845 protein-coding genes, 7 tRNA genes, 1 other RNA gene, 10 pseudogenes, 2 riboswitches and 3 other annotated features (1 of these 868 cut by a window edge) are annotated in these 922,746 nt (G+C 46.5%); of the genes and pseudogenes, 705 read left to right on the plus strand and 158 right to left on the minus strand.

Annotated elements, in window-relative coordinates; genetic code table 11:
* Positions 1-318, minus strand: partial view of a hypothetical protein gene (locus EI981_RS07790; RefSeq protein WP_126996968.1) — the 5' portion only. It extends 159 nt beyond the left edge of the window; only the first 318 of its 477 coding nucleotides appear in the window; the start codon lies at positions 316-318; its stop codon lies beyond the left edge, outside the window.
* 427 nt (positions 319-745) lie between these two features.
* Between EI981_RS07790 and EI981_RS29490 the strand changes: the two genes are divergently transcribed.
* The gene (locus tag EI981_RS29490; RefSeq protein ID WP_227011761.1) at positions 746-907 is read left to right on the plus strand and encodes a hypothetical protein; all 162 of its coding nucleotides are present in this window, start codon (positions 746-748) and stop codon (positions 905-907) included.
* Positions 904-1,533 (plus strand): bacterial surface protein, encoded by a 630-nt coding sequence (locus tag EI981_RS07795; protein WP_227011762.1) that lies wholly within the window; start codon positions 904-906, stop codon positions 1,531-1,533. The genes EI981_RS29490 and EI981_RS07795 overlap by 4 nt, the downstream gene beginning before the upstream one ends.
* A 114-nt stretch (positions 1,534-1,647) precedes the next feature.
* On the opposite strand, the gene EI981_RS30320 is transcribed toward EI981_RS07795, so the two are convergent.
* Positions 1,648-1,944 (minus strand): YhjD family protein, encoded by a 297-nt coding sequence (locus tag EI981_RS30320; protein ID WP_472795099.1) that lies wholly within the window; start codon positions 1,942-1,944, stop codon positions 1,648-1,650.
* Between the two features lie 126 nt (positions 1,945-2,070).
* On the opposite strand from EI981_RS30320, the gene EI981_RS07800 reads away from it, so the two are divergent.
* The 3 genes from EI981_RS07800 (at position 2,071) to EI981_RS07810 (ending at position 5,343) form a co-directional block, all read left to right on the plus strand.
* A complete protein-coding gene (locus tag EI981_RS07800) occupies positions 2,071-2,217 on the plus strand; it encodes a YolD-like family protein (protein ID WP_162616130.1) in 147 nt (48 codons plus the stop codon).
* 243 nt (positions 2,218-2,460) lie between these two features.
* Positions 2,461-4,167, plus strand: coding sequence for a ribonuclease J (locus EI981_RS07805; protein WP_126996972.1), 1,707 nt, complete (start codon positions 2,461-2,463; stop codon positions 4,165-4,167).
* Positions 4,168-4,380: 213 nt separating this feature from the next.
* Positions 4,381-5,343 (plus strand): sugar kinase, encoded by a 963-nt coding sequence (locus EI981_RS07810; protein WP_126996974.1) that lies wholly within the window; start codon positions 4,381-4,383, stop codon positions 5,341-5,343.
* Between the two features lie 607 nt (positions 5,344-5,950).
* On the opposite strand, the gene EI981_RS07815 is transcribed toward EI981_RS07810, so the two are convergent.
* The 6 genes from EI981_RS07815 to EI981_RS07840 all read right to left on the minus strand — a co-directional run bounded on the left by EI981_RS07815 (position 5,951) and on the right by EI981_RS07840 (position 12,552).
* Positions 5,951-7,672 (minus strand): adenine deaminase C-terminal domain-containing protein, encoded by a 1,722-nt coding sequence (locus tag EI981_RS07815; RefSeq protein WP_126996976.1) that lies wholly within the window; start codon positions 7,670-7,672, stop codon positions 5,951-5,953.
* A gap of 17 nt (positions 7,673-7,689) precedes the next feature.
* The gene (locus tag EI981_RS07820) at positions 7,690-8,745 is read right to left on the minus strand and encodes an ABC transporter ATP-binding protein (protein ID WP_126996978.1); all 1,056 of its coding nucleotides are present in this window, start codon (positions 8,743-8,745) and stop codon (positions 7,690-7,692) included.
* Between the two features lie 16 nt (positions 8,746-8,761).
* On the minus strand, positions 8,762-9,550 hold the full coding sequence (locus tag EI981_RS07825) for an ABC transporter permease (RefSeq protein ID WP_126996980.1): 789 nt from the start codon (positions 9,548-9,550) through the stop codon (positions 8,762-8,764).
* Between the two features lie 4 nt (positions 9,551-9,554).
* Positions 9,555-10,376, minus strand: a complete 822-nt coding sequence (locus tag EI981_RS07830; RefSeq protein WP_126996982.1) for an ABC transporter permease — start codon at positions 10,374-10,376, stop codon at positions 9,555-9,557.
* Between the two features lie 531 nt (positions 10,377-10,907).
* On the minus strand, positions 10,908-11,984 hold the full coding sequence (locus EI981_RS07835; protein WP_126996984.1) for an ABC transporter substrate-binding protein: 1,077 nt from the start codon (positions 11,982-11,984) through the stop codon (positions 10,908-10,910).
* A 220-nt stretch (positions 11,985-12,204) separates the two neighbouring features.
* On the minus strand, positions 12,205-12,552 hold the full coding sequence (locus EI981_RS07840; RefSeq protein WP_126996986.1) for a DUF2294 domain-containing protein: 348 nt from the start codon (positions 12,550-12,552) through the stop codon (positions 12,205-12,207).
* A 302-nt stretch (positions 12,553-12,854) separates the two neighbouring features.
* Here EI981_RS07840 and EI981_RS07845 point away from each other — a divergent pair, with 302 nt between their 5' ends.
* From EI981_RS07845 to EI981_RS07900, 12 genes are all read left to right on the plus strand, one after another.
* Positions 12,855-13,787 carry an ABC transporter permease gene (locus EI981_RS07845; RefSeq protein ID WP_126996988.1) on the plus strand — a complete coding sequence of 311 codons (933 nt, stop codon included), beginning with the start codon at positions 12,855-12,857 and terminating at the stop codon, positions 13,785-13,787.
* An 11-nt stretch (positions 13,788-13,798) separates the two neighbouring features.
* Positions 13,799-14,707, plus strand: coding sequence for a carbohydrate ABC transporter permease (locus tag EI981_RS07850; RefSeq protein ID WP_126996990.1), 909 nt, complete (start codon positions 13,799-13,801; stop codon positions 14,705-14,707).
* 176 nt (positions 14,708-14,883) lie between these two features.
* Positions 14,884-16,518 (plus strand): extracellular solute-binding protein, encoded by a 1,635-nt coding sequence (locus tag EI981_RS07855; RefSeq protein ID WP_126996992.1) that lies wholly within the window; start codon positions 14,884-14,886, stop codon positions 16,516-16,518.
* A 107-nt stretch (positions 16,519-16,625) separates the two neighbouring features.
* Positions 16,626-17,045, plus strand: a complete 420-nt coding sequence (locus EI981_RS29495) for a hypothetical protein (RefSeq protein ID WP_227011763.1) — start codon at positions 16,626-16,628, stop codon at positions 17,043-17,045.
* 13 nt (positions 17,046-17,058) lie between these two features.
* Positions 17,059-18,867 carry a helix-turn-helix transcriptional regulator gene (locus tag EI981_RS07860; protein WP_227011764.1) on the plus strand — a complete coding sequence of 603 codons (1,809 nt, stop codon included), beginning with the start codon at positions 17,059-17,061 and terminating at the stop codon, positions 18,865-18,867.
* Positions 18,868-19,119: 252 nt separating this feature from the next.
* Positions 19,120-19,932: an NUDIX hydrolase gene (locus EI981_RS07865; RefSeq protein WP_127004465.1), complete on the plus strand. Its 813-nt coding sequence runs from the start codon at positions 19,120-19,122 to the stop codon at positions 19,930-19,932.
* Between the two features lie 215 nt (positions 19,933-20,147).
* Positions 20,148-20,708, plus strand: coding sequence for a cysteine hydrolase family protein (locus EI981_RS07870; protein WP_126996994.1), 561 nt, complete (start codon positions 20,148-20,150; stop codon positions 20,706-20,708).
* Between the two features lie 16 nt (positions 20,709-20,724).
* On the plus strand, positions 20,725-22,224 hold the full coding sequence (locus tag EI981_RS07875; RefSeq protein ID WP_126996996.1) for a nicotinate phosphoribosyltransferase: 1,500 nt from the start codon (positions 20,725-20,727) through the stop codon (positions 22,222-22,224).
* Between the two features lie 72 nt (positions 22,225-22,296).
* Entirely contained in the window at positions 22,297-22,911 is a 615-nt protein-coding gene (gene nadD / locus EI981_RS07880; protein WP_126996998.1) for a nicotinate (nicotinamide) nucleotide adenylyltransferase, read from the plus strand.
* A gap of 18 nt (positions 22,912-22,929) precedes the next feature.
* Entirely contained in the window at positions 22,930-23,748 is an 819-nt protein-coding gene (nadE, locus tag EI981_RS07885; protein ID WP_126997000.1) for an ammonia-dependent NAD(+) synthetase, read from the plus strand.
* Positions 23,749-24,290: 542 nt separating this feature from the next.
* Positions 24,291-27,473, plus strand: coding sequence for a glycosyl hydrolase family 18 protein (locus tag EI981_RS28975; protein WP_162616131.1), 3,183 nt, complete (start codon positions 24,291-24,293; stop codon positions 27,471-27,473).
* A 162-nt stretch (positions 27,474-27,635) separates the two neighbouring features.
* On the plus strand, positions 27,636-28,460 hold the full coding sequence (locus EI981_RS07900) for an alpha/beta hydrolase (RefSeq protein WP_126997002.1): 825 nt from the start codon (positions 27,636-27,638) through the stop codon (positions 28,458-28,460).
* Between the two features lie 68 nt (positions 28,461-28,528).
* On the opposite strand, the gene kduD is transcribed toward EI981_RS07900, so the two are convergent.
* The 3 genes from kduD to kduI are packed head-to-tail and all read right to left on the minus strand — an operon-like array spanning position 28,529 to position 30,963.
* A complete protein-coding gene (gene kduD, locus EI981_RS07905) occupies positions 28,529-29,281 on the minus strand; it encodes a 2-dehydro-3-deoxy-D-gluconate 5-dehydrogenase KduD (RefSeq protein ID WP_126997003.1) in 753 nt (250 codons plus the stop codon).
* A gap of 15 nt (positions 29,282-29,296) precedes the next feature.
* Entirely contained in the window at positions 29,297-30,079 is a 783-nt protein-coding gene (locus EI981_RS07910) for a DeoR/GlpR family DNA-binding transcription regulator (protein ID WP_126997005.1), read from the minus strand.
* 50 nt (positions 30,080-30,129) lie between these two features.
* Positions 30,130-30,963 carry a 5-dehydro-4-deoxy-D-glucuronate isomerase gene (gene kduI, locus EI981_RS07915; RefSeq protein ID WP_126997007.1) on the minus strand — a complete coding sequence of 278 codons (834 nt, stop codon included), beginning with the start codon at positions 30,961-30,963 and terminating at the stop codon, positions 30,130-30,132.
* A gap of 242 nt (positions 30,964-31,205) precedes the next feature.
* Here kduI and EI981_RS07920 point away from each other — a divergent pair, with 242 nt between their 5' ends.
* Both EI981_RS07920 and EI981_RS07925 read left to right on the plus strand, forming a co-directional pair.
* On the plus strand, positions 31,206-32,717 hold the full coding sequence (locus tag EI981_RS07920; RefSeq protein WP_126997009.1) for an alpha-N-arabinofuranosidase: 1,512 nt from the start codon (positions 31,206-31,208) through the stop codon (positions 32,715-32,717).
* Between the two features lie 49 nt (positions 32,718-32,766).
* The gene (locus EI981_RS07925) at positions 32,767-32,982 is read left to right on the plus strand and encodes a DUF6171 family protein (RefSeq protein ID WP_335926343.1); all 216 of its coding nucleotides are present in this window, start codon (positions 32,767-32,769) and stop codon (positions 32,980-32,982) included.
* Between the two features lie 52 nt (positions 32,983-33,034).
* Here the strand turns inward: EI981_RS07925 and EI981_RS07930 are convergent, their stop codons facing one another.
* Positions 33,035-33,937, minus strand: a complete 903-nt coding sequence (locus EI981_RS07930; protein ID WP_126997013.1) for an ArsR/SmtB family transcription factor — start codon at positions 33,935-33,937, stop codon at positions 33,035-33,037.
* 405 nt (positions 33,938-34,342) lie between these two features.
* Between EI981_RS07930 and EI981_RS07935 the strand changes: the two genes are divergently transcribed.
* Positions 34,343-35,008: a bifunctional 2-keto-4-hydroxyglutarate aldolase/2-keto-3-deoxy-6-phosphogluconate aldolase gene (locus EI981_RS07935; RefSeq protein WP_126997015.1), complete on the plus strand. Its 666-nt coding sequence runs from the start codon at positions 34,343-34,345 to the stop codon at positions 35,006-35,008.
* A gap of 90 nt (positions 35,009-35,098) precedes the next feature.
* Here the strand turns inward: EI981_RS07935 and EI981_RS07940 are convergent, their stop codons facing one another.
* From EI981_RS07940 to EI981_RS07950, 3 genes are all read right to left on the minus strand, one after another.
* On the minus strand, positions 35,099-36,202 hold the full coding sequence (locus EI981_RS07940; protein ID WP_126997017.1) for a Gfo/Idh/MocA family protein: 1,104 nt from the start codon (positions 36,200-36,202) through the stop codon (positions 35,099-35,101).
* A gap of 14 nt (positions 36,203-36,216) precedes the next feature.
* Positions 36,217-36,954: a ThuA domain-containing protein gene (locus EI981_RS07945; RefSeq protein WP_126997019.1), complete on the minus strand. Its 738-nt coding sequence runs from the start codon at positions 36,952-36,954 to the stop codon at positions 36,217-36,219.
* A 269-nt stretch (positions 36,955-37,223) separates the two neighbouring features.
* Positions 37,224-38,390 (minus strand): Gfo/Idh/MocA family protein, encoded by a 1,167-nt coding sequence (locus EI981_RS07950; RefSeq protein ID WP_126997021.1) that lies wholly within the window; start codon positions 38,388-38,390, stop codon positions 37,224-37,226.
* 662 nt (positions 38,391-39,052) lie between these two features.
* On the opposite strand from EI981_RS07950, the gene EI981_RS07955 reads away from it, so the two are divergent.
* From EI981_RS07955 to pgmB, 7 genes are all read left to right on the plus strand, one after another.
* A complete protein-coding gene (locus EI981_RS07955) occupies positions 39,053-40,810 on the plus strand; it encodes a sensor histidine kinase (RefSeq protein ID WP_227011765.1) in 1,758 nt (585 codons plus the stop codon).
* A complete protein-coding gene (locus EI981_RS07960) occupies positions 40,807-42,357 on the plus strand; it encodes a response regulator (RefSeq protein WP_126997025.1) in 1,551 nt (516 codons plus the stop codon). Before EI981_RS07955 ends, EI981_RS07960 begins: the two co-directional genes overlap by 4 nt.
* A gap of 94 nt (positions 42,358-42,451) precedes the next feature.
* A complete protein-coding gene (locus EI981_RS07965; RefSeq protein WP_126997028.1) occupies positions 42,452-43,729 on the plus strand; it encodes an ABC transporter substrate-binding protein in 1,278 nt (425 codons plus the stop codon).
* Positions 43,730-43,744: 15 nt separating this feature from the next.
* Positions 43,745-44,620: a carbohydrate ABC transporter permease gene (locus EI981_RS07970; protein WP_126997030.1), complete on the plus strand. Its 876-nt coding sequence runs from the start codon at positions 43,745-43,747 to the stop codon at positions 44,618-44,620.
* Positions 44,620-45,450 (plus strand): carbohydrate ABC transporter permease, encoded by an 831-nt coding sequence (locus tag EI981_RS07975; RefSeq protein WP_126997032.1) that lies wholly within the window; start codon positions 44,620-44,622, stop codon positions 45,448-45,450. Before EI981_RS07970 ends, EI981_RS07975 begins: the two co-directional genes overlap by 1 nt.
* 94 nt (positions 45,451-45,544) lie before the next feature.
* Complete coding sequence (locus EI981_RS07980) at positions 45,545-47,941, plus strand: glycoside hydrolase family 65 protein (RefSeq protein WP_227011766.1); 2,397 nt, start codon at positions 45,545-45,547, stop codon at positions 47,939-47,941.
* A 1-nt stretch (position 47,942) separates the two neighbouring features.
* Complete coding sequence (gene pgmB / locus EI981_RS07985) at positions 47,943-48,620, plus strand: beta-phosphoglucomutase (RefSeq protein WP_126997034.1); 678 nt, start codon at positions 47,943-47,945, stop codon at positions 48,618-48,620.
* Positions 48,621-48,777: 157 nt separating this feature from the next.
* On the opposite strand, the gene EI981_RS07990 is transcribed toward pgmB, so the two are convergent.
* Positions 48,778-49,605, minus strand: a complete 828-nt coding sequence (locus EI981_RS07990; RefSeq protein ID WP_126997036.1) for an AraC family transcriptional regulator — start codon at positions 49,603-49,605, stop codon at positions 48,778-48,780.
* A 432-nt stretch (positions 49,606-50,037) separates the two neighbouring features.
* Between EI981_RS07990 and EI981_RS07995 the strand changes: the two genes are divergently transcribed.
* Genes EI981_RS07995 through EI981_RS08005 form a run of 3 tightly spaced genes read left to right on the plus strand, consistent with a single transcriptional unit; the run spans position 50,038 to position 58,952 of the window.
* On the plus strand, positions 50,038-53,262 hold the full coding sequence (locus tag EI981_RS07995; protein WP_126997038.1) for an RHS repeat domain-containing protein: 3,225 nt from the start codon (positions 50,038-50,040) through the stop codon (positions 53,260-53,262).
* A 45-nt stretch (positions 53,263-53,307) separates the two neighbouring features.
* Entirely contained in the window at positions 53,308-58,590 is a 5,283-nt protein-coding gene (locus tag EI981_RS08000; RefSeq protein ID WP_126997040.1) for a polymorphic toxin-type HINT domain-containing protein, read from the plus strand.
* 17 nt (positions 58,591-58,607) lie between these two features.
* On the plus strand, positions 58,608-58,952 hold the full coding sequence (locus EI981_RS08005) for a DUF3969 family protein (RefSeq protein WP_126997042.1): 345 nt from the start codon (positions 58,608-58,610) through the stop codon (positions 58,950-58,952).
* Between the two features lie 72 nt (positions 58,953-59,024).
* Here EI981_RS08005 and EI981_RS08010 read toward each other — a convergent pair.
* A pseudogene (locus tag EI981_RS08010) lies at positions 59,025-59,228 on the minus strand (IS3 family transposase); the annotation flags it as partial.
* Positions 59,229-59,549: 321 nt separating this feature from the next.
* Between EI981_RS08010 and EI981_RS08015 the strand changes: the two are divergent.
* The 9 genes and pseudogenes from EI981_RS08015 (at position 59,550) to EI981_RS08060 (ending at position 66,016) form a co-directional block, all read left to right on the plus strand.
* Positions 59,550-59,839: pseudogene (locus EI981_RS08015) on the plus strand (YxiJ family protein).
* 157 nt (positions 59,840-59,996) lie between these two features.
* The gene (locus EI981_RS08020; protein WP_126997046.1) at positions 59,997-60,176 is read left to right on the plus strand and encodes a ribbon-helix-helix protein, CopG family; all 180 of its coding nucleotides are present in this window, start codon (positions 59,997-59,999) and stop codon (positions 60,174-60,176) included.
* Positions 60,177-60,316: 140 nt separating this feature from the next.
* Complete coding sequence (locus tag EI981_RS08025; protein WP_126997048.1) at positions 60,317-60,625, plus strand: DUF6809 family protein; 309 nt, start codon at positions 60,317-60,319, stop codon at positions 60,623-60,625.
* Positions 60,600-60,875, plus strand: a complete 276-nt coding sequence (locus EI981_RS08030) for a hypothetical protein (protein ID WP_126997050.1) — start codon at positions 60,600-60,602, stop codon at positions 60,873-60,875. The genes EI981_RS08025 and EI981_RS08030 overlap by 26 nt, the downstream gene beginning before the upstream one ends.
* 643 nt (positions 60,876-61,518) lie before the next feature.
* Positions 61,519-62,682 carry an outer membrane protein assembly factor BamB family protein gene (locus EI981_RS08035; protein ID WP_126997052.1) on the plus strand — a complete coding sequence of 388 codons (1,164 nt, stop codon included), beginning with the start codon at positions 61,519-61,521 and terminating at the stop codon, positions 62,680-62,682.
* Positions 62,683-63,318: 636 nt separating this feature from the next.
* Entirely contained in the window at positions 63,319-63,927 is a 609-nt protein-coding gene (locus tag EI981_RS30080) for a polymorphic toxin-type HINT domain-containing protein (RefSeq protein WP_418789061.1), read from the plus strand.
* Positions 63,928-63,950: 23 nt separating this feature from the next.
* The gene (locus EI981_RS08045) at positions 63,951-64,451 is read left to right on the plus strand and encodes a hypothetical protein (protein ID WP_126997054.1); all 501 of its coding nucleotides are present in this window, start codon (positions 63,951-63,953) and stop codon (positions 64,449-64,451) included.
* Positions 64,452-64,992: 541 nt separating this feature from the next.
* Positions 64,993-65,664 (plus strand): annotated as a pseudogene (locus tag EI981_RS29500) (polymorphic toxin-type HINT domain-containing protein).
* A gap of 22 nt (positions 65,665-65,686) precedes the next feature.
* Positions 65,687-66,016, plus strand: a complete 330-nt coding sequence (locus tag EI981_RS08060; protein WP_126997058.1) for a hypothetical protein — start codon at positions 65,687-65,689, stop codon at positions 66,014-66,016.
* 51 nt (positions 66,017-66,067) lie between these two features.
* Here EI981_RS08060 and EI981_RS08065 read toward each other — a convergent pair whose 3' ends face one another.
* Positions 66,068-67,321 (minus strand): MFS transporter, encoded by a 1,254-nt coding sequence (locus EI981_RS08065; RefSeq protein WP_126997060.1) that lies wholly within the window; start codon positions 67,319-67,321, stop codon positions 66,068-66,070.
* A 162-nt stretch (positions 67,322-67,483) separates the two neighbouring features.
* Here EI981_RS08065 and EI981_RS08070 point away from each other — a divergent pair.
* A pseudogene (locus tag EI981_RS08070) lies at positions 67,484-68,069 on the plus strand (TetR/AcrR family transcriptional regulator).
* 52 nt (positions 68,070-68,121) lie between these two features.
* Here the strand turns inward: EI981_RS08070 and EI981_RS08075 are convergent.
* Together EI981_RS08075 and EI981_RS08080 are read right to left on the minus strand one after the other, a co-directional pair.
* Positions 68,122-69,465, minus strand: coding sequence for a helix-turn-helix domain-containing protein (locus EI981_RS08075; RefSeq protein WP_126997062.1), 1,344 nt, complete (start codon positions 69,463-69,465; stop codon positions 68,122-68,124).
* A 201-nt stretch (positions 69,466-69,666) separates the two neighbouring features.
* Positions 69,667-69,740: transfer RNA gene (locus tag EI981_RS08080), tRNA-Pro, on the minus strand.
* A gap of 394 nt (positions 69,741-70,134) precedes the next feature.
* Positions 70,135-70,370: a binding site (T-box leader), on the plus strand.
* 67 nt (positions 70,371-70,437) lie between these two features.
* Here EI981_RS08080 and leuS point away from each other — a divergent pair.
* A complete protein-coding gene (gene leuS / locus EI981_RS08085) occupies positions 70,438-72,876 on the plus strand; it encodes a leucine--tRNA ligase (RefSeq protein WP_126997064.1) in 2,439 nt (812 codons plus the stop codon).
* 101 nt (positions 72,877-72,977) lie between these two features.
* Here leuS and comER read toward each other — a convergent pair whose 3' ends face one another.
* The gene (comER, locus tag EI981_RS08090; protein WP_126997066.1) at positions 72,978-73,814 is read right to left on the minus strand and encodes a late competence protein ComER; all 837 of its coding nucleotides are present in this window, start codon (positions 73,812-73,814) and stop codon (positions 72,978-72,980) included.
* A 111-nt stretch (positions 73,815-73,925) separates the two neighbouring features.
* Here comER and EI981_RS08095 point away from each other — a divergent pair, with 111 nt between their 5' ends.
* From EI981_RS08095 to holA, 6 genes are all read left to right on the plus strand, one after another.
* Positions 73,926-74,498 (plus strand): ComEA family DNA-binding protein, encoded by a 573-nt coding sequence (locus EI981_RS08095; protein ID WP_227011767.1) that lies wholly within the window; start codon positions 73,926-73,928, stop codon positions 74,496-74,498.
* A gap of 13 nt (positions 74,499-74,511) precedes the next feature.
* Positions 74,512-75,030, plus strand: coding sequence for a deoxycytidylate deaminase (locus EI981_RS08100; RefSeq protein WP_126997070.1), 519 nt, complete (start codon positions 74,512-74,514; stop codon positions 75,028-75,030).
* Between the two features lie 172 nt (positions 75,031-75,202).
* On the plus strand, positions 75,203-77,836 hold the full coding sequence (locus tag EI981_RS08105) for a ComEC/Rec2 family competence protein (protein WP_126997072.1): 2,634 nt from the start codon (positions 75,203-75,205) through the stop codon (positions 77,834-77,836).
* A gap of 275 nt (positions 77,837-78,111) precedes the next feature.
* Complete coding sequence (locus EI981_RS08110) at positions 78,112-78,660, plus strand: RNA polymerase sigma factor (RefSeq protein WP_126997074.1); 549 nt, start codon at positions 78,112-78,114, stop codon at positions 78,658-78,660.
* The gene (locus EI981_RS08115) at positions 78,657-79,919 is read left to right on the plus strand and encodes an anti-sigma factor family protein (RefSeq protein ID WP_126997076.1); all 1,263 of its coding nucleotides are present in this window, start codon (positions 78,657-78,659) and stop codon (positions 79,917-79,919) included. Before EI981_RS08110 ends, EI981_RS08115 begins: the two co-directional genes overlap by 4 nt.
* Before the next feature lie 310 nt (positions 79,920-80,229).
* Positions 80,230-81,249 carry a DNA polymerase III subunit delta gene (holA, locus tag EI981_RS08120; RefSeq protein WP_127004473.1) on the plus strand — a complete coding sequence of 340 codons (1,020 nt, stop codon included), beginning with the start codon at positions 80,230-80,232 and terminating at the stop codon, positions 81,247-81,249.
* Between the two features lie 103 nt (positions 81,250-81,352).
* Here holA and rpsT read toward each other — a convergent pair whose 3' ends face one another.
* Entirely contained in the window at positions 81,353-81,625 is a 273-nt protein-coding gene (rpsT, locus tag EI981_RS08125; RefSeq protein ID WP_126997078.1) for a 30S ribosomal protein S20, read from the minus strand.
* Positions 81,626-81,827: 202 nt separating this feature from the next.
* Between rpsT and gpr the strand changes: the two genes are divergently transcribed.
* The 4 genes from gpr (at position 81,828) to EI981_RS08145 (ending at position 86,132) form a co-directional block, all read left to right on the plus strand.
* On the plus strand, positions 81,828-82,844 hold the full coding sequence (gene gpr / locus EI981_RS08130) for a GPR endopeptidase (protein ID WP_126997081.1): 1,017 nt from the start codon (positions 81,828-81,830) through the stop codon (positions 82,842-82,844).
* A gap of 241 nt (positions 82,845-83,085) precedes the next feature.
* Positions 83,086-84,417: a stage II sporulation protein P gene (locus EI981_RS08135; RefSeq protein WP_126997083.1), complete on the plus strand. Its 1,332-nt coding sequence runs from the start codon at positions 83,086-83,088 to the stop codon at positions 84,415-84,417.
* Positions 84,418-84,489: 72 nt separating this feature from the next.
* The gene (locus EI981_RS08140) at positions 84,490-84,960 is read left to right on the plus strand and encodes a hypothetical protein (protein WP_126997085.1); all 471 of its coding nucleotides are present in this window, start codon (positions 84,490-84,492) and stop codon (positions 84,958-84,960) included.
* 110 nt (positions 84,961-85,070) lie between these two features.
* Positions 85,071-86,132: a LacI family DNA-binding transcriptional regulator gene (locus EI981_RS08145; RefSeq protein ID WP_227011768.1), complete on the plus strand. Its 1,062-nt coding sequence runs from the start codon at positions 85,071-85,073 to the stop codon at positions 86,130-86,132.
* Here EI981_RS08145 and EI981_RS08150 read toward each other — a convergent pair.
* The 3 genes from EI981_RS08150 to EI981_RS08160 form a co-directional block, all read right to left on the minus strand.
* On the minus strand, positions 86,129-87,328 hold the full coding sequence (locus EI981_RS08150) for an MFS transporter (protein WP_126997087.1): 1,200 nt from the start codon (positions 87,326-87,328) through the stop codon (positions 86,129-86,131). The two genes, EI981_RS08145 and EI981_RS08150, sit on opposite strands and share 4 nt — an antisense overlap.
* A 419-nt stretch (positions 87,329-87,747) precedes the next feature.
* Positions 87,748-88,932 (minus strand): glycoside hydrolase family 130 protein, encoded by a 1,185-nt coding sequence (locus EI981_RS08155; RefSeq protein WP_126997089.1) that lies wholly within the window; start codon positions 88,930-88,932, stop codon positions 87,748-87,750.
* 65 nt (positions 88,933-88,997) lie between these two features.
* Positions 88,998-90,203 carry an AGE family epimerase/isomerase gene (locus tag EI981_RS08160; RefSeq protein WP_126997091.1) on the minus strand — a complete coding sequence of 402 codons (1,206 nt, stop codon included), beginning with the start codon at positions 90,201-90,203 and terminating at the stop codon, positions 88,998-89,000.
* 779 nt (positions 90,204-90,982) lie between these two features.
* Between EI981_RS08160 and lepA the strand changes: the two genes are divergently transcribed.
* From lepA to dnaJ, 7 genes are all read left to right on the plus strand, one after another.
* Positions 90,983-92,800 (plus strand): translation elongation factor 4, encoded by a 1,818-nt coding sequence (gene lepA, locus EI981_RS08165; protein ID WP_126997093.1) that lies wholly within the window; start codon positions 90,983-90,985, stop codon positions 92,798-92,800.
* Positions 92,801-93,029: 229 nt separating this feature from the next.
* Positions 93,030-94,220 carry a radical SAM family heme chaperone HemW gene (gene hemW, locus EI981_RS08170; protein ID WP_127004477.1) on the plus strand — a complete coding sequence of 397 codons (1,191 nt, stop codon included), beginning with the start codon at positions 93,030-93,032 and terminating at the stop codon, positions 94,218-94,220.
* A 187-nt stretch (positions 94,221-94,407) separates the two neighbouring features.
* Positions 94,408-94,875, plus strand: coding sequence for an N-acetyltransferase (locus EI981_RS08175; protein ID WP_126997095.1), 468 nt, complete (start codon positions 94,408-94,410; stop codon positions 94,873-94,875).
* Between the two features lie 106 nt (positions 94,876-94,981).
* Positions 94,982-96,019: a heat-inducible transcriptional repressor HrcA gene (hrcA, locus tag EI981_RS08180; RefSeq protein WP_126997097.1), complete on the plus strand. Its 1,038-nt coding sequence runs from the start codon at positions 94,982-94,984 to the stop codon at positions 96,017-96,019.
* Positions 96,020-96,052: 33 nt separating this feature from the next.
* Positions 96,053-96,655, plus strand: a complete 603-nt coding sequence (grpE, locus tag EI981_RS08185; protein ID WP_126997099.1) for a nucleotide exchange factor GrpE — start codon at positions 96,053-96,055, stop codon at positions 96,653-96,655.
* Positions 96,656-96,747: 92 nt separating this feature from the next.
* The gene (gene dnaK / locus EI981_RS08190) at positions 96,748-98,583 is read left to right on the plus strand and encodes a molecular chaperone DnaK (protein ID WP_126997101.1); all 1,836 of its coding nucleotides are present in this window, start codon (positions 96,748-96,750) and stop codon (positions 98,581-98,583) included.
* Positions 98,584-98,742: 159 nt separating this feature from the next.
* Positions 98,743-99,861, plus strand: coding sequence for a molecular chaperone DnaJ (gene dnaJ, locus EI981_RS08195; protein WP_126997103.1), 1,119 nt, complete (start codon positions 98,743-98,745; stop codon positions 99,859-99,861).
* Between the two features lie 141 nt (positions 99,862-100,002).
* Here the strand turns inward: dnaJ and EI981_RS08200 are convergent, their stop codons facing one another.
* The gene (locus EI981_RS08200; protein ID WP_127004479.1) at positions 100,003-100,290 is read right to left on the minus strand and encodes a YxcD family protein; all 288 of its coding nucleotides are present in this window, start codon (positions 100,288-100,290) and stop codon (positions 100,003-100,005) included.
* A 4-nt stretch (positions 100,291-100,294) separates the two neighbouring features.
* The gene (locus EI981_RS08205) at positions 100,295-100,750 is read right to left on the minus strand and encodes a hypothetical protein (RefSeq protein WP_126997105.1); all 456 of its coding nucleotides are present in this window, start codon (positions 100,748-100,750) and stop codon (positions 100,295-100,297) included.
* A gap of 189 nt (positions 100,751-100,939) precedes the next feature.
* Between EI981_RS08205 and EI981_RS08210 the strand changes: the two genes are divergently transcribed.
* From EI981_RS08210 to EI981_RS08240, 7 genes are all read left to right on the plus strand, one after another.
* Positions 100,940-101,302, plus strand: coding sequence for a hypothetical protein (locus EI981_RS08210; RefSeq protein WP_127004481.1), 363 nt, complete (start codon positions 100,940-100,942; stop codon positions 101,300-101,302).
* 72 nt (positions 101,303-101,374) lie between these two features.
* Positions 101,375-101,554, plus strand: a complete 180-nt coding sequence (locus EI981_RS08215) for a YfhD family protein (protein WP_162616134.1) — start codon at positions 101,375-101,377, stop codon at positions 101,552-101,554.
* Between the two features lie 109 nt (positions 101,555-101,663).
* Positions 101,664-102,632: a 50S ribosomal protein L11 methyltransferase gene (prmA, locus tag EI981_RS08220; RefSeq protein WP_126997109.1), complete on the plus strand. Its 969-nt coding sequence runs from the start codon at positions 101,664-101,666 to the stop codon at positions 102,630-102,632.
* A 4-nt stretch (positions 102,633-102,636) separates the two neighbouring features.
* Positions 102,637-103,329 (plus strand): site-2 protease family protein, encoded by a 693-nt coding sequence (locus tag EI981_RS08225; protein WP_126997111.1) that lies wholly within the window; start codon positions 102,637-102,639, stop codon positions 103,327-103,329.
* A gap of 186 nt (positions 103,330-103,515) precedes the next feature.
* A complete protein-coding gene (locus tag EI981_RS08230) occupies positions 103,516-104,280 on the plus strand; it encodes a 16S rRNA (uracil(1498)-N(3))-methyltransferase (protein ID WP_126997113.1) in 765 nt (254 codons plus the stop codon).
* 2 nt (positions 104,281-104,282) lie between these two features.
* A complete protein-coding gene (gene mtaB / locus EI981_RS08235; RefSeq protein WP_126997115.1) occupies positions 104,283-105,623 on the plus strand; it encodes a tRNA (N(6)-L-threonylcarbamoyladenosine(37)-C(2))-methylthiotransferase MtaB in 1,341 nt (446 codons plus the stop codon).
* Between the two features lie 137 nt (positions 105,624-105,760).
* Positions 105,761-106,195, plus strand: coding sequence for an NUDIX hydrolase (locus EI981_RS08240; protein ID WP_126997117.1), 435 nt, complete (start codon positions 105,761-105,763; stop codon positions 106,193-106,195).
* A gap of 10 nt (positions 106,196-106,205) precedes the next feature.
* On the opposite strand, the gene EI981_RS08245 is transcribed toward EI981_RS08240, so the two are convergent.
* Positions 106,206-107,183 carry a Na/Pi cotransporter family protein gene (locus tag EI981_RS08245; RefSeq protein WP_126997119.1) on the minus strand — a complete coding sequence of 326 codons (978 nt, stop codon included), beginning with the start codon at positions 107,181-107,183 and terminating at the stop codon, positions 106,206-106,208.
* Positions 107,184-107,591: 408 nt separating this feature from the next.
* Here EI981_RS08245 and EI981_RS08250 point away from each other — a divergent pair, with 408 nt between their 5' ends.
* Positions 107,592-108,962, plus strand: a complete 1,371-nt coding sequence (locus EI981_RS08250) for a class I SAM-dependent rRNA methyltransferase (RefSeq protein ID WP_126997121.1) — start codon at positions 107,592-107,594, stop codon at positions 108,960-108,962.
* Positions 108,963-109,065: 103 nt separating this feature from the next.
* Here EI981_RS08250 and EI981_RS08255 read toward each other — a convergent pair whose 3' ends face one another.
* The gene (locus EI981_RS08255) at positions 109,066-109,968 is read right to left on the minus strand and encodes a DMT family transporter (protein ID WP_126997123.1); all 903 of its coding nucleotides are present in this window, start codon (positions 109,966-109,968) and stop codon (positions 109,066-109,068) included.
* A gap of 140 nt (positions 109,969-110,108) precedes the next feature.
* Here EI981_RS08255 and EI981_RS08260 point away from each other — a divergent pair, with 140 nt between their 5' ends.
* Positions 110,109-111,530, plus strand: coding sequence for an aminotransferase-like domain-containing protein (locus EI981_RS08260; RefSeq protein ID WP_126997125.1), 1,422 nt, complete (start codon positions 110,109-110,111; stop codon positions 111,528-111,530).
* 466 nt (positions 111,531-111,996) lie between these two features.
* Here EI981_RS08260 and EI981_RS08265 read toward each other — a convergent pair whose 3' ends face one another.
* Positions 111,997-113,025, minus strand: a complete 1,029-nt coding sequence (locus EI981_RS08265; protein WP_126997127.1) for a LacI family DNA-binding transcriptional regulator — start codon at positions 113,023-113,025, stop codon at positions 111,997-111,999.
* A 246-nt stretch (positions 113,026-113,271) separates the two neighbouring features.
* Here EI981_RS08265 and EI981_RS08270 point away from each other — a divergent pair, with 246 nt between their 5' ends.
* The 31 genes from EI981_RS08270 (at position 113,272) to rnpB (ending at position 153,067) form a co-directional block, all read left to right on the plus strand.
* Entirely contained in the window at positions 113,272-114,321 is a 1,050-nt protein-coding gene (locus EI981_RS08270; RefSeq protein WP_126997129.1) for a 2,3-butanediol dehydrogenase, read from the plus strand.
* A 216-nt stretch (positions 114,322-114,537) separates the two neighbouring features.
* Positions 114,538-118,068: a helicase-exonuclease AddAB subunit AddB gene (gene addB, locus EI981_RS08275; RefSeq protein ID WP_126997131.1), complete on the plus strand. Its 3,531-nt coding sequence runs from the start codon at positions 114,538-114,540 to the stop codon at positions 118,066-118,068.
* Positions 118,065-122,243, plus strand: coding sequence for a helicase-exonuclease AddAB subunit AddA (gene addA, locus EI981_RS08280; RefSeq protein ID WP_126997133.1), 4,179 nt, complete (start codon positions 118,065-118,067; stop codon positions 122,241-122,243). Before addB ends, addA begins: the two co-directional genes overlap by 4 nt.
* 253 nt (positions 122,244-122,496) lie before the next feature.
* Positions 122,497-123,681: an exonuclease SbcCD subunit D gene (locus EI981_RS08285; RefSeq protein ID WP_126997135.1), complete on the plus strand. Its 1,185-nt coding sequence runs from the start codon at positions 122,497-122,499 to the stop codon at positions 123,679-123,681.
* Positions 123,678-127,148 (plus strand): AAA family ATPase, encoded by a 3,471-nt coding sequence (locus tag EI981_RS08290; RefSeq protein ID WP_126997137.1) that lies wholly within the window; start codon positions 123,678-123,680, stop codon positions 127,146-127,148. The genes EI981_RS08285 and EI981_RS08290 overlap by 4 nt, the downstream gene beginning before the upstream one ends.
* Positions 127,149-127,203: 55 nt before the next feature.
* Positions 127,204-127,848: a response regulator transcription factor gene (locus tag EI981_RS08295; RefSeq protein ID WP_126997139.1), complete on the plus strand. Its 645-nt coding sequence runs from the start codon at positions 127,204-127,206 to the stop codon at positions 127,846-127,848.
* A gap of 19 nt (positions 127,849-127,867) precedes the next feature.
* Entirely contained in the window at positions 127,868-128,965 is a 1,098-nt protein-coding gene (locus EI981_RS08300) for a sensor histidine kinase (RefSeq protein WP_162616135.1), read from the plus strand.
* Between the two features lie 691 nt (positions 128,966-129,656).
* Positions 129,657-130,592 (plus strand): ABC transporter ATP-binding protein, encoded by a 936-nt coding sequence (locus EI981_RS08305; RefSeq protein WP_126997143.1) that lies wholly within the window; start codon positions 129,657-129,659, stop codon positions 130,590-130,592.
* Positions 130,593-130,635: 43 nt separating this feature from the next.
* Positions 130,636-131,772 carry an ABC transporter permease gene (locus EI981_RS08310; RefSeq protein WP_126997145.1) on the plus strand — a complete coding sequence of 379 codons (1,137 nt, stop codon included), beginning with the start codon at positions 130,636-130,638 and terminating at the stop codon, positions 131,770-131,772.
* 1 nt (position 131,773) lies between these two features.
* A complete protein-coding gene (locus EI981_RS08315; RefSeq protein WP_126997147.1) occupies positions 131,774-132,922 on the plus strand; it encodes an ABC transporter permease in 1,149 nt (382 codons plus the stop codon).
* Positions 132,923-133,451: 529 nt separating this feature from the next.
* On the plus strand, positions 133,452-133,817 hold the full coding sequence (locus EI981_RS08320; protein WP_126997148.1) for a histidine triad nucleotide-binding protein: 366 nt from the start codon (positions 133,452-133,454) through the stop codon (positions 133,815-133,817).
* A gap of 221 nt (positions 133,818-134,038) precedes the next feature.
* Positions 134,039-134,212, plus strand: a complete 174-nt coding sequence (gene rpsU / locus EI981_RS08325) for a 30S ribosomal protein S21 (protein ID WP_005547957.1) — start codon at positions 134,039-134,041, stop codon at positions 134,210-134,212.
* Between the two features lie 15 nt (positions 134,213-134,227).
* Positions 134,228-134,671 (plus strand): GatB/YqeY domain-containing protein, encoded by a 444-nt coding sequence (locus tag EI981_RS08330; protein ID WP_126997150.1) that lies wholly within the window; start codon positions 134,228-134,230, stop codon positions 134,669-134,671.
* 110 nt (positions 134,672-134,781) lie between these two features.
* Positions 134,782-135,069 carry a sporulation protein YqfC gene (gene yqfC / locus EI981_RS08335; RefSeq protein WP_126997152.1) on the plus strand — a complete coding sequence of 96 codons (288 nt, stop codon included), beginning with the start codon at positions 134,782-134,784 and terminating at the stop codon, positions 135,067-135,069.
* A gap of 3 nt (positions 135,070-135,072) precedes the next feature.
* Positions 135,073-136,242 (plus strand): sporulation protein YqfD, encoded by a 1,170-nt coding sequence (yqfD, locus tag EI981_RS08340; RefSeq protein ID WP_126997154.1) that lies wholly within the window; start codon positions 135,073-135,075, stop codon positions 136,240-136,242.
* Positions 136,243-136,261: 19 nt separating this feature from the next.
* Positions 136,262-137,233 carry a PhoH family protein gene (locus tag EI981_RS08345; RefSeq protein WP_126997156.1) on the plus strand — a complete coding sequence of 324 codons (972 nt, stop codon included), beginning with the start codon at positions 136,262-136,264 and terminating at the stop codon, positions 137,231-137,233.
* A gap of 18 nt (positions 137,234-137,251) precedes the next feature.
* Positions 137,252-139,528: an HD family phosphohydrolase gene (locus tag EI981_RS08350; RefSeq protein ID WP_126997158.1), complete on the plus strand. Its 2,277-nt coding sequence runs from the start codon at positions 137,252-137,254 to the stop codon at positions 139,526-139,528.
* Positions 139,518-140,021, plus strand: coding sequence for an rRNA maturation RNase YbeY (gene ybeY / locus EI981_RS08355; protein WP_126997160.1), 504 nt, complete (start codon positions 139,518-139,520; stop codon positions 140,019-140,021). Before EI981_RS08350 ends, ybeY begins: the two co-directional genes overlap by 11 nt.
* On the plus strand, positions 140,021-140,395 hold the full coding sequence (locus tag EI981_RS08360; protein WP_126997162.1) for a diacylglycerol kinase family protein: 375 nt from the start codon (positions 140,021-140,023) through the stop codon (positions 140,393-140,395). The genes ybeY and EI981_RS08360 overlap by 1 nt, the downstream gene beginning before the upstream one ends.
* Before the next feature lie 129 nt (positions 140,396-140,524).
* Positions 140,525-141,427, plus strand: coding sequence for a GTPase Era (gene era / locus EI981_RS08365; RefSeq protein ID WP_126997164.1), 903 nt, complete (start codon positions 140,525-140,527; stop codon positions 141,425-141,427).
* A gap of 696 nt (positions 141,428-142,123) precedes the next feature.
* Positions 142,124-142,270 (plus strand): YqzL family protein, encoded by a 147-nt coding sequence (locus EI981_RS08370; protein ID WP_082790171.1) that lies wholly within the window; start codon positions 142,124-142,126, stop codon positions 142,268-142,270.
* 36 nt (positions 142,271-142,306) lie between these two features.
* Positions 142,307-143,056 carry a DNA repair protein RecO gene (gene recO / locus EI981_RS08375; protein WP_126997166.1) on the plus strand — a complete coding sequence of 250 codons (750 nt, stop codon included), beginning with the start codon at positions 142,307-142,309 and terminating at the stop codon, positions 143,054-143,056.
* A 220-nt stretch (positions 143,057-143,276) separates the two neighbouring features.
* Complete coding sequence (locus EI981_RS28980) at positions 143,277-143,438, plus strand: hypothetical protein (protein ID WP_227011769.1); 162 nt, start codon at positions 143,277-143,279, stop codon at positions 143,436-143,438.
* Between the two features lie 402 nt (positions 143,439-143,840).
* A complete protein-coding gene (gene glyQ, locus EI981_RS08380; RefSeq protein WP_126997169.1) occupies positions 143,841-144,728 on the plus strand; it encodes a glycine--tRNA ligase subunit alpha in 888 nt (295 codons plus the stop codon).
* Positions 144,721-146,799, plus strand: a complete 2,079-nt coding sequence (gene glyS / locus EI981_RS08385) for a glycine--tRNA ligase subunit beta (protein WP_126997171.1) — start codon at positions 144,721-144,723, stop codon at positions 146,797-146,799. The genes glyQ and glyS overlap by 8 nt, the downstream gene beginning before the upstream one ends.
* 23 nt (positions 146,800-146,822) lie before the next feature.
* Complete coding sequence (locus EI981_RS08390; protein WP_193556438.1) at positions 146,823-147,275, plus strand: YaiI/YqxD family protein; 453 nt, start codon at positions 146,823-146,825, stop codon at positions 147,273-147,275.
* Positions 147,276-147,410: 135 nt separating this feature from the next.
* Positions 147,411-149,231, plus strand: coding sequence for a DNA primase (gene dnaG, locus EI981_RS08395; protein WP_126997175.1), 1,821 nt, complete (start codon positions 147,411-147,413; stop codon positions 149,229-149,231).
* 43 nt (positions 149,232-149,274) lie between these two features.
* Entirely contained in the window at positions 149,275-150,402 is a 1,128-nt protein-coding gene (gene rpoD, locus EI981_RS08400) for an RNA polymerase sigma factor RpoD (RefSeq protein ID WP_126997177.1), read from the plus strand.
* Between the two features lie 281 nt (positions 150,403-150,683).
* The gene (locus tag EI981_RS08405; RefSeq protein ID WP_126997179.1) at positions 150,684-151,442 is read left to right on the plus strand and encodes a tRNA (adenine(22)-N(1))-methyltransferase; all 759 of its coding nucleotides are present in this window, start codon (positions 150,684-150,686) and stop codon (positions 151,440-151,442) included.
* On the plus strand, positions 151,418-152,533 hold the full coding sequence (locus EI981_RS08410; RefSeq protein WP_126997181.1) for a Nif3-like dinuclear metal center hexameric protein: 1,116 nt from the start codon (positions 151,418-151,420) through the stop codon (positions 152,531-152,533). Before EI981_RS08405 ends, EI981_RS08410 begins: the two co-directional genes overlap by 25 nt.
* Positions 152,534-152,664: 131 nt before the next feature.
* An RNA gene (gene rnpB, locus EI981_RS08415) (RNase P RNA component class A) lies at positions 152,665-153,067 on the plus strand.
* A 111-nt stretch (positions 153,068-153,178) separates the two neighbouring features.
* Here rnpB and EI981_RS08420 read toward each other — a convergent pair.
* Complete coding sequence (locus tag EI981_RS08420; protein WP_126997183.1) at positions 153,179-155,053, minus strand: S8 family peptidase; 1,875 nt, start codon at positions 155,051-155,053, stop codon at positions 153,179-153,181.
* A gap of 225 nt (positions 155,054-155,278) precedes the next feature.
* Here EI981_RS08420 and EI981_RS08425 point away from each other — a divergent pair, with 225 nt between their 5' ends.
* The 5 genes from EI981_RS08425 (at position 155,279) to thiI (ending at position 159,483) form a co-directional block, all read left to right on the plus strand.
* On the plus strand, positions 155,279-155,506 hold the full coding sequence (locus EI981_RS08425; protein ID WP_126997185.1) for a DUF1540 domain-containing protein: 228 nt from the start codon (positions 155,279-155,281) through the stop codon (positions 155,504-155,506).
* Positions 155,507-155,542: 36 nt separating this feature from the next.
* A complete protein-coding gene (locus EI981_RS08430) occupies positions 155,543-155,992 on the plus strand; it encodes a hypothetical protein (RefSeq protein ID WP_126997187.1) in 450 nt (149 codons plus the stop codon).
* 189 nt (positions 155,993-156,181) lie between these two features.
* Positions 156,182-156,907, plus strand: coding sequence for a lytic transglycosylase domain-containing protein (locus EI981_RS08435; RefSeq protein ID WP_335926348.1), 726 nt, complete (start codon positions 156,182-156,184; stop codon positions 156,905-156,907).
* A 186-nt stretch (positions 156,908-157,093) separates the two neighbouring features.
* Complete coding sequence (locus EI981_RS08440) at positions 157,094-158,242, plus strand: cysteine desulfurase family protein (RefSeq protein ID WP_126997191.1); 1,149 nt, start codon at positions 157,094-157,096, stop codon at positions 158,240-158,242.
* Positions 158,243-158,247: 5 nt separating this feature from the next.
* Positions 158,248-159,483 (plus strand): tRNA uracil 4-sulfurtransferase ThiI, encoded by a 1,236-nt coding sequence (gene thiI / locus EI981_RS08445; RefSeq protein ID WP_127004483.1) that lies wholly within the window; start codon positions 158,248-158,250, stop codon positions 159,481-159,483.
* Between the two features lie 117 nt (positions 159,484-159,600).
* Here the strand turns inward: thiI and EI981_RS08450 are convergent, their stop codons facing one another.
* Entirely contained in the window at positions 159,601-160,299 is a 699-nt protein-coding gene (locus EI981_RS08450; RefSeq protein ID WP_126997193.1) for a TerC family protein, read from the minus strand.
* A 128-nt stretch (positions 160,300-160,427) separates the two neighbouring features.
* Here EI981_RS08450 and EI981_RS08455 point away from each other — a divergent pair, with 128 nt between their 5' ends.
* The 6 genes from EI981_RS08455 (at position 160,428) to EI981_RS08480 (ending at position 165,888) form a co-directional block, all read left to right on the plus strand.
* Positions 160,428-161,087 (plus strand): TerC family protein, encoded by a 660-nt coding sequence (locus EI981_RS08455; protein ID WP_126997195.1) that lies wholly within the window; start codon positions 160,428-160,430, stop codon positions 161,085-161,087.
* A 136-nt stretch (positions 161,088-161,223) separates the two neighbouring features.
* Positions 161,224-161,718 (plus strand): hypothetical protein, encoded by a 495-nt coding sequence (locus EI981_RS08460; RefSeq protein ID WP_126997197.1) that lies wholly within the window; start codon positions 161,224-161,226, stop codon positions 161,716-161,718.
* A 207-nt stretch (positions 161,719-161,925) separates the two neighbouring features.
* Positions 161,926-163,767, plus strand: a complete 1,842-nt coding sequence (gene typA / locus EI981_RS08465; protein WP_126997199.1) for a translational GTPase TypA — start codon at positions 161,926-161,928, stop codon at positions 163,765-163,767.
* A 44-nt stretch (positions 163,768-163,811) separates the two neighbouring features.
* On the plus strand, positions 163,812-164,120 hold the full coding sequence (locus tag EI981_RS08470) for a YlaH-like family protein (RefSeq protein ID WP_126997201.1): 309 nt from the start codon (positions 163,812-163,814) through the stop codon (positions 164,118-164,120).
* A 98-nt stretch (positions 164,121-164,218) separates the two neighbouring features.
* Entirely contained in the window at positions 164,219-165,292 is a 1,074-nt protein-coding gene (locus tag EI981_RS08475) for an LCP family protein (RefSeq protein ID WP_126997202.1), read from the plus strand.
* Positions 165,293-165,435: 143 nt separating this feature from the next.
* On the plus strand, positions 165,436-165,888 hold the full coding sequence (locus EI981_RS08480; RefSeq protein WP_126997203.1) for a pyridoxamine 5'-phosphate oxidase family protein: 453 nt from the start codon (positions 165,436-165,438) through the stop codon (positions 165,886-165,888).
* 38 nt (positions 165,889-165,926) lie between these two features.
* On the opposite strand, the gene EI981_RS08485 is transcribed toward EI981_RS08480, so the two are convergent.
* Positions 165,927-166,598: a YhcN/YlaJ family sporulation lipoprotein gene (locus tag EI981_RS08485; RefSeq protein WP_126997204.1), complete on the minus strand. Its 672-nt coding sequence runs from the start codon at positions 166,596-166,598 to the stop codon at positions 165,927-165,929.
* A 325-nt stretch (positions 166,599-166,923) separates the two neighbouring features.
* Between EI981_RS08485 and EI981_RS08490 the strand changes: the two genes are divergently transcribed.
* The gene (locus EI981_RS08490) at positions 166,924-168,255 is read left to right on the plus strand and encodes a PhoH family protein (RefSeq protein ID WP_126997205.1); all 1,332 of its coding nucleotides are present in this window, start codon (positions 166,924-166,926) and stop codon (positions 168,253-168,255) included.
* A gap of 189 nt (positions 168,256-168,444) precedes the next feature.
* On the plus strand, positions 168,445-169,710 hold the full coding sequence (locus tag EI981_RS08495) for an extracellular solute-binding protein (protein ID WP_126997207.1): 1,266 nt from the start codon (positions 168,445-168,447) through the stop codon (positions 169,708-169,710).
* Positions 169,711-169,718: 8 nt separating this feature from the next.
* Here the strand turns inward: EI981_RS08495 and EI981_RS08500 are convergent, their stop codons facing one another.
* Together EI981_RS08500 and EI981_RS08505 are read right to left on the minus strand one after the other, a co-directional pair.
* Positions 169,719-170,825, minus strand: a complete 1,107-nt coding sequence (locus EI981_RS08500) for a coiled-coil domain-containing protein (RefSeq protein ID WP_227011770.1) — start codon at positions 170,823-170,825, stop codon at positions 169,719-169,721.
* 226 nt (positions 170,826-171,051) lie between these two features.
* Complete coding sequence (locus EI981_RS08505; protein WP_068782066.1) at positions 171,052-171,288, minus strand: DUF2626 family protein; 237 nt, start codon at positions 171,286-171,288, stop codon at positions 171,052-171,054.
* A gap of 344 nt (positions 171,289-171,632) precedes the next feature.
* On the opposite strand from EI981_RS08505, the gene EI981_RS08510 reads away from it, so the two are divergent.
* The 38 genes from EI981_RS08510 (at position 171,633) to EI981_RS08695 (ending at position 215,802) form a co-directional block, all read left to right on the plus strand.
* A complete protein-coding gene (locus EI981_RS08510) occupies positions 171,633-172,286 on the plus strand; it encodes an RsfA family transcriptional regulator (RefSeq protein ID WP_126997209.1) in 654 nt (217 codons plus the stop codon).
* A gap of 194 nt (positions 172,287-172,480) precedes the next feature.
* Complete coding sequence (locus EI981_RS08515) at positions 172,481-173,479, plus strand: ketopantoate reductase family protein (RefSeq protein ID WP_227011771.1); 999 nt, start codon at positions 172,481-172,483, stop codon at positions 173,477-173,479.
* A 55-nt stretch (positions 173,480-173,534) separates the two neighbouring features.
* The gene (locus EI981_RS08520; protein WP_126997213.1) at positions 173,535-173,918 is read left to right on the plus strand and encodes a DUF3397 domain-containing protein; all 384 of its coding nucleotides are present in this window, start codon (positions 173,535-173,537) and stop codon (positions 173,916-173,918) included.
* A 233-nt stretch (positions 173,919-174,151) separates the two neighbouring features.
* Positions 174,152-175,846, plus strand: coding sequence for a peptide ABC transporter substrate-binding protein (locus tag EI981_RS08525; protein ID WP_126997215.1), 1,695 nt, complete (start codon positions 174,152-174,154; stop codon positions 175,844-175,846).
* Positions 175,847-176,060: 214 nt separating this feature from the next.
* Positions 176,061-176,993 carry an ABC transporter permease gene (locus EI981_RS08530; protein WP_126997217.1) on the plus strand — a complete coding sequence of 311 codons (933 nt, stop codon included), beginning with the start codon at positions 176,061-176,063 and terminating at the stop codon, positions 176,991-176,993.
* Between the two features lie 30 nt (positions 176,994-177,023).
* Entirely contained in the window at positions 177,024-177,950 is a 927-nt protein-coding gene (locus tag EI981_RS08535; RefSeq protein ID WP_418789062.1) for an ABC transporter permease, read from the plus strand.
* An 11-nt stretch (positions 177,951-177,961) separates the two neighbouring features.
* Positions 177,962-178,960, plus strand: a complete 999-nt coding sequence (locus EI981_RS08540) for an ABC transporter ATP-binding protein (protein ID WP_126997221.1) — start codon at positions 177,962-177,964, stop codon at positions 178,958-178,960.
* Positions 178,953-179,900 (plus strand): ABC transporter ATP-binding protein, encoded by a 948-nt coding sequence (locus tag EI981_RS08545; RefSeq protein WP_126997223.1) that lies wholly within the window; start codon positions 178,953-178,955, stop codon positions 179,898-179,900. The genes EI981_RS08540 and EI981_RS08545 overlap by 8 nt, the downstream gene beginning before the upstream one ends.
* A gap of 142 nt (positions 179,901-180,042) precedes the next feature.
* On the plus strand, positions 180,043-181,680 hold the full coding sequence (gene bshC, locus EI981_RS08550) for a bacillithiol biosynthesis cysteine-adding enzyme BshC (protein WP_126997225.1): 1,638 nt from the start codon (positions 180,043-180,045) through the stop codon (positions 181,678-181,680).
* A 51-nt stretch (positions 181,681-181,731) separates the two neighbouring features.
* Positions 181,732-182,997, plus strand: coding sequence for an adenosylhomocysteinase (locus EI981_RS08555; protein WP_126997227.1), 1,266 nt, complete (start codon positions 181,732-181,734; stop codon positions 182,995-182,997).
* A gap of 289 nt (positions 182,998-183,286) precedes the next feature.
* The gene (gene mraZ, locus EI981_RS08560; RefSeq protein ID WP_126997229.1) at positions 183,287-183,724 is read left to right on the plus strand and encodes a division/cell wall cluster transcriptional repressor MraZ; all 438 of its coding nucleotides are present in this window, start codon (positions 183,287-183,289) and stop codon (positions 183,722-183,724) included.
* Positions 183,725-183,982: 258 nt separating this feature from the next.
* Positions 183,983-184,966, plus strand: coding sequence for a 16S rRNA (cytosine(1402)-N(4))-methyltransferase RsmH (gene rsmH / locus EI981_RS08565; protein WP_126997231.1), 984 nt, complete (start codon positions 183,983-183,985; stop codon positions 184,964-184,966).
* A gap of 1 nt (position 184,967) precedes the next feature.
* On the plus strand, positions 184,968-185,384 hold the full coding sequence (locus tag EI981_RS08570) for a hypothetical protein (protein WP_126997233.1): 417 nt from the start codon (positions 184,968-184,970) through the stop codon (positions 185,382-185,384).
* Between the two features lie 24 nt (positions 185,385-185,408).
* On the plus strand, positions 185,409-187,631 hold the full coding sequence (locus EI981_RS08575; RefSeq protein WP_126997235.1) for a penicillin-binding transpeptidase domain-containing protein: 2,223 nt from the start codon (positions 185,409-185,411) through the stop codon (positions 187,629-187,631).
* Positions 187,632-187,712: 81 nt separating this feature from the next.
* Complete coding sequence (locus EI981_RS08580; protein ID WP_126997237.1) at positions 187,713-189,668, plus strand: stage V sporulation protein D; 1,956 nt, start codon at positions 187,713-187,715, stop codon at positions 189,666-189,668.
* 135 nt (positions 189,669-189,803) lie between these two features.
* The gene (locus EI981_RS08585) at positions 189,804-191,294 is read left to right on the plus strand and encodes a UDP-N-acetylmuramoyl-L-alanyl-D-glutamate--2,6-diaminopimelate ligase (protein ID WP_126997239.1); all 1,491 of its coding nucleotides are present in this window, start codon (positions 189,804-189,806) and stop codon (positions 191,292-191,294) included.
* Positions 191,291-192,688, plus strand: a complete 1,398-nt coding sequence (locus tag EI981_RS08590; protein WP_418789045.1) for a UDP-N-acetylmuramoyl-tripeptide--D-alanyl-D-alanine ligase — start codon at positions 191,291-191,293, stop codon at positions 192,686-192,688. The genes EI981_RS08585 and EI981_RS08590 overlap by 4 nt, the downstream gene beginning before the upstream one ends.
* A 25-nt stretch (positions 192,689-192,713) precedes the next feature.
* Positions 192,714-193,679: a phospho-N-acetylmuramoyl-pentapeptide-transferase gene (mraY, locus tag EI981_RS08595; RefSeq protein ID WP_126997241.1), complete on the plus strand. Its 966-nt coding sequence runs from the start codon at positions 192,714-192,716 to the stop codon at positions 193,677-193,679.
* Positions 193,680-193,681: 2 nt separating this feature from the next.
* On the plus strand, positions 193,682-195,106 hold the full coding sequence (gene murD / locus EI981_RS08600) for a UDP-N-acetylmuramoyl-L-alanine--D-glutamate ligase (RefSeq protein ID WP_126997243.1): 1,425 nt from the start codon (positions 193,682-193,684) through the stop codon (positions 195,104-195,106).
* Between the two features lie 49 nt (positions 195,107-195,155).
* On the plus strand, positions 195,156-196,253 hold the full coding sequence (gene spoVE, locus EI981_RS08605; protein ID WP_126997245.1) for a stage V sporulation protein E: 1,098 nt from the start codon (positions 195,156-195,158) through the stop codon (positions 196,251-196,253).
* Positions 196,254-196,257: 4 nt separating this feature from the next.
* On the plus strand, positions 196,258-197,376 hold the full coding sequence (gene murG / locus EI981_RS08610) for an undecaprenyldiphospho-muramoylpentapeptide beta-N-acetylglucosaminyltransferase (RefSeq protein WP_126997247.1): 1,119 nt from the start codon (positions 196,258-196,260) through the stop codon (positions 197,374-197,376).
* Between the two features lie 342 nt (positions 197,377-197,718).
* Positions 197,719-198,624 (plus strand): UDP-N-acetylmuramate dehydrogenase, encoded by a 906-nt coding sequence (gene murB, locus EI981_RS08615; RefSeq protein WP_127004489.1) that lies wholly within the window; start codon positions 197,719-197,721, stop codon positions 198,622-198,624.
* Between the two features lie 16 nt (positions 198,625-198,640).
* Positions 198,641-199,921, plus strand: a complete 1,281-nt coding sequence (murA, locus tag EI981_RS08620; RefSeq protein WP_126997249.1) for a UDP-N-acetylglucosamine 1-carboxyvinyltransferase — start codon at positions 198,641-198,643, stop codon at positions 199,919-199,921.
* Between the two features lie 170 nt (positions 199,922-200,091).
* Positions 200,092-200,847, plus strand: coding sequence for a cell division protein FtsQ/DivIB (locus tag EI981_RS08625; RefSeq protein ID WP_418789063.1), 756 nt, complete (start codon positions 200,092-200,094; stop codon positions 200,845-200,847).
* Between the two features lie 258 nt (positions 200,848-201,105).
* On the plus strand, positions 201,106-202,356 hold the full coding sequence (gene ftsA, locus EI981_RS08630; RefSeq protein ID WP_126997253.1) for a cell division protein FtsA: 1,251 nt from the start codon (positions 201,106-201,108) through the stop codon (positions 202,354-202,356).
* Between the two features lie 56 nt (positions 202,357-202,412).
* A complete protein-coding gene (gene ftsZ / locus EI981_RS08635; RefSeq protein ID WP_126997255.1) occupies positions 202,413-203,522 on the plus strand; it encodes a cell division protein FtsZ in 1,110 nt (369 codons plus the stop codon).
* Positions 203,523-203,922: 400 nt separating this feature from the next.
* The gene (gene spoIIGA / locus EI981_RS08640; RefSeq protein WP_126997257.1) at positions 203,923-204,909 is read left to right on the plus strand and encodes a sigma-E processing peptidase SpoIIGA; all 987 of its coding nucleotides are present in this window, start codon (positions 203,923-203,925) and stop codon (positions 204,907-204,909) included.
* A 31-nt stretch (positions 204,910-204,940) separates the two neighbouring features.
* Positions 204,941-205,663, plus strand: coding sequence for an RNA polymerase sporulation sigma factor SigE (sigE, locus tag EI981_RS08645; RefSeq protein WP_068782039.1), 723 nt, complete (start codon positions 204,941-204,943; stop codon positions 205,661-205,663).
* Between the two features lie 107 nt (positions 205,664-205,770).
* Positions 205,771-206,553 carry an RNA polymerase sporulation sigma factor SigG gene (sigG, locus tag EI981_RS08650; RefSeq protein ID WP_068782038.1) on the plus strand — a complete coding sequence of 261 codons (783 nt, stop codon included), beginning with the start codon at positions 205,771-205,773 and terminating at the stop codon, positions 206,551-206,553.
* A gap of 142 nt (positions 206,554-206,695) precedes the next feature.
* Complete coding sequence (locus tag EI981_RS08655; RefSeq protein WP_068782037.1) at positions 206,696-207,031, plus strand: YlmC/YmxH family sporulation protein; 336 nt, start codon at positions 206,696-206,698, stop codon at positions 207,029-207,031.
* A gap of 616 nt (positions 207,032-207,647) precedes the next feature.
* A complete protein-coding gene (gene pgeF / locus EI981_RS08660; RefSeq protein ID WP_127004491.1) occupies positions 207,648-208,499 on the plus strand; it encodes a peptidoglycan editing factor PgeF in 852 nt (283 codons plus the stop codon).
* Positions 208,500-208,506: 7 nt separating this feature from the next.
* On the plus strand, positions 208,507-209,199 hold the full coding sequence (locus tag EI981_RS08665; RefSeq protein WP_126997259.1) for a YggS family pyridoxal phosphate-dependent enzyme: 693 nt from the start codon (positions 208,507-208,509) through the stop codon (positions 209,197-209,199).
* Positions 209,199-209,651, plus strand: a complete 453-nt coding sequence (locus tag EI981_RS08670) for a cell division protein SepF (RefSeq protein WP_126997261.1) — start codon at positions 209,199-209,201, stop codon at positions 209,649-209,651. The genes EI981_RS08665 and EI981_RS08670 overlap by 1 nt, the downstream gene beginning before the upstream one ends.
* Positions 209,652-209,714: 63 nt before the next feature.
* Positions 209,715-209,936 carry a YggT family protein gene (locus EI981_RS08675; RefSeq protein WP_068782521.1) on the plus strand — a complete coding sequence of 74 codons (222 nt, stop codon included), beginning with the start codon at positions 209,715-209,717 and terminating at the stop codon, positions 209,934-209,936.
* 8 nt (positions 209,937-209,944) lie between these two features.
* Positions 209,945-210,727 (plus strand): YlmH family RNA-binding protein, encoded by a 783-nt coding sequence (locus tag EI981_RS08680; RefSeq protein ID WP_126997263.1) that lies wholly within the window; start codon positions 209,945-209,947, stop codon positions 210,725-210,727.
* A gap of 131 nt (positions 210,728-210,858) precedes the next feature.
* Positions 210,859-211,395: a DivIVA domain-containing protein gene (locus EI981_RS08685; RefSeq protein WP_126997265.1), complete on the plus strand. Its 537-nt coding sequence runs from the start codon at positions 210,859-210,861 to the stop codon at positions 211,393-211,395.
* A gap of 109 nt (positions 211,396-211,504) precedes the next feature.
* Positions 211,505-211,785, plus strand: a binding site (T-box leader).
* 49 nt (positions 211,786-211,834) lie between these two features.
* Positions 211,835-214,927 (plus strand): isoleucine--tRNA ligase, encoded by a 3,093-nt coding sequence (gene ileS / locus EI981_RS08690; protein ID WP_126997267.1) that lies wholly within the window; start codon positions 211,835-211,837, stop codon positions 214,925-214,927.
* A 491-nt stretch (positions 214,928-215,418) separates the two neighbouring features.
* Positions 215,419-215,802, plus strand: coding sequence for a DUF5665 domain-containing protein (locus EI981_RS08695; RefSeq protein WP_126997270.1), 384 nt, complete (start codon positions 215,419-215,421; stop codon positions 215,800-215,802).
* Here the strand turns inward: EI981_RS08695 and EI981_RS08700 are convergent.
* Complete coding sequence (locus tag EI981_RS08700) at positions 215,789-216,520, minus strand: TraR/DksA C4-type zinc finger protein (RefSeq protein WP_126997272.1); 732 nt, start codon at positions 216,518-216,520, stop codon at positions 215,789-215,791. The two genes, EI981_RS08695 and EI981_RS08700, sit on opposite strands and share 14 nt — an antisense overlap.
* A gap of 246 nt (positions 216,521-216,766) precedes the next feature.
* Here EI981_RS08700 and lspA point away from each other — a divergent pair, with 246 nt between their 5' ends.
* On the plus strand, positions 216,767-217,264 hold the full coding sequence (gene lspA / locus EI981_RS08705; RefSeq protein ID WP_126997274.1) for a signal peptidase II: 498 nt from the start codon (positions 216,767-216,769) through the stop codon (positions 217,262-217,264).
* The gene (locus tag EI981_RS08710) at positions 217,261-218,202 is read left to right on the plus strand and encodes an RluA family pseudouridine synthase (RefSeq protein ID WP_126997276.1); all 942 of its coding nucleotides are present in this window, start codon (positions 217,261-217,263) and stop codon (positions 218,200-218,202) included. Before lspA ends, EI981_RS08710 begins: the two co-directional genes overlap by 4 nt.
* A gap of 140 nt (positions 218,203-218,342) precedes the next feature.
* Here the strand turns inward: EI981_RS08710 and EI981_RS08715 are convergent, their stop codons facing one another.
* Positions 218,343-219,167 (minus strand): TraX family protein, encoded by an 825-nt coding sequence (locus EI981_RS08715; RefSeq protein ID WP_126997278.1) that lies wholly within the window; start codon positions 219,165-219,167, stop codon positions 218,343-218,345.
* A 279-nt stretch (positions 219,168-219,446) separates the two neighbouring features.
* Between EI981_RS08715 and EI981_RS08720 the strand changes: the two genes are divergently transcribed.
* The 8 genes from EI981_RS08720 (at position 219,447) to pyrE (ending at position 229,893) form a co-directional block, all read left to right on the plus strand.
* Positions 219,447-220,700: an LL-diaminopimelate aminotransferase gene (locus EI981_RS08720; RefSeq protein WP_126997280.1), complete on the plus strand. Its 1,254-nt coding sequence runs from the start codon at positions 219,447-219,449 to the stop codon at positions 220,698-220,700.
* A gap of 462 nt (positions 220,701-221,162) precedes the next feature.
* Entirely contained in the window at positions 221,163-221,708 is a 546-nt protein-coding gene (gene pyrR, locus EI981_RS08725) for a bifunctional pyr operon transcriptional regulator/uracil phosphoribosyltransferase PyrR (RefSeq protein ID WP_126997282.1), read from the plus strand.
* Between the two features lies 1 nt (position 221,709).
* Positions 221,710-222,621 carry an aspartate carbamoyltransferase catalytic subunit gene (locus EI981_RS08730; RefSeq protein ID WP_126997284.1) on the plus strand — a complete coding sequence of 304 codons (912 nt, stop codon included), beginning with the start codon at positions 221,710-221,712 and terminating at the stop codon, positions 222,619-222,621.
* An 87-nt stretch (positions 222,622-222,708) separates the two neighbouring features.
* Positions 222,709-224,001 carry a dihydroorotase gene (locus tag EI981_RS08735; protein WP_126997286.1) on the plus strand — a complete coding sequence of 431 codons (1,293 nt, stop codon included), beginning with the start codon at positions 222,709-222,711 and terminating at the stop codon, positions 223,999-224,001.
* Between the two features lie 77 nt (positions 224,002-224,078).
* Entirely contained in the window at positions 224,079-225,212 is a 1,134-nt protein-coding gene (gene carA, locus EI981_RS08740) for a glutamine-hydrolyzing carbamoyl-phosphate synthase small subunit (protein WP_126997288.1), read from the plus strand.
* Between the two features lie 5 nt (positions 225,213-225,217).
* The gene (gene carB, locus EI981_RS08745; RefSeq protein ID WP_126997289.1) at positions 225,218-228,430 is read left to right on the plus strand and encodes a carbamoyl-phosphate synthase large subunit; all 3,213 of its coding nucleotides are present in this window, start codon (positions 225,218-225,220) and stop codon (positions 228,428-228,430) included.
* Positions 228,431-228,520: 90 nt separating this feature from the next.
* Complete coding sequence (gene pyrF / locus EI981_RS08750; protein ID WP_126997291.1) at positions 228,521-229,258, plus strand: orotidine-5'-phosphate decarboxylase; 738 nt, start codon at positions 228,521-228,523, stop codon at positions 229,256-229,258.
* Positions 229,252-229,893: an orotate phosphoribosyltransferase gene (gene pyrE, locus EI981_RS08755; protein WP_126997293.1), complete on the plus strand. Its 642-nt coding sequence runs from the start codon at positions 229,252-229,254 to the stop codon at positions 229,891-229,893. Before pyrF ends, pyrE begins: the two co-directional genes overlap by 7 nt.
* Before the next feature lie 97 nt (positions 229,894-229,990).
* Here pyrE and EI981_RS08760 read toward each other — a convergent pair whose 3' ends face one another.
* The gene (locus EI981_RS08760) at positions 229,991-230,635 is read right to left on the minus strand and encodes a flavin reductase family protein (RefSeq protein ID WP_193556439.1); all 645 of its coding nucleotides are present in this window, start codon (positions 230,633-230,635) and stop codon (positions 229,991-229,993) included.
* Positions 230,636-230,829: 194 nt separating this feature from the next.
* On the opposite strand from EI981_RS08760, the gene EI981_RS08765 reads away from it, so the two are divergent.
* The gene (locus EI981_RS08765; protein WP_127004495.1) at positions 230,830-231,141 is read left to right on the plus strand and encodes a winged helix-turn-helix transcriptional regulator; all 312 of its coding nucleotides are present in this window, start codon (positions 230,830-230,832) and stop codon (positions 231,139-231,141) included.
* A 107-nt stretch (positions 231,142-231,248) separates the two neighbouring features.
* On the opposite strand, the gene EI981_RS08770 is transcribed toward EI981_RS08765, so the two are convergent.
* Entirely contained in the window at positions 231,249-232,835 is a 1,587-nt protein-coding gene (locus EI981_RS08770; protein WP_126997295.1) for an S-layer homology domain-containing protein, read from the minus strand.
* A gap of 339 nt (positions 232,836-233,174) precedes the next feature.
* On the opposite strand from EI981_RS08770, the gene EI981_RS08775 reads away from it, so the two are divergent.
* The 9 genes from EI981_RS08775 to EI981_RS08815 all read left to right on the plus strand — a co-directional run bounded on the left by EI981_RS08775 (position 233,175) and on the right by EI981_RS08815 (position 242,316).
* Positions 233,175-234,089, plus strand: a complete 915-nt coding sequence (locus EI981_RS08775) for an ABC transporter ATP-binding protein (RefSeq protein WP_227011772.1) — start codon at positions 233,175-233,177, stop codon at positions 234,087-234,089.
* Positions 234,052-235,164: a permuted SH3 domain-containing protein gene (locus EI981_RS08780; RefSeq protein WP_126997297.1), complete on the plus strand. Its 1,113-nt coding sequence runs from the start codon at positions 234,052-234,054 to the stop codon at positions 235,162-235,164. Before EI981_RS08775 ends, EI981_RS08780 begins: the two co-directional genes overlap by 38 nt.
* Positions 235,164-238,076 (plus strand): ABC transporter permease, encoded by a 2,913-nt coding sequence (locus EI981_RS08785; RefSeq protein ID WP_126997299.1) that lies wholly within the window; start codon positions 235,164-235,166, stop codon positions 238,074-238,076. The genes EI981_RS08780 and EI981_RS08785 overlap by 1 nt, the downstream gene beginning before the upstream one ends.
* 10 nt (positions 238,077-238,086) lie before the next feature.
* Positions 238,087-238,983 (plus strand): ABC transporter ATP-binding protein, encoded by an 897-nt coding sequence (locus tag EI981_RS08790; protein ID WP_127004499.1) that lies wholly within the window; start codon positions 238,087-238,089, stop codon positions 238,981-238,983.
* A complete protein-coding gene (locus tag EI981_RS08795; protein ID WP_126997301.1) occupies positions 238,980-240,500 on the plus strand; it encodes an ABC transporter substrate-binding protein in 1,521 nt (506 codons plus the stop codon). Before EI981_RS08790 ends, EI981_RS08795 begins: the two co-directional genes overlap by 4 nt.
* Before the next feature lie 104 nt (positions 240,501-240,604).
* Positions 240,605-240,769, plus strand: coding sequence for a hypothetical protein (locus tag EI981_RS29200; RefSeq protein WP_179015995.1), 165 nt, complete (start codon positions 240,605-240,607; stop codon positions 240,767-240,769).
* A gap of 125 nt (positions 240,770-240,894) precedes the next feature.
* Positions 240,895-240,968, plus strand: a tRNA-Met gene (locus tag EI981_RS08800).
* 25 nt (positions 240,969-240,993) lie between these two features.
* Positions 240,994-241,067 (plus strand) — tRNA-Ile (locus EI981_RS08805).
* A gap of 775 nt (positions 241,068-241,842) precedes the next feature.
* Positions 241,843-242,316, plus strand: a complete 474-nt coding sequence (locus tag EI981_RS08815) for an ASCH domain-containing protein (protein WP_126997306.1) — start codon at positions 241,843-241,845, stop codon at positions 242,314-242,316.
* A 31-nt stretch (positions 242,317-242,347) separates the two neighbouring features.
* On the opposite strand, the gene EI981_RS28985 is transcribed toward EI981_RS08815, so the two are convergent.
* Entirely contained in the window at positions 242,348-242,497 is a 150-nt protein-coding gene (locus tag EI981_RS28985) for a hypothetical protein (RefSeq protein ID WP_162616137.1), read from the minus strand.
* A gap of 206 nt (positions 242,498-242,703) precedes the next feature.
* Between EI981_RS28985 and EI981_RS08820 the strand changes: the two genes are divergently transcribed.
* The 7 genes from EI981_RS08820 to EI981_RS08850 all read left to right on the plus strand — a co-directional run bounded on the left by EI981_RS08820 (position 242,704) and on the right by EI981_RS08850 (position 247,540).
* Positions 242,704-242,789 (plus strand) — tRNA-Leu (locus EI981_RS08820).
* A gap of 165 nt (positions 242,790-242,954) precedes the next feature.
* Positions 242,955-243,027: transfer RNA gene (locus tag EI981_RS08825), tRNA-Lys, on the plus strand.
* Between the two features lie 149 nt (positions 243,028-243,176).
* Positions 243,177-243,249 (plus strand) — tRNA-Lys (locus EI981_RS08830).
* Positions 243,250-243,457: 208 nt separating this feature from the next.
* Positions 243,458-245,677, plus strand: a complete 2,220-nt coding sequence (locus tag EI981_RS08835) for an Ig-like domain-containing protein (protein ID WP_126997308.1) — start codon at positions 243,458-243,460, stop codon at positions 245,675-245,677.
* Between the two features lie 158 nt (positions 245,678-245,835).
* Positions 245,836-246,777 carry a ComEC/Rec2 family competence protein gene (locus EI981_RS08840; protein ID WP_126997310.1) on the plus strand — a complete coding sequence of 314 codons (942 nt, stop codon included), beginning with the start codon at positions 245,836-245,838 and terminating at the stop codon, positions 246,775-246,777.
* A gap of 7 nt (positions 246,778-246,784) precedes the next feature.
* Positions 246,785-246,997, plus strand: coding sequence for a DUF3006 domain-containing protein (locus EI981_RS08845; RefSeq protein WP_126997312.1), 213 nt, complete (start codon positions 246,785-246,787; stop codon positions 246,995-246,997).
* 27 nt (positions 246,998-247,024) lie between these two features.
* Entirely contained in the window at positions 247,025-247,540 is a 516-nt protein-coding gene (locus EI981_RS08850; protein WP_126997314.1) for a DinB family protein, read from the plus strand.
* 112 nt (positions 247,541-247,652) lie between these two features.
* Here the strand turns inward: EI981_RS08850 and manA are convergent, their stop codons facing one another.
* Both manA and EI981_RS08860 read right to left on the minus strand, forming a co-directional pair.
* Positions 247,653-248,597, minus strand: a complete 945-nt coding sequence (gene manA, locus EI981_RS08855) for a mannose-6-phosphate isomerase, class I (RefSeq protein WP_126997316.1) — start codon at positions 248,595-248,597, stop codon at positions 247,653-247,655.
* A 51-nt stretch (positions 248,598-248,648) separates the two neighbouring features.
* Complete coding sequence (locus EI981_RS08860; protein WP_126997318.1) at positions 248,649-249,566, minus strand: ROK family protein; 918 nt, start codon at positions 249,564-249,566, stop codon at positions 248,649-248,651.
* 108 nt (positions 249,567-249,674) lie between these two features.
* Here EI981_RS08860 and EI981_RS08865 point away from each other — a divergent pair, with 108 nt between their 5' ends.
* Positions 249,675-250,712 carry a LacI family DNA-binding transcriptional regulator gene (locus tag EI981_RS08865; RefSeq protein ID WP_126997320.1) on the plus strand — a complete coding sequence of 346 codons (1,038 nt, stop codon included), beginning with the start codon at positions 249,675-249,677 and terminating at the stop codon, positions 250,710-250,712.
* Between the two features lie 309 nt (positions 250,713-251,021).
* On the opposite strand, the pseudogene EI981_RS08870 reads toward EI981_RS08865, so the two are convergent.
* A pseudogene (locus EI981_RS08870) lies at positions 251,022-251,492 on the minus strand (oligopeptide:H+ symporter); the annotation flags it as partial.
* 128 nt (positions 251,493-251,620) lie between these two features.
* Positions 251,621-252,235: a superoxide dismutase gene (locus tag EI981_RS08875; protein WP_126997322.1), complete on the minus strand. Its 615-nt coding sequence runs from the start codon at positions 252,233-252,235 to the stop codon at positions 251,621-251,623.
* A gap of 246 nt (positions 252,236-252,481) precedes the next feature.
* On the opposite strand from EI981_RS08875, the gene EI981_RS08880 reads away from it, so the two are divergent.
* A complete protein-coding gene (locus tag EI981_RS08880) occupies positions 252,482-252,730 on the plus strand; it encodes a YuzB family protein (protein WP_127004501.1) in 249 nt (82 codons plus the stop codon).
* Positions 252,731-252,830: 100 nt separating this feature from the next.
* On the opposite strand, the gene EI981_RS08885 is transcribed toward EI981_RS08880, so the two are convergent.
* Together EI981_RS08885 and trhO are read right to left on the minus strand one after the other, a co-directional pair.
* Positions 252,831-253,460, minus strand: a complete 630-nt coding sequence (locus tag EI981_RS08885) for a helix-turn-helix transcriptional regulator (protein WP_126997324.1) — start codon at positions 253,458-253,460, stop codon at positions 252,831-252,833.
* 33 nt (positions 253,461-253,493) lie between these two features.
* The gene (gene trhO / locus EI981_RS08890) at positions 253,494-254,381 is read right to left on the minus strand and encodes an oxygen-dependent tRNA uridine(34) hydroxylase TrhO (protein ID WP_126997326.1); all 888 of its coding nucleotides are present in this window, start codon (positions 254,379-254,381) and stop codon (positions 253,494-253,496) included.
* Between the two features lie 133 nt (positions 254,382-254,514).
* Between trhO and EI981_RS08895 the strand changes: the two genes are divergently transcribed.
* Complete coding sequence (locus EI981_RS08895; protein ID WP_126997328.1) at positions 254,515-255,216, plus strand: PIG-L deacetylase family protein; 702 nt, start codon at positions 254,515-254,517, stop codon at positions 255,214-255,216.
* Between the two features lie 66 nt (positions 255,217-255,282).
* Here EI981_RS08895 and EI981_RS08900 read toward each other — a convergent pair whose 3' ends face one another.
* Both EI981_RS08900 and EI981_RS08905 read right to left on the minus strand, forming a co-directional pair.
* On the minus strand, positions 255,283-255,825 hold the full coding sequence (locus EI981_RS08900) for a DoxX family protein (RefSeq protein WP_126997330.1): 543 nt from the start codon (positions 255,823-255,825) through the stop codon (positions 255,283-255,285).
* 251 nt (positions 255,826-256,076) lie between these two features.
* Entirely contained in the window at positions 256,077-256,835 is a 759-nt protein-coding gene (locus EI981_RS08905; protein ID WP_126997332.1) for a polysaccharide deacetylase family protein, read from the minus strand.
* Between the two features lie 135 nt (positions 256,836-256,970).
* Here EI981_RS08905 and EI981_RS08910 point away from each other — a divergent pair, with 135 nt between their 5' ends.
* A complete protein-coding gene (locus EI981_RS08910) occupies positions 256,971-257,621 on the plus strand; it encodes a cysteine hydrolase family protein (RefSeq protein ID WP_227011773.1) in 651 nt (216 codons plus the stop codon).
* Positions 257,622-257,692: 71 nt separating this feature from the next.
* Here EI981_RS08910 and EI981_RS08915 read toward each other — a convergent pair whose 3' ends face one another.
* Both EI981_RS08915 and abc-f read right to left on the minus strand, forming a co-directional pair.
* Positions 257,693-258,367: a DNA-3-methyladenine glycosylase family protein gene (locus EI981_RS08915; RefSeq protein WP_126997336.1), complete on the minus strand. Its 675-nt coding sequence runs from the start codon at positions 258,365-258,367 to the stop codon at positions 257,693-257,695.
* Between the two features lie 34 nt (positions 258,368-258,401).
* Positions 258,402-260,366, minus strand: a complete 1,965-nt coding sequence (gene abc-f / locus EI981_RS08920) for a ribosomal protection-like ABC-F family protein (protein WP_126997338.1) — start codon at positions 260,364-260,366, stop codon at positions 258,402-258,404.
* A gap of 492 nt (positions 260,367-260,858) precedes the next feature.
* Between abc-f and EI981_RS29970 the strand changes: the two genes are divergently transcribed.
* The gene (locus tag EI981_RS29970) at positions 260,859-260,981 is read left to right on the plus strand and encodes a hypothetical protein (RefSeq protein ID WP_257792035.1); all 123 of its coding nucleotides are present in this window, start codon (positions 260,859-260,861) and stop codon (positions 260,979-260,981) included.
* Positions 260,982-261,242: 261 nt separating this feature from the next.
* Here EI981_RS29970 and EI981_RS08925 read toward each other — a convergent pair whose 3' ends face one another.
* Positions 261,243-261,821, minus strand: a complete 579-nt coding sequence (locus EI981_RS08925; protein ID WP_126997340.1) for a TetR/AcrR family transcriptional regulator — start codon at positions 261,819-261,821, stop codon at positions 261,243-261,245.
* Between the two features lie 255 nt (positions 261,822-262,076).
* On the opposite strand from EI981_RS08925, the gene EI981_RS08930 reads away from it, so the two are divergent.
* Together EI981_RS08930 and EI981_RS08935 are read left to right on the plus strand one after the other, a co-directional pair.
* A complete protein-coding gene (locus tag EI981_RS08930; RefSeq protein WP_126997342.1) occupies positions 262,077-262,781 on the plus strand; it encodes an SDR family NAD(P)-dependent oxidoreductase in 705 nt (234 codons plus the stop codon).
* Positions 262,782-262,921: 140 nt separating this feature from the next.
* The gene (locus tag EI981_RS08935; protein WP_126997344.1) at positions 262,922-263,602 is read left to right on the plus strand and encodes an SDR family NAD(P)-dependent oxidoreductase; all 681 of its coding nucleotides are present in this window, start codon (positions 262,922-262,924) and stop codon (positions 263,600-263,602) included.
* A gap of 286 nt (positions 263,603-263,888) precedes the next feature.
* Here the strand turns inward: EI981_RS08935 and EI981_RS08940 are convergent, their stop codons facing one another.
* From EI981_RS08940 to EI981_RS08950, 3 genes are all read right to left on the minus strand, one after another.
* Positions 263,889-265,196, minus strand: coding sequence for a tyrosine-type recombinase/integrase (locus EI981_RS08940; RefSeq protein WP_126997346.1), 1,308 nt, complete (start codon positions 265,194-265,196; stop codon positions 263,889-263,891).
* A 54-nt stretch (positions 265,197-265,250) separates the two neighbouring features.
* On the minus strand, positions 265,251-265,589 hold the full coding sequence (locus tag EI981_RS08945; protein WP_126997348.1) for an excisionase family DNA-binding protein: 339 nt from the start codon (positions 265,587-265,589) through the stop codon (positions 265,251-265,253).
* 147 nt (positions 265,590-265,736) lie between these two features.
* A complete protein-coding gene (locus EI981_RS08950; protein ID WP_126997350.1) occupies positions 265,737-266,357 on the minus strand; it encodes a helix-turn-helix domain-containing protein in 621 nt (206 codons plus the stop codon).
* A gap of 174 nt (positions 266,358-266,531) precedes the next feature.
* Between EI981_RS08950 and EI981_RS08955 the strand changes: the two genes are divergently transcribed.
* From EI981_RS08955 to EI981_RS09020, 14 genes are all read left to right on the plus strand, one after another.
* Positions 266,532-266,936 carry a hypothetical protein gene (locus EI981_RS08955; RefSeq protein WP_126997352.1) on the plus strand — a complete coding sequence of 135 codons (405 nt, stop codon included), beginning with the start codon at positions 266,532-266,534 and terminating at the stop codon, positions 266,934-266,936.
* A 42-nt stretch (positions 266,937-266,978) separates the two neighbouring features.
* The gene (locus EI981_RS08960) at positions 266,979-267,203 is read left to right on the plus strand and encodes a helix-turn-helix domain-containing protein (RefSeq protein ID WP_227011774.1); all 225 of its coding nucleotides are present in this window, start codon (positions 266,979-266,981) and stop codon (positions 267,201-267,203) included.
* Positions 267,204-267,389, plus strand: coding sequence for a helix-turn-helix domain-containing protein (locus EI981_RS08965; protein ID WP_126997356.1), 186 nt, complete (start codon positions 267,204-267,206; stop codon positions 267,387-267,389). It abuts the gene before it with no gap.
* Between the two features lie 11 nt (positions 267,390-267,400).
* Positions 267,401-269,632 carry a phage NrS-1 polymerase family protein gene (locus EI981_RS08970; protein WP_126997358.1) on the plus strand — a complete coding sequence of 744 codons (2,232 nt, stop codon included), beginning with the start codon at positions 267,401-267,403 and terminating at the stop codon, positions 269,630-269,632.
* A gap of 146 nt (positions 269,633-269,778) precedes the next feature.
* Positions 269,779-270,075, plus strand: a complete 297-nt coding sequence (locus EI981_RS08975; protein WP_126997360.1) for a hypothetical protein — start codon at positions 269,779-269,781, stop codon at positions 270,073-270,075.
* Between the two features lie 209 nt (positions 270,076-270,284).
* Entirely contained in the window at positions 270,285-270,566 is a 282-nt protein-coding gene (locus tag EI981_RS08980) for a hypothetical protein (protein WP_126997362.1), read from the plus strand.
* A complete protein-coding gene (locus EI981_RS08985; protein ID WP_126997364.1) occupies positions 270,563-271,210 on the plus strand; it encodes an HK97 family phage prohead protease in 648 nt (215 codons plus the stop codon). Before EI981_RS08980 ends, EI981_RS08985 begins: the two co-directional genes overlap by 4 nt.
* On the plus strand, positions 271,207-271,767 hold the full coding sequence (locus tag EI981_RS08990; protein ID WP_126997366.1) for a hypothetical protein: 561 nt from the start codon (positions 271,207-271,209) through the stop codon (positions 271,765-271,767). The genes EI981_RS08985 and EI981_RS08990 overlap by 4 nt, the downstream gene beginning before the upstream one ends.
* A gap of 14 nt (positions 271,768-271,781) precedes the next feature.
* A complete protein-coding gene (locus tag EI981_RS08995; RefSeq protein WP_126997368.1) occupies positions 271,782-272,045 on the plus strand; it encodes a hypothetical protein in 264 nt (87 codons plus the stop codon).
* A gap of 253 nt (positions 272,046-272,298) precedes the next feature.
* Positions 272,299-273,015: a hypothetical protein gene (locus EI981_RS09000; protein WP_126997370.1), complete on the plus strand. Its 717-nt coding sequence runs from the start codon at positions 272,299-272,301 to the stop codon at positions 273,013-273,015.
* The gene (locus EI981_RS09005) at positions 273,015-273,620 is read left to right on the plus strand and encodes an Ntn hydrolase family protein (RefSeq protein ID WP_126997372.1); all 606 of its coding nucleotides are present in this window, start codon (positions 273,015-273,017) and stop codon (positions 273,618-273,620) included. The genes EI981_RS09000 and EI981_RS09005 overlap by 1 nt, the downstream gene beginning before the upstream one ends.
* Before the next feature lie 26 nt (positions 273,621-273,646).
* Positions 273,647-274,744, plus strand: a complete 1,098-nt coding sequence (locus EI981_RS09010; protein WP_126997374.1) for a hypothetical protein — start codon at positions 273,647-273,649, stop codon at positions 274,742-274,744.
* Positions 274,745-274,813: 69 nt separating this feature from the next.
* A complete protein-coding gene (locus EI981_RS09015) occupies positions 274,814-275,362 on the plus strand; it encodes a hypothetical protein (protein ID WP_126997376.1) in 549 nt (182 codons plus the stop codon).
* 148 nt (positions 275,363-275,510) lie between these two features.
* Positions 275,511-275,882 carry a helix-turn-helix domain-containing protein gene (locus tag EI981_RS09020; protein WP_126997378.1) on the plus strand — a complete coding sequence of 124 codons (372 nt, stop codon included), beginning with the start codon at positions 275,511-275,513 and terminating at the stop codon, positions 275,880-275,882.
* A gap of 252 nt (positions 275,883-276,134) precedes the next feature.
* On the opposite strand, the gene EI981_RS09025 is transcribed toward EI981_RS09020, so the two are convergent.
* Positions 276,135-276,207 (minus strand) — tRNA-Val (locus EI981_RS09025).
* 181 nt (positions 276,208-276,388) lie between these two features.
* Here EI981_RS09025 and EI981_RS09030 point away from each other — a divergent pair.
* The 3 genes from EI981_RS09030 (at position 276,389) to EI981_RS09040 (ending at position 277,640) form a co-directional block, all read left to right on the plus strand.
* Positions 276,389-276,610 carry a hypothetical protein gene (locus tag EI981_RS09030; protein WP_126997380.1) on the plus strand — a complete coding sequence of 74 codons (222 nt, stop codon included), beginning with the start codon at positions 276,389-276,391 and terminating at the stop codon, positions 276,608-276,610.
* A 246-nt stretch (positions 276,611-276,856) separates the two neighbouring features.
* Positions 276,857-277,306 carry a GNAT family N-acetyltransferase gene (locus EI981_RS09035; RefSeq protein ID WP_126997382.1) on the plus strand — a complete coding sequence of 150 codons (450 nt, stop codon included), beginning with the start codon at positions 276,857-276,859 and terminating at the stop codon, positions 277,304-277,306.
* Positions 277,307-277,400: 94 nt separating this feature from the next.
* Positions 277,401-277,640, plus strand: a complete 240-nt coding sequence (locus EI981_RS09040) for a DUF3892 domain-containing protein (protein ID WP_068781977.1) — start codon at positions 277,401-277,403, stop codon at positions 277,638-277,640.
* A 59-nt stretch (positions 277,641-277,699) separates the two neighbouring features.
* On the opposite strand, the gene EI981_RS09045 is transcribed toward EI981_RS09040, so the two are convergent.
* Positions 277,700-278,434 (minus strand): MBL fold metallo-hydrolase, encoded by a 735-nt coding sequence (locus tag EI981_RS09045; protein ID WP_126997384.1) that lies wholly within the window; start codon positions 278,432-278,434, stop codon positions 277,700-277,702.
* Between the two features lie 172 nt (positions 278,435-278,606).
* Between EI981_RS09045 and EI981_RS09050 the strand changes: the two genes are divergently transcribed.
* Complete coding sequence (locus EI981_RS09050; RefSeq protein WP_126997386.1) at positions 278,607-279,167, plus strand: stalk domain-containing protein; 561 nt, start codon at positions 278,607-278,609, stop codon at positions 279,165-279,167.
* A 91-nt stretch (positions 279,168-279,258) separates the two neighbouring features.
* Positions 279,259-279,582, plus strand: coding sequence for a DUF1292 domain-containing protein (locus tag EI981_RS09055; protein ID WP_068781974.1), 324 nt, complete (start codon positions 279,259-279,261; stop codon positions 279,580-279,582).
* Between the two features lie 121 nt (positions 279,583-279,703).
* On the opposite strand, the gene EI981_RS09060 is transcribed toward EI981_RS09055, so the two are convergent.
* Positions 279,704-281,179, minus strand: a complete 1,476-nt coding sequence (locus tag EI981_RS09060) for an aminotransferase class I/II-fold pyridoxal phosphate-dependent enzyme (RefSeq protein WP_126997388.1) — start codon at positions 281,177-281,179, stop codon at positions 279,704-279,706.
* Positions 281,180-281,364: 185 nt separating this feature from the next.
* Here EI981_RS09060 and EI981_RS09065 point away from each other — a divergent pair, with 185 nt between their 5' ends.
* Positions 281,365-282,615 carry an MFS transporter gene (locus tag EI981_RS09065; protein WP_126997390.1) on the plus strand — a complete coding sequence of 417 codons (1,251 nt, stop codon included), beginning with the start codon at positions 281,365-281,367 and terminating at the stop codon, positions 282,613-282,615.
* 71 nt (positions 282,616-282,686) lie between these two features.
* Here EI981_RS09065 and EI981_RS09070 read toward each other — a convergent pair whose 3' ends face one another.
* Entirely contained in the window at positions 282,687-283,316 is a 630-nt protein-coding gene (locus EI981_RS09070; protein WP_126997392.1) for a YktB family protein, read from the minus strand.
* 499 nt (positions 283,317-283,815) lie between these two features.
* Between EI981_RS09070 and EI981_RS09075 the strand changes: the two genes are divergently transcribed.
* The 8 genes from EI981_RS09075 to EI981_RS09105 all read left to right on the plus strand — a co-directional run bounded on the left by EI981_RS09075 (position 283,816) and on the right by EI981_RS09105 (position 292,266).
* Positions 283,816-284,412, plus strand: coding sequence for a hypothetical protein (locus EI981_RS09075; protein ID WP_126997394.1), 597 nt, complete (start codon positions 283,816-283,818; stop codon positions 284,410-284,412).
* A gap of 216 nt (positions 284,413-284,628) precedes the next feature.
* Positions 284,629-286,038, plus strand: coding sequence for an NADP-dependent phosphogluconate dehydrogenase (gene gndA / locus EI981_RS09080; RefSeq protein WP_126997396.1), 1,410 nt, complete (start codon positions 284,629-284,631; stop codon positions 286,036-286,038).
* 221 nt (positions 286,039-286,259) lie between these two features.
* Positions 286,260-286,775 carry a shikimate kinase gene (locus EI981_RS09085; RefSeq protein WP_126997398.1) on the plus strand — a complete coding sequence of 172 codons (516 nt, stop codon included), beginning with the start codon at positions 286,260-286,262 and terminating at the stop codon, positions 286,773-286,775.
* Between the two features lie 29 nt (positions 286,776-286,804).
* Positions 286,805-288,109 (plus strand): 3-phosphoshikimate 1-carboxyvinyltransferase, encoded by a 1,305-nt coding sequence (gene aroA / locus EI981_RS09090; protein WP_126997400.1) that lies wholly within the window; start codon positions 286,805-286,807, stop codon positions 288,107-288,109.
* Positions 288,110-288,136: 27 nt separating this feature from the next.
* Entirely contained in the window at positions 288,137-288,568 is a 432-nt protein-coding gene (locus tag EI981_RS09095) for a CoA-binding protein (protein WP_126997402.1), read from the plus strand.
* A 226-nt stretch (positions 288,569-288,794) separates the two neighbouring features.
* The gene (ptsP, locus tag EI981_RS09100) at positions 288,795-290,522 is read left to right on the plus strand and encodes a phosphoenolpyruvate--protein phosphotransferase (RefSeq protein ID WP_126997404.1); all 1,728 of its coding nucleotides are present in this window, start codon (positions 288,795-288,797) and stop codon (positions 290,520-290,522) included.
* Between the two features lie 59 nt (positions 290,523-290,581).
* Positions 290,582-290,764 (plus strand): hypothetical protein, encoded by a 183-nt coding sequence (locus tag EI981_RS30325; protein ID WP_472795100.1) that lies wholly within the window; start codon positions 290,582-290,584, stop codon positions 290,762-290,764.
* Positions 290,765-290,949: 185 nt separating this feature from the next.
* Entirely contained in the window at positions 290,950-292,266 is a 1,317-nt protein-coding gene (locus tag EI981_RS09105; RefSeq protein WP_126997406.1) for a PQQ-binding-like beta-propeller repeat protein, read from the plus strand.
* Between the two features lie 614 nt (positions 292,267-292,880).
* Here the strand turns inward: EI981_RS09105 and EI981_RS09110 are convergent.
* Positions 292,881-293,408 (minus strand): type 1 glutamine amidotransferase domain-containing protein, encoded by a 528-nt coding sequence (locus EI981_RS09110; RefSeq protein WP_127004503.1) that lies wholly within the window; start codon positions 293,406-293,408, stop codon positions 292,881-292,883.
* Positions 293,409-293,568: 160 nt separating this feature from the next.
* Between EI981_RS09110 and EI981_RS09115 the strand changes: the two genes are divergently transcribed.
* From EI981_RS09115 to EI981_RS09130, 4 genes are all read left to right on the plus strand, one after another.
* A complete protein-coding gene (locus tag EI981_RS09115) occupies positions 293,569-293,967 on the plus strand; it encodes a hypothetical protein (protein WP_227011775.1) in 399 nt (132 codons plus the stop codon).
* 185 nt (positions 293,968-294,152) lie between these two features.
* On the plus strand, positions 294,153-294,494 hold the full coding sequence (ytxJ, locus tag EI981_RS09120; protein WP_126997408.1) for a bacillithiol system redox-active protein YtxJ: 342 nt from the start codon (positions 294,153-294,155) through the stop codon (positions 294,492-294,494).
* 112 nt (positions 294,495-294,606) lie between these two features.
* A complete protein-coding gene (ccpA, locus tag EI981_RS09125; protein ID WP_068781962.1) occupies positions 294,607-295,611 on the plus strand; it encodes a catabolite control protein A in 1,005 nt (334 codons plus the stop codon).
* A 164-nt stretch (positions 295,612-295,775) separates the two neighbouring features.
* Complete coding sequence (locus tag EI981_RS09130) at positions 295,776-296,477, plus strand: 5'-methylthioadenosine/adenosylhomocysteine nucleosidase (RefSeq protein WP_126997410.1); 702 nt, start codon at positions 295,776-295,778, stop codon at positions 296,475-296,477.
* A gap of 2 nt (positions 296,478-296,479) precedes the next feature.
* Here EI981_RS09130 and EI981_RS09135 read toward each other — a convergent pair whose 3' ends face one another.
* Positions 296,480-297,664: an acetoin utilization protein AcuC gene (locus EI981_RS09135; protein ID WP_126997412.1), complete on the minus strand. Its 1,185-nt coding sequence runs from the start codon at positions 297,662-297,664 to the stop codon at positions 296,480-296,482.
* 423 nt (positions 297,665-298,087) lie between these two features.
* Positions 298,088-298,720, minus strand: coding sequence for a GNAT family N-acetyltransferase (locus tag EI981_RS09140; protein ID WP_126997414.1), 633 nt, complete (start codon positions 298,718-298,720; stop codon positions 298,088-298,090).
* Between the two features lie 306 nt (positions 298,721-299,026).
* Between EI981_RS09140 and acsA the strand changes: the two genes are divergently transcribed.
* The gene (gene acsA, locus EI981_RS09145) at positions 299,027-300,751 is read left to right on the plus strand and encodes an acetate--CoA ligase (RefSeq protein WP_126997416.1); all 1,725 of its coding nucleotides are present in this window, start codon (positions 299,027-299,029) and stop codon (positions 300,749-300,751) included.
* 249 nt (positions 300,752-301,000) lie between these two features.
* Here acsA and EI981_RS09150 read toward each other — a convergent pair whose 3' ends face one another.
* Both EI981_RS09150 and rpsD read right to left on the minus strand, forming a co-directional pair.
* Positions 301,001-304,111, minus strand: a complete 3,111-nt coding sequence (locus tag EI981_RS09150) for a transglycosylase domain-containing protein (RefSeq protein ID WP_126997418.1) — start codon at positions 304,109-304,111, stop codon at positions 301,001-301,003.
* A gap of 291 nt (positions 304,112-304,402) precedes the next feature.
* On the minus strand, positions 304,403-305,002 hold the full coding sequence (gene rpsD / locus EI981_RS09155) for a 30S ribosomal protein S4 (RefSeq protein WP_068781957.1): 600 nt from the start codon (positions 305,000-305,002) through the stop codon (positions 304,403-304,405).
* 497 nt (positions 305,003-305,499) lie between these two features.
* Here rpsD and EI981_RS09160 point away from each other — a divergent pair, with 497 nt between their 5' ends.
* The 5 genes from EI981_RS09160 to EI981_RS09180 all read left to right on the plus strand — a co-directional run bounded on the left by EI981_RS09160 (position 305,500) and on the right by EI981_RS09180 (position 310,568).
* Entirely contained in the window at positions 305,500-307,491 is a 1,992-nt protein-coding gene (locus EI981_RS09160; RefSeq protein WP_227011776.1) for a sensor domain-containing diguanylate cyclase, read from the plus strand.
* Between the two features lie 145 nt (positions 307,492-307,636).
* Entirely contained in the window at positions 307,637-308,473 is an 837-nt protein-coding gene (locus EI981_RS09165) for a hypothetical protein (protein WP_126997420.1), read from the plus strand.
* Between the two features lie 143 nt (positions 308,474-308,616).
* On the plus strand, positions 308,617-309,732 hold the full coding sequence (locus EI981_RS09170) for an aminopeptidase (RefSeq protein WP_126997422.1): 1,116 nt from the start codon (positions 308,617-308,619) through the stop codon (positions 309,730-309,732).
* A gap of 118 nt (positions 309,733-309,850) precedes the next feature.
* On the plus strand, positions 309,851-310,096 hold the full coding sequence (locus EI981_RS09175) for an HPr family phosphocarrier protein (RefSeq protein WP_126997424.1): 246 nt from the start codon (positions 309,851-309,853) through the stop codon (positions 310,094-310,096).
* Positions 310,097-310,277: 181 nt separating this feature from the next.
* The gene (locus EI981_RS09180) at positions 310,278-310,568 is read left to right on the plus strand and encodes an Fpa/YlaN family protein (RefSeq protein ID WP_126997426.1); all 291 of its coding nucleotides are present in this window, start codon (positions 310,278-310,280) and stop codon (positions 310,566-310,568) included.
* 143 nt (positions 310,569-310,711) lie between these two features.
* Here EI981_RS09180 and cax read toward each other — a convergent pair whose 3' ends face one another.
* Positions 310,712-311,788 (minus strand): calcium/proton exchanger, encoded by a 1,077-nt coding sequence (gene cax / locus EI981_RS09185; RefSeq protein WP_126997428.1) that lies wholly within the window; start codon positions 311,786-311,788, stop codon positions 310,712-310,714.
* A 167-nt stretch (positions 311,789-311,955) separates the two neighbouring features.
* On the opposite strand from cax, the gene EI981_RS09190 reads away from it, so the two are divergent.
* Positions 311,956-312,318, plus strand: a complete 363-nt coding sequence (locus EI981_RS09190) for an Asp23/Gls24 family envelope stress response protein (RefSeq protein WP_068781950.1) — start codon at positions 311,956-311,958, stop codon at positions 312,316-312,318.
* A 113-nt stretch (positions 312,319-312,431) separates the two neighbouring features.
* Here the strand turns inward: EI981_RS09190 and ftsW are convergent, their stop codons facing one another.
* A complete protein-coding gene (ftsW, locus tag EI981_RS09195) occupies positions 312,432-313,682 on the minus strand; it encodes a putative lipid II flippase FtsW (protein ID WP_126997430.1) in 1,251 nt (416 codons plus the stop codon).
* 11 nt (positions 313,683-313,693) lie between these two features.
* Positions 313,694-314,035 (minus strand): YugN family protein, encoded by a 342-nt coding sequence (locus tag EI981_RS09200; RefSeq protein ID WP_126997432.1) that lies wholly within the window; start codon positions 314,033-314,035, stop codon positions 313,694-313,696.
* 213 nt (positions 314,036-314,248) lie between these two features.
* Here EI981_RS09200 and EI981_RS09205 point away from each other — a divergent pair, with 213 nt between their 5' ends.
* Positions 314,249-315,415, plus strand: coding sequence for an amidohydrolase (locus EI981_RS09205; protein WP_418789046.1), 1,167 nt, complete (start codon positions 314,249-314,251; stop codon positions 315,413-315,415).
* A gap of 39 nt (positions 315,416-315,454) precedes the next feature.
* Here the strand turns inward: EI981_RS09205 and EI981_RS09210 are convergent, their stop codons facing one another.
* The 4 genes from EI981_RS09210 to EI981_RS09225 form a co-directional block, all read right to left on the minus strand.
* Positions 315,455-316,105 carry a lysoplasmalogenase gene (locus EI981_RS09210; RefSeq protein WP_126997434.1) on the minus strand — a complete coding sequence of 217 codons (651 nt, stop codon included), beginning with the start codon at positions 316,103-316,105 and terminating at the stop codon, positions 315,455-315,457.
* A 253-nt stretch (positions 316,106-316,358) separates the two neighbouring features.
* A complete protein-coding gene (locus EI981_RS09215) occupies positions 316,359-318,050 on the minus strand; it encodes a SulP family inorganic anion transporter (protein ID WP_126997436.1) in 1,692 nt (563 codons plus the stop codon).
* 209 nt (positions 318,051-318,259) lie between these two features.
* On the minus strand, positions 318,260-318,580 hold the full coding sequence (locus EI981_RS09220) for an ArsR/SmtB family transcription factor (protein ID WP_126997438.1): 321 nt from the start codon (positions 318,578-318,580) through the stop codon (positions 318,260-318,262).
* 184 nt (positions 318,581-318,764) lie between these two features.
* On the minus strand, positions 318,765-320,300 hold the full coding sequence (locus tag EI981_RS09225) for a flavocytochrome c (protein WP_126997440.1): 1,536 nt from the start codon (positions 320,298-320,300) through the stop codon (positions 318,765-318,767).
* Positions 320,301-320,694: 394 nt separating this feature from the next.
* On the opposite strand from EI981_RS09225, the gene EI981_RS09230 reads away from it, so the two are divergent.
* The 9 genes from EI981_RS09230 (at position 320,695) to EI981_RS09270 (ending at position 329,838) form a co-directional block, all read left to right on the plus strand.
* Positions 320,695-322,428, plus strand: a complete 1,734-nt coding sequence (locus EI981_RS09230) for a DNA repair helicase XPB (RefSeq protein ID WP_126997442.1) — start codon at positions 320,695-320,697, stop codon at positions 322,426-322,428.
* Positions 322,425-324,248: a helicase-associated domain-containing protein gene (locus EI981_RS09235; protein ID WP_126997444.1), complete on the plus strand. Its 1,824-nt coding sequence runs from the start codon at positions 322,425-322,427 to the stop codon at positions 324,246-324,248. The genes EI981_RS09230 and EI981_RS09235 overlap by 4 nt, the downstream gene beginning before the upstream one ends.
* Positions 324,249-324,376: 128 nt before the next feature.
* Positions 324,377-324,820 (plus strand): YlbF/YmcA family competence regulator, encoded by a 444-nt coding sequence (locus EI981_RS09240; protein WP_126997446.1) that lies wholly within the window; start codon positions 324,377-324,379, stop codon positions 324,818-324,820.
* An 84-nt stretch (positions 324,821-324,904) separates the two neighbouring features.
* Positions 324,905-325,168, plus strand: a complete 264-nt coding sequence (locus EI981_RS09245; RefSeq protein ID WP_068781941.1) for a YlbG family protein — start codon at positions 324,905-324,907, stop codon at positions 325,166-325,168.
* 243 nt (positions 325,169-325,411) lie between these two features.
* Entirely contained in the window at positions 325,412-325,849 is a 438-nt protein-coding gene (locus EI981_RS09250) for a hypothetical protein (protein ID WP_126997448.1), read from the plus strand.
* 145 nt (positions 325,850-325,994) lie between these two features.
* Positions 325,995-326,900: a selenium metabolism-associated LysR family transcriptional regulator gene (locus EI981_RS09255; protein ID WP_126997450.1), complete on the plus strand. Its 906-nt coding sequence runs from the start codon at positions 325,995-325,997 to the stop codon at positions 326,898-326,900.
* A 127-nt stretch (positions 326,901-327,027) separates the two neighbouring features.
* A complete protein-coding gene (locus EI981_RS09260) occupies positions 327,028-327,897 on the plus strand; it encodes a PHP domain-containing protein (RefSeq protein WP_126997452.1) in 870 nt (289 codons plus the stop codon).
* 318 nt (positions 327,898-328,215) lie between these two features.
* Positions 328,216-329,040, plus strand: a complete 825-nt coding sequence (locus EI981_RS09265; RefSeq protein WP_127004511.1) for a Cof-type HAD-IIB family hydrolase — start codon at positions 328,216-328,218, stop codon at positions 329,038-329,040.
* Between the two features lie 102 nt (positions 329,041-329,142).
* Positions 329,143-329,838, plus strand: a complete 696-nt coding sequence (locus EI981_RS09270) for a YdeI/OmpD-associated family protein (RefSeq protein WP_126997454.1) — start codon at positions 329,143-329,145, stop codon at positions 329,836-329,838.
* Between the two features lie 20 nt (positions 329,839-329,858).
* Here the strand turns inward: EI981_RS09270 and EI981_RS09275 are convergent, their stop codons facing one another.
* Complete coding sequence (locus tag EI981_RS09275; protein ID WP_126997456.1) at positions 329,859-330,383, minus strand: dihydrofolate reductase family protein; 525 nt, start codon at positions 330,381-330,383, stop codon at positions 329,859-329,861.
* Positions 330,384-330,456: 73 nt separating this feature from the next.
* Here EI981_RS09275 and EI981_RS09280 point away from each other — a divergent pair, with 73 nt between their 5' ends.
* The gene (locus EI981_RS09280; RefSeq protein ID WP_126997458.1) at positions 330,457-331,368 is read left to right on the plus strand and encodes a helix-turn-helix transcriptional regulator; all 912 of its coding nucleotides are present in this window, start codon (positions 330,457-330,459) and stop codon (positions 331,366-331,368) included.
* 64 nt (positions 331,369-331,432) lie between these two features.
* Here EI981_RS09280 and EI981_RS09285 read toward each other — a convergent pair whose 3' ends face one another.
* Positions 331,433-332,623 (minus strand): coenzyme F420-0:L-glutamate ligase, encoded by a 1,191-nt coding sequence (locus tag EI981_RS09285; protein ID WP_126997460.1) that lies wholly within the window; start codon positions 332,621-332,623, stop codon positions 331,433-331,435.
* Positions 332,624-332,990: 367 nt separating this feature from the next.
* Here EI981_RS09285 and EI981_RS09290 point away from each other — a divergent pair, with 367 nt between their 5' ends.
* Positions 332,991-333,881, plus strand: a complete 891-nt coding sequence (locus EI981_RS09290) for a LysR family transcriptional regulator (RefSeq protein ID WP_126997462.1) — start codon at positions 332,991-332,993, stop codon at positions 333,879-333,881.
* A gap of 379 nt (positions 333,882-334,260) precedes the next feature.
* On the opposite strand, the gene EI981_RS09295 is transcribed toward EI981_RS09290, so the two are convergent.
* Positions 334,261-336,048, minus strand: a complete 1,788-nt coding sequence (locus tag EI981_RS09295) for an Rqc2 family fibronectin-binding protein (RefSeq protein WP_126997464.1) — start codon at positions 336,046-336,048, stop codon at positions 334,261-334,263.
* A gap of 908 nt (positions 336,049-336,956) precedes the next feature.
* Between EI981_RS09295 and EI981_RS09300 the strand changes: the two genes are divergently transcribed.
* The 18 genes from EI981_RS09300 (at position 336,957) to spoVM (ending at position 358,519) form a co-directional block, all read left to right on the plus strand.
* The gene (locus EI981_RS09300) at positions 336,957-339,758 is read left to right on the plus strand and encodes a calcium-translocating P-type ATPase, SERCA-type (RefSeq protein ID WP_126997466.1); all 2,802 of its coding nucleotides are present in this window, start codon (positions 336,957-336,959) and stop codon (positions 339,756-339,758) included.
* A 93-nt stretch (positions 339,759-339,851) separates the two neighbouring features.
* The gene (gene dapF, locus EI981_RS09305) at positions 339,852-340,685 is read left to right on the plus strand and encodes a diaminopimelate epimerase (RefSeq protein WP_126997468.1); all 834 of its coding nucleotides are present in this window, start codon (positions 339,852-339,854) and stop codon (positions 340,683-340,685) included.
* 140 nt (positions 340,686-340,825) lie between these two features.
* Positions 340,826-342,712, plus strand: a complete 1,887-nt coding sequence (locus EI981_RS09310) for a bifunctional homocysteine S-methyltransferase/methylenetetrahydrofolate reductase (protein ID WP_126997470.1) — start codon at positions 340,826-340,828, stop codon at positions 342,710-342,712.
* A gap of 35 nt (positions 342,713-342,747) precedes the next feature.
* Positions 342,748-343,635 carry a YicC/YloC family endoribonuclease gene (locus tag EI981_RS09315; RefSeq protein ID WP_126997472.1) on the plus strand — a complete coding sequence of 296 codons (888 nt, stop codon included), beginning with the start codon at positions 342,748-342,750 and terminating at the stop codon, positions 343,633-343,635.
* Between the two features lie 80 nt (positions 343,636-343,715).
* Positions 343,716-343,979, plus strand: a complete 264-nt coding sequence (gene remA / locus EI981_RS09320; protein ID WP_068781918.1) for an extracellular matrix/biofilm regulator RemA — start codon at positions 343,716-343,718, stop codon at positions 343,977-343,979.
* Positions 343,980-343,992: 13 nt separating this feature from the next.
* On the plus strand, positions 343,993-344,577 hold the full coding sequence (gene gmk, locus EI981_RS09325; RefSeq protein WP_126997474.1) for a guanylate kinase: 585 nt from the start codon (positions 343,993-343,995) through the stop codon (positions 344,575-344,577).
* A gap of 40 nt (positions 344,578-344,617) precedes the next feature.
* Positions 344,618-344,839, plus strand: a complete 222-nt coding sequence (gene rpoZ / locus EI981_RS09330) for a DNA-directed RNA polymerase subunit omega (RefSeq protein ID WP_126997476.1) — start codon at positions 344,618-344,620, stop codon at positions 344,837-344,839.
* A gap of 165 nt (positions 344,840-345,004) precedes the next feature.
* The gene (gene coaBC / locus EI981_RS09335) at positions 345,005-346,225 is read left to right on the plus strand and encodes a bifunctional phosphopantothenoylcysteine decarboxylase/phosphopantothenate--cysteine ligase CoaBC (RefSeq protein WP_126997478.1); all 1,221 of its coding nucleotides are present in this window, start codon (positions 345,005-345,007) and stop codon (positions 346,223-346,225) included.
* Positions 346,222-348,765, plus strand: coding sequence for a primosomal protein N' (priA, locus tag EI981_RS09340; RefSeq protein WP_126997480.1), 2,544 nt, complete (start codon positions 346,222-346,224; stop codon positions 348,763-348,765). The genes coaBC and priA overlap by 4 nt, the downstream gene beginning before the upstream one ends.
* 735 nt (positions 348,766-349,500) lie before the next feature.
* Positions 349,501-349,983, plus strand: a complete 483-nt coding sequence (def, locus tag EI981_RS09345) for a peptide deformylase (RefSeq protein ID WP_126997483.1) — start codon at positions 349,501-349,503, stop codon at positions 349,981-349,983.
* A 9-nt stretch (positions 349,984-349,992) separates the two neighbouring features.
* Positions 349,993-350,937, plus strand: a complete 945-nt coding sequence (gene fmt / locus EI981_RS09350) for a methionyl-tRNA formyltransferase (protein ID WP_126997485.1) — start codon at positions 349,993-349,995, stop codon at positions 350,935-350,937.
* Positions 350,934-352,397: a 16S rRNA (cytosine(967)-C(5))-methyltransferase RsmB gene (gene rsmB / locus EI981_RS09355; RefSeq protein WP_126997487.1), complete on the plus strand. Its 1,464-nt coding sequence runs from the start codon at positions 350,934-350,936 to the stop codon at positions 352,395-352,397. The genes fmt and rsmB overlap by 4 nt, the downstream gene beginning before the upstream one ends.
* Before the next feature lie 220 nt (positions 352,398-352,617).
* Positions 352,618-353,664 (plus strand): dual-specificity RNA methyltransferase RlmN, encoded by a 1,047-nt coding sequence (gene rlmN / locus EI981_RS09360; RefSeq protein ID WP_126997489.1) that lies wholly within the window; start codon positions 352,618-352,620, stop codon positions 353,662-353,664.
* 6 nt (positions 353,665-353,670) lie between these two features.
* Entirely contained in the window at positions 353,671-354,444 is a 774-nt protein-coding gene (locus EI981_RS09365) for a Stp1/IreP family PP2C-type Ser/Thr phosphatase (RefSeq protein ID WP_126997491.1), read from the plus strand.
* Positions 354,441-356,600, plus strand: a complete 2,160-nt coding sequence (pknB, locus tag EI981_RS09370; protein WP_126997493.1) for a Stk1 family PASTA domain-containing Ser/Thr kinase — start codon at positions 354,441-354,443, stop codon at positions 356,598-356,600. Before EI981_RS09365 ends, pknB begins: the two co-directional genes overlap by 4 nt.
* Before the next feature lie 69 nt (positions 356,601-356,669).
* Positions 356,670-357,575, plus strand: coding sequence for a ribosome small subunit-dependent GTPase A (gene rsgA, locus EI981_RS09375; RefSeq protein ID WP_126997495.1), 906 nt, complete (start codon positions 356,670-356,672; stop codon positions 357,573-357,575).
* 4 nt (positions 357,576-357,579) lie between these two features.
* Complete coding sequence (rpe, locus tag EI981_RS09380; RefSeq protein WP_126997497.1) at positions 357,580-358,245, plus strand: ribulose-phosphate 3-epimerase; 666 nt, start codon at positions 357,580-357,582, stop codon at positions 358,243-358,245.
* A 193-nt stretch (positions 358,246-358,438) separates the two neighbouring features.
* Positions 358,439-358,519 carry a stage V sporulation protein SpoVM gene (spoVM, locus tag EI981_RS09385; protein ID WP_036621610.1) on the plus strand — a complete coding sequence of 27 codons (81 nt, stop codon included), beginning with the start codon at positions 358,439-358,441 and terminating at the stop codon, positions 358,517-358,519.
* Positions 358,520-358,685: 166 nt separating this feature from the next.
* On the opposite strand, the gene rpmB is transcribed toward spoVM, so the two are convergent.
* Positions 358,686-358,874 carry a 50S ribosomal protein L28 gene (rpmB, locus tag EI981_RS09390; protein ID WP_068781907.1) on the minus strand — a complete coding sequence of 63 codons (189 nt, stop codon included), beginning with the start codon at positions 358,872-358,874 and terminating at the stop codon, positions 358,686-358,688.
* A 299-nt stretch (positions 358,875-359,173) separates the two neighbouring features.
* On the opposite strand from rpmB, the gene EI981_RS09395 reads away from it, so the two are divergent.
* From EI981_RS09395 to recG, 4 genes are read left to right on the plus strand one after another with little or no spacing between them, the layout of a single operon-like run.
* The gene (locus tag EI981_RS09395; RefSeq protein WP_126997499.1) at positions 359,174-359,533 is read left to right on the plus strand and encodes an Asp23/Gls24 family envelope stress response protein; all 360 of its coding nucleotides are present in this window, start codon (positions 359,174-359,176) and stop codon (positions 359,531-359,533) included.
* A 15-nt stretch (positions 359,534-359,548) separates the two neighbouring features.
* Complete coding sequence (locus EI981_RS09400) at positions 359,549-361,312, plus strand: DAK2 domain-containing protein (protein WP_126997501.1); 1,764 nt, start codon at positions 359,549-359,551, stop codon at positions 361,310-361,312.
* A gap of 45 nt (positions 361,313-361,357) precedes the next feature.
* Complete coding sequence (locus EI981_RS09405; RefSeq protein WP_126997503.1) at positions 361,358-362,227, plus strand: DegV family protein; 870 nt, start codon at positions 361,358-361,360, stop codon at positions 362,225-362,227.
* A gap of 58 nt (positions 362,228-362,285) precedes the next feature.
* Positions 362,286-364,331, plus strand: coding sequence for an ATP-dependent DNA helicase RecG (gene recG, locus EI981_RS09410; protein WP_126997505.1), 2,046 nt, complete (start codon positions 362,286-362,288; stop codon positions 364,329-364,331).
* Between the two features lie 594 nt (positions 364,332-364,925).
* On the opposite strand, the gene EI981_RS09420 is transcribed toward recG, so the two are convergent.
* Together EI981_RS09420 and EI981_RS09425 are read right to left on the minus strand one after the other, a co-directional pair.
* Positions 364,926-365,231 carry a hypothetical protein gene (locus EI981_RS09420; protein WP_126997509.1) on the minus strand — a complete coding sequence of 102 codons (306 nt, stop codon included), beginning with the start codon at positions 365,229-365,231 and terminating at the stop codon, positions 364,926-364,928.
* Between the two features lie 399 nt (positions 365,232-365,630).
* Entirely contained in the window at positions 365,631-366,311 is a 681-nt protein-coding gene (locus tag EI981_RS09425) for an NAD(P)H-dependent oxidoreductase (protein ID WP_126997511.1), read from the minus strand.
* Positions 366,312-366,443: 132 nt separating this feature from the next.
* Here EI981_RS09425 and EI981_RS09430 point away from each other — a divergent pair, with 132 nt between their 5' ends.
* From EI981_RS09430 to EI981_RS09485, 12 genes are all read left to right on the plus strand, one after another.
* Positions 366,444-366,818: a winged helix-turn-helix transcriptional regulator gene (locus EI981_RS09430; protein WP_126997514.1), complete on the plus strand. Its 375-nt coding sequence runs from the start codon at positions 366,444-366,446 to the stop codon at positions 366,816-366,818.
* Between the two features lie 164 nt (positions 366,819-366,982).
* On the plus strand, positions 366,983-367,270 hold the full coding sequence (locus EI981_RS09435) for a stage VI sporulation protein F (RefSeq protein ID WP_068781899.1): 288 nt from the start codon (positions 366,983-366,985) through the stop codon (positions 367,268-367,270).
* A 116-nt stretch (positions 367,271-367,386) separates the two neighbouring features.
* Positions 367,387-368,223, plus strand: coding sequence for an AraC family transcriptional regulator (locus tag EI981_RS09440; RefSeq protein WP_227011777.1), 837 nt, complete (start codon positions 367,387-367,389; stop codon positions 368,221-368,223).
* Between the two features lie 229 nt (positions 368,224-368,452).
* Positions 368,453-369,157, plus strand: a complete 705-nt coding sequence (locus tag EI981_RS09445) for a transglutaminase-like domain-containing protein (RefSeq protein WP_126997516.1) — start codon at positions 368,453-368,455, stop codon at positions 369,155-369,157.
* Between the two features lie 144 nt (positions 369,158-369,301).
* Positions 369,302-369,982: a TetR/AcrR family transcriptional regulator gene (locus EI981_RS09450; RefSeq protein ID WP_126997518.1), complete on the plus strand. Its 681-nt coding sequence runs from the start codon at positions 369,302-369,304 to the stop codon at positions 369,980-369,982.
* Positions 369,983-370,104: 122 nt separating this feature from the next.
* Positions 370,105-370,851: a type I methionyl aminopeptidase gene (map, locus tag EI981_RS09455; RefSeq protein ID WP_126997520.1), complete on the plus strand. Its 747-nt coding sequence runs from the start codon at positions 370,105-370,107 to the stop codon at positions 370,849-370,851.
* Positions 370,852-371,051: 200 nt separating this feature from the next.
* Positions 371,052-371,462, plus strand: coding sequence for a YhjD family protein (locus EI981_RS09460; protein WP_126997522.1), 411 nt, complete (start codon positions 371,052-371,054; stop codon positions 371,460-371,462).
* Between the two features lie 190 nt (positions 371,463-371,652).
* Positions 371,653-372,744 (plus strand): tyrosine-type recombinase/integrase, encoded by a 1,092-nt coding sequence (locus EI981_RS09465; protein WP_126997524.1) that lies wholly within the window; start codon positions 371,653-371,655, stop codon positions 372,742-372,744.
* Between the two features lie 7 nt (positions 372,745-372,751).
* The gene (locus tag EI981_RS09470; protein ID WP_126997526.1) at positions 372,752-374,803 is read left to right on the plus strand and encodes a tyrosine-type recombinase/integrase; all 2,052 of its coding nucleotides are present in this window, start codon (positions 372,752-372,754) and stop codon (positions 374,801-374,803) included.
* Entirely contained in the window at positions 374,800-376,140 is a 1,341-nt protein-coding gene (locus EI981_RS09475; protein WP_126997528.1) for a site-specific integrase, read from the plus strand. Before EI981_RS09470 ends, EI981_RS09475 begins: the two co-directional genes overlap by 4 nt.
* Positions 376,080-376,796 (plus strand): tyrosine-type recombinase/integrase, encoded by a 717-nt coding sequence (locus EI981_RS09480; protein ID WP_237172661.1) that lies wholly within the window; start codon positions 376,080-376,082, stop codon positions 376,794-376,796. The genes EI981_RS09475 and EI981_RS09480 overlap by 61 nt, the downstream gene beginning before the upstream one ends.
* A gap of 13 nt (positions 376,797-376,809) precedes the next feature.
* A complete protein-coding gene (locus EI981_RS09485; protein ID WP_126997532.1) occupies positions 376,810-377,193 on the plus strand; it encodes a DUF6262 family protein in 384 nt (127 codons plus the stop codon).
* A gap of 177 nt (positions 377,194-377,370) precedes the next feature.
* Here the strand turns inward: EI981_RS09485 and EI981_RS09490 are convergent, their stop codons facing one another.
* Positions 377,371-378,366, minus strand: coding sequence for a DGQHR domain-containing protein (locus EI981_RS09490; protein WP_126997534.1), 996 nt, complete (start codon positions 378,364-378,366; stop codon positions 377,371-377,373).
* A 137-nt stretch (positions 378,367-378,503) separates the two neighbouring features.
* On the opposite strand from EI981_RS09490, the gene EI981_RS09495 reads away from it, so the two are divergent.
* On the plus strand, positions 378,504-378,845 hold the full coding sequence (locus EI981_RS09495) for a helix-turn-helix domain-containing protein (RefSeq protein WP_126997536.1): 342 nt from the start codon (positions 378,504-378,506) through the stop codon (positions 378,843-378,845).
* A gap of 59 nt (positions 378,846-378,904) precedes the next feature.
* Here the strand turns inward: EI981_RS09495 and EI981_RS09500 are convergent, their stop codons facing one another.
* A complete protein-coding gene (locus tag EI981_RS09500) occupies positions 378,905-379,378 on the minus strand; it encodes a YhjD family protein (RefSeq protein ID WP_126997538.1) in 474 nt (157 codons plus the stop codon).
* Positions 379,375-380,628, minus strand: coding sequence for a DNA polymerase IV (locus tag EI981_RS09505; RefSeq protein WP_227011778.1), 1,254 nt, complete (start codon positions 380,626-380,628; stop codon positions 379,375-379,377). Before EI981_RS09505 ends, EI981_RS09500 begins: the two co-directional genes overlap by 4 nt.
* 673 nt (positions 380,629-381,301) lie before the next feature.
* Between EI981_RS09505 and EI981_RS09510 the strand changes: the two genes are divergently transcribed.
* The 3 genes from EI981_RS09510 (at position 381,302) to EI981_RS09520 (ending at position 384,871) form a co-directional block, all read left to right on the plus strand.
* Complete coding sequence (locus EI981_RS09510; RefSeq protein ID WP_126997540.1) at positions 381,302-382,006, plus strand: hypothetical protein; 705 nt, start codon at positions 381,302-381,304, stop codon at positions 382,004-382,006.
* Between the two features lie 266 nt (positions 382,007-382,272).
* Positions 382,273-383,517, plus strand: coding sequence for an RES domain-containing protein (locus EI981_RS09515; RefSeq protein WP_126997542.1), 1,245 nt, complete (start codon positions 382,273-382,275; stop codon positions 383,515-383,517).
* 301 nt (positions 383,518-383,818) lie between these two features.
* Complete coding sequence (locus EI981_RS09520) at positions 383,819-384,871, plus strand: restriction endonuclease (RefSeq protein ID WP_126997544.1); 1,053 nt, start codon at positions 383,819-383,821, stop codon at positions 384,869-384,871.
* Between the two features lie 447 nt (positions 384,872-385,318).
* On the opposite strand, the gene EI981_RS09525 is transcribed toward EI981_RS09520, so the two are convergent.
* Complete coding sequence (locus EI981_RS09525; protein WP_472795104.1) at positions 385,319-386,776, minus strand: IS110 family transposase; 1,458 nt, start codon at positions 386,774-386,776, stop codon at positions 385,319-385,321.
* Positions 386,777-387,325: 549 nt separating this feature from the next.
* On the minus strand, positions 387,326-388,357 hold the full coding sequence (locus EI981_RS09530) for a Gfo/Idh/MocA family protein (protein WP_162616138.1): 1,032 nt from the start codon (positions 388,355-388,357) through the stop codon (positions 387,326-387,328).
* Between the two features lie 1,292 nt (positions 388,358-389,649).
* Between EI981_RS09530 and EI981_RS09535 the strand changes: the two genes are divergently transcribed.
* The 6 genes from EI981_RS09535 to EI981_RS09555 all read left to right on the plus strand — a co-directional run bounded on the left by EI981_RS09535 (position 389,650) and on the right by EI981_RS09555 (position 397,780).
* On the plus strand, positions 389,650-391,416 hold the full coding sequence (locus EI981_RS09535) for a dsDNA nuclease domain-containing protein (protein ID WP_126997548.1): 1,767 nt from the start codon (positions 389,650-389,652) through the stop codon (positions 391,414-391,416).
* Between the two features lie 12 nt (positions 391,417-391,428).
* Positions 391,429-392,019 carry an ABC-three component system middle component 1 gene (locus EI981_RS09540; RefSeq protein ID WP_126997550.1) on the plus strand — a complete coding sequence of 197 codons (591 nt, stop codon included), beginning with the start codon at positions 391,429-391,431 and terminating at the stop codon, positions 392,017-392,019.
* Positions 392,016-394,973 (plus strand): AAA family ATPase, encoded by a 2,958-nt coding sequence (locus tag EI981_RS09545; RefSeq protein WP_162616139.1) that lies wholly within the window; start codon positions 392,016-392,018, stop codon positions 394,971-394,973. The genes EI981_RS09540 and EI981_RS09545 overlap by 4 nt, the downstream gene beginning before the upstream one ends.
* A 404-nt stretch (positions 394,974-395,377) precedes the next feature.
* On the plus strand, positions 395,378-395,902 hold the full coding sequence (locus EI981_RS09550; protein ID WP_126997554.1) for a GNAT family N-acetyltransferase: 525 nt from the start codon (positions 395,378-395,380) through the stop codon (positions 395,900-395,902).
* A 570-nt stretch (positions 395,903-396,472) separates the two neighbouring features.
* Positions 396,473-396,751 carry a hypothetical protein gene (locus tag EI981_RS29505; protein WP_227011780.1) on the plus strand — a complete coding sequence of 93 codons (279 nt, stop codon included), beginning with the start codon at positions 396,473-396,475 and terminating at the stop codon, positions 396,749-396,751.
* Positions 396,752-396,763: 12 nt separating this feature from the next.
* On the plus strand, positions 396,764-397,780 hold the full coding sequence (locus tag EI981_RS09555) for a hypothetical protein (protein WP_126997556.1): 1,017 nt from the start codon (positions 396,764-396,766) through the stop codon (positions 397,778-397,780).
* A 319-nt stretch (positions 397,781-398,099) separates the two neighbouring features.
* Here the strand turns inward: EI981_RS09555 and EI981_RS09560 are convergent, their stop codons facing one another.
* Positions 398,100-400,241, minus strand: a complete 2,142-nt coding sequence (locus EI981_RS09560) for a hypothetical protein (protein WP_126997558.1) — start codon at positions 400,239-400,241, stop codon at positions 398,100-398,102.
* An 809-nt stretch (positions 400,242-401,050) separates the two neighbouring features.
* Between EI981_RS09560 and EI981_RS09570 the strand changes: the two genes are divergently transcribed.
* The 6 genes from EI981_RS09570 to EI981_RS09590 all read left to right on the plus strand — a co-directional run bounded on the left by EI981_RS09570 (position 401,051) and on the right by EI981_RS09590 (position 404,888).
* Complete coding sequence (locus EI981_RS09570; RefSeq protein ID WP_126997560.1) at positions 401,051-402,259, plus strand: DNA polymerase IV; 1,209 nt, start codon at positions 401,051-401,053, stop codon at positions 402,257-402,259.
* Positions 402,256-402,609, plus strand: a complete 354-nt coding sequence (locus tag EI981_RS09575; RefSeq protein WP_126997562.1) for a YolD-like family protein — start codon at positions 402,256-402,258, stop codon at positions 402,607-402,609. Before EI981_RS09570 ends, EI981_RS09575 begins: the two co-directional genes overlap by 4 nt.
* Before the next feature lie 104 nt (positions 402,610-402,713).
* A complete protein-coding gene (locus EI981_RS09580) occupies positions 402,714-403,214 on the plus strand; it encodes a Crp/Fnr family transcriptional regulator (protein ID WP_126997564.1) in 501 nt (166 codons plus the stop codon).
* 237 nt (positions 403,215-403,451) lie between these two features.
* On the plus strand, positions 403,452-403,577 hold the full coding sequence (locus EI981_RS29975; RefSeq protein ID WP_257792037.1) for a hypothetical protein: 126 nt from the start codon (positions 403,452-403,454) through the stop codon (positions 403,575-403,577).
* Positions 403,578-403,609: 32 nt separating this feature from the next.
* Positions 403,610-404,269, plus strand: a complete 660-nt coding sequence (locus tag EI981_RS09585; protein WP_126997566.1) for a YitT family protein — start codon at positions 403,610-403,612, stop codon at positions 404,267-404,269.
* A gap of 112 nt (positions 404,270-404,381) precedes the next feature.
* Positions 404,382-404,888 carry a Crp/Fnr family transcriptional regulator gene (locus EI981_RS09590; RefSeq protein WP_126997568.1) on the plus strand — a complete coding sequence of 169 codons (507 nt, stop codon included), beginning with the start codon at positions 404,382-404,384 and terminating at the stop codon, positions 404,886-404,888.
* An 84-nt stretch (positions 404,889-404,972) separates the two neighbouring features.
* On the opposite strand, the gene hmpA is transcribed toward EI981_RS09590, so the two are convergent.
* Positions 404,973-406,175 (minus strand): NO-inducible flavohemoprotein, encoded by a 1,203-nt coding sequence (gene hmpA / locus EI981_RS09595; RefSeq protein WP_126997570.1) that lies wholly within the window; start codon positions 406,173-406,175, stop codon positions 404,973-404,975.
* 191 nt (positions 406,176-406,366) lie between these two features.
* Complete coding sequence (msrA, locus tag EI981_RS09600; RefSeq protein ID WP_126997572.1) at positions 406,367-407,344, minus strand: peptide-methionine (S)-S-oxide reductase MsrA; 978 nt, start codon at positions 407,342-407,344, stop codon at positions 406,367-406,369.
* Between the two features lie 637 nt (positions 407,345-407,981).
* Between msrA and EI981_RS09605 the strand changes: the two genes are divergently transcribed.
* Positions 407,982-408,785, plus strand: coding sequence for a TerC family protein (locus EI981_RS09605; RefSeq protein WP_126997574.1), 804 nt, complete (start codon positions 407,982-407,984; stop codon positions 408,783-408,785).
* Between the two features lie 89 nt (positions 408,786-408,874).
* On the opposite strand, the gene EI981_RS09610 is transcribed toward EI981_RS09605, so the two are convergent.
* Entirely contained in the window at positions 408,875-409,630 is a 756-nt protein-coding gene (locus EI981_RS09610; protein WP_227011888.1) for an AraC family transcriptional regulator, read from the minus strand.
* Between the two features lie 405 nt (positions 409,631-410,035).
* Between EI981_RS09610 and EI981_RS09615 the strand changes: the two genes are divergently transcribed.
* From EI981_RS09615 to hemH, 6 genes are all read left to right on the plus strand, one after another.
* Positions 410,036-410,806 carry a sugar phosphate isomerase/epimerase family protein gene (locus tag EI981_RS09615; protein WP_126997578.1) on the plus strand — a complete coding sequence of 257 codons (771 nt, stop codon included), beginning with the start codon at positions 410,036-410,038 and terminating at the stop codon, positions 410,804-410,806.
* Entirely contained in the window at positions 410,799-411,881 is a 1,083-nt protein-coding gene (locus EI981_RS09620) for a Gfo/Idh/MocA family protein (RefSeq protein ID WP_126997580.1), read from the plus strand. The genes EI981_RS09615 and EI981_RS09620 overlap by 8 nt, the downstream gene beginning before the upstream one ends.
* Positions 411,882-411,941: 60 nt before the next feature.
* Entirely contained in the window at positions 411,942-412,910 is a 969-nt protein-coding gene (locus tag EI981_RS09625; protein ID WP_126997582.1) for a sugar phosphate isomerase/epimerase family protein, read from the plus strand.
* A gap of 272 nt (positions 412,911-413,182) precedes the next feature.
* Positions 413,183-413,509 (plus strand): winged helix-turn-helix transcriptional regulator, encoded by a 327-nt coding sequence (locus tag EI981_RS09630; RefSeq protein ID WP_126997584.1) that lies wholly within the window; start codon positions 413,183-413,185, stop codon positions 413,507-413,509.
* 200 nt (positions 413,510-413,709) lie between these two features.
* The gene (locus tag EI981_RS09635; protein WP_126997587.1) at positions 413,710-414,276 is read left to right on the plus strand and encodes an NAD(P)/FAD-dependent oxidoreductase; all 567 of its coding nucleotides are present in this window, start codon (positions 413,710-413,712) and stop codon (positions 414,274-414,276) included.
* A gap of 147 nt (positions 414,277-414,423) precedes the next feature.
* On the plus strand, positions 414,424-415,434 hold the full coding sequence (gene hemH / locus EI981_RS09640) for a ferrochelatase (RefSeq protein ID WP_126997589.1): 1,011 nt from the start codon (positions 414,424-414,426) through the stop codon (positions 415,432-415,434).
* A gap of 118 nt (positions 415,435-415,552) precedes the next feature.
* Here the strand turns inward: hemH and EI981_RS09645 are convergent, their stop codons facing one another.
* Positions 415,553-416,269 (minus strand): Crp/Fnr family transcriptional regulator, encoded by a 717-nt coding sequence (locus EI981_RS09645; RefSeq protein WP_126997591.1) that lies wholly within the window; start codon positions 416,267-416,269, stop codon positions 415,553-415,555.
* A gap of 459 nt (positions 416,270-416,728) precedes the next feature.
* Between EI981_RS09645 and adhE the strand changes: the two genes are divergently transcribed.
* From adhE to EI981_RS09715, 14 genes are all read left to right on the plus strand, one after another.
* A complete protein-coding gene (gene adhE / locus EI981_RS09650; protein ID WP_126997593.1) occupies positions 416,729-419,347 on the plus strand; it encodes a bifunctional acetaldehyde-CoA/alcohol dehydrogenase in 2,619 nt (872 codons plus the stop codon).
* Between the two features lie 245 nt (positions 419,348-419,592).
* Entirely contained in the window at positions 419,593-421,863 is a 2,271-nt protein-coding gene (gene pflB, locus EI981_RS09655) for a formate C-acetyltransferase (RefSeq protein ID WP_126997595.1), read from the plus strand.
* 74 nt (positions 421,864-421,937) lie between these two features.
* A complete protein-coding gene (gene pflA, locus EI981_RS09660) occupies positions 421,938-422,678 on the plus strand; it encodes a pyruvate formate-lyase-activating protein (protein ID WP_126997597.1) in 741 nt (246 codons plus the stop codon).
* A 478-nt stretch (positions 422,679-423,156) separates the two neighbouring features.
* Complete coding sequence (locus EI981_RS09665; RefSeq protein WP_126997599.1) at positions 423,157-423,954, plus strand: LytR/AlgR family response regulator transcription factor; 798 nt, start codon at positions 423,157-423,159, stop codon at positions 423,952-423,954.
* Positions 423,955-424,299: 345 nt separating this feature from the next.
* Complete coding sequence (locus tag EI981_RS30230; RefSeq protein WP_418789047.1) at positions 424,300-424,623, plus strand: MauE/DoxX family redox-associated membrane protein; 324 nt, start codon at positions 424,300-424,302, stop codon at positions 424,621-424,623.
* 381 nt (positions 424,624-425,004) lie between these two features.
* Positions 425,005-425,481, plus strand: coding sequence for a hypothetical protein (locus tag EI981_RS09675; protein ID WP_227011781.1), 477 nt, complete (start codon positions 425,005-425,007; stop codon positions 425,479-425,481).
* A gap of 224 nt (positions 425,482-425,705) precedes the next feature.
* Complete coding sequence (locus tag EI981_RS09680; RefSeq protein ID WP_126997605.1) at positions 425,706-427,487, plus strand: ABC transporter ATP-binding protein; 1,782 nt, start codon at positions 425,706-425,708, stop codon at positions 427,485-427,487.
* A gap of 190 nt (positions 427,488-427,677) precedes the next feature.
* Positions 427,678-429,057 carry an extracellular solute-binding protein gene (locus EI981_RS09685; protein ID WP_126997607.1) on the plus strand — a complete coding sequence of 460 codons (1,380 nt, stop codon included), beginning with the start codon at positions 427,678-427,680 and terminating at the stop codon, positions 429,055-429,057.
* A gap of 141 nt (positions 429,058-429,198) precedes the next feature.
* Positions 429,199-430,083 carry a carbohydrate ABC transporter permease gene (locus EI981_RS09690; protein ID WP_126997609.1) on the plus strand — a complete coding sequence of 295 codons (885 nt, stop codon included), beginning with the start codon at positions 429,199-429,201 and terminating at the stop codon, positions 430,081-430,083.
* Complete coding sequence (locus tag EI981_RS09695; protein WP_126997611.1) at positions 430,083-430,910, plus strand: carbohydrate ABC transporter permease; 828 nt, start codon at positions 430,083-430,085, stop codon at positions 430,908-430,910. Before EI981_RS09690 ends, EI981_RS09695 begins: the two co-directional genes overlap by 1 nt.
* A gap of 28 nt (positions 430,911-430,938) precedes the next feature.
* Positions 430,939-432,783, plus strand: coding sequence for a cache domain-containing sensor histidine kinase (locus EI981_RS09700; protein ID WP_126997613.1), 1,845 nt, complete (start codon positions 430,939-430,941; stop codon positions 432,781-432,783).
* Entirely contained in the window at positions 432,758-434,374 is a 1,617-nt protein-coding gene (locus EI981_RS09705) for a response regulator transcription factor (RefSeq protein WP_126997615.1), read from the plus strand. Before EI981_RS09700 ends, EI981_RS09705 begins: the two co-directional genes overlap by 26 nt.
* 311 nt (positions 434,375-434,685) lie before the next feature.
* Entirely contained in the window at positions 434,686-436,302 is a 1,617-nt protein-coding gene (gene nagZ / locus EI981_RS09710) for a beta-N-acetylhexosaminidase (protein ID WP_126997617.1), read from the plus strand.
* Positions 436,303-436,571: 269 nt separating this feature from the next.
* Positions 436,572-438,845, plus strand: a complete 2,274-nt coding sequence (locus tag EI981_RS09715; RefSeq protein WP_126997619.1) for a copper amine oxidase N-terminal domain-containing protein — start codon at positions 436,572-436,574, stop codon at positions 438,843-438,845.
* Positions 438,846-438,929: 84 nt separating this feature from the next.
* On the opposite strand, the gene EI981_RS09720 is transcribed toward EI981_RS09715, so the two are convergent.
* Entirely contained in the window at positions 438,930-439,622 is a 693-nt protein-coding gene (locus EI981_RS09720; RefSeq protein ID WP_126997621.1) for a copper amine oxidase N-terminal domain-containing protein, read from the minus strand.
* A gap of 397 nt (positions 439,623-440,019) precedes the next feature.
* Here EI981_RS09720 and EI981_RS09725 point away from each other — a divergent pair, with 397 nt between their 5' ends.
* The 11 genes from EI981_RS09725 to EI981_RS09775 all read left to right on the plus strand — a co-directional run bounded on the left by EI981_RS09725 (position 440,020) and on the right by EI981_RS09775 (position 452,217).
* A complete protein-coding gene (locus EI981_RS09725) occupies positions 440,020-440,709 on the plus strand; it encodes a transcriptional regulator (protein ID WP_126997623.1) in 690 nt (229 codons plus the stop codon).
* 558 nt (positions 440,710-441,267) lie between these two features.
* On the plus strand, positions 441,268-441,738 hold the full coding sequence (locus EI981_RS09730; protein WP_126997625.1) for a Fur family transcriptional regulator: 471 nt from the start codon (positions 441,268-441,270) through the stop codon (positions 441,736-441,738).
* A gap of 1 nt (position 441,739) precedes the next feature.
* The gene (gene yidD, locus EI981_RS09735; RefSeq protein ID WP_068781867.1) at positions 441,740-442,003 is read left to right on the plus strand and encodes a membrane protein insertion efficiency factor YidD; all 264 of its coding nucleotides are present in this window, start codon (positions 441,740-441,742) and stop codon (positions 442,001-442,003) included.
* Positions 442,004-442,722: 719 nt separating this feature from the next.
* The gene (gene metG, locus EI981_RS09740; protein WP_126997627.1) at positions 442,723-444,729 is read left to right on the plus strand and encodes a methionine--tRNA ligase; all 2,007 of its coding nucleotides are present in this window, start codon (positions 442,723-442,725) and stop codon (positions 444,727-444,729) included.
* A 318-nt stretch (positions 444,730-445,047) separates the two neighbouring features.
* Positions 445,048-446,049 (plus strand): metal ABC transporter substrate-binding protein, encoded by a 1,002-nt coding sequence (locus tag EI981_RS09745; protein WP_193556440.1) that lies wholly within the window; start codon positions 445,048-445,050, stop codon positions 446,047-446,049.
* Positions 446,050-446,091: 42 nt separating this feature from the next.
* Positions 446,092-446,850, plus strand: coding sequence for a metal ABC transporter ATP-binding protein (locus EI981_RS09750; RefSeq protein WP_126997629.1), 759 nt, complete (start codon positions 446,092-446,094; stop codon positions 446,848-446,850).
* 69 nt (positions 446,851-446,919) lie between these two features.
* Complete coding sequence (locus EI981_RS09755; RefSeq protein WP_126997631.1) at positions 446,920-447,723, plus strand: metal ABC transporter permease; 804 nt, start codon at positions 446,920-446,922, stop codon at positions 447,721-447,723.
* A 101-nt stretch (positions 447,724-447,824) separates the two neighbouring features.
* Entirely contained in the window at positions 447,825-448,538 is a 714-nt protein-coding gene (locus tag EI981_RS09760) for a cytochrome c biogenesis CcdA family protein (RefSeq protein ID WP_126997633.1), read from the plus strand.
* 296 nt (positions 448,539-448,834) lie between these two features.
* Positions 448,835-449,260, plus strand: coding sequence for a transcriptional regulator MntR (gene mntR, locus EI981_RS09765; RefSeq protein ID WP_126997635.1), 426 nt, complete (start codon positions 448,835-448,837; stop codon positions 449,258-449,260).
* Between the two features lie 144 nt (positions 449,261-449,404).
* Positions 449,405-451,027 carry a family 10 glycosylhydrolase gene (locus EI981_RS09770; RefSeq protein ID WP_126997637.1) on the plus strand — a complete coding sequence of 541 codons (1,623 nt, stop codon included), beginning with the start codon at positions 449,405-449,407 and terminating at the stop codon, positions 451,025-451,027.
* A gap of 227 nt (positions 451,028-451,254) precedes the next feature.
* Positions 451,255-452,217: a patatin-like phospholipase family protein gene (locus EI981_RS09775; protein ID WP_126997639.1), complete on the plus strand. Its 963-nt coding sequence runs from the start codon at positions 451,255-451,257 to the stop codon at positions 452,215-452,217.
* Between the two features lie 40 nt (positions 452,218-452,257).
* Here the strand turns inward: EI981_RS09775 and EI981_RS09780 are convergent, their stop codons facing one another.
* Both EI981_RS09780 and EI981_RS09785 read right to left on the minus strand, forming a co-directional pair.
* Complete coding sequence (locus EI981_RS09780) at positions 452,258-452,584, minus strand: transmembrane 9 family protein (RefSeq protein ID WP_126997641.1); 327 nt, start codon at positions 452,582-452,584, stop codon at positions 452,258-452,260.
* A gap of 7 nt (positions 452,585-452,591) precedes the next feature.
* Positions 452,592-453,593, minus strand: a complete 1,002-nt coding sequence (locus EI981_RS09785; RefSeq protein WP_126997643.1) for a DUF1385 domain-containing protein — start codon at positions 453,591-453,593, stop codon at positions 452,592-452,594.
* Between the two features lie 304 nt (positions 453,594-453,897).
* Here EI981_RS09785 and EI981_RS09790 point away from each other — a divergent pair, with 304 nt between their 5' ends.
* From EI981_RS09790 to EI981_RS09955, 34 genes are all read left to right on the plus strand, one after another.
* Positions 453,898-454,395: a YqhR family membrane protein gene (locus tag EI981_RS09790; RefSeq protein WP_126997645.1), complete on the plus strand. Its 498-nt coding sequence runs from the start codon at positions 453,898-453,900 to the stop codon at positions 454,393-454,395.
* 127 nt (positions 454,396-454,522) lie between these two features.
* Positions 454,523-454,960, plus strand: coding sequence for a type II 3-dehydroquinate dehydratase (aroQ, locus tag EI981_RS09795; RefSeq protein ID WP_126997647.1), 438 nt, complete (start codon positions 454,523-454,525; stop codon positions 454,958-454,960).
* A 57-nt stretch (positions 454,961-455,017) separates the two neighbouring features.
* Complete coding sequence (locus tag EI981_RS09800; protein ID WP_126997649.1) at positions 455,018-456,091, plus strand: M24 family metallopeptidase; 1,074 nt, start codon at positions 455,018-455,020, stop codon at positions 456,089-456,091.
* A 35-nt stretch (positions 456,092-456,126) separates the two neighbouring features.
* On the plus strand, positions 456,127-456,684 hold the full coding sequence (gene efp / locus EI981_RS09805; protein ID WP_126997651.1) for an elongation factor P: 558 nt from the start codon (positions 456,127-456,129) through the stop codon (positions 456,682-456,684).
* A gap of 259 nt (positions 456,685-456,943) precedes the next feature.
* Entirely contained in the window at positions 456,944-458,197 is a 1,254-nt protein-coding gene (locus EI981_RS09810) for an aspartate kinase (RefSeq protein ID WP_126997653.1), read from the plus strand.
* 285 nt (positions 458,198-458,482) lie between these two features.
* The gene (locus tag EI981_RS09815) at positions 458,483-458,749 is read left to right on the plus strand and encodes a YqhV family protein (RefSeq protein WP_126997655.1); all 267 of its coding nucleotides are present in this window, start codon (positions 458,483-458,485) and stop codon (positions 458,747-458,749) included.
* 136 nt (positions 458,750-458,885) lie between these two features.
* The gene (gene spoIIIAA, locus EI981_RS09820) at positions 458,886-459,884 is read left to right on the plus strand and encodes a stage III sporulation protein AA (RefSeq protein WP_126997657.1); all 999 of its coding nucleotides are present in this window, start codon (positions 458,886-458,888) and stop codon (positions 459,882-459,884) included.
* Positions 459,877-460,395 (plus strand): stage III sporulation protein SpoIIIAB, encoded by a 519-nt coding sequence (gene spoIIIAB, locus EI981_RS09825; RefSeq protein WP_126997659.1) that lies wholly within the window; start codon positions 459,877-459,879, stop codon positions 460,393-460,395. The genes spoIIIAA and spoIIIAB overlap by 8 nt, the downstream gene beginning before the upstream one ends.
* Before the next feature lie 57 nt (positions 460,396-460,452).
* The gene (gene spoIIIAC, locus EI981_RS09830) at positions 460,453-460,656 is read left to right on the plus strand and encodes a stage III sporulation protein AC (RefSeq protein ID WP_036621734.1); all 204 of its coding nucleotides are present in this window, start codon (positions 460,453-460,455) and stop codon (positions 460,654-460,656) included.
* A gap of 10 nt (positions 460,657-460,666) precedes the next feature.
* Positions 460,667-461,056: a stage III sporulation protein AD gene (gene spoIIIAD / locus EI981_RS09835; RefSeq protein ID WP_068781849.1), complete on the plus strand. Its 390-nt coding sequence runs from the start codon at positions 460,667-460,669 to the stop codon at positions 461,054-461,056.
* 17 nt (positions 461,057-461,073) lie between these two features.
* On the plus strand, positions 461,074-462,264 hold the full coding sequence (gene spoIIIAE, locus EI981_RS09840; RefSeq protein ID WP_126997661.1) for a stage III sporulation protein AE: 1,191 nt from the start codon (positions 461,074-461,076) through the stop codon (positions 462,262-462,264).
* Positions 462,265-462,292: 28 nt separating this feature from the next.
* Positions 462,293-463,078: a stage III sporulation protein AF gene (gene spoIIIAF / locus EI981_RS09845; protein ID WP_126997663.1), complete on the plus strand. Its 786-nt coding sequence runs from the start codon at positions 462,293-462,295 to the stop codon at positions 463,076-463,078.
* A gap of 27 nt (positions 463,079-463,105) precedes the next feature.
* Positions 463,106-463,744: a stage III sporulation protein AG gene (gene spoIIIAG, locus EI981_RS09850; RefSeq protein WP_193556441.1), complete on the plus strand. Its 639-nt coding sequence runs from the start codon at positions 463,106-463,108 to the stop codon at positions 463,742-463,744.
* 204 nt (positions 463,745-463,948) lie between these two features.
* The gene (locus tag EI981_RS09855; protein ID WP_126997667.1) at positions 463,949-464,743 is read left to right on the plus strand and encodes a SpoIIIAH-like family protein; all 795 of its coding nucleotides are present in this window, start codon (positions 463,949-463,951) and stop codon (positions 464,741-464,743) included.
* Between the two features lie 208 nt (positions 464,744-464,951).
* A complete protein-coding gene (gene accB, locus EI981_RS09860; RefSeq protein ID WP_127004523.1) occupies positions 464,952-465,443 on the plus strand; it encodes an acetyl-CoA carboxylase biotin carboxyl carrier protein in 492 nt (163 codons plus the stop codon).
* 43 nt (positions 465,444-465,486) lie between these two features.
* A complete protein-coding gene (gene accC, locus EI981_RS09865; protein ID WP_126997669.1) occupies positions 465,487-466,830 on the plus strand; it encodes an acetyl-CoA carboxylase biotin carboxylase subunit in 1,344 nt (447 codons plus the stop codon).
* Positions 466,831-466,946: 116 nt separating this feature from the next.
* Complete coding sequence (locus EI981_RS09870; protein WP_126997671.1) at positions 466,947-467,354, plus strand: Asp23/Gls24 family envelope stress response protein; 408 nt, start codon at positions 466,947-466,949, stop codon at positions 467,352-467,354.
* 137 nt (positions 467,355-467,491) lie between these two features.
* The gene (amaP, locus tag EI981_RS09875) at positions 467,492-468,031 is read left to right on the plus strand and encodes an alkaline shock response membrane anchor protein AmaP (RefSeq protein ID WP_126997673.1); all 540 of its coding nucleotides are present in this window, start codon (positions 467,492-467,494) and stop codon (positions 468,029-468,031) included.
* Positions 468,032-468,042: 11 nt separating this feature from the next.
* Positions 468,043-468,276 carry a DUF2273 domain-containing protein gene (locus tag EI981_RS09880; RefSeq protein ID WP_126997675.1) on the plus strand — a complete coding sequence of 78 codons (234 nt, stop codon included), beginning with the start codon at positions 468,043-468,045 and terminating at the stop codon, positions 468,274-468,276.
* Between the two features lie 210 nt (positions 468,277-468,486).
* A complete protein-coding gene (gene nusB, locus EI981_RS09885) occupies positions 468,487-468,939 on the plus strand; it encodes a transcription antitermination factor NusB (protein ID WP_126997677.1) in 453 nt (150 codons plus the stop codon).
* 73 nt (positions 468,940-469,012) lie between these two features.
* Positions 469,013-469,870, plus strand: a complete 858-nt coding sequence (gene folD / locus EI981_RS09890; protein WP_126997679.1) for a bifunctional methylenetetrahydrofolate dehydrogenase/methenyltetrahydrofolate cyclohydrolase FolD — start codon at positions 469,013-469,015, stop codon at positions 469,868-469,870.
* A 393-nt stretch (positions 469,871-470,263) separates the two neighbouring features.
* The gene (gene xseA, locus EI981_RS09895; protein ID WP_126997681.1) at positions 470,264-471,631 is read left to right on the plus strand and encodes an exodeoxyribonuclease VII large subunit; all 1,368 of its coding nucleotides are present in this window, start codon (positions 470,264-470,266) and stop codon (positions 471,629-471,631) included.
* Positions 471,621-471,875, plus strand: coding sequence for an exodeoxyribonuclease VII small subunit (xseB, locus tag EI981_RS09900; RefSeq protein WP_126997683.1), 255 nt, complete (start codon positions 471,621-471,623; stop codon positions 471,873-471,875). Before xseA ends, xseB begins: the two co-directional genes overlap by 11 nt.
* Positions 471,868-472,770 (plus strand): polyprenyl synthetase family protein, encoded by a 903-nt coding sequence (locus EI981_RS09905; protein ID WP_418789048.1) that lies wholly within the window; start codon positions 471,868-471,870, stop codon positions 472,768-472,770. Before xseB ends, EI981_RS09905 begins: the two co-directional genes overlap by 8 nt.
* Positions 472,771-472,862: 92 nt before the next feature.
* On the plus strand, positions 472,863-474,770 hold the full coding sequence (gene dxs / locus EI981_RS09910) for a 1-deoxy-D-xylulose-5-phosphate synthase (RefSeq protein WP_126997685.1): 1,908 nt from the start codon (positions 472,863-472,865) through the stop codon (positions 474,768-474,770).
* A 63-nt stretch (positions 474,771-474,833) separates the two neighbouring features.
* Positions 474,834-475,676 carry a TlyA family RNA methyltransferase gene (locus EI981_RS09915; RefSeq protein ID WP_126997687.1) on the plus strand — a complete coding sequence of 281 codons (843 nt, stop codon included), beginning with the start codon at positions 474,834-474,836 and terminating at the stop codon, positions 475,674-475,676.
* 170 nt (positions 475,677-475,846) lie between these two features.
* Positions 475,847-476,305, plus strand: a complete 459-nt coding sequence (locus EI981_RS09920; RefSeq protein WP_227011782.1) for a hypothetical protein — start codon at positions 475,847-475,849, stop codon at positions 476,303-476,305.
* 14 nt (positions 476,306-476,319) lie between these two features.
* Positions 476,320-476,769: a transcriptional regulator AhrC/ArgR gene (gene ahrC / locus EI981_RS09925; RefSeq protein ID WP_068781838.1), complete on the plus strand. Its 450-nt coding sequence runs from the start codon at positions 476,320-476,322 to the stop codon at positions 476,767-476,769.
* Between the two features lie 40 nt (positions 476,770-476,809).
* Entirely contained in the window at positions 476,810-478,534 is a 1,725-nt protein-coding gene (gene recN, locus EI981_RS09930; protein WP_126997691.1) for a DNA repair protein RecN, read from the plus strand.
* 113 nt (positions 478,535-478,647) lie between these two features.
* Positions 478,648-479,976, plus strand: a complete 1,329-nt coding sequence (gene spoIVB / locus EI981_RS09935) for a SpoIVB peptidase (RefSeq protein ID WP_126997693.1) — start codon at positions 478,648-478,650, stop codon at positions 479,974-479,976.
* Positions 479,977-480,266: 290 nt separating this feature from the next.
* Positions 480,267-481,073: a sporulation transcription factor Spo0A gene (gene spo0A, locus EI981_RS09940; protein ID WP_126997695.1), complete on the plus strand. Its 807-nt coding sequence runs from the start codon at positions 480,267-480,269 to the stop codon at positions 481,071-481,073.
* A 295-nt stretch (positions 481,074-481,368) separates the two neighbouring features.
* Positions 481,369-481,659 carry a MazG nucleotide pyrophosphohydrolase domain-containing protein gene (locus tag EI981_RS09945; RefSeq protein WP_126997697.1) on the plus strand — a complete coding sequence of 97 codons (291 nt, stop codon included), beginning with the start codon at positions 481,369-481,371 and terminating at the stop codon, positions 481,657-481,659.
* 160 nt (positions 481,660-481,819) lie between these two features.
* Positions 481,820-482,233 carry a hypothetical protein gene (locus EI981_RS09950; protein WP_126997699.1) on the plus strand — a complete coding sequence of 138 codons (414 nt, stop codon included), beginning with the start codon at positions 481,820-481,822 and terminating at the stop codon, positions 482,231-482,233.
* Between the two features lie 130 nt (positions 482,234-482,363).
* Positions 482,364-482,588, plus strand: a complete 225-nt coding sequence (locus tag EI981_RS09955) for a hypothetical protein (RefSeq protein ID WP_126997701.1) — start codon at positions 482,364-482,366, stop codon at positions 482,586-482,588.
* A gap of 105 nt (positions 482,589-482,693) precedes the next feature.
* Here EI981_RS09955 and EI981_RS09960 read toward each other — a convergent pair whose 3' ends face one another.
* Positions 482,694-482,969, minus strand: a complete 276-nt coding sequence (locus EI981_RS09960; RefSeq protein WP_126997703.1) for a DUF2627 domain-containing protein — start codon at positions 482,967-482,969, stop codon at positions 482,694-482,696.
* A gap of 174 nt (positions 482,970-483,143) precedes the next feature.
* Here EI981_RS09960 and lpdA (EI981_RS09965) point away from each other — a divergent pair, with 174 nt between their 5' ends.
* From lpdA (EI981_RS09965) to lipB, 5 genes are all read left to right on the plus strand, one after another.
* A complete protein-coding gene (lpdA, locus tag EI981_RS09965; protein ID WP_126997705.1) occupies positions 483,144-484,562 on the plus strand; it encodes a dihydrolipoyl dehydrogenase in 1,419 nt (472 codons plus the stop codon).
* 377 nt (positions 484,563-484,939) lie between these two features.
* On the plus strand, positions 484,940-485,965 hold the full coding sequence (locus EI981_RS09970; RefSeq protein WP_126997707.1) for a thiamine pyrophosphate-dependent dehydrogenase E1 component subunit alpha: 1,026 nt from the start codon (positions 484,940-484,942) through the stop codon (positions 485,963-485,965).
* A gap of 1 nt (position 485,966) precedes the next feature.
* Positions 485,967-486,953 carry an alpha-ketoacid dehydrogenase subunit beta gene (locus EI981_RS09975; RefSeq protein ID WP_126997709.1) on the plus strand — a complete coding sequence of 329 codons (987 nt, stop codon included), beginning with the start codon at positions 485,967-485,969 and terminating at the stop codon, positions 486,951-486,953.
* Positions 486,954-487,055: 102 nt separating this feature from the next.
* Positions 487,056-488,420, plus strand: a complete 1,365-nt coding sequence (locus EI981_RS09980; protein WP_126997711.1) for a dihydrolipoamide acetyltransferase family protein — start codon at positions 487,056-487,058, stop codon at positions 488,418-488,420.
* A gap of 20 nt (positions 488,421-488,440) precedes the next feature.
* On the plus strand, positions 488,441-489,133 hold the full coding sequence (lipB, locus tag EI981_RS09985) for a lipoyl(octanoyl) transferase LipB (RefSeq protein WP_126997713.1): 693 nt from the start codon (positions 488,441-488,443) through the stop codon (positions 489,131-489,133).
* Here the strand turns inward: lipB and prli42 are convergent.
* Positions 489,123-489,221, minus strand: a complete 99-nt coding sequence (prli42, locus tag EI981_RS30085; RefSeq protein WP_082790156.1) for a stressosome-associated protein Prli42 — start codon at positions 489,219-489,221, stop codon at positions 489,123-489,125. The genes lipB and prli42 overlap by 11 nt on opposite strands.
* An 81-nt stretch (positions 489,222-489,302) precedes the next feature.
* On the opposite strand from prli42, the gene EI981_RS09995 reads away from it, so the two are divergent.
* Complete coding sequence (locus tag EI981_RS09995; RefSeq protein ID WP_126997715.1) at positions 489,303-490,427, plus strand: M20/M25/M40 family metallo-hydrolase; 1,125 nt, start codon at positions 489,303-489,305, stop codon at positions 490,425-490,427.
* 42 nt (positions 490,428-490,469) lie between these two features.
* Here EI981_RS09995 and EI981_RS10000 read toward each other — a convergent pair whose 3' ends face one another.
* Positions 490,470-491,144, minus strand: a complete 675-nt coding sequence (locus tag EI981_RS10000) for a tetratricopeptide repeat protein (RefSeq protein WP_126997717.1) — start codon at positions 491,142-491,144, stop codon at positions 490,470-490,472.
* Between the two features lie 65 nt (positions 491,145-491,209).
* Positions 491,210-491,350 carry a Z-ring formation inhibitor MciZ gene (gene mciZ / locus EI981_RS10005; RefSeq protein ID WP_126997719.1) on the minus strand — a complete coding sequence of 47 codons (141 nt, stop codon included), beginning with the start codon at positions 491,348-491,350 and terminating at the stop codon, positions 491,210-491,212.
* Between the two features lie 115 nt (positions 491,351-491,465).
* Between mciZ and EI981_RS10010 the strand changes: the two genes are divergently transcribed.
* The 16 genes from EI981_RS10010 to EI981_RS10090 all read left to right on the plus strand — a co-directional run bounded on the left by EI981_RS10010 (position 491,466) and on the right by EI981_RS10090 (position 506,022).
* A complete protein-coding gene (locus tag EI981_RS10010) occupies positions 491,466-492,020 on the plus strand; it encodes an NUDIX domain-containing protein (RefSeq protein ID WP_126997722.1) in 555 nt (184 codons plus the stop codon).
* Positions 492,021-492,044: 24 nt separating this feature from the next.
* Positions 492,045-493,235, plus strand: a complete 1,191-nt coding sequence (locus EI981_RS10015) for an endonuclease Q family protein (protein ID WP_127004527.1) — start codon at positions 492,045-492,047, stop codon at positions 493,233-493,235.
* 121 nt (positions 493,236-493,356) lie between these two features.
* On the plus strand, positions 493,357-493,983 hold the full coding sequence (gene spoIIM, locus EI981_RS10020) for a stage II sporulation protein M (RefSeq protein WP_193556443.1): 627 nt from the start codon (positions 493,357-493,359) through the stop codon (positions 493,981-493,983).
* A 106-nt stretch (positions 493,984-494,089) separates the two neighbouring features.
* The gene (gene fur, locus EI981_RS10025) at positions 494,090-494,554 is read left to right on the plus strand and encodes a ferric iron uptake transcriptional regulator (RefSeq protein WP_126997724.1); all 465 of its coding nucleotides are present in this window, start codon (positions 494,090-494,092) and stop codon (positions 494,552-494,554) included.
* Positions 494,555-494,803: 249 nt separating this feature from the next.
* On the plus strand, positions 494,804-495,040 hold the full coding sequence (locus EI981_RS10030) for a DUF4227 family protein (protein ID WP_126997726.1): 237 nt from the start codon (positions 494,804-494,806) through the stop codon (positions 495,038-495,040).
* Positions 495,041-495,070: 30 nt separating this feature from the next.
* On the plus strand, positions 495,071-495,997 hold the full coding sequence (gene xerD / locus EI981_RS10035) for a site-specific tyrosine recombinase XerD (RefSeq protein ID WP_227011783.1): 927 nt from the start codon (positions 495,071-495,073) through the stop codon (positions 495,995-495,997).
* A 68-nt stretch (positions 495,998-496,065) separates the two neighbouring features.
* On the plus strand, positions 496,066-496,893 hold the full coding sequence (locus tag EI981_RS10040) for a purine-nucleoside phosphorylase (protein WP_126997730.1): 828 nt from the start codon (positions 496,066-496,068) through the stop codon (positions 496,891-496,893).
* Between the two features lie 176 nt (positions 496,894-497,069).
* Complete coding sequence (locus EI981_RS10045; RefSeq protein WP_227011784.1) at positions 497,070-498,257, plus strand: D-alanyl-D-alanine carboxypeptidase family protein; 1,188 nt, start codon at positions 497,070-497,072, stop codon at positions 498,255-498,257.
* Between the two features lie 93 nt (positions 498,258-498,350).
* On the plus strand, positions 498,351-498,704 hold the full coding sequence (gene spoIIAA / locus EI981_RS10050) for an anti-sigma F factor antagonist (RefSeq protein WP_126997732.1): 354 nt from the start codon (positions 498,351-498,353) through the stop codon (positions 498,702-498,704).
* On the plus strand, positions 498,701-499,153 hold the full coding sequence (spoIIAB, locus tag EI981_RS10055; protein WP_126997734.1) for an anti-sigma F factor: 453 nt from the start codon (positions 498,701-498,703) through the stop codon (positions 499,151-499,153). Before spoIIAA ends, spoIIAB begins: the two co-directional genes overlap by 4 nt.
* A gap of 11 nt (positions 499,154-499,164) precedes the next feature.
* Complete coding sequence (gene sigF, locus EI981_RS10060) at positions 499,165-499,920, plus strand: RNA polymerase sporulation sigma factor SigF (RefSeq protein ID WP_068781790.1); 756 nt, start codon at positions 499,165-499,167, stop codon at positions 499,918-499,920.
* Positions 499,921-500,362: 442 nt separating this feature from the next.
* Positions 500,363-501,013, plus strand: coding sequence for a stage V sporulation protein AA (locus tag EI981_RS10065; RefSeq protein ID WP_126997736.1), 651 nt, complete (start codon positions 500,363-500,365; stop codon positions 501,011-501,013).
* 26 nt (positions 501,014-501,039) lie between these two features.
* Positions 501,040-501,435 carry a stage V sporulation protein AB gene (locus EI981_RS10070; protein ID WP_127004533.1) on the plus strand — a complete coding sequence of 132 codons (396 nt, stop codon included), beginning with the start codon at positions 501,040-501,042 and terminating at the stop codon, positions 501,433-501,435.
* A gap of 849 nt (positions 501,436-502,284) precedes the next feature.
* Positions 502,285-503,958 carry a spore germination protein gene (locus EI981_RS10080; RefSeq protein WP_227011785.1) on the plus strand — a complete coding sequence of 558 codons (1,674 nt, stop codon included), beginning with the start codon at positions 502,285-502,287 and terminating at the stop codon, positions 503,956-503,958.
* A 113-nt stretch (positions 503,959-504,071) separates the two neighbouring features.
* Entirely contained in the window at positions 504,072-505,403 is a 1,332-nt protein-coding gene (lysA, locus tag EI981_RS10085; protein WP_126997740.1) for a diaminopimelate decarboxylase, read from the plus strand.
* Positions 505,404-505,587: 184 nt separating this feature from the next.
* Entirely contained in the window at positions 505,588-506,022 is a 435-nt protein-coding gene (locus EI981_RS10090) for a peptidylprolyl isomerase (RefSeq protein ID WP_126997742.1), read from the plus strand.
* A gap of 85 nt (positions 506,023-506,107) precedes the next feature.
* Here the strand turns inward: EI981_RS10090 and tlp are convergent, their stop codons facing one another.
* Positions 506,108-506,329 (minus strand): small acid-soluble spore protein Tlp, encoded by a 222-nt coding sequence (tlp, locus tag EI981_RS10095; RefSeq protein ID WP_126997744.1) that lies wholly within the window; start codon positions 506,327-506,329, stop codon positions 506,108-506,110.
* A gap of 184 nt (positions 506,330-506,513) precedes the next feature.
* Positions 506,514-506,705: riboswitch (FMN riboswitch) on the plus strand.
* 259 nt (positions 506,706-506,964) lie between these two features.
* On the opposite strand from tlp, the gene ribD reads away from it, so the two are divergent.
* From ribD to EI981_RS10180, 17 genes are all read left to right on the plus strand, one after another.
* Positions 506,965-508,068: a bifunctional diaminohydroxyphosphoribosylaminopyrimidine deaminase/5-amino-6-(5-phosphoribosylamino)uracil reductase RibD gene (gene ribD, locus EI981_RS10100; protein WP_126997746.1), complete on the plus strand. Its 1,104-nt coding sequence runs from the start codon at positions 506,965-506,967 to the stop codon at positions 508,066-508,068.
* 32 nt (positions 508,069-508,100) lie between these two features.
* Complete coding sequence (ribE, locus tag EI981_RS10105; RefSeq protein WP_126997748.1) at positions 508,101-508,772, plus strand: riboflavin synthase; 672 nt, start codon at positions 508,101-508,103, stop codon at positions 508,770-508,772.
* Between the two features lie 98 nt (positions 508,773-508,870).
* Complete coding sequence (locus EI981_RS10110) at positions 508,871-510,103, plus strand: bifunctional 3,4-dihydroxy-2-butanone-4-phosphate synthase/GTP cyclohydrolase II (RefSeq protein WP_126997750.1); 1,233 nt, start codon at positions 508,871-508,873, stop codon at positions 510,101-510,103.
* Between the two features lie 59 nt (positions 510,104-510,162).
* A complete protein-coding gene (gene ribH / locus EI981_RS10115; protein ID WP_068781781.1) occupies positions 510,163-510,630 on the plus strand; it encodes a 6,7-dimethyl-8-ribityllumazine synthase in 468 nt (155 codons plus the stop codon).
* 79 nt (positions 510,631-510,709) lie between these two features.
* Positions 510,710-511,522 (plus strand): segregation and condensation protein A, encoded by an 813-nt coding sequence (locus EI981_RS10120; protein ID WP_126997752.1) that lies wholly within the window; start codon positions 510,710-510,712, stop codon positions 511,520-511,522.
* Positions 511,491-512,135 (plus strand): SMC-Scp complex subunit ScpB, encoded by a 645-nt coding sequence (gene scpB / locus EI981_RS10125; RefSeq protein WP_126997754.1) that lies wholly within the window; start codon positions 511,491-511,493, stop codon positions 512,133-512,135. The genes EI981_RS10120 and scpB overlap by 32 nt, the downstream gene beginning before the upstream one ends.
* Before the next feature lie 130 nt (positions 512,136-512,265).
* The gene (locus EI981_RS10130; RefSeq protein WP_126997756.1) at positions 512,266-512,973 is read left to right on the plus strand and encodes a DUF2953 domain-containing protein; all 708 of its coding nucleotides are present in this window, start codon (positions 512,266-512,268) and stop codon (positions 512,971-512,973) included.
* Between the two features lie 107 nt (positions 512,974-513,080).
* The gene (gene ytfJ, locus EI981_RS10135) at positions 513,081-513,533 is read left to right on the plus strand and encodes a GerW family sporulation protein (RefSeq protein ID WP_126997758.1); all 453 of its coding nucleotides are present in this window, start codon (positions 513,081-513,083) and stop codon (positions 513,531-513,533) included.
* A 799-nt stretch (positions 513,534-514,332) separates the two neighbouring features.
* Positions 514,333-515,502 carry a D-alanyl-D-alanine carboxypeptidase family protein gene (locus tag EI981_RS10140; protein ID WP_126997760.1) on the plus strand — a complete coding sequence of 390 codons (1,170 nt, stop codon included), beginning with the start codon at positions 514,333-514,335 and terminating at the stop codon, positions 515,500-515,502.
* A 42-nt stretch (positions 515,503-515,544) separates the two neighbouring features.
* Positions 515,545-516,171 carry a nucleoside recognition domain-containing protein gene (locus tag EI981_RS10145; RefSeq protein ID WP_126997762.1) on the plus strand — a complete coding sequence of 209 codons (627 nt, stop codon included), beginning with the start codon at positions 515,545-515,547 and terminating at the stop codon, positions 516,169-516,171.
* Positions 516,172-516,187: 16 nt separating this feature from the next.
* Entirely contained in the window at positions 516,188-516,721 is a 534-nt protein-coding gene (locus EI981_RS10150; RefSeq protein ID WP_126997764.1) for a spore maturation protein, read from the plus strand.
* Positions 516,722-516,881: 160 nt separating this feature from the next.
* Complete coding sequence (locus EI981_RS10155; protein ID WP_126997766.1) at positions 516,882-517,706, plus strand: pseudouridine synthase; 825 nt, start codon at positions 516,882-516,884, stop codon at positions 517,704-517,706.
* Between the two features lie 127 nt (positions 517,707-517,833).
* Positions 517,834-518,367 carry a redoxin domain-containing protein gene (locus tag EI981_RS10160; RefSeq protein ID WP_126997768.1) on the plus strand — a complete coding sequence of 178 codons (534 nt, stop codon included), beginning with the start codon at positions 517,834-517,836 and terminating at the stop codon, positions 518,365-518,367.
* Between the two features lie 11 nt (positions 518,368-518,378).
* Positions 518,379-520,043, plus strand: coding sequence for a cytochrome c biogenesis protein ResB (gene resB, locus EI981_RS10165; RefSeq protein WP_127004537.1), 1,665 nt, complete (start codon positions 518,379-518,381; stop codon positions 520,041-520,043).
* 2 nt (positions 520,044-520,045) lie between these two features.
* Entirely contained in the window at positions 520,046-521,311 is a 1,266-nt protein-coding gene (gene ccsB / locus EI981_RS10170) for a c-type cytochrome biogenesis protein CcsB (RefSeq protein ID WP_126997770.1), read from the plus strand.
* A 63-nt stretch (positions 521,312-521,374) separates the two neighbouring features.
* Positions 521,375-522,091: a response regulator transcription factor gene (locus EI981_RS10175; RefSeq protein ID WP_126997772.1), complete on the plus strand. Its 717-nt coding sequence runs from the start codon at positions 521,375-521,377 to the stop codon at positions 522,089-522,091.
* Positions 522,092-523,531 carry a HAMP domain-containing sensor histidine kinase gene (locus EI981_RS10180; RefSeq protein ID WP_126997774.1) on the plus strand — a complete coding sequence of 480 codons (1,440 nt, stop codon included), beginning with the start codon at positions 522,092-522,094 and terminating at the stop codon, positions 523,529-523,531.
* Positions 523,532-523,688: 157 nt separating this feature from the next.
* On the opposite strand, the gene serA is transcribed toward EI981_RS10180, so the two are convergent.
* On the minus strand, positions 523,689-525,278 hold the full coding sequence (serA, locus tag EI981_RS10185; RefSeq protein ID WP_126997776.1) for a phosphoglycerate dehydrogenase: 1,590 nt from the start codon (positions 525,276-525,278) through the stop codon (positions 523,689-523,691).
* Positions 525,279-525,497: 219 nt separating this feature from the next.
* Positions 525,498-525,724: a binding site (T-box leader), on the minus strand.
* A 156-nt stretch (positions 525,725-525,880) separates the two neighbouring features.
* Positions 525,881-526,816, minus strand: coding sequence for a hypothetical protein (locus tag EI981_RS10190; RefSeq protein ID WP_126997778.1), 936 nt, complete (start codon positions 526,814-526,816; stop codon positions 525,881-525,883).
* A 95-nt stretch (positions 526,817-526,911) separates the two neighbouring features.
* On the opposite strand from EI981_RS10190, the gene EI981_RS10195 reads away from it, so the two are divergent.
* From EI981_RS10195 to EI981_RS10400, 44 genes and pseudogenes are all read left to right on the plus strand, one after another.
* Positions 526,912-527,505 carry a CPBP family intramembrane glutamic endopeptidase gene (locus EI981_RS10195; RefSeq protein WP_126997780.1) on the plus strand — a complete coding sequence of 198 codons (594 nt, stop codon included), beginning with the start codon at positions 526,912-526,914 and terminating at the stop codon, positions 527,503-527,505.
* Complete coding sequence (locus EI981_RS10200) at positions 527,502-527,894, plus strand: hypothetical protein (RefSeq protein ID WP_126997782.1); 393 nt, start codon at positions 527,502-527,504, stop codon at positions 527,892-527,894. Before EI981_RS10195 ends, EI981_RS10200 begins: the two co-directional genes overlap by 4 nt.
* A 449-nt stretch (positions 527,895-528,343) precedes the next feature.
* Positions 528,344-529,627 carry a serine--tRNA ligase gene (gene serS, locus EI981_RS10205; protein WP_126997784.1) on the plus strand — a complete coding sequence of 428 codons (1,284 nt, stop codon included), beginning with the start codon at positions 528,344-528,346 and terminating at the stop codon, positions 529,625-529,627.
* A 106-nt stretch (positions 529,628-529,733) separates the two neighbouring features.
* Entirely contained in the window at positions 529,734-530,081 is a 348-nt protein-coding gene (locus EI981_RS10210) for a hypothetical protein (protein WP_126997786.1), read from the plus strand.
* A gap of 220 nt (positions 530,082-530,301) precedes the next feature.
* Complete coding sequence (locus EI981_RS10215) at positions 530,302-530,922, plus strand: genetic competence negative regulator (protein ID WP_126997788.1); 621 nt, start codon at positions 530,302-530,304, stop codon at positions 530,920-530,922.
* A gap of 58 nt (positions 530,923-530,980) precedes the next feature.
* Entirely contained in the window at positions 530,981-531,670 is a 690-nt protein-coding gene (gene prsW / locus EI981_RS10220; protein WP_126997790.1) for a glutamic-type intramembrane protease PrsW, read from the plus strand.
* A gap of 330 nt (positions 531,671-532,000) precedes the next feature.
* Positions 532,001-533,398, plus strand: coding sequence for a germination protein YpeB (gene ypeB, locus EI981_RS10225; protein WP_126997792.1), 1,398 nt, complete (start codon positions 532,001-532,003; stop codon positions 533,396-533,398).
* Between the two features lie 155 nt (positions 533,399-533,553).
* Positions 533,554-534,207, plus strand: coding sequence for a flagellar brake protein (locus EI981_RS10230; protein WP_126997794.1), 654 nt, complete (start codon positions 533,554-533,556; stop codon positions 534,205-534,207).
* A gap of 175 nt (positions 534,208-534,382) precedes the next feature.
* Positions 534,383-534,589 (plus strand): hypothetical protein, encoded by a 207-nt coding sequence (locus EI981_RS10235; protein ID WP_126997796.1) that lies wholly within the window; start codon positions 534,383-534,385, stop codon positions 534,587-534,589.
* Between the two features lie 117 nt (positions 534,590-534,706).
* Positions 534,707-535,414: a (d)CMP kinase gene (gene cmk / locus EI981_RS10240; RefSeq protein ID WP_126997798.1), complete on the plus strand. Its 708-nt coding sequence runs from the start codon at positions 534,707-534,709 to the stop codon at positions 535,412-535,414.
* Positions 535,415-535,996 carry a lysophospholipid acyltransferase family protein gene (locus EI981_RS10245; RefSeq protein WP_126997800.1) on the plus strand — a complete coding sequence of 194 codons (582 nt, stop codon included), beginning with the start codon at positions 535,415-535,417 and terminating at the stop codon, positions 535,994-535,996.
* A 132-nt stretch (positions 535,997-536,128) separates the two neighbouring features.
* A complete protein-coding gene (gene rpsA / locus EI981_RS10250; protein ID WP_126997802.1) occupies positions 536,129-537,361 on the plus strand; it encodes a 30S ribosomal protein S1 in 1,233 nt (410 codons plus the stop codon).
* Between the two features lie 175 nt (positions 537,362-537,536).
* Complete coding sequence (der, locus tag EI981_RS10255) at positions 537,537-538,859, plus strand: ribosome biogenesis GTPase Der (protein ID WP_126997804.1); 1,323 nt, start codon at positions 537,537-537,539, stop codon at positions 538,857-538,859.
* A 14-nt stretch (positions 538,860-538,873) separates the two neighbouring features.
* Positions 538,874-539,485 carry a glycerol-3-phosphate 1-O-acyltransferase PlsY gene (plsY, locus tag EI981_RS10260; protein ID WP_126997806.1) on the plus strand — a complete coding sequence of 204 codons (612 nt, stop codon included), beginning with the start codon at positions 538,874-538,876 and terminating at the stop codon, positions 539,483-539,485.
* Positions 539,478-540,518, plus strand: coding sequence for an NAD(P)H-dependent glycerol-3-phosphate dehydrogenase (locus EI981_RS10265; protein ID WP_126997808.1), 1,041 nt, complete (start codon positions 539,478-539,480; stop codon positions 540,516-540,518). The genes plsY and EI981_RS10265 overlap by 8 nt, the downstream gene beginning before the upstream one ends.
* A gap of 140 nt (positions 540,519-540,658) precedes the next feature.
* Positions 540,659-540,931, plus strand: a complete 273-nt coding sequence (locus EI981_RS10270) for a stage VI sporulation protein F (protein WP_126997810.1) — start codon at positions 540,659-540,661, stop codon at positions 540,929-540,931.
* 222 nt (positions 540,932-541,153) lie between these two features.
* Entirely contained in the window at positions 541,154-541,333 is a 180-nt protein-coding gene (locus tag EI981_RS10275) for a DUF2768 family protein (protein ID WP_068781831.1), read from the plus strand.
* A 39-nt stretch (positions 541,334-541,372) separates the two neighbouring features.
* Positions 541,373-542,017 (plus strand): nucleotidyltransferase family protein, encoded by a 645-nt coding sequence (locus tag EI981_RS10280; protein WP_227011786.1) that lies wholly within the window; start codon positions 541,373-541,375, stop codon positions 542,015-542,017.
* A gap of 28 nt (positions 542,018-542,045) precedes the next feature.
* The gene (locus tag EI981_RS10285) at positions 542,046-542,393 is read left to right on the plus strand and encodes a 2Fe-2S iron-sulfur cluster-binding protein (protein WP_126997812.1); all 348 of its coding nucleotides are present in this window, start codon (positions 542,046-542,048) and stop codon (positions 542,391-542,393) included.
* 17 nt (positions 542,394-542,410) lie between these two features.
* Positions 542,411-543,181, plus strand: coding sequence for a DUF3939 domain-containing protein (locus tag EI981_RS10290; protein WP_227011787.1), 771 nt, complete (start codon positions 542,411-542,413; stop codon positions 543,179-543,181).
* Positions 543,182-543,602: 421 nt separating this feature from the next.
* Positions 543,603-545,081 (plus strand): stage IV sporulation protein A, encoded by a 1,479-nt coding sequence (gene spoIVA / locus EI981_RS10295; RefSeq protein ID WP_127004543.1) that lies wholly within the window; start codon positions 543,603-543,605, stop codon positions 545,079-545,081.
* 393 nt (positions 545,082-545,474) lie between these two features.
* Positions 545,475-545,747 (plus strand): HU family DNA-binding protein, encoded by a 273-nt coding sequence (locus tag EI981_RS10300; RefSeq protein ID WP_068781750.1) that lies wholly within the window; start codon positions 545,475-545,477, stop codon positions 545,745-545,747.
* A 97-nt stretch (positions 545,748-545,844) separates the two neighbouring features.
* Positions 545,845-546,093: a trp RNA-binding attenuation protein MtrB gene (gene mtrB / locus EI981_RS10305; RefSeq protein WP_068781749.1), complete on the plus strand. Its 249-nt coding sequence runs from the start codon at positions 545,845-545,847 to the stop codon at positions 546,091-546,093.
* Between the two features lie 127 nt (positions 546,094-546,220).
* Entirely contained in the window at positions 546,221-546,754 is a 534-nt protein-coding gene (locus tag EI981_RS10310; protein ID WP_126997814.1) for a hypothetical protein, read from the plus strand.
* A 108-nt stretch (positions 546,755-546,862) separates the two neighbouring features.
* Complete coding sequence (locus EI981_RS10315; protein ID WP_126997816.1) at positions 546,863-547,729, plus strand: heptaprenyl diphosphate synthase component 1; 867 nt, start codon at positions 546,863-546,865, stop codon at positions 547,727-547,729.
* A 15-nt stretch (positions 547,730-547,744) separates the two neighbouring features.
* The gene (locus EI981_RS10320; protein WP_126997818.1) at positions 547,745-548,464 is read left to right on the plus strand and encodes a demethylmenaquinone methyltransferase; all 720 of its coding nucleotides are present in this window, start codon (positions 547,745-547,747) and stop codon (positions 548,462-548,464) included.
* Positions 548,464-549,336, plus strand: coding sequence for a UbiA-like polyprenyltransferase (locus EI981_RS10325; protein ID WP_126997820.1), 873 nt, complete (start codon positions 548,464-548,466; stop codon positions 549,334-549,336). The genes EI981_RS10320 and EI981_RS10325 overlap by 1 nt, the downstream gene beginning before the upstream one ends.
* Positions 549,336-549,959 (plus strand): UbiX family flavin prenyltransferase, encoded by a 624-nt coding sequence (locus tag EI981_RS10330; protein WP_126997822.1) that lies wholly within the window; start codon positions 549,336-549,338, stop codon positions 549,957-549,959. The genes EI981_RS10325 and EI981_RS10330 overlap by 1 nt, the downstream gene beginning before the upstream one ends.
* The gene (locus EI981_RS10335) at positions 549,940-550,806 is read left to right on the plus strand and encodes a menaquinone biosynthesis protein (RefSeq protein ID WP_126997824.1); all 867 of its coding nucleotides are present in this window, start codon (positions 549,940-549,942) and stop codon (positions 550,804-550,806) included. Before EI981_RS10330 ends, EI981_RS10335 begins: the two co-directional genes overlap by 20 nt.
* Complete coding sequence (locus EI981_RS10340; protein WP_126997826.1) at positions 550,803-551,777, plus strand: polyprenyl synthetase family protein; 975 nt, start codon at positions 550,803-550,805, stop codon at positions 551,775-551,777. Before EI981_RS10335 ends, EI981_RS10340 begins: the two co-directional genes overlap by 4 nt.
* A gap of 103 nt (positions 551,778-551,880) precedes the next feature.
* Complete coding sequence (ndk, locus tag EI981_RS10345) at positions 551,881-552,324, plus strand: nucleoside-diphosphate kinase (protein WP_126997828.1); 444 nt, start codon at positions 551,881-551,883, stop codon at positions 552,322-552,324.
* On the plus strand, positions 552,321-553,145 hold the full coding sequence (locus EI981_RS10350; protein WP_227011890.1) for a CheR family methyltransferase: 825 nt from the start codon (positions 552,321-552,323) through the stop codon (positions 553,143-553,145). Before ndk ends, EI981_RS10350 begins: the two co-directional genes overlap by 4 nt.
* A 277-nt stretch (positions 553,146-553,422) precedes the next feature.
* On the plus strand, positions 553,423-553,599 hold the full coding sequence (locus EI981_RS29210) for a hypothetical protein (RefSeq protein ID WP_193556445.1): 177 nt from the start codon (positions 553,423-553,425) through the stop codon (positions 553,597-553,599).
* 242 nt (positions 553,600-553,841) lie between these two features.
* Positions 553,842-555,011, plus strand: coding sequence for a chorismate synthase (gene aroC, locus EI981_RS10355; protein ID WP_126997832.1), 1,170 nt, complete (start codon positions 553,842-553,844; stop codon positions 555,009-555,011).
* Entirely contained in the window at positions 555,011-556,114 is a 1,104-nt protein-coding gene (gene aroB, locus EI981_RS10360) for a 3-dehydroquinate synthase (protein WP_126997834.1), read from the plus strand. The genes aroC and aroB overlap by 1 nt, the downstream gene beginning before the upstream one ends.
* Complete coding sequence (gene aroH / locus EI981_RS10365) at positions 556,107-556,478, plus strand: chorismate mutase (protein ID WP_126997836.1); 372 nt, start codon at positions 556,107-556,109, stop codon at positions 556,476-556,478. The genes aroB and aroH overlap by 8 nt, the downstream gene beginning before the upstream one ends.
* Before the next feature lie 760 nt (positions 556,479-557,238).
* Positions 557,239-558,813 (plus strand): anthranilate synthase component I, encoded by a 1,575-nt coding sequence (gene trpE / locus EI981_RS10370; protein ID WP_126997838.1) that lies wholly within the window; start codon positions 557,239-557,241, stop codon positions 558,811-558,813.
* A gap of 5 nt (positions 558,814-558,818) precedes the next feature.
* Positions 558,819-559,859 carry an anthranilate phosphoribosyltransferase gene (trpD, locus tag EI981_RS10375; protein WP_126997840.1) on the plus strand — a complete coding sequence of 347 codons (1,041 nt, stop codon included), beginning with the start codon at positions 558,819-558,821 and terminating at the stop codon, positions 559,857-559,859.
* Positions 559,849-560,679, plus strand: coding sequence for an indole-3-glycerol phosphate synthase TrpC (gene trpC, locus EI981_RS10380; protein ID WP_126997842.1), 831 nt, complete (start codon positions 559,849-559,851; stop codon positions 560,677-560,679). The genes trpD and trpC overlap by 11 nt, the downstream gene beginning before the upstream one ends.
* A 59-nt stretch (positions 560,680-560,738) precedes the next feature.
* Positions 560,739-561,272: pseudogene (locus tag EI981_RS29510) on the plus strand (phosphoribosylanthranilate isomerase); the annotation flags it as partial.
* A 75-nt stretch (positions 561,273-561,347) separates the two neighbouring features.
* Positions 561,348-562,547, plus strand: a complete 1,200-nt coding sequence (trpB, locus tag EI981_RS29515) for a tryptophan synthase subunit beta (protein ID WP_227011891.1) — start codon at positions 561,348-561,350, stop codon at positions 562,545-562,547.
* A gap of 11 nt (positions 562,548-562,558) precedes the next feature.
* Complete coding sequence (gene trpA, locus EI981_RS10390) at positions 562,559-563,365, plus strand: tryptophan synthase subunit alpha (protein ID WP_127004545.1); 807 nt, start codon at positions 562,559-562,561, stop codon at positions 563,363-563,365.
* 30 nt (positions 563,366-563,395) lie between these two features.
* Positions 563,396-564,493, plus strand: a complete 1,098-nt coding sequence (gene hisC, locus EI981_RS10395) for a histidinol-phosphate transaminase (protein WP_126997846.1) — start codon at positions 563,396-563,398, stop codon at positions 564,491-564,493.
* Between the two features lie 99 nt (positions 564,494-564,592).
* On the plus strand, positions 564,593-565,687 hold the full coding sequence (locus EI981_RS10400) for a prephenate dehydrogenase (protein ID WP_126997848.1): 1,095 nt from the start codon (positions 564,593-564,595) through the stop codon (positions 565,685-565,687).
* Between the two features lie 283 nt (positions 565,688-565,970).
* On the opposite strand, the gene EI981_RS10405 is transcribed toward EI981_RS10400, so the two are convergent.
* Positions 565,971-566,624, minus strand: coding sequence for a class F sortase (locus EI981_RS10405; protein ID WP_162616141.1), 654 nt, complete (start codon positions 566,622-566,624; stop codon positions 565,971-565,973).
* A 51-nt stretch (positions 566,625-566,675) separates the two neighbouring features.
* On the minus strand, positions 566,676-566,921 hold the full coding sequence (locus EI981_RS10410; RefSeq protein ID WP_126997852.1) for a hypothetical protein: 246 nt from the start codon (positions 566,919-566,921) through the stop codon (positions 566,676-566,678).
* Between the two features lie 173 nt (positions 566,922-567,094).
* Here EI981_RS10410 and EI981_RS10415 point away from each other — a divergent pair, with 173 nt between their 5' ends.
* Positions 567,095-567,604: a DUF3189 family protein gene (locus EI981_RS10415; RefSeq protein ID WP_126997854.1), complete on the plus strand. Its 510-nt coding sequence runs from the start codon at positions 567,095-567,097 to the stop codon at positions 567,602-567,604.
* Between the two features lie 176 nt (positions 567,605-567,780).
* On the opposite strand, the gene EI981_RS10420 is transcribed toward EI981_RS10415, so the two are convergent.
* Positions 567,781-568,116 (minus strand): hypothetical protein, encoded by a 336-nt coding sequence (locus EI981_RS10420; RefSeq protein ID WP_193556446.1) that lies wholly within the window; start codon positions 568,114-568,116, stop codon positions 567,781-567,783.
* 304 nt (positions 568,117-568,420) lie between these two features.
* On the opposite strand from EI981_RS10420, the gene EI981_RS10425 reads away from it, so the two are divergent.
* From EI981_RS10425 to EI981_RS10480, 12 genes are all read left to right on the plus strand, one after another.
* A complete protein-coding gene (locus tag EI981_RS10425) occupies positions 568,421-569,014 on the plus strand; it encodes an RNA polymerase sigma factor (RefSeq protein WP_126997856.1) in 594 nt (197 codons plus the stop codon).
* Positions 569,011-569,610: an anti-sigma factor gene (locus EI981_RS10430; RefSeq protein ID WP_126997858.1), complete on the plus strand. Its 600-nt coding sequence runs from the start codon at positions 569,011-569,013 to the stop codon at positions 569,608-569,610. The genes EI981_RS10425 and EI981_RS10430 overlap by 4 nt, the downstream gene beginning before the upstream one ends.
* A gap of 346 nt (positions 569,611-569,956) precedes the next feature.
* Positions 569,957-570,541 carry a histidine phosphatase family protein gene (locus EI981_RS10435; protein WP_126997860.1) on the plus strand — a complete coding sequence of 195 codons (585 nt, stop codon included), beginning with the start codon at positions 569,957-569,959 and terminating at the stop codon, positions 570,539-570,541.
* 116 nt (positions 570,542-570,657) lie between these two features.
* On the plus strand, positions 570,658-571,755 hold the full coding sequence (locus EI981_RS10440) for a hypothetical protein (protein ID WP_126997862.1): 1,098 nt from the start codon (positions 570,658-570,660) through the stop codon (positions 571,753-571,755).
* Between the two features lie 84 nt (positions 571,756-571,839).
* On the plus strand, positions 571,840-572,346 hold the full coding sequence (locus EI981_RS10445) for a gamma carbonic anhydrase family protein (RefSeq protein WP_126997864.1): 507 nt from the start codon (positions 571,840-571,842) through the stop codon (positions 572,344-572,346).
* Between the two features lie 22 nt (positions 572,347-572,368).
* The gene (locus EI981_RS10450; RefSeq protein ID WP_126997866.1) at positions 572,369-572,551 is read left to right on the plus strand and encodes an IDEAL domain-containing protein; all 183 of its coding nucleotides are present in this window, start codon (positions 572,369-572,371) and stop codon (positions 572,549-572,551) included.
* Between the two features lie 170 nt (positions 572,552-572,721).
* Entirely contained in the window at positions 572,722-573,159 is a 438-nt protein-coding gene (locus EI981_RS10455) for a DUF2487 family protein (RefSeq protein ID WP_126997868.1), read from the plus strand.
* Positions 573,160-573,339: 180 nt separating this feature from the next.
* Positions 573,340-573,882: a Rieske (2Fe-2S) protein gene (locus EI981_RS10460; RefSeq protein ID WP_193556447.1), complete on the plus strand. Its 543-nt coding sequence runs from the start codon at positions 573,340-573,342 to the stop codon at positions 573,880-573,882.
* A 16-nt stretch (positions 573,883-573,898) separates the two neighbouring features.
* Positions 573,899-574,570 (plus strand): menaquinol-cytochrome c reductase cytochrome b subunit, encoded by a 672-nt coding sequence (gene qcrB, locus EI981_RS10465; RefSeq protein ID WP_126997870.1) that lies wholly within the window; start codon positions 573,899-573,901, stop codon positions 574,568-574,570.
* A 327-nt stretch (positions 574,571-574,897) separates the two neighbouring features.
* Positions 574,898-575,779 carry a menaquinol-cytochrome c reductase cytochrome b/c subunit gene (locus tag EI981_RS10470; RefSeq protein WP_126997872.1) on the plus strand — a complete coding sequence of 294 codons (882 nt, stop codon included), beginning with the start codon at positions 574,898-574,900 and terminating at the stop codon, positions 575,777-575,779.
* 87 nt (positions 575,780-575,866) lie between these two features.
* Positions 575,867-576,493, plus strand: coding sequence for a DUF1405 domain-containing protein (locus tag EI981_RS10475; RefSeq protein WP_126997874.1), 627 nt, complete (start codon positions 575,867-575,869; stop codon positions 576,491-576,493).
* A 222-nt stretch (positions 576,494-576,715) separates the two neighbouring features.
* A complete protein-coding gene (locus EI981_RS10480) occupies positions 576,716-577,609 on the plus strand; it encodes a sporulation protein YpjB (protein ID WP_126997876.1) in 894 nt (297 codons plus the stop codon).
* Between the two features lie 47 nt (positions 577,610-577,656).
* Here EI981_RS10480 and EI981_RS10485 read toward each other — a convergent pair whose 3' ends face one another.
* Complete coding sequence (locus tag EI981_RS10485) at positions 577,657-578,514, minus strand: YitT family protein (protein ID WP_126997878.1); 858 nt, start codon at positions 578,512-578,514, stop codon at positions 577,657-577,659.
* Between the two features lie 208 nt (positions 578,515-578,722).
* Here EI981_RS10485 and EI981_RS10490 point away from each other — a divergent pair, with 208 nt between their 5' ends.
* The 22 genes from EI981_RS10490 to EI981_RS10595 all read left to right on the plus strand — a co-directional run bounded on the left by EI981_RS10490 (position 578,723) and on the right by EI981_RS10595 (position 600,754).
* Positions 578,723-579,055 (plus strand): nucleotide pyrophosphohydrolase, encoded by a 333-nt coding sequence (locus EI981_RS10490; protein WP_126997880.1) that lies wholly within the window; start codon positions 578,723-578,725, stop codon positions 579,053-579,055.
* Positions 579,056-579,111: 56 nt separating this feature from the next.
* Positions 579,112-579,645: a tetratricopeptide repeat protein gene (locus tag EI981_RS10495; protein ID WP_126997883.1), complete on the plus strand. Its 534-nt coding sequence runs from the start codon at positions 579,112-579,114 to the stop codon at positions 579,643-579,645.
* A 22-nt stretch (positions 579,646-579,667) separates the two neighbouring features.
* Entirely contained in the window at positions 579,668-580,474 is an 807-nt protein-coding gene (gene dapB / locus EI981_RS10500) for a 4-hydroxy-tetrahydrodipicolinate reductase (RefSeq protein WP_126997885.1), read from the plus strand.
* Between the two features lie 13 nt (positions 580,475-580,487).
* A complete protein-coding gene (gene mgsA, locus EI981_RS10505; RefSeq protein ID WP_126997887.1) occupies positions 580,488-580,907 on the plus strand; it encodes a methylglyoxal synthase in 420 nt (139 codons plus the stop codon).
* On the plus strand, positions 580,907-581,620 hold the full coding sequence (gene bshB1 / locus EI981_RS10510; RefSeq protein ID WP_126997889.1) for a bacillithiol biosynthesis deacetylase BshB1: 714 nt from the start codon (positions 580,907-580,909) through the stop codon (positions 581,618-581,620). Before mgsA ends, bshB1 begins: the two co-directional genes overlap by 1 nt.
* 47 nt (positions 581,621-581,667) lie before the next feature.
* The gene (gene bshA, locus EI981_RS10515) at positions 581,668-582,825 is read left to right on the plus strand and encodes an N-acetyl-alpha-D-glucosaminyl L-malate synthase BshA (protein ID WP_126997891.1); all 1,158 of its coding nucleotides are present in this window, start codon (positions 581,668-581,670) and stop codon (positions 582,823-582,825) included.
* Positions 582,826-583,036: 211 nt separating this feature from the next.
* Positions 583,037-584,365, plus strand: a complete 1,329-nt coding sequence (locus EI981_RS10520; protein ID WP_126997893.1) for a CCA tRNA nucleotidyltransferase — start codon at positions 583,037-583,039, stop codon at positions 584,363-584,365.
* 1 nt (position 584,366) lies between these two features.
* The gene (locus EI981_RS10525; protein ID WP_126997895.1) at positions 584,367-585,344 is read left to right on the plus strand and encodes a biotin--[acetyl-CoA-carboxylase] ligase; all 978 of its coding nucleotides are present in this window, start codon (positions 584,367-584,369) and stop codon (positions 585,342-585,344) included.
* Between the two features lie 363 nt (positions 585,345-585,707).
* Positions 585,708-586,577: a 3-methyl-2-oxobutanoate hydroxymethyltransferase gene (panB, locus tag EI981_RS10530; protein WP_126997897.1), complete on the plus strand. Its 870-nt coding sequence runs from the start codon at positions 585,708-585,710 to the stop codon at positions 586,575-586,577.
* A complete protein-coding gene (panC, locus tag EI981_RS10535; RefSeq protein ID WP_126997899.1) occupies positions 586,574-587,488 on the plus strand; it encodes a pantoate--beta-alanine ligase in 915 nt (304 codons plus the stop codon). The genes panB and panC overlap by 4 nt, the downstream gene beginning before the upstream one ends.
* Positions 587,481-587,864, plus strand: coding sequence for an aspartate 1-decarboxylase (gene panD, locus EI981_RS10540; protein ID WP_126997901.1), 384 nt, complete (start codon positions 587,481-587,483; stop codon positions 587,862-587,864). The genes panC and panD overlap by 8 nt, the downstream gene beginning before the upstream one ends.
* 128 nt (positions 587,865-587,992) lie before the next feature.
* Complete coding sequence (locus tag EI981_RS10545) at positions 587,993-588,622, plus strand: tetratricopeptide repeat protein (protein ID WP_227011789.1); 630 nt, start codon at positions 587,993-587,995, stop codon at positions 588,620-588,622.
* A gap of 211 nt (positions 588,623-588,833) precedes the next feature.
* Positions 588,834-591,698, plus strand: coding sequence for an ATP-dependent DNA helicase DinG (gene dinG / locus EI981_RS10550; RefSeq protein ID WP_126997903.1), 2,865 nt, complete (start codon positions 588,834-588,836; stop codon positions 591,696-591,698).
* Positions 591,699-591,731: 33 nt separating this feature from the next.
* The gene (locus EI981_RS10555; protein WP_126997905.1) at positions 591,732-592,382 is read left to right on the plus strand and encodes a redox-sensing transcriptional repressor Rex; all 651 of its coding nucleotides are present in this window, start codon (positions 591,732-591,734) and stop codon (positions 592,380-592,382) included.
* Entirely contained in the window at positions 592,372-593,670 is a 1,299-nt protein-coding gene (locus tag EI981_RS10560) for an amidohydrolase (protein ID WP_126997907.1), read from the plus strand. The genes EI981_RS10555 and EI981_RS10560 overlap by 11 nt, the downstream gene beginning before the upstream one ends.
* A 38-nt stretch (positions 593,671-593,708) precedes the next feature.
* Positions 593,709-594,194 carry a cell wall elongation regulator TseB-like domain-containing protein gene (locus EI981_RS10565; RefSeq protein ID WP_126997909.1) on the plus strand — a complete coding sequence of 162 codons (486 nt, stop codon included), beginning with the start codon at positions 593,709-593,711 and terminating at the stop codon, positions 594,192-594,194.
* 273 nt (positions 594,195-594,467) lie between these two features.
* Positions 594,468-595,001, plus strand: coding sequence for a hypothetical protein (locus EI981_RS10570; protein ID WP_126997911.1), 534 nt, complete (start codon positions 594,468-594,470; stop codon positions 594,999-595,001).
* A complete protein-coding gene (locus EI981_RS10575) occupies positions 594,994-596,496 on the plus strand; it encodes an AAA family ATPase (RefSeq protein ID WP_126997913.1) in 1,503 nt (500 codons plus the stop codon). Before EI981_RS10570 ends, EI981_RS10575 begins: the two co-directional genes overlap by 8 nt.
* 136 nt (positions 596,497-596,632) lie before the next feature.
* Positions 596,633-597,505: a 3-hydroxyacyl-CoA dehydrogenase family protein gene (locus EI981_RS10580; RefSeq protein WP_126997915.1), complete on the plus strand. Its 873-nt coding sequence runs from the start codon at positions 596,633-596,635 to the stop codon at positions 597,503-597,505.
* On the plus strand, positions 597,502-598,707 hold the full coding sequence (locus EI981_RS10585) for an acetate/propionate family kinase (RefSeq protein WP_126997917.1): 1,206 nt from the start codon (positions 597,502-597,504) through the stop codon (positions 598,705-598,707). The genes EI981_RS10580 and EI981_RS10585 overlap by 4 nt, the downstream gene beginning before the upstream one ends.
* Positions 598,708-598,754: 47 nt before the next feature.
* The gene (gene asnS, locus EI981_RS10590; RefSeq protein WP_126997919.1) at positions 598,755-600,050 is read left to right on the plus strand and encodes an asparagine--tRNA ligase; all 1,296 of its coding nucleotides are present in this window, start codon (positions 598,755-598,757) and stop codon (positions 600,048-600,050) included.
* A 20-nt stretch (positions 600,051-600,070) separates the two neighbouring features.
* Positions 600,071-600,754: a DnaD domain-containing protein gene (locus tag EI981_RS10595; RefSeq protein WP_126997921.1), complete on the plus strand. Its 684-nt coding sequence runs from the start codon at positions 600,071-600,073 to the stop codon at positions 600,752-600,754.
* An 81-nt stretch (positions 600,755-600,835) separates the two neighbouring features.
* Here the strand turns inward: EI981_RS10595 and EI981_RS10600 are convergent, their stop codons facing one another.
* Positions 600,836-601,669 (minus strand): lytic polysaccharide monooxygenase, encoded by an 834-nt coding sequence (locus tag EI981_RS10600; RefSeq protein ID WP_126997923.1) that lies wholly within the window; start codon positions 601,667-601,669, stop codon positions 600,836-600,838.
* Between the two features lie 615 nt (positions 601,670-602,284).
* Here EI981_RS10600 and EI981_RS10605 point away from each other — a divergent pair.
* The 7 genes and pseudogenes from EI981_RS10605 to EI981_RS10635 all read left to right on the plus strand — a co-directional run bounded on the left by EI981_RS10605 (position 602,285) and on the right by EI981_RS10635 (position 606,881).
* On the plus strand, positions 602,285-602,821 hold the full coding sequence (locus EI981_RS10605) for an RNA polymerase sigma factor (protein WP_227011790.1): 537 nt from the start codon (positions 602,285-602,287) through the stop codon (positions 602,819-602,821).
* Entirely contained in the window at positions 602,821-603,273 is a 453-nt protein-coding gene (locus EI981_RS10610; protein ID WP_126997925.1) for a hypothetical protein, read from the plus strand. The genes EI981_RS10605 and EI981_RS10610 overlap by 1 nt, the downstream gene beginning before the upstream one ends.
* 46 nt (positions 603,274-603,319) lie before the next feature.
* Complete coding sequence (locus EI981_RS10615) at positions 603,320-604,423, plus strand: DUF6677 family protein (RefSeq protein WP_126997927.1); 1,104 nt, start codon at positions 603,320-603,322, stop codon at positions 604,421-604,423.
* A 245-nt stretch (positions 604,424-604,668) separates the two neighbouring features.
* Positions 604,669-605,293 (plus strand): annotated as a pseudogene (locus EI981_RS10620) (undecaprenyl-diphosphate phosphatase).
* A gap of 232 nt (positions 605,294-605,525) precedes the next feature.
* On the plus strand, positions 605,526-605,939 hold the full coding sequence (locus EI981_RS10625) for a YciI family protein (protein WP_126997929.1): 414 nt from the start codon (positions 605,526-605,528) through the stop codon (positions 605,937-605,939).
* A gap of 157 nt (positions 605,940-606,096) precedes the next feature.
* On the plus strand, positions 606,097-606,495 hold the full coding sequence (locus tag EI981_RS10630; RefSeq protein WP_126997931.1) for a VOC family protein: 399 nt from the start codon (positions 606,097-606,099) through the stop codon (positions 606,493-606,495).
* A gap of 47 nt (positions 606,496-606,542) precedes the next feature.
* Positions 606,543-606,881 carry a DUF1801 domain-containing protein gene (locus EI981_RS10635; protein ID WP_126997933.1) on the plus strand — a complete coding sequence of 113 codons (339 nt, stop codon included), beginning with the start codon at positions 606,543-606,545 and terminating at the stop codon, positions 606,879-606,881.
* Between the two features lie 45 nt (positions 606,882-606,926).
* Here EI981_RS10635 and EI981_RS10640 read toward each other — a convergent pair whose 3' ends face one another.
* The gene (locus EI981_RS10640) at positions 606,927-607,979 is read right to left on the minus strand and encodes a PocR ligand-binding domain-containing protein (protein WP_126997935.1); all 1,053 of its coding nucleotides are present in this window, start codon (positions 607,977-607,979) and stop codon (positions 606,927-606,929) included.
* Between the two features lie 206 nt (positions 607,980-608,185).
* Here EI981_RS10640 and EI981_RS10645 point away from each other — a divergent pair, with 206 nt between their 5' ends.
* The gene (locus EI981_RS10645; protein ID WP_126997937.1) at positions 608,186-609,322 is read left to right on the plus strand and encodes a glycerol dehydrogenase; all 1,137 of its coding nucleotides are present in this window, start codon (positions 608,186-608,188) and stop codon (positions 609,320-609,322) included.
* Between the two features lies 1 nt (position 609,323).
* Positions 609,324-611,084 (plus strand): dihydroxyacetone kinase subunit DhaK, encoded by a 1,761-nt coding sequence (dhaK, locus tag EI981_RS10650; RefSeq protein ID WP_126997939.1) that lies wholly within the window; start codon positions 609,324-609,326, stop codon positions 611,082-611,084.
* Between the two features lie 252 nt (positions 611,085-611,336).
* Here dhaK and mtnB read toward each other — a convergent pair whose 3' ends face one another.
* From mtnB to proB, 4 genes are all read right to left on the minus strand, one after another.
* Positions 611,337-611,981: a methylthioribulose 1-phosphate dehydratase gene (mtnB, locus tag EI981_RS10655; protein WP_127004553.1), complete on the minus strand. Its 645-nt coding sequence runs from the start codon at positions 611,979-611,981 to the stop codon at positions 611,337-611,339.
* A 267-nt stretch (positions 611,982-612,248) separates the two neighbouring features.
* Positions 612,249-613,118 carry a pyrroline-5-carboxylate reductase gene (gene proC / locus EI981_RS10660; RefSeq protein WP_126997941.1) on the minus strand — a complete coding sequence of 290 codons (870 nt, stop codon included), beginning with the start codon at positions 613,116-613,118 and terminating at the stop codon, positions 612,249-612,251.
* Positions 613,119-613,582: 464 nt separating this feature from the next.
* On the minus strand, positions 613,583-614,830 hold the full coding sequence (locus tag EI981_RS10665; RefSeq protein ID WP_126997943.1) for a glutamate-5-semialdehyde dehydrogenase: 1,248 nt from the start codon (positions 614,828-614,830) through the stop codon (positions 613,583-613,585).
* Between the two features lie 49 nt (positions 614,831-614,879).
* Positions 614,880-615,986 carry a glutamate 5-kinase gene (proB, locus tag EI981_RS10670; RefSeq protein ID WP_126997945.1) on the minus strand — a complete coding sequence of 369 codons (1,107 nt, stop codon included), beginning with the start codon at positions 615,984-615,986 and terminating at the stop codon, positions 614,880-614,882.
* A gap of 556 nt (positions 615,987-616,542) precedes the next feature.
* Between proB and EI981_RS10675 the strand changes: the two genes are divergently transcribed.
* Together EI981_RS10675 and EI981_RS10680 are read left to right on the plus strand one after the other, a co-directional pair.
* On the plus strand, positions 616,543-617,043 hold the full coding sequence (locus EI981_RS10675) for an ArsR/SmtB family transcription factor (RefSeq protein ID WP_126997947.1): 501 nt from the start codon (positions 616,543-616,545) through the stop codon (positions 617,041-617,043).
* A gap of 28 nt (positions 617,044-617,071) precedes the next feature.
* Positions 617,072-618,391, plus strand: a complete 1,320-nt coding sequence (locus EI981_RS10680; RefSeq protein ID WP_126997949.1) for an MFS transporter — start codon at positions 617,072-617,074, stop codon at positions 618,389-618,391.
* 138 nt (positions 618,392-618,529) lie between these two features.
* Here the strand turns inward: EI981_RS10680 and EI981_RS29520 are convergent, their stop codons facing one another.
* Positions 618,530-619,417 (minus strand): cupin domain-containing protein, encoded by an 888-nt coding sequence (locus tag EI981_RS29520; RefSeq protein WP_227011791.1) that lies wholly within the window; start codon positions 619,415-619,417, stop codon positions 618,530-618,532.
* 129 nt (positions 619,418-619,546) lie between these two features.
* On the opposite strand from EI981_RS29520, the gene EI981_RS10690 reads away from it, so the two are divergent.
* Complete coding sequence (locus tag EI981_RS10690; RefSeq protein WP_193556448.1) at positions 619,547-620,362, plus strand: carbon-nitrogen family hydrolase; 816 nt, start codon at positions 619,547-619,549, stop codon at positions 620,360-620,362.
* Here EI981_RS10690 and EI981_RS10695 read toward each other — a convergent pair.
* Positions 620,350-621,261 carry a LysR family transcriptional regulator gene (locus EI981_RS10695; protein ID WP_126997951.1) on the minus strand — a complete coding sequence of 304 codons (912 nt, stop codon included), beginning with the start codon at positions 621,259-621,261 and terminating at the stop codon, positions 620,350-620,352. The genes EI981_RS10690 and EI981_RS10695 overlap by 13 nt on opposite strands.
* Before the next feature lie 200 nt (positions 621,262-621,461).
* On the opposite strand from EI981_RS10695, the gene lepB reads away from it, so the two are divergent.
* From lepB to EI981_RS10770, 15 genes are all read left to right on the plus strand, one after another.
* Complete coding sequence (gene lepB / locus EI981_RS10700) at positions 621,462-622,016, plus strand: signal peptidase I (protein WP_126997953.1); 555 nt, start codon at positions 621,462-621,464, stop codon at positions 622,014-622,016.
* A gap of 453 nt (positions 622,017-622,469) precedes the next feature.
* Positions 622,470-623,897, plus strand: a complete 1,428-nt coding sequence (gene leuC / locus EI981_RS10705; RefSeq protein WP_126997955.1) for a 3-isopropylmalate dehydratase large subunit — start codon at positions 622,470-622,472, stop codon at positions 623,895-623,897.
* A 74-nt stretch (positions 623,898-623,971) separates the two neighbouring features.
* Positions 623,972-624,562, plus strand: coding sequence for a 3-isopropylmalate dehydratase small subunit (gene leuD, locus EI981_RS10710; protein WP_126997957.1), 591 nt, complete (start codon positions 623,972-623,974; stop codon positions 624,560-624,562).
* Positions 624,563-624,985: 423 nt separating this feature from the next.
* Complete coding sequence (locus tag EI981_RS10715; RefSeq protein ID WP_335926372.1) at positions 624,986-626,467, plus strand: N-acetylmuramoyl-L-alanine amidase family protein; 1,482 nt, start codon at positions 624,986-624,988, stop codon at positions 626,465-626,467.
* A 52-nt stretch (positions 626,468-626,519) separates the two neighbouring features.
* Positions 626,520-627,119: a GerMN domain-containing protein gene (locus EI981_RS10720; RefSeq protein ID WP_126997959.1), complete on the plus strand. Its 600-nt coding sequence runs from the start codon at positions 626,520-626,522 to the stop codon at positions 627,117-627,119.
* A gap of 196 nt (positions 627,120-627,315) precedes the next feature.
* Positions 627,316-628,746 (plus strand): N-acetylmuramoyl-L-alanine amidase family protein, encoded by a 1,431-nt coding sequence (locus tag EI981_RS10725; RefSeq protein WP_126997961.1) that lies wholly within the window; start codon positions 627,316-627,318, stop codon positions 628,744-628,746.
* A gap of 198 nt (positions 628,747-628,944) precedes the next feature.
* Complete coding sequence (locus tag EI981_RS10730) at positions 628,945-629,589, plus strand: GerMN domain-containing protein (protein WP_127004559.1); 645 nt, start codon at positions 628,945-628,947, stop codon at positions 629,587-629,589.
* 134 nt (positions 629,590-629,723) lie between these two features.
* Positions 629,724-632,459 carry an S-layer homology domain-containing protein gene (locus EI981_RS10735; protein ID WP_126997963.1) on the plus strand — a complete coding sequence of 912 codons (2,736 nt, stop codon included), beginning with the start codon at positions 629,724-629,726 and terminating at the stop codon, positions 632,457-632,459.
* A 104-nt stretch (positions 632,460-632,563) separates the two neighbouring features.
* Positions 632,564-633,232 (plus strand): endonuclease III, encoded by a 669-nt coding sequence (gene nth / locus EI981_RS10740; RefSeq protein ID WP_126997965.1) that lies wholly within the window; start codon positions 632,564-632,566, stop codon positions 633,230-633,232.
* A gap of 36 nt (positions 633,233-633,268) precedes the next feature.
* Positions 633,269-633,565 (plus strand): NAD/NADP transhydrogenase alpha subunit, encoded by a 297-nt coding sequence (locus EI981_RS10745; RefSeq protein WP_126997967.1) that lies wholly within the window; start codon positions 633,269-633,271, stop codon positions 633,563-633,565.
* Positions 633,566-633,929: 364 nt separating this feature from the next.
* Positions 633,930-637,574: a dynamin family protein gene (locus tag EI981_RS10750; RefSeq protein WP_126997969.1), complete on the plus strand. Its 3,645-nt coding sequence runs from the start codon at positions 633,930-633,932 to the stop codon at positions 637,572-637,574.
* Between the two features lie 197 nt (positions 637,575-637,771).
* Positions 637,772-639,541: an ABC transporter ATP-binding protein gene (locus tag EI981_RS10755; RefSeq protein WP_126997971.1), complete on the plus strand. Its 1,770-nt coding sequence runs from the start codon at positions 637,772-637,774 to the stop codon at positions 639,539-639,541.
* Between the two features lie 3 nt (positions 639,542-639,544).
* Positions 639,545-641,401, plus strand: a complete 1,857-nt coding sequence (locus EI981_RS10760) for an ABC transporter ATP-binding protein (protein ID WP_126997973.1) — start codon at positions 639,545-639,547, stop codon at positions 641,399-641,401.
* Positions 641,402-641,527: 126 nt separating this feature from the next.
* Positions 641,528-642,712 carry a formate-dependent phosphoribosylglycinamide formyltransferase gene (gene purT, locus EI981_RS10765; protein ID WP_126997975.1) on the plus strand — a complete coding sequence of 395 codons (1,185 nt, stop codon included), beginning with the start codon at positions 641,528-641,530 and terminating at the stop codon, positions 642,710-642,712.
* On the plus strand, positions 642,705-643,163 hold the full coding sequence (locus tag EI981_RS10770; protein ID WP_126997977.1) for a GNAT family N-acetyltransferase: 459 nt from the start codon (positions 642,705-642,707) through the stop codon (positions 643,161-643,163). The genes purT and EI981_RS10770 overlap by 8 nt, the downstream gene beginning before the upstream one ends.
* 86 nt (positions 643,164-643,249) lie before the next feature.
* On the opposite strand, the gene EI981_RS10775 is transcribed toward EI981_RS10770, so the two are convergent.
* A complete protein-coding gene (locus tag EI981_RS10775) occupies positions 643,250-643,840 on the minus strand; it encodes a hypothetical protein (RefSeq protein WP_335926373.1) in 591 nt (196 codons plus the stop codon).
* Between the two features lie 233 nt (positions 643,841-644,073).
* Here EI981_RS10775 and EI981_RS10780 point away from each other — a divergent pair, with 233 nt between their 5' ends.
* The 14 genes from EI981_RS10780 to gyrA all read left to right on the plus strand — a co-directional run bounded on the left by EI981_RS10780 (position 644,074) and on the right by gyrA (position 662,159).
* Positions 644,074-645,735, plus strand: a complete 1,662-nt coding sequence (locus tag EI981_RS10780) for a response regulator (protein ID WP_126997979.1) — start codon at positions 644,074-644,076, stop codon at positions 645,733-645,735.
* Positions 645,732-647,534: a sensor histidine kinase gene (locus tag EI981_RS10785; protein WP_126997981.1), complete on the plus strand. Its 1,803-nt coding sequence runs from the start codon at positions 645,732-645,734 to the stop codon at positions 647,532-647,534. Before EI981_RS10780 ends, EI981_RS10785 begins: the two co-directional genes overlap by 4 nt.
* Positions 647,518-648,495, plus strand: a complete 978-nt coding sequence (locus tag EI981_RS10790) for a substrate-binding domain-containing protein (protein ID WP_126997983.1) — start codon at positions 647,518-647,520, stop codon at positions 648,493-648,495. Before EI981_RS10785 ends, EI981_RS10790 begins: the two co-directional genes overlap by 17 nt.
* Before the next feature lie 126 nt (positions 648,496-648,621).
* Positions 648,622-649,650 carry a galactose ABC transporter substrate-binding protein gene (locus EI981_RS10795; protein ID WP_126997985.1) on the plus strand — a complete coding sequence of 343 codons (1,029 nt, stop codon included), beginning with the start codon at positions 648,622-648,624 and terminating at the stop codon, positions 649,648-649,650.
* 143 nt (positions 649,651-649,793) lie between these two features.
* Positions 649,794-651,305, plus strand: coding sequence for a sugar ABC transporter ATP-binding protein (locus EI981_RS10800; protein WP_126997987.1), 1,512 nt, complete (start codon positions 649,794-649,796; stop codon positions 651,303-651,305).
* Positions 651,306-651,328: 23 nt separating this feature from the next.
* Complete coding sequence (gene mglC / locus EI981_RS10805; protein ID WP_126997989.1) at positions 651,329-652,336, plus strand: galactose/methyl galactoside ABC transporter permease MglC; 1,008 nt, start codon at positions 651,329-651,331, stop codon at positions 652,334-652,336.
* Positions 652,337-652,560: 224 nt separating this feature from the next.
* Positions 652,561-653,067 (plus strand): CAP domain-containing protein, encoded by a 507-nt coding sequence (locus EI981_RS10810; protein WP_127004563.1) that lies wholly within the window; start codon positions 652,561-652,563, stop codon positions 653,065-653,067.
* Positions 653,068-653,209: 142 nt separating this feature from the next.
* Positions 653,210-653,764 carry a PspA/IM30 family protein gene (locus EI981_RS10815; RefSeq protein ID WP_126997991.1) on the plus strand — a complete coding sequence of 185 codons (555 nt, stop codon included), beginning with the start codon at positions 653,210-653,212 and terminating at the stop codon, positions 653,762-653,764.
* Positions 653,765-653,949: 185 nt separating this feature from the next.
* On the plus strand, positions 653,950-654,048 hold the full coding sequence (locus EI981_RS10820) for a dihydroorotate dehydrogenase (protein WP_126997993.1): 99 nt from the start codon (positions 653,950-653,952) through the stop codon (positions 654,046-654,048).
* A gap of 416 nt (positions 654,049-654,464) precedes the next feature.
* Positions 654,465-655,268, plus strand: coding sequence for a GDSL-type esterase/lipase family protein (locus tag EI981_RS10825; protein ID WP_126997995.1), 804 nt, complete (start codon positions 654,465-654,467; stop codon positions 655,266-655,268).
* Positions 655,269-655,471: 203 nt separating this feature from the next.
* Entirely contained in the window at positions 655,472-656,446 is a 975-nt protein-coding gene (locus EI981_RS10830; RefSeq protein ID WP_126997997.1) for an ABC transporter ATP-binding protein, read from the plus strand.
* Positions 656,439-657,428, plus strand: a complete 990-nt coding sequence (locus tag EI981_RS10835; RefSeq protein WP_127004565.1) for an ABC transporter permease — start codon at positions 656,439-656,441, stop codon at positions 657,426-657,428. Before EI981_RS10830 ends, EI981_RS10835 begins: the two co-directional genes overlap by 8 nt.
* Before the next feature lie 299 nt (positions 657,429-657,727).
* A complete protein-coding gene (gene parE / locus EI981_RS10840; RefSeq protein WP_126997999.1) occupies positions 657,728-659,713 on the plus strand; it encodes a DNA topoisomerase IV subunit B in 1,986 nt (661 codons plus the stop codon).
* A gap of 13 nt (positions 659,714-659,726) precedes the next feature.
* Entirely contained in the window at positions 659,727-662,159 is a 2,433-nt protein-coding gene (gene gyrA / locus EI981_RS10845) for a DNA gyrase subunit A (protein ID WP_126998001.1), read from the plus strand.
* 105 nt (positions 662,160-662,264) lie between these two features.
* Here the strand turns inward: gyrA and EI981_RS10850 are convergent, their stop codons facing one another.
* Complete coding sequence (locus EI981_RS10850) at positions 662,265-663,392, minus strand: ROK family protein (RefSeq protein WP_227011792.1); 1,128 nt, start codon at positions 663,390-663,392, stop codon at positions 662,265-662,267.
* A gap of 417 nt (positions 663,393-663,809) precedes the next feature.
* On the opposite strand from EI981_RS10850, the gene EI981_RS10855 reads away from it, so the two are divergent.
* Positions 663,810-664,631: a purine-nucleoside phosphorylase gene (locus EI981_RS10855; protein ID WP_126998005.1), complete on the plus strand. Its 822-nt coding sequence runs from the start codon at positions 663,810-663,812 to the stop codon at positions 664,629-664,631.
* A 73-nt stretch (positions 664,632-664,704) separates the two neighbouring features.
* On the plus strand, positions 664,705-665,127 hold the full coding sequence (locus EI981_RS10860) for a nucleoside 2-deoxyribosyltransferase (RefSeq protein ID WP_126998007.1): 423 nt from the start codon (positions 664,705-664,707) through the stop codon (positions 665,125-665,127).
* Positions 665,128-665,217: 90 nt separating this feature from the next.
* Here the strand turns inward: EI981_RS10860 and EI981_RS10865 are convergent, their stop codons facing one another.
* Positions 665,218-666,084, minus strand: coding sequence for a LysR family transcriptional regulator (locus EI981_RS10865; protein WP_126998009.1), 867 nt, complete (start codon positions 666,082-666,084; stop codon positions 665,218-665,220).
* Between the two features lie 129 nt (positions 666,085-666,213).
* Here EI981_RS10865 and EI981_RS10870 point away from each other — a divergent pair, with 129 nt between their 5' ends.
* The 5 genes from EI981_RS10870 (at position 666,214) to EI981_RS10890 (ending at position 669,757) form a co-directional block, all read left to right on the plus strand.
* Positions 666,214-667,281: a branched-chain amino acid aminotransferase gene (locus tag EI981_RS10870; protein ID WP_126998011.1), complete on the plus strand. Its 1,068-nt coding sequence runs from the start codon at positions 666,214-666,216 to the stop codon at positions 667,279-667,281.
* Positions 667,282-667,651: 370 nt separating this feature from the next.
* A complete protein-coding gene (locus EI981_RS10875; RefSeq protein WP_126998013.1) occupies positions 667,652-668,071 on the plus strand; it encodes a MarR family winged helix-turn-helix transcriptional regulator in 420 nt (139 codons plus the stop codon).
* A 158-nt stretch (positions 668,072-668,229) separates the two neighbouring features.
* Positions 668,230-668,700, plus strand: a complete 471-nt coding sequence (locus EI981_RS10880; protein WP_126998015.1) for an NUDIX hydrolase — start codon at positions 668,230-668,232, stop codon at positions 668,698-668,700.
* Between the two features lie 56 nt (positions 668,701-668,756).
* Positions 668,757-669,026 (plus strand): PQ-loop domain-containing transporter, encoded by a 270-nt coding sequence (locus EI981_RS10885; protein WP_126998017.1) that lies wholly within the window; start codon positions 668,757-668,759, stop codon positions 669,024-669,026.
* 221 nt (positions 669,027-669,247) lie between these two features.
* The gene (locus EI981_RS10890) at positions 669,248-669,757 is read left to right on the plus strand and encodes a YcxB family protein (RefSeq protein ID WP_126998019.1); all 510 of its coding nucleotides are present in this window, start codon (positions 669,248-669,250) and stop codon (positions 669,755-669,757) included.
* 87 nt (positions 669,758-669,844) lie between these two features.
* Here the strand turns inward: EI981_RS10890 and EI981_RS10895 are convergent, their stop codons facing one another.
* From EI981_RS10895 to EI981_RS10905, 3 genes are read right to left on the minus strand one after another with little or no spacing between them, the layout of a single operon-like run.
* A complete protein-coding gene (locus EI981_RS10895) occupies positions 669,845-670,576 on the minus strand; it encodes an ABC transporter permease (protein ID WP_126998021.1) in 732 nt (243 codons plus the stop codon).
* Between the two features lie 48 nt (positions 670,577-670,624).
* Complete coding sequence (locus EI981_RS10900; RefSeq protein ID WP_126998023.1) at positions 670,625-671,374, minus strand: ABC transporter permease; 750 nt, start codon at positions 671,372-671,374, stop codon at positions 670,625-670,627.
* Positions 671,374-672,285, minus strand: a complete 912-nt coding sequence (locus tag EI981_RS10905; RefSeq protein ID WP_126998025.1) for an ABC transporter ATP-binding protein — start codon at positions 672,283-672,285, stop codon at positions 671,374-671,376. Before EI981_RS10905 ends, EI981_RS10900 begins: the two co-directional genes overlap by 1 nt.
* Before the next feature lie 165 nt (positions 672,286-672,450).
* On the opposite strand from EI981_RS10905, the gene EI981_RS10910 reads away from it, so the two are divergent.
* The 6 genes from EI981_RS10910 (at position 672,451) to EI981_RS10935 (ending at position 677,159) form a co-directional block, all read left to right on the plus strand.
* Complete coding sequence (locus EI981_RS10910) at positions 672,451-673,161, plus strand: response regulator transcription factor (protein ID WP_126998027.1); 711 nt, start codon at positions 672,451-672,453, stop codon at positions 673,159-673,161.
* A 1-nt stretch (position 673,162) separates the two neighbouring features.
* Complete coding sequence (locus EI981_RS10915) at positions 673,163-674,545, plus strand: sensor histidine kinase (RefSeq protein ID WP_126998029.1); 1,383 nt, start codon at positions 673,163-673,165, stop codon at positions 674,543-674,545.
* 78 nt (positions 674,546-674,623) lie between these two features.
* Entirely contained in the window at positions 674,624-675,424 is an 801-nt protein-coding gene (locus tag EI981_RS10920) for an aminoglycoside phosphotransferase family protein (RefSeq protein ID WP_126998031.1), read from the plus strand.
* A 19-nt stretch (positions 675,425-675,443) separates the two neighbouring features.
* On the plus strand, positions 675,444-676,112 hold the full coding sequence (locus EI981_RS10925; RefSeq protein ID WP_126998033.1) for a VOC family protein: 669 nt from the start codon (positions 675,444-675,446) through the stop codon (positions 676,110-676,112).
* 15 nt (positions 676,113-676,127) lie between these two features.
* The gene (locus EI981_RS10930; protein ID WP_126998035.1) at positions 676,128-676,655 is read left to right on the plus strand and encodes a GNAT family N-acetyltransferase; all 528 of its coding nucleotides are present in this window, start codon (positions 676,128-676,130) and stop codon (positions 676,653-676,655) included.
* A gap of 81 nt (positions 676,656-676,736) precedes the next feature.
* On the plus strand, positions 676,737-677,159 hold the full coding sequence (locus EI981_RS10935) for a DUF1801 domain-containing protein (protein ID WP_126998038.1): 423 nt from the start codon (positions 676,737-676,739) through the stop codon (positions 677,157-677,159).
* Between the two features lie 68 nt (positions 677,160-677,227).
* Here EI981_RS10935 and EI981_RS10940 read toward each other — a convergent pair whose 3' ends face one another.
* Positions 677,228-677,785 (minus strand): helix-turn-helix domain-containing protein, encoded by a 558-nt coding sequence (locus tag EI981_RS10940; RefSeq protein WP_126998040.1) that lies wholly within the window; start codon positions 677,783-677,785, stop codon positions 677,228-677,230.
* A 117-nt stretch (positions 677,786-677,902) separates the two neighbouring features.
* On the opposite strand from EI981_RS10940, the gene EI981_RS10945 reads away from it, so the two are divergent.
* Positions 677,903-678,487, plus strand: coding sequence for a LysE family translocator (locus EI981_RS10945; protein WP_126998042.1), 585 nt, complete (start codon positions 677,903-677,905; stop codon positions 678,485-678,487).
* An 18-nt stretch (positions 678,488-678,505) separates the two neighbouring features.
* A complete protein-coding gene (locus tag EI981_RS10950) occupies positions 678,506-679,135 on the plus strand; it encodes a hypothetical protein (protein ID WP_126998044.1) in 630 nt (209 codons plus the stop codon).
* A 187-nt stretch (positions 679,136-679,322) separates the two neighbouring features.
* Here the strand turns inward: EI981_RS10950 and EI981_RS10955 are convergent, their stop codons facing one another.
* Entirely contained in the window at positions 679,323-680,024 is a 702-nt protein-coding gene (locus tag EI981_RS10955) for a M50 family metallopeptidase (RefSeq protein WP_127004567.1), read from the minus strand.
* Between the two features lie 304 nt (positions 680,025-680,328).
* Between EI981_RS10955 and EI981_RS10960 the strand changes: the two genes are divergently transcribed.
* From EI981_RS10960 to EI981_RS10995, 8 genes are all read left to right on the plus strand, one after another.
* Positions 680,329-682,140 (plus strand): glycoside hydrolase family 30 protein, encoded by a 1,812-nt coding sequence (locus EI981_RS10960; protein WP_126998046.1) that lies wholly within the window; start codon positions 680,329-680,331, stop codon positions 682,138-682,140.
* Positions 682,141-682,272: 132 nt separating this feature from the next.
* On the plus strand, positions 682,273-682,878 hold the full coding sequence (locus tag EI981_RS10965; protein WP_126998048.1) for a histidine phosphatase family protein: 606 nt from the start codon (positions 682,273-682,275) through the stop codon (positions 682,876-682,878).
* Positions 682,879-683,501: 623 nt separating this feature from the next.
* Positions 683,502-685,931, plus strand: a complete 2,430-nt coding sequence (locus tag EI981_RS10970) for a glycoside hydrolase family 6 protein (protein WP_126998050.1) — start codon at positions 683,502-683,504, stop codon at positions 685,929-685,931.
* Between the two features lie 66 nt (positions 685,932-685,997).
* Positions 685,998-687,887, plus strand: a complete 1,890-nt coding sequence (locus EI981_RS10975) for a cellulase family glycosylhydrolase (RefSeq protein ID WP_126998052.1) — start codon at positions 685,998-686,000, stop codon at positions 687,885-687,887.
* Between the two features lie 233 nt (positions 687,888-688,120).
* On the plus strand, positions 688,121-688,462 hold the full coding sequence (locus tag EI981_RS10980) for a GRAM domain-containing protein (protein WP_126998054.1): 342 nt from the start codon (positions 688,121-688,123) through the stop codon (positions 688,460-688,462).
* Positions 688,463-688,496: 34 nt separating this feature from the next.
* A complete protein-coding gene (locus EI981_RS10985; RefSeq protein ID WP_126998056.1) occupies positions 688,497-688,946 on the plus strand; it encodes a GyrI-like domain-containing protein in 450 nt (149 codons plus the stop codon).
* A 168-nt stretch (positions 688,947-689,114) separates the two neighbouring features.
* Positions 689,115-689,750 carry an alpha/beta fold hydrolase gene (locus tag EI981_RS10990; RefSeq protein ID WP_126998058.1) on the plus strand — a complete coding sequence of 212 codons (636 nt, stop codon included), beginning with the start codon at positions 689,115-689,117 and terminating at the stop codon, positions 689,748-689,750.
* Between the two features lie 46 nt (positions 689,751-689,796).
* Entirely contained in the window at positions 689,797-690,498 is a 702-nt protein-coding gene (locus tag EI981_RS10995) for a DinB family protein (RefSeq protein WP_126998060.1), read from the plus strand.
* A 96-nt stretch (positions 690,499-690,594) separates the two neighbouring features.
* Here the strand turns inward: EI981_RS10995 and EI981_RS11000 are convergent, their stop codons facing one another.
* Complete coding sequence (locus tag EI981_RS11000) at positions 690,595-691,356, minus strand: RluA family pseudouridine synthase (RefSeq protein WP_127004569.1); 762 nt, start codon at positions 691,354-691,356, stop codon at positions 690,595-690,597.
* 2 nt (positions 691,357-691,358) lie between these two features.
* The gene (locus EI981_RS11005; RefSeq protein WP_126998062.1) at positions 691,359-692,222 is read right to left on the minus strand and encodes a class I SAM-dependent methyltransferase; all 864 of its coding nucleotides are present in this window, start codon (positions 692,220-692,222) and stop codon (positions 691,359-691,361) included.
* Positions 692,223-692,463: 241 nt separating this feature from the next.
* Here EI981_RS11005 and EI981_RS11010 point away from each other — a divergent pair, with 241 nt between their 5' ends.
* The gene (locus tag EI981_RS11010; RefSeq protein ID WP_126998064.1) at positions 692,464-694,182 is read left to right on the plus strand and encodes an ABC transporter ATP-binding protein; all 1,719 of its coding nucleotides are present in this window, start codon (positions 692,464-692,466) and stop codon (positions 694,180-694,182) included.
* Here the strand turns inward: EI981_RS11010 and EI981_RS11015 are convergent.
* Entirely contained in the window at positions 694,179-695,012 is an 834-nt protein-coding gene (locus EI981_RS11015) for a GNAT family N-acetyltransferase (protein WP_126998066.1), read from the minus strand. The genes EI981_RS11010 and EI981_RS11015 overlap by 4 nt on opposite strands.
* 168 nt (positions 695,013-695,180) lie before the next feature.
* Here EI981_RS11015 and EI981_RS11020 point away from each other — a divergent pair, with 168 nt between their 5' ends.
* Positions 695,181-695,963: an ABC transporter ATP-binding protein gene (locus tag EI981_RS11020; RefSeq protein WP_126998068.1), complete on the plus strand. Its 783-nt coding sequence runs from the start codon at positions 695,181-695,183 to the stop codon at positions 695,961-695,963.
* 192 nt (positions 695,964-696,155) lie between these two features.
* The gene (locus EI981_RS11025) at positions 696,156-696,995 is read left to right on the plus strand and encodes a prohibitin family protein (protein ID WP_418789049.1); all 840 of its coding nucleotides are present in this window, start codon (positions 696,156-696,158) and stop codon (positions 696,993-696,995) included.
* Positions 696,996-697,040: 45 nt separating this feature from the next.
* Here EI981_RS11025 and EI981_RS11030 read toward each other — a convergent pair whose 3' ends face one another.
* From EI981_RS11030 to EI981_RS11045, 4 genes are read right to left on the minus strand one after another with little or no spacing between them, the layout of a single operon-like run.
* Positions 697,041-698,144, minus strand: coding sequence for a GerAB/ArcD/ProY family transporter (locus tag EI981_RS11030; protein ID WP_126998070.1), 1,104 nt, complete (start codon positions 698,142-698,144; stop codon positions 697,041-697,043).
* A 21-nt stretch (positions 698,145-698,165) separates the two neighbouring features.
* Positions 698,166-698,387: a hypothetical protein gene (locus EI981_RS11035; RefSeq protein ID WP_126998072.1), complete on the minus strand. Its 222-nt coding sequence runs from the start codon at positions 698,385-698,387 to the stop codon at positions 698,166-698,168.
* Positions 698,388-698,414: 27 nt separating this feature from the next.
* The gene (locus EI981_RS11040) at positions 698,415-699,599 is read right to left on the minus strand and encodes a Ger(x)C family spore germination protein (protein WP_126998074.1); all 1,185 of its coding nucleotides are present in this window, start codon (positions 699,597-699,599) and stop codon (positions 698,415-698,417) included.
* On the minus strand, positions 699,596-701,185 hold the full coding sequence (locus EI981_RS11045) for a spore germination protein (RefSeq protein WP_126998076.1): 1,590 nt from the start codon (positions 701,183-701,185) through the stop codon (positions 699,596-699,598). The genes EI981_RS11040 and EI981_RS11045 overlap by 4 nt, the downstream gene beginning before the upstream one ends.
* 226 nt (positions 701,186-701,411) lie before the next feature.
* Between EI981_RS11045 and EI981_RS11050 the strand changes: the two genes are divergently transcribed.
* Positions 701,412-702,455: an HD-GYP domain-containing protein gene (locus tag EI981_RS11050; protein WP_126998078.1), complete on the plus strand. Its 1,044-nt coding sequence runs from the start codon at positions 701,412-701,414 to the stop codon at positions 702,453-702,455.
* Between the two features lie 78 nt (positions 702,456-702,533).
* On the opposite strand, the gene EI981_RS29525 is transcribed toward EI981_RS11050, so the two are convergent.
* The 3 genes from EI981_RS29525 to EI981_RS29535 all read right to left on the minus strand — a co-directional run bounded on the left by EI981_RS29525 (position 702,534) and on the right by EI981_RS29535 (position 705,097).
* On the minus strand, positions 702,534-703,166 hold the full coding sequence (locus EI981_RS29525) for a phosphatidylglycerol lysyltransferase domain-containing protein (RefSeq protein ID WP_237172650.1): 633 nt from the start codon (positions 703,164-703,166) through the stop codon (positions 702,534-702,536).
* Positions 703,167-703,289: 123 nt separating this feature from the next.
* Positions 703,290-704,030: a hypothetical protein gene (locus tag EI981_RS29530; RefSeq protein WP_227011793.1), complete on the minus strand. Its 741-nt coding sequence runs from the start codon at positions 704,028-704,030 to the stop codon at positions 703,290-703,292.
* A complete protein-coding gene (locus tag EI981_RS29535; protein ID WP_227011794.1) occupies positions 704,009-705,097 on the minus strand; it encodes a flippase-like domain-containing protein in 1,089 nt (362 codons plus the stop codon). The genes EI981_RS29530 and EI981_RS29535 overlap by 22 nt, the downstream gene beginning before the upstream one ends.
* 393 nt (positions 705,098-705,490) lie before the next feature.
* On the opposite strand from EI981_RS29535, the gene EI981_RS11065 reads away from it, so the two are divergent.
* Both EI981_RS11065 and EI981_RS11070 read left to right on the plus strand, forming a co-directional pair.
* Positions 705,491-706,072 carry a GNAT family N-acetyltransferase gene (locus EI981_RS11065; protein WP_127004573.1) on the plus strand — a complete coding sequence of 194 codons (582 nt, stop codon included), beginning with the start codon at positions 705,491-705,493 and terminating at the stop codon, positions 706,070-706,072.
* Between the two features lie 208 nt (positions 706,073-706,280).
* On the plus strand, positions 706,281-707,063 hold the full coding sequence (locus EI981_RS11070; RefSeq protein WP_126998080.1) for a CPBP family intramembrane glutamic endopeptidase: 783 nt from the start codon (positions 706,281-706,283) through the stop codon (positions 707,061-707,063).
* A 47-nt stretch (positions 707,064-707,110) separates the two neighbouring features.
* Here the strand turns inward: EI981_RS11070 and EI981_RS11075 are convergent, their stop codons facing one another.
* Entirely contained in the window at positions 707,111-708,286 is a 1,176-nt protein-coding gene (locus EI981_RS11075) for a MalY/PatB family protein (RefSeq protein ID WP_126998082.1), read from the minus strand.
* 63 nt (positions 708,287-708,349) lie between these two features.
* Positions 708,350-708,910 (minus strand): beta-class carbonic anhydrase, encoded by a 561-nt coding sequence (locus EI981_RS11080; protein WP_126998084.1) that lies wholly within the window; start codon positions 708,908-708,910, stop codon positions 708,350-708,352.
* A gap of 327 nt (positions 708,911-709,237) precedes the next feature.
* On the opposite strand from EI981_RS11080, the pseudogene EI981_RS11085 reads away from it, so the two are divergent.
* Positions 709,238-710,756 (plus strand): annotated as a pseudogene (locus tag EI981_RS11085) (carboxypeptidase M32).
* 176 nt (positions 710,757-710,932) lie between these two features.
* On the opposite strand, the gene EI981_RS11090 reads toward EI981_RS11085, so the two are convergent.
* Positions 710,933-711,151, minus strand: a complete 219-nt coding sequence (locus EI981_RS11090; protein ID WP_126998086.1) for a hypothetical protein — start codon at positions 711,149-711,151, stop codon at positions 710,933-710,935.
* Positions 711,152-711,205: 54 nt separating this feature from the next.
* Positions 711,206-711,424 carry an ArsR/SmtB family transcription factor gene (locus tag EI981_RS11095; RefSeq protein ID WP_237172651.1) on the minus strand — a complete coding sequence of 73 codons (219 nt, stop codon included), beginning with the start codon at positions 711,422-711,424 and terminating at the stop codon, positions 711,206-711,208.
* A 366-nt stretch (positions 711,425-711,790) separates the two neighbouring features.
* Between EI981_RS11095 and EI981_RS11100 the strand changes: the two genes are divergently transcribed.
* From EI981_RS11100 to EI981_RS11140, 9 genes are all read left to right on the plus strand, one after another.
* Positions 711,791-712,804 carry a LacI family DNA-binding transcriptional regulator gene (locus tag EI981_RS11100; RefSeq protein WP_126998090.1) on the plus strand — a complete coding sequence of 338 codons (1,014 nt, stop codon included), beginning with the start codon at positions 711,791-711,793 and terminating at the stop codon, positions 712,802-712,804.
* A gap of 205 nt (positions 712,805-713,009) precedes the next feature.
* A complete protein-coding gene (locus EI981_RS11105; RefSeq protein ID WP_126998092.1) occupies positions 713,010-714,338 on the plus strand; it encodes an extracellular solute-binding protein in 1,329 nt (442 codons plus the stop codon).
* Between the two features lie 145 nt (positions 714,339-714,483).
* Complete coding sequence (locus tag EI981_RS11110) at positions 714,484-715,341, plus strand: carbohydrate ABC transporter permease (RefSeq protein WP_126998094.1); 858 nt, start codon at positions 714,484-714,486, stop codon at positions 715,339-715,341.
* A gap of 14 nt (positions 715,342-715,355) precedes the next feature.
* Positions 715,356-716,180, plus strand: a complete 825-nt coding sequence (locus EI981_RS11115) for a carbohydrate ABC transporter permease (RefSeq protein ID WP_126998096.1) — start codon at positions 715,356-715,358, stop codon at positions 716,178-716,180.
* Between the two features lie 25 nt (positions 716,181-716,205).
* Entirely contained in the window at positions 716,206-717,225 is a 1,020-nt protein-coding gene (locus EI981_RS11120) for a sialidase family protein (RefSeq protein WP_126998098.1), read from the plus strand.
* A 99-nt stretch (positions 717,226-717,324) separates the two neighbouring features.
* The gene (locus EI981_RS11125; RefSeq protein ID WP_126998100.1) at positions 717,325-718,260 is read left to right on the plus strand and encodes a dihydrodipicolinate synthase family protein; all 936 of its coding nucleotides are present in this window, start codon (positions 717,325-717,327) and stop codon (positions 718,258-718,260) included.
* 12 nt (positions 718,261-718,272) lie between these two features.
* Positions 718,273-720,066 (plus strand): L-fucose isomerase, encoded by a 1,794-nt coding sequence (locus EI981_RS11130; RefSeq protein WP_126998102.1) that lies wholly within the window; start codon positions 718,273-718,275, stop codon positions 720,064-720,066.
* Between the two features lie 42 nt (positions 720,067-720,108).
* Positions 720,109-721,788, plus strand: a complete 1,680-nt coding sequence (locus EI981_RS11135) for a ribulokinase (protein ID WP_126998104.1) — start codon at positions 720,109-720,111, stop codon at positions 721,786-721,788.
* 67 nt (positions 721,789-721,855) lie between these two features.
* Positions 721,856-722,380 carry a NanQ anomerase/TabA/YiaL family protein gene (locus tag EI981_RS11140; RefSeq protein WP_126998106.1) on the plus strand — a complete coding sequence of 175 codons (525 nt, stop codon included), beginning with the start codon at positions 721,856-721,858 and terminating at the stop codon, positions 722,378-722,380.
* 202 nt (positions 722,381-722,582) lie between these two features.
* Here EI981_RS11140 and EI981_RS11145 read toward each other — a convergent pair whose 3' ends face one another.
* The gene (locus tag EI981_RS11145) at positions 722,583-723,026 is read right to left on the minus strand and encodes a hypothetical protein (RefSeq protein WP_227011795.1); all 444 of its coding nucleotides are present in this window, start codon (positions 723,024-723,026) and stop codon (positions 722,583-722,585) included.
* A gap of 275 nt (positions 723,027-723,301) precedes the next feature.
* Between EI981_RS11145 and EI981_RS11150 the strand changes: the two genes are divergently transcribed.
* The 20 genes from EI981_RS11150 (at position 723,302) to EI981_RS29545 (ending at position 747,218) form a co-directional block, all read left to right on the plus strand.
* Positions 723,302-724,306 carry an ABC transporter substrate-binding protein gene (locus EI981_RS11150; RefSeq protein WP_126998110.1) on the plus strand — a complete coding sequence of 335 codons (1,005 nt, stop codon included), beginning with the start codon at positions 723,302-723,304 and terminating at the stop codon, positions 724,304-724,306.
* A 27-nt stretch (positions 724,307-724,333) separates the two neighbouring features.
* A complete protein-coding gene (locus tag EI981_RS11155) occupies positions 724,334-725,143 on the plus strand; it encodes an ABC transporter ATP-binding protein (RefSeq protein ID WP_126998112.1) in 810 nt (269 codons plus the stop codon).
* Between the two features lie 58 nt (positions 725,144-725,201).
* A complete protein-coding gene (locus tag EI981_RS11160; protein WP_418789064.1) occupies positions 725,202-725,951 on the plus strand; it encodes an ABC transporter permease in 750 nt (249 codons plus the stop codon).
* A gap of 156 nt (positions 725,952-726,107) precedes the next feature.
* Positions 726,108-727,091: an aromatic acid exporter family protein gene (locus EI981_RS11165; protein ID WP_126998116.1), complete on the plus strand. Its 984-nt coding sequence runs from the start codon at positions 726,108-726,110 to the stop codon at positions 727,089-727,091.
* 271 nt (positions 727,092-727,362) lie between these two features.
* Entirely contained in the window at positions 727,363-727,905 is a 543-nt protein-coding gene (gene cotE, locus EI981_RS11170; protein ID WP_126998118.1) for an outer spore coat protein CotE, read from the plus strand.
* Between the two features lie 382 nt (positions 727,906-728,287).
* Entirely contained in the window at positions 728,288-729,736 is a 1,449-nt protein-coding gene (locus EI981_RS11175) for a putative amidoligase domain-containing protein (protein WP_126998120.1), read from the plus strand.
* Between the two features lie 95 nt (positions 729,737-729,831).
* A complete protein-coding gene (gene mutS, locus EI981_RS11180) occupies positions 729,832-732,750 on the plus strand; it encodes a DNA mismatch repair protein MutS (RefSeq protein WP_126998122.1) in 2,919 nt (972 codons plus the stop codon).
* Between the two features lie 556 nt (positions 732,751-733,306).
* The gene (gene mutL, locus EI981_RS11185; protein ID WP_126998124.1) at positions 733,307-735,406 is read left to right on the plus strand and encodes a DNA mismatch repair endonuclease MutL; all 2,100 of its coding nucleotides are present in this window, start codon (positions 733,307-733,309) and stop codon (positions 735,404-735,406) included.
* Positions 735,407-735,423: 17 nt separating this feature from the next.
* Positions 735,424-736,203, plus strand: a complete 780-nt coding sequence (locus EI981_RS11190) for a class I SAM-dependent methyltransferase (RefSeq protein ID WP_126998126.1) — start codon at positions 735,424-735,426, stop codon at positions 736,201-736,203.
* Entirely contained in the window at positions 736,196-737,167 is a 972-nt protein-coding gene (gene miaA, locus EI981_RS11195) for a tRNA (adenosine(37)-N6)-dimethylallyltransferase MiaA (protein ID WP_126998128.1), read from the plus strand. Before EI981_RS11190 ends, miaA begins: the two co-directional genes overlap by 8 nt.
* A gap of 24 nt (positions 737,168-737,191) precedes the next feature.
* Positions 737,192-737,431: an RNA chaperone Hfq gene (gene hfq, locus EI981_RS11200; protein WP_193556449.1), complete on the plus strand. Its 240-nt coding sequence runs from the start codon at positions 737,192-737,194 to the stop codon at positions 737,429-737,431.
* Positions 737,432-737,608: 177 nt separating this feature from the next.
* Positions 737,609-740,194 (plus strand): transglycosylase domain-containing protein, encoded by a 2,586-nt coding sequence (locus EI981_RS11205; protein WP_126998129.1) that lies wholly within the window; start codon positions 737,609-737,611, stop codon positions 740,192-740,194.
* Positions 740,195-740,401: 207 nt separating this feature from the next.
* A complete protein-coding gene (locus tag EI981_RS11210; protein ID WP_068781585.1) occupies positions 740,402-740,962 on the plus strand; it encodes a ribonuclease FAU-1 family protein in 561 nt (186 codons plus the stop codon).
* A gap of 2 nt (positions 740,963-740,964) precedes the next feature.
* Complete coding sequence (locus EI981_RS11215; protein WP_126998131.1) at positions 740,965-741,639, plus strand: YdcF family protein; 675 nt, start codon at positions 740,965-740,967, stop codon at positions 741,637-741,639.
* A 305-nt stretch (positions 741,640-741,944) separates the two neighbouring features.
* The gene (locus EI981_RS11220) at positions 741,945-742,919 is read left to right on the plus strand and encodes an AAA family ATPase (protein WP_126998133.1); all 975 of its coding nucleotides are present in this window, start codon (positions 741,945-741,947) and stop codon (positions 742,917-742,919) included.
* Positions 742,920-743,151: 232 nt separating this feature from the next.
* Positions 743,152-744,405 (plus strand): methionine gamma-lyase family protein, encoded by a 1,254-nt coding sequence (locus tag EI981_RS11225; RefSeq protein WP_126998135.1) that lies wholly within the window; start codon positions 743,152-743,154, stop codon positions 744,403-744,405.
* A gap of 94 nt (positions 744,406-744,499) precedes the next feature.
* A complete protein-coding gene (locus EI981_RS11230) occupies positions 744,500-744,913 on the plus strand; it encodes a MerR family transcriptional regulator (protein ID WP_068781581.1) in 414 nt (137 codons plus the stop codon).
* Positions 744,914-744,931: 18 nt separating this feature from the next.
* Positions 744,932-746,260 (plus strand): type I glutamate--ammonia ligase, encoded by a 1,329-nt coding sequence (gene glnA / locus EI981_RS11235; RefSeq protein ID WP_126998137.1) that lies wholly within the window; start codon positions 744,932-744,934, stop codon positions 746,258-746,260.
* Between the two features lie 292 nt (positions 746,261-746,552).
* Positions 746,553-746,672, plus strand: a complete 120-nt coding sequence (locus EI981_RS29540; RefSeq protein WP_227011797.1) for a YjcZ family sporulation protein — start codon at positions 746,553-746,555, stop codon at positions 746,670-746,672.
* Between the two features lie 432 nt (positions 746,673-747,104).
* Positions 747,105-747,218, plus strand: coding sequence for a YjcZ family sporulation protein (locus EI981_RS29545; RefSeq protein ID WP_227011798.1), 114 nt, complete (start codon positions 747,105-747,107; stop codon positions 747,216-747,218).
* Positions 747,219-748,078: 860 nt separating this feature from the next.
* On the opposite strand, the gene EI981_RS11240 is transcribed toward EI981_RS29545, so the two are convergent.
* Both EI981_RS11240 and lexA read right to left on the minus strand, forming a co-directional pair.
* Positions 748,079-748,372 carry a DUF2642 domain-containing protein gene (locus EI981_RS11240; RefSeq protein ID WP_335926374.1) on the minus strand — a complete coding sequence of 98 codons (294 nt, stop codon included), beginning with the start codon at positions 748,370-748,372 and terminating at the stop codon, positions 748,079-748,081.
* A gap of 273 nt (positions 748,373-748,645) precedes the next feature.
* On the minus strand, positions 748,646-749,269 hold the full coding sequence (gene lexA / locus EI981_RS11245; protein ID WP_126998139.1) for a transcriptional repressor LexA: 624 nt from the start codon (positions 749,267-749,269) through the stop codon (positions 748,646-748,648).
* 238 nt (positions 749,270-749,507) lie between these two features.
* On the opposite strand from lexA, the gene EI981_RS11250 reads away from it, so the two are divergent.
* The 22 genes from EI981_RS11250 to EI981_RS11355 all read left to right on the plus strand — a co-directional run bounded on the left by EI981_RS11250 (position 749,508) and on the right by EI981_RS11355 (position 772,204).
* The gene (locus EI981_RS11250; RefSeq protein WP_126998141.1) at positions 749,508-749,867 is read left to right on the plus strand and encodes a LysM peptidoglycan-binding domain-containing protein; all 360 of its coding nucleotides are present in this window, start codon (positions 749,508-749,510) and stop codon (positions 749,865-749,867) included.
* Between the two features lie 249 nt (positions 749,868-750,116).
* Entirely contained in the window at positions 750,117-750,290 is a 174-nt protein-coding gene (locus tag EI981_RS11255) for a DUF896 domain-containing protein (RefSeq protein WP_126998143.1), read from the plus strand.
* Between the two features lie 122 nt (positions 750,291-750,412).
* Complete coding sequence (locus EI981_RS11260; protein WP_126998145.1) at positions 750,413-750,946, plus strand: hypothetical protein; 534 nt, start codon at positions 750,413-750,415, stop codon at positions 750,944-750,946.
* Between the two features lie 64 nt (positions 750,947-751,010).
* The gene (locus EI981_RS11265) at positions 751,011-751,805 is read left to right on the plus strand and encodes an HAD family hydrolase (protein WP_193556450.1); all 795 of its coding nucleotides are present in this window, start codon (positions 751,011-751,013) and stop codon (positions 751,803-751,805) included.
* A gap of 40 nt (positions 751,806-751,845) precedes the next feature.
* Positions 751,846-752,256, plus strand: a complete 411-nt coding sequence (locus tag EI981_RS11270) for a FixH family protein (protein WP_126998149.1) — start codon at positions 751,846-751,848, stop codon at positions 752,254-752,256.
* 456 nt (positions 752,257-752,712) lie between these two features.
* Positions 752,713-756,150, plus strand: coding sequence for a methionine synthase (gene metH / locus EI981_RS11275; RefSeq protein WP_126998151.1), 3,438 nt, complete (start codon positions 752,713-752,715; stop codon positions 756,148-756,150).
* A gap of 80 nt (positions 756,151-756,230) precedes the next feature.
* Positions 756,231-757,169 carry a ribonuclease Z gene (gene rnz, locus EI981_RS11280; protein WP_126998153.1) on the plus strand — a complete coding sequence of 313 codons (939 nt, stop codon included), beginning with the start codon at positions 756,231-756,233 and terminating at the stop codon, positions 757,167-757,169.
* A gap of 256 nt (positions 757,170-757,425) precedes the next feature.
* On the plus strand, positions 757,426-758,235 hold the full coding sequence (locus tag EI981_RS11285; protein ID WP_126998155.1) for a TIGR01457 family HAD-type hydrolase: 810 nt from the start codon (positions 757,426-757,428) through the stop codon (positions 758,233-758,235).
* A 234-nt stretch (positions 758,236-758,469) separates the two neighbouring features.
* Entirely contained in the window at positions 758,470-759,288 is an 819-nt protein-coding gene (locus EI981_RS11290) for an Fpg/Nei family DNA glycosylase (RefSeq protein WP_126998157.1), read from the plus strand.
* Positions 759,278-760,132, plus strand: coding sequence for a deoxyribonuclease IV (locus tag EI981_RS11295; RefSeq protein ID WP_126998160.1), 855 nt, complete (start codon positions 759,278-759,280; stop codon positions 760,130-760,132). Before EI981_RS11290 ends, EI981_RS11295 begins: the two co-directional genes overlap by 11 nt.
* 46 nt (positions 760,133-760,178) lie before the next feature.
* Positions 760,179-760,517, plus strand: coding sequence for a cyclic-phosphate processing receiver domain-containing protein (locus tag EI981_RS11300; protein WP_218653101.1), 339 nt, complete (start codon positions 760,179-760,181; stop codon positions 760,515-760,517).
* 15 nt (positions 760,518-760,532) lie between these two features.
* Positions 760,533-761,606 carry an SAM-dependent methyltransferase gene (locus EI981_RS11305; protein WP_227011799.1) on the plus strand — a complete coding sequence of 358 codons (1,074 nt, stop codon included), beginning with the start codon at positions 760,533-760,535 and terminating at the stop codon, positions 761,604-761,606.
* 182 nt (positions 761,607-761,788) lie between these two features.
* The gene (locus EI981_RS11310) at positions 761,789-763,306 is read left to right on the plus strand and encodes a serine/threonine protein kinase (protein ID WP_227011800.1); all 1,518 of its coding nucleotides are present in this window, start codon (positions 761,789-761,791) and stop codon (positions 763,304-763,306) included.
* Positions 763,307-763,328: 22 nt separating this feature from the next.
* Positions 763,329-764,222 (plus strand): SAF domain-containing protein, encoded by an 894-nt coding sequence (locus tag EI981_RS11315; protein WP_126998162.1) that lies wholly within the window; start codon positions 763,329-763,331, stop codon positions 764,220-764,222.
* 57 nt (positions 764,223-764,279) lie between these two features.
* Positions 764,280-764,996, plus strand: a complete 717-nt coding sequence (locus EI981_RS11320) for a hypothetical protein (RefSeq protein ID WP_126998164.1) — start codon at positions 764,280-764,282, stop codon at positions 764,994-764,996.
* Positions 764,993-765,817 carry a hypothetical protein gene (locus EI981_RS11325; protein ID WP_126998166.1) on the plus strand — a complete coding sequence of 275 codons (825 nt, stop codon included), beginning with the start codon at positions 764,993-764,995 and terminating at the stop codon, positions 765,815-765,817. Before EI981_RS11320 ends, EI981_RS11325 begins: the two co-directional genes overlap by 4 nt.
* A 2-nt stretch (positions 765,818-765,819) precedes the next feature.
* Complete coding sequence (locus tag EI981_RS11330; RefSeq protein WP_126998168.1) at positions 765,820-767,661, plus strand: ATPase, T2SS/T4P/T4SS family; 1,842 nt, start codon at positions 765,820-765,822, stop codon at positions 767,659-767,661.
* Positions 767,651-769,750, plus strand: a complete 2,100-nt coding sequence (locus EI981_RS11335) for a hypothetical protein (RefSeq protein WP_126998170.1) — start codon at positions 767,651-767,653, stop codon at positions 769,748-769,750. Before EI981_RS11330 ends, EI981_RS11335 begins: the two co-directional genes overlap by 11 nt.
* 37 nt (positions 769,751-769,787) lie before the next feature.
* The gene (locus EI981_RS11340; RefSeq protein WP_126998172.1) at positions 769,788-770,273 is read left to right on the plus strand and encodes an ABC transporter permease; all 486 of its coding nucleotides are present in this window, start codon (positions 769,788-769,790) and stop codon (positions 770,271-770,273) included.
* The gene (locus tag EI981_RS11345) at positions 770,273-770,689 is read left to right on the plus strand and encodes a hypothetical protein (protein ID WP_126998174.1); all 417 of its coding nucleotides are present in this window, start codon (positions 770,273-770,275) and stop codon (positions 770,687-770,689) included. Before EI981_RS11340 ends, EI981_RS11345 begins: the two co-directional genes overlap by 1 nt.
* A complete protein-coding gene (locus EI981_RS11350; RefSeq protein WP_126998176.1) occupies positions 770,686-771,237 on the plus strand; it encodes a hypothetical protein in 552 nt (183 codons plus the stop codon). The genes EI981_RS11345 and EI981_RS11350 overlap by 4 nt, the downstream gene beginning before the upstream one ends.
* Entirely contained in the window at positions 771,224-772,204 is a 981-nt protein-coding gene (locus EI981_RS11355; protein WP_126998178.1) for a hypothetical protein, read from the plus strand. Before EI981_RS11350 ends, EI981_RS11355 begins: the two co-directional genes overlap by 14 nt.
* Before the next feature lie 54 nt (positions 772,205-772,258).
* Here the strand turns inward: EI981_RS11355 and EI981_RS11360 are convergent, their stop codons facing one another.
* Positions 772,259-773,008, minus strand: coding sequence for an SDR family NAD(P)-dependent oxidoreductase (locus EI981_RS11360; protein WP_126998180.1), 750 nt, complete (start codon positions 773,006-773,008; stop codon positions 772,259-772,261).
* A 260-nt stretch (positions 773,009-773,268) separates the two neighbouring features.
* Between EI981_RS11360 and EI981_RS11365 the strand changes: the two genes are divergently transcribed.
* From EI981_RS11365 to EI981_RS11380, 4 genes are all read left to right on the plus strand, one after another.
* A complete protein-coding gene (locus tag EI981_RS11365) occupies positions 773,269-774,150 on the plus strand; it encodes a LysR family transcriptional regulator (RefSeq protein ID WP_126998182.1) in 882 nt (293 codons plus the stop codon).
* 192 nt (positions 774,151-774,342) lie between these two features.
* Positions 774,343-775,890, plus strand: a complete 1,548-nt coding sequence (locus tag EI981_RS11370; RefSeq protein WP_126998184.1) for an ABC-F family ATP-binding cassette domain-containing protein — start codon at positions 774,343-774,345, stop codon at positions 775,888-775,890.
* Between the two features lie 272 nt (positions 775,891-776,162).
* Entirely contained in the window at positions 776,163-777,212 is a 1,050-nt protein-coding gene (locus tag EI981_RS11375) for a ThiF family adenylyltransferase (RefSeq protein WP_126998186.1), read from the plus strand.
* Between the two features lie 157 nt (positions 777,213-777,369).
* Positions 777,370-778,041, plus strand: a complete 672-nt coding sequence (locus tag EI981_RS11380) for a winged helix-turn-helix domain-containing protein (RefSeq protein ID WP_126998188.1) — start codon at positions 777,370-777,372, stop codon at positions 778,039-778,041.
* Positions 778,042-778,183: 142 nt separating this feature from the next.
* Here the strand turns inward: EI981_RS11380 and EI981_RS11385 are convergent, their stop codons facing one another.
* Positions 778,184-778,705 (minus strand): C40 family peptidase, encoded by a 522-nt coding sequence (locus EI981_RS11385; RefSeq protein WP_126998190.1) that lies wholly within the window; start codon positions 778,703-778,705, stop codon positions 778,184-778,186.
* Between the two features lie 300 nt (positions 778,706-779,005).
* Positions 779,006-779,647 (minus strand): thiamine diphosphokinase, encoded by a 642-nt coding sequence (locus EI981_RS11390; RefSeq protein WP_126998192.1) that lies wholly within the window; start codon positions 779,645-779,647, stop codon positions 779,006-779,008.
* 142 nt (positions 779,648-779,789) lie between these two features.
* On the opposite strand from EI981_RS11390, the gene EI981_RS11395 reads away from it, so the two are divergent.
* The gene (locus tag EI981_RS11395; RefSeq protein ID WP_126998195.1) at positions 779,790-780,461 is read left to right on the plus strand and encodes a trimeric intracellular cation channel family protein; all 672 of its coding nucleotides are present in this window, start codon (positions 779,790-779,792) and stop codon (positions 780,459-780,461) included.
* Positions 780,462-780,560: 99 nt separating this feature from the next.
* Here the strand turns inward: EI981_RS11395 and EI981_RS11400 are convergent, their stop codons facing one another.
* A complete protein-coding gene (locus EI981_RS11400; RefSeq protein ID WP_068781551.1) occupies positions 780,561-781,289 on the minus strand; it encodes an alpha/beta hydrolase in 729 nt (242 codons plus the stop codon).
* 253 nt (positions 781,290-781,542) lie between these two features.
* Here EI981_RS11400 and pdhA point away from each other — a divergent pair, with 253 nt between their 5' ends.
* The 12 genes from pdhA (at position 781,543) to EI981_RS11460 (ending at position 792,337) form a co-directional block, all read left to right on the plus strand.
* Positions 781,543-782,613: a pyruvate dehydrogenase (acetyl-transferring) E1 component subunit alpha gene (gene pdhA / locus EI981_RS11405; RefSeq protein WP_126998197.1), complete on the plus strand. Its 1,071-nt coding sequence runs from the start codon at positions 781,543-781,545 to the stop codon at positions 782,611-782,613.
* Positions 782,614-782,874: 261 nt separating this feature from the next.
* Positions 782,875-783,852, plus strand: a complete 978-nt coding sequence (locus EI981_RS11410; protein WP_126998199.1) for an alpha-ketoacid dehydrogenase subunit beta — start codon at positions 782,875-782,877, stop codon at positions 783,850-783,852.
* A 30-nt stretch (positions 783,853-783,882) separates the two neighbouring features.
* Positions 783,883-785,166, plus strand: a complete 1,284-nt coding sequence (locus EI981_RS11415; RefSeq protein WP_126998201.1) for a dihydrolipoamide acetyltransferase family protein — start codon at positions 783,883-783,885, stop codon at positions 785,164-785,166.
* Positions 785,167-785,170: 4 nt separating this feature from the next.
* The gene (gene lpdA / locus EI981_RS11420; RefSeq protein WP_126998203.1) at positions 785,171-786,589 is read left to right on the plus strand and encodes a dihydrolipoyl dehydrogenase; all 1,419 of its coding nucleotides are present in this window, start codon (positions 785,171-785,173) and stop codon (positions 786,587-786,589) included.
* A 467-nt stretch (positions 786,590-787,056) separates the two neighbouring features.
* Positions 787,057-789,261: a penicillin-binding protein gene (locus EI981_RS11425; RefSeq protein ID WP_126998205.1), complete on the plus strand. Its 2,205-nt coding sequence runs from the start codon at positions 787,057-787,059 to the stop codon at positions 789,259-789,261.
* Between the two features lie 144 nt (positions 789,262-789,405).
* Positions 789,406-789,945, plus strand: a complete 540-nt coding sequence (locus tag EI981_RS11430; protein ID WP_162616144.1) for a TetR/AcrR family transcriptional regulator — start codon at positions 789,406-789,408, stop codon at positions 789,943-789,945.
* Positions 789,942-790,256 carry a DMT family transporter gene (locus EI981_RS11435; RefSeq protein WP_126998209.1) on the plus strand — a complete coding sequence of 105 codons (315 nt, stop codon included), beginning with the start codon at positions 789,942-789,944 and terminating at the stop codon, positions 790,254-790,256. Before EI981_RS11430 ends, EI981_RS11435 begins: the two co-directional genes overlap by 4 nt.
* A gap of 14 nt (positions 790,257-790,270) precedes the next feature.
* Complete coding sequence (locus EI981_RS11440; RefSeq protein ID WP_126998211.1) at positions 790,271-790,627, plus strand: DMT family transporter; 357 nt, start codon at positions 790,271-790,273, stop codon at positions 790,625-790,627.
* A 162-nt stretch (positions 790,628-790,789) separates the two neighbouring features.
* On the plus strand, positions 790,790-791,032 hold the full coding sequence (locus EI981_RS11445) for a (4Fe-4S)-binding protein (protein ID WP_193556451.1): 243 nt from the start codon (positions 790,790-790,792) through the stop codon (positions 791,030-791,032).
* Between the two features lie 5 nt (positions 791,033-791,037).
* Positions 791,038-791,316, plus strand: a complete 279-nt coding sequence (locus EI981_RS11450; RefSeq protein ID WP_126998213.1) for a GNAT family N-acetyltransferase — start codon at positions 791,038-791,040, stop codon at positions 791,314-791,316.
* A 137-nt stretch (positions 791,317-791,453) separates the two neighbouring features.
* Positions 791,454-792,014 (plus strand): AAA family ATPase, encoded by a 561-nt coding sequence (locus EI981_RS11455; RefSeq protein ID WP_126998215.1) that lies wholly within the window; start codon positions 791,454-791,456, stop codon positions 792,012-792,014.
* Positions 792,015-792,091: 77 nt separating this feature from the next.
* Positions 792,092-792,337 carry a DUF2164 domain-containing protein gene (locus EI981_RS11460; RefSeq protein WP_126998217.1) on the plus strand — a complete coding sequence of 82 codons (246 nt, stop codon included), beginning with the start codon at positions 792,092-792,094 and terminating at the stop codon, positions 792,335-792,337.
* 126 nt (positions 792,338-792,463) lie between these two features.
* Here the strand turns inward: EI981_RS11460 and EI981_RS11465 are convergent, their stop codons facing one another.
* Together EI981_RS11465 and EI981_RS11470 are read right to left on the minus strand one after the other, a co-directional pair.
* Positions 792,464-792,733 carry a phosphatidylinositol kinase gene (locus tag EI981_RS11465; RefSeq protein ID WP_126998219.1) on the minus strand — a complete coding sequence of 90 codons (270 nt, stop codon included), beginning with the start codon at positions 792,731-792,733 and terminating at the stop codon, positions 792,464-792,466.
* A 112-nt stretch (positions 792,734-792,845) separates the two neighbouring features.
* A complete protein-coding gene (locus tag EI981_RS11470) occupies positions 792,846-793,046 on the minus strand; it encodes a DUF6199 family natural product biosynthesis protein (RefSeq protein WP_126998222.1) in 201 nt (66 codons plus the stop codon).
* A 103-nt stretch (positions 793,047-793,149) separates the two neighbouring features.
* Between EI981_RS11470 and EI981_RS11475 the strand changes: the two genes are divergently transcribed.
* Complete coding sequence (locus EI981_RS11475; protein WP_126998224.1) at positions 793,150-793,509, plus strand: VOC family protein; 360 nt, start codon at positions 793,150-793,152, stop codon at positions 793,507-793,509.
* 333 nt (positions 793,510-793,842) lie between these two features.
* Here the strand turns inward: EI981_RS11475 and EI981_RS11480 are convergent, their stop codons facing one another.
* Together EI981_RS11480 and EI981_RS11485 are read right to left on the minus strand one after the other, a co-directional pair.
* Positions 793,843-796,338 (minus strand): DsrE/DsrF/DrsH-like family protein, encoded by a 2,496-nt coding sequence (locus EI981_RS11480; protein ID WP_126998226.1) that lies wholly within the window; start codon positions 796,336-796,338, stop codon positions 793,843-793,845.
* Positions 796,335-796,628 (minus strand): ArsR/SmtB family transcription factor, encoded by a 294-nt coding sequence (locus EI981_RS11485; protein WP_126998228.1) that lies wholly within the window; start codon positions 796,626-796,628, stop codon positions 796,335-796,337. The genes EI981_RS11480 and EI981_RS11485 overlap by 4 nt, the downstream gene beginning before the upstream one ends.
* A gap of 248 nt (positions 796,629-796,876) precedes the next feature.
* On the opposite strand from EI981_RS11485, the gene EI981_RS11490 reads away from it, so the two are divergent.
* From EI981_RS11490 to EI981_RS11515, 6 genes are all read left to right on the plus strand, one after another.
* Entirely contained in the window at positions 796,877-797,734 is an 858-nt protein-coding gene (locus EI981_RS11490) for an undecaprenyl-diphosphate phosphatase (RefSeq protein ID WP_126998230.1), read from the plus strand.
* A gap of 105 nt (positions 797,735-797,839) precedes the next feature.
* Positions 797,840-798,430: an AAA family ATPase gene (locus EI981_RS11495; protein WP_126998232.1), complete on the plus strand. Its 591-nt coding sequence runs from the start codon at positions 797,840-797,842 to the stop codon at positions 798,428-798,430.
* Positions 798,431-798,724: 294 nt separating this feature from the next.
* Complete coding sequence (gene thyA, locus EI981_RS11500) at positions 798,725-799,519, plus strand: thymidylate synthase (protein WP_126998234.1); 795 nt, start codon at positions 798,725-798,727, stop codon at positions 799,517-799,519.
* 74 nt (positions 799,520-799,593) lie between these two features.
* Positions 799,594-800,091 (plus strand): dihydrofolate reductase, encoded by a 498-nt coding sequence (locus EI981_RS11505; protein WP_126998236.1) that lies wholly within the window; start codon positions 799,594-799,596, stop codon positions 800,089-800,091.
* 177 nt (positions 800,092-800,268) lie between these two features.
* Positions 800,269-801,756 (plus strand): glutamate synthase subunit beta, encoded by a 1,488-nt coding sequence (locus EI981_RS11510; protein ID WP_126998238.1) that lies wholly within the window; start codon positions 800,269-800,271, stop codon positions 801,754-801,756.
* 346 nt (positions 801,757-802,102) lie between these two features.
* Positions 802,103-804,409: a type IA DNA topoisomerase gene (locus tag EI981_RS11515; protein WP_126998240.1), complete on the plus strand. Its 2,307-nt coding sequence runs from the start codon at positions 802,103-802,105 to the stop codon at positions 804,407-804,409.
* A 75-nt stretch (positions 804,410-804,484) separates the two neighbouring features.
* Here EI981_RS11515 and EI981_RS11520 read toward each other — a convergent pair whose 3' ends face one another.
* Together EI981_RS11520 and EI981_RS11525 are read right to left on the minus strand one after the other, a co-directional pair.
* Positions 804,485-805,261 (minus strand): HAD family hydrolase, encoded by a 777-nt coding sequence (locus EI981_RS11520; protein WP_126998242.1) that lies wholly within the window; start codon positions 805,259-805,261, stop codon positions 804,485-804,487.
* A 101-nt stretch (positions 805,262-805,362) separates the two neighbouring features.
* On the minus strand, positions 805,363-806,280 hold the full coding sequence (locus tag EI981_RS11525; protein ID WP_126998244.1) for an ArsR family transcriptional regulator: 918 nt from the start codon (positions 806,278-806,280) through the stop codon (positions 805,363-805,365).
* A gap of 180 nt (positions 806,281-806,460) precedes the next feature.
* On the opposite strand from EI981_RS11525, the gene EI981_RS11530 reads away from it, so the two are divergent.
* The 5 genes from EI981_RS11530 (at position 806,461) to EI981_RS11550 (ending at position 812,138) form a co-directional block, all read left to right on the plus strand.
* The gene (locus EI981_RS11530) at positions 806,461-807,663 is read left to right on the plus strand and encodes an MFS transporter (protein ID WP_126998246.1); all 1,203 of its coding nucleotides are present in this window, start codon (positions 806,461-806,463) and stop codon (positions 807,661-807,663) included.
* A 290-nt stretch (positions 807,664-807,953) separates the two neighbouring features.
* Positions 807,954-808,688 carry a phosphonate ABC transporter ATP-binding protein gene (locus tag EI981_RS11535; protein WP_126998248.1) on the plus strand — a complete coding sequence of 245 codons (735 nt, stop codon included), beginning with the start codon at positions 807,954-807,956 and terminating at the stop codon, positions 808,686-808,688.
* Positions 808,689-808,696: 8 nt separating this feature from the next.
* On the plus strand, positions 808,697-809,953 hold the full coding sequence (locus tag EI981_RS11540; protein ID WP_227011801.1) for a hypothetical protein: 1,257 nt from the start codon (positions 808,697-808,699) through the stop codon (positions 809,951-809,953).
* Between the two features lie 32 nt (positions 809,954-809,985).
* A complete protein-coding gene (locus tag EI981_RS11545; RefSeq protein ID WP_126998252.1) occupies positions 809,986-810,684 on the plus strand; it encodes a response regulator transcription factor in 699 nt (232 codons plus the stop codon).
* Entirely contained in the window at positions 810,681-812,138 is a 1,458-nt protein-coding gene (locus tag EI981_RS11550; RefSeq protein WP_126998254.1) for a sensor histidine kinase, read from the plus strand. Before EI981_RS11545 ends, EI981_RS11550 begins: the two co-directional genes overlap by 4 nt.
* Positions 812,139-812,298: 160 nt before the next feature.
* On the opposite strand, the gene EI981_RS11555 is transcribed toward EI981_RS11550, so the two are convergent.
* On the minus strand, positions 812,299-813,519 hold the full coding sequence (locus EI981_RS11555; RefSeq protein ID WP_126998256.1) for a glucose-1-phosphate adenylyltransferase: 1,221 nt from the start codon (positions 813,517-813,519) through the stop codon (positions 812,299-812,301).
* Between the two features lie 261 nt (positions 813,520-813,780).
* Between EI981_RS11555 and glgB the strand changes: the two genes are divergently transcribed.
* Positions 813,781-815,733 (plus strand): 1,4-alpha-glucan branching protein GlgB, encoded by a 1,953-nt coding sequence (gene glgB / locus EI981_RS11560; protein ID WP_127004585.1) that lies wholly within the window; start codon positions 813,781-813,783, stop codon positions 815,731-815,733.
* A complete protein-coding gene (gene glgA, locus EI981_RS11565) occupies positions 815,730-817,163 on the plus strand; it encodes a glycogen synthase GlgA (protein WP_126998258.1) in 1,434 nt (477 codons plus the stop codon). Before glgB ends, glgA begins: the two co-directional genes overlap by 4 nt.
* Before the next feature lie 68 nt (positions 817,164-817,231).
* Here glgA and EI981_RS11570 read toward each other — a convergent pair whose 3' ends face one another.
* Positions 817,232-818,977, minus strand: a complete 1,746-nt coding sequence (locus tag EI981_RS11570; protein WP_126998260.1) for an alpha-glycosidase — start codon at positions 818,975-818,977, stop codon at positions 817,232-817,234.
* A 350-nt stretch (positions 818,978-819,327) separates the two neighbouring features.
* On the opposite strand from EI981_RS11570, the gene EI981_RS11575 reads away from it, so the two are divergent.
* The 4 genes from EI981_RS11575 to EI981_RS11590 all read left to right on the plus strand — a co-directional run bounded on the left by EI981_RS11575 (position 819,328) and on the right by EI981_RS11590 (position 822,718).
* Positions 819,328-820,146, plus strand: a complete 819-nt coding sequence (locus tag EI981_RS11575) for a transporter substrate-binding domain-containing protein (RefSeq protein WP_126998262.1) — start codon at positions 819,328-819,330, stop codon at positions 820,144-820,146.
* Positions 820,147-820,263: 117 nt separating this feature from the next.
* The gene (locus tag EI981_RS11580; protein WP_227011802.1) at positions 820,264-820,911 is read left to right on the plus strand and encodes an amino acid ABC transporter permease; all 648 of its coding nucleotides are present in this window, start codon (positions 820,264-820,266) and stop codon (positions 820,909-820,911) included.
* The gene (locus EI981_RS11585) at positions 820,898-821,620 is read left to right on the plus strand and encodes an amino acid ABC transporter ATP-binding protein (protein ID WP_126998264.1); all 723 of its coding nucleotides are present in this window, start codon (positions 820,898-820,900) and stop codon (positions 821,618-821,620) included. The genes EI981_RS11580 and EI981_RS11585 overlap by 14 nt, the downstream gene beginning before the upstream one ends.
* Before the next feature lie 195 nt (positions 821,621-821,815).
* Positions 821,816-822,027, plus strand: a riboswitch (cyclic di-AMP (ydaO/yuaA leader).
* Between the two features lies 1 nt (position 822,028).
* A complete protein-coding gene (locus EI981_RS11590) occupies positions 822,029-822,718 on the plus strand; it encodes a 3D domain-containing protein (protein WP_126998266.1) in 690 nt (229 codons plus the stop codon).
* Positions 822,719-822,798: 80 nt separating this feature from the next.
* On the opposite strand, the gene EI981_RS11595 is transcribed toward EI981_RS11590, so the two are convergent.
* Positions 822,799-823,608, minus strand: coding sequence for a polysaccharide deacetylase family protein (locus EI981_RS11595; protein ID WP_193556452.1), 810 nt, complete (start codon positions 823,606-823,608; stop codon positions 822,799-822,801).
* A 216-nt stretch (positions 823,609-823,824) separates the two neighbouring features.
* Between EI981_RS11595 and EI981_RS11600 the strand changes: the two genes are divergently transcribed.
* The 5 genes from EI981_RS11600 to mobB are packed head-to-tail and all read left to right on the plus strand — an operon-like array spanning position 823,825 to position 827,715.
* Entirely contained in the window at positions 823,825-824,520 is a 696-nt protein-coding gene (locus EI981_RS11600; protein ID WP_126998268.1) for a dihydroorotate dehydrogenase electron transfer subunit, read from the plus strand.
* Complete coding sequence (locus tag EI981_RS11605; protein WP_126998270.1) at positions 824,517-825,449, plus strand: dihydroorotate dehydrogenase; 933 nt, start codon at positions 824,517-824,519, stop codon at positions 825,447-825,449. Before EI981_RS11600 ends, EI981_RS11605 begins: the two co-directional genes overlap by 4 nt.
* 33 nt (positions 825,450-825,482) lie before the next feature.
* A complete protein-coding gene (gene lpdD / locus EI981_RS11610; protein ID WP_126998272.1) occupies positions 825,483-825,809 on the plus strand; it encodes a prenylated flavin chaperone LpdD in 327 nt (108 codons plus the stop codon).
* Between the two features lie 16 nt (positions 825,810-825,825).
* Complete coding sequence (locus EI981_RS11615; protein ID WP_126998274.1) at positions 825,826-827,103, plus strand: molybdopterin molybdotransferase MoeA; 1,278 nt, start codon at positions 825,826-825,828, stop codon at positions 827,101-827,103.
* A gap of 3 nt (positions 827,104-827,106) precedes the next feature.
* Complete coding sequence (gene mobB / locus EI981_RS11620) at positions 827,107-827,715, plus strand: molybdopterin-guanine dinucleotide biosynthesis protein B (RefSeq protein WP_126998276.1); 609 nt, start codon at positions 827,107-827,109, stop codon at positions 827,713-827,715.
* A gap of 12 nt (positions 827,716-827,727) precedes the next feature.
* Here the strand turns inward: mobB and xerS are convergent, their stop codons facing one another.
* The 3 genes from xerS to EI981_RS11635 form a co-directional block, all read right to left on the minus strand.
* Positions 827,728-828,807: a tyrosine recombinase XerS gene (xerS, locus tag EI981_RS11625; RefSeq protein ID WP_126998278.1), complete on the minus strand. Its 1,080-nt coding sequence runs from the start codon at positions 828,805-828,807 to the stop codon at positions 827,728-827,730.
* A gap of 6 nt (positions 828,808-828,813) precedes the next feature.
* Positions 828,814-829,482 (minus strand): spermine/spermidine synthase domain-containing protein, encoded by a 669-nt coding sequence (locus EI981_RS11630; protein ID WP_126998280.1) that lies wholly within the window; start codon positions 829,480-829,482, stop codon positions 828,814-828,816.
* A gap of 274 nt (positions 829,483-829,756) precedes the next feature.
* Positions 829,757-830,167, minus strand: a complete 411-nt coding sequence (locus tag EI981_RS11635; RefSeq protein ID WP_126998282.1) for a MarR family winged helix-turn-helix transcriptional regulator — start codon at positions 830,165-830,167, stop codon at positions 829,757-829,759.
* 195 nt (positions 830,168-830,362) lie between these two features.
* On the opposite strand from EI981_RS11635, the gene EI981_RS11640 reads away from it, so the two are divergent.
* From EI981_RS11640 to EI981_RS11660, 5 genes are all read left to right on the plus strand, one after another.
* A complete protein-coding gene (locus EI981_RS11640; RefSeq protein WP_126998284.1) occupies positions 830,363-831,631 on the plus strand; it encodes an MFS transporter in 1,269 nt (422 codons plus the stop codon).
* Between the two features lie 320 nt (positions 831,632-831,951).
* On the plus strand, positions 831,952-832,170 hold the full coding sequence (locus EI981_RS11645; RefSeq protein WP_237172664.1) for a DUF3898 domain-containing protein: 219 nt from the start codon (positions 831,952-831,954) through the stop codon (positions 832,168-832,170).
* A gap of 228 nt (positions 832,171-832,398) precedes the next feature.
* Positions 832,399-834,072, plus strand: a complete 1,674-nt coding sequence (locus EI981_RS11650; RefSeq protein WP_126998288.1) for a spore germination protein — start codon at positions 832,399-832,401, stop codon at positions 834,070-834,072.
* Positions 834,073-834,094: 22 nt separating this feature from the next.
* The gene (locus tag EI981_RS11655) at positions 834,095-835,189 is read left to right on the plus strand and encodes a GerAB/ArcD/ProY family transporter (RefSeq protein ID WP_227011803.1); all 1,095 of its coding nucleotides are present in this window, start codon (positions 834,095-834,097) and stop codon (positions 835,187-835,189) included.
* Positions 835,190-835,199: 10 nt separating this feature from the next.
* Entirely contained in the window at positions 835,200-836,384 is a 1,185-nt protein-coding gene (locus EI981_RS11660; RefSeq protein WP_162616145.1) for a Ger(x)C family spore germination protein, read from the plus strand.
* 56 nt (positions 836,385-836,440) lie between these two features.
* On the opposite strand, the gene EI981_RS11665 is transcribed toward EI981_RS11660, so the two are convergent.
* Entirely contained in the window at positions 836,441-836,713 is a 273-nt protein-coding gene (locus EI981_RS11665) for a hypothetical protein (protein WP_126998294.1), read from the minus strand.
* A gap of 88 nt (positions 836,714-836,801) precedes the next feature.
* Between EI981_RS11665 and EI981_RS28990 the strand changes: the two genes are divergently transcribed.
* The 3 genes from EI981_RS28990 (at position 836,802) to EI981_RS11675 (ending at position 839,596) form a co-directional block, all read left to right on the plus strand.
* The gene (locus EI981_RS28990; RefSeq protein ID WP_227011804.1) at positions 836,802-837,059 is read left to right on the plus strand and encodes a hypothetical protein; all 258 of its coding nucleotides are present in this window, start codon (positions 836,802-836,804) and stop codon (positions 837,057-837,059) included.
* 169 nt (positions 837,060-837,228) lie between these two features.
* Positions 837,229-838,776, plus strand: a complete 1,548-nt coding sequence (locus tag EI981_RS11670; protein ID WP_126998296.1) for a 2-isopropylmalate synthase — start codon at positions 837,229-837,231, stop codon at positions 838,774-838,776.
* Positions 838,777-838,792: 16 nt separating this feature from the next.
* Positions 838,793-839,596 (plus strand): class I SAM-dependent methyltransferase, encoded by an 804-nt coding sequence (locus EI981_RS11675; protein ID WP_126998298.1) that lies wholly within the window; start codon positions 838,793-838,795, stop codon positions 839,594-839,596.
* A 68-nt stretch (positions 839,597-839,664) separates the two neighbouring features.
* Here EI981_RS11675 and EI981_RS11680 read toward each other — a convergent pair whose 3' ends face one another.
* Positions 839,665-840,591: an L-lactate dehydrogenase gene (locus EI981_RS11680; RefSeq protein ID WP_126998300.1), complete on the minus strand. Its 927-nt coding sequence runs from the start codon at positions 840,589-840,591 to the stop codon at positions 839,665-839,667.
* Between the two features lie 503 nt (positions 840,592-841,094).
* Between EI981_RS11680 and EI981_RS11685 the strand changes: the two genes are divergently transcribed.
* From EI981_RS11685 to EI981_RS11700, 4 genes are all read left to right on the plus strand, one after another.
* On the plus strand, positions 841,095-842,036 hold the full coding sequence (locus EI981_RS11685) for a polysaccharide deacetylase family protein (RefSeq protein WP_127004589.1): 942 nt from the start codon (positions 841,095-841,097) through the stop codon (positions 842,034-842,036).
* 112 nt (positions 842,037-842,148) lie between these two features.
* Positions 842,149-843,438: a WD40/YVTN/BNR-like repeat-containing protein gene (locus EI981_RS11690; protein WP_227011805.1), complete on the plus strand. Its 1,290-nt coding sequence runs from the start codon at positions 842,149-842,151 to the stop codon at positions 843,436-843,438.
* Between the two features lie 194 nt (positions 843,439-843,632).
* Complete coding sequence (locus EI981_RS11695) at positions 843,633-843,818, plus strand: hypothetical protein (RefSeq protein ID WP_126998304.1); 186 nt, start codon at positions 843,633-843,635, stop codon at positions 843,816-843,818.
* 200 nt (positions 843,819-844,018) lie between these two features.
* Positions 844,019-844,414: a DUF2500 domain-containing protein gene (locus tag EI981_RS11700; protein ID WP_126998306.1), complete on the plus strand. Its 396-nt coding sequence runs from the start codon at positions 844,019-844,021 to the stop codon at positions 844,412-844,414.
* An 83-nt stretch (positions 844,415-844,497) separates the two neighbouring features.
* On the opposite strand, the gene EI981_RS11705 is transcribed toward EI981_RS11700, so the two are convergent.
* Positions 844,498-845,814, minus strand: a complete 1,317-nt coding sequence (locus tag EI981_RS11705) for an FAD-dependent oxidoreductase (RefSeq protein WP_126998308.1) — start codon at positions 845,812-845,814, stop codon at positions 844,498-844,500.
* 278 nt (positions 845,815-846,092) lie between these two features.
* Between EI981_RS11705 and EI981_RS11710 the strand changes: the two genes are divergently transcribed.
* The 9 genes from EI981_RS11710 (at position 846,093) to EI981_RS11750 (ending at position 856,160) form a co-directional block, all read left to right on the plus strand.
* On the plus strand, positions 846,093-846,515 hold the full coding sequence (locus EI981_RS11710; protein ID WP_126998310.1) for a cell wall hydrolase: 423 nt from the start codon (positions 846,093-846,095) through the stop codon (positions 846,513-846,515).
* A gap of 39 nt (positions 846,516-846,554) precedes the next feature.
* A complete protein-coding gene (gene gerQ / locus EI981_RS11715; protein ID WP_126998312.1) occupies positions 846,555-847,004 on the plus strand; it encodes a spore coat protein GerQ in 450 nt (149 codons plus the stop codon).
* A gap of 767 nt (positions 847,005-847,771) precedes the next feature.
* Positions 847,772-849,052, plus strand: a complete 1,281-nt coding sequence (locus tag EI981_RS11720) for a hemolysin family protein (RefSeq protein WP_193556453.1) — start codon at positions 847,772-847,774, stop codon at positions 849,050-849,052.
* A gap of 304 nt (positions 849,053-849,356) precedes the next feature.
* Complete coding sequence (locus EI981_RS11725) at positions 849,357-850,265, plus strand: ArsR/SmtB family transcription factor (protein ID WP_126998316.1); 909 nt, start codon at positions 849,357-849,359, stop codon at positions 850,263-850,265.
* 242 nt (positions 850,266-850,507) lie between these two features.
* Positions 850,508-852,229: an ABC transporter substrate-binding protein gene (locus EI981_RS11730; RefSeq protein ID WP_126998318.1), complete on the plus strand. Its 1,722-nt coding sequence runs from the start codon at positions 850,508-850,510 to the stop codon at positions 852,227-852,229.
* A 65-nt stretch (positions 852,230-852,294) separates the two neighbouring features.
* The gene (locus EI981_RS11735; protein WP_126998320.1) at positions 852,295-853,248 is read left to right on the plus strand and encodes an ABC transporter permease; all 954 of its coding nucleotides are present in this window, start codon (positions 852,295-852,297) and stop codon (positions 853,246-853,248) included.
* 16 nt (positions 853,249-853,264) lie between these two features.
* Complete coding sequence (gene opp4C / locus EI981_RS11740) at positions 853,265-854,200, plus strand: oligopeptide ABC transporter permease (RefSeq protein WP_126998322.1); 936 nt, start codon at positions 853,265-853,267, stop codon at positions 854,198-854,200.
* Between the two features lie 12 nt (positions 854,201-854,212).
* Positions 854,213-855,202, plus strand: a complete 990-nt coding sequence (locus EI981_RS11745) for an ABC transporter ATP-binding protein (RefSeq protein WP_126998324.1) — start codon at positions 854,213-854,215, stop codon at positions 855,200-855,202.
* Positions 855,195-856,160: an ABC transporter ATP-binding protein gene (locus EI981_RS11750; RefSeq protein WP_126998326.1), complete on the plus strand. Its 966-nt coding sequence runs from the start codon at positions 855,195-855,197 to the stop codon at positions 856,158-856,160. Before EI981_RS11745 ends, EI981_RS11750 begins: the two co-directional genes overlap by 8 nt.
* A 1,035-nt stretch (positions 856,161-857,195) precedes the next feature.
* Here the strand turns inward: EI981_RS11750 and EI981_RS11755 are convergent.
* Positions 857,196-858,428 carry an aminopeptidase gene (locus EI981_RS11755; RefSeq protein WP_127004591.1) on the minus strand — a complete coding sequence of 411 codons (1,233 nt, stop codon included), beginning with the start codon at positions 858,426-858,428 and terminating at the stop codon, positions 857,196-857,198.
* 88 nt (positions 858,429-858,516) lie between these two features.
* The gene (locus EI981_RS11760; RefSeq protein WP_126998328.1) at positions 858,517-859,869 is read right to left on the minus strand and encodes a TrkH family potassium uptake protein; all 1,353 of its coding nucleotides are present in this window, start codon (positions 859,867-859,869) and stop codon (positions 858,517-858,519) included.
* Between the two features lie 147 nt (positions 859,870-860,016).
* Here EI981_RS11760 and EI981_RS11765 point away from each other — a divergent pair, with 147 nt between their 5' ends.
* The 39 genes and pseudogenes from EI981_RS11765 (at position 860,017) to EI981_RS11950 (ending at position 897,138) form a co-directional block, all read left to right on the plus strand.
* The gene (locus EI981_RS11765; RefSeq protein ID WP_193556454.1) at positions 860,017-860,289 is read left to right on the plus strand and encodes a hypothetical protein; all 273 of its coding nucleotides are present in this window, start codon (positions 860,017-860,019) and stop codon (positions 860,287-860,289) included.
* A gap of 36 nt (positions 860,290-860,325) precedes the next feature.
* A complete protein-coding gene (locus EI981_RS11770) occupies positions 860,326-861,390 on the plus strand; it encodes an AI-2E family transporter (protein WP_126998332.1) in 1,065 nt (354 codons plus the stop codon).
* Between the two features lie 155 nt (positions 861,391-861,545).
* Complete coding sequence (locus tag EI981_RS11775) at positions 861,546-862,013, plus strand: hypothetical protein (protein ID WP_126998334.1); 468 nt, start codon at positions 861,546-861,548, stop codon at positions 862,011-862,013.
* A gap of 189 nt (positions 862,014-862,202) precedes the next feature.
* Positions 862,203-862,715, plus strand: coding sequence for a hypothetical protein (locus tag EI981_RS11780; RefSeq protein WP_126998336.1), 513 nt, complete (start codon positions 862,203-862,205; stop codon positions 862,713-862,715).
* A 110-nt stretch (positions 862,716-862,825) separates the two neighbouring features.
* Positions 862,826-863,266 (plus strand): Rrf2 family transcriptional regulator, encoded by a 441-nt coding sequence (locus EI981_RS11785; protein WP_126998338.1) that lies wholly within the window; start codon positions 862,826-862,828, stop codon positions 863,264-863,266.
* A 176-nt stretch (positions 863,267-863,442) separates the two neighbouring features.
* Positions 863,443-864,114 (plus strand): response regulator transcription factor, encoded by a 672-nt coding sequence (locus tag EI981_RS11790; protein WP_126998340.1) that lies wholly within the window; start codon positions 863,443-863,445, stop codon positions 864,112-864,114.
* Between the two features lie 155 nt (positions 864,115-864,269).
* Positions 864,270-865,130 (plus strand): sensor histidine kinase, encoded by an 861-nt coding sequence (locus tag EI981_RS11795; protein ID WP_227011806.1) that lies wholly within the window; start codon positions 864,270-864,272, stop codon positions 865,128-865,130.
* A gap of 77 nt (positions 865,131-865,207) precedes the next feature.
* On the plus strand, positions 865,208-865,975 hold the full coding sequence (locus tag EI981_RS11800; protein WP_126998342.1) for an ABC transporter ATP-binding protein: 768 nt from the start codon (positions 865,208-865,210) through the stop codon (positions 865,973-865,975).
* Positions 865,965-867,971: an ABC transporter permease gene (locus EI981_RS11805; RefSeq protein WP_126998344.1), complete on the plus strand. Its 2,007-nt coding sequence runs from the start codon at positions 865,965-865,967 to the stop codon at positions 867,969-867,971. Before EI981_RS11800 ends, EI981_RS11805 begins: the two co-directional genes overlap by 11 nt.
* Before the next feature lie 185 nt (positions 867,972-868,156).
* A complete protein-coding gene (locus tag EI981_RS11810) occupies positions 868,157-869,017 on the plus strand; it encodes a VOC family protein (protein WP_126998346.1) in 861 nt (286 codons plus the stop codon).
* 44 nt (positions 869,018-869,061) lie between these two features.
* Positions 869,062-869,715, plus strand: coding sequence for an NAD(P)-dependent oxidoreductase (locus EI981_RS11815; RefSeq protein WP_126998348.1), 654 nt, complete (start codon positions 869,062-869,064; stop codon positions 869,713-869,715).
* Positions 869,716-869,928: 213 nt separating this feature from the next.
* Positions 869,929-870,837: a carbohydrate ABC transporter permease gene (locus EI981_RS11820; protein WP_126998350.1), complete on the plus strand. Its 909-nt coding sequence runs from the start codon at positions 869,929-869,931 to the stop codon at positions 870,835-870,837.
* A gap of 38 nt (positions 870,838-870,875) precedes the next feature.
* Entirely contained in the window at positions 870,876-871,685 is an 810-nt protein-coding gene (locus EI981_RS11825) for a carbohydrate ABC transporter permease (protein WP_127004595.1), read from the plus strand.
* A 252-nt stretch (positions 871,686-871,937) separates the two neighbouring features.
* Entirely contained in the window at positions 871,938-873,287 is a 1,350-nt protein-coding gene (locus EI981_RS11830) for an ABC transporter substrate-binding protein (protein ID WP_227011807.1), read from the plus strand.
* Between the two features lie 149 nt (positions 873,288-873,436).
* The gene (locus EI981_RS11835) at positions 873,437-875,233 is read left to right on the plus strand and encodes a sensor histidine kinase (protein WP_126998354.1); all 1,797 of its coding nucleotides are present in this window, start codon (positions 873,437-873,439) and stop codon (positions 875,231-875,233) included.
* A gap of 5 nt (positions 875,234-875,238) precedes the next feature.
* The gene (locus EI981_RS11840) at positions 875,239-876,843 is read left to right on the plus strand and encodes a response regulator transcription factor (protein WP_126998356.1); all 1,605 of its coding nucleotides are present in this window, start codon (positions 875,239-875,241) and stop codon (positions 876,841-876,843) included.
* 26 nt (positions 876,844-876,869) lie between these two features.
* Positions 876,870-877,994, plus strand: coding sequence for a glycoside hydrolase family 88 protein (locus EI981_RS11845; RefSeq protein ID WP_126998358.1), 1,125 nt, complete (start codon positions 876,870-876,872; stop codon positions 877,992-877,994).
* Between the two features lie 394 nt (positions 877,995-878,388).
* The gene (locus EI981_RS11850; protein WP_227011808.1) at positions 878,389-879,360 is read left to right on the plus strand and encodes a MerR family transcriptional regulator; all 972 of its coding nucleotides are present in this window, start codon (positions 878,389-878,391) and stop codon (positions 879,358-879,360) included.
* A gap of 54 nt (positions 879,361-879,414) precedes the next feature.
* Positions 879,415-880,020: a DUF6273 domain-containing protein gene (locus tag EI981_RS11855; RefSeq protein WP_126998362.1), complete on the plus strand. Its 606-nt coding sequence runs from the start codon at positions 879,415-879,417 to the stop codon at positions 880,018-880,020.
* Positions 880,021-880,587: 567 nt separating this feature from the next.
* Positions 880,588-881,136 carry a nucleotidyltransferase family protein gene (locus EI981_RS11860; protein WP_126998364.1) on the plus strand — a complete coding sequence of 183 codons (549 nt, stop codon included), beginning with the start codon at positions 880,588-880,590 and terminating at the stop codon, positions 881,134-881,136.
* 38 nt (positions 881,137-881,174) lie between these two features.
* Positions 881,175-881,750: a GNAT family N-acetyltransferase gene (locus EI981_RS11865; RefSeq protein WP_126998366.1), complete on the plus strand. Its 576-nt coding sequence runs from the start codon at positions 881,175-881,177 to the stop codon at positions 881,748-881,750.
* A gap of 14 nt (positions 881,751-881,764) precedes the next feature.
* The gene (locus tag EI981_RS11870; RefSeq protein ID WP_126998368.1) at positions 881,765-882,646 is read left to right on the plus strand and encodes an alpha/beta fold hydrolase; all 882 of its coding nucleotides are present in this window, start codon (positions 881,765-881,767) and stop codon (positions 882,644-882,646) included.
* 32 nt (positions 882,647-882,678) lie between these two features.
* Positions 882,679-883,470 carry an aminoglycoside adenylyltransferase domain-containing protein gene (locus EI981_RS11875; RefSeq protein WP_227011809.1) on the plus strand — a complete coding sequence of 264 codons (792 nt, stop codon included), beginning with the start codon at positions 882,679-882,681 and terminating at the stop codon, positions 883,468-883,470.
* 15 nt (positions 883,471-883,485) lie between these two features.
* Entirely contained in the window at positions 883,486-883,935 is a 450-nt protein-coding gene (locus EI981_RS11880) for a RidA family protein (RefSeq protein ID WP_126998370.1), read from the plus strand.
* 81 nt (positions 883,936-884,016) lie between these two features.
* Positions 884,017-884,994, plus strand: a complete 978-nt coding sequence (locus EI981_RS11885) for a GNAT family N-acetyltransferase (protein ID WP_126998372.1) — start codon at positions 884,017-884,019, stop codon at positions 884,992-884,994.
* A 149-nt stretch (positions 884,995-885,143) separates the two neighbouring features.
* Complete coding sequence (locus EI981_RS11890; protein WP_126998374.1) at positions 885,144-885,755, plus strand: histidine phosphatase family protein; 612 nt, start codon at positions 885,144-885,146, stop codon at positions 885,753-885,755.
* 116 nt (positions 885,756-885,871) lie between these two features.
* Positions 885,872-886,501, plus strand: a complete 630-nt coding sequence (locus EI981_RS11895; RefSeq protein WP_126998376.1) for a cyclase family protein — start codon at positions 885,872-885,874, stop codon at positions 886,499-886,501.
* Between the two features lie 15 nt (positions 886,502-886,516).
* Positions 886,517-887,032, plus strand: a complete 516-nt coding sequence (locus EI981_RS11900; RefSeq protein WP_162616147.1) for a GNAT family N-acetyltransferase — start codon at positions 886,517-886,519, stop codon at positions 887,030-887,032.
* Positions 887,033-887,092: 60 nt separating this feature from the next.
* The gene (locus EI981_RS11905) at positions 887,093-889,051 is read left to right on the plus strand and encodes a GTP-binding protein (protein WP_127004606.1); all 1,959 of its coding nucleotides are present in this window, start codon (positions 887,093-887,095) and stop codon (positions 889,049-889,051) included.
* Between the two features lie 243 nt (positions 889,052-889,294).
* Entirely contained in the window at positions 889,295-890,014 is a 720-nt protein-coding gene (locus EI981_RS11910) for a YebC/PmpR family DNA-binding transcriptional regulator (RefSeq protein WP_126998380.1), read from the plus strand.
* Between the two features lie 580 nt (positions 890,015-890,594).
* Positions 890,595-891,257 (plus strand): response regulator transcription factor, encoded by a 663-nt coding sequence (locus EI981_RS11915; protein WP_126998382.1) that lies wholly within the window; start codon positions 890,595-890,597, stop codon positions 891,255-891,257.
* Entirely contained in the window at positions 891,254-892,585 is a 1,332-nt protein-coding gene (locus EI981_RS11920) for a HAMP domain-containing sensor histidine kinase (protein ID WP_126998384.1), read from the plus strand. The genes EI981_RS11915 and EI981_RS11920 overlap by 4 nt, the downstream gene beginning before the upstream one ends.
* A gap of 22 nt (positions 892,586-892,607) precedes the next feature.
* Complete coding sequence (locus EI981_RS11925) at positions 892,608-893,141, plus strand: VanZ family protein (protein ID WP_126998386.1); 534 nt, start codon at positions 892,608-892,610, stop codon at positions 893,139-893,141.
* 205 nt (positions 893,142-893,346) lie between these two features.
* A pseudogene (locus tag EI981_RS29550) lies at positions 893,347-893,532 on the plus strand (IS3-like element ISLmo1 family transposase); the annotation flags it as partial.
* Positions 893,533-893,629: 97 nt separating this feature from the next.
* Positions 893,630-894,301: a phosphatase PAP2 family protein gene (locus tag EI981_RS11930; RefSeq protein ID WP_126998388.1), complete on the plus strand. Its 672-nt coding sequence runs from the start codon at positions 893,630-893,632 to the stop codon at positions 894,299-894,301.
* A gap of 176 nt (positions 894,302-894,477) precedes the next feature.
* Positions 894,478-895,059, plus strand: a complete 582-nt coding sequence (locus tag EI981_RS11935) for a YdeI/OmpD-associated family protein (RefSeq protein WP_126998390.1) — start codon at positions 894,478-894,480, stop codon at positions 895,057-895,059.
* 22 nt (positions 895,060-895,081) lie between these two features.
* Entirely contained in the window at positions 895,082-895,930 is an 849-nt protein-coding gene (locus EI981_RS11940) for a phosphotransferase (RefSeq protein WP_126998392.1), read from the plus strand.
* A gap of 47 nt (positions 895,931-895,977) precedes the next feature.
* Complete coding sequence (locus tag EI981_RS11945) at positions 895,978-896,358, plus strand: VOC family protein (protein WP_126998394.1); 381 nt, start codon at positions 895,978-895,980, stop codon at positions 896,356-896,358.
* 99 nt (positions 896,359-896,457) lie between these two features.
* Complete coding sequence (locus EI981_RS11950; protein ID WP_126998396.1) at positions 896,458-897,138, plus strand: copper amine oxidase N-terminal domain-containing protein; 681 nt, start codon at positions 896,458-896,460, stop codon at positions 897,136-897,138.
* A gap of 88 nt (positions 897,139-897,226) precedes the next feature.
* On the opposite strand, the gene EI981_RS11955 is transcribed toward EI981_RS11950, so the two are convergent.
* Entirely contained in the window at positions 897,227-898,930 is a 1,704-nt protein-coding gene (locus EI981_RS11955; protein ID WP_126998398.1) for a sensor histidine kinase, read from the minus strand.
* 2 nt (positions 898,931-898,932) lie between these two features.
* Positions 898,933-900,477 (minus strand): response regulator, encoded by a 1,545-nt coding sequence (locus tag EI981_RS11960; protein WP_126998400.1) that lies wholly within the window; start codon positions 900,475-900,477, stop codon positions 898,933-898,935.
* Positions 900,478-900,743: 266 nt separating this feature from the next.
* Here EI981_RS11960 and EI981_RS11965 point away from each other — a divergent pair, with 266 nt between their 5' ends.
* From EI981_RS11965 to EI981_RS11995, 7 genes and pseudogenes are all read left to right on the plus strand, one after another.
* Positions 900,744-902,456: an extracellular solute-binding protein gene (locus EI981_RS11965; protein WP_162616148.1), complete on the plus strand. Its 1,713-nt coding sequence runs from the start codon at positions 900,744-900,746 to the stop codon at positions 902,454-902,456.
* A gap of 20 nt (positions 902,457-902,476) precedes the next feature.
* Complete coding sequence (locus EI981_RS11970; RefSeq protein ID WP_126998404.1) at positions 902,477-903,367, plus strand: ABC transporter permease; 891 nt, start codon at positions 902,477-902,479, stop codon at positions 903,365-903,367.
* A gap of 18 nt (positions 903,368-903,385) precedes the next feature.
* On the plus strand, positions 903,386-904,264 hold the full coding sequence (locus tag EI981_RS11975) for a carbohydrate ABC transporter permease (protein ID WP_127004608.1): 879 nt from the start codon (positions 903,386-903,388) through the stop codon (positions 904,262-904,264).
* 99 nt (positions 904,265-904,363) lie between these two features.
* Positions 904,364-906,604, plus strand: coding sequence for an amylo-alpha-1,6-glucosidase (locus EI981_RS11980; RefSeq protein ID WP_162616149.1), 2,241 nt, complete (start codon positions 904,364-904,366; stop codon positions 906,602-906,604).
* A 451-nt stretch (positions 906,605-907,055) separates the two neighbouring features.
* Positions 907,056-908,543, plus strand: coding sequence for a Kelch repeat-containing protein (locus EI981_RS11985; protein ID WP_126998408.1), 1,488 nt, complete (start codon positions 907,056-907,058; stop codon positions 908,541-908,543).
* 310 nt (positions 908,544-908,853) lie between these two features.
* Positions 908,854-909,039: pseudogene (locus EI981_RS29560) on the plus strand (DNA translocase FtsK); the annotation flags it as partial.
* A gap of 482 nt (positions 909,040-909,521) precedes the next feature.
* Positions 909,522-910,079, plus strand: coding sequence for a GNAT family N-acetyltransferase (locus EI981_RS11995; protein ID WP_126998412.1), 558 nt, complete (start codon positions 909,522-909,524; stop codon positions 910,077-910,079).
* A 144-nt stretch (positions 910,080-910,223) separates the two neighbouring features.
* Here the strand turns inward: EI981_RS11995 and EI981_RS12000 are convergent, their stop codons facing one another.
* Positions 910,224-910,913 carry a Crp/Fnr family transcriptional regulator gene (locus EI981_RS12000; protein ID WP_126998414.1) on the minus strand — a complete coding sequence of 230 codons (690 nt, stop codon included), beginning with the start codon at positions 910,911-910,913 and terminating at the stop codon, positions 910,224-910,226.
* Positions 910,914-911,230: 317 nt separating this feature from the next.
* On the opposite strand from EI981_RS12000, the gene EI981_RS12005 reads away from it, so the two are divergent.
* The 6 genes from EI981_RS12005 to EI981_RS12030 all read left to right on the plus strand — a co-directional run bounded on the left by EI981_RS12005 (position 911,231) and on the right by EI981_RS12030 (position 919,232).
* A complete protein-coding gene (locus EI981_RS12005) occupies positions 911,231-912,208 on the plus strand; it encodes an ABC transporter permease (protein ID WP_126998416.1) in 978 nt (325 codons plus the stop codon).
* 28 nt (positions 912,209-912,236) lie between these two features.
* On the plus strand, positions 912,237-913,136 hold the full coding sequence (locus EI981_RS12010; protein ID WP_126998418.1) for a carbohydrate ABC transporter permease: 900 nt from the start codon (positions 912,237-912,239) through the stop codon (positions 913,134-913,136).
* A 66-nt stretch (positions 913,137-913,202) separates the two neighbouring features.
* Positions 913,203-914,888 carry an extracellular solute-binding protein gene (locus tag EI981_RS12015; protein WP_126998420.1) on the plus strand — a complete coding sequence of 562 codons (1,686 nt, stop codon included), beginning with the start codon at positions 913,203-913,205 and terminating at the stop codon, positions 914,886-914,888.
* Between the two features lie 135 nt (positions 914,889-915,023).
* Entirely contained in the window at positions 915,024-916,601 is a 1,578-nt protein-coding gene (locus tag EI981_RS12020) for a response regulator (protein WP_126998422.1), read from the plus strand.
* Complete coding sequence (locus EI981_RS12025) at positions 916,598-918,376, plus strand: cache domain-containing sensor histidine kinase (protein WP_227011810.1); 1,779 nt, start codon at positions 916,598-916,600, stop codon at positions 918,374-918,376. Before EI981_RS12020 ends, EI981_RS12025 begins: the two co-directional genes overlap by 4 nt.
* Before the next feature lie 100 nt (positions 918,377-918,476).
* Positions 918,477-919,232, plus strand: a complete 756-nt coding sequence (locus EI981_RS12030) for an HAD-IIB family hydrolase (protein WP_126998424.1) — start codon at positions 918,477-918,479, stop codon at positions 919,230-919,232.
* A 108-nt stretch (positions 919,233-919,340) separates the two neighbouring features.
* Here the strand turns inward: EI981_RS12030 and EI981_RS12035 are convergent, their stop codons facing one another.
* Complete coding sequence (locus EI981_RS12035) at positions 919,341-920,522, minus strand: multidrug effflux MFS transporter (RefSeq protein ID WP_126998426.1); 1,182 nt, start codon at positions 920,520-920,522, stop codon at positions 919,341-919,343.
* 318 nt (positions 920,523-920,840) lie between these two features.
* On the opposite strand from EI981_RS12035, the gene EI981_RS12040 reads away from it, so the two are divergent.
* Positions 920,841-921,368, plus strand: a complete 528-nt coding sequence (locus EI981_RS12040) for a GNAT family N-acetyltransferase (protein ID WP_126998428.1) — start codon at positions 920,841-920,843, stop codon at positions 921,366-921,368.
* 382 nt (positions 921,369-921,750) lie between these two features.
* Positions 921,751-922,740 (plus strand): helix-turn-helix transcriptional regulator, encoded by a 990-nt coding sequence (locus EI981_RS12050; protein WP_126998430.1) that lies wholly within the window; start codon positions 921,751-921,753, stop codon positions 922,738-922,740.
* The last annotated feature ends 6 nt before the right edge of the window (positions 922,741-922,746 follow it).

The raw sequence follows: 922,746 nt of genomic DNA on the forward strand, positions 1-922,746 counted from the left end.
ATTGTCGTTTGCATTCATCTTGTATACAAATAGCACGAGATCAAATGCAGGGGGCGGAGTTGCGATTACATAAAAAGAAAAGGTGCTGCTTCCCCATATGTTATCAACTACATAAAAGTCACTATCCCAAGAGCCATCTAAAGGTACGGTAGCACTATAAAAGGAACTTTCCTGAATATTAGCTCGATACATAACTTCTGCTGTTTCGAATGTGTCACCCCAACCTGCAGCTGCGGACGCTGATGATGCTCCAATCGCCAATAAAAATACTGTGAGCAAGGTGATGACGGAGAGTTTAAAACCTTTCCTTTTTCTCATTCCTATCAACCTCCCAATATTCTACTAGGTTGGCCAACCCTATTAAAACCATAGCATACGTATTTCTCCTTGTATATAGATATTATGGATAAATTTAGGAGAATGTGGCGAATTGATGTAAATTGGTGGAATATATTGTTAGTGAGTGGCAACTGTGATATATTGGAAGTACGGTTACGGATTTTCCGTTTATGTAATCCGGTAGCACCAGTGAAGGAGCCCACTGACCTTAATTTGGTTGGTGGACTTCTTTATTTTTCGACCATTAAAAACGCCGTACTCTTTACTATCCACCACCGAATTGCAGAATAATTAAAACATAGAAATATATAGGTAATTTTATAGTTAAGCAAATTATTGTTTAGACAATTATTTTTTTCGTGATTAGAATATAGGTTGTTTAATCTTGGTTTAGGAGGACACGTATATGAAGAGAAAAAATGTTAAGAAAACCAGTTTTGTTTTTACACTATTCTTAGCTGCATTTTTATTTTTTACAGGTACGAATACATATGCTGCAACAGTTGGTGATCAACTAACCGCTCCAGAAGTAGGATGGAAGCGGTACCAATACTTTAATCAAATATGAAGGGAAATGGCAGAGACAGGATGAACCTCGGCACTCCGGTGGAAAGCATGGTCTACACCGACACAGTAGGTGGCAAGATTAAATTTAAATACTATGGCTCTAAGTTACGAGTAATTGACTCTATGGCATCAAATAGAAGTACAGATATTGTAATATCCATTGATGGGGTTGAAGAAACATTTTCACAATATGCTCCATCTGACACTAGCCAAACTCTATGTTATGAAAAAACAAACCTGCCGCTCGGCTATCATGAAGTCATTATAACCAATAGAACAAAAAGAATGGATTTTGATGCTATTGATATTGATGTAGACGGGACTTTGGTAGATATCGATACACCTATCCCATCTACCGAAGAACCGGAGAAGCCAACAACACCAGAACAACCATCCGGCAACCGAGCTATCTTAGTAGTGACTTTGACAACAGGATTGGAAAAGGAATATGATCTCAGTATGGAAGAGGTCAATGACTTCATAGAATGGTACGAAGCTAAACAGGTGGGATCAGGAAGAGCTTCATATGCGATTGATAAGCATGATAATAATAAAGGACCTTTTATAAGCCGTAAAGACTATATTCTGTTTGACCGGATTCTAACATTTGAAGTGAGTGAGTATTAAGAATTAATAATCATTGAAAATTGTTAAAGACCACTGAGGCCAAAGTGGTCATTGTTTTATATCAGCCCCCATGTATTTCTCCATTAATACGCTACATTCCGCAGCGATGAAATTCTACAACAACTTATAGTCATGAGTGTACCCCCGGCATAAATAACGGGCATCTATCCCGTTTTTGATCCGTATTTCCTCGTACACCTTAATCCCAAGCAACCTGAATTTGCGTCGAACCTCTTTAAGATCTATCGTCACCCGATCCATGGCAGAGTCTATAAAGTTAACATATGGTCCCGGTGTCTTTATATTTTGTTCAATTATCCTTTTGTCACGCTCAAACGCGCTTAGGACTAAGGGTAGAAGCAAATACATCTTTACTAATTGCATATCTGTTGGAGTATGGTCAATTGGCATAGCATCACCCTCATAGAACGTATGTTCCTATTTTATCGCAGATAACAGTTGTTATTCAAGTGTTGAATACAAACAAATGTTCTTATATGGAGATGAAGCTTTATCTTGCCCGAGCATAAGGAAGCGATGAAGCGTCAAAGTCGGGAGGCAACAAGGAAGACAAGGCCGGTCCTGGATGTTCAAGAGTTGGAGCAGATCCAGCTGGTGTTGTCAGAATCGTTTCATGAGCACTGGTCGTGGGTCAAGATGGCTGATATCCTGTCTGCAAAGTGAAAAATAGACCGCTTGGGGAGTCTGGGCGGTCATTTTAGTACCCGTATTTTACCCGAAAATGACTCGTAGAGTCCTATTTTCTGTTGTAGAGTAAACTAATTCAAAAATGGCCTAATCCCTTATCCCATACGGGTTAAACTCGATTCCTATACACTATTGTAGAAAGACCTTTTTATTACGGTTATATTTCAGTATAATTAAATTAGCCCCGTCTGCATTTTTCTAGAGAGGATTAATCACATAATGAATGAAGTTGTCCCAAAACCGGTGAAAAATTACCGGCGTTCCAAGCCTTCCCAACCGCCTGTACGCATATACTCGCTTGGCGGGCTCGGGGAAATCGGAAAGAACATGTACGGTATTGAATTTAGAAATGAGATCATTATTATCGACGCTGGGCTGAAATTTCCCGATTCCAAGCTGTCGGGAATCGATTATATTATTCCAGATGTCAGTTATTTAGTTAAGAATCAGCATAAAATCAAAGGTTTATTTCTGACGCACGGACATGAAGATCATATTGGGGCCCTGCCTTTTGTACTCCGCCAGTTGAAGGTTCCTGTGTACGGTGGACCGTTAACGATCGGACTGGTGCGGGCGAAGCTTGAAGAATATCGAATGCTCGAACAGACGGAATTGCATGTATTTCAGGAGAATGACAGATTTGCCTACAAGCATCTCACCGTTCATTTCTTCCGCACTACACACAGTATCCCGGATGCATTCGGGATTGTCGTTGATACTCCATACGGAGCAGTCGTCCATACGGGCGACTTCAAATTCGATTTCACGCCGGAGGATCATCCGGCTAATATCGCTAAGATGGCTAGTGTTGGCAGTGAGGGTGTACTCGCCCTGCTTGCGGATAGCACGAACAGTGAGAAGGATGGCTTCACCCCTTCAGAGCATCGTGTAGGCAATGCTATTCTTGAGACCTTCCATAATTGCCATGGCCGAATTCTGTTCGCCATGTTTGCTTCTAATGTGAACCGTCTACAGCAGGTTGTCGATGCCGCCATCATGAGCAACCGCAAAATTGCCGTCATTGGACGAAGCATGGAGCGCGTATTTGCGATCGGTCAGGATCTGGGATATATCCGTGTTCCTGATGGAATGTTAATCGATATTAAGCAAATTGATAAATATGAAGACAATCGGATCTTGATTATTTGTACGGGCAGCCAAGGGGAACCGAACGCGGCACTGAGTCGGATCGCTTCTGGTGCGCATCGTTCAGTTTCCATTTATCCGGGAGATTCGGTTGTGTTCTCATCATCGCCAATTCCGGGCAATGGCCCGAATATCAATCGCTGTATCGATTTGCTGATGCGGGCTGGTGCTAATGTCATTTATGGTTCCGTATTCGGTATTCATGCTTCAGGACACGGATGCCGAGAAGATTTGAAGCTGATGCTGAGATTCATTCAGCCGAAATATTTCATTCCGATTCATGGGGAATACCGGATGCTGTTAGCACATAAAAAATTAGCAATGCAAACGGGGATGAACGAGGAGCAAGTGTTCCTGATGAATCTCGGAGATACGTTATCGGTATACCGCAATCGCGCCAAGCGCGGTCGCAGCATTCCTGCAGGAGAGGTCATCGTCAGCAATGGCGAGATCCGAACTTTTGAAGAAGAATTAGTAGAAGAGAGAGAAGTCCTTGCTCAGGAGGGGATTGTCATCGTCGTCATGACGGTGGATGTGGCAACACGCCAGATTCTCGCTGGGCCGGATATTGTAACGAGAGGCTTTGTATACATGCAGGACGCCAGACCTTTACTCAGACGGGCGGAGATGGCACTGCGGCGAAGCTTGAAGAAGCTAGGCGAACAAGGGCCATATGACAGCAATGCCTGGGTGAAGACAACCAATCGGGTGTTGCGCAGATTCTTTATCAGAGAGGTTGGACGGACCCCGCATATTATGCCTTCGATTCTGGAGGTTTAAGCGAGTGTTCAATTTTTAAGCGAATAAAGCGCCAGGGGAGAGTGCATTTCAGTTCCCTTTTGGCGCTTTAGGTGTGTTTGGGTTCATTTTTCTTGAAAAAGTTAATATATGCATAGTCTAATCTGTCCGGGAATGAGATAATAGAAGATAAGTAATAGTCTATTTAATAGCAGCGCAATATTAAGACAGATTGAAAGAGATGGTGAAGACGAAATGCATTACCCCAATTCACATCCGGAAGTGATTACCTTCGGAGAGAGCATGGCTCTGTTGATCGCTGAAGGAGGCAAAGGTCTTGAATACACTTCTAATCTGACGCCGTCATTTGGCGGAGCCGAGACGAATGTAGCGATCGGATTATCTCGACTTGGACATTCCGTTGGCTGGTGCGGGCGTCTTGGTGATGATCCATTCGGACATCGCATCTATAAAATGGTCCGTGGAGAAGGCGTTGACGTATCACATGCCTCGTTCACAGAAGAAGCTCCGACTGGGCTTATGGTCCGCGAAAATGTGGCCGGAAGAAGCTCTGTGTACTATTATCGCAAGCTGTCGGCGGCCAGCAAGATGACTCCCGAGCATTTGGATGAGGAATATATCGCCGGGGCGAGGATTCTTCATATTACTGGGATTACTCCTGCGTTAAGTCCGTCCTGTGCGGAGACGGCTGCAGCGGCGATGGATATGGCAAGACGCCACGGGGTCAAGGTAAGCTTCGATCCGAATCTGCGCTTGAAGCTATGGAGTGTGGAAGAGGCTAGAAAGGTGCTCCTACCGCTAGCGATGAAAGCGGATTATTTCTTGCCAGGACTGGATGAATTGAAGCTGCTCTATGAGACAGATTCGATGGATGAGATCATTTCCAAGCTTGGTGAATTGTCTGCGGTAAGCATTATTAAGGGCGGTGATGATGAGACTTACATTCTCGAAAATGGCAAGCTGTCTGCAGTTCCCTATTATAAGGTGGAGCATGTGATCGATACTGTAGGGGCGGGTGACGGCTTCTGTGCCGGATTTTTGGCCGGTCTGTTGAAGGATTACAGTCTTGAGGAAGCGGTTCGTCTCGGAAATCTGATCGGTTCCCGGGTAATACAAGCGATCGGGGATTGGGAAGGCTTGCCGAGTGCGGCGGAAATCGAGCGGTTGCTTGCCGGGAAGGCGCATGTCGAGCGTTAAGAGAGAAATTAATGACTTCATAGATCGCCACAGGAGTAGATACCGAACTGTAACGGACATACCAGTCGCTTAGAAGGGAAATTTCGACATTATGATTTATAGCGGACATAGTAGCAGGTTATTTGGTAAAATCGCCCCTTTTGGTGTGAATTGAAGCAATTAAGAGTTACTGATGACCGTTAAAATATGAAAAATGGCTGTTTTTCACTTATAAGCGTTTGTAGCGTCCGTTACATGTGGCATGAAATCGAAAGGAGCTATCCCTATAGTAAATACTACTTGGGGATAGCTCTTTTTTGTTGAACAAGCTCATGCGAAGAAGTCTAGTAAATTCTAACGAAACTCCGTATCGTTATTTGCTCCAAAACCGTAGCAAATAAATTCTAACGAAACTCCATATCGTTATTCGGGCGAAAATGGGGCTTTATGCTGCTATTCCACTAAAATAGCGATCCCCAGTTTCGTTACAATTTTTGGAGGTTCATTTTAGCCTAAATAACGATACCACGTTTCGTTAGAGGTCAGAGGTAAGACGTCGGATGTTAGATGGCAGATGTCAGAAGTCAGATGTCAGATGTTAGATGTTAGACATTGGAGGTCCCTGACCTTAGATCTTCTCCACAATCAATGGCACAACTTTGCCGCTGTTTACGTCAATCAGACCATGATCTGTGATTTTCAGATAAGGGCTGACTGGCAGGGAGTGGGTGGCGATCGACATGATCGGGTTATAATGATCATAGCCAAGTGATTGCATCGCTTCGCGCAGCTGTTTGACCGCTTCAGCGGCTGTATCCAGCGGATCTTCCGTTAGAATGCCACCGACAGGCAGATGCATGTTGGCCTTAATCTCTCCGTCCAGCGCGACGCAGAAGCCGCCCTGTTGCTTGATGGCGGTATTCGCAGCCAGCAGCATATCCTGTACATTATGGCCAACCACCAGCAGATTGTGATTATCATGCGAGTAGGTCGTAGCAACGGCTCCTTTTTTAATTGTATCCCCAGTTATGAGTCCAAATGCTTTGCCGCCGTGCTTGCCGTAGCGTTCGAAGGTAGCGATCATTCCGCATCCGCTATTTTCCCATTGGAGTAGACCTCCTTCAGACGTCAATTCAACCAGAGTTTCCTTGGTGAATGTCGAGCCGTCTGCAACGGTCATCACTCTACAGCGATAGGTGCCGTCCTCCACGTCAACTGTAGCCGCGAAGTCCGCCTCCGTAAGCTCAGGGAGCTTGACACTATGGTAGAAGTGATCCGGGAAACGGTACGCTGGGGCTGCTTGCAAGGAGGTAACCGGCCCCAAGGCGGAATAAGCTTCCGAGCCTTTCTTGTACACGGACTCGAGCGCTAGCTCGTCCAGATCGGATACAAGCTGGAAGTCCGCGATTTTGCCTGGCGCGATCGCTCCCCGGTCATGCAGCTTCATCCGGCGGGAAGGGGAGAGGGTGGCCGCATAGATTGCTTTCTCCGGTGCCATACCCATCTGGATTGCCTTGCGTACGATCTGATTCAAGTGACCGTGCTCACGGAACGAATCGGCCATCACATCATCGGTAACGAAGCAGAAATGTTCGGATACGTCATGCTGAATGAGATAGTCCATCACCTCAGGGGTCATCGATTTCTCCTGAATCTCAATGAACATGCCCGCGCCAATCCGGGCTTCTAGTCCTTCGACCGTTTGATGCGTATGATCGGAATCAACCCCGGCATAGATGACCCGAGCTAGATCCAGATCGAGCAGCTTCGGTACATGGCCTTCGATGACCAGATTCGGATAACGCTCTCGCATATGCTTCAGAATCTGATTGGTCTTGCATTCCGGATCGCGAATGACATCTACGTAGTTCATGATTTCGCCTAAGCAGATCACATCACCGGTAGCCAGCAAGGCATCCATATCTTCGATCTCAATCGAACCGCCGGTCGTCTCCAATGAAGTAGCTGGCACGGAGCTTGGAATAGCGTAGAACATATCTACGGTACAGCTCCGGCTCGCATGAATCATCTCCAGAACCCCTTCAAGGCCGAACACGTTGGCCATTTCATGCGGCTCCGGCACGATGGTCGTTACACCATTGCGCAGCAAACCTTGTGAGAATGATTCCGGCGTAACCATCGTGCTCTCGATATGCAAATGGATATCCACAAAGCCGGGAATCATGTACAGGTCGCGGGCATCTACCACTTTCTCCGCTTGGAATGTATCTTCGCCGCGCGGGCCGACATATAGGAATCTCCCATCCTTAATAGCCACATTTTGATGAGTCCACTGCTTAAAATAGCTGTTATAAACATGAGGTTGTAATAATAGCAAATCTGCTTGCATGTCTGTTCCCCCTATTGTTATTCGATAAGTACGAGTTTCTCCGATGGAAACAACAGACGGATTTCTTGCCCGCTCAAATAGGGCTGCTGCATCTCCTTGTTCACGGTAAATTCGCCGAGTGGTGTGACCACGACATATTGATAACTGCGGCCCAGATAAGTGCTTACCTTGACCTTGCCTGTCAACACATTATCGCCGGTCTGAATTTCTTGGAGCGTTCCGGCGATGATATCATCCGGACGGATTGCTCCTTTCATAGACACGGGCATTCCCGGTGCTTTGGCGGCATGAAAATGATAATCTCCGCTGCGGAGGCTGTGGAATGAGCCTTCATCCTCGCGCTCCTGGAAGTCGATGAAGTTGTTGAAGCCGATAAAGCGGGCAACGAACTCCGATTTCGGGTATTGGAAGATGACCGAAGGCTTGTCGAGCTGTTCGATGATGCCTTTGTTCATGACCGCGACCCGATCGGAGATGGAGAAGCATTCTTCCTGGTCATGCGACACATAGACGGTCGTAATCCCCAGCTCCTGCTGAATCCGGCGGATCTCAACGCGCATGTTGACTCTGAGGTTAGCATCCAGATTGGACAGCGGCTCGTCGAACAGCAGCAGGTCGGGTTCGATAACGAGTGCGCGCGCAATCGCGACGCGCTGTCTTTGCCCGCCGGAGAGCGCCTGAGGGAAGCGTTTCTCAAATCCGCCCAGACTGACGACATCCAGCATGTTCATGACCCGTTTCTTGATCTCATCCTCCTTGACCTTGCGCTGCCGCAAGCCAAAGGCAATATTGTCGAATACGGACATATGCGGGAATAAGGCATAGCTTTGGAACACAAAGCCGAAGTTGCGTTTATTAATCGGAACGCGGGTATAGTCTTGACCGCCAAAGGAGAACTTGCCGTCCGTGGCCTCAAGGAAACCTGCGATTAGCCGGAGTGTTGTTGTCTTTCCACAACCGCTGGGACCCAGCAGGGAGATAAGGTGGCCTTTCTCGATGGAAAGATTGAAGTCCTTCAAAATATATTGCTGATCATAGGCGACCGATACGTTTTCCAATTGCAATAAATCCATCAATGTATGCCTCCATTTATTGTTTAGTGAAGTAGGTGAGTCCGAGCAGTCTTTCGATCAAAAACATAAATCCTGCAGTTATCAGCATCAGCAGCACCGAGATCGCCGCGATGGTCGGGTCAAAATAATTCTCCACGTAAGTCAGCATTTGAATCGGCAGCGTACTAACACCAGGGCCGGTCATAAATAATGAAATGTCCACGTTGTTGAACGACTCCAGGAAGGCCAGCAATACCGAGGCGATAATGCCGGATTTGATGTTGGGCAGTACAACCTTGAAGAAGGTGGACAGTCGGCTGGAGCCGAGACTGAGCGCCGCTTCTTCAACAGCGAAATCGAAGCCGGCCAGGCTTGAACCGATGACGCGGATAATAAATGGCAGCATAATGACGGTATGTCCGATCAATAGCGCTGCATAAACCGGAATATGGAAGGTGATCACGACGTACTTCAGCAAGGTAAAACCAAGTACGATCCCTGGAATCAGCAGGGGAGACAGGAACAAGGCGTTCAGTGTCTCTTTGCCCTTAAAGGATGCGCGATTGAGTGCGTAAGCCGCAGGGATCCCAAGCAAAATAGCGATCAGATTGCCCAGCAGCGAGACAAGAATCGAAGTTTTGAAGGTGCTCATAAACATATCGACTTCAAAAATATTCTTATACCAGCGCAGCGAAAATCCGGTTGGCGGGAATTTCAGTACGGTTCCTGGCTCAAAGGAGGTCACTGCAATAATCACAAGCGGCCCGAGTAGAAATAAATATACGATAAAAGTAAAAAGGGCAAGCCCAGGATTTTTGTTCTTCATAGTTCTACTCCTTCGGTTTAAATTTGGCCGCTGCCTTATTCATCAGCCCAATGACGATAAAGGTAATAATCATCATGATGGTGGCAATAGCCGACGCCGCCTGCCAATCGTTCAGTGTAATAGCATTCTGGTACAGGAATGTAGCTACGACGCGCTTTTTACCACCCAGGAGAGCGGGGGTCGTATAGGCCGTCAGACTGCCGACAAAGACCAGGATACTGCCGACGATCAATCCCGGAATGCTGAGCGGGAAGATGATCTTACGGAAAGCGGTCAGCTTGGAAGCTCCCAGGCTTTGCGCTGCTTGGACCAAATCATGATCGATGGACTCCATCACGCCAACCAGTGTAATTAGAATCAAAGGCAGGAACAGATGAACAAGTCCGATAATCATCGCTGTAGGCGTATATAGAATGCTGATCGGCTCCTTAATGAGGCCTATGGACGTCAGCAGATTGTTGACCAACCCATTCTTACCGAGTATGATCATCCAGCTGAAGGAGCGGACGACCGAGCTTGTAAGTAGTGGGAAAATGGCCAACGCAAGCATAATGCCTTTTCTGCGCGCTGGTTGCTTGGATAAATAATAGGCGACCGGAAAACCGATCAAAATGCACAGCAAGGTTGTCACGACGCTGACAAGCAGGGTTGTACCCAGAATATCTAGGAAATACGCATCTTTGAAAAATTGCGTGTAAATCCTGATCGAGAAACCGCCGTCCTTGAATACAGTCGAGCCGACCGTAAGGATTAGCGGAATGATCATGAACAGTGTCAGGAACAGAAAACCTGGTGCAAGTAGCAGGTACAAGTATCGCTTTTTCATGTATGGCAATCTCCTGTTTTTAGAGGTAGTTCAAAAAGTCTACTTTTGATCACGATGTCAATTCAAGAAGTAAATCGACATCGAATCTTGAATTCACCCGGGCCTAAGCAGATGCTTACGAAGTCGTTTTCTACGAAAACGTGTAGCTCCACTCCTCAGACCCTAGCTTCATCCAACTGAAGCGTTTTGAAAAAAACGCACATCGGAAGCATAAGCTTCGGTGCTGAAAACCGACTTTTTGAACACGTACTTTTATTAAATTGCAAAATGTAAAAGGGTGAGATACCTCTCTAATTCGTGCTGCGCAGGACGGAGATAAATCGGTGAATAAATTCCTCCGAGTCGACCTTCAGGCCTACATACGCGTTAGGCTCACGCTGAAGGCGGTTGTCCCCTTTCAAGGTAATCGATTGACCCTGATCTGATCTAAGTTTTCGTTCAAATATTAAATAAAAGCAGGGGCTAAGGCAGCCCCTGCCTGAGTGAAGGCATACAAGGCTGCCTAAGATACCCGGAATATTATAGTAGCGATTAACGGGTGACTTCACGGTTGAAGCGATCTGTCCAAGCCTTTAGATGGCTATTAACAAATGCCATGTCCAGCTTTTGCAGATTTTCGACGACATCCGCTCCATAAGTGACGCCAGCGGCTTCTTCATCTGTCAGTTTTACGTCTTTGTTTGCAGGGGAATCCACTTTGGCTTTTGCGGCTTTCTCTTGAACCTCTTGGCTAAGCTGCCAATCGATAAATTGTTCAGCAAGCTCTTTGTTCTTGCTTCCCTTAACTACGTTAAGCGTATTGATGATGGCATAGGCGCCTTCTTTTGGCGTTACGAACTCAATACCAGGAACCGCCTTTTGCAGATCGCTCAGATACATTTGCATGATCGGTCCGGCTGCTGCTTCACCTTGGATGAACATGTTTACGAATTCAGAGGTTTTACTGTAATATTTCACAACGCTTGGGTTCAGCGCAGCTAATTGTTCAAAAGCTTTATCTTCGTTAAATTCTGTGCTTCCCGTAATTTTCGATGCGGCATCTACCATCATTGGACCGCTGGTTGAGGTGATGCTTGGCATCGTCAGCTTGCCTTTCAGCTCGGGCTTCCACAGGTCGCTCCAGGATTCGATGGTTGTTCCAGCTGCTTGCGGGTCATAAGCAATACCCAGTTGGCCAATGGTATAGGCAGGGCCGTAGTCTTCGCCGTTAGGAGCTTGGGCGATATCATAAATATGGTCCAGGTTCTTGAAATGGCTGCGATCGATTTTCTCGAAGGCACCGGCTTCAATGCCCTGCTGCGCGTAATAATCGGACAGATAGATCACGTCGACATCGGAACTTCCTTGCATGATCTTGCTCAGACGGTCAGCGTTGTTACCTGTTTCAAGCACGATTTTGACATTATGCGCCTTTTCGAACGGTTCGTAGACCTCTTTATTATAGAAGTCCTCTGCGAAGCCCCAGGTCGAAATGACTAGCTTCTGCTGTTTGCCACCTGCAGTATTACTGCTGGCGCCGTTTCCGTCACTGCTGTTGCTTCCGCATCCGGCCAATACAACCGCGGCAAGACTACAAGCCAGAAGACCTTTAACCCATGTTTTTTTCACAATAATTCACTCCTATAAAAGTTTTGGTACATCTATTTTGTTATGAAAAAAAGAAAAGCACTCTAGGTAGAAGAAAATCTCTAACTAGAGCACTTATTCATTGTAAACAAAGAATAACCGCATCTGCTTGTGTTACGGGTGCGGACAGTCCTTAAGATGTAATCAAAAAGAAAGCGCCGCTAGGTTAATCGTCTTTTAGTGCGTGTTCAAAAAGGGATTTTTAAACTTCCTCTTGCAAAATAATGTTTGTGACAGCCCACTGTGTAGCGGGATCATAATCCCGAAGCAGCACTTCGATCCGAAGTCCAAGCTCCTCTTCAAGCCGGGATTTCAGCTTCTTCTTGTAAATCATCGACATATAGAAGTCGACTTCATATTTCAAAGCCGGAATCTCGCCCTCCAGAGCCGTAGAGCGGGGGGAACGACGATGTCTGGCATATAATACGATTCCTTCGGGATGTACGCTTGTCTTCAATAATGAAGTACCGAAGCCAAACAACTCCTTGGACACCTCATTATATACCTGGCTCAACTTTTGTTTAAATTCATTGGAATCGTAATGAACCATTGGTCACCTCAAACTTATGATGATTTTGATGATGAGAAGTTCACGCAAGGATTATAATACATAAAAAACATAGACTTTGCAAGCTATCGTTCGGATTTTGAGGAATATTTAATGTTATTATTCTTTCTTATCCTTCTTAATGCAGTTCATTTACGAACTTTCCATGCTGTCGAAGCTTATCTGCGAAAATATTGCGAATCCGAGAAAAATATGTTGCTTGCCTTTCAAATCAGGGCGCGACTATATTGAAATTGCGGAACGGGCCCAAAAATGACCGCAATCGTAAGTGAAAGGGGAAGATCATGAAAGTAATCAGTCAACCGGGAAAGCGCCGATCATTTCACCTTCGTGACCATGTTCAGCTTTACCTGATAATGCTTCCCGTTCTAGTTCATCTTTTTATTTTCAGCTATATTCCGATGTATGGCATAGTGATCGCGTTTCAGGATTATTACCCGGGAAAACCTTTCTTATCATTTACAGATGCGAACTGGGTAGGACTCAAGCATTTTATCAATTTTTTTAATGGACCTTACTTTGGAAGATTAATGCGCAACACATTCTTGCTTAGTTTCTATTTCCTTGTGTTCGGCTTTTGGGTACCTATTGTATTCTCTCTATTGCTAAATGAACTGAAGCATGGCGTCTTTAAAAAGTTCGTGCAGACGGCTAGTTATCTGCCGCATTTTATTTCCAATGTAGTTGTGGCGGGTATGGTATTGTCCTTCATCAATGTGGACGGGATTATTAATGTTATCATCCAGATGTTCGGCGGAACGCCAATCGCATTAAATACCGAACCAGCCTATTTTCCGGCGATTTATACGATTACGAGCATATGGAAGTCATTTGGCTGGAGTAGTATTTTGTATCTGGCGGCTATGTCCTCTGTAGACCCGAATTTGTATGAAGCAGCAAAAATGGATGGAGCAAACCGATTCAAGCAAATGTTGCATATTTCGCTACCATCCATTCGTCCGACGATCTTCATTTTGCTTATTTTCGCGATTGGCAGTCTGCTATCGGCGAACAGCGAATTTATTTTGTTGATCTACAATCCGATGGTGTATGAAACGGCGGATGTCATAGGCACCTATTTGTACCGCGACGGTCTGCTTGGTGGCAATTTTAGCATGGGGACGGCGGTAGGATTGTTCATATCATTAATTAATTTTACGCTGTTGTATGTTGCTAACTCGCTTAGCCGTAAATATTCAGACTATGCCTTGTGGTAAGGAGGAACAAGATGGTCTCGGCCCGTAGAAATCCAAACAAGATCAGAGAAGGTTCTATCATCGTCGACATTATCCTATATGCAATCGCATTCATTATCTGTTTGATCACTCTGTATCCATTTTACTTTGTCATCATCATGTCCATCAGTTCGCCGCAAGAAGTAGCTGCCATGAATGTTTTCTGGTATCCGAAAGGCTTCAATCTTGGCTCGTATGAGCTTATTGTAAAAGATGCGAAAATGTGGTGGGCTTACTCCAACACACTGATTTATGTTAGTGCTGGTACCTTACTGAACTGCCTAATGGCTGTATTGGGAGCTTACCCGTTAACGGTGCGAAATCTGAAGGGGAGAAAATGGGTGGTCGCGTATCTGCTAATCCCCATGTATATCGGGGGCGGACTTATTCCCTCTTATCTGCTCGTAAATAAGCTCGGGTTATACAATACGATGTTTGCGGTCATTATTCCGGGAATGGTCAGCATCTGGAACATCATCCTGGTTCGGACCTTCTTTACAACAATTCCGGATGGGTTGAAGGAATCCGCCTTTATCGATGGTGCTTCCCATTTGCAGCTGCTGTTCAAGATTATCATTCCGATTTCCAAGCCCATCTTGGCGGTGATCGCCATTTATTCCATTGTTGGCATCTGGAACAGCTGGTTCGATGCGTTGGTGTATTTGCCAAATGAGAAACTTCATCCGCTGCAAATGTACCTGTATCGGGTTGTCGTTCAGCAATCTGTTGATCTGAAGATGCTGTCGCTGGATGATGCCAAGAATGCAGTGGCCACGATGCTGTCCAATATCCAATTGAAGTATGCGATCATCGTGTTCACTACTTTGCCAGTTATTTTCACCTACCCATTTTTTCAAAAGTACTTCATCAAGGGAGCGCTGTTGGGTTCCTTGAAAGAATAGCTTTAGCAGCTTTTCGGGAAAGGGTAAAAAGGTTCATCCTCGGATCTGATAGACATGAATAGATTTGTTACATTAATATGTAAGCGATTTCTTTTCTGGCTGAAGTGAACTATCAAGCAGATCCGATAGCAATAGAAACTTTTCGTTATCAAACATTTCTAGGGGGAATGTAAAACATGAAGCGTTGGAGAAGATCACTGATGTCTTTGGTGGCGGCCGTTCTTATGTTCGGGACCATCACAGCCTGCGGCGGCGGAGAGGTGAAAAAAGAGGAGGGAGGCAGCTCTTCGGCGGTGGAGAAAAGCGTCAGCAAATTGAAATTGCTTGGGCCAACCGGCTCCAATAAGTACATTAAGTTTGAGGATAGAGATAAATATCCGGTGTGGTTTGAAGTCGATAAAATGATACAGGAAGCTGGACTAGAGCTGGAATATGAGCTAGTTCCAAACGAGCAATATAAAGTGGTCATTCAGACTAGAATGGCTTCAGGCTCTTCTCTCCCCGACATTGTGAATATTTCGCAGCTGGATAATACGACGGTTCTGAACCTGGCTAAGCAGGGCGTGCTGCTTGATTTGAATCCGTTAATCGACAAATATAGCAATGGAAATATTAAGAAGATGTATGATCAGGAATTCCCCTATGCCAAAAAAACGACGACATCCCCTGACGGCAAAATGTACTGGTTCAGCGATCTGCACAAAAAAACGTATCAGGAGAAGGACCCGGCTCCAGTGGCCTTAAGCATGCTGATCCGCAAAGACTGGCTGGATAAGCTGAATCTTCCGGCTCCAGCCAATGCCGAGGAATATTTGGATACGTTGAAGGCGATCAGAGACAAGGACGCCAACGGCAACGGCAAACCGGACGAGGTTCTCGTCTACGATACGAGCAAATTCGAAGGCGCTATCGCACAATGGTTCGGACTTGGCACTGATATTACGGCGGTGGATGTAGAGAACAAAAAAATCGTATCCCCATGGTATCAGGAAGGCATCAAGGACTATTTCCGCTATCTGCAGCAGCTTATTAAGGAAGGGGTGCTCGATACAAGCCTGATCGGGGCTACGGGAGAGCAGAAGCAGCAGAAGATGACCGAAAATCAGGTGGCATCGATCAGCGACTACAATCTGGAAACCTATCTGGAGCCAACGATCAATGGCGGCGGTGATTTCCTCCCGTTGATGCCGCTCCAAGCCGTTGAGAACATAGCTCCGGCTGCGCAATTGGAGCCTCCGTTCCTGGTATGGCAAAAATATGCGATTACCAAGGACTGTAAAGATGTGGAAGCGGCTATCCGATTTTTCGATATGATCTACTCTGAGCCATATGCGGACCTGCTGTACTGGGGCATCGAAGGGCAGACCTACAAGAGGGACGACAATGGGGCGAAGGTATATATCAACAACGGATCAGATGAAGAACTGGCGAAATCAGGGCAGGTCACCGGGCGTCCGCTATTCGGGGATACCGTGTTCCCTCGCGTCCAATTCGCCAATCTGGAATTCGAGCTGTCCGGCGTATCCAAGGATAAAGCCGACCATGAGCTGAATATGCTTAATTACAAGCCGTATTTCGTCAACATGAACGCCAACTACCTGGCGATTCCGGATGATCAGCAGCTTGAGACGAAGACGAAAATTTTAACGAATCTCAGAACCTATTCGGAAGAGCTTGCTACCAAGCTGGCTTTGGGCCAGAAATCTCTCGATAACTGGGATGAGTATATTTCCGAGCTGAAAAAGCTAGGGCTTGATCAGTTGATAGAAATCGACCAGCAGCTGCTTGATAGATATAACAGCATCGAATAACGATTATACAACCGGGAAAACGGGCGTTCTCTCCGTCAGCAAGGGGAGTTCGCCGTTTTCCTCCTTCTACTTCATGACTGATTAATAACCGGAGGAGGGGACGGCCTTTGCGACATGGAAGCTTCGGAAGCGTCACGTTTCGAAAAATCTTTTTATCCTATACCGTGATCCTGATTATTCCGATCATTGTGTTCAGCAGCTTGAATGTCCAGCGGAACATCATGGAGGAGAGGCAGCGGCTGCATGACAAGCACATCTCGGATGCCAATCGTATTGCAGTCGTCGTTGATGATAAACTGCAGGAGCTCAAAAATTTAGGCAAACTGATGAGCGAAGAGTCTTGGGTCCGGAAAATGATGCAGAATACAGACGTGTATGAGAATGAATTTGATTTTCTGAAGATGCTTGAAATTCGTAGAAACTTCGAGAATTCCATCAACTCCTTGAATATTCTCTCCTTCGGAATGATTGTTTTTTCCCGAAAAAGAACAGATCTTTTCTGCTTGGGGGACTTATGCGGAGGATGACTTTTTTTCCAGTGTGGCCGTATTCGATAATGAGACACGGCAGCGGATCGAGAGCTCCGTACTTGAACAACAGTATTTCAAGATGCTACCGCCGGAAACGATGAAGCTGTGGGGGAACAGCAAACGTGTCATTCTGGTCTTTCAAAGTCTAGAGGTGGTGAATCAACCGCGAGGAGTGCTTGTTTTATTTATTGACAGCGCTTACTTCGCGGACTATATGCACCGGTTCGGGAGTATTGAGTCCACAGATATTTTAATAACGACGCAAGGACAGCCGATCTACAGGCAGACCCAGGCAGGACTTAATGGGGAGGAGCAGGGGAACCAGAGCAGCTATGAGCTTGTGGTACCCTCGCTTGAGAGTGATCTGAAGTATAAAATGTCTTATCTTGATAGCAGTGTGATCGGTATCAACAATCTGTTCAGTTCGCTGCTGGCTATTTTGATATCCGCCGCGCTTGGCGCTCTAACCGCCTTCCTGTTGGCCAAGATCAGTTACCATCCGTTAGGGGCCTTGCTGAGCAAGCTTTCCGCCGCGATCCGTTCTGATGACGTCAGGAGTAGTCTCGTCTCCGGTTCCGAATATAATTACATTGAAGAATCCTTTGACCGGCTGCTGCATGAAAATGAGAAGCTTCAGCGATCGATGCAAGACTATGAAAAAGGCGCCAAATCGAATTTGTTCCAGCGTCTGCTCAAAGGATATTTTACGGACGATCAGCAAATGAATGGACTGAAAAAAATCGGCATCGGTTATACCGATGAAATGCATTTCTGTACATTACTGATCAGCTTCCATGCGATCCGCGACGTCTCAGACTTCGGCCAGATCCGCAAAATCGAATTGATGACGATCGTGATTGTCGAGAAAGTGATGGAGCGTCATGGGCTGGATTATGAGCTGTTTGAAGTGACCCATGCGGATAAGGCGCTGATTTTGTCCTCGGAAGGCCTTTTTGGACAGGAGGGGATGATGGAGCAAATCGCCGCCAGCATCACGGAAGAGATCGAACAGACTTGCGGTTTTCATCCTTATGTCTTGCCCGGGACGGTAGAGAAGGGACTGGTCGGCATTAGTAAATCGTATTATACAGCCAACGAAAGCCTGCAGTATATTATGTTCTCACGCGACCATCTTCCCGACACCCAGGAAGAAACCGCCCAAACCATCGTTGAATATTATTACCCGACAGATTGGGAGGTGCAGCTAATCAATAATCTGAAGATCGGGAATCTGGATACAACCATGCAAATCTTGCATGAAATCAGTACGGAGAACGGAAAGCGCTGCCTGTCCAAAGCGAGTACAATTCGCTTGGTCTCTTTATTGATGGAGACGATGCTGCGAGTGCTGCATGAATTGAATCTGGATACCGGCATTTACGTGAAGCAGTTCGCCAATAAAGCGGAAGGGGCGGATGTCGGGGAGATGTGGAGCTACGTATATGAAGTCGTCACCTTGATTTGCGAACGCAACCGCTACTCAAACTCGACAACGACTATCGCGGTCGGTAGTCAGCTGCTGCAGTATGTCAACGAAAATTACACCAGTGCCGACGTTTCGTTGAAGCAGCTTGCTGAAATCTTTCAAATGTCGGTCTCCAAAGTATCGAAAATCTTCAAGGAGGTTACCGGAATCAATTTCTATGATTATTTATGTCGGCTCCGCATGGAAAGGGCCAAGGAACTACTACGGGAAAGAAAATGCGCTATTGATGTTATCGCCCATCGCGTGGGCTATGAAAATGTCTATTCCTTCAAACGCGCATTTGTTCGGTATGAAGGCATCAAGCCCGATGAATATGTGGATATAGCGATGTGAAAGGATATAGGAAAGTAGGACACGAGGTTTATGTTTCGGTGGATGTGGTTGGTTTCCTTATGCGGGGAACAGCTTGGATCCACTGGATGCCTCGTGTCTTTTTTATAAAGAAAGTTAGGGGTTGCATAGCTATAAATGAACACTTATTAAGAGCCTAAATTGCATAAATATGGTTGACTTTGCCGTAAGAGATCAGTATAATTACAATTAACAATTTGTTAAATGTTAAAAATGAAGGAGGTCCGCTGCGTGATATCCAATGAACAAGCACTGCAGCACTATGACGCCAAGAAATACCGAACACCGGATGGATATACGTCTGATATCGCGGTGTTTACGATTCTATCAGGTCAGCCTGAGCCTTTTAAACCTCCGGTTATGAAGCTGTATATTATGCTTATCAAGCGGAGCATGACGGATAGTGAAGGGCGTCCGAATATAGAAGCTGGCAAATGGGCGCTGCCCGGCGGTTTCGTGAACCCGGATGAGACGGCGTTCCAGTCTGCTGCCAGAGAATTGAAGGAGGAGACTGGAGTAGACAGCATTCATCTGGAGCATTATGGCGTGTATGACACTCCGGGGCGTGATCCACGAGGATGGATTATCTCCAACGCGCACTATGCCATCGTGCCGGAGCATCTTCTGAAGCATCGCCAGAGTGGAGATGACGCTAGTGAAGTTGAGCTATTCCCGGTTGAGGATGTCTTGAAGCTGGAGCTGGCTTTTGATCACGAACGGATCATCCGTGATGCGATCGATGTGATCCGTCGCAAGTTGCTGGAGACGACTGCAGCGAAGGAGTTCCTGCCTGAGGAATTCACTTACTCGGAGCTTCAGGCGGTGCTGCTTACCGTCACCGATGATTCAGCGATTGCACTGGACGCATCTTTTGCCCGTAAAATAAAATCATTGCCATTCATTCAAGAGGTTCCCGGCAAGAAGACAACCCGAACCTCTAAGAAGCCAACGCAATTGTATCGCTTTGTCGAGAAAGCTACAGAAGCGAACCACTCGCTTTACCATATTAAAGGTAGTTCAAAAAGTCCGCTTTTGATCACGGAGTGAATCAGGAAGTGGGCTCGGCATCGAATCTTGAATTCAGCTGGGACTAAGCATATGCTTACGAAGTCATGTTTCCTACGGAAACATCTCAGGTGCTCACGTATCCAAAACGTACGCTCCGCTCCTCACTCCCAAGCTTTATCCAACCTTCTCGGTGCTGAAAATCGACCTTTTTGAACTCGCATTGAATTGAAAGTAAAATCAGGGAGGTATTCAGGATGACAGAAGTGAAGAAGAGAGCATTAATCAATATTGATTACACGAATGATTTCGTGGCCGATGATGGAGCGCTGACCTGTGGGAAGCCAGGGCAGGCGATTGAGCAGGCGATGGTCGACATTACCAAACAGTATATTGGCAATAATGATTATGTTGTGTTCGCGATTGATCTTCATAGACAAGGGGATCAGCTTCATCCCGAGACCATACTATTCCCACCGCATAATCTTGAGGGAACGAAGGGACGCGAGCTGTACGGCGCATTGGAGGAGGTCTATCAGTTGAATAAGACATCCGAGAATGTGTATTGGATGGATAAGACGAGATACAGCGCGTTTGCAGGGACGGATCTTGAACTGCAGCTTCGCGCAAGAGGAATAACTGAGCTTCATCTGGTCGGGGTATGCACGGATATTTGCGTATTGCATACGGCAGTTGATGCTTATAATAGAGGATTTCATATCGTTATCCATGAAGCAGCTGTAGCCAGCTTCGATCAGGAAGGGCATGTCTGGGCACTGCGTCATTTTAAAGGATCGCTCGGAGCGGAGATTCAGTAAAGAGGAGGAATGAGCCATGAAGAACAGTCTTGACAAAGAGATGCGGCCGGCGCCTGACGCTTATGCGGATGACAGCTATGCCCTGCATACCGATAAATATCAAATCAATATGACCCAGGCCTACTGGCAGGATCAAATTCATGAACGTAAGGCCGTATTCGAGGTCTATTTCCGCAAAATTCCTTTCGAGAACGGTTATGCTGTCTTTGCCGGGCTGGAGCGGGTCATCCGGTACCTTCAACAATTTCGCTTCACAAAGAGCGATCTCGATTATTTACGGGAAGACGGATATAGCGAAGAATTCCTAGCTTACTTGGAACAGCTTCGATTTACGGGAAGCGTGCGCTCGATGCAGGAAGGTGAACTCGTCTTCGCCAATGAGCCGATGATGCAGATCGAGGCTCCGCTGGCCGAGGCTCAACTCATTGAGACGGCTCTGCTCAATATGGTCAATTTCCAAACCTTGATTGCAACGAAGGCCTCGCGGATCAAGCAGGTGATCGGCCAAGAGATCAGCATGGAGTTCGGAACCAGACGTGCACAAGAGATGGACGCTGCGATCTGGGGAGCAAGAGCTGCCTATATCGCTGGCTTCGAAGCGACCTCGAACGTCAGGGCCGGCAAGCTGTTCGGCATTCCGACGGTAGGTACCCATGCCCATGCGATGGTTCAAGCATATCGCGATGAATACACCGCCTTTCACAAATATGCGGAAGCCCATAAGGATTGCGTGTTCTTGGTGGATACCTATGATACGCTAAGATCAGGGGTACCTACGGCGATCCAGGTTGCCAAGGAACTTGGCCCGAAGATTAACTTCCTTGGCATCCGTCTCGATAGCGGGGACCTGGCATATTTGTCGAAGGAAGCACGCAAGATGCTTGACGCAGCAGGCTTCAAGCAGGCCAAGATTTACGCGACCAATGATCTGGATGAGCATACGATCATGAACCTGAAAGCGCAGGGGGCGAAGATCGACGTATGGGGAGTTGGAACGAAGCTGATTACGGCTTATGATCAGCCTGCCCTGGGCGCGGTATATAAATTGATCGCCATCGAGGATGAGAATGGCCAAATGCAGGATACGATCAAGATCAGTTCGAATCCGGAGAAAGTAACCACACCTGGCCGCAAGAAAGTGTTCCGTATTATCAATAAAGGCAATCAGAAATCGGAAGGCGATTATATCGCGTTGGTGCATGAGAATCCGCAGCAGGAGGATCCGCTGAAGATGTTCCATCCGGTGCATACCCATGTTGCCAAGTTCGTTACTAATTTCGAAGCACGTGAGCTGCATCATACGATCTTCGAGGCGGGCAAATTGGTCTATAAGTTGCCGGGGCTATCCGAGATTCAGCAATATGCGGCTCAGAACCTGGAGCTGCTATGGGATGAATACAAGCGAATGCTGAATCCGGCCGAGTATCCCGTAGATTTAAGCCAGGCATGCTGGGATAACAAAATGCGGCTGATCGCCGAGATCATGCAGCAGGTCGGCCGAAGAGTCCAAGCATAAGTGCTACTTCAAGATCAAAGAGGGACTTTTTGAACAACCTCTATAAGGGAGAGACAAGGGGAGGAATCGGCGATGGCCAAGATAGGAATCTATGGATCATCCTTTGATCCGATCACGAACGTGCATTTGTGGACGGCAAGTACGGTGATGCATCGTTGCAAGCTGGATCAGGTTATTTTTCTGCCCTGCTCAAGCAAGCGCCCAGACAAGACGTTGCATGTGAGCGATGAGCATCGCTGGAACATGATCGTGATGGCGATCCAGGGGAATGATAGATTTGTTGCCGATGATTATGAAATGAAGCAGCCAGGCTGGGAGATTGCGACGTATATAACGCTTAAGCACTTCAAGGCAAAATATCAGGAAGATGAGATTTATTTTATAATGGGAGCGGATCTGCTGCTTGATATCGGTGAGGGGAAATGGAAAAAATCCAAGGAGCTCATTCGTGAGAACAAGTTCATCGTTATGGCCAGGGATGGGATCAATATGCTCTCGGCGATCAGTAAGTCGCCTATTCTGCGAAATAGTGATGACGGACAAACGTTCCATCTTATCGATAAAGGGCTGGCGATGGAGATCAGCTCCACCTATATCCGTGATGAGTTCAGATTGGGCGGAGAACCGCGCTATCTTATGCCTGATAGTTGCTATTCCTATATTAAAGAGCACCAACTATATAAATAGAGAGGAGCCATCAGCAATATGAGCATTCAACAACAAGTCATTAAAGCGCTGCATGTAAAGCCGGTCATTCAAGCCAAGGAGGAGATCAGACAGCGGGTGGATTTCCTGAAGGCGTACTGCCGCAAGACGAGAGCCAAAGGCTTCGTCCTTGGGATCAGCGGGGGACAGGATTCGACACTTGCCGGACGGTTGGCTCAGCTTGCGGTCGAGGAGCTGCGAGCAGAAGACTATGAAGCGACATTCTATGCGGTTCGCTTGCCTTACGGAACACAGCAGGATGAGGAGGATGCAGCCGAGGCGCTGGCTTTTATCCGGCCGGATCAATCTCTGGTCGTTAACATCCAGGAACCGGTACTCGCTTTTTCCGAGCAGGTCAAGCAATCGTTCGGCCATCCGATGTCTGATTTCAACAAAGGCAATGCTAAGGCACGTATGCGGATGATGGTCCAATACGCAATCGGCGGGGAGACGGGCTGTCTTGTCATCGGTACGGATCATGCAGCAGAGGCTGTAACCGGCTTCTATACGAAATTTGGCGACGGCGGCGCAGACCTTGTACCATTGGCTGGTCTAACGAAGGAGCAGGGGCGTGAACTGCTTAAGGAATTGAATGCGACGGAGCGTCTGTATTTGAAGGTCCCCACCGCTGATTTGCTTGATGACAAGCCACAGCAGTCCGATGAAGCAGAGCTTGGCATTACCTATAAAGCGCTGGACGATTATTTAACGGGCGCAGCAGTAGATGCTAAGACCGAGGCCAGTATTGAGGAACGCTATTTGCGCAGCGAGCATAAGCGTCAGATGCCAGTGGCACCTTATGACGAATGGTGGAAATAGAAAAAAAGTGGGGGGCGATAAACAGTCCCCTACTTTTTTATGATCTGTAACGGAGATGTCCCTTAGAATCGCGGTGCCATGGCGGCTAGTTGCGGTATGGCCCGCGGTGGCTGTGACATCCTTCTTAAATCCATCTTATTTAAGTCATATTTTATTTTCTGTGCCATATAAATACTTTCGTACCAAATCGCAATCTCAGCGTATGTTTCGTATCTCCCCTAGCTTCATTCTGCGAAGTGAAATGCTATATCACCCCATTAACACCCATTTAATTGTTCACTCTAATCAAACCCCATGCCCCACGCCTAAAGGATTTACACTCTAGTTTTGCTGTATTTCCACATACGTGTTCTTTGCTGTATTTATTCCGCAATGTTGTTTTCTCCATATACCAAGCCTATTGACTTACTGCTTCCCACTTGAAAGGGGGTGAGGCCTTGATTTGTGATTCGCAGTATCACTAACGAGAGCATGCCTACTTAACATCAAAGCAAAAAAGCGCAGATAGGGGTACCTGTTGTACAAAAAAAGGAGGAGAATGCATGGTTCACAGCAAGGTATTAAAAAAAGCTGGAATGGCCTGGTTCTGCTTGTTACTGATCATCGGGTCGTTCGTATCCGGTATTGGTGTACAAAATGCAAGCGCAGCCACTCCGAACGGAAACTACAAAATCGTCGGATATTTTCCATCTTGGGGGATTTACGGCCGCAGCTATAATGTTACCGATATCGATGTTTCTAAAATCACGCACATCAACTATGCGTTTGCCGATATTTGTTGGAATGGTAAACATGGTAATGGTTCTACAGCTATAGATAACCCGAACAAAAATACATGGCCTTGTACGGTAACCGGTATACCACTTCAATCCGGTAATGTTCCTAATGGCAGTATCGTACTTGGCGATCCTGATGCCGATGCCTTGCGCCCTACACCTGGCGGGCCAACAACTGGTTGCTGGGCCGATGCGGCTTGCGGTAACTTTGGAGCCTTACGGAATTTGAAGGCAAAAAATCCCCGATTGAAGACGATCCTGTCGGTCGGAGGATGGACATGGTCCAATCGCTTCTCGGATACTGCGGCATCTGATGAAACCCGAAAGAACTTCGCTAAATCCGCCGTCGATGCGCTTCGAGCTTATGGGTTTGATGGGGTTGACCTCGATTGGGAATATCCGAATGTCGAAGCTATCAAAGGTAATAGCTACCGACCGGAGGATAAACAAAACTACACCTTGCTACTCCAAGAAACCCGTAATCAGTTGGATGCAGCAGGAGCCGAAGATGGCAAACAATACCTCCTTACCATCGCTTCCGGAGCGAGTCAAAAATTCGTGGATAACACAGAGCTGGGCAAAATTGCTCAAATCGTCGATTGGATCAATATTATGAGTTATGACTTCCATGGCGGTTCTTTTGAAGATACAACTAGCCATAACACCGGTCTTTATGGTGATCCTAGCGATCCATACTACAGCAACAACTTCTTCGTGGATGGTGCGATCCAAGCTTATAAAAATGCTGGCGTCCCACTGAACAAAATCGTTCTTGGCTTAGAGTTCATGGCTCGCAGTTGGAAGAACTGCCCTCCAGGACCGAATAACGACGGTCAATACCAGACTTGTGCAGCTGATAACAGCTCTGTGTTCAAATGGGCTCCCAACGGAACTTGGGATGATACCAACACAGCAAATACAGGGGTGTTTGATTACGGGGATCTTGCCGCAAACTATGTAAATAAAAATGGGTATACCCGTTATTTCAACAATATTGCCAAGGTTCCTTATCTCTACAATCCAACGACCAAAATCTTCATCTCTTATGATGATATCGAATCCATCGGTTATAAGACCGAATACATCAAGAACAATTATCTTGGCGGTGCCATGATCTGGGAATTCAGCTCTGATTGTCGCACAAGTCCAAAATTCAACTGTACAGGACCTAAGCTGTTAGATAAGGTTGCTGGTGACCTGAGTCAAGCTACACCACCAACCGATACCACACCACCAACTGCTCCAACGAATTTAGTTGATGCGGGCCACGGCGACAAGAAAGTCACATTAAGCTGGAACCCTTCGACGGATAATGTAGGTGTTATGGCTTATGATGTTTATAAAAATGGTACGCTCGTTCAGTCAGTTGACGGAGCAACAACAACCGCACTCATCAAAGGATTAACAGGCAGCACAACGTATATCTTTACGGTCAAAGCGAGAGATGCGGCTGGCAACTCTTCCGCAGCCAGCAATGCCCTTTCGGTCACCACTTCACCGCCAATCCTCGATAATGAACCTCCAACCACTCCGACCAATCTCACTGCCTTAGCCAAAACAAAAACGACGGTCAAGCTAAGTTGGGGTGCTTCAACCGATAACGACGATATCGCTGGCTACGACATTTACCAGAATGGCACACTTGTTAAATCAACTGATGGCACAACGGAGACCATCACTGGACTCTCTCCAGGAACTACTTACAACTTCTATGTTATTGCTAGAGATCTGTCTGGTAACCCTTCTGCCCCTAGTGACTCTATCTCTGTGACGACGCCTACCGATCCTGTCTTCCCTGCATGGCAACCTAATACTGCGTATACAGTCGGAGTTTATGTTACTTATAACGGGAACCTCTACAAATGTACTTATGCCCACACTTCCATCCAAGGTTGGGAGCCTTCTGCCGCTCCAACATTATGGCAGCTTCAATCTGCTCCACCTGCAGATACGCAACCACCAAGCGCGCCTGCGAATCTTACCATCACTGCACAAACATCAACATCCGCTACATTAACATGGACAGCATCTACCGATAATATCGGTGTAACAGGATATGACATCTATCAAGGTTCGAATCTGATCGGCAGCTCTACGACAACAACTTTTACCGTAACAGGTCTTCCAGCAGGCAGTGCCGTATCCTTTTACGTAAAGGCGAAAGACGCGGCGGGCAATGTGTCAGCAGCCAGCAACGTCGTGACTACGACACCAACGGCACCGGATACTGTTCCTCCTACCGCTCCTGCAAATCTGACCTCCACGACAAAAACTCAAACAAGCGTAACCCTGGCTTGGGGAGCTTCCACAGATAACGTGGGTGTTACAGGTTACGACGTCTATAACGGTTCCACGCTGGCGGCTTCCGTGAACGGTACGACACTTACGGCGGTTATTAATAATCTATCTCCAAACACGACTTATACCTTTACAGTCATAGCCAAAGACGCGGCGGGCAACGTCTCGGCAGCTAGCAATGTCGCAACAGTCACTACCGATGCAGCGTCTCCTACAGATACTGTTCCTCCTACCGCTCCTGCAAATCTGACCTCGACGGCAAAAACTCAAACAAGCGTAACCCTGGCTTGGGAAGCTTCCACAGATAACGTGGGTGTTACAGGCTACGATGTCTATAACGGTTCCACGCTGGCGGCTTCTGTGAACGGTACGACTCTTACGGCGGTTATTAATAATCTATCTCCAAACACGACTTATACCTTTACAGTTATAGCCAAAGACGCAGCGGGCAACGTCTCAGTAGCTAGTAATGTCGTGACAGTTACAACCGATGCCTCTACGCCAACCGTTGATGCATGGGTGGCCAATAAGGCATACGTCAAAGACGATTTGGTGACCTATAACGGAAAAGTGTATAAATGCCTACAGCCACATACGTCGCTTGTTGGTTGGGAACCTGCGAATGTGCCTGCTTTATGGAGCCTTCAATAAATCGAGTAGGAGGGGGCGGCACAGTTCCGTCCTCTCCCCCTTGGGAGTGGGGCATAAAAATGATTTTCCACATTCTAGGCCCTTTTTAGGGCTTTTTTTCATTCTCCTTAAGTAACAATTTGCAGTATAATGAGGGATATACGGCATAGAGGAGAGGACAAGATGATCGAGAAAATCGTTGAAATATGGGATCAAGGTACATATGCTGGACAACTGGAGGACGGTTTTACCCCTAAGATGGAGACTTACATTTTAAAAGGCGAGCAAAAAAGAGGGGCGGTTCTTATCTGTCCCGGCGGTGGCTATGGATTCACATCTGAGCGTGAAGCTGAACCGATCGCTCTAGAGTTCAATGCAGCCGGGTTCCATGCCTTTGTATTGTATTATAGTGTAGCCCCAAGGAAGCACCCGCAACCATTGCTGGACGTGTCCAGAGCAATTCGTATTCTTCGGGAGAATGCGGAAGAATGGAATATTCTTACCGATAAGATTGCGGTCTGTGGATTTTCCGCTGGCGGGCACTTGGCAGCAAGCCTAGGAGTTCACTGGGATAACCCGCTGCTTCAGGATAAACAGGACCAGGACGCGGACATTTATCGGCCGAATGCATTAATTCTGAGCTATCCGGTTATATCCGGCGGGGAGCATGCGCATCGGGGCTCTTTTGACAATCTGTTAGGTGAGGATCCGGAGGAAGTGCTGCTTACTGAGATGTCTTTGGAGGAGCAGGTGAGTGAGAAGACGCCACCGGCGTTCATCTGGCATACATTTGAGGATACGGCGGTTCCGGTGGAGAACAGTCTGCTATTTGCCCAGGCGATGCGCAGACATGGCATTCCATTTGAATTGCACATCTATCCGGAAGGACCGCATGGATTATCGCTGGCTACCAAGCTTACGGCTACAAATGAAGGGCAGATCGATCCTCATGTGGCAACCTGGAAGGATCTGTGCATCCAATGGTTAAGTCGTCTCTTTGCCTTATAATTTTATAAAATAAAAAAGAGCTGCCTCAGTCATTATGACTGCAGGCAGCTCTTTGATTTAGCAGGAGATTATCTTGCCATCCATCCGCCATCGACACATAGAACGTGACCGTTCAGGTAATCAGAAGCCGAGGAAGCCAGGAATACGGCAGGACCCTTCACGTCGTCAGGAGTTCCCCAACGTCCTGCAGGAATTCTCTCGGTAATCGAAGCAGTTCTCTCTTCGTTCGCCAGGATTGGAGCAGTATTGTTAGTAGCCATATAACCAGGAGCAATACCGTTGATTTGTAGACCACTTGCTGCCCACTCATTGGCAAATGCTTTCGTCAGACCCGCTACACCGTGCTTGGACGCTGTATAGCCTGGTACATTAATTCCACCTTGGTAGGAGAGCATCGAGCAAATGTTAATCATTTTGCCGCTGCCTCTCTCAATCATGTGTCTGCCAACGATTTGTGACAGAAGGAACACAGTGTTGAGGTTAATATCAATAACGTCAAACCAATCTTTCTCGCTGTGATCCTTAGCTGGAGTACGACGAATAATCCCGGCATTGTTCACAAGAATATCTACATGTCCGGTCAGTTCAAGAGCCTTGTCGAAAGTTTGTTGCAAAATAGAATGATCGCTTAAGTCAACAGTAATATCGAGGGCTTTGCGGCCTAATGCTTGAGCGGCCTTTACAGTCTCTTCGCTGGAGCTGTAGGAAGCACTTACAATGTCTGCTCCTGCTTCCGCGAGTCCTAGTGCAATGCCTTGGCCCAGTCCGCCGGCTGCGCCGGTCACAAGAGCAGTCTTGCCGGATAGATCGAATAATTTCATTAGAATAACTCTCCTTTATGAATTGGACTCACCTTGTTCGTAGCCGCTGGTCAAAATTCGGATTCCCATATCCCTGTAAGGTTTAGCAATCTCGGCTGTAAGTCCGCGGTCGGTTATGATTGCGCTGATCTCATCGAGGGATGCAAAGGTCCGCAGAGCGGATTGTCCGAATTTATGATGATCGATAACGGCAAACGTCTCACGGGCGGTATCGATTAATGCGCGCTTGAAATCAATTAAATCACCGGTATATATGGATAGGCCATGTTCTGGATGAACGCCTGTCGTCGATATGAATGCTTTCTGAATATTGAGCTGCCGGACGTATGAGTTCGCTTCCGACCCGGCGAGCATATTGCGAACCCGATATCCTCCGGGAACGACGAGAAGGATCTGGTCTTTAGTTGCAAGCTCACTGATGATATAGACGTCGTTGGTAACTACCGTAAGCGGCTGATTATCCAGACGGCGTGCAATTTCAAGCGTTGTGCTGCCACCGTCAAGGGCGATAATGTCATTTCTGGCGATATGGCGGATCGCTTCATAGGCGATCTCAACTTTGGCGTCTGCATTTTTGGCAATCGGTTCTTTGGAAGGCAGGATACCGAATTGATCGTCCTGGGCAAGAATCGCTCCTCCATGGATACGGCGAATCAGCCCCTGTTCCTCCAATTTAGACAGATCCTCACGGATCGTCTTCCCTGTTACCTGCAGTCGCTCGCTCAGCTCTGCTACCGTAACCTCTTTATTCATCAACAATACTTCCATGATCTTCTCGTAGCGACGGATCGGGTTCATCTAAACATAGCCTCATTTCTTTTCAAACATCTGAACTCTTACTTGAACCTTTATTTTAACTCTTTCATATCTACTGGGTCCATATCAGAATAGATTTTGTTGTCTCCAGCCATGCTCCAGATGAAGGCGTAGTTGCTTGTGCCAACACCACTATGCACAGACCAGCTAGGGGAGATAACAGCTTCATCATTTCTCATAACGATATGTCTTGTCTCAGTAGGCTCACCCATCATGTGGACGACTACAGCATCCTCAGGAAGGTCGAAGTACACATAGGCTTCCATCCGACGAGGGTGCACGTGAGCTGGCATCGTATTCCACATATTGCCCGGCTTGAGGATGGTCAAACCCATAACCAACTGCGAGCTTTGAATTCCGTTCTCGTGAATGAAGCGATAGATTCTACGTTCGTTAGAATTTGTGATGGAACCCAGTTCAGCGGATTCTGAATCTTCGAGCGTAGCTTTGGCGGTAGGGAATTCTTTATGAGCCGGAGCGGAGTTCAAATAGAACTTAGCTGGCTTTGCAGCGTCCTTGCTGTTGAAAATAACTTCTTTGCTGCCCATGCCTACGAATAAGCATTCTTTATTATCCAATTCGTATACCGTTCCGTCTACAGTAACGCTTCCTGCTCCGCCGATATTAATGATACCAAGCTCGCGGCGCTCCAGGAAGAAAGATACACCGAGTTCTTTCAGATCCGTCTCCAATCTAACTGCTTCATTAACCGGATGTGCTCCGCCAATGATCATACGGTCTTCATGAGTTAATACGAGTTCTAGTTTGTTAGCTGTAAATAAAGTTGGAATATGAAATTCCTTGCGCAGGCGCTCCGTATCGAATTGCTTAACCTCATTTGGATGAGAAGCATAACGTCTTTCCATGTAAATAGTCCCCTTTACAAAATAATAAGTTCTTTAATGTTCAATTTACTCCATTTACGTTCATTTATCAAGTTCATTTTGGTTTATTAATAAGTTTATTTTAGTTGTACGTGAAAATTGTTGAGATTCGATATGTAATAAGCATGGACTGCATTGACGAATTTGTAAGAGCTTTATTATAATATTAATAATTATATTTATTAATTAATATATTTATTAATCAAATGAAGGGACGGGAGACAATGGCTTCTAGTGCTGTGTTAAATGCAGATTTACGAAAAGGACTTATCCATAAAGAGATTTACGGACATTTCTCCGAGCATTTGGGCAGAGGGATCTATGAAGGCATCTGGATGGGCGAGGATTCACCAATTCCGAATACCAGGGGGATTAGAAACGATGTGTTGAAAGCGCTACAGCGCATCAAGATCCCGGTCTTGCGGTGGCCAGGCGGTTGTTTTGCAGATGATTACCATTGGGAGGATGGGATTGGTCTGCGAGAGACACGTAAACAAATGATTAACAAGTTATGGGGAGGTGCTGTCGAAAATAACCATTTCGGGACTCACGAGTTTATGATGTTGTGTGATTTGCTTGGCTGTGACGCTTACATAAATGGAAATGTAGGCAGCGGGACAGTGCGGGAAATGTCTGAATGGGTAGAGTATCTAACGTTCGGCGGGGAGTCTCCAATGTCTTCCATGCGTGCAGCGAACGGACGGGCGGAGCCGTGGACGGTGAAATATTGGGGTGTTGGCAACGAGAGCTGGGGCTGTGGCGGTAATATGCGCCCGGAATATTATGCGGATCTATATCGTCAGTATCAAACCTACGTCCGCAATTACGGCGAGAATAAGATTCATCGGATCGCCTGTGGTCCTAATGGGAATGATTATGGCTGGATGGAAGTTCTCATGCGCGAAGCGTCTTCATTCATGGATTCGATTACACTGCATTATTATACGATTCTGGGCCCGAACTGGGAGAATAAAGGAGACGCAACCGGTTTTAATACGGATGAATGGTTCACTACACTGGAGCAAGCTCTGCATATGGACGAGCTGATTACTCGGCATAGTGCGATTATGGACCAATATGATCCTGATAAGCGTATCGGACTGATCGTAGATGAATGGGGAACCTGGTACAATAGCGAGCCAGGATCAATGCCGGGTTATCTGTATCAGCAGAACTCCATCCGCGATGCGCTGGTTGCCGGCGTTACCCTCAACATTTTTCATCAGCACAATGATCGGGTAAGAATGGCGAATATCGCGCAAATGGTCAATGTGCTGCAAGCGTTGATCTTGACGGAAGGGGAGCGAATGCTCTTGACGCCAACCTATCATGTATTTGATATGTTCAAAGTGCATCAGGATGCGGAGAGAGTCGAATTCACTTGCGAGAGTGAAGTTTATCATCATAATGGCCGGGATATCCCCGCCGTATCGGCTTCGGCCTCCGTGGATCAGGAAGATACTATCCATATAAGTCTGTGTAATCTGAACCATGCGGTTGACAGTGACCTGACTATCGATCTGCGTGGCCTAGATGAGAGGAGCGAGGGACTCAGCGTATCTGGTACTATATTAGCCGCTGCCGAGATCGACGCCCACAACACGTTTGAACATCCGGACCAGGTTGTTCCACAGCCTTTTAATGCCTATGTACTAGAGGGCAGAAAACTGAAGGTTCAATTGCCGCCTATGTCAGTCACGGTGCTGGAGATCAAGCAGCAAGTGGCAAAGATATAGGATGGATACACGAAATAACGAATGCAAAGGCTGTCAGGAGGAGTACAAGGTGACAGAGGAGAGCATCCAGCGTCTGTTGGCCTCTCCTCTGTTCACCTCCGATCAATGTGTAGATGATGAGGTATATAATGAGCGGCTGCGAATTTGCAATGGCTGTGCCAAGCTGCAGAATGGGATAAACTGTACCATCTGCGGTTGCATCATTCCTGTTGCCGCCAAGCTCAAGCGGAAGAGCTGTACGCTGCCGGGCGGCGCGTTGTGGTGAACGGTGCATAACCCAAGAAGCGCTAGCTCTTTGTGCGGCTAGATGGCGGGGTTCAAGTGTAATAAAGTTCTGATATAAGATGCTCGTTATAATTGCCGAAGCCTTTGCCAAACAGCGTAAGGCCGCCAATATGACGGGCATCTTCTTCTACAGAAAGCCTGAAGGTCCATTGCTTTCCACGGATATTCACGTCATTTAGCGTGATCTCTGAAATTTGCATGCTGTCGATAAACGTACCTTCCTTCGTAATGCGAAGCTGCTTAAGCAAGCCGTATTGGTTAATGTGATTCGCCCACCAATTTGGGGTATACTTTCCGCGCTGATCGCCGAAATCTCCAGGGCTTGTCCAGGAGCCGAGCTTGACTTCATTCAAGGTGAAGGTAATATCTGAAGGCCAGTCATTGTTCGTCTCCGGGGCTTCTGAAGCGATTTCCATCGAGATGACCAGCTCCTCCGGGTTCTGGCTCGCTAGCAGGAAGTTAGGAATTTTATATTCAACATAGCCTTTCCCGAACCAGAGGATGCCGGCATTCATTCGCTCGTGATCCCAGAAGAAGCGGGGGTCATCGAAGCCGCCGATCATATGCTCGGTCGTAGCTAGGCCGCAGGTCGGCTCGATCTGGAAGTCAGAATAATGGCCTACCGGAATTTCCGTGCGGTAGCTTTTTCGTTCGTTCTGCACTTTATTGGGGAAAATAATCTCGATGCCGTCAGCGGACAAGGTGCATATTTTCTGCAGACCGCTACGTCCAGGGGCCATATGACTGCTGATGAGGTTAGCGTTCTCCAGCTTGCGAACATGCATCGTCATTATGGCGCTGCTTAAATTCAGAGCCTCTGCGAGCTCTTTGATATTCATCGGCTTCTCGGCTAGTAGAGTCATGATCCTCAGACGAACAGAGCTGGACAGCGCTTCGTAGACAGGCAATGACCGTTCGGTAAGATCCAGTTTCATGGCGAGCCTCCTCATACGATTAATATATATGTTAATTATTAATGATTATATTAGGTATACTCCCGTTTTTCAATGTGGTAAGCGTTAGGTATTGCTATAGAAATGAGATAGGGCCGTGAAGGCTGGATTCCTCCCAATAACGAGACGTAGTTGTTAGCGTTAATAAGCTGCTGTTATTGAGCAAATAACGCTCAGTAGTCTTGCAAGCCAGAAATAAACTGTGGATATACAGCCCAAAATGGAGTATTGTGGATTTATGAACGGAAATGAACCCGTTTAGGTTCAAAAGAAACGGCCGAGAAGGAAAATTCATTATCGGAAAGTCTGTTTTTTGAGAGAGATATGTTTTGTCCTTTAGGCAACGATCAAAATCCAGAAGATACATGAGGGTGAGGAGAAACGATTATGAAGAAAATCCAGCTGATCCAGAAGATTGCGCAAGAAGGTGTCGTTGCAGTGCTTCGCGCTGATACGGCAGAGGAAGTTGTCGCTATGGCCGAGGAAGCGATCGCCGGCGGAATTAAAGTAATTGAGATTACGATGACAGTTCCATTTGCGTTGAAAGCGATTGAGGAATTGTCCCGCAAATATAAATCAAATTCAACGGATGAGGCCACTTATGCGATTATTGGTGTAGGGACGGTCCTGGATGCTGAGACAGCTCGTGCCGCCATTCTTAGCGGTGCAGAATTCGTAGTGTCTCCGTTCCTCAGCCCTGAGACGGTCACATTGTGCAACAGATATCGTGTTCCAGTAATGCCGGGAACAATGACTATTAAGGAAATTAACGAGGCGCTCGAGCTTGGAGCCGACATCGTGAAGCTGTTCCCAGGCAACCTGTACGAGCCATCCGTAATTAAAGCCATCAAGGGTCCATTGCCACAGGCTAACATTATGCCAACCGGTGGAGTATCACTGGATAATCTGGGCGAGTGGATCAAAGCCGGTGCCGTTGCCGTAGGGATCGGCTCCGATCTGACGAACGAAGCAGTGAAGAACAAGGACTTCTCGTTGGTCCGCAAGAAGGCTGCAGCTTACGTGGATGCTTATCGCCAAGCAAAAGGCATCTAATGAAGTAATTAGACCCATAAGAAAGAGAGCGAGCCCCGGCCGTTTAGGCCGGGAATCTCGCTCTTTTTTTTGGATAATGTGTATATTCCGTTAATCTAAAGTATAAGGCTGAAGCTCTTGCGGTAACGGCGCCGGGCGGATACAGGTACTCTGCATTTGATAATATTGCCCAGAGTCCGAGGAATCATGGAAGCCCCACATCGCTTCGAGCACATGGTAAGCCATCTCTCCATTGGCACGGTGCGGGCGACCGGATTGCAGGGCATAGGCCATATCGGCGACGCCTATCCCTCGAGTATTCTCGCTATACCCGGCCAACAGCGGGACCTCAGTCCATTCGGTCTCTCCGAGCTTGCGATACTTGACTGGACCGCCGAACGTGTTCGGGTCGGGAACGAGCATCGTTCCGTCCGTCCCATGAATCTCTATCGGAGGCAAACTACTGCCGCCAAAAATATCGAAGCTCATGATCAGCGATGCAATTGCACCACTGTCGAATTCAAGCGTTCCGGCAACATGAGTAGGTATTTCCACAGGGATTTTCTTGCCGTTCTTCTTCTCACTTGAGATTGTCCGCTCCTGCAGAGCCATTCCAGTAATTCCAGCGATCCTCGAGATAGGGCCCAGCAATTGAATCAGCGCTGTCAAATAATAAGGCCCCATGTCAAACATCGGTCCTCCGCCATGGGCGTAGTAGAATTCCGGATCGGGATGCCAGTGTTCATGTCCCCGGCTCATCATGAAGGCTGTCGCTGATACCGGACGACCAATTGCCCCGTCTTCGATCAGCTTCAGCGCCGTCTGAATACCCGCTCCAAGGAAGGTCTCCGGTGCACTGCCTACGAGTAGTCCTCTCTGCGCCGCAGCTTGTAGAATACGCTGCCCTTCTTCGCGCGTAACCGCCAGTGGCTTCTCTACATACACATGTTTGCCGGCTTCAAGCGCCCTTAGGCATATCTCCGCATGAGCCGCCGGAATGGTCAGATTAATAATAATCGAAATATCCGGGTCGCTGAGCAGTTCCTCGGCAGAGCATGCGCGGGGAATGTTGTATTTAGCGGCTTGCGCCTTGGCCCGTTCCAAATCAAGGTCAGCGCAGGCGCTCAGCTCAAGAACTCCGAACCTGGCGCAATTCTCCATATATATGTCGCTAATTTTGCCGCATCCAATAATGCCAACCTTCACGCTGTTCATGTTCATTTCCCCTCTTATGCGTTGTTGTATTGATTGTCACCCATGCCTGTGTATGCTTTGCCGCTCAAGGCTGCTCCATCGTTAAGCGCCAGCCGCTTGCCCTCGGCCGCCCAGAGCATTCCACGGGTCATCAACTCCTTCACTGGTGGAAGATCGACGATGTCGGCATGGTGTCCAAGAGAGTTATAATATACTCTTCCCAGCCCCCAACGCTTCGTCCACACGACAGGCATATCCACCGCTTTGTTCAGACGATGCGGACCGTCAATGACAGGGAATCGAGTCGTAGCTAATACTTCAACGGCGGGATCAACATGCAAATAATATTGCTCTGTACTAACCATGAAATCAGACACGCCTTCGACGAGTGGGCTAGAGGAGGATTTGATCTCTACCTTGTACTCTACACCATCATTGCCCGGATGAGCTACCCATTGCCCGCCGGTCATAAATTGCCAATCTACATTATTGCGGAAGGAGTCGCACATGCCGCCATGGCATCCGGCTAATCCAGTTCCGGCCTGAACCGCTGCCGATACATTGTTAACGAGCTCCTGAGAGATCTCTCCCATCGTCCATACGGGAACGATCAGATCAAGCCCGAGCAATTTCTCGGCATCTGCATATGCATCAAGCGTGTCGGCAACCTCAACCTCGAATTGATGCTCCAGAAGAGCGTTTTTGAAGATGGTCGCTACCTGCTCTGGTTCATGTCCGTCCCAGCCGCCCCAAACGATCAATGCCTTTTTCATATTATCTATCTCCTTATATAGAGGTTGTTTAAAAAGTCCCCCTTTGATCACGAAGTAGCACGGGTAGCTTAATCGGCATCGAATCTTGAATTCAGCCGGGCCTAAGCATATACTTACGAAGACATGTTTCCTACGGAAACATCTCAGGTGCTCACGTACTCCCTACGTACGCTCCGCTCCTCAGCCCCTAGCTTCATCCAACCTTCTCGGTGCTGAAAGTCTGACTTTTTAAACACGCATTTTATAGTAAACATATTTTGCTACTTATCTTACATTTCAGCGATCATGACCCAGCGCCGCTGTTCAATCGAACGTTCGACGGCTTCGAGTACGGCTTGGCATTTCACCCCGTCCAGGAAATTGGGCACAGGCTGTCGGCCTTCGCGAATCGCATCTGTAAGCTCCAACACTTCATGAATAAATGTATGCTCGAAGCCAATCGTATGGCCTGGAGGCCACCAGGCTTCTGCGTAAGCATGGGCCGGATCGGTTGCGAGAACACGCCGGAATCCCTGCACATCCTCATCATCCGAGTTGAAATAAACCTCCAGCTCATTCATTCGCTCAAAATCGAATTTGACGCTGCCCAGACTGCCGTTGATCTCAAATGAATTCGTAGAACGATGGCCCGCGGCAAACCGCGTTGCCTCAAAGCTGCCTAAAGCACCATCAGCAAATTTGGCCATGAAGAGGGTAGCATCGTCAACAGTAACCTGACCTCTAGGCGCATTTGGATTGGTACTGCCTGTAGCACTAAGTCCAGTCATCTCTTCAGCAAGCGGACGTTCTTTAATAAATGTCTCACTCATACCGATGACTTCATCGATATCCCCGATAAGATAATGGGACAAGTCGATTAAATGTGCACCCAGATCACCGAGTGAACCGGAACCGGCAATATCCTTCTGCAGCCTCCACACTAATGGAAATTCAGGGTCCATAATCCAATCCTGCAGGAACCAGGACCGGAAATGATAAATTTTGCCCAGCCTGCCGCTCTCCACTAGCTTCTTGGCAAGCTTCACTGCAGGGGAGAAGCGGTAATTGAAGCCGATCATATGGGCGACGCCAGCATCTTCTGCAGCTTGAAGCATCTCCCGGGAGTCTGCTAATGAAAGCGCTAACGGTTTCTCGCAGAAAATATGCTTGCCAGCCTTCGCAGCGGCCAGGGCAATCTCTTTATGAGCATTGCTTGGCGCGTTAATATCAATTAAATCGATGTCATCCCGGGCGACAAGCTGTCTCCAGTCGGTTGCAATCTCCGACCATCCTAATCTGGAAGCCGCTTCTGCGACCGCTTGTTCATTTCTTCCGCATAGTACAGCCATTTCTGGCTTGAGCGCCTGTGGAAAAAACATAGGCAGAGCACGATAAGCATTACTATGGGCCTTGCCCATAAATTTGTAGCCGATCATCCCGACACGAAGCTGGTTCATATCATCCCTCCATAAGTCATAATAGTACGAGTTCAAAAAGGCTGGTTTTCAGCACCGAGAAGGTTGGATAAAGCCAGGGACGAAAGGAGCGGAGCGTAGGCAAAACCTACGTGAGCACCGGAAGGCCCGGCTGAATTCAAGATTCGATGCCGAATAAGCTTTCAGTGTTACTTCGTGTTAGATATAGAATTTATAAGTTATCAGCGGAGCTGATGAAATTCTATATCGCAAGAAAACCTACCTTTGAATCGCGGTCGCTCATCCTTGAATGACTTCGATCGGTTTTCTTATCAAAAGCGGACTTTTTGAACAACCTCTAATTGGTGCTGCTTATGAACATTATAGAAAAAAGGCATACTTCGCACTCGCCAGTTTATGCAGAAACCTAGTCAAAAAATGCGCTTTCGTAAAATACTTGACGGGGATTACTATGGAGTAGGGCTTTATAAAGGCAGCCCTGCGAGCCTGAACACGAACGCGGAAGTGGCGATTCTGAATAATTCGTTGATAAATTTACTTCAAGTAGATAAAATATTATCAACCGCTTTCATTTTAAATCATATAATCCCTCATTTGACCCGTCCGTTCCTCAAAAAACGGAATCATAGTCTGGGCAAGGGGGATTCTTTTGTAATAATAGTCTGAGATATAGGGGGAGTATGATGAAGTGGCTAAAAGGGAGTTTGTTTAGAAAAATACTGATTATTATGCTATGCGTTGCGATCCTGCCCTTTTTACTGGCGAGTTTATTAGCTTATCGTACAATTTCAAGCTCTATGAAGCAGCAGGTAATCGACTTGAATCAGAATGCAATGGAAATTATATCCAACAATTTAAAAATTTATTTTGACGATTTGAATATGTTGACAAGCTCTTTTTATGTGGATCCGCAGTTAATGAGCTACTTCCGCTCTACGGAAACCTCCCCGCTCCAGAAGCTCTATATATACAACAAAGTGAACACGATGTATATTAGTCGTTCTGAGTTTCATGGGGTTCAATATATCAGCAAAACTAAAAATCTTACATTTACCTCTTCGGATGTAAACAACAACGATATTAAAAAAATGCTTGGCGACTATGATGAGATCAAAGGTGAAGCTACGGTTTATAGTGTAAAGAATCTGGGCGGCAAACAAGTACTGTTGATTCAGAAAAATCTGGTGGATTACCCAGGCTCGGCAGTTCTGGGAACGATTAATATTTATGTAGGCCTGAGTGAAATTGACAAGTTGATTCATACTCAGCTCCTACAGGACAGCGCCTATTTCCTGCTGATTAATCAACAAGATCAGTTTCTATATAGCTCGCTGGAGCAAACAAGCGGAGTTCAGCATCTTCAAAGCAAGATGATTAACGGCAAAGGTTCCTTCGAAGGGGAAATGAACGGGAAGAAGGGGGTTTTCATTTATTTGAAAAATGCGAACGATAACCTGCCCTTCACTTTAGTGAAATATGTATCCGACTCAGTCATAAATGAGTCCGCTTACAAGACGATGAGCCAGTCCGTGGTCATCCTGCTGATCGCAATTATCCTTGTCGTTGTTCTTGCTGTTATTCTATCTTACTTCATCATCCTCCCGATCAAAAGACTGCTCCGCAGCATGGTCCGGGTTGAGCAGGGCCACTTTGACATTAAGCGGGAAAGTCAGAGGACGGATGAACTTGGCATTTTGGAAAACCGCTTCTATACAATGGTCCAAAATCTCGATGAATTTATGAACCGGGAATACCGTTACAGACTGGAGTTGTCAACAGCCCAATTGAAGATGCTGCAAGCGCAGATTAATCCCCATTTTCTGTACAATACGATGCAGTATATAGGTACGGTTGCATTAAAAATGAAAGCTTACGAAGTCAGCGACAAGATCGCCGAATTAGGATCTATTTTGCGTTACAGTATGGATTTTCGCAGCGACGTTGTCATGTTAAGCATGGAAATTCATCATATCGAAGATTATATGTCCATTCAATTGGGGAGGTTCAAGAATAAATTGACCTTCGACATGGCTTGTCCCCCGGAGGCGGCTTCGATCGAAGTACCGAAGATGCTGCTTCAGCCGCTGATTGAGAATAGCATTGTCCACGGGATTGAGCAAGGTCGCGGATACGGAAGCATCCGGCTTGAAATTGAATTGAGCCCACAGGAAGAATCGGAAAATAAAGCCTTGTTGATTCGCGTAATCGACAATGGGAAGGGAATACCGGCTGAGAAAATCGCTGAGATTCGCAGCGATTATTTAGAGAATAAATTGCATTACGGTCAAAACGGAATTGGATTAATTAACGTATTACAGCGGCTGCGGCTGCGCTACGGATCTGATTTTTCGTGGGAAGTGACAAGCGTACCGTATGAAGCAACGATGATTGCATTGAACATTGGATTGGACCAGGCCGAAGAGAGGAAGGACCCGAAATGAGAGTATTAATTGTTGATGATGAAGAACATGTTAGAGAAGGAATTGAACTAGCGGTGGATTGGGAACAGCATGGCATTGACGAGCGGCTCCAAGCTGAGAATGGCAGTCAGGCATTGGAGCTCATCCGTGAATATAAGCCGGAGATTGTCTTTTGCGACATGAGCATGCCGGAGATGAACGGAATTCAATTGCTGGATCTCATTCGTCGTGGTTTTCCGGACATTCAGGTTATTGTCGTTAGCGGATACGATGATTTTATTTATACTCAGGCCACGATTCGAGCCAAGGGCGTGGATTATATATTGAAGCCTTTTAAGAAAAGGGATCTTGAGCAAGCGCTGTTACAGGCCGTTGACTTATGCAAGCAGCGTGTGAACAGCCAGCAGGCCAGCCGGGATACAGGGTTTCTTGTTCAGCAGGCTGACTATGTCGTGATGGAACAGAAAATGTCTCAATTGTTAAAGGGCGACGATACATCTATAGCTGATGTGGAGAATTATTGCCGGAACTTCGGATTATCACCGGATTGCGTAAGGATTTCGTTGATCTTGATGAGGAATGGCTCTCGTCTGCTGAAGCAGCGTTATGACGGGGATAGCAGCCTGTTCTCTTTCGCTGTAAAAAATATGGCGCAAGAGACGTTAGCAGGATATGAGAGCCATCTTCTTTTTTGTTTCGAGGAAGAATTATGGGTTTTGGTTACAGCAGAAGCCTCGGTCAGCGGGGTGAGGAATTCCTTGAATTTCTATATTAACAAAATGACAGCGGCATGGAGTTCGACGATCGGGTTGGAGACATTTACCGGAGTGAGTCAATATGTTTCGAATTTACTAGGGATTCAACAGCAATATTCGAGCGCGCGCGCTGAGTTGATCCAATCTCCTGTCATAGCCGGAGAGCGGTCAGATCTTGATAAACCATCGTTATCCGATAGGGAACTGCAGCTTAACATTGCGTTGGAGAATGGCGATAAGCTACGGGTTGAAGAGTTAATCCGCGGATTTACAGCTGAGCTTGGACAGTACGGGCATCTTAGTCTGGCAGAGCTTCAGCGTTATACCAAAGAAGCTAATTATATGCTTGAACGGGCCATCCTGCAGATGAACAAGGATATGGAAGGCATGTCGTTATCTCCATGGATTAGCTGCATCAAGGAATGGGAGAGCAGATGGATTCAACAATGGTGGCGGCTGATCGAAGAAGGTGGGAACAGCGGTTACGAGGGCAGAAGCATACAGCTGATCCATGACTATATCGAACAGCATTTTCACGAGAATTTCTCCCTGAATGAACTGGCGGAGAAATTCCATTTTAGTCCTCAATATATTGCGAGGAGATTTAAGGAGAAGTACAACATGACCATCATTACTTATCAGATGGAACTGCGCATGCAGAAGGCAAAATCCCTGCTGGAATATACCGATCTGCCGGTGGTCAAAATCTCTGAAATGATCGGCTACCAGGATGAGAGCTATTTCAGCAAGGTGTTCCGTAAACAGCATGGTTTGCCCCCATTAAAGTACCGCAAGAGAGTACAAGGTTCATAAAGTACTATTTTGAGTGAAGATAGTCTATGTTTCGACATCAGCGGAATTCTTAGAATAGAAGTGTAGCAAACAACAACTTAGGGGGTAAATAAAGATGCGCAAGGTTATGTTAATGCTTCTCACCAGTGTCGTAGCTTTGTCCATAATCAGCGGCTGCGCTGGCGGAAGCAGCCCGAAGAACAGTGAGGGATCTAGTGCTGATTCGGGAAGTTCGAATGGCAAAGTGACGATTAAGATTATGGATTTCAAGACGGAGATCACCGATAAAATCAAAGCGATGGCTGCTGATTACATGGCTGAAAATCCAAATGTCACGATTGAAGCTCAGGTTACCGGCAATTATGATACCCTGTTGAAAACTCGTTTTGCGGCTGGCGATGGACCGGATATTTTCATGACGAGAGCTTACACAGACATTCAGGATTGGTCGGAAAGACTTGTTGATTTGTCCGATGAGCCGTGGATGGATAAAGTGATCCCGTCCTCAGCGCCAGGGATGACTGTTGACGGCAAGAAATATGGTTTCCCGCTTGCCGTTGAAGGCTACGGATTCATCTACAATAAGGATATGTTCGCTCAAGCAGGTATCGATAAGCTGCCCGCAACATTAACGGAGCTGAAGGAAGCCAATGAGAAATTGAAGGCCGCGGGCATTTCTTCCTATTCTGAAGGCTACAATTCGTTCTGGGTGCTTGGCCAGCATTTGTTCAATCTTCCGTTCGCTTATGAGCCGGACTCGGAAGGTATGATCGCGAAGATGTACAAAGGCGAAGCAAAGATTGCTGATTTGAAAAACTTGGACGGGTTCTTTGATGTTTTGGACATGACGATTGACTACGGTAAAGGCACGGATACAATCGGCCTTAACTATGATAATCAGGTTTCCGATTTCGCCTCCGGGAAGACGGCCATGATGCAGCAAGGCGTATGGGCCATCGACTCGATCACGAAGATCAATCCTAATATGAATATCGGGATGTTTGCGATTCCTCTGAACGACAATCCAGAAGATACGAAAATGCCGGTAGGTGTGTCGACTTATTATTCGATTAACAAGGATTCCAAGGTGATCGAAGAGAGCAAGAAGTTCTTGACTTGGCTGCATGAGAATGGTCAGAAGTATATCGTGGACTCTTATAAGATGATTCCTGCTTTTACAGATTTGGAAACGACGCCTGACCTCGGTCCATTGGCAGAAGATCTGGACAAGTACTTGAAGGATGAGAAGACGCTGATTTGGTCGTTCCAATTGTGGCCGTCCGGTATTGCAGAAGACTTCGCGGTACCTCTTCAGGCCTATGTCGGAGCCCAATATGATAAAGATCAGACTATCCAAGAATTGCAGAACATTTGGGATCAAAAAGCAAAATAAATAGGAATGATTAATATGACAATTAAATCACGCGGGTGGTGGATATATGCGGCTTTTGTCGCGCCGGCTATCCTGTTCTTCACATTAATAATTCTAATTCCCTTCCTGAGAGCTATTATCTTCAGCTTTCAGGAGTGGGATGGAATTAGCAGCAATATCAGTTGGGTCGGATGGAGAAACTATCAGAATTTGTTCCACGATGCTTCGTTCTGGAGGTCCTTTAAATTCACGACGAAATATGTGGTCGCAACCACAATTTTGCTGAACGTATTCGGATTATTGCTGGCCCTTGGCCTGAACCGGGCGATCAAGTGCAGGAACCTGCTGAGGACCGTTTATTTTCTGCCCTATGTTATGGGCTCTGTCATTGTAGGTTTCATCTGGAAATTTATTATTACGAATCAATTTAGTCAAATCGGAGCGGCAACCGGCTGGGCTATTTTCCAAAAAAACTGGTTGAGCCTGCCTGATTATGCCTTCTGGTCTATCGTTATGGTCGCTGTGTGGCAGTCTATCGGTTATTTTATGATCATCTATCTATCTGCGTTGCAGGGCGTTCCTAAGGATTTGGTAGAGGCCTCGGAGATCGATGGGGCTGGGTACTGGAGCAGAATGCGAAATGTCGTATTTCCGCTGATCAGGCCAGCGATCACGATCAATCTTTTCCTGGCTATTGCCAACGGGTTTAAAGGTTTTGACCTGAACTACTCCTTAACGGGCGGAGGTCCCTTTGGCACAACCCAATCATTAGCCTACCATATTTACACAGAGGGCTTTGGAAGAAATATGTTCACTTACGCCTCCTCCAAGTCCGTTATATTCTTCCTCATTCTCGCTACGGTCACTATTGTCCAGTCACTTGTGCTGAAGCGCAGGGAGGTAGAGATGTAATGAAAAAGCTCGAAAAAAGATTGAATTGGGTCATATTCGCTATATTATTTGTGATTGCTATATTTGTATTTTTTCCGTTGTATGTAACGTTTGTGAATTCATTCAAATCCTATAATGAGGTTGTTTCATCGGTTGCGTCGCTTCCTAGCACACTTCATTTCGATAATTTCAAGACGGTATGGACGCAATTGAATTTTGGCGGGGTATTCATGAACTCGCTGATCATTACGGTCATCTCCGTAGTCGGCATCCTGTTGATCAGCGCACCTGCGGCCTATCAATTTGTGCGCCGCCCTGGTTGGGTGAGTACAGTACTGTTCATGCTCATCCTGTCATCGCTGGTCATTCCGTTCCAGACATTGATGATCCCTCTGGTGAAGGTTGCTAGTGAGATGTATATGATGGACTCGATTGTCGGGGTAATTATCATGTATTGGGGCTTCGGAATCCCCTTGGCCGTGTTTCTGTATAACGGATTTATCAAATCGATTCCCCGTGAGCTTGAGGAAGCCGCTCTGATTGACGGCAATGGCGTTGCCGGAGCGTTCTTTCGCATCGTGCTGCCACTGCTGAAGCCGATCACCACAACGATTGCGATCCTGCATTCGCTATGGATCTGGAACGATTTCCTGCTTCCGTTGATTACGCTTAGCTCCAAGAAGAATCAGACGATTCCGCTTGCTTCATCGGTTTATTTCGGGCAATACATGAATGAATGGCATTTGGCGATGGCTGCTCTAACTATGGCGTCGATCCCGGTCATTATTTTCTTCATCATGATGCAGCGCAACATTATCGATGGAATCACGGCGGGTGCGGTCAAAGGCTAAACAGCGGCTTAAAGAAAGTTAGAAATGGTTGATGCCCGTCCTCCCTCTTCTCGGTGGGGTGCGGGCATTTTATATGGCATGGAATGGAAACTAAATGAATGACTTGTGGTGCGGGAAAAGCATCGGACAGGAGGAAATGGTCATGGGAATGAAATATGATCTGGGGACGGGGGAGGAGAAGAACTGGATCGTTGCCGAGTCGTCCTTCTCCAGCAGCTTGCTTGGGAAGGCCGAGGCAGTCATGTCTCTAGGCAACGGTTATATGGGTCTGCGCAGCGCTGCGGAGGAGCCATATGTAGGTGAAGTCAGAAATCTGTTCGTAGCCGGAACTTTTAACAAATCAGATGCGCAGGAAGTGTCGGAGCTCCCAAATGCTGCTGACGTGACGAGAATGAATATTTTCATAGATGGGGAAAGACTGGATGCGTCTGTGCGGACGGAGGATTATGTGAGGGCCCTGAATCTGAAGACCGCCGAATTAATAAGGTCGTTTATCTGGACAACCTCTGCCGGCAAGCAGGTGGCATTGAAGTTCAGAAGGTTCGTGTCGTTGGATAACCTGCATGTGATTGCTATGAAGATGGAACTGGAGGCGCTGAGCGATAATGTGGATGTGAGCGTTGAGAGTGGCGTGAACGCCCAGGTATCCAATAGCGGGGCACAGCATTTCTTTGAAGGCGAGAAGCGAATCTACGACAAGAAGTATGTGGAGATGGTGACGAGAACGGTAGAATCGAAGATTGACTTTATGTTCCATACGGTACATCATGTTACTCTCGCAGGTGTGGAGCTAAATCAGCCGTTTATGCGGATGGACCGCAGATTGATTATGCTCAGCTATCAAGGAACCCTCATGAAGGGGCAGAAATTCTCGCTGGAGAAGCTGACGACGGTGCATACCTCCCGGGATAAAGAGTTTAAAGGTATGACGCTGCAGGAGATGCGCGACTGCGCTCTATCCTCCTTGAAGCAGTGCGCGGCTGAAGGCTATGAAAAATTATTCGCCCGGCATGCTCGCGCATGGGAGCAGAGGGTGTGGAAGCTGTATCAGTTGAATATCGAATCGCAGGATGATTTTGATATATTGGCCGCCCGCTTCGCACTCTATCATTTAACGGCAATGACTCCGGCCCATGACGAGCGGATGGGAATCGCAGCTAAGGGACTGAGCGGCGAGGGCTATCAAGGTCATTCCTTCTGGGATACGGAAATGTTCATTCTTCCGTTCTTTATTTATTCCAATCCCGAGGTGGCGAGATCGCTGCTGATCTATCGTTATTTAGGTCTTGAGGGTGCGCGAAAAAAAGCGAGAAGTAACGGCTACGAAGGGGCCATGTATCCATGGGAAGCCGCTTGGCCCAGCGATGGTGAGATGGCCCAGGAATGGGGACGGGTGGATATCGTCACCGGCAAGCAGACGAAGATCTGGACCGGTTTTATCGAGCAGCATATTACTGCCGATGTAGCCTTTGCGGTATGGCAGTATTATATGGTAACCGCCGATCAGGCCTTCATGGACGATTATGGCTATGAGATTATTTTGGATACGGCCCGCTTCTGGACCAGCCGCCTGGAATGGGATGAGGTAAGCGGGCAGTATTGTATTAATGATGTGATCGGCCCCGATGAGTATAAAGAACACGTGGATAACAATGCGTTTACAAACTATTTTGCCCACTTCAATATCCAGCTTGCTATGGAATACTACAGTAATCTGAAGGAGAGCGATTCTGACGTATTTCATCGTTTGAATGAGCTTCTGGATCTGGAGCATGCAATGGAAGCCTGGATGAAATGCATCGATAAAATTTATCTTCCCCAGCCGGGAGAAGGCCTTGTTATTCCGCAGGATGATACTTACTTGACAAAGCGGATCATCGACTTAACGAAATATAAAAACCAGACGCATGTGAATACGATCTTCGAGGATTACAGTCTGGAGCAATTGAGTGATATTCAGGTGTCCAAGCAGACAGATTTGATGATTCTCTTCTATTGGTTAGAGGACAGGTTCACCAATGACGTGAAGATTGCCAATTACAATTACTATGAGCCGAAGACGATCCATGACTCTTCCTTGAGCCTGTCAACGCACGCGATACTTGCCAATGACCTTGGCGACCGTTCTCTCGCTTACCGACTGTTCAGGCAGGCCTGTGAAATCGATTTGGGACCCGAAATGAAGTCTTCCGACTTGGGAATGCATACGGCCTCCATCGGTGGTATTTGGCAGGTAATCGTGATGGGCTTCGCGGGAATTCGCATGCTGCATGGAGAATTAAGGATAAATCCGGAGCTGCCGGAGCATTGGAACAAGCTGGAGTTTATGATCAATTGGCAAGGACAGCGCCTGGAATTGGAGATCACGGCGGACCAGCTTGTCGTCAAGGCAACGGAACAGGTTCCGGTCAAGCTGGATGTGTATGGGAAGGAATACTGCTTCGACGATGTGTTGACGGTAAGCCTGACCGAAGCGAGAGGAGAAGACTAACATGAAGCTGCAAGCCGTATTATTCGATCTGGATGGCGTCATTACCGATACCGCAGAGTATCACTATTTGGCATGGAAGCAAATGGCGGAGCAAATCGGAATCGAAATCGACCGTGCCTTTAACGAACAGCTCAAAGGAATTAGCCGAATGGAGTCCCTGGAGCGGATATTGGTTCATGGGCGCAAGGATGGCCAGTATTCGATGGAGCAGCGTCGGCAGCTGGCCGCAGATAAGAACAAGCATTATGTGTCACTGCTTGCCGGGCTTGCTCCAGAGCATGTCTATCCGGGGATTGTTGAATTGCTCGGTCAGTTGGCAGAGCATCATGTTCCTGCCGTATTGACGTCTGCAAGCAAGAATGCTCCGCAAATATTGGAGTCGCTTGGACTGGCGGATCGCTTCTATGCGATTGTGGACCCTGATGGCATTCCCGGCAAGCCCGCCCCCGACATCTTCCTGAAGGGAGCAGAATTGGCAGGTGCCGATCCGCGATACTGTATCGGGATTGAGGATGCCCAAGCTGGTATTGAAGCGATAAAGGCGGCAAGGATGTTCGCAGTTGGTATCGGCAAGCCCGAACTGTTGGGAGCTTCAGGCGCGGATATCGTATACGATAGCACTGTTAAATTGAGTTTAACTTCGCTGTTGCAGGCAGTGAAGCAGGACTCATCATTATAAGTTTTAACTAAAAAAATCAGGGCTGTCCCAATTCATCGGAAGATGACCAGGGGCGACCCTGTTTGCATTTACACACATTTAGAGCTCTTCGTAACTGTTGCGCTCATTGACGAGCAGACTGGTGAAGATGAGGGACAACAGAATAACATACGCTCTTCTATTGAAAACTGCTGCGCGTGTCCGAGGGAGAGCATCCTTTCAGCTCTTTGTACACTCGATTGAAGGTGCGGATGCTGCCAAAGCCGCATTCCAAAGCGATATCTGTGATGCTGGAATCCGTATTCACAAGCTGATGCTCTGCCATAAGCACCCGGATCGTATTGAGATAAGTTTTGAAATTCATACCGATCGCTTTTTTAAAGGAACGGCAGAAGTGGGATGGATTCATCTCAAACCGCTCCGACATCATCTCAACGGACAGGTCCATCGCATAATTTGCCTCGATAAAAGAAATAATCTTATGGATTTTGGCTCGTTTATACTCAAACCGCTGGCTGGAGCTTCGGTCAAAGGGAACGGTAGGCAGATACCTGCACAAGGTTCCGAACAATTCCAGCAGACAGCTTTTGATGTACATCGGGTAGCCCGTCCGGGCGTTCTCATTCTCCTGGAACATTTGACGCAGTAGACTGCCAATCCGTGAGAATTCTGGCTGGGTGGAATCGATAAATGGCGACTCAAAACGAAAGTCAACAGGCCAGGTTTTGGCCGCTCCAATCAGCTCCGGCTTGAAGATCAGCATGAATACTTCAGACTCCAGATCCTTGCTCACATAATAGTGAATATCATTACTACAGCAAATGACCATGTCCCCCGCCTGCAGCTGTCGCTTCTCTTCATTTACTCCAACGATAATATCGCCTCGCTCCACATAGACGAGTTCCAACTCATTATGGAAGTGCGGATAAAAGGATAGATTGCTAATCCGATGGATTTCAAGCGGCAGCTCGGCATCCATGTTCCAATTTTGATAGACCGATTTCATATATATCTCCATGATCCATGCGTAAAATTTTGTGTTTATTGGCTTTAGTTCATCATACCGAGTTAGGTAATTATTGTCTAATGGGTTGAACGGTATATTTTTTTGTCTTCGGTATGTAGATATTCAGATATTTATGAAAAATCAGAAAAAAATCATTGCTGATTTATGAGAGTTTTGGGGTGTTAAAACTAGGGCTTGGGGTATCGAATATTTAAGTTTAAAAGTATATTTTAGGAAGAAAGTAAAGTAGTTGAAAATAATATAATGTTGACGGGTGGAAGGACGTAAGCTGAAAGTCCCTTCATAAAGGTCATCTTCAATATCAATAGAGGACGGCTTTTTATTGTATAGGTACATTTTTCCTATTTAGGAACAATCAAGGATAGGCGATGAAGTATATGTATCTATAATTTTGGAAATGGAGGTTATTTGATGAAAATGAGGAGACTACTTCTCTCTATGTTGTCTATTCTTCTGCTTTTAGGAAGTATGAGTTCTACCTTAGCTAAAGAGAGTACAGACCTCGAAGCAGGTATCCATTTGACCCAATCTCTTGAAAATGATCTTGATTCAACCCAGGTTGAAGTGCAAAAGGAATTATTCCAGGGGAACATAGAACTTTCTGGAGAGCAATTGGAAGATCAAACAGTAACCGAAAGTGTATATCAAATTGGATTATATGCAGAAAAGACACAGCTGGTGATCTACCCTGGGGAAAGCGTTCAGTTTACAAATGATACGAACACTCTTCTGTCTGTTTCAACAGATGCCAAGTCAACGAATGATATTCGTTATGATTATGTCTCCTACAATTCTGAGGGTAAGGTCTCCTCTGACGATTTAGAACATACAGGAAGTGTTAGTGTTTACTCTAAAGGTGGGAGAACTGTTATCACCGTGGACTACGGGTATCCTTTAACCGTAAGCTTTAATTCTGAGATTACTTATTCTTATACTTCAAACCCCGCTTTATTAAAAAAGAAGCTTTATCGTGGTGAGAGCTATCTATTTTCGAATCAAGCCTATGCGGCTAGAAATATCATGAGTGATGCAACCACTAGCAATGGAAAACGATATGATTTTGCAGTTTATAAGAATAATGGAGCGCTTGAAAGATCTAGTTTCGAATCCTCAGCAAAGCCTTCGTTCAGTGTTGGAGATGAAATTATTTTGACAGGAGCTTCCGATACTCCAGTTACTGTGGCTGTTCCATATGAAGGTTTTTTTGGATATGAAACAGAGGAGCCCGCTTATGATAGTGTCCTGCTCTATCCCGGCGAAAGTTATCAATTTACGAATGTTGGAACGAAATCGGATCGGGTTGAGCATGCCGGAACTACTAAAGATAAATTCGATTATGTAGTATATAACTCCGACGGGACGGAAACCTCCCGGGGAACTAATACATCTACATTGCCTTTGGTGGCAGTGGGAAGATACGTTGTGCTTACACTGGTTTCGGAAAATCCAGTTCGCGTAGGAGCTCCATATCGTTCTTTCATGGGGGGGCAACGTAAAGATGATGCTATTAGTCGAGTCACTGTTTACCCAGGGGAGTCCTATCTATTTACAAATAACGGAACATTATTAAATCCGGTAAATAATAATGCTCGGGCAGTAGACGGTTTTTACGATTATACCGTTTATAAAGCCGATGGAGGTTACGCCTCCCAAGGATTTAATGCTATTAGCACTCCTCAATTACCTGCGGGTGGTATTGCAGTTATAACTGTTCAGGGTACGCATGCTGTTACTTTTGACTATACGGATGATTTTTCCGCCGAGCCAAGTGATGAACCTTCGCATTTCCGGGTAACGCTTACAGAAGGCAAAAGTTATGAATTTATGAACATTACTTCTTCTACCCGAATTCTGCGCAGCAACGCAACTTCTAGTAATCGTTTTGACTGGGTTGAGTATTACCCTGATGGAACACAGCAAGCAAAGCGCGCAAATACATATACAGATCCTCAGGTGTCTGGAGGTAACTCTATCGTAGTTACCGCAGTGTCGACTCCGGTTACATTTGGTGCAAATTATCGATTGTTTTCCTGGAAGAATAAGCCGGGTGAAGCGATTTCCAAAAAAGCTGTGCATTTGGGAGAGACCTATACGTTCAACAATACTGGCTCTCGGCTTATCACGTTAACCAGTGATGCAAATCAGGCGGGTGGTAAATATGACATAGCCGTCTATAACAATGATGGAAGAGTACACAGTGCCAAATTTGATGAGACGGGAAATGTAGCTATTCCGGCAGGGGGATATGCGATTATAACAGGGCAATCTGCAAGCCCAGTAACTATATCCTATACAGATGCGATTTTTGTATCATCCACTGAGTATCCTGCAATGCTCAGAGCTACCGTTTCTCTAGGAGATTCTTATACTTACAAAAATATAAGCAATGAAACGGAGTATTTATATAGCGACGCCTCTCCTAAAACAAATGAATTTGCCTATGTTATCCAGCGCCCGGATGGAACGATTTCGAGTGAAGGATCAAGCCGCTATACTTCAGTGCAAGTTTCGGCAGGTTATTCTGTTACTGTAATGCCGTTAACAGCTACTGTAACCTTCGGAGGTGTATACACCTCGTTTATAGGCACACCGGGTGAAAATCCTGAAGTTAAACAGGTCACTTTAAGCAAAAATGAAAGTTATTCGTTCACTAATATATCAACCACACAACAAAAGCTAACAAGTAACGCCGCAAAGAATCTGTTATCTATGTTTGACTTTGCCATGTATGGTTTGGATGGTAAACCGGAAAAGGCGGATTTTGATCAGGAAGGGAACTTGTCTGTTCCTGAGGGAAGTCAAGTCGTGGTTACAGTAGTTACAGACCACCCTGTTACCTTTACTTATGGGCAGGTCTTTCAGGCGACACCGAGTGTAGATCCGGCCCTATTGAAGAAAACACTGGAGTCCAATCAAAGCATCGGTTTTAAGAATAAGCGCTTTTTTGAAGCCAAGCTTACAACAAACGCCAGTACGGCTAACAAGCGATACTTTGATTACACCATTTACGATTCAAATGGAACGGTAATTAGACAGGGGGAACATTCAACAACTTCCTATGGAATCCCCCCTGGTGGAAAAATACAAGTAAAGACAACCTCGGAGAATCCAGTCATTCTTGTGGCACCATATCGAGTGTTTGAGTTTGTTGAAATAGATGAATATGAATTCGAGGAACTACTACATCGTCAGCGACTGTATGTAAACAAAATGGCGGGAGAGAACGGTTATTACCGCTTCGTAGCTCCTGAAACCGGACATTATCGTTTTGTTACTATGGAGATGAATTCGTTCATTCAGCAGCCGATATTGACTTTGTATGACCGTCCAGATTTGTTGGAACCGATAGGATCTAGCAAACAGAACAATCAGGAGTTTGGCCTTGATTATACCGTACTGGAAACGGATCTGGTTGTTGGGCAAATAGTTTATTTAAAGCTTTCAGAAGAACATGGTCTTCCATTGATGCTGCAGTTAACCGTATCGATAATGTCGTTTGCACCCGAAACGAAGTACCAATATACCAAGGATGGAAAGCTGCTTCAGATGACTTTTCCTTCGGGAGACGCTTTGATCTATGAATATGATCCTAACGGCAATTTGAAGAGAAGAGTGAAAAAAGTATTTCCGTTTTAATTTGAGCGTGTTGGCTGGTTCATAAGAACAATCGAGGTGATATAAATGTTTAAAAGAGTTGTTAGCTTAATATTATGTTTGACTCTGATCACTACAGGATTATTGGAAACTGTAGCCTACGGTGCAGGGGAGACGACTAGTAACAAAATACCGCAACCTAATCAAGTGGATATACAAAAAATACTAACCATCTCCGAGGTCATGCAACAATTTGGAGTTAGTACAGATTGGATGGATGAACAGTTATCCAAGGGTTATACGCTATATCAAATCTATATGGGGCTGCAAAGCGGAGAGGAGAACTACGAGAAAATTATTTCACAGTTTGATGTGGATCGAGAAATAGACAGGAAGTCCATGGAACTCCATGGGACTGCTAAAGAGGAAATCGCTCTTTTTCAAACTACAGATTTGTCATCTGACTATGATCAAGCAGCAGTTGAGCATCTCTCCCTACAAGATGAGTCTTCCTCACACGAAATCAACTTTGGAGAAGATACACTTTCTACTGCTACGGGGGATATGAGGCTCTACTATACAGATCTTTCGCTTCCGGGGACAATACCGTTCTCTCTTACCCGTATATATGACACTTCAAGAGCTAGTGAAGAAATCGGAATTGGCTTGGAAAACGGTACGTATGTAAACCAAACTCGTATTCGTAGAGAGGAACGCGATTCAGGAATAGGTCGTGGATGGAGATGGGCTCTCCCCTTCATCGAAGTACAAGAAGGTAGTAAAATCCTGGATTTTCCCGGCATAGGACGGTATAAGATATCTGATACGTTAAAGCTGGAAGGCTATCCTTGGAACAACCTTCTTCTGACGAAGGACGCTTCCAAAACAGTTGGAGGATTAACAAGCGAGACGAAGGTTTCTGTATTAAACGGGAATAGTTACTTCTTTAGTTCATCAGGCCATCTTCTCCTGATAACCGATAACTACGGAAGCAGAGTTGAATTTTATTATACTTCTCATGGGGAGGGGAAAGTACTCAACCGAATAGCTAATAGCGACGGTAATGAACTTTCCTTCTCTTATTCTGGAAACCGGGTAACAGTAACTCAACCGGGCACAAATAGAAGAATGGATTATTTCATTAAATCAGCAATTGATGGTCAACCCGTCTTAAGCGAGGTACAAGATGCACTTGGACGTAGTACCAAATATTTGTACTATTATACGGAATCTCATTTTAATTTTTTGGAATCGCTTATGGGACAAGAGGAACGGCAGCCTGTGAAGCATTCGGCATTGCTCCTGCGCATCGTTCATCCTAGCTCGGGAATTACGGAGTTCGACTATACTTCAGTTCGCAAACAAATCGGTCCTATAGCTACTGACTTTGCATATAAGACCAGCATGCGCAGAGATGTGTATTCAACTACGTCGGGTGACAATGAGCTACTACGGAAATCTATCACATATGCAGGAGAAGACTTGAACCAGTTTGGAAAGACTGTATCTTCGACGACAACGGTGAAGTCTTCACGATCAGAGGAAGAATTTAAATTCATTAAGAAATTTTATGCTAACACTCAACCTGATGTTTACTTCCTGAATGAGCAAAGAAGCAAAGAATCGACGACAGAATTTAGAATGCAATTTGCCTATGATAATTCAACCGGCTGGAATGTCCCTACTCAGGCCATTGAAAGTTATTTACAAGGGGGAGCCGAGTCTCAGCAATTAACGGTAAATTATCAATATAACGAACAAGGACAGATTTTAAAAGAAAGTTGGAGCACGGGACAAGAAAATGTTTATGAATACACAACTTCAACAGACTCCTATTTTTGGTCGCTGCCAAGCCAAATTCAATCAAAGATCAGCGGAGAGCAAAAAAGAGTTGAGCGGATTCAATATAATCCTCAAGGAGATGTATCTCAATTTGCGGTAAGAGAGAACAGTGGGAGCGGCAAATTGCTAGCCCAAACAGATCTGGAATATGATGACTTGGGCAATGTCATTATATCGAAGACTAAGGATGATAAACGGAACAACATCGTAAATTACTCGTATCAATCGCCTTACGGGAAGCATCTGCTGACGGAAAAATCGCTGACAGTTCACTCAATCACAGGAGGTTCATCTCTGTCGGGGGAGAAGTTCGACTATACAAAAGCGGGTGAGTTACTGACCTCCGAAGATGAGGTTGGAGACATTACTTCGTATACGTATGATGCACTGGGACGTATGACAAAAACGCAGTATAGCGATCAGTCGACCACCACGATACAGTACGATGATGTACTGAATAGAGTAACTGTGACAGGACCCGAAGGTATCGTGACGGTTGAGAAATACGACCCATTAGGATTATTAGTTGAAGAAAGTGTAAGTGATGCTTTATTCAAATATAAGTATGATGGGGAAGGAAATTTAGAGCAGGAGATTGATGCGGAGCAGAATAAGACAAGTTATGTTAATGATGGATTTGGTCGTTTAACGAAGACCATTTACGCCGATGGCTCTCAGGATGAGACATCTTATGATATGGTTAGAAGAACTGTAACTAATACAGATCCTGTTGGGGTGAAGTACCAGCAAAAATTGGACTTACTTGGAAACCTATTAGCAGTTGAAGAATGGAGAAATGGGGCTTTTGTAGCTCTTGAGCAAGCCACTTATGATTTATCCGGAAATGCGCTGGCCGTAACTGATGGAAAAGGACAGCAAACTCTCTATCAATATGATGCGTTGGGACGTGTTATTTCTGTAACTGATCCTGAGCAACGTACCACTTCATATAAGTACACCATGGCTGGAGATTTGAGCGTTATCCAGTATCCGGACAACAGTTATATAGAGAGAGAGTATGATGAAGCGGGTAATTTAATACGCCAAGTAAATGAAGAGCGTATGACCGAAATATTCTATTACGATGCTAAAGGAAATCTTACAAAATCGCTGGATCACGCGAGTCAGTTTACAGAATATCAGTACAACAAGGATAACTTGTTGACGAAGATTCAGGCTCCAGATCAGCAAATCCAGTACACATACGATGCCATGGGCCGCCGGATCGGTATGACGGATACTACTGGAAGTACAACCTATGATTATAATCCTTCAGATGGCTCTTTAGCCACGATTCATTATCCGGATGGAACGCGCATTAATTATACCTATAATAAGCAAATGCGGACGGGCTATACGTTGACGGATGTTTTCGGAAAGACGACAGGCGCTAGTTATACGGTAAATGAAATGAATCGGGTCAGTGCACTGGAAGTGCTTCATTATGCTGCTGGATCAAATCAATCGACACTAGCGGCTAAATCTAGTGCATCGGGTGCGATTGACAGGATCACGTTCGACTATAAAGCCAACGGACTGTTGGAAAAGGGTGAGTCAGGTAACGGACCGAGCATGTCCTTTAGCTATGAAGGTTATGAATTGACGGGAATGACGATAAACCCTGGGGTGACGGCTAAAAGTACGGTAGCGCCTGAGGTAAACGATGTTCCCGAAACCGATACGTCAAAGGGTTCCGATTCCATGACCACAGGAGATGTCTTGGAGACAGCAAACGAGGTGACCTTCGGAGTTTCCGAGTTGAGTGCGACCAAAGGTCATGAGTTTACGTATGAATACGATCTAAATAAGAATATTATCGGCCGGACGCAAAACGGTGCCGGGAATACTTTTACGTATGATCCGTTAAATCGGATTCATACCGAAAGTGGACTAAACAATAACAAAAAATACAGTTATGACGGGCGCGGTAATCTGTTGGATGTAGAAGGTCGCCCGCTTCGCGGATTATCGAATGCGGATTACACTTTTGACAGTTTGAATCGGTTAACGAAGGTTACAAGCGAGGACGGAACGGGAATCAGTTATATCTACAATGGTTACGGCCTGTTATATGAACGTATAGAAGGAAAGAAAAAATCCCGTTATTATTATGATGAAGAAGCCAAACTGATCGCCGAGGCTGATGTCAGCAGTGGAAAGGCAAAACTGATCTATACTTATATTTATGATTTCAGCGGTCAGCTTTGGTCTCGGGTGGATCAGACTACAAGCGAAGTGCAATATTATCAATTCAATGGTCATGGGGATATCGTTGGCCTGACCGACAGCCAAGGCAATCAACTGAATACTTACTCCTACGACATCTGGGGTAATCCTGAAACCGTAGAAGAGACAGTTCCGAACATCTTCCGATATTCGGGAGAGTATTGGGATAACGTGACCGATTTACAGTATCTGAGAGCTCGTTGGTATGATCCTAACTCGGGAAGATTTGTGTCGAAAGATTCATATGAGGGCAGTATCGATAATCCTTTGAGTTTGAATCGGTATTCGTATGTGCACAATAATCCTTTGATCTACACGGATCCTTCGGGTCAGTATATTATGCCAATGGGTCCAACTCCTTCGTTGACTTGTGCCGTAGATATTAAAAATTGTAAGACAAATCTTGATGCACAAATAAAAGCAAGTCAAGAAAATCTTGATATGCTTTATCTTGATGACGTTAGAACTTTAATGGACGATGGAGCAAGTAAGCTTGATAAAGGAATAGTTATTGTTCAATATATACCAGTAGTTAAAGCATACAAATTAGTTAAAAAGACAGAAAAGGTAATAGATTCAAGTAAGGATATTATAAAAACTACCAAAAAGCTCAATTGTAACTGCTTTACTGCTGGAACCAAAGTTTTAACAGACGAAGGGGAGAAACCTATCGAGGAAATCGAGGTAGGGGACAAGGTACTCGCCAAGTCTGACGAAACCGGAGAAGTGGCGTATAAAGAGGTCGTGGGGCTGTTCCAAAAACAGGCTAACGAAATTTACTATGTCCACATCGGGGATGAAATCATTGAGGTTACTGGTGAGCATCCGTTTTGGTTAGACGGCAAGGGATGGACGTTTGTTAAAGACCTAAAAGTTGGCGACTTGCTTGTTTCTAGCGATGGTTCTAAACTGGAAATAGATAAGATTGAAAAAGAGCCACGAGAAGCAATGGTCTATAACTTTGAGGTAGCTGATTTCCATTCTTACTTTGTTTCTAACCTTGGGATCTGGGTGCATAACTGCGCATTACAAAATGTGTATAAATCAATAAAAGATGCGCCACTTTACCCAAAAGGTTTTTCAGGTGCTAAAAACGGCACTGTAAAGAATAAGGTTAATAATACAGAATTACTTGAGGAACTACGAGCTATTGAATCTGGGACGTGGCACAAAATTTACAAGGATGGCGTGGATGCAAAAGGTAAGAAAATCTCTATTCACTACTTTCAAAGTCAATCGGGTCAAGTGTTTAATGTCAAGGTGAAAAATGGATGGAGTAACTCCTCCAGTAAAATGCCTTAATAGGAAGGGGGGATACATTGAACCTACAAATTGCATTGGAGAATTCTGAAGAAATTCAAAAGTTTTTATGTATATTAAATCTTGGTATGCTTGAGTCCTTGCTCGAAGGGGCATTATCATTTGAAGATGCATACACATACCTGTATCGTCCTTATGTAGCACAGCTTCTAGAAGAAAATGAAGCGAATAAGGAGATAGTTAAGTTATTTGAGGAATGCTGTATGTTGGAAGATATACGAGATATAGCCCCTGATAAACTGAAAAATGCAATTGAACTGAAAAAGAAAGAGACATTAGATTTACTCCAATCAATATCTAATACAGTGAAACCAATGTATTGGCTCAACAGAATTGATGAATAAAAGTAAGACCTTAAGGGATAACTGAACTGTAACCTCATTTATGGACAGTTTTAAAAAACGATTACCATAGACTTAAGCAACTATAAGATGGCTTCTGAAATCATCAGGAGTCATCCTTTTTAATGTCCATTGGTAGCGTTCAGAATTGTAGTGGGTCATGTACTCATTAACCCGTTGACGTAGTTCTTTAAGAGATTTACAGTCTTTGTAGTTAAGCTCGTCCTTCATATGACCAAAGAACATCTCCATGGACGCATTATCCCAACAGTTTCCTTTTAAACCCGGCTTCAGTGATGAGGAGACGGGTTTGAGGGTTTAGCACAATATCTTAGGAAAGCTGAGGAATTTGCCAAAACTGCTAAAAAAGGTTCAACAAATGTTAACGGAGCAGTAGAAGGTACAATTCGATATAAAAAGAACGGAAAATATATTGATATTGCTCCGGATGGTACTATAGTTTCCTTTGGTAGCAATAATGCGTATTTGTCTTTTAAATGGAGGTGTTGGGATTTGAGTAGTGAAGAAATACGTGAAAAAATATCTTCCCTGTATAATTTTCAATTAGCTAATCCCTTTCCGTATGAGGATACTAGCAGGATGAAAATTGATGTTGAAAGTGATTTTGAATTAAGTGAGGGCGAAAGTTTAAATGCTAATTTTAATGATTATTGTACTTTAATTGTTGGAACGACAAGTTATATTCTAAATGGTAATGTTGCTAATATCCCTGAGAAGCAAATTGAGTTTTTGAATGAGGGTTTTTCCAAAGGTTTCCTCAATACAGTTTTATTGAAGCAAAATTGGAGAACTATCCTGAATTTAAAAATGAGTACATTAATCATGAAGAATTAAGAATGCTAATATTAGATTATTTACAGAGCAACTAACGAGAACCAACCTTGAAGGGTGCAGTTCAACTTTCTGGACAGCCCTAAAAAATAACTAACCTGCCGAGAAAAAAATATTGAGCGTCAGAATGATTGTGTTGACTTTTTGTCCTGACAATAATATATTATTGTCAGGACAAAAAAGCGAGGTGAAGCGATGTCCTCCAAAAAGATGGGGCGTCCTCCATCTGACAAACCCAAAAGCAAAACGATTGAGATACGTGTTGATCAGGAAACTATGAGCAAGCTTGATGCTTCTGCCGAAAAGCTGAATACGTCACGTTCTGCAATTGTCCGCAAAGGGATTGAGAAGGTGTATGACGATCTCCAAAAATAAAGAAGGAAGCAGCGAGCATCCCGAGAAGAACACCGCTACTTCCTATCCCGCAATCGCTTTAATAAGCAGACTGCATAAATATCCTACCATGTGCAGGAATCTCATTCAAGCGATGCGATGACATTTATGGGAGGATGAATATGAAAACGATTCTGGAAGCCCTGTACCGAGGGCACCTTCATCCTGATGAGGCGATTGTACCGTCTCATCCTGAATATCGTTCCCTAAGCCGACAAGTGTCGGCTCAGACGGAGCAATGGCGTAACCGATTGGGCGAGGAAGCGTTTCGTGAGCTTGAGGTGTATTTTGACCTGTGCGACAGTGTGGATAGCATGCATGTCGAAGCTGCTTTTCTACATGGGTTCAGGCTTGGAGCCAACTTGATGATCGAAGTTATGAGCAAACGCGAGGAGTTGGTTCCGAATGAAGCTTCGGGCTTGTCATTATGATGATAATAGAGACACATCGACAGTTATAGATGCGGATGGGAAAACCTACCGCTTCAACTGCTCCGAGATCGAAAACGTGCTCGTTATGCATGCAGCAGCGCGTAACGGCTCACCATTCATATTCAAGACAAGGCATATGCACAGGCGTTGCCAGAGAAATTATGATGCGCGGCGACTAAACGATGCTTTGTCGGGGGAAGCGAACAAGGTGGAGGATGCTGTTAAACCACCTAAGCGTAAGGATGGGTGACTGTTGAAAGCAGAATGTTGCCTTGCGCTTTTCCTTTTTTTCTCGGCTAGTTTTAATCATTAATCAACAAGAGACAGTTGTCTCGTGTTGCAGCAGCACTGAATTTGGCCTCCCAAATTCGCTTGCCAGAGGTATCCCCTGATACCTCCTACCGACTTTTTCTACATGCTAGATGTCCAGTTCCAGTCAATCCCAAAAAGATTCACGGGCGATTTCACCACGCAAACAGGTATCCCGATTGAGCTTCGCCAGCTCTGCCCACTGACAGAAGGCCTCTTCCGTTGTCTTACATATCAAATCCATGCAAAGCGTCTTTTGTACTCCCGAGTAAAGCGGGAAATCATCTAAGTTGGCGGGTGAGTATTCTGGCTGGACGGTAAGGGATGAACACTCGTTTGGATGCACAACTGTGCGTTACAAAATATATATAAATCAAGATAAGGCCACCTTACCCAAAAGTTTTTTGGTGCTAAAAACTGATCTGTAAAGAATAAGGTCAATAATTCTCAAAAGTAAATGAAGTCAAAAAAGGTTTAATTTTGTATATTGAAAATTTGGTCAGATTATCAAGTAACATTACATAATATTAGTGATGCAATTAGTAGATTACTCTGAATTATGTATTTTGTAAGAAGGTGAACATATGAAAATTCTCTTTGATCAGAATCAAAAAATTGGTGGCTTTATGGAAGGAGGATATGATGTAAATGCCTATCAGCCTTCACAAACCAATTGGACTAGGCACTCGCTAGTTGAAGCCCCGAATGCATTAAATATTCTGTGGAAAGTAAAGATTCCATCAAGTCTTCAAGAATGTTCGGCAGTAATTGGGAGAAATGGGGAAATCTATTTTGGAACTTTATCAGGGGATTTGTACTGTTATTCCTTTGAGGGAGCGCTTAATTGGAAATTAAGACTTGGGTCAGAACTTAGCACTCCAGTTATTGGCGCAGACCAAAGAGTATATGTTGCAGCTAAGTCGAATGATGATTCAGACAGAAGCTATCTCTATGCCATTTCTCCTGGTGCAGCAATAGAATGGAAATGCGGACTGAATCATATGATTTCATATCCTCCTATCTTGGATAGTGAGGGTAATATTTACGTGACCACTTACGGGGCTCAGATATATTGCATAAATCATGATGGCGATATTCAATGGACATTCAAGACTGATTATTTGTTATCATGTTCACCAGTAATAACCTCAGAAGGAAACATTCTAATTGCTGAGGGAGGCCTTTTTCACTGTTTAAATTTGAGGGGGCAAGAGGTTTGGAGGAAAAAGTTTGATAGTATGGAAGGAGTAATTCCAATTGTTCTTTCCGATGAATCCTATCTGACTACGGCATCTGTTAATGAAGATATAAAACTTGTAAAGTTAGATGGTTTGGGTGAATGTTTGTGGGCATATCCGGAACATAATGACTACTCTTTATGGGGATCTCCCGCTGTAAGTAGAGACGGAATAATTTTTGTTTCGGGGAGCGAATTTAGACTACAGGCGATTGATTTGAAGTGTAAATCCTTATTATGGGAGGGGGAAATTCAAGGTGCTATTAAAGGTCCCCTACTTATATCAGCTGACAATAAATTGATTATTGCATCTTATGGCGGGAATATTCCAAGAGATGCAAAAAGAGGATTAGTTTCAAAAATGACTTTATTAAATGAATCAGGTGAGTCGATCAGCGAAATATTTCTTCCTGGAGATATAACGAGTCCGTGTTTAGGAAGAGAAAATAAAATTTATGTTACGACAAACATTCCCATGGAAAATCATGGATACTTATACTGTATCGAGTAACTTATCAATTATTTGGAGTAGACGAGATACGTATAAAGTATAAGTAACTTTATAGGGAGTGAATCAGAGCATGGAGTGGCTCGTGATTTTATTTCTTGGAATTGTGTTTTTTTTATTCCCAAGACTACTTACCAAAATTGGATGGTTTAATTTCGATAATTTGGATGGAAATGAGGGCACTTGGGAGAAAAATGACAAAAAAAGTGTTATTACTCGTAAAATCATTTACGTGTATAGGGTAATTGGTTTTACAATAGTTGTGTTTAGCTTGGTCAAGTTATTAAGCTAATTTTGCCTGAGTGTGCGGTGTTCGGTATACTATTGTTGCTATTCGATTAAATAGGATAATTAAAAAATTGTAAAACAAATCTTAGTTCACAAATAAAAGGGGCCAGACAAGCTCTTGATATACTTTATCTTGATGATGTTAAAACTATACTGGACGACGAGGCAAGTAATCTTGAAAAAGGAATAGTTATTGTTCAATATATACCGGTAATTAAAGCGTACAAAGTCGTTAAAAAGACCGAAAAGGTAATAGATTCAAGTAAGGATATTATTAAATCTACCAAAAAGTTAAATTGTAACTGCTTTACTGCTGGAACCAAGATTTTAACAGACGAAGGGGAGAAACCTATCGAGGACATCGAAGTCGGAGATAAGGTTCTCGCTAAGTCCGATGAAACCGGAGAAGTGGCGTATAAAGAGGTAGTGGGGCTGTTCCAAAAACAGGCTGACGAAATCTACTATGTTCACATCGGGGATGAAATCATCAAGGTTACGGGTGAGCATCCGTTCTGGTTGGATGGAGCGGGATGGACGCTTGTAAAAGATCTTAAAGTTGGTGACTTGCTTGTTTCGAGTGATGGTTCTACACTACCAATAGATAAGATTGAGAAAGAGCCAAGGCAAGCAACGGTTTATAACTTTGAGGTCGCGGAATTTAATTCGTACTTTGTGTCTAACCTTGAGATTTGGGTTCATAACTGTGCGACGAACTTCAAAAATTACTCTGCTAAAGAAATGGAAAGGAAATTCAAATTAAAGAAAGGTGAATTTCATCAAATTAAGCAAGACATTATTAAGGATTTAATGAATAAACAATCACCTTACAAAAATCAAATGAAAAAAGTAGGAAGTAATCCTGACATTCATTTGAGCTCTGACGGAACCATTAGAATTATGTCCAGAGATGGTAAAACTTCATTTGACACTGACTGGAATATTAATTCGTTTCTTCCGTAAAGAAAGGAGGCCAAAATACTAGAATGTCATTTGATTTAGAAGTACTAGTTGTCAATCAAGCCGTTCCGCTTCATCTGCCTTTTCAGAGCCGAATTGAATTGCTAAACGAACAGGATGATCGGGGTGTTCAGAGATTCAAAGACAAATGGAAAGTAATGAGTCATGCAAAAGGAGTTTGGTATTCACTCGTTAAAGATGATGAAGGCATTCAGAATGCATATTTGCTGTGTGATTCGGATTTTGAAAGCAGCATTGATGAAGTGCCTGTTCCATTTTGGGTGAATAATGAAGACGTTTTGTATAATTTAACTCCACTAATCATTCGTCCGGAATTTAGAGATGATTTTGAGAAGGTTTTGAGGTATCTCCTTGAGAACTCCCCGATAGGCACGTTGATGTTTTTGGCAAGGTATCAAGGCGGGGATTATGAACTCATTCAAGGAACTCTAACGATCGAAGAGTTTGTGGAACAGTTGGATAAGAAAAATATATTATTCAATGTTTGTTATGTGCTTGCGAAATGATTGCCGACCTTGAAGGATGAACATATTCTTCAAGGTCTTTCTTTTCCCCACCCAGTGCCGAATGGATCGGGCGGCTGATTGTTGGAGTTCACATAGCCACTTGGAAACGTTCTTCTTATTGCTCGCCGTGCTACCCGGAATAATAACAGAATATGCACGGCGTGGTTTTCACGAGGAGCGGGGTTTATCTGTGCTTGACTATACCCTGAGCACCTTTCTCGATTAATAATACATAGCCAGTTCTCGGCGTACGGGTGGCCGTCATCCCGCTTGTCATCGGCTGTTATACATTTTCACTTGATTCTCAAATTGAAGCGTGATGGGTACGTTGAATTCGTGAAAACCTTCTGGCACTGTTCAACCAACTTAGCGACGAATTGGACGTAAAACGCCCAGAAATCGCCTTAGGCGGACGCTACTATCCTCAGCTGACTTCCGCCTGCTCCGAGGACGGAATTGGGGATTTACCTAGTTTCTATCAGCTGTATCCACGTGCTTTAACCAAAAAATTGAATGTAACTGCTTTACTGTTGGAACCAAGATTTTAACAGACGAAGGGGAGAAACCTATCGAGGACATCGAAGTCGGAAATAAGGTTCTCGCCAAGGATGAACACAACCCCGATGGAGAACTGGCTTATAAGGAAGTAACGGCTTTATATCGCAATCAACGTGATGATATTATTAACTTGGATGTAGGGAACCAAATCATCGAGACGACAGACAACCATTCGTTTTGGGTCGAAGGCAAAGGGTGAGTCTTCGTAGATGAACTTCAGGTGGGCGACAAACTCCAAAAGGCTGATGGAAGCAACCTGACGATTGATAAAGTAGAGTTTGTAAAACTTGAAGAAAAAGTTACTGTTTATAATTTTACGGTTGCTGACTATCATACGTATTATGTAACGGATATTGGGATATGGGTGCATAATACGAATTGTATTAAAACAGGAGACAAGACTCCTGGAGGTCATTCATTTAGCGAACATGGCGCTCAACGTGCGAACGAAAGAGGATTTACTTCTCAAGCAATAGATAACATTATCAATAACAACAAAAAGACTAGAAAAAGTAAGGTTGATGATCAGGGGCGGAAAACTTGGGAATATACCGACTCCCGTGGTAATAAGGTTGTGACCAACGTAGGCGGAGGGATTATTTCAGTCCATTCCCCTGCCGAAGGCGGTACGTATATTCCAAAATCCAAAAAATGATGCTATGGAGTTGATAAAAAGAATGAACAAAGATGTTTTGCTAGAACTAGCAAAAAACTTAAATACAGAATATGAAATAGGAATTTGGTCAGAAACAACTGATTTTTTTGAGAGGCAAGATAATATTGCCGACTTTTCAATTAGGTATGATGAGAATCAATTCAACATTGTGATTAAACTAAAAGAGTTTAGTTTGAACGCGACAAAAACCATTTTTGCTTCATTGGTAAGGTTTGTTGAATATAAATCAACATTCTATGTCAGGGAAGATAAAGAAAATTCAATTGAGTTCTACCTACTCTCTTCAACGGACAATAAGAAAGCATTCTTGTTTCATATCGTTTTTCAATAAATTTATGACCTTGGGGGCACTCCCCAAGGCCTTGCTTTTTTAATGCTCTTTTTAGGCTAAACGGCGGGTTAATACCCAGAAGAGAAGGGCCACTCCACTCACGGCGGCGCCGAACAAGCAGACGGCATTCCAGCCTGCATAGGCATAGAGTTTGGTTGAGACAATCGATCCGGTGGCGCTTCCGATAGAATAGAAAATCATGTAGGCTGCGGTCAGCCGGCTTCTTGCCTCGGGGCGGACGTTAAAGATCAAGCTCTGATTCGTGACATGTACAGCCTGTACGGCTGCGTCAAGAAGGACAACACCAATGATCAAGAAGATAAGTGAATGCTTCAGATCATTGATCGGCAGCCAAGATACCGTTAGCAGGAACAGAGCAACGCCTGTTGTCCTCTGTCCCCACCCGCGATCGGCTAACCTTCCTGCTCGGGCTGCTGCTAATGCACCCACTACGCCAGCAAGGCCGAAAGCACCTATAGCGGTATGTGATAAAGAATGTGGGGGTGAACTAAGCGGCAATACCAGCGAAGTCCACAATGTACTAAAAGCTGTAAAGATCAGCATCGCTAAAATAGCTCGAATACGAAGGATACGCTCTTCTACAAATAATTGGAGTACTGAATGGAGCAGCTGTGGATAGGAGAGCAAATTCTTTTCCAATCTATTAGGCTGTGGCATTACCCAATATATAGTACCAACGATAATGAGCATTAAGGCTGCAGAGGTAAGATAGACCGAACGCCAGCCAGCAAGATCAGTCAGTACACCTGCAATGGTTCTCGCTAATAGAATTCCAATAACTACTCCGCTTGTTACAAAGCCAACCACACTTCCTCGTTCGGACGGGGCGGCAAGGGTTGAAGCAAATGAAACAAGCACCTGGGTTACAACTGCAAGCAGTCCCATAATAGCTAAGCCAATGAAAAGAACCGGTACTGTAGGAGCGGTTCCAATGATAACAAGAGCGGCAACAGATAGGAGCATCATGATGACGATCAGTCGGCGCTGATTTAATAAGTCGCCGAGCGGAACGAGCAGAAAAAGTCCGAGTGCATAACAAATTTGAGTCACCGTGATTACGATGCCAAGGGAAGAATGAGAGATTCCAAACTCATATGCCAGAGAGTCGAGCAGCGGCTGAGCGTAATAGACATTTGATACGGCTAGCCCGCAAGCAATGGCGAATAGTATGGCTATACGACGAGTCATTAAGGGAGGAGCAGATTTAGCAGCAGCATTTTGTGTTACAGCTAGGCTATCGAGTTCATTATGGATAACAGGCGAATCCGGGCCAATATTTTGCATGTTCACACCTCGCAGTAATATTTTCATACCGATCGGTACAAAATAATTCTACGTAAATATATATTTAAACATGGAGTACTGTCAAGATATATTTGACATTAAGGCTACTGATGAATAAAATTAATTTATACTGATCGATACAAAATATCTGGGGGTAATAGGATGGCCAGGCTTCGTGAGTTTAATGAAGAACAAGCTTTGGATGCAGCGATGCAGATTTTTTGGGAGAAGGGGTTTGAAGCTACCTCTTTAAGCGATTTGACATTAAGGATGGGCATTCAGCGTCCTAGCATATATGCAGCATTTGGCGATAAGAAGGAACTATTTGAAGCTGCGCTGCGTAAATACACACAAATTCATGCCTCTAATATTAGAGCGCAGTTTCATAATAACTCATCCATCAGAGAGGCGTTTCGCGTTTTTTTTTGAAGGATTAGTTGAACAGGCATATGCTGAGGATATGAACCGAGGTTGTTTTTGTCTTAATGCGATGGTGGAGCTTGCGCCCCATGACGAGAAATTTGAAATTCTTACAAGGGAGCATCAGATGTACCTGACGGTCATTTTTCAGGAGGCCATAGAACGGGGAATTCAATCAGGTGAACTTAACCCCCGGCTTAACGCAAAGGCTCTCGCACAGACCTTGGTAGTCTCTATGATTGGACTGACCGTAATGATGAAGTCTCGCCCAGAGCGCTCTTTTGCAGATAACGTAGTCTCGGGGATACTTTTGCAGTTAGCTGAGTAATAAGATATATAGCGTAGCTAGGAAACTGCTTGCCAACAATCAAAGACCAGTTCTACGAACTGGTCTCCTTCGCGTTGTTTGAGATTATTTTAATGCCTGGATGTTGGTGATTGTAAGAGAGATGATATTGACTGAGAAGTCTAAATATACCATGTTTCTCACTAATAAATATTGAATTGTCCAGGTTATTTAATAAGTAGTTTAATCCATCTCTGTATCCACCCTTATTTAGATAATAACTGGCTAATTCATTATTGAAGCGAGCTAGATGTCCCTCAATAATCTGTCGAGTATAAACATTGTTAGGAGATTTATGTTTTATAATCAAGGAGGGAATATCAAAGCGCCGGAGAATATCATCGATGTTAAAGTGGTAGCGATTAGCGAATTCGACAATGTTTAATAGGGACAACAATACTTCATCATGATTTGATTCCATATAAGTCACATAATCTGTAAGTACGCTTGGATCACCTGCGGCTAATTTCGTTACCATTATATTCATTTTGGCCCATTCCTGAAATTTTTCTTTCCATTGTTCGGCTTCCTCATCTTGTTCTTTTACCCAATCCAAGTCGTTATACAATTGTATATACTGCAGAGTTTTTTCATAGTCTCTTTTGTTTTCATGAACATCCCCTAGAAGTAAGTTGGCATAAGCTATGTAAGTAAAGAGTGGACGATATGATTTATAACCACTAGCATATTTTGGACTTTTTTGATATAGAAATTGAGCTTTTTGCCTAAGTCTCTCAGCAATCTCCTCCAGCTTATTCCATCGACTTAATCCACGATATGTATTCGCGAGATCCTTCAATGCTTCAAGCTGATCATACTCGCCTAGACGATCTACAAATAATTCAAACTGAAGGGCCCCTTGGTAATTCTTTTCTTGGTTGTTTTCAAGTTCACACATAAATAAACGATACTGACAAAGAGCCAGACGTTCAGAATGTTGATTTCGTTCACTTAGCGCTACATTTTCATACAATATAATAGCTGCTTCTTTTTTTTCATTCTTATTGAGATCTTCTGCTACCTCAAATAGGTGTGGGGAATAGATCAAGTTATCTAGTAATTGCTGAACTGTTTTAAGAAGAAGGTCTAAGTTGCCAACCTCTGCACAACCGTATAAGAAAGGTTTGATTTTGCGCCAGTTAGGAGGAGACCCAGCTATAACTTCATCGTAGTACTGATTATAGAAACAACCTTTAGGTAATCCCATAACTTCTGTGATACGGTCTAACTGTCCAATATTCAAAGTTCTATTTTCATTGAGAATGTTGCTAAGAGAGCCGATATTTATATCAACTTTCTCAGCAAATTGTCGTAAATTTAATCCTTCTTGATTCATAAAATCATTCAGTATTGCACTAATCGTGGTTGTACGGCTCATATTAGACCCCCCTACCATCCAATCTCTAATATTTCAATAGTATCCATTATTTAAATGGTGGTCAATTTAGAAATACGGTGTTCGATGTAGAGATCCTCGGTGATGATGATAAACATAATAAAAAAGACAACTCCCTTCAGAATTAACCATTCGTCAGGTTGTTGTCATTAAAAGCAGCAAGGAATATTCATATAAGTAAAATCGAGACGACAGGATTTGAACCTGCGACCTCTTGCTCCCGAAGCAAGCGCTCTACCAAGCTGAGCCACGTCTCGGTAAGATGAAGCGTCCCGACTATCAACTTCGATGAACTAGTGGGAACACCTGAAATTATACTCCTGTTCAAAAAACGTGTAAAGCGGTTGTTCTAAAAGTCAGCTTTTGATCACGATGTGAATCAGGAAGTTAATTCGACATCGAATCTTGAATTCAGCCGGGTCTTCCGGTGCTCACGTACCCAAAACGTACGCTCCGCTCCTCAGCCCCTAGCTTCATCCAACCTTCTCGGTGCTGAAAACCGGACCTTTTGAACTCTCATTAAAAAAGACATGCTCTTGAACAATATATGAATATCACATCATCACCTTGATCCCCTTGATTTTGAAATATAGCCAGGTATGTTGCGTTAAAAAGAATCTTTCTATATAATATAGGGTGATTCATTGGATATTTGCGACTTTGATGAGGATTATTAGTTTGGTTACTGCGCCATTCAGAGAGCCGGCGGCTGGTGAAAGCCGGTTGGAGCAACAAATGAACTCGCCTCGGAGTCATGATGCAAAAGGGCATATCCCCTGTAACATCATCGTCTTACCCGCGTTATTGGGTACATAAGGGAGCGAAGGACAAAGCATGTCCAACGCTAACTAGGGTGGTACCACGGGAAATTTCCTCTCGTCCCTAGCGATAACGCTAGGGATGGAGAGGTTTTTTTACATTTCAGGAGATGTTTTAGAGGAGGATTCGAGAATCATGGCGGACAAGAACGTACCTCATGACGTGTATCAAGCCCAGACCATTGAGCCGAAATGGCAAGCATTCTGGGAAGAGAATCACACTTTCAAGACTCGCGAAGACGCGGGTAAACCAAAATTTTATGCATTGGATATGTTCCCCTATCCTTCGGGCGCGGGGCTTCATGTAGGCCATCCTGAAGGCTACACAGCGACGGATATCGTATCTCGCTACAAGCGGATGCGCGGCTATAATGTGCTTCATCCAATGGGCTGGGACGCTTTCGGACTGCCAGCAGAACAGTACGCTATCTCTACAGGGGAGCATCCTCGCGACTTTACGATCAAGAATGTGAACAACTTCCGTCGCCAGATCAAATCACTCGGTTTCTCCTATGATTGGGATCGTGAGATCAGCACAACCGATCCGGACTACTATAAATGGACACAATGGATTTTCATCCAGCTCTACAAGAAAGGGCTCGCTTATGTAGCGGAAATTCCTGTGAACTGGTGTCCAGCACTTGGTACTGTGCTTGCCAATGAAGAAGTTATCGACGGCAAGAGTGAGCGCGGCGGCCATCCGGTAATCCGTAAGCCGATGCGTCAATGGGTGTTGAAGATTACTGAATATGCCGAGCGCTTGCTGGAAGACCTTGAGGAGCTAGACTGGTCCGAGAGCATCAAGGATATGCAGCGCAATTGGATCGGCAAATCTGAAGGTGCGGAAGTCGTGTTTGATATCGATGGACACGATGATAAACTGGTCGTATTTACGACTCGTCCGGATACGTTGTTCGGTTCCACCTACGCTGTGCTTGCTCCTGAACATGAACTGGTAGCTAAGATCACGACTGATGCACAACGTGATGCCGTAGAGGGTTATCAGGAACAGGCTGCTCACAAGAGCGATTTGGAGCGTACAGACTTGGCAAAAGAGAAGACAGGCGTGTTCACGGGCGCATATGCGATCAACCCGGTTAACGGAGCGAAGCTGCCGATCTGGATTGCCGATTATGTACTTGCCGGTTATGGTACCGGGGCGATCATGGCTGTTCCAGGCCATGACGAGCGCGACTATGAATTTGCTAAGCAGTTCGATCTTCCTATCATCGAAGTACTGTCCGGTGGCGACCTGTCCAAGGAAGCCTATACTGGAGACGGCCCGCATGTTAATTCCGGGTTCTTGGATGGTTTGGATAAAGAAGCGGGAATGAAGAAGATGATCTCCTGGCTTGAAGAGAACGGCAAGGGCCAAGGGAAAATTACTTACCGTCTGCGCGACTGGTTGTTCAGCCGTCAGCGTTATTGGGGCGAGCCGATTCCGATCCTTCATCTCGAAGACGGAACGATGAAGCCGGTTCCTGAGGATCAGTTGCCGCTTGTCCTTCCGGAAGTTGAACATATCAAGCCCTCCGGCACAGGGGAATCCCCGCTGGCGAACGTTACGGAATGGGTGAATACTGTAGATCCGGAGACAGGACTTAAGGCTCGTCGAGAGACAAATACGATGCCGCAATGGGCGGGAAGCTGCTGGTACTACCTGCGCTTTATCGATCCACATAATGATAAGGAATTGTGCTCCCCAGAGAAGCAGCAGGAGTGGCTTCCGGTCGACCTGTATATCGGTGGTGCGGAGCATGCGGTATTGCATCTGCTCTATGCGCGTTTCTGGCATAAGGTGCTTTATGATCTTGGCGTGGTATCCACGAAAGAGCCGTTCCATAAGCTCGTTAACCAAGGGATGATTCTGGGCACGAATAATGAGAAGATGAGTAAATCTCGCGGAAACGTTATTAACCCGGATGAAATCGTGAACAATTATGGTGCGGATACGCTCCGTATGTATGAAATGTTCATGGGGCCACTTGAAGCAACCAAGCCATGGAGCGAGAACGGGGTTGAAGGAGCTCACCGGTTCTTGTCCCGGATTTGGCGTCTGTTCGTTACTGAGGATGGAAGCCTGAACGCAAAGATCGGCGGCGAAGGCAGCGACGAATTCAAACGTACGTTGCATAAGACAGTGAAGAAAGTAACGGAGGATCTTGAAGCTCTACGTTTCAATACGGCGATTAGCCAGTTGATGATCTTCATCAACGAAGCTTATAAAGTGGATAGTATACCGAAAGAAGCAGCTGAGAACTTTGTACAAATGCTGTCTCCACTTGCACCGCATATTGCAGAGGAATTGTGGGAGCGTCTTGGTAATTCCGAAGGCATTAGCTATGTATCGTGGCCAACTTATGATGAAGCTTGGACTGTAGATGCTGAAGTAGAGATCGTTGTACAGGTAAACGGGAAGATCGTGGATCGTGCAAAGATCTCCAAAGATCTTGACCAAGCAGCTATGCAAGAACACAGCATGAGCCTGCCTAACGTGAAACAGGCTATTGAAGGCAAGACGGTCCGTAAAGTGATTGCGGTTCCGGGCAAGCTTGTCAATATCGTAGTCGGATAATTCAATATTGCAGACAGACAAGGACTGGGAAGGCCGGCCGAACCCGGCGGTCTTCCCTCTTTTTTTACACTTTTAGAGGTAATATGTAGTAAATAGTAGAGTCACCGTTCGTTTTGGATTTCACTGAACAATTTGTCTAATTTATCGAGATCTTCATTATATTTCTGATGTGTAGCGTCGATAAGTCTGGAGAACACGTCCTGTAGCCCTGAATCTAGAATCTCAATGCCTTTGGCGGTGATTCCGCCCGGCACGGAGACACGCCGCTGGAGCTCTTCCGGGGACAGTCCGCCTTCTGTAAGCAGCTTACCGGTACCGAGCAGCATTTGCGACCCCAGATACAAGGCATCAGCTCTGTCAATTCCCGTCATCTCGGTCGCAGTCTCGGCCCAACGCTGTAGGATGAATGCGATAAAGGCTGGGCCGCAGCTTGAGATATCAGAGGCGATCCGGGTTTGTTCCTCCTTAATGATTAATGGTGTGCTGATCGATGACATGAGTTGCTCCAGCAAGAGACGGTCCTCCGGCTGGATGCGCGAACCATATATGCAGAGCGAGGCTCCGCTTTGCACCGAATGTGTAATGCTGGGTATGATTTTTGCTATACGCGATGGAACGGACTGCTCCAGCATTTCAATCTGAACAGGGCTCGTAATGGATACGATAATTTGTCTATCCGTCAGCACATCCCTAATCTCCGATAGGACGCCCGGGAAATCCAGCGGCTTCACACATAGGAATATAATTTGGCTCTCACGCGCGGCTTCGACATTACTGTCAACGATGCGTATTCCGGGATGGCGTCCTGCAATCCGCTCCGCCTTATGCGGGGAACGATTGCTAATGCAGATGAAGCTTTGATGTAGTGCACCGGAGCGTAGAAATGCGTCGATTAACAGGCTGCCCATAGACCCAGTTCCGATGAAAGCCACTTTCATCCCGTTTCCTCCTTTCGTGCAAATATGCAGTGTTTTTATATATGTATGCATCTTGATTGGATCTTCATGACCTAAACGGCACAGATTCTTTTGAGATTGGAGTGTTATATGATGAATAAAGGGTATGTTATCACCTCGATTTGCTCCGCGCTTGCGGGAGCTGTATTGATGCTTCTTGCTTTAGGAGGCAGCCATGCCTCAGGGATCGAAGGCTGGACCCCAGTGAATCGTGAGGTAGCGCTAACTCTGCAGGATCAGGCGGCTCATATGAATGATGCCTCCTCAGATAGGTCGGCTCTGACTGCAACGGCGCCGCAAAAAACAGAGACACAGGCTCAAGGACAGGCGGATCAGGTTTCGCTTGATGCGGATACGGCTGTTCCGGCCAATAATAAAGGGAACGCTGAGCCAAATGCTACGGGCACGGGTTCATCGGATACACAGGCTAAGAGCGAAAGTACACCACCAGCAGAAGCCCAAGGCCAGAGTGGCTTGATTAATATCAATACGGCCGGAGCGACAGAGCTTCAGGAGGTCCCTGGAATCGGTGAGAAGAAGGCGCAGGCGATCATTCTTTTTCGCAATGAGAATGGCCCCTTCCAATCGGTAGAGGATTTAACGAAGGTCAAAGGAATCGGCGCAAAAATGCTTGAAAAAATGAGGCCCTTTATAGGGCTGAGATAGGAGATTGCGAACAATGAATCATGATCAACGTAAAGATTGGGATACGTATTTCATGGATATCGCCTATATGGTGTCGACGCGTTCCCGCTGCGATCGTCGCCATGTTGGGGCTGTGCTCGTGCAAGGTAAGAAGCTGCTCGGAACAGCATATAACGGAGCGCCATCCGGTGTTCCGGATTGTTCGGAAGCAGGCTGCATGATCTCCGAGGAATACGAATTGGTCATTCAGGACGGTAAAGAGACTATGGTCAAAAAACAGCGTTGTATCCGTACAATTCATGCGGAACAGAATCTGCTGTTGTTCACCGACCGAATTGATCGCGAAGGCTCGAGCGTATACGTAACAGATGAACCGTGCTGGACCTGTGCGAACATGCTCGCGAACAGCGGGATTACAGAGATCGTCTTCCATCGCCCGTATCCGAAGGATACGGACAAAGTCAGGGCCATGCTGGAGCAGGTAGGCATCCGGTTCCGTAGACTGGACACTTACCAGCCACCGCAAGAGACGATAACTGCAGTAGAGAACTAAGAGAACAGCTTCAAAGATCAAAGTTCAATATATAACAAGATGAAGGAAGAACCTCATCTGCTCAGGCAGGTGGGGTTCTTTGTCGTTCATAATGTTGTTCAAAAAACTACCTCTAACAGGAACAATGATAGCTGGCTTCTAATCAATTAGAAATTAGGGGAGGGTAAAAATCGTGAAAAGCAGACCATTGGCAATGGTCGTTTGCTGCTGGATTGCCGGGAGCGGGAGTGCAGTCTTATGGCATGGAACCTCGTTATGGCTAACTTGGGGCGGGCTGACCCTACTAATCCCCCTGCTTGGGATCGTACTAAGATATCGGCCAAGACAGATGGTTCTGTTATGGCTTGTTTTTTCGCTTGGGGCTATATATTGGCAAATCAATGATGGGAGAAATGTAAGTAAGATTAGCACTGCGCTTGCTGCAGAAGTTATAACTTCAGATACCGTTATGGTTAAAGCAAGTGGAATGATCGTCTCCGCGGTAGAAGTCAATGGGGATCGGGCAGCATTTACAGCGGCTCTGCAGAGTATAGAACCTTCGCAAGTTCCAGGCGAAAACACAGCTCCAGGTATACATGGGATTGACACCGCCGGTGAGCGGGTTGCCGTACAGATCAAGCTGTCTAAGCAGGAAGAGCAGGCTGTTGCTGCAGCTTGGACCCGAGGGCAGAAGATCACGCTGCAGGGTAGTTTGGAACAGCCAAGCGTAGCGCGTAACTTCGATGGATTCGACTACGGGAAATACTTACGAACACAGCGTATTCATTGGATTTTCAAAGCCGCAGGTGCTTCCGCGGTGGAGGCAACATCCGGCGGTTTCAGTGGGGCGGCTCTACTGGGTGAGGTAGATAAGCTGCGACAGCGTATTGGAAGCCGGGTTGAGCAATTATTCCCGGGGTGGCAAGCGGGCTATATGAAGGGGCTTCTCATCGGACTCGCTGATGAGCTGGAACCGGATAAATATACTCAGTTCACCCAGCTTGGTCTGACGCATATTCTGGCGATATCAGGCAGTCACGTAGCGATTAATGTCGGTCTGCTCTTTGGCTTGCTTCGTCTCTGCAGAGTCACCCGCGAGACCTCAATCTTGATCGTGCTTTGCTTCGTACCGATTTATGTACTTCTGACAGGCTTCTCACCTTCAGTAATCCGTTCCGGCATTATGACGATACTCGGTTTATATTTGCTGCGGCAGCGCAGGCTGAAGGATGGGCTGAATGTACTGTCAGCAGCAGCGCTGCTCATGCTGTTATGGGAGCCGAACTTTTTGCTAAATGTCAGCTTTCAGCTGTCGTTTGCCGTTACTGCCGGATTGATTATTTTCGTACCGCAGATACTTCCGTTGCTTGGCTGGCTGCCGCCCAAAATTCGCGGCACCGTCGCGATTACGGTAGCTGCGGAGATCGTCTCTTTTCCTTTGACGATCTTTTATTTCAATCAACTCTCACTACTCTCTCTAGCTGCGAATCTACTAATCGTCCCCGTTATCGGGCTTGTCGCTTTACCTCTTGGCACGACTTCATTGCTGTTCAGCTGGATTTGGCTCAGGCTAGGTACTTGGATCGCCTATCCGGTCATTCTCGTGAATAAAGTAACTTTTCAGGCTACGGAATGGCTTACTAGTCATAGCGGCTTCATGACTTATTGGAAATCGCCGAGCCTCCTATGGATCGCCAGCTACTACTCGGTCATTTACGGTTTGCTGCTGTTGAGCAAGAGGGTGGTGACGCAGCGCTCCATTCAGGCTGTCACGGATGATACTGTTCCGTTGCCGGATCGTCCGGTCCACTCTACAGCCAAGAGCCACTACAGCTTTGCGGGAGATAGCTTCAAGCGCTACGCGACGATGCTCTTGCTGGCGATCAGTCTCATTGCCATGCTTATCTACGGTTACCGTCCGCTCAACCCCCATGGCATTGGTCATGTACAATTCATTGATGTTGGACAAGGCGACTGTACACTGATCACGACGCCATCAGGGATTAATATACTGGTGGATGGGGGCGGTACCGTCTCTTTTCGTAAGCCGGGAGAGGGATGGCGCGATCGGCGGGAACCGTTCGAAGTTGGAGCGAAGACGGTTGTTCCATTGCTGAAGAAGCGTGGAATCCATCGCCTGGACATCGTCATAGCCACGCATGGCGATCAGGATCATATCGGGGGCCTACAAGCAGTCGTTGAGCAATTCCCGATCGGCGCTCTGTTGTTCAACGGCAGTTTCTCCGAATCGGCGACTTTGGCTAAGCTAATGCAGACAGCAGTGGATAAGAGAATCTCTATTTATGCGGTCTCAAGAGGCATGATCCTCAGTCCGGACTCCGCAACGAGACTTGAATTTATGGCCCCTCTCCTGCATGGACATGAAGGGGATCAGACGGATTCAGCAATACCGTATATTAAGGAACAAAATGCCGAGTCTGTCGTATTTCGACTGGAGATGGGTGGAGCAAGCTTCCTGTTCACAGGGGATACGGATGAAGGGACGGAGCGCAAGATGATGGCTCTGGAGCATCAAGACTCTACAGAAGGAGCAGTCAAAGATCTGCGCCCGATAGATATGTTGAAGGTAGCGCATCACGGTAGCAAGACATCAACCTCCGCCTTATGGGTCAGGCGTTATCAGCCAACCGCATCGGTGATTTCGGCGGGGGTGGGCAATACTTATGGGCATCCGAATGCCGGCGTAGTGGAGCGGCTTACTCAGTCCGGCAGCATGATTTTTCGGACGGATTTGCAGGGGGAGGTTCAGGTTAAAGTGCATCAAGGATTAATACAGTCAAGGTACAAAAATAAATCATCGGAATAGGCGGTGTCAATAGAAACTATTCCCCTGTTCCCGCGTCTCATAGTACGATTGTATTTTGTTGAGGTCACTAGCGACCTCTCTTTTTTTATTTTTGCACTGTGCCCGCTGGATGACGCGTCCTCTTTTTTTTGGTATTCTAAGGTGAGATTGAGAACTTATATGAAAAAAATATCTTCTTAAAGCCTAACATTATTTGTCTAAAAAATAGAATAACAATATTGCAACATATCGCTGGTCGATATCGTCTGTAATGTTGCAAGGAAGGGGGAGCCTTAGTGGTAGAGCAGGGACTCATCAGAGCCGCTCAGCAGGGCGATCGCGACGCTCTAATCACCCTATTGCGTGAGATAGAAACACATGTGTACCGGACGGCCTATTATATTTTGAATAATGAACAGGACGCGCTGGATGCAGCCCAGGAGGCGCTTATCAGGATCTATACGAAGATAGAGACCTATGAGGAGAAGGCGCAATTCAAGACATGGGTTCAGCGCATAGTAACCAATATATGTATTGATAAGTTCCGAAGGAACAAACCTACGGTTTCTATTGAAGAGCATGAGCTTGTTTTTCAAGGGAAAGAGAGTGTCGAGAGGGAAGTGATGTCCGGCTACATAGCAGAGGACATTCGCGAAGCAATCGATCAGCTTCCGGAACATCACCGTTCTGTTGTTGTTCTGAGATATTTGCAGGACTTCTCGTACAATGAAATTGCTGACTGTTTGAATTTACCACTGAATACGGTGAAATCCTATTTATTTAGGGCGAGACAACAGCTTCAGCATTTACTCCAAGATTATCAGAAAGGTGGTGTGTCAGGATGAAATGTTCGGAGGCGGTGGAATGGATGCATCGTTATTTAGACCATGATTTGAACGATGAAGAAAGTGCCCAATTATTCGAGCATATTCGCAATTGCCGAGATTGTGCCGAAGAATTTGATATATTGAAAAGACTGAATTCCAGGTTAGAACAGCTTCCAAAGGTTATGCCGAAGATCAGTCTGGTTGATGCGATTCTTCCTCAGCTTGATGAGATCGACAGGGCACGCCGGGAGGAGGGCAGCGCTTCAGAGGTGCTACCAGGGATGGAGCCGCTGGTTGCAAAGTCTGCAGAAGCGGCGACAAGCCGCAGTCGCAGGCAGAGTCCATGGCGAAGTCGCGCTTTTCGCGCTGGGGCACTTGGCGTAACTGCCGCGTTAGTCCTTGGCATATTCATATACAATTACCAGCCGCATACGGTGTCAGATGCTGAAATGTCAGTACAATCCATGTCCAGTAGTGATAAGGCTGATCATGCTGCCCAATCAGATCGTGCAGATAGCACTGCTGCGGATGACGGTGGTGTAAAGAGCTATTTATCACCGGAGGACAGTGACTCGGCCGGGAATGCCGGCGATAGCGTCTTGAGATCGACAGAACAACAAGGTGGTAATGTAGGAGATGAGAATCCTAATGCTGCACGGATGGGGGGGTCTCCTGTCGGGGACCATAACGATAGTAAGGCTTCCATAAGCAAGCAGGGTTCAGCGGACACAAAGGCCACTAATAAGACGGATGTGTCTGCCAGTGATAAGGCTTCGAGTGGACAGAGCGGCAAGCAGGAGAAAGCTACGCCTAGTTCAACCGCTTCGGGAAATACAACAGACTCGGGAGCTGCAAGCGATAACGTTGCCAAGGACAACCGTAGTATTGACAATCATGACCGGACTACGGATGGAACAGAGGATGCCGCGGGTTCTATGGAGAGCAATCAATATACAATTGGTCAGAACATCATGGGTATAGTAGCTGCGGATCTATGGACTTCGCCGGACGGAGGCTTTAAGGTCGAGGTTAATGATGGCCATCTCTATTTGTATCGGAACAATTTAGACAGTATGAACGGCCGCACTTTGATTACAGATAAGCCCATTGATGGTGTATGGGTGCGAGGCTCTTGGTCCGAGGATAGCAAATCGTATCAGTATGAGATCGAGAAAGATGGCGTGACTTCGACTTATACGTTGCAGGCGGATGCTGGAAGCGATACAGGGGACTCACCCGGGAATAATGACCAAACTCAAAAAAATACAAATAAATGAGTCACCTTTTTATGAGATATGGAATAGGTTATATAGATTAGAGAGAGAAGACGGACCCTGATCGTCGTATGACCGCCGGCGGAAAAGTTTCTAGAGCTTTTCAGCCCGCGTTTATATAGATGTTCTGGGACAAAGGGACCTTATGCTAATATAGCGGGGTCCCTTTGTTGCGTCAAATGGGAATCTCCATCCGCTCCATCTGAAAATTGTGGTTTGGACGAACAGCGGTTTTCGAGATATGATAATACAATGAGTGTTTAAAAAGACGGACTTTTCAAATACCTCTTAAATAGACAAGGAGGGAAAAATGGTGGATGTGAAGGCAGCAATCAAAGAGATCAAACAGGGGAAGGTCTCCCCTTTATATTTGTGTTACGGTACAGAGAAATATCAGATGCAGCAATTCATCACCTTATTGCAGGAGCAAATTGTGGATCCGGACCAACGCGACTTTGCGCTTGCACATTTTGATCTGGCGGAGACCCCTGTGGAGGTAGTCATTGAGGAAGCAGAGACGCCGCCATTCCTGGCTGAGCGCAAGTTGATCATTGCCAAGGATTCGGCTGTATTTACAGCTGGCAGGGACAATAGCAAAATTGAGCATAAGCTGGAGACGTTGCTGACCTATTGCGCCAATCCAGCCGAATATAGTGTTATTGTCTTTATGGCTAACAGCGAGAAGCTGGATGAGCGGAAGAAGATCGTCAAGACGATGAAAAGTGAGGGAATCGTTCTGTCCTTCCTGCCGCTTAGCGGAGCCGAGCTTGTGCAGTGGGTGGTTCGTGAGGTGGAGGGCCGAGGCTGCCGGATCGGAACGGATGCGGCGGAGGCGCTTATCGCTTCAGCAGGGGTACAGTTGTCGGCTCTGTCGGTCGAGGTGGACAAGCTATGTCTATATACCGGGCCGGGAGGCAAAATTGAGCCGTCCACAGTGGAGCAACTGGTGGCGAGGAGCACAGAGCAGAATGTATTCGTAATGGTGGAGAATATCGCTAATTTGAAATTGGAGAAGGCGCTCGATATTTTCTATGAGCTTCTGAAGCAGCGTGAGGAGCCGATTAAAATCGCTGCCCTAATCGCCCGTCAGTTCCGCATTATGCTGCAGGTTAAGGATTTAGCTAGGCAGAGTTATTCCCAGCAGCAGATCGCTTCTCAGCTCAGTCTGCATCCTTATGCGGTGAAGATTGCTGGTGAACAGGCGCGTAAATTCGAAGCTACGGCATTGCGGGGCATATTGTCAGAGCTGGCTGAGCTGGATTACCGTATGAAGAGCGGGCGCGTTGATAAAGTGCTCGGATTGGAAATGTTCTTGCTGAAGCTTGGGGCGTAGAGGAGCGGCGCTCCTCTTTTTTTCATCCTATAAATGCATCCAAAAAGACCTGAACGAATTCGTTCAGGTCTCTTCAGGCTTCAGTTTATTAAAATGTCGCCGATTACGCTTGAGTCGTAAGGGCGTTCAATTTTTTAGCCAAGCGGGATTTCTTACGAGCTGCTGCATTCTTATGGATCAAACCTTTAGTAACAGCTTTGTCCAATTTTTGAGTAGCAGCGGCGAAAGCGGCTTTCGCTACTTCCACATCAGTATTAGCCAACGCAGTGTCGGCAGATTTTACTACTGTACGCAGTGCAGATTTTTGCGAAGCGTTAAGTTGGCGACGTTTGTCGTTAGTTTTAACACGTTTGATTGCGGATTTAATGTTTGGCATTGCATTCACCTCCTGTAAAGCATATATCAAGCCAGATGATTCACAACTTAAAATATTTTATCACGCGTCCCGTCAAATTGCAACGAATTCATCAAAAGTGAATGAACAAAAGTGAACTTGTTGAACTTTGCTTGCATAATCGGATTTCCTTTCCTGCACAATAACAGGTATAGGCAAGAGAGGAAAAGGAGGTCTGAATCAGATGAATCTGGATTTGCGTGATTATGCAGTAAGAACAGATTTAGCAGTTGAATCGAAGGAAATGGCCGAGACGGTACATGGAGGTCCGCTGCCCGGCGTACAGGAGCAGGTGGACGAGCATGACGGAATCAAGATAACCCGGCTGGATGTTACTGACGAGAACGCTTCACAGCAGCTTGGCCGGATGATGGGTCATTATATTACTTTAGAGGTGCCGGGCCTACGTAGTCAGGATACCGATTTGCAGGAGAAGGTGTCAGCAGCTTTTGCGCAGGAGTTTAGTGCATTTCTTAATAAAATAGGCATCAATAACGGGGCGAAAGTGCTGATCGTTGGACTTGGCAACTGGAATGTGACGCCGGATGCACTTGGACCACTTGTTGTGGAGAATGTGCTCGTTACCCGTCATTTCTTTGAACTGGCTCGGGACCAGGTTGCTCCTGGCTACAGAGAGGTTAGCGCCATTGCCCCTGGCGTACTTGGAATTACGGGTATCGAGTCAAGCGAGGTGGTACAGGGGATCGTGGAACGGACGAAGCCGGATCTGATCATTGCTATTGACGCGCTTGCCTCCCGCTCACTGGAGAGGGTGAATACGACGATTCAGATCGCGGATATCGGAATTCACCCAGGCTCGGGCATCGGCAACAAACGCAGAGGGTTAACCAAAGAAATTCTCGGCATCCCTTGCATAGCCATCGGAGTTCCGACTGTATGTTACGCTTCTACGATCGTGAACAATGTGCTTGATCTGATGAAGACGCATTTCAATGATGAGAGCAGTGATGGCCAGGGGGCAGAGACAAAGCAGATTATGGGTCTGCTCCATGACCTGAGTGAAGGTGAACGCCTAGGACTCGTCAAAGAGGTGCTCGAGCCGTTAGGGCATGACCTGATCGTTACGCCCAAGGAAATCGATGAATTCATTGAAGACATTGCTAATGTGATCGCAAGCGGACTTAACCTGTCTTTACATGAGGCAGTAACGCCTGATAATGTCGCAAGTTATACGCACTAGACGGCGAAAAGCCGTAGATATTTGCATATAGCTTCACCGCCAAGAGGGTCCAATATTCCGAAGAGGTCCATTCTCCTTTGGAGTATTGGGCCTTCCTTCTCCTAAGCCCATAGTTCAACGAATCTATCGGACTTCTTCTTTTTTATTAGAATTCTAGGTTCTATTCATTCGAATAGATTCATAGAGTTGGAGTACAAGGAATGATTCCGATAGAACAACTGCTAGGGAGGACGGAGGAAGCATGAAATTTAGAGCATGGAATGTAGGCAAAATAAAACGAAGCATGATGCATATGCTGGCGATGGGACGAACCTTCTTGTTAATGTCGGTGATGGCGGCCGTGTTTTTTGTATTATTGGGCACCCTAGGAATCGCCGAGAAGAGCTTGAACACTTCACCGGTATCTTCGATGAAGGGCCTTGCTGCTTCGCTGTCGAGCCGTTTTTTTATTGATATGGTTGGCATGGAGCTGCCGCATTCGGTGAGTGAGAAGCAGTCGCTCGTATTTGACGGTAAGAAAATGACGAATTTCGTATTTCAATTATTGACTGATGTTAATCCGGCTGATCCGAAGAGCCTGATCGCCCGCGAAGTACCTGGACTCGGAGCAGACAACCCGATACTTCTGCGCAGCGGCTCGGGCAATAATACTGCCTCGGCCCCGGAGGATTATAGACCCGGTTCAGGTGCCGATGGTAGCGCGCCAGATCATGAGGAAGGGAATGGACATGGGGATCAGCCCACACCTGATCCGCAGCAGGGGGGAGACAGCGGGCTACCGCCAGATAAGTCTAGGGGTCAGGAACCCAAGGATGATGAACCGCCTATCAAACCAGGCAACAAGAATATTGTGATGATCTATCACTCTCACCCTCAGGAATCATATAATCCGCTGTTGGGTTCAAGTGTGGACAATCCGAGTTCTTCGGATGAGGATAAGAACGTTGGGCTTGTCGGCAAGATGCTGGCCAGTGCGCTAGAGAAGAAGGGCGTAGCCGCGATGCATTCTTTTGTTAACTACCAAGCAACAGTGAGTAATTACAACTACAATTATTCATATAAATATTCAAGAGAGACGGTTAAACAGGCCATGGCGGAGAACGGCAAGCTGCAGTACTACTTCGATATTCATCGCGACTCGAAGCGTCACGAGAAGACGACGGCAACGATTGACGGGGTGAACTATGCGCAGGTCTATTTTATCATCGGTCATTCCAACGACAATTGGCGCCAGAACGAGGAATTCGCCAGCTCGATCCATGATCGGATGGAGAAGACCTACCCAGGCATATCGCGCGGAATATGGGGCAAGACCTCGGCTCAGGGCAACGGTGAATATAACCAGTCCTTATCGCCCAACAATATATTAATCGAGATCGGCGGTATCGATAATTCCGAAGAAGAGCTTAATAACACCGTCAAGGTACTGGCTGGGATTATCGCAGATATCTATTGGGAGAGTCAGGATACAGAGAAGGCAGGTACGCTGGCTAAGGCTGGGAAGAGCACTGATAAGACTGTAGCAAGTGGCAATAAAAATTCGAATAAGAGCAATACTGATATTAAGAAATAAACTTGCGTCAACAAGTAAGTTCATTCTATCAAAATAATGACATATCGAGTCCGGGAAGGAGCGTTAGTCGAAATGGCCAAAAAAATGAGGAGAGCGGTGTTCTATCTAATACTACTCGCTGCTGGGGTAACTCTTGGAATGCAAATGGGTGATGGAGATTTATCAAGCACTTATAATCCGCAATATGCCGAGGCTAATGCTTCATCCAACGGATTTTGGAAGAACGGTTTTTATTATAGTAGGGCTGAAGCTCAACCCGTATGGGTGAACGGAAGCGCTACTAACGGGAATGGAGGCTATGCTGGGAATGGCGGTACTGGTATCGCACCTGACGGTTATTATATTGTGACTCCTCCACCGGGCCAGCCAGGATACCAGACGGCTCCAGGAGCAGAGGTGTCAAAAACCCCAGCAGAGCTGTTGATGCCACCTGCAGAAGCTCCAGGGGTAGACCAGATTGCAGACAAAACAGCTAACCTGCTGCAGCAAATCTCCAAACGGGGAATTCATTGGGTCGCCTCTTGGTTCAGTCCGGAAACGTGATAACAGCTGTTTATCCCCGCACACAGCTTTGTTATACTAATTTTTATAGGTAGAAATTACATTATAACTATTGAACACAAACTGTTATTTGTTGCGGGGGTATTAGAAAGTTGAAGAAGATTACGATGCAGCAGATTGCTGATCATTTGGGCGTGTCCAAATTTGTTGTCTCCAAGGCATTGTCCGGCAAAGGTGGGGTAAACGAGACCACGAAGAACCGGGTCATTGAAGCGGCTTCGCAGCTCGGTTATTTTGCTCAGAAGAATGCTTATATCAAAAATCAGGTAGACTCTCAGTTTTACTCTGAGGCAAGCGGTAAGCAATCTGTCATCGTGCTGATGCCTAACATTCGTTTTCAGACGAGGGAGTCGCTCTATTGGGGCAGAATTATGGAAGGGATCTCTGTGGAGCTGGAACGTCGCGGATTGGGGGTGGTCATTATATCCGAATCACGTGTAGACAACATCATTCATGTTCTGAACCCGGGAGGGATTCTCGGGATGGTCGGTGTGGGACAGATTGATTCATCGCTCCTGCTGGAGGTACACCGTCTCGGCATTCCTACCGTATTGGTTGATCATGAAGATGCGCTGATTCCAACTGATACGGTGTTTGCCAACAATATGGACAGCCTCTCCAGGCTCTGCAACCATTTGATTGGTTTTGGCCATAAGAAGCTCTGCTTCCTCGGCGATCTATCCTTCTCGCGCAGCTTCCGTGACCGCTGGTTAGGCTTTCGCGACGCATTGGAACGGAGTGGTCTGGAGGTTCAGCAAGCGGATGATCCGATGCTCTGGCTCCAAGGGGTGGAGACAGGCGAATATGCTGATGAATTGACTGCTATACTGCAGACCAAGCAGAAAGAGAACACTCTGCCGACGGCACTTGTCTGTGCCAATGATTCGATTGCGCTGAGAGTGGTCTCCATTCTACAGGACATTGGTGTATCCGTTCCCGAACAAATTTCGGTAACTGGGTTTGACAATATTGATGATGCTGCCCGAAGCGAAGTCTCGATGACCACTGTAAATGTTCCCAAAGAAGCCATCGGGCGCCGTGCGGTGAAGAAGCTGATGGAACGGATCGAGCAGCCGGAAATGGCCATCGAGAAAATATTGATGTCGACAGAGCTAGTTCTCCGCGAATCGACCGGTGCTGCGGTCGGCGGTTAATTGGGAGATGAAGGCTGCCCTTGTTTACCGAACCGCTGAGACCAATAGCCGAGGCCCATCGTTCCGATCAGTAGGATACCGGTGATCCAGAATACGGAATGAATGCTCCAGATGCCGCTGATTGCGCCGCCGACAAGCGGCCCTAGCATCCCGCCTACCTGGTTAGCCGTCTGATTCAGACTGAAGGCGCGCCCGCGGAAGTCTGGTTTTGTCGTACGGACGACCAGACCGTTCAACGCAGGAAATACAGCACAGAAGAAGCAGCCATATAGGAAACGAATCGAAGAGAACCAGTAGATATTATGGAACGGAAGCTGCAGGAGTGTGCCTATTCCGCCTGCAAACAGGCCGATCAGTAATATTTTGTGAAATCCGACTTTGTCGGCATATTTCCCCCAACGTGGTGCGAACAGAATACTGGCTACACCGACCAGGGAGAAGACGATTCCCGATACGAGCGAGGCATCCTTGGCGTTATGACCCAGATCGACGATATATAAGGACAGCACCGGCTCGATCGTCATCACTGAGAATTGCGTGAGCAATGTCAAGATCAGAACAATGATCAGTGGACGGTTGTTTGCCGCCAGCTTGAAAGTATTTACAATCGATCCGGAGTCTTTGCTCGGAACGAACGAATCTTCTTTGACCATGAGAATGATAAGAATCGTAGCGAGGAAGCAAAGGACACCGGCGCTGCCAAAGGCGATGCGGTTATCGAAAATCTTGGAGAGAATGCCGCCAAGCATCGGTCCCATAATATTGCCGGTTGCGGTTGCCGTAGACATCATGGAGAGGGCGTAGCCGACTTTTTTCTCAGGAGTGTTCGTTCCTACCAGGGCAATCGCCCCGGGGATAAATCCCGATAGAAGGCCTTGCAAGATCCGTAGACCGAGCAATTGGTACTCATTCGTAACGAAGGCAGTAAGTATATAGATGACACATAGGACGAAGCCAGCACGAATAATCATCGGCTTGCGGCCATATTTGTCGCCAACGGCTCCCCAAAATGGGGATGAGATGGCTCCGGCCAGAAACGCGCTGCTGAACAGTACACCTGACCATAACTCGATATGTTTGCTAACTCCTAGATCAATCAAAAAGAGTGGCAAGAACGGAATGACCATGGAGAAGCTGGATGATACAATAAAAGAACCGACCCATAATACCCATAAGTTTTTCTTCCAAGTTTCCACTGTTCATCACTCCTGTTGACGATTTGCTCAATAGAGTGACCAATGGTGGTTTTATTCTATTGAGATCCGTATAGATTTCTCAGTCAGCTTCTATGATACTGCAATTAGAACGAATAATCATTAGGACTAGATGATTTCCCTACTATATGTCAATAACGCATTTGAAGTGGAACTGGAGTTTAGAGACTATGAGGCTCGTTAGCTCCTCATATCAATTACAGAAGAAGTGCCTGGGAGACTCTAACCCAGGCACTTCTTCTTGTTCATTATGAGTGCGTGTTCAAAAAGGCCGATTTTCAGCACCGAAGCTTATGCTTCCGATGTGCGTTACGACCTCGGAAGCATTTGCTTGTTGTTTGTACGTGAGCACCGGAAGGCCCGCTGAATTTTCTTATCAAAGCGGACTTTTTGAATAACCTCTATGAGTGTACTCTCATGTATTCTAGATTACGGTCGACCAATTGCACTCTTTGCTGAACGCAATCGTAGGAGCGAAGCGGATCCACGGGGGTATTCATGCAGTAATCGAGCAGTTGATCTACTGTCGTTGTTGCTACATGAATCCGGGTATCAGAGGAAGCGTAGTAAATGTACACTTCTCCGTTCTCTCTGGCGATGACGCCGTTGCAGAATACGACATTGGAGACGTCGCCAACTCGTTCCTCACCTTGCGGGGCGATAAAGTGCCCGCCTGGGCGATAAGTGACTTTGTAAGGCTCCTGCAGATCCGTGAGGAACGCATAGAGAACATATCTTAGCCCGGCTGCGGTGCCACGGACGCCATGCGCGATATGTAGCCAGCCTTTGTCCGTCTTGATCGGGGCGGGGCCTTGGCCGTTCTTGACCTCTTTGATCGTATGGTAGCAGCGCTCATCGATGATCAATTCCTCGTCGATGCTGGCGTGTTCGATAGATTCGGACAACCCCCAGCCGATGCCCCCACCAGATCCAGCGCTGATGAAGCCGTCTTGTGGCCGGGTATAGAAGGCGTATTTACCATCGATGAACTCTGGATGTAGTACAACATTTCTCTGTTGCGGAGATTTGGATTTCAGATCGGCCTGCCGCTCCCAGGAGATCAGATCCTTGGTCCGGGCGATTCCGCATTGCGCAACCGCACTGGAGAGATCTCCGGCAGGAGCGTCAGGATCTTTGCGCTCGGTACAGAACAGGCCATAAATCCAGCCATCCTCATGTTGAACTAGACGCATATCATAGACGTTCGTATCAGGATCTTCGGTCTCCGGCATAACGACCGGATGATCCCAGAATCGGAAGTTGTCGATTCCGTTGTCGCTCTCGGCAACGGCGAAGAAAGATTTGCGATCATAGCCTTCCACGCGCGCTACGAGGTAATACTTATCATTTATATAGATGGCTCCGGGGTTAAGAACCGCGTTAATCCCGAGTCTCTCGGCGAAGAATGGATTGGTGGCCGGATTGAAATCGTATTTCCAGATAAGTGGAGTATGCTCTGCCGTTAATACCGGGTATTTATAGCGGTCATAGACTCCATTTCCGTAAGGGATTTTCTCATTAGGGCGGGTGATCAGATGTTCATAGCGTTCTGTTACGGCTTGCTTCCGATCTTCGAATAGACTCATATTTATTCCCTCCAGGGCTGATGTGATTGAAAATTCAGTTGAACTTATGAGATGTATGTGCAGAGTTAATTTAGTACTTGATGCTTCAGTCGCTCTAATATTTCCAGACATGCCCTGCTGTTATGGTAGGGGCATTTCCACGCGCTGACCTTAGGTCCACGGGGGAGAGGAGATCCATCTGAGCTAACTCCCCAATACCACTCCCCATAAGTGTGATCAATAAGGTATTTCTGAATGAAATCCCAGGAACGCAGCGCAGCTTGCTCGAATCTCTGCTCTCCGCTTAATTGATAGGCGTTGAAGAATCCAACCATCGCTTCAGCCTGCGGCCACCAATCCTTGTTCGTGTCAATTAGTCCGTTCGGACTCGACTCGTTCCAGATCCCTCCGTCATCGTCCACGCCTGCCTCTAGCACGGCAGCGGCCATGGCGACAGCGGTCTGCTTGATCCCTTTTAACAATTCGTGATCTCCCAGCACTTCCGCTGCCTCAACAAGCAGCCAGCTGCCCTCGATATCGTGGCCGAAGGAGATATGATCGCCCTTAACGTTCCAGCTCTCATCGAAGAAAAGATTGAAGCGCTCCTGATGTGAATCAATAATATGATGCTTTGTGACCTGTATAAGTTCGGTCAAGCTTGCGGTTAGCTCAGGCGATGGCCATGTTCTATATAGATTGGTGTAGGCCTCCAGGATGTGAAGATGGGTATTCATCGACTTCTTCTCATTCAGATCTTTGTGGCTAAGACACAGGTTATCTGTCTCTTTCCAATCACGGGACAGAGCTTCGACATAGCCCTTGTATACGCTGTCATAACTGTGCTTCTCCAAGAGATGATAGGTGGCAATAGATAAGTCCAGAACGGATTGATGCTTCGTTGCCAAATAGTATTCGGACAAGGCGTATATGGCAAAGGCTTGCCCGTAGATCTGCTTCTTGTCGTTACTGGGACGGCCCTGATAATCAACCATCCAGAAGAACCCTCCATAATCTGGGTCAAGGAAATATTCAATCAAATATTGATAGGCTCTATTGGCTATCTCAAGGTAATGGGGGACCTGCAGGGTACGGTATGCTGCAGCGAAAGTCCACAGGATACGTGTGTTCAAGACGAGCCCTTTGTCAGCTTCAGGAATTAGTTTCATAGGCTGTTCAATAGCGCCGTAGAAGCCCCCATTAACATGGTCGATACTATGCTCGCTCCAAAATTTCAAGATGTTGTTTTGTAATTCCTGCTGCAATTCCTTGCTCCACTGTTCAAAGCTGATCATTCATAACACCTCCTTTGTAGGATTCTCGATCTCTAAGGCGTTTTCGGCAAATAAAGCAGAATCGTTTGTTGGATAAAAATGCTCTTAAAATAGCATTTGTTATCATTTGTTATATTAGAATATAACAAAAACAAATACCTTACACCTAATATAAAACGACTATCTGCTTATTTCAATAGAAATTCTCGCTCCCTGCTGCAAATGTTTGTTAGCATTTCACAGATATAGAAAAACCGCCGTAATCACGGCGGCCAGGTAGCTGAAAAAGCTTGTTAGAAGTCTTTTCAGTTTTTCTAACGAAACTACAGAGCGTTATTTCCTCTAAAATAGCGGCCAAATCAATCTAATGAAACTACAGATCGTTATTTGGGAGAAAACCAGATGTTAAGCCCCTCAATCGTCCAAATAACGATACCCAGTTTCGTTAAAAGTATTTAGCAACCTTTTTGACCCAAATAGCGATACACAGTTTCGTTAGAGTTGGCTTTGATAATCTGCCCAATATTCTTTGGCAGGAAAGGCCACACAATACGGTTGGTCCCGTATGAAGACATCACGAAAACCCGATCGTGAATCGAAATCCATCTCAAGGTGTAGCTCGTATTTCTAATCGTTCGGTCATACCTTTCGCTGGACGATTTCGCGGATGATGCTGAAATCGGAGGTTATAGCTAGTTATTTATATAAATGTAGCTTTTACAATTGCCTAATTGCTGTCCGTCCTTGCAACTGATATAATGAATTGATTGTACTCAAAGGATTTTGTGGTGGGGGTAAGGATGACAGATATTAAGCTTCGACAACAAAAAATTCGTAATTTCAGTATCATTGCACATATAGACCATGGGAAATCGACATTAGCTGACCGGATTCTCGAATATACCGGTGCGCTCACCTCCCGCGAAATGCAGGAGCAGGTGCTCGATAAAATGGATCTGGAACGGGAACGCGGCATCACGATTAAGCTGCAAGCAGTTCGGCTGTCCTATAAGGCCGATGATGGTGAGGAATATATCCTTAATCTGATTGACACCCCGGGACATGTGGACTTTACGTATGAAGTATCGCGCAGCCTCGCGGCTTGCGAGGGCGCTCTGCTTGTCGTAGATGCGGCGCAGGGAATTGAAGCGCAGACGCTCGCTAACGTGTATTTAGCTCTTGATAATGATCTGGAGATACTTCCGGTCATCAACAAGATTGATCTGCCAAGTGCGGACCCGGAACGTGTGAAGGAAGAGATTGAAGAAGTGATCGGGCTCGACGCTAGTGAGGCGGTTCATGCTTCTGCAAAAGCGGGTATCGGGATCAAGGAAATTCTGGAACAGGTTGTACAGAAGGTGCCAGCGCCGACAGGCGATCCGGATCAGTCGCTTAAGGCGCTGATTTTTGACTCGCATTACGACCCGTACAAGGGTGTTATCGTCTATGTTCGCGTCGTTGATGGGCAGATCAAGGCCGGATCCAAGATTAAGATGATGGCCACCGACAAGGTGTTTGAAGTTATTGAAGTAGGAGCCTTCAAACCGCGGATGACCATTGTCGATGAATTGAATGTTGGTGATGTTGGATTTATCGTCGCCGGGATCAAGCATGTCGGAGATACTCGGGTCGGGGATACGGTAACAGATGCCAAAAATCCTACTCCGGAGCCGCTGCCAGGTTATCGCAAGATCAATCCGATGGTGTTCTGCGGTCTCTATCCGATCGAATCTTCGGATTATAACGATCTTCGTGAGGCATTGGAGAAGTTGCAATTGAACGATGCATCGCTTAGCTTCGAACCGGAGACTTCAAGCGCTCTCGGTTTCGGCTTCCGTTGCGGATTCCTCGGTTTGCTTCATATGGATGTTATCCAGGAACGAATCGAACGTGAATTCAACATTCCGTTGATTACAACGGCACCGAGCGTTATCTATCATATTACGCTGACTAATGGCGAGATGATTACGATCGACAACCCGTCTAACTATCCGGAGATCGGCAAGATTGAATATGTAGAAGAGCCTTACGTCAAAGCGGCGATCATTGTACCTAATGATTTTGTTGGTACCGTAATGGAGCTCTGCCAAACCAAGCGCGGTGAATTCGTCAATATGGAGTATCTCGATACGACCCGTGTGACGATTACGTACCAGATCCCGCTCTCGGAGATCGTCTACGATTTCTTCGATCAATTGAAATCGAGTACGAAAGGCTATGCTTCCTTCGATTACGAAATTTCCGGCTACCGCAAATCCAATCTGGTTAAGATGGATATCTTGCTTAATGGCGAACAGGTCGATGCGCTCTCCTTCATCGTTCACCGCGAGAAGGCGTATCACCGTGGCCGGGTCATCTGTGAGAAGCTGCGCGAGCTGATTCCGCGTCAGATGTTCGAGGTGCCGATCCAGGCTTCAGTCGGGACGAAGATTATCGCCCGGGAGACTGTTAAGGCGATGCGAAAGAACGTGCTTGCCAAGTGTTACGGCGGCGACATCTCGCGGAAGCGGAAGCTGCTTGAGAAGCAGAAGGAAGGCAAGAAGCGGATGAAACAGGTCGGCAGTGTTGAAGTGCCGCAGGAAGCGTTTATGGCTGTACTCAAGATTGATGATAAATAGAAGAGATATCTTCAATGGGGGAAGCCTTCGGGCTTTCCTTTTGACTTTAGGTGAGTATAAAGAGAGAGTTCAAAAAGTGCGGTTTTCAGCACCGAAGCGTATGCTTTGCATCGCGGTCGCTCATCCTTGAATGGCCTCGATCAGGTTTCGTATCAAAAGCGGACTTTTTGAACTACATGTTAAAGGAGGCATTGCCGTGAACCATATGATAAATAATGAAGGACAGGGAATGCCTGAACAGGAGATTGAAGTGAAGTCATCCGCTCCGAAGGCGGTTTATATTCATATTCCCTTCTGCACCAATAAATGCTTCTACTGCGATTTCAATTCGTATGTACTGAAGGACCAACCGGTTATGGACTATTTGCGGGCATTGGACCATGAAATGGAGCTTACGGTCAGCCATACACCTCCGGGAGAAATTCGCAGCATCTTTGTTGGCGGAGGTACGCCAACCGTATTGAACCCACAGGAGATGGAGTTCTTTCTCGCTTCTGTGCGCAAGCATTTTCCAAACTTTGCGCCGGATATCGAGTTCTCGATGGAAGCCAATCCAGGGACGACCGATCTGGAGAAGCTGAAGGTGATGCGTGAAGGCGGTGTGAATCGGGTCAGCTTCGGGGTTCAGGCATTCCAGAATGAGCTATTGTCCGGGATTGGTCGTATTCACAATACTGAAGATGTGTACCGCAGCTTAGAGAATGCCCATAAGGCCGGACTGCATAATCTCTCGATCGATCTGATGTTCGGCCTGCCGAATCAGACCGTGGAGATGCTTGATTACAGTGTACAAAAAGCGCTTGAGCTTGGTCTGCCGCATTACTCGATCTACAGCCTGAAGGTAGAAGAGAATACGCTGTTCCATACGCTGTATCAGAAGAATCAACTTCCGCTTCCAGATGAAGAGGCTGAGCTGAAGATGTATTTGCTGCTGATGGAGCGGATGAAGGAAGCGGGATATAAGCAGTATGAGATCAGCAATTTTGCGAAGCCGGGCTATGAGAGCCGCCATAACATCACCTATTGGCGAAATGAGGATTACTACGGCTTTGGGGCCGGAGCGCATGGATATGTGGGTCGCCAGCGTCATATCAACATCAAGGGAGTTAACCCTTACGTAGAAGCAGCGAATACGCGGCTCCCACGTCTGGATCAATTTACGGTTCCTCGTGAGGAAGCGATGGAGGACTTCATGATGGTTGGTCTGCGTATGCTAGATGGAATTCGAAATGTAGATTTTGAGGCCCAATTTGCAGTGAAGCTTGAGGAGATGTTCGGCAGTCATTTGCGCAAGATGGTGGAATCCGGATTGCTTGAACGCTATGAGGACGAGGGCGGCTATCGGCTTAGTGAGAAAGGGATTTTGTTCGGTAATGAGGTGTTTGCTGAATTTATCGACACACTCACGGAACCTAAATAAATATTAGCTCAAATTAAGAACAAAGGTGTCGCTATTTTGGTGATTTCCTTTGTTCTTTCATTATATATAGGTCGAATACTTTGATCCCATAGAATAGAACGAATTTTCTCTCTTGAAGTTTTATACGTCCTGATGTATATTTATTCGTATTAAATAAATGGAAATTGGGATTTGAGGGGGAGAGCCAATGCCAGCCGTAGCGGTAAGCAGAAGAGCAACACTTGAGGATGTAGAGCAATTATACTTACTGATTGATGATTATGCACGCAAAGGAATTATGCTGCCGCGCTCCCGTAAAGTGCTGGAACGGCTGATCAATGATTTTGTAGTAACCGAGGTGGATGGAGCAGTCGTTGGCTGTGGATCGCTCTGTAAGTTAGGTGACGAGCTGGTGGAGATTCGCTCGCTCGGCATCGCCGAAGGTTATAAGGGCCAGGGGCTTGGATCGATGCTTGTCAAGCAATTGGTAGAAGAGGCGAGAGTGCAGGGTATACCGAAGGTAATGGCGCTGACTTACGAGGTTTCCTTCTTTCTGAAGAACGGCTTCAACGTTGTAGAGAAAGAGATCTTTCCAGAGAAAGTATGGACGGATTGCGTGAATTGTTCCAAGCAGCATGCTTGTGATGAAATAGCAGTGCTCAAGATACTGGACTGACTTGACAATCGTCAGGTTGGTTTGGTATTTTTGTAATAGGGTTTAGCACTCGACTCCATCGAGTGCTAACGACCTGATCAAAATCTTGGATCTAGGAGGGATTTCCATGTTGACGGAACGCCAGAGAATGATTTTGAATGCTATAGTAGATGACTATATTCGCTCGGCGGAACCAGTGGGGTCCCGAAGCATCTCCAAGCGTGGCGATGTCGGGTACAGTCCCGCTACGATCCGTAACGAGATGGCAGATCTTGAGGAGCTTGGTTTTCTTGAGCAGCCGCATACCTCGGCCGGACGCATTCCGTCTCATAAGGGGTATCGGTATTATGTGGACCACTTGTCCCCATTAAATTTGCTTGCTCCTGAAGAACTGGCTACAATGAAAATGTTCTTTGCGGAGAAACTAAATGCACTTGAACAGGTTGTCCAGCATGCCGGAACGATCCTTTCGCATATGACGAATTACACTTCCATCCTGCTTGGGCCGGAAGTTTTTCATACGTCATTGCGGCATTTCCAATTGCTCCCGCTGTCCGATAATTCAGCGGTGGCGATTATTGTGACGAGCACCGGACAGGTGGAGAACAAGACGGTTACAATCCCAGCCGGCGTCTCGGTAGCGGAGATGGAGAAGGTCGTCAATTTGCTGAATCACAAATTGGCGGGAGTTCCAATCTATAAGTTGAAATCCGCTCTGTACAATGAGCTTGGCCAGGAAATGCAGCGTTATGTGACGCATTTTGAAGAGTTGACGAAGGTGCTCGATGAAGCCTTCGACAATGGACAGGACGGCCAACGCCTCTTCCTTAGCGGAGCTACGAACATGCTGACACAACCGGAGTTCCGGGATGTTGATAAAATCAAAGGCATCCTTGATCTGTTCGAGGAGACACCGACATTAATGAAGATGTTGGCCTCTGCTTCTGCAGGTACAGGAATTCAAGTGCGCATCGGTTCCGAGATTAATCATGATGCCTTTGTCAATTGCAGTTTGATTACTGCAACCTATGCGATCGAAGGCGAATCTGTTGGAACAATTGGTATTTTGGGACCCACCCGGATGGATTACGCTCGGGTGATACCGATTTTGGATATATTGTCCAAGAATTTGACCCAGTTCTTTACCAAGAAGCATGACAAGTAACTATTAGCGATTGAAAGTCAAGGAGGTGACATCTTGAAGGAACAACAGCCTGTTCAAGATACAATCAATCAAGAGGAAGAATTGAATCATGGCGTGGATGTGAATCAAGGTCAAAGTCATGAGGCGGAGGAGCAGATGGCTCCAGAGGCCGAAGCGGCGTCGACCAATGCCGCGGATGATAAAGCAAACGACGAGCTTGATAAATTTCGGGCTGAACTGGAAGAGCACCAACAGCGGCTCTTGCGCGTTCAGGCTGATTATGATAATTTCCGCCGCCGTACGGTGAAGGAGAAGGAAGATCTGGCGAAATATGCTTCAGCCAAGCTGATCTCCGAGCTTCTTCCTGTGATCGATAACTTCGAGAGAGCTTTGGGAACGGTAAGTGACAATGAAGAAGTTGTCGCTTATTCCAAAGGTGTTGAGATGATTATCCGCCAATTTGAGAACGTACTCCAGGCCGAAGGCTTGAAAAAGATGGAGGCTGTCGGAGAGGCGTTCAATCCTGATTTCCATCAGGCCATCATGCAGGTGGAATCGGATGAATACGAAGAAGGCATCGTCGTTGAGGAAGTTCAGAGCGGATATTTGCTCAAGGATAAAGTGCTGCGTCCTGCTATGGTTAAGGTTAGCGGCTAAGCCCATCGACAACGCATTCTGGCGGCTAGAATTGGGCTGCTAAATTTGAAAATCTGTATCTACGATATGAACTATTTAAGGAGGATATCCACATGAGTAAAGTTATTGGTATTGACCTTGGTACAACAAACTCCTGCGTAGCAGTTATGGAAGGCGGCGAAGCCGTTGTTATTCCTAACCCTGAAGGCGCACGTACAACCCCTTCCGTAGTAGGCTTCAAGAAAGATGGCGAACGGATCGTCGGCGAGACTGCAAAACGTCAAGCCATCACAAATCCAGATCGTACGATCAATTCGATTAAAAGACATATGGGTTCGAACCATAAAGAAACCATTGACAGCAAGGACTACACTCCACAAGAAATCTCGGCTATCATCCTACAGAAGCTGAAATCCGATGCTGAGGCTTATCTTGGACAACCGGTAACCCAAGCGGTTATCACGGTCCCTGCATATTTTAACGATAGCCAGCGTCAAGCGACTAAGGATGCCGGTAAAATTGCGGGTCTTGAAGTGCTTCGTATCGTCAACGAGCCTACAGCAGCTGCGCTTGCTTATGGTATGGAAAAAGCAGAAGATCATACGATCCTCGTCTATGACCTGGGCGGCGGTACGTTCGACGTATCCATCCTTGAGCTTGGCGACGGCTTCTTCGAAGTTAAAGCAACGAGCGGTGACAACAACCTGGGCGGCGATGACTTTGACCAAGCAATCATCGACTATCTGGTTGCTGAATTCAAGAAAGATCAAGGCATCGACTTGAGCAAGGACAAAGCGGCGGTACAACGTTTGAAAGATGCTGCTGAGAAAGCGAAGAAGGAATTGTCCGGCGTACTTACGACGACAATCTCCCTGCCGTTCATCACTGTTCTTGATGGCGTGCCTCAACACTTGGAGTTAAACCTGACTCGTGCTAAGTTCGAAGAATTGACTGAAGATCTCGTTGAACGTACGATGGGCCCAACTCGTCGTGCGCTTAGTGATGCAGGCTTGACCCCTGCAGATCTCGACAAGGTTGTTCTTGTCGGTGGATCGACTCGTATTCCTGCAGTACAGGAAGCAATCAAGAAAGTAACTGGTAAAGAGCCTCATAAAGGCGTTAACCCGGACGAAGTAGTTGCCCTCGGTGCTGCGGTGCAAGCTGGCGTATTGACTGGTGACGTGAAGGACGTCGTATTACTCGACGTTACTCCACTCTCCCTTGGTATTGAGACAGCTGGCGGCGTATTTACGAAAATGATCGAGCGTAATACGACGATCCCAACCAGTAAATCACAAGTATACTCTACTTATGCAGATAACCAGCCGAGCGTAGAAATTCACGTTCTGCAAGGGGAACGCGAGATGGCAGCCGGCAACAAGACGCTGGGACGCTTCATGCTGGGCGACATTCCTCTCGCTCCACGCGGTGTTCCGCAAATCGAAGTTACCTTCGACATCGATGCCAACGGTATCGTTAATGTATCCGCAACGGATAAAGGAACGGGCAAGAGCCAGATGATTACGATCACTTCTTCCAGCGGCTTGAATGATGAAGAAATCGATCGTATGATGAAAGATGCCGAGCTGAATGCGGAAGAAGATAAGAAACGCAAAGAGCTGGTTGAAGCGAAGAATGCGGCTGACCAATTGATCTACAGCGTCGACAAGACCATTAAAGAGCTTGGCGATAAGGTAGATGCTGGAGAGAAAGAAAAAGCGGACGCTGCTAAAGAAGAACTGAAGAAAGCAGTTGAAAGCGACGATGTAGATACTATCAAAGCTGCTACTGAGAAACTGACAGAAATCGTTCAACAACTGTCTGTGAAGCTGTATGAGCAAGCACAAGCGCAAGCGGGTGCCGATGCTGATGCGGGGCAAGCTGGCGGTGCGAAGAAGGATAATGTCGTAGATGCAGACTATGAAGTCGTGGACGACGATAAGCAATAAGAATTATGCCTGCTCATAGGTCAATTTGGACATGAAATAGGCTTTGGTGAATGGGAAGGTCAAAGTGTCGGGCATTTGACGCGCTTTGACTTTCCTTTTGCCGGATTAAGGGAATGATTTCTTTCGGCACGCCAATCAAGCGATAACGGGGGTGGAAGGATGGCTGAGAAGCGAGATTATTATGAAGTGCTTGGTGTGACCAAGAACGCCAATGAGGATGAGATCAAGAAAGCATATCGTAAGCTGGCGCGCCAATATCATCCGGACGTGAACAAGGCGAGCGATGCGGAAGATAAGTTTAAAGAGGTCAAAGAAGCTTATGACATTCTGAGTGATAGCGGCAAACGGGCGCGTTATGACCAATACGGACATGTCGATCCGAACCAGGGAATGGGCGGAGGCTTCCAAGGTGGCGACTTCGGCGGCTTTGGTGATATCTTCGATATGTTCTTCGGCGGCGGTGGTCGCCGTGACCCGAACGCGCCACAGCGCGGGAATGATCTACAGTATAATCTGACGATTGAGTTTAAGGAAGCCGTCTTCGGCAAGGAGATGGATATAACGATTCCTAGAACGGAGAGCTGTGACACTTGCTTCGGCTCCGGGGCGAAACCGGGCACTAAGCCAGAGACTTGCTCCGTGTGTCATGGTAGCGGTCAGCAGGAAGTTGTGCAGAATACGCCGTTTGGACGTATGGTCAATCGTCGTGCATGTAGCAACTGCGGCGGCAAGGGCAAGATCATTAAGGAGAAATGCTCAACCTGTGGCGGCAACGGTCAAGTGAAGAAGCAGCGTAAGCTCCATATCCGTATCCCTGCAGGGGTGGATGATGGTGCGCAAATGCGTATGGCCGGTGAAGGAGAAGGCGGACTTCGCGGAGGCCCTTCCGGAGATTTGTATATTATCATTAATGTGAAAACGCATGATTTCTTCGAGCGCGAAGGCGACGATATCTATTGTGAAGTACCGCTTACTTTTGCTCAGGCAGCACTCGGTGATGAGATCGAGATCCCGACGTTGAGCGAGAAAGTGAAGCTGAAGATACCTGCCGGCACGCAAACAGGGACCTTCTTCCGTCTTAAAGGCAAGGGTGTTCCTAGATTGCGTGGAGTCGGCCAGGGCGATCAGCATGTTAAAGTGGTGGTCATCACTCCAAGCAAACTGAACGAGGAACAGAAGGAGTTGCTGCGTCAATTCGCATCGCTTAGCGGGGAGCAGACGCACGAGAATGAGCAGTCCTTTTTTGATCGCATGAAGAAGGCATTTCGTGGAGACTGATCTTTTCATTTAAAAGTACAAGAGGACTTTCCGGCAGACCATTTTTGAATGGCTGTAGGAGAGTCCTTTTTCTTATCATGTATCCAAATAAAGACAAACAAAAAAGCACTAAGATCGTCTTAGTGCTTTTTGTATTTAGCCTCAATAGGTAGATTCCTGGATCATCGCTGTAATCTCTTCATCCAGGTCTAGCTTAATATCATCACGGAAAGCGCGAATCCCATATTCACGATATACGTATTGCATGATCGCTTCAATAATATTCAACTCGACGATATATCGGCTGCGGCCGTCCACCCAAATTTCCCCGGTATATCCGTATTCCTCATCCCAGCTGAGTTCGACTTGAACGTCGGTGGGACGGACGCCGGTTCTTTCGGCGGTATGGAGGCAAATGGCATTGATAATTTCATCCATGCTGAGAACCATGTAATTAGTACCTTCCTCCACGATCGTAATCATTTGGTCCGCCAGGGTGTTGAGGCTTCTTCCTGAAGCGCTGGAACAAGGAGACCACAATCATAATAATGAAGTAGATAGCCAGAAGGTTAACCGCCATACCCAGCATGTTGCCGAGGAAGCCCATATTGCCGAATACGCCGCCAAATAGCATTCCGGCGAGGCCGCCAACCATAAGGCCTTTCATGAAGCTGCCGCCACTGAAAAATCCGCGATTGCTGTTCATGCCGTTTGTAGTGCCGGACATTTTATTATTGGTCGTCGTGTCTGACTTCTTATAGTTATTGGTTGTTGTCTTTTTCGGTGTTGGTGAGTAAGTTCTTGGTCCTGATTTGAAGCCGCCACCGCGTCTTGCATCGACTGAGTCAGGACTAGTGAAGGCAATTAGCAATGTAAATGCCATCACGATCATCATCATTTTCTTCAACATGGTTAGTAGATACCCTCCTGTAAACTAGATATTAATGTAATACGTAAGACATGGACATGGGTTTCAAATTTTAATTAATATTTGCATAAAAAAGATACGCGAAATACATGATAAAACTTCAAGGAAACTGCATTTCTTTGCAGGATTCCTGATTTGCCGGATCAGCCGGAAGGAGAGGCAGGTAATGGTATGGGTGAGAAAAATATTTTGGCCTATTTCAAGAATCCTGAAGAGGCAGAGGGCGTTGCCCGCAAATTGAATGCTTTAAGGGCGCTTGATGTATCGGTCGATCGGTTCAGCCGCTACTCGGAACAGAACTCTGGTCTGTTTCAATCCTTAGCGGACCGTACGGGGGTGCCGGCGATGATGCATGGCTCTGATCTGGCCAACTCCAGTGGGGTGTTATACGCCGCTGATCCCTCCAATAGTGGGATGAGCCACGGCCGGCAGGGAGGTCCTACGGGCCATGATATTCTGCTTACGGCCGTTGTGGATGAGAGCATGCACCATCAGGCGCTTCGTATTGTAGAGGAAGCCGGAGGTTTGATCTAACGCAAGATGAGGGATATAACTAAGCATGATCAAAAAAGCCACATAAGAAATCACGAGAAGGAGAGATTGAATTTGAATCACTCGCAATCGGGTCACAATCATAGGAAGAGCCCTGCTGTAGCAGGAGCCGATAGCCGTTATGAAGATGTAGAATTCTCCGAAGATCATGCCGATCAGGAAGATTGGGAAGCGTTGGAGCGGAGTGAACGGGCGGACGCTCGTATGCAGCATCGTAAGAAATTGAATCCATAACGTTCATAGAACACTGACCGAAAAGCCGCGTATGCGGCTTTTTTGTCAACTTGCCACATTCTATAGTACAATAAATCTTATGCATGAATGCGAAGGAGGAAATCATACGATGATCTGGAAAGAACTTACTATACATACTACTGAGGAAGCTGTGGAAATGGTCTCTAATTTTCTGCACGAAGCCGGGGCCGGCGGTGTGACGATTGAGGAGCACGTTGACAACAGCAAGCCTAGAGATACATCGCTTGGGCAATGGTTCGAGATTCCACCGAATGATATCCCCGAAGGTGAAGCGAAGATTAGTGGATACTTTGCACAGGGCTCTGATATGGACGAGGTTATAGAGCAAGTGAAGGAACGTACGGAAGAGCTTCGTGTTTTTAATATTGATCCAGGCAAGGCCGAAATTACAGTCAGAGATGTACATGAGGATGATTGGGCGAATAACTGGAAGCAGTATTTCAAGCCGCTGCGCGTGTCGGAGAAGCTGACGATAAAACCAACCTGGGAAGATTATGAGCCACAATCTGTAGATGAAAAGATTATTGAACTTGATCCAGGAATGGCCTTTGGAACAGGCACACATCCAACCACTTCACTGTGCTTGCGTACCTTGGAAGGAGTTATCCAGGAAGGGGACGAGGTTATTGATGTTGGAACAGGTTCTGGTATTTTGGCGATCGGTGCTTGCCAGTTAGGGGCTTCCCGAGTGCTAGCATTAGACCTTGATCCCATTGCAGTAACAAGTGCGATGGAGAATGCTAAGCTGAATCAGCTTGAGGATCGCATTCAAGTCGTCGAGAGTGATCTGCTCTCTGTTTTGAAGCAGGGAGAACGGTTCAAGCTGGACGTTAAGCTTCCGATCCGTGTTGTGGTTGCGAATATTTTGGCAGAGATTATACTGCTCTTCATTGAGGACGTATACGAAGCTCTGCAGCCTGGTGGCTATTATATTGCATCGGGAATTTACAAGAACAAAGAGCAAATAGTACAGGAGGCGCTCGTAACAGCTGGATTCGACATTGAGAAAACGGCGCGGGAAGAAGACTGGGTCGCATTTGTCGCGAGAAAGAGGTAGATTTATGGATTTTTTGAATCAGATTTTACGTGTCCCGCTAGACCAGCTTCCTTTTTTTCTCATCACTTTATTAATTGCGTTTACGGTACATGAATTTTCACATGCTTATTTTGCTAATAAATTCGGTGATCCTACGGCAAAATTGCTGGGTAGAGTCACCTTGAATCCTGCGGTGCATTTCGACCTGTTGGGGATTATTTTACTCCTGATCGCTGGATTCGGCTGGGCAAGACCGGTTCCTGTCAATCGGGACAATTTCAGCAAGCCTCGTACGATGGGGGTTGTCGTCTCGATCGCTGGCCCGCTTAGCAATTTGCTGCTCGGGATTCTCGGTGCCTTTATTTACGTGGTGCTGCTTCGATTCGGGGTTATCCCTCATCTGTTAATGGACGGGAACAGTAAAATTTCGATCGCCCTTCATACTTTCTTCGGAATGTTCATCTACATGAACTTCTTCCTGTTCTTGTTCAATCTGATTCCATTGCCTCCGCTGGATGGATATCGTATCCTGGAGGATATCGTGCCACGCCGGATGCTTGGCAAGCTGCAGCAGTTTGAAAGTTGGTCTATTATTATCTTTTTAATTATACTTGTTGTGCCTTTCATGCAGCGTTACACGATCGCACCTCTCTATAATTTGGCGTATTCGTGGTCGGGGAATATTATATCTTTCTTCAATATGCTCTTCTATAGGTAATAGAGGTAGATTAAAAAGTCCACTTCTGACCGCGAAGTCATGTATGAAGTGGATTCGATATCGAACTAATCGTGCGCTGGAGGGCTTTCAAATAGACTGGAAAGCTTGTATCAAAAGTTGTATGATGGACAATGGTAATTTGAAGAGGTTTATGACCACGCATATTAAGCTGAGGAATGATAAGGAATGCAGCGTTATTTTATTGAGTCTGAGCAGTTCGGAGAGCAGCAGGTCGTTATTACTGGCGACGATGCCCGGCACATCGGGAAGGTAATGCGCTCCAAGCCTGGGGACGAATTCATCGTTAGCGATGGAGTATCTCGGGAAGCGCTAGTTAAGATCGTCTCGATTGAACCTGGCGAGGTTGAAGCTGAGATCGTTAGCCAGCTTGAACCTACTGGAGAGCCTTGGCTTCAAGTAACAATTGCTCAGAGTTTACCGAAGGGTGACAAGATGGAGACCGTGATTCAGAAATGCACCGAGATTGGTGCGGCGGCTTTTCTGCCGTTTATTTCGGAGCGCACGGTGGTCCAATATGATATGAAAAAGGAAGAGAAGCGTACTCAGCGCTGGCGCAAAATCGCGAAGGAGGCCGCAGAACAGGCCCATCGCAGTAAAATTCCTGCCGTTGTGGCACCTGTTTCCTGGCGGGAATTAATCGCTGCTTTCGCAGATTTTGACCTGGTATGCTTGTGTTACGAGCAAGAGAATGGTCAGGGGCTGCGCGATGCACTGCGGCCTTTTGTTGCGGGGCTTGAGACAGAAAAAACTTATAGAATAGCAGTTGTAGTCGGGCCAGAAGGTGGCTTCTCGGAGGCTGAGGTGACGGCGGCTGTTGAAGCAGGCGCAGTATCCATCGGCCTTGGACGGCGCATACTGCGGACGGAGACGGCGGCGATGGCCGCCCTGACTTGCATCATGTATGAATCTGGAGAAATGGGAGGAGCTTGAGAATGCCATCCGTTGCATTTTATACCTTGGGTTGCAAAGTGAACTTTTACGATACAGAAGCGATCTGGCAAATGTTCAAAAATGAGGGTTACGAGCAAGTTGATTTTGAACAGACTGCGGACGTGTATCTTATTAATACTTGTACTGTTACCAATACGGGTGACAAGAAGAGCAGACAGATTATTCGGCGTGCCGTACGGCGCAATCCGAACGCGATCATCGCGGTCACCGGATGTTATGCCCAAACTTCTCCTGCGGAGATCATGGATATTCCTGGCGTCGATCTTGTGATCGGTAATCAGGACCGGGAAAAGATTATCCCTTATGTGAACCAGATCAGAGCACAGAGGGAACCCATCAATGCAGTACGCAATATTATGAAGACCCGCGAATTTGAGGAGCTTGATGTTCCGAGCTTCGCCGACCATACCCGGGCTTTTCTGAAAATCCAGGAGGGCTGTAACAATTTCTGCACCTTCTGCATTATCCCTTGGGCGCGCGGGCTATCGCGCAGTCGTGATCCGCAGAGCGTTGTCAATCAGGCGCGTCAGCTCGTCGCAGCCGGATATAATGAGATCGTATTAACCGGGATTCATACTGGCGGATATGGCGATGATCTGGAAGACTACAAGCTGCCTGATTTGCTGTGGGATCTGGATAAGATCGAGAGTCTTGGTCGGATTCGCATTAGTTCAATCGAAGCGAGTCAGATTGATGACCGAATGCTGGAGGTCCTGGAAGGTTCCTCGAAAATGTGCCGTCATTTCCACATTCCAATTCAGGCTGGCAACGACGACGTATTGAAGCGGATGCGGCGCAAATATACAGTGGCAGAATTCGAACAGAAGATTAAGCGAATCCGCGAGTTTATGCCGGACGTAGCGATTACAACCGATGTTATCGTAGGTTTCCCTGGTGAGACAGAGGAAATGTACCGCGACGGTTACGAAACCTTGAAGCGTATCGGATTCTCGGAAATGCACGTATTCCCGTATTCCACTCGGACAGGTACACCGGCAGCGAAGATGGAAGATCAAGTTGATGAAGAGATCAAGCATGCCCGCGTACAGGAACTGATCGAATTGTCAGAGACAATGCAGTCAGCCTACGCCGAGAAATTCGTAGGTCAAGTTCTTGACGTCATTCCTGAACGGGATATGGAGGCTTTGGCTGTAGATGGCCATTTGACGGGGTTCGCCGATAATTATTTGAAAATCCGGTTCCCAGGTTCGCAGGATATGATCGGTAAGATATGCCGGGTTAAGTTAACCAAGGCGGATGCCAACACAAGCGAAGGCTTATTGGTACGTGTCCTGGACGATTCGGTTCAAGCTCTGGCTTAATTTGTGCTTGTTCCACTTATAGTACATGAAGACAAGGATTTCTCCCTGTTTGGGCAGGGAAGAAATCCTTGTTGTTAATTTAGAGAGGGATACAGTTAAATATTCTTCTGTGGAGATGGAGTGAAGGAGGTTCAGTGATGCCATATAAACAGATATCCGCTGGGGGCGTCGTGTACAGAATGAACGGCGGACATTTGCAAATTCAGCTTATTACCGACCGATACGGCAAGTTATCATTCGCCAAGGGCAAACGGGAAAGAGGCGAGGCCGTGGAGCAGACGGCACTCCGAGAAATTCGTGAAGAGACCGGCATCATTGGCCGGATCGATCGGTTAATCGATATTATCGCGTATACTTATTCCCACCCCACTTGTGGACCCGTGGACAAAGAGGTTCATTATTACTTGGTCGAGAGCAAGGGCGGCGAGCTTCGACCTCAGGTTGAAGAGATCCGAAGTGTCGCTTGGTATGATCCGCTGGATGCTTGGGAGAAGCAGCGGAGACAGGGCTACGATAACAATGATTTTATATTGGAAAAGGCATTGAAGTTGCTCGGTGTCACAGGGGTATAACGCAGCCATGCTATGTCTTATGATCAAGTCTACTCCATAGCGGTAAGTAACAAAATGGCAGGGCAAGCAGGGAACTGATTACATTGAACAGGGTTTGAGAATGGGCGATTTGAACGGCGGCATCGTTAGTTACCCAAGAGACCGCTGTTTGCAATAGAGACACGAAGGGCAGGAATAATAAAGCTCCAGCCAAGTTAAGGATAACGTGGGACAGGGCCACGAATTTACCTGACTTCGTGCCACCGATGGAAGCAATCAAGGCGGTCACACAGGTACCTACGTTCGAGCCAATCACCATGGCGATCCCTAATGGAACAGGCAGTGCGCCGCTGGAGACGAGTCCCATTGTCATGGCAATGGCTGCCGCACTGCTATGGATCAGAGCAGTTACCGCGGCCCCTGCGAGCGCGCCCCATAGCAGGCTGTCTCCGGCATGATCCAGCAGACGGTCGATAATACCGTAAGCCTCAAGCTGTGGGCCGATCGATTGCATCCAACGTATAGCGATCATAATCAAGCTGAAGCCTGCCAGCGCCAGTGATCCGTATTGCAGCGGGCGCAGGAAATGAAGCCTACGACTGGAGTATACGCCAGGACTGTATTCCTCGCCCATCACCGCAGCTGCCCATAGCAGCAGAGATAACGTCAGAAGAGGTAGCCCATAGCTGGAAATATCCAGAGCGATCAGCTCGGTGGTTAGGCATGTGCCGATATTACCGCCAAGGATGATGCCGAGCGTTCGGGCATAAGACAGCAGACCGGCGTTAACCAGCCCGATCGTCATTACGGTCATGGCTGTGCTGCTCTGGAGAACTGCGGTAATGAATGTGCTCGACAGGAGCCCGGCCCATGGCGTCTTCGTCGATGTGTGCAGCAGCTTGATCAGCCTTGGACCGGCCCAGGCATGGAGCGCCGCTTCCATCAGCTTCATTCCGAACAGGAAGAGGGCGAGTCCTAGGGTGACTGGGAGTATAAGATCATGTACCATCCGGCTTCCCCCTTTTAGAGGTAGTTCAAAAAGTTCGCTTTTGATCCCGAGGTATACCTAGGAGTTTACTCGACATCGAATCTTGAATTCAGCCGGGCCTAAGCAGATGCTTACGAAGTTATGTTTCCTCCGGAAACATCTTAGGTGCTCACGTACCCACTACGTACGCTGCGCTCCTCTGTCCCTAGCTTCATCCAACCTTCTCGGTGCTGAAAAACAAACTTTTTGAACATTAATTGAAAGGGTAGTTCGAAAAGTTCGCTTTTGATCACGATACAATAGGTGTACAAGTTACTTATATGCCGCCGTTGGGACATCCATGCCCTTAGGAAGAATACTGAGGGGCTGATTATAAGCAATAGTGAGTGCTAATCATAATGATTGAAATAAATGAAGGAGTGGACGCAATTGGCATCCGTTATATTACACAAAAGCCGTAAAAAGCGCTTGGAACAAGGACATCCTTGGGTGTACAAAAATGAAATTGAACTTGTGGAGGGTGAACCACAGCCGGGAAGTCTGGTGCAAATTTATGACCATCGCCGCAAGTTCCTCGCAACCGGATACTACAATCCAGCTTCACAAATTACGGTACGTGCGGTATCCTACCTGCCGTTGGAGAAGATGGATGTTGATTTCTTCATCACGCGATTCAGCGAATGCTTGAACCATAGAGAGAGATTTGTAGATGGAGATGCTTACCGACTTGTCTATGGTGAGGCGGACTTTCTACCGGGGCTGATCGTGGACCGCTTCGCCGATGTGCTCGTCGTGCAGCTGTTAACGCTTGGTATGGATCAGTGCCGGGAGGCGATCGTCGAGGCGCTTATGAAGGTACTCGGGCCGACAGCCATATACGAACGAAGCGATGTATCTGTACGGGAGATGGAAGGCCTTGAGCAGGTGAAGGGTCCGTTATATGGGGATGCGCCTCGTTACGTAACAATTCTGGAGAACGGCTTGAAGATTAAGGTGGATATCGAGCAAGGGCAAAAGACAGGGTATTTCTTTGATCAGCGTGAGAATCGGGCTTCGATTGAGCCGATTATGACTGGATGGGGTAGACGGAGCGGGATTGAACTGAAGGAAGTTGCCGAGCCTGGAGAAGAGCCTAAGCTCCTGCCGGTCAACTCCAACGGTAAGGTAGTAACCTTCCCGTATTGGGATGGCGCTACTGTACTGGAATGTTTCTCTCATACCGGAAGCTTTACGCTTCATGCATGCAAATATGGTGCCAAAAAAGTAACCTGTCTCGATATTTCCGAGCACGCGATTGAAAGCGCGAGAGTTAATGTGGAATTGAACGGATTTACGGACCGTGTTGAATTTGTCGTCGCTGACGCCTTTGATTACCTGCGTAGTCAGGCAAAGGGGATTGATGAACGGAGCCGCCGCGCATTGAAAGAAGGCAAAGTAGACACTTCCGTGCCAATGACGGAGGGAGGCGGAAGGACCTGGGATGTCGTTATTCTCGACCCTCCGGCATTTGCTAAGACGAGATCCGCAGTGAAGGGCGCTTGCCGCGGGTATAAAGAGATTAATCTACAGGGTCTGAAGCTGGTGAATGAAGGCGGCTATCTGGTTACGGCCAGCTGTTCTTACCATATGCGTCCTGATTTGTTCCTTCAGACGATCCAAGATGCTGCCTCTGATGCCGGCAAAATATTGCGTCTCGTAGAGTGGCGCGCTGCGGGTAAAGACCATCCGCAAATCCTTGGCGTTGATGAAGGGCACTATCTAAAATTTGCGATCTTCGAAGTTCGCAGCAAAACATTCTGAACCCTCTCTTGGATAAGCATATCGCTCCATCCGGGAAGTGGCCTATTAGCTCTAAATGAAAATCCGGAAGACTCGCGTGGCAGAGTCTCCCGGATTTTTATCGCTATTTGCGCATTTGTACTACTCTGACTTTCAAGTTGTCCAGATTGATCACAATGATTCCGATAATAATCGTGATTCCGCCGAACACCGATACAAGCGATATCGGCTCGCCATATAGAACAGCCCCAACACATAAAGCGATAAGCGGCGAAATATACAGCCAGGTCGACGGGAATACGGGATTTGTCTTGGCAATTAACCAATAGAAAATAGTATGTCCGGTCATTGAACCTAAGACGATTAAGTATAAGAGCGGTAAAATCGCATGTGGAGTGAATATCACCGTGGGATCTACCTTCTCCGTGAATAGAGATAGAATGAGCAGTAAAGCTCCTCCATATATCATTTGGGCTGCGTTCAGAGCGATTGGAGATTCGTCCCGGAATCGCTGCACGACACGACGCGAATAGACGGTGCCGGCCGAATAGAATACCTGGCCTAAGAGGACAGCCGCACATCCAAGCACCCATAGCTTGCTGAAGCTCATTGTAATGCCTGGCAGGAGCAGCAGCACAATGCCGACAGTGCCCAGAAGACAGCCTGCTACTGAACTTAAGGACAACCGCTGCCGTGTAAGGAACGTTTGTAGCAGCAGAATCATTAGTGGCGCGGTAGCCGACAAGATGGCCGCAATCCCTGAGCTCAAATACTGCTCGGCCCAGTATAGGGTTGCAAAGACGCCGAAAGTTAGTCCTGCCCCCGTCAATAACATCTCCTTGCGCAGCAGAAGGGAGAAGCTTGCCCTTCGTCTAGCTACCATGTATGAGAGTAGAATGCCGCCCGCGGCAAGAAAGCGAAGGCCTGCCGAGAAAAAGGGCGGTGCTCCAGCATCAATCCCCAGTTTAATGGCGAGAAAGGTCGTTCCAAAAATAAGACACATCAGCAAGTAGTTTATCAATACCATGTCTATTCCTCCTTAGTATTGTTTTATAATAAGATGGAGGCAATAGAACAGATGACATCGGATAGAACAGATCTGGCCGCTAACAGGTATCATAATAATCATCATGTGTAATAAGAGTATAGGAAGAAGGAGGGCAGCTTGTGGGAAAACATATTACTCCGAATGCAAACTCGGACAAACTGTTTGAGCAAATATATGACTTTCTATTAGAGCGGATCAAACGCGGGGAGTGGAAGGCGAATGAGAAGCTTCCCTCCGTTCGGGCACTGGCAACGGAATTTACAGTACATCGCCTGACTGTCTTCAAGGCTTATCAATTGTTAAAACAGAATAATATGGTGTATGTGAAGGATAAATCCGGATATTATGTCCAACCCGGCAATGAGCTGCCGCCCGGCGCGCAGCAGGACCCGATCATTTCAGCTTATGTATATGACAGTCACCTTTCTGAGATCCACCAGGTGCAGGCCTCCTATCAGTTCTCGAAAGCGTTGTTGGATCCAAATCTTCTGCCTAATCGCTACCTTTCTGACTATGTAAAAAGAGTGTTCGATCTGTATCCGAAGGTGTTGGGAACCTACTCGACTACTCAAGGAGATTTGGAGCTGCGTGAGGCGTTAAGCCATTATTTTACGGAGCGGTATCGTTGTGAGCTAAGCAGTCAGGATATTCTGATCACTTCCGGTTCACAGGAAGCCATTGATCTGCTCGCCAGAGTATTGGTCCGACCGCGAGACGTTGTACTACTGGAACGGCCAACCTACAGCCCAGCGATCGACGTATTTCAGAGGCAGGGAGCTGAGATTGTTCCAATTGAGATTACCCCTTACGGGTATTGTCTGGAGCAGGTAGAGGAACTCATGCAAAAATATAAACCGCGGCTATTTTATATGAATCCGACCTTTCAAAATCCGACGGGATACACCGTACCTGCGGAGCAGCGAAAGAGGCTGGTTGATATGGCGGCGGAACATCAATGCCTATTAATCGAGGATGATTCGAATCCGGATATTTATTTTGAAAAGGCTCCACCTGCGCCGTTCTTCACTTATGACACTGCCGGGTATGTCATCTATATCCGCAGCTTCAGTAAATATATTGCTCCGGGCCTGAGCATAGCGATGGTTGCCTGCCGACCGGGGATCATGAATTATTTGCTTAAGGCCAAATCATTGTCCGACAGTGGTACGCCGCTGCTGAATCAGAAAATCTTCCTGCACTACTTCTTCTCGGAACGAATGCAACAGCATTTAGAGAAGCTGCGGATAGCGCTTGCGATACGCAAGGAAATCATGGAGGAGGAGCTATCAGCCACCAGTTGGCAATGGAGCAGCCCGGCTGGCGGCTTTAACTTGTGGATCCAGCTGCCGGAATCAACCATCATGGATAGGCTGCTTGCAAGTTCTCGGGAGCAATCGATCACCTTTGTGCCAGGTTCGATTTGTGACCCACTGAGGGATATGAATACACGCATCCGCATGAGCTACTCCTACTTGAATGAGCAGCAATTACGGGAGGGGCTGAGGAGATTTATTAGCCTCTATAGCGAATTGTTTCCTTGAATACAACAACAGTCTTCAAGTAGCAAGGGGAGTCACTTATCATGGGGAATTCCACATTTTAGCAGATGAAGCCGGTTGAGCTCGCGAAGTGTACGAGAGCTAATTATCAGGATTCTCGATTCTCCCCTGACATGAGGTGCGGGAATCCCAAAATTTTCGTGATCGCACTTATCAAGCGGTCAAAAATGACCGTTAGAGCAAGGAGAAAACAACTTCGCTCGTCTAACGGTCATTTTTGACCATTAGACGCAAAGAATGTGGTTTCCCACGGCATTTCTCTCTTGTAATGGACATAATTGTCCGTTACAAGGGCAGAGTACCAAGGGAATGACGCTAACGGTCAATAATGTCCGAGTAATCAGGCCAAAACATGGGAATGCCAGTTTTTTGGACACACAAAAGGGGCGTCTCGAAGTCGGAAAATCAACTTTTGCGACAGCCCCTATATTATTTGCAGCGGACTCCATTATTCAATATGTTGGGTAGTACGAGTTCGGGCTAGACTGGACTCTCTGACGAAGAGACGTGGCTCAAACTGAACCCGCTCATACAGTCCGATTTTCTGTTCTTGGATGCGTTGCAGCAGCAGCTCAGTTGCCACCTTGGCCACTTCCGAGCCCATAATGGACACAGAACTCAGCTTGGGTGCAGTTATCGTGCATAATATATTGTTATCGATTCCTACAATAGCGATATCTTCAGGTACACGGATGCCCAGTTCCTTGAATCGATTCAGCAGTCCGATCGCGACCATGTCGTTACCGGCATAGATCGCATCCGGCATATGGGCCAGGTTCACAAAATGATCGGCAGCTCTTGATCCAGTCTGAAGCGAGAAATCCTCCCCGAAATAAACGAGCGAGGGATCCACATGATCAAGCGCATCCTCATACGCGAAAAATCTCTCCTCAATAATCTCCTTCTGCGCACCCGCGTAAGCAATTCTTGTTCTTCCAATGCTGATCAGATGCTCCATAGCCAGCTTACCCTCCTGGGTGGAGAGACTGACGATGTCCGCTTTTGTATCGGAATCTAACTTTTTACCGTAATTGATAATGGAAATGGGCAGCTTGGATTTGTTAATGAGATCCTTGAGCGTCTTAGGATAAGCCAGGGGCAAAATAATAAGCCCATCCACATGGAGCTTCTTAATATCACGCAGTACCTCCAGCTCTGATCTCACATTGCCTAAAGTATTGATTTGTACGACACGGTAGTCGAAATATTTGGCGGCTTGTTCGACCGAGTAGGCAATCTCCGGAATAAAAGCGTTACGAATATCAGGTACAGCCAGCGCAATCTGCTTCGTCTGGCGAAGCTTCAGATTCTGTGCATTCGAATTAGGAACAAAGCCGAGTTCCTCTACGGCTGCCAGTACCTTGGCTTTCGTCTTTGGGCTAATTCCGCCCATATTATTAATAGCTCTAGAGACAGTCGCGATTCCGACTCCAGCCTTCGCGGCCACGACCTCAATCGTAACTTTATTCTTCTCCAAATAGGATCCCCATCCTTACCATTTTCGAAATCATTTCCACAAATGTTAACCTAATAGCTACTAAATTATTATAACATACCCTTGTTATTGTGAATAATATCATAGCTAAAAATAACATATCCGTTGACACCCCGCTAGCAAAGTGCTAGAGTTTGTTAAGGAAACGTTTCCGAAAAAGATATATAAATTTCCGGATAATATGCTGAATTTTATTTTATTTTTAATACATCTAAGGGGATGGAATAGATGAAAGCACTAAGATGGCATGGTCAAAGAGACTTGCGCTTAGAAAATATTGAAGAACCGGCTGCTAAACCGGGTAAAGTGAAAATCAAGGTCGAATGGTGCGGTATTTGCGGCAGCGACCTACATGAATATACAGCAGGACCAATCTTTATTCCTGAAGGAACACCACATCCAATTACCGAAGAAAAGGCTCCTATCGTAATGGGACATGAATTTTCCGGACAAGTTGTTGAAGTCGGTGAAGGAGTAACGAAGTTTAAAGCTGGCGACCGTGTTACAGTTGAGCCAATTTATGCATGTGGTCATTGCGAGGCTTGTAAAGCCGGTTATTACAACCTGTGCTCCACCATGGGCTTCCTTGGCCTTGCAGGTGGCGGCGGAGGTTTCTCCGAATATGTAGCTGCAGACGAAGCAATGGTTCATAAAATTCCTGACAATATTTCCTATGAGCAAGGCGCTTTAGTAGAACCTTCTGCTGTTGCGCTTCATGCTGTCCGTCAGAGCAAACTTAAAGTCGGTGACAAAGCGGTTGTATTTGGCGCTGGCCCAATCGGCTTGCTCGTTATCGAAGCTCTGAAAGCTTCCGGCGCATCGGAGATCTATGCCGTTGAGCTTTCTCCTGAACGTAAGCAAAAAGCAACGGAGCTTGGTGCGATCGTCATCGATCCTAAAGAATATGATGTAGTTGAAGAGCTTCACCAACGCACTGATGGCGGTGTGGACGTTGCTTTCGAAGTTACAGGAGTTCCTCCAGTGTTCACTCAAGCGCTGAACTCGACAAGAATTGGCGGCGAATTGATGATCGTCAGCATCTTCGAGAAAGAAGCGGCACTCCATCCTAACAATGTAGTCATGAAGGAACGCAGTATCAAAGGCATCATCGGATACCGCAACGTGTTCCCAGCCGTAATCAGCTTGATGGGTCAAGGATACTTCTCGGCTGATAAACTCGTAACCAAACGGATCAAGCTCGATGATGTTATTGAGGAAGGCTTTGAAGCTCTTCTGAAAGAGAAGAATCAAGTGAAGATTCTCGTGAAAGCAGAATAAGAAATTAAAGTATCATTTCATATAAAAGATATATTGACGATGGTTTCTCGGTCCTAGACTGGGAGCCATCGTCTTTTTTGACGATATCTTCTATTGACTAGAAGGCAATTATTGAGGAACGTACATTCTTATTTTCTATGATATACTGAATAATACGAATAAATTGGATTTAACGCCGTTTGGAACGGACTCCAAGTTGCGTTAGGAGGAATTTTTATGTCACTTCAATTCATTATCGGCCGCTCGGGTAGCGGTAAAAGCAGCATGATCCTGGATACAGTCACCGCGGAATTGCGCTCTAATCCGACGGGTTCGCCGCTGATTCTGCTTGCTCCCGAACAGGGGACCTTCCAGATTGAACAAGCTATTTTAAATACGCTTGGAATACATGGGACGGTACGGGCCCAAGTATTAGGGTTTCGTCGTCTTGCCTTGCGGGTGATGCAGGAAACGGGCGGTTCGGCGCTTGTGCCGATCAGTGAGGAAGGCAAGAAAATGCTGCTCTACAAAATTGTCAGACGCCATCAGGACGAATTGAAACTGTTCGGGAAATCAGCCGATCAGCTCGGTCTGATCGAGCGTATGAATGATTTATATACCGAATTGAAGAAGCATAATGCCGACTTTTCGCGTCTGGAAGAACATATCGATCTTTTGGAAAGTTCCTCTAGAACTTCATCATTGTTAAAAGACAAGATGAGCGACCTAAGCATTATTTTCCGGGAATTCGATACAGAACTGGCCCAATTTTATATTGATGCTGAGGACCATGTGTTCAAGCTTGCGGAAGGGGCGGGAGAATCATCCTACTTGCGAGGTGCGAATATTTGGATCGATGGTTTCCAGACCTTCACCCCGCAGGAATATTTAGCGCTCAAGGCGTTAATGAAGACGGCCGCAAGTGTGACGGTAGCCCTGACCTTGGATCGCGTTTATGATGACGGATTACCGCCGCATGAGCTTAATTTGTTCTATCCGACGGCGGTTACATATATGATGCTTCGCGATATGGCACTGACAGCAGGTATTGAGGTTAAGAATACTGTGCTGCTGGATACTAGCCCTTATCCTAGATTCAAAGGGAGTGAGACGCTCTCCTATCTGGAGTATGCGTATGAACGCCGTATACCGTGGCGAGAGGATGCAGCGCCCAGAGATATGTCTAAATCGCTTCATATACACGGAGCCGCGAATAGATTGGCCGAGGTAGAAGGAGCGGCTCGCGAGATGGTGAGACTGGCCCGGGATGAGGATGCCCGGTGGCGTGATATGGCTATTTTTGTGCGGAATTTGCAGGATTATGAGCATGTGATTCGTCCTGTGTTCGCGGATTACGGAATCCCGTTCTTTATGGATAAAAAAACGAGCATTCTCCATCACCCGTTAATGGAGTTCATTCGTGGTGCGCTGGATGTGGTACTGCGGTTTTGGCGCTATGAGGATGTGTTCCGCTGCGTCAAGAGTGAGTTCCTGCTTCCCCTGGATGGCAGTCTCACACGTGAGGATATGGATGTACTAGAGAATTATGTGCTTGCCAGTGGAATTCAGGGCTATCGCTGGTATGATGGACGACCATGGAAGAATGCCCCGAGTCTATCGCTAGAACTGACCCAGGATACGAATGGAGAGGGAATGTCTGATAATAGACAGCTTCATCGTCTGGAACAGTGCAGAAGCCTGATTAGTACACCGCTGTCTACTTTCGAAAGGCGGCTTAAACGTTCGGGAAATGTACGTGAGATGTGCGCAGCCGTCTATCAGCTGTTGGAGCAAGTCGAAGCGCCGCAGCGACTCGATACGATGGCTCATACCGCGCTTGTGCAGGGTCAACCGCAGCTTGCACTGGAGCATCGCCAGCTCTGGGACGCTGTACTCGGATTGCTTGACCAGATCGTAGAGATGATGGGCGATGCGGAGCTGGAGCTTGAGATGTTCTCTGGCATACTGGAGACAGGGCTCAAGGATTTGAAGCTGGGCCTGGTTCCGCCTGCCCTGGATCAAGTGTTAGTCGGGAGTACGGACCGGACTCAGACAAGCCATGTCAAACATGCTTTCCTACTTGGCATTAATGAAGGAATTATGCCTTCGAATTTGCAGGAAGAAGGGGTGCTGAGTGACCAGGAACGCGTAAGGCTAAGTGAAATCGGCCTTGAACTGGCCCCGGGAATGACACGTAGGCTGCTTGATGAGAGATTTCTAATTTATGGGGCTATCACGGCTGCTAGCCATTCTTTATGGCTGAGTTACCCTATCGCGGATGAGGAGGGCAAGCCGCTGCTTCCATCCGAGGTAATACGCCAGATGAAAAGAATCTTCCCGACTTTGCAGGAGGGTTATCTTAACAGAGGGACTGACGTAAGCGAATCACTGAACAGTCAACTTGAGCATATACATCGGCCCCTTCCTACTTTAACCAATCTGATCGCGCAGCTACGGAGTTGGAGGGCGGGTCTGGAAGTGTTTCCAGTATGGTGGCGAGTGCTTGAATGGTACAGAACCAGGGAAGAGTGGCAGGATGCAACGGAGTTTCTGCTCGGCTCCTTAAATTATCGTAATCGCGCTAACGGACTTACCCTTGCAACCAGTCATAAGCTGTATGGCAAAAGACTGCGGACAAGCGTGTCTAGGATGGAGAAGTTTTCGGCCTGTCCGTTCTCACACTTTGCCGCTTACGGCTTGAAATTGAAGGAAAGACAAGTTTACCGGCTACAGGCACCCGACATCGGCCAGTTATTTCACGCTGCGCTGAGCATGATGGCCCTCAATTTCAAAGATCAGAATCGGAGCTGGGGAAGTCTGACGACAGAGGAATGCTTGCAGGAGGCTGAGTCTGCAGTAGACAAGCTGGCTCCCAAGCTGCAGGGGGAAATTCTGCTCAGCTCGCATCGCTATGGCTATATTACACGCAAGCTGAAGAATATCGTCGGCCGCGCTTCTATTATTCTGGGCGAGCAATCACGACGTGGCAGCTTTGAGCCGATCGGGCTGGAGATGGACTTCGGTCCGGGACGTACATTGCCGCCGCTGACTTTTCAATTGCCTAACGGCTGTGTTATGGAGATCGTGGGCAGAATCGACCGCGTAGATATGGCGGAGAGCGATCAAGGCTTGCTGCTGCGTGTCATTGACTATAAATCAAGTCAGACGGATCTGCGACTGCATGAAGTGTACTACGGCTTATCGCTACAGATGCTTACGTATTTGGATGTACTCTTATCTTCTGCCGAGACTTGGCTGGGACGCCCTGCACTGCCAGCGGGGACGCTCTATTTCCATGTTCACAACCCGCTGCTGCAGAGCAGTAACGGCATGAGCGCCGAACAGGCCCAATTGGAGATGCTGAAGCGGTTTAAGCTGAAGGGCTTACTGCTGGCTGATCGGGAAGTGATCTCCAAGATGGACGATCAACTGGAAAAAGGATATTCAGATATTCTGCCAGTCGCGGTTAAAGCGGATGGTGGGTTTTATAGCAGTGCAGCCGTAGCTACACTGGAGCAGTGGCAATCCTTGCTCGGTTCTGTGCGCGGCATTATTTCGGATATCGGCACGCGTATTACCGATGGCAATGTAGATATCGCCCCTTACCGGCTAGGCACGGAGACGGCATGTACTTACTGCTCTTACCGGTCGCTATGCCGATTTGAAGGCAGTCATGAGGATAACGGCTATCAAGTGTTGAGTAAGCCGGGCAAAAATGAGCTTTGGGAACGGTTTGATGAGCTGGGCAGAAAGGAGGAGCGAGAATGAATATACCGAAGCCGCAAGGAAGCTTCTGGAGCGATGATCAATGGCGTGCTATTACGCTGACTGGCGGGGATATTCTCGTTGCGGCGGCAGCTGGCTCAGGCAAGACAGCAGTGCTGGTCGAGAGAATCATCCGCAAGCTGTCTTCGCGAGAGCATCCGCTTGATGTTGACCGTCTGCTCGTTGCTACGTTTACCAAGGCAGCTGCGTCGGAGATGAGAGGGCGGATTCGTGAAGCACTGGAGAAGGAGCTGGCACAGGATCCGGGCAACGAACATCTTACACGACAGTTGGCGATGCTCGGGCGCGCTTCAATTACGACGCTGCACTCCTTCTGTATGGAAGTCATTCAGCGCTATTACACTATGATTCCGCTGGATCCGGGATTTCGAATTGCTTCGGAGAGCGAGACGGCACTGCTCAGACAAGAGGTTCTGGAGCAGCTGTTCGAGGACAAGTATGCCTCAGCGGAGGACGGGAACCGCTTCTTAAGTTTGGTCGACTGGTTTGGTGGTGAGCGGAGTGATGATGCGGTTTTCGCCCTGGTGTTGAAGCTGTATGATTTCGCACAAAGCCATTCTTGGCCGGAACAATGGCTGCGCGAAGCAGCTGATGCTTTTGCCGCTCCGGATGCGGCTGCACTTGAGGACAGCTTGTGGGTTCAGAGCATTGTCCGCGATACGGAGCTCGCGTTGATCGGGGCTGCAGATTTGCTAAGGCAGGCTCGTACGATTACCGAGGCTCCGGGTGGTCCCCAGCCCTACTCGATTACATTTGAAGATGATATACAAGTGATCGGTGGCCTATTGACTGCGGTTCAGGAACGTCCGTGGGCCGAGCTTTATGATGTCTTTCAATCCGCAAGCTTTGGCAAGCTGAAGCCGTGCAAGAAGGACCAGACAGACCCTTTGCTGCAGGAACGGGCCAAAGCACTGCGCGAGGAAGCGAAGAAGCTGGTCAGTGAACTGCAGACTCAGTTATTCGGACGCACTACAGAGGCTTATTTGGCCGAGTTGCATCAATCTGCGCCTCTAATGAAGGAGCTTGCTGAGCTGATTGCTGAGTTCGGTGCTCGCTACCGTACGGACAAGACAGCCAGAGGCTGGCTTGACTTTGCTGACTTGGAGCATTATTGCCTGCAAATCCTGCGGCATCCTGACTCGAGTCCGGGAGATTTACAGCCATCTGCGGCTGCTCTCGAATATCAGGCCCAATATGATGAAGTGCTGCTCGACGAATATCAGGATACGAATACAGTTCAGGAGGATATTATCTCCCTGATTGCCCGGACTGCTCCTGGCAATCGCTTCATGGTCGGCGATGTGAAGCAGAGTATCTATCGGTTCCGGCTTGCAGAACCCGGGTTATTCCTACAGAAGTATCGTAGCTACGGGGACGAGATCGGCGAGCAAGGTTTAAGAATCGACTTGGCCCGGAACTTCCGCAGCCGCCAAGAAGTTGTTAATGCGGTCAACATGCTGTTCAGACAGATGATGAACGAGAGCGCGATGGAGATCGAATACGACAAGCGGGCCGAACTCGTGTATGGCGAGGGGTTTCCTGAGATGGGACAAGACGGAGATGAATATCGTCCCGAGCTGCTCTTGATCGATCGCAGCAAGGATAGTTCGGCTTCTGTGACTGAAGCGGATAGCGCTGATGGAGCAGATAGCGGGAGCGGTGAGACGGAGGAAGCCATCGAGCTTGAGGCTGTACAGCTGGAGGCACGAGCGATAGCAGAGCGAATCCGCAAGCTGCTTGGCGAAGGCGGACGCTCTCCGCTGCAAATCTATGATAAGCAGTTACGCGCCATGCGTTCGGTGGGTTATCGGGATATGACGATTTTGCTCAGATCCACGCTGTCTTGGGCACCTGTCATGATCGAAGAGCTGCGGCGCGAGGGCATACCGGCTGCGGCTGAGTTGAGCCAGGGATATTTCCAGGCTTCTGAAGTAGACACGATGCTGTCGTTGCTTCAGGTGATCGATAATCCGCTTCAGGATATACCGCTGGCTGCTGTACTTCGCTCGCCGCTATATGGCTTCTCGGAAGAGGAATTGGCTGAGATACGCCTTGCAGCCGAGCGTGGTCATTTCTATGAAGCTGTTCTGAATGCCGCTCAGAGTGAGCCTGGTCATTTCGAAGAAGTAGAACTGACTGAGAACGGTTCGAAAAATAGTTGGATCATTGCGGAGGATGAGGGTACAGCAGAAGATCTCTGTCTAGAAGAGAACACAAGAGTAGTGAGTGCAGCTAAGATCGGCAGCGCTAATGAGACCCATTCGACTGAATATGGAAGCTCAGCACGACTGGCCGTAAGGCTGCAGCGTTTCCTAAGTCAACTCAGTGAGTGGCGGAACCGTGCCCGTGAAGGCGAGCTTAGCAATTTAATCTGGGGGATTTTCCGCGATACTGGTTATTTGGATTGGGTTGGTGGTTTGCCGGGAGGATCTCAGAGACAGTCCAACCTGCGCTCACTGTATGATCGCGCTACCCAGTATGAATCAGCGACTTCATCCAGGGGCTTGTTCCGCTTCCTTCGCTATATTCAGCGGCTTAAGGACAATGGAGGAGACTTGGGCGCTGCTGCCTCGACTGAGGGTCAAGAGGATGCGGTCAGCATCATGACGATTCATAAGAGTAAAGGTCTAGAGTTCCCGGTTGTATTCGTTGCCGGCCTCTCCAGAATGTTCAATCGCCAGGATTTGAATGCACCTTTTCTGATTCATAAAGAGATGGGCTTTGGTCCGAAATTCATCGACAACGAGCTCAGAGTCAGTTATCCAACCCTGCCGAATTTGGCAATCCGCAGACGGGCACAGATGGAGCTGTTGGCCGAGGAGATGCGTGTGCTCTATGTAGCTTTAACACGGCCGAAGGAGAAGCTGATTCTTGTCTCGTCTGTCAAAGATCTGGCCAAGTCCGCCCAGAATTGGGGCGGTGTGCTTGAGGTTCAGGAGGAGCGGCTGCCAGACTATGTGCTTGTGCGAGGCCGTTGCTATCTTGATTGGATCGGCCCGGCGCTGATACGACATGCTGCAGCTTCTGAGCTGCGCAGGTTCGGAGGACTGCCGGAGACAACAAGCGCAGCGCTTGCTGACGGTTCAGCGGCTTGGACGATTGAACTGGTAAGCGCACAAGAGGTAGCAGTACCGACGGCACATATTGAAGCTGCGGCAGCGGGGATGGGCGGAGCTGTCGAAGAATTCGGCTTGAATGTGCTGACGGCTGATGAAGGGGCAAGGACGGATTTCGGACGAGATGAGCTTGACCGTCTGATTGAGTCTCGATTGAATTGGGTATACCCACATACGGCAGCTACACGGATCTCTGCAAAGACATCGGTAACCGAGATGAAAACATGGCATCAAACCGAGGAAGAAAGTGGGGCCAATCTGTTCACCACAGCTGAAATGAAGCAGGAAATGTCCCAAAATGCGGAGCAGGTGGATTTCAAATTGCATCTGCGCAGACCTCGCTTCATGGAGCAGGCCAAATTGACGCCAACGGAACGCGGAACTGCGTATCATACAGTTATGCAGCATTTGCCCTTTGATAAAGGTAGAGATGAAGCTGTCGTTGCTGAACTGCTGCAGTCATTAATCGAGAAGAGGATTATGACGGTAGAGCAGGCTGCAGAGATTGATACGGCTCGTATCGCTGAATTCTGGAATAGCCCGGTCGGGAAATTACTGGACCGTGCGGATTGGGTTAAGCGCGAGCTGCCGTTTAGCTATGGATTGTCAGCTACCGAGGCGTATCCGACTCTAGCGCCTTTAGCGGAGCTATTTGCTGGGCCAGTAACGCTGTCTGAAACTAGCGGGAATATAGTGGATAAAGCTCCTAATAGCTTGGTTAAAGATAGTGTAAATTCACTTGATAGCGAGGCTGACAGGACACCAGATCCTGATAGGCTAAATGCGCTTCCTGGACTGGACGGCGAGACGGTTCTGATTCAAGGGGTTGTTGACTGTTTGTTTTTCGCAGATGGCAAACAGTATTTGCTGGATTACAAGAGCGACAAGGTGCTGGAGCACCGCGGCGGAGTAGAGGCATTGGCAGAGTTCTATCGCTTCCAATTGGATCTGTATGCCAAGGCCATTAAAGATATTACGGGCGTCCCGGTAGATGAGAAATGGTTGTATTTCATTGATAGCGGCGACGTGATTAAGCTGTGAGACAAGCTTTGATGAAATAGATAGGATAGACTACGGCTGGTTAGCTTAGCTGTAGTCTCCTAATGTAACGTGTATAAACTCTAACGAAACAGGGTATCGTTATTGACTGCAAAAATGTGGATAAAGCGATGATTTCGTCTAGATAACGATATGTTGTTTCGTTAGATTTGAAATTATTATGTTTTTGTGAAAATAGCGTGTTCCAGTAGTGTTAGTTTCGTAGAGTAATAGAGTTGAAAGGGGAGATGAATGAGTGCGTATTTTGCATACGGGGGATTGGCATTTGGGACGTACGCTTGAGGGCAGAAGCCGCTTGCCGGAGCAGGAGCAGTTCCTGGACGAGCTGGTCTCGATCTCGGAGGCGGAGCAGGTCGATGTCATACTGATGGCGGGGGATGTCTACGATAGTGTTAATCCGCCTGCGGCGGCGGAATCCCTGTTCTATGATGCGGCTGCACGGCTTGCGGAGAATGGAAGGCAGCTCATTGTGATCGCCGGCAACCATGACCAACCGGAGCGGGTCGCCTCTGTCTCGCCTTTAGTATCTCGGCGAGGAATCCACTTGGTGGGCTTGCCGTCCGTCGAAGCGGTCAAAGTTCAGGTGCCGCGTACGGGAGAGATCGCCACGATCGCTGCTCTGCCGTATCCTTCAGAATCGCGTCTGTCCGAGCTGCTGGCTGGTGAGAGTGATGAGGCTGAACTGCGCCTCGCGTATAGTGCGAAGGTTGGAAGATTAATGAGGCAGCTTGCCGAGGCTTATCGTCCGGACACCGTCAATTTGGCGATGAGCCATATTTATGTCCTGGGTGGTCTGGAGAGCGATTCGGAAAGACCGATCCAGGTCGGCGGCGCTTATACGGTGGATCCTTCTGCATTGGATGTTGGAGCGCAGTATACGGCGCTTGGACATCTGCATCGCCCTCAGGCGGTCAAAGCGGGCAGCATGATGCGCTACAGTGGCTCGCCGCTGGCATATAGCTTCTCGGAAGCAGGACAAGCCAAATCGGTGATGCTGCTGGATATTGCTCCAGGAGAGGAGCCGATAGCCAGAGAGTTGTATTTGACGAGCGGTCGACCTCTCGTGCGTTGGGCATGCCGCGGCGGATTAGACGAAGTACGGCGTTGGCTGGAAGAAGGCAGGGATGCCAATGCGTTCATCGATCTTGAGATCAACTTAACGGAAGCGATGTCGCTGGGTGATATTCAGACGCTTCGCAAGGCGCGTGAAGGGATAATACATATCCGTCCGGTATATCCAGGTCGTGACACGGAAGAGCAGGTCTTCTCCCGCGCAGGGATGCCGGTAGATGAGCTGTTCCGCCGTTTCTATCAGCGGCAGAGTGGCGGTGCTGAGCCGGAAGCGGAGTTGGTCAATCTGTTTATGTCGCTCATCGCTGAGGATGAGCAGCAGGATGGCGAGGAGGTGGAGCAAGCTTGAAGCCGATCACTTTAAAATTGGCGGGGCTGCAGAGCTACCGTGAGATGCAGGAGATTGATTTTACCGAACTGTGCGATACGGGCTTGTTCGGTATTTTTGGCCCTACCGGCAGTGGCAAATCGACGCTTCTGGATGCTATTACACTGGCGATGTACGGCAAGGTTGGACGAGCTTCGGGCGGGACGCAAGGAATTATGAATCAGGCTGAGGACAGCCTGTTTGTCTCGTTCACCTTCGAGTTAGCATCCGCTCAAGGAGTGGAGCGGTACCGGGTAGAGCGGCGCTTCAAGCGGCAAAATGAGCTGTCGATCAGCAACACGCTTAGCCGCATTGTGGAGATCAGTGAAGAAGGAGACCGGGTGATCGCTGATAAATTGGCGGATGTTACCCGTGCTGTAGAAGAGAAGATCGGCTTAAAAATGGATGATTTTACGCGCGCCGTCGTCCTTCCCCAAGGGAAATTTGCCGAGTTTCTGTCGCTAAAAGGGGCTGATCGCCGCCAGATGCTGCAGCGTCTGTTTCATCTGGAGCAGTATGGAGATCTGCTTGTACAGAAGCTCAGCCGTAAGGTCAAGGAGACCGACCAGACCTTAAAGGAGCTGGAGGCGGAGCAGCAGGGCCTGGGCAACGCCTCGGAGGAGGCGCTGAAGCAAGCGGAGAGCGCTTTGAGGGAAGCAGCGGAGCTTGCCAAGCTGCGGCGGGAAGAGCTTGCTGCTGCGCAGCGGCAGGCGGATGAGCTCGCGAAGCTGCGCGAGCTTAGCGAGGAGCGCGGCCTACGGGCGGCGAAGCTGGCTGAGCTGCGCGCGCAGGAGGTGGACATCGCGAAGCTGGAAGCCGATCTGGCCCGGGCTGCGGCGGCGGAGTCGCTTAGGCCGACGCTAGCCGCATGGAGGGAAGCGCAGCAGGTCACTGCCACGCGCGAACAGAGCGCTGCCAGCGCCAAGCAGGCGGCAACCGAGGCCTCCGCTGCAGCGAGCCAAGCAGCGGAAGCGGCGGAGTTGGCAAGGCTGGAGCTTGCCGCCAAGGAACCGGCGTTGCTGCTGCGGCTGAGCGAGCTGGAGCAGGCCAAACGCCTGCAAGCGGAATGTGATGTCCTGCTTGCCGAGCTGAAGCAGCTGCAGGTATCACGCGAAGAAGCGGCGCGTAAGCGGGAACAGTTGGGAGCGGAGCAGGCGAAGGAGGAGCAGCTCCTCGCCAAGGCGCAGCAGCGCCAGCGCGAGCTTGAACAGCAGCGTGCTGGCTATGAAGTCGCTCCTGATGAGCGGGAGCGTATTCAGGCTGCATATCACAGCGCGCAGGAGATCGCTAGATTGCAGCAGCAGCAAGCTGCCGCAGCTCAGGAAGAAGCGGCGTACCGCGTCAGAACAGAGCAAGCCGCGCTTCGCCTGCAAGATTTGGTTCAGGCGAAGCAGTTGATTGAGACTGGTTGTCACGATCTAGCGAGAGAGGCACTAGAGCAGATTTATTATTTACAGCAGCTTAGCGTTGATGCTGTCTCTTGTCGACAGCTTCTGACCCAATTGGAGGCGGAGCTGAAGGCGTCGCTGAAAGAACGCGAGCTGCATATTTGGTCCCTCCGCCTGGCGGAGCAGCTGCAGGAAGGGGCGCCGTGCCCTGTATGCGGTTCGGAGCATCATCCCGGTATGGTTCTAACAGAAGGACAGTTCGCAGATGAGGAAGCGGAATTGACGCAGATTGGCGAACTACTAGGACGGATACAAGAACTGCAATACGAGCTGTCGCGTGATTTGGACACGGGGAATAGCCTGCTTGAATTGCTTGGAGTAGATAGTAGTGGAGCAAAGAATCTGGCTGCAGAGGAGCTAGAATTAATCGAAACGACGGGTACAGCTCGTCAGGAGACAGCCGCCTCTGTTATGCCATCCGTGCGGGATGGAGAGTCAGAGCAATCTGATCCTTTGACATCACTTAGCGTGCTTCAGCAGTCCATCGTTGAAATCGGGGAAAAGCAGGGACAATTGCGTACTCTTCTACAACAGCTACAGCGTGATGCTAGGAAGGCAAAGGCTGATCTGACTGCCCTGCTGCCGCAACACAGTGCCACACAATCGGAATCGGCTGCTGCTATCGGATTGCTGGACCAATCGAGCTCACGGAGCGAAGCGCTTCTTGAGGAATTAACTACGAAGTTGGGGGCATGGCAGCAAGCCTATCCCCCATTGTCTCTCGATTCTGTAGGACAGCTGCAAGAACAAATTCAGGCCAAGGACCGCCAGCTTGCAGATGTTAGGGAGAGGCTTGCTGTTAGCATTCCCTATATTGAAGAGAGAACGGCTCGTATTGCTAGTTTAGTGCAAAAGGGCGTGGAGCTTGATAAACAGCTGCTACAGGCGGAGACACAGGAGCAAGGGAAAAAGGCTTTGCTGCAAGAGAAGCAGGAGCGGCTAAATACCTGGATCGGCTCAGAGCAAGTAGGTCAGCTGCTGCTTGAAGCTGAGAATTCCCTGAAGTCACTGCGCCAAGCCGCTGAGCATACTCGCAAGCTGCAATTGGAGACGTCTACCCACAGCAATGAAGCTGGAACGCTTGCTGCTTCGGCTAATCAGGCGGCGGTATCCGCCCGAGAGCAGGAGCAATACTGGGCAGAGCGCTGCTCGGAGCAATTGGCTGCGTCGCCATTTGCCACAGAGCAGGAAGCGGTGGAAGCGTTAATGAGTGCGGAACAGTCGGAAGCGAGTGCACAGCGGATTAAGGTACACAGAGATGAGCAGCTTGAACACAAGATCCGCCTGAAGGAACTGGATGTCAGGCTGAATGGCCGGATGGTTGATCAGGCGGACTGGGAGGCCTGTCAGCTTGCGTTGTCGCTGGCCAAACAGCAGGATGAGGCGGCTCTACAAGGTCAGGCTCGTTCGGAGCGTGATCTGGAGGATTTGGCTTCGCGGCATGTGCGCTGGAAGGAGCTTGAGGTTAGACGACTAGACCTTGAGCATCAGGCTGGATTAATGGCCAAGCTGCAGACGACGCTTCGCGGCAACGCCTTCGTTGAATATGTTGCTGAGGAACAGTTGATGAATGTCAGCCATGCGGCCTCCCAGCGTCTCCGCTCGCTAACGAAGCAGCGATATTCTCTGGAGACAGATTCGGGCGGAGGCTTTGTCATTTGCGATGACGCAAATGGAGGTGTGAAGCGGCCGGTAGGGACGCTGTCCGGTGGAGAGACATTTCTGACCTCGCTGGCGCTTGCACTGGCGTTGTCTGCACAAATTCAGCTTCGTGGCAAATATCCACTGCAATTCTTTTTCCTGGATGAAGGATTTGGCACACTCGACCCTGAATTACTGGATACGGTAATTACTTCTCTGGAGCATCTTCATCATGATCACCTCTCGGTCGGAATCATTACACATGTGGCCGAGCTGCGGGCACGACTGGTACGCAAGCTTGTTGTTATACCGGCGGAGAGTGGCGGCGAAGGTTCTAAGGTTGTCGTGGAGAGAATGTAGTCTTAGACTATGACGGAGTAAGTGAAGGAGAGGAAAGTATGAAAGAGGTCGATGTATGAAAATTAAAGTATTAATCGCGGATGATAATTCATTTATCAGAGAGGGCATGCGCATTATCCTCAACTCTTTCGAGGAATTCGAAGTACTAGCCACAGTGGAGGACGGCCGCGAGGCGGTGGAATTCTGCCAGGCCAACGAGGTGGATGTAGCGCTGCTCGATGTGCGCATGCCGAATATGAATGGTGTCGAGGCTACTCGTCTGCTCACGGAGACGACGAAGACGAAGCCGCTTATTCTGACTACCTTTGACGATGATGAGTATATTACGGATGCTATTCGCTTTGGCGCCAAGGGATATTTGCTAAAAAATAACGATCCTGAGCGGATCCGTGATGCGATTAGGAGTATCCATCATGGTCATAACGTATTGCAGAATGTCATTCTTGACAAACTGAAGCTGAATCTTGGCGATCATACGCCCGGCGTGGTCGAACCGCCGATTGATGTCAGTTTGTTCACTGAGCGCGAACTAGAGGTCATGTCCGGCATTGCCAAAGGGTTGTCCAACAAAGAGATTTCCAGGGAACTGTTCATTTCTGAAGGAACGGTCGCTAATTATATCACTTCGCTATTGAACAAGACCGGGCTTGAGCACCGCACCCAAATTGCTATCTATTATTTAACGGGAAGGATACGTTAGAGAGATGGAGCTATGGAATATGGGTAATAAGCTGGTTGTCTTATTATTCGTTGTTTCTGGGGCGTACTTTATGAATGATCGGCCCTCGAGATGGCTAGTATTCTATTTTCTTGTCTATATTGCGATCAATCTATCGGCTCAGATAATACGCAACCGTTATGTCGCACAGGCTGTAATCGGGATTGGAATGGCTTATACACTAATTTGTGCGTTCTATATTAATCCTTATTTTTTGCTACTATACCCGTTTAGCATTTTTGATTTGGCTTCGTATGACGGCCAGAGACAGAAATGGTACTATCTCTTGCTGCTCGTACCGCTATGGATCATCAGCGGCTCTCTGCTTATGCTGTATGGTCTTATAGCTGTACTGAGTATGATGAACTACCTACTAATCAGTAAATCGCGTGACAAGGCCAGGAAGCAGGAGGAACAACTGGATCAGATGCGGCATTCTCAGGACCAGCTTCGCAGGAAGCTGCATGAGAATGAGGAGTTCATTCGCGTATCGGAGTATACATATAAGCTGGAGGAGCGTAACCGTTTGTCTCAGGAAATTCATGACGGGGTAGGCCACTCGATGACAGGTGCGCTTATTCAAATGGAGGCAGCCAAGCGTATTTTGCAGACCGATCCTGAGTCCGCTGAGAATCTGCTGCAGAATGCCATCGGCATCTCCAAAGAGGCGATCGAACAGATCCGGCATACGCTGAAGAACATGAAACCAGCGCTGCAGCAACTAGGGATCCAGCGGCTGAAGACGTTGGTGGAGGCCTTCGGTGGCCATTCCGGCCTAGTGACTTCGGTTATACATGGGGGCAATCTTGAACTGATTACACCCCTTCACTGGAAGATCATTCATGAGAATGTGACAGAAGCATTGACGAATACAGCCAAGTACGCAGGTGCTACAACGGTTCATGTTGAAGTTCGGGTATTGGGTAAAATGATCAAAGTTGTTGTGAACGACAATGGGCGCGGTAAAGATAAAATTGTGAAGGGCCTCGGACTGATTGGTATGGAAGAACGGTCTGCCTCAGTGGGTGGTACAATTATTGCTGATGGAACGAAGGGCTTCAGCGTCACTACGCTCATTCCGCTTACCGGGGAAAGCTAGGGTGAATTTTCTCATATAGAAGTTTCCGCCAGCAGTGATAGAGCAAGCCAATGGTAATGTGGCAGAATGTTGATAAATCGCTAGCTCTATATAGTTAGAGCCACATCTCTCCAACTCTAACGAAACTGGATATCGTTATATGGGCCGGAAATGGCAGATAAAAATTGTAACGAAACTGGGTATCGCTATTTGGGTGAATTTACGGCGAATAGAGCGGATTTCTCACGAATAACGATATGGTGTTTCGTTAGATTTAATTTGTTGCTCTTGATGGGGAAATAACGATCTGTAGTTTCGTTAGAGTTTGCACATGAAAATATTCACCCCCCTGGCTATGTGTTTTACTAAAAGTACAAGTTCAAAAAGTCAGACTTTCAGCACCAAAGCTTATGCTTCCGATGTGCGTTTTTTCAAAACGCTTCAGTTGGGTGTAGCTAGGGACGAAAGGAGCACAGCGTACGTAGTTTGTACGTGAGCACCGGAAGGCCCGGCTGAATTCAAGATTCGATGTCGAATAAACTTTTAGTACTGCTACGTGATCAAAAGGGGACTTTTTGAACAATCCCTAAAAACATGAAATTTCTAATATACAAAGGATGAACTTATGCACTGACATAAGGGCATCCTTTTTTTCTACAATAGGATCATCAAGCGGATGAGAAATGATGAATCGAAATGGAGAGTGTCTGGGATGAATGTACTGGAAATTCGCGAATTGACCAAGAAGTTTGGTGAATTCATAGCTGTTGACAATATATCACTGGCGGTTCGGGAAGGCGAGATATTCGGGTTCCTTGGAGCGAACGGGGCGGGCAAGAGTACAACGATCAACCTGGTGGCCTCCTTGCTACGTCCAAGCAGCGGAGAGATTCGGATCTTGGATCGGGACCTCATGAAGCATAGCCGCTACACCAAGATGAATCTGGGCATAGTCCCGCAGGATTTGGCGATCTACAAAGAGATGACCGCCTATGAGAATGTTAGCTTCTTTGCCGGCTTATACGGATTACGCGGGGCAGAACTTAAGGAGCGGACGATTGAAGCCCTTAAGTTCGTCGGGCTGGAAGACAAGATGAAGAGTTATCCGAAGAACTTCTCTGGCGGGATGAAACGGCGCCTCAATATTGCCTGTGCAATCGCACATCGCCCCAAGCTGATCATTATGGATGAGCCAACGGTCGGAATCGACCCTCACTCCCGGAATTATATTCTAAATTCGGTACGCAAGCTAAATGAGATGGGCTGCACGATCATCTACACCAGCCACTATATGGAGGAAGTGGAGGAGATCTGCACCCGGGTCGCTATTATCGACCATGGTAAGGTCATCGCAGAGGGGACTAAGGAGCAGTTGGTAGCGACAATTACAGATCTTAAAGAGATTCGAATCGAGCTTAAGAAATGCATTCCGAGCCTTGCCGATACTTTGCGCAGAATTCCGGGTGTAAGAAGTGTCGAATTGCTGGAACAGACCGTGCGGGTTTTCTGCGATCTGGAAGTAGATAATCTCGGTCTGATTCTGAAGGAATTAATCAGCCATGATGCGGATATCCGTTCGGTTGAGGAGCAGGAGCCGAATCTAGAGACGGTATTTCTGACGCTGACTGGACGAACACTTCGGGACTAAGAAGCGTGGAAGGCGATGCCAATGAACGGGGGAAGAGAAATCAATGAACATTTTACGCATTGCGTATAAAGAAGTTTTGCAGGATATGCGTGACCGTTGGACGCTTATATTTATGCTGGCATTTCCAATTGTGCTAATGATGATTTTGGGCTTTGCGCTTAGCAATGCTTTTGAGAGCGGAACGACGAACATCGACAAAATTCACGTCCTGGTCAAGGACAGAGGAGAGAATGAGGCCCTAACACGCAGCTTCGCGGCATTCTCTGCGGAGACGGCCAAATCAGGTATCCTGTTCGAGGACCTAAAGGCGGGTATGGATGGTACAGAAGAGGTAAGGGCGGGGCGCTATGCCGACTACGTGGAACTAACAAAGGATGGGATTGAGCTATACAGTAACAGCTTCATTACGTTGGAGCATCAAATTTTGCAGGGAACGCTGACTGCGTTCACTGAGAAATACAAGGTGATCAGTACAATTGCTAAGCTGGAGCCTGACAAAATAGGAGTCGTGGGCTCTGAGCCCGCAGCCCAAAACTATATCAAGGAGACTTCGCTAATTCCTGATCGTAAGCCCGGCGCACTGGATTATTATGCAATGGCGATGACCGCGTTGGTCGCCTTGTGGGGCGCAATGTCTGCCGGCCAGTTAATTACCGGGGAGGTCAGAGAGGGGACAGCATTCCGGCTCGTGGCTGCCCCGATTAATAAAGGAGAAATTTTCATTGGCAAGGTCCTTGGCAATCTCGCTGTGAATATGCTTTGTGTTCTGATTATTATCTTCTTCAGTAAATTTGCCTTTGGTGCATATTGGGGTGATCATTTGCCCGTCGTCATTCTCCTGTTGTTATCTGAGGTTATTATGGCCGTTAGCTTGGGGCTGGCCGTCAGCTATATATTCAAGGATACAGCGAGTCGCGCCATACTTCTGTTGATCACACAGCTCGGGGCGATCTTTGGAGGAGCCTATTTCCCATTCGATGAAGCGGGGATTGAGTTAACCAAGATCATGTCTTTTATCATTCGAATGTCTCCGGTCCGCTGGACGAATAATGCGCTGACGGGCATCGTCTATAGGAATGAGATTTGGGAGATGTGGCCGGTATTTGCTCTTAATATCGGAATCGCTATCGTGATGTTGACAATTGCTGCGGTCATGATGCGGCGTAGGGAGGGACTATAATATGCTAAAAGATATTTGTTGGCTCGTCATTACATTATTGCGTACGACTTTCCGCAAACGCAGCAACCTGATTCTTTATCTAGGTTTGCCTTTGGCGGGCATTCTGTTCTCCCTATTAATCTATTCGGGAAACGGCCAGGAAGGGCTACATGTCGGCGTAGTCAACGAGGACGGGGCAGAGATTGCCGCGAATACCATCTCTTTTCTACAGGGTCTTGATCAGGTCAAAGTTGAGAATGTGACGGAGGCCGAAATGCAGAAGCAGCTTGCCGCCGGCAAGCTCGACAGCGGGTTAATCTTACAGAAGGGTTATTCAGACAGCGTACTAGCCGGAGAACCTGCACAAATCGTCATTCAATCGCTGAAGGGCGCTCAGGTGACGGCATATGTGAAGGCAATGCTGTATAACTATATTGATAATTTTGCTGCGGTCGGTCAAATTTCTGACGGCGATCCAACCCGATTCAAGCAACTTTATGAAGATTATCAGAAACAGGACTTCCAATTAACGGCTAATACTGTGCATGATAACTCTTTGATGGTTCAGATGTCTTATCAATCGATCGGATTTCTGATCATGTTCATGATGATGTCGGCCATCAACCTATCTGAGTTGATTCTGAAAGGAAGAGAGGATCGTACTTACTTCCGGATTATGTCTTCACCGATCACTCCTAGAACCTATGTAATTTCAAATATTATCGTCAATTTTATTGTCATGCTGATACAGATCGGTTTCACCGTTATTTGCATCAGGTATGTGTTCAAATTCGATACGGGAATACCGCTGTATCAATTGGTCGGTCTGCTAGCTTTATTTGCACTAATTTCAGTGGGCATCTCCTTATCCATCGTTGCTTTCTCTAAGAGCAGCGGGATGTCCGGGGCTCTGCAGAATCTGGTTATAACACCGAGTTGCCTGCTTGCCGGTTGTTTCTTCCCGATCGATGTTATGCCGGCATTCTTACGACGCATCGCTGATTTTCTGCCCCAACATTGGGTATTACAGACCATCAAACAGCTGCAGGAGGGTGATAGTTTCACCAGTATAGGGTTCAATCTGCTAGTGCTGGGAGGATTTATTGTAGTCTTCTTCCTACTTGCCTCATATAAGTTCAAACGGATGAATGACATCAGGAACTTCGTATAATTTTGGGGATATATTAAAACGTGATGTACATCACAGATACAGCACCAAGTGGCTGTTATACTACAGTTAGCCGACATCTTATTGATGCACCCCGGCGGACGTATTGGTGGCAGAAATGCTTATTTTTGATTCCAATACGTCCGTAGATTCGCTTCCTTACTGAGAGGAAGCAGGGTGCTTCTTTTTTTTGCCTTTTTTCGGTATGATTAAGTGTGTGTTCAAAAAGGTTGGTTTCAGTACCGAAGCTTATGCTTCCGATATGCGTTTTTTCAATACGCTCCAGTTGGATGAAGCTAGGGTCTGAGGAGCGGAGCGTACGTTTTGGGTACGTGAGCACCTGAGATGTTTCCGTAGGAAACATAACTTCGTAAGCATCTGCTTAGACCCGGCTGAACTCAAGATTTGATGTCGAGATACTTCTTGATTCACTTCGTAATCAAAAGCCGACTTTTTGAAGTACCTTATTAAAGGAAGTTGTACTAAAGAACACTTGAATTCTGAACACTACCTTGAAGGAGGATTATGTAAAATGGAAAATTGTTTGTTTTGCAGCATAGTAGAGGGGAAGATCCCTTCGAAAAAAGTGTATGAAGACGATACATTTCTCGTATTTCATGACATCCAGCCTGCAGCGCCTGTCCATGTTCTGATCATTCCGAAGAAACATATCGCTACGATGAACGAAGTCGGCTCAGAGGATTATGCCATGATCGGCGAATTGCACCGCGTTGCACAGCAGGTGGCCAAAGAGCTTGGCGTTGCAGAGACAGGGTACAGACTGATTAACAACTGCGGTCCTGATAGTGGACAAGCTGTTTATCATATTCACTATCACTTGCTTGGCGGGGCGAAGCTGGGGCTACTAGCACAAACTTCGGATTCACATGCAAATTGACGAATTTTGTGAACGGCTAAATGCCTGAAATTGTGGAAAAACTAAGGTATACCGCCGTTTTTGCATCATGCTGATAGGTGTCCATGGTTAAGAAGGTAATAAATAATAAGCAGGAAAACAGGGTGTCAGGTTGACACCTTCTTTATTTTTCCCCTATAATGTAGCTTGATGAACCGTGTTGTTATGCTCTTGGACGGTCTGGTCGGAGGGAGGGAAAACTGGTGTCTGAAACTAAAGTTCGCAAAAACGAGACAATTGATGCTGCACTTCGTCGCTTTAAACGTTCCATTGCTAAAGATGGCGTATTGGCTGAGGTGAAGAAACGCAAGCATTATGAAAAGCCAAGCGTAAAGCGCAAGAAAAAGTCCGAGGCTGCTCGTAAGAGAAAGTTTTAGGAGGAATTAGCTACCATGAATCTTAGCGAGCGATTGAACGAAGATATGAAGCAAGCGATGAAGAGTCAAGACAAGTTCAAACTCTCCACCATACGAATGGTACGTTCTACGATTAAAAATCTTGAGATAGATTTGAAAAGAACTTTGGACGATAATGAAGTGCTTGATATCCTAAGTCGTGAGATCAAACAGCGCAAAGATGCCCTCCAAGAATTTGAAAAAGCGGGTCGCGACGATCTTGCCGCGAGTGCCAGAGCGGAAGTTGAGATCATTGCCGTATACCTTCCCATGCAGTTAACTGAAGAAGAAATTAAAGTCATTGTACAGCAGACCATCCAGGAAACCGGTGCTTCTTCAAAAGCTGATATGGGGAAAGTGATGAGCGCACTTATGCCCAAGGTCAAAGGTCGGGCTGACGGTAAGCTCATTAATCAGGCAGTGCAACAGTCTCTGCAATAGCTAATAGAGGTAAACACCTTCTACAACGTAGAAGGTGTTTTTTCTTGTGTTTTCATAAATCACCGCCTCCCCGCATATTTTGTACAGTAGGGGAAGGAGGATTGCCTCATATGAGCCGGTTTGTCCGCAAATTCCGCAAATGGACGGTCGATGCGCTCGACTTGCCAGGAGATCTTGTTTTTAATTTGCCAAGGCTCACCTTGATCGGAGGTAAGCAGTTGTACATAGAGAATCATCGCGGGGTAGTGTTCTTCTCTCCGGAACAGCTTCAATTGGAGTTAAGCCACGGTTCTCTTGAGGTCGAGGGGAGTGGACTTGTCATAAAGGAAATATTGCCACAGGAGATCGTCATCGAAGGGAGAATCGAAGGAATTAAATATCGCGGAACGGAGGAGTAAGTTGTGAAATCACCCGTCTTTGCTAATTTGCGCGGCGTAGTTACGATTGTCGTCCGCGGTAAATCGATTGAATTTCTTGTCAATGAGCTAACGAAGAAAGAGATGCAGGTATGGGATTTGAAGCCGCTCCCGGATGGAACAATGGAGATGAACATCCAGCTTGCGGACTTCTTCAAGCTGCGTCCACTTCTGAAGCGGACAGGCTGCCGTATCAGTGTGAAGCGTCGCTCAGGTATTCCTTTTATGATGTTCAGATTATGGAAGCGTAAATGGTTCGTCTTCGGATTTGCCCTTTTTATCGGCGTTGTACTAGCTTTATCTTCTCTGGTATGGGATATTGAAGTGGAGGGCAATGGTAAAATTCCAAAGGAAGATATCCTGCTTGCTGCCCGTAGCGAGGGAGTATATGCTTTCCAATGGATTTACCGGCTGCCTAGACAGGACGAGCTGTCCAAGGATCTTGCCCGAAAGCTGCCGGGCGTCTCATGGGTTGGCGTCTCACGAACGGGGACGAGGATCACGATCCAGATCGTGGAGGCGTCGAAGCCGAAGGAACAGGAGCTAATGAACCCGCGTAGTTTTGTAAGCACGTCAGATGCGGTTGTTACACGTATTTATGTGGAGAGAGGCCAGCCGGAAGTGAAGAAGAATGATCGCGTCCGCAAGGGGCAAATTCTTATCTCTGGTGAACAGGGGGGCAAGACAATTGTCGCCAAGGGTGAGGTCAGAGGTGCTGTCTGGCATGAATACAATATCGAGATCCCACTGCTGCGCAAGCAGAAGGTTTATACTGGGGAGAAGAAGGAACGCGGGTATTTATATTTTGGCAAGACAGCGATTCAGCTTACCGGATATGGGAAGGTTGAATTCGAAAAGTCTAACACCTTAACGAAGTTAGACCCGCTGACTTGGCGAAGCTTCAAGCTGCCAATCGGCTGGATGAGCGAGGAAATCATGGAGACGACGTTCATTGAATTGGCGATTACTGAGGAAAAGGCAAAAAATGATGGAATAGAAGCGGCAAAACGAGATATTATGGCCAAGTATGGGAAAAATAGCGTAGTTTTATCGCAAAAAATTTTGCATGAGAAGACTGAGAATGGTAAAGTTTATATGAAAGTGCATTTTGAAGTAGATCAGGATATAGCAAAAGAACTACCAATCGTACAATAGCAAGGAGAATGAGGCTAATTTGTCAGAACAACTTGTCAGTATCAAAATAACGCTCCAAAGTGCGTCTGAAGGCTTGTCATTATTCGGCCCTCAGGATGCGTTCCTGAAGTTGATTGAGAAGAGATTTAAGGCAAGCATCGTCCTGAGAGAGTCGGAAATTTCTGTCCGCGGGCAGAATGGCGATGTAGAACGGCTTGAGCAGTTATTCGAAGTATTGCTTGAACTCATCCGCAATGGATATATATTGACCGAAAGAGATGTGCTCTATGCGATTGATCTGGCGCAAGATTTCAGAGCGGATCAATTGCTTGATTTATATAAGGGAGAGATCGCTGTAACCTTTCGGGGTAAGCCGATCCGTGTCAAGACGATCGGACAGAAGCATTATGTCACGACGATCAAGAAGAACGATATTGTATTCGGTATCGGCCCGGCAGGGACAGGCAAGACGTATCTTGCTGTCGTGCTGGCTATCGCGGCGCTGAAGGAAGGCTCGGTTAAGCGTATTATCCTGACCCGTCCTGCGGTCGAGGCTGGGGAGAACTTGGGCTTCTTGCCAGGAGATTTGCAGGAGAAGGTAGACCCTTATTTACGCCCGCTGTATGATGCGTTATATGACGTTATGGGACCGGATCAGACAGCCAAGGCATTGGAACGGGGCTTGATTGAGATCGCTCCGCTTGCCTATATGCGTGGTCGTACGCTGGATGATTCTTTCATCATCTTGGACGAGGCCCAGAATACGACGCCTGAACAGATGAAGATGTTCCTGACTCGGCTTGGTTTTGGCTCGAAGATGGTTATCACGGGCGATGTGACTCAGATTGATCTTCCGCGAGGCAAGAAATCCGGGCTGATTGAGGCGAGAACCATTCTGAATAATATTGATGAAATCGGCTTTGTTGATTTTGTGGAGTCGGATGTGGTGCGCCACTCGCTCGTTCAGAAGATTATTGTTGCTTATGATCGTGCCGCTGAAAATCAGGCCTAGTATAGGAGGGCTGTCTCTATGACCTCAAATGAAATGCAAAAAAAGAGCAAGTTCCAATCGAAGGCTGCAGGATGGAGATATAGCGCGACTGTGCGCTATATTTTGTATATTCTCTTGATTGTAATCCTGTATGTGAGTATGGCATCCAAGCTGTTGCCAGAAACCTATGATATTGCGGTTGGCATGCCTAGTGATAAAGAGATTCTAGCTCCGATGGAAATTCCGGATACCAAAGCGACGTTGAAGGCCCAGGAAGAAGCGGCTGAGAAGGTAGGACAAGTCTATACGATCCTTCCGATGCGCAATGAGATTCTTATTGGACAAATTCTTGATCGGATCACCCGGTTGAATCAGGATGATCAAGTGTCGACCGAGGAAAAGACGAAGATCTACCGTGATGAACTGCCTCAGCGGGTTAAGGATTACATACAGAACTTCATTAAGAATAATCGGAATTCGAACGAATATACGCCTACACTGTTTCAAGAGGCCACAGATCGAATTAATGAGCAGCAGTACCATATCTCTGAAGAGACATTTATTAAGATTCCGCGCTTGACGCTCGAAGATGTTAATGAGATGAAGCCGGTAGCCGCAGATATCGTCTCACGGCTGATGACTGATCAGATCGTTGATGCACAGACAGCCAGGGCAAAAGTGGCTGAAATGGTCAGCACGAGCTCTCTGAGCAAGCGGGTGTCCCGTGAAGTTGTGCAGGAGCTGGCTCGTCTTGTGATTACCCCTAACAAGTTCTATGATGAAGAGGCGACCAAGACTGCCAAGGTGGAGGCACGGGAGAATACTCCAACGGTCTTTATTAAGCAGGGGGACGTACTCGTAGCCAAGGGGCAGAAAATCACTGAAGAGATGTATAGCTTGCTTGAGAAGAATGGCTTGCTTAAGAAAGAGGTCAACTATTGGCCGCAATTCGCTCTCGCCATGCTCTCTTCCATGCTTGCACTGGGACTGATTATGTATATCCGTCAATCGGAAGGGGTCAGCCGCTTCAAATACAACAATTCGCAGTTTGTTATGCTGCTGATGATCATTGTGATTACAATTATCTCGATGCATCTAGCTGCTATTCTTCAGAATGAGCAGCGAATATATGTTGGTTTTCTTGCTCCAGTTGCTGTTGGAGCTATGCTGATTACATTGTTGCTTGATTTACAGCTTGCATATATTTGCACTATTTTGTTCAGTGTCCTGGCGAGTGTAATTTTGAATGTGCATAAAGGGCAAATTTTTGACTTCAGCTTTGGTTTCTTTACGATCGTGATTTCCTTTGCGGCGATCTTCGCGATACATCGGGCCAGCCAGCGTTCGACGTTGTTGAAAGCGGGCATTATGATCTGTCTGTTCGGGTCATTCTCGGCTTTCACGTTGATCCTGATTGACAATAAAGGATGGACAGAATCCAGCACGCTGTATACGATTGGCTTTGCCGTTGCTGGAGGCCTGCTGACGACAATTCTTGTCATCGGTTTAATGCCTTTCTTCGAGGTTACTTTTGGAATTCTGTCTGCGCTCAAGCTGGTAGAGTTGTCTAACCCGAACCATCCTTTGCTACGCAAGCTGCTGATCGAGACGCCGGGAACCTACCATCATAGCGTGATGGTAGGCAATCTATCGGAAGCAGCAGCTGAGGCGATCGGCGCGAACGGGCTGCTATGCCGCGTGGGCTCTTACTATCACGATATTGGTAAGACGAAGCGACCAAGCTATTTTATTGAGAATCAGAACAATATGGAGAATCCGCATGATTTCATCGATCCGAAGCTGAGTAAGTCGATCATTATTGCTCATACGACAGATGGAGTCGAGATGTTGAAAGAATACAAGCTGCCTAAGCCGATTCGCGATATCGCAGAGCAGCATCATGGAACGACCTGCCTGCATTATTTCTATCATAAGGCGCTGACCTTGGCTGAAGAGCAAGGAATTAAGCCTGAATTCACCGAGGAGGACTTCCGTTACCACGGTCCTAAGGCTCAATCCAAAGAGGCTGCCGTAGTAGGGATTGCGGATAGTGTAGAAGCGGCTGTTCGTTCGCTGCGCAAGCCGACGGTGGAACAGGTAGAGACAATGATTGAGAAGATTATTAAGAGCCGTCTGGACGATCACCAGTTCAATGAATGCGATTTGACGATGCGCGAGCTTGATGTCATTGCCAAAACGCTGAAGGAGACGGTGATGGGGATCTTCCATTCCCGGATCGAATATCCGGAGCAAATGAAGAAGACAAAAGCGGCGGAAGAAGAGAACAACAGGGGGCAGGAAGGAAATGGCGCTTAAATTAGAATGGAGTAACGAGCAGGATAAGCTGGCAATTAGCGACGAATTAATTGCTTTATTGGATAAATTGCTACAAAAGGCAGGCGAAGCGGAAGGGGTGACGGAAGGCGAGGTTGCCCTGACCTTCGTCGATGACGAGAATATTCATGAACTGAACCGGACCTATCGTGGTATTGATCGGCCAACGGATGTATTGTCCTTTGCGATGCAGGAATCCCTCGATGATGAACTGGAGATCGTATATGAAGTGGATGCTGATGAAGCGGATCAGCTGGATGCAATGACAGACGTGCTTGGCGATATCATTATCTCTGTAGAGCGTGCTCAGCAGCAGGGCGAGGACTACGGTCATTCTCTTAATCGGGAAATTGGCTTCTTGTTTGTGCATGGCTTCTTGCATTTGCTTGGTTATGACCATCAGGATGAAGTTAGCGAAGCAGAAATGATGGGCAAACAAGAGGCCGCTCTTTCCCAAGTAGGGCTGCTCCGCTAATGAGATCGAAGCGTAAATGGAGCGATGTATTCGGCTGTGCATTTGAGGGGATCATCCATTCTTTACGAACAGAACGAAATCTGCGCATTCACGTACTGGCCGGCATCTTAGTGGTGCTGGCTGCGTTGTTTTTTCAACTCCCGCTAAGGGATATTGCTCTATTACTGGTTATGATTGCGCTAGTGATTTGCACGGAGTTGCTGAATACGGCGATTGAGAAGGCGGTCGATCTGATCAGTCCTGATTGGCACAAGTTGGCCAAGATTGCCAAGGATGCAGCAGCCGCAGCGGTACTGGTTGCAGCGATAATCTCGGTATTGGTTGCGGTACTATTATTCTATCAGCCTGTAATGAGTTGGCTTGGGATGATTTGAACTTATTCGCAGATTCGCTGCATTGCAGCTTGAGGAATGAGGCAACTTATGAAATGAAGTACGTGTTGAACAACCTCATGAAGGGTATGAGCGAATTCATGATTACCGAATAATGAAAGGATTGCATATATGACTAAATCTAAATTTAAATCGGGGTTTGTAGCTATTGTCGGCCGTCCAAACGTCGGTAAATCCACACTAATGAACCAGGTGATTGGCCAGAAAATCGCAATTATGTCCGACAAACCGCAGACGACGCGGAATAAAATTCACGGAGTCTATACGACCAATGAAATGCAAATTGTATTTTTGGATACTCCAGGCATTCATAAGCGTCAATCGAAGCTTGGAGACTTCATGAACACGACGGCGTTGAACACGCTTGGTGAAGTTGAAGCCGTCTTATTCCTGGTTGATGCGGCAGAAGGTCTTGGCGGGGGCGACCGATTTATTATCGAGAAGCTTAAGGACTTGTCAACACCAGTTATTCTGGTACTGAACAAGATCGATCGTGTAGAGCCAGAGGCTTTGCTTCCGTTGATTGAGGAGTATAGCAAGCTCCATGACTTTGCTGAAATCGTGCCAATTTCGGCGATGCTGGGCAATAATGTGAATACGCTGCTCGAGCAGCTCGGCAAGTACTTGCCAGAAGGACCGCAGTATTATCCTGAAGATCAAATTACAGACCATCCAGAGCAGTTTGTATGTGCCGAACTGATTCGTGAGAAAATTTTACACATGACCCGAGAGGAAGTTCCGCATTCCATCGCAGTGACGATTGAAGATATGCGTGTTCAAGATAACGGGGTTGTCTATGTAGGGGCTGTGATATTTGTTGAGCGTGATTCACAGAAAGGGATCATTATCGGTAAACAAGGCGCGATGCTGAAGGAAGTTGGCAAACGGGCGAGAATGGATATTGAACGACTGCTTGGCTCGAAGATTTTCCTCGAGCTCTGGGTCAAAGTGAAGAAAGACTGGAGAAACCAGGAGCGGATTCTTAAAGATCTTGGCTTCCATAAAGACGCTTAATTGGGGCTTTCGTAGTTGGAGTAAACCAGACGGCGCAAAATGAAATGGATGGCATAAGAAAAGCCTGCAAATATGCAGGAATTTCGCTATGAATTTGCCCTAAGTCGGTAAATTCCTGCGAAAATGCAGTTATTTCCTCCATATTGGCTTTATTATCGAAGAAAAGGACCGAAAGCCTGCACATTTGCAGGAATTTACCAAGACTAGGTGGTTTTACACGATAAAGCCTGCATTTTTGCAGTTTTCAAGCTTTAACTTCGTCAAATATGAAGTTCTAACCTGAAGCATAGGGTATGAGGAGCGGAGCGTACGTAGTGTGTACGCGAGCACCGGAGGACCCGGGTGAATTCAAGATTCGAAGTCGAATAGTCTAACAGGATCACATCGTAATCAAAAGCGGGATTTTTGAATTTCCCTCTAAATGAGAGTTCAAAAACCTGGTTTTCAGTACCGAGAAGGTTGAATGAAGCTTAGGGTATGAGGAGCGGAGCGTACGTAGTGTGTACGCGAGCACCGGAGGACCCGGTGAATTCAAGATTCGAAGTCGAATAGTCTAACAGGATCACATCGTAATCAAAAGTGGGCTTTTTGAACTTCCTCTAAAGTTGGGAGGAATTGCAACGCATAGATCATGTCATCTAGCACATCCTATCTTTGTAGATGCAGACGTCATTTTCGAAGAGAGGATGAATACGAATGCGAGATTTTTCGTGGAAGTATTTTGCAATGACGGGAGATGTCGATGCTTATTTATTGTATAAAGAGTCTGGTGGAAGTATAGGTGAGGAAGCCAGTACCATTGAGGAACTGAGCCTCGAGGAGGAAGAAGCGGCGGCTGAATAAAGCTGTTATGGAGCCGGTGAGGTTGGGGGAGCAGGTATGTTATATAGAGTAGAAGGAATCGTCATCCGCAGTATGGATTATGGCGAAGGGAATAAAATCGTCACACTCTGCACTGAAAATAATGGGAAAATTGGCGTTATCGCGCGCGGAGCTAAGAAGGTGAAGAGCCGCTTGGCAGCTATGGTGCAGCCTTTTACTTATGGAGAATATGTGTTCTTCCGTCAAAATGGCGGCTTGGGAACGCTGAATCAAGGTGAGATTATTGAATCTCACTTTTCTTTGCGTGAGGATCTGTTCCTGGCGGCCTATGCCTCCTATGCGTGTGAATTGCTGGACCGTACACTGCAGGATGAAGAAGTAGGACGCTTCTGGTTCACGCAATTGAAGGCCTGTCTGGATGCGCTGTCGACCGGGAAAGATCCACAGATCGTTCTCCATCTGTATGAGATTAAAGTCCTTCAGGCAGCCGGATACGGACCTTCCTTCAGCGCTTGTGTAAATTGTGGAGCTGAGGATGATTCCACATTCATGAGTCCACGGCTCGGAGGAAAACTATGTCGAAGATGCCGTCATCACGATCCAGCGGCGCGAGAAATTACAGCGGGGACTTATAAATTGTTGACTCTGTTTGAAAGAATGGATATGAGAAGGCTGGGCAACATTAGTGTAAAGGATAGCACAAGGCAAGAAATGAAGGAATTGATGCGTTCTTTTATGGATATTCAACTGGGGCTTAAGCTGAAATCGCTGCAGGTGCTGGATCAACTGAACAAGTATAATATTTGACATTCTACTTATAATTATTTATAATTTATAAGAATTTCTCCAGTTAGTAAGTGTTCAAAAGGATCGGTTTTCAGCATCGAGAAAGTTGGATGAAGCTAGGGCATGAGGAGCGTACGTAGCTTGTACGTGAGACCGGAAGGCCCGTGAATTCAAGATTCGATGCCAAGTTACATTTTGATTCACTTCGTGATCAAAAGCGAACTTTTTGAGTAACCCCTATATGGAGATTCATGTGTTGAACGGGACAAGTAATGGAGTCTACGTCCGTAAGAAGCGAGCCGGGGAAGGTGTGAGCCCGGTCGGATTGGCCTATGAAATGGCAGCCCGGGAGCATGGAAAATTGTTCGTGAAAAGCGGATTTGCTGAACTTTCTTTTAGATAAATGTTCAAAAAGGTCGGTTTTCAGCATCGAGAAGGTTGGATGAAGCTAGGGCATGAGGAGCGTACGTAGCTTGTACGTGAGACCGGAAGGCCCGTGTGAATTCAAGATTCGATGCCGAGATCACTTCCCTGAAATACTTCGTGATCAAAAGCGACTTTTTGAACTACCTTGAAGGATTAGCAAATCAAGTAGGGTGGAACCGCGGGAAAGCTATAGCTCTCGTCCCTACGTCTGGTTACAGGCGTGGAGGAAGGGAGCTTTTTTGCGTACTCTTCCGGACGCTGGAAGTTAAGTTGAACGATAGATACCGGGATAAGTTGCAAGCTTGCAAGCTTGCAAGCCCGGTACAATGATCTGTTCAACCGATATTTTCGCATTTAACAAACAAAGGAGTTGTGGTTCATGAATTTCCAACAAATGATTCTGACCCTGCAGCAATTCTGGTCGGAGCAAAATTGTATTATCGTGCAACCGTATGATGTGGAGAAGGGAGCAGGGACGCTCAATCCGATGACCTTCCTTCGCTCGATTGGACCAGAGCCATGGAGAGTCGCTTATGTAGAGCCATCCCGTCGTCCGGCAGACGGACGATACGGTGAGAATCCTAACCGTCTGTATCAGCATCATCAGTTCCAAGTCATTATCAAGCCTTCCCCTGATAATATTCAGGAGATTTATTTGGAAAGTCTGAAGCGTCTTGGAATCAATCCGCTGGAGCATGATATTCGCTTCGTAGAGGATAACTGGGAGCATCCGGGTCTTGGCGCTTGGGGTCTTGGTTGGGAAGTTTGGTTGGATGGCATGGAAATTACACAATTTACTTATTTCCAACAGGTTGGCGGAATTGAGGCTAATCCTGTAGCAGTGGAAATCACTTATGGTATGGAGCGCCTTGCCTCATATATCCAGGACAAAGAAAATGTGTTCGATCTGGAGTGGGTTGATGGAACGAGCTATGGAGATGTGTTCCACCAGGCAGAATTTGAACATTCGAAATATACGTTTGAGATGTCGGACGTAAAAATGCTGTTCACATTGTTCAACATGTATGAGCAGGAAGCGAACAAAGCGATGGATCAGCATCTTGTATTCCCGGCATATGATTATGTGCTGAAATGTTCGCATGCGTTCAACTTGCTTGATGCTAGAGGGGCAATCAGCGTAACGGAGCGTACCGGTTACATTACCCGGATTCGTAATCTAGCCCGTCAAGTTGCAGCAACTTATTTGGAGGAACGTGAGAAATTGGGATTCCCAATGCTTGAGAAAGGGGGCGCTGCACATGTCTAAAGATTTATTGTTCGAGATCGGTTTAGAGGAAATGCCAGCTCGTTTCATCCGCGGAGCCATGGAGCAATTGTCAGAACGATTAGTCAAATGGCTGGATGATTCAGTAATTACACATGGTTCTGTCCTGAGCTATGCATCGCCGCGCCGTCTGGCTGTACTTATTAAGGGTGTAGCTGAGAAGCAGGAAGACGTTCATGAAGAGGTCAAAGGGCCTTCCCGTAAAATCGCTCTAGACGAGAACGGAGAGTGGAGTAAAGCCGCGCTTGGATTTGCCCGCAGCCAAGGAGCGACACCAGATCAGTTCACCTTCAAAGACCTGGGCGGAACAGAGTATGTCTATGTCAGCAAGAGCCGTACCGGTGTGGAGACAGCTTCCATCGTAGCGGAGGGCCTGCTGGGCATTATGCATGCGATGAATTTCCCGAAAAATATGCGCTGGGGCAATCATGATTTCAAATTTGTACGTCCGATCCGCTGGATCGTTGCCCTATTCGGATCGCAAATTATCGAGCTGGAAATCACCGGTGTTAAATCCGGAAACGTGACAAGAGGACATCGTTTCCTTGGTCAAGATACAGTTATCTCTGAACCAGCCAATTACGTAGAGGCTTTGCGTGCCGAGCACGTGATTGTTGATGTTAATGAACGCCAAAAGCTGATTGAGGAACAAATCGCTGCATTGGCTTCCGAAAAAGACTGGAATATCGCAGTTAAGGATGACTTGCTGGAGGAAGTCTTGTTCCTAGTTGAGACACCGACAGCTCTTTATGGTAAGTTCGAGGAATCTTTCTTGAACATTCCGAAGGAAGTGCTCATCACTTCCATGCGTGAGCATCAACGTTATTTCCCGGTATTGAACAACGAAGGAGGCTTGCTTCCTTATTTCGTCACGGTGCGTAACGGGAACGCCGAGCATCTTGATACCATCTCCCGCGGGAATGAGAAAGTGCTGCGCGCTCGTCTGTCTGATGCGAAGTTCTTCTATGAAGAGGATCAAAAGCTGCAGATTAAGGATGCCTTGTCTAAGTTGGAGAGCATCGTCTTCCATGAAGAGCTAGGAACTGTAGGAGATAAAGTACGCCGTATTCGCCGGAATGCCGAGAAGCTCTCGCACCTGCTTGGCGTAGAATCGGGAGTAGCTGAGATGATCAGCCGTACAGCTGAAATTTGCAAGTTCGACCTGGTGACGCAAATGGTAGGTGAATTCCCTGAACTGCAGGGCGTTATGGGTGAGGATTATGCTCGCAAAGCCGGAGAGCCGGAAACGGTAGCTAAAGCCGTATTTGAACATTATCAACCTCGCTTTGCCGGGGACCAAGTTCCTGCTTCGGAGATTGGTTCAATTGTTAGTATTGCGGATAAAATAGATACGATTACCGGCTGCTTCTCGATCGGTATTATTCCGACTGGATCACAGGATCCATACGGATTACGCCGTCAAGCAGCTGGCATTGTACAGATTATTTTGGAGCATAAATTGTCTGTTAGCTTGAACGATATTTTCAAAATTTCACTGGAGACCCACGCGAACTTTCACGGCCTGAAGCGTACTGAGGAAGAAATTATGCGCGACTTGCTCGAATTCTTCGGTCTCCGTGTGAAGAGGACGCTCTCCGACAGCTTGCGTTATGATGTGGTCGAAGCGGTCATCGCAGCAGGATATGATGATGTCGTCTCTGTTGTTCAACGTGGCGATGCTCTGATGGATGCGGTAACGAATCAGGCGGACTTCAAAGCGACAGTTGAATCTTTCGGCCGTGTAAGCAATCTGGCTGCCAAAGCATCGGCAATGAAGGTTCGCTTCGACTTGCTCAGCGACCCTGCCGAGCAACAGCTCTATGATACATGGCGGTCGATGACGGAGGACTATCGCAGCAAATTGACTGAAAGACACGAAGCAAAAGCTTTGAATTTGCTTGGTGGATTGCAATCGTCCATTACGAATTTCTTCGACAAAGTCATGGTTATGGCGGATGACGAAGAGATTCGCACTAACCGTCTGGCCTTGCTGGCAGCCATCGATGAGGATCTTAAGGCCTTTGCTGACTTCGGCAAGCTGGTCTGGGCATAGAAGAAATGGAGGAAGTCCGGCAAATGGCTCGAATTGTCGTGGATGCGGATTCCTGCCCGGTAAAACGGGAGATTGTTGAAACGGCTCACGATTTTGGTGCGCAGGTGCTTATGGTTTCTTCTTATGATCATGAACTTCGGGCAGAACAGGGAGTGCAGATTATCCATGTTGACCGAAGCTCACAAAGTGCTGATATGTATATTGCCAATCATATCGTCAAGGATGATATCGTAGTGACCCAGGATTATGGTCTCGCTGCCTTGACGATAGCTAAACATTGTAGAACATTGTCTCCCCGGGGCGAATTATTTCACCCGGGGAATATTGATTATTTGCTTGAACGCAGGCATTATCATGCCAAAGCGCGGCGCGGCGGGCGTTATGCCAAGGGCCCTAAGCCTTTTACCGATGCGGACCGCGCTCACTTCCAATATATGTTGTCAAAACTTTTGCAAGATTTGCAGGAGAATAACTAATTTTAGCGAATTTATAATTACGTGTTAGAAGTCATTTTTAACGGCCTAAGTTTGGCTGTGAAATATTCTAACTTAGGTGTGTGTTCAAAAAGTTCGACTTTTTGGACGACCTCTTGAAAGATGAAGGTGGTTTAGATGAGTACCGGAAGAGGTATTCCGGAGGAAGTCATCGAGGCAGTCTTGCGGCAACATGATATCGTCGACACGGTTGGCAAACACGTTCATCTGACGAAACAGGGTAAGTATATGAAAGGGCTATGTCCATTCCATTCAGAGAAGACGCCCTCTTTTACGGTTACACCCGAACGGCAGATCTTCCATTGTTATGGCTGCGGTAAAGGCGGAAATGCCATCAAATTCAGGATGGAAATCGAAGGATTAACTTTCCCTGAGGCCGTAAGAGTAATGGCAGAAGAGGCCCATATTCCGTTTGAAGACGGAATGGGGGGCCAGGGCGGATCGCCGCGGGATATGGAACTTGAGCAGTTGCTGCAGGCTCATGAATGGACCTCCAAGCTGTATCATTATTTATTGAAGAATACAGAGCATGGCAAACCGGCCTTGGAGTATCTGAGGTCAAGAGGCATTAATGACAAGGCCATTGATACTTTTCAAATCGGTTACGCACCTGCGCGTTGGGATACACTCGTCCAGTTTTTGGATAAACGCTCTTTTGATCTGAAAGTAATGGAGAAGGGCGGATTGATCTCTTCCAAGCAGGATGGGACAGGCTTTGTGGATCGCTTCCGTGACCGGGTCATCTTTCCGCTACATAATCGGACCGGGAAGGTAATTGCTTTTGCCGGGAGAATTCTGGGCGACGGACAGCCGAAGTACTTGAATTCATCGGAGAGTAGATTGTTCAGCAAGAGCCGGACGTTATATAACCTGCATCAGGCCAAGACTGATATTCGCAAAACAAGGCAATTTGTCCTGTTCGAAGGATATGGCGATGTAATCAGCGCCTGGGATGCAGGGGTTCATAACGGCGTTGCCACAATGGGAACGTCGTTGACCGAGAGTCATGCCAACATAATGAGAAGTCTAGCGGATGAGGTGATCGTCTGTTATGACGGCGATAATGCTGGACAAGCCGCGGCTCTGAAGAGTATATCGATTCTGGAAGGAGTCGGCTTCAATACGAAAATAGCCCTGTTAAGCGATGGCCTCGATCCGGATGAGTTCATTCAGAAATACGGAGCTGAGCGCTTCAAATCGCAAGTGTTGGATGGAGCTGTTACATCCGTCAAATTTAAGCTTATATATCTGAAAAAAAACCATATACTGCTAGAGGAAGACGGAAAGATTGCCTATATCAAAGATGCTCTGGAAATTATAGCCCCTTTGCCATCGCCTACGGAACGCGAGATCTACTTGCAGGATTTATCAGCGGATCTGCAGGTGTCATATGACAGTCTGAAGCAGGAATGCAATGAATTGCGCCAGGCTATGCAAAAAAAGGCTCCCGCAGGGGATAATAAGGCCAAAAGGTGGAATAATGGTAGGCATAAAACGGGGCAGGCGTCGATGCCGACGCTGCTGCCTGCTTATCAGGTCGCAGAGCGAAGATTGCTGTTCTATATGCTCCAGGATGAAGAGGTTGCTCAGTATGTGAGCAAGCATCTTGGAGATGATTTTAACATCGATGATCATGCGGCGATTGCTGCTTATCTATACGCCTATTATGCGCAAGGGAAAGAACCGGATGCGAGCCGGTTTGTATCTTCGCTTGAGGATGATCGTCTGGAGAAGACCGTAGTTGCGATCGCTATGATGGACATTCCGAGAGAATGGAGCTTTCAGGAATTGGACGATTGTATCCGGGAGATCCGGCGGTTTCCGTTAGTGGAACAAATAAAGCGCAAAAAAGAAGAAATGGTCTCGTCCGAACGAGCCGGTGACTTTATACGCGCGGCACAAATTGCAAGTGAGATTATTGCCCTAGAGAGACAGTAAGAGGTTAGGACTTTGGATGTTTCTAGGGAGGAGGGAGCCCAATATGGCGAATGATCAACATACTGAACTAGAAACGGATTTGACATTAGATCAAGTGAAAGAGCGCTTGATTGAACAAGGGAAGAAGAAATCTTCTCTGACCTACAAGGAAATTATGGAGAAGCTGTCTCCCTTCGATCAGGATCCTGAGCAAATGGATGAATTCTTTGAGCATCTTGGAGATCTTGGGATAGATGTGAACGGGGATAGTGATGAAGAGCTAACTAGTCGTAGTGGCGACGAGGATCGCGAGAATAATGACGACTTCAATTATGATGATGATCTATCGCTCCCGCCAGGCATCAAGATTAATGACCCGGTGCGGATGTATTTGAAAGAGATCGGACGCGTCCCTCTGTTAACTGCTGAAGATGAGATGGAGCTTGCGAAGCGAATCGAGAATGGCGATGAGGAAGCGAAGCGCCGTCTGGCCGAGGCGAATCTGCGTCTCGTTGTCAGCATTGCCAAGCGTTATGTAGGACGCGGCATGCTGTTCCTTGATCTGATTCAGGAAGGGAACATGGGCTTGATCAAGGCAGTCGAGAAGTTCGATCACAAGAAGGGCTTCAAATTCAGTACTTATGCGACATGGTGGATTCGTCAGGCTATTACCCGTGCGATCGCCGACCAAGCAAGAACGATTCGGATCCCTGTTCATATGGTTGAGACGATTAATAAGCTGATCAGAGTATCCCGGCAGCTATTGCAGGAGCTCGGCCGTGAGCCCGCTCCGGAAGAAATTGCTGCAGAGATGGATCTGAGCGTGGAGAAGGTCCGCGAGATCATGAAGATCGCACAGGAGCCTGTATCCCTGGAAACGCCAATCGGTGAGGAAGATGATTCTCATCTGGGCGATTTCATTGAAGATCAGGAGGCGTTGGCGCCAGCGGACGCCGCAGCTTACGAGCTTCTCAAAGAACAGCTGGAGGATGTCCTTGACACTCTTACCGAGAGGGAAGAGAATGTGCTTCGCCTACGCTTTGGTCTCGACGATGGCCGGACCAGAACCTTGGAGGAAGTCGGCAAGGTATTCGGCGTAACTAGGGAGAGAATTCGCCAGATTGAAGCGAAGGCGCTCCGTAAGCTTCGCCATCCAAGCCGCAGCAAACGGCTCAAGGATTTCCTGGAATAGCGCCTCAATAGACCTTCTGCAGCCAGGCAGCGAGGTCTATTTTTTCATTCTGACCTTAACCGCTAGTTGCATGTAACATAGCAAGGAAGTACTGTAATTCCTAAGTCATATGGAAGAACTTTCTTGTGGATCACTGTTGTTGGTCTTTATTTTAACTTTTTTTCCAAGTCAATGCAAATTGCTGTAAAGATTGTAATTGTTTTCTTCTTGAGGAGATTTTTTTGAACACTTTTGTAAGTCAGGTTATGGCAGTAAATAAAACAGGTGGTGTAATTTTCTTAATGAAACTATCAGCAAGATTACAGGTCATTGCAGATGAGCTTTCTCTCGGATGCAGAATGGCCGATATTGGATCAGATCATGCACTGTTACCGGTCTATGCAGTTAAGAATGGCAAGGCTTCCTATGCTGTAGCTGGGGAAGTGAATGACGGTCCCTATGAGGCCGCTCGGAGACAGGTTGCCGAGGCTGGGGAACATAGTCGAATCTCTGTCCGTAAAGGCGACGGTTTGGCTGTCATCCGCCCTGGGGAGGTCGATACAATTACTATTGCCGGAATGGGCGGGGCATTAATCGTATCCATACTTGCAAGTGGAATTGATAAGCTGACGGGTGTGAAGCGGCTTGTGCTTCAGCCGAATGTCGGTGAGGAATTTGTTCGCAATTGGCTGATTGAGAACGGCTGGTATTTAGAGAAGGAGCAGATACTGGAGGAAGACGGGAAGATTTATGAAGTGCTGACGGCTATATCTGATCCAGGGGCTGAAGCTTTGAACAAACAATTGTACCAAGATAAGACTATGGATGGCAGTATTGTCATTAACAAGCCATTGTTGTTGAGAATCGGACCTAGATTCATTATGAATCCTTCACCGATATTGTTGAAGAAATGGCAGGGAGAAATAGCGAAGCTGGAGAAGATTTGCCGTCAGGTCGCTTTATCCGATCAGGAGGCTTCGCGTGAGCGAGAAAACGAATTTAGACAGGAGATAGAACAGCTTAAGGAGGTTTTGGCATGCTGGCAAAAGGACAGACCGTAATTCAGTATATGGAGCAGCTTGCACCTAAGCATGTTGCTGTAGAAGGAGACAAGATTGGACTGCAGCTTGGCAGTTTAAGCAAAGAGATTACAGGCGTTCTCGTTGCGCTTGATGTCAATGAGGAGGTTGTCGACGAGGCTATTTCTCTTGGGGCTAATCTCATCGTTGCGCATCATGCGATCATTTTCAGACCGCTCCCTTCGATTCAGGTGGATACGCCTATGGGTAAGGTCTATGAGAAGCTGATTAAGAATGATATTGCTGTCTATATAGCACATACTAATCTGGATATTACAGAAGGCGGTATGAATGATTGGATGGCTGAAGCACTTGGATTCGAGCCCAGTTCCTCGTTAGAAGACATCCATACAGACAACCTGTACAAGCTGGTTGTATTCGTTCCGAAGGATCATCATCAGCGTGTGCTTGATGCTATGCTTGACGCTGGAGCCGGAGCCATCGGGAATTACAGTCACTGTAGCTTCAATATTGAGGGTTATGGTACGTTCAAGCCTGGGGCAGGCACGGACCCATATATCGGTTCGCAGGGCAAGCTGGAGAAGGTTGAGGAGATTCGGATCGAGACGATAGTTCCGGCTAGTATTCGCAATCAGGTGATACAGGCTATGCTGAGAAATCATCCGTATGAAGAGGTAGCCTATGATCTGTATCCGATGGATCTGAAGGGCCGTACCTTAGGTTTAGGGCGTGTAGGTAAGCTCGCAGAACCGATAACCTTGAAGGAGTTTGTAGAACGTGTCAAAGTGAAGCTGGACGTTCCTGCTGTCAGGGTCGTAGGCGATCTGAATCGAACCATTAAGAAAGCTGCTGTGCTTGGCGGTTCTGGGGGCAGGTATTGGAAGCATGCGTTGTTCCAGGGGGCGGATGTGCTCGTGACAGGAGACGTCGATTACCATACGGCTCAGGATGCTTTCATGGCCGGAATCACGATTGTCGATCCGGGACATAATGCAGAGAAGATTATGAAGGTGAAAGTAGCGGAATGGCTGACCAATAAACTGACGGAAAATAAATATGATACGAAGGTTCATTCCTCGGAAATAAACACCGAACCGTTTGTTTTCATGTAACAATACATGTATTTGTCTGCTTTTCAGCACCGAGAAGGTTGAATGAAGCTAGCTTATATTTTTGAAACTACCTTTAATTGGACCTTGAGTTAACTTGATATTACCTGTATACTAACTAATGTTGCCTTTCGAAAGTTTGACAGACAATCGCTGGCGGCTTCGGCCGCGAGAGGAAAGTCCGGGCTCCATAGGGCAGGATGCTGGATAACGTCCAGTCAGCGCGAGCTGAAGGATAGTGCCACAGAAATGGACCGCCGATGGCCGCTATTATGGCGGCACAGGCAAGGATGGAACCGAGGTGTAAGAGACCCCGAGGAACGCTGGTGACTTCGTTCCTGGTAAACCCCATCTGGAGCAAGACCTAATGGGACGCAGCTTCCTTGGAAGCAGCCTTTGCCCGAGGCGCGTCTGGGTTGGTCGCTGGAACCACATAGTAATATGTGGTCTAGATAGATGATTGTCACTTACAGCGGGAGGGTAGTTCCCGTTCTTACCGCTACGAGTACAGAACCCGGCTTATGGCAAACTTTCACCACTGTCGCAACATTTTCTCTAGAGGCTTACCGCAAGTTGTTGAATCTGCGGTCATGCGCCTCAAATACATAATGCAAAAAAGACGGCCGCTTTGGCCGTCTCTTTTTTTTGCTATTTCAATCTTTCGATAACTCTGTCCATTTTGCGCTCAATAGCTTGCGGCCAGAATTGCAGTGATGCTTCACCGCCTCCAGCGGCTTCAAGCGCAGCATAGACATCGATTTGTCCGTAACCGTAGTATTTATCGTGGCCTGATGTGCCCAGATCAATTACATTTTTGCGGATGATATCCATCACTTCTGTATTCTTAAGATCTGGATTAATTGAGCGGATCAATGCAGCCAGTGCAGTCACATGCGGACATGCCATCGATGTGCCGGATAAGGCTGCATACTGGTTATCAGGATAGGTACTGGCAATACTCTCGCCAGGAGCCACCACATCTACGTAGTCGCCATAATTTGAGAAGGAGGCTTTCTTCAAATTGTAATCGGTCGCTGACACGGACAGAACTTCTGGATAAGCGGCCGGATACCCGGGCCGTTCTGTATTATCATTGCCTGTTGCCGCGATAAGAACCACATCATGATCGAAAGCGTATTTTACTGCTTCGTGCAGAAATTTCGCATCAGCGTAATTGCCAAGACTCATATTGATTACCTTAGCGCCATGATCGGTAGCCCAGATAATCCCCTGTGCGACAGAATAGGTCGTACCTGCACCGGATTTGTCCAACGCTTTTACCGGAAGAATTTTGCCATTCCACATCATGCCGGCAATGCCTTCGCTGTTGTTGGTATTAGCGGCGATGATTCCGGCGACATGGGTGCCATGCCCAACATCGTCAATCGGATCCTCGTCGGGAGCGTCAACATTATAGCCTTTCAACAACCGTCCCTTTAAATCGGGATGCTGCAGATCAACTCCCGTATCTACAATACCAACGATAACATCATTGGTTCCTTTGCTAAGCTTCCAGCCGCGTGTAGTATCAATAATCGGCAGATTCCATTGATATTCCGAGAATAACATGTCATTAGGGATCAGCGGTGTATCGTCCAGACTAGTCTCGTTGGTCATGTAGAGATAATGGGGTTCCACATAATCAGGATGCCAATTTTTAAGGAAGTAGTCTTTCAGTTCATTCATCGTTAACTTATCGGAACGGAAAATGTACGTGTTCACTATTTTTTGAGGCGGCTTGCAATGTAGATCATTCATAATTTTCTTCCTGTCCTCTGTACTTAGCCCACGATTAAACGTAACGACGATCTCATTTTCATAATAATGGCTCGCCTTTTCGTTATCATGCCCCGTTTTAACCGTGATGTCCCGCAGGGTGTCGGTCTCAACGGATTCAACCTTGTATTTCCCCTCCTTTGGATAAGGAATCAGGCGGAGATTCTTATGCTGATGCTCCTTCACCTTGCCAAGGATACCTAGGTCCATTATAGCGATAACTCCATTACCGCCCTGTTTTGCTGGTTCTGCCGTAACATAGAACTTCGGATCTTTCTGAGGGAAAGCCGGGGACTCGTAGGCCTTGCCTTTCTGCAGCGATTTCTTGGCGAAGCTGATATAACTTGATATTTGTTTTTGTTCCTCGCTATTCGGTTTGTAGTGCGCGGCGCGGACTTCCTTCGTTCTACCGCTCGCGCTATCATACCAAAGGATAGATTTGAACTGTTGGTGCCCCTTTTGTAGTTCGGTTACACGGGATTTCAGCTTATCGGTATGAACTTTGCGCGAAGCCTCGGATAGCGCTCGGAGATGCCCTTTTGTATCCATTCTGATAAGTCGCTCCGTTGCAGTCATATCCCGGTGCAGCATCATTTGCTTCAAGCGCTGCTCCTCCTTCGGTCCAGGCACCGGGTTCGCTTGTTCTACTGCTTGTTGTGGAGCCTTCTCATTGAAGGGATATAGGCCGATCACGGTAGCGGCGGCGATTCCCGTAATACCGACTAGTGCCCATCTGAACCATTTCATGTCATTGCCTCCTTAACGTTGTAGAAGTTGAACAATTCATTCAACTTATATGGCTGATTGAGATATGAATAGGTTGCTATGGAGCCTGTTTTTTTATTCCAAGACCAGGATTTAAAGAGCCAGCAATAGTCTGGCATCAACCCCATGTTTTGTCTTGTTTTGTCAGCCATTCTGAAGGCATAACGAGCAGTGCAGAGGGAACACTGATTCCGAGGTGATTAATCAATGACAAGCGGGAGTAAACCCATCGTAAAATGCAGTGTGGCCAATTGTGTTCATTGGGGAGAAAAAAATATTTGTCAGGCGGACAGCATTATGATCGATATCGACCAGAATGCGACTCGTCAGTATCATGCGGAATTCGCTGGCGAATCCTTCGATTCCGAGAATCAGACGACAGCTGCAACATCATCTGCTACTTGCTGTCATACCTTTAAGCCCAAGTCAACTTAAGCTTAACCATCTTATATCCCTAGGAGGTGCTGTAGAATGAATGATCAATTTAATAATGACAACCAACATGATTATTATGGGGAAAGAAAACGTCTTGATTTTCCGCGTAAAGATCACTCAGAACATTCAGAAGCTAATAACAATGATAATTCAGACAAGGAAGAATACGCTTCAGAAATATCTCCAACCGTGGGCCCCACGAATTGGGATACGGTGGAGCGTCGCGAGAATCGTTCGGAAGGTGCTGAAGTAGAACGATCGGATACAGATGTTGCCGATAATAGCATAGGTCGTACTGTAGGTTATGTTGGGGTCGGCCTTGGCATTGCCTCGCTGTTCCTCTGGAGCATCGTACTTGGCCCGCTCGCCGCAGTATTGGGCTTCTATGCCTACAGTCAAGGGGCTAAGACGTCGGGAGGCTGGGCGATTGGCCTTGGCATAGTAGCTACACTTAGTTATTTCTTCCTGATTCCATTTACTCGCTGATTCTTGATCTAAAGGCTGGCATCATTATGATGTCAGCCTTTTGCTATGTTGAAGTATTAGTGTAAACAACTATCCAACAAAGACTTATGAAAAAGAGGTGGTCATGATTGCCAATCACGTGTAAAATATATACATATATCTTTTGTACAAGTAGAGGAGCTGGCCGACATGCAAATTGATCCGCGAACAATGGAACAGCTAATTTCGCTCCAGATGAAGAACAGTATTGATCTACAAGGGAACAAGGCAGCAGATACTTCTGGTGATATAGATGGTTCTTTGTTTGATATTTTGCTGCAGGAGATGATGATGGCTGATGGCAGCATCACGGCGGATGACTATGAAGATCAAATTTCGAATATCGAAGCCCAGTTGAATAATTATCTGAACAGTATAAATGGGCAAGTCACTGAAAGCTCGGATAGCTATAATATAGGTTCTATAACTGCGAATACCCCGGTGTCTTCCGGACAACATATCTCTTCTTCCAGACACGAGATCGCTGCGGATATCCAACAATTAATTACAGAAGCCGCCGGGCGCTATGGCGTAGCTCCGAGCTTGATTCAAGCTGTAATTGAGACGGAATCCTCCTTCAATCCGAAGGTTGTATCGTCTGCGGGAGCGAAGGGCCTGATGCAATTAATGGATGGAACAGCGCGTGGCCTTGGCGTTACGGATTCATTCGATCCTGCCCAGAATATCGATGGCGGAACGCGTTATCTGGCTAATCTGATCCGACGTTTTGGAGGTAATGAGAGCACCGCGCTTGCTGCTTATAATGCGGGTCCAGGCCGCGTGCAGAGAGCCGGCATAAGCAATGATCAGGAGCTGATGGACAAGCTTCATTTATTGCCGCGAGAGACGCAGAATTATGTATTTAAAGTAATGAACGCCCGCAGCAAATATGTATAGCATCCCAGAATGTGGATGTTTGAATTTTATTGATTAGACGCCTGATTGCAGGGCTGATATATTAAGATCACAAGGGAAAACGCACCGGCCACTCCCGGAAATCTGCGTTTTTTCTTTTGGTCTTTTTTTCGGGTTGTATTATGATCAAATAGGTGTGAACTACCTCTAAAGAAACTAGGTGAAATTATGAAATATATGGATTACGCAGCAACGACTCCGCCGCATCCCGAGGTTGCTCGTACGATTGCTGAGGTCATGAGCCTGCATTATGGGAATCCCTCATCGCTGCATATTTTGGGGGAGCAGAGCGAACAATTGCTTAAAAAGGCCCGTGAGGTTTGTGCCGGAGTTCTTCAGGTGAAGCCGTCTGAAATTATCATTACATCGGGTGCTTCAGAGAGTAATAATGCAGCCATAAAAGGTGCCGCCCTGCAATTTATGAATCGGGGCAAGCATCTTATAACAACGGCCATTGAGCATCCTTCTGTATATGAATGCTGTAAGCAGCTCGAAAGCCTTGGTTGGAATGTAACCTATCTGTCGGTTAATCATGAAGGGACTGTAACTCCGGAGCAGGTGTGCGCTGCTGTTCAGGACGATACGGTGCTCGTCTCGGTAATGCATGTGAATAACGAGACGGGGAGTATTAATCCGGTTCAGGAGATCGGCAAGCAGCTTAAGGTGCAGCATCCGCGTGTTTTATTCCATGTGGATGGCGTACAAGGATTTGGAAAACTGCCTTTGTCGCTTCAAGCTTCAGGTATTGATATGTACAGTTTGTCTGCGCATAAGTTTAGAGGCCCGAAAGGAATCGGCTTGCTCTACGTCCGCGAAGGAATTAAGCTCCAGCCTTTGCTTGCTGGGGGGAGCCAGGAGGGGGGAAGAAGGGCCGGTACAGAGAATATTCCATATATCGTGGGGATGGCTAAGGCTCTTAGATTGGCAAAAGAGGAACAAGCCCAAGTTGCAGAGCGTTTGCGGCATCTAAGAAAAGTTCTAATAGATGGAATTGCGGCTATACCGAAGCTGGTGCTAAATTCACCGCCTGATGGAGCACCTCATATCATTCATTTCTCTTGTCCTGGAATGAAGGCAGAAGCCATGCTTCATATGCTGGAGGAAGATGGATTTCTCGTATCGACCCGTTCGGCCTGCTCCTCGAAGAAGAGTGAGCCAAGCCGTATCCTTCTAGCTATGGGCAAAAGTGTTGAAGAGGCGTCCTCAGGCATTCGTGTAAGTCTAGGTGAGGAGCATACAGAACAGGATATACAACAATTTCTGGCTGCGCTTCAAAGCGCGGTAACACGTCAGGAAGATTTGAAGGGGAGAGGCTAATGAATTTGGATTATGAAATGCTATTGCTCCGGTTTGGAGAGATTACGGTCAAAGGGAAGAACCGCTCAAGATTTGAGAAGGCGGCGCTGTCTCATGTTAAATCATTACTTCGCGCTTTTCCGGGAACGGAAGCGATTCATGAATATGGAAGGATCTATGTAAGATTGAATGGCCAAGCTGCTGATCCAGTAATTTCCTCGTTAAAAAATATTTTTGGCCTAACCTCGATTAGCCCGGTGAAGGTTTCACCTTCCAAGCTTGAAGATATTGTTGAGATCGCCGTTGATTTTGTAAAATCAATTCCAGCGGACAAGTATAAAACATTTAAGGTGCATGGACGCCGCGTCTTTAAGGGCTTCCCACATTCTTCCCAAGAGATGAATCATTTGGTGGGTGGTCCCGTACTTAGCGCGTGTCCACATTTGAAGGTAGATGTTCATCACCCGGATTTGGAATTGAGAGTAGAAGTCCGTGAGCGTGTAACTTACCTGTTCTGTGAAGTAATTCCTGCAGCCGGTGGCTTCCCGCTTGGAACGAATGGGAAGGCAATGATGCTGCTCTCCGGCGGAATCGATAGCCCGGTTGCTGGTTATTCGGCTATGCGCCGTGGTTTGGAGATCGAATGTGTGCATTTCCACAGTTATCCTTATACGAGCAAGAAGGCGGAGGAGAAGGTGCTTGAATTAGCCCAGGTGCTGTCCGGCTTTTCCGGAAGAATCAAGGTTCACCTCGTTCCGTTCACAGATATTCAGACCTCCTTGGCGAAGACAGGACAGGACAACCTGATTATCACGCTGATGAGAAGATCTATGCTGCGCATTGCTACAAAGCTTGCGGAGAAGAACGGGGGACTGGCTCTAGTTACGGGTGACAGTCTCGGCCAAGTGGCAAGCCAGACTTTGGCTAGTATGAATGTGATCGGCAAGGTGACGGATCTGCCTCTGCTGCGCCCGCTTGTCATGATGGACAAAGAAGATATTATTTCCATGGCGAAGAGGATCGGCACTTATGATATATCGATTCTTCCTTATGAGGATTGCTGTACTCTATTCGTTCCCAAATCACCGGCAACGAACCCGAACCTGCGGATTGTTGAGCATGTCGAAAAGGAGTTAGCCGATCTTGATCACATGATCGAAGCGGCTGTAGAGAATACGGAGTCGGTCATCGTTAAGCCTCATGTCATCATTCGCAAGAATCAAAAGGACGAGCCAGAAGTTGTCCAAGAGCAGTGGTTCTAAGAGAGGTTCTCGGTGCTGAAAACTGGACTTTTTGAACACTCATTATAAGGTAACAGGCATAAAGATTATTAAAAAACGGAATCCAGCCGCTATGCGGATAAGGATTCCGTTTTTTGATTACATTTGTTCTCTCGGTGTTTGCCTTCTATTCTTGGACGCTGCGGATTTCTTACGATAGCCCGTGTACAGGATGACGATGACTGCGATGGCGATCAGTAGGTAACGTAAGATGGGCTTGTCCTCGAAGAAGGGCAGAAAATGAGGCTCTTCTGTGATCATCTTGGCAGCGGTATAAGCGAGAACACCCGCTCCGAGATATACGATCCAAGGAAAACGGTCTAACAGCTTGATAAAGAGCGTACTACCCCAGACAACGATCGGAACGCTAATCAGTAATCCGATGACGACGAGGATCATATGCTGGCCGGCTGCGCCTGCTACGGCGATAACGTTGTCCAGGCCCATTGCTGCATCGGCAATAATAATGGTACGTACTGCCGCCCACAATGAATCCTTCGCCTCAATAGAGTCATGAGAGCCGTCATCTGTCAGTACCTTATAGGCGATAAAGAGCAGGAGAACTCCTCCGATTGCCAGCAGCCAAGGGACCCTCAGTAACCATACGACAAGCAGCGTCGCGATAATGCGTAGTACTAAGGCACCGCCGGTACCGTAGATGATTGCCTTTTTCTGCACGTTATGAGGCAGCCTTCTGGCTGCCATGCCAATGACAATCGCATTATCACCGGCAAGGATCAAATCGATGAAGACGATGTTGATTAGCGAGAGAAAAAATGATGCGCTTATCCATTCCACAATTGTCACTTCCTCTAAAGATGTATATACGTACTAATTCATAGAAAAGATTCATTTGTAAAGCGGATTTTTGAAACAGGCATAGCTTGGCTCTTTCTCTCATACAAGTTGTAAGGGAGGGGTGAGCCGTGGAACAGATCATTTTATTGTCAGAAATATTAATCATTAATCTTGTCCTCAGCGGCGACAATGCAGTTGTCATAGCGATGGCCAGTAAAGATTTACCGAGAAGGCAGCGCAAACAGGCCATTTGGTGGGGGGCCGTAGGAGCAGTATTGCTACGCTGTATTATGACGTGGGTAGCTGTAGTATTATTGAAAATTCCATTTATCCAAGCAATCGGTGCGATTTTGCTAATTGGAATCGCCTTTAAATTGCTAATACCTCATGAAGACTCCAACCGCTCAGGCAAATCCGCTACTATATGGAAAGCGATTCAGACGATTCTGATCGCAGATTTTGTTATGAGTCTTGATAATGTGCTTGCGATCGCTGCGCTGGCCAACGGGGACTTGGCTATATTAGTAATCGGTATCGCTATTAGTATTCCCATTGTCGTCTGGGGCAGCAGTGCAATCTCTGTTCTGCTTCATAAGTTGCCGATCCTTATTTATTTGGGAGCTGGCATCTTAGGATATACTGCGGGAGGTATGCTCATCCATGATCCGAAGTTTGGAATCCTGTTGAAAGCACTCATACCGAGCCTCACTGGAATATTGCCGATATTACTGGCAGGGCTGGTTATTATATTCGGCTTGTTATTGAAATTGAAAGCACATCGCCAATAAATAGAAGACGGGCCGAACCACTCTTGAAATTGTGAAGAGTGGTTTTTTCTGCCGAATTCATATAAACTTGAGATAAAGAGGTGTCGTACTTTGCTGCGGCATGTCCCTCATTGTCATCTGGAAGGTGTGTGATCTAATGTCCGATAACAACAAGCTGACGACTGGTATTCTGATTCTGTCCGCCGGAATCGTCATCCTGCTAGGAAAGCTGGGTGTATTTAGTTTTCTCGGCAAGGCGCTCTGGCCTCTACTTCTCCTGATACCGGGCATCCTGCTGCATATGTGGTATTTTTGGAGGAAAGGACCTGTAGAGCTGCTTGTTCCTGGCGGAATTTTGGTAGTATACAGCATCATTTTCTTCATCGGCAACTTTGGTGGCTGGCAGACTTTGAAGTTTACTTGGCCGGCATTTCTGCTTGGTATCGCTGTCGGATTGTTCGAATATGGTTATATCTCACCTCAGCGACAGCAAGGGGTATTGGCTGCAGCTCTAATTGTCGGTATCTTGTCGGTAGTTCTACTAGGCTGGACTCTGTTCACCTGGTCAATTGTCTACCTGTTGGCGATCATACTGATCATCGCTGGAATCGTCCTGATCCTCATGCGTGGGAAAACCCGCCGTGGGTGGTAAATTAAGGATAGTTCTTGATTTTTTTAGATTTTTGCGTATAATATAAGGGATGGTCAAGCGTCGGTCTTATTTGCCCGACGCTTGTTTTGTGGTTCTATTTTCAGTTTGGTTTCAGGAAAAAATTGCCTGCATTTCGTTATGAATCAAATAATGATCTGACTAGACAATTTAATCAGATACAGAGACGAAAGGATATGGAGAAAAACTATGCATGAAAGAAATAACATTCGCAACATTGCGATTATTGCTCACGTAGACCATGGCAAGACGACGCTTGTAGATAAATTGCTGCAGCAGTCCGGTATTTTTAGAGAACATGAATCAGTACAGGAACGCGCGATGGACTCCAATGATATTGAGCGGGAACGCGGGATTACGATTTTGGCTAAAAATACAGCCATTACGTATAAGGATTATTTGATCAATATCGTGGATACTCCAGGGCATGCCGACTTCGGCGGAGAAGTAGAACGGATTATGAAGATGGTTGATGGTGTTCTGCTTGTCGTTGATGCTTATGAAGGCTGTATGCCGCAGACCAAATTTGTGCTGCGCAAAGCGCTTGAGCATGATTTGACCCCAATTGTTGTTGTGAATAAAATCGACCGCCCGGCAGCCCGTCCGGCCGAAGTTATCGATGAGGTATTGGATTTGTTCATCGAGCTTGAGGCAACAGATAAGCAGCTGGAATTCCCCGTTGTATACGCATCTGCTCTTAACGGTACATCCAGTTTGGACCCTGAGAAGCAAGATGATAACATGCTTGCCCTTTATGAGACGATCATCGACCATATCCCAGCCCCAACCGAAAAAGTTGACGAACCTTTGCAATACCTTGTAACACTGATGGACTATAATGAATATCTCGGACGTATTGCGATCGGCCGTGTGAACCGCGGGATTATTCGTCAAGGCCAATCCGTAGCCGTAATGATGCGCGATGGCAGCAAGAAGATGGCACGCATCGAGAAGCTGTTCGGCTTCCAAGGCTTGCGCCGTGTGGAAATCGATGAAGCTGGAGCAGGGGATATCGTAGCGATTGCCGGTATTAAAGACATCAATATCGGTGAGACGATTGCAGATCCGAACCAGCCAGAGGCACTTCCGGTGCTCAAAATTGATGAACCAACACTGCAAATGACTTTCCTCGTTAACAATAGTCCATTCGCTGGACGTGAAGGGAAATGGGTTACTTCCCGTAAACTTCGGGAGCGTCTGTTCAAAGAATTGGAGACCGATGTATCGCTTCGCGTAGACGAAACGGATAGTCCTGATGCTTTTATCGTCTCGGGACGCGGTGAGCTTCACCTTGGTATTCTGATCGAAAATATGCGTAGAGAAGGCTATGAGTTACAAGTATCGAAGCCAGAGGTTATCGTCAAGGTAATCGACGGTGTCAAGATGGAGCCAATCGAACGCCTCATGATCGATGTTCCTGAGGAGAGCATGGGCGCAGTTATGGAAAGCCTCGGTTCCCGTAAAGCAGAAATGGTGAACATGATCAATAGTGGCAACGGCCAAGTCCGTCTTGAATTCTTGATTCCGGCCCGCGGCCTGATTGGTTATACTACGAATTTCATGACCTTAACCCGCGGTTATGGTGTAATGAACCATGCCTATGACAGTTATGGTCCATTCGTCGGCGGTCAAGTTGGCGGACGTCATGAAGGTGTGCTTGTATCCAGCGAGAATGGCGTATCGACAATGTACGGTATTCTAGGGATCGAGGACCGGGGGATCCTGTTCCTTGAGCCAGGAGCGGAGATCTATGAAGGTATGATCGTCGGTGAGCATAACCGCGATAACGATATCGTTGTTAACATTTGTAGAGAGAAGCAATTAACAAACGTCCGCTCGGCGACAAAAGATGATACCGTAAAAATGAAGACACCCCGTCTGTTCTCATTGGAGCAAGCTTTAGAATATTTGAATGATGATGAATATTGCGAAATTACGCCGAAATCGATTCGTCTTCGTAAGAAGGTTTTGAATAAAGGCGAACGTGAAAGAGCTGAAAAACATCGCAAAATGTCCGAAGCTAATCTATAATGGGAATATATTCATTTTGATGTAAAGCGAAGGAGGGGCTGGCCTTGCAGGCTTGGTTCGCGGAAAACCCGGTCATTTCGTATATTTTGATTTATGTGCTTATCATCTTTGTTTACAACAAGGTGTTTCGTAGCCAGCAGAAGCTACCGCTTCTGAAGGAGATCATTTTATATATTTTAATGGCATTCGGCTCGTTCCTCCTGCTCATTTTTCAGATCGACAAGCTGCCGATTATTCAATGTCTGCTCGTTGCCGTCGTGCTGATGCTGATGGTGCGTATTCGTTATTTTGTGGAAGGACGACGCAATAAAAAAGAGAAATCTATACCTGCAGCTGGTGAGCAGAGCGAGTAGTATACGTTAGTTCGTGAGATTTTACGTGGAAACTTTATTGCCTTCTCATTCGTATACTCTATGTGACAACATAATCCAGATGAAAAGGTTTTGATTCTATGAGTTCTTACAACAAAGGCCTGCCACCTCGGGATGATCGTTCCAAGCGGTCTCCTGCCAAAGGATCAAAGAAGCCCAGAAAGCAGTCTGGTGGTAAGACCTTTTTTAAGGTATTATTGACGATTCTTATTGTTGCAGTGCTTGGAGCGGGTGGGGTCGCAGGTTATTTGATGCTCACTCTTAATGATACGATCAATAAGACGGGGACTTCAGGCAAAGTGGCCGCGGAGAATTCCGCCAAAGTCAAACCCATTGCCATGCTGTTATTGGGTACGGATTACCGCCCAGAGACCGGGACCCATCTCAGCGACGTTATTATGGTGATTGCCATGAATCCGAAGACAAAGTCGGCTACGATCGTGTCTTTACCTCGAGATACGAGGTTCCAAATGAAGGGTTACAGAACAAACAAGCTTAACTCATTCTATCCTAAGTTCCTGGCCGCTGAGAAGAAATCAGGCATATCGGCCAAGGAAGAAATGAAAACGATGCTTAGCAAGTATATGGATCTTCCGCTGGATTACACGACTGTGCTTAATTTTCAAGGCTTTCGTGATGTCGTAAATGCTTTAGGCGGAGTCGATGTAACCGTCGATGCCGATATGTGCTATGTGGACAAAGCAGATGGTACTAATATCAATCTGAAGAAGGGCGCCCAGCATCTGAACGGTGACAAGGCGCTAGATTACGTTCGCTACCGGAAATCGAACTGCAAACCGAAGACGAAGCCTTCGAATGATTTTGAGCGTAATCAGCGGCAGAATGAAGTACTTCATGCCTTGATTGATCAGACCAAGTCTTTAAATGGCGTAATCGGTGCAGGTAAGGCGATTGAGTCGATTGGCGATAATATGACGACTGACCTGGAATCAGAGCAGATCAAAAATATAATTGCCGCTTACTGGAGCATTTCCAAAGAGAATGTAACCTTTATTCCTGTTACGGGTGATTGGAAGAGCCCTTATGTTTACATCAATGATAGCGAGCTGAATAAGGCGAAGCAGGCATTAAAGGACGAGCTTTCCGGAACGAAGCCGCAATCTGAGGGACAAGGGAATCAGTCGGGCAAGTGATCGATTGAAGGCAAGTTTTGTGTCGTGGTATAATACAAATAGATAGTGGGGATTAGGTTTCTTAGTCCCCAGCTTCCTTCGCGGTGCTGAAAACCGAACTTTGTGAACACGTACTTTAAGTATGATCAGGGGGGCTGGCGTTAATGTCCGAACTCGTTACACAATTATCTGAACCATTGTTCAATGCATTCCAGTCCGAAATGTTCGTTCTGCTCAGCACAGTGGATGTGGAGACGGGAGGACCGACTTCAAGTGCGATCTCCTGGATTTATGCATTGAATCCCTCCACCCTTCGCTTTGCGGTGGACCACAGATCAAGGCTTGTCAACAATATGAAGACTCATCCGAGGATTACAGTAACTTTGTTTGGCGCGGAGACCATTTATGCAATTAATGGTGTTGCCGAAGTGGCGCAGGACCCTCTTGAGGGGGTTCCCTTCAAAATGTGCTGTTTCGACATGAAGATCGATGCTGTACGAAACGCTCTGTTCTATGGCGCCCAGCTTGCGTCCGCACCGACCTACAGCAAGGTTTACGATCAGCGTGCTATGGAGAAATTGGACAATCAAGTATTTTCTGCAATGAAAAAAGCCTAGCGATTAATTCGCTGGGCTTTTTTTCATCTAGGACAGACTTAGTATTTACTGCCAGAATTACTGGAAGTGTGATTTTTTGACTTTACTTTACTTTTTTCTTGCTTCTTAGGTGGATGGTGACCTTGCTTGGTTGGAACACTCTTGGCGCGCGGACGGGTGTCGCTCGACATTTGCGGAACTATTCGTCCGATAATATCGGCCATTTCTGTCGCAAAGCCAGAGATCGGGTGTCCTGCGGAAACCTTCTTGCCAATTTCAGAGATGCGATGGCTAAGGTCCATATCGGCCGTGACGATAGCTCCGGTACCTTGTGGATCTTTGCGCAGAGCTTCGGCCACCGTGTACTTGATACCGCCGACGCGGGCGCGCTCAAGATTCCCGTCAACATCAATACCTACGACAGCCGTCTTTCCCATGATGACGCAGTGGGCGCCTTTGACACCGGGAACTTTCTTAGCTAGCGATTCCAAATGGGCTTGTCGACTTCTTTGATCATTTTTGCCAGTTGCAGTGGCGTTTGTGTTCTGCTTCTGCTTCTGTGTTGACTTGCCCGTTGTATTGCTTAGACCCTTAGGACCATGTCCCTTAACATTTTGTGTCCGGGTGGTCTTTTCCGATGGAGTCTGCTGAGAGGGTGATGCCTTTTTAGATGCTGTTTGGCAGCTAGTTAGCAGTGAGGCCGTTAATAATAAACACAGCCAAATTCGCATGATTTGATCCGTCCTTTCGGAAATGATCTCTTGCCAGATATGATTCCAGCTTGGTATCTATAACATTTCCCGGACAATAAAAAATATGTATTAGAGGTAGTTCAAAAAGTCCGCTTTTGATCACGAAGTAACACTGAGAGCTTATTCGGCATCGAATCTTGAATTCACCCGGGCCTTCCGGTGCTCACGTAGGTATTGCCTACGCTCCGCTCCTCAGTCCCTAGCTTCATCCAACCTTCTCGGTGCTGAAAACCGACCTTTTTGAACTCGTTTTGAAATACCATGCGAATTTGAAGCTGTAGTGACTGCGGTGGAGGGGATATCCGTGAAAAAGATATTTGTATTGGATACGAATGTTTTGCTGCATGATCCGAACGCCATTTTTGCCTTTGAAGAGCATGTGGTTGTGATTCCGGCGGTCGTGCTGGAGGAAATCGATTCGAAGAAACGCAATGCAGATGAGATCGGACGAAATGCACGCGGAGTATCCAGACTGCTCGATGGCCTGCGGGAGCAAGGACATTTACATGATGGGGTCGGGCTAGAACATGGCGGCGTCATTAAAGTGGAAATGAATCACCGCAGCTTTGCCAAAGTACAAGAGATGTTCGGTGAGGTCAGCAATGATAACCGCATTTTGGCGGTCGCTCTGAATTATCATCTTGAAGAATCAGAGAAGCCGGAGCCAAGCCCGGTCATCATTGTCAGTAAGGATGTGCTGGTAAGAATTAAGGCCGATGTTCTCGGCTTGATTGCGGAGGATTATCTAACGGGCCGAACAGTGGACCCAAGTGAAATGTACCCGGGTTATTTGTCCATACAGGTTCACCCATCCATCATCGATGAATTTTATACATTCCGTTCATTACCTGTAAAATCGCTTGGATTATCCTATTCTCTATACTCGCATGAATTTATTATCATGAAGGATGAGATGGGGAGGGGAAAGTCAGCGCTTCTCAAAGTTAATGAGGATGCCAGCCGACTTGAGCCTTTATATCTTAGCAATGATCCCGTATGGGGTATCAGTGCCCGTAATGCTCAGCAGCGAATGGCTCTCGAATTGCTGCTGAATGATGACATTCCGCTGGTCACCATTACAGGTAAGGCGGGAACGGGGAAGACATTGCTTGCTCTGGCAGCCGGGTTACTGAAGGTCGAAGATGAGCATAAGTATAAGAAGTTACTGATTGCTCGTCCGGTTGTTCCGATGGGAAAAGATATTGGCTATTTGCCTGGGGAGAAGGAAGAGAAGCTCCGGCCCTGGATGCAGCCGATTTATGATAATTTGGAATATCTGTTCAACACAAAGAAATCCGGTGATATTGATAAAATTCTGATGGGCCTCGGAAGTATCCAGGTTGAGGCGCTTACGTATATCCGCGGTCGCTCCATTCCCGGTCAGTTCATTATTATTGACGAAGCGCAGAATCTTTCGCAGCATGAAGTGAAGACGATTGTCTCAAGAGTTGGCGAAGGCAGCAAAATTGTCCTCGTCGGCGATCCGGAACAGATCGATCATCCTTATCTGGATTCAGCTAGCAACGGTCTCACCTATCTAGTTCAACACTTCAGAGAGCAAGCCTTAAGCGGACATATCATGCTTGAGAAAGGAGAGCGCTCCAAGCTAGCCCAGTTGGCGGCGGATTTACTGTAGAAGCCTGCTTATTCTCAAATAGAAATAGGTTAAAAAACCAATTATTTACATCGGACAATTCCGGTGTTTTTTTTATTATGAGAATTTAGGGACAAGGTACTAGGGAGTTTGATACAATAGAGATTAGTTGATTGATTGAATTGGATTCCTATGTTTTGATGGTTGAAACGTTGGAGGGGAATAACGGGTATGAAGCGAAGAAACCATTGGGTACTTTTTGCACTTCTGCTGCTCGCCTTGATTAATTTGTCACCGACCGAGAAGTCTACGATGGTAGGTCCCAAGGATCAAGACAGAACAACGGAGCCGGTAATACCTCCAAGCCAGGAGAAGGTTAGAGAAAACGGTCGGATCAAAGTAGCTGTTCGCCTGCCGGAGTTGGAATTCAATGAACTAAAGGCGATGAACGAAGCGTTTATGAAGGAGCATTCCACCGAAGTTGAACTAGTCAATGTACCTGCAGGAGAGGATTATGGCTCCTTACAGCAGCAGTTCGAGCTTGGCGTATCTCCCGACGTCGTCTTACTGGACAATGTCTGGGTTCGCCGATATGCGGCTGGTGGATTCTTGCTGCCGACGGAGAGCTACTATTCCGGTTCTTTGACTGGCGAAGTGTTAAGCGCTTCCTTGGCGCAGGATGAGTGGAACGGCTACGTATGGGGCGTGCCGCTTGATGCCGATCCTTATGTCTGGGTATATAATGCTGAGGGGTTAAAAGAAATCGGCCATACCTTCCCTTCGACATCAGAGGAATGGCATGCGCTGATTGAAGCCTGGAATGAATTTAATTCTCCGGCTTATTTGCTGGGCCTAGATTATAACGATCCTTATGCGGTCATGTCATTGTTATGGCAACTGGGTGCCAAAGGTCAAGGAAAGCAGGAGGCGGCCGAATCTATTTTTAATAAGAAGGGCTTGGCTGAAGCAGTTCCACTCTTGGAGCAGCTCCAGCCTTATATGATAAATATCGGTGATGATGAGAGCAACGATCAGTGGATTGGCAGTAATCGCCAAGAAGCCTTGATTATGCTTATTCCTTCCACAGAAGCGAGGAAGTATCCTTATCGAGGAAAGAGAGTCTTTTTTCCAGATCCTTCCGAATCAGGTAACAAAATGTGGATCGCTGGCAGAAGTTTCGTGGTAACAGCTAGGTCTATGAATAGAGATACAGCAGGACTATGGATTTCTGCAATGACTACGCAAATTCAGCAACGTCAATGGCATGAGAAGACAGGTCATTTGCCTGCACTCAAAACTTTGTACTATCAGGCGATGAGATCCGGACTGCCGGATTGGATAACAGCTTCATTTGTGAAGGGACAGGGAATCACTCAGCCAGTAACGGCCAAGCTTCCTGAACTGATGCAGCAATTGCAGGAGAACTCATGGTCTTTCCTCCATAGCGATATCCCTGCCAAACAATATGTGAAACAATTGGATGAGCTGAATCCCTGAGATCAGGGCTAATTGCGTGATTTTAACGATAGTTTCAAAGTAATAGTGAGCTCGTTCTCGCTGATTTTTGCTTCTGTCGCTTCAATAAAGGGAACGAGCTGCTGCGGATAAAAGCCAAGATCGAACGCATCTTCCAACTCATTTCTTGTAGTATCCGGCAGCTCTAACCCGTTAAATACAAGTTTATCAATATGAAAAATCAGGGCGTTTTGCGGTTGGTTTTCTATCGTGTAATGTCCTTCTATCGATAATTCGAGACCCTCTTTGCTGCCTTGTACGATCATGCGTTGCTCCGTGAACCGGAACGTCATATCGCCTAGCAGCTTATTTTTATTTCTAAGAAATTGATTGAGTTCTTTCTCTCGAATGGTTAGTATATAACCTCCTTTAATTGAAGCGAGGCTGTCCCCGTAATCTTTCAAATAATCAGAGAAATTAGCCATTGCCTGTGACAGAGCCTTGAAATAACGCCTTACTTCATGCAATCCGACGTTCTGCCAATAGCTTGTTAATTCCTGGATCATTTGCCGCAGCTTTTCGGGATCAGCGCTGGAGCTTATGGAACTTTCCACACTTTGCTGAAGTGCAACCAATCGTTCTCGTTGTTGCAGCAACCGTTGTTTTATTTTCTCCAGTTCCCGGCTGGTTTGATCCAGATCCTCTCTTGCTTGTCTGAGACCAATGTATTCTTGCTGATATGTATTAAGGATGTCCTGGTTCCGCTCTGAAATTAGCTGGTAGTAATCCCATACCGTAAAAAAATCGCTTAGGCTGTTAACCGATAGTAGCGCGGTGAGCAGAGTCTCTCGCTCTCCCATATAGTAGGCGGCGATCACTTTACCGGCACGTTCCCGGCTGCTTTCGATTTGGATACTCTTATCGGCGATCTGTTTCGTTAACTTGACTGTGTCTCGCTCGGTATCTTGCTGCTGAAGCATAACTTTACTGATATCCCGATCGATCTCTACGATGGATAGGCTCTGTTCCATAATCTTCAGGTCCTCCTCTGAGATGGGAGCGGCATAGGCAGCGCCCTGCAGCAGAGGAATGGTTGCAAGAGTGATTAAGATACATAGCGAAGCAATGGCTCTGTGCAAGCGATTCTTCAGATTCAATGCGTCCCCCTCCTTCGCTGAATCATGTTATGAGGGCAGCACCCCTATACCTTAGGATGTATATGATACAAGCACCGCAAATATATGAGGTTGTTCAAAAAGTCAGCTTATGATTACGAAGCAAATTAGGAAGTGAATCAGCATAGTTTATAATATATGAACAACAAAGAAGACGATCCGATAAATCGAATCGTCTTCTTTGTGTAATGAAGAAGCAAGCCGGAGACTATAACGGCAGCCCCATTTGGAAAACCGTCCAATAGCTGAATCCTGTGAAGGCCACAATCATATATCCCCAGAACAACAAGATATAAGTCTTCTCTGTGAACTTCAAGTAGCCAAACAACATGAAGAATGCGGTCTGCATAAAAAATAGCAAAGCCATTTCAATGAGGTTCCCGGCAAAAGCCATAAGTCCGATGGAGAGTGTGAAAAAGCCGAGGACGCGGAACATGCGTGCCAAGCGTGAATCCCCCTTTCCTATGTATACGCTTCATCCAAATTCTACAATTTATTATACCCGCAACCTTATCAAGTGTAAACGGAAAGTCACTAAAAAGAATCAAATTCCCACTAAAATGTGATTTTTATTATTGTGGACCATATAAGCGGTGCCATTACTCGTTTGTATTTTGCAAAGATATGTATGGACAAGGTTGAAAATGGAAATACATTTTAATACCAAATAGATTCTATGAACTCTATGAGAGGCATAGAAATGGAGTAAGAAGTTATTTCACCCATTCGCCTGCCGGGGTATAGGCTGGAGACGGTATATTTAGGATGTCGTTAGGAGGTTTATATTGCATGACAGCAGTGAGACAAGATGCGTGGAGTGCGGAAGATGATTTGATTCTGGCTGAAGTAACTTTGCGCCATATTCGTGAGGGCAGTACCCAACTGACTGCCTTTGAAGAAGTAGGGGAGAAGATCGGTAGAACCGCGGCTGCTTGCGGTTTCAGGTGGAACAGTTGTGTGCGTAAGAGATATGAGGCAGCGATAGGAATTGCAAAAGCACAACGGCAAAAAAGAAACTATATGAAGAAACAGGGATCGCTGGCCGGAAGCCCGGCTGTAGCTTCATTGACCTCGGTTGAACTTGATGAGGGAATCTACAAAAATGACGGAGTTACCGAAGAGACGATCTCCATTGATGCAGTCATCCGCTTCTTGCGCGGGTGGAAGAATACGGTTCAAGACAGCAATCGTCACGTGAAGATGCTGGAAAAAGAACTGCGTATGAAGGATGAGGAGTTGCATCATTTGCGCGGGGAGAATAAACGCTTGTTCGCGCAGGTGAACGAGGTTCAGAGTGATTACCGAGTCGTGAATGACGACTATAAAGCTTTGATTCAAATTATGGACCGGGCCAGACGACTTGCCTTTCTTAATGAAGAGGAAGACGAGAGTAAGACAAGATTCAAGATGGATGCTAACGGCAATTTAGAACGAATTGAATAGCAGAATCAATAGAATTAACGAAGGTCCCGTCGCAATAGCGTCGGGATTTTCTTTTTGTGAAGTTGATTGTGCTTTGTATTTATAGGGGCAGGTCTGGTATAAAAATAGTAGATGATTAAAGTTGAACCAATGGTTTATGGATATAAGCGGCCGAGTTTGGATGAGTTCAACTTTATATGGAAGGAAGGATACGGGTGAAGGTAGATATCATTGGAGCGGGGGCTCTTGGACTGTTATTTGGCGGCAAGCTAGCCGCGGGGGGAGCGCGGGTTCGCTTCTGGACGAGGACATTGGAACAGGCACGATTGTTGGCAGGAGAAGGAATTCAAGTTGAAGAACCGCATTCCGGTCTTATGAGTATTGCTCCATCTATGATTTTGGCCCATCCGGTAGATGATATAGTCGGAGGTTCATTGAATATCACTGAAGAAGAAAGGCCTGATTGGATATTCATCACGACCAAGCAGCGAAGTGTGGACCATGACTTGCTTGAATTCGTTGGACGGATTGCCGGCCCTAAGACGGGGATCGTCTGCTTCCAGAACGGGATTGGTCATATCGAGATGTTCCAAAGCGTCTTCAAGGATAGGAGTATCTATGTAGCTGTAACGACAGAAGGAGCAAAACGCGGCGACGCCCGTTCTGTCATCCGCTCGGGTGCCGGAACCACACAGATTGGTATCCCGCAACCCAGCGAATTTCTTCTATATAATGATGATTCCTTAGATGAGAGGAAGGAGCAGATCAGGGAAGAAGATTTGCTTAAAATGCTTGAATCGGCAGGATTTGAAGCCTTTTTGTCGAAAGACATCGATAGGGAAATTTATAGGAAACTGCTTATAAATGCGGTGATTAACCCGTTAACCGCTATTTGGCGAATACCAAACGGAGAGCTGCTGGATACGGAATCACGCATAGTGATGCTTCGGCAGTTATGTGAGGAAGGAATGCGAATCTATGCAGCGCATCAAATCCCTATTCCTTCTAATATGTATGAACAGATTGTATCTGTCTGCCGCTCGACAGCCGGGAATACCTCATCGATGTTAAGCGATGTGCTTAAGGGAGCGCCGACCGAGATTGATTCCATAAATGGACGGTTAGTGAAGTTGGCTCAGGCTGCCAGTATACCTGCCCCAGGACATGAAATGGTGTGGCGTTTGGTAAGAGGACTAGAAGCCACAGGCGTATGAGGATATAAAATTTTGTTTTAGGTCTGAAAATTACAGTTTATGAGGAGGGTTTGCCTTGGATGCACTATTAGGACCGGTTTTTATATTTACGATATTGCCAATAATTCCATTTTTTCTGGTCTATGTGATTAGTATTTTCTTGAAAAAGGAGAAAAGAGCTTCATTGCTCCTCGCCATGGATGTGACAACGTTTTTCCTTATATTGTCTGTCTCTATCCTGTTCAATAACGTATTTCATTCCCAATTTGGCTTCTATTTAATACTGCTTATCCTCTTGATTGTCGTGGGTTTGATTGGCGGAGCCCAGAACAGATTGAAGGGAAAGGTCGATGTGAGTAGAATGCTGCGCGCCGTATGGCGCCTCGCTTTCGCCGGAGCAGGGATCGTCTACATTATATTGTTTCTCATTAGCTTTTTTACATATATTTCTGCCATTTAGTTCAAGCTAAGTGAGAAGAGAGCAGGCACTACATATTGAATAAAATATCGCGAATAACTAGCGTAATGGGGTTAAAATGTCAATAATGTATATTTGACTATTTTGTTAATTAAATATTTCGTTTTTATTAACTAGTGTTCTATTTCAGAAAATTTATGTTGGATTTTTTTGACCGCTGGTTGTATAATTTTAAAACATATACCACAAACATACTTAAGGGGGACACAGCAAGGATGAAGAAGAGTAAAAGTTTATTGCTTCTTTTGACACTCGTTCTTGCGGTCGGTACGCTACTATCTGCTTGCGGATCGAACGATAGTAAGAACAGTGCTTCAAACGGCGGCAATGCAGCAAACAATGCTGCTAATCAAGGTGACGTGAAGTTAGCTTCTGATCAAACACTGAGGATCAATTTGAGCGCAGAACCGCCAACATTTGACCCAGCACTAGCGCAAGACAGCCAAGCTAACACAGTGCTCAAGATGATGTACGAAGGTCTTGTGCGCTTTGATGCTGATGGTAAAGAAGCTCCAGGCGCTGCTGAATCTTGGGAGGTTGACGGAACTAAATATACTTTCCATCTTCGCAAAGATGCTAAGTGGAGCAACGGCGACCCTGTAACAGCAAAAGATTTCGTATTTGCTTGGGAACGCGTGCTTAGCCCAAATACACAACCAGCTGCACCTTATGCTACTCAATTGTACTATATCAAGAATGCTGAAGAGTACAACAAGGGTGAAATTAAGGATTTCAACGAAGTTGGCGTAAAGGCTACTGATGACTATACCTTGGACGTGGAATTGGTCAACCCAACTCCATATTTCCTCGGTCTGACTTCATTTTATACGTTCTACCCGGTTCATCAATCCGTTAAGGATGATGCAAAATGGGCTACTGATCCTAAGAAAATGATCGTTAACGGACCATTTACGTTGACCACTTGGACAACCGGTCAGGCTCTTGAAGTAACGAAGAACGATCAATACTGGGATAAAGACAACATCAAATTGAACAAAATTACAATGTCTTTGGTAGAAAGCGGCGCTACTGAGCTCGAATCCTACCGTAACGGCGAACTTGACCGTGCGGGCGGACCTAACGGTGAAATCCCATCCGACCAAATTCCAATCGTTCAAAAGGAATTGGCTGATGAATATAATGTAAAAGGTATCGCTGGTACCTACTACTATCAATTTAACTCCAAAGCAGAACCATTCCAGAATGTTAAGATTCGTAAAGCATTCTCAATGGCTATCGAGCGTCAAGCGATCGTAGACAAAATTACGATGGGCGGACAAATTCCTGCATACGGTGTTGTACCGGAAGGTATCATGGGTGCAGAAGGTGAATTCCGTACTGAGCACAGCGATAAAGAGTACTTCCAAGAGAACGTTGATGAAGCTAAGAAGTTGTTGGAAGAGGGTATGAAGGAAGAAGGATACACGAAGCTGCCTGAAATCACTGTAATCCACAACAACGGTGAAGGACACAAGAAAGTCGCTACTGCTATTGTTGACATGTGGAAGAGAAATCTTGGTGTAGACGTTAAGATTCAGAACCAAGAGTGGGGCGTATTCTTGAAGAATCGTCAAAACCTTGACTATCAAATCGCTCGTAGCGGATGGTCTGCTGACTACAACGATCCGATGACATTTATGGATCTGTGGATGACTGGCGCTGGCAACAACGATTTGGGCTACTCTAATCCTGAGTATGACAAGTTGCTTAAAGACGCTAGAGCAGAATCTGACTTGAAGAAACGTGACGAATACTTCTCGAAAGCGGAAGAAACCTTCATTAAAGAAGATATGGCTTATATGCCGATCTACTATTACACGAATGTATCGCTTGTGAAGCCAAACCTTAAAGGTGTAGTTGTTGACTACAGCGGTGCGGTGGACTTCACTCGGGCCTACCTGACTGAATAGTAAATTGTCGGTAAAAATACACAAATGTCGAATAATTGAATAGTAAGTTTGGGATATATATGTGGTATTCCATATATATCCCCTTTTTTTTGCAACTTTCTTCCAAGTTATGTGGTCATTTGAAAATTTATCGAATAGACAAATGAAAAGGTTTGCCCTAAAATCGATTTATATCGTTTTTTGTCGAAAATTATAAGAGGAGGTGTTAACGGGTATGGTGCGCTACATTGCTAACAAACTATTCTACACATTGGTTTCGCTATTCATCTTAATCTCCGCCACCTTCTTTCTTATGAAAGCAATACCGGGTGATCCTTTCATGTCGGAAAAGAAAGTTCCAGAGGAGATCAGATTGCGTCTCATGGAACAATATGGTTTGGACAAACCCGTTTTCGAACAGTACACGAGGTATCTTGGAAATATCGTTCAAGGTGATTTGGGGATTTCAATGAAGAAGCTTAACCAAGAGGTATCGGGCATCATTGGTCAAACCTTCTCCGCTTCACTTAAGCTGGGACTTGTCGCAATTGTCGTATCCGTCATTGTCGGAGTGGTGCTCGGACTTCTGGCTGCTCTCTATCACCGGAAAGTTATTGATAATGTGACGATGGTATTAGCGGTCCTAGGAATCGCGGTTCCAAGCTTCGTACTCGCATCATTGTTGCAATTTGTGTTTGCTTCCAAATTGCATTGGCTCCCTACGATGGGATTCAAAGGGCCAATGTACTATGTACTACCTGTAGCGGCACTTTCAGCGCAGCCTATAGCCTTTATAGCCCGTCTGACAAGGTCGAGTATGCTGGAAGTCTTGCATGCGGACTACATCAAGACAGCTAAGGCTAAAGGCTTAAATTGGTTTGCTATTTTGTTCCGCCATGTAGTTCGTAACGGGATTATGCCGATTGTTACTTACATGGGGCCAATGACCGCAAATATCGTTACCGGTTCGGTTGTTATTGAGCAGGTCTTCGGTATCGGTGGTATCGGTAAACAGTTCGTACTAGCTATTACAGGTCGTGACTATCCGGTGATCATGGGGATTACGATATTCTACGGTGTGTTATTAATGATCGCTCGGTTAATTACTGATATTGCTTACGGATTTATCGATCCGCGAATCAAGCTTGGCGCTAGGAAGGAGGGCTAATCGTTGGATGCAAATCAACAAATGAAAGTGATGCCAGCACCAAAAGATTTGACAGCAGACGATTTTACTAGAATTGGTGCGGACGAGAAACAGTCTGAAGTGATACAGCGGGAAAGTGTTTCCGCGTTGAAGGACGCTTGGCAAAGATTGCTTGCTAATAAAATGGCAATGACTGCATTGGTCATTCTAATTCTAATCGTAATTATGTCTATTATCGGTCCAATGATTTCAAAATTTAATTATTTTTCGAATGATCTATTAAATACGAATTTGAAACCGAATGCAGAGCATTGGTTCGGAACTGATGATTTTGGTCGAGATATGTTCGTGCGTACTTGGTCAGGTGCGCGCATCTCATTGATTGTCGGTTTGGTAGCGGCTCTGATTGACCTTTTTGTCGGTGTTATATATGGCGGTATTATGGGTTTCTTTGGCGGACGTGTAGATACAATTATGAACAAGTTCTCCGAAATTCTATATGCTATTCCTTACTTGCTAGTAACAATTCTGTTACTGGTAGTTATGGAGCCGAGTCTTGTTACAATTATCATCGCATTGACGATTACCGGCTGGATTAACATGTCCTGGATTGTTCGCGGTGAAATTATGCAGCTTAAAAATCGTGAATTTGTACTTGCATCGCGTTCGATGGGTGCAGGATCGGGACGTTTGTTGTTCCGTCACTTATTACCGAACGCACTTGGCCCAATCATCGTTACGGTTACTCTTTCTGTACCGAATGCGATCTTTGCGGAAGCGTTTCTGAGCTTCCTTGGTCTCGGTGTTCAGTCGCCGGTTGCATCGCTTGGTTCGATGATCAACGACGCATTGACCGGTTGGTTGTATTATCCTTGGCGCATGTTGTTCCCGGCGGCTCTGATCAGCTTGATCATGCTGTCGTTTAACATCCTTGGCGATGGCCTTCGTGATGCGCTGGATCCAAATCTGAAAAACTAGGAGGTGGAATGATGGAGCCGATTTTACAAGTCAAAGATTTGCATGTCTCCTTCTCAGTTAAGGGCGGCGAAGTAAAAGCTGTCCGCGGTATGAACTTTGAAGTAGGAAAAGGGGAAACGGTTGCGATTGTCGGTGAATCCGGAAGTGGTAAGAGCGTAACGGCCCAAACGATCATGCGCCTGATTCCGTCCCCTCCGTCAATCATTAAGCAAGGTGAAATCTTGTTCCAGGGACAAGATATTTTGAAGAAAAGTAATAAGCAAATGGAAGCTATTCGCGGTAAAGATATTGGCATGATATTCCAAGACCCGATGACCTCCTTAAATCCTACGATTCGTATAGGTAAGCAAATTACTGAAGTACTCATTAAACATCAGAAAATGTCAGCGGGTAAGGCGAAGAAGCAGGCGATTGAGATGCTTAAGCTGGTCGGTATTAAAAATGCCGAAGCCCGTTTTAATCAATATCCTCATGAATTTTCCGGCGGTATGCGTCAACGTGCGATGATTGCCATCGCCCTGGCTTGCCGTCCGTCACTGCTGATTGCCGACGAACCGACAACAGCGCTTGACGTTACCATTCAGGCACAGATTATGGATGTTATGAAGGAAATGCAGGAGCATCTTGGTACTTCGATCATTCTAATTACGCACGATCTTGGTGTTGTTGCCGGAATGTGCGATCGCGTTATCGTAATGTATGCTGGTGAAGTAGTAGAGACGGGAACGAAATGGGAGATTTTCAAAAATCCTCAGCATCCTTATACCAAAGGCTTGCTCAGATCGATGCCGCGTCTTGACCAGAAGAAGGGCGAGCCGCTTATTCCAATTGTCGGAACGCCGCCGGATTTGATTAAGCCTCCGATCGGTTGTCCTTTTGCAGCCCGCTGCGACAAGGCAATGAAGATCTGTGAACGTATCGATCCGGAATCAACTGTATTTAGCGATACACACCATGCACGGTGCTGGGATCTGCATCCAATGGCTAAGGAGGTACATTCGAATGAGTAAGGGGAAAACCCTGATTGAAGTTGAAGGTCTTAAGAAGTACTTCCATGTCGGCGGAGGAAATGTCCTTAAAGCCGTTAATGATATCAGTTTCTCTATTGCTGAGGGGGAGACCCTCGGGCTTGTTGGTGAATCGGGCTGTGGTAAATCTACAGCAGGACGCACAATCCTACGTCTGTATGAACCAACGGGGGGCAGTGTTAAATTCAATGGTGTTGACATCAATACACTCTCTCCAGGCAAAATGAAAGCGATGCGCCGTGATATGCAGATGATCTTCCAAGATCCGTATGCATCGTTGAACCCACGCTTTACCGTTATGGATATTGTCGGTGAGGCGCTGGATATTCATAATATGGCTGGATCGCGTCAAGAACGTAGGAAACGGGTTGAGGAATTGCTTGATATGGTTGGGCTTAACCCAGACCACGCTTCCCGTTACCCACATGAGTTCTCCGGTGGTCAGCGCCAGCGGATTGGGATCGCCCGTGCACTTGCTGTAAATCCAAAGTTTATTATTTGTGATGAGCCGATCTCAGCGCTTGACGTATCGATCCAGGCCCAGGTCGTTAACCTGCTGGAAGATCTGCAGGATCGTCTTGGACTCACCTACTTGTTCATTGCCCATGACTTGTCGATGGTTAAGCATATTAGTGATCGTGTTGCCGTTATGTATCTCGGCCGGATTGTAGAGTTGGCAGAAAGTGAAGAATTGTATGCCAATCCGCTCCATCCTTATACGAAGATGCTCTTATCGGCTATTCCGATTCCGGACCCTGAGGTTGAAGCGAATAAGAAGCGGATTATCCATGAAGACGGTGATAATGGCCCAATTCAATCTGCTAATGGTGCTTCTGCCGGTGGTGGAATGTATGATCTGGAGAACTCCGAGCTTGTTGAAGTTTCGAAAGGCCATTTTGTTTCTATGCCGAACAAGGGTTAATCGAACAGCAATCATGAAAATGAATAAAACTCTCACCTGATATTACGAGGTGGGAGTTTTATTTTGGGTTGAAGGATGCACTTTATCAATGGCTTGTGATATATTTTTAAGGGATCAAGAGTAGAACGGGGGATATAACCTGATGAATATTGTGCAAGAGCCACTGACGTTAAATAAACCGCTCTCAGAGGCTTATCTGAATCATTTTTCGAGTGTACAGCAATTATATCAATATGATGCTATGAATGAAGCAAGCTGGCAGGAAAGGCTGGAATGGCTTCATGAATCGGAGCATTTGCGCATTCCGCGCGGGCAAGTCGTTGAGAGATTGCGTGAATATAACCTGCTACATAATCCGCATGAGGCCGTATCTCAGTCTCTGGATGCCTTGGAGAAACCGGATGCTGCCGTAATCGTTGGTGGGCAGCAGAGCGGCCTGTTCACAGGTCCGCTGCTGGTAATCTATAAAGCAGCGACGATTATTAAGGCAGCTCAGCATGCTGCCAAGCAACTGAATCATCCGGTTGTTCCAGTGTTCTGGATTGCAGGTGAGGACCATGATTGGGATGAAGTGAACCATACCTATGTCTTGTCTCCGGATTTATCGGTTTCACGGATCAGAGTTGCGCGAGAGACAGAGCAGCGTCTACCTGTTAGCATGAATGAAATCGCGAGAGAAGAATGGGAGCAGGCGATCTCCGAGTTGGAGCAGTTGCTGCCTGATACCGAGTTCAGGCCTGCGCTGATGGATTTGCTTAGCCAAGTGTCGGAGGGCTCGTCTACATTGAGTGATGCTTTTGCCAAGCTGCTGGGAACCTGGTTCGGCAAATACGGATTGGTACTGCTTGATTCGGCTGATCCGGCTCTGAGACAGCTTGAGTCGCCGATATTTGAGAGAATGATCGACGAGAATGATCAGTTAGGAGTAGCTTATCGTGCTGCAGCTGATCTCTGTCAATCCCTTGGCTATCAGGCACAGGCTGACGTTGCCGCAGATGGAGCTAACCTGTTCTATATTCATGAAGGAGAACGTCTTCTGTTGTTTAGGCATGATGGAAGATTTAGTGATCGTAAAGGAAAAGTACACTTTACAGCGGACGAGCTGAAGTCAGAGCTAAATAGACATCCTGAGCGGTTCAGCAACAATGTGTTGACCAGACCGCTGATGCAGGATAGCTTGCTGCCGGTGCTTGGCGCGGTGCTCGGAACTGGCGAGATCGCATATTGGGCTCTGACCGGATCGGCATTTAAGGCGTTTGGGTTAAGAATGCCTTTGCTGCTTAACCGGGAGTCTTTTACAGTCATAGAAGGTACGCTTCATAAGCATATGGATAAATACAATTTGAGCTGGGCTGATATAAGCGATCATGATGTCTTTGCGCAGAAGAGAGAGAATTGGTTGGCTGAGCAGGATTCCTTGCATCTGGATGATCGCTTTGAACAGATCAAGGCTGCCTTTACGGATATGTACGATCCGTTGATCGAACAACTTGGGGGAATTCAAGCGGGATTACTTAAGTTGGGCGCCGCCAATCGGGAGAAGATCGTTGAGCAGATGGAATATTTGCGTGGACGGGCCAAGGATGCGCTTGGCAAGGCAAACTCAGCGGGGCTTCGGCATTTCGATCGAATCGAATTATCGCTCTTTCCACAACATAAGCCCCAGGAGCGAGTCTATAATATTTTCTACTATTTGAACCGTTACGGAAATGACTGGATCGATCACCTTTTGGAAATTCCTTATGATATTTCTGGGGATCATCGTATCATTTACTTATAGTGTGCGAACAGATGAATTGTTTGAGAGACTAGTAGCCGAGGAGGAAATGGTATGAATAAAGCAGTTGAGAACAGCATTATTAAAGATTTGCAGCTTGCTCATGAAGGCCATTTGAAGATCGATTGGGCCCAGGCTCATATGCCTGTGCTTTCACGGATTCGTAAGCAGTTTGAAGCAGAACAGCCATTCAAGGGTCTAAAGGTGTCAATATCTCTTCATCTTGAGGCGAAGACCGCTTATTTGGCTAAAGTGGTGCAGGCTGGCGGTGCAGAAGTGACGATTACAGGCAGCAACCCGCTCTCTACACAGGACGATGTGTGTGCTGCACTTGTAGAGGATGGTATTACGGTGTATGCCAAATACAATCCAGAACCCGCAGAGTATAAACAATTGTTGATCCGTGCTCTAGAGACGAAGCCGGACTTGATCATCGATGACGGTGGAGACCTCGTGACCATCCTTCATTCGGAGCGTCCCGACTTGCTTGAGAACATACGTGGTGGTGCGGAGGAGACGACGACGGGCATTTTGCGTTTGAAAGCGATGGATAAGGAAGGACATTTGAAATTTCCAATGGTCGCTGTCAATGATGCTTATTGTAAATACTTATTCGATAACCGCTACGGAACAGGCCAATCTGTATGGGATGGCATCAACCGGACGACCAATCTGGTCGTAGCCGGCAAGACGGTCGTCGTCGTTGGCTATGGCTGGTGTGGTAAGGGCGTGGCGATGCGTGCCAAGGGACTTGGAGCGAGCGTAATTGTCACTGAAGTAGATGCGATCAGAGCAGTAGAAGCCCATATGGACGGATTCCGAGTGATGCCGATGACAGAGGCGGCCAAGATTGGTGACTTCTTCGTGACTGTAACGGGTAACCGTGACGTGATTCGCGGCGAACATTACGATGTAATGAAGGATGGAGCGATCCTGTCCAATGCTGGACATTTCGATGTGGAAGTGAACAAGCCGGAGCTAGCGGCGCGTTCCACTTCGATCAGAACCGTGCGTCGCAACATTGAGGAATATCAATTGAAGGATGGTCGCAAAGTTTACGTCCTTGCGGAGGGGCGATTAGTCAACCTCGCAGCAGGAGATGGACATCCGGCGGAAATTATGGATATGACCTTTGCTCTGCAGGCTTTATCACTCAAATATGTGAATGAGCAGTACGAGCAAATCGGCAAGACGGTAGTTAATGTGCCGTATGAGTTGGATGAACAGGTCGCCCGCTTCAAGTTAGAGAGCCTCGGGGTTAACATCGATTCTCTGACAGATGAGCAGCGTACTTATCTAGATAGCTGGCAGGAGCATTAAGCCAAGCCATTTGAGGATCTATTTTTACAAGATGTTGCTAAGCAATATGCTGAAAAAATGATCGATTTTCCCAAGAATGCAGGCTTCGAGGTTGGTAACCTTGAGGCTTGCTCTTTTTTTTTGACCATTTTCTTAAAGAGGTTGTTCAAAAAGTCCGCTTTTTTAAATTGATTTTCCAAATATTTTTTTTATTTTTAGCAGGAATTTCCCTTAATATGTTGAATATAACCATCATTGTGGTGTAAAGTGGTGTAATGTGGGGGAAAGAGGTTAGGGGTGAACGAAGCCGATGTTTATGGGGGAATTCCAACATAGCATTGATGAGAAGGGCCGTATTATCATTCCGGCTAAGTTTCGTGATCTTTTGGGAACCTCTTTTGTCGTTACCCGCGGTCTTGATCAATGTCTCTTTGTGTATCCCGCAACCGAGTGGGAATTGCTGGAGCAGAAGCTCAAGACTTTACCACTAATGAAATCCGATGCTCGTGCGTTTACTCGTTTCTTCTTCTCTGGAGCTACCGAATGTGAATGGGATAAACAGGGAAGGGTAAACCTACCTAGCAACCTAAGGCAGTATGCGAAGCTGGAGAAGGAATGCGTTGTGCTGGGTGTGTCGAATCGCGTTGAAATTTGGAGCCGTTCGACATGGGAACAGTACTTCGAGCAGTCGGAAGAGTCTTTTAATGAGATCGCAGAGAAACTGGTCGACTTCAATTTCGACCTGTAAGGAATTCAATGAGTATTTTAAGTATTTTAATTAATTTAAGTATTTTATCTACTAATGAGATGTTCAAAAAGTCCAGTTTTCAGCACCGAGAAGGTTGGATGAAGCTAGGGATTGAGAAGCGGAGCGTACGTTTGGGTACGTGAGCATCGGAAAGCCCGGGTGAATTCAAGATTCGATGTCGAATAGACTTTCAGTGCTGCTTCGTGATCAAAAGTGGACTTTTGAACTATCTCTAAAACAGTCTGGAGGGCTGCAGTCTTGTTCCATCACATCACGGTATTAAAGGCAGAAGCGACAGAAGGGCTGAGCATTAAGCCAGGCGGTATATATGTAGATTGTACGCTGGGTGGCGGAGGCCACAGCTCAGTCATATTGTCGAAGCTCAGTGAAGGCGGTAGGCTGATCGCTTTCGATCAGGATGACTGGGCACATGAGAACGCCAAAGAGGTGCTTGCTCCCTATCGAGACCGCCTTACTTTGGTGAAGAGTAATTTTCGCCATTTGCAAGAGAAGCTGCTAGAGCTTGATTTTGTTCCAAAGCAGGACGGTCTGCCTCAGGTAGACGGTATATTGTTCGATCTAGGAGTATCTTCTCCGCAATTTGATGAAGGAGAACGTGGGTTTAGCTATAACGCTGATGCGCCGCTGGATATGCGGATGGACCAGTCTGCTGCACTTACGGCTCGCGATATTATTAACGACTGGCCTGAGAAGGAGATTGCACGGATTCTGTTCCAATACGGCGAAGAGAAATTCTCGAGGAGAATTGCCAAGGTTATCGTAGACCAACGGAAAACTTCTCCAATTGAGACGACGGGTGAACTGGTCGAATTAATCAAGGCTGGCATTCCTGCGGCAGCGAGGAGAACCGGAGGCCACCCGGCCAAGCGAAGCTTTCAGGCACTGCGTATCGCGGTAAATGATGAGCTGGGAGCATTCGAAGAAGGGCTGCATGCGGCAGTTCGTTGCCTGGCTCCTGGTGGCAGGGTTTCAGTCATTACCTTCCACTCCTTGGAGGACCGGATCTGCAAGCAGATTTTTGCTAGTTATGTAGAGAAATGCACTTGTCCTCCGGATTTCCCAATGTGTGTATGCGGGGGTCAAGGTCAGTTGAAATTGATAAACCGGAAGCCAATCGTTCCCTCAGAGGAGGAATTGGCGCATAATTCCCGGGCACGTTCAGCGAAGCTGCGCGTGGCGGAGAAATTGCAATCCATAGCAGAAACAGCAGGGGGAAAGTGAGATGGCGTATACACGTGGAAATTTAGCAGTAAAAGAGAAGACAGCGGCACGTGGACAGAATCCGCGCTACCGCGAGACAACTAAGGTAGTTACACGCAGGTCACCGCTTCCCATTCGCGAGAAGCTACTGTATATGGTGACGATTCTGTTCTGTGTCGGCATCATGGGTGGTCTGCTATGGCAAAATTCGCAATTGTATGACATTAAAAGGCAAGCTTTTAATCTAAACACAGAAATTCAAAATATTAATGTTCAGGCGAAGGAACTGTCGATCCAAAAGGAGAAACTGGAGGAACGAATTCCTGAAGAAGCAGCCAAGTTGGGGTATGTTGAACCGGTAGATGAAGGTGTTCACGTTCAGGTACCGAATTCGACTACAACGGAGAACCAGGCATCAGATGTCGCAACTGTTCGATAAATTAAGTACTAAGAGGTTTTTATTATGATCAAAAGAATAAAGCTTCGTACACTGCTGATAGGGGGAATCATTACCCTCTTTTTTGCTGTCTTGATGCTCAGAGTGTTCTGGGTACAGGTTGTGGAAAGTGATTTCTGGCAAAGTTATGCCGAAAATCAATGGTCTAAGAAGAAGGTGCTTAATGCAACCCGGGGGACGATTACGGACCGGAATGGCGATGTACTGGCTGTTGATGCGCCGGCTTATACTGTCGCGGTGAATCCGCAAATTATTAATAAATATGAATTGCAGGAGGAGGTCGTACAGGGGTTACATCAACTGCTTAACAAGGATGAGGGTGAATTAAGAAAACTTGTAAATGCCAAGAGAGATAATGGCAGCTTCTATCCCCAACGTGAAGTAAGGAATGAAGGATGGAAGATTGATCAGGAACTTCGTGATCAGGTAGAGAAATTTTCGGATGAATTGAAGGAAAAACATAAAATTCCGGATTCAGGTATTTTGTTGCTGAAGGAAAGCAAACGCTATTATCCTAAAAATAGTCTTGCGGCACATGTACTTGGTTATACGGATCGTGAAGAGAAGGCAGTGTCCGGGATTGAGGCCGCTTATGATAAAGAACTGACGGGTCAAGATGGAGCCATTGAATATAAAAGCGATGGCCGTGGGATTGAGATCCCAAAAGCGAGCGAAATTTACACCCCGGCAAAAGATGGCAAAGATATTCGGTTAACAATTGACGATACAATACAGTATTATATTGAAGACGCGATGATAGAGGCATACAACCAACTGAGGCCTATCAGTATGACAGTGATTGCTGCTGATCCGAAGACGATGGAGATTCTAGGGATGGCGAATTTGCCAAGCTATAATCCCAATGAATACTGGGTAGATGTGGACCAGAAGAACTTCTACAACCATGCGATCAAGTCGGTCTATGAACCGGGCTCAACCTTTAAGATTGTAACTTTGGCGGCTACGGTACAGGAAGGTCTGTTCAATCCGAAAGGTTACTATATGACAGGCAGCATTCGTGTGCCTGGTCAGACGATCCATGACATCAGGCGCTCAGGCTGGGGCAGCATCTCATATTTGGAGGGGGTTAAGCGTTCTAGTAACGTTGCTTTCGTCAAGCTTGGTTATGAAATGCTAGGTCCAGATCTGATGAAACAGTATGTTGATAATTTCGGCTTCGGACAAGCTACAGGAATAGAGCTTCCAGGAGAGGCGAAGGGCGTCGTATCGCCGGAGCAGCAGGCAGACTATGCGGCGATGACTTATGGCCACGGTAAATTGCTGGTTACTCCTTTGCAGCAGGTGGCTGCAGTTGCGGCAATTGCTAACGGAGGAAAGCTGATGACACCGCATATCGTCAAGTCGATTACGGATCCCCTGACGGGTGAGACAACCGTTACGAAGCCAGAGGTTGTCAAACAAGTTATTTCCCAGGAAAGTGCGAAGAAGACAGGTGAATATTTAGAGCAGGTTGTCTCGGATTTGAAGATCGGAAGTGGACGTCATGCTTACATCGATGGGTATCGGATTGCCGGCAAGACCGGTACTGCAGTGAAGGTTATCAACGGAAAATATGATTACAAGAAGCAGGTTCTATCCTTTATCGGATATGCGCCGGTTGATGATCCGAAAATAGCGATGCTGGTGCTTATCGATGAGCCGCAGGATTCTGATCTGGGCGGAGGAACGGCGGCTGGGCCTATTTTTAAGAAAATTATGAATCAGACATTGCAGTATTTAGGCGTGCCTAAGAAATTTGATAACAAGACTACGTCGGATATTGCGAATAACGGTATCAAGGCTCCTGATTTAAAAGGCTTGTCAGTCCAGGAAGCCAAGAATAAACTTGCTGGTCTAGGCATCAACTATGCAACGCTTGGTAAAGGAACGAAGATTGTCTCGCAATTTCCAAAGACTGGATCTGTATTGAAGACGGGGCAACATATGTATTTACTGTCAGAAGAAGGGGATAAAGTGAACATCCCGAATCTGAAAGGCCAGTCCTTGCGTGATGCTATGGAGTTGCTCTCTGCTATAGGCGTGGAAGTAAACATTGAAGGAGAAGGCTATGTTGTCTCTCAGACCCTAACCAAGGAGAATGGCAAGAGACGAATTGATCTTGTTCTTGAGCCTCTGATCAAGGAAGATGAGGAATCGGGACAAGATGAGCAGAACGATGAAGCTGCTGGGGAGGAGAATGCCGGCGAGAGCTCGGGTTCTTCCCCATAGCTTGTTCTAACCCCTGTTTGTCCTGAATATTTATGATATGAAACCAATTATGCTCAGGATGAAACAGGGGGGCCATTTTCTATGAAGATCTCCAGGCTTACGATAAGAAGAAGATTGTTCATGCTGCTGTTTATGCTATGTGTGCTGTTCCTGGCTCTCGTTGCCCGGCTAGCTTATGTACAATTGGGTAAGGGTGCAGAGTTGTCGGCGAAGGCAGAGGATTCCTGGCGGCGCAACATTCCTTATTCCGCGAAGCGCGGCGAGATTAGTGATCGCAATGGGAATGTGCTCGCTTATAATGTAACGACTCCTACAATTATGGCGATCCCTGTACAGGTGAAATCGCCGGAGACAACGGCGCGCAGTCTGTCGCCTCTACTTGGGATGAACGAGGAAGCCGTGCTTAAAGTAATCACTAAGAAAGAATCCATAGTCAGGCTACAGCCCGGGGGTCGCAAAATTACGATGGAAAAGGCACAAGAAATTCGTGATTTGGATCTGCCGGGTATTGTTGTTGCCGAAGACAATAAAAGATATTATCCTTATGGAGGACTTGCCGCGCATATTCTGGGCTTCACCGGAGGATATAATCAAGGATTGACTGGTCTAGAGAGCAAATATGACAGCGAGCTGAACGGGATGAATGGCAGTGTGTCTTATCTGTCCGATGCTGGCGGAAGATTGATGCCAGGCTCATCAGAGGTCTATGTAGAGCCCAAGGATGGACTGAATCTGCAGCTGACGATTGATAAGTCGATTCAGAGCATTATAGAGCGAGAGCTCGATCAAGCGATGGCCAGGCTAAATGCCAATTCTGCGTTGACGATCGCGATGAACCCGAAGACGGGTGAGATTTTGGGTATGGCGGGTAGGCCTGGATTTGATCCGGCTAATTATCAAGATGTCGATCCTCAGGTATATAACCGGAATCTTCCGATCTGGATGACCTATGAACCGGGTTCAACCTTCAAGATTATTACGCTGGCGGCTGCTCTAGAAGAACAGAAGGTCGATCTGCTGCATGATCAATTCTTTGATCCGGGTTTTGCTAAGGTAGGCGGGGCTACGCTTCGCTGTTGGAAGAGAGGCGGGCATGGCAGCCAGACCTTCCTGCAGGTCGTCGAAAATTCCTGTAACCCTGGGTTTGTTGCTCTGGGTCAGCGCTTGGGTAAGGAGACTTTATTTAAGTATATTAAGGATTTCGGTTTTGGCAGTAAGACGGGTATCGATCTCAGCGGCGAAGAGAATGGGATTCTGTTCAAATTGTCCCAGGTCGGCCCAGTGGAGCTGGCAACAACCTCCTTTGGCCAAGGTGTATCGGTGACGCCGATCCAGCAGATCACCGCTGTGTCGGCAGCCATTAACGGTGGCAAGCTATTCAAGCCTTACGTGGCCAAATCATGGACGAATCCGGATACTGGGCAGGTTGTTGATGTTACAGAGCCGCAGATCGTCCGTCAGGTGATCTCTGAGGATACTTCGAAGAAGGTACGGGCCGCGCTTGAGAGTGTGGTAGCGAACGGTACAGGCGGCAATGCATTCATCGACGGGTATCGCGTAGGAGGCAAGACGGGGACGGCCCAGAAGGTAATAAACGGACGTTATTCTGCCAATGAGCATATCGTGTCATTCATCGGCTTCGCGCCAGCGGATGATCCACAAATCGTCGTATATACGGCGGTGGACAATCCGCAGGGAATTCAGTTCGGTGGTGTAGTAGCAGCGCCAATCGTACGCAACATCCTTGCCGATGCGCTCGACTATTTGAATATTCCGCCCCGCAAGGATCAGGTTGCGAAGAAGTATAAGTACGGTGAGACGCCGGTCGTTACGGTTCCTGATCTGATCGGCTACACGGCGCAGGATATCTATGAAGATATGAACATGAATTTTAATCTGGTGAAATCAGGCGCTGGCTCTGTTGTCATCAATCAGGCCCCAAAAGCGGGTACAAGAGTGGATAAAGGCTCAACAATCCGCATTTATATGGGAAGTGAGGCTGAGGCCGAACACGAGCATGAAGACGAGCATGAGTAGCCTTAGCAATAAGGAGATTGGTAGACGGGAGAATACTGTACCACCAACTTCTCATTTCAGTGAAATAATATCCTGAATTGAATTTGTTTTGGCGATACTATAAATATCGGTAAGATGTTGACGGAGGGGTAACATATGCTGCTTAAAGATTTAGCAACTTATTTAATAGCTTCGGAAATTTCGGGAGATGAGAACGTAGATTGTCAGGGGATCTGCTTTGATTCCAGACAAGTGAATCGTGGCGATCTGTTCCTTTGTCTGCCGGGACATACCGTTGACGGCCATCAATATGCGAAGCAGGCAGCTGAGCAGGGGGCTAGTGCGCTGGTCGTACAGCGCTTCCTGGAAGAGGTTCCGCTGCCGCAGCTCAAAGTGAAGGACAGCCGTCTCGCCATGGCAGTACTTGGTAATATATTTTTTGATTATCCCAGCAATCATTTGAAAGCAATCGGTATTACTGGAACGAACGGGAAGACGACAACAACCTATTTGATTGAGCGTATATTGCTGGATCAGGGGATGAAGCCGGGGTTGATCGGTACGATCGAGCGCCGCTTTGATGGAAAGGCAGTTCCTATGCCGCGGACGACTCCGGAAGCGCTGGATTTGCAGCGCTACCTGCACGAAATGGTACAAGAAGACGCTTCTCATTGCGTGATGGAGGTATCCTCTCATGCGCTTGAACAGGGCCGGGTAAAGGGTACACATTTCCGTACAGCCGTGTTTACTAACCTGACCCAGGACCATCTGGATTATCATGAGACGATGGAGGCATACAGGGCAGCAAAGGGATTATTCTTCTCACGTCTTGGTAATGAGTATCCGCAAGATCCGACTGAACGGAGTTATGCGGTGTTGAATGTGGATGATGCGGCTTCTGATTACTTTGCTAAGCTGACCTCGGCAGAGACGATTACGTATGGGGTAGACCATCAAGCAGACGTTAAAGCCTCGAACATCTCTGTGACAGCGCGGGGAACCACCTTCCATATAGAGACTTTCCGCGGCAGTGCGGACATTACTTTGCGTATGGTCGGCAAATTCAATGTATATAATGCCTTGGCTGCTATCGCAACAACTTTATTGGAAGGCATTCCGCTTGAGAGCATCAAGGAGAGTCTGGAATCGATCAAGGGGGTTGAAGGCCGGGTAGAAGCTGTAGACGAGGGCCAATCCTTTACGGTTATCGTGGATTACGCTCATACTCCTGACGGTCTAGAGAATGTACTGCGCACGGTCAATGAATTTGCCAAAGGCCGGGTCATTTGCGTGTTTGGCTGCGGCGGAGACCGGGACCGGAAGAAGCGTCCAATCATGGGCAAGATCGCAGCAAAGTACGGAGATCACGTTATTATCACATCGGATAATCCGCGGACAGAGGACCCAGTATTGATATTGAAAGATATCGAGGCAGGACTTATAGAAGACAATATTCCGCTCGATCGTTATGAACTGATCGTAGACCGCCATGCAGCGATTCAAAAGGCTATTGAAATGGCAAGCCATGACGATGTAGTATTGATTGCGGGGAAAGGACATGAGACCTATCAGATCATTGGTAAGGAAGTACATGATTTTGATGATCGTCTCATTGCCAAAGAAGCGATAAGGGGTTTAGTAAAGTGATAAAAAGAAAATTAGCGGACATTGCCGCCATGTGCGGTGGACAGGTGGCTAATGCCGATGATAACAACTTAATAATTCATGGAGTGATTACTGATTCCAGACATATTCAGCAGGGTTGCCTATTCGTGCCTCTATCTGGTGAGAGATTCGACGGACACGCCTTCGTGGCAGACAGTCTGGCAAGCGGGGCGGGCGCCGCATTATGGGAACGGGCTAAAGGCAACCCTCCAGGACCGGCTGTTCTGGTCGACAACGCCCTTGAAGCGATGCAACTCCTCGCTAAGAGCTATCTCGCTGCCGTAGGCGCTAAGGTAGTCGGAATTACCGGCAGCAACGGGAAGACGACGACTAAGGACCTGTTGTTTGCCCTACTGGCTACTACTTATAAAGTGCATAAGACGAGCGGCAACTATAACAATCATATTGGGATGCCGCTTACCATCCTGGATATGCCGGAGGATACCGAGATAGCTGTGCTTGAGATGGGCATGAGCGGCCGCTATGAAATCGAATTTCTTTCAAAGCTCGCTGAACCGGAGGCGGCCATCGTTACCAATATCGGCGAATCACATTTGGAGCAACTCGGTTCCCGTCTTGAGATTGCCCGCGCCAAGCTAGAGATTCTGTCAGGAATGAAGACGGGCGGCTTGTTCATATACATTGGCGATGAACCTTTAATTACCGAGGTGCTGGCTGATCCGAATACACCAAAACCGGAGCAGCTGCATACACTGACTTTTGGTGTAAATGGAAATCATGATATTTATCCGAGCGGAATCATGTTCCTGGAGCATGGCACCATGTTCACCCCGAACGTTGGGGAGACGCCGCTGGAGCTGCCGCTTCTTGGCGAGCATAATGTTGTAAATTGCCTTGCAGCACTTGCGGTTGCCAGACACTATGGCGTAACGGAGGCCAATATGAAAGAAGGCCTTAAGCATGCGGAGCTAACTGGGATGCGGATTGAGATCATTGAAGGCGCGAATGGGGTTACTATTCTGAACGATGCCTATAATGCGAGCCCTACATCTGTGAGAGCAGCGGTTAATGTGCTGAACAAGATGAAGGGATATCGGAACAAAATCGCCGTACTCGGGGATATGCTTGAGCTCGGAGAGGATGAAGTGCAGTTCCATCAAGAAGTGGGAGAGTATTTAACAACGGAGAATACGGATTTGTTGTTTACGTACGGGCGCCTGGGCAAGGAAATTGCTGTAGGGGCGAAGAAACACCTCGCTCCGGACAATATTTATGCATACGATGATAAAAGCGAGCTTATTCATAAATTAATCAGTGTACTTCATCCGAAGGATGTTGTACTGGTGAAGGCCTCACGCGGAATGAAGCTTGAAGAAGTCGTCGAAGCGGTCAAACATAGCAAATTACATCAATAATTACCGGCGAGAGGAGGGTGATCCCATGGATTACGGACTTATCTTATTAACGATTGGAGTATCTTTCATTTTGGCTGTCATATCAGCCCCTCTATTAATCCCTTTATTGCGACGGATGAAATTCGGTCAGCAAATTCGCGTAGAAGGGCCGCAGAGTCATCAGAAGAAAGCAGGCACGCCTACAATGGGCGGAGTTGTCATTATATTAGCTTTTACGATCGCATATTTGAAATTCTCGGTAGTGAACACAGACTTCTATGTCTTGCTGGTAGCTACTCTGGGCTTTGGGCTGGTAGGGTTTCTTGATGATTACATTAAAATTGTATTCAAACGATCCCTGGGACTGACACCTAAGCAGAAACTATTTGGTCAACTACTATTCGCCGGTATTATTACAGCATTGCTTATATCGGAAGGACATAGCACAGCGATTGGCATTCCAGGAACGGACTTCGCCTTCGATTTAGGACCTTGGTTCTATTATCCCTTTATTATTCTGATGATGCTGGCGATCAGCAATGCGGTCAATTTCACAGATGGCCTCGATGGCCTTCTGTCCGGTGTTAGCGGCATTGCCTTCGGCGCGTATGCAATTATCGCCATGCAGGCTACTTCCATGGTAGCAGCAGTCTGCGCGGCGGCTATGATCGGGGCGGTGATTGGATTTCTAGTGTTCAACGCGCACCCGGCCAAGGTGTTTATGGGCGATACTGGTTCGCTTGGCATCGGCGGGGCGATTGCCGGAATTGCGATCGTAACGAAGAGTGAACTGCTATTTTTAGTCATCGGCGGCGTTTTCGTTATTGAGATGCTGTCGGTCGTATTGCAGGTAATCTCTTTCAAGACACGCGGCAAAAGAATTTTTAAAATGAGCCCGATACATCACCATTTCGAGCTGTCAGGTTGGTCGGAATGGCGTGTTGTTACGACATTTTGGGCGGTCGGCCTCGTGCTAGCTGTCGTTGGACTTTATTTGAACAAGGGGTTGTAGAGATGAATCATCCAGAACAGTATCGGGGACGACAAGTTGTCGTCCTCGGTTTAGCAAAAAGCGGTGTACAGGTTGCCAAGAGCCTTCATCATTATGGAGCCCTAGTTACAGTAAATGATAGGAAGACGCGAGAAGAGAGTCCCGAAGCTTCTGAACTAGAGGCTTTGGGAATTTCTGTTGTATGCGGAGGACATCCGGACGGACTTATTTCTTCGTCTGTAGAACTTGTGGTGAAGAACCCGGGCATCCCGTACAGCGCTCCACCTGTCGTTCAGGCGCTGGAGCTCGGCATCGATGTTGTAACTGAGGTAGAGGTGGCCTATCATCTAAGTCAAGCACCGATCATCGGCATTACCGGTTCGAATGGGAAGACGACGACAACTACTTGGATCGGCAATATGTTGAATGCTGCCGGACTTAATCCGATTGTTGCGGGAAATATCGGTACACCGCTCTGTGAAGCTGCCGAGCAGTCCGTGGAAGAGAATTGGCTTGTAGCTGAGCTCAGCAGCTTCCAGCTAAAGGGCACCAAAGACTTTAAGCCCAAAGTGGCTGTGCTGCTTAATGTTGCCGAGACGCATCTGGATTATCATGGCTCAATGGAGGATTATGTCGCTTCCAAGACGAAGCTGTTCGCCAATCAGACAGCGGACGACATCGCTGTCGTAAACTGGGATGACCCCGTCTGCCGCGAGTTAGTCCCTCACTTGAAGGCGAGATTAATTCCATTCTCGATGACAGAGGAATTAAGAATCGAGGGTGTATTCGTTACGCCGTCCTATATTTCCGAAGTCGATGATGAATTGGAGCGAACTGTTGTATATCGCGATAAGGACGGACATATCAAGCCGATTATTACAGTGGAAGAAATCGGCCTGCTCGGCCGCTTCAATGTGGGGAACGCAATGGCTGCGATCGCCGCTTCCATAGCGGCAGGTGCGGAGTCCGAGCGGCTTACTGAGCCTTTGCGTACATTCAAAGGGGTGGAGCATCGGCTCGAATTTGTGGAAGTGAAGCATAAGGTAGCCTATTACAATAACTCCAAAGCGACGAATGGCAAAGCAACGATCAATGCGCTTGGGGCTCTGAACAAACCAATCGTATTGATCGCAGGAGGGCTAGATCGTGGCTCTGATTACATGGAGCTGCTGCCGGCCTTCGAGAAGAAAGTGAAAGCGGTGGTTGCGCTTGGACAGACGAAGGAGAAAATCGCCAAGGTCGCACAGCTTGCAGGTCTAACCGATATCGTCATTGTCGATAATGTTGACAGTGCCGCCTCCACGCTAAGGAAGGCGATCTTGCAGGCTGCAGAACTCGCTAGCCCTGGAGATATTGTCTTACTATCTCCGGCTTGTGCAAGCTGGGATATGTTCAGTTCCTATGAAGAGCGTGGACGCATTTTTAAAGAGGCGGTGCATACCCTTTAAGTAGGGGGGTGGAAAAGCCCCTACTTTCCTTAAAAAGGTGGCTGCCACGATGAATAAGAGCCGAAAGGCGCCGGATTTCTGGCTACTAGCCAGTATTTTGTCCCTGCTGACGATCGGAATTGTAATGGTATATAGCGCGGGCTCTGTGCTCGGTTTTCATGATTACGGAGATCCCTTTTATTTTGTGAAGCGTCAGGCTTTATTTGCTGTTCTTGGCCTGGTGGCCATGTTCTTTACGATGAACTTTGATTATCGCTTGTTGAAGAGATATGCAAAAATAGGGCTGATCGTCTGCTTCGCCCTGCTGGTCATCGTATTGATTCCGGGAATTGGCGTAGTTAGGGGCGGAGCGAGAAGCTGGCTAGGCATTAGCTCGTTCGGTATTCAGCCCTCTGAATTTATGAAGCTTGGCATGATTCTCTTTCTGTCCTATTGGCTCAGTAAGGAGGATTATAGAATCACTCATTTTACGAGAGGCCTGCTGCCTCCGCTCGGCATCATTGGTCTAGCCTTTGGCACGATTATGCTACAGCCGGATCTGGGTACCGGTACAGTAATGCTGGGAGCCTCGATGTTGATCGTATTTACGGCTGGTGCGAGAATCAAGCACCTGGCTGGACTAGCAGCCGTGGGTGCTATCGGCTTTGTCGGACTTATTCTGGCCGCACCTTACCGCTTGGCGAGAATTACGGCATTTCTTGATCCATGGTCCGATCCTCTGGGTGCGGGTTATCAGATTATTCAGTCCCTGTACGCGATTGGTCCCGGCGGCCTAGCTGGCTTGGGACTGGGGATGAGCAGACAGAAATATAGCTATGTACCGGAGCCCCAGACGGACTTTATATTTTCGATCTTAGCGGAGGAGCTTGGCTTCATCGGTGGATTGCTCGTTCTGATGTTATTCCTGATCCTAATCTGGCGTGGTATGAGAGTCGCGATGACGATTGATGATGCGTTTGGAAGTTTGCTTGCGGTCGGGATCGTTGGTATGGTAGGGGTTCAGGTTGTTATTAATATCGGTGTAGTAATCGGCCTTATGCCAGTTACAGGCATCACTTTGCCGCTGATAAGCTACGGTGGCTCATCGTTGACCTTAATGCTTACAGCTCTAGGCATTTTACTTAATTTATCCCGTTTTGCGAGGTGAAGGTATGCGCGTCGTATTGACCGGCGGTGGTACGGGAGGACATATCTACCCGGCACTTGCCGTTGCTAATCAATGTGCTCTAGAGGAGCCTAACTCTGAATTTCTATATATCGGTGGACAGAAAGGTTTGGAGAGTTCGATCGTACCGAAGGCGGATATCGCTTTTAAGTCGATTGAGATCACGGGCTTTCGCCGTAAATTATCTTTTGAAAATGTGAAGACAGTCATGCGCTTCCTAAAAGGGGTTCAACAATCCAAGCAGATGCTGCGTGAGTTCAAACCGGACGTTGTGATCGGTACAGGTGGATATGTATGCGGTCCGGTCGTATATGCGGCCGCGAAGCTGGGCATTCCGTCAATGATCCACGAGCAGAATGCAGTTCCAGGATTAACGAATCGCTTTTTGAGCAAGTATGTAGATACCGTTGCAGTAAGCTTCGATGAATCGATGTCCTTGTTCCCAGGAAGCAAGCATGTAATCTATACAGGAAATCCACGTGCGACTACGGTCGTATCAGCGAATAAGAATAAAGGATATGAATCATTGGGCGTGTCCAAGGACCGTCCAATTGTGGTGCTTGTTGGCGGTAGTCAAGGGGCGAGAGCTATCAATGAGGCGATGGTGCAAATGGCTACGGAATTGAATAATTTGCCGGACATCACCTTCGTCTATGTAACAGGTAATAACTATTACGAACCAACGCTGAAATCGATTGAGAGCAAGCTGGGCGGTCTGCCTGGTAATTTACTGATTCTCCCTTATGTTCACAATATGCCTGAGGTGCTTGCAGCAACCTCCTTGATCGTTAACCGAGCCGGGGCTTCCTTCCTGGCTGAGATCACTTCGCTCGGCTTACCTTCCATTCTGATCCCTTCGCCGAATGTGACGAACAACCATCAGGAGAAGAATGCCAGATCATTGGAGAAAGCCGGTGCGGCCGAAGTGATCCTGGAGCCGGATCTTACCGGCCAAGGGCTGTTTGAAGGTATCCGGCGAATTATGCAGGATGCCAACCTGCATACAGCCATGTCTGCCGCTTCGCGTGGTCTTGGCAAGCCGGATTCGGCACAGTTGATCGTGGCCGAGATGAAGAGGTTGTCCAGCAAACAAGCAAAAGCCTAGAATAGGATCCTTGGGCCGAATGTAGCAGCCAGCTAAGACGAGCCTGTAAGCGGCAATCTGGGCTATTGTCACACTCTAGGGTAGGAAGGCATAAGATACCCTATACATCGTGACAATCGTTAGAAGAAAGTTCAAAAAGTCCACCTACTTAATCCAACCTTTTCGGTGCTGAAAACCAGACTTTTTGAACACTCACTTAATGCGACCGTACAGGAGGGAGCGTTCTTGGCAAGTTCAGCTTGGCTGCAGGCAGTGTCTGGTGTCCATGGCAATTTATATGCCTGGGACGAAAGGGTTGCCGATAAGGTCGGCCTATGTGCAGGATCAAAGGGGGACTATAGGATGCAGCAATGGTTGGGGGAATTATCGCAGCTTGATGTCGGAGAGATCCTGCCGGACGAACCCATGTCCAGATACACGACTTGGAAGATTGGGGGTCCAGCAGATGCCCTGATCGTTCCTGAAAATGCAGAACAATTGGCACGTCTTATGACCGCACTGCATCAGCAGCAAATTCCCTGGATGATGATCGGTAAGGGCTCTAATATGCTTGTCTCTGACAAGGGCATCCGCGGCGCGGTGATCAAGCTCGGGAAGGAATTCGAAGAGATCCGGTTTAATGGCAATGAAGCCTGGGCCGAAGGCGGTGCTTCCTTCGTCAGATTGAGTATTATGGCAGGCAAGCAGGGCTTGACTGGTCTGGAATTCGCAGGAGGCATTCCCGGCACGGTGGGGGGAGCTGTCTACATGAACGCTGGCGCTCACGGGTCTGATTTGTCACGCATATTCAAATCCGCTGAAATTGTTCTGGAGACAGGTGAATTGGTTACCTGTAATGCGGAGGATATGAGGTTCTCTTACCGCCATTCTAGATTGCAGGAGCAACCTGGCATTGTCATACGTGCCTGCCTTGAGCTTAAGGAAGGTGACCGTCTTGAAATTGCTGCCGCGATGGCTGCATATAAGGACCGTCGCCGTAAGACCCAGCCGTTGCAGCAGCCGTGCGCGGGCAGTGTGTTCCGCAATCCGCCGGGTGATTATTCCGCTAGGCTGATTGAGGAGGCGGGATTAAAAGGAATGCGGGTAGGCGGGGCCGAAGTATCTAGGCTGCATGCCAATTTCATCATCAATACCGGGCAAGCAACAGCAGAGGACGTTCTTTCGCTTATGGAGCAGATTAAGAACACCATCGCCTCGAAATATGGGGTTCATTTGGTGCCTGAGGTATTCTTCGTGGGCGAACGGTAAACTCGGAGGTGATACATTGGACAAATTGGTGATCGAAGGCGGGAGGCCCTTGTCGGGATCCATACGTATCCATGGAGCGAAAAATGCCGCACTGCCTATAATGGCTGCAAGCCTGATGTGTGAGGGCCAGGTGCAGCTTCGCAATGTCCCTTGTCTGCTCGATATTGACGTGATGCTCGGCATACTGAGCCGACTGGGATGTGTAGCAGTTCAGCAAGGTGATACCATCAACCTTGACACTAGTGGAGCCAATTCTAGCCATGTGCCGGAGGACTTGATGAAGCAAATGAGATCGTCTATTTTCCTCATGGGTCCTTTGCTGGCTCGGTTCGGAGAGGTTTGCATCTATCAGCCGGGTGGTTGTGCGATCGGGGAAAGAAAGATAGATTTGCATTTACGGGGGCTTGCGGCGCTCGGAGCAAAAATTGAAGAGAATGATCATCAAATATGGTGCAGGGCCACCAGGCTGATTGGCAATGATATTCATCTGGACTTTCCCAGCGTCGGGGCGACGGAGAATATTATGATGGCCGCTGTGCTTGCTGAAGGAACAACCGTTATTACCAATGCTGCACGTGAGCCTGAAATTCAGGATCTGCAGCGCTTCTTGAATATGATGGGGGCTAACATTATCGGCGCCGGAACAGATACGATAACGATTCAGGGGGTAGCTTCCCTCGAGCCCTGCGAGTATGAGATTATTCCTGACCGGATTGTCGCAGGAACCGCGTTAATCGCGGCGGCGGCAACACGGGGAAGCATAACGGTGACACATAGCAATCCTGCTCATCTAACGTCTCTGATCCATGTGCTACGCCGCTCTGGTGTTCAAATAGGTGCAGATAATGATATAATATCCGTGAGCAGCAATGGAAGGCCCAAAGCGGTTGAGAAGATTATTACTTCTCCCTATCCTTCTTTTCCGACTGATCTTCAGTCCCAGGTGATGGTGCTGCTGTCTCTTGCGGATGGGCTTAGCCTGATGAAAGAGACGGTCTTCGAAGGCAGGCTCAGGCATGTCGATGAATTGGCGCGGATGGGAGCCGATATTTCGGTTGATTTGAATACGGCCTTCATACGCGGTGTACCTAGATTATACGGAGCGACAGTAGAAGCGACTGATTTGCGGGCAGGTGCCGCATTGGTCATTGCCGGTCTTGCCGCTCAGGGCAGGACAGTCGTGGAACAGATTCATCATATCGATCGTGGATACGAACACATTGAGCAGATGTTTGGGCGGCTGGGGGGCGTTATGCGCCGGGAAAATACCGCGCTGAAACAATTGGACCTAGCTTAAAAGATTTGGTGCCTGGATTCCCCTCCCGTGGAGGGGATATAAGGCTTTAGTGCTGGAAACTGGTCTTTGAACAAGTAATTGAAAGTGTCGTACTTTTGGAACATGCGCTTATGGTAGTATCGAAATTATGTTTATATTAAGAATAGTATTTTGCGGAGAAAGAAAATATGATATTAAAAGTAAATGTGCCTATTCTTAAGGAGCCAACATCGAAAAAGAAAAGCAGCCGTAAAATTATGGTGATTCTCATTTTTTTATTTATTGCCATACTATGCGTCCTTTTTTTTCGCTCCTCATTAAGTAAAATCTCGGACATTAAGTTTCAAGGCAATATATTTGCGACGGAGAAAGAGATGCTGAGTATCAGCGGTCTTGAGATTGGTGAGCCCTTCTTCGGGACAAGCTCTGACAAGATTGAAGCAAGGCTCGCCAAGCTTTCATCAGTCGAGACGGCTACGGTTAAGAAGTCGTTCCCCGGATCAATAACGATCACGATCAAAGAATACCCTCTGGCCGCTTATCAATTAACTTCGGATGGCTCGCTCAAGGGGTTCTTGGCGAATGGAACGGTTATCGAAATGAAGAACGGGACTATGCCGATGGAGAAGCCGATTCTGACGGGGTGGGAGTCCGATGATCCTAATCTAGGTAAGCTGTGCACGGCATTGGCTCAAATTCCAGACTCGCTGACTTCGGATATTTCCGAGATCACCCCTTCGCCAACATTGTCCTATCCTGACCGGATCAAGATTTATACCAGATCTCATTTTGAGGTGATATCTGCGATCTCGTTACTGCCTGCTAAGGTTGAATATATGAATATGATTCTGGAAGTTCAGGATCCAGGGACATTAACGATGCTGGAGGCCGACTCCTATGTGCCTTACAGCCAGGACAGTAGTGAAAATGATACTACTCATCAGTGACGATCAATGGTAAAATACATTTTATGGACAAGTTTCCTTTCTCCTTCTTTTTTCTTCATGTTTTTTGCATAATTGGCGATCGCGATAAGTCGCGTGTATAGTATTTGTGTAGGTGGATATGTTTATCGTCCTTCATGTAAAACTTGGAGATTAAAAAATTTGTAGAAAAAAGAGGGAAAGGTTAACTGACGTTGAATTATTTAGAGAGTATATTTTTAATGCTATTATATTTATTTGGAAATAGGAGGTGCCAAGGGCTTGAGCAACAATGACATCATTGTTAGTTTGGACATCGGTACATCCAAAGTTCGTGCTATTATAGGGGAAATTAATAATGGATCCTTTAATATTATTGGGGTTGGATCTGCCGACTCGGAAGGTATTCGCAAAGGTGCGATTGTAGATATTGACCAGACCGTACAATCGATTCGCAGTGCTGTGGATCACGCGGAACGGATGGTAGGTATTCAAATATCAGAAGTATACGTCGGCATTTCGGGTAACCATATCGGACTCCAAACGAGCCATGGAGTAGTAGCCGTACAAAATGAAGACCGGGAAATCGGTGAGGAAGATATTGAACGTGTTCTTAAGGCAGCGGAAGTGATTGCTTTGCCTCCGGAGCGGGAGATTATCGATGTGGTCGCCAAGCAATATGTAGTTGACGGTCTGGAAGGGATTAAGGATCCACGTGGAATGATTGGTGTTCGCCTCGAGGTAGAAGCTACGATCATTACTGGGAGCAAGACAGCGATACATAACTTGCTTCGCTGTGTCGAGAAGGCGGGACTGAAAATTCACGATCTGGTATTACTATCCCTGGGAGCCGGTCAACTTGCTTTATCCAAAGACGAGAAAACGATGGGCTCTGTGCTGGTAGACATTGGTGCCGGGTCCACAACGATCGCTGTGTTTGAAGGCGGCACGATCGTTGCGACATCCACGCTTCCGATTGGGGGAGAATTTATAACGAATGATATTGCTTACGGTCTCCGCACACTGACGGATCAGGCGGAGAAGGTTAAGCTGAAGTACGGTTGTGCCTCGATTGAAGATGCCGCGCCGGACATCACGTTTAAAGTAACCAGGATCGGCAGCAATGTGGACAAGGAATTCACACAGGAGGATCTTGCCGCGATCGCCGAACCTAGGGTACAAGAAATTTTTCAGTTAATTCGTGATGAAGTAAGGCGACTCGGATATAGCGATATGCCCGGAGGATACATTCTTACGGGTGGCACGTCATCGATGCCAGGCTTATTAAAGGTTGCTCAGGAAGAATTGTCGACCTCTGTGCGGATTGCTGTACCCGATTATATCGGTGTTCGGGATCCAGGATTTACGGGTGGTGTCGGAATTCTCTATAAAGTCATCAAGAATATTCGGATTCGCAGCAATGCAAGCCCTAAGAAAGTTACAAACCGTACTAAACCTGTATCCACGCAGGAAACGACAAGGAAAACAGGGATTATGGAACGTTTGAAAAACCTATTTAGTGAATTCATATAATTGGTTCTGAGGAATGGACGAGCCATCCATGCACAATGAGGGGGAGATGGAAGAGTATGTTAGAATTTGACTTTGAAATGGAGAGCTTGGCTCAAATTAAGGTCATCGGTGTAGGCGGTGGCGGAAGCAACGCTGTGAACCGAATGATCGAGAATGGAGTACAGGGCGTAGAATTCATTACTGTGAATACGGATGCTCAAGCCTTGCATTTGGCTAAATCCGAGCATAAATTGCAGATTGGGGATAAGCTGACGCGCGGTCTTGGCGCTGGAGCCAACCCGGAAGTGGGCAAGAAGGCTGCTGAAGAATCCCGTGATTTGATTGCTAATACTTTGAAGGGCGCCGATTTGGTGTTCGTTACGGCTGGTATGGGTGGCGGTACCGGTACTGGTGCTGCTCCTGTTATCGCTGAGATTGCCAAGGAGTGCGGCGCACTGACAGTCGGCGTTGTGACCCGTCCGTTCACTTTTGAAGGACGTAAGCGTCTTTCGCATGCTGAAGCAGGGATTGAAGCTTTGAAAGAGAAGGTAGATACGCTGATCGTGATTCCGAACGATCGCCTTCTCGAGATAGTTGATAAGAAGACTCCAATGCTGGAAGCATTCCGTGAGGCCGATAATGTACTTCGCCAAGCGGTGCAAGGCATCTCTGACTTGATCGCAGTACCAGGCTTGATCAACCTCGACTTCGCTGACGTGAAGACGATTATGACCGAGCGCGGATCAGCACTTATGGGTATTGGTCTGGCTACTGGCGAGAACCGTGCTTCTGAAGCTGCGCGTAAGGCGATTATGAGCCCGCTGTTGGAAACTTCTATCGAAGGCGCCCGCGGCGTAATTATGAATATTACAGGCGGTTCCAACCTGTCCCTGTATGAAGTCAATGAAGCGGCCGAGATCGTGTACGCTGTTTCAGATCCGGAAGTGAATTTGATCTTTGGTGCTATCATTGATGAGAACTTGAAGGAAGAGATTAAAGTAACGGTTATCGCAACAGGCTTCGAGAGCAAACCTGTCGTGAATCCTGGACGTGTGAATCCGACCGGCAATGTCTCGGAGGTACAGGAAAGCCGTTCGAACAATGGGCTCCGTCCATTCGGACATCAGAATAGCTCGGATCAATTGGATATTCCGACTTTTCTCCGCAATCGATCCCGCAAGGAGTAGATAACCTGAACAATAAGTCTTCCCCAAAGACCTTATCCCTTTTTAAAGTGGATAAGGTCTTTTTTTATTTTCTTCTGTTTTATTGCTGTGTCGCGGCAAAATCTAGCGAATCGATGGGCTCGACAAAATTAGTGCGAACTTTCATTCAATTTTAGACAGACTTCACAGATAGATGCCTATATACTGTTAACCATCTACGTGTTGGAGGTGCTCGTTACAGCTTCTGAATGTACGTTACTGCACTTCCTGACTTACCTCATAAGAGGACTTTATGAACTACTACTCTTCAAATAGGCGAGTTCAAAAAGGCTGATTTCCAAAAGATTGGATGCAGCTAGGGTCTACAAAAGCTGACTTTTTGAACTACCTCTAGTAGAAGGGTGTTGGGCGGTGAACGGGGCTGGTTGTATACATCGATTTAATATTTTTGCTCAATCTGCTGATCGATGCGAGTCTGCTTCTCGTTACTGCCTGGATGAGAAAACAAAAAATTGTGCTCTGGCGGCTCGCAGCTTCGGCTGCATTTGGGGCTGCTTATGTCGTTATGATGTTCTTGCCGGAACTATCATTCCTCTATACCTTCCTTGTGAAATTTCTATTCTCGGTCGCCATGCTATGGATCGCCTTCGGTTTCAAAAGTTTGCAATCCTATTTGCGAAATTTGGGGGCTTTCTACATGATCAACTTCGTAGCAGCCGGGGGAATATTGGGAATTCACTATTTGCTGCAAAGCTATGGTGAGGTGTTCAATGGGATCTGGTACTCCACCTCAGGGGGGCTTAGCTTCTCGCTGAAGGTAGGAACATTATTCATGATTATCGCCTTCATTGCGGTGTTGCTGTGGTTCCGAGGAGTGATGTCTGCACGCCGTAGATTGGAACGGATCGATACCTGTCTAGCGGAAGTCACTGTACGAATTGATGATACTACGATTCATTGTACAGGATTGATCGATACCGGTAACCAGCTTAATGACCCCTTTAGTCGTCTGCCGGTTATGGTGATGGAAGCATCACTCTGGGAACAATACTTGCCGGATACATCGGGCAGCAGATGGAGTATGGAGAATGCGGACAACCTCATTCTCACTTGGAGTGATGATGAAGCGTTCCTATGGCGTGATCGATTGCGTCTTATTCCTTATCGTGCAGTTGGCAAAGGAACACAGTTCATGATCGCATTGAAGCCGGATGAAGTATGTGTAATTACAGAGGGGAACAAGGTCATAACGACCCGGGTTCTCATTGGTCTTGATGGAGGAGTTCTATCTACAGACGGGGTGTACCGGGCGATCATTCATCCGGCATTAACGGAGGGTAAGCAGAGCGATGAAAGTCCGGTTAAGGCGGCAGGACCGGATGAAATGAGAATGAATTCTGCCGGCTAAAACAGGAACGGTACATGGGAGGATCAGGAGCATGCGTGTAAAGTGGAAGTTGATCTTGCAGCTGCAGTACTATCGGATGCTATTTATACTAGGACTCAAGAGTGAAGAAATCTATTATATCGGCGGAAGCGAAGCTCTGCCACCTCCATTGACGCGTGAGGAAGAGGAGTACTTATTGGAACGTCTCCCTTCAGGGGATTCGGCGATTAGATCGATGTTAATCGAACGTAACTTGCGGCTTGTTGTCTACATCGCTAGGAAGTTTGAGAATACAGGTATTAACATTGAAGATCTCGTCTCGATCGGGGCGATTGGATTAATAAAAGCGGTAAATACGTTTGATCCAGAGAAGAAGATTAAGCTAGCTACCTATGCCTCTCGTTGCATAGAGAATGAAATATTGATGTATTTGCGCCGCAATAGCAAGATCCGTACGGAGGTGTCTTTTGATGAGCCGCTGAATATCGACTGGGACGGCAACGAGCTGCTCCTGTCGGATGTGCTTGGTACGGAGAATGATACGATCTATCGCAACATTGAAGAACAAGTAGACCGCAAGTTGCTGCATAAGGCGCTTGATAAGCTGAGCGACCGAGAGAGGATGATTATGGAGCTGAGATTCGGTCTGGTAGATGGTGATGAGAAGACGCAGAAGGATGTTGCTGATCTTCTGGGCATCTCCCAGTCATATATTTCGAGACTGGAGAAGCGCATTATTAAGCGGCTGCGTAAGGAATTTAACAAAATGGTATAGTTCGAGAGGGGCATCCCCAGGCTAAGCTTGTCCTCTCGAAGGAGGAATAAAAATACAGTCCAAGGAGATACTTATCATTAATGTTTCTCCTTGGGAGGTAAGACACGATGACCCGTAACAAAGTCGAGATTTGCGGCGTTGATACCGCAAAATTGCCCGTTCTAACCAACGCGGAAATGCGTGAATTGTTCCACTCTTTACAGCAGGATCACGTAAGATCAGCCAGAGAAAAGTTAGTGAATGGCAACCTCAGACTCGTGCTGAGTGTCATCCAACGTTTCAACAATCGGGGGGAGTATGTAGACGATCTGTTTCAAGTCGGCTGCATCGGACTTATGAAAGCCATCGATAATTTTGATCTATCGCAGAACGTCAAATTTTCAACCTATGCTGTGCCAATGATTATCGGAGAGATTCGCCGCTATCTACGCGACAACAATCCGATCCGTGTATCGCGCAGCCTGCGTGACATCGCCTACAAGGCGCTGCAGATGCGGGACAGCTTAACGAACCAGAACTCTCGTGAACCGACGATATTTGAAATATCCGAGGCGCTCGGATTACCTAAGGAAGATGTTGTGTTTGCACTGGATGCGATTCAGGATCCCGTCTCTTTGTTCGAGCCCATCTATCATGACGGGGGCGATCCGATCTATGTTATGGACCAGATTAGCGACGACCGGAACAAAGACGTGTCATGGATTGAGGAGATCGCCCTGCGCGAAGCGATGCAGCGGCTTGGCAATCGCGAGAAGATGATTCTGTCAATGCGCTTCTTCGAAGGCAAGACGCAGATGGAGGTAGCTGATGAGATTGGTATCTCGCAGGCCCAAGTATCCAGACTTGAGAAATCCGCTATCTTACAAATGCAGAAGCATGTAAAGTCTTAGCCTAACTTATGTAAGAAGACCCCTGTGAACAAGGGGTCTTTTCTATTTTTGCGGCTTGTACATCGTTACAGACAGTGCTTTTCTACACGTCCCGGTCATATGATATAGGAGCGAGAGGCTGTGGCGAGGGGGCGCAGGCAGTATGGAGAATGTAGTGAGGGCGAGTATGAAGATATCGGACTTTCAGACGAAGGAAGTTATCAATGTGATCGATGGGAAGAGACTTGGTCATATTAGTGACCTAGAGCTTGATCTCCGCCAGGGAATCATTGAGGCGATCGTAATCCCTGTCAACACGAAGTTCATGGGCATTTTCGGAGGAGGCGCCGATCTTGTTATTCCGTGGAAGAACATCGTCAAGATTGGGGCAGATGTCGTATTGGTAAAAATGGACGAATTGCGAGAGCCCAAAGTTCAACAGCAGTATGAGACAACCGTCTATATCGAACGGGACGGAAGAGCCGAGCGCCGCAGCTAATCGCTGCGGCTTTGTTTTGAGCTTGGGAGTATCTAATTATGTTACACTGTAATAGTATAATAGTGCGTGTTTCAAAAAGCCGGCGGTTTTTTTGAACAACCTCATTAAAATGAAGGTTCAAAAAGATCGGTTTTCAGCACCGAGAAGGTTGGATAAAGCCAGGGTCTGAGGAGCGGAGCGTACGTAGTTTGTACGTGAGCACCGGAAGGGCCGGGTGAATTCAAGATTCGATGTCGAGTTACTTCTCGATTCACTTCGTGTTAGATATAGAATTTATTCGTTATCAGCGGAGGCTGATGAAATTCTATATCGCAAGAAAACCAACCACTGGATCGCGGTCGCTCATCCTAGGATTACATCGATCGGTTTTCTTATCAAAAGCGGTTTTTTTGAACAACCTCATTAAAATGAAGGTTCAAAAAGATCGGTTTTCAGCACCGAGAAGGTTGGATAAAGCCAGGGTCTGAGGAGCGGAGCGTACGTAGTTGGTACGTGAGCACCGGAAGGGCCGGGTGAATTCAAGATTCGATGTCGAATAAGCTTTCAGTATTACTTCGTGATCAAAAGCGGTTTTTTTGAACAACTTCTAATATGTAAATGAGTGAGGGGATGAATGATGGAACCATATATTAGGAACGATAATGGAAAGCAGCCAGAGCGATACGAGCTTCATTCCTGGCAGCTTATGATGCCTGACTTGAGCGCGGGCTTTAGCAGCAGACACGGCGGGGTAAGCAAAGCCCCTTATGATAGTCTTAATTTGGCCTTTCATGTTAACGATGATCCAGAGGCGGTCCTGCAGAATCGAAGATTACTTGCCGAATCGCTTGGATTTGAACCGGAATCTTGGACCTGTGGACAGCAGGTGCATGGGAATCGAGTGGCAGTGGTGAGCGCAGAGGAGCGAGGGAAGGGATATCTGGACATGGCAGGTGCCTTGCAGGATTGTGACGGACTCGTTACAAATGTTCCTGGAATTCTATTGACGTCCTTCTATGCGGACTGTGTCCCATTATACTTTCTCGATCCGGTCAAGCGGGTTGTCGCTCTTGCCCACGCAGGTTGGAAGGGAACCGTTCTGCGTATCGCTGAAGCCGTGATCGGTACGATGAAGAGTGAGTTCGGCTCTGCTCCGGACCATATTCATACGGCTATTGGTCCTAGCATTGGGGAATGCTGTTACGAGGTTGATGACGTGGTTATGTCCAGGGTCCGGGAGACACTCGGAGAGATTGGGGCGTCCGGATTGATTACAGATGTGGCCCAAACATCGCAAAATGAAGGAAAGTTCATGCTGAACTTGAAAGAATTGAATCGAATTATTATGATAAAAGCAGGAATATTGCCGACTCATATCGAATGTACATCATGGTGTACGAGCTGTCATCATGATAAATTCTTCTCTTATCGCAAGGAACAAGGGGTAACGGGGAGAATGGCGAGCTGGATTGGCATGAAAGAGAGGTGATCCTTTCTTGTCACTTCAAGATCGGATACAGCATGTAGAAGAACGCATTCAGGCGGCCTGCGACCGCAGTGGACACAACCGCAATGACGTAAATATCGTCGCCGTAACCAAATATGTGTCAGTTGAGATGACGCAAACAGTGCTTGACCAGGGGATTCTTCATATTGGAGAGAATCGTCCGCAGAATGCGATACCCAAATGGGAGGCACTGCAAGGCCGGGGAGCATGGCATTTTATCGGCCACCTGCAAAGCAGAAAGGTTAAGGATGTCGTAGGTAAATTTAAATATATCCATTCCTTGGACCGGATTTCGCTGGCAGAGGAAGTGGACAAGCGGGCGGCAGCAAGCGGCGTAGAGGTGCTCGCTTTTGTACAAGTGAATGTATCAGGAGAATCTACCAAGCAAGGGCTTGAACCCAGCGAAGTCGAGGCTTTTCTGCAGGAAATGGAGAGATATACTCACATTAAGGTCATTGGGCTTATGACAATGGCTCCTATTGAGGAAGATCCGGAGCTGACCCGGCCCGTATTCCGCAGGCTCCGTGAATTGCGCGATGAGCTCAATGCTAAGATGGTTACACGTGAGCCGCTAACTGAACTGTCTATGGGAATGTCAGGTGATTTTGAAATAGCGATTGAAGAGGGAGCAACCTGGGTACGCCTCGGTACTATTTTAGTGGGGAAAGGGGAGGAAGATTAATGGGAGTTATGAACCGATTCATGAATTTCTTAGGACTCCAGGAAGAAGAAGAAATTGTGGAACGCGAAGGAATTTCTCAGTTGGAAGAGCCTGAGTATGAAACCCCCAGCTTTGAAACACGTAAGAATCAGAGAGGAAATAACGTGGTTAGCATCCATTCACAGAAAAATGTAAAAATGGTGCTGTACGAACCTAAATCCTATGACGAGGCTCAGGAAATTGCCGATCATTTGCGATCTCACCGCTCTGTCGTTGTTAATTTGCAGCGCGTCCGTAACGATCAGGCTATGCGGATCATCGATTTTCTCAGTGGTACAATCTATGCCTTGAGCGGCAGCATTTCGAAGATAGGCGGCAATATTTTCTTATGTACTCCAGATACTGTTGAGATTCAGGGAGCGATTACTGAGATACTATCTGAGGAAATAGACTATAACAGAATAATGAGGTGAGACAGCTTGTCTTCAGTTGCAATCAATAACGTTGTATGGATAGCGTATAATATTTATTTCACTATGATTTTTGTGTACATTTTAATGTCCTGGCTTCCTAATGCTCGTGATAGCTTTATCGGTGAATTGCTGGGGAAATTAGTAGAGCCGTTCCTGGCTCCTTTCCGCAGATTCATTCCCCCGATTATGGGGATGATTGACATTTCGCCGATTGTCGCGCTGTTTGTGCTTCGTCTGGCGGCCGTAGGACTAACCAGTGTACTCAACTATGTGTTCGTTGGGTAGTGGCGCCAATGAAGATAGAAGTTTATGAGCATTTCAAGCCAGAGGAGCGTCAATTTGTCGATCGCGCCTCCGAATGGGTCGTTAATGCCGGGGAATACCATGAAGTCAAGCTCACTGACTTTTTGGATCCGCGGCAATGTTTTATATTGGAGTCATTGACCAATCGCCACCCTGATGTCGCTGTGCGGATAGATGGCGGGTATGAAGGCGCGGAGAGGTGCCGCGCGTTCATCGCTCCAGACTATAGGGAGCTGGATCATGAGCCGATGAAGATGAAGGTGCTTAATATCACTTCGGGCGATCAGAAATTCATAACCCTACAGCATGGTGATTACCTAGGCGCTATTCTCGGTCTGGGACTTAAGCGCGATAAAATCGGTGATATCCAGGTGCATGAAGACGGCTGTCAAGTCGTCGTAACGGAAGAGATCGCTGACTATCTTGATCTTCATTTGCGCCAGGTACACCGGATTGGAGTTATGACTGAAGTGATGGAGTTGTCAGCACTAAGACCCGCGAATGCTGAACTTCAGGAGATGGATCTGACAGTCGCTTCATTGCGCCTCGATGGAATTGCCAGTGATGTATTCCGTTTGAGTCGTAGCAAAATACTTGTGCCTATCAAGGCTGGTCGCTGCCGGGTGAACTGGAAGACCGAGGAGGATCCTTCGGCTCCGTTAAAGGCCGGGGATATTGTCGCGCTGCAAGGATTTGGCCGTTTCAAAGTATTGGAGGCGGACGGAGTGACAAAAAAAGGCAGACTTCGTGTGAAAATTGGCAAATTTGTGTGAATCTCTAGCAGGAGATCAGGGATTGCTGTCGAAATTATCTAAACCTAGAAAATGATTTGTCCGATTGTATATTATATAAAGCAAATATCCTTCCGAAGAGGAAAAAATCGAATTCTATTGGAGGTGCGGTTATGCCATTAACACCGCTGGATATACATAACAAGGAGTTTTCCAGACGGATTCGCGGTTATGATGAAGATGAAGTTAATGAATTTCTGGATCAGGTCATCAAAGATTATGAAATAGTAATTAGAGAGAATAAAGAGCTTCAAAATCAGCTGCTCTCGATGCAAGATAAGCTTGATCATTTTTCCAATATTGAGGAAACGCTGAGTAAGACGATTATCGTTGCGCAGGAAGCTGCCGATGAGGTTAAGAACAATGCCAAGAAGGAATCGCAGCTTATTGTGAAGGAAGCGGAGAAGAATGCTGACCGGATCGTGAATGAAGCATTGGCGAAGTCTCGCAAGATCGCAATGGAAGTAGAGGAGCTGAAGAAGCAGGCCTCCATCTATCGGGCAAGGTTCCGCACTCTGGTAGAAGCTCAGCTCGATCTGTTAAGTGGGGACGGCTGGGATACGCTAGAGACTCGCGAGCTGGAACGTTCGTATGATGGTGAACGCGAACGAGAGCGTGAACGTGAACGTGAAGCAAAGGAAATCTACTAGGAGTCGTTCAATTAGATCTGTCTATCCTGTAGGCTTGCAGGTTGACATCCGAATGACAATAAGTTATATATAATATCATATTGTGCAGCTGCTGCACACCAATTGAATTAGACATTTGATGATGGGAACAAGTACGTTGCGTATTTGATCTGCAGAGAGTTGGCATATGCTGAGAGCCAATGTTCAGGACGCAAGCGGAATATCCTCCCGGAGAAGCAGGGCTGAAGTTGAATTCTTAAGAAGTAAGCCTTTGCCGGCGGTCGGCCGTTATACCGAACCCATATGGATGTATGGAGCAGAGTGTCATATGGCTTGAGCGCACGAGCAACGCGTGCGACGTTGGCGATATGAAACAAGGGTGGTAACGCGAGTTAGAGTCTCGTCCCTTTTTGGGGCGGGGCTTTTTTTATTTTCCATGAAGAAGGGAAGAAATATTACGATGCAAAGAGTAGATGTCAAAGAAGGAGCGCGCAATCGCGATTTGCGCATCTTGAACAAGTGGACGAAGGAGGAGACGTTCAAGCGGAGTATCGAGAATCGTGCCGGCCGTCCGAACTATGTGTTGTTCGAAGGACCGCCAACCGCGAATGGTCTGCCGCATACTGGCCATCTGCTTGGGCGGGTAATCAAGGACTTTATCGGCAGATACCAGACGATGAAGGGATACCGCGTCGTTCGTAAAGCGGGCTGGGATACACATGGACTGCCGGTCGAACTTGGCGTGGAGAAGGAGCTTGGCATTTCCGGTAAGCAGGAGATCGAGAAATACGGTGTCGAGGAATTCGTGAAGAAATGTAAGGACAGCGTATTTGGCTATGAGAAGCAATGGCGCGAATTTACCGAAGCTATCGCTTATTGGACCGATCTGGATCATCCATACATTACGCTGGAAAATAACTATATCGAGAGCGTGTGGAACATCCTAGCCACGATTCATGAGAAAGGCTTGCTCTACCGGGGACATCGCGTCAGCCCTTATTGCCCTTGCTGCCAGACGACACTCAGCTCTCATGAAGTAGCGCAGGGCTATGAGGATGTAAAGGATCTGAGTGCCACGGCTAAATTCAAGCTGGATGACAGCGGTGAATATGTGCTCGCTTGGACAACAACGCCATGGACTTTGCCAGCGCACGTCGCTCTGGCGGTTAATCCAGAGATGGAATATGTACGGGTGAAGCAAGAGGATGGAGTATATATCGTCGCCAAGAATCTGGTTGAGAAGGTCATGAAAGGCGACTACAGCATTGTATCGAGCCTTAAGGGAAGCGATCTGGTCGGCAAAACCTATACGCCGCCATTCTCTTATATTCAGGCTGACAAAATAAATGTCATTGTCGGTGCTTCTTATGTTACCGATACTAGCGGTACAGGTATTGTCCACATGGCTCCTGCCCACGGTGAGGATGACTATCGGACCTGCCGTGAGAACGGAATCAGCTTCGTTAGTGTAGTGAACGGTCAGGGCTGCTATACAGATACAGTGAGCGATTTTGCCGGACGCTTCGTTAAGGATTGCGATCTGGACATCGTCAAGACGCTGTCTGAGAAAGGGCTTCTTTACAGTAAGGAAAAGTACGAGCACAGCTACCCATTCTGCTGGCGCTGTAAATCCCCATTGCTCTATTATGCGATGGAGAGCTGGTTCATTGAGACGACCGCGGTCAAAGATCAGCTGATCGCCAATAACAATACGGTGCAATGGTATCCTGAGCACATCCGTGATGGACGTTTCGGCAAATTCCTTGAGGAATTGGTCGACTGGAATATCAGTCGTAACCGTTATTGGGGAACGCCGCTGAATGTCTGGGTCTGCCCGGATTGCGGCGGTCAATTTGCTCCACACAGCCTTGCTGAACTTCGTGCTCATGCAGTAGGTGAGGTTAGCGAGAATCTGGAGCTTCATAAACCGTACGTGGATGAAGTGAAGGTGGGCTGCCCGCATTGTGAAGGCGGCGTTATGGAGCGGACCTCGGAAGTGATCGACGTCTGGTTCGATAGTGGCTCCATGCCATTTGCCCAGCATCATTATCCGTTTGAAAATGAGGATACATTCGCTAGCCAATTCCCGGCAGATATGATTTGTGAAGGGATTGACCAGACACGTGGCTGGTTCTACAGCTTGTTGGCCGTATCAACCCTGTTCACCGGTAAGGCGCCGTACAAATCGGTTATCGCTACAGGTCTTGTCCTCGATGAGAACGGCTTGAAGATGTCGAAATCGAAGGGTAATGTTATTAACCCTTGGGATATCATTAATGAGCTGGGAACAGATGCCTTCCGCTGGTCGCTGCTGTCCGATAGCGCACCATGGAATAATAAGCGCTTCTCCAAAGGGATTGTAGCTGAATCCAAATCTAAAGTGGTGGATACACTTGTTAACACACATGCGTTCCTGACCCTTTATGCTGGTATTGATGGATACAAGCCGGAAGAGCACCCTTACCGTCCTTCCAGTAATAAGCTGGATCGCTGGGTTCTGTCCAGACTGAACAGCCTGATTCGTCTCGTTGACAAAGGTGTTGCTGTTAACGACTTTGTGAATACGTCAAAAGCGATTGAAAACTTCATCGATGAGCTTAGTAACTGGTACATTCGTCGCTCGCGTGACCGCTTCTGGGGTAGCGGACTTGGGGAAGACAAACTGTCGGCTTATCAGACATTGACTCATGTGCTGCTGACCTTGTCTAAGCTGATGGCACCTTTCACACCTATGCTGGCCGAGGACATCTTTACGAATCTGGGTGGAGGAGAGAGCGTGCATCTTGCTGATTATCCAGTTTGTGATGAGGCGATGATTGACGAGGCGTTGGAGCAGGATATGGAGACAGCGCGGCAGATCGTCGAGCTGGCTCGTAACGTCCGTAATGAGACGGGCATCAAGACGCGTCAGCCGCTCTCCAGCTTGATTGTCTCTATGAATCGTGACTTCGCGCTTTCAGAGTACGAAGGGATTATCAAAGATGAGATCAATGTGAAGCAGATCGAAGTAGAGCACAGCGATAGTGGATTTGTTGACTTTACGCTTAAAATGAATCTCCGCGTTGCCGGTAAGAAATATGGCAAGAACATTGGCTTCCTGCAGAATCATCTCAAGAACCTGGCTGCTGATCAGACGCGTCAGATCGTTACGGATGGTTATATGAATATTACTTCACCTGAAGGTGAGGAGCTTCATATTACTTCTGAGGAATTGCTAGTTGAGAAGCAAGCTAAATCAGGCTTTGCCTCTGCGTCAGGCTATGGCTTGACCGTGGCGCTTAATACGGACATTACTGCAGAACTCGAGCAAGAGGGATGGGTACGTGAGGTTGTGCGTGCTGTACAGGATACACGGAAGAAGCTTGACCTGCCGATTGAGAAGAGAGTTCATCTAACGCTGGATGTAGATGATGAGCTGAAGGCCGCGATCGTCGCTTTTGAACATGTGCTTCGCGAGAATGTACTGATCACCGATGTGTCGTTCGGCAAGCCAGCTGGTTCGGAGACGATTGAACTTGGCACGAAGACCATTGGAGTTCACATCGAAGCTTAAACATCAAAAGCGGAATTTTGAACTTCCAAGTTTCAATAAAAGTGCAAAATGTCGGTTTTCAGCACCGAGAAGGTTGGATGAAGCTAGGGGTTGAGGAGCGGAGCGTACGTAGTTGGTACGTGAGCACCGGAGGCCCCGGCTGAATTCAAGATTCAAAGTCGAGATTACTTCTTGATTCACTTCGTGATCAAAAGCGGAATTTTGAACTTCCAAGTTTCAATAAAGGTTCAAAAGTCCGGTTTTCAGCACCGAGAAGATTGGATGAAGCTAGGGGTTGAGGAGCGGAGCGTACGTAGTTGGTACGTGAGCACCGGAGGCCCCGGCTGAATTCAAGATTCGAAGTCGAGATTTCTTCTTGATTCACTTCGTGATCAAAAGCGGAATTTTGAACTTCTTCTTAGGCTATAATAACAAATAACCCAAAGAACGAGCTTGGGGTGCTCAAGGCAGTACCCAAGCTCGTTTCTTTATGTGTAACGGAGGTGCCCGGAATGATTCGGCGTAAAGGAAGGCCAAATGTCAGCCCGGAGAAAACAGACGCTGAAGATCCGACTCAGCTTACAGCAATACCGGAGACATCCGAAGAGCAAATCAGAGACATGTATAATCTAACCCTAAAGTGGACGCAGCAGCTTGAAAGATCGCGAATTGCCCAATATACCGAGCTGCTGAACCGTCCATGGCGTCTTATTTGGCTCAATATATTATCAGGTACGGCACGCGGCGTTGGAATTGCCGTGGGTTTTACTTTTTTTGCGGCAACTATTATTTATGTTTTACAGGTGTTAGGGGCATTGAATTTGCCGATTATTGGAGATTATATCGCCGATATTGTACGGATTGTTCAACGCCAGCTTGAGCTTAATACGTATTAGGACCGCCTTCCAGCTCGTCGTCATCTACATAATCGCCGGCATCCATTGATTGCTTCCAGCTTTTGCTACGATAAAAGCAGACATTCTCACCATATATATCGGTAGCGATGAAGCTCTCCAATGGTTCAACAAATCCGTCCAGCTCTGTCGAGGCTTCGATCTCCATATCGTTATAATCCGATATATCTCGACCTTCGGCCATAGCTGGTGTATTAGAGCTTCCAAAACTTTCGACAATCTGCCAGGCATCTTCACCATCGAACCCGTTATATTCGTGTTCATCCAGACTGCTTCGTCCAAACGGGGGATACAGAAATTGTTCTTCGACAGGACGTGCTATAGAGTGAAAGGTCTGCGGGCTATGCTCTTTACAGTACATGGTCTCGGGGATTGCGCTTAGACGCTCGAAGCTGATCGGCTTGCCGCAGGTGACGCATATCCCATACCTACCTTCATCCATCATTCGTAGGGCCGTTTCAACACGGGTTTGTCGCAATTCGTTATGCTCCACTAAGGCTAGGTCCTTGCCGCGTTCAAATACTTCTGATCCAAGATCCCCCGGATGATTATCTAGGGTAGATAGCTCATTTGTGGTGTCGCGTAGTGAATCCTGCAGCCCGTAATGATCATTATTAGTTAGCCTCTCTTCGATGTCATGTAGGGAGTTGTTCAATTTGGCTCTTAGCTCAGCAAGCTGTTGCTCGGATAAATGGGGCATAATCGGAAACTCCTTTCTCAGGAAAGACCATTAGGAAATTTGTTATAGTGTATGCTCAAAAAGGTTAGACTTTATGAACAACCTCTTATAGCGATATTTTGCGCAAAACCGCAGCGTTTTACCTGAGGAAAATCCTTTCGCGCATGGACGGTTTTCCTGTTGCTATGCTACAATAGACAGGTCTTGCATGTGGTGAATCCTGCCGATAATTCAGCAGGGAAAAGAAAAAATGAGGTGAATTCCCGCGTGATTTATTTTTTGATCGCATTGGTTGCGTTTCTAATTGACCAAGGTACGAAGTATTTAATCGCCACTCAATTAATGATTGGTGAGCAGATTCCGGTGATCGGCAACTTCTTCCTCATTACATCAAGCCGTAATCGCGGCGCAGCATTCGGTATTCTGCAGGAGCAGCGTTGGTTCTTTATCGTGGTTACAGTGGTAGTGGTAGTAGGTATCATCTGGTATTTGCAGAAAATCAGACGTACAGGCAAAAAAATGTTGTCTATTGCACTCTCGCTGGTGCTTGGCGGCGCAGTTGGGAATTTCCTGGACCGTGCGGTTAGTGGCGAGGTTGTCGATTTTTTGCAGTTGAATTTTGGTTCGTATACATTTCCGATCTTTAATATTGCGGATTCATGCATTGTGATCGGTGTTATTCTTATTGTGCTTGATTCCTTGCTTGACATTCGCAGAGAGAAGCAAGCATCAAGTACAGGTCAGGAGCAAGAGGAACAGCTATGAATTTGGAAGAGCAAGAGTGGACCGATTCTGAACTTCAGTCGTATGAATGGGAAGCGGCTGAGAAGAACAGGATCGATAAGTTTGTCAAAGAGCAGCTTGGAGAAGAGTATTCACGCAGTGCGATCCAGTTATGGATTGAGGATGGGCATATCCTTGTCAATGGCGAATCTGTAAAAGCGAATTATAAAGTAAATACGGGAGATCAGGTGACACTGACCATACCGGAGGCGGAATCGGCAGAGATCATTCCTGAGGATATACCCCTCGATGTGTACTATGAAGACGCGGATGTCATCGTCGTAAATAAGCCGCGGGGGATGGTTGTGCATCCGGCTCCAGGTCATTCTTCAGGGACGCTGGTTAATGCCTTGATGTTTCATTGCAAGGACTTATCAGGTATCAATGGCGAGATTCGTCCAGGAATTGTCCACCGGATTGATAAGGATACTTCCGGTCTGTTAATGGCAGCCAAGAATGACAAAGCACATGCTTCATTAGCTGCTCAATTGAAGGAGCATTCCGTTACGCGTAAATATTATGCTTTGGTCCATGGCAACTTGAGTCATGATCAAGGTACGATTGATGCACCGATTGGACGTGATCCTCATGACCGTAAAATGTACACGGTGATTGAGAAGAACAGCAAGCAGGCAGTAACGCATTTTCATGTGGTGGAACGGTTTGGTGACTACACGCTGGTTGAGCTTAAGCTGGAGACTGGGCGGACGCATCAAATTCGGGTTCATATGAAATTTATCGGTCATCCTCTGGTAGGTGATCCTATGTATGGGCGGAGTAAAGGAATCAAGATGGATGGACAGGCTCTCCATGCCGCCGTTCTCGGGTTCATTCATCCTTCCAGCGGACAATATATCGAGTTCACAGCTCCGATTCCTGATGATATGGAAATGTTGCTGCAATCGCTCCGCAGCCGCTAGTTCGCAACAAAGAATAAAGCAGTCCCTCCGGTTAGAGGATTATTCAAATCCTATGCCAGAGAGGCTGCTTTTTGTATTTTCGTAATTTTTGGTATATGGGGGCCTGTGTCCATCCCCAATGATTAATTCCAATATTTAAATTATCGCCCCAAGAAGTATGACAAAGTAACCAGACCATAGATATGCAGCGGATAGTATAGATAGAAAAAGTACTTCATGCTTCTGCCTTTCTCACGGTTGTACAGCAGCAGGAACGGCAACGCCAATATCATTAGCCATTGAATATCGCTTGCCAACAATGTCGAGACAGAAGAGTAATCGACACTTAAGAAAAAATAGACTGCTGAAGATATCAGATAAAAGACGCCTAATTTTATTTTGCTTCTTCCAAACAAATAAAATCCGAGTCCTAATAAGATAAGAACGTAACCGCCTTCCGTAAACAATATGGATGGGAATGCAGTCATTATAAATTTAAAAAGATAAATCATATAAAGATGGTCAAAGCCCGTATTTGTTATAGCGAAAATCAAAGCAGAGCTAATAAACGGCAACAGGGTCAGCAATGAAAATCCCAACACTTTGTAATATTGCTTTGCTTTTAAGCTGGACACGACCTTTTCAAATCCATAAATAAACAGGCAAATGATAAATAAGGTGGAGAAAATATTGTTAATGATGATACCGCCGCTCTTTAATGGGAAGTATGCATTCATGATAGCATTTCCGATATTCATGATTAACGATCCGATCCATAATCTAAGCATATACTTCTCGCGGTTGCGGGTATACCTCATGCCCTCTGTAACCATAAATATAAAAATCGGTGCGGCGATTCTCCCTATAATGTTGAAAGCGAGCGGAACTTCATACACACCTTGAAATGCAAAATGAATGTGATCAATTGTCATGAAAATTAGTGCCAGTAGCTTGATCTGAAAGCCGTTTAAACCTTTTTGCAGCATTTAGTTTCCCCCGAACGCAGTATTAAATTTATTGTTGCAAGTTCTAACTCTTTCCAACAATCTTACCGGCCGCAGGTTAAATTAGAGGCAGGGAATGTTTAATTTTAGTTAAAATTACGCTTAAGCTAAAAAGTACAAACGATCCGGTGATTAATCCATTCTCTTGAGGCGCGTTTTACAGCATATTTAATACTGCTAACGCAATGCATTCTGCTATGCGATGCAGTAGTTAATAAATACGAACTGGAACGGATGTTCATAAGGAGATGGAGAAGCAAAATGAGCATAGAGATGTATCAAGAGACATATATCCAACAGCAGTTCGCAGAGCGTATCGGTGGGGCGAACTATGGTAAAGATACAGCTATTTATAAATTTGAGAAAATAAAGCGGGCAAAGGCTGCAGCGAAGAAAGGACGGCCTGAGTTGGAATTAATCGATATGGGCGTAGGCGAGCCGGACGATATGGCTGATAGCGCTATTGTAGCTAGGCTGGCGGAAGAAGCAAGCAAGCCGGAGAATCGGGGATATGCGGACAACGGTATCGCAGATTTTAAGACCGCTGCTGCCCGCTATTTGCAGGAAGTATTTCAGGTTGAAGGAATAGACCCAACAACTGAGATTGTCCATTCCATCGGCTCCAAACCAGCATTGGCCATGCTGCCGACCTGCTTCATTAATCCTGGTGATATTACGATTATGACCGTACCAGGTTATCCGGTTCTTGGTACTCATACGCAATATTTGGGCGGAAGTGTGTACACCGTACCACTAACAGAGGAAAATCATTTTCTGCCTGATCTTGCTTCGATTCCGGAAGATATCGCCGTAAAGGCCAAGCTGCTCTACTTGAATTATCCTAACAATCCAACCGGAGCTTGTGCTACTGTGGAATTCTTCGCGGAAGTCGTCGCCTGGGCTCGCAAATATAATGTTGTTGTCATTCACGATGCGCCTTATGCAGCATTAACTTATGATGGTATTCGGCCGCTCAGTTTCTTGTCTGTGCCTGGAGCGAAGGATGTAGGTATTGAACTGCATTCACTCTCGAAATCATATAATATGACCGGTTGGCGAATCGGTTTTGTGGCAGGTAATCCATTAATCGTCAAAGCATTCAGCGACGTGAAGGATAACAACGATTCAGGGCAATTTATCGCTATCCAGAAGGCTGCTGCCTACGGTTTGGCCCACCCGGAGATTACGGAAGCCATCGCTGCCAAATACTCAAGACGCCACAATCTTTTGGTGGCTGCGCTTAATGATCTCGGATTCAGAGCCGTGAAGCCGAAAGGTTCTTTTTTCCTTTATGTAGCGATTCCGAAGGGAGTTGCAGGCGGTCCGAAATTTGAATCGGCGGAAGACTTCTCGCAGTATTTGATTCGGGAGAAGCTAATCTCCACGGTTCCGTGGGATGATGCCGGACATTATGTCCGCTTCTCAGTCACTTTTGAAGCTCACGGAGTTGAGAAGGAGCAGTCTATCATTGCTGAAATCAAACGACGTTTGAGTGAAGTGAAGTTTCAATTTTGAGAACCATATAAGAGAGAGAGTATATACAAACAGCGTCATTCCTTCATTTTTGGGGAGTGACGCTTTATTTATGGAAATAGAGAGGAAAAATTATATTGAATATTTATTAATTTTAACGTATATTTATAACCAATGAATCACATCTCACTCCAGCAGGGATAGGGCTGAAAATTTCTCAGCCGAAAACCTTGTTTTTCCAGGCGGACTATCTTGACACAGAAGTCGCAATCTGTCATAATTCTCATGAACGAAATAGCACCTTTAATTCAGTCCCGTGAGACTGGCAAGGTAACGTGAAGGGAATACCTGGGCACACTAGTATATAGTGATTATGTCCGGGATCCTTATGACAGTCATGGTTATTTACTGTGGCCAAGAGACTCCTTGCCTGATCCAGGCAAGGAGTTTTTTTATGCGCCTTTCACGGAACCGGATTAATTTAATCCCGAGGAGGCATTTGAGATGGAAGTAGAAAGCCATGTCATTATGGATGAAACAGCGATCAGGCGGGCGCTGACGAGAATCGCCCATGAGATTATCGAACGTAATAAAGGAATTGAGAATTGTATATTAGCTGGAATCAAGACCCGTGGGGTGTTCCTGGCTAAGCGGTTGGCTGAGCGGTTGGAGAATATCGAAGGTGTCTCCATCCCTTGGGTTGAGCTGGATGTGACCTCTTACCGGGACGATCGTTCCAGTGAAGAGAGAGGAACAGAGAAAGCTAATTTCCCAGTTTCCATTCACAGCAAGGTTGTCATCCTGATTGATGATGTTCTGTACACGGGACGTACGATACGGGCGGCGATGGACGCAATTATGGATTGCGGACGACCAGAAGCCATTCAGTTAGCAGTACTAGCTGACCGTGGGCATCGTGAACTCCCAATTCGTCCAGATTATATCGGTAAGAACGTACCGACCTCGAGGGCCGAAGAGATTGAGGTGCTCTTGCAGGAGAACGACGGAAGCGACGAAGTCAGAATTTCGCAGCAACGGGGAGGACACTAAAATGATATCGACCGTATCGGCTTTGAAGGAACGCAGCTTACTCGGATTAAAAGATTTAAGCGCAGCTGAGATTAATTCGATCCTGGAACGGGCAGCGTTCTGGGACAGTCAGACAGATAAAGTAGTTCCAGCACTAAAGGATAAATTCGTGGCTAATATGTTTTTTGAAAGTAGCACACGCACTCGCTTCTCTTTTGAAATGGCACAGAAAAGGTTGGGCGCGGAGGTTCTTAACTTCTCAGCGACCGCTTCCAGCATAGAGAAGGGAGAATCCATCTACGATACGGTCCGTACGATAGAATCAATGGGAGTCGATGCAGAAGTCATCCGGCTCACGCCTTCGGGCGTGCTGGAGGGACTTGCAGAACGACTCTCCATCCCACTGATCAATGCAGGTGACGGTAGAAATGAGCATCCTACACAGGCGCTGCTTGATCTATATACAATGAAGCAGCATTTTGGAGACTTGAGAGGCCTTAAGGTATCGATCATCGGCGATATTGAGCATAGCCGGGTAGCACGCTCCAATCTATGGGCATTACAGAAATTCGGAGCAGATGTGAAGTTCTGTGCACCCGAAAATATGCGAGCACCAGAGCTGGCGGAATATGCTCCTTATGTTTCGATGGAAGAGGCGGTCTGCGCCGATGTCATTATGATGCTGCGTGTGCAGCTGGAACGGCATACGGAAGGATTGTTCAAATCTAAGGATGATTATCGTATGCAGTATGGTTTAACCGAGGAAAGAGCAGGTAAACTTGCTCCCCATACAATCATCATGCACCCTGCACCGATGAACCGAAACGTGGAGATTGATGACGCGGTGGTAGAGCATGCGCAGTCGAGAATTTTCAAACAAATGGCGAACGGTGTACCCATTCGGATGGCCGTCATGGAACGGGCGATACAGTAGGTCCGCAGATTACGAACGAACAGTATCAATTTTCTACTAAGTTATTCTACCGAAATATTTAACGACTATAAGGACGGTGTATCTTCCATGCAACTCATTATTCGTAATGCAAATGTATTGAACGAGAACGGACAGCTGGAACTAAAAACAATCTATGTGCAGAACGGTGTAATAGATAAAGTGGAGGATGGCGCAGGAGCGGATATGAGTGTTGAAGCTGATATCAAAGTCATTGATGCTAATGGCAAGCTGGTGACACCAGGGCTCATAGATATGCATGTTCACCTTCGCGAACCGGGCTTTGAACATAAGGAGACGATCGAGACAGGTTCTCGCTCTGCAGCAAAGGGTGGATTCACGACCATCGCTTGTATGCCGAATACGAGGCCAATAACCGACAGTGCGGAAATGGTGAAGCTTGTTCAAGAGAAGGCCAAGGAGGCGGGGCTGGTGAATGTGCTGCCTTATGCAGCGATCACCAAGGGTGAGCTAGGCCGGGAGCTGACCGACTTCGCAGCTCTGAAGGAAGCCGGAGCGATCGGATTTACGGATGACGGGGTAGGCGTACAGAACGCTCAAATGATGAAGGACGCGATGAGAAAGGCAACTTCTATGGGAATGCCAGTAATCGCACATTGTGAGGATGACTCTCTCGTGGAAGGGGCGCCGGTTGCTGAAGGTGAATTTGCCAGAAAGCATGGATTCAAGGGAATTCCGAATGAGTCGGAAGCGATTCATGTAGGTCGCGATATTCTGCTCGCCGAAGCAACAGGAGTTCACTATCATGTATGCCATGTCAGCACCGAGCAGTCGATCCGCCTTATTCGCCAAGCGAAGGAGATCGGCATCAACGTGACCACGGAGATCTGTCCACATCACCTGATCCTGTCTGAAGAAGACATTCCCGGACCAGATGCTAACTGGAAGATGAATCCGCCACTAAGATCCAAGCGAGATGTTGATGCATGTATCGCAGCGCTTGAAGATGGCACGATTGACATCATAGTTACGGACCATGCTCCGCATAGCGAAGAGGAGAAGGCTAAGGGCATGCTTCAAGCACCATTTGGCATCGTCGGATTCGAGACGGCCTTCCCGCTGCTCTATACGAAGTTCGTCGCAACAGGCCGCTGGAGCCTTGAGATGCTAGTCAAACGGATGACAGCTGATCCGGCCCGGGTATTCGGACTGTCTGCCGGTAAGCTTGCGCCTGGAGCTCCTGCCGATCTAACTGTCATTGATCTTGAGCAAGAACGCAGCGTTGATCCGAAGACGTTCGCCTCGAAGGGCCGCAACACACCGTTTACTGGTTGGAAGCTGAAGGGCTGGCCGACAGATACGATTGTAGGCGGGAAGCTGGTATGGAGCGAGACGTTGTAGAATTATCAGGCAAGTCGCCCTGGAGATGAAGGATGATCTAGAGAATATAGAAGTGTATAAAAAGGAGTGCAAAGAGGATGCAGGCTAGATTGTTATTGGAGGACGGCACGCTGTTCACAGGCAAATCGTTCGGAGCGGAAGTGGAAAAAACCGGCGAGGTCGTTTTTAATACAGGAATTACGGGGTATCAAGAGGTGCTGTCTGATCCTTCTTATTGTGGTCAGATCGTCACGATGACGCATCCGCTGATCGGCAACTATGGGATTTCCCGCGATGATTTCGAGTCAATTGCGCCATCGATTCACGGCTTCATCGTACGCCGGTATGAGCCAAGACCAAGCAACTGGAGAGCAGAATGCAGTCTGGGCGATTTACTTAAGGAGTATGGCATTCCTGGCATCACAGATATTGATACACGGATGTTGACTCGGATTATTCGTCATCATGGCACAATGAAGGGGATCCTAACGACTTCCTCAAAATCGGTCGAAGAACTGCAAGAGATGGTAGCGGCAGCCAGTATCGATGAGCTCCGCAATCAAGTAGCACGGACCTCAACACAGCATATCTACAGTAGTCCGGGCACCAAGGAGCGGATCGTACTCGTGGACTTCGGCGCGAAGAACGGTATCCTGCGCGAGCTGAACCAGCGGGATTGCGATGTCGTTATCGTGCCGCATGATACGACGGCTGAAGAAATTCGACGCCTTAACCCGGACGGAATTCAACTGTCCAACGGCCCTGGTGATCCCAAAGATGTACCTTACGCAGCGAAGATGATCTCTGAGCTTCTCGGTGAGTATCCGATCTTCGGAATTTGTCTGGGACATCAGCTGTTGTCGCTCGCTTGTGGCGCCGATACTGAAAAGTTGAAATTCGGCCATCGCGGTGGCAACCATCCGGTTAAGGAATTGGCAACAGGCCGCTGCCATATAACTTCGCAGAATCACGGTTATACGGTTAATGAAGCCTCTATTGCAGGCACAGATCTGGAAGTAACCCATATCAACAATAATGATAAGACGGTCGAAGGCGTTAGACATAAGAAGTACCCTGCCTTCTCAGTTCAATACCATCCAGAGGCATCTCCGGGGCCGTATGACAACAGCTATCTGTTTGACCGATTCATTGAAATGATTCGTGAGCATAAAAGACAGCATCCGAGAAAATCACGTCAAATTGAGCTGATGGCTAGAGCGAAAGGGGAATAATAACTATGCCGATAAATAAAGAAATGAAGAAGATTCTTGTGATCGGGTCCGGTCCGATCGTCATCGGGCAGGCCGCTGAGTTCGATTATGCCGGAACCCAGGCTTGCCAAGCGTTGAGAGAAGAAGGAGTAGAAGTTGTTCTGATTAATAGCAACCCAGCCACGATCATGACGGATACGAATATGGCAGATAAAGTATATATTGAGCCGATTACGCTAGATTTTGTAACGCAGATCATTCGCCAGGAGCGCCCAGACGGATTATTGCCAACCCTTGGCGGGCAAACTGGCCTGAACATGGCGGTGGAACTTGCCCGTGCCGGCGTGCTGGAGCGCGAAAATGTGAAGCTGCTGGGAACGCAGCTAACTTCGATTGAGAAAGCGGAAGACCGCGATTTGTTCCGCGAATTGATGCGAGAGCTGGAGCAGCCTGTACCAGAGAGTACCATTATTACGACATTGGAAGAAGCGCTTCGCTTCGCGGAAGAAATCGGTTATCCGCTGATCGTCCGTCCGGCTTATACGCTTGGCGGTACTGGCGGCGGAATCTGTATGAACGAAGAGGAATTGAGAGAGATCGTCGCTTCCGGTATCCGGTATAGCCCGATCGGTCAATGCCTTATTGAGAAATCAATCGCTGGTATGAAAGAGATCGAATACGAAGTCATGCGCGACGCGAATGACAACTGTATCGTAGTCTGCAATATGGAGAACTTCGACCCGGTCGGTGTTCATACCGGCGATAGCATCGTTGTAGCGCCGAGCCAGACGCTGTCCGATCGCGAGTATCAAATGCTCCGTACGGCTTCGCTGAAGATTATCCGTGCGCTGGAGATTGAAGGCGGCTGTAACGTACAGTTCGCACTTGATCCACAGAGCTATCAATACTACGTCATCGAAGTAAATCCACGGGTCAGCCGTTCTTCGGCACTGGCCTCGAAAGCGACCGGTTATCCGATTGCCAAGATGGCTGCCAAGATCGCTCTCGGATATACGCTTGATGAAATTGTAAATCCAGTGACAGGTCAGACTTATGCCTGCTTCGAGCCAACACTGGACTATATCGTAAGTAAAATCCCGCGTTGGCCGTTCGATAAATTTGTGCATGCCAACCGCAAGCTTGGTACGCAGATGAAAGCGACCGGAGAAGTAATGGCCATCGGCCGGACGTTCGAGGAATCGATCCAAAAAGCAGTTCGCTCTCTAGAGATTGGAACTCATCGTTTGCATCTGAAAGGAACAGAAGAGCTCGATACTGATACACTGAACAAGCGCCTGATCAAGGCGGACGACGAGCGGTTGTTCCTAATCGCTGAAGCCTTCCGCCGCGGCTATGAGCTGCAGGAGATTCAAGATCTGACAAGCATCGACTGGTGGTTCCTTGATAAGATCGAGAGATTGGTACAGTTCGAGGGCCGGATCTCCGGAGAGACTGAATTAAGCAAAGCTACCCTATATGAAGCGAAAAGACTGGGCTTCACGGACCGCGCTATTGCCGAGCTGCGCTCAGCCGGACATCCCGGCGGCCAGCTTGTAACAGAAGCCAGCGTAACGGCTTTCCGCAAAGAGCAGGGCATCCGTCCGGTCTACAAGATGGTCGATACCTGTGCGGCAGAGTTCGAGGCGTCGACTCCATACTACTACTCAACCTATGAGACGGAGAACGAAGTCCTCCATACCGATAAAGAGAAGATCATCGTCCTCGGTTCGGGTCCGATTCGCATTGGCCAAGGGATCGAGTTCGACTACTCTACGGTTCACGCGGTATGGGCTATCCAGAACGCCGGCTATGAGGCCGTCATTATCAACAATAACCCGGAGACGGTATCGACAGACTTCAATACTTCCGATCGCTTGTACTTCGAACCGCTCTTCTTCGAGGATGTTATGCATGTCATCGAGCAAGAGAAGCCGCTGGGAGTTATCGTCCAATTCGGCGGACAGACAGCGATCAATCTGGCAGCTCCGTTAGAAGCGGCTGGAGTACGGATTATCGGTACTTCCTTGGAAAGCATCGATGAGGCGGAGGACCGCAAGCGATTCGAAGCACTCTTATCCAAACTGAATATCGCTCAACCTAAGGGCAGCACAGTGACTTCTGTAGATGAAGCGGTGGGAACTGCTCGCTCACTGGGTTATCCGGTTCTAGTACGTCCATCCTATGTACTGGGCGGACGGGCGATGGAGATCGTATACTCCGACGAGGACCTGCTTCGCTATATGGAGGAAGCTGTGAAGATCAATCCACAGCATCCGGTACTGATTGACCGCTACATGCTTGGCAAAGAGGTCGAGGTCGATGCGATCTGTGATGGCGAGACCGTATTGATCCCAGGTATAATGGAGCATATCGAACGGGCCGGTGTTCACTCCGGTGACTCCATCGCGGTATATCCGCCGCAGCATCTATCTGCGGAGCTTAAGGAGAAGATCGTTGACATCACGATCAAAATCGCCAAAGAACTGAAGACGGTCGGTCTGGTTAATATCCAGTTCGTTATCTATCAGAACGAGGTGTATGTGATCGAGGTTAACCCACGCTCTTCCCGTACAGTACCTTTCTTGAGCAAAGTGACGAACATTCCGATGGCGAATGTAGCTACGAAATGTATCCTTGGTCAGAAGCTGAAGGACCTCGGTTATGGAGAAGGCATGTGGCCGGAGAGCGATCAAGTATCTGTGAAGGTGCCAGTGTTCTCCTTTGCGAAGCTGCGCCGTGTGGAGCCGACCCTTGGACCGGAAATGAAATCCACCGGTGAAGTAATGGGCCGCGATCCACGCTATGCAAAAGCCCTGTACAAAGGCTTGGTGGGGGCAGGAATGAAAATACCGGTGAGCGGAGCGATCATCGCTACGGTATCTGACAAAGACAAGGAAGAAGCAGTGGAACTTCTGCGCGGCTTCTATAATCTGGGCTATAAGATTATCGCAACCTCGGGCACCGCTTCGGCACTTGAAGAGGCGAACATCCGAGTGACTACAGTAAATAAGCTGAAGGACGGAGAGCCGAACATTCTCGATCTGATCCGCAACGGTCAAGCACACTTCGTCATCAATACGCTGACGAAAGGCAAAGAGCCAGAGCGCGACGGCTTCCGGATTCGCCGTGAAGCGGTAGAGAACGGCGTAGTCTGCATGACTTCGCTGGATACAGTTCGCGCACTGCTGGAAATGCTAGAAACGCTCAACTTCTCTTCACAGGCTATGCCACGGACTTAATAAATTTGATCATTAACAGATTGATATTCAATGCGGCTCCGTGGGCTTAAGCTTCGGGGCCGTGAGTATGACAGGAGGAAGGCAAGAAGCATGAATATATTCGAACAAGCCGCAGGAAGATTAATGGTTGCTCTGGATTGCCCCACGGTGGAGCAAGCTAGACAACTCATCGACACTTTGGAGGGGATCCCTTGCTATATGAAGGTAGGGATGCAGCTCTATTACAGCGAGGGTCCGGACTTTGTCCGTGAATTGAAGGATCGCGGATACTCCGTCTTCCTAGATTTGAAAATGCATGATATCCCTAACACAGTTAAGAATGGTGCATTTAGCATCACTTCGCTCGGCGTAGATATGTTCAATGTTCATGCCGCTGGAGGATTGAAGATGATGAAGGCTGCCAAGGAAGGCGTGCTTGAAGCGATGGCCGCTTCTCCAGCATTGAAGCAGCCAATTCTGATCGGAGTAACACAGCTCACGAGCACGGATCAGACGATGCTAAATGAGGAGCTTGGGATTCCGGGAACGGTTGAGCAATCCGTAGTCTCTTATGCCTTGCTTACGAAGGAAGCAGGATTAGATGGAGTCGTGGCCTCGCCGCTGGAGGTGCAGGCGATTAAGAGTGCGTGTGGTAAAGATTTCAAGACGGTTACACCAGGAATTCGTCCAGCCGGAAGTGCCGCAGGCGACCAGTCGCGCACATTGACTCCACTGGAGGCCATGCAGCAGGGAACGGACTACATCGTTGTAGGCCGACCAATTATCTCTGCTCCAAGCCCAAGAGAAGCTGCACTACAAATTATTGAGGAGATGAAACAAGCATGGTAAACACAAATTCTATGGCTAATCAGATTGCAGATCGTCTGCTTGATATCGAGGCGGTTGCGCTTCGTCCGCGTGAGCCGTTCACTTGGACCTCAGGTATCAAATCTCCTATCTACTGTGATAATCGCTTAACGATGTCTTATCCGGAAATCCGCGATCTGATCGCTGAATCCTTTGCGACTGTGATTCGTGAGTCTTATCCGGAAGCCGAAGTCATAGCCGGGACCGCAACGGCGGGAATTCCTCATGCCGCATTCGTATCGCAGAAGCTTGGCTTGCCAATGGCTTACATACGCGACAAGGCTAAGGGCCACGGTAAAGAGAATCAAATCGAAGGCTTGATCAAGCCGGGTCAGAAAGTCATTGTGATCGAGGATCTGATCTCTACGGGCGGCAGCTCGATTAAGGCAGCAGAAGCAGTTCGAGCGGCTGGTGCAGAGCCCCTAGTAGTTCTGGCCATCTTCAGCTATCAGCTGGACAAGGCGGTTAATGCCTTCGCAGAAGCAGGAGTACCGCTACAGACACTGTCCAATTATTCCGCTCTGATCGAAGTTGCTGTAGAACGTGGAGTCATCAAGGCAGAGGACCTCGATCTCTTGAGATCCTGGAGACAAGACCCGTCTTCCTTCGGCAAATAATCCGCAAGAAGAAGTCAGAGAGTCATATCCCAAATCCCATCCGAAGTGGTTGCTTCACTAGACATTAGGACGGGGGCGGAATATGGCTCTTTTTAATTTACGTGGTGTTTATAGGCTCAATCATACTAACCTGTTCATATGAAAATGAAGGCATGAGTCTGGCAAAGTCTCCTGCCAAATTAGCAAGCGGCTTCCACTTATCGATAGCTATTTTATAGTTTCCTGTATAGATTGCTTCATCTATTTGGACGCATTCAACTTTTCCTAGCACTAGATGATCTCCACCGACAGGAATAATTTGGTCCAGCCTAAGTTCTATTGAGATTGGCGCTTCTAGCACTGCTGGTGCATTCAAAAGTCTACCATTCTGGGCAGTCACTCCTGCAAGCTCAAACTCATTTTTCTCCGGCTCTACACTAGCCGATGAACGATACATTGCTTCCCCAAGCTGCTCAGGTACCATGTTAATTATATATTCTTTTACTTCACGAATGTTCGTTAACGTATCCTTAATGCTTCCCTTGCGTTCATTATCGCCTGGTCCTATTGAGATCAAAAGTGTTGGTGGATTTCGAGAAGCTACAGTAAAAAAGCTGAATGGCGCTAAATTTAAAATGCCATCCTTACTTTTTGATGAAACCCATGCAATTGGTCTTGGTACTACAGAGCCCCTTAACAATTTATACATCTCATCCTCACTCAAATCAATTGTATTAAATATGAGTTTCTGTTCTTTAGACACCTATTCATTCTCCTTCAACTATATTTGATTAAGTAATATGTCGATTCTATAATTGAATTGTTATAGACTTCTGAAATACTCATGAATCCATCCCAAATTATAAACTCAAATACAAATAAAACTAGTATGCACTTTTTTGTTAGATACTTACTTAAAGGAGAGTGATTTTATTGCCAGGATTAAGCAATAATTTTATGGAACACAACAAACAAAGACCATTTGACTTCACATTATCGTTAATCGGTGGCAAGTGGAAAATGAAAATAATGTATGAATTATCTTCCAATACGTTTTTACGTTATGGAGAGTTAAAGCGGCAAATTCCTGCTATCACTCACAAAATGTTAAGTTCTCAGTTAAGTGAACTAGAGAGCTCTGGAATTATTCAGAGAAAAGAATACCCTCAAATTCCTCCAAAAGTGGAATACTCCTTAACGCCAAAAGGAAAGAGTTTAATGCCAATATTAGAGGAAATGTGCAGATGGGGCGTGGCAAATCAAATATGAACAAAAAGGTACCCATAACCAACACTCTTTTTCAAAGTGTCCAGTCTATGGGTACCAGTTTAGTTCACTGATTCACACTGTTTTTTATTGTACTATATTACGGTGATCTATTGCGCCATATATTTAGCCATATTGCGTAGACTTGGCCATATAGCCGGGAATTCTCCACCGATATGCCAGTAGGCAAATCCAGCAATACCCCGTTCTGAAGCCATTTTATATTTCTGAGAGAGTGAACGGGTCTCCTCAAGCCACAGCTGATGGGTAATTCCATTGGCTTGATAAACAGCCTTATACTGTCCCAATTCCTCTTTCCAATTTAACCCTGAACCGAACTTCTGAATCCGTGTGTTCTGCTCGGTTAATGTGATATCCTCGGATGTAACCGCCCCGGTCTTGCTGTTGACGGTCCAATCCCTGTTGTATAGCGGCACTGCCAGAATGACTTTGGAAGCAGGAACCTCCTTCAATAGGGTGTCAAGCCCGTGCTCCAACCAAGGTAGGGAAGATACGGATCCAGGGTTGGGTGACCCCGACCAATGCTCGTCATAGCCCATCAGAACGATGTAATCGGCGCTGCTGCCCAGGCTGGCGTAATCAAAGGCTTCCGTCCAGTCCGAATTCCAATCTGGAGAGACGTTGACAGACAGCTTGGCGCCAACTTTATGCAATTGTGTCGCCAGTTCGGCCGTAAAAGCAGTCATTGCTTCCCGGTCCTGCGGAGCTACATTTTCAAAATCAAGATTGATCCCTTGCAAGCCGTACTTCACGACCGCCGCTTTAAGCTGGGCAATGAAATTTGTTGATTCCTGCTTCGAGCTCAGCATAGCATGCGTGTTCTCTTGCAAAGAGCGATTGCCGACCATCGCCCATATCTGTTTGTTATTCTGTTTAGCCCAATCGATCAGAGAGGTGTCGACATAACTCGCCACCGAACCGTCCTGGTTAAGGAAGAACCAACGGGGTGACAGAACATTAACGTTGGATTTGCCAATCGAGCGCTCATATTCTTCCGTAGTCTGGCCGTACTGCCAGCCAAGCTGGATGGAAGCGGGCGCTTTCGAATTGATTGTTTGCTGCCATTTTTCATTCTGGAGCACTCTGTATAGCAACATGGCTGCTTCCTGTCGGGTCAGGGCTTGATTAGGGTGGAATGCGCCATCGCTTCCTTCCATTAGGCCCAGTTCAGCCGCAGTGGCGACGTAGGGCCGCGCCCATTCGGCGATAGAGGAACGGTCATTGAAACTATTAAGTCCATAGGCTCCAGTCTGTTCCTTTAAGGCGCGGATGAGCAGGGCTGCCGCTTCCTGCCGGGTGATCGATTGTGCCGGAGAGAATGTACCATTTCCGTTCCCCGTAATTAGACCAAGCTCACTAGCAGCCTGGATGGTCTCATAATACCAAGCTTGCTTCTTCACATCTGTATAGGTTGGAACGGCCGGAGTAACCGGCTCCATATCTAGCAGGCGAACAAGTGTAGTGGCTAATTCAGCACGGGTCATTGCTTGTCGCGGTGAGAAGTGCTCTGCACTTGTGCCGTTCATTATGTTTTTCTCGTGTATATAGAGAATGGCTTCCTTGGCATAGCTCTGGCCAATATCCTGGAACGGCAGCGCGTTGCCCTTGGCAAACGTAATTGGTTCTACCATGAACAGACAAATGAGCAGGAGAAGAGTAAGTCTAGTAATCTTCATGTTGTGGATCCTCTTTTCCGGTAGATAATAAGAAAGTTTTAAATAATCATTATAGAAACCTCTGCTATACTATCAGAAAAGAAGCGGTCTATCAGCATTTAAATTTTGGTAATAGAGGTAGTTAGTTTCTCTAACGATACGGCGTTTCGTAGGATGAAAAACAGATCTGAAACTCTTGCGTGAATATATCTCATTTTAGTAAAAAATCTTGTAACTTTTTGCCATGTATTTTCGTTTATAATGCATAACGTATGGGATACGTGGGCCAAGCGGTGTAATGAAGCGTTACCCACTGACGTTAAACCACAAAAATAGATCAATATAGGAGACCGATACAAGATGATGCGATGGCTTCGCAAACCAGTAAAATCCTCTGAAACCGGCGGAGAAGAAGTTGTAGACGCTGTGACAGCGGACAATACGGAAGAGCAACCCGCTCCAGAGTCCTCGGCAGATGAACATGTTGTTCCTTCAGGCGAGGCTGCAACGGAGCAAGCTGCGACTATTGCGGCTGAATCTGAGCAGAAGCATACCTCGGACGAACCTTCTTCTCCTGACCAAGAACAGGTGGAAGAGCCGAAGGGGCCGATTCTGACGGTTAAAGACGTTCACCGCTCCTTTCCTGTTGGAGGGGGTGAACTTCATGTGCTCAAAGGGATCAATATGGAGGTTCGTAGCGGTCAGCTCGTTATGCTTAAAGGAAGATCCGGTTCAGGCAAAACGACGCTGCTCAATATGCTAGGGGGGCTGGATCAGCCTTCTTCAGGCGAGATATTTTTTCAGGATCATCCTTTGCATTCGTTAAGCGATAATCAGCGTACGAAGCTGCGCCGGGATCGAATTGGCTTTATATTTCAAGCTTATGCCCTGCTTCCGCTTCTATCTGCTTGGGAGAATGTCGAATTATCGCTGCGGATGGCAAATGTACCTTCCAGCGAGTGGAAATCACGTGTCACCCATTGCCTGGAATTAGTCGGACTCGGTAAACGGATGTTCCATAGACCGTTCGAGATGTCCGGCGGTGAACAACAGCGTGTGGCGATTGCCAAGGCGATAGCACACCGTCCGAAGCTGCTGCTGGCGGACGAACCAACGGCGAACCTGGATACACAAATGGGTGCTCAGGTCATGGCCGTATTCAAAAATATAATACATACAGAACAAGTGACAATATGTATGACAACACACGACCCAACAATTTTGGAGGTAGCAGACCATGTCTATGAAATGGTGGATGGAAGATTCATTAACTAGAAGAAAGAGGAAGGTAGTAAGATCGCTGGGGCTTTTGTCCATTTGTACCGCGCTTCTTCTATCTACGGGATGTTCATTGCTTCCTAATGAAGATGAGGAGGAAGTACTGCCGGTCATTACCCCGCCAACGATCTCGAAGAAACCGGAATACACGGTTCGTTCTGAACCTATTCAGCAGTCCGTAAACGCTGTCGGCAAAATTATGAGTCAGCGTGAAGAGCCGCTCTATTTTACTGAAGATGGGCTTCATATCAAGAATGTTCGGGTCAAGGCCGGGGATAAAGTCAAGAAGGGCGATGTCCTATTAGAACTTGAAGTGAAGGATTTGGAGAAGGATCTGCGCAAGAAGCGTCTTGATTTCCGCCAGCAGGAATTAACGATGAAGGAAACGCTGCGGAAGAAGGATGAAATGGATGAGATTGAATTCGAGAAGGCATCCATCGTATTCGAAGAACAACGTCAGGAATTGGTTGATCTTGAGCAGAAAATTGCTGACGGGACGTTAACGGCTCCTTTCTCAGGTACGATCGTCTCGGTTAACGCTCAAAAGGGAGGAACGATCAAAGCCTATGATTCGCTAGGTGTTATTTCCGATACTTCATCCCTTGTCGTCGCTGCTTCTTTTGGCAAGGAGGAACTTCAAAAGCTAGCAATTGGCATGAAAGCCGAAGTTGATATTAACGGGATCGGCACCGTCAACGGAAAAATCAAGGCAATGCCTGCTCCTGTGGATTCGTCGAAAAACGGGAACAACGGGAACAACGGGAATAATGGCAATAACGGCGCACCTGAAAAGGATTCAATCGACAAGTATCTGATCGTCGAACTGGATAAATGGCCAAAGGATCTGGAGAGAGGACGTCAGTTAAGTGTTAAAGTCGTAACTAACCGTAAGGAGAAGGCGACATTAATTCCTATATCTGCCCTGCGTACCATCGGCTCGCGTACTTATGTGCAGGTCGTTGAAGCAGATGGATCCAAGCGTGAAGTCGATGTAGAAGTAGGTATGCAGACATCTACGGATATTGAAATTCTTAAAGGCCTCACACCTGGACAGAAAGTAGTGGGTCGTTAATGGGAGTGCCGATGTTACGTTTGCTATTCCGTAAAATGTGGAACACGAAATGGTTAACGCTGAGCACCTTAATCGGTTTGATCGTGGCGGTCTCCTTTACGGTTAGCATACCGATGTATTCCGACGGAGCGCTTAAGCGCGTTGTTTCTAATACCCTGAAGGAACAAAGTGAAGGACTTCCTGCCGGCTCTCTGATTATGAGCTACCAGGCGGTAGGAGGAACGAAGACTGACTTTGCGGGACTTGAAGCTGTTAATAAGTATATTGCTGAGGAAGTTCCAGGGGAAATTAATTTTCCGTTCAAGGCCTATGTTAATGCCCGTTCCCTAAGAAGCGCGGAGGTGTATCCGCAGGACCCGACGAAGGTCGATGCGAGCCGCATGCGGACGATGTCGATCAATTCCATGAGTGGTCTTCAAGATCATATCTCGGTGTCAGGGGGCAATATTACCTCGGATAACTATGACGGAAAAGTTCTGGAAGCACTAATGCTGGAAGAAGCGATGTATCGGCAAGATCTGCATGTTGGGGATGTGATGGAATATCCCGTCTCAGGCGGATCTGGCATCGTTCTTAAGATAAAGATTGTCGGTACATTCCAGCCGACGGATGAGACGGATCCTTATTGGTATCAAGGGTTCGAAGGAATGATGAACAGCTTCTTCGTGAATGAGAAAGTATTTAATGAGGCTCTTCTTAAGAAATTATCGATTCCGATTCATGGTTCTAGCTGGTATTATGCTTTTGATCTACGTGAGATCAAGACGAGTCAACTGTCGCCATTATCGAGCACGCTTGACCGATTGAATGTTGAGCTATATCAGAAGCTGAAGGATACGAAGGTGGACCTATCTTTTGGTGAACTGTTAAATGATTTCCGGAAGCAGAGCCTGCAGATGCAAACCTTGCTCTTCACGCTTGCGGCCCCGATGATCGCCATGGTGTTCTACTATATTGTTATGAATGCTAAGCAGTCATTGGATAAACAGCAGAGTGATATTGCCGTGCTGCGCAGTCGGGGGGCTTCTACCAAGCAGATTATTTTCATTTATTTGCTGGAAGGGATTATGTTAGGTGTGGCTGCCATGATATTCGGCCCCTTGCTCGGCTGGTTTATGTCAAAGAGCATCGGTTCCGCTGACGGCTTCCTGACCTTTGTCAATCGTAAGTCCATTCCTGTTGGCTTCAATATGGATGCGCTTCTTCTTGGAGGATTGGCGGTTCTTATCGCGATTCTTGCTACAGTACTTCCGGCGGTATCTTATGCCCGCGCCTCCATTGTCAATGCGAAGCGCAAACAGGCTCGTAACGATCGCATGCCAACCTGGCAGCGCTGGTGCTTGGATATTGTGCTGATGGGGGTCGCTGGATACGGCTATTACCTGTTCTATGAGCGCCAAATGTTAACTTTCCAGACGGGGATGACGACGGATGAGCTGCAGGTGCAGCCTTTCTTGTTCTTCGTTCCGGCGCTGGCTATTTTCTCGATCGGGCTATTCTTCCTGCGGATTTTCCCATGGATTCTTAAGCTGATCGGTTGGATCGGCAAGAAGTGGCTGCCGGTTCCATATTATTTGAGTCTTACCCAGTTATCCCGTTCAGCTTCTTCCTATTACCCACTGATGATTCTGCTGGTTCTAACATTAGGGCTGGGTGTATATAATGCTTCTGCCGCCCGTACGATTGATCTGAACTCGACGGAGCGTACGCTTTATAAATATGGGGCGGACGTCATCATGCAGACCGTGTGGGAAGAGACGCCTGAAGCGCCAACTAAGCCGCCAACAGGTCAAGGACAAGGAGGCTCCGGTGGTGGAGGCAACCCTGGCGGAGGTAATCCAGGAGGAGGCAATCCTGGAGGTGGGGGCCCGGGTGGAGGACCTGGAAATGGCCAGGGCAATAAACCGACCAAGACGAATTATATCGAACCGCCATTTGAAGTATTCCGCAAGCTGGAAGGTGTAGAGCATGCCGCCCGGGTGCTGCAGACCAAGGGCAATCTTATCATCTCCGGACGTTCAGCAGGTCAAGGGAACATTATGGGGATTGATAACGCTGATTTTTATCAGGTGGCCTGGTTCCGCGATGACTTGTTCCCGGCAGCTCCGCATCAATATTTGAATTTGCTGGGGATGAATGAGGGCGCTGCGCTTGTTCCGTCCAATCTGGCGGAGAAGTATCAGCTTAAGCCCGGCGACATTATTACGGTGTCTTTAGCGGAGCGATCTGTAGATTTCATTGTGTACGGGATTCTGCCGTACTGGCCTAGTATGTATCCGGATGAATCTCCGTTCCTCATTGCCAACCTGGATTATATTTATGATCAGGCTAAGATTCTTCCTTATGAAGTGTGGCTCAAGATGAAGCCGGATGCCAAGGTTGGACCGCTCGTCACGAAGCTGGCTAGTGAGAATATCGATCTCTATTCGGTCAAGGATGTACGCAGCGAACTGGCGTCGCAGAAGAAACATCCTACTCGCGGTGGGGTATTCGGGATCTTGAGCATGGGCTTCCTAGTCTCGGTAATTGTATCCTTAATCGGTTATGTCATGTATTGGTTCTTCAACTTGTCAAGCCGGGTTGTACAATTTGGTATTTTGCGAGCTATGGGCTTATCGCGCAGACAGCTGACACTCATGCTATTGGCGGAGCAGCTGCTAACCGCAGGTTTATCTATAGTACTCGGGATCGTTATCGGCAAAGTGGCCGGTAAGTTGTATCTGCCGTTCTTGCAGACTGCAGACAACGTAACTTCACAGGTTCCTCCGTTCAGAATTATTTTCAATTCCTCGGATACGATGCAATTATATGTTGTCGTTCTAGTTATGCTGCTGCTCGGTGCCGGACTCTTGTTATGGCAGATCCGTCGCTTGCGTGTACACCAGGCAGTCAAGATGGGAGAGGAGCGGTAATATGAACGAAATGATCTATTGTGAAGGACTCGTTAAGATTTTTAAATCGGACGATATCGAAGTTGTCGCTCTGCAGGGCTTGAACCTGACGGTGAATCAGGGCGAGATGATGGCGATTATCGGGAATAGCGGCAGCGGCAAATCAACTCTGCTGAATATGCTGGGTGGTCTTGACCGCCCTTCCGCGGGTCAAGTGAATGTAGGCGGCTGGGATCTGCTGAAGATTCGTGACGATCAGCTGGTAGAATACAAGCGGAATACCGTTGGCTTCGTATGGCAGAACAACGGACGCAACTTGCTTCCTTATCTGTCTGCCTTGGAGAATGTAGAGATGCCGATGCTGTTAAGCGGTAAGCTGGATCGGGCCTATGCGAAGCAATTGCTTGAATGGGTCGGTCTGAAAGATCGCATGCACAGCAAGCTGCATCAGCTCTCCGGTGGGGAGCAGCAGCGCGTGGCCATCGCTATCTCGCTATCGAATCGTCCCAAGCTGCTATTGGCGGATGAGCCGACCGGCTCGGTTGATACAGCAACCTCTGACCAGATCATGAACATATTCCGCAATGTGAACCGAGAGCTTGGAATTACGGTCGTTATCGTTACGCATGATTTAACACTGGCAGGCAAGGTTGACCGGGTTGTTGCCATTCGTGACGGATTAACGAGTACCGAGTTTCTCAAGCGTAATCCAAATCTGGATCTGGCAACGATGGAGAACGGTGGTTTCCATCAAGGCGGACTTCAAGAAGTACACGAAGCATTTGTCGTTGTCGATCGGGTTGGGAGATTGCAGGTTCCTAAGGAGTATCTTGAAGCAGTCGGGATCCAGGGGCGAGCCAGCATGGAGTTTGATGGTGACAAGATTGTGATTACGGCGCCGAAATCATTGGAGGAGGAGAACGCATGAAGCTTAAGAACGGAAAAATGCGTAAAATGATGACAGTATCCCTTGCGGCCACCATGGCCCTGGGGTTGCTTGCTGGATGCAGCGGGGCAAAGACTCCGGTTAGCAACCAAGAGAAAGTACTCCGCATCGGCGTCCTGTATGGCGGTAATATGGATGACTCTTATTTCCGTCAACAGTACACAGATATTTATGAATTCGACAGAAAAAATGTGAAGATCGAAATTGTCCCTGCAATTAATCAGAGCGATTGGCGCTATAATGATGGATCAGAGCCTTATAAAGAGCCGGATTACTTGGACGGTATGAAGAAAATTATGACCGGCAGCAATCCCGTTGATGTCGTCGTTACAGACGTTAGTGTGCTGAAACAGCTAATCCAGGAAAATATGCTGAAACAGCTTGATCCATTAGTCCAGGAGGACAAATTTGACACAAGCGATTTCGTTCCAGCGGTCATTGATGGCATTAAGGATTTAGGAGAGGGAAGTCTTTATGCGCTAACTCCTTCATTCTCTTCATCCGCTTTGTTCTATAACAAGAAGCTGTTATCCGATGCTGGAGTTGAGCCTCCTACGGATAAAATGACTTGGGATGATGTGTTCAATCTAGCGAAGAGACTGGCGAAGGGCTCAGGCAAGGATCGCGTGTATGGATTCTCCTTCAATCGCTATATGGGTAATGACCCATTCTGGGATATGCAGTACACCTATATGGCTCCACTGCAGCTAAGGATGTATGATGAGAAGGCTGAGACCATGACGGTGGAATCGCCGCAATGGATTAAAGCATGGGATACGATCAGTAATCTCGTTAAAGAAGAAGTAATACCGAATAACAATAATGTCAACTATGATGAGAATTGGACTCCGATATCCAATGATATGTTCTTATCTGGCAAGGTCGCGATGATGATCTCCGAGAGCTATTATATTAACGAAATTGCTGATGCCAATACTAATGCGGCCAAGATCAAGGATTATACGCCAGTCGATTGGGATGTGGTTACGCTTCCGACACATCCAGAGAAGCCGGATATTGGCGGCAACATTTATCTTAACAATACGTTTGCTATTAACACCAATGCACCTAATCCTGAGTCGGCCTGGGATTATATTAAGTTCATTGCCGGCGAAGACTGGGCGAAGCTGAAGTCGCGGAGCAATTCGTATGAGATGGTTGCCCGGAAGTCTTACATCCAACCAAGGCAAGGCTTATCTTATAATATCGGGGCATTCTATAATATCAAACCGGTTCCGCCAACAAATCCGAAGGATGATAAGCTGAAGCAAGAGAAGCGAGGATTATACTACGTTGAAAATCTCGGCCGAACTTATTTCCAAGAGGTATTAGATAAGAAAAAGTCATCAACAGAAGCCCTGAAGGATTGGTCGGAGAAGGGTAACAAGATGCTGCAGGAGATTAAGCTTAATCCTAAGACCGAATTCCAAGAAGATGGAACGCCTTATATTCCTGAAGATAATGTGAGTGCGGCTGCTGGGTTATCAAGTAAAGGATGATTGAATAATAAAAAAGTCGCTGGAAATTATTTCGGCGGCTTTTTTTGTACAATTCTGGGCAATCTATATATCGATGAACCAAATCTGTATGGAGGAGATCGTAAATGCATTGGGTATACTTCAATAAATTGTATCGTACGAAATTTCAAGCTGGCTGCCTTGCGAAGAGATTAGAACAAGATGGCTGGATTTACGGCTTCGACCGCATGAACGAAATTGAAATCTTCCGCTCCAAGCGTGGAAAGTATGGCGTCAGGTTCATTCCTTAGATTCAATCCGAGACGACTTTCCAATTCATTTCTGTTGATAAGCAATTATTTGCACAGTCCCTTAAAGTGACACTTGACAAACCATGGCATACTCGTGTATATTATTACTTGTCGCTATTTATTGTCGCGGGGTGGAGCAGTTCGGTAGCTCGTCGGGCTCATAACCCGAAGGTCGTAGGTTCAAATCCTGCCCCCGCAATACTTATTTTAGTCATTTGTCGCAAGGGCCCTTAGCTCAGTTGGTTAGAGCGGTCGGCTCATAACCGATTGGTCGGGGGTTCGAGTCCCTCAGGGCCCATTATGCGAGAAACCCTTGCTATGCAAGGGTTTTTTGCTGTTTATAGGAGATAGAATCCTAGACTTCTAGGATTTGATAGCTTGTTGCTAACGCCTTTGCTAACGGCGGTAGTGCCTTATGTAACGGGTGGATATCTTGCAGTACAAGCATCACATAAAATAGACGATTTATGAGGGAAAGGTGTCCAATCTCTTCACAGAAAATAGAATAGGATAGTGTGTACTCTACATAAAAGTAGGAAATCACATATGAGTGAAGTAGTTGGTGGGGGATTATGGTATATTAATATGCGAACAAAGCCAGGCCTCCGAACGGAGACCTGGCTTACTTATATGATTGGAATACAAGGGATTATTTGATGGAAGAAGGGAATATCGTATTTGGTATAGCTATTATTGTAGAATTTGCTGAATAAAGATGTGATTAACGGCCGCGCTTTTGGCCTCTCAGTTCAGGTCTGCCGCAAAACACATCTTTTACAGAATAGCAGAATTGATGCTTTGGCACGGGTACACAATGATGTCGTCTGATGATCTCAACGGGATGCACTACGTTTACAACTTGTGGATGGAAGTAATCTTTATACACTGTAGTTGGCGGGTCAAATACGGTTTGTTCTGGACATTTGTTATGGCATTCTGACATTTTTCTTCAGCTCCTTTGTTTTAGGTTCACATCATTATACGCGTGTAACTATTGTATGACTGTATGTTTGTCTATCTATATCTACATCAATGAGTCCAGAATATCAGCAAATAACAGGGGGGAGTTCTTCATGAAGATAATCACGATTAGGCAGCCATGGGCAACCCTAGTGGCTCTGGGGGAGAAGCAGTTTGAGACCCGCAGCTGGAGGACGGCATACAGGGGCGAGCTGGCGATTCATGCAGGAAAAGCGATAGATAAGACAACTTGTCAACAGGAGCCTTATCGTTCCGTTCTTCAAAGGCGTGGGTATACCTCGGATCAATTGCCACTTGGGGCAGTGATCGCGGTGGGGAGACTGGAACAATGCTATTATGTTGGAACGGATCTAGGGACTGCGGCCATCCTAGGAGATGAAGGTTATATAGTGGAGGGAGCGGAATATGCCTTCGGGGATTACACTGAAGGACGCTATGCCTGGAAAATAGGCCGTATAGGATTCTTGGAGAGACCGCTGCCTGCAACAGGGAGACTTGGGCTGTGGAACCTTCCAGATGATCCGCTGTTGAAAATGGATGAAATGCAGCATACCTGGTCGAAATAGTCATTCAACCAGGTAATGCTCAAGGAACAGATTAGTCCTCTTCATTCTTTTCGTAAGCAATTAAAGTGACTTCATGCCCGGTAATTTGGGTTAACTGATTTTCGGCCTCTTTAATAATTGTGATTGCAGTGGCTGTATCGTTGAGAGAGGCTATATTGTAATGATCGTCAGAATTCTTCAACAAGGAACCCTCCAATGTATAATGTATAGAATTTTAAGCTTAAGCAGTTCTAAGTTTGCCCATGATAAAAGCTGCTTATGATAAAAACTTGATTATCTCAGGAGTAGCATGTTATAATAACAAACGCAGGATTTTTCTTGTACATAGAGAAGCTGCCCTATAAGACGCATCGTATATAGGACTAACCTATTTTGCGTCGACAGTAAGCCGGGATGGCGGAATCGGCAGACGCACAGGACTTAAAATCCTGGGGTGGGTGACCACCGTGCGGGTTCAAGTCCCGCTCTCGGCATTCGTGCTTACAAGGTTGACGGAGGATCGCATGTCTTTCATTTCGATGAAGGGACCTGCGATCTTTTCTAATCCTTGACAAGCAGGGTTCAGGCTTCAAAAAGATGTTGCAAATCCTGAGTGACTATGTTATTATATAAAAGTTCTTTAATGACATTAACAATTTGGATCGTTAGCTCAGTTGGTAGAGCACGTGACTCTTAATCATGTGGTCCAGGGTTCGAGTCCCTGACGATCCATTCCTGTTAGAAACGGCATCGCTGCCGTTCCTTTGTTCCTTATATGACACTGAAAGATATTAGATGATTGCTGCCTGGCAGTAAATAATTATTGCAACATTCTAGTCACTATGTTATTATATAAGAGTTGATAGTGACATTCATAATTTGGATCGTTAGCTCAGTTGGTAGAGCACGTGACTCTTAATCATGTGGTCCAGGGTTCGAGTCCCTGACGATCCATCCTTTAGAAACGGCAGAGATGCCGTTTCTTTGTTGCTCAGAGTGCTGTATGGTAATCGGAATGGATTACTGTACAGCTCTTTTTATTTATAGGACAAAGGTATTATTTTCTGGTCTAGGGTAACGAAATTATTCCTGTATGTCGATATATTACCTATAGGCCTGAATATGGATTCCGGCAGACATGACAACCAAAGGAGAGAAATGAATGACTGGAAAGAGGAAACTGACAGGATGGCTCCTTACAGTGGCGCTGCTCCTGGCTGTCGTATTTCCTACGGGTGCTTTTGCAGCCACAGGAGATGTCGTCTCGATTGATATTGAAGGTTCCGGATCACCGATTGAGCTAACGGTAGGAAAGTCTACTAAGCAATTGAAGGTGTGGGGAACTGTAGAGGGTTCGTCGGTCAAACGCGACTTGACCAGGGCAGTGGATTGGTCCTCCGACCACCCGGAGATCATTAGTGTTAACAACGGATTTGTAACGCCGCTGAAGAGCGGCAGTGCAATAATTACAGCTGTTTATAACAACTCCGCAGTGTCCACGATAGAAATCAAGGCGGTAGACACGTACAAAGAGCTGACGTTGGAATATTCGGCGAAAGGGAAGTACAAGCTGGGAACCAACGAGAAGAACTTGACGGTTACTGCTTTAGCGGCTATCGAGGGAAGTCAAGGGGAGACGAAGGACGTTACAGCTGATGCTGATTGGAGCAGTTCGAACTCCTTGGTCCTGACGATTGAGAAAGGGAAAATCACGCTGGTCGGCGAAGGGGACGCAACGATTACGGCCAAATACAAAGGGCTAACGGCTTCTTTTAAAGCGACTGTAAGCTCACCGTATTCTGAATTAAATATCCTTCGCGCAGGAACAAGCGTAACTGATGAAGATGTTGAGCTCTTGATTGGTGACGACGAGGTAGCACTAACAGCTCAATCAACATTGACCAGTGATAAATCAACCTTGGACGTTACTACGAAGGCGAAATGGACTTCTTCAGACAGCAATATAGCAACGATTGAAGAAGGCAAGCTGAAGGCTAAGGCTTCCGGTAAGGCGACGATTACAGCTGAATATCTCGGCGTCAAAGCCAAGATCGACGTATATGTGCGCGCTCCATATGAAGTAATTCTGCTTAAGCCTGCAGAGGATCAATTGATATTCATCGGCGAAAGGCTGCAGCTTGAAGCGGAGATGAGAAGCCGCGCGAATTCCACGGATTCCGTAACAGGAGTTGCCGAGTGGAATTCATCGAGTCCGTTGTCGGCTACCGTATCTAAAGGCTTAGTTACAGGTATGACTGCTGGATCTTCGACGATTAAGGTTAGTCATCTTGGAGTCACTAAGAACATTAAAGTAACCGTTGCTCCAACAATTACGGATCTAACCGTAGAGAAGACTGAGCTGGAAATGTATAAGAACGATAAGCTAAGTCTTCCTAAAGTGACGGCTACCAAGCTGGACGATGATAAGGTCGATTTCAGCGGCAATATGAAATGGACTTCGGATAATGAAGATATCGCCAAGATTGAGGACGGTAAAATTATTGCCAAGGATTCAGGTAAAGTAACGCTAACCGCGAAGCTGCCTGATTCAGAAGTTAGTTCTCCGCTCAGCATTCGCGGGAAGAGCGTAAGCATTGAACTTACAGTAAAAGAGAAAGTCCTCACCTTTATTATGCCGGATGAAAAAATAAGTCTTGTAATTGGCGAAGAGATGCCGCTTCCTAAGGTTACGGCTGTATGGGAAGATGGCGGAGAAGGTGACGTATCCAATGATATTGAATGGACAGTTACCGGTGCCAATGCAGTGGTGAAGACGACGCCTACAGGTAAAGTTGTAAAAGGTCTGAATAAAGGCTCAGCCACTTTGAAGGGGACTTATTCCAATAAAATGATCAGCGTTCCAATGACGATTGAACCGAAGATTACGAAGATCGTCGTTGAGCCTACCAGCATCGAATTGAATGTGAAGAAGAGCAAATCGATTAAGGTTACAGGTTACTATACGGATGGCAAGAAGGTAACTCTGTCCAGCAAGGTAGGTTGGCAATCATCCAATGAACAGGTGGCAACGATCTCCTCTACCTCGGTAAAAGCTATCGCTGAAGGGACAGCGACCTTGACAGGCTCCTATCAAGGACAAGCAATTAGTGTGAAGGTGAGCGTAGTTCCAAAGCTGACCAAGCTTACGGTCGACGAGAAGAGCCTGAAGCTCGCACCTGGCTATGTGAAGACAGTGAAGCTTACTGCAGAATATGATACAGGTGCATCAGCATCTGTGAATGATAAAGCAGTATGGACGACTTCCAAAGCGTCCGTTGCGAAAGTAACGAACGGAAAGATTGAAGCGGTCGGCAAAGGTTCGGCTACAATCAAAGCGAAGTTCGGTGATAAGACAGTGTCCGTTCGGGTCACAGTAAAGTAATGATTTATTTCCAGAGCCGCCTTGGAGAATTCCATGGCGGTTCTTTTACATTCCTGGTTGATTCAGGTTTGGGCTTGGCATATAATTAAGGAACAAGTGTTCTATCCCACGATATGAACCAAAATAAGAACTATGTAAAGCAAAGGAAATCTACAACAATGGCAAAACGTACTACAAAAAGCAAGTCGAAAGGCAAGTCCAAAAGTAGCACATCAAAAAATAGCATCATCGTAGTTCTTCTAGCTGTCTTTATCGGGTTTTATTTGCTGGAGGGCGGCTGGCAGGATTGGCTTGGTCCGACGGACTCGTCTTCTGTAACGACGCAAGCAGGGGAGAATGAAGGGCGTCTGCGGGTCATATTCCTAGATGTAGGGCAGGGAGCTTCGCAGCTCCTGATTAGTCCAACTGGCAAGACAATGCTGATTGATGCGGGGAATAATGACCGTGAACAGCAAATGGTTGATAGCCTACATGCTTATGGGATTGATCGTCTGGATATCGTGATCGGAACGCATCCGGATGCGGATCATATTGGCGGCCTTGATCGAGTGATTGACAATTTCGAAGTTGGCGCCGTCTATATGCCGAAGATCCAGTCCAATACGAAAACCTATGAATCGCTTCTTAGATCGATCAAGAATAAGGGGCTGAAGGTGAAGACAGCCCAGGCTGGCGTTCGCCTCGACTGGGACGAAGAGGTAAGTAGCGAGATGGTGGCTCCTGTGACAATTAGTGATGATACGAACAACATGAGTGCAGTAGTTCGAATTACATATGGCAACAGCTCATACCTTCTTACTGGCGATGCTGAGCGAGAGAGTGAGCAGGCTATGCTGTCTTCCGGAAGAGAGCTACAGGCAGATGTAATGCTGGTTGGTCATCACGGTTCCAAGTCCTCGACGACACTGGCCTTCTTGAAACGGGTCAAGCCGAAGTATGCCGTAATCCAAGTAGGAGCGGACAACAGCTATGGCCATCCGAAGCAAGCGATACTGGATCGTCTGGCGAAGCAGAAGGTAGAAGTATATCGCAACGATTTACAAGGGAATATCGAGATAGCCTCCGATGGAATGAAGTACTATATTACGGCGGAAAGGTGACACGGTCATGGTTGGGATCGTTGAAGGCTTTGAGGAAGATATATGCCGAATTGAAGTAGAAGGCCAAATGAGGAATGTTCCACGCAGCCAGGTTGACAAGGAAGTTAGGCAGGGAGACATTGTAGAATGGAAGAGTGGCTTGTGGCTGACGAATCTGCAGAAGACCGAGGCGAGAAGCAAGGAAATCAAGAGATTAATGGAAGATGTCTGGGAAGATTGAAGAATGAACCAAAGGGAGGATTACTGTATGCTGTCACGACCAAAATCCGAAGAATTTTTACCTCATTTTCAGGAGTATGTGAACCTGGTACCTGGAGGCAATCTATTGGAATTGTTAGAGGGACAGATCTCACAAATCGTAGATCGGCTTGCTTCCGTAACTGAGGAGCAGGGAACATACCGCTACGCTGAAGGCAAATGGAGTCTGAAGGAAGTCATCGGGCATATGGCAGATACAGAACGTATTATGAGCTATCGGCTGCTTCGTATCGCCAGAGGCGATACAACACCGCTACCAGGCTTTGAGGAGCAGCTCTTCGTAAGTAATGCGGGCTTCGACCGATTCACGTTAGGGGAACTGCTGAAGGACTTTCAGTGCGTCAGGGAGGATACCTTGTCGCTGATACGCAGGCTGGATGAGACAGCTTGGCAGCGCATGGGCCATTATGGTGGGGGAGAAGGCTCTGCACGCTCCCTAGGCTATATTATTGCCGGCCATGCGATCCATCATATGAATATCATTAATGAACGATATCTTGCTTAGAGATTCATAGATACCAACATACAGACAGAATAACGGCCAAGCTTATCCGGGGACGGATCGCTTGGCCGTTTGTGATATTTTAGAACAGAAGGGTAGGGCACCAGTGCCTAAATTACTCGTGAGAGATAATCAACTCAAGCTTGCCATTCAATTGGAAGTCACCTGAAGAGATAGGGAGAATGAAATGATCTCCTTTGGCCAAAGGATAACTTTGTCCGTCGATTGACAGCTCGCCATTACCATCGATTACACTGCAGATCGTATATTGCTTGGCTTCTGGGAAGCTGGCCTTGCCGTCAACATTCCATTTTTCTACGGTGAAAAATGAATTAGAGACGAAGGTCGTAATGACGCCATTTTCGATTTCCTTGGTGTCATAGGATACGGCTTGATAAGCTTGTGGGACGCTAGTTACGTCGATAGCCTTCTTCAGATGAAGCTCGCGGGTATTGCCATCCTTATCTTTACGGTCATAGTCATAGACACGATAAGTCGTATCCGAGCTTTGCTGTGTCTCCAGTACGACAATGCCTTTGCCCAGTGCATGGATTGTACCGCTAGGTACATAGAAGAAGTCACCGGCTTTTACAGGAACCTTAGTTAAGAGAGAATCCCAGTTCCCCGCTGCGATCATCGACTCCAACTCATGCTTCGTCTTCGCTTCATGACCGTAGATAATGCAGGCACCCGGCTCAGCAGCGACGATATACCAGCATTCTGTCTTGCCCAGCTCTCCATTCTCATGAGCACCTGCATAGGCATCGTTAGGGTGGACCTGAACGGATAGATCGTCAGAAGCGTCCAACAGTTTCGTCAACAGCGGGAAGACGGTGGAAGAGGAGTTGAACAGCTCCGGATGAGAGTTCCACAATTCGCCAAGCAGCATCCCTTGATATGGGCCGCTCTTCACGATACTCTGACCGTTAGGATGGGCGGAGACTGCCCAGTATTCACCTGTGTGTTCATAAGGGATGTCATAGCCGAACAATTGCTTCAGCTTCTGGCCTCCCCAAATCCGTTCTTGAAATACCGATTGAAGAAAAATAGGTTCGTTCATCGTGTTATGTTCTCCTTTTTAGCTGTGATTAGAAGTTGTCAAGCAATGATATTATTTATAATCAACATGAATCAGTGCTGCGGCTCCGATCAATCCGGCATCCTGCAACAAGGCCGCAGGAACGATTGGAGTATTACGTCCTGACGGGTTCAGCGCATATTTGGACACATATTCTCTAACGGTACTAAAGAGCGGCTCGCCGATTTGGGAGACACCTCCGCCGATGACGAGCTTCTCAGGATCGAGAGTGTTGATCAAGGTGACACAGCCGATTCCGATATAACGGAATATTTGATCGACTAGCGCCTTCATCTCTTGATGTCCATCTGCAGCGAGCGCAAATACTTCCTTGGAAGTTACCTCGCGTCCTAACAACTCTGAGGCTTGTCTGGCAATGGCTGTACCTGAGGCGACATATTCCCAGCAGCCTTGCTGGCCGCATACACATGTTCCAGCCGAGGGATCAATGACGAAGTGGCCGACATCACCAGCATTACCAGTGGCCCCGGTAATCAGTCTGCCATGGCTGAAGATACCCGCACCGATGCCTGTGCTAATCGTGATAAATACGAAATGCTCAGCATCCTTAGCCGCACCGAGCCATTTCTCTGCTAGAGCTGCAGCAGTCGCATCATTCTCAAAAGCCATCTTGTAGCTAAAATGGCGCTGTAAAGATTCTACGATCGGGAAGTTCCACCAGCCCTTCAAATTAGGCGGAGCGGTAATTTCACCTTTTTGCGTATTCAAAGGGCCAGGGGCACCTATGCCAATTCCAAGAATGTTCGACTCTTCCACTTGATGCTCCATCAACATCTGCTTGATGGCTGCCGCCATTCTGTCAACCATGACATGAGGCGATACCGAATGATCGGTAGGAAGGGAAGTCTTTGCAAGAACCTGTCCTAACGGATCGATAATTCCGAGAGCGGTCTTGGTTCCACCAATGTCAATACCAATTGCGTAATCCAAAGCTATTCCTCCATTTGATGAATTGATAACTTGACAAACTTGACAAATAATAATTTTGTAAAGTATATTTAGGTTTAGTTTATCATGTTTCGAAAGGAATGAAAACAATTGGCCAGAAAAAAGAAAATATCGATGCAGGATATTGCGGATAAGCTTAATATATCCAAAAATGCAGTATCGCTGGCCTTGATGAATAAAAAGGGAATCAGCGAAGCAACGCGCTATAAAGTACTGCAGGCGGCTAAAGAGCTCGGATACGGTCAATTTGCAGCCGAAGAGGCAGGCAATAATATATTAGTGCTTGTTCCCGAGCGGATTATGAGCTATCAGGATAACGATCATTTTCAATTTTTCCACGATATGATCTGGGGATTGGAGAAGAGCATCCGCAGCAGGGGATATAATGCGATCGTGGTCCCGATCGACGAAGAGATGGAGGCCGGACTGAAGTTACCTAGGCTGGTATCGGAATTTTCATATCGTGGCATTATTTTATTCGGGATCGTGGACAAGAGTTATGCATGTCTCGTATGGGAGATGGAGGTCCCCTTAGTTATGCTGGACTCCTATTACCGGGATCTACCTTGTCCAACGGTCACGTCGGCCAATATCGAGGGGGCATATGAAGCAACCTCTGTGCTGATTGGCGCAGGGCATCGTGAGATTGGCTTCATTGGTCCGACCAATCTGACGACGAGTCATGAAGAACGGTGGTTCGGTTATTGGAAAGCGATGCAGGATCATGGGCTGCCAGTGGATAACGGATATTGTCTGACAGGGTCTCAGGGGTATGATGAGACGAGGCGCGAAATCGCAGAATGGCTGGATGGGCTGGACCAGCTGCCTAGCGGCTTCTTCTGCGGTAATGATCGGATCGCTTATATATTGGCGGGACTTCTACGGGAGCGGGGAATCTCAGTCCCTGAGCAGATCTCTATTGTCGGGTATGATGATCTGCAATACCCGGCGATGCCGGAGCTACAGGTGACGACAGTTCATGTGGAGAAGGAGAAGATGTGTCAAGCAGCAGCAGAACTTCTCTTATCTGTTTCCGGACGCAATCGAGAGATGATGCGAGTCTTCGTCCCGTCTACCCTTGTAATCCGGGAATCCGTAAAAGAGGTTGTTCAAAAAGTCCACTTTTGATAAGAAAACCAATCAATGTAATTCAAGGACGTACGCTGCGCTCCTTAGTCTCTAGCTTCATCCAACTGAAGCGTTTTGAAAAACGCACATCGGAAGCATAGGCTTCGATGTTGAAAACCGATCTTTTTGAACACGCACTAAAAGAATTGAAATAAAAATAACCGTCAGGAAAATTCCTCCTGACGGTTATTTTTTCGTTCTAAGATAAGAAATGATTAATGAATGTATAAATTTTCACAAAGATAGAGACATGGCTACTATTTAATACCTTTCATATAGCTTTGAATCTTAGGAGTCAGAACCATAAGCTGCCGAGAAGGCTACAGGCGCCAGCTTCGTTGTCGCGGACAGACCCACCGGTGACAAGCACAATTCGCCGATAACGACGACGAAGTAGCTAAGCACGAGCCACAATGGGTTTACCAAAGAATTGGCTCCGCCAAGGTAAGCCGGCAGTAAGATGATTAAGAACGATAAACCAGCGAACAGCAATCCAAGCGAAAATTTCTGTGGAATCGTTGGCTGACGATGACCGAGTTTCATCCAGATCCACGCGCATACTGGAGCTAATGTAATGACAAAGAGTGGATTCAGCGATTGGAACCAAGCAGGTGAGATATGAATACCTGCAAAATCCAGCTGTGTACGCTTGTCTGCATAATTTGCGAGGATCGTTGCCCCTTGCTCTTGAATTGCCCAGAACATGATCGCAGCAATAAACAATGGAATATAAGCAATGAGCCGCGAGCGCTCAACGGCTGTTGTCTTCGGACTACGATATGTCCGTGATCGGGTGAGCCTATTCTCCTTTTTTATGAAAAAAGGGGATAAGGAAAAGGGTGCCCTTAGTCAATTCTATGACTTAAGGACACCCTATTATTGAATCTATATTATGGTGAAAGGATATATTATTTGTTCAAAGCAGCTTCGTAACGTTTCTCAACTTCTGCCCAGTTGATGACGTTGAAGAAAGCGGCGATGTAATCTGGACGTTTGTTCTGATATTTCAAATAGTAAGCATGCTCCCACACGTCAAGGCCAAGAATTGGAGTCTTGCCTTCCATGATTGGGGAGTCTTGGTTAGGCAAGCTGTATACGGACAATTTGCCGTTATCTACAGCAAGGAAAGCCCAGCCACTACCGAAACGAGTTGTAGCTGCTTTGGAGAAGTCTTCCTTGAATTTGTCGAAGCCGCCCAATTCGTTGTTGATTGCGTCAGCAAGCTTACCAGAAGGTTGGCCGCCGCCGTTAGGACCGATTACTTCCCAGAACAGGGAGTGGTTAGCATGGCCGCCGCCGTTGTTACGAACTGCAGTACGGATGCTTTCAGGTACACTGTCCAGATCCGCGATCAATTCTTCAACGGATTTGGATTGAAGCTCAGGAGCAGATTCCAGAGCAGCGTTCAGGTTAGTTACATACGTATTATGGTGACGATCATGGTGAATCATCATAGTCTGTTCATCGATATTAGGCTCGAGTGCATTGTTTGCATAAGGAAGTGCAGGTAATTGATGTGCCATGGGTAAATCATCCTCTCTAGTTATTATGTAGCATCATTGTCATTTCCGACAGTTATTATTATATAGCTACTCAGACACTTAGTCAACATATATGTATGGTAAGTATATTAATTCATCGTCTTCCATTGACAAAGAGGGATTCGTTCATCATAATGATTGGTCGAATAGCATTTTAACCGTAGTCGTTCATCTATGTATTATGCTCGATCAAGGTAATCTTATAAGCAGGGGTGAGAAAAAGTGGGAATGGGCATCGTTGTCGTAGAGGTATGCAGCAATAATCTGCTCAGTATGCTTGATTTGGAGCAGTTGGAGGAAGAGTATCCGGAGATCGCCGTTATGCGGACGGATTGCCTAAATTTCTGCGGAATGTGCCGGGCGAGACCTTATGCGATGGTAAATGGGAACAAGGTGTTTGCCAAGACATCGGAGGAATGCCTCCTGCTGATCAAACAAGCGATAGAGGCGGAACTTAAAGAGTTCTATGAAATATAAGCTTGTGAATGACAAGGATAAAACACTTGCATAGATAGATAAAAAGACTCCGAAAGGCATTTTGCTTTCGAAGTCTTTTTTGTATAACAACTTATAGACATTATTGTTTATGGATTACGTAGACACAGCGTTTGCCCTGTTGCACCAGGCATTCCGTTCTTTCGACCTTCGTATCTAGCAGAGTCTCGAACAGCTTCAGTTCACAGTCGCAGGCATGATTGTACTGATCGGCGATTTTTGAGATTGGACAATTATGTTCTTTTAATACGAAGCTGCCGTCCTCTTGAGCCGTGCATTCCGTCATATATCCGTTCTCGTTCTGAATTTCGGCCAAGCGTCGGACCTTCTCGTTGAAATCCTTCCCTTGCATTTCGGATTCATATCTGCCGGTCAGCTTCTCCTTACGGCGTTCGAATAGCTGATTAACCATGTCCTCGCCAGTCTCTTCAGCCAGGGCATTCAGCAGATCGAGCGTCAGGTTATGGTAGCTCTTGGGGAACATGCCTTCCGCTGTATCCGTCAGGCCGTAGACCGCGGTCGGGCGGCCCAGAGTCTGACGGATCATCTTCGATTCAATTAACCCGTCGCGTTCCATAGAGCTAAGATGTCTCCGAACGGCCATTTCCGTAATTTGCAGCTCATTGGTAACTTCCTTGGCGCTGAGGGGACCAGCTGTTTTCATCATATGCAGAATCCGCTCTCGGGTGGATAAAGGTTGTATCTGATTCATAACAGACCCTCCCTTGGGTGAGTAGTCGCCTTGTTATAGAACTTCCACGGCATCCTTGCAGGCATCAGAACAGAAACCGTGATGTATTTCTTCACAATCCTCACAGCAAATATGTTGTAAGTTACATACCGGACAGTTTATATAACGATCATGAGTGGTTCTGCAGTGGTGGCATTTGCCGATGACAATATCCTCATCAGTCTGGTTGATTGGAACGGAGATTCGTTCGTCAAACACATAGCATTTGCCATCCCATAACCGGCCCTGAACCTCGGGGTCCTTGCCATATGTGACGATGCCGCCTTCCAGTTGGGAGACGTCCTTGAAGCCTTCATTCAGCAGAAAGCCCGTCAGCTTCTCGCAGCGTATTCCACCAGTACAATAGGTAAGAATGGTCTTGTCCTTATAGTCGCTCAGATTGTCTCGAATCCATTCGGGGAACTCGCGGAAGGAACCGACCTCGGGACGGATCGCGCCACGGAAGTGTCCGATGTCATATTCGTAATCGTTACGTCCATCAATGACCACGACATCATCGCTCTGCAGCTTCTCGTAGAACTCGGCAGGGGACAGGCGCTTGCCGCTCAGTTTATTAGGATCAAGCTCATTCTCATAGCGGAAGGTGACCAGTTCCTTCTTGTGCCGAACGAACATCTTCTTGAAAGCATGCTGGTCGGTTTCGTCGATCTTGAAGAAGGTGTCCTCAAACCCAGGGATTGCGCGGAGATCATTCATATATTTCTCTGTCTGCTCCACTGTGCCAGATACAGTCCCGTTAATACCCTCGCTCGCGATCAGAATACGCCCCTTCAGCCCAAGCTCTTTGCAATATTGCAGATGCTCTGTCGTAAAAATTTCAGGCGAATCGATCGTTGTGAATTTATAATATAGTAAGATGCGGTAGTTCGTTGTTTGACTCATATATTTCATCACCTATTTAAGATTTTAGATTATAATTAAGATTCTACTGCATTGTAGAGAATTTTGCCGACTTAGTCAATATTAAAGTATAGTAAGTATGTTAAGAGGTTTTTGATGTGGAGGAGGAATATGGATGAACAGAAACGTTGGCTTCGTATATGCACATCCGGATGATGAAACTTTTGGCTGTTCCTTTCTGATCCGGCAAATTGCCGATGAGGGGGGGAATCCCGTGCTGCTCACGGCTACTCCTGGTAATGCGGGCAAGACAGGACGTCTTGGACCGATGACTCAGGAGGAGCTGGCGGCGAAGCGTAGAATCGAGCTGCAGCAGGCTGCAGATATTCTTGGCATTACCGAAGTCGTTCATCTGGAGTTGGGGGACGGAAAATTGAAGGAAGTGGACCAGGATGTTCTAGCTGCCCATGTGGCAGACTTCCTGCGTAAGCATCAAATCGAGATAGTCATTACTTTCCCTGAGGATGGAATGTCAGGACATGCTGACCATATCGCGATACATCATGCGGTAAATAAAGTTGTGTTTGCTGGTCAAGTCCCTTCTGTACAGAAGTTGTATTATAACTGTCTGCCCTCGAAGCATGATGCAAACGGTACAGCGAGTGTGCTAAGTGTGGGTGCGAATGGGAACTGGCAAATGAAGCGCGATGCGCTGGCGGCACATGAATCGCAAATCTGGTCGATTGAAAGAGTATTTGGGGATTTGCAACAAGTGGGGCCAGAGTCTTTTGGCGCGGAATACTTCCAGCTCGTCTGGGAACGGGGAGTACATCATCCGCATAAGCAAGAACAATCGATCTTTGATGATTTAGCATAAGTGCCATGACAAAGGCCAGCCTCCTGATTAGGAGGCTGGCCTTTGTGCTGTATGCTAGAGGATCGATTAATGGGCCAAATGTTTTACTTTCATCTTGTTGCTTGGAGCCTCATTGATTGTCTTGTCCTGATCCTTCTTGTGGAACAAGCCGCGCAAGTAAGGCATAAGGTAGTAGTCGAGTCCGATTTTGCCTGCATTAGCGGCAGCTACGACAACCAGTACTTCAAGCAGGAGCATTTGTGCGTTGGTGCTTACGGTTCCCGAGAAGAGGAAGGCTGCGTTCATGACGAGTCCCATCAGGGCTGCGAAGGTTGTGAATGTACCGAGAATAAGTCCGAGACCAACTAGGAATTCGCCTAAAGGAATGACGATGTTGAAGGCGTTAACTCCTGGAAGAGCTACATGCTGCAGGAAGGTTGCCCACCAAGCTTGAACGGCGGGGTGGTCACCTGTGCTGTTCGCGATCGCCCCATTCAGGAAGCCAGCTGCATCGAAGCCGCCTGTAAGTTTATGATACCCGGCTGTAATCCATTGATAGCCGAGATAAATACGAATTACGGTTAATAACCACATTGCCACTTTGTTTGTTCTCAAGAAATTGTTAAACATAAGAACCACTCCTTATTTGTATGTGTCATTGTTTGGATGATCATCTTTGATGACTTTATTATAAGTGATATTTTTCACAATACATGTGATTTAAATCACAAATAATAAAATTTGAATAAATACATTTTAAAGTATTGTTTTAGGGTATTACAAAAGCCCGATGCTTGTGTTCGTCATCGGGCTTGCTTAGAAATTAACAAGCGAACTATCTGGCCGCTACATCTGTGCGGACGACGCCGACATCGGAAGCGTTAATGGTTCACTTCGATATGCTGTTTAGGGGAAACTTTATGGGTGAGCAGCTCAGAGACAGTAACGAAGGAGAAGCCTCTCTTTTTCAACTCAGGTAAAATAGTCTCCAGCGCCTCAGGAGTCTGAGAACTGCGGTAGACAAAATCATGCATAAGCACAATATCTCCATTGCGGGCGTTATTTAGCACCTTGCGCACAATCTTGTTCACGCCGGGCGAGGACCAATCCCTCGTATCCTGATGCCAGGACCATAGAATTAATTGCATATTGTTCTGCTTTGCCAAGTTAATAATGTTTTCGTTGTAGACACCACCAGGAGGGCGGAATAACACAGCTTTATGTCCGGTCGTTTGATAAATAACTTGCTGGGTCTGGTCCATTTCATTTTTAATGGTATTAACTGACAAAGTTTCAAAGGCTGGATGGCGGAACGAGTGATTGCCGATTTCATGGCCAGCGGCCAACTCTTTCTTGACGAGTTCAGGGTAACGTTTGACACGTTCGCCAACGACGAAGAAGGTCGCCTTTGCATCATATTTCTCCAGCAGCTCGAGAATTTTCGGCGTTAGCTTCGCATCTGGGCCGTCGTCGAAAGTCAGTGCAATAAACTTGTCTTGGGTAGGGACCTCCCATACGATGTCACCTCGGGACTCATAGTAAGCTCTGTCTTTGGGCACAGAGCGGGCTTCTGCTGAACCGGGAAGGTGGACTAATGCCGCGGACAAGATGAGCAGCAAGAGCAGTTTGGGCTTAAGCATGATCGTAAAGTTCCTCCCTCTATATTTTTCACAGATCTTATCGTACAGAACCAAGTGTGACATTCAATTATTGTGGATAATTTCATGAAAAAATATCCCTAATCTGAGCGAGGTCCGCTAAAAGGAGGATTCATGATGAGTTATACCTCTCCAAATTGGAGTCGGTCTGTGCTGTTAACGATCGATACGCAAAATGATTTTACGTTGCCAGAAGCAGTGGCAATGGTTCCAGGAACCTTTGAAGTGTTGCCAAAAATGGAGCAGATGCTTGCCGTTTACCGGGCGCTGACCATGCCGATTATACATGTCGTCCGTCTGTATCAAGAGGATGGGTCCAATGTAGATCTATGCCGGAGAGAGTCGATTGAGAAGGGACTGCAAGTCGTTGCCCCGGAGACAGAGGGAGCGGAGTTGGTCCATTCGATTCGCCCGCTCAATTATAGCGGGCTGGATTCCAGACGACTGCTTCATGGAGAGTTTCAGGCGGTTGGTGACCAGGAATGGATCCTGTACAAGCCGCGTTGGGGCGCCTTTTATAACACTTCACTTGAGCATTTTCTCAGGGAGCGAGGGATCGACACGATTCTTTTTGCAGGCTGTAATTTCCCCAATTGTCCGAGAACCTCCATGTATGAAGCTAGTGAACGAGATTTCCGTGTTGTTATGGTAAGTGACGCGATGTCCCAGGTGTATGAGCAGGGAATGAAGGAGATGAGGAATATCGGCGTACATGTATGCAGCTTGGCCGAAGCAATAGTTGAAGTGGAACAGGCAGTAGGGAGATAAGCACATAAGGATAATTGGGATCTAAAAAACACACCGTATCAAGAATCTTATGATGATACGGTGTGCCAAAATTAGAGTCGATCCGATTGGCTGACTCGTTCTTCCAGCGTCTCACCCGAATCCACATGACCTGTATTGATCGCTTCCCACAGATAGATCGAGGCGATGGAGCCATAAGGCTCCCACATATGTGCAACCTGCTGCAGGTATTTGCGGTCTGACCGTTCTTCCATATTATGCAGCCATCGGGCGGCACGCTGCAGCCCGGCATCTCCAATAGAGATAACATTCTCACGCCCGAGGCCGAAGATCAGGAACATTTCCGCCGTCCATTTGCCAATCCCTTTGATCGAGACGAGCTTGGCTGTGGCATCTTCATCATTTAGCTCCTGAAGTCGCTCCAGGTCGACATCTCCGGATAGTACCTTATCGCATAGATCACGGATATATGTGACTTTGGCGGTAGAGAGTCCGGCGGCACGAAGATCCTCAGCGCTCTGCGCTGAGAGGGCGGCCGGGGATAATTCCCCGGCCAATTCGATTACCCGGCCGCGGATTGATGCGGCCGCTTTGACGGAAATCTGCTGACTGATGATCGATCGTGCTATAGAAGCAAAATGCGGTTCCTGAGTGTTGGTTCTTACCTCGCCAATTAGTGAAATTAACGTCCCCATGCGGGGATCGGCAGCAGACAGTGAGTTGACCCGCGGGTCATCAGCATGTAAATGGAATGCAATTGAGCTCATTCGTATAACACCCTCTCAATGTTATTGATCTGATTTATTGGTCATCGTCCTCAAGCATCTGAATATATTTCTCGATCAGACCGTCCAGTTGTAGCTGAACTTGATTTTGCTGAGTCTGCAGTTCAGCTAGTCGGTCTGAATCGTATGCTGCTTCCGGTTCCAGCATCGCTGCCTGGATCAAATTCAATGTCTGCTCTAATTCGGCCATATCTCGCTCGAGCTTCTGGATCGTAGCTGGATTAGGTGTTGATGAAGTTTGCGGCGGTTTGGCCAGCTGCTTCGATTGCTGTGGTTTTGCTGTCGAATTCAAATTGTGTATAGAGCTAGAGACACTCGTTTCATTTGGGAAGCTGGTGGAGGATTTTCTCTTTTCCAGCTCGGCCCTAAAGTCCTCGAAGTTCCCCAACGTCACATTCATTTGTTCGTTCTCAAGTGCCCATACTTGTCTAGCGATCTTATTGATAAAATATCGGTCATGGGATACGGCCAGAACAGTTCCAGGGAACTCCTCCAGTGCATCCTCCAAGGCTTCCCTTGAGTCGATATCAAGATGGTTCGTCGGTTCATCGAGCAGCAGCAGGTTAGGCTTGCGGTACATCAGTATAGTTAGCCGCAGCCGCGTCCACTCTCCGCCGGAGAGATTGCAAACTTGCTTGAATACATCGGCTCCGTAGAAGAGGAAGCGGGCCAGCTGGTTCCTGGCCTCGCCGGTCTCCATTCCGATCTCGGAGCGGAAGTATTCCAGTACAGTCAGATTCAGATCTGAAGGAGCGGATTCCTGGGCTAAATAACCTGTCTCGGTTCTTGAACCAAGGCGAATCTCACCTTTATCAGTAGTAGCCATGCCCAAAATACACTTAAGTAAAGTACTCTTGCCCGAACCATTTCCGCCGATGAGCGCCGCTGTCTCCCCATAGCGCAGCGTATGCGTTATTTCGCTGTACAACTGCCGGTCACCGATGGATTTACTCACTCCGGTTAATACGAGAGCATCCTTGCCAGAACGATCGGATTGCTGCAGCTGCAGATCAATGCGTTTACGTTCCAGAACGGGTCTCTTCAGCTTGACCATCCGGTCCAACGCCTTCTGCATCGAAGCGGCCCGTCGGTGGAAGCCTGGATTTGGCGGATTGGAGCGGTTACCCCACTCAATTAACTGCTTGATCGCTTCCTTCATCTTCTGGATTTTCTTCTGTTGCTCCTGGTATTCTGCGAACTGCTGAAGCAGTCTAGCTTCTTTCTCTTCCTTATACTTGCTATAGTTGCAATGATAAGTGATAGCTTCGCCTTCCTCAATCTCGATGATCTTGGCGGCAACCGCATCGAGAAAATAACGGTCGTGCGAAGTGATAATGGCAGTGCCGCTATAAGTGCCAAGGAATGATTCCAACCATTCGATCGCTGCCATATCCAGATGGTTGGTAGGTTCATCGAGCAGCAGAATATCCGGACTTTGCAGCAAGATTACGGCTAGACCCACCTTTGTCTTCTCGCCACCGGATAGGGTAGAGAAGGGGCGTTGGTATTGCTCTACCGGAATGCCAAGTCCACCGGCAACGCGATCGATGGAAGCTTCAATCTCGTAACCTCCGCCACGTTCGAACTCATCCTGCATATGGCCATATTGCCTTAGCAATGCCTCAAGCATAGCGGGGTTCGTGGCTGTATCTGAAGGGGACATCTCGGCTTCCAGCCGCTGCATTTCTTCTCTTACTTCCAACAAGTTATGAAAAGCTGACTGAAGTACATGGTAGACCGTCTCGCCATTCCCGTAATCCGGGATTTGCGCCAAGGCGCCGATCCGGGCATTTCTTCGAATAGCCAGCGTGCCTTGGTCCGGCGTATCACTCCCAGAGATCAGCTTCATCAGCGTTGTCTTGCCGCTTCCGTTGCGGCCAATCAAGCCGACTTTCTCGCCTTCTTTGATCTCAAATGACACATCGATTAGTACCAATTCAGCACCGTAATACTTTTGAATATGTTGACTTTGAATCATCATGATTAAGTTCTCCTTCGACCAATGCCGCTGCTGCCTGCCGAAGATCTAAAGACACAAGAAGGCTGCAGGAAAAACCTGCAGCCTTCTTATGAACACACACGTATTACAAGTCCGTGAGGTTAAGGGAGGAGCGGCATTTCGCAATTTGTAATGGATATCGAGTTTCTAAAAATGGACAGACCTATCCCGTAGTGAAATGATTCATGAACAATGCCAAAAACTGCCATAGGCAGCAGGCTCACTCGATTCCACGCAAATTTGCGATCCACTCTCCCCACCTCCTTCAAAAACATAATTATTGTAAGTATATGATGAGGGAATGGAAAAATCAAGTAGTAGCCCCTAGTTACCCGACCAAGCCCAATAGTGGAGGGTATAACTTGTAGTACAAGCGCCTGAAAAATAGGCCAAGGATAGTGATGTATACCTAATCAGCGCAGGGGGGAGTTGAATAAGATGCATTGAAACATATAACAAAGGAGGTTTAATTAGATGGGTGAAATTGGTGGTATTGGTTGTTGTGGTCCTGGAGTCGGAGGTTTATGGACTTCAACTGGCGTGATTTTGGTTCTCTTCATTCTACTTGTTATTGTCCTAAGAACATTTTGCTTTTAATTCCCCTTGATGGGTTCTGAAAATGGGATACATTACGTTAGCGGAAACACCGCAGCATAATCCAAAAACATTGGAAAAGAGCCCCGCTGCTTCATGCTGGCGGAGCTTTTTTTATACAATAAATTTAGAAAATACCGGATCACATAAAATGCCTGCTTTGTTTTTGACCTTGGTCCATGTTCAATGATTCCTGTCGGGTGTAGCTTTGTATATGGTGGACCTCCGTCATACAAAGCCACATCGCGTGCTGAGAGCTTCCCGTTAGCTTAACGAACTTACAGAAGAACGAAACCCATTAACTACTAACAATGCGACCTTCTTGGCAATTTCCTCTTTATCCAAAGCTATATTCCCCGTGGCCCATTGAAAGGCACTTTCATGGATCATTTGCGCAAAGATAGGTGTATAAAGAGCTATTTCATTCTTTGAACAGAGGGATTCTAACCCCTTTAACAAATAAGCATTCAACTCTTTTATCGCTTTGTCTTTCAATTGCGGTACGACTAATGCTACATAGCTCCTGCGGCAATTAATGTTGGGTTGTTGATAGAAATCGCATAAAGCCAAAACAAGTTGAGCAATACCCTCTTGATCGAATTTTACTTCCCCTTTCGTTCGATTCACGATAGCAGTCGAGGCAGAGTCCCCCACGATATAGTCCAATAATTCGTACTTATCATTAAAGTGCGCATAGAAGGTCGCTCGATTCACTTGAGCCCCTTCTGTTAAATCTGCAATTGTAATTTTCTCAAAATCCTTTTCATTCACTAAATTAACAAAAGCTTTAATCAAAGACCGCTTAGTTTGAGTCATCCGTAGATTCCTTACTTTTGTCCCCACTTCATTTACTCCTTTTATGTGCATTTTGAGCGAAGCTTAAATCTCTTCTGACTTGACAATTTTTCAATTCTGTTGCTATAGCAACATTCCCCACCTCATTGTTGGTTGTTCTACTTAGAGAATAGTTGTACTTTTATTAAAGCAACATGTGTTTGTTTAATATATCACTTTTAAGAAGTTCATAAAAGACGAAAGGTCTAGTCGCTTTTATCTAGCTGTATTCGTTGCGATTAGTCGCTTTTAGGGGGATAGAAAATGAAAACATTACTGGTGACAGGTGGAACAGATGGAATCGGAAAAGGGATTGCTACTCACTACTTGAAAAAAGGCGATCGCGTCATCGTTATAGGTAGCTCGGTTGCTAAAGGCAATCTATATTTAAGCGAGTCTAAACAATTAGGAGCAGAAGAAAGAGCAATTTTTCTTCAAGCAGATTTGAGTTCGGTTAAAGAGAACAAGCGCATTATTGAAGAAGTAAAAAGCAGGTTTGATTCTCTGGATATGGTTGTTTTCTCTGCGGCCAGTCACAAGATTAAAAAAGAATATACGGAAACGCAAGAGGGATTTGAATTTAATTTCGGATTGTCTTATCTAAGCAGATTTGTTCTTAGTTTCGGCTTTAAAGAGCTCATGGAAAAGTCGGATGCTCCCATTATCGTTAACATTTGCGCGCCAGGCATGAACGGGACGGTTGATCTAAATGATATCCAAAACAAGAACAATTATAACGGATCAAAAGCCCGGTATCACGGCAGCCGGTTGAATGATTTGCTCGGCGTTGCTTTTGCCGACACGGATACGGTCAAAAAGATCAAGTATGTTCTCTTCAACCCATGGGCTGTACAGACCACGGGTATGTTGGAAACGATTGAAAACCCAATGAAAAAGCTGTTCACGAAGCTCATTTTCAAAATAATAGGTAAACCGGTCGATCAAGCCATCATTCCAATTATTGAGTAGTTGGACAAGCCGCCAAAGCCTAATTTAATGGCTTATATCCAACGAAAAGAAGTAAGTCTGACAAAGAAAACTTTCGACAGAGAAAATGCTCAGCGACTTTACAAAAATACTGTTCAATTATTGGAAGGGGTTATGGAGAAATGAAAACAATTGCAATTATTGGTGCGGGACCTGGGTTGGGATTGTCACTTGCAAAAAAGTTCGGTGAGAAAGGCTTTAAGGTAGCTGCCATTGCACGTAACCCTGAGAAATTGGGGATGATCATAAGTGAACTGAACAAGCTAAATATTGAAGCGAAGTCTTATGTCGCAGATGTTACGGATTTGCCAGCTCTTAAGCAAGCTTTACAAGCTGCTAAACAAGATTTTGGCCATATTGATGTGCTCGAATATAGCCCTTATTCAGGACCGGGTATTTTTAGACATGTGTTGGAAACAACACCTGAAAACGTCTTAGAACAAGTAAATGGCCATATACTGCCTGCCATTCTTGCTGTCAACGAAGTATTACCCGACATGATAAAGAATCGTTCGGGAGCAATTCTTTTTACAACAGGCTTATCTGCAATGTTTCCATTGCCGTCTATAGGAAATGTCGGAATCGTCATGTCCGGTCTTCGTAATTATGCAACGAACCTTTACAATGAATTAAAAGAAAAAGGAATTTATGTCGGACATCTATCAATCGGAACATTCATACAGGCAGGGACTGCTGGAGATCCAGATCATATTGCAGAAGCTTGGTACGACTTATACGAAAAGAAGAATTGCTTTGAAGAAACATTCCCGCAAGGAATTGATCCAACTAGACTGTCAGATTAAGTAGGGACTTAGCCCCCATTCAGACCCCAATACCTATAAATAGATAAAATCCGAAAGAAAACAAAAAACCCCTGAAGCTATATGCTTCAAGGGTTTTTATCAGATGATCTGTAGTGGGCTCGAACCACTGACCCCTACCCTGTCAAAGTAACAAGGTACTTATTAAGAATTATCAACGTTTGCTGTATACCGCAGTATATCAAGGTTTTTTAAAATATCGTTATTATGGTTTACCATGTTTTTATATGATTTTGCGGCATTTTTTGCGTCAATTTTGCGTCAATAATTATTCTGTAGTATCGGGAGATGGTTCAGGAGAAACAATGTTTTTACGTGAAAATTTCTCGAATTTCGCTGTAGTCTTTTTTCTTACTTTCTTTGTGACATGGACATAAATATCTGAAGTGGTTGATAACCTAGAATGCCCAAGTCTTTTTTGTATGGCAATTAAAAGGGGATCTATCATTGATTCGTCTTCATCTTCAATAAGAAGAGTCCCCATACTGTGCCTAAGTCCATGGAACTTTATGTATCGTAAATTGTGACGTTTACAAAAACGCTCCCACCAACGGGAAGGATGCTTATAATAATAGGCTTCTCCCTTTCCATTGTGGAAGACAAATCTTCGGTCTTCTCCGGCCCATTTATCCCCTAGTAACTCCTTTTCTTCTTCCCATTCTTGAAGGTAGAGCTGCATTTCCTCCATATACCATTCTGGCATGTCTACAGATCGAATAGAGCTTAATGATTTAGGGTCTTTTTCAATAGCCTTCCCTTTTTTAGTTAAAGGGATATTATTTTCAATCGAAAAGCTATTTTCTTCAAAAGATACTTGTGGCCATTCTAATGCAACAAGTTCACCCCTTCGAAAACCTCCAAGCATAGATCCAAGAATAAACAAGCGCCACTTAAGTGACTCACTATAGAGAGCTTCTACAACGTCTTGCGCTTCCTTTTCATTATAGTACTGCGGATTGTTCTTCTGCTCAAGTTGTTTTTGTTTTCTAATCTCAATAGGAGCTGTAGGTTTTTTTATCCCCTCCATAGGATTGGAAAGGATCATTTTCCAGTCTGTAGCTCTTGAGAATATATTTTTAAGAACGCGATAGATGTATCCAATAGTTTCAAAGTCTAAAGCAGATACTTCAACCGGTGACTCTTCATTTTCATTATTATGTTTAGGCTTGTTTAGTCGTGCTTCAGGACTTTCTAATTGTTTTAGAAAATCTAGGATATGTCCAGGCTTTATTTGATCGAGTTGCATATAACCGAAGGCTGGAATTAATCTGGAATTTATATGAGCTTCATATGTCTCTAAAGTTGTCGGAGAAAGTTTGGAAATAGCATAATGTGTTTTCCACATTGGAATAAACTCTTCAAATGTCTTTTTGCTCGGCTTAATATAATTACCGCTTTTCACTTCTTCTTTAAACTTTGCGTATTCATATTCAAGATACTCTTGTAACTTTTTTGGACTCATTTTCTCGGTAACTTCTATAGTTGTAGTCTCTCGTCCATACTTATTATTCGGCCCTTTTCCAGTACTTACAGTAAATTCATACGAGTTTTTTCCACGCTGTCTTATATTAGCCATTTCATTCACTCCTTTACTTTGTACTATGTATACGCAACAAACGAATTTACGAAATTATTTTGTAATACCCTCTTTTATTTTCCCCTCAATGTAACGGTCAAGATCGCATTTTTTTATGAATCTACGTTGACCCATTTTATAACTAGGAATTTCTTTGGATTTAGTCATTCTGAAAACTGTTGATTTAGATGTCTTTAGATACAAGACTGCTTGATCCACATTCATGATTTCATCGTATTGTTGATCTAATTCCATTGAATCAGCCTTTAAATCCCTAATAATTTCATTCTTAATAGATGCTCTTAACTCAGCCCTCAGTTCCCTTTTTACTTCCTCTTTTATGTTCTTTTTAATTTCTTCAATTAGTACATAAATCAAGTCGATTGAACTCATATCAAATCCATTCTCCTTAGATAGCGGTTATTTATATACCTCTGAAAAAGGGGATAAAGGGGAATTATCAAGTAATCCCTTGATACATAAGGCTTCTTAGGCGTTTCTTTTTCCTAAACTTAATCTGATTAAGTAGGGGATTAAACACTAAGATTGTTCTAAAAATTCGTCTATTTCTCCATCCTGAGAAATAATAAAATCCCTTATTTCTTTTTTTATAAAATCATCATCTAAAAATTTAATTCCAACAGAGTTTTTTTCTATCTTAATCGGAAGATCGTATGAAACATTTATTTCGTTGAATGCGATGTCAATTATATCGTTGAATATTTCTTGTCTGAAAATTAAGGGGATCTTCTCGAGACGGGCTTTATCTTTAACTGAGAAAACAACATGTGTGAATCTGGGATAAGTGTCTGTATTTAATAGTCCTTGCATTTTAATTACTGTTTCGTTATAGAAAATTTCTACTTCGTAAAACCCTGAATATTTAACGATATTTAATAATCCATGAGAATCATAATGGATCTGTTTTTTATTAGGGTGTGTAAAAATACCATTAAACCCTACATCGGCATATGTAAATAATTCGCAATGGGTGATATCTAAAAATTTGCAAATCGAATCCATTGTGTCGAATTGAATTCCTTTCCCTGTATTGTTTTGGAGAGCACTTAGCGTATTTCTAGAAAGCCCGGTTCTTTCAGACAATTCGGAAATGTTCATTCCTCTTTCAGCTAACAAAACTGCCAGGTTACACTTTATCATATTTTATCACCCATTCACTCTATTTTGCTTTAAAGTATATACAATTTGCTCAATATATACAACATATTATCTTGACACATTATTTTCCTTCTGGTATCTTATAGATATCAAAATGATCAGATGTCTGAGCAAATTGATAAGAGTATTTATCTTATTTGGAAGGGCGGTTAATCAATGGGAATCGAAAAAATGACTTATGCGGAGTACCTACAGGAGAATTTGGGTGTATTACCAATTCGCGAATGCCTGGATGTACTGGACAAGGCCGAACAAGGGAAATTGACAGACTTTGATGTAGAACAGGAGCTTACACCAGTTGTGGGAACAATTCTTTCAAACCTATTCAATCATGACATGGAAACGTTTGATAATGTTCTTGGAAAAATAAAAAACGCAGCCAAGGCGATCCGGGAACGGGAAGAAGACATTAAGTTCAGATTAGATCCGTGCAATGACAGTGTGGAGTTAGTTCTTGAATTTGATACGATCTTAAATCATATCAGAGACGGATATGGTCTAAAGGATCATTGGTTAGATGAAGACGGCGAATGGATCGTTATATTAGGCAAGTCGGAATAACGAATAACGGGGGCGATTCACATGTATCAAATCACATTGAAAATGGCTCGTTTAAATCGCGGATTATCTTTGAAGGAAGCTGCTGAACTTGGTGGCATTACTCCGAAGACTTTGAAAAAGTACGAGAAGGACAGCGGAAAGGCAAAATTTGATCCATTCATTAGACTCTTAAAAGCTTATGGCGTGTCCATGGATCATATCGCTATCGGTAAAGAGGACGAAATCATTGGGAATCTATTAAAAACCATTAACAAGGTGGTGGCGTAAATGCAACGTATCACATTAACAGTAAGTGAAGCTGCTCAACTAATCGGCGTATCGCAAACTACGGTTTATGCAATGGCTAGGGAGGGACAGATTCCACATGCTCGAGTACGGAACCGGATCTTGTTTCACCGAGATGTTATTGAAGCTTGGCTACGTGGTGAACATTTACAAGCGAAACAGGCATAGGTGGTGGTTAAGTGCTAGTAAATAACATACCAGTTGAGCTCAAGCAACGTAAACAATGGGTATTGTGGAAACTTGAACAGCGCAGAGAAGGTGATAAAGCGACTAAAGTTCCATACAACTTAGATGGTGAACGAGCTTCTACCACTAATCCAGAACATTGGTCAACATTTGAAGAAGCCATGGAAGCCTATAAGCAAAAGTCGGAGGTTATGTCTGGAATCGGCTACGTATTCGCAGCTAACGATCCATTCACTGGCATTGATATTGACCATTGTGTTGTTAAGGGAAAAATAAAAGAAGATGTAAAGGAAATCATTCTTAATTTTAATAGCTATACTGAACGGAGCCAGAGCAAGAATGGTATTCACGTAATTATCAAAGGAAGAGTACCAGGGGAAAGAAATCGAACGGGGATATTTGAAATGTACGATCAGGAGCGTTTCTTTGTTGTTACTGGTGATCATGTGAAAGGTTCACCGTTAACAATAGAAGAACGTCAACAGGAATTAAACATGTTGTATGATCGTTTATTCCCTAAACAAAATGACCTAATTAAGAATAATTCAGAATTACCAGTTCAAGATGATGAAGTCATTATAGAGCTTGCTAGGAAGGCAAAAAACGGTGATAGATTTGAAAGGTTATATTCTGGCAAGTGGAGTTCTTACAACAGTCAGAGCGAAGCAGAACAAGCCTTATGTAACATGCTTGCCTTCTACACAAAAAATCCTGAACAAATTGACCGTTTGTTCAGGAACAGCGGTTTGATGCGTGACAAATGGGAACGCGAAGACTACTGTCAACGAACGATAAGTAAAGCGTTAGAGGGTGTTGTAGTGGCTTACAAACAACCCATTAATAAAACTCAATTTAATAACAATATATCACAGCGAAATGAGTTTGACGAGTCCGATTTTGATTTTATTTTTGATCCTAAACCGGAATTTGATGGAAAGTTAGGTGAACCAGCTTTACATGGATTAGCTGGCGATATTGTAAGGTTCATTGATCCGCATACTGAAGCTGATCCGGCTGCAGTACTTATCAATTTCATAACAATGTTCGGAAACATGGTTGGTGATGGGCCACACTTTGTTGTATCAGGCGGTAAACATCGTATGAGACTGTTTGCTGTGCTGGTTGGAGCAACCTTTCGAGGGAAGAAGGGAACGTCACTTGATCCAGTTCTAAAGCTCATGAATGCCGCTGATGTAGAGTTCAATACCCGTAAGAAGTCAGGATTATCAAGCGGAGAAGGACTTATATATTCTGTTAGGGATCAAGTAATTGAATCAAGGCCAGTTGTAGAGGGCAAAGGCAAGGATAAAAAGTCAACAGGTGAATATGAGGAAGTTATCACAGATTCAGGTGTTGAGGACAAGCGTTTGCTAGTCGTTGAAAGTGAGTTCGGTTCAGTCCTTAACGTATTGCGCAGGGATGGTAATACATTGTCAGCAATAATCCGTAACGCTTGGGATGGCAACGGTGAGATAAGGACATTAACCAAGAACCCAATGCAAGCTTCAAACTCTCATATATCCATTCTAGGGCATATCACACCTGAGGAGCTTAGGAAGCTATTGACTGGGAATGAGATTCATAACGGGTTTGTGAACCGTTTCCTGTGGCTGTATGTTCAGCAATCAAAATCATTACCAAGCGGTGGCGAGTTCCACAAGTTAGACGTTGGGCCGATCGTTGACAGAATAAAGGAAGCTTGTGATTATGCCATGAATGAAATGCCGGTTGATAATAATGGCGATCCACTGCCCATGGAACGTAATGAAGCAGCAAATAAGCTATGGGAACGTATCTATGAGCCTCTACAACGTGATGCATCTGGTATTATTGGAGCTTCAACAAGTCGGGTTATTCCTTACGTAATGCGCTTGGCTTGCATATACGCCTTGCTGGACATGTCAAACGTTGTCCGAGTGGAGCATCTAAAGGCTGCATTAGCTGTATGGGATTACTGTTATAAATCGGTGGCGTTCATCTTTGGAGAACAGGAACTTACTAATGATCCTATCATCAGCAAGATATTGAGTAGGCTTAAGGAGAAGTCAGAAGGGCTTACTTTGACTGATATTAACGATCTATTCAAAGGGACTGTTAAAAGTGACGAGCTTCAAGGGGCTATAAAGAAGATGCAAGATAACGGCCTTATTACTGTGAAGACCATACCAGGCAGAGGAAGACCTAAGAGATTGATCGAGCTTAGTCAATCTAGTGAAATAGCGTGATCTCAATTAATCCCCTACTTAATCAGATTAAGTTTAGGAAAAAGAAACGCCTAAGAAGCCTTATGTATCAAGGGATTACTTGATAATTCCCCTTTATCCCCTTTTTCAGAGGTATATAAATAAAAGTTTCAGAGAGGAAGGTAATCATGCCAACAGCAAATGAAATAATTCGTTTAAACGAGATAGAGCAAATGGATAAAAGGGCTAAGAAGGCAGGATTCCTCCCTCTTATCTCCGGTGAAGCATATGAAGCACAGTACAACAGTAACAGCCATGTCTTCATCATGATGAATGGTAGTAAGTGGAGCGCATGGCGCGAAACTTGGCAACCAGGTAAGGAACGATCTATTTCACTTAAATCAATTGTGGACAATGTTCCCTTTGATATTGCAGTTCAGCAAGCAAATAAGTACATGGCATTCATCATAAAGAAAAGAGGTTAGTGAAAACGGACCATTGTAAACTCCTAACTTTGATTATGGTTATTTCGCTGAAGAAGGAACTATTAGACCTAGTTCTAACGATCAAGGGTGAGAATGAAAGTACTTTTTCAAGAGAAGAGATTATTAAAGACTTAATGGAGAAGGTGAAATGTTGCTCAGAGATTGAAGAGCTGTTCTTATAAATAACATGGTAAAGACGGTGAATACGATTGAAAAAGAAAGTAAAGCGCTTTGAGATCCGTTATGAAGGTAATGTTCTTTATCTGTCAACAGATGGAACAAAGTTCGGAACACTTGAAACGTTGCTTAGGCTCATATTTAACGAGTATAGCAAGAAGAAACCTGAGCAGTTGGATATGTTTATGTCAAGATTAAATTTGCGATATGACATTATCAGGAACAGGGTGCAGCCTCAGGAGGAAATTGAACCGCTAAATGATTTTGATTTTTGGAAAGAGCTAATGGAAAGAAATCCACATGATAGAGGGTGAAAAAAATTCAAAAAGCGATATATGGAATGGCTATGCCGTTCAATGACTGCTATATCGATGTCAATTCGGACGACTCGTTTACTGCTCAAAAAACAAATCGGGAGTCGGTACGCTTTGATAAATTGGTTGGCATGACTCTATTTCATGACTTCACCAAGACATTCGGATCAACAAACGACAATCTCTTTATTCAGGTGACCGACACAGGAATATATTTCAAACTCATTCCAAACACTCCGTTTGGTTGGAGCGTGTACAAAAAGGTAAAGCGTGCGGCGTTACGACATTGTTCCCTTTCTTTCACCAATATAAAGAAAGAGCGAAACGTAGTACAAGAGAAGAATTTGACTGAGTCGTTCCGATCCCTGGGACTTAGTGACTCTATCGTTATCGAGGATTACAGGAAAATCAGGGTTTATGAAATCTGCCTGACAAACGGTCCTGCTAACAAGCTGACGTTCTGTACAACGGACGCAAAGGATCCGCGATTGGCGGACTTAAATTGGGATAACATCGAGCCCCTTCCACCGTTATTGATTCAATGCGGTGATAAGCATGAGGTCAGGATTGCCGATGAGATAGAAATATTGGCAAAGGATGTAGAGGAATATAGAAAACAATTTCAGGAGGTTTATGGAAAATGAAAACTATGAACTTGAGCGAGAAAATTAATATAGAACAACAGGCGGTAGCTAAAAGGTTATCTGAATTAAGAGAACAACAAAAGCAGGACAACAAGATCATGGATACACTGAAGCAACAGTATATTGAAGCGATAACCAGTACAACTGGTAATGAGATCGATAGCATTAATGATCAGATTAAGGAAGTAGCTGAAAGAATACAGAGACGCAAAGACATAATCGAAGCTTTATCAGACCATAACAATCCTGTCATTCAATCAATGATTACAGAAGAGATCGAGGGGCAATTAGAACGGCTTAATGATATTGAGTCGAAAACAAAGTCGTTGTATAAGGCGCTAGAAAGACAGAGAACGGAAATGATGAAAGGCTTGGCTGCTCTAGAAGAACTGAACAAGAAAAATAAAAGTATCCAGTCATATGTTAGTACATGGTCAAATCGCCTCAATGATACGAATAAAGAAAAACTAGGATTAAAGGGAATCACTAGAGCAGGAATTGATGTTTTTGACTTTATTAATAAACTGCTTATTGAACGTGTTCATGTATACAAGTAAGGGAGGTTCCCAAAATGTTAAATTGTAAATTGGTGTACGCAGGTGGCGATTTCAGTTTTGTGACACCGACAAGTTCGAACCATAAGGGAGCTTTAAAGATAGCTAAGGATCATATGATCGAAGAGTTTGTATTGAATGCTAAATTACTGATTAATGGCAAAGAACACTACGCTATTAATCATGAGTTTAAGAATAATGAAACTAAAGCAACAGGCATTTTAGAAGATTGTATCTCTCTCACTGTGAAGTTAGATGAAAATTTCTTTGCAAGTGGCTAGGGGGGAGCCCCCCCTCCCTTCGAGATCAGATTTTTTTCGGCCAGGGACCGGCGTGGGTCCATCGTTCACACCGCGGATAAAATTTTCATGAAAGGGGGGTAACCCGAAAATGGCCGCTTTTGCAGTGATTGCTTATAGATAATCCTAGTCGTCGGCAAATGCCAGCAAACAATAAGAAATAAGTAGAGATTATTAGGCTGTTAATTTAACTAAAAAAGATAAATTATTTAAATGGAAAGGAAGATTAAATCATATGAATAAGTGGTTGTGTTATACCAGATCTATTGAATATGGTGGATCAATAATTAAAGCTACAGAAGATGGCGGGGCTTCTGTTCCTACTACGCTAAACGGAAATGGTTATAGTATTGATGGGAATGGTGCCATTGTGCAAAATGGTCATCTTGTTGCTGGTGGAATGATTTTGAGCGGTAATGTGGTTCGGGGCATGGCTACATCTGGTGGGGGAGGAACATACCCAACTTCTGAAGGGGGAAGCCATGATCACGGTGGAACCGCAGGAAGTCACAATCACGGAAATGAAGCCAACAAAAACTACGCTCCACCAATTACCCGGGATGGTCAGCATTTGCATTCAGTAACAATTCCACCACATGAACATGATGTTTTATCACATTCTCATTTCATTGATCATACTCATGAAGTTGTAATTCCTAAACATTCACACCTAGTAAATATTCCTCCCCATACACACGATATGGTGTTTGGTATTTTCAAAGGACCAACGCCTTCTAAAGTTGAGGTTAGAGTAGATGGAAATCTCATTCCTGGCCTCACTACGAGCGTAGATGGATTTGATATTATTCCGTATTTGTCTAAGGATGATAGCGGGAAAGTGCAGCGCGGGTGGCATGAAATAGAGATAACACCAGTTAATTCACTGGGGCGCATTGTTGCATCTGTTTTTAGTCAAGTTTTTGCTACTAGCCGTGGAGGAGGTAACTATTAATGACATTGGTAGCGGCATTTGCCTCCCCTAATTTTGCTGTAATGGTGGCTGATCGACGGAGGTCACAGTTAGAAACTGGAGTACAGATTGATGATGTAAAAAAAATATACCAGGTAAACAACAATGTAATGGTGGGGTTCTCTGGAGTTTACTTACCAGACGGATTAGGTAATTTCCGAGGAATGGCGGAAAAGATTATTAACGATTGCAGCTTTTTGATTCATGATGACATGTCTGTAGAGAGTATCATAAATGTTTTCAGAAGACATATTATAACTCTCCTTGATGATGGCATATCTAAGGATCAATTAGAAGTTACCTACCATATTGCCGGTCTTTTACAAGATGGACATTTTGGATTAGGTCGAATAAGCTGTTTTGAAGATTTTGAACCGGTTATCACAAAACCGCCTGAAGCAGGAATAACTTGGGGGTTAAGTAGGGCTGTTTATGCCCCTAGCATGTGGCTAGAATCCCGTATAGCATCTTTAGGAGAAATGACACTGGGGAACGTTCAGAAATTGGCTGTAGAGCTTGTAGAACACACAGCACAGCGTGATAGTTATATAAGTGATACTTACGATATGTTGACTCTTTCTTTTTAGTAAATATAGCATGTGGAGATGATATTATGAGTCTTTGTGTTTGTTTTCAAAATAACGATTGCTTAATGATTGCTGCTGATACAGCGGTTGTAAAACAAATTAACGGACGGATGTATAGATTGATAGAGCCATTTAGAAAATTGGTTAGAATTGGAGATCTCTTAGTGTTTATGAGTGGTAGCCTTGGTGTGGCCAATATCACTATGGAAAGATTCCGAACAGCTAAAAATAAGACAATACAAGAGCTTCAAAAGGTGGTTATTGAAAGCTGCAATTATTTTTCGAAAATGCATCCTGATATAGTAAACGGTTTAGATCCAAAAACTAGAGATGTAGCGGTTCTAGCTGCTGAATACAAGGACGGAGCTGTTCAAGTTCATATCGTTCAACCGAGCGATAATTTTCAAATTCACACATACAAGGCATCGCCTACCGAAACAATACCTCATACTGGAGGAGTTTATGCAGACGAAGCACAAGACTTAATAAGACCTATGTTGGATGCTGGAAATAAAACCGCAGGAGAAATGATAAGACATGTGTTTGATAATCTATCTGGAGTAGAGATTGGTGGAAACTTGATTGTTGCGAAAATAGATCAAAACGGCATCTCCTTCGGCCCGGATCAACCGATACCGGAACATGTCCGTATCCCTTATTATGAAGATTTGCTGAGTTCTGCCTTCCTAACTGGTTCGCTCATTCAGACATCAGCATCTGGGAATTATCCCCGTGCGGAAATGAGCAGTTCGGACAGAATGTTTAAGGTTGGTTCATCTTCCTCTAATTCAATCGAAATGAGGTCGCTAGGATATCCAAATTCAATTCCGGACTTATATTTCAAAACAGGATCGTCCACGGCTTCTATAAGCCTTCCAAGTTCTTCATCCGGCTTGTATATGAGTGGCGACAGATTAACCGCTGAATTTTCAGAAATTAGACTAAGAGGATACGGCAGCGTTTCTGTCTTAAGTTGGGATCAGCTAAAATCAGAAGGATCTGGAAGATCCCTACAGGGTGAATTGGATTATACGGCATATAACATGACATTCGATCCTGGAACAAGGAACTTGAAACTGTGGAGTAGATCAGGACAGTTATTAGCACAAGTGAATATTCCGTAGAATTATTTAAATTTTGTCGATAGTGGACGATAATAGGAAGTAGAAATTATTTCCTAAGGAGTGTTCACTTTGAAAAAATTCGTTGTTGGTTTTATAGCAGGTGCTCTTATATTTTCCACTATGCCAGCGTTTGCAGATTCAATTCAAAGTATTTTTGGGGCGAAGGTTACAGGAGTTTATACTATTCAAAATCAGGATGGGAAAAAGATCGCTGAAGGTGCGATTTTAAACGGATCAACTTATGTACCTGTCCGGGCAATGTCTAAAGCTACGGGAACGCCCCTAACTGTTGACACTAAAAAGAAGGTGATTACATTGGGTACAGAAACAACAACGTCAAGCAATATAGCTATTGACGAACTTAATATCAAGAAGGAAGCCGCTGAAAGAAAAATCACTTCACTACAAGGATCTATAAAGTTGTATGAATCTGATATCATTCCTAACGCCCAAAAAGACGCCGACAATACAAAAGGCACGGAATCAGAAGCGACTTACAAGAGTCGACTTGATAGCAGAAACGAAGAGCTAGCCAAATACAAGGCTGATCTAGCAGAAGCCCAACGGCAGCTTGCTGAGATCGAATTACAAATTACAGAAGCAACTAATATGAAATAAACTGAATGAATGAAGAGTCTCACCAAGAGGTGGGACTTTTTTTTTGTTAGAATCAATGTCTCTGTAGGAGGTAGGGCCTGTGTTTCGTATAATATAAAGTTGAATTGCCAATAAAAATGAGTAAAACTTGTAAAATGGAGTGAGTGGAATGGAAAGTATTCCGCATATCATGAGTCTAAAACAAACAGCTAAATTCTTGGGCATAAGTGAACCTACCTTAAAACGCCGAATAAATGCCAAGCAAATAAGAGCATATAAAGACGGAGGTTACTGGAAGATAAAAAGAGAATGGGTTGAGGAATATCAGAACAATTTAATTAAAGAACAAGAGCCAATCCCCAAAATACATATCAACCAGTTCTCACAAGAAACACAGGTCTTCATACATCAACTTATTGCAAATGCGATTAAAAGGGCCATAAAAAACGGGACTTATAAGGGGGATCAAACGGAAGGTGAAGATGGTGAGGAAATACCGGAAACAATTAAGAGTGGTTGCACATTACATGAAGGACGGTGACAAGAGGGTGTTGATTGACCCATATAAAACCGATTTGCCCGATCGATGTAAACTAGCCATCACTGAAATAATAACCGGAAAGAAGTATGAATTGATGTGAGTTGTATTTGACATTTAAAGTCGGCACTTATGAATATTTATCATAAGCTATCGGCTTTTTTTGCGTCAATTTTGCGTCAACTCATTTGTTTTGTGATTAAATCACAATGGATAAAAATAAAAGAAGCCTTATGTATCAAGGCTTCTCAGCAATGATCTGTAGTGGGCTCGAACCACTGACCCCTACCCTGTCAAGATAGTGCTCTCCCAGCTGAGCTAACAGATCAGAATATAAGTGAAGACAAAATTCATCATATCAGGGAGAGCCAATTATGTCAAACTTTTTTTATACAAATCATGAAGAAAAGCTCTACATTTTCCAACTAGAATTAGTTAATCATTATACAATCTCCATTTATTGGAGATTATGAGGATATGACTATAATCCGAACGGGGGTAGACACAAAATGAAATTCGATCAAACGCGGTTTAAGTTTCGTTGGAGTAAAGTACTTATGATGGTCATGTTGACCGTAACTATGCTGTTTACTATAACGGGCTGCAGCCTGTCGACTAGCCAGAAGACGATGGATAGACAAGCCAAGGTTCCATGGTGGTCTAGCCCCTCTATATCTAACGGTGTCTACGCTCCAGCTGTCCAGAAAAAGGTATACTCCACGGAATCCTGACTTGGAACTGCTTACTCATCTTCCCATTTACGGGAATACCCTTTCTTAGTGACATAGAACATCGGGACAATCAGAAGAACGGAAATGATAATTGCCGCACCAATCGTTAGTCCGTACACCGGTTTAACAGCTCCTTCTCTCCAAGTATTACCCCAACTATACATTAAAATAAAATTTTTGTATAATGATGCAAGTTTTTATTTTTAATGCGCAGTATATAGATTTATGAATATGGGAGGGATAGGAATGGCTGCTGTAATTGTACCTGTAAAGACAGAGGAACAGTTGGAAGAAGCGTGCAACATTCGAAAAGAGGTATTTGTGCAGGAGCAAAAGGTTCCGGAGGAACTCGAAATCGATGAATATGATGTGATTGGACCGGACGCCCATCACATTCTTATCGAGGTTGATGGAAGGTATGCTGCCACAGGTCGTCTAATATACTACAAGGATAATGCGGCGAAAATGCAGCGGATCGCTGTCCGCAAAGACTTCCGTTCACAAGGCATTGGCAAGGTACTGCTGCTTGCTATGGAGGAGCTGGCTCGTGAGCTGGGATTGACGAAATCTGTGCTGGATGCACAGTGTCAGGCAGAGGCCTTCTACCAGAAGCTAGGCTATGTAACGACCTCCACGGAGACGTTCCTCGATGCTAATATACCTCATGTCAGAATGGAGAAATCGCTGGAGCTCTAATTCTCATACATTCCGCAATTTGGGACAAACTATACACATCCCTCTCACGGGAGCCCTGTGAAGGGAAACAATGAAGAGGAGATGTGATAGTCAGATGGAAATGAATACACGTGAGACCTTTATCGCAGTCCAGAAAAATGGAGACGGTGATCTTACCGCGTTCAAAACCTCCAGCGGCCGGGTTCTTGATTATGAGCAGGCTTTGCAGGAAGTGAAAGCCGGAGCTATTGCAGGGGTCAATGTATTCAAGGGAAGGGACGGAGAAATGTACATCCGTGGAGACGCGGATGGCGACCCGACCAACAATTTGGACGCATTGCCAAGGTTCGAATAAATCAATTTCCACGATGTAACGTTGACAGCCGCAGGCACCTTGCCTGCGGCTGCTTATATTTATAATGAATAGATCTCATGTTGACGTAAGAATTGCATTGGACCTGTTTTGCCAATGTAGTTCTCCATATCATCCGCATAATGCATCAGATACATCATTTGCTGAATGTCCTCAGGCAGGCTGCGCAGTTCATCCAGTGTCGTATGCACCGCCCCAGGCGAGATAAACTGTACTTCATGCAGAATGGTACGGCAGCCCCGCTCGCGAACAAGCTTCATTAATAACTCAGGTTGGAAGGTCATATCCGCACTATAGAAAACCTCTTGATTGATGTATAGCGAATAACTATCTTTTCCGGGGATGTGTGGAGTTTGAATTAATTCAACAGTGAGATTTGGTGACAGAGAATACGGAATTCCTTCTTTCAACGTATGAACCTCAAAGGCATCCTCCAGCGAAGAGATTCCTTCCTGAGTTAATCCACCTTTGAGTGTATTTTCCCATAGTGGTTGGACTAGCTTCTCACTAATATATAGGACCGGCTTACGCCCGTATTGAAATTTCATCCGGAAGGCGAATTCCTCCAGGCCACCGACATGATCTCCATGGATATGGGTGATTAGAATCGCATCGATCTCATCTGGTGTCCTACCTATTTGATGCGAAGAGATGGGAGCGGTAATTCCGCAATCGATCAGCAGTGTGAAATTTTCAACACTGAGAAGCGCATTATTGTTGAAATATTGCTTGGCAAAGGCACCGCCTGTTCCTAGCATTTGCAAGCTTAATGACATATTTATTCACCTCTTCTTTTTGATGCTGCACTACGTATTAATATATCATTTTCCAATGCTGGCCCGAAATTATTTCAAAAAAATAATAACCTTTCATGAAAACAGCGCAACTTGGTTCAATATTTGGAGTATAAATTTACATCAACATGAATCTTATGGAGGGGTATCATTTATGAAATGGAGAAGAGTTGCAATACTCGTTACTATATTCTCCCTGATGGGAGGTTCACTGCTATTCGCTGACTCGGCTTCCCAGAAAGTCCGTCTGCTGATGAATGGCCGAGAGCTTGATGATGGCAGTTATATCATTGATGGGAAGACGTATATTCCTGTTCGTGAACTTGAAGGGTTGATTTATTATGATGACTCTACGAAGACGGTATATTATTATAAACCGAATGTACATATCTCTCTGATCCAATCGTCCGATGGCAAAGTCTTCGGCGATATCAACAAGAGCGGGAAGCTGAAGTTCAATGTATTCACGCAGGTCGACAATTTAAAGACCGATATATCCGCAGTTAGGGTATCTATCACTTCTCCAGACGGCAACACAACTGTAATTCAGACGAGTGATATTCCTAATAATAAGGATAATTTCTGGTTCCGGACTGAGGATTTCAACTATGATTTCAAGAATGCTGGGAAATATAAAATCGGCTTCTACATGAAACCAGCAGGTGGAGGGGATTTCACCTTAGTCTCAGAGAAGAACGTTAATGTGCTCAAATAACTAGCCCTAGTAATCTAAATTGACCTGTCCGTTGTAAAGTGTTACGATACCACAAGGTTGATAACTTTAAACTAAAAGCGAGGTATTTTGAATGAGCGAGCATAATCACGAGCACGGCGAAGCATGCGGTTGCGGACATGATCATGATCATGACCACGAGCATGAAGAGTTCGTGTTGACTCTAACGGATGAGAATGGAAATGACGTGGACATGGTTCTCGTTGAGACATTTGACGTAGGCGAGAAGCTGTATGCATTGCTGCTTGAACGCAACAATCCGGGAGCCGACGGCATCATTCTACGCATGGAAGAAGAGAATGAAGAAATGGTGCTGTACAATATCGAGGACGAAGATGAGTGGAGTCAAGTAGAAGAAGCTTACAATCAGCTCGTATCCGAATTGGACGAAGCATAAATTTTTCGATAAATAAGAGTTGTCTTTGGCATTTATGTTGCCTGGGGCAGCTCTTTTTTTGAATAAAAAAAGGACCTTGAAGACTGTATATACAGCCTTCAAGTCCTGTCTCAAGTTTTTATTAGAAGATCGGATCAGCTTCGACAATAACTTTAACGTTCTTGATGTAACGGTCTTCAGGTCCTTTTACAGGTAATCCGACCGAGACATGATCCTGAATATAATCGATATTGTCCTGGGAGATAACCTCACCAGGCAAGAGGATCGGAATTCCAGGAGGATAGACATATATGAATTCGGCAATAATTCGGCCAGCTGAATCCGCGAACGGAACCACCTCGGTATCAGCATAGAAGGCGTCACGAGGAATAAGCGATAATTGCGGAATTTCCGGTATTTTAACGATCAGTTCGTTGGCGTTGCCTTCTTTATAATACAAACTGGACAGCTCTCGTAGAGCGGTTAGTAACGTATCCACTGTCTCCTGATTATCTCCAGGCGTGATCAGACACAGAATATTGTACATATCGCTGAGCTCGACTTCGATCTTGTAATGTTCTCTGAGCCAGTTCTCCGTCTCGTAGCCGGTGATGCCCAAATGGCGGACATGAATCGTCACCTTGGTAGGATCGAGATCGTAGGTGGCTTCGCTGCCGAGGATTTCACGACCGAAGCTGTACAAGCCTTCAATGTCGTTCACGCTGCGGCGAACATAATCAGCTAATCGAATCGATTCCTCGGCCAATTCATGGCCATGAAGAGCCAGAGTTCTTCGCGCAGTGTCCAGTGAGGCCAGCAGCACGTAAGAAGTGGAGGTCGTCGTCAGCATACTCATAATCGTCTGGACACGCTGAGGATTCACATAGCCATTCTTCGTATTCAGATTGAGCACAGAGCTCTGCGTCATTGAACCGCCCAGCTTGTGAACGCTGGTTGCCGCCATATCCGCTCCAGCTTGCATCGCAGACATAGGCAGATTTTCATGGAAATGAATATGAACGCCATGCGCTTCATCCACAAGTACAGGAACATGATAGCTATGAGCCAGGTCAACAATTTCCTTCAGATGAGCGCAGACCCCATAGTAGGTCGGATTGATAACCAATACCGCCTTGGCGTCAGGGTGCTTCTGCAGCGCTCTGCGTACCGAAGAGGTCGTAATTCCGTGATCGATTCCGAGATTGGCATCCTGAGCCGGGGATACGAAGACAGGCTTCGCTCCGGAGAAAATAATCGCCGACATGATCGATTTATGGATGTTCCTTGGTACGATAATCTTATCCCCAGGAGAGCAAACAGACAAAATCATGGTCATGATAGCTCCACTGGTACCTTGCACCGAGAAAAAGGTATAATCCGCCCCAAAGGCATCGGCTGCAAGGTTTTGGGCTTCTTCAATTACGCCCGACGGCTGATGGAGGTCATCAAGCGGGGCGATATTGATCAAGTCAATAGACAGAGCATTATCGCCAATAAAATCATGAAACTCTTTATCCATACCCTGGCCTTTCTTATGTCCGGGAATATGGAATTGTACAGGGTTAGTGGCCGCGTGCTGCTTAAGTGCAGTAAATAACGGCGTACGTTGATGATCCATTTAGTCGTCTTCCGCCTTTCTTAAAAAATTAACAAGCTTGAGTATAGCAAAAAGCGACCGGAATGCAAGAAAAGATTCAGTCGTATGATGAATTCTGTTGTTCTGCAGGTAAAAGGGAGCCAAAAAATGGGCAAACTGATATCAATGAAGAAGGGGAGATCATCTTCCCGGGGAGGGGTGAGCAGATGAAAATGACATCAAAGCTTGTTAACAAATCGTTGTTAACTCCGACCTTTGTGTGTCTGTGGATCATTATGTTTCTGGTCGAGTTCGTCAAAGGTTCTTTGCTGGTATCGGTGCTGCCGGTCTATATGGGAGATGTGCTGAAGCTTAGCGCTTTCCTGATCGGACTTTCCTTCTCGCTCCAGTATATCGGGGACAACCTGTTTCGAAGCCCGGCGGGCTGGCTTGTAGAACGGCTCGGGTTCCGTATGACGATGGCGGTTGGACTATTGATCACACTAGGAGCGGTGCTGATCCTCAGCTTCATTAAGACCGTAGGATTTATTGTGCTTGGCTGCGCACTGCTTGGCATTGGAACGGCGCCTTTATGGCCCTGTGTAATGATGGGGATCTCCGCAGTGACGAAGGAGAAGAAAAACTTCGGCACAGCGATGGGAGTCATCCAGATTTCCAGTCTTGGTGGAACAGGGCTTGGGCCGATTATTATTAACTTTCTCGTCAGTAAGTCTTATACGCTGGTATTCTGGTTCTTACTTGCCTGCATGGTCGTTGTTGTGATCATCTCACTATTCTTGCCCGGTAAAGGAAATAAGCAGGTGTACGCCGCATCTAGAAGTGAGGGGCAGAAGGGCAGATTGCGCGCACTGCTGCAGAACATCCGTCATACGTTGCACCATATTCGGCATAATTTGAAGGTAAGTCCTTTTCTATACCCGGCGCTCTTCCTTCAGACATTTGCGATCGGGTTATTGACACCGGTTATAACTCTATATGTTAGAACAGAACTAGGGCTGTCACCTGAAGCCTACAGCGCCATGTTAATAGCTGGTGGGGGGATTGCTGTCGCTGGATTAATTCCGGTCGGTAAATTAGTAGATCGTTACGGGACAAGATTGTTTCTAAACGTCGGCTTTGCCTCGGCCGCTATCTCGGTCTGCCTATTTGCGCTTACCCGCTCAATTCCAATCGTGTGGATTCTAGTTATCCTGATCGGGCTTAGCTATTCCTGCATTCTGCCAACCTGGGATACGATGCTGTCGCATTTGATTCCGGAGAGGGAGAAGGGGACGGTCTGGGGATTCTTCTTGACGATCCAGGGCTTCGGTATGATTATCGGACCAATCGTCTCCGGGAAATTATGGGATTGGCTTGGTCCATCGGCCCCATTTCTGGCCAGTGGCTGTTCTATGGGCTTGCTGTTCTTCGTGCATCTCATCCTCTCCCGGCCAAGCTATCGTCTGAGTACCGAATAAGTACGGAGGTGATAGGCGGATACCACCGATGGGTAGTCCGGGAGAAGGAGGACAGGCACAATGATATCTTTTTAAAAAGAGGCTTTGTACAGAGGCTGCAGGGTTGCAAAAGTCTCTTCGATCTTAGCAAGCAGCTTTTCGCCATCGAGCAGAATGGGGTCATCGCGCTCAATTCGCAAACCGCACATCATTTCCGCCTTCTTGACGTTTTTGAGCCGCTCAGCCATCACCTTTAATTCAGTGGAATTGACTTCTGCATGTGGGGTTCCAACCGGATTGAAGTGATCCATGGACCAAAAGAAATGCTCAGGTACCATCTTCTTCACTTTGGCCGCATGCTTGTCCAGGAAATCGGCGAATACAAGCTTGTTTGGGCTCTCATAAATAACCGCAAAAATAATGAACAGATGCGTAGAGAACAGTCCTACTTCGAAATGCGGCAAAGCCTTATAACCGCGTTTGGCGCTTGCCAGGGCCACCCAGGTATCAATTGGCGGATTGACAGTCCGTCTAGCATGCTTGGCGACATGGGGGTACATCTCCTCTCCGCAAAGTGCGGACAGATAGGTGGACAGTGTCTGGCCCAGATCCTCCAGCTTCGGTCTGACCTGAGCGATAATCGCTTCCATTCTGCCCTCTAGGCCAGGTACTGTGAATACATCGAAATCCTGCGCGGTGAAACCGTTGAAATTCGTCATCATGATTAACCTCCATATTCAGTGCTTCAATCAAGCACATCATGTCACAATTTAACTATTCTAGAAGTAGTTCAAAAAGTCCGCTTTTGATCACGAAGTGAATCAAGGAGTAACTCGGCATCGAATCTTGAATTCAGCCCGGGTCTTCCGGTGCTCACGTACCCCAAATGTACGCTCCGCTCCTCAGACCCTAGCTTCATCCAACCTTCTCGGTGCTGAAAACCGTACTTTTTGAACACATATTTTTTAGTATAGCATAAACATTGTTATAGTTAGGTTGTACAGCTAATAGCGAAAATAGGCGTGATCTTGCCTGCCGGGCCTTTCCTGCCCTTTTGTCGCAGATCGGGCTTAGAGATGGGGAAAATTAATCAATAATCCAAGTTCCGTTACATAATATGAAGTATAAGATAGGGTAAGCCGCAATCGGGAGATGAAGGTGAGAGCTAAATCCAGACAGCATCGGCTTTTTAGCACTCACAAATGATGAGGAGGGAGTGCCGTGAATAAAAGTTATGAAGTGGAATACTGCAACCTGGAACTCCGATTCGACCGTCGGCACATTCAGCAATTGATCCGTGATTTGATCCAAGACGGGTATTCTCTATACTGGAGCGAGAATGAGACGACTTTCATTATCTCAGTCCGTACAGGCCGCAAGCTGACGAAGCTGCGTTTTCAGCGTATAGCGAATGGATACAAGCTGGTTGGCGATTATGTTATCAAGGATGCCAAACTGGCCGAGTGGCTGGAGAAATTAATCGGTGATCTACGCGGGCATGCTGTCGTAAAACGGTTCAAAGATCGGCAGATCGTGGTCGAGAACATTCTGTTCGGAGAACTAATCCGACAGGTAGAAATCAACGGAGTAGAACATAAGGTTATTTATCAAAAAGGGCCAGTGGTTGATGTGAAGAAAATGGCTGAATTATATATGGCTCAACTCGCGGAGAAGCAGCTTGAGCAGCTGCGGAAGGAGCTTGATGCAGAACTTGAGAAACTGTATGACGCTCTGCAAGAGGGAGATCAAGAGAGCGCCGAGGCTTGCAAGGAGAAACTTCGTAAGATCAGGCTCGAATTAATCCGCCTGGAGTGGTAAATTAATAGCCTTTAGCAAGGATAAATGATCGCCTTTTTGAAAATGAACTAAATACGAACAATATAATTTTTGCAATCTGTGCAAAATATTATTGCAGGCCCCCTGAGAACCTGGGGCTTGTTTTATGAGGATATGATGAAGGTATTCACTTCTATTCACAAAAGAGTTAAAATGATAGTATTGAAAAAAATAAACAGTGAGTAAAGGATGGAGACCATGTCAAAACAACAAATTGGCGTTATTGGCCTTGCCGTTATGGGCAAGAATTTAGCCCTGAATATTGAAAGCAGAGGTTTTACCGTATCGGTGTTTAACCGTTCTCCGCAAAAAACTCATGATTTGCTCGAAAATGAAGGCAAAGGCAAAAACCTTGTCGGCACCTTCTCCATTGAAGAGTTCGTTCAATCTCTTGAAACTCCACGTAAAATTTTAATTATGGTACAAGCCGGTGCAGCTACTGACGCAACGATTGAGAGCTTGCTTCCTCATCTGGATCAAGGTGATATTATTATCGATGGCGGCAATGCTTACTTCCCGGATACTCAGCGTCGCAGCAAAGACCTCGAAGCCAAAGGATTCCGCTTCATCGGTACTGGCGTATCCGGCGGGGAAGAGGGCGCGCTTAAGGGGCCTTCCATTATGCCAGGCGGACCGGAAAGTGCTTATAAACTTGTAGAACCTATTCTGACTGCAATTTCTGCAAAAGTAAACGGTGACCCATGCTGTACATATATTGGACCGGACGGCGCCGGGCACTATGTGAAGATGGTGCACAACGGTATCGAATACGGAGATATGCAGCTTATTGGCGAAGCTTATCATTTGCTGAAGGATGTCCTCGGCACGGATGCCAAGGAATTGCATGAAATTTTTAGCGAGTGGAACAAAGGTGAGCTCGACAGCTACCTGATCGAAATTACAGCTGACATCTTCTCACAATACGATGAAGAAACCGGAAAACCTATGGTTGACGTCATTCTTGACGCAGCTGGCCAGAAGGGTACTGGTAAATGGACAAGCCAAAGCGCACTCGATCTTGGAGTTCCATTGTCTATGATCACTGAATCCGTGTTCTCCCGCTTCTTGTCTGCGATGAAGGAAGAGCGCGTGGCTGCAAGCAAGATTCTGAACGGCCCGGCTAAGAAGGAATTCAAAGGCGACAAGCAAGAATTCATTGAAAATGTACGTAAAGCTCTGTTCGCCAGCAAAATCGTATCCTATGCTCAAGGATTTGCACAAATGCGTTCGGCTTCCGATGAGTATGGTTGGGATTTGAAATATGGCAATATCGCTATGATCTTCCGCGGTGGCTGCATCATCCGTTCGCAGTTCCTGCAAAATATCAAGGATGCTTATGATCGCGATGCTGCGCTTAAGAACTTACTGCTCGATCCTTACTTCAAGAACATCGTTGAGAGCTATCAAGATGCTTGGCGTAAAGTGATTGCCGCAGCAGTAGAGAACGGTATTCCAGTACCAGGCTTCTCTAGTGCCTTGGCTTACTACGACAGCTACCGTACAGATCGCTTGCCAGCGAACCTGCTTCAAGCGCAACGTGATTACTTCGGCGCTCACACCTTCAAGCGTGTAGACAAAGAAGGCGTATTCCATCATCAATGGTTCTAAGCCTGAGTAACTGGGCAGAGAAGCCCGTATCTCAGCAGAGCTCTATTATATAGAGCAAGAATAAGACGTCGCACCCAGCGGATTTCCGCTTGCTGCGGCGTCTTTTTGGAATCATTAGTGTATTTCCTGAGGGACTGAAGGATAGGCAGTGCCACATCAGCGTGCTCTTGTGTTATGATATGAAAAAAGTTTGCTGTCAAGCTGGAATTAAAGTAGGTGAGATGTTGAGTAGTCATAAGGATAATATTATACTTGTCGGCATGATGGGGACTGGTAAATCAACAGTAGGGGCGCATTTGGCTGATAAGCTTGGCTACCGTCTGATTGATCTTGACCAGCAGATCGTGCAGCAGGCCGGCTGCTCTATTCCGGAGATCTTCGCTGAGAAGGGTGAAGCTTATTTCCGCGATCTAGAGTCGGATGTGCTTGATCGGGTCCTGCAAGAGGGTGGTATCGTTCTGGCCACCGGTGGAGGGGCTGTGCTGCGGGAGAGCAATTGCAAGTGCATGCTCGGGCATGGACAAGTTGTGGCCCTTGCTGCGACAGTAGAGGAGATTCTAAGCCGTGTTGGCGAAGATAAGAATCGACCCTTACTGGCCGGGGGCGCGAAGCAGCGGATAGAGACCTTGCTGGATGAACGAAAGCACGCTTATTTGTTCGCACATCATCATGTGAATACGACAGGTAAGAGTGTTGAACAAGTGTCAGATGAAATTTTAATGCTTTGCCGCGGTTAATCATCAATTCATAAAGGAGAACTTATAGTATGGATGTTATCGTTAGACCAACGCCTGAGTTAAGGGGAGAGATCGGAGCGTTATCGTCAAAGAATTATACAACACGTTATTTGTTGGTTGCCGCGCTGGCTGAGGGTACAAGCACGATTTATTATCCAGCCCACAGCGAGGACAGCGATGCGATGCGTCGTTGTATTGCTGATCTTGGCGCTGTATTGGAAGAGGATGAAGAGAAAATCGTCATCACAGGCTTCGGGCGGCATCCGAAGGATATCAAGGAATTGAACGTAGGCAATGCAGGCGCTGTGCTGCGCTTTCTATTAGCGATTGCGGCCCTGTCCCCGGATATTACCTTTGTGAATACGTATCCTGATTCATTGGGCAAGCGTCCGCATGATGACTTGATCGAATCATTGCAGAGCATGGGTGTTGAAATCGAGCATCGGGATGGCAAGCTCCCAATTACTGTTCGTGGCGGTGCACCGAAGGGCGGCAAGATAAGAGTATCCGGTGCGGTCAGTTCGCAGTTCCTTAGCGCTCTACTGTTCCTCACACCATTGCTTGAAGAGGACAGTGAGATTGAGGTTGTCAATGATCTGAAATCGAAGGTCGTTATCGGACAAACGCTAGAGGTGCTGGAACAGGCGGAAATTGTCATCCATGCCAGCGAGGATTTGATGAATTATAAAGTGCCTGGTCGTCAATCCTACCAAGCGAGGGATTATACGGTGCAGGGAGACTATCCAGGCTCAGCAGCAATTCTGGCTGCTGCGGCTGTGACGAATTCAGATGTGAAGGTGCATCGTCTGATGGAACAGAGCAAGCAAGGCGAGCGGGCAATCGTTGACGTACTGCGCATGATGGAAGTTCCACTAACCCATGAGAACGGAGTCGTTCACGTCCTCGGCAATGGTCACTTGAAGCCAATTGAGTTCGATGGCGATGCAGCGACAGATGCCGTACTCGCTATGGTAGCTGCTGCGGTCTTCGCCGATGGCACATCCCGTTTTTATAATGTAGAGAATTTGCGGTACAAGGAGTGCGACCGCATTACTGATTACTTGAACGAGCTCCGCAAAGCCGGTGCCGATGTCGAAGAGCGCCAGGCGGAGATCATCGTGCACGGTCGTCCAGGTGAGTTGCCAGGCGGCGTCACAATCAATGCGCATTACGATCATCGGGTTATCATGGCTCTAACTGTTGTAGGTCTTCGTTGCCAGCAGCCGCTAGTCATCAAGGATGCGCATCATGTCGCCAAATCGTATCCAGGATTCTTCGACCATATTACTGCACTTGGGGGTAATGTGGAGTGGGTTGAAAACGGGACTTTGTGAACATACATTTAGAGAGGAGTAAGCAAAATGGCATTTGAAAATCCAAGCAGAGAGAAAATCAAAGAAATTCTAGAGAAGGCCGGAAATATTGCGATTGTCGGTTTGTCTGATAAGCCGGATCGTACTTCTCATATGATTGCTGAGGCATTGCAGAGCAATGGATACCGGATTATCCCGGTCAACCCTGTCGTCTCGGGTGAAATTCTCGGCGAGAAGGTCTATCCATCGCTTAAGGATATTCCTGAGCCTATAGACATTGTTGATGTCTTCCGCCGCAGCGAATATACACCTGAGATCGCCAAGGAGGCGGTTGAGATCGGCGCTAACGTATTGTGGCTGCAGCAGGGCATCATTAACGAGGAAGCGGCTGACACCGCCGTTAAAGGCGGGCTCACCGTCATTATGGACCGCTGTATTAAGGTGGAGGACAGCCTCCTGATCGGCAAACGCCACGGTTAAGAGAATCAATCCAGAGCTAATAGGACCTTGAATATCGTCCGGTATAATCTATGCCGGGCGATTTTCACTTGTCTGCACTATTTCCTTTGACAAAAGAATGAGGCTGGGCTTACCATTAAGAAATAGAGAGAGACTATCCTATAAATGCGTGTTCAATAGTCAGAGTTCAGTACTGGCTTGTTGAACAACCTCTATAAGGGTTTAAATAGGTTTAGGGGGTCGAAACATGATACAAGGTATTGGTGCAGCGGCTGGTGTTGCTATCGGCAAGGCATTTGTGCTGCCCACCTGGGAATGGGATGTTCCGGATCGGCGAATGGAAAGTGTGGATTTGGCCAAGGAGTTCGAAAGGCTGTATGAAGGCATTAGAACGTCCAAGACTGAAATCGAGTTCATGAAGAACGAGATTAAAGAGACGGTTGGAGTAGCAGAATCTAACATTTTTGATGCACATATCGCCATACTGGAAGATCCTGTTTTTATGAGTGAAATTCGCGGGATTATAGAGCGTCAATACAAAGCGGCCGAAGTGGCTGTTAAAGAGGCGATTGATCATTTTGTAACGATGTTTGATCTGTTGGATGATGAGTATATGAAGGAGCGGGCGCTTGATATTAAGGATGTTGGTAACCGATTGCTTAAGCATTTGCTCGGAACCCCAGATATTACACTGCCTTCCGATACACAGCCCTATATCCTGGTAGCCCGGGAATTGTCCCCCTCACAGCTTGTCCATTTGAATCCACAGCGTGTGCTGGGGATGGTAACGATAGCTGGGGGCAAGACTTCGCATTCGGCAATTATGGCACGAGCGCTTGGAATTCCACTCGTCTCAGGCCTGGAGGATTCCTTGACAGAGATATTTAAGACAGGCGATCTTCTGGTGATTGACGGGGATGAAGGAGCTATTTTCCTGAACCCGGATCATGTCATTATCGATCAATATACAGCGATTGCCGAGAGACAGCGGCGGAGGAAGGAACAACTGCAGCTACTCGCTACGGTGGACCCTGTAACGAAGGATAATGTGCGGATGAAGCTGGCTGGCAATATTAGCTCGGTGAAGGATCTGGAGCTGACCTTCAAATATGGAGCGGAGGGAGTTGGGCTGTTCCGGACAGAATTTCTGTATATGGATCGGCTGGGCTTCCCAAGCGAAGAGGAGCAGTTTGAGGTCTACCGTCAGATCGCCGAGAGAATGGGAGAGCATTCGGTCGTGATCCGAACATTGGATATCGGCGGTGATAAGCAGCTGGAATACTTTACGATCCCTGAAGAAGAGAACCCAGTGCTGGGATTCCGGGCCATTCGTATAAGCCTTGATAATAAAGAAATTTTCAAAACGCAGTTAATGGCTATTCTGCGGGCAAGTGCTTACGGTAATGTTAAAATTCTCTATCCGATGATCTCCTCGCTGGAGGAGGTTCGCAAAGCGAAAGAAATTTTGCAGGAAGCCAAGCAAGAACTTACCGCTAGAGGAATTGCCTATGACGACAATGTACCGATCGGGGCGATGATTGAGGTCCCAGCAGCCGTAGCGATTGCAGATCTTCTGGCTCAGGAAGTAGATTTCTTCAGCATAGGCACGAATGATCTGGTCCAGTACGTGCTTGCTGTAGACCGGATGAATGAGAAGATTGCCCATATGTATCACCCTTTTCATCCGGCGGTACTACGTATGCTTCGACAGACCGTTATAGCGGCGAAGGAAGCGGGAATTCCGATCAGTGTATGCGGCGAGCTGGCCAGCGATGAGAGGGCACTTCCGATTTGGCTCTATCTCGGGGTAAGCAACCTGAGCATGTCGTCGCAATCCCTTCTTCGCGTCAAGCACCGGATACTGAATATTTACGCTAGTGAGAGTCGTGAATTAGGCGCCCATTGCTACCGTCTATCGACGAGCACTGAGGTGGAAGCGGAACTGGTTCGTTACTTAGGAACCGAAGTACGTTAAATCTTATTGATATAGAACGGACTATGAAAAGCAACGGGGCTGTCCAATAAGTCCCTAAAATGAAAGCAGAACGGAAAAATGAGTTGTTTTTCCGTCCTGCTTTTCTTGTGCGTCTTTTTCTACTTAGCAGTTTAACCAATAGTGAAAGAGCAGTGTTTACGAATAAAGCGATTTATCTGTTACAGAAAAAAATGTTCAGGAAGCTTAAGATCGACCGACTGAGTTGGACGGACCCGCTTTAATTTGAAGCTGCACAGAGTTATTCAAATGAATTAAGTATAAGATTAAATGGACACCCAGTAAGCCAGTGTTTCCCTGATTTTGAGAAGACAAAGTACAGTAAGGCGATTTTAAAAACAAACTATGAGATGATTCAGGCAGCGCAATTCATTATGAACAGGCCAGCCTATCACAAGGAGGAAAAAAGATGACACAACAGCGAGAAGAGTTAGCGATGGAGTGGCGGCAGGAGGGTAAACGGTATGCTGTGGATGTGAATGAGTTTGTAAGGATTGGAATGGAGAGCAACTGGCAGCAGAAACAGGCGGATCCGGAAGAAGACAAGCGCCATCGACTGGTCGGCAAAGTACTGAAAGAAATCAAGGCAGCCAACGAGACTGGAAACATCGCGGAGCTGCGCTCCCAATTTCCACCTGCCACCTGGCCTTTTTCCGATATATATCAGGACAAAATGCAAGGCGTAGAGCCTATCACAATCATGCTTAATGGAGGCATCCTCTTCCAAACCAGCGATTCCGCGCAGCCGCAAATCTATGTAGCGGATGCGACTAGCATAGAGGCCTTTGCTAATATATACAGTGCAGGCGTCTCTCCTGATCGAAAATATGTAGCGCTGGCAGACGACAAAGAAATTCGTGTTCTAGCCGAGCCGGATTGTAAGCTCCAAGGTACTGTAGCCGCTCGTTATAAGTGGGCTGCGCTGCAGCGGCAAATAAAAGATATTTTACCTCAATACGAGTCACTCGCCGATGATGAAATACCTGCAAGAAGCCTTATAAAAATGGTTCCTTTCGAAAACGGACAGTCTCTCTTGCTCGTATCGAGCGGGGGAACCTTTCTTGTGGAGCAGGAGCATGTGACTCTACTCCACCCCGATCCGGCTACATATGGAGATGACGAGGACGAGGAAGACCGCTATATCGGTGATGCCATGATGCATGGGGCGGTATCGCCGGACAATCGCTGGATCGCCTTCGGCGGCCAGTGCAGTGAGCATTTGCTGCTCGATACCAAGGAACGGGTCATTCATGAGATCGCACCTGTATCCAGTTACCCGCATTATTGCACCTTCTCTCTGGATAGCCGGGAGGTCTGGTTCAATGCCTGCCATTTCTATAACGGGGAGACAATTAAAGTTCCAATCGCCGAGTTGACAGACAATGCAGCTACTGTTGACAAGGAATGGCCCAGCATGGATGGAGACATGCGAGTATACGCCGCGGCTACAGTATCGAATGGCCAAATTCTCGGCGATGCTTACGGTTACCTGCGCCTTATTAACAGCGAAGGTGAGGAGATTTGGCGCTATTTTGTCGGCAGTACGATTAGCGGTCTTGCCGTGTCGGCTGATGAAGCGCTGCTTGCCGTGGGAACGTACGGCGGTATGCTGCATTTTATTGATTTACAGAGCGGAGAAAGAGATATGTATACGATCGGCAATGCACCGATCCAGGAGATGGCCAGATGGATCATCTGGAAGGACGAGGCGCCGCTGCGCTGGTAGCTGGAAATGTTGTATCATGCTGCGGAAAAACACCGCTGCAGGATACAGAAGTCCTGCCATATGCACCCCTGCTCAGCTAAGCATGGCATGCCATTGCTATCGGGTTTGTAAGATCTTATGATGAATAAGGGCTTCCCTCTAGGTTTAAAAACCAAGGGATGGCCCTTTCTTTATTCTATAAATTAAGATTATTACTTTAGTAGTACTTCACACGCCCCTTTTGCGTTTGACCTGATCACTCGGACGGACATAATTGACCGTTAGCGTTGTTCCTTTGGTACTCTGCTCTTTTAACGGACAATTATGTCCATTAAAAAGGGGAAATGTCGCGTAAAACCGCATTTTTGTTTCTAATGGTCGAAAGTGTCCGTTAGAAGAGCTTAGTTGTTTTTTTCTTGCTCTAACGGACATTTTTGACCGCTTGATAAGTCCTATCACACTGTTTTTTAGGATTCCTATGCCTCATATCAGGGGAGAATACTGACCATTTTGTCTATTGCGCTTTGCGAGCTCCAATGGTTTTAGTGGTACAAAAATGTGGATATTTCCATATTTTTAGTTCCGTATTCCCGCTGTTTTGTCCTTTCTGAACAACCCCGTTGCTTTCTCTCAAGTTATTTAGCTGCAAGTGCGTCGACATAAGCTTTGCCGTAAGGCGGCAAATCCGGTGGACGGCGTGCAGAGATGATATGTCCATCGACAACGACGGGCTCATCCTTCCAAATCGCCCCGGCATTCTCCATGTCGTCGCGAATGCCTGGCGTTGAGGTGACCGTGACGCCTTTCAGAATTCCGGCTGAGATCAGTACCCAACCGGCGTGGCAGATCTGTCCGATCGGTTTCTGGGCCGCATGCAGCTGGCGGATCATCTCCAGTACCTTGGGATAGCGGCGGAGCTTGTCAGGAGCCCAGCCTCCGGGTACAAGAATGCCATCATATTGATTTGCAGAGATTTCCTCAAAGGAGAATTCAGCTTCTGCAGGAACCCCATATTTGCCGATGTATATTTTGCCTTTCTCCGGGCCGACGAGATGAACTTCGGCCCCCTCTTCGCGGACGCGGTAAATCGGATACCATAGCTCCAAATCCTCGAACTCCTCATCTACCAACGCGATCACTTTTTTTCCAGTTAGTCTCAATATAGTCTCCCCCTGTCTGAAATGAGTCTTGACGAAAATCGATTTCAATATTTTAATTGTATCAAATGTGAATCAAAGATTACATACAGCACAGATGTGATTATGAGGTGATACCGTGCTTTTATTCTGCCGTTGCGGCCAGGCAATGACTCTTAGCTTTCGGATGCTAGTTTTCGAAAATATGTATCAAATCGACTTAGTTCCTATTCTGGAATGCGAGGATTGCTCTTCTTATGAATTAATTCCGTCATTTAAGCAGGATGTAACAAAGCTGTTAGCTGAGCTAAAGGAACAGCGCCAGGAAGGAAGAGTTGTTTTTACGAGTGTGAATGAGCTTGCTTCGGTATTGTATGACATTTATAAGTCCGGGCAGGAACTATTGGAGGTGTCCTCATTTGATGCATTCTTGGTAGAAAAATGCGAGGAACGCATTAATCTACTACTGGATTTGTACGGGTATGCGAGTAAAGCTGGGGACGCTGACTGGATGGAGACAATATCATTTCGCTTATCCAGCTTATCTTCATTTGTGAAAAAACGCCAATTTCTAGAAACGAAGTAAATCAATTTAAAAGAAATGACGAATAAAGTTGTTTTTAAGGGGCGCATTTTGTTAATATAACATATGGCAAGGTACAGATCCTTAAAGTGCGTGTTCAAAAAGACCGGTTTTCAGACCCAAGATTGGACGAAGCTAGGGAGTGGACTTTTTGAATTACCTCTAAATGAAGAAGGGATGGATATGTCATGTATAATTTGCTAAGAATAACATCCATAGAAGACCTTCATAGCGCTTTGCAGCAATCCACTAGTCAACCGCTTTTGTTGTTCAAACACAGTACTCGTTGCCCAATCAGTTCCGGGGCGCATCGAGAGTTTACAGCATATTTGAATGCGGCTCCCAATGAGGGAGTTATATATGGTTTGATTTATGTGATTGAAGATCGAGAGGTATCTAATGCTGCTGCCGAGTTGCTTGGCGTGAAGCATGAATCCCCTCAGGCAATACTCGTCAAGAATGGGCAAGCAGTATGGAATACTTCCCATTCACAGATTACTTCCGGAGCTCTACAAGGAATTCTGGGATAAGTGAAGCGTTATCATTGCACAAAGTAATATTTTGTCGTATCATTAAACTAATTGGGGTACTGGACCTTACCGGATGAACGAGTGAAAATCTATTGGCAATGGAGAGAAGAATGTGACGGTTACCATTTACGATGTGGCACGTGAAGCGGGCGTTTCGATGGCGACGGTTTCTCGGGTTGTAAACAACAATCCGAATGTCAAGCCGCAGACCAGGAAGAAAGTATACGAAGCGATTGAACGTTTGGGATATCGTCCAAATGCGGTGGCAAGAGGTCTTGCCAGCAAGAAGACGACCACGGTCGGAGTGGTCATCCCAGACATCTCGAATTCAATTTTTGCAGAGATTGCGCGAGGTATCGAAGACATCGCCAACATGTACCACTATAACATTATCCTATGTAACGCAGACAAGAAGAAGGAGAAGGAGATTCGTGTCGTAAATACCTTGCTTGAGAAGCAGGTTGACGGACTTCTTTTCATGGGCGGAGTAGTAACAGAAGAGCATGTTCAAGCATTCCAGACTTCGTCTGTTCCAATCGTACTCTGTGCGACGAGCGACGAGAAGGGTATGTTCCCATCCGTGGATATTGACCACGAAGCTGCTGCATTCGATGCAGTGAGTACGCTGATTCGTCACGGTCATCGCAATATTGCTATGATCAGCGGCACTTTGCAGGACCCGGCGAACGGTTATGCACGTTTTCAGGGCTATAAACGCGCTCTCGAGACGGCTGGAATCGAGTATCAAGAGGATTTGGTGCGGATTGGCAACTACCGCTACGAATCCGGTGTCGAGGCTATGAAGTATTTCCTCGGTCTCAAGAAACGGCCGACAGCGATATTCTCAGCTACCGACGAAATGGCCATTGGAGCTATTCACAGTATTCAGGATGAAGGTCTTAAAGTGCCTGACGACTTCTCCATTATCAGCGTAGACAATATTCGCATGGCATCGATGGTACGTCCGCAATTGACGACGGTTGCCCAGCCGATGTACGACCTTGGTGCGGTCGCTATGCGCTTGTTGACGAAGCTGATGAAGAAGGAAGCGGTGGACAACCCGCATGTGATTTTGCCTCATGAGACGATTCTGCGACTCTCTGTCAGTCATGTGTAATGCTTAACGGGGCCTTAGCTTTGCTGGTGGCCATCAGATAGAAGATAGACACAGAACAAATATATGAAAAAGGTTATCGGGAAAAAAGCTCCTTCTCTTGAAGGGGCTTTTTTAGGGTTTAATTTTAAGCTGTATACAATATGAAGTGAAGGAGTCGCGGAACTATGAGTAGAATTGGTCTTATCGGAGCGATGGATGAAGAAATCGCCCTACTCCTGCAAGGGATGGATGACAAGGAGGAAGTGAAGCGGGCTGGTATTTCTTTCGTTCAAGGTCTGCTCCATGGCAAGAACGTTGTCGTGTGCAAATCGGGAGTTGGTAAAGTGAATGCGGCGATGACAACGCAGGTGCTAATCGATTATTTTCGAGTGGAAATGATCTGGTTCACCGGAGTGGCCGGAGCTGTTAATCCAACGCTTGATATTGGCGATATCGTCATTTCTTCGTCCTGCCAGCAGCATGATATGGATGTAACGCCGCTCGGATATGAGCGCGGGATCATACCTTATCAAGAGATTTCCGATTTTCCTGCGAATGAAGATCTGATCCAACTGGCTGAGGAAGCATGTGACAAGCTGTGTACAGACCACAATTTTATCGTAGGCAAAGTGCTCTCAGGGGATCAATTCGTCGCCGATCGTGTTCTCGTCAGTGAGTTATATGAGACCATGGCCGGGGCCTGCGTAGAAATGGAGGGCTCCGCTGTCGCCCAGGTTTGTTATATGAATGAGATTCCATATGTGGTACTTCGTTCAATGTCTGATAAGGCAGATGGAACAGCGGATGTGAATTTTGCCGAGTTCACAGAGAAGGCTGCTAGCCGCTCATTTGAGATTGTGAATGATATGCTGCAGAGAATCGTCTGAACTCAAACTTCAGGATAGTCCTGTAAGGCGACCGCGAGAATATCGCGGTTTTTTGCTGTGATCTCTTCCCGGCGCGGAATTCCTTCCCAATGTGACATATCATCCAGCCAGGTCGTAGGCAGACGAACTTCAGCCTGATCCTGCCAGCGATCGATCCAGTCTTGCGGGAGGTGAAGGGAGGGATCTGCATCAAGCTCCCGCTTCAGCGGGTGATCGCTCATCTCCAACCAGAGCAGGCTCCATGCCCGGGGAACGACACGCCATAGATCATACCCGCCGCCTCCAACAGCAACCCAGCGTCCTTCGCAATACATATGGGCCAACTCGTGCAGAATTGCAGGCATTTCGTGATAGATTCTCATGCTGCATTGCATGTGGGATAAAGGATCGAGGGCGTGGGCATCGCAGCCGTGGAGACTAAAGATCATATCTGGCTTGTAATAAGCAATCAGTCTACGAACCGATGCTTCGAAGCATTCCATCCAGGAATCGTCCTCCGTATAAGGCTGCAGCGGGATATTCATACTTGCTCCATATCCGTGATGCTCTCCACGTTCGTGGACGAAGCCTGTACCAGGGAACAAATATTTACCTGTCTCATGGATGGAATAGGTGCATACTTCTGGTTCTGAATAGAAGCTCCATTGTACTCCATCTCCGTGATGGACGTCTGTATCAATATAGAGCACACGGGCACCATACTGGCGCCTGGCATATTCAATAGCGACCGCAGCATCATTATATACGCAGAATCCGGCAGCTCTGCCTGAGAGTGCATGGTGCAATCCGCCGCCTAAGTGCAGGGCATGTGTTGTCTGCCCGGACAAGACGGCTTCAACCGCTGTAATAGAACCGCCGACAACATAGGTTGCCGCATCATGCATTCCGCTAAAAAAAGGTGTATCCTCATCCATCAATCCATACTGTTCTGCGCGCTTCGTCCAAGCGGGATCAGGTGGGTTCTTGCTTAATTGTTGAACAGCCTCTACATACGCGGGCTGGTGGACCCATTCCAGTTCGCCGGGGACGGCAGGACGTGATTGCAGCATATGCTCGGGCGTAAGAGCGTGAATCTCTTTCAATAGATCGAGTGTCGATTGCAGACGAATCGGATGAAAGGGATGATTGTTATGAAAACAATAATTGGACAGCTCGTCATGATGAACAAATAAAGCGTTTCCAGACATAGCCTCACTTTCCCTCCTTATGGCCCTTAGTTGCAGCTAGCAGTCCATATTAATAATGTGTGTTCAAAAGGCCGGTTTTCAGCACCGAGGCTTATGCTTCCGTTGTGCGTTTTTTCGAAACGCTTCAGTTGGATGAAGCTAGGGACGTAAGGAGCGTAGCGTACGTGGTTTGTACGTGAGCACCTGAGATGTTTCCGAAGGAAACATGACTTCGTAAGCATTCTCTTAGCCCCGGCTGAATTCAAGATTTGAAGTCGAATATGCTCCCTTGGTTTGCGTCGTGTTAGATATAGAATTTATTAGTTATCAGCTATGCTGATGAAATTCTATATCGCAAGAAAACCTACCTTTGAACCGCGGTCGCTCATCCATGAATTGGCCTCGATTGGTTTTCTTATCAAAAGCGGACTTTTTGAACTTCCTCTAATACATGAAGCGCTGCTGGAAACGGATCCGATCAAACTGCTCTTCCGATTCAATAGGCACCTCTTTGCCGATACGTACCATCAAGCAGTTGGCCGGATGAGAGCAAATCTCCGGATCATCGGTCGCATACCAGACCATATCCACGGTTTGCATCAGCCGCTCCATCATTTTGCGGTAGTCCCAGACGCTGAGTCCACTGCTCTTTAAATCCCAGTGCCAATAATATTCGGTCGTGAACACAATGTATTTCTCCATCTGACTGTCTTCAAATGCGGTATTGATCATTCTTGATCCTAGCTTCATCGAACGATAGGCATTGGCAACTTCAATTGCGCCAAGCTCGATCAAATCGGGCATTCGCCCTTGTGACCAGCGCTCCATTTCATCCGGATAGTGGAAGGTCACATAACCGACAATCACTTCGTTCTCTCTAGCCAGAATAATTCGCCCTTCCGGCAAGCCGGCAATTTCAATCAGAGCCTCATGCTGATCCTTCGGCCTGCGGAAGGCATCTAGCTCGGGATGCATCTGCAAGGTCTGTAGGTGGGAAGGCGAGACAGGACCTTCGATGACGATCTCATTATCCTGATAGGGTATCGTATGGCGGATATACGTTTTACGGTGTTCCATGGGACCGCCTCCTTAACTCGTTCCTCTCACTTATAACAGAAAAATGAAAATTTGAAAAGTATAGCCGTGTCGTAATAACGTGTGCTATAATGATATCCGACACAAAAAGATCACAATTATACATTGACAATGTGATATTATTTACAAACTTCTCTCCCCTTTTTGCTTCTTCATAGAACGGATACCATCCTACTCGTTGTCGAACCAATTTAGCCTTTCTATTCATCCCATTTTTGTATCCGTTTTCATATCTTCATCTTTTATTTTCATTATTTTCAATCTTACAGATTCAAGGAGGATGGAACAATGAGTCAACTGCAAGGAGAAATTATTTGGGCGGAGGCCGCCTCATCCCATCTGGGCAGCTATGAAGAAGCGTATGCGAATTTTAATTGGGAGGAAGTAGAGAAGCAATTTTCCTGGTATGAAACAGGCAAGGTGAATATGGCCTATGAGGCGATAGATCGCCATGTCGATGCCGGCAAAGGGGATCGTGTTGCGCTACGCTTCAGTGATGCAAGCCGTAATGAATCGTACACCTTCCAAGATCTGAAGGACCTGACCAACCGCTTCGCCAATGTGCTGCGCAGCCGTGGAATAGCTAAAGGGGACCGTGTATTCATTTTCATGCCACGCAGTCCTGAGCTATATATTACACTTCTCGGTACACTTAAGGTTGGTGCGGTCGTCGGACCGCTGTTCGAAGCATTCATGGAGACGGCAGTCAAAGATAGACTTGAGGATAGCGGAGCAACCGCGATTATTACGACTCCGGCGCTGCTACCGCGAGTGAAGCGAGATGAGCTACCGCTGCTGAAGACGGTATTCGTCGTTGGCGAGAATGTTGATACGGATGAGAATACGCTTGACTACCATGCGGAGATGAAGCAGGCATCCTCTGAAGCGGAAATGGAGTGGCTTAACCGTGAGGATGGAATGATCCTTCATTATACTTCCGGTTCAACGGGGAGACCGAAGGGAGTGTACCATGTCCACAATGCAATGATTCAGCATTATCATACGGGCAGAGTCGTCCTTGATTTACGCGAAGGGGATGTGTACTGGTGCACGGCTGACCCTGGCTGGGTAACGGGAACCTCATACGGGATATTCGCGCCTTGGCTGCATGGGGTTACCAACGTAGTCCGTGGGGGCAGATTCGGCCCTGGCGACTGGTATGAGACGATAGCTAACAACCAGGTGACAATATGGTACAGTGCACCAACGGCATTCCGTATGCTCATGGGAGCCGGTGAAGATATCGTGAAGCAGTATGATCTCTCCTCGTTAAGGCATGTCCTATCCGTTGGCGAGCCGCTTAACCCGGAGGTTGTACGCTGGGGACATAGAGTCTATGGCCATAGAATTCATGATACATGGTGGATGACGGAGACAGGCGGGCAATTGATCTGCAACTATCCGTCGATGCCGATCAAGCCGGGCTCTATGGGCAAGCCGGTGCCAGGCATAGAAGCGGCGATTATCGATGATAATGGGAAAGAGCTCCCACCCAACCGGATGGGTAATCTGGCGATTCGTACGCCATGGCCGTCAATGATGCGCCTAATCTGGAACAATGCGCCGAAGTATGAGGAGTACTTCCGTATCCCAGGCTGGTATATTTCTGGTGATACGGCTTATATGGATGAGGACGGCTACTTCTGGTTCCAAGGCCGGATCGATGACGTGATCAACTCTTCAGGCGAGCGCATAGGGCCGTTCGAAGTCGAGAGCAAGCTGGTTGAGCACCCAGCTGTAGCCGAGGCGGGAGTTATCGGCAAGCCTGATCCGGTTCGCGGTGAGATTATCAAGGCCTTTATCTCTCTGCGGGAAGGGTATGTAGCTACAGATGAGCTTAAGGCGGAGATTTCACGTTTCGTCAAAGAAGGCTTGTCTGCGCACGCTGCTCCACGCGAGATCGAATTCAAGGATAAGCTGCCCAAGACCCGTTCCGGCAAAATCATGCGCCGGGTACTGAAAGCTTGGGAGTTGAATCTTCCAACCGGTGATCTATCCACAATCGAAGACTAGAGGAAGTTCAAAAAGTCCGCTTTTGATCACGAAGTTAATCAGGAAGCGGATCCGGCATCGAATCTTGAATTCACCCGGGTCTTCCGGTGCTCACGTACCCACTACGTACGCTGCGCTCCTCAGACCCTAGCTTCATCCAACCTTCTCGGTGCTGAAAACCAAACTTTTTGAACAAATATCTAAATGTTTATAAATAAAGAGGGTTCCAGGAAGATCTTCCTGGAACCCTCTGTTTGTGTTATATCAGCTTCAGCCGCCGAACTTTACTGGTGATGATGGGATCGATTCCCCTTTGCTGTTAAAGGCGGTAACCTTGATCCAGCCACTTGAGGCATCGCTCTGGAAGCTGAACTGCGTTCCTTGCGTAGAGCCTATATTGGAGTAGGAACCGTCCGAGTGATCAGAGAAGTAAATGCTGTAGCTTGTTACATAGTCATCGTGTGCATTGGCAGCCCAACTAACCGTGTACTGTCCATTATCCCCTTGAATATTCACTTGAACGGGAGCCGCTGGCAGTACCTGACCATTGGACGGGTCGTCCGGATCGCTTGGCCATGGAAGTTCCTCTCCGGGTAGAGGCTGTTCGGGAGCCCAGGCGCTGCTGACGATGGCACTTGGCTCGGATTCCTTGCCAGCAACATCGACCGCCGTCACATAATAACTGAACGCTGATCCGCCTGAGTCAGTGAACTGCGTTGCCTCGCCGGCGAGTGCAGCCTTTCCAGTATTCTGATAATTTATGCCGTCCGTAGAACGATACAAGCGATAGCCTACAACATCGCTTTCACTATTTTTATTGAAGGTAATGCTGCCTTCGCCAGTCAGTCTGACATTAGTTGGCGCCGCTGGAGCTGCCCCGTCATCAACCCGCGGGTCGATCTTGTTCGGAGCGTCTTCACCCGCATCTTTCGGCATATAGTAATCGAGAGAGCGATGGCTGCCCTTCATAACCGAGAAGGCATGCTGCAATTCTTCAACCAACTCTTTGATCGGCTTGGCCCGCTTTACGACGACCTTCTCCCGAACCATATCGGAAGGAGTCGCTTCCTGCGGAATGTAGTTGACGCCGTTATAAGTGATATATTTCATTCTTACCAATACGTCATCAGGTCCGGTAGGGACATATTTAGCATTGAAAATATCGGTAACCAGCTTACCAGCCTCTCTCGTCAAGTCTGTCGGTAGCTTGCCGCTATAACCGGAGACGGTCTTGGAGACGATACCGTCAGGCTTCGTAAACTTCGGTGTGACGAACAGCTCTTTCTCGTTCTCGCTTACCTCGTTCATGACAGAGGCCCAGATTGAGCGAGCCCGGGATTTACCGGCATCGGATAGCGTATTGGCGGGTTCCTTGTACCCGATCCATATTCCTAGTGTTACATCTGGGGTATATCCCATAAACCACACGTCGGCATAATTTTGCGTTGTACCGGTCTTGCCGACAATTGGAATCTTGCCATAATTCTTGAATGAAGACTTGAGCGATTTACCGGTACCGTCTGTAATAACGGTGCGCAGCATATCGGTCATCAGATAAGCGGTTTGCTCTGAGAATACTCGCTCCGGCTTAACCTCATGCTTATAGACGATCTTGCCTTTGGAATCGGTGATCTTCTCAATCATGTAGGCGTCCGTAAAATTGCCGCCGTTAGCGATGGAACTATAAGCATTCGTTAGTTCTTCAACGGTCACCCCGCGTGTAAGTCCACCCAGTACACCTGTTGTTGCTCCGTTATCTTTTTCATCCAGGGTAGTGATTCCAAGCTTTCGGGAGAAGTCCCAGGCCTTCTCGATGCCAACCACATCGTTAAACACTCTTAGCGCCGGAATATTGCGAGACTCATTCAAGGCGGTACGAGCTGTAACCAGACCTTTATAGCCGCCACTGGAGTTGACCGGAATATGGTAGCCCTTCTGATAGTCACGCAGGATGATCGGCGAATCATCAATAATGCTGGCTGGCTGGATTAACCCAGCTTCCATGGCTGGCAAATAGGCGGCGATCGGTTTCATGGTTGAACCTGGCTGCCGAACCATTTGCGTTGCATAGTTCATTTGCTCGGTGTAGAAATCGCGACCTTCGATCATGCCGAGAATAGCGCCTGTACGATTATCAAGCATCATTCCGGCAACTTGCTCAAGCCCTTTGGTCTTGCTGAGAGGCGAGAAATTATCGGCATTTTCGGATACCTTATGCATCGAGTTGTATACTTTCTTGTCAATCGTCGTATAGACCCGATAACCTCCGGTTAACAATTCCTGACGAGCTTCCTCAATCATTTGCGGATTTTTGGAAACTTCCTCTTTGGTCATGTTCGGGTTATTCAACATCGCAATAACGATGGCTGCTTGCCGCTCGGTTTCCAGCATAAGATAAGGGAAAGTCTCATAGGCTTTCTTCGTCTGCGGAGCGAGCGCGCCCTTGATATCGAACGCCAGTGCCTCCTGATATTGCTCATTCGTGATTTTGCTCTCTTCAAGCATTCTCTGCAGCACGAGACGCTGTCTCTTCAGTGCTCGTTCGAATGCATCTGCGTTAAACTCCCCTTTGCCGTTGTATGCAGAGTAAGAGGAAGGGAGCTGCGGCAATCCTGCCAGATAGGCCGATTCAGCGATATTCAGATCACTCAGATTAGAAATATTGAAAATGCCCTTTGCTGCAGCCTTAATTCCATACACTTGATAGCCGTTGGAACCATTGCCGAACGGAACCTTATTAAGATAAGCGGTTAAAATTTCCGGCTTGGACAGAAAGCGTTCCAGCCGCAAAGCGAGCAGCATTTCCTTGATTTTGCGGTCGCTTGTACGATCCAGATTCAAGAAGACGCGGCGTGCCAACTGCTGGGTCAGCGTACTGCCGCCAGTCTGCACGTCTTCATTTAGCAATTTCTGTTTGACGGCGCGAAGCGTACCTTTGAAATCGATCCCTTTATGATCGTAGAAATGGTTGTCCTCGATTGCGAGTAACGCATCGACTACGGAATCGGGGACCTCCTCGGTACTGATTGGCCGTCGATCTTCTTCAGTCCGAAGCTGACCGATAGGATCACCGTTGCGGAAATATGCAAATCCGGTAATTTCGTTATATGCGATTTTCTGCTCAATATCTTCCCGTGAACGTACAGGGTCATCTTTAACGATAGAGGTTACATAGCCGAAGACGGCCCCTCCTGCAAAGAGAACTCCGGCAATAATAAGCATTATGAGGACGCTGAAGGACGTCCAGACCCAACGCCACTTGCTGCGTTTACGGGGAGGTTTCTTGCTTTTCTCGCTCTTCTCGCTTTTCTCGCTTTTATTGCTCCGGGAGATTCCTTGACCTGACGGCCGTCCGGAGCTTTTATCGTTCTCATGAACCATGCAGTATCCTCCTTTATAACAAGCAACATTATAGCATAAAAATGAGGAAAATGACCGTTTTTTCGCCTTTATTGCCGATTTTGGATCATAGGATTTAATCAGCTTGGAGATTTATGTTAATCAGAAGAGAAATCTTTGAATAATCCCTATTATATACAAAATGAAATGGGGGGATGAGTTACCGGAAGGGAGGAAATAAAGGGCAGGATCTGAACAAGGGCTATCCCATCATGAAAAAAGCTGCCCCAAGGCCCTAAAGGCCTTGGAAGCAGCTCGATCAGCGAACAGATATTAACGGTTGTAGAACTCGACGATTTGCTTCTCGTCGATATCTTGGGACAACTCAGCGCGTTCTGGCAAACGAATGAATTTGCCTTCCATAGCGTTGTCGTTGTATTCAAGATATGCCGGAAGATGCGAGCGGTTTTCCAAAGCTTCTTTAACAGAAGACTGGCCGCGGCTTCTTTCGCGAAGGCTGATAACATCACCCAAGCTCACGCGGAAGGATGGAATGTTTACCTTCTTGCCGTTAACAGTGATATGTCCATGAGATACCAATTGACGTGCGCCTGCACGGGAATTAGCAAAACCAAGACGATATACGAGGTTGTCCAAACGGCTTTCCAGCAAGATCATGAAGTTTTCACCAGCAATACCTTGCATTTTTTGTGCTTTTTCAAACAATGTACGGAATTGTTTTTCGCCCAAGCCGTACATATGACGCAGTTTTTGCTTCTCCATCAACTGCATACCGTAGTTGCTAATTTTTCTCCGTTGGTTAGGACCATGTTGTCCTGGAGGGAAAGGGCGTTTCAAATCTTTTCCAGTACCGCTCAAAGAGATGCCAAGGCGGCGGCTGAGTTTAAATTTAGGACCAGTGTAACGTGCCATTGTATAATAGACTCCTTTTTTTCTACGTTTATTATTGTAGGGTTCTATTTTGCGCGGATTTTGTTTGGTTGTGCGGTGGATAGAATAGTACCGCTCTCTGACAAGAAAGTTCAGCCGCTGTCTTGTCAGCAACAAAATCCGAGAGGGTGCTCGCAATGGTTATGCCCTAAGTAAGACTCTATCCAGTCTTAATCAACAATAAATATTATATGAAATAGTTGTGTATTGTCAAGTATGAGTTTTTGTTTGAAAAGCGTGAAAATTGTCGATAGGGCATTGGTCCTAAAAATATGGGACAAAATGAAGGATTTTTAATGCAAAATAGTAAAATTGATAGTAAAATGATCATTGATAGCAAACTTCGGTAAATTAATTTTTTTGAAACAACTATTATAATTAAGCAAATATGTGATATTTTTTATACTCCGGGCAGAGTCATTATAGCTTCGCTGTATATTAAGTCGCTGCTGAATTGGCAGTGAAAAGGAGCTTTTATTATGGCAGAACAATCACGATCAGACGTGACGATGACGTTCAGAGCAAATTTAGGTTTGCCTTTGCCGCTGAGAATAGAAGAGGAAGATCAAGCAGAACAGAAGAACTGGCTGGAACGACTCGATATCAATGATTTCGATTTTCCGTATCTAGACTCGCTTTTGCTTGCGTCTTACTCGGACTGGCTGCCGCAGCAACCCTCTTTTCCCGACTCGCATCAAGCCGGGTGGTTTCTCGCCAATTACCTCGGAGAAATTCTCATCTCTCAGCCGCTAATACAGATTGATATCTCAGATCAAGATATGATTCGCAACAACTTAAAAGAGATCCTTGAACAAAAAGGCACTCTGTCCGTCAAAGATCAGATGGGCGCCTATGTTCTGTCACCGGTCAAGACACGTCATAACCATGAGGTTTTTGCCGTGCTAGGCTGCCATATTAATGATGTGAATGAGAGTCAATTCCCATTTGCAGAAATGATCGTGAATACGGCTGCTCAGCATTTGTCGGCTTGCTTCTATAAACGGTTCGAGGCTTTATTCGTGGAAGACTTGCTGAATGCCCAGAATCAGGCGAAGCGGGAAGAGCAGCGCCGTGCCATGCTGTTCCAAGTCATCCAGCGTCTCTCTGACAAGATTGATGTGGACTCTGTGCTGAAGGAAGTGTTCGAACGGATCGCGGGTATGTATCCTGACGCAAAAGTAGAGCTGTTAATGTCACAAGACCATCCAAGCCGTGATCCTCGGATTAGGACGCTGCAGCTTCAGGGAGAACAGGACAGCATGTGTGTGCGGGCGTTTATGGACGGGGTTATGCTGTGGGAGGACAAGCAGAAGGATGATGGAAGCAGCTACGTTGAGATTGCCGTTCCGTTAATTGGCAAGCAGGGCGCCTATGGGGTACTGCACTTATTCCTCTCTGACGAGATCGAAGAGGCGGATCTGCAGTTAATCGGTATTCTGGGTGATACGGCAGGTACTGCTTTCGAGAATGCCAAGCTGTATGAGCAGTCAAATCTGCTGATCAGCGAGCTTCGTCTGATTAACGAGTTGGTCAAACGGCTGAATCAGAGCTTGCGTCTGAAGGAAGTATTCAAATTTGCGACAGAAGAGCTGCTGTCGATCTTCAAGGCGGAATATTGCTGTATCTCACAATTAGATAAAGAGAGCGACTGCTTCGAGATTATGTCCTCCAACTTCCCAAGAATATTCAAAGAGTTCTTCCCTAAAGATTATGGATTCAATGGACTTGTCTACTCCACGCGAGAACCAATTATTTTGTCTGATTACCAGGCTTATGGGAAAATCTCTTCTAAATTCATGGAGGAGACCAAGTCGCGTTCGCTGATTGCAGCGCCGATCATTGTGCGCGGTGAGGTGAATGGGGCGATCATGCTTGCTCACCGCGAGGAGCGCTTCTTCTCCTACGACAATTACAAGTTGCTGCAGATCTTATCACAGCATATCGGACTTGCAATTGCTAACGCCTCGCTGCATGCCGAAGTGCGCAGAATGGCGAATCGTGATATGCTGACCGAGTTGTACGCGCGCCATTATCTGGACGAGTCAGTGCAGAAGCACCAGCGCAAAGATGAGGGTGGGTCACTGATTATCGTAGATATCGATCAGTTCAAAGGGGTCAATGATACTTACGGCCATCAGATCGGGGATAAAATATTACGTCAGGTTAGCTCTATCGTCAGAAGCACGATCCGTAAGACGGATATCGCAGCCCGTTGGGGCGGCGAGGAACTGGCCATTTACTTACCGGGAGCCGATGTCGAGAGCGGTTATCAGATCGCTGAGACGATCCGTTTGCGGGTAGCAAGTGAGACCGACCCGAAGGTAACCGTCTCCTGCGGCATAGCCGAATGGACGCGGGACAGCGAGAAGATCAGTGTAGAATCATTGTTCTATTATGCTGATATGGCTTTATACAAGGCGAAGAACAATGGCAGGAATCAGACACATATCGGCCTGAATCCGGAGCTATAGTATTCATGGGGACATCCAATAAGGATGTCCCTTTCTTGTTAGGTTATGATGAATAGTTTCTATACAGGGGGACAGCCTACTATTGCATGAACAATATGTTCTATAAAGCTGTGAGGAGCTTGTAGTAGAGGAGTCTGATCGTTATATGAGAATACGGTTATCCGTGATGAAACTAACGGTTGTATTTAGCCTCGTTCTACCTGTGGCGGCTTGCCAGATCGGGGAGACGAAGACGGCAGGGGATTGGTTCGATCTCACTTATGCTGGCCTTGCAGGTCATGAGCAACTGACATTCCAAGGTAATGCAGTTCTTGCTCGCGGGAAGCAGGAGAAAATCGAAGATTCATTCGCTTATGTCGGTGAACTGAATGATCATCATGAATTAAATATGCGTACGGTTCTCCCCGGCGGACAGGGGCAAAAGCTGCAGACCACAGAAGTCCAGACAGGCCAAGGTCTTGAGGCAAAGCTACGCTGGCAGGGAGGGGCCTGGATGATCGCATCCTCCAATGCCAACGCTTTCACCCGTGGGATAGCCCGGTTGAACCCACTGGATCAGTTAGAAGATATCCGCAGAGCGAATAAGAAGAACCTGTCGCTAGAGAAGGGTGCTGCGAGGGGGACAAAGGTATTGCGAATTGAACTTGACCCTCAGGAGGCCAAGCAGCAACTGAAGGCCAAGCTGGACGGTGAGATGGAAGGGATACGGACAGACTGGAGCAGTAAGAAGAAGCAGGTTAGCTCGAAGTATTCATCTGAGGTCGAGACAGAGATGAACAATCTATGGGTGAATGGGAACAAGCAGTTGGAGCAAATGATCGAGCAAGCAGATGCTAAGGTAGTGTACTATTTGACCGTGAATCGCAAGACAGGACTTCCAGCTAGACTTGTGTCCGAGACGAGATTATCCTACCCAAATCCGCTCGGAATTACCGAACATGAAGTGCTCTATACGGACAATCAGTTCTCAAAGATCAAATAAGGGTTCAAGTAACGTAGTAGTAGGCTGACTTAAAGGGGTTGTAGTGGTACAATAATGAAGAATTAACCATTGTTCAATAGAGACTTGTATGGTTAGGGGCAGCGGTATGTTACTGCCCGTTATGTGATGAGGAGGCAAGTATTATGAGAGACCCTAGAATTCAAAAGTTAGCAGAAAATCTCGTGGGCTATTCCGTCAATGTTCAGCCTGGCGAGAATGTACTTATTGAGATGATCGGTGATGAACGCGATCTAATTAAAGCGATTGTTGAAGAAGTGGGGAAGAAGGGCGGTCATGCCTTCGTTGAATTAACGGACAAGGCGCTGCAAAGCGCACAGTTGAAGTATGCGACCGAGGAAGGCATTAAAGCCTGGGCCGAGTATGACCTACACAGAATGCAAATGATGGATTGCTACATCGGGATTCGTGCCGGATCAAATGTGAATGATACCTCTGATGTTCCGGAAGATAAGATGAAATTGTACAATGCTCATTATCAGCACCCGGTTCATAGCGAGCAGCGTGTGAAGCATACGAAATGGGTTGTACTCCGCTATCCGAACGCTAGCATGGCCCAACTGGCAAATGTAAGCACGGAAGCCTTCGAGAATTTCTATTTTGATGTATGTAATCTTGATTATGCCAAGATGGACCGTGCCCAGGATGCACTTGCCGATCTGATGAAGCGTACTGACAGGGTACGCATTGTTAGCCCAGGCACCGATCTGAGCTTCTCAATTAAAGACATCGGCGCAGAGAAATGCTCTGGTCAGAAGAATATTCCAGATGGGGAGGTTTACAGCGCTCCCGTACGTGATTCCGTTAACGGTACGATCAGCTATAATGCGGCTACTCTTTACAATGGCATCACCTTTGAGAATATTAAATTCCGCTTCGAAAACGGCAAAATTGTTGAGGCGACCAGCAACGATACAACTCGTCTGAATGAAATTCTGAATTCAGATGAGGGAGCTAGATATATCGGTGAATTTGCGATTGGCTTTAACCCGTACATTCTTCATCCGATGAAGGATATCCTCTTCGACGAGAAGATTGCAGGCAGCCTGCACTTTACACCAGGTCAAGCGTATGATGAGACAGACAACGGTAACCGTTCCTCGATCCATTGGGATCTGGTACTTATTCAGCGTCCTGAATACGGCGGCGGGGAAATTTACTTCGACGATGTATTAATTCGTAAGGATGGTATTTTCGTAATTCCAGAACTGGAAGGTTTGAATCCGGAGAATCTCAAATAAAGTGCTTGATCAAGCGCCTGTTTGAACCACCTCTAAGAGAAAATCCCTTGCCTGGAAAGCGGATTCAAGGTATCATTATATTGTATAAATTCTACAGTATCGACGCGGAGGGATTCCAATGGCAAATAATAATCAAGCGATTGTTGAAATTGCTCAGACAGCAGGCAAATTTACTTCTTCCATCGTGTTGCAAGCTGACAGCAAGTATATCGATGTTAAGAGTATTCTCGGCCTTTTTACTACACTCGTTAATACACAGGACTATCAATTGCATGTCCATGGACCGGATGCGGACGAAGCGAAGAAAGCCGTATCGGAAGTGTTCGCTAAACACGACTTGAAGGTTCAAGTTGTGGCCGAATAAGTCAAGTAACAGGGAAACATTTCCGTCCTATGGGCGGAAGTGTTTTTTTGTATACATATAATATTTTGACATATAATTTTTAAGAGAGTGATTATTTGGAGAGGTTCTTGTATTGGCTCTGAATTTCGTCTAATATTAAGAATAGAGTTGATGAGTGATAAGGACATAGGGGGGAAGAAACATGACTTCATCTGATATACAGGAGCAAATTAATCTCAAAGCGCTTAATCTTCTGAAGGAAGATGCAGATAAAATAGAGAAACTGATCGAAGTACAGATGGAGAATCTCGCTACTCGTTATTGCCCTCTCTATGAGGAAGTTCTGGATACCCAGATGTACGGTTTTTCAAGACAGGTTGATTATGCGGTACGCGCTGGCCTTGTACAGGAGCAGGAGGGCAAGCTAATCATAAGCAGACTTGAACGGAATCTGGCATCCCTGTATGAAGCAATGAATAGCCGAGAAGCTTAAAGTCTTTGCGTCAATTGAGCGATATAATTTATAAAGCGCAGAATTCGGGGTCCCGAATCTGCGCTTTATTTTATATATAGTGTGTGTTTATAAAGTCAGACTTACAGCACCGAAGCATATGCTTGTAGTTTGTACATTAACATCTATACCAGGTAGAACGAGACACCGAGGATGGCATATACGGAGAGCAGCAGCAATCCTTCATACCAGTTCGTCTGACCATCTTGAATAATTGATTTGGCGATAAATACGGATACGCCGATGGCGGCAAGCTCGATGATCGTGAAGACGATGTCCATCGGTTTTCCGAACAGATGGCTGATGAAGATTAGGACAGGGGCGACGAACAGGGAGATCTGCAGACTGCTTCCGACGGCAATCTCCACGGCAGCACCAATTTTATTCTTCATGGCGAGCAGTACGGCAGCGCTATGCTCTGCAGCATTTCCGATAATTGCCACGACGAACGCACCTACAAATATCTCGCTTAGGCCAAATTTTTGTGTAAATGTATCCAACGTATGTACAAGCCATTCACTAACGAAAGCGACCATGACTGTAGCAAGAATAAGATAGAGAATAGATCTTTTTTTCGACCAGGCAGGGCCATGTTCTTCTGCTGCTCCGTCTTCCGGCTTGTGCTCCTCAACAACATCGCTCAAATATTTCTTATGTGTGATCATCGAGAAGACGAGCCAGAGAATATAGGCAACAATAAGAATTCCGCCTACGACAAGACTCAGAGTGGTGCGGTCTTCTTCATGGAGCACATGGGTCTGCAGGAAGATAGCAGGTATGAATAGAGCGATAACCGCAACAATCATAAGAGATCCGTTCATATTGGCGAGTGGAACATTGAAGCGCTGTACCTTGTATTTCAACCCGCCAGCGAACAGGCTAAGGCCGAGTACAAGCAACAGATTACCGATGATCGATCCGGTGATGCTCGCCTTGACGGTCTCGAACATTCCTTCACGAACGAGCAGAATACCGATGATAAGTTCTGCGGCGTTGCCAAAGGTTGCGTTAAGGAATCCGCCCAGCCTTTGTCCGGCATAATGGGCTACGCTCTCGGTTGCTTTACCGAGAAATCCGGCTACGAAGATGACGGCTATAGCCGAAATGATGAACTGAAGCGTGTCCGGCCAATGAGCATAATGCCCTATAGCGCTAAGCAAGAAGGTTAGGACTAGCAATCCAGGCGAAATAAATTTTTTCATGTAATGCACCTCGGTATACAGAATTTAATGATGGCAGACTCAATTTGTTTTTCAATTTAATATACCAACAATTGAAGATTATAATTCAAACAAATGATGCGGTCTATATTTGCTTTACTTGGTCTTACCATATAAAATATAAGTAGTAGGTTGAAGGAGGGATAACCATGACCGAGCAACTGCAATTGGATATGGGTATGATTAAAATTTCAGATGATGTTGTATCCAAAGTCGCGGGTATGGCCGCCTTGGAAACACCGGGTATTGCTGCAATGTCCGGAGGATTGTCCGAAGGCTGGGCAAAACGGTTGAGTGGTAAGAACGTGCAAAAAGGCGTTACCGTAGAGGTCGGTCAATTGGAAGCGGCGATCGATTTGCGGATTATCGTTCTCTATGAGACTCCAATCCATGAGGTATGCCGTATGTTGCAACAGAATGTGCGGGAAGCCGTTGAGAGTATGACCGGGCTTAAAGTTGTTGAAGTAAATGTGAAGGTTGAAGGTGTAGCTTTTAAAGACGATGAGGCATAACTGACAGATGATCAGAGTTATGGATTACATAGTTTTTGACGCTACCCGAGCGTTCAGAATTGAATTAGAAAAAGACTGCGGATTTCGATCCAGCAGTCTTTTTTTGAATGAAATTACATATTACGATTTCTGCGTTGATTCCGTTCGAATACACTCTCTTCCTTGACGACAACCGATTTGGTTCTCTCTTGCTTCGACGGAAGCGACGATTCTCTTGAAATGCTAAGTACGATCCCCATTGCTAGCATCATGACAACCAGCGAAGAGCCGCCATAGCTAATAAACGGCAAGGTTACGCCGGTAATCGGGATTGTACGGGTTACCCCGCCGATGTTAATGAAGGATTGAATGGCGATAAGTCCCATAATGCCAACGCCCAGTAATGTGCCAAAGGCGCTGGAGCATCTCAAGGAGACGAGCAGGCCCCTCCAAATGAAGTATAGATAGAAGAGCAGGAATAAAAACGTACCGATAAATCCGAATTCTTCACCAATGACGGAGAAAATGAAGTCATTGTAGGCATTCGGCAAATAATGCAGCTTCTGAATACCTTGTCCGAATCCGGTACCTGTCACTCCCCCGTGACCCATTGCAGTCAGGGATTGAATGAGGTTGTAACTCGTATGCTGAGGATCTGCCCATGGATCAATATACGCTTTGATTCGGTCCAGCTGATATTGGTTACCAGATTGAGCGGATTCGCTAGGGGGATTAATTTTGTTCCATAGCGATCCGATTCCTAGGACGATGCTGGCACCGAGAATCAAGAGTCCGATCGAACCGAGGATATGCTTCATGTTGGCACCGCCGGCGAGAATAATCAATCCGGCTGTAGCTACAAGGATCATACAGGAGCCCAAGTCCGGCTGCAGCATAATCAGTCCAGCGACGAAGCCGACAATGACCATGACGGGAATGTAGCCGGTCCTCAAATCTCGGAATCGTTCTCCCTTCTTGGATATTAGAGCTGCCAGATACATAATCGTCGTGATCTTGGCCAGCTCAGTCGGCTGGATGCCGAGTGAACCGATCTGGAGCCAGGAGCTGGCCCCATTAATCTTGTTCATGAAGGGAACGATCATCAACAGAATAATAGCTAGTATGAATATCGGTGCGAAGAGCTTGCGGAACTTCTCATAAGGAATATTCATCGTAATGAACATTCCGAAGATGCCAACCCCCGCAAAAATGATTTGCTTCTTCGTAAAATATAAGGGATTATAATTAAATTTCTCACTAAATTGAGTCACGCTGGAGCTGGAGCTAAACACCATGACAATCCCGAAACCAACGAGCAATAAAGTCAAAATAAGCAGCTGGAAATCGGGTGTTCCGCGTCTAGGCCTTTCTTGGCTGTCTTTCATCTATAGTTCGCTCAAGCCTCGAGCAGTTCCTTTAGCTCGGTTAGTTTGCTATTGGCTGTCTTAATCACTTGTGCCGGAATTTCCGATTCATACTCGAGACCGTGCGGGAAGGTAGCCCGCCCCATATATACGGCTTCGATAGCCAGAACCGCGTCAGGTCGCTCCAGTTTGCCTTCAACGGCACGTGTATTAATTCGGAGGTAGTAGTCATCATTGTTGAATTCAATTTTGTAATCGTATGTAGCACGGTAATATTCCCATTGCCAGCGGATGAAGCCGACTTTCTCAGCGGATTCGTCCAAGTAAGCTAAATCGCTTTTTAATCCGTCTAAACCCGTATTTTCAACAATCATCGTCCAATATGCCCCCTTAAAAGTTCTCCTCTCATGATATTATGTTTCTACTACTTACGCAAGGTTTGATCAACACTGCTCATAGGGGCTGCTGCAGCTTTCTTGCCCAGCCTAGTATCCGAATAAACGGATCTTCTGCTACAATATAACTTAAATATTTTGCAATGTTTAAACGGATAACTTTTTGATATCTTACAATAAGGAAGTGATTCGGTGGAGCTGGGAGATTTGGAGAAGCTGTTTGGAGCGATGGTAGAGCGAAGAAGACATCTGCACCGCCATCCGGAGTTGTCGTTCAAAGAGAAGGAGACATCTACATATGTGGCAGGTATTTTGAAGGAACTTGGGATAGAGGTCACGGAAATAGGCGGGGGTTACGGGCTTGTTGGCCGACTGCGCGGCGCTTTACCAGGTATGACGATCGCACTTCGTGCCGATATGGACGCTCTGCCTATCCAGGACGAGAAGGAGTGCGAGTATGCCTCCCAGGTCCCAGGAGTGATGCATGCCTGCGGTCATGATGGGCATACCTCAGTGCTGCTGGCGGTTGCTGAATATTATAGTGAGCGTCTGCAGGAGCTTCGCGGGGAGATCCGCCTCCTGTTCCAGCCTGCTGAGGAGACCTGTCCCGGCGGAGCGGTAGATATGATTGAAGCCGGGGCACTGGAAGGCGTTGATGTGATCTATGGCGTGCATCTCTGGACACCGCTGCCGCTCGGTACGGCAGCAAGCGTTGCCGGGCCAATGATGGCTTCGGTGGATGACTTCATCATCGATATCCAAGGGCGCGGAGGTCATGGGGGGATGCCACATAAGGCGGTGGACAGTGTTGTCGCTGGATCGTCGCTTGTGATGCAGTTACAGAGCGTGGTTAGCCGCTCAGTAGATCCGCTACAACCGGCTGTGGTAACCATCGGATCGATTCAAGGCGGAACGGCACAGAACGTTATTGCCGATCGCTGCCGTCTATCCGGGACAGCCAGATGCTTCGATGAGTCTACAAGACAGGTGATCCGTGCACGAATCTATGCTCTGGTAGAGGGGATTACCCATTCCTATGGTACTGAGGCTCACATCCACTATATAACTGGCTATCCTAGCTTGGTCAATGATGAAGCGGAATTTGGCCGCTTCAATCGGTCAGTCGGCAAGGTGACTGGATTAAAAGGAGAGACCGCAGTGCGAATCATGCCGGCAGAGGATTTCGCCTATTATTTACAGCTTGTCCCGGGCTGCTTCGTGCTCGTTGGTGCCGGCAATGAAGAGAAAGGAATTATATACCCGCATCATCATCCAAGGTTTGATATTGACGAAGGAGCTATGCTGCATGCCGCAGCCCTAATGGTCTCCATGGCGGAGACTTATCAGGATGAACATTAATCTAGTTCAACACAATGTGTTGCTATTACAGCCTCGCCCTTAACGGGCGAGGCTGTTCGTATTAGAAGCATCGGTTCGCTGACCCCTCTGGCCAACACTGTTTGCTATTAAGAATTGAGCCGTGTAGTACGTCAACATAATCAACACACCGGAGTAGGTAACATCAGAGACGAATTTGTTCCAGGCTAGGATAGAATCCGAAATAATAAATAGCGTACTGCCAATCATAGACCATATATTTCCGCTCATGATGGAGAACCACCCCATCGACAGGATGATGAGCAAGTAGATCATGACGGGAATAATTAGCCCCTCGTTGTCGGTGTTCTGCATGGCTCGGACCAGCTGGTTCGCCATAATTCCCGCATAGATCAGAAACGGAATAATCGTACATAATCGGATCCAGGAGAATTTCCACTTCGTGATGAAAGCGGCGGTGTAGAACAGATGCCCAATCAGGAAGGCCGATAGTCCGATGACAAAATGGCTAAGCAGACCATCTCCTAGCATGCAGAAGAAAAGCCCAGTAATCACAAGCAGGACATAACGCTTGTCGAGCCGAGATCTGTGCAAATAAGCGTACAGCAGAATCAGCCACATCGGAGTCAGCTTGAAAATAAGAGCAGAGCTCACGAAGATGTAGATCAGCCCCATGATGAGAATGAGTGCGGCCAGCGTTCTTTTGAACATATGGAGACCTCCGGATCATTAATGATCATAAATCCTCTATTAGATATATATTTAAGCGAGGGCGTGAACAGTATAACAATTCAGATAGACAATCGCCAAATGAAAAATGTCGTCCCATTCAAGCTCCTGTGATGTGATATTCTTCTGAGATTCAGCGGTTTACATATGAAAAAGCGTCCGATATCCTCTGATGGAGGATATCGGACGCTTTAAGGAGTACCAAGAGATTATGATTGCTTAACTGATCGCGCACTCAGGAAAGGCGCAGGGATTGTAAATTATCAAATTTGTCTTGCTTCAATCTCTCTAGTGAGAAGGTAATTGCTTCGTTCACATGCTCAAAGAAATGTTCTCCGCCGATCGTATAATACAGCCCGTTATGGATCAAAGTCTCTTTTACATGAGGCGGCAGTCCGGCGATCAGCAGCTTGCCCCCTTGAGCTCTGAATTGATGGATGATACTGCGGAAATAAGCCTCGCCCGTCGTATCGATGAAGGGGACATTGCCCATTCGCAAAATGAGAAATTTCGGCTGTTGCTTAATATAGCTGGCGACCGTCTCGTGGAAATCCTGAGCTGCCCCAAAAAATAAAGGACCTTCCACAGTATATATACTAATGGTTGAACTGCTGCTGGATTCATTCCATAGCTGGGTGATCTTCTCGCGCTTCTCGCGGAGATGATTCGGCAGCGATTTTTTGACCGTCACGCTTTCACTCATTTTCTTGGTGAATAGAAGCAGGGCAAGGCCAAGACCGACTTCGACGGCGATGGTCAGGCTTGTAAGAACGGTAAGCAGGAAGGTGACGACAAGAATCAGCGAGTCCCCGGATTTCATCTTGAGAATATGCTTGAAGTGAGCCCGCTCACTCATATTCCAAGCAACGATCATAAGGATTGGCGCCATACTTGCTAATGGAATTCGCGAAGCAAGCGGGGCCAGGAGCAGGAGGGTCAGAAGAACAAAAATTCCATGAATCACACCGGACACCTTGGAGGTTGCTCCACTCTTCACATTTGCTGCCGTACGGGCAATTGCGCCAGTAGCAGGAATCCCACCGAATAGTGGGGTAATGATGTTGGCGATCCCTTGGCCGATCAGCTCACGGTTGCTATTGTGCTTCGTATTGGTCATACCATCAGCGACTACCGCAGATAATAGCGATTCAATAGCACCCAGCATGGCAATCGCAAAGGCTGGACCGATCAAGAGCTGAAGGGTATCCCAACTAAAGGACGGTATTTGGAATTTAGGCAATGTACTTGGTATGACTCCGAATGTCGACCCAATGGTCGGTATACGGCCAGAGAATAGCCACCCGGCAATTAGACTGGATACGATGATTCCGACGAGAGGTGCCGGTATTCTGGGCATCACACGCGGCATAATGATCAGAATCGCCAGGCAGATCACCGCCGTAATCACGCTGTACATATTTATCGTATCAATATGGATAGTAATTTCCTTCATATTCGCGATGAAGGTCTCATGTTTCTCGATATCGGTAAGCCCCAGAAAGTTGGCGATCTGGCCTGTGAAGATAATAACGGCGATTCCGGAGGTGAAGCCGACCGTTACAGGCCTCGGGATGAATTTGATTAACGACCCTAATTTGAATATACCCATAAGACATAAAATGATTCCAGCCAGTATGCCGGCGATCAGCAAATTCTGATAACCGTAGGTAAGGACGATCCCGAGCAGGATCGGCACGAAGGCACCTGTTGGCCCTCCGATCTGGAACTTGGAGCCGCCGAATATAGAGATCAGTATGCCGGCGATGCAAGCTGTGTAAATCCCGTACTCCGGTTTCACGCCAGATGCGATCGCGAAGGACATAGCAAGTGGAATCGCAATAACGCCGACAACAATGCCGGCGATTAAGTCTTTTTGTAATTGCTTGAGTGAGTATTTCTTGAAAATACCCGTAAACAGAGTATTCACAACTGAGCCTTCTTTCTTATAGATCGTGTTCAAAAAGGCCGGTTTTCAGCACCGAGAAGGTTGGATGAAGCTCGGGATTGAGGAGCGTAGCGTAGGCAAAACCTACGTGAGCACCGGAAGGCCCGGCTGAATTCAAGATTCGATGTCGATATACCTCTTGATTCACTTCGTGATCAAAAGCGGACTTTTTGAACTACCTCTTAAATTGTTCAATCCTGGTCTTCGTAAATGGAAATAATGTGGATCAGATGATTGTTGAAAATATCTTTGGTAATCGCTAATAAATCGGCGACCATAGGGTCGACTAGAGAATACATGACTTGCTTGCCTTGCTTGACTCCGACCACGATATTTTTGGCCCGCAAAATACTAAGCTGCTGGGATACGGCCGAGCCTTCGCTTTCTAGCAAGGTCTGTATTTCGGTAACGCTTCTTTCTCCTTCACATAGCAGCTCCAGAATACGAATGCGAAGCGGATGGGCCAACGCTTTGAAGAATTCAGCCTTGAACGCTTGCAATTGGGTATTCATAGAATTCCCCCCACCTTCCAAATCTTTTTGAACAACCTCTTTAATAATTCATATATTCAAATATCTTGATATATTATACTATCATGAAGTGTGAAAGTATGCCATGGGTGATTTCACAAAGAATAAATAAAAGGGCTCGAAAATCAATTTTGATTTTCGAACCCTATGCTATATTGTTAATTTCTTATTGTGCTTGAACGTATTCTGCCGATTTGACACCTGCTTGACGGCCGAAAATAATGATTTCGGCAACGGAGTTACCACCGATCCGGTTCTCGCCATGCAATCCGCCGACAACTTCCCCAGCTGCGAATAAGCCTGGGATTGGTTCCCCGTCTTTATTAACAACTTCGGTGTTGGTATTGATCTTTACACCACCCATGGTGTAGTGAATTCCAGGGCCGATTTTGATCGCGTAGAACGGTCCCTTGGACAAGTCATTATCCATACCGGTTGTTCTGCCGAATTCAGCGTCATTCTTGTCCTTCACGGCATTGTTCCATGTATCGAGTGTCGTCTTCAATTGATCCGCTGGTACTCCCATTTCTTGAGCTAGAGCTTCGATCGAATCGCCAGCAATGACAAAGCCCATCTTTTCATATTGATCAATCGCTTTCGCACGGGATTTCACGCCGGAATCGAATACAAGGTAAGCCGATTTATCGGCCAATTCGTTAATGGCTGCTGTTACTTTATCACGTGTATCCAGTTCATTGACAAAGCGTTTGCCTTCGTTCGAGACGAGGATCGAGCCCTCACCGCGTACCACTTCCCCGATCAGATACGATTTATCTTGCTGTACTGTCGGGTGAACCTGGATTTGATCCATATCCACGGTAGTACCGCCGAGCTCTTCAATCATTTGAATGCCATCGCCAGTGCTGCCTTCTTGGTTCGTAGTAACGAGGCCTTCCAAGTCTGGGCGAACCTTTGAGATCATATCCATATTGGAGCCATAGCCACCGGTCGTTACAACGACAGCGTCCGCAGTAATGGTCTTCTCATCTTTTTCGTCAAAGAGAACTTTAACGCCGTTTACTTTGCCGTCTTTTTCAGTAATTTCCTTCACATTTGCATTAACGAACAGCGGAATTTCCTGTTCTTGGACATTCTTCAGCAGTCCGTTGGCAACGTATTGTCCAACCGCTGATCCATCTTCAGGACGGTGTGTGCGTTTCTCACCCATGCCGCCGGTAATCGTAATATTATTCAATCGAATTCCGATGGAATCCAACCAATCGATTGCGCTGGCTGAATTGTCCACGAAGAAACGAAGCAATTCTTTGTTGTTGGTGCCATGACCACCTTTTAAAGTTTCCTCATAAAATAAATCATTGCTGTCTTCAATCCCTTGTTCCTTCTGGAACTTCGTCTCAGACGCGTTCATACCCGAAGAAGCCTTAAGCGTATTCCCGCCGGCAACCGGCATTTTCTCAAAAATAACAGGGTTCAAGCCTTTGCTCTTGGCTTCAAGTGCGGCAGACATGCCCGCGCCGCCCGCACCGACAATGATGATATCGTATTTGTCCTGGAGCTGATCCAGTGGTGTGTAAGTCGTTTTCGATGCGCCTGAGACAGCTTCATTGCCTGCGGCCTCTTCTTTTTTGGTGTCGTTCTGTCCTTGATTGTCTTTCTTGTTCTGGTTCCCGCTTCCGCAGCCCGCGATGACGAGTACGAAAGATAGCATGAGAATCAGGATTGTTGCAGCTTTCTTCTGCATGATTTTAACCCCTCCATTTTCTATTTCTAGTAGAACTTAAAGATGCGCATAAAAAAGGAGAGTGTAACTTGAAATGAGAAGTGGAAGATCAGTTCTTCACGGCCTCATTTCATTTCGGTTATCCCCTCCTTCGTTTGCATTTGGCTCTTTAAGATCCCCTTTATTGTAATATAGGATAAGGATAGAGATAGTGATTTTATTCACAAACTTTGACATACAATATATGACAAACCGTTTGGAGGTTAGTTCATCTCTTGTTATGATAATAGTTGTTGTTATGAACAGTTTCGTCTTTTTTCAGAGGGATTGGAGATGCTATTACTTAGGAGATTGTCACTGGGAGTGAGAAAAGTTTCTGGTGGGTGAGAATAAATAATGAAGGAAGGTGCAGCGCTTGAATACAGCTGGAGCATGTATTGTACAGAGGGACGGTACGGTATTGCTGGAGAAGAATCATCCCGGCTTTGAAGAAGCGCGGGCACAACTAATTCTGATTGCTGAGCTGGTGAAGAGTCCGGCTAATTATCATACATACCGTATTACTCCTCTATCGCTATGGAATGCGGCTGCCGGGGGGAAGACTGCGGCAGAGATAGTGAATACTCTGGAGTCGATATCTCGGTGGGCGCTTCCTCCAGCCGTGATCTCAGATATTCAGGTGACGGTGTCGAGGTATGGAAAATTGAAGCTACTCCCTGCCGAAGGCGAAAAGGGGATGCTACGGCTGGAGGGTGAGGAGGAAGAGATCCTTCGCCAGTTGGAGCTGGAACCCAGCTTGTCGTTCTTTGGACTGGCTCGCATCGATGATCTGCGAATGAAGCTCCCGGCCGCCTATCGCGGCAGCGTAAAACAAGAATTGGCTCGTTTGGGATATCCAGTGCTCGATCAGGTTGGGTATCATGATGGTCAATCGCTCTCTTTTGCCTTGAGAAATGTTGCTTCGAATGGGGCTGAGTTCAAGCTAAGGCCGTATCAGGAGCAAAGCGTCGCCGCATTTGCACGGGATCAAGAGCAAGGCTCAGGGGGCAATGGCGTGCTTGTGCTGCCCTGTGGGGCGGGTAAGACGGTGATTGGTCTTGCTTCTATGGAACGGTTCCAATGCGAGACTTTGATTCTAACCTCAAGCGTAACCTCGGTACGGCAATGGATCGCTGAACTGCTGGGCAAGACGACGCTCACGCCGGACATGATCGGTGAATATTCAGGGGAGAAGAAGCAGGTTAGAGCAGTTACTGTGTCTACCTATCAAATATTAACGCATCGCAGTAAGAAGGAAGACGGCTTCAAGCATATGGGGCTGTTCAATGAACGGGATTGGGGCCTGATCATTTATGATGAGGTACATCTGCTGCCAGCGCCAGTATTCCGCGCTACAGCGGATATTCAGGCTACCCGGCGTCTGGGGTTGACTGCCACCTTAGTGCGTGAGGACGGTCAAGAGCGTGATGTCTTCTCCTTGATCGGACCCAAACGCTACGAAGTACCGTGGAAAGAGATGGAGGAGCGCGGGTACATCGCTACGGTGCTATGTCGGGAGATCAGGGCCGCGATGCCGCCCGCTCTTCAGGAACGCTATCATCTTGCCGGAGCACGGGACAAGTTCAGGATTGCAGCGGAGAATCCACATAAAATTGCTGTGTTAAAGGAGCTGTTAAAGCGTCATGCTGGACGGCAAATTTTGATCATCGGCCAGTATTTGCAGCAACTGCGCCAGGTTGCAGATGAACTGGATATCCCATTGATCACCGGAAGGATGCCGCAAGATGAACGAGAGAAATGCTTCCAAGCTTTTCGCAATAAACAAATCTCGGTACTGGCTGTTTCGAAGGTAGCCAATTTTGCTATCGACCTGCCGGACGCTGCAGTAGCCATTCAAATCTCGGGTAGCTTCGGCTCCAGACAGGAGGAAGCGCAGCGGCTTGGCAGAATTTTGCGTCCGAAGGAGGACGGGGAGACCGCGTATTTCTACACACTCGTCTCGGATGGAACTCGTGAACAGGAATTTGCCGCGCGCAGACAGTTGTTCCTCATCGAACAAGGATATGAATATGCGATCATGATGGAACGAGGGGACAATCATATCGAGTCCGTTGGCTCCGGAAGCATCGAGGGGGTATCGGAAGCATGATCGAAGCAATAATTCGGAAATTTGCCGGTTCTCCGTTCACATTGAGCAAATTGAACACAGCGGCTGTGGATAGAATAAGCGGGGCTGAGCTGCGGGCAGCTTTGCCAGATATGCTTCTTAAGGGGCAGGTTGCCGCCGTCAAAAAGTCCTGGGGAGACAGGCTTTACTATATTCCAGGGGATGTATTATTTAACTACTGGAGCCATTGGAGTAGCCTTGATTCTGCTCGGATGGTACCTGGTAATATCACTTTGGTGCAGGCTGCCAAGCGTGGTCTTGTGTCAGATTTGTTCCGCAGCCTGAGTTGGATCGCTCATCATGGGCTGCCGCTTACGGCAAAAGGAACAATTCACCAGAAATCGCTGAATAAATGGTTGGAGCAAATCGAGCTCGCGGAGAAGGATCTCGTAGGGCTTGATTTACGCTACCCCCATCAGGAAGCATATCCGGCTCGTGCCGCCGTTCTGCTCGATATGCTGCTAGTGCTGGGGGTGATCCGCAAGGAGCGGGGTTCCTGGAGCCTGAATGCTCATGAGTTGTCCGTCTGGTTAAGCCGTTCTGCACAGCAGATGAATGATATGCTGCTTCATGAGGTATTGCTTCGCTATGTGCCTGATGATGTTACTCTGTCGCATTTCGCCTTCCGGCTGATCGCAGCTGATCTGGTAGAGGGACAATGGTATTCTTTACAGGAAGTTTGCGTATCACTAACAGAGCAGAGAATGCTCCCCGGTGAGTTGCCGGAGGATAAGCAGCTATGGATGAGAAGCTGGCTGGAGGCACTCAGCGGATTGGGCTGGCTGGATCTTGGCGAGAACAGGGAAGGAGAGCTTGTATTTCGCTGGAGTGTGAAGCCATTTTCCCACCAGAATAGCGAGTCCCAACTTGGCGCCGAGGAACTTTTCTATATTCAGCCGGATTTTGAGATTATCGTACCGCCGGAGGTTTCCTTCCGGGTACGTTGGGAGCTTGAGCTGTACTGCGAGAACGTAACGATGGATGTCATGTCTATTTATCGGCTTAGCCGGACCAGCATAGCTGCCGCCACGCAGCAAGGAAGAACGGTCGAGGAAGCAATTGATTTCCTGCACAATGGCTCGGCTGGCATTCCTGATAATGTCCTTCTGTCGTTGAAGCAATGGGCCAAAGAGATGGGCCGGACTTCTCTTGCCGAGGTTCAGCTGCTTCGCTGCAAGGACGAGGAGGCGGCTGGCAGGATCGCAGCTCATCTGGAGCTGATGGGGGTGTTGGAACCAATCGGTCCGCTCGCCTTCATCGTAGATCCGAATCAACGGAATAAGGTGGAGAAAGTGCTAGAGGAACTAAGTCTAGCACCGCCTAGACCGGGCCTTGGCCAATCACCGCAGCTGCAATATATACGGCTGGAGACCGCTGCGGAGATAGCGAAGCAAGAAGCTGCTCCTAATCGAGATTTAGCCGACCAACCAGCCTGGATATACAATGGCCGCGATTACCAATTCTATGAACGGGACATATCAATACCAAAGCGTGATCAATTGTTCCCGGGAATGCAGGATATTCCCGGAGTGTGGTTGAAGGAATTAAGGAAATACCATCCTTCTACTGCGCGGAAGATCGCCCAGCAGGCTCTAGAATGGGATACGAAGATCATACTGCGAATGGACGAGCAGCTGGTGGAATTGATTCCCGAGCGGCTGGAGGGAGATGAGAATTGGCATATTCATGGTCTTCTCATGAATCCAGATATGAATGGGAAGGACTTGAAAACGGCACTGCGCCAAGTTTCTCTTGGGCCGGAGCAATGGGAAGAGATGCGAATTCTTCTACCGAAAATATAAGACCCTTTTCGCTCAGGTAGAGAGTATGATATGATTATTTCGTCGACTATAGTCAATGAAGGAAATCGCAGTAGTGCGGATGAAATGACTTGGCGGCACATAATTGCATAGAATCGAGTTGATCATTCATGAGCGTAACAGAGCGAGTTACGGTTGATATGGCCGAAGTGCTAACATACGCCTATGAATTGGGCGATATGATAAATAACTCTACCGCCGTCTCCGATTATTTATATTGGAAGCAACGTGTAGAGGAAAGTGCGGAGATTCAGGCTCTTGTCCGGAAGCTGAACGCACAAAAAGAACTGTTCGAGGAGACTCAGCGGTTCGGACATTTCCACCCCAACTATCATGAAGCAAAGGATCGGGTTAAGGCGGTGGAGCTTGAACTGGAACAGTGGGAAGCAGTAAGTAAGTTCAAGGTGGCCGAAGCTGAGCTGGATGGTATTCTGTATCAAATGTCTGAGATCATTGCCTATTCGGTCTCTGATACGATTAAGGTGCCAAGCAATGATCCGAATCCTTCATCCGGATGCGGTTGCGGGAGCGGCGGGAAATGCAGCTGCGGATAACGGCTGTAATAAGCAACGATTGAAGGTTGCCATGCTTGAAGCGGTGTGGCAGGCTGCATAGAATCAATCGAAAGGAGAGGAAGCATGTTTCCGGAGCGTACAGGCTACATTATTTGGGTAAACGATTTGAAGGCGGCTAGAAATTTAGAGAAATACGGGAGCGTGCACTACTTATCCCGGCGGATGCATTATGTTGTTATGTATGTTAACGCGGAGCGTGCCGAGGATACAATCAAGAATATTCGCCGTCTTCCTTATGTGCGCAAAATCGAGCGCTCGTATCGTAACGAGATTAAAACGGAATACAGTAAAGATGTTCCGGATAAGACACAATTCTACGGCTTGTAGGATTGGAATGTGATCTGAAATGTGGTTCTAAATAGAAGATTTATAGAAGCAGCGGCAGGTTCATGCCGCTGTTTTTTATTTTGTCAATAATTCAGAAAAACCAATAATAGTATGAAAGATCTACACCCTTTTACCTTATTCTCTTATTTCATCCAGTTACCTGCCTTGTAGAATTATAGGTTATAATGTAATATAATAGGCAAATATACATAGTTATAAAGTCCTATCAATGCGAGGTGCGGCATGAGAGACAAGGCTACAGAACGGTGGGGAACCTATGAAGCTTTCCATGTTCCTCTGGGCGATAAAAGAATCGCTGATATCGTGATAACCAATCATGCCAAGGTCAGGTACGAGGATCGTATTAAGGATACCAAGGCCCGGTATGAAGATATTGCTCTTTGGCTGTGGGAACGCCTAAAGCAAGGGCGGGTAACCCCTTATTATAGAAAAGAAGAAGACGTGTATCTTGTGGATGATGACATCGTCATGGTCGCTGAATTCAGTGAGTTAACCGGAGAATTCGATCTAGCGGGTCGACCGCTGCATCGTATGATCATCGTGACCTTTCTTGGCTTGATGTCGGAGACGATTGAACTTCGTGATTTGAAATCGTATTATTCCTGGCTTCGCCATTCGCGGCGTATGACCTTGATGAAGAATAGCCGTAAGCGGAAATAAAGTTTTATGTCGCAGGAGACGGTCAACTGTATACGCTTACGGAACAGATTTAGTGGGAGCCATCCTATTGGTAGTAATACTACCCAGGGACGGCCCTTTTTTTGTTATGTGCTCCATGCTATTGTAGGAAAGGGGGGGATCAGCGGTGGCTTTAAATTTTCATCAACTACATATTTTTTATACCGTCGCCGAACGGGGGAGCTTCTCGGCGGCAGCCCAGGCGCTGCATATGACACAGCCCGCGGTAACGATGCAGATTCAATCGCTGGAAGATTACTTCGGCAGTAAGCTGCTGGTGCGCTCCACGAAGAGAGTTGAACTTACAGAGGCAGGCCAGACACTGTATCCTTATGCGAAGCGAAGTATCGAACTGATGCGGGATGCCGAGAAGGCGATGTCCCGGCTTAACTTTATGTTGGAGGGCAGGCTGCAGCTGGGAGCCAGTCTCACGATCGGGGAATATGTACTTCCGAGGCTGCTAGGTCCTTTTGCCAGCCAGTATCCTCATATTTCGATTGCACTCAAAGTAATGAATACGACACAAATCATCGATGAGATCGTCGGTCATCAATTGAATTTTGGATTAGTAGAAGCACCGATTCATCATCCGGATCTTAGCTTTGACCCTGTGATGGAGGATGAGCTGAAGCTGATCGTGCCAGCAGAGCACCCATTGGCAGGACGGGAGCGGGTGACACTCCACGAAGTAGTCAGTTATCCATTCGTATTAAGGGAGAAGGGCTCGGGAACACGTCAGGTGATGGAATCGGAGCTAATGCATAGAGGTTTTGAGCCGGATCGGATCGAGTCCGTGATGGAACTGGGAAGTACAGGGGCGGTAAAGTCTGCCGTGGAGGCAGGGATTGGCATTACGATTATCTCCCCTTCCTCGGTGAAGCATGAACAAGCGCTCGGGTTACTGAAAGTGGTCAATATTGAAGATGCAGAGTTTAAGCGGCAATTTTACTCGGTGCATTTGAAGTCGGCTTTGCTGCCAGTTCCGGCGGTTACTTTTCTCACTTTTTTGAGAGAATATGGACAGCGGCTGTAGAGGCTAGTTTCTAAAACTGCTGTTTTCCGTTTATTTAGCCGCCCTCTATTTCCTTTAGAACTTAGGTGAAGGAGGAAATGCGGGCCGAAATGGATATAGATTATATTTGCGAGGATGTGCTTCCTTAATGAAGGAGACCAATGAATCTAGATATGATTTACATACTCATAGCCGTGCATCGGACGGGATGAACACGCCGGAAGAGAATGTGAAGTTAGCAAAGGAGAAAGGACTGGCTGGTCTAGCGGTTACTGACCATGATACCGTGGCCGGAATCGCTGCGGCTCAGATAGAAGGAGAACGGATAGGGGTTCATATCATTCCGGGTGTGGAGATCAGCACCCAGGCAGCAGGCAAAGATATTCATGTGCTCGGTTACTATCTAAATGTTGAGGACTCCGTTCTGCTGGAGAGGTTGGCTGGACTGCGTGCAACACGTGATGCCCGCAATGAGCAGATTATCCGTAATCTTCAAGGCTTGGGCCTGTCGATCACGCTGCAAGAGGTTATCGATGGTCTAGGTCGCAGCCTGCGCCCGGATGAGAGCTTGGGACGCCCACATATTGCAGATGCGTTGGTGCACAAAGGTTATGTCCGTGATATGCGCGAGGCCTTTGATCGGTATTTGGCTGAAGGGAAACCCGGCTATGCAGCTCAGCCAAGAATATCACCGCAGCAGGCGATGGAATGGATTCGCGAAGCTGGCGGCGCTCCGGTGATCGCCCATCCTGGCTTGTACGGGGATGACGAGCTAGTCCGTACAATTATTGAGGCTGGAAGGCCTGCCGGAATCGAGGTATATCACTCGGACCATGGGCACGCGGAGGAACAACGATATTTAGCGATCGCTAATGAATATCATCTGATTTCCACTGGGGGCTCGGACTATCATGGCGTCAGGCAGGGTGTTGTGTTCCATGGCGATCTTGGCAGCCGTTTCGTTACAGAGGAGACGGTGGAACGACTAAGGCAAGCTGTCCAACAATTGAGAGGGTAAATGCCAGTGATATCTGATATAGTAGAGATTATTACTCTATCAGAACCATATGCCGTGACTTCACGTGATTAGCTACATGTTTTGCTTCTAACGGAACTATAGATCGTTATTACCTCAAAAATAGCGGCAAATGAAATCTAACGAAACACCATATCGTTATTTGGGAGAAAACCAGCCTGTGAATCTTTAATTGGCTTCAATAACGATACCCCGTTTCGTTAAAAATTTTGGTCGCCCATTTTGGTCCAAATAACGATACCAAGTTTCGTTATGGGCACAAGTTTATTTGAACTACCTCTATAAAAGGATGGCTGTATGATGACATATAAAATGATAGTACTAGATTTAGATGATACTCTGCTTCGCGATGATGGGACGATCTCGCCCCGCAACAAGCAAGCGCTAATGGCTGCGCAGGAGGCAGGCGTAAAGGTTGTACTGGCATCGGGGAGACCTACTTATGCAATGAAGGCACTGGCCGATGAATTGGAGCTGGAGCGGTTCGGGAGCTATATTCTATCGTTCAACGGAGCGAAGATTATTAATTGGAAGACGCGAGAGGAGCCATTCAGCAGCACGCTGGCCCCAGAGACAGCTCACGCTCTTTATGAGATGAGTATTCAAGAGGGCGTATCAGCGCTAACGTATGTCGGCGATGATATTGTGACGGAGCAGGTGAATGAGTATACCCATATTGAAGCGCAAATTACTGGAATGAAGATTGCTGAGGTGCCAAGCTTCATCGAGGCCGTTCAAGTCCCGGTTGTGAAGGTGCTAATGGTTGAAGATCCGGACAAGCTTGTACGGGTTGAAGAGAAGCTGAAAGCCAAGCTGACAGGAAAATTGAACGTGATGCGTTCGAAGCCATTTTTTCTCGAGTTCACGGAGAATGGTGTCAATAAAGGAACCAGCCTGAATCATTTGATCAAACAGCTGGGAATTGAGCGCTCAGAAGTGATCGCGATGGGCGATGGATATAACGATGTAGCGATGCTTGAATTTGCCGGTCTAGGCGTTGCTATGGGCAATGCGCCTAAGGAAATTAAGCAGTTGGCCGATTATGTCACAGATACGAATATGAATGATGGCGTGGCTCAGGTTGTGGAATCATTTATTCTGAATGACCTGATACCAACGACATAACGCATACCAACATATGCAAATGCTCCCCGGTTTATGGGGAGCATTCATTTTAGGGTAATATAGAATGTACACTGTACAAGTAGGAGAAAGTGAGGAAGTAGAATGTCGAAATCCATTGTAGAAAAGCTGAATCTGCATAAGTACGATCGGGTTGCGGTGTTGAATAAACCGGAAGACACGGAGTATTTGGAGGAGTTAAGCGGTTATGATACAGTGCTTGAGGATCAATCATATGATCTTATATTCGCATTTGTATTAGAAATGAAGTCGCTGCAGGAACTAGTTACCCACGTGATTGAACATCAGAATCTCCGTAGCGGAGGTTATCTCTTTGTTGCTTATCCCAAGAAAGGCAATAAGGTCTATCCGACATACATTCATCGGGATGATCTGTTCCCAAGCCTTGGCAGTGATGAGGAGGGGTATATCGGGACAAGCACGATAAAATTCGCCCGGATGGTGGGGCTGGATGACGTCTTTACCGTCGTTGGATTTAAAGAGGATGCTAAAGGAAAATACAAGAGCAAGAGCAAGGGCAGCCCATCCGCAAAATCAAGTCAGCGAGTGGACGACTACATCGCATTCATCCCTAACGTGGAAAAGGACCTGAAGGATACCCCGGAGCTGCTAAGCTTCTATCGTTCGCTAACTCCGGGATACCGTAAAGATTGGGCACGTTATGTCTACAGTGCGAAACAGGAAGAGACGGTGGCGAAGCGCCGCGTGGAGATGAAGATGATCCTTCAGGCTGGTTACAAGACCCGCGAGCTATACCGCCAATCCCAAGCCCAATCTTGATTCTGTTATGAACCTGCTGCCTAGGCTGTATAGATTAACGAGACAAATTGCCCCATTTGCTCTATATGCTTTAAACGAAGAGTGCTTGGGACCGTTCCCTGGGGAAACAGCGGGATGCCTTCTCCGAGGATCTTTGGGGTAACGGTAATATAGAGTTCATCCAGTAAACCAGCTTCCAAGAAGGCCGCAACAAGCTGTCCGCCGCCGACAAGCCAGACATCGCCTTCCGAATCGGCTTTTAAGCGTGGGATCAGAGTGTCTAAGGCCTCATTCGTAAATGTTACGTGTGGGGCCGGAGGTTGCTCCGTCCTGGACAGGACATAACATGGTTTATCTGCATATGGGAACTCATCGGACAGCTTGAGTACTTCGTCATACGTAAGCCGCCCCATTACCACCGTACCTACTGTACTGTAAAATTCGTTATACCCATTATCACCTCCGTCTCCTTCCACATCAAACAGCCAATCGACGGCACCGTCATTTCTGGCAATATAACCATCCAAGCTCACCGCGATGTATAACACGACTTTATTGTTTTTCATTTGCTATCGCTCCTTTCTATGGACTATGTTACATTATAATTATGACAAAACTTGACGTAATTAGGTGAGGCGAATGAATCAACGCAGACTAATGATTATGCGTCTATTGGACGCCAGAAAGAAATTTACAGCTCGTGAACTGGCTGAACGATTTGACGTATCAGTCCGAACCATTCAGCGGGATCTCGATTATTTACAGCAACTGGGCTTTCCCTTATACACCGAGGTGGGTGCCAACGGCGGCTATCGGGTTCTGCCGAACCGGATTTTGCCACCTTTGCAGCTTACCGAGCATGAAGCGTTCGGCCTGTTCATGATGATGGAATATTTGCAGCAGGTTCCTGACTTTCCTTACGGTTCCATTCGCGAACAGCTGTCTGATCACTATTTCTCCAGCTTGCCAAGTGATGTCCAGGATCGGATTACCAGAATGAGTCAGCATATTGCTTTTTTACAAAATCACTCCAAGCAACCGGAAGCCCTGACAACACAGATCATCCATGCGGCTATGGAGAAAAAACAGATTAAATTCACTTACGCATCACGCAGCGGGCTGAAGGAAATAGAGGTTTACCCAATTGGCATTTATTACGAGCATGGCTACTGGTATATGCCGGCTCAGAAGCGTGAGCGGGTGCTGTTATACCGGCTTGACCGAATGCAGAGCTTGGCAATCCTCCACCAAACGGATACTTCTGTCCCAACACTGAAGGAATGGCTAATCTCAACCGATGATAGGGAGAAGATAGAAGTGACGGTGCGGTTTACCGATTTCGGGGCAAGGCTGGCCCAATCAGATATTCTTTTCAAGTTGATGAAGGATTATGAGTGGAGGGGATCGGTTCCACCGGAGGAATTCCCGTTCATGGCTCGTAGGCTGCTCGCTTACGGTCCCGAAGCGGAGGTTGTCCAGCCAAAAGAATTACGGGAGCTTGTGGGGGAATTACTGGAGAGTAGCTTAGCCCCATATCGGCAGGATTTCTGAAGCTCTGAATGGTCTATTGCACAAAAGAACCGTCCGGCGTATAAACACCGGACGGTTCCGTTTATTATTTCGTGTAATTGTCGAAATAGCCTTGAATATAGATGACAGGCGTACCTTTGTCGCCGCTGCCTGAGGTCAGGTCGGACAGGGAACCGATCAGGTCGGTAAGCTTTCTTGGCGTGGTGCCTTGCGATTCCATGGCTCCAACAAGATCGGATTCTTTATTGTTAATGTACTCGGCGATCGCTTGCTGCAGTTCTTCCCCTCTCAGATGAGAGAAGTTATTATCGGCCAAGTACTTCAATTTAACTTCGTTCGGCGTTCCGTCCAGACCCGCAGTGTAAGCTGGGGATACAACCGGATCGGCAAGCTCCCAGATCTTGCCTACAGGATCTTTAAAGGCACCGTCTCCATAGACCATAACCTCTACCTGTTTCCCGGTCTTGTCTTTGAGTACGGATTGAATCTTATCTACAATGGGCTGACAGTTACGCGGGAAAAGCTTCACGCTGCTCTCGGTGGATTTATTGGAGCCAAGCAAGCCGTAAGACTCATTAAACCCGCTGCCGTCCACAGATTCTGCTAGGATATTGTCCAGGCTGAAGACTTTCTCAGCACCATTTGCTTTTAGGATCCGCTTCGTTCTAAATCTTGTGTGAATATCGCAAGTCAAGACGCTCTTCGTGTAATTCAGAATCGTCTTCGGATTATTCGAGAAGACAACTTCACATTCAATGCCGTATTCTTCAATCAGCGATTTATAATAGTCGATGTAATCCACACCGGTAAATGTATGCTTGTTATATCCGAAATGTTCGCGGAATTGCTGTTCGGTTAGAACATCCGTCCATGGATTGACTCCTTTTTCATCGAGCAGGTCCAGATCGACCAGGTGATTGCCCACTTCGTCAGAAGGGTAGCTAAGCATCAATACGACTTTCTTGGCGCCTTTGGCAATGCCCCGTAGACAGATGGCAAAGCGATTACGGCTTAGAATGGGGAAGATAACTCCGATCGTATCATCTCCAAATTTAGCGTTAACGTCCTTCGCGATATGATCGATTGTCGCATAATTGCCTTGGGCACGCGCTACAATCGATTCAGTGATCGTCACGATATCTTTATCGCTAATGTCAAAGCCTTCGATTTCGGAAGCCTTCAGTACGCTGTCCACGACGATATCTTCAATGCTGTCTCCCTGATTGATGATCGGGCAGCGCAGTCCTCTAACCACAGTTCCTACTACTCTTTCCAATAGTATCGCTCCTTGTAAGCTATATTAGAAGTAGTTCAAAAAGTCCTCTTTTGATCACGAAATAAATCAGGAAGCTTACCCGGCATCGAATCTTGAATTCACCCGGGCCTTCCGGTGCTCACGTACCCACTACGTACGCTCCGCTCCTCAGACCCTAGCTTCATCCAACCTTCTCGGTGCTGAAAACCGGACTTTTTGAACTTGCACTATAAGTTGAATCCCATATTCAGCTCATATAGTGATGTCCTCTATATGTAGAGGTTGTTCAAAAATTCGCAATCTTTTTGAACCTACACTTGTAATATACAATGTAATAGTGATATAAGTAAAATTAATATATCGAATGTCGGGTATAAGGGATGGTTATATGTCGAGCAAGCTGGATTTATATAAAATATTTTGCAAAGTCGGAAAAAGCGAGAGTTTCTCAAAAGCAGCCAGAGATTTGTACATGACACAGCCGGCGGTTAGCCAGGCGATTATGCAATTAGAGAGCGAGTTAGACATTCGCTTGTTCAATAGAACGCCCAAAGGGGTGTCTTTAACTAATGAGGGCAGTCTGCTGTTTGAATATGTGAACTCGGCGATCAATTTGATTCAGGCCGGGGAAGAGAAAATCCAGGATTTCAAGAATTTGACGATAGGCGAATTGAAGGTTGGTGTCGGGGACACGATCTCCCGTTATTTTCTGCTTCCGAAGCTGGAGACTTTTCATAGTCAATATCCCAATATTAAATTTAAAATTGTGAACGGGACAACTCAGGAGCTATGCTCGATCTTAAAATCTGGCGAGGTTGATATCGCGGTCTGCAACTTTCCGCTTGCGGATTCAACGCTGGAGCTCCGGCCTTGCTTCAACATCCATGATATATTTGTGTGTGGGGAGAAGTATCGGCAGCTTCTGTCCGGTCCGGTGAGCCTGGAGGAAGTTGTAAAGCAGCCGTTGATATTGCTTGAGAAAAATTCCAATTCCAGACGATATGTGGAGGAGTACATTCGGTCTAAGGGGATTCAGATTGCCCCGGAGTTTGAACTTGGTTCCCATGACCTTCTGCTTGAATTCGCCAGGATCAATCTAGGAATCGCCTGTGTGACGAAGGAATTCTCCCAAGAGTACTTGAAGAAGGGGATCCTGTATGAGGTGCCGTTAAGCGAAGTGATTCCTCGCAGAAGTATCGGGGTATGTTCATTAAAAGGTGTGCCTTTATCGATTGCTGCCAAGAAATTCGTAGAAATTATCGAGGATCAACAGTTCTGATCGAAGCAGACCGATCCGGTCGGCTTCGAGAAGGAGATCGTCTTAAAGGCGATGGATGAATTCATTAAATATCGTCAGGATAATGGCTATGATAAATTGGTGGAAGAGAGAAACAAACAAATCGAGGCTAACGAGAAGAAGCTGGACTAATCTGGATTAAATAATATAAGAAGAGGACTCTCTATTGAGGGTCCTCTTCTTGTGTACGCCTCAGTGTAGTTTAATTGCAGAAAGTACAGTTAAATGATTGGCAGTCTCTGTCAGTGGCGATGTAGTTGTAAATATATGATCTGCTTTTTTACGTTTTTAAGTGTGTTTTATGCACTTATTTTACTTGGGCTCGCTGGGCTAATTGTAAATTCGAAAGGAAACTAGCAGGTTAATTTCTCACCACATTAGGCATCTTCTTGATCATGTGCTCATCCGGAGTAACGAACAGAGTCTTCTGATGATCATAGATCACAAATCCTGGCTTAGCCCCGCTTGGCTTGCGAACATGGCGGATCAGCGTGTAGTCGACCGGTACACTGCTGGATTGCTTAGCCTGGCTGTAGTATGCAGATAATTGCGCCGCTTCGTTAAGCGTCGCTTCACCGTAGGAGTTACTGCGGATCAGCACGTGCGAGCCGGGGATATCCTTCGTATGCAGCCATGTATCGTTCGCATTGCCGACCCGGTTCGTTACGTAGTCATTCTGCAGATTGTTCTTGCCTACGTAGATTTCAATTCCTTCGGAAGAAGTATAGACATGCAGTGTCGGCTTGTCGTTTTTCTTCTTCTTTTTCATCTTCTTGCTCCGATCGCGCAGATATCCTTGCTGTACCAGCTCTTCGCGAATTTCGTCAATATCGTCGAGTGTCGCGTGGGAGAGCTGCTGTAGCAGCTGCTCCATATAGCTGATCTCCTCGCGGGTAATCTTCATTTGTTCATCGATGACCGTCAGACTGTTCTTGTATTTATTATATTTCTTAAAATAACGCTGGGCATTCTCCGATGGCGTCAGCAGTGGATCGAGATCAATCGTCACGGTTGCCTGGTTCTCATCGTAGTAGTTGATCAATTCTACGGCTTTGTCTCCCTTATGCATCAGGTGCAGGGAGGAGAACAGCAACTCGCCCCTAACGCGGTATTGTTCGGCATCTCCGGCTTCGGCCAAGTCCTCTTCCAGCTTGGACATTTTCTTAATATTTTTGCTTAGTTCATTGTGCAGGAAGCGCAGCAGATCGCTGGTCTTCTGCTTCACCGTATCTCTTAACGCCTTGTCGCCGTAGTATTCTTCCATGCAGTCGCTAATGGAATCATAGGTGCGCAGATTACTCTGGATCAGCGTGAGCTTCACGGCAGAGAATACACTCTTCCCTTTGGCATTCTCGCCGGTAACCGGTTCATAGTGATGCTCGCGAATTTGCGCCATCAGGTCGGCGAAAGAGCTCCAGAGTGCAGTCGCTTTACCCATTGTCATCTCGTGAGAAGCATTGTTATCTGCGGCTACTCCTGCAGAGTCTTCCTCTGCCTTGCTTGCCCTCAGACATATCTCCTCAGCGATAAGTGGGCTAAGTCCACTAAAGGTGGATACAAGCCAGCTCTTATCCGAGGTCCCGATCTCAGCCTGCTGATAGGCATCCATGAATTGCTCCTTCACAATCTCAAGCGGATGCAGCTTATTCTGCTGCGGAGGCTCTGTATAAGCGAATCCGGGCATGACGATCCGGTAGCTGCTGATTGCCGGGGTTACATGGTGAATTCCGTCCAGCTGTGTTCCCGATGCGGGATCGAGCAGAATAATGTTGCTGTGCCGTCCCATTAATTCAATGATGATGCGCTTCAAGGATTCATCCCCAAGCTCATCGCGTTGCCGAATGTCGATATGGATTATCCGTTCCATTTCTTGCTGGGTAACGGCTTCGATGACGCCGCTCTCACAATGCTTGCGTAGTAGCATGCAGAACATCGGAGCTTCCAGCGGATTGGGGAAGGATTGCTCGGTCATTTGCACCCGGGGATATGTCGGGTTGGCCGAGAGCAGCAGGCGCCGGTTGCCTCCTCTTGAGCGCAATTGAATAATAATGTCGTTATCCGTAGGCTGATGTATTTTATTGATGCGTCCACCTACACAAATCTGTAGTTCGTGAACGATGGAGTGCGTTACGATTCCGTCAAGTGCCATACCATGTAATCTCCTGTCTAATAAGGTAGTTCAAAAAGTCACTTTTGATCCCGAGGTAACTCAGGGAAGAGTACTCGCCATCGAATCTTGAATTCAGCCGGGCCTTCCGGTGCTCACGTACAAACTACGTACGCTCCGCTCCTCATGCCCTAGCTTCATCCAACCTTCTTGGTGCTGAAAACTGACTTTTTGAACATTCATCTAAATAGGTAGTTCAAAAAGTCACTTTTGATCCCGAGGTAACTCTAAGGAGTATATTCGACATCGAATCTTGAATTCAGCCGGGACTAAGTAGATGCTTACGAAGTCATGTTTCCTCCAGAAACATCTCAGGTGCGCACGTACAAACTACGTATGCTCCGCTCCTCATGCCCTAGCTTCATCCAACCTTCTTGGTGCTGAAAACTGACTTTTTGAACATTCATCTAAATAGGTAGTTCAAAAAGTCACTTTTGATCCCCGGTGTAACTCTAAGAAGTATATTCGACATCGAATCTTGAATCCAGCCGGGCCTTCCTCTAACGAAACAGGGTATCGCTATTTGAGCCCAAAAGGGCTGTCAAAAATTTTAACGAAACAGGGTATCGTTATTGAAGCAAATTAAGGGCTTAACGTCTGAATTTTCCCAGAATAACGATATGGTGTTTCGTTAGATTTTATTTGCCGCTGTTTTTGCGGAAATAGCGATCCGTAGTTTCGTTAGACGGATACGTTCAACGCTGAAAAATCGACTTTTCTGAACATATCCTTATTTCTTCAATTTCTTGCTCCTCTCTATGATGCCATAACTGCAGCAAAAACTTAAGAGCTTCTTCTGTGATAATTTGGGACTGGCCGGAATACATTTACCCTAGGTGGAAAAGCCTCACGCTGTTATCGCACTAAATACGGGAGGGGAAAAAAGGAGAATGGAACAAAAAAACTGGCACCAGTGGAATGGGGAAGAGCTTCTGGAGCTGTTGAACGTGAAGCGCGAACAGGGCCTGACCCGGGATGAGGCGCAGAGGAGACGGGAAGAGAACGGCTGGAACGAATTGTCGGAGGGCAAGCGGGTATCTCCGCTGCTGCTGTTCCTGAACCAGTTTAAAGATTTCATGATGCTCGTATTAATGGGAGCTACGCTCATATCGGGAATTCTAGGCGAATATTTGGACGCCATTACGATTATTGCCATTGTAATCCTGAACGGTGTGCTCGGGTTCATTCAGGAATTCCGAGCTGAGCGTTCACTGCGAGCCTTGAAGCAGTTGTCTGCTCCCCACGCGAAGGTTCTTCGTGACGGGACCATCGAGCATATTCCGGCCAAGGAGCTTGTTCCCGGCGATATCGTAATCGTTGAGAGTGGAGATCGGATTCCGGCAGACGTTCGCTGGCTGTCTGTAAGCAGTATGGATGTCGAGGAGTCCGCATTGACTGGGGAATCCCATCCCGTTGGCAAGCATGCCGGGGTGCTCCGCGAGGCGGAGGTGCCGCTGGGCGACCAGAAGAACCTGGGCTTTATGGGTACGATGGTGACCCGTGGCAGTGGCAGAGGAATCGTCGTTCGTACAGGCATGGATACAGAGATGGGTAAAATAGCAGATCTAATCCAAAATACCGATTCCCAGGAGACTCCGCTGCAGCGCCGTCTTGAGCAGCTGGGCAAAATATTGATATATCTCTCGCTGGGGCTCACGGTACTGGTCGTCCTCGTCGGTATTCTACATGGACAACCGCCCGGGGCCATGTTCTTAGCTGGGGTGAGCTTGGCTGTAGCGGCGATACCCGAGGGTCTGCCGGCGATCGTCACAATTGCGCTAGCACTTGGCGTACAGCGTATGATCAAGCGCAAGGCGATTGTCCGCAAGCTTCCTTCCGTTGAGACATTGGGCTGTGCTTCGGTCATATGCTCGGATAAGACAGGAACGTTAACACAGAACAAAATGACAGTAACCCATGTGTGGCTTGAAGGGCGAGCCCTGGAAGTAACAGGCGACGGCTATGAGCCAGTCGGTCAGATATTGGAGCATGGACGATCGGTTGATCTTAAGAAAGATCAGAGCTTGCGCCGGCTGCTGCAGGTCAGCTCGCTGTGTGGAAATGCCGTGATCCATGAGGAAGACGGCGACCAGCAAGCGAAGCGCAAGGGGAAGGAACGGGAGGAGACCGCTGCTTCACGGTGGAAGCTGAAGGGGGATCCGACCGAAGGAGCGCTCGTTACGCTGGCAGCGAAGATGGGCTTATCTCCAAGCGCGCTCGGCAGCATATATACACGCGAGAAGGAATTGCCATTTGATTCTGACCGCAAGCGAATGTCTGTTATCGTATCCCACCAGGGCGGAAAAATGGCGCTCGTCAAGGGAGCGCCGGATATGCTGCTGGAGAAATGCTCCTATATATTGTGGGACGGCAAGGTGGTTCCCTTCACCGGGACCTTCCGTCAGAAGGTCCAGGCTGCTAACGAGGGAATGGCGCGGAACGCGTTGCGTGTACTCGGACTGGCATACCGCGACTTGAGACATGATGATGCGGTCGAGTCAGAAGCGGATGTCGAGTCTCAATTAATATTCATCGGACTGGCCGGGATGATCGATCCGCCGCGCCGTGAGGCACGGGAGGCGATATCTGTCTGCCGCCGTGCTGGTATCAAGACAGTGATGATTACAGGCGACCACGGTCTGACAGCTGAAGCGATTGCCGCCGAACTCGGCATTATTCCGAGGGGTGGACGCACCATGTCCGGCAATCAGTTGGCTGCCATCAGTGATGAGGAGCTGGATCTTCAAATTGATCAGATCTATGTCTACTCCCGTGTTGCACCGGAACACAAGCTGCGGATTGTCAAGTCGCTGCAGCGTAAAGGCCATGTCGTAGCCATGACTGGCGATGGCGTCAACGATGCCCCGGCGATTAAGGCGGCGGATATTGGAATCGCAATGGGTATTACCGGCACTGATGTATCTAAGGAGGCCTCTTCCCTAATACTCAGTGATGACAACTTCTCCTCCATCGTGGCGGCGATTGAGGAAGGACGGAATATTTACGAGAACATCCGCAAGTTCATCCGCTACTTACTCGCTTCCAATGTCGGTGAGATATTAACGATGTTCTTCGCCATGTTGGCCGGGCTGCCGCTACCGCTACTGCCGATTCAGATCTTGTGGGTTAATCTCGTTACAGACGGTTTGCCAGCGATGGCGCTTGGTGTAGACCAACCGGAGAAAGATTTAATGGAACACAAGCCGCGCGGAGCGAAAGAGAATATTTTTGCACGTAGACTAGGCTGGAAAATTATTAGCCGCGGATTGTTGATCGGCTTCTGTACGCTCGGGGCCTTCTGGATCACGTTGCATAGCGCACCGGATGACCCAGCTCAGCTAGCCAAGGCGCAGTCAGTTGCTTTCGCAACATTGGTCATGGCCCAGCTGATTCATGTGTTCGACTGCCGGAGTTCACGTTCGATTTTCCATCGCAACATCCTACAGAACCGTTATCTTGTCGTAGCTGTACTATCATCCGTACTCCTGCTGCTCGGGGTCATGTATATCGAGAGTCTGCAGCCGATCTTCAAGACGGTTCCGCTCGGTTTCCGTGAATGGGCGCTCAGCTTCGTTGCTGCAGGCATACCGACGTTCCTGCTTGGGGCAGGCAGTGTCTGGTCGGGACGCCGTCGCAAGTATAACGGTCCAAGACAGATGATCTCGGCGAAAAGTACAAATATTCGTGCATAAAATCAATACCTTTTACAGCGCGCAAAATATAGACTAACCCCATAAAGTATTGCTCTGACAACTCAAGACAGGGCTCTAGGGAGTGGGGTTAGAATGGAATTTACGAAAATGCATGGTCTGGGTAATGATTTTCTGGTGTTCTACAGAGAGCAGGAATTGCCGCAGAATGTCTCGGATTTGGCTATAAAATGGTGCAACCGATATTTCGGTGTGGGAGCGGACGGTCTGGTGTTTATTTTGCCGTCTGATCAAGCCGACTTTAAGATGAGAATTATTAATTCTGACGGTACAGAGGCTGAACAATGCGGAAATGCAATCCGCTGTGTCTCCAAATACGTCTACGAGGCAGGTCATACAGAGAAGCTGCGGATGACGTTCGAGACGCTTGGCGCCGGCGTCCAGGAGGTTCTTCTCAAGGTAGTAGATGGAGACGTTAAGAACGTTCGGGTTGATATGGGCGAGCCGATTCTGGAAGGAACTAAGATTCCGACGACGCTGGAAGGTGAGACTGTTATGGGACAGCCGATTGAAAGTAATGGGCAGTGGTTCAACTTTACAGCCGTATCGATGGGCAATCCTCATTGCGTCATTTATGTGGACGATGCGCCGCATTTTGAATTGGAGACATGGGGGCCACAGCTGGAGACACATCCGTACTTCCCAAGGAAGACGAATGTAGAATTTGCCACCGTGACCTCGCCTGAGCGGATCGAGATGAGGGTATGGGAACGCGGCGCGGGTCCAACCCTGGCCTGCGGCAGCGGCGCATGTGCGACTTTGGTATCCTCCGTACTCAATGGGTACACGCAACGCAAAGCCTGGGTTGGTTTGAAGGGCGGCGATCTCTATATTGAATGGAACCCTAGCGATAACCATGTGTATATGACTGGACCTGCAGAGATCGTATATCAAGGTGAAATTGAATAATATTTTGTTAAAAAAGGCCTGCAGGCCTTTTTTTGTGTGAAGTTCTATCATTTCCTTATCAATTGACGGAAATTATGATAAATTAATATGAAACTAAAGCGAAGTCAAGCTACCATTACTTATATCAAGGAGGGGCTCATATGAGGCCAGATCTGCGTCAAACGTGGAAAAATGAAGTTTTAATCGGCGATGGAGCTATGGGTACCTACCTGCACCAGTTGGGCTTTTCCGTCGGCATTTCCTATGAGGAGATGAATTTGACTCGCCCGGACGTGATTCAAGATGTGCACCGCCGCTATATTGATGCAGGTGCTAGATTAATAGAGACGAATACGTTCTCCGCGAATTTCTATAAATTATCCAAGTTTGGTCTGGAGGACCAGGTAGCGGATATTAACCGCGCTGCAGCACGCATTGCTAGACAGGCGGCCGGTCCTGACATATTTGTCGCTGGCGCTGTGGGGACGATTCGTGGTGGCAAGCGCGTCAATGTGACCGACCAGGAATTGGTCAAATACTTCGACGAGCAGATGACTGCCTTACTGACGGAGGATGTAGATGCGCTCATTCTGGAGACCTTCTACGATCTGAGAGAGATGCGACTTGCACTTGGACGCGCTCGCCATCTGACCCCATTGCCGATCATTTGTCAGTTTGCCGTTGATCAATTGGGAAGAACGTTAGATGGCTACTCTATTGAGGAAGCTTTCGGAATTCTCCAGGCGGAGGGGGCCGATGTACTTGGCTTCAACTGTCATTCCGGACCAAAGGGCATTATGAGCGTTATGGAGAGATTGAATGGTCCGCTGAATATGCCGTTGTCCGTATTTCCGAACGCAGGTTTGGCGGATTACGTAGATGGAGAATATGTATATGGGGCTACTCCTGCATATTTTGGTGAATGTGCAGTGTCGTTTTCCGATTTGGGATCACGCTTGATCGGGGGATGCTGCGGCACTACTCCGGAACATATCGCAGCTACGGCTAGAGCGCTGGCCGACTATAATCCAGCTTCATTAACAGAAGGTCGCTCGCTTCCAACAGTCCTTGAATCGATTCAGGTACTTGAACGTGAACTGGATAATGGAGACAATAACCGGGCGGACAATACTCCGAATATCGTAGATCTGGTAGAAGAACGACATACGGTTATCGTGGAGCTGGATCCTCCACGGGATCTGGATACAAGCAAGTTCATGGCCGGGGCAAAAGCTCTAAAAGAAGCGGGAGTCGATGCCTTGACACTGGCTGATAATTCTCTGGCTGTCACAAGGATGAGCAATATGGCGCTTGGCTCACGCGTACAATCTGAGATTGGACTACGGCCGCTTATTCATATCGCCTGCCGTGATCGCAATCTGATCGGTACACAGTCACATTTGATGGGATTCGATGCCCTCGGCATTGATCATGTTCTGGCCGTGACGGGTGATCCAGCTCGCTTTGGGGATTTGCCAGGAGCCAGCTCGGTTTACGACCTCACCTCCTTTGAGATTATCCGCATGATCAAGCAGTTAAATGAAGGTACTGCGTTCTCGGGCAAGCCGCTTAAGCATCGCGCCAACTTTGTGATCGGCGCTGCTTTTAACCCGAATGTGAAGTATCTGAACAAAGCTGTAGAGCGGCTTGAGAAGAAAATCGCTTCAGGTGCGGATTACATTATGACCCAACCGGTCTATGATCCTGAACTGATCGTAGCGATCCGTGAGGCGACCGCTCATCTCGACATTCCGATCTTCCTTGGTATTATGCCGCTGGCAAGCGGTAAGAACGCTGAGTACCTGCATAACGAGGTTCCAGGCATTACGCTGCCTGAGTCCGTACGCAAGCGGATGGAGGGGCTTCAGGGGGCAGAGGGTCGTGCTATAGGCGTAGAGATTGCCAAGGAACTGCTTGATACAGCAATGCAGCATTTTAACGGCATTTATTTGATGACTCCTTTCATGTTCTATGAAATGACTGTAGCTTTGACAAATTATGTTCATGAGAAGTCGATGCACCGGGCTTCCCACTTGTCTCGTTCATAATTATCAATTACAATAGGGTAACGGATGTGATGTTCATGTCTCACAGTATGACTGGGTACGGTGGTTCCGCCAGATATTATGGCGGTTATAACATTCAATTTGAGATTAAGTCTGTCAATCATCGGTATTCCGAGGTTGTACTTCGGATGCCCCGAGAGTGGACTTGCTACGAGGATAAGCTGCGGCGGTTAGTTCAGGAGCATGTGAAGCGTGGCAGGATTGACGTATTCATAAGCAAGGAACGGGATGATGACAGTTCCTTGCCTTTTGTACTGAACCGTCCGGTTATTGAGGCTTATATACAGGCGAATGAAGAGCTGAAGCTGCATTACGGCATTGACTCTTCACTCACCGCTAAGGATTTGCTCACGCTGCCTGATGCTGTGATCGCTCCGGATCCATTGCTGGACGGAACTGTCACGGACGATCAGTGGGAGTCGGTTCTTATTGAAGGCCTTGAAGAAGCGCTGGATGGGCTTATCGCTATGCGAGAGCAAGAAGGGCTTCATCTGGTCTCTGACTTAGAGCAGCGTGTATCCAGGTTGCAGGAGATCCACGCCGACATCGTCAGATTGGCGCCAGAAGTAGTAGTGGACTACCGTAATCGGCTCAAAGGGCGACTCGCCGAACTGTTGGAGGGGGCTTTTGATGAACAGAGATTCGCGATGGAGGTCGCCGTGTTTGCGGATCGTTCCAATATCGACGAAGAGCTAATTAGATTGAAGAGTCACTTCGAGCAGTGCCGCGGATTATTGCAATCGGAAGGGCCGGTTGGACGGAAGCTGGATTTTTTGATACAGGAAATGAACCGGGAGACGAATACGATTGGTTCCAAGGCCAATCACCTGGCTCTGGTCAACCGTGTAGTCGAGATGAAAGCAGAACTGGAGAAAATTCGTGAACAAGCGGCCAATCTCGAATAGCGTAACTAAGAGTAAGTGTTCAAAAGTGGATTTTTGAACTACCTCTCAGAGTCAAGTAAATTAGGGGGAAAAACCTGGATATGGCAGCAATTAAACTTATTAACATTGGCTTTGGTAATATCGTATCAGCGAACCGAATCATTTCAATCGTGAGTCCTGAGTCTGCCCCAATCAAGCGGATTATTCAGGAGGCAAGAGACCGCCATATGCTGATCGATGCGACCTATGGACGTCGTACGCGTGCGGTAATTATTACCGACAGTGATCATGTCATATTGTCGGCGGTGCAGCCGGAGACGGTTGCTCATCGCTTATCCACCAAAGATGATGACAACGACGAGTAAAATGGAGAGAACTATGGCTAAAGGTTTATTAATCGTATTATCAGGGCCGTCCGGTGTAGGTAAAGGGACGGTCTGCAATGAGTTGCGGGCTAGAATGCCTAAGCTCGTATATTCCGTGTCTGCCACGACGCGCCATCCGCGCCTCGGGGAAGAGAACGGGGTTAATTATTTCTTCAAGTCCCGCGAGCAATTTATGGAGATGATCGAGAAGGATCAATTGCTCGAATATGCGGAATATGTAGGGAATTATTATGGTACTCCACGTGATTTCGTTGAGGAGACGCTTGAGAGCGGCCGCGATATTATTCTTGAAATCGAGGTACAGGGCGCGCTCAAGGTGAAGGAGAAATTTCCGGAGGGTGTGTTTGTATTTCTACTTCCTCCTTCCTTGGATGAATTGAAGGATCGCATTCAAGGGCGGGGAACAGAGAATCAGGCGACGATCGACCATCGGATGTCGGTTGCGGCTGATGAGATGAGATTGCTGGAACAATATGACTACGCCGTAGTTAATGATGAGATTGATCATGCCTGCAGAAGGATTGAGGCCATCATTACGGCAGAGCATTGCAAAGTAAGAAAACCTGCCGATATCTAATATTCGGTAAACGAGTCTAATAGAAGAGGTGTGTTGCTTCATGCTATATCCATCCATTGACAAGATGCTAGGCATCGTTGGTAGCAAGTATTCCCTAGTCGTAGCTGCTTCCCGTAGAGCTAGACAACTTAGAGAGGGCTCCAAGAGCGATCTTGAGCAGCCAAGATCCCATAAGCAAGTCGGTATCGCCTTAGAGGAAATTTACGGCGGTGTCGTCAAGCTTAAACCGGAAGTTGAAGAACCTGCAACAATCGAGAAATAAAATAGATCGACCTCGTGGTCATATGTTGATTTTGAACAACCTCTTTAGTTACAACCGCGAGGTTGTTATTTTTTTCTGCTCATATTGGCTGGGACTGATTACTGCATCCCTTGTAAAGCAAGGGGAATTTGACTTCGTGATAACTTGAAAGCGGGGGATAGGACGATGTTAAACGGCAAAAAAATATTGCTTGGCGTTACAGGGGGAATCGCTGCATTCAAGGCGGCTTCGCTCTGTAGTATGCTTGTGAAGCAAGGGGCGGAAGTTCGCGTCATTATGACCGAATCGGCTACGAAATTCATTAGCGAGCTGACCTTACAGGCCTTATCCAAAAATGCTGTATACACGGATACCTTTGATGAGAAGAAGCCGGAGGCAATCGCCCATATTGAACTGGCAGACTGGGCTGATCTGGTGCTTGTTGCCCCGATTACGGCGAATATGATCGGCAAAATGGCTGTGGGCATCGGAGACGATATGTTGTCGACAACTCTACTGGCTGTCACCGCACCGATTATGCTTGCTCCAGCGATGAATGTTCATATGTATACTCATCCGGCCGTATCAAGGAATATGGCAGAGCTTAGATCGCGAGGCGTTCATATGATTGAGCCGGGCGTTGGACTACTGGCCTGCGGATATACGGGTAAGGGGAGAATGGAAGAGCCCGAAGCGATTGTAGAAGAAGTGAATCAATTCTTTAAGCGTCAGTCTAAGCGGGCTGATCTTCCACTTGCCGGTAAGAAAGTTGTCGTAACCGCAGGAGGAACCATCGAACGTATTGACCCAGTCCGGTATATTACGAATGATTCTTCAGGTAAGATGGGATTTGCTGTCGCCAAGGCTGCACAAGAGCTAGGCGCTGACGTTACCCTTGTCGTCGCCCGTACGCAGGTGGCCCCTCCACTTAACATCAATACGGTATATGTAGAATCGGCTATGGAGATGTATGAGGCCGTTGCTAACGTATGGCAAGACACGGATATTTTAGTGAAGGCAGCTGCCGTAGCGGATTATCGACCGAAGAGTCCGGCTCAGCACAAAATTAAGAAATCGGGGGATGCTCTACAGCTGGAACTCGTTAAAAATATTGATATTCTGCAGACGCTAGGTCAACAGAAGACATCGCAGTTCCTGATTGGATTTGCAGCTGAGACGGAGAATCTGGAGCAGTATGCCATGGATAAGCTACAGCGTAAGAACTGTGATCTATTGATTGCCAATGATGTAACCCAGGCAGGAGCGGGCTTTGGCATCGATACGAATATTGTGAACATCTATGATGCACAGGGTCTTGTGAAGTCGCTGCCTATGATGACTAAGGAGGAGATGGGTCTCCATATTATGGAGCTCGCTGCGGAACGACTGGCGGGAGTTGGAAAATGAACTGCAAAATTGCTAGAGTAATCGTCGATGTTCCGAGTCGCGATACGGATCGTCCCTTCGATTATATTATTCCGGATACGATGAAAGACTGGATCGAGATCGGGAGCAGGGTCGGTGTCCCATTTGGACATCGAACAGTCCAGGGCTTCGTTATTGATCTCCGGCCCGACTCCGAGCTGAATTTTGCACGTATGAAGCCGATTCAGGAGCTATTGGACCTGATGCCTCCGCTCCCGCTTGATCTCGTCAAGCTGGCTGAGTGGATGAGCCATAGGTATGCTTGCAGTATGATCTTCGCGCTTCAGGCGATGATTCCTACAGCTCTTAAAGGTAAAGCGGAGAGATATATTCAGCTCCAGGAAGATATAGATCCTACGGATGAAGACCAAACGGACGAAGCTTTATATGCGGTTCCTCCGCTGTTAACCGGTGAGGAAGAGCAAATCGTCGCTTACATCAAAGCGAATGGCTCCGTTCCGATGACGATGGCTCATCTGAGTGCCCAATTTCCCGGTCAAGGGGAGACAATCAAGGGCCTGCTGCGGGCTGGTGTACTAACAGAGACACAGATGATTAAGGATAAGGTCCGGAAGAAGACCGTCAAGACGGTAACAGCAACGGTCAGCGGGGAGGCGGCGGAAGCTGCGCTCGCTTCCTTCAGCGCGCAGGCGCGTAGGCAGAAAGAGGTTCTTGAGTTCTTGCTTGAGGTCGGGGTGACGATATCCCTACAGGAATTGCTGACCACGCTGGGCGTTACGGCTGGAACGGTCAAGAAGCTTGCTGAGAAAGGCTTTGCGCTTATTGAGGACGCTGAAGTGTTTCGTGATCCTTATCAGGATCGTCGCTTCAAACGGACCGAGCCGCTACCGCGAACGCTGGAGCAAGAGCTTGTCTATAATAAAATTAGTGAAGTGCTGGATAGTAGATCATATGGCGCTTTTTTATTGCATGGAATTACTGGAAGTGGGAAGACAGAAGTTTATATGCAGACGATCGAACGTTGCATTTCGCTTGGCCGCCAGGCGATTGTACTGGTGCCGGAAATCTCGCTGACTCCGCAAATGGTAGAACGCTTCAAGGGGCGGTTCGGCAATAAGGTTGCCGTGATGCACAGCCGTCTATCAACTGGAGAACGCTATGATGAGTGGCGGAAGATCAGAGAGGGACGCGTGCAGGTGGCGATCGGTGCCCGTTCCGCTATTTTTGCCCCCTTCTCTGATCTTGGATTGATTGTTATGGACGAGGAACATGAGACGTCGTATAAGCAGGAAGAGACGCCTAAATATCATGCGCGAGATGTGGCGATTCGCCGAGCCAAGCAGCACCATGCTGCTGTTATTCTCGGCTCGGCTACACCGTCACTGGAGAGTTACCACGCGGCCAGATCGCTCGATAATGATCAGTATGCGCCGATACTGCTGGAGATGAATGCACGCGCTTCGGGTAGCAGGTTGCCAAGTATACAGATTGTGGATATGCGGGAAGAATTGCGAGAAGGGAACCGCTCGATGTTCAGCAGACAGCTCCATGCCGGAATAGAGGCTAGACTTGAACGCGGTGAGCAGAGTGTCTTATTCCTGAACCGTCGTGGCTTCTCAACATTTGTGATGTGCCGTACCTGCGGATATGTAGCCGGCTGTCCGGATTGCGATATCTCACTCACCTATCATCAGAAGTCGAACAATTTGCGTTGTCATTATTGCGGCTATGCCGTGCCTGCGCCTTCAGTATGTCCAGAGTGCGGGAGTGAACATATCCGCTATTTTGGAACCGGTACCCAACGGGTTGAGACCGAGCTGTCCAAGCTGTTTCCAGGGATTCGGGTTATCCGTATGGACGTAGATACGACAACGGAGAAGGGCTCGCATGAGAAGCTTCTCCAGGCTTTTCGCGAGAAGAAGGGCGATGTGCTGTTGGGGACGCAAATGGTCGCCAAAGGGCTGGATTTTCCGGATGTTACGTTGGTAGGTGTTATTGCTGCAGATACATCGCTTAATTTTCCGGACTTCCGGTCCGCAGAGAAGACTTTTCAATTGTTGACGCAGGTGGCCGGTCGGGCTGGTCGTCACCAGCTTCCGGGCGAGGTTGTGATCCAGACCTATATACCTGATCACTATTCGATTGTACATGCCAGTTCGCATGATTATAACTCATTTGTACGCGAGGAGTTGCTACACCGCAAGGCACTGCATTATCCACCGTATAGCCGCTTGATTCTTGTAACGCTGTCCCATGAGAAGCTACCGTTATTGCTGCGGATGGCCGAGAATTTCACGGCGAATTTGCGTGGTAAGGCCCAGCAGTTGGGATGGTTCGGCAATATGGACCGCTTTACGAGAGATGTTCTGGACATTCTTGGTCCGGTCGCCTCGCCGATCCCGCGGATCAAGAACCGCTACAGATTTCAATGCATGGTGAAGTATCGCGGTTCGCTGGACGCGGCAGAACTGGTGCGCAGTGTGGCTGAGACCATGCTGAACGATATGCGTGACTCATCGTTTCAGATCAGTATTGATGTGGACCCGCAGATGCTGATGTAAATAATGGGAGTATTGTGACAACCAAGAATTAGAAGCCGCCGGACGTATTTGCTTCTTAGTATCAGAAATAGTTGCAGAAATGCACTTATTAACAGGAGGGTCTCTGTAAACTCACGAAATAAATGCAGGTATACAACTATTTTGAAATTTATGCTTGTTATGAACAAGATTCAGCCTAAATAAGTGTATAGCCGCAGTTATTTGCTGTATGAAGCCCGTAAAAGACCGGAATAGTTGCAAATAAACACTTATTTCCGATTTTACTATTCTGTATTAGAGAATATAGTATACAGCTATAAGAATAAGTGCATAACACTACACTTAAATTAACAATCAAAAGGGCTATGGTTGTAGTAAGTGTAATTTGTACACTTAAAATAGCGAGAGCTCACAGATTTCGTGTAAACGGCCATTTTAAGTGTACGTTATACAATTAAAACTTGAGTTAACGCCTATAGCCATCCATTTCGTTGTATTTTTTGCAATTAAGTATTCGGTTAATGGATGAACTAGGGATTGAGGAGCGGAGCTACACGTTTTCGGAGAAAACGACCTCGGAAGCTTATGCTTGTAGTTTGTACGTGATCACCTGAGATGTTTCTGGAGGAAACATGTCTTCGTAAGCATCTGCTTAGTCCCGGTGAATTCATGATTCGATGCTGAGATGCTTCCTTGATATACTACGTGATCAAAAGTTGAATTTTTGAACTACATATAAAAGGATGGTGTTTTGATATGGCATTGCGGATTATTGTCCAAGAACCGGATGAAGTGTTGCATCAGGTCGCTAAAGAGGTTAAGAAGATTACTCCAAACGTACAGAAATTGCTGACCGATATGGCGGAGACGATGTATGATGCCGAGGGTGTCGGGCTTGCGGCACCGCAGGTTGGTATTCTGAAGCGGGCCATTGTCGTAGATGTTGGCGATGAGCATGGACTAATTGAACTGATTAACCCTGAGATCGTCAGCAAAGAGGGAGAACAATTCGGTCCCGAGGGCTGCTTGAGCATCCAGGGATTGCGTGGTGATGTACGCCGGGCACAGACAGTCACGGTTAAAGGCCTCGACCGTAACGGCAAAGAGGTTACATATACAGGGTCGGATTTGCTCGCGAGAGCTTTTCAGCATGAAATTGACCATCTGAACGGTGTTCTCTATACAGATGTGGCGGAAAGAGTATATGAAATTACCCCTGAGGGTGAAGAAAAGGTGTGAGGAATAACGATGAATATCGTATTTATGGGGACGCCTGCTTTTGCAGTTCCGTCTCTGGAGGCTCTGATTGCAGAAGGCTATAACGTTGTTGGTGTCGTGACTCAGCCGGATCGTCCGCAAGGTAGGAAGAAGGTCCTGACTCCGACTCCGGTAAAAGAAGCAGCATTGCGGCATGGTCTTCCAGTGCTTCAGCCACATAGAATGCGCGCGCCGGAAGCCGTGGAAGAACTGGCTGCGCTACGTCCTGATCTAATTGTTACGGCTGCTTACGGACAGATTCTGCCTAAGGCCGTGTTGGACTTGCCTAAGTATGGTTGCTTGAATGTACATGGGTCACTCTTGCCCGCTTACCGCGGGGGTGCGCCGATCCAACGCTCGATCATCAACGGTGAGAAGGAGACCGGCGTTACGCTGATGTATATGGCAGAGGGCTTGGATACAGGGGATATGATCGAGAAGGTTGTTGTTCCGATCGAGGATGAAGATAATTCGGGCACGATGTTTGAAAAATTAAGCCTTGCTGGGGCGAAGCTACTGATGGAGCAGCTGCCGCTTATCTTGAACGGTACTGCCAAGCGGGTTCCGCAGAACGATGAGGAAGCTTCGTATGCTTCTAACTTGTCGCGTGAGGATGAGCGGATCGATTGGACGGCTTCATCCCTTGATATTTTCAATCGGGTTAGAGGCTTAGTGCCATTCTCGGGCGCATTTACGCTGTGGAACGACGAAGTTTTCAAGATATGGTCGGTAGCTAAGCCGACCATGGCAGGATCCGCATCGGCTACCGGGGTAGTTCCCGGGACGATACTCGAGCTGTCCGAGCAAGGGATCGAAGTGAAGACCGGCGATGGATCGGTTTGGCTAACCCGTGTCCAGCCCGCTGGGAAGAAAGCAATGGAGGCCGCTGAATTTATTCGCGGCGGTGTCATGAAGAAAGGCACGGTATTGTCATGAGCGATATGAAAGGCCATTCCGGCCAGGCTGACAGCAACAAGAGAAGACAGGGGAATCAATCTGGAGCTGGCATGGGTTCCAATGCTGGCAAAAGAAGCAAAAAGGCGCAGCCTACAGCGCGGGATACTGCTCTGGATGTGTTGACCGCTGTAGAGCAAGAAGGGGCCTACAGCAACTTGCTCCTGAATGGAGCGCTGCAGAAATCCGGGCTTACTGGTCCAGATGCGGGTCTTGCTACAGAGCTTGTATATGGCACCATATCACACCTCAATACGATTGATTACTTTCTGGAGTCCTTTGTTAGCAAAGGGATGGCCAAGCTTCAGCCTTGGGTCAGAAATTTATTGCGGCTAAGCTTCTATCAATTGTATTATCTGGATCGTATTCCACCCCATGCGGCGGTGAACGAAGCAGTAAATATCGCAAAACGGCGTGGTCATCAAGGGATTTCCGGAATGGTGAACGGGGTGCTGCGAAATGTGCTTCGTCGCAAGGCGGAGTTGTCCTTGCCTAGTGATCTCTCTCCGGAGGCACGGATCTCACTTGCTTATTCCCATCCGGAATGGCTCGTCTCGCGTTGGATTGAGCAATACGGAGAAGCTATCGCGGAAGCGATCTGCATCGCGAATAATGAACCTCCTTCCGTCAGCATTCGTGTGAATCGTTCTCGGACGAGTCGGGAAGAGATGTTAGCAGTTATGAAAAAACAGGGGCTGGAAGTCGTTCCGTCACCTATATCACCGGATGGTATTTTGGTATTAAGCGGCGGCAACATGGCACTTACAGAATGGTATAAAGGTGGACTTATCTCGATCCAGGACGAGAGCTCAATGCTCGTTGGCGCGGCTGTTCAGGCGATGCCGGGTATGAAGGTGCTTGATTGCTGCGCCGCTCCCGGCGGCAAGACATGCCATATCGCTGAACGGATGGAAGGGCGCGGTCAAGTGATCGCGAACGACATCCATACGCATAAGGCGCAACTGATCGCCGATCAGGCAAAGCGGCTTGGCCTTGACCATGTTGAGACGATGACCAACGATGCGGCCAATTTATCCGAGCGATTCACGGTCGAGTCATTTGACCGTATTTTGCTGGATGCTCCATGTTCAGGCTTGGGCGTAATTCGCCGGAAGCCAGATTTGAAATGGACGAAGACACCAGGCGATATTACGGAGATTAACGCGATTCAACGTACCCTATTAGATGCGGTGTGTGGGCTGCTGAAGCCGGGTGGAATTCTGGTCTACAGCACCTGTACGATTGAACGAAGCGAAAATGCGGGCATGGTAGAAGCTTTTTTGCAGCGTCATCCGGAATTTTCACTTGCCGAGGATATGCCGGAGGACTGGCAAGCTTTGCAGGAAGCAAGTGCCAGAGAGAAGAACGGATTGCAGATCCTACCTCAGGACTATCATTCTGACGGATTTTATATCGCTCGTCTTGTGAGAACCTCGATTTAAGTTGTGGTCTATACTTAATCTTTGCGAAATACCTAGAATTACTATATACTGGAATCGGTGAAGCACACTTCTAGTTATTGCTTTAAGCGATAATAGGGGTGTGCTTTTTGCTGCGCAAGCCCCTGTTAAGTGCTTCCACTTTAGTGTTATTATATTTTATGCTAAAATAGGTGGAATGAGTATGGTCATATACTTGATACTATAGAATAGGTGTGTGAAGATGAAACCTTTTATATACGATATGAGTTTGGAAGAGCTTCAGGAATGGGCAGTACAGCAAGGGGAGTCGGCTTTCCGCGGTGCGCAGATATTTGACTGGCTTTATGTAAAGCGCGTAAACTCTTTTGATGAGATGACGAATTTATCCAAGACGCTTCGGCAAAAATTGGACGAACAGTTCTCGTTCGTAACTTTGAATGAAATTACGAAGTTTGAATCCAAGGACGGCACGGTCAAGTTCCTGTTCGGGCTGCATGATGATCATGCGATCGAGACGGTTATCATGAAGCATAACTACGGGAATAGCGTCTGCGTTACCACACAAGTCGGCTGCAAGGTTGGTTGTACATTCTGTGCGTCTACCTTGGGTGGACTGAAGCGGAATCTCAATCCGGGGGAAATAGTAGCCCAAGTTGTGCAGGCTCAGAAGATTCTTGACACACGCGGCGAACGTGTTAGCAGCATTGTGATCATGGGAACAGGTGAACCGTTCGAAAATTATGATGCCACGATGAAATTTTTACGAATTATGATTCATGAGAAGGGCTTGAACATTGGACAACGGCATATTACTGTATCAACGAGCGGTATCGTTCCCAATATATATAAATTTGCTGATGAAGATACCCAGATTAATCTGGCGATTTCGATTCATGCACCGAACGATGCGCTACGCTCCAAGCTGATGCCTGTCAACCGCCGCTTCCCGTTCGATGATGTTATCGAGGCACTGCGTTATTACATCGCCAAGACCGGACGCCGCGTAAGCTTCGAATATGCGCTGATTGGCGGAGTAAATGATCAGGTGGAGCATGCAGAGGAACTGGCAGAGGTTCTCAAGGATATGCTCTGTCACGTGAATCTGATCCCAGTCAACCATGTTCCAGAGCGGAAATATGTCAGAACCTCAAGAAACGATATTTTTCAGTTCCAACGTACATTGGCGGACAAGGGCATTAACGTAACGATTCGCCGGGAGCAAGGACATGATATTGCAGCGGCTTGCGGACAACTGCGGGCCAAACATATGCAGTCTGGTACGAGGTGATTAAGATTGATAAAAACGGCTTATGTAAGTGATGTAGGAAGGGTTCGCTCTGTGAACGAAGACAGCACCTGGGTTGCTGGCTTGGAACAAGGGTATACGCTGGCGATCGTGGCTGATGGTATGGGTGGACATCAGGCTGGGGATACAGCCAGCCGTCTGACCGTCGAGACGATTGTGCAAGATTTGCAGTCTTTGCCTGCAAACTTGTCATCGCAAGAGTTCGGAAATGAACTGCAACGAGCGATTCTGCATGCTAATGATATCGTGTATCGTGAAGCGAAGGAGCATGTAGAGTACTACAATATGGGGACCACGGTGGTTGCCGTCCTCCTTAAGGAACGCGAGGGAATCATCGGCCATATTGGAGACAGCAGAGTCTATCAATTCCAAAATAACGTGCTGACTCAAATCACTGAAGATCATTCTCTCGTTAATGAATTGCTTAAGAATAATCAGATTAGCGAGCAGGAAGCAAACGTGCATCCACATCGAAATATCGTGACCCGGGCACTCGGAACCGATGAAGAGGTGGTTGCCGACATGTATTCGGTGATGTTAGATGAGGGAGATATACTGCTGCTCTGTAGTGACGGTCTCAGCAATCATGTAACCCCGGAACAAATGATTCATACGCTTGGAGCCGGCGAGCTCCCTCTGGATCATCGTGCTAATCAATTGCTTCAATTCGCCCTGGATGCAGGGGGCGACGATAATATTACCGTCGCTTTGTTGGAGTATCATGATGAGTCCGTGTCAAGCGCAAAGGGGTGGGATTTATGATCGGTCACGAGTTAGGTGGTCGTTACCAAATTATTGAACGAATTGGCGGGGGAGGCATGGCCCTCGTCTATCGGGCTCAGGATATTCTATTAAATCGTAATGTAGCTATTAAGGTTTTGCGTCAGCAATTTGTGAACGATGAGGAATTTATCCGCCGCTTCCGACGTGAGGCACAATCAGCGGCATCCTTGTCACATCCGAATATCGTTAGCGTCTATGATGTCGGACAAGAGGGCGATGTCCATTACATTGTTATGGAATATATTGAAGGCCGCAACTTGAATGAGATTATCAAAGAGCGTGCTCCATTGCAGGTAGATGAGGCAGTTCGTATCGCATCGCAAATCGCCGACGCCTTGGATCATGCCCATATGAATCATATTATTCATCGTGATATTAAACCTCATAACATATTAATCGGCCGTAATGGCTGGGTGAAAGTGACTGACTTCGGAATCGCACGTGCCGTAACTTCAACGACGATTACGCAGACGGGCTCGGTCATTGGGTCTGTGCATTACTTCTCACCTGAACATGCCAAAGGGGTAACAACGGGCGAGAAATCAGACCTTTACTCCCTTGGAATTGTACTCTATCAGATGCTGACTGGCCGTCTTCCATTCCTTGGGGAGAGCCCAATCAGTGTGGCGCTGAAGCATCTACAGGAGCATTTTGACGAGCCGCGTTCGGTGAATCCAATGATCCCGCAGAGTGTGGAGAATATAATATTGAAATCGATGCGCAAAAATCCAGGCGAGAGATATGAATCTGCCAAGGAAATGCTGCGCGATCTGGAGACCTGTCTGCTGCCGGAGCGCAGGACGGAGAATAAGCTGACTTTTGCCGATAACGAGGATGAGGACAGCACTCGTGTTGTCCCGGCTATTAAGCCTCAAAATAGGCAGTCTGGTGGAGGCTCGAAGTTGTCCCGTGATGACCAGGGGTCCGATGAGCGGCAGAAGCAGAAATCAGGGAAGAAGCCGATAAGCAGTAAGACTAAATTATGGGTCAGCATTACGCTGATTGTGATCGTTGCGATGCTTGGTACTGCTTGGTATGTGAATAAGCTCGTCACCGTAGAAGAAGTAAAGGTACCGAATGTGCTTAATATGTCAATTGAACAAGCTACTGAGGAGTTCTCCAAGGTAGGTATTGTGGTTGGGGATATTGCTCAGCTATATAAAGAGGGCGTAGATGAAGGAATTGTCTATGAACAGAGCAAGCCAGAGGGAACCGCGGTGAAGGAAGGCTCGTCGATTGATTTGACAGTAAGCACAACGAAGGAGCTTCCAAAAATGCCGATGCTGGATAATGCGGCCTATACCTATGAAGAGGCTGTTGCACAGCTGGTAGAGCTCGGAGCTTCGACAGAAAGGATCAGAAAGGATGAGGAGAATTCCGATGTAAAAGCGGGGCAGGTCATTGGGCAAACTCCTGCTGCCAATTCTTTGTTTGATCCGGAGAAAGATCAGATTGTCTTGAAAGTGAGCAAGGGGCCGGAAAAAATCAAGATGCCTAAGCTGGTCGGGAAGACCCAGGATGAAGCGCTGAAGGCGATTGAGGATGCGGGGCTGAAGCTGGCAAAGGACGGAATTAAGCAAAAATCGAGCTATGAGGTACCGTCAGGTCAGGTCATGGAGCAGTGGCCATATGCTGAAGGCGCTGACGCGGCACCGGGCTCCGAAGTAACCATATTCGTCAGCTCCGGCTATCCGTCCGATGCGATCGAGTATACCTTCGTGGTTCCTGTTGTTCCGGCTACAGACGGACAAAAGAGCAAAATCCATATTATATACGGGGATGCTCGCGGTGAGAATCAAGACTGGGGTACGAAGACGATCGGCAAACCGCAATATATGTCGGTAGATCTCGTTCTGGCACCTAATAAGGACGGATATGTCTATGTGAACCGCGATGGGGCATTAACGGATACCTACAAGATCTCGTATATTGATGCCAAGCAGGGGACTGTGCCGCAGCCATCATTGCCTGTAACGAATACGCCGGATGAATCAAATAATGAGTCTACTGGCAATAATGGTGACGATGATAACGGGAGTTCTGATCAGAATCCTCCAGATACAGGCATGGCCAACAATTCCAAGTTAACTGGAAGGTTAACGAATGGGAAGATGAAGGGGTTTGGACATCATTGAAGTTGAGCTTGAATAAGCTTCAATCGTTATATCGTTATACAGACAGATATGAAAGCGAGGCCTGCAAGAATGCCTGAAGGCTTAATCGTTAAGGCACTAAGCGGATATTACTATGTGAAGCCTGCAGACCCGGCGTTGGATGAGATTATCCAGTGCCGGGGCCGCGGCATTTTTAAGAAAAAAGGCATATCACCTCTCGTTGGAGATCGGGTCATGTATAGTCCGACGGAGAACGGCGAAGGGATGGTAGATGAAATTCTACCGCGCATCACGGAGTTGATTCGTCCGCCGATAGCTAACGCCAGGCTTGCGGTACTGTTATTCTCACTGAAAGAGCCTGATCTGAATTTGCAGCTTCTGGACAAGTTCCTGGTACATATCGAACATGAGGGGCTGGAAGCCTTGATTTGCTTGACCAAAGAGGACTTGCTCGATGCGGAAAAAGAGGATACAGCCAGCATTACGGAGCAGGCAGCTCGCCTCTATGAGCAGATCGGATATGAAGTGTTCATTACCAGTTCTCTGACTGGCAAAGGAACGGAAGCTGTGAAGTCGCGTCTGGCCGGGGAGATTAGCGTACTTTCCGGTCAGTCCGGGGTAGGCAAATCGACGCTGCTGAATGCGATGTTCCCCGGATTGTCGCTGGAGACGAGTGAGATTAGCATGAAGCTTGGCCGGGGTAGACATACGACCCGACATGTAGAGCTGATCGAGCTTGAGAATGGCGGATATGTGGCGGACACTCCAGGCTTTAGCCAGCTGGATTTCCTTGAGCTTGGCGTCGAGGAGCTGTCTACCTGCTTCCGTGAGTTCCGCGAGCCTTCAGAGGGTTGCAAATTCCGCGGCTGTACGCATCTGCATGAGCCAGGCTGTAAGGTGAGAGAGGCTGTGGATGATGGGGCTATTGCAGCGGGACGGTATGAGCATTATGTGCAATTTTATGAGGAAATGAAAGACAAAAAACGGAGGTATTGACTTCATGAATGACATCTATATTGCACCGTCTATATTGTCGGCTGATTTTGCTAAGCTGGGTCAAGAAGTAGTCGAGGTAGAACGCAGCGGAGCCGATTGGCTTCACGTCGATGTCATGGACGGCCATTTCGTGCCTAACATTACATTCGGAGCGCTGGTGATGGGAGCGATTGCTCCGCTGACCAAGCTGCCGCTCGATGTCCATCTGATGATCGAGAATCCCGAGCGATATATTCCGGATTTTGCAAAGGCAGGAGCTCATCTTATTACAGTTCACCAGGAAGCTTGCGTACATTTGCACCGCGTCCTGCATATGATTAAGGAGCATGGCGTCAAGGCGGGGGTCGCGATCAATCCGGCAACCCCTGTGTCTTCGATTCGCGAAGTATTGGAGGATGTGGATCTGGTGCTCGTCATGACGGTAAATCCAGGTTTTGGCGGTCAGGCCTTCATTCCGTCTACTCTTCGCAAGATCAAGGAATTGAAAGAGCTGCGAGAGGAACTGGGATTGAAGAACCTCCGAATTGAGGTTGATGGCGGAATCTCAGCGGCTACAGCACCGCTGGTCGCCCAGGCTGGTGCAGATGTGTTGGTCGCAGGGAATGCGGTGTTTGGCCGTAGCGACCGCAGCGCTGCTATTCAGGAGATTCGCAGCAGTTTGCAAGATTAGTCGTAGCTATATTCTCTTCATATTTGCCTCGTTTCACCTTGTCTGATTGGCATAGTGATTCGATCTGGTGCATACAATGGGTTACATGAGCGGGTTCTCATGCAGCCCTTTTTTTGTCGGCGGAAATACACAGGGAGAGGGCGCGTAACATACACTATGAATGAGTGCATGAGAATGATGGGGAGGGTGAACGATGAAATTTTACACATTCAAGCTGCCTAAGTTTTTGGGAGGTTTCGTCAAAGCGGTGTTGAATACATTTCACAAAAACTAGGCAGCAACAACTGCCGCTATCATGGAATTCGGCGCGGCGCAAATCCCGCCTTCCATCACGCGGTTTGTGGCGATACTGTTTTCCGTTTGCTGAAGTGGCAGGAGAATACGAAAAAAGCACCTCTATTAAGAAAAGGTGCTTTTTGTCTATATTCTTATTCTCACCATTATACGCGAGTCAGTTTACCGGATTTCAAAGCCCGAGTGCTGACGTATACGCGTTTTGGCTTACCGTCTACCAAGATCCGGACTTTCTGTACGTTAACGCCCCAAGAACGACGATTACGGTTGTTAGCGTGGGATACGTGGTTACCGCTGCTTGGTTTCTTGCCTGTTACATAGCATTTGCGAGACATTCATTACACCTCCTGTTCCGATACACCTGTCTTGAAAATAACAGTTTATTATTGAAGTTAACAGTTATTGTTCAAGCCGGCTTAAGCCGGTCGATTTCCTTCTTTTAACCTATAAATGTATAGGAAACCGCATAAAACAATACTTACATATAATATCACAGTAAAAAAACGTCCGTCAACCGATCGACAAACTTTATTTCTATAGTGCGCTTGTCGCGCTTTGTTTATTTATTTATCTTTGTTCTTATAGTACAATATGGTTTAGCCCATAATAATTTCTAGGGAGGAGTGAGCAAGGCGTGGCTATACAACTGGATACCGAATATGGACGTGTCGATATTTCGGAGGAAGCGGTAGCTGTGATCGCCGGGTCGGCCGCCATGGAATGTTATGGACTCGTAGGGATGGCAAGCCGGAAACAATTCAAGGACGGCATTGCTGAATTGCTGGGGCGTGGGAATTTAGCCCGGGGTGTGGAAGTAAAGCTCGATAATAAGCGATTGGCAATTCATCTTTATATCATAGTTAGTTATGGTACGAAAATTTCCGAGGTTGCCTACAACATACAGCGAAAAGTAAAATACGTGTTAAATGAAGTCGTTGGACTCGAAGTGGCTCAAGTCAACGTTGCAGTCCAAGGCGTTCGTGTATCAAGCTAGGAAGGGGAATTCTCATTGAGTAAGCGTTCTATTAACGGAACAGATTTTACCGCCATGGTGCTAGCCGGGGCGAAACGATTGGGAGATCATGCCGAGCATGTCAACTCTCTAAATGTCTTTCCGGTTCCTGATGGAGACACCGGGACGAATATGAATCTAACGATGACGGCTGGAGTGGCCGAGTTGAATAATAACGGATCGGGCGGACTTGGGAGTCGGGCAAATACTTTGTCCAAGGGTTTGCTGATGGGGGCCAGAGGGAACTCCGGCGTTATTTTATCCCAGTTATTCCGCGGATTTGCCCGCTATTCATCCTCTTATGAAGAGCTGAATGCGATTCAGTTTGCCGCTGCTTTGCAGAGCGGGGTTGATACAGCCTATAAGGCCGTAGTGAAACCGGTAGAAGGCACGATTCTTACAGTAGCGAAGGAAGCGGCTAAGCACGCCGTTCACCAGGCTAGACGCACGACCGATATCGTAGATTTGATGGCTGACGTGCTGGCGAAGGCTAAGGAAGCTCTTGCGAATACGCCTGAGCAATTGCCTGTACTGAAGCAGGTCGGAGTTGTTGATTCCGGCGGACAGGGTCTTGTATATATTTACGAAGGCTTTATGGAGCAACTAACGGGCACAGCGAAGCCTATCGATTCGATGCCTGTACAACCTAAGGCAGGATCCGTCTCTGCAATTACAGCCGTTCATCCGGCCGAGCATCATGATGCTACTGCCCAAGCGAAGCTTGATACAGAGGATATTGAATTTCTCTATGATATGGAATTTTTCATAAATCGTACCCTGGGCGGCGTACCGCATGCGAATTTTGATGAGGATCAATTCCGGAAAGCGCTGTCATTAAATGGTGACTCTATTATCGTCATTGCCGATGATGAAGTTATTAAAGTTCATGTGCACTCTAAAGCACCTGGCGAGGTTCTGAATCTCGCTTTGCAATATGGAGAAATTACTCAGATTCATATTCTGAATATGCGTGAACAGCATCGCGAACTACTATCAACCGGACTTGATGCTACTCCGATGCCAGAGCTGTTCGCGGATATTCCTGCTGAACCTGCTCGTTCTGTGGATCCTGCTGAGGTTCCGGCGGACGAATTGGCTCCTTATGGATTTATTGCTGTAGCGTCTGGGCAAGGCATCTCCGATATTTTCAAGAGCCTTGGTGTTGACGTGGTTCTATCTGGTGGACAGACGATGAATCCAAGCACAGAGGATTTCGTTAAGGCAATTCATTCGATTTCTGCACAGCATGTATTCGTGCTGCCGAACAATTCGAATATCGTTCTTGCTGCTCAGCAGGCTCGCGATTTGCTGGAAGATGAGCGTAGCGTAACAGTCATTCCAAGCAAGAGCATTCCGCAAGGAATCGCTGCTGCATTTGCCTTCCAGGAAGAGGAGAGCGCTGAGGTGAATACGGATTCTATGTTGAATGCCGTATCTCATGTCAAGACAGGACAAGTTACTTATGCAATCCGTGATACGATGTTTGATGATCTGGAGATCAAGGCTGGACACTTTATCGGTATAGAGAACTCCAAGATCGTTGCGACAGAAGAACAACTGCTAGAGACAAGCCAAGCTTTACTTGCCAAAATGCTGGTTGGCGGAGATGAGATCGTTACGATCCTGATTGGAGAAGAAGCGACAGAGGAAATTACAGAGTCGTTGGTGGGCTGGCTGAATGAAACTTATCCTGATGTTGAAGTAGAGACTCATGATGGCGGGCAACCGATCTATTATTACTTGTTCTCGGTTGAATCCTGATCTGCCCTTGAGATAAGGGCGAATTGTGAAAGGGTGAAAATACCTATGAGTCAGATCGTCATTGTAGCAGACAGTACGGGTGATGTTCCTGCAGCGTTGGTTGCGGAATACGGTATTCATATTGTACCGATGCGGCTTGCCTTCGGGGATGAGTCTTACTTGGAAGGAATCGACATCACGGTAGAAGAGTTCTATGACAGGCTGGCGAAGTCTAAGGATTTGCCGACGACTTCGCAGACCTCGCCGGCTCAGTATGTCGAGGTTTATCAGAATCTAATGAAGCAGTACCCTGGTTCTCCTATTGTCTCGATACATCTTTCTTCGGGCATGAGCGGCACGTATCAATCCGCTCAGCTGGCCAAGTCGATGATCGAGGAAGATTCGACGGAGCCGGTAAATATTACCGCGATTGACTCGCTCAGCGCTAGCTATGGCTTTGGCATGATGGTCGTTCATGCGGCAAGATTGGCGAAGCAAGGAGCTTCCGTTGAGCAGATTTGCACGGAGTTAGGGCGTCTCGGACAAGAGCGCAGGCTTTATTTTCTGGTTGATACACTGGAATACTTGCAGAAGGGTGGTCGTATCGGCAAAGCGGCAGCCATTCTTGGCACATTGTTGAATATCAAGCCGATTCTTTCTGTAGACCATGAAGGCATTATCTATTCGGTAGATAAGGTTAGAGGCCGCAAGAAGGCGGTATCCCGTGTTATTGAGCTATTCAAGAATGATTTTCCGAATCACAAGGATTTGAACGTCGCTGTGTGTGATTGTGTGAATCCTGAAGGAGCGGAAGAGATTATTCAATTGTTATCAGAGCATTTTACCCTGCATGAGATCGTCCGTAACAGCATCGGTTCTGTCGTAGGCACTCATGTGGGTCCTGGTACGATAGCCATCTTCGTGTGGCCGGCCTAAAGAGGTTGTTCCAAAAGTCCGACTTTTGGGGCGTGTATTAAAGCGAGGGATTTGTACAATGAATTTGCATGAAATCCCCGTAAGGCAAGTCAGCGGCGTGAGTGCTCTCAAAGCAGGAGAGCTTCACGCCTTTGGCATCTTTACGGTAAATGATCTAATTGAATATTATCCGTTTCGTTACGAAGATTATCGGCTTAAATCCTTGACAGAGGTTAAGGATGGCGACAAAATTACAGTTCAGGCGAAAATTATGGGAGTTCCGGTTCTGCAGCGTTATGGGCGTAAATCAAGAATGACCTGTAAAATGGTGGCCGAGGATTGGATGTTCACTTCGACATGGTTCAACCGCCACTTCCTTCGTGATCAATTGGTTGCGGGAAGAGAGATCATATTAACCGGGAAATGGGATCTGAAGCGTAATCAGCTTACAGTATCGGATTCGGAGTTCCCGGATAAAGGCGTGCAGCGGAGCGGCACCGTCCAGCCGGTGTATTCGATTGGCGGGAAAATTACACAGAGCTGGATACGCAAGACGATTCAACAGGCGATGCAGCAGTATGGGGAGCTGATTCCTGAAATTCTGCCTGAGGGGCTGCTGAAGCAATATGATCTCATGTCGAGAAAACGGGCGATTCAGCGGATCCATCTGCCGCAGGATCAGGCCGAAGGACAGCTGGCTCGCCGCCGTATGGTCTATGAGGAGTTGTTCTTATTCCAGCTTAAGCTGCAGGCTTATCGTGCGATTAACCATGAGCGGATGGACGGCGTTGCTCATATCGTCGAGAACTCGATAATTCGGGAATTCGTGCGTAGCCTTCCGTTCGAGCTGACGGATGCACAGAAGCAAGTGGAGCTGGAGATCCTGCGGGATATGCGCTCTCCTTATTGTATGAACCGCTTGTTGCAAGGCGATGTTGGTTCCGGGAAGACGGTCATTGCTGCGATTGCGCTGTTTGCCGCGGTGAAGTCGGGACATCAGGGAGCTTTTATGGTGCCTACGGAAATTTTGGCGGAGCAGCATGCCCGTTCGCTTGCGAAGATGTTCGAGCCCTTTGGTATCTCTGTAGGACTGCTTACGGGGAGTGTAACGGGCCGCAAGCGCAAAGATTTGCTCGCTTCCTTGCAGATGGGGCTGACGGATGTCATTATCGGTACTCATGCTTTGATTCAGGAGGATGTATTCTTCCGTTCGCTGAGCTTGGTCGTTACGGATGAGCAACACCGCTTCGGGGTGAATCAGCGCAGTGTTTTACGGCGGAAGGGATTCAACCCCGATGTACTGACGATGACCGCTACTCCGATACCGCGGACGCTGGCGATTACCGCTTTCGGAGATATGGATGTCTCTACGCTGTCAGAGCGGCCGAAGGGCCGGAAGCCGATTTCAACCTATTGGGTGAAGCATGACATGATGGATCGCGTGCTCGGATTTATTTCCCGTGAAATATCGCAGGGTAGACAAGCTTACTTAATAACTCCGCTGATTGAGGAATCGGAGAAGCTGGACGTTCAGAATGCGATTGATCTGTATGTGTCGATGCAGCAGGCGTTCCCGGATTTCCGGGTCGGACTGCTGCATGGGAGAATGACCCCAGGCGAGAAGGACGAGGTCATGCGGGCCTTCTATGCGAACGAGGTGCAACTACTCGTGTCGACCACGGTTGTAGAGGTCGGCGTAGATGTGCCTAATGCTACGCTGATGATCATCATGGACGCCGACCGCTTCGGCTTGTCGCAGCTGCATCAGCTGCGCGGCCGTGTAGGGCGGGGGGAGCACGCGTCTTACTGCGTGCTCATCGCCGATCCGAAGACGGAGGTAGGTCAGGAACGAATGAAGGTCCTGACCGATACGGACGACGGCTTCGAAGTGGCGCGCCGGGACCTGGAGCTACGCGGTCCCGGGGATTTCTTCGGCACGAAGCAGAGCGGCGTGCCGGAATTCCGAATCGCGGACATGGTCAGCGATTTCGCGGTGCTCGAGGCGGCGCGCGATGACGCCGCCCGGCTGGTGGCGGACGCGTCCTTCTGGACGTCGCCCGAGTTCGAGCCGCTGCGCGGCTATCTGCAGCGGGAACAGGTTCTGCAGGGTGAAGTGATCGATTAATGGGCTACGCCAAGGGGGCGCCGACTCCTTTTCATTGGGTATCGGAGTCTTTTCAAGGTGCATTGGTTTACCTCCATCATTAAAAACCCGATCGTATGAGATCGGGTTTTTAAGTTCCTTTAATCAAAATATAATTAGGAGTTCACTTTATTATTGGATGGATTGTAAAGGCAAGTGCGAGATACCGGCTTGCAACTACACCAAAGGTCCATCGAATAGGCGGTACGATCGGGCATTCTGGTACTGGGCATAAATATCTTCTCTAAAAACATGTAAATGACACAATGCTTCTTAGATCGACCCCAGTAAACACCCATCTTTGACCGGTCCATCTAAAACCTGCAACAGATGTACGTCCTACAAAGGTTGGGAAGAACCAGAACGAGTTGCCATTTCTCAACCACACAAATGTGTTGCGGAATAAACAACCAGAAATAGCTCCGGGGTCGATGGCGAACGCTGTAGCAGCGGGTTGCGGTGGTGTGAATTGTGGAGGAGGGGAGGATGGTGGCTGCTGTGTTCCTTGTGGTCCTTGAGGCGGTATAAATGCCATAAGACTTCACTCCTTAATTAGAGGATTAGGCTTGATCAGGCCTATATTAATGAAATGGCGAGTAAATTGAACAGCACTAGGGGTAAAACGAAATCGTTGTGGAAACCAGGAACAAAGCCGCGACAAGTCCCATGGCTTGGAAGTCTTAAGTATAAAATTCCCCTTTCGCAGTGGATAAGTAACCCTTCAAAAACATCGCCATCCACTGTTTTCACTAGAACAAGTTTGTCAATATGGTTTTTACATATATTTTCTATGTGATCTTGAATGGATCTTAAGTTATGCATAGTAGTTGGATCCATTCGATACAGTGTTTGTTCTTGTTGCCCCTGTTGTTGCAAGCTCATGGTCATGACCTCCATTTTAGACTCATTCATTTTCTCCATCGTATGCAGAAGCCTATAGGCGAGTGACGATTTGTGCATGCGATTGATAACATTGGCCTCCATTCTTTTAAACAGATCCGAAAGAGATCCGGTGAAAGGGGGGGCGCATGTGTTTATGGTGACATTATAACTGTGACTACACCCGTGAAAGCCTTGGTCCCATACTTGCTTTTATGTTTTACAAAACCTGTCTCTTGCTCAAGCTGTTGAAGTATATGTGGAGATAGATATCGCTGTAGTTCTTCAGCGAACAAATGAAACTTATCTTGAATTGATAGATTCATACAAAAACGCCATCCTTTCCTATGATTCTACGGAAAGAATAGCGTTTTTTCCTTATATAGAGGTAAACTTATATGATTAAATCCATTCAACAATCGTATCCATAGTTTGTCTTGTTTTTTTAAACTGTGGTTCTCCTTTACGATATCCAAATGCAACCATAACGGATACTTCAAGATGATCATCTTTTACAATTCCTTCTTCACGAAGCAGTGAGTCTACTTTTTCTTTATCGAATCCTTCCATCGGACAAGAATCAATCCCAATTTGAGCAGCACTCGTCATCATATTACCTAAAGCAATATAAGATTGCTTTGATGCCCAATCAAATACGGCCCGTTCGGAGTCTAACAAGTTAAAATCCGATTTTTGAAATGTTTTGAAGAATTCATATCTGATCTGTTGAGCTTCTTCAGGTAATCCAATAATATCTTTCATCATGTGTTGAATATACGCTGTATCATAGTGCATATCTTTGATATTTCTTGAAAGAATAATGACAAAATGACTTGCTGTTGAAAGCTGTCCTTGTGCTCCCCATGAATAGGGTAATAGTTTTTCTCTTAACTCTTTATTTTGTACCACAATAAATTTCCAAGGCTCATATCCAAAGGAAGAAGGAGATAATCTCCCTGTTTCTAAAATAAAATTGAAATCATCTTCAGAAATTTTCTTCATTGGATCAAACTCTTTACACGCGTGTCTAAAGTTAAAAGCCTCCATAATATTTTGTTTTGTATTTTGTATTGTATTAGTCATAAAAGCTCCTCTATTCTTTTTATTAAATGATGATGTACCCAAATTATATTTTTTAAATAACATCAGAACAAGTACGCACATTTTTGTGATATAGTATCAAAAAGTATACTATTGTTAAGGGAGAGTCTTTTTATGAGCAGTTCAAATGGAAATAATACAAATTATTCATTTTTAAATAAATATTCTTGCTCATTAGAAGCTACCGTCGAGGTAATCGGTGGAAAATGGAAGGGCGTTATTCTTTATCATTTATTAGATGGTAAGAAACGATTTAATGAATTAAAAAGATTAAAACCCAATATCACCCAAAGAATGTTAACACTTCAACTTAGAGAACTTGAAGCAGATGGTCTCATAAATCGGAAGGTTTATCGTGAGGTACCCCCTAAAGTAGAATATTCGTTAACAGAACTTGGCGAGTCACTACGTCCGATTATCCTTTTAATGATGGAATGGGCGACTAATAATATGGAGAAGGTTTTGGAAAACAGAGATAACGATGCGTAAGGCACCCAACAGTGGCCATCTTTGCGTATCGCAATATCAATTATAAAGACATCAATATCCTCAGACGAATGCTCGCGCCTCTAATTTCATTTTTAAGACACTATGTACAGGCCTCTTGTCATATATCTAGAAGGTAGGTGTAATGAGGGAGGTGCAATGAGCGTTTGAGTTACCAACAGTTTGGCATTAGTCCGCAGTTAGTAGAGCGGATAAAGCTTAAAATGAAGAATCCGGCCACGAAGGATCGAATCAAGAATTTGGTGGACGGTTTAACAAAATCCGATTTGCAGGATCGTGTGAAGGTACGCCGGCTTGTCAAGTCAGCAGCAGGGATTCTGAATGAGCGATTGACGAGCGTACAGGAAGAGCAGATTGTCTCATTTGTAGTTGCCCAGAAAATCGATCCACGTAATACATTTCACCTGATTAAGCTGTGGGGAATGTTTCGATAGCGGTAAAACCAAGAAGTGAGGGTTCTTGTATTAAGGGCCTTCACTTTTTTTGTTATGAGGTACGTAGGTTCCTTCTTTACTTCATAGATGCCGATCGGTATAATTCGAACCAATGAATGTTTACATATTACTCTACCGTAATGGACGGGAAGGAGAAGCTGGAATTGCATGTGTTTGGTTTCCCCTACGAGCTCATATTATATTTTAGTCGGGATCATATCTCTTTTCTCACGAACAAGGTAGATGCCGACGATCACAGCCATCATTACATACAGTTCACAGTAGGACTTGAACAGCCAGTGTCTATTACGGTGGAAGGACAGCCGATACAAGCTTCGGGACTCTTTCTTCAATCCAGTGTGATTCATCAATTGCAGGGGCATCAGCAATGGCAATGGTACATGCTGATCAATCCTGAATCAACCTTGGGAGAGTTAGTGAAACGGGCATATTTGCAGGATTCAAATGTCTGTGTATTAGGACAAGATCAGGTTGACCAACTGCGGCAGCTTGCTACTAAGCAATTGTATTCGATAACTAGCCAGGATGATTACAACCAGAGCGTAAGAAGGTTTATGCAAATTTTACGGCTGCAGGAACAGGATCATGAATTTGAGTCAGACCCGGATGACCGCATTGGTGACGTATTGCTCGCCATCGAGATGTTTCCGTCCCATGATCTGACGGTTAGAGCGCTCAGCCAGCATATGTATATTTCCGAGAGCCGATTATCTCATATTTTCAAACAAAAGGTAGGTATATCACTGGCAAGCTACATTGTACATCATAAATTAAGAACGGCATTCCAGGCGATTTTCAGTGGGGTATCGATGACAGAGGCTGCGGTTGAGGCTGGCTTCAGCAGTTCCTCCCATTTCTCCAAGACGGTTAGGGATAAGCTGGGTATGACTGCTCGCTCCATCGTGCAGAATAGCAGATTTTTGAAAGTGTAATGATCTTCACTCCCTTATACTAATAGTGCGTGTTCAAAAAGTCAGACTTTCAACACCGAGAAGGTGGGATGAAGCTAGGGCCTGAGGAGCGGAGCGTACGTTTTGGGTACGAGAGCACCGGAAGGCCCGGGTGAATTCAAGATTCGATGCCCGGTTACTTCTTGATTCACTTCGTGATCAGAGGGGGACTTTTTGAACAACCTCTAATAAGCAAAAAGGGGGGATGACCATGGAAGCATTCTTGCAAGCTACAGCTTTAGTAGACTATACCCATCCATCGATTAGGCAACTCATAACGGAGAAGGGATGGAACGAGCTTACCGAATACGAAAAAATTCGTCAAATCTACGATTATGTAAGAAATCAGATCAAATTCGGCTACAACCGCGGCGATGACATTCCCGCTTCGGAGGTGCTTGCTGACGGATATGGGCAATGCAATACCAAAAGCATTCTATTGATGGCGCTGCTGCGGGGCGCCAGAATTCCGTGCCGGATTCATGGCTTTTATATCGATAAAAAAATGCAAAAGGGCGCGCTTACCGGCATCATCTATACCTTTGCACCTGCAAATATCGTTCATGCGTGGACCGAAGTATGGTTTGAAGGGAAATGGGTAGCTTTGGAGGGTGTCATTATCGATGATCCTTATCTCAAGCAGGTGCAGGATAGACTCTGCAGCTATAACGGAGGGTATATCGGCTACGGAATTGCCATTAAAGATAAAGCGGGCATCAATCTATGCTGGCGCGGTGAGAGCACCTATATTCAGAGCTTCTCGATTACCGAAGATTTAGGGTATTTCGACCATCCTGATGAATTTTTCGCCAAGTATAACAATGTCAAAGCCCCTGTGAAAAAGTGGTTATTAAATCTGCTGCGCAAACGGATTAACCGGCAGACGGATGCGATTCGTAAGGGCAGCATGAAATAAAAGATGAGGTTAGCCTGGTGTGACAGGCTGGCCTTTTTATTAGCGATATAGGGCTCCATAATATTACACCTGCACCTTGCCTTTTTACAGAAATTGCTGTATTTTTATATTGACATGATAGTAGGTCAAAAAAAGGAGGCCGACATGACTCCCCGTACAAAAGCGCAAAATGAAGAAATTCGAAATCGGCGAGTTGCCGAAATCATTCATGCGGCGGCTGATGTTTATTTGGATAAGGGCATGCTGTTGGAAATTCGTGATGTTGCCCGCTTGGCTGGCTTAGGTTATGGAACGGTATATCATTACTATAAGAATAAAATAGACTTAATGCATGATTTGTTGTGGCAAGCTTTGGAGCGGAGTGCGGTGACTGTCGATCGATTAATTAATGAATCGCGGACGGCTTCCGGTGGGAGACTTCCATATACCGTGGAAATATCGGGAGTCATGACCGTGGCGAGGACCAAAGAAATAGAACATAAGCTCTGGCATGCTCTTGTTACAGATCTCTTGAAGTCGTGGGCGGAGGATCATGCCGCGTATTTGGTGTTCCAGCTTGGTAATGAGGATTACCGTCAGCTTCCCGAGGAACAGGCTTTGCCTCTAATTAAGGCATACCAGGAACATATTGTGATTCCTCTATCACATCTAATTGAACAGGGGGAATCAAGGGCTGCCCTAGGCATGTTTGACCTGGATGCAGAGAACAAGACGCGGATGCTGTTATCGGCGATGACCGGCTGCACTATGCTGCCTCTTCGGCGAGGGATGCTGTCCACCGAAGCGGAGGGAATTTCTAGCTTTCTATGTGCCGGACTGGCCTGATGGTCGCCGGTTTGGGCCAGTAAGTAGGCTCTCGATTTCCGTCTATCCATGGATGGAACCATCCGCCGTATGAAGGCCAAAGGGCATACAGATGTCCGAAAATGAAGGAGTGGAAGAGAAAGATGATTATTTTAAAGTCAGCAAGAGAGATTGAAGAAATGAAATCGGCGGGCCAAATTGTGGCTGATTGCCATCGCGAGGTTGCGAAGCTGATTAAGCCAGGGATTACGACTCAGGAGATCAATGATTTCGTGGCTAGACATATTATTAAGCTTGGCGCCAAGCAGTTCACAAAAGGATATAACGGCTTCCCCGCAGAAACCTGTGCATCAGTAAATGATGTCGTAGCTCATGGCTTCCCTGGCAAAAAGCCACTACAGGAAGGGGATCTGCTCAAGCTTGATATCGTTGCTGAATACGACGGCTGGTTTGGCGATTCTTGCTGGACTTATGCTATCGGTCAGATTAGCCCTGAGGTGGAGCGGTTGATGAAGGTGACGAAGGAATGCCTCGATATCGGGATAAGCAAGGCCCTGCCTGGAAACCGTCTCGGCGACGTAACATCGGCGATTCAACAGCATGCCGAATCGAACGGCTTCTCGGTTGTACGCGATTTGTTGGCGCACGGGGTTGGGCGCAGCCTGCATGAGGATCCGAACTTTGAGCATATCGGTGTGGCCGGGAAAGGTGTGCGTCTAAGAGAGGGCATGGTATTTACGATCGAGCCGATGATTAATCAAGGTACGTTTCGGATTACGATCGACGAAGATGGATGGACAGCCAGAACGGCTGACGGCAAGCTCTCTGCCCAATACGAGCATACTCTGGCACTGACTCAGGACGGTCCGCTCGTATTGACCGCCCATTAATAAATAGGATTGCCATTCTAAGTAATTAATTCATGCAGAACCGGTCAAGCTTAAGGGCTTGAACGGTTTTTTTCATTTGCCCGAATAACCAGTAATAACCTGTTGTCAGGGGGAATATTTGTTCGTATTATGAATATAATAGGAACAAACGTTCTTGTAGAAGGTGAGCTTATGATTTACAGTGTGCGAAGTGGGCTGCGATGAGTCCAATTCCTTGGCAGACGCCGGAAGAGGCGGGGTTCGTGAAAGCATCGGTTCTGCTGCCGATGGTTCTAGATGTACTGGAACGGGATCGCGCAGCGGTAGTCCGGGCAGAGTTGAAGCTGCCGGAGATATATGGCGAATTAATTGATTCGCTGCAAAAGGCAGTTATGGAGGAGTTATCCCAGGCTAGGCAGGGGCTACGGCAGCATGGAATGAAGATCTATAAGGAGCGCCGGACGGTGCTTGGCATCGAGGCAAGCTATTTATGCCGAGGGTACCATTATGAATTTTCTATGCTATGGGGGCTCGTCAAAGCGGAGATCCTGCAGAGGATTCGCGGTTATCTGAGCGTCTCTTCGGGCGGCTTCTCAGAAGTCAATGATGCAAAAGAAGGGGATGGCTCATGAAGCAGAAGGAGCGCGTCATTATGATGGGGGACATATATGTACTATTATAATAAGGAGTCTTTAACGTATATAATGTTAGAGAACTTCTTATTTTTTATCTATATAGATTAATTAAACAACCCTATATTCTATAGTTAACAACGTTTATAATGATAAGAATAAGTATATGGCTTTGGGGATGATACGGCTCATGCGTGTTCAAGAAGTATACATTAACGATACACCCGACAATACAAAAGTTAGATATATTCTGCTTAACTCTATCAATGAAACGGTTCTACCTGTTATTCGTTATTTGAAATACTTAGATGCAACCGGTAAAAGTCAAAACACTTTAAAATCATACTGTTATCATTTAAAGCTATATTTCGAATTCTTAGAAATACAAGAAGTAGACTATCAGGCAGCAGATCTTCAATTACTAATTAAGTTTATAAGTTGGCTTAGATCCCCATATCAATCTATTGATATTAAGTCTATAAAGCCTGTTAACGCTAAGCGAAAAGAATCCACAATAAACATAATTGTATCTTGCGTAGTAGGATTCTATGAATATTTATCAAGGATTGATGCAGGTAATCCCAATATCCCTGATGCTAGTAAAAAAGCATCCTCTCCATTGGGAATATCCTACAAACCATTCCTCTACCATATTACCAAGGGCAAGAACATTGATAAGAACGTTCTGAAGATAAAAGAACCGACTAGAGCAATTAAAACGTTGAGTAATGGACAAATTTCAGCGCTTAATGAGGCATGTAACAATCTCAGAGATAAGCTATTAATACATGTACTTTATGAGGGAGGACTACGTATATCGGAGGCTCTTTCATTGTGGATTGAAGATTTTAATATCAGTCAAAATACAATAACAATTAGGAATTCAAAAACCCCATCTGGTGTTCGAACTGTTTATGTAACGGAGAACACTATGAATTTATTTCAGGATTACATATATACGTTTCATTCTGATGAGGTAGATTCAAATTTCGTATTTATTAACCTTCGTGGAAAATATAAGGGTGACCCCCTAAAATACTCAGCGGTATATTCACTAGTTAAACGATTAAGAAAGAAAGTCAATTTAGACTTTACCCCACACATGCTTCGACATACTTATGCAACCGAACTTCATAATCAGGGGATTGACGCTGCAATTCTTCAAAAACTATTGGGACATTCACAAGTCCAAACTACCATACAGCTTTATGTTCACCCTTCTGATGAACTCATTCGTGGTGAATGGCTAAGGGCACAACAAAAAAATAAATCCAAGGAATGATGATCTTATGGTCTCGATTGCTATTAATAATTCAAACTCTACAACCTTCGATGCTTCAATAATTAACGAGGCTATTACTGGATATTTCGCAGAAGACCGTTGGAGTGCACTCAACTGCCCTCTACTAAAGGACAAATGGATGGGTTCCAAAGATAAGTGGTTAGTATTCGAAACATTTCGAAGCGAAAGTTTAAAGAGTGAGGTCAAATATTATTTCTACTCTAACCTTGTACATAATTCTCTCTCACCAAAGACTCTTTGGCGTTCCTACTCGACTATTCTAATTACCTTAGGAAAGTTTCTCAATATTTACTATCCAAATTTAAAATCATTAATTGAACTGCCACTTGAGGAATTCATTGGGCAACTCCGTGTTTATATGATCTCTATTGGAAAACCCGTGGAAAAAAAACGTTATCTTACAGAATCCAATTCACGATGGCAAAGTAGTGGAACCTCTGAAAGTATGGGATTAACTGCTGCAAGAAGTATTTACAATTATTTATATAGTGTGTTCAATGTAAAACCTGAGACTGAATTAGATCGCTGGGATGTTAGAAAACTTGGCCTCGATTTTAATATAACTAGCGGCACCCACCACATTAACTTCAATTTAATTCCAAGCAACTTTAAGGAATTCACGAAATCCTACTTTAAGTTGCGTTTAATTGACCACGGCGATCTATCTTGGGCTTCAGCGGTTTATCACATGATCATACTAAGAACCTTTCTTGCTTTCATCAATACCAACTATCCACATTGGTGTGACCTAAAAAACCTTTCTAGAGCAGATATTCTTCGATATATAGAATATCTTCGCATTCAACCAATGGGAGGTAACAGTGCAAAAGCTGGTCAGAAACCAACCGAAAAGTATATATATCGAACTCTAAGTGCAACACACTCTTTTCTTCAATACATTCAGACTATAGGGTTTGATGAAGCGCCTGATAAACTTGTAAACACTCTTATTTTGTTATCTGAAGATGTGCCTAGGCAAAAGAGACGGAATGAAGAAGCTATTCAATATATCCCCGATTATGTATGGGAACAAGTCGTTGAAAACATTTCTTCCATGGCATCAGATACCATACCGATAATTTTAGTTCTTGAAGCTACAGGATTCAGAATTTGCGATGTTCTTCAACTTAGACAGAATTGTCTTTTGGAACAAGAAGATGGTTTTTGGATAGAAGGTCGTCAACGCAAAACAAAACACATAAATCATAAAGTCCCTGTCTCAAAGGAAATTGCTGATATTATAAAATCACAAATAACCTTCACAAATGAGGCATTGCCTTTTGAACAGAATAAACAGAATTATTTATTTCCTGTACTAACAGGTAGGCGAAGAGGTATTCCCCCTCTAAACTCGACAATAACAAGACGATTAAATGATATGGCATTTAAGTGCGGTATAACTGATATTAACGGGAATATTTATTGGTTCAAGAGCCATAGCTTTCGTCATCGATATGGCGTTAACCTTGTCAATAATGGAATGAATATATATCACATTCAAAAATTAATGGCACATGCTTGTCCTGAAATTACACTCCACTATGCTAAACTACATGATAAATCCTTGCGCGATGCTTGGGAAAATGCAAGAAACTCTACCGCCATAAAACTAGATGACAACGGATTTATTGTTTCTTCAAATATTGAGTCAGCAGCTAGTGAGAATGGACTAGAACTAGAGTGGATTCGCCACAATTTAGATTCCGTTCGCTTAGATCATGGTTATTGTATTAAAGTCCCGAGCCAGCAATGTGATTACTTGGAAACTACCCTAGACCCACCTTGCATTAAAAATAAATGTAGAAGTTTTCATGTAGACCAAACTTTTATTGACTACTATCAGAAACAGATTTCCATTATGCAAACAGACATCAATACTTACAATAATACGGGTAGGTATAGATCCATAGAAATTATTAAGCCTAGACTAGAAAAATTTCAAAAAATCTTAGAGAGACTTCTTAATAATCAACCGCTTCTTGGAATGAACAAATCCTCAAGAGAATATGTCGCAAACGAACGGAGCAGTGGTAAATGAGTACAGTTGAGCAATATCCAATTGCTGCTTTACCTTTCTCAAGTGAAGAGCAAATAAAGTTATATAACCAAACAGTTCTGCAGGAACTTATCGGTATTTATGACTCACATAATTGGAATATTAGCGATTTAATTGATGTTCAGTATGAACAAGCCATGTATTTTGACTTTACTTTATTTCAGAATCCATACATCCGTAATGAAATAAAATTTTACATAAAGAATCTACTCTCACTACTGTCCTTCGATGACGTAAAAACTATTCTTAACTACAGGAAATCTTTCAATTTAATATCAAGATTTATCAAACAGTTCTATCCGACGATAACTTCCATTACCGAGATTCCTAGAGACGTATTTGTAAGATATTGTAGGTCCATATACCCGACAATCCGAAGTAGTTCGGCTAGTAACCATATAGGATTCTTTTCTCGAGTAAACTCCTTTTATTTGGATTTTTATGATCAGCGTTTAGAAGTAGATAAAGATCGATGGAGTGCTAAAAAGCTTGGTTTGGATTATAACAAAACCCAAGGTGTTCCTATTTTTGATTTTTCATTTTTCCCAAAACCTTATAAAGGGCTTATAAAAAAATATATCTATACACGTTTAGTTATCCAAAAATCGGTATCATGCGGTACGGCATTAGGCTATGTATCTAAGTTGCATTTGTTTTTTACTTTTATTTCGTTAAGCCATCCTGATTGGACTAATTTAAATTTACTGAGTCGCTCAGATATAATTGGGTTTTTAGAGTATATTAAAAAAACACCTATGGGAGGTAAAAACCTATATTGGAATACACAAAAAATATCAGATGGCCATATTATACGCTGTATTAGCCATCTGGAAGTGTTTATTGATTACATTCAACGAAACGAATTTATTGAGGCACCTTTTACGAACTTGAAAAACCTAATTTATCCAGGAGATAAACCAAAGCAACAAAGGCCGAAAGTAGATAAAACAAAATATATCCCTGACTTTATATGGAACCAAATCACATCAAAAATACACCTTCTACCTAAAGACATAGTAATAATAATTTTATTACTGGAATGTACCGGATTCAGAATTTCTGATGTACTGACGCTAAAAATCGATTGTTTACTACATAAAGAAGATGGCTATTGGATTACTGGTAATCAACGCAAGGTAGATGATCCCTTTCATAAAGTTCCGATCACACTAGAAATTGCTCAAATCATTGAAACGCAAAAGCAATACGTAGAAAAAAATTATCTTTCAATGAAAATCCATCTTCCTTACTTATTCCTATCGTTTCCGGACCAAAGAAAGGCGAACCTTATCTTGGTAGTACAATTAGGCATCACTTAAATAAAATAGCAAAAATGTTTGAAATCAAAGATGAATCTGGAGAAATATACAAATTTACTAATCATGCATTTCGACATAGATACGGGGTTACTCTTGTTAATAACGGTATGAGCTTGCTTCACGTTCAAAAACTTATGGCCCATACAAGCCCAGAAATGACCATTATATATGCTCAAATTCTTGATAAGACCAAAAGACTAGAGTGGGAACGTGCTAATCAAAAAGGCGCTGTAAGACTTCAAGCATCGGGTATTATTGTTGACGCTGATTTTGAAGAACAAGCTATTGAACAAGGCTTGGAACTTGAATGGATACGACATAACTTAGATTCAGTTCGCTTAGACCATGGTTTTTGCATTAAGAGCCCTAAGGTAAACTGTTCGTTTCTAGAGCAAACAATGGAACCTCCATGTATTAAAAATAATTGTTCAAGTTTTCATGTTGACATGTCCTTCGTGTCTTATTATGCGGAACAAATTATTAAAATGGAGTCTGATTTACTAATCTACAAAGAGAAATCACGTCAGCGCTCAATCGAGATTCTTCTACCCAAATTACAGAGATATAAGGAGTTAGTTCAAAGTCTTCTGAAAAGTGGTAGTATGATGGGAATGTCTAAAAGCTCACGTGAATATACAGAATCTGAGAGAAACTGAGGTGTTCTTCAAAATGGCAAATCATAACCCTAATTATTCTGGTTTACTAATGCATGCAAAAAACAAGTCTGAAGAAGTAGAAAAGAGAGTGGACGATGCTCTAAAAAAAATGATAAAGAACCAATTGAAAATTAACTTTAACTCTGTTTCAGAACAATGCGGGGTCTCAAAGGCGTTTCTTTACAAAAATGAGAAACTTCGTAATAGAATTGAAGTGCTACGCCAACAACAAGTCGGCCTTTCCTCACCTAAGCAAGTAAAGAGACATATGAGCGATGCTTCTAAAGACGTTATTATCGTGTCACTTAGAAATAGAATTACCAAGCTTGAAACAGAGAATAAAGAACTTAAAGAACAATTAAAAATCAACTTTGGAAAAGTATACGAGTCAATTTAGCTGTTTGATGAAAATAAAGTAATTGACTGGATGTGCTTATCCACACCGTTTTTAAATAAATTCATATAGAATAATGACGTGTCAAATTAGTTGCCAATTTGCACGTCATTGTCATATCATTTGATACTTCTCTCCGCAAATCAAACCCCATTAAGTACAGTTTCTAAGCTTTATAAATTAGCCTATCATCTGCTCTACTAATTCAGATGCAAGTGTTCTAGACCCACTCATTCCCTTTACATACTTCAATTGCCCATCACTAGACCATTCAATTCCTTTTAACCGCTTAATAAGTCGACCAGCAGCAGCGAGTTCAACTTGCTTGCGGGACTCTTGTACGCAGCTCGCAAGCATCTGAGAACCGGCAATGGATAGTGCATCGAGACAAACAATATGCGTTAATCGTTGTCCTTTATAATCCATCCATTCAGAAGGAAATAGTTCTTTAACTTGTGAGAAATAAAATATGGCAAGGGAAAGTTTCTCTTCTTTAGAGAATACACTCAACTTTCGATCCCTAAACAGTAAGCCTAACGTACGATACAAATTTTGCAGAGTGATATGCCTTCCTTTGTTACGCTTACCAGTAATGCTTCCGTTGTTATGAAATGGACTATCCTTTTGAATTAACAATTGTGTAGCCACCCAACTCAACTCATCAGAATCTCTTCTGAGATATTTACTTAAAGAGGGGCCAATCCCCTTGGCCTTTGTATTTATCGTGTCAAAAAGCTTTATTTCCTCATCTTCATCGAGACAATGAAATGAAAGAAAAGGAACATTCAAATCAGAGTTAGTTTCTTGAATATAACGTTGAATGCCACCTAAACGATGCTGGCCATCCATCAAAGAAGCCTTCCCTTTACATATTAGGCGCCCAAAAGATGGACGCTCACGATTATAACAAGCAAACTCCCAATGGGAAGCTGCATTGAGTAGAATTGGTGTGAAAAGTGCATCTTCACCCTTAGAAAGGTAAATAGCGAAATCATGGCTTCTTTTCGGATCTACCGGTCTCTGATAACCCTTTCCAGAAGGATCATTGTACGGCTTTACATAAAATAAATTCAGTATGGTTGACGCTGATATATTCCCCTGGTAAGCAATTTTGCCTCTAATTTTGCTCAAAAGAACATTCTCAATTACCACTTGATTTGGAAGAGTATTATTCATGATGTTTTTCTCACCCTTATAATGTTATTTCACAACCATAATAGTTCTTATAACATCTAAAATCAAATGGTTTTATATGTTATGAGTGTATTTAATAATTCGTGTGACTTGCCTACTCTTTAGGAGAGGTGGTCTTTATGGCAGAATTAATCAAACAAATTGGGCAGCAAATCCGTATTCTTCGGAAGAATCGCGGACTTACACAAGAACAATTAGGAGAAATGACGCAACTGCCCCAGTCATATGTTGGAAGTGTGGAGCGTGGAGAAAAGAATATTTCACTGGAGACCCTCGAGAGGTTAATTAATGCTTTAAGAATCAGCCCCGCTGAGGTATTAGGAACAGTGCAACTCTCTGAAAAAGAAAAGATGCTAGACTCGTTGAAAGTGTTGCTTCACAATCGAAGCATAAAGGAAATCGAAATTATCTATAGGCTGTCTAAAGATGTATTAGCTGCATTTGATGCAAAGAAATACTAAAATGACTCTTTAATGAAGTGGTCTATTATAGACCACTTTTAGAACTACAGACCCTTTGTTTAAGGTTTAAACATCTCTGACACATACCTAGAGATTCTTACACTTATTTCAGCTCTTGCAACATCACGCATCATAGCAAACGTATCCTCATACCCTCGGCAGACAAACCTATAATGGACAGCACTGTCCACGCGCTCTTCTTGAAACACTTTTATGTTCCTTACCTTCATTTTCTTTCTTACCACGCTTAAATCTGCATGAATTCGTGCCATTAAGACTTGAGAAGCCTTTATATACAGGCTTTTTAACGAATAAGAAGTAAACCCAATCTCAGTATTGTTTTTATCTACAATCGTAAGTATCATGGGCAGCAGCACATAGTCTCGAACTAATTCAAGATCCTCCTTGGTCGGCAGTTCTGTCTTCACTTTCTCTTGCTGTCCATACCTACGACTCAGGTATTGTTCCCTATGTTCAGGGAGCATCATTCGGCTGGATTCCCAGCGACCGTTGCCTTCTAGCTTCTTACTCATTTGTAGTGTCCTCCTATTTTGACGCTTCGGTCACGTGCCTGGGCTGCCTTAAGTAACGAGGATGCCCGCAGAATCGAGGTCGTTCCAAACTTATGGCGGATCGCATCCGTGACGCGTTCCAGCTTTCTTTCCTTTTCCCTATTGCCGAACAGGGTAAGCTGATATTGGTCATCGGGCACCAGCTTAGATAATGTCACGCCGAGTCTGCGAACAGGGAGCCGGTCCCAATGGGTATAAAATAACGTCTTGGCCGCAGTGAATACTTCCATCGTAATATTCGTCGGATCTGGTACCGCCATCTGGTGAAAAAAGCCTGTCGGCCGATCGAAATCAGTACCTTGTGCCCCTGCTGCGACGACGCTGCCCATATAACCCTTGGCGCGGCTACGTCGGCAAACTTCCTCGCTTAATTCCAGTAGAATGACATCAATTTCCTGAGGCTTGCTGTAATCACGGGGTAGCGTCATTTGATGGCCGATGGCCTTCTGTACGTCATGCGAGCTTGGCTTGACTGGGCTCTGATCAATACCGTTCGCTGTCTGCCAGAATAACTCCGCCTGAATATCGCTGTTGCGACCCATCCGCGCCCGCAGCTTGCGCTTGAATTCTGGCAAGGGGAGACTACCAAGGTCGCCGATCGTCGCGAGTCCCATCCGTTGGAAATGTGCGGTCATCCGTGAGCCAACACCGAACATTTTATTTATTGGCTGCGGCCACAACAGGGTTTCTACATCACTTTTGGGTAACGTGAAAATTCCTGTTTCGTTTTTCTTTGCCCATATATCTGTTGCCATTTTAGCAAGGATCTTTGTTGAGCTTATACCTACTCTAATCCAGACACCTGTATACATCATTACCTTTACTTGGATTCTGCGCGCAATCTCCTCTGGAGAACCAAAGTAAGAGAGGGAACCAGTCACGTCTAAAAACTGTTCATCAATTGAAAAAGGCTCCACCAAATCTGTAAAGGATTCAAATATTTCCGTTATCATGAGTGACACATCAATATAAGTTTGCATATGTGGGCGAATAACTACTACATCAGGACATTTCCCAAGAGCCTCTCCTAATGTCTCAGCAGTTGTTATACCGTATTGCTTAGCAATTGGACATGCTGCAAGGACGATTCCAGATCTCCGTGTCGGGTCACCAGCTACAATGAGTGGCTTATCGCGATATTCTGGGTGCGCTGCTTTTTCGACTGACGCATAAAAAGATTGACAATCTGCTAACATAATAACGGGCTCCACAATGACACCCTCCTCCGGAATGCGAAAGTATGTTCCTGTATTTATTATATACCGAATATATGTTCGTGATTCAAAGGTTAAATTACCCAGTTAAAGTTTATTTTTCGAGTTCTCCTTTTACGTGATTAATGATAAAGGTAATGTTTCATGATTTTGCTCGAGACAAGAACTTAATCTCATTGCCGATTTGTTAAAATAGAGTTAACAAAGCTCAATAGTTACGACATGAATGAATACCTAAAAGTTTTAACAATACACCGACAATACTAACTTCTTCAACCCAAGTGATATTTCAATAACAGTTTTTTTCTAAAAGGGAAGTTTTTTTGTTTATAAATCCCCTTAATAAAAGTATTTTGTCGATCTTGGCTTAAAGAAGTCGCAAAATCGCGGCATTTTTTTAAACGATAAAAGCTCTTGTCTCGAGCTGAGGACAAAAACTTATATCGTTAGCCGAAATGAACAAAGAACCTATATCCTAAGACAATTTAAAGCTCTGAATAATTGATATTGAGTAAGCAATGGCGTTAAGCTAACGGGCAGGATAGCGCAAAAGTTTCGCGAATATCCTACATATGGAATTATTTGAGAAGTTCATGAAAAAGACGTTATCCGAAATACCTGAGAAATCTAAAAAACAAGATAGAGCATAGATTTAATAGGAGGTTAAACGATGAAAGAAGTAATTATAAGGCATGGTGGAGATTATTTGCCAATTGAAGATATTGATTTTTCAATAATAGCTAATGATCTTAGGTCTCTCCTGTTTTATAGAGATGATATATTTCTTGGAATGCAAGCAATGAATATTGGTATTATCGATCCTAATATTACTCAATTTGAGTATAACCTATTAGAAACGTATATTGAGAAAGAGAGAACTCCATCTTTTGAAGCGATGACTGTAGGGGCATTCTCTCAAATGTGGATTTTTGCATTATATGAAGTTCTACGTTTGTGGCGAGACAGAAAGTATGATTTTTCTAAACTGTTCAAAAACGGTGGAATTGAATTAAAACTAAAATCACTTGCTGATAATGAAGATCATATGAATTTAACTTTACATGCTAGAAGGAGACAATTGGAGAAATTTCGAGATGATCAGTTTTTTAGAGATGAAGTTGAATATTGTTGGGTTCAATTAGAACCTGTTTACAAGTTGGTTGAATTATATAGAATGAATATGGCCAAACATGCGGCACCGGGCAAGAGTAATGCTATTCCAATCGCGCCTGGTTACGGGCGAATTAACAGTCTATGTGGCGCATTAGATTATGAGTTGCTTTTAGATAGAGATAGTTATGAATTGCTTAATAGAAGAAATGTTGCAGATAATTTGAGGGAAGCTCTGTTAGTTATTAGAGCTAATAAAAAATAAAATTCAATAGACTAATCGAGAAGTCGAGTACTTCGGATAACACCATATTCACGCATCGGGTCGACGTTGTCGCCCCTCGTTCCGACAAGAAGTTAGAAGTGTATTGAATCCATTGACAGCCTTTGATTGCATTTACAACCCCTGCACTGGAGCCAGCGTTTTTGACATATTTGGTGTAGAATTAGGAAAAGAATTATCTAGGTAATGGTTCTTAACACAGACTCAAAAGCAGCTTAATTATAGACTGGAAAAAGGGGAATAAAGGTATGTACATAAATCTTAATTGCAACACATGCTTTAGGGGAGATCAAAAAAATAGATTACTAAAAGAAGCAGTAATGGAAACTGAATCACATTTTTTAGATTCTTATTTCGATCAAGCTAGTGAGGATGATGAATTAAAGTGTAAGTGTCAAAAAGATATTGCTCAAAATGCATATTACATATCTGATGATAATTTTTCCGATATTTGTATAAGAATTTTGTCTGAAAGTATTTCGAATAAGATTCACTATTGTTTTAATTGTGAAGGAGCTTTTATTGATCAAGTAATTAAAGATGATTCTGAATATAAAGGAATGTATGAGCTAAGCGATAACGATATACAAAATCTCACCTCATTAGGTCAACCAGTGGATAATTTAATATATTATCAACTTGAAACTAAAACGAAAGAAAGCTTATTGTTAATGTTAAAATGTCAGAATTGTGGATTTGGTTATAATAGATATGACCCGTCAACAGATAGAACCAGATCCGAATATAAGTTTTTTAGAGAAGACGTTGTCTATTCTGAAACAGACATTCAGCAATTTTATGAAATTATTAAATATTTAAAAATTCGAGACTTCGCATCCGATTATGGTGTGAAAATTAACATAGAAGATTTAACAGAGTTTGGAAGTTATTTAAGGGCTAATCATATGCTTGGTTATTTTCATAACGTAGGCCAAACAATCTTTAAATTACTAAAAACACATTACGATAAAGAACATTATGAAGTATTAAAACCCGGCACCATTGTTCTCAGAGGTAGAACTGTCCCAAAAAACAGTACAGATTATGGAATAGAGCAGATGTGGAACCCCCCTCAATCATGGGCGAGTCACGGGCGTTTTAATCCTGTTGGAAGCTCAGTATTGTATTGTTGTGATAATATCGACTCAATACCTTATGAAATTAATCCTACTGCAAAACAAGATATCTGTATTGCTCACGTTTATATCCGAAGACCATTGATAATGCTCAATATTGATAGGTTATTTTACAAATTTAATGATTTGGTTCGAGAAAGTTCAAATACTGATGGGATTTACAATTCCGATTATGCTTTAACCAATTATATTTCTGAATGTTGCAAGGAAATAGGATATCACGGTATTTCTTATAAAGGGGTAAGAGGTGAAGATTATACCAACTACGCTATTCTAAATTTCACAAGCACCGAGGATATGAGTATTACTCACGTTAAAAGAATGAAAATAAACATTAAATATGAAGTTGAAATTTAGAATATTATTAAGAATTTTCTTCAGACTGCTGTCAGGGGGACGAAAACTTGGTACCATTGAAAGTCGCTATTTTAGCGGCTTTTTTGCTTTATCGGTGCAAGTTCTGGTTGTCAAAAGAAAATAAAGTACTAGACTGAAAAAGAAAGTGTTAGACTGGAAAAATAAAGTTGTAGACTAGATTGCTTCTTAAGACCTTAAGCGCTACGCAGCCCATACAAAAGGTAAAGATGATAGAGAATATGGGATTTTAAAAATATTTATATAGTACTATAGGGCTTATTACAAGAAATAGGGTGAAAAAATGGCTTTGTTTGAGAATATGGGCGGTTTGGAGTTTGAAAAGTTAATCTATAACCTATTTGTTAAACTTGGATTTAGAGCACAAATCACTAAAGCAAGTGGCGATGGCGGGATCGACATTATAGCGAACTATGAAGGTTTATTGTTTAAGGGTAAATATTTGATTCAATGTAAGAGGTGGAAAGGGAAAGTAGGCGAACCTGAATTAAGGGATTTATACGGTACTGTTATATCGGAAAATGCATTAAAGGGCATCCTGGTTACTACAAGTTCTTTTACGAGGCAAGCAGAAGAATTTAGTAGAGGTAAAAATCTTGAGTTAATCGATGAGGTTAAATTAAAGGAACTGCTTTATGCTTCTGAAATGAGCAGTTCAATTGACAATAATATAATAATTAGTGCTGAGACAAACGGATTCTTACAATCCCCCTTATTTGATTCGGAAAAGTATGTTCTCTTAACGGATCGAATAAACGATGACCCATCAATGGAGATGCCACATACTGCCTTAATCAATCTGCTTCTGGCCAGTGTACTAGCTTTCGGCGCAGATGCCCGTACTAATGGAATAATCAATGAAGCAATTTCTAGGATAAACGCACATCGTGAAATATTCGCTACAGGAAAAACAAGGATAATGAAGGAAAAGCGTGTTGAGTCATATTTTAACTTAGCATTAATGGAACTAGCTAACGGGAACTATGGGAAATCATACGAATATCTGTTAAAAAGCGAGGGACAATTGTTTAAAATTTTACGCTGTCATATTGCAATAGCGTATATTCTAGGTTTTCACAATGAATTTGAAATTTTGATGAAACAAGCTATAAGAGGGATTATATTAAAAAACGGAAGTAGGTTATCTAGTCCTCCTCTTACAGACGTTTGCACTAAGATAATTAATGATGAAATGAAAATGTATGATTTTGAGATAGAATATCCAGGTTCGAATTTAATTAGTATTAGAGACTTTCTTAATATGTTTAAAATTCCAACTGAAACAAAGGAAAAACACAGAGCTTATGTGAAGAGTTTCGGGAAAATTAATGAATAGAAAAAAGCGAATGTCTTATGAAGGCAGTCGCTTTTTGTTCCAAATACAGGTTATACTACATCTAATTTGAAAAGTACTATACTTGGCATTTAATTATTTAACCGTTCGCAGCACGTTACCAAGAAAGGTAAGTATGCTGGCTCCACGATAGACACTCGGCGACGGGCACCAGCTACACGACGAAGCTAAGCTCAGTCTAACACTTTATTTTCTGTCTCAAGTCTCAAGGACGTCTCTTTAGGTGAGTTAGTCTAAAACATATTATTCAAAAGCTGACGATATTCCAAGTCGAAAATCGTGTCAAATCAAACTATGCCAGTCTAATGTAGTGTAGTGCTTATAAAAATTTAATTAGCCCATCACCGTAATTTGGAAGCTCCTTAATTTCCAATTTGCAGGGTAATGGGCTATTTATGTTCTATTTAAGGCAGTGTAAGACACTGTCGTTTATAAGACATCATCGTCAGCTAACTCATCTGCCTGACGTTCGTAATCTTCTAAATTAGATGGGATCTTTAATTTCACTTTATCGCCATCAAGGATTACTCCCATTTTTCTCGCGTGTTTGAACGGATCATACGGTTCCTTGTTTTTAAGGCAGGAGTATAAAACTTGAGCTATCTTACCGCATACATGACCAATTGCTTTTCTCTTCGCCATTCCTCGATCAACTAACCGTTTATAGTAAACACGAAAACTATTTTCACTTATTTTTGGAGATATTAACAGCAAAGTCATTAAGAATAGAACTCTGCGAGTATCTCTAACACCCTCGTATGTCTGCCTACTCTTAAAAACAGATGTGCCCGAGATTTTATTCTCAGCGGCTACACCAAGGTACTTTTTAAGCTCTAAATATGTTGAGAAACGTTCAATATCACCAATAGCGCCAATAAATGTACAGGCCATAGACTCACTCATAATAGGGAAGGACATAAGTATCTTTGTATAAGGATGCGGATTGTATCCTTTTTCTTTATCACCATAAAGCAGGGAGGAAATCTGTTTATCCATGCTTTTTATCGCTTCATCTATACGCAGAGCTTCTTCAATTAGCCACGTTTGCCGTTCAGCAAGGTGTGGAATGTTCAAGGCTAATGTGTTGGGTAACAATTCTGCCAAGGTCTTAGAGGCTTTCGTAGCTATAGTTTTTGCACCAATATTTATTAGAGTTTGTCTAAGTTCATCCTGAGTTACCTTGGCCATTTCTTGCGCTGTAGGATACTTCAGAGCCAATTTGAGGACACTTAACGCACCTGTTTTTTTAAAAGCCCGTTTTAGTTCAGGATTAGTTACAGAAAATAATTGCTGAACTTGATTCTTACGTCTCGTTAATTGAGTAGTAAGTAACCAACGATCCCTAGTTAATGTGCGGTATAAAACCTGCTCTGCACTTGCAGGACGAACTATTCGCACCGAACGCATATCAGGATGAAGGGTTTTGTGCCATCCCATATATGCCATAATTCTAGCATCAATTTCATCGGATTTTTCATTAAGTCCTAGCTGGCGTTCACGAAAATCCTTTACAGCTTTATTTTCAACCTGGTATATAGAATAGCCTCGATCTAATAGAACTCTAACAACTAAATATGAATAATGCCCACCGGTTGGTTCCAGTAATATAAAGAAATCCTGTAGTTTATACCCGAATTGTGCTTGAATATCTTCTAAAGCATGGATAAACTTTGTAATCCCTTGGCTATCCGAGTTAAACTTCATTGTTTTACTGCGTTTCCATTCCTTCTCACTACGGAACTTTTCAAATGGAATGCAAGCAGCAACGTGGAAATCTGAACCAATATCTATTCCAACATAGAAGGGATAAAAAGCTCTTGAGTTGTCTCGGTCTTCATTAATGCTCGTTTCCGTAAGCATAAAATTATTCAACTTATGATCACCTATTCGAATCATTTGCACCAGATTAACCAAGTTTTCTTAAGAGCTCCGCAATGGGCCCAATGTAGCATGTCAGGTTTTAGATTCGGTGCATTACCCATAATAAACTGAGAGGTCAAGAATACGCCTCAATAACTTTAAAGGGCTTCTGTTAAGTTCTTTCGACAGAAGGAATCAATTTCCTGCTTTTTCTATTAAGTCTTTATTTTTCTACGCAAAAAAAAACTGTCATTTCGACAGGTTGAATAATCAACAAATGTGCAGCGCCAAAAACATGGAGCGCCTCATTTCTGTTAAAGAAGTCCAGGAGGATGTCCTGCTGGCTCCAAACCTATTCTGGGCGATTGTTCCCTAAGAGGTCACTGCACACTTATATATACGCCTATTAGGAGGCTAATTCCTGCTAAATCCGTACCAGTTACCACAAATACTTTATAGAAGTCTTCCCAAGCTCCACATTAGACTCAGAGGTTAACTGGTACATACGTATTTTAGCATGTGCTCATAAATGGTAAAAGTGAAATAATTGAGCTATCGCTTTCCTTTAAAATTCACTCAGTTTAGCTTTCTAATTTGATCCATAATATCTTGTACAATTGCAGCGTCATTCAAGTTGGGCAAATTTCCTTTTACCTGGCCGTATAGAGTTGCAGATAAATCGTTGTATAGCATCCATTGGGAGTGGACGTAACCTCTTATATTTGATGGAAAAGATGATGAATCAATTGACTCTTCTAAGTCAACTAATGAGTAATCCTTGTTTTTGTGAGTTGCTATCCTTAATTCCCTACCTTCTAAAATAAGAGTTCCCTTTGAACCGAAGATCTCAATTCTAGGCTTTCTAGCTATCGATGCCGCAATAAACTGCAAATTAAAAGTCCCTCCATGCTTAAACTCCCCACTTATAAAAAATGAATCATCCCCATCCGTGGGTTTAAACCCTAATTCGTGTTTCCTCATATTTACATGATTTTTAGTGAATCCTTGGATATTTTCAGAAAAAGGACCGAACCAATGATATAAAGCATCAATCATATGCGAACCTACTGCTCCAAGCATGCCACCGCCCTTATCCAGCTCCCATTGCCAGCTAAACGGTTCATCCTTTATATTGGGCCATAGTGGCCATGCTTCTGACCAATCTACATGAAATAGTTCTCCAATTTCATTGTTATCAAGTAATTTTTTGATCGCTTGACGCTCTGGTAAGTAGCGCCACTCAAAATTCATTGCTACAATTCTGTTTTGTTTCGACGCCACGTTTTGCATTTCAGATACTTGGTAGTAGTTCAACGCAGGAGGTTTCTCACACAATACGTTCACTCCGGAATTTATTGCGTACAATGTAATTTCCATATGAAGAGTCGGATTGGCAGCGATTACTACTAAATCTAAGTTTGCTTCATTTATCATTCGTTTCCAATCATCAAAAGCATACAAAATATTTAACTTATCTGAAATTATTTGTGCTCTATCTGTACGAATACTACTTAAGGCAACTAATTCATAACAAGGATGTGCCAAAAGTATTGGTGCATGAACATCTGCTCCAAAGCCTGTCCCTACAATCCCTGCACGGTGTACCATTGAATCTCCCCTTAATGAGTTTTTTAAACACATCTATATTTTTCAACTATATACTGGATTTGTCCTGCCAGTAAATTCAATAATAAGGACGCGTTTACTCAACGGCTACGTCCTCACAAAGGTTCCATTCAATATATAAAGAACGTACGCGAGTAGCATGTAATGCTTAAAAAGGACTCCAATTTAAACCTAAGCACTAAGAAAATACTTTAGTTGTCGAGGGAAGTTTTTTTGTGTTCAAGGTTAAAAATTATAAGATAAAGTAGACGAATGGGTGCAGCTGGCCATATCCACGTGTGCGAAACGGTGTCTGCTTGATGCCTCATACATAGGCATTCTCATTCTGTGAACCAAAAACTACCCTGGTTGCTTCTATTATTCCAATCGCGCCTGGTTACGGGCGAATTAACAGTCTATGTGGCGCATTAGATTATGAGTTGCTTTTAGATAGAGATAGTTATGAATTGCTTAATAGAAGAAATGTTGCAGATAATTTGAGGGAAGCTCTGTTAGTTATTAGAGCTAATAAAAAATAAAATTCAATAGACTAATCGAGAAGTCGAGTACTTCGGATAACACCATATTCACGCATCGGGTCGACGTTGTCGCCCCTCGTTCCGGCAAGAAGTTAGAAGTGTATTGAATCCATTGACAGCCTTTGATTGCATTTACAACCCCTGCACTGGAGTCAGCGTTTGTGACATTCTAAAGACAAAGATCCTGTTGGATGGGCACTCTGGTGTCTAAGAGCTTGGTGTTAGAGATGGAGAATGAACGGCAACCCGGGAGATCCAATCTCTTCCTCAGTGCTTGCCATGGTTGCTTCCCAGCAGCCTGCGGTTAAGGTCGATAATCAATGAGATGAATTAGAATTCATATGTACTACAAGCAAGTTATTAACGACTTAGAAACCGATTGTGGAGCATTTTTCCCATTTACGTTTAGGAGGCATATTTGATTATGAAAGGTAATCTATGAAGCAAGTGGAACCGCATGAGACGGCAGCAGTTTTTTTAATTATTTGAGTACGGGAACAACATTACACATGGACTAAACTATTTTCTATGAGGTATGAGTGACTCCTTTGCGTGATGCAAATTTGAATAGCTCTAATACACTTATCATTTCACTTTGTCATGATAGTTTTTTTCTTTTTGCACCGGTTCGAGAAACAAGCCGTAAGTGCACCACCAATACGAGATTTTGGTATCATAAATAACAGGTATTTGGACATTCTTGTCGAATATAGATTTATGAATTTTAGAAAGCGCAAGGATTAGGTGGTGATAGAAATGGAATATACAGAGCTAGAACTGGGTCTACTGGAGAAAGTAAATAAATATCGCCGTAAATATATTGAAGAAACGATATCTGATGATGAGGCGCGAAGCGTTGTTAGGTATTTACTTCAGGATGAGCCAGATGATCTGGGTGGACTTACTGCACTTCGGGGGTTTATATACCAGTATTATGTTGCTGTTCATTATATGGTAGAGATGTTGCACGCGGAGCATGCATGGTGGAATGAGGTGATTTTCGAATTTTTGGACGATATCGCCTTATTAGGTAATGAGAAAATTCGATTTGTTCAGGTAAAAACGGTTCGTGAAGATGGACAAGACAGACACTTGATACCGAGTACATTGTTAAAAAGGGAAAGTGGGTTGGATAGTTGGCTCGATACACTTTTTTCGAATCTGCCTGAATTCGAACGCCGACAAAAATACATAAACATGCAAGGTTTTATTTCTAAAGAATATAGCGTCCAGTTTGAGATTGCTACCAATGCGCCTTATGATAACAAAAGTTTGAAGCTCTACGCGCAAAATGATTCTTATCAGTTACCTATGGGAAGTATCCCTAAGAATGATAGCCTGGAAAAAGGCTTGAGCAAAGTGTTCCAAAAAAAGATCACGGAAAAGGGTAAAGTTATTTCTACACAAGAGCTTTACTTCGCTGACTCGGTAGGTCAAGAGCCGGACTGGTGTTTAGAACGTTTTTATTTAAACCATCTCGGCTGTATGGAAAACCTGAAGGAAAAAATTGTTGGGAAGATAGCGGATTATTGCAAAATGCGCTTGACGACTCTCAATAATTTTGCTGAATCGAACACAAATCAAAAAAAACGTTTATCTGGTGATGGGCTACTTTACGACTATGTGGCAAGAAAAGTATTCAAACAATTATTACTTCGTGTCATTGAACGAACCCATCGGGACGACCTGCCCGATAAGCTCCTTCTAGTATTTAACAAAACCGAGATAGCTGACTGGATTGAGGATTGGCAACAAAAAGCGCTGAACGAAATTCAAAGAGATGTTGAACAAACCTTACAACGGAAAAAATTCGTGAAATGTTTTGAAGAACTGAAGGAGGAGATCGACTCGACCTGGAATGCGGTACTAAGAGCTGATCTTCTGAATACATTAGGTTGGATGTATGATGCTTTAGAGGACGAGGTTTTGAATGGAAATCCATATGTCTATGAGCAATTCTTAAATAGATTATTTTATTTGAATAATTCACACCTTCCTTCTGCTCAAAGAATGAAGGATGAAATATATTTAAAAGAATCACTAAAATACATGATGATCTGTTTGGCATTTTACCCAGACCGCGATTTTCTCTTCAGTAATGCTCAATTCTTATTTAAGCAGGGGAAGCAAGGGGAAGAGGCTTGGAATGTCTTTACTATATACAATGCAAGAGAAAAGGAAACATATGCTCAGGCACTTAGAAGAATCGTTGCTCGTTCGAGAGATTGTTTGTTTACACAAAGCTTGCAGCACGCATACTACTGTTTCGTCACCCACGATGATAAGACACAGTCACTTACGTTGGGGAATGATCCCTTTGCAACATTGATTCCCATAACCCATAACCATGAAAGCAGTGAGAGTGAAATAGTGGATCAACCCGAGCACATCAAGTTTCAAAAACAAGATAAGCTTAACCTGATCATCAATAGATTTAATGACCCTGTCAATACTCGTTCATTTCAGGATCATCAGATGAGGGCAGGATGGCATATATTACTTAATAACTATGATGAGTTATAGGAGCTGGAGAGCATGAATCCGATTCAAATATGGAAACGGCTTGAATTGGCAACATTTCAAAACAGCCCTTCGGATTTCCCTGTACAAGATGAATCCGTACTGGCTATGCATCTAGATGCTGATTTGGAGTTATGGTTTACCATGGAACGTATCTGTGTGCTAAAAACATATACAAGTAATCATCATTTCATTTTAAATTGGCGTGAGGATCAATTCGTGATTTCTCACCTTTTGGAACTTTTGCCAACAAAGTATAAAAATAATTTGTATTTTCTACTTGTTCTGGATTGGGGATCGGAACTCTTGCCTGAGATGCCGATGGAAATGAACAGAGTGGAAAAAAATGCGAAGGTTTGCCGAAAGTATGTACTACACAACGAAGAAGATTTGGAACGCGTGCCATTTTTACAACAGAAGCTAATCAATTCAAAGAAAGGATTTGATTACGAGGCAAAATTTAAATCCGAACTATTGGCTGAACGACAGTTAGACCCTAAGATACGTCGTATAGTAGAAGGATATTTTGAATTGGATCAAACCCACAAGAAACATAATACGAAAGACTATATCCTCCAATTATTGAAAGGGGATGGAATAGCTTGAAAGTTTCTCGTCTTATAATCAATAATTTTAGAGTGTTTCATGGTCACTATGTGTTCGACTTTTCAAATAAACAATTAATTTTGGTAGGTGGTCACAACGGACATGGTAAAAGTTCACTGTTTGATGCCATACAATGGTGTTTAACAGGTGAAATTAGAAGATACCGTGGGTCAAGTGAATACCAAAACTTTAACTATCTTATCAATGAAACTACGCTTGTTGAGGGAGGAGCAAAAGTTGAAGCATCGGTCGAAGTTTGGTTAGAATCCGATGCAATGGTCCATAAAATTCGACGGACTTTACAAAAGGGTCCCTCAAAGCAAACCGTAGAATTAACGATAGACGATGAAAGTTGTGGGGTAAAAAAGGGGGCAGCTCGAATATGTGAAATTTTGTTCCTTAGTAATGATGAGGATACAGGTATACAACAGGATATGACCCAAAATTTACCAAGTTATTTTTCTGCTACGCAGCTTTTGTCTCAAGATCAGTTGCATGAATTTATTCTTGCCAGCAATCCGAAAGACCGGTTCGTTTTAATGGAGAAGGTGCTGGGTCTCGATAAATATGGAGGCGAGTTTGGAAAGTATTTGTTAGGGTCGCTGCAATTAATTAAAGAGGAGAGATCAAAAGCAAGTACAGATAGGCAAGAGATAAAGGAATCTTGGGTTGAAGTATCAACTAAACTCAAAGAGAAGGAAGCTTTGTTGTTGAAATTAGGGGGAATTACTGAAGAAGATCTACTAAAACAATTGACTGGTCTGGCTGTACAAGTGAAAAAATCTGGTGCAGACATCCCTGAAATATTACTAAGCTCAGTTAAAATAGATAATGAATTGTTATCCAGGTATCGTGATGTAAGGCAGAGCATAAATAAACATGAAGATCTCTGCGAACGTATTCTGTTGTTGTTACAGGAGTCAAGATCACATTTGGATTTCACAGAAGATGGATACCTTACAGAACAGCAAAAGCTAAAAGCTACACTCCAAAGAATTTACTCGAGAACCAGCCGTAGGGAGAACGGCATAGTTAGAGCAGAGCGTAATAGATCCGAGTTTGATTCTCTCATTCAAAAACGCATAGCTTATCTAGAAAAGCAAAGGGAAGCCGACGAAGTAAGCAGGAAAGCCATAGAGGTGGAACAACAAATTTCGGCTATAGTAAACAATCCACAGGTTTTAATGGCAATAGAACAGTATGATAGCATAGATGATTTCTTGGCAGTTTATAATAAAACGAACAAGGACCTTTCTGAAATTGTAACTAAGATTGACATAGATAAACTTAGTAACATTTCACATCAACTTCAAGCAAAATTGAATGAATTAACAGAAACCTTTAGGCAATTGGAAACGGTTAAAGAAACAACAATAAAAGATCGAGAGTACGTGAAGGGTAAGCTTGGAGTTCTTACGGGAGAAATAACATCAAATAAAAACAACACAATCGATCAAATGATTCATGACATTCAGCATTTTTTATTAGAGAATACCAGAGACTCATGCCCCGTATGTGGTACAGATTTTCAAAGTTCCGATAAACTCCGTAATGCCGTTCGTCTAACTTGGGAAGAAGCAAGCCGGCAGCGTTCAGCTCTAGAACAAGAAGTAGTAAAACTGACAGGCAAGAAAAATGAACTAGATAGAGAAATTGTCCAAACAGATGCAGAGTTAGCAAGAATAAATACTCAGACGGTAGAACTCAAAAATTTATATGATGAGAATCAATTACAAATCGAAAAACTAAGATTATCACTGAAACTATGGATACATGATCTACCGCTTGAGCAACTAAGTGAATTAAAACACACGAAGGATAAGGTCATCCAAGAACATTCAATTGCATATAACTTGCTATTGTCCCTCGAAGATTTGCAATCTGAGTTGAAAAGATTGAGTAGTGAAAGAGGCGTCGTTATAAATTGGATGGAAGAGCAAAAAAAACTTGTTGGAAAGCGAGCTCATTATCTTCTTGGCCCTGAGGAAAGGCTCATAATAAAAATCCAGACATATGATCAATACCTCCTTCAAGCTAGAACTCAAGTAGAGCAAATCGCACAAGAAGGTAAAGAAACCGAAGGAAAATTAGCAATATCGGATCATAAATGGAAAGAACGGGAATTAAAAGCAAGTGAGATCAAGAGTCTTATTCCGGAATTTGACATATTAGATCCCAATATTGAGAGTTGGGTTAGATCTTTTTATCAACAAAAGGCTGAATGGGGCCGTCTCAATGCGACTGCAGAGCAACTTCTTGAAAAGGTGGAGGCATTTCTGAATAAAGGAGAGATAGCTGACGCCAAGATCGAGGAAAAAATATTGAGCGACCTTGTTAATGCGAAGGAAATAGAGATCAAACATTACGAAAAACTCGAAGCGGAAATAGAATTGCTGAGAGAGCGTCATAACGAGATACGTAGTGCACTAATGACTGACTATTTAATTGATTACAGCCAATCTATTGATCAACTATTTATGCAAATTAGTCCTCATGCCATTTTCAAACACGTCCATTTGGTACCAAGGGAAGGAAAACTTTTCGTTTTAATGAGCGAACAAAGTGGAGACGCTGCAAAATGGGCTAAATTACCGGAAGACCAATTGGCGAACAAATTTAATGCGAGTTTAACATTTAGCTCCGCACAGGCAAATGTATTAGCTGTTTGTATTTTCTTGTCGCTTGCTTTATCGCAGCGCTGGACTGCTCTTGAAATGATTGGAATTGATGACCCTTTTCAAAACATGGACGATATAAATGTTTTCTCTTTTATCGATGTGATTAGTCAAATTATTTCTCACAAGCAGGTGATAATAAGTAGTCACAATGAAGACTTTGTTAATCTTATAAGAAATAAATCTGGATTAGAAGCAGAAAGAATTGGCTATATCCATTTTAAGTCCTATGGTAGAGATCGAATTGATTTGGAGACTAACTGTAGCACCGTCTCGTGACTGTGAGTGAGTCTATAGGTAGGGATGATGCTTCATAAACGATGACAATAAGGAGCGGTTTGCCTAAGGAAACTGTTCCTTATTTTTATTGAATTGCTGGATCAAGAGAATGCTACAAACATACCATAGGCGTACTTTAAGGCCTATTCAATAACGAGCAGTTCTGACAAGTATTTAGAGCGAATAGCTCAATCATGAAATAAAGACATATCCTCATTACTGAAGCTGTTACGTCCTTACGAAGCGAATAAGACACGGGCCTACCCAGTCTCTCAACGTTAAAAATAACTTTCCTGAGTTACTTAAAGAAATATAGATGAGTCTAAGAGGGTAATTGGTGAACTCTGGGACTAAACCACCGCAGTGATCGGATAGAGTACTTATCAAAATGGAGTGAGAGAAGATTGGACAGTGAGATTGTTAGGTTAGGAAATAGTGATATTGTTTTAGTTTTAGAAATGCTTAATTCATGTAATTCCTTTAAATACGCAGACACGGATACCCTGGAGTCTCTACAGTCATATTTGACTCAACAAAGTTTAATTATTGGCATTTTCGTGGAAGAAGAATTAGCTGGGTATGCGATTCTATCACTTCGCTCTGAAGATAGTCTGGATGAATTATTCGAAAAATACAATGTAATAACTGATAGAGCTTGGGGACATGTAGGGATACTGCAAAATTGCGTAATAAGAGATATATACAGAGGACAGGGTTTCCAGCTGGAATTATTAAAGAAAAGAGAACAAGTTATTAGGAATTTTGGTTATAAAGCAATTTTCACATCAGTCCACATGGAAAATAAGTATAGCATAAACAATCTGATAAAATCAGGGTACAGACAAATTGGACGGCATATATCTCAAAACGAATGGATAATGTTTGGCAAGGTACTATCGGGGGAAGATGACTTTCGCACAAAATATTGAATATCTTCAGTTGAAGGCCCATACTTGACCAGAGAGAAACCGTCGTAAGGAGTAGTAGCTGGTCCCTCCGAGATGAGAGCCGTTAACGACCGCATGATCCAGGTGGTACCATATTTGCTACTCTTTATTGTAGCCGGTTACTACTACGGGGTTAAGTAAAGGCAGGCAGAAGTGTTTCAGGCAGGTCCAAAGAATCCCGTTTTCATCACATTATTCTTATACATATCTTAAAATTGCACTTAAGAGCCATCACAATGAAGAGAATTTGACTGATCATTATTATTGATATGAACAGACCACTTTGAGATACTGACTAAGTGTTTGGCGCTATTAAATTTTCTATCCATCGAATCGCTGATGATGTAAAGTCTTTCTTATTATCCGCTACTAACCCATACTTAAACTCCTGGAAGACCGCTATGTATCAAGACTTGTTGCGGATTAATGGTTTTGCACAGGAGGAGCTGCACAATAATTGAGTTTAGAAACATTAAAGTTATGAAGTAATTAGGCGTTCACTCAACCGAGTGATGAAGTAACAGGCCTTTAGGAGGGAAAAATGAACAGATTATGAGAGAACTCAGCCCATTTCTTACGCAGTCCGCGAAGTCGTATGTGAGGAGTCGAATACTTGGGCCGGAATACGAAATTAAAGAGGAGACGATGAATACGCTTGTATGCGTTTCTCTCAATATGCCTAGTACAGGTGTTTACTTCATCCCACGGGATTACGATAAACCTAAGCAGAATGCAATGATTCATAAGAAAGACTATGTGGCAATAAGTGAATTTTTCAGTAGAAGCAGGACATCTCGTAACATTGTTATTATTACACATGCCGAACGTTAAGGACTACGATATTTGAAAGGTGTAAGATACTTTATAATTATCCCTGTTGATGTATTGAAGACCATATTGTCTATGAAAGATACACTTAATATTGGTGTTACAGATGCTCAAAGAGAAAAATGGTCTGCGTTGGGAGTCAAGTATGAACCACTAGTAAAAAACCCATGGAATATCAATAATGCAGTATTATCAGCCACTAAGGATTTGACTATTGGTTGGATTGATATGTGCTTGTCATTTGACAAGGAAGAAAAAAAAGTACTATCAAAATTCGGGATTCCTGAAACCTGCTGGTTCTCAATTCGATCCTCTGTAACTGAGGGAGAGCATTATATCGGTCTCGGGAAGTATGGAAGCTCAGCCTACCATCAACATGGTATTTGGTATCAAGTCATAAAGAGAAGCAAAAGCTTGGTTCTTCAGCCAACATTTATAAATACAAAAGGGCAAAGGGTAAAGGTAGAATGGCCAGAGATCAAAATCTCGTATTCCAATGTTAGTAAGATTCCACTATTAACTATAAGGAGAGCGATTGAAGCGGGTTGGCTAACGAGTAATATTTTATTACAAGATAGCGACTTCGAAGCTCCTAAACCACCTGATGAACCATTCGATTGGGATCTCGATGGGCGAGCTATGAAGAATTATCGGAAGGAGCAAAATGAACTTCGTAGCATGCTCCTAAACGGGCTACAAGAGGCTCGGTGTGCAATTTGCGGTGAAGTATTCCCTGCTGATATGTTATGGGCTGCTCATATAAAGAAACGTTCAGAATGCACCCCTGAAGAAAAAAGTGATCTATTAAATATAGCAGTCCTAATGTGTAAACTCGGCTGCGATGATTTATATGAAAAGGGATATATCGGTGTAAATCAGGGAGTTGTAAGATCCATACGGAGCACCTCTTCTAATGCTCTGAGCAAGAAAATCGTGGAACTACAAGGAACTTCCACCGATAGTTGGAATGAGAGGAATGCCAAGTACTTTAAGTGGCATTGGAGATATTTCAATCCTGGAACAACCGATTAGATTGAAAAATCACCATTACTGTTGAACATGCCCTTCTAAAGTACAAGTCGAATTCTGATTAATGCATTTTTTTATATACTTCATGAACGGGTCGAAAATGAATCTTAGCTGATAAAATGGAAACAGCAGCTTTAGATTGACACCAAAGTACCACTTAAAGAAATCCATACTTTATAATACGTTCTTTTTTATTTATAAGGGGAGAATTGTGTCATTTTTTTGTGAAACAATTCTCCCCTTGTTCTTGGAGATTGACACCAAAGTACCCCTATATTAGGCGGTAGCATCCCGCCTTATGAGGGGGGAACTTGCAAACCATTTAGTAAATTGCAAAAAAGAACTTATTAAATTCCCGGGATAACTCTTCATTTAGCACTTCCTCGATCTTCTTTTGGAACTTAGGAGATTGATAAAGACCCTGATAATATTGCAACATGCACTCGACACCATAGCTGGGATCATGAAGCTGGTTACCCCTATTAAACCTGCTTTCCAGCTCCTCCTTAATAATGGGGTCAGTATAGCTCAACCGGCGTATAACACGAGACATAGCCCTCCAAAAGCGCCATTCATAATCACCAGTAAAGTTTTTGATGAATAGTTTTTCCAACAATTTTGTTTTGACTAGATCTTCATTGGCCTGGTCCAGACTAAGGTCCAGTTCATCCAACAAAGATGCAGATTCTGGACTAGAAAGATCGATATGAGAAACAAAAACGTCGTTTGGAGCAGCCGGCTTAAATTTCCATTGAAACCTAGCGGCAGCATTTCGCAGATCACCATCAATGTAGATTGAAATGCGTCCATGTTGAATAGCACGAGATACGAATTTAGTGCCGTAGCGTACAGAATCCCGAACAGCGTAGGCAGTATTCCAATGAAGCCAATTTTCAACTACATATGACTGACTGGTTTCATGTATAGCACGCGCCATTTGGCTTACAGAGTCAGACTCTACCGGGTTAAGCTTGATGTGTAGGCCGTCTTCAGCAATTGATGTTGCTTTAAAGAATATCGGTTTTTCAGAAGGGAAATGCTGCTTTTGCAATGCCGTTGCCATCTGAAATAGAAATACTAAAGAGGATTGCTCACCTAGCATTTCTTCAAACTGATGTGCGAGCTCAGTGAGCTCATCCTGCTCAAGATCAATTAAATCTGTTAAATACTGTTTGATTTTTCTAGGTTGATTCGTAATACATTTTGCTTTAACTGCTTGAAAACTTTCTTTTACAGCTTGTTCTTTCTTTTTGAGATGATCAAAGATCGAATTCATCTCTTTAACAAAACTGTCTTTATCAGAATCTATGTCAAATTGCGGGGCAACCTCTTCATCGGCTCTAGAAAGACCGATGTATACCTTAATATTATTACGCTGAATCTGGCGCCATTCTTCACTTTTGCTGGAGAATAGCCTCTCCATGGTACGCATTTCACCGTCACGAAGAGTAGGGGGAAGCATCAGCAAAATACCATCACAGTCGTTATTTATTGCAGCTTTGAGCCTGCGAGAGATATCTTCGCTGCTTTGGGAATCCTGCGTCAGCCCTACCGTATCGACCAGGACCATCCGAAAAGGAAGTTTTTCTGGCCAACCTTCTTTTTTCTTAATTGCCATCAGTACTTTCTCAAATTGTTCACTTAGTCCGCAGCTCACTTCGTATTTTTCTATAATCAAAGAGAAAGGTTCGTAAGGGTCAAGCAGCTGGCTGAAATGTTGGTTATCTTCAACGTTGGAGAGATCAAACTCGCAAGTAGCCCCATGATTCAAAGTATTGATAAATGGGACGATCTTTACAAGCTTATCCCACATTGCTTTTTCCATATAACTCGCAAAATGAAAAACGTTGCTATCTTCATTTTTTAGTCCATCATCCCAGACTCTGCGCAATTGATTTGTAAAGGCTAGTTGTTTAGCCTGAGATTTCTCAGTGTCACTTTTCATGGATGCCATGGCAGAATCAATTTCAGCAATTATGATTTCTTCAAGTAGTTCTTGAGCACATGCCCGAATTCGATTACTGAACTCACTTGAATGAAGTCGCTCCAATCGGACGGCACCGTTAACTTCCGAGTGAATAGCCTCTATGAATTTTTCAGAATTGATATGAGTTTTTAATGCAGAAAATGGAACTCCAGCGCCAGGAGGCGATCCTTTGACGAAGTTCAATAAAACATACTGAATTGCTGTAAAAATTGCATCAGTATTGACTTGAAAACTGTCTTTTTGAAAGCTTTGCAAAGTAATTCTTAATTTGGGCCGAGTTTGGGAATAACCTTGTTGCAAAAAATAATGGATGGGGATAGGAGTAGTTTGAGCAGATGGTTTGCCAACAATCTTTGCTGCATGGACAACAGCAGGGGGAAGGACCCTTTTGGCAAGTGAGCTCTTCCCGGCTGCAGAAGCGCCTATCAAGGCAACCCTCGCAGCACCGATGGTATTGGGATAAGTGCAAATCTTCATTTAAATCCTCCGTTCGCCAAAATAGTGTTTTTGTGGAAACGGTGGCACCAAAAAAGATGCCGCATCAAAAAAATGGGCATCTTGAGATCATAAATATACGATGCCGCTAACTCTGCAGCCAAGCAGGCTACAAAATCAAACTGCAAGATGCTGCTGACATATAGCCAACACACCTTCCACACATGGAATATAGCATATAATCCCAAAAGGTTAAAGGATTAATTTTCCAATTAGAAAATATTGCACTGACGTGACACATTGGGCCAAGTGAACAAGGGTAAGCGCCTGGATCTACTCTTAATATGAGTAACAATCGTTATAAAGACGGCGTCATGGTAAACCAGGAGTATCTAACACTCTTCAATACAGCGGATACGGCAACCAGTCGCCGTCATGAGTTCTCCCATTTTAATAAATAATTGATGGGGATAAGAGTTGTTTGAGCAGATGGTTTGCCAACAATCTTTGCTGTTCGTCGCGGTCGATTCCGGTGATATGATGATGGCCTGGCTGTGGACGTTCCATTCTTCGGCATGATGGCAGGAACAACACATTGGACGCATTTACTTCTGTTTACCGCCTGGATGTTCTTTTATTTAGCATATCAGGCTCACAAAATAAACAGTCGAAATTATGGCAGAGCTCGGCTTTGAAAATGTCATCTTCACAGCGAGCGGTGCCCATAAATTATTAGTAACTGTCGCACTTCGTATTACAATCCGTCATAAGAAGATAAATATCGACATATTCATATAAACAATGATTTAGATCAACATTATTAATAATTTTCAGAAATTAAGTCTTGATAAATTGATTGTCAGTCGTTCTACGCCAGTGTGGAGAAGGCAGACTATCCGCAATATAAAGACCGCCCGTTGATCGTGGCAGGCGATCCTAAACGCCGTTCCGGCATTGTGCTGGCGGCTTGTCCGATCGCCAAACGGTACGGGGTGACGACCGCAGAGAATGTGGGAACGGCGCTGGCGAAATGCCCCGAGCTCGTCGTGATGAGACCGAGAATGGAGAAATATATCCATGTATCGTTGCAGATTACGGAGATTATGAGACAATTTACTGACCTGGTTGAGCCTTACAGTATTGATGAACAACATTTGGATGTAACCGGGAGCTTATCCTTATTCGGGGACCCGGATACTTTAGCGCGTATAATTCAGACCGAGATCTCGAATAAGACAGGGGTGCGCTGCCGTTTTGGGATCAGCTATAACAAGGCGGTCAGCAAGATGGCCTGTGACAACTTCGCCAAGAAGAATGCGGATGGCATCTATCTTCTTCCTCAGGAGAAGCTTCAGGATGTGCTCTGGCCGCTACCGATTCGGAAATTGCTGATGGTTGGTTCACGGATGGAACGGCATCTTCTGAACATGGGCCTGTCGACAATCGGCCGTTTAGCCAACACGCCAGTGCAGCGGTTGAAAGCCCGTTTCGGAGTGAATGGGGAAGTGCTGTGGCGTCTGGCCAACGGCATCGATCCTTCACCAGTCAACCCGAATAGCCATCAAGGCGTCAAATCCATTGGTCACGAGATGACACTGCCACGGGATTACTATTCCTTTGAGACGATTGCCATTCCTTTGTTAGAGCTGACCGAGCTCGTCTGCCGGCGCTGCAGGGACAAAGGGTTCATGGGCAGTGTGGTCAGTATTAGCTGCCGGGGAGCGGATTTCGACCGACCGACCGGATTTTCACGGCAATTGAAGCTGTCTGATCCGACGAATGTGACTAACCAGGTCTACGAGGCAGTGATGGCGCTGTTCCGCAAGTACTGGGACGATCTTCCTGTACGTAAGGTAGGCGTTACCTTGTCGGGATTAGTATCGGATGATACCTATCAATTGACCTTGTTTGATGAGCGGCCCAAGTATCAGGCGCTGGAGAGAGCAACGGATGAGATTAAGCGGAAGTATGGAGACTCCGCCATCCTCAGAGCGGTATCACTAACGGCTTCAGGCCAGGCCAGAGACCGGGCCGGCAAGATTGGAGGACATTATCGATGACAGGTAAATTGCAAGGGAACGGGCTGTGGGAATCCTCACGGATGATGCTGCCGGAGCATAAGGAAGCGATTCTGAACAGCAATCGTTATCTGCAGAAGAGAACGCGGGTTCAACTGGATGAACAGGAGCTGGAGAGAGTCTCACGAATTTTAATGGAATCGCAGTATGTGGGAAGAGAGGTAGCGCTTCGCCTATTTGGTGAATATAAGGATCATAATCTTTATGGAATCGTCGCTCGTCTGGATCCTAGCGGGAGGCGGGTGTGCATACAGACAGGCTCCGGGATGGAATGGGTGTTATGGCGTGATATTGTCAGCGCCGAGTTCGCAGCAGGATACACCAGCGATTAAGACGAATTGGATATGAAGTATGGTAAGGTCGCCCCATGGTGCCGAACGCATATTATGCTATAATATGGGTTACAGCATTTTGGATTGAATGGGGAGATTAATTGATGATCTTGCACAAAGGTGATGCGTTATTTCACCAGGGAGATGAATGTGAGAACTTGTATCGCATTAAGAGTGGCTTATTCAAGGTAATACGACTGCATGAGAATGGAAATGTGGTATTGTTTAATATTTTATATCCCGATGAGATTGTTCCGCATCATTCTCTGGTCTCACCCAAGGAAGTGCTGGGAACGGCGATTGCGCTGGTCCAAAGTGAGGTAGAGGTTATTCCAGCAAAGCAATGGTACCAGGATATGAAGAATAATCCGGACAAGGCGATGGAAGTGGCTATGCAGCTGCAGGAAAAGCTAAGATTTATGCAGGAGCGGCTGGATCATCTATCGATCGGCACTCCGGCAGAACGGCTGGAGCTATTGGGGGACTGGCTAAGCCAGCATGTCCCAGGCACGCATCTTACCGATTACCTGACTCAGGAGGAGATTGGTCAACTGATCGGAGTGAGGCGCGAGACGGTGAATCGTCTGCTCAAAACATTGGGCTAAGATTTTCTTCTAGTGGATTCAGTATTATATCGTTGAGAATTGAAGGATGATAAGATCCGCATGATAAGCGGCGTTTAATATGAGCAATAATGATGGTATTTCCTGTTTAGCGGAAGAAGCACGACATTTTTGTCATGAACCGAATTGTGGTATAATAATATAGAATCAAAAACAGAAAGGATCAGGATACCATGTGTCCCTTAAGGACGAATCCCCAAAGGACGATTTGGAAACGTTGTGATCTCTCTTACACTTAGCTTCTTACGTGGAACGTCGGTTTGCGACAATACCCTTACGAAAGAAGCGAGTGATGATGCGAAGTATGAAGTCCTCGAGGATCTTCTTCGCAGGGTGTTGGCGTAAGGTCAACCAATCTGCGATAAGAGGGATTCTTTATGAGGAAGAAAGCAGCAAGATGGCAGTATGACGGTAAACAGTTATTAGTTTTGATGTTTGGTACTTTTTTATTGGCATTTACGTATTATCATATTAATTTTCAGAATGGTCTGTCAGAGGGTGGCTTTGTTGGCCTGGCGCTGTTAGGCAAATATTCGCTGAATCTGCCTCCGGCGTTGTCGATGCTTGTGCTCGACGCTCTCGTAATGATTGTGGCTGTATTTTTTAAAGGCTGGAAATTTATTGCAAATACACTATTCGCCTCGGTGCTGTTCTCGGCATTCTATGAACTGTTCGAGCAATTTTCACCGTTGTCCATAGATCTAACGAACAATTTGCCGCTGGCGGCATTGTTGTCGGGTCTGTTGACAGGACTTGGCGCTGGACTTGTTCTACGTGCCGGCGGAGCGTCAGGCGGAGACGATATTTTAGCATTGATGTTAAGTGGATGGTCAGGCATCAAGATTGGTACGATGTTCATCCTGATGGATGCGGTCGTATTGATATTATCCTTGTTCTATTTGCCATTTAAAGAGACGATGTTCACGATTATGGCGGTACTGATTGCCGGTAAAATGATTACCTGGACTGTACACTATGGTCGTAAAGAAGTGCCATCGCGCAAAGTTTCTTACGGCATGAAACAGAAAACGGCGTGAGCCTCCGGGCTTCAGCGTCGTTTTCTTTTTTTTAGGTGATTGCGGACGGGCATAGGCTTTGGAATTCTGCTATAATATGGAATATAGTTTTTGCGGGAATGGAGAGATCAATATGATTTTACATAAGGGTGAGGTGCTATTTCATCAAGGGGATGAAGGCGTGAACTTGTACCACATTAAGAGCGGGTTGTTCAAGGTGACCAGACTACATGAAAATGGAAATATGGTGTTATTTAATATTCTTTACCCGGGTGAGATGGTTCCGCATCATTCCTTGATCTCACCGAAGGAGACGCATGGAACGGCAATTGCGCTAGTACGAAGTGAAGTAGAGGTTATTCCTGCTGAGAAATGGTACCGGGAGCTCGAAGAAGATCCGCATAAAGCGCTTGAGATCGCTAAGCTGTTGCAGGAGAAGATCAGATTTATGCAGGAACGGTTGGATCATTTGACGGTAGGAACGCCTGCCGAGCGGTTGGAACTGTTGAATAAATGGCTAAATCAGCATGCGAATGGTATCCCATTAACGGACTATTTGACGCAAGAGGAGATTGGTCAATTGATCGGGATTAGACGCGAGACGGTGAATCGATTGCTGCGAGAAATGAACAAAGGTTAATCTAAAATAGTAACCCCCACGAATCTGGTGATGCGAAGCACTCTAGAGTCGCGGGGGTTCTGTATATAGAATCGTTATAGGCAATTAATCCAGACTATCCGCAGGTCCGAAGAACTCGAAGTGAATTCTCTCTGCGGGAACTCCCCATTGCTTAAGAGCACGGTTAACGGCCTGCATGAACGGAGCAGGACCACAGAAATAGAAATCAGCGTTGGAATCAGTCACACTCTGCAGCCAAGGGAGATCGATGAAGCCGGTTTTGTCACAGCTTTCACCAGCGGCTGGAGCTTCATAGACAAGATAAGAACGTAAGGCCGGATGATCTTGAGTCAACTGGCTAATATGCTCTTTCATAGCATGCTGGCTTCCGTTGCGGGCTGCGTGGATATACACGATCTCGCGTGAAGGCTGTTGCTCCAGCAGTGTCTCGAGCATGCTGACCATCGGAGTTAGGCCTACACCGCCGCTGATCAGTACAACCGGAAGCTCCTCGGATTGATCAAGTGTGAATTCGCCGGCCGGCGCGCTAAGCTCCAGAATGTCTCCTTCATGCACATCGTCATGCAAATAAGTGGATACGATTCCGGCTGGTCTATCGGCCATGGCCTCCTCGCGTTTTACGGAGATGCGGTAATAAGCATGACCTGGTGAAGTAGACAGACTGTAGTGGCGAAGATGGGTGAAGGATTGTCCTTCTGGTTTGACACGTACTGTGATGTATTGTCCAGGCAGATAACTAGCGATTTCATTGCTGTCTTCTGGTTTTAAGTAAAAAGAGGTGATGACATTGCTCTCTTTAACCTTGCGCTCAACAATAAAACGGCGGAATCCGCGCCAGCCACCAGGCTGCTGTTCAGCCTCTTGGTACATCCCAGCTTCGACGCTGATGAATACATCGGCGATGACACCATAGGCTTTACCCCAGGCCTCGATGATCTCATCGGTTGCAGCATCACCGAGTACCATTTTTATAGCGGCGAGCAGATTCTCGCCAACGATTGGATATTGCTCAGGCAAAATGCCCAGCGCCCGGTGCTTTTGGGCAATTCCTTTGACCACAGGAAGGATTTCTTCCAGACGATCGATATGTGCGGCAGCAGCGTAGACAGCGTTGGCTAGAGCTGTAGACTGTTTGCCTTGACGCTGATTGGCGTGGTTAAAAACATTGAGTAATTCGGGATGGTTTTTAAACATCGTCTCATAAAATTTTTTAGTAATTGTTTGCCCATGAACCTCTAGTACAGGAACCGTCGATTTGATGATTTCAATGGTTTTTGCATCAAGCATAGGGGCACCTTCTTTCTATGTGATAAATCTTACAGTAATAAGTATAGGCAAATAGAAATATTAATAAATGTGATTGTCGTCACTTCAATTATTTACAAAACGTGAATTTATGGATTGTGCAATTAAATTTGTCACATATAAAAACAGTGTGAGCCCTGAGGCTCACACTGTTTATGAACGATATGCTATTTTTAGCTCTGCTGCTCGAACAACGGCAGGTACTCTCCATATCCTTCTTTCTCCAGCTCATCCTTCGGAATGAAGCGGAGCGCAGCGGAGTTAATGCAGTAGCGGAGTCCAGACGGGCCGGGGCCGTCATCGAACACATGTCCCAGATGAGAGTCGCCCTGGCGACTTCTAACTTCTGTGCGGATCATGAAATGACTCTTGTCCAGCTTCTCTTTGATATTGTAGGACTGCAGTGGACGAGTGAAGCTTGGCCAGCCACAGCCCGCGTCATATTTATCCAGTGAACTGAACAAAGGCTCGCCGGATACAATATCCACGTAAATGCCATCTGCGGTATGGTCCCAATACTCACCGGTAAAAGGTCTTTCAGTGGCGCTGTTCTGCGTGACTTCATATTGAATCGGCGTCAGAACCTGCTCCAATTGCTCACGGTCGGTAGGACCAGACCAATGTTGTTCAATGAAATCTTCCCGACCGGAGCCGATCCGATAACGCTTGTAATGCTGCGGATTCTTCTTGTGGTAATCCTGATGATAATCCTCAGCCGGATAAAAGACGGAAGCCGGCAAAATTGGCGTTACGATCGGTTTATCAAAGCGTCCACTCTGTTCAAGCTCGAGCTTCGAGGCTTCCGCTTCTTCACGCTGGCGCTCATTATGATAGAAAATAGCTGTATAGTAGGATTCCCCGCGGTCATGGAATTGTCCGCCTGCATCGGTCGGATCGATTTGCTGCCAGAACAGGGTAAGCAGCTTCCGGTACGGAAAAACGGCCGGATCAAATGTGATCTGCACAGCTTCATAATGACCTGTACCCCCGGCGCATACTTCCTCATACGTTGGATTCTCTTTATGGCCACCGGTATAGCCCGAGACGATCCCGTGTATGCCTGGAAGCTCTTCAAATGGGGATACCATACACCAGAAGCAGCCGCCGGCAAAAGTAGCCAATTCCAGATTAGGCAATGGTGCTTGGTTCATGTTTTTCCCTCCGTTTCGATAGTAGTAAGATTTTGGGGTGTATCGATATTTATTATACCTTTTTTTAAGTAAAATTCGAAATAATTCCGATAAATAGCCAACGGAAATCACAGCCGTTATTTAGCCCGAATAAGGCCATCTAGGATTCTGACGGAACTGGGGGACCTTATCTGCCCAAAAGAGAGCGTCGTAGACCGGATTTGCCCGAATAACGCATCTCATTTCCTTTAGAATTTGGAAGCCCTCTATTTTAGCGATATAACGGCTCTCATTTCCGTTAGCATTCCCCACCGATCCAAAGGTCAGCCTTAGCCCTTACTTTATAATTGGGGGTAGGCTTGTTCACGAAGTTATATATTGACAGGTAAGTTTATATCTTATAATATTATGACGTATAGTATATGAATTCATATATGAGTGTTAAATGATTAAAGGGGAGTAGCTGCTTCAGTAAAGTCGTCATTACGAGATGAACATCTCCGGCTTTATTGGCAACTTCAAGTTGTTAGCGAGACCTTTACCATTGCAGGGTAGAGGTTTATTCAAAAAGACCTTTACCGCAATCGGTAAAGGTCTTTTTTTATTAGTTTTAAGCCACAATAACAACATTACAACTGACTAATTGGGGGAAAAAAAGATGGATATTGGCTTGCTTATGGAGTATGGTTGGGTGCTCATTGTTCTGGTAGTGCTGGAGGGACTGCTCGCGGCGGATAATGCGCTGGTCCTGGCAATTATGGTGAAGCATCTGGAGGAGGATGTACGGAAGAAGGCTCTGTTCTACGGATTGGCAGGTGCGTTTATTTTCCGTTTTGCATCGTTATTTATTATCTCGTACCTGGTTGACGTGTGGCAGCTTCAAGCGATCGGAGCAATCTATCTGTTGTATATGGCCATCAATCATATCGTTCGCAAGCTGGTTGTCCATCGAGCCGAGAACGGAGACGGACAGGATCCAGAGAACAGCTCGAAGAAAAAGAAGAAGGCTTCCGGCTTTTGGGGTACGGTGCTGAAGGTGGAGCTGGCAGATATCGCGTTTGCAGTCGATTCGATTCTGGCCGCTGTTGCCCTCGCCGTTGCCTTGCCGCCTAGTGGTCTGTCGAATATCGGCGGCATGGACGGAGGCAAATTTATCGTCATTCTACTCGGCGGATTCATTGGTCTAATCATCATGCGCTTCGCGGCCAACTTCTTCGTGAAGTTGTTGAACTCCCGTCCGGGCCTGGAGATCGCGGCGTTTCTTATCGTTGGCTGGGTGGGTGTTAAGTTAGCTGTACACACCTTAGCGCATCCGTCGCTTCACATCATACCTGAAGCTTTTGCGGAGAGCACCGCTTGGAAGATCACGTTCTATATCGTCCTGGTACTGATCGCAATCGGAGGCTGGTTCCTGTCGGGCAAGAAGACCGCAGAGAACAAGCCTAGCAAGGCGAACGGATAACAAGGCATACATTCACATAATAAAAAACGCTGCTGAAACCATCTATGGTTTTAGCAGCGTTTTTTGTTAACCAGTACTCTAATCACCAGTTATATCCCATGGTTACGCGTGGTTTGCCGGTATTGCTTGGGAGACATCCCGAACTTCTTGCGGAATACTTTATGAAAATAGTTGTAGTTCGGAAACCCAGAGCTCTCGGCGACATGCTCCAACGACAGAGGACTGAAGGTAATTCGCTCCCGCGCCATATTTAATCGCACTTCCAGCGCATATTGAATGATGCTTGTACCAAATGTTTCTTTGAACAAGTGAACGGCTCGCGATACGCTAATTCCAACATGGGCCGCAGCATCCTCCAGCTTAAAAGGAGAGGCGGCGTTCTCTTCAATATAGTTCTTGATTCGATGGGCGAGGTACGACGGATAAGTGGGCAGCGGCTGCTGAAGGAAGTTCCGATCGATATCCAGGCACAATATTCTTAAGTAATACTCGGCTATTTCAGGCGTAGGATTAGAAATCCGTCGCTGTTCGAGCATAATTTGACGGAAGGCGCCAATGATCCCCTCGGAAAGAGGAACCTTAATCTTCTGCGGTCGGTCGTATTTCTCCCACCATTCATCGACCCAACCTCCAGATAGGAATATATGATAATCGGCGCTGGAGACCATTTTCTCACCGAGCTGGTTCTGTTCCGCCTCAATTCGAAGCTCGTAGGGTTCGCCTGGCTTGAACAGCAGCAGGTCACCCGGTTCTAGCAGTTCTAGCTTCCCATCCAAACGGGCCCGGCAGCGCCCGAAGGATTGCAGGCGGATAAGATAACTATGCAATCCTTCGGGATTAACCATATGAAAAGGCTTGCGATGAGAGGAGTAGTTAGCAGTTAATATTTGCAAGTCCAAGCGTTCTGTCGGCACTACCTTGTTGGTGTGCTGAGGTGAACCATTGGCAGTTAATAGGTGAAGGTTACGGCAATCCATCGATGATTCTCCTTTAGATAATAATAAAATAATGACCAGATTGTTCATGTTTGAATCATATTATTCATTTTAAATGAAAGCGATTTGAAATACCATTGGTTTTGTAGTGCTAATATAAAAAAATCCTTTTCAGGAGTGGTGTCGTTGGCCGAATGCCAAGGATAGGTGCTAGTTAAGGAAGACCTATGAATTCGGCGCACCCGAAGGTGTTGTGAGTTATAAAGTACACATTTTCGGTGTTCGTCTACAATCATTCGTAATGAGGTGAATCATATGGTGAAGGTAGGATTACAGCTTTATACGGTACGCGATTATTTGGAACGTGATTTTGAAGGTACGCTGCGGAAGGTGGCCGAGCTTGGATACCAGGGCGTGGAATTCGCTGGTTTCTATGGCCGTACGCCAGAGCAGGTGAAGGCTATTCTTGATGAGACAGGGCTTGTTGCTTTAGGTGCGCATACACCATATGAGCGCTTGCTCCATGCGCTGGATGAGGAGATCGCTTTTAACAAAGCTATCGGCAATCGCTACTTGGCTATGCCTTATTTGGCTGAAGAGGATCGCGGGCGCTGGGATGAAGTGATAGAGGATCTGAAAGTGATTGGCCAGCGCTGTGCAGAAGTGGGAATGGTCCTGTTCTACCATAACCATGATTTCGAACTGACACAGAAGCTTGGGGACAAGCCAGTACTTGATGCGATATTCTTTGAAGTATCCGAGGAATTGCTCAAGGTCGAGCTGGATTCATGTTGGGTGTACTTCGCGGGATTTGATCCGCTTGAATATATCGCTAAATACAGCGGTCGCATGCCTCTGCTTCACTGGAAGGATCTCGTTAAGAAGGCAGACGGATCGCCGGAGACGGTGGAACTGGGCAAGGGAGAAGTGAATGTTCAGGACATTGCTGACGCTGCGATCCAGGCTGGTGCTGAATGGCTAGTTGTAGAACAGGATTATTGTGCTAATGATTCATTGAAGAGCATCGAGACAAGTATGGAATTCATACGCGCTTATGCACAAGAAGGAGGAAAACTAAATGTCTAAAAAAATAAAAGTAGCTGTTATCGGGTGTGGCGGGATCGCTAACGGCAAGCATTTGCCAAGTCTTTCACAGGTAGAGCAAGTTGAATTGGTCGCTTTTTGCGATATTATCGAAGAACGCGCGACCAAAGCGGCTGCTGAATATGGCGTAGAAGGTGCCAAAGTATATACAGATTTCCGCAAGTTGTTGGCAGAGACTGATGTAGAGGTTATTCATGTATGTACGCCTAACGATTCTCACGCGGAGATCACAGTGGCTTCCCTGGAATCCGGACGCCATGTTATGTGTGAGAAGCCGATGGCCAAGACGGCTGAGCAAGCTCGTCAAATGCTGGACGCAGCGAAGCGTACGGGCAAGAAATTGAGCATTGCATATCAGAACCGCTTCCGCGACGATAGCATGTATTTAAAGCAATTGTGCGAAGAAGGGGAATTGGGTGATATTTATCTGGGTAAGGCACTGGCGCTTCGTCGTCGTGCAGTTCCTACTTGGGGTGTATTCCTTGATGAAGAGAAGCAAGGTGGGGGCCCGCTCATCGATATCGGAACTCACGCACTGGACTTGACGCTGTGGTTGATGGACAACTACGAGCCGAAGAGTGTAACCGGACAAGTGTTCCACAAGCTAGGGGATCGTGAGAATGCGGCGAATGCATTTGGTCCGTGGAATCCGGAAGAGTTCAAGGTTGAAGATTCTGCATTCGGATTCATTACGATGAAGAACGGTGCGACCATTATTCTTGAATCAAGCTGGGCGATCAATATGGTTGATATCGGTGAAGCTAGAACGATGCTGTGTGGTACTGAAGGCGGAGCAGATATGACTAATGGTCTACGTATTAACGGCGAGAAGAACAGCCGCTTGTATGACACGAAGATCGACCTTGGCGCTGGCGGTGTAGCGTTCTATGACGGAAAAGTGGAAAATGAAGCTGTCCGTGAAGCGAGAACTTGGATTGAAGCGATTATTGAAGACAAAGAGCCGGTCGTAAAGCCGGAGCAAGCTCTCGTAGTTACTGAAATTCTTGAGGCGATTTATGAATCGGCGAAGACAGGTAAGGCAGTATATTTTGACTAATGGCTTAAACACTATTAACTAAACATAATGATACAAGAAATAGAGGTAGGAGGAAATACGATGAAATTAGGCGTCTTTATGGTTCTGTTTGGAGATCGTTCGTTCGAAGAAGCGTTGGATATGGCTGCATCCCGAGGCTTGAAGGCAGTAGAGATCGGTACAGGTGGGAATCCCGGCAAGGCTCACTGTAACCCGGATCTTCTTCTGGAGAACAAAGCTGCTCGTGAACAATTCAAGAAAGCGGTGGAATCCCGTGGCCTGATGATCAGTGCCTTGAGCTGTCACGGCAACCCGCTTCATCCGCAGAAGGCACTTGCACAGCAGGATCATGACGATTTCGTCAAGACGGTTCAGCTTGCAGAATTGCTTGAAGTACCTGTCGTTAACACCTTCTCAGGCTGCCCAGGTGATCATGAGGATGCGAAGTATCCGAACTGGCCGGTTGCTCCTTGGCCGAATGATTACCAGGAAGTGCTGAAATGGCAATGGGAGAACAAGGTTATTCCTTATTGGAAGGAATGGGGTGCTTACGCTGAAAAGCATCATGTCAAGATCGGTCTTGAGCTCCATGGCGGCTTCTCCGTGCATACGCCGGGTACCTTGCTTCGTCTTCGTGAAGCAGTTGGTGAAGTGATCGGAGCTAACCTGGACCCTAGCCATATGTGGTGGCAAGGTATTGATCCGGTTCAGGCCGTAGCGATCCTAGGTAAGGCAGGTGCAATCCACCACTTCCATGCGAAGGATACGACAATTGACCCGATTAATGTCAATATGCACGGGATTACTGACATGCAATCCTATTCATTAATGCAGGATCGTGCATGGCAATTCCGCACCGTTGGATATGGTCATGATATGAAGACTTGGGCGGATATTATCAGTGCGCTTCGTCTGCATGGTTATGACTATGCAGTAAGCATCGAGCACGAGGATGGATTGATGTCAATTGACGAAGGCTTCACGAAGGCTGTTCGCAATTTACAGCAAGTTATTATGGAGGACTCTGCCGCTGAGATGTGGTGGGTGTAAATACCTCAGGTTCTAAATAGAATTAGAAATAACGGCTGCCATTAGGAAGCCGTTATTTTTTGTTTCCTTAAATTGCTAAGCTTATCGTATAGTTTGCGAGATTAAGGCTTATGTTAATAGTACCGAGTATGGGGAAATGTTAAGGGAAGTATAATCTCTGTGTTAATTTATTTAAAAATATGCTAAACTGAAACAAACTAACTTATTGTAAGTTTTTAACGACAATATTTCTCATAAAGTAATGTTTCTAAATAGGTAAGAGGTGAAGTGTAATGGATGATAACGGTACATCCATGTGTCAGCTGTGTCCGCGCTTTGAGTCGGCTTTCTCTTTGCTGGGAAAACGCTGGAACGGATTAATTATTCGAACTTTAATGGACGGACCCAAGAGATTCAAAGATATTTCAAATGGCATCCCGTCGATGAGTGATAAAATGCTATCCGAACGAATGAAGGATCTTGAGAATGAAGGTATTCTTGTGCGACATGTGTATCCGGAGACACCGGTTCGAATTGAATACGAATTGACGGATAAAGGGCGCGCACTGCGTCCCGTTATGGATCAGGTTCAATGCTGGGCGGAAGAATGGATTGAGTAACGTGGCTAAGCCGTGCCGCTACCTGTGACGGGGGCGGCACGAACATTTTTAGTTCAAAAAGGTCTGTTTTCAGCACCGAAGCTGATGCTTCCGATGTGCGTTTTGTCAAAACGCTGATGCTGAGCCACTTCTTGATTCACCTAGTGATCAGAAGCAGACTTTTTGAACTCCCCTAATATTATAGAGAGTAGGTGTAATTTTTGGCTGAGGTAATAGTAATCGGAGCAGGACCTGCAGGGGCAAGCGCAGCTTTGTTTCTGGCAAAGGCAGGTAAGGAGACACTTGTACTGGACAGCAATGGAAGCATGACGAAGAGAGCCTGGATTGAGAATCATTACGGCGTCAAAGAGACGTCCGGACCGGATTTACTGCAGACAGGCCGTGAACAAGCTGAGAAATTCGGCGCTAAGTTCATCGAAGAGAAAGTAATAGCCGTAGATACAAATGGTGAAACGAAAATAACCGTTAAGACGGAATCGGGACGCAGCTATGAAGCTTCTCATGTTATTTTGGCCACTGGTGCGCTTACGGATTTAGCCAAGTCGATCGGCATTACACTTAAGGATGGAAGAGAGCCACGTATCAAGACAGTCATTGACACGGACGGTAACGGACGTACCAGCAAGCCGAGAATTTGGGCAGCAGGTACAGTAGCTGGTGTCAGCGTTCATACGATTATTACCGCTGGCGATGGAGCTAAGGTCGCGATTGAGATTATTAGCGAATTGAACGGTGAACGTTATGTTGACCATGACATCTTAAAATAAAATTGAGTTTTTTACAGGAGAGGCCCTCATTTTTTGGAGGGTCTTTTCTTTTTTTGTCTTTCGTAAAAATGTGATCTCATGTACTGTGTTGAAAGGGGGCATATGCTACGTTAAGGTCACGATAAGAATAGAAGGGAGTCCTGAAAAATGTCTCCTATAGGAGTTATATTATCACAAATCGGTACTCCTCTAGAGCCGACATCCAAATCCGTACGTCCATATTTGCGTAGTTTTCTGTCGGACCGGCGGGTGATCGATTACTCTCCATGGCTTTGGCAACCGCTACTACGGGGAATTATTCTGCGTGCAAGACCGCGGAAATCTGCTAAGCTGTACCGTGAAATCTGGCAGAAGGAAGGCTCGCCGTTGCTGATCCATTCGCTGGCTCAGCAAGCTGGTCTGCAATCACGGCTTGGCGCAGAGTACCGAGTCGAATTAGCGTTGGCCTATAGTGAACCAAGCATGGATCAGGCAATGGCTAGTCTGGAGTCAGCAGGGGTTACACGTATTATTATTGTTCCTCTATTTCCGCAGTATTCATCGACAACGAGCGCTTCTGTATATGATCAAGCCTGCTTCGCGGCACTTGGAAGGAGAAGTGCTAACGGTCCGGTGTCCAAACGTTTTGTGCCAGCGCTGCGCTTCATGGACGCGTATTATCGCGAGCCTGGCTACATATCGGCGATGCAGTCTCATCTATCACGTTATCTGGAAGGTATGGCCTATGCCCCGGATTATTATGTGCTTAGCTTCCATGGGATACCGAAGCGATATGTCGATACGGGTGATCCGTATACAGAGCAATGTATGGAGACGGCCAAGCTACTTGCTAACGCGATGGGCTGGGAACAGGATCGTTATGAGGTAACCTTCCAATCCCGCTTCGGACCGGAGAAGTGGGTTGGGCCGGCAACGGATGAAGTGCTCGGACAATTGGCTGGACGGGGGATCAAGAGGCCGCTGATCTTCTCGCCTGGACTCGTTACAGATTGCTTGGAGACGCTGCATGAGCTGGCTATTGAGGGAAGAGAGCAATTTGCTGCCGGAGGCGGAGAAGCAGGGCAGTTCAGCGCAGCCCCCTGCTTGAATGATCATGCGCAGTGGCTGGATTTCCTATCCCAGCAGGTGAAGAAGAATGCCATGGGCTGGACAGACTGAACGAATTAAATATAGCTGTAATCCAGACTCGACATACTAACAGGTTCTGTGAATACAAGAAACCTTCATCTTCCTGATGGGGAAGATGAAGGTTAAGGGGATGGTGCCGGACCGATCGTCAGATCCGGCAAATTTCATTCGGACATAGCTCACAGTGGCACATGTCCTGTAGCATAACAAGGTCTTTAATGACGATCATGCCGTTCACATATTCGAGCGCGTCTTTCTTGCGCAGATCGCTGAGCATACGGTTAACGCTCTCACGGGTAGCACCGATCATGTTGGACAAGTCGGTATGCGTGATTTTCTTGTTAATAAGAATGGAGTCTCCATAGGGCTCACCGTAAGTATTACTAAGACGGATCAGAGTAGAAGTGAGCGCACCAGGTTTGCCGTACATCATCAGGTCGCGGAATTTAGTCTGGGTCAGTCGGTGATGGATTCCCATCCATTTCATGAAATCGATTGAAAAATCGCAATGCTGACAAATCATGATCTCCAGATCCTTCTGCTCGATTACACCGACCTCGCTGTCTTCGATCACTTCAGCGGTGAAGCTGTGCTTCATACTAAAGAAAGGATCGGCCTGTCCGACCATATCGCCGCGACCATACATATATAGAATAAGTTCTTTGCCTTCATCGGTGGATTTGGTTAATTTTACTCGCCCGCGCTTAATGTAGAATAGCTTATCGGAAAGATCGCCTTCCCAGAAAAGATGCGTTCCCTCGGGATAAGATTTATCCTTCATCGTAACAAGAAGCCTATTGAAGTTTTGCTCGGAGAAACAACTTGTATTGCCGCGGGGCATGGTGGTATTTACGCTTTCACTCATCATCGATTTCCCCTTTTATACGGAATTTGTTCTAAATTTTCTGAAAATTTTAAATTATTTTAAATTAATTATATAACGATTATTTGATTTTGGGTCGCCTCTAATACGTCTAAAAGTGTCTAATTTTTAACATTGTGACTAATTTCACTTTGGAAGCGTTATCCAATTACAAATATGTTCGCTAAACGTGAAACTTAGTTTGTTAAATTGCTTAAAGTTTAGAACCAAGCAAAAAGGAACATCTTATATGTAAGAACATGATGAAAATATACACCCAAAGATGAAAGTTTTCAACTATTTTAAACTATGTGAAAAAATTCACTATACAAATGAAAACCGATATGCTATGATCAAATCATAAAGAGAAGCACAAAGCTTCCAAGGGATGAACCTACAAGTGAAATATTTCACGAACCCTAAAAGACAGGTGCATCCATTAACTTTAGGAGGATGAGAGAGATGGCCGTTAAAAATGAAGTTGCGACCAAGGTCCAACAGCCAACTGCGCAAGAGTATGTTCAGACGTTGATTGACAAAGCAAACAAAGCACAAGAAGCTTTCATGGGTATGGATCAAGAACAAATTGATTCCATCGTACAGGCAATGGCACTTGCTGGTCTAGACAAACATATGTACTTGGCGAAGATGGCCGTAGAAGAAACTGGCCGCGGCGTGTACGAGGACAAGATCATTAAGAACATGTTCGCTACGGAATACATCTACCACAGTATCAAGTATGATAAGACGGTTGGTGTTATTGAAGACAATGAATATGATAGCTTCCAGAAAATCGCCGAGCCAGTCGGTATCATCATGGGGATCACTCCAGTAACCAACCCGACATCGACGACGATCTTCAAAGCCCTTATCGCGATCAAGACTCGTAACCCGATTATTTTCGGATTCCATCCATCCGCTCAACGTTGCAGTGCTGAAGCAGCTCAAATCTTGCTTGACGCAGCGGTTAAACATGGCGCACCTGCCGATTGCATTCAATGGATCGAGAATCCGTCCATGGATCGTACGAATGCTCTGATGAATCATAACGACATTGCCTGCATCCTGGCAACTGGCGGTTCTGCAATGGTTAAAGCGGCATACAGCTGCGGCAAACCGGCTTTAGGTGTAGGTCCTGGTAACGTTCCATGCTTCATCGAGAAGAGTGCAGACATCGATCAAGCCGTAAATGACCTCATCCTATCTAAGACATTCGACAACGGTATGATTTGTGCTTCTGAACAAGCGGTTATTATCGAAGAACCGATCTTCGATCAAGTAAAGAAGAAAATGATAGCTAACGGATGCTATTTTGTAAATAAAGAAGAAGCAGGTAAATTGACCAAGGGAGCAATTAATGTGGATAAATGTGCCGTGAATCCGGCGATCGTAGGTCAATCTGCTGTAAAAATTGCTGAAATGTGCGGTATCGATGTACCGGCAGGAACTAAAATTCTCGTGGCAGAAATTGATGGTGTAGGTCCTAAATTCCCATTGTCTGCTGAGAAGCTTAGCCCAGTGCTGGCCTGCTACAAGGTGAAGAATGCAGAGCAAGGCATCAACCTCGCGCTTGAAGTTGTATCGTTCGGCGGAATGGGTCACTCTTCGGTCATCCATTCGAATAATGACGAAGTAATTAAGAAGTACTCCGACCGTATGCCTACTTGCCGGATCCTGGTTAACCAGCCATCTTCGCAAGGCGGTATCGGCGATATCTATAATACGAACCTGCCATCGTTGACACTAGGCTGCGGCTCGTATGGTCGCAACTCGACATCGTCGAACGTAACAGCCGTCAATCTGATCAACGTGAAAAGGGTGAATCATCGTACCGTGAATATGCAATGGTTCAAAGTACCGGATAAGATTTATTTTGAAAAGGGATCGACTCAATATCTTGCCAAAATGCCTGACATCAGTCGCGTGTTGATCGTGACAGACCCAATGATGGTTAAACTGGGATATGTAGAGAGAGTCGAGCATTATCTCCGTCAACGTCAAACGCCGGTTGCGATTGAAGTCTTCTCGGATGTAGAGCCGGATCCATCGACAACTACGGTTGAACGCGGAACTGAGCTGATGAACAAATTCCAGCCAGACTGCATTATTGCACTTGGTGGCGGTTCGCCGATGGACGCTGCGAAAGGAATGTGGCTGTTCTACGAATATCCAGATACAAGCTTCCACAACCTCAAGCAAAAATTCATGGATATCCGCAAGCGGATTTATAAATACCCTCGTCTCGGACAAAAGGCGAAATTCGTTGCCATTCCGACGACTTCGGGTACCGGTTCGGAAGTAACTTCGTTCGCAGTTATTACTGATAAAGTTAATGGTAATACAAAATATCCTTTGGCAGATTATGAGCTAACTCCAGATGTAGCTATCATCGATCCTGAATTCGTATATACACTGCCAAAGACCGCTGTTGCTGATACCGGGATGGATGTATTGACTCATGCGATCGAGGCTTATGTCTCGGTGATGGCTAGTGATTATACAGATGGACTTGCGATCAAAGCAATTCAGCTGGTGTTCCAGTACCTTGAGAAATCAGCGCTTACTGGCGACAAGCTAGCCCGCGAGAAAATGCACAATGCTTCGACATTGGCAGGTATGGCCTTCGCCAACGCCTTCCTGGGTATTAACCATAGCTTGGCGCATAAATGGGGCGGACAATATCATACAGCACACGGCCGTACGAATGCGATCTTGATGCCGCATGTTATTCGCTACAATGCCAAGAAACCGACCAAATTCGCAGCATGGCCTAAATACAGACATTTCGTGGCTGATGAGCGTTATGCAGAAATCGCCCGCATTCTTGGCTTGCCGGCTCGCACTACTGAAGAAGGCATCAAGAGCTTGATCAATGCGATCCGTGACTTGAACAGAAAGCTTGGCATTCCTGAGAGCTTCCAGGAGCTCGGCTTCGATCCGAAGGATTTCGAGTCGAAGGTAGATTATTTGGCTGACCGTGCCTTCGAAGACCAATGTACAACAGCAAACCCTAAGCTCCCATTGGTCACTGAACTGGCGGAAGTATACCGCGATGCCTTCTACGGAAGATTTGACGAATAATTGAACAAATGCAAGGAAAATCGTGACAAATATCACTTCGATTGTGATATTTGTCACAATCATTTATGCGGGATTGATGTATGATTATGACATAAACGATCCCGCATATTTGAGTAATAGGTGATTGGTTTTCATAGGTTCATTAGTGTATGAAATGTGAAAATTATCACAAATTTTAGGGATCACGAGGCGCGAGTATATCCTTCAACCGCGTGCTCCAAACTATATATATGGAGGGAATAAAGATGTCGGTGATTGAGAGAGAAGTAAAAGGTAATCAAGAAGTTCAATCCGCATGGAGAGGCTTCAAAGCAGGTAAGTGGATGAGAGAAGTCAATGTTCGCGATTTTATTCAAGGCAACGTTGCTTCCTATGAAGGGGATGAATCCTTCCTTCAAGGTGCTACTGCTAACACTAAAGCACTCTGGGAGATCATTTCCGATCTGACTAAGAAAGAACGCGAAGCTGGCGGTGTACTTGATGTAGATGTTAACACACCTTCCGCCATTACTTCACATGCTGCTGGTTATTTAGATAAAGATAAGGAACAAATTGTAGGCTTGCAAGCAGACGAGCCTTTCAAACGCACGATTCATCCGTATGGTGGTATCAACATGGTACTCAATTCCTGTAAAGCTTACGGATTTGATCTGCCGGGCGAAATCGTAGAACTGTTCACAAAAATTCGTAAAACGCATAACCAAGGTGTTTTCGATGCTTATACATCCGAGATGAGAGCATGCCGCAAAGCGGGCATCATCACTGGTCTTCCAGATGCTTACGGCCGTGGCCGTATTATCGGCGACTATCGCCGTGTGGCCCTTTACGGTATTGATTTCTTGATCAAACAGAAGAAAGAAGAATTGAATAGCCTTGAAGTTGATGTGATCGATGAAGATGTAATTCGTCTTCGTGAAGAGATCTCTGAGCAAATCCGTGCTCTGCAAGAGTTGAAAGAACTGGGCCAAATGTACGGCTTCGACATTTCCAGACCAGCTGAAAATGCTAAAGAAGCAGTTCAATGGGTATACTTCGGTTACCTCGCAGCTGTTAAAGAACAAGACGGTGCAGCAATGTCACTTGGTCGTGTATCCTCGTTCCTCGACACTTATATCGAACGTGATCTGGCTGAAGGTACTTTGACTGAAGAAACTGCACAAGAATTGGTTGACCATTTCGTTATGAAATTGCGTATCGTTAAATTCTTGCGTACTCCTGAATACAACGATCTGTTCAGCGGTGACCCAACTTGGGTAACTGAATCGATCGGTGGTATGGCTGAGAACGGCAGAACGCTCGTAACGAAGAACAGCTTCCGCTTCTTGCATACACTGTACAACCTGGGACCTGCTCCAGAGCCTAACTTGACTGTTCTTTGGTCCGAGAAATTGCCTGAAGGCTTCAAGAAGTTCGCTGCAAAAGTATCGATCGAGACTAGCTCGATTCAATACGAGAACGACGATTTGATGCGTCCAATCTACAGCGATGACTACGGTATTGCTTGCTGCGTATCCGCGATGAGAATCGGTAAGCAAATGCAATTCTTCGGCGCACGTGCTAACTTGGCTAAAGTATTGCTATATGCGATCAACGGTGGTAAAGACGAGAAATCCGGTGCACAAGTAGGTCCTGAATATCAACCGATTACTTCGGAATATCTGGATTATGACGAAGTTATGAAACGCTTCATTCCTATGATGGAATGGCTGGCTAAGACTTATGTTAACTCCTTGAATGTTATTCACTATATGCATGATAAATACTGCTACGAACGCATCGAGATGGCATTGCATGACCGTGACATTCTGCGTACGATGGCTTGCGGTATCGCAGGTTTGTCGGTAGCTACCGACTCCTTGAGCGCTATTAAATATGCTAAGGTTAAACCAATCCGTAACGAAAATGGCATCGCCGTTGACTTCGAAATCGAAGGCGAATATCCTTGCTACGGTAACAACGATAACAAAGTTGATGATATTGCAGTTAAGCTCGTTGAGACCTTCATGGGCATGATCCGCAAGCACAAAACTTACCGTAATTCGTTGCCAACACAATCGGTATTGACGATTACTTCCAACGTAGTATATGGTAAGAAAACAGGTAGCACTCCAGACGGACGTAAAGCTGGCGAACCATTTGCACCAGGTGCTAACCCAATGCATGGCCGTGACAAGAAGGGTGCTCTTGCTTCCTTGAGCTCGGTTGCTAAGCTTCCTTACGAACACAGCTTGGATGGTATCTCGAATACCTTCTCAATCGTTCCTAAGGCACTAGGTAAAGATGCTGAGACTCGTAAATCCAACCTCGTATCGATGATGGATGGATATTTCGGCAGCGATGCTCACCACCTGAACGTTAACGTATTCGACCGCGAACAATTGATCGACGCTATGGATCATCCAGAGAATTATCCTCAATTGACCATTCGCGTATCGGGCTATGCTGTTAACTTCATCAAGCTGACTCGCGAACAACAACTTGACGTTATTAACCGTACCTTCCACGGTTCGATGTAATAACGGGATCTGAATAGTCTTAGAGATTGTGGCTATACATCAGGCAGCCTCAATGAGAAAGGGTGGCGAACAATATGCTTAAAGGTCGTATTCATTCATTAGAAACATTCGGAACGGTAGATGGACCGGGTATACGCTTCGTACTCTTCATGCAGGGCTGCCTGCTGCAATGCCAATATTGCCATAACCCCGATACCTGGAGCCTCACGGAAGGCAAGGAAATGACAGTGGAAGAGGTCCTGGCTGAAATTGAGCCATATCTGAGCTACTATCGTTCGTCAGGCGGCGGGTTAACCGTATCCGGCGGGGAAGCGACGTTACAGGCTCCATTCGTCACTGAATTGTTCCGTGAAGTGAAGAAGCGCTGGAACCTGCACACTTGCCTGGATACGAACGGATACAATGAAGGCGATAAGATCCGCGATTTGCTGGATGTGACGGATCTGGTCATGCTTGATTTGAAGCATATCGACAATGAGAAGCATATCAAATTGACCGGCAAACCGAATGAGCGCATGTTGAACATGGCGCATTGGTTGTCTGATCATAACCGTAAAATGTGGATTCGTCACGTATTTGTACCGGGGATCCACGACGATGAACAGGATTTGATCCATCTTGGCAAGTTTATCGGCGGCCTGCATGGTGTAGAGAAGTTTGAAATACTTCCTTATCATACAATGGGGATCTATAAATGGCAGGAGCTAGGTTGGGATTACCCTCTAGAGGGCGTTCCTTCTCCAACAGCGGAGGAGATCGAACGGGCGAATCGCCTGATCGAAGAGGGGCGGCAGCAGGTAGTTACAGCGAAGTAAGTATTATATCAGTTAACTGACTTAATCCATATTACTAACCCACACAAACGGTTGAATTTGACATGACTTGTCAGATTTAACCGTTTTTTTATGTTATTTTGATTACCGACAGAGTCGTTCATCTATTCTACCTGATCACTGGATGATTTTATCCCTAAGAAGATAATTTATGATCTTACTGGTGCTGAAATATATTACTAAAATGGGGATGTAAGGAAATTGGCTCGTAACAAAATTAGTTGTTGACAACTTAATCTAATACTACAATTTACCTTTTGGTAATAATATGCATACCCAAGTATCTTTTATTTGGGTGGTTCGTATCCATTATCGGAAAAAGAAAGTCAGAGACAACAACACACAGAGAACCTGTTACTAGGCTAGCATATAATGAATATGATCGATTCGAATATCTGAATAAACTGTCAACTAACTAATTTTGCGATAGAGCAATACAAATAGAAAAAGAGGGCGAACGATGTCAAATGTGTTTAAAAAGGGATTAACCTGTGTTATTGCTGATAATCATGCTCAATCAAGGTTCAAAATAGTTGAACAAGTCACAAACTTAGGGTTCTATGTTGTTGACACACCTGCTTCTGGCGATGGATTAATTGATAGCGTTTACAAATTTATGCCTGACCTGATTATAACGGGTGTTTTATTAGATAGAACAGATGGGATAACTGCATGTGAATATATTAAAAAACAAGGATTTAACTCTCCCATCATCATTATTTCACGTTCAACTCTCTCCAAACATTATTCAGCTGCGTTTGAGTTAGAGTGTATTGACTATATTAATCTTCCTTTACCTTATGAGAGATTTAAAAGGGCGATAATGCGAGCAAAGAAAAGAATTGAACAACATAAAAAAACATTGCTTATGGAGGAAAATAACATTAAAAGAATAAGGGTAAAACATCGGTACCATACGATTGACATTAATGAAAACAGTATGATTTATATAGAAAAGGTTGATAGAAGAAAATATGAAATTTGTCTCACGGAAGGAAGAGTAATTGAAACAAGTTCTAGTTTGGAGGAAATTCAAGCGGCGTGTTCAAAGTCCATCATGAGGCCTCATCGCAGTTTTTTGGTTAACCTAGACCACATTAAAATGGTTATACCTGACCCCATAATCCAAGGAAATTATCTCATTGTATACCCTTCTATTGTTAAGAACATTCCTCTCACTCGTCGAAATTACAAACAATTTTTATATCTTACTCGCAATGAATTCTTTCAAGCCTATAATTCCAGATCAATAACCTAATAGGACAAGAATATCGCCTTTCTGGCCTATAACATCACCGTTTAATCCCTGGCTATACACATAGTGTTTTATTCCTTTTATAGTAAAGGACAGAGAATAGTTATTTAAAATTAAAACTACAAGAAAGTAAGTTATCTTTCAATGAATAGGTTTGGAGGGAGATGGGTATGAAGCTTCAACATCATCTTAATTTAATGACAATAGGAGACGACACAGTTGAGGATCTAAATCGAGCCTTTTACTCTCCATTGAGTAACCCAACTATTTATAACGGTATTAGTATTCAGTCGATTGAACCGATCTCGCCAATTTACGTGCTATGGCATGACACTCAAAGGTGATCAGATGGAATTTATATTATTTATAAACCTTCTGGTTGGTAATATTTTTTTGAGTACTGGCTTATCGAAGTGCTTTAGTTTAACAGCATTTGAAGAAGCAATATCACAGTTTACTAATTTTCGTAATCCTAAAATCATCGGGTTGATATCGCGAGCGTTTGTTGTATTGGAAATCCTATGTGGTGGCTTATTAGTTTGTTCGTTTTTATACAAGGTAGCAGCAATCCTAGTCATAGTCATGTTAATTATGTTCTCAATGTTGATTGTACGTCATCTTAATAAAAAAAACGAATCTTACTTGTCACTGTGGCGGAGCGCTAGGAAATGAAGAGATTAACATTGGAATACCAGTAAGGAATTTAGTATTAATTATTGCCTTATTATTTACGATAACAGCTCCTGAAATACCGGTTATCCTTCAACTATTAATTGAAATAGAGTACCTGAAGGCATGGTTGATAACAGAATTACTTGTGCTATGTTTATTAGCAACCTATTATTTCAGTTTAAAATTGAATGCGCTTACTAAAGTTTAGATATTTGATCCAAAGGAAAAGTGTGGTGTTTATACTTGGGATGGATAATAGGAGTTAATTTAACAATTTCGTCGCTGTTATTGTTTTGTTTTATATATTTTGGGTTGAAATCTATGCGATGGCTTAAAGTATCATTTCAGAGGATAGAGTCGAGTATTTTACCAAGTTTGTCTATGCCTGTATCTAGTTTACCCATTCCCGCACATTATGGTTTGCGTGAAAATGCAGTTTTTCCAGATATACAAGTGCTGGATATGGACACACAACAGCCGACGGCATTTGAACTTAACTTAAGGGAATCTGTTGTACTAATAACGTTACTTGGATGTCAATCGTGCGAGCAAACTTTGAAGCAGATGAAAATATATAATTTTAATGCATTTGAATTTGATATGGTCGTCTTAACGTTCCTCTATCCAGGAGTGTATTATGCTGAGGATAAGATTGCTAGACATAATGCATTCCTCAAGGCACTAAGCATAAGTAAAAAGTTTATCGTTCTTGAAGAGGCTATTAATCAATTGGAGATAACTTCATTTCCGACACTAATGCGGATAAGTCCCGATGGTAAGGTTATTGGAACATATTTGGCCGATGCTCATCAAATTGCGCCTCATTTTCAATCAAGTGGAATCGATATAGCTTCATAATGGAATGAAATAACTCTATGAAAGGAGGTGAAATAAATGGCGTGCGTATATGATCCGGGTTGCTGGGGAAACAATGGTCCACCGCTAAGAGATGATAAAACAGGAAGATGTTGCTCGAACTAATAAATGATATATCCTAGGCATTAAAAGTGAGAAATAGAACTCGATTTCTGATTCCGGGTTCTATTTCTTATTTAAATTTATTATTATAGGAGAACTTAGGAATGAAGAGAAGCCTTCATCATTTGTTTTGTATGATTATAATGTTAAAGCCCCTATTCTCCTGGAAAGTATATTTATTTATTGTTATTTTAGGAATGCTTGCGTTTTTACCCAACATACAGTTGATTGTTACGGAACATATAGGTAATGCATTACCATACTCTATTCAACAGGGACAATATGGTGAACTCATTGTTCTTTTGGTTATTCAAGCGGGGATTTTTGCGTTAATACAAATCCTTATAGCTGGAAACAGAATGTTAGAGAAACAATTAAACAGCCATTTCAAATGTTATTTACAAGAAATAGTTCATAAAAAAATGTCTAGAGTTAAAATTTCGCTTATTGAAAGAGCGGATGTTCATAATCAAATGATGACTTTGTCAAATACGCTACCTAGCTTTGGATTCCCTTTATTAATGAATTTTTTTAACTTTGCCAAATCGATTTTATCGATCTCTATCATGCTTTATGTAATGCGTAATATTCATGTCTCAGTCCTTATCATTATTGCAACTGTAAGTTTTTTGAATGTATTTATTGTACGTAAATATTATCATAGACAATTGCAAATTTATTTACAGGCGAGTGAAGACTCTAGGAAAGCAGAGTACTTATCAGGACTTTTTACAGATCGTGAACTAGCTAGTGAAGTGAGGATGTTTCAGTTAAATCAATTTATTATATCTAAGTGGAAAACACTCTTTACAAATGTAGAAAAATTACAAGTTCAATTCAAAAATAAACAAGAATTATTATATGGGTCGCTACAAATTATAACCCAAGTATTGCAGTTAGTTATGCTTATTATTTTAGTGTTATTCACTTCATTTACAGTCGGTACATACATGTTAGTCACGCAAGGACTTTTGCATTTACAGAATACGGCACATGAGTTGGTAGAATCTTTTAATCGGCTACAAGAAACGTCCATTTACTTGCCTTCTTTTTTCGAGATATTACAATTCGAAGAGGAATCAGAGGAACCACATTTAATTCAGTTCGGAGGCTTAAATCAAGGAATAAAGGTACAAAATATGTCTTTTAAATACCCCAATTCTGAACGTTATGTGTTGCAGCAAATTAACTTAACCCTACATAAAGGTGAAAAAGTAGCGATCGTTGGACATAACGGTTCGGGAAAAACATCTTTAGTGAAATGTCTGCTTGGATTATATGATCAGTATGAAGGAGAAATTGTCATTGATGATGTGTCGCTGCATGGTTATGATAAAAATTCATTTCGCAAGCATATAGCTGTGTTACTTCAAACCTATGGGAAATACCCAATGTCAGTACAAGAGAACATTTGGCTTAATAATGAGGGTGATGGCCGCAATGATCCAAAACTACAGAAAGCAACCCAATTAAGTGATTCGCAGGATTTTATAAATACACTACCTCATTTAATGGAGACACAGCTCAATCCAATATTTGATGATGGGATGGATTTGTCAGGAGGACAGTGGCAGAAGATTGGTTTAGCTCGAGCTTATTATAGGAATGCGGACATCGTTATTTTGGATGAGCCTACAGCTGCAATTGATCCATTAGCGGAAGATCGTCTTTTTCAAGGGATGCTTGCTCATTTGACGAATAAAACAGCAATTATATTGACACATAGACTTGGAATTTGCCGTTGGGTAGATAAAATCGTCGTCATGGATGGAGGAAGAATCGTTGAAATAGGTTCCCATGATAAATTAATAAATGAAGGGTCCTATTATAAAGAAATGTATGATAGTCAGCTGAAATGGTATGTCAATGCGACAGTTGCAAAATAATAGACGGATCATCACATACAAATTATAATTATTAACAAATAACCTTTTCCTCGGAGTGGAAGGGGTTATTGTCTTTTTATAGAGGATTGTATCCCCGTTATAGAAAAATGTCCTCCTTATCAAAAATGGAATCGCTTTCTATAATGAAGATGTAACATACAAACCGATCTTGAGGAGGGTCCAAAGAAATATGAAGAAGAGTTTGACGCTGTTACTATCCCTGTTCTTCGTAGCTTCAGCATTGCTTGCTGGTTGTGGAAGTTCCAATGACAAGAACACAGCGGACAAAGGCAGTGCGGGAACGAATAACAAGCCTGCTAACGAAGCAAAGGTAAGTGATGAACCGTTTGAAATTACGATTCGCCACACACAAATCGGGGAAGCGAAGAAATTCCGCTTGGCTATTCTGGAAGATGTGGTGAAGAAGACGCAAGAGGCTGTTCCTGGTTTAACAATCAAGTTGGACGGCGTGGATTCGGAAGTTAACCGTAAGGAGAAGCTGAGAGGCGAAATGGCTGCGGGCAAGCCGCCGGAAGTGTTTGACGTATTCGGCAGCCCGGATGCAGCATTGTATGCTAAGGAAGGCTTAATGCTCGACCTTACTTCGATTCTCGATGAGCTTGGACTTAAAGATAAATTCAGTGACTTGGGTCCATTTACTCATGACGGTAAAGTTTATGGCCTGCCAATTGGCGGATCGATCGAAGGTATTTTCTACAATAAAGAATATTTCGAACAAAAGAGTCTGACGGTTCCTAAGACACTCGATGAATTGGAAGCGATTGCGGAGAAGATTAAATCAGACGGCAAGATTCCGTTCGCTCAATCATCCAAGGATGCTTGGATTCCACTGATGACGACGAATAACCTATGGTCCTACTATGCTGGTCCGGAGGTCACTTACGGATTCAAGACGGGTGAGACAAAATGGACCGACGAGAACGTGGTTAAAGGCGTAGCCAAGCACCAGGAATGGGTGCAAAAAGGCTACTTTAAGAAAGGCGAGCTTGGTTTTGAATATGCAGATATGAGAAACCAAGTGATTACCGGCGAAGCGATCATGATGATGGACGGATCGTGGGCGAACTCGGTGTTCAGAGATCCGGCACAAGCTGGTGACCTGGTAGGTAAGATTGGTTACTTCAGTATGCCACCTCTGAAAGAAGGAGACCCATTCGTTGTCATGCAGGATTCGAATAACGGTTATGGCTTCTCCAGTTCTGTTGGCGAAGATCCTCGCAAATTGGCAGCAGTCAAGGAATTCATCAAGAATATGTGGACAGATGAAATGCAGCTGCGCGGCCTGAAGGAAGACGGTGTACTTCCTGCCCTGAAGATGGATCTGGAGCAAATGAAGACAACATCCGATGATCCGTTAATGCAAGATATTTTCAAAGCTGTAAGTGAAATTGGAAAACCATTCCCTGCCTTTGATGCGCTTGTTCAAGCAGAAGTTAACACTGCAATTGGCATGGGTATCCAGCAAATTATCGGAGGAGAAATCGATCCTCAGAAGATGCTGGAGAATGTGCAAGCCGCTCAAGACGCAGCTAATGCAGCTGGCGAGTAATTATTTCTGAACAACCTCTTTAGTTAGAAAAGGGCGCCACCCGCCTCGACTTTGTGGGGGCGCCCTTTCTGACTAAATGGAAAGATAGATAGAACTTAGGAGCAGAAGAAACGAATATCAAAGATTACAACGGAGGTTACCATGAATAAAGCACTAAGAAATCCGCTGATATATGTCTTGTTCATATTGCCTGCCTTCATCTTGTTTCTGGCCTTTTTTATCTATCCGGTATTTACAGCGGTCAACAATAGTTTCACTAGCTGGAACGGGATATCTAAGAACGTTCATTATATCGGATTTGATAACTATGTGCAGGCATTTAACGATCTTGCTTTCTGGAAGTCAGTAAGAAATAACGTCTATTTTATCTTGTTCTCATGTTTTATCCAAGTTCCGCTCATTATCATCTTCTCATTGTTAATAGCTAACGTGAAACGCTTTAAGGGGTTATACAAGACGGCAGTATTTATGCCTTCGATTATGTCGACGGCAGTTATCGGGATTCTATGGGGCTTCATTTATAACCCGGATTTCGGTCTGGCTAATGAGGTACTCGGACTCTTCGGTGTATCGCCAGTCTACTGGCTGTCTGATAAGAACTGGGCCATGATATCGATCCTGATTACGAATGCTTGGCAATGGACCGGCTTCTACATCGTAATGGTGCTTGCAGCCATCCTCTCTATTCCTAAAGAACTGGATGAGGCGGCGGCAATTGACGGGGCAACTGGATTCCAACGAGCTACCAAAATTACACTTCCACTCATTATGCCAATTGTATCAGTCGTTATTATGTTGTCCATCGCTGGTGCGATGAAGGCTGCAGATATCGTGCTCGTCATGACTAAGGGCGGCCCTGCAGGCTCGACGGATGTTATGGCAACATACATGATCCGTTATGCGATTACAAGCTTTAGACATGGCTTCGGTAATTCCATCGCTGTATTGATCTTCGTATTTACGATAATCATCACAGTATTATATCAAGTCTTGATTGCAAAACGGACGGAAAGGATTGAATACTGATGAGAGCAATAAAGAAGACTATTCCGCATATATTTCTAATGGGCTACTTGCTGATCATTCTGTATCCGTTCCTGTTTGTCGTCTTCTCATCATTTAAGACGAACAATCAGGATATCGCTTCTAATCCGTTCGGACTTCCAGGCTCGATCTCATTTGATAACTACGTAAATGCTTGGGTCAATGCAAAGATCAGCACTTATTTCTTGAACAGTTTGTATATCGGGATTCTCGCTGCCTGTGTATCGATTCTTTTTGCAGCGATGCTGTCCTTTGCAGTTACGCGTATGCGCTATAATAAGATCAGTGCAATCGTGTTTCAATTAATTTTGCTGGGGATGCTGATCCCGAATAACTCTTTGCTGCTTCCAATCTATGGTATTATGAGAAAGCTGGATATTCTCGATACGCATATGGCGCTGATCCTGCCTTATGTCGCTAACGCAATTCCATTCTCGGTTGTCATCCTAGCAGCTTTTATGCGGTCTCTTCCGGGAGAAATCGAAGAGGCGGCGGTTATTGATGGATTGAGCTCTGCCGGACTGTTTGCTAGAATAATAATACCACTAACTATACCGGCGATCGTGACCGTTTTCATCATCAACTTCCTGGGCAACTGGAACGAGTTCTTGCTAGCGAACTATTTCCTGTCCAATGACGCGCTGAAAACGCTTCCGGTTGGTATGGTAGGTTTCAGGGACGCCTACAACACGAACTACGCACAAATGTCCGCTGGGATTGTCTTTAGCGTTGTGCCAGTCATGATTATCTACGCGATTTTGCAAGAGCAAATTATTGAAGGGGTCACGGCGGGCAGCGTTAAGGGCTAATTACTAGATTGGTCGGGAGCTCATGCGTATGAATCTGCGAATTAAATTGTTTACCGCTTTTCTGGGGCTGGTGATCATCCCTTTATTTATCCTCGGCATTATTACGTTTCTAGTCAGCTTTAATTCGATAGAGACGAAGTATAGCCAGCAGTCGGAATATTCGCTGAAGGCGATCGGCTATAGCATCAAGAACGTATTCTATGAAATGGATAATGTAACCGATAACGGCATTGCCAAAGGGGTGTTCCAACAGGCGTTGATTGCCAAAGACCCGGATTCGCAGGATTTGACGGCATCGAGCCAGCTTGAGCTTAATGCGAACCAGAAGAACTTTCGGTCGCTGCTCTATAATCACCCAGCGATTGATTACGCCTTTTTGTACAATGTGCATGGGCGTGTTGGATCGAATGTGATTACAATTTTTAATAAAGAGAATTTTCAGACTTTACCTTACGAACAGTTTAAGGAGCATCCACTGTATGATGAAGTTGTGTCTCTCAGAGGGATGCCGCTATGGATTGCGCCTCATGAGTACCCTGAATTTACTGGCTCGGACAATGTATTTACGCAGATCCGCTTGATTAAAGATTTGAACAATCTGCGTAGCGTAGGTATTCTGGTTGTTCAGATTAAAAACTGGGAATTTGAGAAGATATTTCAGAACCTCAGGCTGGGCAGTAGTATGAAGGATACACGCTTCATGCTGGTCAATAACAAGGGCCAAGTATTGTATGATTACAAATCCGAAATGGTTGGGCAATCCTTGGAACCAAACATTATGAAGAAGCTTGAGGGTGGGGGGACTTATCAGAGCTTCAAGGCTAAGTTCAATGGGGAAGAGAGTGTCATTTCCGCCTATGACTTGAAGGAGTATCCTTGGAAGCTCGTCTCTGTAACATCTTGGCGCTATTTGTCGCGTGAGGTTGTGACTTTTGCCAATTGGTTCGTTATTATCTTCTTCGTATGTGTCGTAACAGCTCTGTTGTTCAACCTGTTGTTCATGAACCGGATTACAGGCACGATTGGCGTCATCGTCAGATTCATGCGCAAGGTCGAGGATGGGGACTTGAGTGCGCGCGTGGATGAGAAGGGCGATGATGAGCTATTGCTTCTGCAGCAAGGCTTCAACAATCAGATGGTCAAAATTAACGAATTGTTCGAGCAGGTTAAGAGAGAGCAGTTCCAGAAGGCTAATGCGGAGCTGAGAGTGCTGCAAGCCCAGATCAAGCCGCATTTTCTATTTAATACACTGGAATCTATTAATGTTCTGGCTGTCCAGAATGAAGGCCGCAAGGTCAGCGAGATGGTGCTGCGGCTCGCTAACATATTACGGATCAGCATTCAGGACAAGGAGGAGATTAGCCTCAGCCTGGAAATCGAACATTTAAAAAATTATTTGGAGATTCAGAAGTTCAGATTTGATGATCTGTTCGATTATGAAATTGATATTCCGGATGAGATGATGGGCTGCCAGCTTCTCAAGCTTACCCTTCAGCCGCTTGTGGAGAACAGCATCCAGCATGGTTTTGAAGGGATCGAGTATCAGGGAATGATCAAGGTCACTGGAAGGATGGAGGCGGATCGGATCACGCTTCGGGTCGAAGATAATGGAATTGGGATGACGAACGAAGCGCTGTCCAAGATCCAATACCTGGATTGGGATAATCCAGCCTACCATGAATCTGGATCTTATCCTAATCATGAGCGAAGAGGCCTGGGGCTGAGAAGTGTGTATGATCGCCTCCGGCTTAAATACGGAGTTAGATACGGGTTGTTCATCTGTTCGCAGCCTGGATACGGTACGGTGATTCAATGTGTGATTCCTAAATATGAATTGGGTGATAAAAATGAGACTGAAGGCGTTATTAGTTGATGATGAGGTTCATATCCTGAACAATCTATCGAAGGTGCTGCCTTGGGAGGATCTGGGCTTTGAAATTATCGGCTTGGCTAAGAACGGTGTGGACGCTTTGGAGGCGGCTACCCTGCATCATCCCGATTTGATTTTATGTGATATCCGAATGCCGGTAATGGATGGTTTGACGCTGATCCAGAAGGTTAGAGAACAGGGATTAACCGGGGAAATCCTTCTTCTGACAGGCTATCAGGAATTTGAATATGCACGTACCGCGATTCGCTACGGGGTTCGCGATTATATTTGCAAGCCGATCAACTACTTCGAATTGGAAGAAACGGTAAGGAAGCTGGCGAAGCAGATCATCGAGAAGAAGAAGCAGAAGAACAAAGAGCAGCTCTTAAGCCGGGTAGAATCCCTGGCTAATGAGAATATTCTGATTCATTCCTTATTGGGACAAGAGGCAGTCAAAGAGGATGAATTGTGGCAGGATGAGGAAGGCGCAGGTCACCCAGATAGCTATGCCGTATTGCTGCTGGATATGGACGGCTACGCGCACGAGTCCATCTCCTGGCCTGCCCCTGAACGGAAGGCATGGAATCTGGAGATCAAGTTGAAATTGAAGGAGCTGTTCCAGCCCCTGCTCAGAGATTACACGGTGCTTCAGGTACGCGAAGGAGAATGGTGTATCATCTTCGACACTGTCGTAAATCAGCCTATAGCAATGGAAGCCTTGAGCCTAGTGCATGAGAAATTGCAAGCGATGGTTAAAGACAAGCCGCATATGCTCATCCGTATGTGTCTGGGGCAAGAACCTCGCTCCTTGAGTGAAATATCCGCGGTTTATCAGCGCATGCAGCAGATTCTGATTCTTAACCCGTCGCAGGGATGGTTTACTGATATTTCAAATGTGAGTGAAGATCTTTTTGAGCCTATTCCTAGCGGCGTTCTCGGCGTAGTAGATGCGCAGTGGCACTGGGTTGAGCAATTCGGAAGTGGCCTGCGGAATGGTAATTATGAAGCGTTGACGCAGATGATCAGTGATTTGAAAGCTTATGTAGCCCGTCTGAATGAGACCTCGGTCGGTAGGGCCGAGAAGCTGTTGTATTACTTGCTCATTCATTTATTGCGTGAAATGCGTGAAATGCAGATGCTCCCTGGAGAACAAGAGGAAGCCGTCTGGTTACGACTTCAGGAAACGCTCAGCGTAAAGGAACTGATATCGTTGATCGTCTCACTGATTGAGCGTTATAAGGATTCGCTCTCGACGAAGAAATCATCGGAGGTACTGATGATGTCGGCGCAGAATTATATTCAGCAGAATCTGGGATCTGACTTCGGCATCGAGGATATTTCCGATTTCCTTGGCATTAGTTGCAGTTATTTCTGCCTGCTCTTCAAGAATCATTTCGGGGAAACTTTTGTGGAGTATCTGACGAGACAACGGATTGAGACGGCGAAGTATATGCTAAGCGGCAGTGAGAAGTCGATCACACAGATCGGTGCCGAGGTAGGCTATCAGGAGCGTCGTTATTTTACCAAGGTGTTCCAAAAGTATACTGGCATGACTCCCTCAGAATATCGCTTGAAGGACTCACCGGCATCTTAAAAGTAGGGGGCCCAAAAGGGGCGGAGCGTACGTAGTGGGTACCTGAGCACCTGAGATGTTTCCATAGGAAACATAACTTCGTAAGCATCCGCTTAAGCCCGGCTGAATTCAAAATTCGATGTCGATGAAGCAACCCGTCCTACTTCGTGTTAGATTATAGAATTTATAAGTTATCAGCGTAGCTGATGAAGTTCTATATCGCAAGAAAACCTACCGTTGAATCGCGGTCGCTCATCCTTGAAGTGGCCTCGATTGGTTTTCTTATCAAAGGAGGACTTTTTAAATAACCTCTAAAAATGGGAAGGTGAATAATGTTGGACTTGACTCAGTGGACTCTAGAGCAGAAGATTGGCCAATTGTTTATTTGCGGATTTCATAGCTTGACGCCTGATGAGCAAATAACTACATTGACTGGGAAATATCATGTCGGCGGTGTTGTATACTTCCGTCGTAATATTGAATCGGTTCGGCAGCTTGCCACGTTGTCGCACAATCTGCAGAAGCTTCCTCGCAGCCATTCCGATATTCCGCTCATTATATCGATCGACCAAGAGGGCGGTATGGTCGCCCGTCTCGATCATGACGGAATTAGCCGTATTCCAGGGAATATGACACTTGGAGCCGTAGACGACCTGCAATTGACCTATGATGTAGCCAAGCTGGCTGCTGAGGAGATGCTGGCGCTCGGTATCAACATGAACTTTGCCCCATGTATTGATGTGAATAACAATCCGGCCAATCCAGTCATCGGCGTCAGATCCTTTGGTGAAGATCCTACCAAGGTAGCTGAGCATGGCGTAGCAGCCACCCGAGGATATCAAGAGCATGGCGTCATTGCGACGGTTAAGCATTTTCCTGGGCATGGGGATACGGCGGTTGACTCGCATCTTGGCCTGGCTGTTGTGCCTCATGACAAGGAAAGGCTGCATCACATCGAATTGCTTCCTTTCCGCAAGGGGATTGAAGCAGGTGCCGATGCAGTGATGACGGCTCATGTCATCTTCCCGGCCTTTGAGACGGAGGAGATTCCAGCTACTTTATCGCGCCGTGTACTGACAGAGCTTCTTCGTGAAGAAATGGGCTTTGACGGTGTCATCGTAACGGATTGCCTTGAGATGCATGCTATAGCTAAGAGCTGCGGCATCGCCGAAGGAGCGGTACGGGCGATCGAGGCGGGTGCCGATCTTGTGCTGGTCAGTCACACACTTAGCGATCAGATTGCCGCTATAGAAGCAGTGAGGGAAGCGGTAGTAAGTGGCCGGATCAGTGAAGATCGAATTAATCAATCGCTGCAGCGGATATTGGAATTGAAGGCGAATCGAATTGCACCTTCCACAGGAACTGATCCTTTGAGTGTACCTGTTCCACTTACGCCTCAAGTGGATAGTGAGGCATTGCTAAGGGAAGTTGCCGAGCGGAGTGTAACGCTTGTGCGGGATTCCGGCAATCTGCCTCTGAACAAGCAGAAGCCTCTGCTTGTGATCTGGCCTGAACTGCGGCATCGCACTGAGGTCGATGAACCTTCGGTACATCAATATACGCTGCTCAACGCCTTGCAGCCATATAGCGATAAGGTCAGCTTATCAGTGATCGGAACACGCCCGGACGAAGGGGAAGTGCTAGAGGTGCTGAAGCGCAGCACTGATTTTGAACAGATTGTCGTGGTCACCTATACGGCAGAAGGCGAGATTCCGGAAGGACAGAGCCACCTGGTCAATGCGCTGAATCGGATGCACGGCGCAAGTGTCGTCGTTATTTCGACCCGGAATCCGTACGATGTCGAATCATTCAAGGATGTGGGCACGTATATTTGCTTATACGAGAATCGACAGTTCTCTCTGGATGCCGTAGCCAAAGTATTGATGGGTGAGTTTACGCCGCAAGGAAAGCTTCCAGTTAGCCTGAAGTTAGAGGAAATCACGAACTAATAGCTAGATATAGTATAGGCCTGGCAGAGACATCGTTCTTTGCTGGGCTATTTTTATGAGGGAAGTGATGGGACTACGCGGGATCACAATACAAATAATAGATGAACTCATCAACAACAGAAATTAAACTGGAAAATCTCTGGAATGTCAGATACAATAGTTTCGTTGTTGTTTTTTTATTTTATGACAAGAAGCAACTTTTTTCGTTTACATGCGTTTAACATTATGTGATTGTCAGAGAGACAAAATGGGAGTAGAAGGAGCTAGACATGAATTTCAAAAAATTAATTATCACTACGATTATTATTGCATCGCAATTAGCAATGGTTATTCCTGTAAGCGCTGAAGAAGCAGCTAAGCAAGATACAGTTAGCGCTGTTCAACAGCAATCTACTGTTACATCGAATAATTTGGGAGCTAACGAGGCTACCACTTCGAATAGCAATGCAACTAATCCTGGTCAAGAGGGTCAAGTGACTAACGAGGATTCGACGGGTCAGGACACATCAGTTACTGGAGAGAACGGTAAGACTGAGGGGACTGGTGACAATAGCGGCGCGGAGGAAGGCCAGACGGAGCAACCGACTGGGACTGACGAAGGCCAAGATGCCGATGGCTCGAATTCTTCAACGACTAACCCAGCCACGACTACAAATGCCACTGCCGGAGCCGGACAACTGGTTCTAATGATGAACAGCAATAAGATGTATCAAGGCGGCAAAGAATACATAGCCGGCTATCCGATGGAAGTGAAGAACGGCGTTTCCTACGTTTCGATCCGTGCCATCGTTGAGCGTGCCGGTTTGCAGCTTTCTTTTGACAATAAGACCAAAGAGACGATTATTTCTCGCGGCAATGACGAGCTCCGCTTCAAGCTGGACACATCAAATTACCGTGTGAACGGCGTCGTTACGCCGATGAAGGGCAAGTCTTATTCGGCCAAGAACAATTTCATGGTGCCTTTGACGGCGATTACGAAGGCGCTTGGTATTCCATATACAGTAGATAATGTCGGTAAGCGTGTTATTCTGAATCTATCGACGAAGCCTGTAGCATCCTTCTCGATTGGCAACAAGGAAGTGATCGCAGGGGAGACAGACGTTCAATATTTGACAAATTCCTATTCCCCGAGCGGGCTTGAGATCGTAAATGAGGAGTGGACAGGGCGCCAGGATAAGTTCACGGACCCGGGGACTTATACGGTAACCTATCGTGTTCAGGATTCCAACGGGCAGTGGAGTGATCCGTTCTCTCTGAAGATTAACGTTGGGAAGCCGCATACTCCGCCTCTTGCCAATTTCATGACCGACAAAGATACGTATAAGATGGGTGAACTGATCACTTATACTGACCTTAGTTCAGATGAAGTAGGCATTAAGGAACTAGTGTGGGAAAATAACGAGCGTGCCTTCTTTACGCCAGGGCAGATGACGATCCGCCTGAAGGTAGTCAATGTATTTGGATTATCTTCCACGGTAGAGCGTACGATCACGATTACGAACGAGACGTTGTATAACCGCGACGATTTCAATAAATTATTCACGCCAGTTGGTGAGAAATACGCTTTTGACGGCACATCTGTCCCATCTTGGGAGAGAGTGAACTACTCGATTTCTTCCGATCCTGTAACATTGATCCGCAGCAACAGCCCAGAGACTGTATATTCGGAAGGTAGAGTATATAAAGAAACGGCAAGCGGCGCAATGCGCTTCATGGTTCACCATGTGAACTCCACGGGCAAGAACATGAAGATGTATGTTGTTGCTACGAATAAGAATGAGACAACTGCTCGTCTGACACAGAATAGCCTCGGTTTTGGTGGACCAAGTCAGTATGCGACGGCTGCAGGAAAAGTTTCGGTTGAACGATATTACAAATCTTTGCAAACCGGTGGTCAATATAAGGATGTTTGGATCGCCCCAGGAGAGAGCAAGGTTATTATGCCAGAGCTTAATGCTACAACGATGAAGCAAGGGGACGTAATATCTCTGTTTGCTGATATGTATAGCGATCAATCACTAGAGTTTAATGTAATCATGATTGATCCGAATAAAGACCCTCTTGCAATAGCACAGTCGCCGTCGCTTCCAAACTTGAAAGAAGATGTTCACAATCGTGGAACCTATGAGGATTCGACTCGATATTTCCAATATAATGATCTAGTTGGAACTACTCGACAAAGACTGCTTATCGGTGATAATTCCAATGATCCGTTCCAGGTTGGGTATGATGGTATAACAAATGCTTATAAACTCAATGCTGGTAACTTTGGAATGTTGTATAAAATTAAGCTGTATCGTGTTGCTCCAAATACACTGATTACGTTTAATCCACGTGGCGGTAGATATTCCGGTTCGATCATGGTGAACGGCGATATCGTACAATTGTCTACAGGTGGTTCGCTTAGCGCACCGAATGATGCCAACGTATTGTTCCGCACAGGCGATCGTGAACAGACCGTTGAATTTGTCTTCACAGCTGCACCAGGCAGCAACTTGTCCGTCAACCTGCTGCTCCAGCCGTTGCCGGAAGCGAAGCAATAATTTAATTTATATTATTAAAAAGCGTCCCGAGTCATCTTTGATGGCTTGGGACGCTTTTTTTGTTGATATTAATCCACCTTACATTTATTCAGAAACATCGGTGAATGTTAAACCAGGGAAAACGGTATAATTCTTTAATTGGGTATCACTGATTATGTTTGCATAATCTATAAGGTATCCCTTGCTCATATATGGAGAGACATCAAATTCCCATTTAGCCACAAACGGTGTGGATAAGTTCATGTAATGAACTATTTTTACAAGTATTTTGTATTGGACTCCATTTTGTAATTCTCCTATCTTTTTAGCATCTAATATTTTTAGTTCTAAAATGGAAGGATACACTCCTCCTCCTGCTAGTTCAATTGAGCCATTTTCAATGTAACTAGGGGCTATTGTTTTTTTCCAGGCTTCTTCGTCTCTTGAATCATACGCAGTCAAATACTGATTAATTATAGATACAATTTCTGCCCATTCTCCTCCAGAAGTATTTATTTCCTCATTCCATATATCGGGAGTAGAAAGCGGAGTTCCTGTTTTTTGATTAATAATTACGGTTTGATTTTTAGAATCCCAGGTTACATCAGCACCTAACGCCTTAGAAATCGTACTAATTGGTACCATGACTCTTCCATCAGTATTACGGGGGGAAACGTCAGTAGGTATTGTTTGTCCATTAACAACTATTGTGATTTTCCCGCTAGCGAATGCCCCTCCAATTAATACAGATGTAAGAGCAAAAACAAGTGAAGCAACGATGATTAACTTTCTTTTCATTTCTAAACCTCCAAAAATTTTAGTTTAGGTAGAACCAACAACACTTTTGATGATCACGAATAGATTTCAAACGTATTGCTAGCTTTTCCCGGCTGTTCCTATAATCCCATTTGTGGTAGAATCATTCAATGGTTTAGACGTTGTTCTTTGCTGAAAGTTGCTTTATTTCCTATAGAGGAAGAAAAGAAGAAATGTTGATTTTAGGTTGAGTCTAGGCATGAATTTATCAATTGTCGTCTGCATAATTAGGCATTATACTTAAATCATAAATCAATCGGTGTGAAGCACATGCCGCTTTAATATGAGCATCCGTTTATGGTTGCCATATTGGAGCGGCTTTTTTGTGTGCTTATGATCAGTATTGTAGCCAATAGAGTTACGAAGGGAGAATTAACTTATGAGCTTATTTATCCAAACTTATGAAGAGTGGCTGCACAGAAATATTGTGGAGGAGGACAATCCAAGAAGACGTGAGCTCCTTGAAAAAGGCTTGACTCACAGTACTTATGAATTTCTTCGACTATGTTGGTATCCATCAATCGGGAACTTGGATAATCTACACCCTGAATGGGAAGTTAGGGACATGAAGAATGCAGTCCGTTATCTTGACCTGGCCTATATGCCGGGAGGCGCCAAAGGATGTATTGAAATTCAAGATTACCGATCTCACGCCAGAGATATTGGTGTTACACGCTTTAAGGATTTATGCATGAAGCATTCGATGCTTGCTCTAGATGACTGGACAATACTCCCTATAGCATATCTTTCGATAGTTGAGGAACCCAAGGTTTGTAGGCAACTTATACTGGCCTTTATTGGAAAATTCATATCGACTTCATTGTCATCAGATTTGGATTGGGCTGAAGCAGAAACGCTTCGATTTGCCCGTAGATTCATGCATTCTTTTTCAGCAGTCGAAATCGCCGATCACCTTCGACTTTCTGATCGTCACACTCGGCGCGTCCTGCATGGATTAGTTGAACGGAATTTGTTGATGGTCACTAATAGAAAACAGCGTTATCGGACTTATCAGCTTGCTACAGAGTCAGTAGAAGTTAGTAGTTTGACAGGGGTGTGCAAAATCTAACGGACATAGCAGCCCCTTAGGATAGTAATTCCGTCCATTATGAATTCTAACGGACATGGTTGTGCGTTAGATGATAAAGATACCTCTTTTAGCTATGTCTGCAGCCTTTAAGCGCTTGTAGTGACCGTTAAATTTAGAAAACAGTAGTTTCTTGCTCGTAAGCGTCGCTGGTGTCCGTTACAAGTATGATCATGCTAAAGGGGCCCAGGCGCGGACGATATGCGCCCTTAAGAGGAGCATAGGGCTTAACAGGCAGGCGCTTACAGGCACATGGGGGCATGACGAGCGCACAACGAGCGCATAAAGGGCGCTTACAGGTGCATGAACAGGCACAAACGAGGCACATAACGAGACACAATGAGGAGCATAACCAGGCCCAAGCGAGGCTATAAAGAGCGCAAAACAGGCGCAAGTAAGGCTATCACCTGCATGCGGCCTGGGGTTGGCCGTTGATAATGGGACTTGTTACATTGACGGAGGAGAATTTTTGCGGCATTATTAAGAGAGATGTAATGTAAAAGACGCATGGAAGGGTAGTTCAGACGGGAGGAATGTCACATGCTGTCGACAGAGGATATTATCGGTGTGATGTCTGCCCAGGGTTTGCGAATCACCGACCAGCGCAAAAGCTTGGCCAAACTGTTCGCAGAACGGGACGGTTATCTAACGCCAAAAGATGTATATGAGTATATGGGCAAACAATACAGTGGGCTTAGCTTCGATACCGTATACAGAAATCTCAGGGTTATGGAAGAGCTCGGAGTGCTCGAGCAAGTTGTATTTGAGGATGGACTGAAGTTCAGAGTCAGCTGCAGCAAGGAAGGGCATCATCATCACCATATGATTTGCTTGCAGTGCGAGAAGACGTATCCAATTCATTTCTGCCCGATGCCCATGACGGATGCCCCTGAGGAGTTCCAGATCGTGAAGCATAAATTTGAAGTATTCGGTTATTGCAAAAATTGCCGCCCTGACAAGTGTCAGGTCCCAGCTTCGAATACGGGTAAGGAATTGGGCGGAGGCGTATAATATGGGCATCGTCCGCAAGACTTTTCAGGCGCCGATCCATGTATACCGTAAATTTATTTCGCCGCTGAAGCCTCCAACCTGCCGCTTCTATCCGACCTGCTCGGCGTATGCGTTGGAAGCGATTGAAGTGCATGGGCCCTTGAAGGGCTCCTGGCTGGCCGCTAGGCGGATCGTGAAGTGCCACCCTTTTCATCCAGGTGGTGTGGACCTGGTACCGCCCAAGAAGACTCACGTCAAGTATAAAGATAAGGCAGGGCGGGTATAACTTGACAACAGATATGTCTTTTCATAATATAGTGCTATATGTACGTATTCAATAAGTATAGACTTGTTGAACATTAACCTTTATATATGTCCAGTGAAGGGATGAGTACAGAGCGTTGCGTCCAGCAGCAGAGAACCGGGGAAGCTGAGAACCGGTCTGGAACAGCTTTGGAATATGGTCCTGGAGGAACTGCTTTCGAGTCGGGCCTAGCTAGGCCGATAAGGGAGTAGCGCGGATCCGGCGTTAATGGATGGTTGCGACAGCGACCAACTGAGCCCGTTCGCCTGCAAAGGTGCGGGGAATTTGGGTGGTAACACGTGAGAGATCTCTCGTCCCATTGTGGGGCGGGAGTTTTTTTATTTTAACTAAAAAGTGGTGTTCAAAAAGACCGGTTTTCAGCACCGAGTAGGTTGGGTGAAGCTAGGGCGTGAGGAGCGGAGCGTACGTAGTCTGTACGTGAGCACCTGAGATGTTTCCGGAGGAAACATACTTCGTAAGCATACGCTTGGCCCGGGTGAATCCAAGATTCGATGCCGAGCCCACTTCCTGACACACTTGGTGTTAGATATAGAATTTATAAGTTATCAGCGTAGCTGATGAAATTCTATATCGCAAGAAACCCTACCTCTCGATCGTTGTCGCTCATCCTTGAATGACTTCGATCGGGTTTCTTATCAAAAGCGGACTTTTTGAACTACTTGAATTAAGGAGATGACAGTATGTCTGACAAGAAAACCTTCTACATCACGACGCCGATTTATTATCCGAGCGCTAAACTGCATATCGGCCATGCTTATACGACCGTGGCCGGCGATGCTATAGCACGCTACAAAAGGTTGCGCGGCTATGATGTTCGCTATTTGACAGGATCGGATGAACATGGGCAAAAAATCGAGCAAAAAGCTAAGGAGAGTGGGAAAACCCCGCAGCAGTTCGTCGATGATATTGTTGTTGGCATTAAGGAGCTGTGGAAGAAGCTTGACATTTCTAATGATGACTACATTCGTACGACGGAACCACGCCATAAAGAGGTTGTGGCCGAGATTTTTGATCGTCTGTTGAAGAAGGGCGACATTTATAAGGGCGAGTACGAAGGCTGGTACAGCATTCCTGATGAGACTTATTATACAGAGTCGCAATTGGTGGATGTCATCAAGAATGAGAAGGGGGAAGTCATCGGCGGCAAAAGTCCGGAAAGTGGTCACCCGGTAGAGCTGGTGAAGGAGGAATCCTATTTCTTCCGGATGAGCAATTATGTCGATCGTCTGCTGAAGTATTACGAGGAAAATCCCGAATTCATTCAACCTGAATCACGTAAGAACGAAATGATTAACAATTTCATCAAACCTGGTCTTGAGGACTTGGCTGTGTCCCGTACTACCTTCGATTGGGGCGTTAAAGTCAAGGGCGATCCGAAGCATGTCGTCTATGTGTGGATCGATGCTCTGACCAATTATATTACTGCCCTGGGCTATGGCAGTGATAACGAAGAGATGTTCAACCGTTATTGGCCTGCCGATGTGCATCTGGTAGGTAAGGAAATCGTTCGCTTCCATACGATTTATTGGCCGATTATGCTGATGGCACTTGATCTGCCGCTGCCGAAGAAGGTATTTGGCCATGGCTGGCTGCTGATGAAGGGCGGCAAAATGTCCAAGTCGAAAGGCAATGTCGTTGATCCGAACGTACTTATTGATCGTTATGGTCTTGATGCTACACGTTACTATTTGCTTCGCGAGGTGCCGTTCGGCGCTGATGGTTCGTTCACCCCAGAGAGCTTCGTACAACGTGTAAACTCTGATCTGGCTAACGATCTAGGCAATTTGCTGAACCGTACCGTGGCGATGGTAGGCAAGTATTTTGAAGGCATCGTACCTGCCTATCGTCCAAATGTAACAGCATATGATGCGGATCTGGCCGACATGGCGCTGCGCACTGTAGAGAAGGTAGAGGAAGTGATGGAGAACTTGGAATTCTCTGTTGCTTTGACTGCGATTAGCGCATTTATTAGCCGTACGAACAAATATATCGACGAGACGCAGCCATGGACGCTTGCCAAGGATGAAGCCAAGCGCGATGAGCTTGCTTCTGTAATGGTGAATCTGGTGGAATCGCTGCGGATCATTTCAATTCTGTTGCAACCATTCCTGACGAAGGCCCCAGCGAAAATTTGGGAGCAATTAGGCATCACACCAGGAGAATTGACAGCATGGGATAGCGCCAAGAGCTTTGGCTTGATTCCAGCAGGTACAACAATGGGCAAGGGTGAGCCTATCTTCCCACGTCTCGAAGTGGAGAAGGAGATTGAGTTTATCGATAACTCGATGACTGGAGGCGTATCCGCTGCTGCGGAAGCTGCACCTGATTCCAGCAAACCGGTAGTGGAACAGCCGGAATTGAAGGAAGAGATCGGCATTGATGATTTCGCTAAGGTAGAGCTGAGAGTAGCTGAGGTGCTTGCCTGTGAGCCGGTGCCAAAAGCCGATAAGCTTCTGAAGCTGCAACTTGATCTTGGCTTCGAGCAACGTCAGGTCGTATCGGGGATCGCCAAGTTCTATAAACCGGAGGAGCTTGTAGGGCGCAAGGTGATTTGTGTGACGAACCTGAAGCCGGTGAAGCTGCGCGGTGAACTGTCACAGGGCATGATTCTCGCTGCATCGCAAGGGGATCAGTTGACACTGGCAACCGTACCTGAATCGATGCCTAACGGAGCTGTCGTGAAGTAATAGTAAGTTATAATAATACCGCCAGGGGACATGCCTCTGGCGTTTTTTTTATGGGAAGATCTTATATGGATCCGGTTCACAATCAGACCTTCGAATAAAACGGGTACATATTGTCAACAAATACTGATATAGAGCGGAATAGAGCGGCTAGCGGCTCATAGATTCAAAGGGGCAGAAGCAGTCAAGACTTGCATAGTTTTGGCTGCTCTTTATTTCAACTTTGCTTATTTTTAAAAATAATATAGTTGACAAAACTTTAAATTTGCACATATAATCCTAATTGTAATTATTACGATTAAGTGCGGAGGTTATGAATTCATGGTTTTGACAAGACGTAAGTTAGGGACTGCAGGATTAATCCTGCTCATGTTAATATTTATGGTTATCTTATCGGGCTGCGGCAAGAAGAGCAATGCTGAAATCGTTCCAGGTAAGGTAAATGTAGTTACAAGCTTCTATCCTATCTATGAATTTGCCAAGGAGATTGGCGGGGATGAAGCCAATGTGACTAATTTGCTGCCAACAGGGGTCGAGCCACATGATTGGACACCGCGCAGCAAAGAGATTCTGAACACGTCGAAGGCGCAGTTATTCCTGTATCATGGTGCCGGGCTGGAGGGCTGGGTACCGAACTTCCTGAAGGGGCTTGGCAGCGATGCTGTTGTGAAGCCGGTGGAGGTTAGCCAAGGCGTGTCCCTAATTACCGCGGAAGGTGATGATGGACATCACCATGGAGAAGAAGAGGCTGAGCGCGACCATCATAATGAAGGAAGCGAAGCTGAAGCAGAGAGCAGCCATCATATCGATCCTCATACTTGGGTCAGTCCGAAATCCGCTAAGATTATCGCAGAAAACATTAAAAATAGCTTCATCGAAGTCGATCCGGATCACCAAGCGGATTACGAGAGCAGATATGCGGAACTTGCAAAAAAATTGGATGATCTCGATGCGAAATTCTCCACTGAGCTTGCAGGCACGAACAAGAAAGAAATCGTTGTATCCCACCAAGCTTTCGGTTACCTATGCCGTGATTATGGCTTGACACAGCATGCAATTATGGGGTTATCACCCGATGCTGAGCCAAGAGCGCAGGATATCGTTGCTTTATCGAAGACGGTGAAGGAGGAAGGAATCCAATATATTTTCTTCGAAGAACTGGTATCTGACAGATTAGCGAAGACATTGGCTAATGAGGCTGGTGTTAAGACACTAGTGCTGAATCCTGTTGAAGGATTGACGAAAGAGCAAGAGAAGAACGGAGAGAATTATTTTACCTTGATGGAGAAGAACTTGCAAAATCTGCTGCTCGCTCTACAATAAGGAGAGTCAGATGGTTCGTACAGAGCAGAAAGGAAATTGTCTATGAAACCAGAAATATCAGTGCCACGAGAATACTGTCATGATAATGTCATTGAACTTGATCATATCTCATTTGCTTATCAAAACCAGAAGGTCATTTCCGATTTCAGCTTTGTTGTCAAAGAACGGGATTTTGTTGGTCTAATCGGCTCGAATGGCGCGGGCAAGACAACTTTAATGCGCATGATGGTAGGTCTCCTACAGCCTAATTCGGGCGAGATCAAGCTGTTTGGTCAGCCGATTCGCCAGTTCCGAGATTGGGAGCGGGTCGGTTACGTGCCACAGAAGAACTCTTTTAACCCATTGTTCCCGGCAACGGTACGCGAGGTTGTGTTATCGGGGCTTTATAGCAATAAGAAATTGTTCCGCCGCATTGGGGCGGCGGAGCAGAAGAAATGTAATGACGCGCTTGAAGTCATGAAGATTAGCGATCTAGCAAATAAGCGGATTGGACAGCTGTCCGGCGGGCAGCAACAGCGCGTCTTTCTGGCCAGAGCGATGATTAATCATCCCGATTTGCTCGTACTGGATGAGCCTACGGTCGGCATCGATGCCCAGACGCAAGCTGATTTCTTTGAATTGATTTGCCATTTGCACGCACATCACCAGATGACTTTTTTGATGGTATCTCATGATCTTGATTTTATTCACGGATACATGGGCGTTGAACCGCGGGCTCACTGTGGAGCTATTGGTCTCTATGTCCGCCATTCCCATGATCCTGAATGTGTGATACCTGATTTGCAGCATTCCTTATTATAAGAATAGAAGAATGATCCTTATCGTCTAAGGCTGCTGTTGTATGATATGTAAATGAGGAGATGGATCTACTTGGAAATATTAACTGCGGATTTCTTTCTAAGAGCGCTGACAGGCGGGCTGCTGATCGGTCTTACCGCCCCCCTGATCGGCATTTTTCTTGTCTTGCGAAGATTGTCCATGATTGGTGATACCCTAGCCCATGTGACGATAGCGGGCGTTGCGCTCGGATTCCTGATTGAGGTGTATCCGATGGGAGTTGGTCTTCTCTTCGCCGTTGTTGCGTCATTTGCGATTGAGAAGCTACGTAAAGCCTATAAGGGCTATGCGGAGTTGTCCATTGCCATTATCATGTCTGGGGGCGTAGCACTAGCCTCATTGTTCTTTACCCTTGGAATGGGTTACAATACAGATGTTAACAGTTATTTATTCGGCAGTATTTATACACTCGATCAAGTTGATTTATATGTCGTTGGTGTAGTTACTCTGATCGTCATTATCACTATATTCCTTCTATTTAAAGAATACTTCCTGTTAACATTTGAAGAGGATGCAGCATCTGTCAGCGGATTGCCTGTTAAAGTCCTGAATATGCTACTTACTGTGCTTACTGCCCTTGTAATTAGTACTGCGATCAAGATTGTTGGAGCATTGCTTGTCTCCGCTTTGCTTACGATCCCAGCTGCGACAAGTCTACTGATTGCCAGAAGCTTCAAACAATCGGTTGTGTTCTCAGTGGTCATCTCTGAGATTGCCGTCGTCGTTGGCCTCGTCATCGCGGGAATCTGGAATCTGGCTCCAGGCGCAACGATTGTATTGTTCCTGATTGCTATGTTGATCCTGACGATTATGGGTAAGCGTGGCTTATCTGCTTGAGCTATGGATGCTTTGAGAGTAAAGCAAATAGAGAGATCAAGATAGAGAAATAAGGAAAGAAAGAAACCGGGAATAAAGAAGAATTGAATAGGGAGGCTGTTATGACCGATATTCATTTAGGAGTCGCCTTTGCGGCAGGAGTGGCCTCTTTCATATCTCCTTGCTGCTTGCCACTGTACCCATCTTACTTGTCCTATATTACGGGCATGTCAGTGCAGACCTTGAGGACAGAACAGAATCGCAGAGATGTCCGGTTCCGGACATTAACGCATACACTGGCCTTTATCCTCGGTTTTTCGGTTGTGTTCTATACCCTTGGCTTTGGGGCTGGGTTGTTCGGCGAGTTTTTTAATCAATATCGCGATTTGATTCGCCAACTCTCCGCTGTGCTAATTATTGCGATGGGCTTGTTTCTGCTAGGGATCTTTCAACCGCAATTTCTATTAAAAGAGCGCAAAATGGATTTGAAGCTAAACAAGGCGGGATACATAGGTTCTTTCATATTTGGTATCGGCTTCTCGGCGGGGTGGTCGCCTTGCGTTGGTCCTATTCTAGCAGCAATTATCGCTATGGCTGTTAGTGAACCAGGTGCTTGGTTAGGTATGATCACGGCTTATACACTGGGGTTTGCTCTACCGTTCTTCATATTAGCCTTCTTCATCGGACAGACACGTTGGATTGTACGTTATTCTGCGGTCGTGATGAAGGTCGGCGGTGCTCTCATGTTGTTGATGGGTGTACTCCTATTCACAAATAAAATGACGCAGATTACCATTTGGCTGCAGTCTATTACTCCGGAATGGCTCAAATTCTAATTATCCGAAAACATGAAAAGAGCTATTAAATGCGAGTTCAAAAACGGTTTTCAGCACCGAGAAGGTTGGATGAAGCTAGGGAGTGAGGAGCGGAGCGTACGTAGTTTGTACGTGAGCACCGGAAGGCCCGGGTGAATTCAAGATTCGATGTCGAATAAGCTCTCAGTGTTACTTCGTGATCAAAAGCGGACTTAAGAGGTATGTACTTGCCAATAGACAAGCATAACATGTATCATTAACAGAGTAACGGGCAGATATATTCTGCCCGTGTGAACTCATGGAAAAGAGGTAGTCAGATGCCAACGCCGAGTATGGAGGATTATTTGGAGCGTATCTATAAGCTCATTGATGAGAAAGGATATGCACGGGTTTCCGATATCGCGGAAGGTTTGGAGGTACATCCTTCATCCGTAACGAAGATGATACAGAAACTGGATAAAGACGAATATTTAATTTATGAGAAATATCGTGGTCTGGTATTGACGAATAAAGGCAAGAAAGTAGGAAAGCGCCTCGTTGATCGTCACCAACTGCTTGAAGAGTTCCTCGAATTGATTGGAGTTGATGATAGCAACATCTATAAGGATGTTGAAGGAATCGAGCATCATCTAAGCTGGGACTCTATCACCTGCATCGCTTCACTCGTAGAATATTTCAAACGGGATGAGTCCAAGATCCGTGAACTGCGTGAAGTTCATCAAGAGCTTCTGGGCGAATCGTAACTTTAGCATCTGTCTCATTTAGGCAGATGTCTTTTGTTTCTTTAGTACCATTTTTTCGTCTGACCGCAACTCCAGTCATATGATAAGCGTTAGAATTAAGAGCGGTTATTCGCGAACGACTATCATATCAATCGGAGGTAACAGATGAAATTACGAACATGGTTTATTCCGCTACTCATTCTACTCATCGCCTGGCCGTTTGCTGGTACGGCACGGACGGAAGCAGCATCAGCCAGCGTGATTCAGATCTATCTGAATGGTGATCTACTCCCAAGCGATACTGCACCTTATTTAAAGCCTAAAGTGAATGTCACCATGGTCCCGCTTCGCGTCATTAGCGAAGGCCTGGGAGCTAGCGTGCTTTGGTCACAGGCCACGAAGACGGCGACGATTCAGAAGAACGGCAACAATTTGGTGCTGATCACTGGCCACAATGTTGCCGAGGTAAATGGAAGCTCGGTAGCGCTCGACGTATCGGTTGAGAATATACGAGGTCGCACCATGGTACCGATTCGCTTCGTCAGTGAGCAGCTTGGACTCGATGTAGTCTGGAATCAATCATTGAAGACGATATCGCTGACTTCTAAGGATGGAGACCCTCAGCTGCCGGGAGAGGAAGGACAGAACCCACAGCCGCCTGTGAATCCGCCACAGGTAAGTAACGAGCTTCGCGGAGCATGGGTCTCCACGGTGTATAATCTGGATTGGCCAAGCAGTACTTCTGCTGGAAAGGCAGAATCGCAGAAGCAGGAATACGTGAAGCTGCTTGATGATCTGCAAGGAATGGGAATCAATGCCGTATTCGTTCAGGTACGGCCTTCCGGAGACGCGTTCTATCCTTCGGACCTCGTGCCGTGGAGTACTTATCTAACAGGGGTCTCCGGCAAAGATCCTGATTATGATCCGCTTCAGTTTATGATTGACGAGACTCATCGCCGCGGAATGGAATTCCACGCCTGGTTCAACCCGTTCCGAGCTAGTGTGGATACCAATACAGCCAAGCTGGCGAACAATCATGTAGCTAACAGTCATCCAGAATGGATTGTGAAATTCGCAAATAAGCTGTATATCAATCCGGGTATACCAGATGCTCGTGAACATGTAATTGATGCGATCATGGAAGTAGTGAACCGTTACGATATTGACGGAGTCCATCTAGATGATTACTTCTATCCGACAGGGGAGACGAAGACGAGCTATTTCAATGATGACAGCACTTATAAACAGTACAATTCCAAGCAGTTGAACAATAAGGGAGACTGGCGGCGCGATAATATTAACGAGTTCGTGAACGATTTGGGCAGAAGTATTCATCAGGTGAAGCCAAATGTATCCTATGGTATCAGTCCTTTTGGAGTCTGGCGTAATAAGAGTACAGACCCGACCGGATCAGATACGAAGGCTGGCATCACCGCTTATGATAGTACGTATGCGGATGTAAGAGCCTGGATACAGAATGGTTGGGTTGATTATGTAGCCCCGCAAATTTATTGGAGTATGAGCTTCAATGTCGCGAAGTACGATACTTTGGTTGATTGGTGGGCGAAGGAGGTTGCAGGCAGCCGCGTCAAGCTATATATCGGCCATGCTCCTTATAAGCTGGGAACCTCCGAAGCAGGTTGGAGCAGCGCCCAGGAAATTATCAATCAGCTGACATACAATCGTAGCGTACCAGAAGTTAGCGGTAGCATCTTCTTCAGCGCCAAGGAACTGAGAAAGAATCCATTAGGACTTATACCTCTTCTGCAATCATATTATAGCTTATAAGTTAGAATAGTCCGCTTTTCAGCACCGAGAAGGTTGGATGAAGCTAGGGACTGAGGAGCGGAGCGTACGTAGTTGGTACGTGAGCACCGGAAGGCCCGGGTGAATTCAAGATTCGATGTCGAGTTCACTTCCTGATTCACTTCGTGATCAAAAGCGGTAGTCATAGAAATAGCCCCTATCATCATACATAAGCATTAGACTTGTGTATGGGATGGGGGCTTTTTTATATGCTGATAAACGGTGTATTTGAAGGAGGAGGCGTTAGGGGCATCTCGCTTGCAGGGGCAGTCCGGGCAGCAGAGCTCCATGGCGGGAAATTCCATAAAGTTGCAGGAACATCGGCAGGCTCTATTGTAGCTTCCTTGATTGCGGCAGGCTATGATGCTGATGAGATGAAGGATATTATTATGACGACGTCGTTCAGCAAATTTTTGAAGCGGGCGCCTATTTTTAATATTGCGCTGATTGGGCCTGCATTGAGAGTTCTATTGAAAAAGGGTCTATACTCAGGCGAAGCCCTAGAGGAATGGATCAGGCAAATATTGCTTAAAAAAGGGGTACGGACATTTAGCGATCTGGAGAAGGGACGGCTGAGAATTATCGCTTCGGATATTACCAGTGGTAGAATTCTGATTCTGCCGGATGATCTGGAGAAGCTCGGCATTAAGCCGGGCGGGTTTGAAGTAGCGCGTGCCGTGAGGATGAGCTGTAGTATCCCCTATTTCTTTGATCCTGTCTTGCTTAGATTGCCTCCTAAGGAAGCGAAGGGCAAGACGTTTGCGGAGCAATTTCTGCATATCGTCGATGGCGGTCTGCTGAGTAATTTCCCACTATGGCTGTTCGATCGCGAGACCCCTAGGGGTGGGGAGAAGAGAATTCCGACGGTCGGCTTCCAGATGGTCGGCAAGAACAGCAATCAGCCTCATCTTATCCGTGGCCCGTTCTCCATGCTGGAGGCTATGGTGGCTACGATGCTGTCGGCTCATGATGAGCGGTATATCGAGCAGACCAACCGTTATCGGACCATCAAGATACCTACCCTTGGCATTGGCACTACTCAATTCGATATTACTCAAGAAGAAAGCCTGCTGCTTTATGAATCCGGACTCAGATCCGGGGAGCGCTTCTTCAAAGATTGGAATGACCAATATTATGAAGCGCAATTCAAAAAGTATCAGCAGGCTAGATGAGATTTAAAAAGATCGATTTTGATCAGGTGAACACCTATTCCTAATGGTACCTCGGCATATCGTCATCATTTTTGCCTTTTTGACCATCGATCACTTGAAAAGGATAAGCTTTACGCTTCTGTCCGGATGAGGTCGAGCGGCGTTCTGCCGCTAATTTGGACATCGTCGGGGCGGAAGGCTTCACTTTGGGGTTCTGTCTTCTATACTTACGCGGAGGATACTTATAGAGTAGGAATACGATTCCTACGATAAGGGCCGGGATTAAAATTCCGGTCCAATTCGTTGATCCTCCGCCGAACAGTCCATCTACAATACCAAAAGCTGCAAGTGCGATCAGTGCCCAAAATACGATGGCCTGTTTCTTCATATTTACATCATCCTTTCACGGGATCCAGAGCCGGGTGATTCGGTGTTGGATGGAGGGCTCCCTCTGCTTCAACCTGCGCATCCAGTTCGCGCATCCGGTTGAAGGAAGCGATCGATACTTCAAGCTGCTCTAGATTCGGTTCCTTGGTCGTTAACAGCTGCAGCCACAATCCGGGATAACCGAGATAACGAAGGATAGGAATATCTCTCATCGCATTCGTAATCCGCAGCATTTCAAAGGATACACCAATAACTACAGGCAACAGCAGAAGACGAATATAAATCCGCTCCCATAGCGTATCCCAACTGAAGATAGGCAAGGAGTAAATAACAACTCCAATAATAACCGTCAAAATAATGAAGCTGCTACCACAGCGATAATGCAAGCGACTGTATTTCTGCACTTTCTCAGGGGTCAGTTCTTCACCCGCCTCATAGGCGCTAATGACTTTATGTTCAGCCCCGTGATATTGGAATAACCTCTTGATCACAGGGGTCTGTGACATGATCCATAAATAGGCGAGCAGAAGGACGATCTTGATGACTCCTTCAACCAGCGTATGCAGGGTTTGATTATCAAATGCGTGCTGGAACAGAAATTGCTCGACAACCGCAGGGACAAGCGTAAAGATAAGCTTCCCGACGATAAAGGATAGTACTCCGGCGACAGCAACGCCAAAAATCATTCCCATCGACAGTCCGGACTCCTCTTTCTCCTTCTGCTTGGCGCGTTCTTCTGGTTCCATCTCGTCGTCAGCCATTGCTTCGGCCGAATAATTCAGGTGCTTAGAGCCTTTGGCACTGGAATCAATGATACTGACCAGACCGCGAATGAGCGGGATTTTACGGAGCCGCTTCACCCAGTTCTTATCTTGTTTGGGTACTTCCAGAAATGTAATCTCTCCATCCTTACGGCGTACTGCCGTAACATTAACGTGTTTACCGCCGAACATAACTCCTTCAATGACGGCTTGACCGCCGTAAATCGCGGGTTTTGATTCCTCAGGCAAATATTTCACCTTCCCTAAAGTATTAATTGATATTTAGCAATTCTCTCGATTCCGGCGGACGAAAAAGTATAGGTCTAACTGGAATGATTCCATTGTAACGAAATTCGCGGTCAAATTCTAGTTTGTTTAGATTAGTGCCTTTTAATTTGCGCATACTAATCCACAAACTATGAAATAAGTGTTCAAAAAGGTTGTTTTCAGTACCGTAACCATAAGCGGACTTTTTGAATCATCTTTTGAAGAGAAAGGAAGATGCTGTGTGGACCCACAAGGCCATAACCCTAAAAACGGGACAAATATTTGGATGTTTACGTTAGAAATCGGTTTGTTCGGCGGATTGATCTGGGGGGGAATCAAGGGAGTTTTTTATTTTATGCGCATAACGACGGTCGTTCCTGGATTCATGGTGGAGCCCTTTTTCAAAAGCCACTTCTTGAAGAGCCAACCTGGGTACTATGTCGGTTGGGGGGCCTTTATCGTCTTTTCACTTCTGGCTACCCTGATATACGTTCTTCTCTTCCGCAAGTTTAGTGGTCCGGTGCCTGGGATTCTCTATGGGATCGCCTGGTGGGTGATTCTGTTTGTTCTGGCCGGCCCGGCCCTACATTTGATGGAGCCGCTCCGTAAACTGTCTATGAATACGATCATCAGTGAATTCTGTCTCTATTTGTTATGGGGCCTCTTTGTCGGATATTCTACGGCACATGAATACACGGATGAGAGAAAGCGTGAGCCACAGGAAGTGTCGGATAAGCCACAGAAGAATCCTCTCAAGAAGCCCACGGAGAATCCCCAGCATTAGGGACAAAAAGCTTCTCAATTGACTCCTTCCTATGTTAAAATTACTTTTGATTCATGTTCGAAAAGTACGGATAATCTCTTTTTGAACGGTATCGTTACTGGTTATATCAAAGGAAGGGTGATCAGCGATGTATAACATCCTGGTGCTGAACGGGCCTAACCTGAATATGCTTGGTGTTCGTGAGCCTGGAATCTACGGCTCCGAAAGTTTAAGCGATATCGAGGTCAAGCTGAGTAAGCTGGCAGAAACAGAAGAGTTGTCCCTCACGTTCTTACAATCGAATCATGAGGGGGAACTCATCGATAAGATTCATGCGGCTTACGGGTCATGCGACGGTATTTTGATTAACCCCGGGGCACTTACCCACTACAGTTATGCGCTACATGATGCGCTGACTACGGTGAAGCTTCCGGTGGTTGAAGTGCATCTATCCAACATTCATGCACGTGAAGCCTTCCGCCATCATTCTGTCATAGCTCCGATTGCCATTGGACAGATTTCCGGCTTTGGATCGTTCGGATATGAGATGGGCCTGTTGGCGTTGAAGCGTCATTTGAGCAAGTAATGGATGCGGGAAACGCATGGATTTGTAAGAGAAAGCTGATATTAAGGAGAGTTAATTATGGTGAGCACACGTGTTACTCGGCTCCGCGAAGCGATGGCAAGCCATCAAGTGGAAGCCGTGTTAGTTACCGGTGATGTGAACCGCCGCTATTTGACGGGCTTTACCGGAACCTCTGGTTATGTCCTGATTACGCAGCAGAAGGCTTATTTGTTGACGGACTTCCGCTACACTACGCAGGCGGCAGAGCAGGCCAAAGGGTTCGAAATCGTGAAGCATGCCCCGGTCGTTACGGATACCATCAAGGAATTGCTTGCGACAGAACGGATCAACGGGCTTGGATTCGAGGAGGACAATGTAGTCTACTCGACTTACCGCAGCTATGAGAGCGGACTCACTCCTTGCGAGTTGGTTCCTGTCAAGGGATTGGTGGAAGGTCTGCGGACGTTCAAGGATGAAGGTGAGCTGGGAATTATGAAGCAGGCAGCCGATTTGGCTGACCGCACCTTCATGCATATGCTGGATGTAATCAAGCCAGGGGTTACCGAGCAGGACATGGCGCTTGAGATGGAAATGTTCATGCGCAAGAATGGAGCGACTTCAAGCTCATTTGATACGATCGTTGCATCCGGAGTGCGGTCGTCTCTACCTCATGGCGTTGCCAGCGGCAAGGTGATTGAGAGTGGGGACCTGGTTACTTTGGATTTCGGGGCGCTGCTGGGTGGATATTGCTCGGATATTACCCGTACAGTGATGGTAGGTACGCCTGATGCCAAGCAACGTGAAATATATGACATTGTTCTTGAAGCTCAGCTACATACGCTTGAGCATCTGCGTCCGGGCATGACTGGGCGCGAAGCGGACGCTCTTGCCCGCGATATCATCACTCGCTATGGCTATGGGGAACAATTCGGCCACAGTACAGGACATGGATTAGGTATGGAGGTTCACGAAGCTCCTAACCTGTCCGTGAGAAGTGATACCGTCCTTCAAGCAGGTATGGTTGTGACCGTTGAACCGGGAATTTATATTCCGGGATTCGGCGGAGTACGGATTGAAGATGACGTCGTTATGACAGAGAATGGCAACCGTCGTTTGACGGAATCGAGCAAAGACTTTACGATTATTTCGTAGATTAAATCTTTAACCTATTTGAGGAGGTTCTTTTAGTGATTTCAGTTAACGATTTTAAAACAGGCTTGACCGTCGAGGTAGACGGCGATATTTATACGGTGCTTGATTTCCAGCACGTTAAACCTGGTAAGGGAGCAGCATTCGTTCGCTCTAAATTGAAAAACCTCCGTAACGGAAACACTGTGGAGAAAACATTCCGTGCTGGTGAGACGATTGGACGAGCTTTGATCGATAACCGCGATGTGCAATATTTGTATGCTAGCGGTCAAGATCACGTATTCATGGATAACGAGACTTATGACCAATTCAGCTTGTCTGAAGAACAGTTGAAATGGGAACTCAACTTCCTGAAAGAGAATATGAGCGTTAAGATCGTCAGCTATCAAGGTGAGATTCTTGGCATCAACCTGCCGAACAGCGTTGAACTGAAAGTCGTTGAGACTGAGCCTGGAATCAAGGGCAACACAGCGACTGGCGCAACCAAAAATGCGAAGGTTGAGACTGGTCTGAACGTTCAAGTGCCTTTGTTCATCAATGAAGACGACATACTGCTAATCGATACTCGCGAAGGTAAATATATTTCCCGAGCGTAGTTTGCTGTCGGCAAGAACGGCGAAATGCCGTGTAACGATTTTTTTACCTCTCCATCTATTATTAGGTGGAGAGTTTTTTGTACATATACGTATGTGGATTTAACCTTTGTACGGGAAATCTTAAATATCTCTGCAAAAAGCATTGACTTCATTCGGGTTTTCCGTATTATACTGTTTTAAAGCATTACTGAAGCAATAGAATATAAAATGAACGAGACAACAAAGCAAAAGAGTGTTGGATATCAGGGAGGGAGTTAGTTTGGCAGTATATGTTATGAAGTTCGGGGGCAGCTCGGTAGGAGATACAGAACGCATGAAACGCGTCGCCCGGCGGATCATTGAGAAGCAGGACGAAGGCCATCAGGTGATGGTTGTCTTATCGGCTATGGGAGATACAACCGATGATTTGATTGATCAGGCGAATATGCTTAGCGATAATCCGCCACAACGTGAGATGGATATGCTGCTGACGACAGGGGAACAAATATCGATCGCTTTGTTGTCGATCGCGATCCATGAGATGGGTCGCAAGGCGGTATCCTTTACAGGGTGGCAAGCCGGATTTCGCACAGAAGCGGAGCATGGCAGAGCGCGAATTACGGATATTCGACCTGAACGCGTGCAGCGGGCTCTGAACGAGGGCAATATCGTCATCGTAGCCGGTTTCCAAGGGATGACCGAAGAGGGAGAGATTACGACCTTTGGGCGCGGCGGCTCCGACACTACAGCAGTGGCTCTAGCTGCAGCGACAGCTGCAGATTATTGCGAAATATATACGGATGTTGATGGAATTTATTCGACAGATCCGAGAATCGTGAAGAATGCTCGCAAATTAAATGAAATCTCGTATGACGAGATGCTGGAGCTGGCAAACTTAGGTGCAGCTGTACTGCATCCGCGCGCTGTTGAATACGCCAAACAGTTCCAGGTTCGTCTCGTCGTTCGTTCGAGTTTTAATCATAATGAAGGCACAGTCGTGAAGGAGGAAGCTACAATGGAACAAGGTGTAGCAGTGAGCGGAATCGCTTATGATAAAAATGTGGCAAGAATCAGTATTCTGGGAGTCTCCCACGTTCCAGGAGTTCTGGCTAAGGTATTCGGCTCTTTGGCCGATGCGAAGATTAACGTAGATATTATCGTACAGAGCGGCGTAGAAGACGGTAAAGCCGATTTCTCCTTTACAGTTGGACTGGATGACCGTGAGAATGCCCTGGAAGTACTAAGTACGATTCGGTCGGAAATTCCTTACGATGACGTAACCTCAGAAGATGGGCTGGTCAAAATTTCAATCGTAGGAGCCGGTATGGTTAGCCACCCGGGCGTAGCCGCTGAAATGTTCGATGTCATCTCGAAGCAGGGTGTGAACATCAAGATGGTCAGTACCTCGGAGATCAAGGTGTCCTGTGTGATCGAAGGAACCAAGCTGAATGAGGTTATTAAGGCCCTTCATACAGCTTACGGCTTGGATACGGAGAGCCAAGTATTCGTCGGAGGTCCGCAAGATCGTCGCTAGGCTCTGATAGAAGCGATTCAATATATTAAGACGGTAAAATGAAGTAGAAGTCGTATGACCGAACCATCGGTTATACGGCTTCTTTCTTTTTTTAATAGTGATGTTCAAAAAGGCCGGTTTTCAGCACCGAGTAGGTTGGATAAAGCTAGGGAGTGAGGTCGCTCATCCATGAATTGGCCACGAACTGGTTTTCTTATCAAAAGTGGACTTTTTGAACAACCTCTAATAAAAGAAGATAGTTGGGCATATGGATAAGAGAGTGCGATGGGACGAGAGGAGGTTCATATGCTTGATAAATTCGTAACCAGTATGTCGTTGATCCGGATTCTATCAGGAACGATCGAAATTATGGCAGCTCTGCTTATGCTTAGGCTAGGGCGCGTTGATAAGGCGCTTGCCGTCAACTCGGCCCTGGCTCTTGTTGGGCCAACCGTGCTGATTGTGACGACTTCCATTGGGCTCGCGGGAATGGCAGATAAGTTGTCATGGGGCAAAATGCTATGGATTGCTATGGGCGTCAGTTGTCTCTTAATCGGTATTTTAAAAAAATGATAGATTCCCCGTCATAATCACCGAGTACAAGCATACACATGAGATATAAATATTCTTCAATAGAAGTAAGGCTAGATCTAGAGAAAATACTAAAAGTGCATGTTCAAAAAGAAGAGCAGGCTTTGGGGGTACGAGAATGAACCCGAACTGGTTGATGGTATTTCCCGACAAACTCCGACATCTGCTGCTTAAGCTGCCTCCCTCGATCTTTACAAAATTGGAGGAAATTCGCATTCGGGAAGGACGCCCGCTGGAAGTCAACACGGGGGGGCGATTCTACTTCCTTACAGCGGAAGGTGGGATAACCCGGGATGCCGGCGCCGCATTCAGAACAGACAAGCAGGATAGCAAGCACCTGCTCGATCTGATTACCAACCATTCCATGTATACGATGGAAGAGGAATTGCGGCGTGGATTTATTACGATTGCAGGCGGTCATCGAATTGGACTTGCAGGGAGGACGGTGCTTAGCGGCGGCAAGGTGGAGTATATCCGTGATATTAGCGGATTTAACATCCGGATTGCCCGTGAGGTATGCGGAGCTGCCGATCCAGTATTACCTCAGTTGCTGGATTTCAAGCAGAACAGTGTGCTCCATACCCTGATTCTGTCACCACCCCAGCACGGGAAGACAACTTTGATCCGCGATCTTGCTAGACAAATTAGCAGCGGAACCTGGGGGCATCCGGAGGCGAGGTGGCCGGGATTGAAGGTGGCAATCGTCGATGAGAGATCGGAGATTGCTGGCAGCATGAACGGCGTTCCAAGTTATAATGTTGGACCACGAACTGATGTGATGGACGGATGCCCAAAGGCGGAAGGAATGATGATGATGATACGCTCCATGTCGCCAGAGGTGATGGTGGTTGATGAGATCGGCAGGCCGGAGGATGCTGAGGCTCTGGCAGAGGCGCTGCACGCAGGAGTTCGCGTTATAGCTACCGCGCATGGGTCGGGCATTGATGACTTGAGCTCCCGGCCAGCACTCTCCAGGCTGCTTCAATCGGGTTTCTTCCAAATGTATGTTGTCTTGAGGCGCAGCGATCAAGGCTTGTCATTTCGGCTCTGGGATGGCAAGAGAAGAGGGGTTCCACTCCATAATCCGGGGATGAAGGGCAGGGAAGCGGATGCTTAAAATGCTGGGAGCTGTGCTCGTTATAGCCGCTACGACGCTGGCCGGATGGGTACAAGCAAGGCAATACGCCAACCGTCCGCAGCAGATCCGGCGCCTAATCCTTGCACTGAAACGGCTGGAGACCGAGATCATGTATGGCTTCACGCCGCTGCCGGAAGCACTTATCAGAATTGGTGAGCAGAGCGGTGGAGCAGTCGGAGCAATCTTCCTCACGGCCGCGCAGAATATGAAGCCGCCGGATAACAGTACAGCGCAGGATGCGCTGCAGCTCGCGATCGGAGCAGGTTGGAAGGCGACAGCGATGAAGACGGCAGAGCAGGAGATTATGAGGCAGTTCAGTTATACGCTCGGGACAAGCGATCGTAAGGACCAGCTTGGACATATTGCCACAGCGGTCCGTCAGTTGGAGAGCGAGGAGCATGAGGCGCGTGAAGAGCAGAACCGTTACGAGAAGATGTTCAGAAGCTTAGGACTGCTGTTCGGTGCATTTATCGTCATTGTGATGTATTGAGATCAAGTCTCCTAGTCCAATTGTCACCGGTGAAACTAATTGTGAGGTGCCATATCAATGAACATAGAAGTGAACGCAATCTTTCAAATTGCAGGCATCGGAATCATTATCGCCATGATCCATACGGTACTGAAGCAGATGGGGAAAGAAGACATGGCACATTGGGTGACGTTGATCGGATTTGTTGTTGTGCTGTTCATGGTCATCCGCCTGCTTGACAATTTGTTCCAGGAGATCAAATCGATCTTCTTGTTCCAGTAGGTGAGCGGCTGTGGAAATGATTCAGATTGTAGGAATCGGGTTATTAGCAACAGTGCTGATCCTCGTTATAAAAGAACAAAAACCGATGTTTGCCTTCCTGATCGGGGCAAGCACGGGTATATATATCTTCTTATATCTGATTGGCAAGATTGGCGGAATTATCGATGTGTTGGAGGAACTGGCAGCATCCTCTGGTGTGCAAATGATCTATCTGAAGACGATTCTCAAGATTATAGGCATCGCCTACATCGCTGAGTTTGGAGCACAGATCGTCAGGGATGCCGGCCAGGAAGGTATTGCTTCAAAGATAGAATTGGCAGGCAAAGTCATGATTATGGTCCTGGCCATTCCGATTATCAGCATCATTATCGAGACCGTCATCAAGCTGCTGCCGACATAGCTAAGGTGGGACCTGAGATGAGATCAATACAATTGAACTTTGCACATAGGACGTTGATCCTGCTCGTCCTGGGCTTTCTAATCCTGTGGCCGATCCGCGTCATGGCCGAAGGGCCAGATAACAGTTGGATTGAACGACAGGCCGAACAATTGCCAACGGATGAAGTGGAATCTTATTGGCAGAAGCTGATGAAGGAGTATGGCGGCTTTTTCCCCGATCAGAAGGTTCCCTCATTTATGGACATGTTGGTTCAGGAAGATCAGGGATTCTCCTTAAAGACAGGCTTCCTAGGTCTGATGCGATATATGTGGCATGAAGTGCTGTACAACGGACATATTCTCGTCACCATCGTACTTCTGTCGATCTTCAGCATGATACTGGAGACACTGCAATCCGCATTTGAGCGCAAGCAAGTGAGTAAGGTTGCGTACTCCATCTGCTTCATGGTCATTCTGGTGCTGGCAATCAATAGCTTCCATGTAGCGATTAATTACGCCACTGAGGCAATTACCGGGATGATTGACTTTATGATGGCAATGGTCCCGCTGCTCTTCACCTTACTTGCTTCCATGGGAAATGTAGCGACAGTGTCGGTCACTCATCCGCTTGTTGTATTTATGGTTCATACCGTAGGCACTTTGGTTCATACCGTGGTATTTCCATTATTGTTCTTCTCAGCTGTTCTGCATATCGTAAGCACTTTATCAGACAAGTATAAGCTGACTCAGCTCGGCAATTTGCTGCGGACGATCAGCATGAGCTTGCTGGGTATCCTGTTAACCGTATTCCTCGGCGTCATATCAATTAAGGGAATCGCTGGTTCCGTCGTCGATGGCGTAACGCTGCGGACGGCGAAGTACTTAACCGGAAACTTCGTTCCGGTCGTTGGGAAGGTGTTCGCTGATGCCACCGACACCGTAATATCAGCTTCGCTGCTTGTCAAAAATTCAATCGGTCTGGTTGGGGTAATCATCCTGTTATTCTTATGTGCCTTTCCAGCCATTAAAATATTGGTTCTCGCATTAATCTTCAATCTATCTGCAGCGGTGATGCAGCCGCTTGGAGATACGCCGATTGTGACTTGTCTGGATACGATCGGCAAGAGCATGATATACGTATTTGCGGCCTTGGCCGCAGTGGGATTGATGTTCTTCCTGGCGATCACAATTATGCTGACTGCGGGAAATGTGACGGTGATGATGAGATGAGGAACTGAGGTAAGGCGGTGAGGCAAATATGAACTTCCTAGGAGATTGGCTGAAGCAAATCATTATTATCGTTCTGTTCGCGGTCTTCATTGACCTGCTCCTTCCTAATCGGGCGATGGAACGTTATGTCCGCTTTGTGGTCAGTCTGTTGATTCTACTAACGCTAATTGCTCCTGTGGTTCGCATCTTCACACCGGAAGCCAAGCAGAAGCTAGAGATCGCGCTCACGGATAACTTGAGCGATTCGGACAGGAGGGACACGCAGCAGAGTACACTGGCTATTTTGCGCCAAGGTGAGGAATTGAGACAGAAGCAGGAAGCCGAAGCTCTCCAATGGACGGCAGAGGAGGCAGCCAGACAGATGAAGCAGTCGATAGAACAGGAGACAGGCTGTCCCGTTAGTCGTGTTACCGTCAAGCTCGTCAATGAAGCACAGGATTCGCACAGTTCATCAGAGCTCCCTGCCAAGTCAAAGCAGTTAGTCTACTCCTTAGTTGAGGTGGTTATGGCTTCGGATAATCAAGCAGCGAAGGGGGACAAGGAGACACAGTCCGATAAGAGAATCACGGTTCAGTCGGTTAATCAAGTGAAGATCGATGTTGATTTGAAATCTCCACCCTCGACTGATCCATCGGAGAGCACCATTCAGGACGGCCAGACGCAGGCCGTTATGGCCGACAAGGATGGTCCAGTCTCTGAGACTACTGAAGCGGCTCTGAAGAAGACAGGCTCTGGGTTGGAGAAGCAGATCGAAGACCTGTTGGGCGAGAGATGGGGGGTCCCCCGCGAATCAGTGATGGTAATGACGCAATAATAATCATTTATTTGTGGAGGTGAAGTGATGCCTGGATGGTTGAAGAAGCTGGAGCAGTGGATCGGCAAAGGAGAGGACGGCAAGAGAACACAATCCTTCCGCCTCGTATTAATTCTCGGTCTTGTCGGTCTGGCGCTAATGATCATTTATTCCTTCGTAAACGTGAAGCAGATTGATTCCGGCGGGGATGGAAGAGAGCCACCAGTAATGCAGAATGTCTCTGCTCCCGCTACACCAGGAGCAGAAGGGGATGGGCCTTTTACTGAGATTGAGTATTCTCTGGAGAGTAAGACCAAAGAGATATTGGAGAAAATCGTTGGGGTGGGCGCTGTTGATGTGATGGTCAGCGTGGATTCAACGGAAGAAGTTGTTGTACAGCGCAATATGAAGGATACACAGGAGTTAACGGATGAGACGGATAAGGACGGTGGCAAGCGCCATGTTACGCAATATACTCGTGATGGTCAGATCGTCACTTACGAATCCTCCGGCAATGAACAGCCGATTATTACGAAGAAAATCAAGCCCAAGGTTCGCGGTGTCCTTGTCGTAGCGAAGGGGGCCGAGAACAAGACGGTCAAAGGATTAATTGTAGATGCCGTGGAGAAAGGGCTGAATGTGCCGGCGTACCGGATTTCAGTCGTGCCCCGCAAGCAATCGCAATAGAAAACTGAAAACTGACCTTTTTGAACCTGATTGTAATGAGGAAGTTTAGAATGTCCGCTTTTGATTACGAAGTTACTCAGGAAGAGAACTCGACATCGAATCCTGAATTCACCCGGGCTTTCCGATGCTCACGTACCCAAAACGTACGCTGCGCTTCAAATCTTGAAACACTCACTTTTAAAAATAATTAGGAGGAATTACACAATGAAATCGAAAAGACAGACAATATGGCTCGTATCTATGCTCAGCTTGATGGTAATCTTGTCAGCCTATTACTTGTTCACGGAGGATAGCTCGACCAAAGGAAAGAACACCGATGGCCAAGTAGCAACGATGGATCAGAATGGAGGGTCCTTAAATGGTCTCAACTCCCTGAATAGTCAGGACGACATGGTCATTAATGAAGTAGATGCAGGGAAAACGCAGGATGATAGTCTGGCTACTGATGACAGTGCTGCAGGGGTGAGCGCTGATGAAGGAACGAAGGGCGGGGCTGCTGATGATAACAAAAAACCGGCTGGGCAAGACAAGGACGACAAAGGCAAGCTGCCGGACAAAGCAGGCGATAAATCGACGAAGGACAGCTCGGCCGCGGAAAATACAAGTGATGAAGATGTATTGAAGCAGCTGGAGTCGCAAGGAGTTTCAGGCTTAGACAATTTGACAGCCTACCAAGCAGAGCGTTCCAATAACAACAATAAGAAGTATGATGAACTGATGAGAGCTATGAATGATGAATCCAAGACATTGGAAGAAGCAGCGATGGCTCAAAAAGAATTAAGCGCCCTGGAGGAAAAGGAAGATAGAATTTACGATATTGAGGAGAAGCTCCAGCAGCAATATTCCAATGCGATTGTTAAAGAGAGTGGGGATAATTACCAAGTGCTGGTTGTCAGCGAGAAGCTCGAAGCCAAGGATGCTGTCAGTATTATGGACCTGATCATTAAGGAACTAGGCGTATCTCAGGATAAAGTCAGCGTACAATATGTGACCCAATAAGGTGAATTACTCACCGCTGGGAATCGACTTGTTAAACCGGCATAATAAATTAAAATGTGTCAAAATAGCTGAAATTACGAGGAATAATCCGGAGAGTCCAAGAAAGCTTGGACTCTTTCCATTTTGATTGATTGTGATATAATACATAAAGTTATAATGCTGAATAAGGCCAAGGCTTTGCGAAGCTGAAGGAGTGATCATGAAGATGATGTTTAATTTGGATGAAATCAAAGAGTTAATTGAATTGGTGGACAAGACGTCCGTACATGAATTAGAGCTTGAGAATGAGGGCTCCAGACTTTGTATCCGTAAACCAGGCAAGAATGAAGTGGTGCATGTTCAGCCAGTAGTTGAATCTGCCATGATTCAACCTGCAGGACCTATGTCTATTAGCGCTGCTGCAGGGATTCCAGCTGCTGCTGAGCCTACGCCTGCACGTCCAGCCGAACAGGATTCGAACCTACATACCATTGTGTCGCCTATGGTAGGGACGTTCTATCGCGCTTCATCTCCGGATGCCAATTCTTTTGTTAATATTGGCGACCGGGTTGGAGAGAAGACAGTCGTCTGTATTATCGAAGCGATGAAGCTGATGAACGAGCTCGAAGCCGAAGTTAAAGGACAGATCACCGAAGTGTTAGTCGAGAACGGCCAATTGGTGGAATATGGACAGCCTCTCTTTTTGGTGAAGCCTGAGTAATCGTGGCTGTATCATCTAGCTTTTCCAAGGAGGATGGAAGACTGTGAAATTTAACAAAATATTAATTGCTAACCGCGGCGAAATCGCGGTTCGAATTATTCGTGCTTGCCGCGAATTGGGAATCTCAACAGTTGCCGTATACTCTGAGGCGGACAAGGATTCTCTGCATGTACGGATGGCGGATGAAGCTTACTGCATCGGGCCTACGGCTTCGAAGGACAGTTATTTAAATCTAACGAATCTGATGAGTGTTGCAACGCTTACTGAATGCGACGCCATTCACCCAGGCTATGGGTTCCTGGCGGAGAATGCGGATTTCGCTGAGATCTGCAGCTCATGCAACTTGTCCTTTATCGGTCCTTCCCCGGAAGCGATCACGAAGATGGGCGATAAATCGGTGGCTAAGCAAACGATGAAGGTAGCTAACGTACCGGTTATTCCAGGTTCGGACGGTCTAATCGAGGACGTGGAAGAAGCCGTTATGATCGCTCGCGATATCGGCTATCCAGTCATCATTAAAGCAACCGCCGGAGGTGGCGGCAAAGGGATTCGCATCGCCGAAGATGAGTCGTCTCTGATCCAACAGATTACGACTGCACAGCAAGAGGCCGAGAAGGCCTTTGGTAATTCGGGTGTATACCTTGAGAAATATTTGACTGGCATGAAGCATGTTGAGATACAGATCATGGCCGACAAGCACGGCAATGCTGTGTATCTAGGGGAACGTGACTGCTCCGTACAGCGTCGTCGCCAGAAGCTGGTTGAGGAGGCACCTTGTCCGGTATTGTCTCCTGAGAAGCGTCAAGAAATGGGAGAGGCTGCAGTAAGAGCAGCGCTCGCTGTAGACTATTCCGGGGCAGGTACTCTGGAATTTCTGCTCGGTCCAGATGGACAGTTCTATTTCATGGAGATGAATACGCGAATTCAGGTAGAGCATCCTGTTACGGAAATGATCACTGGCGTCGACTTGATCCAGGAGATGATCTCTGTGGCAGAGGGGGATCCACTCTCTTTCACCCAGGAAGATATCAAATTGAATGGCTGGGCGATGGAATGCCGGATTAATGCCGAGGACCCATCGCGTAATTTCATGCCATCCCCGGGCAAGATCGGCTTCTATCTTCCGCCGGGTGGTCCTGGAGTACGGGTTGATAGTGCTGCTTATCCCGGCTATATGATCTCACCGCATTATGACTCCATGATCGCCAAGCTGATCGTCTGGGCTCCTACTCGTGAGGAAGCCATTGCCAAGATGAAGCGGGCGCTGTCTGAGTTTGTGATCGAAGGAATTCATACGACGATTCCATTTCATCAGAAGCTTTTGGAGCATCCGGTCTTTATTCGTGGTGACTTCGATATCAAATTTCTTGAAGAACACGAGGTTTAAGGTTGGGACGGCTAGTTTGTCATAATGTGCTTGAAATGATATAGTATGTATAATAAGTGCGCGGTTTCTAAGACTTGGAACATAGCGTAAGACTTATTGAGAGGTGGATGAATAGAATGAGTGCATTGCCTACGGAGTTCGAACGGACTGAGATTGGCGAGATTCAGATTGCACCAGAGGTCCTTGAAGTTATTGCGGGACTTGCTACAGTAGAAGTAAAGGGCGTTGCCGGTATGAGCGGTGGATTCGCTGGAGGCATTGCTGAATTACTTGGCAAGAAGAATTTATCCAAAGGTGTTAAGGTGGAAGTTGGCCAGCGTGAAGCGGCCGTTGACGTATCCGTGATTGTGGAATATGGCAACCGCCTACCTGAGGTGGCTACCGAAATTCAACGCAATGTGAAGCGTTCGATCGAGACAATGACTGGTCTAACCGTGATCGAAGTGAACGTACAGATTCACGACGTTATTTTCAAGGCTCCTGAGAAGATTGAAGAAGTGGAACCTAGTCATAGGGTGAAATAATATGAAGTAACAAACCCCCGACCGTATGCGTCAGGGGTTTACTATAATTTTTGTGTAAGAGAGAGCTCATGGAGTAGGCTTTATGACTCTCTCTATAAACATTAGTACTACCACCCGTGAAGGAGGCTATTCCTGTCGTGGCCAAAATTTTGGACAGAATCTTACTACTCATATACAGTTTATGTGTTGGAGTATTATCTATTCTAGCTATTCTACTAATGACGGGCTCGTACACGCTAACGCTTAATAAAGAGCAGGGGCACACCCTGTTGATCTCATCTATTGTAGCGGCTTCCGTGCTTATCTTGCTTAGCATCCGTTTCTTCTACATCTCCGTCCGCCGCGAGCGTCATACGCAGTCATCGATCGACCAACGCACGGAATATGGCGATATCCAGATCTCCGTCGATACGATCGAGAACTTGTCCTACAAGGCGGCATCCCGAGTTCGCGGGGTGAAAGAGGTTAAGACGAGAATTAAGATTACTGAATCGGGTCTGGAGATCATGATTCGGGCTGTCGTTGACGGCGAATCATCGATTCCTGAAATGACCGAGGAAGTACAGAAGCAAGTCCACGATCACGTGGAGGAGATCACGGGTATTCCGGTAGCCTATGTTTCAGTATATATAGCTAACCTCGTCCATTCGCCTGTTATTAAAAGTCGGGTTGAATAGGAGGAGTGGCTGTGTTCTGGAAGCAATTATGGGAGAGTCATAAAGGAAGACTGCTAGGTGTAGCTTCGGCTATATTCCTGTGCCCGATCTATCTGTTTTTCGGATTTTGGAATATGATGTTCTGTGGCCTCCTGCTGTTTGTAGGTTATACGGTAGGTAAGAACAGAGATCTGGATCAAGGTCCGCTCGTTCCGTGGAAAGAGCTAAGAGAATGGCTGGCTACGCGCTGGCGCCCTTTTAAATGATTCCTGTGATATGTTTTCTCCGGAAAAGAGTTTGGTTTGTCATTTTTGTGGAGAAAACATGTTACAGGTTTTTTTTGTTTGAATGCGAGGATTATAAGAAATATAATGAGAATCGGTCGTATTTTAGTTCATAATAAATATATGGATATGTAGCGATATGAGGCTGGACGGCTTTAGAATAGGCCGGGCCATTAATCAAGGAGGAAATACATGAAACGGCGGTTAGCAAGAGAAATAGCAGTACAAAGTCTGTATCATATGGAAATGAATGAGGTTGAGGCTCTGGAAGCGGTGCGTATGTTGATCGCTGAGGCTACCGGAGAGAACGAAAGTGAAGTTGAAATTAAGAATGTTGATCAAGCTGAAGAATTCGTACTGGAGCTGGTGAATGGTACGTGGAGCCGCAAAGAAGAAATCGACCGCGTTCTGTCGGACTATTTGAAGGGCTGGCAAATCAGTCGTCTGTCGAAGGTAGACCGTCAAGTGCTCCGTCTTGCTGTCTATGAGATGGTGTATCGCGATGATGTGCCGGGCAAAGTAGCTGTGAATGAAGCGATTGAGGTAGCCAAGCATTTTGGCACCGGCGAATCCGGCAAGTTTGTTAATGGCGTGCTCGGTAAGATGGTCCATGAAATCGATCAGGTCAAAGAGAAGTTGTCGTAATTAGATCGTTTTAATTCTAACGAAACACTACGTTTTATTTGGACAACCTTTAATGGGAAAAGGAGATAGATGGATGACAGCACCTATTATTAGCGGTAAACAAGTGTCAGAGGAAATTCGCGCGGGTTTGCGTGCGGAGGTAGAGGCTCTAGTGAAGCAAGGATTGACGCCAGGCCTGGCCGTAATTCTTGTTGGTGAAGATCCGGCATCACAAGTATATGTCCGCAATAAAGAAAAAGCGTGCCATGATCTGGGCTATTACTCTGAGGTTCATCGCCTAGCTGCTTCTACTTCCCAGGAAGAGCTGTTAGCGCTCGTGGATAAATTGAACCGGCAAGCGAATATTCACGGGATTCTCGTGCAGCTGCCGCTGCCGCGGCACATCGATGAGAAGTCAGTGATCGATGCGATTGCTGTGGAGAAGGATGTAGATGGCTTCCACCCAGTCAATGTGGGCAATCTCGTCATCGGCGACGATAGTCTGCTTCCTTGCACGCCTGCTGGCGTCATCGAACTGATCAAGCGCACAGGCATCGAGATGTCAGGTAAGCATGCGGTTGTAATTGGACGCAGCAATATTGTCGGTAAACCGGTATCCTTACTGCTGCAGCGCGAGAATGCCACTGTGACGATGTGTCATTCACGCACCGCGAATATGAAGGAACTGACGAAACAGGCTGATATCCTCGTCGTAGCGATCGGCAAAGCAAATTTTGTGGATGCCTCTTATGTTAAACCAGGTGCTGTTGTGATTGACGTAGGCATGAATCGCCTCGATAACGGTAAGCTGGCTGGAGATGTTGATTTCGAGAGCGTAAAGGGAGTTTCCGGTCCAATTACTCCGGTTCCTGGTGGAGTTGGACCGATGACGATCACGATGTTGATGAACAATACACTCATTGCCGCTAAGCGGTTAGGCGGTTTGGCTTAATGGCGACATGGAGTGCCGCTATAGAGTACCACCATGGAGTGCCGTCATAGAGTGGCACCAAGGTGTGCAGTCAATTTCTAACGAAACTACAGAGCGTTATTTCATCATAAACAACAGCAAATGTAATTTAACGAAACACCATATCGTTATTCGCCAGAAATCTGGGCTTAAGACCGCAAATTTGCTCAAATAGCGATACTTAAGTTTCGTTAAAATTTTGAGGAGTGTTTTTGGGCTCAAATAGTGATACCACGTTTCGTTAGGGTTCGCTTTAAGTGACTGGACAGTATCCAGGCGTATTTTCCAAGAATGATTCGATTGGATAAAGCTAGGGAATAAAAATAGTATCTTTTATATATTGGCTTATGGGATGGCTGGAAAGGGGGAGGCCCCATGGAGCAGCGTATTTTATCGATTAAGGAATTGAATCGTTATATTCGTATGAAGCTGGAATCGGACTCCTTGCTGCAGGACGTGTGGATTCGCGGGGAAATATCGAATTTCACCCATCATTCCAGCGGACATATGTATTTTACTCTGAAGGATAAAGACAGTCGGATTAAGACGATTATGTTCGCTTCCCATAATCAGCGTTTGCCGTTTATTCCGAAGGAGGGCGCGCGTGTGATCGCCCGCGGCAACGTCTCCGTCTATGAACGGGATGGGCAGTATCAGTTCTATGCGACACTTATGCAGCCTGATGGAATCGGCAGTCTGTATCTGGCTTTTGAACAGCTGAAAGGCAAGCTTGCGGCGGAAGGACTGTTCGCACCGGAACGCAAACGACCGATTCCGCGCTATCCGCGTGTAATCGGCGTCATTACCTCCCCGACGGGAGCAGCGGTGCGGGATATTATAACGACGCTGGCACGCCGTTATCCGCAGGCAACGGTTGTGTTGTACCCGGTGCTTGTGCAGGGCAAGGCGGCGGCGCCTTCCATTGTGAAAGCGATACGCACGCTGAACCAGATGGGAGAGGCCGACGTATTGATCGTCGGCAGGGGCGGCGGCTCGCTTGAGGAGCTGTGGGCGTTCAACGAAGAGCAGGTCGCGCGGGCGATCTATCAGTCAGAAATCCCGGTCATATCGGCCGTAGGCCATGAGACGGATTTCACGATCGCCGACTTCGTCTGCGACCTGCGAGCGGCTACGCCCACCGCGGCGGCAGAGCTCGCCGTGCCGCACCAGGCCGAGCTGAAGGCCCAGCTCGGCCAATGCGAGCGCGTGCTGCAGCGCAGCCTGCAGCACCAGCTGGCCCAGGCGCGCGAGAGCTTGCGCCGCCTGGCCAATTCGCCGGCGCTGCTGCAGCCGCGCCGCAGTCTGTTCCAGCACGCGGAGCGGCTGGACATGTTGACGACGCGCCTCAAGGGGCGCGCGTCGGCCCGCAGGGAGCTGGCGGTCAGCTCGCATGACCGCCTGAGCGCACGCCTCCTGCGGTATCACCCGCAGGAGACCCTGCTCTATACGAAGCGCAGGCAGAGCGAGATGGAGCGGCAGCTTACGCAGGCGATGACAGGAATGCTCAAGGAGAATTCGCAGCGACTGCATTCCAGCATACGTCAGCTGGATGCCCTTAGCCCACTTAAGGTAATGGCCCGGGGCTACAGCCTCGTGTATGATGAACAGCATAAATCGTTAATCAAATCATTGAATGATGTTGAACCAGGAGATATGGTCAAGGTCAAAGTTACGGATGGCGAGTTGGATTGTCAGGTTTGGGGCATGAGACGGGAAGGAGATGAGAACAATCATGGCAGATAAACAGGAGATGAGCTTCGAGGAAGCGATGAATCAATTAGAGACGATCGTGAATCAACTGGAGCATGGCGATGTTCCACTGGAGAAAGCGATCGATCTGTTCCAGCAAGGGATGCAGCTCTCGCAGCTGTGTGGACAGAAACTGGCACAGGTAGAGCGCAAGATCGAGATGATTGTGGAGGAGGACGGCGAGATTCGAAAGCAGCCGTTCATTCCACAGACAGAGGAGAGCGAGACGCTTGGGTAATACATTGATTGCACATTATATCGAAGAGATTTCCGGACTCGTCACTTCACGTCTACGCACTATCTTCCCTGCAGAGTGGGAGATTCCCGTTAACTTGCATGAATCGATGCAGTATTCCTTAATGGCGGGAGGCAAACGCCTTCGTCCGCTGCTTGTGATTGCTGCAGCGGAATCACTAGGTGGCAGCCGCGAGGCTGCTTTGCCTGTGGCCTGTGCTGTGGAAATGGTACATACCTATTCGCTTATCCATGACGACTTGCCGGCGATGGATGATGATGATTTTCGGCGCGGCAAGCCGACGAATCATAAAGTGTTCGGCGAGGCGATGGCGATTCTCGGTGGAGATGGGCTGCTGACCCATGCTTTCTACAGCGTTGTAGAAGCGCATCGTGAGCATGGAGTTCCGGCAGAAGCCGTGCTCTCCATCGTAGAGGAGCTGTCGCAATTCTCAGGTCCGGTCGGTATGGTTGGGGGACAAGCTGCGGATATGGAAGGTGAACAGGGGATAACCAGCCTGGAACAGCTTCAATATATTCATAAGCATAAAACTGGAGATTTGATCGTATTCTGTCTCAAGGCTGGCGGAAGAATCGCCGGAGCCTCGGCAGCACAGCTTGAAGCGCTCGAAACCTATGGGCGGAATATAGGGCTCGCTTTTCAAATTCAGGATGACATTCTTGATCTGGTTGGGGATGAGAGCAAGCTGGGCAAGAAGACTCAGAGCGATGTGAAGCAGCAGAAGGTAACCTATCCTTATTTTATCGGACTGGATGCATCAAGAGCTGAAATGGAGAAGCTTACTGCAGAAGCCAAGCAGATCGTGTCGACCGGCTTGATCGGCGAACCTGACAGATTACTACAGATTGCTGATTATTTGCTGCGAAGAGATCACTAATTTGCAGGATAATTACATGAATTCATAGTTCGTATGGTATAATGTAGACTATTATCAACAATGAAATCCAGTTTAGGAAGCGGGGAAAAATAATGCTGCTTTCGCAAATAAATGATCCGTGCGATCTGAAGAAATTATCTGTCGATCAGCTGCCGATTCTCGCCGAAGAAGTACGGCAATTTCTGATCGAGAAATTGTCGGTTACCGGCGGGCATTTGGCGCCCAATTTGGGTGTAGTTGAGTTGACGATTGCTCTTCATTATTGCTATAACAGTCCTCAGGATAAATTTTTATTTGACGTTGGCCATCAGGCGTATGTGCATAAAATATTAACTGGCCGAATGGATCGATTCGATAGCTTGCGCCAGTACAAAGGTTTATGTGGCTTCGTGAAGCGTAACGAGAGCGAGCATGACGTATGGGAAGCAGGGCATAGCAGTACTTCACTATCTGCTGCTATGGGCATGGCGTTGGCCAGGGATCTCAAAGGCGAGGACAATAAAGTCGTAGCCATTATCGGTGACGGTGCTTTGACCGGTGGAATGGCCTTTGAAGCCTTGAACCATATCGGTCATGAGAAGAAAGACATGATGGTTATTTTAAATGATAACGAGATGTCGATCGCTCCGAATGTCGGTGCGGTTCATAATTATTTGACGAAAATTCGTTCTGATCGCAATTACTTGCGAGCTAAGGATGAAGTTGAACAGCTGCTTAAGAAGATTCCTGCTATTGGCGGCAAGTTAGCTAAGACAGTGGAGAGACTTAAGGACAGTCTAAAATATTTGGTTGTATCTGGTGTTCTTTTCGAGGAGCTCGGATTTAAATACTTAGGACCGGTAGACGGTCATGATGTCGAAGGTTTAATCGAGGCATTTACTCAGGCTAACAATGTGAAAGGTCCCGTGCTTGTGCATGTCTTAACGACAAAGGGCAAAGGCTATACTCCTGCAGAGGAGGATTCTTATAAATGGCACGGGGTTAGTCAGCCATACAAGATCGAATCCGGTCAAGTACTAAAGGCGGTAGGAAATCCAACCTATACCGATGTGTTCGGTCAAACCTTGATTGAACTGGGTGAGCAGGATAAACGTATTGTAGCCGTCACTCCAGCGATGCCAGGCGGGTCAGGATTAGTTAAGTTTGCTGAGCGGTTCCCGGATCGGATGATCGATGTCGGCATCGCTGAGCAGCATGCGGCTACAATGTGTGCAGCTCTGGCTATGGAAGGCATGAAGCCGGTATATGCTGTCTATTCGACTTTTATGCAGCGTGCTTATGACCAAATTGTCCACGATATTTGCCGCCAGAACGCTAATGTAATGTTCGCGATCGACCGGGCAGGTTTTGTCGGTGCAGATGGTGAGACGCATCAAGGCGTATTCGATATTGCATTTATGCGACATATACCCAATATGGTATTGATGATGCCAAAGGATGAGAATGAACTGCGTCATATGATGAAGACGGCGCTTGAATATAATAATGGCCCAATCGCTTACCGTTATCCGCGAAGCAGTGTACCTGGTGTGCAGCTTGATGAAGTATTGACGCCGATTCCAATCGGCTCATGGGAGACGGTGCGCGAAGGAGATGGTCCGATCGTAATCGCCGTAGGCCCGATGATTCAGGTCGCGGAGGAGGCGGCGAACACATTGAAGCGTGACGGCATTTATTTGAATATCGTCAACGCGCGCTTTATTAAGCCGCTCGATGAGACTATGCTGCTGCAATTGGCGAAGTACAATAGACAGATGATCGTGATGGAGGAAGCCTGCGATGCAGGAAGTCTGGGCGGCGCTGTACTGGAGTTCTACGCTAAGCAGGGAATCGCCGGATTGGATATTAGCCTCATGGGCATTCCTGACCGCTTCATCGAGCATGGCAGTGTGAAAGATCAGCTTCAAGAGGTTGATCTGACGGCTGATAAGCTGGTCGAGAAGGTTCGTAGCTATAGAGCCGGACAGAAATTTGCTTTTACCCATAAAGCGAATCAATAGCTGACAGAGCTTTTTCGATTTATAAACTTCGCGTGAGATGATTTTATCAGTCAGGAGAATTACATGTCAGTATCCAAAGAAAGATTAGATGTCCTGCTTGTGGAGCAGGGGTATTTTGACAGTAGGGAAAAAGCAAAAGCGGCCATTATGGCCGGGTTAGTATATAGCGGAACAGAGCGGCTAGAGAAGGCGGGAACGAAGATTCCACGAGATACTGCGTTATCTGTAAAGGGAGCAGTTCACCCTTACGTTGGTCGTGGTGGGTTGAAGCTGGAGAAGGCGCTGAAATGGTTCCAGATTGATATGAGCGAGCGAGTCATGCTCGATATCGGGTCTTCGACAGGCGGGTTTACGGACTGCGCATTACAGCACGGAGCCAGCTATGTCTATGCCATCGATGTCGGCTACAATCAGCTCGATTGGTCGCTGCGTAATGATGAGAGGGTGAATGTGAAGGAGCGTACCAACTTCAGGTATATGACACCTGAGGATTTGGATGGTCCAAGCCCGAACTTTGCCAGCATCGATGTCTCTTTTATTTCGCTCAAAATGATTCTTCCGCCGCTTCTTGAACTGCTGCAGCGTCCTGCTGATGTCGTCGCACTGATTAAGCCACAGTTCGAAGCTGGTCGTGAGAAGGTGGGCAAGTCCGGTGTCGTTCGAGACCCGAAGGTCCATATCGAGGTGTTGGAGCAGGTAATTGAAGAGGCCCTAGGCCTTGGATATGTGCTTGAGGGGCTGACTTACTCGCCGATCACTGGCGGGGAGGGGAATGTTGAATTTTTGGCGCATCTGTGCCTGACCGAAGATTCAGCCCAAGAGGCTGATCCTGAAGCGATCTCCAAGCTTGCCCGTCAGGTTGTAGAGGAAGCTGGAGCAGTGTTCAGTGTGAACCCGTCGAAATGACGGGTTTTAATTTTTTGGTGGATTAGCAAATGATAATATTGAAAATAGAACAGATGTTCCCTATAATAGGAGGTGAATAAAATGTTGCCTTCATGACAGGAGCTGGCCTTCATTCGTCGAATTAATCTCTGAGGTGATTTCGGATGGGAGATTACTCTGACGGTTTATTGATGCTACTGATTACGGGAATTATTCTGTTCTTGATTTACCGGACTTTTCGTTCCTGGGTACGTAAGCCCTTTACACTAAGATCCGGCATCGGATTTGAGATGAACGAAGAGATTCTGGAGCATCCGGCGGTTAATATGCTGGAACAGGCAGGCTATGAGGTCCTCAGCGACAAGCTGAAGATCCCATTATCCTTCAAGGTGGATGGTCAAGTTTTTCACAGCCGTCTGTTTATCGACTATATTGTCGTCAAGAATAGGGAATTCTATATCGTTAGAACATCCCGGGAGCGCTTGCCCATCGAGTGGACAGGCAGCGGTATGCGTAAGGATTTTCTAAGCTTTCTGCTGCTGTACCCGGATTGTGCCGGCGTATTGTATATTGATCTAGAGCAGGAGACCATCCGGGAGATCGTCTTAACAGCAGGAGAATCCGAAGAGGATGAAATAGCCAATGAATGAATATGGAGGATGTTATGAAAGGTCAACGACATATTAAAATAAGAGAAATTATTTCCAATCGGGAAGTTGAAACACAGGATGAGTTGGTCGAAGCGCTTAGGGAATCCGGCTTTCAGGTTACCCAGGCAACAGTATCCCGTGATATCAAAGAATTGATGCTGATCAAGGTTCCTACGGATGATGGACGGTATAAATATTCGTTGCCGACCGCCCAGCGTTATAATCCGATCCAGAAGCTTCAGCGTGCGCTGGTCGATAGCTTTGTAAGCATTGATCATACAGGCAATCTGGTGGTCATCAAATGCTTGCCGGGTACGGCTAATTCTGTTGCTGTTCTGCTCGATAATATGGAATGGCCCGATCTTCTTGGAACGATCTGCGGAGACGATACAATTCTGATGATCTGCCGAGATGAAGCTTACAGCCATTTTGTCATCGACCAAATTATGGGTTTCATTTCCTGATTCGTGATATTGCCTTAATTGGGAAAGGGGTTGTCGTGCATTGTTAGTCCATTTATCGATCCGGAACTTGGCGGTTGTGGAGGCAGTAGACGTCAAGTTTCATTACGGATTTCATGTTCTTACCGGTGAGACGGGTGCGGGTAAATCGATTATTATCGATGCCCTTGGTCTTATAGCTGGAGGTCGCGGCTCTGCGGATTTGATTCGCTATGGCTGTGAGCGGGCGGAGATGGAGGCTTCCTTTGATCTGCCGCTAGCGCATTCGGTATGGACCACACTTGCGGATTTCGGCATTAGTGCAAGTTCCGAGGAGCTGTTGATCATTCGTCGTGAGATCAGCTCTCAGGGCAAGAGTACTGCACGTATTAATGGTCAACTTGTCAATTTGTCCATGCTGCGCGAAGTCGGTGAGCAATTAATCAATTTACATGGACAGCATGAGCATGGAACATTGCTTCGGCCTGAGCTACATCTCGGATTGTTGGACGCTTACGGTGCTGAGACAATCCGTCCCGTTAAGGCGAAATACCAGGATACATATTCTGCCTACGCTAAGGTGGATAAGGAATATAATGATCTTCGCAATACCAGTCAGCAAGCGCTCCAGATGCTCGATTTGTACCGTTTTCAAATTGAAGAGATCGCTGCTGCTGAATTAAAAGCTGGTGAAGATGAATTATTACTGGAGGAAAAGAACAAGCTATCCCATAGTGAGAAAATGATGGACTCCGTATCTCTGGCTTATGATCTGCTCTATGGATCACAAGGATTGGAAGCTGTTGCGAAGGCGCTAGCAAAACTGAATGACGTTGCTGGCTTCGATCAACGCGGAATCGGCCCTATGCTGGAGCAGTTGCAAAGTGCTTACTATCAGCTTGAAGATGCGTCCTATAGTCTGCGTAATTACAGGGATAATATTGAATTTAATCCGGAGCGTCTGGAGGAAGTGGAAGATCGGCTTGATCTGCTGTCTTCCCTAAAGCGCAAGTACGGTGACAATGCTGAGGATATTCTGGCTTATTATAATAAAATTCTCCGAGAAACTGAGACGTTGGAGAATAAGGACGAATTGCTCGATAAGCTCGAGGCCAAGCGTGAAGAGCTACTGGAGCAGTTGCTTGAAGAGGCCGAGCAGCTGAGTAGCGTACGCCGCCAAAAGGCGGAAGAGCTTGCTGCTCAGATCGAAATTGAGCTTAAGGAATTGCAGATGGAGCGGACTTCATTTAAGGTGAAGCTGGATTGGAACGAGGATCCTCATGGCGTGGATTGGATGGGCAGGAAGATCCGTCCTGGTCGTCATGGTATCGATGTTGCCGAGTTTCTCATATCGCCGAACCCAGGCGAACCGTTGCGGCCTTTGAGTAAGATCGCTTCCGGTGGGGAATTATCACGGATTATGCTTGCAATGAAGAGCATCTTCGCTCGTCATGACAATGTTCCGGTACTTATATTTGATGAAGTGGATACAGGGGTTAGCGGACGAGCCGCTCAATCAATCGCCGAGAAGCTGTTCCGTTTATCGAGAACATGCCAGGTCTTCTCCATTACCCACTTGCCACAGGTGGCGTGTATGGCAGATCAGCAATATTTAATCGAGAAGATCGTAACAGATGGGCGGACTATGACTCAGATTGAGGAGCTCAGCGAAGAAGGGCGTGTGAATGAATTGGCACGTATGCTTGGGGGCGTCGAGATTACTGAGAAGACGCAGCATCATGCTCAGGAAATGCTGAAGCTGGCTGCGGCTCAAAAGGATTCAATTTGAGGCCGGAACAATGATTGACAGTAATAAAAGACCTGCCCCAGGGTATCTTATAGGTACGCAATTGGCGACCACCTTTTCGTCAAGCGAAGAAGCTAAAGGGAGTGTGACAGCCATTGAACCCGAACCTAACCAAGAGATTACTCGGCCTTTTATTTGCTTTTTTCTTATGTTTTCTCGGTTCAACCGCGGTGAATGGACAATCCTTCAGTTTGCCAGATGAGCTGCGGTTGTTCCAGGGGCAGGGCACACAGCTACACTTAGCTTTGCCCGTACAGGCATCTGTTAGTGTTGATCGACCCGATGTACTTACGTTGAATGGGAAGGCAGTTCCAACCATGACAGTCTCCCTAGGCGAACCGCTCAAGCTGGATACTGTGGGTAGTGGTGAAGCGAATATCCGCATGAAATTATTCGGACAAATTCCTCTCAAGACCGTGAAAGTCAATGTTATTCCTGACTTAAAGGTCATCCCCGGAGGGCAGACGATCGGAGTCAAAGTAAAATCCGCAGGCATCCTCGTTGTAGGTCATCATCAGGTGGCGACCAACAATGACAAGTTATCCCCTGGAGAAGTGGCTGGACTGAAGACAGGAGATTTAATCACCCATTTGAATGGCGTCGAATTAAAGGATGTCAAAGATGTTGCTATTATTGCAGATCAAGCGGGCAAGAAAAACCAACCGATCAAAGTTACTTACAAGCGTGGCGGAAGAACTTATACGACATTGCTTACTCCCGCTTTTGACAATCAGGATCGTTCCTGGAGAATTGGTCTATATATCCGCGATTCAGCTGCAGGTGTTGGAACATTAACCTTCTATGCGCCTAAACAAGGGGTATATGGAGCTTTGGGACATGTCATTACGGATATGAACACCCAGACACCGATCGTCGTAGGCAGTGGGCAAATTTTGCAATCGAGCGTAACATCGATTTCCAAGAGCGAGAGTGGGGAGCCAGGCGAGAAGAGAGCTCATTTTATCAAAGAAGGAAGAACTCTCGGAACAATCGAACGGAATACTCCATTCGGCATATTCGGTAAAATGGCCGAGAATCCTGAACATAGTGTCTATAAAGACGGAATCCCTGTAGCCTTTGCTGAAGAGGTAAAAGAAGGACCAGCAGAAATTTTAACCGTTGTGGAAGGCCAAAAGGTGGAGAGATTTAAAGTCGAAATCATTCATGTATCCCGGCAGAATGCTCCGGAGACCAAGGGATTGGTTCTGCGTATTACGGATTCGCGCCTGATTGAGAAGACCGGAGGAATTGTACAAGGAATGAGCGGCAGCCCCATTATCCAGAATAATAAGCTAATCGGTGCAGTGACTCATGTTTTTGTGAACGATCCTCGTTCGGGTTATGGCTGCTTTATCGAGTGGATGCTGCAGGATGCAGGAGTTCTTAAGCATAAACAGACTTACCAGGATCTTAAGGCTAGTTAAGCCTTAGGATCTTTTGTTTAGGGGGAAGTAGGTTGAATGTACCGGGATAATAAAGCTCTAGGATGGTGAATATTTTGTCGCTAGCGAGAGGTGTTTTGTGCTAAGCTTTGTCGAAATTAATAAAAATGTATCGCAATCTGTAAATAAATAATATATTATATCTTAAACGAATAAAAAATTAAAGAAAAAAATTTTTCGACAGAAGGAATTTACTTTCGCATGTCGAATCCTTAATCTGGAAGAGAAAGTAATTTAATAATTTATTCAAGTACTTAAGGAGGACGTCGTCAGTGCAGAAAATTGAAGTGTTGTTGGCGGATGATAATCGGGAATTTACGAATTTGCTCGCAGAGTATATCTCGGAGCAGGACGATATGATCGTCTCGGGAATTGCTTATAATGGCGAAGAAGTGCTGGAGATGATCGACAACGCTTCTAAAATTCCGGACGTGTTAATTCTGGATATTATTATGCCGCATCTGGATGGTCTGGGCGTATTGGAACGGTTACGCGAAATGAATTTGACTCCGCAGCCCAAAATTATTATGTTGACCGCTTTTGGTCAGGAGAACATTACGCAGCGTGCTGTACAGCTTGGAGCATCGTACTATATCCTTAAGCCCTTCGATATGGAGGTTCTCGTCAATCGGATTCGTCAATTGGTGGGCGTATCGACGGTAACAACGGGGACTACGCCATCCTCATCCTTCAGCAAATCGAATGTTGTTCCAATTGGCAAAGGCAAAAACTTGGACGCGAATATAACAACTATCATACATGAAATCGGGGTACCCGCGCATATTAAAGGTTATCAGTATCTGCGCGAGGCAATTACAATGGTCTACAATAACATTGAAATCTTGGGGGCAATTACGAAGACGCTGTATCCAGCTATCGCTGAGAAATTCAAGACGACGCCTTCTCGTGTTGAACGTGCCATTCGTCATGCGATCGAAGTCGCTTGGACGCGCGGCAACCTTGACTCGATTAGCCACTTATTTGGCTATACCGTCAACATCAGCAAATCGAAACCAACTAACTCGGAGTTCATCGCGATGGTAGCAGATAAGCTGCGGATTGAGCATAAAGTTTCATGAAAGAGTAAAGAATAGGATTACTATAAAGAATTTTTTGATTATGGAAACAGAAATCAGTCGGTTCATTTTTTAATCAGATAAAGCTGTTTCATTAACTATTAAGCAGACACCTACAAATACCGCTTATTTATCAGTTCCTTCGGAAACCGATAAAGAGCGGTGTTTTTTTGTGACGAATTCGATTAAAGCAAATATGCGAATATTGATCTATCTTGCCAATCCAACCCTACCGTTCTATACTGTGTCATGTACTTATAAATCGCATTGTTTTTAATACAAAGGTAGGGATTTGGATATGAATACAGCGCAGTTTCAGCAGTATGTCAGAGAGTTTAGTAAGGAGAAAGGCTTTGAGACGAGCAGTATTGAACAGCGGATGCTCTATTTGATGACCGAAGTAGGGGAGCTGTCCAAAGAAGTGCTCGAGGTATCCTTCGATCCTGCAACAGAGAAGAAAGAGAACCTTGGCTTTGAGATGTATGATGTCGTCTGGAATATATTCGACTTGGCTAACAAGCTTGGGATCGATCTGGATCAAGCCTTCAAGAAGAAGATGGAGATTAACGAGAAGAGGACTTGGGAGTAGCTGCCACTAACCAGATGATCAATCGATATCTGTGTCCGAAATACATAACGTCAAGAGACCGGAAATGAAACTTGGCGTTTTTTTATTTTCATGAGATTCGGTGACTTGCTTAAGATCTGCATGTTATGATAAATGGAAATATTACACAGGGGAGATGCTGGTGGCATTTTATGTGAAGTATAGGGATCAGGAAACCAATAGCGAGAAGGAGATCCGATATATCGTCAGGTCGTCGGCTGAATTAGAGGCTGAAAGATTGCGGGAAGAGGGGCAATGGGACGTTATCGTAGTTGATGAGATGCGTAGGAATGTAAACAAGTATGAACCCCGCAATATATTTTCGATGATTTTGTTCGTGTTCGGTATTGTATTGATTATTTTGTCGCTAGTAATTGGGATGATTGTAGGCATTATGGACAGTCGTCTAAGTGAAGGCCTCAGCTTATGGAACGCGATCATTTATTGGATTTATGGAATGGCTGCGGGCTTTTTATTCATTGGTATCGCTGAGATTATTAAATGGCTACAGCGGATCCACGCCGCTATTCAGAAGCATGAGTGGAAGCGGGACTAGCACACTGGGGACTAGGCTGGAATTGTAACTGATCTTTCGGCGTTTTTTATCTCTTATGCTACAATAAATAAATCAGATCTCGTCGACAGCTTATGAATAGCTATATTTGATGTAATAGAGAGGACGAAGAATGTTGGAAGAGACGAAGGAGATTCAAGCGAAGCTTGAACATTATAGAGATATGTTGGGACATTTGGATGTGACGGACAGCAACAAACAGTGGATTGGAGAATTGATTGATCAGCTGCATCAGTTGGAAGAGGAGAATAAGAGATTAAAGAAGACGATTCTCCGCATCTCGGCCAAGCATAACCCAAGGATGTCCACCAAATTGAAGGATGCTCTATATGAGTGATCCATTCAATAGACAATAAAAAAACTCTTTCCCAGTACGTACATAACGGCAGGGAGAGAGTTTTTTGTTAAGCCTTTGATTACGAAGTAAGTCAAGAAAGTGTTACTAAGTGACGGCTTTTTTCTTATGGTTCTTACCGTAGCCGCGTTTGCGGTCGCGAAAATAAATCCAGCCAGCCAAGAAGCTGATGCCAGCGGCAAATAGCAACAGTCCGACAATAAATTTAAGCCAGTCGAAGGTAGGGGTAGCCAAGGCATCATTGCCATGCTGGGAATAATAAAGGAAAACAGCGTCCTTGATTTTCAAAAAGCCGATCATAGCTGCGATGCCGGGAATGACCAGAATAACAATCGCAATAAAACGGGAAATCATCAGCTTCATCGTTTATGTATCCCTTTCCTTTCGCGAACAGTAATGAATTGGAATTATTCTAATCATACCTTCTTCTTAGAATTCTGTCTATTTACATGCCTCATTTGTAATCATTCAAAAACGAGGTAAAATGTAGAATATAGCAAATGTAATTATTCGAAATAGAATGGTGGAGATATATTTATGGCGATAACATGTGACGTAGCTGTACTTGGTGGAGGGACGGGCGGATATATTGCCGCGATTCGTGCCGCACAACTGGGTAAAGAGGTTGTAATTATTGAGCAGGACAAGCTGGGGGGAACATGCCTTCACCGCGGTTGTATTCCTAGCAAGGCGCTGCTTCGCAGTGCGGAACTATATGCGCAAATGAAGGACAGCGCAAGCTACGGCATCGAGACGAGTGGCTTGTCACTGGTATTCCCTAAGGTGCAGGAGCGGAAGCAGGCGGTTGTAGATCAATTATATAAAGGTGTTCAATATTTGATGAAAAAAAATAAGATCACCGTCATCCAAGGGAAAGGCCGGGTGATCGGTCCTTCTATTTTCTCGCCAAAGAGCGGTGCTGTTGCGGTTGAGTTAAATGACGGGGAGATGGAGACGGTCGTTCCGACCAATCTGATTATTGCAACCGGATCGCGTCCGCGCAGCCTGCCAGGGCTTGTTCCTAATGGAGAGCATATTCTGAGCAGTGATGAGGCGCTCCTGTTGGAGGATTTGCCTGATTCCATGATTATCGTAGGTGGCGGCGTCATTGGTGTCGAGTGGGCTTCTTTGCTTCAAGATTTTGGTGTCAACGTTACTGTAGTTGAAGCGGCGGGGCAATTGCTACCAGCTGAAGACGAAGAAGTGGCCCGCGAGCTGCAGAAACATTTGCAAAAGCGGGGAATCAAAGTGCTGACGGGTGTGAAGGTACTGCCTGATACCTATGCTGTGATGGACAGACAAGTACATATCTCAGCCCAGCAAGGGGATCAGACGATTGAATTACAAGGTGACAAGCTGCTCATCTCGATTGGAAGACAAGCTAATGTAGAGAATACCGGTCTGGAAAATACGGATATTGCGTTGAGCAATGGATTTATCCGCGTCAATGAGCATATGCAGACAACGGAGCCACATATCTATGCGATCGGCGACTGCATCGGCGGTCTGCAATTGGCTCATGCAGCCAGTCATGAAGGTTTGGTTGCCGTGCATCACATCGCCGAAGAAGAGTTACATTATGATGAGAACCAAGTTCCGCGTTGTGTGTACAGTCGACCAGAAGTGGCATCTGTTGGTCTAAGCGAGAAGGAAGCTAGGGCTAAGGGACATGAGGTTAAGATTGGCAAAGCTCCATTCTCGGTGATCGGCAAAGCACTCGTACATGGTGACAAAGAGGGCTTTGTGAAAATCGTGACCGATGCGAAAAGCCAAGATATTCTGGGTGTTCAAATGATCGGGAATCATGTTACTGAGTTGATTAACCAGACTGCTATGGCGGCAGTGCTGAATGCCACACCTTGGGAATTGGGACAAGTGGCCTTTGCTCATCCGTCGCTTTCCGAAATTATCGGGGAAGCGGCACTGGTTGTAGACGGTCGGAATATTAACTTTTAAGAGGCTTCTTGAAAGTTACTTTCACCTTAACGAAACTTGGTATCGTTATTTGACCCAAAATGAGTTGTAAAATATTTTAACGAAACGAGGTATCGTTATCTAGGCCAATTTGGAGCTTAACGCCCGAATTTCTCCCAAATAACGATATGGTGTTTCGTTAGATTTAATATGCTGCTGTTTTTGAGAAAATAACGATCTGTAGTTTCGTTAGGCGAAAGACACGCAGCAAATTGCAGCTTTTTGAACATGTACTTTTAAATGTTTTCTTTTTACAGGGAAAAGGTTTATAATGAGGTTAACCCAAGTCTTAGTACCAGGTTTTAAGATTAGGCATAAGACTTTTTAAGATGCGGGAACCATATGAAGGAGGTAACTCCATGAACGCAAAAAGTTCAGTTCAAACGAAGCCAAGACATGAGCAGCTCGGATTATCAGAAACCGAAGTAGTAGACATGTATAAATATATGGTGCTCGCTCGTAAATTCGATGAGCGCTGCTTATTGCTCCAGCGGGCAGGTAAGATCAATTTTCACGTATCCGGCATCGGTCAGGAGAGTACTCAGATCGCTGCGGCATTTGCACTTGATCGTGAGCGCGACTATTTTCTCCCGTATTACAGGGATTACGGTTTCGTACTTTCCGTTGGAATGACTCTGAAGGAATTAATGCTGTCGGCCTTCGCCAAGGCGGATGACCCGAACAGCGGAGGTCGGCAAATGCCGGGCCATTTTGGCAGCAAGCGTCTGCGTATCGTGACTGGATCTAGCCCTGTAACGACACAGGTTCCGCATGCGGTTGGTGTAGCGTTATCAGTGAAAATGCAGAAGAAGGATATCGTCTCTTACGTAACTTTTGGCGAAGGATCCAGCAATCAGGGGGATTTCCACGAAGGGCTTAACTTCGCTGGCGTACAGAAGCTGCCAGTTATTTTTCTGTGTCAGAATAACCAGTATGCAATCTCGGTGCCGATCAAGAAGCAGCTCGGCGGCAAAGTGGTTGATCGTGCGTTGGGCTATGGGTTCCCGGGTATTCGTGTTGATGGCAATGATGCCCTTGAAGTATATCAGGCCGTGAAGGAAGCGCGCGAACGTGCAGTTCGTGGCGAGGGACCGACCTTGATTGAATCGATGATGTACAGACTCTCTCCACACTCGACTTCGGATAATGATCTAGCTTATCGTACCAAAGAGGAAATCGAGGAGAACTGGAAGAAGGACGGCATTCCAAGAATGAAGTCTTATTTAATGGAATGCGGCTTATGGAGCGAGGAACAGGAAGCAGCACTAGTGGAAGAAATCAAGCAAGAGCTTAAGATTGCAATTGAAGAAGCTGAGAGTGCTCCGTTCCCGAACCCGGAAGATACGCTGCTGCATGTATATGCGAACGATGGGGAGGGACAGTAATATGCCGGTAATGGAATATGTTGATGCGCTTCGCCTGGCCATGAAGGAAGAGATGGAGCGCGATGAACGAGTATTTGTGTTGGGAGAAGACGTTGGTGTCAAAGGCGGCGTGTTCACCACTACGAAGGGACTGCAGCAACAGTTCGGCGAAGAGCGTGTCATTGATACGCCGCTGGCTGAATCTGCGATCGCGGGTGTAGCAATAGGAGCGGCGATGTACGGTATGAGACCGATCGCCGAGATGCAATATTCCGACTTCATGCTGCCTGCTACGAACCAGATTATTAGTGAAGCTGCTAAGATACGGTATCGTTCCAACAATGACTGGGATTGTCCGCTCGTCGTACGCGCGCCAATTGGCGGCGGTATTTTTGGCGGTTTGTACCATTCCCAATGTCCGGAATCGATCTTCTTCGGTACGCCGGGACTGAAGATCGTAGCTCCTTATTCGGCGTATGATGCGAAGGGGCTGTTAAAGGCTGCCATTCGCGACCCTGATCCGGTGCTGTTCTTCGAGAATAAGAAGTGTTACAAGCTCATTAAAGGTGACGTTCCTGAAGAGGATTACACGGTTCCGCTCGGCAAAGCTAATCTGCTGAGAGAGGGCGAGGATATTACAGTAATCAGCTACAGTTTGCCGCTTCATTTCGCTATGCAGGCTGCGGAGGAATTGGAGGCTGAGCAAGGTATCACATCGCATATTTTAGATCTGCGTACCCTTCAGCCGCTGGATCGCGAAGCGATTATCGCTGCGGTTAAGAAGACTGGTAAAGTGCTGATCGTTCACGAGGACAACAAGACCGGTGGGATTGGGGCTGAAGTATCAGCGATTATTGCTGAGGAATGCTTGTATGATCTCGATGCTCCGATTCAGCGGTTGTGCGGGCCAGACGTACCAGCGATGCCGATTAGTCCGCCAATGGAGAAGTTCTTCATGTTGAACAAAGACAAGGTAAAAGAAGCCATGCTTCAATTAGCGCTATATTAAATATGCTGTTCAAAAAGGCCGGCTTTCAGCACCAAGAAGGTTGGATGAAGCTAGGGTCTGAGGAGCGGACTTATTGAACAACCTCTAAATGGGAGTGAGAGCATGTTCAAGAAAGTAATGAATGATATTGTGATGCCGCAATTGGCAGAATCGCTCGTATCGGCGACGGTCGGCAAATGGCTCAAGAAGCCGGGCGATCCTGTAGAGCAGTATGAACCAATCTGCGAAGTCATTACCGATAAAGTTAATGCTGAGATTCCGTCGACTCTGGACGGGATTATGGGCGAGCTTCTCGTGCAGGAAGGCGAGGAGATTGCTGTAGGAACGATCATCTGCCGAATTGAGACAGAGCAAGCCGTGTCTGCTTCAGAGAGTGAGCCGTTAACGGTTGAATCTGCACAAGCTACTACCGCGGGCGTTTCGGTAGAGAATGGAGATTTACAGCGTGCCAGATACTCGCCTGCAGTTCAGACATTAGCGGCTGAACACGGCATAAATCTTCAAGCGGTTCCAGGCACAGGATTAGGCGGTAGAGTGACACGCAAGGATGTATTGCACTATATCGAGAACCAGGGCTCCGCTAATCCGGCAACTGCGGCTCCAGCGGCTGTACAATCGGTGCCTGCAGCGCAGCCTCAGACTGCACCTGTACAAGCTGTAGCTACGCCAGGTATTATTCCTGGGACTCCAGCTTCAGAACCTGTACGTCATTCAGGCTTGCACTTGACCGAGACACCACGTATTCCGACGATCGAAGTAGAGGGCGGACGTTCAGAATACTTAATTGATGTAACGCCGATTCGTAACACGATTGCTACCCGGATGCGTCAGAGTGTATCGGAGATTCCACATGGTTGGATGATGATTGAGGTCGACGTAACCAATCTTGTACAGCTTCGCAATAAGCTTAAGAACGAATTCAAGCAAAAAGAAGGCATCAACCTGACTTATTTGGCTTTTGTTCTTAAAGCCGTTGTCGGTGCGATTAAAGACTATCCAATTATGAATTCCGTCTGGGCGGTCGACAAGATTATCGTTAAGCGGGACATCAATCTGTCTCTCGCCGTAGGTACTGAGGATTCTGTGTTAACTCCAGTCATCAAAAACGCCGACCAGAAGAGCATCGCCGGACTTGCCCGGGAAATCGATGAATTGGCTTCCAAGGTTCGTGCGGGCAAATTGAAACTGGACGATATGCAAGGTGGAACTTTTACCGTGAACAATACCGGTTCCTTCGGTTCGATCTTAACACAGCCGATTATCAATTATCCGCAAGCCGCAATTTTGACCTTCGAGTCGATTGTGAAGCGCCCGGTAGTTATCAATGATATGATCGGGGTTCGTTCGATGGCGAATCTGTGTCTGTCATTAGATCACCGTATTTTGGATGGCGTTATCTGCGGACGGTTCATGCAGCGCGTGAAGGACAATATTGAAGGCTTTACTTTGGATACGCAAGTTTATTGATTCTTCTGGGGGACATCATCATGAACAAACCATTATTAGTAAGCTATACTCCGATGATTGAATATGGGGAAGCTTGGGATAAGCAAAAAGAATTAGTAAAAGCGATCAGCGACGGACAGCAGCAGGAGCACCTGCTGCTTCTTCAGCATCCACCGACTTATACGATTGGCTCTCAGCAGCATCCTGAGCACTTGCTTCTCAGTCCAGAGCAGCTGCAGGAGCAGGGGATCTCGCTGGTCCAAATCGACCGTGGCGGGGACATTACCTATCACGGGCCAGGTCAACTAGTGGGATATCCGCTACTACTGCTCGATGGTGAGAACGGCCTCGATCTGCACGGTTATTTACGGAATCTCGAACAGGTGATCATTAATTATTTGGCTCAGTTCGGAATCGAAGGGTCAAGGAAGCCGGAATATACCGGAGTATGGGTCGGAAATGTCAAGATTACAGCGATTGGCGTCAAGTTTAATAAATGCCGTCACCGTCGCGGCTTTGTTACGAGTCACGGCTTCGCTTTCAATATCAAATCAGGCATTCAGAACGAGGGATTCCAGGGGATTATTCCGTGTGGAATTCAGGAATACGGGGTAACTTCGCTGGAAGATGTCACGGGCAAGACATTTACTGTTGAACAGGTAGCCCATGACATCATTCCTTATTTTAATGAAGTCTTCGGTTATGAGGCGATATGGGAAGATGCTAACGCATGAGTAGAGGTTCAAGCAGCGCAAATAGTGTAGAACCTACCATCGCAAACAACATCAGATAGACTACGATTTTTAGCCATTTTTTAGACATACCTTAACTCCTTTTAAATATAGATTTGTTAAGTTGGTTTACCTTCTATAATATCGTAAACGTGAAAGAGAGGAAAGTCCAATGATCAATAAGGAAAGATTGATTCAACTCTTCCTGGAATTGGTCCGCATTGACAGCGAGACGAAGCATGAGCGGGAAATTGCCGATTTTCTGATTCGTAAATTTACAGAACTAGGACTTGAAGTTGTTGAGGACGACTCTATGGCCAGAACGGGACATGGTGCCGGAAATCTGATCGCGACTTTGAAGCCAAGTGTTCAGACGAATGCGGAGCCATTTTTGTTCACGAGTCATATGGATACGGTCGCTCCCGGAGTAGGAATTAACCCTATCGTTGGGGAAGATGGCTGGATCCGTAGTGACGGTACAACGATTCTCGGCTCTGATGATAAAGCTGGCGTAGCCTCGTTGCTGGAGGTCATTCAGGTGCTGCGCGAGCACAATTTGCCGCATGGGCAAATTCAATTCGTCATTACCGTAGGCGAGGAAATGGGCATGACTGGCTCAAGAGCGCTGGATACTGGCTTACTTGATGCCAAATTTGGCTTTGCCTTTGATTCGAACGGGGATGTAGGTACAATCTGCGTAGCATCTCCTTCCCGAGCGCTCATTACGATTGATATCTATGGGAAATCGGCTCATGCTGGAGTGAATCCAGAGGATGGCATCAGCGCGATCCAGGTAGCAGGTAAGACGATTGCTCGTATGAGGCTTGGACGGATTGATGAGGAGACTACGGCGAATATCGGCAAGTTCGAAGGCGGGGGAGAGACGAATATCGTCCCTGATCATGTGAAGCTGTATGCCGAAGCACGCAGCACCTCGCAGGCGAAGCTTGAGCAGCAGATTGCCGGAATGAAGGAAGCGGTGGAATCGACCTGTCAGGATTACCATACCAAAGGCGTCTTTAACAGTACGATCGTATATCCGTCTTTCCACCTCTCCGAGCAGGAGCCTGTTGTTGTTCTGGCTCAGAAAGCAGCAGGTGAGCTTGGCCTGTCAGGCGCTACATTCATGTCGGGCGGCGGCAGCGACGCCAATATATTCAATGGACTAGGCATTCCAACTGTAAACCTGGCTGTTGGCTATGAAGACATTCATACGACACGCGAGCGAATCAAGGCTGAGGACATTGTGAAGACTGCAGAGCTGGCATTGGAGATCATTGCACAGACTGTAAAATAAATAGTAAGCAACGACAAACAAAACCGTTCAATAGCCTAGGGCTTATGGGCGGTTTTGTTTGATGTTGGCGCTTATTTGCTCCGGCAGATTACTTTTTTGCTTGTCATTCCACGTCGAGTGCCAATGCGTTTGCTCAATAAAAGCCAGCATGTCCAAGAATCCGTGAATATACTTCTCAATTTTAAGCCGTTCATCCTGATCCGGGTGGTACAATTCCATCCGCCTTCTCAGTCGCAGAACCTTCTCCTGGAGACGGCAGGCAGCTGAGGCATAACGTACTGAAGCCATGGAAGGGCAGGCCTCAGCCAAGGCGGCAAAAATCGCGGAAGCTTCTTCATAACGGGCTTGATCATACAGAATCTCTCCGTATATTCTGGCGGCTTCTTGATATGGGGTCCGGGGGGGAAACAGCTTATGTACTATTTCTAGGAGGTGCTGCTCCGCCAGTTCTGTATAACCTTCCTCATAAAGGCTGCAAATCAGCACACATCGTAACACCGGGTCGCTATCTCCGGCCAGCTTAGTGGCTGCATTCAACATGCCGGACGAGACCGAGCACTGAATAAGCCCGGAGCGGTCAAAATAATTGTATTCAGGCATCTCTGTAGAATCGCTAGTGCTTTCCAAGTGATGAAGCATTAAATTTAGATCTTCTGCCCGTTCTAATATATCTGGAATATTAGGGGTGTTATCTAATTGAGGCGGTCTGTGCGCCATTATTCGTTCACCTCTCACTTTAATAATAGTGTGTGTTTAAAAAGTCTGACTTTCGGCACCGAATTCTATTTACTTGTCCGCGTTCGAATTAAATCCTTGACCTTGGCAGATTTTCCTGCTTCTTTTTGCCATTGATTGAGTATAATACGAACTTGCCAGGCTTTGCCTTGAACACGAACTGATTTTTCCGAAAAATAGCTTTTCATGAGCGCTGCTCCTTTACGTGGAGGTTTGGTATAATAACACCATATGTCCGAAGCGGACAAGTTATGAGTAACTTAACGAATGATCAATTATTTCATGAGGAGGATCATGGATCATATGACAGATAAACTAATGGAGAAGACCATTTCGACCGAGCCGATTTTTAAGGGGAAGGTCATTTCATTGCAGGTGGATACAGTAGAACTGCCGGACGGAAGTACAGCAACACGGGAGATTGTGAAGCATCCCGGCGCAGTGGCCGTCCTCGCTTTTCACAATGAAAGGCTATTGATGGTTGATCAATTCCGCCAAGCGATGGGCCGCTGTGAGCTGGAAATTCCAGCTGGTAAGTTGGAGAAGGGTGAAGATCCGATGGAGGCTGCTGCACGTGAGCTTGAAGAGGAGACTGGCTATCGCTGCGAGCGTATGACGCTTCTGCATTCCTTCTATACAGCTCCAGGCTTCTCTGATGAGGTGATTCATCTGTATCTAGCCGAGGAGTTAACGAGCGGGGAGATGTCGCCCGATGAGGATGAGTTCCTCGAGGTATATGAGGTTAGCTTTGAAGAAGCTCAGCGATATATTGCCGAGGGGCGAATTGCCGATGCCAAGACGATGGTAGCCTTCTACATCTGGCAGCAGCGTAAGCTCAGCCAGCAGGCAGGGAAGTAGACAGCAATGAATAGTTCAAATGAAATGAACAACCCAAATCTCTCCTCGTATTTTGCTGATTTTCATATTCATATTGGCAGAACCGAAGCGGGGGCTCCGGTAAAAATTAGCGGCAGTCGAAACCTGACGTTCGCTAATATTGCCAAAGAAGCTGCTGAGCGCAAAGGGATTCAACTGGTCGGTATCATCGATTGTCATTCACCGGGTGTTCAAGCTGACATCATTACCAGCCTGGAGCAAGGGCAGATGCGGGAGCTAGAAGAGGGGGGCATCGCATACGAAGGGACGACTCTGTTGCTCGGCAGTGAATTAGAAATCAGAGAGCCAGACATGGGGCCGGCCCATCTGCTCGTATTTTTCCCGTATCTCGAGACGATGCGCTCATTCACAGAATGGTTGAAGCCCAGAATGAAGAACGTGCAGCTTAGCTCGCAGCGGGTGTATGTCCCTGCCCGAGAACTGCAGGAGGAAGTATATAAGCGGGGCGGAATGGTGATCCCTGCGCATATTTTCACGCCGCATCGGAGTATATATGGAAGCTGTGCGCCGCGGATTTCTGATGTGCTCGATCCCCGATGGATCAGTGCAGTTGAGCTTGGTCTGAGCGCCGATTCAGAGATGGCTGGGTTGATCAGTGAGTTGGATAATTACACGATCTTAACTAACTCAGATGCACATTCCTTGGGCAAGATTGGTAGGGAGTACAATAAAATGATTCTGCAGGCCCCGACTTACCGTGAGTTTGAACGGGCACTTCGTGGCAAGGACGGCAGAAAGGTTGCGGGCAATTATGGTCTCAACCCCCGGCTTGGGAAGTATCATCGGACTTACTGCAGCAACTGCAACTATATTATTGATGAGGCGGAAGTATCGGTGGATCGCTGTCCTTATTGCGGCAGTACTAAGCTCGTACGTGGTGTTCTGGACCGGATTCTGTCGATCGCCGACCGTAGAGAATCGAGTATACCGACGTGCCGGCCGCCGTATCATTATCAGGTCCCGCTGGAATTTATCCCGGGCTTGGGACCGTCGAAGCTTAATCAACTGTTGGCGGTGTTCGGTACGGAAATGAATATTTTGCATCACGTCTCGAAGGCGCAGTTGTCTGGCGTAGTTGGCGAGGAATTAGCGGATAAAATATGCTCTGCCCGTGCCGGGACATTACATCTTCAGGCAGGCGGTGGAGGGATATACGGCAAGGTTTTGAAAGAATAGCAGGACAGGCTGGAACTTAAGCATAAGGGAGCGGGCTTCTTCATAGCTTGTATTATCAGGATTCTCAAGGCTATATCTTGAATCCTCAGAGATATTGAAGCTGATTAGAAGGAGGCTCCCTATGCTGCAACCAATTCGTCATTCATTACGGGATCAGACACCATTATATGTATTTGTCAGTGTATTATTTTTGATGGGGGTTGTATTCGGCGCATTGATGGTCAATGCCTTAACATTTGAGCAGCAACAGGATCTGTCTCGTTATTTGGGGGACTTTTTCGTATCGGTGAACGATGGAGGAACTTCATTCCAGGCCTTATCCTTTTGGACTGTGGCAAGTCTGCATTTGAAGTGGCTTGGCTTGATCTGGCTGCTGGGCCTTTCAGTCATCGGATTGCCGGGAATTCTTATTCTCGATTTTCTTAAGGGTGTTCTGATCGGGTTCGCGGTAGGATGTCTGGTCGGGCAGTTCACATGGAAAGGTCTACTGTTCGCAATTGTGTCGGTTGCCCCGCATAATTTGATCGTTATCCCGGCACTGCTGATCGCGAGTGTAGCGGCTGTCGGATTCTCATTAGGCATTATCCGCAATCGGGTACTTTTGCATCGCAGCGGAAGTGCGGCCGGACCCTTCTTCTCGTATACTTCACTGACATTGATTATGGCGGCGATCCTGCTTGCTATTTCCACCTTTGAGACCTGGGTATCTCCCGAGCTCATGAGCTGGGTGACCCCGCTGTTGATATAGGTTCTCACTCTAGCAAAATGTTGACTTTGTTGATTAACTCCCCCTATAATGAAAGAAGCGAATTATTAAAGCAGCTTAATGTCGGCGATGCTTGGGGAGGGAGAACGTGGAAGTGAAAGTCGAGAAAATCAAACAAGAGTTACAATCCCATGGCTATAAATTGACGCCCCAGCGGGAAGCCACGGTTCGCGTATTGCTCGAGAATGAAGAGGATCATCTTAGTGCTGAAGATGTATTCATGCTCGTTAAAGATAAAGCTCCTGAGATAGGTTTGGCTACCGTATACCGGACCCTGGAGTTGCTTAGTGAACTTCATGTCGTTGAGAAGATCAACTTCGGCGACGGAGTAGCCAGATATGATTTGCGAACCGATACGAACAAGCATCACCACCATCATTTGATCTGCGTTCAATGTGGCGCAATGGATGAGATACGTGAGGATTGGCTTGGGCCATTAGAGGAACGTCTGGAGAAGGAATTTAATTTTACGGTTCTTGATCATCGTCTTGACTTCCAAGGTATTTGTCATCGTTGTAAAGATAAGACAGATAAAACGGACAAGACGGATTGAGATTAGCCGGAAGACGGCCATCATAATTAAGATAATTACAATAAGGTAGAGCTGATTAAACCGCTCTACCTTATTTTTTTGTCTCAAGCTGTACGATAGTTGAATCTGTTATTAGGATGGTTTTGCATGTACAATAATAGGAGTAGAAACTCTCATAAACCCGGCGGATTGGATATATACTTGTACAAATGCTGTTCTCGTCTCAGGGCAGAGCGGGGCGGCAATCCGTGATAAAGGTAGGGGAGAGCGATGGTCATTTCTTTGCGCAAGAGTCTACGTTTATTGAAGTATTTAATTGTATTCATCATGCTTGCTTATGCTTTATACAAAGCGTTTGGCTACCTGGATGTAGCTTTGCTCCCGATGGAAAAATACCGTATTCCTGAGGGCTCAGCGGTTAAGGCCTTTCATGCCGGAAGTATGGAAGTGGTAGATCCGGAGACTCCGCTGCAGAGATTGAAGCTATTTTTCTGGTATGGTGAATAATGATAGATTAAGATGAGAGGGGGCGATGAATTGGAACAGGTTATTGCCTCTTTTATATCGCAATTGGCGGATCGTAAAGGTCTGAGTGAGCGAACACAGGAAGCATACACCCGCGATTTACAGCAGTTTGTTGCTTATTTGCAGAGCCGCGGAATCGATGATTTCAACGAGGTCACCAGGGCTGGGATATTGCTCTATTTCTCCGCTTTGAAGGAGAAGGGCAAGTCGCCTGCGACCATTGCCAGGGTCACTGTGACACTGCGATCTTTTATACATTACTTGCTCCAGGAGCGGATGATTGATCATGATCCGTTCCTGATGATTGAGTCTCCAAGAATGGACAAGACCCCACCTGAGACGTTAACCATTGAGGAGACAGAAGCTTTGCTGGAAATGCCCGATCCAGATACCCCCTTGGGATTAAGGGACAAGGCGATGCTTGAATTATTGTATGCTACAGGTATTCGTGTTAGCGAGCTGATCTCTCTGGAGATAAGCGACATTAATTTGCAGCTGCAATTTCTACGCTGTGCAGGTGAGAATCGTAAGGAAAGAATCATTCCTGTTGGGGCTATAACGATAGAATGGCTAGACCGTTATTTGAAGGATTGCCGTCCGAGATGGGTGAAGGAAGCAGACCGCGGTCCATTGTTCTCAAATCGTCAGGGAGGAACGCTGAGCCGTCAAGGATTTTGGAAAATCGTTAAGAAATACGGGGCAGAGGCGGGTATCAGCAAGCAGATTACCCCGCACACTTTGCGTCATTCATTTGCCGTACATATGCTTCAGGGCGGGGCGGATGTGCGCGCTGTACAGGAGATGTTAGGCAATCAGAGTGCTTCGACCCTGCAGCTCTATTTGAATAAATCGGGTGGAAATCTAAAATCGGTGTATGATTCCTTTCATCCACGGGCAAAACGGCAAATAGAAGATCAGTCCATTGATACTAAGGAATAAAGAAACTTATTGCAGTGGGAAGTTGTGAAGCCTGGAATATGAGCCATTTATTATAACTTGAAGGAGAAATGACAATGACACTTACCAAAGAAATGATTGTAGAGGCAGCCGGGTATATTTCGTCCGTGGCCAAGATGAAGCCGGAGGTTGGCCTGATTCTCGGCTCTGGACTTGGAATTCTTGCCGACCACATTGAACAAGCGGTCAGCATTTCCTATGCAGATATTCCTCATTTCCCACAGTCCACGGTAGAAGGACATGCCGGTGAATTACTGATCGGCCATGTGCAAGGAAAACCGGTCGTGATGATGAAAGGACGCTTCCATATGTACGAAGGCTACGGTCCTGAATTGACGGCGTTCCCTGTGCGGGTTATGAAAGAGCTAGGCGTGAAGACGCTGCTTGTTACTAATGCAGCCGGTGGCGTGAATACCTCCTTCACTCCAGGCGATCTGATGCTTATATCCGATCACCTTAATATGACTGGGAAGAACCCGTTGATCGGTGCCAATGACGATGAGCTTGGGCCGCGTTTCCCGGATATGTCCCAGGCTTACAGCCGTAGATTGCGCGAGCTGGCCCGGTCTATTGCAGACAAGCTGGGGTTCTCGCTGCAGGAAGGCGTGTACGCTGGATTGCTTGGACCATCCTATGAGACCCCGGCAGAGATCCGCATGCTGCGTACCCTGGGCGCGGACGCCGTTGGTATGTCCACCGTCTCAGAAGTCATTGTAGCTAGCCATGCGGGGCTTGAGGTGCTTGGTATCTCCTGTATCAGCAACATGGCAGCTGGGATTTTGGACCAGCCATTATCACATGCGGAAGTCATGGAGACGACGGATCGTGTACGCGAGCAATTCCTCAGTCTGGTACAGACGATCATACCGCAGCTGTAATTAAGAGATAAAGTATAATCAAACATAAATTCAAGCGGCGTTCCTGCGCGAGGCATAAGCCTACGGGAACGCCGCTTTTTTTCGTAGTGAACCGTCATGTAGGAATATAATGCCATGAAATGGAGCATACTAGGTTAGCAGAATCCAGACTTTTAGTATAAAGGGGGAACAACCGCTTGAAGAAACTGCTAATCAGTGGGTTTATGGCTCTTATATTGACAGTATCTGCATGGCCTATCGCGGCCTTGGCAGAGGATGGAGGGGCACGCGATAACGCAGAGGTACTGACGCTGGCGGAGAATGCCCGCTCCGCTATCCTGATAGATGCGGACACCGGGACGGTTATTTATGAGAAACATAGTCATGAGAAGCTGCCGCCTGCCAGTATAACGAAAATTATGACGATGCTTCTGACGATGGAAGCGATCGATGAGGGTCGCTTGAAGTTGACAGATAAGGTGACGACGAGTGAGCATGCTTCATCGATGGGTGGGTCGCAAATTTTCCTCGAGGTCGGGGAAGAAATGACGGTCGATGATCTATTGAAGGGGGTAGCAATGGCCTCCGGTAATGACGCCTCTGTTGCGTTGGCAGAGAAGATCGGAGGCTCGGAACAGGGCTTTATCAAGCTAATGAATGAGCGGGCTCAGGAGCTTGGACTCAAAGACACTCACTTTGCCAACTGCAATGGATTACCGGTAGCTGACCATTACAGCTCTGCTCATGACATCGCTATGATGAGTCGAGAACTACTGAAGTATGAGGGGATTACGAAGTATACCGGTTCCTATCAGGATTACTTGCGCAAGGATTCCCCTAAGCCATTCTGGCTCGTCAATACGAATAAGCTTGTTCGATTTTACAGCGGGGCAGATGGCCTTAAGACTGGCTATACCTCAGAAGCCAAGTTCTGTCTGGCAGCGACAGCGAAGCGTGATGGAATGCGCTTGATTGCGGTCGTTCTCGGGGAGCCGAATACGAAGACGCGTAACAGTGAAGTATCCGCGATGTTCGACTATGCATTTTCGCAATATGCGCTGCAACCGATCTATAAATCCGGCGAGGTGATCGGAAAAGTGAAGGTTCAGAAGGGGGAGGCCGCGCAGCTTGAGTTGACCGCCTCCAAGACAATGAGCGTTCTGGTCAAGAAAGGCTCCAAGCTGGAGAATATTACGCAGAAGCTGGTTGTTCCTGAGAAGATTGCCGCCCCTGTCAAGGAAGGGCAATTGATTGGCCAACTACTAATCGTTCAGGATGGTCGGACGCTGGCCGAGTTCGATCTGAATGCGGCTACCGCAATTAAGAAAGCTGGCTTTTGGACCTTATTCAAACGAACGGCTTCGCATATGTTTTTTGTAGATTAATAGGTTTTTTCTTCTAGTTTTGTCATAGAGCAGGATTCGTTCAAGGACGTGTAGAATTGTTGTGTTCATGTCAGGGAGGAGAGTGAAACAGACGTGAATTTGCAAATGGAAACTGTGAGGCATCGCGAGACGCTTATTGTACGTTTATCCGGTGAGCTGGACCATCATACCGCAGATCTGGTGCGTATGCGCATGGATGAGGAGATCGGGCGAGAGGGCTGCCGCAATTTACTGCTCAGTCTCAAATCGCTGCAGTTCATGGACAGCTCAGGGCTTGGAGTTATTCTCGGACGCTATAAGCTGATTAAGCAAAAGGGCGGGAAGATGGTCGTCAGCGACGTGAACCCGCCGGTATTCCGCTTGCTGGAGATGTCAGGCTTGTTCAAGATTATGTCTATTTATGAAAATGAGAGCAGCGCGCTCTCGGAGTTGGAGGTCGCCCTATGAAGGAGAATAGTAGCAACTTTATGACCTTGCAATTCGCGGCAAAATCGGAGAATGAGTCCTTCGCCAGGGTAACAGTAGCCGCCTTTGTCTCTCAGCTGGATCCGACGATGGATGAGATTACAGACTTGAAGACCGTAGTGTCTGAAGCGGTAACAAATTCTATTATCCATGGTTATGAGGAGAATTCGGAAGGAATCGTCACGATCTCCGCTTGGATTGAGGAGGATACGATAACCCTGCTTATCGAAGACAAAGGCCGTGGGATTGAAGATTTGGAGTTGGCTAAGCAGCCGCTATACACTTCCAAGCCGGAGCTGGAACGGTCCGGGATGGGTTTTACAATCATGGAGAATTTTATGGATGAGTTTGACGTCGCAAGCGAGGTTGGCGGCGGCACTTCGATTCGGATGAAGAAGAGGATCGTATCGAAGAAAGCTTTATACAATTAGGGGTTGGAGATATGGATGCCGAAGTGAAGCAAGCCTCGAGAGAGTATTTGGACGATGCGGAAGTGAAAAGGCTGATCGCCTTGAGCCAGGCTGGAGATAATGTGGCCAGGGACAGGCTCGTAAGCTGCAACACAAGGCTGGTCTGGTCGGTCGTACAGCGGTTCATGAACCGTGGCTACGAACCGGAGGATTTGTTCCAAATCGGCTGCATCGGACTGTTAAAGTCGGTGGATAAATTCGATCTAAGTTATGACGTCAAATTCTCAACCTATGCGGTTCCGATGATTATCGGGGAAATTCAGCGCTTCTTACGTGATGATGGAACGTTGAAGGTTAGCCGTTCGTTGAAGGAAATGGCGAATAAGGTACGCAAGAAGAAGGACGAGCTGTCCAAGGTGCTGAACCGACTTCCGACGGTGAAGGAAGTGGCGGAGGAGCTCGGGGTAACGCCGGAGGATGTCGTATTCGCCCAAGAGGCGAATAAGCCGCCAGCCTCTATCCATGAGACGGTGTTCGAGAATGATGGCGACCCGATTACACTTATGGATCAGATCGCCGATGAGTCCCAGGAACGCTGGTTTGATAAGCTGGCTCTGCATGAAGCGATCGATGGATTATCAGAGCGGGAGCGGCTGATTGTGTATTTGCGCTATTATCGCGATCAGACGCAATCTGAGGTAGCGGCCAGGCTTGGAATCTCCCAGGTGCAGGTATCCAGACTGGAGAAGAAAATCTTGCAGAGCATTCGTGATCAGATTGCTCAATAGTAGTTCCAGAGGATGTAGGGGATCGATGCTCTAAGATTTAAGGTTTATAATGATTTTGATGAATTTAAAGACAGGGGTTGTCTCAAGGGTTTTTGACTCGGAGACGCCCCTTTTGTATGTCTAAAAATGCGGAAATCCTCATGCTTTGGCCGGAGGCCGGAGTAGCTCGGACATTTTTGACCGTTAGCGCCCAGTCTTTAGTACGCGGCCCTTGTAACGGACAATTTTGTCCAGTACAAGGGGAAGGATCGCCGAAAATCGCAATTTGTGCTTCTAATGGTCAAAAGTGTCCGTTAGGAATACGGGATTGTTTTTTTCTTGTTCTAACGGACATTTTTGACCGCCTCTTTAATGTCCTAAGCCTTGAATGTCATAACTTTCGAGTAAATGTAAGTCTCACTTGGCATACTATGGACATTACGAAAAAAAGGGGTGGCTATCATTGAACCCAATACCTCATCCCTGCATTTATGTACGGCTGCGCAAGCAAGTCAGGCTTCCGGCTGGTACACCCATCCGTCTTCGCGATATCGCTCGTGTACTCGCCGAGTCTCATCAAGAAGAAGTCCTGTTAAATTTGGAGCTTGAGCGTCCGGAGAAGAGTGATGGCAATCTCATCGTGATCGATACCCTGCAAGTGATTTCTGTTATCAAGCAGCAATTTCCTGGGGCTCAGGTTGAAGTGATCGGTGAGCCGCATGTGCTGATCGAGATGATCGTGAAGGAGAAGAAGCCTTCACTTTTGCTATTTGTGGTAGTCTGGCTCCTGCTATTCTTCGGAGCCGCACTGACCATCATGAACTTCCATGCTGATGTAAGCATGCCGGAGGTTCAGGTGCGGATCGTGGAGATGATTACTGGTCACCGGGACGAGCATCCTTATCTTTTTCAAGGCGCATACTCCCTTGGCATCGGCTTCGGGATGATCATCTTCTTCAATCATCTATTCAAGAAGAAATGGAATGAGGAACCCACTCCCCTTGAGGTTGAGATGTTCCTGTACCAGGAAAATCTGAATCAATATGTGGTTGCTGAGGAATATAAACGGATGAGCGAACAAGAGGCCAAGGAGAAGGGGGAGAAGCCCCTTTGAGCGGTGCGGTGATATACGGTGGTCTTATGTTTCTTGGATTTGCTGGGGGAATCGCCGTCGGTGCCGGGGTTATCGCTTTATTTATCGTGCTGGATATGATTCCGCGTCTCGCTCAGATTACACGAACCTTCGACAAAGTCCACTGGTATGAGGGAGCGATGGTCAGCGGCTCATTTATCGGTACGATCGCTGATTTCTGGAATTGGAAAATAGCCGGACCTTGGCTATTCAGCGGCGTTGTCGGTCTGTTCAATGGCATTTTTATCGGAATGCTTGCGGCCGCATTGACCGAGGTGCTGAATGTTCTGCCGATCATTGCCAAGCGGCTTCATATGCAGCGATATTTATTCGGATTGCTGCTGGCGATGGTGTTTGGTAAGGTGGCCGGCTCGCTATTCGAATGGTTCATTTACAATCCGTAGAGGTAATTCAAAAAGTCCGCTTTTGATAAGAAAACCGATCGAAGTAATCCAAGGATGAGCGACCGCGATTCAAAGGTAGGTTTTCTTGCGATATAGAACTTCATCAGCCTACGCTGATAACGTATAAATTCTATATCTAACACGAGGTAAACCGAGGAAGCTGACTCGACATCGAATCTTGAATTCAGCCTGGTCCTCCGGTGCTCACGTACCTAAAACGTACGCTCCGCTCCTCAGACCCTAGCTTTATCCAACCTTCTTGGTGCTGAAAACCGGATTTTTGAATCTTCACTGAATTGGGAAATTCAAAAAGTCCACTTTTGATAAGAAAACCGATCGAAGTAATCCAAGGATGAGCGACCGCGATTCAAAGGTAGGTTTTCTTGCGATATAGAATTTCATCAGCCTACGCTGATAACTTATAAATTCTATATCTAACACGAAGTAAACCGAGGAAGCTGACTCGACATCGAATCTTGGATTCAGCCGGGCCCTCCGGTGCTCACGTACCAACTACGTACGCTCCGCTCCTCGGACCCTAGCTTCATCCAACATTCTCGGTGCTGAAAACCGGATTTTTGAATCTTTACTGAATTGGGAAATTCAAAAAGTCCGCTTTTGATAAGAAAACCGATCGAAGTAATCCAAGGATGAGCGACCGCGATTCAAAGGTAGGTTTTCTTGCGATATAGAATTTCATCAGCCTACGCTGATAACGTATAAATTCTATATCTAACACGAGGTAAATCGAGGAAGCGGATTCGACTTCGAATCTTGAATTCAGCCGGGCCCTCCGTTGCTTAAATCACAAGAATATCGCAGCCATATTTTCGAAGGGAGCTAGATACGATGGACCAAGAAAATGATCATATCCGGGAGCATGCCGATAACGAGAATATGCCTGGCTTTATTCGAGAATCGGATCAGGAGGAGCAGGATTCAGATAAGAAGACTACTTCAGAGGAGCCTCATATAGGCATTTGGACCAAAAAAGAGGTTCAACAAAAAAGGGACGCAGAAAAGTCTGACTCCCTCGAGGATTCCATCATATATTGGCAGCAGAGCGATAGAATCAGTAGAAGTCTAGCCACAACGAAGCGGACGCTTGAGGAAGTTATCGGTCTTGGTAAGAGCTTCGATGTCGTATTCCGCGAAATGAGCTTTGCCGGCAAGAAGACGGGAATGCTCTTCATTAACGGATTTGCGAACAGTGAGATTATGCTGGAAATTCTTAAGCGTCTCACTTACTTAACCCCTGACAATTTATCTGCTGGAGCGATGCGTTCCTTTTTTGAAATGTATATCCCCCATGTTCAGGTGGAGAAGGCCGAGGAATTAAGTGTCGTGATCAAAAACATCCTAATCGGGATGAGCGCATTCTTCATAGAGGGCGAACAGACGGCGATCATCATGGATACACGCAATTATCCAGTGCGCAGTCCGGAAGAGCCTTCGCTTGAGCGAGTCGTACGCGGCGCCAGAGATGGCTTCACCGAGACGATGTTGACGAATGTAGCTCTGGTTCGGCGGCGGCTTCGTGATCCTGGGTTGAAGTTCGAGGCCTTTCAGGTGGGTAGACGGACACAGACAGATGTAAGTCTGGCTTATATTGATGATATTGCCGACAAGCTGGAGATTGAAGCAGTACGTAAGAAAATAACAAGCATAAATATGGACGGAATTCCGCTTGCCGACAAACAGCTCGAGGAAGCTATTCTGCACAGAGGCTGGAGCCCGTACCCTCATGTCCGATATTCCGAGCGCCCGGATGTCGTCGCTTCGCATTTGCTCGAAGGAAGGATCGTAATATTCGTCGATACGTCGCCCAGTGTCATTATTTTGCCTACGACATTCTTTGATTTATGTCAACATGCCGAGGAGAACAGGCAAACCGCGTTCATGGGCACTTATCTAAGGTGGGTCCGCTTTTTTGGTATTTTTGCGTCGCTGTTCCTATTGCCATTATGGCTGTTAATTGTGATGCATCCGGAATTCAAACCAGATATACTAGCATTTGTTGGACCGCATGACAAAGCGAAAATTCCGTTAATCGCCCAATTCCTGCTCGTGGAGTTCGGTGTGGATCTGATGCGCATGGCCGCGGTGCATACTCCGACCCCGCTCGCTTCAGCTATGGGCTTGATCGCGGCGATTATGATCGGCGATATAGCCGTTAAGACGGGTTTGTTCATCAACGAGGTCATTTTGTATATGGCGATCGCAGCGATCGGGATGTTCGCAACGCCAAGTTATGAATTGGGGCTGGCCAATCGGATGGTTCGGTTGTTCCTGCTTGTCGCTGTAGCTATTTTTGGCGCTCCTGGTCTAGTTGTCGGAACGACACTGTACATTCTGTTTCTTACTTTTCAACGTTCCTATAACTCGCCTTATTTATGGCCATTCATCCCATTTAATGCCAAAGCAATGGCAGCAATTTTGTTCCGAGTTCCGGTTATGTCATCCAAGCAAAGACCGTCTTTCAACAAGCCGCGTGACCGCACGCGGATGCCGCAGAACGAATAGATGGTGGGCGTGTCTATCAAATAACACAAATCATGTTCATAATAATCCATTTTTCAGTTCACCGTTTGTTTGCTATACTGGTGTAAAATTGAAAACAGTGGAGGATTGCATAGATGTATTTACACGGTACGAGCAAAATTAATACGAAAGGCCATCTGGAAATCGGCGGCTGTGATACGGTAGAGCTCAAAGAGACCTACGGCACACCGCTCTATATTGTAGATGAAGACCTTATACGGCAACGGAGCCGTGAATATATGGATGCCTTCCGAGCATCCGGTTTGTCCTTCCAGGTTGCATATGCAAGCAAAGCCTTTTGTGTTATGGCTATGTGCCGGCTAGTTGAAGAAGAAGGCCTGTCCCTGGACGTAGTCTCTGAGGGCGAATTGTATACCGCACTGCAAGCAGGCTTCCCTGCGCAGAGAATTCACTTCCACGGTAATAACAAGACGCCATTTGAGCTGGAGATGGCTATTGATGCGGGCATCGGCTGCTTCGTAGTCGACAATACGGTAGAACTGCATATGCTGCAGGCCATTGCGGCTGAGAAGAAGGCTGTGGTGAACATTTTGCTTCGCGCGACTCCTGGGGTCGAAGCGCATACGCATGAGTATATTTCAACCGGACAGATCGATTCCAAGTTTGGTTTTGATATCGGGAACGGAGCTGCCTTCGAAGCAGTCAAGGCGGCAGGCTTGTGCAACAATCTGAATCTGCTCGGGGTTCATTCACATATCGGTTCGCAGATTTTTGAAGTTGAGGGGTTCCAGTTAGCGGTTGAGCGAGTTGCTGATTTCGCTGCTCATGTCAAGGAACAACTGGGTGTTCTGTTTAAAGTAGTTAATCTTGGCGGGGGCTTCGGTATAAGATATACAGAGGAAGATAAGCCGCTGAAGGTTGCTGATTATGTCAAGGCAATTACGAATGCAGTTAAGCAGCACTTTAGCCTTAGCTATCCTGAGCTTCCGGAAATCTGGGTGGAGCCGGGCCGCAGCATTGTAGGCGATGCTGGTACCACGCTCTATACGGTTGGAACGAATAAGGACATTCCAGGCGTACGTAAATATGTAGCTGTCGATGGGGGAATGACCGACAATCCGCGTCCGGCTCTTTATGAATCCAAATATGAGGCATTGCTGGCAAACCGTGCTTTTGATTCCAATGAAGAGACGGTATCGATTGCCGGGAAATGCTGTGAAACTGGCGATATGCTGATCTGGGATATTGAACTGCCAACTGTGAACACGGGGGATCTATTAGCAGTGGCTTGTACGGGAGCATATAATTATGCGATGGCAAGCAACTACAACCGGATTCCACGTCCAGCTGTTGTATTTGTTAAGGATGGGCGCAGCGATATCGTAGTCAGACGAGAGACGCTCGATGATATCGTTGCTTATGATACGATCCCTGAGCGGATCTCGAAGCAGCCCTCCTACAAATAAGGGCCCTGAGGGTTAAAAGCTAACACTTTTGTCAATAATGAGTAGAACCGTGAGGAGAACGCATGAATTGCGCATTCTTCACGGTTTTTCATTTGTACATAGGCTTTCTCTTTGCTCTACCGGGAATTTCATAGTACACTGGAATAGGTTTTGACTAACGATTAAATAAGAGGAAGTGACCGATATGAAAAAAGGCAAGATCGTATTGGAAAATGGTGGAGTGGTTGAAATTCAATTTCTGCCTGAAGAAGCACCAGGTACGGTAGCAAACTTTGAGAAATTGGCTAATTCTGGTTTCTACAACGGACTTACGTTCCATCGCGTAATTCCAGGCTTTGTAGCACAAGGCGGATGCCCAACCGGAAATGGTACGGGCGGCCCTGGCTACACCATCAAATGTGAGACTGCAACTAACGTTACGAAGCATGAACGCGGTGTTCTATCCATGGCTCATGCGGGCAAGGATACTGGCGGCAGCCAATTCTTTATCGTATACGAACCACAACCACATCTTAACGGGGTACATACCGTATTTGGTAAAGTAACCTCCGGTATGGATCTTGTGGATCAAGTCCGTCCTGGCGACAAGATGCAAGAAGTAACTGTCTGGGACGAATAGAATAAATGCAATAAGAGCCTGCGTAGTCGCAGGCTCTTTCTTGTAGTACCTATTTTCAAGTCAACCTCAGAAATTAATACAGATTTTATTGCTGATCGGACTTTTCGTCCTTGATTTCTTCACGGAATCCTTCAATGCTTTTTAGCCGTTTTTTGTTCTTATCCTCGATTTGCTGCTTCTCGGTGCCGGAGATTTCGTCGGCATGCTCGCTTAGGTAATCTTGGCCTTCACGAAAATTTTGAATGGTATTACTTATATGTTTGCTTAATTTTTGTACGTTGTCCGAACGATCGTCGGGCTTAGCCATGGAACTGCCTCCTCTAATGTTCATTGTAAAATCGACGCTGCACGTCAATGTTTATCATCTGCTTAGCACGAAATTTTATTCACCCAACGAATACCACATCAGCGGGGAGTTTGTTCGATCCTTGATTTTTTAGGATGATAGTGTTAACATTCGAAATGCAACAACAGTTTTGCACAATCGAATATTTTTCCTTCGGGGTCGGGTGTAATTCCCAACCGACGGTGATGGCATGCGCTATTTAATTAGGCTTCTTACGTCTAATAACATGCATGTACGAGTCCGTGACCTGTATATCACTTGATCTATTCATGCGATATATGGCTGAGCCGGTGAGATTCCGGGACCGACAGTATAGTCTGGATGGGAGAAGGAAGACGCAGCAGAGCTTTTAGGCTACATTATGCGCTTGGACATACTCATAAATGTCGCATACTTGAAGTCAGTAAGTTCTAATTTTCACAAAGTTAATGTGCATAATGTACATAGCTTCTGTTACAGCATAGCCATAATGGCTTTGTATGTTCAGCGATGTGATTTTTTTGCGTACTCACTCTCATAATAACCCTGATGGATTAGATTCCGTCGGGGTTTTATTTTTGGATTTTACAACAGATAGACAGCGGGGAGGTGGGAAAATGCAGTTGATAAACGATGAGTTTTACATGGGTCTTGCTCTGGATATGGCTGAGCGTGCTCTGGGCCAGACTGGAATTAATCCGGTGGTTGGTGCGGTCGTCGTTAAGAATGGTGCTGTTATTGGTATAGGCACACATTTGAGAAGAGGGACGGCTCATGCGGAGGTGCATGCTCTAAATATGGCAGGCGCTGAGGCAGAGAATAGTACAGTCTATGTCTCATTGGAACCTTGCAGTCATTACGGCATGACGCCTCCATGTTCGCAGCGACTAATTCAGGAGAAGGTGAAGCGTGTTGTTGTAGCCTGTGAAGATCCTAACCCAAGTGTAGCGGGCAGAGGAATCGAGATGCTACGCGAGAGTGGTATTGAGGTAGAGGTCGGTGTGCTGCGTGAGCGAGCTGTTAAACTCAACAGACAATTCAACAAGTATATTACGACGAGATTGCCTTATATCACGCTCAAGACAGCTAGTACTTTGGACGGCAAGATCGCTTCGAAGAGTGGGGACAGCAAATGGATCTCCAATGATGCTGCCCGCGAAATGGTGCATACCTTACGACATCAGCATCAGGCGATTCTGGTAGGTGTCGGAACGGTCATCGCCGATGATCCACAGCTTACAACAAGGTTATCAGTTCCGGGATTATCTCCTACTCGAATTATCGTTGATTCAGCCTTAAAGATTTTCGAGAACAGCCAAGTGCTAACGGATGGCAAGGCGCCAACAATCCTATTGACGACAAGCCGTGCGGCTCAAGACAGAATAGACGGGCTGCGCGAGCAAGGCATTGAAATCATGATATGCGGAGACGGTCCTGAGGTTGATTTGGAGCTTGCAATGCGCCTTCTTGGCGAACGTGAGATTGCCTCGATTCTGGTAGAGGGTGGAGGAAGGATCAACGGGTCGATGCTGCAGCATCATTTGGTTGATGAATTGATGGTATTTATTGCTCCCAAACTCATTGGTGGCCTTGAGTCGCCGGGGAGCTTTGTCTTTGACGGCTATGAACGAATGCGGGATAGCATTGTGCTAAAGGATATGGAAGTAGAGCTCATTGGTGATAATATTTGTGTCAAAGGAAAGCCGATGTATTCCGTATAATCAGAGTCGTAGGGTAACAAGGAGGCAAGATCATGTTCACTGGAATTGTTGAAGAAATCGGTACGATGAAATCGATCAGCCATAAGGGAGAAGCGATGGTCCTCGGCATTCTGGCCAGTCGTATTATGGATGATGTGAAGCTGGGGGACAGCATCTCTGTAAATGGGGTATGCCTGACCGCCACTTCCCTGAAAGCTTCCGGCTTTACAGTAGATGTCATGCCGCAAACTTATCGCCATACGAATCTAAGGAATCTGAAGCCTGGCAGCAAGGTGAATCTAGAGCGAGCTATGGCTGCTGGCGGAAGATTCGGTGGACACATCGTACAAGGGCATGTGGACGGAACCGGCACGATTGCAAGCATGCGTCAAGATCAAAATGCGGTTTTCGTTGAAATTGAACCCTCAGAGCCAGCTCTTTTTAAATACATTATTCCTCTAGGCTCGATTACGATTGATGGAATCAGTCTGACGGTCGCCAGTGTTGAAGGAGGAAGGTTCATGGTATCCATCATCCCACATACCTGGAGTGAGACGGTACTAGCGTTAAAACGGGCGGGGGACACGGTCAATCTGGAGACGGATGTGCTAGGCAAGTATGTGGAGCATCTGTTGAGATTCAACCATAGCCCAGCGGGCCAATCGCAGAACGGCAATCCTTCAAACCTAGATTTATCATTTCTGGTTGAGAATGGATTCGCCTGAGAGCGTCAGGTCTTATAGGGTAACCGAATGAACATAGTTTGAAGTTATGGTTCCTGAGAGTCATTTGAAATTTGCAGCAATAGCAGGAGGGGATTCATATGAAAGATATTCAATTAGATCGGATTGAAGATGCGATTTATGATCTAATGCGCGGCAAAGTCATTATCGTGGTCGATGATGAAGATCGGGAGAATGAGGGGGATTTTGTAGCGCTGGCTGAGAAAGCAACCCCGGAAGTTATTAATTTTATGATTACGGAAGGGCGTGGTCTTGTCTGCCTGCCGATCACACAAGAGCGAGCGGATGAGCTGGAGCTGCAGCCAATGGTGGCGCAAAATACGGATAATCACGGGACAGCCTTCACGGTATCGATTGATCACCAGGCTACTACAACCGGTATATCCGCTCATGAGCGTTCACTGACAGTTCAGAAGCTCATGGACACTGCAGCCAAGCCAGGCGACTTCCGTCGTCCAGGGCATATGTTCCCGCTGATCGCCAAGAAGGGCGGTGTATTACGCCGTGCCGGGCATACAGAGGCGGCTGTAGATCTGGCACGGATGTGTGGGGCATATCCGGCGGGAGTGATCTGCGAAGTCGTTAAGGAAGATGGTACGATGGCGAGATTGCCCGATTTGGCTGAAATGGCCAAAACCTTCAACCTGAAGCTGATCAGTGTCAAGGATCTGATTCATTATCGCAATGAGAAGGAGAAGTTGGTCAATCGTGAGGTAGAGGTGAATATGCCAACCGATTTCGGTGATTTCAGAGTTGTTGCCTATACTAATGATGTTGATTCCAAAGAGCATGTGGCGCTTGTAAAAGGCGATATCGGTGGTGATGAACCAACTCTAGTGCGTGTGCATTCTGAATGTCTCACCGGTGATGTCTTCCATTCTCATCGTTGTGACTGCGGTCCACAATTTGCGGCAGCCTTGAGTCAGATTGAGAAGGAAGGCAGAGGTGTGCTGCTCTATATGCGTCAAGAAGGACGTGGTATCGGGCTGATCAATAAATTGAAAGCCTACCAGCTTCAAGAGCAGGGCTTCGATACGGTGGATGCCAATCTGAAGCTGGGATTCCCACCAGATCTGCGTGATTACGGGATTGGCGCACAAATTCTGAAGGATTTGGGTATTCGCGAGATTCGCCTCATGACCAATAATCCACGCAAAATTACTGGCCTAGAAGGATATGGCCTTAAAGTGGTTGAACGGGTGCCGATCCAAATGGAGGCTAATGAGGACAACACCAAGTATTTGCATACGAAACAGGCTAGAATGGGACATCTGCTGGAATTTGATGATATCGAGCAGGATGAATCCTTATAGTAGTAACTTTATTGATTTATTAACTAATAAAACATACAAATTGAAGGGACTGGATATATATGGCACATGTATTTGAAGGACATTTAGTATCTGAAGGATTAAAATACGCAATCGTCGTTGGACGGTTTAATGAGTTTATCACAAGCAAGCTGCTAAGCGGAGCGCTTGACGCTCTGAAGCGGCACGGAGTCAAGGAAGAGGAGATTTATGTAGCCTGGGTTCCAGGAGCGTTCGAAATTCCGTTCGCGGCACAGAAATTAGCGGAAAGCGGAAAATACGACGCTGTTATTACGCTCGGAACCGTCATCCGCGGTTCAACAACACATTATGATTATGTCTGCAACGAGGTTGCTAAGGGTGTAGCAGCCATCGGCCTGAAGACTGGTGTACCGACCATCTTCGGAGTAGTAACGACAGAGAACATTGAACAAGCAATTGAACGTGCTGGAACGAAGGCAGGCAACAAAGGCTGGGATTCGGCAATGGCGGCTATTGAAATGGCGAACTTGACGAAACAGCTAAAATAGTGCTTATTTAATGTAGTACCCTTTTTAGGGTACTGCATTTTCATTTTATTCGAGATGTTTATGTTACGTAGGCATTTTTATGGGTGGAGGAAGTTCATTGACGACTGTATTATATAAACTGGAAGCGTTCGAGGGGCCACTTGATCTCCTCTTGCATTTGATTGATAAAGCGGAGATCGATATTAATCAGGTCTCGATCAGCGAGATAACCGACCAGTATCTTGAGTATTTACATAACATGCAAGAGCTGGAGTTGGAGGTTACCAGTGAATTTCTCGTCATGGCGGCCACACTACTGTCCATCAAGAGTAAACAGTTGCTTCCCAAGCCGCCTGTCATCGAGCTGGATGAAGATTACGGCTATTATGAAGAGGAAGAGGATCCGCGTGAAGAACTGATTCGCCAACTGATCGAATACCGGAAGTATAAGGGAATCGCTGAGCAGCTGCACGAAATGGAGTGGGAGCGCAGCCTTATTTTTACGAAGGAACCTGAGGATTTGACTCCATTTTTGCCTGAAATTCAAGAGAATCCGGTGAAGGGACTGCATACCCAGGATTTGATAGAAGCCTTCCAGAAGGCGATCCGTAAAGCGGTCAAACGCAATACAGTGGCGCGAATCCATCGGGATGAAATCTCGGTGAAGGATCGGATCAAGGATGTGGTCTCCGTGCTCGAAGGAAGCGGTAGAGGAGGCAGACTGCTATTCTCCAAGCTGCTGCATGAGGAGATGTATCGTCATGAGATTGTCGTTACGTTTCTGGCTATCTTGGAATTAATGAAGATGAAGCAAGTGGTTTGTTATCAGAACAAACTGTTTGATGATATAGTTATTGAGTGGAGAGGTGAAGGTTCGGCCGATGAATTTTCAGGAATTGAAATCGATTATTGAAGGTCTGCTATTTCTTGCCGGGGAGGAAGGAATCAGCGTTGCACAGCTGGCGGAAGTAACCGAGCAGCGTAGGGAGATCATTAATGATGCTCTCTTGGATTTGAAGAATTCTTTTGAACGAGCGGGACGCGGTCTACAGGTCGTTCAAATTGCCGGCAACTATCAATTAGCGACTTTGCCCCAGCATGCACCTTATTTTGAGAGACTGGCATATTCACCTTCCAGGTCCTCCTTGTCACAAGCGGCGCTCGAGACATTATCGATTATCGCTTACCGACAGCCGATTACGCGAATTGAAGTAGAAGAGATTCGTGGTGTCAAATCGGAGCGAGCTATTCATACCTTGGTGAACAAAGATCTGATTGTAGAAGTAGGACGGGCCGAAGCAATTGGTCGACCGATTCTGTATGGGACAACCAAGGCATTTCTCGACTACTTTGGGCTTGCCAGTCTGAAAGACTTGCCGGTCATGGAGGATATCGAGCCATCGGATCAGCTTGAGGAGGAGACACAGCTCTTGTTCAAGAAGCTTGAGGAACAGCAGCTAACCTTTGATGATGTGGCGCGTGACAAAGTGGAGTTAACGAATAACGACGAAGGGCCGTTCGAATAGCCTTTTTTGTTTTGCAGTGATTAACCTTTACCGTAAGCAGGTAGAGGTTTTTTTGCGTTACGAATGTTTCTTATAGTGAACAGCCATACTATTAAGAGCTTGTTATCTGAATAGCATGGAGGGCGTTCTCGTGTGGATTTGGCTCGGAAGCAGCCTGTTCCTGCTGTGTCTCATCATTGTGTTACTCCTATTATCGCATATCAAGCTTCAGTTCTTTGCCAAGAAGAGTAACAAGAATGACATGGTTACGGTCGATGTTACTTTGCTCTTTGGCCTAATCTCGCTTCACTATAAGATACCGGAGATTGAACTGAAGAATTTGCAGGATGGATTGATTATCCGGGGAGAAAATAGCAATAATTTGAACGAGGGACAGACGGCAAATCACGAGCAGGCAATTAATAAACATAAGATTGAGCAATGGGCTGACGATTTTAGAGCGATGCTGGAAGCTACACTTGGACTTCGCGGCTGGATGAAAGCCACATTGAGGCATATTAAGGTTACCAAATTAGAATGGTCTACTAATATTGCCCTTTCCAATGCTGCGCATACCGCAACATTGACGGGTTTGGCTTGGGCACTCAAATCGACCCTTGTCGGATTTTTGTCTTATCACATTTCACTGCAACAACGACCCAAACTATTCGTGGTACCCAAATTCGGAACCCCTCCTTTGTTTGCCAGCCAATTGAAATGTACAGCGCGTATTCGCTTAGGGTATGCGTTATATGCGTCGTTTGTATTGATTTTTCGTGTATTACGCGAGAATAAAGGGCTGCGCAAATGGCTTAAGATATTGTCCAAAGCCAAATCAGCAAAATCATCAGATCGCTAATGAGACTTCGAGGACTTAAATCCCATACATACAACACACGCGGTATGAGCAGACTACGAAAAGCGTAGGAAGTCCTTATTCAACCCAATTCTTAAGGAGGAAGTACAATGGCTGAACATCCAATTCAAGGGCTAATGCAAACGGCGATGGAGAACATCAAAGAAATGGTTGATGTGAATACCATTGTCGGTGAACCTGTTCAAACACCTGATGGCAGTGTGATCCTACCGATCAGCCGCGTTGGCTTTGGCTTTGCTGCCGGAGGCAGTGATTTCTGTGTTGAGAATGATCAAGATTATGATAAGAGCAGTTCCAGCAGTTCTGGTGACCATGCTAAAATAAGACCTTTCGGCGGTGGTAGTGGAGGCGGCGTCTCCATTAATCCGATTGCTTTTCTTGTTGTAGGTACCCAAGGGGTACACATTGTTCCACTCGATAATCAGACTCATTTGGCCGAGAAGATGATCGATGCGCTGCCTAGTGTTATCGATAGAATCCAATCGATGATTCCAAGTCGCAAAGAAGATGAGCCTAAAATCGAAGTCCATACAGACCTATAAGAGATATTAAAAAAGTCCGCTTTTGATAAATGTAAGCCTGGCTTCATCTAAGGGGCAACAATCGATCCTTTCCGGAAGCTCCGGGAGGGTTCTTTTTTTGTAGATATAGAATTTATAAGTTATCAGCGGAAGCTGATGAAATTCTATATCGCAAGAAAACTACCCCTAATTCGCGGTCGCTCATCCTTGAATGACTTCGATTGGTTTTCTTATCAATAGTGGGCTTTTTGACTACCCTTAAGTTAAGTGTTCAAAAAGTCCGATTTTTCAGCACCGAGAAGGTTGGATGAAGCCAGGGACTGAGAAGCGGAGCGTACGTAGTTTGTACGTGAGCATCGGAAGGCCCGGTTGAATTCAAGATTCGAAGCCGAATTAGCTGCTTGATATTCTTCGTGTTAGATATAGAATTTATAAGTTATCAGCGGAAGCTGATGAAATTTTATATCGCAAGAAAACCTACCCCTAATTCGCGGTCGCTCATCCTTGAATGGCTTCGATTGGTTTTCTTATCAATAGTGGGCTTTTTGACTACCCTTAAGTTAAGTGTTCAAAAAGTCCGATTTTTCAGCACCGAGAAGGTTGGATGAAGCCAGGGACTGAGAAGCGGAGCGTACGTAGTTTGTACGTGAGCATCGGAAGGCCCGGTTGAATTCAAGATTCGAAGCCGAATTAGCTGCTTGATATTCTTCGTGATCAAAAGTGGCCTTTTTGACTACCTCTAAAGTTGGGACATACTATCTTAGTGAAATGCATATAATGATACAAGTTCGCCAAGCATTTAGCCGAAAGGAATACGACGATGAGAATGACATCTAAGATACGCTTTATATCCTTGTTGACGAGCTGTCTTCTGCTGCTATATCCATTAGCGGTACAAGCTGAAAAGCAAGACAAGCCGAATAGTCGGCAGGTTCCGGGGAATCATGCCCAAGCGGCTGCTCTGATTGATGTCACCTCCGGTAGGGTTCTATACGAACATCATGGAGATGACAAGCTTCCGATTGCCAGTCTGACGAAGATTATGACGGCAATTGTCGCGATTGAACATGGGAGATTATCCGATAAAGTTAAGGTTGGTCGGGCCGCGTACGGTAAAGAGGGATCATCGATCTATCTTCATTTGGGCGAAGAGATGACATTGGAAAATATGCTATTTGGACTCATGCTGCGCTCAGGGAATGATGCGGCTACAGCGATTGCTGAGCATGTCGGTGGTTCGGAGGAAGGGTTCGTTCGTCTGATGAACGAGAAGGCATCGTTGCTAGGGCTTAACCATTCTCAATTTCAAAATCCGCACGGGCTTGACGCCAAGAATCATTACTCTTCCGCGATTGATCTTGCCAAGTTAACGTCCTACGCGATGCATAATCCTGATTTTAAGGAAATCGTAAAGACACAGATCAAACAGGCCCCGAATCCAAATGATCCATGGGATTATAAATGGATAAACAAAAATAAAATGCTGCGCTTCTACGAAGGAGCAGACGGTGTAAAAACAGGTTATACGAAAATAGCCAGACGCTGCCTAGTAAGTTCGGCAACCCGAAATGGCCAACAACTCGTAGTTGTAACGATTAATGACGGGGATGATTGGAACGATCACCGCAAACTGCTTGATTATGGCTTTGACCATTTTCCGCTTGTAGAGATCATCAAGAGAGGACAAACCTTGCACAGTGGAATTGTCGCTGGTACAGGCTTTAAATATGCTCTGACCACAGAAGAATCTAGAGAGATCGGGAAAAAGCTTGTCCTGCAGGAGGAGAATGAGCTTAGCTTCGGCAGGCGGGGGGAGCTGCACATTTTGTTGGACCAGCAGCCCATTGGCAAGATTCCAGTCTACAATCGCGGTAGCATTCCTCCAATTCCGAAGCAGTCTCAGCAGGTATACGGCTCTGGCAGCATGCGGCCGGATTGGTTCACATCATTTCAGCAAGCATTAAGATCTTTGTTGTTTTTAGGGGATTAGGGGAAGGAACGGATTGGCTGAAAAATAGGGGGATGAGGGGATATGGTAAATAAAATTTGGCTGGGACTCATCATCATTGGCTTCTTGTTCGCCGCGGTCAAGGGCGATATCAATACGGTAACACAAGCGGCCTTTGACGGCGCTGCAACGGGTGTTACGGTATGCTTCGGCCTAATAAGCGTATTGGTCTTCTGGCTAGGGATGATGCGCATGGCGGAGGATGCGGGGCTAATCAAGACGATCTCCAAATTGCTTGGACCTGTAGTATCTTATCTGTTCCCTGATGTTCCTAAGAATCATCCGGCGATGGGCTTCATTCTCACCAATATGAGCGCAAATCTGCTCGGCCTTGGAAATGCCGCTACGCCGATGGGGATCAAGGCGATGCAACAGCTTCAGGAGCTGAATCCAGACAAGGATACAGCCTCTCCAGCGATGTGTACACTGCTTGCCCTTAATACGGCAAGTATAACCCTTATTCCTACGACTTTGATCGCGATCAGGCTTAATTTCAACTCGGCAAACCCGGCGGAGATTGTTGGTTCTACGCTTATCGCTACTGCGATCGCAACGATGGCGGCGATTGTTGCCGATCGATTCTACCGCAGGCGATACTCAAAGAAGATACCGCCGCTAAGCCCCCCTAACACGATTACTTTAAAAAGGTAGAGAGGGGTGAGCTTCATTGCTGGAGTGGGTTAATCTTCTGTCGGCTTGGGCCGTCCCGGTCATGATCGCATTCATTCCTTTATATGCTTATTTCAAAAAGGTGCCTGTATACGAATCCTTCGTCGACGGAGCGAAAGATGGCTTCAATACGGCGATTGGAATCATCCCCAATTTGGTCGGAATGATGGTGGCCATTAGCGTCTTTCGGGCATCGGGAGCGCTGGAGTTTTTTGTCGGCCTGGTATCACCCTTGTTCGAATATTTTCGTATTCCTGCCGAGGTGCTGCCGCTAGGTCTGCTGCGTCCTTTAACAGGCACCGGCTCTCTAGCCTTCACGACGGACCTGATCAAAACCTATGGACCGGACTCTCTGATCGGGCGAATTGCATCAACTATTCAGGGGAGTACTGATACGACCTTGTACGTACTGACCGTTTATTTCGGGGCTGTCGGGATTCGCAACGGGCGTTATGCACTCAAGGTTGGTTTGTTCTCCGATATTGTCGGATTCTTCGCTGCTGTGTTTATTTGCTTGCTCTTATTCGGCTAATATTATTCGATATAGAGATTACATATGATCTAACCGCCTTGGGGAGGGAGTGTTCCTGCTTGGGCGGTTATATTTTTTGTAATGTGAATAGCTTTCTTGCGGCCTATTGTGAATTTCATCTCCTATAGGTATCATGTGTATTGAGGTGACTAATGAAAAAATGGAAAGATTACAGAAAATACTAGCCAATGCTGGCGTAGCTTCGCGCCGAAAATGTGAGGAATTGATATTGAGCGGTAAAGTGATGGTGAACGATGAAGTCGTGACCACGCTTGGAACAAAAGCTGATCCGAATGTAGACGTCATTACCGTAAACGGTAAAACTATTGGTGCAGAGAAGAAAGTATATATCGTATTCAATAAACCGAAGGGCGTCATCACAAGTGCATCAGACCCGCAGGGTAGAAAGATAGTCACCGACTACTTGAAAGGTATTAAAGAGAGACTATATCCAGTCGGACGTCTCGATTACGATACTGAAGGCCTGCTTATTTTAACTAATGACGGGGATTTTGCCCATCTGCTGACTCATCCCAAGCACCATGTTTCCAAGACCTATTTGGCCACGGTGAAGGGTGTGCCTCATGGCACCGAGTTAGACAAGCTTAAGCAAGGCATTATGCTTGAAGATGGAATGACAGCCCCGGCAGAAGCAGAATATCACGATATCGATCCGGAAGGTAAGCAATCGACGATTTCGATTACGATCCATGAAGGAAGAAATCGTCAGGTCCGCCGTATGTTCGATGCGATATCACACCCGGTTCTCAAGCTGAAGCGGATATCCTTCGGTGATCTATTTCTCGGTAATTTGAAGAGAGGGATCTATCGCCACTTAACGAAGGAAGAAGTAGAGGGACTTTATAAGTTAGCCGAAGCAGCAGGCAAAACGAACAAATCTTTTAAAAAAGAAAGCTCGGACAAGCCTAATCCCGTCAAGTCCAATAAAAACAAAGGAAATTTCAAACCGCGAAAAAAAGAATAGTCTATTCAGACACATAATATTCATAATTCCCCTTGCGAAAAATATGGCAATTTTCGTTATAATGTTCATAGGATGTTCACGATTTGTTCATTGATTTATGAAAATTGTCATAGTGAGGAGAATTGATATGGGGAAGGCGAGACGTCCTGTTCAAATTATAGTGTTGCTCTGTATTGTAGTGTTAGGAGCATATGCCATCAATTCAGCAGTGCTCGGCCGGGGGAACGACAAGCCCGTGGTTGGCAGTAAGTCTCCGGCTGTGAAGCTGCTTGGACTCGATGGCAAAGTACATACCCTGGATGAATACAAAGGCAAAGCCATCGTCATCAATTTCTGGGCTACATGGTGTACCTACTGCGTAAATGAGATGCCTGCTCTGCAGCAGCAGTGGGAGAAGTGGCGCGACTCTGGAGTTATTGTGCTTGGAATCAACACGGGTGAAGACAAGATGACGGTAACTAATTTTACACAGCAGCTTGGAACTGATTTTCCGATTCTGTTTGACACAGATAACGAAGCCGTTCGCGATTATGGAGTCGTACCGATGCCAACCACCTTTTTTGTAGATAAAAAAGGGAAAATCGCTTCTATCCAACAAGGTGAGCTGAATCTGAAAACATTGAATGAGCAGATTAAGCAGCTTGTACAGACTGAGGGGTAGAGGCTATGGCATTGATAGAGAATACAAAATGCGAATGCGGTCATCAGAATCGGGTCGGTACGGTACTGTGCGAATCCTGTGGGAAGCCGCTGGATGACAGAGGCAATTCCAAGGAACTGCTAGAAATGCGTTATGATGGTGTAGCACGGCGTTCCCAACGCGTGAACCCCAATTTTATCGATCGGATCTGGAACTTTTTCTCGTCGGTGAAAGTTGCGGTTTATTTAATTATCTTTACGCTCGTAGGCGCCATGCTGGGTACTATTTTTGAGCAGGAGAGCAATTTCATTAATTTTGATCCGTCCACCTTCTATAAGAACAAGTACGGGCAGATCGGTGAAATTTATTATAAGCTGGGTCTCTCCCATACTTATGAATCTTGGTGGTTCGTCCTGCTGCTGGTGATGATCGGCGCGTCTCTTGTCATCTGTAGCCTGGACCGCGTGTTGCCACTTTACAAAGCGCTTTCAAAGCAGCGTATTCCCAAGCATATGCAGTTCCTTACACGCCAGAAGGTCGTATACCAAGGGCCTGTAGTAGAGGAAGGCAGCGATTGGGTCGAGCGGGCTGTCAAACCCCTCAGGAAGAAAGGCTACCGCGTGCATACAGAGAAGGGTGCGCTTCTTGCTGAGAAGCAGCGCTTCAGCCGCTGGGGCCCCTATATTATACACATTGGGCTAATCATCTTCTTATTGGCCGTGTTGTTCAGGGGCTTGCCAGGCTTGCATTATGATCAGCATTATTGGTTCCCTGAAGGGGAAGAGACGAAGATTCCCGGGACGAACCTTTATTTGGAGAATGAGAAGTTCAGAGTGGAGTATTATTCGGAGGACGAAATGTCCGAAGCGTTCCGCAAGACCGGTAAAGTGGTGCCGAAACTGTTCGAGACGAAGGCGGTTCTGTATGAATGCACTGCGGATTGTGATGATCCTTCCAAGGAGCCTCAGCTCAAAGAAGTGAAGCGACATGCGATTCAAGTGAATGATCCTCTAACATATAAAGGGCTTCGCGTCTATCAATTTGATTTTGACTTAACCCCTAAGCTTCGTTCGGTTCAGCCTGTATTGGTGAATAAAGTGACCGGCGAGCAATATGGGAAATTCAAGCTTGAGATGGTTAACCCGCAACAGGAGTTCAAGCTTGGTCCATACACCTTGGAATTGAAAAATAAATTTTTAGATTTCTCCCTAAATGAACAAGGGCAGCCTATTTCAAAATCCAAGGACCCGAATGCTCCGGCATTTCTCTTTGTAGTGAAGGGTCCGGATTTGCCGGAGGAAGGCAGCCAGTTCATCTATTTTCCGAAGCAGATCGATAAAGAACGATTCCAGCAGGATGCCATTAATGAGAAGCTTGGCGGACTGCAGAACAAACTGGAATTAGACGTACAGTCGATGGAGGACGTAGACATTATCGCTTCATCGAGCTATTTGAATATTCGGATTGACCGGGCCATGCCTTTTGTCTGGCTTGGACTTGGAATCGTTATGCTTGGTTTGATCATGAGCTTCTATTGGCAACATCGGCGGATCTGGCTCCGCATTGATGAAGGAATATTGACGCTTGGCGCGCATACCACGAAGAACTGGTTCGGAATGCGCCGTGAAGTATCTTCGTTCCTAAGCACGATGGGCATAGAAGCAGATGAGAAGTCATTGGAAAATGGGGGGGAATAGGTATGGATTTTTTAGAAATTAGCCGATATGGATTTATGATTGCTTTTTTTCTATACTGTGCTTCTTTTATTTTTTATGTAGTTGCTGTTACGGGGAAGACGTGGAAGAATAGAGACCCGCAGCGTCATGAACGCAAGTGGGGGAGAATCTCCTTTGCAACCTCTTCCATGGGATTGTTGTCGCACCTGATCTACTGCGCATTTCGCTGGGCCTATAGCGGGCATATTCCAGTCAGCAATATGTATGAGTTCATGACATTCCTGTCTATGATGGTGATGATAGCATTTACCGTGATCTTCCTGATCTATCGTAAAATATTGCTGGGCATGTTCGCATTGCCGATCGCGATTATTATTATGGCGTATGCCGCCGTGTTCCCACAGGATGTACAGCCACTCATCCCTTCGCTACGCTCCATCTGGTTGTATATTCATGTGACGCTGGCAGCGACCAGCGAAGCCTTCTTCGCAGTTGGCTTTGTAGCAGCACTGCTATATCTGCTTCGTACGATCGAATTCGATAGCAACGAGAAATCAGCACGTCGCCAAAAAAGATGGATTGAATTTACGCTATTTTCTATTATTATAGTAGTGGGCTTTATTGTGTCGGTTTTTGCCTTCCGGGCAGCTGGATATGAAGCTGTATTTACACAAAATAAGACAGCGATTGACAGCCAAGTACAACAAGATAGTACAATAGAACAACAGGGAGTTTACCATATGCCGCCAATCGTGGCGCCTTATCAGAGCAAGGCCGAGTCTGTTCCGTCTTTCCTTGGAATGGATCGGGCTTGGTTCGAAGCGCCGTCATGGATGAGCGGAGCCAGCTCGGCCCGTAAATTGAATACAGTGATATGGGCCCTAATTACCGGGATTGTGCTATATTTATTACTAAGGCTTATTCTTCGCCGTCCGTTAAGCAAAGTGTTGGCGCCTGCCGTTAAAGGAATTGATCCGAATGATGCGGATGAGATCAGCTATCGCGCGATTGCTATCGGATTCCCCATCTTTACACTTGGGGCACTGGTATTTGCTATGATCTGGGCCCAGCAAGCATGGGGCCGTTTTTGGGGTTGGGATCCAAAAGAAGTATGGGCACTCATTACTTGGCTCTACTATAGTGCTTATTTACATCTGCGCTTGTCTCGTGGCTTCCACGGACGCAAGGCTTCTTGGATCGCTGTCATTGGTTTCCTTGTGGTAATGTTTACGCTCGTGGGTGTTAATCTCATTATTGCAGGTTTGCATTCTTACGCGGGCACAGACTAACAATATTATTAATCCTATAATTCGCTCTGGTGAATGGGTAAGATGATGAAGGGGTTGTTGTTGATGTCAGATCATGAGAATCGCATTTTGGTGGTTGATGATGAGGAGCGTATTCGTCGATTGCTAAAAATGTACTTGGAAAAAGAAGGTTACGAGATCGACGAAGCTGAGGATGGAGAAATCGCACTGAAAAAAGCGACATCCAACGATTATGGCTTAATTCTGCTTGATGTGATGCTGCCGGGAATCGATGGCATTGAAGTGTGCAATCGATTAAGACAAGTAAAAGCGACGCCGGTGTTGATGCTGACGGCAAAGGGTGAGGAGATGAACCGGGTTCAAGGTTTTGAGGTCGGTGCTGACGACTATGTCGTTAAGCCTTTTAGCCCGCGTGAAGTCATTTATCGTGTCAAGGCGATTATGCGCCGCGCCTCCGCGACTGCCTACTTGACCAAAGAAAGCGGAACCAGCAACAACATTGTGTTCCCTCATCTTATTATTGAACATGACGCTCACCGTGTTACGGCCAATGGGCAGGAAGTTAGCTTGACACCTAAGGAATATGAATTGTTGCACTATTTGGCGGTATCGCCGGATAAGGTATTCTCGCGTGAGGAATTACTGAAGGACGTATGGAATTATGAATTTTTCGGAGATCTTCGTACAGTAGATACGCATGTGAAGCGTCTGCGCGAAAAATTGAATAAAGTATCTCCAGAATCAGCGGCCATGATTACTACAGTATGGGGCGTTGGCTATAAGCTGGAGGTTGCTAAGTAAGTGAGCTTCTGGAGATCGCTGGTCGGCAAGCTGTGGATGACGATCATTGGCCTGGTTGCTTGCGTATTGCTGATATTAGGATTATTTTTGCTGCCGTATATCGACACGAACTTTACGAATTCAGCCGCGATTAAGAAGATGTTTGTGATCGTATGTGTGATTGGATTCTCACTCACAACCTTCTTCGCGCTGTTTCTGTTCACGAAGATTACGCAGCCGATGCAGCAGCTGATCCGCGCAGCAGACTCGATTCGCAAGGGGAAGTATGACACTCGGCTATCGCTTCGCACAAGCGATGAGATCGGAACTTTATCAATTACCTTCAATCATATGGCTGAAGAGCTAGAGAATACAATCCGAAGCTTGAAGCATGAGAAGGAGCATCTGTCCAGCGTTCTGAGGAGTATGTATGATGCAGTTATTACACTGGACCGCAGTGGCGCAATAATACTAACGAATCCTCCGGGGGAGAAAGTACTTGAGCTCTGGGGGGATCTTCCGGATTCGGCCTCTGAGATGGAGGAAATGACGGAGGGTGATTATTGGAGCGGAATTCCGAAGCCGCTCATCCCTATGTTCCATCGTGTACTTGATCAGGAAGGCGACCAGAGTATGAATATTCACGTGAAGAAAGGCGTTTGGTCCGTACATATGACTCCGCTTGCCTCAGATGGGGAAATTCGTGGTGCGGTAGCTGTCGTACGTGATGTGACGGAGCAGGTCAAGCTGGATAAGATGCGCAGCGACTTCGTCGCCAACGTCTCCCATGAGATCCGTACACCGCTATCGATGATGCAAGGATATAGCGAAGCGCTTCTTGACGGGATGGCTGCAACGCCTGAGGAACAGGCTGAGCTTGTACAAGTCATCCATGATGAATCACTTCGCATGACTCGCCTCGTCCGCGATTTGCTCGATCTGGCCCGTATGGAGGCAGGTTATATAGACATGCCGATGGCACAAATGGATTTCCGGGAGTTGGCGGAGCGTATGCACCGTAAATTCCTGGTGCGAGCCAAAGAGCATGAAATCACGCTTAAGCTGGAAGTTGATGATTCGCCGATGTATCTGGAACAGGCTAATGAGGACCGACTGGAACAAGTACTTACGAACTTGCTTGATAATGCCTTCAGGCATACGCCGGATGGGGGAGAGATCGGAATTAGTGCCCATATCCGCGAGAGCAAGCTCGGCAAGGAGCTGCATGCCTCAATTAAGGACAGCGGAGCTGGGATCCCTTCCGATGACCTTGCCTTCATCTTCGAGAGGTTCTACAAGGCTGATAAGGCCCGTGTTCGGGGGGAGACCGTAGGAACCGGACTGGGATTGTCGATTGTGAAGAATATCGTGGATTCGCACCAAGGTACGATCCAAGCGGAGAGCGAGCTGGGCAAAGGGACGATATTCCATATGATATTGCCTGTCGAAAGGCATCAATAATTCGAATGTAGGACCATCCTGTTTGCAGAAAGGATGGTTTTTTTGTTGAACGAGCGAGAGAAATCTTGTTCAACGTGGAACATGTTCCTTAAGTCCAAATAAAAGGGCTGTCTCCTAGCAGTGAAGAACTACTGGGAGACAACCCTTATTGAATATTTTAGATAAATGCGATTTGTTGCGCCTTATTGATCTCAGGCAATTGAGTCAGCTTGCTAATTACCTCAACAGGAGCGGCCTTGTCCACGGTAAGAACCATGATCGCGGCGCCGCCTACGATCTTACGTCCAACTTGCATCGAAGCAATATTGACTTCGTTGCTGCCAAGCAGGGTTCCTACATGACCAACCATTCCCGGTTTGTCATTGTGGGATACGAAGATCAGGTGGCCTTCTGGAGCGATATCCACCGGATACTTGTCGATTTGGACGATTCTTGCACCATAGCCGTTCAACAGCGTTCCAGCGATGCAATGTTCCGTGCCGTCCGGTGCTTTCAGCGTTACACTGATCAAATTCGTGAAGCCTTTTGTTGCCGAAGCCTGGGTTACAGACACTTTGATATCGCGTACCTTGGCCAGATGGATCGAGTTAACGATGTTAACATCGTCTCCGAAGTGGCGGGACAGAACACCTTTGATAATATAGCGAGTCAATGGCTGCGTATCAACCTCTGCCAGATCCCCGGCATAGTCTACGTGAATTTCTTGCACAGCCTGTTGATTCAGTTGAGCAGCAAGCATACCAATCTTCTCGCCAAGCTCGAAATAAGGAGTCAGCTTATTCATTACACTTGGTGCAACCGGCGGCATGTTAACAGCATTCTTGAACGGCTCGTTACGTAGAATGTGCAGCACTTGCTCGGATACGTCGATGGCTACATTCTCCTGGGCTTCGACGGTAGAAGCACCCAGATGCGGAGTAACGATGATCTTTGGATTGTTCAGGAATGGATGATCCGCTTCCGGCGGTTCCTTCTCGAATACGTCGAAGGCAGCTCCGGCCACAATACCTTGATCGATTGCTTCAACAAGAGCCAATTCATCAATGACTCCGCCGCGGGCACAGTTGATGATGCGCATGCCTTTCTTCATGACCTCGAATTGAGGGCGCGAGATCATATGCTTGGTCTCTGGAGTCAATGGAGTATGAACCGTAATAAAGTCAGCATTACGGACGATATCGTCGACACTGGACAGCTTAATTCCGAGCTTCTCCGCACGGTCTTCGGTCAGGAACGGATCATAACCGAGAATGTCCATTCCGAATGCCTTGGCCCGCTTGGCGACTTCTGAACCGATCCGGCCCATACCTAGCACGCCGAGCTTCTTATTGCGAAGCTCTACGCCAAGGAATTTACGATCCCAAGTCCCGGAGATGGTCTTGGCATAAGCTTGTGGAATGTGGCGGGCAAGGGCCATCATCATCGCGAAGGCATGCTCGCAGGTCGTAATCGTGTTGCCATCCGGCGCGTTGATGACGATAATTCCACGTTTCGTTGCCGCTTCGAGGTTGATGTTATCAACGCCGACGCCGGCGCGACCAATCACCTTGAGATTTTTGCCGGCTTCCATAATTTTGTCGGTCACCTTCGTCTGGCTGCGAACAAGCAATGCGTCGTATTCAGGAATGATTTGAACCAGTTCATCTTCGCCAAGTCCTGTCTTTTTGTCTACTACGACGTCACTAGCTTCCACGAGCTGTTGAATCCCCAGGTCACTGATAGGATCCGATACAAGAACTTTAAACATGATTTCTTTGCCTCCTAAATATGGTCTTTTTTTGTATATATAAGCTGAACTAATAGTTCAACTTCTATAAATGTGCTCGTTCACTCGCCTTGTAGAAGCATTTGCTCATTCTCTTCAGCGGTTTCCCGTTATACTGCGACAAAGACACAACGTGTTATGAAGCAGCTTAGCGTATATCCATGCAACAAAAAAACTCTCAATCCGCACACTACTACCGTAGTAAGGGACGAGAGTTGTTCGTGGTACCACCCTAATTCACTGCTTCTTCGCAGAAGCAGCCTCATTTGTCGTCGAGACAAAACTGATAACGGAGTTCTCCGACTGCGCCTACTTGAGCTTCAACGCAGTGACTCAGGATTGCTTAAGCTGTTACGTACACTACCGGTTCGCAGCACCACCGGCTCTCTGGGAGTTTCATAGCAGCCATGTTCCTTCATTGTTTTTCACGAGTATGATTTTTCATAATGTACCATGGTCTAAGAAAGGTGTCAATACTGTGAATGGTACAATAAGCCCGGGTGGCGGGGCGCTCTTGAATCTGCTCGTTTTTTTAGTTATGATTTTGTTAATGTCGAAAAAACTCTGTTTTTCTGTCTGATCCTTCAGTCCTCGAAGAAAAAAGGCAGTTCAGGAAGTGACTCGGATTTATAAAAAGCAGGTTTCCATTTTAGAAATTCATTTTCCTGAATAGCTTCTGTTTCTGTGAGAATTTTCACAACGGACTGCACAGAATTAAGATTGAGCGATGATGCCTTTCCGCTGGTAATCATTTGATCGATCTTAGCCGTCATATCTTGAGGCAGATAGTTCACATACATTTTGTCCTTAAGCATAATATCAGCAACAGCTTTATTCTTTATGGCGAAGGAGTATTTCTTCCATTCCTTGATCGTAGTGCCTGTCTTGAAGTTGAATGAGTCAGGAATGGATTTATCGTATTTGGAACTCCATTTCAAGATGGATGCATAAAACTTGTTTTGAGCCTGAAGCCCAAAATTCACAGCGCTCTCCAGAAATTCATCGTTAGTCTCTGGACTATCTGACAGCTTGGCTAATGTGATAATGCTTGTTTGTTTGACTGACCGATCGATATTCTCATCAAAGAGTCGCAGGCTCTTCAAAATATCGGCCTGAGCTTCAAGCAAAAGCGGAGAGTTGCTGGACACCTGATACGAGGCAACTTCCTTGTACTGATCCTGGGCAGATTTGCGTAACTGCTTCAGTGTCTGACTGGAGATCACATCCCCGTCGCCATGAGCGCCTCGGTGGTATTTATCCATGGTTGAGACGTAGCTGTTCTTAAAATTCTGGTACGGCTGAAAGACCGTAAAATAAAAAGTTACCAAATCCTGCTGCTGATAAGAACCATCGGATTCAAGCACATAGTCATAATTGGCGATGCTGGCGTATTTCGCCTCCGTCCTGCTAACGCCGATCTGCAAGCCCAGAAAGAACGTTCCGAAGGCGGCGATCAAGGCGAAGAGAAAGCCCATTGTAAACAGCATCTCACTACGGGAGGAATTCGGTTTGCGATTCATGAGTACCGCTCCTTACTTCATATTTTTCAGTCCATGAGTGAACAAATATGTAGTCATCTCAATATCATTATAAAGGACAGGGTTTGACAAATTATATGAAAAAGTTCAAATTTGGCAAAATCAAGATACAAAAGGTCGATCCCGGTCAACTTAATGAACGAATCTTGTTGATCAATTTGTATCTTACTCAAGGACTTACTTTATTTATCGGTCTAATCGTACTGTTATTTCAGAAGCGAAACCCCCTAACTGTGTTAACATTTCCTGAACATCCTGAATTTGCATACTATAGTATCGGATTGGCCGGTGTCATGTTCTTGGCAGACATGCTCATTTCCAGATTTGTTGGAGAGGATAGCATGGACGATGGCGGAATTAATAATATGCTATTCCGTAGCCGCCCTATTTGGCATATTATACTGATCTGCCTAGTAGTAGCGATATGCGAAGAGTTGTTGTTCCGGGGAGCTATCCAGCATGGACTTGGCATCTATTGGACGAGTATTCTATTCGCAGTGATTCATGTCCGTTATTTGAAGCATTGGATTCCGACGGGGTGGGTGTTTTTGAGCAGTTATGGCCTAGGTTACATCTATGTTCTGACAGGGACGCTCTGGGCGCCTATTTTATGCCATTTCATTATCGACCTTGTATCTGGGCTAGTCATTAAATATCGGAGGGAAACATGAGTGAGCGTTTGAGCAGGGTTGAACGGTATGAACGCAGCCGTGAGACCAAACACACCAAGACCAGACATCGTCGTTCATCAGAAGCTAGAGCCAGTAGAACAGGACCGGATTTCTTAGCGGACTATCAGAAGGAAGAGTATGAGGATGCATCTCAGGATGAAACTCTGTTTGTGAACGAAGTTCCGGATGAAGCATTCAAGGAGCGAGACGAAGCCGATGGAACCAATATGAAGGACTTGCCAACACGCAAGCAAATGTTTCCATCGCAGCGGCTGAAGCTGCAGAAATGGTTCCTCAACTCGCTGTTGTATATCTTTATAGGATTGCTCGTTTTCTTATTGTGGTGGGGTATCAGTGAATCCCCCTGGGGCCAAAAATATGGTTTGTAATGGAAGTTCAAAAAGTCCACTTTTGATCACGAAGTAACACTGAAAGCTTATTCGGCATCGAATCTTGAACTCACCCGGGCCCTCCGGTGCTCACGTACCAATTACGTACGCTGCGCTCCTCGGCCCCTAGCTTCATCCAACCTTCTCGGTGCTGAAAAGCGGACTTTTTGAACATGGCTTGACATTTTGGGTGGGCTGCATATATTATGTAGAACACAAGAACATAACCGGAAAATGCCGATGAAGAGAATCCAACTCAGAGGCGTTCTCGTCAAGATAGAGATGTCTATCCTAAGTTTAACGGACCGCCCGTTACCGCGGAACCAAGTGATTGAAGCTGTGTTATTATGCTTCAGTAAATTGGGTGGCACCGCGAGCAGAGCGCTCCTCGTCCCAAAGGATGAGGGCGCTCTTTGTATTTTTATCAGAGCCAAAAGGAGCGGTTAGAAATGCTGGATATTCATTGGATTCGTGACCATGCCGCCGAAGTGCAGGCGGCTGCAAAGAAAAAAAGGATCGAGGTATCTGTAGAAGAATGCTTACGGAAGGACGATCAGAGAAAGGAATTGCTGCGGGAAGTTGAAGGGATGCGGAAGAAGAGAAATGAAGGCTCCGCCGAGGTGGCACAGCTATTGCAAGCAGGAAAGACTGAAGAAGCGGAGCGAAGCAAAGCCGAGCTTAAGCAGCTTAACGAGCGGATTGCAGGCATGTCGCAGAAGCTGGATCAAGTGAATAGTGAACTTGAACGCCTCATGATGCTCATTCCGAATGTACCTTCACTCGACACGCCGGAAGGAAGTTCGGATGCGGACAATATCGAGGTGCGAAGATGGGGAGTACAACCAGAGTGGTCGTTCGATCCGCTCGATCATGTCGACTTGGGCATCCTTCACGATATGGTTGATATACCGCGCGGAGTTAAGGTCGGTGGCAGCCGCAGCTATTATTTGAAAGGGATGGGACTGCTTCTTCATCGCGCCGTTCAGCAGCTTGCACTGGATTTGCTCCTGGAACACGACTTTATTCCGTTTGATGTTCCATTGATGGTTCGTGAAGAAAATATGATTAACACCGGCTTTTTTCCAACCGGAAAAGATCAAGCTTATGCTGTACAAGATGAATCATTATGGATGGTCGGTACGTCCGAGGTACCGCTTGTCTCATATTATGGGGGCGAGATCGTTGATGTGGAGAAGCCAATTAAGCTAGCCGGCGTCTCAAATTGTTTTCGCAGTGAGGTCGGATCAGCGGGAAGGGATGTACGTGGCTTATACCGGGTTCATCAATTCGCCAAAGTGGAGATGGTCGTCATTTGTAAGCCTGATCCTGCCTCATCGGAACAACTGCTTCAAGAGATCACCTCACATTCCGAACATCTTCTGCAGGCCTTGGACCTTCCATATCGGGTGATGGCTGTATGTGCAGGCGATATGTCGCAGAAGACCTACAAGCAGTACGACATTGAGACCTGGATGCCAAGCCGTGCCAATTATGGCGAGACGCACTCCGCATCGGATCTGCACAGCTTCCAGGCGAGAAGATCGAATATTCGCTGCCGGGATGAGCAAGGGAAGCTGCAATATTGCTATACGCTTAACAATACAGCGGTCGCTTCGCCGAGAATATTAATCCCGTTGCTGGAGAATCATCAGCGGGAGGATGGTTCGATTTATATTCCACCTGCATTGCGTAAATACTTGGGCGGACGTGCTGAACTGATACCACAGAATTGAGCTTAATCACCTGTCATGCAATGCTTTCCTGTATTTATGCCGCATGAGTTTGTTTTAAAGGGCGAACAATAAGTGTGATTTTATCATAACTAAGGAGGTTGTTCAGGTGAAATCTTCCACATTCTTATGGGGAGTTGTCCTCGGCGCCACCGCTGGAGTTATGGCTTCCAAGCGTAAAATGAACTGGATGGCTATGATGAGCGAAGCGGGTTCAGCTTTGAGCCTGGCGGGCATGAAGACGGGGAAGGATTATGGGCAGTCTAGATCGACAAGTAGTCATGGGAGCACGCTAAGTGCCCAGGTGTTTCCCAGTCAGAGCACATCGTCCACAGCGAATCATTCGAAGGAACACACTGTAAGTCAGATCAAAGATTTTATTAAGGGGAATCCGGAAGTGTTGCAAGAGGTCGAATCCATTCTTAAGGAGAGCAACACACAAATTCCAGGATTGTAAATCTGAATAGAGCTAATAAGCAGTGGAAACAAACTTGTTTTATGGAATCATTTTTCGCAGGATACGATAATTCAGCGAAAAATGATTCTTTTTTTGCCTAACATTATTACGTGCATTTACTTAAAATAAATGATAACATACATACAAAGAACCATTTCCATCACATATTAAAACACGTTTCATAATTTGTTATAACAACGGCATGAGAGGAGGATCCTGTATGAGGATAGAAAGACTTGGCCAGGATAAGATACGGATTTTCCTTACTTTTGATGATCTAAGCGAGCGTGGTATTCAGAAAGAGGATATGTGGCAAGAGATTCCCAAGGTTCATGACTTGTTTACTGAAATGATGGATCAGGCATACAAGGAAGTCGGATTCGATGCTACTGGTCCTTTGGCTGTTGAAGTGATCGCTTTGCCTGCACAAGGGATGGTCGTGATTGTTACACGCGGTAAATATGACCACCATCATCCTGGATTTGGGTCGTCTTATGAGGATGAATTGCCGGATGAAGTATATGAAATGGAAGTAACCTTAGAGAGCAGTGACACCATTCTGTATTCTTTCGATGACTTCGAAACATTGATCGAAGCGGCTCACGTTCTTAATCATATGCTTAAAGATATCGGCAGATTGTATAAATATAATAACAAATGGATTCTGCAAGTAGATCCTGAGCCTCTTGAAGAGACCAAGATTCAGGCCATTATCGCTGTAATGGCGGAATTCGGCGATGCTACACCAGTAACCCCGGCTGTACTGGAGGAATACGGAAGCTTAGTCATCGCAGAGAATGCTGTGGAAGTGATTTGCAGCCATTTTAAATTACAAAATTAAGCAGACTTTTAAGGTTAGCTATTTTTGAGATAAGGGACGATACAAGGAGGTATCCCGTTTGCTAATTTTCTCAATTTTAACTGCAGCGGTCGCTCCAGGTATCGCCCTGCTTACTTATTTCTATCTCAGGGACAAGTACGACGCTGAACCGTTGCAGATGGTTCTTAAGGTGTTTCTGATCGGATTTCTAGTCATTTTGCCGGTCATGATATTACAGCGCGGTTTAACGATCTGGCTGGGAGACGGTCCGATAGTGCAAGCTTTTGTGGTCTCCGCCGGCGTCGAAGAGGCGTTAAAGTGGTTTGTTCTATTTTATCTTATATATCACCATACCGAGTTTGATGAGCCTTATGACGGTATTCTTTATGCAACGGCCATTTCGCTTGGCTTTGCAACCGTCGAGAATGTAATCTACGCCTTTGCCAGCCATGCGACAATGGGAACGATGATGGTCCGAGCTTTGCTTCCGGTATCGGGACATGCCATGTTTGGCGTTATGATGGGATATTACTTGGGACGTGCGAAGTTCTCGACCGGGTGGAGCAACCGCAAGTATTTACTCTTTTCGCTTCTGCTGCCTCTATTCTGGCACGGGGTCTATGATTGGATACTGGATAACTTATCGCAATATTGGATATGGTATATCGTTCCATTGATGGCTTTCTTCTGGTATGGAGGCCTGGGCAAAATCTATCGAGCTACAAAACGTTCTCCCTTCCGTCTTACTGAGGCGGGGGGCCAAGATTAATATGACTGCAAATAGGGCATCCTAAATCCAGGTATTACGGGCAAATGATCCGTTTAACAGGAAGGGGTGCCTTTTTGCTATGCGCATCAAAATTAGTATAACCTGCAAAGCATGTGGTGAGCGTTTCATTTTGCGGGGGAGGAAAGATAAGGATAAAGACCAGATCGAAACAGGCTTTAAGCAGTGTCTCTGCGATAACCGTGATGAATTTTTGATTGAGGAAGCACTATAGTTCGGTGGGGATATCCTAATTTTCCAGACAGTATGAATAAAGCTTCTTTTTTCAACTCAAAATAAGCACAGCTTAGATGAAGAAAGGAGCTTTAGCCAATGTATAAACGTTTGAGTGCGATTTTATTTCCTATTGCCACTCTTTTATTGATCGGCGCATTGGTATGGGGGTATCAGGAGAATCAGGAGAAAAACTCGATCTTGATCAAAGCCGAGAACCAATATCAGCGCGCTTTCCATGACTTGTCGTATCATGTCGATCGGCTTCATAGTCAGCTTGGCAACACGCTGGCGGTTCATTCGGCATCGACTGGTTCCCAACGTAAGGGTCTGGTCAATGTCTGGAGAATTACAAGCGAGGCGCAAAATGAGATCAACCAGCTTCCGCTTACGATGCTTCCTTTCAGCAAGACCGAGGAATTCCTATCACGGATTTCTAACTTCTCTTATCAGACAGCGGTTCGCGATATGACCAAGCAGCCGTTAACGGATAATGAGGTTAAAAATTTGAAGGAGCTCTACAATAGCTCGGCGCAAATCTCCAAGGATCTTCAAGATGTTCAGGACAAGGTTATCTCCAATCGTCTGCGTTGGATGGACGTGGAGACTGCCTTGGCGACGAATAAAGAAGCGAAGGATAACACGATTATCGACGGCTTCAAGACGGTGGATAAGAAAGTAGGAGAATATCCTGAGCTTGACTGGGGCCCATCCGTCTCCAGTATGTACACAAAACGGTCGGTGAAGAAGCTTGGTGGGACTCCGATTACAACAGAGAATATCAAGCATAAAGCAGCTCAATTTATCGGGCATCACAACGGTAACATCAAGGTTGTAGAGAATGGACGCGGTACAGAGTGGGCTTCCTACACAGCCAAGTCCAATGGTAAGAAGGATGAGACTTATACGCTGGATTATACCCGTAACGGCGGGCATCTGATATCCTATTCCTGCGAACGGACAATTGGTCCGAGATCACTAGGCTATAAAGAAGCAAGAGCTGAGTCGGAGAAGTTTCTGAAGGAGAAAGGGTACCCTAACATGACTGCGGTATCCTATGATCAATATGACAATATCGGCAGCCTAACCTTTGTTAATAAACAAGGAGATGTCTTGATCTATCCCGAGAAAGTTACTGTGCGTGTAGGTCTGGACAATGGCCAAGTGACTGGCCTTCAGGCAAGTGATTATGTCTATGAGCGTGAAGTTAATCAGAAGATTCCTAAGCCGAAACTGACGGTTGAACAGGCACGGAAGTATTTGAATTCTGACTTCAAGGAGAAATACAACCGACTTTCACTCATTAAGAATGAGTTGTCTGACAAAGTGCTGACCTATGAGTTTGGTGGTTCAATCAACGGTAAGGATTATCGCATTTATATTAATGCGGAGAACGGGACCGAAGAGAATATCGAAGAGATAAGAAGCAATAAACCAACGAATAAGACGGAGAATCACCAAAACCAACAAAAGCAAAAGCATAAGAAGCAAGCTTAACATCTACAAAACCCAATAGGAGCTGGATCAGGGAGCCTTTTTAAAGGCCTGATCCGGCTCTTTTTACTTTAATGGAATGTTTTGAAATTCTGTATCTCCTGTATGGGTTAAGCGTGATATAATTTAATGTGTATGTTGACCTAGGAGGTGAAAGCTTGTACCCGAAAGTAAATGATCTTGTCTACATCCATGTCGCTTCGGTTGACAAGAAGGTGCAAGAGAAAGAGTATAAATCGCGAATTGCCGATGATGAAGAAAATTCATTTTTGATTGAAGTACCGATCGAGAGCGGAACAGGAAGACTCAAGCGGCTTGTTATTGGGGACGAGCTTTCTGTATATTTTCTGTCTGAGGGCGGGATTAAGAATTTTTTTAATACATACGTAACCGGCTTTGCAGATGATAAGGTACAGATGATACGAATTCGCAAACCGGAGCCAGAGACGATTACCAAGATTCAACGGAGGGATTTCCTCCGGGTGGTGGCTGATCTGGAGATTGCGGTAAGAATGAAGGACAACACCCGGTTTATCACTTATACCGAGGATGTCGGCGGTGGTGGCGTCTCTTTCAAATGCGAAAGTAAATACAAGATTTCCCAAGATGATCAGTTGTATTGTTGGCTGTTGATCCCATACAAGAATGGTTCCATTGATCATGTACCTTTTGAAGCTGAGGTGGTTCGCATTAAGAAGCTGGAGACTGATCGAGTGATCGCTATGCTGAAGCTGGTCAGTATTTCTGATATGGAGCGTCAGAAGATTATTCGCTACTGCTTTGAACGGCAATTTGACTTCAAGAATCGTTGATCATGAGTGATTCCCCTATCTCAAATTAGGAAATACCTAAAAGTGAGTGTTCAAAAAGTTCGTAAACATAGGCCCGGCGTAATTCAAGATTCGATGTGAATAGGCTCTCGGTGTTACTTCGGGATCAAAAGCGGACTTTTTGAACTACCTCTAATAAGGATAGGGGGCGGTTAGGGTGAATGACAAAGACGAACACGAATATACGGAGCTATTTTTGCAAGTTTGCAGGCCCTTTGAGCGGTGGATGAGAAGGCTCGTCCTATTGCTGGTGATCAGTCTATGTCTGCTGCAAATGGCGCTTCGAATACCTGAAATCAGACACTTACTTTCATCCGCAGATAAGTTTGAGGGAGTTCCGATTCAGCGGGAAAATAGGCGGTAATATTACTCTTTTCGCGCTATTCTCTTTTGCATCCCTTAGTTATGTGTGGTATAATTTTCACGTCGCAGGCAAAGCCTGCTTTTTTCTTGAGACCCGTTTTTGAGGAGGAATACCCCATTGGCAAGTGCAGCGTCTAAGGCTAACGGCAGAATTAACATCGCGATCGACGGGCCGGCCGGGGCAGGTAAGAGTACTATCGCCCGTAAGGTAGCAGGTAAGTTATCCTATGTTTATGTAGATACCGGTGCGATGTACCGGGCTGCCACCTGGTCTATGCTCCAGCAAGGTATATCTTCGGAAGATGTGGATCAAGTGTTGCAAGCGGTAAACAATCTGGAAATCGAGCTGGTTCCCGGAGAGAACGGACAGCAGGTACTGGTTGGTGGCGTAGATGTCACTGAGGAGATCCGTTCGCTTGCCGTTAACGCCAAAGTATCCCGATATGCGCAAATCGAGGGGCTGCGGAGCAGGCTTGTCTCACTTCAGCAGCAAATGGCTTTGCGTAAAGGCGTTGTCATGGATGGCCGTGATATCGGAACTACGGTGCTCCCTGATGCTGAAGTCAAGATTTTCATGACCGCCAGCATTGAGGAGAGAGCTCTTCGCAGATATAAGGAAATGAAGGAACAAAGCGACATCACTCTGAAGCAGCTTGAACTTGATATCGCAGAGCGTGATCGCCTCGACCAGGAACGGATGATATCTCCGCTTCGCCAGGCCGAGGATGCGATTCTTCTGGATACGACACATATGTCGATTGATGAGGTTGCTGAATTTATCGTATCCCGAGCGCTGAGCATACAAGGGAGAGAGGGAGAAGTATAGATGATTTATAGCTTTGTTTGCGGACTGCTTCGAGTAATCTATAAGACACTGTTCCGCTTGGAAGCGAGGGGAGTAGAGAATATTCCTCAAGAGGGGGGAGTGCTGCTGTGTGCAAATCATATCAGTCTGCTTGATCCTCCAACGATCGGCATTTTGCTGAATCGGAAAGTGCATTTTATGGCCAAGAAGGAATTATTCGATATTTTCGGCTTCGGCTGGCTAATTAAAGAACTAGGTGCTTTCCCTGTCAAACGTGGCAGTGTGAGCAAGGAGTCGATCAAGACTTCCCTAACCCTGCTTCGCAGTGGACATGTAATGGGTATTTTCCCTGAAGGCCACCGTGCTAAAGGGGAAGACATGGGGGAAGGCAAGAAAGGAGCGGCAACCTTTGCCCTCCGTAGTGATGCTGCAGTTATCCCTGCTGCTATTATCGGCAATTATAAGCTCTTTCGTAAAATGATAGTGGTATATGGCGAACCGATCGATATGTCCAAGTTCAAGGAAGCGCCGAAGACCGAAGCAGCTGATTTGGCCACGGATGCCATTATGTCGCGGATTGCTGAATTGAAACAGTCGGTGTAGCTGTAGAACCTATTTTGCCCCGAATGCATGAAGATAGGGGATAATTGGTAAGCTATATTCGTGAATTGTTTTGAACTACGCTAACAGCGAGTTTAAATAAATGGTTTTTTTTGAATTGAGGAGGCTATTGACATGTCGGAAGAAACAAAGAATGGCTTGGAAGCCGTTGAGGCAAGCCAAGAAGAAATGGAACAAATCGTATCCTTGAAAAAAGGGGACACCGTAAAAGGGACGATCGTCAAAATCGAGGATAACCAAGCTTATGTCAGCATTGGATATAAATATGACGGCGTTATTCCTATTCGTGAATTGTCCTCCGTCCACCTGGACAGCATTGCGGACGCCGTACAGGTTGGTCAAGAGGTTGAGACCAAGGTTGTCAGCATCGACGATGAGAAGGAGCGTCTGGTTCTCTCCAAACGTGCAATCGACAGCGAGAACGCTTGGGATGAATTGCAAGCTCGCTTGGATAGCCAAGAAACCTTCGAAGTTACTGTTGCCGACGTTGTTAAGGGCGGCCTTGTTGTAGACGTAGGTCTGCGCGGCTTCATTCCGGCTTCCATGGTTGAACGCCATTTCGTTGAAGATTTCAGCGATTACAAAGGCCGTACGCTTCGCGTAAAAGTGAAAGAAATGGACAAAGAGAACAACAAAGTCATCCTGTCCCAAAAGGACGTTCTTGATGAAGAGTTCGAAACGAACAAGCAACAGGTTATGGCTCAGCTTCAAGAAGGCCAAGTGATCGAAGGTACAGTACAGCGTTTGACCCAATTCGGCGCATTCGTTGATGTGGGCGGCGTGGACGGACTTGTACACGTGTCTGAAATCTCTTGGAGCCATGTTGACAAACCAGCTGACGTTCTCTCTGAAGGAGACAAAGTTAAGGTTAAAGTTCTCAAGGTTGACCCAGAGAAAGGTAAAATTAGCCTAAGCATCAAAGCTGCTTTGCCAGGACCTTGGGATTCGGCTAGCGAGCAATTCCATATTGGCGATATCGTGAGCGGTGAAGTAAAACGTCTTGTTAATTTCGGAGCTTTCGTTGAAATCGCTCCGGGCGTTGAAGGACTTGTTCATATTTCGCAAATTTCTCATAAACATATCGGCACACCGTTTGAAGTGTTGAAGGAAGGCCAAACAGTTCAAGTTAAAATTTTGGACCTGAGCGCAGATGAAAAACGTGCAAGCCTAAGCATTAAGGAAACGGAAGAAGCACCAGCTCCGGCGCCTAGGAGCGAGAAGCCTTCGAAAGGCAGCAGCGTAAGAAAAGAAGATCTGGGCGATAACCCTAATGTTTCCCTTAGCAACCAAGGACTTAGTATTACTCTGGGCGAACGCTTCGGAGACAAGCTGAGCAAATTGAAATAAGCGGATATAAGCTTTAGATATCGGCGGACCCTCTTATGTGGGTTCGCTGTTTTTTTTGGCAACACTATAGTTAGCCAATTCAGTTTTTTTTTGCTATGATTATTTAGGCGTATTTTTTATGGGATAAACAAAAGTAAGTGAATATAGATTTTGAGTAATTTTAGGAGGAATGCTTATGGCAAGACCCGTAGTGGCCATTGTCGGTAGGCCGAATGTAGGCAAATCTACAATCTTTAACCGTTTGATTGGCGATCGTCTGGCTATTGTTGAAGACAAGCCGGGTATTACAAGGGACCGAATCTACGGTACGGCGGAATGGAATGGGGTACCATTCAGCGTTATCGACACAGGTGGTATTGAGCTTAGCGATGAAGAACCGATTCTGAAATTGATTCGGATGCAAGCTGAACTGGCGATTGAGGAAGCTGATGTAATCGTGTTTATGTGTGATGCTAAGACAGGGGTAACTGGTGCGGATGAAGAAGTAGCCACCATGCTCTATCGTAGCGGTAAGCCTGTCATTGTCGCCGTTAACAAGGTCGATAACATCGGCCGTCAGGATTTTATTTATGAATTTTACAATCTCGGCTTCGGTGAGCCCATTGGCGTATCTGGTAGCCACGGCACTGGAATCGGCGATTTGCTGGATGCCATCGTTGAGAATCTGCCAGAGCTGACGGATGATGAGTATGATGAAGATGTGATCCGGGTAGCCTTGATTGGACGTCCAAACGTTGGTAAATCCTCACTTGTCAATGCGATATTAGGTGAGGAACGCGTTATTGTCAGCGACATTGCCGGAACAACCCGTGATGCTGTCGATACTCCGTTCGAGAAGGACGGTCAGAAGTATGTATTGATTGATACTGCTGGTATGCGCAAGCGGGGCAAGGTGTATGAGACGACTGAGAAATATAGCGTAATGCGTGCGATGAAGGCGATCGAGCGTGCTGATGTCGTACTTGTGCTCATTAATGGGGAAGAGGGAATTATTGAGCAGGACAAACACATTGCTGGCTACGCTTATGAAGCAGGCAAAGCTTCTGCATTTGTTGTGAACAAGTGGGATGTCGTTGAGAAGGATGATAAGACAATGCACCAGTTCGAGCAGAAAATACGTGATCATTTCTTGTTCATGACCTATGCCCCTGTAGTATTTCTGTCAGCTAAGACGAAGCAAAGACTCCACAAACTGCTTCCGGTTGTGCAGCATGTTGCTGATCAACATACGAAGCGGATTCAGACTCATCTGCTTAATGATGTCGTCTCGGATGCGGTGGCCATTAACCCGCCTCCTACAGATAAAGGCAGAAGGCTGCGGATTAATTATGTGACCCAGGTAGCGGTTAAGCCTCCGACGATCGTTGTATTTGTTAACGATCCAGAGCTGATGCACTTCTCCTATGAACGTTATCTGGAAAATAAGATTCGCGCCGCTTTTGATTTTGAAGGTACGCCGATCCGTCTGTTCACGCGGCGTAAGTCTGATGAGGGTTAGGAGAGGACGACAAGTTGATTTTATCCGTCATTGCAGTTCTTGCTTCTTATTTGCTAGGTTCGGTCAGTTTCAGTGTTGTGATCGCCAAGGCGATCAAGGGAATCGATATTCGTCAGCATGGCAGCGGTAATGCAGGAGCTACTAACACACTTCGAGTACTCGGTAAAGGGCCGGCGATCCTCGTATTAACGCTTGACGTGCTGAAAGGGATTGCCGCTGTCTGGATAGGCCGCTGGCTTGGCGATGGTTCTGTATGGGTGCCTGCACTATGTGGGATTGCGGTTATCATCGGTCATAATTGGCCGGTCTATTTCCGTTTCCGTGGAGGAAAGGGGATAGCTTCAACAATTGGAGTTATGGCATCCCTGTTCTTCTTTCCGGCATTATATGCTGGAATTATCGCTATTCTCTCGATCGTATTCACGAGATATGTATCGCTTGGCTCATTATTATTCGTTTTGTTAACGCCTATCTTTCTCGTTATAATTGAGGGCGTTGGTCCTTATTTTTGGGTTAGTTTGCTCATTTGTCTCTTTGCCATATGGAGACACCGGACGAATATCGTTAAGATTGTGCAGGGCAGAGAGAATAAGCTAGGTTCTAAGGGAGGGAGTAACATTGGCTAGGAAGGTTGCTGTACTGGTAGCGGGAAGTTGGGGAACAGCGCTCGCAAGCGTGCTGGCGGATAAGGAGATGAATGTTGTCATCTGGACCCGCAATGAGTCGCAAAAGGACGAAATCAACCGTCTCCATACCAATGGGCGGTTCCTGCCAGGGGTTACTCTATCCCCGAATTTGACTGCTACGACGGACATGCATGAGGCGATGGACGGGGCTGAGGCCGTAGTTATCGTCGCCCCTTCGGCTGCGATTCGTGAAGTTACCCGGCAGATGCGTCCATTTTGGACGGAAGAGATGCTGGTGGTGCATGCTACCAAGGGCTTTGAAACTGAATCGCTCAAGCGTATCTCCACGGTAATTGCGGAGGAGCTCGAATGCGAGGAAGGGCGTATCGTCGTTCTCTCCGGACCGAGCCATGCCGAGGAAGTCGTGAAGCGCTGCCCAACGACGGTGGTCGTAGCGGCTTTGGACGATTCGGAGGCTATCCGTGCTCAGGATCTGTTCATGAACCCTTATTTCCGCGTTTATACGAATCGCGACATGGTCGGGGTAGAATTGGCAGGAGCACTGAAGAACATTATCGCACTTGGCGCGGGGATGTCGGATGGTCTAGGTTTTGGCGATAATGCCAAAGCAGCACTGCTGACACGCGGACTTGCCGAGATTACTCGAATTGGCGCAGAGATGGGGGCCAATCCGCTTACGTTTGCCGGGCTAGCGGGAGTTGGTGACCTTGTCGTTACTGCGACCAGTCGTCATAGCCGTAACTGGCGTGCTGGTTATATGCTTGGCGAAGGCAAGAAGCTGGAGACGGTGTTAAGTTCTATGGGCATGGTTGTAGAAGGGATTCGCACAACGAAAGCTGCCCATACGCTTTCTGATAAGTACAAGGTACAGATGCCGATTACCCAACAGCTCTATCAGGTTCTGTTCGAGGGTCTGGATCCTAGGACAGCGGTGGAAGCTCTGATGGGTCGCGATAAGAAGACAGAGATGGAACTGATGTCCATCGAGACCTGGGAAACCTGGCATAAGTAGATAAGAGAATATCGTTTGCTGTCAGCAGGAAATTGGATGATGGCGGAGGATGGCATTCTTATTTCTGAGCAGGAAGCCCACTCACCTTTTTCGTTCCGTTCTCATACTATGGGGAAGAGGACAACGGAGGAGGCGAACGAATGAACAATTTTTCCAAGGATGCTCTTAATGCCATCAACAAAAAAAGCGGTAAAAATATAACAGAAAGCACAGTCAAGAAGCTGGCTAGCAATGTGAAGCCGTCCACAATGCAGAATGAAGCCGAGCTGCGCAAGCTGATCAAGCAGGTATCGGCGGCTGCCAAAGTTCCCGTTACAGAAAGTACAATAAATGAAATCGTCAGCGCAGTGAAGAAGAGCGGCATGAACGCGAGCAATATGCAGGCTCTGATGAAAATGATGATCAAAAAGTAGGTTGGAGTTGATCTCCATTAATCATTGTGGCTGCTATGTCGGGAATGGTCCTGCAGGAGATAAAAATTCCTGTGGGGCTTTTTTGTTGTTTTTATTTTATTCAATCGCGTAGCCTGTTTTCAGTCGAAATGCTATAATATTCATCATATCAATCGATGGAAATTTATTCTTATCAAAAGTGGATTTTTGAATAACCTCTAATAGGAGTGTATGAATATGGTTCTGGATGCAATGACCAAGATGTGGCTGTCAATTGCAGCGATTCTCGTCATGGGCTTGTCCGTATTTCTAATTACGTTTGCAAGAACCAAGACGAAGGGGCTGCTTAAGGGGATACTTTCGCTGGTCGCTTTCGTAATTATGCTGGCAGGTTTTCTGACGGGACTTATATCGATTACATAGACAGACGGATTCAGGCAGACTAAGGAAAGAGGGAAGAACATGACAGATGGGATCAAGTCTAACATTAATAAGTATCCCGGGATGATCCCTGCATTAACAGAGCTGGCTGTAAGATTGCAGGAAGCAGAAGGCGTTTGGATGCTGGGGGGCAGCTGTAGTTTGCTGCTGCAAGGGGTGGCGATCCCTGCTGCTCCACGGGACATTGATTTGTATGCGGATATAAATGATGCGAGCCGGATTCATGAATTATTGCAACCTATTGCGGTAGATGAACCACATTTCGATCGAACCGAGCGCTATATCTCTGTATTGAGTCATTATTCTCTAGGCTCATTTTCGATAGAATTGGTCGGGGGATTCGAAGTAAGATCGGAAGGTGGATTCTATAGGACGGAGGTTGCTGAAGTGTTGGCCTCATCTGCAGTGCAGACAGAGGTACAAGAGCAGTCGCTTAGTCTGATGCCTCTTGCCCATGAGTTCGTCTTCAACGTGCTAAGAGGTCGCCCTGACCGCTATGTGAATATTGCAGCTGTGATGCGCAGGGAGCCGCAGAAGCATATGCCGCTGTTGGCTGTCCTCCTGAAGCGGAATCAATGGAATCAGGACCAGATTGTGAGGATGGCCGAGCTATTGGATCAGCCGCTGCTATCATGGACATGGCAAGAAACTGACTATCAAGCCTAGCACATAAACGATTGGAGGATAAGCGAAGATGAGACAGACACAAATAAGATTTAATCCTCCGCAAAAAGTAGTGAAAGTACGCCCAGGGACAAGCGTTCTGCGTGCCGCCCAGGAAGCCAGGGTACATATCGCGACACGTTGTGGTGGTAAGGCGGCCTGCCTGATGTGCAAGGTCAAGGTTGATCCTGAACATCGCGATGCGCTAAGGCCTCCTAATGATGCTGAGAGACGCAAGCTTGGCTCGCTGCTTGACGAAGGATACCGCTTGGCTTGTCAGGCGATCATTTGCGGCAGTGCTGAGGTTGAGCTGCCCGAGGACCCTCTGAAGGCGGCGATTAGAAAGCAATTAGAACAGCAAAAGCTGGATGAGATATAAACAAAGGGGGAAGCTCGTTGAAACGCTTGAACCGTCATATCGTGAGCCTGCAATCCAGGACTTTTCTGGTTCTGGTTATGCTTGCATGTCTGCTGACCGTATTATCTGGATGTATGTATCCAGGCGGGCAAGAACAGACCAATACAAGATCATACAGGGAGAGCGTCGACCGTGTTCAACGGGCGCTTGATCAATTCCAGACTGACACAGGCATACTGCCAATCATTACCGCCGGTCCGGAGACGCCGAGGTATGAGAAATACCGTATTGATATGATTCAAATGCATGATAAGGGTTATTTGGAGGAGATTCCGAGCGCGGCATTTGAGCAGGGAGGTAGCGTATATTTCCTAGTCTTAAATGAAGAAGTAGATCCTACAGTCAAGGTTATGGATCTATTAACTGTACAGAAGGTAAATGATGTGCAGCGAATGGTTGATAGCTACCGCAGCAAGCATGACGGGGCTTCACCTGTCCAGGATGGGCCTCAGGCTTACCCTGGTCTATACATGGTCGATTTGAAGCTGGCTGGTGCACAGAATTATAAGGTGAGCAGTGTTTTCTCGGGACAGGAGCAGCCATTTCTCGTTGATGATGAGGGCGTCGTCTATCTTGATTACGGTTTTGATATCATGCAGGTGATTGATAAATCCCAGCTTGATGCGAAAGCGGATCAGGAGAAGGATCTTAGACAATATTTAACGGATCATTCCTATTACGTTCCTGTCAAGTCGTTGCCTTACAGATGGCAGGAAGATGCGCCTGTAGCTATGGCAACCGGGAAATAGCGGAAGCGACTATCAGTACAACATCGCAAAATAAAACAAGATATGAAGAAAGACTGCGGATATTTTCTGGCAGTCTTCTTTTTTTATTCGTCATAACTAACCTCATATAATCATATGGATTCTATGTGGCGGTATCATGCCCGTATGGCGTCTTGCGACGCTTCAATTAAAAAAACGGTTTCTCTTGAAATTCCGTCATAAATCCGCGTCTGGTACATATGATGATACTAGTCCAAATGCATGTACGAGTTAACGCCGCTTTCGTTCAGTCTCACTCCACAGCGGTTCGCGGCGGCGGGCACGGGCAAGAGGAGCTGCCGCTCCTATTATAGCAGTAGGCGTTAAGGAATGAGAATGACGAAGCGGATGCTCTCAAAGCATTTTTCCTTCGGCAAAATTTGAGGAGGGGATATCATTGGTATTGGAGAAAGTAGACATTTATAAGGACATTGCCGAACGAACTGGAGGCGACATTTATCTCGGAGTTGTCGGAGCTGTCCGCACAGGGAAATCAACATTTATCAAGCGCTTTATGGAGACTGTCGTACTTCCGAACATCACCAACGAAGCGGATCGAGTCCGCGCTGTGGATGAGCTTCCGCAGAGTGCAGCCGGGAAGACGATTATGACAACAGAGCCTAAATTTGTACCTAATAATGCGGTGCAGATCAAGGTCTCAGAAGGTCTCGAAGTGAATGTAAGATTAGTAGACTGCGTCGGTTACGCGGTAGAAGGCGCTAAGGGCTACGAGGATGAGAATGGCCCGCGCATGATCTCAACGCCTTGGTTCGAAGAACCGATTCCGTTCCAGGAAGCGGCAGAGATCGGCACACGCAAAGTCATTCAGGAGCATTCCACGCTAGGCGTTGTCGTTACGACGGACGGGACGATTGCTGACATTCCGCGTTATTCCTATGTGGACTCGGAGGAACGGGTAATAGCGGAATTGAAAGAAGTCGGCAAGCCGTTCGTATTGGTAATCAACTCGACAAAGCCGAATAGTGAGGAAGCGCAGCAGCTTCGCGGAGAGCTCGCCGTTAAATATGATATTCCAGTCATTACGCTCAGTGCAGCTACGATGACTGAGGAAGACGTAACAGGCGTTCTGCGAGAGGTACTATACGAATTCCCGGTACATGAAGTTAACGTCAATCTGCCGAGCTGGGTTATGGTGCTGAACGAGAACCACTGGCTGCGTAGCAATTACGAGAATTCTGTACGGGATACGGTCAAGGATATCCGCCGTCTGCGGGATGTGGATCGTGTCGTCAGTAATTTTATGGAATACGACTTCATCGATAAGGCGGGCCTCAGCGGTCTCAATATGGGCCAAGGCGTCGCGGAGATTGATCTCTATGCGCCGGATGACTTGTATGACCGTATTTTGATGGAGGTTGTCGGTGTTGAGATTCGCGGCAAGGATCATCTCCTTCAGCTGATGCAGGAATTTTCACATGCCAAGAGAGAGTATGACCGCTTCGCCGAGGCGCTGGAGATGGTCAAGACAACGGGCTACGGCATTGCCGCTCCTTCGCTTGCCGAGATGGCTCTCGATGAGCCAGAACTGATTCGTCAAGGCTCAAGATTTGGCGTACGCTTGAAAGCGACAGCTCCATCGATTCATATGATCCGGGTCGATGTAGAATCGGAATTTGCGCCGATTATCGGTACAGAGAAACAGAGTGAAGAGCTCGTTCGTTACCTGATGCAGGACTTCGAGAACGATCCGATTAAGATTTGGGAATCCGATATTTTTGGTCGCTCATTGCATTCGATCGTCAGAGAAGGAATTCAAGGCAAAATTGCCATGATGCCGGATAATGCCCGCTACAAGCTTCAAGAGACGCTCGGCCGCATTATCAACGAAGGCTCCGGGGGTCTGATCGCAATAATCCTATAAACACGTTCTAATATTCAGTTTTCAGCACCCGGAAGGCCCGCGTGAATTCAAGATTCGATGTCGAGATCACTTCCTGAATTACTTCGTGAGCAAAAGTGAAACCTAGGTCTAATGAATTGAATATCCGGTTTCCTCCTCTAAGTAACCGTGTGCTGCCGATGGGCTGCATGCGGTTACTTTTTACCTATTCATCGCTTCTTGTAGTTAAAGAGCTTGAAAATATTGATTTCCTGTATTACTATAAATTTGTTCCGCGTCGCTGAAAAGAGTGTAAAATTCAACTTTTATCAGGTATAACCAGGGTAATAACGCGGTTTAACGTATATTCTGCGGCAAAACGGAAACACAGAATATCAGAGTAAAGTATTTTATAGAATAGGGAGGTGAATCGTAATGAATAAATCTGATTTGGTATCCAAGGTAGCTGAGAGCACAGAATTGTCCAAGAAGGACGCAACCAAAGCGGTTGATGCTGTATTCGAAGCCATTTCTGAAGCACTTCAAAGCGGAGACAAAGTTCAACTGGTTGGCTTTGGTAACTTTGAAGTTCGTGAGCGTTCCGCACGTAAAGGACGCAATCCGCAAACCGGAGAGGAAATCGAAATCCCTGCGAGCAAGATCCCCGCTTTCAAACCGGGTAAAGCGCTCAAAGACGGAATTAAATAAGATTTCTACATATCTTCTTTTGCGAAGGACCGTGGGCGTTAGTTCACGGCCTTTTCTTTTAGGAGATGTTTTGAAATAGAAAAAGGAGCGGTAGATCATGGAGCAGCGTCATCAAGATGAGAATGAAACCTCGAATGGCGGGGATTACTTCGTCGTCAAGGCCAAGGACCAGGGCGTAACGGTCATCGGCTTAACGCGCGGCAAAGACACGCGGTTTCATCATACGGAGAAGCTGGATAAGGGTGAAGTGCTGATTGCGCAGTTTACTGATCATACCTCTGCCGTGAAGGTGAGAGGCAAAGCGGTCGTATATACGAAGCATGGAATCATCGATACGGAAGAGTGATTTTGTGATTGCAGGCATAGCCTGCTTTTTTCTTTTGTACAATGGAAATAGGGACAGTAAAATACGTGTTTAAACAAGCTCTATTAGACTGTGAATTCCTTGATTACAGAAGAAGGGGGAAGGCCCCATGAGACGGAAATGGCTGCTTCAATTACTCATCGTATCGATCTTGAGCGTGGTCCTTCTAGCGGTTCTATCCAAACTGGACGGGCGACTGCTGGAGAATACGGCGATCCATACGGTCTTTGCTGCTGGCCAGCCAGGAGAGTTGAACGATGACAATCTGGTAGATGGTTTGATTGCACTCCAACTTCCTGTGCCAATATCCAAGGTGGATCTGAATGGAGGGATTCTGTCCGTGGATTTGAAGGTCACAGCTGATCAATTTGACAAGAGTCGGTTATATGCAGGGATGGCGGAGTTGATCTCATTTGCGTTCGAGCGGACGACTAACGTCGATCAGCTGCTGCTGCGCCTAATTGCCGAGGATCGCTGGCTGGGCACGAAATATTTGCTGCTAGCCTCGGATGTTCATAAGAATGAGATGCCTCAGGGCGCGCTGAAAATGCTGCGAAATCATGGAGATCAGGAGTTGTCTGATGATTTGCTGCGATGGTTCCATATTACGAGGACGAATTTATGGCGGCAGTCTGTAAATTGAGATAGGTCTTTCGTGCGCTTGGAATTAACATATGATATAATATACAGGATTGTGGCATCGCTATTTTTAACGATTTGGATGCCAGTAATAGGTGCTCGGAGGCAGAGAATGAGACTTGATCGCATAACGGAACTGGCAAGAAAGTATGTTGAATATGACATGATTTCAACTCACACGGAGCTTCCGGACTTCCCGGTACCCCGTGTTCGTTTGCTTTATACGTTTCTGACGGACAGGGAGGACGCTACGCAGAAATCGGCAGAGAACTACGCGTTAGCGGCTTTTCTTGTACAGACGGGAATGGATACGCACGATCTGATCGATCTAGGTGGCGGTGAGCAGCAGGAGAGCAAGATGCGCTCCAGACAGCTGAAGGTGCTCGCCGGAGACTACTTCAGCAGTGTATTCTATGCACTGTTGGCAGGAGCCGGAGAGATCGATATGGTATCTGCGATGAGCTCGGCGATATGCGAGGCGAACTCGCTCAAGGTCAAGCTTTATACGAAGCTGAAGCAGATGCTGCTGACGGCTGAGGATTATCTGAAAGAGAGTACTCAGGTGAAGATGAGTCTGTTCCTCGCTTTCTCTGGACTGCTGGATAAATCCAAGCAGAATTTATGGAGGTTGATGCTTACAGAGTTATGCCGTTGCGAGGTTGTGATGGATGAATTGAAGCATAGCTCCAGTATACCGGAGAAGCGACGCGGTTACGCCTACTTACATATTCTGGAGACCGGGACGTCGGAAGATAGAGAAATACTGCGTCACAGTGTCGGAGAACGCGAATGGGGCTCTATGCTCATTAAATACAATATGAAGGAGCAATTGAGCGGTCTACTGCAGCAATCCATAGAACGCGTACAGATGCTGCTTCAGGAGTGTAGAGGGGACAAGCTCCGCACTGAGATCGTCTCTGTACTAGAGCCGTTTCAGAACGTACTATCGATACAGCGCCGAGCGGCGCAGGAAGGCTGAGGTGATCCCCTGAACATGAATAACGTGACTTCCAAACCGAAGGAACAATTCGTTCACTCTGTATTCGAGAGCATTGCTCCGAAATACGATATGATGAACGATCTTCTAAGCTTCCGTCGCCATAAAGCATGGCGTAGATTTACGATGAAGAAGATGAATATGCAGCCAGGAAATACTGCAATCGATCTGTGCTGCGGTACCTGCGACTGGACGATTAGTATGGCTGAGGCGAGCGGAGGACAGATTACCGGGCTCGACTTCAGCGAGAATATGCTGGAATTCGGACGCAAGAAAGTGAACGAGCGTAGTCTCAGTGACCGAATCTCACTCGTACAGGGTAATGCGATGGCGCTGCCGTTCGAGGATAATAGCTTTGATTACGTAACGATCGGGTTCGGACTAAGAAATGTACCGGATCTGTATCAGGTGCTGCGCGAAATGCGCCGCGTCGTGAAACCTGGCGGCATGGTCGTATGCTTGGAATTGTCCAAGCCGACCTGGCAGCCGTTCAAGGGTATTTATTATTTCTATTTTCAGAAGATGCTTCCGCTACTAGGTAAGATGGTTGCAAAGAGATATGAGCAATACAAGTGGCTGCCTGACTCGCTGGCCTCGTTCCCTGGTCGTGAGGAGCTTAAGGAAGCGTTCCGTGAGACGGGATTGGAACGAGTTGAGGCTTATCCTCTTACCGGCGGCATAGCTGCTCTACACATTGGAATCAAGGAGTCGCCATAATGCTAAAAAAAACGATCACATTTCTGCAGATGATCAAGTTTGAACATACTATTTTCGCCTTGCCCTTCGCTTTTATGGGTGCGTTACTTGGCTCGGTGGCTATCAACCATGTGTTGCCAACCTGGGCACAGATCGGATGGGTGCTTATGGCCATGTTCGGAGCGCGGAGCGCAGCGATGGGGTTGAACCGACTGATCGACCGAGTCAGCGATGCCAAGAACCCGCGTACTAAGGGACGCGCAATTCCGGCAGGGCTGTTGAAGATCGGTGAGGTTATTGCCTTTATTATTTTCTCATTTGTATTATTGTTCTGGGCCGCAGCAGAGCTGGAGCCGCTCTCTATGAAGCTGCTGCCGATCGCAGTCGTGATGCTGGTATTGTATTCATACACGAAGCGCTTCACTTGGCTCTGCCATGTTGTTCTTGGGCTTACCGTTGCCTTAGCTCCTCTTGGCGGCTGGGCGGCAGTAACAGGTAAGGTCGATGCTTCAGCTATGGTCCTCTATCTAACAATATCCTTCTGGATCGCCGGATTTGATATCATATACGCTTGCCAAGATGTTGAATTTGATGCTAAGGAAGGCCTGCACTCGATTCCGGTGAGATTCGGCGTTGCAGGCGCGCTCAAAATTGCTAAGGCATTCCACCTTGCTACTGCACTTGGCTTCGTATTGCTCTTATTCTTGGCTAATCTCGGCTGGTGGTATATCGCCGGTATGATTATCGCTTATCTGATTCTATTCTATGAGCATCATATTGTGTCTCCTACGGATCTCAGCCGTCTACAGACTTCATTTTTTAATATGAACGGTGTGTTGAGTATCGTCGTCTTCACCTTTACGCTGATTGATTTGGTGGTGCAAAGCCGCTGATGAATCAGAACAGACGCAAAGCGATGGTTGTTGGCATCACGGGAGCAAGCGGGTCAATCTATGGGGTGAAGCTGATTCAAACTTTGCTCGAGGTTGGCTATGATGTGCATCTGGTCGTCTCCAATGCTGGCTGGCGGGTGATCAAGGAGGAGCTTGGCTGGGATGTGTCCGACCGTAACCGTCTCATTGAAGAACATTTTGGCGGCAATGAAGGAGATTGTGTCTATCATCCGATCAATGATATCGGCGCGTCGATCGCCAGCGGGTCTTATCTGGTAGAAGGGATGATCGTGATGCCTTGCTCGATGGGCACCTTGTCTTCGATCGCTAGTGGATCCTCGGATAACCTGATGGCGCGGGCGGCCGATGTCATGTTGAAAGAGGCTCGTCCGCTCGTGCTTGTTCCAAGGGAGACTCCGCTGCATGCTATTCATTTGGAGAATATGTTGAAGCTGGCCAGGCTGGGAGTAAGGATAATCCCTGCTATGCCGGCGTTTTATTTCGGTCCGACGAGCATAGATGATTTAGTGTCTTTTTTGGTGGGGAAGGTTCTGGACAATTTAAGAATCGAACATGCTTTGTTTAAGAGATGGGGGGATCACAATGAACAACCGGGAGAATGACGACATCCTCATCGGCAAAATCAAATATACAAACTGCTGGCCGATGTTCCATCACTTTAAGCCTGATGCCCTTTCGCAGAAGGCAAAACTCGTTACGGAAGTACCATCTATACTGAATCGTAGGATGCTTGAGGGGTCGCTGGACATTTCGCCGGTCTCCTCCTTTGCTTTTGGTTACGGTGCGGAACAGTTCGTTCTGCTACCGGATCTGTCGGTTAGCTCCAACGGTCCGGTGAATTCCATTTTACTCTTCTCACGCAAGCCGCCGGAACAAATTCAGAACGGAGTTATCGCGTTAACGAACACTTCGGCAACATCGGTAAACTTATTGAAGATCATTATGGAGAAAGCGTATGGGGGAAGCCCGACCTATTGGGACAGCGAGCCTGATCTGGATCTTATGATGGCGAATAGCGACGCGGCCCTGCTGATCGGGGACAACGCTATCTCGGCCTCCTGGCACAATCAGGAGTTTATCGTTACGGATTTAGGGGAAGTCTGGAAACAATGGACAGGGTATGGGATGACGTTTGCCGTATGGGCGGTTCAGAAATCGTTCGCAGAGAATCGGCCTGAGCTGCTTGCCGAGGTGAGCCATGCTTTCCAGGACAGCAAGCGCAGAAGTTTGGGCGATCTGTCATCGCTGGTTGAAGAGGCGTGCAGTGAAATTGGTGGCACTCGAGATTACTGGCGTCATTATTTCAATAATTTATGCTATGATTTTAATGAGCAGATGCAGAACGGATTAGCCTTGTACTTCTCTTACGCCTATGAGATGGGGCTGCTGAAGCACAAGGTTCATATCAATGTATGGAATGAGAATATGCTGACACGGGTGAAAGAATGAAGCTAATAGACATTTTCGGCGCGCTGAAAAAGGATATGGATTTTATTGAACGGCAGCTATACAAAAGTATCGAAGGCGGAGATGAGCTGTTGAGTGAGACGAGCCTTCATTTGCTCAAGGCGGGCGGCAAGCGGCTTCGCCCTGTATTTGTCTTGCTTGGCGGGAAGTTCGGACAATATGATCTGGAGAAGCTGCAGCATGTGGCTGTTCCGCTGGAACTGATCCATTCCGCTTCTCTCGTCCATGACGATGTCATTGACGATGCTGGAACACGCAGAGGCAAGCCTACCGTTAAGGCAAAATGGGATAATAGAATTGCAATGTATACCGGCGACTACATATACGCAAGAGCTTTGATGATTGCTACAGAGCTTAAAAATCCGGAGATTCACCGGACTCTTGCCAAAGCGATGGTGCAAATGTCGATTGGCGAGATGGAACAGATCCGTGACTTTTTCAATACAGAGCAATCGGTGCGCCATTACTTGCTAAGAATTCGTCGCAAGACGGCCCTTCTAATCGCAATCAGCTGTCAGTTGGGTGCGCTTGCTGCTGAGGCTCCGAAAGAGGTACACTCGCTGCTGTACCAATATGGATATAATGTCGGTATGGCTTTTCAAATTCGCGATGACCTACTAGATCTGTGTGGAACAGAGAAGACCATCGGCAAGCCACCAGGCAGTGACATGCGGCAGGGTAACATAACTTTGCCAGTCATCTATGCGCTGCAGGAAGAGAAGCTTCGGGAGCCGCTGCTTGCAGAAATCCGCGGAATACAGGCTGGCAATGGAAGCGGCAGCGTGTCCAAAGCGATCGATATGATCGTCTCAAGTAATGGAATCACCCGTGCGGAGCAGTTAGCCGACTGTTTTATTGATAAAGCAATGGAAGCTTTGGCGGGCTTGCCGGAAATAAAGCCGAGAACGCATCTGAAGGAAATCGCTTTATTTATTAACAGACGCACCTATTGATACCCCTTAACGGAACGCCATTTTTCTGATAAAATACGGATGAAACCGCTATCTAGATCCTGGATCATGAAGAATTGACATTGTAAAATCGGGGGAGATTATCTTGGAACGTACTTTTTTAATGGTAAAACCGGATGGGGTACAGCGCGGACTCATTGGTAGAATTGTTAGCAGATTTGAAGACAAAGGTTTCAAGTTAGTTTCCGGCAAATTGGTTCAAGTTTCTGATGAGCAGGCCAAACATCACTACGCCGAGCATGAGGGTAAAAGCTTTTTCGGTGAATTGGTTGACTTTATCACGTCTGGTCCCGTATTCGCTATGGTCTGGGAAGGCGATGATGTCATCGCTTTATCTAGGATCGTTATCGGTAAGACCAAGGTAACGGAGGCGCTTCCGGGTACGATTCGCGGTGACTTTGCGGCTCACACGCCGTTTAATTTGATTCATGGCTCCGATAGCCCAGAGAGTGCTGAGCGGGAGATCGCTAACTTCTTTGAGCCAGGAGAATTACTGGGATATCAGAAGACGATTGACTCATGGATATGAATAAACTCGGATTTGACACGCTGCAGACAGAACCGTCAGATCATGATGCTGCCGATTATGCGGGATTCATTCAAAATGTAAAGAAAAATACAGGCATCGATTTGGCCCAGTACAAAGAAGCGCAAATGAAACGGCGTCTCACAACGCTGCGCAATAAAAATGGATATTCTAGCTTCACTTCCTTCTTCAAGGCAATGATGGAGAACAAAACTCTGTTCTACGAGTTTCTGGATAAGATGACGATCAATGTATCCGAATTCTGGCGTAACCCGAACCGCTGGGAAGTTCTCCGTGACAAGGTACTGCCTGTGCTCAGCAACGAGAGATCGCGGATGAGAATATGGAGCGCTGCTTGTTCAACCGGGGAAGAGCCTTATACCTTGGCGATGATCCTCGCCGATCAAGGGCTGCTGCAAAGTACATATCTGCTGGCAACGGACATTGATGAAGGGGCGTTATCCAAGGCGGCGCAAGGTCTATACCTAGAACGCTCGCTCAAGGATGTTCCGGTCGATGTGAGTAAGCGGTACTTTACCCAGGATGGCATGATGTATCGATTCGACGAAGGTCTGAAGAAGCATGTTACTTTCAAGAAGCAGAATCTGCTAGCCGATTCTTTTGAGGAAGGCTTCGATCTGATCGTATGCCGCAATGTGATGATCTACTTCACCGAAGAGGCGAAGCATGATCTGTACCATAAATTTGCTCGATCATTGCGACCGGGCGGGGTTCTCTTCGTCGGTAGCACCGAGCAGATCTTCTCGCCGGGGCAATACGATTTGGAGACTTCCGAGACCTTCTTCTACCGCAAAAAAGCTTAAGCCTACGCAGTATATTCCTGATGCTCTTGTCCGATAATGAGAAGTATCAGAGGTAGTTCAAAAAGTCCGCTTTTGATAAGAAAACCAATCGAGGCAATTCATGGATGAGCGACCGCGATCCAACGGTAGGTTTTCTTGCGATATAGAATTTCATCAGCTACGCTGATAACTTATAAATTCTATATCTAACACGAAGTGATTCAGGAAGCAAAAGCTTCGGTGCTGAAAACCGGCCTTTTTGAACACGAACGATCAGGTATCTCGTGGAGGTCAGCTTATGGACAAGAGAAAGGTAATTAACGCGTATCGGCGCGGGTTCCTTACCGCGCAGGAATGTGCTCAGGTACTCGGGATTGAGCGGCGGCAGCTCGACGATCTGCTTACGGACAGTACAGAAGATCTGTATCGGCATTCTTCTGCGACCGTGGGGCATAGACAGTCGGCAACGAAATAATACGAAAGCGCATCATCCTTCTAGGGTTTAGGAGGGGGTGCGTTTTTGCTTTAGATATATAAATTTACCTCTTATGTAGTCACATTTCGATTGAGATGCTAGAATAGAATCTAACTTTAATCCGGTTGTTCTTAGTGGCATATGGTTTTCTTGTCAAAAGGAAAGGTCATATACTATAATGATCAGAGTAATTATCGGGTTTTAGCTCTTTACAGTTTAACAGTTTAAAGGGGGAACGCAGCATGACTTTGCGTTATTTAACGGCTGGGGAGACACATGGTCCTCAGTTGACTGCTATTATCGAGGGATTGCCTAGCAATCTGCATCTGGATTTTGAGGCGCTTAATTATGAGCTCGCCCGTCGTCAGAAGGGCTATGGCCGTGGCAGACGGATGCAAATCGAGAAAGATACCGCGGCTATTGTCGGTGGCGTTCGCCATGGATATACGACCGGAGCGCCTGTCGCTGTCGTTGTAGAGAATAACGACTGGACGCATTGGCGTAATATTATGAATGTTGAGCCTGTTGAAGGCACTGACGAAGAGAAACGTCGTGTTCATCGTCCTCGTCCGGGTCACGCTGACTTGAATGGCGGACTCAAATATGATCTGAAGGATCTCCGCAACGTGCTGGAGCGCTCTAGTGCACGTGAGACCGCAGTTCGCGTCGCCGTTGGCGCGATCGCCAAGCAATTCCTGGGCCGCTTCGGCATTAAGATCGGTGGTCAAGTGAAGAGAATCGGCGAGATCGAAGCTCCTCCACATCAATTGTCTCTGGATGAGCTAATAGAGATTACTGAACAATCCTCTGTCCGTGTAGCGGATAAGGCTACAGAGAAGAAGATGGAGGAATACATCGATAAAATTAAGGCCGAAGGCGATTCGATCGGTGGTATTGTAGAATGTATCGTTGAAGGCGTGCCGGTTGGACTCGGTAGTCATGTGCAATATGACCGCAAGCTGGATGGACGAATCGCTCAAGCAGTTATGTCGATAAATGCTTTCAAGGGTGTAGAGATCGGTATCGGATTTGAAGCGGGCACAATACCTGGTTCACAGGTGCATGATGAGATTCTGTACAGTGAGGAGCGCGGATACTATCGGGCAAGCAATCGTCTTGGCGGCTTCGAAGGCGGGATGACGAACGGCATGCCGATTGTTGTACGTGGGGTAATGAAGCCGATCCCGACGCTCTATAAGCCACTACAGAGCATTGATATTGATACGAAAGAGCCATTTACTGCTCAGGTAGAACGCTCTGATGCATGTGCTGTACCCGCAGCAAGCGTAGTACTAGAGCATGTCGTAGCCTGGGAAGTGGCGAAGGCTTTCCTTGAGAAATTTGGCGGCGACTCCATCGAAGAGATTGAGCGCAACTACAAGGGCTACCTGGCTCAATTGGAGGCCTACTAATGAGAACGCTGGAAGTAGATTTGGGGGATCGATCTTACCCGATCTATATTGGCGGAGATTTGCTGGAACAAGCGGGCGCTTATTTTGAGCGTCATGAATTAACGAAGAAGAGTCCGGTACTGATCGTTACAGATACCAATGTAGCTCCGCTGCATTTGCGGAAGGTTGAAGTCTCTCTGCAGTCGAGCGGTTACCGGACAGTTCATCATATTGTTGAGGCCGGTGAGCCTTCAAAATCACTGGCTGTATTTGAAGAAGTAATGACGACGGCGATTGAGAGCGGTCTGGATCGTAAATCATCCGTTGTAGCTCTCGGTGGCGGTGTGGTTGGCGATTTGGCAGGATTTGTAGCTGCTTCTTATATGCGCGGAGTAAACTTCATACAAATGCCGACGACCATTCTGGCTCATGACAGCAGCGTTGGCGGCAAGGTGGCGGTCAATCACCGTCTGGCTAAAAACATGATCGGTGCCTTCTATCAGCCTGAGATGGTTCTCTACGATGTTAGTTCATTGCAGACCCTGCCGAATCGTGAAGTACGCGCAGGGTTGTCCGAGATGGTGAAGCATGGCTTGATCTGGGATCAGCAGTTCACCGACTGGTGCGGGGACAATGCTGGCAAATTGCTATCACTAGACCCGGAAACTCTGGAATATGGTTTGATTCAGGGCTGCGGGGTTAAAGCGAAGGTTGTAGCGGCCGACGAGCGGGAGCAAGGACTCCGCGCTATTCTCAATCTTGGCCATACGCTTGGTCATGCGATTGAAGCCACCGGAGGCTATGGCGAGTATTTGCACGGAGAGGCCATCTCCATTGGTATGGCTGCAGCGGCTTTGATTGCCGTTCATCGCGGCAAAGAGGCAGCGCTATATGAGAGAACAGTAGAGCTTCTGCAAGGCTTCGGACTTCCAACAGCCATGCCAGTGCATTTGGATGAAGATCAACTGATCTCAGCCATGATGCATGACAAGAAGTTTACAGAGAACAAAATTGTATTCGTACTCCCGGTTCAAATCGGAAAGGTAGAGATTGTCTCCGATGTGACACTAGATGAGGTACGCCGGGTTATCGCGGAATTGAAAGGGGAAAGACAGAATGTATAATCGCGGCATCCGCGGAGCAACGACGGTAGCTCATAACGAGGGACAGGAAATTTTGGACGCTACAGCAGAGCTATTGAAGAAGGTCGTCGCTGCCAATGAGATTTTGCCTGAGGACATTTGCAGTGTCTGGATTACAGTTACGCCTGATCTTGATGCTGCTTTTCCTGCTAAGGCAATTCGTGTGCTGCAGGGCTGGGATATGGTTCCGCTGATGTGTTCGACCGAGATCCCAGTAAAGAACGCGCTTCCGAAGTGCATCCGGCTGTTGATTCATGTAAATACGAATAAGACGCAGCGGGAAATGAAGCATATCTATATGAATGAGGCGAGAAGCCTTCGTCCGGATATCAGCGGGCAAGCTTAATACCCGAATGTTGTCTGGATTAGGCAAAAAAAGAAAGTTGCCAACCGACAAAGAATCATGTATATTAATTTTAAGATTTTGGTTAAGAATGGTTTTTGAGCTGAGTAGAGTTGAGATGAGCAGAGTTTAGCTGAGAGAGTAGTCTAGTTCAGATATTATGCCTGAAATAGTCAGGACATACAGAGGGATGAATCTATAGGGGAACCTATACATGGGGACGGGTGTATTTGCTGTTCCGTAGGAATTATGAGACTCCAGTTTATTTTGGGATACGTAATTTCTGTGATTTTCATTCCGTATGCCTGTCGGCATCGTACAGGACAGACGTCACTTCATACTGCGAATCTAAGTAACCTCTACTTCGGTAGAGGTTTTTTTGTTTTCAATAAAGAGGAAGTTCAAAAAGTCCACTTTTGATAAGAAAACCTGATCGAGGCTAGTTTCAAGGATGAGCGACCGCGTTCAAAGGTAGGTTTTCTTGCGATATAGAATTTCATCAACTCCGTTGATAACTTATAAATTCTATATCTAACACGAAGTTACAACTGAAAGTTTTTTCGGCATCGAATCTTGAATTCAGCCGGGCCTAAGCAAATGCTTACGAAGTCATGTTTCCTACGGAAACATCTTAGGTGCTCACGTACCCACTACGTACGCTGCGCTCCTCACGCCCTAGCTTCATCCAACCTTCTCGGTGCTGAAAATCGGACTTTTTGAACAACTCGTATTACAAAAGATGAAAAGAAGGAAGTGATCGAGCATGACAACCCCACAGGTTGAGCAGGTGATTGCAATGGCAAAAGACTATAATTTGATTCCGATCGTACGCACATTGCTGGCGGATATGGAGTCGCCTATCCGTATTTTCCGGCGGATCGCCGAGCGGGAACGGGCATTTTTGCTGGAGAGTGTAGAGGGTGGTGTGAACTGGGCGCGCTATTCCTTCATCGGCAAAGATCCGTTCATGATGATTACCGCTAAGAAAGGCCAGCTAGTTGTAGAGCGCGGCGGCGTCAAGGAGCAGAAACAGTCACAAAAACCTGTGGAGGAGCTTCGCTCTATCCTAAGGGGATTCCGTAGCCCGATGCTTCCAGAACTGCCCCCTTTCACCGGAGGAGCTATTGGGTTCTTTGGATATGATCTGCTGCAGTATTATGAGAAGCTGCCGGAGCACCGGATCGATGATCTCAATATGAATGACTTGCAGTTCATGTTCTGCGATCAGATTATCGTCTTCGATCACGTGAAGCAGCGCATTCTGCTGATTTCCAATGTGCATGTCAAAGATGGAGCTCTCGAGGAAGATATACGCAGGGCTTACCAGGAGGCGGAGCTTAAGCTTGATGAAGCAGATGTATTTCTGCAAGATGAGGACCCGGCCGAGAAGTTCAATCGGCAGCCGATTCCCGCGCAAGTAGAGCTTGGGGATGTTCGTTCCAATCTGACGAAGGAACAGTTCATAGCGAACGTCGAGAAGGGCCGGGAGTATATCCGAGCCGGAGATATATTTCAAGTTGTATTATCGCAGCGGTTCCATATTGAGACAGAGGTCGATCCGCTGCATGTGTATAGAGTTCTGAGGACGCTGAATCCCTCGCCGTATATGTATTATCTCAAGATGGACGACGAGATTATCGTCGGAACATCGCCTGAGGTGCTAGTGAAGGTGGAGGGAGACCGGGTAGAGACACGGCCAATAGCTGGCTCGAGACCGCGTGGTGCTACCACTGCGGAAGATCTGGCACTCGAGGCCGAGCTGCTGCAGGATGAGAAGGAACGGGCAGAGCATCTGATGCTGGTTGATTTGGGACGTAATGATCTCGGCAGAGTATCGGAGTTCGGTAGTGTGAAGTGTGAGTCCTATATGAATATTGAACGCTATTCGCACATCATGCACATGGTCTCCAAGGTATCCGGCAAAATACGGAGCGACAAGGACTTTTTCGATGCCTTTCTGTCCTGTATGCCGGCGGGAACCGTATCAGGCGCGCCGAAGCTGAGAGCGATGGAGATCATCGCCGAGCTAGAGCAGCAGGCAAGAGGAACCTATGCTGGAGCGATCGGCTATCTTGGGTTTTCAGGCAATATGGATTCTTGCATTACAATTCGGACGATCGTATTCAAGAACGGCAAGGCTTATGTGCAGGCCGGGGGCGGGATCGTATGGGACTCGGTGCCGGAGAACGAATATCAGGAATCAGTGAATAAGGCGAAGGCGTTGTTAACGGCAATTCGGATGGCTGAGCAGATGTTTCCGATGCAAGAGAAGGATGAAGCGGTGATCAATCAGGATTATTTATATGAATATACGCCTGCGGGGCTAAGAAGGGAGTAGAGAGGATGAACGGACAACATATTGTGCAATCTGGATTGCAACGGGTTATTGCCGGCCAACATTTGGCGCGGCAAGAAGCGAAGGAAGTCATGGAAGTCATTATGAGCGGAGAATCGACCCCGGCGCAAATTGGCGGCCTTCTGACGGCTTTGAGAATTAAGGGTGAGACGATCGAAGAAATTACTGGATTTGCCGAGGCTATGCGCTTGCAGGGGAACCGGATGTACACAGAGTCAACTCGGTTGTTGGATACTTGCGGTACTGGCGGCTCTGGTATTCACAAATTCAATATTTCAACGACATCAGCCATTGTTGCCGCATCGGTGTCTGTTCGCGTAGCCAAGCACGGCAACCGCTCTGCTTCTGGCCGCGCTGGCAGCGCGGATGTGTTAGAAGCGCTCGGAGTGAACATCCATCTGGATGCAGAGCAGGCGAAGCGCTGTCTCGACCAGATCGGAATCTGCTTCCTGTTCGCGCAGATTTATCATCCGTCGATGAAGTATGCGGCAGGGCCACGCAAAGAATTGGGAGTGCGGACAGTGTTCAACATGCTCGGTCCGTTGACGAATCCGGCCGGTGCTGACCGGCAAGTGCTGGGAATCTATGATGCCGACAAGACTCAGACGATTGCCAGTGTGCTTCGTGAGCTAGGTTCAAAGCGGGCACTTGTTGTAACGAGCCGGGAAGGGCTGGACGAGATCAGCATCTCGTCGCCAACCCTGATCTCGGAGTTGAAAGACGGAGAAGTGAATACCTATGAAATTCAGCCGGAAGATATCGGCTTAAAAGCATATCCGCTCACTGAAATGATGGGAGGAGATCCGGCTACGAACGCCGCGATTATCTCGCGGGTACTTCAAGGCGAGAAGGGGGCTTACCGAGATGTGGTGCTGGCGAATGCCGGAGCATGCATTTATGTGTCTGGCCTGGCCGACAGCATTCGTGAGGGTGTAGTCATTGCTGCAGAGTCGATCGATTCGGGGAAAGCATACAGCAAGCTGGAACAGCTTATTCATACAACGGAGGATTTAAGTTATGTATCTTGATAAAATCGTCGAGACGAAGAGACAGGAAGTTCAGAAGCTGACCGACCGATTAACACGAATGGAAGCAGAGCGGCAAATCAGTCTGCTTCCGCCAACCCGAGGATTTCATCAGGCGCTATCCGTGAGAAACAAGCGGGAAATAGGGCTGATCGCCGAGGTAAAGAAGGCATCGCCGTCCAAAGGGTTGATCCGTCCTGACTTTAATCCAGTGGAGATCGCGCGCAGCTATGAGTCTGCAGCAGCGGATTGTATTTCGGTCTTGACGGATGAGATCTACTTCCAAGGAAGCGGCTCATATTTGCAGCAAATCCGCGACCAAGTCAAGCTCCCGCTGCTGCGCAAGGACTTCATCATCGATGAAATGCAAATCTATGAGGCCAGGCTCCTCGGGGCGGATGCGATTCTACTGATTGCGGCAATTCTGGATGATGAACAGCTTCGCAGGTTTATGCAGACGGCTGCTGCACTGGATCTGGATGTTCTGCTTGAGGTTCATGATCGGAATGAAATGGAACGAGCCCTATCGCTAGGGAATGCCCTGCTTATCGGAATCAATAATCGTAACCTTCATACATTTGAGACGCGGCTTGAAGTAACGGCTGAATTGTCCTCCATGGTACCCGCGGAGGTGACACTCATCAGCGAGAGCGGAATTCGTACTCCGGAGGATGTGAAGTATTTGGCCCAGACTGGCGCAAAGGGGCTTCTCATTGGTGAGACGTTCATGAGACAGTCACATGTCGACCAAGCGGTGAATGAGTTGATGAGTGTGCTGGAGCAAGATGAGGTTGGGGCTGTCTTGCGGAAGGAGCGTTCTTGAAAATGAATGAAACTACAGTAAAAATATGTGGACTTCAATCCGTTGAAGTGCTAAAATCGATGATACATTTACCCGTAGATTATATTGGATTTGTCTTTGCCAAGAGCAAGCGGCAAGTGAGTGCTGACCAGGCGGCCGAGTTGGCGGCGCATCTTAAGGAATGGAAGACTTCAGAAATCCCAAAGAGCGTTGGCGTATTTGTAAACCCTGAGCTGGCGGAGCTGTCTGATATTGTGAAAACAGCTGGACTGGATGTAGTTCAATTGCATGGTAGCGAGAGTCCGGAGCTTTGCCAGGAGGTACGGGAACGACTAGGCGTTCAGGTGATCAAGGCCTTCTCCGTACTGGAGAGCGGACTACTCAGTGGAGAATTGAAGATCGAAGATTATGCAGGAGCCGTGGACGCTGTTCTGCTAGACACATATGACCCGATTTATGGCGGTGGTTCGGGGATATCTTTTGCCTGGGAGAAGGCTCTTCCTTATCAAGCTTGGGCCAAGGGGCAAGGTATTCCTTGCTGGATCGCTGGTGGACTGAATCCCGATAACATAACTGAATTAATGAAGAATACACACCCGGATGGTGTAGATGTGTCGAGCGGTGTGGAGATGAATGGAAGTAAGGATATAGATAAAATAACAGCATTCGTGGAGAGGGTGAAGGGGAAGATGGCACAAGTTCCTGATGAACACGGGCGGTTCGGTCCATTTGGCGGCCGTTATGTCCCGGAGACGTTAATGAACGCGCTAATTGAGCTTGAGGAGTCCTATAATCGATATAAGGATGATCTCGATTTTCAAACGGAAATTGCATATTTGCTGAAGCAGTATTCAGGAAGGGAGACCCCGCTGTATTATGCGGAGCGACTAACCGAAAGCCTCGGCGGTGCGAAGATCTACTTGAAGCGCGAGGATTTGAACCATACTGGAGCCCATAAAATTAACAATGCGATCGGCCAGGCGATCCTGGCAAAACGGATGGGGAAGAAAAAAGTCATAGCCGAGACCGGCGCGGGCCAGCACGGAGTAGCTACGGCTACGGTTGCAGCACTGCTCGGACTAGAGTGTAAGGTATTCATGGGAGAAGAAGATACGAAGCGTCAACAGCTTAATGTGTTTCGCATGAAGCTGCTCGGCGCGGAGGTCGTGCCAGTTATGTCTGGAACACGCACTTTGAAGGATGCTTGTAATGAGGCGCTGCGTTACTGGGTCAGCCATGTCGAGGACACCTTCTATATTCTTGGATCGGCAACTGGACCGCATCCGTATCCGATAATGGTCCGTAATTTCCAGCGAATCATCGGTGATGAGACACGTCGCCAGATACTAGACGCGGAAGGAAGACTACCGGATATGCTCGTCGCTGCGGTTGGCGGAGGCAGCAATGCAATCGGCATGTTCTATCCTTTTATCGAAGATACGTCTGTACAATTGGTTGGTGCCGAAGCGGCGGGCAGAGGAACTGATACGGAATATCATGCGGCAACGATGACGAAAGGAAGCAAGGGTGTATTCCAGGGCTCTCTTAGTTATTTGCTGCAGGATGAATATGGACAGGTTAAACCGGCGCATTCAATCTCCGCTGGTCTCGATTACCCGGGCATCGGCCCGGAGCACTCCTATCTGAAGGATATTGAGCGGGCGCGGTACTATCCTATTACCGACAAGGAGGCGCTAGATGCTCTACAGCTATTGAGCAGAACAGAAGGAATTATTCCTGCGCTGGAATCGGCACATGCTGTGGCACAAGTTATGAAGATGGCGCCGGAAATGAGCAGTGAACAGATTATCGTAATCTGTCTGTCAGGGCGCGGAGATAAGGATGTGGACTCAATTATGGCTTACACTGAAGGGGGAGCTGCGCTATGAAGTCTGCGGAAATGAATCTGATGGATCAGACCTTTGCCCAGCTTCGTAAGGAAGGCAAAGCAGCACTGATGCCGTTCATTACAGTTGGTGATCCTGATGTGGAGACAACTTTGGAAATATTAAGAGAGGTCGAGCTGGCCGGTGCGAACATCGTTGAGCTAGGCGTCCCCTATTCCGATCCATTAGCTGATGGTCCTGTCATACAGCGGGCATCAGAGCGTGCGCTGACCCATCATGTTACGATTGAGACTTGCATCGAGGTAGCCCGCCTGGCTAGAGACAGCGGCATTCAAATGCCAATCGTATTATTCACTTATTTCAATCCGGTCCTGCAGACTGGATTCGAACGCTTCTTCCAACTCGTGCAGAAGGCAGGAATTAGCGGACTTATCATCCCTGATTTGCCGTACGAGGAATCCGAGGAGATTTTGCATCTAGCGGATGAAGCGAATGTTCATCTTGTGCCACTAGTTGCTCCCACCTCGAATGAACGGATTCATCGCATTGTTTCCCGGGCCCGCGGATTCATTTATTGCGTGTCCTCACTCGGCGTTACGGGAGAAAGAGCTTCTTTTGCCCAAGGTGTGGATGATTTCATCAAGACTGTGAAGGAAGGTACCGATCTTCCTGTCGCCGTCGGCTTCGGCATTTCGAGCCGAGAGCAGGCTCAGCATTTTGCCGAGTTTTGTGATGGAGTTGTCGTCGGTAGTGCGATTGTGCGCAAGATCGAGGAAGCATTGCCATTATTACAGAGTGAAGCGACGAAGGAGCAGGGCTTGTTGCAAATTCGTGACTTTGTGGCAAAATTAAGAGTGTAAATTTCATTTGGAACGAAGGAGGAGAAATACATGCTGCCAAAACCGCAAATCGTGAACCTCCCGGTCTATCAACCTGGTAAGCCGATCGAGGCAGTCAAGCGGGAGCTTGGCCTTACAGAAGTAATCAAGCTCGCATCGAATGAGAATCCATATGGCTGCTCCCCTCGCGTTCGTGAAGCGATCGAAGCGGAGCTTGCTAATATCAGCATTTATCCTGATGGAAGTGCGGTGGAATTAACCGAAGAATTAGCGAGTCATCTGGGGGTACATTCGAATCAAATTATTTTCGGATGTGGTTCGGATGAGATTATCGCCCTGATTACCAGAGCTTTCTTCCTTCCGGGAGACGAGACCATTATGGCGGATCAGACTTTCTCCGTCTATAAGAGCAATGCCGATATCGAAGGCGCAGTCAGTATCGAGGTTCCTCTACAAGCAGGAACGCATGATCTGGAAGCAATGCTTCAGGCAGTTAATGATCGGACCAAGGTTGTATGGATCTGCAACCCTAACAATCCGACAGGGACTATTGTGCCTGAAGCGGATTTGATCGCCTTTATGGATCGGATTCCTGGTCAAGTACTGGTCGTGCTGGACGAAGCATATGCCGAGTACGTTACTGATCCGTCTTATGCAGATGGTATCCGGTTGTTGGATAAGTATCCGAATTTGGTTGTGCTTCGCACGTTCTCCAAAATTTACGGCCTGGCATCCCTGCGCATCGGGTATGGTGTGGGTCAGCCTGCAGTCATCAAACTGATTAATCAGGTACGTGAGCCATTCAACACCTCGCGGATCGGTCAGGCCGCAGCGAGAGCATCGATTGCAGACCACCAGTTCGTAGCGGAATGCCGCGAGAAGAATGCCAAGGGAATTGAATACTTAAATGGAGAATTCGACCGTCTGAAGTTGTCTTATTTCCCGGCTCATGGCAATTTCATTATGGTTGATGTGGAGACACTGTCACAGGAGATGTTCCAGGAGTTGCTTAAGCTGGGAGTCATTGTGCGCGGCGGCTTCTCTAAATATCCGAATTCCATTCGGGTAACGGTTGGCTCAGAGAGCCAGAATCAGAAGTTTATCGCAGCTCTGGAGCAGGTGCTTCAGCAGCGTAAGGTACGAGTCTAGCGGGTGTATGCATCTAGCCATAAATGACCTCAATGAGCTTTGACAAGTATCCTGTTTATGATGAAGTAAATAATCTTAGTAGAAGTTGAGTGAAAATTTATGACTACAAAAATTGCAATATTTGGTGTTGGATTGATTGGTGGGTCTCTGGCCCTCTGTTTTCGCGGCAAGCCAGGGATTGAGGTTGTTGGCCATAGCCCCCGCTCCGGATCGCTTGAGGTGATGCTGGACCGGGGGGTTGTGGATTCGGCGACCCTCTCTATGGAAGAAGCAGTGCGTGACGCCAACTTTATATTTTTATGTGTGCCAGTAGGCAATCTGGAAGAGTACCTGGAGAAGCTGTATGCACTGCCGCTTAAGCCAGGCTGTATTATTACTGATGTAGGCAGCACGAAGGCTTCGATTGCTGCTGCGGCAGAGAAACTGTCGCGACCGGACGTGTATTTCATCGGCGGCCATCCAATGGCCGGCTCTGAGAGATCTGGTGTAGAGGCGGCCTCGACACTGCTGTTCGAGAATGCTTACTATGTTCTAACGCCGGCAACCGGTGTTCCAGACGAGGCTTACGCCAAACTGGAGGAACTCCTGCTATATACAAGGGCGCAGGTCGTGCGGGTTAATCCTGCTCAGCATGACGAGATTGTTGGTGCGATTAGTCACTTGCCGCATATTATCGCAGTAGCGCTCGTGAATCAGGTGTGCGATTACAATGCCTCCAATGGCTTGTACCGGACCCTTGCAGCAGGCGGATTTCGCGATATTACGCGGATTGCTTCCAGCGATCCGATGATATGGCGTGATATTCTGCTAAGCAATCGCGACGTGGTGCTATCGCTGCTTAAGGATTGGAATGACGAGATCGGTGGCTTTATATCCATGCTGGAGGACAGGAATGGGGAGGGAATTGTCGATTCCTTCGTCAAAGCAAACCGATTCCGCAGCGAGCTTCCAGAGCGACGCAAAGGCATGATCTCCTCGTTGTTCGATTTGTATATCGATGTCCCAGACCATCCGGGGATTATCGGACAGATTACGACGGAGCTTGGTGATCAGAACATTAACTTGAGTAATATTCAGATTATCGAGAGCCGTGAGGATGTGCCTGGACTGCTGCATTTATCCTTCCGTCAGGAGAGCGCTATGGAGCGAGCTAAAGAGCATCTGCAATCGATGGGCTATGCTGTATATGTCTGATCACTATTCTTATATACTTAAACGGTAAGCGGGGTCTTCATGGCCCCGCTTTTTGATTTTAATAATACTTATAAGTTCAAGCGGTCTAAAATAGATAAAAAAAACGCCACTTCGTAGTTGAAGTGACGCATGCTCACTAACGAGCAACAGATATTGGATAGGAGTGGAGAGAAACCATACTGTGCTTTTATTATAATGTATCCGTTTTCATTCTGTCAACACATTTTTTTAGCGCTTTCATTGTAGATTAACTACAAATTTTCCCTTTTACTATGGGATGCCATTAGGTCCCATTCTGTAATTTCGCGAACACGACGAGCCGCATTTCATGTTCTTTTTTCTTGCGGCTATATTTTCCTGTACAAGTAATCAGATTGAGCCTGTGTTCATCCGTATCGCCAAAAATTCTTTCAAGCGGGGCTTCAGCCGTAATGAAGGACTCGACGCTTTCAACTACATAGGTTAGTCGTTGCCCTGTCTTATTAGATACGATGATGGTATCGCCTGGACGCAGTTTCTTCAAATTAAAGAAGATAGCCGGACCCGTATAGCTGTCTACATGTCCGTCCATAATGACGTTCCCTTTGGCTCCGGCAAGAACGCCTGGCTGAAGAATGCCGACGATTTCAGTATCCTTTGGCACATCCATCCGTCCATCCTCTGTAACACCCACCGGCATAATCTGTGCAAAGACATTAATGCTTGGAATATACAGATGATTGGGCAGGAATGGATCAATAGGGGCAGTATGTACGGCGTCTTCGGATGTCTTTTCTAGATGATTAGGCCGTATGATTTCGCTGTTGGATTCAGATTGTGTTGAAGTCTGTGGAAGATCGGTTTGTTTCTCCGCTTTGTTCCTCATCTCTGGCGCAGAACAGCTCGAGCAGGCTAAGGCTATAAGCATTGTAATGATCGTAAGTTTCCATCGTAGCATTGTCATCTTGATAAATATAGAAAGAGGGGAATCCCCCCTCTCTCAGCTCCTCTATTCTGTTTGTTCGCTAGCGCCGCCAAAGCCTGAGCGAGGCATTTCAGTAGCCTTAGTCTTGATGCTCTTAGCCTTGTGGCTCTTTGCATGCACTTTGTGTTTGTGTGCTTTTTCCTTATGCACCGATTTGGTATGCATCTTGTGCTCATGGGCTTTGGTTTGATGAGCAGGAGCCGCACCAACAGCTGATGCGAAGGAAAGCAGAAGAGTTGCGGAAAGCAGGACAGCAGATAGTTTTTTCATGGCTTTTTCCTCCGAATTGATATTTTATTCCCCGGGAATTATCGTCCCCAAAAATGACTTATATATATATGGGAAAATACGGTGGCAGTTAAAAGCTAGTTCGAATTTTGAGTATATCTTGACGGAAAACGGGACACATTGATCTTAAATAATATCCGTGAAGGGGAATCAGCATGATATACATTTACAACTGTTACGGGGGGACTCATACCTCGGCCTTAGCCGCGGCTTATCATTTGAATCGACTCCCACGAGACCGCAAACCTTCTAAGGAGGAAATTCTGAATACGTACATGTTCGATAAACTGCTCCCACAGGAACATGGAAAATTGATTCATCATGGTAAGGACGATCAAGGAAATGATATTTTCAGTGTAGGGAGGGGCAATTCCAAAGCGGTTATTCCGGCGATCTCCAGCTCATTCCAACTGTTGGAAGATAAAGAAGAACTGTCGGAGAAGGTTGTTTTGTCCAACACTTCACCAACAGTCCCTTTGATGATGACAATCGGGGGATTCTGTTCAAGACAACTTAAATTAACGACTCTTGGCCGGGCACTACTGGTGCTGGGGGCTCAGCAGACCTATAAAAATATAATACAGGTGGTTGAGGTAACGACCCGAGCAGGCGCTACTTCTTCTTCAAAAGTAGAGGTGTTGAACAATAAGGAAATAAAGCCCTAAGATGCACAGACAGCTTAAACAGGAGTTGGTCCGGAAGTGAAATTGGCAATCTCCGTCGATCCGAAGAACAACAAGCTGATAACGATGATCAAGATCACAAGCTCAGCAAATCTTTCGCCATCAAACTCTTCCATCTCTAAAGCCCCCTTTACGTCATACTGACAAACTGTGCTCATTTAATCCGTCATTTTCTTCATCGCGGCAAATACGTCATTTAATGTAAGATCACCGTTGCTCTGAAAAAATGAGACCAGCGTATCTATGTTCGATCCGTTGCCGGAGCTGAGTGTTTTGTATTGGCCAATCAAGCTGATGACGACAGATGCTTCTCTGAACAATTCGACTGAGTCGACCTTTAGTTTACCTGTTAATAGCAGGGCGGCAACAGCGGCTTCAATGCTCCCGGGCTTTTGCTGTTTCGATTTGGAAGATTTGCTGTTTGAATTGCTGTTTGAATTTCCGTTTTTAGAGCTGCCATTTCTGGCTTTGTTGCTTTTGCCGGGAGAAGACATATTATTACCTTCTTCCGTATGTGAAATTAGAAAATGTCTATAAAAGTAATTTATGCCGCGATGAGGGTTAGTGTTATCCTATTCGACTACATGACGTTGTTTTAGCCCGGACATATTTTTATCCAACCTTCTTCTATGGTATAATATTGAAGGATTGCAATATGAATTGATAATGACGCCATCATATGGATGTTTTTTTATAATTACATAAGCAAACCGCAACTTTTTTAATCCTGTTCGGTAATAATGTATAAGAATCGAACGGGGATTAAGCGCATGGACGGGCGAGGAGGTTCGCACTTAAATGACGGATTCCCAGATGATTCGTGAGATAAAAGAAGGCAATACCGAGTTATATTCAGAGTTGATGCGAAGGTATCAACGCAAAATTTTGGCATTTGTATACCACATGCTGAAGAGCGCTCAATTGGAATTATTGGCAGAGGATATTTGTTCTGAGACTTTTTATAAAGCATTTCGAAGTTTGCACTCTTTCCGTGAAGTAGATGCTTCCTTCTCTACCTGGCTTTATACGATTGCAAGAAATACCGTTCTTAGTGAATTACGTAAGCAGCGAAGCGGGAATGTGCCGTTAGAGGAGAGTGGATACATACCTGTTGCTCCGCACGAGCTTGTTCCTGAACAGGCGATTCTGCGCAATGAACGTGTTGGCCTTGTTCGCGAAGCAATTAACAATCTTCCGGAAAAGCAGCGATCGGCTCTAATATTACGTGAGTACGATCAACTGGACTATCAGGAAATCGCCTGCATTCTCGGTCAAAGTGTAAGTGCTGTGAAATCCTTGTTGTTCCGGGCACGCAGCAGTGTAAAAAGTCAGCTTGAACCCTATTTCTATGAGCCGAGCTACGAGCATTATGAAGGGATGAAAAGCAGATGAATTGTAGAGAGGCGGAGCAGTTATTTCCACTACTTTCGGATCTTCCGAAGGATGATCCTCTTAGACAAATGCTGGAGTGGCATGTTTTAGGCTGTGAAACCTGTGCAGTTGAATATCGTTTCTGGCAGGAAAGTCTAGAAGCGGTTCATGATCTGCCGTTTGAGATTACTGAAGAACAGGCCGAGTCTGTGAATCGCAAGGTAATGGATAGAATTTACTCGGAATCTCCCTGGCTTGCTCCAGATGTTCGGGACCCCGGATTTCATAAACGGATTAGCAGGCGTGTCTCATTATGGGCAGCATGCTTCCTCATGGTCTTCCTATGCAGCACGTTGCTGTTCGTGATGGGTGGAAAATTGGAAGAGGACTCGAAGTATGAATCTTTGACCGGAGTTCTACCGACTGCGGTGGCTGCAACCGACAGTGAGAAGATGAGCAATATCTCCTTCAGCCTGCCAACCGAAGTTCGTGGGATTGCAGATCCGTTCGTAGTGCAGATGGGCCCGACTTATCCACAATATTGGATGTACTTATCGATGGGGGGCATGGTTCTTGCCATCGTGTCCTGGAAGGGCGTTCGCCGTTCCAAGAGATAGCGTGAGATTTGATAGGCGCTTCTTCCCCGGAAGAAGTGTTTATCTTTTTTTATAAGGAAGTTCAAAAAGTCTACTTTTGATTACGAAGTAAAACTGAGAGCATATTCGACATAGAATCTTGAATTTAGCCGGGCCAAGTATATGCTTACGAAGTATGTTTCCTTCAGAAACATCTCAGGTGCTCACGTTCCCAAAACGTACGCTCTGCTCCTTTCGTCCCTAGCTTCATCCAACTGAAGCGTTTTGAAAAAACGCACTTCGGAAGCGTGAGCTTCGGTACTGAAAACTGAACTTTTTGAACATTTATTAGAATACTCTTTATAGACATTCATTTGGGAGGTTGACTATGTTAGTTGGCTTGATACGTCATGGATTAACAGACTGGAATAAGATCGGGAGAATTCAAGGGCAGAGTGATATTCCCCTTAATGAAGAAGGGCGCAGTCAGGCGAGGAAGTTAGCGGAGCGGCTGCTTACGGACCAGGAGTATAAATGGGATTTTGTCATTACAAGTGGGTTATCTAGGGCTCAAGAGACAGGGGAGATAATTGCCAAAACTCTGAATATTCCGTTATATGATCCGGATTCGAGACTGGTTGAGAAGGCTTTTGGCCAAGTAGAGGGGTTAACAGCCGAAGAGCGGGAGACGCTCTGGGGGGTGGATTGGAAGCAGCTAGATCTTGGTCAGGAGAGCGATGAAGCTATTCAGGAGAGAGCTTTGTCGTTCTTGAAGGAGATAGGGGAGAAGTATAGCGATAATAATGTACTTGTAGTCTCTCACGGTGGTTTGCTGGCCCAGCTGTTTACAGTTCTTTATCAGAATAAGTGTACGGAGCGTATCGGTAATCTGTCCTTAACTATACTGGAGAAGAATGATCACAATTGGGATATGCGCCTCTATAATTGCACAGGCCATCTTGAAGATATGTGAGTTTTTAATGACCTGTAACATATGAGACCGGCCCAAAAGGGCTGGTTTTTTTGGTATGAAGGAATAATTACCGTCAAATTTCCCATAATGGTATTAAAACGGCGAGGCGGTAACCTATGAATCTGGCGGATATGCTAACTTATGCTGATATTGCGCAGCTCAGCAGAATAGCGAACCATTATCGGTGCGATTGCAACGGAAACTCCAAGCTTGAACTGATTCAGTCCATCCTGCAGACGGTAGGGCGGCGCGGCTTCATCGAGCATCATCTAGACGGAATGAGCATGGAGGATTTACGCTTCTTGAACGCTCTTCTGTTCGATGGCCGCAAGCAATTCAGTCTTGAGGATTTACTGGCTTGTGCCAAGCAGTCGCGAGTCAAGGCCGAGCGTGATCAGGAGCAAGAGCGGGAGAATCCGCGCGAGGTTATATCCCGTTTCAGACAGCGTGCCTGGCTTTTCCAGGGAGCAACTCCTGCAACACGTTACTTGTTCGAGGTGCCTGATGATCTGCGTCGTAGGTTTCGCGAGGTACTTGAGAGGCGTATTAAGTCGGAGGTTACCCAGGCAGAGCAAGAACCTGTACTATATCGGGAAGAGCCTGCGCTTATGTCGACCGATCTGCTGTTGTTCCTTGAATATGTCAAGAATCATAGTGTCGCTCTTAATGCAGAAGGTGTGATGTATCGGCGCAGCCAAATGCAGATCATGGAGATGCTGCATGTAAGTGAACCGCTCGTTGGCAAAGGCTGGAGGTTTGGCTATGGCCGCCGATTCAAGGATTATCCGAGCCGTTTCTCATTGCTATATGACTATGCCTATCATATCCGTCTAATTAAAGAGGAAGGCGACAGCCTCAGGCTAACCTCGACAGGCCTAGCCTATCTCAAGGAAGAACATCGTGAAGCGATGTTACAGGTCGTTGCCTTCTGGCTGAGACTGTACAAAATACCGATCCCGAACCTTCTCTCGATTATCTATTGGATCGAACGATCTTCTGCAGACTGGGTTAGTGTGGCGTCATTGTATCAGAAACTGGGGTCTCTAATAGCTCCTTTCTTCTATGATACTCCTGAATCGATATTCGAAGAGCGGATTCTACGCATGATGCTTCATCTGGGAATGATCCGTATCGGAGAGAATGAAGATGGAGAACGGTATGTTCAAACAACTGGATTTGGCAAGATGGCAATTAAGCAGTTGCATAAGGACTAAGTAAGGTAATACTTAGGTTCGTTGACAATAGTGTACCTAATTGCTACAATCACTCCCAACTAAACGGCGGGAGAGTGATTCGTAGTGCTGATTGAATACCTGGGAAGAAGACCAAATCTGGATTCATCGGTATTTGTGGCTGAAGGAGCGAAGGTCATCGGTGAAGTAACGGTAGGTAAGGATTCAACAATATGGTACAACGCGGTGCTCCGCGGAGATCTAGCGCCAATCATGATCGGTGATCGATGCAATATTCAGGATGGTGTCATCGGGCATGTTAATACCGATCAGCCGCTCATTGTTCAGAGTGAGGTATCTGTAGGCCATGGTGCGATTATTCATGGCGCAACGATAGGCCAAGGTACATTAATCGGGATGGGGGCAATCGTCTTAAACGGCGCTGAAATCGGTGAATATGCTTTAGTAGGAGCAGGATCTTTAGTAACAGAGAATACGAAAATCCCACCCTATACTCTTTCTCTAGGCACTCCTGCAAGAGTCGTACGTGAATTAACAGAAGATGACTTGCTTAGAATGAAACGGACGATGGAAAGTTATGTAGTGAAAGGCAAAGAATATAGGATCTCATGACAATGTATTGGAGGTGCATCCTATGGATCAAATGAAGGTTACTTATGAAGCGATGCTCAGTTTGGCGGCAGAGATGGTCTGGGATGAAGCGCTGCGCAAGCACCGGTCGGAGCAAATATATAGCGAGATTGATTCTGCCCTGGCCAAAGGCGATGAGGTGGCCTTCCGACTTCTTACGGATGAACTGAGGACATTGGATCATTAGAAGGAAATGCCGCGCGGCATTTCCTTTTGTTTTGCTGAAGGAGTGAAGCTGTCCCTATCCTCTTAATAATGCGGCTTCAAACAGACAATTAATGGATTAAGGAAAATCCACCCTTTAAATGTGACATCTCTGTGACTATAATAGGAGTGATACTAGGGGAGGAATGGAGCATGAAATTTAGTGAAATTGGGTCATCTGCCTGGGAGGAATTGCGTCCTTATCTCGACACCTGCCTAATTCCAGTTACTGCTCTTACAGGAACGGAGCAGCCATTTGAAGTGACGGGCAAATTGGAACGGCTACGGGATATTATGGATTGCATCGAGAATCCGTTCAAAGGCAGGGTCGTTACATATCCAGCTTTTCAATATGGGGATACACAGATCGCGGAGCTTATCAACGACGTATGTCGCAACATCAAATTATCCGGTTTCAAATATGCTATTGTCATATCGGCCGATGCGACGTGGGCGGCTGAAGCGTTGGTCGATGTGGATCTTATTGTGACGGCACAGAATTTTCCTGGATATAAGACACCCGAGGGAGCAGAACGAATTAGACAAGTTGTTCAAGCACTTTGGCAAAGTTCCGGAACTATTCAATTGTGACAAATTATCGACATTTTAATGACGAACCTACTGTTTATCCTTGGAAAATATGTGTCAAATTCTTGACGCTCTCAAAACGCTAATATATTATTAAACTGACTTACATATTCATGTGATTATTGTCATTGAAAAGGGAAGATCATTAAAGATCAATTGGCGAAAAAGGGGGTTGAAGACATTATGAGCAATCAGCATGACGAGCATGAATCGTCGCATAAACCGCCCATCCGTAAGGAAATGTCCAGGCGGCAGTTTCTTACATACACATTGGGAGGCGCTACCGCATTTATGGTAGGCGGAGTGACGCTTCCGATGGTTCGTTTTGCCGTAGATCCGATTTTGCATAAAAAGGGCGAGGGCGCCTTCATTAAAGTGGTCGAAGCCAGCAAAATAACGAATGAGCCGCAGGAGTTCAATTTTGAACTTCCACAGCAGGATGGTTGGTATTCCAGCATCGCCTCGCTCACGGCATGGATTCGTAAAGACGAGAGCGGTAAAATTTATGCGCTTTCACCGATTTGTAAACATCTGGGGTGTACGGTCGGATGGAACAGTGACAAAAATTTTCCTAACGAATATCACTGTCCTTGTCATGGGGCGCATTACACGCAGGACGGCAAACAGCTTGCCGTTGCACCGAAGCCGCTGGATGAGTACAAGGTTATGTTGAAAGATGATTGGGTTTATCTCGGCGACATTGTCGCCAATACAAGAGTGAAGTAAGGAGGCGTAGATTCGGATGTTTAAGAATGTATATAACTGGATTGACGAACGTCTCGATATCACGCCGATCTGGAGAGATGTTGCTGACCATGAAGTACCAGAGCATGTTAACCCGGCGCATCATTTCTCTGCCTTTGTGTATTGCTTCGGCGGACTGACGTTTTTTATTACTGTGATCCAGATTTTGTCGGGAATGTTCCTGACGATGTATTATGTACCAGATATTAAGAACGCTTATGCCAGCGTTGAATATTTGCAAACCCAGGTTGCCTTTGGACAGATCGTTCGCGGGATGCATCACTGGGGAGCGAGCCTTGTTATCGTGATGATGTTCCTGCATACACTGCGGGTGTTCTTCACCGGCTCTTACAAAGCGCCACGGGAAATGAACTGGGTTGTCGGGATGCTGATCTTCTTCGTTATGATCGGTCTCGGTCTGACGGGTTATTTGCTGCCATGGGATAACAAGTCCTATTTCGCAACCAAGGTTACGCTAGAAATCGCCAATTCAGTTCCGGTGCTAGGACCGATCATTAAGGAATTACTGCAGGGCGGAACCATTGTCGGTGCCGAGACGCTGACTCGCTTCTTCGCGATCCATGTCTTCTTCCTTCCGGCTGTATTGCTGCTCCTACTGGTAGGACATTTTATCATGATCCGCAGACAAGGGATCTCCGGACCTCTATAAAATGGTGTTCAAAAAGGCCCGGTTTTCAGCACCGAGAAGGTTGGATGAAGCTAGGGTCGAAAGGAGCGGAGCGTACGTAGTTTGTACGTGAGCACCGGAGGACCCGGCTGAATTCAAGATTCGATGCCGAGTTACTTCATGATTCACTTCGTGTTAGATATAGATTTTATAAGTTATCAACGGAGTTGATGAAATTCTATATCGCAAGAAAACCTACCTTTGGATCGCGGTCGCTCATCCTTGAATTGGCTTCGATCAGGTTTTCTTATCAAAAGCGGACTTTTTGAACTACCTCTATAAAATAAATGAAGGAAGGGAGGCATTTACATGGCTCACGGAGACAAATCGAAAGAAAAAGTCGTATATGTCGGTGATTCACGTGTTCGTAAAGGCGACGGTTTCGTTACACCTCCCGATTACACGGCTTATCCCGGGAAATCTGAAGCGTTTATTCCGAACTTTCTACTTAAGGAATGGATGGTTGGCGTTGTCGTACTCGTCGGGTTCCTCGTGTTGACGATTTCCGAACCGGCACCGCTCGGTTTTCCGGCTAACCCTAGTGCTCAGGTCATTCCAATGCCAGACTGGTACTTTCTGTTCCTGTATCAGTACTTGAAATATCCATATGCTTCTGGAGATTTTGTCGTTCTTGGAACGCTCGGGATTCCAGGTGTTGCCTTTGGTTCTCTATTGTTGGCTCCATTTCTTGACCGTGGTAAGGAGCGCAGATTCTATAAGCGCCCGATTGCTTCGTCATTGATGCTTCTGTCGATCGCATCGCTGGTCTATTTGACTAACTTCGCCTGGACTCACTATCAGAACGAGCTGAAGGCTGCTGGGCTTCAGCCGGAGCATATTCAGCGTGAAGAGCAGGCGCGCGAGAAGCGGGAGAAGGGGTTGCCAACTACGAACGTTACTCAAGACAAAGAGATCGCCATTGTTGATAAGGATGATCCGGCAATGGAGTCCTTTAAGAAGGCCACTTGTATCAGCTGTCACGGAGCTGATCTGAAGGGTGGCGGCGGCCCGTCACTGCGCGGTATTGGCGACAAGCATAATAAAGAAGAAATTCTAACTATTATTAAAGAAGGCTTTAACGGCAGAATGCAACCTATGTATGATACTGCGAAAGCAAATGGCTTAAGCGATGATGATATTGATCATTTGGCGGAATGGCTTGCGAAGCAGAAGGCCGAGGCAGTAAAATAGTAATAACTTGATGAGCCTGATCGTGAATACGATCAGGTTTTTACATATCTATCGGGCTAGTCCCGCCTAATGGGAGGAGATTGACGCTTGAGGCTGTCGACTTTATGGAGCAAATCCTTGCTCGGGAATAAATACATACTATGGTGTCTTTTCATTGTGAATCTGCTCGGTACGATCTATGGGTACATTTGGTACGATAATCAGCTACGAGAGACTTGGGCGACTCAGCCGCATTGGCTGATTGTATTTGTTCCAGACAGTCCTACAGCTAGTTTGTTTTTTACTTTAGCTTTATTGTTTCTATTGTTCCCCCAGAAGTTAGGAAAGTTCTATTTCATCCGAACGATTATTGAAGGATTGGCCGTCGTAACGAGCATCAAATACGGAATTTGGGCGGTTACGATTATATTTGCAGGAGCAGCCCAGGGAAATGTGCTGGTATGGCAGGATTGGATGCTGGTGGCATCCCATCTAGCTATGGCAGTTGAAGCTTTGCTATATGTTCGTCTGTTCAAATTTGGTTCATTAATGCTGATCGCTGCCTGGAGCTGGACAATATTGAATGATTTTATTGATTACAGCTTTGGGGTCTACCCCTGGTTGCCGGAAGTACTGTGGAATGATGTGAACGCGGTGATGATCTTCACCTTCGCGCTGACTTGCGCCAGCGCACTTGCTGGCTGGATTGCCCTCCGGGCAGCCAAACGATGGTAGAAAGCGTATAATAAGCTTCCATCATTTACTTCGTGTTAGATATAGAATTTATTCGTTATCAGCTACGCTGATGAAATTCTATATCGCAAGAAAACCAACCTCTGGATCGCGGTCGCTCATCCTTGAATTACATCGATCGGTTTTCTTATCAAAAGCGGACTTTTTGAACTACCTCTAGGTTCTAAGCTTGGACAGCCTGCCATAACATGATGGTAGGGAGGGATGTCCGTGAAATGGAAAGGATCTTGTCTATTAGCCGCCTTGTCAATTATCCTGCTGCTTCTGCAAGGATCCCAGGCTTATGCTGACGGGCTACCAGTCGCACAGGCCGCGGATATCAAAATAACGGAGCAAGAAAGGGCTGACAAGCTGCGGCAGTTGGAAACGGCTACGGAATTGCTGTATCAAGACATGCAGCAGGGGAATACGCAAAAAGCGAATCAGGATATGGAACAAGTCATTGACGCGCTGGAGCGCCTGTCTTTCAAGGGATTGACTTCAGTAGAGGGAATCCATGCTCTGGCTGAGAGCATTATGGATGTTAAAGAGACACTGGCCAAGGCTGTAGATGGACAAGAGGAGTGGATCAGCTCATCCGCGCGGCTTAGACTTGCCGTAAACAGCCTTACTCATTCAAAGCAGGCATTATGGCATCAGTATTACAAGGTACTTGGCGAGGATCTGCAGCGCATGAATCAGGCTCGTGCTGCTGGGAGCGGAGCTGCATTAAGAGAAGCTTATCTTAGCCTGAAGTCGCATTATGAATTAATTCGTCCAGCAGCAGTGATCCGTAAAGATATTACGGAGATCAGCCGTTTTGATTCGTGGTTGTATTATACGGATAGCTTGACGAAAGAGAAGGATGCAGATATGTCTGCGCTGGCTAGTGCTTTACAACAAGGAGAAGGGTTCATTAAGGAATTGTTCGGCAAAAAAGGAGATGAACCGGTCTTTCTACCGATTGGCGGATACGGAAATCCGTGGAACTGGAGTCTGCTGATCGGCGGCTGGATTCTGCTCGCCTTGTTCTATACGGCTTACAGGAAATATCGAGCGAGCCAAACCGTGATCTCGGTTCCTGGCAAGAACGAGAAGAACGATCGTTTTCGCTTCTAATTGATGAAAGAAGAGGTGCCCCATATTGTGCGGGGGCACCTTTATTATTATTCTTCGCGGAAGCCCTCTCCATGAACATCGCGTACATCGCTAATGATAATAAAAGCTCTCGGATCTACCGATTTGGCGATACTTTGAAGACGCCTGATCTCCTGCCGCGATACGACGCAGTAGGCCATCGGCTTATCCTGCTTCGAATAAGCTCCTTTGGCGGGAATCAAGGTGACGCCACGTTCCAAATCATTGGTGATAATATCGGCAATCGCCTCAGCATGATCGCTGATGATCATGAATGCTTTGGCGGAATAAGCGCCCTCTTGAATGAAATCGATCACTCTGGAGGCGATAAATACGGCAACGAGCGTGTATAGAATATTTTCCTTACGTACATAAAAGAGAGATAAGCCAATAATGACGACGTCGATGCTGAGGATAACCTGTCCCATGCTGAGGCCAAATTTGCGGCCAAGAATCCGGGCGATAATATCGGAGCCGCCAGTCGTGCCGCCGAAGCGGAAGACGACGCCAAGACCTGCACCAAGCGTAACGCCGGCGTACATCGTGGCGAGAATATAATCAGTTTGAAGCATTTCGATCCAGCCTTGACTGAGGATATGTTCAAATACCCATAAGAAGAAAGAAAGTGAGCAGATCCCGATACCTGTCAGAATCATCTGCCGGCCGCCGAGAATTTTCCAGCCCAGCAGGAACAAGGGGATATTGATGACTAGGTTCGAGATTGATGGAGAGATGGCGAAGGCATACTTCAACAGAATCGTAATACCGGTAACGCCGCCTTCCATGAGTTGATTCGGAATTATAAAATACAGAAGGCCAAAGGCATAAATAGCTGTTCCGATAATAATCGGAATAATGGATCGCGCATAATTTGTGATATTTTTCATAATACTCGTTTCTTCCTTTACTGGTGAGTAGTATAATCAACTTACGCATTCTTTCATAGAGTTAGTTCAAAAAGTCCGCTTTTTTCTCGGTGCTGAAAACCAGACTTTTTGAACACGCACTCATAGTATATCTCCAAAAAGAATTTGTTTTCAATTTCCTGTTAAGATAACATAAGAATTAATCTAGACAACAGGTTGGGGTGATAGGATGAATGAGAAATCTCTAGCTGAAATGCAGCGCGAAGTGGACAAGTATATATCACAGTTCAAGGAAGGGTACTTCAGTCCGCTGGCATTAATCGCACGGATGAGCGAGGAGCTTGGCGAACTTGCCCGTGAAGTCAATCATACATATGGAGAGAAGCCCAAGAAGCTGGATGAGCCGGAGGGTTCGATCGAGCTGGAATTGGGAGATATCCTCTTTATAACGATTTGCTTCGCCAATTCGCTTGGCATTGACCTGACGGAGGCCCATGATAAAGTAATGCGCAAATTCTCGACCCGTGATGCGGATCGTTGGACGAAAAAGGACACCGAATAAGTAGCGCCTTCATATGCTGTAATAGTGATCAGCCCATTTGGTAAGGGGGACAGCAGATGAAGGCGAAACAGTATTTAAGTGAAGCGTACCGCAGCATTTATGAGAATGATTTTGAGCAGGCGCTCTATTGGTTTGAACAGGCATTGATTGTTGAACCGGATAATGCCGATATTCATTATCGCCATTCCATCACTAGCGCCCGCAGTAACTGCCTCGATAAAGCTCTGGCACATGCCCGCCTTGCAGCGACCCTTGCGCCGGATCATACAGAATATATGCTTCATTTCGACCGTCTTAGAGCCAAAGAGCTCCTCGGGATCGCCAGAAGGAATCTGGAGGGGAAGACGGAGGATCAGGCTAATCGTTCTAAACGGGCCGTCCGCTTGCTTGAACGGGCGGGTGAGCTAGATCCTATATCTGTTGATGTGCAGGCATGGTTAGCGATTGCTTATGGCGAGATGGGGAGATATGATGCAGCCCTGTCCGCTCTACGCGAGGCATATGCTCTGCCTCGGGATGAAGTGATTACGAGGCAGTTGGCTGAATTGGAACAACAATTGGAGAACAAATTGAATCAGTCATCATCTTAGTTCAAGTGAAGGGGGATTAAAAATGGGGGAACAAATTAGAGTAGCCGTTGTCGGTGCAACCGGCAAAATGGGTAAAGAAGTCGTTAAGATGGTGCTTGAGGATCCAGAGCTTCAATTAGTAGCTGCGATAAGTCCGTCAGAAGAAGGTTTGGACGCTGGAACATTAGTTGGCAAGTCGCAGTGCGGAGTCGCGATTACATCCGATGTGGAGCTCGCTCTTCTTGAGAGCAAGCCGCAGGTCATGGTAGATTTTACGACGCCAAAATCTGCTTATGCCAATACGGAATTGGCAATCAGACTTGGCGTGTCTCCGGTGACCGGTACGACCGGCTTTACGCCGGAGCAGATCGAGCATCTGGACAAGCTGTGCCATGATAAAGGGCTAGGCGGGCTCATCGCTCCCAATTTTTCCGTCGGCGCTATTCTGCTGATGAAATTTGCGGCCGAAGCGGCTAAATATTTTCCAAATGTGGAGATTATCGAATATCACGGGGATCAGAAGCTCGATGCGCCTTCCGGTACAGCGATCAAGACGGCCGAATTGATCTCGATGAATCGAAAAGAACATAGACAAGGCAATCCAAATGAAGAGGAGACCATTGAAGGGGCGCGCGGTGGCTATTATAATGGCTTCCGGATTCATAGCGTTCGTCTTCCCGGGATATTTGCTCAAGAAGAGGTCGTATTCGGGGATTTTGGCCAAACTTTGAAAATTCGCCATGATTCTTATGATCGCGCAGGATATATGCCTGGTGTTAATATAGCAGTGAAGAAGGTTTTGAACTGTAAAGGGATGATTTACGGTTTTGAACATTTTATGGAAGAGTAGGAGATGACACAGGATGCTTAACATCGCATTTATAGCCCACGACAGAAAGAAAGAAGACATCGTCAATTTTGTAGTAGCTTACGAGCATGTATTTCAAGGTAAAAATCTATATTCAACAGGGACAACGGGACAACGGATTATGGAAGCTACTAATCTGAAAATTCACCGTTTCTTGTCTGGTCCACTCGGCGGCGATCAACAGATCGGGGCGCTGATTGCCCAGAATGAAATGGATCTTGTTATTTTCTTGCGCGATCCACTGATGGCCCAGCCGCATGAACCTGACATTACAGCGCTGCTTCGTCTTTGCGACGTGCACGGTATTCCAGTTGCTACGAATATGGCTACGGCGGAAATTCTCGTTCGTGCCTTAGACCGTGGTGATTTTGCTTGGCGTGAATTGGTTGAATTGCTCAAACCGGAGTTGAAATAATGAGCGAGCCGCTTGATATATTAATTTTTGGTGCCCATGCAGATGATGCAGAGATTGGAATGGCTGGTACAATTGCCAAGCAGGTGGCTGCCGGATACAAAGTTGGTCTCTGCGATCTGACGGAAGCTGAACTATCTTCTAACGGTAATGTTGAACTTCGCATGCAGGAGGCCGCTGCGGCTGCCGATTTACTCGGGGTCACAGTGCGCCTGAATCTCGGACTGCCGGATCGTGGCTTGAACGGCTCTGCCGAACAGATTGCGGCGGTAACGTCGGTAATCCGCGAATATCAGCCTTCCATTATTTTTGCGCCCTATTGGGAAGATCGTCATCCAGATCATATCGCTTGCAGTAAGCTTGTTGAGGATGCAGCATTCAATAGCAAGCTGCGCCGTTATATGCCGGACAAGCCTGCGGTGGCTGTGCCGGAGCTCTACTTCTATTTCATTAACGACTGGAGAACTCCTGATCTGCTCGTGGATGTGACGGACAACTATGTATTGAAAGAGCAAGCCCTAGGTTGTTATCGCTCGCAGTTCGGAACTGAGCCGCGGGAGGAGGAGGTCGCGCTTACGCCGCTGAATCAAGGCTATGTTGAGAGGGTGAAGGCCCGCGATTCATTGCTTGGCCAGCGTAAGCTTATTCCTTATGCTGAGGGGTTTGCGGTCAAGACCCCATATGTTGTTAATCTATTTGGAACTCGGAATTCATAAGTTATATAGGAACACACACTGACTATATTATAAGGAGGCCCCCGCCAATGAACCAGCATCTAAAAATTGGCATTACATGTTATCCTTCACTGGGAGGTTCGGGGGTTGTTGCGACCGAACTCGGTAAACTTCTGGCAGAGAAGGGACATGAAGTTCATTTCATTTGTCATGGAGTACCTTTCAGACTAGGAAGTTTCCATAAGAACATTATTTATCACGAGATCGAAGTCAGCGACTATTATGTGTTCCGCTATCCACCTTACGATCTATCCCTGGCTACGAAGATGGCACAGGTAGCCAAGACGGAGAATCTTGATATACTGCATGTACACTATGCTATGCCGCATGCAGTGTGTGCCTTCCTGGCCAAACAGATGGTCGGGGACCAATTGAAGGTCGTTACGACACTGCACGGAACGGATATTACCGTACTCGCTCAGGATGAATCGCTTAAGGATCTGATTCGACTTGCCATTAACGAGAGTGATGCGGTTACTTCCGTATCACGGGATTTAATCAAAGAGACCCGTGAAGTTCTTGATATTTCGAGAGATATTGATTTGGCCTACAATTTCGTGGATGAGCGTGTGTACTACCCAAGACCTTGTCTGGAATGCCGTGATGATTTTGCCGCTCCCGAGGAGAAGGTGCTCATGCATATTTCTAACTTCCGTCCCGTCAAGCGGGTCAGCGATGTAATCGATATCTTCGAGAAGGTAACCAGAAAGATTCCTTCTAAGTTGCTGCTTGTCGGCGAAGGTCCCGACTTGCCGAAGATCCAATGTAAGATCAAGGAGATGGGCATTAGTGATAAGGTACACTTCCTTGGTAAGCAAGATGATATTGCTCATGTTATCTCGATGGCTGATGTTCTGTTATTGCCATCGGAGAAGGAGAGCTTTGGGCTTGTTGCCTTGGAGGCCATGGCATGCGGTGTGCCGACAGTTGGATCGGTAGCCGGCGGTATCCCTGAGCTCGTCACGCATGGAGATAGTGGATTCCTCGCTCCTATTGGCGACACGGATCAAATGGCCGAGTATTGTATCTCGCTGTTCTCCGACGACAAGCTAGCGGAGCGTATGAAGAAGGCGTGCTTGGATCGCGCAAGAAATGATTTCAGCAGTGACCGGATTACCTCTATTTATGAAGCTATTTATTATCGTGTGTTGAATCGCGAAGTGCCTGGCCTCACATCAGTAAGCTGATCATCTCTGCCAGCTTCGTCGTTGAATATAGGCGGATGAAGCATAGAAACCTCTTATAGAAAGAGTTCAAAAAATCCGATAGCACCGAGAAGGTTGGATGAAGCTAGGGGCGGTCGCTCATCCTTGAATTGCCTTCGATCGGTTTTCTTATCAAAAGCGGACTTTATGAACAACCTCTGATCGATTAATTAGCATGGAGGCTTGTAATAGAATGGATTCATGGAAACAGGTAGACCCCCTGATGTACTGTCAGGGGGAAGCGGTGTTACATACACTGATCGCGCATGACTTTGAAGCTTATTTCGTTGGAGGATGCGTGCGTGATGAAATTATGGGCCGCGAGGTTCATGATATGGATATCGCTACTTCGGCTAGACCGGAACAGGTTATCGAACTCTTTGACCGGACTGTTCCCACCGGGATTCAGCATGGAACAGTGATGGTACTCATGGGCGATTATTCATTTGAAGTAACGACCTTCCGCAAAGAATCGGATTATGAGGATCATCGCCGGCCTTCTCGGGTCGAATTTGTCGATGCCATCATAGAAGATTTGCAAAGACGCGATTTCACAATGAATGCAATGGCGCTCGGCATGGACGGGCGACTGATTGATCCATTCGGTGGACGAGAGGATATCGCGGCTGGCTTGATTCGCTGCGTTGGTCAAGCAGGGGAGCGATTCGAAGAGGACGCCTTACGGATGATGAGGGCGATTCGATTTGCCTCCGTATTCGGTTTCAAGCCAGTGAAGAGCTTGTGGAGAGCCCTTTTAGCCGGAAGAGGCATGTTGTCCTTCATTGCTATGGAACGAATTCGCGCGGAATTTGAGCGGGTTATTGAAGGGCCTCGTCCATTGCATGGACTAGCTCTGATTCAGCGAAGCGGTATGATCAATGAAGTAAAATATCCGGTCTCTTATCCCGAGCCACTTCGGGAGAGCTATATAAGAACAATGGAGCATCCGTTCGTGTCCAGTCTAGTGAAGCGTCTGTATTTGCTGTTAAGAGGACTTAATATCTATGCAGAAGAAGCTGAAGGGTTGATGCGGTACTGGACGTTCTCTAACCTGATTGTAGAGCGGACCACCAAGCTGATCAGATTCGACGAACAGTGGCTGGATCGTCTGAATACTCTATCTCCTGCTGATCAGCAAGATGTACAAGAATTACGGCGCGCCTGGATTCTATTGGAGCTTGCTTATGGCAGCGATACGGTGGTCAACTGGCTCGAATGTCATCAGGCGCTGCTACAAGAGGTTGCCCAAGCCAGCTATCCTGTTCCCGAATGGAAGCAGCTTGCTGAGCTGGACTTCTTGAACCGCCTACTCGATCAAGTTAGAGAGTGGCATGAAGGGATGACGGTATACGAGCTGCGTGATTTGGCGATAGCTGGAAGTGATGTTATACAGTGTACTGGTAAAAAGGGGGGGCCATGGCTCGGACAGTTAATGAAGCAAATGCTGGAGTCCGTAGCTATGGGCGAATTGGTCAACGACCGTGAAGCGTTGTTGGAGCATGTGAAAGACGTGGTGAATTGAGATGGAATCTAATCGTTTATTGCAAATGCTGCTGGATCATCCCGGACAATATATATCAGGCGAAGAGTTAAGTCGGCGGTTGTCGATCAGCAGAACAGCGGTTTGGAAGCAGATTAATAAGCTGCGACAGGACGGCTATGAGTTTGAGGCGGTCTCACGTAAGGGATATCGGCTGATTCATTCGCCGGAACGAATCCATGGAGAAGATGTACTGTCAAGACTGCAGACTGTAACATTCGGACGCCAAATTCACGTTATGGATGTCGTTAAGACGACACAGGATGAAGTCAGAGCGTTGGCTGAGCAAGATGCCGTTGAAGGAACGCTAGTGATAGCTGAAGAGCAGACCGTAGGGCGGGGTAGGCAAGGACGGAAATGGTACTCCCCATCCGGTAAGGGAATTTGGATGAGTATGCTGCTGAAGCCACGCCAGCCGATCGCCTTTGCAGCTCAGCTTACGCTATTGACAGCAGTGGGTGTATGCCGCGCCTTGCGCAAGGCCACCGGGGTTGACGTTGGTATCAAGTGGCCTAATGATCTACTGATTGAGGGTCGTAAGCTGTGCGGGATTCTGGTTGAATCGATTAGTGAGGACGAGCTGCTCAAATATTGTATTGTTGGGATTGGTATCGATGTGAATCAGCAGCTGGAGGATATACCTGAAGAGATACGCTCCGTTGCGACTTCGCTTCGAATCGAGAGCGACAGCAAGCAAGACCGTACTCTTCTGATCGCAGAAATACTGTATGAGCTGGAGCAGCTGTACAATTTGTACAATGAAGAGGGCTTTGCTCCGATCGGCCATCTATGGGAAGCTTTATCCGTAACAATCGGTCGCCAGGTACTGATCAGAACACCTCAGGGAGAGAGCAGTGGGATTGCAATCGGTCTGGATCCTTCAGGCGCCCTACTGATCACTGATCAGCATGGTCAGGAACGGACCATCTACTCCGGTGAAATCCAGTTGGACAGGATATAGAGGTTGAACTAACCTCTTTATTGATAAATAATAATTTGTTATACTGTTCGCAGGAGGCGGTATCGAGGTTATCGAACTGCACTCTTTTCGAGCGGTATAGCATGGCGATTTAGCAGATATAAGTATTCATCAAGGAATAGCTTGTTACACAAGCTATAGACGTATAGTTACGTGTTACCTCTACAAGTGAATAACGTCAGGTAAGCGTTGGATTCTGCTCTGAGCCGAAGAGGACCGAGACAGAAGGGACGATCGAAAGTGACTCTTCTTTGGATTCGGACCTTTTTAGTGCGTAACTAAAAGGTTTTTTTGTTGTGTTCGAGATACCGCATCGAAAACGACAAACCAGGAGGAGATAGGATTATGGCTGGAAAACAAATGTTAAACATTGTGAAAATGAAACGGATGAAGCAGGATGGCGACCCGATCTCTATGATCACTGCTTATGACTATCCTTCAGCGGTGCTTGCTGAAGAGGCCGGGGTTGATATTATTCTGGTCGGGGATTCGCTTGGCAATGTTGTGCTGGGCTATGACACGACGATTCCCGTAACATTGGACGATATGGTATACCATTCCCGTTCAGTAGCGAGAGGCGCTAAGAATACGTTCATCGTGACCGACATGCCGTTTATGACATATCACGGAAGTATTGACGAGACACTGCGTGGGGTGAGCCGGATTATGCAAGAAGGGCATGCTCAAGCTGTCAAGATGGAAGGCGGGGCAGAGATCGCTGATACCGTTAAGCGAATTGTTCAGGCCGGGGTTCCGATGCTGGGCCATATCGGACTTACGCCGCAATCTGTCAATCAAATCGGTGGATACCGGATCCAAGGCAAGGATGAAGCTGATGCGAAGCGTCTGCTTGAGGACGCCAGAGCATTGGAGCAAGCAGGCGCATTTGGTATCGTGTTAGAGCTTGTGACAGAAGAGGTTGCAGCTTATATCTCATCCGAGCTGTCTATTCCTACTATTGGAATTGGTGCTGGCCGCGGATGTGACGGACAGGTGCTTGTATATCACGATGTACTTAAATATACTTCGAATTACCGCAATAAACGATTCGTTAAAACCTTCGGAGATATTGGAGAGCAAATCCGTAGCGGTATCTCCGCATATGTGCAAGAAGTCAAGACGCGGCAGTTCCCTGCAGAGGAGCATGTATTTGCCGCTGAAGATGGAGTGCTGGACAATCTGTATGGCAAAGGAAAGGCGGAAATTCATTCATGAAAGTATTCACCGCGATATCTGAGCTAAAGGAATTTCTGAAATCTGGGCGAATTAGCGCTGTTAGGGAAGGCAAGGAACTACAAATTGGACTAGTCCCTACGATGGGGTATTTACACGAGGGCCACGCCAGCTTGTTGAGAAGAGCAAGAACGGAGAACGATTTGGTTGTACTGAGCATTTTCGTCAATCCGATTCAATTTGGCCCGAATGAAGATTTGGATCGTTATCCACGGGACGCGGAGCGCGATCTGGCACTGGCTGAACACGAAGGTGTCGATGCTGTATTTATGCCGAGTGTGGAAGAAATGTATCCACAGCCAACGAAGACAAAGGTCGCTGTTGCTGAGCTGACCTCGAAGTTATGCGGGGCAACCCGTCCTGGTCATTTTGATGGGGTAACGACAGTAGTTAGCAAGCTGTTCAATATCGTTGCACCAAATCGTGCTTATTTCGGTCAGAAGGATGCCCAGCAGGTTGCTGTTGTCGCACAAATGGTCAAGGATCTCAATTTCGATATTGAAATCGTCCCTTGCCCGATCGTTCGTGAGAACGATGGTTTGGCACTAAGCTCGCGCAATGTATACCTAAGTGTTGGGGAACACGAATCAGCCCTGATTCTGTCCCGCAGTTTGAAGCAGTTGGAGGCCGATGTATATAGTGGTCAAGCAACAACGGTGATGGAAGCACGCCAGCAGCTTATGCAGAAGATTGGCAGTGAGCCTTTGGCAGAGATCGATTATGTGGAGATAGCCGCTTTTCCAGGCTTAACCGCGCTTCAGGAGACAAACTCCCTCAGCAGTGAGCTGAAGGCGCACGGAGCGATTCTAGTCGCTGTAGCCGTCAAATTCGGTACGACAAGACTGATTGATAACGTATTGTTAACGGGAAAGGGGGAGGCTATCCATGTATAGAACGATGATGAAATCCAAGATTCACCGCGCAACGGTTACAGAGGCAAATCTGAATTACATTGGGAGTATTACAATTGATGAAGATTTGATGGAATCCGCCGACCTTCTGGAGAATGAGAAGGTACAAATCGTCAACAACAACAATGGGGCCAGGCTGGAAACATATGTCATTCCAGGACCTAGAGGTAGCGGAGTAATTTGCCTCAATGGAGCTGCAGCAAGATTGGTACAGCCAGGGGATACCGTTATTATTATTTCTTACGCTCAGATGTCGAATGAAGAGATCAAGAACTACAAGCCGACGGTCGTATTTGTCGGAGAAGATAATAAACCCGTCGAGAAGGCATCTAAGGAGCTGCATTCGACCATTCGTTAATTAGGGCGATTAGCTTGATTCCTTAGTATGGGTATGCAATTAATGCCTGCGGGAATGAAAAGTCCTCCCGGAACAAAAAATGAACTTAAGGCTCGCACTGATTTCATTTTTTAAGGGGTGGGATGCGGATGATGTTTCAACATATGTTTGCGGAAATGAATGAAATGTTGGATGAGATATCAAAATTTTATCCGAATGCCCAAGGAACACAGAAGCAGGAACTCACGCATAAGTGGAACCTCCTTAAGCACATGAGTGACGAAATTATTGAAGAATGGCTGAACTTTGAAGAGAAGATGGGAACTGTCAGGCAAAACTGGAATGAAACTGAGGATGCTAACATTGTTCTTCCTGAGATGAAATGCGATGCTTATGAGAAAGGGGAAGGCTACTATAAGCTCCTGATGTTCTCAAAAGCGCTCGAACAATTTCAGAACGTTGTGCATGATTATCCGGATGGTCTTGTTGGCCGAACTTATTTAGCGATGTGTCATCTGCATTTGCAGCAATTATCCGAAGCTTCTTCACACTTCATCGCCGTGCTGGAGAAGGCGACCAACAATCGGCTTCGTTCCATTATTTATAATGCGCTAGGCTGTATCGAGGCTCAGAGGGGTAAGCGTCTGAAGGCGAAAGAATACTTCGCCTTAGCTCATCAAAGCGATCCGACGCTGCCTGAACCCCTGATGAACCTGCAGGCCTGTGACAGCAGTACGGGAAAGCTGAAATTTGGAGATGAACTGTCTCCCTTAATGTAACGTACAGAATGAATCGAGCCGAGCTTATCAGCGTTTTATCTACCAGCGATGCACTCGACATATGACGAGGCATCGCTTTGTTTTTGAATATAAAATTTGCTTCGTCCGGAGTTTTCTTATCTTTTGTATAAAATGTTAGTTAATTTTCAAAATGGCTATATTCTGTTATGCTGTTTATGAGACTGGATGGAAGGGACTTTGGAACGAGAAAATGAAATACGCGGTACTTGATTTTGAAACTACAGGCAATCAGTCCTCTGATGAGATTATTCAGGCTGGGCTTGCCATTATAGACCATGATTTGACAATTTCACAAGTTTATCGCTCTTATGTAAATCCGGGAATCCCAATACCTCCATTTATTACAGGCTTGACCGGAATTACTGAAGAGGATGTCAAAGAGGCGCCTGGATTGGACGAGGTTATGATGGAGATGGTTCCATTACTCGATGATGCAGTTCTGGTTGGACATAATGTAGCTTTTGACTTCAATTATTTACAGAGCGCTCTCGATAAGACGGGATATTTGCCTTTTTCCGGACGCATTCTCGATACGATGGACTTTCTGAAAATATTCTTTCCTTCGCTATCCACCTATCAGCTAGGTTTGGTATCGCAGGAGTTCAATGTGCAGCATGATCGGCCCCATCAGGCAGATAGCGATGCGCTTGCTACGGCTCTAATCTTCCTCAAGTGTCTGGAAGAAATCGAGCAGTTGCCTCTGCTTACACTGCAGCGGCTGTCTGATCTGTTCAACAATGAGGACAGTGATCTGGCCTGGTTCTTTGATGCGATGCTTCAGGAGAAGCAGCAGAAGGAGCTAGGCGTTAATCCGGATGGGTTCACGTATTATCGGCAGTTCGCCCTCCAGGTCGATGACTGGATGGATATTGAGCCAGCCCGGGATCATATGCTTGTGAATCCACTCAAGGACGTGTCCTTTGAACAGTTCATGGAGCAGGTCCGAGAACAGCTGAAGCTGAAGCTGCCTGAATACGAAGAACGTGAAGCCCAGACCATGATGTTGGACCAGGTGAACCAGGCCTTTGCCGAAGATAAGCATCTTTTGATTGAAGCTGGTACGGGTACCGGGAAGTCACTTGGATACCTCCTGCCTGCGATTTACCATAGTGTGAAGCAGGATGAGAAGGTCATAATCAGCACTCATACGATTAACTTGCAAGAGCAGCTCAGGGAGCGGGATCTTCCATTATTAACGGAGGTCGTACCATTTCCGTTCCAGGCCGCTATCTTCAAGGGAAGGCAGCATTATTTGTGTTTGCGCAAATTTGAACATAAAATAAATAGAAGAGATTTCACAACCCCAAAAGAAGAGGTGATGACGGCCGCACAAATGATCGTGTGGCTCGCTCAGACGGAAACCGGGGATGATGAGGAGCTAAATCTCGGAAATCGCGGCAGCGATTTCTGGGAAACAGTGGCTAGTGAATCCGATTCTTGTCTTGGACGTTCCTGCCCTTGGTTCCGCAAATGCTTCTATCACCGTGCCAAGCATGAAGCGGGTGTAGCCGATGTCGTCATAACGAATCACTCCAAGCTGTTCACCGATATTCAAGCAGGACATCAGCTTCTGCCAAGCTATGATCGCTTGGTCATCGATGAGGCCCATCATCTTGAGGATGTTGCCGGCAAGCATCTTGGCTTGCAGCTTAAATATTTTACAGTTATCCATACTCTGACCCGATTGTTCAAGGACAGCAAGACGGGACAGCTTCCATCCTTGCACTTCATGCTCCAGCAAGCGGGAGCAGAAGCGGCGATGAAATGGATGACGGTCATTGACGAGATGTATCCGTCATTGATCGAGGTGAAGGAGAATTGGGATAAACTAAGCGAATTGTTGTTCGCTTTAATACCTGAGCGTTCCGATGCGGCCCCTGGAGATCCGGGGCAGTTCGTAACGCGGCTTCTGCCCGATAAGAAGCCCAAGTCCTGGGATGCTCTAACTACATTGGAAAACTCGATATATATTACCTTGGGGGATATCCTCCGCAAAGGCGAGCGAATGGTAGCTGAAATCCGAGAGGAACAGGATGACTACGGTGCTGAGAGCTTGATTACGGATATCAGCGGACTGTTCAAGGATTTGGCTAATGAACGTGAGACGCTCCGTTTCTTCATGAAACTGGAGGATGAGAATACGGTATATTGGCTTGAAGCTAATGGGAACTACCGCAATCGTTCATTGCAGATTTTTGCCGTACCGATTGATGTCAGCGCTCAATTAAAGGCATATTTCTTCGATAAGAAGAAGAGTGTAGTTATGACTTCGGCGACATTGACCGTTGATAAATCGTTTCAATATGTCATTGAACAGCTCGGTCTTCAGGAAGCGGCTAATACAGACCGTTTGATGACGGCGATGCTGCCTTCTCCATTCAATTATAGGGAGCAAGCATTAGTGCTCATACCGCGGGATTTCCCGAGTGTTAAGGGCAGCGTAGGCGATGATTATTTTATTCAGACTCTGGTGCGTTCTTTGGCGGATACAGCAATTGCTACCAAGGGGCGGATGCTTGTTCTTTTCACATCCTATCGGATGCTGCGACAAGTATATGACCCATTAAAAGAGCGGCTGTCCGATGAAGGAATCACCGTCATTGGACAGGGTATGGATAGTGGCAGCAGAACGAAGTTGACCCGTCGTTTTCAAGGGCAGCAAGCATCGGTGCTGCTCGGGACGAGCAGCTTCTGGGAAGGCGTAGATATTCCTGGCGAAGCATTGACGAGCCTGGCGATTGTCCGCCTGCCGTTCCAGCCGCCGAATCACCCGCTGGTTGAGGCTAAGAGTGAGCGGCTTCAGAGGGAGAAGAAGAACCCCTTCATGAAGCTGTCGGTGCCTCAGGCGGTTATTCGCTTCAAGCAAGGGTTCGGGCGTCTAGTCCGATCTTCTGCGGATCGAGGAATTGTCGTTGTATATGATACTCGCATCTTGGAATCTTATTATGGCAAATACTTTTTGTATTCTTTACCGGGACCGAAGATGGAGCATATGACATTATCGCAAATGGTTCCACGGATCTCAGAATGGTTAAACGATGACGAAGAGTCGTAATTTCTTCGAAATGCACCTGTAGGGGGAAAATATATGAAATCAGAAAAAATTTCAGATGCGGTTGTACGCAGATTGCCTGTATACTTGCGGTTTCTTAATGAATTAAGCCATCGCGAGGTCTTGACGGTTTCTTCCCAGGAGCTCGGACAGAAGCTGGATCTAAATCCAGCCCAAATCCGCAAAGATCTCGCTTATTTCGGCGACTTTGGTCGGAAGGGGATCGGGTATGACGTCTCATACTTGATCGAGAAAATACGGCAAATTCTGAATTTGGACCAGCAGATTAACGTGGCTCTCGTCGGAGCTGGTAATCTGGGACAAGCCTTGTCCAATTACAATACGTACGTGAAGGATAATATGCGGATTATCGCAGTCTTTGACGCCAACCCGGACAAGATCGGCAAGAAGGTCAAAGACATTACGATTCAGCCGATCGAGGAGCTGGAGCAGACGGTAAGAGACAAGCATATTCAGATCGGAATTATTACGGTACCTGATGTGGAGGCGCAGCGCGTTGCCGACCAGCTTGTTGCCGCAGGTATAGGGGCAATTCTCAACTTTGCGCCCACAATCATCAAGGTTCCTTCTGACGTGCGTATCCATGCGGCAGATTTCACAACAGACCTTATTAGTCTTGCTTATTATTTGCAGAGTGGAAAGGAATTACCGGAAAATGAGTCGTAAATGGTTGATTAAGAATGGTACATTTGCAGTGCTGGACGAGAAAAGTCCGATCGTCCATGGCTATATGCTGATCGAAGGAAATACGATTTCTTATATCGGCGAGGAGCGGCCTGAGGGCGTAGAAGGTGCGGAGACTTATGATGGCAAAGGCCTGCTCTTCATGCCGGGCCTCGTCAATTCACACGGGCATACGGCGATGTCATTGCTGCGTGGTTACGGAGACGATATGGTCCTTCAGGAATGGCTAGAGCAGAAGATGTGGCCGATGGAGGCGAAATTCACTCCTGAGGATGTATATTGGGGTGCTTCTTTATCTGTGCTGGAAATGGTCAAAGGTGGAACTACGACCTTCCTAGATATGTACGATCATATGGATCAAGTGGGTAAGGTTGTTGAGGAATCGGGCATCCGCGGTGTTCTAACACGCGGTGTTATCGGTCTCTGTCCGCCTGAACTGCAGGATCAGAAGCTGGCCGAAGCGATTCGCATTGCTCGTGATTGGCACGGGAAGGCCGAAGGACGGATTACAACAATGATGTCGCCGCATGCTCCGTACACATGCCCGCCGGATTATATTGAGAGGTTTGTGCAGGCAGCGCATGATCTTAATTTGCCATTACACACACATATGTCCGAGACACGAGCGGAGGTCCAACAAAATGTTGACCAGTATGGCGTACGTCCTGTTCAACATCTGCTTAACCTGGGCTTCTTCTCCCGTCCATCTCTGGTAGCTCATGCGGTGCATCTGACCGATGAAGAGATTGAGATTCTTGCCGCCCACAAGGTGGCAATCTCTCATAACCCGGGCAGCAACCTTAAGCTGGCTAGCGGGGTAGCGCGGGTACCGGAGCTTCTGAAAGCAGGCGTTACGGTGTCGCTAGGTACAGATGGCCCAGCGAGCAACAACAATCTCGACATGTTCGAGGAGATCAGGCTGGCCGCTTTAATCCATAAAGGGGTGTCCGGCGATCCGACGGCCGTACCTGCTCTTGAAGCTCTTCGTATGGGAACAGAGTATGGAGCGAAATCGCTCTACTTGAACAATACGGGCAAGTTGGCAGCTGGAATGAAGGCCGACATGATCGCCGTAAATACAGACCAAGCTCACTTCTTGCCGCGGACTGATTATATCTCTCATATCGTCTATTCAGCAGGTCCCAAGGACGTAGAGCATGTATGGGTCGATGGCAAGCAGATTATCCGTCACGGTGAATGTTTGACGCTGGATGAGGAGCGCATTCGTTATGAGGCGCAAACGGCCTTTGAAGGACTTCTCGGTCGGTAAGGTGGGAATTAGAACTCTAACTGGGAAGGAAGAGAAGGTTGAAGAATAGAACCAAATGGATTCTGCTCTCCATTGTGATCCTGCTGATCATCTTCTTTGGCCTTTACCGCTTCTATTTATATATTCAAGAGGATATTTGGCAGGGAGAGAATGCGGCGGTAGCACTGGCCAGACAAGAGACCGGGCTTGTTGAATCGGAAAAGGTGTGGAAGTCGGTCTGGGATGAGGTGTGCTGGGTCGTTCAAGGTAAAAATGCGGACGGCGTAGAGGTCATGGTCTGGCTGCCCGAAGGGAAAGCAGCAGTAGAGAAACCCTTATCCGAAGGGGTATCCGAGCCGGAGATTCGTAGGATTATACAAGATCAGTTGCCTGGAATCAATATTGTTAGATTGACTCCGGGTATATATAACAATCAATATGTATGGCAATTGTTCTATAAAGATAATTCACATTATTATTACCGTTTCTATAGTTTCAGCAATGGTGAGTCGTTATCAGAAATGTTCACATTGCCAAATCGTTAGAACTGAAGACAGATAACAAGTCTTGTTCCAAAAGAAAAGTGAAATCGTAGCATTACTATGCGATCGATGCGCTTTGATTTCTTTTGAACAGGGCTTGTTTTTTTATGTATATAAGAGAGAATAGCCAGGGATGGAAACATTTAATATCTTAGATTTAAAAGGATGTTCACACTTCACTTTCTTCTTGGGTATAAGGTGTGATATACTAAATCCAGTTGTTTTGATAGATTAAAGTATATACAATTTATATATCATACTGAAGGGGGACATCTCGTGAAACTGCGAATTGGAACGATCGCGGCTAGTGTTGCGGTTTCCGCACTGCTATTATTTGGCGGCTGGTATTCTTATCAGCATTGGGTGGTAGAGAGCCCGTTCGAGAAGACAGTGAAGCAATTTGACGGCGTGAACAGCGTCGAATCCGATATAAACCGGCAGCAAGTAGCCTTGAAGCTGGATCTTAAGCCCGGCACCGACCTAGGAGAACTGGTCAAGTATATTCAAGAGGATGGCAAGAAGTGGGTGGGTCAGCGTCAGTTGTCATTTGAGATTAAGGATCAATCGAATCGTGATCTGAACAGAGCATGGAACAAGGTTCTGTTCCCGATTGCCCAAGCGATGGAGAACAAGCAATATACCGATATTAATACAGCGCTTGATCAACTACAGCAGCAGAATAAGTCTATTACAGCGAAGGCTGAAATGGATGATAAGAATGTGTATATAACACTTACAGACGGCAAGGCTAGTAAATTTATAATTCTGCCTCGCGTTCCAGAGCGAATGGGGGCATGGCCTAATGCGTAAGAGAATAACGGAAATGATCATTGGCGTAGTACCCGTACTGCTTATTTTTCTAGCATTTATCGGCGTTAATATATTGCCTTTGGTATTCATCGGCTTGATCGTTGGCGGTTTGTTCATTCTGGCCAAGATGCGCGGCGGAATTGCCGTAGGTGCAGCACAAGATCGTAGACGCAGAAAGAATGGACCGGCAAAGCTGACGTTCGCAGAGATCGGTGGCCAGGAGAGCGCTAAGCAAGAATTGATCGAGGCGCTTGATTTCATGGTCCGTTATGAAGAAATAACGAAATTCGGTATCCGGCCGATCAAAGGCATCCTGCTTACAGGGCCGCCGGGAACGGGGAAGACGCTGCTGGCTAAAGCCGCCGCCCAATACACGAATTCCGTGTTCGTGGCCGCTTCCGGTAGTGAATTTGTTGAAATGTATGTCGGGGTTGGGGCAAGCCGGATCCGCGATTTATTCAAAGATGCGCGTACCCGTGCCGCGAAGGAAAATAAAGAAAGTGCCGTTATCTTCATCGATGAGATTGATGTGATAGGCGGTAAGCGCGAGGGTGGACAGCAGCGTGAATACGATCAGACACTGAACCAACTGTTGACGGAGATGGATGGGATCTATACTTCGGATACACCTCGTATTCTGTTAATCGCAGCCACCAACCGCAAAGAGATGCTCGACAATGCCCTATTACGTCCAGGTCGATTTGACCGTCATATTCAAGTCGATCTTCCCGACAAAAGAGGGCGTGGGCACATCCTTCAGCTTCATGCTCAGAATAAGCCACTGGCCGAGCATGTAGATCTGGAGAAGGTAGCCGAGGAGACATATGGCTTCTCGGGTGCGCAATTGGAGAGCGTGATGAACGAAGCAGCGATCTATGCGATGCGTGAATCCGAGGAACTGATCACACAGCTGCATCTGTCGCTAGCAATCGATAAGGTCATGCTTGGGGAGAAGACGGATCGTGAGTCAACCGTGGAAGAGAAGCGACGGGTTGCTGTGCATGAGCTTGGCCATGCCGTTGCTGCCGAGGTTGTCTCGCCAGGTAGCGTCAATCAGGTCGTCTTAAGTCCGCGCGGTCGGGCGCTCGGCTATGTTCGACATAATCCGCAGGATGAGAAATATTTATATACCAAAGATTATCTTGAAGGACAGATTATCGTTGCGCTGGCGGGAGCAGCGGCGGAGGAAATCTATTACGGAGGACGAAGCACGGGTTCAAGTAATGACTTTGAGCAGGCCTTGAACATTGTTCAGACGATGATGACATCCGGCCTTACCTCTTTGGGAATTATGAATATGGATATGATGACGAAGGAAGTGCTCATGAGAGAGAATTCCAGAATACTGGATGAGCTTGCTGCCAAGTCCAAGCAAATTCTAATCGACCATTCGGCGATATTCGACAATTCCTTAGAAATCCTTTTAAAGGAAGAAAGACTGTCTGGGGAACAATTCCGATGTCAATTTAGTGAAATCAGTAATTTACCGGCATAAAACATGATGCCGGTTATTTTTTTTTACTTTTTCTTCGTGCTAAGATATTATTATATGTTGGGTATAAAAAGATGTATTATTCGACATCTGGGGTACAATATTACGTAAGATCATGAAAGGATGGAGCGAGAGAACCATGAATTTCAAAAAGATAGGTGTCATAGGCGGCGGCACAATGGGGCAAGGGATTGCTGAGATGCTTGCAGCTAAAGGACTTGATGTACTGCTCGTTGAAGAAACGAACGACAAACTGAACCATGCTTATAGCATGATTGAGACGAGCCTTGATAAGCAGCTCGAGAAATGGGCAATCACAAAGGCTGAGAAGAAACTGATCTTATCCAAAATTCATAAAGTAACTCATTTTGCCGAACTCGGTACCTGTGATATGGTCATCGAGACCATTTCGGAGGATTTGGATGCCAAGAAAAAGGTATTCAAGCAATTGGATCAGGTATGCCCAAGCAACATTATTCTGGCCAGCAATACTTCCACCCTCAGCTTGACTGAAATTGCCGGCTCCACGAAATATCCAGAACGCGTTATTGGTATGCATTTCATCTATCCAGTAGCTAAAATTAATCTCGTTGAAATTATTCGCGGATTGAAAACTTCGGAATCCACTTTCGAAGAGACCAAACTTTTCGTGGAAGAAGTTGTAGATAAGCACGGAATTATGGTATACGAATCCCCAGGCTTCGTGACCTCCCGAATCATCTGCTTGATGATTAATGAAGCTCTGCATGTACTTGGCGAAGGCGTAGCTACGGCCGAGGATATTGATGATGCAATGCGCATCGGTTATCAATTCCAATACGGGCCTCTGGAAATGGCCGACCGCTTTGGTCTTGATTCGGTACTTGCTGCTCTTGAGCGCATGTTCCGTGAATTTGGCGAACTTAAATATCGCCCTTCCTTCGTGTTGAAGAAAATGGTTCGCGCCGGATCTCTCGGTGTGAAAACTGGTGAAGGATTTTTCAAATACGATAAGGATGGTGACCGGGTGTGAAATTGCTCGTAATTAATGCAGGTAGTTCATCTTTGAAATATCAATTGTATGATATGACCGATGAATCGGTATTGGCTAAAGGCCTGGTTGAACGGATTGGTATGGATTCCTCGATCCTGAATCATAAGGCAACAGGCAAAGAGGAAGTTACTGAAGTTAGTGAAATCCTCGAGCATACAACGGCTATCCGTAAAGTGCTTGACAAATTGACCGATAAAGAGCACGGCGTTCTGAACTCCGTAGAAGAGATTCAAGCTGTAGGCCACCGCGTCGTTCATGGCGGAGAAGCGTTCAAAGGTTCTGCGCTTGTTACGGGCGATGTAAAATCGGAAATCCGCCGTCTGTTCGACTTGGCCCCTCTTCATAATCCGCCAGCTATTCTGGGTATTAATGCAGCGGAGAAGAATATGCCTGGGGTACCTCAGGTTGTTGCCTTCGATACAGCTTTCCATCAGACGATGGACGAGAAGGTATATCTGTATCCGATCCCGAAAGTATTATATAAGAAGCACCGGGTTCGTCGTTATGGAGCCCACGGTACATCTCATGACTATGTGAGCAAGGTAGCGGCAAAGTACTTGAACCGTCCGCTCGAAGATCTGAAGATCATCACTTGTCATATCGGAAACGGCGCTAGCTTAACAGCTGTCAAAGACGGTAAGTCTATGGACACTTCTATGGGCCTAACACCACTTGAAGGCCTCATGATGGGAACTCGCAGTGGTGATCTCGATCCAGCTGTCGTTACGTTTGTCATGAACAAAGAAGAGCTCTCGATTAGCGAAGTTAACTCGATGCTGAACAAGCATAGTGGTCTGCTTGCGATCTCGGGAAGCAGTAGTGATATGCGCGATATTACTGATGGTATGGCTGAAGGCGAGCCAAACTCAACATTGGCGTTTGAAATGTATGAATACCGTCTACGCAAGTATATCGGGTCTTATGCAGCAGCGATGAACGGCGTTGATGTAATTGTGTTTACAGCAGGTGTAGGGGAGAACTCTGTAGTCGTCAGAGAGAAGGTATGTGAGAACCTGACTTACCTCGGTGTTGAGATTGACCCAGAATTGAACAAGGTACGTTCCGGAGATCCGCGCCGTATTTCTACGCCGAATTCGAAGGTGGAAGTATTGGTTATTCCGACCAACGAGGAATTGATGATTGCGCGTGACACGTACCGCATCGTTCAGGAGAATAACTAGTTTACTTAAAAGTAAGTGTTCAACCTATTAAGAGGAGAGAGATGGGCATGGCGAACAAAAGCGTGATTCGTCAAGTTGGCGAGCATGTTGGCGAGACTGTCGTCATTGGCAGCTGGCTCAATAACAAACGTTCCAGCGGCAAAATTCAGTTTTTGCAGCTTCGCGACGGTACTGGATATATCCAGGGCGTTGTCGTGAAGAGCGAAGTGGGTGAAGAGGTATGGGAGAAGGCCAAGAGTCTGACCCAGGAATCCTCCATGTATGTTACCGGAGTTATTCGTGAAGAGCCTCGCAGTCAATCCGGCTACGAGATGACAGTAACGGATATTGAGATTATTCATTTGACAGAGAATTACCCAATTACGCCGAAAGAGCACGGAGTAGACTTCCTGATGGACCACCGTCATCTATGGCTGCGTAGTCCGAAGCAGCGCGCGGTTATGGTCATTCGTGCAGAGATTATCCGCGCGATTCAGGAGTTCTTCAACACGAACGGATTTACAAAAATGGATCCGCCAATCTTGACTCCGACCTCGGCGGAAGGAACAACCAATCTGTTCCATACAAAATATTTCGATGAGGATGCCTATCTGACACAGAGCGGCCAGCTCTATATGGAAGCAGCAGCGATGGCACTCGGTAAAGTATATTCCTTTGGACCGACATTCCGGGCTGAGAAGTCGAAGACTCGTCGTCATTTGATCGAGTTCTGGATGATTGAACCGGAGATGGCGTTCACGGACCACGAGGAAAGCCTCATTGTACAGGAGAATTTCGTTACTCACGTTGTTCAATCGGTATTGAAGAACTGCCGTCTTGAACTGGAGACACTAGACCGCGATATCTCCAAGCTGGAGAATATCAAGGCGCCTTTCCCTCGCATTTCGTATGATGATGCGATCGAATACTTGCATACGCAAGGCTTCGATATTCCATGGGGCGAAGATTTCGGAGCGCCGCATGAGACTGCGATTGCTGAACGCTATGACAAACCGGTGTTCATTACGAACTATCCGGCAGGCATCAAAGCATTCTATATGAAGCCTGACCCTAACCGGCCTGAAGTTGTATTGTGCGCTGATATGATCGCACCTGAAGGCTATGGCGAGATTATCGGGGGATCGCAACGGATCGATGATCCAGAATTGATGGAAGAACGTTTCAAGGAGCATAATTTGTCTCCAGAAACTTATCAATGGTATATGGATTTGCGTAGATATGGTTCTGTACCGCATTCCGGCTTTGGTCTTGGCTTGGAACGTACGGTGGCTTGGGTTTGCGGACTCGAGCATGTTCGTGAGACGATTCCGTTCCCACGGATGCTGTATCGCTTATATCCATAAGCAGGGTGGTTAAGATAGAGATGAACGATAGCTGGAAAGTATGGTCCAAAGGGATTTCCTTCGGACTTGAGGCGGCAATGGTGAATATTCCTCATGTTCTGTTCGTCCATTACCGGCAGCTCCATTTAGATGAAATGGAAGTCATGCTGCTCGTTCAGCTGCTTTCATTTAAGCAGGTGGAGTATAATGATTTTCCTTCTATCGATCAACTGGAGCTGCGGATGGGCACTGCGCCTGGCGGGCTCTCCCCTGTCATCAGACGGCTGATGAAGGAAGGCTGGCTTAGTATCGATGACTTCATGGATGAGGCTACCGGGATTCAATCGGAGCGTTACAATCTATCGGGGATGTATGAGAAGCTAGGGAAATGTCTGGCAGAGCAGCGTGCCGCCGGGCGGCAGGCTGAAGCGCAAGTCTCGGCACCTGCGCCGAAGGAGGAAGAGCAACGTAACTTATTCGTTATTTTCGAGAAGGAATTTGCTCGTCCGCTGTCGCCGATGGAATGTGAGACGATCTCCGGCTGGGTGGATCAGGACGGTTATCCGGAGGATTTGATCCTGCTGGCTCTAAAGGAAGCGGTATTTGCCGGCAAGGTTCATTTCCGCTACATCGACCGGATTCTACTGGAATGGAGCCGCAATCGCGTCAAGACGGTAGAGGATGCGAAGGCCCATATTCAGAAGTTCCGTACCGGGTCCCGCTGAGATGAACAGGATCAGGAAGCAATGAATTGCATAAGAAGAGCCAGGCCTCCGTAAGGAGCCTGGCTCTTAGTAATATAGCCGTTACTGATTAGGTGCGGGACCGATCAATCTCCATGGTCCCCATTGTCCAGTCGTACCTGGCTCTTGGTTCTGTGTCCACCAGAGAGCTTCCCACAACTGTCCGTTGTGCAGGACAATTTCACCCTCTGTGTATACTCTGACATTATTCCAGACGAGATATTCGCCGAAGCGGTCAGGATCACCAGGGAAGCCTGGAGCCGGTGTTGTAGGTGCAGACGGATTCTTGGATAGATTCACGTCCATAACTTGATAGAAGGCATTTGGCGTGTCCGCGATATCCCATACAGCGACGATGACATAATATCCTTCACGGTCATTCGGAACGAAGCAGTCATTGTAGACGTCATTCGGCGGGATTGCGCCGTCATCGACATATCTGCAGAACAACTCCAGATCGGAGCGCTTGAGCGGCGAATTCGGGTCCCAGCCTTTCTTAGTAATATAGTAGTCCCAGGTGTTCGTGCTATGGTTAGCGACGATCTTCCAGTGGAATGTATGTTCACCGCCGGTCATATTCACTTTGCTCCAGCGAGTTGATGTTTGTGCATCAAGCTCCAGGAATATTCCGGCACTGGCGATTTTGCCATCAGGTACGCCGAACTCAGGGAAATCACCACGGCCTTCTACACTAAATGGTTCGTAGACGATAGCCCCACAGTTCGTATTTTGTCCAGTTGAACACAGATGTGCGCGGCTGTCTACAACATAGCCATGTGCGGAAGCGCTATTCGCGAAGATCAGAGAGCATGCAAAGATGAGAAATAAGGTACCTGCTGTAACGTAGAGCATCTTCAGTCTTGAGAAATGAGTGCCAGCAAAAGCTTGAACCGTCATATTAATCTCCTCCTTCGTTTAAATAAAATAAATCCCTCTTTATTCTAGTTAATACAAAGTTAGCGCTTACATATGACTTGATTCTTGGGTCATGTAGATCTCAGAAGTGCAGTCGCAGCAGTGAACCACTCTCCTCCTTTCATAACTAGCAATTATGATCAAATCCCTATACCCAAACCCAAACGATAAATGAGAGCCGAGCTTCTTCAGGAGATGATGTCGGTGTCCTGTAGAAGAATCAACTAAACCTATGAAAATGAACTCTATATCAATGTGTGTCGTATATTAAATTTTTTAATAGTAAAATTTGTTATATATTATTCCAAAATACTAGAAATGTCAATTGCTTTACATAAAAAGATATATTTTTCTTTATATGTTATTTGGTAGCGCGTTTATGGTCGCATAATTTTACAAATGATTCTTTTCTATGAAATCTAATCAGAGATGCTAACTAAGTTGCTCTATATCCGTTACATAGTACAGGGAACAAATTGTAGAGATAACGTAGGCGACAACAAATAAAATTTTTTTTAAAAAATGATGCAGGGGTAGCCCAGCTAGCCCACGTCTATTATATGGAAGGAGGGGAGAAAGATTGGCGAAAAGGATGAAGTGCGCTTTATTCAGAAGCTCAGACAAGGGGACCGGGAAGCGTTCCGCGAGCTTGTGCAGACTTACCGGAACCATGTCTATCGAATAGCTTACTCAGTACTGCATGATGAGCAGGAAGCCGAGGACGCTGCGCAGGAAACTTTTCTGCAGATCTATAACTCTCTCTCCGAATACCGTGAGCAAGGCTTCAAGACCTGGTTAACCCGAATAGCTCTACATAAAGCGATTGATCTGAAGCGCAAGCGGGAGCGTCGCAGGGAACAGCAAGGGGATGTAATTGAGTTGGCTTCACGAATGCCGGTCCAATCGGAGCATATACTCCAAGGGCTGCTCGCAGAGGAGCAGAGGGATGAACTGAGACAGAAAATCAAGCAGCTTCCGGACGGGCATCAGACGATCATTACGGCCTTCTACTTGGACGGTAAAAGCTATGGTCAGATCGCCGCTGAGCTGGATATCACCGAGAAGACGGTGGAATCGAAGCTGTATCGCGCGAGAAGATGGATGAGAGAGCATTGGAAGGAGGAGGAATGGTAGTGAGACCACAGGATCAAGCTTCCATGCAGATCTGGAAGGCGTATATTCAAGGAGAATTAACTTGGGAAGAAGAGAAGCGGTTGGAGAATATGCTGCTTGAAGATGAGGAAGCCGCACTCCTCTATTCTGAAGCTCTATCATCGTTAGAGAGTGAACTGCCAGAAATGAGAGAGGATGAGCGTTGGCTAGAGGGGCTGATGACCTCATTGCCGGATGCCTCGGATAAAGCAGACCCTGCGAAGGAGCAGAGCTTCATCGGCAGATGGTTCAATCAGGCTTGGCTGCAATACGTGATCGCTGCGTCGATTACTTTGTTGCTGATGACAGGTGGTTTCTTCGATCATTTATTCTCAAGGGCTAATGAGGCAATCCACCGTCCTAATCAGGATGTATCGGTTAGTGATAGGCTGATGAAGGCGACTACCGGTTGGTTCGATAAATTGAATAAGTAAATGGGATAGCATGACTAATACTTGATACAGAAAGGAAGGAATGACATTGGCACATTATCGCAATCGCTTGCTTGCGCTTATATTAAACCTGATTCCCGGCCTGGGGCATCTTTATTGGGGGAAGAAGGTAAGAGGCGTGCTCTACCCGGTATTTTTCTTTGGGGGGATTTTGTTCGGAATTCTATTAGCAATAGCATCAAGAGAGGAAGTATTCCTTGGTATAACCGCTGTTGCAGCGTTTATTCTCTGGTGCATCTCCATGCTCGATCTTATTATCGTGCTGCTGCGGGAGCCGGCTGTCATTCAGCAGCCTATTGTTGCAGATCCGCTTGATCCATTGGGAATTATTCCTCCACCGATGAGTCAAAAAGATAAGGATACGGAGCGTTTCTTCATTATTCTGCTCTCGTTCGTGCCTGGCCTCGGCCATTTCCAGTTGGGACTGATGCAGAGAGGGCTGTCCTTCCTGATCTCGTTCTTCGGACTGTTTACAATGCTGCTGTTCGTGACGGGCATAACACATGAGTCGGTGTTTCTTCTGTTCCTTGGGCTGCTGCCAATCATCTGGCTCTATTCTATGTTCGATGCAGTAGGGCTCGTTCACCGCAAGCAGGCGGGGGGGATTATCCAGGACCGCAATTTGTTCGATGAATGGGAATCCGGCCGGATCGACGGCAGACGAAGCAAAATTCTTGCCACCTTGCTATCGGCGTTTCCAGGTGCGGGTCAAATGTATCTCGGTCTTCAGAAGCGTGGTTTGCAATTAATGGTGCTGTTCCTCGGCAGCTTCTATGTGATCGATGTACTGCGTTTAAAAGTATTTCTATTCGTGATTCCAATCATCTGGTTCTTCAGTCTTTTCGATGGGCTGCAGCATATTAGTCGTTATGGCATTTTGCCGCTAGAGGATCGGCCATTAATCGGTAGCAAAGGAAATTATCAGCACTGGCTTGGCATCATTCTGATTCTGTTAGGAGTCTATTATGTCTCTATGGATCTGCTGGTTCCGATGATCGAGAAGTATTTCCCGGGACTTCGCATCACTTACTTTGTATACGAATATTTGCGTCCTGCCCTGATTGCTTTCCTGTTAATCGGCGGAGGATTGAAGTTGCTGTCTGCTGGCACGCGGAATAAATCGGTACTCTGAGGCGATGAATCGAGGGTGATCACTGACTGTGCTAACTTTAACCAGAACATAAGCGTTTAATATTAGAGGCTTCGCTCCCAAAGAGCTGTAGCCTCTCTATTTTTATATTGATGTCTATTCCCATATCGCCTATGCAGTGATCGCTGTGGGTGCACTCGCCTTTGTCGTGCTGTTCTTGCGCAAACGAAAAAAAGTGCAGTCCTAGAGCAACCCAATCTTTATAGCTTAGGAGCGAAAGCAAGCAAATGGATATCATTTCACTTATAAAAGCATTTATTCTCGGTATTGTAGAAGGGCTGACAGAATTTGCTCCGGTCTCGTCTACGGGGCATATGATTATCGTCGACGATATGTGGCTGAAGACTGATCTGATCTTCACCTCTAAATATGTCGCTAACACGTTCAAGGTAGTGGTTCAGCTCGGGTCCATTCTGGCCGTGCTTGTCGTATTTAAAGATCGCTTCATCGATATGCTTGGGCTGTCTCGGTTCAAAGCCAAGGGACGGGGAGAGCCGAGGAGTGGGAGTATGTCTGGGCGGTATCAAGGGAGACGCCTGAAGCTTCTCGCGTTCCGGATCGACCATATCTGGCGGCGTACTGCTTGGACTTAGCTACCGAGCGGCCGCGGACTTTACATTCATTATGGCGGTGCCGATCATGGCCGGTGCCAGTGCGCTCTCATTAATTAAGAATTGGCAGTACTTCACACTCGACGCTCTGCCCTTCTTCATCGTTGGATTTATCGCGGCCTTCTTGTTCGCTTTGCTGTCGATCCGCTTCTTCCTGAAGCTGATTAACCGGGTGAAGCTGGTCCCGTTTGCGGTGTATCGAATATTACTGGCAGTCGTCATCTGGTTTGTATATTTCTAGAATAGTTGCCTGGAAGATTTCTGAAGTAAAAATGATCTGCATACAGCTCTTTGGACCCTCTGTCGGTTAATCCGGCGGGGGGTTCGTGCATTAGAATCAAACTTCGATAAGATACGAGAGCCATAGATTTAAAATGAAAATGCAGGTATTTATTTTCCAGACAAAGAAATATATAGGGTGAAACATGCATCTAAGAATTTGAATGACATGCAAACGGGACAGGAGGCCAATAATGCGATTTATGATGATTGTCAAAGCTACATCCGATTCCGAGGCTGGCGTGAAGCCCAGTCCGGAGCTTCTGGAGGCGATGCTCAGGTATAACGAGGAATTGGCAAAGGCTGGCGTTCTAGTGGCCGCAGACGGTCTGCGGCCGAGCTCGGGCGGAATCCGTATTTCCTATCCGGAGCCCGGAGGAAAGCCAAAAATGGTGGACGGGCCGTTCACCGAATCGAAGGAGATTATTGCAGGCTATACCCTGATCGAGGTGAATTCACGGGAAGAGGCAATTGAATGGGCGCTGCGTATGCCGGACCCGCATGGTCAAGGGCAAGGAGAGATCGAGCTGCGGCAAATATTTGACCCGGAAGAGTTATCGTCCGACGCGGACACCCAAGCTAAGATCAAAGGGCAGTTCGGATTATGAACGTAGGCAAAATGGAATAAGACATGTTTTTAAAAAAATATTTTTGGTTGTTGTCGATTTTGCGATTTCCCATTCGTCGTTTAGATAGAAACGGCTTCCAAGCAGTTTGAAGCACGCAGGTTTCAATCTAATAAATGGTGAAAGGTAGGTCGTTGAAATGAATGCAAAACTAGTTCCTTATCTGATGTCGGAGGATGCAAGAACTCAGGCGGAGTTTTACAAAAAGGTACTTAGCGGCGAGATCCTAGCGATCAAGACATATGGTGAGGTGCCAGGTACTCCTGAAGAGATTAAAGATAAAGTGATGCATATGGTTTTATCTTTGGCAGGAGGAAATATACTATTCTTTAGCGATATTTTTGAACCTGTGGAGGGCAACCGCAACATAAGTCTGTCATTGACTTTCGAGGATGAGACGGAGGCGAGACAGGCCTTTGCAGAACTTAGGGAAGGCGGAGAGATCCGTTATCCGTTCGAGCTTCAGCCATGGGGAGCCTGTTATGGTGAAATCTTGGACCGATTCGGTGTTACGTGGCAGTTTGCTACAACAATCTGATCATAGATTTGGAAGAACTCTATTTTATACCTAAGGGGGAAGATGATATGAATCAAGAGGTCACGGACTTTATCAATGAAATCAAGGAGACTTGGCAAAAGGAAGTAGCGATCAGCTTACGTGAGTTGGTTTATCAGGCAATCCCGGATGCCCAGGAGCGTCTTCAATATAAGAAGCCTCATTTCTTGAAGAATGGAAAATATGCCGCTGTCATTTCCACCTCCAAGGATGCGGTCAGCTTTACGATTTTTAATCCGGCGGGGATTGAATTTCCCGAAGGAATATTCGATGGTCCTCCTGAGCGAAAAACGTTGAAGCTGCGCCAGGGGCAAGCTTATGACTCGGAGCAGCTGGCGAATCTTGTTACCCAGGCTACGAGTATATAACCATCCACTAGAAATAACCCTTCGATCATTTAAAATGATGGAGGGTTATTTTGCAGACAATCCTTTGTACATGCTTCGGTACACGGCAGGGGTGAGGCTCTCAAACTTCTTGAACGTCTTAATGAAATAGCCCGCATCGCAGAAGCCCAGATCATCACTCACTTGATTAACCGACAAATCGGTGGATTCAAGTAGCTGCTTGGCCCATTCAATCTTCAATCTGGCAATGAAGACCGAGAAAGTCTCTCCCGTCTCCTTGGTGAAGATCCGACTGAAGTAGCTGGGACTGAGATGACAGAGCTTAGCCATCTCCTTCAAGCCGAAGCTCTCCTGTTTATGCGCATAAATATAATCAAAGGCAGGTTGGAGTACAGAATTCGAGGAGATGAATCTGTCAGCTCCGTTTTTTAACTTCGTGTTGATTAACGCCCCCGACAACTCCTGCTGGATCGATTGAATTTTACGATATGTACGGTCGGATGGGTCTAGTACTTGGCTAGAATTGGGACTGGAAGCGTCTAAATTTGAGGTCAGCATTCCTTTGTACAGATCGACGGTCGTATGCTTCTGAATCGCTTCTTCCACGATATAAGTGCTTAATTGCAGCAGCAGGTCCACGCATTTCGTCACTTCATCATAAGATAAGACCGGCAAAGCATTGTAATGCTCCTCTAGCGCTTGGAACTTGCGATAGGTCTCAACATTGGGAGGTCGCGATACGACCTGTTCCAGCAGAGGCATATCAGGTTCACGCAGCTTAAGCTGACCGGCCATAATAGCACCAAGATATTGATTGTCGATAATGATCGGTATGGCGATATCGATAATATTGAAATGGCATAAATAGATATATGGTTTATTCTGACGGACGGCTTCAAGCCCGCCGCGGGCATCACATTTTTGACAATATTGCGAGAGATGGGAGTCCTGACGTACCCCTTGACAGAAGGGCTGACAGTAGCTGTGTTTGGTCACAGGAATACCCTTATAATCAACCGTCAGAATGGCCATCTTCGTCACAAGCGATAGAGCATCCTGCAGCTTTTCCCATTTCCCCAGATCTATAATCTCTTCTAAGTCAAATCGGGATTTGGACATGGTTGTCATCTCCAGTTTAAGTAATAGAAACACACACTATATTTATTATAGCGAATTGTTCTATTAGAGGACAAGAAAATACGATTACATAGAACAATGACAAGAAAACACGATAAGAAAACGCTTTAAATCGAGCTCTTTGTTTCATGCTTCTCAAAATAGTGCATCCTATAATTAATGTATAAACGATTTGAGGAGGATGTAAGATGAGAAGAGCGTTTATTAGTCCAACGAAATATGTGCAAGGGGAAAATGAACTGTTAAATCTGGGCTATTTTGTGAAGACATTTGGTGATTCTGCACTGTTAATTGCACATCCTGATGATGTAGCACGAGTGAAGGACAAGCTTGAGGCAACTAAACATAAATTCGACATTACCTTTGTAGAAAGCGGATTTCATGGGGAATGTTCGCGTCCGGAAGTAGCTAGATTGCAGGCGTTGGCGAAGGAGCATAACTGTGCATGTACGATTGGTCTTGGCGGCGGCAAGGCGATTGATACGGCAAAATGTGTAGCTGAAGGCGAGGCTCTGATCATCGTACCGACGATCGCGGCCACCGATGCACCAACAAGCCATTCCGCCGTTCTCTATACTCCAGAGGGAGAATTCGATGATTATGCGTATTTTAAGCAAAGTCCGAGTGTAGTCATGATCGATACGACAGTCATTGCTCAAGCGCCGACGAGATTTCTCGTTGCCGGGATGGGAGATGCACTCTCGACTTATTTTGAGGCTAGAGCTACAGCAAATTCGTATTCCAATGTGAACGCCGGATTGCCGTGCGGTGTCCGCGAAGGCGTATGCGGTGATGCCAAAGGGACGATTACAGCGCTGGGACTCGCCAAGCTATGTTATGAGACCTTGCTGGAGAACGGTTATAAGGCCAAGCTGGCCTGTGATCAGAATATTGTGACCCCGGCTCTGGAGAATATCGTAGAGACGAATATTCTGTTATCAGGATTAGGCTTTGAAAGCGGCGGACTGGCTGCGATTCATGCCATTCACAACGGCCTAACAGCTCTAGAAGGGACGCATCATTATTACCATGGGGAGAAGGTTGCCTTCAGTACGATTGCCCAATTAGTGCTTGAAAATGCCGACCGGGCAGAAATGAAAGAAGTGCTGGATTTCTCCCTCTCCATCGGCCTCCCGGTATGTCTGGCAGATATCGGTGTAGAGCATGTGACCTATGAGGAACTGCTTGAAGTGGCTAAGAAAGCATGTATCGCTGAAGAGTCCATCCACTCGATGCCGTTCCCGATTTCCGAAGACGCGGTTGCGTCGGCGATTATGGCTGCTGACCATTTAGGACGTCAATATAAATTAACTAAGGAGGTTTAAGATGAAAAAAATTATGAACAAGCCTGAAACCTTGGTTCGGGAAATGTGCAACGGGTTAGTGCTGGCGCATCCTGAACTGGATTTCAATTATAAATTCAAGGTCATTTCCAAAAAGAAGACCAATCCCGATAAAGTGACGCTGATCAGTGGCGGTGGGAGTGGGCATGAGCCCGCTCATGCCGGATTTGTAGGCAGCGGAATGCTGGATGCGGCCGTATGTGGCGACGTATTCGCTTCTCCATCGCAAATCCAGGTATATCAAGCGATTCGCAATACGGCAGGTAGCAAAGGAACTCTGTTGATCATTAAGAACTATAGCGGCGATATTATGAATTTTAAAAATGCAGCTCATCTTGCTAGCGAAGACGGCCTTGAGGTGGATTATGTCAAGGTGGACGATGATATCGCTGTTGAAGATAGTCTCTATACGGTAGGGAGAAGGGGCGTCGCCGGAACGGTACTCGTTCATAAGGTTGCAGGAGCGGCTGCCGAGGCAGGCTTATCATTGCTTGAAGTGAAGGAAGCGGCTCTGCACGCGATTGACAATGTGCGCAGTCTTGGCTTTGCTTTTACCTCCAGCACGGTGCCAGCCAAGGGTACTCCTACCTTCCAAATCGAAGATCATGAGATGGAATTCGGGGTAGGGATTCACGGTGAGCCGGGCATTCGCCGGGAAGAGCTGGTGTCTGCTGATGAATTGGCAAAGCGCATGGTCGAATCGCTGTTGGACAATCTGCACCTCAATGATCAGACGGAGCAGGAAGTCGCCGTATTGATTAACGGGTTCGGTGCTACACCGCTTCAAGAGCTGTATTTGCTGAACAATTCGGTTATTCGGGAATTGACGGCGAAGAACAAGCGGGTGTTCAAGACGTTTGTCGGCAACTACATGACAAGCATTGATATGGCCGGTGCCTCGGTAACCATCATGAAGCTCGACGATACGCTGAAGAAATGGTTGTCTGCACCTTGCGATACACCGACATTAGCGGTTAAAGGCCCGTTCGAGCCGGTAAATTATACAGAGGTCATCCGTGAGGAGAAAGTGGCAGGCGAAGTATCATATAAGAACGAGACCGACCCTGCGGCAGCAGTCATTCAGAACGATCGGCTATCGTTGCAAAATATCGTCTACCTAATCGATCAAATGAGTGAGGTCATTATCGAAAATGAAGTTCCGTTCTGTGAGCTTGACGCTCACGCGGGTGACGGCGACTTTGGAATGAGTGTGGCCAAAGGCTTCAAGCAGTTAAAAGTGGAGTGGAATGAGATTATCACTCACCATCAACAGAATATCGGCGATTTCCTTGACGCCTGCTCGCTCGTTATTATGGAGCACTGCGGCGGGGCCTCTGGACCGATCTGGGGATCGGGCTTCCGGGCCGCCGGCAAGTATGCTCAGCAGAAGCAGGAGCTGTCCGTCAGCGAGGTTGCCGATATGATGCAGGCCGTAGTCAAAGGAATCCAGGATACGGGTGAGAGGTCCTTTGGCCGGGGAGCCGTCGTTGGCGACAAGACACTTATCGATGCGCTTGTGCCGCTTGCGGACCAGTGGACGAAGAGTGCTGAGCAAGGCGATAATCTGAAGCAGGCGGCTGTTAAGGCGGCCGAGGCTGCAGTTCAAGGTGCGCAGAAGACAGCGGAGATCGTAGCCCGGATGGGCCGAGCTGGCACGGTAGGTGAACGGAGCATCGGTTACCCGGATGCTGGTGCGTACGCGCTTGGGGTTATTTTTACGGAGCTGGCGAAGGCAATGAAATAAAACGAACTGTTTTTGGAGAGATTCGCCTTATTCCAGTGAATGCCCAAACAATTGCAAAAACAGCCCTCGTTAGGAAACATCCAACGAGGGCTGTTTTATTAGATATTTACAAGCAGTGGGGGTAATAAGACAGAGAAATGACCACCGTCATGCGATGCCACACCGCACGCCGGGAGCTGCGGGTCCTCGGGCGATTGTATCTAAGAGGCGTCTACAATTTCATACCAAAAGTAAGAGGCGTTTAAAAGCAGATCATCGAAGCAAGGCGAGTCGTCGATATTCCAGTTCAAAAATAAATTCGAAGGCTTCCAAATGCCGTTTGGCTTCCCAGATGCTGTTGCCCCAGGCATAAATGCCATGATTGCGCAATACGAATCCGGGAATATCGGAATGGATGGCTCCGGGCACCAGTTTGGCAATGGAAGGGATATCTACATAGTTAGGTAGTACGGGAATTTCAATCGCTGCATTCTCTTCCCAGATTCCGAGCTCTTTGATCAGTTCGTTGCCCTGCACGGGGATGAATCCTTGATCCCCGTAAAATTCGCTAATCAAATTATTAAACACCGTATGTACATGGAAAATAGCACTGCAGCCGGTCATTCGGTAGATTTTAGCGTGAATCAAGCTTTCCCTACTTGGCTTAAGAGAGGTTGTCTCGCAAGCTTCGCCCACAGCATCAACGAACAGAAAATCCTCCGGTGTGTGCATCGCTTTATCCTTGGCGCTAGAAGTGATCGCAAAATAAAATTCGTCTGGAGCATACTTGCCGACACAAGCAGATAAATCGCCGCTTGTACCTGGGAACCAGCCCCTGGCAGCCAATTGTTCTTTTACGTCTTTAAGCTCGGCAAGCCTGGCTTGCTTCTCTTCCAAGGTAATTTGTGCAAAGGCCATCATTGACTACTGTCCCTCCTTAAAGATGCAAATCTCTTCTAACTCGTTAGATCAAATATATGCCTGCTCGCTAAGTCCCTAGCTGATTTGAAGTGAATACATAATTGCTAGAAAAATAATATCCCTGCCGACCATATGTCCCCCTGAAGTTGGCCTGATCCGGCGGGGAAGGATCGGGCCTACTTCAGGGGGAGACCATTCCTTGGCACAAGATTGGAACTGACTTGGCCTTGTAGATACAGTATGGTGTCAGTCGTCTGGAACAGCTTATTGCAACGTGTCCTTCACGGCTTGCCCCATCTCACGCGAGCGTTCCTCTGCTCTGCGGACGGCGGCTTTGACTGTCTCTGTAAAACTACCCTCACGCAGTACATCCAATGCGGCCTGGGTCGAGCCATTTGGTGATGTAATATCTGCGCGCAGCTTGGCCGGGTCCTCGCCGGTCTCACGCATCATTACAGCCGCGCCGAGCACGGTCTGTATCGTTAATTCCCGCGCTTGCTCTGGCGACAGCCCGCCCTCCATACCGGCAGCGATCATCGCTTCCATCAGGAAGTAGACATAGGCCGGGCCGCTGCCTGAAACACCGGTCAGAATTTCCATTTCCTCTTCCGGAATGACCGAGACGGTTCCGACCGCCTCGAACATCGTCAGTACCTGCTGTTTCTGTTCTTCGCTGACTTCGTCAGAGAAGGCGATCCCGGTTGCCCCGTAGCCAATGGAGCTTGAGGTGTTCGGCATCGTTCTGGCAATCGGGGCGGCGAAGCCAAGCAGCTTCTGAATCGTCTCGATGGACAAGCCAGCGATGACGGAGACGAGCAGCTGCTTCTTCGAGAGGTGAGGAGAGATCGCAGTGATCGCATCTTTGGCATCCTTCGGTTTCATCGCTAGCACGATGATGGAGGCTTCTTCCAACAGTTTGTTCTTCTGTTCCTCCTGATTGCTCGTGACTACTCCATATTGATTCGTCAGATAGGCCAGACGCTCCTGATTGCTGCGATTCAGCATCGATATCGAGGCAGGCTTGGCTACCTGGTTATGAATGAGTCCGCGGGCGATCGCTTCGGCCATGGAACCGGCGCCGTAGAAGCTGATCGTACCTGGATTTGGAGTGTTTTTGTTCTCGTTAGTGACCATGGTAAGACCTCCACTTTGATAACTGGATTGGTATAGTCTAAGTATGCCCGATGTGGGACTGAGTAACTAAAAATAAGCGGCAGATCAGCATCAGCGCAGCTTGTACTTGAATTCCAACCTCTAACGGAACAGACAGCCGTTATATTGCAAGCTTCAAACCTTCGGAAATGTAGCGGAAATAGATTCCGTTATTCGCTGTTCCATCAGATGATTTCAGTATTATTGCCTGTAATAAGGCTCCCCAATTTCCGTTAGATTTGCCTTAACTCGCTTTTCGGCAACGATAACGTCCTGTATTTCCGCTACATGTCAGATGGATCCATTTAGCTGCGCTGAGCTGACAACTCCATATAATTGTTGAACATTCTATCCAAGCAAAGAGAGAATTTCCGGATAATCATAGCTATGATTATCCGATATCAATCTATGATTGAAATTGGACAACACGGCTGCAGTCCATGTGATTATCCACGGATTTGGCCATTGCCGTGAATGATATATTTGGTTGATGTCAAGGCTGGAAGTCCCATTGGGCCTCTGGCATGCAGCTTCTGTGTGCTTATGCCGATCTCAGCGCCGAAGCCGAATTCGAAGCCATCCGTGAAGCGGGTGGAGGCATTATGGTAGACGGCAGCCGCATCTACTTCTTGCAGGAAGCGCTCGGCATGATGCAGATCCTCTGTCACGATGCACTCGGAATGCTTCGTGCTGAAGCGGGCGATATGGGCCAGCGCTTCATCCAGATCCTTGACGATCTTAACGTTAAGAATATAGTCGTTGTATTCAGTTGCATAATCCTCATCGGTTGCCGGCTTAGCCCAATCAACGAGAGCTCTCGTCTGTTCGCAGCCTCTGAGCTCTACGTTTGCTTCGCTGAAGCGCTGCGCCAAAGCAGACAGATGCGCAGCGGCGAAATCCTGATGAACGAGCATCGTCTCCATCGAGTTGCATACAGAAGGGCGCTGTACCTTGGCATTGAGCGTAATGTCTGTCGCCATCACTGCATCTGCAGTGGCATCCAGATAAGTGTGACAGATGCCTGCGCCTGTCTCAATGACCGGAACGGTGGCGTTGTTAACAACGTTCTGAATGAGTGAGCTGCCGCCACGAGGTATAACGACGTCAAGCAGGCCATTCAGCTTCAGCATCTCGTCCACCGAGGAACGGTTGGAATCCTCGATCAATTGCACCGCATCGCGTGGAATAGAAGTCGAATCCAATGCTTCATGGATGATCTCGACGATCTTACGGTTGGAGGCAATGGCAGCTGATCCGCCTCTAAGGACAACGGCGTTACCCGTCTTCAGGCAGAGGCCGATGGCATCAACCGTCACATTTGGCCGAGCTTCATAGATCATACCGATGACGCCAAGTGGAACGCGGCGCTTCACAATATGCAATCCATTCGGGCGTTCGAACGTCTCCAGCAATTCACCGATTGGGTCCGGAAGCGAGACAATCTGTCTCAGTCCTTCTGCGATACCTTGAATGCGCTGTTCATTCAGGGCGAGTCGGTCGAGCAGGGATTCATTTGTTCCATTGCTGCGTCCGCGGTCAAGATCCTCCTGGTTTGCGGCAATGATCGCCTCGTTGTTCACCACCAGCGCATTGGCCGCTGCAAGCAGCGCTTCGTTCTTCTGTGCGGTAGTCAGTCCGCTCAGGGCGGAGCAGGCCTTACCTGCAAGTTGTGCTTTCTGTCTCACTTCACTCATTTGAAATACCTCCTTAGAATTTATATGAATTGCCTAAATACCTAGATGATCAAGCTTTCAATGAAATCCACTCGTCGCGATGTATGACCTCCAGACGATGGACGCTGTTCATCGTCTTCACAACCTCCGAGCTTGGCAGTCCCATGATGTCCTGCATTTGATCAGCATCATAGTTCACAATGCCGCGCCCGAGAATCTCGCCGTCCGGGTTCACGACTTCAACGACATCCCCGGCCTGGAAATGTCCGGTCGATTCACGTACCCCGACTGGTAGCAGGCTGCGTCCCCCATGAATCAGCGCTTCTTCTGCGCCGGCATCGACCGTCAATGTACCGATCGGAATCGAGAGGAAGCCGAGCCACTGCTTCTTGCGTGGCAGCACCGAGTCATTTGCTTCGAAGTAGGTTCCCTGCCCCTGGCCGTTCACGGTTTGCGCCAGTTGCCCCGGTTGATTGAGCTTACCGATGAAGACAGGAACCCCTCCGCGCGAGGCGATCTTGGCCGCATCGATCTTGGAGCGCATACCTCCGGTTCCGACAGAGGTTCCGGCACCGCCAGCGATTTTATAAATGTCATCATCGATCTCCTGCACATGGTCAATGCGCTGGGCTGACGGATCAATACGCGGATCTTGCGTATATAGTCCGTTCATATCCGTCAGGATGATCAATTGATCCGCCTTAATCAAATTGGCGACTAGGGCGGATAACGTGTCGTTATCACCGAATTTCAATTCATCAATAGATACCGTATCGTTCTCATTGATGATGGGAATGACACCTCGGCCAAGCAGTTCTTCCAGCGTCATACTGGCGTTGCCCATCCGTTTACGGTTCTGAAAATCGGAGCGAGTTAGTAGAACTTGCGCGGCTGATACGCCGTGTACAGTCAGAGCCTCGCGATAGTTCTGCATCAGCAGCGCTTGGCCGACGGCTGCCGCGGCCTGCTTCTCATGCAGCAGCTTCGGCCGCTCGGCATATCCGATCTCGCGGAATCCCGCTGCGACCGCTCCGGAGGTGACGAGCAGGATCTGGTAATTTTCAGCTTTCAGGGCAGCCAGCTCGGAGGAGAAGAAGTCGATCGCTTTCCGGTTTAATCCCCCTTCCGAAGAGGTTAATGAGCTGCTGCCTATTTTGACAACGATGCGTCTTAGCATGGAGTTCACTCCCAAAGATAAGTTAATATACAAAAAAACTTCCGCCTTTGCTCGCAAAGGACGAAAGTTTTACTTCCGCGGTACCACCTTAATTGATGATTGACTCATCCAACTTGATTACCCGGTAACAGGGGCACTGTCCGCTCTTGGCGAGCGGCCGCTCGGGGGTAGGTTTCGAAGAGTGCGAAGTGCAAATTCTTGCAGCCGTGGAATCTGCTCTCTATGGTCCGCATCGCTCTTGTACTTGGTCCCGTCATCACGTTTATATATTCCACATATGTAATCGATCATTCTCCGAGAATACGCAGGTAGAGGTTTTCTTGTTAATGCTAGAATACCATGTGTCGCCGGGCTTGAAAAGAAGTGCAGGTCAAACTGTTCTCGGAACACGCTCTGAATTTACCGATATGAGATTTATTTGAAGGGTCTATTGACAGATGGAAAAAGGTGGATTAATATCAATACATAATTGATCTAATTTTTTAGATCGAACTAAATTAACAGATCGAATTAGAATTACAGATTGATTTCTGCATCCAAATGGGGAGGCTTTAACATGAACAAGGAACAATCGCAGTTTCTAGATATCTCCTTAGCACAGGCGAAGCTACTGGGCAGCGCGCAGCGAATTAAAATTATTAGAGCCATGGTTGACACCGCCAAAACCTCCAAGCAAGTGGCTGACGAATTGGGAGAATCTCCTGGCAGTATCCACTACCATATCCAGAAGTTATATGAGGGTGGGCTGATCGATCTGGTCAACACCCGAACCGTAGGGGGAATCGTGGAGAAATACTATCAATCGAAGGCCAAGTGGTTCAATACCCGGGGGGCCAATATGATCGATCCTGTGCTGGCTGATGGTTACGAAGCAGCTTCTGCGACAAAAATCAGCTTGCGTATGCAGCTCTCGCCTGAGCAAAGGGAAGAGATGTTGACGGAATTCAGGTCCTTGCTTGAGAAATGGGTTACGATCTCCTCGACTTCGAAGTCGGATGATACTGAGGAATATGCAATTGGCGTCAACGTGGTTTCGGCAGAAAAGCTCAATCAGTAATTCTATACTGCTGAAGGCGGGGTATTCTGTGGAAATATTTAAAAACCGCAATTTCACATTGCTTTTTGTTGGCCGGATTCTAACGAATATCGGCGATAGCTTATATGCGGTAGCAGCCATGTGGTTGGTATATAACTTGGGAGGCTCAACATTATATACTGGGCTTGCAGGATTTCTATCGATCCTTCCCCGTGTTATTCAACTCTTCTCCGGTCCGATAACTGACCGTGTTCCGCTGCGGGGGCTGCTTGTATATACGCAGTTGTGTCAGGCATTACTGCTGCTTATCGTACCGTTTGCGTATTATTTTGACTTTCTAACCGTTGGCTTGGTCCTCTCCATTACCCCCATTCTTACGACATTAAATATGTGGTTCTATCCGGCGCAGCTCTCGGCTCTTCCGAAAATTCTCGATAAGAAACAACTATCTCAAGGCAACTCCTTATTCTCTATTGCTTACCAAGGTATCGAGGTGGCCTGTAATGCGGTATCCGGGGCTTTGATTATCGTCCTCGGCGCAGTCTCGCTCTACCTATGGAATTCGCTGGGCTTCTTTATTGGAGCTCTGCTATTTACTCAACTAAGAATCAGAACTTCCAACACCAATTCAACGAATGACAGAGAGAAACCTGCTGACAAAAACGAAGGGAATCACTCCGTACCAGCTCGTAATCATGTAAAAAGCTACATATCAGATATGAAAGAAGGAATTAGACTGATCGTTGCTACACCGCTGTCGCGTATTCTGTTCGGCGTAATTGTCATTAATGCGGCCGGGGGAGCTACCTTTACAGTAATGCCCGCTTTTGCAAATAGTCTCGGCGGAGCGGATATCTATGGATTCCTGCTGATGTCGCAGGCCTGCGGAAGCTTGCTGGGAGCTATTCTTGCCCCTTATATGAAACTGGAACGTGTGCGTTTGGGGTATCTTTTTGCCACGGCCTTTTGTCTAGCAGGAACTGTCTGGTTCCTTAGCATATTCGGCCACTATATCTGGCTTGTAGTTTTGGTCTACGGTTTGGTATGGTTTCCGGGGGGAGTGACCAACGTTATTGTTAACACGGTACTGCAAAAAGGCGTGCCAGAGAAAAACCTGGGTACTGTCTTCGCAGCGGCTTCGGCCATTAGCGGTATTGTTATGCCGCTCGGCAATCTGATTGGCGGCAGTCTGGGGGTTATCGCGGCAAGTTCAACAGTGATTGCTGGCTGTGGAATTACTGTACTCATTGTAGGTATATGTTGGCTGCTTGATCCGGTCACCCGAAGACTTCCAGCGGTAGAGCAGGTTGATACATCCTGGTTTGCGTCTGCAAGCCCGGCGTCTGCCTCAGCCTCTACCTCGATATAGAATGAGTGCTGAGGTCAGTCGAATTGCTAGCTCTACCCTCATTTGAGAGCATTATCTTGCTTGAACATAGAAAATAGCTGCGTACTCGCAGCTATTTTCTATTTATGTCAGTAGTAGAGTATGTGATCTTATAGTAAGTTAGCGTGGGAACGGCGGCATCGGGAGACCTGGGTAAGCCGGGGATGGGAGCGGGGCTGCTTGCTGCGATTGTTGTCCTGCTTGCGGACCTCCATAGGCCGGATAACTGCTTGCCATTGCTGTCCATTCAGGCCTAATTGATATCGAATAGGACTGCATCTGCTGCGACATAGTCTGGTATGGCGAGGGGAACGTGGAAGCTACAGGCTGAGGAGCTGTTGGGACACCATAAGCTTGAATCGGCTGTGTCCACTGAGGCATGCTTTGATGCGCACCTTGTTGAGTAGAGCTTGGCATCTTCTGGAATTGTGTTGTTTGGTTGCTGCGTTTCTGATTGTTTGAGGAGCCGGATGGTTTGCAATCTTTGGGTGGGCCAACAATGATGGTTGAAGTGATAGGGGCGAGCGTCTCCTTGACCTCGTCTTCATTCAGACAGTACGTGTCAGCTAGCACATTGGCAGGAGTCAATCTTAGAATATCTGAACCAAAAATAACCTCAGGAATCGGCGCATCAAATACGGCTAACAGATGGGTATTATCCCTTGTTGCAATTTCATAATGCCACCAGCCCTGTGGTACATTGGCAACCTGACCCGGGGTGATTGGAAAATGAAGTAATTGGTTCGTGAAAGGGTTGATCAGTGAGACGACGGCCGATCCGGCAATACAATAGACTAATTCGGAAGCGTTCTGATGATAATGGGGCTCTACCGTGCCGCCATTGCTAAGAAATATATCTAGCAGTGAGTTGTTCCCAAGCGTGTTCAATTGATTGATTGACAAGACATTAATATAATTCTGATTGTCTTTCTTGAAGAACAGGTTGTTCTTCAAGTCATACGTAAATTGGACATTGGGTGAGGTATAATCCATGTAGGAGATAGACATATGCTGTTCTCTCCATCCTTTCGGTTGCGATTGATGGAGTATTCTATGCATCCGCCCAGAGAAGAGTGATTGGGCTTTATTTGATAGGATCAAGGATTAGAAGGTTTGGCAGATGCCTTTAGAAGGGGGATGAAAATAGTGGAAGATAAGACTATGTGGCAAATTGCTCTAATTCAAACTAACATCAGTGCAGGTGACCCGGATCGGAATCGAGAAGTCCTGGAAAGTAAAATGCAGCAGGCTGCAGAAGCCGCCTTGAAGCCCGATATTATCGTTCTACCTGAAATGCGGAATACGGGATACGCGCTTGAGCAAATTGATAAGCTTGCCGATCCTGAAGGACTGGCGAGCCGGCGCTGGATTTCGGAATTTGCACGCAAATTTAAGGTTCATATCGTTGCCGGATCCGTTGCTGAGAAGAGAGAGGATAAGGTATACAATACGATGCTGGTCTTCGATCGGACGGGCGCTGAAGTAGCGGCCTATTCCAAGATTCATTTGTTCGGACTTATGAATGAGGACAAGTATATGGCGGCAGGAGATCAGGCGGTTACCTTTGAATTGGATGGGATAAGAGCCGGGGCGTCGATCTGTTATGATATCCGCTTCCCTGAACTGGCCCGTACATTGTCGCTGAACGGGGCGCAAATCATGTTCGTGCCGGCCCAGTGGCCGCACCCACGGCTGCAACACTGGCGCACTTTGTTGACCGCACGGGCCATCGAGAATCAAATGTATGTGATCGCCTGCAATACGACTGGCAGAAATGGCAATGATTATTTCTTTGGACATTCGGCGATCATCGATCCCTGGGGGGAATGGATCGCCGAGGGCGGGGAGACAGAGGGGATCATTACCGGCCAGCTCGATCTGACCCTCGTCCATCAGGTGCGAGAACGGATTCCAGTGTTCAAGGATCGCCGACCGTCGGCTTATGAACTGTAGCGTTCTGCCAGAGTCTGCTTGAACGTCTCGATGAAGGCCTCTGCAGCTTTTGATAAATAGCGCCCTTTACGATAGGCGATTACGAGTGTCCGACTAGGAGCAGGGTCGGCGAGTGGAAGATACACGGGAATTAGCTCACTGCGCTTGGCTCTCGCTATGAAGTGGGGAACGAGTGTAATTCCCATCCCAGCAGCAACTAAAGACTGGACGGTCTCAATGTTATTGCTCTCAAATACGACGTTCGGTTCGAAACCGGCTTGGCGGCACAGATCTATCGTTATTTTCCGGAAGCCTTGTCCTTTCTTCAATACAATGAAGGGCTCGTCCTTCAACTCCGCCAATGAGATTCCATTTCGTTCTCCGGCTTTACTAGCCAGCGGATGCTGAGGGGGAACTGCCAAATCGATCGGCTCTTCGCCAATCGGCTCGTAGGTTAGCGTCGGCTCCTGCAGTGGCAGGGAGAGCAGGCTCAGATCGGTGCCGCCGCCAGCCGTCAGCTTCTCCAGATTAAGTGAGGTATCTTCCCGCAGTACGATGTCAATGTCTGGGTAAGCGACCTTGAAGGCGGGCAGTACATACGGAAGCAGATGCGAGCCAGTAATCGGCATACTGCCGATCACGACGCGGCCGGCGCGAAGCTGGGAGATATCGTCCATTTCCTGACGCAGCTCCTTAACGGCATCCATAATCTTTCGGGCATGTTCAATGAAGCTCTCACCGGCATAGGTCAGCTCCACCGTGCTAGTATTGCGCTGAAACAATTTGACACCGAGCTCCTGCTCCAGTTTGGATAATTGCTGGCTTAGTGAAGGCTGGGCGATATGAAGCTTGTCGGCCGCCCGTGAGAAATTCTTCTCCTCAGCAATTTGTAGGGTATATTGCAGCTGTCTTAGTTCCATACGGTACCTCTCTTGATTTATAGATTTAGTATTGTGCATATTTGCGCTTCTTATTTGTTTTACCTATAACTATTATATGATATATAGGCATGATTAGTCAGATAGAATATCCTCTTCCGGTAATAAATGTCGAACATGTTTGTTATAGGCGATTCATTCTATGTATAATAGGAGTATAGAACTCATGGGAGGTATTTTGTGTGCGAAAAGTATGGAAAGAGGTTCAAGGCTGGGGCATTTCAATCATCATTGGATTTGTGCTTAGCATATTAATTGGAATATTCGTGATTCAACCCTATAAAGTGGATGGTCATTCCATGGAGCCTACGTTGAAGGACAGTCAACGGATCTATGCGTGGAAGATCAAACACACGCTAGATAAGCTTCCTAAGTATGGAGATATCGTTATTGTAGATAGTCGTGTGGACCGGAGCCGTACTTTTATGGATGATTTTTTGGAGCATCCTATCATTAATTTATTTTCTGGCCAAGCGGATAATGAAATTTTCTATGTCAAGAGAGTCATCGGACTGCCGGGTGATACGATCGAGGTTAAGGAAGGCCATGTGTATCGCAACGGGGTTCAGCTAAGCGAACCTTACATAAAGGAACAAATGAACCTGGGTCCGGCTCAAACCTGGGAGGTCCCACAGGGAGATGTTTTCGTGATGGGGGATAACCGCAATCATAGCAATGACAGCCGCAGCATCGGTCCAGTACCGCTGGATCATGTGATGGGAATTGATTTCAAGTAGATTTGAATATTGAACTCTATCAGGCATCCGTTAAGGGTGCCTGTTTTGATTTTGCCAGGGGCGCATGTCTGTAACGAAACACCATAACTTTATTTGGGCTAAATCCAGTCTAAAAGCCACTAATCTAGTGAAATAGCGATACCCAGTTTCGTTACAATTTAGGACTGCTCTTATCGGCGCTAATAGCGATACTGTGTTTCGTTAGAAGTCATTTAGCAATTGGTTACCTCCTAATTCCCCAAGGTCCTTCTCCTCAATCACTGCCAAAGCGTAGATTGCCCAGCTTCACCAGCCCTTACTTATAGGTTAAACCTATCGTTATTATAGTTATTATATCTTGGAACAATGAAGAATTAAGTGATATATTGATTTCAATATACGAGTCACTGGATAATGGCAGAATTGCCGTAGCTGACTTGTTCAATGTTCGAATCCTTGTGTGGGGTGAATTTTATGAGCAACCAAAAGAAAACGTTGTATGAGAAAATTTGGGACAATCACGTAATTTATCAGGAAGAAGGCAAACCTAGCATTTTGTACATCGATTTGCACCTCGTTCACGAGGTAACGTCACCACAAGCCTTCGAAGGCTTGAGATTGAATGGACGCAAGGTGCGTCGGCCAGATCTGACGTTTGCAACGATGGATCATAACGTTCCTACGAAGGACCGTTACAATATTACTGATCCAATCTCCAAGCAGCAGATCGACACGCTGTCGCAGAACTGTAAAGATTTCGGCGTTACCCTGTATGATCTGGATACGATCGACCAAGGTGTCGTTCACGTTATGGGGCCTGAGCTTGGCTTGACACATCCAGGCAAGACGATCGTGTGCGGCGACAGCCATACTTCGACGCATGGCGCCTTCGGTGCGCTGGCTTTCGGGATTGGTACGAGCGAGGTTGAGCATGTAATGGCAACGCAATGTCTGCAGCAAGCGAAGGCGAAGACGCTGGAAGTGCGCTTCGTCGGCAAGCGTAAGCCAGGCGTTACAGCCAAAGACCTGATTCTTGGCGTCATTGCCCAGTACGGTACAGATTTTGCAACGGGTTATGTTATTGAGTATACGGGTGAAGCTATTCGTACACTCACAATGGAAGAGCGGATGACGGTATGCAACATGTCGATCGAGGCTGGAGCAAGAGCGGGATTGATCGCACCTGACGAGACTACCTTCAACTATTTGCGTGGACGCGAGCATGTACCGCAAGGAGCGGATTTTGATCGCGCGGTAGCTGAATGGTCTGCTTTGAATACGGACGAAGGAGCTTCATATGATCGCGTCGTTGAGTTTGATGTGGACTCGTTGGTTCCACAAGTAACCTGGGGAACGAGCCCGGGAATGGGTACTAATGTGAATGCAAACGTACCTAATCCCGCTGATTTCACTACGGATAATGAACGCAAAGCAGCCGAGAAGGCGATTGAATATATGGGGCTTACTCCAGGCACCCCAATAACAGAAATTGAGATCGATTATGTATTTATCGGTTCTTGTACGAATGGTCGGATTGAGGACTTGCGTGCAGCAGCGGAAATCGCCCGCGGTTACAAGGTGTCCAATAAAGTAACGGCAATCGTTGTGCCTGGCTCTGGTCGCGTGAAGTTGCAAGCTGAGCAGGAAGGACTTGATAAGATTTTCACTGAAGCCGGATTTGAATGGCGTGAAGCTGGATGCAGCATGTGCCTGGCGATGAACCCGGACGTATTGCAGCCAGGTCAGCGCTGTGCTTCTACTTCTAACCGTAACTTCGAAGGCCGTCAGGGTCGCGGTGGCAGAACTCACCTCGTCTCTCCAGCAATGGCTGCAGCTGCTGCTATTAAAGGCCGTTTCGTGGATGTACGTGAGTGGAATGTCAACAGCGAAATCGTGAGCTAAAATAGGTTGTTCAAAACTCGGTGCGAAAATCGGACTTTTTGAACATGCACTATAAGTAAGAGGGGAGCATTATCATGGAAGCATTTAATAAATTTACGGGTATCGTCGGTCCAGTAGATCGGGTGAATGTGGATACGGATGCGATAATTCCGAAGCAATTTTTGAAGCGTATTGAGCGTACTGGATTCGGACAATTTCTGTTCTATGAATGGCGCTTCGACACAGAAGGTAATGTGAATCCGGAGTTCGAACTCAATAAGCCGCGTTATAGCGGAGCATCAGTTCTGATCTCCCGTGCCAACTTTGGCTGCGGCTCCTCCCGGGAGCACGCGCCATGGTCGATCCTTGACTATGGGTTCCGTTGTGTAATTGCACCTTCTTTTGCGGATATTTTCTATAATAACTGCTTCAAGAACGGCATTCTGCCGATTAAATTGTCGGAGGAGCAAGTGGAGGAACTGTTTCAGCGTACAGCACAGCATGAAGGCTACAAGCTGAGCGTCGATCTGGAGAGCAAGTCGATTGCTGATGAGTTCGGGCTAAGACTCTCCTTCGATCTTGACGAGCACCGTCGTCAATTTTTGCTGCAAGGTCTGGATGACATCGGTTTGACATTGCAGCATGAAGAATTGATCACTGCCTACGAACAGCGCAAATTCGCTTAAGCTAATCATTTCATCGATAGCCGATTCCCCGTTCCCTCCATCTCGGAGAAGAAGGGAGTCGGCTTCTTTTTGTTTATGGACTGCAACTTTACTGCAACTAGATTTGGTAGAATTGCCCTCAAATATGAAACTTTCTTCATGAAAACTTCGTTATAAATTTTGTATGCATTTGTCATTCTATGAAATAGGAGTCTATCAGAAAACGCTATAATCTGATATCATGGAAGTTATTAGCAAACTGTGCGGTTATTGAGTTTTTTGTTTGTCGGACGGTTGTCAGCGATTTGTCGTATGTCGGGTGATGTAGTGTAATTGAATGTCGGATGCCGGAAATTTGCTTTGTCAGATCTTGCTGCAGAAGTTGTTGGTGCTGCTCGCACTTGCTGCGATCTCGCGGTAAATTACGAGAATGGTAGGGATAAGATGATGAAGAAATTGAGGTTCATAGTACTGTTCATGCTCTGTTTGTTTGCTATTCCGGGAATCAGCCAGGCGGCTTCCCCGGTCAGCACCCATATTTATCTTGATGGTCACGAGTTGACGCAGCCTGAGAAGGCGCAGGCCGGAATCGTCAACGGGAATGTTATGGTACCTCTACGCGTTGTATTAGAAGGACTTGGATATGATGTTGCGTGGGAGAAGAAGACAGGGAGTGTTACGGTCTCCCAGGCTGATACAACTCTTAAATTCGTGATCGGTGAGAAAGTGGCACAATCCGGGGATCAGGAGATTACTCTAAGGGCGGCGCCTTTTCTGCAGAATAACACTACCCTCATTCCGCTACGCTTCGTTGGCGAGGAGATGGGACTTCAAGTAAGCTGGGATAATAAGACCAAATCCGCTCATTTATTTAGTCCTGACGGTGGATCGGGTTCGGGTGTCGGAGGAGGCAAATCCGCTTCGAATCCTAATGAAGAGGGCGGGACACCAGAGAACGTTCCGCAGCAAGGTAATTCTAACGGTGGCGGAAGCTCTGTCCCTTCAGCGACACAAGCGATGCTCAATGGGATCAGCTTCAGCGATAATCGTCTGCAACTCTCGGCATCTAGCGATATTGAGCCAAGTGTGTTCAAGATGGACGGGCCTAATCGGATCGTCATCGATCTGCCGCAGACCTCTTTCTCCGAACAATTTGCAAGTGCCTTGCCGCTGGACGACACAATGCGCGGGGAGTTTGCTGTAACGGATCATCCTAGCGTATCACAGATCCGTTATGCTCTATTTACTCGCAATCCAGATACGGTTCGCATTGTACTTGATCTCAAAGCACCAAGTCCATATTCGGTTACTCGAGATGGACTAGGGCTGATTACGATAGATTTGACGGAATCTACCGCAGTTACACCGCCCCCTTCCGGCGGCAACGGGAAGAGGATCGTTGTGATTGATCCTGGCCATGGCGGAACACAACCAGGGGCTATAAGCAAGAGCAAGAAACAGGAGAAGGATTTCACCTTGGCGGTCGGCTTAAAGGTACAAGCTCTGCTGGAACAAGAGCCTGATATCGATTTCGTCCTAACGAGGACGACTGATGTCACGCTAAGCCTGCAGAACAGAGCTAAGCTGGCGAATGACCTGAATGCGGACATATTCATATCTATTCATGGGAACAGCATTGATCCGCCTGCTAATCCTAGCGGTTCCGAGACGTACTATACGAGAGAAGAGAGTATCCCGTTAGCGAACGTTATGCATAAGCATTTGGTAGCGGCGACAGGGCTTGCTGATCGTAAGGTGCGTTATAGCAGTCTTCATGTTACGAGAGAGACAAAGATGCCAGCGGTGTTGCTTGAGGTCGGGTATTTGAGTCATGATAAGGATGACGCCCTGATGTATACCGAGGATTTCCAGCAAAGTGTTGCTGAGGGAATTGTAGCTGGTATTAAGGAATACTTAGGACTGTAATTATCCAATTTAGACGCTTGAAAATGCGTAAGTCCCAAAGGGGGAATGAAGTATGAAGAAATTATGGCTCTCAGGATTGCTGGCAATATTAATTATCGCGGCTGTTGGCTGTGGCCAGAAACCGGAGGCTTCACCGCAAGGAAATGACAGCTCTTCATCCATCCAGGACCCGGTAGCTGCGAGTCCGGATTCGAATGGCGGTGGGGACAATGCGGGGCAGGGGCAAAACGGACAGAGCGGAATTACCGATCCGGGCACCTCGGAACAACTGCAGGCTGACATAACGGTATATTTTACCGATAATGATATTATGGATTTGAAGCCGGTCGAGCGTGCAATAACATACACCGATGCGAACGATAAGTATGAGACAGCCTTTAAAGCTCTGCAGATGGCAGATGAGGGATTGATATCACTGTGGGACAAGGTTGAACTTAATGCGTTAGATTTCTCAAAAGGGCAACTCGTGATCGATATTACACTTCCGCCTGAGGCTAGGCTTGGTGCTGGTGGTGAATCACTTGCGATCGAAGCTTTGAAGAAGACGATGTTCCAATTTGATGAGGTGGACAGCATCGAAGTGACTGTGGATGGAGAGCAGCTTGAATCTCTGATGGGGCATGTTGATTTAGACCATCCAATTGCTAGGTGATAGTCCCGAATTCTGAAGCAATAGTTTCCGAGAGTCTCGGAAACTATTTTTTTTGTATTTTGCAAAATAAGAAAATTGGTATATTATCGCAACTTTTGTGAGTTTTGGACGTCTAATATTTCGTCTGATGATGGCCGGGGCTATTATCAGTTACCCGACATCATGAGTCAAAATACTTGAATGGTAGGGGTGAAGGATGAAAAAAATTGGCTTCGGTGTGTTGATGTTTTTTGTAATGTTTATGCTAGTCCTTCCACAGATCGGACATGCCGCCTCGGGTGGGACAAGCATCGTCTTGGATGGAAAAGCGCTGAATTTGCCGGCGAATGGACAGGTTCAGAATCTAAAGGGCAATGTAATGATTCCAATTCGTGTCGTCTCGGAGGAACTGGGTTTTGACGTCAATTGGGAGAAAAAGACGCGCACGGTAACTATACAGCAATTAGATACTGTATTGAAACTGGTCGTGGATCAGAGCACGGCTATCGTCAATGGTGATAGCGTAAGACTGCCGGTGGCACCGAAATTAGTGAGTGACACGGTGATCGTTCCGCTTCGCTTTGTAGGGGAGCAGATGGGTCTAAAGGTAAGCTGGGATAATAAGGCGAAGACCGCATATCTTGTATCTCCAAATTCCGGATCAGGCTCGGGAAGCGGTGGAAACGCCGGCAGTGGCAATCAACCGTCCAATCCTGGACAGGTAGAGAATTTGGCTAATATCAATGGAATCAGCTTCAGTAACAATCAGCTTATGATCGCAGTGGACAAGAATGTGAAGCCAAGTGTGTTCACGATGAATGGGCCAGATCGGATCGTTATCGATATTCCGAATGCTCGCTTCGGTGACAGCTTTGCAACGGGGCAGAACTTGGACAGTAACAAGAACGGATCACTGGAAGTGAGCGATTATCCGGGGATATCACGGATTCGCTATGCATTGTTCAGTGACAATCCTTCGACGGTACGGGTTGTCATGGATATGGACAGTGCCAAGAAATATAAACTCGTGAACAACAATGATGGACTTGTCATTATTGATCTTAATGTTGAGGATTCTACATCTCCAGGAACTACTCCGGGGGGCGGTGGCAATGGTAAGAAGCTCGTTATTATTGATGCCGGCCACGGAGGAAGCGATCCAGGAGCAATCAGTATTACCAAGAAGAATGAGAAAGACTTTACCCTGGCTGTAGCGTTGAAAGTTCAGGCATTGCTTCAGATGGAATCGCAAATTGAAGTCGTCATGACTCGGGAAAGCGATACATATCCGACATTGAGTGATCGCTCCAATCTGGCTAATAAATTGAATGCGGATATCTTTGTATCTATTCATGGCAACTCAGGACCGTCAACAGCGACAGGCGTGGAGACGTTCTACACACGATCGGATAGCGCTCAGCTTGCTAAAGTTATGCATAAGTATCTTGTGAAGTCTACGGGGCTAGCTGATCGTAAAGTTAAAACGCAAAGCCTGCATGTAACCCGAGAAACGAAGATGCCCGCTGTACTGCTGGAATGTGGGTTCCTCAGCAATAGTAGTGATGAATCCAAGATGTACACGGAGCAATTTCAGGATAGTGTAGCTGACGGAATTGTAAAAGGAATTAAAGAGTATTTCGGAATGTAATCATTCGCGTTACTCAAAGTTAGAGTTCAAAAAGTTCGATCGAGATCAAAATCGGACTTTTTGAACTACCTCAATTAAATGAATGTTCAAAAAGCGGAAGGACCGGCTAAATTCAAGAGTAGATGCCGAGTTCTCTTTCTGGTTTATTTCGAGATTATAAGAGACTTTTTGAACTACCTTGCATAGGAGGTTACGATGATGAACAGAAAACTAATTGTATCAGGAATGCTGGTTCTTCTGCTCGTCCTGAGTACCGGTTGCGGACAAAAGCCGCAGGTTTCCCCATCTAATGGAGTTACTCAGGAACAGGTGGGAGCAGACGGAAATAGCGATTCGCACAGCTCAGATCATGAGCAGGGAAGTAATAGCGGGCAAGAAGGTAATACCGGTGATTCAGGGCAAGCAGGAAATGGGGCTAACCAGGAGACTGGAGGGAGCTCGGTGAATGAGAAGAAGACTGCAAAGATCGAGACTTATTTCAGCGATGACCAGATGCTTGAAATGCAAAAAGTGGAGCAAGAAATCACCTATACAAGTGACGATGATAAGTATTTGGCAGCACTAAAAGCTCTGCAAAATACAGAGGATCAAAAATTGTTCCCCTTGTGGGGAAAAGCTGTGTTCAACTCTGTCCAAATACAAAATGGTGAAGTTGTAGTAGATTTGTCTCTGCCGAACGAAGCAAGGCTTGGCGCTGGCGGCGAAGCGATGGCACTTGACGCGCTTAAACAGACTCTCTTCCAATTTTCTGAAGTGAAATCGATCCAACTGTTAGTCGACGGTCAGCAAGTGGATACACTGATGGGCCATGTGGAACTTGAACAGCCGCTGACAAGAAATTAGCCGTAATTGGAGGAACTTAGGTACCTTCTGTCGAATAGAGATCTATAGAAGTCGAGTTCAAGGGCCGGTTTCATATCGCAAAGTTGGTTTTTTGAACAACCTCTAGAGATTATTTTGTAGAAAGGGAGAATTTAATGTCATCATATAAACGCAAGTTTCAACGGAGTATGAACAGAGCGGTATCTACTGTGCTGGTAACAGCCTTATGTCTAGGTGGAGGCGCAGCAGCCTTTGCGGATGGAGTACAGGAAGATGCCTCTCAAGCACAAACACAAAATACGTCCTCATTTCAATTATTTAGTGATGTGAAGAGCGGCTTCTGGGCGGAGAAGCATATTTATAAATTAGCTTCCGAAGGAATTATTCTCGGCGATGCCGGGAAATTCCGTCCGGGAGACAGCGTTACTCAGCAAGAAGCGATTACTATGGCAATCCGCTTCATGAATTTGAATTCGAAACTGGGCAGCGGCGAGAATGCACCTAAGGAATTGACGGTCGGCAATTACTTCAAGCCGTATGTCGAGCTGGCTCTACAGCAGAAGCTGATCGACAAGGCTGAGGAGATCACCAACACCCGAGAGAAGGAAGAATGGGGCAAGAAGCCAGCTTCCCGTGAGTGGATAGCCAAAATTCTAGTGCGTGCCTTGGATAAAGAAGCAGAAGCCAAAGCTGCTGCGGGTACTTCTACCGGCTTCGCCGACGAGAGCAGTATTTCAGCAACGGCTCGTGGCTATGTTAATGTAGCCGTTCAACTCGACCTTACAAAAGGTGTCGAAGGTAATAAATTCGATCCGCGCGGCAATGTGACGCGTGCGCAACTCGCAACCTTCTTCAGCCGCGGCGGTGAACATGTGAATCCGGGCTATGACAACGTATATGAAGGCATAGTCACCTCGTTGAAGGATGACAGCCTGACATTGTTTGTGAACGGTACGACAAGGACCTTCAAGCTGGATAGTCGTTCTGTATACTTCACGAAGGATTCAGAGACGAAAGCATCCAAGTCCGCTTTACAGATGTATACGAAGGTGCTCGTTGTAGATAAAGTAGGCTCGGCATCTTATGTTGAGGTGCGGGACGCTAGCCAACAGCTTGAGAAGACGGAAGGAACGCTGCTTAGAGTTCTAAGCGGTAACCGGATGCTATTGTTGGTGAACAACGATTCCGTGACCTATACTTATGACGCAAATACAATGTTCCTTGATCAAAACGGCAATACGATCGCGCCGGATAGTCTAACTCCAGACAGCACGGTGGAAATTCAACGTGAGACATTCACGGCAGAGAAGAAGCCGATTATCGTACAGGTTAAATCTGCGATCACGAACAAGAGCGGTAACGGTGTCGTGGAAGATTTTGATCTGACGAAGAAGACGGTCAAGATCAGAGAAGCCTCCGGCATAGAAGAGACCTACAAGTATGATGACAACACAATTATTCTCTATCAGGATCAACTGCTGAACAACCTTGGCGAATTGCAAAAGGGTGCTGCAGTTGAATTCACAGTAAAGAACAATGTGCTGACCAAGCTCGAAGTAACACAAAGCGTCGAACGGACAGTAACAGGGACGCTTCTTAGCATCGAAGGAAAGTCGCTGATTAGCTTCACAAATGCGAACGGCAAGGACGAGATCAAGCGTCTTGTTGAGAAGCCGCTTATTGTGATCAGCGGTATTGCTGAAGCAACACTTGATGATCTGATCGCTGACGTCAAAGGCGGAGACAAGGTCAAGCTGACAATCAATCCTGAGGAGCAGGTTACGAAGATCGAAGTAACCGGTCGTCAATCGGAATCTGTTGGCGCTGTATCTGTCGTTAAATATGAGCCTAAGTACAAAGCTCTGATGGTTGTGGATTCCGCGAAGAAGGTACATGCCTTTACTCTGGATGAAAAGACCAAGGTGGAATACAATTCTGCTAACCCGACGCTTGAAGGAGCAGAGTCTCTACTGACCGAGGGCAGAAGAATCAGTCTAACCTCGATTGGAGACCGGGTTCTCTCGTTGCAAGTAATCTATAAATATGAAGGTACCTATGTATCGACGGATACGACCAAGAAGAATGTAACGATTCTGCAGGCTGATGGTACCAAGATTGAAGTTCCTTATCAAGGAATCTCACCTTCCGTATCTATGTACGGTAAGAGCAATGTGAGCTGGACAGAATTGAGGACCGGCGATCCGGTTACTGCCTTCCTGAGCACGAATCAAGATGCGCTGCAGACACTTGCTATCAAGAAGACCGTCCAGTTCGAGCTTACGAATGTGAATGTCAGCAACAGTCGTATTAGAGCACTTACCAATGGTATTTCTAATGAGTTCTATGTGGATCAGGCAGCCTTGTTCGGAGAAAATGGCATCGGAATTAAGATTCATGATCTTAAGGTAGGCCAGACAATCAATGTTACCTTTAGCGGACAAACGGCAACCTCTCTGCATGTAGTGAAATTATCACTCGGTAAGGTAGAGCAGGTCGATGGTTCTGTATTAACGTTGAAAAAATTCGATGGTACGAGTGAGACATTCTCGCTTGGCAGCGGCGTGAAGGTGGTCCGTAACGGGTCTGTAAGCTCAGGCAGTTCCAGCCTGAATACCAAGGATCATGTTGAAGTTCGCAAGGACACGGATGGCTCGCTACTGGTCAAAGTATTGACCTCGATGGAGCGTCAAGTATCACGTTATAACACGTTGGCCAAGGAGCTTTCTGTACTCAGATCGAGCGCAGCGGATAACAATTATCGCTTCCCGATTACAGATGATATATATATTCACCAAGGTGACACGACTTTGTCCGTGCAATCACTGAAGGAAAATGATAAAATTGTTCTGTATTTCAATGGCGACAAGCTGATTGAAATCGAAAAACAATAATCGTTTTCGTGAGAAGAACCGTCTTGATGCGGGATGTTTCCCGGATCAGGACGGTTTTTTAACCGTTAATGAGGCTGAATGACCTTAGGAAAGCAGGTGAAGAGATGAAAGCTGAGGCGGTTCGTCATATTTTGGACAGTATCGCCGTTATGTTCCCGGATGCACATTGCGAGCTGAATCACAGCAATCCGTTCGAACTGACCATCGCCGTTCTGTTGTCTGCGCAATGTACGGACGCTACCGTCAATAAAGTAACGGCTGATTTGTTTCAGAAATATAAAACGCCAGAGGATTATATCTCTGTCCCGCCTGAGGAGCTGGAGCAGGACATCCGGCGGATCGGTCTGTTCCGCAGTAAGGCCAAGCATATTCAGAGCTTGTGCAAAATATTGATTGAGCAGTACAATAGCAAAGTACCGAGTGACTATAATGAGCTTGTTCAATTGCCTGGTGTTGGCAGAAAGACGGCGAACGTTGTCATTTCGAATGCTTTTGGCGTACCTGCCATAGCGGTGGACACGCATGTGGAACGCGTCAGCAAGAGGCTTGGACTGGCAGGTTGGAATGATTCCGTGCTAGAGGTCGAGAAGAAATTGATGAAGCAGGTTCCTAAGGAAGAATGGACCGTGACTCATCATCGTCTGATCTTCTTTGGCAGATATCATTGTAAGGCTCAGAATCCGGCTTGTGCCGATTGCCCGCTGCTGGATGTGTGTCGCGAAGGAAAAAAGCGTATGAAAAAGTCACAACTTAGCAAGGATAGAGATAAGTGACGAAACCAGATTAAGATAGTGAGGATGAGAACCAAGATGAAGTGTATTTCTGTCTATACTGACAACTTTGAGCAATTTTCCGATGTATTTGAACAAGTGATGGAAATGAACCTGAAGGAAAATGATGAATTGGAACTGGAGGGGCTTACTGTTAGCGATTCCGGAGAGGTTCCAGCACATTATCTCGAGCGCATGGCTGTGAAGCCTGAAGTCGTTGTGATGAAGGACCGTCATAAAGGTGTTATGATTCTACAGCATGGCAAAGTGTTCGAGATTCTGATTCCGACTGAGACGGATTTGGCAGAGAACGCGGAAGAGAGCGCTTCTGTATAATAGTTACCTATATAATAGAATGCATGATGGCTGAGCGGGCGAGATTTTCCCCGTTCGGCCTTTTTTGTCCCGGTGTTAGTAGCGACAAATAGTGTGAAAAACGGGGAGGAAAGTTGGATTGAGGATGTGATCGTTTCAATTTATATAGATAAAAGAAGGAAATCATACATAAATTCGATTGATTGCAAATGAAGGCTTCCATGTGATGAACATGTAGGGTAAAATGTATGTATTTCAAAAGGGATAGAGTCAGATTGAACGATCTCTTTTAAATTAATTTGTTCAAAAAGTCCGGTAATTCCTGATTTACTTCGTGATCCAAAGTGGATTTTTTGAACTACCCACTATAAGGAGAATTATTTCAATGGAAACGATTACAAATAGACAAGGCAGCAACCTGCACAATCGCCTTGTCCGACTTGGCGAGTGGTATAAGAGCCAAGCTGATGGAGTAGCATCCGGAGAAATCGAAGATCTCCTGCATAAGCTGGCAGCCGATGAATTGACCCTCGCTTTCTGCGGCCATTTCTCTGCCGGTAAATCGAGCTTGATCAATATGCTCTGCGGCAAGCAGGTGCTGTCATCCGGGCCAATCCCGACGACGGCGAATATCGCAGCGCTTCGATACGGAGCTCCACAGGTCAGGCTTACAAAGGTCGCGAGCGAAGCGGGTATTAGCAGAGAGCTTATAACCCTCGCTCCGACTGAGTTGGACGATTATTGTCGTGACGGAGATACATATGCAATGATTGAAATTTGGGATGAGATCAAGCTGCTTGAGCATGGTGGAGTACTGCTTGATACTCCTGGCGTCGATTCAGGGGAAGCTGCACATATGGTAGCGACGAATTCCGCACTGCATTTAGCGGATGTAGTATTCTATGTCATGGATTATAATCATGTGCTCTCCGAGAGCAATCTTTCCTTTGCCAGACGTCTTGCGGATTGGGGCAAACCGCTGTATTTGGTCGTGAACCAGATCGATAAACATCGGGAGAATGAACTAACCTTTGCCGATTATCGCAAGTCCGTCGAGCAGGCCTTTGAACTATGGGGCATTGTGCCCGCCGGTGTGTTCCACATTTCGCTTAAGGAGCTTGCACATCCGCTAAACATGCTTGAGCGACTTACGGAGACGATCACTCATCTGCAGCATAGTCACACAGAGCTGCTTGAGTACAGTATCAACTGTTCAATCCGTTATGGCGCAGAGCAGTTCATCGCGCGTACCAAGGCCGAGGGAGAAGAGCGGGAGCAGGAACTGCTGGAGCTTGTCGGCGGAGAGGCTGCAATGCAGTCTATCGAGAATGAACTGTCAGCGTTTGAGAAGGACGTAGAACGCTATGATGAACAGATTGCCTTCACGAAATGGGTAGCGGAGCTTGACTCCCTGTTGAATAATTCTTATATTATGAATCCGTCCTTACGAGCTGCGGCAGAGGATTATCTTGAGAGTCGCCGTCCGGAATTCAAGACCGGATTCCTGTTCCACCGCGGCAAGACACAGCGAGAGCAGGAACGACGCAAGGAATTCTTCATGGAGAAGCTTGGGGAGCAGACGGCAGCGCAGGTAGACTGGCATGTGCGTGATTTGCTTCGTAAACTGGGCCGGGGGTTCGATGCCTGGGATGCGCGGTGGGAGCAGCAGCTCGATGAGCGGCTGCCGCAGCTGGAAGAGTCATGGATCACGGAGCCGATCAAGGAGGGCGCAATGCTCTCTGGCGAGTACACGCTGCGCTACGCTACCGAGGTGGCGGCCGGAATCGCCGGCCGCTACAAACGGGCAGCCCTGAGCATAGCCGAAGGGCTGTTAGCGGAGCTGGCGCCGCGCCTGGCTGAGGCGCGGCAGAGCCTGGCCGCGCAGCGCGAGACGCTGCTGGCGCGGTCCGCGGCCGCTGCGCAGCTTAGGGCGCAGCGCAGCGCCGCAGGCGAGCGCACCGCACAGCTCATGGCGCTGTGCGGTGCGGCCCCGTCCCTCCCTCCGGGCATTCTGCCGGAGGTGTGGGACGAGGAGCTGCCCGCGCTAGCGGGGCAGCTTGCGGCGGTGCCGCCGGCACCGCCTGGCGCGCCATCTGCCGCGCCAGCGGTGGCTCCCGCTGCGGCCATCGGCCTGCAGCGGTTGACGCAGGCAGCGGCGGTGCTGGAAGCCGCCGCTGCCAAGCTCTCTCCGTACCCGGCCTTCGGCTCAAGGGTACGGGAGCTGCGCAGCCGCGCGGCAGGGCTTGCGCATGGCCGCTTCACGGTGGCGCTGTTCGGAGCGTTCAGCGCCGGCAAATCGTCGTTCGCCAACGCCTTGCTCGGCGCCTCCGTCCTGCCCGTATCGCCGCATCCGACGACTGCGGCGATCAATCGCATCCTCGCGCCTGAGCCCGGGATGGAGCATGGAACAGGCAAGATCATGTTCAAGACGCAGGAGGCGATGCAGCAGGATCTCGCTGATTCCTTTGAGGCGTTGCAGCTGGGAACGTGGAAAGAGCGAACCTGGATTGCAGAGGTCGACAAGCTGCGGGCGATTGATGTTCCGGCTACAGGACGTGCCCATTACAGCTTCCTGAAGGCCGCTGCCGCAGGCTGGGGAGACAGCTTCTCCAAGCTGGGCACCTCCGAGATCGCGGATCTTGCCCAGTTCGCTTCCTATGTGTCGGTGGAGAGCAAAGCCTGCTTCGTAGAGCGGATGGATCTCTATTATTCCTGTCCGCTGACCGAGCAGGGGATCGTTATTGTGGATACGCCTGGTGCAGATTCCATTCATGCCCGTCATACGGGCGTAACCTTTCAATATATGAAGAACTGTGATGCCTTGATCTATGTAACGTATTACAATCATGCATTCTCGCGGGCTGACCGGCAGTTCCTGGCTCATTTGGGCCGGGTCAAGGGCAGCTTCGCGCTCGATAAAATGTACTTTATCGTTAACGCTGCCGATTTGGCAGCGACGTCCACTGAGCTTGCTTCGGTGGTGGAGCATGTCGAGGACGGATTGCGCAGTGCCGGTGTAGAGGCGCCGCAGATTTATCCGGTTTCCAGCTTGCGGGCGCTAACCGCCAAGGCCTTGGGAGATGACGAACAATTGGCCAGCTCGGGATTCGTGGAATTTGAGAGCGCATTCTTTCATTTTCTGGGAAATGATCTGGCGGGGCTGGTTGTTCAGAGCGCCGAGCGTGAGCTGAAGCAGATGATCCGCCAGGCTGATCAATGGGCCGATACCCTGGCACAAGGCCAGGAGGCAAGACAACTGCAACAGAACCATTTACAGCAGGATAAGCAGGTCTTCCAGCAGCAGACAACTGAGCTTGCGGCAGAAGATAAATCCTCCGAGGTTCGCCAGGAGGTGTCTGAGCTGCTCTATCATGTGCGGCAAAGATTGCGTCTTCTTGCTGGAGATTTGTTCTCGGAGTACTTTCATCCGGTGCTGCTGCAGGACGATGGCGGCGATATGAAGCGTAAATTTGCGGCGTCGATGCATGAATGGCTGTCTTCGCTGACGATCGAGCTGCAGCGTGAGCTTCAAGTGACCTGCTTGCGGACGGAGAACCGCTGCATCGCCTGGTTGAATGAGGCCGGTGAACGCTGGATCCAGCAATTACAGCAGCGATTGACGCTAAGTCCGGCATTGAGCAGCGGAGAGTTGTCTGCCTGGAGCATGCCCGAGGTGCTCGAGGCAGAGCTCGAACTTCAATTAAATACGGCCGAATACTGGCCTTATTTTAAAAATCCAAAATCCTTCTTTGAGGGTGGAGGAAGAAAACGGCTGCGTGAAGCGGTCGAGGAACCTTTGTCAGGCGTATTAAAGGAGGCTGTAGACAGAATCGAGGCAAGATTAAGCGATTACTACTGTCTGGAAATGGTTCAAAAGTTTGCTGAATTAACGGCAAGATTTAACTTGCAATGGGAGGAATGGGAGCAAGGACTGGCTAGCCTGTCTGAGGGAGAAGGCGAAGGGGCTGAGACCTGGCTGCAAATTACAGCCGAGCTACGCGTCTTGGCTGAAGACCTCAAGCAGCAATAGCCGATGTAAGAGAAGACAACTGTCGGAAGCCATGAGCGAAATGTAGAGAAAGAATGACAGAAAACAAAGAGAGCAGAGAGTTCACAAAGAGAACTTTTTGAACAACAGCTAGATCAAAAAAATTTCAAATGGGCTAAAGACTTAGGCGGATTTTAACCATCTTTTACAAGAAGTCCTAAGTTGCTGGAGGTAATGACATGGAGGTTCTGAAGCAACTCTCGATTTATTATCGTGAGCGGCGTTACTATTTAATATTATCTATACTATGTCTGGCAGCTACAACCGGGCTGGGCCTGGTATATCCGCTTCTGTTAAGGAAGCTGATTGACGATGTCATCAGGCAGCAACAATATAATCTGGTTGTGGGCATCGCCCTGACCGCTTTATCTATAGTAGTTATCAAAGCATTTATGCAGTTTCTGCACGGCTTCTTTGGCGGTCGATTAGGCAACTATCTGGCCTATCGGCTGCGCAATGCCTGTTATGAGAAGCTGCAATTTCTATCCTTTCGTTACTATGACCGCGCGAAGACAGGCGACCTGATGTCCCGACTTACCGGCGACCTGGAAGCGATTCGGAACTTTGTCGGTTTCGGCTTTGCTCAATTGCTGAACTTGGTGCTGATGGTAACCTTTGGGATGGCCGTGATGATGTCAATCCATTGGCAGCTTACGCTCATCACGCTGATTACGATTCCGTTCCTGGCAGGAGTAGCCTTGAAATTCGAATCGAAGATTCACCCGGCGTTCCAGGAGATGCGTCAGGCGCTAAGCTCGCTGACCACAGCAGTGCAAGAGAACATTACCGGGGTGCGTACTGTTAAAGCGTTCGCACGCGAGCCGCATGAAGTTGAGAAATTCTCGCATCGGAATGAGCGCTATAAGAACAATCAGATCTTTGCAGCAACACTGTGGAGTAAATTCTTCCCGGTGATGGAACTGCTCGCTTCGATCAGTGTAGCTGTTCTGTTGGCCGTTGGCGGAACCCTGGTTATTAAAGGCCAGTTGACCCTCGGCGATCTGGTCGCGTTCTTCAGTCTGATCTGGTTCATTATCGGCCCGATGTGGGGACTGGGGTTCCATATTAACAACTATACACAGTCCAAAGCATCCGGTGAACGTGTGCTTGAGATTCTGAACCATAAGATTGATGTAAAAGATATCGAGAACGCAACCGATCTATCAGCAGCTAATGTAAAGGGCGAGGTGACCTTCGAGAACGTTACCTTCGCTTACGGCAATAAACTGCCGGCTGTCAAAGATATTAGCTTCGAGGCCTCACCAGGCAAAGTGATCGGTTTCCTTGGCGGAACGGGATCTGGTAAATCGACGATTATACAGCTGTTGATGCGAGCCTACGATGTGAGTGAAGGAAGCATTAAGCTGGATGGGCAGGATATCCGTACCGTTAGTGTACAGAGTCTGCGCCGTCAAATCTCCACGGTATTCCAGGAGACCTTCCTCTTCTCATCCAGTATTCGTAATAATATCTGCTACGGGATGAACGAGGTGTCCATGGAAGAAGTGATTCGTGTATCTCAGTTGGCCAAGGCTCATGAATTTATTATGGAATTGCCGGACGGCTACGATACGGTTGTCGGGGAGAGAGGGATGGGGCTGTCGGGCGGTCAGAAGCAGCGGATTGCTATTGCACGGGCGCTGCTGAAGAACCCGAAGATCCTTATTCTGGACGATGCGACCAGTGCGGTCGATATGGAGACCGAGCAGGAGATCCAGGCCGGATTCCAGGAGGTTATGCGCGGGCGTACGACCTTTATTATCGCTCACCGTATTTCCTCGCTCAGACATGCCGATGAGATCCTTGTATTAGATGAAGGCCGTGTTGCTCAGCGAGGAACGCATGATGAGCTGACACAGGTACCAGGACCTTATCAGGATGTATATCGTATTCAATATGCCGATCATTTGGCCAAACAAGAAGCGCGTGCGAAGAGGGGGGAGGCATAACCCATGAATACAGAGGCACAGACTTGGCAACAGAAGCCACCGCAGAAGGGCAAGGTCAAGACGAAGATTGAGGATCGCTTTGTATATCAAGACGATGAGATTATTGATAAAGCATTTGATTGGCAGCAGTTCCGTCGCCTATTTGGCTATATGAAGCCTTACGCTCGAAAAATGCTTCCGCCGGTCATTCTGATGACTATTCTTGGAACAATCACGAAGCTGACGGTACCGTTCTTAACGAGTCTGGCAATCGATAAAGCGATTGCTCCCGAAAATGGCTCAACCAGCTTAACGCTATTATATATTTTGTCCGCTCTAGTGGTAGTTCTGTACATCATCCAATGGGCATCCGGGGTCTACCGGATTAAGTACACGAATGTAATCGGACAGAGGGTCATTTATGACCTGCGTTCCGATCTGTTCCGTCACATCCAGAAGCTGTCGTTCAATTTCTATGACAAACGACCTGCAGGTTCTGTACTGGTCCGTGTTACCAATGACGTTAACTCCTTGCAGGATCTGTTCACCAACGGGGTCGTCAACCTGATGATCGACTGCGTTCAATTAGCGGGTATCGTTGTCATTCTGCTGTTGATCAACTGGAAGCTTGGCCTGGCCGTGATGATTACCGTACCGATCATGTTCCTCATCTCGACCCGGCTGCGGCGCAAGATTCGGATTGCTTGGCAGGAAGTACGGATGAAGAACTCGCGTATCAATTCCCACTTGAATGAGTCGATTCAAGGGATTAGAGTAACACAGGCTTATACGCAAGAGCATGAGAATATTCATTACTTTGACGTAATGAATGCCGATAGCAAGAAATCATGGGATAAGGCTTCGGCCATGAACCAGATGTTCGGCCCACTCATTGATATTACCGGTGGGGTTGGTACATTCATTTTGTTCATCCTCGGTGCATATTTGATTCAACAAGGACAACTGACAATTGGTCTGCTCGTTGCGTTCAGCAACTATGTGGGCAACTTCTGGGAGCCGATTAACCGTATGGGGCAGATGTATAATCAGCTGCTCGTAGCGATGGCGTCCTCGGAACGGATCTTCGAATTTATGGATGAGGAGCCTAACATCGCCGACAAACCTGGAGCGGTGGAACTTCCTACGATTCAAGGAGACGTTCGATTCAAGCATGTCGTGTTCGAATATGAGAAGGGGCGTCAGGCACTCAAAGGAATTGATCTGGACGCGGAGCCAGGCCAATCGATCGCATTGGTCGGTCACACCGGTTCAGGTAAGAGTACGATCATTAATCTGCTCAGCCGGTTCTATGATATCAATCAAGGCCAGATTCTGATCGATGGCCATGATATCCGTGATGTGAAGGTGGAGAGCCTACGCAAGCAGATTGGGATTGTACTCCAGGATACGTTCATCTTCTCCGGTACGATCCGCGATAATATTCGCTTCGGTCGACTGGATGCTACGGACGAGGAAATTGAAGCGGCAGCCAAGGCGGTTGACGCTCATGACTTCATTATGAAGCTACCTAAGGGCTATAACACGGAGGTTGAAGAACGAGGCAATGCATTGTCAATGGGACAACGCCAGTTGCTGTCCTTCGCTCGGGCTCTGCTGGCTAATCCGCGTATCCTGATCCTCGATGAAGCCACGGCGAGCATCGATACAGAGACGGAAGTGAAAATTCAGAATGCACTGAAGGTGCTGCTGAAAGGTAGAACTTCCTTCATGGTTGCACATCGTCTGTCAACGATCCGCAGCGCGGATAAGATTATCGTACTTGATCATGGTGAGATTAAAGAGATGGGCAACCACGAACAATTAATGGAACACAAGGGAATTTATTGCGGATTGGTTGAAGCACAATTCCGCTATATGTAGAAATTTGTCGAACTTATTCGAAAAAGCGGTCTAGAATGTCGCCCTGACTATTGCATTATGGGTTGGAAAACCTGAAAATAGAATCAGTAATATACTTTCATATTTTCAGGGGGGATTCTTAGGCTCATGTGGGGTGCTCCAGTGTCTAAATATGCCAAGAGCATCATGCTCCTTGGCGGAGGAGAATTGGGCAAAGAAGTAGTCATTGAGGCGCAGCGTCTAGGCATTCGAACGATTGTCGTTGACAGGTATGATTATGCACCGGCCATGGGTGTTGCTCAAGAATCCTATGTGCTTGATATGTTGGATGGAGAAGCGCTTAGATCATTGATCGTTCAAGTTGCTCCGGATCTGATTGTCCCGGAGATTGAAGCGATTGCAACACCCGTGCTGGTGGAGCTCGAGCAGCAAGGATATAAGGTCATCCCTACTGCCAAAGCAGCTCTATTGACGATGGATCGTGAAGGAATTCGCAGATTGGCATCCGAGGAGCTTGGATTACCCACAGCGAGATATTTGTTCGCTGACAGTCTGGAGCAGTTGCAAACAGCTGTTGCCGGGATTGGTGTGCCTTGCGTAATCAAACCGTTAATGAGCTCATCCGGCAAAGGACAGAGCGTCTGCCGCAAGGTAGAGGATGTCGAGACATGCTGGAATACGGCTCTTGAAGGCGCTCGGGCTAAGAAGATGCGAGTCATCGTAGAAGCATTTGTGCCTTTTGCGAGCGAGATTACGATGTTAACGGTTCGCTCGGTATCTGGAACGATATTTTGTCCGCCCATTGGGCACATACAGAAGGATGGGGATTATGTCGAATCTTGGCAACCTCATTTCCTGAACGAGGAACAGCTCAAGGAAGCGCAACAAATTGCACAAAAAATTACAGATGCGCTTGGCGGATATGGACTATTTGGTGTAGAATTATTTGTGACGGATGATGGCATAATTTTCAGCGAAGTGTCGCCAAGACCACATGATACAGGAATGGTGACGATGGTTACGCAGGATTTGTCAGAATTCGCGCTCCACGTAAGAGCAATTCTAGGTCTTCCTATTCCTTCGGTTCAACTTCTGACGCCTGGTGCATCAGCAACTTTGAAGGCTGATCGCGAAGGCGAAGAATTCCAAGTCGCAGGATTGGAAGAAGCATTAGCATTACCGAGAACCCAGGTTCGAGTGTTCGGTAAACCGCTCAGCAAGCCGGGAAGACGGATGGCTGTAGCCCTGAGCGCAGCAGAGGATGTTGAAACGGCCCGCAGCCGCGCCAAACAAGCGGCAAGTATATTAAAGGTGGTATGGTCAATTGAGTAGTCAGGTGAGTGCTCCTGCGTTAGTTATTCGGAAGGGTTGCTGTGACGATGTCCATCATATGCTTCCTTTGATGCGACAGCTTCGTTATCCAACAACGTTCAGCGTGCTAAAAGAGCGTCTTCGTATGTTGGAGGACAATCAACAGCATCATAGCTTGGTAGCCGAGGTGGATGGAGTGGTACGCGGTACCATCTTCCTGAAGCAGTATCAGACGCATGATATGAACCGACCTATTACCCAGATCATCGCTATGATTGTAGATGAGGATCATCGAAGCAATGGCATCGGTAAACGGCTTATGTCTGAAGCGGAATCCTGGAGCAAAGATCGCGGGAGTTCGCAATTGTTCTTATCTGTAGCAGGCGAGAATAGCTTGTCTGCCAAATCATTCTACGAGCGCATGGGCTTCACTTGTACCGGACATCGTAGACTTAGCAAAACATTAGCATAGAAAATTCATGAATTTATGAAATGTAAACCCGGCTCCCTATTATGGGAGCCGGGTTATTTGTCATTCTTATATTATAAAGAATGCTATCAGTTCGCCACGTATAGATGCGAAGCCTCCATGGCTGACTCATCCAGGTACTCATAGCAGCTCTTCCTGTAAGAGACGAGGGAGCCGCGAAAAATTAGCTTCAGCATGGAGCACGTAGACAGATCATCTGGCGTTGTAAGTGCGGCCGATTTATTGCATAGTTGCAGACCGGCTCCCTCAAAGACAGCACTGACGAATTGTGAGCAGAAATAGGAGTTCTCCCCGCCAAACTCCATATTCAGGACGACGCCCAGAATACCAAGAAAATTGTAGCTGTAAAGTTCACTGTTCTCCTCGAACTGGCGAACGAAGTTTCTCATTTTTGTATAAGTAGCCTCACTGACCGTGCAGCTATACACCGCACATGTTGCCCGCTCAAATATCCCTGAATATATATCTTCCTTAACAAATCCGCCAATGAGCGGAATCAGAGGATGCTTCCTCCCGAAACTGTACATTTCTCTTAATTCCGGATCAAAAGCTATGGAAGCGTGATTATAAGGGGCTTTCGTATATATACCGATCATTCTCGTCACAATTGTTTTCGGATTACTTAGTAAGATGTAGATTTTCTTCGTGTTATTCATCATTTTTCAACCGCCATTTTCTATTTAATTAGTTAGCTATTTACAAATGATGTATCCATTTGATATTACCATGGTAATCGTTTTCGGGGAATAGCGAAATGGTCCGGAGACGGAATAAAAACTAGACTAAGGTCGTAATTCAGTAAGGAATCCACTAATTTACTTTTATGGATGAGTGCGATAAAATCGATGGCAATTAGGTACTATTTCTATATATAGAGAAGGCGGGAGATTACATGTATAAGTTAATCTTGGCTGATGATGAGGCAGATGTAAGGGAGGGATTAATGGAGCTAATCGATTGGGAGAGTATCGGGTACAAGGTTGTTGACACGGCCGAAAATGGTAGAGAGGCTGCGGAACTGATAGATAAGCATATGCCTGACGTTGTCGTTACCGATATTCAGATGCCTTTTATGGATGGATTGCAATTAACGGAGTGGATTCGTCAGGTGCATCCTACGATGAAAGTTATTATTCTGACAGGCTATGAGCAATTTGACTATGCTAAGCAGGCCATCCGATTGGATGTTACCGAGTATGTGCTGAAGCCGTTCTCTTCGGAGGAACTGGCGGGAATACTTCGTAAGGTCAAAGAGGAAATTGATGAAGAACTGGAGATGCGGAAGAACATCCAGACGTTAACGGAGTACTATCATCGTAATTTGCCTGTATTACAGCGGTTGTTCCTATCTTCTCTAGTATCTAGGCCGCTCTCTCAGCACGAGATTACTGATAAATGTCGGAGCTATGCACTGCAGTTGGAAGGGGAAATGTACGTCATTTCGATAATCCGGCTTGACCCTGCCTTTCGCTTGGAGCGAGCAGCTACCATGTATGAACAGCCTGCTTTGGGATTGGCCTTACCGCACGATACCGATGACCAGCAGTTAGAGTTATTTGCGGTACTGAACATCGTCGACGAGATCATCCGTGAGCATCCCTGCGATCAGGCGTTCATTTATCATGATGATGTTGTGCTGTTAAGTGTATATGACGATCCAAATCCTGATAGAGTCATAGAAGTAACGTTGAATCTATTAGAAGAAATGAGATTCAGCTTTGAGAGATATCTTAAACTCCGTACAACGATAGGCGTTGGGACTGCCTGCGCGTCCTTGTCCAATTGTTACTACTCTTATAGAGAAGCCGTGCATGCGCTAGATTATCGTCTTCTCCTGGGTGGGAATAAGATTATTTACATCGGCGATGTGGAAGCTCCTGTAGAGAAAGTATTCGAATTCGATGAACTGAAGGAACAGGAATTGATACGCTGTCTGAAGGTCGGAAGTGATGAAGAGTTGGGGCTGCTGCTTGAGCAGTTGTTCAGGAATCTAATGGATTGCCGTAAATCTCTTCAAGATTTTCAGCTGCGTCTATTAGTCATGCTGACTGTGGTGATCAAGGCGGCAAATGATATACATATTGATTTTGAGAGATTATTTGGAGAAGGCGGGGGATTTATCAGTCAGATCTTCCGATTTACGCAAGCGGACGAAGCCCGGGTGTGGTTCATCGATGTATGTTTGAAGCTGAAGAGGATGATATCGAGTCAAAGGCAGACAAGCTACAACTTGCTCGTGGATCAAGCCAAGGCATATATTATGGACCACTACTCCGATCCGGACATTTCCATTAATAAAGTCTGCGCTTGTTTACATATTAGCTCAGGGTATTTCAGTAATATTTTCAAACGTGAGACGAAGCTTACCTTCGTGAATTACTTGCAGAATGTGCGCATGGAAGCGGCCAAAAACCTGTTGGCCTCGACGGACAAAAAATCATTTGAGATCGCCGAACTGGTCGGATTTTCGGACCCGAATTATTTCAGTTTCTGTTTTCGTAAGAAATACGGCTTGTCTCCCAAAGAATACCGAAATGGGTCTAAGATCGTATGAAGTCTTGGCAGCGTGCAATGACACGCTTTTTGCGAGGCTTTCACTTACATAATATTCAAGTCCTGCTCTCGGCTTCTTCCATTATTGTGACAGTGCTCGTTGTTGTGCTGGCTAGTCTAATGCTGTTCAATCGCTTCTCCAACGTGGCTGAGGAGAACACCTACCTGAATCTGAAGCAGATCGTAGAGCAGGTGAATTCAAATCTGGAACTATATGTAAGCGGAATGCAGGACATATTTGAAGTAACTCAGAACAAAATCGATCAAGCTTCCGATGTATCTTCGAATCAACAACTGGGAGAACAGATGGAGACGATATTGAGTACACGGGAGGATCTCGTCTCTATTTCGCTGTTTACGACAGACGGGGTATTGGTGAACAGTGTCCCGGCGCAGCCGATGCGCAAAAATACGAGACTGACGGAGCAAACGTGGTTCGAATCAGCACTTCTCGCTCCTGGGATACTGCAGTTCACACCCCCGCATATTCAGAACCTATTCAAGAACGATTACCGCTGGGTAGTCTCAATGAGTAAAATGATCGATTACAGGGATGAATCGGGAGTAAAACATGGGGTTCTTGCTATCGATTTTAATTTCCGGACGATCGATCAATTGAGCCAGCGTGTCAGTCTGGGGAAGAACGGTTACGTCTATATCATCGATGGAATCGGCAATATCGTCTATCATCCTCAGCAGCAGCTCATCTATGCGGGTTTGAAATATGAGAATTTGGAACCGGTGCTGAATTACAAGTACGGCAGTTATCTGGATGAACAGAATGGGGAGCAGCGAATCATTACCATTCAGACAGTAAAAACGGCAGGCTGGAAAATCATTGGTGTCGCTTATGCAGATGAGTTCCTGGGCACAAAGAAGGAGCTAGCGGACTTTCTCTACCATTTCTTACTTGTATCAACCCTGATGATCCTGATCATTAACATCTATGTCTCGGCGACGATATCCAAACCTATCCGACGTCTGGAACAGTCCGTCAAGCTGGTGGAGAAAGGTGATTTCACACCGCAAATTTCGGTAAGCGGAGTCTATGAGGTCGAGCAGCTGTCCAAACGCTTCAATCTGATGCTACGCCGGATTCGTGAGCTGATGGATCAGATTATCCAGGAGCAGGAAGCGAAGCGCAAAAGCGAATTCGATGTACTGCAATCGCAGATTAACCCCCATTTTCTGTACAATACGCTGAATTCGATTACAAGAATGGCTGAAATGGGGCGCAATCAAGAAGTAGTAACGACAATCACTTCCCTGTCCCGCTTCTTCCGGCTTAGCTTAAGTAAGGGCAAACCGATCATTACAGTCAAGGATGAACTGGAACATATAAGACATTATTTGATTATTCAATCGATACGATTTAAGAATAAGTTTCATTATGTTATCGAAGCCGAAGAAGAAGTTATGGATTGTCTAACCTTGAAGCTGATCCTGCAGCCTCTCGTCGAGAATGCGATTCATCATGGAATTGAGAACTCAGTTGAGGACGGAATGATCGAGATCAAGGCGCAATTGCAGGGTGAGAAGCTTCAATTCATCATTCGCGATAATGGCATCGGAATGACACAAGAGCGGCTCGTCAAGCTGTTAAGTGGTGATATCCGCAGCGAGAGCGGTTCCGGGGTGGGCGTGTTCAATGTACAGGAACGAATTCAGCTCTACTATGGACGCCCTTATGGATTGCATTACGAGAGTGAGCCTGAGGAAGGGACGACGGTAACGGTGACACTTCCGGTACAGTGGACTTCAGATCAGGCTGAGGGGGAAGGAAATGATATCAGGAAATAGCTTACTGAAGGGGCTGGCGTTATCCTTTAGCCTGATGATGCTTGCAGCCTGTACGCCTAGTGGGAGTATTCCGGGAAGCGACAAGCCGTTAACGATCGATATGGTCGTAAAAATGGATCGTGGAGATTATTGGAATACGATTCGCATGGGTGCTGAAGTGGCAGCGAAGGAGTACAATGTGGAGCTGAATTTTCTAGCCCCCAGCCAGGAAAACGATTACAAGCAGCAAATCGAGCTGATGCAGGAGTCCATTGTTAGAAGGCCGGATGCGATTGTGTTGGCCGCCAGTGATTATGAGGCGCTAGGACAAGTGACGGATCAGACGTCCTATTATAATATTCCTGTCATTTCTATGGACTCGGAGGTCGCTTCGACGAAAGTAAAAACTTATGTCGGAACGAACAATTATGAAGCTGGACAAGCAGCGGCAGAACGACTCAGCGAGTTAACTGGGGGACGAGGGGAAATCGGTATTATTAATTTTGTGAAGGGAGCGCGCAGCACCGATGAACGGGAAGAAGGCTTCCTCGACTATATGGCCCGGTTCCCTGAAATTCAAGTTATGGATATTGTCTACAGTGGCTCGGATGAGACCTTGGCGTATGACCTCACCTGTAAAATGCTTCAGCTCCATCCGAGACTGAACGGGATCGTCTCGCTTAGCGCCGAGTCCTCGATTGGTGCAGGATTAGCCGTAGAGGATATGGGGTATAGCGGCATCGTTAATATGATCGCCTTCGATAATCCGTCCGAAATGCTGGAGTTGCTGCAGGATGGAACGATCCAGGCGATGGTAGTGCAAAATCCATTCAATAACGGCTACATGGCGGTATATGCTGCAGTACAGGCAGCACATGGTGCCAAGCTTAGCGATAAAATTCCGACGGATGTGAAATTGATTGACCTCGATAACATGCTCTGGCCAGAAAATCAGAAGCTGATGTTTCCTTTTGTAAAGTAAAGGTCATCTTCAAATCATTAGAATTTTGATATAAAAACGCAGTTTTCTTAATTCGAAAATACCGCTTAATCCAGCATAATGTAAACGTATTCAATACAGGGGTACATCAAAAGGAGGTCAATAAGTATGAAAAAAATGATATCCGTATTGGTCGGATTCGCTCTGCTTGGTACAGTTATGGCTGGCTGCAATAGCGGCTCCGGCGGGGGGAGCGGCAGCGGAGATGCGCCGAAGGTAGGCGTAGCTATCTATAAGTTCGATGACACCTTTATGACAGGGGTGCGCAATGCGATTGAGAAAAATGCCAAAGGCATCGCTCAGGTTGATATTGTCGACAGCCAGAACTCACAGCCGACTCAGAATGATAAGATCGATTTGTTCCTGACGAAGAAGACCAAATCACTGATTGTAAATCCGGTGGATCGTACAGCAGCAGGTGTGATTATCGATAAGGCTAAGGGCAAGGATGTTCCGGTTGTGTTCTTGAATCGAGAGCCTCTTCCGGAGGATATGAAGAAATGGGATAAGGTTTATTATGTAGGCGCAAGAGCCGAGGAATCGGGAACATTGTCCGGGCAAATCATCGTAGATTATTGGAAGTCCCATCCTGAGGCGGATAAGAATGGCGATGGTGTATTGCAATACGTCATGCTAAAAGGCGAGCCGGGACATCAGGATGCTGAGCTTCGTACACAATATTCCATTCAGGCTTTGGAAGACGCGGGAATCAAGGTGGAGAAGTTACAAGAAGATACGGCGATGTGGGATCGGGTCAAAGGTCAGGAGAAGATGGCGGCCTTCCTGGCGGCCAAAGGCGACAGTATCGAGGCGGTATTCGCCAACAATGATGATATGGCACTAGGGGCGATTGAAGCCTTGAAGGCAGCAGGATATTTCAATGGGGATAAGTATATACCGGTCGTCGGCGTAGATGCGACAGCACCAGCGATTCAGGCCTTGGAGCAAGGCACATTGCTTGGTACAGTGCTGAATGATGCGGAGAACCAAGGTAAAGCTTCGATTAAGATCGCTTCGCTATTGGCTCAAGGCAAAGAAATCAATCTGGATAGCGTAGGCTATGAAATTACGGACAATCAGTATGTCTGGATTCCTTATCAAAAAGTGACAAAAGAAAACGCAGCAAATTTCAAATAAGCGGCTTGATTGGCAGTCGTCTGTCTCGCGATTCTTGGAAGGTTCGTTGCCGAAAGGTGCGAACCTTTCATATTTAGTATGCAGGATGTACGAAGAAGCTAGCTGCGCCTCTATGCGGAACAGTAAAATAGGAGGCTGACATAATGACAAATGAGCAATATCTACTTGAATTGAAAGGGATATCCAAGGAATTTCCCGGTGTCAAAGCGCTCGATAACGTTAGCTTACAGGTAAGGCCGGGAACGGTTCATGCGCTGATGGGTGAGAACGGAGCAGGAAAGTCGACGTTAATGAAATGCCTGTTCGGCATCTACAAGCCTGATGAAGGTGAAATTTATTTGGACGGGCAGAAGGTAGACATTAATCATTCACGAGATGCGCTCGGAATGGGGATCTCGATGATCCATCAGGAACTTCATCCTGTACCATTCCGGAGTGTGATGGAGAATATTTGGCTTGGACGCTTCCCATCCATGGGATTCTGGCCGATGCGGTTCATTGACCATACGAAAATGTATCGCGATACTGAAAAATTGTTCGAGCAACTGGATATCCACATTAAACCGGATACGATCATAGGGAAGCTGTCTGTCTCACAAATTCAATCGATTGAAATAGCTAAGGCCGTCTCCTTCCATTCCAGGATTATCGTCATGGACGAACCTACATCATCTTTAACAAGCGTCGAGGTTGAGCATTTATTTAAGATCATTCAGGAGTTGAAAAGCAGGGGCGTATCGATTATATATATCTCGCACAAGATGGAGGAAATTTTGAGAATTTCCGATGAAGTCACCGTTATGCGTGATGGCAAAAAAATAGGTACCTGGCCTGCGGCAGAGCTGACGACCGACTTGATTATATCCAAAATGGTAGGTCGTGACCTGACACAGCGTTTTCCGCAGCGACATAATGTTCCGAACGGGGTTGTACTTAAGGTGGAAGGGCTAACTTCTATTCACCCCAAATCGTTCAACAATGTCTCCTTTGAGCTGCGGAAAGGAGAAATCCTCGGAATTGGCGGATTAGTAGGAGCGCAGCGGACGGAACTCATCGAGGCGTTATTTGGTTTGCGTGAGATTCAGTCTGGATCGATCTCGATAAATGACAAGCTTGTGCGGATCAAGAGCCCGGCTGCTGCCAAGCGGTATGGGATGGCACTGTTGACCGAGGAGAGACGCACGACAGGCATCATTCCGGTATTGTCGGTGCATGAGAATGCGGCGATTGCCAATATGCGCAAATATATTCGGCCCTATGGGCTGCTGAATGAACGGAAGAAACGCGATGAGGTCAATCAGGTGGTGGAGAAATTGCGAACCAAGACGCCTTCTCCAAAGACGCTGATTATGAATCTGTCCGGAGGCAATCAACAGAAGGTGCTGCTTGCCAGATGGCTGTTAACTAGCCCGGAAATTTTGTTGCTTGATGAACCGACGCGAGGAATCGATGTCGGTGCCAAGTACGAAATTTATACGATCATTGCCGATCTAGCGAAGCTGGGCAAGAGCATCATTATGATCTCATCGGAAATGCCGGAGCTTCTTGGCATGTCTGACCGCATCATGGTGATGTCGGAAGGGAAGATCACGGGCATTTTGAATGGTCAGGAGGCCTCGGAAGAGGAAATTATGCGTCTAGCCGCTCAGCATTAGAGTCCGAGAAGGAGAGATTAGGAATGAATATCAAGAAAACCCAGAGCTTTATAACGGAGAACGCGATCTATATTGTATTGGTTGTACTTGTGATCGCAATTGCAGTCTATGACCCCAATTTTATCGGTTTTAATACACTCCGCGATATTCTGATTCAATCATCGACCCGTGTCATTATTGCGTTAGGTGTAGCATTCATTCTGATTACGGGCGGGACCGATTTGTCGGCGGGACGGATGGTCGGTTTGACTGCGGTCATATCAGCTTCGATGCTGCAGGACCCGGATTATGCACGTCGCTTCTTCCCTGATCTTCCGCAGCTCTCGCTGTTCATCCCGATCTTGATTGCGATATTTGTTGGTGTTATCTTTGGCATGATTAATGGAGTCATCGTCTCCAAGTTTAAGGTTCCACCTTTTATTGCTACTTTGGGTACGATGGTAGCTATATACGGGATTAACTCCTTGTATTTCGATACGGAGCCGAACAATTCACAGCCGATTGGCGGACTTCGCGACGACTTTACGACGCTTGGATCAGGCAGTTTTGGTAAAGGAGACTTATCCTTGCCCTACATCGTTATTTTTGCCGTTGCTATCTGCTTTATTGTATGGGTTATGTTCAATAAGACTCGGTTGGGTAAAAACATGTACGCGATCGGCGGAAATATGCAAGCTGCAAAGGTGTCCGGGATTAATGTGATATTGACGCTAATCATTATTTATTCGATCGCTGGGGCTCTGTATGGTACTGCTGGCGTGCTGGAAGCCGCTAGAACCGGCGGGGCAACGAACAACTACGGGAATATGTACGAGCTTGATGCGATCGCTGCCTGTGTCGTTGGCGGCGTATCGACGACAGGCGGAATCGGTACCGTTCCTGGAGTAATGGCCGGGGTATTGATCTTTACAGTCATCAATTACGGTTTGACTTTTATCGGGGTAGGCCCTTACTGGCAGCAAATTATTAAGGGCGCCATCATCGTCACTGCAGTTGCATTTGATATGCGGAAATATGCGGCTAAGCGCTAATGCTATTGTATTTATGCTATCTATAAGTCTTAACAGAGAAGAATTGTGAATCCCCCGTATTGTTGGTAACAACAGCAGGGGATTTTCATTATTTACCGTACATGGAAGGTCAGCATATATTTCCATCAAATTCCCATGCAAGGAAACGACAAGCATGGTAAAATTAGAGAGACTATTTTCCAGATTGATTATCTTGCTGAGGAGGGGATGTATCATTGAAGAAAATGATGATGAAGGCCGCAAAAATGGGATTGATATTCTCCGTACTAGCAGTGTCACTGGCAGCTACTCCTGCTGGTCATGGAACGGCAAGCGCTGCTACTGTAAGTAAAAGTATGGCGGCAGTATATGCGCAGGTTCAAGCGGAACGGGCTGCACAGGTTGTAGCGCTAGTTAATAAAGAACGGACTTCGGCAGGGTTGAAGCCTTTGATTGTACACACGAATTTATCAAAGATGGCTAAGGACAAAGCAATCGATATGTTTAGGAGCGGTTATTTTGACCATACTTCGCCGAAATATGGTTCTCCATTCGATATGATGGATGCGTATCACATTACTTATCTCTACGCAGGCGAGAATATTGCCAAAGGGCAGCGCTCGGCTGAAGAAGTCGTGAAGGATTGGATGAACAGTCCTGGTCATCGCGCCAACATTTTGAATTCCAAATATACGCTGATCGGCGTAGGTTATTATAACGGATTTTGGGTACAGGAATTTATTGGCAAATAGGGTGTGGGCTTGCGCATATAAAGACAGTTAAATATAAAAATAGGGCCGTGGCGGATGTCACGGTTCTTTATTATGCCATTTACCGTTTGGAATCTGCATACATATCTTAGGAGGATAACTTAAGGCAGGGAGGAGCCGACGAATGTCATTTTTCAAGCGGGAACAGAATTTGACGAATTCAGATTACAATATCACGAGTAGTGAGGTAGTAGATCTGAAGCAGCTTGCCAATAATCGTACGGATTGGGATTATTCGAACGGAGATGTAGAGGCGGGGGATGAAGTCCTTCTACAGCTTCAGGCGCAATTGGACGATACGGAGAGAGAGCTGGCTGAGAGGATCGCTTTGGAGAGAAAGTTCAAACAGCTCTTTGTAGAGCAGCAGGCATTCGTCAATAGACGTGTTCGACAAGCTCATATGGCTGCCATAGCTCATCAGGAGGATTTTGCTCGTCGTGCGCTTTCTGAGAAGAGGTTGGCCGAGGCAAAAATGAAGGAATATTTGGCGAGTTACGATCTATATAAAGCGGAGGCGGAGCAACTTCGCGATAAATTTGCCCATCTGCTCGGGCAGCTTGAGGCTTTGGAGCAGGAGCGGGGAAATCCAGCGAATCGGAAAGAACATGGTGACGGATCGATGTCTATGCCGGATATTCAAAGTTCTTTAAGCGGGGCAGATTATACTGAAGGTGGGTAATCCAATTCATAAACACGACCTAAAGCTTGCCTGGGAAGCGGTTCTCAGGCTTTTTTTGGTGTGGAAATGTGGGAGAAAAGGGATGAATAAGATAAATAGACTTTATCATAGGGAAAGCAGTCCAATCTATTTATTGTAAAATTGAATAGGATGGTGTGTACTCTAAATGCAAGGAGGTATGAACTATGGGTGACGTCCACGGTGGTGGATTATTTACATCAACTGCAGCGATTCTAGTTCTGTTCATTTTGCTTGTTATCATTACTAGAGCCTTTGTTTTTTAATTGATTACTCTTATTCTAACTAAACTTCAACTTCCAATAGTTAGGGTGATATGTAAATACGTTATCTGCCCATACCGCCGTACAATCCGAAAGAATCAGTATAAAAGAAGCCCACTGACTGGTGGGCTTCTTTTTTCATTAAGTAGGCCACTATTCCAGTGAATTGGCAGTGGATTAGAATAGATGATATTATGGGTGCTATTAGAGTGTTCCGGCGATCCAGAAAAAAAATCACATTCTCGGCAATCATGTATGATCATAGATGGTCAATTTTTATTTCAATTGTTTAATAAATAGGATAAACTCAATAAAAATGAACAGATACGATATTCAACGGCTATACCTACGATATAAGTTGGTTAGATTAATTAAAGGATGGGATCAGGGATTCGGGCATATATAGGAGGAAGACAACCATGAACAAATCGTCGCGAATATGGCTAGTCACGGGCCTGCTCTCGGCGGTATCAACACTGCTGCTTATTGTTGGATTCATATATGCCGTCTATGATATGACGGTTCCGGCAAGCGAGGCAAGTAAGGCCAAGCCCGACAGCGGCGTACAAATGTCTGTCACGGCGGCGCCATTTGATATCACTGCTATTGGCGATTCGCTCGCCAAGGGTACCGGGGACGATACAGGCAATGGATTTGCGCGTAGAACGGTGCAGTTATTAACGAAGCAGGGTAAGTCCTCTAAATTAGTTAACAATCTCGGAATCAACGGGCTGACGACGAAGGCACTACTTCCGACGCTCGATGAACCTGGAGTCCAATACGGCCTCAAACAGGCCGGAATCATTATTCTGTCGATCGGCGGAAATGATTTGTTTGCTGGAGCTCAGAGCTATCAGAGCAGCGGGGAACTTCCGACGGAGGCGGAGATGAATGCTGCGGTGAAGACATCGGGAGAAAATTTCAAAAAGATCGTTAGCAAGCTGAAGCAGATTAATCCCGATGCGCAATTGGTGTACGTTGGCTTATACAATCCCTTTGCTGATTTGAAGGACATGAAGGAAGCTGGAGATCAAGCGGTGGCGAATTGGAATTTGAATGTATTAGATACAATGAATCAGTATCCAGGGACGATCGTTATTCCAACCTACGATTTATTTACGAGCAACTTGGATCGCTATTTATCGGGTGACCATTTCCATCCGAATGGCGAAGGTTACCAGAGGATCGCAGAGCGGATTGTACAGAGCATCGCGCTGAACTAGGTTTAGAGGTAGTTCAAAAAGTCCACTTTTGATCACGAAGTAGATCATGAAGCTATTCGACATCGAATCTTGAATTCAACCGGGCCTTCCGATGCTCACGTAGGTTTTGCCTACGCTCCGCTCCTCAGTCCCTAGCTTCATCCAACCTTCTCGGTGCTGAAAACTGGACTTTTTGAACACACACGTTAAGGAGGAGAAAAGCGATGCATCATCGAACGAAGACAAATGATGAGATTATTTTGTCGGTGGAGCATTTGAAGAAGCGGATCGGCAAGCGCTGGATCGTGCAGGATGTATCTTTCGAGGTGAAAGCCGGAGAGATCTTCGGATTCCTTGGGCCGAACGGAGCTGGCAAGACGACAACGATTCGCATGCTGGTTGATCTGATCCGCCCGACAGAAGGACAAGTAGCTATCTGCGGATTCGATGTGCAGAAGGATCCGGAGCGGGCCCTTAGCCTGGTCGGGTCGATCGTGGAGAATCCGGAGGTATATACATACCTGACTGGCTGGGAGAACCTGGAGCAGTTCGCCCGGATGATGCCGGGAATCGATGCGGCGAGAATTCAGGAGGTTGCTGATCTGGTTGGACTCGATCAGCGGATTCATGATAAAGTGCGGACGTATTCCCTCGGAATGCGACAGCGTCTTGGAATTGCCCAGGCTCTGCTCGGCAGACCTAAGCTGCTCATTCTGGATGAACCGACGAATGGTCTTGATCCGAAGGGGATCAAAGAGATGCGCAGCTTCATTCGCCTTCTGGCGAAGGAAGGGCTGGCCGTGTTCGTCTCAAGTCATCTACTTAGTGAAATTCAAGTACTCTGTGATCGTGTGGCGATTATAAGCCGGGGGCGGGTCCTTGCAGTCGGTGCGGTTCATGAGCTGCTTGACTCGAGTACAGGGTATGTTGTCTGGGAGCTGGAGCCGTCTTCAACAGGTGAGGAAATGCTGGCTGACCTTGGAATCAGCATCGTTCAGAATGTGGATGAGGTGCTGGATGATGCGATCATTGCCGGTTTTGGCGGCGAGGCGATCGTAACCCAGATGCAGGTGGATCAAATTGCGGATATCGTGCCTCGGCTTGTAAGTTCCGGGCTTCAGGTCCGTTCCGTTCAGAAGGTAATTCCAACGCTGGAACAATTGTTCCTTGAGATGACGGATGGTGAGGGTGTTGAATAATCTGCTGCTGTTAGTTAAGAATGAGACGATCAAAATGATCAAGAAGAAGCGATTTTACGTCGTTCTGCTGGTGCTGCTCGTTCTAGTCCCGATGTTCACCTATGCCCAGATGCGGGAAGCTTCTGCGAAGCGTGAGAAATTCGGTGCAGACTGGCGCAGGGAAGTCCAGCAGGCCATTACGGATAATCAAAATTCACTCGGCAGCGACCGCGTGCCTGAGGAGTGGAAGAAATACCGCAAAATATACATCGAGCAGATGAAATATTATCTTGAGCATGATGTGAATCCAATCCAGGCCGGTGGTGTATCGTTCACCCGCGAATTTCTGGATAACGCATCTACGTTGTTCATTCCTCTCCTGATCATGGGCGTAGGATCGGATATTGTATCCTCTGAGCGAACAGCGGGTACGATCAAGATGCTGCTTACAAGGCCGGTGCGAAGGTGGAAAATCCTGCTCAGCAAGCTAATTACGCTGATCATGTTTGTCTCGTTGATTATCCTATCTACGCTGCTCGTATGTTACTTGATATCGGGGATCTTTTTTGGCTATGGCGGATTTCAGCTTCCGGTATTTAGCGGCTTCCAGTTGCATGGTAGTGAAGTAGATATGTCCAATGTTCATGCCGTACCGCAGTGGAAATATATCTGTATGCAGGCTGGGCTGATCTGGTTCGTTGGAATTGTAGTAGCGATGCTGGCTTTCATGGTATCGGTGCTCGTTCGCAGTACCGCCGCGAGCATTGTCATTATGATGGCCGCGCTGATCGCCGGCAATATTCTCGCCAATATGGCATCGGCCTGGACGAGCGCCAAATACTTGTTCATGGTCAATCTCGGTCTTACGAACTATTTATCGGGAACACCGGCTCCGATCGAGGGCATGACACTGGGATTTTCACTCGCTGTTCTGGCGGTTTGGGCGGCTTGTTCAACAATCGTCTCATTCCTTGTCTTTACGAAACAGGATATCTTGAATTAAAATGGACAAGGATAACAAAACATTTGTTTGCATTTGTAGTATATTAGAGGTTGTTCAAAAAGTCCGCTTTTGATCACATAGTGAATCAGGAAGCAGATTCGCATCGAATCTTGAATTCAGCCGGGCCTTCCGATGCTCACGTACCAACTACGTACGCTGCGCTTCTTTCGTCCCTGGCTCATTCAACTGAAGCGTTTTGTAAAAACGCACATCGGAAGCATAAGCTTCGGTGCTGAAAACCGACCTTTTTGAACACTTATATTAACGACTACATAACGAAAGTAAAAGGGGGAGCATGAATGGCGGAACAAATCGATTTGTTCGAAGAAGCTTCCGGTATCAGTTCCGGAAGTGAATCTTCGGGATACGACGCGGACGACATTCAAGTGCTCGAAGGGCTTGTCGCAGTACGGAAACGGCCAGGGATGTATATTGGCAGTACGAGCTCGTCGGGACTTCATCATCTGGTCTGGGAAATTGTGGATAATGCTGTCGACGAGCATTTGGCCAAATTTTGTTCCAAGATCGATATTACATTGAATAAGGATGGTTCTGTAACCATAGTAGATAATGGCCGCGGTATTCCGACCGGGATGCATAAGATCGGTGTTCCTACACCGCAGGTCGTCTATACGATCCTGCATGCTGGGGGCAAGTTCGGCGGCTCCGGTTATAAGAAGTCCGGGGGGCTGCACGGGGTTGGCGCATCGGTAACCAACGCTTTATCCGAGTGGCTTGAGGTGGAGATCTACCGTGAGGGCAAAATTCACCGCATGCGGTTCGAGTACTGGGTGGATAAAAAAGGGGTCGAGCATGTCGGCGAACCGGTAACTGGTCTTGAAATTATCGGCAATACGAATAAGAGCGGCACGAAGGTCACGTTCAAACCGGATATTCGGGTGTTCCCGAATGGAATTGGCCTTAATTATGATACGCTCGCGGATCGTTTGCAGGAGATCGCTTTTCTGAACTCAGGTCTAAAAGTGACTTTGAAGGATGAGCGTTCCGGCCGCTCCGACGAATTTTTTTACGAGGGCGGCGCAAGCCAATTTGTCGAATTCTTGAATGACGGCAAGGATGTCCTCCATGACGTGGTTCATTTCTATGCGGAACGGGATGAGATCGAGGTAGAAGTAGCGCTGCAATATAATGTGGGCTATACGGAGACCTTGGTATCTTTTGTGAACTCGATTCCTACGCGGGGCGGCGGTACACATGAGACTGGCTTCAAGACAGCGTACACGCGTGTCATGAATGAGTATGCTAGGAAGAATTCAATCCTGAAAGAGAAGGACAAAAATCTGGAAGGAAATGATCTTCGCGAAGGGATGATGGCTATCATCAGCGTGAAGATGTCCGAAGTGGAGTTCGTCGGCCAGACGAAGGACCAGCTCGGCAGCGCTTCTGCGCGGAGTGCCGTGGAGTCTGTCGTATCCGAGAAGATGGCTCTGTTCCTGGAGGAGAACCCGCAGGTCGCTCAAGTTCTGATCAAGAAGGCGGTGCAGGCCTCCAAGGCTCGGGAAGCGGCGCGCAAGGCACGTGATGAGATGCGGACCGGCAAGAAACGCAGCGAGAGCACGAATCTTGGCGGCAAGCTGTCTCCAGCACAGTCGAAGGACTATGCGCGCAATGAATTGTTCATTGTCGAAGGGGATTCCGCTGGCGGCTCGGCGAAGCAGGGCCGGGATTCCAAATTCCAGGCGATTCTGCCATTGAAGGGTAAACCAATGAACCCGGAGAAGGCTAAGCTTGCCGATATTCTGAAGAACGATGAGTATCGGGCCATTATTGCGGCGATCGGTGCGGGCATCGGCACAGAATTCGCTGTCGAGGACAGCAATTATGCGAAAATTATAATCATGACGGATGCCGATACAGACGGAGCACATATTCAGGTTCTGCTGCTTACGTTCTTCTATCGTTATATGAAGCCGCTGATCGATGCCGGACGGGTCTATATTGCCCAGCCTCCGCTATACAAGATCACGAGGCGTTCAGGCAAGCTAGAGACGGTGCGCTACGCATGGAGCGATGAGCAACTGCAGAATTACTTGAAGGAATTCGGTAAAAACTTCGAACTGCAGCGATATAAAGGGCTCGGGGAGATGAACCCGGATCAGCTGTGGGAGACGACGATGAATCCGGAGAGTCGTACGATGCTGCAAGTGAGGATTGATGATGCCGCGAAGGCGGAACGGCGCGTATCCACCTTGATGGGGGATAAGGTCGACCCACGTAAGCGTTGGATCGTAGAGAACGTCGATTTTACGGAGTATGAGGAATAGAGGGTGACTTGATTTGAGTATGTTGGAGAACTTCTTACCGGCTTATTTGGAAGAGGTCGTAGGGGATCGCTTCGGTCGGTATTCCAAATATATAATTCAGGACCGTGCCATTCCTGACGTGCGCGATGGGCTCAAGCCGGTTCAGCGGCGGATACTGTATTCGATGTATGATTCGGGGAATACGCCGGACAAGCCTTATCGCAAGTCAGCCAAGACGGTCGGCGATGTGATGGGGAATTATCATCCGCACGGTGACTCTTCGATCTACGAGGGTATGGTGCGGATGGCTCAGCCTTGGAAGATGGGGCATGTGCTGGTTGACGGGCATGGCAACTGGGGTTCTCAGGATGATGACCCGGCTGCAGCGATGCGTTATACGGAAGCGCGGCTGTCGCCGATCGCCATGGAACTGCTGCGTGACATTGAGAAGCGGACGGTTCCTTTCAAGGATAACTTTGATAACTCGACATTAGAGCCTGTGGTGCTGCCGTCCCGTTACCCCAATTTGCTCGTGAACGGGGCTAGCGGGATTTCGGCAGGGTTCGCGACGGAAATTCCGCCGCATAATCTGCGTGAGGTTATCGATGCATGTATTGCTGTCATGGAACGGCCAGAGCTTGAACTGGAGGAGATCGCCTCCTATGTGAAAGGACCGGATTTCCCGACCGGAGGAATCATCATGGGCGAGGACGGCATCCGCGATGCCTATCGCACTGGGAAAGGACGCATCTATCTGCGTTCCAAGACGGAAATCGAGAACATGCGCGGCGGGAAGCAGCAGATTATCGTTACGGAGATCCCGTATCAGGTGGTTAAGTCCCGTCTTGTGACGGCCATGGAAAATATCCGGCTGGAAAAAAAGGTAGACGGAATTGCCGAAGTTCGAGACGAGAGCGGACGTAACGGATTGCGAATCGTCATAGAGCTGAAGAAAGATGCTGATGCCCAGGGGATTCTGGCTTATCTGCTGAAGAAGACGGACCTGCAGGTCACTTATAACTTCAATATGGTGGCGATTGTCAACAAAGCACCACGTCAGCTCGGCCTGAAAGCAATTCTTGAGGCTTATATCGCTCACCAGCGTGAAGTCGTTACATTCCGGACCCAGTATGAGCTGGAGAAGCTGGAAGATCGCGCCCATGTGCTCGAAGGTCTGGTCAAGGCGCTGAATATTCTGGACGAAGTCATTGCGGCCATCAAGGCCTCGAAGAACCGTCAAGATGCGCAGAACAACCTGCAATGGATGTTCGGATTCACAGAACGTCAGGCCGATTCCATTCTTACTTTGCAATTATATCGTTTGACAAATTTGGAAATAACGTCGTTACAAAAAGAGCTAGATGACATCATTAAGAAAATCACCGTTCTACGTGGAATTCTGGAGAGCGATAAGAAGCTCGTGGCTCTGATCAAAAAAGAGCTGCTGGAAATCCGTGAGAAATACGGGATTGACCGTCGTTCTGAAATTCAGAGCGAGGTAGAGGAGCTTAAGGTCAATCTTGAGGTGATGGTCGCGCAGGAAGATGTGCTGGTAACTCTGTCCAACGAGGGCTACATTAAGCGGACCAGCATGCTCTCATTCACTCGTTCCGGCGGAGAACGCAATGGCTCCGGGGTGAAGGAAGGCGACTATATCAAGCATGTATTTGATGTGGACACGCTGCAAAATATTCTTATCTTCACGCAGCGCGGACAATACTTCCTGCTGCCGGTGCATCAGATTCCTGAGTTCAAGTGGAAGGACAACGGGACAGCGATTGTCAACGTCATTCCACTAGCCAAAGAGGATTCGATCATCGGTGTCATTCCGCTCAAATCCTTTGATGAAGCGGGCGTCAGTCTTGTCTTCGTAACAAAACGTGGGCAAGTGAAGCGAACGGAATTGAAGGAATATGAGACGAAGCGGTCGACGGCAGTTGCCGCTTGCAAGGTGGCTAATGGGGACGAAATTATTACTGTCCAGGTTAGCCGTGGCAATCAGGATATTGTTCTGTTAACGAAGCAAGGAATGGCGATACGCTTCGCTGAGAATGAAGTGAATGCGATGGGCCGCGTATCCGCTGGTGTGAAGGGAATCGGGTTGAAGGAGGACGACGAGATCGTCCGTGCGCTATGGGTTCAAGGCGATGAAGGCGAACTGCTTGTCATCTCTGATCTGGGTTATGCGAAGCGCAGCCTGCTGCTCGATTATCCGCTCCAGAGTCGCGGAGGCAAAGGCGTTCAGACGTTTGAATTCAAGGAAGGCAAGCGTGTGAAGCCGAATGGCACACGAATTGTAGGCGGCTTCCACTGTAAGGAACCGATCACAATCATAGCCATGACCCGGGAAGGCCAGGCTTATAGCTTCAGTTCTGAATCGGCGCCGCTTGCAGACCGCAAGTCGATCGGCAAGATCATGGCCCATGTGGAGAAGCAGGATGAAATTGTTGATTTGCTGGAGTCTTAATTGGGTCTAAAAGAACATCATCGGTTGAATCTATTTAATAAATAAACGCAAAGAACCTCCAAATCCGTCAAGCGCGGACATGAAGGTTCTTTGTGTTATATTCACCTATATGTTTGTACCGGGATTATTTATATCTGTAGACGTGAAATGATCTAATACCATGCACCCGGCTCCTTGGGCCACAATATTGTAGGCTGTAGAGGATTGAACAATCTTTACATGACAGTTAGGATAAATAGCCACTCGTTCATGTGCAATTCTTGATGCTTCTTCGTAGAAGAGTGGTTTAGGTACAAGCGTTCCACCACAAATGACGATATCGGGACGCAGCAAAAAGATAAGATTAGCTAGACCTATGCCAAAATAATAAGCGGCTTCCTTCACAACCTCCAGACAAAGCGAATCCTCTCTATCCATTGCCTCCAAAATGTGGTGAAAGTCTACCTTGTCCACATCTTCCATACTTTCTTGAAGAATAGATCCTTGGCCCCGTTTGAGCCGGTGAATGACTTCGTGATGAATGGCCGGCAGGCTGCTGTATGTCTGCAGACACCCATAGGCACCGCAGGAACAACGCCGTCCATGTATATCGATGATCATGTGGCTTAGAGCATCATCCATCTCATTGATTTGATGGACAAGCTTACCTTTGATGATCATGCTGCTGCGAATTCCCATGTCACTAGAGACAAAAACCAAGCTATCTGTTTCCTTCCAATATTTCAATCGGTATTCTGCCAATGCCGCTAAATTTGTTCCATTATCCAGGAATACGAGGGTATCATTGTTCTTCTCTAGGTATTCGACGATGTTGAAATCATTCCAACCATCCGCAGGAAATAAATGCGGATCAACGATGATTCCTCGCTCAAGATCTACCGGATCAAGGACTCCAACACCAATTCCCAGCATTTTATCCGTTGGGATATTGTGCTTGGCAAGCAGCTCTTTAATACACCGGGACACATAATCCAATGTATATTGCGCCGTGCATTGCGAATTCATTTTTAACTTCTCCGTCCCAAGAATAGTTAAATCTAAGTCGAGAAGCAATACGGTAGTATATAAATTGCTGATCTCTACGCCAATTAAATAGAAGGCGTCAGGATGGATTACATACATTAACGGCTTCCGTCCGCCGCTGGATTCCCCTAAGCCGCTATCATGAATCAGTCCCACATGGACAAGTTCGTCCAGTAGACGAGCACAGGTTGTAGGTTTATATCCCGTCATCTCGGAAAGTGCTTTTACTCCTATCGGACCCCATTGACGAATTAAACCATATAGAACTTTTAAGTTTTTCGTCTTTTGAGACGTTATACCCATAAATTGCCTTAGCATAATCCTTCCGAACTCCATTCTTAATCATTAAATTATGAGTAGTTTACTCTATTTTGCAAAAAAGAAGAAGTGTGCACCAGGCAAGTTTTAGCTCGGTTTGATAAAAATACGGCTTATATCGTACTTTTTCATGAGTATGATCATGATTTATCATTAACTTTTTATCAAAATGAGATTTAGTCTATTTACTTTATCCGCAGAGTCATTTAAACTTTCAGTGATGAAAAGTTCTAGGCTAGTATGACGAGTCATTTGCTCTAAGTTTTCCAAGATCATAATTCGTTCAACATTTCTAAGGAGGAAGGATTCATGCATAACACGCAACAAATTCTGGAAGCAAAAGATTTCATTATGAGTAAGATTAACCATCGTCCTACCATTGGTTTGATTCTAGGCTCTGGCTTGGGAACACTGGCTGACGATATCGAAAATCCTGTAACCATTCCTTATACTGAAATCCCTCATTTTGCAAAATCTTCTGCCGTCGGCCATTCTAACGAGTTGGTGATCGGACAGTTGAAGGGGAAGACAGTAGCTGCTATGAAGGGGCGTTTTCATTATTACGAAGGCTTTACTTTAGATGAAGTCACTTTTCCAGTGCGTGTCATGAAGGCGTTAGGCGTCGAGAATCTGATGATTACGAATGCCTGCGGTGCGGTGAATACTAGCTTTAACCCAGGGGATTTAATGTTGATTACGGATCATATCAATCTGGTCGGCACGAATCCGTTAATCGGGCCAAATAACGATGAATTGGGTACTCGCTTCCCAGATTTGTCTCAAACCTACAACCCTGGTTTACGTCATCTTGCTGAGGTAGTAGCTAATGACCTTAACATGAAAATACAACAGGGTGTCTATGCATGGTGGAGCGGACCAACGTACGAGACTCCAGCTGAAATTCGTATGATCCGTACGATGGGAGCCGATGCAGTGGGTATGTCGACCGTCCCAGAAGCGATTGTAGCTGTCCATGGAAATATGAAAGTGCTCGGAATATCCTGCTTAACGAATATGGCTTGTGGCATTTTAGATCAGCCTCTGAACCATGAAGAAGTGATTGAAGTGGCTGGTAAGGTTAGAGTGAATTTTATTGCATTAATTAAAGGCATTTTAGAAAAAATGGAATAGTAGGCGAAGAACAGGGATCTCCCATGCCTTAAGGGCCTATACAGAATACATCGTACCGGAGGTCAACAAGAAGATGAAAAGGGTATATCTCGCCAGTCCATTTTTTAATAATAAAGAGATTGCAGTTCTAGAACAGGTAGAGAAGATTTTAGCCGACAAAGGCATGAACGTCTTCTCACCATTTCGAAAAAATAATGAAAATGCTGAGTTCGGTTCACGGCAGTGGTCGATTGAAACCTTTATGACCGATATTAAATATATTAAATGGTCTGAAATTGTGGTAGGCATTTATCATGGTAACTATTCGGACACGGGAACAGCCTGGGAATTTGGCTACGCTTATGCGACGGATAAACCCGTGATTCTAATTCATGTTGGCGAGAACAGCAACCTGATGGTTCATGAAGGAGCCCATGCTAATATCACATTGGAAGAGCTTGTAGATTATGACTTTGATAAACTACCCAGCTCTTTCTATTCAGGCGAGATGTTGTAATAATCAGCTAGAAAACATGACTAGGGAGTGTCAACATTGACACTCCCTAAAAATTTGACCTACAGATATTACGGTTCAATTAAGTTGTTACTAAAAGGAAATTAAATGGTCAACAAAAGCACGGATGATCGAACTCTCCAATGTATCCTTGCGGTAGACAAGACCTACCTTTTTTCGTGGGGCGGGATCGGCAAGGGGAATAATGGCTACCTTGTCGCTAACAACGGTCTTGCCATAGGATTTGGGCAGAATCGTACCACCTACATTTTGCTCGGCCATATGTAATTGGGATTCCAGGGTGGAGAGCTCCATTACAGGATTTAGTTGAATCTCCAGCTCGGCACAGGCGGAGTCTATCATCTGCCGGACCAGGAATTTCTGTGGAAATAGTACAAGTGGGAGATTGGCCAACTGCTGAATCGTTATATTGGAGCAAGTAGCATATTCATGGCTGCTGGAAATTGCCAGCACCAATTCTTCATCATAGAGAGGACGATAACCCAACTGTTCATCGAATAGGGGCAGAAATACGACACCTACATCCAGATGATTGTGCAACAAGCCATCTCTTGTCTCCTCAGTAGCAAGCTCTGTCACAGTCAGTTCAATTCCGGGATAGAGGCGATGGAAAGCGACCAAGGCATCGGTTAATAAATGGTTGCCAGAACAGCCGATTCGCAGCTTCCCCCTCTGCAGTCCGGATAGTTCATTTATTTCAAGCCGGGCCAGCTTAATCTCGTTAATCACTCGGTGGGCATGACCAAGTAGAATTTGACCTGCCTGGGTGAGTAATGTCTTCTTGCCAGAACGGTGAAATAACGGGGCTCCTAGCTCGCGTTCCAACAGCCGTATCTGGTGACTTAATGTAGGCTGGGAAATGCCCAATTTCTCAGCAGCCCTCGTAAAATGAAGCTCTTCGCATACGGCCAGAAAGTACTCCAGTAATCGATGTTCCATGAGCAGGCTCACCTCCTATCGATAGATAATTTCTATGATTATAATCGATACCATATTATTGATCAATAGAGATTAAATCGCTATAGTTATTAACAATAACTACCGTACCTAAGAAAGGGAGCGCTTGACATGGAACCGCTACAAGTAATTCGGACTAGTCAGCCGAAGAGCAAGCCAAATGAAGGGGAACTGGGCTTCGGCAAATATTTTAGTGACCATATGTTCGTTGCAGATTATACGTCAGAGCGAGGCTGGCAAAATGCTAGAATTATTCCTTATGGGCCTATAAGCCTGGAGCCGTCAGCAATGGTGCTTCACTATGGGCAGGAAGTATTCGAAGGTATGAAGGCATACCGGGGAATGAACGGAGAGATCAATCTGTTCAGACCGGAGAAGAATATCCAGCGCATGAATATGTCCTGTGATAGATTAGGAATTCCTCAGGTTGATCCAGAATGGATGCTTGAGGCGATCTGCAAGTTGGTTGAGATCGATAGTGACTGGATTCCGCAGCGGGTGGAGAATTCACTCTATATTCGTCCGTTCATTATTGCGACTGAGCCATGCCTTGGTGTACGCGCAGCGAAGGAATATCAACTGCTCATCATTACTTCACCGGTTGGGGCCTATTATTCCAGCGGGATGGCGCCAGTATCGATCTATGTAGAGGATCATTATGTTAGGGCGGTTCGTGGCGGAACCGGTGCGGCTAAGACTTCGATCAACTATGCTTCGAGCATCAAAGCGCAAGAAGAGGCCAAGCGACAGGGCTACTCTCAGGTATTGTGGCTAGACGGCATTGAGCAGCGTTATATCGAAGAGGTCGGAAGTATGAATGTATTCTTCAAGGTAGATGGCGAGGTTATTACACCAGAGCTGAACGGAAGTATTCTACCAGGGGTCACACGGGATTCGGTCATTGCGATGCTGAAGCATTGGGGAATTCCTGTGACAGAACGAAAAGTTACCGTCGAGGAGCTGTTCGAGGCGCATCGGCAAGGAAAATTGGAGGAAGCCTTCGGAACTGGAACCGCTGCGGTCATCTCCCCGATCGGCGCGATGAAGTGGGGGGAGCAGAGCATTCAGATCACTGAGGGTCATATCGGAGAAGTTTCCGGTAGACTGTATGATTCGATTACAGGAATACAGCAAGGCAAAATTGACGATCCTCTTCACTGGAGATATTTGATCGGGTGAAGGAATTCGTGAATTTATTCGATCATAAAATAAAGAGATTGGAGCAGGCTGCCTAAGGGGCGGCCTTTTTTTTGCCCATTTCAGTCTGGACGGCATTAATCTTAGATAACCCGGAAGGGCATTGTGATAAGAAATAATTGGATAGTGACGAACCACTTTCTGTCCCATGGCAGGATTTTGAAAATGAATGTCGAAAAAATAAATTACACCCGATTGTGATCATTCCACATCTATTACGTCTGCCCGTTACTTGTTGGTCAAGCGATCATCAATTCACAAATGCATGATATATTCCGATAATAAGCGGGATATCCATATATTTTTTAAGAGTAGAGTTATTGACTGGAGTTCAACCTAGGGAGGGATCGGATTGCATACAGAGGAATTTGTCAAATTACTTGGAAGGATCATGAAAGATTTTCAGACCCATATGGAAGACCATCTTGCACCTTCCTTAACAACATCGCAATTGAGCGTTCTGGAAGTCATGATTCAGCATGAGAATTACAGCTTGAAGCCTTCGGATCTTATTCCGTTTCTCTCTACTACACCTGCTGCCGTAACGATGCTGCTGGATCGTATGGAACGCGGTGAACTGATTCGTCGAGAGCGCGATGAGGCCGATCGCCGGATCGTATGGGTATCCATTACGGAGAAGGGAAAAGAAGAACTCGAGCGCGGAGTCTCCATTCGGGATACATACATCAACAGCATTCTTGATCGAATCTCAACGCATAATCAGCAATTGCTAGTTTATTTGCTTGGGAAAATTTCAGGAGCGAAATCTTGAACAGAACAAGGGGGGTCATCGTAGGATTAATGGATTAAATATGGGGACCATTTACACCTGAGACAAGTCGCTAGAGGTAGCGATTTGTCTTTTTTGCTGAATAAAGGATGAAATTAAAGTGCCAGGAATATATTTAATAACATATTGGAGGTGTCCTTATGGGATATGTTGAGGATTTGAGAAAGCAGGTAGGGAATCAACCTTTGATCTTAGTGAGGCCGAGCGCTGCAATTATAAATGAATTTGGGCAGATTTTATTAGTGAAGTATCATGACGATTCCTGGGGGATCCCGGGGGGACTGATGGAACTTGGAGAGTCGACTGAAGAGTGTATTAGAAGAGAAACGAAAGAAGAGATAGGCCTTGATCTGGGGAAGCTTCAATTATTCGACGTATTCTCAGGGAAGCAGCTATATACGAAACTGAGAAATGGGCATGAATACTATAATGTCATCATCGGCTACATTTGTACTGAATTTGAAGGGGAAATCGTCCCGGATGGTGTTGAAGTCATTGAGGCGAGGTTTTACAGCTTGTCGGAAGTGCCTGCCAGTACACAACCGTATATTCGGGAGAAATTATATGAATTAGGTCCAAAATTAGAGCAAATTTTTCGAGCGGCTAAATAAAAGCTAATATGTCTATTCCATCTTGAACCCATCAACCTGCAGGGTGGTGCTGAATAGTGATTTTCTCAATATTGCAACTCATCGGCGGAGTTATTCTGGCCATCGGCTGGATTCCTCAGATTTTGCAGATTATGAAGACGAAGTCCGTCAGGGATTTAAGTCTGAAATCCTATTTGTTTATGTTACTGGGAATAGGACTCATGGAGATTTATGCCATTGATTTAGTCGGTAACGGCTCTGGGATTGCATTTTTAATGACGAACAGTCTATCTTTATTAGTGGTGCTATTTGTAATAATGCTTGTTCTTCGATATAGAAATAGATGATCAGACGAAGAACAATCGGAATATATCTTGTTGATCCACCAGTTTGGAAATTCGGTAGAATCGTTGAGGCCAGCCCTTATCCATGCCAGAAACTATGTAAACGATGCCGAGAATAGGAGCGAGGTGCTGGCAGGCGTCGATCTTTTAAGAGAGGGATTGCAGGGGAGATAGATGCAGATTAAAATAAAAGAAATGCAGAATTTAAAGGAGATACTTCGTAAATGACAGAAAAGCAACTTCCCTACAAATTTAGTTTCTCGATTTCTTACAAAGAATACCAGTCATTAACCTTGGCTCATTCTAAGAATCAATTGATTTTCCTTAGTTTGTTCATATTTTTGGTGTTTACAGCAACTACATGGATCAAAAGCTCCGATTTTAATGTGATGCTGATGAAGGCGCCAATAGGCATTGTTGTTAGCCTTGCTCTGACTTTCTTCATGTGGTTGCTAACTCTTTATAAGGCAAGACGGGTGTTCGAGTCTAGCGGGATGTTGAAGAATGAACAGACCCTCACCCTATCCGAGGACGGAATACAGATGACGATAGATTCGAATGATTCGTTGATTCCATGGAATGATGTTGCTAAGGTAACCGAGTCGAAGCATCTGATTATTGTCTATCTGGCTAAAAATCAAGGTGTACTCATTTCTAAAAACGCCGTGGACATTGCTAGACTTAAGACAATTCTTCAATCATTTCTGGAAAGTAATAAATTACGGATAAAATAATTACAGTGTCTTAAAAACATCACCCAGCCTCGGATGGTTTCTATCTGAGAACTGGGTGATTTTTTTGCGGAAACGAAAATGAATGACTTATGCAGTTACATCCGAGTTCTTCAGCAGCTGGACTGCAATAGCGGACGCCAATAAGGTGAACAAGCAGTTCATTATAAAGAATCGTATAGTGTCTGCAACGGTTAAGCTCTCCTGGCTCAATACCCCCATCCCGATCGTCAATAGCGAATAAGGAAAATATAAGCCAATCTTCAGAACATACATCCCCAATCCGATAAATACAGCGCACACACTAATACCGATAGGTACAGCGAAGCTGCGGATACGCATCGATAACAAGAGTTGGATAGCGCTGAGCATGGTCGAAGCAACCCAGCCGCGGGCAATCCAGCCGAAGGTCTCCGGCGGGAAATGCTGCCGTAATCCAAGAAGCAAGCCTGCACTGCAGTAGAGCGCTAGAAATAGCATCTGTACGGTCAGTATAAGAATGCTCACAATAACCAGTTTGGAGATAAATACGTGCCAAGCAGAGACAGGGGCGCTCATCACCATGTTCCAATTTTTATTCAAGTGCTCCAGTCTGCACACATAAGCACAGCAGATAGCAATGAGTACAGGCAAGAAGAACTCGCCGTAGAACAGACTTACCTGCGTCCATAGGCTGTACCATCCATTCTTTAAAGCGCTCTGGTTCAAATAATAATTAGCGCAGCCGATCAACACCGCCAGGACAGGCAGTGCGGCTAGAATTAGCCACATGCGGGAATGACGCAGCTTGAGCTGCTCAGCCCGGATACATCTGATTAACATAATGGTCCTCCTATAATGTGGTTTCTTCAGCGGTATAAGACACTACTTCTAAACTTCCTGCCGTGATACGTGGATACTGCCAATGATGTATATCGTGACGCCCATGATGAAGAGAAAAACCGGCGGCAGAAATCCAACAGGTCGTGTCACGAACCGCATGATCGAATCCGAATAATCGTAAGTGATCGGATATAGACCAGTATAGTAAGACCAGACGAACATACGTCTAACCACGGCTGGGAACAATGGAGCCGCCATACCAATGAACCCGCCGATCATTCCGAGGCAGAGGCTGAAGGCCTGATTTTTAATAGATAGTGACAGCCACTGCTGCAGCGCAATGACTACCTGATTCGTCAAAATAGCTCCCCCTAAAAACGGCATTAACAAAGGAAGCAGCGTGGACAACTCGAATTGATGCATCACCCCAAAGCCAATGAGCGCAGCAGATTCGAGCAAGATGGCGAGCAGCATCAGGGCCGAGGCACATAAAAACTTGGAGGCATAGATCCGGCCACGGGTAATGGAGACCGTGAGTAGTAGCTTCCAGGTGCTGCCCTTATGCTCCATATCACAGACTCGGGATACGGTCACAGAGGACAAGATCGGGAAGAATAGCCCGTTCATTGAGGCAGCTGTCATAAAGAGCCCTTCCCATCCTGCCAAATCTGGATTATTTGAGAGGGAGATGCTTGTAGAAAGGAAGAGCCAGGCTAACTCTACACTAAGGAACAAAGCGATCATTAGTAACACGCGTCTTCTTCGCAGCTTATAAAATTCCAGGCCCAGTATGCTCATTAGAGGCTGCTCTCCTTTCCCGTCATTTCCAGGAAGAGGTTCTCCAGACTTTTTCTCTGCTCTTCTATTCGAATGACATCTATCCCTGTATGCACAAGGGTTTTGTTAATTCTGGCCACTTCGTTATCCTCGACCCCTCTAAGAGTCAAGTAGCCATTCTCAAGCAGCGGTGACAGCCCTTGATTAAGCAGGATACGCTCTGCTTCTGCGTTATTTTCCGTTTTCAGGGCGATACGGGTTTCGCTTTTACTACGGAGCTGATCCATGCTCCCTTGAAATACCAGCTTGCCTTGGCTGATAATGCCCACCGAGTTAGCGATCTGCTCGATCTCCGACAAGAGATGGCTAGAGATCAGCACGGTTATGCCGTACCGATGCGGCAGGGATTGAATCAGCTCCCTTATTTCTCCGATCCCCGCCGGATCAAGCCCGTTCGTCGGTTCATCGAGGATCAACAGTTTTGGAAACGAGATCAGAGCCATAGCAATTCCCAGACGCTGCTTCATTCCTAGCGAAAACTGATTTACCTTCTTGTCCTTTTGTTTCTCTAAGCGGACAATTTGCAGCGCCTCGTTCACATTCCGATCTGGGACATTACGCAGGCTCTGCATGATCCGCATGTTCTCATAGCCGGTCAAATGCCCGTAAAAAGAAGGCGATTCAATAAGTGAGCCGGTTTGACTAAGTATAAGTCGGCGGTTCTTGCTGAAATCTTTGCCGAAGACGGTGACCTTGCCGTCTGTCGGCTGGACTAATCCAAGGAGCATCTTCAACGTGGTCGATTTTCCTGCCCCGTTAGGTCCTAGAAATCCATATACATCACCTTCGTAGACGGATAAATTCACATTGTTGACACTAGAGATGCTCCCATAGCATTTCGTAAGGTTACGCGTTGAGATAATTGTGTTCATTGACTTCTCTCCTATCCCATTTTCTTGTTCACAGCTTCAGCATACAAGGGGGACCCTTCCTCAACCTGAAGACTACCTTACGAGAACCTTAAATCGCAGAAGTATAAGCCATCTTTGCTGAATCGCCAGTGCTCGCTTGCTATAATGGCAATAGGTGATGAACACATGGAAGATTTGAAACATAAGAAATTGCTCATCGTCGAGGATGAGTATGAAATCCGCCAAATGGTGGATCGCTTTTTACGCAAGGAAGGCTATTTCCGTATATTTCATGCGGCGGATTGCAAGGAGGCTCTGGAAATCTGCCGATCGGACAAGCCGGATATTGCGATTCTAGACGTTATGCTGCCTGATGGCGATGGCTTTGCTCTGCTCACTTCGATCCGGCGTTTCTCCTCTATGCCCGTCCTGTTTCTGTCGGCCAGAGGTGAAGATGAAGACAGGCTGCTGGGTCTCGGGCTTGGGGCAGATGACTATATGGTGAAGCCGTTCTTGCCACGTGAGCTTGTACTACGGCTTAACATAATTTTGCGGCGAGTGTATGCTTCTTCAGCCGTAGAGCATTTGCCGGTCTTCCGGCTCGGCGATTGTATCGTTGATTTGGAAGGCGCAGTGGTGCGCAGCGATCGAGGAGAACAGGCCTTAACCGCCAAAGAGCATGCGTTGCTGGCGAAGCTCTATAGCGAACGGGGGCGGATCATTACAAGTGATGCGCTATGTCAGACGGTATGGGGGGACGATTATTTTGGATATGAAAATACGCTAATGGTGCATATCCGAAGAATACGGGAGAAGATTGAGACAAATCCCTCCAGCCCGGTCCATTTAATTACGGTTAGAGGGCTTGGCTATAAGCTGCTTGTGAAGGAGGAGTGACATGGACGGTGCTGCTCGTATTTTACGCCGTTTTGCTGGAGCAACCATCGTAATATCCGTGTTTCTACTCATTTTAAACTTTATACTGCTGGGAGTCTGGATCTTCAAGGGAATGAATGAGGGGCAGTCTCCGGACAGCATTACGCAAAAGGTAGCAGTGGCCCTGCAATCAAATGCGAGTGGGTATTCCCTCCATGAAGATGGTCAGCGGCTATTGGAGCAAAATGAGGCCTGGGCTATGTTGATTAATGGCAAGGGTGATGTCGTATGGGATTTCGATGTACCTGCCACACTGCCTCGATCCTATACGCTTACCGAGGTAGCCCAATTTACACGCAATTACTTAATGGATTACCCCGTGTATGTATGGGAGCATGCTAATGGATTGATTGTGATCGGGTTCCCGAAGACAAGTATGGCAAAATATCAATTTAATGTTCCCGTCGAATGGGTTCAGAATTTACCTTCCCGAATCGTTATGATGGTGATTGCAAATGTACTTCTCGCCCTTATGCTGTCTCTTCTGATTGGCTCCCGTCTTATTAAATCGATCAAACCGCTTCTGCGCGGAATCTATTCGCTTGCCCATGAGCAAAGCGCATATGTGGAGCCAAAGGGAATGTTCAGCAGCTTGGCACAGAGCATCAACCACACATCCGTATTGCTTGAGCAGAAGGATGCTGCACTTAAAGCTAGAGATGAAGCGCGTTCCAACTGGATCGCCGGTATATCTCATGACATCCGTACGCCATTGTCTATGGTGCTGGGTTACGCGAGTGATCTAGAGGATAGTCTGGTCATGCCTGTAGATCAGCGGCAGCAAGCGGCCATTATCCGACAGCAAGGCGAGAAGCTGCGTTCCCTGGTCAGTGATTTGAACCTCGTCTCTATGTTGGAGTATGAGATGCAGCCGCTTCATCCCAGAAGACTCCGGCTCTCGGTGCTGGCCCGGCAGATTGCTTCCGATTTTCTGAATCAGGGGCTGGAGGATAAATTCATGCTGGATGTGGATATTTCTGAAGAACAACTGCAGGTCAATGGAGATGAAAAGCTGCTAACTCGCGCGATTACAAATTTAGTGCAGAACAGCCTCTTTCATAATCCTGAGGGTTGTTATATCATTTTGCAGACCAATGCTTCTTCAGATGGACAGGTCTGTCGACTGATCGTAAGGGATGATGGACACGGTGTAGCGGAGAACGACCTTTCTGACCTGCTTGAGCTGCCTTATTCGTCGAGAAGACGACGTCCGGCCCATTCTGGGCATGGCCTAGGTCTTCCGATGGTTGCCCGAATAGCTAAGGCTCATCAAGGGCAGTTGCTATTGATGAGCGGGGAAGGTAAAGGAATGGAAGCGATCATCGAGCTACCTGCCATGATATGAAAAGATTTATCCGGAAAAGAAAGGACTTCTCCCTCCAATAATGTCCATGTATAATCATGGAAGAGGTGACACTTATTTATGAAGCAAATCGGTCAGGGTCGGACGGCGGATATATATGAGGTTGATGAGAGCAGCATTCTGAAGCTGTATAAGAAAGATATTTTCCATGAGGCTATAGAGATAGAATTTTCGGTTAGCCAATTTGTGTATTCTCTGGGTATGAACACCCCCAAGCCATTAGATTTGCTGTGGCAGGACGAACGACGGGGGATTATTTTTCAACGAGTATCCGGCGGATCGCTGCTTGATGCTATAACTCGAAGACCATTGCTTGTGAAGAAATATGCCCAAATTCTTGCCTCCCTTCATGCTCAATTACATGCATGTGAAGCGAGGGATTTAAAGAGAAAGCAAAAAGAAATACTGGCTTATAACATTAAATCCGCACCATTATTAACTGAAGAAGAGAAGAACAAGATCATTACTTATTTGTATGAATTACCGGATGATTACAAGCTTTGTCATGGTGATTTCCATCCAGACAACATTATGCTTGGCGAGCAGCATTGGGTGATTGACTGGATGACCGGAGCTGTCGGCCATCCGGCAGGGGACGCCGCTAGGACTGTGATTTTATTAAGTTTTGGTGCGTTGCCTCCAGGAACCCCTAAATTTATGGGAACGATAATCCAGATGCTACGAAAAAAAATCAAGAATGAATATCTGAAGCACTACTTAATGGTTACAGGAAGAGATTTTGCAGATATTGATCCATGGATATTGCCGATTGCGGCTGCCAGGCTTGTAGAATGGGTACCTGAAGAAGAAAAAAATGAACTACTGCTGGAAATAAAAAAACGGCTAAGCAAAACTTTATAGATAAATAGGGGGAAGAAGGATGATTCTAGAAAAACTTGAATTGCTGACTGCAAATCTGCAAGCAACGAAGTCGTTCTATCAAGATGTGCTTGAATTGCAGCTTGTTGAAGACAAGGAAGATACTTTCACGGTACAGGCAGGGGCGACCCGCATCAGGTTTGAGGCAACGGAGGCATATGATCGTCCATTCTATCATTTTGCGTTGAATATTCCCGAGAATAAATTCCATGAAGCGAAGAGTTGGATTCAGTCCCGGGTGCCATTAATTCAGGAAGAAGGAGACGACGAGGTATTCTTTACCTCCTGGAATGCCCACTCGTTATATTTCGAAGATCCTTCGGGCAATATTGTTGAATTTATCGCTCGTCATAACCTCTCTAATGCGATCTCTCATTCTTATAACAGCGGTGAGATCAACGGCGTGAGTGAGATCGGTGTAGTTGCTGAAGAGGTAATCCCGTTTGTGAGGACCTTGAATGAGATCGGTCTGCCTAACTGGAAAGAGGACAGTGAGGGACTTACTCCGGTGGGAGATGAGCTTGGCTTATTCATCGTCGTCAAGAAGGGGAGGATCTGGTTCTTCTCGAATCAGAAGCCTGCCGAATATTACCCGCTGCGAGTTTCCATACAAGGGATTGGCTGGCTTACCTTTGCAGAGGATTCAACGTTTACTGTTATAGAAGTATAGAGAGTAGGAATATAGGTGACTAATCTGACTTTGGAATTCCTATCGCAGGAGAACACGGAAGAAATTCTTGAATTTGAGAAGGAAAACCGGGATTTTTTTGAAGCCTTCGTCCCTTCGAGAGGGGATGAATATTATCAACCTGCTATTTTCCAGGGAATCATAAACAGCCTGATTGAAGAACAGCTTCAGGATCTATGCTATATGTACGTTATTCGGAATCAGGAAGGCGAAATGGTCGGCCGGATAAATATAGTTAATATTGTGCAGGAAGGATGTAGAAGAGCGGAGCTTGGCTATCGAATTGGTCAGAAGCATGGCGGAAAGGGATATGCCACAGCGGCTGTGAAGCTTATTATGAGTGAAGCCTTTGGCCGACATCGGATAGAGCATTTGGATGCAGGTACTTCACCTTCCAATATGGGATCACAGATCGTACTCCTCAAGAATGGATTTGAATTTGTTCGCAGAGAAGAAAAGGCCGTGCAGGTGGGTGACCGCTGGGAGGACAGCATTTGGTTTATGAAGAAAAAGATGGCGGACTGAGCGGTAAAGTTATTCGTAGGATTGAGTTGCAGCTTGTCATGACCGAAAAGAATTTGGATTTCGCCTAGGAGGAACCCAATTATGTATGAACTCAAAACGAAAGAAACCGATGGTAGCGTTATTGAATTTATCGAGAGCATTGAGAATGTGAAAAAGCGTGAAGATGCATATCAACTGCTCGATATATTCACGGACACGACAGGCTATGAAGCGAAAATGTGGGGGCCAAGTATTATCGGCTTCGGAAGTTATCATTATAAATACGACTCCGGTCATGAGGGGGATGCTCCGCTCGTAGGTTTCTCACCTAGGAAAGCGAAGACGAGTCTGTATTTTGCCACAGGTGATTCTGGACGGGTGGAACTACTAAAGAGGTTCGGAAAACATACGGCCGGAAAGTCCTGTGTCTATATCAACAAAACAGCAGATATTGATGTGACGATCTTGAAAGAACTGATCCAACAATCTGTTGAGTTCTTGAAAAGAACCTATCCGAATTCATAGTAAATAAAGAACCTCATCTCTGGAACAATGCCAGAGGCGAGGTTCTTCTTCTTAATGGGCCTTAGCCTCTAGTTCACAGGGTAGTAAATAGTCATGCTTAGCCGAGTTAAAGTATTACTTGGATTATAGTAGGTATGCGGTCTGTCGGCCTTAAAGCGTAAGGAATCCCCTTTATTGATAGTGTATTCTGCTTCTCCTAACCGAATGGTTACTTCTCCATCAAAGACAGTTATAAATTCTTCGGTTCCTTCCCGGTGAGAATCCGAGTTAACTATCCCCTTTGGATCAATCTCAATCGAATAAATTTCAAAACGCTTGTCCTCTTGGAAATGGAAACAAGGAGATATCCGGTATCTTCCTTCGTCCTCGCACAATACCTGGATTTCATTGCTGCGGACTACTGTCGCATCAGGCTGAGGACTATAGATTAGCGAAGTGAAGGAAACTTTCAATCCGTTCGCTATTTTCCAAATGGTTGCCAGTGTTGGGCTGGACTCTCCTCTTTCGATTTGCCCAATCATCGTCTTGCTTACTCCGCTTAATTGAGACAGCTTCTCTAGACTTAATTTCTCCTTCTCCCGAATTGCTTTCAGATTTTTGGCTAGAGCAAGATGAATTTCCTCCAATATAGTACACCCTCTTTTTTTGGTTTACAATATAACGACCGATTTGTATAATAAAAAGCACAAACGTTATATTGTCCATTTTAGACATTATAGCATACATAACGAGGGGGAGATCCATTGTCTTGGCTATCTTTTATTTTATTTGTTGTAATTACTAGCTTCACTCCAGGGCCCAACAATTTTGTAGCGATGAATTATGCGCAGAAATTTGGCTTGAGAAGAATCATATCGTATTGCTGCGGTGTGGCTGGAGGTTTTTTTCTAATTATTCTGTTAAGCAGCATTTTTAATAGATTGCTTACAAAATTCATGCCGGTGATTGAGCTTCCATTGACCATTTTTGGCGCAGCCTATATGTTATACTTAGCGTTTAAAATAGTTACCAGTAAAAATTATGAATCCAGAAGTGTCAATGAAGTTCGTAATTTATTCATAGTAGGAATACTGCTGCAATTTATTAACCCGAAGGGGATCTTGTTTGGCATAACGGTTGTCTCCGCCTTTATTCTCCCTTATTATGATAGTTATTCCAGCTATTTTGCTTTCGCACTTCTTTTGGGGACCATCGGTTTATTGAGTACATTTAGCTGGGGATTATTCGGAACCGTGTTTCAGAGGTTGATCTTGAATCATCAGAAGATTTTTAATGTAGTTATGGCAATTATGTTAGTATATAGTGCGATTTCAATCATGATTAAATAGAATGGGAGTTAAGAGAGTATGAGAAATTGGCCCACACTGTTTATGGAACCGGAAATGTTGAGACAACGGATAGCCGCAATGAGTATTCTGGATGCTATATTGTGTTCAGAGGATTGGTTGCGCAGATACAAATATAACCTTCGGTGGGATGAGGATGCCACGCTGGCCTCAGTAAGCAATGGTGCAGGAGACGAAATGTATATCGTATTCACTCCCGAGGGTGTCATTGTGAAGGGGTTTGATCATGAATCAGACATGAGTCCTTATGCTACGGATGATGGGGAGATTTGGCCAGGAATCTATGAGCAGACACCGTCTTCCTTGCTTAGTAGGTTGAATGACGAAGCACTATGCAAGGAGGACGTTACATTCTGCTTGTGGAGAGAGCCTGGGGATCAAGTATGGAGATGCGGCGATATAGACTTCAAGGGACTGGATGACGGTTCTCGATTTCTGTTAGGAATGATCTATGAAGCTCCACAGGATTATGTAGACTGGGCAGAGGACTATTATGAAATAGAGCTGTCTATTGACGTAGTTGCAAAAATTTATAAGGGTGAGACCGTCGGTGAAGAGATGATCTTAGCCTTGAATCCGGAACGAGATGTACGGATAGCCCTGGAAGAGATTCGTGAGATAGGAAAATAGCATTACTCTAAAGATCAACTATGGCATGACCCAGCCTGAGTTAGAAATATCGAGGAGGGGATGTTCAATTCTTAACTTCAGAAGTTGCATAGAATTGAAAGAAGGGGCTGTCTCCTAAGTCTTTATTGACCTGGGGACGCCCCTTCGCAGTTTTAAAAGGTGATATATCCATGCTTTAATTTAGGATTTACATAGTTTTGCTCTTTCTAGTGGATAGTCCAGAGCTCCGATTTCCGCTTTTCCAATAAAATTGTAGCGCTAATCTTGCGCAGATGCATGCGATGAGTACGAACAGTAGAGCCCACACGACCGCAGGAAGGATTGTCATATTGGCCAGATTGGTTGCGTCACCCGCTTGACTAGGGCTGATGATAGATTGTGCCAGCAGGAAGATTGGACCTACGACTGATTCTTCGAGGCAGAGAAAGGCCAGCAGCAAGTAATAGAAATTGCGGACCCGTTCTCCTAAGAAGTAAATTAGTACATTTAATAGGATGAAAATGAGGAGCCACCATAGCCCATAGCCCGAATGCACAAATAATACAATGGTAATCAAGGCCAGCGAGCTAATCACGATGAGTCCAGCTCCTTGCTTCTGCTTGTAATAGCCGTAGAACATGACGATAGAACATAAGGAGGATACGATGTAACCAGCAAGGGAGACGGTAATCTGGCTCCAGCCTGGTTGCAATAAAGAATAAGTCACTCCACTATGATCCGGATTAAGCTCAATGCGCAGTACGCTTCCGGACATGATCAACGTCAGCAGGGCATGGCCAAGCTCATGAAACATCGTATCGAGAATACGAAACCAGCCGGAGAACGGAATCAACCGGGTCAGAAATGCAGCGCCTAGCAGAAACAACAATGCCTTAAGCCATTTATTCATAGCGTACTTATTTTTCATAGAGGATCCTTTCATAGGCTTATATTATTGAAGATACAAACAAATACTCAGATACATATCATTATAAGGGAAAATATGCAAAATGCGACTGGAATTTCGGTATATCCCGAAACATTGAGTAGGAGATGAACTAATGAATTATTACTTCCTAGCAGTATAGAAATTAAGAAGTCACCAAAATGCTAGAATAAGGTCACAAGAATAGTAGTCTCCATTTTCGTTGTCCGTTTATAATCGGCGCGTAAGCATTTTAGTCACATCATTCTAAATCAAAGGTGGTTTTGAAATGAGGACAAAGATGGTTAGAAAGCTGATGGCCGCTGTAATGAGCACATTGCTTCTGACAGTAATGACGATGCCGCTTACCACGCATGCCGCAGCTGCGGATGTCAGCATCAATTGGAATGACGTAAAGCAGGAAATCGACGGTTTTGGTGTCTCCCAGGCTGGATGGTCAGGTGCGATATATGATCTGCAGGAGCCGGCGAGGAGCGAAATTATGGATCTCTTATTTACGCAGGATCAAGGAATCGGCTTGTCTATTCTTCGGGGTGCTTTATTCGCCGAATTCAATCCAGCACCGGGTCAATTTGATTTTACCGTAAGACCGGATCAGGTTTGGGTTATGCAGCAAGCCAAGGCAAGAGGTGTCGACAAGCTGGTCGCATCGACCTGGAGTCCTCCGGCTTGGATGAAAACCAACAATTCAACGACGCATGGCGGATATCTGAAGCAGGAGAATTACGGCGACTATGCGCTTCTGATGTCCAAATTCATTAAAGAGTACAAACAGCAATTTGATCTTGACTTGTACGCTGTCTCTATCGCCAATGAACCGAATTCAATGACCTTCCTCACCTGGGATTCATCGGAGTGGAACTCAACGAACTTCCAGGTGTTCCTGAAGGATTATTTGAAGCAGGCGATGATTAATGAAGGCGTGTCCCAGACGAGAGTAATCGCTGGTGAATCTTCCTGGTGGTCTGAGGATCTGATCAAGGATTCGTTAAATGACCCTGCCTCGGCCGAGAGACTTGACATCGTTGGGGGACATAACTACCCGATTCCAATTCTGAATTTGGAGCTTCCAACTACGCCGTTCTCTACGGCTGTCTCTAAAGGTAAAAAAGTATGGATGACCGAGGTGTCCAAGGTGGATTCCTATGATCCTAGCATCAATTCCGGTCTCAAATTCGCGAAGCAAACCCATGACTTCATGACGAAGGCGGGTGTCAATGCCTGGATGTACTGGACAGGGGCGATACCCGGCGACAATGATGAAGGATTGATTAATGTTGATAAAGATACCAGTACCTATAAGATGACGAAGCGTTATTATACATTCGGGAATTTTAGTAAATTTATTAAACCGGGATATGTCCGGATTGGTGCGACTGAGAATCCTAAATCCAATGTATATTTCTCGGCTTATAAAGATCCTGCTACAGACAAGTTTACGATTGTAGCGCTCAATACTGGTGACGCGACCGCAGAGGTCAATCTGATTCCAAACGGCTTTACAGCTGGAACGTTGACCCCTTACACGACTGATGATCAATTGAATCTGGCCCAGGGGCCCGCTGTAGCGGCTAGCAATGGCAAATTCCAGACCATCATCCCAGCCCATAGCGTTGTTACTTTTGTCGGGCAGAAAGGCTCACCACCAGCTCCTCAAGAGCAGACCCTTGTTGATGAGTTGGACGATTGGTTCAAGACATCCTCCCATACGAGTGGACTTGTGATGGACTCCAGCAATAGCGGTTATTTTAATGGTGATAGATCTCGGGTAAAGCGTCTGAATGGAACGACGGAGAGCTTCGTATATAACCTCCCCAATATCAGTTCCTTTAGAGCAGATATGTATCAGTTCAGCGTATGGGATGGTATAGCCTTCTATGTTTCTTCCGATCAGGTGAATTGGACGAAATTGGCTCATGCCAGCACCCCGGGAGTTTATACCGGCAGCCAGTGGTACCAGAAGACCTATTATTCTACAGAGCTTCCACCGCCGGGAACACAATATTTGAAGATCGAATTATCGGGTAGTGATTCCTGGGAGAAGCAGGTGTCCCGGATGACCATTAAATACGCGACGTAGATGTAAGAATAATTATTGAAGAGGGCGTGCATCGTGCATGCTCTTTTTCTCTTTTCTCCAATAAATTAGGAGAGGAACTTAATATTAGTAACGAGAATATTAATGGAGATAGTAGAGATGGGAGGTTTGACATTGACTAGAATCTGCTTCGTCAGGCATGGGATTACTGAATGGAATAAGGAGAGACGGGCACAGGGCCAGTCGGATATTCCGCTCAATGACTCTGGAAAAATTCAGGCACAGTTGTTGGCTGCACGTATGAAGGAAGAAGGATGGGATCATATTTTCTCAAGCGATTTGTCGCGGGCTAAGGAAACGGCAGAAATTGTTGCAGCTGCTATCGGATTGCCGGTTTATACGGATCAGCGATTAAGAGAGATGCATAAAGGCGAAACCGAAGGAACGACCTTGAGGGAGAGAATCGCTAGATGGGGAGAGGAATGGGAGAGCCTGGAATTGGGGATAGAAGCAGATCCATCTATTTCTAGTCGGGGCACTTCGTTTATTTCTGATGTTGTGGCTAGTTATCCGGGCAGGAACATTCTTGTAGTTAGTCATGGGGCATTGATTACTTTAACCGTCAAATCCCTTGTGCCTGAGCAGGATACTAACCAGCATTTGCATAATACGTCTGTGACTATATTAGAAAACAGTGGCATCGGTTGGAGATGCGAGCTCTTCAATTGCGCCCTACATCTAAAGGGAGCTGCACAGCAAATTCGCTGTTCACTGTTGTAGTATCCTTAAGAATAAATACAGAAGAAGAAGGAGTCCGCGCGAAGGCGCGGATTTTTGTGTGCAGCCATTGGCACCTAGGGATAGAAGATTTTAAACCAAGCTACAGAAAAATTTCAACTATACAAATACTACGCAGATCAATAATATAAAGGTGCAAGTTTTACTTTTTATTACATAAATATATTTTTTTATTTTGTTGTCCATCACATAGGTTTAAAAGAAAATTTTTCATTCATTCTTCATCAAAAGAGATGCAATGTTTATTGAAAGCGCATACCAAAACTCCGCATCACGACACGTTGAATGGATTCTAATGATAAATGATGCTCTTAACCGCGTAACTTTTTTCCATTACATTCAAAGATTCATAGAGTTCATACCAGATACAGCCTTGTTAGGAACATACAGCTTTTAGCCTACTATTTATGTTTTGTCACATAGGCCCGGAGCGAACCTTCGCTCTAATAAAGGGGGTGGTGCCAAATAAATTCAAGGATGAGAAGCAGACGATTATTCCTTCATGGCACAGTAGACCGCTGACTGGAACAATAGTGACGGTGTACCGGACGGTACGCTAGTTAGGGAATTGAACCGCAAACCATCAATAATTAAGGAGTGATCCCATGAATTCGAAATTGTTCAAACGATTAGTGGCGATTACGGGAGTCGCGGCTTTGGCGCTGACGCTATTTCAGCCTTTTGGGGCAGAGAAGAGCTATGCTGCTGAAGCGCATGTCGACAATCCGTTCCTGGGTGCCACGATGTATGTGAACCCCGATTACGCGGCGCTGATCGATACTTCCATCGCTCAAGTTAGCGACAGCACATTGAAGGCCAAGATGGAGACCGTTAAGTCATATCCTACAGCCGTCTGGCTAGACCGCATCGCGGCGATTAATGGCGGTGCAGAGAATGGTGGACGGAAGAGTCTGGAGCAGACGATGGATGCTATACTAGCTCAGAAGCAAGGAAGTACGCCTATCGTTGCTCAATTTGTAATCTACGATTTGCCAGGCCGGGACTGTCACGCCTTGGCTTCCAATGGGGAGCTGCCTTTGACAGCCGCAGGCTTGCAAACTTATAAGACAGATTATATTGACCGAATTGCCGGGATTTTTGCAAATCCGAAATATTCCAGCATCCGTATCGTTGCCATCATCGAGCCTGATTCGCTGCCGAATCTGGTGACGAATCTGAGCGATTCCAGATGCGCTCAAGCGAATTCCAGCAATATTTATCGGGATGCCACGCGTTATGCACTCGATAAGCTGCATGCGATTCCTAATGTCTACAATTACATGGACATTGGCCACTCCGGATGGTTAGGCTGGGACAGCAACCGTCAACCGACGATCGATCTCTTCACCTCGGTTGTTAGTGGGACTGCTGCAGGACTTGCCAGTGTGGACGGATTTATTTCGAATACAGCAAATACAACTCCACTTGAAGAGCCGAATCTGCCTGATCCGAATTTGACGATTAGTGGCAATCAGATCAAATCAGCAACTTATTATGAGTGGAATCCATATTTCGATGAAGCTGATTTCACCGCTGCTTTGTATTCGGGCTTCGTGGCCAAAGGCTGGCCATCCAGCATTGGCTTCCTGATTGATACCTCCCGGAACGGGTGGGGTGGACCAAACCGACCAACTAGTGCAAGTGGTACATCCGTTAATGCATATGTTGATTCCGGACGAGTCGACAAACGTCTTCATCGTGGTAACTGGTGTAATGCCAGTGGTGCTGGTATTGGGCAACCACCGCAAGCTGCGCCTGCGGGTTATCCGAACTCGCATCTCGATGCCTTTGTATGGGTGAAGCCGCCAGGTGAATCGGACGGTTCGAGCTCTGAAATTCCGAATAATGAAGGCAAAGGCTTCGATAGAATGTGTGACCCAACTTATACCAATGCCAATGGAACATTGACAGGTGCATTGCCAAACGCTCCAGTATCCGGACACTGGTTCCACAATCAATTCGTAGAGCTGGTTCAAAATGCATATCCGGCAATTCCAACAAATGGCGGTGGAACACCTACGGTTCCTTCTGCACCGGCAGGATTGACAGCTACCGCGGGCAATGCGCAAGTAACGCTGAGCTGGGTAGCGACAAGCGGAGCGACAGGTTATAACGTGAAGCGAGCAACGACAAGCGGCGGCCCATACACGACGGTAACGACTGGAGTAACGGCAACGAGTTATACGAATACGGGTCTGACGAACGGCACGCTGTATTACTATGTCGTTAGCGCAGTGAACAGCGCAGGCGAGAGTGTGAATTCTGCGCAGGTAACAGCCACGCCGCAAGCGACAGCGACTGTACCAGCTGCGCCGACAGGATTAACAGCTACTGCGGGCAATGCGCAAGTAACGCTGAGCTGGGCAGCGACAAGCGGGGCGACAGGTTATAACGTGAAGCGAGCTACGACAAGCGGCGGCCCATACACGACGGTAGCGACCGGCGTAACGTCGACAAGCTATACGAATACGGGTCTGACGAACGGCACGCCGTATTATTATGTCGTTAGCGCAGTGAACAGCGCAGGCGAGAGCGCGAATTCTGAGCAGGTGACAGCAACGCCAAGCGGTGGTGGAACTGGAACGTCCAGTCTGGTGCTTCAATATCGGGTTGGGGACACTAGCGCTACTGACAATCAGATCAAGCCTCAATTGAATATCAAGAATAACGGCACTTCTGCTGTGAACTTAAGTGACCTTAAAATTCGTTACTATTTCACGAAGGATGGCAATCAGGACGTTAATGCCTGGATCGACTGGGCACAGGTAGGTTCAGCCAACATTACTAATACTTTTGGCACAGTATCCGCTACGAAGGCGGACACCTATATCGAGCTGAGCTTTAGCGCTGCAGCCGGATCTATTGCAGCCGGAGGGCAGTCGGGAGATATTCAATTGCGGATGTCGAAGGCGGACTGGTCCAATTTTGACGAGAGTAATGATTATTCCTATGACGCCACAAAAACAGCCTACACTGATTGGGATCATGTCACTTTGTATCTGAACGGCGTGCTGGTCTGGGGAATTGAGCCTTAATGAACGACTGGACCGATCTCATATTCATTCAAGTTAGCCTAAGTCCATGAAAGATGGTGAGAATGAATGTTCAAAATATTAGCCAAAACTCTCTTGATCGGTTCGCTCGTTATAGGAGCTATGGGACTAGGCGCAGTAGGTGCCGGAACCCAGGAGGCTAAGGCTGCCGCTAATTATTACCACACATCAGGGAATAAGATTGTCGATTCGTCGGGTAAGCCAGCTGTATTCAACGGGATTAACTGGTTCGGATTCGAGACAGCGAACTATGCTCCCCATGGCTTGTGGACCAGATCTATGGATGATGTACTCGATCAGATGAAGTCTCACGGCTACAATTTGATCCGTCTTCCATACAGTAACCAGATGTTTGATTCAGGTTCTGCCGCGAACGGGATCGATTATGCGAAGAATCCGGATTTAAACGGTCTGACTCCGATACAGATCATGGATAAGCTGGTTGACAAAGCGGGCGCCCGTGGAATGAAAATATTCCTGGATCGTCATCGCCCTGACTCCAGTGGACAATCCGAACTTTGGTACACTTCTGCCTATTCGGAGCAACGCTGGATCGATGACTGGAAGATGCTGGCCACTCGTTACAATGGAAATGACACCGTAATTGGTGCCGATCTTCACAATGAGCCACATGGCACAGCCAGCTGGGGGACTGGAAACCAATCAACAGATTGGAGACTTGCCGCAGAGCGTGCGGGTAATGCGATTCTATCTGTAAATCCGAACTGGCTTATCATCGTAGAAGGGATCGAGAAGAATGTGCAGGGCTTCAGTGACAGCTACTGGTGGGGAGGCAATCTTAAGGGAGTTGCCAACTATCCAGTGAGACTGAACGTTCCGAATCAACTCGTCTATTCCGCCCATGATTATGGTCCTGGCGTCTCGAATCAGACATGGTTCTCAGATCCGTCATTCCCAAATAATATGCCAGGGATTTGGGATGCGTACTGGGGATATATCAGCAAACAGAACATCGCTCCGGTCATCGTCGGTGAATTTGGCGGCCGTGGTGTTGATCTGACTAGTGTCGAAGGTAAATGGCAGAACAAGCTGGTAGATTATATTGGTGCGAACAATCTTTACTGGACTTATTGGTGCTTGAACCCGAATTCCGGGGATACGGGTGGTCTCCTGCAGGACGACTGGACTACGTGGAATGCACCGAAGCAGACGATGCTGGATAAGATCATGCAGCCGCTGAGTGGTGGAGGCGGAGGAACGACTGTACCTGCCGCTCCGACCGGACTGACGGCTACGGCAGGTAATGCGAAGGTGAGTCTCAGTTGGTCGGCTTCGGCTGGAGCAAGCACTTATAATGTAAAGAGAGCAGCAACGAACGGTGGCCCATACACGACTGTGGCGGCTGGAGTTACAGGCACATCTTATACCGATCAGGGGCTGACGAACGGAACCGTGTATTACTATGCAGTTAGTGCTGCAAATTCCGCAGGTGAAAGTGCAAATTCAGCTGCAGTATCTGCTACGCCATCAGGAGGATCTACTCCTACTGGCAATCTAGTTGTTCAATATCGAGCTGGTGATATTAACGCAACAGATAACCAGATTAAGCCTTTCTTCAATATTAAGAACAACGGAACGACAGCTGTAAACTTAAGTGATCTCAAGCTTCGATATTATTTTTCGAAAGATGGCTCACAGAGCATGGAGTCCTGGATCGATTGGGCATCCATCGGAGTAGCTAACATTCAATGGACCTTTAACGACACTTATGTTGAACTCAGCTTTACTTCAGCAGCAGGCTCAATTCAGGCAGGAGGCCAGACGGGAGAAATTCAGCTGCGAATGGCCAAGTCGGATTGGTCGAACTTCGATGAGACGAATGACTATTCCTTTGACCCAACCAAGACAGCTTTTGCGGATTGGAATAAGGTAACCTTATATCAGAATGGCACGTTGGTATGGGGAGTAGAGCCTTAAAAGGAATGAGATTGAATTGGGAGAGGAGCCGCTTCGGCGGTTCTTTTCTTTTTTATTTTACAGCTCAAATTTATGTGTCAGGTTAAATAAGTCGATTTCATTATAATAGGGTGATTCTCAAAATATGGGATGCATGATATAACTGAAAAGAGTATTGGTAATCAAAAAGTTAAAGATCGAATCGTAAAATATGACGGTTAGGTATGAAAACAATGCGGAGGGGCGTGAAAAATATGGAATTGAGTCCGTCGGAATATGTAGTGAAGGAACGAATACCGGCCAATCTATTTAGAAGTGTTGAAGCGGTCGGGGGAAGATTAACAATTACCAATGAAAGACTGCTGTTCACTCCGCATATGATTAACATTCAGACAGAATCTGTTGAGATCAATATGGCCGACATTGTCGGAGTCGAGAAGCGAAACACGATGGGGCTAGTACCTAATGGCATCAAGATCACGAATCGCTATGGTAGTGAATTCAAGTTTGTCGTATACAAAAGGGCTCAATTGATTGAGCTTATTAATCAGTACAGGGTTTATGGAATGTCACCAGATTCTAATAGGATCTATTAAAGCTTTAAAATAACTATTTTAGGAGGAGCATATAATGAGTCAAAATCCGATTAAAACCGTGCATTTGGAAGAGAAGAAATTCGTCGGGTTCCCCGTCACTTCCAGCTTTTCATTCCATGATCCTAACCGAATAGAAGAGGCAAAACGTCAATTTCTTGAGCGCAAGCATGAGATTAGAGATGTTGTCAATCCTGAAGAATACGTGTGCCCACACTTTGCCTCAGAGGTATTGTTTACTTACTTCTACTGTATGGAGGTTAGTGCACTTGAGGATATACCGGAAGGAATGATCGGTTTCACTATCCCAGCGCGCAATTATGTGACAACGAGAGCGAATGCCGATCCTTACGAAGTACTCCATGCCTACATCAAAGATAACGGAATCGATCACCATCCAAGAGCGCTTGCTTTGGAAGTGTATCCATTTGCCGACCCGGAATGGCCTGGAAAAGTCGATGTGTTTGTTCCGATTATGGAAGTATAGTCGAAGATACAGATATCTCTCCATCATACAGGTGCCGGAGGTTAGAGCGTATGCCGCACGTACAAGTTCAAGATTTGCAGATGTTTTACGAGAAGCTGGGTACAGGGGAACCGATCATTTTTTTTACATAGCAGCTATTCTCGGGGAATTCTGGCTTTTGCGAGCCAACTGCTCGATTTTCAAAAGAGTTACACTTGTTATTATCCCGATTTCAGGGGCCATGGCCGGACACGTTGCGAGAGTATGGACTGGAATTCTCCTCGGCTTGCCGAGGATATCATTAATTTCATGGATATGCTTCATATTCCTAAGGCCCATCTGTTTGGCTATAGCTTAGGAGCGAATGTTGCGCTGTATTGTGCTGTTGAGCACCCGGAGCGAGTTGCTTCCATCATTACGATTGGAACAAGCGGCTTTGCTGAACCCGCCGGTGTCGAGGAGTTTGAGCCGGAGTGGCTGGCCCGGCACGGACAGCAAGAGCTGATTGAGCAAATGCTCGAAAGACATGAAGAAGCACACTTGGGAAACTGGCAGGAATTTATGCGTCAATCGGCCAATGAATGGCGTTATTATCCACAGTTGACGGTGGAGCAGTTAAGTGGGATTCGCTGCCCATCCTTGTTCATTACCGGTGAGCATGATCCTTTTGCAGGAGAAGAGAAGATTAGGAAGTTAAGCTCGCTCGTTCAAGGGTCGCAGTATCTGGTCATTTCCGACTGCAGCCATAGGCCACACACAGTTAGAGAGAAGCCGGTGCTCGTTAATGACTCGATCCTTCAGTTTCTTAGTCGAACTTCAATTTAAGCTTGCCAGAGCTATTTCTTATATTAGATTAGAAGGTGGTGTACATATGGACTTGAAGCAAAGGAAATGTTGGAACGAGAATCACAAGCAATTAACGAACCTGATCTTTACGATGGACAAGCATGCGCAGGCAGTTGAGCTTTTTCTGAATCAGCACGCTCTATTGCATTCTTCGCAAATGAGCCATTCGAGTGTTACGACGTTAGAGGATTATTTATTAGATCAGATGGCCGAGCATGCTTTTCGCACATATCCAGTGAAAGTTCCAGGTACGAAGAACTCCATTGCCTGGCATTTATGGCATATCACCAGAATCGAGGATATGACAATGAATGTCCTTCTGAACGATGAGGAACAGATCTTCGAGATGGGGAATTGGAAAGAAAGGCTCCAGGTGAATTATTTCCACACGGGGAACGGGATGATGGAGGAAGAAGTTGCTGATTTGAGCTCGAATATAAATCTTTCCGCGTTGTTAGCGTATCGGCTTGAAGTTGGGCGCAGGACTCGTGAGATCGTAGCCTCTATGCTGCCGGGACAGTTCAACCAGAAGGTTGACCCAATCAGAATCAAGAAGCTGAATGATAATGGAGCTGTTAAGCAGGGAGAATCATGGCTGCTTGAATATTGGGGTAACAAAAGGCTAGGTGGTTTAATTCTGATGCCTGCGACCCGACATCTTTTTCTGCATTTGAATAAAGCGGTGCGGATAAAAGAGAAGCTGCAAAAACTCAATGAACTTGGCTAGAGAATGGTTAGGAAATCGATCTGCTGCTAGTAGTGAATACATATAAAAAGACGCTTCTACCCAATAGTATCGTGGTTAAGAAGCGTCTTTACGCATTTACATACTACTGCTCGAGACTAAGTTCTCAGCAATCTGCGAATATGTCCGTGAATCCCACAAATCCCATGGAAATTGGGATGGGGGGGAGGAGACAAGGTCGACAGGCTCCTTGGTTACCGGATGAGGGAAGCCAACATACAGCGACCAGAGTGCGATTTGCTGGCCTGGCTTGTTAATGTGTGCCCCATATTTCTGATCACCGTATAACGGACAGCCAAGCTGATTCATCTGCACGCGGATTTGGTGTGGGCGCCCGGTGTGTAGCTCGATTTGTACCAACGACAGTCCGTGCTCAGCTGAAACGCCAAGCACATGATAATCGAGAATTGCTTCCTTGCTGCCAGGCGTCCCCTTGGCCACGACGGATACCGTATTGGTCCGCTCATCCTTCAGCAACGTGTCGATCAGGCGCCCACGCTGCTGCGGTGGCTGTCCATGAACGACGGCAACATAGGACTTAGCGAATTTCCGTGTACGCACAGCATCGGAGAGGCGGGAAGCAGCCTTGGACGTCTTCGCGAAGATCATGGCTCCGCCGACTGGACGATCCAGGCGGTGGACAAGGCCAAGATATACATTCCCGGGCTTATTAAATCTTTCCTTAATATCTACTTTCAGCAGATTTAATAAGTCCGGATCTCCGCTAGCATCCTCTTGGGTCGGAATGTTCACAGGCTTCTCAATGCCGAGCAGATGATTGTCCTCATACAAAATTTTCATTGCTGGATGTCCCGTCGTCCAAGACACTGCAGGATCCATCATTATTCCTCCCAGCGGCCTAGAATACCACAAGGCAGATTCATGCCGGACTTCGTAATCGGGAGACCAAGCTCACCAGCAGAGATACGTCCGCCGTACCGTTGCTTCACAGTCATCGTTAAAATGTTGTTCAGTACCGTTGGCGAAATTCCTGTTGTATAGGAATTGATCAGGAAGAACAACGGCTTATCCGAGAGGATTGACAAGCAGGATTCCACGAACGGATACAGGCTCTGTTCCAGCTTCCACGTCTCCCCCGATGGTCCCCTGCCGTAAGAAGGGGGGTCCATGATGATCGCATCGTAGTGATTGCCGCGCCGCTGCTCGCGTTGTACGAACTTGAATACATCGTCCGTAATGAAACGGACAGGACGATCGCCGAGTCCAGATAGAGCGAGATTCTCCTTGGCCCATTGCACCATTCCCTTTGCCGCATCGACATGCACAACAGAAGCGCCAGCAGATGCGCAAGCGACGGAAGCGCCGCCTGTATAGGCGAACAGGTTAAGCACATTAATCGGGCGCTTTGCATTGGAGATCTTGTCCATCATCCAGCGCCAGTTGGCAGCTTGCTCCGGGAAGAGACCCGTATGCTTGAAGCTGGTCGGTTTAATATAAAATTTGAGCTGATCAAAAGAAATCGTCCAGCGTTCAGGAATCGGCTTCTTCATCTCCCAGCTGCCCCCGCCGGAAGAGCTGCGGTGATAGTGTCCGTGCACATCCCGCCATGCCTTATCCTCGTTAGCGATCGGCCAGATAATTTGCGGATCTGGACGGCGCAGAATTACGTCGCCCCAACGCTCCAACTTCTCTCCATTTCCTGTATCGATAACTTCATAGTCATTCCATTCATTAGAAACGTACATTTACTATAATCCTTCCTTCCAAGACAAGGTAGTTCATTGAATTCCCGATCACCAGTAGGCCTCCGGGACGATTCATTCGGTAGTTATTGTACCTTATTTAAGGGTCTCCATGCTACTGATTGATGAATCTTGACCGAACCAAGAATAATTATAACTGACTTGGGACTGTGAAAAGACTCATAACTGTGATAATCTTTACACAAAAATGCTTCCTGCATGACAGATTGGAGAGAACGCCGAAATGCTTCGAGATTTTTTTTCATATTATCGTCCTTATAAGAATCTGTTCCTATTAGACTTCACCTGCGCTGTCGTCGCAGGGCTGCTGGAGCTGGGATTCCCGATTGCAGTCAACCAATTCGTGGACAAGCTGCTTCCCGGCAAGGACTGGTCACTAATCGCGATGGCCTGTGCCGCGCTGCTCGGAATATATATTTTGAACACGGTATTGAACTATATTGTTACTTACTGGGGACATATGTTAGGGGTTAACATCGAGACGGATATGCGTAAGAACATGTTCGAGCACTTACAGAAGCTGAGCTTCAAATTTTATGACAATCACAAGACCGGTCACTTAATGTCCCGCTTGTCGAATGATCTCGACAATATCGGGGAGGTCGCTCACCACGGGCCGGAGGATGTATTTATCGCGGGTATGACCTTGGTCGGTTCATTTCTGCTTATGCTGTCGATCAATTGGAAGCTGGCTGTGTTGACCTTCTTAGTTGTGCCCGTTCTCGTCTGGGCTGCGCTGCATTTCAATCGGCAGATGACGAAGACCTACCGTGGGCTGTTCGGGGCACTGGCAGATTTCAACTCCCGGGTTGAAGAGAATATTGGCGGCATTCGTGTCGTTCAGGCTTTTGCCAATGAAGAGCATGAGAATAAGCTGTTCGCCGAGAACAATGGACTCTATCGCCGTACGAAGCTGCGTGCTTATAAGATTATGGCTGGCAGCTTCTCCGTCAACTATATGCTGATACGGCTAGTCTCTTTATTCGTCATGATTTGCGGGACTTGGTTCGTTATTCGCGGCGAGCTGTCCTATGGGGAATTCGTTGGATTCTTGCTTCTAGCTAACGTCTTCGTTCGACCGATCGAGAAGATCAATGCGATCATTGAGAGTTATCCGAAAGGGATTGCCGGATTCAAGCGCTATATGGAGATCATGAATACGGAGCCAGATGTAGCGGATAAAGCGGACGCATTGGAAGTGGGGCAGTTAAAGGGAGATATCGCCTTCCAGAATGTGAGCTTTGGATACGACGGCAAAGACAGAGTGTTGAACAATATTAGTCTGAATATTCACGCTGGGGAGACCATCGCCTTTGTCGGGCCTTCCGGTGCTGGCAAGACAACGTTGTGCAGCCTGCTGCCACGGTTCTATGAGGTGGATGGGGGCCGGATTACAGTGGATGGCACAGATATCCGAGATGTTACCCTATCCTCATTACGCCGCAACATCGGGATCGTCCAGCAAGACGTATATTTATTCTCCGGCAGTATCCGCGAGAATATTGCTTACGGTAAACTAGGGGCCAGCGACGAAGAGATTTGGACGGCGGCGCGGCGCGCCCAGCTTGAGGATTTCATTGAAGCACAGCCCGAGGGAATGAATACCGTAATTGGGGAGCGCGGTGTGAAGCTCTCTGGCGGACAGAAGCAACGTCTGGCTATTGCCCGTATGTTCCTGAAGAATCCTCCAATTCTGATCCTGGACGAGGCTACCTCGGCACTGGATACGGAGACGGAGCTGGCGATCCAACAATCTCTTGCCGAATTATCGGAAGGGAGGACTACGCTCGTGATTGCGCATCGACTGGCAACGATCAAGAATGCCGATCGTATCGTCGTTGTAACGGAAGAGGGCATATCAGAGCAGGGACGTCATCAGGAGCTGGTGACCGCAGGCGGCCATTACAGCCGCCTGCACCAGGCACAATTTGGTGCTATTTAAGTTCGATCATAAGTAAAATAGTCCTGCGCACTGCGCAGCTGAAACCCGGCTGTCTCATAGAGCTTCATGGCAGCCGGGTTTTCTATGGCGACATCTAGCCATATGCTGCGCCCGGCGGCATGCTCCCGAGCGATAACCTGCTGCAATACAGCATGTCCAATCCCTCCGCCTCTATAGCGGGAGTGAATAACGAAGCCATAGATCCAGCTCCGATCTTCTAGCCTCGAGACGCGGATCTTGCCGACGGTCTGGCCATCAGCAATGATCAGTTCGTTCTCGGCGATGTCCTTCGGGCTCAACCGGATATTATCCTGTAGCGTCTGTTCATAGTCACACTGAAAGCCGTCCGCGTCCAGCTGGCTGAGCGATTCCGCATCTTCCGGTGTGGCAGGACACAGCGATATGCCTGGCCGCACATTGCTCAGTTTGTTCTCCGCCGCAACATATTGCATCTGGTTTTCGGTGAAGGAATAGCGACATCTGACAGTCTTCAGGAAAGCTTGGCCTGAGGCAGATGCCGCTGGCGTATTCAACAAGATGGAAGAGTACCTTACTGCTTCTTCTCTAGTAATTCCACTTTGCAGCAATCTTGTGAAAATCCCTTGTCTTCGGAAATCAGGATGTACCATCCCGCAAATCTCCATATTTCCGCCGATGATATACTTGCCTAAGAAGGCAAGGAGCCGTCCATCCCGATATTCTGTGAGGTGAAGGCTGTTGTCTTCCTCCGGATTAAGCAGCATATCCCAATTCAGCTTGAGGCCGATCTGATCATTTTGTTCGCAGGTCGCCTGCAACTCTTGCAATTCATCTACATTTAGTCTCAACATATATCTACCATCCTTTGCTAGTATTCTAGTATAAGGAACAACGAGATAGCAATATAACAGGATCAAGGATTCATTCACCTGCTGAATACATCAAATTCTTGACAAATTCATTCCGGCAGAGTAGCTTGGGATTATTATACAAAAAACGGAGGAAGGCAGGGGAGAGCTATGGAGAAGAATGTTGTAGAGATGAAGGGTGTGAGCTGGCGGCGCGAAGGGAAGACGGTGCTGCAGCAAATCGATTGGACGGTACAAGAAGGAGAGCACTGGGCTTTATTTGGCCTCAATGGCTCAGGCAAGACTACTCTGCTTAATTTACTCTGCGGTTATATCTGGCCGACCAGCGGACAGATCAGCGTACTCGGCCATAAATTTGGCGAGGTAGATTTAAGAGAATTGCGCAAATCCATCGGCTGGGTCAGCTCTTCGCTACAAGAGCGGCTGCACGGGAATGAGAAAGCGCAAAATCTCGTTGTGAGCGGTAAATTTGCCTCCATTGGTCTTTATGAGAAGCCGACGGAGGCGGATTACGAACAAGCTTCAGCCCTCATGGAGCAATTGCGCTGTGGGCATTTGCTGGATCGCACTTACCAAACCTGTTCTCAAGGAGAGAAGCAGAAGCTGCTGATTGCCAGAGCTTTAATGGCGGCACCGCGTCTGCTTATTCTTGATGAAGCGGCAAATGGGCTTGATTTTATATCGAAGGAAGGCTTGCTTGACAGTATCAGTGAGCTGGCGAAGCAACCTGATGCCCCAAGCATGATTTATGTGACACACCATACGGAGGAAATTTTACCGATCTTCTCCCATTCCTTATTGATTCGGCGCGGAGAGATCTTTGCCCAGGGCAAGACGCAGGAAGTACTGAATAGCGACCAATTGTCCGATTTCTTCGAGATGTCGGTTGATCTGAATTGGAATCAAGGCCGTGCCTGGCTATCGCGAAAATAAACTCTGTTGCAAATTTTGCTACTTTTTCCAGAGTGCAACGTACTATTAGTAATGTACGTTCAAAAAGGCCGGTTTTCAGTACTGAAGCTTATGCTTCCGATGTGCATTTTTTCAAAATGCTTCAGTTGGATGTGGCAGGGTGGACTTTTTGAGCAACCTCTACAGAATAGCAAAATAAACGGAGGGATCCATATGGAGATGGGAACAAACCCTGGAGTGAAGAAGCCAGTCAAGCTACGAGGATTAACAGGTGTTATTATTACGGTCATTATTGTCGGAATTATTGCGATGGGCAGCTTTACGCAGGTAGAATTCGGCCATGTTGGGTTGTATAAAACATTTGGGAAATTGAATAGCGAAGTGTTGTCTCCAGGGATTCACTTCAAGATTCCGTTCATTCAGTCCGTCATTCAGGTGAACACCCAGGTGACCAAAGCGGAGACGGATACAACAGCTTCTTCAAAGGATTTGCAGCCAGTGTCAACACATGTTGCCGTCAACTATTCTGTAAATAAAGTGTCGGCCTACAATCTAATGAACAATATTGGAGGAGCCTTCGATACGATCATTATTAACCCGGCCGTACAGGAGATTGTCAAAGAGGTGACCGCGAGATATCAGGCCGAGGATCTGATTGCCAAGCGGGATGTCGTTGCTGGAGAGATTAGCGAACTGCTGACAGCCCGTCTCGCAAAGTACGATCTTATTGTCAATGAGATTAACATCGTCGACTTTAAATTTTCCGATGCTTTCAATCAGTCAATTGAAGCGAAGCAGGTAGCTCAGCAACAGGCACTCAAAGCCAGTAATGATCTGAAGCGGGTTGAGATCGAGGCTAAGCAGAAGATTGCCCAAGCCCAAGCCGAGGCGGAGTCTCTTAAGCTGAAGAAGCAGGAAGTTACGCCAGAGCTCATCCAATTGAAGCAGATCGAGGTTCAAGAGAAGGCGCTGGAGAAATGGGATGGGAAGCTTCCATCTGTAACAGGAGGAGCAACACCATTCATCGATATTCAATCGTTAACTAGCAAATAATCTACATTTGTGAAATTAAAAATGCCGCCTCTTTGGGCGGTATTTTTATGTTTGCTGCTGCCCGGGCTTAGAGGAACGACTACGGATCAGATAGGAGATCCAATAGATGATAGGTATTAGAATCTCACACACGATTAGCAATCCGGGCAATTTGAAGGAATATAGATCATTCAGTTCGGTCTGAGTCCTGATCATTATCATGGATAGTATCGTTATGAAGGCGGTCAGAGACAGTGTAAAAGGTCGATGATCCTTGACTTTAGTAAGCTGTGAGATGCAGAACGTGGTCATGAAGACCGTGAAGCATATTTTGACAAATAGGCTCGTTAGCCACAGGATGATCAGAATCGGGTCACCTGTCTGCAGGAATGAACCGGTCGAAATGAAGGTCGTTATTTCCAGATCCGGGTAAGACAAATTTGCCGTGATCTCGGGTCCGAAGGCGGACAATACAACGAATAAATGCGACAAATTCATAAAAACTGAGAGTACAATTGCCCACAGTATAGTTTTATGTGCTTTTTTCGGAGTTTTCATATAAGGCATTAATAGGAACAGGAAGGATATTTCGCCGAACATGGCGATGTTTAAAAAAATTCCATTCCCCAATTGAGCGGGTTCAAGATGCGTAAGGAAGGCCGGTAACATCTCTACCTGTAGCTCCCCAGCAGCCAGAAACGGAAGAATAAAATAGGACAGGGCACTAAGTAGAAAAATGCCCTGTGCAGCCCGGAATATCGTAAACACACCGGAATAGACAGCATAAGCTATAGCCAGACTGAAGGTGAGGAGAACAGCCCAGGACGGCGTGCCGATTAAATACTCCGTGAGCAGGAAGTTTGACATTTGTCTTATGTTGATCGCGGCAAGCATTATATTGGTAAATATCACCAAAGCCATAAAAAAGGTATGCGGCCACTTGCCGACCAGTTCATGCCCGTATTCGACAGCAAATTCATCGGGTCTGGCCCGGCTTACTTTCAAGGCAGGGTAGATCAGCAGCCAGGCCAGAAATGGGCCTATTAGTGAGGCGAGGAGAGAGGAATATTTGCTGGTATCGGCCAGAGGGTTTTCGATAAAGGCCGCGAAAGTCGTATACATCGACATACTGTACAACGTAAAAATCTGAAGTGAAGTAATTTTCTTCATTTTCGCTGTTCCTCCTCTAGGCTATTTTCTTCCCGGCCCTATCAAGATGTGATTTTCAATATAGTCTAACACCGTGTAAAGGTTGCACGTCTCCTTGAATGCGTACTGCAGTTCAATCAGGATCAGCAGAAGGATTGTTATCGATAGACCGATGATTTTTTTCTTCAGACTTGCCTTTAGGCTACGCAGTTTGAACCAGTCAAAGATGATAATCAGAACAAACAAGAATCCGATCCAGCCCATATCCTCCCTCCGCAGCTCAATTTTTTTCTATCGTTCTGTAGAGCGATAGAAAGTCCCCGTATGATTTAATGTAATATCTACATCGATTTCGATCTTTAGTTGATCGGCATAATAGTCATCCCATTGATGCTGTATCTGTCTCCATGCCTTTGGATAACGCCAGTCCAAGTAGTCGCTGAGCCGGAAAGCATCGCATTTTATCTGTTTCGTAGATTGAAATGTTTGATGCATAAGTCGTGCCAGATCTTTATTTAATGTTTCCCGCAGTTTGATCAACATCTCACTATTCTTGATATCAAGATTCGAGTTGGATGAGAAGATATATGCGGCTCCCCGGCTCTTGACCTGAAAGCTGATTTGATTGTTATTAAACATAGGCTTTATCTTTGTTTTAATATCGCTGATTCTAAATGTTATCTCTTTACTGTCCGTTGGGGATTTGATAGAAGATATAGCTTCATCAATTTGTGATGTGATCCAGAGAGCACCCCTAAGCTCATCATAGGACAGATGGCGGCCAGCGACCATTTTGCCATTCTTGAATAATGCAGCACCGTCCGGTCTGGCCCAGAGATGTTTGTCCGGATTAACAACATCGCTATTTTGGAACTCTTTGAAGCTGAGCCGTGGTATTAGAATATCCCCGGTCCTTTTCTTGGCCATTAAGAAATCCTTGACCGTTGTATTGAGTGTCAGATGCTCGTCAATAAACTTGCTAAGAACTGTTGAGATGAAGCGTTCGCCTACCGCAGGAGATTTCTTAATATCCTCGACCGAATCCTCGGTTACGAATAAGTTGGCGCTAATATGAAAATTAGGCTGTCGACTGATTAAATCAATGATGGGATCCATTCCTTGTTCTGCGAAACGACTACCAACGACAATGACACGTGTCTGGCCGAAGAAGATATCTCTCGTCGTATCTAATTGAAGATCCCGTAAAATTTGTCCAATCTCTTTACCCTTTTTAGAAATGAAGGTGAACGGCTCCCCGCCGCCCTTGCTTTGGCCCCCCGTCTGGCTCGGGACCATCCGGTTGGGAAGAGGAATGCCGAAAGAGACTTCCAGATGACCGTCCTCCAACAGATCGATCGTCATAATCGTTGGAAAAACCCTGTTATTTAACTCAGAGGATGACCAGCATCCGCCCAACATAAGCACTAACAATAGCAGCGGCGCAGTAAAGTATAGCCTAGCCGGCCATTTCTTCATTCATTCTCACCCTTCGGCTTGGCCCATCCGCGGGCATTCTTTGAAACTCGATGACGATTATTAGAGGTAAGGGGAGAGCGGGTACGCATGGATGTCCAGGGTCCCCTTATCAACGTATCGCTCTGATCTTCCATAATAAACGGCGTCAATGGAGATAAATAAGGAATTCCAAATGATTGGAGATTAACTAGGTGAATGTAGATTAAGATCAGGGCGCAGGCAATCCCGTAAAGTCCGAACAAGGATGCTAAGATCATGGTAGGGAAGCGAAGTATCCTAATTGCAATTCCAAGATCATAATGCGGGATAATGAACGAGGCAATGCCAGTTAACGAGACGATGATCACCATAGCAGCGGATACGATTCCCGCTTGTACCGCAGCCGTGCCGATAATGAGCGCGCCAATAATGGATACTGCCTGACCGATCGATTTAGGGATACGGATCGAGGCTTCCCGCAGCGCCTCGAAGGCGATCTCCATCATGAACGCTTCATAGATGACCGGAAAGGGTACAATCTCCCGGGAGGAAGCGATTGTAACCAGCAGCGGAAAGGGAATCATCTGCGGATGAAATGTAGTGATTGCAATGTATAGAGACGGCAGCAGAAGGGAGACAAAAAAGAAGAAATAACGGATCAGTCGAATAAAAGATCCAGCGATGAACCAAATATTATAATCGTCCGCCGATTGCATCAGCATAGACAAAGTAACGGGCGCAACCAGGCAGACGGGAGTTCCGTTCATCATAATCGCTATTCTTCCCTCCAGCAGAGAGGCTGTAACGGTATCCGGTCTTTCCGTATATTCAACCTGAGGGAAAGGGGAGTAAGGATTGTCCTTAAGGAATTCCTCAATATAGAATGTCCCTACAATGCCATCTATCTCAATGTAGGATAATCTCCGTTTCACCTCTTCTACGAGTTCTGGCTTACATACGCCTTCAATATAACTGATGATTAGTTTGGTCTGGGTCTTCTTGCCGATAATAATACTCTCTGTTTTGAGGGCCGGTGTTTTCAAATGCCGACGCAGCATAGTTAAATTGGTTGGCAGATCCTCAATAAAAGATTCCCGTGAACCGCGGATAATGGACTCATTCGGTGTCTCCTCGATGGAGCGAGTCGTATAAGAGGCCACTTCAAAGTTGATCATTCGGTTATCCCCATCAATGAGCAGGGAGGCACAGGAACTAAGGATATGGGTTAGACATTGGTTCATGTCGGAAGTAACAGTATAGTGTGAGACGGACAGGGACCTGCGTTCAAATAGAGTCTTATAGACATTTGAAGAGTCCGATGCTTCAGTTAATAGATCGTGCAATATGAAGTGCTGAAGTGAGTTCTGGTCTATCATTCCATTGAGATAGATAATGGCGCAGCCCTCGCCAGAGGATAGTTCAAATTCCCGAAAAATAACGTCCGAGCAATTGTTAAATTGCTGCTTGAACCAGTCCAGACGTGGTTTGAGGTACTTGTCAGTCGTCTCTAGGGCAGGCAATTCTGTACGTGGAGGTTGTCCGCTTTTGGAAGGTGATGATTTTGGATTACGATCATGAACGCGTCTTTTGCGTCCCCAGGGCCACATGTTAACATCTCCTTTCAACCCAAATTATGTGATTCAGATTATAAGGTTCGCGAATAGAGGAAGTTTTATGCAAATGAATCTTAAGTACTATTTAGAGAAAGCGTTTTTTATTCGATATTAATAGTGCAAAGTATCGTGATTATTGTGATTCAGTTACATACACCTATACTTAATAGATCCGTCAGACTAAGAAGGCCTAAATTTGTCGAGAGGAGGCTGAATATTTATGAAAATGCATATTACTGATCTCAAGGACGGGGACCGGTTACAATCCGATTTGTTCAATCGTGCCGGGCTCCACGTATTAGCGAAGGGAACGAGCGTACATAAAGAAGAAATTGCTCTTCTGTACAGGCAGAGCATCGACTATATCGATATCGAGCCGCGGGTTGATTCAACCGCTCTATTCGGGCTGGATCGCAGCGGATTCTCCAGCCGATTGCAAGAGAACTTCGAGCTCACGGTCAAGGGGTACCAGTCGATCTTTCTGGAGGCGTTGACTACCGGGAAATTCAATCAAGCGATGGTGGATGACAAGCTTCAGCCCATGCTTGAGGTTATAGATGAGAAGAAGGATGTCGTGTCCTTGTTGATTTATTTCGGGCAAGATGACGTCAATATTTATAATCATTCCTTACAAGTGGGACTCTTGTCTTATTACATCGCATATTGGTTAGGTTATTCCCAGCAAGAGTGTGTAGATGTCAGTAAAGCGGGGTATTTGCATGATATAGGCAAGAGCAGGGTACCGCAGGAAATTCGCAATCAGTCCCATCCTTTGAACGATGAGGAGAAGGTGGAGCTTCGAAAACATACGAGATACGGTTATGAGATTATCAAGGATTCGATGTCTGATGAACGGATCGCCTTGGCGGCCTTGCAGCATCATGAGCGGGAGGATGGCTCCGGCCATCCGCATGGATTGTACAAAGATCAAATCCATCCGTATGCTCAAATCGTGGCGGTAGCGAATGCTTACGTTGATATGACTGCCCCGGATGAGAACGGCAACAAGCTTACGTTATTGACGGTGCTTCGCAAAATATATGAACTTGGTTTCGGTGTATTGAATGAACGCGCAGTTCAAGTGCTGACCCGTAATCTGATGCCCAACTTTATTGGAAAGAAGGTACGACTCAGCAACGGGGAGACCGCAACCATTGTATGGACGAACCCTTCGGATATTTTCAGACCGTTAGTTCAATCTGAGCAGAATTTTTACGATTTATCCACGGAACGGAATATCGAGATTACAGATGTTTTTATGTAATTTACAACATCAAGGCCGCTGCCGGAATTTTCCGGTCAGCGGCCTTGATGTTGTTTATAGGGTTTCAGCCCCGTATCTTTAGATGGAGCCGCTCGCTTTAGTTCCGCAGTTTGTGCGGCTTGCGTGATAACAAGCTGACCAACTCGAGTAGCAGTACAGGCAGAGATACATTTGTCGGATAAGCCAGATATCGGGGTTCCCATCCGGGCGTAAATTTCTCTTTATAGTTCCTTGTTCCCTGGCGAATTCGAACAGACTGATGAACAGCTGATCCATGGTTCCATTTGGAACTTCAGGAAGATGGCGCATGAGGTCTACGGACAGAGTTACGTCATGGTCGTAGACAGGAGCGACGGAAGCGAAGGCGATAACCTTATTTTCTTGATCGATAATCAGAGCAAGGGGAGCGAGTTGTAAGTAATTCTCATCGAACCAGCCGATCGAGAATCCTTTTTCTTTTTTCCCTCGAAGCCATTGATCTGAAATATATTTCAACCTCTCCATCAGCTTCTCCTGATGGGGAGGAGATGCAACCTCGAACCGGAAGCCCTCTTGTTCGAAGCGGTTGTGAACCGCTCTAAGTGCAGCATTTCGCTTGCCTCTCAAGGTGAAGCTGCTCAAGTCAACTAGCGCTTCTTCGCCCAGCTTGAAGAAGCGGTACCCATTCTCATGGTAGAGCGGCAAATAGTCAGGAGTCGTCTGATAGAACACAGTCTCTAATGCATATTGGTCAGCATAGTTCTGAAATTGCTGGATAGCTTCGCTTAACCATTTCCCTTGGTCCTAGCGGATCACCTAATACGACGAGCTTGTTATGCATCTTTGCATAAGGGATCAACACTTGATGTCCATCGCCCAGAAGAAGCCCTTATCTCCCGAAAATAACATATGGGTAAGCATATTACCGGGATATTGCTCTAGGAAATCACTTAATTTAGCATGATCTACATTACTAATGCTGGGCATATTCAGCTGCTTTGGACGGAGTAAGTAATACAGGGTTAGCAGAAGCCAAGCAAGAAGCAGCCCACTCACTGCCGAGAGAATGAATGCACTGGATCCGAGCAGCTTTGGCGCATGCTCACCAACGTGAAAATGAAAAGGCTTCTTCAGAAAAGGGCGTGTACTGGCCCCGATGAAGTAATAAACTCCAGCAATACATGCCGTAATGATCATCCAACCGATGATATGATATTTTCTGAGAGGAACCGACAATCTGTAAAATTGTTGTCTGGACATCCAAAGCAAGAGTGCGATGACCAGTAAAATGATGGCCTCTTCATAATCAAATGCGTTGGCAAAAGTAAAGATAGCACCGGTACAAAGCAGGAGCAGCGTCCAGGAATAAGCACGTTTGACGCGCAGCGTTATTCCCCTTGACAGCACGATCAGCATAATGCCGATATCGGTAATGAAAGAATATTCTCTATATAATGAAACCGATATAGAAGGGCAGGAGTAGCCGCCGATAGAATCAACAGCGCACCCGCGCCGAAGACAAGCTTGCTTAGTGACCAGGCGCTGACTTCTCCGATGAAACCGAGAGGGCCTGGCTAACTGCGAAGCTTCCGCCACGTATTTGCGACAGTTGCCGCCTCACCGCTCTCATCCAATGGCTTCTTTGCAGGCATCACTTGAGATGATTCGTCAGATGCGGGAGAAGCCCCTTTCTTACGATCCCGTGAAAACTCATAGGCCGCCATAATAAGGCCGATCAACCAAGGCAGAATGTAATACAGGATTCTGAACAGAATGAGTACAACTGCGCTTTTCTCAGGAGAATGCCCTAGCAGTTGAAGTCCAAGGAGGGCCGTCAGATCGAAGCCACCAATCCCGCTGGGCGCCATACTGATCATACCAGCAATTGCTGCTACGATGTATATCCCGAAGATAGCGGTAAAGGATAGATTCGGGAAAAAAGCTCTGCAAATGAGCCAGAAAGTGAGCCCGGCGAACAACCATTCCATGAAGGAGACGGTGATTACAGAGACAATCGTTCGCCACTGCATTTGTCCACGGTCGCGATTGAACCATTTAGAGAACAGCGTCGTTCGCTGCAAAAGTACAAATAACGGCAAATATAATGCCGAACCCCATACTGCGTATATGAGCCAGTGATGAACCTCTGTAATTTGACTGGCGGGGAAGACAGCAAAAATATTGAACCAGGCAAGCAATGATAATCCGGTAAACGGGATGGTCGATAGGAAACCAACAGCAGCGGCAATTGTGGAATACGAGGTTCCGCGGCTGCGCAGCAGCGCAGTCCTTATGCCAGCTCCGGTCAGACCAGCGAAGCCTAGCAGGTTGCTGGAGGTATTCGCGATCCATCCATATCTGAAAGTCTGCCAGCGGCTTAGTGGAAGCTGGAAATGACGTCTGATTAACAGGTCATATAGGGTCATGATCGAGACTGCAATGAGGGAGAAGCAGAATAAGAACAATAATGTCTCTGGGTGAATATGGCGCAGATAGTACAAGGTTTTGCCCCAATGAATCGTGCGGAATTCCTTTTGCCCTTCCCAATATACGAGACCGATGATAACGATCGGTGGAATGAGCCTAAGTACTTTAATTTGATACAGGGTGGAGATCCATTTTTTTATCTGTAATCTATCGATGAGACTTCGAATGCGCTGCATATTGAATGAGCTCCCTTATGACATAAGTAATTATATTATGGTGTCCAGTAAAAGAATATGTCAAACATTGCCGTCATACCGAATCATAATAGGCGCTGCTAAGGATGGATCCAATAGGCTACTTTACCCGTAGCGTGCCTATTGCATTAATGAGGAGGATTATGCGAAGGCGGTGGGGCCTATTCAGGAGGCAGTCATCTTAGGTCCTCCGGTCGGTTGCTATAATGAATCAACAAATGTATCTTCAAATATGAAAAGCTCCTAATCATTTTTGGTATGAAATGATATAATGGGGTATCGGGTATACACTTGGATTTATATTAATGAGGTGGAACTATTTGTAGTAAATTACTTCAAGTCGGTCGGCAGGACATTCCTAGAGTGGCTGCTGTAATGGCCGAAGCTTTTGCTAAGGATGACCCGCTGTATCGATACATTTTGCCGAACGAGAAAACAAGATTGCAAGTGCTGAATATATTTTTCAAGTATTATATCGAGATGTTATACCCCTATTCCGACCTAGTGACAACTTCGGATCGCTATGAAGCGGTAGCCCTGATCTTCCATTCGGAACTGGAGCCGAAGACATGGCGTTCAAAAGTGAGCTATTGGCGTGAAATCGCCAGGGCTATAGGTAAATCTTTGCCGATCTGCCGCTATATAGGGCTTCGCGGATTCGTACGCGGCATAACGATTCTTCGCCAAATGGACTCATCCTGGCTGTCAATGCTTGGAGGGCATAGATATTTACATCTGGATATGTTAGCCGTTCAGGAGCAGTATCAGGGGCAAGGCTATGTTTCGCAGATTGTTAGACCTCTATTGGAGAAATGCCAGGAGGAAAAGACGATATGCTCGCTGGAGACACAGACGGAGAGCAACCTGCCGATGTATGAGCATTATAATTACCATATCGTCAAGACAATTCCATTGCCCGGAAGTTCATTGCAGCAGTATTGCCTGCTACATTATTGATGTAATTGTAAGCGGCCCTGCTTCTAAAGCTTTCGAACAGAAATATCATAAGAAAGAGCATTTTCGACTTGACGGAGGATGCTCTTTTTTTATTCTTATGTTTGCATATAATAGCATTTACTGGATTTACATTGATAGGTTTAATTGCTATTATAGCATCTGTAAACTCCTGAAGTTTTTAGGATTCAGTATTATTTAGGAAGGGAAGATGTTGATGGGGGAAAAGCAGCGTAAAGAACATCCTATATTGTTCTCATTAATGCTGGGGATTGTATTAACGTTGATAGTGGCAATTGCATCCGCTGTTGCGACTATTCTGGAGTCTCATGATCGAGGTATTATGATGGCACAAGGCATCGCTTTCTTGGTAATGGCGATCATTATCACATTTTATATGAGGAAGAGAGATGCTTCACTCGGAATATTCGGATTTAAAGGCATGAATATGTCGCAGGCAAAAGCTGTTCTTTACTATGTCCCTTTGCTTGTGATTGTGATGGTTCAGCCGATCATCGGCGGGCTTAATACTTCACTTTCAGTGATTGATATCGTTATCATCCTATTTTTTTCTCTCCTTGTCGGTTATACGGAGGAATCCATTTTCCGGGGGATACTCCGGGAGAGATTACGCCCCAAAGGCGCTGCTTTCTTTATTGTTTTTTCTTCTTTGTTTTTTGGCATTCTTCATATGGCCAATGCGTTTAATGGCAGCGGCTTTCTCCATATTTTCCTGCAAGTCGTTAATGCACTGCTAATTGGTTTTATTCTGGCATTAATCATTGAGGCAACGAACAGTATATTTCCACTTATCTTGTTTCATTTCTTGTTTGATGCCTTGGCGCAATTGACCAGCAACTCCATCCTAGAGAAGGAAGTGTTGGCCGTATCCATTCTGAATATATTGTATCTATTATATGGAATTTATCTGGTTTACATATTGTTAAAGCGCAAAAGGACAGCAATCCATGCTACTGGGCACATAAGTCAATAGTCAATATAAAATGTAGGGGACCCCAAAGAGGTCCCCTACAGCTGCTATTAAAGCATTCTTTCAATAGCTCCTTTGAATTGGTCCAGCGCTTTGCTAAGTAGAGGTCGAGGACAGGCCAAATTGATACGAAGGAAGCCTGTACCTTGTTCACCATACAACGAACCTTCATTGAAGGCGATCTTGGCTTCTTGATACATCAATTGCTTCAAAGCATCTGTGTTCAGACCGAGCTTGCGGCAATCCACCCATAGCAGGTAGGTTCCTTCTGATACGATCGGATTCAGCATAGGCATTTGGTCCTTGATGAAGGAGATCGCATACTCCATATTGCCGCGTACATAGTTCAACAATGCTTCAAGCCAATCTTCACTTTCGTTATAGGCAGCAATTGTAGCAGGAGGTCCGAAGAAGCTGACTCCGCCTACAGCAAGTGTCTGAACCTGTTCATCGAATAACCGCTTCATCTCTGGATTCGAGATGCAAGTAAATGAGGAATTAAGGCCAGGCATATTGAAGGTCTTAGACGGTGCGAGACAGGTGACTGTCCGTTCAGCGATCGTCTCTGATAGGGTTGCGAACGGAATATGTTTCTTGTCGGCCAGTATCAAATCACAATGGATCTCATCGGAAATGACGCGGACATCATATTGCTCGCATAGCCGTCCCAAATGCTCTAGTTCCTCACGATCCCATACGCGGCCGCCTGGGTTATGGGGACTGCAGAGCAACAATAACTTGGCACCGTCACGCATCAGACTCTCCAGCTGTTCATAATCCATCTCATAACGACCATTACGGAGCACTAATGGATTCTGGGCAACCTGGCGGCCGTTCTTGCGAATGACATCGTAGAATGGATTATATACTGGTGATTGAAGAATCACCTGATCACCTGGTTCGGACAATACTTGAATAGCGACGCCGAGTGCAGGAACGACTCCTGGTGTATCCGTCAACCATTCAGGCTGGATCTGCCAATGATGGCGCCTGCTGAACCAGCTCGTAATTGCATCTAAATACTCATGAGTTCTAATCGTATAACCATACATTCCTAATTCAGCCCGCTGCTTAACGGTCTCGATGATAGCTGGCGGACAACGGAAGTCCATGTCTGCTACCCATAGTGGGAGAACATCCGGATCGCCGAACAAGCTTTCAGCTTGATCCCATTTTAAAGAAAGTGTCCCTTTTCGTTCGAACTGTTCGTCAAACTGATAAGTCATAGATTTGTTGCCTTCCTTTCTAAGCTGCAATATTATCTATTAATCTGCAGATGTATCATGCTGTTATTCATACCCATTAATGAGCAGTTCTAGTTCCCCGGTGGTCGAGTCGATCAGCATGCCGTGAACCGGAAGGTTGGCTGGAAGCAGGGGATGATTTTTAACAATCCCAACCGTATGGATAACGCCTTCCTTCTCATTATTCACACCACGCAGCCATTTGTTCAGTCTAATCCCGGAATGCTCCAATGTGTCCAAGACTTCGTTGGAAATGCCGCGTTCCCGCATCGCTTCGATAACTCTATCCGAGTTTATGGCAGCCATCCCGCATCCAGTGTGTCCGACGATGAACACTTCTTCTGCTTTTAACTCATAGATAGCTACGATAAGACTACGCATAACGCTACCGAAAGGCTGCGAAATAATTGCACCGGCATTTTTTATGATTTTGGCATCGCCGTTTTTCAGATTCATTGCCTTCGGAAGCAATTCCACTAATCTGGTATCCATACAGGTGACAATAGCTAGCTTCTTATCGGGAAATTTGTCAGTAATATAAGACTCGTAATCCTTGTTCTCAACAAAGTGGCGGTTATGATCTAGAATAGTTTCTACACGGTTCATAGCGTGAACCTCCTTTCAAATTAAGCGGAGCTCTGATAATGGAAAACAAATAATAAATCCGCTTAAAATTTAATTATACGTATTTAAAAAAGTATCAGCAAGAGAAATGACCAAATAAAAAGAACCTGCATTGTGGGCCTAGTCTGTTTGTACTTACATAAAATTCTGACGTGTATACGATCTCAGGTAGTTGCTTCTTCTTAGGTCACGTTGAATTCTGTGGCTCGTCTGTGATAATGTCATGGTGTATTAGTCCTTCTATATGGATGACATCGTCTCAGATAATGAACAGAAAGTGGTTTAAATTAAAAAAGAGGTGAAAATCGAATGAATCAAAAAACGACGGAAATATGGGAGCAGTTCCGGGAACTTCTTCGCAAAATGACAAGTTATGATGAAGCAGTTGCCTTATTGCACTGGGACCTGCGAACCGGAGCGCCGAAGAACGGGGCCGAGGCGCGTGCCGCTACGATTGGCACGCTGGCTACGGAACATTTCAAGCTGCAAACTTCCGAGGAAATGGGCGTTTACTTAGCTTATTTGAACCGGCCCGAGGTACTGGCTGAGCTTGATGAGACGGGCAAACGTCTCGTTAGCACTGTGCAGGAACAATATGACTATAACGTAAAGATTCCGCCGCAGAAGTTCCAGGAGTACACGGAGCTCGTCTCACATGCGGAGACGCTCTGGACCGACTTCAAGAGAAATAGTGATTATGCTGGCTTCGAGCCTTACCTTACTAAAATTGTGGAAAAAAACACAGGAATTCATTGACTACTGGGGACCGAAAGCCACCCGTTACGACACGCTCTTACATATGTATGAACCAGAGCTGACGGTAGAGAAATTGGATGAAGTGTTCGGACGTCTCCGTAATCGGCTTGTACCTTTGGTCCAGCAAATTGCAGAAGCTTCGGACAGACCGGATGCGTCTTTCCTGGACAATACATTTGATATTGCTGAGCAGCATAAATTCAGCCTGGCTATGCTGAAGGAAATCGGCTATGATCTCGACGGTGGTCGGGTCGATGAGACGGAGCATCCATTTGAGACGACGATTAATCCGGGAGATGTGCGGATAACTACGCATTATTACGAGGATGATCTGACAAGCGCTTTGTTCAGTTCGCTGCATGAGGGCGGTCACGCGCTCTACGAACAGAATGTAGATTCCAAGCTGAATGGTACTCCGCTTAGCCAAGGTACTTCGATGGGGATTCACGAATCCCAATCCCGCTTCTGGGAGAATTTTATTGGTCGCAGCCGTGAGTTCTGGAATCGCTACTATGTAGAGTTGAAACAACATTTCTCTGAACAACTGAAGGATGTTTCTGTCGATCAATTCTATCGGGCGATCAACCGGGTGGAGAGCTCGCTGATTCGTATTGAGGCAGACGAGTTAACCTATAACCTCCATGTCATTATTCGTTATGAGATCGAGAAGATGATCTTCAACGAAGGCTTGCCAGTTAGTGATTTACCGAAAGTATGGAATGAGAAGTACCAGTCCTATCTCGGAGTTACCCCTTCCAATGATGGAGAAGGAGTGCTGCAGGACGTGCACTGGTCCGGGGGGAGCTTCGGGTACTTCCCTTCCTACGCGCTCGGCAATATGTACGCAGCCCAATTTGCCCATACGATCCGCAAGGAGCTGCCTGAGTTCGACAGTCTGGTTGCTGCCGGCAATCTGAAGCCGATCAAGGATTGGCTTACAGACAAAATCTATAAATACGGCAAGTCGCTGAAGCCTGCGGAAATTATTAAGCAGGTGACAGGCGAGGATCTTAATCCGGATTATTTGGCCGATTATTTGGAGCAGAAGTACAAAGAGGTTTACAAATTATAAGCTTGAAAAGTTATAAATGACTTATCATCATGAAGCGAATAGGGGCTGTTTATTAAACGGTCAAAAATGACCGTCCGAGTGATCAGGTCAAACGCAATAGAGGCGTCTCCAAGTCAGAAAATCGACTTTGAGACGCCTCTATTTTTATTATAGTGGGCCTATAAAATGAGTAGTTTTTAATCTACTTGCTTAAGAGTTTTCTCAATATTAGTTAAGCGGGTGTTTATTTCTTGTATTTGTTGCTGCAGCAGATTTGCATTTTCTTTGTCTAGTTTTAGACGCTCGTCTGCCCGTCTTTCCATACGGCGGACGACACCAGTAACAAAAACAATAATGATGATAAATATTAAAATAGGAATTAGCGATATGAATAAATTGGGCCAGATGATATGCAAAATGATCCAACTCCTTTGCTTAATTTTATTTTCTCTACTAAATAAAAACGCGATTTATTCTTGTTTGTTTTTGATGGTTAAACTACTTGCTGCTTGAGCGAGCAAATCCTCATTTAACTCGATGCTGAAGGGATTGATTTCATAATACTTCATCGCTTTTCCGTTGTCGGAAATTTCATGATACCCTTTGACAAGCTTAGCGTCCTCCAATCTTTGTAGATGCAAATAAAGCAGCGGTCTGCTAATGCCTAATTCTCTGGCCAGCTGGCTCACATATTTCTTTTCTTGATGAAGTTTAGCAATTATAGTGAGCCGAGTTCTCGAAAATCATAAAAAATAAATTTGATAAAATATGAAAATCCCTGTTGACGTGTAAGCGCTTTTAAAATACAATAAAAACGTATTAGCAAAACGTATTAGCAAAACGTATTAGCAAAACGTATTAGCAAAACGTATTAGCGGGTTGGGTTTATTAGAATATTCGTTTCAGATCCTTATCCGCTATGTTGCCTAAGCTCAATACGTTTAGTCTGACGTATTCGTGAAATTGTGTTAATGAATTGATCTGATCTCGCCTAAGCATATACAATGGATTAGGATATTTTGCCAATATGATGAAAGTTATGAGGTGTTATTAGCATGGCAAGCATTAAGGAAATAGCCCAACTTGCAAAAGTATCGCAAGGCACGGCTTCCATGGTGTTGAATGGCAAAGGGGATAAATACCGGATATCTGCCGCGACCCAGTTGAAAATATTAGAAGCTGCCAGAGAACTGAATTATCAGCCGAATATTTCGGCTAGACGGCTGCGGAGCGGAGGAGAAACGGTGCTGCCGATCATTGCCTTGTTCTGGACGCTCGACACGCGAACAGCACTTGTTGGCCGCTACCTAAAAGGCTTTCAACACGCCCTGAACGAGCTAGAGGATGAATATGAGCTATTGATTCAGCCCTATGTAGGTACTAAATTGCATGAGGTGAGAAGCTTAGTAACGGGAACAAGGTTCAATGGAGCGATCATTGCTAACTCCACCGAGGAGGATGACGAATTTCTTGAGCAGGCCGAATTGAACGTTCCGATCGTGCTGCACCAACGTGAATCAAGCAAATATTCATCGGTTAACGTCGATAGCCGCAAAAGCGGCGAGATGGTGGCAGAGAGATTATACAGGAGAAATCACAAGAAGGTAGGACTGATTGTCCCGGACGTTTCCTCCAAAGCGATCACGCTGCGCAGGGAAGGATTTCAGGATAAAGCGGCCGAGCTTGGCTTGGAGATTGATGAGGAGCATCTGATGTATGAAGACTTCTCGGAGCAGGGCGGCTACGAAGCGGTTATGAGAATGAAGGAGCAGTCGGGCTCCTTGCCTACCGGTGTATTTTCGATTAGTGACCAGATGGCTGTAGGGGCGTTGAAGGCGCTGAATGAAATCGATATTAGAGTGCCGGAGGACATGGAGATCATAGGATATGATAATGACGAAGTAACCAATTTTACGATACCTACATTATCTACAGTTCATTTACCGGTAGAAGAAATGGCGAAAGAGAGTCTGAGAATGCTGACGGATATGATGCTATACAAGACCAATGTCAAGGTTCATAAAATGTTTGACACACACATCGTAACCCGTAGATCCTGCGGGGAGTAAGCTGACACGAACTGATAGTATTATAGCCTTGTTTTGACCTAACCGGGAGGGGACGGTGATCGTTTTCTCCCTGGTTAGTGGATATATGCTACACACCATAATTCACTGCCTGAAGGGGGGTGAGCGTTAAATCGGGATCGCATTAAAGAAAGCGCTTACATTATTTTGGCAGGCAAGTTTAACTAATCCTTAAAGGGGGATAAACGTGAGAACAAAAAGATGGCTTGCAAGTTTCCTTATCGTAATGCTGTTAGCTTTACCGTTGGCAGGTTGTGCTGCCGACCCAAAACAGAAAGCGACGAATTCACCGGCATCAGCAAATAACGGCGGCAGTGGCAAGGTTGTCAACATCGATTTTTGGGGCGGATGGACAGGACCTGACCTCAATACGATGGAAGGGCTAGTTAACAAGTTTAACCAGGAACAAAGCGGCATTCATGTTGAATTCACTTCCCTGCAATGGACACCGCTCTTCACTAAATTTTTGACGGAAATGAAAGGCGGAAACCCGCCGGATGTATTGGTCATGCATCCTTTCGAATTGGGACAATTCGTGGAAATGGGTGTCCTGGACAGCAAGCCGATTGCCGATGTAGGCATAGAGACAGTGAATTACTCCTCATTTGCCTGGGGCGGGACGTTCTATAAAGGGGAGCAATATGCGGTTCCGTTAGACGTTCACATGCATGGCTTGTATTACAACAAGGAGCTTTACAATGAATCCGGAATAGCAAATCCTCCTTTGACCGGCGACGAGTTGATCGCGACAGCCCAGAAGCTGACGATCGACAACAATGGCAAACATGCCGACGAAGAAGGCTTCGACGAGAATAACATCGTACAATACGGTCTTGGCTTCTCCATGAACCACCATGTGTTCTATCAAATCTATGCTCTACTGAATCAGCAAGGTCATAATCCGTTCACCGAAGATATGAAAGCGGTTGAATTGGACGAGGACAAGATGGCTAACGCAATTGCTTTCCTGCAAGACCTTGTATTCAAATATAAAGTCGTGCCAAAAGGCGAGAAATCCCCGGTTGATGATTTTATGGGCGGAAAAGTAGCGATGTTCATTGACGGACCATGGCAAATGCCGAAGTTGGAAGATTCCAATATCCAATGGGCAAGCGCGCCTTATCCTAAAGTATTCGACAAGTCAGCCGCTTGGGGAGCTGCTGAAATACTTACCTTCCCGCTCAAGAAAGATAATGATCCTGAAAAAGCCAAAGCAGCGATCGAATTCGTCAAATGGCTGGACAATAACTCCGGAGAATGGGCTAGATCCGGTCAGCTTCCATCAAGCAATGCAGGCATGCAAACCGCCCTAAGCTTGGAAGGCAGAGAAGCATTTATTAACAGCTTAGATAACAGCGTTCTGCTTCCATCCCATCCGAAAGCGGCGCAAATTTTCTCAAGTACGGCTCCAAGCCCGATTCTGACTGCCGCTCAGGATGCCATTTTGAATAATAAAGATCCTCATGAAATTGCCAAGCAATTGAAGAAAGAGATGGACAGTCTGCTACAAGAGTAGAGAGCATCCGTTACGTCGTTGGCACGAAATGACTCGATACGGCATGGGGGGGACCTGCCTTTGTCGTATCGGGTTCATGTACCACTCTATAAATGCGAGTTCAGAACTCTATAATAACCTTAGTGGTAGAAAGGTTGACAACTTCATGAAATCACAAGGGAAAGTCGCGGCACTGTTCTTGCTGCCTTATTTGCTCGTATTCCTTGTCTTTCGCTTTGGACCGAGTGTAGCAGGGCTGTTCATCGGCTTTATGAAATGGAATATCGTTGGCGATGCCGAGTTTGCGGGGCTGGCCAACTTTAAGAAGCTATTTAATGATCCGATATTTTGGGTCTCTTTGAAAAATACATTGCTGTTTCTCTTATTAACATTGCCGCCGCTGATTGTGTTCAGCCTTTTGATGGCAGTACTGCTGAATCAGAAGCTGCGTTTCCGGAATGCTGTAAGAACGATTTCCATCATTCCTTACGTATTGATTCCGGCTGTCGTCGGTATTATTTGGAACTGGCTTTACGATAACAACTTCGGAATTCTCAACTACTACTTGAAGCTGATTGGTCTCGGGCCGATCGAATGGCTGACGAGTGAAAAATGGGCCCTTTTCTCGATCGCTCTTGTCACCGTATGGTCGTACCTCGGCTACAACATGATCTTGTATCTTGCCGGTCTTCAGGATATTTCGGCGGACTTATACGAAGCTGCCAAAATTGACGGAGCCACAGGCGCTCAGGCGTTCATGAGAATTACCTTGCCTATGCTAAAGCCGATTACCTCGATGGTGATTACGCTGACCCTCGTGAATACGATTCAAATTTTTGACCAAATTTTCGTCATGACGAACGGTGGGCCTGGAACGGCTACGCTCACAATAGTGCAATATTTGTACGGAACCGCATTCCAGAACTACAATCTTGGCTACGGCTCTGTGCTTGGCATAGCGACATTGGTCATTCTGATCGTATTTGTGCAAATTCAATCCAGATTGCTGAAGCTGGATGACTAGGGGAGGCTCACGGCATGAAATTAAAAAACACTTTGACCTATGTTGCCATGGCATTCATGGGTGTCATATTTCTATTTCCCTTACTGTGGTCTGTCGTTTCTTCGCTAAAGCCGGAAGCGGAAATTATGAATTACCCGCCGAAATGGATCGCTGATTTCACGCTTATTAACTATAAATCCGTTCTGGCTCAGTATCCGTACACTGGCTGGATGATGAACAGCTTAATTATTACCATATTGTCCACGTTGTTCGTGTTAGTTCTGACGACGCCTGCGGCTTATGCATTCGGACGGCTTAACTTTAAGGGGAAAAAAGTTATTTTTACTCTGATCGTCTCTATGCTGCTTATTCCGATTCAGGCTTACATCGTTCCTTTATTTTTGCTTGTTTCCAAATTGAAGCTGCTAAATACATTTGCTGCGCTGATTTTGGTAGCGGGCGCGAACGTCATTAGCGTGTATATTCTAACCAGCTTCTTCAAGGGGATTCCAAATGAGCTGGAGGAAGCCGCGAGAATCGATGGCTGCAAGGATTTCGGGATATTCTGGAAGATTATGCTGCCATTAACGAAACCCGCTGTCTCCACGGTAACGATCCTAATGTTCATCTCAAACTGGAACAACTTCCTGTGGCCGATGATAGCGATTCGTGCTAACGCCTTAAAGCCGCTGACAGTAGGGATCGCGCAGTTTATGGGTGGGGCGAATTCCACCGCACAATTCCAATACGGCACATCGCTTGCCGCTGCTTGTATGGCTATTATCCCGTCCGTGATCGTGTTCTTGTCTTTGCAGCGCTATTTTGTGGAAGGAATCACGAATTCAGGGATTAAGGGTTAAAGAAATATCAGGAGGGAATTTCAGCATGTTCAATGAGATTGCCAATGAATTGATTATGGGTATGGACAAATCTTTTGCCAGCTGTCACGCTTCACATCTAGCTGTCCTGCCTAGCGGAGATATGCTGGCTGTCTGGTTTGCGGGGAGCAAGGAAGGTGCGGATGACAGCGCGATCTGGTGCTCTGGCAGAACAGGCGGGAACTGGTCGCAGCCGGTGAAAATTGCCGCTGGAGTAGAGGAACCATGCTGGAATCCGGTACTTATGAATTTGCCGGGCGGCGAGCTGCTGCTGTTCTATAAAATCGGACGCCTTATCAAGGAATGGCGAACCCTCTATAAAATTTCCAAGGATGAGGGAAGAACCTGGTCGGAGGCGAGTGAGCTTGTTCCCGGAGATCGGGGCGGCAGAGGCCCGGTTCGCAATAAAGTGGTCGTTCTTTCGGATGGAACCTGGATTGCTCCGGCTTCCGCCGAGGACGGAATTTGGACGTCATTTGCGGATCGCTCGCAAGATCAAGGCCTGACCTGGAGGAGGAGCGAGGACATCGGCATCGCCGGGATTGATCGGAGTGACATCCATGCGGTGAAAAGTGAAATTCCGGTGTCGGAGCAATCTTTTTATGGCCGAGGGGTCATTCAGCCGTCTGTATGGGAGTCTCAACCGTGCCAGGTTCATATGCTTATGAGAAGCTCGGAAGGCTTCATTCATCGCAGTGATTCGCAGGATGGCGGCGTTCATTGGAGCGCGGCTTATCCTACGATCGTTCCGAATAATAACAGCGGTATGGATGTTGTACGCATGGATGATGGAACTCTGGTGCTCTGCTGTAACCCCGTTGGGACCAATTGGGGGCCCCGCACACCGCTTGTATTGATGGTGTCCTCGGATAATGGACTGACCTGGGTGGAGGAAGTTGTGCTGGAAGAAGAGGAGGGAGAATTCTCGTATCCGGCGATTATTGCCCGAGATGATCATATCTACCTGACTTATACATGGAATAGAGTCAATATCGCCTTTAGAGAGTTTAGTAGGATCTCGAAGTAATTTAGGTGATCGTGATCCGAATTTTGAAAATATTGCAGGGGCAAAAGGTTAACGGATAGGAATTGTTGTTTATTGATTACATTCGTGGAGGGAACATAGATGTTGAATCAGCCGCAATCACATATTCCGAACGGTGTGTGGCCGACGATGGTCACGCCGTTTAAAGAGAACGGAGAAATCGACTTTTTCGCCCAGGAGCGGGCGGTCGAGTGGTATATCCGGCATGGCGTGGACGGTCTGTTCGCGGTTTGCCAATCGAGTGAAATGTTTCATTTAAGTTTGGAAGAAAGAGTGAAGCTGGCCTCTTTTATTAAGGAAAAAGCAGCAGGGCGAGTGCCTGTTATTGCTTCAGGGCATATTTCTGACGATATCGAAGACCAGATTGAGGAGCTAGCGGCTATGGCCGCAACGGGCATCGATGCGCTCGTACTGATCACGAACCGGGTGGCTCGCGAGGATGAGTCGGATGATGTTTGGAAGATCAATCTTGAGAAGCTGCTGAGCAGATTGCCGGAGGAAATTCCGCTGAGCTTCTATGAGTGTCCGTATCCCTATAAAAGAATCATTTCTCCAGAGCTGCTTAGGTGGTGCGCAAGTACGGGCAGATTCCACTTTTTGAAAGATACTAGCTGTGATGCGGACAATATTCGGCAGAAGCTGAAGGCCGTACAAGACAGCTCTTTGAAAATATATAATGCAAACTCAGCAACGCTGCTGGAGACGCTTCGCCTAGGCATTGCGGGATATAGCGGCGTGATGGCGAATTTCCACCCTGACTTATACGTTTGGCTGCTAAGAAATTGGGAAAACGAGCCGAATAGAGCAGAAACGCTCATTAATTTCCTAAGTATGACCTCTCTTATTGAGAAACAATTATACCCGGTAAATGCCAAGTACTATTTAATGCTAGAAGGCGTCTTTGATAACTATTATTGTCGGGTGAAGAATCATCATGAATTCACGGCGACGAACCGCTTGGAAATCCATCAGCTGCATCAATTATCCAGGCAGTTATCAGAGCAATTCATTTTATAAGGAGGCTTATTCATGAGTACACCGATGATTGTAAACCGATTAGAGGGCGATATGCCCAAAATAGGCATACGTCCGGTCATTGACGGACGGCGCGGTGGAATCCGCGAATCGCTCGAGGAGCCAACGATGAATTTGGCGCTGGCTTGCGCCCGTTTTCTCTCGGAAAATCTTCGTCATGCCAATGGATTGCCTGTAGAATGCGTGGTGGCAGATACGACGATTGGCGGAGTTCGTGAGGCGGCCAGTACGGCTGAGAAATTCCGCCGGGAAGGCGTTGGCCTAACGATTACGGTTACCCCATCCTGGTGCTATCCGCTCGAGACGATCGATACAGATCCATGGATGCCGAAGGCGATCTGGGGCTTCAATGGGACGGAGCGTCCGGGAGCGGTCTATTTGGCAGCAGCGCTGGCCGCTCATAATCAGAAGGGCTTGCCCACGTTTAGCATTTATGGACGGGATGTACAGGATATTGGCGATGACAGTATTCCGGAGGATGTGCAGGCCAAATTGCTGAATTTCGCTAAGGCGGGGCTTGCTGTAGCTACGATCCGTGGTAAATCCTATTTGTCGATGGGAACGGTGTCGATGGGCATTGCCGGATGTATCGTGGACGAAGGCTTTTTCCAGAACTACCTCGGCATGCGCAATGAGTACGTCGATATGACCGAGTTCATCCGGAGGATGGAGCGGGGCATTTACGATAAGGAAGAATATGAGCGCGCGTTGGCGTGGACGAAGGAGAACTGCAAGGAAGGGGAAGATATTAACCCGCCGGAACGGCGAAGAACAGCGGAGCAGAAAGTAGAGGATTGGGAGACCGTGGTCAAGATGGCGCTGATCGCCCGCGACCTCATGGTCGGCAATCCGAAGCTCGCGGAAATGGGATATGGTGAGGAAGCCGAGGGGCGTAATGCCATTGCCGCCGGATTTCAGGGACAGAGAGCCTGGACGGATCATTTGCCTACCGGCGATTTCATGGAGGCGATCCTGAGCAGCTCCTTCGATTGGAACGGTATTCGTGAGCCGTATATGCTGGCAACGGAGAATGACAATTTGAACGCGGTCTCGATGCTGCTCGGTCATCAATTGACGAACGGTGCACAAATTTTTGCCGATGTTCGTACGTATTGGAGCCCGGAGGCTGTCGAGCGCGTTACCGGGAAGAAGCTGGAAGGACGTGCAGCATGCGGAGTGATCCATCTGATTAACTCCGGCCCGGCTTCCCTGGACGGTACAGGTCAGCAGTCGCTGAACGGTCAGCCGGCCATGAAGCCTTTCTGGGAAATAAGCGAAGAGGAAGTTCAGAAGTGCCTTGATGCAGCAGCCTGGTGTTCGGCGAAGGATTTCTTCCCGTCCGGCGGTTTTTCAACAGATTTCACGACACGTGGCGGCATGCCGCTGACGATGGCTCGGATCAACCTGATCCATGAAATCGGCCCAGTACTGCAAATTGCCGAGGGATATTCCGTAGAATTGCCGGAGGATGTACATGACGTACTTGATCGCCGGTCTGATCCTACATGGCCGACCACATGGTTTGTGCCGAGATTGACCGGAACGGGAGCTTTCAAGGATGTTTACACCGTCATGAACAATTGGGGCTCTAACCATTGCGCCGTCAGTTATGGCCATGTTGGTCCCCAGTTAATTACGCTTGCTTCGATGCTGCGTATTCCGGTAAATATGCATAACGTACCTGAGGAAGATATTTTCCGTCCAAGCGTATGGTCGGCCTTCGGCGCTAATGATGTAACCGGAGCGGATTACCGAGCATGTGCTGCCTTTGGACCTCTGTATAAATAATTGCTAGTGCGGAACTGGAGAGAAGAGGGGAGGAGCATAGATATGGATGTACGGTATGTACTCGGAATTGATTATGGCACGGAGTCAGGGCGTGTTGTACTTGTAGATGTGAGTGATGGCCAGGAGATAGCTTGGCATGTGACGCCTTATCCTCATGGCGTCATGGATGTGGAGCTTTCGGGAACTGGGGTCAAGCTGGGAGCGGAGTGGGCGCTGCAGCATCCTCAGGATTATGTGGAGGTGCTGAGGAAATCCGTTCCCAAAGTTCTGGAGATTTCCGGCGCTCAGCCGGAGCAGATTATTGGGATTGGTGTCGATTTTACCTCCAGCACGATACTTCCCGTCGATCAAGATGCTAATCCGTTATGCTATGCCGAGGAGTTCCGCGGTGAGCCTCATGCTTATGTAAAGCTGTGGAAGCATCATGCAGCCCAGCACGAGGCTAATCTTATCAACGAGCTTGCAGCTTCGCGGGCAGAGAGTTTCCTCGGAAGGTACGGCGGCAAGGTGTCTTCCGAATGGATGACGGCCAAAGCTCTCCAGGTGCTTCGGGAACGCCCCGATATTTATGACGCGGCAGACCGCTTTGTAGAGGCTGCGGATTGGATCGTATTTGTCATGACCGGGGCTTTGAAGCGAAATAGCGGGTGCGCTGGTTATAAATCGCTTTGGCATCGCAGAGAGGGATATCCTTCGACGGAATTTTATCGGAATCTGGATCCCCGCTTTGCTTCGTTTGCTGAGGTTAAACTGAAGGGAGATATCGTGACACTGGGCGAGTCGGCAGGCTTACTCACGGAAGAGGCTGCAGGCATGATGGGCCTGCGACCAGGTATAGCCGTGGCCCCGGGCATTATTGACGCTCACGCAGCGGTCCCGGGGGTTGGAGCGACCACATCCGGAGATATGGTACTGTCGATGGGAACCTCGTTATGCCATTTACTGCTTAGCGATCAGGAAATTCAAGTGGAAGGCATTTGCGGCATAGTGGAGGACGGAATTATTCCCGGGCTGTATGCTTATGAAGCCGGCCAGCCGGCTGTAGGGGATATGTTCGGCTGGTATGTGAAGCAGGGGATACCTGCTTATGTGGAAAGGCAGGCCGAACAGGCGGGCGTGTCAGTTCATGAATGGCTGGAAGCCAGAGCGGCTAAGCTACTGCCCGGCGAGAGCGGGTTGATCGCACTCGATTGGTGGAACGGGAACCGTTCGAACTTGGTGAATTCCGAGCTCAGCGGCATGATTATCGGCCTAACACTGCAAACAAGACCCGAGGAGATTTACCGGGCTTTACTGGAATCTGCGGCGTTTGGGACTCGCCATATTATCGAGGCGTTTGAAGCTGTCGGGGTAGAGGTTCAGGAACTGTACGCTTGCGGCGGATTGCCGCAGAAAAACAAGCTCCTGATGCAGCTATATGCGGATATCACTGGTCGAGAGATTAAAATTGCCGCTTCAGCACAGACTCCCGCACTAGGAGCAGCGATGTTTGGGGCGGTAGCAGCTGGTTCCTTACGAGGCGGCTATGATACGATTCAGGAAGCAGCCAAGCATATGGTTCATCTCCAGGAACAGAGCTATTCGCCGAACACAGCGCATCAAGCAATGTATGATGAGCTATATAGGGAGTATCGCCGACTGCATGATTATTTCGGCCGGGGCAGTAATTATGTAATGCCTAGATTAAAGCAGCTGCAGAAAAAGGCCGTTACGACTTCCTGACTCTTTACAACGAAGCGATATCAACCTTAGATTTAATTACATTTGTAAAAAGAAGGAAGGAAAACCGATGATACTGGGTGACATCAGGAACCTGGATCAAGAGAAGCATTTATACCCTTCGGCTGTACGAAGAGGGCTGGAATATATAATGCTGCATCAGCTAGAGGATGCTCCACCCGGTAAATATGAGCTGGAAAGTGAAGAGATGTTTGCTATTGTCCAGGAGTATACTACGATGCCGATTTGTGGTCAGCAATACGAATCTCACTACAGCTATATCGATATTCAGTATTTGGTGAGCGGTATGGAACGGATCGGCTGGAAAAGATATGATGAGAGCTTGAAGATTAGCGTAAACCGCCTTTGCGAGGACGATATACAATTTTATGAGGATGGCTTCAGCTTAAGCGAGACAGATAAATTGTCCGGTAAAGAGAGTTGGCAAAGGGAAGGCAGTGACTTGATTATGGAGCCAGGGTTGTTCGCTGTGTTCTTCCCAACGGATCTGCATCGCCCATGTGGTCACGTGCACAGAGAGAGCAGAATTCGCAAGATCGTTATAAAAATTCACCGAAGTCTCTTCATGATTTAATAAATCCAACAAGGTAGAAATCCGTTCACAAAGGCGAATGCAGCATAGGCTTCCGAAGCAGCTGTTCTTTTGTTCTTAGTTCCCTCAGTTCATTTTAATAGAACTGAGGGTTTTGTTTTCTCTTCTCATTTTATGCGGGAAGTCGAAATTCGTTGGGTGACAAGCCATTTAAACACTCTGTATAGCGGTAATTTCCTATCACTTAGTCTTCAATCAAAATAAACTCTTTAAGGTTGTCTCGAATATAACTGCCAATTTTTTGTATGGTTAATGGAGAGGCTTCATTGAATTTATTGGACAAAGGGCTTATTAATTCAAACAGTTCTTGATTACGGACAATATCTTCACGCGTCACATTAAACTCATCCAAACTTCTCGGATGATGATATGTTTTAAGAACCGACTCGACGCTTTCGAGGATTTGTAGCATATGTTCATCCCTATAATAGTTGACTCCAGATTTGATTGCTGACCAAATTCTAGGCTGAGCAAAAAAATAAGCACTCCACCAATAAAACTCTTCCAGGGATTCAACTGCGTGATCATAAAATACGTGAAAAGAGAACAACGCCCGTTGACCATCGGTAAGATCACTATAAAATTTTTCCTTGATCATCGAGCTATTCTCTAAGGTATGATCGGCCATTCTTTGCTTGTAAGCGCGTATTAGCGGCTCGAAACAAACATGGCACACTTCTTCAAGACTTAGCGAATCCAATTCCCATCTTTTCACCTTTGAAATCAATATATAAATCACTCTCCTCTCCAACATTATACAGGAGAAGATCGAAATGGATATACATGATGTGCATCTTGACAATGGAGCATCGCCCCCTTCCTGGTACTTAACCATTTGCCCAGTTCACGCATACACATAGAACAAAGCCTAATTTTATGGTGACTGTGAAAGAGGTGACAGGCATGATCAAGCGAAATGCGATGCTGCTGATTGCCCTCCTGGTGCTGTTTACGTCGGGATTGGCGGGTTGTGCAGGCGGTAGCGGGGCAAAGATCAGAATCGGTGAGGTTACGCGTTCGGTCTTCTATGCACCCGAATATGTTGCTCTGGAGAAGGGATTCTTCAAGGAAGAAGGTCTTGATGTTGAGCTGCAGACGACAGCTGGCGGAGACAAGACCATGACGGCGTTGCTGTCCGGTGCAATAGACGTAGCTCTGGTCGGAGCTGAGACATCCATATACGTATACCAGCAAGGTGCGGAAGACCCGGTCATTAACTTTGCCCAGCTGACACAGACGGACGGTACCTTCCTTGTTGCACGGGAAGAGACAGGTGAATTCGATTGGTCGAAATTGAATGGGAGTGTCTTCCTCGGTCAAAGAAAAGGCGGTATGCCGCAGATGGCTGGTGAGTTTACACTCAAGAAGCATGGAATCGACCCTCACGCCGATCTGGAATTGATCCAAAATATTGAATTCGCCAACATAGCCGCTGCGTTCGCATCAGGTACGGGACAATATGTTCAATTGTTCGAACCGCAAGCTTCGATATTTGAACGTGAAGGCAAGGGCCATGTTGTAGCTTCGTTTGGTACGGAGAGCGGACAGCTGCCCTATACCGTATTCATGACCAAGCAGAGTTATATGAACAAGCATAAAGATGCAGTCCAGAAGTTTACGAACGCGATCTATAAAGCCCAGATGTGGGTTGGATCACATACGCCGGAGGAGACCGCGAAGACGATAGCACCCTACTTCAAAGATACAGATATGGACATTCTGACCAGCTCAGTGAAGCGCTATCTCGAGCAAGGAACCTACGCTTCAACACCAGCCCTACATGAAGAAGCCTGGAACAATCTGCTTGATGTTATGGATAGTGCGGGAGAACTGAAGGGACGCGTAGAGATGGCGAAGGTGGTTAACAATGATTTTGCGGAATCTGCAGTTAAGGCAAGTTCCAAATAATTAACCGGACGGAAGGGAGTGTGAGCGGTGGTTCCTGTCGTAGAACTGAAGGATTTGGATCATTTATATTTAACGGATCGGGAAGCGATACTTGCACTCAAGGGGATCAATCTGGCCGTGAATGCGGGTGAATTTATCAGCTTGGTTGGCCCTAGCGGCTGCGGCAAGACCACGCTTCTATCACTGATTGCCGGATTATTGTCCCCGTCCCGGGGACAGGTGCTGCTGCATGGCAAGCCGATCATGGGGCCAACACCTGAGATCGGCTACATGCTGCAGCAGGACTATTTATTTCCTTGGCGGACGATTCTAAGTAATGCACAACTTGGTCTTGAATTAACCAGAAGATTGAATGAACGTAGCACCCTTATGGTCATGGAGCTTCTGGAGGGGATGGGGCTAGGGAATACAGCGAATCAGTATCCGCATCAACTCTCAGGGGGGATGCGGCAGCGTGTGGCGCTCGTCCGTACTTTGGCAACGGACCCGGACCTGCTGCTTCTGGATGAGCCTTTCTCGGCGCTCGATTATCAGACGAAGCTTCAGCTGGAGGATCTTGTCGTTGATACGCTTAGGCAAAGGGGCAAGACCGGGATACTGGTCACGCATGATTTGTCAGAAGCTATTGCGGTGAGCGATCGGGTTATTGTCCTTGCCGCGAAGCCGGGAAGAATGAAGAGCACTTATGATATCCCGGACAACATTCGAAAACTACAACCTTTCTATGCCAGAGAGGAAGAAGGCTTCAACGAGTTATTCCAGGAAATATGGCGTGATCTGGAGACTTCGGAGGAGAGGGGGATGAAGGATGTCGCTCACACAAACTTTGAAGGTTAATCATGGGGAGAAGGATTGGATCAAGGAGCAATGGCACAGGCATCGTCGGCAAAAAAGCATGCGTAGACGTCTTGTACTAAGTACTCAACTAGCGCTTCTGTTTATATTCATCGGGTTATGGGAGCTGGCTGGTCAATTGAAATGGATTGACGTCTTAATCTTCAGCTACCCATCCAAGGTCGCTCGGCAAATTGCCAAGGATGCCTTGTCCGGCGAACTGTGGCCACACCTTGGGATTACGGTGGCTGAGACGGCGGTCGGTTTCTTACTTGGAACGTTGATCGGAACTGCCCTAGCGGTTGTAATCTGGTGGTCGCCGTTCCTGTGCAGGGTGCTGGATCCTTATATGGTCGTGTTCAACAGCATGCCTAAGGTTGCGCTAGGGCCGATATTTATCGTGATGTTCGGAGCGGGTTATACAGCGATCGTCATTACGACACTGTCCATTACGGTCATCGTTACGACCCTAGTGGTATATAACAGCTTTAACGAGGTGGATCAGAACTTGATCAAGGTTATTCGAACGTTTGGCGGCACACGCCGTGACGTGTTCTTAAAGGCGATTCTGCCAGCCTCATTCCCTACGATCGTATCCACCTTAAAGGTGAACGTCGGCATGGCTTGGGTAGGTGTCATCGTTGGAGAATTTCTCGTCGCAAAAATAGGGCTAGGCTATTTGATCGTCTATGGTTTTCAAGTGTTTAATTTCACCCTGGTGCTGTCCAGCCTGGTCATTATTGCTATTGTGGCGACGGCGATGTATCAACTGGTCGTATATATTGAACGCAAACTGCTGAAGGAGCGGTAAGCTCCTTCTTTTTTTGTTGCCATCGCATTGCCCGTCTTTGGCAAATCGAGTACGATGATGAAGTGAAATAGATGAATTTTGAATCCAGGAATTCAGGTTAATTTTGCGCAAATGTTCAAAAGGTATATCTAGAGTCTGTTAATAAAGGGTGATTAGATGGGATTCAGAGTAATTAAGACAGCGATCGCCACGGTACTGGCTATCATCATATCTGACGCGTTTAACATCGAAGGCGCACTATCCGCCGGCCTGCTGGCCATTCTGGGGGTTGATGTAACGCGCAAGCGCAGCATTGCAACGGTATCTTCCCGATTCTTTGCCTCCATCTTGGGCCTCATTATGGCGTTTATTCTTTTCTACATACTTGGCTTCCATATTTGGGTGTTGGCCGTCTACATCTTAATCGCATTCCCGCTCCTTTCCCGCGCGAATTTCAAAGAAGGAATCGTCACGAGCTCTGTCGTGGTGTTCCGTGTATTTGGTGGTGAGGTGATTAGTCTGCAGGTGATGGCAACGCAGATCGAATTACTATTGATCGGCCTTGGCTCCGCCATGATCGTGAATCTGCTATATATGCCGAAGGAGGAAGATAAGCTGTTCAAGATCCGCCTTAAAGTAGACGGGCTATTCTCGGTTATTTTCAAGCATATTGCGACATCCCTTCGTGATCCGGAGCATCTATGGGATGGCAAAGAGTTAATTGAGGCAGGCAAATTGGTTGACGAAGGGCTAGCCTCTGCAAATCGAGCCCTTGAGAACCAGTTGATCTCGCCGAACGAGGCATGGAATGTCTATTTCTATATGCGTAAACAGCAATTGGATCGAATCGAAGGGATGCTTGAAATGATCTCTCTCGTCTATGAACGGATTCCACAAGGTGAAGCCGTGGCCACGCTATTTGAGCAGCTAAGTGTCGATGTAACCCGGGAGTTCTATTCAGGGCAGACGGAGGAAATGCAGATCCAGCTTGACCAGCAATTCAAACAGATGAGGCTCCCTGCATCGCGGGAAGAGTTCGAATTACGAGCCCATCTCCTGCAACTCTCCCGCGAGCTAGCTTATTTCCTAGAGATCGCTAAGAAGGACAAGTCACGTCGTACGGTTCAGAATTCGGCTGGAGCTGATGCAGAAGAGTCTTGAGCCAAGGAAATATGTATGTTTAGTTCATATTGTAGGCAATAACGAACCTCTCGGGGGTGCTTTTGCACAGAAGCCCGAGAGGTTCTTTGTAAATTGCAGAATAACCAGAGAACATATATTTTGAGTTATCATTACATATATATATTTTAAGGATTTGGATGGATAAAGCTTGACTTATAGGCATTCACATAATTATTTATGCTTACATATTCAACATTTGCCTATGTCCCGCATACATATGTATGGAATGATGTATGGAGGAGGTTCTAACATGTCATTGAAATATCAAAGTAGAGAGATTATCACGAAAGCGATCTGCGGAAAAGGTCGTAAGTTCTCTACCGTAACACATACCGTGACTCCGCCTCATAAGCCGTCTAGCATTCTGGGGGCCTGGATTATCAACCACCAGTATGAAGCGGTAGCGGCCGGCGACGGAATTGAAGTTATTGGTACTTACGATATCAACATCTGGTACTCCTATGATAAAAATTCGCAGACTGAAGTAGCAAAGGAAACGGTGTCTTATGTAGATAACGTTCCGCTCAATTACCTGGATTCCAGACACCGCCCTTCAACGGTAGAGGTTACTGCGGAGGCAACGCAGGAGCCTAGCACCGTTGAGGCAAGTGTGACTGGCGACGGACGGGTATCGATTCGTGTAGAACGTGAATTCGCCGTAGAACTCGTGGCAGAGACGAAATTGAATGTTCTTGTCGTGCCTGGCAATGCTGAAGACAAAGAATATGATTTCGGATCTGACTCCGAAGATTACGAGGATTTAGATCCAGACCTCCTCGACGACGAGCTTTAGGAGAGTGCTTCAAGAAGCGAGCTGCTGCATTGCAGTTTGAGCCCCGAAGCTTTTTGACATCCTTAAAACGTATGTTCAAAAAGTCAGACCTTCAGCACCAAGCAGCACCGAGATTCCTGCTCCGATAAGCGTTGTCTTGATAAGCTTTGGCTGATCGTCTAAATCGTGATCCGAGGGGGACTTTTTGAGCTACCTCTTAAGAAGTGGGTAATTGGATTATAGTCTACTATATGCGGCAGGGGCGTCGTCGTCGAGGGCGGCTGCCCTCTTTTTGTTTTTAATTTGAGGATTGAGTGGTCCATGCCTAGGTAGTTGTTAACGGTTATCTATGAAGGGAAATCCAAACTTTGTTAATTCCAAGCTGAGTGGGGGTATCAATGAAATGAATTCTAAAAAAAGCCATATCCTACGAATTTGTATGCCCACCAGTGCATCTTCACGGGAAATGACCTATAAGCTCAACTCGTTGGCTGGGCCCTATCGTGTTCTGCAAGACCCTGTCGCCAATCCACGACCGTGGGGGAATGAATCTGCGACCGCCATGAACAACGTCGTCTATGGGCTGCCAGAGGCCTATCTAGCGGATGAGGTTGTTGAATGGAATATCAACCGCGAACTTGGCCGCTATATGAAGCTTACCTCAACCGAACGAGAGCGACGTTTGGTTACTGCTGGTTTACTTGCTTCTTTTGAATCCTCAAGATCAGGCAGACAACGAATATACAAGCGCCGGTTCGTAGTGAGCGTATTTCATCTGCGTACCTTGCGTGCAATTCCGCTAGGCCGTTCAGGAGTTGTCCGGTCACCCGGGCTTGAGCCGGAACAGGGCACGCCGCTATGTAGGCGACTGGGGAAGACGGCGATCCGGGCCCTGTACGCGTTCGGTCTTGACATGGGGGATGTGGTTATCGCTGCAGGCGAGGAAGGCCAGTATACAGTTGAAGAGGTCTCACCGATTCCTGACTTTACTGATACCGCAACAGTACAGCTGTACGCGGATGCGATGGCGGATCATTTGCGGGAGCTAGATCAGTTCTCTAACGAGGAGGCTGAGGTGCTCATCGGGATGGATCCGGAATTTATACTCTTTAACCACAATACGGGCAAAGTCGTACCTGCTTCGCGGTTCCTCAGTCATCACGGAGAAGCGGGTTGCGATGTGCTGCGTTTCCAGGGACGTAGATTGCTGCCGCTTGCGGAACTGCGTCCTGCGCCAGGGCGCGACCCTGAAGAAGTTGTCCGCCATCTGTTGCATGCTTTTCGAACGGCGAACACCTACATTTCCGACCGGAATCTACTCTGGCAGGCCGGGGGGATGCCACAACGCGGCTTTCCGTTAGGCGGGCATGTTCATTTCAGCGGAGTCCCACTGACGAGCGAATTTCTACGAGTTCTAGACAATTACTTGGCGCTGCCCGTATTTCTACTCGAGGACAACAGCAGCTTTCGGCGCAGGCCGAACTATGGATTTCTGGGCGACTACCGAATCAAGAGCTATGGTGGATTCGAATACCGCACACTGCCAAGTTTTCTCATCTCGCCTTTAGTCACCAAAGGAGTCATTGCCCTGGCTAAGCTAATCGCGGAAGATCCAGAACATTTCAAGCGCAGACCATTGCAGAACGAGGAAGTGTTCCGTGCTTTTTACAGCGGCCAGCCGGGGCGAATCCGGCAATCCATACTTCCGCTATTGTCGGATATCGTGGAGGCTGAAGGCTTTAGTCGTTATGAGAAATATTTGGGTCCCTTTCTAGCAGCGGTAAAGTCAGGAGTAACTTGGGATGAATCCACCGACATTCGCAGGCCCTGGAAAATACAAAACCACTCGTAAGCCTCCATTCCTTTCTGTTATAATAGACTTCTAGTGCGAGTTTAAAAATGGACTCTTTGAATGTCTTTTTATGAATGGTAAGGTGGAGGTTTCTCATGGCTAACTATACGCCGATGATTCAACAATATTTGAGTGTGAAGGCTCAGGCGAAGGATTCCTTTCTGTTTTTTCGTTTGGGCGATTTTTATGAAATGTTCTTTGATGACGCAATTCTGGCATCCAAGGAGCTGGAGATTACGTTAACCGGCCGCGACGGAGGCACTTCTGAGAAGATCCCAATGTGCGGTGTTCCCTATCATTCGGCTGAGAACTATATTCAGCGTCTGATTGAAAAGGGGTATAAAGTGGCGATTTGTGAGCAGGTTGAAGATCCTGCCACGGCCAAAGGCGTCGTCCGACGTGAAATTGTACGTGTGGTCACGCCAGGCACGATTATGGAAGGCAAGACGGTAGCGGAGCATACGAATAACTACATACTATGCGTTACCGAACAAGGCGGCAATATGGCGCTGGTGGTCTGTGATCTCTCTACAGGGGAGCTCTATGTAACTTCGGCTCCTGCCAATAAAGAATGGTTGCGTGATGAGATCGGATTATATGATCCGTCCGAAATTATTGGCGATGCCGAACTGCTTGAATGGATCAAGAGTCAGGCGTCCACGATTGGAAAGCCAGTAGTGTATACCCCCTGGGATCGAGGGAAGGAAGAGACGGGACGCAAGCAATTCGGTGAGGCAGCTTGGCTTAGACTTGAACCGGAGCGTCAGCAGGGAATTTCTCTGCTTGTCGGATATCTGAGTGAGACCCAGAAGCGTTCACTTGGGCAGCTTACAAAGATCACTGCCTATGAGCCAGAGCAATATATGATCCTCGATCCGTTTACCCGTCGTAATCTGGAACTAGTCGAAACGGTGCGGGAACGCTCTAAGAAGGGCTCCTTACTGTGGCTGCTTGATAAGACCGAGACATCGATGGGTGCGCGCCTGCTGCGCCGTTGGGTTGATAAACCGCTGCTGCAGAGGAGTAAAATTGAGGAGCGGCTGGAGGCGGTTGATGCGCTGCATCGCGACTTCATATTGCGAGAGGATCTCCGCATCTTGCTTGGTGAGATCTATGATCTGGAGCGCCTGACCGGACGGATTGCCTTTGGTAGTGCAAATGGACGGGACCTGATCGCCCTGAAATCTTCCTTACGACAAGCACCAGCATTGAAGCAGCTGTGCGCGACTTCAGCATCTGACACGCTGCATAAGATCGCTGCCAGCATAGATATATGCGAGGACTTGGCCGAGATGATCGAGACCTCGATTGCGGACGAGCCCCCGATATCGCTGCGTGATGGTGGAATTATCAAGAAGGGCTTCCATGCTCATCTGGATGAGCTCCGGGAAGCGGGGATGAACGGAAAACGCTGGATCGCCGAACTGGAGGTATCGGAGAGGAAATTGACCGGGATCAAGTCATTGAAGATCGGTTATAACAAAGTGTTCGGTTACTACATCGAGGTGACAAAGGCCAATTTGTCCATGCTGCCGGAGGGCCGTTATGAACGGAAGCAGACACTGGCGAATGCCGAACGCTATGTAACGCCAGAGCTTAAGGAGAAAGAACGTCTCATCCTTGAAGCAGAGGAGCAAATGGTCGATCTGGAGTATGCGCTGTTCCAGGAAGTGCGTGAGAAGATCGCTGCCGAGATAACGAGATTACAGTCACTGGCAGAGAGAATCGCTGAGATCGATGTGTATCGTTCACTGGCTGTCGTTGCATCGGATGGGAAATTCGTCCGGCCGGTCCTCAGCGAAGGCTATGACATGGTCATTGAACAAGGTCGCCATCCTGTGGTGGAGTCGGTGCTGAACGATGCGGCATTTATTGCCAATGGAACTGATCTGCGCAAGGATGCAGCAAGTATTCTATTGATTACCGGTCCGAATATGGCCGGGAAGAGTACGTATATGCGTCAGGTTGCACTTATTTCCATTCTGGCGCAAATCGGCAGCTTCGTACCGGCGGGAAAAGCGGAAATACCGTTGATTGACCGTATATTTACGCGGATCGGGGCAGCTGATGATTTGATTGGTGGGCAGAGTACTTTCATGGTCGAGATGGCCGACATTCAGATCATGACGGAAAAAGCGACTCCGCGCAGTTTGATTATTATCGATGAGCTAGGGCGCGGAACGTCGACTAGCGAAGGTATGGCGATCGCTCAAGCCGTAATCGAATATGTACATGATCATATCGGCTGTAAGGCGCTCGTCTCAACGCATTTCCATGAGCTGGCTATGCTGGAGAAGAGTCTGGCGAATCTCCACAATTACAGCATGGCTGTTCAGGAGAGCGGTGATAAGGTCCACTTCCTGCGCAAGCTGATCCCAGGCGCCGCAGACTCCAGCTACGGGATCTACTGCGCTCGCCTGGCAGGGCTTCCCGAAGGCATCATTGACCGCGCATACGGTTTGCTGCAGGGCTTTGAACTGTCGGCGGCGGAAGCAGCGGCAGCTCAGCAGGAAGATCATGATGCATCGGTTACTGGGAATCGTGGAACAAATGGTGCTAGCCTCGGCATGAGCCGTCAACATACATCTGAAGATGTGAAGAGCGTGGTTTCGAGTCAACAGGCCTTTGCGGACAGAAATGGGATTGACTCCGATGTTAGTGAGGCTGGTGCGGATTACAGGGCACTGCAAAGCTCGGATATGGCCGGAACTAGTCAGCCGGAAGGGCTTGGTATTAGTGGTAGTGGAACAGGAAGTATGGGCGTCCCATTGGGTGAAGTCGATACTAGTAATCCTAGTGAAGTTCAGGTTGCTGCCGGTGAGGTTGTCCAGCTATCGATGTTCGAGGATGATCTGCCCGAGCCGAGACATGGCAAGCAAGCATCTGCTGTTCATCAGCCGGCGGCGCTGAAGCAAATGGTAAGCATGGTGAAGCATGCTGACTTGATGAACATGACACCGATTCAGGCGATGCAATTGATTAATGAGTTGAAGATGAAGGCGAATGAGCTGTGATCAAGTTTTTATAAACTCTAACGAAACTATAGATCGTTATTTCCGCAAAAGCAGCGCTTAATAAAATTTAACGAAACTACAGATCGTTATTTGGCAGAATTCAACATTTTGAGCTGATAATTTGATTAAATAACGATACCCAGTTTCGTTATGATTTCTAGCGTCACTGTTTCGGCTAAATAGCGATATCCAGTTTCGTTAGAGATTGGAGACAATCTGCTAAATACGGTTATTTTCTGCAAATGAGCTCTAAATAGACTGAAAAGTTAATGTTCGGAACTAATATAGTGTCTCAGGATAACTAAAAACGATCAATAAGCGCATAACATACACTTAAAAATCTCAAGTAATCGATTTTTCTGTAATAATTGTAATTTGTACACTTAGAATTGCTCGTGTTCGTAGAATCTATAAAAACAAATACTTTAAGTGTACGTCATACATTTAAAATAGTGTTTATACGGATTGTTACTTTTTTAGTTGTACTTTTTGCAATTGGTTGAAACACCATATTGAAGCATGATGATGAATGGGTTGACTGAGGGGGGAATGAACAATGGCTAAAATTGTAGTCCTAGATGAGCATATTGCCAATCAGATCGCCGCAGGGGAAGTAGTAGAAAGGCCCGCCTCTGTGGTGAAAGAGCTGGTGGAGAATGCAATCGACGCAGGTGCTACGAGCATCGAGGTACAGGCGGAGGAAGGGGGACTGTCCCTGATTCGGGTCATCGATAAAGGCTCAGGGATCGATCCTGACGACTGTGAGGCGGCGTTCTATCGTCATGCGACGAGCAAGCTGCTGCAGGGCCGCGACTTGTTCCAAATCCGCAGCCTTGGCTTCCGAGGCGAGGCTCTGCCAAGTATCGCCGCTGTTGCCAAGGTAAGATTGGTTACGGCAAATAGCGATCAGGGCTTGGGACGGGCTATTGAGATCGAAGGCGGGAGTTTGAAGCTGAACGAAGAAATCGCCACCCCCCAAGGAACAGATATTACCGTTAAGGAATTGTTCTACAACACGCCGGCAAGGCTGAAATATATGAAGACGATTCAGACCGAACTCGGTCATATCTCTGATGTCATGTATCGGCAGGCGCTCTCCCATCCAGAGATTGCGTTCACCTTCCGCCACAACGGAAATACGCTGCTGCAAAGCCAAGGTGGCGGGGATCTGCTGCAGGTTATTGCGGCGATCTATGGAGTGAATACTTCTAAGGGAATGGTGGCCATCGAGGCGGAAAACCTGGATTACCACTTAACTGGTTATATTGGCCGACCTGAGCTGACACGCTCGAATCGCAGCGGAATGTCGACGATCGTTAACGGCAGATATATCCGTAATCAGGGCTTGCATCAGGCAGTCCTTCGCGCCTATCACACGCTGCTGCCGATTAATCGCTATCCGCTTGGCGTGCTGATGTTGGACATGCATCCCTCACTGGTCGATGTCAATGTGCATCCGGCCAAGCTGGAGGTGCGATTCAGTAAGGAGCCGGAGCTAAATGGCTTCATTGAGGAGAGCATCCGCTCCCTGTTGTCTGAGCAGGTGCTGATTCCCCAGGTGGTGAAGCAGAACATCGGCAGAGGCAACACCCAGGCTGTGATTCAAGAACAGTTCCACTTCACGCGTCCTGAGGTGACGAAGGACGCAGAGGAGGGCCGCGAGGGAACAAGCGGCGCTGTTGGTGGTTCGGCCGCCAGTGATGTGTCGGGCGGCGTGGATAATGCGGCCGCTCGCGAGCAGGCGGCCGCCGGCCGGGAAGCCGCGCCAGCCTCCGGCGGCGCGGCAGGGCCGGGCGCAGGCGCTGGCTACAGCGCGCCTGCCGGGGGCAGCGCAGCCGCTTACGCGCTGCGCGAACAAGCCGCGGGCGGCTACGCCAGCGGCAGCGGCGGCGGTGCATCCGCCGCTGCGGCCAGCCGCCGCCCGGCGGCATCCGGCGCGTACGCAGAGCGTGCGCCGGGAGCGGCCAGCCCGGGTAGCTATGCCCCGGGCGGCCGGGGGCAGGCCGCGCCAGCTGCAAGAGGCGCGGCGCCGCGGGCGCTGTACGGCGCTCCGCAGGAAGCGCCGGAGTTGCCGGCCTTCCCTGAGCTGGAGCTGATCGGTCAGCATCACGGCACATACCTGATTGCACAAAATCAGGAAGGCCTATACCTGATCGACCAACATGCCGCGCATGAGCGCGTGAATTACGAATATTACTATGAGAAATTCGGGCATCCAGCAGATGCTTCTCAAGAGTTGCTGCTGCCGATTACCCTCGAATTTACGCCATCTGACAGCGAGAAGCTGAAGGAGAGATTGTCCTGGTTCGAAAGGGTCGGAGTTATCCTCGAACACTTCGGCGGAGGAACCTTCCGCGTCGTATCACACCCATACTGGTTCCCGAGCGGTGAAGAAACTTCGATCATCGAGGAGATGGCGGAATGGGTGCTTAGCGAACGAGCGATCGACCTCTCCAAGCTGCGGGAGAAATCATCTACCTTAGTATCCTGCAAGGCCTCGATTAAGGCGAATCAGAAGATTACGGTGGAAGAGGCAGATACTTTATTGCAGCGGCTTGCCGCCTGCAAGCAGCCTTATACTTGTCCGCACGGACGGCCAATCATTATTTCATTCTCGAATTATGATCTGGAGAAGTTGTTCAAGCGGGTTATGTGAACGGAGGAATTTAAGTTTTGATTATAACAACAGGTGATCATAGCGCTGCGGAGCCGGTGCAGCGCGCTATGGCCCTCTCCAAGAAATCAGGGGCCAGATTCGTTCCGCGAAATCGGACGTCTCTGACCAAATTGGCTAAACGCTACGGAGATGACGATATTCTCGTTATTCTGGAGGGTGGTGCAAGGCTGCACCGGACTGGGTCCGAGCCGCTTACCTTCCATCCCAGCATGGCTTTCGTCCGGGCGAAGCGCCTGCTTCGCGGCGAGCCGGACACGATGCTCGAAGCGGCTGGCGTACGTCCTGGCGATAAGATTATCGATTGCACGGCTGGGCTGGGCGCTGATTCTTCGGTGTTCTCGCTGGGCACTGGGCCTTCTGGGCATGTTATCTCCCTGGAGGATTCCTTATCTCTCTGGGCGCTGCTAACGGAAGGACTCACTTATTATGAGTCGGGCGTAGCTGAATATAATGCAGCGCTGCGGAGGATCGAGACCAGACATGTCCATCACTTACAGGCGCTTCGGGGGATGCCCGACAAGAGTGCGGATATTGTCTATTTCGATCCCATGTTCCGCGATCCAATTATGGAATCGGCAGCCATCTCTCCGCTTCGTACTTTTGCCAACAATGAAGGGCTAAGTCAGGAGACGGTTCAGGAAGCCTGCCGGGTTGCCCGCAGAAGCGTCGTGCTGAAAGAGAAGAAGGGGAGCGAAGAGTTTGCAAGACTTGGCTTCCAGGAGGTTGGACGTGCTCATACCAAAATTGTTTACGGAGTGATTTCACTTGATGATTAACGACAAACCGAACTTGCTCGTACTGGTCGGCCCGACAGCGGTCGGCAAGACGAAGCTGAGCATTGAGATCGCCAAGGCCTTCTCCTGTGAGATCATATCCGGTGACTCTATGCAAGTATATCGTGGTATGGACATCGGCACTGCCAAAATACAGTCTTCCGAAATGGAAGGAATCCCCCACCATTTGATCGATGTGCTGAATCCGGATGAACCATTCTCGGTAGCGCAGTTTCAGGATAGCTGCCGGCAGTTGATCCCCGAGATTGGGGAGCGAGGCAAGTTGCCGTTCATTGTCGGAGGAACGGGCCTGTATGTCGAATCTGTCTGTTATGAGTATCAATTCACAGATACAGGTGCCGACGAAGGATTCCGGTCACAGATGCAGAATATAGCTGATGAGGAAGGGAATGAGGCGCTGCACGCGAGATTGGCGGCTGTCGATCCGCAATCCGCAGAGAGACTGCATCCTAATGATGTGCGCCGGGTAATCCGGGCTCTAGAAATTTATCATATGAGCGGGACGACTTTATCCTCCCAGCTGGAGTCACAAAATAAGCAGTCTCCGTACAACTTATGCATCATCGGTTTGACAATGGACCGTCAAATGCTATATAACCGTATTGAGCAGCGAATCGATGAGATGATGGATGCTGGACTTGTAAATGAGGTCAGAAGTTTGCTCGGACGGGGCTTCACCCGGAACCTTATTTCTATGCAGGGGTTAGGCTACAAGGAGATTCTCGAGCACTTGGAAGACGGGGTTCCTTTAGAGGATGCTGTGACCAAGTTGAAGCGGGATACGAGACGATTCGCCAAGAGACAGCTCTCCTGGTTTCGGCATATGAAGGATATTTCCTGGGTGGATGTGACCGATCATAAAAATTTTTCCGGGAATTTAGAGGCTGTACGTGCTATAATAGCAGGAAAGTTTCAATTAAATCTTGAATATAAATCTAAATACTAATTGATCCTATTGGGGGTACGACGAATGAACAAATCCATTAACATCCAAGATACATTTTTGAACCAGCTTCGCAAAGAAAATATACCCGTAACCGTATTTTTGACGAACGGCTTCCAAATTCGCGGAACGATCAAAGCATTCGATAACTTTACGATTGTCATTGACAGCGATGGACGCCAGCAAATGGTGTACAAGCATGCCATTTCTACCTTCCAACCACAGCGCAATGTATCCCTGATGCAGGAGTCTGCGGGAGAGGTATAATTTGGATTTTGAAACTTTTTGATCTTCAGTACGTTTAAAGGTATAGGATTAAGAGTGGAGCAACCTGATCAAAGGTTGTTCTTTTCTTTCCGACTAAGAATACTGGTCAGAGAAATACGATCATCTATCGAATCTGCTATCAGGTGAGACTGGTATGAAGGGAGTCAGAGAAAATCAATGTCTACTAAGAGACCTTCCAGACTGGAAAGGAGCAGCAAGCCGAGTCACAAGCCGGCCAAGCCGAAGGGAACAAAAAAGAGAAAACTTACGGCAAGACGGATTATGTGGACGTTATTTTTCACCGTAGCGATAGCCATTATATGTGCGATTGCGGGATATCTCTATATTACCGTCAACGGTGAGAGGATCCTAAGCGAGAATGAAGATAAGATGTTTATTTATGAAACTTCGAAGGTATATGACCGCAATGGAAATATGATGGGTGAATTGTCGGTGGACCGCAGCGAGCCTGTAGATTCCGATAAAATCCCTGATCTTGTTAAAAAAGCATTTGTAGCTACAGAAGATAGACGCTTCTATGAACATAAAGGCGTTGACCTATGGTCTATCGGACGCGCTGCTGTGAAAGACGTCATGGCCCGTTCACTCGTTGAAGGGGGCAGTACGATTACGCAACAGCTCGCCAAGAACATCTTCTTAAGCCGCGACAAGACCTTCTTCCGTAAAGCAACCGAAATGTCGATTGCGATGGCACTCGAGAACCACAAGACGAAGGATGAGATCATTACACTCTATTTGAACCGGATTTTCTTCGGTCAGAAAGCGTATGGAATCAAGGCCGCGTCACAGCGTTATTTCGGAGTTAGCAACTTGGAAGATCTGGAGCTGTGGCAAATCGCCTCTTTGGCGGCCATTCCAAAGGGCCCGTCCAAGTACAATCCGGTATCCAATCCGGAACTGTCCAAACAGCGTCGGGCAGTTGTACTTGATCTAATGTTTGAGCAAGGTTATATTTCGGCCGAGGAACGTGATGAAGCGAAAGCTGTGGATTATGACTATACTCCACCAGTGAAGAATGAGAGCTACCTGGCTTTCAAGGATTATGTCATTAAGGAAGCTGAGGAGAAATACGGGTTGACGGAAGACGACCTGAACCGCGGCGGATATAAGATTTATACAACGATGGACGCTCAGGCACAGAAAGCTGTTGAGAAAGCGTTCGACAACGATGATTTCTTTGAGAAGAGTAAGGATGATCAGCCGGTTCAGGCTTCGATCGTCATTATGAATCATGAGAATGGCAGCTTGATTGCTCTGCTGGGCGGACGCGACTATCAGCGCAAAGGCTTCAGTCGTATTGAAAGCCGCAGACAGCCTGGTTCAGCCTTTAAACCGATCGTATCCTATGGCCCTGCGCTGGAGTCCGGCAAGTTCAACGTGAACTCGCAGATCAGCAATGAGAAGCAGTGCTTCGGCGACTATTGTCCGCGCAACTTGCATGGTTATTCCAAGACGATCGATTTGACCACGGCACTGACGAAGTCCGAGAATATCCCGGCCGTATGGTTATTAAATCAGGTTGGGGTTAAGACAGGTGTGAAGTATGCCGAGGAAATGGGCATCAAAATGGATAAGAATGACACCAACCTGGCGATTGCGCTGGGTGGTCTCACTTATGGTACGAATACAATGGAAATGGCTGGAGCCTTCAGCGTGTATGCGAATGGCGGGGAGTATAACGAACCGTATTCCATCAAGCTGATTAAGGATCATGACGGCAAGGATCTGTTCAAATACAATCCGCCGAAGCCAAAGCGGGTATTTAGCGAGACAACCGCTTATCATATGACGCAGATGCTGCAGAACGTTGTTAATGATGGTACAGGTCGACGTGCTAAAATCGATCGTCCGCTTGCTGGTAAGACGGGGACGACCCAGCATGGTATTCCAGGTCTGAAGAGCAGTAAGAACCGTGACGTTTGGTTTGTCGGATACACGCCAGAATGGACAGCTGCGATCTGGGAGGGTTATGACAATCCGGATAAGAACCATCTGTTGAACGGCAGCAGTGGTCAAGCCGCGTCATTGTTCTCGACCATCATGAAGGAAGCACTCAAAGGTGTTCCAGTGAAAGATTTCCCTGTTCCTTCCAGCTTGGAGAAGACTCCAGAGCCACCACCGGAAGAAGTTCAGATTACAGCTCCTACTGATTTGAACGGTTCTTATGATGAGGGTACGGGAACAATCACTCTGAATTGGACGGGTGTAGATCAGCCTGGTGTGAACTATCGCATTTACAAGAGAGAGGCTACGGCAGCGGAATTTACACGTTATATGGATGTGGTCACCACTTCAGCCGAAGACCTGACTGTGACGCCAGGAACCGATTATGAGTATTATGTAACGGTCTACGATCCGTCGAGCGACGCAGAGAGTCAACCGTCGAACATCGCTCAGGTCTCGGTACCTGCTGAAGATAGCGGTGGAGAGGGCGAAATCATTCCGCCTCCAGATGGCGGTAATACGTCAAATCCTGGTGAAGGCGGCAACGGTGAAGTGACGCCTCCACCTAGTGGGGGAACAGGTGAGTCCGGTAATGGCGGTAGTCAGGTGCCTCCTGGCGGTGAAGGAACAGGGCCAGGGAACGGTAGCGGAACTGAGTCCGGCAGTGGAGGCAACGATGGAAGTGAACCGAGTGGGACTACACCAACTGAGCCTGGGGGCACCAATCCACCGGATTCAGGTACCGACCAATCCGGGAACAGTACAGGCGGCCAGAATAGCGGCACCAGTGGAATGTAGACATCCTCAGGTCTCGAGGATATTAACAAAGACAAAGATACACCTCGATGTAAAAGGTTAGAAATAGGATTACGATAGAACCCCGATGTTCCTATAAGAGCATCGGGGTTTTTTTGCGTATTTTTTGCGTTTTTTGCAGATTCGTTTTTGAGTGAACTCTTCAAATGTGGTAAGCTGAAAGTACATTGTGCCAGAGAGGTTTTGAACATGAAGCGAAAATTCGGAGATCGTGCGAACTGGCGCCGCGTGACCCAGCGCCAGTTCAAATCGAAGTATGTTGAAGGTGACACATTTACAGGTTATGCCACGTTTTATGGCATTAACGCCCTGCGGGACCCTCTTTGGAAGACGTATGGAGGTCATACCTTTCGCATTGCCGATAAGGGATACACCTGGCTTCAATACTATCCTAAAGGAGCCCACTATGTAGTAACTGCGATGTTTGATGATCGTGGAAGCATTGTGGAATGGTATATCGACGTATGTAAAACCCAGGGTGTAACGGATCAGGGTGTCCCATGGTTTGATGATTTGTACTTAGATATTGTTGTTCTGAAGAACGGTGAGGTGTTCTTGCTAGATGAAGATGAACTGGATGATGCACTGAGCCGGGGCCTTATCAGTGTCAGAGACTATGATTTGGCGAAGGAGACGGCCCGCGACGTGATGAAATTGATTAAGAATCAAGCGTTCCCTTATTTTGCGATGTCGCTTGAGCATTACCGGACCGGCTACGTTCAATCTGATTCTAGCAATCCTGGAGGTTAATCATGGCTCAATACCGCAAAAGTTCGCCGTATGTTGGGAACAGAAGAAGGAGCAAGAGCAAATTCGTCTGGGTTCTGCGTGTTGGGCTGACATGCATTCTAATCGGCATTTTATGGTCGGTTTACGCACTGGCCCAGATCGGCAGCGTATACAGGAATACGGCTGCGACTACTGCAGCTTCGGAGCCTTCAGATGTAGGTATTATACTTGGTGCAGCGATGTGGGGCGATCAGCCTAGTCCGGGGCTGCAAGAGCGGCTTGAGCAAGGGCTCGCGGATTACAAGGCAGGCCGCTTCCACACCTTCATACTGACGGGCGGGCTGGACAAGCCTGACTACCGTTACACAGAAGCGGAGGGAATGGCGATCTATCTCGAGCAGCACGGCGTTCCGAAGGAAGCGATCCTGCTTGAGAACAAAGCGACCAGCACCTATGAGAATTTAAAATTCAGCAAGGAGATTATGGAGGAGCAGGGGCTAACATCGGCTGTCATTATCACTCATACATTTCACGGCAACCGATCTTATGAGATTGCTAAAGCGCTGGATTATTCCAGTCCCAAGCTATCGCTCACGGAGACTCATGTACTTAAGCGTGTTCCTACCATCCTGCGTGAAATTTTAGCTTATACGAAATGGAAGATAGATTCTGTATTGCTCGCTATTGGCTGGAAATGACAAAACTTCTAATATCGGACGGGGAAAGAGAATACATTTAAAGTGCGTGTTTAAAAAGTCAGACTTTCAGCACCGAGAAGGTTGGATGAAGCTAGGGACGAAAGGAGCGGAGCGTACGAAGTTTGTACGTGAGCACCTGAGATGTTTCCGTAGGAAACATGACTTCGTAAGCATTCGCTTAGGCCCGGCTGAATTCAAGATTCGATGTCGATTAAGCTACCGGTGCTACTTCGTGATCAAAGGGGACTTTTTAAATAACCTCATAAATGTGTAAGCCCCTACCCTATAAAGAGGTGATTTGCGCTATGTCAGGGCGAGTAATGGCCAGAAGTGGCCCTCCTGAGGAGAGGCCTTCAAGACAAATCAATATTGTTCTGCGCAATTCGGATCCGCCGGTTGTCTCGCAGAGCGTTCCGGACAGTGAAGCTCATCCAACTGCCAAGGTTATGCCCCAGAATAGTCTGTTTACAGATTTGCAGAAGGAATTGGACGGACTGGTCGGATTGGATCATATTAAAGAATTAATGTATGAGATATTTGCACTCCTGCAAATCGCCTCAATGCGCTCCGAAGCTGGACTGCTGTCCGGGGCGCAGGTGTTCCATATGGTCTTCAAAGGCAATCCGGGAACCGGCAAGACGACCGTCGCCCGATTAGTGGCTAAATTTTTTCAGAAAATGGGTATCCTCAGCAAAGGTCATCTGATCGAGGTGGAACGGGCGGACCTTGTAGGAGAATATATTGGGCATACGGCCCAGAAGACTCGTGATTTGGTCAAGAAGGCGATGGGTGGTATTCTGTTTGTGGACGAAGCCTATAGTCTGGCTCGCGGCGGTGAGAAGGATTTTGGTAAGGAAGCTATCGATACGTTGGTAAAAGCAATGGAAGATTCGAAGAACCAGTTCATCTTGATCCTTGCGGGGTATTGCGACGAGATGGATTTCTTCTTGGACACCAATCCGGGATTGCCTTCACGCTTCCCGATTGTGATGGAGTTTCCAGACTATACGATCGATCAGTTGATCCAGATCGCGGAAGGAATGGCCAAGGAGCGCGACTATATTCTGATGCCACAGGCGATTGTCAAATTGAAGCAGCATCTGCTGCGTGAGAAGATGGAAGGCGAGCATGTGTTCAGCAATGCCAGACATGTCCGTAATGTCATTGAGCGTTCGATTCGCCATCAGGCTGTGCGTATTCTGAATCAATATAGCGGTGGTTCGCCCGGTAAATTGGAGTTAATGACGATTCGTACCGAGGACTTGAAGCTTGATAAGTAATTGGCTGAGTGTTCATTCGTGCAAGCTGCAATCTTTATACCGAGGAAGTCGTTTTAAAATAGAAGTTTAGGTATTTCCAGTGTTAAGCAGAGAAGAAGTTGAACCTATGGTTAACGCAGTGAGCGACCGTTTCTGCATTCATGTTGGAGCGGTCTACCGACTGCATCATCAGGTTCAACTTTTCAAATTATTTACAGCGAGATTGTAAGGGAATAAGGGAGAGAAAAGTGGGATGGCGGTATTTTCAGAAGACATAGTAACTAGGATGGAAGAGGCAGAGCGTCAAGCTGAACAGCAGTTCCGTGTAATCGATCGTATTGTGGACAGGAATCAGTTCAAAGTGATTGAAGCTTTTCAGAAGCATCATGTGAGTGATTTTCATTTCGCAGGTTCGACCGGCTATGCTTATAATGACCGAGGGCGTGAAGTACTGGACCTCGTCTACGCAGATGTGTTCGGCGCAGAGGCGGCGCTGGTGCGCCCGCATTTTGCTTCCGGTACGCATACAATCTCTACAGCGCTTTTTGGCGTGCTGCGTCCGGGAGATGAGCTGCTCTATATAACTGGCAAGCCATATGATACGCTACATAAGGTGATCGGCAAGCCTGGTGATGGAACGGGTTCTTTACAGGATTTTGGAATCACGTATGATGATGTGGCATTGCTGGCTGACGGAACGGTCGACTGGGGTACGGTGGCCGATAAACTAACACCCCAGACGAAGGTGATCGGTATCCAGCGTTCGCGCGGATATGATTGGAGAGATTCGTTCACCGTAGAGCAAATTGGTGAGATGGTGAAGCGTGTGAAGTCATTGTCCCCGAACTGCATCGTTTTTGTCGATAATTGCTATGGGGAATTTACTGAGGAGCAGGAGCCGACAGAAGTAGGGGCCGATCTGATTGCAGGCTCTCTAATAAAAAATCCTGGCGGAGGGCTGGCCGAGACCGGCGGATATATTTGCGGACGAGCTGAGCTTGTGGAGCTGGCAGCGAATCGCCTGACTGCGCCGGGTATCGGTGGAGAAGTCGGTGCGATGCTGGGTACGACTCGGGGGATTTACCAGGGGTTGTTCTTGGCTCCAACGATCGTAGGACAAGCCGTCAAGGGAAGTATTCTGGCTGCAGCCCTATTCGAGAGAGTTGGCTTTGATAGCAAGCCGCGCTGGAATGATAAGCGGACAGATCTGATCCAAGCGATCTCCTTCAGCAGCTCGGAGCATTTAATTGCTTTTGTTCAAGGCATTCAGCGTGCAGCAGCAGTAGACGGGCATGTTGTACCTGAGCCATGGGATATGCCGGGGTATGAGCATCCAGTCATTATGGCAGCAGGAACCTTTATTCAAGGGGGAAGTCTCGAGCTATCCGCGGATGCGCCGATTCGTGAACCTTATATTGCTTATATGCAGGGCGGACTTACCTACTCCCACGTTAAGTTCGGTCTGTTGACCGCATTGCAGACGATGAAGGATCGTCATCTACTATAAATTTTCTTGTAAGTAAACCTGACATCACTATTGACATGTCAGAATAACTTACATATCATTATTTTATGATAATTAAACTGGAAGGTTGAGAGCGATGAGTGACGAAATTCGCAGAAATATGGCCTTGTTTCCGATTGGTATCGTGATGAAGCTTACGGATTTAACAGCTCGGCAAATTCGTTATTACGAACAGCATGAGTTGATTGTACCCGCGCGCACATCCGGGAACCAACGTCTGTTTTCCTTTAATGATGTGGAACGTCTGCTCGAGATTAAAGCCTTGATTGATAAGGGAGTTAATATTGCTGGTATTAAGCAGGTGATTGCTCCGGCTAATGGCGAATCTGAAGAAGCAACTGTAATGACGCGGGACACTGAAGAAAAACGCAAGGAAATACCGACTTCTGAGCTCTATCGTATGCTGAAGCAGGAATTGTTCACGAAGCAACGTCCTGGTCAGGTTTCATTAATCCAGGGGGAATTATCCCGCTACTTTAAATTAAAATAACTGTTGGGAGATGTTAGCGTGAGTTACACCAAGGAAGATATTCTGCGAATCGCCAAAGAAGAGAATGTCCGCTTTATCCGTCTGCAATTTACAGATCTGCTCGGAACGATTAAGAACGTAGAAATTCCGGTAAGCCAGTTGGAGAAAGCGTTGGACAACAAGATGATGTTCGACGGTTCATCTATTGAAGGCTATGTGCGGATCGAAGAATCTGACATGTATCTGGTTCCGGATTTGGAAACTTGGGTTATCTTTCCTTGGGTTAGAGAGGATCGTATTGCCCGCTTAATCTGTGATGTGTACATGCCTGATGGCACACCATTCGCTGGTGACCCGCGTAATATCCTGAAGCGCGTCCTGAAGGAAGCCGAAGAGATGGGCTATACTTCGATGAATGTCGGACCTGAACCAGAATTCTTCCTGTTCAAGACGGATGAGAAGGGCAACCCTACTATGGAGTTGAATGACCAAGGTGGTTATTTCGACCTTGCACCGACGGACCTTGGTGAGAACTGCCGCCGTGAGATCGTGCTAACACTTGAAGAAATGGGCTTTGAAATCGAAGCTTCCCACCATGAGGTAGCTCCGGGCCAACACGAAATTGACTTCAAATATGCGAAGGCAATTAAAGCGGCTGACCAAATTCAAACCTTCAAATTGGTTGTTAAGACGATCGCTCGTCAGCATGGCTTGCATGCTACATTTATGCCGAAGCCATTGTATGGCGTGAGTGGTTCCGGAATGCACTGTCATCAATCCCTGTTCAAGGGTAAGACAAATGCTTTCTATGATGAGAAGGATGAGCTTGGCCTGAGCCAAGACGCTCGCCACTACATGGCCGGTATTTTGACCCATGCGCGCGCCTTCGCCGCTGTAACCAACCCAACTGTGAACTCTTATAAACGTCTCGTGCCTGGTTATGAAGCGCCATGCTATGTAGCTTGGTCTTCCAGTAACCGTAGCCCGATGATTCGTATTCCAGCTTCCCGCGGGATTAGTACTCGCGTTGAGGTCCGTAACCCTGACCCGGCTGCTAACCCATACCTTGCACTTGCAGTAATGCTCAAGGCAGGTCTTGATGGCATCAAGAGAAAGCTGCCGCTCGTTCAACCCGTTGATCGTAACATCTACGTGATGTCTGACGAAGAGCGTATCGAAGAAGGTATTCCAAGCTTGCCAGTAGACTTGAAGGAAGCGATCGGTGAATTAGTGCGCAGTGATATCATGGCTGATGCTCTCGGCGATCATGCTATGACCCACTTCTATGAGTTGAAAGCCATCGAATGGGATATGTTTAGAATGCAAGTCCACCAATGGGAACGTGACCAATATATGACTTTGTATTAATTCGAGGAATCCCTTGCGCCGTAAGGCGTGGGGGTTTTTTATTGTTGGGTAAATAACAATGAATAAAGCAGTTTCTACTAATTGCCGACAAATGCCCCAAATTTATGAGAAAAGATGCGCAGCTATGTATTGGCTGCCCTAGGTATTATTTCGAACCCGAAACAACCAGACAGAGGATATAACGAGTGTACAAGAATCTAATAAATAGGCCACGTATAGTGATGTATGCCTAATCTTTGTAACGGGCATTTGAATAGAATGCACTGTACCATATAACAGAGGAGGTATTTAAATGGGTGAAATTGGTGGTGTAGGTTGTTGCGGTCCTGGATTCGGAGGAGCAATTGGGACTTCAACTACTGTAATTTTGGTTCTCTATATACTCCTTGTTATTATCTTAAGAACATTTTAATTAGTGACGAACCTCGAGTAATATCAAAAACTGGGGTGTGGTAACGTTCGTGGAAACACCGTAGCACAAGCCGAAAACAGCAGTATTTAAAAAGCCAACTAGTTTAATGGGGACTGCCCCCCGTTTGTGGGACAGGGATTAAAACTCCTTGCAAGTTTAAATAACCAGTCGTCGATATTCTATCGGCGACTGGTTATTTAGTCGTTAGATCAGATCGAGTTATAGTAGTTAATGTAATCTCGAACGGTCTGCTCAATACAGGTAAGCCAATCAATAGTCATTTTACTTTTATATAGACGATAACTACTGTTATGTTCCCAAAGTTGTACAAGTATTTTGATAATTAGACTATAGGATAGGTAGATATGTCCAAACTGTTAATCAAAATTTGAATAGGATGATGTGTACTTTAAAAACAAGGAGGTTGCACACATGAGCGATGTAGTTGGCGGTGTAGGTTGTGGCGGGGGACTGTTTACATCAACAGCAGCAATTTTAGTGCTCTTCATTCTGCTTGTTATCATTACAAGAGCTTTTGTATTTTAACTAATTAATCTTAGTTACATGGCTACGGTGTTTCCGATAAAAGCTGAAACACCGTAGCTCAATCCGATGATGTCGTTAAAAGGCTCCGCTGGCTTGATGCTGGCGGAACTTATTATTAATAGAAAGATCATCTTAGATTCGTTTAGGTAGAGATTTTCTTATCTTGCTGTCATCATTACATTTTAGAATGGCTGTCAGATGTTTACGAAGTGCTTCAATATTTTCAAGGTCCCTATCTCTTCTCTTAATATCTATGTAACAAAGTATGCAAATAATAGGAGGAGAGGTAACGGATATTTACCTAATTAATAAAGTTGTGTGCTTATCTACTATAGTCGTGAATATTGAACCACCTAAGGGTGCTAATATTCAATTTACTTACGCTTTATTGTACGAACAAAAGCGACTATCGAAAAAATCAGTGCAGTTAAGCTGGAAGCAAAAACTAAGAATTCCACATTTCAATCCCCATTCTCGTATATTGAATACTCATTTCTTATAAGAATCTCCGGGGAGGAACTTCCCATAATAGCAATCAGCATCGGAATAACGAACCCAATAATCGTTTTTCTTCTCACGGAACCCCCCGTATTGATATCACGATATTTCCAGTGTCTTACAGTGAATACGATAGCATAATAAACATAATGGTCAAGTGCGTTAGAAACTAGTATCTCTATAAAAAACACTATAAACCTGCTCGGAACATAAAATGACCTTAGAACTTCCCACTGGGAAGCCTAAGGACGGAGAATTTTACTATCTCGTTATTTGGATTTTCATTAACCTTTTGAAAGCGACTAGTCTATATACGTATGCTTGAAGGTCTGGATAGAGGGGGCGACTAGCCCCTCTTTTATCTAATATTCCGGCATGATCCAGACAATTTCGCAAATGCGAACAATAAACTTCATATGTCTTTCTTCAAGTACGACATGGTCTTGTTTTACATCGATGATACATCCGTCGAGTCTGCCGCGAGTAGTTTCCAGAATGACAACTTTACCTTTAAGGGACATTAAACATTCAACAACGCATTGATCAACAGGATGAACAATGATAGATTGAGGCATGTGATGCTTATGTGGCATATTAGGCATATTTGACATACTAGTCATGGTGGGCATTTGATACATCATTGGATAACTGTTCAAAAAATTACCTCCCAGTAAATTGTATACGACATTCTATGCATTAGCCTATAAAACAAACTGGGCGGATGCCTAGAGTTTAAAATTAAAATTCATTAGACAAGTCAAATACGGACTTTGAGAACAAGAGGAGATAACAAAATAATTACAACTTAAAAGGCATCCCAGCAGGGATGCCTTTAATCCATCGTTGTAGCATTAAATCGTCAATAATCGATTGCTGCAACTTATGTAGGATTCGTCCGAACAGACGCAGTCCATTGTATAAAATCAAGATTAATGAAAATCCCGGAAGAGGCCGATGACTTTGCCGAGGATGCTTACGTGCTTCAAGCGAAGGGGCTCCATGGTTGGATTCTCCGGCTGAAGGCGGATATGATCCTTCTCTTTGTAGAAGGTCTTGACCGTGGCTTCATCTTCCTCAGTCATTGCTACGACGATATCGCCGTTGTTCGCGGTCTGCTGTTGTCTTACGATAACATAATCGCCATTATGGATTCCGGCTTCAATCATGCTGTTGCCGACAACGGACAACATGAAAATCTCGCCATCGTTCGCATAATGATTAGGCAACGGAAAGTAATCCTCTATATTCTCGGTTGCCGTGATCGGCACGCCTGCTGTTACTTTACCGACGACAGGAACGCGTGCTACCGAATGGGCGAACAGGCCGGCGCTTTCGGATTCCTCGCCAAGCAGCTCAATAGCTCTCGGTTTGGTAGGGTCGCGTCGAATGAATCCCTTCTTCTCCAGACGATCCAGATGTCCGTGTACCGTAGAGCTGGAGGCTAGTCCAACGGCTTCTCCAATTTCACGGACGGAGGGTGGATATCCTTTCGTTCGTACTTCGCTGCGAATAAATTCCAAGATTGCTTGCTGGCGGCTGGACACCTTAGACATAACCAATCAACTCCAGTTAGTAACGTTTGGAAAAATTATAACATAGAACTACCGTTCGTACAAACATAAGTTCTAACTTTATACGTTTTTGATCCCATTTCATACATATATACCGAATAGATGCCGTCGAATGATGTGAAAAAAATAGAGAACGAATGTTCGAAAAAAGTATTGAATCAAACAAGTGTTCGTGTTATATTATTTTCAGCAATAAGAACACTTGTTTGGAGTGAGGAAAATGCTTAAATATAGCACTTATAAGAGTATTTATACGGAGCCAGTTCAGAAAACTTCTATATTGCCAGGGAGACGGAGCGCCCATCTTTCTAGAACAGCTAAGAGAACGATGTTGGTGCTTGTACTACTATTGTTAACCTGTACAGGAGTGGTCTCGGCTTTTGCCTCATCGACTGATAACGCTAATAAGAAACCGTTGGAGACAGTTATTGTTATGCCGGGTGATACGTTATGGGAGATTGCTTCTGAGCATAAACCCCAGGGCAAAGACATTAGAAAATATATAGATACAATCAAGCGTGCTAATGGAAAGCATTTGAGTTCGATACAAGCTGGGGAAGTGCTGGTTCTCCCTAACTAATCAGTTGTAAGTTCGTTCTAGTAGGTCCACGGAATGAATGTCGATACCGTTTTACGATGAAGAGAAATTACTATATAATGAAGAGAGCTTGCACTAAAGGCGGCACTGCCTTGACAAGCTCTTTTTCTCATGTCAGAGTATGAATAATTACTGCTTTGCATGAGCGGTAAATACGGCTTGAATCTGAATCTCTTCTATAATATGAGGATGAGAGCTGTAATAAAAGACTAACGACTTGGGGAGGGAATTATGGATATAGAATCTGTTGTTGCACGGATCAATGAATTGGCCCGTAAACATAAATCTGATGGGTTAACCGAAGAAGAGATTCTGGAGAGAGCTAAGCTGCGCGAGAGATATCTCGAGAATTTCCGGGCGAATTTCCGTCAAAGATTAGAACAAATCGAAATCGTCGATGAGTAAGCCGGCCCTTTGGGCCTGGCTATACATAACATGCTGCTTACGAACAAGTGTCGGGCTTGATTGGCTGGACATTTCGTAGGCTTATAATGTTGATAGCGCTATTAATATGAGGAGGACAGAATATGGGTTCATTTGACAGAAAAGTAGAACGCAATCAAAAAAGACTGAACCAAAAAGGGAAAGGGCCTACGATCACGACAGGCACGGCATCCAACCCACGGAAATCGCTTGGTGCAAGAGGGGAGGGGGATATTTTCCGGGGGCGCAATATCATCCTGCCGGGAGTGTTAGTGTTTATTGCCTTATTGTATTCAACCGTTGGAATGATCGGTAATTCAGCGGATATGAGTACCTGGCTTTATTGGCTGACGATCGGGCTGTACTTACTGCTGGCCTTCACCTTGTACATGAGAAGACCCTATCTACGCATTAACAAGAATTGGATATATACAACCAAATATAACCGCGACCGAATTCTGGAAGCAGGCAACATTAGCAAAATCAAAGTCAGCCGCAAGAAAATCATGATCGTGCCTAAGATTAAGGATGCGAATTGGGTATTCTATCGTACTCGGAATCAGTTTGATACGGCAGCTATGGGAGACCGTCTGGAGCAGTTCGCACACACTCATCATGTTACCTTTGAGAGAGAGTAGGAAACTTCGAGAGAGCGCATAGCAAATGATGTAATTTGGCATGGGAGAGGGAGGAGTGGTCGAAGTGACCATAAAAGCGGTATGCTTTGATTTGGATGATACATTGCTCTGGGATGATCGGAGCGTAAAAGAGGCTTTCGAGGAGACATGTCGCAAGGCTGAAGCAGTAACGGGCTGCAACTCGATAGAACTGGAAGCGGCTGTCCGCAGAGAAGCTAGGGAATTGTATGAATCCTATGAGACATTTTCTTTTACGAAAATGATCGGGATAAATCCATTTGAAGGGCTATGGGCTAACTTCTCAGCTGGGGAACAGCCGGAATTCCGTCAGCTTGAAGAACTGGCACCGATCTACCGTAAGGAGTCTTGGCGCCGCGGCTTGCTTGCCCTCGGTATTGCTAACGATGAATTGGCCGCCGAGCTTGCAGAAGGTTTTGCTGCAGAACGCCGGGAACGTGCGTATGTATATGAAGAGACATTCCAAATTCTGCAGGAGTTGAAGGGGAAGGTTAAGCTGCTTCTACTAACGAATGGCTGCCCTGCCCTGCAACAAGAGAAGCTGGATGGAGTGCCAGAGCTATCTGGTTACTTCGATAAGGTCATTATCTCCGGCAGCTTCGGCAAAGGCAAACCGGATTCCACGATCTTCAAGCATGCGCTTGAGCAATTAGGAACAGAGCCCGAAGAGACCTTAATGGTTGGGGACAAGCTTACGACCGATATTCGCGGAGCGCTTAGTGTTGGCATTAATGCCGTATGGATCAATCGGGATGAGAAGACCCGAAATGATGAGATCGTCCCGGATTATGAAATTTCTCATCTGTCCCAATTGCACCAGATTATTGCGGAATTAGCTTAATAGATCTCACCGTTATGATTCATGAAGAAAGGAAGATAGCATGCGAAGAAGAGGCTGGAGTGTTCTGTTATTCGCACTTGTTCTCATCGTGATTAGTGGTTGCGGAGATAAGAAATCCGGCAATCATACAGACAACATGGCTATGGAACCTATTCAGGTGAGGCTTCAAGTGAATCCGACTGAGATTCAAGCAGGCGAGAAGGTTCGTTTTGAGGCCAAGGTAACGCAACAAGGGGAGACGGTGGATGACGCCAAAGAGGTCATGTTTGAGATCTGGAAGGACGGGGATACCGAGGATCAGCATAGTAAGGTAACTGTCAAGAGTGCTGGAGAGGGAACCTACGTACTAGAGAAGACCTTTAAAGAGGCGGGCAACTATCAAGTCATCTCCCATGTTACGGCCAGAGATCAGCATTCGATGCCATCAGAGAAATTTACAGTTCTTGAGTAAGGCTTAGGATGCAAATGTTATGTCAAGAGAACTGCTCTTCATTACGAAGGGCAGTTTTTTTTATGTCCTCCTCTGATGTGCATATTTGTCACTGCGAAGTCCAGAACTTCATGCGGAATAGAAGCTCAGTCGTTAGTTCTGCTCGACAGAACGAAGTGTAGAGACGGCTTTTTACTCATTCAATCAAGGTGGATATAAATACGAACATTTATCAATCCACTGGTAAAATTTATTCGTGTTTTTAATTCTCATTACCCTGATGCGATTACCTGTTCATTAATTGATTCTTAATCGAGTTAAATACATCCGGTTATGTGATAGCCGCGTTTGGATCGACGCTTGAAATTCAGCGATAAGGTCAGTCATGGCGCGTACTTTCCGATTTGTAATTGCACCTTTTCTTAATGGCTGACTTCTGATACACTAAAACTTAACGTTTTGCGGGAGGGATTGAACATGAGTAAACCAAGTCTAGAGTCCAGAATGAAAGAACGAATATTAATCCTCGATGGGGCCATGGGCACCATGATTCAGCAGAAGAACCTGTCTCCTGCCGATTTCGGCGGGGAAGACCTGGACGGTTGTAATGAAATGCTTGTGCTCACCCGTCCGGATGTGATTCAGAACATTCATGAGCAATACTTGGAAGCGGGAGCCGATCTAATCGAGACGAATACATTCGGTGCTACTTCTATAGTGCTTGCTGAATACGGGCTGCAAGACCAAACGCGTGAGATTAACTTGGCAGCTGCGCGTCTGGCGATTGCTGCGGCTGATAAATATAGCACACCGGAACATCCGCGCTACGTCGTTGGTGCTCTTGGCCCCACGACGAAGACATTATCGGTTACAGGTGGAGTCACTTTTGACGAGCTTATAGACAGCTATGAGGAACAAGTGCTGGCATTAATCGAGGCCGGTGTCGATGCAATGCTACTTGAGACATCGCAGGATACGCTAAATGTGAAGGCGGGGAGTATCGGAATTACCCGAGCTTATGAGAAGTCCGGAATAAGACTGCCTCTCATGATATCCGGTACCATCGAGCCGATGGGAACGACACTGGCTGGACAGAATATCGAAGCATTCTATATCTCGCTGGAGCATTTGAAGCCGATCTCGATTGGACTCAACTGTGCTACCGGACCGGAATTCATGCGTGATCATATCAGAACCTTGTCCGATATGGCCAGAACAGCTATAAGCTGCTATCCAAATGCCGGACTGCCTGATGAGAATGGTAATTATCACGAATCGCCGGATTCGCTGGCCCAGAAGCTGGCAGGCTTCGCTGAGCAAGGCTGGCTGAATATCGCAGGTGGCTGCTGTGGGACGACACCTGCTCATATTGCTGCAATGGCCGATAAGATGAGCCACTTCGAACCGAGAACGATTAGCGGCGAGCATCCGCCGGCATTATCCGGTATCGATCCAGTCTATGTTGAAGCGGACAACCGTCCATATATGATTGGTGAGAGAACGAACGTACTTGGATCACGCAAGTTCAAGCGCCTTATTGTAGAGGGGAAATATGAGGAGGCGTCGGAGATTGCCCGTGCTCAAGTGAAGAATGGAGCTCAGGTGATTGACGTCTGTGTACAGGACCCGGATCGCGACGAAGCCCAGGATATGAAGCTATTCTTGGAGCTTGTAGCCAAGAAGGTGAAGGTACCGCTGATGATCGATACGACGGATCCCGAGGTGCTGGATCTCGCTCTAACCTACTGCCAGGGTAAGTCGATAATTAACTCCATTAATCTTGAAGATGGTGAAGAAAAATTCGAGACCGTAACCCCGCTTATTCATAAATATGGGGCAGCGGTTGTCGTTGGCACGATTGATGAGAAAGGGCAAGCGATCACACGGGAGGGCAAACTGGAAGTTGCCAAGCGTTCGCATGATTTGCTCGTGAACAAGTATGGCCTTTCTGCGGAGGATATTATTTTTGATCCATTGGTGTTCCCTGTCGGCACGGGGGATGAGCAATATATCGGCTCTGCTAAGGAGACGATCGAAGGTATTCGTCTAATTAAGCAGGAACTGCCTGCTTGCCATACAGTACTTGGAATTAGTAACGTCTCCTTCGGCTTGCCGGAAGCGGGACGTGAAGTACTGAACTCCGTCTTCTTGTACGAATGTACGAAGGCAGGGCTCGATTATGCGATTGTGAACACCGAAAAGCTGGAACGTTATGCTTCGATTCCTGAGGAGGAACGTAGATTAGCTGAAGAGCTGATCTATAATACGAATGACGAGACTTTGGCCGCATTTGTCGCCGCTTTCCGTAACAAGAAGGTAGAGAAGAAGGAGAAGGCAGTGAATCTGTCGCTCGAGGAGCGACTGGCTTCTTACGTTGTGGAGGGCACGAAGGAAGGTCTGATTCCCGATCTGGAGGAAGCGTTGAATCGTTACAGCGCGCTTGAGGTTATTAATGGTCCACTGATGGCCGGGATGGAAGAGGTTGGACGTCTGTTCAATAACAATGAGCTTATCGTGGCTGAGGTGCTGCAGAGTGCTGAGGTCATGAAGGCGTCAGTAGCCTTTCTAGAGAACTTCATGGAGAAGAATGAGACATCTGTCAAAGGCAAGATCCTGCTGGCTACTGTGAAGGGTGACGTCCATGATATTGGTAAAAACCTGGTCGAAATCATTCTCTCCAATAACGGTTACAAAATCGTGAATTTGGGCATAAAAGTACCACCGGAGCGTATTATTGAAGCTTACCGGGAAGAGAAAGCCGATGCGATCGGACTATCCGGTCTGCTCGTTAAGTCGGCTCAGCAGATGGTAGCTACGGCTCAAGACCTGCGCGGAGCGGGAATCGATGTGCCGATCATGGTCGGCGGAGCGGCGCTGACACGAAAATTCACGCGGACAAGGATTCGTCCCGAGTATAATGGGCTTGTCGTCTATGCCAAGGATGCGATGGATGGGCTCGATCTAGCCAACAAGCTTATGGATAAGGACCAGCGTGAGAAGATGCGGGTAGAGATGGAAGTGGAGAAAGAAGCGGATTCCAAGGTGGCCGAGAAGACTCCACTGCCACAGTTAACCCGAGTTGAACGCTCAAAAATATCGCTGGATGTGCCAGTATATCAGCCACCAGATCTGGAGCGTCACATCTTAAGAGATTATCCGATTCAGCACATTATTCCATATATTAATATGCAAATGCTGTTAGGACATCATTTGGGATTGCGTGGCTCAGTAGAGCAATTGCTCGCCAAGGGCGATCCGAAGGCCGTACAATTGAAAGAGACAGTGGACGAGATTCTAGCGCATGCTGCCCGTGATGGTATTATTCGGGCGAATGCGATGTATCGGTTCTTCCCGGCACAATCGTCAGGCAATGATATTATCGTGTATGATCCGGAAGATCATAGCAAAGTCCTCAAAAATTTCAGCTTCCCAAGACAACAGGTTGAACCGTATTTATGTCTGGCGGATTTTCTGAAGCCTGTGGACAGTGGTATTATGGATTATGTAGGTTTCCTCGTCGTTACGGCTGGACAAGGTGTACGTGAATTGTCTGAGAAATGGAAAGACAGTGGAGATTACTTGCGGTCGCATGCGCTACAGGCTGTTGCACTCGAGACTGCAGAAGGACTTGCGGAACGGGTGCATCATATAATGCGTGATATTTGGGGCTTCCCAGACCCGCAGGATATGACGATGAAGCAGCGTCATGGAGCCAGATATCAAGGCATAAGGGTCTCCTTCGGATATCCGGCATGTCCAAATCTGGAGGATCAAGGCCCGTTATTCGAGCTGATGAAGCCGGAGGATATCGGTGTTGAGTTGACTGAAGGATTTATGATGGAGCCGGAGGCTTCCGTCTCTGCCATGGTATTTGCTCATCCTCAGGCTCAATACTTTAATGTAGATAAAGCCTAAGTTAAATAGCGAGAACCCTCCGGTCTACGGAGGGTTCTCAGGCAATTTGAAGGGCTATAAGCCTTAAGGAGGTTAGATTCATGGAATTATATTTCATGGGCACAAATGCCGGGGTTCCTTCATTGGAGCGAAATGTAACATCGCTAGCACTCCGCCTGTTTGATGAACGGCGCAGCTTCTGGTTATTTGATTGCGGAGAGGGCACACAACATCAAATACTACGCTCGCCCCTCAAACTTAGTAAGTTGGAGAAGATCTTCATTACGCATCTTCACGGTGATCATCTGTTTGGACTGCCGGGGCTTATCTCGAGTAGGGCCTATCAGGGAGGAAATACACCGTTGACCCTATATGGTCCGCCAGGGTTAAAGCAATATATAACGACCTCACTGAATATTAGTGAATCAAGAATTGATTACCGACTTGATATCGTCGAACATGAGGGTGGGAAATTGTTCGAGGATGAGACCTTTTGCATTGAGTCCGAACTGCTAGATCACCGGATCGCGAGCTATGGCTATCGAGTCATCGAGAAAGACCTCCCGGGCAAGCTTGATTCTGTTATACTTGCCAGTCACGGCATTAAGCCAGGTCCGCTATATGGTAAGCTGAAGCGGGGGGAGAGCGTTGAGGCTCCAGATGGTGTAACAATAACGCCGGATGAAGTGCTTGGTCGTCCTAAGCAAGGCAGAATCGTCACGATCCTTGGGGATACGCGTCCGTGTCAGGCTGTGATCAGTTTGTCAGAGGGAGCCGATGCTATGGTTCATGAATCCACTTTTCTCGATGAATTGGCACAGACAGCCTATGATTATCATCATAGCACCGCGAAGCAGGCTGCCGAAGCGGCAAAGGCTGCAGGCGCGAAGCAGCTCTATCTTACGCATTTCAGTTCAAGATATAAATCCGAGGAACAGCTTCACCGATTACTTGTTGAAGCGAAGCAAACCTTCGCGAATGCTGAGCTGGCAAGAGAGCATGTGATTTACCCGGTAGTACGTGCTGATGGGGAAGAATAGGGTGGGAAATAATAGCTCTAATGAATTATTTTCCGGGAAAGCGCAGGATATGACAGGCGATTGCAAAGTTTGCTAAATCAAAGAAATGGGATAGATCCGACTTCGATTTTGTTCGACGCGGCCAGACGAGATAACACGATAGTTTGACAGGATCACAGCCCATTTACTGTTTATTTTGACAGCGAATTGTTCGGAAATTTGCTTGTCCTTTTGTTTTCCATGTACAATGATATTTGATACAGAGGAGGATAAAACGATGAGCAAATTAACAGCCGACTGGAAGGCTTATCTTATAGATTTAGATGGAACTTTATATCATGGAAGCCGTATGATACTTGGAGCGGACCGATTGATATCAGATCTCCACGCTGCTGGTATTCCTTATCTGTTCGTTACGAACAATTCTTCACGGACACCAGCTGAAGTTGCTGCTCATTTACAGCAAATGGGAATTCCTGCTGATGAAGAACATGTATGCACTTCGGCCGTAGCTGCGGCGCAGTACATCGCTGAGCAATATCCAGGCAGCAAAGTGGCTCCGATTGGAGAGAACGGACTGCTGGAGGCTTTACGTGAAGCGGGAATAGAGCATGATGAGCAAGATCCTCATGTGGTGGTTCAGGGGATCGATCGTTCTTTTACATATGAGAAATTAACGAAAGCGGCTCGGATGATTGCGAGTGGTGCGCACTATGTTCTGACTAACCCCGATCTGCAGCTGCCATCTCAGGATGGCCTGATGCCTGGGGCGGGTACTATCGCTGCGGCGATTAAGGCGGCATCAGGCGTTGAACCGGTAGTGATCGGTAAGCCGTCGGGGATCTTGATGAAATTCGCAATCGACCGGCTGGGCCTCCACAATGAAGAGGTCGCAGTAATTGGCGATAATATGTTGACGGATATGTCGGCAGGGGTCAATGCTGGCTGCGGCACGATACTAGTACTGACTGGCGTGACTACCGAGCAGAATCTGGAACAATATGTTGCCAGCACAGGGATTCAGCCTGATGCGATCTGTAGGGACCTGGATGAGGTTCGCAAGTTGGTGTGTGGAAAGATAATTTAAATAATGGTTCAAAAAGGTCGGTTTTCAACACCGAAACTTATGCTTCCGATGTGAATCACATCGTGTTAGATATAGAATTTATAAGTTATCAGCGACGTTAATGAAATTCTATATCGCAAGAAAACCTACCTTTAAGTCGCGGTCGCTCCTCCATGAATGGCTTCGATTGATTTTCTTATCAGAAGTGGACTTTTTGAACGACCTCTAAACATGAGAATGAAGGGAAGATGAGCCATGCCGGAACTACCGGAAATGGAAAATTATAAAGTACAACTATCACAGCATATCTTAGATTTACCGATCACTTCCGTGTCGGTTAACCGCGAGAAATCGATCAACGTAGAGGCGGAAGCTTTTAGTTCCGAGCTGCTCAACAGACAAGTTGTGTTTGTAGAGCGCCGCGGGAAACATCTCTTGTTCCATTTAGACAATGGACGTCGTCTGTTGCTGCATCTGATGCTGGGCGGACTATTGTATCTGGGCTCATCCGAGGATCGTCCGGAGCGGACTATTCAGATTGAGATTACCTTTGGTCCTGACCTTGTGCTATATTTCATGGGATTAAGACTTGGGTATCTACATATCCTCAGCGCCAAGGAAGCGGAAGAAGTGCTGGCGCATCTGGGACCAGAGCCACTTGGACGGAGAATGAACGAAGAGAGATTTATCAGCCTTCTACAGAATCGGCGCAGCAGTCTGAAGACTGCTTTGGTTAATCAGGATATTATCGCAGGGATCGGTAACTGTTATGCGGATGAAATCGCCTTTGCCGCTGGACTGCGGCCATCAGCCAAGCTACAAAACTTCGATGCCGCAGACTTCTTGCGTCTGTACCATGCGATGTGTGAGGTACTGGTTAAAGCGACTGAAGCCGGAGGCTATATGGAGATGCCTGTTATTAAAGGGGATACCTTGACGGGCGGTTCCAATGATATTTGTGAGGTATACGATCGGGGCGGGGAGACTTGTTCCCGCTGCGGAGATAAGATCGTAAAGACGGAAATGGGCGGGCGTAAAGTGTTCTACAGCCCGGGTTGTCAGCATGATCGATGAGATTAAAGTCGGCGGACATTTCAGCATTCGTTACGGATATTCCGGTGCTGCAAAGACGGCGCTGCAGATGGGAGCAGGGACTTTTCAGTATTTTCCCAAGAATCCAAGAGGTCTGTCGGTAAAGTCTTTCGATGCACGAGATGCTGAGACTTGCCGCCAGCTTTGTCTCACAAATCATATCGTGTCAGTGGCACATACGCCCTACCCGAGCAATTTGGCCGCTGACCCAGGTAATGGGGATGGACTATTCCAAAGGGTGGTAGAATCGCTGCGGAACGATCTAGAAATCGCCGAAGCATGCGGTTCTATCGGAATAGTAGTTCATTTTGGTACAAATAAGGCTGGAAACCCCTTACAAAGTTATCAAAATATTATACAATGTATAAATAAAGTGCTTGCAAATTGGCAAGGCCAGGCCAAGCTGCTCATCGAGAACCAGGCTGGGGATCACGGGGACATGGGAATGACGCTGGAAGAGATGGTTCAGATTCGCAAATTATGCGATTCTCCGCAGCAGATTGGGTTCTGCCTTGATACCTGTCACGCCTTTGCTGCGGGAATGTGGATGGGAGAGAACGATGATGAATTTGCGGCTAAGGCACAGCGGCTTGGGTACTGGGAAGCTCTCTCGGTCGTTCACCTGAATGATTCCAGGTACCCGCTTCATTCTCGCAAGGACCGCCATGCCAGAGTCGGGCAAGGATATATAGGAGAATCAGGTTTCAGACGGTTACTGCAGATGGATGTTATCCGGCATGTGCCGTTTATTTTAGAGACCGCTACTGGAGCAGATGGAACGTATAGAGAGGATATGGAGCTGATAAGACGGTGGGCGGAGAGCTAGTGCTGGAATAACAGCGGAAAGGAAGAATAACGTGATTCATGTATATATGGACGACTTTCGACGATGTCCAAAAGGGTTTACATTAGCGCGCTCAGTAGAAGAATGCATTGAGCTGCTGCGATTGACTGAAGTTGATATTTTATCGCTGGATCATGATATGGGCCCAGATGAGAAAACCGGTACCGAAGTGGCGGTTGCTATCGCTAGGGAGGGTCTGTATCCCCGTGAAATCTATTTACACACTTCAAGTATGTGCGGCAAGAAGAGCATGTACGAAATTTTGTATCAAAATAAACCGGAGCACGTCGTACTGCATAACTGCCCGATTCCGTTCGAGCGTCTGGACGCTATTGCGCGTCAGGAAGAACAGCGTGCTGGAAAGTAAGAGAGGTTGCACAACTTGAATATTCACATACAAGATAATACAGATGAGGCGCAGACCATTACATCGGCACGATATGTGTGTACAGCGAATCATGGATTTGCTCCGTATGCTCAAGAGGAGCTGCGTAGATTATTTGGCTCGGTTAAGAGTACCGTACTTGTGCCTGGAGAGGTGCTGCTGGTTACTCTACCACAAGAGCCACAAGAAATTGAGAGACAGTTTGCTGACGTGCAGCCGCTATTTTTGCGTCATATGTTTCCGGTAGGTTGGCAATGGACGATTAACGAAGAGAATTCAGGCCAAGCCTGGGAGAATGGATTTGTTCAATATCTTTTGGATGATGAGCGGTTAAAAGGAGCAAGGGTCGCTATTCAGCCACGGAAATCGGAGAGTGCATTATGGCAGGAAAGTGCTGTATCACTCAAAGACATGCTTCAGACGCGGCTGGATGAACTCGGAGCTGAGTTTGTGGTAAGAGATGCCGATTGGATCATATCCGTATTCATCAGCAAGGATCAAGTCCTGGCAGGAATCTCTACGCCGCGACAGAATTTATCTGACTGGAATGGCGGAGCGATCCGATTCCAGCGTGAGGAAGGCCAGATTTCACGGGCGAAGTTCAAGCTGCTGGAAGCAGAATCGGTCTTTGATATTAACTTTTCGGCTTTTCATGAAGCGCTTGATATCGGGGCTGCTCCGGGAGGCTGGTCTTCGTTCCTGTTGGAGCGAGGCCTTAAGGTAACGGCGGTTGATCCGGCGAAAATGCATCCATCGATATTGGCTTCACCCCAGCTGACTCATATCCGTAAAAATGCAGACAGCGTTAAATTCCGCGATGGAGAGTTCGATTTGCTCGTATGCGACATGAGTTGGAATCCGAAGCAGACGGCCAAAATGGTTATCGATTTGCTGTATGCACTCGTTCCGGGCGGAACGGCAGTCGTTACTGTTAAGCTGATGAGTAAGAAGCCAATGGCGCTTATTCAGGAAGTTATATCACTGTTTGAGGCGGCGCAGATGCAGGTTCAGCGTGCAAAACAGCTGTTCCATAACCGTGATGAAATTACGATATATATGATTAAATATTAATGCAATGAATTAATTCTTTTTAAAGTTCCTCTAAAAAAAGAGCTTTACTTCTTGTGAGTTTATGCTATACTGATTCCAAAATTATACATTAATAACAATAGGGAAAGCATCCCGTTTAGTCTCGGTTAATCTGAGCTGAACTTGATTGCTTTCCCTTTTTGTGTTGCAAAGGAGGTTATCGCTTGTCGCATATCGCGATGCTTGCTGAAGGGGATGTTATAGCAGGACGATACCGGATCGAGCACTTGATCGGACAGGGTGGCATGAGCCATGTGTATCTAGCTGGGGATTTGAAGCTTCCAGGGAAGCTGTGGGCGATCAAGGAGATGACGGCTCGTATGCCAAGAGAGCTGCAATTGGAGGAAGAAGCCGCCCTTTTGATCGCGATGAATCACCATCGCCTGCCGCGGATCGTCGATTTCTGGTCCAGTGATTCGGAAGGCCGTTCTTATCTTGTCATGGACTACATTGAAGGGGTTCATCTTGACCAGCATGTGCGAAGGCTAGGCCGAAGCTTCAAGCTGGAAATGCTGATCGGGATTGGAGTACAGATTTGCGAAGGCTTGCATTATCTGCACAGTCGCAAACCGCCGATTATTCATCGCGATCTGAAGCCCTCGAATCTGTTGATTGACGGTAAGGGCGAGATCCGCTTTGTTGATTTCGGCATTGCCCGCAAATTTAGGCCCGATGGACTTGAGGATACGATTAAGCTGGGGACGATTGGATTTGCGGCCCCAGAGCAATATGGCGGTCGTCAGAGCGATGGAAGGGCAGATTTGTATTCTTTGGGTGCGGTATTGCTATATTTGGGAACTCATTGCAAGTATACGGAATTCACGACAGAGGCCATGAATCTGCTTGCTAAGAATGGATTTTCTAGGCTTGCTCCTACTATTGAGAAATTGCTGCATAGCTTCCCAGAGGAGCGTTTCCAGACTGCGCAGGAAGCGGGTGCTGCGTTAGCCAAGCTGCTCGAGCGTCCACAAGCTGGTGGTGTTAGAGTCAGGAACAAAGTGAGGGCGGAGGAGGCAGGGGAAGTTGTCCCTGGCCGTTCTATCGTTATCGCTGTGATGGGGGCAGGTCCGGGAGTCGGGGCGACGCATACAGCGGTTTCACTAGCTCATTCGTTGGCCAGATATTCCCGAAGAGTCGCTGTACTGGAGCTTGATCCCCGGGCAACGGCGTTCGAACGGATTTTCCACAGACTGGGGGCGGAAGGGAGGCATTCCAGGCAGCTACCCAATCGACGTGCCCGTATGGAAGGAGTTGATTATATAAGAACCAGCTCACGCGTTGAGATGCTTGATCTATTCGCAGAGGACTATACCTATCTCATTTGTGATCTGGGTTCCAGCAGACGCAAGGATCTGCTTGAGGAATTTGTTAGGGCGGATCTGGCGATTCTGGTAGGCTCAGCTGTTGCATGGAGGGTCGATGAATTGGAGCTGTTCTCCACCGATGCTCCGGGTCAGATCAAGCGATCGCCGGTATACTGCCTTCCGCTTGCGACAGGAACAGACGTTAGCAGGCTGCAGAAATCATTGGATACGAAGCAGGTCTTTACTCTGCCAGCTGAGAGTAATCCGTTCGTTCCTGGACAGGCCATGGAGATGGCACTGCTACAGGCATGCAGTGAAGTACTGCCTCAAGGCATTCGTCCGGTCAAACGTGGATTCTGGCTATCGAGTAAAAAGTAATAAAGAGGAAGTGAGAATGTAGATGATTAGAAAACGAACAAGGCAAGTTATTTATGCTGGCATTGTCGGTGCGGGAATCGTCGGAGTTGCCTTTGCAGGGTATGCTATCCATGCTTCCAGCCAATTGGAGCAGATGCGGATATCTATCGCGAAGCAGTATGAGGACGAAATATCGGCCTTAAAGCAGGCTTCGGGTGCTGTTGTCACCGGCTGGACTTTATCACGGGAAATCCCCGCAGGGGAACGCATTACGAGACAGGATCTGGCTTCGATTGACCTGCCCGTGAACAGCGTTCCGGGCGATTGGTTAAAGGCCTCTGAAGATATCATCGGCAAGGCCGCCAAAATTACGGTCGCACCTAATACCCTACTTACCGGCTCCTTGTTATTTGAGGAGGGGGCAGTCTCTGACGATCTTCGTTATCGCGAGATGGGTTTCATCCAACTGCCAGGTGAATTGGAGCAGAAGGATGTCGTCGATATTCGGATTCAGTTCCCAACCGGACAGGATTACATCCTGCTGTCCAAGAAGCGGGTTGAATCACTCGCCCCAGGTGTAGTGACATCGACCCTCAATGAAGAGGAGATTCTGCTGTTGTCCAGCGGGATCGTCGACGCTTATTTACATAAAGCCTCTATTTATGCCCTTAAGTATGTGGAGCCGTATCTACAGCGGGAAGCGATACCGACGTATCCGCCGAGCGATGCGGTGCTTCAGGTGATCCGCAAGGATCCGAACATCATAGATATGGCGGAGCACGCTCTAACTGCTTCGATAAGAGCAGGTCTGGAAGGAGATTTGGCATTGGTGACGTCGCAGCGAGCGGCTGAATTTATGAGTCAGAAATCTTCTTCTACATCCGTTCGCACCTCACAAGAGCGGAGCGATTCATTTGTGCTCGATGCTGGGAAGTAATAGACACCAGTAATCGGTTGAATTGATGGGATATCCAGGTCTATAGGAGGGGATCGGATGAAACGTTGGTTATTTGCCGGGGTGAGTGATAAGCGGGAGCTTATTCTCTACATATGCAAGCTGCTCACTGCGGCCGGACAGCGTGTGTTACTTGTAGATCGAACGGTTGAGAGTAAATATCAATATCTTGCCCGCAATAGGGAGGGGGTTTTACCACTAATTGAGTTCTGTGGCTTCGATATCACAAATGGAGAGCTAGAAGCTTCGGAAGAAGGAACAGGATTGCCGGAAGCCATCCATATTAATGCCGAGAGTTATGATTATTTATTGTATGATTATGAGCTGGATCAGCCAAAGGCGGAAGGACTCTGCTCACAAATGGATCAGATTATATGGGTGACTACTTTTGATCATTATGAGGTGGAACGAAGTGCTGACTGGTTCAGACAATGGCTTCGCTCGGATCCTATACTAGCGGGAGTCCTTGTTCATCCTGTTCTGATAAGAACGGTAGAGAGTTACCTAACCGCAAATTACATGATGAGTCTGACAGAGGATTTACCGATAGAGTGGAATACAGACGTAGCGTGCATTCCCTGGAATGAGCTTAATACAGCCATCCATTATGAGAACGGGCATGAGCATATGCTTCATATTCATAGAATCACCCGCTCTTATAGAAGAGCCCTGATCTCTCTAACCGTACAGTTGACCGGATGGACAAGAAGCGAAGCAAAAAGGGCAATGCGCAGTGCAAGAAGGAGGGCCATATGAGTCGAATTGTTGTTTGGGATTACGGTTATAACGGTGCTGCGGATATTGCTGCCGCCATAGCCATTGTTACTTCGCTCTACCAGAGGCGGCGCATACTGGTGATTAATGAAGATGATATAGGGCAGGGAGTAGAGCAGGGTTTTCCTGTATATGACGAAATAGCTGTTAGAGATGGCTCAAAGATTACAGAGACAGGGACGGAAGCCCTACTGCGGCTACTTATGAATCGGCGCTTATCGCGGTATAACTTCGCGGACTATACTAGACCGCTGATTAACAGCCGTCTTGACCTCATCCCTGGTGCAAGGGGAGGGCTGGGCAAGCAGGCAGACGTTGCGCTGCAGCAGCTATATGCAGTTGCAGAGGATGTATATGAACTTGTATTCCTGCATCGGAGAGGCATAACGCTGCCTGTTGCCGAAACGGAGGAGGCGCTGCTGCTACCTGTACTGCAACAGAATCGAACCGAACTGGACCAATTTTTTGCATATTACCGTTCTTGCTCTGAGGTAGCAAAGAACAAGGTAAAAGGCATCATCCTCCGCCATTACGATCGCCAGGCCAAATGGAATATTGCGAATATCAAACGGTATTATGGCTGTGAAATTCCTCTGCATGGCATCGCTTATGATACCGGGTTCGCTGATGCTTGGAATGAACATGACCTGCTCCGGTATTTCCGCCGAATACAGCTGCCTGGCCGAATGGGGACAAAGCGCGGGACCCTGCTGGAAGCTCTGCAGCAGATTGGTGGCGCAATGGCCGCTGCGTCAGACAGATATATGCCTCCGTCATCGCTATCTGATGATAAGGGGGCCTAGCAATGGATCGACTTACGAACGGGATTGGGATTGCTTTGATCATGCTTCTGGCGCTCCTTCTTGTCTGGCTTAGGGCCAGAGCGGTGTCTGAACATAAATTTACGAGCAAGGTGACCCATGAACGCTATAGCTTGCCCGATCTTATCGCCTATGTGAAGTTTCAGCTGCATGAATTAAGCCGCAACAAGATCAATCAGTGGGGGATGGGAGAGGAGACCTGGGCCCGTAAAGTGAAAGCGAGAACAGAATTGCGCCAGGCGCTGCGGGGATGTACTTATGGGGACCGTAGCGACAAGCGATTCGTTCAATCTTATATCCGCGATTTGCTGCTTGAAGGATACGGGGTTACGGAGGAGAGCATCGAGCATATTATTCCTTTTCATCAGCCCGCCAGGCTGACGCACCAGGATCGGTTCGAGATCATTTTCTATCTTTATCGCCAAAGATACGGTGATGATGCGCTGTCGGTTCTGATTGAGGAATACGAACTCGACGAACCGAAGCAGACGAACGAAGAAGAGGAGGGATATATGTACGAAATTAGCGTCGAGGATATCGATTATTGCTTCGGTAGGGAATACAGACAGCTAAGCTTCGAAGAGAAGCTGGATATCATTGTCCAGCGCATCTATCAGTCGTATAAGGGTTTCTCTGTAGTCGACAGTATACTTGAGCAGCGAATCGACGGAGTAAGCGGCGGAGTAAGTGGAATATCCGAATCGGTTCAGTTTGGTAATGAGCTGGGCGATGTTAACAGAGCCGGGTTTGGAACTGTTCCTAGTGCTCCATTGGACGAAGATGGGCGAGAAGTCTCCCAGGTATGGGAGAGTGTATGGATATTTTATAAAGGCAAGAGCATTAGACTTCCTTTCTTATCCTTCGGCAGCGAGTTCGAGCTCAGGAGGATCTGTCAAAATATATATAAATACAATTTGCCAGGTCAATTGTCAGAGGCCAGCGGATTTAAGGTGAACGATATGAAGGATGGTTCCCGGGTCGTCGTTGTCCGGCCTCCGTTTGCAGAGACATGGGCCTTCTTCGTTCGTAAATTCGATACCCAGGGAGCGGCGCTCGAGCAATTAATACAGGGCCATGGCGCAGAAATTCCTATTCAGCTTCTGAAATATTTAATGAAGGGTAGTCGAATCACTTCAATTACGGGGTCACAGGGCTCAGGCAAAACGACGCTGTTAATGGCGCTGGTTAAACACATCTATGCGTCTTACACACTGCGTGTTCAGGAGATGTCCTTCGAGTTGAATCTGCGGAAGCTGTATAGTGCTAGAAATATACTCAGTTTCCGGGAGACGGAATATGTAAGTGGACAAGCAGGCCTTGACTTGCAGAAGAAGACAGACGGGACGGTGCATATTCTTGGTGAGGTAGCTTCGGATGAGGTCGCTTCCTGGATGATTCAAATGGCACAGGTGGCTAGTCTCTTTACCGTCTTCACACATCATGCCAAGACCTTCCCTGATCTGGTCGATTCTTTACGGAACTCATTATTGAAGACGGGAGTCTTCCGGGATGAACGGGTTGCCGAACTACAGGTCGCCGGGGTTATCGACTTTGACATCCATTTGCGCAGAGATATTCATGGCAATCGCTATATCGAAAGGATTACTGAGTGCAGCCGCCGGAGTGATGGCGAAGCAGATATATTTACCGGGGAGCGAACCTATCAGGCGAGGACGATTGTCGAATATATCGATGGTGGATACCGGATCGTTCAACCGATAACGGATTGTTGCCGTAATGAAATGCAGCGTGAGATGCTACCGGAAGATGCCCTCCGTTTCGAGCAATTTCTGTCTCAGTATTGGGGGGAGCAGATTGGAGCTTAAATCGGTCTTGTTGTGGATCGCATTTATATCATTTCTATTATTTGGCGGCGTTTATTTGATCGCTTTAGAGATTCGCAGGCGTGAAGAGAAGAAGGCAGGAGAGCTCGGAGTAGCAATGGATACAGCGGCTGCAGCGCCAGGATTCTTGTCCAGATTGAAGTCAGTCGTGGCGACTTTACTGTTACGATCCTATGCCATATCGATGAAAGTGCCGCCCTTGAGGTTATATGTGCTTAAGGTTCGTGGTCGTATTTCGCTGCTGAAGACATCGGATGAATTCGAATTAAGGCGCCAGACGATGAAGCTTGTATATTTGCTACTGGGTATATCCGGGATGGCGATTGTCTCGTTGACTTTGATGCATCCGAACGTGCTGTTCTTTCTCACTGTCATAATTACCGTTGCCGTTATTCATGGGCTCATGCTCGAAGGTTATGTAGGAAGGCTGGAGAAGAAGTTGCTGCTGCAAATGCTGCAGTGGTTCACTGCAGTTAGACATGCCTATCATGCTCATGAAATGGTTGCGGATGCGATCGATGAGGCGAATGAGAGCTCGAGTGAGGAAATCGTCAGACATGGGGAGAGGATCTATGACGCCCTGACTTCAGCTGAACCGGATAAGGAGCTTGATCGCTATTATGAGACGGCGCCGAATCGCTTCTTGAAGGGATTTGCTTCGATCTCCCGGCTGATCATGGAATACGGAGACCGCAAGGATGAACAGCAGGGGTCGCTATATTTGCGCGGGATCTCCAGCCTGACCGGGGAGATTCAGCTTGAGCTGATGCGTAGGAATAAGCTTGACTATTTGCTAAAAGGGCTCAGCTTAATTGCATTAGCTCCTATTCTCTTCACGAAGCCGATCGAACTTTGGGCACGGCGGAATTTTCCGCTGATGGATCAGTTTTATTTGAGCAAGCTCGGAATCTCTATTCATATCGGCCTATTTATTATTATATTGCTCAGCTACATCCTTCTGCAGAAATTAAAAAGTGAGGAAGCTACAGCCTATCGCGCCGACTCCGATATTTCCTCTTGGGAGGCGAAGGCCTATCGCTCGAAGGTAGTAAGAATGATTGTGGGCTGGTTCTGTCCACCACCTGGATCAATTCGTTATGATCATATCGCCGAACTACTTAAGGAGACGAATCAGAACCTGCGTGTTGAATTGCTGCAGGTAAGACGAATCGCTATTTTTGTTGGATGTCTGTTCGTCGTAGTGTGCTCGATTAGCTGGACGCATTGGAAGAGTAAGGAATGGATTATCGCTGAGCCGCCAACAAGCTACGTATTTCTTGGCTCCCTCTCGAAAGAAGAAGCGAAGGATGCCAGAGAGATGGTTGAGCTGGACCGGCAGGTCCTGCGGAGTTCAGGGATGTCCGTAGCGGCAGATGATGAAGCTATAGTGCCAATCGTTACTTCGGCAGCGAAGGAGATCGGTCTGAAGCTGGACGAAGGCAAGACGACTGCGATTACGCAGCGTATCATGGACAAGCTGGATCGCTATCAAGCCGAATATTGGAAATGGTGGGAGGTCATGCTTTCCCTTATATTGTCCATGCTCGGATATTACAGTCCGATCTGGACGCTTCGATTCCAGCGCAGATTAAGGCTGACAGATATGAGACATGAGGTGTACCAGTTCCAGACGATGATTATGATTTTAAGAGAGTTCGAACGTATCTCGGTGGAAGCAATATTGGAATGGTTGTACAGCTATGCCGTTATTTTTAAAGCTCCGATTGAGAAATGCTTATCTCATTACAGTGCAGGGGCTCAAGAGGCTCTTCTGGGATTGAAGGATGAGACTGCGTTGGAGGAGTTCCAACGTTTGATCGAGCACTTGATTCAGGCAGAAGAGAAAATACCGATTAAAAAAGCGTTTGATGACCTACAGAGTGAGATGGGCTTTCAGTTTGAGCGAAGACGGCTAGATTATGAGAAGGATTTGGATATGAAGGCCGAAATGGGCCGAATGATCGGTTTTGTGCCGATGTATTCACTGATTTTTGCTTATTTAGTCATTCCGCTAATTTGGATGAGTTTCAAACAGATGGATATCTATTTTCAACAAATTCAAAATTTATAGAGGTTTTGAACCTATATTTATTAGGAGGAATTAAAGTATGAATAACGCTTCATCCGCATTAAAAGTAGCGGCAGGAATCTTCCTGACGATCGCATTGATTACGATTGTCGTTGTCTTGTTCGTCTCGGCGCAAGAGGCAACGAAGACGGCGCAGAACAATTTCTCCGACATTCAGACAGAGCTGTCGCAGGCCTCTTTTACAGTATACGATGATACGACGGTTAGCGGTTCACAGGTAACGAATGCGCTTCGTAAATTTAAGGAACGCGACCAATTCGGGATTCAGGTGCTTACCGGTAAGAACCGCCAAGGGGAATGGTACGGCAATACTCTAAATATTACCGGCAATGCTGATGATTTTGGTTCTGTTATTAATAGGAGCAATGCAGACATTAGCAACTCATGGAATGAGAAATTAAATGAATATGTGAACCCGAGCGGGAAGTTTAAGGCCCGGGTTGTTAAGGATAATTCCAATGTCGTGCGCGGCTTGATCTTTACGCAGACGACAGTGACCCCTTAATGTTCAGTACGCTCAAAGATTTGATGTGGCTGCTCTGTTCCACGGTACTGTGCATGGGTGCACTTATATATACTTTGGATCACAGCGAGCGACAAGCTCTGGTATTGGCAGGGGTGGTTCCCTTTATTCAGAATCAGAAGGTCAGTGTAAATATGCAGACCTGGGCGAATCAAGAGAAACGTACGCAAGACACTTACTCCGGAGCACAGGTTTTATACGGTCTGGTAGATTGGCTAGATCATGGGGTCCACCTTCAGGTTGAAGATATCTCCATCTCAGAGACGGACGACATCTCTTCTTTATTGCTGACTGTCATTAAGCTAGACCGCAGTTATTCCTATGATGCCGAATATGATGACATGGGGAAACTGCGGAGACTTTCCTTTTACAGTGTTACAGGAGGCGTTGCTCCATGAGTAATCCGCTGTCCAAAATAGTTGCGGCGCTGCTAGTAGTTGCCCTCATCGTACTTTTTCCGGCGGTTCAGTCCGCTGAGCGAGCAGAAAATATTTCAGTATTGACCACGTACAATACGATGGTTCAGTTTACGGATGCCGTGCGAAATAAAGGTTACTTGTCTGCTGGCATGTTTGAAGACTTCGTGCGTGAGCTGGCTGTTTCCGGCCAGGTCTATGAGGTGGAGCTGGAGCACAGACATAAGAAATATCATCCTGAATATGATGATCCAGCTGATAGTAGCACGTTCCAGGAACAATTCAGTGTAATCTATGATTCATACTATACGGAAGAACTGCTTGGTCGGTTATTTTCTAATACGGGGGCGATTGGTGATACTGATAGGTTGTACAAGCTGGAAACAGGCGATTTCTTCTCGGTTGCTCTGACGAGGCGTTCGGTATCTCTATATCAAGTGCTAGCTGGATTCCTGCAGGCCTCTTCCACGGCTGGGAGAGGACCACAGACGATGTATTATGGAGGGATGGTTCTGAATGAAGATTACTGATTGGGCCATCATCTTTGTATTAATCGTCGGTCCATTTCTCAGGGCGTTATCTCTGTATTCCACGGATTTGCAGGAGGTCAATCGCCTGCAAATCCGCTATACTACTGCGCTTCGCACGGCGGTACAGGATGCGGGAAACGTGTTGAACCGCAATGAACTTCAGCAATTCGAGATGGGCTACGACTCGAACAAATATATGCGGGCAGATAAAGAACTGGCTCTGTCCGTCCTTCTACAGTCGCTCGCGATCAACTTTGGTATAGCAGAAGATTCGCTAGCTCAAGCCGCATTTATGAAATATATTCCCGCGATTGTAGTCATCGATTATGATGGCTATTGGATTTATGCACTGGATGAATTCAGCAGTGCAAATGGAGAGCCCAGGCTGGAACATCGCTGGCACCCGAAGAAGCCTTACGTATACACGGATGGCTCTAGGAACAGTGTCGATTTTACACTGGATTCTTATATTAGGGTTATTTCTTCAACCACTGGTGAGGAGGTGCGGGGATTGTTAGAAGATCTTGCTCCTGTAACTGCCGTGCCGCTGCTGCAGGATGCGGAAGTATTCGATCAAGTAAGACGTTCCACCATCGTGCGCCAGATCGAAGAGGATTTGCAGCAAGTGATCGCTGTACATAATGAATTTACCGCCCGATTAGGCTTTACTTACACCTTCACGTTACCGACGATCCCTCAGGAGGAGTGGAATAATACATTGGACGATGTCGGAATTATTGCCTTTCTACAGGGGATTCCCGTAGGGAATCATTACTATAACAACTTTGCTCTCGGTGGCGGTAGGCTGCGAAAAGCGGAAAGGATTGAAGGCGGAGTCGATCCGGCAACGGGTATCAGGTACTATTATTTCCCAAAGTGCGAGCTTCCCTACAATACCGAGGAAGTGTTCGCCCGCAAACGGGAAGCGGCAGCACGGGGTTATTATGAAGCGATTTGCAGGCCATAATAGAACAGGCGCCACTCTGATAAGAGTGTGCGCCTGTTTGTGTAGTATGCTATGTTATTTAAAAGAAGCATATCCTTCATCGGCCATAACGACGCTGCCGTTAATAGCGCTTGCGTTCGGTGTGGAGAGAAGGTATACGGTATCCGCGATTTGTTCAGGCATAGTCAGCTTATTGCCCATTACTTTGGACTTCATTGCATCAACTAAGCCTTGATCCTTATAGCCTTGAATAATTGGTGTATCTACGGCACCTGGAGCTACAGCAACAACGCGGATGCCATGAGGAGAGAGTTCAAGAGCTGCAGATTTCGTCATCATAATGACAGCGCCCTTGCTGGCATGATAGGCGAAGGTTCCTGGAGAAGCCAGAAATCCGAATACAGAAGCGGTATTGATAATGACGCCGTGGATTCCCATTTCTCTCATCTTCTTGCCAGCGGCGATAATCCCGTGGGCCACCCCATGTTGGTTTACGTTAATAACGGCATGGTAGTCTTCCAGCTTCTGATCCAGAACAGGGGTCAGACGGCCGATTCCGGCGTTATTGAACATCACGTCAATCCGGCCATAGGTTTTAACGGCTTGGTCAACTAGAGCTTCGACATCTTCATATTTCGATACATCGGTTTTAACGCAAATAGCTTCTCCGCCATTTGCCTTGATCTGATCGACGACGGCTTGTCCGGCTTGTTCGTTAAAGTCAGCAACGACGACGCGATCTCCTTCAGCGGCGAACTTCAATGCGGTTGATTTGCCGATTCCACTTGCACTACCTGTAATAACTGCTACTCTCTTAGTATCCATATGAAAACTCCACCTTTCTTGAAGTTGTAATTTATCTTCGAGCTCATTGTAACAAATGTCATTGTTTAATAAAATTTATATATATTTATCTGCAATTAAATATTACTTAACAATCTCGTTATCAGCGTAGCTGATGAAATTCTATATCGCAAGAAAACCTACTTCTGGATCGCGGTCGCTCATCCATGTATTGGCCTCGATTGGTTTTCTTATAAAAGCGGACTTTTTGACTACCACTAATTGTGAGAGGCGGGTTGTAAATGAATCTGGAGCAGCTGGAGTATATCGTGGATGTGGCTAAGACGAAATCGCTGACCAAGACGGCGCAGCATGCGCATGTTACTTTGTCTGCTGTCAGTCAATCCATTTCTATGCTTGAGTCTGAACTGGATGTCGTACTGTTCCATCGTTCTCGCGGAATCGGAGCGGTTCCAACAGCTGAGGGGCAGGCACTGATAGAGATTGCTGGCGAAATCATGAACCTTGTGAAGCGTCTGAAAGAGGAAGCAGGCAATTATAGTGAGCGATTAAGCGGGGAATTGTTCATTGGGACCATTCCTGGACCCATGCACTTGCTGATGGAGTTGATCGCGGATTTCAAGATTGATTATCCAGATGTGAAGATACAGATCATTGAGAAGGGGCCGAAGGATATTCTTGATGAGCTGCACAACAGTCAGATCGATATCGGATTCATCGCGCTGAATGAGAAGCAGATCAATCAGACCAAGACGCTGCGTTTCGAACGAACCTTTACGGGCAAGATGGTTGTCGGAGTTAGATCCGATTCCCCATTGGCTCTGCGCAAGTCCATTCATCCGCGGGAATTGCTGAAATATACGCTCGTATTGTACGACGACGAATATATCAGATCTTACATCACGGAGTTCGTGGCCAAGTTCGGGGAGCTTGATGTTTTGTTCATTTCTAACAATGTTCCGGCAATTCAGAAGGCCGTATTAGGCGGTCTAGCGCTTACAGTTGGTCTGGATTACTCATTCAACCATCAAGAGCTACCTGATAATATTGTACCGATTGAGCTGGAGAATCATTATCCGGTCTATTATGGCTGGGTAAGCTCTACTCAGAATCAGACCAATCCGATTATTAAGCGATTCATCCAACGGTTGAAGCATGTTTGATGTAGAACGATTTCCGTCGGACTATTTCGATATAACATTGCATGAATTGCTAGGTTACGAACGACGGTTTGTTATGCTACAATAAATTCTTGAATGTCCGCAATCGGACAGATACCATGAAGAATGATATTTTACGGGCAACACTGGATTAAATAATAATGAATTATATGATAAAGGGGTTATTTAGTTTCTATGAGCTTATTGACAGTCGAGAATGTATCTCATAATTTTGGGGATCGCACATTGTTTAAGGAAGTATCCTTTCGCCTGCTGGCCGGAGAGCATGTAGGTCTGGTAGGGGCGAACGGGGTTGGAAAATCTACATTAATGAACATCTTGACCGGGCAGCAGTTGAGGGATTCGGGCAAGGTGGAATGGACGCCAAAGGTTCGCTACGGCTACCTGGATCAGCATTCCAAATTGACGCCAGGAAAGACTGTACGTGATGTGCTGAAGGATGCGTTCCTGCCGCTGCTTGAGTTGGAGAAGGAAATGATGGAGATCACGGAGAAGATGGGTGAGGCCACTCCGGAGGAGTTGGAAGAGCTTCTCATACAGATGGGGGATATTCAGGAGCAGCTCGAAATCGGTGATTTCTATCTGATCGATGTGAAGGTTGAAGAGATGGCTAACGGACTCGGTCTATCGGCGATCGGTCTGGATCGCGACGTATCTGCGCTTAGCGGGGGACAGCGTACTAAGGTGCTGCTTGCCAAGCTGTTGCTGGAGAAACCCAATGTATTGCTGCTTGATGAGCCTACGAACTATTTGGACGTAGAGCATATCCAGTGGCTTACTAACTATTTGCAGAATTATCCGTATGCTTTCATTCTGATCTCGCATGATACGGAGTTTATGAACCAGGTGGTCAATGTCATCTATCATCTGGAGTTCGCCAAGCTGACTCGCTATACCGCAAACTATAACAAGTTCCTGGATATGGCGGACATCAGCAAAAATCAACATATTGATGCGTATGAGAAGCAGCAGGAATTTATTAAGAAACAGGAAGACTTCATCCAGCGCAACAAAGCTAGATATTCGACTTCTGGACGAGCTAAGAGCCGTGAGAAGCAGCTTGATCGTCTGGAACGGATCGACAGGCCGGAGGAGGCGGCTAAGCCTACCTTTGGTTTTAAAGAATCCAGGGCCAGTGGAAAGACGGTATTTGAAGGTATAGACTTTGAAATCGGATATACACATCCGCTGCTGCCGAAAATGTCGATGACGATTGAACGCGGTGAGAAAATCGCTATCGTCGGCTGTAACGGGGTAGGTAAATCAACCTTGCTTAAGACGATTCTAGGTGTGATTCCGCCAGTTAGCGGTAAGACCTATCAAGGGGATTTTCTGTTCCCGAGTTATTTTGAACAAGAGGTGCGTCCTGGCAATTCAACGCCAATCGATGATGTGTGGAACGAGTTCCCGCATCTGAATCAGCATGAGGTGCGTGCTCATCTGGCTCGCTGCGGCCTGAAGAATGATCACATTACGAGACAGCTCCGGGCGCTGAGCGGTGGCGAGCAAGCCAAGGTACGGCTCTGCAAGCTGATGATGCGCGAGACGAACTGGATTCTGTTCGATGAACCGACGAACCACTTGGACGTCGTAGCTAAGGAAGAATTGAAGCGCGCGCTCAAGGAATTCAAGGGTACCGTTCTGCTCGTCTCCCACGAACCCGACTTCTACGAAGATTGGGTTACGAAGGTGTGGGACGTCGAAGCATGGTCTAACAAGTAACTTAAAGTCTCTCTAACGAAACGTGGTATCGCTATTTAGGCCAAAAAGGGCTGATAAAAATTGTAACGAAACTGGGCATCGTTATTATGGCAAATTTAAGTGTAAAAGCCGTGATTTTGCTCGAATAACGATATGGTGTTTCGTTAGATTTTATACACCGCTGTTTTTGTGGAAATAGCGATCCGTAGTTTCGTTAGATTTCTTGCATCGCTGTTTTGTGCAAATAACGATCTGTAGTTTCGTTAGAGGATCATAATAGAAGCGGATTTGCAGTGATCTGGTATAAAGGAGTGGTTCCTGTGCAGGATCGGTATTCGAGGCAGAAGCTGTTCCGGCCTATAGGGACAACGGGTCAGCAGAAGCTCCTTGATGCCAAGGTACTCATTATTGGAGCGGGTGCGCTTGGGACTGGGCTGGCTGAATCCTTGGCCCGTTCCGGGATTGGTCATCTGGTGATAGCGGATCGCGATTATGTAGAATGGAGCAATCTGCAGCGCCAGCAGCTGTTCACAGAGGAAGATGCTGCTTCTCGCAAACCGAAAGCCGTAGCGGTTAAGGAGCGGCTTGCCGCCATCAATTCTGAAGTGAACATCGAAGCGCATGTGCTTGATGTTACTAAGGAAGAACTGGAGGGACTGCTTCCCGGTGTCCAGCTCATTCTTGATGCGACGGATAATTTCGATACCCGCCTGCTGATCAATGATATCTCCCAGAAATACCGTATTCCTTGGATTTACGGCGCATGTGTCGGCAGCTACGGGATGACCTACACGATCCTCCCGGGTGTAACTCCATGTCTGAATTGCCTGCTTGGGATGGTATCGACCGCAGGAGATACGTGCGACACGGTTGGTGTTATCCCTTCCGTGGTACAGACAGTCATTGCACACCAGGTTACAGAAGCTATCAAGCTACTGACGGGTCATGTGTACGCTTTACGTAGAACGCTGCTGACGTTTGATCTGTGGAAGAATGAGCAGTTAACGATCAAGGTTGATTCTGCCCGGCGCAGCGACTGTGCCTCTTGCGGAGAAGCGGCGGATTATCCGTATTTATCTGCTGCTGGCACAAGAAAGACAGAGGTGCTGTGCGGCAGACATACTGTTCAGATCCGTCCTGCGAAGTCAAGGGAATTGAACTTGCCTGAGCTGGCACAGACGCTGGGCAGACTAGATGAAGGACAGGTTGAGCTGAATCCATATCTGCTGTCCTTTTCTATCGGGGATCAAAGAATCGTCTTGTTTGCAGATGGAAGGGCGCTCATTCACGGCACAAAAGAACCGGCTGAAGCCAAAGCCATATATGACCGTTATTTCGGTTAACGACTGATAACATATTTCTAAGATTAATGGCCATTCCCGACTTATACGGGAATGGTTTGTTTATTTTTTGACCACTTTAATAATACGTCATGATTCAAGGATGAACAGAACAGTTTCTTATTCAGTTAGTTTGATGGTACGGAAGGTGGGGGACAACATGAAGGCTAGCTTGGTACTAATCTCGGAGGATAATAATTGGGGGGTGAAGTGGCAGAATGATCTAAAAGGAGTAGGATTCAAGGTTCATTTAGTCCTTGATTCTGAACAACTGGATCGGGAACTCGTCGGAGAGGCGCCAGAAGTTATTTTAATTGCGGGCGAATTGCCTTTTGTCCTCGAGATGATGACTAGACTAGGTGATGAACCAGCATTTCCTGTTATCATATTGCAGCGCTTAGCGAAGACAGCGGATACCGTGATGGCATTTCAATATGGCGCGAATGAGGTTGTGAGCGGAAATATAACCATCGAAGAGCTTAATGCGCGGATAGTCAGCTTGATTAGATTATTTCGCCGCATTATGGATGGTCATTCGGATGAACTGTCCTTCGAGGATTTGCGAATGGAGTTGAAGAGTCGTAAAGTGTTCCGGGCGGGTGAATTGATCCGTCTAACTCCGAAGGAATATGAACTGCTGAGGCATTTGCTCAAAAGAGTAGGCGAGGTTTGTCAGAGAGAGGCGATCTTGCAGGAGGTATGGGGCTATGATTTTGCTACGGGTACAAATGTAGTTGATGTGTATATAAGACATTTGCGTAAGAAGATCGACAAGGGTCGGCCGCGCAAATTGATTCATACCGTAAGAGGAACGGGTTATATAATACAATGAGGGCTGATCCCTGGCCATATGGCACAACGGGAGCAGCCCTCGGTTATTGTTAAGGTGTTTTATGCAAGGTTTGGGTGATCAGTTATAAGGATGTTACAAGGTTTATAAAGCACTATTAAAAATTTAAAATGATTATTGAGTACTAAAGTACACGGCGCGCTTTCAGGTAAGTCTTCTTCCAGTTGCCGGAGTTAAGATCGGAGATCGTTACGCCTGGTTTGCCGTAAGTGTGCAGGATTTTACCGTTGCCCATATAAACTGCGACATGAGTTACGTTCTTGCCGTTAGCACGGCTTCCGCTGGAGAAGAATACAAGGTCTCCAGCCTTCAGATTGCTCTTAGATACGGCTTTGCCGACCTTCGCTTGAGCAGCAGAGGTACGTGGCAGAGTTACGCCATATTTTTTGAAAATATGCTTCATGAAGGAAGAGCAGTCAAATACTTTTGTAGTAGAAGTGGAAGCGCCGAATTTATAAGGGGTTCCCATAAATGTCTTACCAAAGTTGACGACTTGCGTTCCCTTGGATACTGCTGTAGCTTCAGCAGTTGTCTTCGAAGCGGATGCCGAAGCCGCATCAACGCCAGTGACCATGAATCCGCCAAATCCGATTGTAGATGCAAGGCCGACAACCAATAGTTTTTTGGATATGTTGTTCATTTTCATGTTGTAGTTACCTCCAAAGTGTTATAAATAGATTTAGTAGTTTTGGTTAACAGAATCAAGTTAACCGGCTCGAGATAAACTATAACAGAACTTTAATATCCTAATAATTGGTACGGAGTTGCTCAAACTGGATATACCAAGGATTTGATGGTGATTATTAAAATATGATTAAAGTTACAAAATATTAATTTCTTGACAGTTTCATAGTCGTGAAAACAATGAAAAAACCTTGGTCCTCCAAGGTTTTTATTCGATATCATATGAGATTTTCGATGGTTACAATTTTGTATTAATTATATTTCAATCTTTACTTTGAATAATTAATAGTAGACCGCTGCGAATGGAGACCGTTCCTACCTTGTCTTCCAGGCGGTTGCTTACAGCAAGTGATTGACCCATTATTAATGTGGCATTATGTAATGGATATTGAAAGCCTGTCAGATCAATACCTGTTACCTCGGTAGTGACGGGCAATAAAGAGACATAAGTGAAGCCCTGGTCTTGAATCGTAATGCTTGAATCGGTTAAGGTTACATAATTGTTGTGATCCCGGATGGCGCATGGAATATGCTGCTCCAGGCTTTTAACTAACAGGTGAATGTTAGCCAGTGTATGGTCGAGTCTTGAACCGGTAACGCCGAACATGACGATTTGTTCTGGCCGCTGCTTTATAGCGATATCGAAGGCAAGCTCCGTATCAGTCAGATCCTTATTAATTGCGTCGCAAGCCAACATTTGTTCACTGTGCTTAGTAATGTTCTCTAATTCAATGGGACTTACAGAATCGAAGTCGCCGACTGAGAAGTGGGGCCTGACACCATGTTCAACAAGGAATAACGCTCCCCGGTCCGCACCAATAATCAGATCATCTGAATGAATTTCTTCTATAAAAGAGGGATCGATCGATCCTCCGGCAAAAATAAGTACACGTTGTGCTGCCATCCGTACTCTTCCTTTCTATATCACGCTTTGCGCCTTTGTTCAGTATAATTTAAATTTATCCCTTGCACAATTAAAGGAAGCGAGTCTACAATGTATTAAGCAATGAGATGAGACGTGAAGAAAGGGCAGTGAAGTACGGGGCATGGAACTATTTGAGATTTTTAGCGTCATAGGAACGGTTGCTTTCGCGTTGTCTGGCGCTTACGTGGCGATGGAAGAGGAGTACGACATTCTAGGAGTACTTGTATTAGGATTAGTTACGGCTTTCGGCGGAGGAATCGTCCGCAATATCGTCATCGGTGTCCCGGTTACCATGTTATGGTCCCAGGGAGGACTTCTTCTACTGGCAATTATATCGATTGTTATCGCGTTTATCCTGCCTTTATCGTGGATTCACCACTGGAAGAAGACAGAGGCCTGGTTCGATGCCATCGGACTGGCGGCATTCGCAATTCAAGGAGCGCTCTACGCTACTGGCATGAAGCATCCGATTCTGGCCGTGGTTGTTGCCGCGATGCTAACAGGGATCGGAGGCGGGATTATCCGCGATCTGTTGGCCGGACGTAAGCCACTCGTGCTGCGAGAGGAGATTTATGCGGTCTGGTCTATTGTCGCTGGACTTGTGATCGGGCTTGGTGTTGCCAAGTCGACCGTAAGCTTGCTGGTGCTATTCACCCTGGTGGTTTCCTTCCGGATGCTGTCCGTATATTATAAATGGAAGCTGCCGCGCCGTTCACTGAAGTTCGGAACCATGGCGAATAATCCTCCAGTGAATCAAGATAACGTGAATGATCAGACGAAGGCGCAAATGTAGCATGTGTACAATTATATAGTACAGAAATGAAACCCAAAAAAGACAGAGCGAGCTGCAGTGTTTAATCATCCCCGCGGCCCGCTCTTTTTTTATCACCTATTATTTTAAAAAATACATCAATGCTTCAGGCAGTTCTTTCTGCCAAAATCCCCATAGATGCTGGCCATCCTTCTCAAAATATTTCACCTTAGCGCCTCGCTCTTCAAGCAGCTTCTTCGCTTCGCGGTTCAACTCCACGAAATTGTAAGTTCCAAAAGAATTGGTAAACTTGTCTTCTTGTAAGCCGATAATCATATATAGGGAAAGATAGGATAAATCCTGTTCGGCGGCGATTAATTTCAAAGACGGTTCATAGTACGCTCCGGACATGCTGATGATTTTGGAAAACAGTGTGCGGTTTTTCATAGCGATATGTAAAGAGACAGAACCGCCGAGCGAGTCTCCAGCGAGAATGCGCTCCTGTGCTGTACGGCGAACGGGATAATTGCGTTCTACAAAGGGAATAATTTCTTCAATGAAGCAAGCCGTGTAAGCCTCAAACCGATCTCCTTCCGGAGAATATTCCGCGGTACGAACGGAGGTGTCTACTTCTACGCCAACGATAATAAATGGATCCACATCTTCATCTAGAATCAGCTGATTGGCCGTTGTGGCTATGCGTCCGAAGTTGAAGAACTCTTCGCCATCCTGACAGTAAACCACCGGATAACTGATCACTTCATTATAGCCAGGAGGCAAGTAGATACGCAGGGACCGTTTCTCTCCCAGGTGCTTACTATCGATTTCTTCTTTAATTATGGTTCGTTTCAGATAGCGCGAATCTGTCATTTTGCATGTACGCTCCTTCTCTTTTGTTTTGCTTTGCAGATGTATTTAAGTTAACATAACCATTAGGACGAGTGTTACATACATCCGCAAATCATGATCTCTGTTACATAAATTTGATTAATCTGTTATACAAACAAAAATAAATATTTTAGTTATTTAAGCGCATTTCCTTTGACTTAACGACTAAAACAGTTGTATAATAATTCTATAACAGAGATCAATGATATTCAAATCTTTTGTCGAGGTGAAAAAAATGAGCAAGATTCCTTATGAAGTATATACGGAGGATGTCGAAGCTTTGTCTGTGTTGTCGCCTGACGGTGAAATTATAAACAAAGCGAAATCTCCTGACTTAACCGATGATCAATTGAAAGAACTTATGTATCGCATGGTATTTACCCGTACTTGGGACGACCGTGCAGTAAACCTGGGCCGTCAAGGACGCCTGGGCTTCTATGCGCCTGTCTCCGGTCAAGAAGCTACAATGGTAGGTAGTGAATTCGCATTGGACAAGGAAGATTTCGTCTGCCCGGGCTACCGCGATATGCCGCAGCTTGTATGGCACGGACTTCCGCTTTATCAAGCATTCTTGTATTCCCGTGGACATCAACATGGTGGACAAATTCCTGAAGGCGTAAATGTATTGATGCCGCAAATCATTATCGGCGCTCAAGTGCTTCATGCTATGGGTATTGCGATGGGCTTCAAATTGAAGCAGCAGAAGCATGTAGCTATTACTTACACTGGTGACGGTGGTTCTTCCGAAGGTGACTTCTACGAAGCGCTGAACTATGCTGGAGTATTCAATCTTCCGGTTATTTTCTTCGTGCAAAATAACGGCTATGCTATTACAACTCCTTTCGCTAAGCAAACCGCAGCTAAGTCGATCGCTCACAAAGCGGTTGCTGCTGGCATCCGTGGTATCAAAGTTGACGGTATGGACGTATTCGCAGTAATCAGCGCTGTGCGTGAAGCTGCAGATCGTGCTCGCAATGGAGAAGGAGCAACACTGATCGAAGCAGTTACTTACCGTTTCCGTCCACACTCCTTGTCTGACGATACTTCGAAATATCGTACGAAGGAAGAAGAAGGACAATGGAACGAGAAGGATCCAATCGCTCGTCTTGCTAAATATTTGGAGAAGAAGGGCCTCTGGACTGAAGAAGATACAGCTCGTGTCAAAGATGAAGCTAAGGCTAAAGTGAATGAGCAAATCAAGAAAGCTGAACAAACCGAGAAAATGACGGTTTCTGGCTTGATCGACAGCATGTTCGAGACAACTCCTAAACATTTGGAAGCTCAAAAGGCTGAGTTTCAAAAATAATAAATTGATTTGATCATAACCCTAAAGTGCGTGTTTAAAAAGTAGACTTTCAGCACCGAGAAGGTTGGATGAAGCTAGGGGCTGAGGAGCGGAGCGTACGTAGTGAGTACGTGAGCACCGGAAGGCCCGGCTGAATTCAAGATTCGATGTCGATTAAGCTGCCAGTTCTACTTCGTGATCAAAGGGGGACTTTTTAAACAACCTCTATAAGGGATAAATGCTGATTGGTTGTTCTAGTTCTAATGAGGAGGAAATGAAGCAATGGCACAAATGAATATGAAAGAAGCAATTCGCGATGCGATGCGCGTAGAGATGAAACGGGATCCAAACGTACTTATTTTCGGCGAAGACGTTGGTAATGCCGGCGGCGTATTCCGTGTAACAGAAGGTTTGCAGCAAGAATTCGGAGATCAGCGTGTTATCGATACTCCGCTTGCTGAGTCTGCTATCGGCGGTATGGCGGTAGGTCTTGGCGTTCAAGGCTTCCGTCCGATCGCGGAGATCCAATTCGTAGGCTTTATCTTTGAAGCACTTGACCAAATTCTCGTTCAAGCTGCACGTATGCGTTACCGTTCCGGCGGCCGTTATCATTCGCCGATCGTGTTCCGTACTCCTTTTGGCGGCGGGGTAAAAGCAGCTGAGCTGCACACAGACTCCCTTGAAGGCTTGATCGCACAAACTCCAGGTATCAAATTGGTCATTCCTTCGAATCCTTATGATGCAAAAGGTTTGTTGATCTCGGCGATCCGTGACAACGATCCAGTATTCTTCATGGAGCATTTGAACTTGTACCATGCGTTCCGTGATGAAGTTCCTGAAGGTGAATACACAGTAGAGCTTGGCAAGGCTAATGTTGTTCGTGAAGGCTCTGATGTAACGATTCTTTCTTACGGTTTGATGGTTCATACAGCGGTTAAAGCTGCTGAAGAGCTTGAGAAGAACGGCATCAAAGCTGAAGTTATTGACTTGCGTACCCTGGTACCGCTCGATATCGATACGATTCTTGCTTCTGTGAAGAAGACGAACCGCGTTATCATTGTTCAAGAAGCTCAAAAATCGGCTGGTATCGCTGCAGAAGTAATCGCTCAAATTAATGAGCATGCCATTCTGCATTTGGAAGCTCCTGTGCTTCGCGTATCTGCTCCGGATACTGTATATCCGTTCGCTCAAATCGAAGATCAATGGCTTCCAACACCTGCTCGTATTATCGAAGGTGTTAATAAAGTACTCGAATTTTAATTAAAACGTAAGTTATAGGAGGTCCTCCAGGTGGCAAAATTTGAATATCGGTTCCCAGAGCTTGGTGAAGGGTTGCATGAAGGCGAAATTATTAAAATGCACATCAAGCCTGGCGACAAAGTAACTGACGAAGACATTATCATGGAAGTACAAAACGACAAGGCTGTCGTTGAAGTTCCTTGTCCGGTAGAAGGAACAGTTCAAGAAGTGTTCGGTACGGACGGCGCTATTTTCCGCGTAGGTCAAGTGGTTGCTATTATCGATGCAACTGGCGATATTCCTGAGCAAGATACTCCGGCTGAAGAAGAAGCGGCACCAGCTCCAGCGCCAGCGGCTGAAGCAGCACCAGCCCCTGCGGCAGCTCCGGCAGCAGCAGAAGCTCCAGCTGCACCTAACCGTGAAGTGTTGGCAACTCCAAGCGTACGCAAATTTGCTCGTGAGCAAGGCATTGATATTACGCAAGTTACTGGCACAGGCAAAGCTGGCAAGATTACTCGCGAAGACGTTGAAGCATTCAAGAATGGTGGCGCAGCCCCTGCAGCAGCTTCCGCAGACGCTGGTCATGCAGCAGAAGCAGCAGCCCCTGCAGCAGCGGCAGTATCGACTCCAGCTGGCGAAGAAGAACGCGTTCCATTCAAGGGTATCCGTAAGGCGATCGCTAATGCGATGGTTAAATCGGCATACACAGCTCCACACGTTACAATTATGGACGAAGTAGACGTAACGGATCTCGTTGAATTCCGTAAACGTATGAAGCCAGTAGCTGAGAAGAAGGGCATCAAGGTTACTTACCTGCCATTTATCGTGAAGGCACTTGTTGCAGCTTCCCGTAAATTCCCGGCTCTCAACGCTACAATTGATGAAGCTAACAATGAAATTGTATATAAGAAACACTATGACATCGGTATTGCTACAGATACAGACAACGGCTTGATCGTTCCTGTAATCAAAGAAGCAGATCGTAAGAGTATCTGGATGATCGCTGAAGCCATTACTGACTTGGCAACTCGCGGTCGTGAAGGCAAATTGTCCGCTGCAGAAATGAAAGGCAGCACGATCTCGATCACGAATATCGGCTCCGCTGGCGGTATGTTCTTCACTCCAATCATCAACTACCCTGAAGTAGCTATTCTGGGTACTGGCCGTATTACAGAGAAGCCGGTTGTTAAGAACGGAGAGATCGTTGTCGCTCCAGTGATGGCTCTGTCTCTCAGCTTCGACCATCGTCTGATCGACGGTGCAACAGCTCAAAACTTTATGAACTACATCAAACAACTGCTTAGCAACCCTGAGCTGCTTGTTATGGAGGTGTAACAACATGGTAGTAGGAGACGCTTCAATCGATATCGATACACTAGTTGTAGGTGCTGGTCCTGGTGGATATGTAGCGGCAATTCGTGCCGCTCAGCTCGGCCAAAAGGTCATCATCGCTGATAAATCGGAACTCGGTGGCGTGTGCTTGAACCGCGGCTGTATTCCTTCCAAAGCGCTGATCGCGGCTGCTCACTCTTATGAGTCCGCTAAGCATGCTGACGTTTTTGGTGTTACTGCTGAGAATGTAACAGTAGACTTCGCCAAGACACAAGAATTCAAGAACGGCGTTGTTAACAAAATGACTCAAGGCGTTACGGGTCTGCTCAAAGGCAACAAGGTAGAAGTGTTCAAAGGCGAAATCATGTTCATCAATGATTCGGAAGCTCGTGCATTCAATGATCATGAATCTTTGCGCTATCGCTTCAAACACTGTATCCTGGCAACAGGCTCCCGTCCAATCGAATTGAAGCCATTCCCATTCGGCGGACGTATCCTGTCCTCGACAGAAGCTTTGAACCTGCAAGAAATCCCTGGTAGCCTCGTTGTTATCGGCGGCGGCGTTATCGGTGCTGAGCTCGGTCAAATGTTCTCGAAGTTCGGTACGAAGGTAACGATCATTGAAGGCACAGATGCGATCCTTCCCGGCCTGGATAAGGACATGACTCGTCTTGTGGCGAAGGGCATGGAGAAGACAGGTATTGAAATTGTAACGAATGCTATGGCTGAAGGTGCTGAGCAAACGGATAAGAGTGTTACGGTTAAATACTCTGTTAATGGTGAATCCAAAGAAGTTACTGCAGACTACCTGCTTGTAACAGTAGGTCGTCGTCCTAATACAGATGGTGATCTTGGTCTTGATCTGGCTAACATCGAATTAACAGATCGCGGTATGGTGAAAGTAGACCATCAAGGCCGCAGTGTAAGCAACCCTAAAGTATTCGCTATCGGCGATATCGTTCCAGGTCTTGCACTAGCTCATAAAGCTTCGTACGAAGGTAAAGTTGCTGCAGAAGCCATCTCTGGCTTGCCATCTGTAGTTGACTACAAAGGTATGCCAGCTGTAGTATTCTCAGATCCTGAATGCGCAAGCGTGGGCTACACCGAAAAAGAAGCTAAGGAAAAAGGCTTCAAGGTTAAATCCGGCAAATTCCCATTTGCAGCCAACGGACGTGCAACTTCCGTGAATGCTCCTGATGGCTTCATCAAGATTGTAGCTAACGAAGAGAATAACGTTGTACTCGGCGCACAAATCGTCGGTATCGAAGCTTCCAACCTCATCGCTGAGCTTGGTCTTGCGGTTGAAATGGGTGCTACGCTTGAGGATATCTCTTTGACAGTCCACGCTCACCCAACACTTGGTGAGATCGTAATGGAAACGGCTGAACTCGTAGAAGGCCATCCAATTCACATGGTTTCTCGTTAAGACAAGGTTTAACCATTCATCAACTCAGAGTCCTCCTATAGTGCATGTTTTAAAAGTCAGACTTTCAGCACCGAGAAGGTTGGATGAAGCTAGGGCCTGAGGAGCGGAGCGTACGTAGTAGGTACGTGAGCACCGGAAGGCCCGGCTGAATTCAAGATTCGATGCCGAGTAGCTTCATATTTTACTTCGTGATCAAAGGGTGACTTTTTAAACTACCTCTAGCAGGATTTCTCCTAAGCTTATTGTTAAGGCAAGACCGTTATGGTCTTGCCTTCTTTTTTTGCTCAGAATGAGCAGCAATAATGGATACATAATTATCGACGGCGCTCGATCTCTTGTTTATTATGAAATTTTACTACGAAATGGAATGTTTCACTTGAACTATTTGTTTGAATATGGAATGCTATGAAATATAATCTATTCATCACAGTATTCTCTCTATTAATCTAAAATCAAGAGGTTATTCCATGATTAGAAGATTAAGATTACGAACATTAGTAATAGGCGGATGTATCACCTTTTTCTTTATCGTATTGATGATAAGGGTATTCTGGCTGCAGGTGATGGAGACGGAATTCTGGACAGCGTATGCGGAACAACAGTGGTCTAGAAAGCAGACCCTGTACGCGACTCGGGGGACGATCACGGATCGTAACGGCGAGGTCCTGGCTATGATGGCTCCTGCTTATACGGTATCGGTTAATCCGAAGCTGATTAATAGTCTGGACTTGCAGGAAGAAGTAGCTGAAGGTCTCAGTGAAGTGCTTGGCAAGAACAAAGCCGATCTAATCAAACTAGTAAATGCGAAGAATAAAGAAGGCAGCTTCTATGTGCAGCGCGAGGTACGTTATGAGGGCTACAGGATCGATCAGGATCTGAGCGATCAAGTCGAGGTCTTCGCTCGAAATCTGAAGGATAAGCACGAGCTTGACGATGTAGGCATCTATCTGACCAAGGAGCAGAAACGCTTCTATCCATGGAAGAGTCTGGCTGCGCATGTTCTTGGCTATGTAGATCGTGACGGGATTGCCATATCTGGTCTTGAGTCATTATACGATGAGGAATTGAAGGGACAGGACGGCTCTTTTGAATATAAAAGTGATGGCCGGGGAATTACGGTTACAAGGGCGGATGAGATCTACAATCCAGCCAAGAACGGAATGAATATCGAGCTGACGATCGATCATACGATTCAATATTATATTGAAGAAGCGATGAAGGAAGCCTTTAATGAGCTGAAGCCGATTAGCATGACTGTGATTGCCGCGGATCCGAAGACGATGGAAATATTGGGCATGGCCAATTTGCCTACCTATAATCCGAATGAATACTGGCTGGAGGATGATCTGGGCAATTTCTACAATCATGCGATCAAGTCGGTGTATGAGCCAGGTTCGACCTTCAAGATCGTAACGTTAGCTGGGGCGGTACAAGAGGATTTATTTAATCCGAAGGCCAAATATATGTCGGGAAGTATCCGGGTTCCGGGCCAGACATTGCATGATATTAAGCGTTCAGGCTGGGGGAGAATCGACTATCTGGAAGGAGTCATGCGCTCGAGTAATGTGGCCTTCGTTAAGCTTGGCTATGAAATGCTCGGACCAGAGCGATTGAAGCAGTACGTGGATAACTTCGGATTCGGGCAAAAGACAGGCATCGAACTGCCTGGTGAAGCGGCGGGAGTAGTAAGTCCGGAACAGCCCTCCGAATATGCCACCATGTCATATGGGCACGGCAAACTGATGGTTACGCCTCTGCAACAGCTGGCAGCAGTAGGTGCTGTGGCTAACGGGGGAATGCTGCTTAAGCCTCATATCATTAAATCGATTACCGATCCACAATCTGGAGAAGTCATTAAGACGCAGCCGGAGCCTGTTCGTCAAGTGATATCCGCGGACAAGGCCAAGGAGGTTGGAGAATATCTGGAGCAGGTTGTATCTAATAGTGAATACGGAACCGGGCGTAGAGCTTATATTGAAGGCTATCGGATCGCCGGTAAGACCGGTACTGCCGTTAAGCCTTTCAAGGGCAAATATGATTACACCAAGCAGGTCGTGTCTTTTATCGGATATGCGCCAGTCGATGATCCTAAGGTCGTGATGCTGGTTCTGATCGATGAACCGAAGGACTCGGATTTGGGCGGAGGCAAGGCAGCAGCCCCGGTATTCCAGAAAATTATGAAACAGATGCTTCAGTATATGGGTGTGCGGAAGACCATTACAGCGCCTGGGGACAGTGATCTTGCTCAGAATACAGCAATGCTGCGGACTCCTGATTTAAGCAAGCTGTCTTTACAGCAGGCATTAACAGAGCTTCGCAATACGGACATCCCTTATGCATTGCTGGGGAACGGGAAGGAGCTTGTATCGCAATTTCCGAAGCCAGGAAGTTCACTGATGAAGGGACAGCAAGTATATCTTCTGACAGAAGCAGTAAACCATATCAAAATCCCGGATCTCAAGGGACAATCTCTTCGCGATGCGCTTGAATTACTATCCGTGCTGAATATTTATGTTACGTTTGAGGGAGAAGGCTTTGTCGTCTCCCAGACGGTCTTAGAAGACAGCGGGAACAAGCAGGTGAAGCTTGTACTTGAACCCCCGGGCGGAGTGCGCAGCGAGAGTGAAGAAGATGAGGAAGCCATCGATGCGGATGGTGAGGAGAATGGTTAAGGGCGAGCCGTAAGGCTCGCTCTTCTGTTATTTTAGATAGGGTTCAGAAGCAGGATTGAACAGACCATTTGTTTTTGTTAAAATAAAACCGTCTGGACGGTATAGTAAAATTGTGCGTCTATAGCAAATATGGAGGTTACGATAATGGCGAAATCGAAGCGTTCGCTTCTTCTTGAAGCTGCTTCTACAATTATAGTGGAGCAGGGCATCAGCCACTTAACTCTGGATGAGGTTGCAGCCCGGGCGGGAGTAAGCAAGGGCGGCTTGCTATATCATTTTGCAAGCAAGGATGAGCTGATCAAAGGATTAAATGAGGAGACCATTCGGGAATTCCGCGAATTGCTGCAGCAGGAGCTGGAGGAGACAGGCAGTTATACGAAGTCTTATTTATTGGCCACACTACGACAATTGGAAGGCTGCGGTCGTTACAATGCAAGCTCCAGCATGCTGGCGGCGATTGCCACGAATATGGAGATGATCCTGCTCTGGGATGAAGACTACCAGAGGTTCCGCACCGAGATGGTGAAGGAGGGGCTCTCGTTCGAGGCTGGTATGATCATTCGATTGGTTGCCGACGGTTTTCTCTACTCCAAGTTATTCAATAGTGACCCGCTCAGTCAGGAGGAAGGGCGGAGAGTTGTTCAATTATTATTAGACTTCATCGATAAGGAGAAAGATAAATGAGCTACTTGATGTTAGGCCTAGCGATTGTGATGGAAGTTTTCGCTGCTACAATGCTGAAGCTGTCGAACGGCTTCGCCAAATGGGCTCCAATTATCGGCGTCATTGTGGGATACGGGTTGGCATTTTGGCTTATGTCACAAGCGTTGAAGTATCTGCCGTTAGGATTCGTATATGCAACCTGGAGCGGCATCGGAACGGTCCTGACCGTACTGGCCGGAATGTGGATATTCAAAGAGAAAATGAATCGTCAAGCTTGGGTCGGTATGGGCATCCTCATTGCCGGCATTGTCTTGTTGAATGCAGCGAAGTAGAGGGAGGCACTTGTATGTCTGGAGTCTTATATTTAACGTTGGCGATCATCTTCGAAGGTTTCGCCACGACGATGCTGAAGCTATCGGAAGGGTTCACTTTGCTCGGACCGAGTATCGGAGTTGCTGTAGGTTATTTAATCTCCTTCACATCGCTTAACTTTTCCTTGAAGTATATTTCCCTCTCGACCGCATATGCAACCTGGAGCGGAGTAGGAACGGCTTTGTCGGTAGTGATTGGGATCGCCGTCTTCGGAGAACATATTAACCTATTGAAGATCTCCGCGATTGTGCTCGTTATTATCGGTATTGTCGTGATGAACCGTGCCATGGCTGAGAAGACGGAGGGGAAAGCAAGCTCTCAAGGGATGTAGCAAGGTGACGGGGCCGAGCTGATGCATATTGTAAATCATAGACAAACTTAATTCGCACAGCTATACTTTATTAAGTAACTATATTTGTTTTGCGAGTTATTTTATTATGAACTATAATGCATACACAGTTTGGTATTTTTCTATAGGAAGGTTGTGTTCATCATGAGTAAGAAAGTGTACAAAGGAGAAGAAATCGAAGTATATTTTGATGCGGAGAAATGCATTCATTCCGGAATATGTGTGAAGGGAATGCCGGAGGTATTTGATCTGAAGAAGCGGCCATGGGTCAATACAGTAGGCGCATCGGCGGATAAGATCACTGCTCATATTGATACTTGTCCTAGTGGAGCGCTGACCTACAAGTGGCATACCAAACCATCAGATACCGAGACAGAGAAGGAGTGAGATGAATGAGTAAGGTTCAACATCATGCACAGGATCATCAATTTTATATCGAAGATCATGGGGAGATCATTGCTGAAATGACTTATAGCGTATCCAGCGAGACTCTCTATATTATCGATCATACGTATGTGGATGATAAATATCGCGGACAAGGGTTGGCGGAGGATTTGATGTCCAACGTCGCTGATTATGCAAGACGCCATCAGATCAAGCTATTCGGGCTTTGTCCATTCGCCAAGAGACAGTTGGAGACGAAGTCGGAATATGCCGATGTAAAGTATTAATCTATTAGATACAGACTAAGGCGGGTTCTTGTTCACAAGGACCTGTCTTTTTTTACTATGCTAATGCTGCAAAAATGGTTGACCGAGGCTTCTAATCTTGGTATATTTCTTGGAATAATGTGGAGGAGGGGTGTCTTATGAAGCTGGTAATTTTGTTCGGGCCACAAGCCGTCGGCAAAATGACCGTTGGCCATGAGCTTGAGAAAATAACCAATCTGAAGCTGTTCCATAACCATATGACAATTGAACTGGTAACGCCTTTTTTTAGCTATGGTAGCGAAACGGGAAAAAGACTGGTGAACTTGTTCCGTGAGGAAATTTTTGAAGAGGTGTCCAAAAGCGATTTACCGGGGTTGATCTTTACTTATGTGTGGGCTTTTGATCTTGCTGGTGATTGGGAATATATCGATCGAATTAGCAAGAAGTTTGAATCTCGCGGAGCCGAGATCTATTATGTCGAGTTGGAAGCAGATCTGGAAGAACGGCTGGAGCGCAATAAGACACCGCATCGGCTAGAGCATAAACCGACGAAGAGAAATATTACGCGCTCGGAGCAGGACTTAATAAGTACAATGGAGAAATACAGATTGAATTCTCATGTTGGAGAAATTCAAAAGAGTAATTATTTTCGCATTAACAATACGAATCTTAGTGCGAATGAAGTGGCTAAGATTATTAAAGAGAAATTTGAGTTGTAACCTCGTTGGAAATATGCGGGCAAATAGCGAGTCAGTTCAGTGCATCAAGATGAAACCAGATATGGAGGAAAGATACCATGATACCTATTAAGCTGCCGAAGGAACAGAAGCAAGAGATTGTGGAGAGTGTGAAGGAGTATTTTGAAATGGAGCGGTCCGAGAGCATCGGTGATATCGCTGCGGAGCAATTGCTCGATTTCATGCTCAAAGAGCTTGCGCCCTATGTGTATAACAAAGCGATTGAGGATGCCCGGCAGGCCGTAGAGCAGAAGCTAGCATCGATCGAGGAGGAATTGTACTCCTTGAAGAAGCCATTGCGTTAATCGGGAGCGGGGAAGGGAAGAAAGGCTTCCACTGAGGAGACCTCCGCATACGCCTGTGATGCATAGCAGTTAACATAACAAGAAGGGATATGGAAATTCCATACCCCTTAAGCAGGCCATCCGGGCCTATAGGAAGAAAGGAAGCAGAAATAGATCACTAATACCGAAGAACGGTAACCGCCTACGGAAGAAGCGGCGCCGCGGGAAGAATCCGGGATGGAATCCGAACTGTCGTTTGTCCCCCGACATCCCGGCCATCATCTCATCGGTTGGAATGGCGAGAGTGACGAAGTCGTTGTCGACATGGGCGATGAAGCCGTCAAAGCGCTGTCCGTCTTTCATCGTGATGCCGACATATTTATTCATGCAGTTCCAGCAAATTTGTTGATAATCCATAGCAATCCTCCTTACAGGAATGGTTCTCAACCATAGTCTATGGATGATAACCTAGATTGCTCACGACATTCGCCCATCCTGATGAGAAATAGTGCTGAGCAGAATCAGACCCCTAGCTTATTCCAACGAAAAAGACGAGGATACCCACAAAAATGGCTACTCCACCGCTGATCCGAGTGAATGTCAGGTAAGTATCGCTTGGCTCGGAATTTCCGTCTACTTTCCAGCCTTCTTTTAAATACCAGGCGAACTCTGGTTTCGCTAAATTTAGTACACCGATAATAATACATATAATCCCCATAAGAAAATTCATCGGATTCAACTCCTTATGGAATAATTACGCTCGAGTAGAAATAATGTTTCGGTGAAATGAACGTCAAGCCTTAGATGTGACTATAGGGAAAGGAGGATGCAAGATGAGTATTGTAACTAGTAAGATCAGCGGGATTTTTATACCGGTTAAAGACATTACAGCCGCCCGCGATTGGTATTGTTCATTATTAGGCCTTGAACCAGACCTCGAGATTATTTCCGGGCATCTTTGCTGCATTCCTATGGATAACAACGGACTCAATGTGATATTGGACAGTAAGGTTTATGCAGAAGATACTTACGCGCGGACGCCGATGTTTCATTTTGACACCGATGACATTGAGCGGGCCTATCAATATGTACAGCAATTAGGCGCTGAGCTCGTGACATCTATTGAACACGGTCATTGGTTCAATTTTAAAGATCCGGACGGAAATATGCTGATGATCTGCAAATGTAATTAACCTCGGAAGCAAGGGATTAGAGTTTATTAAAAATAAAAGTTGTAAGGTTGGCGTTTATTATCGAAACGAAGTAATTACCCAACGGATTGGGAGGGCCTGATCTCGCTTGGGATACATTTGTTCATGTCGATTATGAGTAATTCGAGCTCCTGGAGCAGCAATTACGTTTTGTGCGGGGCCAAAATACATGGTCCGATTGAAGCAACACATAGCAATGGTATGACCTTCAAAAATATATATGTGCAGGATCCTGATGGATATATTATTGTCTTCAAATAAAATAGAGAGGCTATCCCTCGTCACCAATAACGGAAGGATAGCCTCAGCTTTATTTTATATGAATAAATTGATGCCTGATTGATCGGCTTTGCCGAGATAGTAGCCGACTCCAGCGACCTTAACGCCATCGATTAGCTCCTCGTGCTTGATGCCCATTACGTCCATTGACATTTGGCAAGCGACGATCTCAACTCCTTGCTGGATCGCTGATTGAATCAGCTCTTCTAGGGAGGAGACATTGTTGTTGTTCATCACGGAGCGGATCATTTTTGCTCCCATCCCCATCATGTTCATTCTGGACAGGGACAGCTTCTTGCTGCCACGCGGCATCATCGCTCCGAACATGCGTCCGATCATATTCTTGGAGACGGCAACCTTCTCTGGTTTGCGGATGATGTTCAGTCCCCAGAAGGTGAAGAACATCGTGACCTTCTTGCCGCTAGCTGCTGCGCCATTAGCGATGATAAAAGAAGCGATAGCCTTATCCAGATCGCCGCTGAAGACGATCATTGAGCTTCCATCAGCCGTTGCTTGTGCCGGAGCTGTGGAGACTGCCTCGGTCAAGGGAGCTCCTTTTTCTACATATGCTTCAATCGTGCCGTTCGGATTTTTGCTAACTTGTCTAAGCTGGTTGCCGGACATTTTGACCCAAGCCTGAACATCCTCATAGAAACCGGCATCGGTTGCCGTAACATGCAGGATCTCGCCACTGCTCAGCTCATCCATCTTCATCCTAAGCTGAACCAGCGGTCCTGGGCAGCATAATCCGCATGCGTCCAGCTCAGCTGTAGCTTGAATCATGGTTTCAGCTGTAGAAGCAATCTGTCCCTCGGCTGCAGTACGTTCTTGTTGTAAATTCACTTGATTAGCCTGCTTCCCCGCTGGAGGTGTAGTCACTCTTCCAGGCTTATAGTTTGCCATTTGATAAGTCTTGTAGCCACCAGTCAGGTTGCGCACCTTGAAGCCTTTTTGCTGCAAAATACGGGATGCCGTGTATCCTCTTAATCCTACTTGACAGTACACCCAGATCTCTTTGGATGCATCCAACTCATCAAGACGACTGCGCATTTCATCGACAGGAATGTTCAAGGAGTCAGGAATATGCCCATTCGCATGCTCAAGCTCGGAACGAACGTCGACCAATATCGTATTGGCTGTATCTCTTGTTGCAAGCTGTTGTGCTGTGAACACCTGTGTCCGACCGCTTAGAATGTTCTCGGCGGTGTAGCCCGCCATATTAACTGGGTCCTTCGCAGAGGAGTAAGGTGGCGCATAAGCAAGCTCCAATTCCGTCAAGTCAGTGACGTTACCCCGGAAGCGGATTACGGTAGCAATATCATCGATACGCTTGTCGACACCGTCATAGCCAACGGCCTGGGCACCAAGCACAGTACCTTGATCATCAAACAACAGCTTCAACGATAGTGGAGTTGCTCCCGGATAGTAAGCGGCATGAGAATTCGGATGAACATAGGATACGTGGTAGGGTAATCCCAAACGCTGCAAAGTTTTCTCGTTATTGCCCGTTGCTGCACCCGTTAACCCAAATACTTTGATGATGGAAGTGCCCTGCGAGCCTTTATAGGTCGTCTCAAGACCATACACATTGTCTGCAGCGATCCGTCCTTGCTTGTTGGCCGGTCCTGCCAGCGGAATCGCCGTCTTGCTTCCATTGACGAAATCCACAACTTCAACCGCATCACCGACCGCATACACTTGATCCAGATTAGTCTCTAGACGATCGTTCACGATGATATGGCCACGCGGCCCAAGTTCCAATCCGCTGTTCTTCAGGAAGCCGGTATCCGGAGTAACACCAATGGCAAGAATGACAATTTCGCTAGTTAATGTGCTTCCGTCAGCGGTTTGTACTTGAATCCGGTTGTCCGCCTCCTGGAATGCTGCTACAGTTTGTGACATAAGCAGGTTCACACCACGTTCTTCCAGCTCTTTGGCCAGCACAGCCGACATCTCAGAATCAAACGGAGCCAAAATTTGCGGCCCGCCTTCAATCAAAGTAACATCGAGACCGATATCTCGCAGATTTTCAGCCATCTCTACACCGATGAATCCGCCGCCGATGACGATCGCCGATTGCACCTTCTCTTCGACAACACGCGCTTTGATACGGTCCGTATCTGGGATATTGCGCAGTGTATGGATCCGTGCACTATCGATTCCAGGCAGGTTTGGCCGGATCGGTCTTGCACCCGGGGAGAGGATTACTGCATCATAGCTCTCCTCATATTCGCCGCGCTCCTTGCTGCGTACGAGTACGGTCTTGCTGTCCGGACGAAGCTCCATAACTTCGCTCTCGGTACGAATATCGATATTGAAGCGGCGATACATCGCTTCTGGAGTCTGTACAAGCAGCTTGGAGCGCTCCTTGATGGAATCTCCTATATAATAAGGAAGTCCGCAGTTGGCGAAGGAGATGTAGGCATCCCTTTCGAACATGACAATATGCGCTTCTTCATCCAGTCTCCGCAGCCGTGCTGCCGCGGTTGCGCCCCCGGCGACACCGCCTACGATTAATACTTTTCTACTCATGCTTGTTGTTCCTCCTCAAATAATGCTGTAACCAGCTTCCGAATTTTCTCATCTGCGATACGATAATTGATCTCCAGTCCATTGCGCTCGGCCTCTACGATTCCAGCGCTGCGCAATTTCTGCAAATGCTGCGATACCGTCGATTGCGGTAGATCAAGGCATTCTTGCATATAAGAAACATTGCACTGCTTCTTCTCCATGAGTCCCCGAATAATACAGAGCCGAACAGGATGGGCCAAGGCTTTCAATATTTCCGCTGCCTGGGTATAAGCTTTAAAATTGTTGTCCACAAGGAATTCACCTCGCACTATTTCATAATATCGTAATATTACGATATAGTGATACAGAAGTCAATTCCACATTTTTCGTACAAGCGTGCATATAAATAGGAAGTAATAATGAAAGGTTTTGCTCGATCCAATAAATTGAAAGTAAAAAAGCTGTGCTTGATTTCTTATATAATGAACTGGTAAAGTTGAAACGGGCCAAATTTTAATGAGATAAGAACGAACGCTTTGAAAAGGAGATTAGGCAGGAAATGGACAATATTTTGGACTTTTTGAAATCAGTTATTCTAGGTATCGTAGAAGGGATTACCGAGTTCTTGCCGGTTTCCTCCACAGGCCATCTCGTAATCTTCGAGAACCTGTTAGGTTTTGAGGGTACAACCCCTTCCTTTGTAGAGATGTATACTTATGTGATTCAGCTTGGCGCCATTCTGGCGGTTGTCGTCCTGTATTGGGCCAAAATCAAGGACACGCTCGTGAACTTTTTCCCCAAGAAGGTTGGGTTTGAGCGTTCCGGGTTCAGGTTCTGGCTTATGCTGGCGATCGCATGTATTCCTGGCGGAGTATTCGGTGTTTTGCTGAACGACCTATCTGATAAGTATCTATTCACACCGGTTGTCGTAGCGATTACGCTATTCTTCGGCGGGATTTGGATGATGTATGCTGAATCTAGATTCCGGAATAACAGAGCTCCGGGAATAGGCGGCGATGAACTGAACGTGACGGTCAAGCAAGCGATTATTATCGGTGCCTTCCAGTGTTTGGCTATCATTCCAGGGATGTCCCGTTCCGCTTCCACGATTATTGGGGGCTGGGTCGCTGGATTGTCTACGGTGGCAGCTGCGGAGTTCTCGTTCTTCTTGGCGATTCCAGTTATGGTCGGCATGAGTTTGTTGAAAATTTTGAAAATCGGCGGGTTGACAAGCCTGACTAGCACAGAGATTATTTCACTTATTATCGGCTTTGTCGTATCTTTCATTGTTGCGTTGGCCGTGATCCGGAAATTCATCTCTTACTTGCAGAAGAAGCCGATGAAGGTATTCGCGATTTATCGTATGATCTTTGCAATTTTCGTACTGGTAGCAGGGATAGCGGGGATTTTCCACTAATATAATAGTTGCTTGAAGCCAGGATGCCTGGGCATGAGGGAGTAACCTTTATCGCTCAGGCTTCGTCTTTTTATAGAGGTTCAAGTCAGACAGGTGGGTGAGAATGTGATAATTTGGATTAATGGAGCCTTTGGCTCGGGCAAGACGACCGCGGCATTCGAGTTACAAAGGCGGATTCCTGATTCTGTTGTGTATGATCCTGAGCACGTTGGCTTCTTCATCAGAAAGCAATTGCCAAAGTCTATACATAAAGGGGATTTTCAAGATTATCCGATGTGGCGGGAAATGAATTATGCCATGCTGAAACATTTGAGTGAGGAGTATAGCGGGACCGTTATTGTACCCATGACAATCACGAACCCGGACTATTTTGCCGAGATCGTCGGACGATTACGAGGTGTCGGGACAGACATTTGTCATGTTACTTTGCTTGCTTCCAGGGAAACTTTACTTAAGCGCCTTAAAGGACGGGGGGAGAGGTCGAACTCTTGGCCGATCCAGCAGATAGACCGCTGTCTAGCCAGTCTTGGCACAGAGGTGTTCGCCGAACATGTCTATACCGATGAGTTGACGGCGGAAGATGCTGTTGAACGAATTGCTTCGATCAGCGGTGTTACGCTGCTCCCCGATACAAGAAGCGGCTTCCGGAAGGCGCTCGATCGCAAGCTGATTACGATCCGGCATATTCGCTTTTGATCACGAAGTGAATCAAGAAGTAACCTCGGCATCGAATCTTGAATTCAGCCGGGTCTAAGCAGATGCTTACGAAGTCATGTTTCCTGCGGAAACATCTCAGGTGCTCACGTACCCAAAACGTACGCTTCGCTCCTCAGACCCTAGCTTCATCCAACCTTCTCGGTGCTGAAAAGCGAATTTTTGAGCATATTTTAATCTCAGGGCAGGATCACATTCTACTACTACATTGTAAAATTACAGTCTGTTATAATGAATAAGATATGTTATAAAACGAGTATTTGAGGTGTGCTATAGATGAGAAATTATTTGGATTTACTACAGGATGTAATGGATCACGGAACGGAAAAAGAGGATCGGACAGGCACGGGTACTTATTCGGTTTTTGGCAGACAATTACGCTTTGATCTCAGCAAGGGGTTCCCACTGATGACGACGAAGCGGATTCACTTGAAGTCGGTTGTACACGAACTGCTCTGGTTCCTCAGCGGAGACACCAATATTAGATACTTGAAAGAGAACGGGGTCCGCATTTGGGATGAATGGGCGGATGAGAACGGAGATCTGGGCCCTGTCTATGGCTCGCAATGGCGTTCCTGGCCGACACCGGACGGAAGAAGAATCGACCAGATTGCAGGTGTGATCGAATCGATCAAGAACAATCCGGATTCGCGCCGTCACTTGGTCAGTGCTTGGAACGTAGCTGAAATCGATGAGATGAAGCTGCCGCCTTGTCACTTCGTATATCAGTTCTATGTGGCTGATGGGAAGCTCTCTTGTATGCTGACCATGCGATCTGTCGATACTTTCCTCGGTTTGCCGTTTAATATCGCCAGCTATGCGCTGCTCACGCATATGGTTGCACAGCAATGCGGTCTGGAGGTAGGCGAATTCATCTGGTCAGGCGGAGACGTGCATATTTACAAGAATCATCTTGAACAGGTGAAGACCCAATTGGAGCGTGAGCCGTATCCTTTGCCACAGCTGGTGATTAAGCGCAAGCCGGATTCTGTTTTCGACTATGTCTATGAAGATTTCGAATTTGTCGGCTACCAGCATCATCCTGGCATTAAAGCCCCTGTTGCGATATAGAAGCTAGCCAATGATAGCACTGCCTGTAGAGCGGCTATTTGATGAACGGATTCCAGGAAGGTGGATGTAAAAACATGGGGATAACATTTATTTGGGCTATGGCCAGGGACGGAGTTATTGGTCGGGATAATGATTTGCCTTGGCGTTTGCCAGCGGATATGGCCTTCTTCAAAGCACAAACGACAGGGAAGACCGTACTTATGGGACGTAAAACCTGGGAGTCGATGCGCAGCCGCCCACTGCCGAACCGTCGCAATGTCGTCATGACGAATGATGGCTCGTATCATGCTGAGGGTGCGGAGATCGTACATACGGTTGAAGAGGCGTTAGCTCTGGCGGATGGCGAGGAATTAATGGTGATTGGCGGGGCGGGGATTTTCCAACTGTTGATCCCTTACGCGGATCGCTTGCTGGTGACGAAGATTGATGAAGACATTGCCGGAGATACTTTCTTCCCGTCGATCGATTGGTCCGAGTTCCAGCTGGAGCAGGAGAGCGCAGGAATTCGTGATGAGAAGAACCCTTATAATTACCGGTTTTTGATCTATGTAAGGCGTCATCCGTCTGCATAATAGTGCAAAATATCAATTTATTAATCCATTAATAACGTTCCCCTGGGGTGCTAACATCAAGTTACACGATAACGGGAGGGTTCACTAGCGGTTGCATTTCCGTATGCGCTGCATAGACAAGCCGGATCAGTCGATCCGGCTTGTCTGCTCTCGTTGGCAACGGATGGGGGAAATAAGATGTCTACACCAACTGGATTTATGGAGTTTACCCGTCACCTACCGGGAGACCGCAGTCCGCTGGAGCGAGTAAATGATTGGCAGGAATTTCACAAGCATCTGACTGAACAGGAATTACAGAGACAGGGAGCCCGCTGTATGGACTGCGGAACTCCTTATTGTCATACAGGGATCGAGATGATCGGGGGTACTTCAGGTTGTCCGCTGCACAATCTGATTCCGGAATGGAATCATCTCATCTACCGCGGCTTATGGAGAGATGCGCTGGAGCGCCTGCACAAGACGAATAATTTTCCGGAGTTTACAGGCAGGGTCTGTCCGGCTCCTTGTGAAGGTTCTTGTACAGTAGGGCTCATTGGCCAGCCAGTAACAATCAAGACGATTGAACAAGCGATTGTTGACCGAGGCTTCGAGGAAGGCTGGATTGTAGCGGAGCCGCCTGCGCACTGTACGGGTCATAAGGTTGCGGTCGTCGGCTCCGGTCCGGCGGGGCTGGCCTGTGCAGCGCAATTGAACAAGGCTGGACATGAAGTGACTGTGTATGAACGCGCGGATCGGATCGGCGGTCTATTGATGTACGGCATACCCGCGATGAAGCTGGATAAGAAGATCGTACAGCGTCGTGTCGATCTCCTCGCTGCCGAAGGCGTAAAGTTCGTTACGAATACGGAAATCGGTAAGGACATCATGACACAGCAGCTGATAGATCAATATGATGCGGTTGTGCTATGCGGCGGGGCGACAAGGCCGCGCAAATTCGAGATTGAAGGCAGCCATTTACACGGTGTGCATTATGCGATGCCTTTCCTGAACGGCACGATCAAGAGCTACCTCGATTCCGGGCTACAGGATAGGCAATATATTTCAGCGGCCGGCAAAGATGTAATCGTAATTGGCGGTGGAGATACCGGATCAGATTGTGTCGCTACAGCTCTGCGCCATGGATGCCGTAGCATTACGCAATTTGGCACGCATGTCAAGGCACCGCTGGAGCGGGATTCGCTTGCCAATCCGTGGCCACAATTCCCGAATGTCTATACGCTCGATTATGCTCAGGAAGAGGCCAAAGCGTTGTATGGGGAGGATCCACGGGAATTCTCTATCATGACCACCCGCTTCGTCGGCGACGAGCAGGGGAACTTGAAGGAGCTGCACACGGTTCAAATCAAACGTACAGTCGATGGGGAAGGCCGTAAAACCTATGAGCCTGTTCCCGGGACGGAACGGGTATTCCCAGCCCAACTAGCGCTCGTTGCTATCGGATTTGATGGGCCGGAGACAACGATGATCGATGAGCTGGGGCTTGAGACAGACCGCCGAAGCAATGTCAAAGCGCGTTACGGCAAATATAACACGAATGTTGACAAGGTATTCGCCGCCGGTGATATGCGCCGCGGGCAAAGTCTGGTCGTGTGGGCCATCCAGGAAGGCCGCGAGGCGGCACGGGAAGTCAATAAGTTCCTGACAGGGGACGGAATCCTAGCGTAATGAGGTTGTTAACAAACAGGGGCCACAGTTATTGACTTCTAATATAACGTGGTATCGCTATTTCAACTTAAACGCGCTGCTAGAAATTTTAACGAAACTGGGTATCGTTATTGAAGCGAATTAAGGGCTTTACGACTGAATTTCTTCCAAATAACGATACGGTGTTTCGTTAGATTTCAGTGACTACTATTTCTGAGGAAATAACGGTCTGTAGTTTCGTTAGACGAAAACGTGAAGCGAACGATGTGAAAATATGCTATAATAGATGTTAGCTACAGGGCTGCGCGGAGCGCGGCCCTTTTTATCTGTGGAACTGGAATGCTAGGAAAGAGGGGCGCTTGAAACAATGAAAACGCTCGTAATTGCTGAGAAACCCGATATGGGACGAACGATCGCCGCGGTGATTGAGCCGCGGGCGAAGAATAATCGCTCTTATCTGGAAGGAGAGCAATATATTATTACCTGGGCGATCGGACATCTACTCGGTTTGGCCGAGCCTGACGCCTATGATGACAAGTATAAAAAATGGAATTTTTATGATCTGCCAATCATGCCAGAGCAATTCAAGATTGTGCCGAATCCGAAGACGAAGGATCAATTGAAGACGATCGGCGAGCTGGCCAAGCGTTGCAATGCGGTTGTAAATGCCTGCGACGCCGGGCGCGAAGGACAATATATCTTCGCTTTGATTCAGCAGCGGCTTAAGCTTATGCAGCCGGTCAAGCGTCTGTGGATCTCTGACTTGACCTCCGAGAGTATCGCCAAAGGCTTCGCCGAGCTGCGGAGCAGCGAAGAGTTCGCGAATCTGACGAAGGCAGCGCGGGCGAGAAGTGAGGCCGACTGGCTCGTCGGTATGAATGCCTCACGTGCCTTTACAACAAAGCATAATACGCTGCTCTCGGTCGGCCGGGTGCAGACGCCTGTACTCGCGCTGATTTATGACCGTCAGAAGGAAATCGAGAGCTTTGACTCCTTGACTTATTACGAGATCAAAGCTGAATTTGAACAGGACGAGCGGTTATATATCGGAACCTGGCAAGGGGATCGATTGACAGATGCAGAGAAGGCTCGGTCTTTAGCGGATAAAGTACGCGGCAAGCAAGGCCAGATCGTGGAATATGAGGTTAAGGAGACGAAGGAATATCCTTATAAGCTGTATGACCTGACGCTGCTTCAACGTGATGCGAACGCGAAGTTTGGCTACTCGGCCAAGAAGACGCTTGATTTGGCCCAGGCTTTATACGAACGCCATAAGCTGATTACATATCCGCGTACAAACTCCAATTATGTAACTGAACAAAATATCGAAGGCATGCACAAAACGCTACATATGCTGAAATCTACGGATTATAAGGAACTAGCCGAGGGCGGGAACCAGAAGCGGGTTCATGTGAACAACAAGTCGGTCTGCAATCCTTCTCGTGTGGAGGATCACCATGCCATTCTGCCGACCTTAAGAAGGCCGGGAACGCTTAGTAAGGAAGAGGGGAATATTTATGATCTCGTCGTCCGCCGCTTTTTGTCGCATTTCTATCCGGCAGCTGAATATAAGCAGCACACAGTGATGACGGAAGTTGAGAAGGAATTGTTCAAGACGAATGTTAAGGAACTGCTGTCCTTGGGCTGGAAAGTGTGCTTGCCCGGTGATGACAACAAAGCTTCAAAGCGCGGCAAGAAGAAGGACGAAGAGGAAGACCAAGAGGAAGAGGTCAGTGAGCCGTTCTCTGTTGACCGCAATAAGCCGGTGCTATGTAAGGAAGCTGAGGCGAAGGAGAAAGCCACTCAGCCTCCGAAGTCTTATACCGAAGGCACGCTGCTCAAGGCTATGGAGAGTGCTGGCAAGCAGCTCGAGAATGACGAGCTCCGCGAAGCGATGAAGGATGCGGGGCTTGGAACACCAGCGACCCGGGCCGCAACGATCGAGCGCCTGAAAAGCGTCGGATATATCACGATGCAGGGCAAGCGGATCACGGTGACGCAGAAGGGGCGCACTGCCATCGAATTAATCAGGCATGCTGGAGTAGAGCTGTTAACTTCTCCCGAGATGACAGGGCAGTGGGAGCGCCGACTGTACCAAATCTCTAAAGGAGAGGCGACCAGCGAGAAATTTATGGAGAACGTGAAGAAATTTACGATCTCGATTGTTGAGAAGGTGCGTGTACAGAAGAAAGCGGACGCTTCGCGGTTTGACGGTGGCCCTGAGGAGAAGGGCAAGCGCGGCGGCCGCACAGGCTCTCGCTCCAAAGGAGGCGACTCCACAGCAGGGACCGCTTCCAGGCGAGGAAGCGGCTCATCCGGCAGCGGGCGAACTGCTGGGGGAGCGGCAGCCGGACAAGCCGTTGGCTCCGGGGGTTCGGCGGGCTCGTCTGGCGGCTTCGAAGCGTTGGCGCCGTGCCCGCGCAGCGGCTGTGGCGGTCAGCTGATCGAAGGCCGCAAAGGTTATGGCTGTACTCATTATAAGCAGGGCTGCGGCTTTGTCATTTGGAAAGAGTATGCCGGTAAGAAAATTTCGCGCACGATGCTGCAATCCTTGCTTGAAAAAGGCCATACGCAAATTTTATCCTTCAAGCATTCAGAAGGAGATTACAAAGGCCGAATCACGCTGCTTGATCCCGTGAGCGGGAAGTTAAATGTAGAACGGACAGAGGGTTAATGACAAAAAACTGGGCCGATGGAAAAATCCATCAACCCAGTTTTTTTATATCTATTTTCAGTTCAGTGCATAGCACTATCTGGATCTGTGCGACAATTTCTTAGCGCTGCGGGCTTGCCCGGAGTCGGATATAATGGACGGGATCTCTTCGAGCGAAGCTACCGTATATAAATAGGAATCATTACGCGGCGCCAGCTCGATGAGATTGTAGGACCATTCATCAGGATGCTTGATGTAGATGGCATGGATACCTGCCGTGAGAGCTGGCGAGATATCGGTCCGTAGACTATTCCCGATCATCCATGTGTTTTGACGATGGAACGGACGAGAGCCCAGAATCTCTTCCAATGCATCAATATTTTTATGCTGGCGGATAAAGATACGATCTTGAAAATAATCAGCCAGCTTCATTTGCTCAATTTTCCGTTGTTGGATCACGGTCTCACCGCCGGTGTAAAGGTACAGCTCATGCTGCTGCCGTTGCAGGAAATCGAGCGTGTCTATCATACCTGGATAAGGTTCAATGGATTGTTCATAAACGCTGAGGCCAAGCCGCATAAGCTGCTTTTCTTTAAGTTCCTCGCGGCGCTCGCCGAATTGCTGGCAGAAGTAGCGGTAGGTATCAATCAGCGATTCCGGGAAATGCTGACTGGCGAATCCAATTTGCTGTACTCCGGCCACATCGATTTCGATCTGTTTATCACGGATTTCCTTGATCGGCAGCTGGTATCCGCTGAACCATTCCGATACGAGGTCGGCAAATTGGCCGAGAATCAGTTCGAAATATTTGTTGCAGTAGATCAAAGTGTCATCAAGATCGAAAATGATTTGTTGTTGCACAGTCTGTTTCATCTCTATCACTCCTTCTTGCACTTGCTCTATATCATATTTATCTTAACTTATCAGAGGCAGCAGCAAAAATGCAAATGTTGTTCATCATGCCAGGCCAACCATTAAATGCGAATATAGGACTCGAGGAACATCTGCAGCTCGGAGGCGCCGTCTGGCCGGATGCTGAACTTCTCCTTACTGCGGTCAGTAAGATGAACGCGAAGCATACCCGCAGATCTGAGAATCATCAATTCATGGTGCAATTGCGCCCTCGACTCATTGGTGTCCCGGATCATCTCCTGCATCGACTTCGGCTCATTCGCCAAATAGCGCAGCAGTTGCAGACGTTCCGGCTTGGATAACGCCTGGGTCAGTCGAAGCAGGCAGATTGGCGGCTCGTCCTCATCAGCTTCCGGAATATCGATCGGATATTGGATAAGCAGCTCTTCCTTGAAGAAGCAATACGTATTTATCGGTCTGAAATGAATGGATGGAACGAGAATAATATGCTTCACGGGAAGCTCCTGATCGAGCACAAGCCCACCCGAGGCAAATTCGATGAGCGGCTCGGGATCCATTTTCTCAAGCAGATCCTTCTTCTCCATGGCGTCCTCTTCCATCATGCCCGCGTACAGCTCCTCGACACCTTTAAAGTAATTGTCATGCCAAATATTAAGGAGCGGCGCATAGTTAGTCTGAAGCCGTTCCACATCTTCCAGGGTCGCAGCGGGAACGTACGGAGTAATCCGGGCGAGTAGTGAACCGGTATTACCGTGAGACAACGCCTCCAGATAGCCAAGGATTTGTACGGATGAGTCCCGTTCCAGCGCCAGGGCGTAGAGCAGATCATAATCGCCGAACGGATAGTCAGCCGCCTCAGCGAAGGCTTGCCGTGCTTCCTCACTAAGGTTCTGTTGAATGTCGTGAATCCATTCGCGTCCGATGTCCAGATTGTTAATCCATTTTCGTGTAGTATATAACATGAAGCTGCTGAGCAACTCATAAATCGGTGACACATCGACTTTTACATCATAAGCCATCCGTCAGTCCTCCCAGAACTATAATGCATACCTCTTAATTATGCTTGTGAGAATAGGGCTTGTCTACTATAATGTTTAGGGGTTGTTTTACCGATTAATCTCACTATCACATATGACTTAAAGGGAAAATCGTCATATTGTCATGACGGTTTTCTTTTGTTATGCAGGAAGGAAGGCATCATGACAATAACATCAAATTCTAGTAAATTTCCGATAAGGGTATCGCCATTTTTCTTATTGACATTGGTCATTATTATATCGGGGTTAAGCCAAGGACTGCTTTTACCAGTTCTTGCTATCTTCATGGAAGAGCGGGGAATCCCTTCCTCTGTGAACGGGATGCATGCCGCTGCTCTCTATGTGGGTTCATTTGCCATGACATTGGTTGCCGAGCGCGTGCTTGGACGTACTGGCTTCAAGAAGCTGCTGATCGGCGGCATGATAGCGGTTATGGTCGCTTTGCCGATCTTTCCGTTAGTCTCAAACTTGTCTATATGGTTCGTACTGCGTCTGATTGTCGGAATCGGAGACAGCGCGATTCATTTTACCTCACAGCTTTGGCTGCTCCTGCTGTCACCCAAAGAACGTCGCGGACGGAACCTTTCACTCTATGGTATGTCCTACGGGCTTGGCTTCAGCTTCGGCCCCTTCGGGATCCGATTGTTGAGCTATGGTCAGCTTCTTCCATTTCTACTATTGTCTATTCTTACCGCAGTAGGGGTACTCCTCGTTATACTTCGGATGCCTAATAAGTATCCAGAGAGAGCAGCGGGTAGTGTGAAGGAAACTCGTAAATACGGACGAATTTACAGGCTGGCCTGGTTTGCTCTGTTCACGCCATTATTATATGGATATATGGAATCGACGATGAACAGCAATTTCCCAATTTACGGCCTGCGGATCGGATTAAGTACAGAGCAAATCGCAACGCTGCTTCCTTTCTTCGGAATCGGTGGTCTGATTCTGCAGCTTCCGCTAGGAATGCTGAGCGACCGTTATAGCCGCAAGGTAGTATTAATGATTGCAGGCCTCGGCGGAGGGACGCTGTTCTTGATCGCACCGCTGGCAGGGAATAACTTCTGGGGCTTACTGCTGCTGTTCCTGGGTGCTGGTGGCCTAGTTGGTTCCTTCTTCTCGCTTGGACTTGCTTATGCCGCCGATTTGTTGCCAGCAGCGCTGTTACCGGCTGCGAATGTGATAGCTTCTTTCCATTTCAGCCTTGGAAGTATTCTCGGCCCGAATGTCGGTGGAGCTGCGATGGAATTTATAAGTCCGGGTACGTTATTCATCCTTCTGGGCAGTTTGTATGTGCTATTTACTTTGGCTGGATTCGGCTTTAGAAAACAAACTCTCGAAAAAAATGAAAATATGAACAGGCTGTAATGGATTTTCACGGCTATTTCCAATACACTATAGATTAGAGTGACTTTTGAACTTTTGAACACGAACTTATAGAGGTTGTTCAAAAAGTCCACTTTTGATCACGAAGTCAATCAAGAAGCTATTCGGCATCGAATCTTGAATTCAGCCGGGTCTTCCGGTGCTCACGTACAAACTACGTACGCTCCGCTCCTTTCGACCCTAGCTTTATCCAACCTTCTTGGTGCTGAAAACTGGCCTTTTTGAACACGAACTTATATATAGATATAGGTACAACCAAAGGAGAATCGGACATGATCAAGGTTAGCCACTTAAAAAAATCGGTGGATGGGAATAAGAAGCAAGTACTATGTGATATCAGCACAGAATTCGCTCAAGGGGAACTAGTCGGTATTGTCGGTGCAAGCGGCAGCGGAAAGAGTACGCTGCTCCGCTGTCTAGCGCTTCGTGATTCATGGAACAGCGGAGACTATACATGGAATGAGGACAAGCTGATCGAGGGCGGCGGTAAGGGGTCGCATAAAATGCGCTCCAGATTTGCTTATCTGGAACAGAATCCTTCTCTTTATCCGGAGAGAACGGCGCTCAAGAATGTTCTGATCGGACAAGTCGGTCAAGTATCGGCGATTCGCCGCTTTACCGGTATGGTTCGTTCAGATGATTATATGGGAGCGATGGACGAGCTGGAGAAATTCGGTTTGCTCGATAAGGCCCATGTAAAGGCTGGCAAACTTAGCGGTGGAGAGAAGCAGCGGGTGGCCATTTGCCGAGCACTTGTCCATGGCGCTAAATTTATCGCTGCGGACGAGCCCACGATTGGACTGGATCCCAAATCAGCTGAGAGAGTCATCGAGACCTTCAGCCAACTGTGCAAAACCCAGGGAACGACCGTAGTGACTGCACTCCCGCTTGAATTGGCCGAGAAATATTGCACGCGAATTTGGGGTGTTCAATCGGGGGAACTTAAGATAGACATCGTTGGGAGACGGCTGACTGCTGGGGAGAAACGATTAATCGATTTAGCATGAAAAGAGTGATGAGTTTGAGAGGTAATATGAGACGCTGGCTGACGTTATGCTCTGGATGCTTGCTGCTGCTCTTGCTTAGCGGCTGCAGCATCATTGATGATCCAAAAGCATTAATGCGTACGCCGCAGCTGTCCTCGGACCGGGAATCGCTGTTCAACGTCATTAATGTCGAGACGAAAGGCTCGATTATAGCACCAAAGGATGTGAAGAGCTCAATTCGAACCGCTGATCTGGACAATGACGGCGTGAAGGAAGCGATCGTCTTCTATGAGACCCCTGACGAGACAGTACGTATCCACGGCATGATTCTCAAACAGCAAGGGGATAGTTGGAGCGTTCAGGTTCGCTTTGATGGCGAAGGGCAGAATCTTGAAACTTTCGATTTGAAGGATCTGGCCGGCGATGGTCGCCTGAATATTATCGCAGGCTTTTCCGGCGGGGGAGAGGATGTACAGAAAGGTCTAACCATCTATTCGTATGATGGCGAGAAGGTGGACAATCTGCTGACCCTGCCGTACAGTAATTTCCTAATTGATGACCTTAATCAGGATGGTCAACTGGATATTACAGTCGTGAACTTGAAGCGGGAACAGAATGCAACTGTAACTACTTATCAACTTGATGGAACATCGTTCAAGGAACTGGATCAAATCCAATTGGATGACGCAGTTGAGGAATATTACAACACGGTGAGTGGCAACATTACACCGAAGCTGAGGGGAATTATTCTGGACGCTTCATTCGGGGCCCATTATGCATATTCTCATATGCTTGTGATGAAGAATGGCAAATTTGAGGATCTGGTACCATCCCAGGATTTCACTTTCAAGAACTATCCGGTATACAGTGGCGACGTGGATGGTGATGGCATTCTAGAGGTGGCACGGTCGGAGAAGCCGATTGGCTGGGAGGAACCCCCATATGACATGCCGCTCTTCTCTTACTATCAATGGGATGAGGGCGTCGGCTGGAAGTTCGTCAAGCAGCAGTATATGGACCCTTCAGGTCGATTCTATTTCAACTTCCCGAAGGAATGGACCAATAACGTAACGATCGATCCGAAGTCCAATCCGGATGAACATCTATGGTTCGTCAAGGTGGATAGCGGGGAGACTGTGGCGGAAATACGCTTCTTCTCACTATCTGAGTGGGAGAACTATAAGGATCAATGGGAGCTGCTGGCCTGGGATTATGACAAGGTTATCGGTTTTTATAGTAAGTCGAACATGAAGGTGAATAAGGGCGAACAGGAAATTAAGCGATAGAGGCTGTTTATGATAGAGGGAGGAGACGCGAAGTGAGCAAAGTTTTGATATTGGAAGATGAAGAATCGATCCGCAGTTTTATCGTGATTAACTTGAAGCGGAACGGCTTCGAAGTGTTGGAGGCTGGAGACGGGCACGAGGCGCTTGCGAAGCTGCAGAGCGTGCCGGATATCGATATTGCATTGCTTGATGTGATGGTTCCAGGTATCGATGGCTTTGAGGTGTGTCGCAGAATCCGTGAGACGAACGAGCGGATCGGGATTATTTTTCTGACAGCAAAAGTACAGGAACAGGATAAGGTTTATGCACTGTCCGTCGGAGCGGATGATCATGTAAGCAAGCCGTTCAGTCCGACAGAACTGATCGCCCGCATCCATTCCCTGCTGCGAAGAGTTAACGTATACCGGGAGAGCAGCACCAAAGTTACATTTACTTCCGGGCCATTCACGCTGGATCTGATCTCTAAGCAGTTCAAGCGTGGTGGCCAATTGATAGAACTAACACCAACCGAATTTTCACTGGTACAATATTTCCTGGAGAACGAGAACTCCCCGCTAAGCCGCGATCAATTGCTTGATCATGTGTGGGGAAAAGAATATATGGGCGATCCGAAAATTGTTGACGTCAATATCCGTCGGCTTCGCCAGAAGATCGAGAATAATCCTTCCGAGCCGATGTTCCTCCAGACTGTGTGGGGATTTGGCTATAAATGGAAGGGCGAGGGACAATGATCAAGAAGGGTATCGGACGACAAATCGTAATGCATTATTTTATCGTCGTATTCGTAACTCTGTTCATGGTTGAACTGATCTTCTCATTGGCCATTCGCATGTACTATTACGATACGATCTATAACCATATGTCGAACCATACGACATGGGCGTCCGATTATTTTCAGAAATTCGTAAAGCTGAATGCAGATAATGATCCGCATTATTTTACGGAAATGCTTGATGCCTTTGAATTGAAGGACACAGAGCTTCTGATTCTGAACCGGAAAGGCAATGTCAAGGCAAGCAGTAATCCGTTCCAGGATGAGAAGGCAATCCAGACGAGTGACGTGCTGCAGGCAGCTTCGGGTAGTGTCGGTAAATGGATCGGCAGGCAGCCGTCAACGGGGGAAATGGTCATGGCCGTATCCTCACCGCTTCAGGTACGAGGGGAGAATGCCTACATCGTCCGTTATGTAACTTCGCTTGAGGCGGTTAATTCCAAAATGATGAATCTAACCCTGCTATCCTCAGCGGTATGCGTTGCTGTACTGGCACTCGTTACCTTGTTCAGTATCGGGCTCGCTAATTCGATCGTGAAGCCGATCAATAACATAAGGGCTGTATCCGCCCAGTTAGCGAAGGGGAAATTCGATACGCGTATTGAGGGCGAGTATAGATATGAATTAGGCGAGTTGGCTTCCACGCTGAACTATATGGCTCAGGAGATCGTTCGCAGCAACCAGATCAAGGATGATTTTATCTCGTCCATCTCCCATGAACTTCGTACTCCATTAACGGGCATCAAGGGTTGGAGCGAGACACTAACCTCTGGCGGTTTCGATCCGGATGAGACGAAGATCGGAATGAATATTATCTCCAAGGAGACCGATCGGCTGATCGGACTGGTTGAAGAGATGCTGGACTTCTCCAAGCTGCAGCAGAACGAGATGAAGCTTGTGATCGGTCGTGTCAAGCTGCAGGAATTGCTGAAGGAGATTATGCTGAACGTATGGGCGAAGGCGGAGAAGAAGCAAATCCAGATCAAGCTTGATGATCAAATGGATAAGCCGATTACGGTTATCGGCGATGCCAATCGATTGAAGCAAGTCTTCCTGAATCTGGTTGATAATGCGATTAAGTTCTCGCATGAGAATAGCTGGATTCATCTCGTCATCAATCCAATCTCAGCCGAGCAGGTTCAGATCGAAGTTGTTGATAGCGGGATAGGAATCAGCGAGGAAAATCTGAGCAGAGTCCGAGATCGCTTCTTCCAGGTAAATCATCAAGGCGGCGGAACCGGGCTTGGACTGGCGATCAGCCAGCAGCTCGTTGAACTGCACCATGGTAAAATGGATATCCGTAGTGAGCTTGGTGCTGGTACCACTGTATCTGTCACTTTGCCGATGCCTATTCATGATCCTGAGAACCGGGACGAAGAGGTAGAGCAAATGAACAGTGAGGATCAGAATTAAATATGTTGTTACATCATGAAGGGACTCTCTAAGAATGCTGTACTTTAGAGAGTCCCTTTAATGTATGTTCAAAAGTTCGGTATTCAGCACCGAAGCTTATGCTCCCGATGTGCGTTTTTTCAAAAAAGCTCAGTTGGATGAAGCTAGGGTCTGGGGAGCGCTAAGAAGGCATGCCTTCTGCTCGAAGCCGCGGCGTCTTCTCATAGACTTCCATAAGCAGTCTTGTTGGCTGTGGAATAAGCGCAGGTTTGGCAGTAACGGTCTCGCCGGGACCGACAACCATAATATCGCCTAAGGCCCCTTTGATCATCGCGCCATCCTTAATGACCGCGCCTTCACCGATAATGGCCTTCTCGATCCAGACATTGCGGCCGATCTTGGCACCAGGCATAATGACGCTGTCTTTAATCTTGGTATATCGGCCGATACTCGCCTCACCAAACACAACGGATTGCTCAATCTGCCCTTCCAGTTCGCAACTATGATGTACCAGCGAGTTGCTGATTTGTGTATTACGGGACAGAAGGGACGGAGCACCTGGCAGTCCTTGGGTGAACATCGGCCAGGCCTTATTATTTGTTAGTTTCCAATCTGCGTTCTCGGCCAGTAAATCCATATGTGCTTCCCACAGACTTTGAACCGTGCCTACATCACGCCAATACCCCTTAAATTCATAGACATGCAGCGGCTCTTTGCCAGCCAGCATTTTCGGAATCAAATCTTTGCCAAAGTCATGGCTGCTTCCTACATCCTCTGCATCCTTGATCAAATGTTGCTTCAGAAAGTCCCAATTGAATAAATAAATCCCCATAGAGGCTAGATTGCTGGTCGGATGCTTTGGCTTCTCCGCGAACTCCGTAATTCTATTACGTTGGTCGGTGCACATTACCCCGAAGCGATGTGCTTCCTCCCATGGAACGGGCATGACGGAAATGGTCGCGGTTGCGTTCACAGACAAGTGATAATCAAGCAGCTTGCGGTAATCCATATGATAAATATGGTCGCCCGACAGAATCAGTACCTGATCCGGCTTGAATCGATCCACATACTCGATATTTTTGAATATTGCATCTGCTGTTCCGGCATACTCCTGCACACCGGCGTTATAAGATGGCAGTAGAGAAATACCGCCATGCTCATGCTTCGGGAGGTTCCATGCTTTACCTTCGCCAATATGTTCGTGAAGCGATTCTGCCTCGTATTGAGTAAGTACGCCAATGGTATCGATCCCTGAGTTGACGCAGTTGCTGAGAGGAAAATCGATGATCCGGTAATGGCCGCCGAACGGTACGGCGGGTTTAGCAAGTTTGGAAGTGATCGGGGATAATCTGCGACCTTCACCTCCAGCCAGCAGCATTGCAATACAATTTTTTTTATTCACTTCGTTTTTTCCCTCCCGTGTGGTTTGGACTGTGTTGTTCTTACATACACTAGATATGAATGATGTCGTTGAAATTAAAGGTATGGAAATTATCAGAAATTATTACAAAGAAATTTGTAAAAGAGCATTTTAACTTTCAATATCGGGAGTTAACACAAAAATTATGGATAAATACGTGGTTCAAGCGGTTCAGGCTGTTTATTAGCCTCTATAAAATTATTTGGAGAAGCAGGTGATTATACATTGTCCGAACGAACAGATATGATTTCCAAAGATGATATTTATTTATTTCATGAAGGAACACTGTACCGCAGCTATTTAACCCTAGGTTCGCATCTGGCAGTAGAGGACGGTCAGTCCGGTGTTCGATTTACCGTATGGGCGCCCCACGCGCGGCAAGTATCCATTGCCTCGGATTGGAACCGGTGGAGCGGGGAGAATGATTTATTATATAAGATACCCGATTCGGGATTTTGGACTCGTTTTTTTCCGGATGTAGAGGAAGGAATTTTTTACAAGTATGAAATTACTGGCCAAGATGGTGTCAAAAGTTTGAAGGCCGACCCGTATGCAACCTATGCGGAGGTTCGTCCAGCTACAGCGTCCATTGTCAAATCGATAACGGGCTACACATGGCATGATGAGAATTGGCAGCGTAGCCGCAGAGCGTTGTACCACAGGCCGCTGAACATATATGAACTGCATTTCGGAACATGGCGGCAAAGGAAGGACGGCAGTTTCTATACATACCGTGAGATGACAGACATCCTAATTCCTTATGTTGTAAAAATGGGGTATACGCATATCGAGTTAATGCCACTGGCCGAGTATCCTTATGACCTATCCTGGGGATATCAGATAACTGGCTATTATGCTCCAACAAGCCGTTATGGCAAACCTGAGGACTTGATGTACTTCGTGGATCGCTGCCATCAGGCTGAGATCGGTGTCTTGCTCGATTGGGTGCCGGGTCATTTCACTAAGGATGCGCACGGTCTACGGCGGTTCGACGGTACGGCTCTGTTCGAATATGAGGACGAGGCCAAAGCCGAAAAGACAGGATGGGGGACGCTGAGCTTCGATTTCGGCAAGCCGGAGGTCAGATCCTTTCTTATATCGAATGCTTTGTTCTGGATGGATATGTATCACTTCGACGGCCTGCGGGTCGATGCTGTAACCAGTATGCTGCGCCTAGATTTTGAGAAGCCGTCGGGCCAGCATCCTCTGAATGAGTTCGGGAGTGTGGAGAATCTGGAGGCGATTGAATTCCTGAAGCAGTTAAACCAGGTCATCTTCAAGTATTACCCCTATGCTTTGATGATGGCGGAGGAATCCAGCTCCTGGCCCGGGGTTACAGACCCCGTGGATATAGGCGGGCTTGGCTTCAATTATAAATGGAATATGGGCTGGATGAACGATACGCTCGGTTATATGGAAACTGACTTTGAAGAGCGGCCAAAGAATCATCATTTGCTTACTTTTCCGATCTGGTATGCCTTTACGGATAATTACACACTGCCCTTATCTCATGATGAGGTGGTGCATGGCAAGAAGTCCTTGCTTAGTAAAATGCCAGGAAGCTATGAGCAGAAGTTCGCCGGGTTACGAATATTGCTCGGTTATCTGATGACATCGCCGGGGAAGAAGCTGCTGTTCATGGGCGCGGAATTCGGTCAGTTCATTGAATGGAGAGATCAGGCAGAGCTGGACTGGCTGCTGTTGGATTACGAAATGCATCGCAAAATGCTGGAATATACCCGCTCGTTGAATCATTTCTATTTAAGAGAGCCTGCCTTGTGGGAGAATGATCATAACGGTAGCGGTTATCAGTGGATTAATCCGCATGATCGTACGCAAAGCGTCATCTGCTACTTGCGCAAGGGCAAGCGGATCGAGGACACGCTGCTTATCGTTATTAACTTTCAACCTGTTGAACGGGAGCATTATCAAATCGGTGTACCACAATATGGAGCATACGTAGAGATGTTCAACAGCAATTTGAAGGCTTATGGCGGCGCAGAACAGATTCGCATTGCCCCGCTGCATAGTGAGCCGAAGCGTTGGCATGATTGCCCGTATAGCTTGGAACTGGCGCTTCCACCGCTTAGCTTCATCGTTCTGAAGCCAGCGATTAGAACCGGGCGGAGGGTGAGACCTCGCTTATCGAAGAAGACCAAACCAGGCACTAAATCACCAAGGAGGAAGCATATATGAAAATATTGTTCACTGCTGCCGAGGTCGTCCCTTTCATTAAGACAGGTGGATTGGCTGATGTGATCGGTGCACTCCCAAAGGCGCTGCAAGAGGCAGGTCATGATGTGAGAGTTGTGCTACCTAAATATAAGGACATCCCGTCCTGCTTTACAGACCAGATGACGCATCTGGGTGCGATGGAAGTGCCTGTCGGATGGCGCAGGCAGTATGGCGGCATCGAGTATTTAATTCATGAAGGAATGCCTGTATATTTTATCGATAATGAATATTACTTCAGCCGGGATGGTGTCTACGGTTACCCGGATGATGGAGAACGCTTCGCCTTTCTGAACCGGGCCGTGCTTGATATGCTTCCGCTGATTGAATTTTTGCCAGATATTCTCCATTGTCATGATTGGCATACAGCGATGATTCCGCTGCTTCTTAAGGAGCATTATCAGACCAATAAGGCTTATGGTTACATCCGTACTGTATATACAATCCACAATTTGCTGTACCAGGGCATCTTCCCACGGGAAGTGCTAGGCGATTTACTTGGTTTGCCGGAGTATTATTTTACGGCGGACGCGGTCGAATATTATGGCAATGTGAGCTTTATGAAAGCAGGACTAGTATTTGCCGATCATGTTACGACGGTGAGCCCTACCTATGCTGCAGAAATCCGCACCCCTTACTATGGCTATGGAATGGAAGGATTACTGCGTTCGCTTGGGGATCGCTTGTCAGGGATTGTAAATGGTATTGATGCGAAGCTGTATAATCCGTTGACGGATGAGGATATATACGTCAAATACCGCAGCAGCCTGGCGAAGAAAAGGCAAAATAAGCTGGCGCTGCAGCAGGAATTGGGACTTCCTGAGCAAGCATCCATCCCGCTGATCGGCATGGTGACACGGTTGGTTGAGCCGAAGGGCCTTGATTTAATGACGCGTATTCTGGATGAATGGCTTAACGAGGACGATGTTCAGTTCGTATTACTTGGTACCGGGGATAACAGCTATGAGGAATGGTTCAGGGAAGCGGCCCGGCGCTATCCCCAGAAGCTATCAGCGCAGATTCTGTTCAGCGATCGGCTATCACGCCGGATTTATGCTGGCAGCGATCTGTTTCTGATGCCTTCACGCTTTGAACCCTGTGGAATCAGCCAGCTATTGGCCTTACGCTATGGAAGCATTCCCGTCGTGCGGGAGACGGGAGGGCTCAATGATACAGTGCATGCCTACAACGAATATACGGAGGAGGGGAACGGATTTACCTTTCATGACTTCAATGCTCATGATCTGTTATACACGCTGCGCAGAGCTGTTTCCTTCTATGAACAAGCGGAAATTTGGGAGAGTCTCGTCAAGACAGCGATGTCCGGAGACTATAGTTGGCAGCAATCGGCAAGACAGTATAGCGAAATTTACGCAAGGCTTAAGACTGTATAAAGAAAAGCCGGGACTGGTGAGATCCGCTCGATATGGATCGGTCTACCAGATTACCGGCTTGTTGATGTTCATTTGATGTGTCGGTACAGAATACGGAAGCCATACGGGTCCAGGCTGATGTTCATTGTGCCCGAGTCGGGAGCAACTCTCTCGCCGGTTAAGGCATCCTGCCAATCGCTTGTCTGAATCGGATGCGATAGCACGCACGCTTTATCCGTATTATTCATCCAGACTGTGAAGTGCATACTCTGATCCAGTCGCTCATAAATGATGCAGGGATTGCCGCTTTTGGCTTGTAGAAAGCGAAAGCGCCCCTGTCTAAGCACGACATGTTTCTTGCGCAAGGCGATCATCATTTTATAGAAATCGAGCAACTCACGGTCTTGCTTCAGAGGGTCCCACTCCATACATTTACGGCAATCAGGATCCGTATTCCCTGTTAAGCCGATCTCATCACCATAGAAGATGCAAGGTGTGCCGATATAAGTGAACAAGAAGACGACGCAGAGCTTAAGCTTTCTTTTGTCTCCGCCAACCCGGGTCAAAAGCCGCGGGGTATCATGTGTACAGAGCATATTGAAGATCACTTCGTTCGTCTGTTGGGGATACCGCATAACGAGTGAACCCATCTCATTTGAGAAGTTATAGCCATCCATTCCACCGCAGAAAAATTCAAGTACCTTGTCGGCAAATGGATAGTTCATGACGGAATCGAATTGATCGCCCAGCAGCCAGTTCAGTGAATCGCTCCATACTTCTCCGATAATATAAGCCTCCGGATTTACCCTTTTCACGACATTACGGAAATCACGCCAGAAATGGTGATCGATCTCATTGGCGACATCGAGCCTCCAGCCATCAAGCTTAATCTCCCTGATCCAATATTCGGCTACACCTAGCAGATACTCCTTCACTTCGGGATTAGCCGTATTAAATTTGGGCATATTCCCGAAGAAACCGAAGGTATCATAGGTGGGAACTCCGTCCTTAATCTTCACTGGGAACTCATTGATATGGAACCAGCCCGCATATTTGGAGTTTTGCCCATGCTTCAATACATCCTGGAACGGAGGGAATTGCTCGCCACAATGATTGAAGACTGCATCGAGTACAACGCGAATTCCACGTTCGTGGCAGGCCACGGCGACCTTTTTAAGCAGAGCGTTATCACCGAAATGAGGATCCACCTGCCGATAGTCTGTCGTATCGTACTTATGATAGGATGGCGAAGTGAATAAAGGCGTGAAATAAATCGCATTGATTCCCAAATCGACGAGATGATTTAGATGATCCAATACCCCTTGTAAATCCCCACCAAAGAAATTATCGAATTTTGGGGGGCTTCCCCACTTTTCTACAGGCTTCGAATCATTATCTGGATTCCCGTTAGCGAACCGTTCCGGCATAATCTGATAGAACACAGCTTCCTTGGCCCATTCCGGCACTTTGAATACGTCAATCTCATGAATATAGGAGTATTCGAAGCATTCTCCCGGAGGGGAGGGGGGATCATGCTGTAATCCGGAATCGAGCATATAAATCGTCTCAGTACCAGCAACGAGCTTGAAGGCATAGGATAAGCGCTTGTAGCGGGGGCGGACGTCGACCTCCCAGTAGTCGAACATGCGATCATGAGCTGCCTTCTCCATGGGATATTCCTGATAAGTACCGGCCCAATTATATTTATCCCCAGTCATGGCAATGACCTGTTCGAGGTCATCACGCTTTGTTCTAATCCGCAGATGAATCGTTGAATTATCGTAGGCATAGGCCCATTTGTCTCGTGGAACATGATATAGAGCTTCCAGCAGCATAAGGTTCAACTCCTTTGTCCTATTATGTCCAAGCTCCTTGGAATTGAATAAAAGAGATGAAATAAAATAAGCTGACTTATAAATATTCACTAACGTTTTAACGCGACACAGCATATGAACGTGATTTTATACACTTAGAAATCGCTTTTATGGAATAATCAGGGTTAATTATTGTGATATTGTTAATATCATCAGCTCAGTTTAATTAACCATAGATAAATTAATATCAGAACTTAGATAAGAATCTGTGAATAAATGATGAAGTATCATATTTTACCTTTGCATATATATGCATTATGTTTTATAATTGGCCAAGTAATCAAAGAAAGCACATGACAGGAGAGAGAGAAATGAAAAAGTGGGGAACATTAGTTATAGCTCTATTGATGGTAACCAGCTTGCTTGCAGCATGCGGACAAAATAAAAATAATGACGGGAGCGCGCAAGGTGCAGGGAGCAACGCCAGCAACGCTGGTAAGAAGATTATAACGCTCGGCACTAGCGCGGACTACGCTCCATATGAGTTCCATATTAAAAATGATCAAGGACAAGATGAAATTGTCGGCTTCGATATTGAGATCGCCAAGGAGATTGCCAAGGAACAGGGCGCTGAGCTGCAAATCAAAGATTTGCAATTCGATTCTCTGATGAATGAATTGAACAGCGGACGGATTGATCTCGCTATTTCCGGTTTGAGTCCAACCCCTGATCGTCAGAAGGAAGTAGATATGTCGAAGATTTACTTCACGGCTACACAGGCTGTCGTTACTCGTTCCGGAGAAGAAGGCAACTACAAGACGATGGATGCATTGGTAGGCAAGAAGATCGGTGTCCAGAAGAGTTCGATCCAGGAGGATATCGCCAAGACGATCAAGGATGCCAAGATTACTTCCCTGGGTAAAACTCAAGATATTATGATGCAGCTAAAAACAGGCCGTGTAGACGTAGCGATTATTGAGGGCCCTGTGGCTGAATCGTATGTAAGTAATATCGAAGGTCTGACGATTTCCGAAGCTCAGCCGCCGGTAGAGGATGATGGATACATCGTCGCTGTAAAGAAAGGCAATAAGGAGCTTCTTGATAAGGTTAATGCTACTTTGACTCGTCTCATGGAAGATGGAAGTATCGATAAGTTTATTGTTGAGGCCAGTGAATTGGCTGAGAAATAGGCGTTGCATCTTTAAGGAATTGCTCTAGAAAATAGCGGAGAAGCTTCGCTATTTTCTGCTTTTTAGCAAGTTTTCTGATGAAATTGGAGGAATGATCTGGTTATGAAGTTTTTTACGATGTTTTGGGATTACCGCGATTACTTCTTCACCGGTGTGCAGTATACGCTCTTGCTGGCTGCGATCGGTGTCATCTGCGGTTTTATTCTCGGGCTTGTGGTTGCCTTGGTGCGGATGTCGCCCTTAAAAATCGTCCGTTTCATCGGCCACGCTTGGGTGGAGTTCCTGCGTGGAACGCCGATGATGGTACAACTGTTGATTATTCATTACGGCTTCTCGCAATTATTCGGCGTTAATTTTACTCCGATTCAATCGGGTGCGATTACATTGTCAATCAATAGCTCGGCTTATTTGGCGGAAATCTTCCGTGCAGGTATTCAAGGTGTAGACCGTGGACAAGGGGAGGCGGCGCGATCGCTCGGGATGTCGCAGGGAATGTCGCTGCGCTTCATCATTATTCCGCAGGCGATAAAATCGGTGCTTCCGGCCATCGGCAATGAATTCATAACGATTATAAAAGAGTCCTCTATCGTCTCCATTATCGGTGTGACCGAGTTGATCTTCCAATCCGGCTCAGTCGTTGGCATTACGTATAACGGGATGACACCGTATCTGATCGTTGCAGTGATTTACTTTATTCTGACATTCACACTATCTCGGGTTTTAGGTGTGTTCGAAAGGAAGTTGAAGGCCAGTGATAACCGTTAAAAATTTGCATAAAAAATTCGGCCATCTCCACATTTTGAAGGGGATAGACCTTGAGATCTCGCAAGGGGAGGTTGTCGTTGTAATCGGTCCGAGCGGATCGGGGAAAAGTACGTTCCTGCGTTGTCTTAACATGCTGGAGACCCCATCTGAAGGAGAGATTCTGTTCGAAGGCGAATCGATTACTGCACGTGGGCATAACATTAATATGACTCGTCAGAAGATGGGGATGGTGTTCCAGCAGTTTAACCTGTTTCCACATAAGACGGTGCTCGACAACATCACACTTGCGCCTATACGCGTGAAGAAGATGGAGAAGAACAAGGCAGAAGCCGTAGCGATGGATCTGTTGCAGACCGTCGGTCTACAGGATAAGCGGGATGCCTATCCTTCGCAATTGTCTGGTGGACAGAAGCAGCGGATTGCGATTGCCAGAGCGCTGGCTATGGAGCCGCATGTGATGCTGTTCGATGAACCGACCTCCGCGCTTGACCCCGAAATGGTCGGAGAGGTGCTCGATGTCATGAAGAAGCTGGCCGACAAAGGAATGACGATGGTGATCGTTACGCATGAAATGGGCTTTGCCCGCGAGGTTGGCGATCGCATCATCTTTATGGATCAGGGTCAGGTACTGGAGCAAGGCTCGCCACAGCAGGTATTTGGTGCGCCTAAGGAGCAGCGGACGAAGGAATTCCTGAGCAAAGTACTCTAACTTTCTTATAACCATATCGATTTGTTTGACACCGCACACTGTTTCCAGTGCGCGGTGTTTTTGCTATGAGTACCGATTTTATAGCATACATATTACTCGATCTTGTCATTATTAATCTTAAAAAATACCGTGTCATATCAGGCTTTGTGCGCAAATGGTAACAATTACATGAGCTATTGGTTACAAAGTTGTGATATATTCAATGAGCCGAAACTTACTAGAACAAGTGCGGGGGACGATTTAACGAAAGGCTGATTTGGAATTGAGTCATGACAAATTGGCTATCTTGGGGTGAAGCGTGGTTGAAATAGTAACAAAAATTTAACTATTGTTACTATTCTTGCGTAGGGAAACTTCCTTTTCCCGAATCCGACAACTAACTCCGCAGGCGCATAAAAGGAGGACAACATGAAGAAACAACATACATGGACATTCAAGCGTATTATGAAGACAGCATTTATTTCTGCTGGATTATTTGGAGCGATGACATCCGTTCCTGCGCTGGCTGACTCGTTACATACAGCGAAGGAAGGAGATACATTCTATACACTGTCGAAGCAGTATGGAGTGCCTATGGATAAGCTGATGACAGCGAATCCTTCCGTCAAGGCAACGAATATATATGAAGGTCTTAGCATCACAATCCCTGATGATAAGAGCAATACGATGTCTGCTCTGGAAGTGAAGACCGAGTCTACGGGCAACGCAGCTATTTTACCTACGCTCAGCGTATTTGCCGATCAGAAGGTGGTAGAGGCTTGGGGCAAGAGCTTTAATTATTCCAAGACAATGAATGTAAAGGCGACAGCTTATTCTTCTGCACCAAGCGAGAATGGTGGATACGGGGCTGTAGATTATTATGGCAATGCGCTTAAACTTGGAACGATTGCAGTTGACCCGAAAATCATTCCTCTCGGTACTAAGGTACTTGTAACCGGCCATGATCATGAAGGTCTGCCTAAGAAAGCATTTGTAGCGACAGCAACGGATATTGGTGGCGCCATTAAGGGCAACCGAATTGATATTTTCATTCCAGGCAGCACCTCATTTGTGAATCAGTTTGGCTACCAGGATGTTAAGTTATTTGTATTGAAATAGTAAACTAATAGATTAATAGTGCGTGAATTATTATAGGGCCGTACCGGACAGCTAGCTGTTCCGGTGGGGCCCTATTACTGTTACAATTTATTTTTCTTGGTTTGCAGCATATCGGCTACATTAACGAATTGATACCCTTTGGATTTGAGCTGCTCAATAATCTCAGGAAGAGCTTCGATCGTGCCGCTCAGGTTGGAGCCCGAGCCGCCTCCAGCATGCTGGAGAACGATCGATCCGGGGCCAACCGTCTCAAGCACATTCTGTTTGACCTCATTCTTGTCGAGCCCCTTCCAATCCAGGGAATCGACGTTCCAATTCACAACTCTATAGCTATGCCGCTTTGCCCAACGAACCTGGGCTTCATTAATATCACCGTATGGAGGCCGAATCAACTTCGGACGATAGCCAACGATATTCTGAATCACCTTCTCAGTTCGCAATATTTCGGATTGGAATTCCTGCATCGAGTGCTTCTTGAATTGATTGTGAGTATAGGAGTGGTTGCCGATAATATGACCATCAAGGTGGATTTTCCGAACGAGATCAGGATGTTTCTTTGCCCGGCTGCCAACGACGAAGAATGTAGCTTTGACACCTTCACGCTTCAGTATTTTCAGCACTTGTGGCGTGAATCGGGGGTCTGGCACATCGTCGAACGTAAGGGCGACCTGCTTCACCCGGGGACCACGGAATACAAAAGTCTCGGAATACTTACGCTGCAGCTCGGCTAGATTAAGCGGCTTTTCACTGGTCTCAGTGGATGTAGGTGCCGTGTCCTCCGTACCCGGTGCACCCGGTGACGACCGTTTGGCTTCAATGCTTCCAGAGCTTGGAAACAACATGAGCAGGATGGTACAGACGATCATCCAGTGTTTGAGTTTTGTGGACATAGCATTACCTCTTCTCCAAAATAAATGTCATGATCTGGTATGCCCATTATTATTGAAAAATATGAGGGAATGATTAATTTTTAGGGTAAGCGCTTTACTCGGGTCTCAAAAAGTATTGAAGTGATGTTTGTCACAGACTGATTGATAAGAAAAATTGCATCTTTAGATGAAGTGCATAAAATCAAGCAGGCGTCTATAGAAAGGGGACTGAACAATTTGACGGAAGTCATATCCAATGAGGAAGTAGCACCAGGAGTTTTTCGTCTGGCCGTTGCTGGTCAATTCGACGGTAAGATGGGCCAGTTTTACATGATTCGCGCATGGGACAATTATCCGCTGCTGTCCAGGCCGCTGAGTATTTTCGATATTACGCCTGGACGGATTGAATTTCTTTATCTCGTCGTCGGTGAGGGAACGACCGCATTCTCAAAATTGAAGCAAGGAGATCAGGTGAAGCTGGATGGTCCGTTCGGGAATGGATTTGAAGCTCCGGAAGGCAAGACGGCATTTATTGGCGGGGGAATCGGGATTGCCCCGTTTTATTATGCCCTGCGCCAGGTTCCGAGTGCCGATGTGTATCTCGGCTTCAGTCGCGAGCCTTATATGGTGGAAGAATTCCGCGCAGCGTCGGCTGGACAGACACATGTCAATGTGGGCGGTGTGATTCTCGATGATCTCGATTTTGAAGATTATGATACGATCATTGCCTGCGGACCGCATCCGATGCTGCACGCTGTGCAGCGCAAGCAACAAGCATCATCCGGACGCGCTAAAGTATATGTATCGCTTGAGAACCGGATGGCTTGCGGAGTTGGAGCCTGTCTGGTATGCAGTGTGAAATGTAAAGACAAACGGAAGAAGGCATGTACGGATGGTCCTGTATTTCCGGCAGAGGAGGTTGTATTTGAATGATCGATTTGTCATGTTCTTTCGGTAAGCTGACTTTTAAGAATCCCATCGTCATGGCCTCCGGTACTTTCGGATTTGGACAGGAGTATGGGGCTATCTATGATGTGAATCGCCTTGGTGGAATTTCTGGCAAAGGGCTGACTCTGCATCCGAAGGCCGGCAATGATGGAATAAGAGTCTATGAGACACCGTCCGGATTGCTGAACAGTGTCGGTCTGGAGAATCCGGGAGTCGAAGCCTTCCTACGTGAAGAGTGTCCGCGCTGGGAGCAGCTCGATCTGGTTCGCATCGTGAATCTGGGTGGGAATACGATCCAGGACTATGTGGAGGGAGCTGAACTGATCGAAGCGGATGCGAAGCGAAGGGAGCTTGGTGGTAACCCGGCTGTCGAGATGATCGAACTCAACATTTCCTGTCCAAATGTCAAAGCGGGTGGGATGGCTTATGGCATCCAGACGGAGACGGCACGTGAGGTCGTCAGGAAGGTACGTGCTGCGACTTCGCTGCCGCTGGTCATCAAATTGTCCCCGAACGCGGAGGATATTGTCGGCATGGCTGTCATGTGTGAGCAGGAAGGGGCAGATGGTGTATCCCTCGTGAATACTTTCTCGGCGATGAAGATCGATATATACAAACGCGGCAGCGTATTCAACAATCTCTATGCCGGTTTATCTGGACCTGCGATCAAGCCGATCGCTCTGCGCATGGTGCATCAGGTGAGCAAGGCTGTATCGATCCCGGTGATGGGAATGGGCGGAATTTGCAGCGGAACAGATATTATCGAATTCATTATGGCCGGTGCGGCAGTTACTCAGGTTGGAACCTATAACTTCATGAATTTGCGGGCTGGAGAGGACTTGCTTGATCAAGTGGAGCAATTCATGATCGCTGAGAACATTTCCACCTTGGACGAAATCCGTGGCATCCTATAAAATGGGGGAAGGATGTTCATAGGGGGTTGGAAAATGGCGTTTGAAGACATTAAATTGCAGGCCGTTCCCATAGGGCGCGATCTAGTGATCTTGGTTACCGGTGGGGTCGAACATATAGGGGCTGCTTCAACGGCTTATTGGAATGGTGAAAATATAGAGGTTGAGACCTCCGCAGTACCGGGGCATAAAGAACATGTCTTGACTGTCAATATGGCAAGGGAGGCAGCCCGGAGATTGAAATGTACCGTGACCGTCGTCATGGGCATTCATTATGATCACTTAAGCAAGGCTGAAATTGCCGAAGTGTCGGATCGTACGGAAGCTGTGTTGGGCGATTATCTCAGCTCCTGTTCCGTATAGGAAGGGGAAAAGAGACATGAATAACACAGCAGAAACAAACGAAGATAAATTCCGTCGCCAGGCCGTATCCGTCGAAGCGGCCCAAGCCCGTGTCATGCCATTCATCGTTCCGAGCGGAACAGAGCAAGTGAAGCTTGCTGAATCGATGGGAAGGATTCTGGCTGAGGATGTAGTTGCACCACATCCATATCCGTTCTTCCGCCGTTCGGGCATGGACGGCTATGCGGTCAAGAGCAGCGACACAGAGTATTGCCATGCTGAAGAGCCAGTTCTGCTACAAGTAGTGGATAACATCCCTTGCGGCAGTCTGCCTTCCGTTCCTATTGTTCCTGGCACAGCGGCGCGGATTATGACTGGTGCAAAGGTGCCCGATGAAGCTGATGCGGTTGTTATGCTAGAGATGACGGAGCAAGAGATTCAGGATGGACGAACTTATATTAAGCTAAAACGGCCGATTTCGTCAGGTCTAAATATTACTCCGGTCGGCTTTGAAATTTCCGCAGAGGATAGGCTTCTAGAAAAGGGACGCAAGCTGTCGGCTGGCGAGATCTCGGTACTGGCTACCTTCGGCCTGGCCTCGGTTCCTGTGATGAAGCGTCCACGGGTCGCTGTTCTCTCTACCGGCTCTGAGCTACTAGAGGTGGATGAGCCGCTGCAGGATGGCAAGATCCGCAATAGCAATACCTATATGCTGGCGAGTCAGATCATTGAAGCGGGAGGGGAACCTCATCTGCTTGAAGCGATTCCCGATCAATTGGACAAGGCCCGGCGGATCATCGAGCAGGCTTTGACCGACTATGATATTGTGATAACGACCGGTGGAGTGTCCGTCGGCGATTATGACATTATGGCTGATCTGGTCAAGGGGCCGGATGTAGAAATGCTGTTCAACAAAGTGACGATGCGTCCGGGCAGTGTGACAACAGCGGCAGTTAAGAACGGGAAGCTGCTATTCGCGCTTTCCGGTAATCCTGGTGCTTGCTTCGTCGGCTTCGAGCTATTTGTACGCCCGCTGCTTGGCGGGATGCTTGGCCGAGAGAAGCCATTTCTGGCAGAGATCTGCGCTGAGCTGGGTAGCGATTATATGAAAATTAACAACTTCACTCGGTTCGTAAGAGGAAGGTTGGATCTTTCCTCCGGGAAGGTTATCGCTTATCCAGCCTTACTTGATGAGTCGTCCGTAATGGTCACGATCAAGGACAGCGATGTGCTGATCGTTATACCACCAACGACAACCGGGGTTCAGGCTGGACAGCGGGTTAAGGTGCTGAAGCTGCCTGGCGGGGGATGGTGAACCATGAGTAAGCCGTTCGTCATCCAAATCGTCGGTTATAAGGACAGCGGAAAGACGACGCTGATCGGTAGAGTGCTGTCCTTGTTCAGCAGTATGAATTTGCGAGTAGCGGTGATTAAGCATGATGCTCATGGCTTTGAGATGGATCATAGTGGGACGGATACGTACGCTTATCGCCAACATGGTGCAGTGGCAATCGCGATCACTTCTCCTTACCAGACGGCGTTGATAGAAGAACAGGAGACGCCATTAAAGGAATTAATTGAGCGCTTCGGCGGTTATGATCTGATCTTAGTGGAGGGTCACAAGCAAGAAGTATTTCCGAAGATTGTGATGCTTCGCAGCGGCGAGGATCGGATACTGCTGCAGGAGCTGAATCAGGTGAAGGCCTGTGTAGTGAGGGAAACAGAGACGGTAGAGAATGGAAAAGCGGCGAATGGAGTCCCCCTGACCGAAAGGGCGGAGCACAATCCGTCGCAATCGGCAGGGGCTGGACAAGCCTTGTTAGAAGGAGATTTCACCGCCGCGCCTGTCGTTCATTTTGCAGCAGATGAGATTGAGAAAATAGCTGCCTGGATCCTAAGCGAAGCGGGGCTAACCGCCCTTTGCTAAATAGACGGTGAACTACTCTGCTCGCCGCTCAATCGCCTCGGACATCGTCTTGTCGGTCAAGTGGGCATATACCTCGGTCGTCTCGGTCGAGGCATGGCCAAGCTGCTCCTTTGTCTTATATATGTCATTTTGCAAATAGTAATCGGTAGCAAACGAATGGCGAAGCTTATGTACAGTCAGATAAGGCTTGCCAAAGCGTTTGGCATACTTGATAATCATCGCTTGAATGGCTCTCTTCGTCATTCGCTTGCCTTCGGTCTGACCGTTGGGCAGAGCGACGAAGAGGGCTTTTTCCCGTTTCGGGGTCCGATATCTTGTCTCTCGCAACGTCAAATAATGGACGAGGTCGTCTTTAGACTGTTCACGGAAATAGACCGGGGTCTTGAAGGTCTCGTCATTATTCCCTTTGCGGTATACGTAGAGCAATTTATTGTTCAGATCAAGATCATTCACATTCAGATTAACGACCTCGGACACCCGAAGTCCGGAATTTAGAATGAGGCTGGCAATACAGGCATCCCGTTCTTTATTATGCTCGTGGGCATAGAGCGCCTGTTTATTATTCTCGATGTCATGTCCATATCCTTCGGCAATGTAGCTAATGAATTCGATGAGCTCATCTTCTTCAAGAATTTTCCCCTTCAGCTTGGCCGCGGTATCCTTCGGTTTATGGATTCGTTTTATCTCCACCTTGGCCATAATATTACGCTTCAGCAACGGGTAGAAGTCCTCATCCTCGGCGATTTGACTTAGATAATGAAATAGAGAGCGGAGGGAGGACATTTTGCGCGAGACTGTGATCTTTGAGTTCGTACCCTCTGTTCGGGTCGTTAAATGCAGACGATATCCAACGACACTCTCCATTCGCAAGGTTTCTAGCTCCAGCAGAGTGACCCCGGCGTTATGTTCAGCTACAGATAATCCTTCGGCACGAAGCCAGCCAAAAAATTGTTCGTAATCTCTTATATACTCCAGCAGGGTGGAGGGGGAGAGATCTGGCAGCTTATAATCAATGAATTGCTGTACGAACCAAGGCATGTGAACTACCCGTTCGTCCAACTTTTTGCGATCGACCACTTTTTGTACATTCATTTGTAATTACACCTCCAGCTTGCGTGAGAGAAATATGTAATCCGGTTCCCCACGGGACTGCTCAACCGTAAGCACCTCGACGTTGCCAAAATATTGCTTCATTCGCTCCGCAAATTCGGGCGAAGCGGTGGCGCTCCAGAAAGTAATGCAACCACCGGGCTGAAGCAGCTTATGCAGTTTACAGAAGCTGTTCTCGTGGTAAAGAGAATGATTCTGCTCGAACACTTTCCAATCCGGGCCGTTGTCAATGTCCAGACAGATTAGATCGAATTGCTCATCTGTCGCTTCAATCCACTCGATGAGATCTGTGTGAATGATTCTGGTCTTGGGGTGCTCCAATGCCCGATCAGACACATCTGCCAGTTCCATCTCATTCCACGCAATAATCTTCTGCTCGATTTCTACGACGGTAACTTGTTCTGCACGAGGGTCAAGCAGGGCCTCCTGTAGGGAGAATCCAACGCCAAGTCCGCCAATCAATACATGATGAGGCTGTGAGACATATTGTAAAGCACTGCGCACAAGCAGGCGTTCTGATTCCCCGTTGTAGGTTGCCATGAGAAATGTGCCATTGCTGATGATTTCGTAATCATTTCCCCTACGTTGAAGCTGGATTTCGCCTCGGGGTGTCATCGCCCGCTCGATAATCTCAGCAGGATAGTCGCTATAGTTCATGAGCGCATCTCCTTTGCTAAAAGTATGGTGATGGTGATTAGAATCAGCCGTTATAGCTCTTTAGAGCCTACTTACTATTGTACACGAATACTGCTCGAAAATATCAACAAATCTCATTTATTATAAAATTACATCATATGAAAAATTCATAATAGAAAGAACCAAAAACGAACCTTGTTCCTTCGAGCAATAATGCAAATTTTATATAATTTTAGCTCTAACACCAATCGTAAAAAAGGTGCAGTTGCAAATCCAGTAGAAGAAAAAGGCTCTTTCAATTAAAGGTTCGGTTGAGCTTTTGCAAGAGAGCGCCGAATTGCTCTGCTTCTTCATTGCTCCAATCCTTCAGTAGATTACCGATCCGTTCCTGCCGCGCAGTTCTTGCCTCTTGAAATTTCTGCTGCCCTAGTTCGGTGACCTCCAGAAAATAAGCTCTACCATCAGACGGATCAGGAGTACGCAATACATAGCCTTTCTCCTCTAACGAAGATACCTGTCTGCTGACGGTCGATATATCGAGATGAAACTCATCTGCCAAAGTCTTTACCCCGGCTTTGCCATGCGCCATAATTTGATGAATTAAGATATAGGCTGAACGGTCAAGCACCTCGTGCTTACGGTTAGTAATTCTGCGATATAAGATTGCAAGTTCAAGCTCAATTTTATCGAGATTATGATTGTTCACTTCGACTCACCTCAAATAATTATACAAGCTGTAGTATGTCCACCAATTAATACTAACACATTGAGCAGTGCAATATAAATTCAAAGCAAGTTGATCGAAATTGTATTGACAACACTCCAAGTAGTTGTATAATACAATGATGTAGTTGTATGATGCAATTATATTTTATGGGAAACAGTAGGAGGGAAATGATACATGTCTTCAAAACCAGCGGCACTATCTGCCGAATCAAGTCTATTGGAGCCGGAACAGACAGCAACGAGTTTGCTTAAGCAGCCGAGAGCGGTATGGGCCGTATTCTTCGCCAGTATCGTTGCCTTCATGGGTCTGGGTCTGGTCGATCCGATACTGCCTGCGATTGCAAGAAATTTACATGCCAGCAGCAGTGAGGTATCCTTGCTATTCACTAGCTATAACGCGGTAATGGCGATTGCCATGCTGATTACCGGTGTTATTTCTTCAAGACTAGGAATTAAAAGAACGTTGTTGCTCGGCATCGTTATTATTGCGATATTCTCATTTTTAGGTGGCTACTTCGATAATATATGGGTGATTATCGGTATGCGTGGAGGCTGGGGCCTCGGTAACGCGCTGTTCGTAGCTACCGCATTGTCAGCGATTGTTACTCTCTCCGGCAGCGGTACGACGCAAGCGGTCATTTTGTATGAAGCTGCGGTCGGATTGGGGATTTCCGTCGGCCCACTGCTGGGCGGATGGCTGGGAGCGATCAGTTGGAAAGGACCTTTCTTCGGCGTAGCTTCGCTAATGGTTGTAGCGTTTATCGGCCTTAGCATACTTATGCCTCGGTCTAAGGCTTCCACTTCTGAAGCTGGAAAGTCTGGAACACCATCTAAAACCTCAATTTCAGCACCCTTCCGTGCTTTAAAGCATCGTTCTTTGCTTGTCCTCGGATTGACTGCCTGCTTCTACAATTTTGGATTCTTCACACTTATGGCTTATGCGCCTCTAGTGTTAGGTGAGATGGGCGTTGATGAGCATGGCCTCGGCTATATCTTTCTAGGCTGGGGAATTCTGCTGGCGATCACATCCGTGTTCGTGGCCCCCATTTTGAAGGAAAAATTCGGTACCGTTAAATCGATGAGTGCGATGCTGTTCTTGTTCTCTCTCTGTCTGCTTGCAATGGGGATATGGACAGATTCCAAGCTAGCTATCATTACCTCTGTAGTTGTTGCTGGTGCGTTGTTGGGGAACAATAACACACTGATTACAGCTGCTGTAATGAATGCAGCTCCGGTTGAGCGCTCTACAGCTTCGGCTGCTTATAGCTTCCTGCGTTTTATCGGCGGCGCGATTGCTCCGTATTTGGCGGGAAAATTAGGTGAGAACTTCAATTCGCATGTGCCATTTATCGTGGGATCTGCATTTGTACTCATTGCTGTCTTGTTCGTATTCATGAATCAGCATCATGTTAAGCATGTGGATGATGCGCCAAGCGGACATTAATAGATATAGCTGCTTCGGCGGGATTAAATTTTGCATCCCATCTAATCAATACTCTGGAACGATGGATCACCGACTGGATCCGTTCCAGGGTATTTTCATTTTATGGCACAAGACCTTCTCGACATATTTCGTGATATAATGAGCTATTGTCTGCTACGGTTTTTTCAGATGCGTAAAGGGGTTATTATTTCATGAAATTTACGGTTAATTACTTATCATTCTTCGTTATTCAAGTGGAGGGCAAGTAAGGCCAGACCGTCAAGAATTACAAGCATTAGCGTATCGTAGAGATTAAGCCGGAGATTGAGCTAAAATTCAGAATCGGCGATACGGTCGTCAAGGGGGAACTGGCTGACTTCGGCAACGAGGTTCATATTGCCAAGTTGAATGGCCGCTATGCGGTTATTCTTGAAGGTGAATCTATTTCTTTTGATAAGGCATTCTCTCCGGTTGAGCTGTTGCAGCCAGATTCATTTGAGGTTGTCGCTCAGCGGATCATGGATAAGAAGGTAGAGGACGACGATTTGCCTCCTTTTTAAGCTTTATCAATGAGAAAGATCCTCTAATACTTGAGATTTCGATAGTAATACAACAAGCAACAAGCGCTTATCTGCTGCGGTTATTTTTTTACCCGCCAGATAAGCGCTTTTTCTTATGGTCACAAGCTCCTTTTGCATGATTTGGACAGTTCTGGAAAGACTACATGTTGCGAATATTACGTCGGATTTTGGTAATCTCATGGCTTTGGAGCCGTTAGGATGATGAATATGTGGAAATTCATAGTATCTCATTTTCCGGGCTGGGACGTTGTTTTTCAAGCGATCATGTTATTAGTTCTGCCTGTGGTCTTCTATTTTCTGTCTAATTGGGTGAAATCTAGATTGAGCAATCGAAGCTATGCAAAGAGCAAGGAGGCTAGTACGGCGGGAGCCGTGAGTAACAGTGACGATGAAGAGTTTGCCGGCGAACAGCCGGTAACGGGGAACTATGATCATGATCTCTCGGTGCTTAAGCAACAAGCCGTCAATCATTGCGATATACATATCAGGGAGTTCACAATTGGGAGGGCGAATAGAGCTGCTGTTCTTTATGTAGATGGACTTTATGATAAGAATCTGATGGATACGCAGGTTCTGGAGTCGTTGATGAACAAAGGGGGAGGGGGTACCTCAACCTCTCAGGAAATCCCTATCACGAAAGAGAATTTGGTGAATCAGATTCTTCCGGTCAGTCAAGTCAGTGATACCGGTCAGCTGGATCAGGTCGTGGAGGATATATTGACGGGCGTCGTTGCTCTACTAGTTGAAGGGTTAGAAGAAATATTGATGATTAGTGGCTCAGCTGGGAATAGCAGAGGGATTGAAGAGCCGGTATCGGAAGGGCTATTAAGAGGCCCGCGCGCGGGATTCACCGAAACCTTAAGCGATAATACAGCTTTATTAAGGCGTCATGGGAAGAACGAGAGCTTGCAGATGATCAAGTTCAAGGTTGGGGAGCGTGCTCAAAAGAATCTGATCGTCGCTTATATGAGAGATATCGCCAACTCTGAACTAGTCGATGAGGTCATTCGCCGCATAGAGGCGATCGACATGGATTATTTGCCGGAGTCAGGTTATGTGGAGCAATTGATCGAGGACAATAGCTTGAGCCCGTTCCAACAAGTCCAGAGTACCGAACGTCCGGACCGGGTCATCGGTGCTTTAATGGAAGGTCGAGTGGCCATATTACTTGACGGGACCCCATTTGTGCTTATTGTCCCTGTTACCTTCAGTATGCTGCTCCAGTCTCCGGAAGATTATTATGAGCGATGGATACCGGCTTCGCTGTTGCGGTTGCTGCGGTTCTTTACCGCCTTCTTGGCTGTATTTACTCCTGCTATATACATCTCGTTCATTTCATTTAATCAAGGTCTAATTCCTACCGAATTAGTGGTTACGATTATAGAGTCCAGACTAAGCGTTCCATTCCCTTCGATTATCGAAGCGCTTATTATGGAAGTCTCGATTGAAATACTTAGAGAAGCTGGTATTCGTCTGCCCAAACCTATCGGTCCAGCAATGGGTATCGTTGGAGGTCTGATTATCGGTGATGCTGCAGTAAATGCAGGAATTATTAGTCCTTTCCTCGTTATTGTTGTAGCGGTAACTGCTATTTCATCATTCGCTATACCGTCCTATAGTACGGGAATTACACTACGGATGCTGCGGTTTCTTGCGATGTTCTTCGCTGCTTTCCTCGGTCTATTTGGAACTGTGATGTTCTTTATACTGGTCTGCAGCCATCTGGCGAAGCTGAAGAGCTTCGGCGTAGCATATATTAGTCCATTGTCTCCTTTCCGATGGAATGATTGGAAGGACTTCATTTTCCGCATGCCATTCAAGCTGATGAACCGGCGCCCTATTCTGATGAAGACGAGGGATTCCACCCGCAGAAATAAATGAGGGCGTGATGGAGGAGTGTACTATGTTAACCGAAGATAAGAAAATCACGACATTCCAAACGGCAGTTATCATCAGCAATTGCATGCTTGGCTCTGGGATTCTCACGTTACCTAGGGTACTTGCTGATAGTATGAAAAATTCTGATGGCTGGCTTTCATTGATTATAGGTGGTTTTTTGGTTATGCTGGCCGGATTGTGCATTGTTAAATTATGCCGACGATTCCCCGGGAAGACAATCTTTCAATTTTCTACTGATCTGATGGGGAAGTGGCTGGGGAGCGTGTTCAATGTTGGACTTGCTCTTTTTTATATTTTCATAGCGGCATTTGAATTAAGAGTGATGTTTGAAGTGACGACACTCTACCTGCTTGAGCAGGTTCCCAGATGGACGATCTTGATGGCTTTTATTTGGGTTGGATTATATATAGTCCTGGGGGGGCTTGGGGCGATAGCTCGATTATTCGAGATTATTTTACCCATTACGATTGTGGTATTTGTTATTTCTTTGCTACTGAGCAGTAAAATTTTTGAAATAGACAATTTGCTCCCTGTGCTTGGTGACGGAGTTTTCCCAGTGCTGAAGGGCGTGGGTTCAACCGTGCTCGTCTTCCTAGGACATGAGCTCATGTTCATCCTTACACCAGAAATGCAGCAACCTGAGAAGGCTGGGAAGGCGGTTGTTATGGGGATTACGGTCCCTTTATTTCTGAATCTGATCGCGTTTATTATGGTGATCGGTGGAATGAGTGTGCATGGGGCTATCAGCAGTACCTGGCCGACCGTGGATTTATTGCGTAGCTTCGAGATTAAGGGGCTCTTCTTTGAGAGATTCGATTTTTTCCTGCTTGTGATCTGGATCATGCAAATTCTAACAACCTTCTCTATTTTGCAATACACATCTTCTATCGGGTTTGCACAGACTTTTAGAATCAATAATAAGCCGATCCTATACTTCTCGATGCCTCTTATATTTATAATCGCTTCGGTTCCCCGAGACGTGAATGAGCTCTTAAGTTTCAGTGGTGTGTTTGGAGAAATCGGGGTTTCATTGTTCATGATTCTACCTCCTATAATGCTGCTATATGCAGTTATCTTCAAAAAGGGCGGTGTGAGGTGATATGAGTCGAATGAAGCGGTATGTACTGGTTATTTTCTTGCTCCTGGTGCTGTTGAACCTCACTGGCTGCTGGGGAATCAAAGAAATCGAGGATCAGACAGTGCTTGTGGGGATTGGAATGGACGTGGCTAATCCATCAAATGAGGAGAAGCAACTGGCTGAAAATGGGAATTCATACCCGAAGAAGAATCGGGTTACACTTACATTTCAAATCATCCCTTTTGAAATGAGACAAAGTTCTGGAAAATCGGATAAATCAAGTAATGAGCTGTATTCGAACATTCAGGAAACCGGAGATTCCATGTTCCAAATGCTCCGCAAGATGGCAACACGGAGATCCAAGCCGATGATGGGCCATCATGTCAAAGTGATTGTCATATCAGAAGAGCTTGCGAAGCGTATAGAAATTGACAAGCTGTTGAAGTTCGTACTTAGAGATAACGATATTAGACCGAGCTGCCTTGTATTTATAAGTAATAGCAAAGCGAGCGAGGTGCTCGTTAGTAACAACTCTGGTGAAGTTCCGTCCTTGGAGCTTGCGGGCCTGGCCGAGAATGGGAGCAAAGCCAACAATGTACTGCCTCCTAAAAGTCTGACCAAGCTGGACGGAATTATTAATTCCGGGCAGAGCTTCATCCTGCAAAATCTCTCCAGCTCTAGCGATGAGGTAGCTGTTGCCGGGGCATCCGTCATTAAGGGGAAGAACAGAAAATGGATCGGTTCCTTATCCATTCGGGAGGTTCTTGCGCTATCCTGGATTCGAGGGTCGGTCAAAGGCGGGGTGATTAAAACCTATGACAAGCAAGGGAATGTGCTGACCTACGAAATCATCTCCGCCAAGTCCAAGGTTAAAGCCAAGACCAGCGGAAAAGATATTTCTTTCCAAGTAAGTATCCGGTCGAAAGGAAGACTTATTGAGAACTGGGATACGAAGGAGCCAGCCGATAAGGAAGAATTCATAAAAGAAGCGGAAGGTTATTTCAAGCAGGAACTGATGAATATGATGACGGATACGCTCCATACAATGCAAGATGTACACCAGGTCGATGTCGGAGGGTTCAGGAATCATCTTCGTATTCAGCATCCCAAAGTATGGCGGAAGGTTGAACAGGATTGGGATAGCGTATTTAGCAGATCGGATGTGAAATTTGACGTGGATTTGATCATTGAAGATACAGGCTCTTCCGTCAAATAAAATTCTTGATATGATGTGGACTTCTTTTATCAAAAAAAATAACTATTGACTAAAATTTAGATTTGTGAATATAATATGATCAAGATTTTGAAAAGATTGGCTATGAAGAGGATCAGGTCATGCGGGCGCTTATGTCCAGAGAGCGGTGTATCTGCTGAAATCACCGTCTTAATCCCGAGTACCGACTCACCTCTGAGCTGTTGTCCTGAATCGCTGTTCAGCGTTAGGGAGAGCCGGTTTGCACCCGTTAACGTGCGCAGATCGCGAAGATTTTCGCTCTGCCTGAGGCTGTACGTTTTTAGATGTACAGTGAAGCTGGGTGGTACCACGGAAGTTAACCCCTTTCGTCCCATGGCGCATTTTATGCGCGGGATGAGAGGGGTTTTTTGATTTATTTTTGATTGTTCTGGTGTAAGAATGCCTAAGTATGTGTTTAAACAACCTCTAATCGAATATGGAATGGCTAAGATAAGGACCAGATACGACGGATTATGTCCAGAGAACGGCGAACATGCTGAAATCGCCGCCTTAATCAGCGTATCAACTCGCCTAGGAGCTGCATCTCTGAACGCTGCTGCACTCAGCAGAAGTAAGTCATTAAGAGATGCCGGGTTTTGCCCGTTATTGCATGTTGGATCTGACCATAAAGTGGTTATGATTCAGTTGAGGCCGTAATTACAAATTGGGCTGTTTCAGGGGACCCCTGGAACTTGCTCCGAAGTAGACGGCAAAACAAGGGTGGTACCGCGGAAGTGAACCTCTTTCGCCCCTGCACAGGTTATTAGACCTGTAGCAGAGGCGTGAGAGGTTTTTTAAATATCATTTTGAAGGGATGGAATGAAAGATGAGAAAAATTTATGTGTTTGATACGACACTGCGTGACGGGGAACAATCGCCGGGAGTGAGCCTGACGACGGAGGAAAAGGTAGAGATTGCGATTCAGCTTCAGAAGCTGGGGATCGACCGGATTGAAGCAGGATTCGCGGCAGCCTCGCCGGGAGAGATCGAGAGCATTCGTGCGGTATCGAGACAAGTCAAGAATGCAACGCTGCTGAGTCTGGCCCGTTGTCACGTGAAGGATATTGATGCAGTTGTAGAAGCACTGCGTGATGCCGAGGATCCTTGCCTTCATCTCGTGTTGGCCACATCGCCAATCCACCGGGAGCACAAGCTTCATATGGATAAGGCGAAAATTCTGGAGACAGCTGCATCAGCCATTCGCTATGGCCGGAAGTTCTTTAGCAAGGTTGAATTCTCCGCAGAGGATGCCAGCCGGACGGAGATCGACTTCCTGTGCGAAGTGACCAAGATGGCAATTGATGCCGGAGCCTGCGTTGTTAATCTGCCGGATACAGTGGGCTTCGCTACTCCTGAGCAATTCGGCAATATGTTCAAGATGATCAAATCCAGTGTACCGGGTATTGAGAAGATTCAGCTAAGCACGCACTGCCATGATGATCTGGGGATGGCAACGGCCAACACACTGGCAGCGATCGCGAATGGTGTTGATCAGTTCGAGGGTACCATTAACGGTATTGGCGAGAGAGCGGGTAATACATGCCTGGAGGAAGTCGCCCTGGCACTGGAAACCAGAAGTGATTATTACGGAGCAAAAACATCCCTGAACTTGAGCGAGATCTACCGTACCAGCCGTATGGTTAGCAAATTGACTGGGATGAGTGTGCCTGGCAACAAGGCGATTGTAGGTGTGAACGCATTTGCTCATGAGTCAGGCATCCATCAGGACGGTATGCTGAAGAATCGTAGCACTTATGAGATCATTACGCCGGAGACGATTGGCGCAAGCTCAAGCAAGCTCGTGCTCGGCAAACATTCAGGCCGCCATGCGTTCAAGGAGAAATTAATTGATCTGGGCTATGAGCTTAACGAGGAGCAGCTTAATATTGCTTTTTCCAAGTTCAAGGTATTGGCTGATCGTAAGAAGAATATTCTGTCCGAAGATATCCGGGCCTTGCTGGACGAGAATATGGCAGAAGGACCTAAGCCGCTTACGCTGGACAATATTCAAGTGTCTTATGGGAACAAGACGATGCCTACTGCAGCAGTTCGTATTATGAAAGAGAACGGGGATATGGTGGAAGAGGCCGCGGTGGGCAACGGCTCGGTGGATGCTGTATATCAAGCGATTGCTAAGGCTACTGGCATCATTGCTGAACTGGAAGACTACACGATTCATTCGGTGACACATGGGACGGATGCGCAGGGTGAGGTTCATGTGGTGCTCAGGCAAGGAGAGGCATCCGCTAGCGGCCGCGGTGTGAGCACGGATATCATCGAGGCGAGTGCAAAGGCTTATCTGGAAGCAATGAACCGTCTCATCAGTCGTCAGGACCGTGAGAAGCGTCGTGAAGGAAATATTGTGATTTACTAAAGAGTGGGGTGAATGCATGAGTGATGAATCGGCGAAGAGAAGAGCGGTACTGAATCATTCCGGTGTGATTGACTCGCGAACGCTAGCGGATTCACACAGGCGATTGGCCGAGCTGATCAGACCTGGAATGTATGTACTGGATGTAGGTTGTGGGACCGGAGCAATTACGCGAGGAATTGCAGAGATTACGGGCCCGGAAGGTAGGGTCATCGGAATCGATAACAATCCAGACTGGATTGCCAAAGCGAGGGAAGAGACGCAGGGAATTCCGGGGATCACCTTTGAAATCGGCGACATCTATGATCTTAAACTTGAACAGCAATTCGATATCGTGACTTCTGCCAGGGTATTGCAATGGTTGAGCAGCCCCTACACGGCAATTGAACAGATGGTCAAAAGGGTTAGGAGCGGAGGAAAATTGCTCATACTTGATTATAACCATCATAGAATAGAATGGAGTCCACCCATTCCACCGTCGATGCAAAGCTTCTACGATGCTTTTCTGAGGTGGCGCTCAGATGCCGAAATGGATAATGAAATAACCGACCATTTGGCAGAGCTGATGGAGAAGACCGGTGAACTGACCGATATCGTATCTCTGTCTCAGCTTGATATCACTCAACATCAGGAGCCGGAATTCATCCACAAAGCACTGATCTGGGCTGAGGTCGCCGATTTCAAAGGCAAGCAGATGGCCCTGGACGGTTATATCTCAGAGCAGGATCGGGCCAGAGCGGAAGAGGATTACCGCATCTGGGTCCAGAGCTATGGTGAATCGCAGAAGATGTATCTTCGATCCGTCGAAGCAACCAAAAATTAAATATGAGATTTTATTTAAAAAAGCAGCCAATTCGCAGGTTAACCCGCATGTTGGCTGCTTTTCTTATTTTACAGTTCGAGTTCGGCAATAGCGGCCTTGAGCTTGTTAGCTGAAGCCTGAAATTTCTCAAGTTCTTCATCGTTAAGCTCAAGATTGAGCACTTCACGTACGCCTGTACTGTCTACAATACAAGGTACTCCAAGATATACATCCGATACTCCATTGTAGTCGTTCAACAGGGTAGAGACGTTCAAGACGGAAGCTTCATTCTTCAGAATGGAGACGATGATACGGTCGAGTGCCAGGGCAATTGCATAGAAGGTTGCACCTTTTGCATTAATGATCTCATAAGCAGCATTCTTGGTGCTCTCGAAGATACGCTCGCGCTCTTCATCCGTGAATTCCACATCGATACCGGCCACGTTAGCCAGGCTCCATAACGGCAATTCGGAATCTCCGTGCTCCCCGATAATATGAGCATGGATACTGCGCGGATTAATCTCCTTCGCCTCACCGATCAGGTAGCGGAAGCGTGCGCTGTCAAGCAGAGTACCAGAGCCAATGACCCGGTTGGAAGGGAAGCCACTCTTCTTCAAGGATACATAGGATAAAATATCCACTGGGTTCGTTGCGACAAGGATGATACCATGGGTATTGTACTTCACAATGTTCTGGATGATGCTGTCAAAAATACGGGCATTGCGCTTCAGCAGATCGATTCTTGTCTCACCGGGTTGCTGAGACGCTCCGGCCGCGATAACGATAATGTCGGCGCCAGCGCAATCACTGTAATCGCCCGCCCAGATTTTCATACCGCCTGTAAATGGCAGACCGTGGTTCATATCAAGAGCTTCACCTAACGCTCTTTCTTTGTTTGCGTCGATCAGAACTAGCTCTGATACTCGTTCCCGAAGCAATAAAGTGTAGGCTGTGGTTGCTCCAACGGCACCGGTACCGATAATAACGACTTTACTTGAAGAAACTTTAGGTTCCATTCGCTTCACTCCTTATTGGCTCGAAAAGTAGTACATATATGTATGTACCCGGTAAATCGTACTTCATTCATTGTACATGAAATGGATTGAATTTGAAGCAAAAAGTTATGATTTAAACTACAAAATTTTAATATATGTTGTCGAAAGAAATAATGTCGACATGGGTTCGTTATCCTTGTGATGGTTTATTTATTTCATAATACGACTCATTTTATGCAGGGCTACTCACTAGTGAGTCAGATATTTACTTAGCCGTAATAGATTGTAACCATTCTGTAAGGACGGCGTAGTCTAAATATATTATTCTATTAATATAAATATAAATTAAGATAGGAACAGCGGTGATATGAATGTCTAATTTTAGAAAAACGGAAGATCCAGTCATCATGAGATCAAGAAAATCGAGAAACAAGAGAAAACGTCGAATTAAGCCCATTGTTACTATCGCGATAATTTTGACGTCGGCTGCAATCATTTTATCTGTAGTTGCATCGAAGAGTTTAATGAATGATAAGACAGGTTCATCGGCTACGGTCGTATCTCCTCAATTGGAAAGTCAGAAGGACAATTCCACTTCCTCAGGACCTGAAGCTGTTCAAGAGGGAAATAACCCTTCTGATGATTCATCAAATAAGGATGGAAATTCTGACAAACCTTCCTCTAACACGAATTCTAATGACAACGATGAACAAGCGGAACAAGATCAAGAGGCCCAAGACCCTAAGGATTCCGGTAAGGACGACTCTCAGGTAGATAAAGATAAGAACCAGGCTCCAGTGGATAAGAACAACGATGCCTCGAAGAAGCCGGTCCAGAAGGATGATCAAAATAACGCTGAGAAAGTGGTCTATCTAACGTTTGACGATGGTCCCGGCAAGTTTACATCACAGATTGTCAAAATACTTAATGATAACGGGATTCATGCTACTTTCTTCATGGTTGGCGGTAATTTGTCAGGCAACGAGAAGGCAGTAAAGAAGGCACATGAGGCAGGCAATTATATTGGTATGCATAGTATGTCTCATGATAAGAAGAAATTGTATGATCATGGTAGTAGTCCATTCATTAAGGAGTTCCAGAAGGAACAAGGAATGATGGAGGATATTATTGGAACGCCGCCATGGCTGATCCGTGCTCCATACGGGAGTGCGCCAATGATTGATAAGAAATTCCGTGATGATATCGTTGATGCTGGCTTCAAGATGTGGGACTGGACGGTTGACTCCATGGACTGGAGTTATTCGAAGCATCCTGAGAAAATTCTGCAGCAGGTGAAGAAGCAGGTTCATCGCGATAGAGAAGTAATTCTTATGCATGAACGATCTCAGACCGTCAAGATTTTGCCGGATGTGATCTCCTATTTGAAGAGTAAAGGTTATACCTTTGCCGTCTACAAGCCTGACCAACATTTCTCGGTGAACTTTGCCAAAGATAATAGATTGTAAAGCCGTGACAGCTCTTAAATATAGCTTTTGTGAGGAATGGAAGAGTCATAGAGAGACATCATATAGTAGAATGATAGGAATGGACGAGTATTTGAAAGCGAGGTTTTAGTTCTTGAGAAGGTGGTATACGTTAATCGTGATTATGACAGTAGCGGGTATGCTGCTGACTGCCTGTTCTTCAAAATCACCTGCAGTTGATCCTAAGGATCAAGCGGGTGAGACTTCTGAAGAAGGACAAACCTTGACTGTTATTAACCCGGATTCCGTGGGAAGTAAAACAGCTGCGAATAGTCCTGCTAATGAGACACAAAAATATGAGATCCAGACTAGGTTGACGGATTTTCAGCTGCTGGGGGATTCCACGGGCCTTGCCTGGGGAACGACCCGCAGTGAACTTCGTCTCTATATGACGAATGACAGCGGCGAGACTTGGACCAACATATCTCCAGCGACCTCGGTGCTATTCTCCAGCAACCCTCAGTATGGGAAAGATATTTATTTTGTGAGTCCGACCCACGGCTGGATTATTCGTAATTTTAGCGAGTCCGGCGAGGCCATTGTACTTCGGACGATCGATGGAGGAGCTACCTGGAAGATGACCTCTTTGCCTAAAGCGAATGAGGTTGCTTCCGTATTCTTTATTAATGAGGATCGGGGCTGGATCTTATCGATTGATAACAGTCAAAAGAACGATACGACGAAAACGCTGTATTTAACAAATAATGGCGGGGCAAGTTGGATAAAGGTGATGAGTTCTCCATTATTCCCGACAGGACCCGAGGCAACGAATGCAACACCAATTCAGAGCAACTCTGTATCCATGACATTCTCCAACGAGAAGTTGGGATATATTAGTGCGATCGAGTTCGGACATCCAGAGTTCTATGTGACGAGGAACGGGGGAGTATCCTGGAATAAGAGCGATCAATTCTTCGATATGAGTAAATATAAGAATTGTTCCAGCTTTCTGACGGGTACACCTACTTTCTTCAATAATTCAGATATCGGCTGGATTCCGGTTGGATGCTCGCGGGATGATGCTGTGAAGTATAATGGATATTTTACAAATGATGGCGGGAAGACCTGGGCCTACGCTCCATTTGATATCGATTGGATCACGGAGACGAACAAGGGAGCTGCCCCATTCTTCATCAATAGCTTGGAAGGCTGGAATATCCGTAACGGTGCGGTATACCACACAACGGACCAAGGGAAGACATGGACAGCATTGCCGGTCAACGGGAAGCTGCATGATGTGATGACGAATTTAGCATACAATCAAGTGGTAAAATTACAATTTTACACGGCGAAGTTCGGCTGGCTGCTTGTGGCTAAGAGTGACGGAAAACGCTCTCTGCTCATGCAGACGACGGATGGGGGGAGAAGCTGGCGCGTGCTATAGTACGTGCTGGCTTTTTTTATATGAAAGAGGTTATCAGAGTAGAAAAGAAATTTAATAAAAAAATTTGTGATATATCTAATATTGTGAAAATAATCACATGTGTGTGCAAAACTTTGTGATATATTTAACTTGTAAAGAGAAAAAGAAATAACAAGAGAGAATCTAACGAAAATTAAACTTAGGAGTGAGTAATCATGAAAACAATGAACCAAGAGCAAACTACCCGCAAATATCTGCAATTCTGTTATACTTGTGAAGACGCTCATCTGTGTACTACTGAAGAAGCTTGCCAAGATTGCTGGGCTCAGAAAGGAATGTTGGAAGCAGAACATGACGGTGCCGAAGAAACACGTCAATTACTGCAAATGTACTATGCATAACTCAATAAGCCGAACGATAGAATAGCCTTCGATTCCAATAAGGGATCGGGGGCTTTTACTGTTATTTTAGGACAAGATCTCATATTTTCCTACATTTGCGAATATCAAGTTTTAAATAAGACGGCATATACATAAGAAAAGACAGGGCATCAAATGGCTCGCAAACGCACCGCTCGAGTTGGATCTTAGGAGGGAGAAGAATGGAATCATGGGCTGAAATGCTAGGGGTAATGAATACCGCTTTTCCGATCTTTCTCGTCGTCATCTTTGGGGTGATTCTCCTGACTTCGGCGAGTGGAATTAGACGTTATTTTGCTAATAACCGACAGCCTGTACTATGTGTAACTTCAGTGATCGTAGGCAAGCGGACCGAGGTATCGCACAGGCATGACACTGAGACGTCCGTGAATCGCTCGGATACGAAGTACTTCGTTACTTTTGAGGTTGAGAGCGGGGACCGCCTTGAATTTGTAGTAAGCGGGCAGGAATATGGTCAATGCTCAGACGGAGATGAAGGGAAGCTGACGTTCCAAGGCAGTCGTTACTATGGATTTGAACGTCTTAGTCGAACTTATCGCGGACTGCATGAGTATTAAAAGCTCCATAGTACAAGAAAACTAAGAGCTGTCCAGGGCGGACAGCTCTTTTTGCATACATTTATAAAATAGATGTGAGTTGATTAGTGCGCTAAAGATTCAGTTCGGGATAAGAGCAGCTTGGCTACCGTCCTGCCGCTGGAGAAGGCACGTTCTGCCAGTTCACCCTTGCCCTCGCATCCGTCGCCGCAGAAGAAGAAAGGAACATCCGGAAGCTGAAGCGGTAGCAATCGATTCGTAACGATATTCTTGACGCTCGATACCATGGCTTTCTTCGACATCCGTTTGACTTCGGTGACTTCACGCCAGCCCGGATAATACGTATCAAACAGCCTTTCCATCTGTTGAACCTTGTTATCCAGGTACTGCTTCTTCTCGTCATCGCTTAAGGAGTCATCATTTAGATAAGCGATGCCTTGCAGTAACTGCCCACCGGATGGAGCCACGGTATGGTCGGTGGCCGACACATCACTGATGAACAGCTTGTTGTCCATATCACTAATATAATGGAACGGTCGCGATACCACTTTGGAGAGGCCTATATCATATACGAGTACCTCATTTGCCGTATTGTTCTTGTACGGCTCGAATGCTTGATTCCAGGACGTTGTCTCGAGCAGTTTGGCAACTTGTTGAACCGGCATCGCCATGACGACTCGGTCGAACTCAAGTGCTTCACGGCTCTTGGTGTTCAGAATGTACTTGCCATTCTCTATCCGAATGGATTCAACAGGCTCTTTGAGAGCGATATCCCACTTCTCATTCGCTTCAACTTTACTGCGAAGCTGATTGGTGATAGTGGACCAACTGCCGAGAATGTAGCTTACCGGCCTGCCGGAGAGGAATAAGTTGTGATAATAATCAGCGATGACTTCACCGGATACTTGGCGGGCATCCTCTGGACTGATGAAGAAGTTGGAGCAGACCAGATGCTCCCATAGTTCCTTGACGTCCTGGGATGCATTCGTATGATCCAGATACTCTCCCAATGTGCGGTGGTTCTTCAATTGATGGAGATGCCCGATTACGGCAGCAACTTCAGTAATGAATCTGACCTTCTCCCTCTTGCTGAGTACATCAGTCTTCATAATATTAACAAAGTCGAGTGGAGCCGGCGTAAGGGCTTCATGCTTGGCATACACTACTTTGCGCTTATCGACCTGTTTGCTCTGGAACTGAAGACCCAGCTCGTTCTCCATATTATGCAGCGTGTGTCTGTCGATTCCATAAACCGCATGTGCCCCAAAATTCAATGTAAAACCCAATTTCTCATAAGTGAACGCTCGTCCGCCGATTTGCGGGCTGCGTTCGAACACCGTACCTTCGGTGTCTGGACTGTTGGATAAGTAAGCGGCGGCAGTTAAGCCGGCAAGTCCACCGCCAATGATCGCGATTTTCATGTGAGAACCTCCTAAAAGGTGTTATGGAAGGAGCTCTGGGTGAGTACGCATATGAAGTGCTGTATTTTATCCATATTCATTTACAGTATATGCTATTCATGTAAGCGCGTCCATAGAAATAGACACTAAATATTCAAAATTGAAATCGCATACAGAACTGATGCGGTTTTTGGCTGATCCATGTCTTCGCCATCATATTATTCTTCGTTATTGTTGCACCAATATAGGCTACTGCACATACGATATAGCGTTAAGAAGTGAGGAGAGGGGAACGGTACATGGCAGTTATAAAAACGAACTCCTCAGATGTCAGTCTGTTGGCAAGATTAATTCGCGCTGAGGCTGAAGGCGAAGGCGAGCTCGGAATGCTCATGGTAGGTAACGTAGGCGTGAATCGGATTCTTGGAAATTGCCTTGATTTCAAGAATATCCGCAGTATGGACGATATGGTGTTTCAGTCTCCTGGCGGCTTCGAAGCAACGCAAAAAGGCTACTTCTATCAAAGAGCACGCGATCGTGATATTCGTCTGGCCCAGAGGGCGATTAACGGCGAGAGGACTTGGCCAGCCAGCAACGCATTATGGTTCTTCAGACCGGCCGGAGATTGCCCGGCTACCTGGTATAACCAGCAAAATACCGGAAGATTCAAAGCCCACTGCTTCTTTGCTCCTTCCGGCGAAGATTGTCCAAGTGTATATTAGTGCTTTGCTGTAATTTCATTTTAAGGAGGAAATTGATTCATGTTCACACAACCTTATCGCCCAGCCGGTTATAATGCCGGATATGCAGTTCCTCGTAGCTATTCGTCGATGTCTACAGGAACTACCCAGACTTCTACAATGCCGCCGCAGGTTCCAGTAGGCAGTCCGATGACTTCGACGGGAACCGTCGTACCTACCCAGACGCCAGCCTTCGAGCAATCCTATATCGAAAATATCTTGCGTCTTAATCTGGGAAAGATCGGCACATTCTATATGACCTATGAGAACAACTCGGAATGGAACGCAAAAATCTTCAAGGGCGTGCTGGAAGCAGCCGGTCGAGATCATATTATTATTAGTGATCCGAAAACAGGGGTAAGAACGATGCTCCTGATGGTTAATTTCGACTACGCTACCTTTGATGAGCCGCTGAAATATTCATATCCATATGCATCAGGCAGTGTACCTCCAACAAGAGGCTGCTGCTAGAGGCAGTAAGCGAAATATACAAGGAGCTGTCTAGAAAACCAGCGTGAACGTACTTATCAAGCGGTCAAAGATGACCGTTAGAGCAAGAAAAAACAACTACGTTCTTCTAACGGACACTTTTGACCATTAGAAGCAAAAAATGTGGGTTTTCGCGACATTTCCCTCTTGTAATGGACATAATCGTCCGTTACAAGGGCAGAATGCCAAAGCATCAACGCTAACGGTCAATAATGTCCGAGTGATCAGGGGCATCTCAAAGTCGATAAATCGACTTTCGAGACAGCTCCTTTTTCCTGTGGTTCTGCACATTGTGGAATCTTGAGAATAGAATGGATATTTTTCATAAAAAACGCTTGTACTCCAGTCATACACTATGGTTTGACTGTGTAGTGTATAATAATATAATTATAGATGTAACGTACTTAAAATGAGTGTTCCAAAAGTTCGGTTTTCAGCATCGAGAAGGTTGGATGAAGCCAGGGTCTGAGGAGCGGAGCGTACGTAGTTTGTACGTGAGCACCGGAAGACCCGGGTGAATTCAAGATTCGATGCCGAATTACTTCATGATTCACTTCGTGATCAAAAGCGGACTTTTTGAACTACCTCTTATAAGGGGAGATGAGTTCATTGGGGAGTTGACGATATATAACCGTAATAAACAACAATATTATTTTATACCGCGAAGGAGGTGCACCTATTCTCCGTAATAAGCGGGAATAGGATACGTCTTGACTGACCCTTTACCGAGTCTTTTTTCATTAGGACTAATGTTGTTATTGGTCTTGCTTAACGGTTTTTTCGTGTCGGCCGAGTTTGCGATCGTCAAAATCAGGAGCGGCCGGATTGACGCTTTGGTCGAAGAAGGACGCAAGAGTGCTATAACTGCCAAGCACTTGTTAAATCATCTGGAAGGCTATTTATCTGCCTGCCAGCTCGGAATTACATTATGCTCGCTGGGGCTTGGGTTCCTTGGTGAACCGGTTGTGGCCCGGATTCTAATGCCTATATTCGTATGGGCAGGAATGGGCGAGAGCTCGGTTCATGCGGCTTCATTAACGCTGGCTTTTGTGCTTATCGCTATATTTCATATTGTGCTCGGGGAGCTTGCTCCGAAGACAATCGCGGTGCGCAAGGCCGAAACAGTAACTTTATTGTCTGTTCCGCCGATGAAGATATTTTATAAAATTATGTATCCGGCCGTGTGGTTGCTTAACTCGATGTCCGCGGGTCTGTTGAGACTATTCGGTATTACGCCAGTCTCCGGAATGGAATCATTGCATACGGAGGAAGAGATCCGTGTGATGATGAAGGAGAGCAGCGAGAGTGGACTGATTGATAGCACGGAGATGTCGCTGGTTGACAATATTTTTGAATTTGCCGATACAACGGCAAGAGAGATTATGATTCCACGTACCGAGATGATCTGTCTCTACACCCAAAATTCGATGGATGAGAATTTACAGATTGCTCTGGAGGGTACTCGCACTCGTTATCCTGTATGTAATCAAGATAAAGACCATATTATTGGTTTCATTCATATTAAAGATTTGATACGCTCTAATACAGATGATTATCATCATTTGATTCGTCCGATTATGGCTGTTCCTGAGTCGATGCCAATTAGCAATTTGATGAAGCAGATGCAGCGCGGCAAATGTCAGATTGCGATTCTGATTGATGAATACGGTGGAACCTCCGGTCTTGTCACACTGGAAGACATCATTGAGGAGATCATTGGGGAAATCCAGGATGAATTTGATGAGGAACGACCAGGTATTGAACAAATCGAGGAGGATGTGTTCTCCATTGACGGTCTGATGCTGATCGATTCCGTAAATGATCGCTTCGGATTAGAACTGGACTCTGACGATTATGATACGATTGGTGGATGGCTCTATTCAAGAATTGAAATATTGCCGCCTCAGGTCGGTCAAACTGTGGAATATGATGGTTGTATATACATCGTAGAGGAAACTGACAACAAGAGAATTTCACGCGTCAAATTGCTGAAGCAGGAATTTATTCCATTGGAAGAAGCAGGCGCTTAGACCATAGATAAATGAAGGGCACGGTGATCATTTCATCGTGTCCTTCGTTTACCGAAAACGATTACATCTAATAAATAGGATTCTATCAGAATATAAGATCTAACTATGAATGTAAGTTCAAAAAGTCAAACTTTCAGCACCGAGAAGGTTGGATGAAGCTAGGGACTGAGAAGCGGAGCGTACGTTTGAGTACGTGAGCATCGGAAGCCCGGCTGAATTCAAGATTCGATGTCGAATATGCCTTCAGTGTTATTCCGTGATCAAAGGGGGACTTTTTGAACAACCTCTAAGGGAGTGTGAAAAGGTGTCATACCATTTAGACATACAATATAGTCGCAAATTCGAATTCATCAGCAGCCTACATAGCTATATATGCCGCAAATCGCACAAAAAAATTGATCTGACACCGAACTGGGCTCAAAAAATTAAACAACAGCTTACTCCCGATTTATCCGTGATGCTTGATGAGTTAGAGGTGAATGGAGACTGGAAGTTCTCTTATCTAGTCATTTTGCTCTCAAAGGGAATGAATGAGATCAAAGAGGTGATTGCTTGGCTGCAGAACATGTCTGTCGGGGAGCTCTATGAATTGTTTGCGCCATATGGCAATCAGTTTCCGGCGAACATGGGGGAGTTCCAGCAGAGGATGATCACGGTATTCAGCGAATGGAACCGGCAATACTTTGAACTATCTGATCCGGCAATTCACGATGCGCTGCTCGTCCATCTAGAAGAGAGACGGACAGCTATGGGACATATGAAGCAGGAAGCATTTATTGATGACACGACGAATGGCTTGGTGTTTGAGCCTGTCTCCGGAGTGGACAAGCTGCTTCTCGTCCCGCAGTACCATTTCCAACCGATGAATGTAATCATCCAGTACGGAGATGTGCTGTTCTGCCACTATTCGTCTAGGACGGATATCGGAGAAGAGGATTTTATGCCAATGCATGATTTTCGTACGATCCGTGCGTTATCGGAGAAGAGTCGCTTAAGGATACTTCGTTATTTGCATCATGGACCTCGCAGTTTCATCGAAATTGTACGTGAAATGAATCTATCCAAAGGGATTACCCATGATCATATTGCCAAACTACGTAGCGCCGGGCTGATTTATGTTCATTTTCAGGGCGAGACCGTGACAGAATATAGCTTGCGCCGCAAAGCGCTTAACGAAATTCAGAGTAAATTACTCGATTATATTGAAAAATAATAGACAGCCTTTTTCTCGTAGATATCGAGAGAGAGGCTATTTTTTTACTTTTAATTCTTTAAGTTTCGTTATTATAAGAAATCTTTATCAGTTCTCTCTTTACAGAACCGATCAACGTACTTATAATAAACACTAACAGTTTCAAAGCATAGTTAGTCTGTCGGAATAATCGAAATTCTACATATGCTTAATATTTAAGGGATTTACAAAATTATATTTTCAAGAGGGGCAGGAGAGGTCTCATGAGAAAAAGTGCAATTTTGTTAACTTCATTAATACTAGCGGGTTCATTGCTATTGTCGGCATGCTCGAGCGATAATGCGGGGAATACGGCAAATACCGGATCCACCAACGTATCTAGCAATTCTAGTGCAGCGAACAGTGCTGTAGATGCGGATCAGCCGATTGCAGCGAGCGATATGGCAAAATTGCCAGCGCTGGCACAGAAGCGTACAGATACGATCATTGTTGGTTTGACCAATCCAAGCGGTGCATTCACGCCTTACTTCCAACAAAGCGGTTATGACGGCAACGTATCTTCGCTGTTGTACTCCAGACTCGTCACACAGGATGACAAGGGGCTTGCTGTTCCAGAACTTGCAGAGAGCTGGGATATTTCCGACGATCAACTTACTTACACCTTCCATCTGCGTAAGGATCTGAAATTTAGCGATGGATCTCCAATGACCGCGGATGACGTAGCATTTACCTGGACTTTACTATATGACAAAGCCTATGATGGCGATTCGATCATTCCTTCGATCGGGATTAAGGGCGGGCAAGATTACAAGGAGGGCAAGGCAACCTCTATCGAGGGGATTAAGGTCAGTGATCCGCTTACTGTATCCGTCACTCTGGAGAAGCCAATTGCCACAGCACCGATCATACTCGGCGGCGAGGTTCTGTCCAAAGCGTATTACGGCAAAGATTATAAATTCGGTGATCTGGAATACATCAAGAAATTGCATGAGAATCCGGTTGGCAACGGCCCTTACAAGCTGGAGAAATTCATTCCAGGCCAGGAAGTTCGTATGGTAGCCAATGAATACTTCTACCTGGGCAAGCCGAAGACGGAGCATTTCATTTATAAAACCTCTGAGGGAGATACCTGGCAGTACCTGGAGACCGGGGAAGTAGACTATGGTTCCTTTACTGCAACACAGGACAATCTGAAAAAGTTGAAAGATATGGGGTACTTGAATATCGTTCCTTACACTCCAAGTGTATATGGCTATTTGGGTGTCAATCTGGATCATGAAGCTTATAAGGATAAAAATGTGCGTCAAGCGCTCGCCTACGGACTGGATCGTCAGGGAATCTATGTCGATGCCAACCAAGGAGCAGGCCAGGTGGCGAACATTCCGACAGCTCCAATCTCTTGGTCCTACACCGAAGATGGAATCAACCCGTATGCTTATGATCCAGAAAAAGCGAAGCAAATCCTAGATGATGCTGGCTGGACCGTTGGCTCGGATGGAATTCGCGAGAAGGACGGCAAGAAGTTGACCTTGCACTTCCTAGGCAGCAAGAGCCCAGCTACCGATATCTTCATTGCTGTCGCTACAGAGAACTTCAAGGAGATCGGCATCAATTTCCAACCTGAGGTATTCGCGGACTTCAACGCACTGGTTGCTAAGTACGAAAGCGGCGACTACGATCTCGTATCCTTCTCAACGCCAATTCTGAGCGATCCTTCCGACGGCGTGCAGCAGTTCATCAATGGAGAGATCAAGGGATACGACAATCCGAAGGTGAAGGAACTTTATTATGAAGCACTCTCCACAAGCGATACGGAGCAGCGGAAGCAATACTATGCTGAAATGTACAAAATTCTGAACGACGAACTGCCGGTTATTTTTACAAGCTATAGAAAGAGCTATTATGCGTACAATGGCCGGCTGGACGGGGTTATCAACAATCCGTTCGCAGGATTCCAGGATGTTAATAATTGGACTCTGAAATAAATTATTAATCCACTCATCCCCTATACTGTATGACAGTGTGGGGGATGCATCATAAGGAGCCGATCATGAGCACATATCTTGTTAAACGTCTCACTTATATGATTATCATTCTGTTTGCCGCGTCGCTGCTCATTTTTTGCTTGTACGCTTTTACGCCTGGCGATTTCATCAGCGGCAATATGAAGCTTAGCCCTGAGCGCAAGGAGGAGCTTCGTCAAATATACGGGTTGAACAAACCGGTTCTCGAACGATATGCGATTTGGATGAAGAATGCCTTCCACGGAGACTTTGGATATTCTCTCGCGCAGCAGAAGCCGATTCTTCAGCTTTTTAATGAATATATATGGAACTCCTTCTTGCTGGCGATCGTCTCGACCTTCTTCACTTGGCTGATCTCAGTCATCATCGGCGTGATCGCAGCATACAAGCAATATTCCTGGTTCGATTCGCTTATTATGGTCGTCATCTTTGCCGCCATGTCGATCCCGTCCTTCTTCATCGGACTGCTCCTGATTAAGGGCTTCGCCGTCGATTTGAAGTGGCTGCCTCCCGGAGGCATGACAACGACTGGGAGCAATGCGACTGGGTTTGCTTATGTGAAGGAAGTCATTCAACATATGACCCTGCCGGTTGTGGTTATGACGCTGCTTAGTCTTGGATCATTAACCCGTTACTTCCGCAGCAATATGATCGATGTGATCAAGCAGGATTATATCCGTACGGCCCGCGCCAAAGGGCTTAAGGAGCGTAAAGTGTTGTTCACACACGCCTTGCGCAATGCCTTGCTTCCGGCGATCACGCTGGTCGGCTTCGAGCTGCCGGCATTGTTCGGTGGTTCCTTGATCATCGAGAAAATCTTCAACTGGCCCGGGATCGGACAGCTCTATATGTCATCCTTCTCATCGCGGGATTATCCGCTGCTGATGGGATTCACGATGTTCATTGCAATCCTGACCGTTATCGGCACATTGTTGTCGGATCTGCTCTACAAATTGGCTGATCCACGAGTGAAACTATAAGGAGGTCGTACACCCTATGTCAGCTATGAGTGGTAATCTGGCCTCCGGAGGGGCGAAGACACCCGTCAAAGCAACTGCCGTGAAGTCTTCGCTGTGGAGGCAGTCCATTAAACGTCTTATGAGGAACAAGCTCGCGGTTAGCGGGTTTGTCATTGTTATTTTTATGATTCTGTTTTGCTTTATTGGCCCGCTCTTCTCGCCATATTCGGGCAATCATAACAATCTGGCAATGATGAATAAGGCGCCAAGCGCCAAGCACTGGCTGGGAACGGACCAGCTTGGCCGCGATGTTCTGACCCGCGTTATGTTAGCGGGCCGCATCTCCTTAACCGTTGGCTTCGCATCGATGGTACTGTCGGTATTTATCGGCTCTTTGCTGGGGGCGATTGCTGGGTATTACCGCGGGGTCGTTGATCAAATCATTATGCGAATCGCCGATCTGCTGTTGACGATTCCAAGCCTGCCGCTGCTGTTCATCGCCGGTGCGATGTTGTCCGCCTGGAAGGTCCCGACCGACTATCGGATGTACATCGTTATGATCATGCTCAGCTTCGTTGGCTGGCCGGGTCTGGCCAGGTTAGTCAGGGGCGAGATGCTCAGCTTGCGCGAACGTGAGTACATGCAGGCAACCATTGTTCTTGGTTTGCGGGACCGCCGCAAGCTGTTCCATCACTTGCTGCCGAATATTACACCGTTATTGATCGTTATTGCAACATTAAATATCGGGGGATCGATCCTGATGGAATCGGTGCTGAGCTTCTTCGGATTGGGTGTCATTCAGCCGACTCCAACTTGGGGGAATATGATCGATTCAGCCAACAATCTGATCGACTTCCAGGAGAGACCTTGGCTGTGGATTCCGCCAGGCTTGTGTATTTTCATCACCGTAATCGCCATCAATATTTTTGGTGACGGACTTCGAGATGTATTGGACCCCAAAAATAAAAGGTAGGTGGCTGTCATCATGGCAAATCATTTGCTCGATATTGAACATTTAAGCACTTATTTCTATACAGAGGAAGGCACTGTGAAGGCGGTTGATGATGTCAGCCTGCAAGTACGTAAGGGAGAGACGGTCTGTATCGTCGGTGAGTCCGGCTGCGGAAAGAGTATAACAGCGATGTCGGTTATGGGGCTGATCCAGGGTCCGAATGGGAAGGTTGTGGGTGGCAAGATCGATCTGGACGGAACGGATCTACTTCAATTGAACAAGAATGAGCGCCGGGTTATTCGGGGCAAAGAAATCGGGATGATCTTCCAGGAGCCAATGTCGTCACTGAATCCGGTGCTGACAATCGGACGGCAGATTATGGAGCCGCTGGTCGAACATCTGCGGATGAGCAAGAAAGAGGCTCGCAAGCGGGCGATTGAATTGATCGAGCAGGTGGGCATTTCGCGTGCGGAACAGATTGCGGACTCTTATCCGCATGAGCTTAGTGGCGGTATGCTGCAGCGGATTATGATCGCTATCGCGATCTCATGTCAGCCGAAATTATTGATCGCTGATGAGCCGACTACGGCGCTGGATGTTACGATTCAAGCGCAAATCCTCGATATTTTGCGTAATTTCCGGGAAGAGACCGGCATGTCGATCCTGCTTATCACACATGATCTGGGTGTTGTTGCAGAGATGGCCGATTATGTCATCGTTATGTATTCCGGTAAGGTCGTAGAGGAAGGCGAAGTTACCGAATTATTCGCTAATCCGAAGCATCCGTACACCCAAGGTTTGCTGCGTGCCAAGCCGATTCTGAATCAGCGGCAGGATGAGCTGTACTCGATTCCGGGGCAGGTGCCTAATCCGCTGGAGCTGACGGAATCCTGCTATTTCCATGATCGCTGTGAGCATTGCATGGAGATCTGCAAAGTCCGCAGACCTGAGCTGAGAGAGCTTGGTACGGAGCAGAAGGTCGCTTGCTGGCTGTACGAAAAGGAGGCGGCGCTTCATGTCTAGGCCGTTATTAGAAGTTAATCATCTGAAGAAGTATTTTCCAATAAAATCAGGTCTGTTGAACCGTACCGTCGGTCATGTGCGGGCAGTTGATGATATAAGTATTGCGATTAATCCGGGCGAGACCTTCGGGCTGGTGGGGGAATCCGGCAGCGGGAAGAGTACGGTGGGCAAGAGCATCGTACGTTTGATGGAAAAGACGTCAGGGGACATCATCTTCAAGGGGCAGGACCTATATGACTTATCTCCGCAGGAAATGCGTAAAATTCGCCCACAGCTGCAGCTGATCTTCCAGGACCCGTACAGCTCGTTGAACCCACGGGTACGTGTCGGCGATGCGATTGGCGAGGCGCTAATCGATCATGGTCTTGTACCGACGGAAGAGGTGAGGGAGCGAGTAGAGGAGGTACTAGCCTCCTGTGGCTTGTCATCCTATCATATCAACCGTTTCCCGCATGAATTCTCCGGCGGCCAGCGGCAGCGGATCGGGATCGCTCGTGCGCTCGTGCTGAATCCGGATCTGATTATTGCTGATGAACCCGTATCAGCGCTCGATGTCTCGATTCAGGCTCAGATCATTAATCTGTTCCGGAATTTGCAGGAGACACGCGGCTTAACCTATTTGTTCATCTCGCATGATCTGAGTGTAGTAGAGCATCTATGCACACGGATCGGCGTGATGTACCTCGGTACGATGATGGAGACAGCACCACGAGATGAGCTGTTCAAGAACCCGCTGCACCCATACACGAAGGCTTTGCTGTCAGCGGTGCCTATTCCGATTCCGAAGCTGAAGCGGGAGAGAATCGTGTTGAAGGGTGACATTCCGAGTCCGGCCAATCCGCCTGCCGGCTGTAAATTCCATACTCGCTGCCCATTCGCCGTAGAACGCTGCAAATCCGAAGTTCCGGAATTCCGCAATGTTGGCAGCGAGCATCATGTGGCTTGCCATTTGGTCTAAGCTTCGGTGGCATTGAGTTAGTTCAGTGCATGCTGAGCGAGATTCTAAGGCGTGTTAGTGGCATGTGGAATGTAGGAGTGTTGCTGAGATGTGGGGTACTGTAATTAGAAGAAAGCTAAGTACAAAAGCTTAAAGTAGAGGCTAGGTGCAGAGCTTAGAGTAGCAGTTAAGTGCAGAGGTTAGAGTAGAAACTGAAGTCAGTAGCTAGGTATTGAGGTTAGAGTAGAGGCCGAAGTGCAGAAGCTAGGTGCAGAGGTTAAAGTAGAAGCTGAAACGCAGAAGTTAGGTGTAGAAGTTAGAGTAGAAGCTGAAGTGTAGAAGAGCTTAGAGTAGAAACAAATTGTAGAAACAAGGTGCAACGGCAAGGTGTTAAAACTGGAGCATTAAGAAGTAAGTTCGGAGTGCTAACGGAAATGTAAGCCGCTATATGGCTGAAATCAATAGGTTACAAATCCTAACGGAAATGAGGGACGTTATTCGGCTAAATCCGAGTAATGTCTCTCTTTTTTGCTCCAATAACGTCTCCTAGTTCCGTTAGAAATTCAAATGGCCTTATTTTACCGAAATAAGGGCTGTGATTTCCGTTAGCCGCATAATGAAATTAAGCAAGTTTATGCGCAGGAATCTTGGAATTACCGTTATCGCAGTTACCGCACTTACCGACTTTTTGCACCCATAGCACTTATGGCACCCATCGCACCTATCAAACGTACCAAGCGGTCAAAACTGACCGTTAGAGCAAGAAAAAAGTAACTTCGCTCTTCTAACAGACAGTTCTGACCATTAGAAGCCAAAAATGCGGTTATTCGCGACATTACCCTCTTGTAATGGACATGATTGTCCGTTACAAGGGCAACGTACCTGAGAAACGATGCTAACGGTCAAAAATGTCCGGGTGATCCGGCGTAACATGGGGATGTCCCCGATTTACCCCCGTTTTTGACGCGAAAAAGGGGCGTCTCCAAGTCGGATAATCGACTTTGAAGACAGCCCCTTCCTGCTGCGCGCCATGTGATGCACGGCTAAGGATCACTATTAAAACGCCCAAGCGCCTTGCTTGAAGACCGGTTCTTCTTGGCCGTCTTCGGTTACTCCGAAGATGTCCATCTCACCGGAGCCCACCATGAAGTCTTCATGAGCGAAGCTGGAATTCAATCCGGCTTCAAAAAGCTCATCCTTGCTCATCGCTTTGCCACCTTCCAGATTGAAGGCATAAGCGTTACCGATTGCTAGATGGTTCGAAGCATTTTCGTCGAACAGTGTGTTATAGAACAGGATGCCGGATTGGGAAATTGGCGAACCATGAGGTACCAGCGCCACTTCACCAAGGTAATGTGAGCCTTCGTCCAGCTCAATCAGATGCTTCAGCACGGACTCGCCAACTTTGGCAGAGCTGTCGATGATCCGGCCGTTCTCAAATGTTAATTTGAAGCCGTCGATAATGTTGCCGTTGTAGCTTAGCGGTTTCGTACTTGATACGGTGCCGTTAACACCATCTCTTTGCGGAGCGGTGAACACTTCTTCTGTCGGCATATTGGCCAGGAACGTATTGCCCTGAGCATTGATGCTCTCGGCAGCAACCCACAGATGTCCTTTTGGCAGCTCGATTGTCAGGTCTGTTCCTGGTGCGATATAGTGTAATTTCTTATATTTCTTACTGTTCAGATAATCAGCTTTCTCAGACAATGTCTTGATATGCTCGCGCCATGCTGCGACGGGGTCAGGCTGATCGAGGCGAACCGTGCGGAAGATTGCTTCCCACAGCGCTTCAACCTGCTTGTCCTCCGGCAAGTTTGGGAATACCTTAGCGGCCCAAGCTTGGGAAGGTACAGCAACGATGGACCAGCTGAATTTATCCGCCATCTGTAATGCACGGTACTTGCTCATTGCAGCTCCGTAGGTCTTCTGATGGTTTGTAATCCGTGTAGTTGATACGCCGTTAAGAAGGTCCGGATCAGAGGAGATGACGTGAAGCACAGCAGCGCCGTTCTCTACGAGTTCAAGCATTTCGCCAGCGTACCATTTAGGGTCGTCCAGGAACGATTCTTCAGCGGCCATGTCGTAACGAAGGCGGGTAATCGTATCATCGCTCCAGTTCACTTTGACTGTTCTGGCCCCTGCTTCATAGGCCTGTTCCACGATAATACGCACAAGTTCTGCAGAATCAATAGTAGCATTGACGACCAGGGCCTGGCCCTTCTGCACATTTACACCGATTTTGACAGCTAGCTCGGCATACTTCTGCAGTTTCTCTTGAAAATTCTCAATAGCCATAGTTACTCCTCCAATTAAAAAAGGGTTATTCTGTTATCATACTACGAATTACCGTTACTATCCAACAAGAAACGCGATTTATTTAACCAATGGTAATTTTCCCTTCCGGATAGCGCAAGAGATCCTTCTTAGACTTCGGCCTTATCGCGTAGGCTAGTGTCAAAGGTCCAATCCGTCCGATGAACATGACGAAGCAGAGTATAATTTTGCTAATCATGGTTAGCTTTGGCGTCAGATCGAGACTAAGTCCCGTCGTTGCGAAGGCGGAGGTCGTCTCGAACAGAAGGGGAAGAAGCTCCCGGTCCTCCAGTGCAGACAATACCATCGATACGGAAATGACCAGAGACAGGGCCATCAACGTCTGCGTAATAGCACGCAGAATAGACTCTTGGGGCAATCGCTTTTTGAAGAAGACGATGTCCTGCTTGCCACGGATCATGGAATATACCGCCCCGAGCAGAATCGCAAAGACGGTGACTTTAATCCCGCCTCCAGTCGAACCTGGTGCCGTACCGATAAACATAAGTAGCACGATGAAGAATTGAGTAGAGTGGCTCATGCTGCTGACATCTACCGTACTAACCCCGCCGGATCTGGAACTGATTGAGTGGAAGAAGGCTGCCGATATTTGCTGACCTAGCGGTAATTCTCCCAGGGTAGCAGGATTGAATATCTCGATTGCGAAAATAACGAGCGCGCCGATCGCGATCAGACAACCCGACATTGTTAATACAATCTTCGAATGCAGAGATAACTTTTTGGATTTAGGATACTGCAGCAGATCATGAATGACGATAAACCCTATACCACCGAGGAAAATGAGCATCATTACAACGATATTGATATATAGATCATTGCGAAAGTTGCCAAAACCGCTGGAGCTGTAATAGGAGCCGAATAGATCAAATCCACCGTTGTTGAATACCGATATACTGTGGAAGATACCGAAATATATGGCCTTGCCGAGCGGCATCTCCATAGCCCATCTGGCCGCCAGCAACAGAGCCCCGGTTCCTTCAATCGTGATCGTATAGTAGATGACACGGCGAATCAGTGCGAGCAGGCCGTCCATGGAATTGTAATTGATTGCTTCCTGTAGCACGAGTCGGTCCTTGAGTGTAATTCGTCGGTTCAGGGCAAGAGCAATTAACGTTCCGAAGGTCATAAAGCCCAGCCCACCCAGTTGGGTAAGCAAGAGGATTACGATCTGACCGAACAATGTAAAATGGACGCCAGTATCTACAACAGCTAGTCCGGTTACACAGGTTGCCGAGGTAGCTGTGAAGAAGGCGTCTACCAAATTCAACTTATGCCCGTTCACGGAGGAAATAGGCAGAGACAGCAGGAATGCGCCAATGATAATAATAACGCCGAAGCCGTAGGATAAGATTTCCGCCGGTGTCAGAGAGCGCGGTGCTTTTTTTCGCTGTGGCAATGAAACTTCACCTCATCATCGTGGTTATTGCTATTGGACAAAAAAATGTTACGATATTGCAGTAAGGAGGTGCTTCTACCTCGAATTATGATTATAATTGAAAACTATGGGAATATCGAATCCAATGAATAAAGGAGCAAAACCATAATGAATTTTAAAATACTACAATCCGAGATGCGTAAGGATGAAGATAGGGCTTATGTAGGTAAGACGATTTTTCAGGTCGACTCACATAAGGCGAATTATGAAATCACTTTTTTCAGTAAAAATAGCCGGGACTGGGACTACAGTCTTCATTATGCGAAAGAGTCGGGAGTTGAAGAAGAGCTCCTAGCGGTAGATGAACGGATTGAGCAGGATGACGAATGGTTCGATGGCTTACTAGACGCAGCCTGGAATACATATTCAGTAGAAGAATAGGGTAATTCTGCGAAAGGACTGAGGTGACAGCCCTTGATGGATAAACCGTACTACCGAAGAAGTCTCGGTATTATTATGGCGCTAACGATCATTTATTTATTATCCAAGGTCAGTTTTATATTTAATCCAATTGTAACCTTGGTTCAAATTCTGATCGTACCGCTGACGATTTCTGCTTTCTTGTATTATCTGCTGCGCCCGATCGTTATCTATTTGGAAGAGAAACGCATGAATCGGATTCTATCGATTCTGCTGATCTACCTCATGTTCGCGGGCGTAATTACGGTCTTTCTGGTCGTTGTCTGGCCACCGTTAGAACATCAGATTACCGAGTTCATTAATAATGTGCCGAAGCTCATTAACGGACTACAGGCACAGATGAACGAGATCCAGGAGAATCGTTATTTCTCCATGTTCAATGAGTCGGATCTATCGATCACGAACAAGCTGATGGAGTATGCCAACTCAGCGATTCAAGCAGCCAGCGGCTACATATCGCATGTTTTTAGCTTCTTAAATGACTTTGTTATCGTAGTCGGAACGGTACCGATTATGTTGTATTACATGTTGAAGGAAGATCGTCGGGTTAGACCGATGCTGGTCAGTGCGCTTCCAACCAAGTATCGTGAAGATGGAGACCAGGTTCTGCAGGAAATTGATGGCATGCTGCGAGGCTTTATTGCAGGACGAATGATCGACGCTGTAGTTCTTACCGTGATGAGCCTAATTGGGTTCTGGATTATTGGCCTGCCTTATCCACTAATGCTCTCGTTAGTCATGGGCCTATTTAGCTTTATTCCTTATTTTGGAACATTGCTGGGAGCAATACCTAGCGTCATTGTTGCCTTCACTATTTCCCCCGCTATGGTGATATGGGTCATTGTAGTCGTAGTTGTGTCTCATCAGATCGAGGCGAATTTGATCTCGCCCTATATTTACGGCAGGACCATTAATATCCATCCGTTGACAACGATTATTCTGTTGCTGATTGCCGGTGATTTTGCCGGAATTCTAGGGATGCTGCTGGCCATACCGGTATATATGATGATGAAAATAATTGCTATTCGTACCTTTAAAGTGTACAACATCCATAAAACATAAATCAGGTGTGAGCTTTTTATCATGTAACCGTGATCAATATCATATCTCCATCCCCGCATCATAAGAGATGATTAATTTACTAAATAGTAGGTGTTCAAAAGCGAACGATTTTGAACTAACTCTTAATCGAATTATCTCTCGGGGGGATGATAATTATGGCGATTACCGCCAAAGCGGGGAAGTATTTCTACGCCTGGAGCAAAATACTCCCTGACGGCTCCTTCTGTCTGTCGGATCAAGCCCTGCAGGAATATTATATTACTACTGAATCCAACGTCATTCTAATGTCTGGCCGGAATACGCTGAAAGGCTTCAGCGTACTCTGCAAGGAGAGAATCTCTAATTCTCCGCTCGCTGCAATTTTTAATAATGTGCCACAGGTACAGAATTTTACAATTCCTGCGGGTGAGGCTATTACATTTAAGCATCGGCTGTTCTGCTGGGCGTATCTGGACAAGGATCGGTATATACGCCTGCCGGAGGAGACATGGAAGCAATTCGGCGTTACTCCAGGGGATCGGTTATTAAGCTTGCGGGCCAACCATCTCGGATTTGATAATTTATCCGAGGGACCGTTCATTGATTTAGCCAAGCAACTCCGTGATATGATTGTCTACGAATAATTGTTCACTTCAACAATGGAAGCTATGTGTATAGATCGGATCAAAGAGTACTATCGCCTATTGGACGGGGCGTGATGTGCTCTTTTTTTCTGGGGACAAGCTGGTTAATGTAGAATGCTGCTGCACAATGTATAATAGGAAGGATGGAGAACTGCGGGACGGAAGGCGTCTCAATTAGAGAGGGAGTCGTTGCATAAAATGTTTGACCCGACGATATTTGAGAATTTGAAGGTTGTGCTGGAGGGTGCCGTATATGATCTAGACCTGAGTGGACAGGTTCTGGTGATTGGTCGACATGATCGCATAGAATTGTCTACGATGTCACGCTATTACTCACTGCGATTCTGTCTGCCGGAGAAGAAGCATATTCATGCGGAGCTTCGTTTGTGGGCCGATACAGCGGATTTAGCTAGCGAAATCCTGGAGCTGAACAGTCATAAACCGGGATGCTCGATACAGCCTGTATTCTTTATTCCGATACATGATCCTGAAGAAGAATGCATGCAGATAGCCCGCCTGGTCGAGGAGATATGGGGCACTCGCTACCAGCCGAAGCTAGAGATCAGAACGACCTATGGGGATAAGCAAGCTCCACAACTATTGAAGTTGTCGCTTCAATTCCACCGCAAATTCGGTGAGGAGATCGCGGGCGACTTTGCTTCCTTGCTAGAGCATATGATGATTTTACTGGATCGACTATAATAGTCGAATATCCATGAGGATGATTGTTGCGTTTTACAACAAACTATTGACATTTTCACGTTAGTGTAACTATCATTGTTACAATGGATGACAAAAGGGGGAGATACACTATGACGATCAGTTCAAGATTTGCTGTGGCTATTCATATATTGTCACTGCTCGAGCTGAACAAAGATGGCGTCTCTACTTCAGAATATATTTCCGGTAGTGTTAACACCAATCCAGTCGTTATTCGCCGTATTATGAGCATGCTTAGCAAGGCCGGTCTCGCCAATGTGCGCCCGGGCGTAGCCGGAGCTAAATTAGCCCGTGATATCTCGGAAATCACGCTGCTTGACGTATACCGGGCCGTGCATGTCGTGGAAGAGGATGGCCTATTCTCAGTGCATGAGAAGCCCAATCCCGAATGCCCGGTGGGTAGGAATATCCAGACATCGATCGAGCCGATCTTCTCGGCAGCACAGAAGGCGATGGAGGATACTTTGGCCAAGGTGACGCTACAGGATATCGTTGAGGATATCGGTGGGAAGGAAACTAATGTCTGTGATTGATAAATGAAGGAACGATAATATTCAATTATTAGAATTATTATAAATCCTCAGCCTCCTGCGACAGGAGTGTATTAGAATTAATCTTTATAACCGGGGTGGCTTAGGCTTCGCCGGTTATTCCATATGTTGGATTTATACCTCTCCGGGCCTTCAGTGAAGAGAAAGGAGATAACTTAATGGCAAAAGTATTGATTATCGAGGATGAAGAATCCATTCGAGAAGAGTTAGAGATTTTGCTGAAAAATACAGGGTACGAAGTTGTTCGCACAGAAAATTTTATAAATGCAGTAGGTGATGTAGAAGCCCATAATCCTGATTTAATACTGCTTGATGTCAACCTTCAAGATTATAGCGGGTTTTCGATATGCACGGGGATTCGTAAGTTTTCAAATGTCCCCATTATTTTCATTACCGGAAGAAATACTTCCATTGATGAACTGCAGGCCTTTTCCTTGGGAGGCGACGACTACATAACCAAGCCCTATCACCCCTCCGTGCTTCTGGCTAGAATATCTACCATCTTAAAACGTACAAAAAACAGTGAGCGAGCCGAGGAGCAGATTCTCATACATAAAGGACTGACACTGGATCTCCGATCATACAAGTTCATATATGATGGCAAATCGGAAGAACTGTCCAAGAACGAGTTCAAACTGTTGCATTACCTGTTCCAACGAAAAGGCGAGGTCGTTCCTAGATTGGATATTATCGAATATCTGTGGGATAACGATGTGTTTATCGATGACAATGCCCTGAGTGTGAATGTAACTAGAGTCAGAAGCAAGTTGGAGCAATTGGGAGTGTCTGACTTTATCGAGACAAAAAGAGGGGTAGGATATCGGATATGAGCTTCGGAAAATATCTGAAAGATAAAATCATCTTGATTCTCATGAATGGGATAGGAGTGTTTCTTCTGTCCCTTTACCTATTTGCAGTTGGAAACAACTCAGTTACTCTATCTCTTATTGTTGTCACATGGGGGATTATCTTTCTGATTTGGATCGTGGTGAACTATGTGGAGCGGAAGCGCTATTTTGACAAGATAGATGCATTAATGGAGGGACTTGATCAGCCCTATCTTATGCAGGAATTCATGGATCATTCATGGCGTCTAGAGGACCAGCTTTATCGGGAAATACTCAGAAGATCCAACCGCGCAGTGGTGGAGCGAATCTATCAGCTGGAGAATGAGCAGCAAGATTATCGTGAATTTATCGAAGGCTGGATTCATGAGGTTAAACTTCCGATCACCGGAATACGACTTGCCTGCCATAATCAAGAACAGGATAACAGTAGGCGCATAGAAAGATATTTAACCGAACTGGATAACGATGTAGAACAGGCATTATTCTATGCCAGGTCGGACCAGGTATACAAAGATTACATCATCAAGGAAACGGAATTAGAGGCTGTAATATTGAATGTGCTGAAGAAAAATAAGTACTTAATGATACAGAATCAAATGAGCGCCAAGGTAGAATGTGATCGCATTACTGTATTTTCCGATGGCAAATGGTTGGAATTTATTTTGGGACAAATTCTGCTCAATGCTATGAAATATAAGAATGAAAACGGCGGAATGATATCATTTCAGGCCGAGACGATAAATAGCGGAATCAAATTGACGGTTCGGGATAATGGAATAGGCATACCCGAAGGAGACAAGGCGCGTATTTTTGAGAAAGGCTTTACCGGCTCCAACGGGCGGAACAGAGGTAAATCCACGGGAATCGGACTGTATCTTTGCAAGAAGCTCTGCAATAAACTAGGACTTGAAATCAGCGCCCAATCTCAAGAAGGAGAATTTACGGAGGTCATTCTGCTCTTTCCCAAACACTCTTTTCTTTCAAAACTGAAAGGTTAGTGAAAGATAACGACATACAACCCAAGAATGCTAAAGACTATAGTTGTGTTATCCGTTACGAAAGGAATGAGATACAGGTGAGTGGATTGATTAAGGTGTGTGATGTAGAGAAATATTACGGGACCAAGGCGAACATTACAAAAGTTCTGAATCGAGTCAGCTTTGATATCAATTCCGGCGAATTTATTGGAATTATGGGTCCTTCAGGCTCAGGCAAAACAACTTTGCTGAACATGCTCTCAACGATTGACACGGTGACCTCCGGACATATTTATTTTGAGAACCAGGACATAACGACGCTGAACGAAGAGAAGCTAGCGGAATTTCGCAAACATAATCTTGGTTTTGTATTTCAGGATTTTAATCTTCTAGATACCCTGACGATTGAAGAAAACATTGTCCTGGCCATGTCATTACAAGGAAAAGGAAAAAAAGAAATTCATATAAAATCGAAGCAAACGATGGAACAACTAGGTATTTATCAAATCAGGGATAAATTTCCATATGAAGTGTCAGGCGGACAGAAACAGCGTTGCGCCTGTGCCAGAGCTTTGGTCAATGAACCGAAGCTGATACTCGCAGATGAACCAACAGGAGCGCTTGATTCCAAATCCGCTACGATGTTGTTAGACACTTTTACAACGATGAATGAACGTATGAATGCTACCATTTTGATGGTTACGCATGATTCATTTTCTGCCAGCTATTGCAAGCGTATTTTGTTCCTGAAGGATGGTGAAATCTTTCATGAACTAGTCAAAGGTAATGATTCAAGACGCGAGTTCCTAAATAAAATTCTGGATGTCCTCTCCCTTACAGGAGGTGACGTTTCAGATGCTGAGTAAACTCACTCTACGTAATGTCAAGAGGTCCTCGAAAGACTACATTATTTACATCGTGACCATGGCTATTGTAGCTTCGCTTATGTTTGCTTTCAATGGCATGATTTTCTCCCAAGATATGAAAGATCTCTATCAAGAATTTGGTATATTTATTGCCTTTGTTGGCTTGGCATCCTTTTTTATCGTCATCATCGTCATATGGCTGGTTCACTACATGGTTCACTTTATGATGGAAAAACGCAGCAGAGAATTTGGAACGTATTTGCTTCTAGGCATGAATAAGAAACAGATCGCTTCTATTTTCCGTAGGGAGAATATGATTCTTGGGTTCATTTCTTTGCTTGCCGGTGTCATTCCAGGGATGTTTTTTCAGATTGCATTTACAAATATTTTCTATTCCATTGTAGATGTTGAATATCACATTTCGCCTGACTTCAGTCCCTGGAACCTGCTATTGACCTTCGGTTTGTTCTTATCTGCTTATGTATTGGCTTTATTCAGAGTAAAACGGAAATTCAAGAAGATGACGATTAACAGCTTGATATCCATGGATAAACATAATGAGCTCGTCAAAAATGAAAAAAGCACGTGGAAAAAGCTGCTCGTATTCATCTCTGTTGCCTATATCATTCTGTTTAACGTGCTTGCACTTACTTCCAACATGAGTTTAGGGTCAGTATGGTTTTATATTGCTGGCCTGGTTGCAGCGATCTATCTGTTGTATATAGGGTTATCCTCGTTCTTTCTCAGTTACATTAAAAAACAGCACAAGGGGATATACAAAGAGGCAAACATTTTTGTGTTTCGGCAGTTGTCTTCAAAAATTAAAACGATGCGTTTTACGATGGGAACGTTGACGATCCTGTTTACAACAGCGTTGCTTGCATGGATGGTCGTCATGATGTTTACCGATTATCAGAACAAAGAGCTAGGGAAAAGCCTGGCATTCGATGTGTTGGTTTTCAATGAGGATCCAAATTATGACTTCCGTGATGAACTAAACATCATCTCAGAAGATTCAGTAATCGAAGATCAGCATAGTTATAATATATATGAGAATGGTACAGATCACATCAACCAGTATCTTTATGAACATGTAGACGGGACATGGAGAAATGATTTGGGAAGTTCATATTTTAGTTATGATACTTATATTGGCATCAGTGACTATAATTATATTCGGTCCATGCTCGGTTATGAAACCGTGGATCTAGAGGATCATGGATATTTGATTCATAGTATTGAGAGAGTAAGGCCATATTTGGAGCAGCTCGCCGCAAGTGGTTCAGTCATTGACAACAATGCCCTTACTTATAAAGGGGCGTTCTCCGACCCTCTCACTCAAAATGGAATGAACGGAGCAGACTATCTTATTGTTGTTCCCGACCCATATTTGAAGTCGATGGACCCTTATTATTCCTTATTGGCTGTAAGTATTAAGGACCAAGCACCAGCCGGTTTAAGCGAGCGGCTGCATTCTATTCGACCATCATTTTTGAGCGAAATTGGAGGATTTAACTCTACATTTCAACATGGACAAGGCAGTAATAATATCATAAGCTATTCCTCACTCGTATTAGTAAGGGATAACGATATTGTAGAGGTAGGATTAGCTCTAGTATCTATCGCATTTGTATTGGCTTACGTCGGGATTGTTTTTCTATGTGCTGCTTTGACCATTCTAGCTGTCCAGCAGCTTAGTGATTCATCGAAGTATAAATTCCGTTATTCCATTTTGAAGCAGCTGGGATTGAGCAGAAAAGAGACGGATCGGGTTGTTCTGAAGCAATTGGGCGTATATTATTTGTGTCCGTTCGTGATATCCATTGTACTTAGCATGTTCATCGGCTTATTTGCCAGCGAACGGTTTGTTTATTACACAGGTATTCAAGCGGGGATTTTCTGGTATTATCTTCTAGCCGTATTCGTGTTTGCGGTTTTATACGCTGTTTACTTCATCGTGACCTATGTGGGTTTCTTGAGAAATATATATCACTAATTGTTAACCTATATTAAGAAGGAACTGAAATAGCGCCGCTATAAGGTTCCTCTTTTTTTGTATTGTTCTATTGATATTCGTTCAAATTAATGATTGACAATAAAAACAGTTGTAACTATAATGATTACAGGTGTTGTAACCAATGTGATTACATTAAATAATTATAAATAGAAGGAGGGATAGAAATGAAAGCAACGATTGATCCTAAGGCAGAGATCGGAATTGTAAGATTGAAGATCACGAATTTAGAGCGTTCGCTGCGTTTCTATCAGGAAGTGATCGGGCTCCAGTTGCTGCGCCGAGAGGGGCATCTCGCTGAGCTTACCGCTGATGGGAAGACGGTTCTGCTTGTTCTGGAAGAGAGTGAGCAATTCCATGTACTGCAAGGCAGAAGTGTATCTGGTTTATATCATTTTGCTATTCTCGTTCCGGATCGGGTGTCCCTGGGACTGGCTCTGCGGAACTTGATTAAGCATCAAATTCCGGTCGGCCAAGGGGATCATCTTGTCAGCGAAGCATTATATCTGAACGATCCAGACCGTAATGGAATTGAGATTTATGCCGATCGGCCGCGCGAGACGTGGCCAAAAGACGAACAGGGTGAGTATAAGATGACTACGGATCCTGTTGATATTGAAGGATTACTGAACATATCGCAGCAGGCCGAGTGGAGTGGATTGCCGGCAGGAACTAAGATCGGACATGTCCATTTTCATGTTGGTGATCTGAACCAGGCCAGACAGTTCTATACGGAGGTTCTGGGCTTCGATATTGTAGCCCATTATGGACAAGATGCATTATTTATTTCGGCTGGTGGGTATCATCACCATATCGGGTTAAATATATGGGCTGGCGTCGGGGCGCCTCCGAATCCAGAGGATGCCACGGGACTGCGCTTTTTCACCATAACGCTTCCTGATCAGGAAGCTGTTGAAGATATTGTGAGACGCCTGCATGATGCCGATGTCGCACATCAGCATGGTGCTGGGTTCGTTGAACTTACTGATCCATTTGGAATCGGTATGCGTCTCGTTGTGAAGTCATGATCTTAAGCATCGCTGGTTGGAACTTACTATATAAATCATGAATAATGGAGGTAATTATAATGGCTAAGATCGCAATCGTAGGAGCAACAGGTAAAGCAGGTAGTCGTATTATGAAAGAAGCGCTGGATCGCGGACATGAAGTTACTGCGATTGTGCGCAGTGCATCCAAATTGGACAATAAAGATGTGTCTGTGATCGAGAAGGATGTGTTCGAGTTAACAGCAGAAGATGTGAAGAGCTTCGATGTTGTTGTAAATGCATTTGGCGCGCCAGCAGGTCAAGAGCATCTGCATGTGGATGCCGGCAACGTACTGATTGAAGCGATGAAGGGAGCACCGAACACAAGACTGATCGTAGTTGGCGGGGCAGGCAGCTTGTATGTGGATGACGCGAAGACGACCCGGGTTATGGATACCCCAGGGTTCCCCGATATTTTCTTTCCGACGGCATCAAATCAGGGCAAGAACCTGGAGATTCTGCAAGCAACCAATTCAATCAAATGGACCTTTATGAGTCCTTCGGCTAACTTCGCGATCGGCAGACGGACCGGAGCTTACCAGACAGGGAAGGATCATCTTCTCGTCAACTCCCAAGGAGATAGCTATGTCAGCTATGAGGATTTCGCGATCGCTGTGGTCGATGAGATCGAGAATTCTGCCCATCTCAACGAACGCTTCACAGTAGTATCGGAAGCCTGATTCATATAGATTGCCCTTTAAATGCCCGCAACGTTAATAAGTTGCGGGCATTTATTTTTGTTATTTTATCAGATGGAAAGGTACCTAGAATAACAAAAAGTAAAATTCGTTCCAAAATGCACATTTCTATTTCTTATGAGGCAGAGTTAGCTTTCTTACAATGAAAGTACAACAGATACACATTTGCTAGACAACTGCCGAGGAGGAGAGAGAATGAAGCAGTCCAAAAAATCCTTACAGCTCAGCATGGGGATAAAGGAGCAGATCGCCGGGTATTTATTTGTCACTCCCTTAATGCTGGGACTGATCATTTTAAGTTTGATTCCGGTGATTGGTTCCTTGCTGCTTAGTTTCACGAATTGGAACTTTGTTGCTGGAATCGGCGCCATGAAGTTTGCCGGATTAGGCAATTTTGAAAAGCTGATACACGATAGTGTGTTTATGAAGAGCCTGGTCAACAATTTAATATTCATCATTATTGTTCCGGTTACCATGATCGTTGCACTATTCCTAGCCATTCTGATTGATAAACATATTTATATGAAAGGTTTCTTTAAAGTAGTTTATTTCCTTCCATATATTTCGAGTATCGTGGCTATAGCTATGGTATGGCAGGTGTTGTTCCATCCTTCGCTGGGACCGGTCAACAATTTGCTGATCTCCCTTGGTGTAGACAACCCACCAAAGTGGCTTGCCGATATCGATTACGCCTTGCCGTCGCTGATGATGATCCAATTATGGATTATGCTCGGCTACAACATCATTATTTACATAGCCGGATTACAATCCATTCCTAAGGATCTCTATGAAGCATCAGAGATTGATGGAGCAAATGCATGGGTGAAGTTCCGCAGCATTACATTACCTTGCGTATCCCCTACGACATTTTTCTTATTAGTTACAGGGATCATCGGTACGTTCAAAATTTTCGACCTGATTCAGGTGCTGACACAAGGGGGACCGGCCAATTCTACGACAGTTATCGTCTATGAATTGTATGATACAGCCTTTAACCAGTTAAAGACGGGGTACGCTTCGAGTATGGCGCTGGTTCTGTTTGTAATCTGTCTTATCATTACTACCCTGCAAATGCTGGCTCAGAAAAAATGGGTTAATTATTAAGAACTCAACGAGAGGAGGTACTCAAATTGAAAATAAATATGTCGAAATTAATATGGACGATTGTAATGGCTTTGATCGGGATTTTATTCGTACTGCCTTTCATATGGATGTTGTCGACTTCCTTTAAGCCCGAGACGGATGTATTTAAATTCCCGATTGAATGGATTCCGAAGCATTGGAACCTCGTCGAGAATTACAGGACTGTGTGGAGCGGTCAGTTTCTGCGCTATTACTGGAACTCTATATACATCACCATCACAACTACGGTTATTAATGTTACCGTCTGTGCACTAGCGGCCTATGGCTTCTCAAAATTACGCTTCTGGGGCAGGGATACGATGTTCGTATTTGTACTTGCCTTGTACATGGTACCGCCTCAGGCTTCATTGGTTCCACAGTTCTTATTGTTCAACTGGTTTGATTTGATCAATACGCATACGGGTCTTATACTGCTTAACAGCTTTAGCATTATTGGAGCTTTCATGTTGAAACAGTTCTTTATGGGCGTTAACAATGAATATCTCGAGTCCGCTAAAATCGATGGAGCGGGTTACTTCCGCACCTTCTGGCAAATTGCTTTGCCGCTCATTCGCCCAGGCGTGGCTACTTATGCAATCCTTCGTTTTATCTGGACCTGGAATGATTACCAATATCCGTTGATTTTCCTGAAATCAAAAGAGCTGTTCACTGTTCAGCTTGGTATCAGACTGTTTGGGGATCAATACGGAGATGTCTATTCCTTGATGATGGCCGGGGCGGTATCTGCCATTCTTCCACTGTTGATTATCTTTGCCATCGGTCAGAAGCAGGTTATTGAGGGAATCTCGCTTGGTGGTGTAAAGGGATAATGAAGTCAAAATAGTTTCGCTTCCGTAAAAATAGGAAACTTCGAAACAAATTTGAGTATGGTAGGCTGTTCATGTAAGCGATTACTTATTATGAGTTGAACTGATGATTGTACAGATGAATGCTTCGGGTGAATTGTTCTTCCGATCGCTGTTGTTCACGGATTTTCGCCTGTTCTCTGTGCAATCTTTAGTTCAACTATTATAGAAATCGCTTGAGTAGTTAGTAGTTATTAGAGGAGGGTCTATATGAGGATGAAAAGATGGTCAGTATTGTTGTTAAGCTTGTCTCTTGCTCTAACGGTTACAGCTTGCGGTGGTGGTAATGCAAAGAATACAGAACCTCAGGCGAATGGTGCGAACAACGCTGGGGATAAGCCAGCAGCAGAGCAGGTTACGCTGAAGCTTAGCACTTGGCAGACGGATGCAAAAGCACAATGGAGCAAGATCATCCCTGAGTTTGAGAAAGAGCATCCGAACATTAAAGTAGAACTGGATCTTCTGAATGAAAAGGGCGATTCCGTAGCTTCGATGCAAAAGCTGGATCTGATGGCAGCATCAAATGATCAGTTGGATATCGTTGAATTGCCTTATACGAATTATACTCAACGTGCGGATATCGGATTGTTCGAACCGTTAGATGATTATATCGCGAAAGACGGCTACAAATATGAGGATGAATACTTGGTAGATACGCAGGTGAACGGCAAGATTTATGCTCTTCCATCATCTATGCAGCGTTGGTTCATAATTTTGAACAAGTCGATGCTGGATGAAGCAGGCTTACCAGTACCAACGGATTGGACTTGGAAAGATTTTGAGCAATATGCGAAGACCTTGACCAAAGGAGAAGGTGCTGAGAAACGCTTCGGTGCTTATCTTCACAACTGGCCGGATTACTTCCAATTACAGTTGATGAGCAAACCTTCTGACAATACGTTCCTGAAGAACGATGGAACTTCTAATGCCAAGGATCCACTCTTGAAGTTAAACCTCGAGATGATGAAGAGAATGATGTATGAGGATAAGAGCGCAAATCCGTATGAGGATATTATTTCGCAAAAGTTAGCTTATCGTAACCAATATTTCAATGGGCTTGCGGCTATGCTGCCAATTGGTGACTGGATGGTAGCGGAATCCGGAGGAACGGATGCAATCCCGGCCACTTTTGAAACGGTATTCGCACCGCTTCCTAAATTGGAAGGAGAGAGCCAGCACTATTCTCCGGTTCAACCCACTTATATGGCGGTAGCGTCGAAATCCAAAAATAAAGAAGCTGCCTACCAATTTGTTAGATGGTATACCTCTCAAGGATTAGAGATTGGCGGAAGAGTATTCTCTGGCTGGGCTAAATCGGATACGGATAAGCTGGTAGATACCATCGTGAATTCGTCCAAGGATCCTTCGAAGATTAATGTGGAGTCGTTGAAATACACCATGAAGAATTCAGCTCCTGGATCTGCCTCTGTACCTGCCAAATATGCGGACGAAGCGAAGAATGTCGTTATCCCGGAAGCAGAACTATATCTGATGAATAAGCAGGATATCGATAAGACGATCGACAGTATTGATCAGAAGATTACTGAAGTTGTAAACAACAATTAAACTACCTCTTAAACAGGTAAAATTATTGCACTGGGGAAGTACAATAATAACTCTGGTTCTCCTAATAGCAGGACTATACAATGATGGTATAAGGGAAAACGTTATGTTTTCCCTATTCCAATTCATCTAAGATGTGGGGCCTGTAAATCATGAATAGGTTTAATTTCTCTTTGCGCAGAAAACTGATTTGGTCAGCATTACTTTGTTTTCTTCTACCGCTCGTCGGCATTTACCTGATGACCAATTATTTGACGAAGGATCTACTTCTAGAGCGTGCGGTCTCTAGCTCCGAAGATGGATTACGGGCAATACAGTCGGAAGTAAACAGCGTATTGGACCAGACCCTGGAGATATCCAATGTGGCTCTCATGAATTCGGAGATTAGGCAACAGATTCAGTGGGGCCAGAAGAAAAAGGGGTCGCTAGAGGAGAAAGACGACTATCACCTAAATTACAGCAGGCTAATCCGCATGCTGGATGAACTGTTACGTCAGTATGATGATTTTTATGTCACCATCCTGGGAAAGAACGATTTTACATATACCAATTATTCGTATAGCGATTACAATCCTTATAAGCTGTATAGTCAGCCATGGTTTGAGAAATTGGATCATGCCCCGGCGTTCTCCACCTATTGGGTTGGTCTACAGCCCAATTATTATGACGGGGTGGAGAAGAAGGAATCCTATGTAATCACCATCGGTCGTCCGATTCGAACTTCATCCAATAGTATTATCGGATATGTTGTTATTAGCGTAAATGAGCGCAAAATCAACAGCGTGCTCACAAAAAAAATGAACCAAAGCCAACAAGTCATGCTGCTGAATGAAGAAGGGATAGTGATGTCCCATACAGACCGATCATTTATTGGCAGCAGAATGGACTGGTGGGGACAGAGCGAGAATGACCGTACAGTCGATATTAATGGCAAAAAATATGTATATGCCGAGCAGGCAATTCATGCAAATGACTGGAAGCTGGTTAGTCTGATTCCGTTGTCATCGGCCATTTCCAAGAATAGACAAATCTTATTGATCAGCTTTGGGTTGCAGGCTTTGTTCTTCACTATTTTCTGTATTCTATTGACGGTATTAATAGCAACCTTTACCAAGCCAATACGCGATTTAAGCCGCTTTATTACTCATATCGGGCGGGGCAGACTGGATATGCGTTCCGGAATTCGTGGCAATAATGAGGTCACTTTGCTGGCACGAACGATTGATAACATGTTGGATCGAATTGAGTCCATGGTGGATCAAATCACGATCGAGCAGACCGGGAAGCGCAAGGCAGAGCTTGAGATGCTGCAGGCCCAGATTAACCCGCATTTTATGTTCAATCTGCTCAATTCCATCCGCTTCAATATTCTGAGCCGGGGGGACCGGGAGAATGCGGAATTGATTGAATCGCTGTCGTCTCTACTGCGTATGACAATTAACCGTGATAATGAGTTCATCACGCTACAGGAGGAGATCAATACGATTGGGCATTATACCCGGTTAATGAATTTCCGTCATGCGAATCAGGTTCGTCTTGATGTGAGCTTGAATCCAGGCTGTGAACGGGCACTAGTGCCAAGATTTATGATTCAGCCTTTTATTGAAAACGCAATCATCCATGGCTTTGAGCAATTTGATGGTGATATCTTCATTGAGGCAGAACTTATAGAGCAGCAGCAAGGCGCCAGTGATATCAAAATTACAGTTCGTGATAATGGAGCTGGTATGAGCAAGTCGAGGTTGGAAGAACTGCACGCCAAAATGGATAAGGATCAGGGTAACGCCAAGGATGGGCCAGGACAGGGATTCTCTGGAATTGGGGTACTGAATGTGTTTCAGAGATTGCGCCTGATCTATGGTAGGAAGGTATATACGGAACTACACAGTGAAGAGGATGTTGGGACGGTTATCGTAATTCAATTCCCGTATGAGACTAAAACGAGGTGAGCTGCATGTTGACAGCGATTCTGGTGGATGATGACTATCCGGTGCTGCGCTATCTCTCCGAGAACGTGGCATGGGCAGAGCTTGATATCGAACTGATGGGCTGTTATTCGAATGGCCTCGAGGCTTGGGAGGGATCGCAGAGGAGATGGCCCGATATCGTCATTACCGATATCGGGATGCCCAAGATGAATGGTCTCGAGATGCTGGAGAAGTTTAGTACAGTGAATCCGCAGCTTCGGTCGGTCATTCTGTCTTGCCATAATGAATTTGCTTATGCTCAGCAAGCGATGAAGCTGAAAGCGAGCGATTATATTCTGAAAGAGAGCTTGAATGTGGAACAGCTGCAGCAACTGCTCAGCCATATCTCAGCTGATCTGAGCAAGGAGAGAAAACAGACAGCGGAGGCTCTGAGATATATGCAGATCGAGGCGATGAATCGCTCAGCCCTCAAGGAGAACTTCCTGAAGGACACGTTATATCAGCTCTCCTGGACGAAGGAAGCGTGGCTCAAGCAAGCTAAGCTGAACGGGTTAATGCTTGATGCCAAGCACTATGTCCCATTAGTAGTGAGCGTGGATCGCATGTCCGATATGATTCGCACCCGCCAAATGAACGATCATACGATGGTGTTTGCGGTGGAAAATGTCCTGCAGGAAGTACTGGATGCGATGCACCGCAGTGTTATTTTTCGCTATAGCCAACATGAACTTGTCATTCTCGTCTGCTGTGTAGATCCTACCAAGGAGCAGCAGTTGTTATACTACTCTATACCGAAGGCGATTCAAGCGATCAAGCAATATGTGAAGATATCAGTCACTTGTCTGTTGGGACGCCAGGGAGACACGCCGGAAGAGCTGCGCCGCATCTTGCTGCCGATGCTGAACGATGGCAGTCAGCGCTTCTATTTAAGGGAAAATGAGCTGCATCGGTATGAGAAGGCTGTATTCTCAACGGAAGATATGTATGGGGAGTACGCTGCCTTTTTCTCGAAAATAAATGATAGTCTGGCGCTGAATCTACAGGAGCAATTGAAGAACATTATCGAAGAATGGGCACGATGGGTTGAGGATCATCGCTTCCATCCGGCGAATGTGAAGGAATGGGTGTTACAACTGCTCATGGAGCTCCAGATGAAGACGATGGTCACGCTTCGAGCCCAACCGAACCTATCCGAAGATAAGCTGTACGATGTCGTTAACAGTATCCACTCGATGGAGCATCTGAAGAGCTGGATTATGGAATATTTGCTGAAGCTATCCAGAAAATTAAGCATTCTATCGATCCGTTCCAAACGAACGGAGGTCATTCGGGCACAGCAGTACGTCATCCAGCATGTGACTGAGAAATTAACGCTGGAGGACATGGCCGCTTATCTGAACTTGAATTCCAGTTACTTCAGTCGCTTATTCAAACGTGAGACCAATCAGAACTTTATCGAATACGTCAACATGGTGAAGCTGCAGAAGGCGAAGCAGCTATTGGAGCAATCCAGCAAGACGATCGAAGAGATCTCGGATTATTTGGGGTACGCCAACAAGAGCTACTTTATAAAACTATTTAAACGGGAGATCGGTATGACGCCGAGCGAATACACATCCTGGAATGGATAAAATGAATCTAGAGGAGATGAGGAACGATGTGGAACGCAGCAATTGGGGACGCACTGGTTAAGCTGAAACAAAATATCGTCAAGCATCCGGGCAAGCTGCCTCATATCATAGAGGGACAGCGCTACGAATGGGGAGAGAATAATGATTGGATCGAGGGATTTTACATCGGTATGATGTGGCTTGCTTATGAATATGGGCAGGATACATTCTATAAGGAGTCGGCCGAGGATTATCTGACCAACTTCGAGGAGCGTCTGGAGCAGCATGTTGCTCTGGATCATCATGACATCGGCTTCTTATATTCTCTGTCGGCGGTAGCGGAGTGGAGAGTAACGGGAAATGAAGCGGCACGTCAAGTTGCACTGAAGGCAGCGGAGACATTATTAAAGCGCTGGCGCCCACAAATCGGTATTATCCAAGCCTGGGGACTTGAGGATGATCCTGAGAATGGGGGGCGGATGATTATCGACTGTCTGCTGAATCTCCCGCTGCTGTTCTGGGCATACGAACAGACTCAGGATCAGAGATATTATGATGTTGCTATGCGGCACGCGTTGATCAGTCAGAAATTCCTCGTTCGCGGGGATGGCTCATCCTATCATACTTTTTATTTCGATCGGGCTAACGGAAATGCGATTCGTGGGGGTACACATCAAGGTTATGAGGATGGCTCCACATGGACGCGAGGTCAAGCCTGGGGGATTTACGGCTTCGCTCTGGCTTATCGTTATACGAAGCACGATGCCTTCTTGGATACTTCTAAGCGTCTTGCGAAATACTTCATCGAGCATATGCCTGAGGATGACGTGGTGTACTGGGATTTTGATGTTCCGGTTGAAGCGGGAACGCCGCGAGACAGCTCGGCCTCGGCGATCACCGCGTGTGGATTGCTGGAGCTGCTGGAATTGACTTCGGAGGATGACTCCAGCCGTCAAATGTTCGCGGATGCTCTGGATCGCACAATGAGAGCGCTGGTAGAGAAATATGCGACTACGGATATTCCAGCTGCAGAAGGGTTATTGAAGCATGGCTCCTATCATGTTCGAGGAGATCGAGCGCCCGATGATTATATGATCTGGGGCGACTACTTCTATTTGGAGGCTCTGGTACGGCTAGAGAAGGGAATTAAGGGTTATTGGTATGTAAAATAAATGATTAATAAGTCCGGTTCGGGTGAATTCCCGGGACCGGACTTATTTATATTACGTATGCAAGCCATGCTAGAAAAGTCATTCAATAAAGTGGAAAATCGGCATTCTAGCGGGTTTAAGCAATAAGGAGTTGTTTTGTTTGACGTACAAGAACAATATTCGAATAAGGCCTGATTACGAGGTATCATTGAATGATAGAATTCTTTTCTGCGGTGAGCATATCAACAGTGGGAGAGCTTGAAAATTTATATTATCCGCTCCAAGCATAATCTTGGTTTTTCGTGCGTTTTTAAAACGAGTTTTTTTGGTTTCTCTCTTGACTTTAACGTCGCGTTAACCTGTATATTTTTACTCGAAAGGAGAGATAGTCATAGAACTGCAAACGATCAGTCAAGTGTCAAAGCAATTTTCAATCTCAACCCGTACACTTAGGTATTATGAGCAAATCGGATTGATTACTCCTGCGAAAAAGGAAGATTCCGCATACCGAGCATACGATGCTGAAACCATCACACGTCTGCGTCAGATTATCGTTCTGCGTAAACTGCGGATACCGCTCAAACAGATTGCCGAGATTTTGCAAAGCGCGGAAGCGCGCGTTGCAATCGAAGCTTTTGAGCGTAATCTTGCGGATATTGAGGACGAAATCACAGCGCTCTCCACCATTCGCAGCGTCATCAAAGCCTTTGTCGAATATCTAAATCTCAGAGGTGCGAAATTCTCGCTACCTGACGACGCAAGTTTACTGGAGGTTGTGGATTCATTGACTGTCTCTAAAATTAACTTCAAGGAGGAAAAGTCAATGGAAGATCTAAACAAGGCAAGTGAAAATTTGAACAAACTGGCGGACAAAGATGTGCGGATTATATATTTGCCGCCCATGACTGTGGCTGCTGCTTACGCAACGGGAGAGGGCTGCGAAGGTAAAGCGATTGACATGATAACGCAATTTGTAGAAGAAAGCGGATTGCTAAAGATCAAACCCGACGCGCGGAGTTTTGGTTTTGACTGCTCTAAGGGGGCAGCAGTAATCGGAGAACCTTCACATGTATATGAGGTATGGGTATCCATTCCCTACGACTTAGAAATACCCGCGCCATTAGTAAAACGAACATTTGACGGTGGGTTATATGCCGCACATGTATTGAGGGCGTGGGACTTCGAGGATTGGCGTTTATTAAAAGAATGGGTCGACGCAAGCGATAAATATGATAATGACTGGAATTCCCCACGTTGGACATCGCTGGAGACGGTTGCGGGGCAAGGATTTGAAGAAACGTTGAATTTTTATAATTTTATACAAAAAGGCGGAAAAATGGAAGATTTACAGCTTGATTTATTGTTTCCGATTAAGGAGAAGGGGTAAGAATAAGTTCGAAGGGTAAGGCAGATTACCTATTACAAAGAAAGAAGTGCTTAAATGGAAGATATAAAAATTGACTCATCCTTATCTTTCGGCGGCTATAATTGGCGTGTACTTGATATACAAAACAATAGGGCTTTGATTATCACCGAAGATATTATAGAACAACGCGCTTACCATGATGCTTATAAAGATATAACATGGGCAGACTGCGCGTTAAGAAAATATCTTAATGGTGAATTTTATGACAAATTCAGCGCAACGGATAAATCAAGAATAATTCCGGTAATAAATAGAAATCCTGACAATCAGTGGTATGGTTCAAAAGGCGGAGCAGATACGCAAGACAGTGTATTTTTATTAAGCATTGAGGAAGTAGTGTGCAAATATTTCGGTGATAGCAGTTCAAAACTGCATAACCGAGGAAAAAATCAAAGATATTGGTTTGAAAGAAAAGACGAAAACAACAGCAAGAGAAAATCAAAATTTGAGGGTTATGGATGGTGGTGGTGGCTTCGGTCGCCCGGCCGCGTTAGTGTAAAAGCCGTGTATATCCACGGTGACGGTAATATAGGTATCCAAGGCAACAATATATTGAAAGGCAACATCAGCGATGGCGAATGTAAAGGCGGCGTTCGTCCCTCTTTGTGGTTGAAGCTGTAATTTGAATCATTCTAATAAGCAAAACCAATAAGCAAACCACCAAGCAAGACTAAATACGGCACAACGCCGTGATTAACCGGATTAGATACGCTCCCCCATAGGACAAGGCTATTATGGCTTCGTCCTATTTTTATGCTCGAATGGTGCTATATATTGGGTAGAGCTAGTGGTTGATTCATACTGGGGCAACGTACACTACATAAGTGCTAATATGCAACTATTTTGGTCCTTCATAACCTCAATAGAGCAGATAGCTGTAAATATACAACTATTCGGACGAATTCTCTTTCTATCAGGGTTTTAGTAATGAAATAGTTGTATGTGCGCAGCTACTTCCTGAGTTAATTACAAATTATCCGGAATAAGTGCATTTCTGCATTAATTTAAACAAGGATGATTGGTATCTCCCACAATGTTACTCCATCGTCTGTGTAACCCCATTCAGAGATTGATAATGCATGAATCATCATGAATCCGGTATACATAGTATCTCATACCTGTTCATCCATGTTACAATATATGGAATCGAACAAGAAGACTCGTGATCGTGAATAAAGGAGGAACCTTATGCTAGAGACGAGATTGATTCAACTCTTAAGTGAGGAAGAACAGATCATCAAAGATCTGAAGCTAATACGGCAGCTGGATTTACCTCAGAGCTATATCGCAGCCGGATACATTCGGAATTATGTCTGGGATCGTCTGCATGGATACGGAAACCGTGGAACATACAGTGACATCGATGTGATCTATTATGATCCACAGGATGTATCTGAAGAACGGGATCGGCTGTTAGAAGATGAACTGAAGCGTAGCACTGGCAATGATAAATGGTCGGTGAAGAACCAGGCTAGAATGCATATTCGTAATGGTGAAAGTCCTTATCACTCTACGCTGGATGCAGTAAAGCGCTGGCCTGAGACGGCCACTGCTGTTGGAGCCATGCTTGACGAGACGGATCAACTTATGATTTGTGCCCCACATGGATTGGAAGATCTGTTCAAGATGGTGGTCAGAAGAAGCCCGTTCTTTGCGGATCAGGCTTATTATCTGGAACGGGTCGGGAAGAAAGAGTGGGATAGATTGTGGCCGTTGTTGATCATTATGAAGGATTAGTGTGAGTGTGCGTACACAATATTTAGGGGAGGATCCGAATGAAGTATTTTAGAAAAATAGAAGGCCCCCGTATTTATTTGTCTCCAATAAATGCTGAGGATGTAGAGACCTACACAAAATGGATTAATAACATGCCGCTGTCTTTAGGATTGGGGTCAGCTTCTCAATCCTATAGCTTGCTCCGGGAAAAGAATGTGCTTGAGAATCTGGCGAAAGAGAACCACAATTATGCGATTGTGCTGCAGGAGACGGATGAATTACTGGGGAATTGCAGCCTTTTTGCAATCAATGAAGTGCATCGAACTGCAGAGTTGGGTATTTTTATCGGGGAAGAGACGGCCAGAAATAAAGGTTACGGTACAGAGGCGATTCAGTTGTTAACCGAATATGGATTTAAAATATTGAATCTCAACAATATCATGCTTAAATTGTACGAATTCAATCACTCTGCCTACAAATGTTACGACAAGGCTGGATTTCGCGAGTTCGGGAGAAGAAGCAGAGCATGCCATTTAAATGGTGCTTTTTATGATGATATCTACATGGAAATGGTTCCCAAGGATATGACGACAAGTTTCTTGAACAGTATTCTTCCTAAGAAAAATATGAATTAATGGAGCGAGCCAATATGCGCCGATACAAATCTGAAGCAGGTCGTCAACTCATCTATCATTCTTATGAGAGGCTGCTAGAAGACTGGAACGTCGAATATGTGGAGCAAGATATCATGACTACTTACGGAAGCACCCATGTGGTGACCGCCGGTGCGCAGGAGAATCCGCCGCTATTATTGCTTCATGGAACTGCAGACAATACAGCGATGATGTGGATATACAATATCCAGCGTCTATCTGAGCGCTTCTTCGTCATAGCGGTTGATGCCATAGGGGGTTCCGGGAAGAGCGAGCCTAATGTCGATTATTATGTAAAATTCGATCAAACCGTCTGGTTGGATGAAGTACTAAATGGACTTGGTATCGAAAGGATATATGTGGCTGGGGTCTCTTACGGAGCGTATTTAGCCTATCATTATGCCATTATGAGACCGGAGAAGGTCATCAAGATCATATGCATGTCTGGTGGAATCGCAGCTAGCCAAGCTGAAGTGATGGGCAAGATGATGAAAGCCTTCCTGCCTGAGGCGCTGTTTCCAAGTGAGGGGAGCTGCAAAAGACTGTTAAGGAAGCTGTCCGGTCCCAATTATACAGTGTTTGAGAACAATGCGGAATTGATGAAGCATTGGTATTACTTGCTTAAATATTTCAATAATAAGTCTATGGCGCAGCACAAGCTGACGATATTTAACGATGAGCAAATCTCCAGTATTCGGGACAAATCGCACTTCTTAATCGGTGATCAGGATATGCTTAGCAATTATCCCAAATCGATTCAGAGACTAGAAGCTCACGGTTTGAATTATCGAATCGTTAATCATGCCGGGCATGCTATTAACCATGAGCAGGCAGAAGAGATAGACTCGGAAATCATTCGGTACTTTATTGGTTCGTAATGTTGATAGGTAGGCAAGGGAGGATCTGTCCGATGGACATGAAGCAGGAGGAATTGCTCCAGCAAATCGTTGAGCTTTTCCTGGAGGAAGCAGAGAGCAATCTAGTTGGTGTATATTTGCACGGATCTATGGCGATGGGATGCTTCAATCCGAACAAGAGCGATCTGGATCTTCTGGTGGTACTCCGCAGACCCGAGTCTGCAGAATGCTACCGCAGAATAGCTAAGCGACTGATCGAGATTGAATCTATTTTGCCTCAGGGTGCCGCAGGAATTGAACTCAGTGTAATATTGGAAATCTGTTTATCCAACTTTATTTATCCAACACCGTTTGAATTGCATTATTCAGCAGCTCACAGGGACAGATATCGATCGGATCATGGTTATTTGTGCGGTGGCTTTGAAGATCCGGATCTAGCGGCTCATATCATGATCACTTATTACAGGGGAATTACATTATACGGTCAACCGGTCAAAGAAGTCTTTGAACCAATAGATAGCAGATATTATGTCCAGTCGATACTAGGGGATGTTGAGGACGCGACGGAGGGCATCATAGAGAATCCGGTATATTTTACGCTGAATTTATGCCGGGTTCTGCTGTTCTTGAAGGAGGGGAGGATCTCCTCCAAACAGGAAGGCGGGGAATGGGGAGCTCAAGCGCTGCCGGTACAATACAAAGATTTGATCTGGAAATGCCTTACGGAATATAAAGGTACAGTTGACTCGGAGTTAAAGCATGATCCTGGGCTGTTGACTGAATTTGCCGGGTTCATGAAAAGGGAGATTATAAAGGCAGGCGAAGCAGAGCAATTTGACCAATGATTGCGAGGGATTTGTATGGGAGCTGTAGATGCTAGGTTACATGAATTGGGAATTATACTGCCGGAAGCAAGTGGTCCTGCAGCTAAATACGCCAACTACGTTATCGTAAATGGGCTTATGTTCGTGTCCGGCAAGGGTCCCGGTTCGAGCCCAAAAGGTAAGCTGGGCAGTGATTTCACTACGGAAGAAGGTTATCGTTATGCCCAAGAGGCCGGAATTGAGGTATTAGCTGTGTTAAAAGAGGCGTTAGGCAGCCTGGACCGGGTGAAAAGGGTAGTGAAGGTGCAGGGCTTCGTCAATGCGGAGCCGACCTTCGAAGAGCATCATAAGGTGCTCAACGGATTTTCCGATCTAATGTATGAATTGTTTGAAGTGCGAGGACAGCATGCCAGATCCGTGTTTGGGGCGGTATCGGTTAGAGATAATCTGCCTATTATTGTGGACTCTATTTTTGAAGTGGAATAGTTACTTATATTCGTTCTATTCCTCGATTTATCGATAGATTTAGTTGAAAATGGATATATCGACTATATGAGGAGTGAAGGAATGAACTTTACAGTTCGAGAAATGCAAACCCCAGACGATTATACCGAGGTTGCTGATTTGTTGAATTATGAATTGTCTGAGGAGACCCATGCGGACCATTTGGCCTTGGAGGATTCGAAGATCCCTGCAGTTGGTACCTTGGGGAAGAATGAATCAGGACTGCTGACTGGCCATGATCGTATGCGGATCGTTGCTGTGAATGAAGATGAAGCCATCATTGGATACGGTATATCCTGGAGAGCTCCATGGACAGCAGCCGGAGAGCTGAATCATTGGCTCATTGTGAATCCGCACTATAGGAATCAAGGGATTGGCGCAGCATTGTACAATACGCTGGAACAGTGGGCTAACGGTATTGGCGCCAGCAAGCTGAATTATGAGGTACACGATGATCAGGACAGCTCTATAGCTTTTTCTAGAGAGCATGGTTATGAACAGGAGAGACATAATTTCGAATCTGTCCTGGAACTGAACTCATTTGACAGGAGCATGTTCGAATATATCAATCTCCGTTATCCAATTTTACCTCTTACAGAAATCGATGATCCTGACCGGGAACAAAGGCTGTACGAGCTGTATAAAGAGACTACACAGGATATACCTGGCATCAGCGGAGATTATTTTGATTTTCACGAATGGAGAAAGTGGACCCTGGAATTACCGGAGTCTAAGCCAGAAAATATACTGGTGGCTCTGGATGGGAATAAATTCATCGGAGTCACTCATCTGCTGCATTTTGAGACTGCGAACAGCATGTATAACGAGTATACAGGTGTTCGGCGAGATTACCGTGGCCAAAGGATCGGGTTATCGCTTAAACTAAAAGCGATAGAGCTTGCGGTGAGTAAGAAAATAGAATATATGCGCACCAATAACGATTCATTGAATGCTCCTATGCTAACGATCAATCGCGACCGTCTTAAATTCGAGGCCGTACCGGGTCGTTATAAAATGGTTAAGTTTCTGCAGCAGGTATAATGATATTTTGGTGGAAATGATATACGAATGGAATTTGATTAGGCCTGCATCCGCAGGCTTTTTTAATCCTTATCTAGGCTTGTTGTTGTGTAAGGAATCAAGTAGAATGCACCTTATATAAAGTTATGTTGCTTAAGGAGTGGGACTATATGAAAACTCATATTTACATTGTCAGACATGGACAGACGGAATGGAATGTGATGCACCGGATGCAGGGACACCGGGATTCGCCTTTAACGGAATTAGGTGTTCAGCAGGCCAAATGGCTTGGTGAGGCGCTACAGAACGAGCCTATCGACGTTATCTATGCTAGTTCAAGTCCAAGAGCACTTAGAACGGCAGAACTAATCAGAGCGGATAGAAAGATTGATATTTTCGAGACGGATGAATTCAAAGAGATTAATCTCGGGGCCTGGGAAGGAATGACCCAGGAGGAGATCGAGGTCGTATACCCGGATCAGATGGAATATTTCTGGAAGGATCCAGGGAAATTTGGCGTGGTCGGAAGTGAGACTTATCAGGAGGTATTTAACCGTGCTCATAAGAAGCTTACGGAAATTGTGCACGAGCATGAAGGCAAGTCCATTCTAATCGCAACGCATACCGTTGTAGTTAAGCTGTTGATGGCCTACTTCGAGGAGCGTCAACTTCAGAATTTATGGGACCTTCCTTACATCCATCCTGCATGTCTCTGTAAAGTCTCTTTCGAAGGGAATGCGTGGGAGATTCTACTACACGGTGACATAAGCCATTATAAATAAACTGTTCTCGCACCGCGATTGAGAAGTCAGAGACAGCGAGGAACAGGAACATACAGGAGATATAGTGGAGCGTAGAAATAATAACATTCATTAGGGTCTTAGAAGGGGGATTGTAAATGCTCATTGATCTGACTCATTTAATACAGAACGGTCTGCCTGTATATCCCGGGGATCAGGAGACATCACTGCAGCAATCAAAATATATTAGGCAGGATTATTATAACAATCACCAGCTGGATATCAACATGCATGCAGGCACCCATATTGATGGTCCTATGCATCTATTGGATATTCAACGTTATTTAAGTGAGTTCCCGTTGGAATATTTTATCGGTAAAGCTTGTCTGCTAGATGTCACAGGACAAGAGATTATCGATTATGAGGAGAAGTATGAGTCGTTAATTGAGCCTCAGCAGATTGTGGTCCTCTATACGGGCCATAGTAAATTCTATGGTCAAGAGGAGTATTTTACGAAATATCCAATTTTAACTAAAAGATTTGCCGAGATACTAGTGCGTAAACAGGTCAAAATGATTGGGCTGGATACACCGTCTCCCGATAAGTATCCATTCGAGGTACATAAATTGCTGTTTCAACATAATATCTTAATCCTAGAAAATTTAACAAACGTAGAGCGGCTGTTAAATGTAAGCCGTTTTGAGATTATCGCATTGCCAATGCTTATTCAGGCCGATTCAGCGATAGCACGAGTTGTTGCCCGAATAGATGAAGAGGCACGGACATAGAGGAGGATGCTGCAGATGAGTTATACTTTTAAAGAAATGACCAAGGAGGCGGCCGTAATCATATCCCAATGGGAATATCCGTCTCCCTATAACTTTTATAATATGGACCCTGATGAAGAAGGGTTGGCTGAACTGATGAACGGTGATTATTTCTGCGTGACAGACGGAACCGGTCATATCGCTGGATTCTTCTGCTTCGGACTTTCTGCCAGAGTACCCGGCGGTTATGCGGCCGGCTTCTATACAGATGAACAGCGTCTGGACATCGGCCTTGGGATGAATCCTGCTCTCACAGGTCAAGGACTCGGAAGTGAGTTCGTCCAAGAAGGTCTGAAGTGGTTACAGAGGCAGCACGGGCAGAGTACGTTCAGATTGGTAGTGGCCAGCTTCAATGAGCGAGCCAGACGGGTCTATGCTGAGAACGGCTTTGTTCCGAGAGGAACGGTATTTTCCAAGATTAATGGAGAAGAAGTTGAATTTTTGTATATGGAAGCTGATTTATCAAGATTCGATGTCGAGTCTGCTTTCTGATTCACTTCGTGATCAAAGCGGACGATTTGCAAATGGGAAGTGGTAGGTTTGATTAGGACGATGAATAAGACGATTGGGCTGCTGGCACATGTTGATGCGGGAAAGACGACATTTGCCGAACAGCTACTCTATCATACGAGCAGTATTCGAAGTAAGGGACGAGTGGATCACCAGGACTCTTTTCTCGATACACATGAACTGGAGAAGGCGCGCGGAATTACAATATTTGCTGATCAAGCGATAATGAAGTATGAAGGGTCCAGTTATTGTCTTATCGATACGCCGGGACACGTCGATTTCTCGGCAGAGATGGAACGGTCACTGCAGGTCATGGATTATGCCATTGTGATCCTTAGTGCAGTGGAAGGGGTTCAAGGACATACGGAGACGGTCTGGCAATTACTGCGGAAGCATCGCATTCCAACTATGTTCTTCATAAATAAATTGGATCGAACCGGTGCGGATCTAGAAGCAGTTCTGGAGCAAATCCATCGGCAGTTAACCCCAGATGTAGTAAGAGTGAATGGACCATTAAGCGCTGCGAATCTCGAAGAGGAGCTAGTGGCTGCAGTCGCCGAGCATGATGAACAGTTGCTAGAGGATTATCTAGAGGGCGATTATGATGAAGATGCAATTGTAGCAGTGATGGCTAGACTGATCAAGAAGAGCGAATTGTTCCCGGTCATGTCCGGTTCGGCACTGATGGCTCAAGGAATAGACGATTTTCTTTATAATCTAGAGCTGCTAACCAGTACTACTTATAATCGGCAGGCTGCATTCGCGGCCAGAGTCTATAAAATACGGCATGAGCTGCAAGGAACAAGACTTACCTTCCTGAAGATTACGGCGGGTAATCTGAGGGTCCGTGATGAAGTAAATTATGTGAGCAGCAGCGGTGAAGAGGTACAGGAGAAAGTTACCTCATTACGTATCTATAACGGCGAGAAGTTTACAATTGTCGAGGAAGCTGAAGCAGGGCAGCTGATCGCGGTAACCGGGCTGTCGGCAGCAGCTGTCGGCGATGGATTGGGAGAGCTGCAGCAACGTGCCAAGTATGAACTCGTGCCGGCGCTCAAGTCCAAGGTTCTGTTCGATCCGAAGCTGTCTGCCCGAGAGGTACAGCGTTATTTTCAAATGCTGGGCGACGAGGATCCTTCGTTAAATGTCATCTGGGATGAAGCTCTGCAGGAGCTGTATATCCATGTGATGGGGGCGATTCAGCTTGAAGTACTGGAGCAGGTCGTTATGGAGCGCTTCAAGCTGAAGGTCACATTCGGCACGCCGGAGATATTATATAAAGAGACGATTGCGGACGAAGTATATGGTTGTGGCCATTTTGAGCCGCTGGGTCATTATGCGGAGGTTCATATGAAGCTTGAGCCTGGGCCGCGGGATAGCGGGGTAGTGTTCCAAAATAAGTGTCATCCCGATCACTTAAGCACAGGTTATCAGAATTTGATTGGCCAGCATGTGTTAGAGCGTGAGCATCACGGTCTGTTGACCGGATCGCCGCTTACAGATGTGGTTGTGACTTTGCTGAATGGACGAGCTCATAACAAGCATACGAGCGGTGGAGATTTCCGCGAGGCGACGCATCGAGCGCTGCGGCAAGGACTTGAGAAAGCTGAGAATATCCTGTTGGAACCTTATTATACATTTAAGATCAAGGTCGATTTAGATCTGATCGGTCGTGTAATGTCGGATATTCGTCAAGTACATGGTTCATTTGATCCCCCGGAGGCGCATGGAGATCAGGCATATATTAGTGGGACGGCGCCGGTAGCTACCTTTATGAACTATAGTGCTGAGATGGCTTCTTTTTCAAAGGGGAAGGGGGCATTGTCCATGCAGCTTGGCGGCTATCAACCGTGTCATCAGGCGGACATGGTCATTGAGAGCCGGCGTTATAATAAGAATGCAGATCCGGAGTATACCTCGGCATCGATCTTCTGCGCCAAAGGACAGGCATACAGCGTTCCTTGGAAAGAAGCGGATGATCATATGCATGTGCAGAGATGACGCAGTACACCAAATGTACTGCTCAAATAGATGAATATGATGTGAACGAATTCGCCAATAGCGATCTGAATTCGCGTAGAGTATGCTGAACGGCTTGTTTTCATGCTTCTGTACGATATATAATAAACTGGGTAATAATCATGCTTTTGGGGTTGAATATATGAACTTGATACTCAATAAATCGTCACCACCTGCCATTTGTTCCCGATAAATAAACATAAATAATAATGAGGTGTGAACAAAATGGGACGTAAGTGGAATAATATTAAAGAGAAGAAAGCTTCAAAAGATGCAAATACAAGCCGGGTTTATGCTAAATTTGGCGTAGAAATTTATGTGGCAGCTAAGAAGGGCGAGCCAGATCCCGAATCGAACCGCGCGTTGAAGGTCGTTCTTGAACGTGCGAAAACTTATAATGTGCCGAAGGCAATTATTGACCGTGCATTGGACAAGGCAAAAGGCAGCGCAGATGAAGTGTATAACGATCTTCGTTATGAAGGCTTTGGTCCGAACGGTTCAATGATTATTGTCGATGCACTGACGAACAATGTGAACCGGACAGCGTCTGCTGTACGCGCCGCTTTTAATAAGAATGGCGGTAATATGGGGGTCAGTGGTTCTGTCGCTTATATGTTTGATGCTGCAGCAGTATTCGGGGTAGAGGGCAAAACTTCAGATGAAGTGCTTGAATTGCTGATGGAAGCGGATGTAGATGTTCGTGACATCCTTGAAGAAGATGAATCGGTCATCATATATGCCGAGCCGGATCAATTCCAGGCTGTGCAGGACGCGTTCAATGCGGCAGGGGTCACTGAATTCACCATTGCTGAATTAAGCATGATCGCTCAGAACTATGTAACCTTGCCTGAAGATGGACAAGCTCAGTTTGAGAAACTGGTTGATGCGCTTGAAGACCTGGAAGATGTGCAGCAGGTATATCACAACGTTGAGCTTGAAGACTAAGATCGATTATATAATAAATAGCCATTACAAGAAATCCTTATTTAACAAGGCTTCAATAGGGATGGTAGGAAGAAACCATTAAAATCAAGGCTTTGCAGACAGGGATAGACAATGCTATTTGTAAAAACTGAGTATCAGATTGGGATATTGTACCAAAACAATATCCTTTTTTCTGTTCTCCGCTGTCTGTAAGGCGGGGCACTAACGCCATAGGCCATAAAAAACTTATGGCGCTTTTTTGCGCCTATTTTCAGGAAAGTTGTTGTCTCACATTAGTAAAAGTAAAACCATAGGCGAACTGTTGGAAGAAGCCAGCTAGAAATTCGGCGCCCCTTAAACTGGCAGGCCATGACATAGAAAAGCGGGAAATGAAATACTGTACCTGATTTCCAAAGGATACCTACTATAAGCACATTGACGAGGTGCAGACGGGCTGCTTCACCAGCTTGCTTTCCAGGCGGGGAAAGCGAAAGAGCCGGAGGGTGCAGAGAGGCCGATTGAAATCCGAACGAAAAACAACAACTTAAAACTACAGGGAAAATACAGATTGCTGTGTTATTTTTTTTGGAGGGATACATTTATGTCTATACGAATCCTGCTTGTCGAAGACGATGAGCACATCTGCAATACAGTTAAGACCTTTTTATCTGAGGCAGGATATAAGGTGGATACTTGCTTGGACGGTGGCGAAGCGTACACCAAGTTCTACGACAACACCTATCAGCTTGTCATTCTTGACATCCTGCTGCCGGGAATGAATGGCCATGAACTTTTGCGGGAGTTTCGTAAGATTAACAATACCCCTATTCTGATGATGACCGCGCTTTCCGATGAGGGAAATCAAATCAAGGCGTTTGATGCGGAAGCGGATGATTATGTGACAAAGCCGTTCAAGATTCAACTTCTTCTGAAACGTGTGGAAGCCTTGCTCCGGCGAAGCGGCGCGTTGGCGAAGGAAGTCCGTTGCGGCAAGCTGACGCTTTTGCCGGAAGATTTCAAGGCGGTTTATAATAACGGGGAGTTGTCCTTGACACTCAAAGAATTTGAAATCCTTATGTTATTGGTTCAGAACAGGGGCAGGACGCTATTTCATGAAATTATCCTATCCCGTGTTTGGGGATATGATTTTGACGGAGACGGAAGCATTGTGCATACCCACATCAAAAACCTACGGGCGAAGCTGCCTGAGAATATCATCAAAACAGTACGGGGCGTGGGTTACCGCTTGGAGGAATCCACATGAAAAATCGTGGGATTTTTATTAAGGTATTTACTTATACGATAATCTCTATATTGTTGCTTGTCGGCGTAACGGCGGCGCTATTTTCGCAACAGTTTAGGTCATTCTACAAAACGACACAGGCCCGGCAAATAATAGCTTCATACCAGCCTTTGGTGGAACGAATTCAAAGAAACAATAACAGCAACATTGCGGAAGTGGCTCAGCGCTTTTACGAAAACAACCAGTCTTTTGAGTTCATTATTACGGATAAAGACGGCGGCTTGATATACGCCACGCCGAACGCCGACACACCGGACAGTTTTGAGGGCGATTTTTATTATGTCGTGCATAATGATGGGAACTTTTCCATTGTTGCCCAAAGTATGACGGGATTAGAATCGTTTTATCGTGATTTAATCGTTCGTGGAGTCGCCGTGTTTGCCGTAATGCTTGCGCTCTGTCTCGTCTGCGCTTTTGTCTTTGCGCGGCAGATGACCAAACCAATCAAGCGCCTCGCGGACAGCGCCGGGAGGATGGCCAATCTCGAAGAAGTCCCGCCTCCATCAGAGCGTAAAGATGAGCTTGGTGCATTAGCCCGCGACGTTTATTTCATGTATGACAAGCTGAAGGAAACCATATCCAAGTTAGAGCGCGAAATCCTACGGGAGCGCGAGCTGGAGGAAACACAGCGATATTTCTTCTCGGCGGCTTCTCATGAGTTAAAAACGCCTATCGCGGCGACAAGTATTTTGTTGGGAATGCTCGAAAATGTAGGCGATTATAAAGACCACCCTAAATACCTGCGCGAATGCGTGAAGATGATGGACGCGCAAAGCGAGTTGATTTCCGAGATACTGGGGATTGTTAGTTTAAGCGACGGAAAAATCGTACCCGTTCCTGATACACTCGACATCAGGCATACAGTGGCTGACATGCTACCTGACTTTCAAACATTGTCTGAGGTAAACGGTCAGCGTATTGTTACGGATATTCCTGACGGGCATACCTGTCTTGCCGACCCTAAAATGCTCCAAAAAGCACTATCCAACGTCATATTGAACGCGGTGCAGAATACGCCCAAAGGCGGCGAGATTCGGATATGGATCGAGCCTGTGGCTGAACAATACCGCCTTTGCATACTAAACACGGGGACGAGGATTAACGATACGGTGCTGCCGAAGCTATTTGACCCGTTCTACCGTGTGGATAGGCGCGGAGCCGGAAAAAACGGACGGAGCGGCTTGGGACTGACCATTGTTCAGAAAACGCTGGAATCCATGGGCGTTGATTTTGCTTTGGAAAACACCCCGGACGGCGTTCTGTTTTGGATGGACTTGCCGAAGGCGTAAGTAACTATAAGGAGTAAAAATAATGAAATCAGAAAAGCGAAACACACTTACAATCGCCTTGTTCGTAGTATATATACTGCTGTTGATAGGAATTGTTCTCTTCAAATTACCATTTTATTCTCCTGAAATATCAGACGGGATACGAGTCATCAACCTGATTCCATTTCAAGGGTCTTTCGATGAAAATGGAACTTTAATCTTACGTGAAATTATTCAAAATACACTTCTTTTTATACCGTTGGGCATCTATATCTGTATGTTAAAAAGCAAATGGCCTTTCATAAAGAAAGTCCTTCCGATTATCGGTTTAACCTTATCGTTTGAAATTATACAATTCATTTTTGCAATGGGAAGAACTGATATAACTGATGTACTTGACAACACGCTTGGAGGGGTAATTGGCATTGGAATTTATGCCTTATTGTTCAAGATTTTTAAAAACAGGACTGTTAAGGTTGTAAATATACTTGCCTTGGTAGTAACTGTTTGCGTAGTAGTGCGTTTCGCCCATCTGTTTTACCTCAGCCATTTTGTCATGAGGCGTCTACACCCCTGATGTTAGCGACCATACCTTTTCACATTGACCGACAGGGTTATTCCTGCCGGTCTTTTTTTCCGCATCTGCAGACAAACTACAGGTTGACTACAGGGAGAATACAGATTGCATTGCCATAATTACAACATAACAAACTCGAATACCTGTTATAAAAGTAAAAAAACGTAACACAACAGGTCAACCTGCACAAGTCGCAGAACATCTATTAGTAACGGATAATACGTATTTGACCGTTTAGTAAAAAGACATTGTACTTATCGAGCATTTTAGATTTGTACAAGGAGAGATTGTCGCTTACAATATAGCAGATAAGCAAGATACATCCTTTGTGCTGGATACACTAAATCGGCTTCTGAATCAGCAAGGAATGATGTTACACTGTGATCACGGCAAGGGTTTCTTATTTTTAGCGGACTAAGGCTGGAATAGACGATTCCGCTTGACCGATACTAAAGTATATCGTTGATAGTTCAGGTGGTGTGGCAGCTATGAATATTAAGCTTAAATTTTCATACATATTTTTTCTCAGTTTATTATGCTTAGCCGGATTTGGAATGATTGCTTATTGGATCGGCGGAGCACAGATTCATCATTTTGATAATACGATAATTTCTTTGGTGCAAGGGCAGGAATCGGATTCTCTGACGAAAATAATGAAGGTGTTCACATGGATTGGGAGTCAGCTTCCTGTCATTGTCATTTTGCTGGTGACGCTTATTTTCCTGTATTTCGTGCTGCACCATCGCAGTGAACTAGTGTTCCTGATCATTATCGTATCTGGGTCCGCTCTGCTTAATATATTGCTTAAGCAGCTATTCCGTCGTGATCGACCTTCTCTGCATAGACTTATTGAGGAGACGGGCTTTAGCTTCCCCAGCGGTCATTCGATGGCGGCCTTTAGTCTCTATGGAGCGATCGTCTTCTTGGTCTGGAAGCATATTCCTTATATATTAGGCAGAATCGCAGTCATTGTTGTTGGGGCCTGCCTAATCCTAATGATCGGTGTTAGCCGCATTTATTTGGGTGTTCATTATCCTAGCGATGTGCTAGGGGGATATCTTATCAGTGCTTGCTGGCTGGCGGCATCGATCTGGCTGTATCAAGGGTACCTGGAGGCTTCTTACGAGAAGAAGCGAAGGTTTCGGGGACAGCGGAAGTGACATCCAACTACGATCAAGGTATAATGTGTTCAATAACGAGAGATGATGATATTCCCGCACCAGGATGGTCTTTACAACGGACAATTTGGTGCGGGATTTTTGTTAACTCGCCCTTCATCAGAGCAAAGCGATGGAGCGATAAACGAGATAATATTGAAATCATGGGGGGCAAAAGAATGACGAAAAATAGTGAATTGCCGATTATGATATTCAACGGGCAGCAAGATTTCGAGGATTGGCTTGCACATCATCACGAAACTTCAGAAGGAATTATGTTGAAAATTGCGAAGAAGAATTCCACAATCTCTACTGTGTCCTATAGTGAAGCACTCGACTGCGCATTATGTTATGGCTGGATTGATAGTCGGAAGGAGAAGGGCGACGAAGAGACCTGGTTGCAGCGCTTCACTCCCCGCAAAGCCAGAAGTATCTGGTCGAAGGTAAATAAGGAGAAAGCGGAGGCGCTTATTACGAGCGGAAGAATGAAGTCGTCTGGTTACAAAGCGATTGAGGTTGCTAAGCAGAATGGACAGTGGGATAAAGCGTATGAATCCCAAAGCAAGTTCACCCTACCGGAGGATTTCGCGAGTGAGCTGAATAAGAATAGTCAAGCGAAAGAGTTTTACGATATGCTAGACAGCCAGAACAAATTTGCAATCGTGTTCAGAATTAATAATGCCAAGAAGCAGGAGACGAGGGAGAAGCGGATTGAACAGTTTATCTCGATGCTGGAACGGCATGAGAAGATTTATCCTTAGTGAAAAATAGGAGGGGCCGTGTATGGGGTTATTGCTTGGAAGTAAAGTTGGCGAGGGCGCATGTTCTGAAGTTTTTGAATGGGAAGACAGTAGTAAGATTATCAAAATTGCAAAAGAAAATACTGACTATAAGGCAATGGCAAGAGAATATAATAATAATCTTCTTGCTTGGGAGAACGGTCTTTCGGTAGCCAGGCCGTATGAATTAACTGAGTATGATGGCCGTACAGGTATTGTGTTTGAACGGATTTATGGTCAGACGATTATGGAGCGTTTTTTGCGTCGGGCTATTATTAAGAATATACCTGCAGCAGACATTGATGAAGAGGATATTCGCACCACAGCTGCTCTACTATATCAAATACATAATTCGAATATTGAAGTACCTTCCTCTCAAATGGGGAATATGGAATATTCGATTCGAGTGGCTGACTATTTATCAATTGCCGAGAAGGAAGAGATCATCTCAACACTGAGAAACCTGCCGAAAAAACAGCTGCCATGTCATGGGGATCCAAATCCGAATAATATTCTGGTCAAGGAAGACGGTAATGCAGTGTTCATTGACTGGATGAGCGCATCCATGGGAAATCCGGAAGCAGACTTAGCAGAATATATAATTATTATGAGATACGCTGTACTCCCTTCACAGTATCCTCAAGTTATTGTGCAATTGTTCGATTCCATAAGGGAGACCATAATTAATATATTCATGGATGAATATAATAAATTATCGGGTATTACCTATGATGAAGTAGCTCCATGGATTATACCCGTAGCGGCAAGGAAGTTATCCGTTGATGGGATTGGTGAGGAAGAGAAGAAACTGTTAGTCCAAGAGATTAGAAGAAATCTGAATATCCTAAAATAAGTATCAGTTTGTCACCAGTATTAAGAAAATCCAGAAAGGGTGGTTTAGTGGGAAATCCATTTCTGAATAAGTTGGAGCATGTGCAGATTCCAGTGAGAAACTTGGAAGCCTCTGTTCAATGGTATACTACTAATCTTGGTTTTCGACTACAGAGTAAGTCAGATATGAATCGACAGGCTTTTCTGACCCTGTCTGAAGGGCCTATGTTAATGCTCTGGGAGACGAAGGATGAGAGTCAAGCAAACTTCACGGTTAACGGGCAAATCATGCCCGTGCTTCTGTTCAACACGACAAGAATCCATGAACTATATGAATTATTGAGGTCTTTGGGCAGTGAGATTACTTTTTATCAAGAAGAAGGGTTCGGCTGGGTTCTAAAATTCATTGATCCCGACGGGAATATGTGGGGAGCTATTCAATACAAGTAAATGATAATAGGTAAAGTCATTTAAGTTCTTCTCATTGCAAAGCACACATGCTAACATAGACCATAATTGTATATATCATACTAAGGAGTTGCATATTGCATGAGGAGAACGAAAAGGAGACTATGTGCCGGTGCTATAGCCGCCATGCTGCTTCTCACAAGTTCTGTGGCTTCGGTATCTGCACATCCGGGTAGAACGGATGCCAATGGCGGACATACCTGCCGTACGAATTGCGAGAAGTGGGGACTTGAGTACGGAGAATATCACTACCACAATGGGGGAGGATCTAGCAAATCTAAATCCAATTCCTCCAAGAGCAAGTCTAAGACAACGACGAAGAGTACAACGACGACAAAAAGTAAATCAACGACCAAGAGCAAGAACACAACACCGAGCAAATCTAAGCCTGCGGCACCAGCCTATGCAAAATCTGGACTTGTCGTTTATGTTAACGGAACGAAGCTTTCATTTGACAGTGATCCATTGATCTATGAGAACACTAATTTACTTCCTCTGCGTGAGATCGCCGAAGCAATGGGGGCGAGTGTTACCTGGGATAAGCAGGGTGGAACGATCACGGTTGAGAAAGAGGATCGCAAAATGATTTTAAAGCTGGGCAGCAAGACGGTATATTATAACGGCAAGGCTGGGACCGCGAGTACTGCACCGAAGGTAATTCAAGGGACTACCTATGTGCCTGCTCAGGTCTTCGCCAGAGGCCTAGGAGGCTCGGTAGCTTTCGATTCAAGCACGAATACTTTAGACATCACTTACGAGTAATGGAAGTTTAATAGAAGACGGATTGTCAGGAAGAGATGGTCAGCCCATCTGATCCGGCATTCCGTCTTTTTTTATTATCTTCAGTTATCTATTCATCCGCTGCGGGGAATCTAAGGGTTACATGGGTTCCTTGGTTTACTTCGCTCATTATCGTAATTCCATACTCCGCTCCATACATTAATCTGGCGCGGTCATGCACATTCTTCAGACCATAGCCCGTAGGCTTGGAATCAAGCAGTGAAGCAAGTTGCCCTGGTTCAATTCCAATCCCGTTGTCATCGACCTGAAACACGATACAGTCGTCTTCCAATTTGCCGGAGAGCTTGATCTTTCCGCCTTCATCTCTGTTTTCGATACCGTGAATAATCGCGTTCTCGATTAGCGGCTGCAGCATCAGGTTAGGCATATGGTACGGTAGGATGGCCTCGTCAATCTGATACTCTACATCGAAGCTGTTGCTGTGCATAAGCAACTGAATTTTCATATAGGACTGGACATTCAGGATCTCGTTCGAGACGAGAATCATATTGTTCCCTTTATTCAGAGTCGTACGATAGAACGTGGACAAGAGCTGAGCCATCTCGCTAATATCAGTCGCATGAATTCGCAGTGCCCGCCAATTGATCAGCGACAGGGAGTTATACAAGAAGTGGGGGTTAATTTGCGCTTGCAGGGCTTTCATTTCGTATTCCTTGCGGGCAATTTCTTCTCTGTATACTTTGTTGATCAAGTCTTCCGTTTTGACGACCATATTGCCGAAGCCGCGAATCAGATCACCGATCTCATCCTTGGAGTCACTATGAACCGTCACTTCAAGCGAGCCTTCCTCGACGGTCTTCATATTGTGGCGTAATTGCTCGATCCGAGATATGAATTTACGCGAGAATAGAGTACCGGCCACAACTACGGCACCGATACAGGCAATAATCATAAGCAGTACGGTAGAGACGATCCTCCATGCGGACTGGGTGATCAAACTGGTAGGTTTATATAGGAACACTTCCCAGCCAGAGGTAGGAATGCTTGCATGCAGCACCGTATACTTCTTGCCGTTCCAGTGCATCTCATCTACAGATGGATCACGGTAGAGCGAGTTCGGGTACACCTCATCTGGCTCCGACGAATAGACCGCTTGCCCGGCTGCGTCTATAATAAGTAGCTCTGCACCTTGCGTTTCCAAGGAATCAAAAGGCTCTAGCAGGCTCTTGGAATTGATGCGGGCGTAGATAATATTGTCTTTCGGATTCTTGATCTTGGTGTTAAGCACCCGGCGTACGCTATAAATATTATGGCGGTCGGAGAACCACAAGATGTTCGTCGATTTCATCACAAGCGGATACCATGTTGTATTGTGAACCTCGCTAATGGGTCGTACTGTCTGTCCATGCTGATGCAGATTGGTGCCGGTATACAGTGTTAGCTGCTCTATGCTTGCATTCAAGTTCCGGGCAGTGTAGAAATTCTGGTCGATGACATTGACGAGCTGATCATACATTTCAAAGGTACTGGTGTACGTATGATTGGCTGCATTCACAATCTCTTGATTGAAGCTGAGAAAGTTGACGATCTTATTATACGCTTCCAACTGGCTATTAAGCGTTAACGCGCTTTGGTTAAGCGCGGCGTTAAGATCAGATTTGGATTGATTGATCAGGAGTGATCTTGTCTCGGAGAAGCAGAAGCTCCCGAGTACGATGACAGGAATCATGCTAATCAGTAAAAAGGCAAATTTAATCTTCGACTGAAAATTCATATCATGGATGCGTTTCTTCAGAGTGTACCAGCTTTGCATCTTTATTCTCCCGCCGCTTCATAGCCACTTTGGTTGTACTGTCTGAATTTCTCGGGCGTCTGCCCGTAGAAATCCCTGAAATTTTGGCAGAAATACGAGAGGTTTCGGTACCCAACGGCACTGCATACATCCGCTATTTTCAGATGCGTATGGGTTAGCATATCTTTGGCCTTTTGCATCCGTAAATTTTTGATATATTTATTAATTCCGCAGCCGGTTGTCTTTTTGAACATCGAGCTTAAATAATGGGGGGATAAGTACACCCTAGCGGCAAGAAGCTCAAGGTTCAGATCCTCGGCATAGTTCTCCTCGATATATTGCTTAGTCGCCACAATATCCCGGTTCGGGGCAGGTTCGAGATTGCCTGTGCTCTGTTCAAGCTTGGCGATCCCTTCCCGTATCATGTGCTTAATATTTCGCAAATCCTCGGCTTTGTATATTTGCTCAATGCCAAGATTGATCTCTCGTTCAGAAGCGTTAATAAATGACATGATGCTCTGATACACCGTAGAGAAAGTATGTTTGACATATAACTGTGAGAATTGAACCTGTCTTACGTACTTCTGATAGAGTAGTTCTATATTCGCCTTTAGGCTAAAGAGATCCCGTTCTCGAATATTGCCCCGGATCTGTTCAATCAGCTGATTATCGGATAGATCAGGGAAGTCCTGCTCAGAGAGCATCATCTCATTCTTAACATCGAAGATGAATGTATCGGGCAGGAAGAAGCGGTATTCCATCAATGGCTCCAGCTCAGGCAGCACTCCAGCCAGATCATGAATCGCTGTCAGTCCTTTTCTGATACCGATATAGCAGTTTACCCGGTATTTGAACAGGATACTATCGTGTATCTGTATCGCTAATTCCTGATAGGAGAGGCTGGAATGAACCCCCCTGCGCTCAGGGAATAAGAGTAAACTCTGACAACCGTTCAAATTGATATAGTCTGCCGGAGTCCCAATCAGGGACAATAGATACGCTTCAAACTCCATATCGGCGTTCTCGAAGAAATCCTTCTCGAATTCTAGCAGCAATACGCCTTCATAGTAAGTTGGAAAGTCATGCCAAAGACCTTGCATGGAAGGCGGTTCCTGGGCTCCATTGATCAAGGTAAATAGAATATGTTTCTTGGCATATGCTTGCTTCATCAGAGACTGTTCATCCTGTTGCTGACGATCTGTCAACTCCGAGATCACTTTATTCATCGTCGCTTGGAATGCTTCCACATTAACCGGCTTGAGCAGATAATCAGAGACTCCTAGAGCGATAGCTGTCTGGGCATATTCAAATTCAGCAAAGCCGCTGAATAGGATTACTTTTAGTTCGGGATGAAGTTCTAGGGCTTGTCTGGTAAGCACGAGACCGTCCATTTGCGGCATTCTCACATCCGTGAACAATATGTCTACAGAGTGCTCCTGCAAATATTCAAGAGCTCTGCGCCCGTTATCGGCTATCTCTACCTGTAGTGGAAGGGCCAGTTCTTCAATTAGGAAGGCAATTCCTTCGCGTTCATCCTGATGATCGTCTACGACCAATATCGTTAACATCTATATCCCCCTGCGCTCATTGTTAGCATGATTTTATTATATTATTTGTCAAATGGGCAATTTGGATCAACGAAAGCGAGTATTTTTTGATATAAAACGTAATTTTTTTGCGTTTACGATTCTGGGGGATCAATCTTAGAATAGAAGAGTACTTATGAATGGAGGTTTTTGAAGCAAGCCGGCGCTTTGAAACCGTATCATTTGAATGATCGAGCAAAATAATGAAATTACATTAATGAATGAGAGAAATACTGGGAGGTCTACTGATGTTATCAAGAACAAAACGTGCATCCTCTATTGTAATAGCAGCATTGTTAGCGGTATCCCTCGTTGGTTGTGGCAATTCCGATAATGCGAACAATGGTTCTGCAGCTGCTAAATCGAGTGACCCAGCTTGGGAAGAGGCGATGACTACTCCTTTTGGCAAATATCCAGAGACTGTATCTTATACCGTGGGGCAAATGGCCACGAACTATTCCACACTTAGCGGGACCCCTTACGAGAAGGATAACGCGACGAATAATGTGTGGACCAGGTACTTCAAGGAGAAGCTCAACGTAGAGAATACGACGAAGTTCGAAGCGAATGACGGCACCGACTACAGCCAGAAGGTATCGATGGCCATCGTCAGCGGCGACATTCCGGATATTATGGTCGTACCTGACTATTCGACTCTGCAACAATTGTATGATAATGATCTGATTGCAGATCTGACCGATGCCTATGAGAAGGCGGCCAGTGACCGCATCAAGGAAATCTATGATTCTTACGGAGGCCGTGTGCTGGACAGCGCTAAATTCGACGGCAAACTGATGGCGATTCCTACAACGGAAATCTCGCACGGCCCGGGAATTCTCTGGCTGCGCAAGGATTGGATGGACAAGCTAGGACTTCAAGAGCCTAAATCGCTGGAAGATGTAGAGAACATCATTGCGCAGTTCATCGAGAAGGACCCAGGCGGGAACGGTTCGGGAAAAACGGTCGGACTTGTTGTAGATAATGAGAATGTGGCCGGGGTTTCCGGCGGTCAGTATTCATTGAACAACATCTTTGCCTTGCACGGTGCTTATCCGAAACAATGGATGGACGACGGTAACGGCAATGCCGTATATGGATCGATTCAGCCTGAAATGAAGCCAGTGCTGACCAAGATCGCTGATATGTACAAGAAAGGCTTGATCGACCGTCAGTTCGCAGTACGTACCGGCGATGACCGCAAAGCACTGCTTACAAGCGGCAAAAGTGGGGCCTTCCTGGATAACTGGTGGGGAAGCTGGACTGTAGCGGATACCCTAAAATTGAATCCGGATGCAGAATGGGTATCTTATGTTGCTCCTCAATCGGAAGACGGCTCGCTGACAATGTTCACTGGAAATCCTTCCAGCAGTTTTCTTGTAGTTCGTAAAGGCTTCGAGCATCCGGAAATGGCTATGAAAATGGTCAGTCTGCAATATGACTATCAACGCTACCAAGAGAAGGAAGCCGATACGCTGAAGGCCTTCGAGGATTATAGCAATCTGAACGTATCCGGATCGCCAATTATCGTCAACATCGACTATTATGATGCTTTCTATCGCAATGTTGACATCATGAAGGAAGCGCTGGAGAGCGGTGATACAAGCAAATTGATCAGTAACAATGATATTACCGCTTATAACTCTTATAAGAAGTATATGGACAGCGAGAAGACAGGAGAGAAGCCAGACCCTGTATCATGGGCCGGATATACTTCCAGCATCACGACGGCAAGCATGGTGAAGAACGCGAATATCAAAGAAGTAAACCCTGTCTTCTTCGGGACTACACCTTCGATGTCGCTGAAATGGCCAACTCTATCCAAAATGGAGCTGGAAATGTACCTGAAGATTATTACTGGTGATCAATCTCCCGATTCCTTCGATAAGTTTGTAGACAGCTGGAAGAAGACCGGTGGGGATACCATTACGAAGGAAGTTAACGAAGCAATTGCTTCCAAATGAAGTGAAAGAGTTGATCCGTAATGAAGAATAAAAAAGATCAGGCGGCTTTTCACTTCATGATGCTGCCTGGCATGATTTTTCTGATTATTTTCTCCTTTATTCCGATGTTCGGGATTGTCATGGCCTTTCAGAACTATATTCCTGCCAAAGGGATCAGCGGTTCACACTGGGTCGGTCTGGATAATTTCAGGTTCATGCTGCAAATTCCAGACAGCAAACAAATTTTTGCCAATACAATTGTTATAGCCGTGTGGAAGATTATCGCAGGCACTTTGGTATCGATCATTTTTGCCCTGCTGTTGAATGAAGTTCGAGTACGGTTCGCGAAGCGTTTTATGCAAACGATTGTCTACCTGCCGAACTTCCTCTCTTGGGCGATTCTGGCCACTGTTGTCATGAATATTTTCTCTTATGAGGGGCCGATTAATGCGTTCCTTGGATGGTTCGGCATTGACCCGATTCTGTTCATGGCCAGCAATAAATGGTTCAGACCGATGCTCATATTAACGGATGTATGGAAAGGCTTTGGCTATGGCTCTATCATCTACCTGGCATCATTAACATCGATTGATCCAGGGCAATATGAAGCGGCGTCGATCGACGGAGCCAATCGCTGGAAGCAGCTCTGGTATATCACGCTGCCGGGTATGCTGCCGACGATTATTCTCGTAACGACCTTGAACCTGCCTAACGTCCTTAACGCCGGGTTTGACCAGATCTTTAACTTGTACAACCCTCTGGTCTATCAAACGGCGGATATTATTGACACTTATGTGTACCGGGTAGGTCTCGTGGAAAGACAATATAGCTTAGGGACGGCAGTAGGGTTATTGCGGTCGGTAGTCGGTATTGTTTTGATTCTTTCCGCGAACAAGCTTGCTCAGAAACTTACTGATTACCGTATTTTCTAGAAGAAGGGGGTGGCTCCCATTACCGCTCAAACTTTAAAAAGCCGCATTGCCGATATTATTATTTGGATCCTATTGCTGGCATTAACCTTATCTTGTCTCGTTCCACTGCTTAATCTAGTGGCGATATCTTTCAGTGATAACGCGGCAGCTTCCGCGAATCTCGTAAGTATATTCCCGGTGAACCCGACATTAAGCTCCTATGATAAGCTACTCTCGGACTCCCAGTTCTGGCGTTCATTTATGATCTCCGTTGAACGGGTTGGGCTAGGCTTGCTCGTCAATATGACATTAATGATTCTGACCGCCTATCCGCTCTCCAAGAGCCCAAGACAGTTCCGTGGTCAGAAGGTGTATATGAACATCGTGATTTTCGCCATGCTGTTCTCAGGCGGTCTGATTCCTACCTTCATGGTAGTCAAGGAGCTTCATTTGCTGGATTCTATCTGGTCGCTGATCTTGCCGGGGGCTGTTCCGATTGGCAACGTCATCCTGCTGATGAACGCCTTCCGCGGGGTGCCGAAATCGCTGGAAGAAGCGGCGACGATCGACGGAGCTTCACAATGGACCATTCTGATGCGGATCTTCCTCCCTGTGGTATTACCGACATTGGCGACAGTGATGCTGTTCACGATCGTCGGTCACTGGAATGACTACTTCGGAGCGTTGGTATATATTAATAAAACTTCCAACTATCCGCTGCAAACGTATATTCAGCAGCTAAGTGTAGAGGTTCAGAACATAACCGATCCGGAGAAATTGATGGAGCTTGCCAAAATTTCTGACCGGACTCTGAATGCGGCCAAGATCGTCGTCTCAACCTTGCCGCTGCTTATGATCTATCCTTTCATGCAGAAATACTTCGTATCAGGGATTGTAGTAGGCTCTGTCAAAGAATAAACCTGCTACGGTTAAATAAAATAAGCTTACAAGGGGCCGCTGTGATCTTTCATGGCGGCCTCGCGTTTAGGCGTATGTAGTGAATACAGGAGGTTAGTTATGCATAATCATCAACTAAGTAGCGAGGCTCTGGATAAGATGAAGATATTCGTCCCCGCGGAAGCGAACAGGGCCATTTCATTTACCAATAAAGAGGCGGCTTTTTATTTTACTCAGTCTCACGAGACGAATCATATGGAGCATGCTCACTTTGCAGGCATGAATATTGCCAAGAACCGGATTTTTAGCGGTTACGGACTGATGGCCGATCAGGTGAAGCTGGATAACCGTAATTCCGAGGTTAACGTATATCCATACAAGCTGGAGCGGATTTATGGCGGTGGTCTTACCGAAGAGCTATGGATGTTCGATTACAAAAATATTGTAGAGGTTGGGATCGCCGGGGCCGTAAATACGATAGGCATCGAATTAAAGGGCGAGCAGCTTGACCCGATTGGAAGCCAAGAGGAAGCGGTTATCTTCCGTTCCATGGAGGGAAATTGGATCATTGCTGTCAGTTCCATCGATGGACAGGCTGTTCAGCTTGAGGACCATCTTCTATCTTCGAAGGCAAACGCTGGCGGGTTCTATATCTCCGTCGCCAAGACGGCGGTTGAAGCGATCGCCTTGATTCATACAACGAGAAGTGATCGTCGCCGCTGGAAGCGGGAGCGTATACAACGTATGGAGAACTTCTTGCAGCAACATGTTCATCTGACCAGTAGTGATCCGGAGCTCGCACTGGCAATGAACTGGATGAACATTACGATGGACCAACTAGTGACGAGACAGCAAGGCGATGGCATCTATGCCGGACTGCCTTGGTTCAACGAATATTGGGGAAGAGATCAGTTTATATCTCTGCCAGGGGCCTGCCTTGTCATCGGTCAATTCGAGACCGCCAGGAATATTCTGCTCTCCTTCGCCGAGTTCCAGAACACGGATGAGCAGTCGATCTTCTTCGGTCGAGTGCCAAATATCCTGGCTCCAGAGAATATCGATTACCATACGACAGATGGTACACCTCGCTTCATCATCCAACTACAGGATTATGTGAAGTATTCCGGAGATACGGAGATTATTAAGGAACTGTACCCTGCCGTCCGCAACAGTATTGAAGGCTCAATCAAGCATTGGGTGGATGATAAAGGCTATCTGATGCATGCGGACAATGAAACGTGGATGGACGCCAGAGACGCGAATCTGAACTCTTATTCACCGCGTGATACGCGAGCCAATGATATTCAGGCGCTTTGGTACAATCAACTACGCGCCGGCGTTTACTTCGCTGAGTTCATGAACGACAAGGAGAACGCCAGCAAATGGAGCGATATCGCTGAGAAATTGCGGCGGCATTTTGCCGCGGATTTCCGGGATGAGACGCATCCTTATTTGGCGGATCGCCTGGACGCGCAGGATCAAGCGGAATTTGCCCTACGGCCGAACCAATTGTTCGCCTTTGACATGTTCGAAGATGAAGATTTCAAATGCCGTGCGACACGTACAGCCTGGGAAGAGCTAGTCTATCCATGGGGCGTCGCTTCTCTTGATCGGTCTCATCCGTTATTTCATCCTTTTCATCTGACACCTCATTATCATAAGGATGCGGCTTATCATAACGGGGCGGTATGGCTGTGGCTGAACGGGATTGCTATGCAACGGATGATCGAGCTGGGTCAGGAAGAGACGGCATATAAGCTGTTCAAAAATATGAATTGGCAGGCTTTGAATCTTGGGGTTGTCGGCGGATTAGCCGAGAACATGGACGCTTATCCACAGGCAGGAGAGAGATGGGCTAAGCTGACCGGGGCTTATCTACAAGCCTGGTCGAATGCCGAGCATCTTCGCGTATGGTATCAGTATTTCCTTGGGTTACGTCCCGATCTGATTCAGCATACTCTGACGATCGCGCCGAGAATCCCTGGGGAACTGCAGTCGCTTGATTACCTGGCGAAGATAGGCGCGGGCCAGATTGCAGCCAGCTATAAGCAGGTTGCGGCTGACAGGACGTATCACTATATTTTTACTGATATAGCTGTTGATGTAGTCATCGACATTGTGCCGTTTGAGCTGGCAAAGCTTGAAGTACAGCCTGGCTGCAAATTGACCGTGAAGCAATTGGAGGATCATCTGCACATTACCCTGCAGGACAGGGATGCCCATGTTATCAAGGAGCTAAGCGCTGCCTTATCTGAATCCCGTACGGTTGAAGCGGAGCGAAATTGTAAAATGCTCGTTGGCGTTAAATTTGCGGAGCCATTGGGCTTGGAGAATCATCCTGTAATAAGAGAAAAGATCTAAGTTAAACTAGTGATTTTAGCGGATGAAGGCAGCCGAGTGAAATATTCTTAATGGTAATTACTTCGAAGAAAGAATTCCACAATTATTGTTTAGGGCCATTGATGATAGTGAATAAAAAAATGGCTTATAGATGGTTATAAGCTATAGTTAATATTAAATTTTAATTAGTCGCCTTTTTGGCGACTTTTGTTTTGAATCCGCAGTATTTCCGTATGTTTTACAATTTACAATATAAACAACAATAAGTGTATTACCTAAAGATGTGGTGGCGGAATAGGTAGCAGAAGGCATTAGGTTCGATTCCTAAAACTCCATATAGCCGACATCTTAACAGGCTGTCGGTATTTTTATTTTTAGCAGGGAAATTTTTCCTTGTGTCGAAGTATGCTACTGAAGGGGATCAATCGCAAAATGGCCTTTATAAAATTTAACGTCAGAGAGGAAAGGTAAAATGAAAAGAATAGGTTTATTTATTTGTGTATTCATTTTTTCTTTATTTAGTTTTGATCATTATTCGATGGCCGCTTCGGAAAATGGATGGGTTACTAAAAAGTCAATGCCTACAGCAAGGTATAACACTAGTAGCAAAGTGGTTGATGGAAAGATTTATGTATTTGGTGGGACACCAGGAAGTGGCATGTTAAAAACATTAGAAATTTATGATCCAATTACTGATAGATGGACATCAGGTGCACCTTCAAATAAGGCAAGAACTTTTGCCGGAACTGCTACTATCAACGATAAAATTTATATTATTGGAGGGGATGATAGCAATAGTAATGTTGAAGTTTATGATACAGTTCAGAATAGTTGGACCACAAAGCAGTCAATCCCTACAGCACGTATTTATATTAATGCTATTGCTGTGGGTAAACAAATATATACATTTGGTGGGCATTCTAGTAATTTAGTTCACTCTTATGATTCGGAAAATAATACTTGGACTAGCAAAAAAATGATGCCTTTTAGTGGAGTATTTGCAACATCGTTCATCTACAATGATTCTATTTACTTAACTAGGCTAATTGATGGAAATACTATCCTTTATAATTATGATTATCATCAAGACACATGGACAACGGTTGATGAATTAACTTCTGTTAAAATCGTAAAAGGTTTCAATTATAATGGGAAAATGGTGCTAGTTGGATATGATTGTGTTTACACTTATGATTTAACTACGAATAAATTAACACCAGTTCCAAACTCTGAGTTTCGAGAAAGATATGCTGCTATTGAGATTGTTAATGATAAATTGTATTTAATTGGAGGATCATTTATAGTAAATGGTTTTGCTACGGGCGGAATGAATGTAGTGGAGGAATTTGATTTGTCTCGTCTGAATGATTTAGAACCTGTAGAAAATCCTACTTTAGACATTGAGTCAGCCAAAAACAGAGTATTCTTAAATGAAACCTTCACCGTACAAGCAGTGTTAAACAATGCAACTAATATTTATGCAGAAGATTTTAATATTCAATATGATAAGACACGATTTCAATTAGTAAGTGTGGAAGCAGCTGAACATATGGGGTTATTCCATAACGGAACAATCTCAGACGATACTATACGCTTGATTACGGCAAGTAAGGGAAAAGACTTCGGAATCAATGAAAAGGGTACATTAGTTAATCTGACCTTTAAGGCTATTGGACTAGGTAAAGGTAAAGTTGATGCTACAAGAGGTAAGATTGCTGATAATGGAACGACAGAAACGACATTAACTGAAGAAAACTGTGGTGAAAAAGAAATTGAGGTTATTGGTGGAGAGTTTTCACTAAAGCACCTTGGGTTCGTTGGGTATAACTACACTGAGGATAAATCTAACCTGACAGATGATTTAAAGGGTCTACTTGGTTCTACAGGAACTATCGAAGAAATAGATCTACTTGACCTGACGAGTGCAATATTGGCTAATCCAAACTATGATTTCAATTAATGTTAATTGTGCCGTTCCTGTTGGAGCGGCATTTTTAATTGTATGTCGCCAATAGGCGGCTTTTTTCTTTGCTCAGGAAAATTTTCCTTACCTAATTTAAATGATGCAACATGGCCGAAGGCCCCCGAATCGACCGAGTCCGCTTAGCGAAGCGGGGGCCGAATAATAACAAGGTGGTGATCAATAAGATATGGGCCGTCAAAGAGATCCAAATAGAGATAAAGCAAAAGAAATATACTTATCATCTAATGGCGAGATCAGTACGGAACGTTCCGAAGAACAACCGATTGAGATCGATACGGAAGATGGAGAACAAGACGAACTATTCATATCAGCTGTTCAAATTGTAGCCGAGGCTAAACAAGCCTCGTGTTCTCTTTTACAGAGAAGAATGAGAATCGGTTATACCAGGGCAGCTAGATTGATTGATGCTATGGAACGTAGGCAGTTTGTTGGTCCATATCTAGGAGATAAACCAAGGGAAGTATATGTAACCCCTTTGACGATAGATGTTCTTTCTAACGAACAGAACGCTTCACCAACAAAACGGAACGCTCCTAAAAAAGTATCGGAACGCTTCGAAAATACGGAACGTTCCAAAACGGAAAAGAACACTCCAGTTATTGAAGAGAAACCAGAACCTGAAATACCAGATGAAGAAGGACTAACACCGAAGCAGCGTATATTTGTCATGGAATACTTAAGGGATTTCGATGGTGGGGCCATCCTACTCTCGGTCCGAAGACTGGAGACCAAATGACTTTTAAGAGGAATTTCGTTGCTTTTAGGAATAACGATGATGTAGATGGCACAATTATCAATGAGGTCAAACAAGGTAAGGACGGCGTGAGTGTAAAGCTTTCGCCGAATCACCTTGTACCATAGGTGTCTATCCAGATTGCACTATTATCTTGTAGATTACTTAAATCATTAGATGTATAATCATGGAAGGAAATAAGCGAGAAAGGGCGGTTGATCATGAAGCTGTTCCCTCAGTTAGAAACGGAAAGATTTATTCTACGCAAGCTGACGGCGGCGGATGCCGGCGATTTATTCCATTATTTCTCCAATGATGAAGTAACCAAGTATTATGAGGTAGAGAGCTTCGTAGAACTAAAGCAGGCGCAGGATCTAATACAGTCGTGGAACAGCCGTTATATCAAGAAGATAGGGTTCCGTTGGGCGATTGCAGAGAAGTACAGCAATAAAGTGATCGGTACGTGCGGTTATCGCAATTGGGTAAAAGATCATTACAAAGCAGAGGTTACCTTCGAGCTTAATCCGATCTACTGGGGACAGGGAGTGATGTCCGAGGTGCTGCAGGAGATTATGCGCTTTGGCTTCGAGGACCTTGGTCTGAACCGCATTGAAGCCTACATTGATCCTGACAATATCAGATCCAGATATTTGCTGGAGAAGACTGGATTTTATGAAGAAGGCTATCTGAAACAATGCTTCTATGAAAAAAGTCAGTTCGTCGATGCCGTATTATTTTCCTTGCTAAAGGAACAGTATCGGGAGAAAAATGTAAGATGATGCATTGTCAGTTATTTTATAGATTCAAATGGAAGCAAAGAATCAGCATTCCGAACCATCGGCATGCTGATTCTTCTTATTTACACCAAAGTACCTGTACGGATTACTCTAATCTTTACATTGCCATGAATACTGTTGGAACTCCTACTCATAACGAATGCCACCCGATATTTCCTCTAGTTGATCCCAGTCTGAAATGACGAGCTGCCTCTTCTCTTTGATGACCACGTTCATTTCCATTAGCTTGTGAATAACACGGTTAAGATGCCGTGGAGTGGTACCGATTAATGAAGCAATCTCAGAAATGTGCGGGGTCAGAATCTCTTTGCCGAATTCATTCTGTTGCCTTGTCGTCAATAGGTAGCTAGCGAAGCGTTCCTCCACCGAGGCTAACAAATTTACTCTTGAAGCAGTGGTGCAGGTTTGCAGCTTGTAAGACAATTGTCTCAGCAGCTCATGTAAGAAGCCGTGCTCCTGCATGAGCACGGTGTCCACCGTATGCTTATTAATGAATAAGAAGGTAGTGCGTTGAACGGCTTCGACTTGGGACTGAATGACAACCCTCTGAATTAGCTCGATATCACCAAATACAGATAAAGGATGACAGAACCGCAGCAGTAGCGATTTGCCTGTCTCAACACTGGACGAGACCCGGGTTCTGCCTTCAACTTGAAAATAAATGCCGTCTAAATCAGCTCCTTCGCGTAGTATGATCTCACCACGTTCGTAAGTGCGAAGCTGTAGAGGGAGCTTGTCTGGCTGTGGAAATATATGCTCCAGATGATATTTCTGGATATAGTCGTGAATACGTCTCTGATCAAGCTTCGTCTTCATAAGTTCCTCCTATTGTAAAATGCCGCGTCTAGTAACATAACCATACTGTACTTCATGATCCGGAAATCCGGCAAATGATACAAGCTGTCCTTTTTGTCGTTTATCACTGTTGGACCGTTTTTTACACTTTTTTAAATAAGTAATTTTGAAAAAATCCCGTAGAAGTATAAGAAATCGGAGTTTTATTATATGGTTTCAATAAATTCCCAAAGGTAGAATGTTCTTAAGTCCAATGCAAACGGTTACGTGCAAATGGATGGAGACGTCTTCTCTAGTTATAGCAGGTATCCTTATCAATTGAACACGGGAGGAAGAACATGCCGCAAGCGACAACTGAACAGCCGCGTCCACCGGCGTCCCGGCAACTGAAAGCACATAACAAAAGCCTCATTAGGCGCTTAGGGAAGCAATGGGATGTCCAACTGATGGTCATTCCAGGAATTATTCTCGTTTTCATATTCTCCTATCTTCCGATGTACGGGGTATTAACTGGGTTTATGGATTATAACCTGTTCACGGGCGCGAACATTTGGGAGAATCCTTGGGTAGGATTTAAGCACTTTGTAGCCTTCTTCAATGCACCAGAGTTTGAGAGACTAATTCGCAATACAATTATTATCAGTTTATTGAAGTTCTTTATCGGTTTTCCAGCGCCCATTATACTTGCGCTTATGCTGAATGAAGTACGCCATATGATGTTCAAAAGAGTCATTCAGACGATTACCTATCTACCTCATTTTCTCTCCTGGGTTATTGTGGCCGGCCTGACCATGGCCATGCTCTCGACAGAGAACGGCAGTGTTAACATGATTCTGCAGCAAGTGGGAGCGATCGACGAACCGATTAATTTTCTCTCCTTGAAGCAATACTTCTGGTCCATTCTTGTATCGGTCAATGTGTGGAAAGAAATTGGATTTGCCTCGATTGTCTATTTGGCCGCGATCGCCAGCGTCGATCCTCATCTGTATGAAGCTGCGGATATTGACGGGGCAAGCAAGTTCAAGCAGATCTATCTGATCACACTGCCCTCTATTATACCTGTTGTCGTTATCTTCATGATTCTTGCGATTGGCAACCTGCTGAATGCGGGCTTCGAAGATATCTTGCTCTTGGCGGCGAATCCAGTGCTGAGGCCAGTGTCGGATGTCATTGATACTTATGTATATCGAGTAGGTCTCGGAACACACCGGTATTCCTACGCGATTGCGATCGGATTATTCAAAGCGATCATTAGTATCGGGATGCTTACGATGGCGAATTATCTGGCTCGCAGATCTGGTAACAGCCTATGGTAAGAACGAGTCTGTCCGCAGGAGGTGCAATATGTTAAAAAGAATTAGCTTGAGCGATAAAATTGTAATTGTTGTGATCTATGTTTTGCTCAGTTTACTAGCCTTCACGGCACTGTATCCGTTCTGGAACGCGATCGCCGTATCGTTGAATGTAGGTGTAGATACTGCAAAGGGTGGAATCACGTTTTGGCCAAGACAGTTCACCTGGGAGAACTATGAAATCATTTTGCAAGATGATCGGCTCATCACTGGATTCATGATCTCTGTAGCTCGTGTCATTGTCGGAACAGTGAGCTCCATCTTTATGACGGCTCTTCTGGCCTTTGGAATGACCCGCACCTATCTGATCGGACGCAACTACTACATGGTGTTCTTTATCTTCACAATGTATTTCAGCGGGGGACTAATTCCAACCTATCTCTTGAACCGTTCGCTTGGTCTTATGGATACCTTCCTAGTGTTCATCATTCCATCCTTGATCAGTGTGTGGAATATGATTATATTCCGAACCTTCTTCAAGACTCTACCGGCAGGATTGGAAGAATCAGCGAATATTGACGGCTGTAGCACTTGGGGTGTATTCTTCCGGATTATTCTGCCTTTGTCAGGACCTGTCATCGCTACGCTGGCTTTGTTAACAGCAGTCGGGCATTGGAATGACTGGTTCCTGCCAAGCATTTACATCACCAACGAGAAGCTTCTGCCGATCCAGACAATTCTTCGACAAACCTTGAATGCCAATATTGTCACGGGACAGAGCGCTGTACTAGATAGCGCCTCGGCTGCCCTTCTTCAGAAGACAAAGCAAATCACTTCGAAATCGCTTACGATGGCGATGATGATCGTCGTAACGATGCCGATTATTCTTGTATATCCTTTCTTGCAGAAATATTTTGTCAAAGGCGTATTGGTTGGCTCACTGAAAGAGTAGTACCTTTGCAACGGTTTGAGGCGAATAGCTTTGAACATATATTCAGGAATGAGAGGGGTTAAGTGAATGAGAAAGATGAGGAAGCCGCTTCTGGTCATGGCATCATTATGTCTCGTATTTGCTACGTTACTGGCTGGATGCAGTAAATCGGGTGATAGCAACAAGCCTGATCCTGGAACCGCCAAGAACGAAGGACAACAGCAGAAGAACAACAATACGACAGCAAATAATACGGATGGCAAATGGGTACTGGGGGAGAAGCCGTTGGAGTTTTCGGCTTATGCCCACTATCAGAATACCGATTTCCCCAAATGGGAGAGTACACCGATTGGCAAATACTTAAGTGAGGAGAAGCAGGTAAAGATCAATATGATTGCTGCAGCAGGAGCCCATACGCAGAAGCTTAGTGCAATGATGGCCTCTGATGAATTGCCCGATATGATCTGGACGGATCGTGATCATCCGGATGTCGACAGACTTTACAAGGCCGGAAAGCTTGTGCCGTTTGATGATTATCTCGATAAGTATCCTAATCTGAAGACATGGATGGGTGACTTGAATCTGCTCCGTCATGAAGATGGCAAGTTGTATAGGTTCCCGAACTGGTATTCATCTAATCCTTTTGGGAATGCAGGCTACGTCATTAACAAGAAAATCTATGACGAGCTTGGTAAGCCTAAACTCGAAACCACCGATGATTTGTATGACTATTTGGTCAAAGTCAAAGAGAAGTACGGTGACAGCATCGTTCCTTTCGAGCCACATCGTGCGCAGGATATGCAAGGGTTAGGGGTTCTATATACAGCGTTTGGTGAAGGCGCGTTGTATACACATCTCAACAGTGGGTTGCGCGCTGTTCCCAAAGACGGCAAGTTGACATCGGTACTGACAGATCCTGTGTTCCGTGAAGCTCAGAAATATATCGCTAAATTATACAGAGAGAAGCTCATTTCCCAGGACGCTTTTAACCAAACTGAAGATCAGGTGTTAGAGAGAGTGATGACCGGGCGCGTAGCGGTATTTGCGGGAGCTAGTCCGACGGACTTTGCTGGCGAAGCGCAACCGGAATTGACCAAAAATGATCCCGATGGCGGATATTTCATGATCTGGCCGATCCATAAGCCGGGTCTCGATAAGAACAAAATTTACCCAGGCACATACACCAGCTTTGGATGGAATGCAGCCTACATTACAACAGCCGCTAAAGACCCTGAAGCAATCTTCGCTTTCCTTGACTGGTACACTGGTCCTGAAGGGATGAACGTTCAATTCTTCGGTCCAGAAGGCAAGAACTGGCAGGGCTTCGACGAAGAAGGTAAACCGAACTTCACAGAGAATTACGATCCGAAGGAAGTCGCTGATATTCAGACCAAGAATAATCCGGTAATGTTCGTAGGGAATACGAGTTATATCGATCCTGCTAAATACAAATATATGGCAAATATGCCTTTTGAACAACAGGATTGGAGAACTCGCTACCAACAGACGATCACTTGGCCTACACAGTACAACGTAACCGAGTTTACGGGGCTAAATCCGGCTGCGGATTCGGATGAGGGAATCATTCAGGCATCTGTTGACGAAATGTTCCTGGAGATTTATGCGAAATCCGTTATGGCCGGAAGTGATGAGGAAGTAGATAAAATCCTCGATCAAGGTCAAAAAGATTTGGTGTCGCTTGGTTATGATAGACTTCTGGAATGGCGCACGGTTAAATGGCAGGAAAACTTAGCAAAAATGAATAAACAATAAAAGACCCAGTATATGAAATGCTGGTGGCATCCCAAAGAATATTTAAAATTCTTTGGGATATCGCCGTTCTTATCAAGTATGATAGTGATATCATCATGGATTTACAGGTTCTGACAATGATCTGGAGGGGGTTCCATGTATAAGGTATTGCTAGTAGACGATGAGGAGCTTGATTTGGAAGGGATGAAGCGATTTATTCCTTGGTCCGATCTGGGCATGGAAGTGAAGGGGAGCGTTAACAATGCTCTTTCGGCCTGTGAAATCATTGAGAAGGAAACGATTGATATTCTAGTTAGTGATGTCAATATGCCTTACATGTCTGGGCTTGAGCTGGCACGGATTGCCCTGGAACGTAAACCCAATATCCGGATCATATTTGTCAGCGGGTATCAGGAATTCAGTTATGTACAGCAAGCGTTGTCCCTGAAAGCATATAACTATGTACTGAAGCCAATGAATGACAGGGAGTTAATTTCTTCACTACTGAAGGTAAAGAGGGATCTGGATGAGGAAATCAAGCAGCGCGAGGTAGAGTTGGCGTATCGGGAGATGATTCCTATTGTTAAAAGCGATATTTTGATTCGTCTGCTCGAAAGAGAAGAAGAGTCTGAAGAATCAATCTCCCATATGATGAAGTCATACGGGTTCGATCAGATGACCTGGCCGATTCGCGTAGCGGTCATAGAACTGGATAATTTACATTGGCGGCAAGCAGGGGACTTTACTTCACAACGGAAGATGTCGAGGATATTCCTGCAGAAAATGCATGAGAGTATCAAGGGGCTTGGCATGATCCCATACTGCAAGCTTACTTCAGAGCGGATTGCGTTATTATTGGAAGATGCTTCAGTGAGTCAAACGGTTAGCACTTTGATCGAAAGAGTACAGCCACATTTAGCAACATCGATTACAGCGGGAATTGGGGAATCCGCACATGCGATGGATCAGTTGCATATGTCCTACCGGCAAGCGGTAGAGGCAGTTGAAGGGAAGATGTTCCTGGGCAAAGGGAATGTGATCAAGTATGAGGATGTAAGCGCTGAACCGGGGATGCTTGATGCACGAATGCTGGAGGAACGGATGACCACTCTTTTGAAAGCAATGGAGGAGTACGAGCTTGTGCAAATTTGCGACGAGCTGGAGAAATTGTTCGGAACAATCACAAGTCTGCGCTCGCGATTTACCGTTCATAATATGTCCAACTATATCATCTGGAAGCTTGATCAGTATTTAAGCAGTAAGAATGAAGATTTGTTTGAGCTGCTAGGTATGGAAATTCACCATCTAGATATTTTGATGAAATTTGAGACTATCAGCGATATACGTTCATGGTTTAGACAGCGTATGTTTGAAATTTCAGAGCGCCTGTATGAGAAGACCAATTCGAAGGACAGTAAGTTCATCCGGAATGTAGTTAGCTTGATGAAGGAACGGATGAGCGAAAATATTACAATAAAAGATTTTGCCGAGCATTTTTCTTTTTCGCCTAGCCATATTGGATTTTTGATTAAAGAGAAGTCAGGTAATACCTTCAATGAGTTGCTTGTGCAACTGCGCATGGAGAAGGCGTGTGAGCTGCTAAGACAGCCCGGAGTGAAAATCTATGAAGTGGCCGATCAGGTAGGGTACCGGTATCTCCCTTATTTCAGCAGACAATTCAAAGAGAAGTTCGGTCTGACTCCGTTGGAATATCGAAAGCGAGAGACCGAATGAAGGGAATCTGGGCACCATTCGTTAAGGTTGATAAAAAAAGGCTGGGATACATACCGATCGGATACAAGTTAATGCTTACCTTTTTGGTGTTTATACTTCTGCTTGTCTCGGCAAACTTTTATATCTCACATTCAATGTATGACGCTAGTATGCGTAAACAGACCCGTGCGAACATCCAGGGAACGCTGATGCAGATACGTGATAATGTGGCCTACAAAGTGGATGATATCGTTCAGACTTCCGCTACGATCTATGATGATCGTGCTCTTATCCTGAGTATTCGCCGGAAGGAGTCAGGCTTTGATATATATAATCGCATGTCGAAGGTGATTACACCGAAGCTGGAGAGCGCCTCGAAGGCGGTAGGATTAAATTTACGATTGTCCGTCTATTTTCATAATGAGACGATCCGTGAAAGCTACCATATATGGGGTGAAGAGGATAATAAGGATTTTGATGAGCAGACAATTGACATCTATCATATCAGTCGGATTAAGAATAAGTTCTGGTATTTTACGCTGCCAGCAGAAAGATACAATGAGACGATGCAGTGGAGACAAGTGGAAGAGGATGAGAGAGATGGGCGCATCTCATTTATTCGCCGTATGGTTAATATGAGCAATCCGCTCAACATTGAGGAAGTTGGTGTCATGCGATTTAGTGTGCGTATATCGGAGCTGTTCGAAAGCGTCGATTATACAAAGCTCGGGGAGGGCAGCAGGCTAGCGGTCGTAGACCCTTATGACAATGTGGTCTATGCTTCGGGAAGCACCATTGAGCAGAATACGCAGAATTATTTGACGATTGAAGAGAACCTGCCTCAGCAAAACTGGAAGATTGTTGCTCAGGTTCCGCTTAATATCATTGAACAGGAAGCCGAGCGGGTTCGCACTGTTTTTATTGTCATTTGCTTAGTATGCGTAGTGTTGTTTGCCTATGCGGGCTTTATAGTCTCTCATTCATTCTCCAAGAGAATTACGAAGATTGTATCGGTACTAAATTCATTCCGGGAAGGGAATCTTCACAAACGGATTACTTACCGCGGAAAGGGAGAGTTTGCCCAAATCGCGAACGCCTTGAATGCTATGGGTGAGGATTTTGAAGCACTAATTAATAAAGTGTATTTGACCCAGCTGCAGAAGAAGGAAGCAGAGCTTGAAATGCTGCAGTCGCAGATTAACCCTCATTTCTTGTACAATACGCTGTCCTCTATTAATCAGCTGGCGAAATTCGGTGAGATGGAGAAGCTTCAGAGCATGGTTGTACAGTTAGCGCAATTCTATCGTCTTACACTGAACTCAGGGAAGACGATGATTCCAATCGCAGCAGAGATCGATCAAGCGATGGCTTATGTGGACATCCAGAAGGTGAAGTATGGTCGGCGTATGGAAGTAAGCTTTGATATTGATACCGATATATGGCCCTATGAGACAGTGAAGCTTATTTTGCAGCCTTTTATTGAGAATGTACTGAAGCATGCCTGGAGTGGGGACCGCATTCATATACGCATCTCTGTCATGAAGGAAGGGAACTCGATCGTATACCGGATCATTGATGACGGTCTTGGGATGAAGGCGGAGCGGATTAATGAAATATTTGATCCCCGAGATGATAGTCATGTCGGCTGCGGCATCCGGAATATCGATCAACGGGTGAAGCTGCATTATGGCAATGAATACGGGGTATCCATCTTCAGCCGGGTAGGCATCGGTACTTCCGTGCAAATCCGCATACCGGCAAGAAAGCGGAAGCTGAGGGAGAGAAGCGAAGATTAGGAGAGAATCAAATTTCGGACATATGTCCTTTTCATTACACAAATAATTGCTATGATGAAAAGGCGAACACGCGCATTAATAGTAAAGAAGGAGTTCTACGATGAAGTTTGTGTTTGATTTGGACGGAACGATTATCTTCTCTGGCAAGCCTCTAAGTGTATCTATGACCCAGGCTCTTGATCAATTGATAGCTGGGGGGAATGAGGTTGTCTTCGCTTCTGCAAGACCGATCCGCGATCTGCTGCCAGTGCTGCCTACTTATATGCATCAATATCCAATGGTCGGGGGAAATGGGGCCTTTGTAGCGAATGGAGGCCGGATTCTCTCTACGATTCATTTCGATGAACAGACGAAGGAGAGCATCATCGAATTGATCGGGAAATATAAAGCGGGCTATCTTATCGATAGTGAATGGGATTATGCGTATGCCGGGGATGAGCATCATCCGATTCGGCGGAATCTTGATCCTGAGCATCGAGCAGAGAATAGGCGCTTGGAACAATTGAATGAACTGGTAAAGGCCGTTATTTTGCATAGCGAGGAGCCGGAACAGATGCTGGATGAGCTGCAACAGCTTCCGGTCGTTATTCATATGCACGGGTCTGAAAATATTATTGATATCAGTCCGATAGGCGTGAGCAAATGGGCCGGTCTTCAGGCGCTTGGCTTGCAGTCGCAGCAGTTCATCGCTTTCGGTAACGATGCCAATGACATCTCGATGTTTGAGCAAGCGAATCACTCCGTCTGCGTTGGAGATCATACAGATCTATTAAAAGTGGCAAGTGAGCAGGTTCTGGCGGATGAGGGGCAAGTGATTAAGAGAATAGAGCAGTTCGCTAATACATGGTTTTACTAGATTCATATAGAAGGGCAGCCCTGCTTAAGTGCAGGACTGCCCTTTTTACTATATTTGCCCCGGTTTAACACTCCTTATAAGCAGTGAAATGGTCTATAGTCTACCGATTTATTTTACAACAATATATCTCCGACCTAGCAGCCACATCATGCCGCTGATTGCCAGAAAATAGAGCGGCATCGTCAGCAGCGAACCATTATGCAGCAGGCTCATGCCCCAGGTTGCCAGGCTCACCAATAGGTAATAGCCCAGGCTAAATACCGCACCTGCCGTGCCGATGACGTCGTGGAAACTGACTAGAGCGAGGCTCAGACAGTTCGGCAGAGCAATACCAGATCCGAGTAGCATAACAAATAAGGCAATTAAAATACTAAGCAGCATCACAACATCCGGTAGCATGGATAAGCTGCTAGCTCCTGTTAGGAGAAGTGCTCCGCCAGTCATAATCAAGCAGCCCATATGGATAATTTTCTCCGGTGCATACTTGGTTAATAGTCTCTTGGAGATCATTGCGCCAATGACGGAAGCCAAAGCGACAATAATACCTAGGAAGCCATAAACTCCCGGTGACATTTGAAAATATTCGATGAACAGAAAGGGAGCCTCAGCATAATAGCTGAACAGAACACCGTTGATACCGCCAATGAGCAACCCGAATACGAGTACTCGTGGTGATGCCACTATTCTCCGAATTACCGGCATAACGGCAACCTTCGTTCTGGTGGATACATCTGTCGTCTCCGGCAATCTCAAGAAAGCATACATGAACAGCAGAACACTCATTATGACTAGAGCGAAGAATACTGCTCGAAAGCCAAGATACTGGTCGATCCAGCCGCCGATCAACGGCCCAACTGCCGGAGTGAAGGCGATGACCGCAGATATTTGTGCGAACATAGCATGGCGTTTCTCTCCAGATACACTCTCACGCAGCATTGTCTGGGTAATGACCGATCCCGTGGCCGCTCCAAAGGCCTGGATGAAACGGCTGACCAGCAGCAACTCGATAGAGCCTGAGTAGTAGCACATCAGACTTCCAACCCCATATACGAGCAGTCCGCCGAGCATAGCCGGTCTTCGACCGATAAAATCGGAAAGCCAGCCCCAGCAGAAGACGCCGATCGCAAAGCCGATAAAATAAATGCTTAGTGTTAATTGTACAGAACTATTTGAGACACCGAGCGATGCCGAGATGTCCGGCAGGGACGGTGTGTAGATGGTCTCGCTAATCTGTGGAAAAGCGACAAGAACAATCATTAATAACAGAGATGGAACTGCATATTTTTTCATTTTATTTAGCCCTCCTACAAGCTAATATTCTGTCTGAATTACAACAAGAATATGAGCCTAGCTAGGGAAACGGGGGCATCATGATCGCAATACGGCCGTATATCATCATTTCGTTCAGATTCCTTTCATATGTATGTGTAGGAGGGTCGATCAAACATTTGTAATACTCGGATTACCTTAGCATATGGCGGAATGTGTAGTCAAACGCGGATACATTTTTTAGTAGGAATAAACGAAGATTCAAAGTAAAATGAGAAAAATAAGCCTGTGCACTATGAGTAGGGTAGCGAGATGAGACAGGGCCTGGAGGTGGGTTGAATGCAATTTGTAACAAAACGGTTGATCATTAGGGAATTCAAGCTAGAGGATACAGCAGATGTTCACAAATATGCGTCGGACCCATTCGTAACAAAACATATGATCTGGGGTCCAAACACGGAGGAAGAGACGAAGGAATATATTGAAATGGTAATAGGACAGCAACGGCAAATGGTTCGTCAAGACTTCGAGTTTGCTGTAGTACTCCAGGGGACAGGAGAACTAATAGGGGGCTGCGGTCTCCACATCAGCGGATCCAGACAAGGGGAGATCGGGTACTGCTTCAACCATCCGTACTGGGGCCAGGGATATGCAACGGAAGCTGCGGGCGAGATGCTTCGTTTTGGGTTCCATCAACTGGGCCTTCACAGGGTTTATGCGACATGTCGGCCGGATAACCTGGGCTCCGCTAAGGTCATGCAGAAGAACCGGATGAAATACGAGGGACATTTGCGAGAGCATTTATGGCATAAGGGGAAATGGCATGACTCATTCCAATACTCCTTACTGGAGTCTGAATTCAACTAGTAACATTCATTACTCTGGAGGGATTCGTATAATACTTGAGCACGGGTGTTGTAGGCTCGGGGGATTATCGGAGCTGATCCGAGCAGCGCTATCTACATAGGGGATACTGTCTATGATTCCAGTTGTGCTCGTGATTCCAAGGTAGCTTTTGGTCTGGCAATGTGGGGAGCAAACCCGGAGCATCACATCGAGGGGGATCATTATTTCAATAAACCGGAAGAAATTAATATATACGCTAAACCATAAGATAAAAAGGCCGATCCTTGTATAAGGAATCGGCCTTTTCCTTTAAAGTCTTATAAAGGGTATAACAATTTGATGGGATTTCAACGAATATTTTCCGATATGCTATAATCTTCTTATTTAAAGAGGTGAAAAATCCATGAAGAATACCGATTTTCATCTCAATTTCAATTTATTCTTTGATGGTCTGGGATTACAGCGGCAATATACCGACCGCTCTGAACCGATGGAGCTGAGCTCGTTAATGGGGACAGGGCGGGTTCAGCGCTATGTGCCTCGCCATGATATGAATATTGTTGTCTCTGAGATGACCTTTCAACGTGAAGTTGATATATCGCTTAATACCGGCATGCCGATGATCGAGCTTCATTATTGCTCACAAGGCACTCGGCAGTTTAGTGCGGATGGGGAGGAGTATCATTTTGCTCCGGGCATGATCAGTTTGCAGCTTATTCGTGAGACAAAGGTACGGTTCGAATTCGAGGAAGAGCAGCCTTATCAAATGCTCGGAATCGGGATTCCTGTTTCCACTTTTCATCATTTTTTAGAGGGTGCTGACGGCAGCAGGCTAGTTGATTTCAATAAACTGCTTGGTCAACGGAATTACCGCGTCTTCCAAGAGAGAATTGATCCGGCATCTTCCATGACCATTATGCGTCTGATACAGGCACTACAGCAAAAAGGCATCAGTAATTTGGAGCTAGAGTGTAGTGTCCTGGAATTGCTGTCATCTTCGTTTCAGTCGCTACTGATTGAACGTAAAACGTCGAATTTATCCAATAGCGATATAGACAAAATAAAGAGGGCGCGGGAGATCATTCTGGAATGGATGGCGGATCCACCTACGTTAATTGAGCTATCCCGGATGATCGGCTTGAATGATTATAAATTGAAGGTTGGCTTTAAAGAGATGTATGGCACGACTGTCTTCGGATATTTGCGGGAGAAGAGGCTGGAGAAGGCGCTGCTTCTGCTTCAGGAAGGAAATATGAATGTTTATGAGACCTCGCTTGCCGTCGGATATTCTAATCCAAGTCATTTTGCCCAAGCATTTCGGGTTAAGTATGGGGTAACCCCGGGAAGTCTGGCCCGACGCTCTTCGATTCAACTTCCTAATTCTCTATCGTAAATGAAT

It is taken from the genome of Paenibacillus lutimineralis, from assembly GCF_003991425.1.
GTDB classification, from domain to species: domain Bacteria; phylum Bacillota; class Bacilli; order Paenibacillales; family Paenibacillaceae; genus Fontibacillus; species Fontibacillus lutimineralis.

What these genes read in the sequence shown, in the direction of transcription:
- EI981_RS09760 (WP_126997633.1), top strand. Translation starts at nt 447,825, where the DNA reads ATGACCGATATTCATTTAGGAGTCGCCTTTGCGGCAGGAGTGGCCTCT.
- EI981_RS09035 (WP_126997382.1), top strand. Translation starts at nt 276,857, where the DNA reads ATGGCTGCTGTAATTGTACCTGTAAAGACAGAGGAACAGTTGGAAGAA.
- EI981_RS07805 (WP_126996972.1), top strand. Translation starts at nt 2,461, where the DNA reads ATGAATGAAGTTGTCCCAAAACCGGTGAAAAATTACCGGCGTTCCAAG.
- EI981_RS09685 (WP_126997607.1), top strand. Translation starts at nt 427,678, where the DNA reads ATGAAGAAGAGTTTGACGCTGTTACTATCCCTGTTCTTCGTAGCTTCA.
- EI981_RS11330 (WP_126998168.1), top strand. Translation starts at nt 765,820, where the DNA reads ATGGATCGACTTACGAACGGGATTGGGATTGCTTTGATCATGCTTCTG.
- EI981_RS09775 (WP_126997639.1), top strand. Translation starts at nt 451,255, where the DNA reads ATGCTGATAAACGGTGTATTTGAAGGAGGAGGCGTTAGGGGCATCTCG.
- EI981_RS09130 (WP_126997410.1), top strand. Translation starts at nt 295,776, where the DNA reads ATGAGTAGAATTGGTCTTATCGGAGCGATGGATGAAGAAATCGCCCTA.
- EI981_RS11615 (WP_126998274.1), top strand. Translation starts at nt 825,826, where the DNA reads ATGAATAACACAGCAGAAACAAACGAAGATAAATTCCGTCGCCAGGCC.
- lipB (WP_126997713.1), top strand. Translation starts at nt 488,441, where the DNA reads ATGAACAAACCATTATTAGTAAGCTATACTCCGATGATTGAATATGGG.
- kduI (WP_126997007.1), bottom strand. Translation starts at nt 30,963, where the DNA reads ATGGAAAGACGTTATGCTTCTCATCCAAATGAGGTTAAGCAATTCGAT.
- EI981_RS09175 (WP_126997424.1), top strand. Translation starts at nt 309,851, where the DNA reads ATGGCAAATAATAATCAAGCGATTGTTGAAATTGCTCAGACAGCAGGC.
- acsA (WP_126997416.1), top strand. Translation starts at nt 299,027, where the DNA reads ATGAGTCAACTGCAAGGAGAAATTATTTGGGCGGAGGCCGCCTCATCC.
- EI981_RS10690 (WP_193556448.1), top strand. Translation starts at nt 619,547, where the DNA reads ATGAAAATAGTGGAAGATAAGACTATGTGGCAAATTGCTCTAATTCAA.
- EI981_RS09070 (WP_126997392.1), bottom strand. Translation starts at nt 283,316, where the DNA reads ATGATGACGAATTTCAACGGTTTCACCGCGCAGGATTTCGATGTATTC.
- EI981_RS09490 (WP_126997534.1), bottom strand. Translation starts at nt 378,366, where the DNA reads ATGAATAATACTCTTCCAAATCAAGTGGTAATTGAGAATGTTCTTTTG.
- EI981_RS11650 (WP_126998288.1), top strand. Translation starts at nt 832,399, where the DNA reads ATGTGGAAATTCATAGTATCTCATTTTCCGGGCTGGGACGTTGTTTTT.
- gmk (WP_126997474.1), top strand. Translation starts at nt 343,993, where the DNA reads ATGGCTAAAGGTTTATTAATCGTATTATCAGGGCCGTCCGGTGTAGGT.
- EI981_RS11970 (WP_126998404.1), top strand. Translation starts at nt 902,477, where the DNA reads ATGAAGAATAAAAAAGATCAGGCGGCTTTTCACTTCATGATGCTGCCT.
- gndA (WP_126997396.1), top strand. Translation starts at nt 284,629, where the DNA reads ATGTCAAAACAACAAATTGGCGTTATTGGCCTTGCCGTTATGGGCAAG.
- EI981_RS09420 (WP_126997509.1), bottom strand. Translation starts at nt 365,231, where the DNA reads ATGAGCTTGCAACAACAGGGGCAACAAGAACAAACACTGTATCGAATG.
- EI981_RS09575 (WP_126997562.1), top strand. Translation starts at nt 402,256, where the DNA reads ATGACAGGTAAATTGCAAGGGAACGGGCTGTGGGAATCCTCACGGATG.
- EI981_RS09000 (WP_126997370.1), top strand. Translation starts at nt 272,299, where the DNA reads ATGAATAAGTGGTTGTGTTATACCAGATCTATTGAATATGGTGGATCA.
- EI981_RS08685 (WP_126997265.1), top strand. Translation starts at nt 210,859, where the DNA reads ATGCCATTAACACCGCTGGATATACATAACAAGGAGTTTTCCAGACGG.
- EI981_RS07940 (WP_126997017.1), bottom strand. Translation starts at nt 36,202, where the DNA reads ATGAACAGCGTGAAGGTTGGCATTATTGGATGCGGCAAAATTAGCGAC.
- EI981_RS08780 (WP_126997297.1), top strand. Translation starts at nt 234,052, where the DNA reads ATGTCTATGAAATGGTGGATGGAAGATTCATTAACTAGAAGAAAGAGG.
- nadE (WP_126997000.1), top strand. Translation starts at nt 22,930, where the DNA reads ATGAGCATTCAACAACAAGTCATTAAAGCGCTGCATGTAAAGCCGGTC.
- EI981_RS11830 (WP_227011807.1), top strand. Translation starts at nt 871,938, where the DNA reads ATGAAAAGATGGTCAGTATTGTTGTTAAGCTTGTCTCTTGCTCTAACG.
- rsgA (WP_126997495.1), top strand. Translation starts at nt 356,670, where the DNA reads ATGCCTGAAGGCTTAATCGTTAAGGCACTAAGCGGATATTACTATGTG.
- EI981_RS08885 (WP_126997324.1), bottom strand. Translation starts at nt 253,460, where the DNA reads ATGAATCAGATACAACCTTTATCCACCCGAGAGCGGATTCTGCATATG.
- EI981_RS10195 (WP_126997780.1), top strand. Translation starts at nt 526,912, where the DNA reads ATGAAAAAGTTCAAATTTGGCAAAATCAAGATACAAAAGGTCGATCCC.
- EI981_RS11145 (WP_227011795.1), bottom strand. Translation starts at nt 723,026, where the DNA reads ATGGCCGATCATACCTTAGAGAATAGCTCGATGATCAAGGAAAAATTT.
- EI981_RS09220 (WP_126997438.1), bottom strand. Translation starts at nt 318,580, where the DNA reads ATGAATACCCAATTGCAAGCGTTCAAGGCTGAATTCTTCAAAGCGTTG.
- EI981_RS09485 (WP_126997532.1), top strand. Translation starts at nt 376,810, where the DNA reads ATGGCAAATCATAACCCTAATTATTCTGGTTTACTAATGCATGCAAAA.
- EI981_RS11030 (WP_126998070.1), bottom strand. Translation starts at nt 698,144, where the DNA reads ATGAAGAAAATTACTTCACTTCAGATTTTTACGTTGTACAGTATGTCG.
- EI981_RS07795 (WP_227011762.1), top strand. Translation starts at nt 904, where the DNA reads ATGAAGGGAAATGGCAGAGACAGGATGAACCTCGGCACTCCGGTGGAA.
- ytxJ (WP_126997408.1), top strand. Translation starts at nt 294,153, where the DNA reads ATGTATAATTTGCTAAGAATAACATCCATAGAAGACCTTCATAGCGCT.
- EI981_RS09200 (WP_126997432.1), bottom strand. Translation starts at nt 314,035, where the DNA reads ATGATTGTTGAAAATACGGGTTTAGACGGATTAAAAAGCGATTTAGCT.
- EI981_RS10300 (WP_068781750.1), top strand. Translation starts at nt 545,475, where the DNA reads ATGAATAAATCTGATTTGGTATCCAAGGTAGCTGAGAGCACAGAATTG.
- EI981_RS08670 (WP_126997261.1), top strand. Translation starts at nt 209,199, where the DNA reads ATGGGAGTTATGAACCGATTCATGAATTTCTTAGGACTCCAGGAAGAA.
- mtnB (WP_127004553.1), bottom strand. Translation starts at nt 611,981, where the DNA reads ATGGCCTTTGCACAAATTACCTTGGAAGAGAAGCAAGCCAGGCTTGCC.
- EI981_RS09585 (WP_126997566.1), top strand. Translation starts at nt 403,610, where the DNA reads ATGAGGAAGAAAGCAGCAAGATGGCAGTATGACGGTAAACAGTTATTA.
- EI981_RS09630 (WP_126997584.1), top strand. Translation starts at nt 413,183, where the DNA reads ATGGATGATAACGGTACATCCATGTGTCAGCTGTGTCCGCGCTTTGAG.
- EI981_RS09665 (WP_126997599.1), top strand. Translation starts at nt 423,157, where the DNA reads ATGTCAAATGTGTTTAAAAAGGGATTAACCTGTGTTATTGCTGATAAT.
- EI981_RS10280 (WP_227011786.1), top strand. Translation starts at nt 541,373, where the DNA reads ATGACAGATGGGATCAAGTCTAACATTAATAAGTATCCCGGGATGATC.
- EI981_RS11015 (WP_126998066.1), bottom strand. Translation starts at nt 695,012, where the DNA reads ATGTTGAGACTAAATGTAGATGAATTGCAAGAGTTGCAGGCGACCTGC.
- panC (WP_126997899.1), top strand. Translation starts at nt 586,574, where the DNA reads ATGAAAGTATTCACCGCGATATCTGAGCTAAAGGAATTTCTGAAATCT.
- gpr (WP_126997081.1), top strand. Translation starts at nt 81,828, where the DNA reads ATGAATCTGGATTTGCGTGATTATGCAGTAAGAACAGATTTAGCAGTT.
- ybeY (WP_126997160.1), top strand. Translation starts at nt 139,518, where the DNA reads ATGGCGCTTAAATTAGAATGGAGTAACGAGCAGGATAAGCTGGCAATT.
- EI981_RS10560 (WP_126997907.1), top strand. Translation starts at nt 592,372, where the DNA reads ATGAGTCGTAAATGGTTGATTAAGAATGGTACATTTGCAGTGCTGGAC.
- EI981_RS11935 (WP_126998390.1), top strand. Translation starts at nt 894,478, where the DNA reads ATGACGAAAAATAGTGAATTGCCGATTATGATATTCAACGGGCAGCAA.
- EI981_RS12050 (WP_126998430.1), top strand. Translation starts at nt 921,751, where the DNA reads ATGAAGAATACCGATTTTCATCTCAATTTCAATTTATTCTTTGATGGT.
- EI981_RS09045 (WP_126997384.1), bottom strand. Translation starts at nt 278,434, where the DNA reads ATGTCATTAAGCTTGCAAATGCTAGGAACAGGCGGTGCCTTTGCCAAG.
- EI981_RS10525 (WP_126997895.1), top strand. Translation starts at nt 584,367, where the DNA reads ATGGAATCTAATCGTTTATTGCAAATGCTGCTGGATCATCCCGGACAA.
- ftsZ (WP_126997255.1), top strand. Translation starts at nt 202,413, where the DNA reads ATGTTAGAATTTGACTTTGAAATGGAGAGCTTGGCTCAAATTAAGGTC.
- EI981_RS08730 (WP_126997284.1), top strand. Translation starts at nt 221,710, where the DNA reads ATGATATCGACCGTATCGGCTTTGAAGGAACGCAGCTTACTCGGATTA.
- gerQ (WP_126998312.1), top strand. Translation starts at nt 846,555, where the DNA reads ATGTTCACACAACCTTATCGCCCAGCCGGTTATAATGCCGGATATGCA.
- EI981_RS10160 (WP_126997768.1), top strand. Translation starts at nt 517,834, where the DNA reads ATGGGGAAGGCGAGACGTCCTGTTCAAATTATAGTGTTGCTCTGTATT.
- EI981_RS10495 (WP_126997883.1), top strand. Translation starts at nt 579,112, where the DNA reads ATGAAGGCGAAACAGTATTTAAGTGAAGCGTACCGCAGCATTTATGAG.
- EI981_RS09625 (WP_126997582.1), top strand. Translation starts at nt 411,942, where the DNA reads ATGAAATTAGGCGTCTTTATGGTTCTGTTTGGAGATCGTTCGTTCGAA.
- EI981_RS10775 (WP_335926373.1), bottom strand. Translation starts at nt 643,840, where the DNA reads ATGATGAATAACACGAAGAAAATCTACATCTTACTAAGTAATCCGAAA.
- EI981_RS12035 (WP_126998426.1), bottom strand. Translation starts at nt 920,522, where the DNA reads ATGAAAAAATATGCAGTTCCATCTCTGTTATTAATGATTGTTCTTGTC.
- EI981_RS10425 (WP_126997856.1), top strand. Translation starts at nt 568,421, where the DNA reads ATGACGGATTCCCAGATGATTCGTGAGATAAAAGAAGGCAATACCGAG.
- EI981_RS09620 (WP_126997580.1), top strand. Translation starts at nt 410,799, where the DNA reads ATGTCTAAAAAAATAAAAGTAGCTGTTATCGGGTGTGGCGGGATCGCT.
- EI981_RS08295 (WP_126997139.1), top strand. Translation starts at nt 127,204, where the DNA reads ATGAAAATTAAAGTATTAATCGCGGATGATAATTCATTTATCAGAGAG.
- EI981_RS10935 (WP_126998038.1), top strand. Translation starts at nt 676,737, where the DNA reads ATGTATGAACTCAAAACGAAAGAAACCGATGGTAGCGTTATTGAATTT.
- EI981_RS10925 (WP_126998033.1), top strand. Translation starts at nt 675,444, where the DNA reads ATGATTCTAGAAAAACTTGAATTGCTGACTGCAAATCTGCAAGCAACG.
- EI981_RS08735 (WP_126997286.1), top strand. Translation starts at nt 222,709, where the DNA reads ATGCAACTCATTATTCGTAATGCAAATGTATTGAACGAGAACGGACAG.
- leuC (WP_126997955.1), top strand. Translation starts at nt 622,470, where the DNA reads ATGAGCAACCAAAAGAAAACGTTGTATGAGAAAATTTGGGACAATCAC.
- EI981_RS09300 (WP_126997466.1), top strand. Translation starts at nt 336,957, where the DNA reads ATGGAACAAAAAAACTGGCACCAGTGGAATGGGGAAGAGCTTCTGGAG.
- EI981_RS09210 (WP_126997434.1), bottom strand. Translation starts at nt 316,105, where the DNA reads ATGTTCAAAAGAACGCTGGCCGCACTCATTCTCATCATGGGGCTGATC.
- EI981_RS10920 (WP_126998031.1), top strand. Translation starts at nt 674,624, where the DNA reads ATGAAGCAAATCGGTCAGGGTCGGACGGCGGATATATATGAGGTTGAT.
- cax (WP_126997428.1), bottom strand. Translation starts at nt 311,788, where the DNA reads ATGAAAAAATTTATTTCGCCTGGATTGCTAGTCCTAACCTTCTTGCTT.
- EI981_RS09055 (WP_068781974.1), top strand. Translation starts at nt 279,259, where the DNA reads ATGAGCGAGCATAATCACGAGCACGGCGAAGCATGCGGTTGCGGACAT.
- EI981_RS11395 (WP_126998195.1), top strand. Translation starts at nt 779,790, where the DNA reads ATGGAACTATTTGAGATTTTTAGCGTCATAGGAACGGTTGCTTTCGCG.
- EI981_RS12030 (WP_126998424.1), top strand. Translation starts at nt 918,477, where the DNA reads ATGAAGTTTGTGTTTGATTTGGACGGAACGATTATCTTCTCTGGCAAG.
- EI981_RS29545 (WP_227011798.1), top strand. Translation starts at nt 747,105, where the DNA reads ATGAGCGATGTAGTTGGCGGTGTAGGTTGTGGCGGGGGACTGTTTACA.
- EI981_RS10190 (WP_126997778.1), bottom strand. Translation starts at nt 526,816, where the DNA reads ATGAATCGCAAACCGAATTCCTCCCGTAGTGAGATGCTGTTTACAATG.
- EI981_RS11885 (WP_126998372.1), top strand. Translation starts at nt 884,017, where the DNA reads ATGAACTTTACAGTTCGAGAAATGCAAACCCCAGACGATTATACCGAG.
- EI981_RS10760 (WP_126997973.1), top strand. Translation starts at nt 639,545, where the DNA reads ATGAATACAGAGGCACAGACTTGGCAACAGAAGCCACCGCAGAAGGGC.
- EI981_RS10320 (WP_126997818.1), top strand. Translation starts at nt 547,745, where the DNA reads ATGAATAACGTGACTTCCAAACCGAAGGAACAATTCGTTCACTCTGTA.
- EI981_RS11955 (WP_126998398.1), bottom strand. Translation starts at nt 898,930, where the DNA reads ATGCAAAGCTGGTACACTCTGAAGAAACGCATCCATGATATGAATTTT.
- pyrE (WP_126997293.1), top strand. Translation starts at nt 229,252, where the DNA reads ATGGTAAACACAAATTCTATGGCTAATCAGATTGCAGATCGTCTGCTT.
- EI981_RS10310 (WP_126997814.1), top strand. Translation starts at nt 546,221, where the DNA reads ATGAGACGGAAATGGCTGCTTCAATTACTCATCGTATCGATCTTGAGC.
- EI981_RS08305 (WP_126997143.1), top strand. Translation starts at nt 129,657, where the DNA reads ATGAATGTACTGGAAATTCGCGAATTGACCAAGAAGTTTGGTGAATTC.
- EI981_RS10545 (WP_227011789.1), top strand. Translation starts at nt 587,993, where the DNA reads ATGATGTTTCAACATATGTTTGCGGAAATGAATGAAATGTTGGATGAG.
- EI981_RS29520 (WP_227011791.1), bottom strand. Translation starts at nt 619,417, where the DNA reads ATGTCTATCTCCTACATGGATTATACCTCACCCAATGTCCAATTTACG.
- glyQ (WP_126997169.1), top strand. Translation starts at nt 143,841, where the DNA reads ATGAATTTCCAACAAATGATTCTGACCCTGCAGCAATTCTGGTCGGAG.
- EI981_RS28990 (WP_227011804.1), top strand. Translation starts at nt 836,802, where the DNA reads ATGCCTAAGTATGTGTTTAAACAACCTCTAATCGAATATGGAATGGCT.
- EI981_RS09250 (WP_126997448.1), top strand. Translation starts at nt 325,412, where the DNA reads ATGAGAGACAAGGCTACAGAACGGTGGGGAACCTATGAAGCTTTCCAT.
- EI981_RS09530 (WP_162616138.1), bottom strand. Translation starts at nt 388,357, where the DNA reads ATGGTACACCGTGCAGGGATTGTAGGGACAGGCTTTGGAGCAGATGTT.
- EI981_RS11125 (WP_126998100.1), top strand. Translation starts at nt 717,325, where the DNA reads ATGTTGAATCAGCCGCAATCACATATTCCGAACGGTGTGTGGCCGACG.
- EI981_RS11680 (WP_126998300.1), bottom strand. Translation starts at nt 840,591, where the DNA reads ATGGAACCTAAAGTTTCTTCAAGTAAAGTCGTTATTATCGGTACCGGT.
- EI981_RS08310 (WP_126997145.1), top strand. Translation starts at nt 130,636, where the DNA reads ATGAACATTTTACGCATTGCGTATAAAGAAGTTTTGCAGGATATGCGT.
- murB (WP_127004489.1), top strand. Translation starts at nt 197,719, where the DNA reads ATGCAGCAATGGTTGGGGGAATTATCGCAGCTTGATGTCGGAGAGATC.
- EI981_RS11165 (WP_126998116.1), top strand. Translation starts at nt 726,108, where the DNA reads ATGGGATTCAGAGTAATTAAGACAGCGATCGCCACGGTACTGGCTATC.
- EI981_RS09260 (WP_126997452.1), top strand. Translation starts at nt 327,028, where the DNA reads ATGAAGGAGACCAATGAATCTAGATATGATTTACATACTCATAGCCGT.
- EI981_RS11960 (WP_126998400.1), bottom strand. Translation starts at nt 900,477, where the DNA reads ATGTTAACGATATTGGTCGTAGACGATCATCAGGATGAACGCGAAGGA.
- EI981_RS11080 (WP_126998084.1), bottom strand. Translation starts at nt 708,910, where the DNA reads ATGAACCGTGTAGAAACTATTCTAGATCATAACCGCCACTTTGTTGAG.
- EI981_RS09450 (WP_126997518.1), top strand. Translation starts at nt 369,302, where the DNA reads ATGACTCCCCGTACAAAAGCGCAAAATGAAGAAATTCGAAATCGGCGA.
- EI981_RS08945 (WP_126997348.1), bottom strand. Translation starts at nt 265,589, where the DNA reads ATGAGTTCAATCGACTTGATTTATGTACTAATTGAAGAAATTAAAAAG.
- EI981_RS29535 (WP_227011794.1), bottom strand. Translation starts at nt 705,097, where the DNA reads ATGCAGCGCATTCGAAGTCTCATCGATAGATTACAGATAAAAAAATGG.
- EI981_RS08845 (WP_126997312.1), top strand. Translation starts at nt 246,785, where the DNA reads ATGGTTGGGATCGTTGAAGGCTTTGAGGAAGATATATGCCGAATTGAA.
- EI981_RS11120 (WP_126998098.1), top strand. Translation starts at nt 716,206, where the DNA reads ATGTTCAATGAGATTGCCAATGAATTGATTATGGGTATGGACAAATCT.
- EI981_RS11075 (WP_126998082.1), bottom strand. Translation starts at nt 708,286, where the DNA reads ATGACTTATCAGTTTGACGAACAGTTCGAACGAAAAGGGACACTTTCT.
- EI981_RS09425 (WP_126997511.1), bottom strand. Translation starts at nt 366,311, where the DNA reads ATGACTAATACAATACAAAATACAAAACAAAATATTATGGAGGCTTTT.
- EI981_RS11920 (WP_126998384.1), top strand. Translation starts at nt 891,254, where the DNA reads ATGAAAAATCGTGGGATTTTTATTAAGGTATTTACTTATACGATAATC.
- mutL (WP_126998124.1), top strand. Translation starts at nt 733,307, where the DNA reads ATGGCTAAAATTGTAGTCCTAGATGAGCATATTGCCAATCAGATCGCC.
- EI981_RS10730 (WP_127004559.1), top strand. Translation starts at nt 628,945, where the DNA reads ATGAACAGAAAACTAATTGTATCAGGAATGCTGGTTCTTCTGCTCGTC.
- EI981_RS09225 (WP_126997440.1), bottom strand. Translation starts at nt 320,300, where the DNA reads ATGCAGAAGAAAGCTGCAACAATCCTGATTCTCATGCTATCTTTCGTA.
- EI981_RS08270 (WP_126997129.1), top strand. Translation starts at nt 113,272, where the DNA reads ATGAAAGCACTAAGATGGCATGGTCAAAGAGACTTGCGCTTAGAAAAT.
- spoIIIAG (WP_193556441.1), top strand. Translation starts at nt 463,106, where the DNA reads ATGCCTGGATGGTTGAAGAAGCTGGAGCAGTGGATCGGCAAAGGAGAG.
- EI981_RS10460 (WP_193556447.1), top strand. Translation starts at nt 573,340, where the DNA reads ATGAGCAATCAGCATGACGAGCATGAATCGTCGCATAAACCGCCCATC.
- ahrC (WP_068781838.1), top strand. Translation starts at nt 476,320, where the DNA reads ATGAAAGGTCAACGACATATTAAAATAAGAGAAATTATTTCCAATCGG.
- mgsA (WP_126997887.1), top strand. Translation starts at nt 580,488, where the DNA reads ATGCTTAACATCGCATTTATAGCCCACGACAGAAAGAAAGAAGACATC.
- EI981_RS09780 (WP_126997641.1), bottom strand. Translation starts at nt 452,584, where the DNA reads ATGAAGAAACAGGCCATCGTATTTTGGGCACTGATCGCACTTGCAGCT.
- EI981_RS10350 (WP_227011890.1), top strand. Translation starts at nt 552,321, where the DNA reads ATGAATAAACTCGGATTTGACACGCTGCAGACAGAACCGTCAGATCAT.
- EI981_RS07960 (WP_126997025.1), top strand. Translation starts at nt 40,807, where the DNA reads ATGAGAGTATTAATTGTTGATGATGAAGAACATGTTAGAGAAGGAATT.
- EI981_RS10645 (WP_126997937.1), top strand. Translation starts at nt 608,186, where the DNA reads ATGAGAAGAGCGTTTATTAGTCCAACGAAATATGTGCAAGGGGAAAAT.
- EI981_RS09060 (WP_126997388.1), bottom strand. Translation starts at nt 281,179, where the DNA reads ATGGATCATCAACGTACGCCGTTATTTACTGCACTTAAGCAGCACGCG.
- ribH (WP_068781781.1), top strand. Translation starts at nt 510,163, where the DNA reads ATGGCACATGTATTTGAAGGACATTTAGTATCTGAAGGATTAAAATAC.
- EI981_RS10725 (WP_126997961.1), top strand. Translation starts at nt 627,316, where the DNA reads ATGAAAAAAATTGGCTTCGGTGTGTTGATGTTTTTTGTAATGTTTATG.
- sigF (WP_068781790.1), top strand. Translation starts at nt 499,165, where the DNA reads ATGGATGCCGAAGTGAAGCAAGCCTCGAGAGAGTATTTGGACGATGCG.
- EI981_RS10145 (WP_126997762.1), top strand. Translation starts at nt 515,545, where the DNA reads ATGGTAAATAAAATTTGGCTGGGACTCATCATCATTGGCTTCTTGTTC.
- EI981_RS28975 (WP_162616131.1), top strand. Translation starts at nt 24,291, where the DNA reads ATGGTTCACAGCAAGGTATTAAAAAAAGCTGGAATGGCCTGGTTCTGC.
- EI981_RS11160 (WP_418789064.1), top strand. Translation starts at nt 725,202, where the DNA reads ATGCGTAGACGTCTTGTACTAAGTACTCAACTAGCGCTTCTGTTTATA.
- EI981_RS10215 (WP_126997788.1), top strand. Translation starts at nt 530,302, where the DNA reads ATGAGGATAGAAAGACTTGGCCAGGATAAGATACGGATTTTCCTTACT.
- aroC (WP_126997832.1), top strand. Translation starts at nt 553,842, where the DNA reads ATGACTTTGCGTTATTTAACGGCTGGGGAGACACATGGTCCTCAGTTG.
- EI981_RS11295 (WP_126998160.1), top strand. Translation starts at nt 759,278, where the DNA reads ATGATCGATGAGATTAAAGTCGGCGGACATTTCAGCATTCGTTACGGA.
- EI981_RS10850 (WP_227011792.1), bottom strand. Translation starts at nt 663,392, where the DNA reads ATGACGGGATATAAACCTACAACCTGTGCTCGTCTACTGGACGAACTT.
- EI981_RS08910 (WP_227011773.1), top strand. Translation starts at nt 256,971, where the DNA reads ATGAGTTATACCTCTCCAAATTGGAGTCGGTCTGTGCTGTTAACGATC.
- EI981_RS11855 (WP_126998362.1), top strand. Translation starts at nt 879,415, where the DNA reads ATGGAAGATATAAAAATTGACTCATCCTTATCTTTCGGCGGCTATAAT.
- EI981_RS08030 (WP_126997050.1), top strand. Translation starts at nt 60,600, where the DNA reads ATGAAGCTTCGGGCTTGTCATTATGATGATAATAGAGACACATCGACA.
- EI981_RS11385 (WP_126998190.1), bottom strand. Translation starts at nt 778,705, where the DNA reads ATGAAAATGAACAACATATCCAAAAAACTATTGGTTGTCGGCCTTGCA.
- EI981_RS09005 (WP_126997372.1), top strand. Translation starts at nt 273,015, where the DNA reads ATGACATTGGTAGCGGCATTTGCCTCCCCTAATTTTGCTGTAATGGTG.
- EI981_RS10455 (WP_126997868.1), top strand. Translation starts at nt 572,722, where the DNA reads ATGAAATTTAGTGAAATTGGGTCATCTGCCTGGGAGGAATTGCGTCCT.
- EI981_RS10335 (WP_126997824.1), top strand. Translation starts at nt 549,940, where the DNA reads ATGAACAACCGGGAGAATGACGACATCCTCATCGGCAAAATCAAATAT.
- tlp (WP_126997744.1), bottom strand. Translation starts at nt 506,329, where the DNA reads ATGGCTAAGCCCGACGATCGTTCGGACAACGTACAAAAATTAAGCAAA.
- spoIIIAE (WP_126997661.1), top strand. Translation starts at nt 461,074, where the DNA reads ATGAGATCAATACAATTGAACTTTGCACATAGGACGTTGATCCTGCTC.
- EI981_RS07990 (WP_126997036.1), bottom strand. Translation starts at nt 49,605, where the DNA reads ATGAAATCGGTCTATCAAAATTGGAACATGGATGCCGAGCTGCCGCTT.
- ptsP (WP_126997404.1), top strand. Translation starts at nt 288,795, where the DNA reads ATGATACAAGGTATTGGTGCAGCGGCTGGTGTTGCTATCGGCAAGGCA.
- EI981_RS08775 (WP_227011772.1), top strand. Translation starts at nt 233,175, where the DNA reads ATGATGCGATGGCTTCGCAAACCAGTAAAATCCTCTGAAACCGGCGGA.
- EI981_RS08060 (WP_126997058.1), top strand. Translation starts at nt 65,687, where the DNA reads ATGAACAAAGATGTTTTGCTAGAACTAGCAAAAAACTTAAATACAGAA.
- EI981_RS29540 (WP_227011797.1), top strand. Translation starts at nt 746,553, where the DNA reads ATGGGTGAAATTGGTGGTGTAGGTTGTTGCGGTCCTGGATTCGGAGGA.
- EI981_RS08580 (WP_126997237.1), top strand. Translation starts at nt 187,713, where the DNA reads ATGAAGATCTCCAGGCTTACGATAAGAAGAAGATTGTTCATGCTGCTG.
- EI981_RS11425 (WP_126998205.1), top strand. Translation starts at nt 787,057, where the DNA reads ATGATTAGAAGATTAAGATTACGAACATTAGTAATAGGCGGATGTATC.
- mraZ (WP_126997229.1), top strand. Translation starts at nt 183,287, where the DNA reads ATGTTTATGGGGGAATTCCAACATAGCATTGATGAGAAGGGCCGTATT.
- purT (WP_126997975.1), top strand. Translation starts at nt 641,528, where the DNA reads ATGTGGGGTGCTCCAGTGTCTAAATATGCCAAGAGCATCATGCTCCTT.
- der (WP_126997804.1), top strand. Translation starts at nt 537,537, where the DNA reads ATGGCAAGACCCGTAGTGGCCATTGTCGGTAGGCCGAATGTAGGCAAA.
- EI981_RS10950 (WP_126998044.1), top strand. Translation starts at nt 678,506, where the DNA reads ATGAGAAATTGGCCCACACTGTTTATGGAACCGGAAATGTTGAGACAA.
- EI981_RS07820 (WP_126996978.1), bottom strand. Translation starts at nt 8,745, where the DNA reads ATGGATTTATTGCAATTGGAAAACGTATCGGTCGCCTATGATCAGCAA.
- EI981_RS10795 (WP_126997985.1), top strand. Translation starts at nt 648,622, where the DNA reads ATGAAAAAAATGATATCCGTATTGGTCGGATTCGCTCTGCTTGGTACA.
- EI981_RS09440 (WP_227011777.1), top strand. Translation starts at nt 367,387, where the DNA reads ATGTTTACATATTACTCTACCGTAATGGACGGGAAGGAGAAGCTGGAA.
- EI981_RS07995 (WP_126997038.1), top strand. Translation starts at nt 50,038, where the DNA reads ATGAAAATGAGGAGACTACTTCTCTCTATGTTGTCTATTCTTCTGCTT.
- EI981_RS11440 (WP_126998211.1), top strand. Translation starts at nt 790,271, where the DNA reads ATGTCTGGAGTCTTATATTTAACGTTGGCGATCATCTTCGAAGGTTTC.
- EI981_RS11930 (WP_126998388.1), top strand. Translation starts at nt 893,630, where the DNA reads ATGAATATTAAGCTTAAATTTTCATACATATTTTTTCTCAGTTTATTA.
- sigG (WP_068782038.1), top strand. Translation starts at nt 205,771, where the DNA reads ATGACCCGTAACAAAGTCGAGATTTGCGGCGTTGATACCGCAAAATTG.
- EI981_RS11505 (WP_126998236.1), top strand. Translation starts at nt 799,594, where the DNA reads ATGGGGATAACATTTATTTGGGCTATGGCCAGGGACGGAGTTATTGGT.
- leuS (WP_126997064.1), top strand. Translation starts at nt 70,438, where the DNA reads ATGGCGGACAAGAACGTACCTCATGACGTGTATCAAGCCCAGACCATT.
- spoIIAB (WP_126997734.1), top strand. Translation starts at nt 498,701, where the DNA reads ATGAAGGAGAATAGTAGCAACTTTATGACCTTGCAATTCGCGGCAAAA.
- EI981_RS10435 (WP_126997860.1), top strand. Translation starts at nt 569,957, where the DNA reads ATGTTAGTTGGCTTGATACGTCATGGATTAACAGACTGGAATAAGATC.
- trpC (WP_126997842.1), top strand. Translation starts at nt 559,849, where the DNA reads ATGTATCTTGATAAAATCGTCGAGACGAAGAGACAGGAAGTTCAGAAG.
- EI981_RS08940 (WP_126997346.1), bottom strand. Translation starts at nt 265,196, where the DNA reads ATGGCTAATATAAGACAGCGTGGAAAAAACTCGTATGAATTTACTGTA.
- EI981_RS08785 (WP_126997299.1), top strand. Translation starts at nt 235,164, where the DNA reads ATGGGAGTGCCGATGTTACGTTTGCTATTCCGTAAAATGTGGAACACG.
- scpB (WP_126997754.1), top strand. Translation starts at nt 511,491, where the DNA reads ATGAATTTTCAGGAATTGAAATCGATTATTGAAGGTCTGCTATTTCTT.
- recO (WP_126997166.1), top strand. Translation starts at nt 142,307, where the DNA reads ATGTTATATAGAGTAGAAGGAATCGTCATCCGCAGTATGGATTATGGC.
- mraY (WP_126997241.1), top strand. Translation starts at nt 192,714, where the DNA reads ATGGATTACGGACTTATCTTATTAACGATTGGAGTATCTTTCATTTTG.
- lysA (WP_126997740.1), top strand. Translation starts at nt 504,072, where the DNA reads ATGTATTTACACGGTACGAGCAAAATTAATACGAAAGGCCATCTGGAA.
- EI981_RS09975 (WP_126997709.1), top strand. Translation starts at nt 485,967, where the DNA reads ATGCCGGTAATGGAATATGTTGATGCGCTTCGCCTGGCCATGAAGGAA.
- EI981_RS10750 (WP_126997969.1), top strand. Translation starts at nt 633,930, where the DNA reads ATGGAAACGATTACAAATAGACAAGGCAGCAACCTGCACAATCGCCTT.
- EI981_RS11815 (WP_126998348.1), top strand. Translation starts at nt 869,062, where the DNA reads ATGGAGGTAATTATAATGGCTAAGATCGCAATCGTAGGAGCAACAGGT.
- EI981_RS07815 (WP_126996976.1), bottom strand. Translation starts at nt 7,672, where the DNA reads ATGCAAGCAGATTTGCTATTATTACAACCTCATGTTTATAACAGCTAT.
- EI981_RS11880 (WP_126998370.1), top strand. Translation starts at nt 883,486, where the DNA reads ATGGGAGCTGTAGATGCTAGGTTACATGAATTGGGAATTATACTGCCG.
- EI981_RS11670 (WP_126998296.1), top strand. Translation starts at nt 837,229, where the DNA reads ATGAGAAAAATTTATGTGTTTGATACGACACTGCGTGACGGGGAACAA.
- aroH (WP_126997836.1), top strand. Translation starts at nt 556,107, where the DNA reads ATGTATAATCGCGGCATCCGCGGAGCAACGACGGTAGCTCATAACGAG.
- EI981_RS11010 (WP_126998064.1), top strand. Translation starts at nt 692,464, where the DNA reads ATGCTTCGAGATTTTTTTTCATATTATCGTCCTTATAAGAATCTGTTC.
- EI981_RS10755 (WP_126997971.1), top strand. Translation starts at nt 637,772, where the DNA reads ATGGAGGTTCTGAAGCAACTCTCGATTTATTATCGTGAGCGGCGTTAC.
- EI981_RS08530 (WP_126997217.1), top strand. Translation starts at nt 176,061, where the DNA reads ATGGTGCGCTACATTGCTAACAAACTATTCTACACATTGGTTTCGCTA.
- EI981_RS08315 (WP_126997147.1), top strand. Translation starts at nt 131,774, where the DNA reads ATGCTAAAAGATATTTGTTGGCTCGTCATTACATTATTGCGTACGACT.
- ftsW (WP_126997430.1), bottom strand. Translation starts at nt 313,682, where the DNA reads ATGAAAGACAGCCAAGAAAGGCCTAGACGCGGAACACCCGATTTCCAG.
- EI981_RS30230 (WP_418789047.1), top strand. Translation starts at nt 424,300, where the DNA reads ATGGAATTTATATTATTTATAAACCTTCTGGTTGGTAATATTTTTTTG.
- EI981_RS09970 (WP_126997707.1), top strand. Translation starts at nt 484,940, where the DNA reads ATGAACGCAAAAAGTTCAGTTCAAACGAAGCCAAGACATGAGCAGCTC.
- trpB (WP_227011891.1), top strand. Translation starts at nt 561,348, where the DNA reads ATGGCACAAGTTCCTGATGAACACGGGCGGTTCGGTCCATTTGGCGGC.
- xerS (WP_126998278.1), bottom strand. Translation starts at nt 828,807, where the DNA reads ATGAATGTACAAAAAGTGGTCGATCGCAAAAAGTTGGACGAACGGGTA.
- EI981_RS11950 (WP_126998396.1), top strand. Translation starts at nt 896,458, where the DNA reads ATGAGGAGAACGAAAAGGAGACTATGTGCCGGTGCTATAGCCGCCATG.
- EI981_RS29210 (WP_193556445.1), top strand. Translation starts at nt 553,423, where the DNA reads ATGGACAAGAGAAAGGTAATTAACGCGTATCGGCGCGGGTTCCTTACC.
- EI981_RS08795 (WP_126997301.1), top strand. Translation starts at nt 238,980, where the DNA reads ATGAAGCTTAAGAACGGAAAAATGCGTAAAATGATGACAGTATCCCTT.
- aroQ (WP_126997647.1), top strand. Translation starts at nt 454,523, where the DNA reads ATGTATAACATCCTGGTGCTGAACGGGCCTAACCTGAATATGCTTGGT.
- EI981_RS07980 (WP_227011766.1), top strand. Translation starts at nt 45,545, where the DNA reads ATGAATGACTTGTGGTGCGGGAAAAGCATCGGACAGGAGGAAATGGTC.
- EI981_RS09160 (WP_227011776.1), top strand. Translation starts at nt 305,500, where the DNA reads ATGGCAGAACAATCACGATCAGACGTGACGATGACGTTCAGAGCAAAT.
- EI981_RS08350 (WP_126997158.1), top strand. Translation starts at nt 137,252, where the DNA reads ATGACCTCAAATGAAATGCAAAAAAAGAGCAAGTTCCAATCGAAGGCT.
- EI981_RS09310 (WP_126997470.1), top strand. Translation starts at nt 340,826, where the DNA reads ATGAGGCCAGATCTGCGTCAAACGTGGAAAAATGAAGTTTTAATCGGC.
- lepA (WP_126997093.1), top strand. Translation starts at nt 90,983, where the DNA reads ATGACAGATATTAAGCTTCGACAACAAAAAATTCGTAATTTCAGTATC.
- EI981_RS11350 (WP_126998176.1), top strand. Translation starts at nt 770,686, where the DNA reads ATGAGTAATCCGCTGTCCAAAATAGTTGCGGCGCTGCTAGTAGTTGCC.
- EI981_RS08990 (WP_126997366.1), top strand. Translation starts at nt 271,207, where the DNA reads ATGAAAACTATGAACTTGAGCGAGAAAATTAATATAGAACAACAGGCG.
- hisC (WP_126997846.1), top strand. Translation starts at nt 563,396, where the DNA reads ATGCTGCCAAAACCGCAAATCGTGAACCTCCCGGTCTATCAACCTGGT.
- pgmB (WP_126997034.1), top strand. Translation starts at nt 47,943, where the DNA reads ATGAAGCTGCAAGCCGTATTATTCGATCTGGATGGCGTCATTACCGAT.
- serA (WP_126997776.1), bottom strand. Translation starts at nt 525,278, where the DNA reads ATGTTTAAAGTTCTTGTATCGGATCCTATCAGTGACCTGGGGATTCAA.
- EI981_RS11840 (WP_126998356.1), top strand. Translation starts at nt 875,239, where the DNA reads ATGTTGACAGCGATTCTGGTGGATGATGACTATCCGGTGCTGCGCTAT.
- trpE (WP_126997838.1), top strand. Translation starts at nt 557,239, where the DNA reads ATGACAACCCCACAGGTTGAGCAGGTGATTGCAATGGCAAAAGACTAT.
- EI981_RS11735 (WP_126998320.1), top strand. Translation starts at nt 852,295, where the DNA reads ATGAGCACATATCTTGTTAAACGTCTCACTTATATGATTATCATTCTG.
- EI981_RS08440 (WP_126997191.1), top strand. Translation starts at nt 157,094, where the DNA reads ATGAAATATATGGATTACGCAGCAACGACTCCGCCGCATCCCGAGGTT.
- EI981_RS08570 (WP_126997233.1), top strand. Translation starts at nt 184,968, where the DNA reads ATGGCGTATACACGTGGAAATTTAGCAGTAAAAGAGAAGACAGCGGCA.
- adhE (WP_126997593.1), top strand. Translation starts at nt 416,729, where the DNA reads ATGGCCGTTAAAAATGAAGTTGCGACCAAGGTCCAACAGCCAACTGCG.
- EI981_RS08410 (WP_126997181.1), top strand. Translation starts at nt 151,418, where the DNA reads ATGCTGGCAAAAGGACAGACCGTAATTCAGTATATGGAGCAGCTTGCA.
- EI981_RS10015 (WP_127004527.1), top strand. Translation starts at nt 492,045, where the DNA reads ATGAACAACCCAAATCTCTCCTCGTATTTTGCTGATTTTCATATTCAT.
- EI981_RS11510 (WP_126998238.1), top strand. Translation starts at nt 800,269, where the DNA reads ATGTCTACACCAACTGGATTTATGGAGTTTACCCGTCACCTACCGGGA.
- EI981_RS09295 (WP_126997464.1), bottom strand. Translation starts at nt 336,048, where the DNA reads ATGGCACTTGACGGAATCGTAACGCACTCCATCGTTCACGAACTACAG.
- EI981_RS09245 (WP_068781941.1), top strand. Translation starts at nt 324,905, where the DNA reads ATGTTTCCGGAGCGTACAGGCTACATTATTTGGGTAAACGATTTGAAG.
- EI981_RS09915 (WP_126997687.1), top strand. Translation starts at nt 474,834, where the DNA reads ATGTCAGTATCCAAAGAAAGATTAGATGTCCTGCTTGTGGAGCAGGGG.
- rpsT (WP_126997078.1), bottom strand. Translation starts at nt 81,625, where the DNA reads ATGCCAAACATTAAATCCGCAATCAAACGTGTTAAAACTAACGACAAA.
- rnz (WP_126998153.1), top strand. Translation starts at nt 756,231, where the DNA reads ATGGAATTATATTTCATGGGCACAAATGCCGGGGTTCCTTCATTGGAG.
- EI981_RS29505 (WP_227011780.1), top strand. Translation starts at nt 396,473, where the DNA reads ATGAGAGAACTCAGCCCATTTCTTACGCAGTCCGCGAAGTCGTATGTG.
- EI981_RS08900 (WP_126997330.1), bottom strand. Translation starts at nt 255,825, where the DNA reads ATGTTTAACAATTTCTTGAGAACAAACAAAGTGGCAATGTGGTTATTA.
- EI981_RS08225 (WP_126997111.1), top strand. Translation starts at nt 102,637, where the DNA reads ATGGATTTTTTGAATCAGATTTTACGTGTCCCGCTAGACCAGCTTCCT.
- EI981_RS11325 (WP_126998166.1), top strand. Translation starts at nt 764,993, where the DNA reads ATGAGTCGAATTGTTGTTTGGGATTACGGTTATAACGGTGCTGCGGAT.
- EI981_RS09675 (WP_227011781.1), top strand. Translation starts at nt 425,005, where the DNA reads ATGCCTGTATCTAGTTTACCCATTCCCGCACATTATGGTTTGCGTGAA.
- EI981_RS07810 (WP_126996974.1), top strand. Translation starts at nt 4,381, where the DNA reads ATGCATTACCCCAATTCACATCCGGAAGTGATTACCTTCGGAGAGAGC.
- EI981_RS08320 (WP_126997148.1), top strand. Translation starts at nt 133,452, where the DNA reads ATGGAAAATTGTTTGTTTTGCAGCATAGTAGAGGGGAAGATCCCTTCG.
- EI981_RS08115 (WP_126997076.1), top strand. Translation starts at nt 78,657, where the DNA reads ATGAAATGTTCGGAGGCGGTGGAATGGATGCATCGTTATTTAGACCAT.
- EI981_RS08460 (WP_126997197.1), top strand. Translation starts at nt 161,224, where the DNA reads ATGTCCGATAACAACAAGCTGACGACTGGTATTCTGATTCTGTCCGCC.
- EI981_RS10955 (WP_127004567.1), bottom strand. Translation starts at nt 680,024, where the DNA reads ATGAATAAATGGCTTAAGGCATTGTTGTTTCTGCTAGGCGCTGCATTT.
- EI981_RS10825 (WP_126997995.1), top strand. Translation starts at nt 654,465, where the DNA reads ATGAACAAATCGTCGCGAATATGGCTAGTCACGGGCCTGCTCTCGGCG.
- EI981_RS11995 (WP_126998412.1), top strand. Translation starts at nt 909,522, where the DNA reads ATGAAGCTGTTCCCTCAGTTAGAAACGGAAAGATTTATTCTACGCAAG.
- priA (WP_126997480.1), top strand. Translation starts at nt 346,222, where the DNA reads ATGAACTGCAAAATTGCTAGAGTAATCGTCGATGTTCCGAGTCGCGAT.
- EI981_RS10630 (WP_126997931.1), top strand. Translation starts at nt 606,097, where the DNA reads ATGAATGCAAAACTAGTTCCTTATCTGATGTCGGAGGATGCAAGAACT.
- metG (WP_126997627.1), top strand. Translation starts at nt 442,723, where the DNA reads ATGTCTGACAAGAAAACCTTCTACATCACGACGCCGATTTATTATCCG.
- nadD (WP_126996998.1), top strand. Translation starts at nt 22,297, where the DNA reads ATGGCCAAGATAGGAATCTATGGATCATCCTTTGATCCGATCACGAAC.
- EI981_RS11580 (WP_227011802.1), top strand. Translation starts at nt 820,264, where the DNA reads ATGTTTTGGGATTACCGCGATTACTTCTTCACCGGTGTGCAGTATACG.
- EI981_RS10960 (WP_126998046.1), top strand. Translation starts at nt 680,329, where the DNA reads ATGAGGACAAAGATGGTTAGAAAGCTGATGGCCGCTGTAATGAGCACA.
- EI981_RS09275 (WP_126997456.1), bottom strand. Translation starts at nt 330,383, where the DNA reads ATGAAAAACAATAAAGTCGTGTTATACATCGCGGTGAGCTTGGATGGT.
- EI981_RS11925 (WP_126998386.1), top strand. Translation starts at nt 892,608, where the DNA reads ATGAAATCAGAAAAGCGAAACACACTTACAATCGCCTTGTTCGTAGTA.
- EI981_RS10040 (WP_126997730.1), top strand. Translation starts at nt 496,066, where the DNA reads ATGACAATGACACTTACCAAAGAAATGATTGTAGAGGCAGCCGGGTAT.
- EI981_RS09690 (WP_126997609.1), top strand. Translation starts at nt 429,199, where the DNA reads ATGAATAAAGCACTAAGAAATCCGCTGATATATGTCTTGTTCATATTG.
- EI981_RS08205 (WP_126997105.1), bottom strand. Translation starts at nt 100,750, where the DNA reads ATGTTGAAGAAAATGATGATGATCGTGATGGCATTTACATTGCTAATT.
- EI981_RS10625 (WP_126997929.1), top strand. Translation starts at nt 605,526, where the DNA reads ATGCGATTTATGATGATTGTCAAAGCTACATCCGATTCCGAGGCTGGC.
- EI981_RS09290 (WP_126997462.1), top strand. Translation starts at nt 332,991, where the DNA reads ATGTCGAGCAAGCTGGATTTATATAAAATATTTTGCAAAGTCGGAAAA.
- bshB1 (WP_126997889.1), top strand. Translation starts at nt 580,907, where the DNA reads ATGAGCGAGCCGCTTGATATATTAATTTTTGGTGCCCATGCAGATGAT.
- pflB (WP_126997595.1), top strand. Translation starts at nt 419,593, where the DNA reads ATGTCGGTGATTGAGAGAGAAGTAAAAGGTAATCAAGAAGTTCAATCC.
- EI981_RS11870 (WP_126998368.1), top strand. Translation starts at nt 881,765, where the DNA reads ATGCGCCGATACAAATCTGAAGCAGGTCGTCAACTCATCTATCATTCT.
- EI981_RS29490 (WP_227011761.1), top strand. Translation starts at nt 746, where the DNA reads ATGAAGAGAAAAAATGTTAAGAAAACCAGTTTTGTTTTTACACTATTC.
- EI981_RS10915 (WP_126998029.1), top strand. Translation starts at nt 673,163, where the DNA reads ATGGACGGTGCTGCTCGTATTTTACGCCGTTTTGCTGGAGCAACCATC.
- EI981_RS11640 (WP_126998284.1), top strand. Translation starts at nt 830,363, where the DNA reads ATGTCTTCAAAACCAGCGGCACTATCTGCCGAATCAAGTCTATTGGAG.
- EI981_RS09750 (WP_126997629.1), top strand. Translation starts at nt 446,092, where the DNA reads ATGAAACCAGAAATATCAGTGCCACGAGAATACTGTCATGATAATGTC.
- EI981_RS09165 (WP_126997420.1), top strand. Translation starts at nt 307,637, where the DNA reads ATGAGAATACGGTTATCCGTGATGAAACTAACGGTTGTATTTAGCCTC.
- EI981_RS11345 (WP_126998174.1), top strand. Translation starts at nt 770,273, where the DNA reads ATGTTCAGTACGCTCAAAGATTTGATGTGGCTGCTCTGTTCCACGGTA.
- EI981_RS11660 (WP_162616145.1), top strand. Translation starts at nt 835,200, where the DNA reads ATGAAGCGGTATGTACTGGTTATTTTCTTGCTCCTGGTGCTGTTGAAC.
- EI981_RS11475 (WP_126998224.1), top strand. Translation starts at nt 793,150, where the DNA reads ATGAGTATTGTAACTAGTAAGATCAGCGGGATTTTTATACCGGTTAAA.
- EI981_RS10815 (WP_126997991.1), top strand. Translation starts at nt 653,210, where the DNA reads ATGTCATTTTTCAAGCGGGAACAGAATTTGACGAATTCAGATTACAAT.
- EI981_RS11175 (WP_126998120.1), top strand. Translation starts at nt 728,288, where the DNA reads ATGAATTCTAAAAAAAGCCATATCCTACGAATTTGTATGCCCACCAGT.
- EI981_RS11845 (WP_126998358.1), top strand. Translation starts at nt 876,870, where the DNA reads ATGTGGAACGCAGCAATTGGGGACGCACTGGTTAAGCTGAAACAAAAT.
- EI981_RS11570 (WP_126998260.1), bottom strand. Translation starts at nt 818,977, where the DNA reads ATGCTGCTGGAAGCTCTATATCATGTTCCACGAGACAAATGGGCCTAT.
- murD (WP_126997243.1), top strand. Translation starts at nt 193,682, where the DNA reads ATGAATCATCCAGAACAGTATCGGGGACGACAAGTTGTCGTCCTCGGT.
- EI981_RS11065 (WP_127004573.1), top strand. Translation starts at nt 705,491, where the DNA reads ATGGCCGAAGCTTTTGCTAAGGATGACCCGCTGTATCGATACATTTTG.
- EI981_RS10580 (WP_126997915.1), top strand. Translation starts at nt 596,633, where the DNA reads ATGAATTTCAAAAAGATAGGTGTCATAGGCGGCGGCACAATGGGGCAA.
- EI981_RS07965 (WP_126997028.1), top strand. Translation starts at nt 42,452, where the DNA reads ATGCGCAAGGTTATGTTAATGCTTCTCACCAGTGTCGTAGCTTTGTCC.
- EI981_RS08420 (WP_126997183.1), bottom strand. Translation starts at nt 155,053, where the DNA reads ATGAAATGGTTCAGATGGGCACTAGTCGGTATTACGGGAATCGCCGCC.
- manA (WP_126997316.1), bottom strand. Translation starts at nt 248,597, where the DNA reads ATGAACGAACCTATTTTTCTTCAATCGGTATTTCAAGAACGGATTTGG.
- EI981_RS10785 (WP_126997981.1), top strand. Translation starts at nt 645,732, where the DNA reads ATGAAGTCTTGGCAGCGTGCAATGACACGCTTTTTGCGAGGCTTTCAC.
- EI981_RS08245 (WP_126997119.1), bottom strand. Translation starts at nt 107,183, where the DNA reads ATGGTACATGATCTTATACTCCCAGTCACCCTAGGACTCGCCCTCTTC.
- EI981_RS10420 (WP_193556446.1), bottom strand. Translation starts at nt 568,116, where the DNA reads ATGTCTTCTCCCGGCAAAAGCAACAAAGCCAGAAATGGCAGCTCTAAA.
- EI981_RS10080 (WP_227011785.1), top strand. Translation starts at nt 502,285, where the DNA reads ATGGACCAAGAAAATGATCATATCCGGGAGCATGCCGATAACGAGAAT.
- EI981_RS08880 (WP_127004501.1), top strand. Translation starts at nt 252,482, where the DNA reads ATGGGCATCGTTGTCGTAGAGGTATGCAGCAATAATCTGCTCAGTATG.
- EI981_RS09800 (WP_126997649.1), top strand. Translation starts at nt 455,018, where the DNA reads ATGGTGAGCACACGTGTTACTCGGCTCCGCGAAGCGATGGCAAGCCAT.
- EI981_RS29970 (WP_257792035.1), top strand. Translation starts at nt 260,859, where the DNA reads ATGGGTGAAATTGGTGGTATTGGTTGTTGTGGTCCTGGAGTCGGAGGT.
- addB (WP_126997131.1), top strand. Translation starts at nt 114,538, where the DNA reads ATGTCACTTCAATTCATTATCGGCCGCTCGGGTAGCGGTAAAAGCAGC.
- EI981_RS11225 (WP_126998135.1), top strand. Translation starts at nt 743,152, where the DNA reads ATGGCGGTATTTTCAGAAGACATAGTAACTAGGATGGAAGAGGCAGAG.
- pgeF (WP_127004491.1), top strand. Translation starts at nt 207,648, where the DNA reads ATGGAACCATATATTAGGAACGATAATGGAAAGCAGCCAGAGCGATAC.
- nth (WP_126997965.1), top strand. Translation starts at nt 632,564, where the DNA reads ATGAAAGCTGAGGCGGTTCGTCATATTTTGGACAGTATCGCCGTTATG.
- EI981_RS08790 (WP_127004499.1), top strand. Translation starts at nt 238,087, where the DNA reads ATGATCTATTGTGAAGGACTCGTTAAGATTTTTAAATCGGACGATATC.
- EI981_RS11770 (WP_126998332.1), top strand. Translation starts at nt 860,326, where the DNA reads ATGGATAAACCGTACTACCGAAGAAGTCTCGGTATTATTATGGCGCTA.
- EI981_RS08965 (WP_126997356.1), top strand. Translation starts at nt 267,204, where the DNA reads ATGCAACGTATCACATTAACAGTAAGTGAAGCTGCTCAACTAATCGGC.
- EI981_RS11390 (WP_126998192.1), bottom strand. Translation starts at nt 779,647, where the DNA reads ATGGCAGCACAACGTGTACTTATTTTTGCCGGAGGATCGATCGATCCC.
- EI981_RS09855 (WP_126997667.1), top strand. Translation starts at nt 463,949, where the DNA reads ATGAAATCGAAAAGACAGACAATATGGCTCGTATCTATGCTCAGCTTG.
- EI981_RS08240 (WP_126997117.1), top strand. Translation starts at nt 105,761, where the DNA reads ATGCCATATAAACAGATATCCGCTGGGGGCGTCGTGTACAGAATGAAC.
- EI981_RS11695 (WP_126998304.1), top strand. Translation starts at nt 843,633, where the DNA reads ATGAAAACAATGAACCAAGAGCAAACTACCCGCAAATATCTGCAATTC.
- EI981_RS11365 (WP_126998182.1), top strand. Translation starts at nt 773,269, where the DNA reads ATGAATCTGGAGCAGCTGGAGTATATCGTGGATGTGGCTAAGACGAAA.
- EI981_RS08700 (WP_126997272.1), bottom strand. Translation starts at nt 216,520, where the DNA reads ATGCCCCATTTATCCGAGCAACAGCTTGCTGAGCTAAGAGCCAAATTG.
- EI981_RS11575 (WP_126998262.1), top strand. Translation starts at nt 819,328, where the DNA reads ATGAAAAAGTGGGGAACATTAGTTATAGCTCTATTGATGGTAACCAGC.
- EI981_RS08435 (WP_335926348.1), top strand. Translation starts at nt 156,182, where the DNA reads ATGGAACAGCTAATTTCGCTCCAGATGAAGAACAGTATTGATCTACAA.
- EI981_RS09010 (WP_126997374.1), top strand. Translation starts at nt 273,647, where the DNA reads ATGAGTCTTTGTGTTTGTTTTCAAAATAACGATTGCTTAATGATTGCT.
- dnaJ (WP_126997103.1), top strand. Translation starts at nt 98,743, where the DNA reads ATGGCTGAGAAGCGAGATTATTATGAAGTGCTTGGTGTGACCAAGAAC.
- EI981_RS09510 (WP_126997540.1), top strand. Translation starts at nt 381,302, where the DNA reads ATGAAAGAAGTAATTATAAGGCATGGTGGAGATTATTTGCCAATTGAA.
- spoVM (WP_036621610.1), top strand. Translation starts at nt 358,439, where the DNA reads ATGAAATTTTACACATTCAAGCTGCCTAAGTTTTTGGGAGGTTTCGTC.
- EI981_RS07910 (WP_126997005.1), bottom strand. Translation starts at nt 30,079, where the DNA reads ATGAACCCGATCCGTCGCTACGAGAAGATCATGGAAGTATTGTTGATG.
- mciZ (WP_126997719.1), bottom strand. Translation starts at nt 491,350, where the DNA reads ATGAAAAGCTATTTTTCGGAAAAATCAGTTCGTGTTCAAGGCAAAGCC.
- EI981_RS08715 (WP_126997278.1), bottom strand. Translation starts at nt 219,167, where the DNA reads ATGCTGCAAAAAGGTTTAAACGGCTTTCAGATCAAGCTACTGGCACTA.
- EI981_RS09170 (WP_126997422.1), top strand. Translation starts at nt 308,617, where the DNA reads ATGAGAGACCCTAGAATTCAAAAGTTAGCAGAAAATCTCGTGGGCTAT.
- EI981_RS08255 (WP_126997123.1), bottom strand. Translation starts at nt 109,968, where the DNA reads ATGGTATTGATAAACTACTTGCTGATGTGTCTTATTTTTGGAACGACC.
- EI981_RS11905 (WP_127004606.1), top strand. Translation starts at nt 887,093, where the DNA reads ATGAATAAGACGATTGGGCTGCTGGCACATGTTGATGCGGGAAAGACG.
- EI981_RS11250 (WP_126998141.1), top strand. Translation starts at nt 749,508, where the DNA reads ATGCTTAAATATAGCACTTATAAGAGTATTTATACGGAGCCAGTTCAG.
- EI981_RS11730 (WP_126998318.1), top strand. Translation starts at nt 850,508, where the DNA reads ATGAGAAAAAGTGCAATTTTGTTAACTTCATTAATACTAGCGGGTTCA.
- EI981_RS11340 (WP_126998172.1), top strand. Translation starts at nt 769,788, where the DNA reads ATGAATAACGCTTCATCCGCATTAAAAGTAGCGGCAGGAATCTTCCTG.
- EI981_RS10880 (WP_126998015.1), top strand. Translation starts at nt 668,230, where the DNA reads ATGGGATATGTTGAGGATTTGAGAAAGCAGGTAGGGAATCAACCTTTG.
- EI981_RS10635 (WP_126997933.1), top strand. Translation starts at nt 606,543, where the DNA reads ATGAATCAAGAGGTCACGGACTTTATCAATGAAATCAAGGAGACTTGG.
- EI981_RS11860 (WP_126998364.1), top strand. Translation starts at nt 880,588, where the DNA reads ATGCTAGAGACGAGATTGATTCAACTCTTAAGTGAGGAAGAACAGATC.
- EI981_RS09235 (WP_126997444.1), top strand. Translation starts at nt 322,425, where the DNA reads ATGATCGAAGCAATAATTCGGAAATTTGCCGGTTCTCCGTTCACATTG.
- rpoZ (WP_126997476.1), top strand. Translation starts at nt 344,618, where the DNA reads ATGCTATATCCATCCATTGACAAGATGCTAGGCATCGTTGGTAGCAAG.
- EI981_RS09065 (WP_126997390.1), top strand. Translation starts at nt 281,365, where the DNA reads ATGAAAATGACATCAAAGCTTGTTAACAAATCGTTGTTAACTCCGACC.
- folD (WP_126997679.1), top strand. Translation starts at nt 469,013, where the DNA reads ATGACAGCACCTATTATTAGCGGTAAACAAGTGTCAGAGGAAATTCGC.
- EI981_RS09815 (WP_126997655.1), top strand. Translation starts at nt 458,483, where the DNA reads ATGCTTGATAAATTCGTAACCAGTATGTCGTTGATCCGGATTCTATCA.
- fmt (WP_126997485.1), top strand. Translation starts at nt 349,993, where the DNA reads ATGAATATCGTATTTATGGGGACGCCTGCTTTTGCAGTTCCGTCTCTG.
- EI981_RS11775 (WP_126998334.1), top strand. Translation starts at nt 861,546, where the DNA reads ATGGCGATTACCGCCAAAGCGGGGAAGTATTTCTACGCCTGGAGCAAA.
- EI981_RS08540 (WP_126997221.1), top strand. Translation starts at nt 177,962, where the DNA reads ATGGAGCCGATTTTACAAGTCAAAGATTTGCATGTCTCCTTCTCAGTT.
- EI981_RS10980 (WP_126998054.1), top strand. Translation starts at nt 688,121, where the DNA reads ATGGAATTGAGTCCGTCGGAATATGTAGTGAAGGAACGAATACCGGCC.
- EI981_RS07970 (WP_126997030.1), top strand. Translation starts at nt 43,745, where the DNA reads ATGACAATTAAATCACGCGGGTGGTGGATATATGCGGCTTTTGTCGCG.
- spoIIIAA (WP_126997657.1), top strand. Translation starts at nt 458,886, where the DNA reads ATGAACCCGAACTGGTTGATGGTATTTCCCGACAAACTCCGACATCTG.
- coaBC (WP_126997478.1), top strand. Translation starts at nt 345,005, where the DNA reads ATGTTAAACGGCAAAAAAATATTGCTTGGCGTTACAGGGGGAATCGCT.
- EI981_RS10410 (WP_126997852.1), bottom strand. Translation starts at nt 566,921, where the DNA reads ATGAAAAAACTATCTGCTGTCCTGCTTTCCGCAACTCTTCTGCTTTCC.
- EI981_RS10415 (WP_126997854.1), top strand. Translation starts at nt 567,095, where the DNA reads ATGATATACATTTACAACTGTTACGGGGGGACTCATACCTCGGCCTTA.
- EI981_RS11285 (WP_126998155.1), top strand. Translation starts at nt 757,426, where the DNA reads ATGAGCAAATTAACAGCCGACTGGAAGGCTTATCTTATAGATTTAGAT.
- metH (WP_126998151.1), top strand. Translation starts at nt 752,713, where the DNA reads ATGAGTAAACCAAGTCTAGAGTCCAGAATGAAAGAACGAATATTAATC.
- EI981_RS08360 (WP_126997162.1), top strand. Translation starts at nt 140,021, where the DNA reads ATGAGATCGAAGCGTAAATGGAGCGATGTATTCGGCTGTGCATTTGAG.
- EI981_RS10470 (WP_126997872.1), top strand. Translation starts at nt 574,898, where the DNA reads ATGGCTCACGGAGACAAATCGAAAGAAAAAGTCGTATATGTCGGTGAT.
- EI981_RS10895 (WP_126998021.1), bottom strand. Translation starts at nt 670,576, where the DNA reads ATGTTAATCAGATGTATCCGGGCTGAGCAGCTCAAGCTGCGTCATTCC.
- EI981_RS08770 (WP_126997295.1), bottom strand. Translation starts at nt 232,835, where the DNA reads ATGAAGATTACTAGACTTACTCTTCTCCTGCTCATTTGTCTGTTCATG.
- EI981_RS10270 (WP_126997810.1), top strand. Translation starts at nt 540,659, where the DNA reads ATGAACAATTTTTCCAAGGATGCTCTTAATGCCATCAACAAAAAAAGC.
- EI981_RS07950 (WP_126997021.1), bottom strand. Translation starts at nt 38,390, where the DNA reads ATGAACCAGCTTCGTGTCGGGATGATCGGCTACAAATTTATGGGCAAG.
- EI981_RS08300 (WP_162616135.1), top strand. Translation starts at nt 127,868, where the DNA reads ATGGGTAATAAGCTGGTTGTCTTATTATTCGTTGTTTCTGGGGCGTAC.
- EI981_RS08720 (WP_126997280.1), top strand. Translation starts at nt 219,447, where the DNA reads ATGAGCATAGAGATGTATCAAGAGACATATATCCAACAGCAGTTCGCA.
- EI981_RS10520 (WP_126997893.1), top strand. Translation starts at nt 583,037, where the DNA reads ATGGATTCATGGAAACAGGTAGACCCCCTGATGTACTGTCAGGGGGAA.
- EI981_RS07825 (WP_126996980.1), bottom strand. Translation starts at nt 9,550, where the DNA reads ATGAAGAACAAAAATCCTGGGCTTGCCCTTTTTACTTTTATCGTATAT.
- dapB (WP_126997885.1), top strand. Translation starts at nt 579,668, where the DNA reads ATGGGGGAACAAATTAGAGTAGCCGTTGTCGGTGCAACCGGCAAAATG.
- EI981_RS09870 (WP_126997671.1), top strand. Translation starts at nt 466,947, where the DNA reads ATGAGTGCATTGCCTACGGAGTTCGAACGGACTGAGATTGGCGAGATT.
- mutS (WP_126998122.1), top strand. Translation starts at nt 729,832, where the DNA reads ATGGCTAACTATACGCCGATGATTCAACAATATTTGAGTGTGAAGGCT.
- EI981_RS11865 (WP_126998366.1), top strand. Translation starts at nt 881,175, where the DNA reads ATGAAGTATTTTAGAAAAATAGAAGGCCCCCGTATTTATTTGTCTCCA.
- xseA (WP_126997681.1), top strand. Translation starts at nt 470,264, where the DNA reads ATGGAGCAGCGTATTTTATCGATTAAGGAATTGAATCGTTATATTCGT.
- rpe (WP_126997497.1), top strand. Translation starts at nt 357,580, where the DNA reads ATGAATGACATCTATATTGCACCGTCTATATTGTCGGCTGATTTTGCT.
- EI981_RS07945 (WP_126997019.1), bottom strand. Translation starts at nt 36,954, where the DNA reads ATGAAAAAGGCATTGATCGTTTGGGGCGGCTGGGACGGACATGAACCA.
- EI981_RS08510 (WP_126997209.1), top strand. Translation starts at nt 171,633, where the DNA reads ATGACAGCAGTGAGACAAGATGCGTGGAGTGCGGAAGATGATTTGATT.
- EI981_RS09470 (WP_126997526.1), top strand. Translation starts at nt 372,752, where the DNA reads ATGGTCTCGATTGCTATTAATAATTCAAACTCTACAACCTTCGATGCT.
- panB (WP_126997897.1), top strand. Translation starts at nt 585,708, where the DNA reads ATGGCTGGAAAACAAATGTTAAACATTGTGAAAATGAAACGGATGAAG.
- EI981_RS11005 (WP_126998062.1), bottom strand. Translation starts at nt 692,222, where the DNA reads ATGTACGTTTCTAATGAATGGAATGACTATGAAGTTATCGATACAGGA.
- EI981_RS11535 (WP_126998248.1), top strand. Translation starts at nt 807,954, where the DNA reads ATGATCAAGGTTAGCCACTTAAAAAAATCGGTGGATGGGAATAAGAAG.
- EI981_RS11205 (WP_126998129.1), top strand. Translation starts at nt 737,609, where the DNA reads ATGTCTACTAAGAGACCTTCCAGACTGGAAAGGAGCAGCAAGCCGAGT.
- EI981_RS10070 (WP_127004533.1), top strand. Translation starts at nt 501,040, where the DNA reads ATGTTTCTTGGATTTGCTGGGGGAATCGCCGTCGGTGCCGGGGTTATC.
- EI981_RS11050 (WP_126998078.1), top strand. Translation starts at nt 701,412, where the DNA reads ATGAAAATGCATATTACTGATCTCAAGGACGGGGACCGGTTACAATCC.
- dnaK (WP_126997101.1), top strand. Translation starts at nt 96,748, where the DNA reads ATGAGTAAAGTTATTGGTATTGACCTTGGTACAACAAACTCCTGCGTA.
- EI981_RS10790 (WP_126997983.1), top strand. Translation starts at nt 647,518, where the DNA reads ATGATATCAGGAAATAGCTTACTGAAGGGGCTGGCGTTATCCTTTAGC.
- miaA (WP_126998128.1), top strand. Translation starts at nt 736,196, where the DNA reads ATGATTAACGACAAACCGAACTTGCTCGTACTGGTCGGCCCGACAGCG.
- EI981_RS11790 (WP_126998340.1), top strand. Translation starts at nt 863,443, where the DNA reads ATGGCAAAAGTATTGATTATCGAGGATGAAGAATCCATTCGAGAAGAG.
- EI981_RS09190 (WP_068781950.1), top strand. Translation starts at nt 311,956, where the DNA reads ATGACCGAGCAACTGCAATTGGATATGGGTATGATTAAAATTTCAGAT.
- msrA (WP_126997572.1), bottom strand. Translation starts at nt 407,344, where the DNA reads ATGAACCAAGCACCATTGCCTAATCTGGAATTGGCTACTTTTGCCGGC.
- EI981_RS09140 (WP_126997414.1), bottom strand. Translation starts at nt 298,720, where the DNA reads ATGGAACACCGTAAAACGTATATCCGCCATACGATACCCTATCAGGAT.
- EI981_RS09445 (WP_126997516.1), top strand. Translation starts at nt 368,453, where the DNA reads ATGGAAGCATTCTTGCAAGCTACAGCTTTAGTAGACTATACCCATCCA.
- EI981_RS07845 (WP_126996988.1), top strand. Translation starts at nt 12,855, where the DNA reads ATGAAAGTAATCAGTCAACCGGGAAAGCGCCGATCATTTCACCTTCGT.
- trpA (WP_127004545.1), top strand. Translation starts at nt 562,559, where the DNA reads ATGAATCTGATGGATCAGACCTTTGCCCAGCTTCGTAAGGAAGGCAAA.
- EI981_RS11360 (WP_126998180.1), bottom strand. Translation starts at nt 773,008, where the DNA reads ATGGATACTAAGAGAGTAGCAGTTATTACAGGTAGTGCAAGTGGAATC.
- EI981_RS10090 (WP_126997742.1), top strand. Translation starts at nt 505,588, where the DNA reads ATGAAAAAAGGCAAGATCGTATTGGAAAATGGTGGAGTGGTTGAAATT.
- EI981_RS11655 (WP_227011803.1), top strand. Translation starts at nt 834,095, where the DNA reads ATGTTAACCGAAGATAAGAAAATCACGACATTCCAAACGGCAGTTATC.
- EI981_RS11910 (WP_126998380.1), top strand. Translation starts at nt 889,295, where the DNA reads ATGGGACGTAAGTGGAATAATATTAAAGAGAAGAAAGCTTCAAAAGAT.
- EI981_RS08485 (WP_126997204.1), bottom strand. Translation starts at nt 166,598, where the DNA reads ATGCGAATTTGGCTGTGTTTATTATTAACGGCCTCACTGCTAACTAGC.
- yqfC (WP_126997152.1), top strand. Translation starts at nt 134,782, where the DNA reads ATGAGCCGGTTTGTCCGCAAATTCCGCAAATGGACGGTCGATGCGCTC.
- EI981_RS09050 (WP_126997386.1), top strand. Translation starts at nt 278,607, where the DNA reads ATGAAATGGAGAAGAGTTGCAATACTCGTTACTATATTCTCCCTGATG.
- panD (WP_126997901.1), top strand. Translation starts at nt 587,481, where the DNA reads ATGTATAGAACGATGATGAAATCCAAGATTCACCGCGCAACGGTTACA.
- EI981_RS10720 (WP_126997959.1), top strand. Translation starts at nt 626,520, where the DNA reads ATGAAGAAATTATGGCTCTCAGGATTGCTGGCAATATTAATTATCGCG.
- EI981_RS07830 (WP_126996982.1), bottom strand. Translation starts at nt 10,376, where the DNA reads ATGAAAAAGCGATACTTGTACCTGCTACTTGCACCAGGTTTTCTGTTC.
- EI981_RS12025 (WP_227011810.1), top strand. Translation starts at nt 916,598, where the DNA reads ATGAAGGGAATCTGGGCACCATTCGTTAAGGTTGATAAAAAAAGGCTG.
- pyrF (WP_126997291.1), top strand. Translation starts at nt 228,521, where the DNA reads ATGAATATATTCGAACAAGCCGCAGGAAGATTAATGGTTGCTCTGGAT.
- map (WP_126997520.1), top strand. Translation starts at nt 370,105, where the DNA reads ATGATTATTTTAAAGTCAGCAAGAGAGATTGAAGAAATGAAATCGGCG.
- EI981_RS09150 (WP_126997418.1), bottom strand. Translation starts at nt 304,111, where the DNA reads ATGGTTCATGAGAACGATAAAAGCTCCGGACGGCCGTCAGGTCAAGGA.
- EI981_RS10970 (WP_126998050.1), top strand. Translation starts at nt 683,502, where the DNA reads ATGAATTCGAAATTGTTCAAACGATTAGTGGCGATTACGGGAGTCGCG.
- EI981_RS08020 (WP_126997046.1), top strand. Translation starts at nt 59,997, where the DNA reads ATGTCCTCCAAAAAGATGGGGCGTCCTCCATCTGACAAACCCAAAAGC.
- EI981_RS09920 (WP_227011782.1), top strand. Translation starts at nt 475,847, where the DNA reads ATGCTACTGATTACGGGAATTATTCTGTTCTTGATTTACCGGACTTTT.
- trhO (WP_126997326.1), bottom strand. Translation starts at nt 254,381, where the DNA reads ATGAGTCAAACAACGAACTACCGCATCTTACTATATTATAAATTCACA.
- EI981_RS09405 (WP_126997503.1), top strand. Translation starts at nt 361,358, where the DNA reads ATGAGTCAGATCGTCATTGTAGCAGACAGTACGGGTGATGTTCCTGCA.
- EI981_RS08065 (WP_126997060.1), bottom strand. Translation starts at nt 67,321, where the DNA reads ATGCAAAATATTGGCCCGGATTCGCCTGTTATCCATAATGAACTCGAT.
- EI981_RS09095 (WP_126997402.1), top strand. Translation starts at nt 288,137, where the DNA reads ATGGCATTTGAAAATCCAAGCAGAGAGAAAATCAAAGAAATTCTAGAG.
- EI981_RS07870 (WP_126996994.1), top strand. Translation starts at nt 20,148, where the DNA reads ATGACAGAAGTGAAGAAGAGAGCATTAATCAATATTGATTACACGAAT.
- EI981_RS11835 (WP_126998354.1), top strand. Translation starts at nt 873,437, where the DNA reads ATGAATAGGTTTAATTTCTCTTTGCGCAGAAAACTGATTTGGTCAGCA.
- dapF (WP_126997468.1), top strand. Translation starts at nt 339,852, where the DNA reads ATGGAATTTACGAAAATGCATGGTCTGGGTAATGATTTTCTGGTGTTC.
- accB (WP_127004523.1), top strand. Translation starts at nt 464,952, where the DNA reads ATGTTTAATTTGGATGAAATCAAAGAGTTAATTGAATTGGTGGACAAG.
- EI981_RS09105 (WP_126997406.1), top strand. Translation starts at nt 290,950, where the DNA reads ATGACACAACAGCGAGAAGAGTTAGCGATGGAGTGGCGGCAGGAGGGT.
- EI981_RS08995 (WP_126997368.1), top strand. Translation starts at nt 271,782, where the DNA reads ATGTTAAATTGTAAATTGGTGTACGCAGGTGGCGATTTCAGTTTTGTG.
- EI981_RS11900 (WP_162616147.1), top strand. Translation starts at nt 886,517, where the DNA reads ATGAGTTATACTTTTAAAGAAATGACCAAGGAGGCGGCCGTAATCATA.
- EI981_RS11985 (WP_126998408.1), top strand. Translation starts at nt 907,056, where the DNA reads ATGAAAAGAATAGGTTTATTTATTTGTGTATTCATTTTTTCTTTATTT.
- EI981_RS11045 (WP_126998076.1), bottom strand. Translation starts at nt 701,185, where the DNA reads ATGTGGCCCTGGGGACGCAAAAGACGCGTTCATGATCGTAATCCAAAA.
- aroB (WP_126997834.1), top strand. Translation starts at nt 555,011, where the DNA reads ATGAGAACGCTGGAAGTAGATTTGGGGGATCGATCTTACCCGATCTAT.
- EI981_RS10325 (WP_126997820.1), top strand. Translation starts at nt 548,464, where the DNA reads ATGCTAAAAAAAACGATCACATTTCTGCAGATGATCAAGTTTGAACAT.
- EI981_RS10865 (WP_126998009.1), bottom strand. Translation starts at nt 666,084, where the DNA reads ATGGAACATCGATTACTGGAGTACTTTCTGGCCGTATGCGAAGAGCTT.
- EI981_RS09945 (WP_126997697.1), top strand. Translation starts at nt 481,369, where the DNA reads ATGAATACAGCGCAGTTTCAGCAGTATGTCAGAGAGTTTAGTAAGGAG.
- EI981_RS08160 (WP_126997091.1), bottom strand. Translation starts at nt 90,203, where the DNA reads ATGATCAGCTTTGAACAGTGGAGCAAGGAATTGCAGCAGGAATTACAA.
- EI981_RS11000 (WP_127004569.1), bottom strand. Translation starts at nt 691,356, where the DNA reads ATGGATCCTGCAGTGTCTTGGACGACGGGACATCCAGCAATGAAAATT.
- EI981_RS09745 (WP_193556440.1), top strand. Translation starts at nt 445,048, where the DNA reads ATGGTTTTGACAAGACGTAAGTTAGGGACTGCAGGATTAATCCTGCTC.
- EI981_RS08955 (WP_126997352.1), top strand. Translation starts at nt 266,532, where the DNA reads ATGGGAATCGAAAAAATGACTTATGCGGAGTACCTACAGGAGAATTTG.
- spoIIIAB (WP_126997659.1), top strand. Translation starts at nt 459,877, where the DNA reads ATGCTTAAAATGCTGGGAGCTGTGCTCGTTATAGCCGCTACGACGCTG.
- EI981_RS10890 (WP_126998019.1), top strand. Translation starts at nt 669,248, where the DNA reads ATGACAGAAAAGCAACTTCCCTACAAATTTAGTTTCTCGATTTCTTAC.
- EI981_RS10985 (WP_126998056.1), top strand. Translation starts at nt 688,497, where the DNA reads ATGAGTCAAAATCCGATTAAAACCGTGCATTTGGAAGAGAAGAAATTC.
- lpdA (WP_126998203.1), top strand. Translation starts at nt 785,171, where the DNA reads ATGGTAGTAGGAGACGCTTCAATCGATATCGATACACTAGTTGTAGGT.
- EI981_RS08935 (WP_126997344.1), top strand. Translation starts at nt 262,922, where the DNA reads ATGAAAACAATTGCAATTATTGGTGCGGGACCTGGGTTGGGATTGTCA.
- EI981_RS10780 (WP_126997979.1), top strand. Translation starts at nt 644,074, where the DNA reads ATGTATAAGTTAATCTTGGCTGATGATGAGGCAGATGTAAGGGAGGGA.
- EI981_RS08140 (WP_126997085.1), top strand. Translation starts at nt 84,490, where the DNA reads ATGGCCAAAAAAATGAGGAGAGCGGTGTTCTATCTAATACTACTCGCT.
- EI981_RS08765 (WP_127004495.1), top strand. Translation starts at nt 230,830, where the DNA reads ATGGAACACAACAAACAAAGACCATTTGACTTCACATTATCGTTAATC.
- EI981_RS11825 (WP_127004595.1), top strand. Translation starts at nt 870,876, where the DNA reads ATGTCGAAATTAATATGGACGATTGTAATGGCTTTGATCGGGATTTTA.
- EI981_RS08525 (WP_126997215.1), top strand. Translation starts at nt 174,152, where the DNA reads ATGAAGAAGAGTAAAAGTTTATTGCTTCTTTTGACACTCGTTCTTGCG.
- spoIIIAC (WP_036621734.1), top strand. Translation starts at nt 460,453, where the DNA reads ATGAACATAGAAGTGAACGCAATCTTTCAAATTGCAGGCATCGGAATC.
- EI981_RS28980 (WP_227011769.1), top strand. Translation starts at nt 143,277, where the DNA reads ATGGAGATTCATGTGTTGAACGGGACAAGTAATGGAGTCTACGTCCGT.
- EI981_RS11470 (WP_126998222.1), bottom strand. Translation starts at nt 793,046, where the DNA reads ATGAATTTTCTTATGGGGATTATATGTATTATTATCGGTGTACTAAAT.
- EI981_RS08405 (WP_126997179.1), top strand. Translation starts at nt 150,684, where the DNA reads ATGAAACTATCAGCAAGATTACAGGTCATTGCAGATGAGCTTTCTCTC.
- EI981_RS07920 (WP_126997009.1), top strand. Translation starts at nt 31,206, where the DNA reads ATGGCTTCTAGTGCTGTGTTAAATGCAGATTTACGAAAAGGACTTATC.
- EI981_RS09495 (WP_126997536.1), top strand. Translation starts at nt 378,504, where the DNA reads ATGGCAGAATTAATCAAACAAATTGGGCAGCAAATCCGTATTCTTCGG.
- EI981_RS09980 (WP_126997711.1), top strand. Translation starts at nt 487,056, where the DNA reads ATGTTCAAGAAAGTAATGAATGATATTGTGATGCCGCAATTGGCAGAA.
- EI981_RS11515 (WP_126998240.1), top strand. Translation starts at nt 802,103, where the DNA reads ATGAAAACGCTCGTAATTGCTGAGAAACCCGATATGGGACGAACGATC.
- EI981_RS11100 (WP_126998090.1), top strand. Translation starts at nt 711,791, where the DNA reads ATGGCAAGCATTAAGGAAATAGCCCAACTTGCAAAAGTATCGCAAGGC.
- EI981_RS09465 (WP_126997524.1), top strand. Translation starts at nt 371,653, where the DNA reads ATGCGTGTTCAAGAAGTATACATTAACGATACACCCGACAATACAAAA.
- spoVE (WP_126997245.1), top strand. Translation starts at nt 195,156, where the DNA reads ATGAATAAGAGCCGAAAGGCGCCGGATTTCTGGCTACTAGCCAGTATT.
- EI981_RS09135 (WP_126997412.1), bottom strand. Translation starts at nt 297,664, where the DNA reads ATGTCTGGAAACGCTTTATTTGTTCATCATGACGAGCTGTCCAATTAT.
- EI981_RS11605 (WP_126998270.1), top strand. Translation starts at nt 824,517, where the DNA reads ATGATCGATTTGTCATGTTCTTTCGGTAAGCTGACTTTTAAGAATCCC.
- EI981_RS10715 (WP_335926372.1), top strand. Translation starts at nt 624,986, where the DNA reads ATGATGAAGAAATTGAGGTTCATAGTACTGTTCATGCTCTGTTTGTTT.
- EI981_RS08815 (WP_126997306.1), top strand. Translation starts at nt 241,843, where the DNA reads ATGAAGATAATCACGATTAGGCAGCCATGGGCAACCCTAGTGGCTCTG.
- EI981_RS11520 (WP_126998242.1), bottom strand. Translation starts at nt 805,261, where the DNA reads ATGAAACAGACTGTGCAACAACAAATCATTTTCGATCTTGATGACACT.
- EI981_RS08425 (WP_126997185.1), top strand. Translation starts at nt 155,279, where the DNA reads ATGACAAGCGGGAGTAAACCCATCGTAAAATGCAGTGTGGCCAATTGT.
- EI981_RS11700 (WP_126998306.1), top strand. Translation starts at nt 844,019, where the DNA reads ATGGAATCATGGGCTGAAATGCTAGGGGTAATGAATACCGCTTTTCCG.
- mntR (WP_126997635.1), top strand. Translation starts at nt 448,835, where the DNA reads ATGCCAACGCCGAGTATGGAGGATTATTTGGAGCGTATCTATAAGCTC.
- EI981_RS10000 (WP_126997717.1), bottom strand. Translation starts at nt 491,144, where the DNA reads ATGGCGCACAGACCGCCTCAATTAGATAACACCCCTAATATTCCAGAT.
- EI981_RS08475 (WP_126997202.1), top strand. Translation starts at nt 164,219, where the DNA reads ATGAGTTCTTACAACAAAGGCCTGCCACCTCGGGATGATCGTTCCAAG.
- EI981_RS08175 (WP_126997095.1), top strand. Translation starts at nt 94,408, where the DNA reads ATGCCAGCCGTAGCGGTAAGCAGAAGAGCAACACTTGAGGATGTAGAG.
- EI981_RS09580 (WP_126997564.1), top strand. Translation starts at nt 402,714, where the DNA reads ATGATCTTGCACAAAGGTGATGCGTTATTTCACCAGGGAGATGAATGT.
- EI981_RS10800 (WP_126997987.1), top strand. Translation starts at nt 649,794, where the DNA reads ATGACAAATGAGCAATATCTACTTGAATTGAAAGGGATATCCAAGGAA.
- EI981_RS10575 (WP_126997913.1), top strand. Translation starts at nt 594,994, where the DNA reads ATGCGTAAGAGAATAACGGAAATGATCATTGGCGTAGTACCCGTACTG.
- EI981_RS11480 (WP_126998226.1), bottom strand. Translation starts at nt 796,338, where the DNA reads ATGAGTAGAAAAGTATTAATCGTAGGCGGTGTCGCCGGGGGCGCAACC.
- ribD (WP_126997746.1), top strand. Translation starts at nt 506,965, where the DNA reads ATGCAGTTGATAAACGATGAGTTTTACATGGGTCTTGCTCTGGATATG.
- EI981_RS08155 (WP_126997089.1), bottom strand. Translation starts at nt 88,932, where the DNA reads ATGAGTCTATTCGAAGATCGGAAGCAAGCCGTAACAGAACGCTATGAA.
- mtaB (WP_126997115.1), top strand. Translation starts at nt 104,283, where the DNA reads ATGCCATCCGTTGCATTTTATACCTTGGGTTGCAAAGTGAACTTTTAC.
- xseB (WP_126997683.1), top strand. Translation starts at nt 471,621, where the DNA reads ATGGCAGATAAACAGGAGATGAGCTTCGAGGAAGCGATGAATCAATTA.
- EI981_RS11290 (WP_126998157.1), top strand. Translation starts at nt 758,470, where the DNA reads ATGCCGGAACTACCGGAAATGGAAAATTATAAAGTACAACTATCACAG.
- proB (WP_126997945.1), bottom strand. Translation starts at nt 615,986, where the DNA reads ATGCTAAGACGCATCGTTGTCAAAATAGGCAGCAGCTCATTAACCTCT.
- mobB (WP_126998276.1), top strand. Translation starts at nt 827,107, where the DNA reads ATGAGTAAGCCGTTCGTCATCCAAATCGTCGGTTATAAGGACAGCGGA.
- EI981_RS11785 (WP_126998338.1), top strand. Translation starts at nt 862,826, where the DNA reads ATGACGATCAGTTCAAGATTTGCTGTGGCTATTCATATATTGTCACTG.
- EI981_RS11805 (WP_126998344.1), top strand. Translation starts at nt 865,965, where the DNA reads ATGCTGAGTAAACTCACTCTACGTAATGTCAAGAGGTCCTCGAAAGAC.
- ytfJ (WP_126997758.1), top strand. Translation starts at nt 513,081, where the DNA reads ATGGCTGAACATCCAATTCAAGGGCTAATGCAAACGGCGATGGAGAAC.
- EI981_RS11445 (WP_193556451.1), top strand. Translation starts at nt 790,790, where the DNA reads ATGAGTAAGAAAGTGTACAAAGGAGAAGAAATCGAAGTATATTTTGAT.
- lpdA (WP_126997705.1), top strand. Translation starts at nt 483,144, where the DNA reads ATGGCGATAACATGTGACGTAGCTGTACTTGGTGGAGGGACGGGCGGA.
- EI981_RS11595 (WP_193556452.1), bottom strand. Translation starts at nt 823,608, where the DNA reads ATGTCCACAAAACTCAAACACTGGATGATCGTCTGTACCATCCTGCTC.
- EI981_RS11525 (WP_126998244.1), bottom strand. Translation starts at nt 806,280, where the DNA reads ATGGCTTATGATGTAAAAGTCGATGTGTCACCGATTTATGAGTTGCTC.
- EI981_RS07955 (WP_227011765.1), top strand. Translation starts at nt 39,053, where the DNA reads ATGAAGTGGCTAAAAGGGAGTTTGTTTAGAAAAATACTGATTATTATG.
- ypeB (WP_126997792.1), top strand. Translation starts at nt 532,001, where the DNA reads ATGTATAAACGTTTGAGTGCGATTTTATTTCCTATTGCCACTCTTTTA.
- typA (WP_126997199.1), top strand. Translation starts at nt 161,926, where the DNA reads ATGCATGAAAGAAATAACATTCGCAACATTGCGATTATTGCTCACGTA.
- EI981_RS09180 (WP_126997426.1), top strand. Translation starts at nt 310,278, where the DNA reads ATGACTTCATCTGATATACAGGAGCAAATTAATCTCAAAGCGCTTAAT.
- trpD (WP_126997840.1), top strand. Translation starts at nt 558,819, where the DNA reads ATGAACGGACAACATATTGTGCAATCTGGATTGCAACGGGTTATTGCC.
- EI981_RS11720 (WP_193556453.1), top strand. Translation starts at nt 847,772, where the DNA reads ATGTTGTTATTGGTCTTGCTTAACGGTTTTTTCGTGTCGGCCGAGTTT.
- EI981_RS10675 (WP_126997947.1), top strand. Translation starts at nt 616,543, where the DNA reads ATGAACAAGGAACAATCGCAGTTTCTAGATATCTCCTTAGCACAGGCG.
- EI981_RS09115 (WP_227011775.1), top strand. Translation starts at nt 293,569, where the DNA reads ATGCTAGTTTTCGAAAATATGTATCAAATCGACTTAGTTCCTATTCTG.
- EI981_RS11220 (WP_126998133.1), top strand. Translation starts at nt 741,945, where the DNA reads ATGTCAGGGCGAGTAATGGCCAGAAGTGGCCCTCCTGAGGAGAGGCCT.
- EI981_RS08930 (WP_126997342.1), top strand. Translation starts at nt 262,077, where the DNA reads ATGAAAACATTACTGGTGACAGGTGGAACAGATGGAATCGGAAAAGGG.
- EI981_RS08915 (WP_126997336.1), bottom strand. Translation starts at nt 258,367, where the DNA reads ATGAGCTCAATTGCATTCCATTTACATGCTGATGACCCGCGGGTCAAC.
- dhaK (WP_126997939.1), top strand. Translation starts at nt 609,324, where the DNA reads ATGAAAAAAATTATGAACAAGCCTGAAACCTTGGTTCGGGAAATGTGC.
- EI981_RS07850 (WP_126996990.1), top strand. Translation starts at nt 13,799, where the DNA reads ATGGTCTCGGCCCGTAGAAATCCAAACAAGATCAGAGAAGGTTCTATC.
- EI981_RS11025 (WP_418789049.1), top strand. Translation starts at nt 696,156, where the DNA reads ATGGAGATGGGAACAAACCCTGGAGTGAAGAAGCCAGTCAAGCTACGA.
- EI981_RS09615 (WP_126997578.1), top strand. Translation starts at nt 410,036, where the DNA reads ATGGTGAAGGTAGGATTACAGCTTTATACGGTACGCGATTATTTGGAA.
- EI981_RS10485 (WP_126997878.1), bottom strand. Translation starts at nt 578,514, where the DNA reads ATGAAAAATATCACAAATTATGCGCGATCCATTATTCCGATTATTATC.
- dinG (WP_126997903.1), top strand. Translation starts at nt 588,834, where the DNA reads ATGAAATACGCGGTACTTGATTTTGAAACTACAGGCAATCAGTCCTCT.
- EI981_RS10640 (WP_126997935.1), bottom strand. Translation starts at nt 607,979, where the DNA reads ATGTCCAAATCCCGATTTGACTTAGAAGAGATTATAGATCTGGGGAAA.
- EI981_RS08960 (WP_227011774.1), top strand. Translation starts at nt 266,979, where the DNA reads ATGGCTCGTTTAAATCGCGGATTATCTTTGAAGGAAGCTGCTGAACTT.
- EI981_RS09955 (WP_126997701.1), top strand. Translation starts at nt 482,364, where the DNA reads ATGTTGGAAGAGACGAAGGAGATTCAAGCGAAGCTTGAACATTATAGA.
- EI981_RS11070 (WP_126998080.1), top strand. Translation starts at nt 706,281, where the DNA reads ATGTTGATGGGGGAAAAGCAGCGTAAAGAACATCCTATATTGTTCTCA.
- glyS (WP_126997171.1), top strand. Translation starts at nt 144,721, where the DNA reads ATGTCTAAAGATTTATTGTTCGAGATCGGTTTAGAGGAAATGCCAGCT.
- EI981_RS09515 (WP_126997542.1), top strand. Translation starts at nt 382,273, where the DNA reads ATGTACATAAATCTTAATTGCAACACATGCTTTAGGGGAGATCAAAAA.
- EI981_RS10330 (WP_126997822.1), top strand. Translation starts at nt 549,336, where the DNA reads ATGAATCAGAACAGACGCAAAGCGATGGTTGTTGGCATCACGGGAGCA.
- glgA (WP_126998258.1), top strand. Translation starts at nt 815,730, where the DNA reads ATGAAAATATTGTTCACTGCTGCCGAGGTCGTCCCTTTCATTAAGACA.
- ileS (WP_126997267.1), top strand. Translation starts at nt 211,835, where the DNA reads ATGCAAAGAGTAGATGTCAAAGAAGGAGCGCGCAATCGCGATTTGCGC.
- EI981_RS11270 (WP_126998149.1), top strand. Translation starts at nt 751,846, where the DNA reads ATGCGAAGAAGAGGCTGGAGTGTTCTGTTATTCGCACTTGTTCTCATC.
- EI981_RS11410 (WP_126998199.1), top strand. Translation starts at nt 782,875, where the DNA reads ATGGCACAAATGAATATGAAAGAAGCAATTCGCGATGCGATGCGCGTA.
- EI981_RS12010 (WP_126998418.1), top strand. Translation starts at nt 912,237, where the DNA reads ATGTTAAAAAGAATTAGCTTGAGCGATAAAATTGTAATTGTTGTGATC.
- EI981_RS08430 (WP_126997187.1), top strand. Translation starts at nt 155,543, where the DNA reads ATGAATGATCAATTTAATAATGACAACCAACATGATTATTATGGGGAA.
- EI981_RS08035 (WP_126997052.1), top strand. Translation starts at nt 61,519, where the DNA reads ATGAAAATTCTCTTTGATCAGAATCAAAAAATTGGTGGCTTTATGGAA.
- EI981_RS07840 (WP_126996986.1), bottom strand. Translation starts at nt 12,552, where the DNA reads ATGGTTCATTACGATTCCAATGAATTTAAACAAAAGTTGAGCCAGGTA.
- EI981_RS09645 (WP_126997591.1), bottom strand. Translation starts at nt 416,269, where the DNA reads ATGAGTGAAAGCGTAAATACCACCATGCCCCGCGGCAATACAAGTTGT.
- rlmN (WP_126997489.1), top strand. Translation starts at nt 352,618, where the DNA reads ATGAAACCTTTTATATACGATATGAGTTTGGAAGAGCTTCAGGAATGG.
- EI981_RS09700 (WP_126997613.1), top strand. Translation starts at nt 430,939, where the DNA reads ATGAATCTGCGAATTAAATTGTTTACCGCTTTTCTGGGGCTGGTGATC.
- EI981_RS11745 (WP_126998324.1), top strand. Translation starts at nt 854,213, where the DNA reads ATGGCAAATCATTTGCTCGATATTGAACATTTAAGCACTTATTTCTAT.
- EI981_RS08045 (WP_126997054.1), top strand. Translation starts at nt 63,951, where the DNA reads ATGTCATTTGATTTAGAAGTACTAGTTGTCAATCAAGCCGTTCCGCTT.
- qcrB (WP_126997870.1), top strand. Translation starts at nt 573,899, where the DNA reads ATGTTTAAGAATGTATATAACTGGATTGACGAACGTCTCGATATCACG.
- EI981_RS11135 (WP_126998104.1), top strand. Translation starts at nt 720,109, where the DNA reads ATGGATGTACGGTATGTACTCGGAATTGATTATGGCACGGAGTCAGGG.
- EI981_RS11875 (WP_227011809.1), top strand. Translation starts at nt 882,679, where the DNA reads ATGGACATGAAGCAGGAGGAATTGCTCCAGCAAATCGTTGAGCTTTTC.
- era (WP_126997164.1), top strand. Translation starts at nt 140,525, where the DNA reads ATGACTAAATCTAAATTTAAATCGGGGTTTGTAGCTATTGTCGGCCGT.
- EI981_RS10245 (WP_126997800.1), top strand. Translation starts at nt 535,415, where the DNA reads ATGATTTATAGCTTTGTTTGCGGACTGCTTCGAGTAATCTATAAGACA.
- EI981_RS11130 (WP_126998102.1), top strand. Translation starts at nt 718,273, where the DNA reads ATGAGTACACCGATGATTGTAAACCGATTAGAGGGCGATATGCCCAAA.
- mtrB (WP_068781749.1), top strand. Translation starts at nt 545,845, where the DNA reads ATGGAGCAGCGTCATCAAGATGAGAATGAAACCTCGAATGGCGGGGAT.
- rpsD (WP_068781957.1), bottom strand. Translation starts at nt 305,002, where the DNA reads ATGGCACGTTACACTGGTCCTAAATTTAAACTCAGCCGCCGCCTTGGC.
- EI981_RS10995 (WP_126998060.1), top strand. Translation starts at nt 689,797, where the DNA reads ATGGACTTGAAGCAAAGGAAATGTTGGAACGAGAATCACAAGCAATTA.
- EI981_RS08075 (WP_126997062.1), bottom strand. Translation starts at nt 69,465, where the DNA reads ATGAGCCGTACAACCACGATTAGTGCAATACTGAATGATTTTATGAAT.
- EI981_RS09560 (WP_126997558.1), bottom strand. Translation starts at nt 400,241, where the DNA reads ATGAAGATTTGCACTTATCCCAATACCATCGGTGCTGCGAGGGTTGCC.
- pdhA (WP_126998197.1), top strand. Translation starts at nt 781,543, where the DNA reads ATGAGCAAGATTCCTTATGAAGTATATACGGAGGATGTCGAAGCTTTG.
- EI981_RS10140 (WP_126997760.1), top strand. Translation starts at nt 514,333, where the DNA reads ATGAGAATGACATCTAAGATACGCTTTATATCCTTGTTGACGAGCTGT.
- nusB (WP_126997677.1), top strand. Translation starts at nt 468,487, where the DNA reads ATGAAACGGCGGTTAGCAAGAGAAATAGCAGTACAAAGTCTGTATCAT.
- EI981_RS09535 (WP_126997548.1), top strand. Translation starts at nt 389,650, where the DNA reads ATGGAATATACAGAGCTAGAACTGGGTCTACTGGAGAAAGTAAATAAA.
- hemW (WP_127004477.1), top strand. Translation starts at nt 93,030, where the DNA reads ATGCCTGAACAGGAGATTGAAGTGAAGTCATCCGCTCCGAAGGCGGTT.
- murG (WP_126997247.1), top strand. Translation starts at nt 196,258, where the DNA reads ATGCGCGTCGTATTGACCGGCGGTGGTACGGGAGGACATATCTACCCG.
- EI981_RS09270 (WP_126997454.1), top strand. Translation starts at nt 329,143, where the DNA reads ATGTCGAAATCCATTGTAGAAAAGCTGAATCTGCATAAGTACGATCGG.
- EI981_RS11820 (WP_126998350.1), top strand. Translation starts at nt 869,929, where the DNA reads ATGAAGCAGTCCAAAAAATCCTTACAGCTCAGCATGGGGATAAAGGAG.
- dxs (WP_126997685.1), top strand. Translation starts at nt 472,863, where the DNA reads ATGCTGCTTTCGCAAATAAATGATCCGTGCGATCTGAAGAAATTATCT.
- EI981_RS11490 (WP_126998230.1), top strand. Translation starts at nt 796,877, where the DNA reads ATGGACAATATTTTGGACTTTTTGAAATCAGTTATTCTAGGTATCGTA.
- EI981_RS11750 (WP_126998326.1), top strand. Translation starts at nt 855,195, where the DNA reads ATGTCTAGGCCGTTATTAGAAGTTAATCATCTGAAGAAGTATTTTCCA.
- EI981_RS08025 (WP_126997048.1), top strand. Translation starts at nt 60,317, where the DNA reads ATGAAAACGATTCTGGAAGCCCTGTACCGAGGGCACCTTCATCCTGAT.
- EI981_RS09085 (WP_126997398.1), top strand. Translation starts at nt 286,260, where the DNA reads ATGTTGAGTAGTCATAAGGATAATATTATACTTGTCGGCATGATGGGG.
- EI981_RS09460 (WP_126997522.1), top strand. Translation starts at nt 371,052, where the DNA reads ATGAGTCCAATTCCTTGGCAGACGCCGGAAGAGGCGGGGTTCGTGAAA.
- opp4C (WP_126998322.1), top strand. Translation starts at nt 853,265, where the DNA reads ATGTCAGCTATGAGTGGTAATCTGGCCTCCGGAGGGGCGAAGACACCC.
- EI981_RS11590 (WP_126998266.1), top strand. Translation starts at nt 822,029, where the DNA reads ATGAAGAAACAACATACATGGACATTCAAGCGTATTATGAAGACAGCA.
- carB (WP_126997289.1), top strand. Translation starts at nt 225,218, where the DNA reads ATGCCGATAAATAAAGAAATGAAGAAGATTCTTGTGATCGGGTCCGGT.
- EI981_RS08950 (WP_126997350.1), bottom strand. Translation starts at nt 266,357, where the DNA reads ATGATAAAGTGTAACCTGGCAGTTTTGTTAGCTGAAAGAGGAATGAAC.
- EI981_RS10400 (WP_126997848.1), top strand. Translation starts at nt 564,593, where the DNA reads ATGACTACAAAAATTGCAATATTTGGTGTTGGATTGATTGGTGGGTCT.
- EI981_RS10405 (WP_162616141.1), bottom strand. Translation starts at nt 566,624, where the DNA reads ATGCTACGATGGAAACTTACGATCATTACAATGCTTATAGCCTTAGCC.
- EI981_RS10315 (WP_126997816.1), top strand. Translation starts at nt 546,863, where the DNA reads ATGAGACTTGATCGCATAACGGAACTGGCAAGAAAGTATGTTGAATAT.
- EI981_RS11035 (WP_126998072.1), bottom strand. Translation starts at nt 698,387, where the DNA reads ATGGGCTGGATCGGATTCTTGTTTGTTCTGATTATCATCTTTGACTGG.
- EI981_RS10665 (WP_126997943.1), bottom strand. Translation starts at nt 614,830, where the DNA reads ATGAGTGAAGTGAGACAGAAAGCACAACTTGCAGGTAAGGCCTGCTCC.
- pflA (WP_126997597.1), top strand. Translation starts at nt 421,938, where the DNA reads ATGCTTAAAGGTCGTATTCATTCATTAGAAACATTCGGAACGGTAGAT.
- EI981_RS09605 (WP_126997574.1), top strand. Translation starts at nt 407,982, where the DNA reads ATGGATATTGGCTTGCTTATGGAGTATGGTTGGGTGCTCATTGTTCTG.
- EI981_RS09040 (WP_068781977.1), top strand. Translation starts at nt 277,401, where the DNA reads ATGGAAATGAATACACGTGAGACCTTTATCGCAGTCCAGAAAAATGGA.
- EI981_RS10975 (WP_126998052.1), top strand. Translation starts at nt 685,998, where the DNA reads ATGTTCAAAATATTAGCCAAAACTCTCTTGATCGGTTCGCTCGTTATA.
- EI981_RS10830 (WP_126997997.1), top strand. Translation starts at nt 655,472, where the DNA reads ATGCATCATCGAACGAAGACAAATGATGAGATTATTTTGTCGGTGGAG.
- EI981_RS09280 (WP_126997458.1), top strand. Translation starts at nt 330,457, where the DNA reads ATGAATCAACGCAGACTAATGATTATGCGTCTATTGGACGCCAGAAAG.
- EI981_RS10905 (WP_126998025.1), bottom strand. Translation starts at nt 672,285, where the DNA reads ATGAACACAATTATCTCAACGCGTAACCTTACGAAATGCTATGGGAGC.
- EI981_RS08875 (WP_126997322.1), bottom strand. Translation starts at nt 252,235, where the DNA reads ATGGCACATCAATTACCTGCACTTCCTTATGCAAACAATGCACTCGAG.
- EI981_RS08535 (WP_418789062.1), top strand. Translation starts at nt 177,024, where the DNA reads ATGCCAGCACCAAAAGATTTGACAGCAGACGATTTTACTAGAATTGGT.
- EI981_RS10600 (WP_126997923.1), bottom strand. Translation starts at nt 601,669, where the DNA reads ATGACGGTTCAAGCTTTTGCTGGCACTCATTTCTCAAGACTGAAGATG.
- EI981_RS10855 (WP_126998005.1), top strand. Translation starts at nt 663,810, where the DNA reads ATGCATAACACGCAACAAATTCTGGAAGCAAAAGATTTCATTATGAGT.
- EI981_RS09610 (WP_227011888.1), bottom strand. Translation starts at nt 409,630, where the DNA reads ATGGTTAATCCCGAAGGATTGCATAGTTATCTTATCCGCCTGCAATCC.
- carA (WP_126997288.1), top strand. Translation starts at nt 224,079, where the DNA reads ATGCAGGCTAGATTGTTATTGGAGGACGGCACGCTGTTCACAGGCAAA.
- EI981_RS10200 (WP_126997782.1), top strand. Translation starts at nt 527,502, where the DNA reads ATGAGTGAGCGTTTGAGCAGGGTTGAACGGTATGAACGCAGCCGTGAG.
- addA (WP_126997133.1), top strand. Translation starts at nt 118,065, where the DNA reads ATGAATATACCGAAGCCGCAAGGAAGCTTCTGGAGCGATGATCAATGG.
- mglC (WP_126997989.1), top strand. Translation starts at nt 651,329, where the DNA reads ATGAATATCAAGAAAACCCAGAGCTTTATAACGGAGAACGCGATCTAT.
- EI981_RS11915 (WP_126998382.1), top strand. Translation starts at nt 890,595, where the DNA reads ATGTCTATACGAATCCTGCTTGTCGAAGACGATGAGCACATCTGCAAT.
- EI981_RS11435 (WP_126998209.1), top strand. Translation starts at nt 789,942, where the DNA reads ATGAGCTACTTGATGTTAGGCCTAGCGATTGTGATGGAAGTTTTCGCT.
- EI981_RS10430 (WP_126997858.1), top strand. Translation starts at nt 569,011, where the DNA reads ATGAATTGTAGAGAGGCGGAGCAGTTATTTCCACTACTTTCGGATCTT.
- EI981_RS11140 (WP_126998106.1), top strand. Translation starts at nt 721,856, where the DNA reads ATGATACTGGGTGACATCAGGAACCTGGATCAAGAGAAGCATTTATAC.
- EI981_RS09590 (WP_126997568.1), top strand. Translation starts at nt 404,382, where the DNA reads ATGATTTTACATAAGGGTGAGGTGCTATTTCATCAAGGGGATGAAGGC.
- EI981_RS08585 (WP_126997239.1), top strand. Translation starts at nt 189,804, where the DNA reads ATGCTGCTTAAAGATTTAGCAACTTATTTAATAGCTTCGGAAATTTCG.
- EI981_RS10285 (WP_126997812.1), top strand. Translation starts at nt 542,046, where the DNA reads ATGAGACAGACACAAATAAGATTTAATCCTCCGCAAAAAGTAGTGAAA.
- EI981_RS11450 (WP_126998213.1), top strand. Translation starts at nt 791,038, where the DNA reads ATGAGTAAGGTTCAACATCATGCACAGGATCATCAATTTTATATCGAA.
- EI981_RS30320 (WP_472795099.1), bottom strand. Translation starts at nt 1,944, where the DNA reads ATGCCAATTGACCATACTCCAACAGATATGCAATTAGTAAAGATGTAT.
- EI981_RS11260 (WP_126998145.1), top strand. Translation starts at nt 750,413, where the DNA reads ATGGGTTCATTTGACAGAAAAGTAGAACGCAATCAAAAAAGACTGAAC.
- EI981_RS09725 (WP_126997623.1), top strand. Translation starts at nt 440,020, where the DNA reads ATGAGCTTATTTATCCAAACTTATGAAGAGTGGCTGCACAGAAATATT.
- EI981_RS08675 (WP_068782521.1), top strand. Translation starts at nt 209,715, where the DNA reads ATGATTTTTGTGTACATTTTAATGTCCTGGCTTCCTAATGCTCGTGAT.
- EI981_RS08200 (WP_127004479.1), bottom strand. Translation starts at nt 100,290, where the DNA reads ATGGTTCTCAGCATGGATGAAATTATCAATGCCATTTGCCTCCATACC.
- EI981_RS07900 (WP_126997002.1), top strand. Translation starts at nt 27,636, where the DNA reads ATGATCGAGAAAATCGTTGAAATATGGGATCAAGGTACATATGCTGGA.
- lpdD (WP_126998272.1), top strand. Translation starts at nt 825,483, where the DNA reads ATGGCGTTTGAAGACATTAAATTGCAGGCCGTTCCCATAGGGCGCGAT.
- EI981_RS07975 (WP_126997032.1), top strand. Translation starts at nt 44,620, where the DNA reads ATGAAAAAGCTCGAAAAAAGATTGAATTGGGTCATATTCGCTATATTA.
- EI981_RS09265 (WP_127004511.1), top strand. Translation starts at nt 328,216, where the DNA reads ATGACATATAAAATGATAGTACTAGATTTAGATGATACTCTGCTTCGC.
- EI981_RS10745 (WP_126997967.1), top strand. Translation starts at nt 633,269, where the DNA reads ATGAAGTGTATTTCTGTCTATACTGACAACTTTGAGCAATTTTCCGAT.
- EI981_RS08575 (WP_126997235.1), top strand. Translation starts at nt 185,409, where the DNA reads ATGATCAAAAGAATAAAGCTTCGTACACTGCTGATAGGGGGAATCATT.
- EI981_RS09030 (WP_126997380.1), top strand. Translation starts at nt 276,389, where the DNA reads ATGAAATTCGATCAAACGCGGTTTAAGTTTCGTTGGAGTAAAGTACTT.
- EI981_RS10810 (WP_127004563.1), top strand. Translation starts at nt 652,561, where the DNA reads ATGATGATGAAGGCCGCAAAAATGGGATTGATATTCTCCGTACTAGCA.
- bshA (WP_126997891.1), top strand. Translation starts at nt 581,668, where the DNA reads ATGAACCAGCATCTAAAAATTGGCATTACATGTTATCCTTCACTGGGA.
- EI981_RS11255 (WP_126998143.1), top strand. Translation starts at nt 750,117, where the DNA reads ATGGATATAGAATCTGTTGTTGCACGGATCAATGAATTGGCCCGTAAA.
- EI981_RS09540 (WP_126997550.1), top strand. Translation starts at nt 391,429, where the DNA reads ATGAATCCGATTCAAATATGGAAACGGCTTGAATTGGCAACATTTCAA.
- EI981_RS08370 (WP_082790171.1), top strand. Translation starts at nt 142,124, where the DNA reads ATGCGAGATTTTTCGTGGAAGTATTTTGCAATGACGGGAGATGTCGAT.
- EI981_RS08655 (WP_068782037.1), top strand. Translation starts at nt 206,696, where the DNA reads ATGGAGAATGTAGTGAGGGCGAGTATGAAGATATCGGACTTTCAGACG.
- EI981_RS11685 (WP_127004589.1), top strand. Translation starts at nt 841,095, where the DNA reads ATGAATGATAAGACAGGTTCATCGGCTACGGTCGTATCTCCTCAATTG.
- pknB (WP_126997493.1), top strand. Translation starts at nt 354,441, where the DNA reads ATGATCGGTCACGAGTTAGGTGGTCGTTACCAAATTATTGAACGAATT.
- spoIIM (WP_193556443.1), top strand. Translation starts at nt 493,357, where the DNA reads ATGCTGCAACCAATTCGTCATTCATTACGGGATCAGACACCATTATAT.
- EI981_RS30325 (WP_472795100.1), top strand. Translation starts at nt 290,582, where the DNA reads ATGAAAGCAGAACGGAAAAATGAGTTGTTTTTCCGTCCTGCTTTTCTT.
- EI981_RS11370 (WP_126998184.1), top strand. Translation starts at nt 774,343, where the DNA reads ATGAGCTTATTGACAGTCGAGAATGTATCTCATAATTTTGGGGATCGC.
- EI981_RS07855 (WP_126996992.1), top strand. Translation starts at nt 14,884, where the DNA reads ATGAAGCGTTGGAGAAGATCACTGATGTCTTTGGTGGCGGCCGTTCTT.
- EI981_RS12000 (WP_126998414.1), bottom strand. Translation starts at nt 910,913, where the DNA reads ATGAAGACGAAGCTTGATCAGAGACGTATTCACGACTATATCCAGAAA.
- EI981_RS10450 (WP_126997866.1), top strand. Translation starts at nt 572,369, where the DNA reads ATGGATCAAATGAAGGTTACTTATGAAGCGATGCTCAGTTTGGCGGCA.
- sigE (WP_068782039.1), top strand. Translation starts at nt 204,941, where the DNA reads ATGCGTGTAAAGTGGAAGTTGATCTTGCAGCTGCAGTACTATCGGATG.
- serS (WP_126997784.1), top strand. Translation starts at nt 528,344, where the DNA reads ATGCTGGATATTCATTGGATTCGTGACCATGCCGCCGAAGTGCAGGCG.
- EI981_RS10175 (WP_126997772.1), top strand. Translation starts at nt 521,375, where the DNA reads ATGTCAGATCATGAGAATCGCATTTTGGTGGTTGATGATGAGGAGCGT.
- EI981_RS09520 (WP_126997544.1), top strand. Translation starts at nt 383,819, where the DNA reads ATGGCTTTGTTTGAGAATATGGGCGGTTTGGAGTTTGAAAAGTTAATC.
- EI981_RS11400 (WP_068781551.1), bottom strand. Translation starts at nt 781,289, where the DNA reads ATGACAGATTCGCGCTATCTGAAACGAACCATAATTAAAGAAGAAATC.
- EI981_RS11895 (WP_126998376.1), top strand. Translation starts at nt 885,872, where the DNA reads ATGCTCATTGATCTGACTCATTTAATACAGAACGGTCTGCCTGTATAT.
- bshC (WP_126997225.1), top strand. Translation starts at nt 180,043, where the DNA reads ATGAATATTGTGCAAGAGCCACTGACGTTAAATAAACCGCTCTCAGAG.
- EI981_RS09960 (WP_126997703.1), bottom strand. Translation starts at nt 482,969, where the DNA reads ATGAAGCTGATGATTTCCCGTTTTATTGCGATTGTTATTCTGGTCATT.
- EI981_RS10735 (WP_126997963.1), top strand. Translation starts at nt 629,724, where the DNA reads ATGTCATCATATAAACGCAAGTTTCAACGGAGTATGAACAGAGCGGTA.
- EI981_RS11215 (WP_126998131.1), top strand. Translation starts at nt 740,965, where the DNA reads ATGGCTCAATACCGCAAAAGTTCGCCGTATGTTGGGAACAGAAGAAGG.
- EI981_RS10595 (WP_126997921.1), top strand. Translation starts at nt 600,071, where the DNA reads ATGAACGATAGCTGGAAAGTATGGTCCAAAGGGATTTCCTTCGGACTT.
- EI981_RS08210 (WP_127004481.1), top strand. Translation starts at nt 100,940, where the DNA reads ATGGGTGAGAAAAATATTTTGGCCTATTTCAAGAATCCTGAAGAGGCA.
- EI981_RS09705 (WP_126997615.1), top strand. Translation starts at nt 432,758, where the DNA reads ATGAGACTGAAGGCGTTATTAGTTGATGATGAGGTTCATATCCTGAAC.
- EI981_RS10110 (WP_126997750.1), top strand. Translation starts at nt 508,871, where the DNA reads ATGAAAGATATTCAATTAGATCGGATTGAAGATGCGATTTATGATCTA.
- EI981_RS12040 (WP_126998428.1), top strand. Translation starts at nt 920,841, where the DNA reads ATGCAATTTGTAACAAAACGGTTGATCATTAGGGAATTCAAGCTAGAG.
- proC (WP_126997941.1), bottom strand. Translation starts at nt 613,118, where the DNA reads ATGGTCACTAACGAGAACAAAAACACTCCAAATCCAGGTACGATCAGC.
- lexA (WP_126998139.1), bottom strand. Translation starts at nt 749,269, where the DNA reads ATGTCTAAGGTGTCCAGCCGCCAGCAAGCAATCTTGGAATTTATTCGC.
- asnS (WP_126997919.1), top strand. Translation starts at nt 598,755, where the DNA reads ATGGCGAACAAAAGCGTGATTCGTCAAGTTGGCGAGCATGTTGGCGAG.
- EI981_RS08680 (WP_126997263.1), top strand. Translation starts at nt 209,945, where the DNA reads ATGAAGATAGAAGTTTATGAGCATTTCAAGCCAGAGGAGCGTCAATTT.
- EI981_RS10120 (WP_126997752.1), top strand. Translation starts at nt 510,710, where the DNA reads ATGGGTGGAGGAAGTTCATTGACGACTGTATTATATAAACTGGAAGCG.
- EI981_RS09730 (WP_126997625.1), top strand. Translation starts at nt 441,268, where the DNA reads ATGCTGTCGACAGAGGATATTATCGGTGTGATGTCTGCCCAGGGTTTG.
- kduD (WP_126997003.1), bottom strand. Translation starts at nt 29,281, where the DNA reads ATGAAATTATTCGATCTATCCGGCAAGACTGCTCTTGTGACCGGCGCA.
- EI981_RS11710 (WP_126998310.1), top strand. Translation starts at nt 846,093, where the DNA reads ATGGCAGTTATAAAAACGAACTCCTCAGATGTCAGTCTGTTGGCAAGA.
- EI981_RS12015 (WP_126998420.1), top strand. Translation starts at nt 913,203, where the DNA reads ATGAGAAAGATGAGGAAGCCGCTTCTGGTCATGGCATCATTATGTCTC.
- EI981_RS10695 (WP_126997951.1), bottom strand. Translation starts at nt 621,261, where the DNA reads ATGGAACTAAGACAGCTGCAATATACCCTACAAATTGCTGAGGAGAAG.
- EI981_RS11150 (WP_126998110.1), top strand. Translation starts at nt 723,302, where the DNA reads ATGATCAAGCGAAATGCGATGCTGCTGATTGCCCTCCTGGTGCTGTTT.
- yidD (WP_068781867.1), top strand. Translation starts at nt 441,740, where the DNA reads ATGGGCATCGTCCGCAAGACTTTTCAGGCGCCGATCCATGTATACCGT.
- EI981_RS11210 (WP_068781585.1), top strand. Translation starts at nt 740,402, where the DNA reads ATGAAGCGAAAATTCGGAGATCGTGCGAACTGGCGCCGCGTGACCCAG.
- prli42 (WP_082790156.1), bottom strand. Translation starts at nt 489,221, where the DNA reads ATGTCTAAAAAATGGCTAAAAATCGTAGTCTATCTGATGTTGTTTGCG.
- EI981_RS11465 (WP_126998219.1), bottom strand. Translation starts at nt 792,733, where the DNA reads ATGGATTATCAACAAATTTGCTGGAACTGCATGAATAAATATGTCGGC.
- EI981_RS10820 (WP_126997993.1), top strand. Translation starts at nt 653,950, where the DNA reads ATGGGTGACGTCCACGGTGGTGGATTATTTACATCAACTGCAGCGATT.
- EI981_RS09315 (WP_126997472.1), top strand. Translation starts at nt 342,748, where the DNA reads ATGTCTCACAGTATGACTGGGTACGGTGGTTCCGCCAGATATTATGGC.
- EI981_RS08835 (WP_126997308.1), top strand. Translation starts at nt 243,458, where the DNA reads ATGACTGGAAAGAGGAAACTGACAGGATGGCTCCTTACAGTGGCGCTG.
- EI981_RS10870 (WP_126998011.1), top strand. Translation starts at nt 666,214, where the DNA reads ATGGAACCGCTACAAGTAATTCGGACTAGTCAGCCGAAGAGCAAGCCA.
- EI981_RS09240 (WP_126997446.1), top strand. Translation starts at nt 324,377, where the DNA reads ATGAGCGTAACAGAGCGAGTTACGGTTGATATGGCCGAAGTGCTAACA.
- EI981_RS11810 (WP_126998346.1), top strand. Translation starts at nt 868,157, where the DNA reads ATGAAAGCAACGATTGATCCTAAGGCAGAGATCGGAATTGTAAGATTG.
- EI981_RS09715 (WP_126997619.1), top strand. Translation starts at nt 436,572, where the DNA reads ATGAATTTCAAAAAATTAATTATCACTACGATTATTATTGCATCGCAA.
- EI981_RS10860 (WP_126998007.1), top strand. Translation starts at nt 664,705, where the DNA reads ATGAAAAGGGTATATCTCGCCAGTCCATTTTTTAATAATAAAGAGATT.
- nagZ (WP_126997617.1), top strand. Translation starts at nt 434,686, where the DNA reads ATGTTGGACTTGACTCAGTGGACTCTAGAGCAGAAGATTGGCCAATTG.
- EI981_RS11890 (WP_126998374.1), top strand. Translation starts at nt 885,144, where the DNA reads ATGAAAACTCATATTTACATTGTCAGACATGGACAGACGGAATGGAAT.
- EI981_RS10555 (WP_126997905.1), top strand. Translation starts at nt 591,732, where the DNA reads ATGAAATCAGAAAAAATTTCAGATGCGGTTGTACGCAGATTGCCTGTA.
- EI981_RS10440 (WP_126997862.1), top strand. Translation starts at nt 570,658, where the DNA reads ATGAATCTGGCGGATATGCTAACTTATGCTGATATTGCGCAGCTCAGC.
- EI981_RS08895 (WP_126997328.1), top strand. Translation starts at nt 254,515, where the DNA reads ATGAACAGAAACGTTGGCTTCGTATATGCACATCCGGATGATGAAACT.
- rpsA (WP_126997802.1), top strand. Translation starts at nt 536,129, where the DNA reads ATGTCGGAAGAAACAAAGAATGGCTTGGAAGCCGTTGAGGCAAGCCAA.
- EI981_RS10910 (WP_126998027.1), top strand. Translation starts at nt 672,451, where the DNA reads ATGGAAGATTTGAAACATAAGAAATTGCTCATCGTCGAGGATGAGTAT.
- EI981_RS09790 (WP_126997645.1), top strand. Translation starts at nt 453,898, where the DNA reads ATGTTTACGTTAGAAATCGGTTTGTTCGGCGGATTGATCTGGGGGGGA.
- spoIIIAF (WP_126997663.1), top strand. Translation starts at nt 462,293, where the DNA reads ATGAACTTCCTAGGAGATTGGCTGAAGCAAATCATTATTATCGTTCTG.
- rpmB (WP_068781907.1), bottom strand. Translation starts at nt 358,874, where the DNA reads ATGTCTCGCAAATGCTATGTAACAGGCAAGAAACCAAGCAGCGGTAAC.
- EI981_RS07875 (WP_126996996.1), top strand. Translation starts at nt 20,725, where the DNA reads ATGAAGAACAGTCTTGACAAAGAGATGCGGCCGGCGCCTGACGCTTAT.
- EI981_RS11315 (WP_126998162.1), top strand. Translation starts at nt 763,329, where the DNA reads ATGATTAGAAAACGAACAAGGCAAGTTATTTATGCTGGCATTGTCGGT.
- EI981_RS12005 (WP_126998416.1), top strand. Translation starts at nt 911,231, where the DNA reads ATGCCGCAAGCGACAACTGAACAGCCGCGTCCACCGGCGTCCCGGCAA.
- leuD (WP_126997957.1), top strand. Translation starts at nt 623,972, where the DNA reads ATGGAAGCATTTAATAAATTTACGGGTATCGTCGGTCCAGTAGATCGG.
- EI981_RS11380 (WP_126998188.1), top strand. Translation starts at nt 777,370, where the DNA reads ATGAAGGCTAGCTTGGTACTAATCTCGGAGGATAATAATTGGGGGGTG.
- EI981_RS08545 (WP_126997223.1), top strand. Translation starts at nt 178,953, where the DNA reads ATGAGTAAGGGGAAAACCCTGATTGAAGTTGAAGGTCTTAAGAAGTAC.
- hrcA (WP_126997097.1), top strand. Translation starts at nt 94,982, where the DNA reads ATGTTGACGGAACGCCAGAGAATGATTTTGAATGCTATAGTAGATGAC.
- glgB (WP_127004585.1), top strand. Translation starts at nt 813,781, where the DNA reads ATGATTTCCAAAGATGATATTTATTTATTTCATGAAGGAACACTGTAC.
- EI981_RS10480 (WP_126997876.1), top strand. Translation starts at nt 576,716, where the DNA reads ATGTCCGTGAAATGGAAAGGATCTTGTCTATTAGCCGCCTTGTCAATT.
- dnaG (WP_126997175.1), top strand. Translation starts at nt 147,411, where the DNA reads ATGAGTACCGGAAGAGGTATTCCGGAGGAAGTCATCGAGGCAGTCTTG.
- EI981_RS11460 (WP_126998217.1), top strand. Translation starts at nt 792,092, where the DNA reads ATGATACCTATTAAGCTGCCGAAGGAACAGAAGCAAGAGATTGTGGAG.
- EI981_RS11765 (WP_193556454.1), top strand. Translation starts at nt 860,017, where the DNA reads ATGAATTTTAAAATACTACAATCCGAGATGCGTAAGGATGAAGATAGG.
- EI981_RS08230 (WP_126997113.1), top strand. Translation starts at nt 103,516, where the DNA reads ATGCAGCGTTATTTTATTGAGTCTGAGCAGTTCGGAGAGCAGCAGGTC.
- EI981_RS11355 (WP_126998178.1), top strand. Translation starts at nt 771,224, where the DNA reads ATGAAGATTACTGATTGGGCCATCATCTTTGTATTAATCGTCGGTCCA.
- EI981_RS07930 (WP_126997013.1), bottom strand. Translation starts at nt 33,937, where the DNA reads ATGAAACTGGATCTTACCGAACGGTCATTGCCTGTCTACGAAGCGCTG.
- EI981_RS09695 (WP_126997611.1), top strand. Translation starts at nt 430,083, where the DNA reads ATGAGAGCAATAAAGAAGACTATTCCGCATATATTTCTAATGGGCTAC.
- EI981_RS10155 (WP_126997766.1), top strand. Translation starts at nt 516,882, where the DNA reads ATGGAAAGATTACAGAAAATACTAGCCAATGCTGGCGTAGCTTCGCGC.
- prmA (WP_126997109.1), top strand. Translation starts at nt 101,664, where the DNA reads ATGATCTGGAAAGAACTTACTATACATACTACTGAGGAAGCTGTGGAA.
- EI981_RS08850 (WP_126997314.1), top strand. Translation starts at nt 247,025, where the DNA reads ATGCTGTCACGACCAAAATCCGAAGAATTTTTACCTCATTTTCAGGAG.
- EI981_RS08100 (WP_126997070.1), top strand. Translation starts at nt 74,512, where the DNA reads ATGAATCATGATCAACGTAAAGATTGGGATACGTATTTCATGGATATC.
- parE (WP_126997999.1), top strand. Translation starts at nt 657,728, where the DNA reads ATGGCGGAACAAATCGATTTGTTCGAAGAAGCTTCCGGTATCAGTTCC.
- recG (WP_126997505.1), top strand. Translation starts at nt 362,286, where the DNA reads ATGAATTTGCATGAAATCCCCGTAAGGCAAGTCAGCGGCGTGAGTGCT.
- EI981_RS11040 (WP_126998074.1), bottom strand. Translation starts at nt 699,599, where the DNA reads ATGAAGAAATGGCCGGCTAGGCTATACTTTACTGCGCCGCTGCTATTG.
- abc-f (WP_126997338.1), bottom strand. Translation starts at nt 260,366, where the DNA reads ATGATGATTCAAAGTCAACATATTCAAAAGTATTACGGTGCTGAATTG.
- EI981_RS11980 (WP_162616149.1), top strand. Translation starts at nt 904,364, where the DNA reads ATGCATAATCATCAACTAAGTAGCGAGGCTCTGGATAAGATGAAGATA.
- EI981_RS08390 (WP_193556438.1), top strand. Translation starts at nt 146,823, where the DNA reads ATGGCTCGAATTGTCGTGGATGCGGATTCCTGCCCGGTAAAACGGGAG.
- remA (WP_068781918.1), top strand. Translation starts at nt 343,716, where the DNA reads ATGGCAGCAATTAAACTTATTAACATTGGCTTTGGTAATATCGTATCA.
- EI981_RS09500 (WP_126997538.1), bottom strand. Translation starts at nt 379,378, where the DNA reads ATGAGTAAGAAGCTAGAAGGCAACGGTCGCTGGGAATCCAGCCGAATG.
- hemH (WP_126997589.1), top strand. Translation starts at nt 414,424, where the DNA reads ATGTCTCCTATAGGAGTTATATTATCACAAATCGGTACTCCTCTAGAG.
- rpoD (WP_126997177.1), top strand. Translation starts at nt 149,275, where the DNA reads ATGGCGAATGATCAACATACTGAACTAGAAACGGATTTGACATTAGAT.
- EI981_RS07935 (WP_126997015.1), top strand. Translation starts at nt 34,343, where the DNA reads ATGAAGAAAATCCAGCTGATCCAGAAGATTGCGCAAGAAGGTGTCGTT.
- EI981_RS09020 (WP_126997378.1), top strand. Translation starts at nt 275,511, where the DNA reads ATGGAAAGTATTCCGCATATCATGAGTCTAAAACAAACAGCTAAATTC.
- EI981_RS08840 (WP_126997310.1), top strand. Translation starts at nt 245,836, where the DNA reads ATGGCAAAACGTACTACAAAAAGCAAGTCGAAAGGCAAGTCCAAAAGT.
- EI981_RS11230 (WP_068781581.1), top strand. Translation starts at nt 744,500, where the DNA reads ATGAGTGACGAAATTCGCAGAAATATGGCCTTGTTTCCGATTGGTATC.
- EI981_RS08555 (WP_126997227.1), top strand. Translation starts at nt 181,732, where the DNA reads ATGAATAAAGCAGTTGAGAACAGCATTATTAAAGATTTGCAGCTTGCT.
- EI981_RS08495 (WP_126997207.1), top strand. Translation starts at nt 168,445, where the DNA reads ATGAAGCGAAGAAACCATTGGGTACTTTTTGCACTTCTGCTGCTCGCC.
- hmpA (WP_126997570.1), bottom strand. Translation starts at nt 406,175, where the DNA reads ATGCTTGATGCAAAAACCATTGAAATCATCAAATCGACGGTTCCTGTA.
- ccsB (WP_126997770.1), top strand. Translation starts at nt 520,046, where the DNA reads ATGGATTTTTTAGAAATTAGCCGATATGGATTTATGATTGCTTTTTTT.
- EI981_RS08710 (WP_126997276.1), top strand. Translation starts at nt 217,261, where the DNA reads ATGAATTTGGAAGAGCAAGAGTGGACCGATTCTGAACTTCAGTCGTAT.
- EI981_RS08695 (WP_126997270.1), top strand. Translation starts at nt 215,419, where the DNA reads ATGATTCGGCGTAAAGGAAGGCCAAATGTCAGCCCGGAGAAAACAGAC.
- EI981_RS11540 (WP_227011801.1), top strand. Translation starts at nt 808,697, where the DNA reads ATGAGTTTGAGAGGTAATATGAGACGCTGGCTGACGTTATGCTCTGGA.
- EI981_RS09995 (WP_126997715.1), top strand. Translation starts at nt 489,303, where the DNA reads ATGATCAATAAGGAAAGATTGATTCAACTCTTCCTGGAATTGGTCCGC.
- EI981_RS10340 (WP_126997826.1), top strand. Translation starts at nt 550,803, where the DNA reads ATGAAGCTAATAGACATTTTCGGCGCGCTGAAAAAGGATATGGATTTT.
- EI981_RS10490 (WP_126997880.1), top strand. Translation starts at nt 578,723, where the DNA reads ATGAATGAGAAATCTCTAGCTGAAATGCAGCGCGAAGTGGACAAGTAT.
- EI981_RS29200 (WP_179015995.1), top strand. Translation starts at nt 240,605, where the DNA reads ATGCATTGGGTATACTTCAATAAATTGTATCGTACGAAATTTCAAGCT.
- rsmB (WP_126997487.1), top strand. Translation starts at nt 350,934, where the DNA reads ATGAGCGATATGAAAGGCCATTCCGGCCAGGCTGACAGCAACAAGAGA.
- aroA (WP_126997400.1), top strand. Translation starts at nt 286,805, where the DNA reads ATGGATGTTATCGTTAGACCAACGCCTGAGTTAAGGGGAGAGATCGGA.
- def (WP_126997483.1), top strand. Translation starts at nt 349,501, where the DNA reads ATGGCATTGCGGATTATTGTCCAAGAACCGGATGAAGTGTTGCATCAG.
- EI981_RS11550 (WP_126998254.1), top strand. Translation starts at nt 810,681, where the DNA reads ATGATCAAGAAGGGTATCGGACGACAAATCGTAATGCATTATTTTATC.
- EI981_RS11300 (WP_218653101.1), top strand. Translation starts at nt 760,179, where the DNA reads ATGGACGACTTTCGACGATGTCCAAAAGGGTTTACATTAGCGCGCTCA.
- EI981_RS11705 (WP_126998308.1), bottom strand. Translation starts at nt 845,814, where the DNA reads ATGAAAATCGCGATCATTGGCGGTGGACTTGCCGGCTTAACTGCCGCC.
- cotE (WP_126998118.1), top strand. Translation starts at nt 727,363, where the DNA reads ATGTCATTGAAATATCAAAGTAGAGAGATTATCACGAAAGCGATCTGC.
- EI981_RS11675 (WP_126998298.1), top strand. Translation starts at nt 838,793, where the DNA reads ATGAGTGATGAATCGGCGAAGAGAAGAGCGGTACTGAATCATTCCGGT.
- EI981_RS07800 (WP_162616130.1), top strand. Translation starts at nt 2,071, where the DNA reads ATGAAGCGTCAAAGTCGGGAGGCAACAAGGAAGACAAGGCCGGTCCTG.
- EI981_RS09430 (WP_126997514.1), top strand. Translation starts at nt 366,444, where the DNA reads ATGAGCAGTTCAAATGGAAATAATACAAATTATTCATTTTTAAATAAA.
- EI981_RS08095 (WP_227011767.1), top strand. Translation starts at nt 73,926, where the DNA reads ATGAATAAAGGGTATGTTATCACCTCGATTTGCTCCGCGCTTGCGGGA.
- EI981_RS08135 (WP_126997083.1), top strand. Translation starts at nt 83,086, where the DNA reads ATGAAATTTAGAGCATGGAATGTAGGCAAAATAAAACGAAGCATGATG.
- EI981_RS09770 (WP_126997637.1), top strand. Translation starts at nt 449,405, where the DNA reads ATGAAATTACGAACATGGTTTATTCCGCTACTCATTCTACTCATCGCC.
- EI981_RS08480 (WP_126997203.1), top strand. Translation starts at nt 165,436, where the DNA reads ATGTCCGAACTCGTTACACAATTATCTGAACCATTGTTCAATGCATTC.
- EI981_RS11430 (WP_162616144.1), top strand. Translation starts at nt 789,406, where the DNA reads ATGGCGAAATCGAAGCGTTCGCTTCTTCTTGAAGCTGCTTCTACAATT.
- thyA (WP_126998234.1), top strand. Translation starts at nt 798,725, where the DNA reads ATGAGAAATTATTTGGATTTACTACAGGATGTAATGGATCACGGAACG.
- EI981_RS11630 (WP_126998280.1), bottom strand. Translation starts at nt 829,482, where the DNA reads ATGAACTATAGCGACTATCCTGCTGAGATTATCGAGCGGGCGATGACA.
- EI981_RS11320 (WP_126998164.1), top strand. Translation starts at nt 764,280, where the DNA reads ATGAAACGTTGGTTATTTGCCGGGGTGAGTGATAAGCGGGAGCTTATT.
- EI981_RS11455 (WP_126998215.1), top strand. Translation starts at nt 791,454, where the DNA reads ATGAAGCTGGTAATTTTGTTCGGGCCACAAGCCGTCGGCAAAATGACC.
- EI981_RS10900 (WP_126998023.1), bottom strand. Translation starts at nt 671,374, where the DNA reads ATGAGCATACTGGGCCTGGAATTTTATAAGCTGCGAAGAAGACGCGTG.
- EI981_RS08975 (WP_126997360.1), top strand. Translation starts at nt 269,779, where the DNA reads ATGCCAACAGCAAATGAAATAATTCGTTTAAACGAGATAGAGCAAATG.
- ribE (WP_126997748.1), top strand. Translation starts at nt 508,101, where the DNA reads ATGTTCACTGGAATTGTTGAAGAAATCGGTACGATGAAATCGATCAGC.
- EI981_RS12020 (WP_126998422.1), top strand. Translation starts at nt 915,024, where the DNA reads ATGTATAAGGTATTGCTAGTAGACGATGAGGAGCTTGATTTGGAAGGG.
- EI981_RS09720 (WP_126997621.1), bottom strand. Translation starts at nt 439,622, where the DNA reads ATGAAAAGAAAGTTAATCATCGTTGCTTCACTTGTTTTTGCTCTTACA.
- EI981_RS11115 (WP_126998096.1), top strand. Translation starts at nt 715,356, where the DNA reads ATGAAATTAAAAAACACTTTGACCTATGTTGCCATGGCATTCATGGGT.
- EI981_RS08000 (WP_126997040.1), top strand. Translation starts at nt 53,308, where the DNA reads ATGTTTAAAAGAGTTGTTAGCTTAATATTATGTTTGACTCTGATCACT.
- EI981_RS11110 (WP_126998094.1), top strand. Translation starts at nt 714,484, where the DNA reads ATGAAATCACAAGGGAAAGTCGCGGCACTGTTCTTGCTGCCTTATTTG.
- EI981_RS11020 (WP_126998068.1), top strand. Translation starts at nt 695,181, where the DNA reads ATGGAGAAGAATGTTGTAGAGATGAAGGGTGTGAGCTGGCGGCGCGAA.
- EI981_RS11530 (WP_126998246.1), top strand. Translation starts at nt 806,461, where the DNA reads ATGACAATAACATCAAATTCTAGTAAATTTCCGATAAGGGTATCGCCA.
- EI981_RS11940 (WP_126998392.1), top strand. Translation starts at nt 895,082, where the DNA reads ATGGGGTTATTGCTTGGAAGTAAAGTTGGCGAGGGCGCATGTTCTGAA.
- pyrR (WP_126997282.1), top strand. Translation starts at nt 221,163, where the DNA reads ATGGAAGTAGAAAGCCATGTCATTATGGATGAAACAGCGATCAGGCGG.
- EI981_RS08330 (WP_126997150.1), top strand. Translation starts at nt 134,228, where the DNA reads ATGAATCTTAGCGAGCGATTGAACGAAGATATGAAGCAAGCGATGAAG.
- comER (WP_126997066.1), bottom strand. Translation starts at nt 73,814, where the DNA reads ATGAAAGTGGCTTTCATCGGAACTGGGTCTATGGGCAGCCTGTTAATC.
- EI981_RS09475 (WP_126997528.1), top strand. Translation starts at nt 374,800, where the DNA reads ATGAGTACAGTTGAGCAATATCCAATTGCTGCTTTACCTTTCTCAAGT.
- EI981_RS08905 (WP_126997332.1), bottom strand. Translation starts at nt 256,835, where the DNA reads ATGCTTAAGCCCAAACTGCTCTTGCTGCTCATCTTGTCCGCGGCATTA.
- EI981_RS09680 (WP_126997605.1), top strand. Translation starts at nt 425,706, where the DNA reads ATGAAGAGAAGCCTTCATCATTTGTTTTGTATGATTATAATGTTAAAG.
- EI981_RS10030 (WP_126997726.1), top strand. Translation starts at nt 494,804, where the DNA reads ATGGTCATTTCTTTGCGCAAGAGTCTACGTTTATTGAAGTATTTAATT.
- EI981_RS11965 (WP_162616148.1), top strand. Translation starts at nt 900,744, where the DNA reads ATGTTATCAAGAACAAAACGTGCATCCTCTATTGTAATAGCAGCATTG.
- hfq (WP_193556449.1), top strand. Translation starts at nt 737,192, where the DNA reads ATGAACAAATCCATTAACATCCAAGATACATTTTTGAACCAGCTTCGC.
- EI981_RS10010 (WP_126997722.1), top strand. Translation starts at nt 491,466, where the DNA reads ATGACAGATAAACTAATGGAGAAGACCATTTCGACCGAGCCGATTTTT.